776 protein-coding genes, 5 tRNA genes, 3 rRNA genes, 1 other RNA gene, 28 pseudogenes, 1 CRISPR repeat array and 3 riboswitches (1 of these 817 running past the window's edge) are annotated in these 922746 nt (G+C 41.6%); of the genes and pseudogenes, 395 read left to right on the top strand and 418 right to left on the bottom strand.

Annotation, left to right across the window (positions count from 1 at the left end; all coding sequences use genetic code 11):
* The 3 genes and pseudogenes from serA to HUN01_RS31620 form a co-directional block, all read left to right on the top strand.
* Positions 1 to 49, top strand: partial view of a phosphoglycerate dehydrogenase gene (gene serA / locus HUN01_RS31630; RefSeq protein ID WP_069073671.1) — the 3' portion only. 1532 nt of this gene lie to the left of the window's left edge; only the last 49 of its 1581 coding nucleotides appear in the window; its start codon lies off the left edge, out of view; the stop codon is at positions 47 to 49.
* A 153-nt stretch (positions 50 to 202) separates the two neighbouring features.
* The gene (gene prmA / locus HUN01_RS31625; protein WP_181929476.1) at positions 203 to 1123 is read left to right on the top strand and encodes a 50S ribosomal protein L11 methyltransferase; all 921 of its coding nucleotides are present in this window, start codon (positions 203 to 205) and stop codon (positions 1121 to 1123) included.
* Between the two features lie 210 nt (positions 1124 to 1333).
* Positions 1334 to 2700, top strand: a pseudogene (locus HUN01_RS31620) (IS4 family transposase).
* Between the two features lie 480 nt (positions 2701 to 3180).
* Here HUN01_RS31620 and HUN01_RS31615 read toward each other — a convergent pair.
* The 7 genes from HUN01_RS31615 to HUN01_RS31585 form a co-directional block, all read right to left on the bottom strand.
* On the bottom strand, positions 3181 to 4458 hold the full coding sequence (locus tag HUN01_RS31615; protein WP_181929475.1) for a glycosyltransferase: 1278 nt from the start codon (positions 4456 to 4458) through the stop codon (positions 3181 to 3183).
* A 410-nt stretch (positions 4459 to 4868) separates the two neighbouring features.
* Positions 4869 to 6128 carry a glycosyltransferase family 2 protein gene (locus tag HUN01_RS31610; RefSeq protein WP_069073674.1) on the bottom strand — a complete coding sequence of 420 codons (1260 nt, stop codon included), beginning with the start codon at positions 6126 to 6128 and terminating at the stop codon, positions 4869 to 4871.
* A gap of 153 nt (positions 6129 to 6281) precedes the next feature.
* The gene (locus HUN01_RS31605) at positions 6282 to 6749 is read right to left on the bottom strand and encodes a DUF2141 domain-containing protein (RefSeq protein ID WP_069073675.1); all 468 of its coding nucleotides are present in this window, start codon (positions 6747 to 6749) and stop codon (positions 6282 to 6284) included.
* Between the two features lie 78 nt (positions 6750 to 6827).
* Positions 6828 to 7811: a glycosyltransferase family 2 protein gene (locus HUN01_RS31600; RefSeq protein WP_181929474.1), complete on the bottom strand. Its 984-nt coding sequence runs from the start codon at positions 7809 to 7811 to the stop codon at positions 6828 to 6830.
* A gap of 207 nt (positions 7812 to 8018) precedes the next feature.
* Positions 8019 to 9023: an NAD-dependent epimerase/dehydratase family protein gene (locus HUN01_RS31595; protein ID WP_181929473.1), complete on the bottom strand. Its 1005-nt coding sequence runs from the start codon at positions 9021 to 9023 to the stop codon at positions 8019 to 8021.
* Between the two features lie 135 nt (positions 9024 to 9158).
* Positions 9159 to 10337, bottom strand: coding sequence for an ABC transporter permease DevC (gene devC / locus HUN01_RS31590; RefSeq protein WP_181932900.1), 1179 nt, complete (start codon positions 10335 to 10337; stop codon positions 9159 to 9161).
* A 95-nt stretch (positions 10338 to 10432) separates the two neighbouring features.
* Positions 10433 to 11641 (bottom strand): ABC exporter membrane fusion protein, encoded by a 1209-nt coding sequence (locus HUN01_RS31585; protein WP_181929472.1) that lies wholly within the window; start codon positions 11639 to 11641, stop codon positions 10433 to 10435.
* A 1419-nt stretch (positions 11642 to 13060) separates the two neighbouring features.
* Here HUN01_RS31585 and HUN01_RS35775 point away from each other — a divergent pair.
* The 7 genes and pseudogenes from HUN01_RS35775 (at position 13061) to HUN01_RS31555 (ending at position 30473) form a co-directional block, all read left to right on the top strand.
* Positions 13061 to 13338 (top strand): annotated as a pseudogene (locus tag HUN01_RS35775) (hypothetical protein).
* A gap of 224 nt (positions 13339 to 13562) precedes the next feature.
* Entirely contained in the window at positions 13563 to 18968 is a 5406-nt protein-coding gene (locus HUN01_RS31580) for a type I polyketide synthase (RefSeq protein ID WP_181929471.1), read from the top strand.
* 175 nt (positions 18969 to 19143) lie between these two features.
* Positions 19144 to 20871 (top strand): SDR family NAD(P)-dependent oxidoreductase, encoded by a 1728-nt coding sequence (locus HUN01_RS31575; RefSeq protein WP_181929470.1) that lies wholly within the window; start codon positions 19144 to 19146, stop codon positions 20869 to 20871.
* 188 nt (positions 20872 to 21059) lie between these two features.
* On the top strand, positions 21060 to 25811 hold the full coding sequence (locus tag HUN01_RS31570; RefSeq protein WP_181929469.1) for a PfaB family protein: 4752 nt from the start codon (positions 21060 to 21062) through the stop codon (positions 25809 to 25811).
* A gap of 142 nt (positions 25812 to 25953) precedes the next feature.
* Positions 25954 to 27630: a PfaD family polyunsaturated fatty acid/polyketide biosynthesis protein gene (locus HUN01_RS31565; RefSeq protein WP_181929468.1), complete on the top strand. Its 1677-nt coding sequence runs from the start codon at positions 25954 to 25956 to the stop codon at positions 27628 to 27630.
* A gap of 2 nt (positions 27631 to 27632) precedes the next feature.
* Entirely contained in the window at positions 27633 to 29147 is a 1515-nt protein-coding gene (locus HUN01_RS31560) for a thioester reductase domain-containing protein (RefSeq protein WP_181929467.1), read from the top strand.
* Positions 29148 to 29669: 522 nt separating this feature from the next.
* Positions 29670 to 30473: an SDR family NAD(P)-dependent oxidoreductase gene (locus HUN01_RS31555; protein WP_181929466.1), complete on the top strand. Its 804-nt coding sequence runs from the start codon at positions 29670 to 29672 to the stop codon at positions 30471 to 30473.
* A gap of 54 nt (positions 30474 to 30527) precedes the next feature.
* On the opposite strand, the gene hetI is transcribed toward HUN01_RS31555, so the two are convergent.
* A complete protein-coding gene (hetI, locus tag HUN01_RS31550; RefSeq protein ID WP_181929465.1) occupies positions 30528 to 31247 on the bottom strand; it encodes a 4'-phosphopantetheinyl transferase HetI in 720 nt (239 codons plus the stop codon).
* 444 nt (positions 31248 to 31691) lie between these two features.
* Here hetI and HUN01_RS31545 point away from each other — a divergent pair, with 444 nt between their 5' ends.
* Positions 31692 to 31859 (top strand): hypothetical protein, encoded by a 168-nt coding sequence (locus HUN01_RS31545; protein ID WP_181929464.1) that lies wholly within the window; start codon positions 31692 to 31694, stop codon positions 31857 to 31859.
* Between the two features lie 91 nt (positions 31860 to 31950).
* Here HUN01_RS31545 and HUN01_RS31540 read toward each other — a convergent pair whose 3' ends face one another.
* Positions 31951 to 33015, bottom strand: a complete 1065-nt coding sequence (locus HUN01_RS31540) for a YheT family hydrolase (RefSeq protein ID WP_181929463.1) — start codon at positions 33013 to 33015, stop codon at positions 31951 to 31953.
* A gap of 157 nt (positions 33016 to 33172) precedes the next feature.
* On the opposite strand from HUN01_RS31540, the gene HUN01_RS31535 reads away from it, so the two are divergent.
* The gene (locus HUN01_RS31535) at positions 33173 to 33916 is read left to right on the top strand and encodes a response regulator transcription factor (protein ID WP_181929462.1); all 744 of its coding nucleotides are present in this window, start codon (positions 33173 to 33175) and stop codon (positions 33914 to 33916) included.
* A gap of 309 nt (positions 33917 to 34225) precedes the next feature.
* On the opposite strand, the gene HUN01_RS31530 is transcribed toward HUN01_RS31535, so the two are convergent.
* From HUN01_RS31530 to HUN01_RS31510, 5 genes are all read right to left on the bottom strand, one after another.
* Positions 34226 to 34993, bottom strand: a complete 768-nt coding sequence (locus HUN01_RS31530; RefSeq protein ID WP_181929461.1) for a Uma2 family endonuclease — start codon at positions 34991 to 34993, stop codon at positions 34226 to 34228.
* A 121-nt stretch (positions 34994 to 35114) separates the two neighbouring features.
* Positions 35115 to 35321, bottom strand: a complete 207-nt coding sequence (locus HUN01_RS31525; RefSeq protein WP_238845779.1) for a hypothetical protein — start codon at positions 35319 to 35321, stop codon at positions 35115 to 35117.
* 4 nt (positions 35322 to 35325) lie between these two features.
* Positions 35326 to 35532, bottom strand: coding sequence for a hypothetical protein (locus tag HUN01_RS31520; RefSeq protein WP_069074228.1), 207 nt, complete (start codon positions 35530 to 35532; stop codon positions 35326 to 35328).
* 54 nt (positions 35533 to 35586) lie between these two features.
* A complete protein-coding gene (locus HUN01_RS31515; RefSeq protein WP_181929460.1) occupies positions 35587 to 37086 on the bottom strand; it encodes a cryptochrome/photolyase family protein in 1500 nt (499 codons plus the stop codon).
* 255 nt (positions 37087 to 37341) lie between these two features.
* Entirely contained in the window at positions 37342 to 38133 is a 792-nt protein-coding gene (locus tag HUN01_RS31510) for an SAM hydrolase/SAM-dependent halogenase family protein (RefSeq protein WP_181929459.1), read from the bottom strand.
* A 155-nt stretch (positions 38134 to 38288) separates the two neighbouring features.
* Here HUN01_RS31510 and HUN01_RS31505 point away from each other — a divergent pair, with 155 nt between their 5' ends.
* From HUN01_RS31505 to HUN01_RS31495, 3 genes are read left to right on the top strand one after another with little or no spacing between them, the layout of a single operon-like run.
* Entirely contained in the window at positions 38289 to 39188 is a 900-nt protein-coding gene (locus HUN01_RS31505) for a hypothetical protein (RefSeq protein ID WP_181929458.1), read from the top strand.
* Between the two features lie 14 nt (positions 39189 to 39202).
* Positions 39203 to 41125: an Hsp70 family protein gene (locus HUN01_RS31500; protein WP_181929457.1), complete on the top strand. Its 1923-nt coding sequence runs from the start codon at positions 39203 to 39205 to the stop codon at positions 41123 to 41125.
* 50 nt (positions 41126 to 41175) lie between these two features.
* Positions 41176 to 42000, top strand: coding sequence for a M90 family metallopeptidase (locus HUN01_RS31495; RefSeq protein ID WP_181929456.1), 825 nt, complete (start codon positions 41176 to 41178; stop codon positions 41998 to 42000).
* 278 nt (positions 42001 to 42278) lie between these two features.
* On the opposite strand, the gene HUN01_RS31490 is transcribed toward HUN01_RS31495, so the two are convergent.
* Both HUN01_RS31490 and HUN01_RS31485 read right to left on the bottom strand, forming a co-directional pair.
* Entirely contained in the window at positions 42279 to 42734 is a 456-nt protein-coding gene (locus tag HUN01_RS31490; RefSeq protein WP_181929455.1) for an EVE domain-containing protein, read from the bottom strand.
* 299 nt (positions 42735 to 43033) lie between these two features.
* Positions 43034 to 43678: a class I SAM-dependent methyltransferase gene (locus tag HUN01_RS31485; RefSeq protein ID WP_181929454.1), complete on the bottom strand. Its 645-nt coding sequence runs from the start codon at positions 43676 to 43678 to the stop codon at positions 43034 to 43036.
* Positions 43679 to 43816: 138 nt separating this feature from the next.
* Between HUN01_RS31485 and HUN01_RS31480 the strand changes: the two genes are divergently transcribed.
* From HUN01_RS31480 to HUN01_RS31460, 5 genes are all read left to right on the top strand, one after another.
* Positions 43817 to 45475 carry an ArnT family glycosyltransferase gene (locus HUN01_RS31480; protein WP_181929453.1) on the top strand — a complete coding sequence of 553 codons (1659 nt, stop codon included), beginning with the start codon at positions 43817 to 43819 and terminating at the stop codon, positions 45473 to 45475.
* A 74-nt stretch (positions 45476 to 45549) separates the two neighbouring features.
* Positions 45550 to 46017 carry a MarR family winged helix-turn-helix transcriptional regulator gene (locus tag HUN01_RS31475; protein ID WP_069068552.1) on the top strand — a complete coding sequence of 156 codons (468 nt, stop codon included), beginning with the start codon at positions 45550 to 45552 and terminating at the stop codon, positions 46015 to 46017.
* Between the two features lie 294 nt (positions 46018 to 46311).
* The gene (locus HUN01_RS31470) at positions 46312 to 47754 is read left to right on the top strand and encodes an HlyD family secretion protein (RefSeq protein WP_181929452.1); all 1443 of its coding nucleotides are present in this window, start codon (positions 46312 to 46314) and stop codon (positions 47752 to 47754) included.
* 406 nt (positions 47755 to 48160) lie between these two features.
* A complete protein-coding gene (locus tag HUN01_RS31465; RefSeq protein WP_181929451.1) occupies positions 48161 to 49741 on the top strand; it encodes a DHA2 family efflux MFS transporter permease subunit in 1581 nt (526 codons plus the stop codon).
* Positions 49742 to 49789: 48 nt separating this feature from the next.
* Positions 49790 to 50371 carry a Uma2 family endonuclease gene (locus HUN01_RS31460; RefSeq protein WP_181929450.1) on the top strand — a complete coding sequence of 194 codons (582 nt, stop codon included), beginning with the start codon at positions 49790 to 49792 and terminating at the stop codon, positions 50369 to 50371.
* Here HUN01_RS31460 and HUN01_RS31455 read toward each other — a convergent pair.
* Positions 50368 to 51126: a Uma2 family endonuclease gene (locus HUN01_RS31455; RefSeq protein WP_181929449.1), complete on the bottom strand. Its 759-nt coding sequence runs from the start codon at positions 51124 to 51126 to the stop codon at positions 50368 to 50370. The two genes, HUN01_RS31460 and HUN01_RS31455, sit on opposite strands and share 4 nt — an antisense overlap.
* Positions 51127 to 51385: 259 nt before the next feature.
* Here HUN01_RS31455 and HUN01_RS31450 point away from each other — a divergent pair, with 259 nt between their 5' ends.
* Entirely contained in the window at positions 51386 to 53182 is a 1797-nt protein-coding gene (locus HUN01_RS31450; protein ID WP_181929448.1) for a GmrSD restriction endonuclease domain-containing protein, read from the top strand.
* A gap of 216 nt (positions 53183 to 53398) precedes the next feature.
* Here the strand turns inward: HUN01_RS31450 and HUN01_RS31445 are convergent, their stop codons facing one another.
* A complete protein-coding gene (locus tag HUN01_RS31445) occupies positions 53399 to 54079 on the bottom strand; it encodes a tetratricopeptide repeat protein (RefSeq protein ID WP_181929447.1) in 681 nt (226 codons plus the stop codon).
* Positions 54080 to 54325: 246 nt separating this feature from the next.
* Positions 54326 to 56299: an acetate--CoA ligase gene (acs, locus tag HUN01_RS31440; RefSeq protein ID WP_181929446.1), complete on the bottom strand. Its 1974-nt coding sequence runs from the start codon at positions 56297 to 56299 to the stop codon at positions 54326 to 54328.
* Positions 56300 to 56525: 226 nt separating this feature from the next.
* Between acs and HUN01_RS31435 the strand changes: the two genes are divergently transcribed.
* The 9 genes and pseudogenes from HUN01_RS31435 to HUN01_RS31395 all read left to right on the top strand — a co-directional run bounded on the left by HUN01_RS31435 (position 56526) and on the right by HUN01_RS31395 (position 64886).
* The gene (locus HUN01_RS31435; RefSeq protein WP_181929445.1) at positions 56526 to 57170 is read left to right on the top strand and encodes a restriction endonuclease subunit R; all 645 of its coding nucleotides are present in this window, start codon (positions 56526 to 56528) and stop codon (positions 57168 to 57170) included.
* 30 nt (positions 57171 to 57200) lie between these two features.
* Positions 57201 to 57404, top strand: a pseudogene (locus tag HUN01_RS31430) (Uma2 family endonuclease); the annotation flags it as partial.
* Positions 57405 to 57524: 120 nt separating this feature from the next.
* Positions 57525 to 58049 (top strand): annotated as a pseudogene (locus tag HUN01_RS31425) (Uma2 family endonuclease); the annotation flags it as partial.
* A 91-nt stretch (positions 58050 to 58140) separates the two neighbouring features.
* The gene (locus HUN01_RS31420) at positions 58141 to 58830 is read left to right on the top strand and encodes a hypothetical protein (RefSeq protein WP_181929443.1); all 690 of its coding nucleotides are present in this window, start codon (positions 58141 to 58143) and stop codon (positions 58828 to 58830) included.
* A 68-nt stretch (positions 58831 to 58898) separates the two neighbouring features.
* A complete protein-coding gene (locus HUN01_RS31415; RefSeq protein WP_181932899.1) occupies positions 58899 to 59339 on the top strand; it encodes a hypothetical protein in 441 nt (146 codons plus the stop codon).
* 588 nt (positions 59340 to 59927) lie between these two features.
* Entirely contained in the window at positions 59928 to 60275 is a 348-nt protein-coding gene (locus tag HUN01_RS31410; protein WP_181929442.1) for a hypothetical protein, read from the top strand.
* A 25-nt stretch (positions 60276 to 60300) separates the two neighbouring features.
* Positions 60301 to 62820, top strand: coding sequence for a hypothetical protein (locus HUN01_RS31405; RefSeq protein ID WP_181929441.1), 2520 nt, complete (start codon positions 60301 to 60303; stop codon positions 62818 to 62820).
* A complete protein-coding gene (locus HUN01_RS31400) occupies positions 62777 to 63463 on the top strand; it encodes an OmpA family protein (protein ID WP_238845778.1) in 687 nt (228 codons plus the stop codon). The genes HUN01_RS31405 and HUN01_RS31400 overlap by 44 nt, the downstream gene beginning before the upstream one ends.
* Before the next feature lie 13 nt (positions 63464 to 63476).
* Positions 63477 to 64886, top strand: coding sequence for an EH signature domain-containing protein (locus HUN01_RS31395; protein ID WP_181929440.1), 1410 nt, complete (start codon positions 63477 to 63479; stop codon positions 64884 to 64886).
* Between the two features lie 6 nt (positions 64887 to 64892).
* Here the strand turns inward: HUN01_RS31395 and HUN01_RS31390 are convergent, their stop codons facing one another.
* Together HUN01_RS31390 and HUN01_RS31385 are read right to left on the bottom strand one after the other, a co-directional pair.
* Entirely contained in the window at positions 64893 to 65198 is a 306-nt protein-coding gene (locus tag HUN01_RS31390) for a type II toxin-antitoxin system RelE/ParE family toxin (RefSeq protein WP_181929439.1), read from the bottom strand.
* Positions 65198 to 65467 carry a type II toxin-antitoxin system ParD family antitoxin gene (locus tag HUN01_RS31385; RefSeq protein WP_181929438.1) on the bottom strand — a complete coding sequence of 90 codons (270 nt, stop codon included), beginning with the start codon at positions 65465 to 65467 and terminating at the stop codon, positions 65198 to 65200. Before HUN01_RS31385 ends, HUN01_RS31390 begins: the two co-directional genes overlap by 1 nt.
* A gap of 40 nt (positions 65468 to 65507) precedes the next feature.
* On the opposite strand from HUN01_RS31385, the gene HUN01_RS31380 reads away from it, so the two are divergent.
* The gene (locus tag HUN01_RS31380; RefSeq protein WP_181929437.1) at positions 65508 to 65648 is read left to right on the top strand and encodes a hypothetical protein; all 141 of its coding nucleotides are present in this window, start codon (positions 65508 to 65510) and stop codon (positions 65646 to 65648) included.
* 90 nt (positions 65649 to 65738) lie between these two features.
* Positions 65739 to 66461: a TerC family protein gene (locus tag HUN01_RS31375; RefSeq protein ID WP_181929436.1), complete on the top strand. Its 723-nt coding sequence runs from the start codon at positions 65739 to 65741 to the stop codon at positions 66459 to 66461.
* 116 nt (positions 66462 to 66577) lie between these two features.
* On the opposite strand, the gene ndk is transcribed toward HUN01_RS31375, so the two are convergent.
* Entirely contained in the window at positions 66578 to 67027 is a 450-nt protein-coding gene (gene ndk / locus HUN01_RS31370) for a nucleoside-diphosphate kinase (RefSeq protein ID WP_181929435.1), read from the bottom strand.
* Between the two features lie 231 nt (positions 67028 to 67258).
* On the opposite strand from ndk, the gene speA reads away from it, so the two are divergent.
* Entirely contained in the window at positions 67259 to 69274 is a 2016-nt protein-coding gene (speA, locus tag HUN01_RS31365) for a biosynthetic arginine decarboxylase (protein WP_181929434.1), read from the top strand.
* 88 nt (positions 69275 to 69362) lie between these two features.
* On the opposite strand, the gene HUN01_RS31360 is transcribed toward speA, so the two are convergent.
* The 3 genes from HUN01_RS31360 to HUN01_RS31350 form a co-directional block, all read right to left on the bottom strand.
* The gene (locus HUN01_RS31360) at positions 69363 to 70532 is read right to left on the bottom strand and encodes a nucleotidyltransferase family protein (protein WP_181929433.1); all 1170 of its coding nucleotides are present in this window, start codon (positions 70530 to 70532) and stop codon (positions 69363 to 69365) included.
* A 231-nt stretch (positions 70533 to 70763) separates the two neighbouring features.
* Positions 70764 to 71594: a segregation/condensation protein A gene (locus HUN01_RS31355; protein WP_181929432.1), complete on the bottom strand. Its 831-nt coding sequence runs from the start codon at positions 71592 to 71594 to the stop codon at positions 70764 to 70766.
* Positions 71595 to 71790: 196 nt separating this feature from the next.
* Positions 71791 to 72876, bottom strand: coding sequence for an AI-2E family transporter (locus HUN01_RS31350; protein ID WP_181929431.1), 1086 nt, complete (start codon positions 72874 to 72876; stop codon positions 71791 to 71793).
* Between the two features lie 115 nt (positions 72877 to 72991).
* Between HUN01_RS31350 and pdxH the strand changes: the two genes are divergently transcribed.
* On the top strand, positions 72992 to 73636 hold the full coding sequence (gene pdxH, locus HUN01_RS31345) for a pyridoxamine 5'-phosphate oxidase (RefSeq protein WP_069068576.1): 645 nt from the start codon (positions 72992 to 72994) through the stop codon (positions 73634 to 73636).
* A 146-nt stretch (positions 73637 to 73782) separates the two neighbouring features.
* On the opposite strand, the gene HUN01_RS31340 is transcribed toward pdxH, so the two are convergent.
* Entirely contained in the window at positions 73783 to 74400 is a 618-nt protein-coding gene (locus HUN01_RS31340) for an FMN-dependent NADH-azoreductase (protein WP_181929430.1), read from the bottom strand.
* A gap of 149 nt (positions 74401 to 74549) precedes the next feature.
* Here HUN01_RS31340 and HUN01_RS31335 point away from each other — a divergent pair, with 149 nt between their 5' ends.
* The gene (locus HUN01_RS31335) at positions 74550 to 74945 is read left to right on the top strand and encodes a winged helix-turn-helix transcriptional regulator (protein ID WP_181929429.1); all 396 of its coding nucleotides are present in this window, start codon (positions 74550 to 74552) and stop codon (positions 74943 to 74945) included.
* Positions 74946 to 74951: 6 nt separating this feature from the next.
* On the opposite strand, the gene HUN01_RS31330 is transcribed toward HUN01_RS31335, so the two are convergent.
* Together HUN01_RS31330 and HUN01_RS31325 are read right to left on the bottom strand one after the other, a co-directional pair.
* Positions 74952 to 75842, bottom strand: a complete 891-nt coding sequence (locus HUN01_RS31330) for a DUF3153 domain-containing protein (RefSeq protein ID WP_181929428.1) — start codon at positions 75840 to 75842, stop codon at positions 74952 to 74954.
* A 212-nt stretch (positions 75843 to 76054) separates the two neighbouring features.
* Positions 76055 to 76597 (bottom strand): tetratricopeptide repeat protein, encoded by a 543-nt coding sequence (locus HUN01_RS31325; RefSeq protein WP_181929427.1) that lies wholly within the window; start codon positions 76595 to 76597, stop codon positions 76055 to 76057.
* A gap of 169 nt (positions 76598 to 76766) precedes the next feature.
* Here HUN01_RS31325 and HUN01_RS31320 point away from each other — a divergent pair, with 169 nt between their 5' ends.
* Complete coding sequence (locus HUN01_RS31320) at positions 76767 to 77180, top strand: hypothetical protein (RefSeq protein WP_181929426.1); 414 nt, start codon at positions 76767 to 76769, stop codon at positions 77178 to 77180.
* A gap of 285 nt (positions 77181 to 77465) precedes the next feature.
* Here HUN01_RS31320 and argB read toward each other — a convergent pair whose 3' ends face one another.
* Positions 77466 to 78362: an acetylglutamate kinase gene (argB, locus tag HUN01_RS31315; RefSeq protein ID WP_181929425.1), complete on the bottom strand. Its 897-nt coding sequence runs from the start codon at positions 78360 to 78362 to the stop codon at positions 77466 to 77468.
* Positions 78363 to 78602: 240 nt separating this feature from the next.
* Here argB and HUN01_RS31310 point away from each other — a divergent pair, with 240 nt between their 5' ends.
* Positions 78603 to 80303 (top strand): pentapeptide repeat-containing protein, encoded by a 1701-nt coding sequence (locus HUN01_RS31310; protein WP_181929424.1) that lies wholly within the window; start codon positions 78603 to 78605, stop codon positions 80301 to 80303.
* Between the two features lie 104 nt (positions 80304 to 80407).
* Positions 80408 to 81010: a Uma2 family endonuclease gene (locus tag HUN01_RS31305; protein ID WP_181929423.1), complete on the top strand. Its 603-nt coding sequence runs from the start codon at positions 80408 to 80410 to the stop codon at positions 81008 to 81010.
* A gap of 63 nt (positions 81011 to 81073) precedes the next feature.
* Here the strand turns inward: HUN01_RS31305 and HUN01_RS31300 are convergent, their stop codons facing one another.
* A complete protein-coding gene (locus HUN01_RS31300; protein WP_203219511.1) occupies positions 81074 to 81241 on the bottom strand; it encodes an element excision factor XisH family protein in 168 nt (55 codons plus the stop codon).
* 249 nt (positions 81242 to 81490) lie between these two features.
* Between HUN01_RS31300 and HUN01_RS31295 the strand changes: the two genes are divergently transcribed.
* Together HUN01_RS31295 and HUN01_RS31290 are read left to right on the top strand one after the other, a co-directional pair.
* Complete coding sequence (locus HUN01_RS31295; protein ID WP_181929422.1) at positions 81491 to 81685, top strand: hypothetical protein; 195 nt, start codon at positions 81491 to 81493, stop codon at positions 81683 to 81685.
* Positions 81673 to 81984 (top strand): type II toxin-antitoxin system RelE/ParE family toxin, encoded by a 312-nt coding sequence (locus tag HUN01_RS31290; RefSeq protein ID WP_181929421.1) that lies wholly within the window; start codon positions 81673 to 81675, stop codon positions 81982 to 81984. Before HUN01_RS31295 ends, HUN01_RS31290 begins: the two co-directional genes overlap by 13 nt.
* Before the next feature lie 67 nt (positions 81985 to 82051).
* Here the strand turns inward: HUN01_RS31290 and HUN01_RS31285 are convergent, their stop codons facing one another.
* The 5 genes from HUN01_RS31285 to HUN01_RS31265 all read right to left on the bottom strand — a co-directional run bounded on the left by HUN01_RS31285 (position 82052) and on the right by HUN01_RS31265 (position 84016).
* On the bottom strand, positions 82052 to 82387 hold the full coding sequence (locus tag HUN01_RS31285) for a XisI protein (protein WP_181929420.1): 336 nt from the start codon (positions 82385 to 82387) through the stop codon (positions 82052 to 82054).
* On the bottom strand, positions 82375 to 82791 hold the full coding sequence (locus HUN01_RS31280; protein WP_181929419.1) for a XisH family protein: 417 nt from the start codon (positions 82789 to 82791) through the stop codon (positions 82375 to 82377). Before HUN01_RS31280 ends, HUN01_RS31285 begins: the two co-directional genes overlap by 13 nt.
* Positions 82792 to 82811: 20 nt before the next feature.
* Positions 82812 to 83357, bottom strand: coding sequence for a shikimate kinase (locus HUN01_RS31275; RefSeq protein WP_181929418.1), 546 nt, complete (start codon positions 83355 to 83357; stop codon positions 82812 to 82814).
* A 130-nt stretch (positions 83358 to 83487) separates the two neighbouring features.
* Entirely contained in the window at positions 83488 to 83868 is a 381-nt protein-coding gene (locus HUN01_RS31270; protein WP_181929417.1) for a toxin-antitoxin system HicB family antitoxin, read from the bottom strand.
* Positions 83834 to 84016, bottom strand: a complete 183-nt coding sequence (locus tag HUN01_RS31265) for a type II toxin-antitoxin system HicA family toxin (RefSeq protein WP_238845776.1) — start codon at positions 84014 to 84016, stop codon at positions 83834 to 83836. Before HUN01_RS31265 ends, HUN01_RS31270 begins: the two co-directional genes overlap by 35 nt.
* A gap of 855 nt (positions 84017 to 84871) precedes the next feature.
* Here HUN01_RS31265 and HUN01_RS31260 point away from each other — a divergent pair.
* The gene (locus tag HUN01_RS31260; RefSeq protein WP_069068584.1) at positions 84872 to 85069 is read left to right on the top strand and encodes a hypothetical protein; all 198 of its coding nucleotides are present in this window, start codon (positions 84872 to 84874) and stop codon (positions 85067 to 85069) included.
* Positions 85070 to 85088: 19 nt separating this feature from the next.
* On the opposite strand, the gene HUN01_RS31255 is transcribed toward HUN01_RS31260, so the two are convergent.
* From HUN01_RS31255 to HUN01_RS31245, 3 genes are all read right to left on the bottom strand, one after another.
* Positions 85089 to 85784, bottom strand: a complete 696-nt coding sequence (locus tag HUN01_RS31255; RefSeq protein ID WP_181929416.1) for a LapA family protein — start codon at positions 85782 to 85784, stop codon at positions 85089 to 85091.
* 173 nt (positions 85785 to 85957) lie between these two features.
* Entirely contained in the window at positions 85958 to 86578 is a 621-nt protein-coding gene (locus HUN01_RS31250; RefSeq protein ID WP_181929415.1) for a flavin prenyltransferase UbiX, read from the bottom strand.
* A gap of 16 nt (positions 86579 to 86594) precedes the next feature.
* A complete protein-coding gene (locus HUN01_RS31245; RefSeq protein WP_181929414.1) occupies positions 86595 to 88949 on the bottom strand; it encodes a ribonuclease R family protein in 2355 nt (784 codons plus the stop codon).
* Between the two features lie 1062 nt (positions 88950 to 90011).
* Here HUN01_RS31245 and HUN01_RS31240 point away from each other — a divergent pair.
* The gene (locus HUN01_RS31240; RefSeq protein WP_181929413.1) at positions 90012 to 90899 is read left to right on the top strand and encodes a hypothetical protein; all 888 of its coding nucleotides are present in this window, start codon (positions 90012 to 90014) and stop codon (positions 90897 to 90899) included.
* A gap of 154 nt (positions 90900 to 91053) precedes the next feature.
* Here the strand turns inward: HUN01_RS31240 and clpP are convergent, their stop codons facing one another.
* Positions 91054 to 91665, bottom strand: coding sequence for an ATP-dependent Clp endopeptidase proteolytic subunit ClpP (clpP, locus tag HUN01_RS31235; protein ID WP_099099266.1), 612 nt, complete (start codon positions 91663 to 91665; stop codon positions 91054 to 91056).
* Between the two features lie 479 nt (positions 91666 to 92144).
* Here clpP and HUN01_RS31230 point away from each other — a divergent pair, with 479 nt between their 5' ends.
* The 6 genes and pseudogenes from HUN01_RS31230 to HUN01_RS31210 all read left to right on the top strand — a co-directional run bounded on the left by HUN01_RS31230 (position 92145) and on the right by HUN01_RS31210 (position 96854).
* On the top strand, positions 92145 to 92300 hold the full coding sequence (locus HUN01_RS31230) for a hypothetical protein (RefSeq protein WP_181929412.1): 156 nt from the start codon (positions 92145 to 92147) through the stop codon (positions 92298 to 92300).
* Positions 92301 to 92526: 226 nt separating this feature from the next.
* The gene (locus HUN01_RS31225) at positions 92527 to 94584 is read left to right on the top strand and encodes a thioredoxin domain-containing protein (RefSeq protein ID WP_181929411.1); all 2058 of its coding nucleotides are present in this window, start codon (positions 92527 to 92529) and stop codon (positions 94582 to 94584) included.
* Positions 94585 to 94928: 344 nt separating this feature from the next.
* The gene (locus HUN01_RS35770) at positions 94929 to 95159 is read left to right on the top strand and encodes a transposase family protein (RefSeq protein ID WP_238845774.1); all 231 of its coding nucleotides are present in this window, start codon (positions 94929 to 94931) and stop codon (positions 95157 to 95159) included.
* Positions 95135 to 95392: pseudogene (locus tag HUN01_RS35765) on the top strand (ISAs1 family transposase); the annotation flags it as partial. The gene HUN01_RS35770 and the pseudogene HUN01_RS35765, both read left to right, overlap by 25 nt.
* Positions 95393 to 95439: 47 nt before the next feature.
* Positions 95440 to 96036, top strand: a complete 597-nt coding sequence (locus tag HUN01_RS31215; protein ID WP_181929410.1) for a molybdenum cofactor guanylyltransferase — start codon at positions 95440 to 95442, stop codon at positions 96034 to 96036.
* A gap of 176 nt (positions 96037 to 96212) precedes the next feature.
* On the top strand, positions 96213 to 96854 hold the full coding sequence (locus tag HUN01_RS31210; protein WP_338044513.1) for a chloramphenicol phosphotransferase CPT family protein: 642 nt from the start codon (positions 96213 to 96215) through the stop codon (positions 96852 to 96854).
* Between the two features lie 50 nt (positions 96855 to 96904).
* Here HUN01_RS31210 and HUN01_RS31205 read toward each other — a convergent pair whose 3' ends face one another.
* The 3 genes from HUN01_RS31205 to cofH all read right to left on the bottom strand — a co-directional run bounded on the left by HUN01_RS31205 (position 96905) and on the right by cofH (position 100781).
* Positions 96905 to 98407, bottom strand: coding sequence for a family 10 glycosylhydrolase (locus HUN01_RS31205; protein WP_181932896.1), 1503 nt, complete (start codon positions 98405 to 98407; stop codon positions 96905 to 96907).
* A gap of 705 nt (positions 98408 to 99112) precedes the next feature.
* Positions 99113 to 99517 carry a photosystem II protein Psb27 gene (psb27, locus tag HUN01_RS31200; protein ID WP_181929408.1) on the bottom strand — a complete coding sequence of 135 codons (405 nt, stop codon included), beginning with the start codon at positions 99515 to 99517 and terminating at the stop codon, positions 99113 to 99115.
* A 118-nt stretch (positions 99518 to 99635) separates the two neighbouring features.
* Positions 99636 to 100781 (bottom strand): 7,8-didemethyl-8-hydroxy-5-deazariboflavin synthase subunit CofH, encoded by a 1146-nt coding sequence (gene cofH / locus HUN01_RS31195; RefSeq protein WP_181929407.1) that lies wholly within the window; start codon positions 100779 to 100781, stop codon positions 99636 to 99638.
* 618 nt (positions 100782 to 101399) lie between these two features.
* Between cofH and HUN01_RS31190 the strand changes: the two genes are divergently transcribed.
* From HUN01_RS31190 to HUN01_RS31175, 4 genes are all read left to right on the top strand, one after another.
* A complete protein-coding gene (locus HUN01_RS31190; RefSeq protein ID WP_181929406.1) occupies positions 101400 to 102425 on the top strand; it encodes a multicopper oxidase domain-containing protein in 1026 nt (341 codons plus the stop codon).
* 266 nt (positions 102426 to 102691) lie between these two features.
* Positions 102692 to 103729 carry a helix-hairpin-helix domain-containing protein gene (locus HUN01_RS31185; RefSeq protein WP_181929405.1) on the top strand — a complete coding sequence of 346 codons (1038 nt, stop codon included), beginning with the start codon at positions 102692 to 102694 and terminating at the stop codon, positions 103727 to 103729.
* A 165-nt stretch (positions 103730 to 103894) separates the two neighbouring features.
* Positions 103895 to 104329 carry a ferritin-like domain-containing protein gene (locus HUN01_RS31180; RefSeq protein ID WP_181929404.1) on the top strand — a complete coding sequence of 145 codons (435 nt, stop codon included), beginning with the start codon at positions 103895 to 103897 and terminating at the stop codon, positions 104327 to 104329.
* Positions 104330 to 104435: 106 nt separating this feature from the next.
* On the top strand, positions 104436 to 105404 hold the full coding sequence (locus tag HUN01_RS31175) for an FTR1 family iron permease (RefSeq protein WP_181929403.1): 969 nt from the start codon (positions 104436 to 104438) through the stop codon (positions 105402 to 105404).
* A 145-nt stretch (positions 105405 to 105549) separates the two neighbouring features.
* Here the strand turns inward: HUN01_RS31175 and HUN01_RS31170 are convergent, their stop codons facing one another.
* Positions 105550 to 106476: an ABC transporter substrate-binding protein gene (locus tag HUN01_RS31170; protein WP_181929402.1), complete on the bottom strand. Its 927-nt coding sequence runs from the start codon at positions 106474 to 106476 to the stop codon at positions 105550 to 105552.
* 121 nt (positions 106477 to 106597) lie between these two features.
* Complete coding sequence (gene polA, locus HUN01_RS31165) at positions 106598 to 109543, bottom strand: DNA polymerase I (RefSeq protein ID WP_181929401.1); 2946 nt, start codon at positions 109541 to 109543, stop codon at positions 106598 to 106600.
* A 551-nt stretch (positions 109544 to 110094) separates the two neighbouring features.
* Here polA and HUN01_RS31160 point away from each other — a divergent pair.
* Both HUN01_RS31160 and HUN01_RS31155 read left to right on the top strand, forming a co-directional pair.
* Positions 110095 to 110802: a choice-of-anchor E domain-containing protein gene (locus tag HUN01_RS31160; protein WP_181929400.1), complete on the top strand. Its 708-nt coding sequence runs from the start codon at positions 110095 to 110097 to the stop codon at positions 110800 to 110802.
* A 255-nt stretch (positions 110803 to 111057) separates the two neighbouring features.
* On the top strand, positions 111058 to 111927 hold the full coding sequence (locus tag HUN01_RS31155; RefSeq protein WP_181929399.1) for a Cof-type HAD-IIB family hydrolase: 870 nt from the start codon (positions 111058 to 111060) through the stop codon (positions 111925 to 111927).
* 179 nt (positions 111928 to 112106) lie between these two features.
* Here HUN01_RS31155 and HUN01_RS31150 read toward each other — a convergent pair whose 3' ends face one another.
* Positions 112107 to 112886 carry a DALR anticodon-binding domain-containing protein gene (locus HUN01_RS31150; protein WP_181929398.1) on the bottom strand — a complete coding sequence of 260 codons (780 nt, stop codon included), beginning with the start codon at positions 112884 to 112886 and terminating at the stop codon, positions 112107 to 112109.
* Between the two features lie 525 nt (positions 112887 to 113411).
* Here HUN01_RS31150 and HUN01_RS31145 point away from each other — a divergent pair.
* A complete protein-coding gene (locus HUN01_RS31145; RefSeq protein ID WP_069068606.1) occupies positions 113412 to 114131 on the top strand; it encodes a Crp/Fnr family transcriptional regulator in 720 nt (239 codons plus the stop codon).
* An 80-nt stretch (positions 114132 to 114211) separates the two neighbouring features.
* Here the strand turns inward: HUN01_RS31145 and HUN01_RS31140 are convergent, their stop codons facing one another.
* The 5 genes from HUN01_RS31140 to HUN01_RS31120 all read right to left on the bottom strand — a co-directional run bounded on the left by HUN01_RS31140 (position 114212) and on the right by HUN01_RS31120 (position 121083).
* Positions 114212 to 115258, bottom strand: a complete 1047-nt coding sequence (locus tag HUN01_RS31140; RefSeq protein ID WP_181929397.1) for a PstS family phosphate ABC transporter substrate-binding protein — start codon at positions 115256 to 115258, stop codon at positions 114212 to 114214.
* 290 nt (positions 115259 to 115548) lie between these two features.
* Positions 115549 to 116937, bottom strand: a complete 1389-nt coding sequence (locus tag HUN01_RS31135; RefSeq protein ID WP_181929396.1) for an ABC transporter substrate-binding protein — start codon at positions 116935 to 116937, stop codon at positions 115549 to 115551.
* Between the two features lie 329 nt (positions 116938 to 117266).
* Positions 117267 to 118310 carry a substrate-binding domain-containing protein gene (locus HUN01_RS31130; protein ID WP_181929395.1) on the bottom strand — a complete coding sequence of 348 codons (1044 nt, stop codon included), beginning with the start codon at positions 118308 to 118310 and terminating at the stop codon, positions 117267 to 117269.
* Between the two features lie 26 nt (positions 118311 to 118336).
* A complete protein-coding gene (locus tag HUN01_RS31125) occupies positions 118337 to 119740 on the bottom strand; it encodes a serine/threonine-protein kinase (RefSeq protein WP_181929394.1) in 1404 nt (467 codons plus the stop codon).
* Between the two features lie 329 nt (positions 119741 to 120069).
* Positions 120070 to 121083, bottom strand: a complete 1014-nt coding sequence (locus tag HUN01_RS31120) for a LysR family transcriptional regulator (RefSeq protein WP_181929393.1) — start codon at positions 121081 to 121083, stop codon at positions 120070 to 120072.
* A 212-nt stretch (positions 121084 to 121295) separates the two neighbouring features.
* On the opposite strand from HUN01_RS31120, the gene HUN01_RS31115 reads away from it, so the two are divergent.
* From HUN01_RS31115 to HUN01_RS31105, 3 genes are all read left to right on the top strand, one after another.
* Entirely contained in the window at positions 121296 to 122012 is a 717-nt protein-coding gene (locus tag HUN01_RS31115; protein ID WP_181929392.1) for an NnrU family protein, read from the top strand.
* 627 nt (positions 122013 to 122639) lie between these two features.
* Positions 122640 to 123026 (top strand): thioredoxin family protein, encoded by a 387-nt coding sequence (locus tag HUN01_RS31110; RefSeq protein ID WP_181929391.1) that lies wholly within the window; start codon positions 122640 to 122642, stop codon positions 123024 to 123026.
* A 219-nt stretch (positions 123027 to 123245) separates the two neighbouring features.
* Positions 123246 to 125348, top strand: a complete 2103-nt coding sequence (locus HUN01_RS31105; RefSeq protein WP_181929390.1) for an NAD(P)H-quinone oxidoreductase subunit 5 — start codon at positions 123246 to 123248, stop codon at positions 125346 to 125348.
* 40 nt (positions 125349 to 125388) lie between these two features.
* On the opposite strand, the gene HUN01_RS31100 is transcribed toward HUN01_RS31105, so the two are convergent.
* The 4 genes and pseudogenes from HUN01_RS31100 to HUN01_RS31085 form a co-directional block, all read right to left on the bottom strand.
* Positions 125389 to 126750, bottom strand: coding sequence for a DEAD/DEAH box helicase family protein (locus HUN01_RS31100; protein WP_238846428.1), 1362 nt, complete (start codon positions 126748 to 126750; stop codon positions 125389 to 125391).
* A 122-nt stretch (positions 126751 to 126872) separates the two neighbouring features.
* A pseudogene (locus tag HUN01_RS31095) lies at positions 126873 to 127898 on the bottom strand (IS4 family transposase).
* Between the two features lie 879 nt (positions 127899 to 128777).
* A pseudogene (locus HUN01_RS31090) lies at positions 128778 to 129203 on the bottom strand (DEAD/DEAH box helicase); the annotation flags it as partial.
* Between the two features lie 241 nt (positions 129204 to 129444).
* Complete coding sequence (locus tag HUN01_RS31085) at positions 129445 to 129651, bottom strand: hypothetical protein (RefSeq protein WP_181929389.1); 207 nt, start codon at positions 129649 to 129651, stop codon at positions 129445 to 129447.
* Between the two features lie 478 nt (positions 129652 to 130129).
* On the opposite strand from HUN01_RS31085, the gene HUN01_RS31080 reads away from it, so the two are divergent.
* A complete protein-coding gene (locus HUN01_RS31080; RefSeq protein WP_181929388.1) occupies positions 130130 to 131707 on the top strand; it encodes an NAD(P)H-quinone oxidoreductase subunit 4 in 1578 nt (525 codons plus the stop codon).
* 168 nt (positions 131708 to 131875) lie between these two features.
* Here HUN01_RS31080 and HUN01_RS31075 read toward each other — a convergent pair whose 3' ends face one another.
* A complete protein-coding gene (locus tag HUN01_RS31075; protein WP_181929387.1) occupies positions 131876 to 132829 on the bottom strand; it encodes a DUF4351 domain-containing protein in 954 nt (317 codons plus the stop codon).
* 20 nt (positions 132830 to 132849) lie between these two features.
* A complete protein-coding gene (locus tag HUN01_RS31070) occupies positions 132850 to 135450 on the bottom strand; it encodes an ATP-binding protein (protein ID WP_181929386.1) in 2601 nt (866 codons plus the stop codon).
* A 422-nt stretch (positions 135451 to 135872) separates the two neighbouring features.
* Here HUN01_RS31070 and HUN01_RS31065 point away from each other — a divergent pair, with 422 nt between their 5' ends.
* Both HUN01_RS31065 and HUN01_RS31060 read left to right on the top strand, forming a co-directional pair.
* A complete protein-coding gene (locus tag HUN01_RS31065) occupies positions 135873 to 136595 on the top strand; it encodes a Uma2 family endonuclease (RefSeq protein ID WP_181932894.1) in 723 nt (240 codons plus the stop codon).
* Positions 136596 to 136745: 150 nt separating this feature from the next.
* Positions 136746 to 137450 carry a hypothetical protein gene (locus HUN01_RS31060; RefSeq protein WP_181929385.1) on the top strand — a complete coding sequence of 235 codons (705 nt, stop codon included), beginning with the start codon at positions 136746 to 136748 and terminating at the stop codon, positions 137448 to 137450.
* Positions 137451 to 137614: 164 nt separating this feature from the next.
* On the opposite strand, the gene HUN01_RS31055 is transcribed toward HUN01_RS31060, so the two are convergent.
* The 5 genes from HUN01_RS31055 to HUN01_RS36285 all read right to left on the bottom strand — a co-directional run bounded on the left by HUN01_RS31055 (position 137615) and on the right by HUN01_RS36285 (position 138908).
* A complete protein-coding gene (locus tag HUN01_RS31055) occupies positions 137615 to 137824 on the bottom strand; it encodes a type II toxin-antitoxin system HicA family toxin (protein ID WP_181929384.1) in 210 nt (69 codons plus the stop codon).
* The gene (locus HUN01_RS31050) at positions 137821 to 138021 is read right to left on the bottom strand and encodes a type II toxin-antitoxin system HicB family antitoxin (protein ID WP_181929383.1); all 201 of its coding nucleotides are present in this window, start codon (positions 138019 to 138021) and stop codon (positions 137821 to 137823) included. Before HUN01_RS31050 ends, HUN01_RS31055 begins: the two co-directional genes overlap by 4 nt.
* A 153-nt stretch (positions 138022 to 138174) precedes the next feature.
* Positions 138175 to 138468 carry a BrnA antitoxin family protein gene (locus HUN01_RS31045; RefSeq protein ID WP_238845770.1) on the bottom strand — a complete coding sequence of 98 codons (294 nt, stop codon included), beginning with the start codon at positions 138466 to 138468 and terminating at the stop codon, positions 138175 to 138177.
* Positions 138422 to 138709: a BrnT family toxin gene (locus tag HUN01_RS31040; RefSeq protein WP_181929382.1), complete on the bottom strand. Its 288-nt coding sequence runs from the start codon at positions 138707 to 138709 to the stop codon at positions 138422 to 138424. Before HUN01_RS31040 ends, HUN01_RS31045 begins: the two co-directional genes overlap by 47 nt.
* Positions 138710 to 138785: 76 nt before the next feature.
* A complete protein-coding gene (locus HUN01_RS36285; protein WP_257798036.1) occupies positions 138786 to 138908 on the bottom strand; it encodes a hypothetical protein in 123 nt (40 codons plus the stop codon).
* Between the two features lie 322 nt (positions 138909 to 139230).
* Between HUN01_RS36285 and HUN01_RS31035 the strand changes: the two genes are divergently transcribed.
* The 3 genes from HUN01_RS31035 to HUN01_RS31025 all read left to right on the top strand — a co-directional run bounded on the left by HUN01_RS31035 (position 139231) and on the right by HUN01_RS31025 (position 140329).
* On the top strand, positions 139231 to 139635 hold the full coding sequence (locus HUN01_RS31035; RefSeq protein ID WP_181929381.1) for a hypothetical protein: 405 nt from the start codon (positions 139231 to 139233) through the stop codon (positions 139633 to 139635).
* A 156-nt stretch (positions 139636 to 139791) separates the two neighbouring features.
* Positions 139792 to 140061 carry a CopG family ribbon-helix-helix protein gene (locus tag HUN01_RS31030; RefSeq protein WP_238845768.1) on the top strand — a complete coding sequence of 90 codons (270 nt, stop codon included), beginning with the start codon at positions 139792 to 139794 and terminating at the stop codon, positions 140059 to 140061.
* A complete protein-coding gene (locus tag HUN01_RS31025) occupies positions 140051 to 140329 on the top strand; it encodes a type II toxin-antitoxin system RelE/ParE family toxin (protein WP_181929380.1) in 279 nt (92 codons plus the stop codon). Before HUN01_RS31030 ends, HUN01_RS31025 begins: the two co-directional genes overlap by 11 nt.
* A gap of 33 nt (positions 140330 to 140362) precedes the next feature.
* On the opposite strand, the gene HUN01_RS31020 is transcribed toward HUN01_RS31025, so the two are convergent.
* The 5 genes and pseudogenes from HUN01_RS31020 to HUN01_RS31000 all read right to left on the bottom strand — a co-directional run bounded on the left by HUN01_RS31020 (position 140363) and on the right by HUN01_RS31000 (position 143247).
* Positions 140363 to 140806, bottom strand: coding sequence for a DUF29 domain-containing protein (locus HUN01_RS31020; protein WP_181929379.1), 444 nt, complete (start codon positions 140804 to 140806; stop codon positions 140363 to 140365).
* A 34-nt stretch (positions 140807 to 140840) separates the two neighbouring features.
* Positions 140841 to 141098, bottom strand: coding sequence for a BrnA antitoxin family protein (locus tag HUN01_RS31015; RefSeq protein WP_181929378.1), 258 nt, complete (start codon positions 141096 to 141098; stop codon positions 140841 to 140843).
* A 22-nt stretch (positions 141099 to 141120) separates the two neighbouring features.
* A pseudogene (locus HUN01_RS31010) lies at positions 141121 to 141374 on the bottom strand (DUF433 domain-containing protein).
* A 13-nt stretch (positions 141375 to 141387) separates the two neighbouring features.
* Positions 141388 to 141666: a LapA family protein gene (locus HUN01_RS31005; protein ID WP_181929377.1), complete on the bottom strand. Its 279-nt coding sequence runs from the start codon at positions 141664 to 141666 to the stop codon at positions 141388 to 141390.
* A 150-nt stretch (positions 141667 to 141816) separates the two neighbouring features.
* Entirely contained in the window at positions 141817 to 143247 is a 1431-nt protein-coding gene (locus HUN01_RS31000) for a phosphoglucomutase/phosphomannomutase family protein (RefSeq protein ID WP_181929376.1), read from the bottom strand.
* A gap of 147 nt (positions 143248 to 143394) precedes the next feature.
* Here HUN01_RS31000 and HUN01_RS30995 point away from each other — a divergent pair, with 147 nt between their 5' ends.
* Positions 143395 to 144255: a PD-(D/E)XK nuclease family protein gene (locus HUN01_RS30995; RefSeq protein ID WP_181929375.1), complete on the top strand. Its 861-nt coding sequence runs from the start codon at positions 143395 to 143397 to the stop codon at positions 144253 to 144255.
* Here the strand turns inward: HUN01_RS30995 and HUN01_RS30990 are convergent.
* Both HUN01_RS30990 and HUN01_RS30985 read right to left on the bottom strand, forming a co-directional pair.
* A complete protein-coding gene (locus HUN01_RS30990; RefSeq protein ID WP_181929374.1) occupies positions 144245 to 145633 on the bottom strand; it encodes a PAS domain-containing sensor histidine kinase in 1389 nt (462 codons plus the stop codon). The genes HUN01_RS30995 and HUN01_RS30990 overlap by 11 nt on opposite strands.
* Before the next feature lie 190 nt (positions 145634 to 145823).
* Positions 145824 to 147500, bottom strand: coding sequence for a transglutaminase-like domain-containing protein (locus HUN01_RS30985; protein ID WP_181929373.1), 1677 nt, complete (start codon positions 147498 to 147500; stop codon positions 145824 to 145826).
* Positions 147501 to 147974: 474 nt separating this feature from the next.
* Between HUN01_RS30985 and HUN01_RS30980 the strand changes: the two genes are divergently transcribed.
* Both HUN01_RS30980 and recF read left to right on the top strand, forming a co-directional pair.
* Entirely contained in the window at positions 147975 to 150833 is a 2859-nt protein-coding gene (locus HUN01_RS30980; protein WP_181932891.1) for a cation-translocating P-type ATPase, read from the top strand.
* Between the two features lie 203 nt (positions 150834 to 151036).
* Positions 151037 to 152158 (top strand): DNA replication/repair protein RecF, encoded by a 1122-nt coding sequence (gene recF / locus HUN01_RS30975; RefSeq protein WP_181932890.1) that lies wholly within the window; start codon positions 151037 to 151039, stop codon positions 152156 to 152158.
* Positions 152159 to 152166: 8 nt separating this feature from the next.
* On the opposite strand, the gene HUN01_RS30970 is transcribed toward recF, so the two are convergent.
* Positions 152167 to 152643, bottom strand: coding sequence for an MgtC/SapB family protein (locus HUN01_RS30970; protein WP_181929372.1), 477 nt, complete (start codon positions 152641 to 152643; stop codon positions 152167 to 152169).
* Between the two features lie 638 nt (positions 152644 to 153281).
* Between HUN01_RS30970 and HUN01_RS30965 the strand changes: the two genes are divergently transcribed.
* Complete coding sequence (locus HUN01_RS30965; RefSeq protein ID WP_181929371.1) at positions 153282 to 155630, top strand: putative PEP-binding protein; 2349 nt, start codon at positions 153282 to 153284, stop codon at positions 155628 to 155630.
* Between the two features lie 232 nt (positions 155631 to 155862).
* A complete protein-coding gene (locus tag HUN01_RS30960; protein ID WP_181929370.1) occupies positions 155863 to 156717 on the top strand; it encodes an NAD-dependent epimerase/dehydratase family protein in 855 nt (284 codons plus the stop codon).
* Positions 156718 to 156838: 121 nt separating this feature from the next.
* Here HUN01_RS30960 and HUN01_RS30955 read toward each other — a convergent pair whose 3' ends face one another.
* The 9 genes from HUN01_RS30955 to HUN01_RS30915 all read right to left on the bottom strand — a co-directional run bounded on the left by HUN01_RS30955 (position 156839) and on the right by HUN01_RS30915 (position 166206).
* Positions 156839 to 158011 carry a baeRF3 domain-containing protein gene (locus tag HUN01_RS30955; RefSeq protein ID WP_181929369.1) on the bottom strand — a complete coding sequence of 391 codons (1173 nt, stop codon included), beginning with the start codon at positions 158009 to 158011 and terminating at the stop codon, positions 156839 to 156841.
* A 225-nt stretch (positions 158012 to 158236) separates the two neighbouring features.
* Positions 158237 to 158893, bottom strand: coding sequence for a DUF1361 domain-containing protein (locus tag HUN01_RS30950; protein ID WP_181929368.1), 657 nt, complete (start codon positions 158891 to 158893; stop codon positions 158237 to 158239).
* A gap of 812 nt (positions 158894 to 159705) precedes the next feature.
* A complete protein-coding gene (locus tag HUN01_RS30945; protein WP_181929367.1) occupies positions 159706 to 160896 on the bottom strand; it encodes a hypothetical protein in 1191 nt (396 codons plus the stop codon).
* A gap of 151 nt (positions 160897 to 161047) precedes the next feature.
* A complete protein-coding gene (locus tag HUN01_RS30940) occupies positions 161048 to 162919 on the bottom strand; it encodes an iron uptake porin (protein ID WP_181929366.1) in 1872 nt (623 codons plus the stop codon).
* 218 nt (positions 162920 to 163137) lie between these two features.
* Positions 163138 to 163617: a hypothetical protein gene (locus tag HUN01_RS30935; protein ID WP_181929365.1), complete on the bottom strand. Its 480-nt coding sequence runs from the start codon at positions 163615 to 163617 to the stop codon at positions 163138 to 163140.
* Positions 163617 to 163799: a hypothetical protein gene (locus HUN01_RS30930; protein ID WP_181929364.1), complete on the bottom strand. Its 183-nt coding sequence runs from the start codon at positions 163797 to 163799 to the stop codon at positions 163617 to 163619. Before HUN01_RS30930 ends, HUN01_RS30935 begins: the two co-directional genes overlap by 1 nt.
* 21 nt (positions 163800 to 163820) lie before the next feature.
* Positions 163821 to 164585 carry an energy-coupling factor ABC transporter ATP-binding protein gene (locus HUN01_RS30925; RefSeq protein ID WP_181929363.1) on the bottom strand — a complete coding sequence of 255 codons (765 nt, stop codon included), beginning with the start codon at positions 164583 to 164585 and terminating at the stop codon, positions 163821 to 163823.
* Between the two features lie 51 nt (positions 164586 to 164636).
* Entirely contained in the window at positions 164637 to 165290 is a 654-nt protein-coding gene (locus HUN01_RS30920) for an energy-coupling factor transporter transmembrane component T family protein (RefSeq protein ID WP_181929362.1), read from the bottom strand.
* Positions 165283 to 166206: an energy-coupling factor ABC transporter permease gene (locus HUN01_RS30915; RefSeq protein WP_181929361.1), complete on the bottom strand. Its 924-nt coding sequence runs from the start codon at positions 166204 to 166206 to the stop codon at positions 165283 to 165285. Before HUN01_RS30915 ends, HUN01_RS30920 begins: the two co-directional genes overlap by 8 nt.
* Positions 166207 to 167162: 956 nt before the next feature.
* Between HUN01_RS30915 and HUN01_RS30910 the strand changes: the two genes are divergently transcribed.
* From HUN01_RS30910 to HUN01_RS30900, 3 genes are all read left to right on the top strand, one after another.
* The gene (locus tag HUN01_RS30910; protein ID WP_181929360.1) at positions 167163 to 168407 is read left to right on the top strand and encodes a glycosyltransferase; all 1245 of its coding nucleotides are present in this window, start codon (positions 167163 to 167165) and stop codon (positions 168405 to 168407) included.
* A 319-nt stretch (positions 168408 to 168726) separates the two neighbouring features.
* Positions 168727 to 170595 (top strand): glycosyltransferase family 39 protein, encoded by a 1869-nt coding sequence (locus HUN01_RS30905; RefSeq protein ID WP_238845759.1) that lies wholly within the window; start codon positions 168727 to 168729, stop codon positions 170593 to 170595.
* Between the two features lie 235 nt (positions 170596 to 170830).
* Positions 170831 to 173359, top strand: coding sequence for a mannose-1-phosphate guanyltransferase (locus tag HUN01_RS30900; protein ID WP_181929359.1), 2529 nt, complete (start codon positions 170831 to 170833; stop codon positions 173357 to 173359).
* 72 nt (positions 173360 to 173431) lie between these two features.
* Here HUN01_RS30900 and HUN01_RS30895 read toward each other — a convergent pair whose 3' ends face one another.
* Positions 173432 to 173731, bottom strand: coding sequence for a hypothetical protein (locus HUN01_RS30895; RefSeq protein WP_181929358.1), 300 nt, complete (start codon positions 173729 to 173731; stop codon positions 173432 to 173434).
* Between the two features lie 318 nt (positions 173732 to 174049).
* Here HUN01_RS30895 and HUN01_RS30890 point away from each other — a divergent pair, with 318 nt between their 5' ends.
* From HUN01_RS30890 to cydB, 9 genes are all read left to right on the top strand, one after another.
* Positions 174050 to 175072: a chlorophyll a/b binding light-harvesting protein gene (locus HUN01_RS30890; RefSeq protein WP_181932888.1), complete on the top strand. Its 1023-nt coding sequence runs from the start codon at positions 174050 to 174052 to the stop codon at positions 175070 to 175072.
* 2 nt (positions 175073 to 175074) lie between these two features.
* On the top strand, positions 175075 to 176502 hold the full coding sequence (locus tag HUN01_RS30885; RefSeq protein ID WP_181929357.1) for a chlorophyll a/b binding light-harvesting protein: 1428 nt from the start codon (positions 175075 to 175077) through the stop codon (positions 176500 to 176502).
* A gap of 224 nt (positions 176503 to 176726) precedes the next feature.
* Positions 176727 to 177239 (top strand): flavodoxin FldA, encoded by a 513-nt coding sequence (fldA, locus tag HUN01_RS30880; protein WP_181929356.1) that lies wholly within the window; start codon positions 176727 to 176729, stop codon positions 177237 to 177239.
* A gap of 91 nt (positions 177240 to 177330) precedes the next feature.
* Positions 177331 to 178089, top strand: coding sequence for an alpha/beta fold hydrolase (locus HUN01_RS30875; RefSeq protein WP_181929355.1), 759 nt, complete (start codon positions 177331 to 177333; stop codon positions 178087 to 178089).
* 390 nt (positions 178090 to 178479) lie between these two features.
* Positions 178480 to 179514 carry a chlorophyll a/b binding light-harvesting protein gene (locus HUN01_RS30870; protein WP_181929354.1) on the top strand — a complete coding sequence of 345 codons (1035 nt, stop codon included), beginning with the start codon at positions 178480 to 178482 and terminating at the stop codon, positions 179512 to 179514.
* Positions 179515 to 179605: 91 nt separating this feature from the next.
* On the top strand, positions 179606 to 180577 hold the full coding sequence (locus HUN01_RS30865) for a chlorophyll a/b binding light-harvesting protein (RefSeq protein ID WP_181929353.1): 972 nt from the start codon (positions 179606 to 179608) through the stop codon (positions 180575 to 180577).
* Between the two features lie 165 nt (positions 180578 to 180742).
* Positions 180743 to 181018 carry a hypothetical protein gene (locus HUN01_RS30860; RefSeq protein WP_181929352.1) on the top strand — a complete coding sequence of 92 codons (276 nt, stop codon included), beginning with the start codon at positions 180743 to 180745 and terminating at the stop codon, positions 181016 to 181018.
* A 373-nt stretch (positions 181019 to 181391) separates the two neighbouring features.
* Positions 181392 to 182834: a cytochrome ubiquinol oxidase subunit I gene (locus HUN01_RS30855; RefSeq protein ID WP_181929351.1), complete on the top strand. Its 1443-nt coding sequence runs from the start codon at positions 181392 to 181394 to the stop codon at positions 182832 to 182834.
* A gap of 214 nt (positions 182835 to 183048) precedes the next feature.
* Entirely contained in the window at positions 183049 to 184062 is a 1014-nt protein-coding gene (gene cydB, locus HUN01_RS30850) for a cytochrome d ubiquinol oxidase subunit II (protein ID WP_181929350.1), read from the top strand.
* 351 nt (positions 184063 to 184413) lie between these two features.
* On the opposite strand, the gene HUN01_RS30845 is transcribed toward cydB, so the two are convergent.
* Positions 184414 to 185727, bottom strand: coding sequence for an ABC transporter ATP-binding protein (locus tag HUN01_RS30845; protein WP_181932887.1), 1314 nt, complete (start codon positions 185725 to 185727; stop codon positions 184414 to 184416).
* A 204-nt stretch (positions 185728 to 185931) separates the two neighbouring features.
* On the opposite strand from HUN01_RS30845, the gene HUN01_RS30840 reads away from it, so the two are divergent.
* Both HUN01_RS30840 and HUN01_RS30835 read left to right on the top strand, forming a co-directional pair.
* Positions 185932 to 187188 (top strand): FAD-dependent oxidoreductase, encoded by a 1257-nt coding sequence (locus HUN01_RS30840; protein WP_181929349.1) that lies wholly within the window; start codon positions 185932 to 185934, stop codon positions 187186 to 187188.
* 394 nt (positions 187189 to 187582) lie between these two features.
* A complete protein-coding gene (locus HUN01_RS30835; RefSeq protein WP_181929348.1) occupies positions 187583 to 188158 on the top strand; it encodes a single-stranded DNA-binding protein in 576 nt (191 codons plus the stop codon).
* A 296-nt stretch (positions 188159 to 188454) separates the two neighbouring features.
* On the opposite strand, the gene HUN01_RS30830 is transcribed toward HUN01_RS30835, so the two are convergent.
* Positions 188455 to 190740: a DUF1796 family putative cysteine peptidase gene (locus tag HUN01_RS30830; protein ID WP_181929347.1), complete on the bottom strand. Its 2286-nt coding sequence runs from the start codon at positions 190738 to 190740 to the stop codon at positions 188455 to 188457.
* Between the two features lie 870 nt (positions 190741 to 191610).
* Here HUN01_RS30830 and HUN01_RS30825 point away from each other — a divergent pair.
* The 4 genes from HUN01_RS30825 to HUN01_RS30810 all read left to right on the top strand — a co-directional run bounded on the left by HUN01_RS30825 (position 191611) and on the right by HUN01_RS30810 (position 196107).
* Positions 191611 to 192327, top strand: coding sequence for a biliverdin-producing heme oxygenase (locus HUN01_RS30825; RefSeq protein ID WP_181929346.1), 717 nt, complete (start codon positions 191611 to 191613; stop codon positions 192325 to 192327).
* 106 nt (positions 192328 to 192433) lie between these two features.
* A complete protein-coding gene (gene hemN, locus HUN01_RS30820; protein WP_181929345.1) occupies positions 192434 to 193816 on the top strand; it encodes an oxygen-independent coproporphyrinogen III oxidase in 1383 nt (460 codons plus the stop codon).
* 522 nt (positions 193817 to 194338) lie between these two features.
* A complete protein-coding gene (locus tag HUN01_RS30815; RefSeq protein WP_181929344.1) occupies positions 194339 to 195031 on the top strand; it encodes a manganese catalase family protein in 693 nt (230 codons plus the stop codon).
* A 335-nt stretch (positions 195032 to 195366) separates the two neighbouring features.
* On the top strand, positions 195367 to 196107 hold the full coding sequence (locus HUN01_RS30810) for a DUF3891 family protein (RefSeq protein ID WP_181929343.1): 741 nt from the start codon (positions 195367 to 195369) through the stop codon (positions 196105 to 196107).
* Between the two features lie 102 nt (positions 196108 to 196209).
* Here HUN01_RS30810 and psaK (HUN01_RS30805) read toward each other — a convergent pair whose 3' ends face one another.
* The gene (psaK, locus tag HUN01_RS30805; protein WP_069073294.1) at positions 196210 to 196470 is read right to left on the bottom strand and encodes a photosystem I reaction center subunit PsaK; all 261 of its coding nucleotides are present in this window, start codon (positions 196468 to 196470) and stop codon (positions 196210 to 196212) included.
* A gap of 1144 nt (positions 196471 to 197614) precedes the next feature.
* Here psaK (HUN01_RS30805) and HUN01_RS30800 point away from each other — a divergent pair.
* From HUN01_RS30800 to HUN01_RS30790, 3 genes are all read left to right on the top strand, one after another.
* Positions 197615 to 198880, top strand: a complete 1266-nt coding sequence (locus tag HUN01_RS30800) for a glycosyltransferase family 4 protein (RefSeq protein WP_181929342.1) — start codon at positions 197615 to 197617, stop codon at positions 198878 to 198880.
* Positions 198881 to 199170: 290 nt separating this feature from the next.
* Positions 199171 to 199401 (top strand): hypothetical protein, encoded by a 231-nt coding sequence (locus HUN01_RS30795; RefSeq protein ID WP_181929341.1) that lies wholly within the window; start codon positions 199171 to 199173, stop codon positions 199399 to 199401.
* Between the two features lie 179 nt (positions 199402 to 199580).
* On the top strand, positions 199581 to 201299 hold the full coding sequence (locus tag HUN01_RS30790) for an Rqc2 family fibronectin-binding protein (protein WP_181932886.1): 1719 nt from the start codon (positions 199581 to 199583) through the stop codon (positions 201297 to 201299).
* A 148-nt stretch (positions 201300 to 201447) separates the two neighbouring features.
* On the opposite strand, the gene tnpA is transcribed toward HUN01_RS30790, so the two are convergent.
* Positions 201448 to 201858, bottom strand: a complete 411-nt coding sequence (gene tnpA, locus HUN01_RS30785; protein ID WP_181929340.1) for an IS200/IS605 family transposase — start codon at positions 201856 to 201858, stop codon at positions 201448 to 201450.
* Between the two features lie 341 nt (positions 201859 to 202199).
* Positions 202200 to 204830, bottom strand: coding sequence for a DNA polymerase III subunit alpha (locus tag HUN01_RS30780; protein WP_181929339.1), 2631 nt, complete (start codon positions 204828 to 204830; stop codon positions 202200 to 202202).
* A gap of 193 nt (positions 204831 to 205023) precedes the next feature.
* On the opposite strand from HUN01_RS30780, the gene HUN01_RS30775 reads away from it, so the two are divergent.
* Complete coding sequence (locus HUN01_RS30775) at positions 205024 to 206316, top strand: dicarboxylate/amino acid:cation symporter (protein ID WP_181929338.1); 1293 nt, start codon at positions 205024 to 205026, stop codon at positions 206314 to 206316.
* A gap of 20 nt (positions 206317 to 206336) precedes the next feature.
* On the opposite strand, the gene HUN01_RS30770 is transcribed toward HUN01_RS30775, so the two are convergent.
* The 5 genes from HUN01_RS30770 to HUN01_RS30750 form a co-directional block, all read right to left on the bottom strand.
* Positions 206337 to 206516: a hypothetical protein gene (locus HUN01_RS30770; protein ID WP_181929337.1), complete on the bottom strand. Its 180-nt coding sequence runs from the start codon at positions 206514 to 206516 to the stop codon at positions 206337 to 206339.
* A 177-nt stretch (positions 206517 to 206693) separates the two neighbouring features.
* Entirely contained in the window at positions 206694 to 207017 is a 324-nt protein-coding gene (locus tag HUN01_RS30765) for a hypothetical protein (protein ID WP_181929336.1), read from the bottom strand.
* Between the two features lie 240 nt (positions 207018 to 207257).
* Positions 207258 to 208373 (bottom strand): cyclic di-GMP-binding domain-containing protein, MshE-related, encoded by a 1116-nt coding sequence (locus tag HUN01_RS30760; RefSeq protein WP_238845750.1) that lies wholly within the window; start codon positions 208371 to 208373, stop codon positions 207258 to 207260.
* 586 nt (positions 208374 to 208959) lie between these two features.
* Positions 208960 to 210672, bottom strand: coding sequence for a diflavin flavoprotein (locus tag HUN01_RS30755; protein WP_181929335.1), 1713 nt, complete (start codon positions 210670 to 210672; stop codon positions 208960 to 208962).
* 138 nt (positions 210673 to 210810) lie between these two features.
* Positions 210811 to 212550, bottom strand: a complete 1740-nt coding sequence (locus HUN01_RS30750; RefSeq protein WP_181929334.1) for a diflavin flavoprotein — start codon at positions 212548 to 212550, stop codon at positions 210811 to 210813.
* 1630 nt (positions 212551 to 214180) lie between these two features.
* On the opposite strand from HUN01_RS30750, the gene HUN01_RS30745 reads away from it, so the two are divergent.
* From HUN01_RS30745 to pstB (HUN01_RS30720), 6 genes and pseudogenes are all read left to right on the top strand, one after another.
* Complete coding sequence (locus HUN01_RS30745; RefSeq protein ID WP_181929333.1) at positions 214181 to 214615, top strand: helix-turn-helix domain-containing protein; 435 nt, start codon at positions 214181 to 214183, stop codon at positions 214613 to 214615.
* Positions 214616 to 214982: 367 nt separating this feature from the next.
* Positions 214983 to 216017 (top strand): annotated as a pseudogene (locus HUN01_RS30740) (IS630 family transposase); the annotation flags it as partial.
* A gap of 456 nt (positions 216018 to 216473) precedes the next feature.
* Complete coding sequence (gene pstS, locus HUN01_RS30735; RefSeq protein WP_181932884.1) at positions 216474 to 217427, top strand: phosphate ABC transporter substrate-binding protein PstS; 954 nt, start codon at positions 216474 to 216476, stop codon at positions 217425 to 217427.
* A gap of 227 nt (positions 217428 to 217654) precedes the next feature.
* The gene (pstC, locus tag HUN01_RS30730; protein ID WP_181929332.1) at positions 217655 to 218620 is read left to right on the top strand and encodes a phosphate ABC transporter permease subunit PstC; all 966 of its coding nucleotides are present in this window, start codon (positions 217655 to 217657) and stop codon (positions 218618 to 218620) included.
* 98 nt (positions 218621 to 218718) lie between these two features.
* Positions 218719 to 219609: a phosphate ABC transporter permease PstA gene (gene pstA, locus HUN01_RS30725; protein WP_181929331.1), complete on the top strand. Its 891-nt coding sequence runs from the start codon at positions 218719 to 218721 to the stop codon at positions 219607 to 219609.
* A 93-nt stretch (positions 219610 to 219702) separates the two neighbouring features.
* A complete protein-coding gene (gene pstB / locus HUN01_RS30720; RefSeq protein WP_181929330.1) occupies positions 219703 to 220506 on the top strand; it encodes a phosphate ABC transporter ATP-binding protein PstB in 804 nt (267 codons plus the stop codon).
* A 244-nt stretch (positions 220507 to 220750) separates the two neighbouring features.
* Here pstB (HUN01_RS30720) and ssrA read toward each other — a convergent pair.
* The 10 genes from ssrA to petL form a co-directional block, all read right to left on the bottom strand.
* Positions 220751 to 221140, bottom strand: a transfer-messenger RNA (tmRNA) gene (gene ssrA, locus HUN01_RS30715).
* A 172-nt stretch (positions 221141 to 221312) separates the two neighbouring features.
* A complete protein-coding gene (locus HUN01_RS30710) occupies positions 221313 to 222260 on the bottom strand; it encodes a F0F1 ATP synthase subunit gamma (protein ID WP_181929329.1) in 948 nt (315 codons plus the stop codon).
* A gap of 147 nt (positions 222261 to 222407) precedes the next feature.
* Positions 222408 to 223928: a F0F1 ATP synthase subunit alpha gene (atpA, locus tag HUN01_RS30705; protein WP_069073283.1), complete on the bottom strand. Its 1521-nt coding sequence runs from the start codon at positions 223926 to 223928 to the stop codon at positions 222408 to 222410.
* A gap of 179 nt (positions 223929 to 224107) precedes the next feature.
* On the bottom strand, positions 224108 to 224662 hold the full coding sequence (atpH, locus tag HUN01_RS30700) for an ATP synthase F1 subunit delta (protein ID WP_181929328.1): 555 nt from the start codon (positions 224660 to 224662) through the stop codon (positions 224108 to 224110).
* Positions 224659 to 225231: a F0F1 ATP synthase subunit B gene (locus HUN01_RS30695; RefSeq protein ID WP_181929327.1), complete on the bottom strand. Its 573-nt coding sequence runs from the start codon at positions 225229 to 225231 to the stop codon at positions 224659 to 224661. Before HUN01_RS30695 ends, atpH begins: the two co-directional genes overlap by 4 nt.
* A 216-nt stretch (positions 225232 to 225447) precedes the next feature.
* Positions 225448 to 225879, bottom strand: coding sequence for a F0F1 ATP synthase subunit B' (locus HUN01_RS30690; RefSeq protein ID WP_181929326.1), 432 nt, complete (start codon positions 225877 to 225879; stop codon positions 225448 to 225450).
* Between the two features lie 350 nt (positions 225880 to 226229).
* Positions 226230 to 226475 (bottom strand): ATP synthase F0 subunit C, encoded by a 246-nt coding sequence (gene atpE / locus HUN01_RS30685; protein WP_013192016.1) that lies wholly within the window; start codon positions 226473 to 226475, stop codon positions 226230 to 226232.
* Between the two features lie 148 nt (positions 226476 to 226623).
* A complete protein-coding gene (atpB, locus tag HUN01_RS30680) occupies positions 226624 to 227385 on the bottom strand; it encodes a F0F1 ATP synthase subunit A (RefSeq protein ID WP_175586935.1) in 762 nt (253 codons plus the stop codon).
* Positions 227386 to 227445: 60 nt separating this feature from the next.
* Positions 227446 to 227886, bottom strand: coding sequence for an ATP synthase subunit I (locus HUN01_RS30675; RefSeq protein ID WP_181929325.1), 441 nt, complete (start codon positions 227884 to 227886; stop codon positions 227446 to 227448).
* A gap of 268 nt (positions 227887 to 228154) precedes the next feature.
* The gene (petL, locus tag HUN01_RS30670) at positions 228155 to 228250 is read right to left on the bottom strand and encodes a cytochrome b6-f complex subunit PetL (RefSeq protein ID WP_084227316.1); all 96 of its coding nucleotides are present in this window, start codon (positions 228248 to 228250) and stop codon (positions 228155 to 228157) included.
* 207 nt (positions 228251 to 228457) lie between these two features.
* Between petL and aroB the strand changes: the two genes are divergently transcribed.
* The 5 genes and pseudogenes from aroB to HUN01_RS30645 all read left to right on the top strand — a co-directional run bounded on the left by aroB (position 228458) and on the right by HUN01_RS30645 (position 232242).
* Entirely contained in the window at positions 228458 to 229570 is a 1113-nt protein-coding gene (aroB, locus tag HUN01_RS30665; RefSeq protein WP_181932883.1) for a 3-dehydroquinate synthase, read from the top strand.
* Positions 229571 to 229657: 87 nt separating this feature from the next.
* Entirely contained in the window at positions 229658 to 230134 is a 477-nt protein-coding gene (locus HUN01_RS30660) for a Uma2 family endonuclease (RefSeq protein ID WP_181929324.1), read from the top strand.
* A gap of 43 nt (positions 230135 to 230177) precedes the next feature.
* Positions 230178 to 231493, top strand: a pseudogene (locus tag HUN01_RS36455) (NF041680 family putative transposase).
* 110 nt (positions 231494 to 231603) lie between these two features.
* A pseudogene (locus tag HUN01_RS36705) lies at positions 231604 to 231762 on the top strand (Uma2 family endonuclease); the annotation flags it as partial.
* Between the two features lie 171 nt (positions 231763 to 231933).
* Positions 231934 to 232242 (top strand): hypothetical protein, encoded by a 309-nt coding sequence (locus tag HUN01_RS30645; protein WP_181929323.1) that lies wholly within the window; start codon positions 231934 to 231936, stop codon positions 232240 to 232242.
* A 180-nt stretch (positions 232243 to 232422) separates the two neighbouring features.
* Here HUN01_RS30645 and HUN01_RS30640 read toward each other — a convergent pair whose 3' ends face one another.
* A complete protein-coding gene (locus tag HUN01_RS30640; protein WP_181929322.1) occupies positions 232423 to 232632 on the bottom strand; it encodes a hypothetical protein in 210 nt (69 codons plus the stop codon).
* Positions 232633 to 232962: 330 nt separating this feature from the next.
* Between HUN01_RS30640 and trxA the strand changes: the two genes are divergently transcribed.
* Positions 232963 to 233310 (top strand): thioredoxin, encoded by a 348-nt coding sequence (gene trxA / locus HUN01_RS30635; RefSeq protein ID WP_069073275.1) that lies wholly within the window; start codon positions 232963 to 232965, stop codon positions 233308 to 233310.
* A 229-nt stretch (positions 233311 to 233539) separates the two neighbouring features.
* Here the strand turns inward: trxA and HUN01_RS30630 are convergent, their stop codons facing one another.
* From HUN01_RS30630 to HUN01_RS30615, 4 genes are all read right to left on the bottom strand, one after another.
* Positions 233540 to 234073: a dihydrofolate reductase family protein gene (locus HUN01_RS30630; protein ID WP_181929321.1), complete on the bottom strand. Its 534-nt coding sequence runs from the start codon at positions 234071 to 234073 to the stop codon at positions 233540 to 233542.
* A gap of 35 nt (positions 234074 to 234108) precedes the next feature.
* Entirely contained in the window at positions 234109 to 234363 is a 255-nt protein-coding gene (locus tag HUN01_RS30625; RefSeq protein ID WP_181929320.1) for a TIGR03643 family protein, read from the bottom strand.
* A 108-nt stretch (positions 234364 to 234471) separates the two neighbouring features.
* Positions 234472 to 236274, bottom strand: coding sequence for an ABC transporter ATP-binding protein (locus HUN01_RS30620; RefSeq protein WP_181929319.1), 1803 nt, complete (start codon positions 236272 to 236274; stop codon positions 234472 to 234474).
* 185 nt (positions 236275 to 236459) lie between these two features.
* A complete protein-coding gene (locus HUN01_RS30615; RefSeq protein WP_181929318.1) occupies positions 236460 to 238253 on the bottom strand; it encodes an ABC transporter ATP-binding protein in 1794 nt (597 codons plus the stop codon).
* 198 nt (positions 238254 to 238451) lie between these two features.
* Here HUN01_RS30615 and HUN01_RS30610 point away from each other — a divergent pair, with 198 nt between their 5' ends.
* Positions 238452 to 239513 carry an L-histidine N(alpha)-methyltransferase gene (locus HUN01_RS30610; protein WP_181929317.1) on the top strand — a complete coding sequence of 354 codons (1062 nt, stop codon included), beginning with the start codon at positions 238452 to 238454 and terminating at the stop codon, positions 239511 to 239513.
* Positions 239514 to 239636: 123 nt separating this feature from the next.
* Here the strand turns inward: HUN01_RS30610 and HUN01_RS30605 are convergent, their stop codons facing one another.
* From HUN01_RS30605 to HUN01_RS30595, 3 genes are read right to left on the bottom strand one after another with little or no spacing between them, the layout of a single operon-like run.
* Positions 239637 to 239849 carry a type II toxin-antitoxin system HicB family antitoxin gene (locus HUN01_RS30605; RefSeq protein WP_181929316.1) on the bottom strand — a complete coding sequence of 71 codons (213 nt, stop codon included), beginning with the start codon at positions 239847 to 239849 and terminating at the stop codon, positions 239637 to 239639.
* Entirely contained in the window at positions 239833 to 240099 is a 267-nt protein-coding gene (locus tag HUN01_RS30600) for a toxin HicA (RefSeq protein WP_069073268.1), read from the bottom strand. Before HUN01_RS30600 ends, HUN01_RS30605 begins: the two co-directional genes overlap by 17 nt.
* Positions 240100 to 240137: 38 nt before the next feature.
* Positions 240138 to 240362 carry a hypothetical protein gene (locus HUN01_RS30595; protein ID WP_181929315.1) on the bottom strand — a complete coding sequence of 75 codons (225 nt, stop codon included), beginning with the start codon at positions 240360 to 240362 and terminating at the stop codon, positions 240138 to 240140.
* A gap of 67 nt (positions 240363 to 240429) precedes the next feature.
* Here HUN01_RS30595 and HUN01_RS30590 point away from each other — a divergent pair, with 67 nt between their 5' ends.
* From HUN01_RS30590 to HUN01_RS30580, 3 genes are all read left to right on the top strand, one after another.
* Entirely contained in the window at positions 240430 to 241200 is a 771-nt protein-coding gene (locus HUN01_RS30590; protein WP_069073266.1) for a pentapeptide repeat-containing protein, read from the top strand.
* A gap of 204 nt (positions 241201 to 241404) precedes the next feature.
* Positions 241405 to 242028, top strand: a complete 624-nt coding sequence (locus tag HUN01_RS30585) for a TenA family protein (protein WP_181929314.1) — start codon at positions 241405 to 241407, stop codon at positions 242026 to 242028.
* A 72-nt stretch (positions 242029 to 242100) separates the two neighbouring features.
* The gene (locus HUN01_RS30580; RefSeq protein WP_181929313.1) at positions 242101 to 243366 is read left to right on the top strand and encodes a glycosyltransferase family protein; all 1266 of its coding nucleotides are present in this window, start codon (positions 242101 to 242103) and stop codon (positions 243364 to 243366) included.
* 3 nt (positions 243367 to 243369) lie between these two features.
* Here the strand turns inward: HUN01_RS30580 and HUN01_RS30575 are convergent, their stop codons facing one another.
* From HUN01_RS30575 to HUN01_RS30565, 3 genes and pseudogenes are all read right to left on the bottom strand, one after another.
* Positions 243370 to 243963 carry a hypothetical protein gene (locus HUN01_RS30575; protein WP_181929312.1) on the bottom strand — a complete coding sequence of 198 codons (594 nt, stop codon included), beginning with the start codon at positions 243961 to 243963 and terminating at the stop codon, positions 243370 to 243372.
* 10 nt (positions 243964 to 243973) lie between these two features.
* The gene (locus tag HUN01_RS30570; protein ID WP_181929311.1) at positions 243974 to 244360 is read right to left on the bottom strand and encodes a hypothetical protein; all 387 of its coding nucleotides are present in this window, start codon (positions 244358 to 244360) and stop codon (positions 243974 to 243976) included.
* A 141-nt stretch (positions 244361 to 244501) separates the two neighbouring features.
* Positions 244502 to 245163, bottom strand: a pseudogene (locus HUN01_RS30565) (Uma2 family endonuclease).
* Positions 245164 to 245460: 297 nt separating this feature from the next.
* Here HUN01_RS30565 and HUN01_RS30560 point away from each other — a divergent pair.
* The gene (locus HUN01_RS30560) at positions 245461 to 246669 is read left to right on the top strand and encodes a site-specific integrase (protein WP_181929310.1); all 1209 of its coding nucleotides are present in this window, start codon (positions 245461 to 245463) and stop codon (positions 246667 to 246669) included.
* Positions 246670 to 246826: 157 nt separating this feature from the next.
* Here the strand turns inward: HUN01_RS30560 and HUN01_RS30555 are convergent, their stop codons facing one another.
* From HUN01_RS30555 to HUN01_RS30540, 4 genes are all read right to left on the bottom strand, one after another.
* Positions 246827 to 247126 (bottom strand): hypothetical protein, encoded by a 300-nt coding sequence (locus HUN01_RS30555; RefSeq protein ID WP_181929309.1) that lies wholly within the window; start codon positions 247124 to 247126, stop codon positions 246827 to 246829.
* Positions 247127 to 247486: 360 nt separating this feature from the next.
* Positions 247487 to 247939: a hypothetical protein gene (locus HUN01_RS30550; protein ID WP_181929308.1), complete on the bottom strand. Its 453-nt coding sequence runs from the start codon at positions 247937 to 247939 to the stop codon at positions 247487 to 247489.
* A 115-nt stretch (positions 247940 to 248054) separates the two neighbouring features.
* Entirely contained in the window at positions 248055 to 248336 is a 282-nt protein-coding gene (locus HUN01_RS30545; RefSeq protein WP_181929307.1) for a hypothetical protein, read from the bottom strand.
* An 8-nt stretch (positions 248337 to 248344) separates the two neighbouring features.
* Positions 248345 to 248656, bottom strand: coding sequence for a hypothetical protein (locus HUN01_RS30540; RefSeq protein ID WP_181929306.1), 312 nt, complete (start codon positions 248654 to 248656; stop codon positions 248345 to 248347).
* Positions 248657 to 249213: 557 nt separating this feature from the next.
* Between HUN01_RS30540 and HUN01_RS30535 the strand changes: the two genes are divergently transcribed.
* Both HUN01_RS30535 and HUN01_RS30530 read left to right on the top strand, forming a co-directional pair.
* Complete coding sequence (locus HUN01_RS30535) at positions 249214 to 249420, top strand: hypothetical protein (protein ID WP_181929305.1); 207 nt, start codon at positions 249214 to 249216, stop codon at positions 249418 to 249420.
* A 212-nt stretch (positions 249421 to 249632) separates the two neighbouring features.
* The gene (locus HUN01_RS30530) at positions 249633 to 250130 is read left to right on the top strand and encodes a BRO-N domain-containing protein (RefSeq protein WP_181929304.1); all 498 of its coding nucleotides are present in this window, start codon (positions 249633 to 249635) and stop codon (positions 250128 to 250130) included.
* 242 nt (positions 250131 to 250372) lie between these two features.
* On the opposite strand, the gene HUN01_RS30525 is transcribed toward HUN01_RS30530, so the two are convergent.
* From HUN01_RS30525 to HUN01_RS30510, 4 genes are all read right to left on the bottom strand, one after another.
* Positions 250373 to 250445, bottom strand: a tRNA-Phe gene (locus HUN01_RS30525).
* Between the two features lie 74 nt (positions 250446 to 250519).
* Complete coding sequence (locus HUN01_RS30520) at positions 250520 to 251389, bottom strand: metal ABC transporter permease (RefSeq protein WP_181929303.1); 870 nt, start codon at positions 251387 to 251389, stop codon at positions 250520 to 250522.
* A 45-nt stretch (positions 251390 to 251434) separates the two neighbouring features.
* Positions 251435 to 252211 carry a metal ABC transporter ATP-binding protein gene (locus HUN01_RS30515; protein WP_181929302.1) on the bottom strand — a complete coding sequence of 259 codons (777 nt, stop codon included), beginning with the start codon at positions 252209 to 252211 and terminating at the stop codon, positions 251435 to 251437.
* Positions 252212 to 252303: 92 nt separating this feature from the next.
* Positions 252304 to 253320 carry a metal ABC transporter substrate-binding protein gene (locus HUN01_RS30510; RefSeq protein WP_181932882.1) on the bottom strand — a complete coding sequence of 339 codons (1017 nt, stop codon included), beginning with the start codon at positions 253318 to 253320 and terminating at the stop codon, positions 252304 to 252306.
* Between the two features lie 340 nt (positions 253321 to 253660).
* Between HUN01_RS30510 and HUN01_RS30505 the strand changes: the two genes are divergently transcribed.
* Positions 253661 to 255283, top strand: coding sequence for an iron uptake porin (locus tag HUN01_RS30505; protein WP_181929301.1), 1623 nt, complete (start codon positions 253661 to 253663; stop codon positions 255281 to 255283).
* A 574-nt stretch (positions 255284 to 255857) separates the two neighbouring features.
* Here HUN01_RS30505 and murA read toward each other — a convergent pair.
* A complete protein-coding gene (murA, locus tag HUN01_RS30500) occupies positions 255858 to 257225 on the bottom strand; it encodes a UDP-N-acetylglucosamine 1-carboxyvinyltransferase (protein WP_181932881.1) in 1368 nt (455 codons plus the stop codon).
* A gap of 408 nt (positions 257226 to 257633) precedes the next feature.
* Here murA and HUN01_RS30495 point away from each other — a divergent pair.
* A tRNA-Leu gene (locus tag HUN01_RS30495) sits at positions 257634 to 257714 on the top strand.
* Positions 257715 to 257793: 79 nt separating this feature from the next.
* Positions 257794 to 258576 carry a TrmH family RNA methyltransferase gene (locus tag HUN01_RS30490; RefSeq protein WP_181929300.1) on the top strand — a complete coding sequence of 261 codons (783 nt, stop codon included), beginning with the start codon at positions 257794 to 257796 and terminating at the stop codon, positions 258574 to 258576.
* Positions 258577 to 258596: 20 nt separating this feature from the next.
* On the opposite strand, the gene HUN01_RS30485 is transcribed toward HUN01_RS30490, so the two are convergent.
* Entirely contained in the window at positions 258597 to 258839 is a 243-nt protein-coding gene (locus HUN01_RS30485) for a hypothetical protein (RefSeq protein ID WP_181929299.1), read from the bottom strand.
* Positions 258840 to 259218: 379 nt separating this feature from the next.
* On the opposite strand from HUN01_RS30485, the gene HUN01_RS30480 reads away from it, so the two are divergent.
* Positions 259219 to 260889 carry a dipeptide ABC transporter ATP-binding protein gene (locus HUN01_RS30480; protein ID WP_181929298.1) on the top strand — a complete coding sequence of 557 codons (1671 nt, stop codon included), beginning with the start codon at positions 259219 to 259221 and terminating at the stop codon, positions 260887 to 260889.
* 68 nt (positions 260890 to 260957) lie between these two features.
* Here HUN01_RS30480 and HUN01_RS30475 read toward each other — a convergent pair whose 3' ends face one another.
* Entirely contained in the window at positions 260958 to 261905 is a 948-nt protein-coding gene (locus HUN01_RS30475; protein WP_181929297.1) for a hypothetical protein, read from the bottom strand.
* Between the two features lie 700 nt (positions 261906 to 262605).
* Between HUN01_RS30475 and HUN01_RS30470 the strand changes: the two genes are divergently transcribed.
* A complete protein-coding gene (locus HUN01_RS30470) occupies positions 262606 to 263109 on the top strand; it encodes a GNAT family N-acetyltransferase (protein WP_181929296.1) in 504 nt (167 codons plus the stop codon).
* A gap of 33 nt (positions 263110 to 263142) precedes the next feature.
* Positions 263143 to 263400 (top strand): annotated as a pseudogene (locus tag HUN01_RS36450) (element excision factor XisI family protein).
* Positions 263401 to 263415: 15 nt separating this feature from the next.
* Here the strand turns inward: HUN01_RS36450 and nadC are convergent.
* Positions 263416 to 264219 (bottom strand): carboxylating nicotinate-nucleotide diphosphorylase, encoded by an 804-nt coding sequence (gene nadC, locus HUN01_RS30460; RefSeq protein ID WP_420832822.1) that lies wholly within the window; start codon positions 264217 to 264219, stop codon positions 263416 to 263418.
* Positions 264220 to 264595: 376 nt separating this feature from the next.
* Between nadC and HUN01_RS30455 the strand changes: the two genes are divergently transcribed.
* The 10 genes from HUN01_RS30455 (at position 264596) to HUN01_RS30410 (ending at position 274692) form a co-directional block, all read left to right on the top strand.
* Positions 264596 to 266094 (top strand): 16S ribosomal RNA (locus tag HUN01_RS30455).
* A 123-nt stretch (positions 266095 to 266217) separates the two neighbouring features.
* Positions 266218 to 266291: transfer RNA gene (locus HUN01_RS30450), tRNA-Ile, on the top strand.
* A gap of 88 nt (positions 266292 to 266379) precedes the next feature.
* Positions 266380 to 266452, top strand: a tRNA-Ala gene (locus HUN01_RS30445).
* A gap of 251 nt (positions 266453 to 266703) precedes the next feature.
* Positions 266704 to 269598: ribosomal RNA gene (locus tag HUN01_RS30440) — 23S ribosomal RNA — on the top strand.
* Between the two features lie 133 nt (positions 269599 to 269731).
* Positions 269732 to 269849: ribosomal RNA gene (rrf, locus tag HUN01_RS30435) — 5S ribosomal RNA — on the top strand.
* Together the 16S, 23S and 5S rRNA genes with 2 tRNA genes alongside form the textbook arrangement of a ribosomal RNA operon.
* A 71-nt stretch (positions 269850 to 269920) precedes the next feature.
* Positions 269921 to 270220, top strand: a complete 300-nt coding sequence (locus tag HUN01_RS30430; RefSeq protein WP_181929295.1) for a DUF705 domain-containing protein — start codon at positions 269921 to 269923, stop codon at positions 270218 to 270220.
* Positions 270213 to 270500 carry a hypothetical protein gene (locus tag HUN01_RS30425; protein ID WP_238845743.1) on the top strand — a complete coding sequence of 96 codons (288 nt, stop codon included), beginning with the start codon at positions 270213 to 270215 and terminating at the stop codon, positions 270498 to 270500. The genes HUN01_RS30430 and HUN01_RS30425 overlap by 8 nt, the downstream gene beginning before the upstream one ends.
* 85 nt (positions 270501 to 270585) lie before the next feature.
* The gene (gene cbiD, locus HUN01_RS30420; RefSeq protein ID WP_181929294.1) at positions 270586 to 271701 is read left to right on the top strand and encodes a cobalt-precorrin-5B (C(1))-methyltransferase CbiD; all 1116 of its coding nucleotides are present in this window, start codon (positions 270586 to 270588) and stop codon (positions 271699 to 271701) included.
* Positions 271702 to 271925: 224 nt separating this feature from the next.
* A complete protein-coding gene (gene guaA / locus HUN01_RS30415) occupies positions 271926 to 273548 on the top strand; it encodes a glutamine-hydrolyzing GMP synthase (protein WP_069073694.1) in 1623 nt (540 codons plus the stop codon).
* A gap of 742 nt (positions 273549 to 274290) precedes the next feature.
* Positions 274291 to 274692, top strand: a complete 402-nt coding sequence (locus HUN01_RS30410; protein WP_069073696.1) for a response regulator — start codon at positions 274291 to 274293, stop codon at positions 274690 to 274692.
* A 122-nt stretch (positions 274693 to 274814) separates the two neighbouring features.
* On the opposite strand, the pseudogene HUN01_RS35745 reads toward HUN01_RS30410, so the two are convergent.
* A pseudogene (locus HUN01_RS35745) lies at positions 274815 to 274949 on the bottom strand (IS4 family transposase); the annotation flags it as partial.
* Positions 274950 to 275114: 165 nt separating this feature from the next.
* A complete protein-coding gene (gene cdf31 / locus HUN01_RS30405) occupies positions 275115 to 276020 on the bottom strand; it encodes a CDF family zinc efflux transporter Cdf31 (protein WP_181929293.1) in 906 nt (301 codons plus the stop codon).
* Between the two features lie 450 nt (positions 276021 to 276470).
* Here cdf31 and HUN01_RS36280 point away from each other — a divergent pair, with 450 nt between their 5' ends.
* The 3 genes from HUN01_RS36280 (at position 276471) to HUN01_RS30395 (ending at position 277626) form a co-directional block, all read left to right on the top strand.
* Positions 276471 to 276770, top strand: a complete 300-nt coding sequence (locus HUN01_RS36280) for an SDR family NAD(P)-dependent oxidoreductase (RefSeq protein ID WP_257798029.1) — start codon at positions 276471 to 276473, stop codon at positions 276768 to 276770.
* Positions 276767 to 276934, top strand: coding sequence for an SDR family oxidoreductase (locus tag HUN01_RS36275; protein WP_257798027.1), 168 nt, complete (start codon positions 276767 to 276769; stop codon positions 276932 to 276934). Before HUN01_RS36280 ends, HUN01_RS36275 begins: the two co-directional genes overlap by 4 nt.
* A gap of 338 nt (positions 276935 to 277272) precedes the next feature.
* A complete protein-coding gene (locus HUN01_RS30395) occupies positions 277273 to 277626 on the top strand; it encodes a hypothetical protein (RefSeq protein ID WP_181929292.1) in 354 nt (117 codons plus the stop codon).
* Between the two features lie 749 nt (positions 277627 to 278375).
* On the opposite strand, the gene HUN01_RS30390 is transcribed toward HUN01_RS30395, so the two are convergent.
* The 4 genes from HUN01_RS30390 to HUN01_RS30375 all read right to left on the bottom strand — a co-directional run bounded on the left by HUN01_RS30390 (position 278376) and on the right by HUN01_RS30375 (position 280335).
* Positions 278376 to 278612: a DUF4327 family protein gene (locus HUN01_RS30390; RefSeq protein WP_069073690.1), complete on the bottom strand. Its 237-nt coding sequence runs from the start codon at positions 278610 to 278612 to the stop codon at positions 278376 to 278378.
* A gap of 432 nt (positions 278613 to 279044) precedes the next feature.
* Positions 279045 to 279191 carry a hypothetical protein gene (locus tag HUN01_RS36700; RefSeq protein WP_181929291.1) on the bottom strand — a complete coding sequence of 49 codons (147 nt, stop codon included), beginning with the start codon at positions 279189 to 279191 and terminating at the stop codon, positions 279045 to 279047.
* Positions 279192 to 279585: 394 nt separating this feature from the next.
* Positions 279586 to 280005: a 30S ribosome-binding factor RbfA gene (rbfA, locus tag HUN01_RS30380; protein ID WP_181929290.1), complete on the bottom strand. Its 420-nt coding sequence runs from the start codon at positions 280003 to 280005 to the stop codon at positions 279586 to 279588.
* Between the two features lie 123 nt (positions 280006 to 280128).
* On the bottom strand, positions 280129 to 280335 hold the full coding sequence (locus tag HUN01_RS30375; RefSeq protein ID WP_084227060.1) for a DUF751 family protein: 207 nt from the start codon (positions 280333 to 280335) through the stop codon (positions 280129 to 280131).
* Between the two features lie 165 nt (positions 280336 to 280500).
* On the opposite strand from HUN01_RS30375, the gene HUN01_RS30370 reads away from it, so the two are divergent.
* Entirely contained in the window at positions 280501 to 281358 is an 858-nt protein-coding gene (locus tag HUN01_RS30370; RefSeq protein ID WP_181929289.1) for a DNA adenine methylase, read from the top strand.
* On the opposite strand, the gene HUN01_RS30365 is transcribed toward HUN01_RS30370, so the two are convergent.
* The 3 genes from HUN01_RS30365 to HUN01_RS30355 all read right to left on the bottom strand — a co-directional run bounded on the left by HUN01_RS30365 (position 281330) and on the right by HUN01_RS30355 (position 284492).
* The gene (locus tag HUN01_RS30365; protein WP_163929464.1) at positions 281330 to 281806 is read right to left on the bottom strand and encodes a PD-(D/E)XK nuclease superfamily protein; all 477 of its coding nucleotides are present in this window, start codon (positions 281804 to 281806) and stop codon (positions 281330 to 281332) included. The genes HUN01_RS30370 and HUN01_RS30365 overlap by 29 nt on opposite strands.
* Positions 281807 to 282108: 302 nt before the next feature.
* The gene (locus HUN01_RS30360; RefSeq protein ID WP_181929288.1) at positions 282109 to 283329 is read right to left on the bottom strand and encodes a HetZ-related protein; all 1221 of its coding nucleotides are present in this window, start codon (positions 283327 to 283329) and stop codon (positions 282109 to 282111) included.
* Between the two features lie 503 nt (positions 283330 to 283832).
* Positions 283833 to 284492 carry an L-threonylcarbamoyladenylate synthase gene (locus tag HUN01_RS30355; RefSeq protein WP_181929287.1) on the bottom strand — a complete coding sequence of 220 codons (660 nt, stop codon included), beginning with the start codon at positions 284490 to 284492 and terminating at the stop codon, positions 283833 to 283835.
* Positions 284493 to 284586: 94 nt separating this feature from the next.
* On the opposite strand from HUN01_RS30355, the gene larC reads away from it, so the two are divergent.
* On the top strand, positions 284587 to 285873 hold the full coding sequence (gene larC, locus HUN01_RS30350; protein ID WP_181929286.1) for a nickel pincer cofactor biosynthesis protein LarC: 1287 nt from the start codon (positions 284587 to 284589) through the stop codon (positions 285871 to 285873).
* A gap of 68 nt (positions 285874 to 285941) precedes the next feature.
* On the opposite strand, the gene HUN01_RS30345 is transcribed toward larC, so the two are convergent.
* The 3 genes from HUN01_RS30345 to HUN01_RS30335 form a co-directional block, all read right to left on the bottom strand.
* Entirely contained in the window at positions 285942 to 286475 is a 534-nt protein-coding gene (locus HUN01_RS30345; RefSeq protein WP_181929285.1) for an REP-associated tyrosine transposase, read from the bottom strand.
* Between the two features lie 71 nt (positions 286476 to 286546).
* Complete coding sequence (locus HUN01_RS30340; protein ID WP_238845741.1) at positions 286547 to 288121, bottom strand: NAD(P)H-hydrate dehydratase; 1575 nt, start codon at positions 288119 to 288121, stop codon at positions 286547 to 286549.
* Between the two features lie 88 nt (positions 288122 to 288209).
* Complete coding sequence (locus tag HUN01_RS30335; protein WP_181929284.1) at positions 288210 to 289109, bottom strand: hypothetical protein; 900 nt, start codon at positions 289107 to 289109, stop codon at positions 288210 to 288212.
* A gap of 298 nt (positions 289110 to 289407) precedes the next feature.
* Here HUN01_RS30335 and mnmA point away from each other — a divergent pair, with 298 nt between their 5' ends.
* From mnmA to HUN01_RS30320, 3 genes are all read left to right on the top strand, one after another.
* Positions 289408 to 290463 carry a tRNA 2-thiouridine(34) synthase MnmA gene (mnmA, locus tag HUN01_RS30330; protein WP_181932877.1) on the top strand — a complete coding sequence of 352 codons (1056 nt, stop codon included), beginning with the start codon at positions 289408 to 289410 and terminating at the stop codon, positions 290461 to 290463.
* Between the two features lie 93 nt (positions 290464 to 290556).
* Positions 290557 to 290901 carry a hypothetical protein gene (locus HUN01_RS30325; protein WP_181929283.1) on the top strand — a complete coding sequence of 115 codons (345 nt, stop codon included), beginning with the start codon at positions 290557 to 290559 and terminating at the stop codon, positions 290899 to 290901.
* Positions 290891 to 291283, top strand: a complete 393-nt coding sequence (locus HUN01_RS30320; protein ID WP_338044512.1) for a hypothetical protein — start codon at positions 290891 to 290893, stop codon at positions 291281 to 291283. Before HUN01_RS30325 ends, HUN01_RS30320 begins: the two co-directional genes overlap by 11 nt.
* A gap of 255 nt (positions 291284 to 291538) precedes the next feature.
* On the opposite strand, the gene HUN01_RS30315 is transcribed toward HUN01_RS30320, so the two are convergent.
* The 3 genes from HUN01_RS30315 to HUN01_RS30305 form a co-directional block, all read right to left on the bottom strand.
* The gene (locus HUN01_RS30315) at positions 291539 to 291874 is read right to left on the bottom strand and encodes a type II toxin-antitoxin system RelE/ParE family toxin (protein ID WP_181929282.1); all 336 of its coding nucleotides are present in this window, start codon (positions 291872 to 291874) and stop codon (positions 291539 to 291541) included.
* Positions 291874 to 292143 (bottom strand): type II toxin-antitoxin system ParD family antitoxin, encoded by a 270-nt coding sequence (locus HUN01_RS30310; protein ID WP_181929281.1) that lies wholly within the window; start codon positions 292141 to 292143, stop codon positions 291874 to 291876. The genes HUN01_RS30315 and HUN01_RS30310 overlap by 1 nt, the downstream gene beginning before the upstream one ends.
* 124 nt (positions 292144 to 292267) lie before the next feature.
* Positions 292268 to 292921 (bottom strand): Uma2 family endonuclease, encoded by a 654-nt coding sequence (locus HUN01_RS30305; RefSeq protein ID WP_181929280.1) that lies wholly within the window; start codon positions 292919 to 292921, stop codon positions 292268 to 292270.
* Positions 292922 to 293115: 194 nt separating this feature from the next.
* Between HUN01_RS30305 and sat the strand changes: the two genes are divergently transcribed.
* From sat to HUN01_RS30280, 5 genes are all read left to right on the top strand, one after another.
* Positions 293116 to 294294, top strand: a complete 1179-nt coding sequence (gene sat / locus HUN01_RS30300) for a sulfate adenylyltransferase (RefSeq protein WP_181929279.1) — start codon at positions 293116 to 293118, stop codon at positions 294292 to 294294.
* A gap of 136 nt (positions 294295 to 294430) precedes the next feature.
* The gene (locus HUN01_RS30295; RefSeq protein WP_181929278.1) at positions 294431 to 296569 is read left to right on the top strand and encodes a caspase family protein; all 2139 of its coding nucleotides are present in this window, start codon (positions 294431 to 294433) and stop codon (positions 296567 to 296569) included.
* 119 nt (positions 296570 to 296688) lie between these two features.
* Entirely contained in the window at positions 296689 to 296934 is a 246-nt protein-coding gene (locus HUN01_RS30290; protein ID WP_181929277.1) for a DUF2281 domain-containing protein, read from the top strand.
* 6 nt (positions 296935 to 296940) lie between these two features.
* On the top strand, positions 296941 to 297348 hold the full coding sequence (locus HUN01_RS30285; protein ID WP_181929276.1) for a type II toxin-antitoxin system VapC family toxin: 408 nt from the start codon (positions 296941 to 296943) through the stop codon (positions 297346 to 297348).
* Between the two features lie 64 nt (positions 297349 to 297412).
* Complete coding sequence (locus tag HUN01_RS30280; RefSeq protein ID WP_181929275.1) at positions 297413 to 298954, top strand: phytoene desaturase family protein; 1542 nt, start codon at positions 297413 to 297415, stop codon at positions 298952 to 298954.
* Here HUN01_RS30280 and HUN01_RS30275 read toward each other — a convergent pair.
* The 4 genes from HUN01_RS30275 to HUN01_RS30260 form a co-directional block, all read right to left on the bottom strand.
* Entirely contained in the window at positions 298941 to 299609 is a 669-nt protein-coding gene (locus tag HUN01_RS30275; protein ID WP_181929274.1) for a hypothetical protein, read from the bottom strand. The two genes, HUN01_RS30280 and HUN01_RS30275, sit on opposite strands and share 14 nt — an antisense overlap.
* A gap of 644 nt (positions 299610 to 300253) precedes the next feature.
* Entirely contained in the window at positions 300254 to 300715 is a 462-nt protein-coding gene (locus HUN01_RS30270; RefSeq protein WP_181929273.1) for a hypothetical protein, read from the bottom strand.
* 27 nt (positions 300716 to 300742) lie between these two features.
* Complete coding sequence (locus HUN01_RS30265) at positions 300743 to 302581, bottom strand: bifunctional serine/threonine-protein kinase/formylglycine-generating enzyme family protein (RefSeq protein ID WP_181929272.1); 1839 nt, start codon at positions 302579 to 302581, stop codon at positions 300743 to 300745.
* 511 nt (positions 302582 to 303092) lie between these two features.
* Positions 303093 to 303827, bottom strand: coding sequence for an ABC transporter permease (locus tag HUN01_RS30260; RefSeq protein ID WP_238845739.1), 735 nt, complete (start codon positions 303825 to 303827; stop codon positions 303093 to 303095).
* A gap of 770 nt (positions 303828 to 304597) precedes the next feature.
* Between HUN01_RS30260 and HUN01_RS30255 the strand changes: the two genes are divergently transcribed.
* Positions 304598 to 305683 carry a glycosyltransferase family 4 protein gene (locus tag HUN01_RS30255; protein WP_181929270.1) on the top strand — a complete coding sequence of 362 codons (1086 nt, stop codon included), beginning with the start codon at positions 304598 to 304600 and terminating at the stop codon, positions 305681 to 305683.
* Between the two features lie 313 nt (positions 305684 to 305996).
* Here the strand turns inward: HUN01_RS30255 and HUN01_RS30250 are convergent, their stop codons facing one another.
* Positions 305997 to 307628 (bottom strand): DUF655 domain-containing protein, encoded by a 1632-nt coding sequence (locus HUN01_RS30250; protein WP_181929269.1) that lies wholly within the window; start codon positions 307626 to 307628, stop codon positions 305997 to 305999.
* 206 nt (positions 307629 to 307834) lie between these two features.
* On the opposite strand from HUN01_RS30250, the gene HUN01_RS30245 reads away from it, so the two are divergent.
* The 6 genes from HUN01_RS30245 (at position 307835) to HUN01_RS30220 (ending at position 317178) form a co-directional block, all read left to right on the top strand.
* Complete coding sequence (locus HUN01_RS30245; protein WP_181929268.1) at positions 307835 to 309004, top strand: cysteine desulfurase family protein; 1170 nt, start codon at positions 307835 to 307837, stop codon at positions 309002 to 309004.
* A 717-nt stretch (positions 309005 to 309721) separates the two neighbouring features.
* Positions 309722 to 310798, top strand: coding sequence for an iron ABC transporter substrate-binding protein (locus tag HUN01_RS30240; protein WP_181929267.1), 1077 nt, complete (start codon positions 309722 to 309724; stop codon positions 310796 to 310798).
* Between the two features lie 155 nt (positions 310799 to 310953).
* Positions 310954 to 311964, top strand: coding sequence for an iron ABC transporter substrate-binding protein (locus HUN01_RS30235; RefSeq protein WP_238845737.1), 1011 nt, complete (start codon positions 310954 to 310956; stop codon positions 311962 to 311964).
* A 3-nt stretch (positions 311965 to 311967) separates the two neighbouring features.
* A complete protein-coding gene (locus HUN01_RS30230; protein WP_181929266.1) occupies positions 311968 to 313605 on the top strand; it encodes an ABC transporter permease in 1638 nt (545 codons plus the stop codon).
* Positions 313606 to 313667: 62 nt separating this feature from the next.
* Positions 313668 to 314708 (top strand): ABC transporter ATP-binding protein, encoded by a 1041-nt coding sequence (locus HUN01_RS30225; RefSeq protein ID WP_181929265.1) that lies wholly within the window; start codon positions 313668 to 313670, stop codon positions 314706 to 314708.
* A gap of 85 nt (positions 314709 to 314793) precedes the next feature.
* Positions 314794 to 317178, top strand: a complete 2385-nt coding sequence (locus HUN01_RS30220) for an ankyrin repeat domain-containing protein (RefSeq protein WP_181929264.1) — start codon at positions 314794 to 314796, stop codon at positions 317176 to 317178.
* Positions 317179 to 317573: 395 nt separating this feature from the next.
* On the opposite strand, the gene HUN01_RS30215 is transcribed toward HUN01_RS30220, so the two are convergent.
* From HUN01_RS30215 to HUN01_RS30175, 9 genes are all read right to left on the bottom strand, one after another.
* Positions 317574 to 318149, bottom strand: a complete 576-nt coding sequence (locus HUN01_RS30215) for a Uma2 family endonuclease (RefSeq protein ID WP_181929263.1) — start codon at positions 318147 to 318149, stop codon at positions 317574 to 317576.
* Positions 318150 to 318253: 104 nt separating this feature from the next.
* A complete protein-coding gene (locus HUN01_RS30210; RefSeq protein ID WP_181929262.1) occupies positions 318254 to 319213 on the bottom strand; it encodes a M23 family metallopeptidase in 960 nt (319 codons plus the stop codon).
* Between the two features lie 140 nt (positions 319214 to 319353).
* A complete protein-coding gene (locus tag HUN01_RS30205; protein WP_181929261.1) occupies positions 319354 to 320364 on the bottom strand; it encodes a phycobilisome rod-core linker polypeptide in 1011 nt (336 codons plus the stop codon).
* A gap of 694 nt (positions 320365 to 321058) precedes the next feature.
* A complete protein-coding gene (locus HUN01_RS30200) occupies positions 321059 to 321397 on the bottom strand; it encodes a CpeR family transcriptional regulator (RefSeq protein ID WP_181929260.1) in 339 nt (112 codons plus the stop codon).
* Positions 321391 to 322020 (bottom strand): chromophore lyase CpcT/CpeT, encoded by a 630-nt coding sequence (locus HUN01_RS30195; RefSeq protein WP_181929259.1) that lies wholly within the window; start codon positions 322018 to 322020, stop codon positions 321391 to 321393. Before HUN01_RS30195 ends, HUN01_RS30200 begins: the two co-directional genes overlap by 7 nt.
* A 58-nt stretch (positions 322021 to 322078) precedes the next feature.
* A complete protein-coding gene (locus HUN01_RS30190) occupies positions 322079 to 322615 on the bottom strand; it encodes a phycobiliprotein lyase (protein ID WP_181929258.1) in 537 nt (178 codons plus the stop codon).
* Positions 322616 to 322855: 240 nt separating this feature from the next.
* Positions 322856 to 323614, bottom strand: coding sequence for a phycobilisome rod-core linker polypeptide (locus tag HUN01_RS30185; RefSeq protein WP_181929257.1), 759 nt, complete (start codon positions 323612 to 323614; stop codon positions 322856 to 322858).
* A 1155-nt stretch (positions 323615 to 324769) separates the two neighbouring features.
* The gene (locus HUN01_RS30180; RefSeq protein WP_181929256.1) at positions 324770 to 325633 is read right to left on the bottom strand and encodes a phycobilisome linker polypeptide; all 864 of its coding nucleotides are present in this window, start codon (positions 325631 to 325633) and stop codon (positions 324770 to 324772) included.
* Positions 325634 to 326080: 447 nt separating this feature from the next.
* Positions 326081 to 326662, bottom strand: coding sequence for a globin family protein (locus HUN01_RS30175; RefSeq protein WP_181929255.1), 582 nt, complete (start codon positions 326660 to 326662; stop codon positions 326081 to 326083).
* A gap of 185 nt (positions 326663 to 326847) precedes the next feature.
* Here HUN01_RS30175 and HUN01_RS30170 point away from each other — a divergent pair, with 185 nt between their 5' ends.
* Positions 326848 to 327510 carry a HEAT repeat domain-containing protein gene (locus HUN01_RS30170; protein WP_181929254.1) on the top strand — a complete coding sequence of 221 codons (663 nt, stop codon included), beginning with the start codon at positions 326848 to 326850 and terminating at the stop codon, positions 327508 to 327510.
* A 283-nt stretch (positions 327511 to 327793) separates the two neighbouring features.
* Entirely contained in the window at positions 327794 to 327994 is a 201-nt protein-coding gene (locus HUN01_RS30165) for a hypothetical protein (protein WP_181932960.1), read from the top strand.
* Positions 327995 to 328066: 72 nt separating this feature from the next.
* Here HUN01_RS30165 and HUN01_RS30160 read toward each other — a convergent pair whose 3' ends face one another.
* The gene (locus HUN01_RS30160; RefSeq protein WP_181929253.1) at positions 328067 to 328915 is read right to left on the bottom strand and encodes a pentapeptide repeat-containing protein; all 849 of its coding nucleotides are present in this window, start codon (positions 328913 to 328915) and stop codon (positions 328067 to 328069) included.
* A gap of 117 nt (positions 328916 to 329032) precedes the next feature.
* On the opposite strand from HUN01_RS30160, the gene HUN01_RS30155 reads away from it, so the two are divergent.
* The 3 genes from HUN01_RS30155 (at position 329033) to HUN01_RS30145 (ending at position 331377) form a co-directional block, all read left to right on the top strand.
* Positions 329033 to 329611: a phycobiliprotein lyase gene (locus HUN01_RS30155; protein ID WP_181929252.1), complete on the top strand. Its 579-nt coding sequence runs from the start codon at positions 329033 to 329035 to the stop codon at positions 329609 to 329611.
* Between the two features lie 210 nt (positions 329612 to 329821).
* Positions 329822 to 330556, top strand: a complete 735-nt coding sequence (locus HUN01_RS30150) for a 15,16-dihydrobiliverdin:ferredoxin oxidoreductase (RefSeq protein WP_181932874.1) — start codon at positions 329822 to 329824, stop codon at positions 330554 to 330556.
* A 74-nt stretch (positions 330557 to 330630) separates the two neighbouring features.
* Positions 330631 to 331377, top strand: coding sequence for a phycoerythrobilin:ferredoxin oxidoreductase (locus tag HUN01_RS30145; RefSeq protein ID WP_181929251.1), 747 nt, complete (start codon positions 330631 to 330633; stop codon positions 331375 to 331377).
* Positions 331378 to 331675: 298 nt separating this feature from the next.
* Here HUN01_RS30145 and HUN01_RS30140 read toward each other — a convergent pair whose 3' ends face one another.
* Positions 331676 to 332560 carry an ATP adenylyltransferase family protein gene (locus HUN01_RS30140; protein ID WP_181929250.1) on the bottom strand — a complete coding sequence of 295 codons (885 nt, stop codon included), beginning with the start codon at positions 332558 to 332560 and terminating at the stop codon, positions 331676 to 331678.
* Positions 332561 to 332762: 202 nt separating this feature from the next.
* Between HUN01_RS30140 and HUN01_RS30135 the strand changes: the two genes are divergently transcribed.
* From HUN01_RS30135 to HUN01_RS30120, 4 genes are all read left to right on the top strand, one after another.
* Complete coding sequence (locus HUN01_RS30135) at positions 332763 to 334025, top strand: HhoA/HhoB/HtrA family serine endopeptidase (RefSeq protein ID WP_181929249.1); 1263 nt, start codon at positions 332763 to 332765, stop codon at positions 334023 to 334025.
* Between the two features lie 428 nt (positions 334026 to 334453).
* Positions 334454 to 334705 carry a hypothetical protein gene (locus tag HUN01_RS30130; protein ID WP_181929248.1) on the top strand — a complete coding sequence of 84 codons (252 nt, stop codon included), beginning with the start codon at positions 334454 to 334456 and terminating at the stop codon, positions 334703 to 334705.
* Between the two features lie 321 nt (positions 334706 to 335026).
* Positions 335027 to 336190: a bifunctional glutamate N-acetyltransferase/amino-acid acetyltransferase ArgJ gene (gene argJ, locus HUN01_RS30125; RefSeq protein WP_181929247.1), complete on the top strand. Its 1164-nt coding sequence runs from the start codon at positions 335027 to 335029 to the stop codon at positions 336188 to 336190.
* Positions 336191 to 336728: 538 nt separating this feature from the next.
* Positions 336729 to 337931 (top strand): AAA family ATPase, encoded by a 1203-nt coding sequence (locus HUN01_RS30120; protein WP_181929246.1) that lies wholly within the window; start codon positions 336729 to 336731, stop codon positions 337929 to 337931.
* A 205-nt stretch (positions 337932 to 338136) separates the two neighbouring features.
* Here the strand turns inward: HUN01_RS30120 and HUN01_RS30115 are convergent, their stop codons facing one another.
* Positions 338137 to 339024 carry a response regulator transcription factor gene (locus tag HUN01_RS30115; protein ID WP_181929245.1) on the bottom strand — a complete coding sequence of 296 codons (888 nt, stop codon included), beginning with the start codon at positions 339022 to 339024 and terminating at the stop codon, positions 338137 to 338139.
* A 140-nt stretch (positions 339025 to 339164) separates the two neighbouring features.
* The gene (locus HUN01_RS30110; protein ID WP_181929244.1) at positions 339165 to 341141 is read right to left on the bottom strand and encodes a scytonemin biosynthesis sensor histidine kinase; all 1977 of its coding nucleotides are present in this window, start codon (positions 341139 to 341141) and stop codon (positions 339165 to 339167) included.
* A gap of 1726 nt (positions 341142 to 342867) precedes the next feature.
* Here HUN01_RS30110 and scyA point away from each other — a divergent pair.
* From scyA to HUN01_RS30025, 17 genes are all read left to right on the top strand, one after another.
* Complete coding sequence (gene scyA / locus HUN01_RS30105) at positions 342868 to 344751, top strand: scytonemin biosynthesis protein ScyA (protein ID WP_181929243.1); 1884 nt, start codon at positions 342868 to 342870, stop codon at positions 344749 to 344751.
* 318 nt (positions 344752 to 345069) lie between these two features.
* The gene (gene scyB, locus HUN01_RS30100) at positions 345070 to 346131 is read left to right on the top strand and encodes a tryptophan dehydrogenase ScyB (protein WP_181929242.1); all 1062 of its coding nucleotides are present in this window, start codon (positions 345070 to 345072) and stop codon (positions 346129 to 346131) included.
* Positions 346132 to 346156: 25 nt separating this feature from the next.
* On the top strand, positions 346157 to 347125 hold the full coding sequence (scyC, locus tag HUN01_RS30095; RefSeq protein WP_181929241.1) for a scytonemin biosynthesis cyclase/decarboxylase ScyC: 969 nt from the start codon (positions 346157 to 346159) through the stop codon (positions 347123 to 347125).
* Positions 347126 to 347226: 101 nt separating this feature from the next.
* Entirely contained in the window at positions 347227 to 348507 is a 1281-nt protein-coding gene (locus tag HUN01_RS30090) for a ScyD/ScyE family protein (protein WP_181929240.1), read from the top strand.
* A gap of 127 nt (positions 348508 to 348634) precedes the next feature.
* Entirely contained in the window at positions 348635 to 350017 is a 1383-nt protein-coding gene (locus HUN01_RS30085) for a ScyD/ScyE family protein (protein WP_181929239.1), read from the top strand.
* 172 nt (positions 350018 to 350189) lie between these two features.
* The gene (gene scyF / locus HUN01_RS30080; RefSeq protein ID WP_181929238.1) at positions 350190 to 351389 is read left to right on the top strand and encodes a scytonemin biosynthesis PEP-CTERM protein ScyF; all 1200 of its coding nucleotides are present in this window, start codon (positions 350190 to 350192) and stop codon (positions 351387 to 351389) included.
* Between the two features lie 110 nt (positions 351390 to 351499).
* Positions 351500 to 352855 carry a glycosyltransferase family 4 protein gene (locus HUN01_RS30075; RefSeq protein ID WP_181929237.1) on the top strand — a complete coding sequence of 452 codons (1356 nt, stop codon included), beginning with the start codon at positions 351500 to 351502 and terminating at the stop codon, positions 352853 to 352855.
* 3 nt (positions 352856 to 352858) lie between these two features.
* Positions 352859 to 353938 (top strand): bifunctional chorismate mutase/prephenate dehydrogenase, encoded by a 1080-nt coding sequence (gene tyrA / locus HUN01_RS30070; RefSeq protein WP_181929236.1) that lies wholly within the window; start codon positions 352859 to 352861, stop codon positions 353936 to 353938.
* Between the two features lie 12 nt (positions 353939 to 353950).
* Complete coding sequence (locus tag HUN01_RS30065) at positions 353951 to 354595, top strand: DsbA family oxidoreductase (protein WP_181929235.1); 645 nt, start codon at positions 353951 to 353953, stop codon at positions 354593 to 354595.
* Positions 354592 to 355785, top strand: a complete 1194-nt coding sequence (locus tag HUN01_RS30060) for a 3-dehydroquinate synthase (protein WP_181929234.1) — start codon at positions 354592 to 354594, stop codon at positions 355783 to 355785. Before HUN01_RS30065 ends, HUN01_RS30060 begins: the two co-directional genes overlap by 4 nt.
* Positions 355786 to 356290: 505 nt before the next feature.
* The gene (locus HUN01_RS30055; RefSeq protein WP_181932873.1) at positions 356291 to 358495 is read left to right on the top strand and encodes an anthranilate synthase; all 2205 of its coding nucleotides are present in this window, start codon (positions 356291 to 356293) and stop codon (positions 358493 to 358495) included.
* 66 nt (positions 358496 to 358561) lie between these two features.
* The gene (trpC, locus tag HUN01_RS30050) at positions 358562 to 359389 is read left to right on the top strand and encodes an indole-3-glycerol phosphate synthase TrpC (RefSeq protein ID WP_181929233.1); all 828 of its coding nucleotides are present in this window, start codon (positions 358562 to 358564) and stop codon (positions 359387 to 359389) included.
* A 724-nt stretch (positions 359390 to 360113) separates the two neighbouring features.
* On the top strand, positions 360114 to 360941 hold the full coding sequence (gene trpA / locus HUN01_RS30045; protein ID WP_181929232.1) for a tryptophan synthase subunit alpha: 828 nt from the start codon (positions 360114 to 360116) through the stop codon (positions 360939 to 360941).
* 252 nt (positions 360942 to 361193) lie between these two features.
* Positions 361194 to 362423 carry a tryptophan synthase subunit beta gene (gene trpB, locus HUN01_RS30040; RefSeq protein ID WP_181929231.1) on the top strand — a complete coding sequence of 410 codons (1230 nt, stop codon included), beginning with the start codon at positions 361194 to 361196 and terminating at the stop codon, positions 362421 to 362423.
* 98 nt (positions 362424 to 362521) lie between these two features.
* The gene (gene trpD / locus HUN01_RS30035; RefSeq protein ID WP_181929230.1) at positions 362522 to 363613 is read left to right on the top strand and encodes an anthranilate phosphoribosyltransferase; all 1092 of its coding nucleotides are present in this window, start codon (positions 362522 to 362524) and stop codon (positions 363611 to 363613) included.
* A gap of 312 nt (positions 363614 to 363925) precedes the next feature.
* A complete protein-coding gene (gene aroF, locus HUN01_RS30030; protein ID WP_181929229.1) occupies positions 363926 to 365026 on the top strand; it encodes a 3-deoxy-7-phosphoheptulonate synthase in 1101 nt (366 codons plus the stop codon).
* Between the two features lie 245 nt (positions 365027 to 365271).
* Positions 365272 to 366234 (top strand): hypothetical protein, encoded by a 963-nt coding sequence (locus tag HUN01_RS30025; protein ID WP_181929228.1) that lies wholly within the window; start codon positions 365272 to 365274, stop codon positions 366232 to 366234.
* A 435-nt stretch (positions 366235 to 366669) separates the two neighbouring features.
* Here HUN01_RS30025 and HUN01_RS30020 read toward each other — a convergent pair whose 3' ends face one another.
* Positions 366670 to 366870, bottom strand: coding sequence for a heavy-metal-associated domain-containing protein (locus tag HUN01_RS30020; protein WP_181929227.1), 201 nt, complete (start codon positions 366868 to 366870; stop codon positions 366670 to 366672).
* Positions 366871 to 367204: 334 nt separating this feature from the next.
* Complete coding sequence (locus HUN01_RS30015) at positions 367205 to 368017, bottom strand: SDR family NAD(P)-dependent oxidoreductase (RefSeq protein ID WP_181929226.1); 813 nt, start codon at positions 368015 to 368017, stop codon at positions 367205 to 367207.
* Positions 368018 to 368224: 207 nt separating this feature from the next.
* Here HUN01_RS30015 and HUN01_RS30010 point away from each other — a divergent pair, with 207 nt between their 5' ends.
* A complete protein-coding gene (locus tag HUN01_RS30010) occupies positions 368225 to 369202 on the top strand; it encodes a threo-3-hydroxy-L-aspartate ammonia-lyase (protein ID WP_181929225.1) in 978 nt (325 codons plus the stop codon).
* A 34-nt stretch (positions 369203 to 369236) separates the two neighbouring features.
* Here the strand turns inward: HUN01_RS30010 and HUN01_RS30005 are convergent, their stop codons facing one another.
* The 3 genes from HUN01_RS30005 to HUN01_RS29995 all read right to left on the bottom strand — a co-directional run bounded on the left by HUN01_RS30005 (position 369237) and on the right by HUN01_RS29995 (position 370436).
* Positions 369237 to 369842 carry a Uma2 family endonuclease gene (locus tag HUN01_RS30005; protein ID WP_181929224.1) on the bottom strand — a complete coding sequence of 202 codons (606 nt, stop codon included), beginning with the start codon at positions 369840 to 369842 and terminating at the stop codon, positions 369237 to 369239.
* A 189-nt stretch (positions 369843 to 370031) separates the two neighbouring features.
* Positions 370032 to 370250 (bottom strand): toxin-antitoxin system HicB family antitoxin, encoded by a 219-nt coding sequence (locus HUN01_RS30000; RefSeq protein ID WP_181929223.1) that lies wholly within the window; start codon positions 370248 to 370250, stop codon positions 370032 to 370034.
* Positions 370251 to 370271: 21 nt separating this feature from the next.
* Positions 370272 to 370436 (bottom strand): PIN domain-containing protein, encoded by a 165-nt coding sequence (locus tag HUN01_RS29995; RefSeq protein ID WP_238845734.1) that lies wholly within the window; start codon positions 370434 to 370436, stop codon positions 370272 to 370274.
* Between the two features lie 234 nt (positions 370437 to 370670).
* On the opposite strand from HUN01_RS29995, the gene HUN01_RS29990 reads away from it, so the two are divergent.
* Both HUN01_RS29990 and HUN01_RS29985 read left to right on the top strand, forming a co-directional pair.
* Entirely contained in the window at positions 370671 to 371987 is a 1317-nt protein-coding gene (locus HUN01_RS29990; RefSeq protein WP_181929222.1) for an amino acid permease, read from the top strand.
* Positions 371988 to 372045: 58 nt separating this feature from the next.
* On the top strand, positions 372046 to 372597 hold the full coding sequence (locus tag HUN01_RS29985; protein ID WP_181929221.1) for an RNA 2'-phosphotransferase: 552 nt from the start codon (positions 372046 to 372048) through the stop codon (positions 372595 to 372597).
* 42 nt (positions 372598 to 372639) lie between these two features.
* Here the strand turns inward: HUN01_RS29985 and HUN01_RS29980 are convergent, their stop codons facing one another.
* Complete coding sequence (locus tag HUN01_RS29980; RefSeq protein WP_238845732.1) at positions 372640 to 372912, bottom strand: hypothetical protein; 273 nt, start codon at positions 372910 to 372912, stop codon at positions 372640 to 372642.
* Positions 372913 to 373165: 253 nt separating this feature from the next.
* Here HUN01_RS29980 and HUN01_RS29975 point away from each other — a divergent pair, with 253 nt between their 5' ends.
* Both HUN01_RS29975 and HUN01_RS29970 read left to right on the top strand, forming a co-directional pair.
* Positions 373166 to 374380, top strand: coding sequence for a lipid-A-disaccharide synthase-related protein (locus HUN01_RS29975; RefSeq protein WP_181929220.1), 1215 nt, complete (start codon positions 373166 to 373168; stop codon positions 374378 to 374380).
* A gap of 152 nt (positions 374381 to 374532) precedes the next feature.
* Positions 374533 to 376266 carry an ABC transporter ATP-binding protein gene (locus HUN01_RS29970; RefSeq protein WP_181929219.1) on the top strand — a complete coding sequence of 578 codons (1734 nt, stop codon included), beginning with the start codon at positions 374533 to 374535 and terminating at the stop codon, positions 376264 to 376266.
* A gap of 227 nt (positions 376267 to 376493) precedes the next feature.
* Here the strand turns inward: HUN01_RS29970 and HUN01_RS29965 are convergent, their stop codons facing one another.
* Positions 376494 to 377702, bottom strand: coding sequence for a NupC/NupG family nucleoside CNT transporter (locus HUN01_RS29965; RefSeq protein ID WP_181932872.1), 1209 nt, complete (start codon positions 377700 to 377702; stop codon positions 376494 to 376496).
* A gap of 114 nt (positions 377703 to 377816) precedes the next feature.
* On the opposite strand from HUN01_RS29965, the pseudogene HUN01_RS36445 reads away from it, so the two are divergent.
* Both HUN01_RS36445 and HUN01_RS29960 read left to right on the top strand, forming a co-directional pair.
* Positions 377817 to 377921, top strand: a pseudogene (locus tag HUN01_RS36445) (ATP-binding protein); the annotation flags it as partial.
* Positions 377922 to 378013: 92 nt separating this feature from the next.
* Positions 378014 to 378136: pseudogene (locus tag HUN01_RS29960) on the top strand (DUF4351 domain-containing protein); the annotation flags it as partial.
* Between the two features lie 296 nt (positions 378137 to 378432).
* On the opposite strand, the gene HUN01_RS29955 reads toward HUN01_RS29960, so the two are convergent.
* The 4 genes from HUN01_RS29955 to HUN01_RS29940 all read right to left on the bottom strand — a co-directional run bounded on the left by HUN01_RS29955 (position 378433) and on the right by HUN01_RS29940 (position 383571).
* Positions 378433 to 379692: a toprim domain-containing protein gene (locus tag HUN01_RS29955; protein WP_181929217.1), complete on the bottom strand. Its 1260-nt coding sequence runs from the start codon at positions 379690 to 379692 to the stop codon at positions 378433 to 378435.
* Between the two features lie 64 nt (positions 379693 to 379756).
* Positions 379757 to 381004: a diaminopimelate decarboxylase family protein gene (locus HUN01_RS29950; protein WP_181929216.1), complete on the bottom strand. Its 1248-nt coding sequence runs from the start codon at positions 381002 to 381004 to the stop codon at positions 379757 to 379759.
* Positions 381005 to 382942 carry an asparagine synthetase B family protein gene (locus tag HUN01_RS29945; protein WP_238845725.1) on the bottom strand — a complete coding sequence of 646 codons (1938 nt, stop codon included), beginning with the start codon at positions 382940 to 382942 and terminating at the stop codon, positions 381005 to 381007. It abuts the gene before it with no gap.
* Between the two features lie 5 nt (positions 382943 to 382947).
* Positions 382948 to 383571, bottom strand: a complete 624-nt coding sequence (locus HUN01_RS29940; RefSeq protein ID WP_181929215.1) for a DUF3859 domain-containing protein — start codon at positions 383569 to 383571, stop codon at positions 382948 to 382950.
* A 221-nt stretch (positions 383572 to 383792) separates the two neighbouring features.
* On the opposite strand from HUN01_RS29940, the gene HUN01_RS29935 reads away from it, so the two are divergent.
* Positions 383793 to 384824, top strand: coding sequence for a VOC family protein (locus tag HUN01_RS29935; protein WP_181929214.1), 1032 nt, complete (start codon positions 383793 to 383795; stop codon positions 384822 to 384824).
* Positions 384825 to 384905: 81 nt separating this feature from the next.
* On the opposite strand, the gene HUN01_RS29930 is transcribed toward HUN01_RS29935, so the two are convergent.
* The 3 genes and pseudogenes from HUN01_RS29930 to HUN01_RS29920 all read right to left on the bottom strand — a co-directional run bounded on the left by HUN01_RS29930 (position 384906) and on the right by HUN01_RS29920 (position 389469).
* Positions 384906 to 385160, bottom strand: coding sequence for a DUF7219 family protein (locus HUN01_RS29930; protein ID WP_181929213.1), 255 nt, complete (start codon positions 385158 to 385160; stop codon positions 384906 to 384908).
* An 825-nt stretch (positions 385161 to 385985) separates the two neighbouring features.
* A pseudogene (locus HUN01_RS29925) lies at positions 385986 to 387355 on the bottom strand (IS4 family transposase).
* A 299-nt stretch (positions 387356 to 387654) separates the two neighbouring features.
* Positions 387655 to 389469 carry a ShlB/FhaC/HecB family hemolysin secretion/activation protein gene (locus tag HUN01_RS29920; protein ID WP_181929212.1) on the bottom strand — a complete coding sequence of 605 codons (1815 nt, stop codon included), beginning with the start codon at positions 389467 to 389469 and terminating at the stop codon, positions 387655 to 387657.
* Positions 389470 to 389741: 272 nt separating this feature from the next.
* Here HUN01_RS29920 and HUN01_RS29915 point away from each other — a divergent pair, with 272 nt between their 5' ends.
* The 4 genes from HUN01_RS29915 to typA all read left to right on the top strand — a co-directional run bounded on the left by HUN01_RS29915 (position 389742) and on the right by typA (position 397261).
* Positions 389742 to 394754, top strand: a complete 5013-nt coding sequence (locus tag HUN01_RS29915) for a CHAT domain-containing protein (RefSeq protein ID WP_181929211.1) — start codon at positions 389742 to 389744, stop codon at positions 394752 to 394754.
* 78 nt (positions 394755 to 394832) lie between these two features.
* Complete coding sequence (locus HUN01_RS29910) at positions 394833 to 395060, top strand: hypothetical protein (RefSeq protein ID WP_069069118.1); 228 nt, start codon at positions 394833 to 394835, stop codon at positions 395058 to 395060.
* Between the two features lie 155 nt (positions 395061 to 395215).
* Positions 395216 to 395419 (top strand): hypothetical protein, encoded by a 204-nt coding sequence (locus HUN01_RS29905; RefSeq protein WP_181929210.1) that lies wholly within the window; start codon positions 395216 to 395218, stop codon positions 395417 to 395419.
* A gap of 51 nt (positions 395420 to 395470) precedes the next feature.
* Positions 395471 to 397261: a translational GTPase TypA gene (gene typA, locus HUN01_RS29900; RefSeq protein WP_181929209.1), complete on the top strand. Its 1791-nt coding sequence runs from the start codon at positions 395471 to 395473 to the stop codon at positions 397259 to 397261.
* 265 nt (positions 397262 to 397526) lie between these two features.
* Here typA and HUN01_RS29895 read toward each other — a convergent pair whose 3' ends face one another.
* Entirely contained in the window at positions 397527 to 398156 is a 630-nt protein-coding gene (locus HUN01_RS29895) for a hypothetical protein (RefSeq protein WP_181929208.1), read from the bottom strand.
* A 147-nt stretch (positions 398157 to 398303) separates the two neighbouring features.
* Between HUN01_RS29895 and HUN01_RS29890 the strand changes: the two are divergent.
* Positions 398304 to 399332, top strand: a pseudogene (locus HUN01_RS29890) (IS4 family transposase).
* On the opposite strand, the gene HUN01_RS29885 reads toward HUN01_RS29890, so the two are convergent.
* Complete coding sequence (locus HUN01_RS29885; protein WP_181929207.1) at positions 399292 to 400770, bottom strand: hypothetical protein; 1479 nt, start codon at positions 400768 to 400770, stop codon at positions 399292 to 399294. The pseudogene HUN01_RS29890 and the gene HUN01_RS29885 overlap by 41 nt on opposite strands.
* Positions 400771 to 401530: 760 nt before the next feature.
* Between HUN01_RS29885 and HUN01_RS35740 the strand changes: the two are divergent.
* From HUN01_RS35740 to HUN01_RS29860, 5 genes and pseudogenes are all read left to right on the top strand, one after another.
* Positions 401531 to 401707, top strand: a pseudogene (locus HUN01_RS35740) (BrnT family toxin); the annotation flags it as partial.
* Positions 401708 to 401815: 108 nt separating this feature from the next.
* Positions 401816 to 402100, top strand: coding sequence for a hypothetical protein (locus tag HUN01_RS29875; protein ID WP_181929206.1), 285 nt, complete (start codon positions 401816 to 401818; stop codon positions 402098 to 402100).
* Positions 402101 to 402198: 98 nt separating this feature from the next.
* Positions 402199 to 402426: a type II toxin-antitoxin system Phd/YefM family antitoxin gene (locus tag HUN01_RS29870; protein WP_181929205.1), complete on the top strand. Its 228-nt coding sequence runs from the start codon at positions 402199 to 402201 to the stop codon at positions 402424 to 402426.
* Positions 402427 to 402688: 262 nt separating this feature from the next.
* Positions 402689 to 403276 carry a Uma2 family endonuclease gene (locus HUN01_RS29865; RefSeq protein WP_181929204.1) on the top strand — a complete coding sequence of 196 codons (588 nt, stop codon included), beginning with the start codon at positions 402689 to 402691 and terminating at the stop codon, positions 403274 to 403276.
* Positions 403277 to 403562: 286 nt separating this feature from the next.
* Complete coding sequence (locus HUN01_RS29860; RefSeq protein ID WP_238845723.1) at positions 403563 to 404528, top strand: DNA-methyltransferase; 966 nt, start codon at positions 403563 to 403565, stop codon at positions 404526 to 404528.
* Between the two features lie 74 nt (positions 404529 to 404602).
* Here HUN01_RS29860 and HUN01_RS29855 read toward each other — a convergent pair whose 3' ends face one another.
* From HUN01_RS29855 to HUN01_RS29830, 6 genes are all read right to left on the bottom strand, one after another.
* On the bottom strand, positions 404603 to 406294 hold the full coding sequence (locus HUN01_RS29855; protein WP_181929203.1) for an NAD-binding protein: 1692 nt from the start codon (positions 406292 to 406294) through the stop codon (positions 404603 to 404605).
* 225 nt (positions 406295 to 406519) lie between these two features.
* The gene (locus HUN01_RS29850; protein ID WP_069069129.1) at positions 406520 to 406897 is read right to left on the bottom strand and encodes a hypothetical protein; all 378 of its coding nucleotides are present in this window, start codon (positions 406895 to 406897) and stop codon (positions 406520 to 406522) included.
* A 290-nt stretch (positions 406898 to 407187) separates the two neighbouring features.
* Positions 407188 to 409359 (bottom strand): TolC family protein, encoded by a 2172-nt coding sequence (locus HUN01_RS29845; RefSeq protein WP_181929202.1) that lies wholly within the window; start codon positions 409357 to 409359, stop codon positions 407188 to 407190.
* Positions 409360 to 409462: 103 nt separating this feature from the next.
* Positions 409463 to 411025 carry a circadian clock protein KaiC gene (kaiC, locus tag HUN01_RS29840; protein ID WP_181929201.1) on the bottom strand — a complete coding sequence of 521 codons (1563 nt, stop codon included), beginning with the start codon at positions 411023 to 411025 and terminating at the stop codon, positions 409463 to 409465.
* A gap of 63 nt (positions 411026 to 411088) precedes the next feature.
* A complete protein-coding gene (gene kaiB, locus HUN01_RS29835; protein ID WP_069069132.1) occupies positions 411089 to 411403 on the bottom strand; it encodes a circadian clock protein KaiB in 315 nt (104 codons plus the stop codon).
* 104 nt (positions 411404 to 411507) lie between these two features.
* Positions 411508 to 412089: a KaiA family protein gene (locus HUN01_RS29830; protein ID WP_181929200.1), complete on the bottom strand. Its 582-nt coding sequence runs from the start codon at positions 412087 to 412089 to the stop codon at positions 411508 to 411510.
* Between the two features lie 558 nt (positions 412090 to 412647).
* On the opposite strand from HUN01_RS29830, the gene HUN01_RS29825 reads away from it, so the two are divergent.
* The gene (locus tag HUN01_RS29825; RefSeq protein ID WP_420832757.1) at positions 412648 to 415992 is read left to right on the top strand and encodes an ATP-binding protein; all 3345 of its coding nucleotides are present in this window, start codon (positions 412648 to 412650) and stop codon (positions 415990 to 415992) included.
* A gap of 128 nt (positions 415993 to 416120) precedes the next feature.
* On the opposite strand, the gene HUN01_RS29820 is transcribed toward HUN01_RS29825, so the two are convergent.
* Positions 416121 to 418097: an ArnT family glycosyltransferase gene (locus HUN01_RS29820; protein WP_181929199.1), complete on the bottom strand. Its 1977-nt coding sequence runs from the start codon at positions 418095 to 418097 to the stop codon at positions 416121 to 416123.
* Positions 418098 to 418246: 149 nt separating this feature from the next.
* Entirely contained in the window at positions 418247 to 418873 is a 627-nt protein-coding gene (locus tag HUN01_RS29815) for a hypothetical protein (protein WP_181929198.1), read from the bottom strand.
* A 558-nt stretch (positions 418874 to 419431) separates the two neighbouring features.
* Between HUN01_RS29815 and HUN01_RS29810 the strand changes: the two genes are divergently transcribed.
* The 3 genes from HUN01_RS29810 (at position 419432) to HUN01_RS29800 (ending at position 422192) form a co-directional block, all read left to right on the top strand.
* Positions 419432 to 419764, top strand: coding sequence for a DUF565 domain-containing protein (locus tag HUN01_RS29810; RefSeq protein WP_181929197.1), 333 nt, complete (start codon positions 419432 to 419434; stop codon positions 419762 to 419764).
* A 17-nt stretch (positions 419765 to 419781) separates the two neighbouring features.
* Complete coding sequence (locus tag HUN01_RS29805; protein ID WP_420832755.1) at positions 419782 to 420786, top strand: glycerate kinase; 1005 nt, start codon at positions 419782 to 419784, stop codon at positions 420784 to 420786.
* 326 nt (positions 420787 to 421112) lie between these two features.
* On the top strand, positions 421113 to 422192 hold the full coding sequence (locus HUN01_RS29800; RefSeq protein WP_181929195.1) for a GUN4 domain-containing protein: 1080 nt from the start codon (positions 421113 to 421115) through the stop codon (positions 422190 to 422192).
* A 60-nt stretch (positions 422193 to 422252) separates the two neighbouring features.
* On the opposite strand, the gene HUN01_RS29795 is transcribed toward HUN01_RS29800, so the two are convergent.
* Positions 422253 to 422414 (bottom strand): hypothetical protein, encoded by a 162-nt coding sequence (locus HUN01_RS29795; protein WP_181929194.1) that lies wholly within the window; start codon positions 422412 to 422414, stop codon positions 422253 to 422255.
* Positions 422415 to 422648: 234 nt separating this feature from the next.
* Here HUN01_RS29795 and HUN01_RS29790 point away from each other — a divergent pair, with 234 nt between their 5' ends.
* A complete protein-coding gene (locus tag HUN01_RS29790) occupies positions 422649 to 422894 on the top strand; it encodes a hypothetical protein (RefSeq protein WP_181929193.1) in 246 nt (81 codons plus the stop codon).
* Positions 422891 to 423337: a type II toxin-antitoxin system VapC family toxin gene (locus tag HUN01_RS29785; protein WP_181929192.1), complete on the top strand. Its 447-nt coding sequence runs from the start codon at positions 422891 to 422893 to the stop codon at positions 423335 to 423337. Before HUN01_RS29790 ends, HUN01_RS29785 begins: the two co-directional genes overlap by 4 nt.
* Before the next feature lie 22 nt (positions 423338 to 423359).
* Here HUN01_RS29785 and HUN01_RS29780 read toward each other — a convergent pair.
* Positions 423360 to 423521: pseudogene (locus HUN01_RS29780) on the bottom strand (Uma2 family endonuclease); the annotation flags it as partial.
* A 114-nt stretch (positions 423522 to 423635) separates the two neighbouring features.
* On the bottom strand, positions 423636 to 424271 hold the full coding sequence (locus HUN01_RS29775; RefSeq protein WP_181929191.1) for a restriction endonuclease subunit R: 636 nt from the start codon (positions 424269 to 424271) through the stop codon (positions 423636 to 423638).
* A gap of 148 nt (positions 424272 to 424419) precedes the next feature.
* On the opposite strand from HUN01_RS29775, the gene HUN01_RS29770 reads away from it, so the two are divergent.
* On the top strand, positions 424420 to 424641 hold the full coding sequence (locus tag HUN01_RS29770; RefSeq protein ID WP_181929190.1) for a type II toxin-antitoxin system HicB family antitoxin: 222 nt from the start codon (positions 424420 to 424422) through the stop codon (positions 424639 to 424641).
* A 31-nt stretch (positions 424642 to 424672) separates the two neighbouring features.
* Here the strand turns inward: HUN01_RS29770 and HUN01_RS29765 are convergent, their stop codons facing one another.
* Positions 424673 to 426181, bottom strand: a complete 1509-nt coding sequence (locus HUN01_RS29765) for an ABC transporter permease subunit (protein WP_181929189.1) — start codon at positions 426179 to 426181, stop codon at positions 424673 to 424675.
* 87 nt (positions 426182 to 426268) lie between these two features.
* On the opposite strand from HUN01_RS29765, the gene HUN01_RS29760 reads away from it, so the two are divergent.
* Positions 426269 to 427033, top strand: a complete 765-nt coding sequence (locus HUN01_RS29760; protein WP_181929188.1) for an amino acid ABC transporter ATP-binding protein — start codon at positions 426269 to 426271, stop codon at positions 427031 to 427033.
* Between the two features lie 78 nt (positions 427034 to 427111).
* Here the strand turns inward: HUN01_RS29760 and HUN01_RS29755 are convergent, their stop codons facing one another.
* Complete coding sequence (locus HUN01_RS29755; protein ID WP_181929187.1) at positions 427112 to 427312, bottom strand: hypothetical protein; 201 nt, start codon at positions 427310 to 427312, stop codon at positions 427112 to 427114.
* Positions 427313 to 427621: 309 nt separating this feature from the next.
* Positions 427622 to 428281, bottom strand: coding sequence for a lipoyl(octanoyl) transferase LipB (gene lipB, locus HUN01_RS29750; protein WP_420832754.1), 660 nt, complete (start codon positions 428279 to 428281; stop codon positions 427622 to 427624).
* Positions 428282 to 428912: 631 nt separating this feature from the next.
* On the opposite strand from lipB, the gene hpf reads away from it, so the two are divergent.
* The gene (gene hpf, locus HUN01_RS29745) at positions 428913 to 429557 is read left to right on the top strand and encodes a ribosome hibernation-promoting factor, HPF/YfiA family (protein ID WP_181929186.1); all 645 of its coding nucleotides are present in this window, start codon (positions 428913 to 428915) and stop codon (positions 429555 to 429557) included.
* Positions 429558 to 429632: 75 nt separating this feature from the next.
* Here the strand turns inward: hpf and HUN01_RS29740 are convergent, their stop codons facing one another.
* The gene (locus tag HUN01_RS29740; RefSeq protein WP_181929185.1) at positions 429633 to 430091 is read right to left on the bottom strand and encodes a peroxiredoxin; all 459 of its coding nucleotides are present in this window, start codon (positions 430089 to 430091) and stop codon (positions 429633 to 429635) included.
* A gap of 118 nt (positions 430092 to 430209) precedes the next feature.
* Between HUN01_RS29740 and HUN01_RS29735 the strand changes: the two genes are divergently transcribed.
* The 3 genes from HUN01_RS29735 (at position 430210) to HUN01_RS29725 (ending at position 433165) form a co-directional block, all read left to right on the top strand.
* The gene (locus HUN01_RS29735) at positions 430210 to 431337 is read left to right on the top strand and encodes an acyltransferase family protein (RefSeq protein ID WP_181929184.1); all 1128 of its coding nucleotides are present in this window, start codon (positions 430210 to 430212) and stop codon (positions 431335 to 431337) included.
* A 290-nt stretch (positions 431338 to 431627) separates the two neighbouring features.
* On the top strand, positions 431628 to 432335 hold the full coding sequence (locus HUN01_RS29730; RefSeq protein WP_069071309.1) for a CAP domain-containing protein: 708 nt from the start codon (positions 431628 to 431630) through the stop codon (positions 432333 to 432335).
* 122 nt (positions 432336 to 432457) lie between these two features.
* On the top strand, positions 432458 to 433165 hold the full coding sequence (locus HUN01_RS29725; RefSeq protein WP_181929183.1) for a hypothetical protein: 708 nt from the start codon (positions 432458 to 432460) through the stop codon (positions 433163 to 433165).
* 218 nt (positions 433166 to 433383) lie between these two features.
* Here HUN01_RS29725 and HUN01_RS29720 read toward each other — a convergent pair whose 3' ends face one another.
* The 9 genes from HUN01_RS29720 to HUN01_RS29685 form a co-directional block, all read right to left on the bottom strand.
* A complete protein-coding gene (locus HUN01_RS29720; RefSeq protein WP_181929182.1) occupies positions 433384 to 434766 on the bottom strand; it encodes a carotenoid oxygenase family protein in 1383 nt (460 codons plus the stop codon).
* Positions 434767 to 434837: 71 nt separating this feature from the next.
* The gene (locus HUN01_RS29715) at positions 434838 to 435287 is read right to left on the bottom strand and encodes an RpiB/LacA/LacB family sugar-phosphate isomerase (RefSeq protein ID WP_181929181.1); all 450 of its coding nucleotides are present in this window, start codon (positions 435285 to 435287) and stop codon (positions 434838 to 434840) included.
* A 126-nt stretch (positions 435288 to 435413) separates the two neighbouring features.
* Entirely contained in the window at positions 435414 to 438605 is a 3192-nt protein-coding gene (locus tag HUN01_RS29710; protein ID WP_181929180.1) for an efflux RND transporter permease subunit, read from the bottom strand.
* Positions 438539 to 438694: a histidine kinase gene (locus HUN01_RS29705; RefSeq protein WP_181929179.1), complete on the bottom strand. Its 156-nt coding sequence runs from the start codon at positions 438692 to 438694 to the stop codon at positions 438539 to 438541. The genes HUN01_RS29710 and HUN01_RS29705 overlap by 67 nt, the downstream gene beginning before the upstream one ends.
* An 84-nt stretch (positions 438695 to 438778) precedes the next feature.
* The gene (locus HUN01_RS29700) at positions 438779 to 440386 is read right to left on the bottom strand and encodes an efflux RND transporter periplasmic adaptor subunit (RefSeq protein ID WP_181929178.1); all 1608 of its coding nucleotides are present in this window, start codon (positions 440384 to 440386) and stop codon (positions 438779 to 438781) included.
* A 293-nt stretch (positions 440387 to 440679) separates the two neighbouring features.
* Positions 440680 to 441036, bottom strand: a complete 357-nt coding sequence (locus HUN01_RS36440; RefSeq protein WP_338044511.1) for a TetR/AcrR family transcriptional regulator C-terminal domain-containing protein — start codon at positions 441034 to 441036, stop codon at positions 440680 to 440682.
* Entirely contained in the window at positions 441015 to 441323 is a 309-nt protein-coding gene (locus HUN01_RS36435; protein ID WP_338044510.1) for a TetR/AcrR family transcriptional regulator, read from the bottom strand. Before HUN01_RS36435 ends, HUN01_RS36440 begins: the two co-directional genes overlap by 22 nt.
* Before the next feature lie 439 nt (positions 441324 to 441762).
* Positions 441763 to 443052 carry a glycosyltransferase family 4 protein gene (locus HUN01_RS29690; protein ID WP_181929177.1) on the bottom strand — a complete coding sequence of 430 codons (1290 nt, stop codon included), beginning with the start codon at positions 443050 to 443052 and terminating at the stop codon, positions 441763 to 441765.
* A 562-nt stretch (positions 443053 to 443614) separates the two neighbouring features.
* The gene (locus HUN01_RS29685; RefSeq protein WP_181929176.1) at positions 443615 to 444193 is read right to left on the bottom strand and encodes a PEP-CTERM sorting domain-containing protein; all 579 of its coding nucleotides are present in this window, start codon (positions 444191 to 444193) and stop codon (positions 443615 to 443617) included.
* Positions 444194 to 444952: 759 nt separating this feature from the next.
* Between HUN01_RS29685 and HUN01_RS29680 the strand changes: the two genes are divergently transcribed.
* The 8 genes and pseudogenes from HUN01_RS29680 (at position 444953) to HUN01_RS35720 (ending at position 451936) form a co-directional block, all read left to right on the top strand.
* Positions 444953 to 447127 carry a DEAD/DEAH box helicase gene (locus HUN01_RS29680; RefSeq protein ID WP_181929175.1) on the top strand — a complete coding sequence of 725 codons (2175 nt, stop codon included), beginning with the start codon at positions 444953 to 444955 and terminating at the stop codon, positions 447125 to 447127.
* A 196-nt stretch (positions 447128 to 447323) separates the two neighbouring features.
* Positions 447324 to 447926 carry a TerD family protein gene (locus tag HUN01_RS29675; protein WP_181929174.1) on the top strand — a complete coding sequence of 201 codons (603 nt, stop codon included), beginning with the start codon at positions 447324 to 447326 and terminating at the stop codon, positions 447924 to 447926.
* A 195-nt stretch (positions 447927 to 448121) separates the two neighbouring features.
* Positions 448122 to 448694 (top strand): TerD family protein, encoded by a 573-nt coding sequence (locus HUN01_RS29670; protein WP_181929173.1) that lies wholly within the window; start codon positions 448122 to 448124, stop codon positions 448692 to 448694.
* A 96-nt stretch (positions 448695 to 448790) separates the two neighbouring features.
* Positions 448791 to 450239: a TerD family protein gene (locus HUN01_RS29665; RefSeq protein ID WP_181929172.1), complete on the top strand. Its 1449-nt coding sequence runs from the start codon at positions 448791 to 448793 to the stop codon at positions 450237 to 450239.
* Positions 450240 to 450257: 18 nt separating this feature from the next.
* A complete protein-coding gene (locus HUN01_RS35735) occupies positions 450258 to 450743 on the top strand; it encodes a hypothetical protein (protein WP_238845720.1) in 486 nt (161 codons plus the stop codon).
* A 117-nt stretch (positions 450744 to 450860) separates the two neighbouring features.
* A complete protein-coding gene (locus tag HUN01_RS35730) occupies positions 450861 to 451568 on the top strand; it encodes a hypothetical protein (protein WP_238845718.1) in 708 nt (235 codons plus the stop codon).
* Positions 451535 to 451720: pseudogene (locus HUN01_RS36430) on the top strand (hypothetical protein); the annotation flags it as partial. The gene HUN01_RS35730 and the pseudogene HUN01_RS36430, both read left to right, overlap by 34 nt.
* Before the next feature lie 6 nt (positions 451721 to 451726).
* Positions 451727 to 451936, top strand: a complete 210-nt coding sequence (locus tag HUN01_RS35720; protein WP_203219578.1) for a hypothetical protein — start codon at positions 451727 to 451729, stop codon at positions 451934 to 451936.
* 199 nt (positions 451937 to 452135) lie between these two features.
* Here the strand turns inward: HUN01_RS35720 and HUN01_RS29655 are convergent, their stop codons facing one another.
* The 7 genes and pseudogenes from HUN01_RS29655 to HUN01_RS29630 form a co-directional block, all read right to left on the bottom strand.
* The gene (locus HUN01_RS29655) at positions 452136 to 452921 is read right to left on the bottom strand and encodes an FHA domain-containing protein (protein WP_181929171.1); all 786 of its coding nucleotides are present in this window, start codon (positions 452919 to 452921) and stop codon (positions 452136 to 452138) included.
* A gap of 21 nt (positions 452922 to 452942) precedes the next feature.
* Positions 452943 to 454706 carry an ATP-binding protein gene (locus HUN01_RS29650; protein WP_181929170.1) on the bottom strand — a complete coding sequence of 588 codons (1764 nt, stop codon included), beginning with the start codon at positions 454704 to 454706 and terminating at the stop codon, positions 452943 to 452945.
* Positions 454703 to 455761: a substrate-binding domain-containing protein gene (locus tag HUN01_RS29645; RefSeq protein ID WP_181929169.1), complete on the bottom strand. Its 1059-nt coding sequence runs from the start codon at positions 455759 to 455761 to the stop codon at positions 454703 to 454705. The genes HUN01_RS29650 and HUN01_RS29645 overlap by 4 nt, the downstream gene beginning before the upstream one ends.
* Before the next feature lie 89 nt (positions 455762 to 455850).
* Positions 455851 to 458544 (bottom strand): PAS domain S-box protein, encoded by a 2694-nt coding sequence (locus tag HUN01_RS29640; RefSeq protein WP_181929168.1) that lies wholly within the window; start codon positions 458542 to 458544, stop codon positions 455851 to 455853.
* A gap of 361 nt (positions 458545 to 458905) precedes the next feature.
* Positions 458906 to 459079: pseudogene (locus tag HUN01_RS35715) on the bottom strand (Uma2 family endonuclease); the annotation flags it as partial.
* A 14-nt stretch (positions 459080 to 459093) separates the two neighbouring features.
* Positions 459094 to 460272 (bottom strand): DNA double-strand break repair nuclease NurA, encoded by a 1179-nt coding sequence (locus HUN01_RS29635; protein ID WP_181929167.1) that lies wholly within the window; start codon positions 460270 to 460272, stop codon positions 459094 to 459096.
* A gap of 473 nt (positions 460273 to 460745) precedes the next feature.
* Positions 460746 to 461531 (bottom strand): HAD family hydrolase, encoded by a 786-nt coding sequence (locus HUN01_RS29630; protein ID WP_181929166.1) that lies wholly within the window; start codon positions 461529 to 461531, stop codon positions 460746 to 460748.
* Positions 461532 to 462361: 830 nt separating this feature from the next.
* Between HUN01_RS29630 and HUN01_RS29625 the strand changes: the two genes are divergently transcribed.
* Positions 462362 to 462697 carry a hypothetical protein gene (locus HUN01_RS29625; protein ID WP_181929165.1) on the top strand — a complete coding sequence of 112 codons (336 nt, stop codon included), beginning with the start codon at positions 462362 to 462364 and terminating at the stop codon, positions 462695 to 462697.
* A gap of 405 nt (positions 462698 to 463102) precedes the next feature.
* Entirely contained in the window at positions 463103 to 463795 is a 693-nt protein-coding gene (locus HUN01_RS29620) for a carboxylesterase family protein (protein ID WP_181929164.1), read from the top strand.
* Between the two features lie 28 nt (positions 463796 to 463823).
* On the opposite strand, the gene HUN01_RS29615 is transcribed toward HUN01_RS29620, so the two are convergent.
* The 3 genes from HUN01_RS29615 to HUN01_RS29605 all read right to left on the bottom strand — a co-directional run bounded on the left by HUN01_RS29615 (position 463824) and on the right by HUN01_RS29605 (position 466059).
* On the bottom strand, positions 463824 to 465071 hold the full coding sequence (locus HUN01_RS29615; RefSeq protein ID WP_181929163.1) for a PDDEXK nuclease domain-containing protein: 1248 nt from the start codon (positions 465069 to 465071) through the stop codon (positions 463824 to 463826).
* A gap of 510 nt (positions 465072 to 465581) precedes the next feature.
* The gene (locus tag HUN01_RS29610; protein WP_069071285.1) at positions 465582 to 465806 is read right to left on the bottom strand and encodes a hypothetical protein; all 225 of its coding nucleotides are present in this window, start codon (positions 465804 to 465806) and stop codon (positions 465582 to 465584) included.
* A 70-nt stretch (positions 465807 to 465876) separates the two neighbouring features.
* The gene (locus HUN01_RS29605; RefSeq protein WP_181929162.1) at positions 465877 to 466059 is read right to left on the bottom strand and encodes a hypothetical protein; all 183 of its coding nucleotides are present in this window, start codon (positions 466057 to 466059) and stop codon (positions 465877 to 465879) included.
* A 128-nt stretch (positions 466060 to 466187) separates the two neighbouring features.
* On the opposite strand from HUN01_RS29605, the gene HUN01_RS29600 reads away from it, so the two are divergent.
* The 3 genes from HUN01_RS29600 to HUN01_RS29590 all read left to right on the top strand — a co-directional run bounded on the left by HUN01_RS29600 (position 466188) and on the right by HUN01_RS29590 (position 468504).
* Entirely contained in the window at positions 466188 to 466571 is a 384-nt protein-coding gene (locus tag HUN01_RS29600; RefSeq protein ID WP_069071283.1) for a hypothetical protein, read from the top strand.
* A 117-nt stretch (positions 466572 to 466688) separates the two neighbouring features.
* A complete protein-coding gene (locus HUN01_RS29595) occupies positions 466689 to 468044 on the top strand; it encodes a GTP-binding protein (protein WP_181929161.1) in 1356 nt (451 codons plus the stop codon).
* Positions 468045 to 468243: 199 nt separating this feature from the next.
* The gene (locus tag HUN01_RS29590; RefSeq protein WP_181929160.1) at positions 468244 to 468504 is read left to right on the top strand and encodes a Calvin cycle protein CP12; all 261 of its coding nucleotides are present in this window, start codon (positions 468244 to 468246) and stop codon (positions 468502 to 468504) included.
* 114 nt (positions 468505 to 468618) lie between these two features.
* Here the strand turns inward: HUN01_RS29590 and HUN01_RS29585 are convergent, their stop codons facing one another.
* Both HUN01_RS29585 and HUN01_RS29580 read right to left on the bottom strand, forming a co-directional pair.
* Complete coding sequence (locus HUN01_RS29585) at positions 468619 to 469437, bottom strand: TlyA family RNA methyltransferase (protein WP_181929159.1); 819 nt, start codon at positions 469435 to 469437, stop codon at positions 468619 to 468621.
* Positions 469438 to 469872 (bottom strand): DUF29 family protein, encoded by a 435-nt coding sequence (locus HUN01_RS29580; protein ID WP_181929158.1) that lies wholly within the window; start codon positions 469870 to 469872, stop codon positions 469438 to 469440.
* Positions 469873 to 470061: 189 nt separating this feature from the next.
* On the opposite strand from HUN01_RS29580, the gene HUN01_RS29575 reads away from it, so the two are divergent.
* Complete coding sequence (locus HUN01_RS29575) at positions 470062 to 470337, top strand: hypothetical protein (protein WP_181929157.1); 276 nt, start codon at positions 470062 to 470064, stop codon at positions 470335 to 470337.
* Positions 470334 to 470702 (top strand): clan AA aspartic protease, encoded by a 369-nt coding sequence (locus tag HUN01_RS29570; protein ID WP_181929156.1) that lies wholly within the window; start codon positions 470334 to 470336, stop codon positions 470700 to 470702. The genes HUN01_RS29575 and HUN01_RS29570 overlap by 4 nt, the downstream gene beginning before the upstream one ends.
* Before the next feature lie 234 nt (positions 470703 to 470936).
* On the opposite strand, the gene HUN01_RS29565 is transcribed toward HUN01_RS29570, so the two are convergent.
* The 3 genes from HUN01_RS29565 to apcB form a co-directional block, all read right to left on the bottom strand.
* Positions 470937 to 471272, bottom strand: coding sequence for a XisI protein (locus HUN01_RS29565; protein ID WP_181929155.1), 336 nt, complete (start codon positions 471270 to 471272; stop codon positions 470937 to 470939).
* Positions 471260 to 471679, bottom strand: coding sequence for a XisH family protein (locus HUN01_RS29560; RefSeq protein ID WP_181929154.1), 420 nt, complete (start codon positions 471677 to 471679; stop codon positions 471260 to 471262). The genes HUN01_RS29565 and HUN01_RS29560 overlap by 13 nt, the downstream gene beginning before the upstream one ends.
* 213 nt (positions 471680 to 471892) lie before the next feature.
* Positions 471893 to 472402: an allophycocyanin subunit beta gene (gene apcB, locus HUN01_RS29555; protein WP_069071277.1), complete on the bottom strand. Its 510-nt coding sequence runs from the start codon at positions 472400 to 472402 to the stop codon at positions 471893 to 471895.
* 357 nt (positions 472403 to 472759) lie between these two features.
* Here apcB and glnA point away from each other — a divergent pair, with 357 nt between their 5' ends.
* The gene (gene glnA, locus HUN01_RS29550) at positions 472760 to 474181 is read left to right on the top strand and encodes a type I glutamate--ammonia ligase (RefSeq protein WP_181929153.1); all 1422 of its coding nucleotides are present in this window, start codon (positions 472760 to 472762) and stop codon (positions 474179 to 474181) included.
* A gap of 124 nt (positions 474182 to 474305) precedes the next feature.
* Here glnA and gifA read toward each other — a convergent pair whose 3' ends face one another.
* Complete coding sequence (gene gifA, locus HUN01_RS29545; RefSeq protein ID WP_012411649.1) at positions 474306 to 474506, bottom strand: glutamine synthetase inactivation factor IF7A; 201 nt, start codon at positions 474504 to 474506, stop codon at positions 474306 to 474308.
* A gap of 473 nt (positions 474507 to 474979) precedes the next feature.
* Between gifA and HUN01_RS29540 the strand changes: the two genes are divergently transcribed.
* Positions 474980 to 476038 (top strand): class I SAM-dependent methyltransferase, encoded by a 1059-nt coding sequence (locus tag HUN01_RS29540; protein ID WP_181929152.1) that lies wholly within the window; start codon positions 474980 to 474982, stop codon positions 476036 to 476038.
* 480 nt (positions 476039 to 476518) lie between these two features.
* On the opposite strand, the gene HUN01_RS29535 is transcribed toward HUN01_RS29540, so the two are convergent.
* The 3 genes from HUN01_RS29535 to HUN01_RS29525 form a co-directional block, all read right to left on the bottom strand.
* Positions 476519 to 476761 carry a hypothetical protein gene (locus tag HUN01_RS29535; protein WP_181929151.1) on the bottom strand — a complete coding sequence of 81 codons (243 nt, stop codon included), beginning with the start codon at positions 476759 to 476761 and terminating at the stop codon, positions 476519 to 476521.
* Positions 476762 to 476820: 59 nt separating this feature from the next.
* Positions 476821 to 477048 (bottom strand): heterocyst-inhibiting protein PatX, encoded by a 228-nt coding sequence (gene patX, locus HUN01_RS29530; RefSeq protein ID WP_069071274.1) that lies wholly within the window; start codon positions 477046 to 477048, stop codon positions 476821 to 476823.
* A gap of 107 nt (positions 477049 to 477155) precedes the next feature.
* Positions 477156 to 478925 (bottom strand): FAD-dependent oxidoreductase, encoded by a 1770-nt coding sequence (locus tag HUN01_RS29525; RefSeq protein WP_181929150.1) that lies wholly within the window; start codon positions 478923 to 478925, stop codon positions 477156 to 477158.
* A 475-nt stretch (positions 478926 to 479400) separates the two neighbouring features.
* Here HUN01_RS29525 and HUN01_RS29520 point away from each other — a divergent pair, with 475 nt between their 5' ends.
* The 5 genes from HUN01_RS29520 (at position 479401) to HUN01_RS29500 (ending at position 486567) form a co-directional block, all read left to right on the top strand.
* A complete protein-coding gene (locus HUN01_RS29520; RefSeq protein WP_181929149.1) occupies positions 479401 to 480525 on the top strand; it encodes an RNA-guided endonuclease InsQ/TnpB family protein in 1125 nt (374 codons plus the stop codon).
* Positions 480526 to 480596: 71 nt separating this feature from the next.
* Positions 480597 to 481643: a zinc-dependent dehydrogenase gene (locus HUN01_RS29515; protein ID WP_181932867.1), complete on the top strand. Its 1047-nt coding sequence runs from the start codon at positions 480597 to 480599 to the stop codon at positions 481641 to 481643.
* Positions 481644 to 481761: 118 nt separating this feature from the next.
* Positions 481762 to 483084, top strand: a complete 1323-nt coding sequence (locus HUN01_RS29510) for an inorganic phosphate transporter (RefSeq protein WP_181929148.1) — start codon at positions 481762 to 481764, stop codon at positions 483082 to 483084.
* Between the two features lie 849 nt (positions 483085 to 483933).
* Positions 483934 to 486414, top strand: a complete 2481-nt coding sequence (locus tag HUN01_RS29505; protein WP_181929147.1) for an EamA family transporter — start codon at positions 483934 to 483936, stop codon at positions 486412 to 486414.
* Positions 486415 to 486567: a hypothetical protein gene (locus tag HUN01_RS29500; protein WP_181929146.1), complete on the top strand. Its 153-nt coding sequence runs from the start codon at positions 486415 to 486417 to the stop codon at positions 486565 to 486567. It abuts the gene before it with no gap.
* Between the two features lie 282 nt (positions 486568 to 486849).
* Here the strand turns inward: HUN01_RS29500 and HUN01_RS36270 are convergent, their stop codons facing one another.
* On the bottom strand, positions 486850 to 486972 hold the full coding sequence (locus tag HUN01_RS36270) for a hypothetical protein (RefSeq protein WP_257798021.1): 123 nt from the start codon (positions 486970 to 486972) through the stop codon (positions 486850 to 486852).
* Between the two features lie 1294 nt (positions 486973 to 488266).
* Here HUN01_RS36270 and hetR point away from each other — a divergent pair.
* Positions 488267 to 489166, top strand: coding sequence for a heterocyst differentiation master regulator HetR (gene hetR / locus HUN01_RS29495; protein ID WP_181929145.1), 900 nt, complete (start codon positions 488267 to 488269; stop codon positions 489164 to 489166).
* 505 nt (positions 489167 to 489671) lie between these two features.
* Positions 489672 to 490769, top strand: coding sequence for a TIGR03032 family protein (locus HUN01_RS29490; protein WP_181929144.1), 1098 nt, complete (start codon positions 489672 to 489674; stop codon positions 490767 to 490769).
* Between the two features lie 426 nt (positions 490770 to 491195).
* On the opposite strand, the gene HUN01_RS29485 is transcribed toward HUN01_RS29490, so the two are convergent.
* Complete coding sequence (locus tag HUN01_RS29485; protein WP_420832753.1) at positions 491196 to 491834, bottom strand: hypothetical protein; 639 nt, start codon at positions 491832 to 491834, stop codon at positions 491196 to 491198.
* A gap of 463 nt (positions 491835 to 492297) precedes the next feature.
* Between HUN01_RS29485 and rpsD the strand changes: the two genes are divergently transcribed.
* The gene (gene rpsD / locus HUN01_RS29480) at positions 492298 to 492906 is read left to right on the top strand and encodes a 30S ribosomal protein S4 (protein ID WP_181929142.1); all 609 of its coding nucleotides are present in this window, start codon (positions 492298 to 492300) and stop codon (positions 492904 to 492906) included.
* Positions 492907 to 493025: 119 nt separating this feature from the next.
* Here the strand turns inward: rpsD and moaA are convergent, their stop codons facing one another.
* A complete protein-coding gene (gene moaA, locus HUN01_RS29475; RefSeq protein WP_181929141.1) occupies positions 493026 to 494012 on the bottom strand; it encodes a GTP 3',8-cyclase MoaA in 987 nt (328 codons plus the stop codon).
* Between the two features lie 162 nt (positions 494013 to 494174).
* Here moaA and HUN01_RS29470 point away from each other — a divergent pair, with 162 nt between their 5' ends.
* Positions 494175 to 495206: a hypothetical protein gene (locus HUN01_RS29470; protein WP_069071261.1), complete on the top strand. Its 1032-nt coding sequence runs from the start codon at positions 494175 to 494177 to the stop codon at positions 495204 to 495206.
* A gap of 729 nt (positions 495207 to 495935) precedes the next feature.
* Here the strand turns inward: HUN01_RS29470 and HUN01_RS29465 are convergent.
* Positions 495936 to 498422: a two-partner secretion domain-containing protein gene (locus HUN01_RS29465; protein ID WP_181932866.1), complete on the bottom strand. Its 2487-nt coding sequence runs from the start codon at positions 498420 to 498422 to the stop codon at positions 495936 to 495938.
* Between the two features lie 244 nt (positions 498423 to 498666).
* Positions 498667 to 498999 (bottom strand): hypothetical protein, encoded by a 333-nt coding sequence (locus tag HUN01_RS29460; RefSeq protein WP_181929140.1) that lies wholly within the window; start codon positions 498997 to 498999, stop codon positions 498667 to 498669.
* Positions 499000 to 499195: 196 nt separating this feature from the next.
* Between HUN01_RS29460 and HUN01_RS29455 the strand changes: the two genes are divergently transcribed.
* A complete protein-coding gene (locus tag HUN01_RS29455) occupies positions 499196 to 499360 on the top strand; it encodes a hypothetical protein (RefSeq protein ID WP_181929139.1) in 165 nt (54 codons plus the stop codon).
* Between the two features lie 182 nt (positions 499361 to 499542).
* Here HUN01_RS29455 and HUN01_RS29450 read toward each other — a convergent pair whose 3' ends face one another.
* Both HUN01_RS29450 and HUN01_RS29445 read right to left on the bottom strand, forming a co-directional pair.
* Positions 499543 to 499968, bottom strand: a complete 426-nt coding sequence (locus HUN01_RS29450; protein ID WP_181929138.1) for a two-partner secretion domain-containing protein — start codon at positions 499966 to 499968, stop codon at positions 499543 to 499545.
* 430 nt (positions 499969 to 500398) lie between these two features.
* A complete protein-coding gene (locus tag HUN01_RS29445) occupies positions 500399 to 502168 on the bottom strand; it encodes a hypothetical protein (RefSeq protein ID WP_181929137.1) in 1770 nt (589 codons plus the stop codon).
* Positions 502169 to 502817: 649 nt separating this feature from the next.
* Between HUN01_RS29445 and HUN01_RS29440 the strand changes: the two genes are divergently transcribed.
* From HUN01_RS29440 to HUN01_RS29430, 3 genes are all read left to right on the top strand, one after another.
* Entirely contained in the window at positions 502818 to 504044 is a 1227-nt protein-coding gene (locus tag HUN01_RS29440) for a succinate--CoA ligase subunit beta (RefSeq protein WP_181929136.1), read from the top strand.
* A 297-nt stretch (positions 504045 to 504341) separates the two neighbouring features.
* Positions 504342 to 505223, top strand: coding sequence for a succinate--CoA ligase subunit alpha (locus HUN01_RS29435; RefSeq protein ID WP_181929135.1), 882 nt, complete (start codon positions 504342 to 504344; stop codon positions 505221 to 505223).
* A gap of 201 nt (positions 505224 to 505424) precedes the next feature.
* Entirely contained in the window at positions 505425 to 505598 is a 174-nt protein-coding gene (locus tag HUN01_RS29430; RefSeq protein WP_181929134.1) for a hypothetical protein, read from the top strand.
* Positions 505599 to 505760: 162 nt separating this feature from the next.
* On the opposite strand, the gene HUN01_RS29425 is transcribed toward HUN01_RS29430, so the two are convergent.
* From HUN01_RS29425 to HUN01_RS29410, 4 genes are all read right to left on the bottom strand, one after another.
* Positions 505761 to 506849 carry a sensor histidine kinase gene (locus HUN01_RS29425; protein ID WP_181929133.1) on the bottom strand — a complete coding sequence of 363 codons (1089 nt, stop codon included), beginning with the start codon at positions 506847 to 506849 and terminating at the stop codon, positions 505761 to 505763.
* Positions 506850 to 506854: 5 nt separating this feature from the next.
* Positions 506855 to 507565 (bottom strand): response regulator transcription factor, encoded by a 711-nt coding sequence (locus HUN01_RS29420; RefSeq protein WP_181929132.1) that lies wholly within the window; start codon positions 507563 to 507565, stop codon positions 506855 to 506857.
* A gap of 95 nt (positions 507566 to 507660) precedes the next feature.
* Positions 507661 to 508356 carry a LabA-like NYN domain-containing protein gene (locus HUN01_RS29415; protein WP_181929131.1) on the bottom strand — a complete coding sequence of 232 codons (696 nt, stop codon included), beginning with the start codon at positions 508354 to 508356 and terminating at the stop codon, positions 507661 to 507663.
* A 377-nt stretch (positions 508357 to 508733) separates the two neighbouring features.
* Positions 508734 to 509813 (bottom strand): fatty acid desaturase, encoded by a 1080-nt coding sequence (locus HUN01_RS29410; RefSeq protein WP_181929130.1) that lies wholly within the window; start codon positions 509811 to 509813, stop codon positions 508734 to 508736.
* Between HUN01_RS29410 and HUN01_RS36265 the strand changes: the two genes are divergently transcribed.
* The gene (locus tag HUN01_RS36265) at positions 509807 to 509935 is read left to right on the top strand and encodes a hypothetical protein (RefSeq protein WP_257798020.1); all 129 of its coding nucleotides are present in this window, start codon (positions 509807 to 509809) and stop codon (positions 509933 to 509935) included. The genes HUN01_RS29410 and HUN01_RS36265 overlap by 7 nt on opposite strands.
* Before the next feature lie 96 nt (positions 509936 to 510031).
* On the opposite strand, the gene HUN01_RS29405 is transcribed toward HUN01_RS36265, so the two are convergent.
* Together HUN01_RS29405 and HUN01_RS29400 are read right to left on the bottom strand one after the other, a co-directional pair.
* On the bottom strand, positions 510032 to 511084 hold the full coding sequence (locus HUN01_RS29405) for a fatty acid desaturase (protein WP_181929129.1): 1053 nt from the start codon (positions 511082 to 511084) through the stop codon (positions 510032 to 510034).
* Between the two features lie 312 nt (positions 511085 to 511396).
* Positions 511397 to 512218: an acyl-CoA desaturase gene (locus tag HUN01_RS29400; protein WP_181929128.1), complete on the bottom strand. Its 822-nt coding sequence runs from the start codon at positions 512216 to 512218 to the stop codon at positions 511397 to 511399.
* A 90-nt stretch (positions 512219 to 512308) separates the two neighbouring features.
* On the opposite strand from HUN01_RS29400, the gene HUN01_RS29395 reads away from it, so the two are divergent.
* Positions 512309 to 513562 carry a methionine gamma-lyase family protein gene (locus HUN01_RS29395; RefSeq protein WP_181929127.1) on the top strand — a complete coding sequence of 418 codons (1254 nt, stop codon included), beginning with the start codon at positions 512309 to 512311 and terminating at the stop codon, positions 513560 to 513562.
* Entirely contained in the window at positions 513559 to 514410 is an 852-nt protein-coding gene (locus HUN01_RS29390; protein ID WP_181929126.1) for an alpha/beta fold hydrolase, read from the top strand. The genes HUN01_RS29395 and HUN01_RS29390 overlap by 4 nt, the downstream gene beginning before the upstream one ends.
* Before the next feature lie 309 nt (positions 514411 to 514719).
* Here the strand turns inward: HUN01_RS29390 and HUN01_RS29385 are convergent, their stop codons facing one another.
* The 5 genes from HUN01_RS29385 to carA all read right to left on the bottom strand — a co-directional run bounded on the left by HUN01_RS29385 (position 514720) and on the right by carA (position 519080).
* On the bottom strand, positions 514720 to 515022 hold the full coding sequence (locus HUN01_RS29385) for a DUF1816 domain-containing protein (RefSeq protein ID WP_181929125.1): 303 nt from the start codon (positions 515020 to 515022) through the stop codon (positions 514720 to 514722).
* A gap of 87 nt (positions 515023 to 515109) precedes the next feature.
* The gene (gene rlmB / locus HUN01_RS29380; protein WP_238845717.1) at positions 515110 to 516237 is read right to left on the bottom strand and encodes a 23S rRNA (guanosine(2251)-2'-O)-methyltransferase RlmB; all 1128 of its coding nucleotides are present in this window, start codon (positions 516235 to 516237) and stop codon (positions 515110 to 515112) included.
* Between the two features lie 92 nt (positions 516238 to 516329).
* On the bottom strand, positions 516330 to 516809 hold the full coding sequence (locus HUN01_RS29375) for a Mini-ribonuclease 3 (protein WP_069071246.1): 480 nt from the start codon (positions 516807 to 516809) through the stop codon (positions 516330 to 516332).
* Between the two features lie 577 nt (positions 516810 to 517386).
* On the bottom strand, positions 517387 to 517752 hold the full coding sequence (locus tag HUN01_RS29370; RefSeq protein ID WP_084227153.1) for an STAS domain-containing protein: 366 nt from the start codon (positions 517750 to 517752) through the stop codon (positions 517387 to 517389).
* 164 nt (positions 517753 to 517916) lie between these two features.
* Positions 517917 to 519080 (bottom strand): glutamine-hydrolyzing carbamoyl-phosphate synthase small subunit, encoded by a 1164-nt coding sequence (gene carA, locus HUN01_RS29365; protein WP_181929124.1) that lies wholly within the window; start codon positions 519078 to 519080, stop codon positions 517917 to 517919.
* A 311-nt stretch (positions 519081 to 519391) separates the two neighbouring features.
* Between carA and HUN01_RS29360 the strand changes: the two genes are divergently transcribed.
* On the top strand, positions 519392 to 520441 hold the full coding sequence (locus tag HUN01_RS29360) for a retropepsin-like aspartic protease family protein (protein ID WP_181929123.1): 1050 nt from the start codon (positions 519392 to 519394) through the stop codon (positions 520439 to 520441).
* Here HUN01_RS29360 and trpD (HUN01_RS29355) read toward each other — a convergent pair.
* The 3 genes from trpD (HUN01_RS29355) to HUN01_RS29345 form a co-directional block, all read right to left on the bottom strand.
* Entirely contained in the window at positions 520371 to 521444 is a 1074-nt protein-coding gene (gene trpD / locus HUN01_RS29355; protein ID WP_181929122.1) for an anthranilate phosphoribosyltransferase, read from the bottom strand. The genes HUN01_RS29360 and trpD (HUN01_RS29355) overlap by 71 nt on opposite strands.
* 80 nt (positions 521445 to 521524) lie before the next feature.
* On the bottom strand, positions 521525 to 522406 hold the full coding sequence (locus HUN01_RS29350; RefSeq protein WP_181929121.1) for a DNA adenine methylase: 882 nt from the start codon (positions 522404 to 522406) through the stop codon (positions 521525 to 521527).
* Positions 522407 to 522487: 81 nt separating this feature from the next.
* Complete coding sequence (locus HUN01_RS29345) at positions 522488 to 522718, bottom strand: hypothetical protein (protein WP_238845715.1); 231 nt, start codon at positions 522716 to 522718, stop codon at positions 522488 to 522490.
* A 286-nt stretch (positions 522719 to 523004) separates the two neighbouring features.
* Between HUN01_RS29345 and HUN01_RS29340 the strand changes: the two genes are divergently transcribed.
* Positions 523005 to 523733: a cytochrome b/b6 domain-containing protein gene (locus HUN01_RS29340; protein WP_181929120.1), complete on the top strand. Its 729-nt coding sequence runs from the start codon at positions 523005 to 523007 to the stop codon at positions 523731 to 523733.
* Positions 523734 to 524028: 295 nt separating this feature from the next.
* Positions 524029 to 524208, top strand: coding sequence for a high light inducible protein (locus tag HUN01_RS29335; protein ID WP_181929119.1), 180 nt, complete (start codon positions 524029 to 524031; stop codon positions 524206 to 524208).
* 102 nt (positions 524209 to 524310) lie between these two features.
* Here HUN01_RS29335 and HUN01_RS29330 read toward each other — a convergent pair whose 3' ends face one another.
* The 7 genes and pseudogenes from HUN01_RS29330 to HUN01_RS36695 all read right to left on the bottom strand — a co-directional run.
* Positions 524311 to 525402, bottom strand: coding sequence for a hypothetical protein (locus HUN01_RS29330; protein WP_181929118.1), 1092 nt, complete (start codon positions 525400 to 525402; stop codon positions 524311 to 524313).
* Positions 525403 to 525535: 133 nt separating this feature from the next.
* Positions 525536 to 528511 (bottom strand): acetate and sugar kinases/Hsc70/actin family protein, encoded by a 2976-nt coding sequence (locus tag HUN01_RS29325; RefSeq protein ID WP_238845713.1) that lies wholly within the window; start codon positions 528509 to 528511, stop codon positions 525536 to 525538.
* A gap of 240 nt (positions 528512 to 528751) precedes the next feature.
* Complete coding sequence (locus HUN01_RS29320; RefSeq protein WP_181929117.1) at positions 528752 to 529543, bottom strand: Rpn family recombination-promoting nuclease/putative transposase; 792 nt, start codon at positions 529541 to 529543, stop codon at positions 528752 to 528754.
* Positions 529544 to 529596: 53 nt separating this feature from the next.
* Positions 529597 to 532140: a P-loop NTPase family protein gene (locus HUN01_RS29315; protein WP_181929116.1), complete on the bottom strand. Its 2544-nt coding sequence runs from the start codon at positions 532138 to 532140 to the stop codon at positions 529597 to 529599.
* A 798-nt stretch (positions 532141 to 532938) separates the two neighbouring features.
* Entirely contained in the window at positions 532939 to 533850 is a 912-nt protein-coding gene (locus tag HUN01_RS29310; RefSeq protein ID WP_181929115.1) for an exosortase-dependent surface protein XDP2, read from the bottom strand.
* Between the two features lie 334 nt (positions 533851 to 534184).
* A pseudogene (locus HUN01_RS29305) lies at positions 534185 to 534337 on the bottom strand (IS4 family transposase); the annotation flags it as partial.
* Between the two features lie 125 nt (positions 534338 to 534462).
* Positions 534463 to 534704: pseudogene (locus tag HUN01_RS36695) on the bottom strand (IS4 family transposase); the annotation flags it as partial.
* Between the two features lie 435 nt (positions 534705 to 535139).
* On the opposite strand from HUN01_RS36695, the gene HUN01_RS29295 reads away from it, so the two are divergent.
* The 5 genes from HUN01_RS29295 (at position 535140) to thiS (ending at position 543111) form a co-directional block, all read left to right on the top strand.
* Positions 535140 to 538478 (top strand): PAS domain S-box protein, encoded by a 3339-nt coding sequence (locus HUN01_RS29295; protein WP_238845711.1) that lies wholly within the window; start codon positions 535140 to 535142, stop codon positions 538476 to 538478.
* A 282-nt stretch (positions 538479 to 538760) separates the two neighbouring features.
* Positions 538761 to 539483, top strand: a complete 723-nt coding sequence (locus HUN01_RS29290; RefSeq protein ID WP_181929114.1) for a cyclase family protein — start codon at positions 538761 to 538763, stop codon at positions 539481 to 539483.
* A 114-nt stretch (positions 539484 to 539597) separates the two neighbouring features.
* On the top strand, positions 539598 to 541094 hold the full coding sequence (locus HUN01_RS29285) for an aldehyde dehydrogenase family protein (RefSeq protein ID WP_181929113.1): 1497 nt from the start codon (positions 539598 to 539600) through the stop codon (positions 541092 to 541094).
* A 545-nt stretch (positions 541095 to 541639) separates the two neighbouring features.
* Positions 541640 to 542755: a thiamine phosphate synthase gene (locus HUN01_RS29280; RefSeq protein WP_181929112.1), complete on the top strand. Its 1116-nt coding sequence runs from the start codon at positions 541640 to 541642 to the stop codon at positions 542753 to 542755.
* A gap of 143 nt (positions 542756 to 542898) precedes the next feature.
* Entirely contained in the window at positions 542899 to 543111 is a 213-nt protein-coding gene (gene thiS, locus HUN01_RS29275; protein WP_181929111.1) for a sulfur carrier protein ThiS, read from the top strand.
* Here thiS and blaOXA read toward each other — a convergent pair.
* The 8 genes from blaOXA to HUN01_RS29240 form a co-directional block, all read right to left on the bottom strand.
* Positions 543108 to 544010: a class D beta-lactamase gene (gene blaOXA / locus HUN01_RS29270; protein WP_203219510.1), complete on the bottom strand. Its 903-nt coding sequence runs from the start codon at positions 544008 to 544010 to the stop codon at positions 543108 to 543110. The genes thiS and blaOXA overlap by 4 nt on opposite strands.
* Before the next feature lie 331 nt (positions 544011 to 544341).
* The gene (locus HUN01_RS29265; protein WP_181929110.1) at positions 544342 to 544839 is read right to left on the bottom strand and encodes a hypothetical protein; all 498 of its coding nucleotides are present in this window, start codon (positions 544837 to 544839) and stop codon (positions 544342 to 544344) included.
* Between the two features lie 204 nt (positions 544840 to 545043).
* Complete coding sequence (locus tag HUN01_RS29260) at positions 545044 to 546276, bottom strand: glycosyltransferase family 4 protein (RefSeq protein WP_181929109.1); 1233 nt, start codon at positions 546274 to 546276, stop codon at positions 545044 to 545046.
* Between the two features lie 494 nt (positions 546277 to 546770).
* The gene (locus HUN01_RS34980) at positions 546771 to 547175 is read right to left on the bottom strand and encodes an allophanate hydrolase-related protein (protein ID WP_203219509.1); all 405 of its coding nucleotides are present in this window, start codon (positions 547173 to 547175) and stop codon (positions 546771 to 546773) included.
* Positions 547172 to 548557: an allophanate hydrolase gene (atzF, locus tag HUN01_RS29255; protein ID WP_203219508.1), complete on the bottom strand. Its 1386-nt coding sequence runs from the start codon at positions 548555 to 548557 to the stop codon at positions 547172 to 547174. Before atzF ends, HUN01_RS34980 begins: the two co-directional genes overlap by 4 nt.
* Positions 548554 to 552198 carry an urea carboxylase gene (uca, locus tag HUN01_RS29250; RefSeq protein WP_181929108.1) on the bottom strand — a complete coding sequence of 1215 codons (3645 nt, stop codon included), beginning with the start codon at positions 552196 to 552198 and terminating at the stop codon, positions 548554 to 548556. Before uca ends, atzF begins: the two co-directional genes overlap by 4 nt.
* 76 nt (positions 552199 to 552274) lie before the next feature.
* Positions 552275 to 552922, bottom strand: a complete 648-nt coding sequence (locus HUN01_RS29245; protein ID WP_203219507.1) for an urea amidolyase associated protein UAAP2 — start codon at positions 552920 to 552922, stop codon at positions 552275 to 552277.
* A gap of 135 nt (positions 552923 to 553057) precedes the next feature.
* Positions 553058 to 553816 (bottom strand): urea amidolyase associated protein UAAP1, encoded by a 759-nt coding sequence (locus tag HUN01_RS29240; RefSeq protein WP_181929107.1) that lies wholly within the window; start codon positions 553814 to 553816, stop codon positions 553058 to 553060.
* A 130-nt stretch (positions 553817 to 553946) separates the two neighbouring features.
* Positions 553947 to 554055: riboswitch (guanidine-I (ykkC/yxkD leader) on the bottom strand.
* Between the two features lie 303 nt (positions 554056 to 554358).
* Here HUN01_RS29240 and HUN01_RS29235 point away from each other — a divergent pair.
* The gene (locus tag HUN01_RS29235) at positions 554359 to 554964 is read left to right on the top strand and encodes a CDP-alcohol phosphatidyltransferase family protein (protein WP_181929106.1); all 606 of its coding nucleotides are present in this window, start codon (positions 554359 to 554361) and stop codon (positions 554962 to 554964) included.
* A 60-nt stretch (positions 554965 to 555024) separates the two neighbouring features.
* On the opposite strand, the gene HUN01_RS29230 is transcribed toward HUN01_RS29235, so the two are convergent.
* Entirely contained in the window at positions 555025 to 555369 is a 345-nt protein-coding gene (locus tag HUN01_RS29230; protein ID WP_181929105.1) for a hypothetical protein, read from the bottom strand.
* A 107-nt stretch (positions 555370 to 555476) separates the two neighbouring features.
* Between HUN01_RS29230 and HUN01_RS29225 the strand changes: the two genes are divergently transcribed.
* From HUN01_RS29225 to HUN01_RS29210, 4 genes are all read left to right on the top strand, one after another.
* Positions 555477 to 556232: a phosphocholine cytidylyltransferase family protein gene (locus HUN01_RS29225; protein ID WP_181929104.1), complete on the top strand. Its 756-nt coding sequence runs from the start codon at positions 555477 to 555479 to the stop codon at positions 556230 to 556232.
* 191 nt (positions 556233 to 556423) lie between these two features.
* A complete protein-coding gene (gene aepX, locus HUN01_RS29220; protein WP_181929103.1) occupies positions 556424 to 558079 on the top strand; it encodes a phosphoenolpyruvate mutase in 1656 nt (551 codons plus the stop codon).
* A 308-nt stretch (positions 558080 to 558387) separates the two neighbouring features.
* Positions 558388 to 559548: a phosphonopyruvate decarboxylase gene (aepY, locus tag HUN01_RS29215; RefSeq protein ID WP_181929102.1), complete on the top strand. Its 1161-nt coding sequence runs from the start codon at positions 558388 to 558390 to the stop codon at positions 559546 to 559548.
* An 84-nt stretch (positions 559549 to 559632) separates the two neighbouring features.
* Positions 559633 to 560724, top strand: a complete 1092-nt coding sequence (locus HUN01_RS29210) for a 2-aminoethylphosphonate aminotransferase (RefSeq protein WP_238845709.1) — start codon at positions 559633 to 559635, stop codon at positions 560722 to 560724.
* 197 nt (positions 560725 to 560921) lie between these two features.
* On the opposite strand, the gene HUN01_RS29205 is transcribed toward HUN01_RS29210, so the two are convergent.
* Positions 560922 to 561377: a cupin domain-containing protein gene (locus tag HUN01_RS29205; protein ID WP_181929101.1), complete on the bottom strand. Its 456-nt coding sequence runs from the start codon at positions 561375 to 561377 to the stop codon at positions 560922 to 560924.
* An 86-nt stretch (positions 561378 to 561463) separates the two neighbouring features.
* Between HUN01_RS29205 and HUN01_RS36690 the strand changes: the two genes are divergently transcribed.
* Positions 561464 to 561523: a hypothetical protein gene (locus HUN01_RS36690; protein WP_420832821.1), complete on the top strand. Its 60-nt coding sequence runs from the start codon at positions 561464 to 561466 to the stop codon at positions 561521 to 561523.
* A gap of 59 nt (positions 561524 to 561582) precedes the next feature.
* On the opposite strand, the gene HUN01_RS29200 is transcribed toward HUN01_RS36690, so the two are convergent.
* A complete protein-coding gene (locus HUN01_RS29200; RefSeq protein ID WP_181929100.1) occupies positions 561583 to 562362 on the bottom strand; it encodes a cysteine hydrolase family protein in 780 nt (259 codons plus the stop codon).
* A gap of 81 nt (positions 562363 to 562443) precedes the next feature.
* Here HUN01_RS29200 and HUN01_RS29195 point away from each other — a divergent pair, with 81 nt between their 5' ends.
* Complete coding sequence (locus tag HUN01_RS29195; protein WP_181929099.1) at positions 562444 to 563844, top strand: amidohydrolase; 1401 nt, start codon at positions 562444 to 562446, stop codon at positions 563842 to 563844.
* A gap of 12 nt (positions 563845 to 563856) precedes the next feature.
* Here the strand turns inward: HUN01_RS29195 and HUN01_RS29190 are convergent.
* The 3 genes and pseudogenes from HUN01_RS29190 to HUN01_RS29180 all read right to left on the bottom strand — a co-directional run.
* Positions 563857 to 564110: pseudogene (locus HUN01_RS29190) on the bottom strand (transposase); the annotation flags it as partial.
* Between the two features lie 61 nt (positions 564111 to 564171).
* A complete protein-coding gene (locus HUN01_RS29185) occupies positions 564172 to 564726 on the bottom strand; it encodes a hypothetical protein (protein WP_181929098.1) in 555 nt (184 codons plus the stop codon).
* A 288-nt stretch (positions 564727 to 565014) separates the two neighbouring features.
* The gene (locus HUN01_RS29180; RefSeq protein ID WP_181929097.1) at positions 565015 to 565302 is read right to left on the bottom strand and encodes a hypothetical protein; all 288 of its coding nucleotides are present in this window, start codon (positions 565300 to 565302) and stop codon (positions 565015 to 565017) included.
* A 25-nt stretch (positions 565303 to 565327) separates the two neighbouring features.
* Between HUN01_RS29180 and HUN01_RS29175 the strand changes: the two genes are divergently transcribed.
* A complete protein-coding gene (locus tag HUN01_RS29175; protein ID WP_181929096.1) occupies positions 565328 to 567316 on the top strand; it encodes a S8 family serine peptidase in 1989 nt (662 codons plus the stop codon).
* 322 nt (positions 567317 to 567638) lie between these two features.
* On the opposite strand, the gene thiC is transcribed toward HUN01_RS29175, so the two are convergent.
* From thiC to HUN01_RS29155, 4 genes are all read right to left on the bottom strand, one after another.
* Positions 567639 to 569012 (bottom strand): phosphomethylpyrimidine synthase, encoded by a 1374-nt coding sequence (gene thiC, locus HUN01_RS29170; RefSeq protein ID WP_181929095.1) that lies wholly within the window; start codon positions 569010 to 569012, stop codon positions 567639 to 567641.
* A 7-nt stretch (positions 569013 to 569019) separates the two neighbouring features.
* Positions 569020 to 569116, bottom strand: a riboswitch (TPP riboswitch).
* Positions 569117 to 569391: 275 nt separating this feature from the next.
* A complete protein-coding gene (locus HUN01_RS29165) occupies positions 569392 to 570384 on the bottom strand; it encodes a 2-hydroxyacid dehydrogenase (protein WP_181929094.1) in 993 nt (330 codons plus the stop codon).
* 212 nt (positions 570385 to 570596) lie between these two features.
* Positions 570597 to 572060: a calcium-binding protein gene (locus HUN01_RS29160; protein ID WP_181929093.1), complete on the bottom strand. Its 1464-nt coding sequence runs from the start codon at positions 572058 to 572060 to the stop codon at positions 570597 to 570599.
* 420 nt (positions 572061 to 572480) lie between these two features.
* The gene (locus tag HUN01_RS29155) at positions 572481 to 573353 is read right to left on the bottom strand and encodes a phosphodiester glycosidase family protein (protein ID WP_181929092.1); all 873 of its coding nucleotides are present in this window, start codon (positions 573351 to 573353) and stop codon (positions 572481 to 572483) included.
* 76 nt (positions 573354 to 573429) lie between these two features.
* On the opposite strand from HUN01_RS29155, the gene HUN01_RS29150 reads away from it, so the two are divergent.
* Together HUN01_RS29150 and HUN01_RS29145 are read left to right on the top strand one after the other, a co-directional pair.
* Positions 573430 to 574050, top strand: coding sequence for an rRNA large subunit pseudouridine synthase E (locus tag HUN01_RS29150; RefSeq protein WP_181929091.1), 621 nt, complete (start codon positions 573430 to 573432; stop codon positions 574048 to 574050).
* 160 nt (positions 574051 to 574210) lie between these two features.
* A complete protein-coding gene (locus HUN01_RS29145; RefSeq protein WP_181929090.1) occupies positions 574211 to 574549 on the top strand; it encodes an STAS domain-containing protein in 339 nt (112 codons plus the stop codon).
* A gap of 500 nt (positions 574550 to 575049) precedes the next feature.
* On the opposite strand, the gene HUN01_RS29140 is transcribed toward HUN01_RS29145, so the two are convergent.
* Positions 575050 to 575214: a hypothetical protein gene (locus tag HUN01_RS29140; protein ID WP_181929089.1), complete on the bottom strand. Its 165-nt coding sequence runs from the start codon at positions 575212 to 575214 to the stop codon at positions 575050 to 575052.
* A 194-nt stretch (positions 575215 to 575408) separates the two neighbouring features.
* Between HUN01_RS29140 and HUN01_RS29135 the strand changes: the two genes are divergently transcribed.
* Genes HUN01_RS29135 through HUN01_RS29125 form a run of 3 tightly spaced genes read left to right on the top strand, consistent with a single transcriptional unit; the run spans position 575409 to position 576982 of the window.
* On the top strand, positions 575409 to 575750 hold the full coding sequence (locus HUN01_RS29135; RefSeq protein ID WP_181929088.1) for a hypothetical protein: 342 nt from the start codon (positions 575409 to 575411) through the stop codon (positions 575748 to 575750).
* The gene (locus tag HUN01_RS29130) at positions 575750 to 576448 is read left to right on the top strand and encodes a DUF6745 domain-containing protein (RefSeq protein ID WP_181929087.1); all 699 of its coding nucleotides are present in this window, start codon (positions 575750 to 575752) and stop codon (positions 576446 to 576448) included. The genes HUN01_RS29135 and HUN01_RS29130 overlap by 1 nt, the downstream gene beginning before the upstream one ends.
* A gap of 45 nt (positions 576449 to 576493) precedes the next feature.
* The gene (locus HUN01_RS29125; RefSeq protein WP_181929086.1) at positions 576494 to 576982 is read left to right on the top strand and encodes an ester cyclase; all 489 of its coding nucleotides are present in this window, start codon (positions 576494 to 576496) and stop codon (positions 576980 to 576982) included.
* Between the two features lie 78 nt (positions 576983 to 577060).
* On the opposite strand, the gene HUN01_RS29120 is transcribed toward HUN01_RS29125, so the two are convergent.
* The 23 genes from HUN01_RS29120 to ilvN all read right to left on the bottom strand — a co-directional run bounded on the left by HUN01_RS29120 (position 577061) and on the right by ilvN (position 607761).
* A complete protein-coding gene (locus tag HUN01_RS29120) occupies positions 577061 to 577597 on the bottom strand; it encodes a hypothetical protein (protein WP_181929085.1) in 537 nt (178 codons plus the stop codon).
* Positions 577575 to 579755: a GumC family protein gene (locus HUN01_RS29115; protein ID WP_181929084.1), complete on the bottom strand. Its 2181-nt coding sequence runs from the start codon at positions 579753 to 579755 to the stop codon at positions 577575 to 577577. Before HUN01_RS29115 ends, HUN01_RS29120 begins: the two co-directional genes overlap by 23 nt.
* A gap of 72 nt (positions 579756 to 579827) precedes the next feature.
* Positions 579828 to 581003, bottom strand: a complete 1176-nt coding sequence (locus tag HUN01_RS29110) for a DegT/DnrJ/EryC1/StrS family aminotransferase (protein WP_181929083.1) — start codon at positions 581001 to 581003, stop codon at positions 579828 to 579830.
* A 67-nt stretch (positions 581004 to 581070) separates the two neighbouring features.
* Positions 581071 to 582144: a GNAT family N-acetyltransferase gene (locus HUN01_RS29105; RefSeq protein ID WP_181929082.1), complete on the bottom strand. Its 1074-nt coding sequence runs from the start codon at positions 582142 to 582144 to the stop codon at positions 581071 to 581073.
* Positions 582145 to 582175: 31 nt separating this feature from the next.
* Positions 582176 to 582817, bottom strand: a complete 642-nt coding sequence (locus tag HUN01_RS29100; protein ID WP_181929081.1) for a sugar transferase — start codon at positions 582815 to 582817, stop codon at positions 582176 to 582178.
* Between the two features lie 55 nt (positions 582818 to 582872).
* Positions 582873 to 584045 (bottom strand): glycosyltransferase family 4 protein, encoded by a 1173-nt coding sequence (locus HUN01_RS29095; RefSeq protein ID WP_181929080.1) that lies wholly within the window; start codon positions 584043 to 584045, stop codon positions 582873 to 582875.
* Positions 584045 to 585106 carry an NAD-dependent epimerase gene (locus HUN01_RS29090; RefSeq protein ID WP_181929079.1) on the bottom strand — a complete coding sequence of 354 codons (1062 nt, stop codon included), beginning with the start codon at positions 585104 to 585106 and terminating at the stop codon, positions 584045 to 584047. Before HUN01_RS29090 ends, HUN01_RS29095 begins: the two co-directional genes overlap by 1 nt.
* A 164-nt stretch (positions 585107 to 585270) precedes the next feature.
* Positions 585271 to 586551, bottom strand: coding sequence for a nucleotide sugar dehydrogenase (locus HUN01_RS29085; RefSeq protein WP_181929078.1), 1281 nt, complete (start codon positions 586549 to 586551; stop codon positions 585271 to 585273).
* A gap of 467 nt (positions 586552 to 587018) precedes the next feature.
* Positions 587019 to 588143 carry a sensor histidine kinase gene (locus HUN01_RS29080; protein WP_181929077.1) on the bottom strand — a complete coding sequence of 375 codons (1125 nt, stop codon included), beginning with the start codon at positions 588141 to 588143 and terminating at the stop codon, positions 587019 to 587021.
* 42 nt (positions 588144 to 588185) lie between these two features.
* Positions 588186 to 588584: a hypothetical protein gene (locus tag HUN01_RS29075; protein WP_181929076.1), complete on the bottom strand. Its 399-nt coding sequence runs from the start codon at positions 588582 to 588584 to the stop codon at positions 588186 to 588188.
* A complete protein-coding gene (locus tag HUN01_RS29070) occupies positions 588585 to 589082 on the bottom strand; it encodes a Rab family GTPase (RefSeq protein ID WP_181932859.1) in 498 nt (165 codons plus the stop codon).
* Positions 589083 to 589099: 17 nt separating this feature from the next.
* Positions 589100 to 590884, bottom strand: coding sequence for an OmpA family protein (locus HUN01_RS29065; protein ID WP_181929075.1), 1785 nt, complete (start codon positions 590882 to 590884; stop codon positions 589100 to 589102).
* 107 nt (positions 590885 to 590991) lie between these two features.
* Positions 590992 to 591600, bottom strand: coding sequence for a hypothetical protein (locus HUN01_RS29060; protein ID WP_181929074.1), 609 nt, complete (start codon positions 591598 to 591600; stop codon positions 590992 to 590994).
* Between the two features lie 494 nt (positions 591601 to 592094).
* Positions 592095 to 593732, bottom strand: a complete 1638-nt coding sequence (locus tag HUN01_RS29055; protein WP_181929073.1) for a DUF4091 domain-containing protein — start codon at positions 593730 to 593732, stop codon at positions 592095 to 592097.
* A 375-nt stretch (positions 593733 to 594107) separates the two neighbouring features.
* Positions 594108 to 596057, bottom strand: a complete 1950-nt coding sequence (gene asnB / locus HUN01_RS29050) for an asparagine synthase (glutamine-hydrolyzing) (protein WP_181929072.1) — start codon at positions 596055 to 596057, stop codon at positions 594108 to 594110.
* A 591-nt stretch (positions 596058 to 596648) separates the two neighbouring features.
* On the bottom strand, positions 596649 to 597869 hold the full coding sequence (locus HUN01_RS29045) for an O-antigen ligase family protein (RefSeq protein WP_181929071.1): 1221 nt from the start codon (positions 597867 to 597869) through the stop codon (positions 596649 to 596651).
* Positions 597850 to 598998: a glycosyltransferase gene (locus HUN01_RS29040; RefSeq protein WP_181929070.1), complete on the bottom strand. Its 1149-nt coding sequence runs from the start codon at positions 598996 to 598998 to the stop codon at positions 597850 to 597852. The genes HUN01_RS29045 and HUN01_RS29040 overlap by 20 nt, the downstream gene beginning before the upstream one ends.
* Positions 598999 to 599099: 101 nt before the next feature.
* The gene (locus HUN01_RS29035) at positions 599100 to 600236 is read right to left on the bottom strand and encodes a glycosyltransferase family 4 protein (protein ID WP_181929069.1); all 1137 of its coding nucleotides are present in this window, start codon (positions 600234 to 600236) and stop codon (positions 599100 to 599102) included.
* Positions 600237 to 600459: 223 nt separating this feature from the next.
* Positions 600460 to 601848: a murein biosynthesis integral membrane protein MurJ gene (murJ, locus tag HUN01_RS29030; RefSeq protein ID WP_181929068.1), complete on the bottom strand. Its 1389-nt coding sequence runs from the start codon at positions 601846 to 601848 to the stop codon at positions 600460 to 600462.
* Between the two features lie 164 nt (positions 601849 to 602012).
* Positions 602013 to 602807: a hypothetical protein gene (locus HUN01_RS29025; protein WP_181929067.1), complete on the bottom strand. Its 795-nt coding sequence runs from the start codon at positions 602805 to 602807 to the stop codon at positions 602013 to 602015.
* 55 nt (positions 602808 to 602862) lie between these two features.
* Positions 602863 to 603915 carry a glucosamine inositolphosphorylceramide transferase family protein gene (locus HUN01_RS29020; RefSeq protein WP_181929066.1) on the bottom strand — a complete coding sequence of 351 codons (1053 nt, stop codon included), beginning with the start codon at positions 603913 to 603915 and terminating at the stop codon, positions 602863 to 602865.
* Between the two features lie 27 nt (positions 603916 to 603942).
* Positions 603943 to 605961 carry a polysaccharide biosynthesis protein gene (locus HUN01_RS29015; protein WP_181929065.1) on the bottom strand — a complete coding sequence of 673 codons (2019 nt, stop codon included), beginning with the start codon at positions 605959 to 605961 and terminating at the stop codon, positions 603943 to 603945.
* Between the two features lie 1281 nt (positions 605962 to 607242).
* Positions 607243 to 607761 carry an acetolactate synthase small subunit gene (ilvN, locus tag HUN01_RS29010; protein ID WP_069069184.1) on the bottom strand — a complete coding sequence of 173 codons (519 nt, stop codon included), beginning with the start codon at positions 607759 to 607761 and terminating at the stop codon, positions 607243 to 607245.
* Between the two features lie 270 nt (positions 607762 to 608031).
* Between ilvN and HUN01_RS29005 the strand changes: the two genes are divergently transcribed.
* Complete coding sequence (locus tag HUN01_RS29005; RefSeq protein WP_181929064.1) at positions 608032 to 608400, top strand: BON domain-containing protein; 369 nt, start codon at positions 608032 to 608034, stop codon at positions 608398 to 608400.
* A 133-nt stretch (positions 608401 to 608533) separates the two neighbouring features.
* Here the strand turns inward: HUN01_RS29005 and HUN01_RS29000 are convergent, their stop codons facing one another.
* From HUN01_RS29000 to HUN01_RS28990, 3 genes are all read right to left on the bottom strand, one after another.
* Positions 608534 to 609439: an alpha/beta fold hydrolase gene (locus tag HUN01_RS29000; RefSeq protein ID WP_181929063.1), complete on the bottom strand. Its 906-nt coding sequence runs from the start codon at positions 609437 to 609439 to the stop codon at positions 608534 to 608536.
* Positions 609440 to 609572: 133 nt separating this feature from the next.
* On the bottom strand, positions 609573 to 610595 hold the full coding sequence (gene bioU / locus HUN01_RS28995) for a (S)-8-amino-7-oxononanoate synthase BioU (RefSeq protein WP_181929062.1): 1023 nt from the start codon (positions 610593 to 610595) through the stop codon (positions 609573 to 609575).
* Positions 610596 to 611373: 778 nt separating this feature from the next.
* Entirely contained in the window at positions 611374 to 611997 is a 624-nt protein-coding gene (locus HUN01_RS28990) for a class I SAM-dependent methyltransferase (protein WP_181929061.1), read from the bottom strand.
* Positions 611998 to 612090: 93 nt separating this feature from the next.
* Here HUN01_RS28990 and hemH point away from each other — a divergent pair, with 93 nt between their 5' ends.
* On the top strand, positions 612091 to 613257 hold the full coding sequence (gene hemH, locus HUN01_RS28985; protein ID WP_181929060.1) for a ferrochelatase: 1167 nt from the start codon (positions 612091 to 612093) through the stop codon (positions 613255 to 613257).
* Positions 613258 to 613467: 210 nt separating this feature from the next.
* Here hemH and HUN01_RS28980 read toward each other — a convergent pair whose 3' ends face one another.
* The 4 genes from HUN01_RS28980 to HUN01_RS28965 form a co-directional block, all read right to left on the bottom strand.
* On the bottom strand, positions 613468 to 614019 hold the full coding sequence (locus tag HUN01_RS28980; RefSeq protein WP_181929059.1) for a DUF4126 domain-containing protein: 552 nt from the start codon (positions 614017 to 614019) through the stop codon (positions 613468 to 613470).
* 320 nt (positions 614020 to 614339) lie between these two features.
* A complete protein-coding gene (gene purB, locus HUN01_RS28975) occupies positions 614340 to 615635 on the bottom strand; it encodes an adenylosuccinate lyase (protein ID WP_181929058.1) in 1296 nt (431 codons plus the stop codon).
* 40 nt (positions 615636 to 615675) lie between these two features.
* Positions 615676 to 616227: a DUF421 domain-containing protein gene (locus tag HUN01_RS28970; protein WP_181932858.1), complete on the bottom strand. Its 552-nt coding sequence runs from the start codon at positions 616225 to 616227 to the stop codon at positions 615676 to 615678.
* 97 nt (positions 616228 to 616324) lie between these two features.
* The gene (locus HUN01_RS28965; RefSeq protein WP_181929057.1) at positions 616325 to 617341 is read right to left on the bottom strand and encodes a YihY/virulence factor BrkB family protein; all 1017 of its coding nucleotides are present in this window, start codon (positions 617339 to 617341) and stop codon (positions 616325 to 616327) included.
* Positions 617342 to 620822: 3481 nt separating this feature from the next.
* Between HUN01_RS28965 and HUN01_RS28960 the strand changes: the two genes are divergently transcribed.
* Entirely contained in the window at positions 620823 to 622325 is a 1503-nt protein-coding gene (locus HUN01_RS28960) for an acyl--CoA ligase (protein ID WP_181929056.1), read from the top strand.
* A 205-nt stretch (positions 622326 to 622530) separates the two neighbouring features.
* On the opposite strand, the gene HUN01_RS28955 is transcribed toward HUN01_RS28960, so the two are convergent.
* The gene (locus HUN01_RS28955) at positions 622531 to 627171 is read right to left on the bottom strand and encodes a GAF domain-containing protein (RefSeq protein ID WP_181929055.1); all 4641 of its coding nucleotides are present in this window, start codon (positions 627169 to 627171) and stop codon (positions 622531 to 622533) included.
* A 193-nt stretch (positions 627172 to 627364) separates the two neighbouring features.
* On the opposite strand from HUN01_RS28955, the gene HUN01_RS28950 reads away from it, so the two are divergent.
* From HUN01_RS28950 to HUN01_RS28935, 4 genes are all read left to right on the top strand, one after another.
* A complete protein-coding gene (locus tag HUN01_RS28950; RefSeq protein WP_181929054.1) occupies positions 627365 to 627688 on the top strand; it encodes a YnfA family protein in 324 nt (107 codons plus the stop codon).
* Positions 627689 to 628223: 535 nt separating this feature from the next.
* Positions 628224 to 629576, top strand: coding sequence for an ammonium transporter (locus HUN01_RS28945; RefSeq protein WP_203219567.1), 1353 nt, complete (start codon positions 628224 to 628226; stop codon positions 629574 to 629576).
* 156 nt (positions 629577 to 629732) lie between these two features.
* The gene (locus tag HUN01_RS28940) at positions 629733 to 630566 is read left to right on the top strand and encodes an SGNH/GDSL hydrolase family protein (RefSeq protein WP_181929052.1); all 834 of its coding nucleotides are present in this window, start codon (positions 629733 to 629735) and stop codon (positions 630564 to 630566) included.
* Positions 630567 to 630809: 243 nt separating this feature from the next.
* Positions 630810 to 632018 (top strand): 4-hydroxy-3-methylbut-2-enyl diphosphate reductase, encoded by a 1209-nt coding sequence (locus HUN01_RS28935; RefSeq protein WP_181929051.1) that lies wholly within the window; start codon positions 630810 to 630812, stop codon positions 632016 to 632018.
* A gap of 322 nt (positions 632019 to 632340) precedes the next feature.
* Here HUN01_RS28935 and HUN01_RS28930 read toward each other — a convergent pair whose 3' ends face one another.
* Positions 632341 to 632550: a hypothetical protein gene (locus HUN01_RS28930; RefSeq protein WP_181929050.1), complete on the bottom strand. Its 210-nt coding sequence runs from the start codon at positions 632548 to 632550 to the stop codon at positions 632341 to 632343.
* A 105-nt stretch (positions 632551 to 632655) separates the two neighbouring features.
* Between HUN01_RS28930 and cbiE the strand changes: the two genes are divergently transcribed.
* Entirely contained in the window at positions 632656 to 633885 is a 1230-nt protein-coding gene (cbiE, locus tag HUN01_RS28925) for a precorrin-6y C5,15-methyltransferase (decarboxylating) subunit CbiE (RefSeq protein WP_181929049.1), read from the top strand.
* A gap of 781 nt (positions 633886 to 634666) precedes the next feature.
* Positions 634667 to 635635 (top strand): tetratricopeptide repeat protein, encoded by a 969-nt coding sequence (locus tag HUN01_RS28920; protein WP_181929048.1) that lies wholly within the window; start codon positions 634667 to 634669, stop codon positions 635633 to 635635.
* Between the two features lie 59 nt (positions 635636 to 635694).
* Here HUN01_RS28920 and HUN01_RS28915 read toward each other — a convergent pair whose 3' ends face one another.
* Positions 635695 to 636270: a DUF411 domain-containing protein gene (locus HUN01_RS28915; protein ID WP_181929047.1), complete on the bottom strand. Its 576-nt coding sequence runs from the start codon at positions 636268 to 636270 to the stop codon at positions 635695 to 635697.
* Positions 636271 to 636405: 135 nt separating this feature from the next.
* Positions 636406 to 636867 carry a pyridoxamine 5'-phosphate oxidase family protein gene (locus HUN01_RS28910; protein ID WP_181929046.1) on the bottom strand — a complete coding sequence of 154 codons (462 nt, stop codon included), beginning with the start codon at positions 636865 to 636867 and terminating at the stop codon, positions 636406 to 636408.
* Between the two features lie 440 nt (positions 636868 to 637307).
* Between HUN01_RS28910 and HUN01_RS28905 the strand changes: the two genes are divergently transcribed.
* The 8 genes from HUN01_RS28905 to HUN01_RS28870 all read left to right on the top strand — a co-directional run bounded on the left by HUN01_RS28905 (position 637308) and on the right by HUN01_RS28870 (position 645228).
* Positions 637308 to 637499, top strand: a complete 192-nt coding sequence (locus HUN01_RS28905; RefSeq protein WP_181929045.1) for a bromodomain-containing protein — start codon at positions 637308 to 637310, stop codon at positions 637497 to 637499.
* A 184-nt stretch (positions 637500 to 637683) separates the two neighbouring features.
* Positions 637684 to 638235: an alpha/beta hydrolase gene (locus HUN01_RS28900; RefSeq protein ID WP_181929044.1), complete on the top strand. Its 552-nt coding sequence runs from the start codon at positions 637684 to 637686 to the stop codon at positions 638233 to 638235.
* Between the two features lie 103 nt (positions 638236 to 638338).
* On the top strand, positions 638339 to 638911 hold the full coding sequence (locus HUN01_RS28895; RefSeq protein WP_181929043.1) for an HdeD family acid-resistance protein: 573 nt from the start codon (positions 638339 to 638341) through the stop codon (positions 638909 to 638911).
* 299 nt (positions 638912 to 639210) lie between these two features.
* On the top strand, positions 639211 to 641307 hold the full coding sequence (locus HUN01_RS28890) for a glycoside hydrolase family 10-like protein (protein ID WP_181929042.1): 2097 nt from the start codon (positions 639211 to 639213) through the stop codon (positions 641305 to 641307).
* Between the two features lie 452 nt (positions 641308 to 641759).
* The gene (locus HUN01_RS28885) at positions 641760 to 643070 is read left to right on the top strand and encodes an efflux RND transporter periplasmic adaptor subunit (protein WP_181929041.1); all 1311 of its coding nucleotides are present in this window, start codon (positions 641760 to 641762) and stop codon (positions 643068 to 643070) included.
* A 223-nt stretch (positions 643071 to 643293) separates the two neighbouring features.
* Positions 643294 to 644034, top strand: coding sequence for an SDR family oxidoreductase (locus HUN01_RS28880; protein WP_181929040.1), 741 nt, complete (start codon positions 643294 to 643296; stop codon positions 644032 to 644034).
* Positions 644035 to 644143: 109 nt separating this feature from the next.
* On the top strand, positions 644144 to 644350 hold the full coding sequence (locus tag HUN01_RS28875; RefSeq protein ID WP_181929039.1) for a hypothetical protein: 207 nt from the start codon (positions 644144 to 644146) through the stop codon (positions 644348 to 644350).
* Positions 644351 to 644514: 164 nt separating this feature from the next.
* A complete protein-coding gene (locus HUN01_RS28870; RefSeq protein ID WP_181929038.1) occupies positions 644515 to 645228 on the top strand; it encodes a rubrerythrin family protein in 714 nt (237 codons plus the stop codon).
* Positions 645229 to 645440: 212 nt separating this feature from the next.
* Here the strand turns inward: HUN01_RS28870 and HUN01_RS28865 are convergent, their stop codons facing one another.
* Positions 645441 to 646016 (bottom strand): TMEM175 family protein, encoded by a 576-nt coding sequence (locus HUN01_RS28865; protein WP_181929037.1) that lies wholly within the window; start codon positions 646014 to 646016, stop codon positions 645441 to 645443.
* Positions 646017 to 646039: 23 nt separating this feature from the next.
* Positions 646040 to 646678, bottom strand: a complete 639-nt coding sequence (locus HUN01_RS28860; RefSeq protein WP_181929036.1) for a Uma2 family endonuclease — start codon at positions 646676 to 646678, stop codon at positions 646040 to 646042.
* A 92-nt stretch (positions 646679 to 646770) separates the two neighbouring features.
* Between HUN01_RS28860 and HUN01_RS28855 the strand changes: the two genes are divergently transcribed.
* Positions 646771 to 647553 carry a DUF1877 family protein gene (locus HUN01_RS28855; protein WP_181929035.1) on the top strand — a complete coding sequence of 261 codons (783 nt, stop codon included), beginning with the start codon at positions 646771 to 646773 and terminating at the stop codon, positions 647551 to 647553.
* Positions 647554 to 647749: 196 nt separating this feature from the next.
* Here the strand turns inward: HUN01_RS28855 and hisS are convergent, their stop codons facing one another.
* The 5 genes from hisS to HUN01_RS28830 form a co-directional block, all read right to left on the bottom strand.
* Positions 647750 to 649138 carry a histidine--tRNA ligase gene (gene hisS, locus HUN01_RS28850; RefSeq protein WP_181929034.1) on the bottom strand — a complete coding sequence of 463 codons (1389 nt, stop codon included), beginning with the start codon at positions 649136 to 649138 and terminating at the stop codon, positions 647750 to 647752.
* A 125-nt stretch (positions 649139 to 649263) separates the two neighbouring features.
* Positions 649264 to 649710, bottom strand: a complete 447-nt coding sequence (locus HUN01_RS28845) for a DUF3598 family protein (protein WP_181929033.1) — start codon at positions 649708 to 649710, stop codon at positions 649264 to 649266.
* 536 nt (positions 649711 to 650246) lie between these two features.
* Positions 650247 to 650453 carry a hypothetical protein gene (locus tag HUN01_RS28840; protein WP_181929032.1) on the bottom strand — a complete coding sequence of 69 codons (207 nt, stop codon included), beginning with the start codon at positions 650451 to 650453 and terminating at the stop codon, positions 650247 to 650249.
* A gap of 281 nt (positions 650454 to 650734) precedes the next feature.
* Complete coding sequence (locus tag HUN01_RS34975) at positions 650735 to 651124, bottom strand: GIY-YIG nuclease family protein (protein WP_203219506.1); 390 nt, start codon at positions 651122 to 651124, stop codon at positions 650735 to 650737.
* Positions 651125 to 651184: 60 nt separating this feature from the next.
* Entirely contained in the window at positions 651185 to 652114 is a 930-nt protein-coding gene (locus HUN01_RS28830; RefSeq protein ID WP_238845698.1) for a mCpol domain-containing protein, read from the bottom strand.
* A 264-nt stretch (positions 652115 to 652378) separates the two neighbouring features.
* Between HUN01_RS28830 and HUN01_RS28825 the strand changes: the two genes are divergently transcribed.
* From HUN01_RS28825 to HUN01_RS35690, 4 genes are all read left to right on the top strand, one after another.
* Positions 652379 to 652696, top strand: a complete 318-nt coding sequence (locus HUN01_RS28825) for a hypothetical protein (protein WP_238845696.1) — start codon at positions 652379 to 652381, stop codon at positions 652694 to 652696.
* A gap of 286 nt (positions 652697 to 652982) precedes the next feature.
* Complete coding sequence (locus HUN01_RS35700; RefSeq protein ID WP_238845694.1) at positions 652983 to 653564, top strand: hypothetical protein; 582 nt, start codon at positions 652983 to 652985, stop codon at positions 653562 to 653564.
* A 13-nt stretch (positions 653565 to 653577) separates the two neighbouring features.
* Positions 653578 to 653871: a hypothetical protein gene (locus HUN01_RS35695; RefSeq protein ID WP_238845430.1), complete on the top strand. Its 294-nt coding sequence runs from the start codon at positions 653578 to 653580 to the stop codon at positions 653869 to 653871.
* 46 nt (positions 653872 to 653917) lie between these two features.
* The gene (locus tag HUN01_RS35690) at positions 653918 to 654058 is read left to right on the top strand and encodes a hypothetical protein (protein ID WP_181927386.1); all 141 of its coding nucleotides are present in this window, start codon (positions 653918 to 653920) and stop codon (positions 654056 to 654058) included.
* A gap of 87 nt (positions 654059 to 654145) precedes the next feature.
* On the opposite strand, the gene HUN01_RS28810 is transcribed toward HUN01_RS35690, so the two are convergent.
* The 3 genes from HUN01_RS28810 to HUN01_RS28800 all read right to left on the bottom strand — a co-directional run bounded on the left by HUN01_RS28810 (position 654146) and on the right by HUN01_RS28800 (position 655303).
* Positions 654146 to 654523, bottom strand: a complete 378-nt coding sequence (locus HUN01_RS28810) for a hypothetical protein (protein ID WP_203219505.1) — start codon at positions 654521 to 654523, stop codon at positions 654146 to 654148.
* Positions 654524 to 654664: 141 nt separating this feature from the next.
* Positions 654665 to 654808, bottom strand: a complete 144-nt coding sequence (locus tag HUN01_RS36425) for a hypothetical protein (RefSeq protein WP_338044508.1) — start codon at positions 654806 to 654808, stop codon at positions 654665 to 654667.
* Positions 654809 to 655030: 222 nt separating this feature from the next.
* Positions 655031 to 655303, bottom strand: coding sequence for a hypothetical protein (locus HUN01_RS28800; RefSeq protein WP_069069588.1), 273 nt, complete (start codon positions 655301 to 655303; stop codon positions 655031 to 655033).
* Between the two features lie 170 nt (positions 655304 to 655473).
* Between HUN01_RS28800 and HUN01_RS28795 the strand changes: the two genes are divergently transcribed.
* Positions 655474 to 655746, top strand: coding sequence for a hypothetical protein (locus HUN01_RS28795; RefSeq protein WP_181929031.1), 273 nt, complete (start codon positions 655474 to 655476; stop codon positions 655744 to 655746).
* A 101-nt stretch (positions 655747 to 655847) separates the two neighbouring features.
* Here HUN01_RS28795 and HUN01_RS28790 read toward each other — a convergent pair whose 3' ends face one another.
* From HUN01_RS28790 to HUN01_RS28780, 3 genes are all read right to left on the bottom strand, one after another.
* The gene (locus tag HUN01_RS28790) at positions 655848 to 657266 is read right to left on the bottom strand and encodes an aldehyde dehydrogenase family protein (RefSeq protein ID WP_181929030.1); all 1419 of its coding nucleotides are present in this window, start codon (positions 657264 to 657266) and stop codon (positions 655848 to 655850) included.
* Positions 657267 to 657402: 136 nt separating this feature from the next.
* Entirely contained in the window at positions 657403 to 658437 is a 1035-nt protein-coding gene (locus tag HUN01_RS28785) for a nitrilase-related carbon-nitrogen hydrolase (protein WP_181929029.1), read from the bottom strand.
* Between the two features lie 127 nt (positions 658438 to 658564).
* Positions 658565 to 659338 (bottom strand): red chlorophyll catabolite reductase, encoded by a 774-nt coding sequence (locus tag HUN01_RS28780; protein WP_181929028.1) that lies wholly within the window; start codon positions 659336 to 659338, stop codon positions 658565 to 658567.
* Positions 659339 to 659729: 391 nt separating this feature from the next.
* Between HUN01_RS28780 and HUN01_RS28775 the strand changes: the two genes are divergently transcribed.
* Positions 659730 to 661334 carry a sensor histidine kinase gene (locus HUN01_RS28775; RefSeq protein ID WP_181929027.1) on the top strand — a complete coding sequence of 535 codons (1605 nt, stop codon included), beginning with the start codon at positions 659730 to 659732 and terminating at the stop codon, positions 661332 to 661334.
* 151 nt (positions 661335 to 661485) lie between these two features.
* On the opposite strand, the gene pbpC is transcribed toward HUN01_RS28775, so the two are convergent.
* On the bottom strand, positions 661486 to 663819 hold the full coding sequence (gene pbpC / locus HUN01_RS28770) for a penicillin-binding protein 1C (RefSeq protein ID WP_181929026.1): 2334 nt from the start codon (positions 663817 to 663819) through the stop codon (positions 661486 to 661488).
* A gap of 493 nt (positions 663820 to 664312) precedes the next feature.
* Here pbpC and HUN01_RS28765 point away from each other — a divergent pair, with 493 nt between their 5' ends.
* Entirely contained in the window at positions 664313 to 669979 is a 5667-nt protein-coding gene (locus HUN01_RS28765; protein ID WP_181929025.1) for an alpha-2-macroglobulin family protein, read from the top strand.
* Positions 669980 to 669984: 5 nt separating this feature from the next.
* Positions 669985 to 670146 (top strand): hypothetical protein, encoded by a 162-nt coding sequence (locus tag HUN01_RS28760; RefSeq protein ID WP_181929024.1) that lies wholly within the window; start codon positions 669985 to 669987, stop codon positions 670144 to 670146.
* A gap of 41 nt (positions 670147 to 670187) precedes the next feature.
* On the opposite strand, the gene HUN01_RS28755 is transcribed toward HUN01_RS28760, so the two are convergent.
* Positions 670188 to 670580 (bottom strand): hypothetical protein, encoded by a 393-nt coding sequence (locus HUN01_RS28755; protein ID WP_069069582.1) that lies wholly within the window; start codon positions 670578 to 670580, stop codon positions 670188 to 670190.
* 467 nt (positions 670581 to 671047) lie between these two features.
* On the opposite strand from HUN01_RS28755, the gene HUN01_RS28750 reads away from it, so the two are divergent.
* Complete coding sequence (locus HUN01_RS28750) at positions 671048 to 671464, top strand: KTSC domain-containing protein (protein WP_181929023.1); 417 nt, start codon at positions 671048 to 671050, stop codon at positions 671462 to 671464.
* On the opposite strand, the gene HUN01_RS28745 is transcribed toward HUN01_RS28750, so the two are convergent.
* On the bottom strand, positions 671461 to 673905 hold the full coding sequence (locus HUN01_RS28745; protein WP_181929022.1) for a hybrid sensor histidine kinase/response regulator: 2445 nt from the start codon (positions 673903 to 673905) through the stop codon (positions 671461 to 671463). The genes HUN01_RS28750 and HUN01_RS28745 overlap by 4 nt on opposite strands.
* A gap of 632 nt (positions 673906 to 674537) precedes the next feature.
* Here HUN01_RS28745 and HUN01_RS28740 point away from each other — a divergent pair.
* The 4 genes from HUN01_RS28740 (at position 674538) to HUN01_RS28725 (ending at position 679262) form a co-directional block, all read left to right on the top strand.
* The gene (locus tag HUN01_RS28740) at positions 674538 to 675023 is read left to right on the top strand and encodes a molybdenum cofactor biosynthesis protein MoaE (protein WP_069069579.1); all 486 of its coding nucleotides are present in this window, start codon (positions 674538 to 674540) and stop codon (positions 675021 to 675023) included.
* A 382-nt stretch (positions 675024 to 675405) separates the two neighbouring features.
* Positions 675406 to 675811: a CRISPR direct-repeat array (repeat unit 36 nt; unit sequence CTTTACGATCACATCGCCCCGAAAGGGGATGGAAAC).
* A 231-nt stretch (positions 675812 to 676042) separates the two neighbouring features.
* Positions 676043 to 676126, top strand: a riboswitch (adenosylcobalamin-variant (AdoCbl-variant) riboswitch).
* Complete coding sequence (cobG, locus tag HUN01_RS28735; RefSeq protein WP_181929021.1) at positions 676113 to 677873, top strand: precorrin-3B synthase; 1761 nt, start codon at positions 676113 to 676115, stop codon at positions 677871 to 677873. (Overlaps the previous riboswitch by 14 nt.)
* Positions 677874 to 677928: 55 nt before the next feature.
* Entirely contained in the window at positions 677929 to 678555 is a 627-nt protein-coding gene (locus tag HUN01_RS28730) for a precorrin-8X methylmutase (protein WP_181929020.1), read from the top strand.
* Positions 678556 to 678557: 2 nt separating this feature from the next.
* Positions 678558 to 679262 carry a precorrin-2 C(20)-methyltransferase gene (locus HUN01_RS28725; RefSeq protein ID WP_181929019.1) on the top strand — a complete coding sequence of 235 codons (705 nt, stop codon included), beginning with the start codon at positions 678558 to 678560 and terminating at the stop codon, positions 679260 to 679262.
* A gap of 191 nt (positions 679263 to 679453) precedes the next feature.
* On the opposite strand, the gene HUN01_RS28720 is transcribed toward HUN01_RS28725, so the two are convergent.
* The 6 genes from HUN01_RS28720 to HUN01_RS28695 all read right to left on the bottom strand — a co-directional run bounded on the left by HUN01_RS28720 (position 679454) and on the right by HUN01_RS28695 (position 686660).
* Positions 679454 to 680140, bottom strand: a complete 687-nt coding sequence (locus HUN01_RS28720; protein WP_181929018.1) for a PHP domain-containing protein — start codon at positions 680138 to 680140, stop codon at positions 679454 to 679456.
* 721 nt (positions 680141 to 680861) lie between these two features.
* Complete coding sequence (locus tag HUN01_RS28715; RefSeq protein WP_181929017.1) at positions 680862 to 681998, bottom strand: AIR synthase related protein; 1137 nt, start codon at positions 681996 to 681998, stop codon at positions 680862 to 680864.
* A gap of 131 nt (positions 681999 to 682129) precedes the next feature.
* Complete coding sequence (locus HUN01_RS28710; protein WP_069070599.1) at positions 682130 to 682336, bottom strand: hypothetical protein; 207 nt, start codon at positions 682334 to 682336, stop codon at positions 682130 to 682132.
* Between the two features lie 324 nt (positions 682337 to 682660).
* Positions 682661 to 683263 (bottom strand): superoxide dismutase [Fe], encoded by a 603-nt coding sequence (gene sodB, locus HUN01_RS28705; RefSeq protein WP_181929016.1) that lies wholly within the window; start codon positions 683261 to 683263, stop codon positions 682661 to 682663.
* Positions 683264 to 683762: 499 nt separating this feature from the next.
* On the bottom strand, positions 683763 to 685367 hold the full coding sequence (locus HUN01_RS28700; protein ID WP_181929015.1) for a bifunctional pantoate--beta-alanine ligase/(d)CMP kinase: 1605 nt from the start codon (positions 685365 to 685367) through the stop codon (positions 683763 to 683765).
* A 189-nt stretch (positions 685368 to 685556) separates the two neighbouring features.
* Complete coding sequence (locus HUN01_RS28695) at positions 685557 to 686660, bottom strand: septal ring lytic transglycosylase RlpA family protein (RefSeq protein ID WP_181929014.1); 1104 nt, start codon at positions 686658 to 686660, stop codon at positions 685557 to 685559.
* An 889-nt stretch (positions 686661 to 687549) separates the two neighbouring features.
* Between HUN01_RS28695 and glsA the strand changes: the two genes are divergently transcribed.
* A complete protein-coding gene (glsA, locus tag HUN01_RS28690) occupies positions 687550 to 688521 on the top strand; it encodes a glutaminase A (protein WP_181932857.1) in 972 nt (323 codons plus the stop codon).
* A 465-nt stretch (positions 688522 to 688986) separates the two neighbouring features.
* On the opposite strand, the gene HUN01_RS28685 is transcribed toward glsA, so the two are convergent.
* The gene (locus HUN01_RS28685; RefSeq protein WP_181929013.1) at positions 688987 to 689802 is read right to left on the bottom strand and encodes a DUF1838 domain-containing protein; all 816 of its coding nucleotides are present in this window, start codon (positions 689800 to 689802) and stop codon (positions 688987 to 688989) included.
* Between the two features lie 75 nt (positions 689803 to 689877).
* Between HUN01_RS28685 and HUN01_RS28680 the strand changes: the two genes are divergently transcribed.
* Positions 689878 to 690024 (top strand): hypothetical protein, encoded by a 147-nt coding sequence (locus tag HUN01_RS28680; RefSeq protein WP_181932959.1) that lies wholly within the window; start codon positions 689878 to 689880, stop codon positions 690022 to 690024.
* A 225-nt stretch (positions 690025 to 690249) separates the two neighbouring features.
* Here HUN01_RS28680 and HUN01_RS28675 read toward each other — a convergent pair whose 3' ends face one another.
* The 5 genes from HUN01_RS28675 to HUN01_RS28650 form a co-directional block, all read right to left on the bottom strand.
* Positions 690250 to 691488, bottom strand: coding sequence for a tyrosine-type recombinase/integrase (locus HUN01_RS28675; RefSeq protein ID WP_181929012.1), 1239 nt, complete (start codon positions 691486 to 691488; stop codon positions 690250 to 690252).
* A gap of 233 nt (positions 691489 to 691721) precedes the next feature.
* Positions 691722 to 691792, bottom strand: a tRNA-Cys gene (locus HUN01_RS28670).
* A gap of 226 nt (positions 691793 to 692018) precedes the next feature.
* Entirely contained in the window at positions 692019 to 692168 is a 150-nt protein-coding gene (locus HUN01_RS28665) for a hypothetical protein (RefSeq protein ID WP_181929011.1), read from the bottom strand.
* Between the two features lie 139 nt (positions 692169 to 692307).
* Positions 692308 to 692496, bottom strand: a complete 189-nt coding sequence (locus HUN01_RS28660; protein WP_181929010.1) for a hypothetical protein — start codon at positions 692494 to 692496, stop codon at positions 692308 to 692310.
* A 235-nt stretch (positions 692497 to 692731) separates the two neighbouring features.
* Positions 692732 to 692884 (bottom strand): hypothetical protein, encoded by a 153-nt coding sequence (locus HUN01_RS28650; protein ID WP_181929009.1) that lies wholly within the window; start codon positions 692882 to 692884, stop codon positions 692732 to 692734.
* A 35-nt stretch (positions 692885 to 692919) separates the two neighbouring features.
* On the opposite strand from HUN01_RS28650, the gene HUN01_RS28645 reads away from it, so the two are divergent.
* The 10 genes from HUN01_RS28645 (at position 692920) to HUN01_RS28600 (ending at position 699290) form a co-directional block, all read left to right on the top strand.
* Positions 692920 to 694065, top strand: coding sequence for a ParM/StbA family protein (locus HUN01_RS28645; RefSeq protein ID WP_181929008.1), 1146 nt, complete (start codon positions 692920 to 692922; stop codon positions 694063 to 694065).
* A complete protein-coding gene (locus HUN01_RS28640) occupies positions 694058 to 694288 on the top strand; it encodes a hypothetical protein (RefSeq protein ID WP_181929007.1) in 231 nt (76 codons plus the stop codon). The genes HUN01_RS28645 and HUN01_RS28640 overlap by 8 nt, the downstream gene beginning before the upstream one ends.
* Entirely contained in the window at positions 694285 to 694494 is a 210-nt protein-coding gene (locus HUN01_RS28635; protein ID WP_181929006.1) for a hypothetical protein, read from the top strand. Before HUN01_RS28640 ends, HUN01_RS28635 begins: the two co-directional genes overlap by 4 nt.
* Before the next feature lie 335 nt (positions 694495 to 694829).
* Positions 694830 to 695033 carry a hypothetical protein gene (locus HUN01_RS28630; protein ID WP_181929005.1) on the top strand — a complete coding sequence of 68 codons (204 nt, stop codon included), beginning with the start codon at positions 694830 to 694832 and terminating at the stop codon, positions 695031 to 695033.
* 30 nt (positions 695034 to 695063) lie between these two features.
* On the top strand, positions 695064 to 695318 hold the full coding sequence (locus tag HUN01_RS28625) for a hypothetical protein (RefSeq protein ID WP_181929004.1): 255 nt from the start codon (positions 695064 to 695066) through the stop codon (positions 695316 to 695318).
* Positions 695319 to 695409: 91 nt separating this feature from the next.
* The gene (locus tag HUN01_RS28620; protein ID WP_181929003.1) at positions 695410 to 695700 is read left to right on the top strand and encodes a hypothetical protein; all 291 of its coding nucleotides are present in this window, start codon (positions 695410 to 695412) and stop codon (positions 695698 to 695700) included.
* 62 nt (positions 695701 to 695762) lie between these two features.
* Positions 695763 to 696095 (top strand): hypothetical protein, encoded by a 333-nt coding sequence (locus HUN01_RS28615; RefSeq protein ID WP_181929002.1) that lies wholly within the window; start codon positions 695763 to 695765, stop codon positions 696093 to 696095.
* A complete protein-coding gene (locus tag HUN01_RS28610; RefSeq protein WP_181929001.1) occupies positions 696095 to 696814 on the top strand; it encodes a hypothetical protein in 720 nt (239 codons plus the stop codon). Before HUN01_RS28615 ends, HUN01_RS28610 begins: the two co-directional genes overlap by 1 nt.
* A 65-nt stretch (positions 696815 to 696879) precedes the next feature.
* Complete coding sequence (locus HUN01_RS28605; protein WP_181929000.1) at positions 696880 to 698691, top strand: hypothetical protein; 1812 nt, start codon at positions 696880 to 696882, stop codon at positions 698689 to 698691.
* 266 nt (positions 698692 to 698957) lie between these two features.
* Positions 698958 to 699290, top strand: a complete 333-nt coding sequence (locus HUN01_RS28600; protein ID WP_181928999.1) for a hypothetical protein — start codon at positions 698958 to 698960, stop codon at positions 699288 to 699290.
* A gap of 368 nt (positions 699291 to 699658) precedes the next feature.
* Here HUN01_RS28600 and HUN01_RS28595 read toward each other — a convergent pair whose 3' ends face one another.
* Entirely contained in the window at positions 699659 to 699943 is a 285-nt protein-coding gene (locus HUN01_RS28595; protein ID WP_181928998.1) for a hypothetical protein, read from the bottom strand.
* Between the two features lie 919 nt (positions 699944 to 700862).
* Between HUN01_RS28595 and HUN01_RS28590 the strand changes: the two genes are divergently transcribed.
* The 5 genes from HUN01_RS28590 (at position 700863) to HUN01_RS28570 (ending at position 709145) form a co-directional block, all read left to right on the top strand.
* A complete protein-coding gene (locus HUN01_RS28590) occupies positions 700863 to 701549 on the top strand; it encodes a recombinase family protein (protein ID WP_181928997.1) in 687 nt (228 codons plus the stop codon).
* Positions 701550 to 701580: 31 nt separating this feature from the next.
* A complete protein-coding gene (locus HUN01_RS28585; protein WP_181928996.1) occupies positions 701581 to 702039 on the top strand; it encodes a hypothetical protein in 459 nt (152 codons plus the stop codon).
* 486 nt (positions 702040 to 702525) lie between these two features.
* A complete protein-coding gene (locus tag HUN01_RS28580; protein ID WP_181928995.1) occupies positions 702526 to 705561 on the top strand; it encodes a BPTD_3080 family restriction endonuclease in 3036 nt (1011 codons plus the stop codon).
* A 59-nt stretch (positions 705562 to 705620) separates the two neighbouring features.
* Entirely contained in the window at positions 705621 to 708371 is a 2751-nt protein-coding gene (locus HUN01_RS28575; protein WP_181928994.1) for a site-specific DNA-methyltransferase, read from the top strand.
* A gap of 243 nt (positions 708372 to 708614) precedes the next feature.
* Positions 708615 to 709145, top strand: coding sequence for a hypothetical protein (locus HUN01_RS28570; protein ID WP_181928993.1), 531 nt, complete (start codon positions 708615 to 708617; stop codon positions 709143 to 709145).
* Positions 709146 to 709262: 117 nt separating this feature from the next.
* On the opposite strand, the gene HUN01_RS28565 is transcribed toward HUN01_RS28570, so the two are convergent.
* The 8 genes from HUN01_RS28565 to HUN01_RS28535 all read right to left on the bottom strand — a co-directional run bounded on the left by HUN01_RS28565 (position 709263) and on the right by HUN01_RS28535 (position 722575).
* Complete coding sequence (locus HUN01_RS28565) at positions 709263 to 709925, bottom strand: hypothetical protein (RefSeq protein WP_181928992.1); 663 nt, start codon at positions 709923 to 709925, stop codon at positions 709263 to 709265.
* 209 nt (positions 709926 to 710134) lie between these two features.
* Positions 710135 to 710926: a BRO-N domain-containing protein gene (locus HUN01_RS28560; RefSeq protein WP_181928991.1), complete on the bottom strand. Its 792-nt coding sequence runs from the start codon at positions 710924 to 710926 to the stop codon at positions 710135 to 710137.
* A 43-nt stretch (positions 710927 to 710969) separates the two neighbouring features.
* Complete coding sequence (locus HUN01_RS28555) at positions 710970 to 711134, bottom strand: hypothetical protein (protein ID WP_181928990.1); 165 nt, start codon at positions 711132 to 711134, stop codon at positions 710970 to 710972.
* A 211-nt stretch (positions 711135 to 711345) separates the two neighbouring features.
* The gene (locus HUN01_RS28550) at positions 711346 to 715953 is read right to left on the bottom strand and encodes a tape measure protein (protein ID WP_181928989.1); all 4608 of its coding nucleotides are present in this window, start codon (positions 715951 to 715953) and stop codon (positions 711346 to 711348) included.
* A gap of 2 nt (positions 715954 to 715955) precedes the next feature.
* On the bottom strand, positions 715956 to 716513 hold the full coding sequence (locus HUN01_RS28545; protein ID WP_181928988.1) for a hypothetical protein: 558 nt from the start codon (positions 716511 to 716513) through the stop codon (positions 715956 to 715958).
* Positions 716514 to 717043: 530 nt separating this feature from the next.
* Positions 717044 to 720775: a plasmid replication protein, CyRepA1 family gene (locus tag HUN01_RS28540; RefSeq protein WP_181928987.1), complete on the bottom strand. Its 3732-nt coding sequence runs from the start codon at positions 720773 to 720775 to the stop codon at positions 717044 to 717046.
* 132 nt (positions 720776 to 720907) lie between these two features.
* A complete protein-coding gene (locus HUN01_RS36755; protein ID WP_476703928.1) occupies positions 720908 to 721048 on the bottom strand; it encodes a plasmid mobilization protein in 141 nt (46 codons plus the stop codon).
* A gap of 351 nt (positions 721049 to 721399) precedes the next feature.
* On the bottom strand, positions 721400 to 722575 hold the full coding sequence (locus HUN01_RS28535; RefSeq protein WP_181928986.1) for a tyrosine-type recombinase/integrase: 1176 nt from the start codon (positions 722573 to 722575) through the stop codon (positions 721400 to 721402).
* A gap of 20 nt (positions 722576 to 722595) precedes the next feature.
* Between HUN01_RS28535 and HUN01_RS28530 the strand changes: the two genes are divergently transcribed.
* Positions 722596 to 722805: a hypothetical protein gene (locus tag HUN01_RS28530; protein WP_181928985.1), complete on the top strand. Its 210-nt coding sequence runs from the start codon at positions 722596 to 722598 to the stop codon at positions 722803 to 722805.
* A 169-nt stretch (positions 722806 to 722974) separates the two neighbouring features.
* Here the strand turns inward: HUN01_RS28530 and HUN01_RS28525 are convergent, their stop codons facing one another.
* The gene (locus HUN01_RS28525) at positions 722975 to 723565 is read right to left on the bottom strand and encodes a chromophore lyase CpcT/CpeT (protein WP_181928984.1); all 591 of its coding nucleotides are present in this window, start codon (positions 723563 to 723565) and stop codon (positions 722975 to 722977) included.
* 215 nt (positions 723566 to 723780) lie between these two features.
* Here HUN01_RS28525 and HUN01_RS28520 point away from each other — a divergent pair, with 215 nt between their 5' ends.
* From HUN01_RS28520 to dnaB, 7 genes and pseudogenes are all read left to right on the top strand, one after another.
* On the top strand, positions 723781 to 725010 hold the full coding sequence (locus HUN01_RS28520; RefSeq protein WP_181928983.1) for a tetratricopeptide repeat protein: 1230 nt from the start codon (positions 723781 to 723783) through the stop codon (positions 725008 to 725010).
* 293 nt (positions 725011 to 725303) lie between these two features.
* Positions 725304 to 726218: pseudogene (locus HUN01_RS28515) on the top strand (YifB family Mg chelatase-like AAA ATPase); the annotation flags it as partial.
* 99 nt (positions 726219 to 726317) lie between these two features.
* A complete protein-coding gene (locus tag HUN01_RS28510) occupies positions 726318 to 727493 on the top strand; it encodes a tyrosine-type recombinase/integrase (RefSeq protein WP_181928982.1) in 1176 nt (391 codons plus the stop codon).
* Complete coding sequence (locus HUN01_RS28505) at positions 727490 to 728935, top strand: tyrosine-type recombinase/integrase (RefSeq protein WP_181928981.1); 1446 nt, start codon at positions 727490 to 727492, stop codon at positions 728933 to 728935. Before HUN01_RS28510 ends, HUN01_RS28505 begins: the two co-directional genes overlap by 4 nt.
* 12 nt (positions 728936 to 728947) lie before the next feature.
* Positions 728948 to 731116: a tyrosine-type recombinase/integrase gene (locus HUN01_RS28500; protein WP_181928980.1), complete on the top strand. Its 2169-nt coding sequence runs from the start codon at positions 728948 to 728950 to the stop codon at positions 731114 to 731116.
* On the top strand, positions 731073 to 732005 hold the full coding sequence (locus HUN01_RS28495) for a DUF6262 family protein (RefSeq protein WP_181928979.1): 933 nt from the start codon (positions 731073 to 731075) through the stop codon (positions 732003 to 732005). The genes HUN01_RS28500 and HUN01_RS28495 overlap by 44 nt, the downstream gene beginning before the upstream one ends.
* Positions 731998 to 733308, top strand: coding sequence for a replicative DNA helicase (dnaB, locus tag HUN01_RS28490; RefSeq protein ID WP_181928978.1), 1311 nt, complete (start codon positions 731998 to 732000; stop codon positions 733306 to 733308). The genes HUN01_RS28495 and dnaB overlap by 8 nt, the downstream gene beginning before the upstream one ends.
* A gap of 126 nt (positions 733309 to 733434) precedes the next feature.
* Here the strand turns inward: dnaB and HUN01_RS28485 are convergent, their stop codons facing one another.
* On the bottom strand, positions 733435 to 733662 hold the full coding sequence (locus HUN01_RS28485; RefSeq protein ID WP_181928977.1) for a hypothetical protein: 228 nt from the start codon (positions 733660 to 733662) through the stop codon (positions 733435 to 733437).
* Between the two features lie 1018 nt (positions 733663 to 734680).
* Here HUN01_RS28485 and HUN01_RS28480 point away from each other — a divergent pair.
* The 3 genes and pseudogenes from HUN01_RS28480 to HUN01_RS28470 form a co-directional block, all read left to right on the top strand.
* Entirely contained in the window at positions 734681 to 736060 is a 1380-nt protein-coding gene (locus HUN01_RS28480; RefSeq protein WP_181928976.1) for a DNA cytosine methyltransferase, read from the top strand.
* A gap of 32 nt (positions 736061 to 736092) precedes the next feature.
* The gene (locus HUN01_RS28475) at positions 736093 to 738129 is read left to right on the top strand and encodes a Z1 domain-containing protein (protein ID WP_181928975.1); all 2037 of its coding nucleotides are present in this window, start codon (positions 736093 to 736095) and stop codon (positions 738127 to 738129) included.
* A 516-nt stretch (positions 738130 to 738645) separates the two neighbouring features.
* Positions 738646 to 739260: pseudogene (locus HUN01_RS28470) on the top strand (ATP-binding protein); the annotation flags it as partial.
* Positions 739261 to 739374: 114 nt separating this feature from the next.
* On the opposite strand, the gene HUN01_RS28465 reads toward HUN01_RS28470, so the two are convergent.
* The 3 genes from HUN01_RS28465 to HUN01_RS28455 form a co-directional block, all read right to left on the bottom strand.
* On the bottom strand, positions 739375 to 740091 hold the full coding sequence (locus HUN01_RS28465) for a pirin family protein (protein ID WP_181928974.1): 717 nt from the start codon (positions 740089 to 740091) through the stop codon (positions 739375 to 739377).
* A gap of 620 nt (positions 740092 to 740711) precedes the next feature.
* Complete coding sequence (locus tag HUN01_RS28460; protein ID WP_181932855.1) at positions 740712 to 742265, bottom strand: cation:proton antiporter; 1554 nt, start codon at positions 742263 to 742265, stop codon at positions 740712 to 740714.
* Positions 742266 to 742335: 70 nt separating this feature from the next.
* Positions 742336 to 743337 carry a DUF389 domain-containing protein gene (locus tag HUN01_RS28455; protein ID WP_181928973.1) on the bottom strand — a complete coding sequence of 334 codons (1002 nt, stop codon included), beginning with the start codon at positions 743335 to 743337 and terminating at the stop codon, positions 742336 to 742338.
* Positions 743338 to 743691: 354 nt separating this feature from the next.
* Between HUN01_RS28455 and HUN01_RS28450 the strand changes: the two genes are divergently transcribed.
* Positions 743692 to 745257, top strand: a complete 1566-nt coding sequence (locus HUN01_RS28450; RefSeq protein ID WP_181928972.1) for a cation:proton antiporter — start codon at positions 743692 to 743694, stop codon at positions 745255 to 745257.
* A gap of 259 nt (positions 745258 to 745516) precedes the next feature.
* On the opposite strand, the gene HUN01_RS28445 is transcribed toward HUN01_RS28450, so the two are convergent.
* From HUN01_RS28445 to HUN01_RS28430, 4 genes are all read right to left on the bottom strand, one after another.
* Positions 745517 to 745954, bottom strand: a complete 438-nt coding sequence (locus HUN01_RS28445; RefSeq protein ID WP_181928971.1) for a hypothetical protein — start codon at positions 745952 to 745954, stop codon at positions 745517 to 745519.
* A gap of 7 nt (positions 745955 to 745961) precedes the next feature.
* Positions 745962 to 747398 carry a c-type cytochrome gene (locus HUN01_RS28440; protein ID WP_181928970.1) on the bottom strand — a complete coding sequence of 479 codons (1437 nt, stop codon included), beginning with the start codon at positions 747396 to 747398 and terminating at the stop codon, positions 745962 to 745964.
* 31 nt (positions 747399 to 747429) lie between these two features.
* The gene (locus HUN01_RS28435) at positions 747430 to 748896 is read right to left on the bottom strand and encodes a c-type cytochrome (RefSeq protein WP_181928969.1); all 1467 of its coding nucleotides are present in this window, start codon (positions 748894 to 748896) and stop codon (positions 747430 to 747432) included.
* A gap of 65 nt (positions 748897 to 748961) precedes the next feature.
* The gene (locus tag HUN01_RS28430; protein WP_238845691.1) at positions 748962 to 750419 is read right to left on the bottom strand and encodes an NADH:flavin oxidoreductase; all 1458 of its coding nucleotides are present in this window, start codon (positions 750417 to 750419) and stop codon (positions 748962 to 748964) included.
* Between the two features lie 604 nt (positions 750420 to 751023).
* Between HUN01_RS28430 and HUN01_RS28425 the strand changes: the two genes are divergently transcribed.
* The 3 genes from HUN01_RS28425 to HUN01_RS28415 all read left to right on the top strand — a co-directional run bounded on the left by HUN01_RS28425 (position 751024) and on the right by HUN01_RS28415 (position 755841).
* The gene (locus HUN01_RS28425) at positions 751024 to 753033 is read left to right on the top strand and encodes a hypothetical protein (RefSeq protein WP_181928968.1); all 2010 of its coding nucleotides are present in this window, start codon (positions 751024 to 751026) and stop codon (positions 753031 to 753033) included.
* A 239-nt stretch (positions 753034 to 753272) separates the two neighbouring features.
* The gene (locus HUN01_RS28420) at positions 753273 to 754745 is read left to right on the top strand and encodes an alpha/beta hydrolase (RefSeq protein ID WP_181928967.1); all 1473 of its coding nucleotides are present in this window, start codon (positions 753273 to 753275) and stop codon (positions 754743 to 754745) included.
* A 304-nt stretch (positions 754746 to 755049) separates the two neighbouring features.
* Positions 755050 to 755841 (top strand): SDR family NAD(P)-dependent oxidoreductase, encoded by a 792-nt coding sequence (locus tag HUN01_RS28415; RefSeq protein ID WP_181928966.1) that lies wholly within the window; start codon positions 755050 to 755052, stop codon positions 755839 to 755841.
* 163 nt (positions 755842 to 756004) lie between these two features.
* Here HUN01_RS28415 and radC read toward each other — a convergent pair whose 3' ends face one another.
* Complete coding sequence (gene radC, locus HUN01_RS28410) at positions 756005 to 756736, bottom strand: RadC family protein (RefSeq protein WP_181928965.1); 732 nt, start codon at positions 756734 to 756736, stop codon at positions 756005 to 756007.
* Positions 756737 to 756907: 171 nt separating this feature from the next.
* Between radC and HUN01_RS28405 the strand changes: the two genes are divergently transcribed.
* A complete protein-coding gene (locus HUN01_RS28405) occupies positions 756908 to 757471 on the top strand; it encodes a hypothetical protein (RefSeq protein ID WP_181928964.1) in 564 nt (187 codons plus the stop codon).
* Between the two features lie 46 nt (positions 757472 to 757517).
* Positions 757518 to 758093, top strand: coding sequence for a hypothetical protein (locus tag HUN01_RS28400; protein ID WP_181928963.1), 576 nt, complete (start codon positions 757518 to 757520; stop codon positions 758091 to 758093).
* Positions 758094 to 758311: 218 nt separating this feature from the next.
* On the opposite strand, the gene HUN01_RS28395 is transcribed toward HUN01_RS28400, so the two are convergent.
* Positions 758312 to 759250 (bottom strand): phosphoribulokinase, encoded by a 939-nt coding sequence (locus HUN01_RS28395; RefSeq protein WP_181932853.1) that lies wholly within the window; start codon positions 759248 to 759250, stop codon positions 758312 to 758314.
* Between the two features lie 138 nt (positions 759251 to 759388).
* On the opposite strand from HUN01_RS28395, the pseudogene HUN01_RS28390 reads away from it, so the two are divergent.
* A pseudogene (locus HUN01_RS28390) lies at positions 759389 to 759700 on the top strand (transposase); the annotation flags it as partial.
* 83 nt (positions 759701 to 759783) lie between these two features.
* Here the strand turns inward: HUN01_RS28390 and HUN01_RS28385 are convergent.
* On the bottom strand, positions 759784 to 760590 hold the full coding sequence (locus HUN01_RS28385) for a hypothetical protein (protein WP_181928962.1): 807 nt from the start codon (positions 760588 to 760590) through the stop codon (positions 759784 to 759786).
* 649 nt (positions 760591 to 761239) lie between these two features.
* On the bottom strand, positions 761240 to 762040 hold the full coding sequence (locus tag HUN01_RS28380; protein WP_181928961.1) for a histidine kinase: 801 nt from the start codon (positions 762038 to 762040) through the stop codon (positions 761240 to 761242).
* Positions 762041 to 762231: 191 nt separating this feature from the next.
* On the opposite strand from HUN01_RS28380, the gene HUN01_RS28375 reads away from it, so the two are divergent.
* The 4 genes from HUN01_RS28375 to HUN01_RS28360 all read left to right on the top strand — a co-directional run bounded on the left by HUN01_RS28375 (position 762232) and on the right by HUN01_RS28360 (position 767981).
* Positions 762232 to 762456 carry a hypothetical protein gene (locus HUN01_RS28375; RefSeq protein ID WP_181928960.1) on the top strand — a complete coding sequence of 75 codons (225 nt, stop codon included), beginning with the start codon at positions 762232 to 762234 and terminating at the stop codon, positions 762454 to 762456.
* 56 nt (positions 762457 to 762512) lie between these two features.
* Positions 762513 to 762848 carry a cytochrome c6 PetJ gene (gene petJ / locus HUN01_RS28370; RefSeq protein ID WP_181928959.1) on the top strand — a complete coding sequence of 112 codons (336 nt, stop codon included), beginning with the start codon at positions 762513 to 762515 and terminating at the stop codon, positions 762846 to 762848.
* A 113-nt stretch (positions 762849 to 762961) separates the two neighbouring features.
* A complete protein-coding gene (locus HUN01_RS28365) occupies positions 762962 to 763981 on the top strand; it encodes an aldo/keto reductase (RefSeq protein WP_181928958.1) in 1020 nt (339 codons plus the stop codon).
* Between the two features lie 58 nt (positions 763982 to 764039).
* Entirely contained in the window at positions 764040 to 767981 is a 3942-nt protein-coding gene (locus HUN01_RS28360) for a tetratricopeptide repeat protein (protein WP_181928957.1), read from the top strand.
* A 46-nt stretch (positions 767982 to 768027) separates the two neighbouring features.
* Here HUN01_RS28360 and HUN01_RS28355 read toward each other — a convergent pair whose 3' ends face one another.
* From HUN01_RS28355 to HUN01_RS35685, 3 genes are all read right to left on the bottom strand, one after another.
* Positions 768028 to 768456, bottom strand: coding sequence for a type II toxin-antitoxin system VapC family toxin (locus HUN01_RS28355; protein ID WP_181928956.1), 429 nt, complete (start codon positions 768454 to 768456; stop codon positions 768028 to 768030).
* A complete protein-coding gene (locus HUN01_RS28350) occupies positions 768453 to 768683 on the bottom strand; it encodes a type II toxin-antitoxin system VapB family antitoxin (RefSeq protein ID WP_181928955.1) in 231 nt (76 codons plus the stop codon). The genes HUN01_RS28355 and HUN01_RS28350 overlap by 4 nt, the downstream gene beginning before the upstream one ends.
* A 69-nt stretch (positions 768684 to 768752) precedes the next feature.
* Positions 768753 to 769124, bottom strand: a complete 372-nt coding sequence (locus tag HUN01_RS35685; protein ID WP_238845689.1) for a DUF433 domain-containing protein — start codon at positions 769122 to 769124, stop codon at positions 768753 to 768755.
* A gap of 12 nt (positions 769125 to 769136) precedes the next feature.
* Here HUN01_RS35685 and HUN01_RS28340 point away from each other — a divergent pair, with 12 nt between their 5' ends.
* Genes HUN01_RS28340 through HUN01_RS34960 form a run of 3 tightly spaced genes read left to right on the top strand, consistent with a single transcriptional unit; the run spans position 769137 to position 769808 of the window.
* Complete coding sequence (locus HUN01_RS28340) at positions 769137 to 769409, top strand: hypothetical protein (protein ID WP_181928954.1); 273 nt, start codon at positions 769137 to 769139, stop codon at positions 769407 to 769409.
* A complete protein-coding gene (locus HUN01_RS34965; protein WP_203219504.1) occupies positions 769406 to 769561 on the top strand; it encodes a hypothetical protein in 156 nt (51 codons plus the stop codon). Before HUN01_RS28340 ends, HUN01_RS34965 begins: the two co-directional genes overlap by 4 nt.
* A 4-nt stretch (positions 769562 to 769565) precedes the next feature.
* Positions 769566 to 769808, top strand: a complete 243-nt coding sequence (locus tag HUN01_RS34960) for a hypothetical protein (protein WP_203219503.1) — start codon at positions 769566 to 769568, stop codon at positions 769806 to 769808.
* A gap of 380 nt (positions 769809 to 770188) precedes the next feature.
* Here HUN01_RS34960 and HUN01_RS28330 read toward each other — a convergent pair whose 3' ends face one another.
* The 11 genes from HUN01_RS28330 to HUN01_RS28280 all read right to left on the bottom strand — a co-directional run bounded on the left by HUN01_RS28330 (position 770189) and on the right by HUN01_RS28280 (position 781850).
* Positions 770189 to 770662: a DUF4385 domain-containing protein gene (locus HUN01_RS28330; RefSeq protein ID WP_181928953.1), complete on the bottom strand. Its 474-nt coding sequence runs from the start codon at positions 770660 to 770662 to the stop codon at positions 770189 to 770191.
* A 329-nt stretch (positions 770663 to 770991) separates the two neighbouring features.
* Positions 770992 to 771687 (bottom strand): DUF305 domain-containing protein, encoded by a 696-nt coding sequence (locus HUN01_RS28325; RefSeq protein ID WP_181928952.1) that lies wholly within the window; start codon positions 771685 to 771687, stop codon positions 770992 to 770994.
* Positions 771688 to 771794: 107 nt separating this feature from the next.
* Positions 771795 to 774017: a dynamin family protein gene (locus tag HUN01_RS28320; protein ID WP_181928951.1), complete on the bottom strand. Its 2223-nt coding sequence runs from the start codon at positions 774015 to 774017 to the stop codon at positions 771795 to 771797.
* Positions 774018 to 774159: 142 nt separating this feature from the next.
* On the bottom strand, positions 774160 to 776241 hold the full coding sequence (locus HUN01_RS28315) for a dynamin family protein (protein WP_181932851.1): 2082 nt from the start codon (positions 776239 to 776241) through the stop codon (positions 774160 to 774162).
* Positions 776242 to 776257: 16 nt separating this feature from the next.
* Positions 776258 to 776584 carry a DUF3040 domain-containing protein gene (locus HUN01_RS28310; protein WP_181928950.1) on the bottom strand — a complete coding sequence of 109 codons (327 nt, stop codon included), beginning with the start codon at positions 776582 to 776584 and terminating at the stop codon, positions 776258 to 776260.
* A 535-nt stretch (positions 776585 to 777119) separates the two neighbouring features.
* Positions 777120 to 778304, bottom strand: coding sequence for an AbrB family transcriptional regulator (locus tag HUN01_RS28305; protein WP_181928949.1), 1185 nt, complete (start codon positions 778302 to 778304; stop codon positions 777120 to 777122).
* A gap of 281 nt (positions 778305 to 778585) precedes the next feature.
* Complete coding sequence (locus tag HUN01_RS28300) at positions 778586 to 778924, bottom strand: hypothetical protein (RefSeq protein WP_069073499.1); 339 nt, start codon at positions 778922 to 778924, stop codon at positions 778586 to 778588.
* Positions 778925 to 779170: 246 nt separating this feature from the next.
* Entirely contained in the window at positions 779171 to 779551 is a 381-nt protein-coding gene (locus tag HUN01_RS28295; protein WP_181928948.1) for a hypothetical protein, read from the bottom strand.
* A 56-nt stretch (positions 779552 to 779607) separates the two neighbouring features.
* A complete protein-coding gene (locus tag HUN01_RS28290; protein WP_181928947.1) occupies positions 779608 to 780546 on the bottom strand; it encodes a radical SAM protein in 939 nt (312 codons plus the stop codon).
* 392 nt (positions 780547 to 780938) lie between these two features.
* On the bottom strand, positions 780939 to 781301 hold the full coding sequence (locus HUN01_RS28285) for a Lin0512 family protein (protein ID WP_181928946.1): 363 nt from the start codon (positions 781299 to 781301) through the stop codon (positions 780939 to 780941).
* Between the two features lie 180 nt (positions 781302 to 781481).
* Positions 781482 to 781850 (bottom strand): cyclic nucleotide-binding domain-containing protein, encoded by a 369-nt coding sequence (locus HUN01_RS28280; protein ID WP_181928945.1) that lies wholly within the window; start codon positions 781848 to 781850, stop codon positions 781482 to 781484.
* Between the two features lie 894 nt (positions 781851 to 782744).
* On the opposite strand from HUN01_RS28280, the gene ileS reads away from it, so the two are divergent.
* The 6 genes from ileS (at position 782745) to HUN01_RS28250 (ending at position 793091) form a co-directional block, all read left to right on the top strand.
* A complete protein-coding gene (ileS, locus tag HUN01_RS28275; protein ID WP_181928944.1) occupies positions 782745 to 785666 on the top strand; it encodes an isoleucine--tRNA ligase in 2922 nt (973 codons plus the stop codon).
* A gap of 901 nt (positions 785667 to 786567) precedes the next feature.
* Positions 786568 to 789204, top strand: coding sequence for an EAL domain-containing protein (locus tag HUN01_RS28270; protein ID WP_181928943.1), 2637 nt, complete (start codon positions 786568 to 786570; stop codon positions 789202 to 789204).
* A gap of 74 nt (positions 789205 to 789278) precedes the next feature.
* Positions 789279 to 790223 (top strand): histone deacetylase family protein, encoded by a 945-nt coding sequence (locus tag HUN01_RS28265; protein WP_181928942.1) that lies wholly within the window; start codon positions 789279 to 789281, stop codon positions 790221 to 790223.
* A gap of 337 nt (positions 790224 to 790560) precedes the next feature.
* Positions 790561 to 790698, top strand: coding sequence for a hypothetical protein (locus tag HUN01_RS28260; protein WP_176727159.1), 138 nt, complete (start codon positions 790561 to 790563; stop codon positions 790696 to 790698).
* Between the two features lie 178 nt (positions 790699 to 790876).
* Positions 790877 to 791323, top strand: a complete 447-nt coding sequence (locus HUN01_RS28255; protein ID WP_181928941.1) for a tellurite resistance TerB family protein — start codon at positions 790877 to 790879, stop codon at positions 791321 to 791323.
* 412 nt (positions 791324 to 791735) lie between these two features.
* Positions 791736 to 793091, top strand: coding sequence for a UDP-N-acetylmuramoyl-tripeptide--D-alanyl-D-alanine ligase (locus tag HUN01_RS28250; protein WP_181928940.1), 1356 nt, complete (start codon positions 791736 to 791738; stop codon positions 793089 to 793091).
* Between the two features lie 163 nt (positions 793092 to 793254).
* Here HUN01_RS28250 and HUN01_RS28245 read toward each other — a convergent pair whose 3' ends face one another.
* From HUN01_RS28245 to bicA, 9 genes are all read right to left on the bottom strand, one after another.
* Positions 793255 to 793917, bottom strand: a complete 663-nt coding sequence (locus HUN01_RS28245) for a Na(+)/H(+) antiporter subunit B (RefSeq protein ID WP_181928939.1) — start codon at positions 793915 to 793917, stop codon at positions 793255 to 793257.
* A complete protein-coding gene (locus HUN01_RS28240; protein WP_181928938.1) occupies positions 793914 to 794492 on the bottom strand; it encodes a DUF4040 domain-containing protein in 579 nt (192 codons plus the stop codon). The genes HUN01_RS28245 and HUN01_RS28240 overlap by 4 nt, the downstream gene beginning before the upstream one ends.
* Positions 794485 to 794763 carry a monovalent cation/H(+) antiporter subunit G gene (locus HUN01_RS28235; protein WP_181928937.1) on the bottom strand — a complete coding sequence of 93 codons (279 nt, stop codon included), beginning with the start codon at positions 794761 to 794763 and terminating at the stop codon, positions 794485 to 794487. Before HUN01_RS28235 ends, HUN01_RS28240 begins: the two co-directional genes overlap by 8 nt.
* Before the next feature lie 3 nt (positions 794764 to 794766).
* Positions 794767 to 795033 (bottom strand): hypothetical protein, encoded by a 267-nt coding sequence (locus tag HUN01_RS28230; protein WP_181928936.1) that lies wholly within the window; start codon positions 795031 to 795033, stop codon positions 794767 to 794769.
* Entirely contained in the window at positions 795030 to 795419 is a 390-nt protein-coding gene (locus HUN01_RS28225) for a Na+/H+ antiporter subunit E (RefSeq protein ID WP_181928935.1), read from the bottom strand. The genes HUN01_RS28230 and HUN01_RS28225 overlap by 4 nt, the downstream gene beginning before the upstream one ends.
* Positions 795404 to 796843 (bottom strand): cation:proton antiporter, encoded by a 1440-nt coding sequence (locus HUN01_RS28220; protein ID WP_181928934.1) that lies wholly within the window; start codon positions 796841 to 796843, stop codon positions 795404 to 795406. The genes HUN01_RS28225 and HUN01_RS28220 overlap by 16 nt, the downstream gene beginning before the upstream one ends.
* The gene (locus HUN01_RS28215; RefSeq protein WP_181932850.1) at positions 796840 to 797175 is read right to left on the bottom strand and encodes a cation:proton antiporter subunit C; all 336 of its coding nucleotides are present in this window, start codon (positions 797173 to 797175) and stop codon (positions 796840 to 796842) included. Before HUN01_RS28215 ends, HUN01_RS28220 begins: the two co-directional genes overlap by 4 nt.
* 254 nt (positions 797176 to 797429) lie before the next feature.
* Positions 797430 to 798845, bottom strand: coding sequence for a cation:proton antiporter (locus HUN01_RS28210; RefSeq protein ID WP_181928933.1), 1416 nt, complete (start codon positions 798843 to 798845; stop codon positions 797430 to 797432).
* Positions 798846 to 799013: 168 nt separating this feature from the next.
* Positions 799014 to 800696, bottom strand: a complete 1683-nt coding sequence (gene bicA / locus HUN01_RS28205) for a bicarbonate transporter BicA (protein ID WP_181928932.1) — start codon at positions 800694 to 800696, stop codon at positions 799014 to 799016.
* A 438-nt stretch (positions 800697 to 801134) separates the two neighbouring features.
* On the opposite strand from bicA, the gene HUN01_RS28200 reads away from it, so the two are divergent.
* Positions 801135 to 801695, top strand: a complete 561-nt coding sequence (locus HUN01_RS28200; protein WP_181928931.1) for a GNAT family N-acetyltransferase — start codon at positions 801135 to 801137, stop codon at positions 801693 to 801695.
* A 229-nt stretch (positions 801696 to 801924) separates the two neighbouring features.
* Here HUN01_RS28200 and HUN01_RS28195 read toward each other — a convergent pair whose 3' ends face one another.
* From HUN01_RS28195 to HUN01_RS28185, 3 genes are all read right to left on the bottom strand, one after another.
* Entirely contained in the window at positions 801925 to 802260 is a 336-nt protein-coding gene (locus tag HUN01_RS28195; protein WP_181928930.1) for a hypothetical protein, read from the bottom strand.
* A 207-nt stretch (positions 802261 to 802467) separates the two neighbouring features.
* Complete coding sequence (locus tag HUN01_RS28190; protein WP_181928929.1) at positions 802468 to 802869, bottom strand: fasciclin domain-containing protein; 402 nt, start codon at positions 802867 to 802869, stop codon at positions 802468 to 802470.
* A gap of 278 nt (positions 802870 to 803147) precedes the next feature.
* Entirely contained in the window at positions 803148 to 803294 is a 147-nt protein-coding gene (locus HUN01_RS28185) for a hypothetical protein (protein ID WP_181928928.1), read from the bottom strand.
* Between the two features lie 173 nt (positions 803295 to 803467).
* Here HUN01_RS28185 and HUN01_RS28180 point away from each other — a divergent pair, with 173 nt between their 5' ends.
* Positions 803468 to 804217 (top strand): DUF561 domain-containing protein, encoded by a 750-nt coding sequence (locus HUN01_RS28180; RefSeq protein WP_181928927.1) that lies wholly within the window; start codon positions 803468 to 803470, stop codon positions 804215 to 804217.
* A gap of 97 nt (positions 804218 to 804314) precedes the next feature.
* Here HUN01_RS28180 and HUN01_RS28175 read toward each other — a convergent pair whose 3' ends face one another.
* Positions 804315 to 805463: a DegT/DnrJ/EryC1/StrS family aminotransferase gene (locus tag HUN01_RS28175; protein WP_181928926.1), complete on the bottom strand. Its 1149-nt coding sequence runs from the start codon at positions 805461 to 805463 to the stop codon at positions 804315 to 804317.
* Positions 805464 to 805791: 328 nt separating this feature from the next.
* On the opposite strand from HUN01_RS28175, the gene HUN01_RS28170 reads away from it, so the two are divergent.
* Positions 805792 to 806568 carry an ABC transporter permease gene (locus tag HUN01_RS28170; RefSeq protein ID WP_181928925.1) on the top strand — a complete coding sequence of 259 codons (777 nt, stop codon included), beginning with the start codon at positions 805792 to 805794 and terminating at the stop codon, positions 806566 to 806568.
* 182 nt (positions 806569 to 806750) lie between these two features.
* Here HUN01_RS28170 and HUN01_RS28165 read toward each other — a convergent pair whose 3' ends face one another.
* From HUN01_RS28165 to HUN01_RS28145, 5 genes are all read right to left on the bottom strand, one after another.
* On the bottom strand, positions 806751 to 807125 hold the full coding sequence (locus HUN01_RS28165; RefSeq protein WP_181928924.1) for a type II toxin-antitoxin system PemK/MazF family toxin: 375 nt from the start codon (positions 807123 to 807125) through the stop codon (positions 806751 to 806753).
* On the bottom strand, positions 807122 to 807397 hold the full coding sequence (locus tag HUN01_RS28160; protein ID WP_181928923.1) for a ribbon-helix-helix domain-containing protein: 276 nt from the start codon (positions 807395 to 807397) through the stop codon (positions 807122 to 807124). The genes HUN01_RS28165 and HUN01_RS28160 overlap by 4 nt, the downstream gene beginning before the upstream one ends.
* A gap of 116 nt (positions 807398 to 807513) precedes the next feature.
* The gene (locus HUN01_RS28155; RefSeq protein WP_181928922.1) at positions 807514 to 809961 is read right to left on the bottom strand and encodes a filamentous hemagglutinin N-terminal domain-containing protein; all 2448 of its coding nucleotides are present in this window, start codon (positions 809959 to 809961) and stop codon (positions 807514 to 807516) included.
* Positions 809962 to 810124: 163 nt separating this feature from the next.
* On the bottom strand, positions 810125 to 810388 hold the full coding sequence (locus HUN01_RS28150; RefSeq protein ID WP_181928921.1) for a hypothetical protein: 264 nt from the start codon (positions 810386 to 810388) through the stop codon (positions 810125 to 810127).
* A 195-nt stretch (positions 810389 to 810583) separates the two neighbouring features.
* Positions 810584 to 811411 carry a carbohydrate ABC transporter permease gene (locus HUN01_RS28145; protein ID WP_181928920.1) on the bottom strand — a complete coding sequence of 276 codons (828 nt, stop codon included), beginning with the start codon at positions 811409 to 811411 and terminating at the stop codon, positions 810584 to 810586.
* A 180-nt stretch (positions 811412 to 811591) separates the two neighbouring features.
* Between HUN01_RS28145 and HUN01_RS28140 the strand changes: the two genes are divergently transcribed.
* The 5 genes from HUN01_RS28140 (at position 811592) to folE (ending at position 816434) form a co-directional block, all read left to right on the top strand.
* Positions 811592 to 812290, top strand: a complete 699-nt coding sequence (locus HUN01_RS28140) for an aldehyde oxygenase (deformylating) (RefSeq protein WP_181928919.1) — start codon at positions 811592 to 811594, stop codon at positions 812288 to 812290.
* 119 nt (positions 812291 to 812409) lie between these two features.
* A complete protein-coding gene (locus HUN01_RS28135; RefSeq protein ID WP_181928918.1) occupies positions 812410 to 813429 on the top strand; it encodes a long-chain acyl-[acyl-carrier-protein] reductase in 1020 nt (339 codons plus the stop codon).
* A gap of 128 nt (positions 813430 to 813557) precedes the next feature.
* Entirely contained in the window at positions 813558 to 814538 is a 981-nt protein-coding gene (locus tag HUN01_RS28130; RefSeq protein WP_069073547.1) for an acetyl-CoA carboxylase carboxyltransferase subunit alpha, read from the top strand.
* Between the two features lie 357 nt (positions 814539 to 814895).
* Entirely contained in the window at positions 814896 to 815621 is a 726-nt protein-coding gene (locus HUN01_RS28125) for an SDR family oxidoreductase (RefSeq protein WP_181932849.1), read from the top strand.
* 105 nt (positions 815622 to 815726) lie between these two features.
* On the top strand, positions 815727 to 816434 hold the full coding sequence (gene folE / locus HUN01_RS28120) for a GTP cyclohydrolase I FolE (protein ID WP_181928917.1): 708 nt from the start codon (positions 815727 to 815729) through the stop codon (positions 816432 to 816434).
* A gap of 57 nt (positions 816435 to 816491) precedes the next feature.
* Here the strand turns inward: folE and HUN01_RS28115 are convergent, their stop codons facing one another.
* Positions 816492 to 817136: a phosphoribosylanthranilate isomerase gene (locus tag HUN01_RS28115; RefSeq protein ID WP_181928916.1), complete on the bottom strand. Its 645-nt coding sequence runs from the start codon at positions 817134 to 817136 to the stop codon at positions 816492 to 816494.
* 121 nt (positions 817137 to 817257) lie between these two features.
* Between HUN01_RS28115 and psaK (HUN01_RS28110) the strand changes: the two genes are divergently transcribed.
* The 10 genes from psaK (HUN01_RS28110) to HUN01_RS28065 all read left to right on the top strand — a co-directional run bounded on the left by psaK (HUN01_RS28110) (position 817258) and on the right by HUN01_RS28065 (position 828252).
* Positions 817258 to 817512, top strand: coding sequence for a photosystem I reaction center subunit PsaK (gene psaK, locus HUN01_RS28110; RefSeq protein WP_181928915.1), 255 nt, complete (start codon positions 817258 to 817260; stop codon positions 817510 to 817512).
* A gap of 358 nt (positions 817513 to 817870) precedes the next feature.
* Complete coding sequence (locus tag HUN01_RS28105) at positions 817871 to 819067, top strand: site-2 protease family protein (RefSeq protein ID WP_181928914.1); 1197 nt, start codon at positions 817871 to 817873, stop codon at positions 819065 to 819067.
* 317 nt (positions 819068 to 819384) lie between these two features.
* Positions 819385 to 820755, top strand: coding sequence for a ribosome biogenesis GTPase Der (gene der / locus HUN01_RS28100; RefSeq protein WP_069068713.1), 1371 nt, complete (start codon positions 819385 to 819387; stop codon positions 820753 to 820755).
* Positions 820756 to 820868: 113 nt separating this feature from the next.
* On the top strand, positions 820869 to 821789 hold the full coding sequence (locus tag HUN01_RS28095) for an energy-coupling factor transporter transmembrane component T family protein (protein ID WP_181928913.1): 921 nt from the start codon (positions 820869 to 820871) through the stop codon (positions 821787 to 821789).
* A gap of 351 nt (positions 821790 to 822140) precedes the next feature.
* Positions 822141 to 822446 carry a hypothetical protein gene (locus HUN01_RS28090; protein ID WP_181928912.1) on the top strand — a complete coding sequence of 102 codons (306 nt, stop codon included), beginning with the start codon at positions 822141 to 822143 and terminating at the stop codon, positions 822444 to 822446.
* A 158-nt stretch (positions 822447 to 822604) separates the two neighbouring features.
* Positions 822605 to 822883, top strand: a complete 279-nt coding sequence (pipX, locus tag HUN01_RS28085) for a transcriptional coactivator PipX (RefSeq protein ID WP_069068710.1) — start codon at positions 822605 to 822607, stop codon at positions 822881 to 822883.
* The gene (locus tag HUN01_RS28080) at positions 822880 to 823548 is read left to right on the top strand and encodes a YggS family pyridoxal phosphate-dependent enzyme (protein ID WP_181928911.1); all 669 of its coding nucleotides are present in this window, start codon (positions 822880 to 822882) and stop codon (positions 823546 to 823548) included. Before pipX ends, HUN01_RS28080 begins: the two co-directional genes overlap by 4 nt.
* Positions 823549 to 823914: 366 nt before the next feature.
* Positions 823915 to 824517 carry a cell division protein SepF gene (locus tag HUN01_RS28075; RefSeq protein ID WP_069068708.1) on the top strand — a complete coding sequence of 201 codons (603 nt, stop codon included), beginning with the start codon at positions 823915 to 823917 and terminating at the stop codon, positions 824515 to 824517.
* 106 nt (positions 824518 to 824623) lie between these two features.
* Positions 824624 to 825442: a pyrroline-5-carboxylate reductase gene (proC, locus tag HUN01_RS28070; RefSeq protein ID WP_181928910.1), complete on the top strand. Its 819-nt coding sequence runs from the start codon at positions 824624 to 824626 to the stop codon at positions 825440 to 825442.
* Positions 825443 to 825576: 134 nt separating this feature from the next.
* Positions 825577 to 828252: a DEAD/DEAH box helicase gene (locus HUN01_RS28065; RefSeq protein ID WP_181928909.1), complete on the top strand. Its 2676-nt coding sequence runs from the start codon at positions 825577 to 825579 to the stop codon at positions 828250 to 828252.
* Positions 828253 to 828539: 287 nt separating this feature from the next.
* Here the strand turns inward: HUN01_RS28065 and HUN01_RS28060 are convergent, their stop codons facing one another.
* Entirely contained in the window at positions 828540 to 828914 is a 375-nt protein-coding gene (locus HUN01_RS28060; RefSeq protein WP_181928908.1) for a hypothetical protein, read from the bottom strand.
* Between the two features lie 535 nt (positions 828915 to 829449).
* Here HUN01_RS28060 and HUN01_RS28055 point away from each other — a divergent pair.
* The 7 genes from HUN01_RS28055 to HUN01_RS28025 all read left to right on the top strand — a co-directional run bounded on the left by HUN01_RS28055 (position 829450) and on the right by HUN01_RS28025 (position 838096).
* Positions 829450 to 831444 carry a heavy metal translocating P-type ATPase gene (locus HUN01_RS28055; RefSeq protein ID WP_181928907.1) on the top strand — a complete coding sequence of 665 codons (1995 nt, stop codon included), beginning with the start codon at positions 829450 to 829452 and terminating at the stop codon, positions 831442 to 831444.
* A 93-nt stretch (positions 831445 to 831537) separates the two neighbouring features.
* Complete coding sequence (locus tag HUN01_RS28050; RefSeq protein WP_181928906.1) at positions 831538 to 832218, top strand: hypothetical protein; 681 nt, start codon at positions 831538 to 831540, stop codon at positions 832216 to 832218.
* A gap of 230 nt (positions 832219 to 832448) precedes the next feature.
* Entirely contained in the window at positions 832449 to 833432 is a 984-nt protein-coding gene (locus HUN01_RS28045) for a hypothetical protein (protein ID WP_181928905.1), read from the top strand.
* The gene (locus HUN01_RS28040) at positions 833417 to 834352 is read left to right on the top strand and encodes an AAA family ATPase (protein WP_181928904.1); all 936 of its coding nucleotides are present in this window, start codon (positions 833417 to 833419) and stop codon (positions 834350 to 834352) included. Before HUN01_RS28045 ends, HUN01_RS28040 begins: the two co-directional genes overlap by 16 nt.
* Positions 834339 to 835811, top strand: a complete 1473-nt coding sequence (locus HUN01_RS28035; RefSeq protein WP_238845680.1) for a hypothetical protein — start codon at positions 834339 to 834341, stop codon at positions 835809 to 835811. The genes HUN01_RS28040 and HUN01_RS28035 overlap by 14 nt, the downstream gene beginning before the upstream one ends.
* The gene (locus tag HUN01_RS28030) at positions 835808 to 836932 is read left to right on the top strand and encodes an Interleukin family protein (RefSeq protein WP_181928903.1); all 1125 of its coding nucleotides are present in this window, start codon (positions 835808 to 835810) and stop codon (positions 836930 to 836932) included. Before HUN01_RS28035 ends, HUN01_RS28030 begins: the two co-directional genes overlap by 4 nt.
* A 48-nt stretch (positions 836933 to 836980) precedes the next feature.
* Positions 836981 to 838096, top strand: coding sequence for an ABC transporter substrate-binding protein (locus tag HUN01_RS28025; protein WP_181928902.1), 1116 nt, complete (start codon positions 836981 to 836983; stop codon positions 838094 to 838096).
* Positions 838097 to 838265: 169 nt separating this feature from the next.
* Here the strand turns inward: HUN01_RS28025 and HUN01_RS28020 are convergent, their stop codons facing one another.
* Complete coding sequence (locus HUN01_RS28020; RefSeq protein ID WP_181928901.1) at positions 838266 to 838652, bottom strand: hypothetical protein; 387 nt, start codon at positions 838650 to 838652, stop codon at positions 838266 to 838268.
* Positions 838649 to 839263 carry a hypothetical protein gene (locus HUN01_RS28015; protein ID WP_238845678.1) on the bottom strand — a complete coding sequence of 205 codons (615 nt, stop codon included), beginning with the start codon at positions 839261 to 839263 and terminating at the stop codon, positions 838649 to 838651. Before HUN01_RS28015 ends, HUN01_RS28020 begins: the two co-directional genes overlap by 4 nt.
* A 17-nt stretch (positions 839264 to 839280) precedes the next feature.
* On the opposite strand from HUN01_RS28015, the gene HUN01_RS28010 reads away from it, so the two are divergent.
* Positions 839281 to 839595, top strand: coding sequence for a hypothetical protein (locus HUN01_RS28010; protein WP_181928900.1), 315 nt, complete (start codon positions 839281 to 839283; stop codon positions 839593 to 839595).
* A 550-nt stretch (positions 839596 to 840145) separates the two neighbouring features.
* Here HUN01_RS28010 and HUN01_RS28005 read toward each other — a convergent pair.
* Entirely contained in the window at positions 840146 to 841234 is a 1089-nt protein-coding gene (locus HUN01_RS28005; RefSeq protein WP_181928899.1) for an aromatic ring-hydroxylating dioxygenase subunit alpha, read from the bottom strand.
* A 509-nt stretch (positions 841235 to 841743) separates the two neighbouring features.
* On the opposite strand from HUN01_RS28005, the gene HUN01_RS28000 reads away from it, so the two are divergent.
* Positions 841744 to 842181, top strand: coding sequence for a heavy metal-responsive transcriptional regulator (locus tag HUN01_RS28000; RefSeq protein WP_181928898.1), 438 nt, complete (start codon positions 841744 to 841746; stop codon positions 842179 to 842181).
* Positions 842182 to 842337: 156 nt separating this feature from the next.
* Here HUN01_RS28000 and HUN01_RS27995 read toward each other — a convergent pair whose 3' ends face one another.
* The 3 genes from HUN01_RS27995 to HUN01_RS27985 all read right to left on the bottom strand — a co-directional run bounded on the left by HUN01_RS27995 (position 842338) and on the right by HUN01_RS27985 (position 845257).
* The gene (locus HUN01_RS27995) at positions 842338 to 842565 is read right to left on the bottom strand and encodes a hypothetical protein (protein WP_181928897.1); all 228 of its coding nucleotides are present in this window, start codon (positions 842563 to 842565) and stop codon (positions 842338 to 842340) included.
* A 13-nt stretch (positions 842566 to 842578) separates the two neighbouring features.
* The gene (locus tag HUN01_RS27990) at positions 842579 to 844942 is read right to left on the bottom strand and encodes a heavy metal translocating P-type ATPase (protein WP_181932846.1); all 2364 of its coding nucleotides are present in this window, start codon (positions 844940 to 844942) and stop codon (positions 842579 to 842581) included.
* 120 nt (positions 844943 to 845062) lie between these two features.
* A complete protein-coding gene (locus HUN01_RS27985; RefSeq protein ID WP_181928896.1) occupies positions 845063 to 845257 on the bottom strand; it encodes a heavy-metal-associated domain-containing protein in 195 nt (64 codons plus the stop codon).
* Positions 845258 to 845678: 421 nt separating this feature from the next.
* Between HUN01_RS27985 and HUN01_RS27980 the strand changes: the two genes are divergently transcribed.
* From HUN01_RS27980 to HUN01_RS27965, 4 genes are all read left to right on the top strand, one after another.
* A complete protein-coding gene (locus HUN01_RS27980; RefSeq protein WP_181928895.1) occupies positions 845679 to 847184 on the top strand; it encodes an RtcB family protein in 1506 nt (501 codons plus the stop codon).
* Between the two features lie 742 nt (positions 847185 to 847926).
* Entirely contained in the window at positions 847927 to 848985 is a 1059-nt protein-coding gene (locus HUN01_RS27975; protein ID WP_238845677.1) for a glycosyltransferase family 4 protein, read from the top strand.
* A 350-nt stretch (positions 848986 to 849335) separates the two neighbouring features.
* Complete coding sequence (locus HUN01_RS27970) at positions 849336 to 850106, top strand: WecB/TagA/CpsF family glycosyltransferase (protein ID WP_181928893.1); 771 nt, start codon at positions 849336 to 849338, stop codon at positions 850104 to 850106.
* Positions 850107 to 850677: 571 nt separating this feature from the next.
* A complete protein-coding gene (locus tag HUN01_RS27965) occupies positions 850678 to 851820 on the top strand; it encodes a BMP family ABC transporter substrate-binding protein (protein ID WP_181928892.1) in 1143 nt (380 codons plus the stop codon).
* Positions 851821 to 852215: 395 nt separating this feature from the next.
* On the opposite strand, the gene HUN01_RS27960 is transcribed toward HUN01_RS27965, so the two are convergent.
* On the bottom strand, positions 852216 to 852674 hold the full coding sequence (locus tag HUN01_RS27960) for a hypothetical protein (RefSeq protein WP_181928891.1): 459 nt from the start codon (positions 852672 to 852674) through the stop codon (positions 852216 to 852218).
* Positions 852675 to 853298: 624 nt separating this feature from the next.
* A complete protein-coding gene (locus tag HUN01_RS27955) occupies positions 853299 to 855500 on the bottom strand; it encodes a hybrid sensor histidine kinase/response regulator (RefSeq protein WP_181928890.1) in 2202 nt (733 codons plus the stop codon).
* A gap of 473 nt (positions 855501 to 855973) precedes the next feature.
* On the opposite strand from HUN01_RS27955, the gene HUN01_RS27950 reads away from it, so the two are divergent.
* Positions 855974 to 856903 carry a cobalamin-binding protein gene (locus tag HUN01_RS27950; protein WP_181928889.1) on the top strand — a complete coding sequence of 310 codons (930 nt, stop codon included), beginning with the start codon at positions 855974 to 855976 and terminating at the stop codon, positions 856901 to 856903.
* 147 nt (positions 856904 to 857050) lie between these two features.
* Here the strand turns inward: HUN01_RS27950 and HUN01_RS27945 are convergent, their stop codons facing one another.
* The 3 genes from HUN01_RS27945 to HUN01_RS27935 form a co-directional block, all read right to left on the bottom strand.
* Positions 857051 to 857353 (bottom strand): TMEM165/GDT1 family protein, encoded by a 303-nt coding sequence (locus tag HUN01_RS27945; protein ID WP_181928888.1) that lies wholly within the window; start codon positions 857351 to 857353, stop codon positions 857051 to 857053.
* 82 nt (positions 857354 to 857435) lie between these two features.
* Positions 857436 to 857858: a TMEM165/GDT1 family protein gene (locus tag HUN01_RS27940; protein WP_181928887.1), complete on the bottom strand. Its 423-nt coding sequence runs from the start codon at positions 857856 to 857858 to the stop codon at positions 857436 to 857438.
* Positions 857859 to 857959: 101 nt separating this feature from the next.
* Entirely contained in the window at positions 857960 to 858310 is a 351-nt protein-coding gene (locus tag HUN01_RS27935) for a YkgJ family cysteine cluster protein (protein WP_181928886.1), read from the bottom strand.
* A 241-nt stretch (positions 858311 to 858551) separates the two neighbouring features.
* Between HUN01_RS27935 and psb30 the strand changes: the two genes are divergently transcribed.
* A complete protein-coding gene (gene psb30 / locus HUN01_RS27930) occupies positions 858552 to 858695 on the top strand; it encodes a photosystem II reaction center protein Ycf12/Psb30 (protein ID WP_099100174.1) in 144 nt (47 codons plus the stop codon).
* Positions 858696 to 858759: 64 nt separating this feature from the next.
* Here the strand turns inward: psb30 and HUN01_RS27925 are convergent, their stop codons facing one another.
* The 4 genes from HUN01_RS27925 to HUN01_RS27910 all read right to left on the bottom strand — a co-directional run bounded on the left by HUN01_RS27925 (position 858760) and on the right by HUN01_RS27910 (position 861925).
* On the bottom strand, positions 858760 to 860868 hold the full coding sequence (locus tag HUN01_RS27925) for a single-stranded-DNA-specific exonuclease RecJ (protein WP_181928885.1): 2109 nt from the start codon (positions 860866 to 860868) through the stop codon (positions 858760 to 858762).
* A gap of 81 nt (positions 860869 to 860949) precedes the next feature.
* Positions 860950 to 861375, bottom strand: coding sequence for a hypothetical protein (locus HUN01_RS27920; RefSeq protein WP_181928884.1), 426 nt, complete (start codon positions 861373 to 861375; stop codon positions 860950 to 860952).
* A gap of 137 nt (positions 861376 to 861512) precedes the next feature.
* Positions 861513 to 861701, bottom strand: a complete 189-nt coding sequence (locus tag HUN01_RS27915) for a hypothetical protein (protein WP_181928883.1) — start codon at positions 861699 to 861701, stop codon at positions 861513 to 861515.
* A gap of 11 nt (positions 861702 to 861712) precedes the next feature.
* Positions 861713 to 861925, bottom strand: coding sequence for a hypothetical protein (locus HUN01_RS27910; protein WP_181928882.1), 213 nt, complete (start codon positions 861923 to 861925; stop codon positions 861713 to 861715).
* 263 nt (positions 861926 to 862188) lie between these two features.
* Here HUN01_RS27910 and HUN01_RS27905 point away from each other — a divergent pair, with 263 nt between their 5' ends.
* The gene (locus tag HUN01_RS27905; protein ID WP_181928881.1) at positions 862189 to 862440 is read left to right on the top strand and encodes a UPF0175 family protein; all 252 of its coding nucleotides are present in this window, start codon (positions 862189 to 862191) and stop codon (positions 862438 to 862440) included.
* Positions 862433 to 862927: a PIN domain-containing protein gene (locus HUN01_RS27900; protein ID WP_181928880.1), complete on the top strand. Its 495-nt coding sequence runs from the start codon at positions 862433 to 862435 to the stop codon at positions 862925 to 862927. Before HUN01_RS27905 ends, HUN01_RS27900 begins: the two co-directional genes overlap by 8 nt.
* Before the next feature lie 196 nt (positions 862928 to 863123).
* On the opposite strand, the gene pstB (HUN01_RS27895) is transcribed toward HUN01_RS27900, so the two are convergent.
* From pstB (HUN01_RS27895) to HUN01_RS27850, 10 genes are all read right to left on the bottom strand, one after another.
* The gene (pstB, locus tag HUN01_RS27895; RefSeq protein WP_181928879.1) at positions 863124 to 863951 is read right to left on the bottom strand and encodes a phosphate ABC transporter ATP-binding protein PstB; all 828 of its coding nucleotides are present in this window, start codon (positions 863949 to 863951) and stop codon (positions 863124 to 863126) included.
* Positions 863952 to 864281: 330 nt separating this feature from the next.
* Positions 864282 to 865181, bottom strand: a complete 900-nt coding sequence (gene pstA / locus HUN01_RS27890; protein WP_181928878.1) for a phosphate ABC transporter permease PstA — start codon at positions 865179 to 865181, stop codon at positions 864282 to 864284.
* Between the two features lie 5 nt (positions 865182 to 865186).
* A complete protein-coding gene (gene pstC / locus HUN01_RS27885) occupies positions 865187 to 866128 on the bottom strand; it encodes a phosphate ABC transporter permease subunit PstC (RefSeq protein WP_181928877.1) in 942 nt (313 codons plus the stop codon).
* A gap of 51 nt (positions 866129 to 866179) precedes the next feature.
* Positions 866180 to 867181: a PstS family phosphate ABC transporter substrate-binding protein gene (locus HUN01_RS27880; protein WP_181928876.1), complete on the bottom strand. Its 1002-nt coding sequence runs from the start codon at positions 867179 to 867181 to the stop codon at positions 866180 to 866182.
* Positions 867182 to 867244: 63 nt separating this feature from the next.
* Positions 867245 to 868402: a sulfate ABC transporter substrate-binding protein gene (locus HUN01_RS27875; protein WP_181928875.1), complete on the bottom strand. Its 1158-nt coding sequence runs from the start codon at positions 868400 to 868402 to the stop codon at positions 867245 to 867247.
* Between the two features lie 378 nt (positions 868403 to 868780).
* A complete protein-coding gene (locus HUN01_RS27870; protein WP_181928874.1) occupies positions 868781 to 868996 on the bottom strand; it encodes a type II toxin-antitoxin system HicB family antitoxin in 216 nt (71 codons plus the stop codon).
* A gap of 89 nt (positions 868997 to 869085) precedes the next feature.
* Entirely contained in the window at positions 869086 to 869715 is a 630-nt protein-coding gene (locus HUN01_RS27865; RefSeq protein ID WP_181928873.1) for a restriction endonuclease subunit R, read from the bottom strand.
* Between the two features lie 42 nt (positions 869716 to 869757).
* Positions 869758 to 871011, bottom strand: coding sequence for an exonuclease subunit SbcD (sbcD, locus tag HUN01_RS27860; RefSeq protein ID WP_181928872.1), 1254 nt, complete (start codon positions 871009 to 871011; stop codon positions 869758 to 869760).
* Positions 871012 to 871435: 424 nt separating this feature from the next.
* A complete protein-coding gene (gene cysH, locus HUN01_RS27855; protein ID WP_181928871.1) occupies positions 871436 to 872161 on the bottom strand; it encodes a phosphoadenosine phosphosulfate reductase in 726 nt (241 codons plus the stop codon).
* 644 nt (positions 872162 to 872805) lie between these two features.
* Complete coding sequence (locus HUN01_RS27850) at positions 872806 to 874395, bottom strand: DHA2 family efflux MFS transporter permease subunit (protein WP_181928870.1); 1590 nt, start codon at positions 874393 to 874395, stop codon at positions 872806 to 872808.
* 185 nt (positions 874396 to 874580) lie between these two features.
* Here HUN01_RS27850 and HUN01_RS27845 point away from each other — a divergent pair, with 185 nt between their 5' ends.
* A complete protein-coding gene (locus HUN01_RS27845) occupies positions 874581 to 875165 on the top strand; it encodes a TetR/AcrR family transcriptional regulator (protein WP_181928869.1) in 585 nt (194 codons plus the stop codon).
* Positions 875166 to 875307: 142 nt separating this feature from the next.
* On the opposite strand, the gene patD is transcribed toward HUN01_RS27845, so the two are convergent.
* Complete coding sequence (gene patD, locus HUN01_RS27840; protein ID WP_069074330.1) at positions 875308 to 875661, bottom strand: heterocyst frequency control protein PatD; 354 nt, start codon at positions 875659 to 875661, stop codon at positions 875308 to 875310.
* A 330-nt stretch (positions 875662 to 875991) separates the two neighbouring features.
* Between patD and HUN01_RS27835 the strand changes: the two genes are divergently transcribed.
* Both HUN01_RS27835 and HUN01_RS27830 read left to right on the top strand, forming a co-directional pair.
* A complete protein-coding gene (locus HUN01_RS27835) occupies positions 875992 to 878262 on the top strand; it encodes a RelA/SpoT family protein (protein ID WP_181928868.1) in 2271 nt (756 codons plus the stop codon).
* A gap of 700 nt (positions 878263 to 878962) precedes the next feature.
* Positions 878963 to 882049 (top strand): type ISP restriction/modification enzyme, encoded by a 3087-nt coding sequence (locus HUN01_RS27830; RefSeq protein WP_181928867.1) that lies wholly within the window; start codon positions 878963 to 878965, stop codon positions 882047 to 882049.
* A 113-nt stretch (positions 882050 to 882162) separates the two neighbouring features.
* On the opposite strand, the gene HUN01_RS27825 is transcribed toward HUN01_RS27830, so the two are convergent.
* Positions 882163 to 883203: a hemolysin family protein gene (locus HUN01_RS27825; RefSeq protein WP_181928866.1), complete on the bottom strand. Its 1041-nt coding sequence runs from the start codon at positions 883201 to 883203 to the stop codon at positions 882163 to 882165.
* Between the two features lie 100 nt (positions 883204 to 883303).
* The gene (locus HUN01_RS27820; protein ID WP_181928865.1) at positions 883304 to 883450 is read right to left on the bottom strand and encodes a hypothetical protein; all 147 of its coding nucleotides are present in this window, start codon (positions 883448 to 883450) and stop codon (positions 883304 to 883306) included.
* 453 nt (positions 883451 to 883903) lie between these two features.
* Between HUN01_RS27820 and HUN01_RS27815 the strand changes: the two genes are divergently transcribed.
* Entirely contained in the window at positions 883904 to 884932 is a 1029-nt protein-coding gene (locus tag HUN01_RS27815; protein WP_181928864.1) for a D-alanine--D-alanine ligase family protein, read from the top strand.
* Between the two features lie 288 nt (positions 884933 to 885220).
* Here HUN01_RS27815 and HUN01_RS27810 read toward each other — a convergent pair whose 3' ends face one another.
* From HUN01_RS27810 to HUN01_RS27800, 3 genes are all read right to left on the bottom strand, one after another.
* Positions 885221 to 886609 (bottom strand): ATP-grasp domain-containing protein, encoded by a 1389-nt coding sequence (locus HUN01_RS27810; RefSeq protein ID WP_181928863.1) that lies wholly within the window; start codon positions 886607 to 886609, stop codon positions 885221 to 885223.
* Between the two features lie 335 nt (positions 886610 to 886944).
* A complete protein-coding gene (locus tag HUN01_RS27805; RefSeq protein ID WP_181928862.1) occupies positions 886945 to 887778 on the bottom strand; it encodes an O-methyltransferase in 834 nt (277 codons plus the stop codon).
* Positions 887779 to 887782: 4 nt separating this feature from the next.
* Complete coding sequence (locus HUN01_RS27800) at positions 887783 to 889015, bottom strand: sedoheptulose 7-phosphate cyclase (protein WP_181928861.1); 1233 nt, start codon at positions 889013 to 889015, stop codon at positions 887783 to 887785.
* 949 nt (positions 889016 to 889964) lie between these two features.
* Here HUN01_RS27800 and HUN01_RS27795 point away from each other — a divergent pair.
* The 4 genes from HUN01_RS27795 (at position 889965) to HUN01_RS27780 (ending at position 893719) form a co-directional block, all read left to right on the top strand.
* A complete protein-coding gene (locus HUN01_RS27795; RefSeq protein WP_181928860.1) occupies positions 889965 to 890681 on the top strand; it encodes a class I SAM-dependent methyltransferase in 717 nt (238 codons plus the stop codon).
* A gap of 401 nt (positions 890682 to 891082) precedes the next feature.
* Entirely contained in the window at positions 891083 to 892162 is a 1080-nt protein-coding gene (locus HUN01_RS27790) for a M4 family metallopeptidase (protein WP_181928859.1), read from the top strand.
* Positions 892163 to 892338: 176 nt separating this feature from the next.
* A complete protein-coding gene (locus HUN01_RS27785) occupies positions 892339 to 892638 on the top strand; it encodes a protealysin inhibitor emfourin (protein WP_181928858.1) in 300 nt (99 codons plus the stop codon).
* A 178-nt stretch (positions 892639 to 892816) separates the two neighbouring features.
* Positions 892817 to 893719, top strand: coding sequence for a DUF4437 domain-containing protein (locus HUN01_RS27780; RefSeq protein ID WP_181928857.1), 903 nt, complete (start codon positions 892817 to 892819; stop codon positions 893717 to 893719).
* A 30-nt stretch (positions 893720 to 893749) separates the two neighbouring features.
* Here the strand turns inward: HUN01_RS27780 and HUN01_RS27775 are convergent, their stop codons facing one another.
* Positions 893750 to 895234: an amidohydrolase family protein gene (locus HUN01_RS27775; protein ID WP_181928856.1), complete on the bottom strand. Its 1485-nt coding sequence runs from the start codon at positions 895232 to 895234 to the stop codon at positions 893750 to 893752.
* Positions 895235 to 895351: 117 nt separating this feature from the next.
* Here HUN01_RS27775 and HUN01_RS27770 point away from each other — a divergent pair, with 117 nt between their 5' ends.
* The 3 genes from HUN01_RS27770 (at position 895352) to HUN01_RS27760 (ending at position 897815) form a co-directional block, all read left to right on the top strand.
* The gene (locus tag HUN01_RS27770; protein ID WP_181932845.1) at positions 895352 to 896146 is read left to right on the top strand and encodes an aspartyl/asparaginyl beta-hydroxylase domain-containing protein; all 795 of its coding nucleotides are present in this window, start codon (positions 895352 to 895354) and stop codon (positions 896144 to 896146) included.
* A gap of 224 nt (positions 896147 to 896370) precedes the next feature.
* Positions 896371 to 897378 carry a zinc-binding dehydrogenase gene (locus tag HUN01_RS27765; RefSeq protein WP_181928855.1) on the top strand — a complete coding sequence of 336 codons (1008 nt, stop codon included), beginning with the start codon at positions 896371 to 896373 and terminating at the stop codon, positions 897376 to 897378.
* A 38-nt stretch (positions 897379 to 897416) separates the two neighbouring features.
* On the top strand, positions 897417 to 897815 hold the full coding sequence (locus tag HUN01_RS27760; RefSeq protein WP_181928854.1) for a nuclear transport factor 2 family protein: 399 nt from the start codon (positions 897417 to 897419) through the stop codon (positions 897813 to 897815).
* 80 nt (positions 897816 to 897895) lie between these two features.
* Here the strand turns inward: HUN01_RS27760 and HUN01_RS27755 are convergent, their stop codons facing one another.
* Both HUN01_RS27755 and HUN01_RS27750 read right to left on the bottom strand, forming a co-directional pair.
* The gene (locus HUN01_RS27755; RefSeq protein WP_181928853.1) at positions 897896 to 898372 is read right to left on the bottom strand and encodes a transglutaminase-like domain-containing protein; all 477 of its coding nucleotides are present in this window, start codon (positions 898370 to 898372) and stop codon (positions 897896 to 897898) included.
* A gap of 139 nt (positions 898373 to 898511) precedes the next feature.
* A complete protein-coding gene (locus HUN01_RS27750; protein WP_181928852.1) occupies positions 898512 to 900908 on the bottom strand; it encodes a hybrid sensor histidine kinase/response regulator in 2397 nt (798 codons plus the stop codon).
* 434 nt (positions 900909 to 901342) lie between these two features.
* Between HUN01_RS27750 and HUN01_RS27745 the strand changes: the two genes are divergently transcribed.
* Positions 901343 to 902401: an IS630 family transposase gene (locus tag HUN01_RS27745; RefSeq protein WP_338044505.1), complete on the top strand. Its 1059-nt coding sequence runs from the start codon at positions 901343 to 901345 to the stop codon at positions 902399 to 902401.
* A 474-nt stretch (positions 902402 to 902875) separates the two neighbouring features.
* Here the strand turns inward: HUN01_RS27745 and hpsU are convergent, their stop codons facing one another.
* The 4 genes from hpsU to HUN01_RS27725 all read right to left on the bottom strand — a co-directional run bounded on the left by hpsU (position 902876) and on the right by HUN01_RS27725 (position 906377).
* Positions 902876 to 903478 (bottom strand): hormogonium polysaccharide biosynthesis acetyltransferase HpsU, encoded by a 603-nt coding sequence (gene hpsU / locus HUN01_RS27740; protein ID WP_181928851.1) that lies wholly within the window; start codon positions 903476 to 903478, stop codon positions 902876 to 902878.
* A 24-nt stretch (positions 903479 to 903502) separates the two neighbouring features.
* The gene (locus tag HUN01_RS27735) at positions 903503 to 904459 is read right to left on the bottom strand and encodes a glycosyltransferase family 2 protein (protein WP_181928850.1); all 957 of its coding nucleotides are present in this window, start codon (positions 904457 to 904459) and stop codon (positions 903503 to 903505) included.
* Positions 904460 to 904482: 23 nt separating this feature from the next.
* Complete coding sequence (locus tag HUN01_RS27730; RefSeq protein ID WP_181928849.1) at positions 904483 to 905415, bottom strand: glycosyltransferase family 2 protein; 933 nt, start codon at positions 905413 to 905415, stop codon at positions 904483 to 904485.
* A 134-nt stretch (positions 905416 to 905549) separates the two neighbouring features.
* Positions 905550 to 906377, bottom strand: a complete 828-nt coding sequence (locus tag HUN01_RS27725) for a hypothetical protein (RefSeq protein WP_181928848.1) — start codon at positions 906375 to 906377, stop codon at positions 905550 to 905552.
* A gap of 215 nt (positions 906378 to 906592) precedes the next feature.
* On the opposite strand from HUN01_RS27725, the gene cobU reads away from it, so the two are divergent.
* From cobU to HUN01_RS27675, 10 genes are all read left to right on the top strand, one after another.
* The gene (gene cobU, locus HUN01_RS27720) at positions 906593 to 907168 is read left to right on the top strand and encodes a bifunctional adenosylcobinamide kinase/adenosylcobinamide-phosphate guanylyltransferase (RefSeq protein WP_181928847.1); all 576 of its coding nucleotides are present in this window, start codon (positions 906593 to 906595) and stop codon (positions 907166 to 907168) included.
* A 52-nt stretch (positions 907169 to 907220) separates the two neighbouring features.
* The gene (locus HUN01_RS27715) at positions 907221 to 907691 is read left to right on the top strand and encodes a hypothetical protein (protein ID WP_181928846.1); all 471 of its coding nucleotides are present in this window, start codon (positions 907221 to 907223) and stop codon (positions 907689 to 907691) included.
* Positions 907692 to 908495: 804 nt separating this feature from the next.
* Positions 908496 to 908747, top strand: a complete 252-nt coding sequence (locus tag HUN01_RS27710; protein ID WP_181928845.1) for a CTB family bacteriocin — start codon at positions 908496 to 908498, stop codon at positions 908745 to 908747.
* Between the two features lie 166 nt (positions 908748 to 908913).
* Positions 908914 to 909159, top strand: a complete 246-nt coding sequence (locus tag HUN01_RS27705) for a CTB family bacteriocin (RefSeq protein ID WP_181928844.1) — start codon at positions 908914 to 908916, stop codon at positions 909157 to 909159.
* Between the two features lie 285 nt (positions 909160 to 909444).
* Entirely contained in the window at positions 909445 to 909741 is a 297-nt protein-coding gene (locus HUN01_RS27700; protein ID WP_181928843.1) for a hypothetical protein, read from the top strand.
* 121 nt (positions 909742 to 909862) lie between these two features.
* Positions 909863 to 912013, top strand: coding sequence for a peptidase domain-containing ABC transporter (locus tag HUN01_RS27695; protein WP_181928842.1), 2151 nt, complete (start codon positions 909863 to 909865; stop codon positions 912011 to 912013).
* Positions 912014 to 912237: 224 nt separating this feature from the next.
* Positions 912238 to 913641 (top strand): HlyD family secretion protein, encoded by a 1404-nt coding sequence (locus tag HUN01_RS27690; RefSeq protein WP_181928841.1) that lies wholly within the window; start codon positions 912238 to 912240, stop codon positions 913639 to 913641.
* 321 nt (positions 913642 to 913962) lie between these two features.
* Positions 913963 to 914622, top strand: a complete 660-nt coding sequence (locus tag HUN01_RS27685) for a hypothetical protein (RefSeq protein ID WP_181928840.1) — start codon at positions 913963 to 913965, stop codon at positions 914620 to 914622.
* 296 nt (positions 914623 to 914918) lie between these two features.
* The gene (locus tag HUN01_RS27680) at positions 914919 to 915596 is read left to right on the top strand and encodes a response regulator transcription factor (protein WP_181928839.1); all 678 of its coding nucleotides are present in this window, start codon (positions 914919 to 914921) and stop codon (positions 915594 to 915596) included.
* A gap of 112 nt (positions 915597 to 915708) precedes the next feature.
* The gene (locus tag HUN01_RS27675) at positions 915709 to 917598 is read left to right on the top strand and encodes a CHASE2 domain-containing protein (RefSeq protein ID WP_181928838.1); all 1890 of its coding nucleotides are present in this window, start codon (positions 915709 to 915711) and stop codon (positions 917596 to 917598) included.
* A gap of 731 nt (positions 917599 to 918329) precedes the next feature.
* On the opposite strand, the gene HUN01_RS27670 is transcribed toward HUN01_RS27675, so the two are convergent.
* Positions 918330 to 920078 (bottom strand): endonuclease, encoded by a 1749-nt coding sequence (locus tag HUN01_RS27670; protein ID WP_181928837.1) that lies wholly within the window; start codon positions 920076 to 920078, stop codon positions 918330 to 918332.
* A 257-nt stretch (positions 920079 to 920335) separates the two neighbouring features.
* Between HUN01_RS27670 and HUN01_RS27665 the strand changes: the two genes are divergently transcribed.
* The 3 genes from HUN01_RS27665 (at position 920336) to HUN01_RS27655 (ending at position 922729) form a co-directional block, all read left to right on the top strand.
* Positions 920336 to 920521: a hypothetical protein gene (locus HUN01_RS27665; protein ID WP_181928836.1), complete on the top strand. Its 186-nt coding sequence runs from the start codon at positions 920336 to 920338 to the stop codon at positions 920519 to 920521.
* Between the two features lie 748 nt (positions 920522 to 921269).
* Positions 921270 to 921668 carry a hypothetical protein gene (locus HUN01_RS27660; protein WP_181928835.1) on the top strand — a complete coding sequence of 133 codons (399 nt, stop codon included), beginning with the start codon at positions 921270 to 921272 and terminating at the stop codon, positions 921666 to 921668.
* A gap of 101 nt (positions 921669 to 921769) precedes the next feature.
* Entirely contained in the window at positions 921770 to 922729 is a 960-nt protein-coding gene (locus HUN01_RS27655; protein WP_181928834.1) for a ribonuclease Z, read from the top strand.
* Positions 922730 to 922746: the final 17 nt, after the last annotated feature.

The following is a 922746-nucleotide window of genomic DNA, read 5'->3' as shown; positions in this document are numbered from 1 at the left end:
GATTATTAAAGTCCCTGGTATTCGGGACGCGTATACAGTAACACTATGAGTGCTGAGTGCTGAGTAACGAGTGCTGAGTGAAGTAGAGACGCGATTAATCGCGTCTGTGCAGGAGTGAGCAGTTAAACAGGATAACTCCTAACTCCTAACTCCTAACTCCCTCAAACTCAGCACTCAGCACTCAGCACTCAGCACTCTAAAGATGGCAAACACCTGGTGGGAATTAAATATTTTATGTGAGCCAGACCTAGAAGAATCGATCTTTTGGCGACTGGAAGATTTTGGCTGTCGTGGTACAGCTAGTGAAAGTAAAGGAGATTCATCTTTAGTAAGGGCTTATTTGCCAACAATTCAAACACAGCTACTAGATTTGGCGGCGCTATCGCTGTGGCTGCGTCAAGATGCCCTCTGTGTAGGAGTTTCGTCTCCTTCCCTACAATGGCAATTAATTGATGAGGAAGATTGGGCGACTAGCTGGAAACAATATTGGCATCCGCAGGAAATAGGCGATCGCTTCCTAATTAACCCCGCGTGGCTACCATTACCAGAAACAACCGAACGCCTAGTGATTCGCCTTGATCCTGGTGTAGCATTTGGTACGGGCAACCATGCCACTACTCAGCTATGTTTGGAATCCCTGGAAATGCGGCTTAGTGGGGTTCCTCAGTCCTTTGTGGGTACTGGCGGCAAACATGAACATCTGATAATTGCAGATATTGGCTGTGGTTCTGGCATCCTTTCCATTGGGGCGCTGCTATTAGGTGCAGAGAAAGTCTATGCAGTAGATACTGACCCGTTGGCGGTGCAATCAACTAACAGTAATGGTGCGCTGAACGACATTAGTCCAGAACGTTTACTACCAGCACTAGGAAGTGTAGACGTTTTGACAAAACTGCTTGAAAATCCAGTTGATGGTATCGTTTGCAATATTTTGGCTCATGTAATTATTGAATTAATTCCAGAAATGAGTGCGATCGCAAAACCTGAAACTTGGGCGATCTTCAGTGGTATTTTACTAGAACAATCTAAAGCTGTTGCTGACGCCTTAGAACAAAATGGTTGGGTTGTCGCTACTCTGTGGAAACGAAAAGAATGGTGTTGCTTAAATGTACGTCGTTCTTAACCCAATGGATAGTAGTACAGTGTCAAATTCATTTTGACAGTTAGAGGATGTTTTAAAAGTGGTTGGCTGTAATTTTAGGCACTTATTGATCCCCCCAACCCCCCTTTGCAAGCTATCCATTATAAACATCTTTCTTAACAGAAAATTGGACAAAAGCCAGAGATTGTGTATTGTCTATACGAAGAGCCGGAAGCATCGCAAAGTCAGCAAATGGAACAATGGATCACACAGGAACTAGAAAGAACCGAATTAGGTGACACCAGAAGAACCAAACGGTTAATCAAAATAGTCGAAAATTTAAGTGCGAAACCGGAAGCCAGTGTTTTGCAAGCAAGTGAAACATGGGCGCAAACGAAAGCCACCTATGACTTCTGGGATTCACCGTACATCAAACCATCCATGATTAGACAAGGACATATCGATGCGACAGTAGAGCGAATTACCCAACATAGAGTAGTCTTGGCAATACAAGATACCACAGAACTTAACTACACCAGCCACAAAGCTCTATCGGGAACAGGATATCTCGATAGTTCTTATGCCAAAGGGTTAAAAGTCCACTCAGTCTTCACTGTCTCCCCACAGGGGAATACCATTGGGCATCATCGAGCAAGATGTGTGGTCAAGAAACGAAGAAGAACTAGGAAAATCTGAACAAAGGAAACAAAAACCGACAAAAGAAAAAGAAAGTCAAAGATGGCTTGATGCTTTGAAAAAAACTGACTCAATCATTCCCGAATCAGTACAAGTAGTGACGATTGCTGACCGAGAAGCCGATTTTTATGACTTATTTGCTGATGCTCGTCGTCCTGGGTCAGATTTTCTGATTCGAGCTACTCAAAATCGCTGTCTAGTTGGCAGTGAGCAGCATTTATGGTCAACTTTAGAGTCTGTTGAGTCGGTTGGCACAATGACAGTAGAGGTAAAACGCTCTGCGACTCAAACGCCAAGAACAGCCATCTTGAAGATTCGTCATGCCACAATTACCATTGCACCACCGCAGAATCGCCCCAAAACAGAACTTCTAGCACCGGTGACATTGCAGGCTATTTTAGTCACAGAAGTTGAGCCACCACCAGAGATCGAGCCGATTACCTGGTTACTGCTGACTACCTTAGAGATTACCTGTCTGGAAGATGTTCAGCTGTATGTGCGATGGTATAGTTATCGCTGGTTGATTGAACGTTATCACTATGTTTTAAAAAGTGGCTGTGGCATTGAGAAGTTACAACTCGAAACTGCCCACAGAATCGAGATGGCTTTGGCTACCTACAGTATCGTTGCTTGGCGTTTGCTGTGGCTGACTTACTTAGCTCGTTTTCAGCCTGATGCTAGTTGTGAACTAGTTTTAGCCACTCATGAGTGGCAAGTCCTCTACACCACTATTCATCATCAACTTTATCCTCATACTACACCACCGACTCTGGCTCAAGTGGTCAATTGGATTGCTCGACTTGGTGGGTTTTTTAGGTCGCAAAAGCGATGGCTCTCCAGGTGTAAAAGTTCTCTGGCGTGGATTAAGTCGATTACATGATCTGGTTGAGGGTTGGCTGCTTTGCCAGTCTTTCAATAATTAATTATTGCTCCATCCTATCGTCGGTTTCTGCGGTGTTTTCCTTCTTCCACTACCGATAATTAGTTTTTTACACCAAAGTTGCCATGCGAAAATTTCACTTTTTCAAACTCTGTTGATTCTCGTGCCCATTTTCTCCTGTCACTTGTGATTTTTTGGCTTCCATCCTTCCCTACATAACTACTCTTTTTTGTCAATGTTCTTATTAAGAAAGATGTTTATAATGGATAGCTTAAAAAGGGGGGCAAAGTCTCTAAAAGTCCCCCTTTTTAAGGGGGATTTAGGGGGATCTAAAACGTTTTGCTACCGACCAGAGGACTTTTAAAACATCATCTTAGAGAGACGCGATAAATCGCCGTCTCTACTCTTAATTTATCCATCAATTATTTATTGACAGACCACTAGTACACTGTTGCCTATTGGCTACCTTTAACAAATAGCGATCGCCAGTACTATAGATACTAGCGATCGCTATTTGTTATCATTATCGTCTTATAGCGCCTGTACCTACCTCCACCTTCTGTGATCCTTCAACGATTTGGTAGAGTTTTTCTTCAAATTTTTGCATACATGCCGACCAATCAAATTCGAGTATAGAAGGGCGAGCGTGCCGAGTCATATCTGCTTTCAAGTCGGGATTTTCTAGAATCGCAATCACCTTTTGGGCGAAGTCTGTGGGGTTGTTGGGTTGGGCAAGAAAGCCGTTACGACCAGGAGATACTTGTTCCGAGGTTGACGGTGCAACAACGGCAACCAGAGGGGTTCCAGATGCTAGTGCTTCGTTATTTGTAGTGCAGAAGTTCTCGGTCACAGAGGGGTTGACAAAAACATCCGCTCTAGCAAACCAACCTAAAAGTTCTGTACCGTGAGACTCGCCCCATACAGTAACACCCGATCCAAACTTTTTGGCACGCTCCCGGATCTCCTCATCGAGAGGGCCACTACCAACAATCACCAGATGGACATCAGGAATTTTGGCAGCTATGACTGGAAATATATCAAGCAGTTGGTTGACATTCTTTTCGGGTGTAATACGTCCGACAAACAAAAGAGTCGGGCGGTTATCATTAGGAATTGGGTTGTAAGAAATGTTTCGTGGGTGAAATTTTTCGCAATCGATGCCTTGATAAGCGACATACTCGGCGCGTTGGCATTTCAGTTCTTCGTATTTAGTGAGTTGTTCTTTAGAAGAAAAGTAATTGAAGTCATAAGACTCACTAAATTGCTTGACTAAAACAGGAACGATGGGACGAACCAAGTTAAAGAATTTATCCCCAAAGTAATATTTGATATATGCAACAATATCAGTATGGAAGAGTGATATTATTGGCGTGCCTGTTCGTTTTGCGTATTGAGTGCCGATAGGGCGACCATAACCTTGCAAGAAAAATGAGTATAAACCTCTCATTTGGGCGGCTTCTTCAACCACGATAATGTCGGGTTTGAATTTCTCCAGCAACTTGGTATCGCTCCAATGTCGATAGCTCAATGGTTGAGGAAGAGACTTGTAGAATACTAGTGGTTCTGTAGGGAATGCGTAAGCAGAGAAATTAGGGAAAGATTGGATTTCCTCTAAACCTGCCATAGGGCGATCGCCAACATTTTTGGGGTAGCGATCGTTGATTTGTGGATGGATTAAAAAAACCTCATGTCCTTGCTCTAGCAACCAACGAACCCGTTGGTGAACTGCGACTGAAACTCCAGTCAAGAAAGGAGCGTACAACCCTGTAAATAGTGCAATGCGAAGTTTTTGCTTAGTCATAAAAAAAGGGAGTATTTCACGAAAATGCTGGTTTTGAATTTAGGATTTACGCAGCTTATGTTTCATGAACATCCTGATTATTTGGTTCAGAAATTACCACTAATACAGTTAGACTAAGGATTTACGCATTGTCAAATAGCCGAAATTGTCGATTTTGAAGTGGATGTTTATAAACCTGGATTTAAACTATCAAAACATCCAAATTACTAAGTCAAAATTCCCCTTAATATATTTGTCTAAACCCTTGTCATTAATGCAAATACATTTTGCTGATCAATAAGAGAAAGCGTGTATTCTGACAAGGGTTATAGCTAATATAGTTCTACTAAATATAAGATAATATAATTTGAATACTAGGGAATGTTTAGTGTAATAACTTTCATACCCTAGTTCATATTTAGCGATTTAGTTCAAAGAGAAACCTTGCTATCAATAGGCTGATCTAACCATTGATAAGGGCGATATTCAATTAGCCGGACATTCCAGGGCCCTTGAACTCGATAGCTGACACCGCGCCAGGTGACTGTTGATGTCCACAGGGATGATAGCATCGCTAACCCATAAACCCACTGCGTTAAGGGAATTGCAATCAACATTTTGATGATTGTAGCAACTGATAATTTTGCGATCGCCTGGTCATTAGAGCGAATCACTCGCTGTATCTCTAATTCCAACACAAGCATGATCAAGAGTAATCCGACAGTATAGACTCCATAGCAGCCTAACAAGAGAGCCGCAGCTTCCCATTTTGCCTGTAACAACGACTCTAGAACTAAGATGATAACTGTAGTCGGAAACAAAATGCTAGAAACAGCCTCACTAACTAAAGCTAACCAACGTGGGTGATAGAGTCGAGAATAAAGAATGAGGCGCTTGAGATAATCTATTAAATTGAATAAATCAGTCTCTTCACGATTTACCGTCAACAGCGAAGGCACAAACTTTATTTGCAACCCCTGTTTTTTGAGGATGTCGTGCATCATAAAATCTTCGCCTAAAGCTTGTCCCCACTTATCAAGCAGTTCTGTTTGGCGAAGCACTTCTGTTTTCACAGCCAAAGTTCCACCCCAAGGGATTTGGAAGATAAACATTTGCACGACTGTGGATACATTGCCGGCGTAGCGCACTAAAGATCCCCAATACCTGCCTGTAGGTACATACCAACGATTACCTGTTGTCGCCCCTACTTTCGCATCCCTTAAAGGACTGACTAATTCTCTGAGCCAATTCACATGGACTATAGTATCAGCATCTACTAAAGCAACCACCTTGTAAGAATCATCCAACTCACCGACAGCTTGGATTAAAGAGCTACATTTGAGACTACAATTGTTGCGTACTATTCTCAAAGAGCTAATTTGAACGTTGGTCGCTTCTTGCTCTGTGATGGTTTCACTGGCAATTTTCCAAGCGGGATCTTCGTGGCTATCAACGATTAATTTTAAATCATACTGTGGATAGTTTTGATTTAGGAGCGATCGCAAACATCTAGGCAAAAACGGATCAGCTCCGCGTAAGCAAAGAATTACTGCGGTTTTGGGTAACTGATCATCTGGTAATAAGTTTTTTTTAGATGAGCGCAGATACCATATAAAGACAAGGGTGAAACACACCTGAATAAACAACCAACCCGTCAAAGACTTAGATAGAAATATTGCCAAATCTTCCATTAATTTTTTAGTCTCCGACAGAATTAAGAGATTGGGAATGGGGAATGGGGCATGGGGCATTGGGTATTGGGTATTGGGCAGAGGGGAAAGAGGTAATTTTTATTCTCCCTCTGCCCCCTGCCCCCTGCTCCCCTGCTTCTTCCCCAGTCGCCTTTACGAATCCAGCGAATATTTCATGATGATATTGACAGTTGTATTTTTGTTTACAACAAAACTGGCATCACGAAACTTTGGTGTACCTGTTTGTATGGATACAGTTGGATTTTTGGAAATACCAAAACCTTCTGTGGGAATACCGAAAAAGTCTTTATTGAGTTTGCGATCGCCATTTTGATCATCAACTACGGCGACAGCATAAGTTCCAGGCTTCAAGCCGGAAAATTCTTTTGTTACAGAATTGCCAGTAATCTTAGCGCAGCCACTTTGAGCTTCACTAGTACTACTCATCGGAAATCCTTTTTCACTTGCGTAAACTCTGAAGCAAACCTCACCTTTTTGGTGACGTATTCCATTTACAACCACACTTAGTGTTGTTGTTGGCTCTGCATTCACTGTTTTAGCAAAGCTGAGGCTCACTAAAGTAGCAAGCAAAACATGAGATAGTTGAGATAGTTTCAGCATAATTTTGTAGTGAATAATAGATGATTTTGAACTGATAAAAAGCTGGCGATCGCAGCTTTTATTTCTGAACTGATTTGTTTAAAGTGTGACTTGCTGTTCTTGCATTGATAGAGGTTGCGAACCTTTCCATAGTCTTTGCAGTGCTATTAGCAAATCTTTCAGCAAAAGATATTCTGTCCCTTTCAACTGCTGATGTAGACTTCTATGACAACACAGCCGCTCATCCAAACTCAGCGGACTAAGCCAAATAGAAAGTATATACTCCCAGATTATTCTCCAATGTGGTAATAAAATTTGTCCTTTCTTTGCTGAATCAAACCACACTGAATATGCATAATAATCAGGCATTGTACTCAATAATGATTTGTCATTCTTATCAGCGAACAGTAAGTAATTGGGAAAGAACATACTCATTGATTGTTGTGGATGGCTTCTGGGAAAAAACAGGTATTCAGGGATTTCATAAAACCGACCAAGAAGACCAAGCCTTAACAAGAGAATTCCATCTGCATTACCATAACCACCCATAGGTGGTATCATTCTCAGGGCACTGGCGCGAATTACTCCATAACATTGATAACATAAATGTTTGATTAGCAATTCGTGAAAACGCTCGTGTGGTTTTAGTGCATCTGCCTTGAGTTTGATATTGTAATTTTGGAGATAATTCCCCTGTTCATCAATGAAATATGCCTGGGAGTGACACAAGATTATGCTAGGATCTTGGTCAAGCACCTCAACACACTTCTTGATAAAATCTGGAGAATGTAGATCATCATAGGCTGCCCATTTAAAATACTCACCCGAAGACAATTGAAAGACGCGATTAAAGTTACGAGCGCAACCTATATTCTTGTCATTACGGTAGTAACAAATACGTTTGTCTTGTTCGGCGTAAGCTCTACAAATTTCCTCAGTTTTATCTGTAGATGCATTATCTGAAATAATTAATTCAAAATCTTCAAAGGTCTGATCCAAGAGTGAATCTATGGCTGCTTTGATAAATTTTTCACCATTGTATACAGGTAATCCGATGCTTAATCGTGGCTGATTACTACTCATAGAAAACAAGTATTCGGAAAATCTGTGGATTATTTTATGCTTAATTGCAGATAATTGTTAGGCAGATGCAACGGAAGAATTCAGAATTCAGAATACTTTGATAGCAAGCTTAATAATTTCAATAAAATCAAGCGTACTCTAGCTTCTTTATTTTGTAATCATTCTGAATTCTGACTCCTGGCTCCTGAATTCTAAAAAATCTGGGGATTATTTCATCAAGCTTTGAATATCTGTTTTTTGCAGCCATTCATGTGTTCGCTGCATTCCTTCTTCGAGGTCAATTGCTGGTTTATAATTTAACAGGTTTTGTGCTTTGACAATAGAACAAGCGTAGGGACGAGTCATAAAATCTATAGACTCTGGTAAGATATCAACTTTTTTCCGAAAAAGTTTTTGTCCTTGAACGCGTAGCTTTAGAAACAACTTGATTTCATCTTTCGACAATGAAAGGGGTGCTTGTAAATCTTCCATTGCTGCTAAACGCATAAAATACTCTTTCCACGAAGTTTCTTGTCCATCGGTGATATTAAATATTTCACCGTAGGTTTCTTTTTCTATCGCGAGAAAGATGCCATTAATCAGATTATCTATATATACGTGATTGATAACTCCTTTAGCATCATTGGCACAGGCAAATAACTTTTGGCGCATCATCAGAATTGGTCTGACTATCCAGGGGATACTTCCTGGGCCGTAAACATCACCGGCTCGAATAACAATGATACCCAAATCTGGAGGATGATTCAGTTCTAATACTGCTGTTTCAGCTTCTATTTTCGTTTGACAGTAGGGATTATTTTCGCCAGAAAGTGGGCCGGATTCTGTAACACCATCAGGATAGTTGAAACCGTAAACCATCACACTGGATAAATGCACAAATGTTTTGACACCAGCTTGTTTAGCGGCTTCAGCTATGTTGACGCTACCGCCAACATTCACATCACGAAAATGCTTAATTGCACCAGCTTCTTCGGCAATTTGCTCTGTATGTAAAACGATATCTACTCCCTGACAAGCCTTTTGAGCAATAGTAGAATCGGTAATACTACCAATAATTACCTCTACACCTAAATTCTGTAATTGTTTGTTCTGTTCTGTAGAACTTTGTAGTCCCCGAACCTTCATTCCTTGCGCTATGGCTAACTCGGCTGTACGCAAACCGACAAATTCATTAATCCCAGTAATTAGGAGGGTTTTGTTGTTGAGGTTCATATAGTAAGGGTTATACCAATTTTGGATTTTTTGATTAAAAGAAAAGTGCTAGTTTTGATAGTTTGTAGTAAGGACTAAAGTCCTTACTACGAACTTGCTTATCTTTAACAAGTTGTTCTGAGCAAGTTGTTTTGGTTAGAAAATATCTCCCGGATCTGCGGAGCGGAGTTTGTTGATCGCAAGCGCTCCTGATGTTATGCACATTAAAACTGTTGAAGTTAAGACAATCACTGCATTATTAGTGGTCATCATTATTGGTAGTTTAGTTGCTTCTGCTGCAAAGCTATATAACAAAACAGAAGTAATAAATCCTGGGATATAACCTAAAATTGCTAAAATCAAAGCTTGTTGAAATACCACATTTAATAAATAGCTATTGGCATAACCGATGGCTTTTAAAGTGGCGTAAGCAACGAACTGTGTAGCAATATTGCTGTAAAGAATTTGATAAACAATAACCACCCCAACAACCGCAGCCATTGTCAACATCAAGTTAAGAATAAAACCAATGGGTGTTCTGACAGCCCAGTATTGTTTCTCAAAATCAATGAAGCCTTGGCGGGTAAAAACTTGGACATCATTAGGCAAACTTGCTTGCAAATTTTTTAGTACTGTTTCTGCATTAGTACCAGGTTTGAGGGAAATCAAACCGACATCAATCATATCTGCCGGACGAGTATTAGGATTTATCCTCAAGAAAGTTGAATCACTAACGAGTAAATTTCCATCTACCCCAAAGGAAGGCCCTAATGTGAATAAGCCACCGATTCTAACCCGATAACCAATTAATGAATTGAAGGGAAATATTTCAATTGTCTGTGCAGTCTCTCCCGCATTAAATTTTTCAGCTATTGGGCCAAATTCTGGGCGAGAACCCCGGTCAAAAAGCATGACATCGGGAGTTTTGAGTTTATCTAAATTTTTTTCAACTTCTGGGATATTCATCACAGGTCTACCTGGATCGAAACCAATAACGTATATTGAATATTTCTCACCAGTTGCCGGATTTTTTAGTTTGGCAAATTGCAAATACATGGGGCTAACTGACTCTACGCCATTAAACCCCAGAGATTGATACAAACGAGTCCGCGAAAAACTTTGATTTGAGGTCAAAGATTTATATTGCGAACTAACTAAAAATAAATCTCCCTTGAGATTTTGATGTACAGCAGTTGCACTGGAATAAAGGGCATCTTGAAAACCAAGTTGCACAAACATTAGCAGCACAATAAAACCAATTCCGGCTACAGCTACTAGTAAACGAACTTTTTGCTGGGCTAGCTGTAGCCATGCTAAAGGAATTTTGAAAATCATGGATTTATTTGTCATTTGTCATTTTTTATTTGTCATTTGTCATTTGTCATTTGTCATTTGCAAATGACTAATGTTCAATGCCTAATGACCAATTACTAAATCTGAATGGCGACATCTACCTGTAAGTTGGTTAAACGAGCCACCCGCTCACTATCTGCGGGATTATCGATGGAGATTTTCACTTCAATTATTCGGCGGTCTGTATCTGAACCAGGGTTGAGACTGAAGATACTTTGTTTATCAACTTGCCAACCAATTTCTTTGACAGTTCCTTTTAATGTTCCATTAAATGCAGTGCTGTTAATGGTGGCTTTTTGTCCTACACGCACTTTTTGAACATCGGTTTGATACACCTCTGCAATCACATACATTTGAGATGTCTTACCTATTTCAGCAAATCCGGTGTTGGTGTTGATTACTTCTCCAGTTTTGGCGTGAATTTTCAAAACTTTGCCATTTATGGGAGATTTTATATAACTTAAATCCAAGTCGGCTTTTGCTTGTTGAACAGATGTTGTTGCACTGTTGACTTCGGTTTGTGCGACTTGAACATCTACACTACGCACTTCGCTAATACTGGTGAGTTGTGCTTGTGCTTGCTTGAGTTGTTCTTGGAATGTGTCTTGAGTTCGCTTGAGGGTGGCTTGAGCTTCTGCTAGCTGCTGTTGGGTAGTCTTTAGTTGCAAAGCTTTGCTATCTGCTATTGAAGCCGCGATCGCACCTTGTCTATATAATTGCTGATAGCGATCGTTTTCAGCTTGAGCATTGTCTACTTCCGCCTGGATGCGGGCAATTGTCGCCTCTTGGGTAGCAACGTCCCCTTTATATTGTGGCTCTAAACGTGCGATCGCAGCCTTTTGAGCATCGATATCTCCGGTTTTCGCTCCAGATTTCACCTGCGCTAGTTTAGCTTTGGCAACTTGCAGTTGGTCTAAAGCCTGTTGCAATGCGGTTCTAGAACGACCATAATTTTCTAGATACGCCAATAATTGCCCTGCTTTAACCGTATCTCCTTCTTTTACTAATAGTCTGTCTACTCGTACCCCATTATTAGAAGCAGGAGCAGTCAAAGAAGTAACTTGGCCTTCTGGCTCCAAACGTCCCAAGGCTGTCACAGCAACTTTCGCAGGCGTAGCAGCTTTTGGAGGATTCGCTGGCGCTGTCTCAACTTTAGGTTTAGACCAAAACGGTACCAAACTATAAAAAGCGATTAATCCAGCCGCTAGAGTTAGAGAAGCTGCTAAAATTATTTGCGATCTACCTACGGGTTTTGTGAATAATCGGCTTTCTTTATTTACTGCCATATTTTCATTCCAATTCTGCTTTTTTAGGAGATAGCCTGGTTATATTTAGTCGATTAGATATAGACTCATCCGCAAATTACCAAGAGGATTTTGCCTCTAGGGTTTCTACCTTAATAATGTGGATGGATCTAAATTGGTTTTATATGAATTGTTCTACGCTTCTACCGCCCAAAGTTACTATTGTGGCGTGAAAATTAATGGCGTGTTACTTCAAAGCTTCCTAAGTTATATCCTAATTTGATATCTAATCCAGTAGCGTAAAATACAATAGCGCTAACCAGAAAACTTAACTCTCAAGAACAACGAAGCGCTAATAAAAATGAACTCAAAATTGGATAAACTTGTCATTAAGTATGGCGCAAAATTTGATTTTTGTCAACCAAATAACTTTGCATAAATCCTGATTCTATCACTAAATTATTTCATCACAGTAAGATTAGATGCTGAAAAAAGTTACTTGTCACTAATCCTTTGTCTAGCAATTGAATACCAACAGATAGTTAGTTATTAAGCAGATTTGATATTACTAACAGATTATTATTAGTAAGGTTGTGTATTATAAGACATTCTTAGAGGATGTTTGAAAAATTCTTAATGATGTATCAAATCCTTTTAGATCCCCCTAATCCCCCTTAAAAAGGGGGACTTTGATTCCAGTTTCCCCCTTTTTAAGGAGGGTTAGGGGGGATCAATAAGTGCCTAAAATCACAGCCAAGTACTTTTCAAACTACCTCTTATAGCGATTCCCAGTAGGGGCAATTCATGAATTGCCCCTACTCAACTTTTTACTAAAGACTACTTCACCCATATTATGTTTATTAGGCAACATACTAAAAATTAATATTTGCTTTATAAATAACCACTTTGCTTTTTAACTTGACTTATATTGAAAAATGACCAAGAACTTTGACTAAATTATGATGTTTCTCTGAGAAAACATACTTATGGCTATTGAATTTATCTATGTATTCATTCAATTGTGACTTACTAGACAACAGATTTTCATTGTTAACTTAATTCAGCACAAACTTATGGCTAACCCGTAGATAACAAAATTTCTCATACATTTATAGAGTCGTAAATTATACTTTTTTGCTTAATTTTATTCAAATTAACATCAGTAATTGTGGATGTTTGTTTATAAAATAACTTTAAAGAAATGATTTGGTTTCTGTAAAGTATGCTAGTGTTTTTATTAATTCAATGCTTTAAAGTGGTTAGACAAACTAGTTATTAAATTGATATTTTTAAATTAAAAATAACTAAAGATAACTGCTTTGTCATTGCCTTGTGACCGTTTCATTACTTGTTCAAGTTACATAAACTCGGATTAAAGGTGGTGTCTTTTGTGTAACAAGCTTGTCAACTTTCCTGGTTAAAATAGCATAAAATATATTATCCCGGACGTTGAAACTGGCTATGACATTGAACAAGATACAGAACGTTGTCATTAACAACAGCTATGTTGCTGTGATTAGCCTAGATAATCAAATGCTTTTGGGTGAAAAAACGTTTCTGTTCTCTTAGCTACTCCTCAGTTCCCATCACTCCAGTAGGATACCATTACTCAAAATCTTTACCATTACAAATGGATTAAATTCACTGGTCAAGCAGCTATTACACTCCAAGACTATTTTACCAGTTTTAACAACGTCTTTGACCTATTGCCACAATTTCAAGAGTCTAGCGTTGGATAACATTTTTGTGCGATGTCTACGACGGGCTACGCCTACGCAGTGTGCCAAAGCCGCTTGGAAACATCAGGCTTTTCCCTGGCAGTATGTGTCGTGTGGTGTCGATTTGTAAACAAGCATTTAGCGGAGATAGGATAGCTAACTGCTTACAAAACGAGAGTTTTTCATTATTTAGTAGGCAACAGAAATTACTGTAGCTACACAATTCACAGTACTAACTATGCCCTATGTCTGCTTATTCAATTGATACTGCCTTAACGGAGTTAGAGAGCCTGATAAATAATTGTGAACAGGCTGTGATTAAGTCTATCGAGGGAAAAAAAATGAAATCGGATAAATCAGTGTCAATCAACAAAATTAACAGACAATTACAACACAATCCTATCGCCATTGTTGGGATGGCTTCTCTATTACCTAAAGCTAGAAATTTGCGGGAATACTGGCAAAATATTGTAAACAAAATTGACTGTATTACTGATGTTCCTTCCACTCATTGGAGTGTTGAAGATTATTACGATCCAAATCCCAGAACTACTGAAGATAAAACCTACTGTAAAAGAGGTGGTTTTCTTCCAGAGGTAGATTTTAACCCGATGGAATTCGGCATACCACCCAGCATTTTAGAAGTCACAGATGTATCGCAACTATTAAGTTTAGTGGTTGCGAAAGAAGCGATGGAAGATGCAGGTTATGGTGAAAAACGCGAGTTTAGCCGCGAGACTGTTGGTGTAATCTTAGGCGTGGCTATGGCCAAGCAATTAGGAATGCCACTTTCTGCCAGGTTGGAATATCCGATTTGGGAAAAAGCACTTAAAAGTAGTGGTTTATCCGATGAAGATACCAAAAAAATCGTCGATAAAATCAAAAGCGCTTACGTGAAATGGGATGAGAACGCTTTCCCTGGAATGTTAGCTAACGTAGTCGCTGGACGAATTGCCAATCGCCTGAACTTTGGCGGGATGAATTGTGTAGTTGATGCTGCTTGCGCTAGTTCCTTCGGTGCTTTGAAAATGGCGATTAGCGAACTAGTTGAGCATCGTTCTGACATGATGCTGACTGGTGGTGTTGATACCGATAACACCATCATGGCTTACATATCCTTCAGCAAAACACCGGCGGTTTCTCCTAGTGAAAATGTCAAACCTTTCGATGCTAAATCTGATGGGATGATGCTGGGTGAAGGTATTGGAATGATTGTCCTCAAACGGTTAGAAGATGCTGAACGGGACAACGATAAAATATATGCCGTAATTAAAGGTATTGGTACTTCCAGCGATGGGCGTTACAAGAGCATTTATGCTCCCCGCAAAGAAGGTCAAGTTAAAGCCTTAGAACGCGCTTATGAAGATGCCGGCTTCTCTCCTGCTACTGTTGGTTTGATGGAAGCACATGGCACTGGTACAATGGCTGGAGATCCGACAGAATTCGGTTCTTTAAAAGACTTCTTTGATGTTCATGATGACAAAAAGCAGCACATCGCTTTGGGTAGTGTGAAATCACAAATCGGACACACAAAAGCGGCTGCGGGTGCGGCGAGTTTAATTAAAACTGCTTTGGCTTTACATCACAAAGTATTACCGCCGACAATTAACATTACCGAGCCGAATCCCAAACTCAACATTAAAAATTCATCCTTTTATTTGAATACCCAAACCAGACCTTGGATTCGTCCAGAAGGGGAAGCACCAAGACGTGCGGGTGTCAGTTCTTTCGGGTTTGGCGGAACCAACTATCACGTTGTTTTGGAAGAATATGAAGCTGACCAAAACGCCGCTTACCGCTTACATAGTGATGTTAGTGAAGTGCTGTTGTTTGCTCCTACAGTAGAGCAATTGTTGAGCAAATCGGAAGAGATTTTAGGTAAGTTGCGATCGCCTGAAGCACCTACACACTACTCACAATTAGTCAATGAGTGCAAATCACAACAAATTCCCCTCTCTGCTCCCCGATTTGGGTTTGTCGCTGAAAATCTCGAAGAAGCTTGTAAGTTCCTGCAAACTAGCATTGACTGGCTGAAACTCAAAGGTTCAGCAGCATCTTGGGAGCATCCCCAAGGGATTTATTACCGTTCCTCTGGTATGGAATTGGGCGGAAAAGTTGTCTCTCTATTTTCTGGACAAGGTTCGCAATACTTGGAGATGGGACGCGAACTGGTAATGAATTTCCCTTTGATGCGCCGTCTTCATGGTTATATGGATAGCCTGTTGCTCAAAGATAATTTGCAGCCGCTTTCAGAAATTGTTTTTCCTCATCCTGTGTTTGAGGAAGCAGAAAAAAATGTCCAAATTGCTGCCTTACAACGTACAGAATACGCTCAACCAGCCATCGGGGTATTGAGTGCAGGGATGTACAGCATACTGCAACAAGCTGGATTTAAGTCAGATTTTGTTGCCGGTCATAGCTTTGGTGAACTAACAGCTTTGTGGGCTGCGGGAGTTCTGAGTACCGAAGATTACTTGTTTCTAGTGAAAGCTAGGGGTCAAGCAATGGCTGCACCCGAAGATCCGGATCATGATGCGGGTAGTATGTTGGCTGTCAAAGAAGACATCAGCAAAGTTGAAGCAGTAATCAGACATTTTCCGCAAGTTGCGATCGCAAATCAAAATTCTCCCACTCAATTTGTCTTGGCTGGGCCGACCGCAGAAATAGCGAAAGTCAGAGAGATTTTACACGACAAAGGATATACGGCTGTATTGTTACCTGTTTCCGCAGCGTTCCATACACCGTTAATTGCCTTTGCTCAAAAATCATTTGCGATCGCTACCAAGTCTGTCAAATTCCAAAGTCCCAAAATCCCTGTTTACAGCAACGTTACCAGTAAGCAGTATCCCAAGGAAGCCCAAGGTATTCAAAAGATTCTGGAAACGCACCTTTCAAACTCAGTGCTGTTTAAACAGGAAATTGAAAATATCTATGCGGCGGGTGGTACTTGCTTTGTGGAATTTGGGCCGAGGAGAATTCTTAGCAACTTGGTGAAAGAGATTCTTGGCGATCGCCCACACATTACCGTATCTTTGAATCCTAGCACTCAAAAGAATAGCGATCGCTCTTTGCGGGAAGCAGTTGTGCAGTTACGGGTAATTGGCTTGGCTTTGAATAACCTCGATCCTTACCAACTTCCCCAAACCATCCCCCCAATTGAGACGAAGAAGACATTAAATGTCCGTTTAAACGGGATAAACTACAGATCCGAAAAAACGAAAAATGCCTTCGCTCTAGCTTTGCAGGATGGGCACAAAGTTACATTACCCACCCCTGAATCTTCTGAAACTGTGGCTCCTTTATTTAGTAGCCCCGGTGTAACTCCATCTGTAGCAGTGATAGAGACTAACGGACATAAAAAACTTACCCCAGCAATGAACGGTGTGACTGCTAGTATCATCACCCAGCCAGAGCAACAGATGAATTCTGTTACCCTGTCACGACCAGCCCAGGAATCTAAGATGCAACCAACACCAGAAAAACTTACAAATTACGAACAACTTTTAGCAAGTTTAGAATATCTCCTGACACAGTTCCAGGAAAATCAAGCCGAGAATTTACAAGTTCACGGTACTTATCTCAATCATCAAATGGAATACGCTAAAGCGTTTTTCCAACTGATGCAGCAGCAGAATTCCTTGTTGAGTGAAAGTAAATCAACAGCCGAAACTGCTAAAATGAAGCTCGTTGTCATGGAAAGCCTAGAGCGTAGCATGATGCAGTTTCATTCCCAACAAGGTGAAACTCTACGCATCCATGAGCAATATCTCCAAGAGCAGTTGGAATATACTAAGAGCTTTTTCCAACTCATCCAGCAAGAGTATTCTCAAATCATCTCTGGTGAGGGAGCAACTCAACTAACAGAGAAACTCAGCAATTTCACTCCGTTCACCACAGAAGCACCAGTACCCGCCACTACCAAGATAGTAGAAAGCCAGCCTTTGCCTGTAACTGGGCCTGTAGCTAAAAATGGCTTAAATGTTACCCAAGCACCTCTGCCGGCTGCTGTAGAGCCTGTAGTTGAAACTCCTATATCCCCAGAGACACGAGCGATCGCGTCTCTACTACCCACACCGCATTTCGCAACTGTCGAGACAGTAGAGCCTGTAGTCGCGCCACCTGTCCCAGTAGTAGAAGAACCTCAAGCTGAGGTTGTAGTTAAAATTAGCTCACCTCCAGTCAAGGAAGTTGTTGCAGAACCAGCACCCACAACTGCTGCACCTGTATCTAACGCAACTATCGATATTGTTGACTTGGATAAAAACCTCTTAGCCATCACCAGCGACAAGACCGGCTACCCAGTCGAAATGCTGGAAATGGACATGGATATGGAGGCGGATTTAGGAATTGACTCCATCAAACGGGTGGAAATCTTAGGGGCGCTACAGGAAATGTACCCCAGCCTACCCAAACCCAATTTAGAAGAACTGTCAGAAAAACGCACCATTGGTCAAGTTGTCGAGTATCTGCAATCCCACGCTTCCAAAGGTGTTTCGGTAGAAATTGCAGTTCACGAAGTACAACCAGCAACCGAGATTCCAGTAGAGGCTGCACCAGTAGTTGAGGTAGTCATTGCACCGGAACCAAGCGTAGTTGTCGCATTCACCCCAGAACCAGAAGCAGCTACAAGTGATGAATTTGCAAACTTAGGTGAAACCCTGTTAGCCATCACCAGCGATAAAACTGGTTATCCAGTCGAGATGCTGGAACTGGAAATGGACATGGAAGCCGACTTGGGGATTGACTCGATTAAACGGGTAGAAATCTTAGGGGCGATGCAAGAAACGTACCCCAACTTACCCAAACCAAATATCGAAGAACTCGGCGATCTCCGCACTATCGGTCAAATAGTCGATTACCTACAGCAGTTGGCTGGAGGTGAAAAAAAAAAGTCTGAACCTGAGTTTGTCCAACAACCACCGGAATTAGAGCATACTATCCAGCGCCATCCGGTCAAACTCAGAAGCTTACCACAGCCTGATTATTTGGATTTCACGTTACCAGAGGGACACATCGGTTTAATCACCGATGATGGTTCCCTCACCACCTATAAATTAACTGAATCCCTAATCGAGAAAGGCTGGAAAGTAGTAGTTATCAGCTTCCCCCAATCGCTCATCGCCCAACAAGCGCCCTTACCTACAGGAGTAACCCGCGTTACCTTAGCAAACTTAAGTGAAGAACATCTTCAACAACAATTGCAAGCGATCGCATCCCACTGCGGAACGATTGGGGCCTTTATCCATCTACATCCGATGTTTGTAGGAAATCACACCGGAAGTATTTCTTATAACGAATCAGAAAAGGCGATCGTCAAGCACGTATTTTTGATGGCGAAACACCTCAAACCCTCTCTAAACGAAGCCGCAAAACATGGACGTAGTTGTTTCTGCACAGTTGCTCATCTTGATGGAGCCTTCGGTTTAGAGTACAAAGTCAACTTCGGTGCGATCGGTGCTGGTTTGTTTGGATTAACCAAAACTTTGAGATGGGAATGGCCAAAAGTATTTACTCGTGCGATCGATTTAAGCCCCAGACTTGATGCTAAACAATCAGTACAAAATATCATCGCCGAACTTCACGACCCCAACCTTTATATAAGTGAAGTTGGCTACGGCTCACAAGGACGAGTCACCATTATTGCCGATTAAAAAGTTGATTAATGTTGTGTGCAACTTTCTCTCGAACCTAACCCCCAACCCCTTCCCTACAAGGGAAGGGGAGTAAGAATCAAAGCCTCTCTCCCTGTGAGGGAGAGGTTTGGAGAGGGGGTTTCAAAATAAGTTACACATCAAACCCAATTTATGCAGGTATTCACGAGGATTTATGACACAAACAGCCCAGCTTAGTCCATCATCTGTCTTTGTAGTAAGTGGCGGTGCAAAAGGGATTACGGCTGAGTGTACTATCAGATTAGCCCAACAGCAACCTTGCAAATTCATCCTCCTCGGTCGCTCTGAACTATTAGAAACCGAGCCAGATTATGCTCAAAATTCTGATGACTCCGCATTGAAAAAATGCATCATGGAAAATCTTCTTTCTCAAGGAGAGAAGCCCACACCCATGAATGTGCAAAAAATATATAACAAAATTACCTCCAGCCGCGAGATTAAAAAGACTCTAGCAGCAATTGAAAAAACCGGAGCGAAAGCAGAATATATCAGCGTTGATGTTACAGATACGCCAGCTTTACAAGAAAAACTTGCCACTGCTGTGCAACATCTCGGACCAATTACCGGAATCATTCACGGCGCGGGAAACTTAGCTGATAAGTTAATTGAAAAGAAAACAGAAGAGGATTTTGAAAAAGTTTACACCGCCAAAGTTCAAGGTTTAGAAAACCTGCTAACTTGCGTCAACCCTAATCAACTTCAGCATTTAGTTTTGTTTTCTTCCGTAACAGGATTTTACGGAAATCCCGGACAATCTGATTATGCGATCGCAAATGAAATTCTGAACAAATCAGCCCATATATTTAAGCAAAGTTATCCCTCGTGTCATGTAGTCGCTATCAACTGGGGCGCTTGGGACAGTGGGATGGTGACAGCAGAATTAAAGAAGATTTTTCAAGAGCGAAAAATTGAAATAATTCCCATTGCAGTTGGGGCACAAATGCTCGTTAAGGAAATGGATAATTCCAATCATGCAACTGCACAAGTTGTTATTGGTAGTCCACTCGTTCCCCTGGCGGCGGAGTTAGATTCAGAACTACGAACCTATCGTATCCGTCGCCAAATGACATTGGAGGCTAATCCATTTTTACACGATCATACGATTGCTGGTTCTCCAGTTTTACCCGCAACTTGTGCAATGACCTGGATTATCAATGCCTGTGAACAATTATATCCAGGTTACAGATTGTTCAATTACCAAGATTTCAAAGTTTTAAAAGGGATTACTTTCAATGAAACATTAGCGAAGGAACATCTTTTAGAAATAGAAGAGATTTCTAAAGTTAATCTTGAAAGAATCGAACTTAAAGCCAAAATTTCGAGTAAAAACCCACAAGGTAGAATCCAGTTTCATTTTAGCGCTCAACTCAATCTCCAGCGAGAAATCCCAGATGTACCCACTTATGAATCTCTCAATCTCGAAGAAGATAATATCATCACCGCTACAGGAAAAGATTTTTACCAAAATGGTGGGGCTACATTATTTCACGGGCCAGGTTTTCAAGAAATCAAAAGAGTTTTAAACATCAGTCCTGAAAAAATTACTACAGAATGTCTGTGGCCAGAACTCAGCGCACAGCAACAAGGACAATTCCCTGTCCAATGGGTTAATCCTTACACAACTGACTTGAGTATGCACGCCTTATGGGTTTGGACACAACACTTTCATGAAGAAGGTTGTTTACCTGGAAAAGTAGAAAAATTTGAACAATTTGAAGCGATACCACATAACGAAACATTTTACGTTTCTTGTGAAGTACTAGCTAAGACACCAAGTAGTGCGATCGCAAACTTCATCATACACGATCGCCAAGGTAAAATCTATTCACGAATGCTCGGCGCTCATGCCATTATTTGGTCAATGAAAATGCTCAGAAGCTAGTAATCTCTCAAATTCAAAGTTTGTAGTAAGGACTTTAGTCCTTCTTAATATAAGCACTAAAGTGCTTACTACAAACTATCAAAATCTTAGGATTGCTATAATTTGTCTCGTTCAAAGTTTGGGGAACAGCGTAAATCCTGCCTTTTAATTATCTCTTGCTAAATACCCAAACTCGGAGCATATAAATCGTGGAAAAAATAGCCATCATCGCATTGTCATGCCTATTCCCCGATGCTAAAAATCCTGAAGAATACTGGCAAAACATCGTTAATCAAAAAGATTCGACATCCTCTGCAACCGTCGAAGAAATCGGAGTAGATCCGACAATCTTTCATAATCCAGTCAAAGGTACACCAGACAAAACTTATTCCCTCAAAGGCGGATACATCCGCAATTTCCAGTTTAATCCGTCTGAATACAATCTACCATCAGAATTTGTTGATGGCTTAGATAACACCTTCAAATGGTCATTATATGCCGCTAAACAAGCAATCGAACAAAGTGGTTATTGGGGTAATCAAACTGTTCTAGCAAAATGTGGCGTGATTTTAGGTAATTTGTCATTCCCGACAAAATTATCTAATCAATTATTTTCTCCAATTTACCAGCAAGCTATTAATCCTGCTATCAGAGAACTTTTACAGGATGAAGACTTTGATTTAGCTGCTTTACCAAGTGCAACTAAAGCGTCTTTATACAATGCGATGATATCTGGTTTACCAGCATCTATAGTTGCTCAAGCTTTATCTCTATCCCAGATTAATTTATGTCTGGATGCTGCTTGTTCTTCATCATTTTATGCAATTAAACTAGCATCTCATTACTTATGGTCACACAAAGCTGATGTCATGTTAGCTGGTGCTATCAGTTGTGCAGATTCGCTATTCGTGAGGATGTTATTTTCCGGTGTTCAAGGGTATGCAGAAAACGGCATCAGCCGCCCCTTAGATAAGTCATCTAGAGGGCTAATTCCTGCCGATGGTGTTGGGATGGTAATGCTAAAGAGATATTCTGATGCTGTCAGAGATGGTGATAATATTCTTGCCACTATCTGCGGCAATGGACTCTCGAATGATGGCAAAGGTAAGCACTTACTAAGTCCGAATCCTAAAGGACAAGTCCTAGCTTTTGAACGAGCCTACAAGGAAGCAAATTTTAGTCCAAAAAGCATCGATTATCTAGAGTGTCACGCTACTGGCACATTACTAGGAGATACAACCGAATTCAACTCCATCGAAACATTTTTTGGTCAACATCAAGCTGCGCCTCTGGTGGGTTCTGCTAAGGCCAATACTGGTCACTTGCTAACTGCTGCTGGCATGGTTGGCTTGACTAAAGTGATTTTGAGTATGTCTCATGGTGTAATTCCAGCAACCATGAATGTTTCGGAACCTTTAACATCAGAAAAAGGTACAATTTCTGCCGACAAAATTGTTAGAACAGCTACGGCATGGCCTAATAATAACGCACCAATTAAACGGGCAGCTATTAGCGCTTTTGGATTTGGCGGCACTAATTCTCATCTGATTTTAGAACAAGGAAATACAGCAGAATCAGTTGAATCAACTCCACCTGTTCCACCTACCAAAGTTGCCATTGTCGGCATGGATGCCTTTTTTGGTAACTGCAATGGTTTAGATGCTTTTGAACGCAGCATTTATGATGGAACACAGCATTTTACTTCCTTACCGCCTCAAAGATGGCATGGTATAGAAAATCAAGAAAGTGTCCTGAAAGAGTACGGTTTAACAGACGGGAAAGCACCAGTTGGGGCATACATCAAGGATTTTGAAATAGATACTTTATCGTGCAAAATCCCACCGAATGAGATAGAGAAATTAAACCCACAACAATTGTTGCTTCTGAAAGTTAGCGATCGCGCCGTCAAAGATGCGAAACTACAGGAAGGTGGCAATGTCGCAGTGATTGTCGCCGCCGAAACAGAATTCTCTGTGCATCAGCTACAGCAAAGATGGAATCTATCTTGGCAAGTTAAAGACGGCTTATTAAACCAAGGAATTTCTCTACCTGCTGAACAGCTTTCCCAACTGGAAACCATTGTCAAAGATAGCATTCACCAACCAGTAGAAATCGGCGAATATGTGAGTCACATCGCCAACATCATGGCAAGTCGGATTTCTGCTTTATGGAATTTCACTGGCCCTGCATTCACCGTCAGCGCTGGCGAAAATTCTGCCCTCAAAGCGTTGGAAATTGCACAAATGCTACTCGCTACGGGTGAAGTTGATGCAGTCGTTGTGGGTGCGGTAGATTTAGCCGGTGGTGTGGAAAATGTCTTGTTCCGCAGCCAATTTGCCCCAATTAATACGGGTGTAAATACCTTGGGTTATGACCAACAAGCTAATGGCTGGACGGTTGGTGAAGGTGCTGGTGCTGTCGTCCTCAAGCGCTACGAAGCTGCTAAGGAAGATAATGAACGCATCTATGCAGTAATTGATGCTATGAGTTTCGCACAAGGTAATTCTACTTTGAGTGACGCTTTGGTAAAACCTGATGCTTCAGCTATCAGTGATGTCTGCAAACAAGCTTTCCAGATGGCTGAGATTCAACCCACAGAGGTTAACTATGTAGAAGTCTTCGGTAGCGGCGTTCCCCAGGAGGATGAAGCCGAAATCACAGGTTTACTGCAAGCTTATCCGAAAGTGGGCAATGGTTTGCACTGTGCATTGGGAAGCGTCAAAGCCAATATCGGCCACACCTATACAGCATCGGGAATTGCTAGCTTAATCAAAACTGCTCTCTGTCTTTATTACAGGTATATTCCCGCCACACCCAAATGGTCTGGTGTCAAAACACCGCAAGTATGGGAAGGTAGCCCTTTCTATGTGGCAATGGAATCAAGACCTTGGTTTGTCGATAAAGGCGGCACACGCAGAATAGCAGCAATTAACAGCATGGGTATAGATGGCAGTTACGCCCATTTAATCCTATCGGAGGAACCCAGCCAAGAGGAGCGCGACAACAGATATTTGCAACAAATGCCTTTTCATCTGTTTCCTATCGCAGTTAGCGATCGCTCTACTATACCCGATATCCTAAACCATCTCCAAAAATCCATCGAAGCTAGTTCTTCTTTATCAGCTACCGCCAGCGAGACATTTGCTACCTTTGAGCAGCAATCTGATGCAAAATACGTCTTATCAATCGCAGGACGTAACACAAAAGAACTACTCAAAGAAATTGAATCTGCCCGTAAAGGTGTAAATAATGCTTTTGAAAATGGCACAGATTGGCAAACACCAATAGGAAGTTATTTCACAGCGAAACCATTGGGTAAAACCGGAGCAGTTGCTTACGTTTATCCCGCAGCAGTCAATTCTTATATTGGAATTGGTCGGACTGTTTTTCGCTTATTTCCTAAAGTCTTCGAGGACTTAAAAAGTAATAATCTTTACAACCGGGCTGCCGATGTTGAAAAATTGGTTTATCCCAGAAGCTTACCTAAATTGATAACCAGGCAACTAGAAACTCTCGAAAAGCAATTGTTAGATGATTCACTAGCAATGTTTGAAAGCGAAATCGCCTTTGCTAGATATATGACAGCAATTTTCCGAGATGATTTTAAAGTCAAGCCGCAATCTGTATTTGGGTATAGTTTGGGTGAAACTAGTATGATGGTTGCCCAAGGAGTTTGGAGTGATTTTGAAGGTGGAAGTAACACCTTAAACTCATCACCTTTATTTGGCGATAAGTTATCTGGCCCTAAAAATGCTGTGCGTGAATATTGGGGATTAACAGATTCACCAAACAACAATTTTTGGAATACCTATGTTCTCATGGCTACTCCATCGCAAGTTAGAGAATGCCTGAAACATGAGAATCACGTCTACTTAACTCAAATCAACACGCCAGAAGAAGTATTAATTGCTGGTGAGGATGCAGCCTGTAAGCGAGTGATTGCAACTTTAGGTTGTAATTCTTTCCCTGCTCCCTTCGACCATGTGATACATTGTGAAGCGATGCGATCGCAGTACGAGGAAATCAAGAAGGTAAACAGCTTACCATCACAAAATCTTCCTGGGATTGTGTTTTATTCTGCCGCCGATTATCAACCAGTTGCACTCGAAAGAGATACCATTGCTCACAACATCGCCAAAGGATTGTGCCAAGAACTTGATTTTCCGCAATTAGTAAATCGTGTCTACGGCGATGGGGTCAAAATATTTCTAGAAGCGGGCGCGGGTAGTGTCTGTTCCCGATGGATTGATAAAATCCTCGGAAACAAAGAACACATCACAGTTTCTCTGAATCGTAGAGGAATGGATGACCATGCTTCGATGGTCAAAGCATTAGCAAAACTACTCAGTCATCAGGTGAATGTGGATTTATCACCACTGTATAGCAAAGCTCAAGACACTGCTAATTCAAATAAAGCAACATTGAGAACAGTTACCTTGGGTGGCAAAGCGATCGCTGCTACAATTTTGAGCGAAGAAAATCGTAAACTTGTTGAAAATTTGGTTGAGGATATTAAGTGCGATCGCTTCAAAATACAGCATCCAAAGATACCTAATGTCCAACAATCTGAAATCACAGATTTTCTTAACACTTCCAACCAAATAACCCAAGAAGAAAATTATTCCCCTAACATCTTGCCTCAGCCAGAAGAAGTAAAACCGAAAAATATCATTGATAACGTTTTTCAACCGAGAGAACAATTACAATCTTCTGAGTCAAGCGCAATTAGACAGCCAATTCCTGTTTCTTTCCCCCCCGTCAGAACTCAAAAAATTAGTAGCATCATCAGCATGTTCGATTTAAATAAGACCCAGTATCAAAAGCTCAATGCTAATAATTCAAAGATAACTAAAGCACACACTGCCTTCTTACAAGCTAGACAAGATTACAGTCAGCAAATGAGCGAAATCATTCAATTGCAACTAGCTTGCGCCCAAAACTTGCTTAACGACGAATCTTGACATAAGTCTACATACTTCAACCGTCAATAACCTTGGGTAAGGGGAAAGGTGAACCGATAAAAGGAAAATATTTCTTCCCCATTCCCTATTCCCCACTCCCCACTCCCCCTATTTAATAATTGTAATCCGAGGGATAACTACCGTGACAACCGTAGATACGGTACTAAGTAAACACGATAATGGTCTTAACTTCTCCGCTTGGTCGCATAACAAAAACCAGGTTTGGAAAGGTTCTTTAGAAACTGTATCTTTTGAGAAACAAACCATCAAAGATAAATTGATGGTGTTAAATAAACCCTGCTACATCGTGAAAGTTGCCGGAAAAATCGGTGTCACTAACGAGGGTTATTTATCCCCTGGTGATAATGGCACAACAGCACAAGTAGAACTCCTAACATTTGCAGCACCAATCCGCATTCAACAGTTTGGAGATCCGAATTTCCTCTCCTCTCATGGAGTGAAATATGCCTACGTTACCGGCGCAATGGCTGGCGGAATTGCCTCCGAAGAAATGGTCATTGCACTTGGAAAAGAGCAAATTTTGAGTTCCTTTGGTGCAGGTGGTTTAACTCCAGAACGTTTGGAAGCAGCCATCAATCGCATTCAACAAGCCTTACCTCAAGGGCCCTACGCATTTAATCTAATCCACAGCCCCAACGAACCTGCGATTGAACGCCGCGCAGTGGATTTATATCTCAAATACCAAGTGAGAACAGTAGAAGCCTCTGCATTTCTCGACTTGACCCCCAACATTGTTTATTACCGTGTTGCGGGATTGGCATTAAATAACGCCAATCAAATTGAAATCAAAAATAAAATCATTGCCAAAATTTCTCGCCGAGAAGTTGCGACTAAATTTCTGCAACCAGCACCAGCAAGAATACTTAAAGAACTTCTTGAACAAGGGCTAATTACTGAGTTACAAGCAACCCTTGCAGCCAAAGTTCCGATGGCTGATGATATTACCGTCGAGGCTGATTCTGGAGGACATACAGATAATCGTCCCCTGGTTTGTGTGTTACCTTCTATTATTGCCTTGCGGGATGAAATTCAAGCCCAATATCATTATCAAACACCCATTAGAATCGGTGTTGCAGGGGGAATTGGTACACCACAATCAGCATTAGCAGCCTTTATGATGGGTGCTGCTTATATAATGACTGGCTCAATCAATCAGTCATGTGTTGAATCTGGGGCTTGTGAACATACCAAAAAGTTACTAGCCCAAGCTGAAATGGCTGATATGATTATGGCCCCAGCAGCAGATATGTTTGAAATGGGAGTCAAATTGCAAGTTCTCAAACGGGGTACAATGTTCCCCATGCGAGCGCAGAAATTATTTGAACTCTACCGCGCTTATGATTCCATTGAAGAGATTCCTTTGGCAGAAAGACAGAAATTAGAAAAACAAGTTTTTCGCAAAACTATTGCTGAAGTATGGGAAGGAACTGCGGCTTATTTATCCCAAAAGAATCCTGAGAAACTTGGGAAAGCAGTTAATAATCCTAAACTAAAAATGGCGTTGATTTTCCGTTGGTATTTAGGATTATCTTCTCGCTGGTCTAGTTCTGGTGAAAAAGGTAGAGAAGTCGATTATCAAATTTGGTGTGGCCCGGCAATGGGCGGTTTCAATGACTGGGTACGTGGTTCCTACCTGTCTGAACCAAATAATCGTGGTGTAGTTGATGTTGCTAATCAAATTATGACTGGTGCAGCCTTTTTGTACCGTGTCCAAAATTTGAAAATTCAAGGACTGCAAGCTTCCGATTATTACAGTCAATATCACCCTGTTCGTTCTACATCATTGTTGGAGATTTAAAAATGACTATAAAACAGTCTTTCACAGCAGACGATATTCAAATATTTTTGGTATCTAACTTAGCTAAATTGCTAGACGTAGCAACTGATGAAATAGATGTCAAAGAACATTTAGAAAACTATGGTTTGGATTCAGCCCAAGCAATGATTCTAGTAAGTAACTTAGAAAAGTTGCTCGGATTTCAACCCTCTCCATTGCTGCTGTGGCATTACCCAAATATTGAAGCTCTTTCACAGCGTTTAGCTGAAGAAGTGCAAGATGGTTCACCAGTTCAAGATACAAAGGTAGTAGCCTCTAATGCCAACACTGCACCCACTGTTCTAGATTTAGGTGCTGAGGCTGTTCTTGACCCCACCATCCATCCCGGTGCAGCATCTAATGCAGCTATAGGTGAACCCAAGAACATCTTTTTAACTGGGGGAACAGGCTTTTTAGGAGCCTTTATCATCCGGGAATTGCTACAAGAAACCAATGCGGATATCTATTGCTTAGTGCGTGCTGCTAATGCCGAAGAAGGCAAAAGCAAACTCCAAAAGAATCTGGAACAGTATGCAATTTGGCAGGAAGAATTTAGCTCCAGAATTATTCCGATTGTCGGCGATTTATCTCAGCCTTTGTTAGGTATTGGTTCGGAACAGTTTCAAGTCCTAGCTGCAAATATTGATACCATCTATCATAGTGCTGCTTTATTGAATTATGTTTTCCCATACTCTGCACTGAAAGCAGCCAATGTTTTAGGCACTCAAGAAGTTTTGAGATTGGCTTGTCAAATTAAAGTCAAGCCTGTACATTACGTTTCTAGTGTTGCTGTTTTTGAATCCACTGCTTATGCTGGTAAGGTTGTCAAAGAACAGGATGATTTCAATCATTGGGAAGGTATTTATCTTGGTTACTCACAAACAAAATGGGTAGCCGAAAAGTTAGTTAAAATTGCTCGTGACCGTGGGCTTCCTGTAACTATCCACAGACCACCACTGATTTCAGGTGATAGCAAAACAGGCATTTGTAACACACATGACTTTATCAACTTGATGACCAAGGGCTGTCTACAAATGGGATATTTCCCTGATGTAGATTATATGTTGGATATGTCACCTGTGGATTATGTAAGTAAAGCGATCGTTTATCTATCACGGCAAAAAGAATCCATCGGGAAAGCTTTCAATTTACAACATCCCCAACCCGCCGCTTTGAAAATGCTAGTTGAGTGGATACGCTCTTTTGGTTATTCAGTTGAGATGATTCCTTACGAAAAATGGCAATCAGAGTTAATCAATAATGTCACTTCTGCTGACAATCCTTTATACACTCTGCGACCATTTTTGCTAGAACGTTGGTCTGATGAACAACTAACTATTCCTGATTTGTACTTACAAGCTAGAAGACCTCATATTAGCTGCCAAGATACTCTTCACGCATTGGCAGGTAGTTCTATTGCTTGTCCTCCCATTGATTCTCAATTGTTTATGACTTATACCGCCTACTTGATTCAAAGTGGTTTCTTGAATCTCGCTTAGGAATTCACAACTTGTATAGGATGTGTTGTGTAAGGCTAACACATCCTACAAAATAATTTTATTTAGTCCATGTTTTTTAAAACTCAGTACTACTGAACAGCCAATATTTCAGATGCCAGCAACAACTCATACACTAACAGCGGCAATATAATTGCCCTGTTTTTTTATGCTCAATCATGTAAATTTTTAGTATTCACCCCTTGACAGAAGCAATTGAGGATAGAATGGTTAATGTTGGGCATAAAAGGTTGATTTTACCCGCTAGCTTTTGTGAGTGATCAAAAGCCAAATGCTAGCAGTCTGAAATAACCAAACTCCTTTAAGGTCTAACTTCTTCGATGCATAAGTCCTAAATTTGCGTTTGGACTGCTACATCTATCCAATGCATCACATAAGCATTTGAAAGGGTAATAACTCAAGATATTTCTTGTAGGTTGAGATATTACGCGTACTTAATTGTAGAACAAGAACCACTGTAAATGCAACGCAGCTTCATCAAGTTGAATTCACCAACATTCTTACATGAACACAACACATCAAAGACAGAGCAAACAAACTGCTCTTATTACTGGGGCAGCCGGCGGAATTGGCTACGAATTAGCATGTATTTTTGCTGCTTATGATTACAATCTGGTCTTAGTAGACAGAAACGGGTCAAAGCTAGTAGAAATTGCAGCTAAATTCCAAGAAAAATTTGGAATTTTCGTCAAAACTATTGTTAAGGATTTATCTATATCAACTGCTCCTGAAGAAATTTTCACGGAGTTACAAAAAGCCGATATTAATGTTGATGTGCTGGTAAATAATGCCGGATTTGGTATCTATGGATTATTTCACGAAACAGACCTAGCTGCTGAATTGGAAATGCTACAGGTAAATTTGGTGTGCCTCACCCATTTAACTAAGCTATTCCTGAAACACATGGTTAAGCAAGGTGAAGGTAAGATATTAAACGTCTCCTCGGCTGCTGCGTTTCAACCAGGGCCTTTGATGGCGGTTTACTTTGCTACTAAAGCTTATATCTTATCTTTTTCGGAAGCGATCGCTAATGAATTAGAAGGTACAGGTGTCACTGTGACAGTTCTTTGCCCAGGCTCAACCGCATCTGCCTTTCATGAAAGAACCGGAATGGCTGACTCTAAGTTGCTCAAGGGTAAAAGGATGATGGATGCACGAACAGTAGCTGAAGTTGGTTTTCACGGCTTAATGAAGGGCAAAACCATTGTCATTCCTGGTTTTATGAATAAACTACTGGCAAAAAGCGTCAGATTTGTACCTAGAAATCTCGTGACAAAAATTGTCAGAAATATGCAGGAAGATAAGTAAGCTGGTTGTCATTTGTCATTTGTCATTTGTCATTTGTCATGAGCTTAGTCAACATCAGTATTGCCAACACTTCAAATCCCAGCCAAAATTCTCTACCGCAACAGCAGCAACATAATTGTTAGCCGGTACTAGTTCAAAAAGGCTCCAGTCTTCAGATATCTGTAATTTTGCTGGTTCTGTGGGAGTTAGCGATACTTCAATTTGCTCTAACTGGGATAGTCCGTCTCCAGTTGCTTTTAAATAAGCTTCCTTACAAGTCCAGTAACGGAAAAATACCTCTTGCTGTTGGTTGGGAGATTGCGATCGCAACATCTCATATTCTCTCGGTAAAAAGAACCGTTTGGCAAGAGCTTCCAAATCAGACATCGGGCGAATATATTCTAGGTCTACACCAATAGGGCGAGTACAATTCACCGCACACAAACCCAACCCTTGGGAATGAGACAAGTTAAACGCCAGTCCACTATCGGCAAATTTATCTGCTAATACTGGTTTGCCACGCTGTTGATAACTAAACTGCACTTGTAAGGGCTGAATACCCAAGTAGCTACCTAATATAGTTCGGAGAATACCACGACCAGCAATAAAACGCTGTCGATGTTCCTGAAAATAGAACCGTTCAGCACGAGCCGTTTCGTCACTGGAAAGAGTTGCTGCTAAATTTTGCAACTGTACTTCTGATTGGTCAAGTTCTATGCGCCAGACATGAATCTCATCCGGTAGCAAAGTTAAATCCGTCGGTGCAGGTAGCCAAATATCATTAGAAGCGGTCATTGAGTCAAAAAGTCAAGGGAGTTGTACTTTAATAATTTGTTTAATTACGACGATATTATGGGTGGATTTGGTTTGACGCTTTAGCATTACTATATACAACTGCGTGTGTTTTTCCTAGAATCTGCCATGTTTCAGGCTCCAACTCACATAAGCCGTAATTTATTACTCTAGATGTACGCTCCTCAACTCCACGTTAAATCCCCTGAGAGAGAATACTTTAAAACTCTTGATAGAGAATCGCAAATTTTATTTTGGCTACAACATTAGCTATTACAGTATTGCTCAAAGGGACTACGACCAATGTCTGCAAGTGTTCTGAATTAGATATCTTTTCAATAATAAATAGTTTTTCTCAGAAAATGTTAAATCTGGAACAAAAAACCCTTGCCAAAGCTTGTTAAAAACCTATTACAGCTACTTTTTTGTAGAACATAGTGAGAATGAATGATTATTAATTTGGAGTACTTTGCCTTCTTTATACTGCTACTAGCAGCGCTGCTATTAGCAATTAGGCAAATGAGCGTTGCTTTGGATGAGTTAGATATTGCGCGTTTTACTCTCTGGACAGGTATTGCTTCTGTTATTGCTGGTTTACCAATGATATTGTGGTAGCTTCTGGGTCAATGCCATCCTCTCTATTCTGGGCTTCCAGGCAACACGACTCCATCCGTAGAATATCCTAGCAACTAGAATATCATCTCGCCTACTCTGTTCGTTGTTGCTCTAACCATTGTAAAACCCGATTCCATGCCCACCAAAGATCAGAATCGTTTACTTGACGCTGGCACTCTTTACTACTCAAATAGCCAACATGGCCGCCGTATTGAGTGAGTAACAAATCTATTGCAGGATTGCGATCGCAAGCTTCTTCTAATTCCGGTATGATAGCTGGGTCAAAAAGTGGGTCATCAGCAGCATATAAAATCAAAGTCGGTTTCGAGATTTGCGGCAATATCTGTAAAGCACTACTAGCTTGGTAATATGCTTCCACAGAAGGAAAACCAAGTTGCTTAATTACCAGTTCATTATCAAAACCCCAAATGCTGTTCGCCCGTTCAATCGCCGCAGGGTCAATACTTCCAGGATGGGCATCATGTATCCGCCATGCCAGTTTTTTTAAATTTTGGGCAATCCCTGCTTCCAAATATCTGCCAAAGGGCTTTGTAACCAGATAAGATAGCGATCGCTGTGAATCCAAACTCGGACAAATCACCATACCACCGCCAATATCGCTATCTTCTAGCCCTAAATCTCCATAGTCCCTAATCACCTCACCAGCCACCTTCAGCGCCCATAGCGCCAATTGCCCCCCTAAAGAAAACCCTGTAAACCAAAATTTCCCCGGACATCCCATTGCCTTCGCAGCAGCGGCGATGCGAACAAAATCTTCCCCCTCATACAAACCATCAGAAGTCAGAGTCGGCGATAATTCGGCAGTTTTCCCGTGGGCCCGCCAATCAAATAACACCACAGCATATCCTTGAGCATAGGCTTTACGCCCAAGCACTCTCAAAAACCATTCTGTTTTTAACTCTCCAGTAATGCCATAAGTACCGATAATCGTGCTATGAGCATTTTCCGGAATGGCAACCAAGCCAAAAATTGGCACACCTTGACCACCAATAAAGATTTTCTCGTGATAAGACGGTTCTGGGTCTTTAGTAGTACTTTGCCAGTTACGTTTTCCCCATAAAGCGGTGTATACAGTCATCATCACACCGTTTTGTAAAAACCAAGACGGATTGTAGGGGGGAGTATAACACATCATAGACTATAAGATTTCGTGTAATTGAGTCTTGATTTCACAGTCATTTAATCTTAATATTTATGTAAGATTTAAAAACTTTTTCATCATTGATTCAAAAATCTTTGTATCTATCAAAGGTTGTTAATTATCCTTAATAAGTAGTAATAATTTTTTAAGAATGCCGAGGATTCTTGTCATAGACGATGACCCAGCGATTTCAGAACTAGTTGCCGTCAACTTGGAAATGGCTGGCTACGATGTTAGTCAAGCTGAAGACGGCATCAAAGGTCAAGCGCTGGCTCTCCAGCTACAACCAGACTTGATCATGCTCGATTTAATGTTGCCCAGGGTAGATGGGTTCACCGTTTGCCAACGCCTGCGCCGCGACGATCGCACCTCTGAGATTCCGGTGTTAATGTTGACGGCTTTGAGCCAAACTCAGGACAAGGTGGAAGGCTTCAATGCTGGCGCAGATGACTACCTCACCAAGCCTTTTGAAGTTGAAGAAATGCTGGCGCGGGTGCGGGCACTTTTGCGACGTACTGACCGCATTCCCCAAGCAGCCAAGCATAGTGAGATTCTCAACTATGGCTCACTCACCCTCGTTCCCGAAAGATTTGAGGCGATATGGTTCAATGACACAGTGAAATTGACTCACTTGGAATTTGAGTTACTTCACTGCTTGCTGCAACGCCACGGTCAAACCGTTTCTCCTAGTGAAATCCTCAGAGAAGTTTGGGGCTACGATCCTGATGACGACATAGAAACGATTCGAGTGCATATTCGCCACTTGAGAACCAAGCTAGAACCCGATCCCCGCCATCCCCGCTATATCAAGACAGTGTATGGTGCTGGATACTGTCTTGAATTACCCGGTATACCTCCATCAAATGAAGGGGCTTCAGTAACACTGGTGGAATGAAATCACCCAAGCACTACTGAGTGGTGAGTGTCCAGATTTGTAGGCTAGCACAGATGTGCTAGCCTACGAATTTTATATACTTTTGTACCAGCTTTTAAACTATCTTCAGATATTGCACTCTTTGCCACAATCGCCTCAGAATGAATTCTGAGGCTAATAGCTAAAGTCTTCTAAAGAAGACTGAGTAAAAGATAGCTATGCAACCTTTAGCGACTGGGGCGATCGCTTTTTTGCCTCAACTGTATTCTAAATATTCTGAATTCTAACTCCTGAATTCTGACTCCTGAATTCTGAATTCTGCTCTAAGTTCTACGTTTCTATTTCCGATTTATTCAAACCTGTTAACCTAGCTACCTGTTCGATTGTCATCCCAGACTCAAGTAAGTTGCGTGCAGTTTGTAATAACTGTGATTCTGCCTTGTCTGCCCTTTGGCGTTCTTGGTCTGCCCTTTGGCGTTCCTTTTCTTCAGGAGTTGGCAGTAATTCTCCTAACGACATTGCCCAGCGTAACCAAGTAGCATCAATACCTTTATAATTTCCCTGCCAAAGCTGCAATGCTAACCCTAAAGATTGACTCACCAACTGATTTTGAGCATTTGCGGCAATGGGTTGATAAACTCCTTTGTCATTAGAGAAACCAGCCAAATCATCAGGATTAAAAGGGTCATACCAAAAATATTCTGGTACACGCATTTGATTTTGATAAATTAGCTTTTTGAAGTTTTTGTCTGCTTGGGCTGTGCTGTCAGAAAGTAACTCAATAACTACATCTGGTGCTTTTCCCTCTTCCCAAACTACCCAACTGCGCCGTTCTCCTTTAGGGACTCCCAACACAGCAAAAAAGTCTGGCCCTTTAAAGTCTTTGTTTCGCACCTGCGCCAGACTGTAGTAAACAAACATATTACCGCCAATAAACCCATCCTCTCGTTCTGACAACCAAGGTATCAGAGCATCTATGAGCAAGTCCATCTGGGCTTTATGGCGTGCGCTTTCCATTGGGATACCGTCATCATAGGGTAATTCTGCTTGGGTGGGTGGGAGTTGAATATCTGGTGCAGCTAGGATAGTTTCTGACATAGCTTTTCACCTATTGGCTGGGCGTTGCGGATATTTTTATATTAAGCGATCGCCTCAATCTAAACCCCAAGCTCGATAAAGGCGATCGCTTCATCCCGGAAAGAAGTGTGCGATATCCTATTTAATTTGCAAACCAGTAGAAGCAGGTTGACCGAGAGCAGAAACCACACTTACTTTGACGCACAATACGCTTGCGAGCGCTTTTACGAGTACCTCCAGCCATCTGATACTCGTAGCTATTATTACCAAATTTATAAGCTATACCACGCAAAATTTTCTCAGGATAGTCTGCCAAATCTTCTTCATTTTCAAGGATCTGGGTTAACAAGATATCAAAGGGCTGTAGCAGACTGACTAATTTCAGTTGGCGGCCGTTTAATTTTTCCCTCGCAGTAACCCAGGTCGTACATACTAGCAGCTTGAGAATCTTCTTCTGGTGCCAATTTAGCTTTTCCAGCCCAAGCATCAGATTTTCCTAAGTTAAACCAATCTTCATTAGTCATCCCTGAACCAAATGTGTTCTCGGTTGTTTTTGTCATTTAAGTACCTCTACCGTACTGATAAGTGACTAGCTCTGAATACCTTACGATACACTACGACTGGGCGTGCCAATCTTGGGCTTGTTGGCGGATAGACTGTAATTCTTCAGCAGACATTTTATCCAAATTCTTTAAAATAAAACTCATCCTTCCTTGAGACTGTAGTTGTTGGCGGTGTCTGTCAAGAAAATCCCAATAGAAGAAGTTGAACGGACAAGCATTTTTACCTACACGTTCCTTATGGTTATAAACACAACTTTTGCAATAGTCACTCATTTTATTTATATAGTTAGCAGAAGCAGCATAGGGTTTAGATGCCAACACACCTCCATCAGCAAATAAACCCATACCAATGACATTTGTCTGCATTACCCAGTCATAAGCATCAATAAACACTGCGTGGAACCAGTTTTCTACAGATTGTGGTGAAAGTCCGGCAATCAAAGCAAAATTACTCAACACCATTAGCCGTTGAATATGATGAGCGTAGCCAGTACGTTCCACTTGCGTAAGAATCTGGTGTAGACAATTCATTTCGGTTCTACTTGTCCAGAAAAATTCCGGGAGCGGTTGTGTGTGGTTAAACCAATTTTTATCTGAGTAATCTGCATCTATATAGTGATAGATGCCGTGCATATATTCTCGCCAACCCAACAGCTGACGAATGAAACCTTCCACACTATTTAAAGGCAATTGCTGTTGGAAATATGCTTGTTCTACAGCTTGAATTACTTCCATCGGTTGGAGTAAACCGATATTCAAATAAGGAGAAAGTAGCGCGTGCCACATTGTTTCTTCTCCCGTTACCATTGCATCTTGATAGGGGCCAAAATTCGGTAGACGGTTTTGAATAAACCAATCTAATACTTGAAGTGCGTGTTGGCGATTTATCCCCCAGCGAAAAGGTTTTATTTCCCCATAAGTTGGGCAAGTAAGAGAATTAACTTGATCAATGACATCGAGAGTAATTTCGTCTGGTTCAAACCATTGTGCAGGTGGTGTATTTAATTTACCTTTGGGTGGTTGACGATTTTCTTTATCTAAATTCCACTGTCCACCAACTGGTTTATCTTTCTCCATTAAAATTTGGAAACGTCGCCTTCCTTCCCGATAAAAGTCTTCCATTAACAAGCGCTTACGACCTGACGCCCAATTATTGAATTCTTCTGTACTCCACAAAAAATGATTGTTAGGAATCAAAGTGATTGTACAAAAGAGTTCTAAACTTTGAATCATTTGGGTGAATGGTAGATCATTCGGTGTCATCACCCGCAACTGAGTAATTTTATTTTCCCTAATCCATTCTTGGAGTGGTGTTTTAAAATCTTCAGCTATTTTGTATGTGACTGAATATTTTAGTTGTCGCAACTCTTGGGCAAAATGCCTCATTGCCGACCAAAGTAAGACTAACTTTTGCCGATGGTAAGGTCTTACTTGAATATGATGCAATGACTCGATCAAAATTACAGGCACATTTTCCTGATGAAAACAACTTTCTAAAGCTGCTTGTTTTACCCAAAGTTGGTCGCCTAATATCCAAACCCCAATTGTCATTGTTAGTACCACTAATACCCATACCTACAGATAAACATAGATAGTGTTTATCTGTAAGGCGTGGGGGAGTGGATTTGATTTGGTAGTTTATCGAACAGAATTCAGGAGTCAGGAGTCAGAATTCAGAATGAATTCTGTACGACCCGCGACTGATTGATTCTGACTCCTGTTAGCGGTAGCGGGGCGTTTAGCCCATTTTGACTTCTGAATTCTTCTTCAAGAGTTTTCTTTTAGAATTTCTGGGGGCGATCGATTTTAGGCAATTCGAGTTACTTGCTGATTCACACGGGGACGGCCAAAGCGCTCCCAAGCACTCCCTCCTCGCAGAAACAACTCTAAAAAGCGCAATGGTTCCCCTGAGTCGCCTCTTGACCAACCGGAACTACCAGGAGCAAAGGCTAAAGTTCCTTCAGATACCTTGAAGCTGCCATCAGAATATACTGCATCGCTGACCACATCTCCAATGCGGATCACGATCTTGCTTTGAGGCTCCAAGTTAAGTGTATGGGCCCCAATAGTTGTTTTGATGTTGCCGTAGCCATCAATCCAGGCAATTCGATCTGGTGGAACATCTGGGATTTGCTCACTCTTCAAGCTATCTCCCAAAAGGCTAAAATCTTCATTCATAATGGCCGCCGCAGCCGGAGGAAACACATCCCGTGAGCGAAACTGCGAACCACCACGAGAAACGTTGACCACTCGCAACTCCTTTGTATGGTCTTTGATAAAGGAGAGGGTGTAGCCTGCATTCACACCCACTACTTTTACACCATTGGATAAAAGGGCATAAGTTAGTCCTTCACCTTCATTGTCTCGACGGGCTTCAGGATCGTCCTGACGAGGCGCACAGTTGTGATAAATTAGGCGATCGCTAGGGCCTGGATTAAGTCCTAGTTGGGCAATCCAGAATCCCGTTGCTAAGGTACTGAATGCTGGAACCGAAAGCAAATAAATTTGGGCATGGGGAAAAGTCATCAGCAGACGTTGTGTGACTTCTGTAAATGCCGGATCTCCTGTACCGTAGTCTGCAATGACGCAGATAAACATTCTCTTACTCCTTCTGATGGGTAGTAATTTGCAATCAACTTAATTCATAATTAGGAATTATGAATTATTTCGTAATTATGTGATTACAGGGTGAAATGAAAAAACGATTGTTCATTTCACTCCTAATTAATAACGTTAAAGTCTTAGTCAACGCAATGAAAACAATTACTTCACTTTTTAGCGAAGAACGCAACCAACTCCAGACAGATATTGATAATACAATCGGCATTGAGCAAATAGTTAAACTGGTTCAAAACCGACTCGATAATCTCGAAAGAATTTACATTGAAAAGCTTAATTTGGCTCAAGTTCGTCTAGCTTCCTTTTTCCTGGATACGCTGCGGCAATCTATCGCCACTCTGGCTGCGGCTAACTACCTTCAAGTTGCTCCAACAGAACAAAGACAAATTACTAACCCAAGTACAAAGTTGTTTAGCAGCAGATTAATTCTGAAACTGCTAAAGGGACTAATTTATATAGGCATCTTAGGTTCGTTGTTTTCCTTAACTAAAACTACCCCAGGTGCGTGGATGGCTATCTTATTAACTTCTCTACTTATAGGATTAGAAATTGTACTTCAACTTGAATTAAAGAATCAGCAAAATAATTCTATATCTGAAGGACTATTGGAATTACCTCAACCGATTCTTAGGGTTGATAGCAAAGTATTTCTAGATCATCTTGGCGATGCTCTCAACACTATCGACCTAGCAGTAGCTAGAGTAGAAGAATCAAATAAACATGAAGGCGACTTAGCAATAGAAGAATTGCCAGAGCTATTGAATTTTCTCCAAAGACTAGTGGGCGCATCCAAACTTGATAAACCCCAAATGGCTCATGAACTGGCGAAACTTCTGCCACAGATTTTAATGTCTCAGGGAATTAACGCTCAAATTTACCGAGCAAATAGCGATCGCGAGTATTTTGACTTTGAGCCAAGTATCGACCCCGATACCAAAGAACACGTGACTCTAACGCCGGCTTTGTTGAAAGGCGATCGCTTAATTAGACGCGGTAGGGTAATTGAGCCAGCGTATTCTTCTTCTAGAGAATAATAGACAATAAGGGTATGGAAATTTTAGAAACAATCGGTTTTGATTTGGGACACGGTGAAACGGCTGTAGCGAAAGCCATCGTGGAAAGCATCGAACCTCCGCAAATGCTGGAGATTAATAACAAGAAAAACCAAATTACAGCCCTGGGTTGGCATCCCAAACTCGGTTATCTTGTCGGCGAACAGGCATTAATTCAAGCTGGCGTTACTCAGCTGACAATTTCATTCAAGCAAAAACCCAACAACGATCCCAAATATCGGGAAACAATTAGCACTTTTGTGGCAACCTACTACCGCCTTTTGAAAGAAAGTAAACAACTTGAAGGTGGTGAAGGTAGCTATTTTTACATTGGTTGCCCTTCAGGATGGACAGTTAGCGATCGCACCGAATACCAAAAGCTACTTCAAGAAGCTGGCATTCCCCAACTAAATGTTGTACCCGAATCACGGGCTGCTTTCATGCAAGCCAAGGAAGCTGGGAAGTTGGAGTATGACAAACTTGTTGGATCGGTGCTAATTGTCGATATTGGTTCTTCAACCACAGATTTTACTCTGGTTAAGAGTTTAGAAGAGATTCCCATCGATTTCGGGAGTAATACTTTAGGTGCATCTCTAATTGACAAAGCTATTTTTGCCCGGACTCTCGCCAACCACGAACAAAAAGCATTACTGGAAAAAGTATTTAAGGAATATCCCCATCACCAAGCTCGTTGTGAACTGGCTTGCCGCAAAGCTAAAGAAGATTACTTTTCTAATGAACAGCTATACAGCGATCCTGAATCCTTTGCGCGTGGCTTCGAGTCGATCAACGAACAGATTTATTTTATTCCCCAAGTCAATAAATTGATCATGGAGGAAATTTTAAATCAACCCTTACCGGAACTGGAAAATCATAGTTGGATTAAATCATTTCGCGACTCTTTAACTGAGGCGAAAGAAAAGCTAGAAAAACTTGGAATTGTGCCGAAACTTTTACTGATGACTGGCGGTGCATCTCGCATGAAGTTCACGCACGTTCTTTGTCAGGAAATGTTTCCTGAACCAGAAACACTGCTTCGCCCTGATCCAGAACCGGAACGCTGCATTGCACTGGGTTTAGCACGAGTAGGACGATGGGATCTACGTGCTGCTGCTTTTAAACAAGAAGTCAACAAACTATTTACCTCAAATAAGCTTAAAGGCTTGATTGAAAAGCATATCCCGGAGTTAATCGAATCACTAACTAAACCTTTGACAGATGGCTTGATTATCAACGCAGTTAAACCAGGTTTAAAAGATTGGCAAAAAAACAAAATACGGACTTTAGCAGATTTGGAAACATCTTTGTTCAGTCGAGCAGAACAGTGGCTCAAAAGCGATATTGCTATGCAGATAATTAATTATCAATGTGCTTATTGGTTTAGTAATAAAATCCAACCAGATTTAGCTGCACAAACCGATCCAATATGTCGAAAATTTCAGATACCTAGAAGCAGCTTAAGATTTGAGGATAGTATTGATCCAAATTTTGTTAACCCAGAGCTACGAATTGGAGATGCTATCCTGGCTGAGACAGTAGCGTTTATTGTCAATGTAGTAATTGGTGGTGGCGCTGTGGCTAGCATCATTACTCTCATACTAACTGGGCATTTAACCTGGCCTATTGCACTAGTATATGGGGCTTCGGTTATGGCCGCAGGAATGGAGCTAAATCGTAAGAGTGTTCAAGAAGTAATCAAGACAAATGTGGATGTCCCTAGTTGGATTCGTTCGAGTTTTTTGAATGACAAAAAAATTGAGGATATGTGTGAGCAAATCAAGCCGGAGTTAGAGAAAGTTTTTCAAGAACAATTGACAGCAAATCAAGAGGCTTTTGACAAACTGATTGTCAAAGTTGAACAAGGGCTGCAAAAAACCCTTGCCACTAAAGTTCAATCTTGTATAATTCTGATCCAATAACAGTGATATTACCAGTAAATATAGTTTTTATTATGTAAACTGCTCAAAAAATGATTAAAACAATAGTTGTCTTTCTCATTATTGGGCTGATCATCACTGGGATTTTAGTCAATCCTATCCTAGTCAAGAAGCGAAGAAACCGTCTGAAAAATCGTCCTTTTCCTCCACTTTGGAATGCCATTGTTGAGAATAATCTTCCCATCTTTCTCTATCTTTCTCCCAATGAAATCAGACGACTTCAGGGGCATATTCAAGTTTTCTTAGCAGAAAAGCAATTTATTGGCTGTAGAGGATTACAGGTGACGGAGGAAATGAAACTGACCATTGCTGCGATCGCCTGTTTACTCCTATTAAATGAAAGTGGGCAGTACTTTCCCAAACTTCGTTCAATTCTGGTATATCCTAATGCTTATTTTGTTCAGGAAACGAATTCTGTCGGAAAATATGTTGTTGAGGAAAGGCGTGTAGCAAGACTGGGTGAATCGTGGACAAATGACCAATTAGTAGTGTCTTGGGAACAGGTGAAACAAGACACTAATAACTGGAGAGATGGACGTAATGTTGTGCTTCATGAATTCGCCCATCAATTAGATCAAGAAAATGGTAAAGCTGAAGGAGTTCCTATACTGCAACACAACTCAGACTATACTATTTGGGCGAAGGTGATGACAGAAGCATATCAGCAACTTTGTAATGATGTTTTACAAGGTGTAAAGACGGTAATGGATAGCTATGGCGCAACAAATCCCGCAGAATTTTTCGCCGTAGCGACTGAGACATTCTTTGAGAAACCGCACCAATTGTTATCCAAGCATCCGGCACTTTATGAGCAACTGCAACGTTACTATCAATTAGATCCTGTGCAATGGGCGTGAAGTAAGCAAGAACGAATCACGACATTATGTCCAGTTAATCAACTTACTTCAAAAATGTTTTACAAATTACGTTAGCGAAGCGGTAGCGACACAGGAGCGTCATTACGAATTATTTTAACTAAACCTCATCTATGTTGAAACCTAGAGTTTTTTAAAAGATATATTTATGTAGGTTGGGTGGAGTGAAACGCAACCCAACATTACCACCAAATTTTATGTTGGGTTACGCTATCGCTGCACCCAACCTACAAAACTACGGTTCTCAAGGTAGACAAGGTTTAAGAGGTTTTCATCGCCAGAATCTTCAAAGCTACTGCTTCAGGGACAGGCATTACTGATAACCGATTTCCTTGTCTCACCAACATTAACTCTTCGGCGCTAAATTTCTCTTTGAGTATTGAGAGCGAGATAGGATTAGAAAAAGTCTCAACAAACTCCACTACAACTGTTTGCCACCGAGGTAATTCGGAACTTGATTTCGGGTCATAGTATTTACTTTCTGCATCAAACTGAGTCGGGTCAGCAATATCTTTTTTCACTACACGCATTAACCCAGCAATACCGGGAGGATTAGTGCTGGAATGATAGAAAAAAGCTAAGTCTCCTTCATCCATTTGGCGCAAAAAGTTGCGAGCTTGATAATTGCGAACGCCGTCCCAGATAGTCTCTTTCTGCTGTTGAAGGTCAACAATGCTATAGGCTTCTGGTTCTGATTTCATTAACCAATAATTCATCTATACAAATTATCTATATACAAATAACAAGGGTCTTTAACGAATGACACTAAGAAAAGCCCAAAAGCTTGTGTCGTCTCGTTCCCAGCTTCCAGGCTGGGAATGTATTTAAAAGAGGCTCTGCCTCAATTCAAGCTACTGGAGGCGGAGCCTCCCAGAATGGATTCCCAGCCTGGAGGCTGGGAAGCAGTCAGAACAAGGGCTGTATCTTTTCTTAGTGCCATTCGGTCTTTAACAAGGGGATTTTTCCCTTGTCTTTGAGATAATAGCTGGATTTACGCCGTGCTGTACTAATAAATTTAACTGCGGTAAGCTATAACTGCATAAAACGGATCTCCTCCAGGTGCGCCCAACCACTGCAAGAAATTCGGTAATGTTGATTTTTGAGCTATAACTTCTGCGGTTGTAAATCCTGGAATTGAGGCGAAGTAAGCTTTGACTAATTCCACTCGCTGTGCTTCTGAAGCCTCTCGCCAAGCTTGAATTGCCTTTTCAAAAAACATTCGGTTAGAAAAGCTGATAATTGCGACACCACCAGGTTTCAGGATGCGGTAAATTTCAGAAAATACTGCTTCTGGATATTGCACATACTGCACAGATACGCAATTGAGAACAGCATCAAAATTTTCATCTGGTAAGGGTAGCTGCGGATTTTCGTTAAGATTTTGGACAAAGTAATGATTTAAGCGAGGATTACGTGCTAGTTCCTCGGCATTGAGTCCGTGTCCCTCCACATGGTCAAACTCCATCTCTTCTGGTAGATGAGACACCCAGCTGCTCATCATATCAAAAATACGGGTGTTGGGTTTCAGGCGATCGCGATATAAATCCGTTAACTGTTGAATAAATCCTTCATCCACATGGGTTACGAAGCGAGGATAGGCATAGAATAGCTTATCGTCTTTATCGTCTAATTTCAGGCGTTGATTCGGTCTTAACTGCATAAATCCCTATTTTGGAAGACTGTTTCCGAAAAAAACGGCAATTTCAGGTATTTTTCAACAATCCCTATGTAAGATATTTTAATAACAGCAGGACACTTAAACGAATCTAAGTAGCAGGATTCAATTTTTATCAATTAAATGTTATATAAACTACCCTTGTTACAGTATATTTGGCGTCAAATCCGCCTAGTCGGATCATTACCCTATTTTAGTTTGTTGGTTTGGATACTTCCCTTATTATTATTTACTTCTGGGCACAATAGTCTGATGGCACACGATGAAGCTCTTTATGCTTCGCGGGCCCGTCTGATGTTTGATTCTGGTAATTGGATAGCTCCTTGGGAAAAGGCACATCACAAAACCCCTGGCCCTTATTGGTTAATTGCTAGTTTTTACCAGATATTTGGTGTTAGTGATACTACTGCGCGTCTTCCTAGTATGATTGCTGGCATTTTGAGCTTATGGCTTGTGTATGAAATCGGCAAAATTATGCTAGGCAAAAAATTAGCTTGGCTTGCTGCTGCAATTTTAAGTGTAGAATTTCTCTGGCTACAATACTCTCGCTTAAGTACACCTGATGTAGCTATGGTTCTTTTGGTACTTTTAGCTATTTGGTCTTTTATTAAAACGGAATTACATCCTAAATATCGCTATTTTTGGACTTTTCTAGCTGGTTTAAGTTTAGGTTTAGGCTTCTTAGTCAGAAGCTTTATGATTTTTTTGCCAATCACAGGTTTATTACCTTATTTAATTTGGGAACATCGCCGTCATCGTCATCTTACTAACCCAATTTTATATTTAGGATTTTTCGTGGGTTTAATACCTACTTTTGTTTGGCTGTGGTTAAGTTGGCTGCACTATGGAAATCAGAGTTTTGAAGAGTTGCTCAATTTTCTTTTGTTTCTAAGTTCTAATGACCCTTATGATAATGGGCCGCTATTCTATATATGGAATATTCCTTTAAAATCATTTCCTTGGGCTTTCTTCGGACTTTTAGGTTTGTTTTTGACTGTCCGTCGTCCAATTAGTCGCTACAATTTAATATTAGTTGGCTTTCCAGTTGTCTTATTTTTGGAACTGAGTTTTTTTACTACTCGTTTCCCTCATTATAGTCTTCTCCTTTATCCATTCATAGCTTTGCTTGCATCTGTAGGTTTAAACTGGCTAGGTAATATTTATCAAACAAGAAATTCCTCAGAATTACCTCTTCCAAAAGGTAAAAAAAATGTATCAAATATTTTTACAAAGCAGAATCTTCCCCGGAATCTTAGTTATGGCTTTGGTGGGTTAGGTGTTTTACTGATTATGGCGAGTATTGTGATTATTAGTTGGGGTGGTTCTGACATCCGTAAGTATGCAACTATTGGCTTTGCTATGGGATTGGGTTGGCTAATTTTACCTGGGGTGTGGATTAGTCGTTACCACTTTGGCAAGAAGTTTCTTACAGCCCGTTACTGGATTGCAGGTTGGCTAATTCCCTGTTGGCTAGCTTTGGCGGCGATAGGTAGCATAGGCCTGTTAAGCGACTATAATCCTGTTTTTAGAACTTTTTTACAACAACCTGCGATCGCCTCAATCCTCCAATCTCATCCGATCTACTTTGTGCAAATGGACGATAAAATCCAAGTAATGCTTGATTTCTATCTTCCTATTCAAGCTCAACCAGTTGTCTCTATTTCCCAAGTACCCGCTTTAAGCTATGCTTGGATTTATACTAACCAGTCTCCTAAATTATCTCGGCCTCACCGTATTATCGATACAGTCAAAGAGTATCAGTTTATTCAAGTTCTTCCCTAAGATAGATGCAAAGCAACTGTTGCTAAAAAAGATTAATCTGGTTACAATAGTACGCACACTAAGTATTTTGCTAAATGGTTTCTACATCTAATCAGTCCCCAGCTTTAGAGTCGTGGCAGCAAAATCTGGCACCATACAATTTAGGTTACAGAATCAAATTAGTTTCACAATTGCTCAGTCGCAAATTTACTGAGAGGCTAGAACCATTTGGATTGACGCCATTTCACTGGCTGGTTTTGTGCTGTTTATGGCAAGAAGATGGTTTACCGACTTCTAGTATTGGGGACAAACTCAAACAAGTGGGAGGGACTTTGACAGGTGTACTAGATCGCATGGAAGAACGCGGCTTGGTGCGTCGAGAACGCGATACCCACGATCGCCGGATCTGGCGGATTTGGCTAACGGATGCAGGTAAGGAACTAGAAGCTGTCTTACCGCCAATCGCCGCAGCCGTGCGTGATGAAGCGATGGAAGGTATTTCTTTTGCTGACCGAGAACTGTTTTCCCAAATCTTGAATCGGGCGATCGCTAACCTCTCCTAAGGGACTTCCAACTAAAAAAATATCCCATCGCTTTGGCAAGCAGGGGGAGCAGGGGGCGCAGGGGAAGCAGGGGAGGAAGAATCTAATGATCATCTTCGCTCCAAAATTGAATAATTTAATTTCTGGAAGTCCCTAAAAGCTCATCCTATAATCACCCGACCGGGGGAAGTGATGTCAGGATTAGTTTTGAGATAATACTACGCATACTAAGGAAAAAAGATTTTTTTCAGGAAATATTACGCATTCTAAATAAACGACTATCAATCAAATTATCGAACAAGCGAGTTAAGAATCATGAGCGCTAATACTTTTAACGGACACAACCAAAACAAGATCCCAGTTATAGAAAAAGAAATCATTCCTGATTCAGAGACTTTAGAAGCTGTGACTGTAATAACAGAAGCACCTGAGATCAAGAAAGAAATTCCACCGAAGCGGAAAAAACCGACTGCTTTAATTTTGGCAGGATTAGGTGTCGCTGCGATCGCCGCAGGTACTTTTGGTTATCACTACTGGCAATATGCCTCTACCCATCAGGAAACAGACAACGCCACCGTTGCGGGAAATATTCACCAAATTAGTAGTCGCATTCCCGGAACTGTAAGTCAGGTGCTTGTGAATGATAACCAACTGGTGCAACCGGGACAATTGTTAGTGGAGTTAGATCCACGGGACTATCAAAGTAAGGTACAGCAAGCCGCCGCAGCCCTAGAAAATGCTCAAAGTCAAGCGCAAGCGGCCCAAGCAAATATTGCTTTAACTTCACAAACCACTAGTGGGAAGACAACCCAAGCGCAGGGGGATGTCAGCGGTGCAGTAGCAGCAATTTCCACAGCCCAAGCAGCAGTACAAGAAGCCCAAGCTGGGATACCCGCAGCCCAAGCCCAAGTCAGACTAGCCCAAGCAGGGATTCCCGCCGCCCAAGCGCAGGTAGCGCAAGCCAATGCGAATTTGGAAAAAGCTCAAACAGATTACAATCGTTACAATGAGTTGTATAAAACAGGTGCGATCGCTCGTCAGCAGTTAGACACCGCTAAAGCAGATTATGATGTCGCTTCCGCACAAAAAAACGCCGCCATTCAGGGAGTAGAACAAGCCCAAGCCAAGTTAGCCTCCGCCAAAGTTGGTGTAGCCCAAGCCCAATCTCAATTAGCACAAGCGCAAGAAAATGTAGTCAGCGCCCAAGCTAAATTGGCAGCATCCAAAGGAGGATTGCAACAAGCTACCGCCGGCGGACAAGATACAACAGTCAAACGTAGTCAATACGAAGCGGCAAAAGCTGCGATCGCACAATCAGAAGCATCGCTTAAAGACGCACAATTGCAACTATCTTATGCCAACATTACCGCACCCAGTGCCGGACGCATAGGTAGAAAAAACGTGGAAGTTGGCAACCGAGTCCAATCGGGAACACCATTAATGGCGATCGTGGATAACAGCTATTGGGTAATTGCAAACTTCAAAGAAACTCAATTAGAAAAGATGCGGCCACAAGAGCCAGTAGAAATCAAGCTAGATGCTTTCCCTCATCATACCTTTATTGGTCGTGTTGACAGTATTTCGCCAGCTTCCGGCGCTCAATTTGCCTTATTGCCACCGGATAACGCTACAGGTAACTTTACCAAAGTTGTGCAGCGCATCCCAGTAAAAATAGTTTTTGACCAAAAGAGTATTCAAGGTTACGAATCGCGGATTACACCGGGGATGTCTGCGGAAGTTGCTGTGGAAGTTAAGTAGGTCATTGGTCATTTGTCATTGGTCATTTGTAATTTGTCATTGGTCATTGGTTATTGGTTATTTGTCACAAGATAAACGAATAATGACGAAAAATTCAATAATATTTAATCATCAGAATTTGTGCTAAGTAAATTGGTGGGAGTAAACCAAATTATGTTATGAAACGTAAGTAAGTCGGCTTAGAGGTTGTTTGAAAAGTCCTCTTGTCGGCATCATAAAGTTTTAGATCCCCCTAAATCCCCCTTAAAAAGGGGGACTTTGACTCCGGTTCCCCCCCTTTTTAAGGGGGGTTAGGGGGGATCAAAAGTGCCTAAAGTTACAGAAAAATACTTTTGAAACATCCTCTTAAAACCATTACTAATGACGAATGACAAATGACAAATAACTTTAAAACAGGAAAAGCACTATGGCTAATACAGGTGTAATTTATCAGCAAGCGCCGCCAGAACGTGTCCCGATAAAAACGTGGATTGGTGTATTAGCCAGTATGCTTGGCGCATTTATGGCGGTATTAGATATTCAAATAACTAATGCTTCGCTGCAAGATATTCAAGCAAGTTTGGGAGCAACTCTAGAAGAAGGTTCTTGGATTTCTACAGCGTATCTCGTGGCAGAAATTGTGGTAATTCCTCTCACAGGATGGTTATCACGGGTGTTTTCTCTGCGGCGTTATCTGTTAGTAAATACTGCACTATTTATTTTCTTTTCTATATGCTGTGCTTGGTCGTGGAATCTCAATTCCATGATTTTATTTCGCGCCTTACAAGGTTTTAGTGGGGGAGTATTAATTCCCACCGCTATGACAGTTGTTTTAACAACTTTACCCCAATCTAAGCAATCAGTTGGACTGGCTGCATTTGGATTTAGTGCAGTTTTTGCACCCTCAATTGGCCCGACATTGGGAGGTTGGTTAACAGAAAACTTTGGTTGGGAATACAACTTTTATATAAATTTAATTCCAGGGGCATTAATGCTGGCTGGTGTTTGGTATGGAATTAAGCAAGAACGTCCCCAAATTAGTTTACTGAAACAAGGTGATTGGTGGGGAATTATTGCAATGGCTCTTGGGTTAGGTTCCCTACAAATTGTTTTAGAAGAAGGTAGCCGCAAAGATTGGTTTAGTTCAGCGCTGATTTTGCGATTAAGTGCGATCGCAGTAATTTTTTTGGCGATATTTTTCTTTATAGAATTAACTCGGAAGCAACCATTTATTAATTTACGACTTTTATTTAAGCGTAACTTTGGTTTAGCCAGTATTGTCAATGTGTCGCTGGGAGTAGGATTGTATGGTTCAATTTATATTTTACCGCTGTATCTCGCCCAAATTCAAAAGTACAATGCGCTGCAAATTGGTGAAGTACTAATTTGGGCTGGTATTCCCCAATTGTTTATTATTCCCCTCATACCCAAATTGATGCAACGCATTGATGTGCGGTTAATGGTAGCTGTTGGTGTAACATTGTTTTCCATCAGTGCATTTATGAACTCTGGAATGACGAATGAAACAGGATTAGATCAGTTACGCTGGTCGCAATTTGTGCGTGCAATGGGACAACCTCTAATTATGGTACCACTGACATCTATCGCTACTGCTGGATTAAGTCCAAAAGAAGCAGGTTCGGCAAGTGGTTTATTTAATATGATGCGGAATATGGGCGGTTCTATAGGAATTGCATCTTTAGCAACTTTATTAAGTAATAGAGAACAATTCCACTCGAATAGATTGGGTGATGGAATATCTTTATATAACCCAGAAACTCAACAGCGAATTGACCAAATGACACAGTATTTTATCAGTCGAGGAGCAGATTTGAGTACAGCGCAAAATCAAGCGATCGCATCTATATCCAACATCGTCCGCCGAGAAGCATTTGTGATGGCTTTTAACGATTGTTTCTACTTTATTGGCATTGCATTGTTGCTTAGTGGAATTGCCGTTTTATTCTTCAAAAAGGTGAAGCCAACTGCTGGCGCTGTCGCTCATTAGATTTGTTCTATGGGTTAAAATGTTTGATAAAGCTACTAAGGTACTAAAATGGCCACTAGCCAAAGTGAGTACTATATCTCCCCAGAAGAATATTTAGAGGGCGAGAAATTTAGTGAAATCAAACACGAATATATTGATGGTCAAGTCTACGCAATGGCAGGAGCAAGTGACGCTCATGTTACAGTTAGCCTAAATGTATCTATGCTGCTGCGTAACCATCTCCGGGGTAGTGGATGCCGTGTCTATATGTTAGATATGAAAGCACAAATTGATGTCATCAACCGCTATTTTTATCCAGATGCAATGGTGACTTGCGATATACGAGATAAAGAATTTGAATATTTTAAGTGTTATCCTTGCTTAATTATCGAAGTGCTTTCTGAGTCAACAGAAGGCTATGACAGAGGGAAGAAATTTGCTAGTTACCGACACTTAGAATCACTACAAGAATATGTGCTAATTTCACCAGACCGAATGAGTGTAGAATGCTTCCGCCGCAATGACGAAGGACATTGGGTACTTTACCCTTATGAAAAAGGGGAAGAAGTGCATTTAGCTAGCGTTGATTTTCGTTGTGCGATCGCAGAAATATACGAAGATGTAACTTTGATAGATGAGAATATTTCCTAATCTAGCATTTCTGGGTCAATTCCTAAAGCGTTGAGTTGTTCAGTAGAGAGAGTACGCAATTTCTCTACAATTCTCTCCCGCTTTTGTCGCTCAATCACAGCACGTTCCTCACCCGTTAGCAGTAAATTTCCTTGTGCATCCCACCAGCGCAACCAAGGTAACTCTGCATTCTGATAAAATCCTTGCCAGATTCCTAACTCTACATCCATAGGAACAATTGGGTAATGTCCCCGTTCATTGGGTTTCATCAGTTGATAACTATTATCGACTAAGTGGTAAACTTCCACTTGCGCTTTTGCTACTTCATAAATCCCATAATAAGGCACTCGAATAGCCTGCTCGTAAACCCAAAACTTCCCAACATTTCCACCTTCCCCTTGAGATGGTGGTGTGTTATCTCGTTCTTCTGAACCATCTCCAGAGACAAATTCCAGCACAATCAAGGGTGCAATATATTCCTTCCACAGCACATAAGAACGGCGCATTTTACCGTTAAGTGTCGGTGGTACATTGGGTACATAAAACCAGTCTGGTGCTTCAGCGCCCTTTTCAGGAGGATCTGTCAATCCCCAGTAGATGCCAGAATCTTGTCCAATACAATATTGACTATCAGGATGAAGTTTCTCTAGAACAGGTTTAATTGAATCTGTGATTAAAATACTTTGTGGATGCTCCTGAAGATTTTTCACAAATGTACCATCTGAGTCTGGTAACTGGGTGTGATCAGGTAAAGTTAATGCTGATAAGAAAGTCATAAATAAGAGTGGTCAAGATTGCCTCTAAATCTTATTGTAGATAGGCAACTGGACTGTTTTGGATGATTGCATCAGTTACAATAACGAGTTTTGTTATAAATGCAATCAAAGTAACTGCATATTAACAGGTTACGATCTAATTTTCTGTGCTATATTATACAAAAAGCCTTAAAGCTAAGAGCAAGCGATGAAATAGGTATCGACCCTGTTTTAATTACAGTCAAAAATTTTTAATCTAAATCAAAGTAGAAAAAATATTATGAGCATTACTCCGAAAGGTACAAGCGTACTAGAATTATATCGTCTTTATAGAACAGAAAAGTTAATTGTCAATCGTAGATATCAACGTAAGCTTGTTTGGACAAAAAGTGAAAAAACTCGTCTTATTGAAAGCTTATTACTTAATTATCCTATTCCATTAATATTATTGGGAGTCTTTAATGATAGTGATGGAGAAGAGGTATATGAAATAATTGATGGTATGCAAAGACTTAATGCAATATTTAGTTTCATAGAAAATGAGTTTTCTGTCCAAGAAAAATATTTTGATGTTACCAAACATCCTTTTGCATACGAGTTGAGTCAAGCAAAAGTATTTAAGCCAGTAGATGCTACTAAATACACTTGTTGGGATTCTGATATTTGTGCAAAGTTCTTAGAGTATTCCGTTGCAGTAACAATATACAGAGCCAATTTAATTGATGAAATTGAGGATATTTTCAATCGAATCAATTCAAATGGTAAACATCTATCACCTCAAGAAGTAAGACAAGCTGGAGTCACGACAAAGTTTTCAACTTTGGTTAGGTTTCTTGCAGCTGAAATTCGTGGGGATGTCTCACGAGAAGAACTTCCTCTCACTGAGATGCCTGAGATTAGTATTGATGCCAAATCTATTGATCTTGGATATGGAGTTTATGCAGAAGATACATTTTGGTGCAATCAAGGAATACTACGTATTTCTGGTCTTCGAGATAGTGAGGATGAACAGTTACTAGCAGATATAATACTTTCTATAGCACTAGGAGAACCTTTCGCAGCTAGCAAAGAAAACTTTGATGCTTACTATGGAAAAGGTGATAATAATAAATCAGATAAAATAGAATTGGCTATTGCTAAATATGGAGAAGATAATCTTCAACAAGATATAAAAACAGTTTTATCTCATATAATAAATGCTATCAATGCTGTTAATATATCAAAACAAAATAACTTTTTAAGAAATATTTTAAGCCGTAAGTCTGGAGGAAGTAATCCAGTAAAAGAGCCTTTTTATACATTATTTATGTCTTTTTATGAACTTCTTATCAAAGAATCTAAGGAGCCTTTTGAGTACGAAAAAGTTTTTGCTGCTGTTCAAAATTTAATAACCAAAATTAAAATGAGTCCTACTGTTAAGACGGAAAATAGAATCGACAATATTGGTCTTACTAAAGGATTGATTCAAAATTATTTTAAGCATTCCAATAGTCCAACTCGCAGTAGTGGATCATATGCTATTGATTTTGAAAATTACTTGAGACGTTCAAAAACAGAAGCACCTAATTATGATTTCAAACAGGGACTGTATACTTTAGAAGAGAAAAATAGAAGATTTGATGAGCAAAACTTAGAAAAAATTATACAAAATATTGCTGCAATAGCAAATTTAGGAAAAGGAAAAAAGGGATATATATTTATTGGTGTTACTGATAAAGAACAAGATACTCAACGCATTGAAAAGTTGGACAATATTACTGCTCCTCGTTTTTTTACATTTGGTATTGTGGGTTTAGAGCGAGAAGCACGTTTAAAAGATATTAGCCTTGATGATTACATTCTTTCTATCAGCAGAAAAATTCGCGATTCAAAATTACCAGAATGGTTAAAGACAGCAGTTAATACAAGTTTAACTCCGCTAACATATATGGAACATACAGTATTAATGATTGAGATTAAAGCTGGTAATGAGCCTGTATGGTATGGAGACAAGCTTTATATTCGTGATGGACATGAGAAAAAACCACAAGAAGTATCTGGTGGGCAAACTGCTGCGGTTTACAATCTCTTTAGGTGAAAGCTTAAAATATAACCGCAATGATACCTTATTACCTATCTATTTTCATAATTCATTTTTACATTTTTATTGCAGGACGCAAAGTTTCTAAAAACCTTTGCGCCTTTGCGTGAAACTATCCTTATCCTCCTTTCCGCAAGTTATCTCAGACACGCCTATCCTTAAAGCCGATTGCAACAACTCTTTTTAGCTTTTATCCACTGAATAATGTGATTCTCACGAAATACCAGGATCATCAGCAGTTTTGATCTCTTTCAAAATTCGTTCTACTTGGTTAACTTTTTCACCTCTATTTTGTTCTTTGAAAATATTTAAAGCTTTTTCTAAAGAAGATAGTGCCTCATCTTTTTTATTTGTTTGCCACAATGCCAGTGCAAAATTAGTCAGCCCCTCGGCATAATTAGGATTAATGTCTAGAGCTTTTTTATATTCAGCAATGGCTTCTTCCCAGCGACTTTGGCTTGCATAAACCATACCGATCGCATTGTGAGCTAGAGCGTATTTTGGCTGGAGGCGAATGGCTTCTTGATAGGCGCTAATTGCTTCTTCTGGTTTCTTTTGGCGAAAAAGCACATTTCCTAGTTGAAAGTGTCCAAAGGTATCTTTTGGGAATTGTTTAATTAATTTGCGTAAATTTTCCTCCGCACCTGTCAAGTCTCCCTGGTTCAACAAAGCATTGGCTTGTTGCAGGAGTTGCGATCGCTCTGATGGCCCTGTATCGGAAAACTGTGCTAGTTTTTGTGGTTGTTTCTGTGCATTCTGTTCTGGCGTATGCAAAGAAACTTTGGCAGGAACCGCTAATACTAATGGTGATAGACCAACTACAGTTATGATACTCAGCATCATGCCGCTAAAAGATTGAACAAATGCTGATTTGGGTTTGTGCTTCACCTTCATGGCCCTAAGTGCCTCAATAATGTTCTTATCTTTATGATAAATTGGCGTGTGTTAGCGCGTAATGCGTCACAAGACAGACCGGTAAGGGTCGCATATATAAATGAGAGCCAGAGCGAATAGAATTCGCGGCTACACAGGCAAAGTCCGCAGAGGCGGACTAAGAAAAAATTGAGGGTTTGAAACCCACGGAGGTGGGTTTTGTTTGTGTAGACACGGTTTCTAACCGCCCTTTTAACTTTTAACTCTTCATGCGCCTTCCCGTAATTTATCCAACACGCTTCTGTCTTCCAATGTCGAAGTATCTCCAGATACCTCTTGACCGGCAGCTAGATTCCGCAGCAAGCGCCGCATAATCTTACCCGATCGCGTTTTGGGCAAAGCATCGGTAAAGCGGATTTCTCCCGGACGTGCGATCGCACCTATTTCTTTAACAACGTGCAGTTTGAGTTCTTTAATCAGTTCCTCACTTCCCTGATAAGTGCCTTCTAGAGTCACAAAAGCAACTACTTCTTCACCCTTAAGATCATCAGGTTTACCCACTACCGCCGCTTCTGCAACTGCTGGGTGAGAAACCAAGGCTGATTCTACTTCCATTGTCCCAAGTCGGTGTCCTGATACATTCAGTACGTCATCCACACGACCCATTACCCAAAAGTAGCCGTCTTCATCTTGTCTTGCGCCATCACCAGCAAAGTAAGTATATTTACCATCTTGGGGTGGAATGTGTTCCCAGTAGGTGCGGCGGAAGCGTTCTGGATCGCCGTAAACTGTCCGCATCATTCCTGGCCAAGGATGGCGGACTGCTAGATAACCGCCTTCGTTATTGGGTACAGTGTTTCCTTCCAAATCCACAACATCTGCGATAATTCCAGGGAAGGGAAGAGTTGCGGAACCGGGTTTGGTGGGAATCGCCCCTGGTAATGGTGTAATCATGATACCGCCAGTTTCTGTTTGCCACCAAGTATCAACGATTGGACAGCGATCGCCACCAATTACTTTGTGATACCACATCCAAGCCTCTGGGTTAATTGGTTCGCCGACGGTTCCCAGCAAACGCAACGAAGAGAGGTTTCGCGCATTCGGATGTTGTTCACCCATCTTAATGAATGCCCGAATTGCCGTAGGTGCGGTATAAAAAATATTAACGCCGTATTTTTCAATTACATCCCAGAAACAGCCAGGATTAGAAGCACGAGGCGCACCTTCATACATCACCGTGGTTGCACCGTTGGAAAGGGGGCCGTAAACAATGTAGCTGTGTCCCGTAATCCAACCCACATCGGCGGTACACCAATATACATCCGTATCTTGCAGGTCAAAGATCCACTTGGTGGTGATATGGGTATACAGATTATAACCAGCAGTTGTATGGACTACACCCTTCGGTTTGCCCGTGCTGCCGGAAGTGTAGAGGACAAACAGCATATCTTCACTGTCCATCGGTTCGGCGGGACAATCTGCTGATACTCCTTTTTGCAAATCATGCCACCAATGATCGCGTCCGCCCAACTGCATATCAGTTTCTTGTCCGGTGCGTTTGACAACTAGGACATTTTCGACACTGGGAACAGCACCATCAGCTAAGGCTTTGTCTACCTGTTCCTTGAGAGGAACGATCGCATCTTTGCGCCAACCACCATCAGCCGTAATTACTAGTTTAGCTGTGGCATCGATTAAGCGATCGCGCAAAGCTTCGGCACTAAAACCACCAAATACCACACTATGAGGTGCGCCAATTCTGGCACAGGCTAACATGGCGATCGCAGCTTCGGGAATCATTGGCATATATATACCAACGCGATCGCCTTTTTGGACACCCAGTTGCTTCAATACATTAGCAAACTGGCAAACTTCCCGGTGCAGTTGGGAGTATGTGAGAGTACGCGAATCCCCTGGTTCTCCTTCCCAAATCAATGCTGCTTTATTTTTGCGCCAAGTAGTGAGATGTCTGTCAAGGCAGTTGTAAGAAATATTCATCTTACCGCCAACAAACCACTTAGCAAAAGGTGGCTGCCAGTCTAATACTGTATCCCATTTTTGGAACCATTCTAGTTCTGTTCCAGCCAAATCTGCCCAAAATTGCTGCGGATCAGCTTTGGCTTTGTTGTAGAGGCGCTGATAGTCATCCAAGCTTTTGATATGGGCGTTTTGTGAGAATTCCGAGCTAGGGTGAAAGAGACGATTCTCTTGTAGGATTGATTCTATAGTTGGTTGAGACATGATTACATTTACAAACGGTATTGTTACTGAAAACTATTTTTAGTTTAGTTGTGCTAGACGGTGTTTAGATTTTCGTTAAGCTAGGTAGAAATTGCCGAGTTATTTAGTTTACATTCATTTTCATCTACCGAAAGCAAGCGATTAAAAAATTTAAAGACGTTTTACAACCTATCTACCAGGAATGTTGCAATATTGTAAGTAGTATTGACAAACAAAGGCTGAAATTATGACGCTTACCGTTGAAGCCAGCAGTTTATCTCTCAACGATGTTCATCGCTTTCTTAAACTAGAAAAGCTTTCAAATGCTGCATTTACAGACTTCTTAACTCTAGAACCACTCTCTGAGTTTGAACAGCAGGATTTATTACGAATCAGAAACGACTTTGATCGTTATTTAAGCGCAGGGAAAATTTCTGAAGGGTTGGTTAAATTCTTAACGATCGCACCATTAATGAGGCTAGCTGGATTTTACGATGTGCCGATTCGGTTGACAATGGAAGATAGCATTGCGATCGCAGTTGAGGATGAAGACAGAAGAATTACCGGACGGATGGATATTTTAGCAATCAACAGTCCTCAAAGTAATATTGCGCCGCCATTTTGGGTTCTAGTGATTGAAACAAAAAATAGTTCGGTCAATGTGATTGAAGGTTTACCTCAATTACTCACTTATGCTTTTAAAAGTTTAGATCAACAACCATCAGTTTGGGGTTTGGTAACTAATGGACAGCTTTATCAATTTGTTTATCTAAGACATGACAACCAGTCAACTTATGAGTTAATGCCATTATTAAATTTGATTCAATCTCCAGATGCAATTGAATTATTGCAAGTTTTCAAAGCCATTTGTAAGTTACCGAATTTTCAGTAAAATAAACGTAGAATTGCGGGGCGATCGCTAATGTCTGAACCTGCTACCCTAGAATTTATCTCTGATAATATTTCAGAGGAGGAAGTTATTTTTCCTCCTGGCGATATACTGAGTAGCGAACTACCCTTAGAAAGTGACCTACACCGAGAAGAAATCGATTTGCTGATTCGCATACTTAAATTATGGTGGCGAGAAAGGCAAGATTTCTATGCTTCTGGCAATTTGACGATTTACAAGACTCAGTGCTGAGTTTTGAAGTTGAGTACTCAGTACTTTCGCACTGGGTAAAAGCCCCGCAAGAGTGTGGGCAGTTTTTAACTCAGCACTCAGCACTCGGAACTCAGCACTCTTCATTACAGTCCTAACCAGAAAAAATCAGAACATTTCCGCGGCCCAGACTTTTTTGTAGTTTTGGGAACCGAGAAAAAAGACCGTAAAAGTTGGGTAGTTTGGCAAGAAGACGGCAAATATCCCAACCTGATTGTGGAAATTTTGTCAAGTTCAACGACAGCCGTTGATAAAGGTTTAAAAAAACAAGTTTATCAAGATACCTTCCGTACACCAGACTATTTCTGGTTTGATCCTGTAACAATGGAACTTCAGGGATTTCATTTAGTTGATGGTAAGTATCAAGAAATCCAAGTAACCACTGATGGACGTTTGTGGAGTCAGCAGTTAGAACTTTATTTGGGAGTTTATGAAGGTAAATTAAGATTCTTCACTACTGAAAATCAATTGATACTATCATCAGAAGAATTGGCTGAACAAGAACGTTTACGTGCTGACCAGGCAGAAAGACGCGCCCAACAGGCAGAGCAAGAAATTGCTCGACTACGGGAGGTTTTACGTACACAGGGCATCAACCTAGAGAATATTTAATGACATCAGGAAATTAATTAAGTACATTTTCAAGTTAAGATTTAGTTATAAGTGTGTAAAAAAGAGTTATCTTCTGAAAGTAGGGCATCGTTTGCAAGCAAAAGAGATTAAGGATAAGCTAAAGTCCCTTATCGAGCAAGCCTCCTCGATAGATCATAATTTAGCGAAAAAATTAGATGAAATTAATCGTTGGGTAAAGAATATCAAGCCAGGTTCTCTGACTGCAAAACCCTTTGTCATTGCCTTTCTCTTAGAGGTGATTACGGATTCTACCATTTGGCTGATCATCAAATCCTTACCTTTGGAAGAACAAAAAGCAAAGTTCGAGCAAATGACACCCATTGAGAGATATTGGTATGGTTATCTCTTTCCTAGATGGATTAATGCAAGTGACTCCAAGTTTTATATTTGGAAACAAAAATTGATGGCAGGCGAATTTAATCAGGTTGATGATGATATCATTAAATCAATAGCCCAAGATGTCGTCAGTCGAGAAGGTAGTTTTTGGCAGCGTTATATCGCCGACCTATCGATGGCAACAGACCTAATTGTAAGTAGTCGTAACAATCAACCACTGTGCATTCAAGTAACTAGTGTATCTGAAGAACTTAATTATCAAAAGTACCAAGCTTGGCAAAATACACTGCGATCGTGGGAAATAGAAAGAGGACTGTTCTTAAGTTACAATCCCAAGGACGCTAATTTTGTCAACCAGTTAGTCAACGTGGCCCTGTATAACAGTGATTACCTTTCTGGTGGCAAATATTTAAAATTTTCGTGAAACTTCTGGAATTCGATACTCAAGGTTTGTGTTCTAGCCTATATACTTACGTGCTAATTACGGCTTTTATGGCTAACAAAAGAGAAACTCACTGCAACAATCAAGTAGATACATTTGCTGAAGCTTTAGCAACAGCGCGACAAATGCAGCAGAACTGGCTAACTTACGGCGTTGATTTTGTCAATATTTACGTTGAAGATGTCGATGGAGACTGGCTAGAGACGTGGGGACATGAAGAAATATTAGGTAATTTTCAATTAGATACTATTAAAGAGTTTTTGGTAAGTAATGATAGTGTAGCTGTTAGGGTAAGACAGCATTTAGGAGAGCGATCGCTGTTTGATTTCGCAGTAAACTTAGAACAATCTTGGAGAATTTCTGAAGTAGATGACAGGTTATCTGCTGTGAGAAGCTTATTAGCTGGTGAAGGAAATAGTATTGATACTGATGATATCAGGTTCTTGGATTTAGCAAATACTCTGGTGGTAAAGTTGGCAGAGATTTTGTGAGATTTTTAGTTGAGTAGTAGTAAATTCAATTGCCCTTAAAGTATTGAATTCGCAATGGTAATGTTGAGCTACTAAAAGATAATAGTAGCGATCGCATCATTTTATCTAATTTTTACTATAAGACAGCATTTAGGAGAGCGATCGCTGTTTGATTTTACAGTAAAAACCTCACCCTGTCCTATCAGACATCCCTCTGGTTAGTAAGGCTACGGTGTACAGACAAGTCGGAGTAGTCTGTCAAAGAATAATTGACGAGTACATTCTTTGTAGAGACGGCGATTTATCGCGTCTCTCTAACGTGTCAGTTTTTAGACGCGATAAATCGCGTCTCTACATGAGGGGTTTCTGGCTTATCTCAAGCGTATTGGGATAAAGCTGGTGACTTGTTTGTGTGTGTACTTATTCAGGTTTTTGGTTACGTTAACACAGTAACAGCAATAACACACTCTACATTTTTTCAACGCCCAAAGAGTGGTTTAGTATCAAAAACTACTTTTATCAAAATAGATTTACTAATAAAAGTTAAATAAAAGTTCCCATTTTGGGAATTATAGACCTATTGAAGCTCAAGCAGGTAGGTCAAAAATATTGATTAGTGAAACCGCAAAACTACTTTACCCCTCGGTGGAGAAATTGGTTAAAGAAATTGTGGCGGTTAACCACGCTTGGAAAGTGGCTTGTGAATTATTTGGACAAGATTCACCCCTATCTATTTCTTCACGGGATTTAAAAACCTGTTTGCAGGTGCGTTTGTTGCGAAGCTATGCACCAGAACAGGTTTATTTAATTGAGGATAAAGAATCAGAAGGTGAACCACTTTATAGCTTACGTCTCCGAGAACCTATAGGAGAACGCCTATATGCAGAACATCTCCCAATGCGGATAGCTCAAGAAGTTTTTGCGGATAAAGAATTAGATAAATTCAAAAAGATATAACCAAGAGAAACAAGAGGGGTGCAGTGTGGAAATAGCAAAAGTTTGGGACATTATTTGGGATAACGAACCTTTTCATTGGGCAATTGCTTTTGTCTTAATAGCCGCAATTATTGTCGAGCTTTGTACATTATTGCAATATTGGCGCTCAGAGTGTGGCACAACTGGAGCCTCTATTAAATTTTTGAGTAATTTGAAAAATGGTAAAAATGTAAAGCTTTCAAACGAAGTTCGCCAATGGTTAAAAGATCATTTAGGAACTGATGACTCTAGTAGATTTAGACAAAAAGATGGTAATTTCATACTTATAAAGTATCCATCTGTCTTAGCCCACCCCATACCTCGTAGTTCCCTACGCTTCGTGACAACCTTGTGTACTGCCATTGGCGTTTTAGGAACCTTTTATGGTATACAACAGGGACTCCAAGGAATCAATTTATCTACAGAAGATACCAAAGAACTGATGACTGCCAGTAAAGGGCTACTGGTAGGAATGAAAACAGCTTTCTCCACTTCCCTGATGGGGCTTGGTTCTGGTAGCTTGTTTACTTTAGTTTTGTTTGGGTGTGATTCGCTAAGGCAGAAACGGCGCGATAGTTTGCGTCAGAAATTGAAGGCGATCGCAAATTTGAAAACGGCAGAGAACGACAACCGTGAAGTAGCTGAAGCACTTAGTCTTGTAGCAAAAAACTTGACCGGACTAAAGCAGCTAAATGCAGAAGGCATTGGTCAAGCTGTAGGTAGGAGTATTGCAGAACAATTCGCAGGTTTAAATCAGTTGTCAGCCCAAGCTATAGGTCAAGCTGTAGGTCAGCAGATTAAGCCAGCCTTGGGAGAAATATTCAAAGAACAGAAAAAACTCCGAGAAATTCAAGAAAATCAGGGACAGAGAGTTTTAGAAGAACTCATCAAAGATTTGCGAATTCAGGTACTTGAGCCGATTGCAGATCGGCTAGATAAAAGTGCGGAGTTAACTCAACAAGCTTCCGAAGCTGTGCTGAGTCTGCATAGAGAATTGGGTGGTATATCTCAAAGTTTGGCAAGTTCCATCTTGACAATTCAGAACTTTCAAAAAGAAACTCTGGTCGAACTCCAAGGATTTGCTAAAAATTTGGGAGACACTCTCAATCAATTTCAAACAGATACAAAAGGTGTTTTACAACTAACAGCCGACGAAATTAATAGAGCCGTAAACCAAAGTATCCAAGGAATGACAGCCCAAAGAAGTGCTTTTGAAGCAAGTGCAGTGCAAGCGGCTGCTACCTTCCGGGGAATTCGAGAGGAACTTCAAACAGCGCTACAAGAACGCGCAACAGTTGAACAGCAGATGCTTCAAGGATTTGCTAACAATATGGGGCAAACTTTGAGTCAATTCCAAACTGAAACTACGGGAGTTATACAACAAACATCTCACGAAATTAATCGAGCGGTAGTTCAGAGTATCGAAGGAATGACAGCCCAAAGAAGTGCTTTTGAAGCAAGTGCAGTGCAAGCGGCTGCTACCTTCCGGGGAATTCGAGAGGAACTTCAAACAGCGCTACAAGAACGCGCAACAGTTGAACAGCAGATGCTTCAAGGATTTGCTAACAATATGGGGCAAACTTTGAGTCAATTCCAAACTGAAACTACGGGAGTTATACAACAAACATCTCACGAAATTAATCGAGCGGTAGTTCAGAGTATCGAAGGAATGACAGCCCAGCGAAGTGCTTTTGAAGCAAGCGCAGTGCAAGCTGCTGCTACCTTCCGAGGAATTCGAGAGGAACTTCAGACAGCTCTACAAGAACGCGCAGCAGTAGAACAGCAGATGCTTCAAGCTACTAAGACTGGAATTATCCAAATTCTCACCCAAGCAAATAAAACCTTTCATGAGCAAACTAATACTCTACAAACATTGGGTAATCAAGCTTCTGGATTGATGAATGATGCAAAAGATAATCTTCTGGCTACTTTAGGAAATATCGACGCAATACTCACAGCAACTCGCCATACAGTAGAAGACGATTTGACAAGATTTAGGGAAGAATATCAAACAAATTTACAGACATTCTTTCAACAGCAAAACAACTTACTTGAGGAGACTCTAGGCAAACAACGAGATGGATTATCGGGGATTGTGAATAATCTTGATCAAGTCTTTCGGGAAGAATCTCAAAGGCGTAGTGAATTGACTCAAGAGGTAGACAAAAGTATGACTAAAATTCAGACATCTGTCGAACAAATTAACAAATTAGTTAGTGCGGCTGGATTAAATGATGCACAACGACTAATTCAACTAGAAAAGCTTGCAAGCGGAATTGGTCAGCAAGTGCAAATAGTAGATAATTCATACATAAGTTTGAATAAAACATTTCACAATAGTCTTGAGTCTTGGCAGAGTCACCTTGAAAGTTCTATGCAAAGAACTGTTGACTTACAGGAAAGCTTTTTCCAACAAGCAGATACTTCTATGGCTAGAGTTTGCGGAGATTTACTAGAGACAGCAAGAGTTCTAGTTGCTGCACATGATAACCGCCAATTTGGTAATAGTGGAAGCAATGATGGATGATTTTATCAGAAGTGAAATTGATACAGAGACTATAGAGGATGATGACTCTAGTATCTATCTGTCTATTGGCGATCTGATGTCTGGTTTACTAATGTTTTTTGCTTTGCTATTTATTACTGCACTACTCCAGCTTGCACAAAAGGATGTACCAAAACGGGTAGTAATTGGTAATGTTGTGGGACAGATGAAAAGCAACAATATAAATGTCAAAGTCAACCCGGAAACTGGGGATGTCAGTATCCAAGAATCAATTCTTTTTGCTAAGGGAAGTACAGAACTTAAACCAGAAGGTAAAGCCTTCCTACGCCGCTTTATTCCTGTTTACAGTGGGGTTATTTTCTCAAAATCAGAATTTGAGCAGGAAATTAGCCGCGTAGTTATAGAAGGTCATACTAGCTCAGATGGAGACGATAAAACTAATCTACAACTAAGCTTGTTGCGATCATCATCAGTGTACAACTACATTTTTTATGATATGAATTTCCCTACCAAAGCACCTTTAAGCCAGAAAATATTGGCTGCTGGTCGGGGAGAAATTGAATCTGATAAGAAACTTGATAATCCAGGCGATCGCAAGGTAGTTTTCCGATTTCAGTTTCGCAGTGATGAGTTAAAAAAAGATATCGTAAAAACCTCTCTCTAAAGGAGCTACAACTTTGAATTATCAGTTTTCTATTCCTTCCCTACCTGAAACTCTCAAGTGTAGTCCTAATCAACTTATTCAGCTTGCAAGTAACTTACCAGATGCAACAATATCAATACCAAGTGTTGATAAAATATTGGAAACTATTGAACAGGGTAAAGCTGATAAAGTAAGTAAGTTGGACTGGGTTTACTGCATTCATGCTAAAGCACAGTGGGATCAGCAAAATATTGACAGATCCGGGAAAACATCAGCAGCTATCTGGAAAGTAGCAATTTATAACTCATGGTTGCAACATCAGCTATTGTGGCGTTTAGCTCTTTATTATAGTGGTCATCAAAAACAGGTGTTAGCAAAGTCTCTAGCTGAATCTTTTGATATCTTTGCTAATTCTAACTTAGTTAGTCACCTGCTACCAGTTCAAATTATCGGGGCGCTTTGCAATAAACAAGCAGGTAGAGAATTAGCAAAAATTGCTTGTGAACAGCGTATTAATCGAACTGAATTACTAAACATAATCAAAGAACATTTACCTATTTGGATTCCATTATTCAGCAGATTTATAGAAGATATAAGCCCCTATTTTACTACAATCCGCTCTCCAAATCAGCAGCAAGTAAAATGGTTGTTAAGTTGTTTGGATGAAATGTCAGAGAGTCAGCAAATAAAAGCTGTTAATCATTTGCTAACTAATGTTTCCAATGATATAGCAAGCAATCATTCTTTACTAATTGATTGGTTGAGAGATAACTATAGAAATGGTGAAAATTGGTATAAACTTTCAGATCCAGCAAGGCAAAGACTTAGAGAGTGGATTGGAGGTATCAATTATGGTGATTTCCAAAAGTTAGTAAATCTCATATTGAACAAGCTGGATTTACAAGACTTTGAGTCAAATCGGCTATGTAGACGCAGAGACTTTTGGGCTGATTATAGTAATCGTTTTGAAAGGTTTCGCATCTTGTTACCTAAGACATCACAAATTGCCATAGGATATCAAATCCAAGGTGATGTTGATTTACTAGAAGATGATGGTAGCGACCCAACAGAGGTTTGTATATTCGATTTTGGTGAGTGGTTTGTAGTCGAATTCTTTCGTGGAAGAGGTAGTGAGACGCGCCTGTTTCCTAAAAATCCTAGAAATCAGCAAATCCTTTTCGGTGAATCAACACTTTCAGTCAAACAGATTCGCTGTCTGGGTGGTGATAAGCACGATCATGAATTTCTTTGGCAGGTATTTTCCCGCATCTGGCTTGCAAATAATGGAATTTTGCCTAATCCAGATACCCACCCTTCTGGAAACCCTACAGCAGATAATTTACAACAGCGAGAAAACAGGCTTGAGCGGTGGCAAAGAGAGATTGAACGTCTAGAAAGGGAAGCTAAAGCTTACTGTAACAAGATTTGTTTTCTAATAGACTAAAAATTATTACCGTGAATCATCATCTAAAAACAGCGTCTCTAAATCACGATAGCCACTCACTATTCGCACAACTTCAATCCCCTCTGTAATGGGGCGATAAAATATCAAATAATCATCAACTGGAAAGCTTCGCAACGCAGTTAAAAGTTCATCCCGTCTGCGTCCCATACTGGGAAACTGTGCCAAAGTATCCAACTTTTGATTAATGAGTGTGAGCAACCTATCTGCGGAATCTGGATTTCCAGCAAACAGGTAATCGTTAATTTCTTGTAAGTCTTGGGTAGCTTGAGGCGATAGAAAATATAAACTCATTATTGCCCCTGAGTCCTTCTCAAAGCTTGGTTCTTTTGACGTAGTTGCTCGATTACTTCTCTACCGTCGAGTCGTTCTCCGCGATCGAGTTGCTCAACCCCGATCGCAATTTCTCTTTGCAGTTCCTCAAACCGACCCTTGTAAATACGTTCCCGTTCTTCTAACAGCCTAATACCAGCAAGAATCACTTCCTCATTTGAGGTGTACTTCCCGCTTGCAACTTGACCTTGAATGAACTGCTCAAGCTCGGTTGTTAAAGAAATATTCATAAGTTACTACCATATTTTTGTTCTCATCTTCTAATTTTAGATGCGAACTGACAGCAGTCCATTGCGATCGCATTCACTAAATGTTAAAACTTTGGGTGTATTGACTTATACGCAAATTACCCCACTCGCACTGCGATCGCACACATTCAACCCTCTTCAAAATGCACCACAAGCACGTTAAGCTGAATTAGAGAGACAAATTATTGCGCTTTTTAACATACAAATCTCTGTTCCTGTCAAATTTTAATTTTTTCTGCTTGAGAAACCCGGAATGCTAGACCGAATTTTTGATTACCTCGACTTTCATTTCAGCCTTGAAGCCCTTATAGTTCTGGTGATCCTGGTGCTTTTAGAGGCGCTGTTATCTGCCGACAATGCGATCGCTCTGGCTGCGATCGCTCGCGGGCTGGAAGACAAAGAACTTGAGCGTAGAGCTTTAAACTTTGGTTTAGTCGTTGCTTATGTACTGCGAATCACCCTGATTCTCACTGCCACTTGGGTACAACAATTCTGGCAATTTGAATTATTGGGCGCTGCTTATCTGCTGTGGTTGGTATTTCAACACTTTACCTCGGAAGAATCAAAGGACGATCACCATCACGGGCCGCGCTTTAATTCGTTGTTGCAAGCAATACCCGTGATTGCATTTACAGATTTGGCATTTTCTTTGGATAGCGTGACAACTGCGATCGCAGTTTCTCAAGAAAAATGGCTGGTGCTAACGGGTGCAACAATTGGTATTATCACACTGCGATTCATGGCAGGATTGTTTATCCGTTGGCTAGACGAATATGTAAACCTAGAAGACGCAGGCTATATAACTGTAGCGTTCGTGGGTTTGCGCCTGTTGTTGAAAGTAGTGAACGATAGTTTAGTTCCACCAGAATGGATCATGATTGCTGCCATCTTCCTGATTTTAGGCTGGGGATTTTCCAAGCGTGTTGGCACTGAATTACCCCAAGTAGAACCGGAAAAGAGCGAAGCATCTAAATAAAAAGAGCGGGGGGCAGGGAGCAGGGGGCAGGAAGCAGGGAGCAGGGAGATTAATTTTCCCCTCTGCCTCTTTTCAATTCCCAATTCCCAATGCCCCATTCCCCACTCCCTAATGTCTTACTCGTGCAACCAAGGCGTTAAGTGTGGTTGCCAACTGACTAATTCTTCATCCTTAAACCATAAGGCCACTTCTTGTTGCGCGGTTTCTGGAGCATCAGAACCGTGGATTAAGTTGCGACCAATATTCAGGCCAAAATCGCCGCGAATCGTTCCCGGCTCTGCTGTTAATGGATTTGTCGCACCAATAATTTTTCTGGCAGATGCAATCACGCCATCACCTTCCCATACCATCGCTACTACTGGGCTAGAAGTGATAAATTCCACTAGACCACCAAAAAAGGGACGTTCCCGATGAACACCATAGTGTTGTTCAGCCAACTCCCGACTGACATTCAGTAACTTTAAACCAACTAGAGTAAAACCTTTGGTTTCAAAGCGACGGATAATTTCACCTACTAATCCCCGCTGGACTCCATCAGGCTTAATTGCTAAAAATGTGCGCTCCATTGCTATCTCCCAAAGCTTAATAAAGTTTTTATCTAGTCAATTGTCCTTTGCCCTTTGTCCTTTGTCCAAAGGTTTTGCACTAATGACTAATGACCAATGACCAATGACTCTTGACCAATGACTCTTGACCAATCAGAGTTTATCTCAGAAATTATCCTTGGGTGCATATACGTTCCCAGATGAATGCGTTAAATTGTTAACTCGTGGGTGAAAAACAGAGGTTAGGAAGAAATGGGTGTTGAGTCAACTGCTACATCTGACGAGGTGGTACAAGTACCGTCCAATGGACAAAAAGAAGTGAAAAATCATAAGCACAAAAAACTGTTACCACCGAGTCCTACCACAGGAGATTTACCTCGCTCCTGGAAAATTGAGGATAGCGAAGCCTTGTACCGTATTGAAGGATGGGGACAACCTTATTTTTCCATTAGCGCTGCCGGTCACGTTACCGTGTCACCCAAGGGCGATCGCGGGGGTTCTCTTGACTTGTTTGAATTGGTCAACTCCATGAAACAGCGCAACTTGGGACTTCCCATGTTGATTCGCTTTTCTGATATTTTGGAAGACCGGATTGAGCGGTTGAACGCTTGTTTTAATAAAGCGATCGCTCGCTACAATTACCCTGGCGTCTACCGTGGCGTGTTTCCCGTCAAATGCAACCAAGAGCGGCATTTGATTGAGGATTTGGTGAAATTTGGCAAACCACATCAATTTGGATTAGAAGCCGGTTCCAAGCCAGAATTAATGATTGCCTTGGCTGTATTGGATACACCAGGAGCATTGTTAGTTTGCAACGGCTACAAAGACCGAGAATACATCGAAACGGCAATGTTAGCCCAAAGACTAGGGCAAACACCAATTATCGTCTTAGAACAAATTGAAGAAGTTGATTTGGTAATTGATGCCAATCGCCAGTTAGGTATTAAACCGATATTAGGTGTTCGTGCTAAACTCAGTACCCAAGGTATGGGACGTTGGGGAGCTTCAAGCGGCGATCGCGCTAAATTTGGTTTGACAATGCCTGAAGTCATTGAGGCTGTTGACAAGTTACGGGAAGCTAACCTGCTCGATTCTTTGCAGTTGATGCACTTCCATATCGGGTCACAAATCTCTGCCATTAATGTGATTAAAGATGCTATCCAAGAAGCCAGCCGCATTTATGTGGAATTGGCAATGCTGGGGGCAGACATGAAATATCTTGATGTCGGTGGTGGCTTGGGCGTAGATTATGATGGCTCCCAAACCAACTTCTATGCATCGAAAAATTACAACATGCAGAACTATGCCAACGACATCGTGGCAGAGTTAAAAGATACCTGTGCAGAGCGGCAGATTCCCGTACCAACACTGATTAGTGAAAGTGGACGAGCGATCGCTTCCCATCAGTCGGTGCTGATTTTTGATGTTCTTAGTACCAGCGATGTCCCACTCGACTCACCAGAACCTCCACAAGAGGGAGAGTCTCCAATTATTAATTATCTTTGGGAAAGCTACCAATCCATCAACCAAGAGAATTACCAAGAGTTGTACCACGATGCGGCACAATTCAAAGAAGAAGCCATCAGCCGCTTCAACTTAGGAATTTTACGCCTCAGAGAAAGAGCCAAAGCCGAACGCCTCTACTGGGCGTGTTGCCAAAAAATTCTTAACATCACTAGACAGCAAGAATACGTACCCGATGAACTGGAAGACCTAGAGAAAATCATGGCTTCCATCTACTACGTTAATATGTCAGTGTTTCAATCGGCACCAGATTGCTGGGCGATCGATCAGCTATTCCCGATCATGCCAATCCACCGCTTAGATGAAGAACCAACGCGGCGAGGAATTCTAGCAGACTTAACCTGCGACAGTGATGGTAAAATCGACCGTTTTATTGACCTGCGCGATGTCAAATCGGTTTTAGAATTGCACACCCACAAGCCCGGAGAACCCTATTATTTGGGGATGTTCTTGAATGGAGCTTACCAAGAAATCATGGGCAATTTGCACAACCTATTTGGCGACACCAACGCCGTTCACATCCAATTGACGCCCAAAGGCTACCAGATTGAACACATAGTCAAAGGTGACACCATGAGTGAAGTGGTCAGCTACGTCCAGTATGACTCCGAAGATATGGTGGAAAACATTCGCCAGCGTTGTGAGAAAGCATTAGAAGAAAAACGCATCACCCTAGCGGAATCTCAGCGACTACTGCAAACCTACGAGCAGAGTCTCAGAAGATATACCTACTTAAATAGTTAGGATTGGGGATTGGGAATGGGGAATTGGGCATTGGGCATTGATTATTTAACTTGTCCCCCTTGTATCCCTATTCCCTATTCCCCATTCCCTAATTTACGTTCGTCCCCAACAATTCCTCTATCGCTTGTCGTTCAACAGGGGTATGAGATGGTGGTGTCTGACGAGCATCGGTAATTAGCCAGTCTAAAGCAGCGGCTTGAACATCGATTGCAGCACCAGTTTTATCTACGCAATAACGTCCAAATACCAGCTTATCGACTAACCGAACTCCGGGGCCCAGGCGCGACCATTCAAAAATCACGCTGTTTTCTACTGTTGCGCCACTACAAATCCAACAATTGGGGCCAATCATCGCTGGCCCAACAATTTTAGCTCCGTCTTCTATTCTCGTCATACCGCCAATATAAACTGGGCCTGTAATATCCACTTTGTCCCAATTTACAGCGACATTTAAGCCAGTGTAGATGCCAGGGGCGACTTCATGACCAGGAATTTGCACATTTTTGATTTCACCCAACAGTACACCACGAATCGCCCGCCAATAGTCTGGGACTTTACCAATATCTACCCATTCAAAGTCCATAGGAATGGCATAAAACGGGGCTTTGATTTCTACCAATTTGGGAAACAATTGGCTACCAATGTCATATTCCACATCAGAGGGAATATAGTTAAAAACCTCTGGCTCAAAGATGTAAATACCTGTGTTGATGTTAGTGCTGAGAGCTTCTTCAGTTGAAGGTTTTTCTTGGAAAGCTTTGACACGACCATCTTCGTCAGTCACAACCACACCGTAGCTAGAAACTTCTTCCTTGGGAACAGATTTCGTGATAATAGTAGCGATCGCTCCTTTCTCTTTATGCCATTTAACCGCCGCTGTTAAATCCAGGTCAATTAAGGCATCACCGCACAAAACCACAAAGGTATCATCAAAAAACGGTGAGAAGTCTTGAATGCGGCGCATTCCTCCCGCTGAACCAATTGCTTCCCCCTCCAGTTTACCGTCGTCATCAATTTTCCCTTCAAAGGAATAGGCAATCTGTACCCCAAACCGCTGGCCGTCACGGAAATAGTTTTCTATTTCCTCAGCCAAATGACTAACGTTGACCATAATCTGGTCAAATCCATGTTGGCGTAATAGTTCCAGCAAGAACTCCATCACTGGCTTTTGCAGGATGGGAATCATCGGTTTGGGAATTGTATAGGTAATCGGACGCACGCGAGTACCCTTACCAGCCGCGAGAATCATCGCTTTCATAAAATTTATTCCTCAACCACAAGCCAGTTTACTTTCATCGAGTGATACTTAATCATCAGTTTTTATTTCTGCTGTAAGTTATCCTTCAAAATAGGAATAACAGGAATTTAGTGGTTATTACAACCATCGGTATACTTAGATGACAAGCGATCGCTTATCTTTTCAATTTACTCGGATTTTGGAACTGAATCAAAAATCCGTAAATTATCTGTAGGGCGACTTTTGATTTTCTTAGTTCATAGATTGCTCAAAAGGTTTACAGGTCTTAGCTGAATCTGTAAGTAGACGAACTTTAATCTCATGGTAAAACTCCTCTTGAAATAGCTCTACTTTGGATTGAGCCGAAAGTAATAGTAGCGCCCAAAAAACGCTAACTAAATTACTGTGTTTAGTCTCATGTCCAGACCCATTTTGCTTGAGAAGCTTTGTTTTAGTCCACAAATCTACAAGTTGTTCTAAATTCAACCAATTTTGTTCTGCATTAAGCTCTCTTGCTGATAAGTTCAACACCTGCTCCAGTTCCCCAGCTACTTCTGTCAGATTTTCCTGGTGAGCTAACTCCAGAGCCTCCCGCATACTTTGGACGCTAGGCTGCCGTCTGGGACGGATCGGTTTAGGGACTTTTTCTACTAGTTTTAGCTGGTTCGCCATAATCTGCAATTGCTTGATTAGCTCTTGCAGAGTCACCCGGCGCTTTGGTGGCGGCATTGCCGATGGACGACGACGCAATTGCCGTTCTAATGGTAGACGATGACCCTGATGTGATAAACCATCTTCACCTTCCAATAGGGCATCATCTTCTATACCATCTTGGACATCTCCTACTGTTGACAATTGCATCAAGGTATTGGCTTTGAATAATACCAGCATTGATGCTGACAAAAATGCTTGTCCAGATTGAGACAAGTCCGCTTCATAGCCTCTTCCTATTGACTCCGGTGCCATAAGTTCTAAGTAACGGTCAATCACCTCAATCACTTGGACATCCCAAGGGTCAATTTCTCCCTGTTCAGCTTGGTAAATCAGGAGTGTGATTGTTTCTAATAGCTCGGAAGCTTCCATCAACAGGTTCTAAATTAATTAATGAGAATCAAAAGACTTTAAATTCAACAGTAAACTCATTGACTATTGGCAAAGCGTGTAGTTCATACATTAGCTTGCACTTCTTTTAATCAGAATTGCCTGCTGGCAGTATCTTCTGAAATTTGTAATCAATCACTATTGTGAATTGTGAGATCAGAATGTGCAACTTTTGACATTAATCTGGAGGCGAGTCATGGGGAATAGTGACAGTTGATACAAAGTCACCCGACTTACCGCTCTTGATCGCATCAAAAGTGCCTTTAATAGTACCAGCAATGGGAACAGCAACAAGCGTTCCCAACAACCCAGCAATCTCAAATCCCATCAAAATAGCTACAAAAATCCAAATGGGATTGAGTCCAATAAAGTTGCCGAGTAACCTGGGAGCTAAGAGGTTATCTTTAACCTGCTGCATGAGAATTGCCGCCACAGCAACTTCAACTGCTAACCACCAATTTTGCAACAGTACTAAAATCGTCACCAGACCAATGCCGAGAAACGCCCCGATAAAGGGAATGAGTTCTGAGATACCGATTAATATGGCAAACAACAGGGCAAAGGGTACCTTCATCACTAAGAAAATAGGTGTTAGAGTTACCACCATGAATAGACCTAGCAACAACTGGCTGAGGAAGAAGTTCTGGAAATTTAGGCGTAAGGATGTAGTGAGGGGATCTCCAATATGAGAGGGTAAAAGATTGATCAGACCATACCAGACGCGATCGCCATATAAAAGCATATAAAAGGCAAGCACAATCACTAACACTATGTCAAGTAATCCTGAGAGCAATGTCCCAGCAAATCCCACTGCACCAGAAGCTAGCTGTTGTACCAAATTCTGAATGTTGGCATTGATTTGGCTGCTTATAACTCTCAGATCAATTGGCAAGCGTCGTTGCTTTGCCAGGATCTCAAACTGCTCTAGGTTTGCTTGACTGGCGGTTAACCAATCAGGGATCTTATTTAACAGTTGGATTGTTTGGTCAATGATCAACGGCACTAGGGTGACGCCCAGAATCCCAAACAGGGTTAATGTTGCAAGTAAAACTATGATCACCGCCTGAGTGCGGGTGATCCGGGCACGTTCAAAGAACTGAACCGGGTAATTTAGGAGAAAAGCCAGAATCGTCGCAATGCTCAAGACAGTAATGGGATGCTGAAAATAGCGAAAAAGCACAGACAGCAGCCAGACATTAAGGGCGATAATTGGGCCACTCAGACCATAAATTAACAGGCGTTGAAGGGAGGCCGAACGGCGCATCTGATGCAACCTATTTTAGATATTCTGTAAAATTCATGATGGCACTGATCATCATGATAGATATTTTTAACAAAGATATATATAAGCGTATCTGATAGTAAGGAAACAAATCATAATGGACAAAACCGTAGCTGATCTTCGTAAGGACTACACCTTGGAAGGTTTGAGCGAACTCGAAGTAGACCTCAATCCTTTTATCCAATTTAAAAAATGGTTCGATCAGGCAATCGCAGCACAACTTCCTGAACCCAATGCCATGACCATTGCCACTGCCACACCAGATGGTAAGCCCTCTGCCAGAATGGTTTTACTTAAGGATTTTGATGAACGGGGCTTTGCCTTCTTCACCAACTACAACAGTCATAAAGGGCAAGAACTGGCAGAAAATCCCCAGGCGGCTTTAGTCTTCTGGTGGGCAGAACTGGAACGTCAAGTCAGAATTGTGGGGTATGTGGAGAAAGTTTCCGAAACTGAGTCTGACCAGTATTTTGAAAGTCGCCCTGGTAAGAGTCGCTTGGGTGCGTGGGTATCTAATCAAAGCGAGGTGATAGAAAGCCGAGAAGTCTTAGAGCGGCGCTTGCAAGAGTTTAATAGCAAATATGAAAATGAGGAAATCCCCCGACCGCCCCATTGGGGAGGCTTACGAGTGATACCCACAGAAATTGAGTTTTGGCAAGGACGCCCTAGCCGTCTGCACGATCGCTTACTCTACAGGCGTTTAGATAATGGCACTTGGAATATTGAGCGATTGTCTCCTTGAGGGGATGAGGGAGTGGGGAGTAGGGAGTAGGGAGTAGGGGGAGCAGGGGAGGCAGGGGAGGCAGGGGAGGAAGAGAGAGGGGAAGAATAACTCATCATGCACCATGCCCAATGCCCAATGCCCAATGCCCAATGCCCCGCATCACATTACCACTGGGCGATCGCATCTTGAATTGCTGCCCGTGCTTCTGATAAAGATTGGGTACGGGCATCACCCTCATTCAGGCTGTTAGCGTTAATAAATTGAATGTCTGTAATCCCAATAAAACCGAAAATCGTCCGCAGGTAGGGTTCTTGGAAGTCGTATGCAGAAGCAGGAGATGTCGGGCTAAAGTCACCACCGCGGGCTGTGATGATAACTGCCTTTTTACCCTCGACTAACCCTCTAAAACCTTGAGCTTCTAAAGCAACAGTCCGGTTAATGCGAACGATTTGGTCGATATAAGCCTTAAAAGTGGAAGGTATATTAAAGTTGTACATTGGCACTCCAAAGACGTAGCGATCTGCTGCCAAAAACTCATCAACCAGTTCGTCAGAAATCCTAATTGCCTGAGTTAATTCTGGGGTATGGGTTTCTGGTGGGGAAAATGCCGCCGCAATCCAAGCTTCATCAACGTGAGGAACTGGGTAATGCCCTAAATCTCGATAGACGATCGCATCTTCAGGATGCTTTGCTTTCCAAGCACTGACAAATTCCTTAGATAGTTCTCTTGAGTGCGATCGTTCAGCACGGGGGCTGGAATCAATATGTAGAATGTTTACCACCAAATATCTCCTGATTAGCTAGAATTTACTGCTTTTACTTTTTTTGAGTCTTTATTTCAAAGCATTACATTAGATACTAAAAGTAACTAGTTACTAAAGTAAAGTAGTTACCATAAAGTAACTACCGGATAATTTTGGCTAATTTATCGATGTCTGCTTCTAAAAATCCTGATGCTTGCCCAATAAGTATTTTGATGTCCTTATTATCAGGGCCCTGGACAATGTATATACTCTGGGTGTTGGGTAATAGTGGACCTACTCGCTTTGGTGCATTGAAGCGCCAAGTCGAGGGCATCTCAACCAAAATGCTGACGGAAAGACTCAGAATGCTTGAGGCAGCAGAAATTATTTATCGCCAGTATGAACCAACTATCCCACCTCAAGTCACTTACGGTCTTACAGAACGCGGCCAAGAATTAATTGATGTGCTTCATCAACTCAATGCACTTGCTGAACGTTGGTATGGTAGCGAACAACAGTCTGAATGTAAATTAAAAAAGCCGATGCATTCTCCATCGGCTTCGCTAACAAAATTTAACAGATGATATAGTCTACTGTTCCTGTATCGCTGCTGCTTTGGGAGGAAATTGAATTCTGGGATCTGGCATGAAATTGTATCTCAAGTACAATCCTCCCCAGACAAACAAGATAATTAACAACGCACCAATACCAAGAGGACTAGGAAGCCAGAAAACAGCCTCTATGTGGTTTAGCTCGCCAGGCTGGAGTTTCCACACTAGTTGATTGCCATTTTTTTCTGGCTCTATGGCAGTTTCAGTTAGTTGAATGTTTTTGGCTCCCCAAGGAGTCTTCAAGCTAAATTCCAAATCCAGAATTGAACCAGCATTAGTCAAGACGTTACCTTTGCTGGCAATTAGAGATAGCGATCGCAAATCCAAATCATAAATCAACCGATTTCGGACTAAAAGTAAAAAATTGTTCTCCTCTAAGAGGACGTTTGATTCAATTTTCGGCAGTTCTGAGTCAGATTTGCTCTGCACAGGCTCAGAGGGTTGGTTCGCATGGGAGTTAAAAAAGTCGTTGAACTTTTCTTGCAATTCCCTACCACTACTAAAAGGAATAGTGACAATAATTTCTTCTTGGGAAACTCGTTGCGCTTTGCCCTCAAGTTGACGGGCGCGGCGTTCTATGCTGTTTAACCATTCGTATACAGAATCGCCACTAAAACTAGTTAATCGTTCTCCCAACTTAATATGCTGTACTAGTTCACCACTATTTGAATTATCAAAATTAACCCCCACATCGTACTTTACACAGCCAGAAAGTAGTAGGGATGTTAACAGCACTAGCCACAGAATAGGGCTTCGCATGGGAAAGACGCGGTTCATTCGATTTCGACCATTTAGTTTCATATTTCTCAATACAAAACTAAATGGTCTGATGAACCACAAAAAAATCTTTCCGAAAGTTGAAAAATTCATAACTATAAATCTCCTCAAAAGTCAAACTTTTTAACCAATCTTGACTTCTTAGTATTGTTTGAACTTCCTGGAACACCATTTTGGTCACTCTGGGTACTGGGGAAGAAAATATGAGTAAGAATTTGGTTTGCGTCTGAATCCTCATTCAAATCTTCCCAGTACCCAGTCCCTAGTCCCCAATCCCCAATTCAATCCAAAATCCAAAATTGATATCAGCTAGGGGTTCCAGAGAAATTCAACCAAAGCAAGTACGAGATGGTTAAACCAATGGCAATTAGCGCCACCCAGATAAAGCGATTATCTCTGGTATTGACCTGACTGAGATCAACGAATTCTGGCTCCGTAGGTTTAGGTTTTTGCTTAACAGAAGATTTAGTGGACTTAGCAGCTACAGAAATTTTAAGTTCATTATCGGGTAGTGCGGCCAAATCAGGGATTTCGGTCATCCATTCGCTGGGTCTTTTCAGCTTTGGTGCTTTTAAGATGTAAAGCATCCGTCGCGCTTGTTTGCTGGTTTCAAAATAGGGATGGCGTTTGAGTCTTTCGCAAAGAGCGATCGCATCATCGGTGCGTCCAGCTGCTTCATAAGCTGTCACCAGATAAATTTCTACTTCGCCCCCAAGCCGAGAATTACGAGCTAAAAGGGCGCTGGCCTTTTCTAAATTTTCTACAGCTTCGCGGTATTGCCCATTTTCAAAGGCAATTTTTCCAGTCTGGTAGTGGGTTTTAGCAATTTCTAAACTTTCTGCACTCACGTCTTATACAAAAATTAGCACTATTTTCATTTTGCCAATGCCAGCAATCTTTTTGGAATCTTTTCAAAAGCTGGCAATCTGAAAGTGGATAAACTTCTAAAATTTTAAGTAAGTAGCTGCGACTATTTTCTGATTAAAAATTCCGGTATCTTATGCGGGTGAGCAAAATATGTTGAAAATCAAGCATTCACAACTGAATTGGCTCCTAGCAGGTATGACTTTAGCAGTGATGGGTGTAACCATTGCTCCAGCTTCCGCCCAGCGTGCGATCGTGATTGATGGCGGTTATGGAGTTAGGCAATCGCCATCTGTCGGTTCCTTTATTTATGGTAGTCCGATTCCTACACCTATGCCTGTAGACCCAGCAACAGGATTAATGCCACAACGCAATCATTTCCGCGATTATTCCTATCCCCAATTCAGGCAAAATGTGAGAAATTCCACCCTGATTAATCCAACTCTGGTTAATCCGTCAATTCGAGACTCAACCATAGTTAATCCGGTGATTATCAATAATTCATGGCGTCGGACACCATTTAGTGGCGGGCGGCGATCGCGGATTATTATTACCTATCCCCGCTAGGGAAGCTACCGTGTATACACAAGTTGAATTACCCCCCTTAATCCCCCCGATGTATTGGGGGGAAACCGGAAAATCTTGTTCCCTCCCCTTTGCAAGGGGAGGGTTAGGGTGGGGTAAAACTGACGCATAAACCAAGTGAGTAAACTTGTGTATACACCGTAGGCTAGGGAAGTGGGTGAGCAGTAGGAGAACTTTTTACTGATCACTCAGCACTCCTGACTCCTGACTCCTGACTCCTGACTCCTCACTCAGCACTCAGCACTCAGCACTCAGCACTCCTCACTCCTAAGAGGTAAACTGCGAACCCAGAATCATTGTCCCAATCCCAACATCAGTAAAGATTTCCAGTAATAGGGCGTGGGGAATGCGACCATCAATGATGTGTGCAGCACGGACTCCTTGAGCAAGCGATCGCACACAACAACTTACTTTGGGAATCATCCCACCGCTAACAATACCATCAGCAATCAACTGGCGGGCTTCGCGGATATCTACTTTCGGAATTAAAGTAGATTGGTCTTTGTAATCTTTTAAAATTCCACTGGTGTCGGTCAATAAAATTAACTTTTCTGCTCCTAATGCTGCGGCTATTTCTCCGGCTACAGTATCAGCATTAATGTTATAAGCTTGTCCCGTTTCGTCTGCGGCGACGCTGGACACTACCGGAATATAGCCATTGCTAGCGAGGGTGTCCAAAATCTTGATGTTAACATTGCTGACTTCCCCCACAAAACCGATGCCTTCTTGACCTTGGGGACGGGCTGTAAATAGATTACCGTCTTTACCGCAAAGTCCTACAGCCAATCCACCAGCTTGATTAATTAGCGCGACAATTTCTTTATTAACTCGACCAACTAAAACCATTTCCACCACATCCATTGTGGCGGCATCAGTGACTCGCAGACCATTCTTAAATTGTGGTTCGATGCCTAGCTTATCTAACCAACTGTTAATTTCTGGGCCACCGCCGTGGACTACAATCGGACGCAAGCCCACGCAGGATAAGAATACAATGTCGCGGATAACTTTGTCTTTGAGTGTGCTATCTTTCATCGCTGCGCCACCATATTTGACAACAACTGTGCGACCGGCGAATTGTTGAATATAAGGTAGTGCTTCGCTTAGTACACGCACACGAGTGGCTTCAGTTTGTCTGATGTATTCAGAATCGTTGACCGTCATGAGGAGCCGCCGTTGAGAGTTAAAACCTATTTCAGTCAGTGTAGAAGACTTTGTAACTCCTCACAATCTCTGATGCCAAAGTCGAGTATATTTGTACTAAAATGACTCTAGCAATCTGATTGAATTTGTAAAAATATGATTGCTTGTTGTGTAGATAACACAGCAATAACAGTAATGGTAGCAGTATCTATTTTACAAGGAGATATTGTTAGTGGTGTTAAGAAGCGCTTTATTTGAGTTATGGATATTAAAGAATTACTCAGACAGTATGCCTCTGGGGAAAGAAATTTTATTGGCATTAGTTTAAAGAATGCCAACTTAATAGGTATTAACCTGAGCAGGGCTAATTTAAGCAACTCTAATTTAAGAAATGCGGAGTTACATGGAGCTAATCTTCAACGAGCTATTTTTAAAGGAGTTGATTTAGAGAGAGCAAACCTACGTTACGCAATGCTAGATGAAGCAGATTTGAGTAATGTCGATTTAACTGAATGCAATTTCCAATATGCCAGCTTAAAAAGAGCAAAATTAACAAACTGTAAAATCTTGGAAAGCAGTTTAGAAGGTGCAAATTTAGAAGGCGCAAATTTAGAAAATGCAGAAATAGTTGATACAAGTTTTGAGGATACAAATCTTAAAAACGCTAATTTAAGTAATGCTGAGATTGCGAAAACAAGTGGTTCTCCAGAATTAAGGTTGGCTATTTTATGCAACACGATTATGCCAAGTGGTCATATTTGCAACGACAATTGTAATCCTGCTGCGATTAAAGATATTTTGTTGCAACGTTACGCATTAGGAGAACGAGATTTTACAAATAATTTCAGTTATGTTGAATTAAGGCTTTCTGATTTGCGAGGAGCCGATTTAAGTAGTGTACAGCTTCCTGGTATAAAACTATGGAATGGTCTTTTAGAAGACGTAAATCTAAGTAATGCAAATTTGAGCGGTGCTTGGTTAATTGATATTTTTTTCCAAAATGCCAACTTAGAAGGTATTAATCTTGAAGAAAGCAACTTGAGCAGCTCATCTTTTAAATCAACTAATTTAAGAAGAGCAAACTTAAAAGGTGCTAAATTCGACGTGGCTGAACATGGTTCTGCTTTAACAAACTTAACAGATGCAGACTTCACGGAAGCTAATTTAATTAATGCCAATTTAGCAAGAGCTATAGTAAGTAAAGCTAATTTTACTAGAGCTAAATTAATAAATGCAAATCTAAGTAAGACTGATTTAATGCGTGCCAATTTCAGCGAAGCTAACTTAACTGGAGTTGATTTTACTGAAGCAGTTTACTGTTCAGAAACAATTTTTCCTGCAAACGTTGATTTATCTCAAGCTATCCCAATTACCTCTGGAGTAGATTTATCTGGACATCACAAATATCTTTTATCTTGCAGAGATTTACACTCTCTTAATTTAAGTAGAGCTAACTTAAGCGGTCTTTACATGAATCATGTTAATTTGAGTGGTGCAAACCTTAATGAATCCAATCTTAGCAATACTCATTTAAGTGATGCCAATTTAAAAGGTGCAAGTTTAATAGGTGCTAACCTTGCTAAGGCTTATTTAGGTGGTGCTAATTTAAGTAATGCTGATCTTAGCTATAGCATCATGACTAATACTAATTTAGTAGGAGCATTTTATAATTCGCAAACTGTTTTTCCTAATGGTAGTGATTTATCAAAAGCTATATATCTTGATTCGGGTGCAAATCTATCTAATATCTTTTTCACAAAAATTAATTTAAGTAGAGTTAATTTATCTAACACAAACTTAAGTAATTCAATTTTAAAGTATATTGACCTAAGTTATGCAAATCTCAGTAATGCTAATCTAACTAATACCAATTTGGAAGGTGCGATTTTAGATGGTGCAAATCTGGAAGGAGCAATATTCTGTAAAACTATTATGCCTGATGGTAGTGTTCGGAATAACTGATACTAAATAAATCACTGTTGCCAGATTACCCGACACAACAAGCAAGCGATCGCTCCTTCAAACCTCTAGAATTGAAATCATTCGGCTGAAGCTAGGGAATGAAAATGACCACGCTGCTAATTCAAACTGAAAGCACACCCCTAACGGTAAATTTCCCCTCCCTTGTACAGATGACAAATGAGCAGTTCTACGAATTTTGCCAAGCCAATGGAGATTTGCGAATTGAGCGTACTGCTAATGGGGAAGTCATCATTATGCCACCAGCTTTTTCAGATACGGGCAACCGTAACTTTAACATTGCTGCACAGCTTGGGAATTGGACTGAACAAGATGGCACTGGCATAGGCTTTGACTCCAGTACAGGTTTTACGCTACCCAATGGAGCGATGCGTTCCCCTGATGCTTCTTGGATTGAACTGGAGCGCTGGAACGCCTTAACAGATGCACAAAAAGCTTCATTTGCACCAATTTGTCCAAGCTTTGTGATTGAGTTACGCTCCTTGAGTGATCGCCTGATAAAATTACAAGACAAAATGCAGGAGTACATCGATAACGGTGCATCACTAGGCTGGTTAATTGATCGGCAGAATCGAAAAGTCTACATTTACCGTCCGACTCGAGAAGTTGAAATTTTGGATAATCCCGAAGTAATTAGTGGCAATCCAGAATTACCAGGATTTATCCTACGGATGAGCAAAATTTGGTAATTTGAGTCTTCCTAATGAGAAACTTGTGTTTTGAGTACATTAGTAATTGCCTCAAGTAGTCGCTTAGTAAGTTTCTGTTTCGACATCCAAATCTTCCAATAGACGCTTTTCACCTATTTGCAATGGAAAGGGATCGTGGGGAATTTTCCAAGCATCTTTCTGCAAGGCAAATTTTACAGTGTTGTGGTAAATATCTTTCAGATAATAGTAGCAATCAAGTGCGATCGCCAAATATTTTTGTTGGTTTTATGGAGAGCATCCGGTTTTGGCAGATAGTCTTTTTTATTATTCCAAAAGTGGATGCACCTATTTGATGTAATGAAACTCAATACTCCGTAACACATACTAAGATGCAAGTGGCATAACATCTAGAAAATTGCTAAAATCTTAAGATGGTGGTAGTAAAAATGCAGGATGAGCAAATGAATATATCGCTGCATTAGACTCCAAGATAAATATTAATTTTCGTAGGTAATCGAAATGACAGCAAATACTACTGTAAAATATCAAGTTCTCAAGGCAGTGGAAGAAATGCCACAGAATGTTACGTTTGAAGAAGTTATGGAGCGTCTTTATTTTTTATATAAAGTGAATCAAGGTTTACAACAAGTCGATGCTGATAATATTGTGTCACATGAAGAAGCCAAAAAGCAAATCAAGACATGGCACAAATAAACTGGACAAATCAAGCTTTAGCTGATTTAGAAGCAATAGGTGACTTTATTTCACGAGATGCACCAAGTTTTGCTCAGGTATTTGTGAATAGAGTATTTTTATCTGTAGAACGTTTAGAAAACTTTCCATATTCAGGACGTATAGTACCAGAAATTAATCAAGATAATATTAGAGAGATTATCTTTGGTAGTTATCGCATTGTTTATTTAGTAAGTAACAATCTGGTAAATATTTTAACTATTTTCCATTCATCTAGAGAGATTAAATCTTCTGATTTATCTAGCGATCTTGGTGATTAACGGACTATTTTCATGTGCAAATCGGCTTGGGAGTATAGTGGTGTTCGTTGTTCGAGGTGCGATCGCACTACGCTACGCCATAATCTGTATACTGACGCTTATATGGAGCTTGCAAACCCAAGACAATATCCTCTCGTGGTACTCCCATCATCACTAATTCCTCTGCCGGATTGCGATCAGTTAAATTCTGTTGTAGCCAGATTTTGCCATCTTTAATATCAAAATGCATCACGCATCGATAAATACGATTAAATCCTTGCCAACCTACATTCATCCATTGATAATGATTGCGTTCTGTGTCTAAAATGAGTTGGACTTCGACATCGTTATCTGAGATGTCATCACTGACATAGTTTGTCAACAATGTTTTCACCAATTCTTGATATTTGGCTAATTTGTCCACTGTACAATCACCTCATTTTCCGGCTCATAAACAATTAACAAGACCTGATACTGTTTTATCGCAGTTTTAGTAAATTCAAGTTGAAAAAATGTTTTGTACGTATCCAATGGAACTGCTAAGTATAATACTCGCTCTGGTTCATATCCTGCTAACGCTAGACGGTAACTCAGGAATTGTCCCAAGGCGGAATAAAAATCTGTAATTGCAGAGGGGTTTAAAAAACTTTTGATTTCAATTGCTATTTTTTCATTTCCTTTTTCTGCGGCAATTATTTTCTCTGCACCTAAATCAATTTGGAAGTTGACTTCCCCAAATTTGAATTTTAATGGATCGCTTGTAATTATCCATTGTTCTTTTTGCAAAGCTTTTTTAACTGATTCATGAAAAATATCTTTTGCAGACACAGTTAGATTAATATTCCCCATTAATGAGAAACAGCTTTTTTCAGGATGCCAGGAATTCCCTCAAGTATTCGCTTGGCAATGTCTTCAGGTGTATCCCCCTCTCGCTCAGTGATGTGCAAATCGGCTTGAGAGTAAAGTGGTGTTCGTTGTTCGAGGAGCGATCGCAATTTACCTTGAGGATCAACATCTTCTAAAAGCGGTCTTGTGGTATCCTCAGCTAAACGACTGTAAATTAGCTCCACTGGCGCATCTAGCCACACTATCAACCCGTGGTGCAAGTAACCCCAGTTTTCTCGCCGCAGTACAATGCCCCCACCAGTTGCTATAGTCAACTTTGTAAAAGCACAGACTTGTGAAAGTACGTCGCTTTCTAGCTGACGAAATCCTGCTTCACCTTCTTGGGCAAATAACTGATTGATAGATTTACCTGTTGCTTGGGCAATGACATGATCAGTATCCACAAACCCATAACCCAGTTCCTTTGCCAGTAAGCGCCCTACTGTCGTCTTACCAACGCCCATCATCCCAATTAAGTACAGGTTGACTCCTTGTAATAAGCTGCTCACCAGTTACTTCGCTCCAATTATGAGTTCTGAATCACAGTTTAAAATTATAAACTCAATGACTCAATCTAGTATTTAAAAATACGGAGTTTTGCATCTATCTCGCAACCAGATAAAATTACTTGATTTCTAATTAAGCTACTGCACTCAACAAAGACACAATATACTGATTTAGACTTACACCTTCGCGTTCAGCAGTTTCAGCTAAACGACGATGTAGAGATTTTGGTATCCGCACTAAAAACTTACCACTATAGCTATTATCACTACTCGGTAAAGGAATATCATCGCTAGCTTCGTAAGCTGTTTCAATCCATAATTCTCGCGCCTCATTAATGTTTGCCATTGTCTCTTTTAGAGTTTCGCCTTGGGTGAGACATCCTGGTAAATCTTTAATTTGAGCTACATATCCTCCCTGTGAATCGGGGTAAAGTGTTACAGGGTACTGAAGCTTTAAATAATATTCTAGGGACGGCTTCTCAATCTGCTTGTTCTTCTGATTCAGTGTCTTCATCAATCCACTCTTCTAAATTTAATAGTTCAACTATTTGCTGTACATAAACTCCTTTAACTTTTTGTCCCCCTATTTTGGGTACAGTAATCGTTCTACCTTGGGAGTCTCGAAAACTATGATGGCTACCTTTAGACCTTATTTTCTTCAAAGCCAAAAGCTGACAATAAATAGCGCACGTCCTGAAACCGAACTTCTGGAGGCTGCTTGAGAAATTGCTCCACTAATTTTTTGAGTTTACTCATGGAGCGATAGTATCATATATAGTATCACATAAAAGCTGTATGAGAATGGAAAAGCGATCGCACTATGGGTAGTCACAAAGGCAATCACTAATCAGGTTTTAATCTGGGAAGTTCTTAAACCAGAAAAAATGAAAAATCAAATTGTTTGTAAATCTCCAAGAAATTTATTTTCAACTGATGTCAAGGCTTTTCTTTCTGCGGATATCAAATTTACGTATAAGTTTTCTAACTTTCAATTATTTTTAACTTCTACAGATTCACCTTCTATTTACTATGAATCAACTGTGGTCATTACCGTTATTAATGTATTTAAAGTAACTTAGGCAATCAATTAAAGATTCTTCTGTGAAATTACTATAAGTAATAAATTACGAATTTGTCAGGAATGTAGTAAATTCCCGGAAGTAACTTGGTAATTGCTGCATAGCGATCGCTCTACTTAACCAAAAAATTAATATAGCTTGTTTGAAACTTTATCCAAACAATATCTGTCTATCTAAATAATCAGGATTTTTACCCTGATAGGTAATTTTAAGTATACACAATACTGTGTTCCTAACAGCACAGGGTCGTTATTCTAAAAGTTCAGTTATAACAAGCCCCGCTCCATTAAATGTTTCTTATAAAGGTGTAAATGATGACTTATTTGTTGCGATCGCTAAAAAAAACTTTGCAAAGTTGAAATTTCGGCACAAAGAATACTGCATATTTCACCCCAATAAGCCTGAATGAATAAATATAGTATGAATGAGGTGTCAACCATGACTCGAATTCGTGACGTTGTACAAAGAGCTTTAGCAACTGGCTATTTGACAGTGGAAGCTGAAGATCAATTACGACAACTGTTGACTACCCGATATGACTTAGAAGATTTTAATGCTTTCATGACTTTGCAGGAAGCTGCCATGACTGGTAAGGTCAAGCAGGAGTCTAGAGAGCAGTGTGGCATTAACAAGTAGAGACGTAGCCTACTACATCTCACCGACGGGGGCGTTTATCATCATCCTCAAAATCATCATCATCCTCAAAAAATTCCCAATCATCATCATCGGCTTGATTGGTAGTCGGTGGCTGATAAGGGGGGATGATTACTCGGTAATCAGCATCGTAAACAGATTCAGTTTTTCCCGCAGCTGTATTTTTTGGTTCACGGTAGCTGTAAGAATAAACTGAACCAGACTGAGAACTGCTTTTGGCTTCTGATTGACGTTCGTAAGTTTTAGGCTCTCTAGGCTGTTGAGCTTGAGGATTGGGGGTAGGCGCTTCCTCTGAATTTTCATCAAAGTTCCACTCATCATCTCTACCATTTGTCTCCCAATCATCAAATACATCACTGCTAGCCTCTTCTTTCTTACTCGCTGGTGGAGGAGTGGCAGGACGAGATGTAGGTTCTTCTCTCCGGGTTGCCTTTGCACGCGTTGAAGTTGCAGTTACTCTGTTAGGAGTTTGGCGTTGTCCTCCTGCAAAATAACTAGATAATTTAAACAAGGTAGCAATCAATACAGATGTGAAAGCACCAGTGGCAGTACTGAAAAAAATCCATATCGCTAGTGGTAATGGTTGAGTTCGCACGCCCAAAAATACTAGCGATAGGGCAGGTGAGAAATTTTGGACTAACAACAGTGTTAGTCCTCCCAGTACTGCCACCAATAGAATTAAGCGAATTACAGCCATAGCAATTTTGTCAGTTGTCAGTTGTCAGTGGTTAGTTGTCAGTGGTCAGTTGTCAGTTATCAGTCTGATTACTCTTCACTAATTACCGTTAACCGACTACTGACACTATCAGCCATCTCTATCATTACCCTTTTAGGACTATTGTGAAATTTCCGATAAGTCCACTGAGGGCGTTAGCGACGACCTTCCCACCGCTGAATTGGGATGCAGTCAATATCTAGTTGATCTAAAGCACGGGCAACTACAAAATCAACTAAATCTTCGATGGTTTGGGGATTATGATACCAGGCAGGAATAGCGGGAACAATTCTAACTCCAACTTCTGCTAAAGAGGTTAAGTTCCGCAGGTGGATGAGGCTAAAAGGCGTTTCACGCGGGACAATGACCAGCTTTCGCCCTTCTTTGAGTTGGACATCCGCCGCCCGTTCTAGTAAATCGGAACTCAAGCCAACTGCTAGCTTTGCCACTGTACTCATGCTGCATGGAATGATCATCATCCCCAGAGTGGCAAAGGAACCACTGGCAATTCCGGCACCGACATCACTCCAAGGATGGCAGCGGAGTTTACCCGAAAGTTCAACTCCAGCTTGCTCTCGCCAGAATTGTTCTTGTTGAGTTGGCTCTGGTGGCATCCGAATTTCCTGTTCTGACTGCCAAACCATGTAAGTTGATTTAGAGGCAACCAATTCAATACGATACTCCGCTTCTAGCAAAAATTTGATCGCGCGAACAGCGTAAATCAGACCAGATGCGCCCGATACGCCCAAAATTAAAGGCTTGGTGTTATTTGACACGTAAGTTTAGTTAATTTTACTCATCCTCGGAGTAAGGGTCTAGGTCATCAGGATCAATGTCATTTGGTAAGTAGAGGTCTGAAAGCTCCTCACGAGAATCATTGCCAGTCAAACCTTTGGCGACACCATCGCTGCCGACTGTTACCAAATCAATTTGTTGACGGTAGTAATCGACACTTTTAACTTGCACAGCAACGCGATCGCCTAATCTATAAGAAGCGCGATTTTTGCGCCCAAAGAGTGCCTGTTGTCTGGCGCGATATTCGTACCAATCATCTTTGAGAGAACTGACGTGTACCAATCCTTCCACCCTCAAAGGCACACCAGGATTACTGCTGGATTCTACCTCGGCGGCTGGTACTTCAATTTCCACAAAGAAACCGTAGGATTGAACCCCGGTAATCACGCCTTGAAATACCTGACCGATGCGTTGCTTCATCAGTTGGGCTTTTTGCAGTCCAGCTAAATCAGCTTCAGCTTCTTGGACTTCTTTTTCTCGGTCGTTGATTTGGACAATTACCCTAGTTAAATCGCTTTGGAGTTCTTGTTGCAATTCTGGGGGTAAAACGTTCCAGTTAATTTCCTCGTGGCTGGAGGAGTGACGCAGGTTAACGCGTTCTCTGACACGGGTATTGCGGCGATCGCGTCCGTTTTCGAGTAGCGTGTAATACACTCTTTGCATCAGCAAATCTGGGTAACGCCGCAAGGGAGCGCTAAAGTGGACATATTGCGGTAGTGCTAGACCAAAGTGAGATCCTTTGGTGGTACTGTACGCAGACGGCTTAAGTGTATCTTGTAATAAGTAAGTAAGAACTTGCTCAGAAGGAGATTCGGCAAAAGCTGTGGTCAAATGTTGATAATCTAAGGGTTGGATATCGACTTCTGCATCTAATGTGAGGTCAACGCCTAAATTGACTGCCAATTTCAGCATTTCCTGAACATCTTCAACATCGGGTGTACCTTGGACTCGCCAGATAGCGGGAACACCAAGGGCATTTAAGTGAGTTGCGAACAGTTGGTTAACTAGCAGCACTAACTCCGTGAGTAGCGATCGCACTGGTAAATCATTCACCACCACAGCGCCTAAAATCCCCTCATCATAATAGGCGTTTTGGCTAGGCGGCAGATTTAACTGGAGGCTACCACGATTCAACCGTACCTGTTTGACGGCTATTTGCAAGGCTTGGAGGTCTTGCAGGATTTGGGAAACCTGTGATGATTTATCTTGAGCTTCACCTGTGAGAATTGCTTGAGCTTGTTCTGTAGTCAGTGCAGTCTCTACGTTAATTACGCTGGGCTGAATTTCCCACTCCAGCACTTCTCCCGATTGGGGATCAATGGTAATTAAAAAAGAGATGGTTAAGCGATCGCTCCCAGGTACTAAAGAACAGCGTTCTGCCACCAGTGGTGGCAAAATTGGCAGCACTAATTCTCCCAGATACACTGATTTACCCCGTTTGAGAGCTTCTCTATCTAGAGCTTCGTCAGGTTGGACATAGTGGGAAACATCAGTGATATGAACGCCCAACAGCCAATTTCCGGCTAAGTTTTTTTCTAAACTAAAAGCGTTTTCTATAACTTTGGTATCGCCATTTACCCCTTCAATGGTGAGAGTAAACAAATTACGCAAATCTAGCCGATTTTTTAGGTCTGCTTTGAGCAGCTTTTTGGGCAACCTGGTAGCTGCTTCGAGGACATTATCTGGAAAAGTCCGGGAAAGGTCGTGTTTGCACGTAACTAAATCTATATCAGCAGCAGCTTCGGCATCGCTGCCGAGAATTTGCACCACTCGACCAAGGGGAGGATATTGTGCCAACGGGTAACGCAAAACTTCGACATGAACCAGGTGATCGATCGCTTCTTCCAGCTTTGCCTCATTAGGTTGAATCTTGAGTTCAAACAGCAATCGATCATCTAAAGGCACAGCTCGGAAACCAGTTTCCACCTGCTTAATTCGTGCCAGTAAAGTGTGGTTAGAACGTTCGAGAATCAGCTTCACCTCCCCTTCGGGAGAGCGACGGCGACTGCCTTCCTTGAGAACTCTAACCAAAACGCGATCGCCATTCCAAGCATTACTCAGATGACTTTCGCGGATGTAAATATCCTCAGCTCCTTCCACATCTTGAATAGCAAAGCAAAAGCCTTTACTAGAACAACGGAGTTTTGCCTCAATGATTCCGTCTTCTGATATACGGCGGTACTTGCCCCGTTCCTTCACTAAAATACCGATTTTTTCAAGAACATCTAAGGCAATGTGAAGTTTTTGTAAACTTTTTTCATCTTCACAGCCAAGTTTCTTTTCTAAAACCTTCCGAGCTACCAATTTATCATCGGTGAAATTGGCAAGGAGTGTAGCGATTGAAAATTCCATGCAGTGAACCGACCTTTGGTCAAAACATCATTTTTTGTTTAATCTGGTTCTTTTCTGTATACCCTCACGGCTTACAGAAACAAATTGGAAACGAATTGCCCAGAGGCAAGGCTTCCTAAGTTCCAAGGAAAGGAAGCCCGACCCAGCAAGAGTGGGAAACTACTCCCGCAGTTCCGAGCAAAGGAAGCCGACCCACGCACAACTCTGGGCGTCTACGAACTTCTCACTGCACGATGCTCTCAGAATTCGCCTGCGTTTAAATCCCTTCACCTAACCAAACTTAAGATTGCACGCCTGATTCAAATTTAGCCCCGCTAGGTAATTACGCGACGGGTTTTTGAGAAGCTGGGTTTAGAGAATCCATGCTGCCCAAAAGCGCTATGCAGGGGAGCCACTGCGGTGAGGCAGCCCCCGTCTTGGCGTTTCCATCGATAGCGCAGCGTTAGCGAGTTATCGAGCGTCTGGGGGACTATCAAACCAGAAGGGTCTTGGGGTCACCCCAAGTGGAGGAGGCAGTGCGGTCTTGGGGTCACCCCAAGTGGAGCAACTGCCGTCAAGTGGCGTGGAAACTACAGGTGTTTGATTGTCTAGAGTGAAGGTAATTTTACGCCATTAGACTCTGATTTTTAACTAGGAGGAACTGCCGTGAACCCAATTGTCCCACATGTAGAATCGGTAACAATTAGGTGAGCAGCTTAATAAGCAGTGAGGGCGAACCTTATCTTCATTATTGTAGATTTAGAGCGCACTTCCAGAAAATAGTTCTAGATAATGAGTTGGGTCATCAGTATAGCATTGCAGGCAAGACTACCCAGGTAAGTTAGCACTAGCCAAAATTTTCGTCAAAAAAGAGCTACTGCTACAATTGGGACACAAGGCAAAGCAAAAATATTACTTTAAAAGGGACTGGGGATTAGGGATTGGTGATTAGGGATTAAGTATTAGAGACTAGGGATTAGGATTAAAATAATTCTTTCCCAGTCCCCAGTCCCCAATCCCCAAATCCCCAGTCCCCAGTCCCCAGTCCCCAGTCCCCAAAAGATTTAGATTGGTAGCAGTATTATGTTGGCTCAATTCCAGAGCTTGTATCCCAAGGGCAGTTTGATTTCTGAATTAGTACAGATTTTTCAAGGAAAATATATTGTCCGGGTAAGCGTGCAAATTGAAGGCGTAACCCGTGCTACGGGTATGGCAGCGGCAGAAACAGTAGAAGCAGCAGAAGACCAAGCCAGAACTAGGGCGCTGATAGTTTTGGGTATTACAAATGCGCCACCAGAATCAGTGGCATTTACCTCAAGTCCAATTTCCCCGGTACAACAAAACCCTCCCTTGAACCCCAAAGGTGGATTGAATGAGCCTGCTGCCTATTCTCCCGCAAAAGATGGAGATTTTGTTAGTAGTCAGTGGCCAGCAGGTAACGACAAAGAAATATCTATACCGCCTTCCAAAGGACGGAACATTAAACCAGAAGTAGTAACAAGCAGTAACGAACAGTACGAGTACAGCAATACTGCACCCCTAACAAGCGATACCTATAGCCAGGATTTAAATCAAAACTTTCCTGTTACCCCCATTCGGGAGCTAGAATTTGATCCTCCAGTTGAGAAATTGGAAATAACCTTTGATAACCAGGTGGAAAATCAAACCTTTCCAGCAATTTCTGCTAATAATGTCACACCATTTACACCCCGGAGTTACAGCCCTCAAGAGGATGTCCCTACCCCTTCAGGAACAGGAAAGAGAAAGAAGAAAGCTGAACCCGTGGATTTATCGGATGTCATTGCTAAAACAGATGTCGAACTTCAGCGTCTAGGCTGGACACCAGAACAGGGACGGGAGCATCTGATTAAAACTTACGGTAAGCGAGGGCGCACTTTGCTAACTGAAGAAGAATTACACGGATTCCTCAAATTCCTTCAATCTGAGCCAGACCCAATAGCGGGATTTTGATTAGTCATTTGTCATTTGTCATTTGTTCAAATCGGTATTAAGTACTTGAGCAGGCCACCCATTTCAAAAATAACCCCTCTTCATAACTAGAAGAGGGGTTATTTTTAGGGTTTAAGGGAATTAAAAGTGGTAAATCACCATTTAATCGTGATTATTAATTAACAGCAGCAACTGCTGGGCGGCTACCAGCGGCGTGACGGTCAATCACTTGGTCAATTAAGCCATAATCCCTGGCTTCTTCTGGCGACATAAAAAAGTCACGTTCAGTATCTTCAGCAATCCGCTCAATTGGTTGACCTGTATGTTCAGCTAAATAGTCGTTTAGCCGCTTCTTGTGGTAGAGAATTTCCCGCGCCTGAATTTCAATATCAGTCGCCTGTCCTTGAGCACCCCCTAAAGGTTGATGAATCATAATCCGAGAATGGGGTAGACTCATTCGTTTACCCTTAGCACCTGCACTGAGGAGGAAAGCGCCCATACTCGCCGCCAATCCGGTACAAATTGTACAGACATCAGGGCGAATGTGTTTCATAGTGTCAAAAATGCCCATACCAGCCGTCACCGAACCACCGGGAGAATTGATGTACATATAAATGTCTTTCTCCGGGTCTTCAGCATCCAAATACAGCAGTTGGGCAACAATCAAGTTAGCAATGTTGTTGTCAACCTGTTGTCCCAAAAAGATGATGCGCTCACGTAACAGCCGTGAGTAGATGTCAAAGGCGCGTTCACCTCGACCCGATTGTTCAATAACGATAGGAATCATGGAAGCGTGTTTGTGGCTACTTTAAATACATTTTATCGGTGACAGCACGAAACTGGGGTTTATCTCTACTGTTCTCAGCTAGATAGAAGCAAATCTTTCGTATTCTGCTTGATCAAACAAGGGAGCAAAAGCACATTTTGCAATAGATTCAACCTTTAAGGGCACTTTTTAGTCTTAAAAGCTGTCTAAGAGAATATCCCGGTTTAGGGAAGAACTGATTAAAAAACTCCAACTCTCGCCATCTCATGTTTCGGCCTTTGCTGCACAACCTTGGCGATGTGTGTGATTAGACCGATAACCGAAATCCGACTTGCTTAGGGAATTATATTAAATATTCAGTAACATTTTAAACATTTTTTTATAATTTCCCTCAGCAATTATCAAGTTATTTTTGTTAGATTCGGTAAATCGATAGTACGAGGTGTATTTAGAATAACCAGTCCTACTTGAAATGCTATCCACTCAGAGAGAGACGTGCCATGCTGGAAAAACTTATACAAGCCGCCATCATCACCTTCTTGCTCCACCTGATAGCAGGACTTAGCCCAAATACTTTAATTCAGACAAAAACAGCATCACCTATACGAGAAACGCCACCAAATATTGTTAGCTTGCTATTGCGATCTTTTCAATAACAATGTTTCATAAGTTGCACAGGTGTAAGTAAGTCAGTGTAAATAAACCTAGTCATATAATTTTTTACACCAACTTATTTAGGCGATATCAAAAAGATGCATTGCTACCTCCTACCCAAGGGGTAATTTGCGCGTAGGGTTTCTTGCTTATGTACATAGCCGTCTCGGCTAACAATCCTGGGAACAGGATAGACTGAGCAAAGAAGGCAACTACTTGCATTTGAACATGACTAATCGCCTTGCTGAAGCTAAGAGCCTCTATCTCCGCAAACACGCCGAAAACCCCATTGATTGGTGGCCTTGGTGTGACGAAGCGCTTGCAACTGCAAGGGCGCAAAATAAACCGATTTTTCTCTCCATTGGCTACTCTAGTTGCCACTGGTGTACTGTCATGGAAGGCGAGGCTTTTTCTGATATTGCGATCGCTGACTACATGAATACCAATTATCTTCCCATCAAAGTAGACAGGGAAGAAAGACCTGACCTTGATAGCATCTATATGCAAGCTTTGCAGATGATGAGCGGTCAAGGGGGTTGGCCTTTAAATATTTTTCTTTCCCCAGAAGATTTAGTGCCGTTTTACGCTGGTACTTATTTCCCTGTAGACCCGCGTTATGGTCGTCCAGGATTTTTACAGGTGTTGCAAGCCCTTCGCCGTTATTACGATACAGAAAAAGAAGATTTACAGCAACGCAAAGCCTTAATTATTGAGTCTCTGCTCACGTCTGCGGTGTTGCAAGACGATACAACAGCGGAGTTTGAAGACCATGAATTACTCCGCCAAGGTTGGGAAACCAGTACGGGTGTAATTGCCCCTAGTCAATCCGGTAATAGTTTTCCGATGATTCCCTATACAGAATTAGCACTGCGGGGAAATCGATTTAATTTTGAATCTCGCTATGATGGCAAGCAAGTTTGTACCCAACGGGGACTAGACTTAGCGCTGGGAGGCATTTATGACCATGTAGCCGGTGGTTTTCATCGCTATACTGTTGACCCGACTTGGACAGTTCCCCACTTTGAAAAGATGCTCTACGACAATGGACAGATTGTCGAGTATTTAGCTTCTTTGTGGAGTACGGGAGTACAAGAGCCAGCTTTTGAGAGGGCGGTTGCTGGTACTGTACAATGGCTGAAGCGGGAAATGACCGCGCCTGAAGGTTACTTCTATGCTGCTCAAGATGCCGACAGCTTCACTGAACCCACGGCGGTAGAACCAGAAGAAGGAACTTTTTATGTCTGGAGTTACAGCGAACTACAACAACTATTAACGCCTGAAGAATTAACGGAATTAGAACAGCAGTTTACAGTGACGCCTAACGGTAACTTTGAAGGACGTAATGTTTTGCAAAGACGCCATACAGGTCAACTGAGTGCAACACTGGAAGCGGCACTGAAAAAGCTGTTTACAGTTCGTTATGGCGTTAGTTCTGAGTCACTAGAAACTTTTCCCCCAGCTCGTAACAACCAGGAAGCGAAAACCACTAACTGGACAGGTCGCATTCCCTCGGTGACAGATACGAAGATGATTGTCGCCTGGAATAGCTTGATGATTTCTGGGCTGGCTAGGGCTGGTGGAGTGTTCCGACAACCGTTGTATCTAGAATTAGCAGCACGAGCCGCGAATTTTATCTTGGAAAATCAGTTTGTAGATGGGCGTTTCCAGAGACTTAACTATCAAGGAGAAGCGACCGTTTTAGCTCAGTCTGAAGATTATGCTTTGTTTATTAAAGCTCTGCTAGATTTACAAGCTTCCAACCCTGAGCAGAAGCAATGGTTAGAAAGTGCGATCGCTATCCAAGATGAATTTAACGAATTTCTCTGGAGTGTAGAGTTAGGGGGTTATTATAACACATCAAGCGATTCTAGTCAAGATTTAATTGTCAGAGAGCGCAGTTACGCGGATAATGCTACACCATCAGCTAATGGAATTGCGATCGCTAATCTTGTCCGTCTCACCCTACTCACTGATAATCTAGATTATTTAGATTTAGCGGAACTTGGTTTGAAAGCTTTTAAGAGTGTAATGCATCGCGCTCCTCAAGCTTGTCCCAGCTTGTTTACAGCTTTGGATTGGTATCGTAACTCTACTTTGATTCGCAGCACCACTGAGCAAATAAACTCTTTGATCCCCAAGTTTCTGCCGGTGGCTGTGTTTGCCATCACATCTGATTTACCAGAGGGAAGCGTGGGGTTAGTTTGCCAAGGTTTGAAGTGTCTTGCACCAGCGGAAAGTGTAGAGCATTTATTGCAGCAAGTCGAGAAAAGTCAAAATAGGGGATGATTTTTAAAAGAGATGGGGCATTGGGCATTGGTTATTCTCTTCTCTAGTGTCTAATCCCCAGTTCCTAGTGGTCTATCGCATTAGTTACGAGGGATGAATAAGTTCGTAGTAAGGACTTTAGTCCTGGATTTTTAAGCACTGAAGTGCTTACTACAAACTCATGATATTTAATGCGATAAACCACTAGTCCCCAGAACCTAATTCGATATATAAATATCAGGGTTAGCGCGTCTCAAACCCTATTGACAAGCGGACTTACCTGATCAGAGCAGTCAAGTTAGAAACAAAGTACCACTATCCAGGCTAGGGTAAGATTTAATCCATATAGCCCCAAGGTTCGAGTAATGCCAGCAGGATTTAAGAACAAGAAAAGTAAAACCAAAGCATCTTTTACACCCTTCATAGACAGCTTTGAGATTACCGCTCAGTTTCAGGAATACTTCACAGAAATAAAAGACCCCAGAGTAGAAAGGACGAGATATCATTTACTCACCGAGATCATCACCATAGCGATTTTGGCAGTAATAGCAGGTGCAGAAGGTTTGGTAGTGCAATTCGACAGCATTGGGGAATAGAAAATTCTATTCATTGGACATTGGATGTCACTTTCGGTGAGGATGAATGTCGGATTCGTTCTCTGCACAGCCCACAGAATTTTGCTTTACTACGTCGGATTGCTCTCAATGCCTTAGAACGAGAAACATCTTTTCATCGCAGTATTCGCCAAAAATCACGGCGAGCCGCGATGAATGATCAGTATATGGTTTCTGTCTTGGCAGCGGCTCTCCCAAACTCAGCACTCTCCTAGAATCCACCTGTCAATAGGGTTTGAGACGCGCTAACCCTGATATAAATATGACGACCCGAAATGAATTAACAGCTATTGTGTTAGCTGGCGGTAAAAGTTCTCGGATGGGTCAAGATAAAGCCTTGATTCCCATTCAAGGGATGCCATTGTTACAGCGAGTTTGTAGTATTGCTCAAGGCTGTGCTGATGTTGTTTATGTAGTGACTCCCTGGCCGGAACGCTATCAAAACTTACTTTTGCCTGGTTGCCAATTTATTCGGGAAATACCTTTATCTGGAGAATCTCTAGCCCACGGGCCTTTAGTTGGTTTTGCTCAAGGACTAGCTGAAGTGCAAACAGAATGGGTATTACTGCTAGCTTGCGATTTACCGAGATTGCGGGCTGAAGTTTTGCAAGATTGGGTAACTCGACTTGATAGCGTGGGAGATAATGCGATCGCAGCTTTAGCTTGTCATCCTAAAGGCTGGGAACCTTTGTGTGGTTTTTATCGCTGTCGCTGTTTGCCACAACTCCAAGAGTTTATCAACCAAGGGGGGCGATCGTTTCAACAGTGGCTTCGGCAATATCCTGTAGAAGTTTTGCCCTTAGCAGAACCCGAAATGCTATTTAACTGTAATACACCAGAGGACTTGGCTTTAAATTGAGTTGGTAACTGGGGATTTAATCGTGAACTGAACCTGCCGAAACTTTGATAATAAAGTCATTTTGGGGATGATCTACGCACAGCGTCTTGATTCAGAATTCAGAATTCTGACTCCTGAATTCTTGCCTATTCAAAGTTTTAGCCCTAACGTGGAACTGCTAACTATAGCTATAAACGATGCAAGGAGGAATCATGGTGCAGACACAGGAGCTAGGACAGATTATCATCCTGAATGGTGTCCCGCGATCAGGTAAATCAAGCATTGTCGCAGTCATCCAGGAGACATTTGATGGTCTGTGGATGAACTTGGGTGTTGATAGGTTTATGCAAATGACTCCCGCACGATACCTGCCTGGGATCGGTCTGCGGCCAGGGGGAGAACGCCAGGACATCGAACCCTTCGTTCCCATTCTGTACAGCGCTATGTATGAGTCCATCGCCGCCCACAGCCGCTTGGGTCTGAATGTCGTGGTTGATGTTGGACACCATGACGCCTACGCAATTCCTCGGAGGATTCTGGACGATAGTGCCCGGCGTTTAAACGGATTGCCGGTCTTATTCGTAGGCGTTCACTGCCCCATCGAGATCATTATGGAACGACGACAAAACACGGGGTGGAAGCTGGGAAATACAGCCGACTCCCCCACACCACATCCGGTTCAGTTATGGCAAGATGAAGTCCACATCCCTGGCATCTATGACCTTGAAGTTGATACCTCGTTGTTGAGTTCGGGTGCGTGTGCCGAAGTGATACGCCAGCACCTCGCAGATAGTCCATCACCGTCGGCATTCCAACGACTTACTGCACACTATACTTAAGCTGTAGTTATGACTGTGTTTACTCCCTTTTCACTACTTCTGCAAAGAATCTACTTGACTCGACAGAATTTGCGATCGTTATCATGCTGAGGGTATTGCCAAGAATAGGCAAAATGGCTGACTCCCTTTAATTGGGGAGAAAATTTGCGAAGTGCCTGCATTTGCGCTTCCAGGGATGGACGATTGCTGATCGATTCTCCCCATTTGCCGGCTAAAGCTGGGATGACTTGAGTACCCGGTTTAGTCATACTCAAAACTCGCTGTACTTGCGCCACAATACAACTAACGTTACCGCAAGTTCCATAAGACATTGGATGCCACTCTAATGTAGTAGGGAATCGATCCCAAGGCTGCAAACGGGAATCATACCCTTGTCCTACAGTTTGATTGCCATCGGGGAAAAACACCACTCCTGTGGAAACACCTTGCTGCTTTGCTGGGTAACTAGCTATGGTGACAAAATCTAGAATTCCTTGCATAGCGTGGGCAACGGTAAGCTGCCACAACTCCCATTGTAAAATTGGTTGTCTATCGGTTGCAGACTGGATTGATTTTTGCGCTGGTGTGGTAATACGTCCTTGCCAGAGGGGTTCTCCTTCCTGGGGATAAAGTTTATCGACTTCCGTGATATCTGTGCCAGTGACGAATCCCTTCCTCAAAAAGCGGCGAATTAAGTCCAACCCTTTATAATTTTGTGCCCGTTTAAATAAAGCTTCTTGGATTGCTGGACTAAAGAGCCATAAATCTGAAACTTTGGTGGCGATAGAATCACTTCCAGCTTGTCGGGGATAACGCACGTAGTCCAATAGCAAGCCATCTGGGCGACGACGCAAAACTTCTTGTACTAATTGGTAGTAATCGCGTTTCGCTTGCGTGTTGTAGGGGTCGATAAATAGTTGAGAACCGTTATCTACGACATATAGGCTCGTTTGACCTTTGCCATTACGAGCGATCGCTTCTTCTCTATCTGGACGCTGGGCGTAAGTATAGCCGAAATTATTGGTAAACATCCAGGCGTAGACTTTTAAACCACGTTCCCGACCTTTTTTAATTGCTGTGGCGAGTATATCGATGTTTTCTGCTCCTGGAGTGCGAATCACAGAAGGCCAAGCTGTTGGGTTAGCTGTTGCTGGTAATAATACCTGACCGTCGTAAAATACTTCTAAATAAACTTGGTTATAGCCACGGTTAACAATCCGATCCATAACCTGATCAATTGCTCCTGGCTGAATGTCACAAGGATACAAGCGCAACCAGAGGGCTTGGACTTGCGGCCAAGTCCGAGTGCGGCAATTCTTTAATTCCTGTGCTTGTTTTTGTAATATATTTTGGTAACGCGTTTGAGCATTTTGGTTGCCTTTGAGGGCTGATAAACGTAAGTTTTCTTTTTCTTGCGCCGCCGCTGATGATAACTGACAATACTCAGTTACTTGCGCCCTTGCTGGTTGACTCCCAAAGTTGGGAAGCAAAGAACTACTAGTAAAAACAACAGCGAATAGGCGCCGCCAAAATAATAATGTTGATCTTCCAACGTTCAAGGGACGGTTAGACATACCTACCAGTAGATGAACACAATAATTAATCATTGACCCCAACCCAGACAATTAGGGGCAACGTGTATCAAATTATATATAAGAATCCTAAATGATATGTGAAAAATTTTAAGTAATGTTAGATATGACTGTGCTTCACATATCCAGGTTTTGGTACGTAAAGCCTACCCTACATATATTTCAAAAATCAAATAGGAGTTCTATAATTAAGTTGTAAGGGTTTTGAAACCTATTTTTTCAAGACTCCCAAAGGCCTATTTGTGTTGCCGTATTTTTATGGAAAAACATGAAAAGTGCTGTTAGCGGTAGCGGTGCGTTGAGCCAATGCTGAGTTCAAGGAACGCCCACAAGGAGAGTTGCTCTTACCAAGTATTAAGTACTTCTTAGATTCACTCAGCACTCATCGCTAAGTTTGGTAAATGCATAAATGGCAGTATAAAAAACCTGAATATAGAGTAAGTTTAGTCTGCTATTGGGTAAGTAATGCTTTTACCTTAGTTAGTGAAAATATATCAAAACGAGTAATATTTTTAACCAAGAATATCCTGGTTCTAGCTAAGAGAGTGTCAATTAATTTAGTGAAAATTAGTGAAAAATCTAAAATTCAGGTTTATATCAAGTTGACAAAGTACTTCATCATCAGGGATCAAGAGTCAAAACTTTTGACTCCTGACTCTTGATGATTGAGTAGGCAATGGTTAATAGTTAGCCGCCACGATTCAGTGCCGTCTCTACCTGCTGTAACTCTTTCTCTAGACGATTTTTGAGTTTTTCGGGTACGGGACGGTTTGGGTAAGAACTGTAATGTCCAGCCAGGGAATTGAGGGCTGTTCGTATGGTTGTAAAGGAGCCAAGACCAGAAACAGAGTTAGCCCGTTGGTAACGAGCTGAAAAGTCATTTATTTTTTGACGCGCTTCTGCTTGAATTGCTGCTTTGTCTGGCGAATCTTCTGATAGTTCTAAAGCTTGTCTCATGATATTGACTACAGCCAAGGTGTCTTGGCGATAATCTCCACTTAAACTATCTGGACTACCAGAACAGCCCATTAAGCCGATAGCTACAACCAAAACCAGTGCAAGCAAACGCGACCAATAGCGCTTCATATGCATTAAGTAAAAGAATACGTAAATCAACGTCCATCCTATCTTGGATTGGTAACTTGGGGATCAATTGAGTGCTGAGTGCTGAGTAGGGAGTGGGGAGATAGGGGAGACAAATGACTAATAACTAATGACTAATGACTTTTTGATAAAGAGTCTCCCGTTGTTGGTAAGGTCGTCCTAAAGATGCGATCGCAGTTTCCAAAGTTTCCACTTCCATACACGTACCACCCAAAGCACCGGCCATTGTGGTGATGTGTTCCTCCATCAATGTGCCACCGATATCGTTGCAACCCCAAACTAAGGCTTCCGTCGCACCTGCAAGCCCCAGTTTTACCCAACTCTGCTGATGGTTGGGAATCCAATTACCTAAGTAAATCCGCGCCACAGCCCCTAAGAGTAGTGCATCACTCAAAACTGGTTGATCGCGTCCCACACGGCGACGTAAGGATTTGGGCGCTTCTTGCCCAACGAAGGGTAATAAAATAAACTCTGTGATCCTTGCTGGATATCCCTGATTGATGGCGGTTTTTTGGAGCGATCGCAATTTTTCTAAATGCCCGATTTGCTGTTCGTGGGTTTCAATATGCCCAGATAACATGGTGCTAGTGGTATGCAATCCTAATTTATGAGCGGTGCTGACAATTTCTAGCCAAGTGGCTGTATTAATCTTCTCTGGACATAGTATTCGTCTTACTTCATCGTCTAACACTTCCGCTGCTGTTCCCGGCATTGAGCCAACACCAGCATCGCGCAAAGCAGTAATCACATCAGCATACTCAAGTCCGTCAAGTCTGGCGATAAATTGCACTTCCTGGGGAGAGAATGCGTGGAGATGTATCTGGGGAAATTCCTGTTTAATTGTTTCTACAACCTTGACATAATAGGGCAAAGATTTGCCATTTATCAGTGCTTGCGGATTTAATCCCCCTTGCATACAGATTTCCGTCGCACCTCGCCGCACCGCATCTGTTGCTTTTTCCAAAATTTGCGCCGAATCTAACCAGTATGCATCGGTATCACCATCATCTCGACGAAAAGCACAAAAACTACAGTGCTGCTCACAAATGTTAGTAAAGTTGATATTACGGTTAATTATATAGGTGACAGTATCGCCTGCCTGTATTTGGCGGAGTGTATCGGATGTAGTACGTATTGCTGCGATCGCCTCCGGGTCAGTTTGTTGTAACAATACCACTCCCTCTTCAGGAGATAAGTCGTACCCCATCAAGGCACGTTCCAGAATCTTTTCAACAGCAATTTTTGTGAGCATTACTTTCTTAATTTCTGAGTAAATCTTAATTTTATCAACAATAATTCAGAACTCAGGAGCGGAGCCGGAGACTCCGAAAGCTCCGGTCATAATTCAGTATGAATGAGATTCTATGTTAACGATAAATATTGTTTTAAAATCTCACCAAATTGTCGGCGAAACTAGTATTAAATATTTTTTTAATAACAACTAAGAATGCTCATGTTGCCAAGCATCCAAAATTCTTTTAAACGCGATTGATATTGTCTCTAAGCCAATTTAATACGCTACAAATTACCAACAGTTACTTGCTGGAGTTTATATCCAAGGTGCTGTTATACTCATTGTCTGTACTCTAAGTAATGATAAAGTAATAAATAGATTAACAAAAAGCATGAAAATGTTAGTTTTCTCTCGGTATTTTTTATACATAAAATGACGTATTAATACCGTTAAGATTACGAAAAATTGGCTGGATTTTTCACTTACTGATTCTCACTTTACCTAGATTTAATAACTTCAGTAGCAATTTTGAAACACTATAAAATTATTGACAATTATTATTAATTCCTCTAATATTTAAAAGCAATTGAAAATCTTTTGCAATTCTTTGTTTGGCGCTAACCGTAACTAAATGTCATGCCCAACAACTCCGCTCTGGGTAACGGAAAACCGTGGAGCCGCCGTCAATTAATGAAGCTGGGCCTAGCAGGTGCTGGAGTAACTGGTGCAGCTGGACTTTGGCAGATGCTCAATCTACAAAGTCAGACAATCGTCAAAGTGCCACCGCTCAATATAGAAGCACCAGACGACGTTACTAATCCGATGAGGATGTTAAGGGATTTTGATTATGGGACGGTGAAGCAAGAAAATGGGCGGACTATCCGGGAATTTCAGTTAACTGCGGGTACTTCCATCATAAAGCTCAATACTGCTGTCTCTTACAACATCTGGGATTTAAACGGTCGGATACCAGGGCCAACGCTACGGGCAAAACAGGGCGATCGCATCCGAGTACTATTTCTCAACAACGCGGGACATTCTCACTCTTTGCATTTTCATGGCGTTCATCCAGCAGAAATGGATGGTGTTCGCCCAATCAGCAACGGCAAAGCCACGATTTATGAATTTGATGCTGAACCTTATGGCGTTCACCTATACCACTGCCATATTGAACCAGTCACCCGCCACATCGCTAAGGGGCTGTACGGAATGTTCATCATCGATCCACCTACTCCCCGTCCCCCGGCTGATGAAATTGTATTAGTGATGGGCGGGTATGACGTGAATGATGATAGCCATAATGACTATTACGCCTTCAATGGTCTGCCTCACTATTACATGCATCATCCCATTGGGATTTACAAAGATCAGTTGATTCGGCTGTATGTCCTCAACATCATTGAATACGATCCGGCAGTGACGTTTCATCTCCACGCCAACTTCTTTGATGTCTATCGCTACGGCATGACTATGACTCCTAGTGAGAAAACTGATGTGATTACGATGGGTGTAGCAGAAAGGCACATCTTAGAATTTGCTTTTCGCTATCCAGGTAAGTATATGTTCCATCCCCATCAAGATGCGATCGCAGAAAACGGTTGTATGGGTCAATTTGACGTACTTACTGAGAGGATCTCCCAAAATCCTGTGAAAAATTCCTGACAATATTATTTAGTATTCGTAATTAATTCATGAAAGTTTTAGAGAATAGTTGATAAAAAATATCATTATATGCAACAGTAAAATCTATGACAATCTGTCAAACAAACTAGATCCTAGTAGTCTGTCAATAAATAATTGATGGATTAATTCCCTGTAGAGACGGCGATTTATCGCGTCTCTCTAACCATCAAAATGAATTTGACAGACAACTAGTAATAGTTTGAAATTTTTCAATTAATACCTTTTAAGTTGTGTGAGAAGCAAAAATGATAAAACTTCGTTATATCTGTTTAACAGCGGCAGCAACCTTAATAGTTACCTTGAGTTCCTGTAGTAGTACACCAACCGCAGAAAACCCATCAGCACCAGTTACTAGTCCGCAAGCTACAGAGGCAGTAAGTAGTAACAGTCATAGTGGTCACGGTGGCAAAGAAAAAATAAACATTAACACTGCCATCTTGTCAGAATTGGATAAGTTTGAAGCCAAGCTAGGTGTTCCGGCATTATCGAACAAAATCCAGGCAAGTCGTCCTTATGGGAGTCCAGAAGATTTAGTTACTAAAAAAGTAATTACTCAAGAGCAGTTCGACCAAATTAAAGACCAGGTTGGTGTTCAAGAAGTTGTACTCACAGGTGAGGCAAAAGATGTTGACTATATGTCTAAATTAGGCTTAATGAAAGGGCATCTTTTGGTAGCACAAGAACTTCTAGATCAGAATCAGCCGAAGCAAGCAGAACCTCATATAGGACATCCGGTTGAAGAAATTTACGTTGATGTAGAAGAACAATTGAATGAGCGCAAAGTTAAAGAATTTAAGACAACTTTGGTGAGTTTGCAAGATTTAGTGAAATCTAGTCCGAAGGATAGCAAAGTTAAAACTAATTTTACTTCTTCAGTGCAAGCAGTTGACGGAGCGATCGCAGCTTTGCCAGCAGACGAACGCTCAAAACCAGCTTTTGTGCTACAGGTAATTAACGAATTGCTAGATTCAGCTAACTCCGAATATGGCGCTGCGATCGCAGATGGTAAAATAACCGCACCAATTGAGTATCAAGACTCCCGTGGTTTTGTCGTTTACGCCAATGATTTATACAAAGGAATTTCTAGTCAAGTAGCTCAAGCAGATCCCGAAGCACACAAAGCGATCGATGCTAGTTTCGCTGAACTCATAAAAGTTTGGCCCACCGCCATCCCACCAGCAAAAGCAGTCAAAACACCTAATGATGTTACCAAACTCGTGAAAACCATTGAGGAAAACTCTCAAAAAGTCGTTGACAAATCCAATACCCAAGAACAGCGATAACACTTTAATTTAATGGTAAGTATAGGTTAAGGAGTTTAAAATAGTTAAGAGTTAGGAGTTATGAATTATGAGTTATGAATACCGAACTGCTAACTCCTAACTTCCAACTCCTCACTTCTAACTCCTAACTAATTACACTCCATTCATTACTTGAACTAACAACTGATGCAAGAACTTGACCATAAAAAGACCATTGACCTGCTGAACGCCATCATGGAATTTGAACTAGCAGGGGTAGTGCGCTACACACATTATTCTTTGATGGTAACTGGCCCTAACCGTATTCCAATCGTGGCTTTTTTCAAAGCACAGGCAAGTGAGTCTTTACTTCATGCCGAACAAGTAGGAGAAATTCTCACCGGTTTAGATGGGCATCCCTCCCTGAAAATTGCCCCAATGGAAGAAACCTACCAGCATAAAGTCAAGGATATCTTGGAAGAAAGCTTATCCCATGAAAAAAAGGCATTGGAACTTTATAAAAAATTGCTCGAAACTGTCACCAATGCCAGCATTTATCTTGAAGAATTCGCTCGCGGTATGATTGGACAAGAAGAGATGCATAATCTCGAACTGAAAAAGATGCTACGCGATTTTAGTTAATAGTCATTAGTCCTTAGTCATTAGTCAAAAACAAATTCAAAGGACAAAGGACAGATGACAAAGAACAAAGGACTAATGACTAAGGATAAAAGACAAAGGACAAAAGATGAATTTTAGTACTGCTCTACCTACTTTTGTAATCACACTGCGAGAAGGAGTGGAAGCTGCCCTTGTTGTTGGCATTGTGCTAGCTTTGCTAAAAAAAGCTAAACAATCTCGACTCAACTCTTGGGTATATGCTGGTGTCGGCGTTGGCATTGTCGTGAGTGCCTTAATAGGTGTGTTATTCAGTTGGATAATTCAAGTACTGGGAGCAGCGAATCCTCAATACACCACCGTAGTTGAGCCAGCGCTAGAAGGTGTGTTTAGTGTATTAGCGATCGCAATGCTCAGTTGGATGCTAATCTGGATGACTAAACAAGCCAGATTCATGAAAGCTACAGTTGAGGGAGCAGTGACAGAAGCGCTGACACAAAACTCAAATGCTGGTTGGGGTGTTTTTACTTTAATTTTAATTGCCGTTGTCCGCGAAGGCTTTGAAACTGTTCTCTTCGTTGCAGCTAATTTTCAACAGGGATTAATGCCAGCGTTGGGCGCTATTGCTGGTTTGGTAACGGCATCCGCCATTGGGGTGCTGCTATTTAAATGGGGTGTTAAAATTAACATCCGCCAGTTTTTCCAGGTAATGGGCGTTTTATTGGTGTTAATTGTGGCTGGATTGGTAGTTTCGGCATTGAAACATTTTGACGAAGCAGTAGCGAACTATGCTCTTAGCAGTCGTGCGACAGAAAACCTTTGTTTCTATTACGAACGTTTTACAAAAGTCCACTCCTGTATTTTGGGGCCAATGGTTTCCAATACTTCCACAATTTTGCCTGATGAACAGTTTCCTGGGATTATTCTGAAGTCTTTATTCGGCTATAGAGACAATCTCTATCTTGTGCAAGCACTGGGATATGTGACATTTTTACTCACCATTGGAGGACTATATTTCCGCAGCCTTGGGGGTGTTTCTCCTGAAGGTAAAAAGAATATCCCCTTTGGTCAAAAACCAATTAGTCCTGCAAAAGATTAAAAGCACAATCAATTTTATATTTCTTGCCTAGTTCCCAGTCTCTAACTGGGAATTCCTATTGGGAGGCTCCGCTTCCCCTAATGACAAGCATTTCAAAACAGAACCTAAAACAAGATTTTAAATTATATTTATTGAGCTAAGTGCCCTATGGTGCAAACAACACTTGCTTAAGCTGCTCACAAGCCTTTTCAATTGCATCTATACTACCTGGATTCACCAGACCAAAATAATCAAACACATAAACTCTCTTATTTTTAGTTGCTTGCAATTGCTGCCAAAAAGGTTCCTTTTTCAAAGAATCTAAAAGCGCTACTTCAGAATTTCCTTGTGGAGGATTAACTAAAATTATCACCTCTGGATTTGCTTCTAAAACCTTCTCAGCCGAAAGCGTCACGTAGCCACCAACTGGGCTTTTTCCTTGTAAATCTGCTGCTATATTTTTCGCTTGAAATTTTACTAGCAAATCCCCTGCCCAACTGTTTTTATTCGGCGCTAAAATTGGTTGACGACTAACCAGTGCTAGAGTAGAAAAACTCTGAGTTGGCTTTTCTGGCAAGAAAGTTTTGTAACGATTTAACAAAGGCTGAGGATCAGCATTAATTGATTTAGCAAGTGTTTTAGTAACTTCTTCTAGAGATTCCCAGCTATTCACCTTAGTGAGCAAAGTAGGAATTCCTAGTTGCTGAAGTCTTTGAATTGGGATATTAGAAAAACCTTCAGCACCAATAACTAAATCTGGTTTGAGTGCTACCACTTTTTCTAAATTTGGCGGACTTTGACCTTCGCTAACGCGGGGAATATCCTTAAATCTGGAGTCATTATTAAATAATTTACTACCAGTGATTCCAACAATTTTTGTTTTATCTAGTCGAGAGATAATATCAGCCGATAGAGAAGAAAGAGCAACCACTCTTTTCGCAGAACCTTTTGGTAATTGCTGAGAGTTCGTGTTAGTCGCCTCAGTGGTATTTTCCACTTTGGTTTGTGGTTGCTGAGTATTTGCAGTGGTGCAAGCAACTAAAACTATACTCAACAAAATTGCTAAAGTAGATACGAGCCAGCGACGAAGCATATTAAAATTCCTTATATGAGTAAGAATGGTATAACATTAGCATTCGTCATTCGTAATTACGAATGACGCTATCAGTTGAATTACGAATTAGTAATGTAATTCTTCCAATCCCAAGTTAAACTTACTTCGTCTCCATCCAATTTTCACCGACACGTGCATCCACCAGCAAAGGCACACTCAACTGGACTGCATTTTCCATCACCGACTTAATTTGCAGTTGTAATTCTTCCCACTCATCAGGGGGAATTTCAAACACTAATTCATCGTGAACTTGCAATAACAAACGCGCCTGATAGTTCTTCAAAACCTCATGCAATCTTACCATTGCAATTTTGATAATATCAGCGTTGGAACCTTGAATTGGTGCATTAGCAGCAGAGCGTAATAAACCCGCATCAAAAGCACCCAAATTCTTCAACTTGCTCAGATCAATATCTTCTGGGTTACTGCCTTTTAATTTGCGTAAACTGTTATTAGTAAAGTCAAAATAACGACGGCGACCGAAAATAGTTTCTACATAACCCAGAGCGATCGCTTCTTTTTTGACTCGCTCCAAATATCCAAAAACTTTTGGATATCGTTCATTAAACCGCTTAATGAACTCGTTGGCAATGTTCTTATCTATCCCAGTTGAGCGCGAAAACCTGAGAGAACCCATTCCATAAATCACGCCAAAATTGATAGTTTTTGCCATCCCTCGTTCTTCCGAGGTTATATTTTCTTTCTCAAAAACTAATCGCGCGGTAACAGTGTGAACATCTTCATTTTGCTGATATGCTTGCACTAATATCGGCTCTTGACTCAAATGAGCCAATATTCGTAATTCAATTTGTGAGTAATCAGCAGCCACCATTAACCAACCCGCTTCTGGTAAAAACGCCTTACGAATTTGGCGACTAAATGCTGTACGAATAGGAATATTTTGTAAATTCGGATTAGAAGAAGATAACCTACCAGTTGATGTTGCTGCTTGATTAAAATCAGTATGCACCCGCTGCGTATCTGGACGCACTAATGCAGGTAATGCATCAACATAAGTAGACTTTAATTTGGATAGAGTGCGATACTCAATGATCGCCTCAACAAACCCAGTATTATCATCTTCTTGAAGTCTTTCTAGTGTTGCTGCGTCTGTAGAGAAGCCCGTTTGTATTTTACGAGAATGTTTGGTGCTTAACCCCAGCTTTTCAAACAATATTTGGCTCAATTGTTTAGGAGAACCTAAGTTAAAATTTTCCCCAGCTATTTCAGTTGCTTGCTCTTTTAACCTAGCTAACTCTGTTTCTAAATGCTGCGAAAGTTCTTGCAAATAAGCTGAATTAATCCGAACACCCGTGTATTCCATTTGGGCTAAAACCGCTTCTAGTGGCTGTTCCACTTCCACTAATAGCTTAGACAAAGCTGGAAAGTTATCCAGTTCCTCACGCAATTTTGCTACTAAACCAAAGGTAGAATAAGCATCCATACCGCAGTAATCTGCGACGGCGGGAATATCTATATCAGCGATAGTTTTACCTTTAGGAACTAAATCTAAGTAACTTTTAGCTATCAATCCCAAATATCGCTGCGACAAATCCATCAAATTATGACTTGAATCTGGATTTAAAATGTAACTTGCCAGCATGGGATCAAACACCACTCCCGCCAATTTAATTCCTTGACACCTGAGAACTAAGCGGTCAAATTTGGCATTCTGTAAAGCCTTGGGATAATCGGCACTTTCGAGAATTGGGCGTAATACTTCTAGCACCAAATCTTTATGCAAATTTTCCCCAGTTTTGTGCCCCACAGGAATATAAGCTACTTCATCTGGTTGCGTTCCCCAACAGCAACCAATTCCTACTAACTCAGCATCTCTTGGTTCTAAATCCGTGGTTTCAGTGTCCCAAGCAACGGGTGTTTCTGGATTAGTGAATTTTTGCAAAATTTTCACTAACTCAGTTAATTTAGCTTCGGTATTGATGATATGTGGTGTAATTGGGGAAGTCGATTGTTGTGGAACTGCTGCTGTATCACTAGCACTGAAAAACCACAAATCATTATCTTCATCAGCGCTGAATTCTGAGTTAATAAACTTGGAATTGCTTACGTCTGTTTTAGCTTCTTGCTTTTCTTCAACTTTGCCACCAAAACGCTTTTGAAGGTCGTTTATCCTGCCTAAAAAAGACTTGAACTCTAATTTTTCTAAAATTGGTGATAAGACACTTGTATCAAAGCCTTTTAATTTGCAATCTTCTAAATCAAATTCTATAGGAACATCTAAAACTATGGTTGCCAAATAGCGAGACTTCTCGGCATCTTCTTTACCCGCTGCCAGTTTTTTCTGAGTTGCACCTTTAATTTCATCTAACGCAGCATAAACATTCTCAAGAGAACCATAGGTATTTAGCAGCTGCACTGCTGTTTTTTCCCCAATTCCCTTGACACCAGGAATATTATCTGATTTATCACCACAAAGAGCTTTGAAATCAACAATTTGTGAAGGTAAAACGCCCATCTTCTCTTTTACTTGTTCTGATTCAAATTCCGTGATGCTATTTGTAGAGCGTTTTAAGGCATCTGGACTAAAATTCAGAACAGTGATTTCTTTGTCAGAGTCGATTAGTTGAAATAAATCGCGATCGCCAGTCAGTATCTTTACCCTATACCCAGCAGCAGTTACTCTCTGTGCTAAGGTTCCTAAAACATCATCAGCCTCAAAACCAGGGGCAGTGAAAAAGGGTAGATTGAAGCCATTCAGCAACTCATGCAGGTTTTCTAAGTCGGGAATGAAGTCTTCTGGCGTTTCCGGGCGATCGGCTTTATAAGTCTCGTCAGCTTCGTGGCGAAAAGTTGCCTCAGCCAAATCAAAAGCGATCGCCATTGCTTCGGGCTGTTGTGTTGCCATTACCTCTAACAGGCACTTCACAAAACCAAAACATATACTGGTAGGAATCCCCGTTTTGGTACGCAATCCTCCATCTCGCCCTTTGGCGAAAGCAAAGTATGAACGATAAGCCAAGGAGTGTCCATCTACGAGGATGAACGTGGGGCGTGTTGCAGTTGCAGAAGTGAAAGTTTCAGACATAGCCCTATTTTAGCCAGAAGCCTTGTCACATAGTTAGCAATTTCAGATGCTCGTTTAGCTTGGCTTTGGCGACAATAGCTCAATTTTTACGTACCAATTGCTCTTACATATCATTTTAGACAAAGCAATGTCTACGCATTTATAGCGTTAGTACGGAAGCCAAGTAGAACCAACTTTTAGCAGCGATACTAGCCTAATTAAGTACGTGAGTATAAACATACTAACCAGATAGTAACTAGATCCCCGACTTCTGGTGATAAGTCGGGGATCTATCTCCTGAACCTTTTATGTTTAATTAGGGTGACCTAGCTTACATCTCAGGAACCAACAAAAACTAGCTTAATCTTTCGACATAATATTACCCTATCAAAGCCTCTTTGCCTTAACAAAACTTTATATATACCAATCAAAAAGTCTATTTATGGAAGGAACTTAAACATAATAACTTTACATAAAGTTACGTGTATTTATCAAGACTACAAGCAAATTTTCAGAGTTAGAAATAAGTTAGTAATCCCGTAATGATTCGTTTCAGAAAAGCATCTCCGATCATGACAACAAAACTATTCAACACTCTAGCTGCTGCCACAACTTTGGCAGGAATCGTTGCGACTTCTGGAGTAGCTAATGCAGCTTCTCTCTCCTACAGTAGTTCCATTAATTACGAATTGACAGATATCATTGAAGCACCACTGAGCGTCCAAAAGTTTGACTCATCTTTAGGCACACTTCAAGGTGTAACAATAGAATTTACTGGCGATATCCTTGGAAATGCAGGTTTTGAAAACAGGAGTCAAACTGCGAGTCTGGTGACATTAAATCTCACCAGTGAATTCAGCTTACAACTAAATAATCAGTCTTTATTGGCACTGAATCCAGAATATAGTTACAGTTACCAAACCGCTAAATATGATGGGAGCACTGATTATAGTGGCACCTCTGGAAAGACTGTTTCTAACTTAACTGCCACACAATCTGCTACCCAATCTTCCACTAATACGCAATTCTTACAGTCTTTCATTGGTAATGGCAACATAGACTTTTTGTTCACAGCTCTAGCTGAATCAGTAGTTACAGGATCGGGCAACATTAGATCCTATGTTGATACATACGCCAAAGCAGGTATCAAAGTAACTTATAACTATGATGATGTGAAATCGGTACCAGAACCCTCTGCTACTCTTGGAGTTGGTTTAATTGCTGGGCTTTGTCTGTTGTCACAACGCAAAAAAAGCTGGCTCAAGATGCCTAATTCATAGATTTTTTTGAATAGGTAGGTTTTTCCTATCCCATCTATCAGTCAGTCTATTTAATTTAAATGAAAATGCCCGATTTTTTCGAGAATCGGGTTTTTTATTGCGTCTATTAGCGAGAATTTTAACAATTTAATTGTCTAACACAGCATCCTCACAGTACGGAAATTTGGTTGACTAGAGAAGCCAATTTTTTCTACTATTCCCCACTGGTCGCTAGAGCCTGTTAACCTCTTACTGGAACTTAAAATCTAGGAAATTATGCAGAAAGCATCTGCCACACATTTGGCATCTACCGATCATCAGGCTGTTGCAAAAGACATTAAACTACTAGTTTTGGATATAGATGGCACGATCGCCGGACACTCTAACACCATTAGTGCAGGTGTTAAGCAAGCTATTATTGCGGCGCAAGCACGAGGAATTCAAGTGGCGATCGCTACCGGTCGAATGTATCGTTCAGCTTTACACTTTCACCAAGACATCGGCTCTACACTACCATTAATGGCCTATCAGGGAGCCTGGATTCAAGACCCGATCACCCAAAAAATTCATCGTCATTGGGTTGTTTCCAGGGAAATAGCCCACCAGTTACTCGACTATTTTGAAAAGCCTGAGTTGCGATCGCTTCTATCTGTTCACTTTTACATCAATGATCAGCTATACGTCCGTGAGTTAACCAGAGAAACCCAAATGTATGCAGAACGTTCTGGTATTACGCCGATTCCTGTGGGTGATTTGCGTCAAGCCTTAACGAATGAACCGACAAAAATTCTTGCTTTGTGTGATGACACTGACGTAATCGACAAGCTATTAGGAAATTTGCGCCGCCAATACACACCCGCTGAACTTTATCTGACAACATCTGTTGCTACCTTTTTTGAAGCAACGAACGCCTCTGTGAATAAGGGGACGGCTGTACGTTACCTAGCCGAAGAATTATTAGGATTACAGTTAGCCAATGTTATGGCCATTGGCGATAACTTCAATGATGTGGAAATGCTGGAGTATGTTGGACTTGGTGTAGCTATGGGCAACGCACCAGCAGCAGTACAAGCGATCGCTAGGTGGGTAGCTCCTAGCGTAGAAGAAGATGGGGCAGCAGTCGCAATTGAAAAGTTTTTGCTGTAGTGAGGGCACTTTTTTAAACCTAACCCATATAAATCAGAAAGGACACCGACGACTGGCCGTGTTTCGTCTCGGTGCCCTAGCTGGTTCGCTCCTCACACACCTGCTAATGTAGCCGAGGTGGTGCATTGAGTCAATAGCTATATTAAAGTTTTTATTTTTACCTAAGCGACATTACCGATTTATAACTCCAAAGGCGCAAAAACACCCAGGTTTTCCTCTAGGACAAATCTTAATACTGACTGAGTAGCCATGAGCAATCCGAGTCTGGCTTGGGCTAGCTCTGGTGATTTAATTTTTACCTCACCCCAAATCCGGCAATTAGACCAGAACTTTTCAAAAGCTTGGCTCAAATTCAGCGCCACTTTTTCCCATTTTACAGAACCGTTAACATCAGGGCACTCAATATCGTCTATCACTTGTATTAACTCACCAATTAGCTGACGCTCATCTGGGTGATTTAACCGCAGTGTTCCGTCACAATTAAGCCAAGGTAGAGGGTTAGGAGAGATAACATCCCAACAAGCTGAACTAGTATTTGGAACTGGTTCTCTAAGTTTAATCAACCCCTCTCGATGAGCCAAAAGCACTAGGGAACAGCAGCGTGCGTGAGCATATTGAACAGCAAACAAAGAATTGGGCACTGAGGAGGCAGGATAGCGCAGCGGTAGCGAGTCCGCAAGCGTCGGCAGGAGGGAGGAGGCAGAAGGTAGAAGGCAGAAGTTCTTTAATTTTGAATTTTGAATTTTGAATTTTGAATTGATTTCTCCCCCTGCTCCCTGCTCCCTGCCCCCGATCTCCCCCTCTTTCCCCGAACTCCCCACTGCGAGACTTTGTAACCAAGTCGCTAAGGTTGAGTGAGTTAATTCAAAATGTATCCAACCAGGGGGAACTGTTTGGATGCTAAAAACGTCGCCACAAATCTCTGATATATCTGAGGCGATCGCACTGGCAAGCTCCATCGCTTTTCGATTCTGAGATTTTGATAGTCGTAGGGACACACTTGAGGTGTATAAAACTCTATGATCATCTCTACCTTTATGTAGAGGAATTTTCTCATCTTTTATGCATTGATTTTCTGCTTTATAAGTATCAATGCTTAGTGATTTTATTAGATAACTGTAGACTAGCTGCTTGATTGACGTATATCTGCTAACTGGTAATTTATAATGCACGTAATATTTCTTAAATCATCATGTAAGATATATTTGTTACATTTCTGTCATCTATCTTGCGGTATAAATTTAATTTAGATGAAGAAAAATGAGAAGAGGATAAAATTTGATGAATAATCGATAAATAGTAAGTAAACTTTACTACCATCATTGTACAGTAGGAAGTATAACAAAAGAGTAGAGAGTAATTTGCTTTCTATTCTTTGGATTGGCTGGCGCTGTTAGGCGTTAAGCCTGCCTCGCCAACACAAAGACACTCCTTGCACCCTTTTATTTACGTCTTTGTCTTCAGCCGAACGCTCTTTGTTACCTATGCAATCTCCATCCTCCTTTTCTGAGGCATCACGGCCTTTTTTGACTTGGCAACGCATTCTTGACTGGGCTCAAGAACACTACCGCTGCCGCACCTTTAGCAAAGATGAGCGCATTCCAGCCCGGCCTGGATTGCTGTATTTGGTGCAAAGGGGTGCGATCCGTATGGTAGGAACCGCACAAGTTAGTGCGACTGCTAGTCAGCTAACGTCTCGACGAATCAACAGAACTCCAGAAGAAGCGTTCTTGGGTTTTGTGGGAGCGGGACAGCCATTTGAAATTGTTGCTCAATCACCATTCACACTCCAGGCTTACGCCCACGTTGATCAAACTGCGGTGCTGTGGATGTACTGGCACGATTTAGACAATTGGCCTCACTTTCGTCGCGAAGTTATGGATGCCTTTAGGTATCAGCACCAGCGTAAGCTGCTGTGGCTGAGTGCCTTGGGACAACGCCGCACAATTGACCGACTCTTAGGATTTCTCACATTGTTAATTGAGGAATATGGAGAGCCAGCAATGAGCGACACTGATCCTGATGTGATTCGCGGCTATGCTTTGCCCTTCCCACTCACCCATGCCCAAATTGGTAGCGCGATTGGTTCTACTCGTGTCACCGTCACCCGCTTGATGGGTAAGCTACGTCAACGTGGCTTAATTCTGACTCAAGGGGATAATCTAATCTGCTTGCCAGCGGAATCGATTAATAGAGCTGGTTAAGGTAGAGTTCAGAGCGGCGATTTCCGCCACTCTGTCTTGAGTGCGATGGGCTACGCCCTATATGGAAGCGATCGCAGGAGTCAGCGAATTTTGACAAACCCTGCTTGGGTAATCATTTCCTGTCCCTGCTCAGTCAGCAGTAAGTTGGCATAAGCGACACCTGCTTGCTGCTCAGTCTGATCATTCTGTTTGACCACCACAAACAGATTCCGGGTAATTGGGTATTTTCCTGATTGGAAAGCTTCAATGTTCAATTTGTTCCGTTTACCAGGACATTCCGACGGGAGGACAGAAGGTTCTTGGTATGGAGCAATGTATTGCCCTTGCGTCCGCCCCAACGGTAAGGCTTTGATTGAGCATTGAGGAATCACCTCTGGGGCAGAAGCGTAGTAGATGCTGCCAGGACTACCAGCCAATTTTTGCAAGGCTTGGGTGGTTGTGGAGATAAATTCCACATTGGAGCTGAAAGCTTGACCACCCAAGATGTCTTGGACAAAAAGTTCCACTGTACCGCCATCAGTAATGCGGCGGGAATAAGGCTTAATCGGGATATTGGGGCCGCCCACCTGGCTCCAATTATTGATTTTGCCTGTGTAAATTGACTTTAACTGTTCTATCGTTAGTCCTGGGATATTCAGGTTGGAATTAACTGCAACCGCTAAACCATCAATTGCCACAGGAATTTGTTTTAAACTGAATCCACGCTGCTGGGCACGACTTAATTCCTGATCTAAAACTGGTCGAGAGGACTGGGCAAAGGCTAGTTGACCATCTATTAAGGACTGGATGCCAGTACCAGAACCAGGAGATGCATTGCTGGGTTCTACATAGCGCAACCGTAACTCTGGCCGCGCGGCTTGAATTGCGGAATCAACTATTAGTCGAATCGGTGCCCAAGATGTACTGCCACCGTAATTGAATAATCCTGTAGGAACATCCTTTACTAAAGAGAAAGTCCCGCTGCTAGGTTTTCCTGATGCGGCTTGGGGTGTTTTCGTGTTACCAGAATTAATTGTATTTAGCTCCAAACCAGACTTTCTACTGAACCACCAAAAACCGCCAGCTATTAGTCCAACCGTAATCAGTATTGATAATACAAGAATAGGTATTTCATTTTTTTGGGACATAGTAAATTAACCCCGCGTCCATTCAATATAAGTGCTTGATAGGTGCTTGCTACTTGAGATTGTATTTGGAGGACGGGTGTTTTATTAGCAAATTATGACAAATCCTAACTTCTGATTACTTTAGAAGCCAAGTATAGTAAATTTCACCTAAATTATTTGTCTCTTGTCTCAAGGTTTGAGTGCTTGTGATAATAAGTTGACAGTAAGATTTTTCCCCATGAAGCTTAATTTCCCATGTTGAGAGCTTTTCCAGGTTAAGTATTGGTTAATTTTTAATTTTTTCTTACCGATTAACGCACTGGTTCAAAGTCATAACCAGTGCGGGAGCGGGAACCAGGAACAATTTCTACAAGTTGGACTGGGGCATTGCGATCGCCTGATGCTAAAAATCGAATTGTGCCAGAAGCGCCACTGGTAGAAAATTCAGAGGATGCTAATGCTTGTTGAACTCCCGATCGTGTGGGATTACGTTCTAATGCCGCAATTAGAGCGACAGTGGCATCATAACTGAGGGCGCTTCGCCAACTCACATCACCGCCCCATAACTGCCGCGATTTCTGAGGAAAATCTGACTTGCGATCGCCCTCAATATGCCAAGGAACTGCGACTACCATCCCCGCGGCTTGCTCTCTGCCAATTTCTAAAGTTTTAACGGTGTAAACATCATCTCCTCCTAGCAGAGTTAACCGTTTCTGGTTAATCTGAACTACTTGCAGCGCTTTATCGAGAGTTGCAGTGTTAGCAGCTAACATCAACACTTCTGCACCTTGCTTTGTTGCTTGTTCTACACTTTTAGCCGCACTAAAATCCGCTTTGGATAAGTCAAATTCGCTGGATACCTGTCCACCCTCTAGGGAAACAGATGAAACAAACTCTGACTTTAAAGACTGGCTATAGTTACTCTGAGAATTAAAGAAAACCACTGCATTTTTTTTCTGCAAGGTTTTCACCATATAGTTAGCTAAACTTCTAGCAGCCATAAAATCACTAGGAACCGTGCGAAAAACGTAGCGGCTAAAGTTAGAAATTTTGACAGATGTGCTGGTAGGAGAAATTGCTACAAGTTGTCCAGAGGTATAGATAGTACCTGCGGCTAAGGTGGAATCGCTAGTATTGGGCCCAACTACACCTAAAACTTCGGAATTGCTGACTAGGCTGGAAGCAACTTGTTTGGCTATTTCTGGATTGTCGTCGTCATTAGCTATCCCTACCCTCAACGGCACTCCCTTGACTCCACCAGAGGTATTAATTTGATTTTGGGCTTGGGCAATACCACGTAAAATTTCTAAAGAAACATTGGGGTCAGTGCCAAATGGTACAGAAGCCACGATGGTGTAACTCTTGGAAGAACCGATCCGGGCATTGTTAAGAAATATCAGAGCTTCTGGATCGTTACGGTTGAGTTTTAGGGCAGCGGTGAAATTGGCGATCGCTTTGTCATAACTTTTATTAGCGATCGCCTGTACTCCTTCTTTTTTAACTGGGGAAATCTCACCGGAAGTAAAGGTTTTTTCCCCAAAACTAAGGCGGTCTTGGCTGACTGTTTCTGGGTTTTGAGTGATGGTATTGCCAATTTTGACCCCAGAGTTGTTAGTAAACCACCAAAAACCACTGCCAACTATTCCAACTGTCAGCAGCAGGGCCAAGGCTAAAATTGTGGTTTCATTCTTTTGTGACATGAACAAATTTGAATAAAGTAAATATGTTTATAAGAAGAATTCAGAATTCAGAATTCAGAACTCAGTATGAATTCTGTACGAGTGGGTGGTGGCTTGCGGAGTGCGAGTCCGCGATAGCGCCGTTCGAGAGGCTTCGCCAACGGCATAGCTTCGCTTAGAGCGAGTATTCGAGCGACCGCGTCTGAATATTGGCTAAAAGCGAGTGGAATAGTGGGCGAAAAAAATTAAAATATTCTCGCCTTAAAACTCTATCCCTTTATGGGTAAAGTATTCTGAATTCTGACTCCTGTTTTATTATTTGATTATTTGCTTAAATCTAAGTATTTTGATCATTTAATTCTGACAAATCCAGCTTTTTCGATTAGTTCTTGACCTTGAGGTGTCAGCAGCCAATTTGCATAAGCTTCACCAGCTTGCTGATCTGTTTGACCATTCTGTTTAACGATTACAAATAAATTGCGGGTAATTGCATAATCTCCACTACGAAATACCTTAGTATTCAACTGATTACGCTTACTAGGGCATTCAGATTGAGGTATAAATGGTTCCTGGTAGGGAGGCACAAATTGGCTGCTTGTCCGCCCTAGTGGTAAAGACTTAATCGTACACTGGGGTACAACCTCTGGGGCCGAAGCATAGTAAATTGCGCCAGTATTAACTGCTACTTTTCGTACTGCTTCTGTGGTCGTGCTAATGTAACTAACGTTGGTACCAAAATTCTCTTTATTTAAAACATTTTCGACAAAAAATTCTACTGTCCCTCCAGCTTCTTTGCTACGAGAGTAGACTGTAATTGGCAAATTTGGCCCACCTACTTGTTGCCAATTAGTAATCTTGCCCGTGTAGATGTCTTTGAGTTGGGCGACAGTTAAACCAGGGATATTGAGATTGTGGTTAACTGCGATCGCAATACCATCAATCGCCACCGGTATTTCTTTCAAACTAAATTCTTTTTGTTTAGCTTCTGTATTTTCTTCAGCTTTCACTGAGCGAGAAGATTGAGAAAAAGCCAGTTGATTATCTATCAACATCCGAATGCCTGTTCCCGATCCTGCTTGACCTGAAGGAGGTTGAGTGTAGCGTAAAATAAACCGAGGGCATTGAGTTTGTAGTACGAAGTCTACGTCTTTACGGATGGGTGCCCAGGTTGTGCTACCACCATAGTTAAATGTCCCCTCTGGAAGATTTGCCACGTTACATCTGTTGACAAACTGGTTTATGGGATTATTTGTATTACCATTTTCCGAAGGTTTAGAAGCAGTTCCACTCAACTGCGCCCACCGTTCCATAAGAAACCATAGACCACCAAATATTAAGCCAATAGTGATGATAACGGCTAAAAAAAGACTAAGTGTTTCGTTTTTCTGAGACATTATGTGGCTGTTAGCACCAGGAGTTTTTAAAGTAAGAGAGATAATAATTTATAAATAAGTCGAAATACGGCTGTGAGTGAAATGGCTACTAAGCCTGCGGCAACCGCTAAAATAACTACTGACAAAATGTCAAGTCCCCCGCGTAAAAAGGGGAGAAAAAAAATAATCGCAAAAGTAATTGTTGGAATAATTAATAAATCGAACTTTTCAATCCATCGCCTGGTTTGGGCAAATATCAGCATCCCCAAAATCACAGCTGCAACGCTTAAAGTAACTATTGGTGATTTTACTAGACTGAAGAGAGCGATCGCGAGCAATGCACCCTCAAATCCACTAAACGCCGCCCCAGCCAATAATTCCAGTGTAGAAAATGCTGGTTGAGTTGGTGGAAGACGGGGGACGACAGGACTGGAACTTTTGGGTGTTTGTGGCGGGAGGGTTGCAGAGGGCGAGTTAAGTTGTGTAGGGGCTTGAGCCGCCTGTGAGTTAAGTACACGTAGAACCTCTTGGGCTGACTGGAAGCGCTGATTAGCGGCGGGTAGCAGCATCTTGTCTAGAATATCAGCAAGGCGAGGGTTGACACTAACTTGCGATCGCCATTTCCACTGGTTGCTATAGGCATCAAATAGTTGAATTGCTTCCTGATTTGTTAACAAGGTAATCAGAGTTACAGCTAAAGCGTATAAATCCGTAGATGGAAATACTTGACCCCCAGCCATCTGCTCAGGTGGTGCAAATCCCATAGAATAAATTCCTGTGGAAGAAGCCGCAGAACCAGATGCAGCATTTGTGACTTGTTTAACTGCACCAAAATCTAGTAAAAAAAGCTTACCATCACGACGACGCATGATGTTAGAAGGTTTAATATCTCTGTGGATAATGCCTCTGTCATGGACAAACTCTAATACCTTCAGGATTTCTTGCAATACCTCTAACACCTGCTTCTCAGAAAATTTGCCCTGTTGAACTAATTCTTCCTCTAGGTTTTGCCCATCAATGTATTCTTGCACCAAGTAAAAAAATTGGTCTTGCTCTCCTGCTTGCAAGCTATTAACTATCACTGGAAAGAAGGCAAATAAGTCAGGAATTTGATCGTGATCGTTACCAAGTTGTGCTAAAACTTCTGCCTCTCTCTCAAACATCAACTGTGCTTGTTGTAGTTGAATTAAGGTTAAATTTCCCGCTGGTTGAAATTGCTTAACCACGCATTGACGCATTCCTGGTATTCGGCGATCGCGTGCCAAAAAGGCTGCTCCAAACCCGCCCCTTCCCAGCAGCTTCGTTGGCACGTATCGACCATCTAGCATCAGTGGCATTCCACAGGTAGTGCAATACTTTTGCTGGGTTGTTTTCAGTGTCGTAACATCATCTAAATCAGCAAAATAGTTTTGCGGTCGTGGACAACGTGGACGAGTGCAGTAAACTTCCATTTTCGTGATTAGTCAAAATAATTCGTAATTGATAATACTCGCCATTCGCGTAGCGTCTCGTAGAGAAGGCGAGAAGCAAGCGACGTAATTCGTAATTAGTTCAGGTTACAGAGAAACTAAATTTCTTAATGAGGAACAGGAACCTTTTTTTTCTGATGTTAAACCCTTGGCTTGCCTACAGTACCCTGCACGAACAGCGATAGGTTAATAATTACGAATTACGTTAGCGCAGCGGTAGCGAGTCCGCGTACCCTTACAGGGAAGCAAGCTACGCTTTTAGCGTCTCGTAGAGAGCGTCATTACGAATTATTTGGTCAAATGACCTAATTTTATTCTTCGCTGGAGGAGATGGGCGTTGCTATCTCTAATGTAGTTAACACTATGTTTTTTTGTGCTAATTTTAACACATCTTGATTCCATCCTGGGTTAGCAAATTGGGGCAAAATTTCTTGACTAAAGGCTTCTGCGGCCTTGGATCTATAGCGATTGGGATTAAAAATCAGCCACAGTGTCCGTTTGACAACGACGCCTTCAATGTTGGCAAAGTGTAGAACGCCCATTTGTAACTCTTTAGCGATCGCACTTGTTGAGACAAAGGCAGCCCCCAAACCAGATTGCACAGCATTTTTAATGGCTTCAATGGAATTCAATTCCATTTCCACCTTCAAACGTCTGGTATCAATTTCACAGCGTGCTAACACTTGGTCAATTACTTTGCGGATAGTCGATTGGGAATCTAGGGCAATGAATTGTAATTTATATAGGTCTTCTTTTTGGATTTTTTCAAGTTTGGCAAAGGGATGAAAGACAGGTAAAATCAGCGCTAGTTCGTCTTCAGCGTAAGGAATAACTTCTAAAGATTCCGACAGTTCCCCAGGAATTTCACCGCCGATAATCGCTAGATCAACTTGTCCGTTAGCAACACTCCAAGCAGTCCGCCGGGTGGAGTGGACATGTAATTGCACCGCCACATCGGGATATTTTTGTCGAAACATGCCGATCATTCTGGGTAAAAGATAAGTGCCGGTGGTTTGAGAAGCACCGACAATCAAAGTACCGCCTTGAAGATTTTGCAAATCCTCAATCGCACGGCAGGTTTCCTGACACAGACTGAGGATTTTTTCACCGTAGTTTAAGAGTAGATGCCCGGCTTCGGTTAATTGGGCGCGTCGTCCTCCACGGTCGAATAAGGGGACATCGAGTTGCCGTTCGAGATTTTGCACTTGCAAACTCACGGCGGGCTGGGAGACATAAAGACTATCAGCGGCACGCTTGAAGCTTCCTTCAACAGCGATCGCTTTCAGGATACGTAACTGATCTAAAGTGAAAGGAAGGTCAGACATAAGGCTCAACCCACAAACTTTTAAAGGAGCAGATGCACGCAATGAATCCGGTTTGGCAGCAATTAGCCGGACATGATTTGTTGCATATTGAACTTGAAGGCTTGACTCGAAAAAGACAGTAGCACAACATCTTGACTAAAGTCCCCTTTTGAATACTTTGTGGTATTGGTTGTACTGAATTCAATTTTCTTTAAATTACTTCACCGGTGTATATGCTGCTGATTTCTTGGTTGACACCCAGTCATTTTGTCATACTGGGGTTACAAATAGTTTTTGCGATCGCTCACAGTGGAGGCGCTGCTTTGCGTCCTTGGGCAGAAAAGTATATTGGCCCAAGGCTTTATCGCATTCTCTTTGCATTAGTCAGCCTACCGTTGGCTGTGATATTAATTATTTACTTTTTTGGGCACCGCTATGATGGTTTGCAACTTTGGCAGGTACAAGGGGTGCCAGGAGTACAAGAATTTGTTTGGCTGCTGTCAGCAATCTCGTTTTTGTTTTTATATCCTGCTACCTTCAATCTACTAGAAATTGCTGCCATTCAAAAGCCCCAAGTTCATCTCTACGAAACAGGAATTATTCGGATTACCCGTCATCCCCAGATGGTAGGACAAATAATTTGGTGTGTTGCTCATACTCTGTGGTTGGGTACTACCTTTACCCTTGTGACTTCCATTGGATTAGTATTGCATCACTTGTTTGGGGTTTGGCACGGGGATCGCCGTTTGAGCGATCGCTATGGGGAAACTTTTGAACTTGCCAAACAACGGACTTCAATTATTCCCTTTAAAGCAATTATTGACGGGCGTCAATCTCTCAAATGGCAGGAATTTCTACGTCCTGCATATTTGGGAGTTGCTATTTTTATAGCTTTGCTTTGGTGGTCGCACCCTCTGTTACTGGAAGCAACTAGTAGGATAGCATGGTAAATTTAGGCGATCCCCAGTGTCAACAGAAAATCCGAAATAGATGGAAATTTAAGCTTATCAATTACCCCAAATCAATGTAGGATAAATTCAAACATCTATCAGTGGGGGTGCGTTCAGTCAGCTTGAGATTCTATATTGGTAGTCGTTAGTCAGTTGCCTTTCCTTGGGAGTTAATGGCAGATTCAGTCAACCCCAGGTAGTCACAGCGGTCAGTAGTTTAACATCAAAAAAAGCCAACGCGACTTCTACGGTGGCTTTTTTGTCAGAGACACATTAATGCGCTCAATTTTTATTTAATTATTCTGTGTCCTGAAAGTTGGTGTCCTGAAAGCATCTATCGGCAGTTATTGATTTGCCAATCCTTCACCGAAGTTAGTGCTGAGTCCTGAGTCCTGAGTAAAATCAAGCAATTTAGTATTCATTGCTTGGCAATTAATCCCAAGCCCCCTTGTACTCTAAAAAGAAAAAGAAACGAGTTCCTCATTGAATCCCTTAACTTTAGTTATGGACTTATACTCAACACGGGCTAAACGCCCCCTACCGCTGATAGGACTCAGAACTCAGCACCACTGAATTCAGTGCTGATAGCTAGTTTGATATAAAAACCTTAATAATCCAAGAGGCGTCATGGTGTTGTCGGTTAGTGAGCGGACATTTACTCAAGAAGTTTTAGAATCTCCTATTCCTGTTTTAGTTAATTTTGAAGCACCTTGGTGTGGCTTGTGTCGGATTATCCACCCACTGTTGTTGCAATTTCAAGCCCAATGCGGGGAAGAAATTAAATTAGTTAGCGTTAACGCCGATCAAAATTTTAAATTGTCTACTACTTATAGGCTAAAATCACTACCCACTTTACTATTGATTGAAAATGGTACTATTCGCCATCGCTTGGAATGCTTTCGCGGCAGAGAAGATTTACGTCTAGCTTTAGAAGAGATTAAAGCCAGCTACAGCAATTACCCCAAAATCTACAAAAGTTCCAAAACAGTGGACTTAGAGTGTCGATCAGCTTGATGGATATTGGGCATTGGGCATTGGGCATGGGACAAATGACCAATGACCAATGACAAATGACGAGTGACTAATGACCAATGACGAGTGACCAAATCTAAAACCATGCTTAACACCCCACCCAATGACCTTTGGGTGGGTTATTTTATGCTAAAGGGTGTGTGTCACAATTATTAACAGTTTCGACACGCTAATCAAGAATTCTAAAAGTAGGCGTCAGTGATGGAAGTAATCTATCAGTATGCCTGGCTGATTCCGGTGTTCCCTCTTTTTGGGGCAATGCTGGTCGGTCTAGGGTTAATCTCGTTGAATCAGGTGACAAACCGCCTACGGCAGTTCAATGCTGTGGTGATTATCTCCATGATGGCAGCAGCTATGGGGCTGTCGTTTGCCTTGTTGTGGAGTCAAATTCAAGGACATGCGCCTTATCTCCGCACCTTTGAGTGGGCGGCAGCAGGTAATTTTCACCTGAGCATGGGCTACACTATCGACCACCTGACAGCCCTAATGCTGGTGATTGTAACCACGGTAGCCTGCTTAGTCATGGTTTACACCGATGGCTACATGGCTCACGATCCCGGTTATGTGAGGTTTTACGCCTATCTCAGTTTATTTGGCTCCTCAATGTTAGGTCTGGTGATCAGCCCCAACCTAGTACAGATTTATATATTCTGGGAACTTGTGGGGATGTGTTCCTACTTGCTGGTCGGCTTTTGGTACGATCGCAAGTCAGCAGCAGATGCGGCGCAAAAAGCGTTTGTAACCAACCGCGTAGGCGACTTTGGTTTGTTACTCGGCATTTTGGGACTATTCTGGGCAACAGGAAGCTTTGATTTTAATATCATGGGCGATCGCCTCGCCCAACTCGTAGAATCAGGTTCCATCAGCAATTTTCTCGCTGTCCTGTTTGCGATTTTAGTTTTCTTAGGGCCAGTTGCAAAATCAGCCCAATTCCCTCTCCATGTCTGGCTACCAGACGCAATGGAAGGCCCCACCCCCATTTCTGCCTTGATTCACGCGGCAACAATGGTGGCAGCGGGTGTTTTCCTCATTGCCCGGATGTACCCAGTATTTGAAGGCGTCCCTGTCGCAATGAATGTCATTGCCTTTACTGGGGCGTTTACGGCGTTTTTGGGGGCTAGCATTGCCATTACCCAAAACGACATCAAAAAGGGCTTGGCTTACTCCACCATTTCCCAACTTGGCTACATGGTGATGGCAATGGGAATCGGTTCCTACAGTGCTGGACTATTCCACTTAATGACCCACGCCTATTTCAAGGCGATGCTGTTCTTGGGTTCAGGTTCAGTAATTCATGGCATGGAAGGTGTTGTTGGACACGACCCGGCCTTAGCGCAAGATATGCGCTTGATGGGTGGACTGCGGAAATATATGCCCGTCACCTCAATTACCTTTTTGATTGGTTGCTTGGCAATTTCTGGTATTCCGCCTTTTGCTGGCTTCTGGTCAAAAGATGAAATTCTGGGGAAGGCTTTTGAGGCTAATCCACTCCTCTGGTTCATCGGCTGGCTAACTGCCGGGATTACTGCTTTCTATATGTTTAGAATGTATTTCATGACATTTGAAGGTAAATTCCGGGGTACTGACGAGAAAATCAAGGAAAAACTCAAGAAAGCTGCGGCCACAATTGTCCTGGAATTAGAGTCAGAAGAACTAGCGCCGAATTTTGGGCCTGGGGCGATGAAGAAAGGAGAATTGGCGGCAACTAGTCAGCAGCATGATTCCCATGACTCCCACGGGCATCACAGCGACTCTCCCCACGAATCGCCGTGGACAATGACCCTGCCGTTGGCACTGTTAGCTGTGCCTTCTATTTTGATTGGTTTGGTGGGAACTCCCTACGCCAATTATTTTGAAGAGTTTATCTTTCCTCCTAGCGAAACCCTCTCCGAAGTTATAGAAAAGGCTGCCGAGTTCAATCCGACGGAATTTTACATCATGGCGGGTGCCTCAGTCGGAATTTCTTTAATTGCGATTACCCTGGCTTCGCTGATGTATTTACGTCGTAAAATTGACCCGGCTGCGATCGCTGCTCAAATCAAACCACTTTACGAGTTATCTCTCAACAAGTGGTACTTTGATGACATTTACCATCGGGTTTTTGTCCTCGGCTTGCGTCGCCTAGCTAGACAAGTTATGGAAGTTGACTTCCGCGTTGTCGATGGTGCTGTTAACCTCACAGGCTTTTTCACCCTTGTTAGCGGTGAAGGTCTGAAGTACCTAGAAAACGGTCGCGCTCAATTCTATGCCCTAATTGTATTTGGGGCGGTTTTGGGCTTAGTGATTGTCTTTGGTGTTACCTGATTTTCATAGGGGCGGGCGATCGTCCACCCCTACTTCTTAACTATCCAATAATTGGGAGATTAGCTAATTTCTGTTCGCGTAAATTTTTTGCTAAGGATGCTGGGTCAAGACTATTATCTTGATAAGCTTGCATAGCAAGTTTTCTCCATTCCAAGTTAGCTTCACCAGGAAAACTACGTTTTAGTTCACGTACTACAGTAATTGCTTTTTCAGCCCAGGCTTGAAAATCCTGCTGATTCCAATAACACAAGTCTTGTGTATGAGGCTTTGCACCATTCGTAATACTTTTACAAGGTGTAACCACAACAGGTATGATTTCTGAATCTTGGCGAAGTGATGAAATATTCTGTTTAATCCAGTTAGGGTGTGAAGTCGCTTGTCTAACTTTGCCTGCTCCTAGTGAATTTCCATGATTATTAGTTGAATGGTCTTCAAATACAATACAAAAATCATCATAAGCAATCCACCAGGGGTCTGGGTCAGCATCTCCGTTTGAATTTCCAGCTTGATAACCCAATAAACGCCCTAATCTTTCATGACCATTTTCAAAGGCTTTGGAGTCTTCGTTAGTATCTTTTACTCTTTGGAGATTCACAAGAATTGCTTTTACCTCTGCTTCAAACTTTTTATCATTGAAATTGCCATATAGTGACAATTGTGATTCTAGTCCTTCAATTACAGAAGTCAGTCTTAATTTATCAGCTTGATTTTCTTGATTTTCTTCTAAATTCAACTTAGAGAGTTGATAGAGCCAACTAACTCCTTCAGTAGTAGAAGCAGCACGCTTAAACAATTCACGGGCTACTCCCTCCATAGAAGCAATACCGCGTTTTGCTGCTATCCAGGCTGCACTTCCAGCAAGGTAGTACCAAAAGGCTCTATATCCTTTAACATCATCTCCACTAAGCGAACTTAATACAGAATGACATTCTTCAACTGCCTTTTCAAAATTGCCGCTCCAAAGTGCCTCTTGATATCTAACTTCATGAGCAACAGATGCCTCTAATTTATCTATGCCTGGAAGTTTAAATTGTTCTAATTTATCTCTCGAATCTATAATATCTTTCTCTGCTTCATTCCATTCTTCTTTATGTGTTAGAAAAATTTGCAAATTTTCAATAAATTCGGACGATTCAACAACTTTAGATTGCTCAATTCCATACTCTATCTCAGCTTGAATTTCTGGATGTAAAAATTTTCTTTTATTCTTATCTAGTAAAAATTTATTCAATTCTTCTCCAAGCACTACCACTGCGGCATAGTCATTATCTGCTCTTGTACAGCGACCAACTGCCTGAACGATTCTAGTTAACACACGGTCATTAAAAAGAATACTTGCTGGCATTCGTGTTAAGAGAAATTTTTCCTGAAGATTTATTGCTTTTTGTAGTCCTTTTACTATTAAGAGACGACATTCATCGCCTCCTAAATCAATGCCATCATATCGGTTTGCAACAGAAATGTTGAATGCTGATACAAAACTTTACATAGATAGTTGCACTAACTCTAAAAAGGCTAAATTAGTCAACATAACATCATCTCCTCAAACCAATGAACATAGCTGATTTTCTGACACATACAAGATTGCAAATAGCGGAATTTATCTAATAGTGTATGTCCCCATTGTGCGGGAATAGATAAAAGCTGTAAAATCAGATAAGCTATTAAACTAACGTAAATTTGTATGGTGATACCGTTGACGTTTTTGGTAATTAATTTGTCAAGTTTTAAGTGCATCTTTAAAAACTTCCACAAGAGTTCAACTCCCCAACGTAATCGATAAATATCCCTAATTTCATCATCATTAACAGCTGCATCTCCCGACTTTGGTAAATTAGTCACTAAGCGGAACTCAGTTTTCGTTTCTAAATCACAAAAAATTAATGACTCTATAGGCAATAGCCTCATCAGATGCACCTACTTTGACTAATCCAGTTGCATCCTCAAATTCTAGTAACGAAATTGTTTTTAATCCGCAAAACAAAATATTTGTTTTCTTGTACCAATTCTTGAATGAATTTTAATCCCGCAAAGCCTCTATCCATTACCCCTACAGCATTAGTTGGGAGACTAGACATCATCTTGGAACCAAATTTATAATCATGATCATGTCCAAAATTGATCAAGTTATCTTCTGGGCTACCTGTAGCTAAATTCAAAGAACTAAAAAGTTTGACTTGATGATGACCCAAAACCCATAACAATTTACTTGTCAGGGTAATAATTGTTGAATCAATAGGACAAATAGCATATTTATCGTGTAATTTTTTGTGAATTTTCTTCTGTACTAATTCATTTAATTTTTTGGTAAATTCCTTGAAATTGTTTTTGGCTTCGATGTAAATTTGCTTTAGAAAAAGTAGAAATATCTACCTCAAATCCTGTATTGTTTAATCTCTTAAATAAATCTCGCATACTTGTTAAGCTATTATCCAGAGCATAGGATAGCCAGCACTCAAAGAATAGACGACTATTCAATACTGGATAATCATTTTTTGGCAGGCTTTTCAAGATATCTTTGACAATTTTGGGAAATGAATTTATAATCACAATCAAACTAATATAGTTTAAGCCTTCGCCCAAAAATACCATATTTTGGGCTATTTTTATCGGATTTTTCTTACCGTTCAACACTTCTGGGTTTGCAACTATAGCTACTGCTTCTGACTCAGATATAAAAGTCTGCTTTGACTGCTCAATTTCATTAGCATTAAATATTTTATAATTAGTTGCTGTAGATATCTGTTCTCCAAGTTTATTTACAGTAGAATCATTCGGGACAAGGACGAGAGTTCTTGGTGTTTCTTTGATCATATCTACAGCAAGATTGAGTGCAGCTTGTTCATCAAGAAACCTTTCTGGAAAAAAGAAAAATCGACGACCAATACCCTGTTTATCCCATCCCTCTGGAACTGGTAAACGAACTATTTTTTCTATACCTGCGAGCCTTTCTAGTTCTCCTCCTTCTCCTAATGTAGCAGACATATATATACGTTGTTTAGGATTATAAAATGGTTGATGAGTACGAGTAGGTGGTAAAACAGGACGAATTAATATAGAGTGATAGCTGCTGTATATATGGCATGAAAATAAGTGATCTCTTAGAACAGACCAAGAATACTGTAAGTCGTTTATATCCTTAATATGTACATCTAGTATTCTAGTTATTTCTTCAAGTCTTTCATACAAGAATGGAGTAGGTATCTTTTCAACCCATTGAATATCTCCTAAATCAGGAGAGTCAGAAATCAACCTGGAGTAGTGTTCATTTAGAACGATCCCACGCATAGCCGAAACTAAAGCTTTAAAAAGAGTGCTATGTGTAGGATTATTTCGCTCAATTGAAATAGACCAATATTTTGCTATGTAATTTTCAGCAGAATGAGCATCATCAAGAATTATTATTTCGGCGTTGTTAAAGAAAGTATTTGTATTAAATAAACCACTATAAGTTGTGACAGCAATAGTTTCGGCATTGGTATACTCAGCCTTGATAGTAGGAGTATATTCAGCCTGTCTACCTGTAAAGGCATTTGCTTTTATCCCAAAAATAGTTAATGATTGCTCAACTACCTGATTAACAAGCTGACGAGTAGGGCATAGATACACTACTTTTTCATTAAAACGGCAACGTCGCCATTCTCCAATCAGAAGCCCGACTGGTGTCTTACCACTACCTGTTGGAAGTTGTAAGGCAACATTTGGTAGATTGAGAATTTCTGGCTTGCAGTAATCTCTAAGTAAGTCAGCTTGGTGAGAAATCAGTCCTTTAGATTGTTTATTTTTAATATCTCGGAAAAGTGCTTCAGGGGTTTCGGCAGAGATGTGAGAATGACGAACTTTTTTGAGTGCCATATTTTGGAGATGCTAAGTATCTAGTTATTACACTGTTGTAACATACAAGATAATCAGCATTAGTAATCGTAGGATGAGTTAGGCACACTAGCTAATTTATGTCACGAATCTGACTTTCAATTTGTGCGATTATCATTATGGCTACTTCTACTGTGATACTTTTTTTCCACCAAATCGCTTTTTCCAACAATCAGCAAACAGCATCGTGTATTTTTAGCGATGAGTTAAGCTCCGCGATCGCTCAAGGTAAGCTTTGCAAAATCTCTCTTTTAGCAGATTGGGCAGATGCAATCAGTTGTTGTTGAGTTTTGTTAAATGATTTATTCCATTTCAATTCATCTTGCAAATCTTCTAGGTACTCTCGGAGATGTTCTGCAACTTTCTCTTGCACATCTTCAGATAAAGATTCCATCATCTTAATTACAGTAGCGATCGCTGGAGATGACATAATCGAATTTCCCTTATCAACTTTCCCTGTCTATTTTACTAAAAAAACTCAATCAAATCGCCTACTGTAGTCCCAAAGCTCTAAAGCCGGAAAAATGACTTTCAATTTGTGCGATTATCATAGTGTTATTTCTCCTGCTATGCTTTTTTGCACTAAATCGCTTTTTTCAACAACCACCAAACAGCATTTTGCATTTTTAGGGTTGGGCTACGCATAGACGCGGAGCGGCTTATCGTAGACATCGCACCCCTAAATTAGAATTTTACCAACTTTTTTAGGGTAAATTTTTGACTTGACTGGGAGTATCACAACCCACATTCCGCACGCCTAAAGGTCAAAAGAGACTCCCAACAGCAGAAACCGGGGATTGCCAATTTAATTAAATCAACCTAACGAGGAAGACGAAATCCCCAAAAAGCTGTTACTTAATAACTAGTGACTTTTTGCCAAACATGATTTTGATAGCAGACTAATTGTGATGAATATAGCTAATTTTCCGTGGCTGACGACGATTATTCTGTTTCCGATAGCCGCATCGCTACTTCTTCCCATCATCCCTGACAAAGAAGGCAAAACAGTGCGCTGGTACTCCCTCATCGTGGGGCTGATAGATTTTGCACTAATTGTTTATGCTTTTTATACTGGGTATGATTTCTCCAATCCAGATTTGCAGTTGGTGGAAAGTTACCCTTGGGTACCACAATTGGGTTTGAATTGGTCAGTAGGGGCAGATGGCTTATCCATGCCCCTAATTATTTTGACTGGATTCATTACGACGCTGGCGATTTTAGCAGCTTGGCCTGTTACCTTCAAGCCCAAGCTCTTTTACTTCTTGATTTTGGCGATGTATGGCGGTCAGATTGCCGTGTTCGCTGTCCAGGATATGCTGTTGTTTTTCCTGGTGTGGGAACTCGAACTGGTGCCGATATACTTTCTGCTGTCGATTTGGGGAGGCAAAAGGCGGCAATATGCAGCGACCAAATTTATTTTATACACAGCCGGCGGTTCGCTGTTTATTTTGCTGTCTGCCCTGACAATGGGATTTTACGGCGATACGGTGACATTCGACATGAGAGCGATCGCCTTAAAAGATTTTGCCCTGAATTTCCAACTTGCCCTCTATGCTGGCTTCCTGATTGCCTACGCTGTCAAGTTGCCGATTATTCCCTTGCACACCTGGCTACCTGATGCCCACGGTGAAGCTACAGCCCCCGTACACATGTTATTAGCAGGTATTCTGCTGAAAATGGGCGGTTATGCCTTAGTTCGGATGAATGCCCAAATGCTCCCCGATGCTCACGCTTATTTTGCGCCAGTATTGGTAGTTTTGGGGGTAGTTAATATCATCTACGCTGCCTTGACATCCTTTGCCCAGCGAAACCTCAAACGAAAAATTGCCTACTCCTCAATTTCTCACATGGGCTTTGTGATGATTGGTATTGCCTCCTTCACCGATTTGGGATTGAGTGGGGCAGTATTGCAAATGGTTTCCCACGGGTTAATTGGGGCGAGTTTGTTCTTCCTGGTTGGCGCAACTTACGATCGCACCCACACCCTGATGCTGGATGAAATGGGCGGTGTCGCTAAGAGAATGCCGAAGATTTTCGCCATGTTCACTACCTGTTCAATGGCTTCTTTGGCATTGCCAGGGATGAGCGGTTTCGTGGCAGAATTAATGGTATTTGTCGGCTTTGCTACTAGCGATGCTTATAGCTCTACCTTCAAAGTTATCGTGGTGTTCTTGATGGCAGTGGGAGTGATTTTAACTCCGATTTATCTGCTGTCGATGTTGCGAGAAATTTTCTACGGTAAAGAGAACGAGGAATTAGTTTCTCATCAAGCTTTGATAGATGCTGAACCCCGTGAAGTATTTATCATTGCCTGTTTGTTAATTCCAATTATTGGTATTGGTTTCTATCCAAAATTGCTGACTCAGATGTACGACGCTACAACTGTACAATTGACGGCAAGATTGCGTGATTCCGTGCCGACTTTAGCACAGCAAAAAGATGACACACTAAAGGTTTCTTTGAGTGCGCCCCAAATTGGTAATTAAGTTGCGATCGCTAGTTTAGTTTTAATATTGATTGCTTTGAGGGCAGGTTTTATACTTGCCCTTTTTGTTACTCATTCGTAACTTTTTATGGGGCAAAGTAAAAAATAAATCATCGAACTGATTTAAAAAATCCTGTATAGGGTAGGTGAATTTTCATAAAAATAGATTTTAAGCTGATTGATTTGTTTGCAACCAGTTAAGTAAATCTTCCATAGCAGTAAAATCTAACAAAGCTTCGCCAAGGGTTTCTAATTGATTTAAAGAAAGAGATTGGATGCGTTTTTGCAATTCTGGTGATAATTCTCCCACTCGTCTTTGTAGTAACCTTAAAATAAGTCGTTGTTCACCTTCTTGTTCCCCACGCTCGTAGCCGATGCGCTCACCTGTAGTTACATATCTCATGGTTCGCTCCTGCTCAAATTGTTTAAACTCTTCCCAAAACTGATTTTCTAATGCCTTTGGTAATATCATAACCCAATCGATAAATCGATACAGATTACGAATATCCTGCTCTTGTAAGCCCAAATCATATAGTCTGCGAATTAAGCTAAATTTCCATATTTTGCGTTGTTCTGGTGATGAGCGTGTCTGCTGCGTTTTCAAATGCGCCATGACAACAGTTGCAAATGGATTATCGCTATTTTCTAACTCGTGAAAGCGATTTTCATAATCCAAAAGTTTAACACTACCAAATTCAAAATTTAAGCGTGTATTGGGATAATTGTAACTGTAATTGCTTGGTCGCCATTCGTGGTTTGAATCACAGAGAATTGCAAGGCTTATTGCTGGTTGATCAAAGCGGTCAAATATGCGAAAGTTGTAGGTAAACATCCGCTTACTAAAGTTATCTTCTTTTTGTGCCTGAATTTCAACATGGATTAATAACCAAAGTTCTTCTCCTTGGGTTTGCCAAACTTTGACTAGTTGATCGGCATATCTCTTACCCTGTTCAGCTTCACGAGCTATTTGTTGGAATTCTTTATCTAGAAACTCGTATGGGCGTTCCCAATCAATTAATGCAGAAGTTTCTGGAAAAAAGAAATGCATTGCTTGGGGAAAATAAGCTTCTATGATTTCTTTCCAAGGACTATCAAAATCAGCGCGGTCGTTAACATTAGTCATGTCATTTGCCCAGAGTGGCATCAAATTCTAGATAGAGTAGCAGTACTTGTAGTAGCTAGTGTACTACTTTGAGAAATCGGAATCTCAACCCAAAATTCTGCTCCCTGTCCTGGTTCTGAAATACACCAAATAGCTCCATTGTGTTTTTCTGTGATTATCTGAGCGCTAATTGCCAATCCTAATCCTGTGCCTTTACCTGCGGGTTTTGTGGTAAAGAAAGGGTCAAATAATCTTTGCTTAACTACTTCGGTCATGCCAGAGCCATTATCTGCAATTTTTACAGTTATGCGATCTAAGTCGCGTAACTGAGTACTAATTACAATCTGGCTAGGTTTAGCTTCTATCTCCTCAAAAGTTCGCTTACTGTTATAACTATCCAGGGCATCAATGGCATTACCGATCAGATTCATAAATACCTGATTGAGTTGTCCGGCATAGCACTCGACTAAAGGGATATCACCATATTCTTTGACTATTTCAATTCCGGCATTTCCAGACGTTTGTTTGAAGCGATTTTGTAAAATCAGTAGTGTGCTATCAATACCTTCATGAATGTTGACAGGCTTCATCTCCGCTTCGTCAAGTCGAGAAAAATTCCGCAAGGATAGAACTATTTCACGAATGCGATTAGCTCCCATTTTCATTGAAGTTAGGATTTTAGGTAGATCCTCAGCCATAAATTCAAGGTCGATCGCTTCTATATGAGCTTCTACTTCAGGTGTTGAATGAGCATTGGACTTTTGATAGAGTTCTACTAGTTCCAATAAGCCCAGTGTATATTCATTGACATGGATCAGGTTGCCGTAGATAAAGTTAACTGGGTTATTGATTTCGTGAGCTACTCCAGCCACTAATTGACCTAAACTCGACATTTTTTCAGTTTGAATCAGTTGAGCTTGAGTCTGTTTGAGATTGTGCAGAACTTGGTTGATTTGTTCTGCCTGAGTAGTAGCAGCAGCAGTAGCAGCGCGGCTTTGATTATACAATTGCGCTTGGTCAATAGCGATCGCTAACTGGTCAGCCACACCTCGAATCAGTTCAACCTCATCGTCACTCCAGGGACGAAGCGCTCTAGTATGTTCGCAGACAATCACACCCAAGCAACCCGACTGAGTTTGAATTGAAACTATTAGTAGAGACTTAAAGCCCAATGTCACTAGTAAATTCCGACTCTTGAAATCAAGCCACGAATCTGTTGCAATGTCATCAAAGCAAAGCAAATTCCCTTGTATGACAGCTTCACTCAGCGCTTCCACATTCTGGATAGGAGAACAGCCTAAAGGTTCTGTTAAGTCGGGAGCGCAAGCTTGCTGACTCAGTTCAAAGCTAGTAGATTCATTTTCTTGATGACACCAAAAAAACTGGCATCGATCAATCTGTAGCAGTTCCCGAACTTCAACTACTACTGTACTCAAAATCGTATTTAGATCCAGCGAGTTACGAATTTGACTAGATAGACGAGTTTTAAGAATTTTCTCCCGCTCAACTAGCTCTCGCAATTGGACTTCAGACTGTTTTAACTCTAGCTGGGCCATCTGACGATTGACACTAGCTCTTGCTAGTAGCCAAGAACCAATGCCAATTAGTCCTATTAAACCAGCATATAGCAGTAGCAATTGACTCAAGAATCGGTTTGATTTGGTCGTCAACGCCTCTGGCGATACCCATGAGACAATCTTCCAGTGATAGGATTTAGTATCAATTTGATGTTGGCTTGGTGCAAAAGCTTGTCCTGTTCCCGTACTAGATTTTTGACCTTCCACAAGTGGATAGACTGTGGTAAAAGTAAACATTCCCTCAGCAGTTTGGAATTGTCCTGATTCTTTTTGAGAAATTTCCTGCCATGCTTGGGGAAAAGCTTTGCCAAAAGTGCGGTTTTTGCGACCGGGAAACATAAATCCCCATTCATCCTCAGATTTCGCCCCTTTTAACCAGTAACCATCGGCATTCAGTAGCATTCCCTGGCTAGAAGCGTTAGCAAAAGCTTGATTAAAATTGTCCAGTAGTTTTGCGCCGAAATAATTTAACACTACAACGCCTCGTTTCTGCCCACGGCTATCAAAAACGGGAGTACCAAAGCGGATCATTGGCTTCAAGGGTTGTTCAACCTGACCTCGTTCGATATTGAGGTCAAGGGGAGAGACAAATACTTGTCCTTGGTTTAACCGCAAAGTGTCATTAAACCAGTAGCGCTTGGCTTGAACTTGCAGTTTTTCTTCGGGGACAATTGCTGGTTCACCCTGGTTAAAGTTGACTCTGACAACTTCCTTACCTGATTGATCCAAAAAGCGAATTTGGTCGTAAAGTTTTTTATATCCAGAAAATAATAAAAATTCTTGGGAAAGTGCCTGTTGTTGTCCATTCACTCCCTCTAAAATTCTTTCTAGCTCGTTTTGTTTAGAGATAACCATCAAATCTGAGACGACAGAATGAAAATCTCCGCTGATTACTTTGGTTTGTAAATCTACCTTACCGAGTTCATTAGTTTTTAATACAACTTTCTCAGTTTGTACCTGTTGGTAGTAGATAGTCGCGATAACACCCCCAACTAATGTTGACAACGGCAAAAAAACCGTTAAAAAGTGTTTGATTAAAATTCGTGAATGGATCTGTGGTGACATATCTGATACTTAAGTACGATTCAAAAATCGGGCTAAAAATTAGCTAAGTTCCAGCTGCGCCACATTTTCGGAGTCCAGGTTGAGAGAAAACTTTTTCTCCTGGTAGGTATAGGTAATCAGCCCAGCTACCAAATTCACCATGAAATTGAATACTTTGCGACTTCTGGAATGTTCTAGTTGAACAATATTCCACCCTTTTTTGCTATTGTCAGTTAGACACTCTGATAGTCAGTACCGAAAAACCACGAGTTTAATGTAAAGATTTGACACTTATAAGTATTTTCATACTGAGATAAAAGACATAAGTCGATGTATACGACGGGCTACGCCTAGGCTAAAAATGGTTTTTGATTTTTGATATGCGATCGCACATCAATAGATTACCTACAATCTATCTAGAATCAGATTTGGCAAAACCGCTCATGTTAAACTACAATCCGCTCCATTGTTTGCCATCTTCCGAAGAACTACCGGACTCTAATGACACCCCTGTGGATAATGAAGTCCAAAATTTAATTCCCGGCTTGCTGAAAACGACACTAGCTTTAGTTTGGTGCGATCGCTGGGATTGGTTCTTTGGTGTTGATATGGGTATTTATTATGACCCAGAAAAATCAGCTATTGTCCCTGATGGATTTCTCAGCTTAGGAGTTAAACGCTTCGTTGATGAAGATTTACGCCTAAGTTATGTGCTGTGGGAAGAAAAGCAACTGCCAATTTTAGCACTAGAAGTTGTTTCCCAAATATATCGGGAAGAATATAACATCAAGAAAGAATTCTATGCTAAAGAATTAGGAATTTTGTACTACGTTGTATATAGTCCCCTTCGGCGTAAAAAGACACCTTTGGAAGTGTATCGCCTAGTTGAGGGGGAATATATCTTAATGTCAGGAAATCCTGTTTGGCTACCAGAAATCGGTTTAGGAATTGGGCGAGAACGGGGAATTTATCAAGGTATAGTGCGGGAGTGGCTGTACTGGTATGACGAAGAAGGGCAAAGATTGCTGACACCAGAAGAACGCATTAGAGAAGCGGAAGAACGCGCAGCTTTTGAAGAACAGCGACGGGTGGAAGCAGAACAAAAAGTAAAAATGTTAATTGAAAGGTTGAATGCGCTAGGTGTTGATCCAGAAACTTTGTCTTAGATGCACCAAATTTTGTGATTTTTGCTGCCTTAATGTTAATTAGCTTCCTGGCTAGGGAATTATATCTATAAAGCAACTCATTGCTTGATGGTGCAAATCGTCATGGCTTGTTGCTCAATAAATATATTTACCAAAACCTGCATCAAAAATATGGAAGTTAAATTAGGATTTGGAGCAGTCCCAAAACCTCAATATGTCTTTGTCAGCAAAGAATCGGATCACTGCTGGTATATGCTATCCGACGATACAAGACAAATCCCAATTTATGAAAGAGCCTTGACTGGGGTGATTACAGGGATAGAAATTAACAAAAAAGTGGAAACTTCACATGGAGAAGCAGAAAAAACTGATTTGCATATTCTGGCAGATAAACCTTATGTTATCCGCTCAGGAAGTGAATCTTACTTCTCTAAAAGTTTGCTGCTTTCGCTTGATGCCTTGACTTCTGAACAATTGCATCATCCATTGACGATCGCAGTCAGTCCTGGAGAGAGAACAATTGTATTTTGTGCAATTTATAATCCAATCACTTATCGTTCTATAGGTGTTAGTTGGAATGGACACAGGGAAATTGACTGGCAAGCTTTAGGACAAAAAGTAAGTTTAAAAATTAATTGTATTCAAAATTTACATCAAGATGAAATCCAAATATGTGCTAATACAACAGCATCAGAAATTCATGCAGTTTTGATAGCTCAAAGTGACACATATTTAGCCCAGTTAAATTGGACTCCAGAGCAGGGAAGGGATTATTTGCAGCAGAAATATGGCAAGCGATCGCGTCTACAACTCACTGATACAGAAATTCTGGAATTCATTGATTACTTGAAGCTACAACTAACCCAAAATTGCTAATACTATTTTTTTGTGAAGCTGCATATAAATTCACCCCCCGGCTATCGCCGTCCCCCCTTGCCAAGGGGGGACTACAGGGGGGTATTATTATGTGTATCTTCATACATAATTGGTATAACTTAGGTGCTGTTATGTATGTGAACTTTGGATAATTGCGATCGCTTTTAGTCCAAATCTTCTTCGGTAAGTCCAGCATCTTTCATAATGCTTTTCAAAGTTCCAGTCGGTAAATCTCGATTACTATGAACCGGAACGGAGAGGATTACATCAACACCTTCTTTTATGTAGATATGATGACTGCCAGTAATCCGTTTCAATTCCCAACCCTGCCGTTCCAAAATTTTACAAAGTGCTTTACCTGAAACCGCTTTCATAGCGATATTTCAACCAACTCTTTCTCCGGGTCAAGTTCTTCTCGTTCGCTAGCAACTTCCAACCAACCTTGAACTGCATCTTGCAGCATCTCTAACAAATGTTCATAGCTGTCTCCCCAAGTGTGGCATCCTGGTAGGGCAGGTACAGAAGCACACCACACACCGTCTTCTTGCCAGATAACTGCTTTAATTTTCATTACCAATCATCTCCACAAGATTGCGACTAATATTCTAGCGTCAAGCTGAGTGCGTAGGCGTAGCCCGCACTTCGACAAGCTCAGTTACCATCGTATACATCGCTTGTTTGCTGCACTGAAGTTATTATTAAAGACATCCAATTTAGTATTGTATTAGGTTGACTTCGCCTCAGACCCTGGATAAGCTTTGTGTGCTTCTGCATAAATCTTTAATGCTACAGCCATCTGCTGTTCCGCAGTCTCTCCCTGCTCTTTGAACCAAGCAAAAGTTTCAGGATCTACCTTAACTGTTATTGTTAGACCTGACTTGGGCATTCGCAATTGTGCTTTAGCAAAAAATTCTTCTGACAAGGGTGGAATATCTGAGGTATCGATGTCTTCGTCATTCATTGCATCGACTCTAACCCAATCGGTTCTTGAGGTATTGTTCATAGCGTTTTCGTTCATGAGATAGTGCCTTTCTTAATGAGATGATCCGAACCATTTCTTCACTTGGCTCGGTGTAAATAACTACTACAATTCGACCATCAAGTAGTCCAATGCCGAGATACCGTTCCTCTCCATAGTCCTCTCGTTCATCTAGGTAGACAAGCATGGGTAGATTAAAGATGCGGAAAGCATCAGCAAAGTCGAAACCATGCTTTGTGATGTTGCTTTGGTTTTTACGCTCATCCCACTCAAACTTCATGGACTCAATATACCAGTGACACCGGGAAAATCAACTGCTTTAATTTTCATCGCCAATCATCTCTACAAGATTGCGACTAATATTCTAGCGTCAAGCCGAGTGCGTAGGCGTAGCCCGTCGTAGACATCGCTTGTCCATTGCATTGAGATTTTGGCCCCTGTGCGATCGCACTCAACACGAAAAGGATTGACAACTGCATTAATCGCAGTATCAAATTTACATCTTCTGAATGTTCATTAGTTGGTATCTCCGAGAAAAATAAGTATAAGGTGATGCTTTTTTATTATGTTCAACCCGTAGACAAGTACTAACCAAATACTAATCACATCAGGAGTATTTCATGATTCCACTGATTTTGGGTGCTGCTACTTTGGCTACTGGAGCCTTCGGAGCGCTAAAAGGTGCTGAAGGCATGCACTTGCAGAAATCATGAAAACTCCTGTTTTAGACAGTGAAGGGTATCTGAATCCTACAAGCACGACTATCCAAGCAAAGTATCGTACTATGGGAGGATATTAAGTATGTCAGTACAGAAAATAGGTGCTTTTGCACTCGCAAACATAAATCCTGCTGAATGCCTACAGCAAATGGTTTCAGCCTATATTAAGTATAAAAGAATTGCCGAACAGGAACAGTTCAACAGACGAGAGATTGAAGCTTGGGAAAATGAAACAATCACCAAGATTAACGCCCAGCGAGAGTTGCTGATGGCGTATCTAGATCGCTCTTTTGATGAACGTGCAGAAAACTTTCGCGCTTTGTTTGCTGTCGTTGATAATGCGATCGCATCCGGCAATAATGAACAACTAGCGCTTACCTTAAACTCAATCACAGAAATAGCTAAATCAAGCCCTTTCAAAGACCTTGCTAACTTAGCTTCTGTTCGCGCCGCCCTAGATGATCCAGACCACGAATGGACGTTTTAATTTTATAAGAGTGCGATCGCTCTCCCAAAACCTTCTAAAAAAGCCTGCCAACGTAGGCCTTTTTCATGTATTGCAAGGCTTACAGGCTACAAACTCTTTGAGAAAATAGCGATCGCCACTATAATCATGTTGCATTGCGATATATTGCAATATAATATGTTGCAAGACAACTTTCACAAGACGATGAGCAAAGAAAATATTACGTTTCGGATAGATAGCAATCAGAAGGCTGCACTTGACGCGATCGCAGCAGGAATGAATCGCGATCGCAGCTACGTACTTAATGAGGCGGTAGCCACTTATCTAGAAATGTATCAGTGGCAAATTGAGGAGATTCAAAAGGGAATTGCTGAAGCGGATGCTGGAGACTTTGCCAGTGATGAAGAAGTAAAAGCGACTTTTGCAAGGCTCACCAATGCAGATTAAGTGGCTGCGTCGTGCGCTTCGTAATTTGGAACAAGCACATAGCTACATCCTGAAAGAGAATCCACAAGCAGCGCAGGAAGTGATATTGAAGATTCAACTTGCTGCCAGTCAACTTGAGAATTATCCTTTTATGGGGCGAACTGGACGTATAGAAGGTACAAGGGAGCTAGTAGTTTCTGGTACGCCATATATTGTTATTTATCGAGTCAAAGAAGAGTCAGTAGAAATTCTTCGGGTTTTCCACACGTCAAAGCGTTATCCAGATTAGCGCCACTAGCCACACAGTTACAAATTAAAGTTATTAAATATCGCTTGCTTCCGGTAGCCAGTCTTCATCCAACACTAACTCTAAAAAATATGGGCACTCTTCTGGAAACACAGAAATTTGTATCCCCGTTTGCTTGGCTGCTTGGCGACGTGCCCTTTGATAACTTTCCTCAAGTTGCTCTGTAGGATAGCTCTTAAGACTAGGACTATCTTCTATTGCTAACTCAATTTGGGTGCGAGAATCAGCAATCGAATCGAGCCAACTATCTGAGCGACGCTGGGGTTGATATTGCCACTTGAGCAGATGCAAGAGTAAGCGAGTTAGTTGACTGGCAATAGCCCGCCTTTCACTTTTGCCCAAGCCTTCAACCTCTTCAATCAGATGTTCTACATCAATTTCATGCCAGTGATGCGATCGCAATAGTTGGGCTGTCTGCTCAATCCACAAATTAAAATCTGCTTTATAAGTTGCGCTCATAGCCGTTCTCGATCTTACCGAAGCCAAAATATCCTTATTTTCCAATACGCTCAAGTTCTTCTCGCAATACTCGCCGTAATGTATCTTCTAACGGTTCACGGCGCTGCTGAATGTACTCACGCAAGGCATCGTTAATCAAAGTTTGGTAATTTCCTCCACCTGCTGCGTGAACTTGGTCACGAAACCATCCTAGTACTTCATCATCTAGGCAAATTGTAATTCGAGTTTTGCCTGTTGATGTTGATTCAATCGCTCCCCGCTTGCCCTGGCTAAAATCATACTCAGCTTCCATAGTTTTTAAATTTAATACAGTGTCAAAACTCCCAAATTTGGATTTTTGTCAAAAGCTTTTGCATTGTCAGCATTTGCCGTTCTCGATCAGCCGCATAGCTTAGGCAAGCCAAAATATCCTCTTGTGTCAAATAAGGAAAGTCATCAAGCACTTCCTCGTAGGTCATCCCAGAAGCAAGATAAGATAAAACATCGTATACAGTAATTCGCATTCCTCGAATACAAGGCTTACACCTCGTTTTCCTGGTTCGATTGTAATAATGTTTTGATACTGCACAGCTATTCAACTCTCAAAAGTCTTCATCATCGACAAAAAATTCCGCATCGTCTTCCAATCGAGAATTACCCTGCCCAAAACCAGCAAGTCCCCACAGAGGTTGCAGCAGTGCCATACCAATTAACCCGATACCGGCACTAAAAGCTAGCACTAAACCCATTGGTATCTGAATTGATTGGAATGTTAAGAATTTTAACGATACGGGTGTGGCATTTTGGACTGAAATAATTGCGATCGCTATTACCCAAACCGCCACAACTAGAGATGTCAAAAAAGGAGCGAGAGTTTTCATACTTTGATCGAAGTGAGGAGAGACGCGATTGAGAAGTTAGGAGTTATTAATTTAGAACTCATCACTCATAACTTTTAAAAGGAGTTAGAGGTTAAGAATTGTTAATTTACAACTCTTAACTCCTAACTCCTAACTCCTAATTCTTGATTATTATGCCTCTAGTTTAGCAATGGCACTCTCTAACTCTTGGGCGATTTGGGTGAGTTTTTCGGGAGTGTTGGTTTCTAGGTAGACGCGCACCAGTGGTTCTGTACCGGAAGGACGCAATAAAACCCAGCTACCTTCTTCTAAATAGAGCTTAATACCGTCTTTACGCCCCACCTCCTTGACTTTAATTCCTGCTACCTCTGTAGGTGGATTTTTGGTAAAGGAGTCGATGACGGCGGTTTTATGGGCTTCTGTGAGGTGCAAGTCTAGGCGGTTGTTGTAAAGTGGGCCATCGGCTTCAGCGATCGCTTCTTTGACAAGTTGACTTAGCGGTTTGCCTTCATAAGCGATCGCTTCTGCCACCAGCATATCGGCTAAAACCCCGTCTTTTTCGGGAATATGTCCGATAATACTCAATCCGCCTGATTCTTCTCCGCCAATTAACACATCAGTTTCGCGCATTTTTTCGCCGATGTATTTAAAACCAACTGCTGTTTCGTAAATTTGCAGCCCATTTTTAGCAGCAAAATTATCCAGCAGGTGGGTTGTCGCCACAGTGCGGACAATAGCGCCAGTTTTACCTTTGTTTTTGATTAAATGACGTGCTAGAAGTAGCAGCACAGTATTCGGAGTCAGGACGTTTCCTTGTTCATCAACGATACCAAAGCGATCGCTATCTCCATCCGTCGCCAAGCCCAAATCAGCTTGATCTCGAAGTACTGCTTCCACTAATTCAACTAATTGTTCTCCTTTGGGTTCTGGCATTCCACCCCCAAATAAAACATCCCGCCAATCGTGGAAACTTTCTAGCTGAACGCCACTATGTTGCAAAACTTCATCTAAATATCCGCGAGAGGTAGAATACAAAGCATCGTACTTTACCTTTAAATTAGCGCTTCTGATCTTTTCTACATCAAGTAGAGTGTAGATAAATTTCAGGTAATCAGGTTTCGGATCGAAAATTGAAATTGAACCTGATGGATTGCTTCCAGGCAACTCATCAGATGCACTTTCTATATTTGCCACAATAGTATCAGTAATCTCTGGAGTGGCAGGCCCAGCATAATCGGGTATATATTTAATTCCACAGTAAGGTGCTGGATTATGACTAGCAGTAAACATTAACGCCCCTGCGGAATTTAGGTGACGGGCGTTGTAGGCAATTACTGGTGTGGGGCAATCCCGGTCAGTAATTTTCACAGTCCAACCTAAGTCTGCTAGGACTTGGGCCGCTGTTTGGGCAAACTGGTCAGCTAAAAAGCGAGTATCGTAGGCAATAAGTACTGGTCTATCTTTTGTGTAGGCTGTTTCTAAGTAAGTGGCGATTGCCCTTGTTACTTTCCGTACATTTGGGAAAGTAAAGTCATCGGCAATAATCCCTCGCCATCCATCGGTACCAAATTTTATCTTGCTGGAATTGCTACTAGCGCTCATTTTTGCCACTTGCTCCCGTACATTATCAGTACTATTAAAAGCTTCCCGCAAAGCGTGTGTAGCAGCAAGTATCCTCCGAAGTTCTTTTCTAAGGAAGCCTTAGCTTAAACTTCTCCCCACCGTATTTTCTCTCACTGTTTCTGAGCAATGTCAACCCCCGATCGACCTTTTGCCAGTTATCACCTTTGGTCTCTAGTTGCCCCAGCAACCGGGCAAGAACGCTGGCATTGCCAGATGAGACGGGGGTTTATCAAAGCACGGCAACACGAACCACAAGTCAAGGCGCTGTTAGCGCAAGCCACCGCACCCCAGCGGATTGGGATACTCGCCCAAAAAGGCGTTTATGAGTTTCATCATCACAGGCATCTGTTGAAGCAAGCAGATGGTGTAGAAAGAGTTGCACAGCTACTTAAATTAGCCAACTCAAGCGATCAAGTCCAGCAACGCGTGCTGCAAATTTTGAAAAAATATCACGATGCTCCGTTGCTTTTGGATAAAGATATTATCCAATTAACTCCAGGCGATGAAGGCTTTCCTAAACCGATAGTAGTTGAACAAGAGGATTATTGTTTTCGCTTATATGCGGCTATGGACTGCGTTTTCATTGAGTCTGATAGCACTTTACATATTTTGGATTTCAAAACTGGTAAGTCGGCTTTTGATCAACGACAGGCATTAGTTTATTTATTAGCAGCTCGCTATCTTTACCCTGGGCGAGAAGCTGTGGCATCATTTTATAATTTAGAAATATGTAAAAAGTCTGAGTTAATTAGCATTAATAATAGTGAATTGGAATCATTAAAATTTGAGTTAGCGAACATTGCTCACAAGCACCAACACGATTTACAAAAATATCAGGAACAAAGCAGTAATTTCAGTAAAATTTTCCCCCCTAATCCTGGTTCTCACTGCCGCTTTTGTCCATTTAACTCAATCTGTGAGTTTGCCGATTTTAAGCAACATCAGTCGTATCCACTGCCCAGTTTAAGAGTTAATATTAGGCGTTAGAAATTTGACGTTGTTGAATGAGGGGAATGCGAATGATAAACTCAGTACCAACTCCTGGTTGCGAAATGCATTCTAAAGAGCCGCCATGTCTTTCTGTGATAATTTGGTGACTAATAGCCAGCCCCATACCCGTACCTTGTCCAACGGGCTTGGTCGTAAAAAAGGGATCAAATAGTTGCTTTTTAGCATCTTCTGGTATTCCGAGTCCGTTGTCAGCAATGCCAATTGTGACTTGATTTGGTGTTAGTAATTTGGTGCGAATATAAATTCGGGGATTATCCGTTTTTAGTCGTTTCTTTGTTGACCACCGAGATATAACCGATGAATCTTCTAAAGCATCGATCGCATTCACTAAAATATTCATAAATACTTGGTTTAACTGCCCAGCATAACATTCAACCAAGGGGAGGTTGCCATATTCTTTGATCACCTCAATTTTCGGGCGCTGGTCAGTAGCCTTGAAGCGGCTTTGGATAATCATCATCGTACTATCAATTCCCTCATGGATATCAACCCGTTTCATTTCAGCTTCATCTACGCGTGAAAAAGTCCGCAGGGAAAGCACAATCTCTCGAATCCGCTCTGCTCCCATCATCATCGATTGGAATAATTTGGGTAAGTCTGACCTTAAGAAGTCTAGTTCAATTAGATTTGTAAACTCGTGAATTGCCTTGACTGGTTGGGGATAATGTTTTTGGTAGAGTTCTAACAGTGAAAATAAACTTTTGGTGTATTCATCCGCTGGGCTAATATTGCCGTAAATAAAGCTAACTGGGTTGTTGATTTCATGTGCCACACCTGCAACTAGTTGACCCAAACTGGACATTTTTTCGCTTTGAATTAACTGAGTTTGGGTATTTTGTAGTTTGGATAATGCTGTTTCTAGTTCTTGTGTTTGCTGTCGTAGGTCTGCTTCCGCTTGTTTAAGTACAGCATTACTACGGCGCAAGGCAGCTTCTACCTGCTTTTGCTCTGTTAAATCACGAATAATCCCAACTAAGAAACGATTACCTAAATCATCCTTAAACAAATATTTTTTGGTCAGGATACAGTGTGTTGCGCCATCGGAATCTGTAAATAATTCCTCGTTTTCATGAGTTATCTCTGTAGTAAAAACTAGTTCATCTTTTTCCCAAAACACATCAGCTTCCGCTTTGGAAAAAACATCATAGTCAGACTTACCAATTAATTCTTCTCGGCTATACCCGATGAAATTACAAAAGGCATCGTTAAGTAGTATCCACTGATGTTGGTCGTTTTTAAGAAAAATGGGGTCAGATATACCATTGATCATCCGCAGCAGAAAAGCCAGCGAGAAGTTTTGCTGCTGTGTATATTGTTTGTCAGAGAAGTCATTCAGAGATTTCCAATCATTCATACCCTTAGTCTGAATCTAAAATGTTGTCTTCATGGTTGATGAATAGGAAAAACCACTAAATCAACATAGCCTAAAAAGCAGATAAAAACCTCAGCGATCATATCGCTGAGGCTCTAAAAGACTGGCTCAATAATCCTGAAAAACAGGAGCTAATTAAAAAGCATAATTTGGGTAAATAAATCGAAGAAATTTAAAAAGGTGGTAATTCTTTAAGAATTGTAAACCGGATATGATTTATGGCCAAATCACCGATAGGGACATCTTCTTTGGTTAGCCGCGCACCTTGACTTGTAACGGTTTCAAAGGTGATACCTTTGCCAATTTCAATGTGATACCAGCATAAGCCCATAAAAAAGCGCGTCGGATAAGGCCCACCTTCACCCACATCGTCAGGATTTGATTCCATTGGCAACCAACCAAAATTTGGGACGTAGAACTCCAGCCAAACATGATTAAAGTCGGGTTGTAGTGGCACTCCTAGTAAGTCACTATGGGGAGGACATTTGTACCTACCTACGGTACGGCAGGGGATGCCATTTAAACGGGCTAGGGCAAGTAAGACACCGACATATTCGCCACAGGAACCAACACCCCGTTCTAAAACTATATCTGGCGTGTCAATGTAAGGTTTAATACCGTAAGATAATTGATCGTAAACGTAGTTGCGGATGCTGTACATTTTCCGCAGCACATTGGTTTCAGAACCAATCGCTTCTCTGGCGGCACGGCGAACAATGGTAGTATCCATTGCTAAATCGTCATCATCCACTAGGTAGCGTGTTTGCAATTCTGGAGACAGTTCAGGAACGTCTTCCACATCTCTGGGTGTGATGCGATACTTAATGCCTCGAACTTCCAAAAGTGCTTTCCAGCCAAATATATGCCGTTCTCCTGGGGTAAGAGAATCAAATTTAAATACTGCTACACGTTGCCCCTCTATCACTTCTTCGGTAAAGGGTATACCAATGGCTTCAACGTGTTTCACCTTTTGACGCTCAGTTTCGGATGGTAGGGCGATACGCCATTCCACGTCAGGTAAATAAACCTCGTCTAAGGGTGCAATTTCCTCAGCATAAGACATTTCAATGAGATAGCCATTAGAGAGGGCATAGCACTTATCTGGCTGGTAATGATAATACAGGGGATGAATAAAAGTGCGATCGCGGAACGTTAGCTCATGACTCGGATCAGCATTGGGATTATCCCGAATATAAGGCTCCTCTGAGGCGTAGGCAACGTAAATACTTTCTTTACCTGTTTCGTCATTTTTATGGATTGCAATACCTGTAGGACATTCAAAGGGTGTCAGAACGCTGAATTGCAGTTCACCCGTTGCTCTGTCCATCGCGTAAACTGATTGTTCGGTGCGATCGCAAATCCATAGCATTTCTTGGTTGACTGCCAAATTCTCTATGCCAACTCCAGGAGCATAAAATCTGGTAATCTCTTTTCGCGTTTCGCGGTCAAAAACCAGAATGTAGCCCAGCCTTTGGCAACTTACATAAACTGCTGTTTCCCAAACAGCAACGCCATCAGCGGGATAAGGCAATGTTACAAAATGTTCTAGACCCAAAGCATTGAGCTTGCACAAGTAAACACTATTTTCTCGGCTCACCCATAGGGTATCTTCCCATGCAGCTAGACCAGTGACATCAGTAAATTCTTTAACTTGATGGGGATTGAGAATTTTGCTGTTGTCAGAGGTGGGATCAATCTCCAGTAGATGGCCTTTAATACTGTCAATGGCAAGTAGCCTATCTTTGATGAAAGTAATGCCACACAGGGTAGCAGCAGTAAGCGGTCGAATTGTCTTTTGCCCAAACATCTGGCTTGCGGTCGTGGGGAGTGCAAAACTTATATTAAGCATATTTCTTGAATGGTTTAGCACGCCTGGGCAATTCAAAATTCAAAATTCGTCTTGAAAAGTTTGCTAAATCGGGAAACCCTACTGGCACGCCAGTTCGCTTGAGCGAGGAAATACACAAGCGAGTGGCTCAACTTTTGACAAAATTAAAAATGAAGAAATGCAATCGGGCCATGCATCCTAACTATTGATTACGGGATGTAAATGAAAGCAATGGCAGCCTGAAATTAATTGTGGCATATCCTCTGTAACAAAGCTTCAAAGCTCTATTACTCATAATTATCAGTAAAATGTGTTCCGATAAACTCTTTCGTGAGAAATAATACTATCTTAAAAAAAGAATAAATTTACAAATGTTAAAAATTACATATACACTCATACAACTGGGCGATCGCCTTAATGTAACTTTAGAAGATGGAATTCCTGCCATCACTAAATTATGATCGAATTTTGTAACTATTTCCTGTGACTTACACGATGTCTGCTAATTCTCTGCCTGAAGGTGCCGCCGTTTGGCATAGTTTAGAAGTTGATAAAGCGTTAGACCTGCTCGATAGTAACGCAGACAGTGGCTTAACACCCCAAGAAATTCAACAGAGATTACAAAAATACGGCCCCAACGAACTCGAAGAAACTGCTGGCCGTAGCACTTGGGAAATTCTGCTGGATCAGTTCAAGAACATTATGTTGTTGATGCTGATTGGCGTAGCTCTGATTTCCGGGATTATAGACCTGATAGGTTTGCAATCGGGCAGTTTGAAGCCTGGTGAAGTGCCATTTAAAGATACGATCGCTATTTTGGCAATTGTCATCCTCAATGGCATACTCGGCTACGTCCAAGAAAGCCGTGCCGAAAAAGCCTTGGCAGCCCTGAAAAAAATGACCTCTCCCTTGGTGCGAGTCATCCGCGCCGCCAGACTGGTGGAGATAGCAGCCAAGGAACTAGTTCCAGGGGATGTCATGCTGCTAGAAGCTGGGATGCAGATAGCCGCAGATGGACGCTTAATCGAACAGTCGAATTTACAAGTGCGTGAGTCGGCATTGACTGGTGAAGCCCAATCTGTGAATAAACAGGCAACGCTCAAATTACCAGAAGAAACAGATTTAGGCGATCGCCTAAATTTAGTATTTCAAGGAACCGAAGTTATCCAAGGACGCGCCAAGGTTCTGGTGACTAACACCGGAATGACTACAGAACTTGGTAAAATTGCTGCGATGTTGCAGGCGGTGGAAAGTGAACCTACGCCATTACAGCAGCGGATGACTCAACTGGGTAATGTCCTGGTTACGGGTTCTTTGATTCTGGTAGCGATTGTTGTCGTCGGCGGTGTGATCCAAGCGAGAGGTTTTAGCAACATCCAAGAACTCTTGGAAATTTCCTTGAGTATGGCGGTTGCTGTGGTACCAGAAGGTTTACCCGCTGTAATTACCGTCACCTTGGCACTGGGAACCCAGCGAATGGTGCGCCAAAATGCCTTGATTCGTAAACTCCCAGCAGTGGAAACATTGGGTTCTGTAACCACCATCTGTTCCGATAAAACCGGCACGCTGACTCAAAATAAAATGGTGGTGCAATCGGTTTTCACCAATAACAAAACTTTTCGCGTCACCGGCGAAGGTTATGCTCCCACAGGGGACTTTCAGTTAGATGGTCAAACAATTTCCCTGGAGGAGTCTCCAGAAATCTCAGCGTTGTCAGTCGCCTGTGCTGTTTGTAATGATTCAGTGTTGCAAAAGGAACAAGGTGAATGGGCAATTTTAGGAGATCCTACAGAAGGGGCGTTAGTCACTCTGGCGGGGAAAGCGGGAATTGAAAAAGACCAGTGGAACAATAAGTTACCTCGCGTTGTGGAGTTTCCCTTCTCTTCAGAACGGAAGCGGATGAGCGTGATTTCTCAGGTGGAGGGAGTCGCCACAGGTGATGCGTCTTCGAGAGGCGTTGACCCAGCGATCGCTAGCTTGACTCAATCTGAACCTTACTTAATGTTTACCAAAGGTTCCCCAGAGTTAATCTTGGCACGTTCGGCTCAAATTCATTTGGGCAATGACACAGGCCCCTTGACGGAAGAACAACGCCAAAACATTTTGGCACAAAATGATCTGATGGCGAGTAAAGGTTTGCGGGTACTAGGTTTTGCCTACAAACCTCTGACGGACATCCCAGCAGAAGGTTCAGACGAAACATCTGAGCAAGATTTGGTATGGCTGGGATTGGTGGGAATGCTAGATGCGCCACGCCCAGAGGTGAGGGCAGCTGTCCAAGAGTGCCGAGAAGCAGGTATTCGCCCAGTGATGATTACAGGCGACCACCAATTAACAGCACGAGCGATCGCTACCGATTTGGGAATTGCCCAAGAAGGCGATCGTGTTCTCACTGGTCAAGAATTGCAACGGATGACTGACCAGGAATTAGAGCAAAATGTTGACTTAGTAAGCATCTATGCCAGGGTTTCCCCAGAACACAAGCTGCGAATTGTCCAAGCACTGCAACGCCGGGGCCGATTTGTAGCGATGACAGGCGATGGTGTTAACGATGCCCCAGCCCTCAAACAAGCCGATATCGGTATTGCAATGGGCATTACTGGGACTGATGTTAGTAAAGAAGCCAGTGACATGGTGTTACTTGATGACAACTTCGCCACCATTGTCACCGCCACCAAGGAAGGGAGAGTTGTTTACACCAACATCCGCCGCTTTATTAAATACATCCTGGGCAGTAACATTGGCGAAGTTCTGACAATTGCAGCCGCACCTCTAATTGGTTTGGGAGGCGTTCCCCTTACACCCTTACAAATTCTGTGGATGAACTTGGTGACAGACGGTTTACCAGCTTTGGCATTAGCTGTAGAACCTCCAGAACCGGATGTAATGCAACGTCCGCCTTTTAGTCCCCGCGAAAGTATTTTCGCCAGGGGATTGGGTTCTTATATGATTCGCATTGGGATAATATTTGCCATTATCAGCATTGCCTTGATGTGGTGGGCTTATCAGCATACCCATGCCCCTGAGTATCAGGGAAATCCAGACACTTGGAAGACAATGGTATTTACCACCTTGTGTATTGCACAAATGGGTCATGCGATCGCCATTCGCTCTAACAACCGACTGACTATCGAGATGAATCCCTTCTCCAATATCTTTGTATTAGCGGCTGTTGTTGTCACCACGATTTTGCAGTTGATGCTAGTTTACGTCCCACCCCTGCGAGATTTCTTTGGTACTCACTACCTGACTCTAGAGGAATTGGGGGTTTGTATTGGCTTCAGTGCCTTAATGTTTGTGTGGATTGAAGGGGAGAAGATATTTTTGCGGATTATGGGCAAGAAGGCTGTGTAAATTGGGCATTGGGCATGGGGCATGGGGCATGGGGCATGGGGCATTGGGCATTGGTTATTAATTATTCTCCTTTACCCCTCTGCTCCCCCTGCCTCCCCTACTCCCCCTGCTTACACAGCGATGGGACATTTTTCTAGTTGAAAGTCCCTTATCTCCCTCGTCTCCAATGCCCAATCCCCAATGCCCCATGCCCAATCTTCACCATGTACCTCAAAACTATAAACCTCCGACAATTTCGCAATTATCAAGACCAAAAGGTTGAATTTACTGCTGCCAAAACAATTTTGGTAGGTAATAACGCTCAGGGAAAGTCGAATTTGTTGGAGGCGGTGGAGTTGCTGGCGACATTGCGATCGCACCGAATGGCCCGCGATCGCGATTTGGTTCAAGAAGGGGAAGCCATAGCCCAAATTAATGCTACCCTTGAGCGACAAACAGGGGTTAGTGACCTTACCTTAACTCTCCGGCGCAATGGTCGTCGTAGCGTTGCTATCAATGGCGAGTCTATCCGCCGTCAAATGGATTTTCTCGGCGTTCTCAATGCAGTCCAATTTTCCAGCCTGGATTTAGACCTAGTACGCAGTGGCCCGGAAGGTCGCCGAAACTGGTTAGATACACTCTTAATTCAACTCGAACCAGTTTATGCTCACATTTTGCAGCAGTATAACCATGTGTTACGCCAGCGCAATGCCTTTTTAAAACGCCATGTAGAAACCTTGGATGCAACATCTCTACACTCAGAATTGGCGGTGTGGGATGCACAATTAGCGACCACAGGAACCAGGGTCATTAGACGACGCGATCGCGCCATTCAAAGATTAGCTCCTATTGCAAGTGCTTGGCACGCCAGTATTAGCGGCAGTACAGAAGTTCTGCAAATTAATTACGTGCCGAATATTCCTTTAGAGGATAACCGTCTAGAAGAAGTGCAGCAAGCTTTTTTAGCAAAAATTCAGCAGCGAACGATTGCTGAAATGCACCAAGGCACTACCCTTGTTGGCCCCCATCGTGACGAAATAGAATTAACTATTAACCAGACACCTGCTCGTCAATACGGTTCTCAAGGTCAACAACGAACGCTAGTTCTAGCCTTAAAATTAGCTGAATTACAATTAATTGAAGAAGTCGTCAAAGAGCCACCATTGCTATTACTTGATGATGTTCTTGCCGAACTCGATTTATCTCGTCAAAATCAATTGCTTGATGCCATTCAAGATCGTTTTCAAACCCTAATTACTACCACTCACTTGGGTTCTTTTGATTCGCAATGGTTGAAGTCCTCACAAATTCTTTTTGTGAAATCAGGAGAAATAATCCCACAGTAATGTATAAATTATTCTAACCTTTTAAAAACGTTGAGAACTACAAAAGTCAGCAGAGAAGCGATTAATCCTAACTGCCATAAACCGCAGCCAGCAGCAATTCCCAAAGCAGCCGAAACCCAAATAGCTGCTGCTGACGTGAGTCCGTGAATTTCAAGTCGCTGTGATTCTTGGGAAGATTGGCGCACAATTTCTCCAGCACCGAGAAATCCTATACCAGTTGCAATCCCCTGAATCACCCGGCTAATTGCATCCCTCTCAATCACCCGACTAATTTCATCAGGACTGGTTTGTAGTCCTCCTGTTTGCATAATTGTCAAAATAAAAATGGCTGAACCGAAACTCACCAGCATGTGAGTTCTTAAACCGGCTGGTTTGCGTTTAATTTCGCGGTCTAAGCCGATTATTGCTCCAACAACCAATGCAATGCATAGCCGGAAGCTTATATTCAGCCAATCATCAGTTGCAAGGTAGTAAGTGTTTGACAATGCTTAGTCTGGTATAGGGTATTCTATATACTAGGTTAACTGGTAATATTTTTATTAATGGAGTTTAATCTAATGGGTTTAGTGCAATAGCCTATCTCGTATTTGGATTCTATCGATTCAGTAATGCTTTTTAAGCCACTAAATTAATATCTTCCATTGTTAGGATTATTTTTCAGTAATATAATCTTTCGGTCAATAAATTGAGGTTTGCATTGCGAAATTATGGCAGTGATCATAATTTCGGCAAACTACATGAATTTTAAGTTTATTAAATAGTTTTTGGGATATTTAAAATGACTCATGCTATAAAATTTTACCTTAAATTGCTAGATTTAACCCATACACCTAATAATTAAATATGATACCGCCATGTAGAATCTCGTAAAAGAACTAAACCCCTACTTTTAGGGAAAGGAGGCAAAATGAAGGCAAAAATTTGATTTCCAAAGGAGTTGAACTACAGTAATACATCGTGTAACGAGCAATTAGCCACTAACAAGGTCGGTAAATTCAACGTAAATGCTGGAAACTATTCCTATTGAGGAGTGCTGATTCAGTAGTCAGTGGATTGACGGCTGATAATGTACCAGGAGGGAATAGCTATGGCTACAAATAGACAACTGACAACTAAAAATTGAGTGGATAAACTCTACTGGCTAGACCAAATTAAACTACAAGACCGCGCCAAGGTAGGTGACAAAGCGTTTTACTTGAGCAAAATTATCCAGCGTGGCTATCCGGTAGTGCCTGGTTTTGTGGTTTCAGCGGAAATTTTACGACAATTTCTCGAAAATCTCAATAGTTCAGAGTCATTAGTGGCTGACTTACCCCATTCTTCATTACACCTGGATGTCACTAATTGGCGTCAACTTCAGCAGGTGGCTAGTCGCTTGCGCCAAGAAATTCTCACTGCGACTGTCCCACAGGAGTGGGTGAGTACAATTTTCCAAGCAGCTAGAGAATGGCAAACTGGCTGTTTGATTCTTCGACCGACTTTAGCAGTATCAACTGCTAACCCAGGGATGAAGAATATATCGGGTTTGCTGGAGTCGGTATTTTGTGAGTGCGAACCCGAAGCGATCGCTTTTGCCCTAAAGCGTACCTGGAGCCAGATATTTCGGGCGAGAAGTTTATTATATTGGCAGCATTCAGGAATTAATCTGCAACAAATTAATCTCGCCGTTTTGGTGCAACCTGTTGAGAATGCGATCGCCAGTGGCTTGCTCACAGCAAACCCTTCTGGGTGGGAAATTGAGGCTACTTGGGGATTAGGAATTGCGATCGCTCAAGGTGAAGTCCAGCCAGATATCTACTACATTCAACCGGAAACTGGGGTTGTGCTTGAGCAACAACTGGGCAATAAAATGCTGGCTTATGGTGTTGATAATGCAACACCTAGAGCTTTTTCGCAACCCGTGCCGAACTCAGTGCTAACAACAGATCACACTTGTCTGAGTACCTATCTACTTCAGGAAGCGCAACAAAAACAGTACTCTTTACAAGAACAATACTTACAACAAATAATTGCTCTAGGAACTCAACTGGTGAGTGAACTGGGTAAAACCTTCACCATTAAATGGACTATCGGTGGGCACAATACATCTGGCAAACTCTACATCACACAAGTTAGTCCTCCCCAATCTGTAATTCCCCACTTACACTTCATTCGGGGACTAGGAGCAGCCGGGGGACGTGTTGTGGCAACTGCCCTGGTAATTATTAATCCACAACATAAACCCGAACAACTACCCAAGGGAGTGATTTTAGTAGTACCAACAATTACACCTGATTGGTTGCCATTACTGCAACAAGTTGCTGGTATTATCACAGAACAAGGGGGATTAACCAGCCATGCTGCAATTCTGGCGAGAGAATTAGGTATCACAGCAGTAGTAAACGCCACATCTGCCACCACTTTAATTCAAACTGGCGAACGACTGCTACTTGATGGCGACAGAGGAGAAGTTTATCGGATCAAAGGAGATTCAAAGGAGGAGATGGAGAAAGGAAGAGAAGAAAATCTTCTTTCCCCCCATCACCCCAAGCCAAAAGCCCCCCATCCTGCTGTTACGTTTCCTCTACCTATGATTGTTACCCAACTGCTGGTTAATTTAAGTCAGTCCACTTTAGTAGAACAAGTGCAAAGCTTGCCTGTGGATGGGGTGGGATTGTTACGCTCAGAATTGATGGTACTAAATATATTAAACGGGCAACATCCTAATAGTTGGATTTTAAGCGGGCGTCAGGCAGAATTATTAGAACTATGGTCTGAGCAGATTATGCAGTTTGCCCGTGCTTTTGCACCAAGACCAATTTTTTATCGTTCTTTAGATTGGCGATCGCAGGATTTACCATCATTGAGTGATAATTTAGAATCTTCTCCCCAGTCGATGTTAGGTGAACGCGGGACTTTTAGCTATTTACGAAATCCCGCAGTATTTGAATTGGAACTCCAAGCTTTGGCGAGTGTACAGCAAGCTGGCTACAGCAATGTCAACCTACTATTGCCCTTTGTGCGGACTGTGGAAGAATTTGTCTTTTGTCGTCGTAAAGTTGAGCAAGCTTTTTTAACCGAAGTGGCGCAATTTCAATTATGGATGATGGCAGAAGTGCCAAGCGTCCTATTTTTATTGCCAGAATATGTCAAAGCAGGTGTAGCCGGAATTTCTATTGGTACAAATGACCTGACCCAATTATTGCTCGGAGTGGATCGAGAACAAGGACAGCTAGCAAAAGTATTTAACGAACGTCATCCAGCAGTGATGAGTGCGATCGCTCAACTTATCCAAATGGCTCAAACTGCCGGTATCCCTTGTTCAATCTGCGGTCAAGCACCAGCCCTATATCCAGAAATCATCGATAAGTTAGTGGAATGGGGTATTACTTCCATTTCCGTGGAACCGGAAGCAGTGGAGCGAACATATCAAGCGATCGCTCGTGCTGAACAACGTCTAATCTTAGCAGCAGCACGACGAAAACTGTATTAGTTAAGAGTGATTCAATTTTGATTTTAGATTGAAGGAAAAATCTAAAATTAGCAGAGTTAAGTAAAAATTGAAAATGTCTTTAATTCTAATACCAATTAAAAAAAGAATGCGACAAATAAACCATTTGTAGAGACGCGATTCATCGCGTCTTTACCCAATGATGTGTTGCAATCATTAATTGAATTAGTATAAGTATGCATATTAGGAAATATGAGAAATACTCCTGAGTGTTATGAAAGTATTAGTTACTGGCAACCAAGGAATGATTGGTTCAGTTGTTGAAAAAGTTTTGCGTGCTGACGGATGTGAAGTGATTGGCTTTGATATAGAAAATGGTCATAATATTCTGAATCCAAATGAAATTAGTTCAGCACTTGTTGACTGTGATGCAGTTGTTCATCTTGCAGCGCTACTTGGAAAATCTGAGGATATGCCCGATGAAATAATGGCAGTGAATCTTCTCGGAACTTCGCATATTCTTTCAGCAGCAGCAGAGGCAAAACTCAAACGTGTTGTTTTCTTCAGCAGTGTTGATGTTTTGGGAATCTTTAAAGGTGAGAGAAAACCGGATTATCTTCCTTTAGATGACAATCATCTTTGTTATCCAACTACGCCTTATGCTGTTTCCAAGCGGCTTGGTGAAGAAATGTGCAGATATTTTACCGATAGCACAGGTATCCCAACTATTTGTTTGCGACCACCTGGTGTATTTGATGAAGAAACTTACGATTTTATTATTTCTAATCGACAAGCTAATCCCGATTTTGAGTGGAATCCATTTTGGGAATACGGCGCTTTTCTGGATGTGAGAGACGCCGCAGAAGCAGCGCGATCTGCTTTATTCTGCCCTAATCCTGGTCATGTTACCTTGTTACTATGCGCTGATGACATTTCTTCGGCCCATCGAACTAGTCAAGAAATGGCTCAATCTTTACTTCCTGAAGTGGATTGGCGCGGAGGTAATGAATATGAATATGAACCTTATAAAGCCTTGATTAACACCCAACTCGCTAAAGAAATCCTTCAATGGGTTCCGCGTTATAAATGGCGACCATCAAGCAATGCTTCAGCATTACAAGCTCCATAGCTAATGCTTTCAAGAGTGCCGATTTTTAACGATATTACAAAATACCCCACCTCAATATACTTATATGGTGGGGTAGCGATGTCTACGACGGGCTACGCCTACGCGTGAAAAACCGAAATCTTTAATATCGGTAAATCGCCGCAACGGCTGTGCTATATGGAATCTGTTCAAAGGGGACAGCGTAAACCGTACCACCATTTAATAAAGTATGAGCAGCAACAAAATCCAACAAATCCTCATCACCAGCTTCTTTTTCTGGATGCAAATAAACCGTTTCTGAGGTTGGATCGAATAAACCCCACTGTTGCTGACCAACTGCAACTAGTAAGGAATCGACTCGTTGGTAATAAGCCGCTGAGACAATTTCTTTGAGGTTGTTAGATGCTTTACCAGTATCACCGCCAAACAATTCGTGAAATTGCTCCAAAACCTCTTGCTGCGACTTTTGGAAATCAGCCTCGACAATCGGCCAAGCTTGATCATGTAACTCTTGGGCGCTGAGTATCTCTGGATTACCAGTGATAGCTTCATCCATCAAATGCTGGTAAGTATTTGCCTGTCTATATAAAGGCAAGAGATATTCTACCCCAGCCAGTACCAAAGGGGCTTTTTGCGATCGCAGTTTTTCGTGCAATGCGCCATCAATAATCTGAAAGAATTGTAGTATGTATTCTTGTTGTTTATCCTTTTCAGGGCTTCCCTGTCCGTGAAACGTACCTGGTTGCGAAAAGGAATTGGCGGTTCCCCCTCTTGATGTTGCAAGCCGGAACTGACCTTCTTTAGCAGTCTCGTCTTTTTGCAAAGCTTCATCTAGACTTTTAGGAAGATTTTCTACTTCCACCTCATTGACGGTGTAGCGTGTTCCTTCAAAGAATCTGACATCTTGTTGGCTCAAAGCCAGCACATAGAAGCGACCATTACCATTTAAAATTGGCAGCAGTGGCTTGATATGAAATCGATCTGTAACCACGACCAACTCTTGAAAATCAATTGGTAGCGTGTAATAGCGAAAAATATTTTCAGAAATAAAAATCGCCAGCCCTTGCTCTCCCTTTTGCTCCCAAAACTCTTGGGTATCAATCTCATGGGATTTTTCTAGCAATGCGATCGCTTCTTTCTGTTCCAAACCCGCATCAATTAAACGATTCTCCGCTTCCTTGACCAAATTTTTAAAGCGAATGAGGTCTTGTCGCACTTCTGCCCCGGCTGGGTGTGTTGGCATATAAATTGAAACACAATTTCCTTTTGGCTGTTCTATTAATGTCTTTATCTCCTCTCTAGAAATTAATTGCATATTAATATCCCTCCTATCAACGTGACCAGATGCATCAGACCATCGGTATTAAATGATCTGATGGGACGTTATTCTCAGATGGCGACGGTTGAAGTTCAACCTTTGCCTCTGAGTTTATTTCACCTCAAAGAGGCTTTAGTTGCATCTTTCTTTTGACAGGCAATATTCATGTTTGAGAATTACTAATTAAAACCCAAAATTTAAAAGCCAAAATAGCCACATTTATCAAATGTTTGGCGTGTTAGAGTTTGCGCGTTCTGAGTTTATCCCTATTCTACTATCTCGTTGACTAAGACCTAAAGTTACTCGTTTCATAATCCAGTACAAACCTGCAAGTACCACAAAGGTGATAGCAATAATCACCAAGGGCTGTTTCCCAAGAATTTCTTCTACCCCTTTGGTAAGTAAAGCATCCGGTTGAGTAATAAAATCCCAACTGTTGAAACGCAAAAATCGTCCCCAATAGACACCAACCGCACACAGAAAATGAGTAATCAACTCAACGCGCCAAATCCAGTGGCTTTTACCGATGCGATGTAAGTAGTGACCCCAATTAATTAACGATATTACATAAGCTTCAAATCCACCGAGAATTACTAGCAAATATACAGGAATGAGGACTAAAGTAATCATCCAAACCGATTGAATCGTGCGGATATCATCTATCAAATGAATTACATCGGTCAACAAATATGGTGCATTTGGTAAGAAAGCGTAGAAAACTAAGAATCCTAGCCACCAAAGCCAAGTGCCACCGCGCTTTATACGAAATAGCCACACACTCAAAGCCAAAGGTATAAAAGCCAGAAATAAATTCCAAGTCATCCATCTCATATTAATTTGCAATACCTGCACAACTCTGGCTATCAATTCTTCTTTCATAGGTGCTTACTCGGAAGATATTTGATTGATTTATATTCACTCTAATGATTGATTGATAAACTTTTTTAGTTCCCCAAAAAAATTACTTTTCTCCAATATCAGACAATATTGTTGTGTCAGTTAAAAGTAAATACACACTGAAATATATGTCCAAAGTTTAGAGTTTTTGTATATTTCATGCTGAGAGATAAAATTTGTCAATCAATCGGCTTAAGTCACTAGTATAGCCAGAAAATCATCAGGGTAAAATCTACCACCGAAAGGAAGTCTGAGCAGCAAAAACGCCGCGAATAACTTCTGGTGGACTTTTTAAATTGCAATATTGCCCCTGTCCTGGCTATTATATTGATTTCATTTTGCCTTGCTAGAGTTCCAGAAGTACCCAAAGTTTTTGTTATTAGGGGCGGGCGAGACGCCATTGGTGTCAACTTAACGCGAAACCGCACGTCCGCCAGGGATTGTAAATCCCTGTCTCATAGCTAAAGTCCTCTGAAGAGGACTTTAGAGCGCAAAAATTTTCAGTCTACTTCAGTAGACTTGAGCAATTAGTCAGGGATTGTAAATCCCTGGCGGGTGAACAACACCTAATCAGTACGCTATTTTTGGCTTAAGTTGACACCAGTGGCGAGACGCCCACCCGGTTGGATATTTTTATGTGAAAGTCCTTAACTAACGCCATGTGCGACTTTATCTCAAACCTAACCCCCAACCCCTTCCCTACTAGCGTTGGGGAGCAAAAATCAAAGCCTCTCTCCTTTTAGGAGAGAGGAATGGAAGTGAGGTCAGAATATTAACTTGCACATCGCGTTTAACTAACGCAGTAGTACTCGACTACGGGGGCCGATCGCTTGTTTGGGTGAAGCGGATATTGCACAACTCTTGGCAGAATCCTGTGAACAAGCAGCTTGAGCTAGGGTTGCAGGGTTGACTTCCAGGGAATTACCACTACTGAATTCCATATTAGGTGTAGTAGAGAGTGATGGAGAATTAGATCCAGATGTGTAGGTTGTAGGTGTCGAGGAAGCGCCACCATCAACTATTGGTGTAACAGTGAATGTGTTACCACCATCAACTATTGGCGTAACAGTGAATGTGTTACCACCATTAACTACAGACGCAGGAGCGATCGCACTACTACCACTAACTACAGGTGTAGGAGTGGGTGTGCTACCACCATCAATTACTAGTGGGGGAATGGGTGTACTACCACCGCTAATTACTGGCGGGGGAGTGGGTGTATTGCCACCGCTAACTACGGGCGGGGGAGTGGGTGTGCTACCACCGTCAACTACGGGCGTGGGAGTTATGAGAGTTGCAGTTGCAGGTACTTTGATTTGTATTCTTGCTAGGGGTGCGTTAGTCATTTCCAAAGATGTCACCTTTGGGGAACCTGGGAGATCAGACTTGAAATCAAAGACTGTGGGGGTTGCACTACCATTGCGATCGCTATATCGCACTCCATATCCACTCACTTCAAAAGTGCCCTGATACTGGTTTCCAGTCTTGGGATCGGTGACAATTCCAGTGTATAAGGCTTTTGTGAGATTAAATTCATCCTGAACTACTCCTTGAAATGTAGTTCCTGCCAATCTTCCCTGGTATTTATAGGGTGTCAATTCACCGTCAGAGAGAATCGGCGAAGTCAGAACGCCATTGAATGAGACAATCGGAATGCCTTTAAAGTCAACATAATAATGCAGACTTCCATCATTACGTGTTCTTACTTGTACATAATCTGACTTGTATACAGGAACGTAATTAGGATTATTATTAGTTCCTAAGTTCCGCGAGTAAGTTCCCGTGTTGTCTGTATCAATACGAGTAGTGCTTTGATTGAAATTGGGATTAATGCTGGGAAGCTGGATAGTGCCTGATAATGTCCCAGTGCTTTGGATTGTAATTTGAGCAAAAGCACTTGTTCCACCTAAACCGATGAAGGCTGCGGCTAAACTGCTGCTGCTAACAACTGCATAACCCAATTTAGTGAATGAATCTAATTTCATAAAAAATTTGCTCCTTTAATCACCTATGAAAAAAAACACGCATAGGTTTAGGTACGATTTTTCCTTGCTATCACTGGATAATGAAAGCATCTAATACTGAATTAGCCAGTATCTAAACAGCGTATTTAATTACATTTACACCAGTACAAAATTAAAACCGGAAAGTAGCTCTTAATGTCCCAACGACTAATGCATCGTTAGCAGAATTGTGATCGGGATTGAAAATGACGAATAAGCCGGGAGTCAGGGCGATATTGTCGCTCAGTTGGGCGCGGTAAAAAACTTCTACGTGAATTGATGTGTCAGTACGTCCGCCTGCTGTCCCCCCATCAGAAAAGTTGGGAAAATTTAAGCCTTCGGGTAAAGTACTAGAAGTAATTTTGGGCGGTTGTCCGACGAGAACGCCCCCTAAATTCCCAGAACGCAGCAAGTTGGGAAAAGCCGCAAACACCATCCAGTTGGTAGATTCCACACTTCCAGAAAGGTTAACTGGTTTGGAGGAAGTAAAGCCACCCCAACCGCCCAACTGCAAGTTAGGGTTAATTCGCCAAGCAACGGTAGCACCAATTGCGTGGGTATCAAAAGCTGTAGGATCTGCAAAAGGCGAAATTAGTTGAGAATCGCCGATACCACTTCCCAGTAAGCCATCTGGGGAGTGGGAATAAAGATAATGTACGCCGACATCAATGTTATTGGTGGGTGCTAAACTTAACTGAGCGCCAGCAGTAAATCTACCGCCAAATAGTCCACCCTGCTTGATGTTGCCAGGAAAACTGGGGATTTCTGAACTATAAACGCCTTGGAAACTGATGCGATCGCTAATCTGCCAGTCAAAGCCTATACCGCCAGTGCCGTTACCAATATTTAAAATCGGGTTCCGCTGACCAAATAGAGAAATTGCACCGTCGCTAGAACCTTCTAAAGGGCTAATACCGCGAAAGGTGTTGATGGGGTTAACTCCCGCCGTACCTACGACGATTCCCAAGTTATCCGAAGCAAGAAATCGATAAGATAAGTCACTAACAACTAGATTGTTGTCTGTATTTGACTCGAAACCTAAGCGTCCCATATTGGTGGATAGCAAAGATGCAGTAGAACCTAAATTCCCCGCAGATAGCCCTGTTAACAGCAAATCTCGCCCTGTGAACGATGTTGCTAAGGTTAGTTGAGCGCTACTTGTGAAAGTCAGATTGGTTTTTCCCTGGCGTTCAGGGACTCCATCTCTCGGAAACAAATCCACATCAGGGCTATTGGTTCCCTGAACGCTAAAAATAGCTTGACCAAATAATCTAGTAGTTGTGGAAAACTGATTCCTTGGTAATTCACTAGTTTGGTTTTCCACAGCCTCGACACGCTGCTGTAATTGTTGCAACTCTGCTTTGAATTCGCCTTGCAACCTTTGCAGCAAGATTAAATCTTCATTATTAACAGTATTAATTTTATTGTTAGCGATTGTTTCGTTAATCTTCTCTAAACAAGCATTTAAACCCGCCGCAAATTCATAACGGCTAATGGTACGATTTCCCAGATAAGTACTATCAGCATATCCCGCAATGCAGCCATAGCGTTCTACCAAAGACTGCAAAGCATCAAAAGCCCAATCAGAGGGTTGCACATCTTCAAGTTGCGACACTGAGGTGACTTGAGACATTGGGTTGTCTGAGTCTGGGGGATGGAGAGATAGAGAGAATTCTTCTGTGTTTTCCTGGTTCTGTGCAACTTCGATTACACCTTGAGTATCTTTTAATTCAGGTAAGCTAGGAGAACTTATAAATTGAATTTTTTCTCTGCTTTTTTTAAGTATATTTTCGTACTTTTTGTTTGTAGCTGATGAAGTGGTTATATCTGGCTGCACAAATTCAGGCGGTGTAATTTCAGCAGGTGATACAACTTGAGATAAATGATCCTGTGTTGACTCCTGCACTAGATTGTCTGAAGTAATTACAGGCTGCTCTGGTAAATTGAGGGCAGAGATTGGCGCTGTTACTAGCACACTCGCCATCAGTAGACTAATATCACTCATGGTATTTCATTTGACTTGCACCACTATTTCTTTTGACAGATAAAGTTGGTGTATATCAGGAAGATTTTTGAAAAACCAGTGATAAAAGTTACTATCGCTCGGAGTAAAGAAGGGAATAGAGATCAGGTTAAAGGGTATAGATTATTCCTTATCACCTGTCACCTGTAACCTCTCCCCTAATCCCTATGCCCAATTCCCAATGCCCTAGTACAGATAGATTATTCTGGCTCGTTACAATACTTATTCATCTGATTAACTAAAGTATCTGACTGCTTACCAACAGTTGTAGCTGCTGTTGTCAGTGTTGAATCAATTTCGGCTCTAGCCTTTTGAATTTTTTCTCTGCCAGATGCCGAGGCTTGTGCTGTCTTGGTCGCACCCAGGGCCTTACCAGCTTTAGCGATCGCTTGACTGAGATTTTGAAAAATCTTGACAAAACCACTTTGAAATTCTTTCAGCTTGGGATCTGTTAAATTCAGTTCCCCAATGGATTTAGTCACAAATTCTAAATCTTTAGATAGCTGTATGCTAGTTATGACTTGCGTTCCTTTATTTTGATCAATCAGAGAAGTGCCGGCATTTACAACTCGAATTAGTCGCTGGCATTGAGAGACTTTATCTTCACTGCAACTAGTAATTAACAAAGCGATGCTCAGACTAACAGGAGCAAGAACACTATATTTATGTAAAACAGACATTAACACTCCAACAGCAATAAGACCGAGAATATAGTATCCAATATTACTAATAAATAAAGTATTTGGGCATTGGGCATTGGGCATTGGGCATTAATTAATAATTTTTCTTCCCCTGCTTCCCCTGCCTCTCCTTGTCCCCATGCCCCAGCCCCATGCCCCATGCCCCATGCCCCATGCCCCATGCCCCATGCCCCATGCCCAAATCACCAATCTATCGGCAAACCCAACTGGTCTAAAGTAGTACCATCTTGCAAAAGTGGCTGAATATCACTGTCTATTTGAATGCGGCCACCAGCCAGCACTAAAGCGCGTTGAGTAACTCTGCCTAACCAATGTAGGTCATGAGAGGCAATTAATATCACCTGCACGGGTAACTTTAACAACACTTGCGCCAAATGACGCCGCCACGCTGGATCAAGACCGCTGGTTGGCTCATCCAAAATTAGAATTGTCGGTTCTAGGGCTAAAATCGAGGCTAGGGCGGCTAGGCGTCTTTGTCCACCAGAGAGTTCGTGGGCGGAACGATTGGCGTAGGCTTCTAGACTAAAATCAGCTAATAATTGTTGGGCGCGATCGCTTGCTTCTGCTGGTGACACACCATAGTTACGTGGCCCAAAGGTAACATCTTCTAAGATGGTAGGCATAAATAATTGGTCGTTGGCATCTTGGAAGCTAAATCCGATTTGACGACGCACTTGGGGTAAAGTTTGCGGTTCTACAGGGATGCCATTAATTGTAATTTTCCCAGATTGCGGTTGTTTTAAGCCGATCAGGTTCTCTAGCAAGGTACTTTTTCCAGAACCTGTTGCTCCCATCAACGCGACGCGATCGCCTTTATTCAAGGTAAAAGATATTTCTTGTAATACCGGCTCCTGGCGAGAATATGCATACACCAGGTTCTCAACCTCGACTACAGCTGTGTGGGGGTTACTGGTTGATGTTTGGGGATTAGAAGTTAATGATTTCAAAATTTACAAACTCAATATTACTGCGTAAAGAGGTTGGGAGTGGGGAGTGGGTTAAATTTTGTAAGAAGTTAGGGTAACAACAGCAGCGATCGCCCAAGCTACTAATAGGGCAAAACGTTCTTTGGGTCTGAGGGTAGAATCTATGGGCAATTGTCCGTTGTAACCACGAGCTACCATTGCCGCGTAGACTCGCTCTGCTCTATCTAGACTACGGAGATACAAGGCTCCAATCATGGCAGCACTGGCATAGCGTAGCCATCCTGTTGTTCCAGTCAAACCGCGTAATTGGGCGCTGCGCCGCATTCGGGTTACTTCTGAGAGCAAAATTTCCATGTACTGCCCAGCTAACAACAAGTTTTCCTTTAAAGGTGCTGGTACTGGCAAGGTTTTGAGGGCAATGCCAAAACTGTGGGGCGGTAAGGTTAGCAAAAAACTATTCATGGTAACCAGACAAACCAGCGAACGAACCAGCAAAAAAGTGGCTCGTTCCCATCCCTGGGGCAATGCTAGCAATGACAAAAAAATCAATTCTGTGCCGAGTAATCCTCCCAACTGGCGAATTGGTACGCGCAAGAAGCAAGCCCATAAAATTGCGATCGCGCCATATACACTTAGTCCATACCAGGCAGAATACTTTAATAAAGCTGCCCCCACGACAATCACTAGAGACAGTTGCAAGCGTAGCGGTAAGGAAAGTTTAAGCATTCTTCGGTTTCACTACCTTGGCAATTGCAAAGGCAACAGCAAAGCAAACCGCAGCTCCCACCAGTCCAGCGATACTAGTGCCAATTGGCCCTAAACCCTCAATCCCATAGTCAGCCAAGGGGGTCGGCACAATTATCCGTACTTTCTCGGCTAAGTCGATAAAGCCCGTATTTTCGGCAACTTTCTCCAAACCATCGGGCCACGCTGAGGCAAAGAGTGAGAGTACTCCCGCAATTAAGAAAATGGTGACAATAGGCACTGACCATCCGCGAAACTCTTGCTGTTCCCCCGGTAATAAATCTGGTCGAGCGGTGGCCAGATAAGTCAGCACACCCCCGGTTATCACTCCTTCGCCAATACCGATCAAAATATGCACACCAGTCATCGCTGGTAAAACTATAGCTACAGATGCCGTTCCTGAGAGAGCTAACTCAATGGCTGCTGCTACAGCTGCTACCACCACACTGACACCAGCGGCTATACCAGCAGCTAAAGGTAAGCGCCCTTTAGATCCCCCAAACAGCCGTTGCAAGGTTTCGGTTAAAACCCAGCCTACCCAAACACCAATCACTCCCATATTCAAAATATTTGCTCCCAAGGCAGTAATACCACCATCAGCAAATAACACAGCTTGAATAATTAAAACTGTGGCGATACACAACGTTCCTGCCCAAGGACTGCCCAAAACGATCGCAGCTAAGGTTCCCCCCAACAGGTGACCACTAGTACCTCCTGCTACCGGAAAATTGATCATCTGGGCGGCAAAAATGAAGGCGGTGGTTAGTCCCAATATGGGCGCACGACGAATACCAAAAGCTTCTTGCGATCGCCCAAAGGCAATAAACAGTGCTGCCACACTCGCTAAACTAGTAGCCCCTGCCACTGGAACAGAAACAAATCCATCAGGAATATGCATGATCTACCCTGTATTCTCTAAGATGTTCACTTACTCAAAACAAGCAATAAAACTACGCCATCGACGCCTTCAATTTAATAACAAACAAAATTTTTCTCTTTTTTGCAATGCCCTATTGGGGGATTTTATAGTGTTACTTTTGACATATTTACAATCCGATATCTACTCAATAGTATACTTATTTATTAAGCAGTTAAGTTTTGTGAAGTTTATTTTTTATATCACTAAACGTTGACTGTTCATTGGTTAAACAGGATTTTAGTGCATACCCCATCTCTTGCGATGACCTAAACTTGCTTTGATGGTGGGCGACAAAACTTTGTTTTTCATCGGACTAATTCAAACCACGTAAACAGTAGGCGTGGTTCCTCTTGCACTCATGACTCTCACTTTGTAATTTGATGTTTGTCTGTATTGTGATATTTGGTTAATTCAATAATAGTTCCGTCAAAAAGTAAATTTTTACGGTTATAACAAGCTTATATAATCGGCATTAGCGCTTTATTTCTATCTTTTGATAACTGTGATAAAAAATATCTCCTGGCGAATTCTTTATTGATAAAATTATTAATAATGATGATGTAGAAGTATATTACCAAATATTAGGATACTTCATACTCATTCAATATTACCCCTAGTAGTACTAAAAATCATCAAAATACGCTTGTTCTACTGTATATTTGCTGACTTAGTTGAGTTGATGGTACAGTATAGTTTTGTAAAAACGCATATAATAATAGCACATATATATCATAGTAAGTGGTTAAATGTAAAATTTAGATGAATTTTGAAAAAATACTGTGAATCAAGTACGGTAATTACTAAACTTTCAGAACAGCTAACTGTAGCAAAAGTATTTCTCAAGTTTTGAGTAACTAGATGCAGTAAATAAAGTCAGCAGATGTTTGGCTCTATTTTCTACGGACTTTAAATATCCTCGTTCTGCAATTTGGAATATGAAGACAAACTCATCCAACTCGCTTTTAACAGTACCAACTGGCCCATTAAAGATTTCAGAACTGCCTCCTAGCCGTGTGGGTACAAGTGGTGAATCTATTCATCTTTCTTTAGTAATTCCTACTTATAAAGAGCGTGACAACATCAAAAATGTAGTCAGGATATTGAGCCAATTACTGGATGAATCTATTCCAGGAAACTATGAACTAATAGTGGTAGATGATGATAGTCCAGACCGAACTTGGGAAATAGCGGAATCCTTGACGACAGAATACCCTCATCTGCGGGTGATGCGACGCCAACAGGAACGGGGGCTGTCCTCAGCGGTGATTCGTGGGTGGCAAGTAGGTACGGGGAGTGTGTTGGGGGTGATTGATGGAGATTTGCAGCATCCACCAGAGGTGCTGATGGAATTGTTGCGTAGTGTTGAGCAGGGAGCAGATTTGGCAGTAGCCAGTCGTCATGTTGAAGGAGGTGGCGTTAGTAGCTGGAGTGTTGTTAGGCGTTTATTGTCTCGTGGCGCTCAGTTGTTAGGCTTGGTAATCTTACCGGGAGTACTGGGAAGAGTTTCCGACCCCATGAGTGGTTATTTTATGGTGCGCCGGAGTGCGATCGCCAATGCAACACTCAATCCAGTCGGATACAAAATTCTCCTAGAAGTAATCGGACGGGGAAACGTAGGCGAAGTTGCCGAAGTTGGCTATGTGTTCTGCGAACGCAAAGAGGGTGAGAGTAAGGTTACATGGAAGCAATATATAGATTACATCCATCACCTAGTGCGGTTGCGGCTTTCCACAGGAAGGGTAGGACGATTGAGTAGAAAAGTCAATTTTCCCTTTGGTCGATTTCTCCGCTTTGGGTTAGTTGGCTTTAGTGGTGTATTTGTCGATATGGGAGTGCTTTACTTGCTCAGTGATCCGACTACCTTGGCTTGGCAACTGACGCGCAGTAAAATTATTGCTGGTGAAATTGCGATTTTAAATAATTTCTTGTGGAATGACGCTTGGACATTTGCCGATGTCAGCGCCAGACAGCAAGAATGGCATCAACGCCTGAAGCGGTTTTTGAAATTCAACGCCATTTGCCTTGGTGGACTTGTATTGAATGTACTGATATTAAACCTGGTATTCAATTTTCTTATTCCTAACCGTTATATTGCCAACTTTATTGCGATCGCAATTACTACTATTTGGAATTTCTGGATTAACTTGAAACTTAGCTGGCGTGTCACCGATGTTAAATAATCACAATCAGGGATTTGAGATTGTGATTTTTGTTCTTATCGAACAGAATTCCGGAGTCAGGAGTCAGAATTCAGAATGAATTCTGTATGACTGGTGGATAGCGCAGCGTTAGCGAGTATTCGAGCGTCGCGTCTGAATAATCGGGTTTAAGACCCCCACCAAATTTTCAATTTGGTGGTCTTCAATCAGTCGGGGATTCAGACCCGCGACTGATTTATTCTGACTCCTGAATTCTGACTTCTGAATTCTTCTTGAAAGTTTAGAACGAACTTAAATCTGAAGTGTCAAACCTACAAATCCATTCGTGTGAGATCTGGCAATGAGAGTTTTTTTCCAAGGTGCATTTTATTTTTACAAAAAAATTATCTCGTTGCTACCTATACCTACCAGCCATTTCCTGTCTCTGACAGACACAACCTCTGGCTCACAACACAAGCATTGGTATAATTGGCAGACTCGCCTCCCTTCTTTCTGGCTTCATCCCTTACTGAACTTGATGTGGTTGATCATCGGTATCAGCTTGCGCCTAGCCAACTTGACTGCAAAGCCTCCTTGGACTGATGAGTTTTCCACTTTGGTGTTTAGCTTGGGGAATACTTTTTTAGCAGTACCTCTAGATCAAGCGATCGCACCTGATATCCTATTGCAACCACTACAACTAAACCCAGCGGCTAGTATTGGTGATGTGGTTCATAACTTAGCTACACAAGATAGTCATCCACCGCTGTATTTTGTGTTAGCTCACTTGTGGATGAAATTATTTCCCAGCGACGGAGGATTAGTCTCACTGTTTGCGGCGCGATCGCTACCAGCTATCATCGGCGCTGCCTCAATTCCATGTTTTTACGTATTAGGTAGAGTAGCCTTTCGTTCGCCATTAGTGGGACACTTGACTGCTGCCATGATCGCAGTATCTCCCTACGCCATATTTGTAGCACAAGAAGCACGTCATTACACTTTGGCAATCTTATGGGTAACTGCTTCCCTCACCTGCTTAGTAATTGCCACACGTCATATTCAAAACCGCACACCTTTACCGATATGGGTAGCACTTTTCTGGGTAGGAGTTAATGCTTTAGGTATTGCTACTCATTATTTCTTCACCCTCACCCTCTGCACAGAAGTCATAGTTTTGATTTTTCTTGCTTGGCTTCAATTGCAGAGTAGCAGCAAATTTTCTCTCCTCTTCTCTCCTCCCTGGCGGCGCATCTATGGCGTTGCTACAGGTACTTTGGTGGCGGGTTTAATTTGGATACCAATCTTGTTAGAGAATAGAAACCGTGATAATTTGACCGATTGGATTCGAGGTTCACGCGTTGGACTAGATTGGTTAAGCCCAATTTTTCAAGCTTTAGGAACATGGATGGCAATGATTTGCCTGTTACCAGTTGAATCTTCACAGCTATTGGTTGTGATTCCTTCGGGACTGGTGACGCTAATTTTCTTTATTTGGGCAGTACCAATTGTGCTGCGGGGGATCAAGATTCAACTACAGCACCCAGAAAACCGGATTATGATTCAGGTGCTTGGTGGAGTAGTGATCAGTGCGATCGCTTTATTCTTTATCTTTACCTACTTTTTGGGAATCGATCTGACCAGAGGTGCTAGATATAACTTTGTTTACTTTCCCGCGATCGTTGTTTTACTAGGGGCAAGTCTCGCAGTTTGTTGGCATCCTCCCAAGGAATTGATGGGGAGAGAATACGCAAAAAATGGGATGAAAAGCATAGGCAAATGGGGAATCAACGGAAAAAAAGCCGTGATGTTAATTTGGTTAACGGGATTTATCAGTGCAGTTACAGTATTTTGTAATCTTGGCTATCAAAAATATTATCGCCCTGACCTTTTTGTGCAACTAATCCAACAAGTATCGCCAGTGCCAGTACTGATTGCCACCACCCACAAAACTTACATCCACACTGGGGAAATGATGGGGGTAGCGAGGGAGATTAAACTTGCTAATTCACCCCAAAATTTTTTGTTTCTTCTTGCCCATCAAGACCAAGATCCGAATCTTTCCACTATCGCTCTAGAAAATACTTTAAAGAAGTTACCACGACCTTTTGACTTGTGGCTGGTAAACTTTCACGCCCCTGTAGCAGAAGCCGTCAAAACATGCGTGATATCTGATACTAAGTCTTTGTCAAGCGTAGATGGCTACGAATATGAACTTTATCGTTGCCAATAACCTGGGGAGTGGGGAGTAAAGAAGGGAATAGGGTACAGGGTAGAGGTGACAGGTTATTCCCTATAACCTCTCCCCTGTCACCTCTACCCTAATCCCAATGCCCCATGCCCCAATCCAGATGCATCTTATGGAAGTTCCTCAAATATCGATATCCATAGGAGACTAGAGAAAGAAGAACAAAATATATCTCATGGATTTTGAAGCAGCGAAGGCTGTAACTAGTTAAGGAGGATTTATGCGTGCAGTACTGATGGCAGGCGGTTCGGGGACGCGGCTTCGCCCGTTAACTTGCGATCTCCCCAAACCGATGGTGCCGATTCTAAATCGACCAATTGCTGAACATATTATCAATCTCCTCAAACGACATCAAATTACAGAAGTGATTGCGACATTGCATTATTTACCTGATGTCTTGCGAGATTATTTTCAAGATGGCAGCGATTTTGGCGTGCAGATGACTTATGCCGTTGAAGAAGATCAGCCTTTGGGTACAGCAGGTTGTGTGAAAAACATTGCTGAACTCCTTGATGAAACCTTTTTAGTAATTAGCGGCGATAGCATAACAGATTTTGACCTCACCGCAGCGATCGCATTTCACAAACAAAATAAGTCAAAAGCGACTTTGATTTTAACCAGGGTTCCTAACCCGATTGAGTTTGGGGTGGTAATCACCGATGAGGAAGCACGGATTCGGCGATTTTTAGAAAAACCCTCTAGTAGTGAAATTTTTTCCGATACCGTCAACACAGGTACTTACATTCTCGAACCAGAAGTTTTGGAATATCTGCCAGCAAACATTGAATGTGACTTTTCCAAAGACTTATTCCCCTTACTACTCGCAAAAGATGAGCCAATGTATGGTTACATCGCTCAGGGTTACTGGTGTGATGTTGGTCACTTAGACGCCTATCGTGAGGCTCAGTATGACGCCTTAGATCGGAAAGTGCAACTAGATTTTGCCTACAAAGAAGTTTCCCATGAGTTATGGGTAGGTCAAAATACTTATATTGACCAGACGGCTGTGATTGAAACCCCAGCAGTGATTGGTGACAATTGCCGCATCGGTGCAAGAGTCCAGATTGAGGCCGGAACCGTAATTGGCGATAATGTCACCATTGGCGCTGATGCGAATCTCAAACGTCCCATAGTTTGGAATGGGGCATTCATTGGTGATGAAGCACATCTTTCCGCCTGTGTGATTTCCCGTGGCGCTCGTGTAGACCGCCGCGCCCATGTATTAGAAGCTGCTGTTGTGGGTTCGCTTTCTACGGTGGGAGAAGAAGCCCAAATTAGCCCTGGCGTGCGCGTTTGGCCCAGTAAAAAGATTGAGTCTGGGGCAGTTTTAAACATTAACTTGATTTGGGGGAACACCGCCCAACGGAATTTATTCGGTCAACGTGGTGTCCAAGGATTAGCGAATATCGACATCACCCCAGAATTCGCCGTGAAATTGGGATCTGCTTACGGTTCTACCTTGAAACCTGGTTCTAAGGTAACGGTTTCCCGTGATCAGCGTAATGTTTCTCGGATGGTGACGCGATCGCTTATTGCTGGTTTAATGTCAGTAGGTATTGATATTCAAAACCTCGATGCCACAGCTATTCCTATCGCTCGTACAGTTATACCCACAATGTCGGTAGCTGGTGGTATCCATGTACGGGTACACCCCGATCGCCCTGACTACATTCTGATTGAATTCATGGATGCCAAGGGGATTAATATCTCCAAAGCCCTGGAAAAGAAAATTGAAGGTGCTTACTTTAAGGAAGATATGCGGCGGGCGCTAATTCATGAAATTGGCGATGTATCTTATCCTAGCCAAGTCATGGAGCGGTACTGCACTGCTTTTGAGAAATTGTTGCATGTTCATACACTCCGCAACAGCCGCGCAAAAGTGGTGATTGACTACGTTTATGCAGTATCAGGCGCAGTTTTACCCCAAATGTTAGATAAATTTGGCGCTGATGCAGTGGTATTGAATGCCAGTGTCAATAAAACGGCGATGTCAATTACTGACCGAGAAGGACTGCTGACTCAGTTAGGCCATGTAGTGGAGGCATTGAAAGCTAACTTTGGTGTGCAAGTATCCGCTAATGGAGAACAACTGATTTTAGTTGATGAATCCGGCTACCCAATTCGCGGGGAAACTTTAACAGCACTGATGGTAGACATGATTCTGACGGCTAACCCCAGAGGAACAGTAGTTGTACCAGTTCATGCTTCCAGTGCTATTGAACAAGTCGCCCGTCGCCATGATGGCAGAGTGATTCGTACCAAAGCCAACCCCACAGCTTTAATGGAGGCTTGCCAGAAAAACCCAAATGTGGTACTAGGAGGTAGTGGAGAGACTGGTTTTATTTTCCCGCAACTGCATCCGGGATTTGATTCCATGTTCTGCATTGCCAAGATAATTGAGATGTTGACTATACAGGAGCGATCGCTTGCGGCTGCGCGATCGGAATTGCCCCGCGTAATTCACAAAACTTATACAGTCCGTTGCCCCTGGACAGCCAAGGGTGCTTTGATGCGTTATTTGGTGGAAACTCACCCAGCCCAAAATCTAGAATTAATTGATGGAGTGAAAATTTGTCAACCCTACGATGACAGTTGGCTGTTAGTTTTACCAGATGCCAGCGAACCACTGGTGCATTTATATGCAAATAGCAACGATCGCGAATGGGTAGATGAGACTGTGAGAAACTACCGCACCCGTGTGCAGAGTTTTGTGGAAAGACAACAAGAATATCAACCAGCAGAAGTGTAATTCGTAATTCGTAATTCGTAATTGAATTCTTTAATTACGAACTACGAATTATGTTGATGGGGTTCTAAATCATCATTGAGAACATTCTGGTAAATTTTTATCAGCATAATTGCAATCAAAATAAATTAAAGCTTCCCTACTAGAAGCAAATCCTTGAGTTGTTGTATATGGGTCACTTTCGGGATTTGCTTCATATCGCCAAACTTTCAAATAGTAATAATTATTATCAGTAGACCATAATTCATAACGGTAATCACCTCCTGAACCCTGACTAGTTAAATAATCAGCTAGTGCTTTATTTGATGCAGACAACAAGCTCAATACAGTTAAAACAGGAATTACAGCTACTTTTAGTATTTGGATTAATTTCATAAATACACACAAAATTTACTCTCTCTAGCTTCTTTTACGATGTAGCTTTTGAAATCAGTAATTATCCGGTGTATTGTGTGAGGATATCGTAACGCATTCACAAGAAGTTGGTTTGTAGCCCACTCCTGATTGAGTTGCAATAAATCGGCGGCGGTTTATTCGCTTAAATCCTTTACAAAAGTTTACTTAAATTAAATGATAAAAAATATCAATAAATCTGGTAGGATATCTCCAAGCTTATTGAGATAGATCCTCATTAAGCTAATTGTATATTTCAGCGATTTCAAAACTTTCTCAGGAGGTAACGCCATGACAAGGATGGCTGTTCAAACACCGGAATCGATTCCCTGGTGGGCAGGGAACGCCCGGTTAACCAACCTCTCAGGGCGACTTTTGGGCGCTCACGTTGCTCATGCAGGGTTAATTGTTCTCTGGGCTGGTGCAACAACCCTATTTGAACTTGCCCACTTTAACAGAGCGCAACCAATGTACGAACAAGGGTTGATTCTATTGCCTCATCTCGCAACCCTCGGCTGGGGTGTTGGAAGTGGTGGACAGATAGTAGATACCTATCCTTACTTCGTCATTGGAGTATTGCACCTAATTAGCTCCGCCTTCTTGGGACTTGGTGGTATCTTTCATGCCCTACGTGGCCCCGCCATCTTAGAAGAGAGATTTTCCTTCTTTGGCTATCGCTGGTCAGATGCTAATAAAATGACCACTATTCTGGGTATTCACTTAGTATTGCTGGGTTTGGGAGCAGGCTTACTAGTTGCCAAAGCTATGTTCTTTGGCGGCTTGTATGATTCTACGGTGGGTGAGGTGCGCGTAGTTTCTAACCCTACCTGGAACTCCGCCGTAATTTTTGGTTACTTATTTGGTGGCGGTGGCAAACACTGGATTGCTGGAGTTAATAACTTAGAAGACTTGGTTGGTGGTCACATTTGGGTCAGCATTCTCTGCATTGCAGGCGGTATCTGGCACATTACGACTCAACCTTTCGGCTGGGCAAAGCAGCTTTTTATCTGGTCAGGAGAAGCATACCTTTCTTACAGTTTGGGTGCTTTAGCTCTCATGGGTTTGATTGCTGCCTATTTTGTCTCGGTTAACACATTAGCTTACCCACCGGAATTTTATGGGCCAGCCCTGAGTATTGGGTTTGACCGCTTTCCCTACTTCCAGAGTGGAAATTTACTATCTTCTCGCGTTTGGCTAGCGAATGCTCACTTCTGGCTAGGTTTCTTCTTTCTTCAAGGGCATCTCTGGCACGCTTTACGCGCTGCTGGATTTGACTTCGCAAAGGGTAGAGTCATCCATTCAACTCGTGGGGAGGCAATCTAAAAATGGCAACTGCAACGATAACAACCCAGGAATCGGGTTGGTGGGCTGGCAATGCCCGGTTTATTAACCTGTCGGGTAGGCTTTTAGGCGCTCATGTTGCCCACGCTGGGTTGATTGTCCTTTGGGCAGGAGCAATGACTCTGTTTGAAATTACCAAATACAACCCCTCTCAACCAATGTATGAACAGGGGTTAATCTTACTGCCTCATCTGGCAACCTTGGGATTTGGTGACGGTGGCGAAATTATTGATACTTATCCTTATTTTGTCATTGGTGTTTTACATCTGATTAGTTCGGCTGTACTGGGTGCAGGCGGAATTTATCACGCCCTTTTAGGTCCGGAAGTCTTAAGTGAAAACCCCTCTTTTCCTGGCTTCTTTGGCTACGACTGGAAAGATGAAGACAAGATGACCACTATCATCGGCATTCATCTGCTGTTGTTGGGGTTCGGCGCGTGGTTATTGGTGGCGAAGGCGCTGTTTTGGGGTGGTCTTTATGATCCGGCAGTGGCATCTGTACGAGTAATTACTGAACCAACTATTAACCCTGGTCGCATCTTTGGCTATCTCTTTGGTGCTTTTGGCAAACAGGGGATGGCAGCAGTTAATAATCTAGAAGATGTCATCGGTGGACATATTTGGGTAGGAATACTCTGTATTGTCGGGGGATTTTGGCACATTCTCACCAAGCCTTTTGCTTGGGCGAAAAAGTTACTATTTTGGTCTGGTGAGGCTTACCTATCCTATAGTCTGGGCGCTCTGGCTTACATGGGTTTGTTGGCAGCTTATTTTGTAACGGTAAATGATACCGTTTATCCCACAGTTTTCTATGGGCCGTTGGGATTGAGTACTACTGCATCGGGAGCAATTACGGTTCGCACTTGGCTAGCAACTAGTCACTTTGCTCTGGCGGTTGTATTTTTAGCTGGTCATATCTGGCACGCCTTGAGGGTGCGTGTCATAGCGGCTGGACTTGATTTTCAGCAGGGAGTTGTTAATCCTGCGGGAATGCCGGAAATTGGGAATCTCTATACGCCAGTCAATGCTTCGGATATCACGCTGAAGTTTTTGGCAAATCTTCCTATTTACCGTCAAGGCTTGTCTCCTTTTTCACGAGGGCTGGAAATTGGTATGGCTCACGGCTACTTCTTGATTGGCCCATTTGTCAAGCTAGGCCCGTTGCGGGATACGGAATTGGCGAATCAAGCAGGGTTACTGTCCACAATCGGTTTGCTGTTAATTTTATCGATTTGTTTGTGGCTGTATGGCAGCGTATCGTTCCAAGGGAGCAAACCTCCCCAAGGGGAGCTACCGGAAAACATGAAAACAGCTAAGTCTTGGAGTGAATTCAATGCTGGGTGGACGGTAGGTAGCTGTGGAGGAGCTTTGTTTGCTTTCCTGCTGCTAACTAATAGCAGTTTCTTTTTCTGAGTTGCACGAACTAGTAGTCTATCGGATTAATTTTGATGGGTTTGTAGTGAGCGATTTATCGCTCAAATCAAGGACTAAAGTCTTTACTACGAACTTTTATAACCCTTCAGAATTAATGAGACAGACCACTCGGTAAATAAGTATCCTTGCGTCAATTATTGCGATCGCAATAGCGGGTCTTTGCACCATCGCAGAATCACACATCATATATATCAGGTGGAAATATGTCGAAGAAAATTGGTCTGTTTTACGGTACTCAAACTGGCAACACTGAATCTGATGCTGAAAAAATTCGGGATGAGTTTGGTGGTGATCTTGTAACATTACATCCCATTTATGAGGCGGATACTAGCACTTTTGATGAGTATGAATTACTAATTATTGGCTCTCCTACTTGGGATATTGGTCAACTTCAGAGCGATTGGGAAAGCTTTTTGCCTGATCTGGATCAAATAGATTTTAGTGGTAAGTTAGTTGCCTATTTTGGTGATGGCGATCAATATGGCTATGCCGAGAACTTTCAAGATGCAATGGGAATTTTGGAAGAAAAGATTTCCCAACGGGGTGGTAAAACTGTTGGCTATTGGCCAACTGAGGGATATGACTTTGAGCAATCTAGAGCTTTGAAAAATGGCAAGTTTGTCGGATTGGCACTTGATGAAGGTAGTCAATCTGATTTAACAGATGAGCGAATTAAAACTTGGGTTGCTCAGTTGAAGACAGAATTTGGTTTGTAGAAAGCCTTGGGTGCGGGAGATCCCCGACTTCTTATAGAAGTCGGGGATCTGACAACTAGTGAAATTGATAATTTAGCAGTTATAGGTATTTATGTCTGATTCATTTGATGTTCTGTGGTTAAGTGCCAGTCCTGCTTTACAGCGTTTTGATAAACCATTACTTGATTACTTATCTGGGTATATAAGCGTCGCCCAGTGGGAATACCAACAAACCAAAGATGAAGCTAGTTCGATAGATCAAGCTGTGGATTTGCTGTATGAGTTTTTAGAATGGCGCGATCGCCCCGTTCATTTAGTCGGTCATGGGATGGGTGGTGCGATCGCTTTAACCTTTGCGCGGCGATTTCCTAAAAAAGTGCGATCGCTAACTATGCTGGCTGTAGCTGCTCAACCTGCAAACAATTGGCACGCTCACTATTACTTTCAACGACAACTTTTTAGCATCAGCCGTGAGCTAGTCTTAGCAAGCAACGTTCGTAGTCTTTTTGGAAATCAACCGCCTCATACTACTAAGAAGTTAGTAGCTGCCTTAGATAAAGATTTAGAACAATCTCCCACGTCACACTCTTTATTTAAGTTGGTTTATTTACCCAAGGGTGGAGTTTCTATGCCAATGATGGTATGTGGTAGCAAGAGTGATCCGGTAGTCAACTCAACTGTATTGCATGACTGGTTGAATTGGTTGAAGCCAGAAGATAAGTTCTGGGAATGCCCAGAAGGATATCATTTTTTTCACTACTTCTATCCTCAACAGGTTGGCGAACAGATTTTGAGTTTCTGGCAACACCACCATCCCCATCTACTGGAAGCATCTGCACTATCTTTTAGCACTTCTACAAGTTATTCATGAAGGCAGAAAGCAGAATAACCCTCGCTTAAAAAGTAATATTTCCTTAGTAGTTCGAGCGGTGATAGTTAGTATTGTCGCTCCGGTTGCGTTGCCCATTTTTCCTCCAGTTTTAATGATTACATTTTGTAAAGAGTCATTCTAAATAAGAATTATATTCAATAGACTAAATTTGTAATCTCAATAATTGGTAACTAGCTATCAATAAGCAGAGCGGATGGCAAGAAGTGATATCTGAGGACAATCGGTAAGTCCTGCGGTGAATTGGAAGAATCTTTCTTTCCTTGGATAAAAGCTTCGCGTCTCCTGTGGTAGCACTCACACGACATTTAACTGCTGAAACAAGAACCAACTAATTGAGTATTATTAGCAACAACTATAAATTGCTTAACAATGCAGACATACGGCAATCCCAACCTCAAATTTGATTGGTGGACTGGTAACGCCCGCTTCGCCAATCTCTCTGGCTTATTTATCGGCGCTCATGTAGCACAAGCAGCGCTGACAACGCTCTGGGCTGGAGCGTTTACATGGTTTGAAATCTCCCGCTACAATCCCGAAATACCTATGGGCGAACAGGGGTTGATTTTGCTTCCCCACTTAGCCACCTTGGGTTTTGGTGTGGGCGCAGGTGGTCAGGTAGTCGATACTTACCCTTATTTCGTTATCGGCGCTTTACACTTAATTTCTTCTGCTGTGCTTGGTGCAGGCGCACTTTTCCACACCTTCAAAGCTCCAAAAAACTTAAAAGACGCAACTGGTCGCGCTCGGAAATTTCACTTTACATGGGACGACCCGAAAAAACTTGGTTTTATCTTAGGACATCACCTGATTTTCTTGGGATTAGGTGCTTTACTCCTGGTAGGAAAAGCCATGTTTTGGGGAGGATTGTACGACTCAACAATTCACGATGTCCGAGTTGTCACTGACCCCACCCTCAACCCCTTGGTCATTTATGGCTATCAAACCCACTTTGCCACTGTTAACAACTTAGAAGATTTAGTCGGCGGTCATATCTATGTAGGTTTGTTACTCATTGGCGGCGGTATTTGGCACATCCTCATAGAGCCTTTACCTTGGGCGAAAAAGCTTTTAATCTTCTCTGGTGAAGCCATCCTTTCCTACTCATTGGGTGGTATTGCTTTAGCGGGATTTGTTGCAGCTTACTTTTGTGCGGTGAATACTTTAGCTTATCCCGTAGAATTTTATGGCTCTACTTTAGAAGTAAAACTTGGAGTTAGCCCTTATTTTGCCGACAGCATTAAGTTAGCTAACGGTGGTTACACTTCCAGAGCATGGTTAGCAAATGCTCATTTCTTCTTGGCTTTCTTCTTCTTGCAAGGTCATCTGTGGCACGCACTACGAGCAATTGGCGTTGACTTTAGCCAAATTGAAAAGGCAATAAATGCCATCGGTAGCGAATCGTAAACCAATTTTAGATTTTAGATTTTGGATTTTAGATTGTCATAATTTAAAATCCAAAATTCAAAATTCAAAATGCTCATAAGGGTATTTAATTATGACAATTACAACTGATAGAACCTTAGCAGCAGACACAAATTTATTGTGGTTAGTGGGTAATGCTCGCTTAATTGATTTATCTGGTCAATTATTAGGCGCTCACATTGCTCATGCAGGCTTAATTATGTTTTGGGTAGGAGCAATCACAATATCTGAAGTTACACGTTTTGTTCCTAGCATACCAATGTATGAACAGGGATTGACTTTATTACCCCACTTAGCAACTTTGGGCTGGGGTGTAGGTGCTGGAGGTGAAGTAGTCGATACCTATCCCTATTTTGTAATTGGCATTTTGCACTTAGTTGCTTCTGCTGTATTGGGTGCAGGTGGACTTTTTCATGTTTTTCGCGCTCCGGCAATTTTATATAATGCCGGTGGACAGACGGCAAGATTTCACTATGAATGGAATGACCCCAAGCAATTGGGTTTAATTTTAGGTCATCACTTAATTATTCTGGGTTTGGGAGCATTTTTGTTAGTGCTAAAGGCAATGTTTTTTGGCGGAATTTATGACACTAACTTCGGAAATATTCGCCTAATTAGCAATCCTAATTTAAACCCAGAAATAATTTTTGGCTACTTAGTTGGTCTGAAAGATGGTAACTGGATTCCTTTGGGGATGGCAAGTGTTGATAATTTAGAAGATGTCATTGGTGGTCACATTTGGATTGGCTTCATTTTAATTGCTGGTGGCGTTTGGCATATTCTTGTACAACCTTTTAGCTGGATAAGACGAATTTTACCAATTGATAATGGTGAAGAAATTCTCTCTTATAGCTTACTGGGTTTAGCTTTGATGGCTTGGATTTCTGCCGCATTTGTGGGATACAACACGACAGTTTTCCCAATAGAGTTTTATGGCTCAGAACGTTTAGGGTTGGCAGATATTCAGTTCTTTCTTGGTGTGGTAGCCTTCTTAGGTTATGTTTGGCACTCTTGGCGATCGTCGCGTCAAGTAAAGACGCGATGAATCGATCAAATAAAGACGCGATGAATCGCGTCTCTACAAATTGTCTTTTCAAATTGGTATTACCTTAATTAAGTTTCGCTCAACACTAGCTAAATAAAGTCTTATGCCTGCGGTGAAAAGCAGTAGACTGCGGGCATTTTTTTGGAATTTTTATGAGGATAACTCATGTTAAGTATGATTTTGTGTGCCTTTTGCAGTTGGACAATCATGATTCTATTTATTGGTAGTGTCTGGTTAACCTTGAGAAAAGGGATAATTCATTTAAAAACGCTGCATGACATTCCTTGCTCTGGTTGTGAATATTTCACCAACGACTACCGCCTCAAATGTACTGTACACCCAAAAAAGGCTTGTTCTGAGCAAGCGATCGCTTGTATTGATTTTGAGCCGAAAACCTCTGCCTGTAATGCTTGCAACAAAGGTCGGCGAAAGCTTTATTGAATTTATTTGATTAATCGTTCAGTGAGATACAAGAGTGCGATGTCTGACGACAAGCCTCACGGCTACGCTTTTGGTATTGGCGCTGCGATCGCTAATTCAAAATTTTGTACTGTCAGTTTTCCATCAATTCACTTTGATGTATTTGATTCCTGAAAAAATCTAAGATACAAGGGTGCGTTAGGCGTAAGCTGTAACACACCAAAAGCTTTGGTAGTTGGAAAAGTCTCACAAAATGCTCGTGTAGGCAGACTGAGTTACAACGGACAAAATTTTTGTACTCCTCTTTTGTTTCGCAGTGGTATCTTTAATGCATTCGGCTATAACCCAAAGATGCTGTGCAAGTAAAGATTTAAACGAATTCAGAGGTTAGTTCATGGATTTTCTCTCGGACACCGTTGCCCTCTCACGGATGCAGTTTGCACTGACGGCGATCTTTCACATGCTATGGCCTGTTCTCACCACTGGAATGGGGATTTATCTGGTCATCGTCGAAGGAATGTGGCTCAAAACACGCAATCCCGATTACTACCACCATGCTCGTTTCTGGGCAAAGCTATACGTGTTGAACTTTGGTATTGGTGTAGCATCCGGTTTGCCGATGGAGTTTCAATTTGGCACGAACTGGGCACCGTTTTCTGAAGCGGTAGGCGACTTTTTTGGCAGCATTTTAGGCTTTGAGGCTTCGATGGCATTCATGCTAGAAGCCGGATTTTTGGGGATTATGCTGTTTGGCTGGGAACGAGTAAACCCAGTGATTCACTATTTCGCCACGATTATGGTTGCCTTTGGCGCAAACCTATCTACCTTCTGGATTTTAGCGGCAAACTCTTGGTTACAGACTCCGGCTGGCGGAGAAATGGTGAATGGGAAGTTTGTTGTAGATGATTACTTTCAGGCAATTTTAAATCCTTTCATGCTCAACAGCGTGTCGCACATGTTTTTGGCGACGCTGGAAACTTCGCTGTTTGTGATTGGGGGAATTAGCGCCTGGTATATTCTCAACAAGCGTCATGAAGCTTTCTTTGCGCGATCGCTTAAAATTGTCTTGGCAACTGCGATCGCTGTCACCCCATTACAAATCTATGTCGGACACCTCAGCGCCGAGCAAGTAGCAGATTATCAACCTACCAAACTCGCCGCAATGGAGGCCAAGTGGGAAACCTCTCCAGCCGGTCAACCCGCGCCTTGGAGTGTGGTGGCATTACCTAATAATCAGACTGAGCAAAATGATTGGGAAATCTCAATTCCCAACGGCTTAGGCTACATTTTGGAATTCAAACAGAACCTTTCTAAACCCGTTCTCGGACTGAAACATTGGAAGCCTGAAGATCGCCCTCGGATGGTGGGTTTGATTTATTATTCCTTCCGTATTATGAGCGGCATTGGCTTCTTCTTAGCTGGATTGATGGGACTGAGTGTGATTCAGTGGTTGCGGGGCAAACTCTCGCCAGAAGCGATCGCCGAGCAGAAATGGCTACTGCGAATCTGGATTTTGGCGGCTCCATTGGGCTACATCGCCGTCGAATCAGGCTGGATTGTGCGTTGTGTTGGGCGGCAACCCTGGGTAGTTTACGGGCAAATTCGCACGGCAGATGGCGTTTCACACTTACCTGCTAGTGAGGTCTTAACATCTCTGCTAATTTTTACTGTAATTTATACAGCCCTGTTTATTTGTGCCTTATTTTTTGGTAGTCGAATAATTCGTCAAGGCCCGAATCTGGAACTTCCGGTTCCAGGCGTTGACACCGAACCTGTCGCAGAAACTACTCCGGCTGAATTTGTTCCAGATCAACGTCCTGTAGAAGCAGAGCAATAAGGAGTAGTGATGAGTTCCGAGTTCCGAGTGCTGAGTTCCGTTAGCAGTAGGGGGGCTTTAGCCAGTACTTTTTCTTCCCTACGGGACGCTACGCGAACACGCAGAACTCAATACTCAACACTCAATACTCAACACTCAATACTCAACACTCAATACTCAATACTCAATACTCAATACTCAATACTCAGCACTCAGCACTGACTAAGGTAACTGTATGGAGAATCTGGAACACTTTTTAGCGCAGGTTTGGTTTGTCATTTTGGCTCTGTTTTTATTTCTCTACGTCATGTTAGATGGGTTTGATCTAGGCGTGGGCATCCTATCGCTAACCAGTTCCAATGACGACCGACGCGACATTTTAATGACGAGTTTGGGTAATGTTTGGGATGCAAATGAAACCTGGTTGGTGTTGATGGGGGGTGCGTTATTTGGGGCATTTCCTCTGGCTTATGGCACCATTTTAAATGCGCTCTACATTCCCATTTTTGGGATGATCTTTGGCTTGATTTTTCGGGCTGTGGCCTTTGAGTTTCGAGAGCATTCTACAAACAAAGTATTTTGGAATGTGGCGTTTGGAGTTGGTAGTTTCATGGCGGCGCTATTTCAAGGATTTGCCTTGGGCAGCATTTTAGAAGGCATTAAGGTGGATGAAGCGGGTCACTTTATCGGCACTATGTGGGATTGGTTCGATTGGCGATCGCTCCTGGTTGCCTTGACATTAATCCAGGGTTATGTATTGATTGGCTCCACCTATCTCATCTTAAAAACTGAGGGAGAACTGCAAACATCCCATTACCGCACAGCCAAACTCGCTGCTTGGACAACGCTCTTAGGTGCAATTTTTATCACGATTGCCACCCCTGTTGTATATGAAAATGCCAGAGCAAAGTTATTTCACCAGCCAGAAGTGTATCTATTTGCAGTCATTCCAGTGTTAGGTGTGCTGCTGATTTGGTTATTGATTCAAAGCCTGAACCGCAAAGCAGAAACTACTCCCCTCGTTTGGACAGTGCTGCTTTTCCTACTTACCTTTGTGGGGTTAGGATTAGTTGTTTTTCCCTATATCATCCCACCAGGTATTACCATTTATCAGGCAGCAGCAGCACCTAGTGCATTAGTCTTCATGATTATCTTCATTGGATTTCTTATTCCTATTATGTTGTTCTACAACATCTACAATTACATTGTGTTTCGAGGGAAAGTCGCAGGCACACATTATGGGGAATAGTTGACACAATAAAGACGCGATAAATCATCACAAAGACGCGATAAATCGCCGTCTCTACAAAGGACTGATTATTGTAGAGACGGCGATTCATCGCGTCTCTTGCCTTAACCGAAGAGCCAAAGGGTTTAGCACAGCTTCACAAATATAGCGCTTCTCGTTTGGATGCAATATATTTTGACCTCTCTCCAAACCTCTCTCCTTTTAGGAGAGAGGCTTTGAATTTTACTCCCCTTCCCTCGCAGGGAAGGGGCTGGGGGTTAGGTCTGTATTCTATGCAACTGAGAACCGCTATAAATGATACCTATCCAAAATCCAAAATCCAGTAAGTTTGTGTTTCTCTGTTGATTAATTCTAGGCAAATATCGCTAACTCAGTTTCCGGGTCGAAAAAGTGAATTTTCTCTGGAGTTAGCGATAACCAAAGTTGCTCACCAGGTTGTACAAATCGGTCTGGTGGTATTCGTACTTGTAGGGAATTAGCTGTAGCAGCAGGTTGAGTACCAGGTTCGGCAATCTTAACAGTGAGAAAGGAATCGTTGCCGAGATTCTCTACCAAATCTACTTGCACTGGTAAATTTTTGGTAGCAGGCATACTCAAGTTCAAATGTTCTGGACGAATGCCTAAAATTAGAGTTTTCCGATCATATTTTTGTAAGGCATTTCCCCAGACTTCTGGGAGGGTGAAACGTAACTGGGAATGAGTAATCAACTGCGGGGCATGAAATTCCACAGGAATAAAATTCATCGGTGGTGAACCAATGAACTCTGCTACAAAAAGATTGGCAGGACGGTTGTAGAGTTCTAGGGGAGAAGCAACTTGCTGAATTTTACCCTCAGACATAATCGCAATGCGATCGCCCATTGTCATCGCTTCTGTTTGATCGTGGGTGACGTAAATCGTCGTTGTCCCCAGTTGGCGCTGCAATTTGACAATTTGGGCGCGGGTTTCCGCCCGGAGTTTGGCATCTAAGTTAGAAAGCGGTTCATCCATTAAGAATACTTGGGGGTCACGTGCGATCGCTCGTCCCAATGCAACCCGTTGTCTTTGTCCCCCAGATAGCTGTTTGGGTAAGCGATTCAGCAATGTTTCAATTTGCAACAGTTGAGCAACACTACGCACCTGCTCATTCACCGCTCGTTCTTTGTCAGAAGTGTAGCGCAATCCTTTAGGTAACTTTCTGGTCGCTCCCACAAAAAGATTTTCCGCCCAGGTGGGGAGTGGGGAGTGGGGAGTGGGGAGTGGAGAATGCTGATTTTCCCTATTCCCTAATTCCCTACGGCGTAGCCCAAAGGCGATGTTGTCATACACCGTCATGTGAGGGTAGAGGGCGTAATTTTGAAACACCATTGCGATGTCGCGTTCCTTCGGTGGTAGATCATTGATCAAGCGATCGCCTATCCAAATATTACCGCCAGTCATCACTTCTAACCCGGCGATTAACCGCAGCAGAGTGCTTTTCCCACAACCAGAAGGGCCCACCAGCACCATAAATTCGCCATCTGCGATCGTCAGGTTAATTCGCCGCAAGACGTTGACACTTCCCGCACGTTCCTGCGCTGCATCATTCTCCCCAGGTGTGAGGGGAGATTGCGTTTGTGAGCCAACACTTTCCCCTTTACGCGGGGAAAAACTTTTATAAACGTTTTCTAAAACAACTTGAGACACAACTAATTTGGGGATTGGGCATTGGGCATGGGGCATTGGGCATGGGGCATTGGACAAAGGACAAATGACTAATGACAAATGACCAATGACAGTTTAGCGCCCATCATAATACACGTTCTATGTAAATACGAAAAGTTAAAAAAAACAGCTTGCACCATTAAAAGCAAATTACCCTAAATTTTAGGGCTGTCAGGAGGTGTTGTGATGAATACCGATATACCTAAAAATCTTTCTCAAGATCCAAGTATTAACCTTATCCATGACATTGTAGACGTACAAACCACAGATTGTTGCATTGTGGGTGGAGGCCCAGCAGGAGCAGTATTGGCACTGTTGTTAGCGCGTCAAGGTATTTCTGTGATGCTGCTGGAAGCACACAAAGACTTCGATCGCGATTTTCGCGGCGATACGATTCATCCATCGGTGATGGAAATTATGGAGGAATTGGGACTTAGCGATCGCTTGCTAGAACTCCCTCATGCCAAAATGCGCCAAATTAGGGTTAAAACTCCTCAAGATACTGTCACTTTGGCAGATTTTAGTCATCTGAAAACCCACTACCCATACATTACGATGCTTCCCCAGGTAAAATTTCTGGAGTTCATTACCCAAGAAGCACAAAAATATCCTAGTTTTCATCTGGTGATGGGTGCGAATGTACAGGAATTAATTACCGAAAATGACACGATTCAAGGTGTCCGCTATCGGGGAGGCGGTGGTTGGCATGAAGTTCGGGCAATACTCACAGTGGGTGCAGATGGTCGCCACTCACGTTTACGCCACCTGGGTGAGTTTGAATCCATCGAAACCTCGCCACCAATAGATGTCCTCTGGTTCCGCCTACCACGTCAGCCAGAAGACCCTGAAGGAGGAATGGGGCGCTTTGGTGAAGGTAAAATTATCGCTATGCTTGACCGTGGTGATGAGTGGCAAGTTGCCTATGCCATCCCCAAGGGAGGCTATCAACAACTACGGGCTGAGGGTTTGGAGGAATTAAAAAAATCTGTTGTCGAAGTAGTGCCAGAATTCCAGCAACGCATCCAAAATTTACATGATTGGTCACAAATAGCTTTTCTCTCAGTCGAGTCCAGCCGCGTCAAACGTTGGTATCTTCCGGGACTCTTACTCATTGGTGATGCAGCTCATATAATGTCCCCCGTTGGTGGAGTTGGCATTAATTACGCGATTCAAGATGCCGTCGTTGCAGCGAATGTACTCAGCGAACCCCTCAAGAACCGACATGTAGAACCCAGCGACCTAGCAAAAGTACAGCGTCAACGCGAGTTGCCCACACGTATCATTCAGGCGTTTCAAACTTTTATCCAAAAGCGGGTATTTGCCCCGGTTATCACCTCAAATCGCAGCTTTGTACCACCTGCGTTTTTGCGCTTACCTATCTTGCGCGACCTTCCAGCCAGGTTGATTGCCTTCGGTGTTTTCCCCTCCCATGTCAAGACTTAATTTTTGCCAATAATTTTTTCTATTTCTTAAATAGGTGGTACAATTATACTACTCATGCAGAATTGAATGCTCAATTTAGTCAAGCGAAGGTGGCGAACGGTATACTCAATGCTGTTCAAAGCGATCGCTTGGCTTTTATGCTAGAAATAACTAACAAGAATTCAGCACCCAGGAGTCAGAAGTCAGAATTGATAAGGAGTCCAGTATGATTGGTATATTCATCCATCAAGTGTTATCCTGACTCCTGAATTATGAATCCTGAATTCTGTTAGAAAATTTGTTCAAATATTATTAAAAAATGCAAAAAATTAAACCTATTTAGATATTAGTTGGCACTACATAGAAAAACCCCCTCTTTTTCAATCAGTACTTTTTGCAGTCAGGAGTAATTTTAATGAACAGTTGCGTTTTAATGGCGGAAATTATTAACGAGCCGCAACTCCGCTATACAGCGGATAATTTGGGAGTCACGGAAATGCTGGTTCAGTTTCCCAATTCCCAGAAACCAGAAGATCCGCCAGCCACTCTGAAAGTTGTCGGCTGGGGGAATTTAGCGACAGAAATTCAGCAAAACTACCACCAAGGCGATCGCGTCATCCTGGTAGGACGTTTAGGTATGACTACTGTTGAGCGTCAAGAAGGTTTTAAAGAAAAACGTGCTGAATTAACAGTGCAACAAATTCAACCTGTTGGAGGTAGTTTTAATACTGATCCATTACCCTCAGCAACCGCAACTCCATCATTCACTGAAACGGCTCCACGACAAACATCTTCAGCATCTCGTCCTCCACAGAAAGAGGTTCCTAGTTACGAGTCACCACGTCCAGCACCTACCCCAGCGACAAATCCTGTTGGCGTTACTCCCCAACCGACAAGTTACGAACCCGTACCCCAACCCACAAATTATGAGCGAACCACTTATCCCGCAGTGAAGGAGGAAGAACCAGATCCAGATGATATTCCGTTCTAAAGTTGGTAGTTGAAGAAGAATGCAGAATTCAGAATTCAGAATTCTGAATCAAGACGCTCGATAGCGACGCGCAAAGCGAATCCTTGAGTGTCTGACTTGCTTGCCGTCGGCGCTATCCGCCAGTCGTACAGAATACCCAACTGAATTCTGACTCCTGACTCCTGAATTCTGTTCGATAAAACTTGGGTTGCAAGCGCTAACTCACAGTAATTCCAAGGAGTTGGACAATCAAAGAGCGATCGCCTCTACCTAGTACAGCACGGCTGTCTTCATTTTTAATTTTTAATTTTTAATTTTTAATTCCGCCTTGCGGTACTAGTTTCCCACCCCTTCGCCGGTTTGGGTGGGCACCAAAAGAGGTTTTTACTGGACACACCAAGGGATTCTAGAATTCCTCGCATCACTTCTGTGCAATACATCCAGTGTCCCAAATCGTCATACATACGATCGGGATTAAACTCGACATTGTAGTGCAGCACATTGGGGAGGTCTAAAAACTCATCATCGCTTTGGGGAGAAAGAAGCAGGAGATGAAATGGCTTCCCCTGACATTGTTTTTGTAGCTTGTTGACCAGATCAATTACGCCACCGCGATCGCAAATTCCCGTGCGGACGAAAAGTACTTTGTCGCAGTGCCGCAGTGCATACCAAAACCTTTCAGAACGTGCTGTGTACCGAACGCGCATCCGTTCATGGACGGGAGACATATCGCTTCTTGGGTCGTCTGTCTCCTCAACTTCATGGGCAAAAGACAAACCCGACCACTTACTATGGTAAATTCTGCCTGCATCTGGGCTGTAGTGCAGGAAGGCAGGGTTCCACATATCATAAAAACCGTTTGCGATCGCATCCGCAACATCTGCAATATTAGTCGTGCGTGTCAGATCAAAGGGAAAGGCGGGGCCATCGTACTCCATCTTGTACAACATCATGCGGACGGCACAGCGATCGCCAAGGGGAAGAATCGCCACACGCTTGATATCCGATAACTGACATTTGTATTGGAAAAACACCGCAGACTTGGGTTGTACTTTCACTCGGCTTTCTAGCCCATCGTTACCAATCATCAGGGTGCGGAAGGGGGCATCGGGATAAAGTGGATCTTCATAGACACCCGATGGCATGGCTTTAAGTGCGTTGCAAACCTCTGTCCACATGGGCTGGATGTTGTACTCATTTTCTGATTCGTTGATTACCCAGAGGTGGCGTTCGTCCGCTTGCAAAATCCCCAGATGCCCGTCATAGAACAAAACTTGTGAGTTGTTTGGCGAAAAGAGATTGAAGGCGGCGCTATATTCTAGATCGGCACTAGGGGGAATATCTAATGTAGTTGCGATCGCGCCATCCTCTTGTACAGCGAAGAAGGGGAGTGTCCCTGGCTTCACAGATTTCGCAATGTAAATACCTGGTATCAATCTTGCCTGACTTTGCAGTGCAGTTTGCAATTCCTGCCAATAGGGAGCGATCGTGTAGTTGTATTGTGATTGATTAATGATCCGTAAACGCTTCTCTTCGATACAGACAGAGACATGAAAACCTACAGTGTCAAAGTAGATGGCAAATTCATTCGGTTGCTGGAAGCGTTGTTTTTCTTTTGCCAATCCGTCTTTGTCGATATCGAATAGGTGCTGATCTATCTGCTGATACATCAGGCTGTGACCGATCGCGTTTGGGTGAGCCGGATCGAAGGATGTCCCCGCTTTCCATCGTCCTTGCCCATCATCTACAACTGCCAACCAATCTAGTACGGTTACGTCCCAACTTAGCATTCGCTTGTGTGTGTCTTGCATCAGCCAGTAATGCTCCAGGGAATAGTCGCCATTGGGATAGACTCCGCCCAAAATCGGAATAGCCCCGATGTCGCGCGTCATTTTCACCAACTGCTGCAAGCCACTTTCAAACCGCCGCTGTACTGCCCGCCGTTCGTGAGGGTGACAGTAAGCTAACCCTTCGTTACCCAGAGATAGGGCAATAATCACGATATCCGGTCGTTCTGGGGTGACAACTGACCCAAATCGAGCGATCGTTCTGCTGACATTCGCCCCCACTTCCGACACATTCACAAGTTGATGCCCATATTTTTGCTGTAAAGCCTGTGCCAATAGCCAGACCCAACCTTTCAAAAACCAGGCTTTATGACCTAATGCGACGGAACTGCCAATAACCACGATTTTGAGGCTTTCAGCCTCTTCTTCCACAGGCATTGTGACAGCCGGCTGATTAATGTATCCAAAGGGGTAAGGTTGTAAATAACCGAATGCGCCATCATCCACAATAATTGTGCTGGAATGATCGTTAGGATCAATGGGAATCCAGCGGTTTGTATCTAGTAAGCTCTCCCATCGGGCATTGCCGTTTGCATCGAGGCGCACATACTTGTATTCAACTCTCTGGTCATCACCTGATTCTAAAGGCGGCTGAATGTCAATTTCTATATCTGTCCACCATAAAGGATAGCGATCGCCACTTGTACGCAAATGGACACATTTGGTGATGTCCCACAATCCCAACTCTGGACTCGAACCGACCAAACCAATGGATTCGCCCGTTTGAGTGTATGCACTGATCTGGAATCGATACATAGAGTTTATCCTGATTTAGTAAGTACGATACCAAACAGTTAGGCTGAATCCTTAAACCTGTTTTGACAATATCACATAGAACTCTTAATAGCTCGGTATTAATATTATTAAGTATACTGAAGCTCTGATTTACATCACCCAAAGCTACCAGCAGTAAAGTTTTTCAAAAATTAAATTGGATTTTTATAGAAGATTTAATACTGTTTAAATAAAATATATTGTATTAAAAGTCTTTGCACAACTAAGAATAAATCAACGAAAGGATAAGGTTAAGTTAAATTTTTCCTATTTTATTTTTGGAGATGTTTAATCAGCATCAACGAGTTTGATTAGGTAAGGAGTCGCGTAAAAATAACTTACCTGTTTTGAAAAAAATTAACCTTGATTCCCAGGGGGTTCAGCTACTAAAAAAAGTAACTTATTCGCGCGGGGTTCCTAAGTCTGCAATAGATGCCCAAAAATGCCAAAAATGGAGGTTATCAAGGGTAGTTTTTGGCAGAATTTTACAATTGTTGAGCGTAGCTTGCCGCCGAAGGCGCTGCGCGTCTCGGTATAATTTTTTTATGAATTGAGCAATAAACCAGAACTAAAGTTTCAATTAATACTCCTAACCTCATGCCTTTTTGTCAACAAATGGCTTGTCAAACAATAAATAAATATTAATAACTTAATAGCTATAGAACTATTAATAGTTAAATAATTTTAGGAGAAATAAAATAGCTGGGATTTGCATCGGCAGTGGTATTTGCTGGATAGAGTGATGCAGATCCTCTCTAAACCTAGAATAACAATTTTTTAGTTGGCCCTGGCAGGCATCCTGAGTCGGTGACTGCCCACAAGCCTTGCACTTGAACAATGAAGGAAGCAACAATGAGTAGCAATCTAGCCATCAAACTCCGCTCTGGAACTCAACAAGCCCACACATCAGCAGAAAATGTGGGATTCATGAAATGTTTTTTGCAAGGAGTTGTGGATAGAGACTGCTTCGCCAAGTTCTTAAGCAACTTGTATTACATCTACAGCGAACTAGAAGCAGCATTAGAGAGCCATGTAGAGCATCCTGTGATTAGTGCGGTTTACTTCCCCGAACTTAATCGCCAATCCTCGCTCGAAAAAGACATGGTGTTCTATTATGGGGATAACTGGAGAGAGCAGGTTACACCCTCATTCGCTGCCCAAAAGTACATTGATCGCATTCGGGAAATTTCTGCTAGTGAACCAGCCTTATTGCTAGGTCATGCCTACACTCGCTACATGGGCGATCTCTCAGGGGGTCAAATGCTACAAAAAGTTGCTCAGTCAGCCTTGAACCTTTCTGGTTATGAGGGTACATCCTTTTACAATTTTGAGCAAATTCCTGACAAAAAGGCATTTAAGGATAAGTATCGTCAGGCATTAAATGCATTAACCGTTGATGATATAACAGCAGAACGGATTGTTGCAGAAGCTAATAATGCCTTTGGGTTCAATTTACAGATGGCTCAGGAGTTAGAGGGAAGTTTAATTAAAGCACTCGGTCAAGTCCTGTTTAATAGCCTTACTCGTTCTCAGAATTCAGGTAGTACTGAAATCGCTGCGGCTAATTAAGTTAGTCATTTGTCATTTGTCATTTGTCATTTGTCATTGGTTATTTCTCCCCTGCTCCTCATCTCCATTATCTCCCCACTCCCTTCATTCATTGGAAAGAAACTCAATGGTTTTTCTACTACCTGGTGTCAAGTTTGATCTGGATCTGATTCAAAAGTACGACACTCGCGCACCTAGATACACCAGTTACCCGCCCGCTACAGAGTTAAGCGAAACATTCACCGAAACTGATTTTAAGGCCGCGATCGCAGCATCGAACCAACGCAAAACCCCTATGAGTTTGTATTTCCACATCCCTTTTTGCCAAAGTGCTTGCTACTTCTGCGGCTGTAACACAGTAATTTCCAACAACAAGAATATTGCTAAACCTTATGTGGAGTCTTTGATTCAAGACATCAAAAACACCGCAGCTTTAATCGATCCAGACAGAAAAGTACTGCAAATCCACTGGGGAGGTGGTACTCCTAATTACTTAGAGCGTCACCAGGTAGAAGTTTTATGGAAAAATATAAATCGCTATTTCAACATCGATTCAGAAGCAGAAATCTCAATTGAGATTAATCCCCGCTATATCGATAAAAACTACATTTTCTTTCTGAGAGAGATTGGGTTTAACCGTATTAGTTTTGGCATTCAGGATTTTAATAGCCAAGTTCAAGTAGCTGTTAATCGTGTCCAGCCAGAAGAAATGCTCTTTGATGTCATGAGTTGGGTCAAAGAAGCTAAGTTTGAAAGTGTGAATGTAGACCTAATTTATGGTTTACCCTATCAAAACCGCGAGACATTTCGGGAGACGCTGAAAAAGACTATTGAATTAGATCCTGACCGAATTGTGGTCTTTAACTTTGCCTATGTACCGTGGCTCAAACCGACGCAAAAAAATATTCCTCAAGAGGCACTACCGCCAGCAGAGGAAAAGTTAGAGATTCTGAAAATGACCATTGAAGAATTGACAAATAACCAATATCTATTTATTGGGATGGATCATTTTGCTAAAACTGATGACGAACTAGCGATCGCTCAACGCAATGGCACTCTCAAACGCAATTTTCAAGGCTACACTACCCACGCTGAAACAGAACTCTTTGGTTTTGGTTCTACATCCATCAGTATGCTAGAAGATGCTTATGCCCAAAATCACAAGGAATTAAAGGATTATTATCAGACAATTGCAGCAGGTAGTTTACCTGTTAGTAAAGGCATCAAACTTACTCAAAATGACATCATCAGACGGGATGTCATCATGGGTATTATGTCTCACTTTCAGTTGCATAAGCAAGATGTTGAAAATAAATATCATATCAATTTTGATGAATATTTCTCCGAGGAAATAGAGGCATTAAAACCACTAGAAGCCGATGGTCTAGTCAGTTTATCAAAAAATCAGATCCAGATTACAGACATCGGTAGATTATTAGTCAGAAATATTGCCGTCATATTTGATACTCACACCAGAACGCGAGAGACAAAATTCTCCCGCGCCATTTGATATCGCTTTTGCAAATATTGGCTACATATTATCCCCTCAATTTACTTTGAAAATAGCAGTTGAGGGGATTTCAGTAATTATAAATTACGAATTACAAATTATTTCAATGCATCTGCAAAAAGTTAGATAATATTTTTCCATCTTCAGATAGATATAAAAAGCATAAAAAATATAATTAGTTCATGGATTAATGTCTAGTTATAGGGCGAATAACTTCTAGACTAGTCTATTCAATAATTCCTGATTTATCTGACAAAAGTTTTGCATAACATTTTTATACTATAAATGCTAATTATTATCCAAATAATCTTGATATAAACATTTTTGTCTAACTTTTGGATTCGGCATTTATCCCATCTGGTAGAAAGAATTTTAGTTCAGAGTTGATAACTTATATACAAGTGAGATTGTTGAGGAAGCTTATAAGTATTATTGCTTGAGTAGTTTTAGTAATTTTGGCAGGTGCAACTGCTAAAGTTTCGCTCCCTTCTCTAACATCATAATTTTTGGAAGTATCAATCTATGTTTTTTCACAAAAAAGAGCCTATTCGTGCAGTTAACGTTAGTGAGCCAAATCCTCGTTTTGCTCAGTTACTTTTAGAGCAGTTTGGCGGCGCTACTGGCGAGCTTAGTGCAGCTTTGCAATATTGGGTTCAATCATTCCACGTCGAAAATGCTGGCATTAAAGATATGCTCCAAGACATTGCGATCGAGGAATTCAGCCATTTAGAAATGGTTGGTAAACTCATTGAAGCTCATACTAAAAATGTAGATCAAACAGAGGCTTATAAGAGTACTCTCTTTGCAGTTCGAGGAATTGGGCCTCATTTTCTAGATAGCCAAGGTACTGCTTGGACTGCAAGCTACTTGAATGAGGGTGGAGATGTAGTGCGTGATTTAAGAGCTAACGTTGCAGCAGAAGCGGGCGCTCGTCAGACTTACGAATCATTGATTAAGTTGGCAACTGATAAAGAAACCCAAGAAACTTTAGTCCATCTGTTAACACGAGAAATTTCTCATACACAGATGTTTATGAAAGCTCTAGATTCACTGGGTAAGTTGACAGATCCATTTTTTGGTAATGTTAAGCCAGATGACACTGTTGCTCTTTACTACAACCTATCTACAAATGGAAATGGTAAAGATGAACGTGGCCCTTGGAATTCTGAGCCAACATTCAAGTATGTTGCTAATCCGCTAGAAAGTCACTCTTAATTGCATAGGTTGCAGTTAGAGTATAGGTTGATTTGATGTAAAGAGATTTTTAACAGATTCTTGAAAAGTTCAATCATCCGCTAGGCAGCCACTCTCTTTAGTAATTGTTAGGCTGTTAAGCTACATCTCATAAACAAAAAGATTCCCGACTTTTTAGAAAGGTCGGGAATTTCAACTGAGTATTTGGCTATTACACTCAAGTGAAAATACTTGTAGCTATTATTCAGCCACACTAAAAAAATTAGAGCGATCGCTCATCAATATCTACATCAACATTTCTGATTTCAGAAATTAATTCAACTCAAATTCAAAACTCAGAATCAGGAGATTAACTTGTGATTGTCAACGCTACGCCAAATGGTTGGGAAGTCATTTATCATCGTGCCCATGCTCTATTAGCAGCTCAACTGGCGGGACAATGGCGACGTAAAGATGCTCCCGCAAGGTTATATGAAACGATGGCTGCAATTTCCCATCACGATGACCTAGAAAAAGAGTGGGAAGAAGATATTTTGACTGAAGCGGGTGCGCCACAGGATTTCACCCTTAACTCAAATGCCGATGCAGATGCCGGTGTCGAGAAATTGGCTGATCTGGCAAAGAATGCCCTTTACCGTGGACGATGGGTGGCTCTATTAATTTCTATGCACATCAGCCGTTTAAATGAGCCAAGGCGGGGAAAGTCTTCAAAACTAGACAAAGTTTTGGATGAACAACTTCAAAATCAGCAAAGTTGGCGCAAAGAACTGGGGATCAAAAAGGAGGAAGTTGATGCAGCCTATGCATTTATGCAATGGTGCGATCGCCTTTCTCTCATCTTATGCCAGCAACAACTACCTGAGGATGAGCGGTTTTTAGAGATTAGCAAGGGCCCTGAAGGTCAGCGCTATGACATCATGCAGCGCAGTGATAAATTGGTTGTTGTTAAACCATGGCCCTTCCAAGACGATAAATTTACAGTCAACGTCGAAGCCTGCGAACTCTCCCAAGTAAAATTTGAAAGTAGTAGCGAACTAACTAAAGCACTACAAGAAGCTCCCATTAAAGTACTAGAGTGGACATTTGTTAAGAGTTAGATAGTTGTCGCCACCACAATAAAAAAGAGCCAGAGAAATAACTCTCTGGCTCAAAGCTGGAGACAAAAGAATCTTCAAATAAAAGCTAACTTGGGTAAGAACCTAAATTCTTCCCAGGTTATGCAGCCCTAAGACAACGCCCACTCCTAAGATGTGACCAAAGGCGGTAGTTGCTAAAAGCGCTGGTAAACCAAAACCACCAAATAAATTAGATGAGGGTAGTTTTGGCTCTGCGTTGGGATACTTAATGCTAGATTTGCCAAAGGCAATGGCAACAATATTAGCGAGAATGATAATCAGCCCAACTGTAGGACTCCATTGTAGGGGTGTAGTTGCAGCAGCGAGTAAGGTTGAAGTAAACACCTGATTTGCTCCTGAAATTTATTAATGATTGAAAATATAATCTGAAACTTTCCGAAGCAAATTCAATCAATTCCCCGATTTTGCATCAATATTTAACAGTTATTCTTACTACTTCATACAATATGGGTTCAACGAAGAGGCAGGGGGAAGGGTTAAACCAATTCGCAATTCGCAATTCGCAATTCGCAATGGGCTAACGCCCCGCTCCGCTAACGCAATTACGCTCTCTACGAGACGCTAAAAGCGTAGCTTGCTTCTTTGTAAGAGTATGTGGACTCGCTACAGCTACGTTCGCGGAGCGTCTCGTAGAGAAGAGAGCAATTACGTTTTGTGTTAGCGAGTCTGCGATAGCGCAGCGTTAGCGACGCAGGAGCGTCGCGTCCGGGGATTTAGTTTAGGCATCAAAGCTGCCCTTCAAAGGCTAGGACTTAAACCCCCAAGGTTCGTTAAATGTTTTGTATTTAACCCTTTCCTGCTTCGTCTTTTCCCACAAGAGTGCAAAAAGCACTTTTACAAGAGGTTAAATTTTAGCAACAATAGTCTTTGTAGCAAAAATAACTGAAAGTATTCTCAGTAACCTATTTGGCGACACTCGAAAAAAGTTCGTCAATTTTCACACAATCTATCTTAGAGTGTACCTAATTTGGTGAGCAATCTTTTCACTGGGATGCTTGCCGACACTTACCAGAAAAAGAAACCTTCTTTAGATATTGACCTAAAAGGTTTATCGGCTCTGCCTACGGCTATTTTTTACAGCAGATTGTAAGTTAGTTAGGTATTGTGCTTTGTTCTGCAAGCCTGAGCAAAAACTTTTTTTACTCCTACCTCCTAAGTTCTACTATAACTTCGTCGAACTTACATCAAGGCATCTATCTATGGAACTATATTTGCACGGCGTAGATGAAAAAATATAATTTTCATCTATCAAAAGTATGAGATGCAAGTACAGCAATTTTCTATCTCGAAAGAAATTAAATACAAGTATTTTATCTAAAAGTATACTTCTGGCAGAAGATGTAAAAAAATATTAGACATAGTAAATTAAAATCAATATTAATCAAAGTTCCTAAAGAATTCAGGTAAGCGTGCTATGCACGAACTTGGAACAGCCTAAAACTTTGTTAAAATCAGCAACACACAAACTATGAACTCTACCACCGAAAAACGTATCGCCTTAATTTCCGTCCACGGAGATCCAGCGATTGAAATAGGGAAAGAAGAAGCTGGGGGACAAAATGTTTATGTGCGCCACGTGGGTGAAGCACTAGCGCAGCTAGGATGGCAAGTTGATATGTTTACCCGCAAGGTGAGTCTGGAGCAAGACTCAATTGTTGAACATAGCAACAATTGTCGAACTATTCGTTTAAAAGCTGGCCCCCTTGAGTTTGTGCCGCGAGATGATATTTTTGAATTTCTGCCAGAATTTGTGGATAATTTCCTAAAATTTCAAGCAAAAAATGATATTACATACCAGTTAGTTCACACGAATTATTGGCTCTCTAGTTGGGTGGGGATGGAGTTAAAGAAAATCCAAGAGAGTAAACAGGTTCACACTTACCACTCATTAGGAGCAGTCAAGTACAACACTATAGAAGATATTCCTCTGATTGCTAGTCAGCGATTAGCAGTAGAAAAAGAGGTGTTGGAAATAGCAGAGCGAATTGTGGCGACAAGTCCGCAAGAACAGCAACACATGCGATCGCTAGTTTCCACTAAAGGCAATATCGACATCATTCCCTGTGGTACAGATATTCAGCGGTTTGGTTCGATTGCACGAGAAGCAGCCAGGGCTGAATTGGGTATTGATAAAGAAACGAAAGTTGTATTATATGTAGGACGTTTTGACCCACGCAAAGGCATAGAAACTTTGGTGCGGGCAGTAAACGAGTCTGGGCTACGCGACTCCAAGAATCTCCAGTTAATTATTGGTGGTGGTAGTACTCCAGGTAATAGCGACGGAATTGAGCGCGATCGCATTGAGGCTATTATCAACGAATTAGGTATAAGCGACTTTACCACCCTTGCTGGTCGTCTCAGTCAAGATGTTTTGCCAACTTATTACGCGGCTGCTGATGTTTGCGTTGTTCCCAGTCACTACGAACCCTTTGGACTCGTAGCGATCGAAGCGATGGCAAGCGGTACACCAGTTGTAGCTAGTGATGTCGGCGGGCTTCAGTTTACGGTGGTTAATGAAGAAACTGGTTTATTGGCTCCACCGCAAGATGTAGATGCCTTTGCTTCTGCCATCGACAGAATTCTCTTAAATCCAGAGTGGCGAGACGAATTGGGTAAAGCCGGTAGAAAGCGTGTCGAAAGCAAGTTTAGCTGGCATGGCGTCGCAACTCAGTTAAGTGAGCTTTATACCGAACTGCTAGAACCAGCTAAAGAAACCTTATTGCTTGCTAAATAACCTTACAAGCAACCCCATACGATTAGAATCAAATCATTTACAGACCGATAAATTCTGTAGAGATGGAAAATTTGTGTCTTTACACCTCTGAAATTCTCACAAACAACCTTTGACTAAACAGTATTGCCAACTAACCGTAAGTAATTTGGCAATACTGTTTGATTTTCTGAGCAATACCTTTTTATAATAAGGGTTTCAGGCATCGTCAATCACGGGAAAAATAGCGATCGCTTTGAGTTAACTATAAGGTATCGCCTGAAACGTCAAACAAAAACCAGGAAATTATACTCATGGTAGAAATTGAAAATTTGGGAGTGAGTGTAGAAGAGTATTTGGATGGATTAACAGCAGGTATTGACGTTTTGGAATTGAAGCGGTTAGAAGCAAAGGGAATTCCAACAAACCTGGCTTTGGAAGTGATGGCGATTGCACCAAAGATAATCGATGGTACGGCTACTCCTGAGGAAGTTGTGAGAGGAATAATGATTTTAACACCATCGCTTAGGCAACAAATTGAATAGGGGAATATCCAAAAATTCATCACAGATATATAACACCAAAAACAACGCCAGAAGGAATAAATCACTTCAATTAGGCGATACTGATTTAACAGTACGTCTCGTAGAGAAGGCGAGTTACGCCTACGCTAATATCAATAGATAGAAGTATACTGAGCATCGACCTTTGAACGCGAATGGCTATGCAACCAGTTGACTTCACCACTCTTACAGCTACTTGTAGCGAAATCCGCGCTAACTGGCTGCCCTCGCGGACAGAACAGGTTTATCAGCGCGATCGCTACACTATTGCCATAGCATTACGCACCCTGAAACAGCGGGATTGGCTACAGATTTCTTGGCATCCGCAAGCTGCACATATTTGTATTGGTGATCCACCACCGCGATCGCCAGACACTTTTACCTTTAGCCAACAACTGATACACCAATTGGGTGGTTTGGCGCTGGTAGCTATTGAAGCGATCGCTCCTTGGGAGCGGGTTATTGATTTGCAATTTGCTCGTCGTCCCGGAGAAACTGCCCTGTATCATGTCTATGCAGAAATCATGGGCAAGTATAGCAACGTCATTCTCACCGACGCTAACAATATAATTATCACAGCTGCTCATCAAGTCAGTCAGCAACAATCTAGTGTTCGTCCCATCCAAACCGGACAACCTTATGAAACACCACCGAAACTGACTGGCACTGTCCCCAGTTTGAACGAATCCCAAGAACGTTGGCAAGAACGAGTAAGTTTAGTACCAGGCGCAATCAAGCGGCAATTGCTGAAAAGTTATAGTGGTTTGAGTGCAGCACTACTGGAGTTAATGCTGCTAGAAGCAAATATTGCACCAGAAACATCCACCGATACTCTAAACCCCGACGACTGGCGACGGTTGTTTGAGCGTTGGGAAGAATGGCTGCAAGCCTTGGATTCCAGAAAATTTCAACCCGCTTGGACAAAAGATGGCTACACCGTCATGGGTTGGGGTGCAGTTGAAAAGGTCAAAAATATCCAAGAGTTGCTTAACTGTTATTACAGTAACCAGATTGACCAACAGTTATTTTCGCAATTGCGCCATCAGTTGAGTCAGAAATTGAATAATATTCTGGCGAAATTACGGAATAAAGCTCAAACCTTTAAGACGCGCTTGCAGCAATCAGATCAAGCCGATGAGTATCGACAAAAAGCTGATTTATTGATGGCTCATTTGCAAAACTGGGAACCGGGGATGAAAGAAATTATCCTTGCTGATTTTGATACAAATTTGCCAATTGCGATCGCTCTCCAACCAGATAAAAATGCCGTCCAAAATGCCCAAAGTCTTTACAAACAGCACCAAAAACTGAAACGCGCTCGTGCTGCTGTGGAACCGTTATTGTTGGAAGTGCAGACAGAAATTGAGTATTTAGAACAAGTAGAAGCTGCGATCGCTCAGATAGACACCTACCAAACAGCAGAAGATTTGCGAGCTTTAGAAGAAATCCGCGAAGAATTGATTGGACAAAAGTATCTAGAAGATCCAGAATACCGCAGCCGCAGTGCAAACGAACCTCCCAGCACGAACTTTCATCGTTACCTTACACCCGGCGGCTTTGAAGTATTAATTGGTCGTAACAATCGCCAAAATGACCAATTGACCTTTCGTGTAGCTGGGGATTATGACTTATGGTTCCACGCTCAAGAAATTCCAGGGAGTCATGTATTACTACGTTTAGAACCGGGTGCTGTTGCAGAAGAAGCTGATTTGCAATTTGTAGCTAATCTTGCTGCATATTACAGTCGCGCTCGTCAGAGTGAGCAAGTGCCAGTAGTTTACACTCAGCTAAAACACGTCTACAAACCCAAAGGAGCAAAACCGGGAATTGCCATTTACAAGCAGGAAACCATACTTTGGGGAAAACCACAATTAAAATAATTCAAAATTCAAAATTACGCTCTCTAGTTCACCAAAACCTAAATCAGTTATTTTTAGTTTTCTCCGCTTGCTTTTTTCTTTGGGTGCAAATTGATTAAATCAATCAGCTTTGAGTTGCCCGTAGATATTAGCAGTTTCTTTTTCTTGGTTATGCATCTGCTTTTTCTAAATGGGAATTTACTGTGCCTTCAAGATGATGTATTTTTTGATTTTGAACATACATAACAGCTTGCTCAAGTTGCTTACTGCCCAAAGAGAATATACCATATCCTTCTTGCCAAGCAAATTTTTCTGATGTAGGGCAAAGATTGTGGTTGAAATGGTGAGAACTACTTCCTTTAATTTTTTTCACAAACTCTGCGATCGCTATTGTTGGCGGGATAGATACTACTAAATGTATGTGGTCTTCAATACCTCCAATGACATGGAGTCTACAATTTAAACTATTGGATTTATTAATGATGTAATTATAAAGCCCAGTTTCTTTATCGGAGGTAATTAGAGGTTGGCGTTTTTTTGTTGCCCAAACAATATGATAATAAAGTCGCCACAGAGACATAATATTTTTTAAATTTTGTATTTATTTACATACATTTATGTTTCCCATATTGCTGAAAAAAATTATCATATTAGCAGTGTCAGTCAGCCAGTGAATCAGGAATCAGCCAGAAAATCAGCCCAGCCAGTTCACGAAGCCAGCCAGAAAGCAGCCAGCAGACAGGGAATTTCATTCCCTGTCTGAAAGCTAAAGTCGTCTGAAGACGACTATCTAAAACTAGCGAATAATTAAACCAAGTTTTTTTAGTCCTCTTCTAGAGGACTTGCACTATTAGACAGGGAATAGAATTCCCTGGCTGGCTGGCTATTCTGGCTATTCCTCAATTATCACTACCTCTCCTCTCAATTCGGTAAACCCTCTACCCGCATCAAATCCAATTCCCGTTCAAATATTTCATCAATTGGCAACATTTGACCATCAGCAGTCATAAATTTATGGTCTTTTGTTGCCCGAATCAATGAACCATCTTCCAAGCAATACTCAAACACCTCTTGTTGTCCGCGATCGTGCCATTGTGCTACAGGTTGCGTGTAAATATTTCCATTATTATCAACGCTGTACACACTACATTCAATGCCTTTTTCGACAATTTCTCCAATCGACATTAATCCATATTCTACTGTCAATATTTCCGTGTCATAGCTTAAACAATATTCAGCAAACTTCAACATTTGCTCAAATAATTCATCCGCGACTTTTTTCTGAACGCCATTTTTCGCTGCGCCATCCACGAATTTTTCTCGCTGCTTTTGCATCTCAGAAACTTTCTTTTTACCCATCGCCCGACGCAGCAAGTCAGCTTGTCCTAAAGAATATCCCGCCATATCCTGAGCAATTTTCATGATTTGCTCTTGATAGACCATAATTCCATAGGTTTCGTCTAATATTGGTTCCAGAATGGTATGTTGATAATCAATTTTTTCTCGACCATGTTTGCGATTAATAAACTTAGGAATCAGCCCTGCATCTAATGGTCCCGGTCGATAAAGTGCCAAAATTGAAGAAATATCTTCTATATTAGAAGGTTTCAAATCTCGCACGATCTGACGCATCCCAGAAGATTCTAATTGAAATATCCCTTCTAACTCACCTGCTTCTAATAGTTCATAAGTTTTTTGGACATCTTTAGGTAAACTGCTATGTTCACCTTTAGCTAATATCCTCTGGGCTTTTCTTTCCTGGCGGGGAATTTCATCAGGATCAACCCGATATCCTCTCGTTTCTTGAATCAAATCTACAGTTTTTTGAATTAGCGTCAGGTTCCGCAAACCCAGAAAATCCATTTTCAACAAACCCATTGATTCCAAGTCTTCCATGAAATATTGGGTAATCACAGAACCGTCATTATTCTTCTGTAACGGCACAATTTCATCAAGTGGATCGGCAGAAATTACCACACCTGCTGCATGAACACCAAAAGTTTTGTTAGTTCCTTCAATTCGCATCGCCATATCAAGCCAATGACGAACATGGGGTTCTTTATCATATTTCTCTTTAAACTCTGGTTCTGGAGTTTTATCGGAAACCATCACCTTGAGTTTCGTTGGTTTCCCCCGCACCACAGGAATCATTTTCGCCATTTTGTCAGCTTCCCCGTAGGGAATATTTAATACTCTGGCGACATCTTTCAAAACTGCTTTAGAAGTTAGGCGGTTAAAAGTAATAATTTGGGCAACTCTATCTGCACCATATTTTTCAGTTACATATTCAATAACTTTATCCCGTTGTTCAATACAGAAATCCGTATCAATATCAGGCATGGATTTCCGTTCTGGGTTCAAGAAACGCTCAAATAGTAACCCATGATGTACAGGATCAATATTAGTAATTCGCATTGCATAAGCAACTAATGAACCAGCCGCCGAACCCCGACCGGGCCCCACAGGAATATTATTATCTCTAGCAAATTTGATGTAGTCCCATACAACTAAAAAGTATTTAGAAAAACCCATCTGCTGAATCATTTTCAGTTCGTATTCCAATCTTTCTTTATAGACGGAATCGACTTCCTGGCGAGATTTGCGATTTAAGCGTTCTAAAAGTCCGCTCCATGCAACATCTTCGGCGTAAGTGTCAGCAGTATGACCAGAAGGAATCGGAGGTGTAGGAATCTGAGGCTCACCCATGATATGGTAAGGCTCGACTTTATCGGCCACTTCTTCAGTAGTAGCGATCGCTTCTGCAATTACATCATCCGGTAAATGGTCACGAAATAGCTGCCGCATCTCCTCACCAGATTTGAGATACTCTGTACCGCTATAACGCATCCGCTTATCTTCAACAATTAATTTGCCAGTTTGAATACATAGCAAAGCATCGTGGGCTTCAACGTCAAAACAAGATATAAAATGTGAATCATTAGTGGCAATGATTTTAATGCCTAGTTCCCGCGCAATTTTGACTATTTCAACATTAACAATCCGGTCTTCTTGGGAACCGTGGTCTTGAATTTCTAGATAATAATCATCACCAAATACATCTTTATACCACTGAGCAACTTTTCGGGCTGCATCTGGTCTATTACTGAGAATCGCTTGGGGGACTTCTCCACCCAAACAAGCGCTGGTGACGATCAAGCCTTCATGATATTCTTTTAATAAATCTTTATTAATACAAGGGCGAGAAAAAATTCCTTTACCTTGAACACCTTTGAGGTGAGAAATTGTGGTTAATTTGACTAAATTTTTGTAACCTTTGGTATTTTTAGCTAAAACTACCTGATGATATTTGGGACGGCGTTCTTGTTTCTCGATATCGCCGTTAATTACATACATTTCATTGCCGATAATCGGCTTAATATTTTGACTACGGCAAATTTTGATCAGTTCAACAGCGCCATACATAACACCATGATCGGTAAGAGCGATCGCTTTCATCCCCAGTGCGATCGCCTGATTCACTAACTCTGGTAGCTGACTTGCCCCATCGAGCAGACTGTAGTCACTGTGAATATGTAAAGGGACAAAGGACATAAGCATCTCCAACCACAAGCCAAGATACCTCTAGGGGCCTACCTTGTGGTATACCCTTTCGAGCCAGATTTTGCAAACCAACGGAATCTTAGATTAACAGTTTTTACCCAAAATTTAAGCTGTTCTTTTTCCGAAATTGCCACTAACATTAGTGTTGTTTTAATAGTTACAGCAGTTAACCAGTATTTAACTAATGAGTCAAACAGAGAGTACTACTTCGCCTGCAACCAAAACTCGCCCTTGGTGGCAGCGTATCCCTCTCACATTGCAAATTCTCATCGCCCTAGTAGTGGCAGTCAGTGTCGGAATTGCCCTTGGTGCAGGGAATCCCAATCCCAGCAACGCCACCTTAATCAATAATTTAGCAATTCCGGCGGAATTGGTGCTAAAGGCTCTCCGCGCCTTGGCTACACCTCTGATTCTGGTAGCAGTGCTGCATACTTTGATGACTACCAATATCCCTGGGACAGCCGGACGGCGGCTGGCAGTACTACTTTTAACCAACACTACCGTAGCTATTTTAGTGGGGCTTTTCGTCGCGAATGTACTACGTCCGGGGACTTGGGGGAATGTAACGACCTCAACAAGTACAGAAATAACTCCTCAGAGTCTTGACCCTTGGGGAATACTCAAAGATGCTGTACCGGAGGCTGTTCTCAAGCCATTAGTTGATAATAATGTCATCCAACTAATTGTGATTGCTCTAAGTTTTGGCATCGTTCTGCGGGCATTAAAAACTGAACAAATCGCCCAAGGTAAGAACGGATACCAGCCAATTGAGGATGTCATCGGAATTTTATTTGAAGCGGTAGTTCGTGTCCTCAACTGGGTAATTGCCTTAGTGCCGTTCGCAGTATTTGGGATTGTTGCTAAAACCGTTGCGATGCAGGGCTTTGCACCGTTTAAATCTTTGGGTGCATTCATCGTCGCGGTGTTGTTAGCGCTGGTATTGCAAGCGTGTTACTACCTCACCAGAGTAAAATTTGGTTCTTGGGTACACCCGCTAAAATTTCTAGCTGGCGGTTCTGATGCCTTTTTGACAGCTTTCTCAACTTCTTCCTCCGCAGCGGCAATGCCCATAACCTTTGAGGTTTTGCAAACGAAAGTTGGTTTAAGGGAATCTTCTGCTGCTTTGGGGGCATTAGTCGGGGCAAATTTCAACAATGATGGCACTGCCCTCTATGAAGCAATGTCTGCGTTATATATTTCCCAACTAATTGGGCAACATCTAAGTCTAGGACAGCAGTTAATTGTCATCCTTACCTCGATTTTTGCATCTGTAGGTGCGGCGAATATTCCTAATGCTGGACTGGTAACGATGACACTGGTCTTCACTTCTGTAGGCTTACCTACCCAGTACATTGCTTTGCTAGTTACTGTAGACTGGTTTCTAGATCGCTGCCGTACCGCGATTAATGTTATGGGAGACATGACTGTTAGTGCTTTACTTGACGGCAAAAAGCCCCGTTCTGTGGACGAGGCTTAGTTTGACGGCTTTTTAGCTAGCTAATGCTGTTGAGGCCCTTTGGCATCACATTCTTTAGTCCAGCAGCGTTCTAGAAGTTGCAGACGCCAGATCAATGCAAAGCGTTGGGGATTCAATACTAATTTAGTATTGTGGCTAAATAAAGGCTGGTTCAGATACTGCCAAAGGGGAAATTGAATTTTGGTGTGTTTTGGAGTCATAAGAACAACAAATATTATAAAAGTTTAGTAGCCATAGTTGGCGTTTTGTCTAAGAACTGCCTTGATACTCTTTTTCTAGTTAAAGGCTACACTGCGTTTTTGCAATTGTCTTGGTGGCAATTGCGGAATTTCAGCAAGTGAATTTATATTATTTCCGCTTTAATACTGAAATTGCACTCACCCCTGACCATTGATGACATCAGCTAAGTTGTCAAAACCATTGACATTATTTTTCAGGTCATCCAGAAAGGTGACTGTGTTTTTGTTGAAGATGGTGCTTTGGATGGAGTTGGCTTTCAGGATATCAAAGCTGTCACTAATTGTAATTGGCTCATTAAACAGGATCTTACCCACTGCTGAGAGATTATCTAGTTTTTCCAGAGCAAAGTTTTGCAGGATAACTTTTTCATGAACCACCCCTTCAAAAGTGATTTCCAGATTGTTACTATTCTGAGTGAGTAGTAGATTTCGGGCAGTTAGAGGATATTTTAAAAGTTGCAAAATATACTATAAATTCCACTGCCAAACCTCTTCTCAAAAGTTCAAGAGGCTTTAAAATCCCCATTCCCTTGTAGGGAATATGACTAGTACAACACGGCGGAAATAAACCACCCATTCCCAATCAACAAAACCCTTACGCTGTCTTCATTTTTAATTTTTAATTTTTAATTCCGCCTTGCGGTACAAGGGGGTTAAGTTTCCGAGGCTTAGATGTTAGCAATCATACTTTTCAAACAACCTCTAAGTCCGCTGATCTTGCTTTCTAGAATCAATAATGTGGATTCCTATATCTATACCTTTAATATTGCAACTTATGTACGACAACAGCGCATAAATAAAGATAACTATGCCCAGCATCTCTAGCACTTCTTCTATAGTTGTTATGAAGACATAAACCATGCTACTGGGGGTGTAGTAATATTCATAGTATCCGCTTACCAATTCAGTAGCAATTGCACCTGCTACGTAGATTGTTCCAGCAATGAAAAATAAGCGTCGTGTCTTGCCAGGAAGAGTAGCGACAAATCGCCCAAATACTAGCAAAAAGAGGAGTACGAAGATAGCACCCGCAATCACCCAAGCGTAGTAAAGAAAACCACTAGTATTAAATGTACCTCGCAGTGGTGTAGTTAGTCTTTCATGAAGACCGATCAATTCATCTAAGAATAAACCAGCAAAAACTATTGACAATCCTCTCCATGCCCAGACATCTTTATTCTTAGCTAACCTCTGAGCTTGGAAGATGATCTGTAGCAGAATAGAACAAAATAGTAAAGCTCCTCCAGAGTAAATTGTAGGAATATTATCCTCGCTGTTGAGATCGAATAGAATTCTAGAGATATCTCTCCCAGGGAAGTCAGGTAGATAGTAGACATTGTAATTAGCCAAAAGACTGATAATAGCCAAGCAAAGTACCACGCCAAGCAGGAATTTGAGGGTTTTGTTGGCAGAAAGATATACTTTCAATTTATGCGATGATTGCAACGCTGCGATCGCATCTACTGGTTTTATATAACTCGTTGGCTCAATTACAGAGATGCGATCGCTGTTACCATTGTCTGAATAAGACTGGTTTTTCAGGATTTTGCGTCGCCCTGGCAATACAACGTTTGACATGAAGTACTCAATGGTTTGCTGCCTAACAAAACCATGCATTGCCAGAATTTTTCCCAACTGCTCACCACTCAACTTTTGTATCTTAAGTGCTGTGTCTAATTCATCTGGAGTGATTAGTTCAGCTTCAACCAAATACATCCCAAGGGGCTTAAGCTCAAAACTTTGCGCGTCTATTTTCCTAATCAATAATATCTCCTTATTTTCACTGGCTAAATGTAATAAATTGTCTGGCTTAGTCATGAAACATTACAATTACTGATGAGAGCAGATTTTAAAAGTTTCATAACCTTCGCTTAATCATATTTTGCACTCGCTAAATTCTTCACTATATACGTGTAAACTTATGATAAAAAAACTATGAATTTATTATGTAGATACGTCTGTTCTGCGGTTGCTGTTATTTATAAACGCATTGATACAGGATTTTATCTCATGGTTTATAGCAGGCATCCCTGACCAGCAGAACACGCTTTTACCTCAAAACCTTTTTCCTAGCAAAAAAAATGAATCCACCTACACATGAGAGTGATAAGTGGATTCATTTAGATGTACAGACATCTAGTGAGGTTGATTGCAATACTACTCGGTTAAGCATTTTGAACCCAAAGTTTGGTTTTGGGAAAGGGTTAAAAAGTAAGGGTTAAAGGTTTTTAATTTCCCTTTCCCCCCGCCCCTTATCCCCAGAGGGGGCCCCACCTTCCCCTTTCCCACTTAACCGACAAGTATTGAGGTTGATTGTATCTCTAGCAGACAGAGTAAGTAACAAAAATGCTGCTAGAGTTGCATTGCAGGGTAATCTTCTAAGTTGAAGAGTACCTATAAAGATTTAATAATGAGTGCCTGTCTTACGATGGTTGATGGCAGTAACAGCATCAGGCTTGAGTAATTTACCTTCATCCACAGTTGCATACACAACCCAATGATCGCCACATTCCAGACGTTGGTTGACTGAGCATTCCAAATATGCTAATGCATCAGTGAGGACGGTACAGCCATTATCTGCAACTGCTGTACTAAAGTTGGCAAATCGATCTTCCCCAGGCGCGAAAGATTTACGGAAATGCTTCATGTAGTCTTGATGATTGCCTTCAGGTAAAATATTTAAGGCAAACTTACCGCCGGGATACATTAAAGATTCGATCGCTCGTTCTTTAGCGATCGCAACTGTTATTCCGGGTGGATTGAAGGTGGCTTGAGAAACCCAAGCGCCTAGCATTGCGGTAGACACTTCTCCTTGTTTAGCTGTCACCACGCAAACGGAACCAACAATCCGGCCAACAGCCTGTTCCACAGGGGTAGCGGCTTGTTGTGGTACACGTACCTTTTTAGCTTTTTTCAGTGTTTGGGCAAAGTCTGTACCTAGTTCTTCACAGAACTTGAGAGTGACATCATCAGGTTTAAACTTCACCTTCAGGGTGTCAAAGCCAAAGCGATATCCAGAATCCCGGAGTTTACCTTCGATTAAGTCAAAGGCTTCGCCACTCCAGCCATAAGAACCAAATACCCCAGCGAGTTTACTGTTGTCACCGCTTGATATCACAATCCCTAAAGCAGTATGAATGGGAGTTGGCGCATGACCACCAATGGTAGGAGAACCAATGATAAAACCCTCTGACTGTGCTAAGTTGATGCGAATTTCATCAGGGGTGGCAAATTCGCAGTTGATTGATTTAACTGCAACTCCACCTTTAGTTAATCCCAGAGCGATCGCTTGTGCTAAAGTCGCTGTATTCCCGTAAGCTGAAGCGTAAAGTAGGGCAACGGAAATTTCGCGATCGTTATGAGAACGGCTCCATTCTCCATAAGCTTTGGTGAGTTCGATTAAGCTGCTGCGTACCAAAGGCCCATGACCCACAGCATACATTCTCACCTGCAAATCGGATATTTTCTCCAAAGCTGCTTGCACATGAGGAATTTGGGGAGCCATCAGGCAGTTAAAGTAGTAACGCTGGTCTTCTTTGAGCGCTTCCCAGTTATCATCAAACACTTCATCACCACAGAGATGAGTTGCAAATAACTTATCTGTGTAGAGAATTTGAGTTTGCTGATCGTAGGTACAAAGTCCTTCCGGCCAACGCGGACTGGGAGTGGGCAAGAATTTCAAAACATGACCCTTACCTAAATCCAGAGTTTCTTTCCCCCGCATCACCAAGACATTTAAATCTTGCTCTAAGAAAGCAGCACGCAAATTGTTCGCACCGGGAAGAGAGCAGACAAAAGTTACCTGTGGTGCTAATTCTAAAATTGCTTTCAGGGTTGCAACTCGATTGGGACTAAAATGACCCAGGATTATATAATCCAAACTTTGCAAATCTAAAGTCTGCCGCAATGCCTCTAAATAAATTTCGGTAAAGCTTTCTGGCGGTGGATCGATAAGTGCGGTTTTATCAGCTTCAATTAAATAGCAATTGGAGGTAGTACCTCTTTCAAGTGCGTATTCAATTTCAAACCGCAGACGTGACCAACTACGTGCTCTGATCGCCTTAGTATTTGTAGCAATTGGTAAAACTTGTACGTCGCGTGGCTTGGAATTGGTCATAGCTGTTTTAAAGTTGGGGAATTGGGCATTGGGCATTGGGAATTGGGAATTGGGAATTGGGCATTGGGCATTGGGAACAAGGAGAATAACCCATACTCCTTACCCCATGCCCTATGCCCCGTACCCCATGCCCAATATTTAGTAGTAATTACCTACTTTGCGATGGCGAACGGCTGTCAATCCATCGTTTTTGGAGACACGACCTTCTTGGACGGTGCAGTATAAAATCCAGTGGTCGCTGCATTCCATGCTGCTCTGTATTTCACATTCCATGTATGCCAGAGCATCAGTTAGAATTGGTGAACCGTTTTTCGCGGTTTGAGTTTTCACTCCAGCAAAACGATCAGCACCGGGATGCAAGCGCTTGAGAAAGTGCTTTTTCAATTCTTGATAATTGCCTTCTTCCAAAACGTTGAGGACGAAGCGATCGCCTACTTGCATTAAGGAATCAATGGCGCGGTCTTTAGCAACGGCAATTGTGAATCCTAATGGTTGCAAACTCGCTTGCGTTACCCAGGATGCCAGCATTGCACTGGATACATTATCTTTTTTAGTTGTGACTATATATAGTCCGCTGCTAATGCGACCCAGCGCCTTTTCCATGTTGACATCAAGGGACTTGATTTGCTTGATGTTGCGATCGCGCACTAGCAATTGTCCTAAGTCTTTACCCGCTTCTTCACATAACTGGAATGTAGATGCAGTGGGAGCTTCTTTAATCCGAATCGCTGGGAAGGCTTCTTTGATGCCAGAGTCGAGAAATTTTCTCCGGAGTGTATCAATGGGTTCATCATCCCCACCGTAACATTCAAATAGACCAACAAATTGCTTGTTCTTGGCAACAGCTAGCACCGAACTAATACTAGCTTGGGCAGCGGCGGCGGTAGTCGGGGGCATACCGATAATGATGCCAGCTGCTCTCCCGGCTAGTTCTTGAATTTCTTGGCTCTCAGCAGTACTCAGATCCAGTACTTCTACACCAACGCCAGTTTTCAGTATACCTTCGGCAATTGCGTGACCAAGACGCTCTCCATAACCGTAATCTGAGACAAAAAACAAGCCAACTGTTGTTTCTGCTTTAGCTTGTTTTTGGCTCCAATTTTCGTAGCACCCGGTTAGAACATCTAAGTGGTGGTATAATAAAGGGCCATGACCATTGGCAATTATATTAATCTTCCCTAGCTCACCCATCCGCTTCATCGCATTCAGCAGCGAACGAGCGTTAGGGCCCATCAAGCAGTCATAGTAAAATCTAAAGTCAGCTTCGATCGCTTCTAAATCTTCGTCGAAGGTGCGATCGTCACAGAAGTGCATCCCAAAAGCATCACAGGTGTAGAGAATTTGGGTTTTGCGGTCAAAGCTAAAGATTGTATCAGGCCAGTGCAGGTTAGGCGCACTCACGAATTCCATTTCGTGTCCTTTGCCGATATCTATGCGATCGCCACTTTTGACAATCCGCTTGGAAAAAGGATCGTGTACTAAGCCTTCTAAAAACTGAAGCGCAACTTTTGAGGCTAAAACAGTAGCTCTAGGAGCTAACTGGAGGACATCTTCTACTAAGCCGCTATGGTCTGGCTCTGTGTGACTAACAATTATGTAATCAATTGTCTTGGGGTTAACAAGACCTTTGAGAGTCTCTAAATACAGGTGACGAAACTTCTGGTGAGAAGTATCAATCAAAACTGTTTGTTCACCCCTAATTAGATATGAATTGTAGGTTGTGCCGTTTTGCAGTCCGAATTCGATATCGAAGCGATCGCGGTCCCAATCAAGAGAGCGAATCGCCGTTGTGTTAGGGGCAATTTCTACAGTTTGTATAGTTAACCGATGTTGAGCGTTCTCTGCGTGGGCATCGCCGGTCGTAGACATCGCTACCATTATTCGTCTCCGATCGCAAATTAACAGGTTTTTCTTCTGCCCCCATTCTCTCTATTATTTTTTGTTTAAGTTGTAATAAATATCAGTTTTTGAAAAATTTAACTTGTATCAATTATGGCTGTTTTTTAGCAAAAATTATGACTCAAAAAATATACTAAATATTATTTTATTCATCAGGATTTACTGAGTATTTAATTTTGCTATTTATCTACTTTTATCCTAATTCAAAAATATCACGTCTATCATATTATTTGCCAATAAAAGCTGAAAAACTTCAAACTTAAAAAATCACACATCTAGGACTGTTATATTAGCCTTGATTTTTGAAAATGACGTATAAATGCTAATGACAGACCAGGATTGACAAAGAGATCCGATGATTTTGGCGCACATTATTGAGCGATCGCAAAATAAATATCTTAAAAAAATAGATTTAGATATGAATCATAAAAAGCTATTTTTTTAAGTTACTCTCTTATAACTAAGTAGAAAAGTGGGAAAGGTAGGAAAGGTAGGAAAGGTAAGTTAATCATTTTAGGTTTTTAATCTACATCAAATAAAGCTGCTAGCAATGCTCTTTAAAATTGGTATTGAATATATTTTTATCTCAAGCGAGAATCTTGTTGTGTAAAATATAAATTTTATGTAAAGTTGATAAAACAGATGGTTTTTTGGAGTTTAGCAAAGCACCTTTCCAGAAACTAGTACAATCAAAAGAAAATAGGCTTACATATCTTTTACTAATGAGCAAAATGGAAACTAGTGTAAAAATCCTTTTTAAAGTTTCGATAAATCTCCGTAAGCATACGAATCATCTAAGAACTTTGGTGATACAGTCCTTTATTATCGACTTTAGACATTAATCAGAATAACGCCAACAAATTCTTATTGTCATAGCCATAAGCTACAGCTTCAGGCTATTAAATAAATTTGCCTATACAGGCTAATGGCGTCATCTCTGATATGCCTAACTTTTTATAAAAATTCATTGCTGATGATAAATTGCAAACTTTGATAGTGTTCTCGATCCAAATACTTCTCACGTAGCAGCCTTGTAGACGCCGACATCCTTAATACTTGTAGCTCATACCAATTTTGGATGAAGATGCACATAATAGTACCCCCCTGTAGTCCCCCCGATGCCTTGGCGTGTATACACAAGTCAAATTATCCCCCTTAATCCCCCCTTTCCAAGGCTACGGTGTACACACATCTTGGTAATGAAGCCCAAACCCCGGATTTACCCCCCTTAGTCCCCCCTTGCAAAGGGGGGAAATACCCGATTCTCCCCCAATGCATCGGGGGAGTTAGAGGGGGTAATTCGACTTGTGTATACACCGTAGCTTTCCAAGGGGGGAAACAGAAAATCTAGTTCCCTCCCCAATGCATCGGGGAGGGTTAGGGTGGGGTAATTTGACGCGAAAAAACAGGTGAGCAAACTATTTCAGACTTGTATATACACCGTAGCTTGCCAAGGGGGACGGCGATAGCCGGAGGGTGAATTATATGCAGCTTCACAAAAAACGGTATTAGGTTTTAAAGAGTGTAATAAAGCACCCAACTACTTAAGTGTATAGGCGTGAATAGACATAAAAATGACAAAATTTTATTGCATAAAAGGTTATTAACTATGGGATGCCGATTAAAAGTCTTTCTAACTGAGGAAGAAAAGCTGACTTTAGAAGAGTTGAGAAAAGCCAAAGATGTTCCTCAACGTACCAAGGATCGTGCTCAAGTTTTACTACTGAATACTCGTGGCTTAAAAAATGAGCAAATTGCTAAAGGACTGAACTGGGCGATTTCAACAGTACGTCAAACCCTTCATCGCTGGGAAAAGATGGGTTTAGCAGGTTTGTGGGATGCTCCTGGCCGAGGCGGAAAACCGCGATATTCGGAATCAGATTTGGTTTATCTAGAAAATTGTTTAGCTCAAGATTCAGAGAGTTATAACTCTAAACAATTAGCAAAAAAACTGGCATCTGAGCGTCAAGTCAACTTGAGTGCAGATAGATTACGACGGGTACTTAAACAAAGGGGAAAGAGGTTTGGAAGCGCACCTGTATAATCCCAAGCACGGAACTAAAGTTGCTTTTGAAAGGTTGTAAAACTTACAAATACTTCCAAAATCATCTCACGCCAACATTTATATCCCTCTTCTGTCACTCTCCGAAAACATTTGCCTTTTCTAAAATCTAGAGCTTTTGTATAACAAGCGATTGCGCGATTATTTTCTAATAACAAATACAAGTCCTATTTTTTTCTAATAGTATAGCTTGTATTGATTGCCTCATGAGGCTTCTAGCGATCACTTTCCCGGAAAGTGACAGAAGAGGGATATAGGAATCATATTTGATTTCTGAAAAAAACTACGAGATAATACGGACAGAATATTTGTCTAATAGCTAACAATGATAAACCAGCATCTACAAGCCGCGATCGCAGAACTACAAGAATTTATAGATGATCGCCCAGATGCGCGTGAGGTGAGGAAAGCGTTGGCAGTCAAATTGGTTTATCAAGGCTACAAGTATGAGGAAATTCAAACAATTTTAGATGTGTCACTGGGTTCGATAACAAGCTGGAAGCAAGCTTATGAGGAAGATGGAATTTCGGGACTGCGCCTGAACCACAAGGGAAAAAAAAGTTACTTAACTGCTCAACAACGAGAAGAAGTTTTAAGTTGGTTGCAAACAAAAGAATGTTGGGAACTTGGTGAACTCGAATATAAATTGGCTTTTGAATATGATGTAACTTATGAGTCAAAGCGGAGCTATTATGACTTATTTGATGCGGCAGGAATTAGTTGGAAGAAAACTACTTCTTTAAATCCAAAAGCTGACGAGGACGCTGTTGCTGCAAAAAAAAAAGAGATTGAAACACTATTGGCAAGGCATCGGCAGGAAATTGAAGAAGGAAAGTTGAGAGTATTGCTGCTTGATGAGTGTCATTTAATGTGGGGAGATTTAAGTGGGTATGTCTGGGGAAAAACTGACCAAGAAATAGCAGTGAGAGTTGTTAATATACGAGACAAACAGACATACTACGGGGCAGTTGACTATCTGGAGGGAAGCTTACTACTAAAAGCGTATAACGCAGGTAACTCAGAAAATACAATTGATTATCTACGTTATTTATTAGATCAGTCCCCCAATCAAAGATTACTTCTTTTTTGGGATGGTGCTTCTTACCATCGTTCACATCTGGTTCAAAACTTTTTAGGCGAGGTAAACCAAGATTTGTCTCAAGAGGAGTGGAAAATTCACTGCGTCCGCTTTGCTCCTAATTGCCCGTCACAAAATCCAATTGAGGATATTTGGTTACAAGCTAAAACCTGGGTGCGGCGTTTCTGTGCCTTGATTCCTTCGTTCTCACATCTCAAATGGATGTTTGAGTGGTTTATCCGGCACACTACCTTTGATTTTGCGACTCTTCAAATGTACGGAGCTTTTTCAGAAATCAAATATTAGTCCTATATGGTACGGGATGATTTTTTTAGTTGCCCTGAAAGCATATATATAAAAATTCTAATTTATTCGTGATAATTAATTTTTAATTCCCGAAGGGTTTGACCTCTTTCTCTCGCAGCAAAATACGAGTTTTAGAGATTTTTATAAATAAGCTTTGTAGGGGCTTAACGTAGGCATCACAGTAAAAAAAATGAATTAAGTCGAGCTTTGTTAATGAGCAATAAATTTTAAACAATACTTAACCATATCTTAAAGCAATGTCACTTTTGAATAACATTTCTATTCAACACTGAAGTTAATGATCAATGTGATGAGAATAGTTATGAATTTTCAAAAATTCAAAGGTACTTCTGCAATCCTTTTAACCCTCTCACTAGGATCTTTATCTTGTGGGCCTAGAACGAAGCGCCTACAGTAGGTGGATCTCAGGGACAAGGTGCTGGTGGTACGGTTGCCATTAGTGGTGCAGGTGCGACCTTTCCCGCTCCTCTTTATCAACGCTGGTTTTCTGCATATAACAAAGATGTTGCTTCTAATGTACAGGTAAGTTATCAATCAGTAGGAAGCGGTGCAGGTCTAGAGCAGTACATTAACGGGACTGTGGATTTTGGCGCGAGTGATGCGCCAATTGAAGGCGATCGCTTAAAATCTTTCCAATCTAAATACAACTATGAGCCGATCCAAGTTCCAATGGCAGGGGGATTTCTTTCATTTGCCTATAACTTGCCCGGTGTTAATGACGGTCAACTGCGGTTAAGTAGGGAGGTGTACTGTGGAATTGTACAAGGCAATATCACTAACTGGAATGATCCAGCAATTGCTAAAGTAAACCCAAATCTCAAGTTACCTAACTTACCGATTCTCTGGTCACATCGCTCTGACGGTAGTGGTACGACATTTATTTTTGTAAATCATATTAATGCAGCTTGCCCCAAGTGGCCTTCTGGAGTAGGAACCTCCGTAAAATGGCCTGTAGGTCAAGGTGGTCAGGGGAATGAAGGAGTTGCTGCACTTATCCAACAAAACCAAGGAGCGATTGGTTACGTTGAGTATGCTTATGCAAAACTAAATCAACTTCCATCTGCTGAGATTGAGAATGCAGCAGGAAACTTTATATACCCTTCAGCAAAAGCTGCTTCTACTGCGTTGGAGAATGCAGAAATTCCAGAAGACTTTGGTCTGACAGTGCCCGATCCTAAAGGTGAAAATGCCTACCCAATTGTAGGTTTAACCTGGATTTTGGTTTATCGACAGTATAGCGACCCCCAAAAATGGGAAAGTCTACGTAAAGTGATGGAATGGGCACTAACAGATGGTCAGTCTATTACCACTGAATTAGATTACGTACCAATGCCAGAAAGCATCATCAACCGGATTAGAGAAAGACTTGATCAAGTCAAGGCGGGCTAAGGCAAAAGCCAGCCATGCTGGAAGCGAAAAGCAAAAGACTTATCTTACAAGAGTTTCTTTTTTTAACAAAGTATGTGTTTTGTTTAATTCCCCAGCAAGACAGGCAGCGCGAATTGAAGCCTAAGCTAAATCCCCATATTTCGACTTCGCTCAACACAAGTCACAAAACGTAATTACGAATTACGAATTACGAATTACGAATTACGAATTATTTTAAGGGGTTGGTTATGAGTATACAGACTGGAGAAAGCATTAGAGATAATCAACCAGGTATCAAAAAGCGGTTAACTACTCAGGGAGTTTTTGACCAGAGCTTTTTTTGGCTGACCCTGATAATGGCGATCGCTGTTGCTGGAGTTCTCGCTTTTGTGATTTTTGAGATTGGAATGTCAGCATTACCTGCCATCCAAACCTTTGGTTTAAATTTTCTCATCACCACAACCTGGGACCCAGTAAATAATATTTACGGTGCTTTACCACAGGTTTACGGGACTTTGGTGACATCAGCGATCGCTCTTTTGATTGCAATACCCGTTGGGATTGGAGTTGCAGTATTTCTGAACGAAGATTTCATCCCTAGTTACATTCGTACTCCTATCTTGTTTGCGATTGAGTTGATTGTTGCTATTCCCAGCGTAGTTTTGGGACTCTGGGGCATCTTTGTGTTCATCCCCTTTATTCGTCCGTTCTATCAATTTCTCAGCGATACATTGGGCTGGATTCCCCTTTTTTCAGGCATTCCTAGAGGCTATAGTCTGTTGACACTAGGCATTGTCTTAGCAATTATGGTTGTACCCATTATTATTTCCATTACACGGGATACACTGCGGTCTTTGCCACCAGAACTCCGACAAGGGGCAATGGCGATGGGTGCAACCCGTTGGGAAACTATTATGCGAGTATTAATTCCCGCTGGTTTATCTGGAATTATTGGTTCTATCATGATCGCACTGGGACGAGCAATGGGAGAAACAATGGTTGCAGCAATGCTAGTTGGAAATGCCAACCGGATTACTCCTTCTTTATTAAATCCTGGTGCAACTATTACATCACTCATTGCATCCCAATTTGGTGAAGCTGGTCGAACTCAAGTTGCAGCTCTACTCTACACAGGACTTATATTGATGATTTTGAGTTTGATTGTCAATATCCTTGCTCAAGTGTTTATTAAGAAATTTCAAAACGTTGAGTAATTATTTACTTAAACGCGATCGCATTTTGTTCATACTAAAGCCTCAAAATCCCTTTTTACTTATCGGGATTATTAATTTTGAATTTGGAGCGAAGCGACGTGACCAGTAATCACAATGATTTCTCTGCAACCATTGAACCTGTGAATTTGAAAGGCTCAAAAGTCTCTAGCAAGAATATTTTGAGTGTCTTACTAACGACAATTGCAGGTTTTTTTACGTTGCTAGTAATAGCACCCTTAGTAGCAGTGGTTTATGATGTTGCTCGTCAAGGGTTGCCCAGATTGGGAATCGAGTCTTTTACAGAATTACCCCCTCCACCAGGACTGACTGAAGGTGGATTTGGTCACGCCATTATTGGGTCTTTAATCACCCTTGGTGTGGCAAGTGTACTTAGCATACCAATAGGAATTCTAGGGGCAATTTACTTAACTGAATTTGCCAAAGGGACTCAAATTGCCTACTGGGTGAGATTCTCTGCTAACGTCCTCACAGGTGTTCCAGCGATATTGGCGGGTCTGTTTTCTTATAGTATAGTTGTTGCTACAATGGGCAACTTCTCCGCGTTGGCAGGTGGTGTCGCACTCAGCGTATTAATGTTGCCAATTGTGATGCGAACAGCAGAAGAAGGGTTGCTATTAATTCCCCAAGAGGTTCGCCAAGGGGCCCTTGGCATGGGAGCGACTCGATTTCAAACTGTGACACGAATTGTTATACCTGCGGCATTACCTGCACTTGCAACAGCCGTAACTCTGGCGATCGCCCGAGCAGCCGGAGAAGCAGCTCCACTTTTATTCACCGCTCTTAATAATAATTTTTGGTCTACGGATCTGTTTGCACCCATCGCTACTTTACCAGTTCTAATTTATTTCTTTGCGATTATTCCTTTCCGCGCTCAACAAGAATTGGCTTGGGCTGCTGCCCTTGTTCTCATGGGCATCGTGCTACTAATCAGCGTTATTTCTCGCATTGCAACACGCCAGAAAGTTTAAATAAAAACTCCACTCACAGAGTTTTTGGGCATGGGGCATGGGGAAGAAGTTATTGAGTGTTTTTTAGCTTATTTTTTTTAAGAGGTTCCATATATGAAATCAAATACATCTGCTACTGTTACAGAGACTTTATTGCGTGCGGAGGAAGTCTCTGTACATTACGGCTCGATTTTAGCATTACGAAATATTTTTATCGAGATTCCTAAAAATCAGATTACTGCCTTCATTGGGCCATCGGGTTGTGGTAAAAGTACATTACTGCGCTGTTTTAATCGTTTAAACGATCTGATTCCGGGAGCAAAAATAAATGGTAGAGTTACCTACCGAGGAAAAAATTTATACGATAAGGATGTAGATTCTGTTGAAGTACGTCGTCGGATTGGTATGGTGTTCCAAAAACCTAATCCATTTCCCAAATCAATTTACGACAACATTGCCTTTGGTGCGCGGATTAGCAATTTCAAAGGCAACCTAGATGAATTGGTAGAAGACTCTTTACAAAGAGCCGGACTGTGGAAAGAAGTAAAAGATAAATTGAAGAATAACGGTTTATCATTGTCTGGTGGACAACAACAACGGCTTTGTATTGCACGAGCGATCGCTATGAAGCCTGAAGTTATCCTGATGGACGAACCTTGCTCTGCTCTTGATCCCATCTCAACAAAGGGAATTGAAGAACTTATGCATGAACTCAAGGGGAACTATACAATAGTCATCGTCACACACAATATGCAACAAGCAACACGAGTTTCGGACATGACTGCTTTTTTCAATGCCGAAGCTGCCGAAAATGGAAATCGCTTTGGCTACCTTGTGGAATACGATAAAACTTCAGCCATCTTTAACGCTCCTCAACAAGAGGCGACTAAAGAATATGTTAACGGTCAATTTGGCTAATCGTTGCTTCTGGGGTATTGAAGAAGAATTCAGGAGTCAGAATTCAGGAGTCAGAATTCAGGAGTCAGAATCAAGACGCTCGTTTGCCCTTGGCCTCTCCCCTTGGGAGAAGACTCGCTTGCCGCCGGCGCTATCCGCTTTTTAGTTCAAAACTCATTCTGAATTCTGGCTCCTGACTCCTGAATTCTGTTTTAATAAAATCCACCTAAACACTAAACTGCTTGGTGGACTTTTTAACTATTTTTAGTGGATCCGAGCAGAGTCGAACTGCTGTCCAAATTGGGTATTGACCCCCCGCTCATTCACAGGTTTAGCCTTTCTGACCCTCAAGGCGGGAATCGTTCATTATCCCGAACGTAGGATGCTCTGATTTAATCTTAGCCAGCAAGCCAACCAGAGAACGCTTGCTAGAGCATCCGTTGGGGGTTGGTCTTCAGTCCTTAACGGAGTCAAACTAAAGACGCTCGAACCTATAAGAGGTGTTTAGGCAGCTACTAGAGCATCCTTACGAGCAAAGCTAACGATGTTATTCGCATTTACTTTTTGTTTGAGCCTTTGATTTCCGAGAGGAGACTCACTCTCGACCTGAATCACAGAGCAGCGTTCGCCAACCTGTCGAAACCGTGACGGACCCATGCGCTTCATACTTCAATTATAATACGCGATTCTTAAATTTGTAATTCGTAATTCGTAATTCGTAATTATTAAAGTCAAAATATATGGCTCCACTTAGTCAAAATAGCCAATCGCTAATTTTAAAACCATTAGCAATTGGCTATTTGTCATAATCCACAACAAATATTTTCCTAAGTTAGTGCTTCAGCACCACCTACAACCTCAAGGAGTTCTTGAGTAATTGCAGCTTGTCGGGCTTTGTTGTAAGACAGGGTGAGGGTGTTAATCAATTCACCAGCATTTTCACTGGCATTACTCATGGCTGTCATCCGCGCTGCTAGTTCACTAGCCGCCGATTCTTGCAGCGCCCGCAATAGCTGGTTACTGAGATACAGAGGTAACAGAGAATCAAGAATCTGTACTGGATCTTGTTCAAAAATCATGTCAGGAGCCAACGGGCGGACTTGGCTAGCCACTTTCTCCCGTTCGACTTGAAATTGACCACCACGGGTTGTCAAGCGGAAGATTTCGTCATCGCCTGCTTCTAAACCTTGTGGATCAAGGGGTAGTAAGGTTTGTATTACCGGACGTGAGCTAACCAAAGAGACAAATCTGGTATAGATTAATTCGATGCGGTCAACTTCTTCCGAAAGGAACAAGGAAAGTAGTTGGTCAGCGATCTCATTGGCTTCTGCTGCGGTGGGGATTTGCTCTAAGCCGGTGTAAGTAGCATCGATGGGCTGATCGCGGCGTTGAAAGTACTGGGTAGATTTGCGTCCGACGAGTACAAATTTATAGTCTAAACCTTCTGCCTGGATTTCCTTGGCGCGGTTTTCTGCACGACGGATGACGTTATTATTGTAGCCGCCGCATAGACCGCGATCGCCTGAAATAACCAACAACCCGACTGACTTAACTTGGCGTTTTTTTAGTAGTGGTAGGTTTGCTTCTTCAAAGCGCAGACGGCTTTGCAAACCATACAATACTTGTGCCAAGCGATCAGCAAAGGGACGAGTCGCTAGCACTTGTTCTTGCGCCCGACGTACTCTAGCCGCAGCTACGAGACGCATGGCTTCTGTGATTTTTTTGGTGTTTTTGACCGACTGAATGCGATCGCGTATTGCTTTTAGATTGGCCATAACTTTAAGTTCTGAGTTCTGAGTCCTGAGTTCTGAGTTCTGAGTCCTGAGTTCTGAGTTTGAAATTTTGAGTTTTGAATGAAAAACTTTCTTCAACTCAACACTTGTGGCTACTCAGCACTCGGCACTCAGCACTCAGCACTGTAATTACGCTGCTGCTTTGAAGGTCTTCTTGTATTCGGTGAGTGCTTCTTTCAAGGCAGCTTCTTCTGCGTCACCTAGTGCTTTGGAGGCTTTTACTCCTTCGGCATACTGGGTTTTACCAGTCTTTAAGTAGTCCCGCAGACCTTTGGTGAAGGTGGTTACTTGATTTACAGGTACGTCATCTAAGTAACCATTAATACCAGCGTACAAAATTGCTACTTGCTCGTATACCGAGAGTGGCGAATTTTGTGGCTGCTTGAGGAGTTCGCGTAACCGTTGGCCCCGCGCCAACTGGTCTTGAGTGGCTTTATCTAAGTCGGAAGCAAATTGAGCGAAGGCTTGTAGGTCGTCAAATTGGGCTAATTCCAATTTAATCTTACCGGCAACTTTTTTCATTGCCTTGGTTTGAGCCGCAGAACCCACACGGGATACAGAAATACCGGGGTTTACAGCGGGACGGATACCAGCGTTAAACAAGTCAGAAGACAGGAATATCTGACCATCGGTAATAGAAATTACGTTGGTGGGGATGTATGCTGAAACGTCACCAGCTTGGGTTTCGATAATTGGTAGGGCGGTCATACTGCCTTTACCTAGTTCGTCACTCAGCTTTGCGGCTCTTTCTAACAAGCGAGAGTGGATGTAGAATACATCGCCAGGGTAAGCTTCGCGTCCGGGTGGACGACGCAGCAGTAGGGACATTTGGCGGTAAGCTTGGGCTTGTTTGGAAAGGTCATCATAAATTACCAGGGTAGCTTTGCCTTTGTACATAAAGTACTCAGCAATAGTTGCGCCTGTGTAAGGAGCTAGGTATTGTAGGGTTGCTGGTTCACTGGCACTAGCTGCGACGACGACGGTGTAATCCATTGCGCCTTTTTCTTGCAATGTCTGCACCACGTTAGCAACTGTGGAAGCTTTTTGACCGATCGCAACGTAGACACAAACTACATCTTCTTCTTTTTGGTTGATGATGGTGTCGATCGCGATCGCAGTTTTACCGGTTTGGCGATCGCCAATAATCAATTCCCGCTGACCACGACCGATAGGAATCATTGAGTCAATAGCTGTGATACCCGTTTGCATGGGTTCGTGTACAGACCGACGGGCAATAATACCTGGTGCTGGAGATTCAATCAAACGGCTTTCTGAGGACTTGATGTCTCCTTTGCCATCGATGGGACGACCCAAAGCGTCTACAACTCTTCCAATTAGGGCTTCTCCCACGGGTACTTGGGCAATTCTACCAGTGGCGGTTACAGAACTACCTTCTTGAATTTCCAACCCTTCACCCATGAGCACCGCGCCCACGTTGTCTTCTTCCAAGTTCTGGGCGATGCCAATTGTGCCATCTTCAAATTCTAAAAGTTCCCCAGACATGGCCTTTTCCAAACCATAAATCCGGGCAATGCCGTCACCTACTTGGAGGACAGTACCAACGTTAGCAACTTTGACCTCTTGATCGTATTGCTCGATTTGTTGTTGGATAATGCTGCTAATTTCGTCAGGTCTAATTGATATGCTCATGTGTCTATCTTTTTTGCTTTCGAGACTGAATTCAGTGCTGAGTGCTGAGTTAAAAAAGCAAAGGTTAAAAGTCAAAATAAATTACTATTTACTTAACTCCTAACTCTTGTACAGACGCGATTAATCGCATCTCTCCTAACTCTTGTACAGACGCGATTAATCGCGTCTACTCCTAACTCCTAACTATTAGTTAAGCGCAATGAAAGGCGGCGCAACTGACCCCGGATACTGGCGTCAATTACCTGAGAACCTACTTTAATGATCACACCACCAATTAACTCGCTGTCTACATTGGTTTCTAGTTCTACCTGGCGAGCATTGGTAATGGCGATCACCTTTTCTGTAATTGCCTGCTGTTGAGCTTCTGTGAGGGGAACGGCTGAAATTACTTCCGCTAATACGGTTTGATTCAGCTGCCGCAACAGCGCCAAATACTGTTGAAAAATGGATTCCAAGAATGCAATGCGCCGTTTATCTACCAATATCAGCAAAAAATTGCGTAAGTAGGGGTTAGCGCCTTCACCGAGTATTTGTTTGATGAGAGCTTTTTTGTTCTCAGACTGAATAAACGGGTTGCTGAAGAAGTTGTGTAGCTGTTTGTCTGCCCTGAGCAGGCCGAGGAAAGTACGCGCATCTTCCCCGAACTCTTCTGTCAAATTTTTCGATTGCGCTATTGACAAAAGTGCCTGTGCGTAAGGTTGGGCTACTTCGGCTGCCGCTACCTGACTTGTCATACATTGCCTCCCAGTTGTGCGATGCTGCGGTCAATTAAACTTTGTTGAGCATCGTCAGCAATCCCGCTTTTGAGTTGCGATTCGACTTTTTGCAATGCTAGTGTAGCTACCCGTTGCCGCAGTTGAGCGATCGCTCGATCAGTTTCGGTGTTTAAATCTGCTGCTGCTGTTTGTTTCAAGCGTTCTACGTCTTGCACTGCCTTCGCTAACAAGGCTTCTTTCGCTTTTTGAGCGTTTTCTACAGCAGATTGGCGGATGCGTTCTGCCTCTGCTTGAGATTGCTTTAATTGCTCTTGCGCTTGGGAAAGGGCAGTCTTTGCCTCTTTTAAGCGCCCTTCTGCTTCCTGAATTGCGGTGGCAATATTGGATTGTCGCTCGTTCAGGATATTGCTTAAAACTTTACGTCCGAAGTAGAATAATATGCCAATCAGAATCGCTAGATTGATCAGATTGGTTTCAAAAATGTCTAGGTTTAGACCGAAACCACCTTCTGCTGCGCCTTCTGCCAATTCAGAGTGAACAGCGTTCGCTTCTGCGGCAAGTAATAAGAATGTCCCCATGATACCCATTTACAAGTGCGCTGCTCGCTGCTAATACGTTGTATTTTCCCCAAGGGAAATTTTAAGTATCTTTCCCCAAAGGGAAATTTAAGTATCTTTTCCCCGTAAGGAAGTTAAGTATCTTTTCCCCGAAGGGAAAAAAGTGCCCTTTTGTGACACTTAAATTTTGCGCTCTGGACTAGGGCCCAGCTGCGCGTATGCTTTCACAGAGCCAGTCTAGTTAGCTTATCTAACTGGAGTTGGCCCCAATAGTTTTTCTAGAATCTGCCTGCTTAGAGAATCAACTTGTTGCTCTAAGGTGCGAAAAGCTTCCTGCTTTTGTTGTTCTATTTCAACAGAAGCTTGTTCTCGTTGAGTCTGAGCTTCTTTTTGGGCCTCAGCAATTTTCTCAGCAGTAATTTTCTTAGCTTCAAGTTGAGCTGCTTCTATAGTCGCTTGCGATTGTCTGCGAGCGTCTGCGAGTTGCTGCTCATATTCGGTAGCCAAGCGCTCGGCTTTAGCCAAGCTCTCCCGCGCCTCAAGGGTATTCGTTCGGATGTAACTATCGCGATCGTCTAGTACCTTGGTCAGTGGCTTATAGAAAATTGCATTCAACAAAGCTGCTAATAGCAGGAATTGCAATGCCATGAAGGGCAAGGTAGCATCGAAATCAAACATTTGTCTCCTCTTTGGCTGGAGTAGCAGTTTTCGTGGCTAGCACCATCATCCAACCTTTCATATTTTAGAGACCCATAGCCAACAAGGGTCAAGTAATTTGGGATTTTAGATTGCTGATAGCGTAGCGTTAGCGACGTAGGAGCGTCTTTTAGATTTTAGAGCAGGTATCGCTCAGGGGCATGTACCGAAAACTCTTGATAATCTAAGTTGTGCTGGAAGCGCACTAAAGGTGCGACCCAAAATCTAAAATCGGTAGTCAACGGAATATTAGAACTATTAAGATACCTAAAACATTTCGATTGTAGAGGCGTGATGGTTCACGTCTCCACACTCACAAAAATTTTCAGGTATTAAGCGAAGGGGTTAGCAAACAGCAATACCAAGGCAATTACTAGACCATAGATAGTCAAGGATTCCATGAATGCCAAGGTTAATAGCAGAGTACCGCGAATTTTTCCTTCTGCTTCAGGTTGACGAGCAATACCTTCTACTGCTTGTCCAGCAGCGTTACCTTGACCAATACCAGGGCCAATTGCAGCTAAACCAATCGCTAAAGCAGCAGCGAGAACTGAAGCAGCCTGAACTAATGGATCCATGTTGATTTTCCTTGCTTTGATTACAAAACTAACAAAAGTACGTTAACGATTAGAAACGTGGTTTTCACGCTGCACATGAGTTCTTTGATCGCGCTTTGCGATATTTTGAGCGAATATGCTCTTGGAACTGTGCTATCAACTGAGAAGTTTAATGCTCCTCATGTTCATCTCCGCCATGCCCCTCCATTGCCTCATGAATGTATGCTCCGGCTAGGGTGGCAAAAACCAGGGCTTGAATGGCACTGGTAAATAAACCCAAGGCCATTACAGGCAGAGGTACAAATAGAGGAACTAGCAGCACCAATACCGCCACTACCAATTCATCCGCCAAAATATTACCAAATAGCCGGAAGCTTAGGGAGAGGGGCTTGGTGAAATCTTCGAGAATTGCGATCGGCAACAAAACGGGTGTTGGCTCTATATATTTCTTAAAGTAGCCTAAACCCCGCTTGCTAAAACCCGCGTAAAAGTACGCTAAGGATGTTAGCAGTGCTAATGCAACAGTCGTATTGATGTCATTGGTGGGAGCTGCCAATTCGCCTGAAGGTAGCTTGATGAGCTTCCAGGGAATTAGTGCACCTGACCAGTTCGATACGAAAATAAACAAGAACAATGTGCCAATAAATGGCACCCAAGGGCGGTACTCTTTCTCACCAAGTTGGTTTTTGGCCAAATCACGAATGAATTCTAGGGCGTATTCCATTAAATTCTGGATGCCCTTGGGAATTCTTTGTGCATTTCGAGTAGCAGCTATTGAAGCCACTACTAGAATACTAATCACAAACCATGAGGTGAGAAAAACTTGCCCATGAATTTTAAGATTGCCCAACTGCCAGTAGAAATGATGTCCTACTTCTAATTCGGCGAGGGGAAAAGAATTAAAGGCGTTTAAGACACTAAGCATTTGCATTCTTCAAGCATTTTCCCCAACAAGCGAGGATGGGATTACTATCTTTGTGAGCCTGACTTTTTAAGAATCAGGAATGAACGCAATTTGCACCATATAGACGAAGAGCGTGGCTTTGTAAGTTAGAAATCCCAAAAAAATGGGTAGAATCTGTAGCTCACGCCATTGAGTTGCCACGATCATCACTCCCAAAAATAGAGCAAAACGAGTTTTGCTCAGACTGGTTTTCTCACTACCGAGCTGCTCAACATCTCTAGCCAACATTTTTAAGTAAACCACACCTGTACACGCCCCAATTAAATAATTTAGGGCAATGTTTAAGGAATAAAAAATCCACACAGAGATAAAAATAACCCCCGTCAAGACAAGCGTGATTACCAACAATCGCTGGAAGAGTTGATAGAACTCTTGCATGGAGTTACCCGATTCTGTGTCTTCAGAACCGGTTTTAGCATCTTGTTGCGTTGTCGGAGTGGGCGCAATTGATTCGTCAGACAAGCTCACGGGACTTGAAACCAGTACAGTTAAATATGATGACTGCACATTCAGTCAGCTGAATCATATCACGATGCGGTAACAATACTTTAGGAAAAAACAATTAACTTCTTGTCAACATCAGAGAGTAAGTGCAGACGGACTAAAGCTTACAGCATTTTTACCAAGTCCTTATGGTGGACTTGGTGAAAAAGTAAGGGTTTTATAGCGTATTTACAAACTTAGGGCAGGCAAGATGCCCACCCCACAAGAGTCTTGGGTTGAATCTATCTCTCGATTAAATTATCTTGGCAGTCCGCAGACCGAACAGCAAACCTACAGATAAGCCAAAGAATAAACCCAAGAAGACGACATAAGATACAATTGCAAACATTTATTTCTCTCCAGAATACTTCCTAAATCTATTGAATCATTAGTTGTTGGGCATTGGGAATGGGGCATTGGGCATGGTGGTAGAGGGGAAATACTTACTGCAACTTTTCCCCTGCTTCCTTGTTTCTTAACCAATTCCCAATGCCCTATGCCCATTTCCGAGATTGCGATACAATACAGCCCACAAGCGCTTGTTTGGGGTTGGGCAATGACTTCTATAATTAATGTAAATTTACCAGAGCAGTCTTATGAGATTGCGATAACTTCGTCGAGCTACGCTAACGCACCTTCGAGTTTAGATCAACTGGGTCAACAGATGGCCAGTCTCAAGCTAGGCAAGAAGGTACTGCTGGTTTCTAATCCGACGATTTTTAAGCATTTTGGCGAAAGAGCGATCGCATCTCTAACATCTGCCGGATTTGAAGTTGCTAGCTGCACTCTACCACCTGGTGAACGCTACAAAACCCTCAATTCTATCCAAAAACTCTACGATATCGCTTTGGAAAACCGCCTAGAACGTTCTTCTACTATGGTGGCTTTAGGGGGAGGTGTAATTGGCGATATGACTGGCTTTGCAGCTGCAACTTGGTTGCGCGGTATTAATGTTGTCCAAGTGCCTACTTCTCTGTTGGCGATGGTGGATTCCGCAATTGGTGGCAAAACTGGCGTGAATCATCCCCACGGTAAAAACCTAATTGGGGCATTCCACCAACCACGTTTAGTTTTGATTGACCCAGATGTGTTAAAAACTCTACCTATGCGTGAGTTTCGGGCGGGGATGGCAGAAGTTATTAAGTACGGTGTGATTTGGGATGCCGAATTGTTTGCCCAGTTGGAAGCAAGTAAACGTCTCGACCAACTCCGCTATGTAAAATCTGACCTTTTATATAGTATATTAACACGCTCTTGTCAAGCTAAAGCTGATGTTGTCAGTAAAGATGAGAAAGAAGGCGGATTACGGGCGATTCTCAACTATGGACATACCATCGGTCATGCAGTAGAAAGTTTGACTGGTTATCGTCTAGTAAATCATGGTGAAGCGGTAGCTATTGGTATGGTAGCAGCCGGTCAAATTGCTGTGGATTTAGGACTGTGGCAAAAGGAAGACACAGAACGGCAAAACGCTTTAATTCAAAAAACGGGTTTACCAACTCAATTACCAGATGGGGTAGATATTGAAGCAATTATTGAGGCGTTGCAATTAGATAAGAAAGTCCAAGCCGGGAAAGTACGGTTTGTTTTACCAACAGAGATTGGTGTAGTAACAGTTACCGATGAAGTGCCATCAGATATTATTCGGCAAGTGTTGCGGGGAATGTGAATAATTTAAAGAAGAATTCTGGAGTCATAATTTAGGAGTCAGAATAAAAATTAGTTGCTCTGTTTTTCAATTACGAATTAATGAGCCATGATACTCCAAGCCAAAAATCAATTAACTTTGCAAGAGTTCTTGAATCTTCCACCAGGCGAGGGAGATATCACCTATGAACTTGTTGATGGCCAGGCAAGTCCTAAGATGTCACCAAAAAAATTCCACTCTAAACTTACCCGCGCCCTTCTCAATTTGCTTGAGCAATGCTGTGAGGGTAAAGGAGAAGTTTGCCCAGAATTAGCTGTCGCATTAACTCGTCGAGGGCGAGATTGGATGCCAATACCTGATATTTTATATATTTCTAATGAACGTTTACCACCTGATTGGGATCAAGAAGGAGCATGTTCTGTTCCTCCTGATTTGGTGATTGAGATTATTTCGCCGGGGCAAACCTTTGGACAAATGGCGGCTAAAGCCAAAGATTATTTAGATGCTAAGGTGCTGCGGGTGTGGGTATTAGATACTGGACTTTGGACTAAAAGGCTAGAGAAAAGCAGTCAGTGTTACTGCTGACTGCCGTAAAGTCAATGAAAGTAATCGATAAATCATTGACGTGATGATCCTGACACAACTAGAAAAATTCCGCCAAGCTATCTACGATAGTTTGGGGAAGGCCAAAGATGCAGTATTTGAATTGATGGATGCAGTATTAACAAGTCCGAGTATCCCATCATTTGTAAGCTTGTCACAAAGCCCAGTATTTCGACGGCAATGGTCGAGCATTTATGCAGCACTGCATGATAGTCGCCCACCGAAGAGGAAGTTGATGAAACTGCTGGTACAGGAGGTAGCGACGGATGAACAGCCATTTCTAGCAGGGGATCATAGTTTTTGGGCAAGACCAGAAGCGAAGACACTAAAAGAAAGAACTTTTCATGGGGACTCCAGGGGAAGTATAGGCATCGGACAAAGTTACAGCACGCTAGCGTGGATACCAGAGGCGGATGGGAGTTGGGCATTGCCGTTGAAACATGAACGGCTCACCAGCTTTGAAACGCCAAACAGTAAAGCAGCATTCCAACTTAAACAAATCACTCGTGAGTTAGGGAAAAAGGGCCGCTTGCCGCTTATGACCGAGGTTATGGCAACGCCAAGTTTGTCCAAGCTACGGAGAAAATTGACGCAGACCTGTTGTTACGTTTAGCATCTAACCGATGTGTATGGGGTACACCCAGTACTTACAAAGGACGAGGCGCACCTTGTAAACATGGTCATAAGTTTAAGCTCAATGACCCGGAAACTTGGCCTGTGGCAACTGAAACTCTAGAAGTTGAAGACCCGAAAATTGGTCGAGTTAAAGTAATGCGTTGGAGTGGGTTTCATTTTCTTCAATCCCCAAACCGGGCAATGGAAATTATTCGCGTCGAGGTCATCAAACCAGTAGGACGTAATCGTAAGTTCCAACCCTTATGGCTAGCTTGGTTGGGTCAGACAATGCCTGCATTAGAGGATCTCTGGCACAAATACTTACGCCGTTTTGCCCTTGAGCATTGGTATCTATTTGCGAAGCAGAGGTTGTATTGGACACACCCTCAACTTAGTTCTACTCAGGCAGCAGAGCGATGGAGTGACCTGATGCCCCTGTTAACTTGGCAACTCTGGCTAGCTAGAGTTGCCTGTATCGACTCCCCATTGCCTTGGCAATCGAATCAGGATACACTGTCTCCAGGACGTGTGGCACAAGCCTTTCCACTAATTTTAGCCGCAATTGGTACTCCTGCTCAACCCCCTAAAACTCGCGGTAAATCACCTGGTCGCGCCCAAGGGCATCAGCCACCTCTACGTCCCCGTTATCCCACTGTCAAAAAACACGCATCTAAAAAACCTAAAACCGAAGAATCACTTAAAAATGCTAATCTAACTGCTGCTTAGTTTCTGCTTTTTTTCAACGATTCAACTCAACTCAGCCTCTGAAAGATGTTGGGTAACTTTCTCTTAGCTTCTATTTATTGCCGCTAAATGCCAATTAGTCCAAACTCAAGTTAGATAGTAAAGCCAGAAGCATTACTGTTTTTTATCCAGATGCAGCACCACAAACTTATATGGGAGAAGAACTACTCACAGATTCTTTGTTTGAAGGACTGCAATTTACTGTTGAGCAGGTGTTTCAAAAGGCAAAAATACCATTAGCTACTGAATAGTATATTTTTTACATCTAGCACAATTTTCTTGCTCTCAACATCCATCAAAAATTTCAATATTAATTCATCCATTTGTGGGAGGTCATTAGCAACCCAATAAGTGTACCTTGCTTATAATCAGACCAAAACAAGATGGTTTGAATCAGCATTCACACAACGGATCTATTAATCATGTTAAACCTGATATTTGCCGGATGTATAAAAATGAAACCCTTGGTGGTTTCAACAGCTTTTGTATTGGCTGTACAGACTTCCACCAATGCTGAACAACCCCTTCCTCGTTTGACTCCAGCACAAGCTCAAAATTTATCTCGTGACTTGGTTCCACATAACTCTCAAGACTTTTTTAGGCAAGGAAAAGATTCAATTGAGAGAGAAATTCAAATTCTCAGGCAAAGACAACTGCGCTCAATTAAACCTGTTCTTAAGATTGATTCAGTACCGCAGATAAAAAGACCACATACTCAGCAAAAACCCTAAAATCTTATCTAAAGTAAAAATCATCATCTTTACTATGACACTTTAGATCGCTACTTCTTGTCATTAATTCTTGAGCCATAGCACCTAAAGTACACTCACAGGCATCACAATCACCATGCTCTGCTTCCAGAAAACAGAGTTTTTTGTTTTCAATAAACTTTGCAACACAAATTTACAATCTTAATCGTCTAGCAAACTCATCAATGCCTGAACCTCAACGTCTTGAGGCTCTGACAATTGATGCTGTAACTCTAATAATTCATCCTGTAATGCTTCTACTACATAGAGCATATTAGATTCTTGTGCAATTTTTAGCTGATTTTCTTTAATTTTGATTTGTTTAAGCAAGTTGTTTTCGACATGAATTGAATTGTAATGCTGAGTAATCATAGTTTTACATTTATTATCAATCTATGGAATGCAATTAAATTTACCACCTGTGTATTATTCCACAGTTTTCTCACTTTTTAAATATCTCGTGATTTAATCTTCATTACTCGTTAGGAACCTAACGCACTGAAGTAGTCTTAATGGTAAGTTACATTTTGATCGCATTCTACGTATGAAAATGTGTGTTATTAAATATACGCTACTCAGGAAAACTCAGTTGCGGGGGTTTCCCGATGTAGGTGACTGGTGAATCTGACACTCAGAAGGGAGTATAGTTTATATAGTTAGTCCTTTGCTGAAATTTTAGTTTGATACTAAAGGAATTAAAAAATGTCTACTGATACTCACATAGTTGCTTACGTTGAAGAAAGTGAATTTGATGTTGTTTTAAATGGAAGTGAAGAGAAAGTTGTTGTTGTTGATTTTACTGCTACTTGGTGTGGCCCCTGTCGCCTAATCAGTCCGTTAATGGATCAACTTGCCGAGGAATACAAAGGTCGCGCTAAAGTTGTGAAAGTAGATGTTGACAGCAATAAGCCGATTTTCAAAAAATTCGGTCTTCGCAGCATTCCAGCGGTTTTAATTTTTAAAGATGGTATTTTAGCAGAAACTATCGTGGGAGTTTCTCCTTACGAGCAGTTTAGCGAGGCTGTTCAGAAACTTCTTGAGGTTGTTTAAACCTAATTCGTAATTCTTAATTAACAAGAGTTTCATTCCTCTACCTAATAATGGCAGTGACGTTTTAGGTGGAGTTCAAATTAACCGAAGTTCCGAGCGGCGGTTTCCGAGCATCGGACTTCTCACCAATTCAAGCAAAATTATAAATTTTTAACCCTTTGTTTTTTGCCTTGCAATATGCTTGAGTTGAGGAACTAAACCCAACCTATGCAGTTTATGGTTTTTGACGCTAACCCAAGCGTATTGGCTTATAGTGTGCTTGAAGTAAACCACTTGGATATTGTTTTGAGTGAATCAACTCCAATTTTTCTTCAGGGGTAGGCGGTGGGAAAAGTTGTATGCCGCCACCTAAGATAGTTGGAATAATTGAAATAATATATTCGTCAATCAAATTGTGTTGAAGAAACGAATTGATTAATGCTCCACCACCAACTAGCCAGATGTTTTCTAAGCCTTGAGCCTCTATATTTGCTAACGCCTGTTGTACTGTGTCCGAAACAAACACAACGTCTTCGCGGTCAGATTTGAGATGGCGCTGAGTGAAAACGAAGGATTTTTTGTCTGGATAAGGCCATTTATCAAAACCAAGCCCTACTTCATAGGTTTTGCTGCCCATTACAATAGCATCAATCGATTCGTAGAAATCAGTGTAACCATAGTCTTCCTCTTCTATATCAAGGATTGATAGCCAATCAATTCCGCCATCGCTGCGAGCAATGTAGCCATCCAAACTAGCTGCAATATAGAGTGTAACTTTCGTCATTGTGCTTCTGAATTTGGTAGTTTTAACCCAATTACTTACGTTTTTTGATTGTGCGATTTAAACCGACCTGCAATAAATTCTCGCTTAGATAAATGCTTTGTATTGCGTTTAGTAACTCGCTCTCGCCACATCTTGAAACTAGATTCCTTCATTTCACGCCTCATTAGGGCAATTACCTGTTTCTCCAGAAGCCCAAACTGAGCCTCAATGGCATCAAAAGATGTTCTATCTTCCCATGCCATTTCAATGATGCGATTGATAGTTTCCGAATCGAGGTTAGGTAGCTTCATTCCTTGGCTGGCAATTAATAAATTTGAGCGATAAAAAGGAATTCAGGAGTCAGGAGTCAGAATTCTGAATTCTGGATTCTGGATTCTGGATTCTTCTTCAAATATATTTTACTTTTCGTTTTGAAGAACCATTGTGTCTGCTACACCCAGTTGAAGGGCATAGAGGTTGGCATATACACCTTGCTGATTGACAAGTTCAGTGTGAGTACCTTGCTCTACAATTTGTCCCTGCTGAATGACTAATACCTGATCTGCCTGAGTAACTGTACTGAGACGGTGGGCAATTACAAAGCTGGTACGACCTTGAAGCAAGCGGGCGATCGCACTCTGTACTAGCGCTTCTGTACGTGTGTCAATGCTGCTGGTGGCTTCATCAAGAATCAGAATTCGCGGGTTAATCAACACCGCACGAGCAATACTGATTAGTTGTCGCTGTCCTTGACTCAAAGGCGCTCCCCGTTCACCCAATTGAGTTGTATAGCCTTGTGGCAATGAGGTAATGAACTCATGTACATTTGCCAGTTGTGCAGCCGCTTCGATATCAGCTTGGGTGGCGTAAGGAGCGCCAAAGGCAATGTTTTCAGCAACAGTACCACTGAACAGAATATTGTCTTGCAGGACGATGCCTATTTGACGCCGCAGACTTGCTTGAGTAACACTACGCACATCAATATTATCAATTTTCACTGCACCGCCAGATACATCGTAGAAGCGCAAAATCAAGTTAATGATTGTACTTTTTCCCGAACCGGTCGGCCCGACTAACGCAACCATCTGCCCTGGATAGGCGTGCAAATTCACCCCTTTGAGAACCAGTTGATCTGGGTTGTAGCCAAACTTGACATTATCAAATGTCACCTCACCTTGAATAGGCGGCATTTCTGTCGCATTGGGTGCATCTTTGAGTTCTGACGGTTCATCTAGTAATAAAAAGATTCGCTCTAATCCGGCAAAGGCAGATTGAGCTTGGGTGTAAAACTGGCTGAGAATTTGGATAGGGCGGAAGAACTGCTGGACGTAAAGTAAAAAGGATGTCACTACACCCACTGTTGCAGCTCCTGTAACTGCGAGATAACCGCCATAAGCCAGCACGCCTGCGGTTGCTAGTGTGTTGAGAAAATCGATGGAGGGCAAAAAGGCTGAAGTAATTGCCACAGCTTCGACGTTGGCATCACGATTGGCGGCGTTGAGAACATCGAATTCTGCGATATTCGTCTGCACACGATTAAATGCCTGCGCTTCTCGCACGCTGCCAATATCTTCTTCTAACTTGGCAGAAAGTTGCCCAATGGTTTGTCGGGTAACGCGAAATCTGGCTCTCGCCCAACGTGCAAACAAGCTTGTGGTAAAAATCATCAGTGGCACAACCAGGTTGCTCAACAAACCGAGTTGCAGGTTGATTGAGAGCATCGCAATGATTATACCGATCAAACTGAAAGTGTTGCCCAGCATTTGGGCGATCGTCAGTCCAAATGCCTGATTCACGGTATTGACATCATTCAGCAGACGGCTCATTAAATCGCCTGCTTCGCTGCGATCAAAAAAGCTCAGTGGCAAACTTTGGATTTTAATGAAAATATCTTGCCTCAGTTGAGCCAGCAATCGCTGCATAATCCAGCCGACTCGAATAATTTGACCCCGGATTGCTAATACACCAAGTCCATAGTTTAGTCCAAGTAGCCCTAATAACAGCAGCAGTCCTTGCAAATTCCCTTGTGCAATTAGACGATCAATTGACCAGCCGAGGAAAAATGGCCCAATTGCCTGGGTTATAGCACCTATCAATACTAAAGTCAGGGCTATGGGAATTTCTTTGCGATAGAGTAGCACGTATTGCAAAAAGCGCCGCAGGGTAGAGAGTTGCTGACTAGTGTTTTCCTCAGATGCAACAACGGGAATAGTGCCTCTCATAAAAATTTTGGATTTTAGATTTTGGATTTTGGATTAAAAGTCTTTATTTAAGTTAAGTCGGTGCGATTAAGGCTAATGTCATTTGTCATTTGTCATTTGTCATTTGTTATTGATAAGGGTTTTAAGACTATTTACGTTTTGGTTTATTCCCACCGACTTATTTAGAAGGGTGTGAGCAAAATTAATTATGCTAATTGAGGATTATTTTTCTCTTTTGGTTTTACTTGAGATTCTAAAATCACCCCGTAGAGTGGGCTGGTTTGCATCAATTCTTCGTGAGTGCCTTGTGCTACCAATCTTCCTTTATCCATGACAAAAATGCGATCGGCATTCTTGACGGTGCTAATGCGTTGAGCTACTACAAAGGTTGTACAAGCTTTTTGGCGCATTAAGCCATCTAGTTCGGCTTGAATCTGGGCAGCAGTTTTGGCATCTACTGCTGAGGTACTATCGTCTAAAATCAGAATGCTGTAATCGGTTAGTAAGGTACGAGCGATCGCAATTCTTTGTTTTTGTCCACCAGATAAGCCCACACCCCGTTCACCTACAATCGTCTCGTAGCCATCGGGTAAACCGCTAATAAAATCGTGCATTTGTGCGGTTTTGGCAACATCAATCACCTGCTCTAAGGTTGCATCGGGTTTGGCGTAGGCAATATTTTCGCGGAGTGTGCCAGAGAAGAGGGTGGTTTCCTGAAATACAATCCCAATACGCGATCGCAGACTTTTGAGCGTAAAATCTTTTACATCTCGTCCGTCAATGCGAACTGCTCCCCCTGTGACATCATAAAAGCGGGCAAGCAAGTTCATAATTGTGCTTTTCCCGGAACCAGTCATCCCTAAAACGGCGATTAGCTCTTTCGGCTTGGTTTCAAAGGAAACTTCTTTGAGAGTTTCGGTTGTTGCTCCTGGATAGCGAAAGGAAACATTTTCAAAGGTGATTCTACCAACGCAGGTGTCAAATGGGACAGCGCCGGGGCGATCGCGAATTTCTACCTCCGCATCTACAACTTCGTAGACTCGTTCGGCGGAAGCAGCTGATTGAGCGATCGCAGGTGCAGCAAATCCAATTAACAAAATTGGTTGGAGAATCAACGCTAGGTATGAATTAAACGCCACCAGTTCGCCAATGGAAAATCTATTCCCAATTACCTGCGCTCCCCCGTAGCCGAAAACTGCTAGTGTTACTAAATTACTCAGCAAAAAGATCACGGGGAAGGTATCACGGATGGCGCTAATGGTTTTCATGTTTGCCTTGACTAGGCCATCATTCAGTGTCGTGTAACGCGACCTTTCAGTTGATTCCCGCACAAAGGCTTTCACTACCCGAATTCCGAGTAAGTTCTCTTGCAATACAGCATTGAGGTTGCTCAGTTGCTCTTGTACCTGCCGAAAAAGTTTGTTATTTCGGTTGATGAATCGCGCCATTAACCATCCAGCTATGGGTACTACTGTCAGGGTAATTAGTGCTAATTGCCAGTTCATCACCAGCAAAACTACCGAAATAGTCACCAATGTCACAATTGAACCAATGACCTGAATTAAGCTAGTGCCAACAAAGGTACGGATCTGCTCAATGTCGCTGGTGACACGGGTTAGCAGTTGGGAAGTCTGCGCCTGGTCATGATAACTGAAACTGAGATTTTGAATCTTGCTGAAAATTTTGTTTCGCAGGTCATAAGCTACACCTTGAGACACTGCTTCTGCTAAATAGCTTTGTCCAAAGTTAAATACACCACGAGCGATCGCGGCGAGTACCATCCAGGCGGCGCTGTACAGCACAATTTGGAGGTTTTTTTCGATGATACCCTGATCAATTCCCCACCGAAATAGTTGTGGGGTAACTGCGTTTGCGATCGTCAACAGCAACAGGCTAACCAATGCTCCTAGAGAAGTCCATCGGTAAGTGCTTAAACTCTTAAGCACGCGCTGGATTGACTGTATCGACGAAGTTTCCTGGCGTTCTGGTTGCTGAAGCACTGGAATTTACCCCTGTATCTTTGGAAAATTATCTCGTATTTTGATTGTAAAAAACCACATTGGTCAGTTGAGAGTGGGGAATGTGGAATCTATTTGTAATAGAAATTCCCAATTTTTGGACAACGGTATGGGAAAATACCTCTTTGGCAAGCATTGCGGCTAATCTTAAATACCTAAGAAAACCAAAGAACAAGAATAATGGCTCAAAATTTTCGTAGCAATTCCCAACTTCCCTCGGATATGTCAACTGCTATCAGTCGCACAGCCAAGCCAAGTTCTGAGTTCTACTCTCTTTTTTCTGAAGAAGAAGTTTTAGGAATAATTGATGCATTAGAATTCAGACGAGAAATACCTCTAAAGTATTCTTATAAAGGTAGAGGCGCACAAATCTGGAATGAATTCTATCTCAAATATCTTATTCCTACATGGTATCGAACATCAAATGTAGAAATTGAACTTTTAAAGAATAACTTTAAATACTTGAATGCCAATATTCAAAATGGGAAAAAAGTCAATATTGTAGACGTAGGTGCAGGAAATTCATACCCCGTTAAAAAATTTATTCAAAGACTTAATCAATTGGCAAAAATCAATAAGTATATCGCATTGGATATTAGCGATGAATTGCTTAATTTATCTAGAAAAAATTTTAAAAAATGGTTTCCTCTCGTCGAGTTTATCAGTTCCACAATTGACATCGAAAATAGTTGCGTACCCAAAACTTTATTTCAAAATAAAGCTAGCCTTGAAATTGATGACACAGCAAAAATATTTTTCCACTTAGGGGTTACTATTGGTAATCATCAAAATAGAGACGAGGTATTCAAAAACTTTAGAGATAGCATGGGGAAAAACGATTTTTTGGTATTCACTAATGAAATTGGCTCTAACTCTAGATGGGATGGAAACGTGAGAGGTGGCTGCAAGTATCATGTAGAAGAAATATATGGATGGGTAAAAAACAAGATTGGGATTAAATCTGAAGATTGTGAATTAGTGAGGAAGTATGATTTAAAAACAGATAGTATAATCGCTAATATCAAACTACATCATGATTACACTATAAATTTTAATCAGATGGGGATAGATAAAAAGATTAAAATCTCAGAAGGTGAAGAAATTACTATTTGGCGACATCATAAGCATGAAATGCCTGCACTTTTACAAGAACTAGAACGTTCTGGATTACAACTTCTTCAATATAGTACTAACAAATACAAATCACATATTATGGTAATTTGTAAGGTTGCCAGTAACTAACCTTTTCAATTATATTTTGCGCTGTTCAGATACCCAACTTATTTGATAAGTTGGGTATCTAACTTTTCACGTATAATTTAGGACTGCTATAGATATTATTATGGCAGTAGGATTTTGTATCAATTAAATGTACATTAAACGCGGTCTAGGCTGAGGAACTGAACGCCCCAAATCTTTAGCCGTTTCTATCCATTCCTGCATAACTAATTCTATATTATGCAGGGCTTCTTGGTAAGTATCGCCGTCAGCAGCACAGCCTGATAATTCTGGTACTTCAGCAATAAAGGCTTGATCTAATTCACTCCAGTAGAGAATGATTTCATAGCGAAACATCATTTTTACTTCCTAGTTTATACTTGAGAATTACTGCCCGAACTTGTTTAATTTGATAGCTTTTGGCTTTACCTCTTTTATGTTGCAGGTTCAATATTTCCTCAACATCGGCTTTGATAAAAATACGATGATCGCCACGAATCCGTTCATCAAAGCCTAGTGTATATAAAAGTTGCCACAGTTGGGCAAAAGGGATGTCTGTATCAGAAGTCCCAGAGAGAATTTTGTCTAAGAGTTTGTCTTGCTGACTCACGTTTTTCTGACTGCTTTAATGTTTCTATAGTCTCATATTTATTTAAAATCGGAGCATACGAAAGCAAATGACTGTTGTGGAGGCACATCATTTTGCTTGACATTGATCGCTTGTTTATAAAATAGAGAAATGCGATCGCGTTGCACACGCAACAGAAGATATCGCTTGTTTAACACTGGTATCAAAGCCAACTGATAACCGCCATACTCAAATTTATAAGTAATATAGGTAACTACAGAGGTCAAATTGTTAAAATTGCTCATATCATAATGCTGAAGTATAAATCCATCTCAGTTAGTGTTGGTATTGAGTAAGAAATATTACATAAATATGAAAAACCACATTCTAGGTGTAGCCGCATTTTTAACCACGATTAGTTTGACAACCAGCGTACAAGCAGCAAATTCTGAACATGTTAGACAGTTATTGGCAACTAAACAATGTCAAAACTGTGATTTGACTAGTGCAGGTTTAGTGATGGCTGATTTATCTGGAGCAAATTTGAGTGGTGCTAATCTCACAGGTGCTAACCTCAGTCGTGCAAACTTGAGCGGCGCAGATTTGCGGGGTGCAAACTTGAGTGGCGCTAGTTTATTTGGTGTTAACTTGAGCGAAGCTAAATTTAGTGGGGCAAATTTGACGGGTGCTGATTTGAGAAATACCTATCTAGCAAATGTAGAACTGACTGGTGCTTACCTAAATGGTGCTAACTTCCAAGGTGCAGTTGGTATACCATCACAAATTGCTTCACCAGAAGAATTTTATGCTTGGGGTGTAGCAGAGGCACAAAAAGGCAACCAACAGCAAGCAATTAGTTATTTTAATCAAGCGATCGCTATTAAACCAGAATATGCGGGTGCTTATTTAGCTCGTGGTGTCGCCCGTTACCAAATACTAGATAGACAAGGTGCATTCCAAGACGCCCAAGTTGCGGAAAAATTGTTTACATCCCAAAACAACAATCCTGGAACGCTAACAGCCCAAGCTTTTATTAAAGAACTACAAACACCCGTCAATGAAAAGGTAAGCGCTGGTAAACCCAGTTTTGTTGACTTTTTGGGAAGTCTTGGCTCAGTCTTGCTCCAGTTCTTCCCTTTTTAAGTACTTTTTTTAAGGGAGAGAGTTAAAAGAACAGAGGGATAATATAGGAATCCGCTTTGATTTCTGAAATTATTTGGGTAGGTAGGCAATAGGCAATAGGCAATAGGCAACAAACAACAGGAAACAAGCCTCTTCAAGTTGTACTGATTTTTTTCAAGAATCAAATAGGAGTCCTATATACAAATGACAAATGACAAATAACAAATGACTTTATCTAAGGAATTATGGGCAGCAAATCAAGACTTAGCCCAAGCTTGCCTAGAGCATCCTTTCGTTCAAGGCATTGGCGATGGTACTCTTGAGCAAGTGAAATTTGCTTACTACGTAGGGCAAGATGCTTTTTTTTTAGAAGTTTTTGCCCGTGCGTACAGTATCGCCGCAGCTAAAGCACCAGACTGGTTAGGCTTCACTACATTTCATAACTTAGCTAGCGGTGTTTTAGAAGAACTGCGGTTGCATAGTGGCTATGCTTCGCAGTGGGGAGTCAATTTGCATTCTGTAGAACCACAATCTGCTACCCGCCGCTATACTGACTTTTTATTAGCAACTGCTTGGGGTGGAGATGTGGGCTTAACTGCTGCGGCGATGTCTCCCTGTATGCGTTTGTATGCCTTTTTGGGAAAAAAGTTGGCTTGTAATGGCATTCCTAATCATCAATATGCAGACTGGATTCGTACTTACAGCAGCGCAGACTTTCAACCACTAACACAACAATTAGAAAATTTAGTTGACAATTATGCCACTACCAATCCTGTTGTGCATTCAACCTATCGTTATGCTATGTTTTGTGAGCATGACTTTTTTCAGGCTGCGTGGATTTTGGAGTAGTTTGCCTAATTAAGTCAGCGAAATAAATTCAACGTATGTAAATAATGGCCCTTAACTCCTGACCATTAACTAATGACTGAAGTAGATATTCTCATCCTATCAAATGGCCCAGGTGAGGTAACAACCTGGGTGCGTCCAGTAGTAAAGGCATTGCGGCAAGAACTAGGGGATGATCCTTCTTTAGTGAGGATTTCTGTGGTATTGTCACCTTGCTCAAATGCCAGTGGAAAAGAAGCTGCGATCGCTCTTTCTTACCCAGAAGTAGATAGAGTACAAGAAGCAGAGCATTTTTGGCAATTTTTGCTTTGGGGCAAAACATTTGAAAATTGGGACTGGAGAAGTCGCGGTGTAGTTGTTTTCCTCGGTGGCGATCAAATTTTTCCCGTAGTCATAGGTAAAAAACTTGGATATCGCACAGTGGTTTACGCCGAATGGGAAGCCAGGTGGCATAACTGGATTGATCGCTTTGGTGTGATGAAACCCAAAGTTGCAGCCAAAGTCCCAGCAAAATATGCCCACAAATTCACTGTCGTCGGAGATTTGATGCTAGAAGCAGGGGAAAGTCTAGATTCAAATTCCTCTCTTGCATCACCGAAAACTGAATTGATTGGTTTACTTCCTGGATCAAAAGCAGCAAAATTATCCCAAGGAGTGCCATTAACTCTAAGCATTGCCGAATACATTCATGCAAAAAGACCGCAAACCAGATTTGTGATTCCTGTAGCCCCAACCCTGGATTTACAAACTTTAGCTAGTTTTGCCGATCTCAAAAAGAACTCTATTGCTGAAATCTTTGGCTTTGGCGGTGCTTCCTTAATTGTCCCAGAGGACGGTAGAGGCAAGGCATTGCTTAAAACAACAACGGGCTTAACTGTGGAACTGTGGCAAGAAAATCCTGCATATAACTTATTGTCGCAGTGCTGCATCTGCTTAACTACGGTGGGGGCAAACACTGCCGAACTCGGTGCTTTAGCAATACCAATGATTGTTTTGCTGCCAACGCAGCAACTTGATGCAATGCGTTCTTGGGATGGTTTACCTGGATTGCTGGCAAATCTGCCAGGTGTAGGTACGCCCTTTGCCAACGTAATTAATTGGTTATTCCTAAGATTTGTGAGACGCAAAGGTTTATTAGCATGGCCAAATATCTGGGCACAGGAAGAAATAGTGCCAGAACTTATGGGTAAACTTCAACCGCAAGAAATTGGGGAAATGGTTTTAGATTTATTAGCCCATCCAGAAAAATTGGATAATATCCGCGCTAAACTCCGCAATATTCGCGGTGAAAGCGGTGCAGCCCAGAAGATAGCACAGATTGTTGGTGAGGAAATTGGGTAACAATTAAAGACCAACAGATTCTAAATCATCTGGCACCGTTGAGTCATTAAGGGCATTGCGGAAGTATTCTCCTGTCAATCCAGTTGCGGAAAAAATTGGTGTACCAGCCTGGAGGTCAAAAATATAAGCAGTATACTTTGTTGAACGACGAGGATTTGAAGATTGAAAGCCGCCAGAAGTAGAACCGCTAATGTCAAAGTTTCCTTTGACTACTACTAACATCAATGGCGGTTCTTTACCCATAAAATCAAACTCACCAAAACCAGTAGAAGGAATTTCAGCAGCTTTGATTGGACGGGCAAATATTGCTTCAGGTATGCCGCTGAGTATCTTAAATTGGCAAGAGTGGGCAAGAGTATAGTTTACAGCAGCTTGCTTAATTTCCTTTTCCGAAGCTGAAGTTAGCGGACGTTTTTGAAATATACTCAACCGATTAACTTCTTCAGGAAAGATTTTGTTGAAGATTTCGGGCGGAAGGATGCTGAGTTGATTTTGAAGTGAGCAACGATCTGACAAAGCATTTGACAAAGCAGAGATAGATAGTACTGTACAAATACTTGCTGACACTAATGCCAAGCTCATTAAAAGTTTTTTCATAATTTTATTTTTAATCCGAAGATTCTCCATCCCTGCGCCCAAGTTCATAAATGCCAGCGCCCATACAAGCTAATATACCTGTACTAATTCCCCAACTCTCACCTAAACTAATTTCCAGACCCCAGTTACATAAAGCACCAACTACTAAAAAAGGCACGATACTGAACAGAGAAGCGTAGAAAGCATTTTGAGATTCTCTGGCTTTACGAGTCTTTTCAAATTCTGATTGGCTAGTATAAAGCGATCGCTCGGCAAAGTTAAACCAGCGGTTGAGTTGCTCGATTACCCATTGATTAACTGGGGAAAAACCTAGATATAGCGCCAATGACCACAAACTCGCTCCTGCGATCGCGATCGTGTCTAACTCAAAACGGAAAGGTAAAATTTCAGTCAGCATTGCTTGGGGGAGTCCTGCAAAGGGTTAACTTTAGCTGTCATTAGATGCCAAATAAACCTCTTGTGCAATTTTAAGCATAAAGGTTAACAAGATTTCAACTACTTAACAACTTCCCGCTTTTTAGCTTGAAGCAAACCTAATTTACGGATTGCTGGGTAAATTATCGGGGTCGATACCAAGAGAACGTAAATGCTGTGCAAACTTTTCTGCTTTTTCTTCTGTCGTTAAATACCGATTTCCTTGTTCGTCATACCAAGATAGAAATTCCTGACCAATTCCACCAATAACACCTTGATGTCGTCCAATTCCTAAACCAACCTCTGGCATCCAATAGGGTTCGCCAATTTGTAAATTTCAAATGGTTGGTGTCGATCGCGTTGCCAATATTCGGGGTTGTAAATAATGTAGTAAAGTACGCCAAGTTTCCGATAAATTTCTAGCTTTTCGTCGTATTCACTTCCTGGGGAATGGGATACCATCTCCAATACTAGTATCGGTACTACCTCATTTTCTTCCCAGACAGCGTAACTTCTACGCGATTTACCACCTTTTTTGCGATCGACTCCCAAACTCAGAAACCCATCTGGTACTATGGGGACTCTCGCATTAGCCCCTGTCGTGTGGTAGATTGCCATGTCTACGCCAAAAAACCAATCGGTGCGCGTTGCCCAAATCGAGGTTAATAGGAACAGTAGAATGTTGGGCAGAAAATTTTGATCCTCATTATCCACAGGTATATCGTCCGAGCAAGCTAGTTCGTCAGTGCTTGGAAGCCCAACGACTTTAAGGTTTTCTGACAGCATGACTATTACCGCGGTGGCTTCGGTTTCTTTGATTATAGGTAAATTCAACTTGCAAAGGGTGTAGGGAATGAACGCATTCTGATAGCGTTCTCTACCCCAGGTAAAAACAACTTGCAGGCAACTCTTTTGCTTATGCATTATGCAAGTTGTCTTTTAGTCTGTGAAGTATGCCAGGAACCGGACTTGAACCGGTGACACGAGGATTTTCAGTCCTAGCTCAATATTCCTGTAAAACGTTGCAGTGTAAGATTTTCCTCTTGCAATCTCCATAGCAACACTGCATTTTATGCCAGCTTTATGCCAGAATGTGGCAAACAAGTAAGTGAAGTGGTACGTATGCGAGAAATTGCGCCTAGAGATAACAACGGTTCTATAATCCTCAGATTCTCCCATGCCGGAAAAAGATACAGCTTTAACCCAACACCAGGAGCAAGCTATAACGACAAACTGGCGATCGCTAAAGCTGAGGAAATTGCTAATCGAATTTACCAGGATTGCATAACCGGATACTTTGACCCCACGTTAACTAAGTACAAACCAAAGGCTTTACAGGGCAGAACAAAGGAAGCGGCTATTCAGGATGCAGAGGAAGCGAGAGAAATTGTAGCAGCTAGATTGTCAGTGAATGCAGTTGACTTACTGCAACTGTTTGAAGACTACACGCAATTCAAATCTAAAACCTTGAAAGCCAACAGCATGATTGATTATGACCGTATCAGAAACAAGCTCATCAAATGCCCTCACAAGTTAGCAAGAGATGCTGTTTCTGTGATGCACTGGCTAGTGGAAGATCATAAAGGTACATCCACTAGTAGTCTTGAGAAGCAATGGAAATTGATAAATGCTTGCTGTAAGTGGGGAGTAGCTAGCGGTAAGTTACAGTCAAACACTTTTGAAGGGCTTAGAAACTTAATCCCATCGACAAAAAAATCAGGAACAAAAGAAGACATCAATCCTTTCAGTGATGACGAACGCAAACAGATTATTGAAGCTTTTTATACAAATACAAACTATAACTACTACGCTCCGTTGGTAGAATTTTTATTTACCACTGGATGCCGCCCTGAAGAAGCTTTAGCACTGCAATGGAAGCATATCAAGGGGATGAAGATCACTTTCTGCCAGAAGCTAACCGCAAGTGGTGAAATTGAAGCAGGTACTAAAACCCAATCAAAGCGCTCCATCACTGTTAACAGCCAATTAAAAGCTGTTATTGCATCTATCAAGCCTGAAAAGCATACTCTTGATGATTTTGTATTTCCTTCTAAAAAAGGTGGTCTTATTGACTGGCATAATTTCGCTAACCGAGCATGGAAAACTATAGTTGAGAGTTTGCCAGATATTGAATATAGGAACCCTTATCAGATGAGACATACCGCTATAACAATGATGGTCAGGAGCGGTGTTGACAGTGTGATGATAGCTAAGTGGGTAGGGAATTCACCCAACATGATTGCTAAAAGATATTTGGGTGATGTCAGTGATGTTGTAATGCCAAATATTTAGAATCCAGAAAACAACAAGATAGGTATACCTCTCTGTAAAAAGTGTTACTCCACAGTAACACTCAGACTAACACTAAAAATGTTACTTTGAAGTGTTAGTTTGATAGGAGGGTATGCCTACATATCGTTTTATTGGGAAGCTTATGAATAGCAGTCGCCTAAAAACTGTGAACACGTTTTAAACATTCTGCTTTGTTTGCAAAAGGTGGCAATTTCCAGCGTTGCTTCTCAAGGGGAAAGTCAGCATAACGCATTAACATCTCATGCATAGGAGCCGTAGCTTTACCAGCCGTCTCACCTACCCAGCTTGCAATCTCCCTTACAAAATCATTCCACTTTTTACCACACTGATAAACTTGTGCATACCACTTACCATGACCTTGAGAATATTTCACCACACCGATGCAATTACCACGGCGATAAACCTGAAAACGCAAGTTATGCGAGAGTACAAACATAGTGCTGGATTCTAGAGTTTTTGTGAGGGCATTAATATAACCTGTAATTGATTACACCGGTAGTCCTTGCAGTTTGATTTTCATTTACACGCCAAACTTGGGAAGTCTTAAGACAGTCATCCCCCACAAAACTTATCAGCAATGACTCGTGGTTGCGAGTGCGCCAAAGCTCAATACAATAAAAAGTTATTCTAATACCTTAAGGTTTTAGAAAAACATTTTCTGCTGGACACTGTAAAAATACGTCTACAACTTATGAGCAGCATCGACTATTTAACCGTTCGCAAAGCACAGCAGTACAGGGTATACCTCTGTTGAAAGTGTTACCCTGTACTAACATAAAAAGTGTTAGTAAAACTGTTAGTCTAGAGTGTTAGTTTGTGAGCAAGGGTATACCTTACACCACTTAATCACGGATTCCCAGAAATCCTTACTCCCACCACGAACGCTTAAGTCACGATGGCAAGCTTTGTTGAAAGGGTGAACGTGTAGAGTTATGTAATCTCTGATGTCTTTTGGCTTGTGGTATAGAGCAATTTCATCTAATGAGAAAAAAGGGTAACACCTATCTCGGAATACCCGAAGTGCTTTGTTTCTCAGTGCGAGATTTTTACCGCAAACAGTTTTTGTATTGCTTGTTGCAACTTCGGTGGAATCATTTACCAATTGGTTCTCATCTCGCTCTTGACTTGATGCCAGTGAATAGGAAGTGTTGTCACAATATATCGTTGCATAATCGTATGCAGCAGGGAGTCCACTTGTATTACTGGTTTCCAGGATGCTGTTAGTTTTGATGGATGACAGTGCTATCATGATATTGATTACTAAACATTTTTGTTTTGGTTTCCCTCTGGTAGCTGGTAACTACCAAAGGGAATGTTGAATTAACAGATTAGACAAAATGAATCATTTCCAATACCTACTAGGGCTACGGTTCCTTGGTAGGTATTTTTAATAGAGAACCAAGTTCAGGGTTCTCAAATAAACCTCTGACCGTGAACTGAACACTGGCAATTGCTCTCTGTCGTGTAGGGTAGATCATCCGCAAAATATCCCCCTCAAAACAGAGTCCATCAAAACTAAGACAGCAGAAGCATTTACCATGCCATTTCCCATCGGGTGCTAGCAACACATAGGCTTTTATTTGATCGCAGTCGATAACCCAACGTCTGAACGGAACAATATTGCTAGTTGTATTTTTGGTATTCATCTGTTTACCTATTCCTCTTGTTTGTTTTCTTGGTTATCAGCGTAAATCTCAGTGGTATCAATCCCTAGTTTGCATAGCAATGCCCTAAGCGTGGTAACAAGCTTACGTGCTTGTTCATAGCGTGGTGAAGTGCTTTTTTCCCCACACAATAGCTCCCACTTTGTCACTTCTTTTTCTAGGTCGATTAGAAGCAAATAGATGTCGTCTAGCTTGTCAGCAAGAGAGACTGGTATCCACTTCTGCACTAATTCACTGTTGTATTTTTTCTTTCTGCCACCGCCTGACTTACGAGTACCTGACTTTGGTGTACCTCTAGGCATAAACTATTGCTTCCCTCAGCTAACTTTACTAATCGACATCAACAGCGCTATGGAATCGATAAATCTCTGAATCCCTTGCTGTCCCTGCCTTATATCCTTTATGTCACATAAATAAGAAAACGTCAATTATTTTTGTGATATAAATAAAAATATGGGCTATAACGCTTATTGTGTATGGATTACAGGATTTTTGACACTGTTTTCATTATTTCTCTGAATTTTTAGCATTCTCGATAGCTTGCTACATAAGCGTTTGATGCTAATATTTCGCTCGTTTTTTAGGCTCTTTTCGGTGCTCCACAAGGCAACTACTCTCAAAAACCTTGTTAAGAGAAAACGTGCATATTTGCTGAGGTCACTTAGTGCATGGATGTAATTACAAAAAGGTAATCTTTGTGCAGCCCTTATTAATGGTATTTACTGCGGTGAAGTGCCTTTGTGTGCAATGAAATAAGATTCTGGGTGCTATTCGCTGAGTGAAATAAAATATTGGCTACTAGCGTTTCAGCTATGGTGTCATTTTTCGATGATGCCTTTTTTTAATGAGAGGAACCAATATGCCACTTGTAAAAGGGAATGGATCTGTGAATTATGACCAAGTATTAGAATGCCGTAAACAATTCATTATTGACCACTTCAATAAAGCTGATATTACTCAAGACGCTAAATCACTTGTTGATATATATGCCGCGATTGCAAGTAACGATGATGGACTGGATCACAGAAAGCGATATCTCGACTTTTTGCTAAGAGTTATGGGGTAGGAACTTAGGAATAACACAAGTTAGCTTTACTGCGTCATCTATTGATGGCGTTTTTTTTATCCTTGTAATATTCAAACTGGATTTTCTTTCAATCGACATACCTATACCCTTGTTTTGAAAGTGTTACTTGAAAGTAACACTCTCAGTAACACTTTTTATGTTAGTAAAACTGTTAGTCCAGAGTAACACTCACTAATCAAGGGTATAGGTCAATGTCAAATTTATCAATTTTCAGCTTTGAGTCACACGAGATCCGGTTTATAGATACTGCTGAGAGTCCTTGGTGGATAGCACAAGACATCTGTAAGGTATTAGAACTTGACGATGTGAGTAAAGCAGTAAGTAGGCTGGATGATGACGAAAAGCTGATACGAACATTACGCGTATCAGGTCAGGGTAGAGAAACACTTTGCGTAAATGAGTCTGGTTTATACTCTCTCGTTCTCACATCTCGCAAGGCACAAGCAAAGCGCTTCAAAAAGTGGCTCACATCTGAGGTAATACCAGCAATCCGTAAAACAGGTGTTTATTCTGTACAATCCCTGCGATCGCTAACGAGTAACGCGAAGCTTGTTGAGTTGACTGACAAGCAAAACACCTTGAGGCAGCAAATAAAGGATATGGAGATTGCTTTGAATGCCAAACGGTATGAGTTAAATAAGGTATTATTCTGTTCAGTTATGACTAGGACTCAGCTTATCAATCACTAATTGGCATAAAAATTGGCATAAAAACCGAGAGAGACTGGAGTTGCTGACACAAAAAAAAGGTGTAGATATCCCTAGCACCTTTCTTAGTAAAGTGTAAATTGGCTTATTAATACTGCCACAATAGCTGAGGGTTCCTAGGCTACAAGCCTTCTACCAATTATGTAGGGTATTAGGGCTTTTGCTTTATGCCAGTTTTATGTCAGTTTATGCAATATGTCAGAGATGTTTTTCTCTGTGAAGTATGCCAGGAACCGGACTTGAACCGGTGACACGAGGATTTTCAGTCCTCTGCTCTACCAACTGAGCTATCCCGGCTGGGGCTTTTGTGAGCCACGATTAATCAATGTAGCAAACATCAAAGAATATAGCAAGGCCTTAGAAAAAAATATTTAGGCGGCTGTCAATTTCAACTTAAACCAGATGAAAACGGCTACAAATAGTAGAAACTGGACAAGAACAATACTTGGGCCAGAAGCAAGGTTGAAAATACCTGACACCATGATGCCAGCAATGCTGCTGATGGAACCAACGATCACCGACATGACTAGAAAGCGGCTAAAGTGGTGACTCATCAGTTTGGCGGTGGAAGCGGGAATAACCAAAAAGGCGTTTACCAGTAAAACGCCAACAGCTTTAATCGCTACAGCAACGGCGAGTGAAAGCAAGACCACAAAAGCATAGCGGTACAATTGAACGGGAACGCCTTGAACCTGTGCTACATCGGGGTTAAGGGTCAATAAAATTTGCTGGCGCAGGGTTGACAGTAAAAATATGCTACCTCCCACAAGTACTAGCAGGGTCAAAATCAAATCTGTGGTATCGATCGCTAAAATATCCCCAAACAGCACAGCCATCAAGTTGCCACGATATCCTTTAATTAGGCTCGTGAGAATTAAACCGATCGCTAATGCCCCAGATAACACTATGCTAAGTACGCTATCGCTTGCTAAGTCGGTTTTGTCGATGAAGTAGAGGACAATAACACCAAAAACTAAGGTGAAGGGTAACAGCATCCAAGTAGGATTTACCTGTAGCAGCACACCTAACGCCACACCTACCAATGCTGCATGACCAACCGCGTGGCTGAAAAAGGATAACTGGCGTAAGGTGACAAAACTGCCCAACATCCCGCCAAGTATGCCCATCAACGCAGCACCTATGATCGCACGCTGTATAGAAGCAAGTTGTAATAACTCTAGTAAATCATTACTACTGGCGATCGCAAGCCAAGTTATCTGACAATCATTGAAAAAATTCATACTTATGGGCATTAACTAATTCTGGGAGTCTAATTACGAATTATTTTAATGTTGGTGCTGATAGCGGCTGAAACCTGGGCCGTAGGTTGCTAAAAGGTTTTGCGGTGAAAGGGCAATTTCTGGCTTACCAGTACAAACAATGCTTTGGTTCAAACAAAGTACGCGATCGCAGTGGCGATTTACCATATCAATATCATGGGAAACTTGCAATACTGTCCAACCCTCCTCTCGCTTTAATTCATTTAGCAAAGCGTAAAAATCTGCTGCACCTTGCACATCAACACCAGCAAAGGCTTCATCTAGTACCAACAGTTTCCGAGGCATTACCAAACAATAAGCCAATAAAACCCGCTTGAGTTGACCACCGCTAAGAGTACCAATAGCTTGATGCTGTAGATGATAAGCATCAGTTCGCCGTAAAGCTTCTGTTACTGCTGCCGATTTTTCTCGGTCTTGTCTCCACAGCTTGGAAAAAAACAAATCCCCTCTTTTTCGTTCCTTAGCCCATCCCAGTCCCACCAATTCGCTGACAGAAATGGGAAAGCTACGGTCAAAAATGAAATTTTGCGGCATGTAGCCCAACAAGTGACGTAAACGCCCCAGTCTTGCAATTGGGCGGCCTAATATTTCAATCGTACCAGCACTTCGAGGTATCAAATCTAAAACTGCTTTTACCAGGGTACTTTTACCAGCACCATTGGGGCCAACTATGGCTGTATCTGTTCCCGGCAATAATTCAAAGGAAACATCTCGAACAGCTAGATAGCTGCCTTGATAGACAGTTAATCCTTCTACTTTCAAAATAGCAATGTCATTGGTCATTTGTCATTGGTCATTTGTCATTGATCATTTGTCATTTGTCATTGGTCATTTGTCATTTGCAAAGGACAAAGGACAACTGACAAATGACAAACCTATTTACAAGCCGTTTCTAGAGTTTGCAAGTTAGCTTTCATCGCTTTGAAATAATGCTGTGGATCTGTTTCGCCAGTTTCTAAAGAATCCAGCGTTTGCAAAGTTAAATTTAAATCTTGGGATAAGCTGGTTAGCAGTTTGTTATCTACTCCTGGTTCACTAAATAAAGCTTTAACTTTGTACTTTTTCACAGCATTCACTGCACTTTGCACATCCGTTGGTGAAAGTTGATCTTCGGGAATTTGCACCACAGCAACTTGCTTGAGTTTATAGCGATTGGCTAAATATGGAAACGCATCATGAAAGGTAATAAAGGTACAACTAGGATTTTTTTGCAAAGTCTGTTGAAATTCGCTGTTCAAAATTTCTAATTCTTTAATATAAGCCGCAGCATTGGCCTCATAAGTGGCTTTATTTTTTGGGTCAGCAGCAATTAATCCATCCCGAATATTTGTTACTTGCTGTTTTGCCAAAACTGGATCTAACCAAACGTGCGGATTACCTTGGGCGTGGCTGTGATTGTGATCGTGGTCTTTTTCCTCTTTCGCTGTTTTTACAACAGGTGAAATTTCATTTAAAGGTTTAATACCTTTACTGGCATCAATTTCAGTTAGTTTTTTATTTTCTGCATTTTTGATAGTATTTTCCAGAAATTCCTCCAAACCTAAACCATTTTTTACTAACACATTCGCAGTAGCGATCGCTTTGACATTTTGCGGTGTCGCTTGGTATTCATGTACCTCCGTACCAGGCGGCACTAGAATTTCTACATCTGCCACATTCCCAGCTACTGCCTTAGTAAACAAATATATCGGCAAAAATGTCGCCACTACTTTAGTTTTTCCCGACTGCGCCGTTGGGGTAGAAGCCGCTTCCTGTGCTTGCGGCGACTGTTCAGAAGTTGTTCCCTGATTCGGATTCGATTGGCTACAGCTAGCCATTGACAACATTAGCAGAGCAATTATAGACAAGATACTGCTTCTTTGTCTGCCTATTCTAAGTCCCCTGTAATTCATTATCACGGTGTTTTCCCCTCAAAACGGATGCTTGTTCTGCCTCTGTCATAATTCCTATTGACAATGAGACTGATTATTGATTTTATACTATAATAATTCTCATTCTCATTCACAGCACATCATATCATTCTGAATTTCCTGTGTAATGAATAACAACAAAACTTTTGCAGACGGTACAACCCTCTGCAATTTAGTTTTCCATGAATAATTAGGATTTCTTGACTTTTTTTGTTAAAAAGTTTGCTTAGTTCTGATAAAATTACTGAGAAATATTTTCATGAAATAAACGTTTAAAAAAACGTAGTTTAGGTGTGAATTGGAGATTGGTGTGAGGAAAAAAATGCAAAAATTCTGTAAATATCTGATAGTTAGTCCAGCAGTTTGTAGCGTAATGCTATTTGTGAATACTGCTGCATTTGCAGGTGAAACTTCCAGCAATTCTGAAATCAACCAACCGCAAGTTTTAGCCAATCCAGATACAAAAACTCAGAACATAGCGCCAGATCAGATAATGGGGCAAGTTACCTCCGTGTCTCAATTTTCTGACGTACAACCCACCGACTGGGCATTCCAAGCATTGCAGTCGTTAGTTGAGCGCTATGGCTGTATTGCAGGATACCCAAATAGCACTTATCGCGGTAATCGGGCATTAACGCGATATGAGTTTGCTGCCGGTTTGAATGCTTGTCTTGATCGGGTTAACGAACTAATTGCAACAGCTACAGGCGATTTAGTTAACAAAGAAGATTTAGCCACATTACAAAAGCTGCAAGAAGATTATTCCGCAGAACTGGCGACACTGCGAGGTCGTGTAGATGCAGTAGAAGTACGCACTGCTGAATTGGAGGCGAATCAGTTCTCAACCACAACCAAACTGCAAGGACAAGTTGTTGCTGTCGTTAGCGATGTTTTGTCAGGAAATACAGTCAACGGTGCAGAAATTACAGACGAGAATACAACATTAGGAGTACGGGCGCGGGTAGAATTTGTCACCAGCTTCACAGGACAAGATACGCTCTTTACCAGAATCCAGGCTAATAATATTCTTAGTCCGAATATTGGTACACCAGAGGGTAACTTATTCTTTGCTGGCGAAGATGGTACTACTAATGCAGCAATAGATGCACTCTTCTACAGATTTCCTTTGGGCGAAAAAACACAGGTTATCGCGATCGCTAATGCAGGTGCAGCAGACGATATTACTAGCACTGTCAATATCTTTGACGGTGATGGTGCTTTTGGTGCTTTGTCTACCTTTGGTACACGCAACCCAATTTATAGCCAAATAGGCGGCGCGGGGTTGGGAGTAACGCACGAGTTCAGTGACAAATTGGCACTAAGTCTAGGGTATTTGAGTGGTACAGCGAATGATCCTACCCTCAATAATGGTTTGTTCAATGGTGCTTATGGTGCATTGGCACAGTTGACAGTTAAACCAAGCGATCGCATTTCTATCGGTTTAACTTACATCAATTCCTACAACCAACCACTACTCACAGGTAGCAATGCCGCCACTTTCCAGGATATAGCAGCTATCCAGGGTTTACCAGAAGATCAAGTAGGATTTTCCAGTAATTCTTACGGCGTCCAAGCATCCATTGGCATCACTGATAACATTGTTTTGGGTGGTTGGGCTGGATACACCAACAGTCAAAGTTTAAGAGGAACCAGTGGAGATGTTGATATTTGGAACTATGCTGTCACCCTTGGCTTCCCTGATCTCGGTAAAAAAGGAAGTTTGGCTGGTATTATTGCTGGTGTGGAACCTAAATTAACAAGTTCTAGTATCGCAGGATTGGATAGTGATCCTGATACGTCCTATCATCTTGAAGCTTTCTACCAGTATAAGCTGAGTGACAATATCACCATTACTCCTGGAGTTATTTGGTTAACATCCCCAGATCACAATAACAGCAATGATGATGTTGTGATTGGTGCATTGAGAACCACATTTAGTTTCTAATTTTTAAAATCTTAAAACAAGACGCAAAGGATAAATTTGCGTCTTTTATTTTGTGTGTAGTTTCAAAAATAAACCTCAGTATTTTTGCTGGGCTTGATATCTCAAAACACAATAGTGATTCTGAATATAGATCAATACAGTTCAGATAAGACCAAAACACTTGTAGAGACGGCGATTTATCGCGTCTCGAAAACCCAAAGTTTTGCCAATAGATGCTCAAAGTGTTCGTAGTGATTTAGTCAGATAACCAATGCATGGGCACTTTAAATACAAAAAGACCAGCCTCCCACAGCTGGTCTAGAAAATGTTTTTTTTGCGTTGTCTTCTCAAGAGAGTTAAAACCCAATTGCGCGTTCCCAAAATGCAACGGGCAACTTTTCTTAACAATATTGTAACAGCCAACACAGATTTTTCTTGAAAATTCATCAAAAAAAGATATGAACAAAGCTTAAAAGCCTCTATCTATCAGGAGAATTCAGCAGCGCGGAGGGTATAGATATTGGAGGTAAGGGAGAAAATTTTACCTTGTCTCCCTCGTCTCCCTTGTCCCTGCGCCAGTTTCAACCGATCAATTTCAACTTGACAGGCTACTGATGCTGGGAGCGATTTCTGCATCTGCTGATGTTTCGCCCACGCGGAGGATTTTAGCCCCCAACTGCTGCAATTTCATATCGAGTCGATCATAGCCGCGATCGAGGTGCTGTAGTCCTTGAATCGTGGTTTGCCCTTCTGCCGCCAGTCCTGCTATGACTAGCGCGGCTGATGCTCGTAAGTCTGTACCTAAGACTGGTGCGCCAGATAATTTTGGTACCCCCCGAACGAAAGCAGCGTTGCCTTTAACACGAATGTCTGCTCCCAAGCGATTCAATTCTGAGGCATGACGCAAGCGATTTTCAAAGACGGATTCGTTAATTACGCTGTCGCCTTCTGCCAATGTCAGCAAAGCCATAAACGGCGCTTGCATATCTGTGGGAAAACCTGGATGGTATTGAGTTTCAATATCTGTTGCCTTCAGGGTTTCCGCTGGCAGGATATGTAAGTGTTCAGGCTTGTCCTCAATTATTGTCACCCCAATATCCCGCAGCTTGGCAATCACTGGGATGAGATGTTCTGGAGCTACTGGCGAGAGGATAAGTTCTGAGCGGGTAATTGCTGCTGCTAACAAAAACGTCCCGGCCTCAATGCGATCGGGAATAATGCTGTAGTCAACAGAATGCAACTTGGGGACTCCTTCGATAATAATCCTGCTAGTCCCCGCGCCCTTAATCTTCGCTCCCATCGCGTTACAGAAGTTAGCTAGGTCAACTACTTCCGGTTCTCTGGCAGCATTTTCGATGATCGTTTCACCCTCTGCCAGGGTAGCCGCCATCATCAAGTTTTCTGTCGCTCCAACACTGGCGATATCTAAGTAAATCTTCGCACCTTTTAATCTTCGACTGCTGCCAGGGACGTAGGCATTACAAATGCCATGCTCAATTTGTACTTCCGCTCCCATTGCTTGCAGTCCGCGCACATGCAAGTCAACTGGTCTGGCTCCAATAGCACAACCGCCTGGTAAGGGCATCTGCGCTACTCCCAGTCTTGCCAGAATGGCACCAATGGCGAAAAAACTCGCTCTCAACTGGGTAACTAGTTCGTAGGGAGCTTTTGATGTTTTAATCTCGCTGGCGTTGATGTCTAAAATGTCACCTTGTCGTGTTAATTGTACACCCAAGGCCGATAACACCTGACCCATCCGCTCAACGTCCGCTAATAAGGGGACATTGCGGATACGACAATCGCCGGGACACAGCAAGGCTCCAGCCATGATTACCAATGCTGAATTTTTTGCCCCGCTAATTTTCACATGACCTCGCAAAGGATGCCCACCCCAAATTTGCAAGACTGAGGAGTCTGCCTCTGGAGCAATTTTCGCATCTGGTAAGCTGGTAGAAGGATTAATAAGCCTACCTCCAAAAGTAATACGTATTTTATATGTTTGAAGTTGGTTTTGATTCTACAGTAAAGATTCAAAATGTCCACGTTTTAGGGCAACGTCTTGCATAAAAAAATTGTTTTTTGGGTAAATAATCCGGGCTGAGAATAAGCAACAGCAAGCATTGTGAGCTTTTTAAAAATTTTCAAAAAAAGAATGAATAAGTAGTATTTTTAAGCAAAAAAAAATACTCAGTAAAATAACTTAAGTGTTCTCTAAAAATCAATGCTCTACTGTTGAGTTAATATTTTTATTTGATCGATCTCCTAAAAAACTCGTTTACAGTTTCAGCCTTTTAACAAGGCATTAAAATTTTACTTGACAAAGGTAAAACATAACGCAATAATAAGAAATTGTCGATAAGTACAAATGCCAGCGGAACTGGCGGAATGGCAGACGCGCTAGATTCAGGTTCTAGTGCCGCAAGGCTTCCGGGTTCAAGTCCCGGGTTCCGCATAACCAGTGCTGAGTGCCGAGTAGTGAGTGCTGAGAAGGAAAAACTCAGCACTCACTACTCAGCACTCACAACTAAAAAATGTTGACCAGTTTACAAAATTCCTTAGTCAAGCAAATTCGCAAGCTGCACTCCACCAAGGAGCGGCACAAGCAGCAGTTATTTTTACTAGAAGGGACGCACCTGTTAGAAGAAGCTTGTGCGGTGAATTACCCCCTAGAAACAGTATGTTGTACCCCAGATTGGCAAGCAGCCCATTCCTCACTTTGGGAAGAAGCTTGTAGTAGATGCGATCGCGCCGAAATTGTCAGCAGAGAAGTCTTAGATGCGATCGCAACCACAGTCCAACCAGATGGTGTGGTAGCAACGGCAAAACGAGGCCAACGGCAAACTCAACTACCATTTACTGGTTTAGTGCTAGCTTTAGAAACGGTACAAGATCCCGGCAACCTGGGTACAATGATCCGCACAGCCGCCGCCGTCGGAGCATCAGGGTTGTGGGTCAGTGGAGATAGTGTAGATTTAGATAGCCCCAAAGTTCTACGTGCTTCAGCAGGACAATGGTTTCGCCTACAAACAGCCGTAACCGAAGATTTAAAAGCGACAGTGCAACAAAGTCAGCAAGCAGGAATGCAGGTAGTAGCAACCTTACCCGATGCGACTTTAACTTATTGGGAAGTGGACTGGCGAAAACCCAGTCTGATTTTACTGGGAAATGAAGGTGCTGGATTGTCGGCAGATTTAGCAGCGATCGCAGATCAGCAAGTCAGAATTCCTTTGAGTCCTGGGGTGGAATCTTTGAATGTAGCGATCGCAGCCGCTTTAATGTTGTACGAAGCTCAACGGCAATTGGTTTGTCAGTAATGAATTTTAACTTTTTACACCTATTTGGTTTTTGTTTTCTCTTCGAGATATTGTTCAATATCAGCAACTGCGTCCTCAAGAGCCGCTAAATCAATATCTATCAAGTCTTCGTCGAGTTCTACTTCGGTGAGATTACTAGTATGCAGTTGGGGGATCTCTTCTTCCTCAGTTGAAATTTCTTGTAAGATATCCTCCAACTGTTCGAGGGATTGTTGAAATACTTGATCAGCGTCGCGGCGCTGTTCTGGCTGAATTTGCTCCATAATATTAGCTTGAAAATCCTGATTTACTGACTTAATTTTGATTCTAGTTCCTACAGATTTAAATTTTGCACTTATAACATCATAGTTGTGTGCTGTATCAACTTTAGCAGTGCTTATCAAGAATATCGATAGCTGTCTTCAATTAAGAGGAGCCAGAATGGGCTACGCCCCGCTACGCTAACAGAATTCAGAATTGCTTATTACTCTACCGATAAAGGGATAGAGTAATAAGCAAGGAAAAAGATTCAGGTTCACTATCACCCAGTCGTACAGAATTTATTCTGAATTCTGACTCCTGAGTTCTGAATTCTTCTTCATTTGATAGACTATCTTAAATTTGAAATTATAAAAACTGGCAGCTCAGGGCTGATAACTAACTATGAGTGAAGCCTTATTCTGTATCGAAAATCTGCGAGTTGCCTATCCTGCACGGAGTGGAGAAGAAGCAAGCTGGGCGGTTGATGATGTATCTTTCACCTTGAAACCAGGTGAAAGAATGGGATTGGTGGGAGAGTCAGGTTGTGGTAAATCAACTATCGGACGGGCGGTAATGCGTTTACTACCAGCCTCTAGTCGTGTTGAGGGACGGGTGACATTTCAAGGACAATCAGTGTTTGACTTGATACCCAACCAGTTGCGGAAATTTCGGGGAGAGGCGATCGCCTTAGTTTTTCAAGATCCCATGACACGTCTCGATCCACTGATGACTATTGGTAAGCATTGTATCGAAACCCTCCAGGCGCACTCACCAGAATTATCAACGCGGGAAGCTAAAGAAAAAGCACTTGCTACTTTAGCAAAGGTAAATATTCCCGCTAGTCGCTGGAATCAGTATCCTCATGAGTTTAGCGGCGGAATGCGCCAACGGGTAGCGATCGCTTTAGCTTTACTCCTCAATCCCAAGTTAATTGTTGCCGATGAACCCACCACCAGTTTAGATGTCACCGTCTCCGCGCAGATATTGACAGAATTAACTCGCCTGTGCGGTGAAGAAAACATGGGATTGTTGCTGATTTCTCATGATTTAGCAATGGTCGCTGAGTATTGCGATCGCATTGGCGTGATGTACAACGGCAAAATGGTCGAAATGGGTGCTACAGAAACCGTATTTCGGCAACCTCAACATGAATACACGCGATCGCTCTTAAAAGCAGCTTTACATATTCAAGCAGTAAATGATAGTGGAGAATTGATAATTGCCAATGACGGAGAAAAGCAATTACCAATTATTAATCAGCAATCCCCAATTTTGAGTGTTACAGAACTTAAGCAACACTACACCATCGAACCTAACTTGATCGAACGACTGCTTAACACACAAGCGCAGACAATTAAAGCAGTAGATGGAATTAACTTGGATCTTTATGCAGGAGAAATTCTCGGTTTAGTCGGCGAATCAGGTTGTGGTAAAAGCACACTGTCACGAACAATCTTGCAACTAATTCGTCCCACTAGTGGCAAAGTTGAGTTTTTGGGACAGGATTTAACTAAACTGTCGCGTCAAGAAATTCGTTCTTCACGGCGACAAATACAAATGATCTTTCAAGATCCTCATGCTTGTCTCAATCCAGCTATGACAGTGGGACAAAGTATCGCCGATCCTTTATTTATCCACAATTTAGCCAATCCTGTCAAAGCAAAAGAACAGGTTTTGTGGATGCTAAATAAAGTTGGGTTAACACCGCCAGAAGTGTATTATGAGCGTTATCCGTCAGATTTGTCTGGTGGACAACAGCAAAGAGTTGCGATCGCTCGTGCTTTGATTACTCACCCTAAACTTTTAATCTGTGATGAACCCGTGAGTATGTTAGACGCCAGTGTGCAGTCGCAAGTGCTGGATTTGATGTTGCAATTAAAAGAAGAGTTTGAGTTAACTTATCTATTCATCACTCACGATCTTTGGTTAGCTCGATTTTTGTGCGATCGTATTGCTGTAATGAATGGCGGTAAAATTGTCGAACTCGGTCTTACAAAAAAGATTTTTGCCAATCCTCAGCATCCTTATACCAAAACCTTACTAGCTGCTGCTCCATTACTAGCACGCGCTTAACTAAATAAAATTAGGAGTTAGAAGTTTTAAACTCCTAACTCTTGTACAGACGCGATTAATCGCGTCTCCTAACTCTCTTCCCTACCCTCAAGTAATTTAGTTGCTTCTCCACTCGATCCATATAGCTCAACAAACCTTTTAAACAGTAATGCACTCTCGTGATTTGAAGTCCTACTTAAGTTGAATAAACGCTCTATATTTTTCTCCGCTAAAGCTCTGAGATATGGCAAATCTTCAAAAAGTGTCAAACAAGAAGCAAGATGCAATATTATTTGTAATAATGGCTTTGGCCACTCTAAGTCACTATAAATATCTATAAACAATTGATGCTCTGAGTCATTTAAAGGGAAAGCATGAAATATCACAATTATCCTTTTGTGATTATAGACTGGAATACTTAGTTCAACAGTGTAGGGAGTATGTAATATTAAATCCACCTCCACAGTTGGCTGTCGCCAAATTCTCAAAGGATTAGCTGGTGAATCTAATATCGTTTGAAATGTGATTTTACCACCAACATTTGTAGTTTCAAACTGGCTGATATTAAGAATTTTAAGATTATTAAGGCTAAATCTATGAACTGTTTCTAAATGTTTTAAGTTCAATAGATGATAAATTTGGCAAATATAGGGGAAAGGTAAAATATACTCCTGGCTAATCATGTGTAACTTTCTTATTTGAAGCTTTTTAGCTTGAGTACGAGCGAGATATTCTTGATATTGGCTGGGGTCTAAATCATGGCTATTGAAGCTTTCTTCTGGCTTTAAATATAGCCAACTCATAAAAAAGAAAGAGGCTGTAAATAGCTGAAATATTTCTATAGCAGATAAAGAACCATCGGCAAATGCAGCTATACTTCTATCGGTTATTCCGAAAAGCCAAGATGGAATACCAAAAAGCCAAATACTATTTTTTATTTTATCTATAAAAAGTGCTATTTCAACAATATTTGAAATATTGCTATCTGGAGTATTACTGAATTTATCATTAATAACATTAAAACATTTAATAGACATAATATTTTTACTTATTTTATATAGCTAGATTTATTTTAAATTAATTATAAAGATTCATACATGTTAACTACCTCTGTCTTTAGCTATATATAGAAATTGTGCTGATTACTACGAATTTAAATAAGCTCCTTGTAAATATGGTTACAAAATACAAGCTATTGTTATATACAATCCTGATTTCTATGTATATACAGTCATATTGAAATTAATTGTAATTCTTGCCGTTAAAGGATTTAAGATTATCCGATCTCATGGGAAACTTAAAACAACAACATTAATCAAATACTTATCATTACTAAATTAAAAAAATATCTCAGTTGGATAAAAAGATATATAAATATCCAGAGAAAAAGTTGATTTTCCCTGACATAGTAAAATGATCTATTTCTGTAGGATGAATAATGAATGATGCGTTAGGAATAAAAGCTTATACTTTAAAAGTAAGGAGTTATAATTTTTTTTTGTTACACAAAATATAGTAGGTAGTGCGTTGGACTTTTCCTCTATTTATAGCAACTGTGGTGTCTTCTGTGGTGGTGCATCGCATACTTGCAGTAGGGTTAACCATTATCTTATGCAAAGTACGAGGCTCCTATCTGGCAAAGTATCTGTGAAAATTACTGTAGAAGCCGTAAAATTGCTACTGTTAACACTGTATTATTTTTGAATATTTTCTGAAGATTTGTTTGAAACGGTAACAATGACTATTCGCCATGCGACTGAAACTGACTTGCCTGCAATTGTGGCAATTTACAATGCCGCAGTTCCCAGCCGCATGGCAACTGCTGACTTAGAACCAGTATCTGTAGAAAGTCGCCTTGTTTGGTTTAAGGGGCGATCGCCTTCACAACGCCCACTTTGGGTCATCGAAGTAGACGGAGTAATCGCTGGATGGCTTAGTTTCCAATCCTTTTATGGGCGCCCCGCCTATAGTAAAACTGCTGAAATTAGTATTTACATAGCCCCTAGCTTTCATCGGTGTGGTTTGGGACGGCAACTCTTAGCACAAGCAATTAGTGAAAGTCCTAATTTGGGTCTAAAGAGCCTAGTCTGCTTCATTTTTGCCCACAATCAGCCCAGTTTAAAACTCTTTGAGACATTTGGTTTCCAGCACTGGGGACATTTGCCTAAAATTGCCGAACTTGACAGCATTGAACGGGACTTAGTGATCATGGGACTGCAAATTAGTAAAACTGTTGTTTAAGGCGATCGCTATTTTCTTAAACTTGTAAATTAAATTCGGTCACAATTCGTCACCGAACGCAACTACTACCAACTAGTCTATGTTGGTTGGCACGGCTCAAAGCGACTGTATAGCACTGTCCTTCCCCTCGACATCATCACAACATAGCAAAGCAAAATTCGGATTCAACAAGATAGTACCGAAGTCGGAATTGCAAACCAGCTGGTTGAACTCGATGTTCCCAAAGAAGATATTGTTTTAAGCTTTGATACTCCAAAAATGCGACACTACACCGACTTTGCAGTAGGATGATCCGCCCCATTTTATTTAAAGTACAATCCTCATACTCAAATCTAGCCACTTCGATTGAGTAATCGGCGCACTGCTAGAAATATAGTCAACACCCGTTTCCGCCACACTGCGAATCGTTTCCAAAGTCACATTCCCGGAAGCTTCAATTTTCACACGCCTATCCTGCTGGCAAATCAACTGCACCGCCTGACGCATCATATCCAAAGGCATATTGTCCAACATAATAATGTCAGCCTTGTGCTGCAAAGCTTCTTTCACCTGCTCTAAACTTTCCGTCTCAACCTCTATGGTCAAGGGATAAGGAATCTGAGAACGAATACGGGTAACAGCTTCTCCAATTCCCCCAGCAGCAGCAATGTGATTATCCTTAATCATTACCGCATCATCCAAACCCATGCGGTGATTAATCGCCCCACCCAAAGCAGTTGCGTACTTTTCCAACAGTCTCAGCCCTGGTGTGGTTTTACGCGTATCCACCAACTGAGCAGGTAAGTCAGCAATTTTCTCTATATATATATTAGTCAGCGTTGCAATCCCACTCAACCGCATAGCCAAGTTGAGCGCCACCCGTTCTCCCATCAGTAGCGCATCCAGCGAACCATGAATTTCAGCTACTACCTGTCCCGGCTCACACCATGCGCCTTCAGTCGCAACCGCCACAAAGCTGACTTTTTCATTCAAAATTTGAAACACCCTAGCTGCAACTGGTAAGCCAGCAATTATCCCTGAAGCTTTAGCGATCCATTTAGCAGAGCCTAGAGTCACATCTTCTATTAGTAGGGTATTTGTAGTGCGATCGCCTCTACCAATATCCTCCATCAACCAGCCACACAACAGTGGATCTAAAACCAACCAGGGCGGCAGAATACCAGAATTCCTCACAACTTTAATTGCTTCCTTAGTGACATTTAGCAATACTATAGCCTAAAACCCTTACTCTCTAAGGCTTTGATAGTGACTAAGAAACAATCCAAAAATATTTTGGAAAAAGTAGTTGACACAATGAAGTAGGTTCGCTATATTGAATAAGTGCCTGAAGCGGAGCGCGAAAGAGCGACGCCTGAAGGACACCGAACCTTGAAAATATTATAGTTTGAAAGCCATTATACAACAAGTGGCCTGCGTCAAGCAAATAAAGAGAACTAAGCTGAAGTTTTAAAAGAGCAGCTAATTGAGCTATAGAGCTTTCCAATACAAAACGGAGAGTTTGATCCTGGCTCAGGATGAACGCTGGCGGTATGCTTAACACATGCAAGTCGAACGAAATCCTTCGGGATTTAGTGGCGGACGGGTGAGTAACGCGTGAGAATCTGCCTTCAGGTCTGGGACAACCACTGGAAACGGTGGCTAATACCGGATGTGCCGCAAGGTGAAAGGTTAACTGCCTGAAGATGAGCTCGCGTCTGATTAGCTAGTAGGTAGTGTAAAGGACTACCTAGGCGACGATCAGTAGCTGGTCTGAGAGGACGATCAGCCACACTGGGACTGAGACACGGCCCCAGACTCCTACGGGAGGCAGCAGTGGGGAATTTTCCGCAATGGGCGAAAGCCTGACGGAGCAATACCGCGTGAGGGAGGAAGGCTCTTGGGTCGTAAACCTCTTTTCTCAGGGAAGAACACAATGACGGTACCTGAGGAATAAGCATCGGCTAACTCCGTGCCAGCGAGCCGCGGTAATACGGAGGATGCAAGCGTTATCCGGAATGATTGGGCGTAAAGCGTCCGCAGGTGGCTATGTAAGTCTGCTGTTAAAGAGTCTAGCTCAACTAGATAAGAGCAGTGGAAACTACATGGCTAGAGTGCGTTCGGGGGCAGAGGGAATTCCTGGTGTAGCGGTGAAATGCGTAGAGATCAGGAAGAACACTAGGTGGCGAAGGCGCTCTGCTAGGCGCAACTGACACTGAGGGACGAAAGCTAGGGGAGCGAATGGGATTAGATACCCCAGTAGTCCTAGCCGTAAACGATGGATACTAGGCGTGGCTTGTATCGGCCCCGAGCCGTGCCGTAGCTAACGCGTTAAGTATCCCGCCTGGGGAGTACGCTAAAGCAACGGTGAAACTCAAAGGAATTGACGGGGGACCCCGCACAAGCGGTGGAGTATGTGGTTTAATTCGATGCAACGCGAAGAACCTTACCAAGGCTTGACATGTCGCGAATCCTGGTGAAAGCTGGGAGTGCCTTCGGGAGCGCGAACACAGGTGGTGCATGGCTGTCGTCAGCTCGTGTCGTGAGATGTTGGGTTAAGTCCCGCAACGAGCGCAACCCTCGTTTTTAGTTGCCAGCATTAAGTTGGGCACTCTAGAGAGACTGCCGGTGACAAACCGGAGGAAGGTGGGGATGACGTCAAGTCAGCATGCCCCTTACGCCTTGGGCTACACACGTACTACAATGCTCCGGACAGAGGGCAGCAAGCATGCGAATGCAAGCAAATCCCGTAAACCGGAGCTCAGTTCAGATCGCAGGCTGCAACTCGCCTGCGTGAAGGAGGAATCGCTAGTAATTGCAGGTCAGCATACTGCAGTGAATTCGTTCCCGGGCCTTGTACACACCGCCCGTCACACCATGGAAGCTGGTAGTGCCCGAAGTCATTACTCCAACCTTTCGGGGGGGAGGATGCCTAAGGCAGGACTGGTGACTGGGGTGAAGTCGTAACAAGGTAGCCGTACCGGAAGGTGTGGCTGGATCACCTCCTTTTTAGGGAGACCTACACCCCTTACATATCAAAAAGCATACAGCTATATAGATAGTAAGTTGGTCTAACCTAGGTCGGTCGCAGACATTTGTTGAAAGCTTTCAAACTATGATTTGGTTCGATATGGGCTATTAGCTCAGGTGGTTAGAGCGCACCCCTGATAAGGGTGAGGTCCCTGGTTCGAGTCCAGGATGGCCCACCTGAATCAATTAAAAATGTAAAATGCAAAATTAAAAATGAAGAAAATTCAATTTTTAATTTTTAATTATCAATTTTTAATTGTATCTGGGGGTTTAGCTCAGTTGGTAGAGCGCCTGCTTTGCAAGCAGGATGTCAGCGGTTCGAGTCCGCTAACCTCCACCTGTGGCGATTGCCAAAACAGAAAAACTAGTGAGAAATCAGCAACATGACTTAATTGAGTCAGACTGCTGAGTTAGTTCTCAGCCAGAACCTTGAAAACTGCATAGTAACGCGAAATTAGCAGGCAGACACAGACATTTTTTAGTGCTGAGTACTGAGTGCTGAGTGCTGAGTAAAATCAGTAGGAAGTGACGAAGTAAGCAGAACTAACTATTTGTGAATGCAATTTGTAGAACAGCAAATGTTTGAGTGGTCAAGTTAATAAGGGCTAACGGTGGATACCTAGGCACACAGAGGCGATGAAGGACGTGGTTACCGACGATATGCTCCGGGGAGTTGGAAGCAAACAGAGATCCGGAGATTTCCGAATGGGGCAACCCTTAATACTACCTGCTGAATATATAGGCAGGAGAGAGCCAACCCAGCGAATTGAAACATCTTAGTAGCTGGAGGAAGAGAAATCAAAACAGAGATTCCCTCAGTAGTGGTGAGCGAAAGGGGAAGAGCCTAAACCAATTGGTTTACCGATTGGGGTAGTGGGACAGCGATATCGAATCTGGAGGCTAGACGAAGCAGCTAAATACTGCACCAAAGAAGGTGAAAGTCCTGTAGTCGAAAGTTAAAGGATAGTAGCTGAATCCCGAGTAGCATGGGGCACGAGGAATCCCATGTGAATCAGCGAGGACCACCTCGTAAGGCTAAATACTACTGTGTGACCGATAGTGAACCAGTACCGCGAGGGAAAGGTGAAAAGAACCCCGGAAGGGGAGTGAAATAGAACATGAAACCGTTAGCTTACAAGCAGTGGGAGGACTATTTAAAGTCTGACCGCGTGCCTGTTGAAGAATGAGTAAAGCGACTTATAGGCACTGGTAGGTTAAAGCGAGAATGCTGGAGCCAAAGGGAAACCGAGTCTGAAAAGGGCGATAATCAGTGTTTATAGACCCGAACCCTGGTGATCTAACCATGGCCAGGATGAAGCTTGGGTAACACCAAGTGGAGGTCCGCACCGACTGATGTTGAAAAATCAGCGGATGAGTTGTGGTTAGGGGTGAAATGCCAATCGAACCAGGAGCTAGCTGGTTCTCCCCGAAATGTGTTTAGGCGCAGCGGTAATGATTATATCTGGGGGGTAAAGCACTGTTTCGGTGCGGGCTGGGAGACCGGTACCAAATCGAGACAAACTCTGAATACCCAGAGCACACATTGCCAGTGAGACAGTGGGGGATAAGCTTCATTGTCAAGAGGGAAACAGCCCAGACCACCAGCTAAGGTCCCCAAATCATCGCTAAGTGATAAAGGAGGTGAGAGTGCACAGACAACTAGGAGGTTTGCCTAGAAGCAGCCACCCTTGAAAGAGTGCGTAATAGCTCACTAGTCAAGCGCTCTCGCGCCGAAAATGAACGGGGCTAAGCGATGTACCGAAGCTGTGGGATTAACTTATGTTAATCGGTAGGGGAGCGTTCCGTCGTAGGTAGAAGCAGTAGCGGCAAGCAGCTGTGGACGAAACGGAAGTGAGAATGTCGGCTTGAGTAGCGCAAATATTGGTGAGAATCCAATACCCCGAAACCCTAAGGTTTCCTCCGCCAGGTTCGTCCCCGGAGGGTTAGTCAGGACCTAAGGCGAGGCCGAACGGCGTAGTCGATGGACAACGGGTTAAAATTCCCGTACTGATTGTAGGTTGTGCAGAGGGACGGAGAAGATAATTGTCAGCCGGATGTTGGTTACCGGTTCAAGCGTCAAGATGTTGAGAGACGGCGAAAACGTTTCGAGTTGAGGCGTGAGTACGACCCACTACGGTGGGGAAGTGGCATAGTCTAGCTTCCAAGAAAAGCTCTAAACACGTTAACTTACAGTTACCTGTACCCGAAACCGACACAGGTAGGGAGGTTGAGAATACCAAGGGGCGCGAGATAACTCTCTCTAAGGAACTCGGCAAAATGGCCCCCGTAACTTCGGAAGAAGGGGTGCCCACCTAAGACGTGGGTCGCAGTGAAGAGATCCAGGCGACTGTTTACCAAAAACACAGGTCTCCGCAAAGTCAAATCGACGCAGTATGGGGGGCTGACGCCTGCCCAGTGCCGGAAGGTTAAGGAAGTTGGTCAGGGGGAAACCTTGAAGCTAGCGACCGAAGCCCCGGTGAACGGCGGCGTAACTATAACGGTCCCTAAGGTAGCGAAATTCCTTGTCGGGTAAGTTCCGACCCGCACGAAAGGCGTAACGATCTGGATGGTGTCTCAGAGAGAGACTCGGCGAAATAGGAATGTCTGTGAAGATACGGACTGCCTGCACCTGGACAGAAAGACCCTATGAAGCTTTACTGTAGCCTGGAATTGTGTTCGGGCTTGGCTTGCGCAGGATAGGTGGGAGGCGATGAAGTATTCCTTGTGGGGAGTATGGAGCCAACGGTGAGATACCACTCTGGCGAAGCTAGAATTCTAACCCATGACCATTATCTGGTCAGGGAACAGTTTCAGGTGGGCAGTTTGACTGGGGCGGTCGCCTCCCTAAAAGGTAACGGAGGCGCGCAAAGGTTCCCTCAGCACGCTTGGAAACCGTGCGACGAGTGTAAAGGCATAAAGGGAGCTTGACTGCAAGACTGACAAGTCGAGCAGGTACGAAAGTAGGCGCTTAGTGATCCGACGGCGCAGAGTGGAATGGCCGTCGCTCAACGGATAAAAGTTACTCTAGGGATAACAGGCTGATCTCCCCCAAGAGTCCACATCGACGGGGAGGTTTGGCACCTCGATGTCGGCTCATCGCAACCTGGGGCGGAAGTACGTCCCAAGGGTTGGGCTGTTCGCCCATTAAAGCGGTACGTGAGCTGGGTTCAGAACGTCGTGAGACAGTTCGGTCCATATCCGGTGCAGGCGTAAGAGCATTGAGAGGAGTCCTCCTTAGTACGAGAGGACCGGGAGGAACGCACCGCTGGTGTACCAGTTATCGTGCCAACGGTAAACGCTGGGTAGCCAAGTGCGGAGCGGATAACCGCTGAAAGCATCTAAGTGGGAAGCCCACCTCAAGATGAGTGCTCTCACCACAATAAGTGGGTAAGGTCACGGGCAGAACACCCGTTCTTAGGCGGTAGGTGGAAGTGCAGCAATGTATGTAGCCGAGCCGTGCTAACAGACCGAGGGCTTGACCTCACAACTCATTTGCTCTACTTATTAATAATTCGCGTTACTTGCAGTCTTCAGGGTTTCTGAAGTATTAGAAATGTAAAATTTCAAAAGTCATTTTTAATTTTACATTTTTAATTTTTAATTCCCATCAGGTTTTCCTGGTGTCTATTGCGCGGTGGAACCACACTGAACCCTTCCCGAACTCAGAGGTGAAACGCTGCTGCGGCCACGATAGTTTAGGGGTAGCCCTACGCAAAAATAGCTCGATGCCAGGTTCTATTTTTCAAACAAAAAGCCCCAAGCAATCATAATTGCTTGGGGCTTTTGTTTTTCCTGAATTTTGAGTATGGTAATTTTTGTTGATGTCGATGACACTCTTGTTCGCTCGGTTGGAACGAAACGAATTCCAATACCCAGTGTCATTAAAGTAGTTCGACAGTTAAAGGCGCAAGGAGCAGTACTGTACTGCTGGAGCAGTGGAGGCAGTGATTATGCTCATGCTTCAGCAAAGGAGTTTGGACTAGAGGATTGCTTCGCTGGTTATCTCCCAAAGCCAGAAGCAATGATTGATGATCAACCATTTCCGGCTTGGCGAAGCTTACGCCATGTGTATCCATTGCAGGCTGACAGTTTGCTCAGTGAGTAGGATTCTGGACGACTGTGATAGAGCGATCGCCCTGTTTGATAAGATGGTTGGCATAGTTGGAGAAGTTCATAAGTCGTTCGTTCACCCTATGACAACCAAGAAATATGTTTACTGGCAAGATGAGGAGATGTGGCTTGGCTATCTCCAGGAGTATCCAGACTACTGGACTCAGGCAGAAACCGAAAAAGAATTGAAGGAGAACTTAAGTGATATTTACAAAGAATTAACGAATGGGACAATTCCCAATGTCGGAAGAGTGGCTGAACTTGAGGTATCGTGAAACGACGGGACTTGATCAAACACCTGGAAGAAATGGGTTGTGTCTTTATTTTTGAAGAATTATTTTGTACTTTTGAATTTAAAAAATGTCCCGTTCTGGATACACACTTCCCGTCTTTGCTTGCGCTGCTGCTGTTGCAGCTTTACACTGGTTAAACGATCGCCAATCCCTAACTTTAGCATCTGTAGATTTAATTGAACCCGCTCAAATCGCAGAAATCCCCATTGAACAGGTCGCAGGACTATCTGAAAGTATAGTTTTGGCGATCGCTCGCAGCGATCCCGGTGATAATCTTGACCTGACTAAAAATACACCGATTTGGGCATTGGTGGAATGGCGAGAACAGGGTGATGATGCAGTAATTATTAAAGGTGGGGAAGGGATTGGTAGGCAATTAAATGCTGATGACAAGCCAGCCATTTATGCTTATGCTCAAAGGCTGTTGCAAGAGAATTTGCAACGAATGCTGGCACCTGGGGAAAAAATCACGGTGACGATTATTCTACCCGAAGGGCGATCGCTAGCTGTTCGGACTTCAAATTCTGCTTTTGGTGTGGTTGAAGGACTTTCGCTTTTAGGCACAACTGGTATTTCTCAACCCTTAAGTACGCCAGATCAGCTTGCAGTTTTTCGGGCGGAATTACAAAATAAAGCCAGTCGTTTTGAGAGTTTAGTATTTTGTATCGGCGAAAATGGCCTAGATTTGGCGCGTAAACTAGGGATTAATCCTGAACAATTGGTCAAAACTGCTAACTGGCTTGGCCCAATGTTAGTAGAAGCTGATGTGCTGGGTGTGAGAGAAATATTATTATTTGGCTATCACGGTAAGCTGATGAAACTGGCAGGAGGGATTTTTCACACTCATCACTACTTGGCTGATGGAAGGCGGGAAATTTTGGCAGCGCACTGTGCGATCGCAGGTTTAAAATTACCAGATATCCAAGCTGTGTTTAATAGTGCTACCGCCGAAGCAGCACTAACATATCTAAAATCGCTAGATGCTGCAACTGGCAGTGATTGGGTAAATCAAGTTTACAGTGCGATCGCCGAAACCATCGATGTTCGTTCCCAAGAATACATCCAAAGCCATAGCCAAAAGGGCACAGGAACTACAGTCTGTGGCTCTATCCTCTTTGATCGCGATCGCAAAATTATTGTGAAGAGTAAAACTGCTGGCCTGTTGATGGGAAAATTATGTTAATTTATTATGAATAATCGTAAACAATCCAAATAAATAATCTTTTAAGTAACCACTCTAAGGTAAGTTTATCGTTTTAATACCATCTCCGACTCCGGGACTAGACAAGCGCACATAACCTCGCGTTTGTCTAGGGCTTCTATACCATTATCAGCCTAACCAGGCTGAATAATAGCATCACTATAGACCACAAAGCATCTATCCTTAACAGACATAATACTCCCGTCATGAATACAGCGGTGACTCTACCAACAGAACAAGCGCCCCAAACATTGGAAAATTTTGGGCGGCTTGATCGCCAATTGATTGTAATTCTGGATTTCGGCTCTCAATATTCTGAGTTGATTGCCCGTCGCATCCGCGAGACTCAAGTATACTCTGAAGTTTTATCCTATCGCACTACTTCTGAACAATTGCGCCAACTCAATCCCAAAGGAATCATCCTCTCCGGTGGGCCGAGTTCGGTTTATGGTGATAACGCTCCCCATTGTGACCCAGAAATCTGGAATTTGGGAATACCCATTTTGGGTGTTTGCTATGGGATGCAGCTGATGGTGAACCAACTCGGTGGCGAAGTAGCAAAGGCCGATCGAGGTGAGTATGGCAAAGCATCATTATATATTGATGATCCCACAGATTTGCTCACCAACGTCGAAGATGGCACCACCATGTGGATGAGTCACGGAGACTCAGTTATCCAAATGCCATCGGGGTTTGAATTGCTGGCACATACAGAAAATACTCCCTGTGCTGCCATTGCTGACCACGAAAGGAAACTTTACGGCGTTCAGTTCCATCCAGAGGTGGTGCATTCTCTTGGCGGGATTGCATTAATCCGTAATTTTGTCTACCATATCTGCGATTGCGAACCCACTTGGACAACAGCGGCTTTTGTCGAAGAAGCAATTCAAGAAATTCGCGCTAGAGTTGGCGAGAAGCGGGTGCTGTTGGCGCTGTCTGGTGGAGTGGATTCTTCTACCCTGGCCTTCTTGCTGTATAAAGCCATTGGTGAACAACTGACTTGCGTGTTTATCGATCAAGGCTTTATGCGAAAGTATGAGCCAGAGCGATTGGTAAAGCTGTTCCAAGAGCAGTTTCACATTCCTGTAGAGTATGTTAATGCCCGCGATCGCTTTTTAGCTAGAGTTGCTGATATCACAGATCCTGAAGAAAAACGCCGCCGCATCGGACACGAATTTATTGCTGTATTTGAGGAAACATCCAAACGTCTTGGTCACTTTGACTATTTGGCTCAAGGGACTCTTTATCCAGATGTTATCGAATCTGCTGACACCAACGTTGATCCCCAAACTGGTGAGCGGGTAGCGGTGAAAATTAAGAGCCATCACAATGTTGGCGGTTTGCCCAAAGACCTAAGATTTAAATTGGTAGAACCACTGCGGAAACTATTTAAAGATGAAGTCCGCAAAGTTGGGCGTTCCATTGGTTTACCAGAAGAAATTGTCCAACGGCAACCTTTTCCTGGGCCTGGTTTGGCAATTCGCATCTTGGGGGAAGTCACATCTGAGCGGTTAAATATTTTGCGTGATGCCGATTTGATTGTCCGGCAAGAAATTAACCAACGCGGTATGTATCATGATTTCTGGCAAGCATTTGCTGTATTGCTGCCAATTCGTAGTGTTGGCGTTATGGGGGATCAACGCACTTACGCTTACCCGATTGTTTTGCGGATTGTGACCAGTGAAGATGGCATGACTGCTGATTGGGCAAGAGTACCTTACGATGTCTTGGAAGTGATTTCCACTCGGATTGTGAATGAGGTGAAAGGAGTAAATCGGGTGGTTTATGACATTACCTCTAAGCCGCCTGGAACTATTGAATGGGAGTAATCAAGTTTTGAGTTGACTTAACTAAAAGTTCATCACTCTTGGCTATAGTTCAGATCCCTTGCAGTAGATTAGATTCATATACAGTAGTCTGCAAGTTAATCAGTTAAACCTTTTCAACTCAAGAGCCAGGTATAAAGCCTAGTACAACACGGTGTAAATCTAGCTACTATCTCAATTAAGCAGACAAGTAGGGGCAATTCATGAATTGCCCCTACTTGAGCAACTGATTAAAGGTAGGCAAGGTTCCATCACAGTGTACTAGTATACTTCTGACTCCTGCTGTATTTCAAAATGGCAATACCGCCATGACTCGTTTTAAGCCTCGGCATTGTCTATTTTTTTTGAATTTCGGTTTACTAAGAGCAAGAATGTCGCAAAATCCCGTATTTGCTAAATTTTAAGTAACTTTACTACTTTTAATTTTAAAAAGCTTTCATCAAAATCCAAACTTGTTAGTAATAAAGCAGTGAGTAATTACCAAGATTATTCTTGAAATCCAACTATTCGTTAAAGTTAATTTTTAAATGTAAAGGAATTTAAACACCAACATAATTTTATCCAGTCAATAATTATAAATGCCAGCGAACAATGAACCATCAATTAGATGGTAACTAGACAAATTGAATTATTGTCTAGAAAAGTAGACGGGATCGCAGTAAAATTACCAATGGTGTGGTTACTGAGAAAAAACAAGCAGCTCATTAGAAATAACTTTCATTTGATCAACGTTAATAGAGATGTCATGGAACCTCCTCTCCCCCTTGCTGGCTTAAACATCCTCGTAGTTGATGATGATGACGATAGCCGCTTTTACATTACTACCGTATTGGAAGCTGATGGAGCAACCATCATGGCAGTTGCATCGGCAGCGGTAGCATTGAATGTACTACCTGAGTTGCAACCAGATGTCTTGATTTGTGATATTGCTATGCCTGGTGAAGATGGATACACCCTAATCCGCAAGATCCGGGCGCTAAATGATATTTATGGAAAACTCCCCGCTATCGCCTTAACTGCCTATGGTGACAGCGAGTATCGTAGCCGTGCTCTCGAAGCAGGCTTTCAGACTCATGTGGCTAAACCAGTTGATCCAGGAGAATTAGTTGCGATCGTCGCAAATTTGGTTGCTTCTTATAAGAGTTAATACAAAGATGCATAGACTTATTATTTGTTATTTCCGTCAGGAGTAGTTAAAAAGGTGTGATTGCAGTCTTGAGGAAACTTGAAACACCAATTCTGTCATCAAAAAGCTTGAAATATTTATAAAATAGTGTATTTATCATGTAATTTCTTGTGAGTTACCTTCTGCACAAACTCATTCAATTTATGATAATTTTCTTGAAATTGTTTTTGACTGCGGTGATAATTTGCTTTGGAAAAAGTAGAAATATCTCCATTAAATTCCAATACGGTTCAGTTAAGGGCTATTGGCAAAAATTTTGGGTTTTCGAGACGCGATAAATCGCCGTCTCTACAAGTGTTTTGGTCTTATCTGAACTGTATTGCATTAAATTCTGTGTTATTTAATCTTTTAAATAAACTCGCATACTTGAAAATTGCTAGAGACTATTTTGCTCCAGTTTCAAAGCTAATTTGCTCAGACTTATATGTTGGTGGCTCGACGTGAATTAAAATCCTCACTGGACGAAACTGTTCTTCTAACCGGCTTTCTACTTCTTCGGTTATGTGGTGGGCGGTTTCTACATCTGGTGCATCTACTATTAAATGCATTTCGATGAATACTTGACGACCAAGAACGCCGCGAGAAGCGATCGCATGACAGTTAATTACACCTGGAACAGAAGTAGCGATCGCATGTATTGCTTCTGGTGCGATCGCCATTTGATCTACAAGCCAAGGCAAATTCTCTTTTAAAACTGACCAGCCACTCCAAAATACCAGCAAGGCGACAGGAAAAGCTAACACCAAATCCATCCATTGATAACCTAGCCAAACTCCTATCAATCCGCCAATTACAGAGATTGTCACCCAAATATCGCTCATGGTATGTGTGGCGTCAGCTATGAGAATTGAGCTACCTACCCGCCTACCCACAGCACGTTCGTAAAACGCCACAAAAATATTCACGCCCAGCACAATTAGTAATAACCACAACTCAGGTGGCGAAATTCTCACAGGTTCACCACCACCTTTGAGAATTCGTTCGATTGCTCCTTGCAGAATTTCAAAACAGGCTATTCCTAAAAATGAGGCAATTCCTAAAGCTCCCACTGCTTCAAACTTACTGTGTCCGTAGGGATGCTCGCGATCGGGTTGTGGAGAAGAAAATTTACTCGCAATTAATCCTAAAACGTTATTGGCGCTATCTGTCACACTATGCAAGGCATCAGCTAGCAAACTCAAAGAACCTGTCGAGTAGCCTACAACTGCTTTTAATGCCAGTACAAACAGGTTGAGCAGTAGGGTAATAATTAAAACCTTTTGTACTTCGCCACGGTTATCGTAAGTCATAGATAATTTATCACATCAAGTTCTATGACTTCTAATGTAGACCTCAAAATACAAATAAATACAAATAAAGTGTATCAAAGTCTTACGCAGTAAGAACTAAATATCTCTGGAGTCTCTATATTTTATGCCAATTTGTTGAGACTCTTTATAACTAACAACAGCTACAAGCTCGATGGACATTAATAATATATTTACAAATAACAGCGTATTTTTATCATTAATTCTAGAAATATTTTAATTAATATTCTTCCTCATACATCCACTTAGGTCATATCGAATTGTATTCAAAGATATTATGACCACTATATTTGTCTGTATTTACTCCGAATAACTGACGAGCTTAATGAGTTTTATTTACTACTTTATAAGGATAAGAAAGCCCACAATTTATTCAGAAAAGGGTCAACATTTGAGGATGTCAATGGGACACTAAATCGCCTGGACATCCTGGTGAACAATGCGGAGGTCGCCGCTTTGGCTCTGATCGACCAGTTCTCACTGGATGATTTTGACCGACTCATCGCGATTAACGTCAGGGGCGTATTTGTGGCAACTCAGGAGGCTGTCCGCCACATTGGTGAGGGGGGACGGATTATCATGATCGGCAGCATCAACAGTGACATCATGCCATTTGCTGGTGGCTCCGTCTACGCTTTGACCAAGGGTGCGATCGCCAGTTTTACGCGCGGTCTTGCCCGTGATCTCGGCCCTCGTGGCATCACCAACCCGGCCCCGTGGACACCGACATGAACCCGGCCGAGGGTTCCTTTGCCGACAATATGAGAAGCATGATCGCCCTCCAGCGCTACGGTCGGAGTGAAGAAGTTGCCGACATGGTTTCCTATCTTGCCAGTGCCGAAGCTGGTTTTGTCACGGGTGCGAGCCTGAAAATTGATGGTGGCTTCGCAGCCTGATTCGACGGGTAATGCTCTTATTGCAAGCTAATGAAAGCCTGTTACGTAGTAAGCACTTTCAGTGCTTAAGACAAGGACTAAAGTCCTTACTACAAACTTATTTACCAAGCATTGTTGGCTTGACGGACTACTAGTACAGCACGGCGGAAATAAACCACCCATTCCCAATCAATAAAACCCTTACGCTGTCTTCATTTTTAATTTTTAATTTTTAATTTTTAATTCCGTCTTGCGGTACTAGTGGTTTTTGAATCAGACACAGGGAAACATCAGATTGGGATTCAGGCCCCTTCTTCCGGTAATATCAGTACTTATCAAGAAGTTTTAATAAAAAAGATATGTCTTCAATTCCTCTAACATTGAATTTAATTGAAGGTTCAGTCTCCTTCAGTTTTTCACCCCAAGCAGCACGAGAATTAAAGACAGCGACGGATCAACTGATGGAGCGCCTGAAAGCGATCGCCGCTAAACCCACTCCTGGCGGTGGTAGAGTCACTCCCCAGCCTCCCTTGGAATATCGTTATACGGGTGAAGTATTTTTAGAAGTTTTTTGTAATCCTAATATCTGGCCAACGCCCTTCGCAGCCAAAGTTTTGCTGACTGTCCGCAACGTCAACATCCGCTTGACTACTGAAGCTGAACTTACTCGCATTATTGAAGACATTAATCAGTACTTAGAGCAAGTAGCATAATAGTTGAAATGGTTTTGCTATGCTTTCAAGATTTTTGAAGAAAAATACTATATAAAACAGGAGTCAGAATACAGAATGGGCTACGCCCCGCTGCGCTAAAAGAATTGGTGAATGCTCTATCCCTTTATGGGTAGAGTTTTAAGGCGAGAATATTTTAATTTTTTTCGCCCACTATTCCACTCGCTTTTAACCAAATATTCGTCACCCACTCGTACAGAATTCATACGCTCATTCTGACCGAAGCTAACGGAAACGTCTCCGGCTCTGCTCCTGAGTTCTGAATTCTTCATACAAATTTTGGATTTTATCAGAGTTGAGCCAGTTGCTTGCGGAAGTTCCCTTTGGTGTGCGTTAGCCCTAGTCAGCAAACTTTTCAAGACGGATTTTGGCTTTGAACAGCAAGTAGGTTGACGCTTCCCTCAACTAAGCGATGCAATGAATTACGAGTCAAAAGTGAAGTTCCTACACTTCTATCAGATCAATGTAGGAACTTCACAGAATTTACATACTAGACTCAAGCCGTGACATCAGATGTACAGAACAAATGGTTCTGATGCCTTCTTTAACTTGAAAAGTTGTATAAATTCAGACTCTAATACTTCTGTGTTAATGAAAAACGCAAGATTCTGTATGGGGCAATGCTCATGAAAAACCAGAGATTATCCCCCAGATTGGGCGTTGAATCGTTGATGGTGACATCCACACATCGAAAATAAGCTCCCAATCCCAAACCGAAATCAAACATTGATTTAGTCGTTATCCCACTGTTCACGACCAATTAGATCGCCAATGCGATCGCGCAACAAAAAGTCACATTTCTCTAATTCACATTCAACGCAAACCCACTCTCTCGCTGGAATGTATTGGCAAAGGGTATATATTGGCTGTTGTCGGCTAATCATTCCCTTTTGCACCAGTCGGCGTGCTTCGTCTTGAATCACATCTAGAGAGTAGTAATTGATAGAAGGCACCGTATTCACACTCATGGTTTTTACTCACAAATTAACACTTACGATAGTGTTCCCGTTAATAATTAGGAACAAACATTACAGAAATTAGACTTGTGGCTAGGATTTTGTAGTTTGCTATACGGAACTATTTTTATTTTGACGCTACACATCCTAAAATAATCTCAAGAAATGTTAAGAAAGTCAACGAATCCTGACATTTCTCGAAAATCCGCTTTACAAAAAAAATTCCAAGTAGTTAACTTAACCTGCATCTGTAGCTGTATGGCTTTGATGCCACAAGTCTAAAAGTCTTGCCATTACTGTATTTAGGCAAGATTTGGTAGTTGATATCGCGTAGGCGTAGCCCGCCGGAGGAATCGCTCACATATCAAATAATCACTTTAAAGCTAGGTCTAGAACTGCTGGTATTCATCTAAGAGTAAACAACACAAGAATATTTGTCAGACACTAGGGTATAAACTGCTGCAAAACATAACGGCTAAAGTACACTACTAAGCCTTTTACCTTAGCATCTATTAACAATTTCTTAAGTAAGACAGTAATCAGTTGGTTATTTTCAGCACTAATATTACATAGGTTTATTTTGAAAAACATCTGTAAAAGGGTGGAGTAATACTAATTCGTAGCTTGAGACAAGTAGCATTTATGCATCTACATAAAAAAGTTGGTGCTTCTACTACCTTTTTGCATTGACGATCTTCTCCCTGTTTTGAACTTTAGTTCCAGCCTGTCCCTCTCCAACTAGGAGAGGGACGGTTTTGCTTAAAAAACCTTTTGATTCGGCTCATTAGACGGACAGCCGTCGAATTCACATTGCAGTAGAGTAAAAACAAAAGCCAAGACAAACAGAAAGCCCATACATGCAACTACCGATCGCTGAAGTAGGTTATGGTCACATTAAAACAGACGCGATCTAGTCACGTCTGTAAACTGTTTGGCGGATTTGCTGAGATTAATTGTTCTGAAGTTACATTGTTGTTTTAGTTACTTATTCGGAGAATTCCTGATCATTTTGATCAGTGCTGTCTTCTACTGCTACGAGATTTTCTGGAGGACGGTCATGATTAAGTTGGTTTAGTAGTGCCAATACTTTATTACCGCGTTCGATGGAGCGATCTTCGAGAAATATTACCTCTGGTGTACGACGTAGGCGTACCCGCGCCCCAAGTTCGCTGCGGACATAACCCGTAGCGGACTTTAAGCCTGCCATTGTTTCTTCTTTAGCTTCATCTGTACCATAGATGCTGACGTAGATTTTGGCGTGTTGGAGATCGCCAGAAACATCAACATCAGTAACACTGACCATTCCAGTACCCACACGGTCATCCTTAATGCCGTTGAGCAGCATTTGGCTAACTTCCCGTTTGATCAGTTCAGCAACGCGGGAAACCCGACGATTTGTAGCCATAAAAATTTCGCCTCATCACAGAGGTTGTACGACAAAAATAGATGCAAGTTGGGTAGACAGTACTTAGCGGGAGCAACGCTAAGAGCAACCGTCTGTGGGGCACAGCCCCGATATAGCGCTAGTCTAGATTGGACTCAAGCCCAGCATTGCCCGTAGGGTGAAAGTAAGGAAGACTAGGCTGCTCACAAATAAGCCCAAGAGGGCGATCAATGTGACCGGACGCTTCAACAGTGGCACTAATGGTGCAAAGGTGTTCAGAAACAGTCCTAAGACAATAGTAATTAAGTACCGGGGGTAGCGAAAGACGTTATCCCAAAATCCGTCAAACATCTGAATGTAAACTGCCTTGTTATATACTTACGTTTGTTTTGATATGCTTTATCTACTCAATTGTAATATATGTGGCTGGAAAATTAGTCAGTTAATATAAAATACGGCTCGTCGGTTATATTAGCTTTATTTAGTCACGATTATTTTCAGTTAAATCGTAAGTAAATGGTAATTCAAATCCCCAAAGAAACTAGCCCGCGTCCATTTTTGAAGTGGGCTGGGGGTAAAAGTAGGTTGATACAGCAATATATTCCTTATTTTCCCAAGAGTTATAAAAATTACTATGAGCCATTTTTAGGTGGTGGTGCAGTTTTTTTCTATCTCCAACCAAGTGCAGCGATTTTAACTGATATTAATGCCGAACTAATTAACACTTATTGTTGCGTTAGAGATCATCTTGAAGAATTAATTTGTCTCTTGAAAGAGCATAAAATCCGACATAATAAAGATTATTATTATAGTGTAAGAAACAACTCTGTTGGTACTGATTTAGAACAAGCTGCTCGTATAATTTATCTTAATAAGACTTGTTTTAATGGTCTTTATCGAGTTAATTCACAGGGGAAATTCAATGTACCTTTAGGCAGATATGAAAATCCCAATATTTGCCCTGAAAATTTACTGAGAGTAGCCTCCGTAGCACTTTCTCATGCAGAAATTAAACAAGCAGATTTTACAGAAGTGCTAAATCATGCGACTAACAATGATGACTTTGTATTTTTTGATCCGCCCTACCATCCTATCAGTGAGACTAGTTATTTCACTGCTTATAGTCAAAATTGTTTTAGTAAAAAAGACCAAGAACTTTTAAGAGATACTTGTGCAGAGTTAGCAAGCCGTGGTGTCAAGGTTATGGTATGTAATTCTGATAGCGAATTTATTAGAAGAATTTATACTGATATTAATTTTGAAACCTACAAAATCAACGCATCTCGCTCAATTAACTCAAATATAAAAAATAGAGGCATGATTCACGAACTATTAATTACATCTTTTAAAGATTTTTATTTGCCCACGCAATAAATCTGTCTAAGCTATAAACTGCTAATAAATTATGGTTATCATTCACTCTTGCTTTTAGCCATTTGCTTGCCCCTTCTCGCATACCTTCACCACCTAAAATTACAATAGTTGGTGCAGGATAATAATTCTGGATGTTCATGTTCAAATAAGGAAACTTTTCATCGACAGAACCGGGGCTTTCTTGCCACTTGCACTCAAAAATTAAACCAGATGGCATTGCAGGTGAACCAACAACATAAAAATCAACCTTCAGATCGGTATGATAAATTCCAGTCCCAATATAAACTTCTTTGCCATAACGTTTTGGCAATAAAGCAGCATTTAATATAAATTCTTTTGGGACATAGTTCCCGACTTGGAAATAATTATGCCCATTTAAAATTGCTTCTACATTTCCTTCTAAAATATTACCAGACTTATTTGCCCGTCCGCCTTGAGTCAGAGCCATCCTGAATCCCTCTGCCAAAAGTCCTGCTTATTATAGGATTTCACAGAAGCAGTAAAAAAGGTTCAGTTGCTTAATATGAATTTTTTATTTTGACTAAACAAGATTGGATTAATGAGTAAAGAATCCGAATTTCTAGTATTTATGTACTAAATAAATACAAATGTATTAATAATTTGGATAAGGAACGAGTTACTAATTCAGGAAAGTATAAAAGAAAAGGAAAATTCCATTTCTTTTTGCCTCTTAACCTCTCTAATAACTGAAATTGAGCTTGGATAAATTTTAGTGATTTCGCCTTAGCTTCAACCTGTCTGTGCCTCAGTATGACCATTGCGGATAGACCATGCTATTTCTAAAAGTTGAGTCCAGCGCTTTTGTAACTGTTTGGGGGTGCATTTGATGGCTTTGGCGATCGCTTGGTCGTTTTGTCGGGCAGTTTTTAACTGTAATATTTGCTGTTGCTGTTCTGTGAGTTGATTCACAAAGATTTCCCACTGCTGGGAAGATAAACCCAATTTTTGCTCTAAACCCGCACCTAACCATTGATGTACTAATTGCCAGTGGTGCTGTTTGGCAAACTTTTCTACGTGGTATTTAAACCGTTGTTGGAGATAATCGCGCTGACGGCTAGTTAAACCGAGAATTTGGTCAATTTCTGGGGCTGAGAGGTCTTGAAGTTTCAAGCTGAGGTAGTTCATACAATCAGATTGACCTTGAGACTCCAGATATTTCATCAATTCAGTGATGACGCGATCGCGTTCTGACTCTTCAGATGGATCGAAATTAGTTTGGGCAATCATCTGCGATCGCAGCTGTTGCACCGCCGAGTTACGCTGGTAAGATTCTGCTTCTTCACCCTTAGCAGACTCTACCGCCATTTCAATATCTACGGTAGTTTCTTGGGGCTGACGACGAGCAAAACCTTGGGCCCGCAAGATAATTAATTGCTGATTTGCACCACCTGGTAAATTGATCCGGCGTTTGGCATACTGTTCTGTAAAGGCCATGTATTCAGCTAATTGCAGCTGAGTACGCGGCGTGTGATCATGAGGTAGTTCGTTTTCTCTGCGGAAAGCTTTGATAGCTTCGATATAAAATGCTTGTAAAAAATCTTCAATCAGGCTGTAACGAGCCTCAAAACCCAACTCAGAACCAGATATAGTTACATGACGGTAAACCATAGCACCCAAATTGCTATGTAATTCCACCCGTCCTTGTTTGGAACCCAGTTGGTAGTAACGTAAGCACTTTTGCATCCGATGTCTTCCCAACGTAATCTGCCAGGACTTGATTTCCCCAGATGTTTGGATACGGGAGCTTTTATCGCAAATGCGTTCTACTTCTACGGCTATGCGCTTTGCTAAAGCTTCTACGCACTTGGGTGTTGCTTTCACTTGCGCTTGCATTTCCTCACACAGCAACTCAATCAAAGTATCACTGCTGCTATCTGAAAATTCTTCAATCGAAACGTGGTTCTCAAAAATTGGTGTAGAGTTTGGTAGATTAACGACGTTAGCTTTCATGACTTTTCCAGGTAGTAGTATTGCACCGTAATTACAACGCAGACACAGCAATCAAGGCAGTCCTTGGCTTGTGAATCTTTGGATATTCATCTATCAAGACTTGCCGTATATAATGCTCACATCTAAAGCTCATATATAAAACTGTAGGAAATACGAAAGAGTTACGGTTATAGCAATGTGTCGGTTCTTTCACAAGCCACCACATTGACGTGGGGACATAATTACCTGCCCTTTTCTCAAAGTTGCCAAATCCCTTACTGTAACGACTGTTACCAGCATCCTGTTATATCTACTGCTACATCTGTGCCCGTTGTAGGCATCGCCTTTAAATATGACAATTTTAAAACTGGAGTCGTTTTTATCACAATTTCCGAAACGGAGAGGTGTGCCTGTGAAGTAGGGGCTGTGGATTGGGAAGATGAGTATGTGGATTTATACTCCAACCAAATCTTAAAAGAATTTTTTCCCCAGTACCCAATACCCAATCCCCAGTCCCGGAATTCTTATACCCATGCTGCTGCTGCTTCCCAACCTAAACCCCTCCGTATAATCACTGCTTCGTCTCCCGTCATATCCAAGATGGTAGATACTTCATAAGTAGGTTCCTCGCCAGTGTCTACAATTATGTCTACCAACTTATCCAAACGGTCAAATAGCTCTACCCGCGACTGAACGATTTCTGGATCTATCCGAATCATGCCATTATCTGCTTCATCTGGTGGCAGATGTGCTGAAGTTGAAATAATCGGATTGCCCAAGGCTGCCAGCAACTCCAAACACACAGTATGGTTTGGTACTCTAATTCCAGTAGTTTTCCGCTTGGGGCTTTGCACCAATCGCGGTACTAACTTAGTAGCTGGGAGCAAAAACGTGTATGAACCCGGAATCAGGCGTTTCATAATTCGATAGGCTGTGTCACTTACGAAGGCATAAGTTGCCACATTTGAAAGCGAGGGACATAAAAATGTCAATGGTTTATCATTTGCTAGCTTTTTAATTTGCCGCACTCGTTCTACCGCCGACTTGGCATTCAAATCACAACCGATCGCATAAACTGTATCAGTAGGGTAAAGCATAACTGCGCCACTAGAGAGCGCTGACTTTATTTCCTCTATTCGGCGAATTTGAGGATTATCCGGATGAACTGAGAAAATTTTTGCCATAGGACGGGGATTGGGGACTGGGGACTGGGTGAGAGTTACTAACTCTTAACAAATGACGGATGACTAATGACTAATGACTAATGACTAATTTATTATGAATAAAATCGCTTATCTTCAATGTCCGACAGGAATTTCTGGTGATATGTGCCTGGGTGCTTTGGTAAGTCTGGGTGTTCCTGTGGAGTATTTAATTGAAAAACTCAATGGGTTGGGTATTGAAAAGGAATATCAGTTAAGGGCGGAATTTGTCCAACGGAATGGTCAGCAGGCGACTAAAGTCCATGTGGATTTAGTACATGATCATCATCACCACCATCACCATGATCACGAACAAAGTCACCATCACACACGCCACTTGCCAGAAATAGAGCAGATGATTCTCAAAGCGGAGTTGCCACCACGGGCAGAAGCTTGGAGTTTGGCGGTATTCCGACAGCTAGCAGTCGCAGAAGGGGCGGTGCATGGTATTTCGCCTGAAAAAGTTCATTTTCATGAGGTGGGTGCTATAGATGCGATCGTAGATATTGTGGGTACTTGCCTGGGGTTAGATTGGTTGGGGATTGAGAGCAATGAGGAAGGATTACCATTACTTTACTGCTCGGCATTCCCGACTGGTGGCGGCACTGTTCGGGCTGCACATGGTCAGATGGCGGTACCAGTACCAGCAGTATTAAAGCTGTGGGAAATGCGGGGTTGTCCAGTTTATAGCAATGGCATTGACAGAGAACTGGTGACACCAACAGGAGCTGCGATCGCAACTACTTTGGCAAGAGATTTTGGATCACCACCTACGATCGCTATCAAGCAGATAGGACTGGGAGCAGGAACCATAAATTTACCCATTCCAAATATTTTACGCCTATGGTTGGGTGAAAGCGCAAGTTTACAGTCCGATTTCAGCGATTTTGAAGATAATAGCTCAAATTTAGAAATCATCTCGGTACTAGAAACCCAAATTGATGATTTAAATCCGCAAGCGATCGGCTATGTGTTTGAGGCGTTGTTTGCGGCTGGTGCCGTGGATGTTTTTACCCAAGCGATCGGTATGAAAAAGTCACGTCCAGGAATTTTATTGACTGTGATTTGTCATCCAGAAAATTTACTCCGTTGTGAAGCGGTTTTATTTCGCGAAACCACTACTTTGGGCATTCGGAGAACAACTCAGCAACGCGCCATTTTACAACGGGAAATTCAACAAGTTGAAACGGAATATGGCAAAGTGCGCGTTAAGATAGCATGGAAAGGGCAATCACCAGAAAAAGTTATTGCAAATGTGCAGCCAGAATATGAAGATTGTGCAGACTTAGCCCGAAAACATAATATTCCCTGGCGCGAAATTCAGCGGTTGGCGCTACAGCGTTGGTATTTAGTCAATATTTGATACAAATCCCTCGTTCCCTCGTTCCCAGTCTCCGACTGGGAATGCCATCCTAAAGGCTCCGCCTTCCGTCACACATCAATCAACTCTACCTGTAATAAACCTAGTTCCCCAATGTAATTCCGGTAACTAGAATACCGCCAATGCGCGGGATCATCCACATAACCACGCCTGACTGGATTGTTGTGAATATAATCTAACTTTTGTCTAAACATTTCCTCATCTAGAATCACCTGCGGATGAAAACCTTCTTGCCAAAGCTGATATTCTTGTTTTGTCTTGTGTTTTAATTTATAAAGCTCAAGCTGATTAAGTATGTAGTTAGAATTATTTTTCTCAAGTAAGTCAATAATAGAGCGAGCCGTGAATGATTTAAAATTTCCTATTTCTTTAGATAAACTGCTGGCAGAGGCGATTACATGGAGATGATTTTCCATAATTACGTATCCGTACAAAGTTAAACGCTGCTGACGTTGCAGAAAATTTAGGGAATCTAAAATAATTTGTGTAAATTCAACTTTGCCGAATAGTGGTATCCAATTTATAACTGTGCAAGTGAGGAAGTGTGGCTGGATTCCTAATACGTGGTAGCGGCTGCGTCCCATGATTTTATTTAATTGGAGGCGGAGCCTCTAGGATGGCATTCCCAGTCGGAGACTGGGAACGAGGGATTTGACTAAGTTAGGGCTTTCATCAAATATTGTGTCAATGTAAACGCATCTACACCCAATTCAGTACGCTCTTGGGCTGCTAAAATACCCGCTTGCGAATGCCACCAAGCAGCAGTTGCCACAATATCTTCTACGGAAATCTGCTTGGTTGCTGCTTGCGCCAACAATCCACCCAGTAGTCCAGTTAAAACGTCACCACTGCCACCACGCGCTAAGGCGGGTGTGCTTTCAGGAATGATCCAAACGGCACCTTGAGGGTTTGCGATCGCAGTTCTCGCCCCTTTCAACAACACTACTGCCTCACTTTGGGCAGCAGCTTCTTGTACTGCTTTCACTCTGTCATGTTTGGCATCGGTGACATCAGGAAACAATCGTTCAAATTCGCCAGTGTGCGGTGTGAGTACGGTTACTGCTTGGCGTTTTTTTAATGTGGCGATCGCTCCCATTTGTGCCAGGATATTTAAACCATCGGCATCGAGAATTAAAGGGCGTTCGCTTTTTATGACTTCTTGCACAATGGGAGTAGCATCTCGTGTTAAACCGGGGCCACAAGCGATCGCATTAAAGGAACTCAGATTGGTGTTTTCTGGCAATTGCAATTGAGCGATCGCTCCGGTTTCCGTCTCTGGACAACCGACAATTAGCGCTTCTGGTAAGTGTGACACCAAAAGAGATTTTAAAGATTCTGGTACGGCAATGGAAAGCATTCCCACACCACTTGCCCTAGCACCCAAACCAGTTAAAATTGCCCCACCTGCATAGCGCCGCGAACCGCAAATCAGCAGTAAATGTCCTTCCTTATATTTGTGCGTGACTGGTGGACGGGGTAGGGGTAAAGTATCAAGTGCCGTTGCTGGTGTAATACGTTTAATCCTGGGTGCATCTTTCAGAACAGCTTCTACATCAACTAAAGGAATATCAAAATCTATTAACTCAGCTTTCCCCATATATTCCAATGCCTGATCTTGGAAGAAGGCTAGTTTCCATAAACCCAAGCAAAATGTGTGAGTGGCGCGAATGGCAGTTCCCAATACTTCGCCCGTGTCGGTGTGTAAACCCGAAGGTAAATCGATGCTATAAATCGGCACAGACAATTCATTTAGCTGATTAATTGCAGAAGCGATGGGATCAGTCAGGTTTCTTTCCAAACCAAACCCAAATAACCCATCAATCAACAAATCAGAATTTGGTAATTGCTCAATTGTTTGATAAATAGGAATGCCCAAACTCTGGGCATATTGCAAGTGTTGTGAAGTTAATTCTTTGAGCTTAGAAAAAGGAGAATAAATCCAAATCTCATGCCCGCGAAAGTATAATTCACGGGCTACTACTAAAGCATCTCCACCATTATGGCCGGGGCCGACAAGAATTCCGATACAAGATCCCCTTAAAAAGGAGGTGTTTGAAAGAACCTCTGGAATACGACGGGCAATTAATCCCGCCACTTTTTCCATCAAAGCGACTACAGGCATTCCTGCTGCAAAGATCCGCTTTTCAATATCGCGCATCTGCCCAGCAGTCACTACCACTTGCGAAATTTTTTCTTGTCTATCTTCTATCAGTGCTGAGTGCTGAGTCATGAGTTCTGAGTTTAAGTTATGAGGTTTGTATTAATTTCTCACTCTTAACTTTTAACTCCTAACTCCTAACTCAGTACTCAGCGCTTATTCACTTTCCGTAGTAAACCCTGGCATTTCGATATCCTGTATTTCGCAGAAATTTATTCCATTCCTCAGCTTGAAATCGATCAGAGAAAGGCCCTATTGCTACGTGTGGGCCTCGTGGTTGCGTCCTTTCGAGGACTCCGCCAGATCGGCCTAAATCCTGGCTAAATCGGGCTAGATTCTGCCTAATTTGTGCTGCGATCGCAGGTAACTGTTCTGGAGTGGCAGGAATGGCGACATAATATCTAGAGACTGGCCTATTAGCACTGATAGGATTGCGATCGCCTACAAAGCCTCTATTACCTGCATTTATTTCCTGTCCGTTAGCGAAGCTAATAATCCGGGTGCTATATATCCCTCGTGACTGTAGCTCACCCACCCGTTGTTGGGCGTTAGATACTCTGTTAAAAACACCCGCCTGAATTACATTCCGTCCCTGATACTGACGAATATAAGCAGTGGGTTCAATCCGACGTATTTCTTGTAGCGTCTGGAAATCACTACCATCTACATAAACTAAGTAGCGCTCAAAGTTTTCGTTATATTGACTAAACTGTTCAGGTTGAGAGGGCTGAAAGTTCGGGTCAAATTGATTGTTTTGTAATGGTTGGGAGGGCTGGAAATTCTGCTCAAATTGATTGTTTTGTACTGGTTGAGAGGGCTGAAAATCCTGCTCAAATTGATACTCCTGCACTGGTTGTAACTGCGGCGATGGCTGTTCACCAAAGGGAATTACTGGCGGTGACGGTAAAGTTTCACCGAATTCTTGAGCCAGTAAGACGTTGCTGTTGTGGATTTGTGCTTGTGCTGGGTTCAAATCGGGAATCAGCACTAAACATCCTCCCACTAATAAGGAAAGAAGTCTGATCGTGGGCTTCCAACCCTCAGAACTTCGGCGTAGCATCTGAAATGGGATAAATTGACTTGGTATTTCTCTCGACATGGTAGTTAGAAAGTAGTCAAAGTATTCTTAGGCAATTTCCATCAGGAACTAATCAGTTCACCGTTGTAGCAACTATATAGCGTTAACGTAAAATTAGCTCATCTGCGTGGCAAAGAATACATCTTTCAGAGGGAATAGGGAATAGGGAACAGGGAACAGGGGAAACCCACGGCTTAAAAACCGAAGTGCTTTGGTAGCAAGGCTTTTAAGAGTGTGTGCTACAATTGGACAACCACGCAGCTATCGTGTCGTGCTTTGTATGAAAAAAGTCGTCGTTGGTCTTTCTGGTGGCGTTGACAGTTCCACCGCCGCAGCTATCCTGCACCATCAGGGCTATGAAGTGATTGGTTTGACTCTTTGGCTAATGAAAGGCAAAGGTCAATGTTGCTCTGAAGGTATGATCGACGCGGCTGATCTCTGTGAACAATTGGGCGTTCCCCATCAGATTGTAGATATTCGGGATCTCTTTCAGACGCATATTGTCGATTATTTGGTGACTGGTTACAGTGCAGGGATCACACCTTTGCCTTGCTCCCAGTGCAATAAAACAGTGAAGTTTGGGCCAATGGTGCAGTATGCTCGTGAAGAATTGGGATGCGATCGCATCGCCACCGGTCATTATGCCCGAATTAGCTATGACAAAGCAACCGGACGTTACCAGTTATTAAGGGCTATTGACCGTAACAAAGACCAGTCATATTTTCTCTATGATTTGTCTCAAGATTTACTTGCAGCAACGATATTTCCTTTGGGCGAACTAGAAAAAACTGACACGCGCCGGATTGCGACTGAATACGGACTGAAAACTGCTGATAAACCAGAAAGCCAAGACTTATGCTTAGTGGAAAGTAACGGTTCCATGCGGGCATTTTTGGATAAATATTTAGCTCCTAAAACAGGCGATATTGTCGATGTCACAGGCAAAGTTTTGGGACAGCATGATGGTGTCCATCATTACACCATTGGCCAGCGCAAAGGCTTGGGGATTGCTGCTGCCGAACCGCTGTATGTGATTGAATTAGATGCGGAAAATAATAAAGTAGTAGTAGGCGATCGCACCAAGGTAACTCAGCCAGAATGCACTGTAAATCGGGTAAATTGGGTTTCTATTGCCGAACCATCAACCCCAATTCATGCTGAAGTGCAAATTCGCTATCGTTCAACGGCTACACCAGCGATGGTGATTCCGTTGGAAAACTCTCGTGTGCGTTTGGTATTTGATGAACCCCAAATCAGTATCACCCCCGGACAAGCGGCGGTGTGGTACAACGGCGAGAAAGTGTTAGGTGGCGGAATAATTGAACAGTTTAGTTAATAATAACTCTTACTCTGTTTTGGCATTTGGCATAAACTAAAACCACCCTTCCTCTTTTGTAAGGAAGGGTCTTTTGATTTTTCAACTGGATATATGCCCGAAGAACCTATCTATGACGAGTTTTTGATAGAGTTATTAGAAAGCTATACCTCAGTAGAGGCAGCAGAAATTCAACAGTATCTAAGTGAGTGGGATGCTGCTACCTATATCAGTGTTGCCCAGAGTATCTTAGACCATGCTAATAGGAAAGGAATTGACCCATTAAGGTATTTACGCAAAGCTCATAACTTTAATAAAAAAGGAGCGATTAGAGTTCCGAAAACTGGATATCGTGGAGATAGTTCAGCTGTATACCGTAAAGGCAATGAATATCTGATTGTCAAACCTGACCAATATGGTACTGAAAAGATAGTTACTTATGGAGTCAATGATGACTAAAGCAATTTTAAATCAGCAAGAATTAGTTAAGAGAAATATTAGTCAATTATTAGCACAATTGACTCATATTTATCAAAATACACGTGGTGAACGACAAGAAATTTATCTTCAGTTTCCACCAGAAGATGAAGAGTTTTCCTTTTTAGAAGAACTTGAACTTTTAACAGTAAATCTTAGAGGTTATGCAAGTCAAATTCAAAGTACAGGTCAAATTGTTAATCAAGCTCAGGCCATTGAGCAATTACAAGCTATGCGAGTTTTAAATGTACCTCAGATTGCGAGTTTTTATTTTGGCAGTAATGGCAATTATGAACAGATAAAGAGTTATATTATAACTTTAGATTACTTGCGGTTACTACTGTTGGAATATTTGCAGTTTTAGAGGGACTAAAATCATTTATCTAATGCCTCTTCAAACTCTTTCAAAGCTTGTACAATTCCTACTTGCCAAGCTCGTTCAACCGTAACAACAATAATTTGAGTGAGAGGAATATTTGGAAAGTTAGGACTGTGACCAGATTCGATGTAATGTCCATCCCTGAGTAAATAAATCCTCAGTTTTTTACTATCGTAAATCCATAGTTCTGGAACTGCGATCGCTTATCCTGAAAGTGACACCTTAAAATACTCGTAATTATTATTCCAAGTCCTTCTCTCCTAAATCTTCATCCAAGATTGCTTCAATATCTCGTCCGCCATAAATGACTCTAAGAATCTCTACACCGGAATCTGAAGGAAGATAAAAAACAAGATAATTTTTAAATCCTTTTATTGCTTGCTGTCGAACACCAGATAAATTTGGATGAGAGAATTGACAAGGTTTTCCCATTCCTGGCATTTTACCCAGTTGTTTGAAAGTTATTTCTGCTGCTGCAAGAAACCTATCTGAAGCTTCCAAGTTATCTTCTGCAATATAAGTTGCTAATTCTATCAAATCGCGGATGACTTGCGGTCGTTTGCTTACGTCGCTCATTAACCTTGGTTTGACTCTTTATGCTTGGTGATTCTTTCCCGCACAGCTTGGCGTATATCTTCCCAATCATCAGGAGTCATCTCAGTTGCATTCCCAGAATTTAAACCTTCTAAAAGCATCGTTTCTAAACGTTCAGCCGCTTGACGCTTTTGGTCTTGGCGCACTAACTCACGAAAATATTCACTGACGCTGCTGTAACCACCAGTTGCCACTTTCTCTTCTATATAAGTCCGCATTGCATCAGGGAGAGATATATTTATACTTTTCACTGGCACAACTTCCCTAATTTTTCCTTCATAATATTACTTTATGCCAATTTATGCCATTTATTGCCATACAAGGATCAATTAGCAAAAGCGATACCTGCGGCGGGCTACGCTTACGTACTCTCTATCAAAAACTACTTCTCTCTAATGCCCCTTCAAACTCTTTCAAAGCTTGCACGGTTCCTACTTGCCAAGCTCGTTCAACCGTAGCGACAATAATTTGAGTTAGAGGGATATTTGGAAAGTTAGGACTGTTATCAGATTCGATATAATGTCCATCTCTGAGTAAATAAATCCTCAGCTTTTTACTATCGTAAATCCATAGTTCTGGAACTGCGATCGCAACGTATGCATCAAGAGTTGTTTTTGATGTTACATCTGTTTCAATTGCCAAATCAGGAGGCGGATCGTTTGGTTCTAGTTTGCGACGACCAATCATTCTTTGGTAATTTTGGATGTAGAAGCAAGCATCTGGTTCTACCCCCGCTATATTTTCCCGCTTGAAGGTAGTTGAACCGAAGGGTTCATAACTTTTCCCAGCGATCTTCAGCAAGATTTTTACAATATCCGAAATTAAGTCCTTTGATTTTTCGTGTTCGGGTAGAGGAACCATAATTTCTAACGTAGACTTGCTGTAAGCAACTCGTAGCGATCGCTTTTCACCCAGTTCTTGCAAAATAGACTCAAATTCTTCCCAGCTTATATCCTGGATATTTACTGTACTACCAGGCGTTATCCGCATTTGGCTAACAGGTTTAACAACGGGGGATACAGCAGTCATAAGCACTTTCCTTATAAAGGAACTATTCTGAAAATTGAGGCTGGATTAGCTTTAGCCTAACCTAATCAGATCGCTTAGAGGCTAGTTGCAACAATTTTCCTCCATCCTTTAAACTCTTTTTTTCTCAGTACCAGCATTTGATAAGTTAGTACATAATCTGAAACAATAACAGTAAAAGCAAAGAGGGGATTACGTTGAGTCACAATCCAGATGCCATAGCCCCCCACGGTGGACAGTTGGTTAACCGTATCGCCACATCAGAACAAAGAGCAGAGTTCCTATCAAAAGCTGACTTTTTGCCACGAGTAGAACTTGACGATCGCGCCGTTTCTGATCTAGAAATGATTGCGATCGGTGCTTTTAGTCCACTCACGGGTTTTATGAACCAGGAAGACTACGATCGCACTGTTACAGAAATGCGATTAGCTAACGGTCTTGTGTGGTCAATCCCGATTACACTATCGGTAAACGAAGAAGTAGCTTCCCCGTTGCCAGAAGACGGCTTAATCCGTCTGGATAACTCCAGAGGCGAATTTATCGGAGTTTTGCAACTCACCCAAAAATATCACTACGACAAAACCCGCGAAGCAAGAAATGTCTACCGCACTGATGATGTCAATCATCCAGGCGTGCAGGTACTCTATAACCAAGGTACTGTAAATCTGGCGGGTGATATTTGGCTGTTGCAGCGTGAACCTCATCCCCAGTTTCCCACTTACCAAATTGATCCAGCTGCCTCACGGCAAATGTTTAAAGACAAGGGTTGGAAAACCATCGTCGGCTTTCAAACTCGCAACCCCATCCACCGCGCCCATGAATATATTCAAAAGTGCGCTTTAGAAACTGTTGACGGTCTATTTTTGCACCCATTAGTCGGGGCGACAAAAGAAGATGATATTGCCGCTGATGTGCGGATGCGTTGCTATGAAATTTTACTGGAACATTACTACCCTTTAGACCGAGTAGCTTTAGCAATAAATCCAGCCGCAATGCGCTATGCTGGGCCTCGTGAGGCCATATTCCATGCTTTAGTCCGCAAAAACTACGGCTGTACTCACTTTATTGTTGGACGGGATCATGCTGGTGTCGGTGACTATTATGGCACTTACGACGCTCAGTATATATTTGAAGAGTTTGCGCCAACTGAATTAGGCATTGTGCCAATGAAATTTGAACACGCTTTCTACTGCACGCGCACTAAGCAGATGGCAACATCTAAAACTAGTCCCAGCAGGCCAGAAGAACGCATTCATCTATCGGGAACAAAAGTCCGAGAAATGCTGCGGCGCGGTGAGTTACCTCCACCAGAATTTTCCCGTCCTGAAGTAGCAGCAGAGTTGGCGCGGGCAATGCGGATAGAAGTGCCAGTTTAGGGAATTGGGCATTGGGCATTGGTGATATATTCTCCCCTGCTCCCCCGCCCCTCCACTCCCCACACTTTTGTAACTTTACACTACAGAGTTCAGCCCTGTAAGCTGCTAACTGATAGCTGAGGGCTGATAGCTAATTATGAAACGGCGCACGTTTTTACAGAGAATTGGCTCAATACTCGCGGTATTGGGGATAACTGAAGCTGAGTGGTTGTCTTTGGGAAATCGCTATTATCAGGCTTTGGCACAACCAAGTTCGCGTAAGTTGGCATTGTTAATAGGTATTAACCAATACCCCAAAATTCCAGCCCTCAGTGGTTGTCTGACGGATGTGGAACTCCAAAGAGAACTTTTAATTCATCGCTTTGGTTTCCAAGGGTCAGATATTCTCACCTTAACTGAGGAAGAAGCTAGTAGGGAATTTATTGAAGCGGCTTTTTTAGATCACCTGGGCAAGCAAGCTAAACCCGGTGATGTAGTCGTCTTCCACTTTAGCGGTTATGGCAGTCGTGTCAAATTGGAAACATCGCCAGAGGCAATGCAAAATGCTCTGGTGCCAGCTAATGGAAGTACAAACACACAAAATGAGAAAATAGTCAACTATATATTAGAAGAAACTCTACTGCTATTATTGCGATCGCTCCCCACAGACCGTGTAACAGCAGTATTAGATACTAGCTATTATGCTGCTAGCACAGTCTTAGGATTAAAAAGTCGCGCCCTTCAGGAGTCAGTAGCAAAGTTAGCAACAGAAGAACTCGACTTTCTTAAACAACTTAAAACTCAGAAGTTATCCAGCACTCCGATTGTTTTAGCAGCTACCTCAGAACCAAAGCAGTCAGCAAGGGAAGGACTATTTTCTGGTTTTAGTGCCGGGTTATTTACCTACGCTTTGACGCAGTATTTGTGGGAATTCACCCCAGCCACCACAATTCAAGTCGCCCTGTCGCATGTGGAAAATTCTCTATTCAAATTGGGTAGTAAACAGCAACCAGGGAATCTGGAAAACCTCTCTCCAAACCTCTCTCCTAAGAGGAGAGAGGCTTTGAATTCTCCCCCTTCCCTTGTAGGGAAGGGGGCTAGGAGGTTAGGTTTGCCAGACAGTATTATTGGTGCAGAAGGAGCGGTAACAGCTATTGAAGAAGACGGCAAAACAGTCCATCTGTGGTTGGCAGGATTACCTCCCCAAGTTTTGCTATACTACGGAGTGAATTCTCGATTGACTTTAGCAACAACAGAGCAATTGGTATTGCGATCGCGGACTGGGTTAACAGCAAAAGCGCAAATTTCCAAGATTGAAGGCGCAAATTCCCTACAAGTCGGGCAACTTGTCCAAGAAGCAGTCCGGGTTTTACCCCGAAATATTAATTTAACAATAGCTTTGGATACTGGATTGGAAAGAATTGAGCGGGTAGACGCCACAAGCGCCTTTGCCGCATCTTCCCATGTGTCCACCGTAGTAGCAGGAGAAAAATCTGCTGATTATATATTTGGTAAGCTACAGGAAATTCCTAGTCGTTATGGTCTATTTACTCTTGGTGGTGAGCTAATTCCTAATACCACGGGGGAAGTAGGAGAAGCAGTAAAATTAACAGCGCAAAAGTTAGCGCCCAAATTATCAACCTTGCTAGCAGCCAAGTTATGGCGACTCACGGAAAATCAAGGTTCTTCTCGCTTGCCTCTCAAGGTAACTTTAGAAATAATTAGTAAAATATCGCCTCGCGTCGTCATGCAACGCGAAACAGTACGAGCTTTCAAAACTGAAACTCCGATTAAAAAATCACTCCCCACTCCAATTGTCCCTATCGGTAGTCGAATGCAATATCGAGTGGAAAACCAGAGCGATCGCCCAGTATATTTAATCTTGCTGGGATTAAAGAATAATCATACAGCAGTTGCCTTCTACTCTTGGGAAACTCCTCAAGAACCAAACACTGAAGATACCAAGCCTCTCCTCAAAGAAGTTGTCATCGCTCCAGGTGAAACCCTCACCCTACCCCAAACTAATGGTGCGCCAGCTTTCTTTTGCGAACAACAGCTGATTTTTAGTACAGCCCCTTTTGGCGGAACTATCGCCGCTTTGAACACTGCTAAGTATTCCACAGAACAACAACCAATTAACCCATTGTTGAATTCCTTGGATGTTGCACAAGCGTTGCTACAAGACCTACATAACGCCAGCATCCTTAAAACAGAGATGAATGGTACAGCAGCCGACTCATATATCTTGGATGTGAATAATTGGGCAAGTCTTAGCTTTAGTTTTCAAGTGGTGTAAGTGGGCGTGAATAATTAAAGGTTTGTAGTAAGTGACTGTATCCCTATTTGTAAGTTTCACTTCTACAATAAAAATACCTAATCCCAATCGAATTTAGTAATAGTAGTGAGTGAATTCTAATGATTCCAGAACAAGAGTTATTAACAAAGTGGCGTTCTCTTCCCCCAGACAAACAAGAGGAAGTTTTAGATTTTGTCGAATTTCTTCGTTTGAAAAATTCTGCAAATAAAACCCCATTGGGAGAACGTTTGTGGCAAATTCGTACTAGGATTGTTGCTTCCGGTAAGAATTTATTAAATGAAGATGAAATCGAACAAGAACTAGCCAATCGCAGAGGTGGAATACAGGGTAGAGAAGTTCTCTAGAGAAGAATGAAAATAACTTATATTGATTCTGGAGTGTTAATCAGCGCAACAGATGGTATCAGTAGAATTGCCGAGAAAGCTCTTGAAATATTAGGAGATTCCCAACGGGAATTTGCTTCTAGTGAATTTGTCAAATTAGAGGTAAGTCCTAAATCAGTTTTTAACAAGCAAACAGAAGAAGCTCAATTCTATGAAGAATTTTTTAGCGATGTTACCTATTGGGCGAGTGATTTAGCTCATATTGTTCAAGATGCTTACCAAATTGCTTCTCAGTATGGTTTAGCAGCTATGGACGCGCTTCATGTAGCTGCGGCGTTGTCAGTTGGCGCAGAGGAATTAGTCACAACTGAGAAAAGAACAAAGCCCATGCATCGAGTAACTAGTGTTAATGTAGTTTCTATTTTTGATTCATAACTAGAAACCGCTATAGTAACTTTTTATTAAGATAAAAAGACAATGGGTTGCAAACATAGGGGATATGCAAAATACAGATATAGTCGTCATTGGTAGCGGTATTGGCGGTTTAAGTTGTGCTGCTCTTTTGGCACGGTATGGCTTTGATGTAATAGTCTGCGAAAGCCACTCCATCCCTGGTGGTGCGGCCCACAGCTTTGAGCGCAACGGTTTCAAATTTGACTCAGGGCCGTCTCTTTATTCTGGACTGTCTTACAGTCCATCTACCAATCCCCTAAAACAAGTATTGGATGCAATTGGTTCTGAACTACCATGCGTAACCTACGATACTTGGGGTTGTTGTTTACCAGAAGGTGATTTTGACACATCGGTTGGTGCAGAGCAATTTTCTGAAGTGCTGATGAAATTGCGTGGTAATCATGCTGTTACCGAATGGCAAGAACTCCAGCGCGTTATGGAACCATTCGCTAGTGCAGCAATTTCTATACCACCAGCCGCATTACGTTTTGATTTGGGTGCAGCTAGAACTGTAGCCCCGTTTGCCCCATCTCTGGCAAAACATCTGACAGATGTCATCAAGTTGACGGGCCCTTTCAGCCGGATTATGGATGGCGTTGTTAAAGACCCATTTACCCGAAATTGGCTGAATTTGCTGTGTTTTCTGCTTTCTGGACTACCCGCAGATGGCACTAGTGCCGCAGAGGTAGCATTTATGTTTGCTGATTGGTATCGACCAGATGCAGTACTTGAATATCCCATTGGTGGTAGTGGTGCTTTAGTTGACAGCCTTGTACAAGGATTGGAGCGTCACGGCGGGAAGCTGATGCTGGGCGCTCATGTGGAGGAAGTGCTTGTAGAAGGGAATCGTGCAGTGGGTGTGCGTCTGCGCGATCGCCAAGAAATTCGGGCGCGTCGAGCAGTAATTTCTAATGCATCGGTTTGGGACACACTGAAGCTACTACCAGAAAAGGCAATACCCAAAAACTACCGCGCTAAACGACAGGCGACACCTGAGTGTGATAGCTTCATGCATCTGCATTTAGGTATTGATGCTCAAGGATTACAGTCAGATTTGCGGTGTCATTACATCGTGGTTAATGACTGGGAATTGGGCATAACAGCACCTCAGAATGTTGTGGTGATCTCAATTCCTTCAATTCTCGACCCATCCCTTGCACCACCGGGTAAACACGTGATTCATGTGTATACTCCTGGTAATGAGCCATACTCTATCTGGCAGGGAATGGATAGAAAGAACCAGGAATACGCCGAGCAAAAGCGATCGCGTGCAGAAGTAATGTGGCAAGCACTAGAGCGGATCATTCCAGATATTCGCTCTCGTTGCGAAGTCACACTTGTTGGTACACCTCTCACCCACGAGCGTTATCTCCGTCGTCACCAAGGTTCTTATGGGCCAGCAATTCAGGCTGGATCTAGTATGTTTCCTGGGCCTGGCACACCTCTACCGGGATTGATGTGCTGTGGAGACTCGACATTTCCCGGCATTGGTTTACCAGCAGTCGCCGCCAGTGGGATGATTGCTGCAAATACCCTTGCACCTGTTAATAAGCATTTAGCCATGCTTCAAGATATCAAGTGCATTTAATTTTATAAAATCTCGTTGCCAAGAGAGCCGCACCCACTGCCAAAACTGCCAGTACACTGTCAGGTTCAGGTACGGCAGCAACTTGAGCATCAATTCGTGCAGTTCCAGCAAACAAACCTGTTAAGTCAGGGTCGCCTAGTATATTTGCAAACTCTGGAGAAATCAACAATCTAACATCAGGAATGGTTAAAGTTTGGCCATCAAATGCTACAGGTTCCGGAAGACTTAAATCAAACAAAATTGTATTTAAAGAAAATGTGTCTCTTAAAACAAATCCGCTGGCATCTGGGAGGGTACGTCCTGGAGCAAAACCTATTGAAAACTCACCAACAGTAATTTGATCGTTGAAGGTAACAGTACCAGTATGCTCGATTGTACCTGAGAGCGGAGTAAAACCGCCCTCGTCACTGAATGTAAAGTTGGTGGCTGAGTCGATATTGAAGCCAAGCAAATAATTGCTGGGAATTGGTGTGACTGTCTGATTAGTGCCTGTCAAAATTAGCCCGATATTTCTAAGAATATCCTGGTGGTCACGATCAATGCTGGTGACTCCAGATATCACTTTAAAAGTTGCAGCTTCTACCTGTATGGGTGCAATTGATATAAAAGCTGCTGTTGTACAACCAAGAATCCCTGCAAACTGAGAAAAACGCATAGATACTCCTGATGATATTTGTAGTTTATTTTATCTAATAAAATACTTTTTATTTATCTAATAACTTAGGAATTAACGCTAATGATACACCCTAATAAGATAAAAAAATTATTTTTTAAAGTTAACAACAAGTAATCGTCAAGTTAATATCAAAATTTAAGTCATACAGTTATACAGGCAAGGTTATTTAGGTGGGTAAAAATAAATATAACTGCTTATGATAGAGCATAAAATATGAGGCGTAAAGCATAGGGAACAAAGATGATAAAAATATAGTTATGTTTAATTATGTCCACTTCCAATTATTTAGCCTTAAACCTAAAACTATGATGTGGTCAAACATAAGTTTTCTCTCTAATTATTGATAAGTTTAGGTTAAGAAGTGAAGCACTGTTTTACACGGTTTCGGTTTAATAATGATACAAATACGCTGCTACGGACACAGCAATGCTTATGCGTATCAACTTAAGTCAAAACACGAGTAAGTTTACAAAGCATGTTGAAATATGCGCCTATTACGCTTGCGCTGCGGTCTGCACACCATACGGGTTAGAAAAAACTTGATTTTGCATTAGTCCACGGAGGTGGACTTTGCTTGTTTAAGAGCGAATTACATTCGCCAAATACTTTTAAAAATTCTTAATTCACAAACTTGTTCTAATCCACCAGCCTATTTTCTCTAAATTAGGATCTATTTCCTGCCAAAAACTTGCTGAAGAGTCTGCTTCTCTTGTGGCTGCGAGTATTTTATCTATACTGTCGAAGTTTTTTTGAATCAACTGCTTATCTAGTTTAGGAATATCTAATTTCAGATATTTCAGCCGATTGGGTAACTCTACTTGCTCTCTTGTTGACAAGTGGGTAATCTGATCAATTTTTTCTAAAATTTTGTCTACTGATGCAATAACTTCTTGCAGGCTCGGCTTTTTAGTTTGTAAGTGCAAATCTTTTTCTTCAAATGTTTCTTCTTGATTACCTAACTTTACTATCACTATTTTGACGAAGAAAATATTGTAATCAATTTCACTTACTTCACCAACTTGTTGATGATATTTTCCAGTTTTATTTATAAGTACTATGTCACCTTTCTCAATTCTGTCTTTCATGATTTCTACAGCCTCTAAATGAAATTGCTAAATAATCTCCTCTACGGAAAATACTACTCTAAAGCCACAAACCCTCAGTCCACCGTCTGACTCATTCCAGCTACGGCTAGCGCTGCGACAAAGTTCTGCGTTGAAACTCCAAGAACCACCCCGTAGCACTCGGCGATTAATATCACCGCCAACTTCCCAAGCTGTTCCATCTGAGGGTGCGTCGTTGTAATTGTTGTGCCACGCATCAGCACACCATTCCCAAACTAGCCCGTGCATATCGTACAATCCAAAGGCGTTGGCGACTTCAAAACTACCGACGTTGGTTGTTTCTTTACGGAATTTGCTTTTTGGTTCGATAGTGCAACTGACTAACTCAGAGGTAATGGTTTCGCCAAAGTGGAAGGATGTTGTAGTTCCAGCCCGACAAGCATATTCCCATTCAGCTTCACTCGGTAAACGATAGTCGCGTCCGGTTTTTTCTGATAGTCTGAGACAGAATTCTACAGCCTCATACCAAGATACATTTTCTACTGGTCTATCTAGACCTTTGAATTTCGATGGATTTGGATTTAAAGCTTGTTTAACTTTGGGTAAAGCTGCTACTACTCTCCACTGTGCTTGAGTTACGGGAAATTTCCCCATAAAAAATGGTTCAACGGTAACTTGATGTCGAGGGCGTTCGTCAGCATCTCCTTCAAACTCTGGTGAACCCATCATATAAGTACCACCAGGAATCGATACCATTTCTAATGTGACAGATTTACCCAATTCTTCGGCAAAGAAGTTTGCATTACAACTCATGCGATTTACTTCTCTACCACCTGTGTCTACTGTCACTACGTCAAATTCAAAGGTTTCTAAGGGTGGTAATGGTACGATTACTTTTTGTGGTAGCGGCGGTAATATGGGTTGGGACATCGAAACAATTTTTAGAGCAACCGGTTCAATGTTCGATGTTGCAAATTTCAAATCGTTGAGAACTTCTACTGCTGTTTGATATCTTTCGCTAGGTAGATGTTTTAGTAATTTCTCTAAAATTTTTCCTAAGTCGTCGCTAATCGTAATACCTTTTTCTTGCAAACGTTCGCGCCACAACCACTTAGCATTCATTGCATCATAAATAGGATCATTAACCTGTCCAGAAGCATCTTGGAACGGCAAACATCGAGTTAAAAGACGCACACAAGTTACACCCAAAGCATACAAATCACTGCCGTGACAAGCAAATCCAGCCATTTGTTCTGTTGGGGCATAACCAAGGGTATAAATTACTGTAGCTTGTCTTCCTAAACTGGTTTGTGTTACCTGTTTAGCACCGCCAAAGTCAATTAATACTGGTTTTTCATCACTTGCACGACGAATAATATTTTCTGGTTTGATATCCCGATGAATGACGTTATGGGTATGAATGAATTGCAGTACTGGCAATAAATCAGCTAAAAGTTCCCAAATTTGTTGTTCGCTATAAATTTGTTGCTGAACTTCTTGTAAGAGAGTTTTTCCTTGAATAAATTCTTGTACGAGATATAAACTAGCACCTTGTTCAAAGTAAGCAAGTAATCTGGGAATTTGGGTGTGATTTTCTCCCAGTTCATACAACCGAAAAGCCTCTTCTTTAAAAAATTCTGCTGCTTTGGTGCGTTGTCCTGTTCCCTGAAATTGTGGGAAAAATTGTTTGATGACGCAAGGCGCGTTTAGTCTGTCTACGTCTTCTGTAGCATAGGTTCTGCTAAATCCACCTTCACCTAAAAGTCTTAATACGCGGTAACGGTTTCTTAGCAGTTTGCCAAAGTTGCTTTGTCCGCAACTCACACAAAATCTATTGCTATCAGAGTTGAATGGATTTGAGCAATTGGGATTTTGGCAGATTTGCATAATGAGGGGGAAATAGCATCTTCTCCAAAGTTAGCCCCAATATTATCTAATTGAAAACAGTTATGTAGAGAAGCGAACACGGAAGTTTATTCATGTGCTTAAAACTATCTTTAACACGAGGATAGAAGGATGAATAAATTATATTTATGTAAGAATTCAGGAGTCAGAATTCAGAATTCAGAATTCAGAAGAGTTAAAGAATTAGGAGAAAATTTGATACATAAATGTACTAATCATGCTGCATTCCTTTTAAATTCTTACTTCTGACTTGTGGGTGCTGAGGTTTTTAAGACGCGATAAATCGCCGTCTCTACAAGTGTTTTGGTCTTATCTGAACTGTATTGAGCTATATTAGGACGTTGTGTTAGTAGAAATTACACAACGTTGCTATGATATTGGTGCGTTACGGCAAGCTTAACGCACCCTACATTTTAATATAGCTGTTGTTTACTATCCAAAAAAGTTCACGAAGAACGAAATTGCCAATAATATTTATTGCAAATTAAAACTCTTATTTAAAAGTTTTCTTCTCTCCAGAAGCGCGAATTAATTCAGCTACAATAGCAACGATCGCAGATACGGAAATTAACATCACGCTAAGAGCATTAATATCAGGTTTAACTCCTGTTCTAATCCGGCTAAAAATTTCCATTGGCAGGGTGTTAGAACCGCTACCAGCAGTAAAACTGGAAATGAGAAAGTCATCTAAGCTGAGAACAAAGGCTAAGAGGCAACCGGCTACAATCCCAGGCATTAATTCAGGTAGCAATACTTTGATGAAAGCTTGGGTTGGTGTAGCGCCTAAATCTAGGGCTGCTTCTTCTAAATGAGGATCTAAATTAGTCAGTCGTGAACCAACCACAAGTCCGACGTAAGCCAGACAAAACACTACATGGGCTGCAACTATCGTCCACAAACTCAAAGGGATTGCAAAGGCGGCTAGACATACTAGGGTAGCTACTGCGATCGCAATATCGGGAATAATCAATGGTAGGTAAGCAATACCCCGATACAATTTCTTACCAGGAAATTCATAACGCGCCAACCCAACCGCCATCAAGGTTCCCAGCACTGCTGAAATTGCCACGGCACAACCAGCAACGATCATACTGTTTTGCAAAGCTGATAAAATGCGATCGTCACTGAACAGCTTGCCATACCAATCGAGAGTGAATCCTTGCCAAGTTGCACTGTAGGGTGACTGATTGAAGCTATAAAAGCCAAGTACCAGTATGGGCAGGTACATGAACACAAATATCAGTAGTGAGAAAACCGCTTGCCATGAGACACGCGGTTTTTTGAGAGATGGAGAGATATTCACGTTTATATATGATTTTTATTGATAGCAATACAAAATATCATATTTCGTGTAATTAGTCAATATTTAACTCCTTTTTCTCCCTTTTGCCTAGTGGGGAATCCAATAGAAAAGTAGAGGCAATTCATGAATTGCTTCTACTTGTTAAGTGTGGGCAAACTTCCGCCACTATCTACTAGTTAATTATTACTTTTAAGAACCTAAATAGAACTTCTAAAAAAATACCACTTCTGATTGCAAACCATCGAATTTACCAAAATCTGTCCTTTGGGTGGATACAGGTTATCCTTTAGAGTACGGAAAGCCGCCCAAAGAGTGTCTACACGCTTTATTCTTTAATTAATATTTGTAAACAAGTTAATTGACAAGCAACAACATAGTTTTATCGCCAAATATCGCTATTTAGCTGAGATTATAACGATTTTAGAAAGTTTGTTTTTATAAAAAAATCCATATTTAAAATTGCCATAAATCATCAAAAAATCATAAATCAGAATATAGCTACCTCTTTAGGGGTGGGTAATTTCCGTACTAGGATAGACAAGAAATATAGAAGTAACAGCATAACATTTGAAGGAGATTGTTAAAAAGTTTAGTATCTGAAGTTACTTTCTGATGCCAGGTGAATCAATTACAAGCACTAAAACAACAGAAATAAAAAACTTCTAATTCAACTTTTATTTTTTAGGAGGTTTGTGATGAGAATTGCTCAAGTCGCTCCATTATGGGAAAGAGTTCCACCTCCAGGTTATGGTGGGATAGAGTTAGTAGTAGGGTTACTGACAGATGAATTAGTCCGACGCGGACATGACGTAACCTTATTTGCATCGGGAGATTCTATGAGTCTGGCAAAATTAAGGTCAGTTCATCCCCGTGCCCTCAGACTTGATCCGACTATCAAAGATTTTGGCATTTACGAGATGCTGAATCTAGCTTCGGTGTACGAACGCGCAGAAGAGTTTGATATTATTCATTCCCATATCGGGCATGGGGCATTATCTTACGCAAATCTTGTCACAACCCCTACAGTTCATACGTTGCACGGTATTTTTACCCCTGACAACGAAAAGATGTTTAGTTTTGGTAAAAAACAACCCTACGTCAATATTTCCGATGCACAACGAGAACCAAGGTTAGGGTTGAACTGTATAGCCACGGTTTACAACGGGATTGATGTCAGCAGTTATAAGTTTCACTCCCAACCACAAGATCCTCCTTACCTAGCGTTTTTGGGTCGGATATCTCCTGAGAAGGGAGCGCACTTAGCCATAGAAATTGCCAAACAATCTGGTTGGCACTTGAAAATGGCAGGTAAAGTGGATGTCGTTGATGTGGAATACTTTGAGAAGGAAATCAAACCACTGATTGACGGGGAGCAAATTGAGTATCTGGGTGAAGCCAACCATGTTCAAAAAAATGCTCTGATGGGAGGTGCAGTAGCAACTCTATTCCCCATCACTTGGCGGGAACCCTTTGGATTGGTGATGGTGGAGTCAATGGCTTCGGGTACGCCAGTGATTGCAATGAAATTGGGGTCTACTGAAGAGGTAATTTCCCACGGCAAGACGGGTTTCCTCTGCAATAATATTCAAGAGTGCATTAGTGCTATCGATCGCGTCATCGAGTTAGACCGCTATGCCTGTCGTCAGTATGTGGAAAATCTTTTCAGCGTTGAACACATGACTGATGGTTATGAGGCGGTTTATCAACAAATAATAGCAGAACGATTTTCTCAGAATGGGCATTTTCGCAATTTGGTTGAGTTAGCTAGCGATCGCATTTAAATACCATATTCATCTGGTTTTACAGCCCTGGCGAAGGTCATTCAGGGCTAGACAAACAAAGCCCACCTCCGTGGGCTAATATAAAATCAAGCTTTTCTCAAAAAATTCGCTGCATCTACCAATTAAGAATTGCTAAAAGTAAATAAAGACTACTAAGTAAATAGGCGAGAATAAATCAAAGTAGATTAAGTAATGTAAAAAATCTTGAGATTAGTTTGTAGTGAGGACTTTAGTCCTAAAATGAGGGCTGTTCGCAAAGCGTTCCCGCAGGGTAGCCCCCACTACAAACCTTTAATTATTCATGCCGCTCTACTTACCAAGTTAGGCGATCGCTCCATTTTTCTACAGTTCTAGCACTCACTCCTGGAACTCGTTCTAAGTCTTGCAAAGATGTAAATTTTTGCTGTTGACGGCTAAGAATTATCCGCTGCGCTAATTTCTTACCAACACCAGGGAGAGTTGCTAATTCTTCCAAAGTTGCAGTGTTAATATTTATTTGTTTAATCGCTTGTGGTTCACTTGATGAAGAAGTTTTTATTTGGGGACACTGTGTTTGTTCTAATTTGATTTTTTCTTGAATTGCTGGTGGTAAGCCCGGTTTCACTTTGGCATAAAGACGAGCAAATTCTCGCACATAATGAGCAGCAATGATGGGATTTTCAATCACTACAAGTGTCTCATCGTTACCATAATTAGCGGCATCTGACCAATTATGAGAACCTGTAATTACTGTTGTACTATCAATAACACCAAATTTGTGATGCAGTAAATCACCTTTGGGTAACACAGGTACACCTACAGTAGTAATTGGATTAGTCCAAGGATGGTTGTCAACTTCATATTTACATTTATTACTGAGAGCAACCCCCATCATATCCAATGCTTCGCTATAGGGACGATAGGCAAATTGTGGTTCAATTAAAGCGCGAATTTGGATACTTTGTTGATGGCGTTTTTCTAAAATATTTGCAAGCCGCTGATCGGAAAACACAAATAGCGCCAAATCGGTAGATTTAGTTGCGGAATCTAAAGTTTTGCCAATTAAACCATTACTACTGTTACTCCAAGGTTGAGTTGGAGAAGTAGGCGAAAATTGTACAGTAATTTGGGTGTTACCTAAAGTTATTTGTTTAGGTAAACGCATCGGCTTTTGCAAACCAAATCGACTATCTGGCTGACCTCCCGGCCCGTCACCCCACATAACGTTAAACTCTTCTGTAAATAAAGATGCTAATTCTGGACTGTCAATTTGCAATAAGTTATTGGCATTCCCTAAAGTGTTGGGATTTGTAAAATCACCAGATGTATCACTTAAAGTAAAATTTGCGGAAGTGATAATTACAATCCGATTATCCACAATCACAAATTTATGATGCATCAAGCTACTACCTGCTGAACCATCTGCTTGATCATCAATCCAGGGAATTTGGCCATTCTGCAAAATCATCAAAGCATCTCTTTGATTGATTTCTGCTGGACTGAGTTGATTGTCTTGGTTAATATCGATAAATTGGCGAAACTCTTTATAGCGTTCCTGTTCCCTTTTATCTAACTTGCCTACTTCAGCAGATGTTAAGCTACTCCAAGGTCGGCTGTAGTTATTTTCTAAAATTATCCTGACTTTTACCCCAGCTTTTTGTCTATCAACTAATGCTTGAGCAACTTTGGGTAAACGTAATTCTTGCACCACCACATCTACTGTAGATTTAGCCTGTGTAATAGCATCGGCAATCTGTTTTTCTAAATCATCCCCAAGGCGAGTTTGCTGACGGTAAGATTCTTTGTATTCTGAAGACTCAGAATGGTTAAAGTAAACTTGAACTAATGGGTCTTGTGGTAAGGGTTCTGGACGCTGATTGTAGGACTGGACTCGTTGACAACCAGCAAGGGAGAATATTACTAAAAAGATATATAAAAAATATCTTTGTCTAGAGATAAGTTGCACTGTAATCTGTTAAAAGTGGATTGGGAGTGGACATATTTATCATTCCCAAAATGTTGTGTTCTGAATTAAGTAGAAAAATAGCTTTCCAAGGCAAGGGAAAAATCTATTTCTAGAGGCAGAATTACAAAGATTTTTTCCGGTTTTTTTACTCAAGCTGATAATATCAGCAGTCTATACCAACGTGTGTTCTCACCATTAGCGGTTATATGCAAATTTATCTAGATTACAGCGCCACTACACCTACTCGAAAAGAAGCGATCGCAGTTATGCAAACAATCCTCACTCAACAGTGGGGCAATCCTTCCAGCTTACATGAGTGGGGACAACGGGCTGCAACAGTTGTAGAACAAGCTAGAGTCCAAGTTGCTGGTTTAATTAACGCCGCCAATTCGGAATCTATCATTTTTACCTCTGGCGGCACTGAGGCAGATAATCTAGCAATTATGGGCGTGGCTCGGTTGTATGCCGTTCCTCAACATATTATTATCTCCAGCATTGAGCATTCCGCAATTTCTGAAACAGTACGGTTGCTAGAAGTGTGGGGTTGGGAAGTTACCCGCTTGTCTGTGGATATTAAAGGCAAAGTCAACCCCTTGGATTTAAAGGCGGCGTTGCGACACAACACAGTCTTAGTTTCTATAATTTACGGTCAAAGTGAAGTAGGAACAGTGCAACCGATCGCAGAACTGGGTAAGATAGTGCGATCGCATGGTGCTTTGTTCCATACAGATGCGGTGCAAGCTGCGGGACGCTTACCCATAGATGTGCAACAACTTCCTATAGACTTACTTAGCCTTTCTAGTCATAAAATATATGGGCCACAAGGTGCTGGGGCGCTATATGTGCGTCCTGGTGTGGATTTGATGCCTCTAGTTAGTGGTGGTGGACAGGAAATGGGATTGCGTTCTGGTACACAAGCAGTACCGATAATTGCCGGATTTGGTATAGCAGCAGAATTAGCAGCCGAAGAATTGCCTACAGAAACACCACGATTGATTGAGTTACGCGATCGCGCTTTTGCCCAATTAGCTGAGATTCCTGGTTTAATTCCTACAGGGGATGCTTGCGATCGCTTACCTCACCATATCAGTCTGTGCCTAGAAAACGCCGATGGCGAAAAACTCAGCGGTAAAGCCTTAGTACGTCAGCTAAACCTTGCAGGCATCGGCATCAGTGCTGGTGCTGCCTGTCACAGTGGTAAACTTAGCCCTAGTCCGATATTGTTAGCGATGGGTTATTCAGAAAAAGCGGCTTTGGGGGGAATTCGCATCACATTGGGGCGTGATACCACCGCAGCTGATATAGATTGGACAGTGATGGTATTGAAGCAAGTTTTGCAGAGACTAACACCGGATTTATCTTTAGTTAAGCGTTAAATCCAATCTCATAAATTACAGACAACATTGGGGTTGCGTATTTGCGGGATGATTTTACTATTATTTGTGGGGTGGGCCGAAAAGCCATTGCTGTCAACTTAACGCGAAACCGCACGTCCGCCAGGGATTGTAAATCCCTGTCTCATAGCTAAAGTCCTCTGAAGAGGACTAAAGAGAAAGAGCGCAAAAATTTTCAGTCTACTTCAGTAGACTTGAGCAATTAGTCAGGGATTTACAATCCCTGGCGGGTGAACAACACCCAATCAGTACGCTATTTTTGGCTTAAGTTGACACCAATGGCATCTTGCCCGCCCTGATGATGCAAGTTAAATGCCGATTAGCTTACCTCACACTCATTTCCACACGAAAATAATTCCCATCTGTATCTGGTTGCTTAAAGGCAACCTTTTTGATTTAATGGAAATTAATATCAAGTATTTCTTAGGACTTTATTCAAAATTCTTATCAATACTCAAGGTAAAAAACTCTTCAAGATAATGTTTGTAAACTCTAATTTATCGCTAGCTCTGGCAAGTATAAGTCGCGGCGAAACAAGATAAAATGAGTAAAATTTGCTGTAAAATCTTGGGTTAGAAAAAATATAATTTTTTGTGTGTTAGTCAATCGTAAAACCAGTTTATGATATTATCGATATATTTAATCAATAAAATTATTGATAATTTTAGGTAATAGTTTTAATTCTGGTGGAAGAAAATTATGAAGCGCCGTAAGTTTGTCTATATAGTTGGACTAGCAACTGCTAGTGGGGGATTAGCGATCGCTTGTAATCCTAATCAAACTCCCACCGATACTGCCGAATCGCCTTCAGGGCAAGCTACACCAGCTACGGCTGCTAGTGGTGTATTAGAAAAAGAGCTAGTAATATACTCAGGACGCAACGAAAAACTCATTGGTGAGCTTATCAAACAATTTGAGCAACAAACCAATGCGAAGGTACAAGTCCGCTACGGCGATACTGCTGAGTTAGCATCAGCAATTTTGGAAGAAGGGGCAAACAGTCCCGCAGATGTCTTCTTCGCTCAAGATGCTAGCGCCCTCGGAGCTATGCAAAAAGCAAATCGAGTCGTAGAATTACCAACATCTCTTCTGAATCAGGTAGATAGTACCTATCGCTCACCAGAGGGAAGATGGGTAGGTATTACGGGGAGAGTGCGGACAGTAGATTACAACTCTAAGTCAGTACAGCCGAGTGAATTACCATCGTCTATTTTTGGCTTTACTGAACCGAAATGGAAAGGTAAAATTGGTTGGGCACCTACAAATGGTTCCTTTCAATCCTTTGTCACCGCCTTACGAGTTGCAGAAGGAGAAGACAAGGCTAGGCAATGGTTAGAAGGCATTAAAGCTAACAATGCTAAAGTTTATCCTAATAATACTGCGATCGTAGAAGCCTTATCTCGCGGCGAAATTGGTGTGGGATTTGTCAATCATTATTATCTAGAACGAATCAAACAAGATAATCCTCAAGTTCCAGTTGAGCATCATTTTACCGATGATGTGGGTTCCTTGGTAAATGTTGCAGGCGTAGCCATTCTTAACAGCGCCAAACATCCCAATATTGCTCAAAAATTTGTCGAATTCATGCTGAATGAAAATGCCCAAAACTACTTTGCTAATCAAACTTTTGAGTATCCTCTAACTTCGGCTGTTGCGCCCAAAGGTAAACTAAAATCTCTCCAAGAAATTAAAAAACAAACTCAAAAAATCGACTTGAGTAATCTTAGCGATTTAGAGACAACACTCAAGCTCATGCAGCAAGTACAAGTCATATAACCTGCTGTAAGTTGGAATTCATCTGACAAGAGTAGGAAAAATCTAAACTTTTTGAGAAAGTTTATTGCTTACCAGTACAGGTTAATGGTAAAGGTTGAGAATACCAAGATTATTGCAAAAACTTCCTGGTAAGTATTAAGGTGGAGGATTGGAAATTGAAAAGTTTACCATTGCTGAAAGTTTCAGCGTTAGCTCTAGCTGTAACGCTCGGTTGGGGAATCGGGGTGGCTGTAAATGCCCAAACGAAAACCCTCGTGATCTATTCAGGCAGAGAAGAAAAACTAATTGGCCCCTTAATTGAGAAAGCCAAAAAAGACTTGAATCAGGATATTCAAGTGCGTTATGGCGATACTGCTGAGTTAGCGATCGCACTTTTAGAAGAAGGGAAAAATAGCCGTACAGACTTGTTTTTTGCTCAAGACGCTGGTGCTTTAGGCACTTTGGAGAAAAAACAGGTAACGCTACCAATTGCCTCTAAACTGCTAAACAAGGTTGATTCTCGCTTTCGTTCTGCTAAAGGACATTGGCTAGGAATTTCCGGTCGCGCCCGTGTAATTGACTACAATACAAAGCTAGTTAAAAAAGGGGAACTACCGACATCAATTTCGCAGTTAACAGAATCGAAATGGCGCGGGAAAGTCGGCTGGGCACCCACAAACGGCTCATTTCAGTCATTTGTTACGGCAATGCGAGTCTTAGATGGCGATGCAAAGACTCTCCAATGGCTCAAAGCCATGAAAGCTAATGGTGTCAAAGATTACGGCAAAAACGCTGCGATCGTTGAAGCTGTGGGACGTGGAGAAGTTCATCTCGGTTTAGTGAATAATTATTACTTGTATCGCTTCAAAAAAGATAATCCGAACTTTCCTGTTGCCCACCACTACACAAGCAAAGATGCAGGATCAATGATTAATGTGGCAGGAGTAGCTATTACGAAAACCACAGATCAAAAAGCTGATGTAGAAGCTTTAATTGATTACCTGCTCAAACAGAGTTCACAAAATTACTTTGCTCAAGAAACTAATGAATATCCTTTAGTAAAAGGAATCCCAGCACCATCAAAACAAGTGCCAATCAGTAAACTAAATCCACCCAATGTTAACTTGACAGATTTAGATGATTTGCCAGCAACGTTGAATTTATTACAGCAGGCAGGAGTTTTGTAACAGTTGAAAGCGGTTCGCCCTCCATTATTTCTCACATTATCGGCAGCGGTAGTGGCAATTGCCATTGCCCTGCCATTGCTATACTTAGTAATTCGCACCGCAGGTATTGGCGGGGAAGAGTTCTGGGAATTGATTTCTCGTCCCCGCAATATCATGGTCTTTTTCAACAGTGCGGCAATGGCGGCAACGGTAACATTATTTTCCACACTAATTGCCGTACCATTGGCGTTTTTAACAGTGCGGACAGACTTACCAGGAAGACGTTTCTGGTTAGTGGCGACAACATTACCCTTAGCGGTTCCTAGCTATGTAGGCAGTTTTGCCTTGATTGCAACTTTGGCACCACGGGGTAGCTTTTTGCAGTTATTGCTTCAACCATTAGGAGTAGAAGAATTACCTTCAATTTATGGTTTTCCTGGGACAGTTTTGGCAATTACTTTGTTTACCTATCCCTATATGCTGCTTAGTGTGCGTTCTGGATTACAAGGTATTGATCCATCTCTAGAAGAAGCATCTCGTAGTTTGGGCTATGGTAGTAGAGAAACCTTTTTTAAGGTAGTTTTGCCACAGTTGAAACCATCACTGATTGCAGGTGGATTATTAGTCGCTTTATATGCCTTGCGCGACTTTGGTACACCTTCGCTGATGCGATTTGATGCCTTTACGCGGGCAATTTTTTTACAATATAAAACTAGTTTTAATCGGAACTCAGCCGCAGCCTTATCTTTGATGTTGGTGACATTGGTGCTGCTGATTTTGTGGCTGGAATATCGAATGCGATCGCGTGCAGCTTATTATAGTCGTGGCTCCGCTTCTCTACGTCCACCCAAAATTGTCAAATTGGGAATTTGGAAATGGCCAGCTTTCGGCTTCTGTCTGCTAATTACTAGCTTCGGTGTAGTTTTGCCAGTAGGTATCACCTTATTTTGGCTGATTCGCGGACTTAACGGTGGCTACACTTTCCCCAATTTATTCCCCACCGTTCTCAACTCCATTGGCGCGGCTGGACTCGCAGCTTTAGCTACCACCATCTTTGCCTTACCAGTAGCAATTTTAGCAGTCAGATTTCCGAGTAAAATCACCGCCATAATTGAACGCTGTTCTTACATCGGTTTTGGAGTTCCGGGAATTGTTGTTGCCTTATCTTTGGTATTTTTTGGTGCCAACTATTTGCCAGCACTGTACCAAACTCTGCCGATGCTGATATTTGCATATTTAGTTTTATTTTTACCGCAATCAGTGGGAACAGTCCGCAGTTCGCTTTTGCAAGTCAATCCGCAGCTAGAAGAATCAGCCCGTAGTCTAGGTAGGAATGCTTGGCAAACTTTAAGAGAAGTTACCCTCCCTCTGGTACAACCGGGTGTGTTGAGTGGTGCGGTGCTGGTGTTTCTCACAGCAATCAAAGAACTACCAGCCACCATGCTGTTAGCGCCTATTGGCTTTAGTACTTTAGCAATGCAAATTTGGCAAGCCACAGAAAATGTAGATTTTGCCGATGCGGCGGCGGCTTCATTAGCTATGCTACTAGTTTCTATGGGTTCAACTTTATTGGTGCTATCTCAAGAGAACGTAAAAAAAGAGCAAGTCTTGAAGGAGACAGGAGGCAGTAGGCAGGAGGTAGAAGGAGTAAATCACTTATAGAATTCCACCTCTACTGATTTGAAACTTTTCAAGTAATTGAACTATAGTACTCTCCACTTCCTATGCAACAAGTAATTCTAGATTTACAAAATGTCACCAAGCGGTTTGCAGAAAGTGCCTTCCCTGCTGTAGATAACGTATCTTTGACGTTGCAACAAGGAGATATCTTGGGATTGCTCGGCCCATCTGGTTGTGGTAAAACTACACTGTTGAGAATGATTGCTGGTTTTGAGCGATCGCAAGTAGGAGAAATTAAAATTGGTGAACAGGTAGTTTGCGATCGTTCTACTTGCATCCCAGCCGAACAGCGCGACATCGGCGTTGTTTTTCAAGATTATGCCCTGTTTCCCCATCTAAATGTGTCAGAAAATGTGGCTTTTGGGTTGAAACATTTCAGTAAAGAACAAATACAAAAACGCATAGCCGAAGTCATTAATTTGGTGAGACTCGAAGGCTTAGAAAAACGTTACCCTTACGAACTCTCAGGTGGGCAACAGCAGCGGGTTGCACTCGCCCGTGCTTTAGCACCCCAACCTCAACTCATGCTTTTAGATGAACCCTTGAGCAATCTTGATATTCAAGTTAGGTTGCGCTTGCGAGAAGAAGTGCGCGACATTCTCAAAGCGGCGGGTACTTCAGCAATTTTTGTTACTCACGATCAAGAAGAAGCATTAGCTATTTCAGATATAGTGGGTGTGATGCGCCAAGGACATTTAGAGCAAATAGGCACACCAGAAGAAATTTATACTTATCCAGCATCAAGATTTGTCGCTGAATTTGTGACTCAGGCTAATTTCCTTCCCGCCCATCGTCAAGGGAATTTATGGAAAACAGAAATCGGCAGTTTTGAGTTAACAGCAAATCATACCGATGATAATGGCGAAATCATGATCCGCCAAGAAGATTTTATCTTAAAGCCTAATACCGATGCGCCCGTAGTTGTCCGCACCCGAAGGTTTTTAGGACGTGAATATCAATATTGTTTACAAACTCCCTCTGGTAAAGAACTCCATGCGCGGACGATGACTGATACCGCGTTACCTGTGGGTACAAGGGTGGAATTATCTATAGCCAGTGATAGTGTAAAAGTTTTTCCACAGTAGATTTTGGTGTTAACTATTTAGACACTAGTTGGAGTTGAATGGGCAAAATAACTAGATAACTCCGAATAGGTAGGTATAAAATATTATGGATGACCAGTTAATTGCCGCTATTGAGTCGCGTGATGCCCAGCGTGTAAAAGAATTATTGGCTACAGGCACAAACCCAAATGTCAAGAAAGGTGATGAAACAGCCTATGAACTCGCACGCTACGGCCCAGATGAAATTAAATGTGCGTTAATTGAAGCTGGTGCTGATGATTCCTCACTCAGACACTCGTTAGTTTGGGCAGTTATGACAGGTCGAGTGGAAACCGTGAGAGTTTTGCTTGCTAGGGGTGCAGATATTAACGTATCAACCTATGGTGGCAACCCATTACAAGAAGCGGCAAGAGTAGGAAATGGGGAAATCGTTGATCTGTTAGTTGCTGCGGGTGCTGATGTTGATGACGGCAGTATGCTTTCAACCCCTTTATTAAAAGCTATTGAAAAAGGCAACTTCAATATTGCTTTAAAACTCATTGCCGCAGGTGCGAACCCAAGCAAGACAACAAAGTTTGGTAGTATTCCACCCATCGCAATGGCAGCAGCACAAGGTTCAGCAGCAGTAATTAGAGGGCTGATAGCTGCTGGCGCAGATGTCAATATTTTGACATCAGGAATTACAATCAATCATGCCACAATTCAAAGACAGGCTGGATCTGCGTTAAAAACAGCATTCAATACTTTGGAGACTCTTAGTAAAGCATTTGAAAAGCTCGACGCAGTTGAAACTGGAGATGCACCATTGTCTGAGGTGGGCGAAACCATTGAATCTATTGATATTGCCGCAAATCGGGCGAAGCTTGCCACATCCAACATTGCTAAACCAGAAATTGCAGTTGACACCTTCCCAGCAATTCTGGCAGCACGTTGCGGTCATGGAGAAGCTTTAGCAGTATTATTGGCAGCAGGTGCTGACCCCTACTGTAAAGATGGCGAGGGATTATCAGCCTATGATTGGGCAGTCCGAAACGAACATTCACAGGTTCTAGAAGTTCTGCGTCAGTTTGGTGTGGATGCACCAAGGGGAAGTCAAGAGGAACATCTGCTGAACGCCGCCGAACAGGGAGATGTTGTAGCTGTACGTGCATGGTTGTCTGAAGGTGCTAACGTGAATGCACGCGACCAAAGAAGAAAGACAAAGAACCGCACGCCGTTGATGTTAGCAGCATCAACTGGACATTTAGAGGTTGTAAATTTGCTGCTTGATGCAGGTGCTGATATCAATGCCACTGATATTGTTGATGTCAATCAACGACAACCTTGTGGGATTATTTCAGACGATTACGAGTCATTTACTGCGATGAGATTGTTTTTGGGCATAACTCCCTTGATGCTAGCAGCAATTAAGGGATATAAAAACATCGTCCAACTACTAGTTTCACATCAAGCGAATCTTCAAGCACGGGATTGTTTTGTAAGAGATGCCCTATGTCTTGCTTGCATCAACGGACATCTAGAGGTTGTGCAAATATTAATGCAGGCAGGAGTAAACATCAATCAGCAAGATATAGCGGGAGATACGCCGCTTTTGATGGCTTTGAGAAATACCCATATAGAACTGGCAAAATTTCTCATAGAGTCAGGAGCAAATGTCAACGCTAAAAATAATGAAGATCACACTCCTTTAATAGAGGCAGTACAAAAGGAAGAACATTTAGAGCTAATTCAAATGCTGATTGAACGGGGTGCTGATGTCAATGCCGTTTCTAAAGATGGTGACACTGCAATAACTGTGGCAGATTTATTTCATCACCATAATGTCATAGAGATGCTGGTTCAGTATGGTGTTGAAAAACGACGATGGGATGAACAAGATGAAGATGATGAAAAAAACAACAGCGACGACGATAAACGCTGGGGAGTAGAACTACCCCGTCCAGACTTTTCCCAAGCAGCCCAGAACCCTAAATATCAAAAAGCAGTTGCAGATTTAGGTGAGATTTGTGGCAGTCAGCCAGTACCTATGTATGATATTCCCGGCTGGTTTAAAGTTCATGTGAACAGCAAACACCGAAGTGATATTAAAACCGAAGATTTACAACAACAGTTTTTACAACGGGGTTGTTTTGTCTACGAGCCAGACAAATATTACGACGCAGAAGGGCCGAAACAACTTTATGTTTTGCCAACCACAGATAAATATGATGTGATTGCCCTACATCAAACAAATGGTTGTAACTATGGTGTCGGCCCTGGTTATGTTGTGGAGTGGCTACGAGAACTTGAAGCAGTGCAGCCTTTTATTTTGACCTTAGTTGCTCATGATACTCTCGAAGGCCGTTTCCTCACCCCCATCGAAGACCCTGAAGGACTTGCCGATCGCATGTATGATTTTTGCCCCGATATTGTAGACCAAGGCTGTGGTTCGGTAGAGCGGTTAGCTGAGAGTCTCCGCTCAAGTGACGACTTGTTTTTTTGGTGGGATTAATTGTTTGGCATTGTAGAGATAAAATTTTCCTTCTTCTGCGAGGAGAGGGACGAACAAAAGGTTTTTCACTCTACTACCCTGCTGAGTGTATCTAACAAAACTGGTTTAATTGACCTAGCCTGTAGCTTGATTGAAGAATTTGACTTTGTGCTAAGTAATTTCTAAGCTGAGGTTAACTATTTGTTATCTGCATCATCTTCAAGCAGGATAGTGTTCAATACAGTTCAGATAAGACCAAAACACTTGTAGAGACGGCGATTTATCGCGTCTCGAAAACCCACAATTTTGTAAAATTAGCCCTTAACTGAACTATATTGGGATAGTGTTCAGAAAATTCAATTCGCTGGATGCCATAAAATAGCGATCGCTAAAAACTGTTGATTCCTGATGAAACTTTAGGGTAATCCAGCTTGTTGAAAGATTGCGTGAGGGGTAATTTCCAATTCTGGTAGTAAATCATCAGTAATTATTTGATGAGATCGATAAGTAATCGGCAAGGAAGATGGCGCAAATACAGTTACAGTTCTAGCTTTTGTATCAACCACCCAAACACGAGAAACATCAGCTTTCAGATAATCAGTAGCTTTTTCTACAATTTCACCAAAAGTTTGACCAGGTGAAATGATTTCGATGACTAATTCAGGTGCGACAGGACAAGCTTCGTCTAATAGCCAATCAGCAGGAAGACGGTTATGAGAAATATAGGTCAGATCGGCCACAGGCATCCAATCTTGTTGATTTCGTGTTAGTTTAATTGCCCATTCAATCACAACCCGACCCTTTGCTTGTGCCCATGCAGACAATAGTATAAATAAAGCACCAGTAGTCGAACTATGAAAAAATTTTGGTGACATTTCATTATCTTTATACTTGGGTACAGCTTCACCGTTAACAAACTCGTATGTAATATCTCCTTTGGGAAGTGCGAGAAATTCTTCTAGAGTTAGACGTTGATTAGAAGACTGAACCATAGGTGTGATGTGGATAAAAGATGCTTACTTTTAGTTTAGGCGATCGCTAAAATTCTTCATAAAGAGACTCCCTATTCCACCCCCACTTGAAAGACGTAAATCCCTCAAAATCCCAAAAATTTTGAGGGATTTACTTCGAAGCTATCTGCCTTCCGTGTGTTTCCGGTAAAAAAGCGGTCAGAACGAATCTGACTGCCATTTCGCCAAACTTCCACTTTTTCAGGAGTGATTAAATAAGAAAAACTGCCATTATTTGCTCGATATCTGTTTTTACCAATATTCAAAGCTGTGATCTTTATAGGCTGACTTCGGTCTTGCTTTAACTGCCCAATATAAAATAACTGACCATTTTCTTCACAGACTTTTACACGAATGCTTGCAGTCTCACCTTCAATAACAGTAATTCCATTACATTTAGTATCAGTGCTTATAGGTGCAAAATCTATGGGAATTGGCTGTGAAGGTGAAACTTGAATTGCTACTGGAGGTGGCGAGACTGGGCGGTTCGAGTTATCCACTTGTTGAACTTGAGAAGCGGAGTTAACACTTGCAGTTAAGGATGTCAACAGACGCAGGGGGTCAACTGCTATTCGACTATTTGGATAAACTTCAAAGTGTAGATGAGGTGCTGTACTATTGCCTGTAGATCCCATCTCGGCAATAATTTGACCTTGAATGACCTGTTGACCCTTGCTCACTAATAAACGGCGATTATGTCCATAAACAGTAATGCTGCCGTCGAGATGTTTAATAGTTATGGCATTGCCTAATCCCCAATTATCCCAACCTGCTTTGACAACTGTACCGGATGCAGCAGCAACAATAGGAGTTCCAGATGCGCCTGCAATATCAATTCCTTCATGTTGATATTTGCGGAAGCCTTGAGAAATAAACCCTTGAGTCGGCCAGATTAAATTAGAAGCAGAGATAGGAGTTTGCCCAATTGGGGAATCGCCTGCTAACTGTGTTAGGGCAGATGTTGCTGTGCTTATTAATATAGTTGTTAAGGATATTAACCCAATTAGTCCATAAATAGGGTATCGATAAACGATAGATTTTTTCATAATTGCAAGCTTATTCAAACAATAATTAAGACACTTCTTGACTATTTATTGTTTCAAACTGACTTGGAAAACATCAGGAAATTAAATTAGGGTGAGTTAAGCTTGCCTAACCCACCCGATAGAACTAAACAATAGAGAAATTAGCCATTAAAAACGCGACTGCGCCACTTATTCAACCGGGCTTCCCCAATTGTGGCAGACCGTCGAGAATCAGCAACTTGCTCTTGCAAAGCTGCAATCTGTTTTTCTTGGGCGTCAGCTTGCTGTTGCAAAGATGTATATTCGCCTGTGCTGGTCACGGAACTGGAAGTCTGCCAACTATTACTAAATTTTGTTGCACCGATGCTGGCAAAGGGTCTTAAGTCTGCTAGTTGTTGTTGCAAAGTTGCAATCTGGCTTTCTTGCTCTTTAATCTTTTGCCGCAAGCCTTGTTCGGCTGCTGTGCGAGCGGCAATAAAGTTATTAACTGGAGTAGCAGCCGTTTCTGGCCTGGGCTTGAATACTTCGGCAAGTATTGCACTAACATCGGTGGGTTTGAGTTTACCGTAAGGAGTGTTGGTAATTAGCGATCGCACCAGTTGAGGTTGATTATTTGTTGCTAGGTTCTGATCACTGCTAGAATTACTCCGCAGCAGTTGCAGCATATTGCTAAATTCCAATATCTTTTTGCCAGTTTGGGTTTTATAACCCCGATAATATGGCACTATATTATCCCCAAAGGCGTTTAGATACTCGTCGCTATCAAGATAAGAATCAATATCCGCCTCAAAACCCGACTCGTCTAGAATGTTGCTGTGAAGTACCGTCTCAGAGTAGTCATCGGGAGCGCGACCCAGTAAATGCTTGAAGTTCAGTTCAATTGCCCGATAGCGGTAAACGTTATCAAAAAATCTGGAGCGATATAACTCTGATTTGGCAATTTGACGTACAAACTCACGAACATCGATTATCCCTTGCTTGAGTTGGGATTCTGGAACAACAAGCCGCTCACTTTCCATAATGTAAGCATTACCCAATACTTGCCGATAAACTGCCCGAATTACAATTTCAATGTCATCAACTGAAGCAGTATTCCACAGTTCGATGGGTTCTGTTTGGGGAAATGCTTGATATTGGCGTTGTCTGGTTGCGTCGTCTATGAAGGTCTGCATAGTTGAGTTAGTGTGGGTATAATTGACTAATTTATCAAGTAAAAATAAAATTTCTGACGTTGCTGAATCAAGGGATGATTCTTGTAGGGTGGGCGACTAGCCCGCCCTGAAATACAAGGGACGGGCAAGATGCCACTGGTGTCAACTTAAGCCAAAAATAGCGTACTGATTGGGTGTTGTTCACCCGCCAGGGATTGTAAATCCCTGACTAATTGCTCAAATCTACTGAAGTAGACTGAAAATTTTTGTGCTATGAAGTCTTCTTCAGAGGACTTTAGCTATGAGACAGGGATTTACAATCCCTGGCGGACGTGCGGTTTCGCGTTAAGTTGACACCAATGGCAAGATGCCCATTCCACAAAACTAGCAAAATCATCCCGCAAATATGCAACGCCAAATTTCTATAGTAGGCTGGCAATACTAAATAGCAAAGCCATAACACACTCTACTTAAGATTTACTAATTACTAGTTATTGATATTAACTTATCAACTTTTGGGGATTTTTTTAGTTACATTTTCTAACAAACTGAGACGGCTAACTGTTAATAACTAACAGCTAATCATGATAAAAAATTAGCAACTAGACATTAACAATTAGCCGTCAACCCCCTTGGGGAGTATTTAAAATTCAAAACTTAATTTTGAATTGGATTATACACGCCTGTCAGAAGAATTTCCACAGGATAGTAACCCTTAAACCCGCTCATCAAATTTAGTGTAGAAACCACCGTATTTTATCCAGTATTGTTTCAAAGTATGATGAGGTGTATGTAAACTAGCTTTTGCCTGATATAAAATAACTTGGCGATGATCGCCCATCCAAATTTTATTAACGGAGTCAACGGATATTACTGTTCCTCCTAAAGAAGCAACACATTGAGAGAATCTCTCAATCGTTGTATATTCTAATGTCTCGAATATAAAAAAGTTACCCGAACAAATCAAGTGGCGGCTGCGAATCCAGCAGCGCATCTTTTTTTCAGCCTGTGGTGGTAACATTTTAGCTTTAATAGATTCAAGCTGAATCAACATAATGCGCTCACCGCACGTAATTCATCAGCAAAACTTTCTCGTTTTTCAAACCGCAATGGCCCAGCAGTTGATCCCCATATTTGCTTGTGGGTTTCAATATCCATACCTTTATCTAGACTTATCCAAGTACGCTCGGTCATTTCTACTTCGCTGACAAGATATGTCTGGCATCCATTACGCTTAATCAGACATTGATTGCCTGGTTCCACACTGCCTCGAAATATTTCACCTTCTCGTTGAAAAACCATTGAACAGTTATAACGCCGTTCAATGCTCTCTGGGGTGATGGTTTTGAGGATATCTAATTCACGAGCTGCACCTGCATAAAGCATAGGATCTTTCAAGCTGTAATTTTCGATATAAATGCGATCGCCCAAATCGACTAGTTTATGTACTCCCTGACGATAGGGTGTCCATAAATCGTGGTCATACGCTTGTTCAGAATAAAAACCGATAGCAGAAAAAAACTCTATCGGTAAAGGACGAAAAAAAATGTGAATGTGGGCGTAAAGTTGCGGACTTGCAAAAGATTGCTTGTAGTTGCTAAAATCTCCCGCCATCCAAGAGGCTAAGGTGAGCAAATCGCTAGCGTTGGTACTAGATTCACTGGGCGCTATCGTCATATTCAACCTCAGAGTGACAAAACTAGATGATTCCTTTTATGTTTTAACCTGATATTTGCTAACTGATTGAATTTGACAAAGAACGAATTTCTGAAGAAAAGGAAGCTGTTGTAACGCCTTTACCATCACTGGTTTTAATTGTCGCTACCCGAAATCGCAGATTTGGAGTAGCAAACCAAATTTTTTCTTCAGCAGCAGCAAGTTCATATTCTGTCAGCAGGGTAAAAATCCCATCGTCACTCAGATGATATTTAGCCACTGCTGAGATTGTTTCAGCGTATCCCTTATCCCGCAGAAGTTTTCCTCTAGAAGAATTTGCGGCATCAGGAATTGGCACCAGCACAGTACTACCAGAAATGGGTTTATCATCCCAGTCTGACTCACCTTTCCAAGTCATCCGAAAGGGGTGGGTGATACTGGCGGGGTCAGTGTCATACAATTGACAAATTGCTAACACTGCCGGATCATCGGTGGATAGAGATTCAATGTCAATGTCAGACAGGACTTGTTCAAAGTGGGCGAATGCTAAATGATGACCGCTACGCTGCGATCGCCATCGTCCAATTGAAAGTTCAAAGAATTCAGTAATTTCCATTAGAAAAACAATCTTAAAAAGTAGCTTAAAATCCAAGATGTATCTTGGCTAAAAAGTTATTCTCCCTGTCTATATACTAGCCAATAGTGCTGAGTGCTGAGTTAGGAGTGCTGAGTTAGTGCTGAGTGCTGAGTGCTGAGTGCTGAGTGGGGAGTTTGGAGTTTGGAGTTTGGAGTGGGGAGTTATTATTTCCCCAGTCCCCAGTCCCCAGTCCCCACTCCCCAGTCCCCAGTCCCCTAGTTAAGCAACTTCAGTGATACTGATGATTTTGCCGCCTGTCCGATGAATGTTTTGCACTTGTCCAGACAGTTGGTTGTAGTTAACTACATATTCGAGGTTGCCCAGACGAGTACGGAGATTAGCGGAACCTTTGACTACCTTAATCAAGAAGCGTTTGTCGGTACTGCTTACACTAGAACCAGCCGCAGGAGCCTTGATGGATGTGGGTAAATTGGAACCGACATCGCTGATCAGTTTGGCTTTGCGATCGCTATCGCTGCTAGCTACCCCTCTGAGTAAGGTAAAGGTGCGGTTAAAGGTAACATTCTTAATTCCGATTTGGGAGCTTGTGCTGCGAACATAAGGAACAATATTCTCGCCAAAATTCTGCTGATATTCGTAGCTATCGATATAGGATTCGATCTCAGCATCATAGCCTTGTTCGTTATAGATGCGGACGTGTTCGGCAATTTCTGCCTGATCGGCAGGAGGACGTCCTAGCAGATGTTTGAAGTTCAGTTCAATGAACCGATATTGGGAAGAAGAGTTGAAAAACAGGGATTGATAAAGTTCTGATTTCGCAACACTGTTGACGAATTCGCGGACGTTGATTTTGCGATCGCGCAATTGCGATTCAGCAGTGGCTAGTCGCTCACTTTCCAACAAGTGAGCATTGCCCAAAACCTGTTTGTAAACTGCCCGAATCAGTGTTTGTAATTCACTTTCGCTGGTGTTCGGACGCAGTTCAACTCTCGGTGAATCAATAGCCCAAAGTGACATTGAAGTATCTCCTTAAAAACGTTAATTAAATGAAATTTCTGAGCATCCTACCCCTGATACAGGTAGATTTTCCTATCAGTTGTCAGTTATTTTTGCTACTGACCAGCTTTTGTAAAACTTTAGTTTGTGAAAGTGTGTTAAATATCTTCGTATATGACAACTGACGGCAGAATCGATCAAACCCCAGATCAGCGATCGCTTGAGCTAACTGTTGATGAATCAGGACTTACGCAAACAATAGCCAAAACCCTGACTGATTTTTAGGTAGGGGCAATTCATATAGACGTAAAACGGCTTTTTGCAGGCTATTGCCCCAGAGCACGTAAGTTTTGCGTAAGTCATGGTAACTATCAACACTAGGAGTTAAAGACTGGAGATTGAGTATGGTGAAAATTATTTCCCAATCCCTAAAAGGATGTTTGAAAAGTCCTCTTGTCAGGATCAAAAATTTTTGATTCCCTAAATCCCCTGATCAATTGGGGGAGTTTGATTCCGGTTCCCCCCTTTTGAAGCTACGGTGTATGCACAAGTCCTTTTCACCCCCTCTAACTCCCCCTTGCTAAGGGGGAGAACCGGATATTTCCTCCCTTAGCAAGGCTACGGTGTACACACATCTCTATGCTGAGTGCAAAATGTGGTTTGATCCCCCTAAATCCCCCTTAAAAAGGGGGACTTTGATTCCGGCTTCCCCCCCTTTTTAAGCTACGGTGTATACACAAGTCAAAAAAGTTTGATTTTTCATTGTTCTCTCGTTTATCTTGTTCCCATGCTCTGCATGGGAATGCTCCTCGTTGAGGCTCTGCCTCCAATCTGGCATTGAGTCAGAGACTCAATGAATACATTCCCAGTCGGAGACTGGGAACGAGGAAAGTCTTATCAAGCTAGGTTTTTAGGACTTGTGTATACACCGTAGCCCTTTTTAAGGGGGGTTAGGGGGGATCAGAACGATATGGGATAAGGTTATCAGACTTGTGTGTACACCGTAGCTTGGCAAGGGGGGACTAAGGGGGGTAAATCCAGGGTTTGGGCTTCATTACCAAGATGTGTATACACGGTAGCTTTTTGAAGGGGGTTAGGGGGGATCGAAAAGTACCTAAAGTCACAGCGAAACACTTTTCAAATAATCCCTACGCTTTAATCCCCAATTTCTATTCTCTAGTTGACAGGAGTAACACTGGCGATCACACCGCCCTGCTTGTGAATTCGCTGATACTCTTGTGAAAGCTGATTGTATGGCACGAAAAAGACCTGGTTACTGCGGCGAAACTTGGAAATGTTATTTACCACATTTGCCTTGTAGCCAGTGACTTCAACCCGGTAGACCCTACCGTTGTCACCAGATCCCACACCTTGACGAGTGCGAGGAGTAGATGTCGGGTTGCGGAATGCAGCACCCTTGCTAGCTGGTGAAATTACGGGGGTAGGCGTGCTTTGAATTAGCAAACTGTTCAATTTTGGTTGTTTGCCAGCTAAGTCACCTTTCAGGCTGCTGCTAGAGGAACCACGTACCAGTTGGAACAAGTGAGTAAACTGAACCAAACTCTGAATAGCTTCGGTTTTATAGCCTCGAATATAAGGCACAATGTTTTCCCCGAAGGTTTCTTGGTATTCGTCGCTGTCTAGATATGAATCAATCTCAGCTTCAAAGCCCTTTGTATCCAGAATAGTGCTGTGTGTACGCGTTTCTTCCAGATCCAATGGCGCACGACCAAGGAAATGCCTGAAATTTAATTCGATCGCTCGATAGCGGGGTGCGCTATCAAAAAAGCGTGAACGGTAAAGTTCCGACTTCCCAACTTGACGCACAAACTCACGAACGCTAATGTTACCCCGTTTGAGTTGGGATTCAGGAACGGAAAGCCGCTCACTCTCCATTACATAAGCGTTGCCTAGAACTTGCTTGTAGACTGATCTAATTACGGTTTCAACTTCCTCATTAGAGCGACTTGGCCACAGATCAATGGGATCGGTGTCTTCAAACAGTGCGACCCCTAATCGTGATGCTGGTCCAAAAGCCATTCAAACTATCTCCCAGTTAACAACTAAATTTTATGAGAAGGATATTCAGCAGATGTTAAAAAACTTTACATCAGTCTGACAAAGGAGACGAAATAGAGACTTTAAATCCTTATTAGTCTTGATGATTTTAAGTTTTTGCACCGTTTGCTTTTACATATTGTGATACGATGCCGAAACCATATTTATTAAAATTTGTGAAGCCAGATGATACTTTTAGAGAAAATTTAGCTTTTTTTTAGCATTTGATTTGCGATTGGGATACAAGTGATGGTATTGTGTCGTCCCCTTGAGCAAAAGTATTAATCGTGCTGAGTCACAGAAGTTTATCTCAATAAGTGGGCAAGAATAAATCAAACTATATTACGCAATGTAAAATTAATTAAAATTGTCTCCTAGTAAGAACTGAAGCTCTGACTACAAACCTTTAATTATTCACGCCCACTTAACTTATCGAATTTGGAAAGTAGCCAGTTGGCTGATTAAATGATCAAAATAGGGAGCAAGAGTTTGCTGCTGATTGGCTTGGCAGCGTTTCAAACTAGCAGTCTTGATGCTTTTTAAGCCTAAAAGCATTGCATCCAATGGAACTTGTAATTCCTGATAAAGCAAGTTCATATAGTGCAGTCCTGTGGGATTTGTATACTCAGTGTGGCCACCTGCGATGCTGTATGTAATACAGCGGAGAAAATGCCAAAAGTCTCGCCAGCAAGCTTGAGCGCGTTCAGGTGGATAAAGACCGCCTCCAGGCTGGATAATTTCGGGATAAGTCGCCAAAACCTGAACTCTTGCTTCATCAACGATTTCGGCTGCGCGATCGCGTAACAATTGAGCAACAGGAATCAACTCAGAATTATCCGGTGACAAGGTTTTAATCTGCGATAAATCTTCATCGTCCAGGTAGCGAAAAGCATCATCCGCAGCTTGGAATATGGCAATTGCTGGTTTTGGATGGGACTGTTCCCACTCAGTAAAGCTGACAATTCTAGCTTTGGCTATTAATTCTTTGACGGTTTCGCTTAATTGAGTCATTGGTTTAGGGGATAGGGCATTGGGCATTGGGCATGGGGCATTGGGCATGGGGAATGGGGCATGGGGACAAGGGGGACAAATTAATTCAAAATTCAAAATTAAAGAACTTCTGCCTCTTCTTTTCCAATGCCCTATGCCCAATGCCCCATGCCCTAAAATAAAGAATAGCTCTACCAAATGCACCTATGGAAATCCATAAAATCCAAACTGAACTGAAGAACCCAGATTTTCACTATCGTTTGAAGGCGATCGCAGCCCTTGATGATTATGAATCAGAAGTTGCAGTTCCTCTGCTAACGAGTAAACTTCATGACTCAGAATTTTTGGTGCGTTCTTTTGTCGCCAGGGGTTTGGGTAATCAACAATCAGCGGAATCTTTTGCGGCTTTGATGCAAATTATGAAATTCGACGATACCCCCAACGTGCGGGCTGAAGCGGCAAATTCTTTATCGCTATTTGGTAGAGTCGCAGTTTCTCATCTAGTTCTGGCATTTTATCAGGATGACCATTGGTTAGTGCGGCGGAGCATTTTGGCTGCGATCGCTGAAATGGATTGTCCTGAAGAACTATTTGATATCTGCGTTCAGGGTTTAAAAGATGAAGATTTCACAGTCCAGGAATCCTCTGTTGATGGACTCGGCTTACTAGCTGATTCTAGCCAACATACTGCGGCATTATCCCAAATACTAACGTTAGTGAATGATGAATCTTGGCGGATGCGGGTGCGAGTTTGCTATGCCCTCAAACGATTTGATGAGCCGGAAGCCAAAGCAGCCCTGAACCAACTCAGACAGGATGAGGATCACCGAGTCGTCGGAGCGGCTTTAGAAGACTTGTTGCCACAATAGCAGTGTGACTTTGTTCAGAATATTTTTGTGATCAAAAGGAGTCAGAATATAGAATTCTGAATACTCTACCCATAAATTCACCCAACAGTCGTACAGAATTCATGCTGTTAGCGGTAGCGGGGCGTTTAGCCCATTCTGACTCCTGAGTTCTGAATTCCTCTTTAATAAAACTTATTTGATTAATAGTAAATATATTATTTTACCTTAAATTTGACAAAAATATCCGGTTAATCTGCCAAAATCTGGAAGAAAAGATCAACTTTTTCAAGATGAGGAGGCATTTGTGACTGATATACAAACTGGTCAAATGACTTGGCGATTACCAGGTTCCTCAGAATGTGCCTTACATTTGCGGCATAATGCTTCGGAACCTTGGCGATCGTATAAAGAATTTCCCCAATATTTTCTACCAGATCCGCCGGGTTTTTCCGAAGGATACGCGACATTTTTAGCGCTCCTGAAAAAGAACTGGCAGCCTTTATGAAGAGTGCTGAGTGCCCCTTCTTCTTTTTTATCCAATTCATCACTCTGAACTCGCAACTCAGCACTGTATTTATCAAGTACTCAAACTCTCACGAGTTGTTGTGCGGGTATAGGCATTCCAAACGTCGAGTTCTGAATATGGACGGCTGGAAAGCATGGCTTTAGTTTCTTCTGTGAGTCCTTGAGCAAGAGTAAAATCTGCCCCAGCAATACTTTGAAGATGCTCCATCTCTGCATCACTGAGGTCAGCTGCTCGCAGGTCTGTATCCCGCAAATCGGCTCCAGTCAATCGAGCATTCCGCAAACAAGCGCCTGTCAAATAAGCTTTTGTCAGATCAGCGCCGCTCAAAGCCGCGCCTTGCAAATTGGCTTCAGTCAAATCAGCGCCACTCAGGTAGGCTCCACGCAGATTCGCGCCTTGTAAATCTGCATTTCGTAAAGAAGCTGTATTCAGAAAAGCACCATTGAGATTAGCACCCGGCCCTACCGCTCCCGAAGCTTTGTAGTTATATTCTTGGGGCCATTTAGTTTGTGTATCATAACGCGCTACTTGGAGTTTAGCTCCCTCCAAATTTGCACCACTGAGATTTGCTTGTTGGAGGTTAGCACGGTTTAAATAGGCTCCCTGCAAATTCGCCCCACTCAAATCGGCTCCTCGCAGATTCGCACCTCGCAAATCAGCCCCACTCAAATCGGCATTACTCAAGACCAACTCACTGAGGTCGGCTCCTAATAGCTTGGCTTTGCTCAAGTTAGCTTGTCCTAAATCGACTTCCCTTAGATTGAATTGGTACAAATCGACCCCATCCAGAGGGATTCCTTTTTTCAGGGCTGTTAAAATTTCTGGAGTTGGACTGGGGCGTTCGGCAAAGCCGTTGCCGTAGGCATCGCTAGTAATAAGTTGAATTTCAGTATTTGTCATCAGCTGATTAAAATATAACTTTTGGAGTTATCCTACACTTTAGCGAAATGGGGACTTCATCTCATAACTCAGTATTCAATAACGCCAAAAGTTTGATAAAACGAGGTTTCAAAACAGATGCATTTAATACCGCCCTTGACAATGCTCGACTTCTTCCGCAAAAGTGAGGGAACATGGTTTACGGAACGCTCAGTTCATCATTTTGACTCGGCGGCGGATGAGTCGGGAGAGTCGAATTTGATCATTAAAGTCATGGAAAAAGATGATCCAAAAGTCCAAGAAGTTTGTACAGCCCAAGGGATAGATCCTACTAAAGCAACAGGCGGTGCGAGTTTTTCATGGCAAGCTAACCTAGATACCAGGCTACCGAATACTGATAATGCTGCCATTTTGGTTGATGTTCCCGACGAAACGAGACGTTCTGGAAAACTGATCCGCAACCAAGGCTATGTTGAGAGCATTCCAGTTGTGAGTCGGTATCGATTTGCCGATGATGGAGTGCTGACGATTGATACTGACTATGACAATAATCAAGGTCAGGAACGTTGTTGGTTTGTTACGGATGATTTTCGTGTCAGAGTCAGTACTGTGCGAATGATGAACGGAGTCAACTTGATGACTTATTGTTCTGAGCGTCGCTGTGTTTCCCAAGAACTGCTGGAGCAAATGATCAGTCGCAATCATGCTAGGCGTTAGTTGGAATTGGGAATGGGGAATGGGGAATGGGAAGAGTAATCTACAATACCCAATGACAAATGACAAATGACCAATGCCCAATGCCCAATGCCCAATGCCCAATGCCCAATGCCCAATGCCCTATTAAGGAATGTTGCTTTATTTCTCATAAATGAGACGTGCATGATTGCCATAACTTATTTTCATGCAAGGGTTAACAAATTATGCTCCATGTATAAGCCTTTCCTAGAATTTTTAGAAAAAGAGCTATTTCAGCGGTTTGATTTACAAAGTAGGGTGATTCCCCCTGGTTTGGAATTCAAAGTTAGCGATCGCGGCAGAAACCCAGCAACTATTTGCAGTTGGTGTCACCAATGTCAAGAGTTGCGGAAAATTCGCTATACCTACATTGATGCCGGGGAGAGTGCCCAAATTTTTAACAGCGTGGTTTATCCTAGTCATCACTACGATCTACCTCTGTTAGGAATTGATTTTTTATCCTTTGGTAAAGTTAAAAACCTGATTGTGCTTGACTTTCAGCCTTTATTTCAGGATGAAGATTATCAAAAAAAATATATAGTTCCGCTGAAATCTCTCCACGATAAATACCCTGATTTGGCGCAAAACTTAGAAATGAAGTTTTACGATGCCAATCAGTATTTTTCTAAATACCTATTGTTTGCCAAAACCGACCCGGAAACAGTAGCAACGCGAGTCTTTGAAGCTTTTCAGGATTATTTAAACCTGTATTGGCAAATGATAGCAGATGCCAAACCGCTCCAAGATCCTGAAGATATCCAGCGGATTGTCAAAGCTCAAAAAGACTATGACCAATATAGTGCAGACCGCGATCCCGCATCTGGTTTGTTTAGCAGCTACTTTGGTCATGAATGGGCAGAGCGCTTTCTCCATGAATTCTTATTTGAAGATGCTGTTCCCCTAGCAGTTGGCGCTAGCAAAAGATAATTGGCATTGGGCATTGGGCATTGGGCATTGGGCATTGGGGATTATTAATTTTGTTGAATTCGGAGCAAAGCGACGTGACACTTTATCAGCCATTTCTCGATTATGCGATCGCCTACATGCGATCGCGCTTGGATTTACAGCCCTATCCTATCCCCACTGGGTTTGAGTCCAAGAGTGCTGTTGTGGGCAAGGGAAAGAATCAGGAAGAGGTTGTCACCACAAGTTATGCCTTTCAAACTTCAAAATTGCGTCAAATTCGCGCAGCTCACGTACAGGGTGGCAATTCGCTGCAAGTGCTGAATTTTGTGATTTTCCCCCGTCTCAACTACGATTTACCCTTTTTTGGGGCAGATTTGGTGACATTGCCTGGAGGACATCTAATTGCTTTGGATATGCAGCCCCTATTTCGGGATGAGCCAACATATCAGGCAAAATATACTGAACCAATTCTGCCCATTTTCCACTCCCATCAACAGCATCTATCCTGGGGAGGAGATTTCCCCGAAGAAGCACGGCCTTTTTTCTCTCCCGCTTTTCTGTGGACTCGTCCCCAAGAAACGACTGTAGTAGAAACTCAGGTGTTTGCCGCTTTTAAAGACTATTTGAAAGCTTATCTGGATTTTGTAGAACAGGCAGAAGCTCTAACAGATTCCCAAAATTTAGCAGCCATTGAGCAAGCCCAACTGCGATACCTGCGATATCGGGCTGAAAAAGACCCAGCACGAGGGATGTTTAAACGCTTCTATGGTGCAGAATGGACTGAAGAGTATATCCACGGCTTCTTATTTGACCTAGAGAGAAAATTAACAGCGGTCAACTAGAGGATATTGTGCAGGAAGTAAGGGACTTCCAACTAAAAAAATATCCTATCGCGGTGTAGGCAGGGGGAGAAACAAAAATATTATCTGAGTAAATTGGATAATTTATTTTATGGAAGTCCCTAATACCAATTTGAAAAAAGAATGCGACAAATAGACCATTTGTAGAGACGCGATTCATCGCGTCTTTACCCAAGGATGTTTTGCAATCATTAATTGAATTGGTATAAGGAGCAATGGTAATTCTCAAGTTTTATTACCTGTGTAGGCGTAATCCGTCGTAGATATCGCACCAACTTAATTAGGATATAGCAACATTCTTGAGGATAGTCATCGGCCCTTCAGCTTTGAGAAGCTCCATTTCTGCGGCATTTCGCACTAGCAAAGCACCAGCGAATCCTAATGAATTCACAGAGATGGAGTGAAAATGCTCCTGCGATCGCGGTACGATCAACATCCATTCTCGTGTCACCAGCAGATTGTAAGCGCCCAATTGCCTTGCATCTAAACCCACCGCATCTAGCAAAGTGCGATAAACTTCCAGTGTTGCTTGACCCCCTCGCACCCAATTGGAATCTAGTGGTGCGAAAGCGTGTATAAAAGGAAGCCCTGGTAAAGTTGCGCTCAAGTCCTGAAATCGTGCTGCCTTCAACAGAGGTTCAATAGGAATTTGCGGGCCTGAAGATGCAAATGGTAGAGGAACTAACTGTAAATGCTTGTGTCGCTGACTTGCACCTGCCGTTTTGCCACTATTGTAAAATGCTAAACCATCGAAATCAGCTAGACATGCCCACATAGCCGTAAAATCTTCTAGGGTGAGCAAACTTTCCTGTTCCTCAAAATCACGGGTGATGATTAGCAGGTGATAATCAACAACATTGAATTTATTTAAAATACATACATGGGTATCAGAAATATCCGCTACAAATAAATCCTCTTCGTAGGGCAAGAAAGGATTAAACTCTTGACCAGACGTAGCATATTGTTTTTTCTGTTTTTCATCGGCTGCTTTTTTGCGATTCAAGTTAGACAAAATCCGCACTAAAAAGCGCACATTATCCTGTTCGACAAACTCAAATTCCGTTGGTATCGAAAGCAACGCTCCACATTGTAAAGCATATTCCGTCTGCTCTTTGACACTTGTCCATAAAGTACCAGGCTTAAGTAATATCTTACCCTGTGCCATTTTATTCCTTCAGACATGGATGGAACACGCAATCGGAGTACACAGATGTGCGCCCTTACGAATGACTATATAGAGTTCAGTTAAGGTGGGATGCGATGGGTAAAATACCAAATATTTCACAACAACGCAATACCTCCGCAACAAAACTGTCATAAATAATATCTACATTAGTAATATATCTAAAATATCTTTCCAGACAGCAATGCAAAACCAATCTCGTGATGGAGAACACCCATCAAATAGCATTTTATCAAACACTGTTGACACCAAATACCAAAATCGAGCGCCCTGGAAAAAGGCTGCTGCCTCTCTATCGCTGGTGCTGCTGGGATCAGGTATGACATTAGCAGGTGGCTATATGGCTGGAAATTCTCGGCAGATGTCTGAGAGTGCATCTAACTTAGCAGTTAGTCGAGTCAATGCCGCTCCTCCATTACCAGCCGCCACAGATCCTAATTTTGTGACACAGGTGGTGCAGAAGGTCGGGCCAGCAGTAGTGCGGATTAACTCTTCCCGAACTGTAAGAAGCCGGATACCAGATGAATTCAACGATCCATTTTTTCGCCGCTTTTTTGGTTCCCAACTGCCACAATCAGGAGAAAGGGTACAACGGGGTACTGGTTCAGGTTTTCTCATCAGTTCCGATGGTCGGATTCTCACTAACGCCCATGTCATAGATGGTGCTGATACGGTGACAGTGACACTCAAAGACGGGCGCACCTTGGAAGGTAAGGTGTTAGGAAAAGATGAATTAACCGATGTCGCTGTTGTCAAGATTCAGGCAGAGAATCTACCTTCAGTAGCTTTAGGGAACTCAGATCAACTGCAACCAGGAGAATGGGCGATCGCGATCGGCAACCCCCTTGGACTAGATAATACAGTAACTACCGGAATCATCAGTGCTACTGGACGCAGTAGTAATCTAATCGGTGCTGCCGATAAGCGAGTAGAGTATATTCAAACTGATGCAGCGATTAATCCTGGTAACTCCGGGGGCCCCCTGCTAAATTCTCGTGGCGAGGTAATTGCCATGAATACAGCTATAATCCAAGGGGCACAAGGATTAGGCTTTGCTATTCCCATCAACACAGTACAACGTATTTCCAGCCAACTTATAGCTACAGGCAAAGTAGAACATCCTTATCTGGGAATTCAAATGATGGGGTTAACGCCTCAACTAAAACAAAATATCAACTCAGATCCCAACAGCGGTTTGAATGTGAGTGAAGACAAAGGTGTATTAGTTGTGAAAGTTGTGCCAAATTCCCCAGCCGCTAAAGCAGGAATACGTGCTGGTGATGTAATCCAAAAGCTTGGCGGACAAGCAGTCACAGATGCCAGCAGTGTCCAAAAAGCAGTAGAAAATAGCCAAGTCGGGGGCGATTTACGTATGGAATTACGTCGCAATGGGCAGAATATTAATGTAGCTGTGCAACCTGGTGCTTTTCCCACCGCAGTGCAATAAAAGTTTTGCTATCAATTGAATAAAAGTGAATTTTCTGGGATGGGTATTTTGCCCGTCCCTTTTTTTCAGGTGGCAAAGTTGAGTTGCAATCACCGTAATATCGTGCCCGGTTAAAGACTTATCATTAAGACCGCAGAGAAGAGGGGTTGTTGGGCTTTCTACATAGATTCGGGAATGATAACTAATTAGCTGGACATGAGATCAAGTGGGCACTGCCACAAATATCAAAAGCGATTTTTGCGTAAGTTCTGTGATTGATTCTTAATTATGAATTCTTCTTCACCTATGACATTAGTCACGGTTTAACTAATTACCTTTTTCACTAGTGTATATATCCCTTCAGTTTTATCATTTATTTGTCAAAGCGATTAATATTTCGCGAGATATTAATCACTTTGATGTCTACATCATAGAAGGAAAGTTTGCGAATGAGTATTAAAAGAATGCTTGCTAGTTTAGCGCTGATTTTACCAATTGCTGTTACCTTTATTCCTTCCCAAGCCGATGCCCAGATCAGACGGCCAGTTAGGCGACCAGTTCCAGTTAGAATAATCAAAAAACCAGCGCCAGTTAGGGTTTATACCCCTACCCAAGCGAGAAGGAGGATATTGGTTCCTGGACGTTGGGTACAAAGAAATCGTGGTCGCCAGTGGATACCGGCTCGCTATGTATATAGATAAAAAGACCTACAACTGCAATAATTTATTGCCTATCAATATTGATTGCAGAGTTCTTTTTTCATAGCTTTTGTTGGTGTTTAAAAATCCCCTTTAGAAATATTCTAAAGGGGTATTATTTCATGTTTTTAATAAAAATAGCACTTCTTCGTTGATTCCTATACAGATCCAGGGCAAATGCATCTAAATATTGACGAGCCTGAGTAAGAGTGGAATGCAACAAGATAGACGTTAAATCTCTATACTCCTACAGCCGATTAGTGTGTTGCAAAAATTTGTGGAAATGGTATGAGATAATTAAAGCAATTTATTAAAACCAGAAAAATGCCATTAACTATATCTTCCACACCTCAAGGTTTTAGTGCATTTATTACTAACTTGGGAATACGAGATGCGACTGATGATTTTGTATTTATTAAATCATCAGTTCCTTGTGTTGCTGATGGAGTCTTTACTCAAAGTCTTTTTGCTGGGCCAAGTGTTACTATTAGTCGCGATCACTTAAAAGATTCACAAGCACAAGGAATAGTCGTTATATCTAAAAATGCAAATGTAGCTAATGGTTCTGTTGGCATCGCTGATGCCCAAGAGGTTCTACAATTAGTTGCAACTGAAACTGGAATTGCTGCACATAATATTGTGATAGCTTCGACAGGTGTAATTGGCAGACGTTACCCGATTGAAAAAATCCGGACAGGTTTATTAGGATTAGGGAAAAAATTGACTGCTGCTGATTTTCATGCCGCAGCCCGTGGTATCATGACCACCGATACAGTAGCAAAAATAGCTACACGGCAAATAGGAAATGCCAAGCTGGTAGGAATTGCCAAAGGTGTTGGCATGATTGAGCCTAATATGGCTACTCTCTTAACTTTCTTTTTTACTGACGCTACAATTTCTGCAAATAGCCTTCGTTCTATTTTTCGCTCTACTATAGATAAAACTTTTAACTGTCTGAGTGTAGACACTGATACTTCTACTAGTGACTCCGCCGTGATTCTAGCTAATGGAATAGCCGGTGAAGTTTCAGAAGTAGATTTTGCCAGTGCATTGCAAGAAGTCGCACAAGAATTGGTGTTGAAAATTGCACGAGATGCAGAAGGTGCTACCAAGATTATTGAGGTGACTGTAGATTCAGCGATTAACTATGCACAAGCTAAAAAAGTAGCAAAAGCAATTGTGAATTCACCATTAGTAAAAACCGCCGTCTATGGAGCAGATCCGAATTGGGGAAGAGTCGCTATGGCTATAGGCAAATGTGAAAGTGAACAGCAGATAAATCCAGACAGAGTTGTTATTAGTTTTGATAATGTGAAGGTTTATCCTAATAGTTTAACTAATGAAAATCTGGAACAGTTGCGGCAAATTATGTCAAAAGATCAAGTAAATATTCATGTTAGCCTTAATATTGGTGAATCCTCTGCAACTGTATGGGGTTGTGATCTTTCAGAGGGTTATATAGAAATTAATGGTAAATACTCAACTTGATTAAGCAAGTAAGAGACTATTCATAAAGTAAACCTGAAATTGTAGGGTGCGTTATCGCTGAGAGTACGGCACCATTCTCAAGAGTTTGTGCCGTACTCTCGCAGCTACACACCCTACGTATATTTTCAAAAATCAAACGTGAGTCCTATATTTGCTTTCTAGCCCTATTTTCAGGGCTAGAACCGCTTATTACGAGCCAAGATTAGGGAGAGAAACTTTGGCACCAGCTAAAAATGGGGTTAGGTGCTTTATATTATAAGCAATTCCACGGACATGGTATTAGTTTTCATCTAGAGATAGATAAGTAGCATAGATATATCAATAGCTAAAAGTCAAAAAAGTTGACATGGGTATTTTTTATGTAATATAGTATATTACATAAAGGATGGGTTAAATTAAAAAAAACTTCCTAGCCATTACAGCACGGTGAAAATAAAATTACTATTTGTACGCAATTAGTTAATATTACGAGAAAAATTTTTCAAAATCTCCTACTTAATACCAAATAGTTCGATTAACGCTGTATAACTAAATAAATATGGATTTTGACTATTTTAGAAGCAATGAAGGCACTCCTACAAATAATACCCGGCAAAGCTTGCTTGCTAGCGGTTGGCGACCATTTAACCGAGAATTAGACTGGGGGTTTTTGTGGCATCTATTGTACAGTGACTCCCGCGAGTTAACTCAAAAAAGTTTGAATTTAGCAAGTAATGTTGCTGATACTTTGGGAAGAAATAATTATGCTTGGTGGGCTAACTTATTAAATGTCGTATCTGATAATACCCGCTACGAAGTTGAAAAGTTTTGGAATTACATCACGCCAGATCCTCAATCACCAGATCATCGCTACAAAGATGTTTTGAGTACAGAAACGCCTATCGTCCAATTTGTGAGTCGTAGTAGCATTCCCATTGATTATGTTCTTAACCGACTGCAAGAAATTACTGTACTGCGAGTTTTAGGTGTGTTGGGTAATCCTGACATTATTACGCAGTATTACTCAGAAAGAGATTTTTATTTTCCTATAGATAGATTTGTTAGCTGGGAACGCTTAGATGTTATTAATACTGTTTATGCTTACTGGTCGAAGCATGACGTTTGGTTGCAAATTGACCCCTACGATCGCGGGCGACGACAATATAGTTTAATGGCGAAAAATCTTGCGCCACTGATTAACAAAGCAACTTACGACTTAGCCGTTATGCTGAGTGGATATCAAAGTCGTGTAGGTAAAGTTCATAGTCAATTTTCCATTCGGACATTTCCCGCAGATATACAAAACTTTACTGATTCTGTACAGCAAGCGATTCTGAATCAAAACCAGTTAGCGGTTGTTGTACATGGGAAACCAGGTACTGGTAAAACAGTTTGGACACAGGCAGTTGCAAAAGAAATTCTTGTACCTTTGGGATATGTAATTTTTATTTTAGATCATGATGCGATCGCTAACTTTGTCCCACCGACTTACATAGAGCGTATTTGTATCGTTATTAACGAAGCTGATAATCTAGCACAAAATCGTGCTTCTGAGGTGGCGCAATACAATAACAAAACCGAACACATTCTGAGTTTGCTCGATGGCACTTTGTATCAGAGTGTAATTGATGACTCTGGTATTCAGATGCAGCAACGGTTAGTTGTCTTGATGACTTGCAATACTACAGAAAGATTAGATCCAGCCATGTTACGCAAGGGCAGGGTGGATTTAATATATGAGTTTACGCAACTATTTGTATGAAGGAGGCAGAGGGAAGGGGCAGGGGGCAGGGAGAACTTTCCGCGACGCTCAATGCACTTGCTCTAAGCGTTCGCGCAGCGTCTCTGAAAGAGAAGGCTTTACGCTGCGCTATCGACACAAATCTTTTATACTAGTGCGGCTCTAAACACATAACTAAAGTTTTTATTAATACTTCTTTCCTTCTGCCTTTTTTGTCAATCTACTTTCACCAGAGTTTCACCTGTTCTTGCAATACAAGCTGATGCTGTTTGCGCCAAGCTTGGGGAGGTAAACCGTGATGTTGGCGAAATTGACGGGAGAAATGAGACACATCCTGATAGCCCAATGTTTTCGCTATCTTCTCAACTGTCTGATTATTATTTTGGAGTAAAAAACGCGCTCCCGCCATGCGGCGTTTGACAATCCAGCAATTTACAGTCTCTCCTGTCTGCCGTGCGACTCGGTTGGTTAAGTAAGCAGGTGAATAACCAACAGCAAGAGCGACATCACACAAAGTAATTCCTTGATGATAATGGGCTTCGATAAAGTCGAAAACCTCTTTTAATTGGGGAATGGAGGGAAAGATTGACTTAGAAGGAATGTTGGCTTCTCTATCAGGGGCTTCTTGATCAGAGGCTACGACAACACCTCCAGCGATCGCTGTAGTATCATCTGTAAATACTGATTTTGGTGCTTTCTCGAACTTCATAGCGCACCAGTATTGGAGATTAGCTTGCTTTTGCAAGCGAATAGCGATCGCTCTGAGCAGTTCTTCTAGTGTCGAGGGCTTGGTAAGATAGTCATCTGCTCCCAATTCCATAGCTTTACGAATATCTGATCTGGTGCTACTACCAGTTAGAAAAATGAAAGGAATAATTGCTGTAACAGGATCTTGGCGTAGCGTAGTTAAAACGCTATAACCATCCATATCGGGCATCGTGATATCGCAAATCACTAAGTCGGGTGTACTCTTTTGTGCTTGTTGGATACCTGCACGACCGTTTTGAGCACCTATCATATCAAAACCCTTAGCCTCAAGACCTTTTAAATAAAGATCGCGGGTAACGGTATCATCTTCAATGACGAGAATTTTCTTTGATGATTCGTACATCATTTTCTATTACTATAATTTTTTACAGAAGCTAATTACTACACTCTTTGGTGAGTATCTAAATAGGCATGAAAAATTAATTGCCTCGTTCTGAGAGTTATGATTGTTAAGTTTTTAATTAACAACTATCTTCATTTCAACACTCATAACTCGTAACCAGTTGCTAATTTCATTAATGGCAGCATCACCGTAAACGTAGTCCCAACACCAACTTTACTTTCCACAGAGACTTGACCGTGATGTAAATCTACAAGAGTTTTAAGAATCGATAGTCCTAGTCCAGTACCAGGTATATGATCAATATTACTACCACGGTAAAATGGTTCAAATATTCGTTGTTGATCTATTGCTGAAATACCGATACCCATATCCTTTACCTGAAAAACTAATTTTTCGTTTTGACAATAAAATTTCAATTCAATTGCCATTTTCGAGGAAGAATACTTGATTGCATTATCGAGTAAATTCTTCAAAATAGGTTCTAACAACTTTTTATCTATATTGGCTGTTAAAGAGTTATCTGGACTTATGAAAATGATTGGATTTTGGTTAACAGTCATCTGCATTTGTGCAACCAAATCATCACAAAACTGAACTAACTCAACAGGTTGTGGTTCAAAGTTTAATTTTGCTGCTTCTGCTTTAGAGAAGAACAAAATATCATCCAACATCAAGCTCAGTTGTTCAGTGGCTTTTTGAATATGATCGAGTAGTGGCTGGATTTTCTTCTGTGTACGTTTGTCTACTTCTTCCTTTAGTAAACTATTAGAAAATGAAACAATATTCAGCGGAGTTCGAAATTGATGGCAAACCATAGAAAGAAAACGCGCTCTCAGTTCGCTAAGTTGTTTGGCCTGCTCTAAAGCTTGGTTAAGACCTAATTCTGCATATTTGTAATCGGTAATATCGATACCTGCAATTAATTCAACTGGGTTTCCCCCAAAATCCAGCCCTCCATCAAGCTTGGCAACGGCACAGGCTAGCCAGCGCTCCGTACCGTTTTTTGTCAGAATATTCATCTCCTGGTATTCAAAGTTAGCTGCTTCACCCTGCTTACTTATCTGCCTACGTTTTTTGCTCTTAATTAGTCGGCGAAGGTCAAAACCTGTTAGCAGTTCCTCTTTTGTATAGCCAGTAAGTTGCTCTACTGCCGGATTTATATAGCAAAGTCGTGTGCCTTGAATCAGAAAAGTGCTAGTATCTGTTGTCTCTGCTAAAGTCCTAAATCTAGTTGCGTTTAATCGTAATGCTTCTTCTGTCTGTTTCGATTCAGTAATATCCCAAATACTCCACACTCTTCCAATAATTTTGCCTTCAAGCAACTGAGGTTTAGAGTAATGTGCAAAAACTCTCCCATCTTTCAACTCTAGAATGTCATAGCTCTCGAAATCAGATTGGCTAGACACTTCCCAAATCAGCCGACTAAAGGCTTGTGGATCTTTAAGTTGGTTCTCAAAAAAGGTTTTGCATTGAGGACATTTTTTAGATAGTATTAGAGATTCTGGAATCTGCCACATATCTACAAATTTCTGATTTAAGCTCAGAATATCTCCCTCAAAGTTAACTGCAACAATACCAATGGCAGTAGATTCGAGAGTAGAACGAAGTAACGAAAGAGATGCTTCTAGTTCTACTTCTTTTGCTTTGAGTTGAGAAAATTCTTGTTGTAAATTATCTTTGGCATCTCTTAATTCATCAGTCCACTTTTGTACGCTCAGTTCTACTATTTCGTCATTTTTCTCACGAGCAAAAGCACAACCAAATTCCATATCTTGTTGTTTTACATAGCTCATGGATATTTCTACTAAAAATATCCGGCCTCCTTTTGTCCGATAGCGAGATTTAAAGGTAAGAGAACCCTGTGAGCAAATATCTGACCAATTGTGCAGAGAAAAGTCTACGTCTATATCATGCAGCTTCATGGAAAGTAATTCTTCACGGGAATACCCTGTCATTAGACAAGTGGCATCGTTGACGTAAAGAAACTGCGCGTTTGCTCCTAAACAGAAAGCAGCATCTACAGAGTGATTTATCAGGAAGTGAGCAAACTTCATTTCTACTTCAGGTTGTAGTGCCAATTGATTGTTTGATCTAGCTAGTGTATATTCGCCAGAATTCATATTCCTACTTCCTCCTGGTAATCAATCAGCACTGTAGCCATTAATGAGTTAATAGTCATAACTTACTAAAATTTTTGGTGCACTCTTAGGCTGTTAAAAAATAAAATTAGTTAGTAATTTAAAAAATATTACTAATTGTCTTAATAAAACTTATCATACCAATAAAATGCGAATTTTTAAACCAAATTTTCCTAAAAAAACTAAAACATTAAAAATTTTGTTTTGGACTTAAGCAGCTTTTTATGGCAGCACAAAACCTAGACAAATCAAATATAGATTGACCAATAAACCTGATAGATTAAGAGTTCAAAACTTTTAATCTATCAGTCGGAAAGATATTTTAAATTTAAACTAGCCCTCTACAGAGGTAACTAGTAGTTCATCAACCTAAAATTGTTGCGTTTGGACTGGGGAAAAGTTAAAGGATAACAAATTATCCTTTAACTTTTCGTTCGCCAAGGACTTTGGCGAACTACTAGTACAACACGGGGGAAGTTTGTCTATCTTTAACCAGTTGCTCTAAGCAACTTGTCTGGTTAGTTGAGATAGTAGCTAGATTCCCACCGTGCTGTAATACTGTAAAGTCGTTTTATTTTCAACATAAATGAATTTGCGGTGCTTGGCTTAAATGAACAAATTTCACTCATCAATTTATTTTCTTAATTTATCTTAACTTACTCTTTCAGGGATCTAACTATAGAAGAATATGCTTAGTCATCTGTCGTGAGAAGTACCTTTGTATTAAAAGTACACGTATATTTTCCCGTATAGCGTTGTGTTTGTTTTGTCATAAAGAAACATTGCATTAATATACTAAGTATATAAATTGTTTCAGTAGCAATAAAAAACACTTCTTAGCCAATGCATACTAAACGCTTAGTCATCTCTCTAAGGAAATATCAAAAGTTAAGAAACGATGTATTTATCGTTACAAATAATTGACTCAAAGGGTTTTTGGTGGCAATATGAAAATCGCCAAACTGGTGTAGTTTGACTCATGCTTTAATTCGGATAAAAAGTTGTCTAAGCTCTAAAGCAAAAGAATTGACAACCAGATCAAAAAATTTCCTATTGTAAATCTGGTCATGTGACGCTTCTGCGATGCCTACGGCGGGCTACGCCTACGCAGAATATCAATACTTTAGAGTGATTAAGTTGGGAATGTCGCAATCACAATAAAAGCGAAAGAATTGACATCTGCATCAAAAGATTTTTCATTGCAGATTAGGCCCAGATCATAATAAGCATCACAAGTCAAAAATTTTTCCATGCGGTTTAGTAAGTAAATCGGTGCGATTAAAGCTAGCTATGTTAAGCTTTGCAAAGATTCTGAGACGCGCTTGAATTCAGGTTAGTTGCTAGTTTACATACCCTCACATTATTTAGTTTTTTGCCGCAAACCTACCTTTTGTACTGTAATCATCACCACAGAAGCGAAAAAATTGACACTCCCATCAAAAGATTTTTGATTGCACAAGGGTCTTTCTCTCCCTTATTCTGGTCACAAGAAGCACAACCCCAACTGTTGTATGCTTTTGCTAAAAATTTTTTGGTACCGCGCTCACAAGCATCAATCAGCAGCGATCAACCATTTCTACTATCGACCAAGCTAGGTCATAGCTGTAAGAAACAACAGAGTTGTTTGTATTAGATATTTCTAGATTTCTAGCGCTGTGATTGTAAACTGAAAAGCTTTTGTGTAACTTTATGTAATTACGTGAAACTAATGAGTCAAAACTATACTGGTTCAAACTCTCCTCTCATCACCACTGAGCCATACAAGGAATTTCCAGCAAACAGATATGTAGAATCTGTGTCTGACTCCCTTCAGTTTGATGAATCGGAAAAAAATGGGGAAATTCAGCCTTTTTTAAATGACGAAACACCCCCAACGCTCTCAGTTGCCGATGCGATCGCTCAAATGTTGGTAAATTTGGGAGTAGGCTACGCTTTTGGTGTCGCCGGTGGCGCAATGGCCAGCCTTTGGGGGGCGCTATCCAATAGCAATATAGAAGTGTTGAACTTCCGCCATGAAGCCGGAGCAGCATTTGCAGCCACCGAAGCATACTTTGCCAATAATCGCCCCACCGTAGTTTTTACCACAGCTGGGCCGGGGATCACTAACGCACTGACCGGATTATTTGCGGCTCGTGGTGAAGGTGCAAAGGTGATTTTGTTGTCAGCTTGCACCTCAGCGCCACAGCGTGGACGTTGGGCTATTCAAGAAACCAGCACTTATACATTGCCCAGTGGGGGAATTTTTACCCCAGGAGCGCTATTCAACTATGCAATCACTATTGAATCTGCGGCTCAATTACCGCAGATTTTTCGTAAATTGGCTTTAGCTTTGGCACAACCAGGCGGATTTGTCGCCCATTTGAGTATTCCTACAGCTGTGCAGACAAGTTTAGTTGAAGATATAGCCTTACCCCAACTAGATGTTACCCCGTTTCCGATGACTGCTTCAAAAGAAGCGATCGCTAAATCGGTAAAGTTATTATCATCCGGCCCCTTTGCCATCTGGGTTGGTTTCGGTGCGCGTGATGCAGCAGCCGAAATCCTTCAACTCGCTGAAAAAACTGGAGCAGCCGTTATCTCTTCACCCCGTGGTAAAGGTATATTCCCTGAAGATCATCCGCAGTTTGTGGGTGTCACAGGTTTAGGCGGTCATGCTTCCGTCTTAACTTATATGGAAGAACAACCTCCACTACGCACACTCGTATTAGGAACCCGTCTTGGTGAACCGACTTCATTCTGGAGTTCGGCGCTAGTTCCCAAAGGAGGTTTTGTCCATGTCGATATTGATCCAGAAGTGCCAGGTGTTGCGTATCCACACGTTGAAACTTTCGCGGTTCGGTCTGATATCAAAGCTTTTGTGGAAGAGTTATTGCAGCAATTACCAGATGCTCCTCATTCCACAACTTTGTCGTTACCTCGTCCAGAACACAAAGCAATTGAACCGGCATCAGACGTAGATTATCCAGTGCGGCCAGAAGTATTGATGGCAGCAATTCAAAAGATCATTGTTGAAGGTAGCGATGCGATAGTCATGGCGGAGTGTGGTAACTCCTTTACTTGGTCAACTCATCTACTCCAATTTGCCCAAGCCAATCGTTATCGAGTCAGTACCGGAGTCGGTGCAATGGGTCACGCCGTCACCGGAGTGTTGGGTGCAGCGCTGGCAAACAATAGCAAGGCTGTAGGGATTGTTGGCGATGGAGCAATGTTGATGAATAACGAAATCAGCACAGCCGTGAAATACAAAATTCCCGCCATCTGGATTGTACTCAACGATGCGCGTTACAACATGTGCCATCAAGGGATGAAAATCTTGGGATTAAAGGGCGCAGATGCAACACTTCCACCGACAAACTTTGCCATGATTGCTCGTGGGATGGGAGCAGAAGCGATCGTAGTCGTCAGAGAGTCGGATATTGAAGCGGCATTAGAACAAGCGATCGCATCAACCGTTCCCTTTCTCATTGATGTAGTGATTGACGCCGATCGACCAGCACCTTCTGGTGGACGTAATAAGAGTTTAGCGGCACAAGGAGTTAAATCAAGTTCTGCGAAAAGTGCAGCCAAGCAAGTTTCATTTCCAATGGTTTGATTTTGAAAGCTGAGAATTTCCTTTCAATTGTTATAGGCACTAAAACACCTCAACAAGGCGGATTTTGCAATCCAGTTTGAATTTGTCCATTCAGCAAAAGACAAAGGATAAATTTAGAAGCGGCAAAAACTTTATTCCAGCCAAAAAATGTATCTGCTCAATTAACTGGAATTTTAAAGTTTTGATTTTTGAAACCTAAAGTCTCTTCTTAACACCATCCAATATTAATGTTCGAGAGTGTTTTTGTGTCTACATCTTTACATTTTGTAATGGTAATTACTTTCTCTAACCAATCCCAAACAATATCAAGAGGTCAAGATGCTGCTATTTGAAACTGTTAGAGAAATGGGTCATGAACAAGTTCTATTTTGTCATGGTAAAAACCCCGAAATTAAGGCAATTATTGCCATCCATGATACGAGCTTAGGCCCAGCAATGGGAGCTACAAGACTCATGCCTTATATCAACGAAGAAGCTGCTTTAAAAGATGCGCTTCGTCTGAGTCGGGGTATGACTTATAAAGCTGCCTGTGCAAATATTCCCGCTGGTGGAGCAAAGGCAGTCATTATCGCTAATCCTGAAAATAAAACAGATGATCTGTTGAGAGCTTATGGACGTTTTGTTGATAGCCTGAATGGACGTTTTATCACCGGACAAGATGTCAATATTACTCCTGACAATGTGCGGACAATTAGTCAAGAAACGAAACATGTTGTTGGGGTATCAGAAAAATCTGGTGGGCCTGCTCCCATAACATCATTAGGAGTTTTTCTCGGAATTAAAGCCGCTGTTGAATCTCGTTGGCAGAGCAAAAGACTTGATGGGATGAAAGTTGCAGTTCAAGGATTAGGAAATGTCGGTAAAAATCTTTGTCGGCACTTACATGAGCATGATGTCAAGCTTTTTGTTAGCGATGTAGATCCAGCAAAAACGGAAGAAGCAAAACGGCTTTTTGGTGCAACTGTTGTAGAACCAACTGAAATTTACTCTCTTGATGTAGATATCTTTGCTCCTTGCGCTTTAGGAGGAATTCTTAATAGTCATACAATTCCTTTTTTACAAGCTTCGATTATTGCTGGTGCCGCTAATAATCAATTGGAGAATGAGCAACTACATAGTCAAATGCTTACCAAAAAAGGAATTCTCTACAGCCCTGATTATGTAATTAATGCCGGAGGGCTAATTAATGTTTACAACGAAATGATTGGTTATGACGAAGAAAAAGCTTTTAAGCAAGTGCATAACATTTATGACACGCTATTAGCAATTTTTGAGATTGCTAAAGCGCAGGGAGTTACTACCAACGATGCTGCAAAACGTTTAGCAGAAGACCGGATCAACAATAGTAAGCGGAACAAAACTAAAGCGATCGCAGCTTAATTATTACTATCTTAAGGAGTGAGAAGTGGAAAAAAATACTTTTGCAACATCAGCTTACATTGCTACTTCACCAGAGAGCGCCTTTGACTACCTTTGTAGTTTAAAGAACTTAGACGAATGGACACTTTATAGCCGGATGCAAGAGCAAATTGATGAAGATACCTGGCTCGGAACTGCATCTGGTTATCACAAAAATCTTTACTATCATGTTAAGAAACTAGAAAACCCACTGTTTTATGGTATTGAGTGGCACTGCGGATTAGAGTATCAAAAATATTTTCAGGTTTACCCTGTTTTGCTGTTTCCCACCGACTACATCGAGCCGGGGACAGATGAAAAAGGTGTGTACTTTCATTGGTTAAGCTTTGTCGATCCCAAACGACAGACTCAGATGATTATGCAGGGAATTCACACAGTACACACTTCCGAATGCCGTTCTCTCAAAGGTAATTTGGAACGCAAGGCGGGTCTGACCTCAGCAGCCAAAGGAAGCCACTTTATCGATACAGATACCATTTATGTTGATGCCCCAATTGAAATCGGCATTGAATACTTAAAAGACTTACAAAACGTAGATGAATGGGCGCATTTGCTGCGGCCGAATGGTGATATTAATTCTGAATCAGGTGAATTCAAAGATGAATATGACCAGAAGGTAAAAGTTTCTGTGCGAGTTCATAGTCTGAGTAAATACTACTTGCTTGAACAAGAATATTTTTATCCAGAGTACGACTATTATCAGCGTTCTGTAGCGTTACTTATCCCAACTGCCTACGCTTTCGCTGACCCCGAAGCTTCTGGTTTTATCCTGCATCGCATCACATTTTGGAAAACAGATGGAACTGTTACCCACGGCAAACTTCAAATTGAAGACTATGGCGCTGAGAGCATGAACATCAAACGTTTACTCGAAGCCAAAGCCGGCAACCTCAAATCATTTGATCGGGGAATGAGCTACCTCCCAAAAACTCAAGAATCCCTAGTTACTAACTAAAACCTCAGCGTTCCTCTGCGCTTCCCAGCCTGCGGCAAGCCGCAAAAGCGTCTACAGCGTCCCTTTGCGTTTAAAATTTCTACCTCAATTCTCTGCAACACATGAAATTAAAACAACTTACTATTACCTTTCTAACTTTTTGTGTTGCCGCTTTTTCGGGAATGAAAGCTGCGGAAGCTGCATCCTTTTCAGTAATCGCCGACGGTCTATATAATGCCGGAGGTCTGAGCTTTGGCCCTGATGGCAATCTCTATGTCACAGAGGCAGGAATCGGGGGAAATGGGGCTTGTGTTCCACCACCAAGTGGTCAAGGCGATTCTTTATGCTATGGCACTAGTGGGGCAGTTACCAAAATTGAGAATGGTAAAACCGAACGCATACTTACAGGACTTCCTTCTTTAGCATTACCAGATGGAACCGGAGCCGGTGGCCCTCGTGACATCCAATTTGATGCTACAGGTAAACCTTATGTTCTGATTGGGTATGGGGCGAATCCAGCTTTTCGCGATCGCAATTTAGGTTACACTGACCTCGGTAAAATCATCGCTCCCGACTTTAATACCAATACCTGGGCGAGTGTTGCCGATTTAGCTAACTATGAACTCGCCAACAATCCCGATGGTGGTGATTTCGGTAGCAATCCCTTGGGTTTCGTCATAGATGGCAATAAGTTAGTTGCAGTTGATGCAGGTGCAAACGATTTACTCAGTGTTAACACTGGTGGTAGGAATTTGCAGGCGATAGTTGCGTTTCCCCAAGATATATTAACTAATCCAGTCTTTCCACCCTCCGGTACACCATCCAATGAACCTGCACAGGTTCCATCTCAAGGTGAAGAGGTGCGATCGCAGTTTGCAACCCAAGCTGTACCCTCAAGTGTGGCTAAAGGACTTGATGGCGCTTATTACATCAGCCAATTTACTGGTTTTCCCTTCCCAGAAGGTGGGGCAAAAATCTATCGAGTCGGTGCTGATGGTTTACCCACAGTCTTCGCCGATGGTTTTACCCAACTCACAGACTTGGAATTTGATACTGAGGGCAATTTATATGCTTTGCAGTACGCCAATCAGTCAGCCTGGAAGGGTGATTTTGATGGTTCTGTGATCAAAATAGCTGCCGATGGGACACGCACAACTCTTATGAGTGGCAATGGATTAGAGTCGCCTAGCGCCCTGACTATTGGTGCTGATGGTGCAGTATACGTCACCAACCGAGGCGATCGCCCTGGATTTGGACAAGTGATCAGAATTGAGAATACCAAATCTGTTCCTGAACCTGATTCTGCTTTCGGCGTGTTTGCGATCGCTGCCTTCGGCGTTACTTGGCTGCACAAAAAAAGAATCCCCAAACCGCTCAGAGATAAAGTTGTGGCGCTCAAGTAAAAGTTTCAAACCAATATCAGTTCCTCTCAAGGACATTTACCCTGCATTCTTCAGGGACTAGGATTTCTTGTCTTTAAAACCATAAAACTTTCCCGAAATTAGTAACTCTTAATCTCTCTTGAAAGGTATGAAACTCAAATCATTTGCTCTGACATCTCTGACATTTTGTTTTGCTGCTATTTGCGGAACACCATCTGTACAAGCTGCAACTCTAACGACAATTGTCGATGGAATCAGTAATGCACGGGCTGTTAGCTTTGGCCCCGATGGCAGTCTCTACGTAGCAGAGCCAGGTATCGGAGGAAACGGAAATTGCCAACCATCTCCGAGTACACTGTTTCAGCCTATCTGTGCTGGTAATAGTGGTTCACTGGTCAAAGTTACACCAGGTGGTCAGCCACAGCGTCTATTCAATAACTTTCAATCTATAGCAGAGCAACCAACTGGGAACCAAGGCGCTGGTATTCAAGACGTACAATTTGACTCTCAGGGAAATGCTTATCTTCTGACTGGGTTTGCTGGTTATCCAGGAAATCGTGATTTAGAATCACTTAACCTTGGTGCTAATTTCCCAATCCCAGAGCAGCAACTTGTTACTTTTCCGCCATCCACACCCGATAAAGTCCTGAATACCCCGCTTTTAGCACAACTTTTCAAAGCTGACTTGAATACCGGGGAACTGGAAAGTATTTTTGACTTCGGCAAGTATGAAATTACTAATAACCCAGACCGTGGGGATGTAGTTACCAACCCCTTTGATTTGACCGTTAGTGGTGATACTGCTTATGTCGTTGACGGGGGTGGAAACACCGCCTACAAAATCAAACTTGACGGAAGTGACTTTCAGGCGATCGCAATTCCCAAGAAAGTCCTTAGTGCCTCATCATTACCACCCCTTCCACCAGGACAAGAACTACCTCCAGGGCTAGTAGAGATACTTCCAGGAGGAAACATCGCAATTCAATCAGTACCTACAGGTGGCACAATTGGCCCCGATGGAGCCTTATACGTTGCCGAATATTCAGGTTTTCCATATCCAGAAAATGAATCGCGGATCTTCCGCATCGGTGACGATGGCAACCCAGAGGTTTTTCTAGATGGCTTTACCCAAATCACAGACTTAACCTTTGATGAAGAAGGCAACTTGCTAGTCTTGCAGTTCGGCGACGAGTCTCAGTTGCAAGGTGACTTGCGATTCCTCCCCGGTTCTCTAATTCAAGTTGCTCCCGATTTGACTCGCACAACGCTGGTGGCTGCCGGTGAAGGGCTAGAATCGTCTGCTGGAATCGATATTGGCCCTGACGGGCAAATATACATCACCAAACGCGGTGTTGGGCCAGAACTAGGGTCGGTTGTTCGGGTGGATGGTATCGTTGCCGAAAAAGTCCCCGAACCTACCTCAATCTTGGGCTTATTAGCACTTGCTAGTGTAGGCGCAACTGGTGCGATCGCCAAGCGCAAACGCCAACACAAGTTGGGTGAATTGCTAGCCAAAGCAGAGATAGTCTAATTCCTCATTACCTGGTGTCAGGTAATGGGTAGAAAATAAGCTGCTGCCTCACACAGAAAGTTGCATTTCAAACAAGAGGCAGCAGCCCGAATTTTAGGGTTCCCCAACTAGGACTGGGAACAAAATTAGTCTAGGAAAGAGTATACACTCATACAACCAGGACTTCAAACTCATGGGATTAGTCAAAAATTTGTCACTTGCTATTCTCGGTACAGGATTCACCGTGCTGGCAACAGCAGCCCAAGCCAATGCTGTAACATTAACTTACGACAGAAGTATTGGTAGCCCCGGCTTCGGCCCTGGAGAACTGTTTGTTCCTCAAGGGATAGCAGTGGATAGCCAAGGGAATACCCTCATAGCTAACGGACGCGGTATTAACCCGGCGGATGGTACTCCTAACTACGACCTTGGTAACAAAATTGAAATATTTAATCCTAGCGGTCAGTATATTGGAGCAATTGGCTCCGGCGGCACAGGGCCCGGACAATTTGACGAGCCAACAACTGTAGACTTTAATCCAGTAACAGGGGATCTGTATTCAGGTGATGTTTACAACAACCGCATCAATCAATTCGATTCTCAGGGTAACTTTATTAGATCCTTTGCAAATGGAGCATTTACCCCTCTGGTAGAGGATAGATTGTTCTTTGGGCCATCTGGTTTGACATTTGACAAAACTGGCAACGTGTACGTTGGTGATTTTAACGGCGAAAGGATTCTTAAATATACATCAGACGGACAGCAACTTGGTGTCATTGGTGGTACTAGAGGCACAGCACCTGGTGAGTTCCAAGGTGTAGCAGGTGTAAGAATTTCCCCAGTTAGTGGAAATATTTTTGTAGCTGACCAGTATAACAACCGCGTTCAAGTACTCGATCCAACTGGTAATCCTCTGTTGGCATTTGGTTCAGCAGGTAGCGAACTTGGACAGTTTCTTCAGCCAATTGGCATCGAAGTGGACGACCAAGAGAATATTTATGTAGCTGATTCTATCAACAGCCGCGTTCAGGTATTTGATAAAAACGGTAACTTCTTGACTTCCTTCGGTGAAAATGCCCGCGATGCATCAGGTAATCCTGTACCGCCTCCAGCATTCACTGGCCCTCCTTTTGGCAACCCCCTCGACCTCACTCCCGGCAGATTTAACTGGACGGGTGGCACAACCCTCAAAGATGACAAGCTTTATGTGGGCGATTTCTTCCAAGGTCGCGTCCAAGTGCTAAATGTAGAAAACAGGAAGCAAGTACCGGAGCCAAGTTCAGCACTGAGTTTAGCATTGCTTGGATTTGGGGCTGCTACCATCACATTGCGGAAACGTGGACAACAAAAGCCAGTCTTCAGTTTAGAAAAGGAACTGCAAAAACAGTGCTAGTAGTCTGTCAAGTCGAAATTGATAGGTAAGCAAGTTCGTAGTAAGGACTTTAGTCCTTATTTTCTAAGCACTAAAGTGCTTACTACAAACCTTCAGGACATTAACGGTTAATGCACATTCTGATTTATTCATACAATTATCATCCAGAACCAATTGGTATTGCACCTTTGATGACTGAACTAGCAGAAGGTCTGGTGAAGCGGGGGCATCAAGTGCGGGTAATTACAGGGATGCCTAACTATCCTCAGCGTCAGATTTACGACGGATATCGGGGTAAGTTATACGTTACTGAACAGAAAAATGGTGTCAAAATTCAGCGTAGCTACCTGCGGATTAAGTCTAAACCTAACCTTGTAGACCGGCTACTGCTAGAGTTGAGCTTTGTTTTTACGAGTTTGCCACAAGCCCTCAAGGGTGAGCGACCTGATGTAATTCTCTTAACAGTGCCGCCGTTACTAGTTTGTTTACCTGCAACCTTAATAAGTTGGTTATACAACTGCCCAGTAGTGCTGAATGTGCAAGATATCCTCCCAGAAGCTGCTGTGCGTGTTGGGCTAATTAAAAATAAGTTGATGATTCAAGCTCTGGAAGCTTTAGAAAAATTTGCCTACCGAACTGCACATACTATTAGCGTAATTGCCGATGGCTTTGTAGATAATTTAATCAATAAAGATGTACCTGTTAATAAAATTGCTTGCATTCCCAATTGGGTAAATTTAAATTTTATTCGCCCTTTACCAAAGGAGAATAACTCTTGGAGAGCTACCCATCAACTCGATGGTAAATTTGTAGTGCTTTATTCAGGTAATATTGCTCTGACGCAAGGTTTAGAAACAGTCATAGAAGCAGCAGTTCGGTTGCGTCATCTCAAAGAAATTGTCTTTGTTATAGCCGGTGAATCCCAAGCTCTTGAAAGGTTGCAGAAACATTGTCTTGCTTGTGGTGCAGATAATGTTTTGCTGCTACCGTTGCAAGCGCGAGAAAAACTACCGCAAATGTTAGCAGCCACAGATGTGGGGTTAATTGTACAAAAGTGCAATGTAATTTCCTTCAATATGCCTTCTAAAATACCACTGTTGTTAGCTAGTGGTCGCCCAATTGTGGGTTCAGTTCCCGCTGCTGGGACTGCTGCGAAAGCTATTCGAGAAAGTGGCGGCGGCGTTATCGTTGAGCCAGAGTCAGCAGATGCTTTGGCTGCGGCGGTGCTGGATTTATATAATCAGCCGGAATTAGCAGCAAAATTAGGTCGTAAGGGAAGAAAGTTTGCGGTAGAAAACTATTCCTTTGAACAAGCGCTAGACCGATACGAAGAGTTATTTACTGATGCGATCGCCAAAGAAGCAACGACTTTGGATATATTGCCCGAAATGAGTTCTAAAGAATCACTTATTAATAAAGAGTTTTTGGTACATACCTCGCCCCTTGTGCGCGTAGTATCTCAAAGACAAATAACTAATGACAAATGACCAATGACAAATTCAGATCAACTTAAAAAAACTGACCAAAGCTTGATCGCCCTACTTAGCGATCGCATATCATTATTAGCAGCATCAGAACAACCTTCTTTAGATGAACAACTGGCTGATGTCGCTCCCCTACTCGCTCAAGCTGGTATTCCTGAGTCTGTTTGGGCAGGTGTAGTCAAGAGTTGTCATGCCAGTCTTACCCCTAAATCTGCCACAAATCATGTCAGCCCCCGACAAATTACCATCATCGGTGGATGCGGTAGGATGGGAAGATTATTCAAAGAGCAGCTTTCGTTAGTAGGTCATAATGTTAGCGTTCTCGAACATGAAGATTGGGAATATGCAGAGAAACTGTTAAATCAGGCAGAATTAGTATTAGTCAGTGTTCCGATTGAACATACGGTTGATGTTATCAAGCGGGCTGCAAAATATCTTGCTCCAAATACCGCCTTGTGTGACATCACGAGTATTAAGACTCAGCCAACTCAGGCAATGCTGGAATATCATTCCGGCCCAGTCATGGGTTTACATCCAATGTTTGGCCCAAATATCAAATCGTTTTTGGGACAAAAAGTGGTAGTGTGTCCAGGTCGAAACAATGATTCATTTCAATGGTTATTAGACTTTCTTAAAAGTAAAGGTGGTGAATTAGTTTTTTGCACGCCTGAAGAACACGATCAAATGATGGTGGTTATTCAAGCAACGCAGCATTTCTGTAGATTTAGTCTTGGCGTTTTCTTAGCACAAACAAGAGTGGACATAGAGCAGAGTTTAACAATGTCAACTCCTAACTACCGTCAAGAAATTGATATTGTTAAACGTTTGTTTTCCCAAAATCCTAATTTATGTGTTGATATTATGCTGGCTACCGAAGAAAGGTGTAATGCTATTAGTTTTTTAGCTAATACTTACAGCCGATTAGCGAAACTGGTGGCGAAAAAAGATAGAGATGCATTAATTAAAGAATTTGAAAATACCCAAAGCTTTTTGGAAGAGAAAATTAACACTTTTCTACAGCCTTTACACACAACGGCTCTGCAACGAGATTTTAAACCACAGATGCACACAAATATTAGCATTTGATTAACAAAAAATATGCTGATAGATATCTTTCACGATACCGTTTGCCCTTGGTGCAGAATTGGGAAAAAGCATCTGTTTGATGCACTGGCACAATGGCAAGAAGAAGAAGTGCATATCCGCTGGCACCCATTTCTTCTAGATAATACCGTTCCTGCTGAAGGTTATGAATTTCGTAGTTTTATGCAAAATAGAAAAGGCATGAAAGCGGAAGAATTGCAACAGATGTTTGATTATACACAACGTGCAGGAGAGGCGGCTGGAGTTAAGCTAGATTTTGAAAAAGTCCGTTTGGCTGTCAATACTAAGCTTTCTCATCAACTGATTGCACTTGCCCCCACAAGCGTAAAAAACGATGTTGTAGAAGCTATTTATAAAGCTTACTTTGAAGATGGTTTGAACCTCGGAGATATTAACGTTATTGTTGCCATCGGTACAGCATATCAGATGGATGCTGGCGAATTAAAATTGCAATTAACTAATCATGCTGTGAGTGATGCAGTTGTTGCTGAATCAACATTTGCTCGGTTAAATGGCATTAACAGCGTGCCGTTTTTCGTCATCAATAACAAAGTCAAGGTAAATGGTTCTCACTCGGTAGAGGTATTCCTGGAAACTTTGAATCGTGCTGCACTTTTAGATATACCTGCAAAAATATGATAGTTGACATCAAGCAAAAAAGTAGATTAATTCATCAACGGGTTGCGGTTACTTTTAACTATGAGGTTTATTTCACTCAAAATTTATTTGAGTTGAAAAACCCGACGCTAGCGCAAGTGGTTACAGCAGATGAAGAGACAAAGCCAAAGAAATTAGTTGCAGTGGTAGATGCAGGAATATTAAAGTTTCAACCGGAATTGGTGAAGCAATTAATCGCGTATACCAATTTTTATGCAGAGGTGCTAGCGATCGCAGCTGAACCCATGATAATTTCGGGAGGAGAAGCTGCCAAAAACGATCGCACTTTCGTAGAGCAAATCCACCAACAGATTGAAGCCGCCGGATTATGTCGCCACTCTTACATATTAGCGATCGGGGGCGGGGCGATGTTGGATTTGGTAGGATACGCTGCTGCAACTGCTCACCGAGGAATTCGCCTGATTCGCATTCCGACAACGGTATTAGCGCAAAATGATTCTGGGGTTGGGGTAAAAAACGGCATCAACGCCTTTGGTAAAAAGAACTTTCTCGGCACATTTGCGCCACCTTATGCTGTTATAAATGATTCTGCCTTTTTGACAACTCTAGACGATCGCGATTGGCGTTCTGGGATTGCAGAAGCCGTCAAAGTGGCGCTGATTAAGGATGCTAACTTTTTTGATTATATCCACTCTCACAGCGTAGCCTTGGGGCGGCGAGACATGGATACCATGCAACAGGTTATCTATAGTTGCGCCCAGTTGCATTTAGAACATATTGCCAATAGCGGCGATGCTTTTGAAATGGGTTCGTCTCGTCCCCTGGATTTTGGACATTGGGCGGCTCATAAACTGGAGCATTTGACTAATTATCGCTTGCGTCATGGCGAAGCAGTTGCGATCGGTATCGCTTTGGATAGCACCTATTCTTATTTATTAGGATTGCTTGATTGTTCAGAATGGCAACGGATATTAAATACTTTATCGGCTTTGGGTTTCACGTTGTATGTGCCAGAATTAGCGCAGAATTTATCACAATTGGAACATCCTGATTGTTTGTTCCGGGGTTTAACTGAGTTCCGGGAACATTTGGGGGGAGAATTGACTTTAATGTTGTTACAAGGGATTGGAAAAGGAATTGAGGTTCATGAGGTGAATTTGTTGTTGTATAGGGAAGCAATATCGCTGTTGAGGGAGTTTTTCGGATTTTAAACGCAGAGGGACGCGGTAGACGCTTTTGCGGCTTGCCGCAGGCTGGGAAGCGCAGAGTAACGCAGAGGTTTAATGCTAGGTTTTGAGATGATCTACTACTTTTGAGGGAGGCGGAGAATTTTAAACAGCTTTGTTTGGAAAAGTAGTAGATAAGCAGTATAAAAAGCGAATAAATTGACACCCGATCGAAAAATTATTCAATGTATTATCTGCTTGATATCTAGTACTCTTAAGTAAGAAGCAAAAAGTTTTTAATTACATTTTTCACAAATAATTCGCAGATTAGAATAGGTTGATTTAGATTGATATCGAGTTGTCTAAATTAGTTATTTATAGCATTCATAAATATTCTTTTTCTCTACGATACACTTCGCGTTGGCAAAGCCTCTAGTAGATAAGGCGGTTATTTAATCTTCACAATTTAGATAGCATCGTCATATCTACAAATGACAAATGACAAATGACCCATGACAAATGACAAATGACAATTAGTGAGAAATTACCCATGATTTTTGATTCCCGTTCTTATAAAACCCTTGGCGGTGTAAGTGTTTCTCGCTCCATCACTGAAGTGAAGATGGACACTGCCCTTGAAGATATTCTGTTTCACTTAAATTCTCAGCGTGGAGGCTTGCTAAGAAGCAGCTACGAATATCCAGGCAGATACAAAAGATGGGCAATCGGATTTGTAAATCCACCATTGGAATTGACTACACAGGAAAATGCTTTTAATTTGATAGCGTTAAATGAACGTGGTCAAGTACTTTTGCCATTACTTTTAGAGTGCTTATCTAACTCAACACAACTTGAAAAAGTTACTCTAGATAATAACAATATTGTTGGCTTCGTTAAATCTACAAAAAGATTATTTACTGAAGAAGAACGCAGTAAGCAACCTTCAGCCTTTACTGTTGTCCGCGAAATTCTACATACTTTTTCTAGTCAAGAAGACGAGCATTTGGGATTATATGGTGCGTTTGGTTATGACTTAGTTTTTCAGTTTGAACCAATTACCCAACGTTTGGAACGTCCTACAGATCAGCGTGATTTGGTGCTTTATCTGCCAGATGAATTGATAGTTGTTGACTACTATCAGCAACGGGCATTTCGTCTCCAATATGATTTTCAAACAGCGCATGGCAACACAAAGAATTTGCCTCGAACAGGTGAGTCTGTTGATTATCGCGGAAAACATCTTCTCCCGAATCAAACTGCTGATCATAAAGTAGGCGAGTATGCCAAAAAAGTTGAGGCTGCACTCGATTATTTCCGCCGAGGCGATTTATTTGAAGTTGTTCCTAGTCAAAACTTTTTTGAAGACTATGAAGATGAACCCAGCAAACTATTTGAAACTTTAAAGGATATAAATCCTAGTCCTTATGGGTTTATTTTTAATTTAGGTGGAGAATATTTGATTGGCGCATCTCCAGAAATGTTTGTGCGAGTTGAAGGGAAGCGGGTAGAAACTTGTCCTATTAGTGGCACTATTAGCCGGGGATTAGATGCTCTTGATGATGCGGTGCAAATTCGTCATTTACTCAACTCTCACAAAGATGAAGCTGAGTTGACGATGTGTACTGATGTCGATCGCAATGACAAATCCCGAATCTGTGAACCTGGTTCAGTACAAGTGATTGGTCGTCGTCAAATTGAATTATACAGCCATTTAATTCATACAGTGGATCATGTTGAAGGTATATTGCGATCGCAATTTGATGCCTTAGATGCCTTTCTTTCCCACACTTGGGCGGTTACAGTCACCGGCGCACCCAAAAAAGCCGCCATAGATTTTATTGAACAGCATGAACGTAGCGCCCGCCGTTGGTATGGTGGAGCAGTCGGCTATTTAAATTTCAATGGCAATTTAAATACTGGATTAATTCTGCGGACAATTCGATTAAAAGACTGCATCGCCGAAGTGCGAGTTGGCGCTACTGTCCTTTATGACTCCATACCCCAAGCAGAAGAACAAGAAACAATTACCAAAGCTGCTGCTTTATTTGAAACGATTCGCCGTGTTAAGCAAACGAGTCAGAAAATTGATGAATCCAGTTCCTTAAAATTAGCTAAAATCCTCCCAAGGGCGGCAACTGGCAAACGTATCTTACTAATAGATTATGAAGACTCATTTGTTCATACATTAGCTAATTACATTCGCCAAACTGGTGCAAGCGTCACTACATTACGTCACGGTTTTTCTGATTCACTATTCGACAAAGAACGCCCTGACTTAGTTGTATTATCTCCCGGCCCTGGTAGACCAAGTGATTTTGGAGTTTCGGAAACTATCGGCGCCCTTCTTTATCGCCAAATTCCCATTTTCGGAGTTTGTCTAGGACTGCAAAGCATCGTTGAAGCTTTTGGCGGAGAATTGGGAGTTCTCAACTATCCTCAACATGGTAAATCTTCACGGATTTTCGTTACTGATTCCGATTCTGTCACCTTCAAAAATTTACCGGAATCCTTCACAGTCGGTAGATATCACTCATTATTTGCCCTACCGCAGCATTTGCCAAAAGAACTGAAGGTGACAGCGATTTCTGATGACGATGTAATTATGGGCATTGAACATCAGACACTTCCCATCGCCGCCGTTCAGTTTCATCCAGAATCAATCATGACTTTAGCCGGGGAAGTCGGTCTGGAAATCATTAAAAATGTGGTGCGGGCATATACACACATCGAAGAGTCATTAGTCATTGGTCATTAGTCATTAGTCATTTGTCATCAGTCATTTGTCAAGAGTAGGAAATTCTCGCCCTTCCCTAAGAATTTTATGATTAAGCAAGTTACGACTTCCCGCCATATTCTTGAAGAAATTGTGTTGCATAAAAGGCAAGAAGTTGCACAGATGCAGCAAGAATTTTCTTTAGCTGATTTGCAACAGCAATTAATTGCGGCTCCAACTATCCGAAATTTCCTGGCTGCTTTACAACAAAATCCTCAGCAACCTAGCTTAATTGCCGAGGTAAAAAAAGCATCACCTAGCCGTGGGATTATTCGGGCAGATTTTGACCCTGTAGCGATCGCTCAAGCTTATGAACGAGGTGGTGCAGCTTGTCTATCAGTCCTCACTGATCATAAGTTTTTTCAGGGCAGTTTTGATAATCTGCGTGGTATCCGTCAGCAAGTAGCATTACCCCTACTGTGTAAGGAGTTCATCATTGACCCCTATCAAATTTATTTAGCACGGACAGCAGGCGCAGATGCAGTTTTGTTGATTGCCGCTATCTTATCAGACCAAGAACTTCAAAGCTTTTTGCGACTGATTCACTATTTGGGCATGAATGCACTGGTAGAAGTCCATACTTTAGCTGAACTAGATCGAGTGCTTAAGCTTGACGATTTACATTTAGTAGGAATCAACAATCGCAATTTAGAAAATTTTACCGTTGATTTAGGAATAACACAGCAACTTTTAACACAGCGCCAGCAATATTTGCAAAGTTTAGATATCACCGTCGTTAGTGAGTCTGGACTTTATACACCTGCTGATTTATCTTTTGTTGCTGAAGCTGGTGTCCGTGCGGTTTTGGTTGGAGAGTCTTTAGTTAAACAAAGCGATGTAGAACAAGCTGTGCGTAGTCTTTTGAGCCTTTCTTAGAATACAGACCTAACCCCCAGCCCCTTCCCTGCAAGGGAAGGGGAGTAAGATTCAAAGCCTCTCTCCTTTTAGGCTACGGTGTACACACAAGTCCTAAAAACCTAGCTTGATAAGACTTTCCTCGTTCCCAGTCTCCGACTGGGAATGCATTCATTGAGTCTCTGACTCAATGCCAGATTGGAGGCAGAGCCTCCACGAGGAGCATTCCCATGTAGAACATGGGAACGAGATAAAAACGAGGTAAACGAGATAAACGACAAAAGAATGGAAAATCAAGCTTTTTTCGACTTGTGTGTACACTGTAGCCTTGGCAAGGGGGAGTTAGAGGGGGTCAAAAGGACTTGTGTGTACACCGTAGCCTTTTAGGAGAGAGGTTTGGAGAGAGGTCAAAGTATATTGCATCCAAACGAGAAGCGCTCTAATACTCGTTAACGGAGATAAAAGACTCATTAACGGAGTTCAAAGACTCATTAACGGAGATAAAAGCCTCATTAACGGAGATAAAAGCCTCATTAACGGAGCTAAAAGACTCATTAACGGAGATAAAAGCCTCATTAACGGAGTTCAAAGACTCATTAATGGAGATAAAAGCCTCATTAATGGAGCTAAAAGACTCATTCACGAGTATCAAAGACTCGTTAACAAAAAATTTAGCGTGGGTATCGCTAATTGCTAAGTGTTGATTATTCCAGAACTATTAACCAATCATTAACTATTTTTCTGCATGACTTCTATCTCCGCTCATTTTCAGACTTTACGCGATCGCCAACAGTGTGCTTTAATCCCTTTTATCACAGCAGGCGATCCTAACTTAAAAACCACTGCCGAAGCTTTACGTATCTTAGATCGCAACGGTGCTGACTTTATCGAGTTGGGCATTCCCTACTCCGATCCTCTCGCAGATGGGCCTGTAATTCAAGCAGCAGCAACTCGCGCTTTGCAAAAAGGCACGAAATTAGAGCAAGTGCTAGAGATGTTAGAAGCTGTAATTCCTACCATGAAAGCGCCAATAATTCTATTCACTTATTACAATCCCATTTTGCACCGGGGTATTAAGACATTTTTACTAAAAATTGCTGCGGCTGGAGTGCGCGGGTTGGTAGTACCAGACTTACCCTTAGAAGAAGCAGAAGAATTAATCCAAACTGCTGCCTCTTTTGGAATTGAGGTAATTTTACTTGTAGCTCCTACCAGTTCTAAAGATAGAATTTTAGCGATCGCTCGTCAATCTCAAGGTTTTATCTACCTAGTAAGCGTCACCGGAGTTACAGGTATCCGCGCTCAAATCCAAGACCGCGTAAAAGATTTAATTACCGACTTGCGAAGCGTCACCGATAAACCTATCGGCGTTGGTTTTGGCATCTCAGCACCAGAACAAGCGCATCAAGTCATGGAATGGGGAGCAGATGCGGTGATTGTTGGTAGCGCCTTCGTCAAACGTTTAGCTGAAGGTAGCCCAACTGAGAGATTGCAAGCCGTGGAAAAATTTTGTCAGGAACTCAAAGCAGCAATTACCCCAGTATCCCTGCAACAAGTTGGTTCCGCAAAGTAAAAAGGTACATCATAGTCCCCTCTCGAAGAACCTACGGTGTAAACACAAGTCTGAAATAGCTCATTAACCAAGGTTTTACCCCACCCTAACCCTCCCCTTGCAAAGGGGAGGGAACTGGATTTCTTTTTCCCCCCTTTGCAAGGGGGGATTAAGGGGGGTAAACCCTAGGGTGGGGTTCCTTTACCTCACTCAACCGAGAACCGCTATATTCAGTTCTCAAAAATATATTTCAACATAAAAGGATTTTAACCAGTGGTAAGCATACAAGACATCAAAACTGCAACCGTTCAACCAGATTCTTTGGGCAGATTTGGAAAATTCGGCGGTAAATACGTCCCAGAAACCTTAATGCCTGCATTAAGTGAGTTAGAAGCAGCATTCCATCAATATCGCAACGAGCCGAGTTTCCAAGCAGAACTGCAAAACTTACTCCGTGACTATGTAGGACGACCCAGCCCATTATATTTTGCGGAACGCCTGACAACAAACTACGCTAGACCAGATGGCACTGGGCCACAAATTTATTTAAAGCGTGAAGATTTAAATCATACAGGCGCTCACAAAATTAATAATGCTTTAGCTCAGGTGTTGCTAGCTAAACGTATGGGCAAGCAACGGGTTATTGCAGAGACAGGTGCAGGACAACATGGCGTAGCGACTGCAACTGTATGTGCGCGGTTTGGTTTGAGATGTGTGATTTACATGGGTGTCCACGATATGGAACGCCAAGCCCTCAACGTGTTTCGGATGAAGTTGATGGGGGCAGAAGTTCATCCAGTAGAAGCGGGTACTGGCACTCTCAAAGATGCAACTTCCGAAGCAATTCGGGATTGGGTGACAAATGTGGAAACAACCCATTACATCTTGGGTTCTGTTGCCGGGCCTCATCCTTACCCGATGATTGTCCGTGACTTCCACGCGGTAATTGGTGTAGAAACTCGCGCTCAATCCCAGGAGAAATGGGGAGGATTACCAGATATTCTACTGGCTTGCGTGGGTGGAGGTTCTAATGCGATCGGCTTATTCAATGAATTTGTCCATGAATCTTCAGTGCGTCTAATTGGAGTTGAAGCGGCGGGTGAAGGTGTAGATACAGAAAAACACGCTGCTACCTTGACAAAAGGAAAAATAGGTGTATTGCATGGTGCAATGAGTTATTTACTGCAAGATGATGATGGTCAAGTCATCGAAGCCCATTCAATAAGTGCCGGATTGGATTATCCCGGCGTTGGCCCTGAGCATAGTTATTTAAAGGATCTTGGTCGCGCCGAATATTACAGCGTCACCGATAAACAGGCGTTAGATGCATTCCAAAGACTTTCGCAACTAGAAGGAATTATCCCAGCTTTGGAAACTGCTCATGCGATCGCATATCTCGAAACCCTTTGTCCTCAGTTAAAAGGCAATCCCCGCATCGTCATCAATTGCTCCGGTAGAGGCGACAAAGATGTGCAAACCGTCGCCAAAGTCCTTATTCCTTAATTTGTCATTTGTCCTTTGTCATTTGTCCTTCGTAAATCACCAATGACTAATGACTAATGACCAATGCCCCATGCCCCATGCCCCATGCCCAATAAAATATGATAGCTTTAACTCAAATTCCACCTGAAAACACCTACATCTCTTCTGAGTTTTACAACTGGCCAGCTTTATTGCAACAGTTGTTAAATCGGCAATCGTTGACGGTTTCCCAAGCTACAGATTTGATGCAAGGTTGGCTCACAGATGCCATTCCCCATGTCCTATCAGGAGCAATTTTAGCCGCAATCCAAGCCAAAGGTGTCTCCGCAGAAGAATTAGTGGGCATGGCCAGGGTCTTACAATCCCAATCCCCAGTACCCAGTACCCAGTCCCCAATCCCTCTAATTGACACTTGTGGAACTGGTGGAGATGGCGCTTCAACTTTTAACATTTCGACTGCTGTCGCCTTTGTCGCCGCCGCCGCCGGAGTAAAAGTTGCTAAACATGGCAATCGTTCGGCATCTAGCAAGACCGGTTCGGCTGATGTACTGGAAGCTTTGGGTATAAATCTCAACGCCACTCCTGAAAAAGTGCAAGCCGCAGTAGGTGAAGTTGGAATTACCTTTTTGTTTGCTCCAGGTTGGCATCCTGCACTCAAAGCGATCGCTACTTTGCGAAAAACTTTGAAAGTGCGGACTGTTTTTAACTTACTCGGCCCGCTAGTAAATCCCATGCGTCCGACAGGGCAAATTATTGGTGTCAACGATCCGCTTTTACTAGAGGAAATCGCTCAAGCTTTATCGCAATTAGGATGTCAACAAGCGATCGCACTTCACGGACGGGAACGTTTAGATGAAGCTGGTTTAGCAGATGTCACCGACTTAGCTGTACTCCAAGATAAAAAAGTCCGTTCTCTAACGCTGAATCCTCAAGAACTTGGTTTGAATTTTGCCCCCACTGCGGCGTTACGCGGTGGAGATGTCCAAGAAAATGCCGAAATTTTGAAGGCAGTTCTCCAAGGTAAAGGTACTCAAGCGCAGCAAGATGTAGTCGCTTTAAATACAGCCCTAGCGCTCCAAGTTGGTGAAGCCATTCATGGGGAAACGGATGTTTTAGCCGGTTGTATTAAAGGTATTGTCCTTGCGAAGGAAATCCTGCAAAGCGGCGCAGCTTGGACAAAACTAGAACAACTTGCGGAATTTTTGCGCTAATTGCCAAGGTAGAGGTGCAGCATTGCTCATTGGTGTCAACTTAAGCCAAAAATAGCGTACTGATTAGGTGTTGTTCACCCGCCAGGGAATATAATTCCCTGACTAATTGCTCAAGTCTACTGAAGTAGACTGAAAATTTTCGCGCTATGAAGTCCTCTTCAGAGAACTTTAACTATGAGACAGGGATTTACAATCCCTGGCGGACGTGAGGTTTCGCGTTAAGTTGACACCAATGAGCATTGCTGTGCCCCTACGAACGCATTGTATTACACCCAGGAACTATCAAGAACAACCATATACAAGGAAAAACAGATGATTATCATACTTAAAAGCGGTACACCTGTTGAGGAAATTACCCGCATTAGCCAAGAACTGAGTGACACTTGGAAAGTCACCGTAGAAAAAAGCGTTGGCACTCATAAAGTTGTCTTAGGGCTAATTGGTGATACCACTAGCATCGATAAGTTACAGGTTCAAGAATTCAGCCCTTGGATTGAGCAAGTATTGCGAGTACAACAACCTTTCAAGCGGGTAAGTCGAGAATTCCGACATGGAGAAGCCAGCGAAGTTGTTGTACCTACACCTAACGGTGATGTCTATTTCGGCGAACATCACCCTATCGTAGTGGTAGCCGGCCCTTGTTCCGTTGAAAATGAAGCGATGATTGTCGAAACCGCAAAGCGCGTCAAGGCAGCCGGAGCAAAGTTTCTCCGTGGCGGAGCCTATAAACCCCGCACTTCACCTTATGCCTTTCAAGGTTATGGTGAAAGCGCTTTAGATTTATTAGCAGCAGCGCGGGAAGCTACTGGTTTGGGTATCGTCACAGAATTGATGGATGCTGCCGATTTATCAGCAGTGGCGAGAACAGCTGACATAATCCAAATCGGAGCTAGGAATATGCATAACTTCTCGTTGCTCAAAAAGGTAGGCGCTCAAGATAAACCTGTGCTACTCAAGCGGGGGATGTCTGCGACAATTGACGAGTGGTTGATGGCAGCAGAATATATTTTGGCATCTGGAAACCCAAATGTAATTCTTTGTGAACGGGGAATCAGAACCTTTGATGGCAAATATGCCCGGAATACTTTAGATTTATCAGTGCTTCCGGTATTGCGATCGCTAACCCATTTACCGATTATGATTGATCCTAGTCATGGTACGGGTAGGTCTGAATATGTTCCATCAATGGCAATGGCTGCGATCGCAGCTGGTACAGATGCCTTAATGATTGAAGTTCACCCCAACCCAGCTAAGGCTTTATCCGATGGGCCTCAATCTCTCACCCCTGATAAATTTGACCGCTTAGTTCAAGAAATGTCAATTATAGGCAAAGTAGTTGATCGCTGGTCTACACCTACGTTTAATAGCATTAATGACAGCCGCATTCTCTTCACACCAGAACTATCAAAGTAGATAGAGTGTAATCTTGACCGATTTTTTGCAAACGGCTAAACCCGATCAACGGATTCTTTCGTCTAAAGAATCTGTTGATCGGGTTTTCATCAACTACCCCGCTCTGCTGATGCTGAGGGCGGGGTTTGTAATGAATTTTATTACTTAGGATGGTTTTGAGTTAAATCAAGTTGTATTTAAGATTACAGATAATGAAAAACTAGATTTGTGGGAAATTAATTTTCCTCTGCTATCAAGGAGTAATAATGGTTTTAAGTGAATATCAACGTGCTGTAGGCGTATTTACTCATCGTCGAGATGCAGAAGAGGCACTACATGAACTGAGAGATTCTGGCTTATTAATGGAGAAAGTATCTGTAGTTGTACAGAATGCAGACCGCAATCATGAGATTGCCAATGATGAAATAAAAGAGCGCACTGGTGATAAAGCTGACGAAGGCGCAACAGTAGGAGGGCTTTCAGGGGGCGCTGTTGGTGGGTTAACTGGTTTATTAGTAGGTCTTGGAACTTTAGCAATCCCTGGAGTTGGGCCAATAATGCTCGCTGGTGCAGCGGCAACTGCTTTAGTTACAACCCTTGTCGGGGCAAGTATTGGTACTGCTACTGGGACTTTTGCTGGTGCATTAGTTGGTTGGGGAATATCGGAAGAACAAGCTAAAGCATATAACGAGCGAGTAGAACATGGACACTATTTCATAATCGTGGATTGTACACCTGCTGAAATTCCTAAAGTAGAAGCAATTCTACAACGTTGGGGTATAGAAGAGTTTGGCATTTACGAGTATTTCAACAATGAGCAGAGAACTACAAATTATCTGACCACGACAACTTCTGCGCCTGCCCTTCCTAATAAAAGCGGAATTTTACCTAAATATGCTGTTGCTTACTTTAATAACTTAGGTAATGCTGAAGCGGCAATTAACGATATGTATGCCGCCGGTTTTCCAGCAAACCAGATTTCCTTAATTTGCAAAGACTTTTCTCAATTGATTGGGTCAACAGACGTTAATGTAAGTGAGCGTTTTGACGCTATGAGGCTCGGAATAGCAGATGAGTGGGCACGCTTTTACAACGAGCAAATTGAGCAAGGCAATTACATACTCATCGTTAGTGGCACAGACAATGAGCTTGAGCAGATTAGCTTGATTCTAGGCAGTTATGGGGTTCAAGAATGCCAAATTTATGACCCGATGTTAATTCGTTCTTGAAAACGATCACCAGAAAATTTAACAATTTTGTCAGAGCAAACAAAGGAACAGCAATACTTTCAAAATACTACAGTCTTGAGATGTATCTGTTACAGCTTATAATTCCGCATAAATCCAACTATTTCAAGCGTGTCAGAAGAGGAAAATATGCTTTATCAAGTAGAGTAATTAATAATATTCCGCCCGTTTTCCGGGCGAATATATGACTAAGCAATATACATTTTTTATCTTTATTCATAAATAAACTTAGGGGCTTTAAGTAATCGCACAGAATCATTTACACATGATTTTCCAGTCTGGATAAGGATTTCATGCCTTAATTTTGTGTAATTAATTTTGTTTAACTACTTAAATCCGTTTGGCAGAGGGCAAAAAATATATTTTCTTCCTCCTGCCTTCTGCCTTCTGCCTCCTGCCCTCTGCCTTTCTTCGTAATTAATAGCCCTCGATAATATAACCAGCAGATTGAACTATCTGTTTAATTGACTCTTCAGAAGCCGCAGCTTCTACAGTTACAGTTTTTGCATTAACGTCCACATCTATTTTGGCATCAGATTCCATAGTCTGAATAGATTTAGTTATATTCTTGGCACAGTCATCACCTTTAATATTTGTAACTTTTAATTTAATTGCCATTACTTAACCTCTTTACATCTTGGATTTATTTCTAATAAATATAATAACGGTTGAGATAGTGAGTACACATCTTACTATGGTGATGTTTTTATATCCAGCTACTTCTGCCCAACTTTCACAGCATATATATATCCAAAAAAGCAGCTATCTTATGGCAGATATTGAAACATTTTAGAAGAGTGAAATTTAGAGTCACTAGGATATCATCTAGATACTAGAAAACAGGGCATTTAACCCTGTTATTTAGTCACTATGCCTCCCCTCTCTACTCAGCTTCGTTGCTTTTAGGAAAGGGATTCACGTGATTTAATTGAAAATATTATAGAGTATCAGACTACCTATTTTTTTTGAGTTCGTGCATACTTCTCACGACCTTTGTTACTAAATTTCTGGGCGTAAATCTTACGCTTTCAGTCAATAGCTTATTTCTCATCCCAGGAACAACAACAATTTTATTTTTCATTAAGCCCCGATAACCAATATTCGCAACGGTTGCCGTATCCATCATTCTATTAACGTTAGCAATCTTGGAATCTTCCATTGCAGCAGTTTGTTGAAATTCTGATGCTGTTGGCCCCGGACAAAGAACAGTCACGCTGACACCTGTGCCCTCTAATTCATTAGCGATCGCTTCGGAAAATGATAAAACATAAGCTTTTGTAGCGAAATAAACCGCCATTAAAGGCCCTGGTTGAAAAGCAGCCGCTGAGGCAACGTTCAATATTTTTCCATAGTCTTGCTCGACCATATCTTTGAGGAATAACTTAGTTAAATGAGTCAAGCTGACCATATTGACCTGTAGCATTTTTAGTTCAAGATTGAGGTCTGTTTCACTAAATGCTCCGTAAGTACCAAAGCCAGCATTGTTAACCAGTACATCAATCTTGATCGATGCTTGCTGTAGTTCTGTGAAAATTTCTTCTGGCGATGTTGGTATAGATAAATCCTTAGTAAGAATTTTCACAAAAATGCCAAACTTTTGCGGGAATTCATTTATAATTTCGGTCAGCTTTTCTTCATTCTTATCGACTAACACAAGATTATAACTATGACGAGCAAAAATCTGGGTTAATTGATAGCCTATTCCACTAGCCGCCCCTGTAATTAGAGCAGTTTTTTTTTGCCGAATTTCAGATGTTTTATTCATGTTGCGAAAATTACTAACGTGATAATTAATTTAAGCTTCATAAATTTAGCTACAGCAATATATAATGTTTGCTGTAGCTATTTTTATGGGGACAATAAATGATGCTATCCACCTGAAATTGAGTATGCTTCGATTAAGCATATTAGGCGCAAATATAAAAATCTGTATCTATATAAACAAGAGCAAAAATATTTAATCTCATCATCAATGCCACAGCATAATTCTGTTACTATAACTGACGTGCAAGCAGCACAAGAGCGAATTTTGGGAATTGCCCACCGCACGCCTGTGCTGACTTCTACAATTGTTAACGATCGCACCAATAGCCAAGTATTCTTTAAATGCGAAAACTTTCAACGCACGGGGGCATTTAAATTTCGAGGTGCGTACAACGCCCTAGCCCAACTATCGGTAGCACAAAAGCAAACAGGTGTTCTCACCTATTTATCGGGAAATCATGCCCAAGCGATCGCCTTAGCTGGAAAAATCCTAAATATTCCCACCACCATTGTCATGCCTGATGATGCACCCGTTGTTAAACAAACTGCTACTCGTGGCTATGGTGCAGAGATAATTTTATACAATCGCCAAGAAACAAACCGAGAAGAATTAGCCCAAAATTTAGCAGATGAGCGCTCTTTGACACTCATTCCCCCTTACGATCATCCCCATGTAGTCGCAGGACAAGGGACAACTGCTTTAGAACTGATCCAAGAAGTTGGTGAGTTGGACTTATTATTAGTGTGTTGTGGTGGTGGTGGATTACTTTCAGGATGTGCGATCGCAACCAAAGCACTTTTACCCAATTGTAAAGTCATCGGAGTAGAACCAGCCCTTGCCGACGATGCTACCCGCTCCTTTCACACCAAAACCCTGCAAACAGTCAAGAATCCTAATACCATCGCCGATGGTGCGCGGACTCCTAGCCTTGGTCAAATTACTTTCCCCTTAGTGCTGCATTACGTTGATGATATGGTGACGGTATCTGAAAAAGCGATTCTTCGCACCATGTTTTTCTTATGGGAACGCCTGAAAATTGTCGTTGAACCCACTGGAGTCCTCGCCGCAGCAGCTTTACTCGAAGGTGTGGTGACAGCACCAGAGGCGAGAGTTGGTGTCATCATCAGCGGTGGAAATGTAGATTTGGCGCAAGTTGGTAAATTGTTTTCTGTGGGATTGGATTGAAAAGTTAAATTCCCAATTGACCGTATTAATATATTCAACGAGGAAGAGTATCATCTAAGCGAAGTTGAAGACGGGGCAAAAGCGGTGATTTTATTAATTGATTTAATCGATATTGCTGTTGAGTATAAGTGTCTTCAACTAGTTGACAGACAGTGAAAGTCGGTTGTTTAGGTTTACCAATAAATGCGACTCCACCCAATCCTCGATAATCTACAATCCAATATTCAGAAATGCCTAAAAGTGCATACTCTTCAACTTTGCGTGCATAGTCAGTTTCCCAGTTAGTACTAACAACTTCAACCACCAGTTTAATTGAGCGTCCCAGCGTAATTACAGGTTCTCGTTCCCAAAGGGGTTCACGGTCGAGAACGGTTTCATCAAGAACCACAACGTCAGGACGACGAGCTGTAGCTGCATCCGCGAAGGGGTAAATTAAACAAGTGCGAGGAATAACCCAGGGAAGTTGTTCTGCAACAAGGTGTATGCCAATTTGGGTTGCAACTTTCCCACTCACCGTTTCGTGGGGGCCAGTGGGTTCCATGTCAATTATTTCTCCGTCTGCTAATTCATATTGGGGGTTATCTTGATATTGGCAGAGAAAATCTTCTTTAGTGAGGGTTTTTTGGGAGATATATGTCATTGAGCTAATCTCCTGAAAGTATGTTGTTTTAATTTTAAAGTATCTAAGCACTGGGAAAGCGCCAGATCCACAGGACAATTCTTAAACTTGGCGATGTCTACGACGGGCTATTCCGCTTCGCACTTTTGGTGATGGGGTGGATGTGGGCGATCGCCTCCGCTTAGTGTTTGCATAATCGCCCTACAAGCTCTATTCTGTCAGACCATCAAGTTTAGCCAGTATTCTTAAGCCTTCTTCTGGGTTGCCAGTTGCAGCCATTGCTTTAAATCTTGTATGGGCATCAAATTCTGCTAGAGCTATGGTAGAAAGTTCTTCAATCAATTTATTGAGACTGATGCCTTTGGCTTGAGCCAGTTCTTTCAATCTATTATGCTTATCGTCTGGTAAACGAATAGTTAAAGTTGCCATTTTTGTTTAAGTCCTAATAATTTATTCAGGTTTTAATATTGATAAGTTAGGAAATAACAATTCAGCATTTTGAAAATCTTTGATATTGTGAATAGCAATCATTTGAGCATTTCCGGCAACTGCTAATTCAATTAAGTGATTATCAGCTTTGTCTTTTAAATTAGGTCGCCATAAATAATAGCACATTTGTTATGGGGACAATGTTCCCGACTGCGTAGTCTATTGAATTAATAAAGTACTAGAAGTGACATTTGTACTCCAAAATTTGTGTTGATAATAAATTAGCGATGTCTACGACGGGCTACGCCTACGCTGATTTACCACAAAAAATTGACTGAAAAACCATAAAAAGCAGGGTTTTTGCGAAGAATATTTCCACATGTTAATATTGTTTGTTTGGTTTAGGTACGGATATTCAGTATGGTTCCCATAAAGACTGTTCTCCAAGATTCAGAGCAAGTCACTCGGTTGTTTTCTCATCTCGAATTTGATGGAAAAAAACTCAATCACCAACCGGGTAGTGTCTTGGGAAGTACTGCATTGATTGCGGGAACTACCGTTGGGGCTGGGATTCTCGCCCTACCAGCCGTTACCCTGCCGTCTGGTATTGTGCCATCCACATCTGGACTAATTGCTGTTTGGCTCTACGCTTTAGTTTCAGGGTTACTGGTTGCAGAAGTTACTTTAAACATGATGCGAGCAGAAGGGCTTCCGAGTATAGGTTTTTTGGGAGTTGTTGAGAAAATCCTTGGTAAGCTGGGAGCGCGAATTGCAGGCAGTGCATATTTATTCATGCACTATGCTCTCTTGGTAGCATACGTCACCAAAGGTGGAGAGATTTTAGGAGCTGCGGCGGCAAAAGTCTGGGGTGTGCAGATATTGCCGACGTGGGTGGGAACAACGACTTTCACGCTCTTATTTGGTGGGATTATGTATCTTGGGCGAGAAAAGTTTATTGAGAAATTAAACAGCGCCTTTGTCGGAATTGTCATTGTTTCCTTCTTAGGACTATTATTTCTGGCAGGAGGGAACATTCAGAGTACTCAACTAGTATTTCAGGACTGGAGTGCCCTTGGTAGTGCCATTTCAGTAATGTCTGTGGCGCTATTTTTTCAAAACGTTGTGCCGCTGGTTGTGACGCAACTCGAAGGGGATGCTGGCAAAATTCGCCAGTCCATCTTTATTGGTTCTGTAATTCCTCTAATTATGTTCTTGGCGTGGAATGCCGTAATTTTAGGAAGCGTCAGTCCCGATATGCTATATAGCGCATCTGACGGTACAAGTGTTTTTGACCCACTGCAAATTCTCCGAGCAGGTGGGGCGGGGGAATGGTTAGGAGTGCTAGTATCCATTTTTTCAGAGTTTGCGATCGCAACATCATTTATTGGATTTGTGTATGGATTGCTAGATTTGTTCAAAGATATTTTTCTCCTTGCACAAGGTGGACTTTCTAGACGCTTCCCCCTCTATTCGCTGGTTCTTTTCCCTCCTATGACTCTCGGAACGCTTAATCCCAGCATCTTTTTTACTGCCTTAGATTACACTGGAACATTTAGTATCTCAGTTCTCGGTGGAATTATGCCGGCATTAATGAGTTGGAAGCAACGTCAAGAACAAGAAAACTTAGATAGCATAAATCAACCACTGGTTCCTGGTGGAAAGGTGACACTCATTGTCATGATTGGAGTAGCATTAGCCATGATGGGAAGACAAATTCTGTCAATTTACCATCAATAAAAATTTAATGTAATATAAAAGTATATATTTGTAGTATAAATATGCCAACCACAATTAAATGAGTGATTCTCGCCTCGTCAAAATCAGCAAATATCTCAGCAAATATCTACGACACACACCGGATGCAATTGGAATTAAACTTGCTCCCGGTGGTTGGGTTGCTGTTGATGAACTACTCAGTGCTTGTGCTAGAAACAAATTTCCACTCACCCGTCAGGAATTACAGGTGGTAGTTGAATTAAACGAGAAACAACGCTTTTCTTTTGATTCTACAGGTAATCTTATTCGTGCGAACCAAGGACATAGTGTAAAAGTCGATTTACAATTGGAACCTGTTGTTCCCCCAGATGAGCTTTATCACGGCACGGGACACAAATCTGTAGAGTCAATTCTGCAAACAGGACTTTGCAAAATGTCACGGCATCATGTCCATTTATCAAAGGATATAGAAACAGCACAGATTGTTGGTGCAAGACATGGAAAACCAGTGGTTTTTGCTGTAAATACTGCGGCAATGCATCAGGCGGGTTACATCTTCTATTGTTCTGCGAATGGTGTTTGGTTAGTGGATCATGTGCCACCTGAGTATCTACAAAAAATTGGAATTTGAATATAGTGGTTCTCGGACTGTTTAAGTACATTTTCAAAGCAACTAACTCTGTAAAATAAAGATTTGAGTGTACCTCAGTTGCTCAAGATATTGCCGATTTCCTGTATCTTTAAAAGTCTTTTGTGCGCTATAAGCAGAACAACCTTCATAAATCATCACCTGCCAAAAAGGTATTTGCATCAATTCTGGATTGGTTTTGCCAAAACGCGGATGTTTGCCAGAAAAATATTGCTCTGGTGATAATTCTGATAGGTAGAATTTGCTGTTGGCAATTCCGGTGAGCGATCGCCGCATATCATCGTTAATATCGCTCACATCTTCACCAGCCGCAATTTACCCATAGCGCTTGTACTCTTAATACTGTATTCTCTGATAGATTAGCGTCTGCAAAAACAGGGATTAGCAGTAATTCCATTTCGGTTTACATCTGAAAAAGAAACTTTGTAGATTTGTCTATAAAATTACAAACTCTCAAGAGTAAAAATACTATCAATCTTTTTGCCTACTCACCCAATGTAGGTTAAAAATCTCACCAAACAAACATTTTAGACCTATCCAAGACCCCAAGATGCCTTCTAAGCGAATCTTGTTTATCAGTAACGGCCACGGAGAGGACAACCACACCTCTCACGTTATTCAGACCTTGCGCCAATTGTGTCCTTCTATTGAGATGGCGGCAATGCCGATTGTGGGGGAAGGAAAAGCTTACCGCAGCTTGGACATTCCCATTATTGGGCCCACACAAACGATGCCCTCTGGGGGATTCTTTTACATGAAGCGCCTCTATTTGCTCAAAGATTTTCAATCGGGATTGATTGGGTTAACGTGGCGACAGTTACAAGCGGTGTTACAGTATGCTCCCAACTGCGATTTAATTATGGCTACTGGGGATTTTGTCTCCCAGACATTTGCTTACTTAACAAAGCGTCCTTTCGTTTCGTTTATCTCTTGTCTTTCTGCCATCTATGAAGGGCAATTGCGTATCAATCCGCTGCTGTGGCACGATCTGAATTCTTCTCGATGTCTGACAGTTTTTACCAGAGATTCCTATACGGCTTCTGATCTCCAGCGGCAAGGTATAGCTAAAGCTCAGTTTGGTGGTATTCCGGCTTTAGATCGCCTCGTCCCCGTTGGCAAAGACTTGTACCTGAAACCGGACGTTCCTGCGATCGCACTTTTACCAGGATCGCGGATGCCGGAAGCCGCACGAAATTTCTGTTTGCAGTTGCAACTGGTGGTAGAAATTGCCAAGGTGATGCCTGAGTCAGGATTCCAGTTTCGCGCCGCCTTGGTACCAAATTTGATGGAACAATTAGACGACATTGCTAAAAGTCAAGGTTGGCAACTGAATCAAGGCATACTCACCTATTCTCCTCCAGGAAGTTCTGCTGAGGAATCACCGCTTGTAGAAGTGAGATGTTACTCAGATGCCTTCAGTGATATCTTGTATTACTCTACCCTCGTCATTGGCATGGCAGGGTTGGCAGTGGATTTAGCTGTAGCGATCGGCAAACCGATCATCCAGATTCCCGGAGAAGGCCCGCAATTTACTTATCAATTTGCAGAAGCGCAAACGCGGCTGTTGGGTATTTCTGCCCAAACCATCGGCACTAAGCCAGCAACTCCTGAGATTCTCAAGCAAGCAGCGAAACGAGTAGTTGAAACTTTACAAGATTCAGACTACCTGGCTAAGTGCAAAGAAAATGGCCCTGAGCGATTTGGCCCACCCGGCGCATCTGAGAGAATTGCCCGCTTTCTACTAAACTCTCTAGGAGAAACTTGAGTAGAAATTTCGTCAGAATTCAGGAGTCAGCACGGTTGGTTGGGTAGCATGGTGTGGTAGGCTAACGCCGTAATGCACCTCAATTCTGAATTCTGAATTCTGAATTCTGACTCCTAACTCCTGACTCCTAACTCCTGAATTCTTACTTACCTATGAAAGTCCGCTCTAGTTACTGGCAACTGTTGCCTTATCTCTGGCCCCAATGGCCGCTGTTAATTCGGGGATTGGCTTGTATTCTAGGATTTGTGTTATTCACCCTAGCAGTGCCCTATTTAGCAGGTCAGGTCGCTTTTTATCTTGGCCAGGGAAATGTTAACCGGATTGCCTACTGGCTCGGACTAGCCACTGTGGTATTTTTGGTTCGAGGGCTTTGTCAATACGGGCAGAATGTCTTTATGATCGCTGCTGCCCTGAACATGGTTTTAAACTTGCGTAAGCGGGTTTATGCTCACCTGCACAAACTTGGATTAGATTACTTTGAAACCACACAGACAGGAGACTTGACTTATCGTCTGACAGAAGATATCGATCGCGTCGGCGAGATTGTAGACAAGTTATCCCATCAGTTTCTTTCCAATTTTTTGCAGTTAATTGCAATTCCCATTTACATGCTCTACCTGAATTGGCCGCTCACTCTTGCGGGTTTGATTTTGGCTCCTTTAATGGCTTGGTTGATCGGGCAATTTGGTCAGCGATTACTCGTACTATCTCGCCAGAGCCAAAATCAGGTTTCCAATTTGTCGGCAATGCTAACTGAAGTATTTAGCGGGATTCGCGTCGTTCAAGCTTTTGCAGCCCAAGAATATGAGGTGAAGCGATTCAATAAAGAAGCAGAAATCAATCGCCAAGCTAAGTATCGCGCTCTACAACTCAAATCTATTCAGTTTCCCGTTGTTGGTTTTTTGGAAGCAGTTAGTATTATGCTGCTGTTTTTATTGGGAGGATGGCAGATTTCTCAGAATCAGCTGACTGCTCAAGGGTTTATCAGTTTCTTGGCTGCTGTGGCTTTACTGATTCAGCCAATCGACCTGATGATTAGCAATTACAACGAGTACAAACAGACTGAAGCTTCTGTTGAACGCATCTTTGAACTGATGGCGAAGGAGCCTAGTATCAGCGAAAAATCAAATGCTCAGGCAATGCCAAGAGTTATGGGCAAGGTAGAGTATCGTCATGTCGATTTCGCCTACAATCCCGATCAGCCAGTTCTTAAGGATCTCTGCCTGAACGCTTCTCCTGGTGATGTCATTGCCTTGGTTGGTTCTTCTGGAGCAGGTAAATCGACGTTAATTAACCTTTTACTTCGCTTTTATGACCCTCAGAAAGGTCAAATTCTGGTTGATGATATTGATATCCGTGATGTCACACTTACCAGCTTGCGCCATCAAATTGGCATTGTTCCCCAAGATGTTACTCTTTTTTCGGGAACGATCGCTGAAAATATCGGTTACGGTCAGGAAAAATTAGATATATCAGCGATTCAAGAAGCAGCCAAGATTGCCAATGCTCACTCCTTTATCACCCAGTTTTCCCAGGGTTATCATACCTGGGTGGGAGAGCGGGGAGTTAACCTATCAGGAGGACAACGCCAAAGATTAGCGATCGCTAGAGCAGTTGCCAACGATCCTCGAATTCTCATCCTCGATGAAGCCACCTCTGCCCTCGATTCTGAATCAGAAGCACTAGTTCAAGAAGCACTAGAACGAGTGATGCAAAACCGTACCGTGTTTATTATCGCCCATCGCTTGAGCAGTGTTCGTCGGGCTGACTGCATTCTCGTAATCGAACAAGGACAGGTGGTTGAAGCTGGTACCCACTCCTCACTCCTGTCTCAGGAAGGACGGTATGCCCGTTTTTACGCCCAACAACTATACACTGATGAATGAGAAGGAGTCAGAATTCAGAATTCAGAATTCAGAATACCCCAGCCAGTGAAGTCAGGGGTAACAGTTACGGAAAGAATTTTTTCTTCTCCACGGTAGCGTAGCGTAAAGCCTTCTCTTTCAGAGACGCTAACGCGAACGGCATGGCTTCTCTACGAGACGCTGCGCGTAGCTTGCTTCTTCGTAGGAGTACGCTTAGAGGGAATTCTTCTTCGGTAAGTAGAGCTTTATCAAGTTAACATCCCAGCAACACAAGCGGTGATAAAACCCGCTAACAATCCGCCAATCATTGACCTTACACCCATGCGAGCTAAGTCATGCTGGCGATTTGGTGCAATCCCGGCAATGCCGCCAATGGTAATGCCAATTGAACCAATATTCGCAAAATTACATAAGGCATAAGTCGCAATAGTTACTGCACGTTGGGAGATTTTACCACTCTCAATTAGTGCCTTCAAATCTAAAAAAGCAATAAACTCATTCAAAATTGTCTTTGTACCTAATAATGCCCCAACTTGCCGACAATCAGCCCAAGGTACGCCCATTAGCCATGCCACGGGAGCCATAACAAAAGACAAAATCCACTGTAATGAGAGTTGCTGTAAGCCTACAAATGCTCCCAACCATCCCAAAAGTGCATTGAGAGCAGCCAATAATCCCAAAAAGGCGATAATCATCACCCCAACGTTAACTGCTAGCTTCACACCGTCAATTGCTCCAGTAGTAGCAGCATCAATCACATTTACATAATTCGTTTCTACATCTGCTTTTGCTTTACCAAGCGTCTCTGAAACTTCTGTTTCTGGGTAAAGTAATTTTGATACCACCAATGACATGGGAGCAGTCATAAAGAAAGCAGCAATCAGGTGTTCTGTTGGGATGCCAAAGGAAAGATATGCCCCTAGTACTCCACCGGCAATTGTGGCAAAACCACCAGTCATCACGGCATGGAGTTCTGATTGCGTCATATTGGCTACATAAGGCTTAACCATCAACACTGATTCTGTTGGGCCCAAAAAGATGTTACCTGCACAGGATAAAGATTCAGAACCCGATGTTTTCATCGTCTTCATCATTACCCACGCCATCACCTTTACCACCATCTGCAAAATGCCGTAGTAATACAAGACGCTGATGAAAGCAGAGAAAAAGATAATTGTCGGCAGCACTTGAAAAGCAAAGAAATGATCTTTAAAATTTTCTCCAAAGACAAATTTTGCACCGACATCAGAAAATGCTAAAAATTGGCTGACAACATCTCCCAAAGATTTAAACGCAGTCAAACCCCAAGGAGTTTTAAGAATCACTAGTGCAAATGCAAACTCCAATCCCAAACCCCATGCCACTATGCGCCAACGCACCGCACGACGATTAATAGAGAAGGCGTAGGATATACCGATAAAAACTAAGATTCCCAACGCAGAGATGGCGCGTTCCATGTTGACTCCTGGAAAGGTATTGCTAAGGCACTTAGTCACAGAGCATACACAAAATCTGCATTTTTTTGTGGTTTTGTAGCCAATTACTAGAGTTTTGATGCTGTAAATCAGAATTTAGCGATCGCCCGTCAAATTATTGTCGAAAAACATGGCGGCACTCTAGAGGTTAATTCTGTACAGGGAGAAGGTACAGAATTTGTGATTCAAATTCCGATTTAAAATTAACTCTCCGGGCGTGGGTAGCCAAAGCTGAGATGGCTACCAATGAGTGTGTAGAGGTCATTCGGGGCGTGTGCAGCACCCCCTGCACTTTAATTATACGTCTATTAAATCGGCGTATTGGTGAAATTGATTCATCTACTATTGAGCGAGTTCAAGGATTGTCTATTGAACAATTGGAGACGTTAGGAGAAGCTTTGTTAGAGGATGTTTGAAAAGTATTTCTCTGTAAATTTAGGCACTTTAGATCCCCCCTAACCCCCCTTAAAAAGGGAGGGAACCGGAGTAAAAGTCCCCCTTTTTAAGGGGGATTTAGGGGGATCTAAAACATTTGATACCGATAAGAGGACTTTTAAAACATCCTCTTAAACTTTTCAGCTAGTTCTGATTTAGAAGCTTGGTTAAACCAACAAACTGAATAAATCTAATCTGTAAAATTAAACAGATTTTCGAGACGCGATAAATCGCCGTCTCTACAAGTTTTTTGGTTTTATCTTCACTGTGTTGAATACTAACCAAAACTTTGAACTACGTACATATCATTTCCTGTATCGCCTACTAAAAGCAAGCTACTGTCATCACTTTCTAAATCTCGACTGCCAGCAATACCCTTTTGCAGAACTTTAATTATTCTTTGGGGAGTAAAAGATTCTAATTCCACAAACTTTCCAGATTCTAACCATGCTAATTCTTCAGCAGATAAACTTTGACGTATTTCTTCAGGCAATTGTTTAGCTGCTTGCGCCGACTCTGGAGAGGATTGAATGAACATTCCGCGTTTAGTAGCGATAATTTGACGTGGCGTTAGTCCGATATCAATAATCGTAATCTCGCTATTGAGAAACCAATTAGCGTTGGTTTTCAAATTATGAACTAAAGCAATTCCTCGTGGATTGCAATCATGTACTGCATAGACTTTCAAATCGGGATTGCGGCGCAGCATTTGCATTGTGGTGTCAAAAATGCTTTGGGGATATCCAGTAATGCTGAGGATTGCACAGTTATTTTCAAAGTGAAAATTGTTAGCAATTAATAGTTGAGCAATGCTAGCACTATCACAAACGACTAATCTATCAAAACTGTAAGCCGTTACATCAGGATTAACCGTGGCTGGTGTATTTTCCTGCTTTGGCGAAGGAAGAATTTTGAGAATTGAACCATTGATTTGCTGCCAGCGATCTAGCCAATCTTTAAGCTGAGATTGTGAAATTAAAAAGTCTTGTGTTAAAAATCCAATTCGCCCTAGCTGTCGAGTTCCTAAATATATAGACAGCATTCCTGTAACCACAACAATAACAAATAGTCCGAATGAGTTTGAGTTAAGACTTATTAAAATTCCTATAACAAGAATAATTGAACCGATTATTTGTAAATTTTTAGCATTTGATTTGCGACTTGTATTGTTGAGCTTACTTGATCTACTGCGATTAAAAAATATGCAAGCAAACACAAAATTTACTATCAATGGCCCAAAAATTGTAGATAATGTAAATATATTAAAAAAGATATATAAAAAGACCCAGCTAAATCTTGAAAATGACTTTGATCTGAGACGATTATCTAGAAAATAAAGCAGTTGCTTGGGTGTAAAAAATAAGGTGTTATTTGCAGAAATATCAGCGATCGCCTTTGCAAAAAAAGGGTCAGTAATCTTAATACTACTCATACTAGTCGGTTCAAAGGCAAAGGGATGATTGCATTTTATACACCGACCTTGGTTAGCTGTCCGGTCTTTGAGTTTATTGTCAGTTCCGCAGTTAATACATTTCATAATTGTTGTTGGATGTTAGTTATTAATTGTTAGTCAATACGGTTGAGATCGGGCTTTATCCCCCCTAACCCCCCTTAAAAAGGGGGGAACTATCAAGCATCTGATTTGTTAGTAAAACACTGTAGTCTTCCCGCTGACGAATCAAGCGGTGTGTGCCATTTTCTAGCAAGACTTCCGCGGGTTTGGGGCGGTGTAAAAAGTGAGACGACATGGCATAACCGTAAGCACCGACATCTAGAATGGCAACGAGATCACCAATTTCTAAGGCTGGGAGTTGGCAATTTTTCCCTAGATAATCTCGTGAATAGGTGGTGTTACCACAAATATCAGTTGTGAATAGGGAGTGGGGATTCTCTGCTTGCTTCCAGGTGACAATTTCTCGGTAGCCGCCGTGTACTGATGGGACTGAAAGATTAGCAACAGTGGTATCAACTCCAACAATCTGCTTTTCTCCTTGGCATTTCACAGAAACAACTTGAGCAAGCAAAGTTGCACATCCTGCGATCGCACTTCGTCCCGGTTCAATCACTAAATCAATTTCCCGCCCTAAACGAGTAATTCTTTCGGTTAACTCAGCCCCAAAAATTTCCCAGTCAAAGGCTGCTTTGTTGTGATGATATGGGTAGCCAAAGCCGCCACCAAAATCTAGATATTCCCAGTCTGGTAACTGTTGGGCTGTGGCGATGACTGTATCAATGACCTGGGTGAATGCAACTGTAGCGTTAGTTCCCGTCCCTCGATAGAAGTGTAAACCACTCAGCTTTAATCCAAACTCAGCAGTTAAAGCGATCGCATCTCCAAATTCTTCTGGACGTACACCAATGCGGCTATCTCCGGTAATTTCCGGCAAATTAAGGCGTAAACCAAGGCGAATAGATTTCTCTCTATGTTTGGATAAAACTTCGCAGCACAACTGCAACTGAGCGAGGCTATCCAGATTGAGAGTTGTAACTCCCCAATTCAGGACTTGTAGCATCTCAGCTTGATTCAAATTACTACCGCTATAAACAATCTCACTAGGATCAAAACCAGCTTGCAATCCCAGATAAATATCTCCTGGGGTATTGGCGTGAAGTCCCCACCCAAAAGAGCGAAAAATTTTTAACAGCGCAATGTTGCCATTAGTAACACTAGCAAAACGAAATTGCGTGCGGGAATAACTGACTGCTTTGGTAATCCGCTCAATAGTTTCGCCCAAGCGATCGCCATTATAAACATAAAGTGGAGAACCATAAATACTCAGCAACTCCTGGGCAAGCCCCTTAGAGAATGGGGGATTAAGACGATTTTGAGTTAAATTATTTGATACCATTTACCGAGAATCCTGATACAGCAAATTACGAATTATCTTGTAATTTCTCCACAGCCCACGATGTAACCAAAAAGGATGATCCCAAGACTGTTTACTTAGTTCTTCATTTAAAACGTGCGATCGCCAAAGTTGCCACATAATTAGTAACCAGAGTGTTTCACCAATTCGACGCCCTTGAATAGCTGCTCCTAGTTTGCCTTCAACGATTTGGGCCGCAATGTGAGGATAAAAGTGATTGTTAGTGCGAAGTACTTCTGGATTGAGCCAGATGCCCAGTTGATGCCAAAAATCATTTAAACACCAAGAAGTTAAGGGAACCCCCATACCCCGCTTTTGTCGCCAGACAATTTCCGGTGGGAGCCAATTTTCTACAGCCCGTTTGAGGATATATTTTTCACAAGCTCCTTGTAAACAGAGTTCTCCAGGTAGGCGGAATGTCCACTCAGCTAAAGGTAAGTCACAAAAAGGCGATCGCACCCACAACCCATGAGCAAACCCCAATGCAGTGGCACGGGGATGGATATTCTGCGCTCCTTTGAGCATCAAACTAGCACGGCGGAGGCGATGTAGCAAAGATGGACACTCATTGCGATCGAGAGCCGCCAACAGCCAATCTTCGGGATGCAAATTTTGGATCTGTGCATAGACTTCTGGCTGATAAACTTGAGATTCGTATCCCCCAAGACGGTGAAAGGTGCGGAGATATTGCTGGATAAAAGTTTCCTCTCCGGCGGGATTTTCTGCCTGATAAACACCTGCGGCTATTAAAGGTTTGTTCGTCCAACCAGCAAATAATTGATCTCCACCTTCACCATTAAAAATTACCTGAGTTTCCTGACTCGCCCTCTGACATAGGAGATACAACGGCACACACACACCATCTCCAAAAGGTAAATCTAATGCTTTTACAGTAGGAATTAGGGCATTCTTAATTGAACTTGGGGTTACTGCAACTTTAATCAGCGGAATTTTGAGAAACTGGGCGACTTGTTCAGCGTATGGATATTCTGGAATCCCTGCATCACCAAAATCTAAAGTATAGGCGCGGACTTTCACTCCTGCTTGTACCAGCAGCGCCGCCACCACTGATGAATCGAGTCCGCCAGAGAGAAACACCCCAACAGGTTCATCCTTTAAATCGGCAATCTGTCGCTCAATTGAGTCTTTAAGAAGAGTTTGCAATTCGGTAATTGCGGTAGCTTCATCTGTTAACTGTTGTGGTGCTTCTCGCCACGAGTGGATGTTTTTAGATTCAGGTGTTTGCAGAATACCTGATTGGCGATCGCTCTGCCAAACTAATTCAGTTCCCGCCGTCACTGCAAACACTCCATTAACAGGAGTTAAGGGTGTGGGAACGTAGGAAAAACAGCTATAGCCATATAACCCCGGAATGCTAACTTCTGAATGTTGCAAAATCGGCAAGAGTAATTGCAGTTGGGATGCAAACCAGATTACTTGTCCTTGCTGAGTCCAATACAAAGGCACTTTACCGAAAGGTTCTCTTCCCAAAATTAGGCAGTTGTTTTCCTGGAGACTTACCCAAGCATCGGGTGAACTGGATAATCCTGATGCGGAGATAGCAGCGATTTGATTTTTAGAACTTACAGAGAAGAGATCCCCCAACCCCCTTAAAAAGGGGGCTTTCAAGGTTCCCCCCTTTTTAAGGGGGGCTAGGGGGGATCTAGATTTCAGGTATTCAGCGTGTAAGTCCTGGTTTTGTTGCTTTCCATCGATGCCTATATAAACAACATTCCAGATTTTCTGACCTAACCCCCTAACCCCCTTCCCTGCAAGGGAAGGGGGAAAAGTCAAAGCCTCTCCCCTTGTAGGGGAGAGGTTTGGAGAGAGGTTTTCCACAACACTAGTTAAAAGTGCTTCCAACTCGTATTGAGCGCCGTAACCCCAATAGCCAAGAAAGTGATGCGGGATGTTGCCCATCTGGACTATTTCACTTCAAAGGTTTCATTGCTAATCTGCCGACCTTCCAGGAACATCTGCACCTGCCAATTGCCAACAGTTGCAGCAGGATTAATAGTGTAACGACACTGGGTATCCCAGACAGACGTATTAATTTCGCGGGTTTGATAATTGTTTTGCTTGACTATTTGACCACTTGGGTCAATCCAATTACAAGAGAGAGCCAGCTTTTTCCCCAAGGGTGCATCCTTTAAGGTGACACGATACAACACTTCTGGATTGGTTTGGCGGGAAATTGTCTTTAAGTCGCCACCACTATCTTGTACCAAGGTGATGCGATCTTGTTGAGCAGAAACACGAGAGAGTGTAGAACTTTGCTGCTGCATGAAAAATATTGTAGATGCAATAACAACCACTACAACTGCCACCACTCCAGAGGTAATCCATCGATTCCGGCGTTGCTGTACCTCTAGTGCTTGGCGGCGATTTAACTGAATCAGCGCTTCATCTAATAACTCTGGCGGTAAATTCAACTCCTGTAAAATTTCTCTAACCTGCTGTTGGTCTAGTTCCGCTTCCCGACGCAATTGCAGACCTTCTACTTCTGTAACTATTTGTGATAATTGCTCTTGAGTCAATCGCTGCGCCATAGCTTAACTCCTGTTGAAAAATTTGATTGCGATCGCTAAATCTCATTTTTGTAGGTACATCATAAGCTACAAAATATAGTTATTGCTTTTCGGATTCTTTCTGAGTAAACCCAGACGCAATGAATCGCGTCTCTACTCCTCACTCTTGTACAGACGCGATTCATCGCGTCTCTCTTAATCGATTCATCGCGTCTCTCCTAATTCCAAACTCAGCACTCATTATGACTCAAGAACAACAAACCGCCATTGAAGGTATCTATGAAGTCTGTATCGGCATCCCAGAGCCAATTTCTGCAATTCAGTATTGGGAGCAATTTGGCTATCGCATTGGTGAAGTGGGTGAATTAACCGCAGATGTAGCCAATCAATTATATGGGGTGAATTCGTCTTTACGCTCAATCCGCCTCTATCACCAAAATGCAGATCATGGTTTGATTCGGCTGATGGTTTGGCAAAACCCCACTAATGAAGGTTTGGGAACAGCGTCAATGAAAATTAAGGGAAATCGCTGGGCAACAAGTTTAACAACAGATATTTTAAGTATTTTAAATCATATAGAAGATGCAAAGGCAGCAGGTTTACCTATTAGGTACTCTAGCCCTTATTGGGAAGTCATCTACAACAAAGAGAGAAAAAGCCGTCCTTTTATTGAGCCAGCAGTTGGTGTGCGAGAAATGCTGCTACTGCAACCCTTAGCGCGACAGGTTTTGTTTCAACGGTTTGGCTATACGCTACCGCATTACGGACAAGTTAACCAGAATGCACCTCTCAAGACTAGTCAGTTTACGCATATAGGAATCATCGTTCAGGATGACAGCAAAGAAACCCTGAAGTTTTATGAAGAAGTTTTGGGTTTGCTGCGTGTGCGTGATGATGTGGAAACTAGCTATGAATCTTCGCCAGCAGGTAAAGATATTTTTGACCTTAACCCTGGTGAAAAGTTTATTGTTACTACCTTTGATGATCCTCGTTCTTCTAAGTTTGATTTGATGTCTACACGTAGTGGTAGGCTTTACATCGTTCGATTCCCAGAAGAGATTAATTTAGAATCGCGCTTTGAGTCTACTCAACCAGGTAGTTTGGGTATGTCTTTATATACCTATCGGGTTAAGGGAATACGTGAGTATTGCGATCGCATCAAGTCGAGTACTGCAAAAAAAGTTACAGACATTATCAGTAATGAATTTGGCGAGACAAGTTTCTCCTTTATTGCACCAGATGGCTACTTCTGGACTTTGCTAGAAGGTAAGTGAACTAGTGGTAGAAGGAGGTGAGGGGGACAAGAGGGGCAACCAATGCCCAATCCCTTATGCCCAATGCCCAATACCATTAATTTAAACTTCTTTATTTCCACCAATAGCTAGTTGCTTTTTGCTATTTTTCAACTGTTTCCAAAGTGCCTGAATTTGCTGGTAAGCCTGTTCCTGAGACAGTTTACCCCCTGTTTCTAGGCAAGCGATGTAACTAATTTTTTGGGCAAATTCTTGGAGGTTGGCATTAAACATTAAGTTCTCTGGCTGGAATTGACCATAATACCGACTACGAGGATAAAGAAAGCTGTTTTTGTCTTGTTCATTAGGTTGTGTCATAAGTTTGTCCTCTGTAATTCTTAGTTAATTTATAAATTAAAATTTTTCTCTTTGTTGTCTATACACAGCAGTAAATTCAAATTCCTGAAGAAGTGAATATTTTGATTAAGTCTTAGGATAAGGCACGGGGAAAGGTAATTAACTGTGGAAAACACTGAAATTATGAAGCCAGAGTGTATTTTAAGTAAGTAGAATTACTTTTTGCTTACTGAATCTACCGAAATGAGAAAGCAATATGCCTTTTTGCTTGCTGAATCTACTGAAATGAGAAAGCAATCAAGGGTTTTTGACTCACATCCTTAATCCAATACGTTTGGGTTTTTGAGACGCGATAAATCGCCGTCTCTACAAGTGTTTTGGTCTTATCTGAATAAAATTACCCCCCTTAATCCCCCCTTGCAAAAGCTACGGTGTACACACAAGTGGAATCACCCCCCTTAATCCCCCCGATGCATTGGGGGGAAAAAGAAATCTAGTTCCCTCCCCTTTGCAACTTCGGTGTACACACATCTTTTTGCTGGTCGCAAAATGTGTATTGATCCCCCTAAATCCCCCTTAAAAAGGGGGACTTTGAGAGCTTTTTGCCCCCCTTTTTAAGCTATCCATTATAAACATCTTTCTTAATAAGAACATTGACAAAAAAGAGTAGTTATGTAGGGAAGGATGGAAGCCAAAAAATCACAAGTGACAGGAGAAAATGGGCACGAGAATCAACAGAGTTTGAAAAAGTGAAATTTTCGCATGGCAACTTTGGTGTAAAAAACTAATTATCGGTAGTGGAAGAAGGAAAACACCGCAGAAACCGACGATAGGATGGAGCAATAATTAATTATTGAAAGACTGGCAAAGCAGCCAACCCTCAACCAGATCATGTAATCGACTTAATCCACGCCAGAGAACTTTTACACCTGGAGAGCCATCGCTTTTGCGACCTAAAAACCCACCAAGTCGAGCAATCCAATTGACCACTTGAGCCAGAGTCGGTGGTGTAGTATGAGGATAAAGTTGATGATGAATAGTGGTGTAGAGGACTTGCCACTCATGAGTGGCTAAAACTAGTTCACAACTAGCATCAGGCTGAAAACGAGCTAAGTAAGTCAGCCACAGCAAACGCCAAGCAACGATACTGTAGGTAGCCAAAGCCATCTCGATTCTGTGGGCAGTTTCGAGTTGTAACTTCTCAATGCCACAGCCACTTTTTAAAACATAGTGATAACGTTCAATCAACCAGCGATAACTATACCATCGCACATACAGTTTGAACATCTTCCAGACAGGTAATCTCTAAGGTAGTCAGCAGTAACCAGGTAATCGGCTCGATCTCTGGTGGTGGCTCAACTTCTGTGACTAAAATAGCCTGCAATGTCACTAGGTGCTAGAAGTTCTGTTTTGGGGGCGATTCTGCGGTGGTGCAATGGTAATTGTGGCATGACGAATCTTCAAGATGGCTGTTCTTGGCGTTTGAGTCGCAGAGCGTTTTACCTCTACTGTCATTGTGCCAACCGACTCAACAGACTCTAAAGTTGACCATAAATGCTGCTCACTGCCAACTAGACAGCGATTTTGAGTAGCTCGAATCAGAAAATCTGACCCAGGACGACGAGCATCAGCAAATAAGTCATAAAAATCGGCTTCTCGGTCAGCAATCGTCACTACTTGTACTGATTCGGGAATGATTGAGTCAGTTTTTTTCAAAGCATCAAGCCATCTTTGACTTTCTTTTTTCTTTTGTCGGTTTTTGTTTCCTTTGTTCAGATTTTCCTAGTTCTTCTTCGTTTCTTGACCACACATCTTGCTCGATGATGCCCAATGGTATTCCCTGTGGGGGAGACAGTGAAGACTGAGTGGACTTTTAACCCTTTGGCATAAGAACTATCGAGATATCCTGTTCCCGATAGAGCTTTGTGGCTGGTGTAGTTAAGTTCTGTGGTATCTTGTATTGCCAAGACTACTCTATGTTGGGTAATTCGCTCTACTGTCGCATCGATATGTCCTTGTCTAATCATGGATGGTTTGATGTACGGTGAATCCCAGAAGTCATAGGTGGCTTTCGTTTGCGCCCATGTTTCACTTGCTTGCAAAACACTGGCTTCCGGTTTCGCACTTAAATTTTCGACTATTTTGATTAACCGTTTGGTTCTTCTGGTGTCACCTAATTCGGTTCTTTCTAGTTCCTGTGTGATCCATTGTTCCATTTGCTGACTTTGCGATGCTTCCGGCTCTTCGTATAGACAATACACAATCTCTGGCTTTTGTCCAATTTTCTGTTAAGAAAGATGTTTATAATGGATAGCTTTTTAAGGGGGGTTGGGGGGATCAAAAGCCTGTGGCGCAACTCTAAAAGACTTGTGTGTACACCGTAGCCCCTTTGCAAGGGGAGGGTTAGGGTGGGTAAAACCTTGGGTTTTTCAGCTATGTAGCATTCCCTTGTAGGGAAGGGGGGTTAGGTTTCTAGAGGCTTAGAAGTTACCAAAAATACTTTTCAAACATCCTTTTAGGGTTGATAGCGGAGGCTAAAGTAAAAGCCATCATCCTGAGCGTTATTACCGCGATCGCTCAGATCGATAAATGGAAATCCATAATCGAGCCGCAAAAACAGATTATCAATTCCCATTGCCTGATTCCATAATAATCCTAAGCCTGCACCCACCAAAAAAGTCTGATCGGGTAGCTGGTTGGGATTATTGGACTTATTCCAGACGGCTCCCATGTCCAGAAATGGCGCAAGTTGAATTGTGGATATTCCAGATTCATTGCGCTGCACTGTGATCCGATCTTCGATCGCTACTCGAAATCCATTATCCCCAGAACGGATATTTTGGCGATATCCCCTGACTGACTGTCCACCGCCAATGACGAATTGCTGGGAAGGTAAAAGGCTATCTGGTGTTAGCTGCAAGTCTGCTTGGATCAGCAATAGATGATCGTTGCTGAGTTGCTGCACACGCTGGACTTGTCCCAACCAACTGAAAAAGCGACCATCGGGTATGGGGTCATTGTTGATAGTTGCATCTAATATATCTATGCCAAAATTAAATTGCGATCGCAAAAACCAGGCTCCTTGAGGTTCGCGCCTAATATAGTCTTGACCAAATTTAATTACACTGGTGCGGCTCACGCCATTGGCATCAGGCCCAATACCAAAGGGGGTTGCAAGATCATCAAAAAGGAAAGTTTGACCATCTTGATAGGTAAATCCCAAAGATAGAGCAAATTCTTCTCTGGGCGATCGCATTAATGGTTGGCGATAATTGATTTCATAAAGATCCTGATTTGCCCGAATACCAAGCGCATCAAAGGGTGGCTCAGTGATTTCGTTGCGATTAAATGCTGCTCTAATCTGCACTTTGCCATTCATGGCGTTCACGGGAACTTGATAGCTAAAATCAAAGGCATCGGAACCACCAGAGAGGGTGTGGTAATATGAGCCTGCTAACTCATCTCCCATACCGGTTAAATTGCGCGATCGCAATTCAATACCCAATCTTTCCGCCCCAATACTGGGAGGCGAATAATTATCTACACCCAAGCTACCAATTAAAGATTTTGCCTCTTCAACTCTGACAATGAGAATACTTTGACCAACTTTACCTGTTGGACGCAGACGTGCTTCCACATTTGTAAATAAGGGATCAAGTCGCAACAGTTTCAGTTGTTCTTCGAGCTTACCAGTATTGAGAGGGATACCAGCACCTAGTTGAATGCGACTCCGAATATAAGATGGGTTTAATCGCCGCGTCCCTTCGATATCAATCTCTGTCAAACGCCCTTCAATTACCCGAATTACTACAACACCATCGGCGGTACTAGATTGTTGAGTGTCTGGAACCGCTCTGGAATTTATATAGCCTTTATTTAGGTAAAGCTGGGTAATAGCATCTGCGGCTTGTCTGATTTCTTCTAAAGTCAAGTCCCGTTCTTCAAACGGTTTCACTACTGGATTAAAATCAGTTTCGTTAAATACTGTGCTATCTACAACCTGGATTTTGCGAACCCGAATGCGTTGTGGTGCTTCTGGTGGTGGCGATGATTGGGGGTTCGGTTCTGTTTCTTGTACTATTTGTAACTTTGGCTGACTGCTATTTGCAGCCGAATTTGCTGTAAAGTTATTTGCTGTCGCTCTAAGTCCATTTGCAGTGACAATCCAGAGCGCAGGCAGAATTAGTAAGCCACACTGAAAACTGAAACTGTGCTTATTCCATGTAGTAGTTGCCAGACTCCGCCAAGTGTCTAACTGATGAGAGAAATAGACAATTCTTGGCTGAGTCATTGCTTTCGGCTTAACACTAGTTTCTGTTTCTTTTCTCATTTATCCTCAGTGGGGTGCCTTATTTAAAATAATTCGTAATTCGTAATTAAACTGGGTTTTATACCCAGAACTAAAGTTTTCATTCATACTTCTTTCCTCCTGCCTCCTGCTTCCTGCCCTCTGCCTCCTCTTATGAGTATTTCAATATCATATTTTTGATATTCAGATTTCAAAAGATTTGTAACTAAAACTATAATTAATAACGATTTTTTCTCAGTGATACTCCCTAGCATTATATTGTGGTAACAGGTAGAAAACTTGGGAATACTTCGATGTCACCACTGATCTCCATTGTCATCGTCAATTACAACCGGGAGTCTTACCTTCAAGAAGCGATCGCCAGCGTCTTAGCGCAGACATGGCAAGATTTTGAGCTACTAATTTGGGATGATGGCTCTACAGATGGATCAGTGGCGATCGCTAACAAATATGCTCAACAAGATGGACGAGTGCGGGTAATCCAAGCACACCATCAAGGAGTTGCTGCGGCTTGTAAGGCAGCAATCAGCCAAACTAGTGGCACTTACATTGGTATCGTAGACAGTGATGATATCCTATCCCCCACAGCCCTTACTCAAACTGCCACAGTACTTAATCGTCATCCAGAAACAGGATTTGTTTACACCGACTACTTAGATATCGATCGAGACGGCAAAGTTATCGGCTACGGTCATCGTTGTGACATTCCTTACTCCCAAGAAGGTCTGTTGGTAAACTTCATGACTTTCCACTTCCGCCTAATGCGCCGTTCCGTTTACGATCATGTGGGAGGTGTCAACACGTCCTTTGCTAGTAGTGCTTATGATTACGACCTGTGTCTACGACTTTCAGAAGTAGCCCAGGTGCGGCAAGTTAAACAGCCGCTTTACCTCTACCGGAATCATTCTCAAAGCATCTCTGTTACTAGAAAAATAGAACAAATCCTCTGGTCTAAGCGAGCGATCGCACAAGCACTTTGGCGACGCGGATTAGCAGACAAGTTACAAATTGATGTAGAATTGCCCACAAGTCGCTTCATATTACGCCGCAAAAAATCTCTATTGCCCAGCATCGCCGCTTCCTTGTTAGCTATTGTGCCTCTGGTAAGTGCCCAAGCACAACAAATTGTCCCTGCTGTCGATGGGACAAACACAATTGTTACACCCAACGGCAATCGACTTGATATTACTGGCGGTACAACTTCTGGAGATGGTGCAAACCTCTTCCATAGCTTTCAACAATTTGGGATTTCACCAGAACAAATCGCCAACTTTCAAGCCAGTCCGGCGCTGCAAAATATTCTTGGTCGAATTACAGGCGGAAATGCCTCCGTCATCAATGGCTTAATTCAGGTAACAGGTGGCAATCCTAACCTCTTCTTGATGAATCCAGCCGGATTTCTTTTTGGAGCAAATGCCAGTTTAAATGTGCCTGGTGCTTTCACGGTGACAACAGCCAGCGGGATTGGCTTTGGCAGCAGTTGGTTCAACGCCATTGGTGTGAATGACTACACTGCTTTAGTTGGAAACCCCAACGGATTTGCCTTTAGTATGAATCAACCAGGAGCGATCGCAAATTCTGGAAATTTGGCAGTAGGTGCTGGGCAGAATTTGAATTTATTGGGCGGTACTGTGGTAAACACCGGGCAACTTTCAGCACCGGGAGGACAGATTTCTATCACATCCGTACCGGGACAAAATTGGGTGCGTCTCAGTCAACCAGGAAATCTGTTGAGTCTGGAAATTCAGCCCCTCGCCTCTAGTAGCAACCAACCCAATAACTGGACAATTCCTATTGCATCTTTACCAGAATTGCTCACAGTTGGGAACACTGGGTTAACTGCCAATGCCGATGGAACTGTACAACTGACAGGTTCTAGTGTAAAAATTCCCACAGATCCAGGTACAACGATTATTTCTGGCAGAGTAGATACATCAAGTCAAACAGGCGGTACAGTAACGGCTTTGGGTAAAAAAGTCGCGGTGGTTGATGCCAACATTAACGCCTCTGGAACCAATGGCGGCGGTACTGTACTAATTGGCGGTGATTATCAAGGTAACGGAACTTTACCCAACGCAGATCAGACTTATGTGGACTCAAAATCCGTCATTAATGCCGATAGCAATTTGAATGGAAACGGCGGACGGGTGATTGTTTGGGGTAACGACACAACCCAGTTTTTTGGTAACATCTCGGCTCGTGGGGGAGCAAATGCTGGCAATGGTGGTTTTGTAGAAGTATCAGGCAAAAATTTCTTAACCTTCAACGGTTTGGTAGATACTTCAGCCGCCAATGGTAGCTTTGGTACATTATTACTAGACCCCAGCACATTAACTATTATCGATGATGCAGCAGGGACAGGTGATTTTGATGCTACAGCAGACAATATTGCCTTTGGCGATGCAGATATTGGGGCTAATACAGTTTCTTGGGGTGCGATCGCACTTTCAGGTGCAAATATCAACTTACAAGCCACAGGTAATATTACCATCAATGACATCAGCGCTGATGTCGTTACCTTAAACTTGGGTAATGGCGGTAGCTTCAGCCTCTCTTCACAAACTGGTTCTGTAAACTTTGTTGATCCTACCAACACAATTGCCACAACTGGAGGAGCAATAAATATTTCGGGAGCCAGCTTATTATTAGGAAATTTAGATACAAGTAATGGTGGTGGAACTAGTGGCAACGTGAATTTATCTGCGATTAATGGCATCACAGTAGGTAACATTATTACCACTGGCGGGGGTTACTCTGGAGGTAATGTCAACTTGTCTGCGGGTGGTGACATTATCACAAACACCATTAATTCTTCTTCCACTGGTGCAGCTGGCTCAGGTACGAGTGGCAGTGTCGTAGCAACAACTACAGGCGGCAGTATCACCACAGCCGCAATTAATTCCTCTGTAACCAAGTCAGGGGGAGGGCTTTTTATCGGGACGGCTGGTGCAGTCACCTTAACTGCCACAGATAATATCACTGTTAATGGCGGTATTAATACCTCAGCCAGCACCACGGGAGTAGATGGTGATACAAGTGCTACAGGCGGTGCAGTCAGCTTAAGCGCTACAAATAATATTACGGTGAATGACGCTATTAATGCTTCAGCGATCGCCACCGGATTTGATACAGAAGCAGCCACAGCTGGCAGCGTCACCCTAGAAACTAACAATACTGCTGGCAGCACAATTCGTTTTACAAACATCAACACCCAGGCTATAACCTCGACTGAAGGTACTGTGACTGGTGGCGATGTCCAAGTGCTGACAAACGGACTAGTTCAAGGAACAGGGACAGGTACTACCATCGCCACACGTGGAATTTTCTTAGACCCTTTCAGTGAAGCAGGAATTGTTAGCATTGCGGGGGGTGATGTCAGAATTCAGCATGATGGTGGCCCAGATAATGTACCATTTATCGTCGGTGACGCCACGAGTACCAATGGCACAGCCGGAATAATTGATACCGGAGGTGGTACAACCATCAATGCAGGTAACTTTCCAGTCTTGCCAACTGGCGGAGATGCCAGTGGCACTCCAGCCAGCATTACCATTACATCTGTCAATACCCCGCCCACACTGACAACAAACACGCTCCTTTCATCCGATGCTCAAGTCAATCAAACCTTGAGCTTCACATTTACTGCCAGCACTAGCGATGTCAATCTAGATAATACCACCGTTGTCATTGATGCCATCCAGGCAGGAACCTTGAGACGGGGCGATACGGATTTAGCTGCGGGAGACACATTAACTATAGGTGAAACATTAAATTACACACCACCAACTGATAGTACAGGGCTAATCAATGCATTCAGCGTCAGAGCTAGCGATGTTGTTTCATCCTCAGAACCTGTACAGGTAGCAATTAACGTGAATGTGCCTGAGATTCCTCCTGAGATTCCTCCTGAAATTCCTCCTGAAATTCCTCCTGAGATTCCTCCTGAAATTCCCGATCCTCAGCCCTGCTCATTCCAGTGCAGTCCAGGTAACCCACCTAACCCAGGTAACCCAGATCCTAAGATTGGTGACCCTGTGATTAACACCGATGCTACCCCCGAAGATAAATTCACAGACGATTTTGGCGACCATTTAGGCATACCCACCCCTAGAATCAAAACACTAGATGATGCCAAAGAAATTGCTCGCAAAATTGAGGAAGCTACTGGTGTAAAACCTGCATTTATCTACATCAGTTTTGTTCCTGTGGAAATCGTACCAGAGAGAACTAAAAAGCTGAATACCCTCGCAGAACAAGATAGCGACGAACTGGAAATAGTCGTAGTCACTGCAAAAGGCGACCCCATTCGCAAGCGTATTCCCAAAACAACGAGAGCCAAAGTTCTCCAAGTAGCTCAAGAATTTCGTGACCAAATAGTTAGTCCACAAAACCGTCGCCGCACCGGTTATTTGCGTTCATCTCAACAACTTTATCGCTGGATTATTGCACCACTAGAGGCAGATTTACAGGCGAGAGAAATCAACAATCTGGTCTTTTTACCAGACGTTGGGTTACGTTCAACCCCAATGGCAGCACTTCACGATGGCCAGGGGTTTCTAGTAGAAAAATACAGTGTTGGCTTGATGCCCAGTCTTAGTTTGAGTAATACCCTTTATAAAGACATTAAAAAATCTCAAATTTTAGCCTTGGGCGTTTCTCAGAGTACTCAAGGACAAGAGCCTTTACCAGCAGTTCCCCTTGAGTTATCAACACTAGTGTCTAAACTCTGGCAGGGCAAGTTATTGTTAGACAAGCAAGCCACCTTAGAAAATCTCAAAACTATCCGCCGCCAACAACCTTTTGGGATTATTCACATGGCAACCCATGCAGATTTTGCTACCGGCGCTTTGAGTAATTCCTATATTCAACTGTGGGAAGACAAGTTACGCTTAAACCAATTACGACAGTTGCGCTTGAATGAACCTGAAGTTGAAATGCTGGTGCTGAGTGCTTGTAGAACAGCCTTGGGGGATGAAGAGTCCGAACTGGGATTTGCGGGTTTAGCAGTGCTAGCAGGTGTGAAAACTACTGTTGCTAGTCTTTGGTCGGTCAGTGATGCTGGTACAGCAGCGTTGATGACAAAATTTTATGAGAACTTGAAGACGGCTCCAATTAAGGCAGAAGCTCTCAGACAGGCTCAGGTAGGTATGGCTAAAGGGCAGATTTATGTAAAGAATGGTCAATTACAAGGTTTGGGAGTAGTCGGGAACTTGCCTTTACCGACTGACAGTGTTGATGAAGCTGAACAATCACTTATGCATCCTTATTATTGGGCTGGATTCACAATGGTTGGTAATCCTTGGTGAACTGGGAAAAGTAACAATTTTTGTCAGCATTGCAGCTTTAGATGATTGACCTTTAGCTTCTAAGTAATAAATATCTTTATGAGTAGTTTAGTCTTACTATTATTGGGTTTAGGAATTTTTTTATTTGCTTGGAGAAGTAAAGACGAAATTCATCGCATTGCAGCGATGGTAACTGGGACAATTGCTCTAATTTGGGGATTTTCTCTAGCTCCCTTGTCATTTCAATTGGTATTTGAGATTATCTCAGTTGTAGCGGCTTTCTTTGTTTGTATGCGTTGTTTAGGCTGTGGTTTAAAGCAAGATTAATTTTAGTCATTTGTCATTTGTCATTAGTCATTAGTCATTTGTCCAAGAGAAACCACGCCCACTCTTGAACGTGCTTTGAATTAGTCAGATGAAAGATGAAGTTTTTCCGCCCACAAGAGACGGGGTATGTACCAATGACCAATGACCAATGACCAATGACCAATGACAAAAGCAATACCGCCCTTCACACAACATCTGTTTGTAACAGAAGCTTTTTTTGTCCCACTAACACCGTAATTACCACACTTTTCCATTGTGGGGTTTACAAAACTCCCCGCAATTGTGACGATTACGCTAGAATTGTTAAAGGTTCTTTACAGAATTTGCTGATCATCCCCAGTTCTGTTAAAACAGCCTAGCATTCAAATGTAAATCTTAAAACCCCCTCTAGAGTTCACCAAAAAGTTTCTATGACGCTCCCAATTCGCAACGTCGCAATTATCGCCCACGTTGACCACGGCAAAACCACGCTGGTTGACGCACTCCTCAAACAATCCGGCATTTTCCGCGAAGGCGAAGACGTTCCGGATTGCGTTATGGACTCCAACGCCCTAGAACGGGAACGGGGTATTACTATCCTGTCCAAAAACACGGCAGTTCGCTACAAAGAAACACTAATCAATATTGTTGATACTCCTGGACACGCTGACTTTGGTGGCGAAGTTGAACGCGTACTCGGCATGGTTGACGGATGTCTTCTAATTGTCGATGCCAATGAAGGCCCCATGCCCCAAACACGCTTTGTTCTGAAAAAAGCTTTAGAAAAAGGGCTGCGCCCCATTGTTATTATCAACAAAATCGACCGTGGTAAAACTGACCCTCACGTTGCTGTCGATAAAGTTTTGGATCTGTTCTTGGAATTAGGGGCAGACGAAGACCAGTGTGATTTTACTTATCTGTTTGCCTCCGGTATGGCAGGTTTCGCCAAGGAAAGCTTGGAAGCAGAATCGGTAGATATGCAACCCCTGTTTAACGCGATTCTGCAACACGTTCCACCACCAGTAGGCGACAGCAATAAGCCTCTGCAATTGCAAGTTACAACCCTAGATTATTCAGAATATCTGGGAAGGATTGTCATTGGCAGAATTCACAACGGTACTATCCGCTCAGGGCAACAAGCAGCTTTAGTTACAGAAGATGGCACCATTGTCAAGGGTAAAATTACCAAGTTGATGGGCTTTGATGGACTGAAGCGCGTAGAGATGGAAGAAGCAACCGCAGGTTATATTGTTGCGGTGGCTGGTTTCGCTGATGCTTATATTGGGGAAACGATTACTGACCCCAATGAACCGCAAGCTTTACCACTAATTAAAGTGGATGAACCAACCTTGCAAATGGCCTTCTGGGTGAATGATTCGCCCTTTGCTGGTCAAGAAGGTAAGTTGGTGACATCAAGACAAATACGCGATCGCTTATTCCGCGAACTTGAAACCAACGTTGCTTTGCGTGTCGAAGAAACCGATTCTCCCGATAAATTCCTCGTTTCCGGTCGTGGAGAACTCCACTTGGGTATCTTAATTGAAACCATGCGCCGGGAAGGCTTCGAGTTTCAGGTATCTCAGCCACAGGTAATTTACCGCGAAATCAACGGTCAACCTTGCGAACCTTTTGAACTCTTGGTGTTAGACATTCCTGCTGATGCTGTGGGTAGCTGTATTGAACGCCTGGGACAACGCAAAGGCGAAATGCAAGATATGCAACCAGGTAGTGGCGATCGCACCCAGTTAGAGTTTGTCATTCCCGCCCGTGGATTGATTGGTTTCCGGGGTGAATTCATGCGGATGACTCGTGGTGAAGGCATCATGAACCACAGTTTCTTAGACTACCGTCCAATCAGTGGCGACATTGAAGCTCGTAACAAAGGCGTTTTAATCTCCTTTGAAGAGGGCGTTTCTACCTTCTACGCCATGAGAAATGCCGAAGATAGAGGAGCATTCTTTATTACTCCCGGCACAAAGGTTTACAGAGGTATGATCGTTGGAGAACACAATCGTTCTCAAGATTTGGAATTGAATATCTGTAAGACCAAGCAGTTAACCAACCACCGCGCTGCTGGTGGTGATGAATTGGTGCAACTGCAAGCACCGATAGACATGAGTTTAGAACGAGCTTTGGAATATATTGGCCCCGATGAATTGGTGGAAGTTACACCTCAATCGATTCGTCTGCGGAAGATGTCGAAGAAGTTGGCGAAACGGTAAGTAAAGTAATAACTAAATAAAAAGCCCGCATGAGCGGGCTTTTTATTTAGTTATTTACAGCTTTTTTCAATCAACTAGTCCGGCTTAATTGCTAGCATCCAAAGGAGCGAGACGATCAGAAACCAATCTTCTTTGGTTGGACTGAAATTCAGTAGCTTTTACCTAATAAGGTTCGTCAAGTTACCCAAACACTATCTGAAACTTCAACTAGCACCAATCTTAATCTAACTTCTTTACTGGCATAGCAGATAACTTTAAAATGCCTTCACTTTAGATATGTTTGAATATTTTCAATTCTATGGTTTTTATCTTTTTGACATTTATATAATTCTTCGTAGAATTTGATATCTACTTCCCGCCAACTTATCCAACCAGTATTTGGATATTTATTATCTGTAAAACTATAAGCTACTAATCTAGGAATATTGTTGATTGAAATTATACAAAAATCGTCTTGAGCACTAACTATGTTATCAATATTGTCTTGATAGACCATTATTTTAAATGGAGATTGATTTTTCAATTCTAACTTACTGTCATCATCAAGCGAATTATAAAAATCCTTGAATTCACCTTGTTTATATTCTATCAAATATCTTTCATGTACTTGAGTTTTAAAAAAATCTTTTAATTTATCATTATCCACTAATTTTCTGAGAAAATGTAGTGTGCAAATCGCGTTAACCATAACCTGAGCCTGTTTGTATAACTCAGTTAGAGTTTCAACTTCCAAAAAAACAATTTTTCCTTGTTTGAGATATAAACTGCTATTAATTATTTTTTTTATGCTATTTATTTCTGCAAGAAATGGGGGTATAATTTGCGTTCTAATATAATTAGTATCTAAAACAGCTACGAATTCTTTGTCGTCGCTTATAAGTAAATGTTCGCGCAATTGTTTTTTAATACTAACCAAGTATTGTTCATATTCCTTTTCCCAATATATAGATTTTCAGAAGTGTTGAACGGTAAGAAAAATCCGATAAAAATAGCCCAAAATATGGTATTTTTGGGCGAAGGCTTAAACTATATTAGTTTGATTGTGATTATAAATTCATTTCCCAAAATTGTCAAAGATATCTTGAAAAGCCTGCCAAAAAATGATTATCCAGTATTGAATAGTCGTCTATTCTTTGAGTGCTGGCTATCCTATGCTCTGGATAATAGCTTAACAAGTATGCGAGATTTATTTAAGAGATTAAACAATACAGGATTTGAGGTAGATATTTCTACTTTTTCTAAAGCAAATTTACATCGAAGCCAAAAAACAATTTCAAGGAATTTACCAAAAAATTAAATGAATTAGTACAGAAGAAAATTCACAAAAAAATTACACGATAAATATGCTATTTGTCCTATTGATTCAACAATTATTACCCTGACAAGTAAATTGTTATGGGTTTTGGGTCATCATCAAGTCAAACTTTTTAGTTCTTTGAATTTAGCTACAGGTAGCCCAGAAGATAACTTGATCAATTTTGGACATGATCATGATTATAAATTTGGTTCCAAGATGATGTCTAGTCTCCCAACTAATGCTGTAGGGGTAATGGATAGAGGCTTTGCGGGATTAAAATTCATTCAAGAATTGGTACAAGAAAACAAATATTTTGTTTTGCGGATTAAAAAACAATTTCGTTACTAGAATTTGAGGATGCAACTGGATTAGTCAAAGTAGGTGCATCTGATGAGGCTATTGCCTATAGAGTCATTAATTTTTTGTGATTTAGAAACGAAAACTGAGTTCCGCTTAGTGACTAATTTACCAAAGTCGGGAGATGCAGCTGTTAATGATGATGAAATTAGGGATATTTATCGATTACGTTGGGGAGTTGAACTCTTGTGGAAGTTTTTAAAGATGCACTTAAAACTTGACAAATTAATTACCAAAAACGTCAACGGTATCACCATACAAATTTACGTTAGTTTAATAGCTTATCTGATTTTACAGCTTTTATCTATTCCCGCACAATGGGGACATACACTATTAGATAAATTCCGCTATTTGCAATCTTGTATGTGTCAGAAAATCAGCTATGTTCATTGGTTTGAGGAGATGATGTTATGTTGACTAATTTAGCCTTTTTAGAGTTAGTGTAACTATCTATGTAAAGTTTTGTATCAGCATTCAACATTTCTGGTTTACTTTGACTCATATTAAGATCATATTCATTAATGAATTCATACCTAGAAGTAGCTTCTTCTTGTTTTGTGTGACTTTGATTGTTATTAACACCAACTTGGATGTTCTGTATATTTAAAAACCATTTGGCTTCCATTGACTGTTCGCTTTTATTTATTTCTTTAGTTTCTCCTTGAATAGTAAACTTTATTTCTCCTTCATCTTTGCTAGCATAATGTTTTCTATCTAATTGCAGCTTTATTTTTACTAAATCATTGGGATAACGTTTAGATATCCTTAAGATAATGTCTTTGACTTTGAATTCATATATTAAAGTTAATAATAAAGCCATAATAAAATTTATGCCTAATAAATACATCCAACTATTATCACCTTCTTTTAAATTTATACCAGACCTTATAGATTGTTCTAATAAATCTAAATCTAGTAAATTTATTTCTTTTGAAAGGTTACTACTTTTATCAAAAAACAAATCCACACATAAAATATATTCTTTTTCATCGTTAGTTTTAAATTTGTACCATAAGGTTCTAATCGCGTTAGAGTTTTTTTCATCGTTTATATCTATATAAATACCAGTAAGTCCTAAAGTACCATCTGTTTCTTTATAAGATGAATAATAAGTGTTATTAGCAGCTTTATGCCAAGGTCTGTCTCGCAAAATTATATTTGGTTTATACTTATCATCAGTAAATGGATAAGATAGCATAAAGCCCGTTGCTGTATTAGTTATATAGACATTATTAATTCTTAGGTCGGGAATTATATTTGAGTAGTTATCTTTACCTGTTAAATAATTCATCACAACTTTAGTAAAAGTATGTGAGTTTTGTACTTCATTTGCTGTTACCATATTATCCAAATATTTTTTAATTTCACTAATCATTGTTTGAGTGAAATAAAGAAAAACTTTATCATTAACACTCTCTTCTTTTTGCTTTTCTCTACTTTCACTACTTTGTTGTCCTCCATTAAAGTCGTTTAAAGCGGTATAAGCATAGTGAACTCTGACAGCCTCTTTTGTCTTACCTATCTTCCATTTAACAGAACCTTCGTTCGGAAAATTTTGATCAAAACTGATTTGTTTTTCTATCCCCTGACTAAGTTTTTTTGATTCAGGGTTTTTAAAATCTTGAGCATTTTCTTTTAATTTATCTTTTACGTCTTTTACGAAATTAGAAATATTGTTTGTATATTGTGTTCCTATATCGAGGTTTTCATACCATAAACCAATTTGTTTATATTCTTCTATTTCTCTATGAATTTTGACAATATAACCACCAGTTATGATACTCACAACTGAGAATATATAAAATGATAAAAATGGTATTGTAATTTTAAATAACTTATTTTTTAATTCAAGCATAATTTATATCCTAAATACAATTATTAAAGTGTAAGTAAAAACGGTTACATAACCTATGGTTTAAATTCTTAATATCAACTTATATAAGATATAAGTGCTATCCCCAAACAGCTTATTCTTTTAAGCAACTATTACCTGCTTGTTAAGCTTTCTTAACGGCTACAATGGCAGCAATGATGTTTGCTTACTCAATAATAAAAATAATGTATAGTATAAAATACTAATGTTTTGTAAACTTTGTGTGTTGATTAAGTTAGTAAAACATAAAGAAGACGAATATATACTTAGATAAGTTGGTTAAAAAGCGATTACCACGGCACGAACAAGCACTGTAACAAGTTTTAGTGATTAATGGAACTGAAGAGTCTAAGCTTGTCTTTAGCAAAACCCAGAATATTGTGAATTTAGGCTGGTGTTTGGTTAAAAAAGAAACAAAAAATCATCAAACCCATCACCAATTGGTTATAAATCCGTGCTTGTGCCCTTGCATACGGCGGTTGAGTTACTAGTAGCTAGCAGGCATTCTTACAGAAAGCGATCGCCCTTGCCGTACATTTAGTCAAATCCTTGAGTCAAAATAAAGAAGACTGAAAAAAGATTATTCTCATGACTATTCATGAAACTGCGATGCCTTCGGCCAGCTTCGCTAACGCAAAACCATCGCAGAGATTTACAGTGCGTAGACATCGCCCTTACGGAAATATCTCCGTTTCAGAAAACGTATTGACAACGTAAATACACAATGTCTACTATGTAAGGTATGGATGTGTATTTCGTGCTTAATGGTGTCACTTTCGTTTGGAACGAAGAAAAAGCTTGGATAAATCCCAGCAATCATGATGGCGTGACATTTCAGCAAGCCACAGAGGCGTTTTTCGATCCGTTTTTAGTGCTTGTTGATGCAAGTCGCAATGATGAAGAAAGAGATGCTGTTATTGGCTTAGACAGACGATGGAATCTTCTGTATGTCGTCTACATTGAACGTAAAAACGACATATTCGGATCATTTCAGCTCGTAAAGCTACACGTAAGGAGCGAGAATATTATGAAGGCTGAAGCACTGAAAAAGCGACTCGATAAAAATCGTCCAATGACTACAATAACAATTCGCATTCCCGAAGATGTCATTGAAGATTTGAAAAGAATAGCGCCATTACTGGGATTTTCTGGCTATCAGCCGTTAATGCGCGCCTATATTGGGCAAGGGCTAAGAGTTGATCAGGAACGACTAGAGGATGATACTATCTCAGCACTGATTGCTAGCTTGAAGCGTCACGGTGTTAGCGATGAGGTTATCCATGAAGCCCTCAGTGAAGTTACTCAAAAATAGTGCAATTGCGATCGCCATTGTCCACATGAAAAGATCCTTGAGTCAATAACTGACGAAGAAGTTATATTCAAAATATCGGGTTTTGGTAAAGACTATCAATGCACCAAGTTAATTTGAAAGAAGCTGAGACTCACTTAGCAGAATTAATTGAAGAGGCGGCCGCTGGAGAAGAAGTCATCATCATGCGTAATGATGGGACATCTTTCAAAATTGTGCCACTTAATGGAGTAGAAGTACGCCCCAAGTTTGGTAGTGCTAGGGGTTTAGTAAAAATGTCAGATGATTTTGATGAGCCGTTGGCAGATTTTGAGGAATACGCTCCATGAGACTCCTGCTCGACACTCATACGTTTTTTGTTTGAAAGTTATCCCGTGCAGATATTGTGGTGAATCTTACCACATTTATACACAATAGAAGTTATTAAGTTATTGGCAAAAGTCCAGGTCGGAAAGCGATGCCTACGGCGGCAAGCGACGCTCAAGACTAGTATCAGCCTCAGCCTATACTAAAAAGGTAAGACTAGAACAATCTTGATCTCAAAATGCCACTGGTTTCAACAACTGACCCACTTCCGCTTGTAACCGAATTATGAAAAATATTGGGTTGACGCAAGGAAAAATTACAGTTACAAAAAGCACGACTTTAGAAGAGTTCTTAAAACTTCCATACATTGAAGAGTCACCAGCTTGGGAATATATTAACGGAGAGGCAATTCAGAAACCTATGGGAGGAGGTAAACACAGTTTATTGCAAAAAAGTTTAGTTGCAGTAATTGATGCGTTGGGCAGTAACTACGAAGCTTTTCCTGAATTACGCTGTACCTGCGGTAATCGTTCAGTAGTTTCTGATGTGGTTGTGATCTCTACCAATCAAATACCACTGGATGAGAGTGGTGATATTATTAGCAGCGGGATTGATTTTGCACCCCCTTGGATCATCGAAATTCTTTCCCCATCTCAAAGTCAAACGAAAGTAACTGGCAATATTTTACACTGTTTGAGAAATGGCAGTCAGCTAGGATGGTTAATTGATCCAAGTGAACGCTGTATTTTAGTTTATCAACCTAATTCTTTACCAGATTTGTTAGCAGGACAAGATATATTATCAGTGTTAGAAGATTTAAATTTAACGCTCTCTGTTAATGAAGTCTTTGCTTGGTTACAGCGAAAAATTTGACATCACTGGATTTATGCAGAAACTCACAAGGTGTAGTCAAACTTGCTGAAAACGCCAAACACATAATATTATGCGTAATTCCACATCATCAGTTGTTGTGACATCAATTCTATAACGGTGCAAGCCAAGCACGATCCTCCAGCCAGCAGGTATTCTGATAAAAAGCGATACCTACGGTAAGCGGCGCTAACGCATTCTATCTTGCTGCAAAGGTACTGGATCACGGCGTCTTCTGTAAGATAATTTGACACCGGACGTTTGTGTAAGTAGCGGAGGATGAACGACAATGGTCAGTTCTAATAGTGCGTTGAACATAGCAGAAATTTCCCTAGATATTAGAGTCGCAAAGCAACAAGTCAGTGAACAAGAGTTGCAACCTTTAACCCAAGGATTTCAACTGCAATACACACATCCTCATGGACAACTTTATCAAGGTAATTCAATTGATTGGCTTGCATCGCTTGATAATGAAAGCGTTGATCTAGTTTTTGCTGATCCACCTTATAACATTAAAAAAGCTGACTGGGACAACTTTGAAAATCAAGAGAAATATATTGAGTGGTCAATTCAATGGATTAGTCAAGCTTCACGTATCCTCAAGTCAACTGGCTCTTTTTATATTTGTGGTTTTTCCGAAATCTTGGCTGATTTAAAGCATCCAGCATCAAAATATTTTAAAAATTGTCGTTGGTTAATTTGGCACTATAAGAACAAGGCTAACTTAGGTAATGATTGGGGACGTTCTCATGAAAGCATCATTCATTTTCGGAAATCTGATGCCGTTAAAGTAAGTATTGATGATGTGCGAATTCCTTATGGGGCACATACATTAAAATATCCATCTCACCCGCAAGCACAGACAAGCGCCTATGGAAAGGGAGCAATCAAGAAACATAATAACTGGACACCTAACCCAAGAGGTGCAAAACCTAAAGACGTAATAGAAATTCCTACTACTTGTAATGGTATGGGTGAGACAACACCCCATCCAACTCAAAAGCCAGAAGAATTATTGAGAAAATTTGTTCTTGCATCATCCAACGAAGGAGATTTGGTCATTGACCCATTTTCAGGTTCAGGAACAACTCTTGTGGTTGCAGAGCAACTTAACCGTCGCTGGATGGGATGCGATTTAAATATTGAGTACAACTGTTGGGCAACTAAACGATTAGAAAATGTCCGTCGGATGACAAAGGAAGAATGGATAGCCTTTGATCGTAAAAATGCAGAACGAAGAGAGTCTATCCGATGAGCCTAGAACATTTGGTAAATGAAGGTTTAAATTTGACAGTCAATGAAATGGTATTATTATTGTCTGCGATCGCCTTAAGCATTTGCTTCGTGAACTTGCTCATCCCGCCACAATTGATATAGCCGTGTAGCTGGCATTGTCATATATAAAACATCACCAGCGCTGAGGTTAGTTTCTAGCAAATCCCAGCCATGAAGAGTTTGGTGATTTGTTTCTACATATAAAGGTACACAGTCAGCAGACATAGCTACATCTTTCACCCATTGACCACAAAAGGCGTGCGAAGGTGTAATCACAGTTGCAAAAGCTACCCAAAGACTATCCGCTGTGATGCCATTGCCAAGGATGCGTCCTCCTAGTGCAGCGGCGGCAAAGGCTGGGGCGGCTAGTTCAGCCGGACTCAGTACGGCCTCGAAGCCAAATAGCTGTTGCGCTATGCCAGCAAAATCAGGATCGGCGTAATGAACAATCACCGGAATGCTGGGTGTCAAACCTTTGGCTTTGAGGGCAATTTCCAGATTGGTGGCATCATTGCTAGTAACAGCAAGAACTGCGGCGGCAGATTCTATATTGCTGGCTTTGAGTATTGTACGGAAACTGGCATCGCCCTGAATCACGGGGATACCGAGTTCGCGGGCAGTGTTGATATATTTGTTGTTGGAATCAGGTTCAACCACTACAACTTCATGTCCGCTGGCGTGGAGTTGCTGGACAATTCTCACCCCAATACCACTCAAGCCACAGACAATGTAGTGATATCGCTGGGGAATTCGGGCTGCATCCCAAAATTGCTTAAAGCGGCTTCCCAAGACAAAATCGGTGAGCATGGCATACCAAATACCAATCACCACTGCTCCAACCAGCATCATCACAACGGTAAATAACTTAATACTGTTAGGTGCATTTTCTACTACTTTGTCATTCCCACCTGCTCCCGTAATCATGCCTACAGAAAAATATAGAGCATCGACAGGAGACAAGCTCAACTCAGCCGACATATAGGTGAGTGTAGCAATCAGAATAACCGCCAATAGGACAATAGCACCCACCACTACGGATCGCCCGTGTTGCTGAAACTGCCTAAAATTAGTCAGGACTTTCAGCAGTTTTCTAATTAATGATCTCCGTGGGGAACGAATGCGGGGTTGAGTGCCAACAATTAAGCGATCGCCTACTTTTATCTCTTGTCCAGATATGACGGCTGACACCAAATCCATCTCACCTTTTACTGGCAAGTAATAAATCAGCATCCGCGATCGGTCTTCCCACAATTCACTCAGCTTTCGACCCTTCCAGAAGTGGGTTTCATTAATGTATTCTTCGTGAATCGGCCAAGTTTGCTGAAATAATTTGATTTGTCCGATCGCTCGGTTTCCCAGTGCTGCAAAGGTGAATACGGGTGCTGCTAATCCGACAACACTCATACTCAAGTGGTCTGGCAAACTTTGATCTAGGCGCTCGCCCAAATTTGTATTATAAAAACGGTTGATAATCCGAATCTGGGGATTCAGCACCCGCGCTTGCATCATAATAGACAAATTCAGAGCATCTTTAGATCCAGCGATGACTAAAGTGTGCGCCTGTTGAATTCCTGCTGCTGTTAGGGTAGAAGCTGCTTGTAAATCCCCAACAATCACATCTCCTGCTGTTTCGCCGGGGACAGATTGGTGATGAATGCCAACAACGAAGGCTCCCTGGTGTCTCAGCAAACGAAAGGTTTTATATCCGGTACGTCCTAAGCCACAAACAATAATTCGGGGTTTCATGAAACGGCAGCATCTTTTACAGGTAGGGCTGCATTTCTAGTTATTTATTAATATTGTTGCCCACTTTGTTGGAAGATAACTGTAGCTGACAACACGATTGTTTTAATTAGAGGTAGAAACTAGAAAGAGGACTATAAATCAATCCGGTTCACGTCTGTATTGAATTAAACTGCAAATCGCGTAGGCGTAGCCCGCCGCAGGCATCGCACAAGTAAATGTACATAATCACTTTAGCGAATCTAGTGGCTCACAAAAATTGTTTACGCCTTGCTTGAGGACATAAATTAAAACTGGCGTTGCCAAAATCTTCGGAAACGTCGGCATTGCTTTTAGACGTTCCATCATTTTTTGAGGTGAAGTATTCAGCAAATCTTCCCGATATTCTTGTTCGCAAATGACCGCACGCCATTTTCTAGCCAAAGCATCTAACCACTCGGCATTTGCTCTTTCTGGTTGTTGTCCTGCTCGGATAGCTAGCGTCATCGCCGCATCTTCTAAATCCCCATCACAGTCTTCAATCAAATCCAGCGCTTCCATATCGCTGGGATCATCTGCCAATTGAGAGCGAAACTGTGCAATCTCTTGAGATGTTACTTTGGTCATGAGTCTTTGACAAGGCGAGCGATGAACACTCAGTTATGCTACATCATTTCACAAAATTCTTGTTACCAAAAAGCCTCATTTTTCAATGAGGCTTTTAGAATTTTTAATTTGAAGATACAGCAGTTTGCAAGTAACTGAAGTACAAAATGCAGGATTAAAGCATCAGATATAAAGAGTTTCTACCTTCTGCCTTCTGCCTCCTGCCTCCTGCCTCCTGCCTTCTGCCTCCTGCCTCAAAACCCGTAACTTTGTACTTCATGCAAAGGAAAACTGCTGTAAGTCAAGCAATACTAGCGTAGTGCTCTGAGGGTAACAGACCTTTGTAACTGAGCTAAAGCGCGGTTGTAATCCAAAATTGCTGTGACTCGATTACCTTCAGCCCTTGTGAGGTCGTTTTCAGAGTTAATGACATCAGTTTGAGTGCCGACACCAGCTTGGAATCGCAAACGCGCTAAACGTAGAGCTTCTCTAGCTTGTTCTAAAGCGGTATTAGCGGTTTGAACATTCTCCAAGCTAGATTGCTGGGTAGAATAGGCTTGTTCTACCTGAAAGCGAATTTGGTTGCGCTGTTCAGCAAATTGAGTTTCTGCGATCGCAATATTAACTTTTGATTGAGCCGCCCTTGCTCTTGCTGCTCCTCCATCATACAAATTTAGGCTTGCTCTAACTCCCAATGAATAACCGTCAGTAACGCTGACACCATCATCGAACTGATCTAGTAGGTTATAGCTGGCTACCAAACTCACTTGAGGGCCTATTTCCCCAAGGGCCTGCCGACGCTGTTGCTCACTAATATTGCGTTGTGCCAACTGCTGTTGCAGTTCGGGGCGATTTTGAAAAGCCAGCACAATACTTTGTTCTAGCGACGGGTTCCAAAGACCAGCTAATTGTACAGGGTCAGCAGCACTGATATTTACCGCTTGCGGCAAACTTATCCGAGTTGCTAATTGACGACGGGAAATTGTCTGCTGGGATCTAGCATTAGTCAAATCTTGTTGGGCATTTGCTAAATTCACCTGCGATCGCAACACATCGAACCGTGTACCAACTCCTGCTCGCTCTAAAGCTTCTGCATCGCGCAAACTAGCCTCGGAGTTTTGCACAGCCGACTGGGCAATGCGTACTTGTTCATCCGCTTGTTGCAGATTGTAGTAGTCGGTGGCAACATTCAAACGGATTATCTCAGACTGAGTTTCTACAGCCAACTCGCTGAAACGTACCTGTTCTTCAGCCGCTCTGACACTAGCTCGCACTCTCCCAGAAGTGTAAATGTTATATGAAAGTTGAGCTTGACCGGAAAAAGATGTCCCAGCTTCATCTGGGGATGCTATACCCGTCTGTTGTTCTTGCAGTTCCGACGAGAGCTGACTACTAGCAGACTGACTGCGAGTAATATCCGTACTAACATCAAGAGTCGGCAACAAAGCGGCTTGCGCCTCTTTTAGAGCAGATCGATTGCGTTCTAGCTCCAATATAGTCACCTGTAAATCTCGATTGTTACGCCGTGCTAACTCCAAAGCCTGTGCCAAAGTAATCGGCTGATTTTCCTGAAGTCTCACTTCCTCCGGTTTGGTGGGAAATTGCAAAGGATTTGAGTTAGGAATCAGGTTATCAGGAATTTGCACCGACCCTGACGGCACAGTGGTAGGTTGCACTGAATCCGCTGGTGCAGGAATTACAGTTTCCGGCGCAGTGGGAGTTGGCGTTGAATCTGCCGGAATTGGGGTATTGCTCTGAGCGAGGCGGCCAATTGCATTTTGTTGTAAGCAGGTGCTTGAGGCCGTTAGCAAAGCAGTCAAGGAATCCCTTTTGCTTTTGCCTAACTCCTGTGGACATCTTTGGGCTGACAACAGTTTTGCTGAACCCACACCTGTAGCTGAAGTTTGTAAAAATGTCTGTAATTCAGTAACAGTATTTACCTTTTGAGCCACTGGCTGCTGTGCAGAAGACAGGGACAAAATTTCTTTTTGGACAGAAGAGGGTTTTGAAGTGTAGTTAGGAACTACTATCTTCTTTAATTTCTGCCCAGATACGCTGGAATTACTCTGTTTTTTGTTATTTTGAGCAAAACGGCTGACATCAAGCTGTTGGGAAGAATTAGAGGTAGGTGTCAAACTGAAAAATCTACCTTCATCTTTCTTAAGTACTTGTTTTATTGGCACAACAGTATTTTCAGTCGCGAATACTGGAATACTGTTATTACTTAAAGGTTTCAGACTGAGTTTAGTGAAACCAAAAGCAGGTACTAGGGTCGGAACACTAACATCTGCACCCTTGGGGAGTTGTGTGTTCATGGTGTCCACAACCAAGTCTTGACCATAAGTAGAAGTCAAAACACTAGGAGAAGACGCCAGTTGTGACCCAGTTAGTTTTGCAGTACCAGCCCAAGCAGGCTGAGTTGTTAAGACCGCTGCCGTTACACCAGGTAAGAAGCTATAAAAAAATAATTGCTGTCCTTTCACCGCATCCCTCACACGAAAATCAATCTAGCGGCAGAAAACCTTTCTTCACCACAGAATATAGCACGATACTAAACTTAGGAAAGAATATACTACGATACTAAATTTAGGGTTCGGAACTCTGTTTGTCTTCAAAACGTCTAACAATGCGAGAAAGTTCCGCCTTTTCATCGATACTAACGCGAGTAGGAGCACCGCTGATAATCCGTTCGTAGTTTCGGAAAGAATCTTTAATATCGGGCCCGTCAGCAGTGATATTATACTCACGAATCCCCTTATCGTGCCACGAACCTCTCATTTTAAATACGTTAATTGCCCGCGACATTTCTCCACGAATTTCTACGTACTGTAACATTAGAATTGTGTCGGTGATCGTAGAGATATGAGAGTCAGTAATCGAATGCGCTCCCAGAAATTGGTCAGTTGTGTTAGTAAAGAAACCAGTAATTTCTTCTTGTTTAGCATAACCTGTTACACCAATTACAAACTGCCGAAATGCATTATTGCTCACTCCTCTAGCTAGTGCCGAAAGGGAATCAATGGCGATCCGAGCTGGTTTGAAAACAGCAATTTCTGATTTAATAATTTGTAAGTGGTCTTCTAAACCAGTTGATTCAGGATAAGTACAGATTATTTTCAGTAAACCTTGATCTTCTAATTCTTCAAAATCAATTCCCCAAGAGGAAGCATTACGAGATAATTGGGCGCGTGATTCTTCATAAGCAAATAATATTGCCTGTTCTCCATTGAGGCAGCCATCTTGAATAAACTTACTGACTAACAAGGTTTTGCCAGTGCCGGTAGCTCCGGTTGCCAAAATAATTGAATCTTTAAAGAAACCACCACCGCACATTTCATCTAAAGTTTTGACACCAGAAGATACTCTGATATTAGAAGATCGTTGAGTTAAGCGCATTGCTCCCAGTGGGAAGATGTTAACTCCTTCATTAGTAATTGTGAAGGGATACTCGCCTTTCATGTGAGTTGTGCCGCGCAATTTGAGAATTTCAATTGTGCGACGGCGGCGTTCTCCTTCTAAAACATTGCGAACAATTACTACATTATCGGAAACAAATTCTTCTACTCCGAAAGAGGCAACGGGCCCATATTCTTCACTACGTTCAGTGGTAATCACAGTGGTGACACTCAGCAGTTTGAGACGTGCTACCAGGCGAAAAATCTCGCGTCGCACTACTCCCATCGCTTCATACTGCTGAAATACCGCTGTTATTGAGTCGATTGAAACTCGTTTAGCTTTGTATTTGCGGATGGCATATTGCAGGCGTTCAATGAGTGCAGAAAGGTCAAAGTTCCCAACTATATCTTGACCTTCCGGATCGGGAGATGCATCCAGAATAAACAACTTGCCTTCTTCGATTAAGCGTGGCAAGTTCCAACCAAAAATATTGGCATTTTTAATAATATCACTCGGTGATTCCTCAAAAGTTACAAATACTCCTGCTTCATCAAAGTAGGTAATACCGTTATAGAGAAACTGAAGAGAGAATAAAGTTTTGCCTGTGCCAGATGTGCCACTAATCAAGGTAGTTCTACCAATTGGTAAACCACCATGACTAATATCGTCAAACCCCTCGATCATCGTCCGAATTTTTTCTACACCCCCAATTTTCGGTGTTTGCTTTGGTTCTACTTGCTCGTTTTCACTCATTGCTTAATAAGAAATTGGTTTTAAAACCTGTTTTTTTATTACTAATTTTTTATGATTAAAATCTTACTCTTCAAAATCTTCTTCACTCAGTTCTTCATAGAGTAAATCTAATCCAATCAATACTCTTTCTCTATCTGAAAGATCCCCGATAATTTTGCGAACAGGTGGAGGTAAAATTTTAGATAATGTTGGCGTCGCCAATATTTTATCTTCTTCCGCCAGTTGTGGGCTTTTTAATACATCGATCACTTTTAAAGCATAAACACCTTCAAACTCCTGTTCTAAAATATCTTTGAGTGTTTTTAATGCCCTGACTGAATTAGGAGTGTTCCCTGCTACGTAAAGCTTAAGAACGTAGGTTTTTCTGGCTTTAATCATATACTTAATGGCTAGTCATCATAATAGAAGTACAATATGCGATCGCGGTTTGGGAGTAACTAACAGCAGTAGCTTGTTCCAAGGTAAACATAGATAATTTTAATTTATTTAGGAATCGAACTCCTATAGACTTCGCACAGGTGAGCCAGGATGTCTATCAAAGTTAAACGGTAATCAAGTAAGGTTTCATTGCTCCTTCCTTCTAATTTTAGCTGGTTAGAAAATTCTTCAATTACCTCCATGTGAATTTCGATGATTTGGGGCACAGGAATATTAGCATAAAATATAGTATTGATAAATTTATCAATTTTTTCTTTGAGTGTTTTGTCTGTGGTAAAATAATCTATAAGGATCAGACTGTAATCTAATTTAAGCTGTCTTAATAATCCTTGCCTTTCGGCTGGAGTCATCTCCTGAAAATGCTGCTGACTTTTTTGCATCTGACTGGCAAATACATAGATGTATTTGCTAGTGTATGGCTTCCTTGGATTTTGTTGCGGCCAATTTGGTAAATAGTTGATTTTCCCAGTGGTAGTTGCAGCAACAGGTAGGTAGGAAAATTGGGCAATAATCGCGTCAATAAAATTCCACACCCACGTCCTCAAACCTTTTTGGCTGGCTAAGTCAACTGGATTATCTAAACATTTGTTAACATCAGGTGGCAGAATCAATATCGGTAATAACATTTACTCTTGAATATATCTCCTTGATCTCCCTGACCAAGAAACGTGTGCTGATAAGTTTGGCTAACGCTTATAGGGGAATACTGGGTGTGCAGTGAATTGGTGATTTCACCCCAAAATAACGCTCTGTGTTAGCAGATAGTGCTAGCCACTCAACAACAAGAGTGCAGCAACTGAGTAGTAAGACTTAGTAGATATTTGATGATGAGGGATCTATGGGCATAGCAAGACACAGTAGCTAATTTATTATTTGCATATCTATGTATATAGATAGATAGATTTTTTTATTTTGCTCCTTGATAAGATACTTAAACGAACTTAAAGGATTGTCGCATTCTAAATCATTATAATTCCTCAAGGTTCTAAAGCGAATCTTTGGGGCCATAATTGTTTTAGCTGTCGCTATCGATGAGGAGTTTAAACACCAGTAAGACACTGGGGAGGCTAGTTGCTAAAAATGAGAAACGTGGTCTCTTAGAAAAATGCACTCGTCCACAAGCAAGTGTCCGTGAGGGGAGATACCGTTGTTTTAATGGCGTTGAAATAACCAGAGTTGCTTATATGAGTCTTCTTAGAGGATATGACTTCAGGCGAAAACACCATCAAAATTTGGCAGATGGAAATGCCGGAGGGTTCCACAGGAAGAATGACCCCCAAAGCCCTATGTTAATGCTAGATTATCCGCTTTATGACTTTCAGGCAACCGTACCTAGCTGCCCTCAAACAAGTTCTCTGGCAGTGGTGTTGGAGATTTTTGAGCAAGAGCAGTGCGATCGCTTGGTAGTAGTGAATCAACAGCAATGCCCGATAGGATTGCTGTATTCTGCCCGTTTAATCCCAAAATTATTAACACATCGTGACGATAAAAATCTAAATTTAAACCAATCGCTCTCTACCTGGGGTCAAGGTCTAATTGAGCCAATACAGACAATATCAGCTTCTGAGCGTGTAGAGCAATTAAGCTTGCATTTGTGTGATCCACAAACCGAAAAACACCAGAACTTAGATTGGGCGCTGATTGACTCTGAGGGTCGATATTTGGGGCTGCTAGATAGTTCACGTCTGTTGCGATCGCTGGCTCAGGAACGCATGGCTGGGTTACGAAGTTCAGCCGTCCAGAGATCGTCTTATGATGCTGGTAAGCAGACACCAAATGAACCCAAGTCGTTGGGACATCAGCCATTGGTACAGTTGCTGGAAAGACTGCCTTGGCCCTTGATGTTGCAAACAGGTAATGGCGAGGTGATAGCACGAAATCCCGCTTGGTGGCAGCAATTAGGAACCTTAAAAGATCCAGAAGGAGTTAGGCAACAGGTGGAGGCAATACTTGTGCCTAATTCCTCCGAAAAATCAGAATATGTTACCCAACGAGCAGTCAAGGTTCATCCCAATGGTAGGGAAAATGAGTATGGTGATGAACAAGAACTGATCCAGCAAGATGCCTCACCAGATGCTGTATACAGTCGGTGCTATTTGGATAGTCAAGTGGGCACTTGTACCTGCGTTGTCGAAGTGCAAAATGGTCAGGAGCGAATTTGGCAGTTTGCCAAAATTCCCTTAGATAGTCCTGAGTTTAAAGTCATGAGTGCTGAATCTGAGGTTGCACTCAGCACTGATTTGTGGTTGGTCTTAGCTACTGATGTCACTGAACAGCAGCAGCTTTGCAAAGAATTAGCAGCGAAGAATGCCGATTTAATTCAATTAAATCGGTTGAAGGATGAATTTTTAGCTTGTATTAGTCATGAACTTAAGACTCCCCTAACTGCCGTTTTAGGATTATCGCGCTTGCTTGTGGATCAGCAGTTAGGAGAACTCAACGAGCGTCAAGCCCGTTATGCGGGACTGATTCATCAAAGTGGACGCCACCTGATGAGTGTGGTTAATGACATTTTGGATTTGACCCGCATGGAGACGGGACAAATGGATTTGACGCTGACGCCGGTAAAAATTCGGGCTGTGTGCGATCGCGCCCTATCGGAAGCCAAAGCCATTCACACTCAAACTACTAAAACAACGTCCCAAACTCAAGAAAATGCCCGTTCATCTGCTCCTCAATTCTGCCTTTCTATTGAACTAGGCTTAGATCAGATGGTGGCGGATGAGTTGCGCTTACGTCAGATGCTAGTACACCTGCTTTCCAACGCCTTTAAATTCACCGAAATATCTGGCGAAATTGGGCTACGGGTGAGTCGTTGGGAAGGATGGATTGCCTTTACAGTTTGGGATACAGGCATTGGCATTCCTGAACACCAGCAACACTTAATCTTTCAAAAATTCCAACAACTAGAAAATCCCCTCACCCGCCAATTTGAAGGCACTGGTTTGGGGCTGGTATTAACTCGCGCCTTGGCTCGTCTCCACGGAGGAGATGTCAGTTTCTTGTCGCGTGAAGGAAAAGGTAGCCAGTTTACACTACTTCTGCCACCCAGTCCCCCAAAAACAGGCTTTTCTGAACCAGATATGGGAATCGGAGAAGAGGAAGAAACACGATATCAACAGATACGAGAAATCCCCGCACCAGCTCGTCAGCAAGTTAGTACGTCCACACAGCATCATCCCGCTAGTTCCCAACGGTTAGTCTTGGTAGTCGAGGCAGTAGCCCGATATATTGAAGACTTGACCGAACAACTCAAAGGTTTAGGATATCGGGTAGTGATTGCGCGATCGGGGACAGAAGCAGTCGAAAAAGCCCGGCGCTTGCAACCAATAGCGATATTTTTGAATCCGTTGCTACCCCTGCTATCAGGCTGGGATGTGCTGACTTTACTGAAATCTGACACTGCAACCCGTCATATATCTGTAATTGTGACCGCGACGGGAGCCGAAAAGGAGCAAGCATTTGCTAATCGAGCCGATGGTTTCTTAAGCTTGCCAGTAGAGCATCAGGTTTTGACACCAGTGCTAGAAAAATTATGTACTGTACAAGCAGTTCCACAGCAAGGGTTAAACAACAGTGCAAGTATCCCAACTAAAACCCCACTGCGAATTCTCAGGTTGGTGAATCCCCAGTTGGAATCAGTCAATCCCCACCCCTCACTTCGAGAACACCGGGTGATTGAAGTAGATGACCTAGATCAGGCAGAACTTTTGGCGCGGGTATGGCAATTTGATGTAATTTTGCTAGATGTCGAAAGTACCACCGCCCAAATTTATCTGCAACAACTAATTCAGCACTCGCGTTTGGCGGCTATACCACTGGTTACTTGCGATGTTGCAACTACCTTAATCGCTTCTAAAATCCCAGGGCTATCTGTATTTCCTTACTTAACACCATTTACCAAAGACAACAGCAGTCGCACTGAGAAAACCGATGCCTTACTATCAGTACTGCAAATTGCTTCTGGTATTTGCTGCCCTCCTAACATATTGGTAGTGGATTTGACAATGCTACGTGACTTTCCACAGGTAAGACGTAAGCCAGCGAAGGGTTATCGGACAGAAAAAAATTGCTCAATTAGTAGTGAAACTGCGGAACGGGGGTCTGAATGGTTCCAAGCTTTAATTCAGTACCTCCAAACAGCAGGCTTTAAAGCGGCGATGAGTCCCTGTTGGGCAGAAGTGTTACAACAAATTCGCCACCAAAGCGTTGACTTACTGCTAATTTGCTTAGGAGAATCCACTATCCACAAAGACGTGCTCAAAGCACTGAAAACATTGGGAGATTCGCCTTTAAAGTTACCACCAATTTTGGTACTTAATCAGCGATTAAATAGCCCAGAAACAAGTTTACAGCCTGGGGTAGCTTATAAGGCTATTGACAAGCAGAAGAAGAATGGTTTGGAATCTATAGAAACTGTTGTTGGTGCGATCGCTACCCAAATATTACCGCGATCAATCTCAATGGAAGACCTATTAAATCAGATCAATCAGACTTTAGCTGTCAATGGTTACAACGGCAAATGTTAATGGGAATGGGGAATGGGGAATGGGGAATGGGGAATGGGGAATGGGGAAGATGAGGAGAATAAACATACCCAATGCCCAATGCCCAATGCCCAATTCCCAATGCCCAATGCCCAATGCCCAATTCCCAATTACGATATATCTATTTTTTCATTTTTCTTTTTCTTAAAAGGAATTCTAACCAAGTTATAAGCACCCTTGGTCGATAAACTCTTGTAATCATCTGGCTGTAAGTCCATTTGTAAAAACTTTTTCTGTTCAGCCAACAGCAGGAGGGAGGGAGGTTGTAGTCCCTTCGCAGCCTGATTTTGAATATGCTCTGTAGCCTCTTGGGGAAATCTTAAATAATTTATGTGGATGTTGCTGTAAAATACCACACTAGGCTTTTTGAAGCCAAGCATGATCAATTCTTCATTTGGTTGTTTTGCTTCTAAAATGACGGCAGACAACTCCCTTAAGGGTAATTGACGTTCTCGATCAATAAAGAACGAAGCAGGTGTTAAAACAAAAATCAAAAACGCCACAAACCCCAGCAAGTTAATACCGATAATGTAGTTCCAGCGGCGACTCAATAGTAACCCTGCAACTACAACTGCACAAACAAGCCAAATTACACCAGCGATTACTGGTAAACCAGATTGTTTAATTAGTTCGTGGAAGTTAGTTATAGCTGGATCGCTACCTAATATCTGAGTTATGTTAAACAGTGCTGTTGACAGAACTGATAAAAATATTACATTCACCCAACCACTCACTCGCAGAAAAGACAAGGAGATGGGAGGAGTGGGAGAGGAAGAAACAGAAATTGTTTGCCGTGTATCCTTATCTTGGAAAAGGTCGCTCCATAACAGGGCTACCAGGATTGCTGCTGCTGGCATTAAAGGCAATACGTAGCTAGGAAGTTTGGTGACAGCAATGCTGAAAAAGCCAAAGATGCCAGCAAACCAGAACCACGCAAATAAACCAAATTGCTGAAAACGTTCTTGGGAACTCCAATGCGATCGCTGCCAAAACTTTAATCTTACTATAGAGGCTGGTAAATACACGGAGTATGGAGCAAAACCCAACAGCACCACCAAGAAGTAAAAATACCAAGGTGCTGAGTGACCATTAACTACTTCTGTAAAGCGTTCTAGGTTGTGATAACCAAAAAAGGCATTAATGAAATTCCAGCCATTGCGCCAAATTACTAAAGCATACCAGGGCACTGACAAACCGAGAATTATCAGTATACCCACGAGGACGCGCATTTCCCGCAACACCTCTAGGAACTTTCCTACATACAGCAAAAAGGCGACAATAATTAACCCTGGTAAAACAATTCCCACTGGCCCTTTAGTTAAAATTGCGCCAGCAATCAGTACATAAAATGCTAAGTACCACTTATTAGGGAATAGGGCATGGGGCATTGGGGATTGGGCATTGAAAAGAGGCAGAGGGGCGGGGTGCGGGGGGAAGAGGGGAAAACTCTTCTCCCTTTCTCCCTGCTCCCTGCCCCCTGCTCCCCCTGCTCCCTGCTCCCTGCTCCCTCCCTTCCCCGCATACCCTAGAAAGAAACATAACAAAGCTGATGCCATGCATCCGGTGAGCAGCATATCAGAGACGCCGATTCTCGCCCAAATAATAGTTTCGCCATTGAGCGCCATAAGCGCTGCGGCCATGAAAGATGTTGAGTAGCGGCGAGTAGGACGTGAAACTTGTTCTAATTCGTCTTGTTTACCCAAGTACCAGTGTACGGTGTAAAAAGCCAAACAAACTAAGCCGAAAGCTGCGATCGCAGAAGGGAGACGTACTGCCCACTCATTTACACCAATAATGTAATATGCGATCGCCTGACACCAATAAATTAAAGCAGGTTTATCGAAACGAGTGTCACCATTGAAAAATGGGGTAATCCAATCACCTGTGACGAACATCTGGCGAGAAGCTTCGGCAAACAACGGCTCTGTCTCATCAATCAAGCCAATGTTGCCCAAATTCCACCCAAAAGCTATCCAGCCAACCACCATCAACCACAAAATCGACACAGTTAGACCAAGGGCTGGATTCTTTCCTATTTTGTTGAACCACTGATCAACAGTGCGATTAACACTCAATTTCATTCTCATTTAGTCAATAGTCAACAATCACTAATCAATAGTCGTTGATTATCTATATTTTGTTCTTCTTCAACAAAACAAGTGTTAAATACTGAGTTATAAACTTAAAATTTAACATTTTTACTACTTAGCACTGGCGCAACGCGCCGCTACCGCATTTATTGACTCAGTACTAGTTGCCATTCTCTGTTTTGGGAATTCCATTTAGGTAATTGAGTTTCGCCGACAACATAAGGGCCCCAGTAACGACGGGAACCATCTTGTGCAAAAGCAACTAAAATATCCCCTTTCTCCAGCTTTAAATTATTCTGAGGTAAGGATAGAACCAATCCCTTCTCACTACCTTCTTGGGGAGCAAAATCCCAATGTGCCGGTAGATCATAGTTAGCTTGTTTACTACTAGAGCCTTTTGCTACTGACTGTCGCGCCAGTAGAGCCAGCCGTACAGGCTGATTTGTTTGATTGCTCATCCGCAAAGTCCCTTGTTCCTTGGCAATGCTAGTTGATTTATCACGCTCTGCCAAGACAGGATAAGTATTCTCTTTACTACTTTGTTCTACTTGATTGGTTGGAGTCGTTGCTGGAGTAGATAGGTTAGCGGAAATACTTTTTTCAGGTGAAACAGAAGTTGCTTCCCACTCTTGAGTTTCAGTTGGCAGTTGTGAAGATGTATCTGGGTTTGTAGACTCAAAGGATATGCTAACTCCAAAGTATCCCACCAGAGCAACAAGCAGTCCCAAGCAAGAAGCGGTAACACCGACGTTACGATATACTGAGGATTTCATATTGATAGTTATTAGAAATAAATATTTTGTCTAGGCTTGACCAAATACTAGCCTATTATCACAAAAGCTAATCATAGAAAGTAGCTTACTATAGGCTTTTTGAAAATTAGGCACGCTAATGTATTATAAGTATCATTTTGGTGAGAAAATATGTGGAGAAAATAATTTCCTTGATGTTGGATAAACAAGGATTACAGACACTTATTGCTTTGTGTATTGCCCGTAGGCTTGTATAAGAACCGGAAGATTTGATACTCATCCAGCCAATTAATTTGTATAAGAAAGAAAACTTTATTGAAACCGCTAACGGCTTCAATAAGGCATCCTTTGCCAAATCTTAGAGAAATCTAAGATGCATATTTCATCTTTTGTTACAATAAGCGCCCCTTAAGGGACTGTAGTTTCTTAAAGATGATAGTACGTGCAAATTTGAATCAACACTGGAAGCCCAGCACATATCTATAATATTAACAAACAAGCTTAGGCTAAAACCGATATCCTCCTTAATATAGAAGAGATATTTCAAGATATCTTGACTTTTCCCCAGAAGTCCCTCTGATGCAAAACACTCGTCTCAATAACTTGTTGGATGCCATTGCTACACGCTTGGGGCAATGGTTTTTAAATCCTTGGCGGCGACTATCGTTACTAATAATTAGTTTTTTGTTCGGTTTTTTTCTGGCAAACGTAATTTCCACTACAGCCGGTCAACAGGGTGTATTAGACATTATGGTAGCTGCTTTCTTAGTAGTGTTGACGGAAGTGACCAGTAGAATATTTTACAGTCAGAGCTTTTTCGCCAAGCGATCGCTCTTGGTAGAATCACTAAATCTCTTCAAAGTTGGTTTCACCTACGGACTGTTTCTCGAAGCCTTTAAGCTGGGATCGTAGGATGGGGGATGAAAGAGATGGGGACGCAGGAAGCAAGAGAAGCGGCGTTAGCAGATAAGTCAAGGGCTAAAGCTTTTGGGATCACGCCGGAAAATGTAGATGAAGTGATCGAAAGGCGATCGCATTTACTAAAATCTGTCTTACCAGCTTTTAACGAATTTTGCGAAACTAGCCTCAAAATCGAACCCAAGGAAATGTTACAGGTATTGTGGGACTTGTGGCTACCTTTGGGGATCAAACTAGCATCGCAGCGTCAACAGTTAAAACGCCCTCTGATTCAGGGAATTTTGGGAGGACAAGGTACTGGTAAAACCACAATGTCCAAGGTTCTCAGCTTGATTCTCGATCGCTTGGGATACCGGACTGTGAGTTTATCTTTAGATGACTTATATAAAACTTACAGCGATCGCTTACTTTTAACACAGCAAGATCCCCGCTTGATTTGGCGCGGCCCACCAGGAACCCACGATATAGACTTAGGTTTAAAAGTACTAGATCAAATTCGCCAATCGCAAAGTCCAGTGATGGTTCCCCGCTTTGATAAATCAGCTTTTGGAGGTGCTGGCGATCGCACCACTCCAGAAATAGTCACAAACATAGACATTGTACTATTTGAAGGTTGGTTTGTGGGTGTTCGTCCAATTAACGCAGATGTATTTGATACTGCACCGCCGCCAATTCTCACAGATGAAGATAGAGCATTTGCCCGTGATATGAATCTTCGCCTCCAAGATTATCTACCACTCTGGAAGCGATTAGACAGTTTGATTGTGCTATATCCCACCGATTATCGCTGTTCTTTGGAGTGGCGCAAACAGGCGGAACAGCAGATGATTGCTGCGGGTAAATCGGGGATGAGCAATGCAGAGATAGAGAAATTTGTCAATTATTTTTGGCGATCGCTCCACCCGGAATTATTCATCAAACCGTTGGTAAAAGATGCAACAGCAGTTGATCTAGTGATTGAGATCCATACTGATCATAGCTTTGGTGAAGTTTATTGCGATCGGGCTAATTCGTAATACTTCGGCTACGCTCAGTACAAGTTCGTAATTTGTAATTTCTAAGATATAAGTTGGGTTTGGGTTTCATTCTTCAACCCAACCGTATTGAGACATAAACCGCCCAGAACTAAAGTTCCGGGCTAATAGCTAAAGTCCGTTAAAACGGACTATAACCTCTTCTCAGTCGTCTTTAGACGACTTTCGCTATTAGACTCAGAATTTATTCTGAGGCGGGCTTGTTGTCATAACTTTTGCTCTAGCTATTGGCGTTAGTTCTCAAGCAAATCAGCTAAAAACACTATAATTTGCTTAAAGCATGATTTATCCTACTCCATAGACCAAAAATGCCAGAGGTATCGTTAAAGCTTTTCTTTTCTTACTCTCACAAAGACGAAACTCTACGGGATGAACTAGCTAAACACCTGGCTATCTTAGAATGGCAGGGTGTGATTTCAAGTTGGTGCGATCGCAGGATACTACCTGGAGAGGAGTGGGATTACCAAATTAACGATAATCTAAACACCGCCGACATCATTCTGTTGCTCATCAGTTCAGATTTTCTTTTTTCTAAATATTGCTGGGATGTCGAAGTTAAAAAGGCAATACAACGTCACCATACTGGAGAGGCTTGTGTTATCCCGGTTATTCTGCGAAGTGTTGATTGGAATGGCGCACCGTTTGGAAAACTTCAAGCTTTGCCTAAGAATGCTGAACCTGTAGTGTCAAGGCATTGGCATAATCAAGATGAAGCCTTCACAGATGTAGCTAAAGGGATTCGGGCGACTGCTGAGAAGCTAAAGAAGGAACGACCACGGGAACAAGAACAAGCAAATCTATTGGGACAACAGACAGCCATTCGCATACTCAAAGAAAAAATCGAGAGGCGGCAACAAAAACCGCAATCTACTCAAACAACCACCGCAAAACTAACACAGGAAACTGATGACCTTTCCTCTGAGAAGAGTGTAGACTATACGCGATTGCGCGATTTACTTAAAGCAGGGAATTGGAAAGAAGCTGATCAAGAAACTCTGGTTGTTATGCTCAAAGCCACTGGCAAAGAACAACAAGGCTGGCTTGATGCTGAATCTATTAATAACTTTCCTTGCACTGACTTACGCACGATTGACCAACTGTGGGTAAAATACAGCAATGGGCACTTTGGGTTTAGTGTGCAAAAGCAGATTTGGGAAAGCGTTGGAAATGACTACCAAAAGTTTGGCGATCGCATTGGATGGCGAAAAGGTATAAAAGACTGGCTATCTTACTCAGACCTGACCTTTACTACAAATTCTCCGCAGGGACATTTGCCTGCTTTTGGGAACTATCCATTTGAGGGACTTAAGAAGACGTTTACTGGGGGGATACGGCTACAGTCGTTCGCGTCTTTTCTCGCGTGGAGACTTGTAAGCTGTAACATATAAGGTTTACAGGAAATTGTGAAGATTCACAAACTAGTAATTTCGCACGAAGTATTGCGGTTTCTACGTTTCCGTTACCTGCTGGGCAGAAAAAAATTCTTCTTGTTGTGCTTGTAGTACAATGCAAGCTTTTTGGGTGTCATAGCAATTAGCAAAGATAAATTTGCTTGCTACTTGTTCTATTTCATGGTTACTTGCTTCCCATTCATCCCAAGGTAGTCTCATTTGTCCTGGATTTTGCGATTACTTTCAAAGTTGACTTTTGACTTTAATCAAAAAGGCGTGCAGTGGTATTCCACTCATTGCTCAAAGCTTGTAAACGTTCGCTTAAAGTCTACGAGAAATTAGCTATGTCTTTTGCTGTATGGCAGAAGCAATAGTCAGTATTATAGTAAAGCAGCATCAGGGCAAGGCGAAAGCCCATCGCATAGACTGACCCAGTGAATTGTATAAATAACTATGAATGTACAACTTGTTAATTCTCTTGTAGAAGTGGTACTAAACCTCTCCCCCGAAGAGCAAAAACTCTTTCAAGAAAAACTTAGTAACAAGAATTTAACGTTACTAGCTCTAGCTAGTAAACCTAAAACATCATCAGAGAGATTATTACTTTGGCAGGAGTGGATAGATACAGCACCAAAAAGTTATGCCAACCTTGATGATGAAGCTTTGCGTCGAGAAAATATCTACGATGATGAAGTATGACCAATTATTTATTAGATACTAATATTCTGTTACGCTCCAGGGATATAGCTTCACCCGATTACAATCTTGTCCATCGCACAATCAGGTATCTAATATCTAATAACCATCGATGTTTTATTACATCTCAAGTTTTAATTGAATTTTGGGTTGTAGCCACTCGTCCTGTAGCTGTAAATGGATTTGGATGGACACCAGAAGAAACCGAACTCTCGTTGCAAATGCTAATAAATCAGTTTGAGTGGCTAGAAGAAACACCAGATATATTTCGCCTTTGGTTTAGCCTCGCTACAACTCATAAAATTTCAGGTAAACGCACCCATGATTTACGCATACAAGCAGTAGTGCTTGCCCATAGCATCAGTCATATTTTGACTCTAAACCCAAAAGACTTTCTAGAAGTTGAAGGAATTACTATTATTCATCCCAATAGCATAAACAGCTAGAGGCTGGGATTTAGTGCGATGGTACTGTTAGTTTTCTAGCTATAAAGCCAACAACATCTTCATGTTCACCAGTTGGTTGAGGCATTTCAATAATCACGCCATCATGTAATTCATATCTTCCGCCTTCGGGCCGCCACGCTGCAAAATCTTCAAAGCTTACTAGTTTAGGTATGGCTTGACTCATAAATTGTTACCTTGGCTTGTAGATTGCCTTAATACTTGGGTCAAACTGTCCTGTTAAGTGCTTTATGTCTGGTTGATTTCATCGTTAATTTACTCAACTTCAGCATCAATGCTTTCAAAGCTGACAAATTGCTTTTAAAACTTGTAGCAACTGACTTGAACGTTCTCTTTCCATTAAATTTAATTCTGGCAATAGGTAATAAATCGGGGGATTTCCTTGTTCGATATAGACAAACTGATAACTTCTACCGTTAGTCGTTAATCCCCAAACTGATTTTTGATTATCTAAATTTTTATAAGAGTATGTAAGTAGCTGAGGTAAACCTGTTGAAATATCAATCTGACTATTTTTAGATTCAATTAACAGTACCCAAAAATATTTTTGAAGTTTTGTATGTTTAGCTTTACTAATAGCTAAAATATCAAATCTTCCTTTAATTCTGATATCTTCATCTTCAACTTCAATATCAGCAATATTTTCCTCCAAAACAATCTCGATCGGATAGCGATAAAAACCAGCTAATCTTAGTAAAGGCGCAACTGCAAGAAACTTTACCTGACCTTCAGAAACTTTACCTGCTATCAGGTAGCGTCGAAAATCATTTCTAATTTGCAGAAGTTCCTGCTGTTCTACTTCCGTGAGAGATTCCAGAGATAAGTAGTTAGAAAATGAGTCACTGTATTCTTCTTGAAAACCGAATAGACGCTGAACTTCTTCTAAAGATAAATTACGAGCATTGAGAATTGTCATATATTTTTGCTTAATTAAAGTGCAACCCAATCAAAATTACCTATATCAAACCTATTTTAACGAAATATTTACCCACCGCAAAATCTGTTCTATCATTATGGATAAGTCTAAGCTAAAAATTAGTAGCTTTCAAAAAAGGTGAAAATATATGGAAAACAACATTAAGCAAGCTTATAACTATACGGTTCTTCTGGAAAAAGAACAAGATGGTGGTTATCACGCTTTTTGTCCTATTCTCAAAGGCTGCCATTCTCAAGGCGATACTTTTGAAGAAGCTATTGAGAATATTACAGAAGCTATTGAATTATATCTTGAAAGTTTAATGGCTGATAATCAACCTATCCCTAAAGAAGATTTAATGGTGCGTTAGCCTGCGGCGTAACACACCCTACTGAAAATTATTATGTATCGTATTTCTTCTGGCTTTTAATGGGATTCATCCACATTTCTAAACGGCTAAATGCCTGTGAAGAAAGTAACGTCAAACATAAATAAACCACCGCTACACCCGCATAAATTTCAAAAGCGCGATAGTTATCAGCGACAATTAACTGTCCTTTGCGGAACAATTCTTCAAACCCAATTACCGCAACTAAGCTAGTATCTTTCAACAAACTGATAAACTCATTACCCAACGGTGGAATCATCCGCCGGAAAGCTTGGGGAAAAATTACATAACTCATAGTTTGCACAGAACTCAAACCTAATGATTCTGCTGCTTCTGATTGTCCTGTTTCAATCGATTGAATCCCAGCACGGACGACTTCGGCAATATATGCAGCGCTATTCAAACTTAAAGCAATTACTCCAGCAGTGAGACGATCAAAAGTAAATGTCAAACCAATTTCTTGCAAAATTGCTGGTAAGCCAAAGTAAATCATAAAAATTTGCACCAGCAAAGGCGTTCCCCGAAAAAAATCTACATACGCCCTCGCTATCCAACGCATAGGTGCGATCCGAGAAAGGCGTGTAATACCAATCAGCGAACCGCCAATTAAACCAAACACTACAGAAAGTATCGTCAATTGCAATGTTACCAATGCACCCTGCAATAAACTTGGCAAAGCCTGCAAAATCACGCTAATTGAAGTAAATATGTTAGATGCGTTAGTGTTAGTTTGATTCTCAAATGGTGATTTCTCTGGTAATGATGGCGGTTCAATTTGAAACCATTTTTGGTAAATTTGGGCATAAGTGCCATTTTTCAACACCCTATCCAAACCATCATTTATCAATGCCAAATTCGGAGAATTTTTAGCCGTAGCAATTCCATAAAACTCTTCTGTCAGTAATTGCTCTACTACTTTAATTCCCTTGAGATTGCCCGTCTTAATAGCATATAAAGTAACAGGTGCATCATTAATTACCGCATCCACATTACCATTGGACAATTCTTGTAGGGCTATAGGTGCTGAATCAAAACTGCGAATTTGCACCCCAGGAACACTTTTAGCCTTTGCAGCCCCAGTTGTGCCAATTTGGACTGCGATTTTTTTATTTTTGAGACTGTCAAAACCAGTAATATCTTGATTGTCTGCACGAATTGCGATCGCTAACCCAGCCTTAAAATAAGGACGGGAAAAAGAAATCGTCTTCGCCCTCTCCTCTGTAATCGTGATCGAACTAAGGGCCGCATCTACCGTTTTGGCTTGCAAAGCTGAGATCATCCCATCAAAAGGCAGACTTTGAAAATCCACTTTAAAGTTAGCTGTAAGTGCGATCGCATTCATCAAATCAATCGAAAAACCTTGCAACTCACCACCTTGTCTTTGAAACTCAAAAGGTGGAAACGTCGGTTCCGTAGCAACCCGCAGAGTTTTCCCTGCGCTAGAGTTCACAGCACAGCTAATCAGTAATAAACAGCTAAAACCTACAACCACACACCAGCGCACAAAACCAAATTTAGCCATATTATTTTCTCTCTTCCTCTGCGCTCTCTGCGCCTCTGCGGTTACTTAAAACCTTACAATCAACTGTAGAGCAGCTTGACATAAGTAATGAACAATACCATCCCCGCCATTATTTTTGACAATATCGAAAAAAACTTTGGTTCCCTAAAAGTCCTCAAAGGAATCACCGGTGAAATCAACCGGGGAGAAGTCGTTGCAGTTATCGGTTCTTCCGGCTGTGGTAAAAGTACTCTACTACGCTGCTTTAATCGGCTAGAAACCATTGACAAAGGGCGTTTAATAATCAATGGTATCAACTTATCCCGACCCACTGTCAAATATAACCAACTGCGGGAACTACGGACACAAGTAGGTATGGTTTTCCAGCAGTTCAACCTGTTTCCTCATCTCAGCGTCCTGGAAAATATGACACTCGCACCGCGTAAAGTCTTAGGTAAAACACCGAAAGAAAGCGCCCAAATAGCGAGATTATATTTAGAAAAAGTTGGCTTATCTGACAAAGCCTCTGCTTATCCCGAACAACTTTCTGGCGGACAAAAGCAACGAGTAGCGATCGCCCGTAGTTTGTGCATGAATCCCCAAATCATGCTATTCGATGAACCCACCAGCGCCCTAGATCCCGAACTTGTCGGCGAAGTTCTGCAAGTGATGCAACAATTAGCCGCAGAAGGGATGACAATGGTGGTTGTCACCCATGAAATGCAGTTTGCCAAAGAAGTAGCCCATCAGGTGATATTTTTAGACAAAGGTATTGTGACAGAACAAGGCCCAGCTTATGAAGTGCTGACTAATCCCCAAAGTGATCGCCTACGTATTTTCCTAAGTCGCCTTCAAATAATTCGTAATTCGTAATTCGTAATTAAAAACTTCCTTGAAACTCCTCACTCACTACTTCCCACTCAGCACTCAGCACTCATCACTCAGCACTAATTAAAGGTATTCGCGTAAGAAATCAAAGGGATCATCTTCCCAACAAGGTTCAGGTATCAGCCAAAATAAACTACCGCTGATGTCAGCTTCAATTTCATCACCGTCATCTCTATCAAATAGTTCTATCAAAGCTGTCCAATCACGTTCTCTCAGAGACGTTAACGATGGGGCATATACCTGGAAATTATTTGAGTAATTCACGCGCAAAGTTGTGCTTTATAGCCGTAAATAGTTAATATAGAATATTTGTAAATAATTATACCAATTTGAAAAAAGAATGCGACAAATAGACCATTTGTAGAGACGCGATGAATCGCGTCTTCACCCAAAAATGTGTTGCAATCATTAATTGAATTGGTATTAGATTTTAGTTTTGACAACCGCAGTGAAATAGTTGTTTTTATACTATTAAATATGAACTACTATCATAAGTGTCTCACAATTTAAATAGGACTGCTATAGTATTTATTACATAATTACAAGCTGAATTTACTCAGACCGGAACAATCCTTAAGGCTGCGACTCTACTAATTCCACTCCAAATACTTCAGCAAAGGACTGCGCTACATAAAAACGGACTTCTTGGCAAGTAATACCTGGAATCCACTCGGCTAAACTGCCTACAGGTTTATCAGAAATACCACAGGGTACAATGCGCTCAAAGCCTGTCATGTCTGGACAAACATTTAATGCAAAGCCGTGCATGGTAATCCAACGGCTAACTTTAATTCCAATCGCCGCAACTTTTCGCCCTTGCAACCAAACACCAGTAAAAGCCGGAATTCTTTCTCCCTGCAACCCATAAACTGCTAATACGCGAATTATGACTTCTTCGAGTTGGCGTAAGTACCAATGGAGGTCTTTACGATAACGTTGCAGATTTAAAATTGGATACCCCACCAGTTGACCGGGACAATGATAAGTAACCTCTCCACCTCGTTCAACTCGCTGCACATCATATTCACCTTTGTCAATATCAAATTTGAGAAAATCTGAGTTGCTTCCTTGTCCCAGAGTATAGACAGGTGGATGTTCTAGTAAAATTAACACGTCATCTAGACTGGGGTCATGGATGCGCTCAGCGAGGAGCGATCGCTGCCATCCATGAGCTTCTAAGTAAGGCATCAATCCTTGGTTATACAGCAAACAACGGTTTATGTGTGGTTCCATACTACGGATTATGCCAAAAATCAACTGTATTAAGGACGAAATATATTTCAAATTGGAAGATTGGAGTCAAAAAATGTCAAGATTTGCAAAGGATTTTAAAGGAAAGTCAAGGGAATATGCATTAGAAAATACAAAGTGCTAGCTTGAATATACAACCTCAATAGGTTTTAGGAGGAATTCTCTGCAATAAGCATCATGCCAAGACGATAAAGACGAATGTACTGGCTGATGACTCTCATAACGTTAGTTTGCATTTCAAACAGAATCAAATTTCCACAAAGACTTGTATTATTGAACAACAGCAAGCAAACATTCAACCAAACACAGAAGGAGCAAATATCAACAGTTCTGTAAGCGTTGTTTTAACACAGAAGACAGTTACAGGAGCTACTGCTCAAATTTCCTCACTAAAGAGTTCTAGGTGAATATCCAATTGGATATCAGCGCAGAGATGAGGAGGTAAATCAAGGGTATAATGAGCAAAAACCCAGACGTAGTAAGCTTAGAGACAGCTTACAAGCAGTACATAGATAAAGTTCACAATTTGTTTTGGCGGAAGTAATAGACCTTACCGCAATTTCTTTTCATACAAAGCAAATTCACACATCAAATATTCAGTGGGAGAGTTTACATGAAGCTTGTCATCCACGGCAAAAATATTGAAATCACCGATGCAATTCGTGAGTATGTACATCAAAAGATTGAGAAAGCAGTTAGTCACTTTCAGAGCATTACAAATGAAGTGGATGTGCATCTTAGCGTCGCCCGTAATCCCCGAATTAATCCAAGACAAGCGGCTGAAGTAACTATTTACGCTAATGGTAGCGTTATCCGTGCCGAGGAAAGTAGCGAAAACCTATACGCCAGCATTGACTTAGTTGCAGATAAAATTGCCCGTCAACTGCGGAAATACAAAGAACGGCGTCAAGATCAGAAAACTAATGCCCTACCAACAGAAGTAGTTGTTGCAGATACGGTAGTCACAGATTTAATTGGCGATCGCACCCCCGAATTGCCTAACGAAGTCGTCCGCACCAAATATTTTTCCATGCCGCCGATGACCCCTACAGAAGCCCTGGAACAACTACAACTCGTGGGACACGACTTTTATATGTTCCGCAATTCTGAAACTGGAGAGATTAATGTAATTTACGAACGCAACCACGGCGGTTATGGTGTGATTCAACCCCGCAATGGTAACGGCCATACCAACGGCAAGAATGGCAAGTCAGCCCACGCGAGTATTGGTATGCCGGAAAAGTCGCATTCTAAATAGGGAATAGGGAATAGGGAATAGGGGAGAAATAACCAATGCCCAATGCCCAATGCCCAATGCCCAATGCCCATTTTCCTATTTTGCAAGCTGTTGCAAAGTTTTCAGCGCTTCCTCAACGTGACCTTTAAAGTTAAACATTGAATCAAACACGTATTGCACAACTCCTTGTTGGTCAATGACGTAAGTAACGCGACCAGGGAACAAGCCAAAGGCAGCTGTTGCGCCATATAGCTTCCGCACTTGGTCGCCTTTATCAGTTAACAGAGTAAAAGGTAGATTGTATTTCGTAGCAAATTTTTGGTGAGATTCGCTAGAGTCGGCACTCACGCCGACAACTTCAGCACCAGCGGTTTTAAACACTTCATATTGATCACGAAAGGCGCATGATTCAGCCGTACATCCAGGTGTGTCGTCTTTGGGGTAAAAATATAGGACAACAGCTTTTTGTCCGCGAAAATCTTGTAGGCTAACTGTTGAGCCATTTTGAGCAGGTAGAGTGAAATTAGGAGCGGTATCTCCAACTTTGATTGCCATAATAAGTGGTGGTAATTACTTAACAAAATTTTACCTTGTATCCAAGTCCATAAATTTTGCTTGATTACTTGCATCAAGCGGAGTAGCTTAGATACTCATCTAACACAAAATTCCGCTTATGCGCCTGACTTCACTGGATGTTTTTCGCGGCATTACCATCGCCGCGATGATTCTCGTCAATATGGCGGGAGTTGCAGATGATGTATATCCTCCCTTAGCCCATGCCGATTGGCACGGTTGCACACCAACTGACTTAGTATTTCCCTTCTTTCTCTTCATTATCGGTGTAGCGATGACTTTCTCACTGTCAAAGTACACCGAAGGCAACAAACCATCCTCAGCTGTTTACTGGCGGATATTACGCCGTGCCGCCATTCTCTTTGCCTTGGGATTGCTGCTAAATGGCTTTTGGAATCAGGGTATTTGGACTTTTGATTTGAGCAGCATCCGCCTTATGGGAGTCTTACAGCGCATCAGCCTTACCTATCTGCTAGCTTCCGTAGCTGTTCTCAACCTACCGCGTAAAGGTCAATGGATACTAGCAGCAGTGTTACTCATCGGCTACTGGGTAACGATGATGTATGTACCAGTGCCAGAATATGGTGCGGGAGTTTTGACGCGGGATGGTAATTTCGGCGCTTATGTTGACCGCCTGATTATTCCCAAAGCACATTTATATAAAGGTGACGGGTTCAACTTTATGGGAGATCCAGAAGGACTTTTCAGTACTATTCCCGCCATAGTAAATGTCCTCGCTGGCTACTTCACTGGTCAATGGATACGCAGCCAACCTGTACAGTCACGCACAAGTATAGGTTTAGGATTATTTGGAGTCGGTTGCTTAATTATTGGTTGGGCGTGGGGGTGGACATTCCCCATCAACAAAAAGCTGTGGACAAGTTCCTATGTGGTCTTTAGCAGCGGTTGGGCGTTACTGTTGCTAGCGGCTTGTTATGAACTGATCGAAGTACGGGTGATGCGTCGCTGGAGTAAGCCTTTTGAAATTATGGGCTTAAATGCGATCGCTCTTTTCGTTGCATCGGTTTTATTGATTAAAATCTTAGTCAGAACCACTATCGGCACTGGCAAAGACGCTCCCAGTACTTACAATTGGATTTACCAGAATTTTTTCGCATCTTGGGCGGGGACGTTGAATGGTTCTCTATTATTTGCCATAGTCACTGTATTTTTATGGTGGGCTGTTGGTGTTCTGATGTATCGGCAACGCTGGTTTCTCAAAGTGTAAATTTGAAAGCAGGCGTCAGAATATAAAAAGATTTTTGTTGTTATTTACGTTTTAGTGTTATCAAGGTTACAACAGGTATTAAGTGATAGATTTGTCACATTTTAGGAACAAAGGCGATCGCAACTTTATCTATATTATTGGCGCATTAATCTGCGCTTTTTTTAGCGAACTCACTTAAGTTCTAATATCGTTTCTAACGGCAGAATAGTCTACAAACTTATCTGTGCGTTGAAAATTCTTATTTCTTCTAATTCACTAAATTAATCCATAGCAAAATTGTGAGGTAATGGATGCGTCGCATAAGATTTTGGCTATTTTTTCCAATTGCTTTGATATTCGGCTGCTCAGATCAACTGTTTCAATCTAATCCATCTGTCGCCAACCCTAACCCAACGGTAGTTCCACAACAAACTAGTCCGACTTTGTTAGCAAAGGCGAGTTACCTTTCACCGTTGGAACAACAAGTAATTATTGAAACAAATAAAGTACGAACAAATCCCAAGGCATATCTCCCGATTCTGGAAAATTATAGAAAGCGATTTGAGGGGAACCGAGTCAAAATTTCTAATAATACCTATTTGCGAACTCAAGAAGGAGTTAAAGCAGTTGATGAAGCGATCGCATTTTTGAAAACAGCGCGTCCTGTAGGAGCGTTGAGTGCATCTAAAGGTATGTCTTTAGGAGCAAAAGACCACGTTAAAGACCAAGGCCCAAAAGGTGCTACAGGTCATAATGGTAGCGATGGTAGCAACCCTTTTACTCGCATCAACCGCTATGGTAAATGGCAAACAACCGCAGGCGAAAATATCAGTTATGGCCCAAGCACTGCTCAAGATATCGTCATGCAATTAATTATTGATGATGGTGTGCGCGATCGCGGTCATCGAAAAAGCATTTTTAACGGCGCTTTTAAAGTCTCCGGTGTTGCTTATGGAACTCACAAATCATATAGAACAATTTGTGTAATTAACTACGCTGGTGGGTATCAGGAAAAATAACTTGAGATGGGGAATGGGAAAGAAGCAGGAAGCATGGAAAAAGGGAGAAGAGTTTCCCCCTCTGCACAATGCCTTATTCCCAATCCAAAATCTAAAATCTAAAATCCAAAATTGTATGTTTTATGTCTAGAGATTTTATTGTTTTTATAGTATTTTTTACTCTTGTAGCTGTTGTTGTAAATGTTTTATATTTTCAATGGGAAACAAAAAAAGAACAACAGAGAAGTGACAAAATAAAACTTATTGCTGCTCAGTTAACAATGAACTTCTTATCAGAAGACAGTAACAACATCATGCAGCATTTACATAATTTTAGACTATTCAAGCAAGGAGGGAGAAAGCTAGTTAAAAATATATTGTCAGAAGAAATAACAAACTTTAAAATATACATATTTGAATATAGATACTCAATATCTAGTGCTAAAACTAGACACGAACATTGGCAAACAGTAGCTTTTTTATATGACGATAATATGCGTCTTCCTAAGTTTTTGTTAAAACCAAAAGGAATTTTAGACCAACTCAGTCATTTTTTAGGATACCAGGATATAAAGTTTGAAAAATATCCCAGATTTTCTGAACAATATCTGTTACGTGGTAGTCATGAGGAAGGCATTCGCCAGATATTTACTGACAATGTAGTTAATTTTTTTGAAGGCAAAATAGGATTTTACCCAGCTATACAAACAACACCATGTCTAGAGGCATCTGACGCCTGCTTGATCTATTACCGTGAAAATGTACGTCTTGAACCAGAACAGATTGAATTGTTCTTACAAGAGGGAATGGAAGTTTTTGATTTATTCCGAGCAAAAGTATCCGACAACTAAAGTATACTGTCCAAATTATTCCAAACTCAAACTGAATAGCTTGGCGATCGCAGGCAATAATTTATTACCCGCTTCAACCAGGATTAACGTTGAGGTTCAAAGGCTCAACGCTGAGGTTCAAAGACGCGATAAATCGCCGTCTCTACAATAATTAGTCCTTTGTAGAGACGGCGATTCATCGCGTCTATTGCTTTAACCGAAAGTATTATCTACCTAACTTATTCCTCTGCAACCCACGCACCATGAAACCCATAAGGCACTCGCTGAGGAATTATTACCCGCGCTACAGGTTCAGCAGTTATATCTTGGGCATTCACCACTACCAATTCGGAAGTATCTGAACCCTCATCATGAACGAAAGTCATAAGCCAACCATCGTCCTCAGCTGTTGCACCAGGACGCGGCGCAAACACAGCTTCACCGCCATAGCGTCCTTCTCCAAATTCATGAGTTTGGGACTTTCCACTGCTGAAGTCGTACTTAATAATACCTTCAAATAAAGGTAGGGGACTGTCTGCCGCTTTATTACTGTAGCCATATCGGGTTTTTCGCCCCAATAGGTTTTCGTTGACGCGAGGAAATTCGGAAGCTACATCATCCAACATTTCTTCACGTACTGTACCCGTGCTGAGGTTAAATCGCCAGCGATGTAAACGGGGGATATTTGCTTCTGGGTCGGGTTGAGAATCATCTAAACCCAAAACAGTAGTAGAAGTCATGCGACAGGCAATCAACACTACTTCGTCTCCATCTTCGTAGGCGTTGAGGGTATGGAAGACGTAGCAAGAGGGACTTTCAAACCAGCGGATATTACTGTTGTCACCGTGACGTGGTAGAATTCCAAAGCGACTAGAGCGATCGCGCTCAAACATCATTATAGGTTCTCCTCGTTGCGCCCTTTCAAGATTAAAAGTCAGCGGCAAATCCATGAAAATCGTGTAGTTTTCAGTGATGGCGAAGTCGTGCATCATCACTCCTATGGGCAATTCGATTGGCACTGTCCGCAACAGTTCGCCTTGGGCTGAGACTACACTATATTGCAGGTACGGTGGCACAAACACAGAGTAGCCAAAGAAGATCATTTCGCCTGTAACTGGGTCTACTTTGGGATGGGCTGTGAAGGCAGAAACTAGCTTCCCATTGTAGCTATACTCACCAATGGTTTCTAATTCAGGCAGCTTGATGGCGTGAGGTTTACCCCCCTCATTTAGCGCCAACATTTGACCGGCGTGCCACACTAAGGCAGTATTGGCAGTATTTTTGTAGCCACCGTGAGGGTTATCCATTTGCGGTGGTTCTAACAACCCACTCCAGATAGCTTTACCCGCTTCTCGTTCTTTTTTCCATCCGGCTGTCTGCACGTAGCGGTTACGATAAGTGGCTATGCCGTTGCTAATTTGCACACCATGCAACATCCCATCGCCATCAAACCAGTGATATTCACCGATGGGTGTCCATTGAGGGTTAGGGCCATTCCGCACAAACATCCCCGATAGTTCAGGTGGTAATTCACCGATAACTGACAATTTGTCGGTGGTGATTTCTTCACGGATTGGAGCGAAGTTGCGATCGAGATAGGGATTGACTGCTATTGTTACCATTGTGCTGAATTAACTGTAAATTTGGGTTTGCCATTATGCTGATTGTGGAATTTTTGCAATCGGTCTACAAATTAAACCTTTTTCTCTAACTGTTTAATTCGTTTGATTTGCAGGAGATTCCACTCATCATCAGAAAAGGGTGTGCTAAACCAGGTATCTAATATTTCTTTAGCGATCGCTTCTGTAGTAGCACGTAAACTTAATACAAGGACATTCGCATGATTCCAGATGCGGGCCCCGCGTGCCGTCTCAGCATCATGGCACAAGGCTGCACGTATCCCAGAAACTTTGTTGGCGGCAATAGATGCGCCAGTACCAGTCCAACAAAAGACAATTCCCTCATCTGCTTTCTGGGTTGCCACTGCCAAAGCAACTTTACTACAACTAAGAGGCCAATCAACTTCAGGATCATTCTCGGCTAGGGAACCGAAGAGTATGACTTCATGCCCACGCTGCTTAAGTTCTTCCAGTACCCTATCGGTAAGGTTGGTGCGTTCATCACTGCCAATAGCGATTTTCATGCATTCCCCTTTGAAATTAGTCTTCCCCATCTCCTCATACTACGATGTTTATAGGAGACAGGGAAGAATTACAAATTACGTTAGCGTAGCGTTAGCGAGTCATCGAGCGTCACTACAAATTACGAATTAATCCTCAGCTTTTGTTGAATATACAGCAGTGTTACCATTCAATGACACTGCTTCTGCTGGTAGTTCTTGACGCCGATTTGGTTTGATAAAACGCTCTGTTGTCGTCTTAATTACAATATACAAAATCGGGACTACAAACAAACTCAAGAAAGTCGCAATTAACATCCCTCCAAATACTGTTGTTCCTAATGATTGACGACTTCCCGCCCCGGCACCTGTGGCAATAGCTAGCGGGAAAATCCCCAATAGTGTAGAAAAGGCAGTCATCAAAATTGGACGTAGACGCTCTTGTGAAGCCTCAATTACTGCTTTGGTAATCGAAAGTCCTTGATCTCGCAATTGGTTAGCGAATTCCACAATCAAAATTGCGTTCTTACTAGCTAAACCAATCAACATTACTAGACCAATTTGACAGTAAACATCATTAGCAAAACCCCGCATTGATTGAGCTATCAGCGCTCCAAAGATAGCTAAGGGAACTGATAACAGAATGATAAAGGGATCAACGTAGTTCTCGTATTGAGCAGCTAGTACCAAAAACACAAAGATTATTCCTAATCCAAATATCAAAGGTGCTAAACCACCAGAGTCTATTTCTTCTAATGCAGTTCCTGACCATTCATAACCATAACCTGCTGGTAAAACTTCTTGAGCAACTTGTTCCATTGCCTTAATCGCGTCTCCAGAACTAGAGCCAGGAGCGGCGGAACCATTAATTTCAATTGAACGGAACAAATTGTAGTGATTTATCGTTTGCGCTCCCACAGTCGAAGTAACTGTGACTAAGTTACTCAAAGGAATCATTTGATTCTTTTGGGAACGAACGTACAGTTTACCAATATCCTTGGGGTTAGAACGAAACTGTTGATCTGCCTGGATATATACGCGGTAATTGCGCTGCTGGAGATTGAAATCATTTACATATTGTGATCCCAAGGCAGTTTGTAATGTACTGAAGACATCATCTATAGAAACTTGCAATGTCTTAGCTTTATTACGGTCTACTTCCACAAGTAATTGTGGTGTATCTGCGGCAAAAGTACTAAATACAGCTTGTAATCCTGGTGTTTGATTGGCTTTACCCAACAACTGACCCATCGACTGCACTAGACTTTCTAAGCCACTGTTACCTCTGCGGTCTTGTAGTTGAAAGACGAACCCGCCAAAGTTACCTAAACCCTGAATTGGCGGTGGATTCACAGGAAAAACCCTGGCTTCTGGAATTGCCAACAACTTCCCTTGCAAGCTGCCAATAATCGCTTGTACTGATTGATTGGGTCTTGAACGTTCTGCCCAAGGTTTTAAAGTTGTAAAGATGATGCCACTATTGGCGGTACTACCACTAAAACCAAATCCTCCCACGGCGAAAGTCCCTAGTACTTCTGGAACTTGCAGGATTTCTTTTTCTACCTGTGCCATGACATCGCTGGTATATTGCAGCGAAACGCCTTGGGGGCCTTGAATAATTGTGAGGAAGTAGCCTTCATCTTCGTCTGGGAGAAAGGCTGTAGGTACTGTGGTGTAGAGCCAAGCAGTCATACCCAAGGAGACAATAAACAACCCAATTACGACGCTTTTAAATCGTGTGAGAAAGGTAAGCGATCGCTCATAGCTTGACCTTACCCATTCTAGAAACCGATTAATCAGGTCAAACAACCAGGCAATCCACCTGGGAGGTCTTTGGTCTTGACGCAGCAGCACCCCACACAAAGAAGGTGTTAAGGTCAAAGCCAAAAAAGTCGAAATCGCAATAGAAAAGGCGATCGTTAGCGCAAATTGCCGATAAAGTGCGCCTGTGGTTCCCGGAAAAAACGCCACTGGCACAAACACCGCCATCAACACTAGTGAAGTGGCAATAACCGCGCCAAATAGTTCCGCCATTGATTCACTAGCGGCTCGGCGAGGATTTATACCTTTATCCTGAATAAAACGGCTGATTTGTTCCACCACGACGATCGCATCGTCTACCACCATCCCCGATGCTAAAGTCAGACCAAACAATGTCAAACTATTAATGGAAAAGTTAAAAACTTTGATGAAGGCAAATGTCCCAATTAGTGCTAAAGGAATAGTTAGCGCAGGAATTAAAGTGGTTCGCCAATCCTGCAAGAACACAAAAATTACAATCACCACCAACACCACCGCCTCAATCAGAGTCTTGATCACTTCTGACAAAGACTCTTCTACAAAGGATGTTGTGTCAAAAGCTACTTGATATCGCATCCCTGGCGGAAAATTCGGAGCCAATCGCGCTATTTCGGCTTTGACTCCTCTAGCTACATCCAAGGCATTACTGCCAGGAACTTGATAAATCCCTAAACCGACAGCATCGTTGCCACGAAATCGTAGAAATGAACTGTAGTTTTCTGCACCCAGTTCGGCTCTACCTACATCTTTGAGCTTAACTAAGGTGCCATCCTCTTGAGTTCTGAGGACAATTTCTTCAAATTCTGATGGTTCTGCTAATCGGCTGACAGCACGTACATCAAGTTGATACCTTTGTCCTTCAGGAGCCGGTTCTTGTCCAATTCTCCCTGCACCGACTTGCAAATTTTGTTCGGATAAAGCATCGGCTACATCTTGAGTCGTTAGTCCGCGACTAGCAAGGCGACTTGGATCTAACCACAGGCGCATTGCATAGCGACGTTCACCAAAAATTCGTGCGTCACTTACACCTTTGACTCTTTTTAAAGCATCCGCTAAATAAAGGTCAGCATAGTTGCTTAAAAATATATTGTCGTACTCTTTATTTTCAGCATATAAACCAATTGCTAAAAGAATGTTGCTTGACTCTTTTGATACCTGCACTCCCGTGCGTTGTACACTCTCTGGTAGTTGTGGTTGAGCAACAGAAACACGATTTTGCACATCCACAGCGGCAATATCTTTGTCTCGTGAAGAATCAAAGGTGGCTGTAATGGTACTAGTACCATCGTTACTGCTGCTAGAAGTGAGATATCTTAGTCCCTCAATCCCGTTAATTTGCCTTTCTAAGATATTTGTCACTCCGCTTTCTACGACTTCTGCACTAGCTCCGCTATAGTTGGAAGTCACACTGATTTGGGTAGGACTAATTTCTGGGAACCTAGCGATCGGCAGTGTAGGAATACTGATTAATCCTATTAGAAGGATAACGATCGCACAGACCGACGCAAAGATTGGCCGCTTAATAAAGAAGTCAACAAACATAGGTTAAAAAATTGGGGATTGGGCATTGGGTATTGGGCATGGGGCATTGGGGATTGGGCATGGGGCATTGGGCATTGGGAATTGGGCATTGGTTATTCTCCTTGTCTCCCTCATCTCCCTCATCTCCCCCTGCTTCCCCTGCTCCCCTACTTCCCTTGCTCTCTCATCTTCAACTAAGGCTTCCGACTACCCACTTGTTCCGGTGCAGGAGTGATGGGAGCGCCATTGGTTAGGTTGAGAATACCGGAAACAACAATTTTGTCCCCAGCTTTTAATCCTTCGATAACTTGATAATTATTCCCCTCAATAACTCCCAATTTCACGGGCTTTTGTTGAGCTACTAGGTTAGGTGCTCCAGCTTTGGGCTTTTCTGCCGGTGCTTCAGCTTTAGGCTTTTCCTGCGGCGCTTCAGCCACAAACACAAAAGTCTCTCCACCCAAGCGAGATACTGCTGTAACTGGAATTAAGATTCCCGGACGTTCATTCCAGATGACTTTGGTTTGCACTGTCTGGCGATTGACTAGTTGATTTCTGGAATTACCAAAGTTGGCTTTAGCCAAAACTGTCTGCGAATCTGAACTAGCATCTGGAGAGATAAAACTCACTTTACCAGTAGCGATGGGTTTGCCTTGGGTGTCCAGCATTTGCACAGGTAATCCCAAGCGTAACTTTTTGGATTCGGCTAAGGGAACGGAAATATTCAGTTCTAGAGAGTCATTTCTAGTTAGTGTAGTTAGTTGATCTGCTTGTTGCACATAATCTCCCACCTTTGCTGGAATATCACCAACAATACCGGTGAAAGGTGCAAGGACTTTTGTGTATTGCAGTTGAACTTGGGCAGATTTGACTTGGGCTGCTGCTTGAGTTACTTGCGATCGCGCTTGGGCAATTTCTTCTGGGCGAGAACCATTTTCTAGTTGCCTTAAGTTTTGTCTCTGTTGTTCCAAAGCACCAGCTAGCTCATTGATACTAGAATTTCTACTTTGGCGGAGTTGGTCTAGGCGTTTCTGGGCTACAACCAGGGCAGCTTCAGCACTTTGCTGTTCTTTGACATATCCTTCTAAGACATCTTGGGAAACTGCACCCTCTTTTCTTAATTGTGCGTATCGCTTGGCTCGTGACTGTGCTAGTTCCACATCAGATTTAGCTGACTGAATTTGAGCTTCAGCCTGAGCAATTTCTTCTGGTTGCGATCCCGATTGGGCATCTCGAAAGCGAGCTTGGGCTTGGGTTAACTGCGCTCTCGCTTGGGCAACTTCTTCTTGTCGCGTACCCGCTTGGAGTTCAGCAAGCCTTGCTTGGGCTTGTTCTAGTCCGGCTTTTGCTTGTAATAATTGAGCTTGGACATTATCACTTTCTAGGCTAATAATGACTTGCCCTTGTTGAACACGGTTGCCCTCTTGAATGAAAATCTGGGTAACTCGTCCGTCAACCTGTGGTCTGATGATTACCGAACGTGGAGCCTCTAAGGAGCCAATAAACTCCGAACTTTCCTGCACGGTTTCAGTTTCAACAGTTGCTAGCTTGACGGGAATTGCCATCGGTTGACCAGCTGCGGCCCCAGCCGGTGCATCGCTAGCGCTACTAGTTTGCCACCAGCGCCAACCAAAACCAACACCTGCAACTAACAAAACAATTCCCAAAATTAGGGGCCAACGACGTTTTTGCGGTGGCTTAGGCGATCGCTCCAACAATGGTTGTGATTCTTGATTAGAATCATTAACAGCAGGCTGTTCTATTTCAACGGGCAGGTGAGAATCAGGGAACTCAGAATGGGACATCTTCGGTTTCTCGTCTTATAGATTTAGACTTGGGCAATCTACTCTTCGCTAAAAAAGCATTGTTTGAATAGTTTTTTAGCCCTTGTTTTTTGATGTTGGTGCCAAATCAAATATATATTTGGGTATTTGGGCGATCGCTCACTATGTCTAGCACCTCAAACAAAAAAATATCGTTTATCACTTTATAGTTAATTTGTAAATTACTTAACTCCTGTCAATTTTTTAAAGTGTAATTTATAAAACTTTTTTAGTCAGTGTAAAATCAGAGCCTTAACTCTAAGAGAAAACACGATTTATCTTGTTGCAGGTGAATCAACTGAACCTCCAGCCTCTTTCAATGGCAAAGTGCTAATACCACGCACAAATAAATTGACACAAGTTTCTATGTAACATTGACGACTGTAATCTAATGTGTTGGGGATATCGCTAGAATGCAGCATACCGTGAAGCAACATACCCGTGAAACTATCTACAGATGCTTTCAAATCTATATCTGAGGACACTGTGCCCTTCGGTTGACTGTTTTGCAAATACACAACCAGCTTTTCGCGCATCGATTTGTTAGCTTCGTATAACATCAGACTGGCTGCTTGGGGGTGTCGCTTCGCTTCTCCAATCAATGTCCGAATCAGGTCTTCATGCTCCTCCATTGGTTGCAAAGCTTTGCATAATTCTTGAGGTCAATGTACAGGTTTTGAGTCCAGTCCTTGTGATCAGCTAAGGTTTGGGATTGTGAAGCGATCGCTTCGGTAATTACAGCAGCTAGTAGTTGCTCTTTGCTCTGGAAATGACGAAATAAAGTTACCTCGTTGACCGCAGCAACACGAGCAATTTCTCGCGTTGTAGCTCCTGTTAAACCTGCCGTTGCAAACACTTTAGTTACCGCCTTGATCAAGCGTGCACGAGTTTGTGCCGTCCTTGATGCTAAGTTTTCCATGAGGGTTTGCAAGCGCTTGCTTGCATTATAACCACATAAAAGACGAGATTGGTATAAGTTACAGATGAGTTTATCGGTCTTTATTCATAGTGAATAGTGATCTTAGGGAAGAAAAGCATACGGAGCGATGCCTTCTGAGGCTTGTCTGCGACACGCTGCGCGTAGCTTGCTTCGACCTAGGGGTAGACCTATGCTGATTAATCCAGCTCTATTAATCAAGGTTACGAGTTTCATCAAGTTATCCTCACTAAGAACGACATGCAATCAATCAGTGTTCTCTAGAGTCCTATTTTTCAGCAGTCTCAACTTCCTACACTTAGGTCACCCGATCGGTTGATTTTTAACTCACCCGAATGGGTGATTTAATTTATCCCAATCAGGGTTTTGTCTGTGCAGTCGCCTGGTGTTCGCTAATTAAGTGAGCAGACCTCAACAGCCTTCAACCATCTACAACTGATTCCTTAGAATCCAAATCCGGTAATATCCTCAGAGTAGACTTTCGGTTAGTAACAATATAAGAAAGCAGCCCTTCATATCGGTCAAGTGCTTGCTCCAAGGAATAGTTTTCTTCGGCAAACTGTCTTCCTCTATTACCAAGCCTTGCCCCTAGAGCAGGATTAGTATATAAATCATGCACCGCAGCAGCCATTGCATCGGGTGATTCTGGCTCAACAATTATCCCACCACCACTGAGTTGGATTGCTTTCGCAGCAGTACCAGTAGCAGGAACAGAACCCACAATCGGGCGACCACTCGCCAACAGCAGTGGTATTTTTGAAGGCATATTGAACGAAATCACATTATGCTTTTGCACAATCAGCCCTACATCAGATGCTGCTAGCATTTCAGGAAGTGTTTCTCGTGGCTGTAACGGTAGCAGCAAAACATTATCTGCTCCATTTAAAAGACAATATTCCTGCAACCTTTGCAATGCTCTTGATTCGCCAACGATCACAAAGACAATATCCTTGATATGACGCAAACAAACGGCTGCTTCTATTACTGTTTCTAAACCTTGTGTTAGAGCAATGTTGCCCGAATAAAGTACAACAAATTTCCCATTGAGTTGATGGCTAGATATCCAAGAGTTGTGCTGTTTCGGTAAAGGGCGAATGAAATTTACATTCACCCAGTTGGGAATACAAACGATTTTATTAACAGGTACTCCCTTATTCACTAAATTGTCACGAAACCCATCAGCGATTACACTAATAGTGTGTGCAGTCCGATATGCAAACTTCTCTAGGGTTGCAAGACTTCGGATCATCCACTTGTTTTTTAATAGTCCGATACGTACCGCAGCTTCTGGTAAAATGTCTTGCACATTCAGAACTACCGGGCAGTTGTATAACCAACCAAATATAGTTACTGGTAACGTACCGAATAGAGGCGGAACTGTTAAGATAATCACATCGGGGCGTCCGCCTTTAAAGACTTGGGGTAAGCTCGTAAAAACAAAACTCAACTCCAGCAACAGCCGATCTATGAGGTTAGGTTTAGACTTAATTCGCAAGTAACTTCGCGCAATTGTGACGCCATTTTTTTGCTCAGTAACATACCACTTACCCCGATATCCATCGTAAATTTCGCGCTGAGGATAGTTGGGCATTCCCGTAATCACTCGCACTTCATGACCTCGCTTTACTAGTCCTTCTGCCAATTCAGTCATTAATGGAGCAATTCCAATCGGCTCTGGATGATAGTTGTAGGAATAGATCAGAATGTGCATGAGCTATTTGTGAATTTTGTAAAGACAGCTTGAGATCAGCGGACTTATTGCTAATTTCAGTAATGGCTGCCACTTTTATTACTCAATTTAAGTTTAAAGATTTTTTGATTAAGATTGAATTAAGCCCTGTTTATAAAATTTCTGAATAATTTTAATTTTAAAAGATAATTTTTGTATTGCATCAAAGACTTAAAAATTAAAATATCAGATTGTGTAAACACTTTAGGCTCTTTATAAACACAGACTTTAGATTTTGGTGATGATCACAATAGTTGATTTGCTAGCTCCTGAATAATGCATAATGTCTAAATTTAAACTTCGGGGATTGTAGCATTATATTCAAGCTTGTGCATATAACCCTCATACCGCCCTTTCAACTGGCACATGAAGTATTTTTAACCAAGTCATTAGTGATTGCTCGAATACTTGTTGACATAAGTATTCGAGCGATCGCGAACTGATAAGGCTGGATAATTGACTCACCAACTCACTTAAGCATTGGAGCTAGAATAGAGATTCATTAAACTAAAATTGGCAACCTCTAACTAGGAAGCCCTACTTTCTAGCAAGAGGCTTGCTTTTTCTTCAGAGTTGAGCCTACACCCAATATCCCAAATGCCAGTAAACCCAACATAGAAGCAGGTTCAGGGACTTTGGATACCTGAATAGAACCAGAATTTTGATCTAATGTTATAAATGCTGTCTGTTGATCGATATCTTGACGTAAGGACAAAGAATCACCAACGGTTCCCTGGAAGAAATATTCTCCGATTACACCTGTCCCTCCTGCTACATCAAAGGGGCCAAACAAGGTATGAGTGGAAGTATCAAAGTTGAAAGCGAAGAAATTAGATTCTGAGACTCCACCAGCAACGGTGTTATAAGTTCCAAGCAGATTATTAGATGGATCTAAGAAAGAGACATTCAAGGATTGTAAAAAATTGGTCGCTCCACTACCACTTTCTGAAATAATTGTAGGTGCTGTAGTCTCGTCGTAGCTGAATGAACCTATTGCTGAATAACCAGCATTACCTAGCCAGTTGAAGTTTAAATCAATAGCTTGGGCTGGATTGTTAGCACTAGCTGCGATCGCAACACTAGCTGCTGTGGTAACAGCGATTTTGGCGAAAATATTTTTCATTGTCATAACTCCAAAATTGAGTGACATGATGCATTGATATATGCATCACACAACACTAAGCTTAAGATAGAAATATGTATACGTAAATACCGCATAAAACTACGCCAGCAAATGTAATAAATCAATAAAGAGAAACACTTTTTTTGTGAAGTTTTACATAAAATCTCAAGTTTGTAGCGATGTCTTACGACAAGCCGCTCCGCATCTACGCTCGTTTATATGTAATATACTCTAACCTCTTCCCTAAAAAGCTATATCTATCAAGCGTTACGGGATGATTTTAAGTATTTTCCCTGTTTGTAAACATGCAGTCAATTCATTACCTGTTACTAATTACCTAGGACTTACGCACTGTACAACTTAATCATCGTATGAATATACGAGAATGGGTCGTTTCAGCCTTTTATTAATCGTTCTTCGATGGTCAGATGTAGGGGTAAAGCACATTGCTCATGCGTGTCAACTTAAGCCAAAAATAGCGTACTGATTAGGTGTTGTTCACCCGCCAGGGAATATAATTCCCTGACTAATTGCTCAAGTCTACTGAAGTAGACTGAAAATTTTTGCGCTATGAAGTCCTCTTCAGAGGACTTTAGCTATGAGACAGGGATTTACAATCCCTGGCGGACATGAAGTTTCGCGTTAAGTTGACACCAATGAGCAATGTGCTTTACCCCTACGACAGACGTGCTTTTTCAAAGAATTCATATTTGGTATTTTCTGTCAATGCGTAAATCATATTACCTATAAAAAATAAATATGAGCGATGCTTTTAGCCGACTCGCACCCTTCATCCAAGAATATATTTATCATCACCAGTGGACTGAATTACGGCCAGTTCAAATTGCCGCTTGTCAAGTCATATTTGATACTGATGCTCACTTGCTAGTTACTGCTGGAACTGCTGCTGGCAAAACAGAAGCAGCCTTTCTGCCAGTTTTGACTCTATTACATGCCAACCCGGCTGCAACCATAGGGGCATTGTATATTAGTCCAATCAAAGCTTTAATTAATGATCAATTTGAGCGTCTCAACGACTTACTCAAAGAAGCAGATATTCCCGTTTGGCACTGGCACGGTGATGTTTCGCAAACTCGAAAAAACAAGCTTTTAAAGAATCCTCAAGGCATTCTCCAAATTACACCAGAATCTTTAGAAAGTTTATTAATCAATAAAAATAACGACCTACTTCGCTTATTTGGTGATTTAAAGTTTGTCATCATTGATGAAATTCATGCCTTTATGGGTTCAGAACGCGGTTGTCAAATTATTTGCCAATTACAACGTTTAGCAAAGTTGACGCAAAAACAACCGCGCCGTATTGGTTTGTCAGCAACTCTTGGTGATTACTCAATAGCTGAAGAGTGGTTGCGTTCAGGAACAGACAAGCCAGTTATTACACCGAAAATCGACAGCATAAAACGCCAAATAAAACTAGCTGTAGAACATTTTTATATGACTGATGAAGTAGATGAATCAGAGGCGACAGATGATGAACAATATATTTTCAACCTTAGCAAGTCTCGCAAATGCCTAATATTTGCTAATAATCGCACACGTACCGAATCTGTAATTGCATCTTTACGAAAAATTGCCACAGAACAAGGACTACCGGATATATATCATGTGCATCATGGGAGTATATCTTCTAGCTTGCGGCAATCTGCTGAAAATGCAATGCGTGAATCCAACAATCCAGCTGTTACCGCTGCCACTCTGACTCTAGAATTAGGCATAGATATCGGTCATTTAGAGCGAGTTATTCAGTTAGAATCGCCTCTCTCTGTAGCTAGTTTTTTACAACGCTTGGGACGCAGTGGTAGAAGAGGTGAAGCTGCTGATATGCGCTTTGTCTGCGTTGAAAATCAGCCATTAGCAGAAGCTTCTCTACCAGAGCAAATCCCTTGGCAACTTTTGCAGTGTATCGCTATTATTCAACTTTATTTAGAGGAGCAATGGATTGAACCAATCAAACCAATTAAATATCCTTTGAGTTTGCTTTATCACCAGACAATGAGTATTTTAACAGCAACAGGTGAAATTTCAGCTAATGCTTTAGCTAAACAAATTTTTAGTCTGCCGCCCTTTGCTGCTATTTTAAAAGAAGATTTCCAACTATTGCTACGCTATTTAATTGATATTGGTCATATTCAGCATACCGAACAAGGTAAATTAATCCTGGGTTTGGCAGGAGAAAAGGTGGTGAGAAAATTTCAGTTTTATGCTGTCTTTGCTGAACAGCAAGAATATATTGTTAAGCAAGGTGCAACAGAAATTGGCAGTATCGTCACGCCGATTCCGGTTGGCAATCAATTTGCTTTAGCTGGGAGAACTTGGGAAGTTTTAGAAGTTGACTTTAAAAAGAAAGCTATTTTTGTTAAACAAGCCGAAGGTAAAGCAAGTATTTACTGGCGTGGTGGTAGTGGTACTATTCATACCAAAGTTTTGCAAAGGATGCAGCAAGTTTTATTAGAAAATTTTGAGTATAGTTACTTGCAAAAAAATGCCTTGCAACGATTACGTCAAGTTCGCCAGTTGGCGCAGCAGGTTGGATTAGATAAACAGAATATTTTGCAACTGGAAAAAGGTAAATGTTGCATTTTTCCTTGGATGGGTACGGTTGCTTATCGCACCTTAGAAAGATTAATCAATTCCTACTGCCGGGAATCCTTGGAAATTACAAGTATTGGCGGAGTAAATCCCTATTATTTGACAATTAAATTAGGCAAGAATAAATTTAAACATCTTTACAATGAAATTGCTTCATTGTGTGAACAAAGAATTACCTCAGAAGATTTAGTCAGTACTTCAGAAGCACCAGAACTTCAAAAATATGATGGTTTTATTCCTCATCCACTTTTACGGAAAGCTTTTGCTCACGATTATTTGGATATGAGAGAACTCAAACAGCAGGTGGCATTGTGGAGAGAATAAGCTCTCCGTGTCTTTGCATCCTCGGTACCCCTTCCATACGGGATGCTTCGCGCAGCGTCTCCGTGATTTGTTGAAAACCCCAAAATGGAGTTGTTGAGTTTACGTATTTTTACTGATTTCAGCGCTTCTTTAAGGTGAATAGGATAGAACGCATAACAAAGAACTTTATCAATCCAATATATCTAAAATAACTTAGATGGCAATCAATCTACAAAAAGGGCAAAGCATCTCACTTTCTAAAGAAGCTCCTGGGTTAACAAAGTTGATGTGTGGATTGGGCTGGGATGTACCAAAATCCACCGATGGCGGTTTTTTTGGGGCTTTCAAAAGCACTCAAGACTGCGACTTGGATGCTTCTGTAATCTGTTTAAATCAAAATGGCAAAATGACAGATGCAGGCAACGTTGTTTACTTTGGGAATCTATCCCATAAATCAGGAGCTATTACCCATTTGGGCGATAATCTCACGGGTGCAGGAGAAGGTGATGACGAGCAAATAATTATAGATTTAGCTCAACTACCGAAAGAAATTGTCAAATTGGTTTTTACGGTTAATATTTACGATTGTATTGCTCGTAAACAAGAATTTGTACAAGTTAAAAATGCCTTTGTGCGTCTGGTCAATATATCTAACAATCAAGAACTTGCCAAATATCATTTGTCGGGGTCTGAATATAAAGGAATGACCGGGATGATTATGGCTGAAATTTATAATCACAATAATGAGTGGAAAATGGCGGCGATTGGCAACGGCATTAACATTAATGGTTTAGAAGGACTTGTGAAAGTCTATGCTTAACTACATATAGGACTCATATTTGATTTCTGAAAAAACTCAGTACAACTAAGAAGCCTTCTTGACTGTTGCCTGTTGCCTATTCCCTATTGCCTGCCTACGCAAATTAGTTCAGAAATCAAAGCGGATTCCTATATTGATTTACTCAAATCAATAGTAATTCAGAATCAAATTCATTTTCAAAAATAGGTAATAATCATGTCAATTAACCTCAGCAAAGGCGAAAGAATCAATCTTTCAAAAGAAGCACCAAGCTTAAAAAATGCTGGAATTGGTTTAGGATGGGATATTAACGTTACAGATACAGGTTCAGCTTTTGACCTAGATGCTTCTATATTTATGTTAGGTGCTAACGGAAAAATTCCTAACGAAAAATACTTTGTATTCTATAACAACACACAATCACCAGATGGTTCTGTGAAACATGACGGAGATAGCAAAACTGGAGAGGGTATAGGAGACGATGAAACAATTCAAGTTGATTTAAGTAAAGTTGATGCTTCAGTTCAAGAAATAGTTTTTGTGGTCACTATCCATGAAGCAGAGCAAAGAAAGCAAAACTTTGGGCAAGTCAGAAACTCGTTTATCAGAATTTATGACAACACCACAGAAAAACAAATTGCTAAATATGAATTAGATGAAGATGCTTCCGCAGAAACTGCAATTGAATTTGGTAAACTTTATCGAAAAGATGGAGAATGGAGATTCCAAGCTGTTGGGGCTGGTTATAAATCAGGGCTGCAAAGTTTTGTAGACCAATATGCTGCTTAGTAAATATCTCAAAAGTTAATCCAAAGGGGGTATTCATTGTTGTTACCCCCTTTTTTTGCATAATTAAAAAAGTTTAATTTATAGGATGTATATGAGATGGAAATTGAATTAACCAAAGGTGGCAGGTTTAATCTTTCTAAAGAAGCTCCAAATCTAAAGAAAGTAGCTATTGGCTTGGGTTGGCAAATAAATAAAGCTGGGCAAAGCTATGATATTGATGCTTCGGTATTTATGTTAGGCGCAGATGGTAGAATTCCCAATGATAAATATTTTGTTTTCTATAATAATCTCCAGTCACTCGATGGATCTTTAAGACACTCAGGAGATAATAGAACTGGGGAAGGCAATGGAGATGATGAGACAATTTATGTTGATTTGGCAAAAGTCAATCCAGATATTCAGGAGATAGTTTTTGTTGTCACTATTCATGAAGGGCAAGAAAAAAATCAGAATTTTAGCCAAATCAAAAATGCCTTTATCAAGATTTACAATCACGAAAGCAAAAATTCTCTGGCTCGGTACAATTTAAGAGAGGTATTTTCTCAAGAGACAGCTTTGGAATTTGGACGCTTATATAAAAAAGAGAATGAATGGAGATTTCAAGCGGTAGGAGAAGGCTATAGTTCTGGACTACAAAGTTTTGTAGATAAATATATTGCCAAAACTAAGCAGGAAGAATCTACAAAAGTAGAGAGTGTGCAAGAAAACTGTACAGCGAAACTAAATATATCGTTAGAGAAAAAGCTAGAGCGAGAAGCGCCACATATTTTCAATCTTGTTAAAAAAGCAGATATATCACTACAAAAAGCAAATTTGACAAATCATAAGGCTAAGGTTGTGCTTTGCCTTGATATCTCTGGCTCAATGAGTGCGCTCTATACTTTAGGTAAAATTCAGCGGTTTGCTGAAAAAATTCTTGCTTTAGGATGTCGTTTTGATGATAACGCTTCCATTGATATATTTTTATTCGGAGCTAAAGCCTATAACGCAGGTGAAATGACTATTGAAAATTTTAAAACTTTTATTCCAAATCTCTTGAAAGAGTATCCACTAGAAGGTGGTACTTACTATGGTAAAGCTATAGATATGATTAGAAAATTCTATTTTCCAATATCTAAAAAAGGTAACCATAAAAGTTTTAATCCAGTTTATATCATGTTTGTGACGGATGGAGCAACCTCTGACGAGTCACAAACAGAACAATATCTTAAAGAGTCTTCATATGAGCCTATTTTTTGGCAATTTATGGCAATTGGCAAGTCACGCAAGGATGTTAAAGGTAAAGGTATTTTAGGTTGGCTAGCTAAAGCAAAGACCAGTGATTTTACTTTTCTAGAGCGGCTTGACGAAATGAGCGATCGCTATCTTGATAATTCAGATTTTTTCAGTTTAGAAGACCCAGAAAGCATACCAGATCAAGAGCTTTATGATTTACTGATGACTGAATATCCAAACTGGGTCAAATTGGCTAAAACGAAGAATCTATGTATCCGCTCAATAAATCGGGGTAGTAGAAAAAATAACAAAGTAGAGAGATGCACATAGGGTCGTAGAATATATGACATGGCGCAAAAGCAATCTCCAGAAAAACAAGTAGAGGCATTGTTGCAAACCATCGACCCCTCAAAGTTTGCAGACGAATCCTTGCGCCAGACATTAACTGTTCTGCTAAACGTCATAGAGCAGCAACAATCAGAGATAAAAGAATTACGTGAAGAAAACCAAAAACTACGGGACGAAAACAATCGTCTGAAAGGCGAACAGGGGAAACCAGAAATCAAGAGCAATCAGTCGAAAGGGTTCAAGAGCAATCATTCATCCGAAAAAGAACGACACACTCCAAAAAAACATACGAAAAGTAGCAAAAATCAGAGCATAAAAGTAGACAGGACATGCATTCTGGATTATCCGGCGAGTGAGCTACCGCCTGATGCACAGTTCAAAGGCTATGAAGAGGTAATCATTCAAGATATTTCACTGTTAACTGATAACGTATTATTCCGGGAAAGAAAAAATATTACTCGCCTAGTGTTGGAAAAACGTATTTAGCATCTTTGCCACCTGGTTACGATGGAGAATTTGGTCCGGGAATAAAAGCTCTAGTAATTAGCTTATATTACGGCGGTAATATGACCCAAGGTAAGTTGCTAGAGTTTTTAGAGAATATTGGGATCTCAATGTCGGCTGGCTATTTATCAAATCTACTCATCAAAAAACTTAGGCGATTTTGAAGCTGAATATAATCAAGTTTATACATCTGGGTTAGAAAGTAGCTCGTGGCAGCATATAGACCAAACAAGTGCCCGTGTTAAAGGAGTAAATCAGACCACGAATGTAATTTGTAACCCCTGGTACACAGTCTACTCAACTACAGCTAAGAAAGACCGACTAAGCGTAATTGGGGTCTTGCAAAATAGACAAGAGCTTGAATATGTTCTAAATGGGCTGACTTACGAGTTGCTTACAAGTTTTAATGTCCCAACTAAATGGCACAATCAAATGAAATTGTTGCCGCAAGAAACAGTTTTGACTGAATTAGAGTTTAATTCATTGCTGGATACGTATTTAAGCAAGCTAGGTTCTCAATACCGGACTCGTGTTTTGGAAGCTGCTGCAATTTCGTTCTATCATCAGCAATCTCAAATACCAGTGGTAGAATTTCTGGTCTGCGATGATGCACCCCAATTCAAATTAATTACAGATAATTTGGCTTTATGTTGGGTACATGAAGCCAGACATTATAAAAAAATTAAGTCCATTTGTTGGTTTTTGTCAACAAACATTAGACAAATTTTTAGGGGAATTTTGGGATTACTACCGAGAATTAGTCGCTTACAGAAATTCCCCCTTCCCCAAAAACCAAACAGGAATTAAAGACTAAATTCTGTCAGCTATTCGGTACTGAAACTGGATATAAACAATTAGATGAGCGAAAAAAATTAACGGCAGCTAAAGAGTCTGAACTACTGCTGGTCTTAGAGTATCCAAACTTACCTTTACATAATAATCCGGCGGAATTAGCTGCTAGGACTATGGTGCAGCGACGAAAAATTAGTTACGCCACTCAAACGAGTGAGGGTACTAAGGCATGGGACATTTTTATGTCTCTTGTTGCCACTACTCGTAAATTGGGAATCAGCTTCTTTGAATATATACATGACCGGATTTCTCTCTCTGATAAAATCCCCGAATTGGACACTATTATTCGCTCAAAATTTTCTATTAATCCTCAACCTTTATAGTCAAGCGTTTGCATTCAAATAGAATCCCTGCGTTAGAACAATCTAGTTAACTCTCAATAAATTGGATGTTAGCAAGTCTTTTTACTTTTATTCGCTACCCCGACTTATTGAGCCGATACGAATCTATTACAATGAATAATGCAATTCGCAGAGAAGCAGGATTGAAATAATTCGTAATTTTGCAATTAGTTAAAATGAGCTATTTTTTAATTAAACCCTGGAGCGATCGCAAATCATAATTTAAGATTTTTCCAGTACTAGAAAGTTGATATCCGGCGAAGAATAAAGCAGATGATGCCAAAACAATTAAAAGATTGACTGACGCGAATACATTACCAGTAAAAGCGATGACTACAATTCCTAACGCCATCAAAATCCATCCTAAGTTAGGGTTTATTCGCTGTTGACAAAGGACGAAAATACCAGATATACATAGCAATAAACCAGGAATACCAAAAAATATCCCAACTCGAATATTTGCAGTTAAAATTATCATACCTGCAACCATCAAAACAAAGCCTAAAAATTTAATTGTCTGAGTTACCGGAGTTTGTCTGTTTTGCGGAGGAATTCGAGCCTGCATTGTTGTGGTATTTGCAGAAGAGATAGGATTTTGCTGATATTGTATCTGATCTTGGAATATAAATGTGACTTTTTCTCCTTGACCAAGGTCTATTCTATCTCCTAAATTTATTTGATAGGGTGTTCTAGGTTCTAATCTAGTGTTATTTACAAATGTCCCATTAGAACTTCCTAAGTCTTCAATAAAATAATTATTTATGTGGTTCTGAATCTGTGCATGAATGCGAGAAACTACATCTGCATCTGGCAAGTTGGAAACATCAATATCTGGTGGAATTTGGTCATTGGGTTTACCGATATAAAACACCGCAATATTTGGTGGTAACTCAAAAGCAGTGTTGCTTTGGACATGAAAAAGCTCTAAATTCAGCCCTATAGCGTTGGATGTACTTAAATTTTGCATAGTTTTTAGTCAATAATTTCTCTAGACTGTTGACTCTTGCAAATCAGTAGGCAATTTAAATCCGTTATAGTTTACCGATTTTCCTATCTGATGTAAAGGAATCTCAATCCAAAACTCGCTTCCTTTGCCCAGTTCTGATTCACACCGCAGGATTCCAGAGTGTTTTTGCACCACAATCTGATAGCTAATTGATAAGCCCAACCCTGTTCCTTGTCCCACAGGTTTAGTGGTAAAAAATGGATCAAACAGTTTCTTTTTAACTTCTTGGGTCATACCTGGCCCATTATCTGCAATTCTTACTACCACTCGGTTATTATTAACAAGTTTAGTACTAATTATAATCTTACTAGGATTGCTCTCAATCTCTTGCTGAGAACTTTGAACATTGCACATATCAAGGGCATCGATCGCATTATTAATCACGTTCATAAATACTTGATTTAACTGCCCTGCATAACACTCTACTAGAGGTAGCTGGCCATACTCCTTAATGATTTCAATTTTGGGATGCTCTGGCTTGGCTTTCAATCGATTCTGTAAAATTAGCAGTGTACTATCAATACCTTCATGAATATCAACCTCTTTCATGTCTGCTTCATCTAAATGGGAGAAAGTGCGTAAAGACAAGACAATTTGCTGAATTCGTTTAGATCCCATTTTCATCGAAGACAATATTTTGGGTAGGTCATCTAGCATAAATTCCAAATCAATGTCCTCAACTTTTTCCTGAATCTTTTGTCCAGAATTTGGGAACTCTTCTTGATAGAGACTTACTAGTTCTAGCAATTGTTGAGTGTATTCACTGGCATGGGTGATATTGCCAGAAATAAAGTTAACTGGGTTATTAATTTCATGTGCAACCCCTGCTACAAGCTGACCCAGACTAGACATTTTCTCAGTTTGAATCAATTGAGCTTGAGTGCTTTGGAGTTCTTGTAAGGTTTTCTGAAGTTCTGATTCTGCCTGTTTGCGTTCATAAATTTCCAACTCTAGGCGTTGGTTCATTTGGGTTAATTCAGTGTTCTTAATTAGGGTTTCACGAGATTCGGCTAGCTTCAATGACATATAGTTAAATGACTTAGCAAGGTCTTCTACTTCATCCCCTGTCTGAATATCTAAACGGTAATCTAGGTTTCCATCTGCAATTTCTGCTGTTCCTGCTTGTAATTTATGCAAAGACTTAATTGTTGGACGCCAAATCACTATAAATTTCCCAACAAATAAAATTATGATTACTTGCACAACTACAAAAGAAATAATTCTCTGCACTTGATATAGGTTTTCCAATTCATCTTCAACTAAGATATTCTGCTGATTAGCACGTTCAATTAGCTGGCTGAGGAACAATTCAATATCTCTATCAAAGGAGTTGATTGCTCTAAAATACTGCTGAGAATCTGCTAAAGAAGTGTCGCTAGAATTCCAGTGGATTAGTTGAGTTGACAACTGGCTGAGAAACTGGTGACGGCGACGAATGATTGAGATTTCTTTGGCATCTGGCATCAAGCGTTCTAACTTGTCAAGAGAGTCCAGAAACTTTTTTGAAGATTTAATCATTTCTATATTTTGACTTTTAAGTAGAACAATATCCTTGAGTTCAATAATTTCAGACTTCAAGGCATTTTCCGCAGTCAAAGCGACTTTGATAGTTTCGGTAGTTTGATTGCTTTTCTCACGAATAGTCTGCTTTATTTGTTGAACAGCTACAGTATTGCCAACGAGAATAGCTATTATCAGTCCGACAGACACAACTGAACCTGTAAAAAACTTTGTGGAGATTTTCATTTTGTCGGAACAGAAATTAAGTTGAGATATTTTCGGAGTTGCTCGATAGGAGTGTAGTCTGAAGGAGTCACAAGGGTGTATCCGGCTGACTCAGTTCCGATAATATCCTGAAGACCTTCTGGGCTACTAATAAAAGCCTGCTTTAGTCGTTTGATTAACTCAGGTGAGAGTTTTTTAGACACTACTATTGGAGAATTTGGTATGGGAGCAGATTCCCACAGAATTCTGGAGTTTTGAGGTGTTAGCTTACCGTTTTTTTGCCGCTTCAAGTATGAGGAAATATTAGTTGCTGCGGCATCAACAATGCCATCTTCTAATGCAGCCATACTATTGCTATGGCTACCAGCATAGAGGACTTGAGCAAAATTTCGATTATCATCAATTCCTAGTTTTTTGAACGTTGCCAGCGGCATCAAATACCCAGAGGTTGATAATTTATCTACAAAGGCAATACGTTTACCTTTGAGGTCTTTTAAGGTTTTGATGCGACTGTCTTGTTTGACAATGATACACGCCCGATACCAGGGTTGTCCCGTATGTTTATCAATGGGAGCAACCAACGGTTCTACTTTAGCACCCCGATCTACTGCCTCCAAATAGCTCATAGGCCCTAAATAAGCCATGTCCAGCTTATCCTGCAATAGCCAGTCAATGATTTGCTGATAATCCTTAGCAATCTGGAAATCTACTGAACTGGCGATCGCATCTTGTATCTTCTGGATCTCTGGTTTTTTGTGTCTCCCTTGTCCCCCGATTATCTTTGATTGCGACTCAGTATCAACCCTTCGTCCAAGGGATTGCTCTAAGTATTCTTTTAGGGGTTTAATCATCTGTTCTTGCTCTGTCCGGCTTTGCGTAGGTAGCACTCCAATTTTTAAAGCTGGTAAGTTCTGTTGACTTGAGACACTATCCACAACTGACTGATTTTTTTCTGATACTTTTCCAGTACAGCCTGTGCTCAGTAACGCCATAATTATCGCTACAGTCAGAACTCTAGTTTTACTAGATAAGCGATATCTACCAAAAAGCCACGGTGCTACTAAATACTTGTTCATAAAATTCAAATATAGATAGCTAAAAAATTCTAGGACTATCGTGGCATTTTTAAACGCAGAGTATTTTAAAGGCGAGCAAAGCCAATACTTTAAATTGGAATTTGAATGCAGAATTCTGTGCCTTTTCCTAGTTCTGATAGACAATTCAAAATTCCACCATGTTTTTCTACTATAATTTGGTAGCTAATTGACAGTCCAAGTCCTGTTCCCTTACCTACGGCTTTTGTAGTAAAAAATGGATCAAATAATCGCTTTTTAACGTCTTCCGCCATTCCTAATCCGTTGTCGGCAATTCGGATAACAACAAATTTACTCTCTAAAATTTCAGTCCGAATGAGAATTTGCGGTTTATCAGTTATTTTCCTGCTGACTCTTGATTCTTCTAAAGCATCGATCGCATTAGTCAGAATATTCATAAATACTTGATTAAGCTGCCCAGCATAGCAATCAACTAAGGGCAAATCACCATATTCTTTAACGATAGATATATCCAACCCAATTCCATTATCTTTCCAGCGGTGATGCAAAATTAATAGGGTATTATCAATTCCTTCATGAATGTTAACTAGTTTTTTATCTGCTTCATCATGTCGAGAAAAATTTCGCAGTCCCAAAACAATTTCACGGATGCGATTAGTACCCATATTCATTGAATATAGGAGTTGATCAAGGTCACTAGTAATGAATTCTAAATCAATTTTTTTAGCAAAATCTTCAATTTCTATTTGCGGTTGGGGATAATGTTGCTGATAAAGGTGCAAGAGAGTTAACATCTCTTGAAAGTATTCGTTAGCATAGATTAAGTTGCCATGAATAAAATTAACTGGATTGTTGATTTCATGGGCAACTCCAGCTACTAATTGTCCCAAACTAGACATTTTTTCATTCTGGATCAGTTGAGATTGAGTTTGCTGCAATTTATGCAAGGTTTCGGTGAGTTTTTCAGCTTGATTTTGAGCTACTAAAGTAGCAGAGCGACTTTGGGTATAAAGTTGTGCATGGTCGATGGCGATCGCTAGTTGATCGCAAACAGCTTGTAGCAGGTTAATTTCACTGTTAGTCCAAATCCGATCGCCACTACAATGACTGCATACAATTGCCCCAATTTCACCGGAATTACTCTTAACTGGTAGCATTAGTTGAGATGTGATACCAAACTCAGTTAAAAGTTCTTGCATATCATAATCAAGTTGTGATTTTCTATTAATATTTTCTATACAAATTAGCTCTTGAGAGAGAAGTGTTTGGGTCAAAAAAGTGCTTTTTTGCAGTGGGATATTGCCTAACATACTTGGCAAGTTAGGGTTTCGTGCTTCATAGGTAATAGTCAGGCTTGGTTCGGATGGGTGCGCTAAGTAAGAAAGAAAGTAGCAACGGTCAATTTGTAATAAGCTGCGAATTTCATTAACAGCAGTTTCTAGGATCATATTTAAGTCAAGAGAACTGCGGATTTGACTAGCTAGACGCAGCAATAAGGCTTCCCGACGGCTGAGGAGTTCTTCTCGTGCCCAGATTCGGTCAATAGCCACAGCAATATTATTCGCAATCCAATTTAATAGGTTATGAGTTGGTTCGGTAAATAATTGCTTGCTAAATAAAGCTATTATGCCGATTATTTGCTGCTCTACTATTAGGGGATAAGCAGAAAATCGAGAAATTGAGAATGTAGAATCGATAAGTTTATCTGAATGATTAATTGATAATTCTTCGTTAAAAATAGCTTGATGGTTTTGAATCATTAAGCCCATAATATTATTGACTAAAGCGATATGAGCTGGGAAATCTTGGGTATCGCTCAAAGCACTACAAGCAATATCTGTGCAATGAACACCAGCCTGCAAATGTAGCTGGTTTGTCTGTCGTTCAAATGTCCAGATACAAACAAAGCCGATATCAAGGTATTGGGAAATAGTATTTGTACAGTTTTGCAAAATTTCTGGAAGTGTGCCACTTTGAGATAAGGCTAAACTGACTTCTGCACTCAAAACTGACAAACGCGATCGCTCCAATAAAGCGAACTCTGAAAGCTTGCGTTGTGTAATATCTGTACGAATTGATACGTATTGATAGGGCTTTCCATCTTGTCCCAACATTGGGGCGATCAGAGTATCCACCCAATAAAAAGTGCCATCCTTAGCTTTATTTTGAATTTCTCCCTTCCAGATTTTTCCTTGGGTGATAGTTTTCCACAAATTTGTAAAAAATTCTTTTGTGTGGTGTCCAGAATTGATAATCCGATGGTCTTGGCCTAGAAGTTCTTCTGGAGAATATTTAGAAACTTCACAAAATAATTCATTGACATAGGTTATTCTCCCAGTTTTATCAGTAATAGCTACCAGTGAATGGGCATTTAAGGCAAATCTAAAAGCTTCTAATTCTTGGACAGATTTTTGTAGCGCTATCTCATTTTGTTTATTAATAGTGATGTCACGAGCTACTGCATAAATCAGCTTTTCTTCAGTGAAACTAGTTGCATTCCATGCCAGCCATTTGTAAGAACCATCCCGACAAAGATAACGATTTTCAAAGCTGATTGCATCTACGGATTGTGTAATTTTTTGAGCTACAACAATAGTGGATTCACGGTCTTCAGGGTGAATAAATTCGATAAATGGTTTAGTAACGAGTTCCTGAGTTGACCAACCTAGTGTTTTTGTCCATACTGGATTTAGATACTTAAAATAACCATCAAAATTAGCAATACACAATAAATCTATAGAAAGTGAGAAAAATCGAGAGTATTTTTCTTCAGATTGTTGTAACTCAGATTTAGCTAGTTTCATCAGTTTTTTAGGTGGAAAGCTTTTTTTGATAAAGTTAAATAAGTTAATACGTTTATCGTTAAAATTGAGTAACCATTGCAATCGGATATTTCAACCTAGAAATTGCCTCATGTCAGTTCTGACGAAGACTGTTTAGCTTACGAATAAAAACGTATTTAACTTGATAGTAGAGAAAAAAGTATCTACTAGTTTGTACTGAGTAAACTAGCTAGCTGTTGACTTAGTTCTCTATTAAATAAAGGATTCCCAGAAAAGCTATAAAGTAAACACTTCTTATCTTAAATTTAAGATAAGAAGTGTTACGTAAACTGAATTAACCAGGACTTTTATCTGCCATTGTCCTTAAACAAGGAAGTAATCGTTTAACAAATGTAACAATTTTGTATTGATCAATCAGAATATATTCTTTAAATTCAGGAATTGAACGATAACAACGAAACTTATCTGATTCGTCATAACTTCTGATTTACTTTGATAAAACCTCAATAATTATTAAGGGATTTTTAACAGTGGTCGTGCTGTCATTCTCATACATTTCTCCTGCCTTCTTCACGCAATACTCCCGCGCTTTCTGGCTTCTTTGTAAGAAGTTCCCACATTTTTTAAACCAGCTTTAATCATTTGTTGTTCGAGAAGGGCAAAGAAACGCGCTCTGTCGCCACCTTTTACCACTGCTTGATTATGAGCTTCAGCGATCGCTACAGGATAGCCATATCCTTTTTGAACTTGTGCTAACATCAGTCCCAGTGCTTGGTCTAACATGGTTGCATTCTGGGCTACCCATGCCGGAACTTCGATTCGGGCGATTTCTGTACCAACGTGGACGTAGCAAAAGTAAATGGTTTGATCGCCGTAGAGTTCGAGAATGGGGGAATTGCTCCGCCACAGAGTACTGCGTTGTCCTGGTTTGAGTCGGGTTGCCCAAACTGAAGTATCTCGCAACTGTTCAAAAATTTTACAAGGTACTTTTTCTAGCTGATTTGGGCAATGACTTTTACAATCTGGCACTGGATGGGGACAAGCTAATAACCGTAAAAAGTTCATTGTTTCGATGCTGCGAGAGGCGCTAAGATAACCCATCAACGGAATTTTAGCATCACGCATCTGCTGCCAAGCTTCCAGGATCGGGGGTAAAATGCGATCGCGTGCATCCATCGGCAACTGTTCTAAAAACCAGTAAATTAGCGAACCATCTACCATCGCCAGCGCTGGAGTTTCCCCTTGCGCTGCACCACATGCAAGTTCTGCTAACACCGTTGTTTCTGAAGCAGTGCGGCGAAAACTCATCCATTCCTCAGTTCTAATTCCCCACTGCCGAGACATATATAAATCTTCTGGGCGGTAAAATACTTCTGGCAAACTATCGAGTAGCGGATGGCGATTTTGTCCGTAATGCAAGACAACTCTGCCGATATTTAGGAGATAACAGTAAGCAATTTCGTGATGATTAGGGGCAATTTGGGAACCATCGGTAGCAATGACAGTATGGATTTTTGGAGGAACTGGGATATCGATGCAGGTTTCTAGCGGTTCAATTGGGGTAGCATTAGCGAAGAGAATGCGATCGCGCCATTTTTCCTGGCGATCGATTAAATCTTGTTGAGACTCGTAAGCATTTTTTAAATGTTGTTGGGCCAACTCTAAACGCTGGCGACTAGCAGCAGCTTCTAATGTTAGATGCTGACTTAAACCCTGCATTTGTCGCGCTAGTTTTGTTAGATCAAGCATAAAAGTAAGTGCTAAGTTATGAATGAATAGTTATAAATTAGGAATTTTCCTAATTACTTATTATTTACATACATCATTTAAAAATGTCACTTCATTTCCATTCTTCCAGAAAATTAAAATAATTCGTAATTGCTAATGAGGCTATAATACTCGCTAAGGTAATTCGTAATTAAATTGAAGAAGAATTCAGAAGTCAGAATTCAGGAGTCAGAATAAATCAGTCGCGGGTCTGAATCCCCGACTGATTGAAAACCACCAAATCTACGATTTGTTGGGGGTCTTAAACCCGGTTATTCAGACGCTCGAAGACTCGCTAACGCTACGCTATCCGCCAGTCATACAGAATTCATTCTGAATTCTGACTCCTGACTCCTGAATTCTGTTCGATAAAGTTGGGGATTTAGACCCCAACAGGGAAATACCAGCAAGATAGATAATTACGCACGAGTACCTTGCCAAGAATTAGGAATTACTTAAAGCCAAGCAGAGAAATCTTTGGCAAACTGAGAAAGTGATAACAACTTAATTCGCGGATCATTTTGTGCAGCTTCGCGTTCTGCTTGGGTATTATAGCCCCAGTCTGCAAGAAAAAGTTTCACATCCTCAAGGTCTGCTTGCTGTTGAACTAACTGTAACGTCTTGAGTCTATCTTCTACAAACCAGAGGTTCAGTGGCTTTTCTCCTGCTGACTGGATTAATTCTCGCAAAATTTCATATTTGGGACGCTTGACTTCTTTCCCAAAAATTGCTGCTGGTGGTAAATTCACCCCTTCTTGTTGCAACAATTGCTGGACAAAACGCCCTTCTTTAGTTGTCACAATGTATAGCTTAACTCCACTGTCAATAGTTAATTTAATTTTTTCTACTACAGCCGGATAAAATCTATGCAGACTCAGCCACCCATCTAAATCTGTAGTAATCCATTTATCTCGCTGATTATCTAGTTGTGTGGCAATTTCTCTTGCTTGTAGCTTGTCATTTAATAAAAGTTGTGGGGCAATGGTTACCCATTCATGAAGAATCTTTTCATCAGGAATTCCATCTACCAAGGCTTTAATTAAAACGGGCATTTCCCAACCCGTTTCAATAACAGGTCTTAGACGGTAGAATCTCAAAGCTAAATCATCTGCTGGTGTGTCGTTAGTAGGAGACCAAATTTCACAGTAGGTACGCCATGCTACCTCAAAATATTCAATTAATCCGTCGCAAATCACTCCATCAAAGTCCAGGGCTAAAATTTTGGGACTACTTGTGGTCATTGGTTTGAGAATGAAACTGCTCTTGTCAGCTTACCCGACAATTTTAAATCATGCAGTAATCTTTGTTAGTCTTTTATAATTTATAATTTGCTTAAAAAGTATGGTGGCATTGCTCTATTTGATTTGATACTGCTAGGTTAACGAGAATCTACGGCAGATTTGCGATCAACTAAACGAATTTGGTTTTACTTGACTACTACAGTGATTAGTGGCAGAGAACTTTTAGCTGAGACATGAATGACTCGACCCTGAAAATCTTATTGAGAGCCATAACAAGGACAAATAAAACAGGAGTCAGAATACAGGAGTCAGAATACAGGAGTCAGAATTCAGAATACTCTACCCATAAAGGGATGAGTTTTAAGGCAAGAATATTTTAATTTTTTTCGCGCCACTTGCGGGCAAGGTTTTAAAGCAATATTCATTACCCAGTTGGACTCCAATTCAATTCTGAATTCTGAATTCTGACTCCTGAGTTCTTATTATAAAGTGATTCTTTTCAAGATTTCACTCAACGAACAAGACTGCCTTTTTTATCCTGTCGCGATCGCATTAGGATTTAATGTACATCTGTGCTTACCGTAGGTTCATTTTCGTAAAATTTACTTTTTTTAAGAGTTGTTCCTGAAAATTGAATTTTTAATTACTATTTATTTCTGGAGTAAGAGGTTATTTATCAACTTTGTAACTAGGATCTAACCTAAGATATGTTCCTCATAAAATCTATTCCAAATCTATTCTCAAACTCTCTCCAGGGAAAGAACTCTTTATGCCTGTGATTTTTTAAGCTGTTACTAGTCAAGTCACATTTTTTAATACCTGAAAGAGCCATGAGTGATAATAAACAACAAAATCAAATTAATCAACCAGTAAGCGAAGATTGGGATTCTCGTGATGAGCCAAATGTGAAGGAAAGAAACTTAACCGCGAATCCGGGAGATAGAATTGCTGATGAGCCTCAATCAGTTGAAGAGAAGGCTGAACAGGTAGCTGTTGATGATGTACCAGACATTACAGGCGACAAAATCACAGTCCCGACTTACTTTGTTGTAGATGAACCCAATGGGGAAAAGAAGGCACTCCACCACGTTAAAGATGCTGAAGAGATTTCTGATGTAATTCGGGAAGCGCGAGTTGACGAAAATGGAAATCGAGTTTGGTGGTAGTTATTTATTGAAGATGCCAAGAGGCGGAGAAGTTATCAAATACTCTCTCCGTTTCTTGGTGTCTCCCACCCACTGAGTCTTTTTTGGTAAAGTTAGTCTATGAATTCACACAATTAGAATGTATGTGAAAATTCTCCCACCATGAAGAGTGATGGTAAATGTCATTTTTTTCCATAGCATCTGTATATAGATAATGACTTTCGATTGGTTAAGAGTCAACGAGAAGCTACACAGCGACCAAGTTATAGGACTCATATTTGATTTCTGAAAAAACTCAGTACAACTAAGAAGCCTTCTTGACTATTGCCTATTGCCTGCCTACGCAAATTAGTTCAGAAATCAAAGCGGATTCCTATATACAATTGTTGTTTGCAGACCGTTGAACTAACAATATTTATGAATCTTATGCCCTCAATACAACAGCAAGTTACTTCCAGCGACAGCTACAACTACCTGCTATTCTTACCTGATGGGCTACGCTCCAAGGGAGGCGATATCTACGACGGGCTACGCCTACGCAACGAAACACAACAGCCACTTTTACCAACAATTCTATTTTTACATGGTGCAGGTGAGCGAGGTTCTGACTTAGATAACGTGAAAAAGCAAGGCGTTACCCAGATTGTCGAGAAGCAACCGGATTTTCCCTTTATTGTCATTTCTCCCCAATGTCCGCGTGGTGAATATTGGAATGTAGAAAGATTGAGCATCCTTTTAGATGAGGTTATCTCATCCTATCCTGTTGATCCAGATCGGGTTTACCTGACCGGCTTAAGCATGGGTGGTTATGGAACATGGCATTTAGCAGCAGCGCAGCCCGAAAGATTTGCTGCGATCGCGCCCATCTGTGGCGGTGGTAACCCACAAGCAGCACGGAAGTTGAAAAATCTTCCCGTGTGGGCATTTCACGGAGCTAAGGATAATGTCGTCCCCTTAAGCGAGTCGGAAATCATGGTTTCTGCACTAAAAGCCCGGAATGGGAATGTAAAATTTACAGTTTACCCAGAAGCCAATCATGACTCGTGGACGCAGACATATAACAATCCAGAACTTTATGACTGGTTTTTACAGCATCCACGGCAGCAGGCTGTAGGTTAAAGATATTTTTATCTGCATTGAAATACACCTAAATTAAATCAGAATCTTTAGTTGTATTAGCGTTTATTTCGCTCTGGATTTTTGCAACTTCGTTTCCTATTTCTTCGGGTGAAAACTCGGTTTTTTTTGTCTGTAGTCTAAGCCTTTGATATGCTTCATCTAGTGGATAATACGTTACTTCCATTTTTCCATCTGAACCACTAAGTCCATTGATTTTCTCAATAATTGACACCGTTTCCAACTCAGCTTCTAACTGCTCAATTGTTGGTAAATTTCCTTGCAACGGTTCCGGCAAAGTATCTTTTAGCTGATACACAGAAACACCAATCGGCTTATGCATATCGCGGAGAGAGTATTCAGCAATTACCTTATTTTTGCTTTTGCACAAAATCATCCCAATTGTAGGCTGATCATCTGGTTGCCTCAATAAATCATCTACCGCACTAACATAGAAATTCATCTTACCAGAATACTCTGGTTTGAACTCTTCAATTTTCAGGTCAATCACTATATAGCAGTGTAAACGCGCGTGGTAAAACAACAAATCAATATAAAAGTCTTCACCACCAACTTCAAGATGGTATTGACTACCTAAATAACCAAAACCAACCCCTAACTCTAGTAAAAAATCGCGGATATGGTTGATTAAAGCACGTTCCAAATCGCGCTCTAGAAAATCTTCCCTTAAATTGAGAAAATCAAAAGTGTAGGGATCTTTCAACAATTGCTGTGCTAATTCTGATTGTGGTTGAGGGAGAGTGCGGTTAAAGTTGGTGGTTGCTTTACCCTGACGGTGATACAACTTACTCTCAATCTGGTGGACTAAAACATTCCGACTCCATCCATGCTGGATAGTTTGTTGTACGTACCAAAGACGTTCCTCTGGGGATTTGAGCTTTTCCAACAAAGCAAGGTTATGATACCAACTAATTAGTGCAAGCACCTCTTGCACTAATTGCTCATCTGGATAAGCTTCGGCAAATGCCCGCATATACTTGAGGTTGCGAAGCGAAAAACCCTTCATCTCTGGAAAAGCTTTCTGCAAGTCAGCCGCCAGACGAGTGATCACTTTTGCGCCCCAACCCTGTTGCTGTTGGCGATTTAGAATATCTCGCCCAATTTGCCAGTAGAGTAATACTAATTCTTTATTGACTGCAACTGCTGCCCGTAATTGAGCGCTAGAAATTCGTGTTTTTAGTTCAGTTAAAAACTCTTCATAACCGATAATATCAGATGAGTCCCTTCGTGAAACTTCGGATTTATCATCTCTAGGCATAAAAAAGAATTAACGCTACCTCTATATTGCCAGCATTACGCAAAATTTTGCTAACCAAATTTTGGTATCAGATACAGATATACAAGAATCCGATGTTATAACAGTATTTTTGCTGCATTGATGGCAAAAGGCTGTGAGTTGAATTTACCAAGATTTACGCAAAGAATATTGGCACAACTTCAACATATTTTCATGAAAAATATTTTTTAGCACCCAAAAATTAAAAGTTTTAAGAAGTCGTTACTTGCACCTTTGACATCAGAGTATATAGCTTCAATAATGTTCTTACGTAAAAATTCGTAGTCATATAGGATTCCTATTTGATTTTTGCTAAATATACTGAGAGCGAAAACCTGATCAGGCTATCTCTCAGTTAGCTTGGCTTTGACAAATCAAATGGGATTGCTATATAAACTGGCATTAATAGGGTTGCATTATGCTTTTCTCGAATTCAATAACCAGCTTAAAAAATCGCCCAAAAAATAATAAAAAAGGTACAGTTTTTTGGACTCAAAGTAACATTTTTCTGCTCACTGCATATTTAATCACTTTACCGATTTGTACGTTGATAATTCTATCCTTATTATTGCCCTTATTCACTGCTAGCTTATTCGCTCCCATTGGAAATTCGTACCACTCTACATCGATTCCTTGGATAGATGATGCATCTGAATGTGAATATACGGGGAGAAACTGGCGCGATCGCAAGTGTTGGGATAATGAACACAGTCCCATGTTCTGAATGGAGATTGCATTCAGAGGGTATGCAAATCATCAGAACAATTGCCTAATTTGACAAAACAGGCTACTTCTCTCTATCTAGCTTCTCTTGAATAGCTTGACGACAAAATTCTGGAGGGTCGTCTTTAGCTTTTACTTCTTCCTTCATCTTTTCAGTAGCACGGAAGCTGATAGTAGTTGATAGCGGTTCTTCTCTTTCTGTAGTGAAATTTTTTAGATTTTCTGGGTTCCCTTTAGGATTAGGCATTGTTGAGAAATATGAATAAAGCTTGAACTGCATGTAAACGAGCGAATAGAGTTTTAAATCGATGGTGTTATCGTCTGACAAACAAGTTCACCATCGATTCCCACTTTTACAAGAGGTAACTCTATTTTATGTTCACACGCACAGAATTAGAAGTTAAAAGCTTGAGAGCGTTACGCGATTTATGCCTGATCCAGTACGGCATCCAAGCAATTGGAAACCCTGCTGATAAGGCATCCTACATTAACGCACTCCTGACTTTCCCTGTTGTCGCCTGCAAGCAAGTATCAGAGAATAGAGGATTGAAGTCTCCTATATTCTCTCAAGTAGAATCACTAGAAGCAGCACTAGAGGCTATGGGAACACCTACACCAGAACAGTCTGCATTACTCAAAGTGACGATGGAAGGAAGAAAGTTAGAGTACCCAGCGCGGTACAGTCAAGAGAAGCTATTTGGACTGTATCGGGTTAAATGGCATCTGGATACAGCACTAGAGATCCTGGGAATGCTTTAAATCCTAGTTAGTCCCCGACATCCTCGAAGCGGGGACTTTTTATATCCTTAGTGTCCAGAATTGTTAGAGTATTATTTGAGCGTTTAAGAGAGAGTGAAGGCTGAAAGTATTGATATTATGTCGATTTATCGTAATCTGCAAGAAACTCACTTAAATCGTGCCCGCGCCAGTCTTAGACAAGCGCTGTCTTGGTATGGATATCTTCGTAAGTCAGGACAGTTATCATCTAACCCAGAATTGGTAGGTTTGGTGAAACCAGAATTGGAAACTTTGAACGCCACACTCAACAAACTGGATTCTAACGTCATTAGAATTGCCGTCTTTGGTTTGGTGAGTCGGGGAAAGTCAGCAGTTTTAAATGCTTTGTTGGGAGACAAGATTCTCCAAACTGGGCCCCTAAACGGTGTCACTCAATGGCCGCGTTCTGTCCGCTGGCAGCCCGGTGGCAAGGTACTAGTAGAGTTAATTGATACCCCTGGCTTAGACGAAATTGAGGGTGAGTCACGGGCGGATATGGCACGTGAAGTAGTACATCAGGCGGATTTGATTTTGTTTGTTGTGTCTGGTGATATCACGCGCACTGAGTATCAAGCACTGCTGGAATTGCGTAAATCACAAAAACCCTTGATTTTAGTGTTTAACAAAATAGACCTTTATCCAGACACAGATCAGGGAGCGATTTACCAAAATTTGCAACAACTGGGTGCGGGGAATCCTCAAGCGAAGCCTCTACTACCTGATGAAATTGTGATGGTGGCGGCGGAACCAGCAGCAATGGAAGTTCGGGTTGAGTGGCCTGATGGGCGTGTCAGTTATGAATGGGAGACACCACCACCGCAAGTAGAGGAACTCAAAGAGACAATTCTGAATATTCTGAATCGGGAAGGGCGATCGCTTCTCGCGTTGAATGCACTCATCCAAGCACGGGATGCAGAAGCCGCGATCGCTCAAAAAACCATCGACTTACGCGAACAAGAAGCTGAAGAAATCATTTGGCAATTTACCAAATATAAAGCTTTGGCAGTTGCGTTAAATCCCATCGCCTTCTTAGACATCCTTGGCGGAACTGTTGCCGATTTAGCTTTAATTCGCGCTCTAGCTAGATTGTATGGTTTGCCAATGACGAGCTATGAAGCTGGGAAAATTTTAAAAACGATTTTATTTAGTTCTGGTGGCTTGCTACTGGGGGAACTAGGTAGTAGTTTTCTTTTAGGTTTAGGTAAAAGTACTGCTGCAATCACCAGTGGTGACAATCCCACCAATATTACTGCTTTTGCTGGTAGTGCGATCGCTCAAGCTGGTATTGCCGGTTATGGCGCATATTCCGTTGGCAAAGCCGCTCAGGTGTACCTCGAAAAAGGCTGCACTTGGGGACAGTTAGGCGCTAGCAGCGTCATTCAAGAAATTCTCTCTCAAGTTGACCAAAATACAATTCTGTATCGCTTGCGACAAGAGTTAGGCATAAAATATTGAGAATAAATAAGAATTGTTAAGCATTTGTTACCGTTTATAAGTGTTTATCAACTTCTATCAAACTCTTCTGACAATTGACTGACATTCCTAATTTGGGATGCAAGATTAAGGGTACAGGTTACAGGGTAGAGGTTATAGGAAATAGAAACTATCCCCTATCCTCTAATATCTCTCTGCGTAAATTAAAGGTAAAAGTATCATGACAACTACCCTAAACTCATTTCAAACTGCTGGGGCAACAAATCTTGAAGAAGCGATTACTGAAGCCATTACCGAAGCCCGGACAACTTGTGAACTAGATGGTAGTGATTCTGCTGGTTGTGCCGTAGCCTGGGACATTGTGGAAGAATTACAAGCTGAAAAAGCCGATCAACAGCAAGCAAAATCAAAGAAAACCTCTTTAGAAAATTACTGCGATCGCCATCCAGCTTCCGTAGAGTGCCTAATCTACGACGTTTAATAAGAGAGAATTCAGGAGTCAGGAGTCAGAATTCAGTATGAATTGGAGTCTGAGTACAGATGAATATGTGGGTTAAAGTCTGCCACTAATTGATTCTGAATTCTGCATTCTTCTTTAACTTTTCCGTAAATCAGTTGTTGCTGATTGCGTTATTTGCCTAATTGCCTCTAAATCAGGTGGTGGTGTTTCACTTTCCATTCCCAACCACAAAAGATATTCGATATTCCCAGCCGGGCCAGTGATCGGCGACCAAGTTAAGCCTTTGTATTTCCATCCTAATTCGTGGGCTGCTTGCAACACCTGGAAAATTGCATCAGCTTGGTCATTTGGATCGCGCACAACGCCTTTTTTACCCACACGGGATCTGCCGACTTCAAATTGTGGCTTGACTAACAATACAGCTTCTCGGTTAGCTTGAGTTAGTTGCCACAAAGCAGGCAGAATCTTAGTTAAAGAAATAAACGATACATCCACCACCGCCAAATCAGGAACCGAGTCATGTTCTCTATATAACTCATCCGGTCGTAGTTGCCGTAAATTGGTGCGTTCCCGCAAAATCACCCGCGGATCATTTCGTAACCGCCAGTCAACTTGCCCGTAACCGACATCAATACCGTAAACTTGTTTTGCTCCAGCTTGTAAGAGACAATCAGTAAAACCACCAGTAGAAATCCCACCATCTAAACAAATACGCTCTCCTACGGGAATGGCAAATACTGACAAAGCTTTAGAGAGTTTTTCACCGCCTCTAGAAACAAAAGGCGATCGCTCTTTAATATTGATTTGAGCTGCAATATCAACTTCAGTACCAGGTTTATCAACTAACTGCTGATTAACAGTAACTTCCCCCGCCTGAATTAGCCGTTGTGCTAAGGCGCGAGAAGAACATAAATTTAGCTCTACTAATAGTGTATCGAGTCGCTGTTTAGCCAATTAACTAGATTCTCCTGGTAAGATTAAAGCCAAAGCACGATTGATAATTTCTTCTCGGTTAACCAGCTTGTCTAATTCTTGGGCTTCATAACGACCTTCTTCTACTTCTAGGGAAGCTTCATCAATGGCGTTTAAATAGGCTTCTGCTAAGGTTTCTAACAATTCTTCTGGCGTGAGATAGTAGCCTCCAGCTTTACGCCGCTTATTTTCCCTCTGAATTTCTCGAACTGAATTCCGAATTGAGACTTCCCAAGAGCGAGTCGTGCGATTTTCAGCTTGTTGTTTAATCAAATGCAACAGCAAAATCACTGCATAGCGACGAATCGTCTTGATTATGTCATTTCGGCTCATTTCCTCTAATTCTTCAACTATAATTAATGCTCCTTGAACATCGCCCTTAACAAGCAAGTCTTTCAGAGTTAATAATTCTTCCATAATCAGCGCCTCAAACATCGGCAACTTCTATTGTGGCTTATAGCGGTTCTAGTCCAGATAAGATAGGCTAATGCATTTCATCTAGGAGCGATCGCATTCCTTAGCCAGTCTCATTCAACTATCCAGCTTACAATAAACGCTAGAGGATTTTTTTCCTAACCAGTCGTCTAAGACTACGAAAGATTTATTATGCCATTACGACAACCTCGTTACAGCAAAGAAGAATTTGCTCGTCGCGGTGATGAAATCTACGACTCTCAAGTGCGCCCACAAGTTGAAGAAAATAATTATGGCAAAATTGTTGCAATCGACATCGAGACAGGTGGCTGGGAAATCGATACTGATGAAATCAATGCCTCAAAGCGTCTTGAAACTCGCTACCCAGATGCACAAATCTGGTTTGTGCGTGTTGGCTCTCGCTATGTCCGTCGGTTCGGGGCTGGGTGCATCCACAAAACAAAATGATTATTGGAAGTGTGAATGCTGACTACGAGCCAATTATCGTTCTACGTATTTGTGGTGCTGATGCTAAAGTACATGAGCAAACCGCCATTGTTGATACAGGTTTTAACGGTTGGTTATCCTTACCTCCAGATTTCATTGCTGAATTAAAACTACCCTGGAAAAGGCGAGGACGAGCAATTCTGGGAGATGGTAGTGAATGTGTGTTTGATGTGTATGAAGCTATTGTTGTCTGGGATGAGCAATTACTAACCATTCCAATTGATGAAGCTGAGTCAGATCCACTTGTCGGTATGTCACTGATGGAAGGTTACAGATTAACGGTAGAGGCAATCGAAGGCGGTGTTGTAAAACTTGAGAAATTATGATCAGTAATCAAAGTCTCCCAATTTATCGGGAGATTTAGAGGGATCTAAAATTTTTGATACCGACTAGAGGACTTTTCAAACATCCTCTTAGTTTCATATCCTTTCTGTAACATACTCATGGAATATGATTTTTCAGTCTGAGATATGTGGATTATTTGAAAAGCGATCGCACCTACCGCAGGCAGACATCGCTTATTGCTTCTTTCTTCTTCGAGAATACACAACTAAAGATAATTAAGATACAGCAAAATCCGTGTATTGCCGTAGTTCAGCAGGATGAAAACCCAAAACAATATCTTCGCGCAAGATACCTGCTTCTAATAATGCCTCTGCCACTGGAACAGAAGTACCATCATATTGAATCCACACTTTATCATTAATAATGTCTATATGTACCACCGAACCATGTACGCGGCGCACGCCATCCCAACCGATATGTAACACTTCGTAATGGTCCCGCTCCGAGTCAATGACTGCTTCTGTGTCTATTTGACCGTTAGCAGGCTTGTGACTAGCATAGTCAAATATCAACTGACGAATAATTTCACGATACCAAGCTAGCTTATCCATCTGATAATCCTTTCTAGTTGCTCGTCAAAGACAATTAGGTTTATTCCTATACTATTAAGAATTAGCTGACCAAAGCGTTCGGAAAATATACCTTCATAAACTCGCTTGGGAACTGCTAAATAAAGTTGGCGTTTTGGTTGTAGTTCTTTAAGCACACTGCGATAAACTTCATACTGTCCTACAGCTTCCTGGAGGTCATTCACGGGAGAAGGACTCAGAAAACTTTTGATTTCAACAGCTATTTTTTGATCGTCCCTCTCAGCAGCAATGGTAACTCTTTCTGCTCCAATATCTACGTAAAGTTCTCTACCCCCGTATGCAAGGTATAAGGGATCGTTGGTTATTGTCCAACCATCTGCTATAAGTGCTTTAATGACTGCGGCGTGGTAAATGTCTCTGGCTGGCATTAATAGAAAGATAGTTCCAAAAGCACAGCTTTAATCTAGCAAAATTATTTTTACAGAGGCGCGATGTTACCATCTGGCGGCGAAAACTTAAATAAAGCTCTTTTCAAAGCCTGGTAGGGTTCATAAAAAAGCGATCGCTCTTTTCCCAACACAGACAAAAGTGCGATCGCTATTTATAATTCTTGTGGGGCAGACACCTTGCCCACTTAAAATCTAAATATCTATCTCGCTCAACTCGCGTGTGATGTGATCAAATGGTTCATCTACAAACGCAGTATTAACCACACCTGCTGCTGCTACTTGCTCCTTAATCAGATCCTTGAGAATCTGGATACCGCGAACAGTAGGCCCAATAGGCACTCCTAGAGAATTATAAGTTTCTCGCAGCCCTTGTAGCACACGCTCATCCAACACATTTGTGTTTCCAGCAACCAACGCATAGGTAGCGTAGCGCAAGTAGTAGTCTAAATCCCGCAGACAGGCTGCATAACGACGAGTTGTATAAGAATTTCCACCAGGACGAATCAATTCTGGCAGTTCTTCATATAACTTCAAACCAGCTTGCTTGACAAGTGCAGCCGCATTAGAATTTATTGCCGCCGCCGCTTGGACTCGGACTGTACCACTGTCAAAGTAAGACTTCAGGCTATCGATCGCATTCCGGTCAAAATACCGACCAGCTAAGTCATAATTCTTAATTAAACTTGTTACCGCATCGCGCATTCCTTCTTCTCCCAATCATTGCTATTTATGGTTTGATATTTATTTGGCTGCACTTATGCACCAGTAAATTTTTGTGCTATTAAAAATAGATTCGGCACAAAAACGATCTATCCACTACATAAGGATTTTATGTCAAAGTTGACCCCTATATGATGAACTTTCCAGTTTTGTACAGATGATCGCTGAAAGGTTAATATAACCTGATAATCCAGATATCTGTAACATAAGCTACAAAATCCGCTAATGTCTAGTATTTAAGATATTTCTGGTGTGTCACGGCCTGATTGAGATCAGCAGGGTTAGGATGCAATGTAAGATTCTGGTTGACTTTAGAAAATTGGTAGAGAAGGAGTAACAATGACAACACCACAAGAACTCTTGAAGAGAATTCAAGATGAAAAAATTCAGCTGATTGATCTCAAATTCATCGATACCGTAGGGACTTGGCAGCACCTCACACTGTACCAAAACCAAATCGATGAAACTGCGTTCACTGATGGCGTAGCTTTTGACGGTTCCAGCATTCGGGGTTGGAAAGCAATCAACGAATCGGACATGACGATGGTACTCGACCCCAACACTGCTTGGATCGACCCATTTATGGAAGTCCCAACACTAAGTATAATTTGTAGTATTAAAGACCCACGCACGGGTGAACCGTACAACCGTTGCCCACGCGTTATTGCCCAAAAAGCAATAGATTACTTGGTTTCCAGTGGTCTTGGTGATACAGCCTTCTTTGGCCCTGAAGCTGAGTTCTTTATCTTTGATAGTGCTAGGTTTGCCCAAACTGCTAACGAAGGCTACTATTTCTTAGACTCCGAAGAAGGTGCTTGGAATTCCGGTAAAGCCGGTACAGATGAAAAACCCAACTTGGGTTACAAACCACGCTTCAAAGAAGGTTACTTCCCAGTTGCACCGACGGATTCTTTCCAAGATATCCGTACAGAGATGCTGTTGACAATGGCAGAATTAGGTGTGCCCATTGAAAAGCATCACCATGAAGTTGCTACTGGTGGTCAGTGCGAACTAGGTTTCAAGTTTGGCAAGTTGATCGAAGCGGCTGACTGGTTGATGATTTACAAATATGTCATCAAGAACGTTGCCAAAAAATATGGCAAAACCGTCACCTTCATGCCAAAACCAATTTTTGGCGATAACGGTTCGGGAATGCACTGTCACCAGTCCATCTGGAGAGACGGACAACCTCTGTTTGCAGGTGATAAGTATGCTGGTTTGAGCGATATGGCGTTGTACTACATTGGTGGTCTTCTCAAGCACGCACCAGCGCTGTTGGCAATTACCAACCCCAGCACCAACTCATACAAGCGCCTAGTACCTGGTTATGAAGCACCAGTGAACTTAGCTTACTCTGAAGGAAACCGTTCTGCTTCTATCCGTATTCCTCTATCTGGTAAAAACCCTAAAGCCAAGCGTTTAGAATTCCGTTGTCCAGATGCTACATCTAACCCCTACTTGGCATTTGCTGCAATGCTTTGTGCTGGTATCGATGGCATCAAGAACAAAATCCATCCTGGTGAACCCTTAGATAAGAATATCTATGAACTCTCTCCAGAGGAGCTTGCAAAGGTTCCCTCAACTCCAAGTTCTTTAGAACTGGCATTGCAAGCACTAGAAAACGATCACGGTTTCTTGACAGAATCAGGCGTATTCACGGAAGACTTTATCGAAAATTGGATTGACTACAAGCTTAACGAAGCCAAGCAGTTACAGCTACGTCCTCATCCCTACGAGTTTTACCTCTACTACGATGCTTAATTAAGAGTCGTATCTAACTAAAAAGTAATAAGTTTTGCCACCCTAAAAGTAGAGGGTGGCTTTTTTTTCCAGACTTATCAGTTGAGACATTTACTCAAAAAATCCAGCTTAGAATTCCTGAAACTTAGCTCATGGAAGCATGGCTGGGGCCATAAATCATTCTACTGCTAGCATCCACCTTGCCTTGAATCGGGTTCCAGTAGTGAGATACTTCTTCAGGAAGACCTAGTTCTTGTGCCGCCCGCATCAGCATTGATTGTTGGCGATTCTTGACTTGCTGATGTTCACGCACCATTAATGCACGAGATTTATCTGCGATAGACATAACCATAGTCCTCTTTATTTTGTGAATATATAATTTCTGTTTCCTCACACCAACTAATATAACAAAAATTCTGTAACATAAGCTACTTTTTACAAAAGTTTATATTTGCTTTATCAGGTGTTTTTCCCAAAAGCCGATTGAAGAAGGCAGGAGGCAGAGGGCAGAAGGTTCAATTTAGAAGGGGATTCAACACCGTACTTAATTGGGGCCACCAAATTTTTTCAATTTGGTGGGGGTCTTAATCCGCAAGTTCGATGATTGTCACGGGCTTCAGCGCTGAAAACAGTATTCCAACTGAAACTCCTGCCTTCTGCCCTCTGCCTTTCTTGATAAACCTTACTCCAACTTCGATGAGTAAAATATCGAGTTTTAATTTTGTCTATCGTGGTAACTTTTACCTTTCCAACAGTAGGTAATTTATTCGTTACAATTATTTACATATAAATTAAGCCATCAAAACTTGAGCTATTTTTATGCCTGACAGTTTAACTAAGCTGACTTATCAGACCTTTCAGCAGAGCAAAAATTACTTTGGTCTGGCTCACAAAATATTAAGTTCACGATTGAGGAACCTGGTGTATCCGACACTTGAAGAAAAGACCAAACCCATCCCAAATGAACTTTTATTAAAACTTCAACAGAGATTGAACCAGGTGTTGGAAACAGACTGGCAAGATGCTCAAAAGGGTGTGTACCCCGAAAGCTTATTGTTTGACAACCCTTGGGATGACTTTTTCCGCTACTATCCTTTGGTATGGCTAGATTTTCCTCAAATCTGGGAACGAGTTAAACAACAGAATTACCAAGATTTTTCGCCCGAAATTGATACAGATAGTTATCCCAGCTACTATGTGCAGAACTTTCATCACCAAAGCAATGGCTATTTGAGTGACTTGTCAGCCAATTTATATGACTTACAAGTGGAAATTCTTTTTGGTGGGGCAGCTGATCCGATGCGGCGGCGAATTCTTGCTCCTCTCAAGGAAGGACTGAAAGCTTTTGAGTCGGTTTCACCAAAGCAAGTCCGTATTTTGGATGTAGCTTGTGGAACTGGACGGACTATGAAGTTGATTCGAGCAGCACTGCCTCAAGCTTCGCTGTTTGGTACAGATTTGTCACCAGCTTATTTGCGGAAAGCAAATGAACTACTATCCCAAATTCCGGGAGAATTGCCACAACTTTTACAAGCGAATGCTGAAGAGTTACCCTATCTAGATAACTATTTTCATGCTGTAACTTCTGTTTTTCTCTTTCATGAGTTACCAGCATCTGTACGTCAGACAGTCATTGAACAATGCTTTCGGGTAACAAAACCAGGTGGAGTTTTTATTATATGTGACTCAATTCAGTTGAGTGATTCACCTGAGTTGGAATATATGATGGATTCTTTCCCCGAAACTTTCCATGAACCCTATTACAAGCATTACACCACTGATAACTTGGTAGAACGTTTACAGAGAGTCGGCTTTGGGAATATTGAGATGCAAGTCCATTTTATGAGCAAGTATTTTATTGCTCATAAGCCAGCTTGAGATAAAACTTCCTTATTCCCTTTTCTTTAAGTAAAATTCATCTAAAAAGGCCAAATGCAAAATTTTGCATCTGGCCTTGGGTGTAGAATAATTAAAATGACTAAGATGATCTAGCAGATCCTTCTTAATATTTATTTTGTCGGGAGCTATCTGTGGGGAAAACGAACCAGAGTGCAAGAGTAGGTCAGGAATAGTAAGATTTGTTGCCAAGTGCAAGAAACTTATATTACTTATGCAAATCAATGCGCTAGTTCAGATCAGAAGAAAGGAAAGAGATTTTATGCTTCGGCAAAGGACGCTAAACAGGCGTCGGAGCGAAGATCAATTACTTGCTGATGTAGATAACCAGCTAGGCAATATATTAAGAAAAAAACCTATTGGGGAATAAAGTGAAGTTGCCTTAAGACTGTTTCCTCAACAAGCAAAATGTCTGAATTAGATGTGCTTTAGATTAACTGATAGCCTAAATAACATCTATTTCTAGAGCAATTGAGGATTGAGACGCAGAGCTTCCCACCGAATATGAGCAACAGTTGTGTAGCTTTTGAGGAGTTGGTAATGCTGTTGATCAAGGCACTGAATTTGATTTGCGTTTTGATCGGCAGGATTGATGCCAACTATATATACAAAGCTTGCAGTTGAAATACTAAGCGATCGCTGAAGATTTTCGTGTGTCAACTGTATATATCTCTGCCAGAAAAGCTGTGTAAAAGATGTTAGCACAACATCCTGTTTTCTGGTAATTTTGTTCCTTTAATAAAAAAGGTATTACCCTACAGTAGTTAAACCACAGCATAGATATTTCGGAATTTTTGTGTCACTTCTCTACGCCCACTACCGCGATGACGTGGCGCATCATCTGGATTTTGTTCAGATGCCGCCGAGAGCCACTGTTCCGAAGTAGGCGTGGAAGGCAGCGCTGTTGATAAGTGATTGACCATTGCTTGGCAGTTAGAAGCTAAGGGGCCGAACACCAGACTCGATACTAAAAGTGAAATGGCAGCACGCATAGCAGATGTCTATTTTGGAACTCTCCACTTCACTGATACTTAGCTTTTTAATGAATATCCGGACAATTAATCAAAAAGTATTCTGTTTTACTGAAAATAAACTCTTCTTATCCTCCGTTTAAATGTTCGACTAATAACCAATTACCAGAGTGATTATGACGACCCCACAATGTAACTAATTGTTCGTGGGGATAAGCGCGTAATTGCTCGTCAATATGCGATCGCAAAGTCACAAGCTGCCAATTTTGCCCTTGATATGCGGCTGGTGCTGTGACAGTAAATCTGTATTCCTGTTGATCCAAGCAGGAAAAAATACCTTTGAAACAGTTACTTTCCCGAATTGATGCCTTGTCAAAAGCAGAGTCAGGGTACTCATTCCCCGATGGGAAAGGGCAATAACCACTAGCTGGATAGGCTTGTGGGTTATTTAAGTAATACAGTTGCCAGTGCAGCCAATCCGAACGATTGGGTGGAAGATTAAAGAAAGGAATAATTGCTGTTTTTGAGCGATTATCTTCCAATAAGGCTATTTGTAGTGCCCTAATAGGTAAATCCCTCGGCTGGCAGTTTAACTCAACACATATTGCCGCCGCCATCCCTGCTGCTTGACCAATGCCCATAACCACAGGTTGTAATCTGGTGGCGCCATTGGCAATGTGGGAGACAGAAATATTCTTTTCACATACCAAAAAACCATCTGTGGTGGCTGGAATAAGACAACTGTAGGGAATTGTAAAAGGAGTCCCAGTCCAGCGTCCCCCCCAACGGATAGATTTTGGTTGCAGTGGAAATTGAACGCCAGGATAATGATGGTCATTGGCGTAGTTACCAACTGCGATCGCATCATTAAATATAGATGCAACTCTACCTTCAGCGATCGGCAAAATATCCTGTTCTCGGACAGTAGTTAGCCCCACTAGGCGGCGACTTTCCCGGTAATAGGGATGTAATGCAAAAGCTGTAGGGGCGTGAGGAAATACTTTTTCTGCTAAACCATAGCGACGACCAAGCTGATTTTGGATAAAATGGGCAAAATTTTGGCTGTGCCAGCGAGATTCTTGGATGAATTCACCTCTGGATACATCTGACTCTATCAGCCGCCCTACTCCTTGGCCGTAGTCATTGCCACAGATTGGCCAATTAATCATGAAGCGATCGCCAGGTAAGCGTCCATAATTCAAAAACGTCTCTGCTCCATAGCCATCCCAAGCACCTGTAAACTCGGATGGATTATAGTTAGGGGCAGCCGGAATTTCTGGTGCAATCGCTTCACCAAAATCCTGCATAATCACTACATAAGTGGGTGCTTGCACAGGATATTTCTGAGTTAAAGAGTTAAAATTCACTGGGGCGCTGGGTTCTCCCCACTGCGATCGCAATTCCCAGCCCCAACGGTAAGGTATTTCAGCTAAAGCTAATAAATCTCCTAACTCTGTGCCATCGAGAATAATTTTGGCTGTGACAGCAAAATCAGTAAAGCGCACACCAGTAATCAAATCACCTTGGCGGTAAACATCTAAAGGCACTTGTCCAGAAATCCAGTGCAGATTAGGTAATTCATGCACCCAATCTGCAAAAATCTCTGCCCCAATCCGGGGATCGTAACTAAAAAAGCTTACCCAACTGTTATCTAATCCTCCGGGCTGTCTTTGTCGCAATTCCTGCAAAAACGCACCCCATAACCCGGTTTGAAAGGCTTCTAATTCATTGCCATCGGGTACAGATACTCCAGCCGAAGTTAGCATTCCTCCCAACCAAGGAAATTCACTCACCAAAATGGTTTTGGCTCCCCGCCGCGCTGCTTGGATAGCAGCCGCAGTCCCTCCGGTTCCCCCACCGACAACTAAAACATCAGCTATGTATGTCTGATTGAGCATTTTCTTCACCTCGTTGGAATGTACCCAGTTAGGCTACATCAGACAAGGTATTTTTAATATCCGTTGCTAGAGAAAGACACAAAGAACTTTCTTCTTTGACATCTCACGGATACAAGCGAGCATATTGCTTGCACCACAAGATTAGATCAATTATTTTTACCTCTGGAATTATAGACTGGTGCTTGACTTGTATTTCGTTGATAATTGCTAGATGAATTAATAGCCGAAAGCCAAGAGTTAGGATTTTATGAGTAGGGTATTCTCGATTATTTACCGAAAAATTGGGTTTAAAGCCCCGTCGTTCTACGACGGCTTTTTCCTCTTCAGACTTCTAATCAATTCTCTAAGAACATCAGTTTTTGTTCGCCCAACTAATTGGCAATATTCTTCAAGAATCTGAAACTCCAATTCTTCGATCCTAAAATCTAATCGCTTTTTCATTGATTTCTCCGGCTATATGCTGTACAATTTTAGCATGAGAACTCTAAAATTCAAGTTTTATCAACACAAGCGGAATAAATTTCTCAAGCGGTCAATAAATGCTGCTGGGATAATCTACAACCATTGTATTGCTCTCCACAAAAGATATTATCGGATGTGGGGAAAACACTTGAATTGTGCAAAACTTCAGTCTCATATTGCCAAGTTGAGAAAGCGTACTTCTTTTTGGCAATCAGTTGGTTCTCAGGCAATACAAGATATCTGTCAGCGCATTGAGAAAGCTTATCAGTTGTTTTTTAAACACAACAAAAAGGGGGCTAGACCACCGGGGTTTAAGAAGGTCAAGAAATACAAGTCATTCACATTAAAGCAAGCTGGTTATAAGTTTTTGGGTGGTAATAAAGTGAAAATTGGTAGCCGAGTTTATCAATTTTGGAAGTCTAGAGAGATAGAGGGAACAGTCAAAACATTAACTATTAAACGCACACCATTAGGTGAATTGTTTATGGTTGTGGTTGTTGACGATGGTATGCATCCACAAATCAAGTTCACGACTGGTCAGATAGCGGGATTTGACTTTGGTCTGCGTACATTCCTGACTTGCTCAGATGGTACAACAATTGAGTCTCCCCAATTTTTCAAGCAATCACTCAATGCCATTAAAAAAGCCAGTAGACATCATTCTCAAAAGTTAAAGGGGTCATCCAATCGGGAACGAGCAAGGAAGAATCTAGTACGCTCTCACGAAAACATAGCTAACCGCAGAACTGATTGGTTTTGGAAATTAGCGCATAACTTAACTAATAGGTTTGATGTGCTGTGTTTTGAGACATTGAACCTCAAAGGCATGAAGCGTCTTTGGGGGATGTTGGTCAGTGACCTAGCTCTTCGAGATTTTTTAGATATTTTGGAGTGGGTGGTAAAAAAGAAGGGAAAGCAAATAGTCTATATCGATCAGTGGTATCCCTCTAGTAAAACTTGCTCTTGCTGTGGTCACGTCTTAGAAAAATTGGATTTGTCAGTCAGAGAGTGGCGTTGTCCATCGTGCCAAGTTGTGAATGGGCGCGATGAGAATGCCTCCAAGATTATTCAAACCGTTGGGGCATCAATGGTTGGGTTAGGCAATGTAAGTCGGTCTGAGACTGCGATTGCTGTTTGACCCCAGAATCCCCACCCTTGAAGAGTGGGGAGTATGTCAAATCTAGTATCGTTGAGCGGGGAAAAACCAACGTGAAAGCACAGGTATTTAGAGGCGTCAATCAACTCTCTTACGAAGATATCCCAGTTCCAACCCTAGAACCAGATGAAGTGCTGGTACAGGTGCGGGTTGTGGGATTATGTCAGTCAGATATTAAAAAAATTCGTTATCCGCTATATGAACCGCCGCGCATTTTTGGACATGAAACTGCCGGCACGATCGCAGCACTAGGCAATAATGTCAAAGGTTGGCAAGTTGGACAACGAGTAGCAGTGATGCATCACATCCCTTGTATGCGTTGCGCCTACTGCCTAAATGATAATTTCTCTATGTGTGATGTTTACAAAAACATATCCACAACCGCAGGTTTTAACGCCAGTGGTGGCGGTTTCGCCGATTATGTCAAAGTTCCCGGACATATTGTGGAAAACGGTGGGTTAATTCCCATCCCGGATAACATCAGTTTTGAAGAAGCGAGTTTTGTAGAACCAACTAATTGCTGCTTGAAGGCTGTGAAAAAAGCCCAAATTGCTCCAGGACAAACTGTATTAGTTACTGGTGCTGGGCCAATTGGGTTAATGTTCATTATGTTGGTGAAGTATTTTGGAGCAAAAGCGATCGCTACCGATTTACTACCCTCTAGAATTGAAAAAGCTTTGAATGTCGGTGCAGAGGCGGCTTTTGATGCTCGTGATCCCGATTTACCAGCCAAAATTCATGCCTTAACTGGTGGACTAGGTGTTGACGTTACCCTGCTAGCTGTTCCTAGTGAAAAAGCTTTCTTTCAAGCACTCGATTGTACCCGCAAAGGTGGCAAAATCTTGTTTTTCGCCGAATTCCCTGATGAACTAGAAATTGCCATCAACCCTAATATCCTCTATCGTCGAGAAATTGATTTGATGGGCAGTTATAGTTCATCTTATCGGCTTCAGAATTTATCAGCTGATATTGTATTTAATCAGCGAATTGACGTGCAAGCATTGATTAGCGATCGCTATCCATTAAAAGATTTATCAGCAGCTGTGGAGCAAGCGATCGCACCAACACCGGATACTTATAAAATCTTAATTTATCCGTAATCAGAACAAAGACGCGATGAATCGCCGTCTCTACAATAATCAGTCTTTGTAGAGACGGCGATTTATCGCGTCTCTTGCCTTAACCGAACTCTTCTATTCTCCCTTTGTCCCCAACAAAATGCTTATTACCTTACCTCTCGTAGCTCTACTAGCTTTCTACGTCGCCTGGAATCTCGGAGCAAACGATGTTGCTAACGCAATGGGAACCTCTGTAGGTTCCAAAGCTGTTACGCTCAAACAAGCGATAATAATTGCTGGGATTTTAGAGTTTACGGGTGCTGTATTGTTTGGACATGGGGTAACGGAAACTCTCGCAACGAAAATTGCTAATCCCGCCTTATTCGCAGCTACACCCCAAATATTAGTTACTGGGATGGTAACGGTACTAATTTCGTGTGGTGTGTGGTTGCAAATTGCTACATCACGCGGTTTACCAGTCTCATCTTCTCATGCAGTTGTTGGTGCGATCGCAGGATTTAGTTGGGTAGCTTTGGGAGCAGGTGCAATTGATTGGTCATCAATTGGCTTCATAACCATTGGCTGGATTTTGACACCATTAATTAGTGGTGCGATCGCCGCTTTATTTTACAGTCAAATCAAGCACTGGATTTTGGATCAACCCAATCAAGTAGTGCAGCTACAAGAATGGATTCCCTGGTTGAGTACTTTGCTGCTAGGTGTATTCGGCGTGATTGTATTACCATCCCTGACTGAACCGCTCACCAATTTTGTAATTGAGCAAGTTGGTTTCAACATCCCTGCTTACGATATCCCACTGTTAACCGGTGCAGTAGCAGCAGTTGGACTCACAATAATTAGTTGGCGACAGTTAAAACAGACGGAAGAAGTGTTTCTCACTTCTCAATCCCTAATCCCCAGTCCCCATTACCCCTTATCCCCAGAGGGGGCCCCACCATCCCCAATCCCCAATCCCGTAGAAAGATTATTCGGACGATTCCAACTACTAAGTGCTTGCTTCGTAGCCTTTGCTCATGGTTCTAATGACGTGGGAAATGCGATCGCTCCTTTAGCTGCGATCGTTTACATCAATCGCACAGGTAGCGTACCTATAGATGGTATCACTATCCCCCTTTGGATTTTAATTCTTGGTGGTGTTGGTATTGTTGGTGGTTTAGCTGTCTGGGGTAAAAAAGTTATCGCCACCATTGGCGAAAACATCATTGCCTTGCAACCTAGTAGTGGATTTTGTGCAGAACTTGCGACTGCTACCACCATCCTCATCGCCTCCCGGCTAGGTTTACCAGCCTCAACTTCCCACGCTCTCGTCGGTGGTGTAGTTGGTATTGGACTAGTGCAAAATATCAAGTCGATTAAGTTTCAAACACTAAAAGGCATTGCTGCCGCATGGCTAATTACAATCCCCGTGAGTGCTGTTCTTAGTGCTGCCATTTTTAGCATCGCCCAGATTTTATTCTTCTAAGAATTATCGAAACAGAATACATGCGTCAGTCGCCAGAATTCAGTTGGGTATTTTGTGCGACTGGTGGATAGCGCCGACGGCAAGCGAGTATTTTCGAGTCGCGTCTTCATTCTGACCGGAGGTGGAGCGTCTCCGGCTCCGCTCCTGAATTCTGACTTCTGAATTCTTCTTAAATAATATTTTCCTAACTTTTTCCTCTACCGCATTTACTCAAAGTAAAACCTAGACTGCAACAACACCAAAAAAGCGTGTTTTTGCAGAATTGCTGCTCATTCATTTAGAATGTTGTGCAGGGGATAGCGTAACTTTGAATTTCCACAGAAAGATACTTTAATCTCCATTTAGAGATATAAACTGTCACACAAGTTACATTCCACACAAATTTACAGCTAGTTTCGCAAGTCAGACAATTTTGTGGCGATAGGGTACGCATCTGCAAGTCTTTGACAATTATTATTGGCAGCAAAACAATAAATATTTATTTGGAGTGAGATTTATTTCAAAGTAAAAATCTCATTGGCAAATATGATGAAAATTAAGCTGGCCAAAAATAAAAAAAGTCTTAGTTCAAGGGACTTCCAGTGGTGGTGATAATTCCAAAATCTAAAACCTAAAATCCAAAATCGAATGGATAAATACTTGTAAATGCTGAAGAGAATACGGTGTAGTAAGCCGTGGAGCAAACTTGATACTTTGCTAACCTGTGTCTAGTATGACAGAATTACGTTGAAATGCGGAAGTGCTGTTAAAATTTTTAATTTATCTGACAAAATACAGGAAATTAGGATGACCGCCAATAAAGTGTACCGGAAGCAGCTTTATCGTCAAGGTGTTAGAGGTTAGAAGCTAATGGGGCGATTCGAGAAGCAACCAGAAAATCCAAGAGTCAGAGGCGAACTATCCAGAGCAGCGGAAAATGCTCTGTGGGCTGTAGTTGAAGACTTAGAAAATCTTCAGCAGAATGTTCTCAGAGCCTTGCAGGAAGACGTAAAGCGGCTTCAGTCAGAAAAAAATCGGTTATCTGATGAGATTCAAAGCTTAGTAGAAGAAAAAGAGCATTTACAACAAGTGCGCCAAATCACTGAGCAGCAAGTGTTAATTCGTCAGCTAGCAGAAGTTCTGGCAAAGCATATATCTTCACAACTGCAATCGTCTCTGGCAACTTTAGCTAACCAAAACATAGAGGGCAAATCTTACGAACAAGCTGCGCTGAAGTCTGCTGAAGTGAGCAGCAATGTAGTAGGTGAAATCAATGAAAAAGTCGAACACATGTTTGACAGTCTGGATGATACCGTTACTGTTACCTTTAACTCGCTGCAACAAGAGCTAAAAAACTATCAAAGTAATCTTTCCCAACAGCTGTCACGGATGTACAGCCAGCAGCAGCAAGGCGAAACGATTTTGACGGAATTTGTTAATCGGTTGCATGGAGAACTAGAAAAAACTATAGAAGAAACTTCACGCAAACCAGCAACATCAGGTATACCTACTGTTTTGCAGTTTACGGAGCCAGAAAAAAACAGTTCTTTTCAGACATCCCAGCCACCGTCTAGCGAAGTAGTAAGAAATTCCCCTGAGCCAATTTCCCCAATCCAGAATAAATTTTTAGAAAGGGAAACACCGCCAGAGGCGACGGTTGCTAGAGAAACCGCCGCGAACCCAATTTCTATTCCCAGCAAAGATTTGTCGCAAAGGGAAACACCGCCAGAGGCAACGGTTGTTAGAGAAACCGCCGCGAACCCAATTTCTATTCCCAGCAAAGATTTGTCGCAAAGGGAAACAACGCCAGAGGCGACTGTTGTTAGAGAAAACGCCGCGAACCCAATTTCTATTCCCAGCAAAGATTTGTCGCAAAGGGAAACACCGCCAGAGGCAACGGTTGTTAGAGAAACCGCCGCGAACCCAATTTCTATTCCCAGCAAAGATTTGTCGCAAAGGGAAACAACGCCAGAGGCGACTGTTGTTAGAGAAAACGCCGCGAACCCAATTTCTGTCCCCAACAAAGATTTGTCGGAAAGAGAAACGACATCAGAACCTCCTACTGCTGTCGTTCCGCCACCAAAGGATAATGTCACAGAACCAACTTCTGTTCTCAATCAAGACTTACCGGAAAACGAAACGACATCAGATCCTCCGACTGCACCTGTGTCACAGCCGAGAATGAAGCGCCCTTCTCTAAGGCTAAATACTACTGAACCAATTTCTGTCCTCCGCAAGGATGTATCACAGAACAAAGCTCAATCTCCATCAACCACCGCGCTAGAACCACAGCCAGAAGCAAAACCCCCACAATCGCGTAATTCCTCCGGCTTATCGCCGCTCCAAATCGGTTTCTTGTTGATTGTCTTATCGGCAGTGATATCGTCGCTTTATAACGTAGCCATCAAGATAATTTTCCACGAAGGTTCCCAGATTTTTGGAGTATTAGAAGTAGAGCAGTTACTACCACCGACTTTGGGCAATACTCTGTTGATTTTGACGCTGCGGTTTATGGTAGTAGTACCACTGATGCTACTGTTGTCTCCTATATTGCATCCAAGACTGTGGCAAGACTTGGAAAACTTGGCCGCTTCAGTCCGAGGAAATCCCACACCTACTAATGCAGCTACCAAGCAGATTTTGGTGTTATCGATTGTGAGTGGCTGCTTTTTGTTTTTGTCTCAGGTGCTAATTTACATTGCGATCGCTCAAGTCACAACTGGAATGGCGATCGCACTGTTCTTTATCTATCCGATGGTTAGTGGTCTATTGTCGTGGTTTCTGTTTCGCGATCGCCCTACAGTATTCCGCATCGGTGCGATCGCCGCGATTTGCTGCGGTGAATTGCTAGTTTTGGGAGGCTCTCCCGCCATAGCTATGGGTAATACTTCAACGGGAAGTAGCACCGCCCTGCTTTCGGGCGTGGCTTTTGCGGCTTACATAATTCTGACAAGGGTTTGTGCTAGCAAACTGCATCCCGTGACTTTTACATTAATTAACTTCGCTACCATGTTGTTGTTGAGCTTTATCTGCTTGATGCTACCTTTTTGGAACTTGGTAGTTGACAGTTCTAAGATGCTAGAACTGGTTTTAAGCGCGTTTATTTTGGGTGTGCTGACTCTCGGTGGCTATTTGCTCAACAATGTTGGTATTAGTAAACTAGGTGGCTCACGAGCGGCGCTCATTGGTGGTACTATCCCAGTTTTAACGGTGATTTTCGCTGGGTTAATCATTCAAGAGAATTTGGAGATTGTGCAAATTCTGGGAGTGTTGTTAGTAACCTTTGGTGCGGCTGCTTTCAGCTTTGAAACAATGCGAAATCAGGTTAAACCCTCTAATCCCACGAATTAAATGGCGAGTTCAATCAGTTTAGATGTGATGGGAGCGACTTTACCTCCCATCACTCTCAGCATAAATCCTGACGCTAATACGCCCACTCCTAACTTCTCTAAATCATCTGTGACAAACAAGATCCCCGACTTCTCAAAGAAGTTGGGGATTTAAGTTTTTACGAATGATTTAGGACTGTTGTATAGGTGGATATAACACTTCATAGACGAGCGACCAGTAATCAGAATAACTTGACTTGTAATATATTTTTAGGGATTTAGCCTGATACAGGTAGGGAAAACACGTATATATAAGCAGTATGAGTAGTACTGACTCCAGCAATTGAGTACGAGTACTGGCTCAGAGAGGAGATTGGCAAAGATTTAAGACCATTGCAGTACGTTTTGGAACTAGGAGATAAAGAAAGTAGCAGAAGTGTTTAGAGTGATCAGTTTTTTAAGCGTGGGAGACTATTCTAGCGACATGAATATATGGAGCGATCGCCAGTGAAACAGCTAATACCTTTATTCTACGAAAACCTCTGCGAGTAACGCCAAATTCAAAAATCCTCATTTCCATGCTTTTGTGTTTGGTGAGATGGTATCTTTATTTCTGGCAATCTGGAAAACGTCAATTTAGTCTGCGTAGGCGTAGCCCGCCGCAGGTATCGCCCAGATGCCCAGATAAAGAAGCTTAGATCATAACCTGCTACGGAGTATCCTCCTTTTATAGCAACAAAGTATCTACGTAATTAAGTCTCTCAAATACATAAAACAGCGAGGTAAAAACATACTTGAAACTAGCCAATGAATTAGTTAAATCATGAAATTTTAAAATTCTTTCATGAAAAAAATATAAATTCATTGAAAAAAAATCTCTAAATAATCATCAGATGGAATCCAATATGTTTTATTATATGTATGGCTAGTCACTAATTTTTTGGTTATTAGCAAGCTCAACAAAGCCTTATGGCTACGCGATTCATTCAAACTAAATCGCGGCTTTCTGTGTCCAATCATCAACACAAAAGGAGAAAACAGACTTGATTTATTAGTCAAAATAAAAATATCATCAAACCTTGATTTAAGCAGAATATAAAATATTTAAATACGCGTCATTTATAAACTTTAAAATACATATTTTTATTCCAAAAGCAAAAAACAATGATATGATAAGGAACAATATTTGAAAACACAACAGGCATTTTGAAATTGGAATTATTTGCTCTACTTAATGTCTACCACCTTTCCTTAAGCCAACGGCTGATACTGCCAAGACATCACTGGAGGTTGTGAACGCGATAATAGTTCACAACGAGCCGTGTGGCTTAACCTCTAAATGTGGCTACCTACACCTGGTAAGCGATTTATTTTTAGACCACTCCCAATTATTTTTAGTCACCTTGTGTACTACAAAATAATTCGCCAAAGCTGAAAAAATCATCTTTTTCGAGTAACAGATATCCCAGATGAACCGCGCAAACTAGTTTTTACTCCGAGTCGGCATCATGCCATAATTAGGTGTAAGCAGCTTGACGTTGTTGCTCTTGAAAGATGAGAAAAACCTCAGAGAACTGAAAAGCTTTGTAGATTACTTGCAACACATTTGACTTTTGGGATCTAAGCCGCCGTCAAGCTGAACTTGGAGATGTCTGTAATTTTCCAGTCAGATGCAGGAACAGTTATAGTAACAACGACTGAATTTTCCTGTGTACCAGAAAATATGCGAAAATGGTAGTTTGGACTACTACTGATCTCATAGTTATCGCATACTAATATAGTCTGAAGTGAAGACATCGCCTTCAGCCAGGTGTATACTACCTATTTTCATTCGATTAAAAATTCTGTAAACGTGCTATTCAATTGTCTGTAATATGAGTAACGACATAGATCTGATCAAACGTCTTGACCCCAGTGCGATGGATCAGATCATGCTTTATCTGGCTTTTAGTGCCATGCGGACGAGTGGGCACAGGCATGGGGCATTTTTAGACGCAGCCGCAACAGCAGCAAAGTGTGCAATTTACATGACCTATCTAGAGCAGGGACAAAACCTGCGAATGACAGGGCATTTGCACCACCTGGAGCCGAAACGGGTAAAAATTATTGTAGAAGAAGTCAGACAGGCTCTAACAGAAGGCAAACTGTTAAAAATGTTGGGTTCTCAAGAACCTCGCTATTTGATTCAATTGCCTTATGTCTGGCTAGAAAAATATCCTTGGCAACCGGGGCGATCGCGCGTTCCTGGTAGCAGTCTGACAAGTGAAGAAAAAAGACAAATTGAGCAAAAACTGCCCAGTAATCTACCAGATGCCCAGTTAGTTAGCTCTTTTGAGTTTCTGGATTTGATTGAGTTTTTGCACAGGCGATCGCAAGAAGACTTGCCATCCGAACACCAAATGCCTTTGAGTGAAGCTTTGGGTGAGCATATCAAGCGCCGTCTGCTTTATTCCGGAACAGTAACCCGCATTGATTCTCCTTGGGGAATGCCCTTCTACGCTCTTACCCGTCCTTTTTATGCCCCAGCAGACGACCAAGAACGTACTTACATCATGGTAGAAGATACCGCTCGGTATTTCCGTATGATGAAAAATTGGGCAGAACGGCGACGAAATGCCATGCGCTTGTTGGAAGAACTTGATATTCTTCCAGAAAAAATGGAGCAAGCTATGGAAGAATTGGATGAAGTTATTCGTGCCTGGGCAGATAAATATCACCAAGATGGAGGGATTGCAGTGGTTTTACAGACAGCTTTTGGCGAAAGAGAAGATTAGTACGACTGTGCAAAATTCCAAATTACCAAAGGCGATCAATTAACGTGACTTCGACCAAACTCTCTCCAACTCCTCTCCGTGTTGGAGAGGAGTATTATAGAATTTTTCATTTATTTGAATCAGAATCACCAATAGGGGCGCACACCTGTGCGCCCCTATAGTATTGTTTATTGCAAATAATTCAAGTTTTGACTAAACTTATCTTCAATATATATACTGATTTGTTTTAAATAAAAAGTCACTATCATACATTAGTCACCCAAACAATACTTACCAGTAAAACATTATAAAAACAACTAAGCTAAAAATGTCTGCAAGGTTTGATACATTGCAGCTTGTTGCGGCGCGACCTGTTATCAGCGGGCGATTCCTTTCGATGTTTTTGCTGCTACAGGTTTTTTATTGGTAACCAATTTTACTTCTTAATGGATTTAGTTTTGTTTAACCGTTTTTATACTTGGCTAAGTCTAAACCATAACATTATTACCCCAACAAAATTTGATTTATGTTAACCACCTCTCCTACTACTGCCCCAGAAGAGAATAACTTAATTCAGTGTGATGCCGATCAGGGATTTATCTCCTGGCTGAGTCAAGCCGGAGGTTCAGTTGCCATCACCACCTACCAAGCCGGGAAACTAGCACTAGTAGGCTGGAATGGGCAACAGATTACCATGCTGTTACGCCAATTTTCCAAACCAATGGGATTGGCAGTTAATGGTTCACGTTTAGCACTGGCTAGCCATCACGAAGTCTGTTTATTAGCCAATGCCCCCGCCTTAGCTTATGAGTTTTTAGAAGACCAGCCCGGACGGTACGATGCCCTTTATCTGCCACGGATGACATATTTTACAGGCGACCTCAATATTCACGACCTGGAATTTGGCAGAGAAGGGCTGTGGATTGTCAACACCCGTTTTTCCTGTCTTTCTGCCTTGAGTCCAGACTTCAGCTTTGTACCGCGCTGGCATCCCAAATTTATTTCCGAAGTAGTGCCAGAAGACCGCTGTCACCTGAATGGGTTAGCGATGGTAGATGGCAAACCTAAGTATGTGACTGCCCTAGGTACGACAGATACCGTCGGGGGATGGCGGCCGGGTAAAGCCAATGGTGGCGTGGTGGTGGAAGTAGAGAGTAATGAAATTATTTTAGATGGATTATCAATGCCCCATTCCCCAATTTGGCATGACGGGTTTTTATGGTTACTCAACTCTGGTGCTGGGGAAGTATGGCGCATTCATCCAGAATCAGGAGACAAACAGGTAGTCTGTGTACTCCCTGGATTTCTGCGGGGATTGTGCTGCGTCGGGTATTACGCCCTAGTGGGACTATGCCAGATTCGGGAACGGCATATTTTTGGAGGGTTGCCCATTACTCAACGGTTTGAGCAGTTGCTTTGTGGCGTGGCAGTCGTGGATTTGCGAAATGGGCAGCAGGTGGGAATGCTCAAGTTCACCACAGGCTGTCAAGAACTTTATGATGTGCAGTTTCTTGCTGGTGTACAGCGTCCGATGGTTTTGAATCAGGAACGAAAAGAAATCCGCCAAGCATTTACTGCACCAGAGTTGAACTACTGGTTGCGACCGAGTGCGGTGATCCTGTAATTGCCTAATCTTTGCCATATAGTCAGCAAAGGTAAATTACCCAGTTAGTTGGAAGCTTTTTCAGGAGGCAGGAGGATGAAGGCAGGAGGCAGGAGGTAACCCACCCTTAAAAGAGTGGGATTGAAGCAAGGACGTTTTATACCTCGCTGCAAGCAGTCTCGGTATAATTATCACTTTAAACTGGGCTTTAGACCCAGAACTAAAGTTTTAATTGATACTTCTTACCTCCTGCCCTCTGCCTCCTGCCTTCTGCCTTTCTTCGGTAATATATAAGGTTGGGTTTCGCTGTTGCTCCACCCAACCTTGTATCTGAGAAATAGTAGTAGATCAGATGATTTATGTTTTGGTAGTGCCTGAATCGGGTTGGCAAATAGCCAACTCTATATTCAACCTGTATTTTCAATCAATTACACAAAGCACTGTCAATTAATTAGTGCCTGGTTGCGCTGGAACAAGCGGTTGCGTTGGAAATGGGGTATTCTCGATACTTGGATTTGATCCCGCAGGAATTACGGTAGGTGGTGTAGATGAAGATGAAGCGCCAACAACACTATCATCAGCACTGATACAGGTATCTAGCGCTTGAGTAGCAGGAAAATCAATTTGACTACGCAAGCCAACCACACACTGGCCAAAGCGCACGGGTAACAAACTACGTCCACAGTACTCTAAAACTGCCGGATTAGCTTCTTCCTTAGTATTTAAGCTGACGCCAACTACACAGGTAGCTAACTCTTCAGGACGCCGGGCCTTCCCACAAGAAGAAAGCGCATCTGTGGCGGCAATTTCGGTTTCCTTATCAATTTTAACCACGCAAGCAGCCAAATCCCTGGGACGCAGTGCTGCTGCACAACCTTCTGATGCTGCTTCTGCCGTTATACCCACGCTCAAAAGGCGACCCGCACAGACACTATAATCATTGCTGTAGGAAGCTGCGATCGCTGTATTGGGTAAGATCGTTGTCAACCATCCAGCTATAGCCAAAACTGGTATTGTTAAATTCCTGAAGGTCGAACTAGCTTGTTTGTTCTTCCCTCTGTTAACCACTTTTTTGCTCATTGACATTGCCATTCTCCAAACACCCAAAGTTATGCTAACTTAAATATTTTAAAAATCCTCTGCAATTAAAGAATTTCAGCGGGAGCAAGGTATAGACATAATTAATTATGGCGGAAATTGTGTTAATATAACTGTTTGAAAGATAAGTAGGCAACGTAAAAAGTATTTCAAAGTTAAGAATACTACGTAAACCAATCTAATGATTGAGTAGCCTACGAAACTAAATAAACACAAAAAAGTTATGGGCAGGAGTACGGCGTGACAGGTCGGAATTCAGGCTTGGAGGCTAGTTTGTCGGGTTTACCGATTAAAAGCAACTGGCGCAAAAATCGATGCGTCTACCTTGGTGAGATACGTCTTACCTCGGTAAGCAGCTTCAAAAAACCAAGAATCCCCTGATTAAACATCAGGGGAGTGTCAAAATTGAATGTTTCGGTAAAGTTTAAACAGGATTAGATTAAGGAAACTCATGTCCCGATATAGAGGGCCACGCCTCAGAATTGTACGCCGCTTGGGCGATTTACCAGGATTGACTCGTAAAAGCGCTAGACGCGCTTACCCACCTGGTCAGCATGGTCAGAACCGTAAAAAGCGCTCTGAGTATGCTATCCGTCTAGAGGAAAAGCAAAAACTCCGCTTCAATTACGGTTTGACTGAAAAGCAATTGCTCCGCTATGTGCGGAAAGCTAGACGTGTTACTGGTTCTACCGGACAAGTGTTGCTGCAATTGCTAGAAATGCGTTTGGATAATACCGTTTTCCGCTTGGGTATAGCCCCGACTATCCCAGCGGCTCGCCAACTGGTGAATCACAGTCACGTAACTGTTAACGGTCGTGTGGTGAATATTGCCAGCTACCAATGCCGTCCTGGTGAAACAATTGCAGTCAGGGATCGGGCACAATCACGCAAATTGGTGGAAGCTAACTTGCAATATCCCGGTTTGGCAAACCTTCCCAGTCATTTGGAGTTTGACAAAAATAAGTTGGTTGGTAAAGTCAACAGCGTTATTGAACGGGAATGGGTGGCATTACAAGTTAATGAACTACTTGTGGTTGAGTACTACTCACGACAAGCGTAATATTCATTTGTCCCTAGTCATTAGTCATTGGTCATTTGTCATTAGTTTAGGACTTACGCACAATCCACTAGTCTAAGCAAATGACGAAGGACAAATGACAAAGGACGAAGGACAAATGACTAACCACCAATTTGCGACATGGTGCGTGTATATGTACCTAAAATGCCAGAATCGCGCCCTTTAAAGTTAATTTCTGGCTTGATTCCGAGTAAATGCCTCACCTGCTCTTGTAATTGAGCGGTGCTAGTGCCAGAACGCAGAGCAGTTTTTAAATCTATTTGACCAGTTTCATTCAATAAACAGGGACGCAGCCAACCATCGGCACTCAGGCGCATCCGATTACAGCGATCGCAAAAACATTCTGACATTTGACTAATAAATCCCAGTGTCCCCTTCGCACCGGGAATTTTAAAGACATCAGCAGGGCCAAAACCACGAACTTGTGATTCTGTCAAGCCCCAGCGATCGCGGATTTGTTGCCGTAAATCGGCTGAAGCTACCCAACCGCGATCGCCAAATAAATGCACATTACCAATGGGCATAAATTCGATAAATCGAACGTGCCACTGTTTTTCAATTGTTAAGGCGGCTAAATCTAGAATTTCGTGGTCATTAACGCCTGGAATCACCACCACATTCAGCTTCAGTGGGTCGAATCCAACTTGATGAGCAGCTTGAATTCCCTGCCAAACTTGTTGCCAACGAGAACGGCCCTGATTACCAATAATTTGATCAAAAATGTCGGGATCAAGAGAGTCCAGACTAATATTAATTCGTCGCAGACCAGCATTGTAGAGGTTTTTCGCCATCGGAGCCAGCAAAAAACCGTTGGTGGTCATTGAAAGGTCTTGAGTTTGGGGAAAAGAAGCGATCGCACTTACCAAATCCACTACACGCGGACGCAATAAGGGTTCACCCCCAGTTAAACGAAACCGATTAAAGCCTACTGGAATAAATACCTCTTGAATTAAGGTGAGTAACTCCTCATCAGTCAACAGCTGTTGCTTGAGAATATAGTCCAGTTCTACTCCCTCTGGCATACAGTATTGACAACGAAAGTTACAGCGATCTATTAAACTAATGCGGAGGTAGTCTACCTGGTTCATCGTTTTATTTTTATTCTCTCTGATCAATGAAAGACCTCACTGAGGTGGTTTACCCCTTCTTACTATATTTGTTGTAATTCAAAATACCGCACTCCCCCTTAAGTGATAGTCCGCAGATTGTGGCATAATAAGCCGATCGCATCCACTAGTTAGTCATCAATCGTGCAAGATACCGACTCCATCAACGACCTTGCTGCTGCGTTACTACAGCCAGCAGATATCAGCTTTGAACTGCCCGATCCAGAAGATGAACAGATTTTAGAGTCAGATTTTCAACAGCAGCTCGAAATAGCTTGGCAGGTATGCGATCGCTTTGATTTGCAAACTGAAATCTGGCGGGGGCGAATTTTACGGGCTATCCGCGACAGAGAAAAAGTCGGTGGCGACGGACGCGGTACTGGTTTTCTGCGATGGCTAAAAGAGCGGGAAATCAGCAAAAGTCAAGCATACTCCTGGATTCAACTGGCTAATAGTGCTGATAGTCTGATCGAAGACGGTAAACTTGACCCTGGTTCTGTAAATAACTTCAGTAAACGGGCATTTGTGGAAACCTCCAAAGCATCGCCAGAAGTGCAACAGATGGTGAGTGAAGCCGCCCAAAAAGGCGATCGCATCACCAGGCGGGAAGTGCGACAACTCAGCGATGAATGGACAGCCATGTCCTCAGATTTATTACCGGAAGCAGTCAAGGAAAAAGCAGCAGATAACACCCTTCCCCCGCGCTACATCGCCCCACTGGTGAAGGAAATGGAAAAACTGCCAGAATCGCACCAAAAGTTTATCCAGAAAGAAATAGCTGCTAATCCTGATGTGGATACCCTGAAACAGGTAACTACCGAAGCGCGTAACTTGGCGAAATATCTCAAAGGGGCGGCTCAAGTTCAGGCGCTAACGCAGGAAAATGTTGATATTGAAACAGCCTTAGAAGAAGCGCAAAGAGTCGGCTGTTTGAGCATTGCTGCTGATTTGGTCAATCAAGCATCGCAGATTGAACAAACGATCGCTAAACTCTATATGACTTGGAAACGGATCGGCAATTTGGCAGATAGATTATATGTAGATACTGGTGCAAGTACACCCAACTTGCGATCGCTCCTCACTTGCTTGGAACCTCTGGGTGGTGAAATCATGGAATTGCAACTTAGTGGTGCGACTGAACACACTGTACGTCTGCAAATTCAGGAGACTAGTTAGGGAATAGGCATCGCGCATGGCCTCGAAGTCAAAAGGGCGGTTAGAAACCGCGTCTACACCGACAAAACCCACCTTAGTGGGTTTCAAACCCTCAATTTTCCCTTAGTCCGCGGAGGCGGACTTCGTTTGTGTAGCCGCGAATTTCAATTCGCCTTGGCTATAATACCAATTCTCCAAAATGAGGAAACAGATGTAAATCAGGAAAGTCTTGCTGCATCTAAGGGACTTCCAAGAAATAAATTATCCATTTTGTGGGGTGGGCATCTTGCCACTGGTGTCAAGTTAAGCCAAAAATAGCGTACTGATTGGGTGTTGTTCACCCGCCAGCCAGGGATTGTAAATCCCTGACTAATTGCTCAAGTCTACTGAAGTAGACTGAAAATTTTTGCGCTATGAAGTCCTCTTCAGAGGACTTTAGCTATGAGACAGGGATTTACAATCCCTGGCGGACGTGCTGGCGGACGTGCGGTTTCGCGTTAAGTTGACACCAGTGGTGGGGACACCCATCCTACAAGAAAATTTGGGATGTTTTTTTATTTGAAAGTCCCTAATGCCAATTTGAAAAAAGAATGCGACAAATAGACCATCTGTAGAGACGCGATGAATCGCGTCTTTACCCAAGGATGTGTTGCAATCATTAATTAAATTGGTATAAGTTTCTTAATTGCGAATTGTGTTAGCGACGCAGGAGCGTAATTGCGAATTGGCTCTAAGTTGACTGTTCATCTTCTAATTAGCAGCGCAAGATGTAGCGGTGAGCGAGGAGTTATGGGGCGATGCAGTGGGTACTTGAGCAACCAGAACCACGTTACCATTGGCATCTGTAACCCACCCTTGGGCTTCTACAATTTGAGTAGGTTCATTGACAGAATTAGCTTTCTGTGATTTTTCTTCTGTGTTTCGCTGCGCCTGAACAACCGCTTTTGTCTGAATACCGCTAGCACGTTTCTGACTCTCTGGAGAGAGTGTGATCCAATCTGCCAGCACTGCATCCTCAGCTATCAATGGCTGCGTGGGATCGGCTACTAATCCTCCACGCCCAGTAGCAATAAATGAACTTCTGGCTATTCTTTCACCAGAATCACAACCAGCAGCAATTTGCTGCGAACCATCAACCAGATTTACGGGTAATTCCACTAATCCCTTACTGGGGTCAGCATCTGGTGAGTTGATTTGTACAGTGCCATTTAATGAAGGGTTTTGCTGAGAAAATGCGGTGATGTCACTTGTTCGCAGGTTATTCGGGTTTATTTCCTTTGGATCAAGCCTTTCTACATTTGCACGGGTACGGGGCACAAAACCAAAGATATTCTTAGTGGTGATTGTGATTTTACCACCAGAGCCAGAAAAGGCGTTGGCAGTTATATCGTTATTTCCGAAGGGAGTGGCCACAACAAAGCCATTAAGTGCATTGATGGTGATATTACCGCCAGTTTTATCACCCCCGGCATTGGTGGATATTTGACTATTGCGGCGCATCAGTAATAAGTCCCGCACCTGTAGCGTAATATTACCGCCTTTACCTGATTCACTATTAGACGTGAGTTTTCCTTTGGTGTCTAGAAATATGGAGCGAGCATTTACATTTAGATTGCCGGCTGCTCCTAGATTGCTTACATCCCCTTGATAGATTACATCCTGTGGAAGTCCTGGAAGTCCGCTGCTCACAGTTATCGTAGCCCCATCCCGGATAATTAATTTATTTGTATCTATTGTCACTTTCCCTGCATCTCCAGGGCCGTTAGTAAAAGCAGACAAGCCACTGGATGTAGAACCATTAGGTGAAACTCCAGTTATTTCTATAGACTCGGAGGCGTTTACAGTCAAATTTCCTCCTTTCCCTGTAGCTGGGAAATATTTATTAAGAGCTAGCGTTCCTGAAGACTGTGTTGTTACTTGTGCCCCACCCTGGATACGCAACTTTCCAGTATTGATCGTTATATCACCAGCATTTCCAACATCGGGAGTTCCACTAAACAATCCACTGAATGAAAAACTACGACCAAAGGAGAAACCACCGATTAAGTCCACAGAATCTGAGGCGTTTACGGTCAATTTTCCTCCTGAACCCAAGCTTTGTTCTACATTCCCAACTTGTGCTCCATTTCTTACTTGTGCTCCATTGCGGACAATCAACTGCCCAGTTGTAATCGTTAAGTCTCCAGCGTCTCCTGCACCAAAAGTCACAGCCGTCAACGGTGTGCCGGGGCCAATTAATTCCACGGACTCTGAGCCAGTCACCGTTAAATTTCCTCCTGATTGGGAACCCAAGGTATTAGCTAAAATCTGTGAAAAGCCAGTTAACAGAATGCGCCTACCCTGCACCTGAATATCGCCACTACCTTCGCCACTAACATCTACCTGAGATGGCTTTGCAGAACTGTTAACAGTTCGCTGCATTAGTTGAATGTTCTGAAAATTCTGGACACCTTCATAACCTAAGACCCAACCTTGGTTCGTTGGCTTCAGACTGACCAGACTATTGCCAGCAACACTTCCTAGCTCAATTCGTCCCCCTTTTGCCGTTAAATTTCCGCCCTCCAATGTTATATCACCGCCTACAAGTGCCAAGGTTTTACCTGACTGCACTTGTAGACCAACGGCGGCATTTAAGCGATTGGTTGCTTGATTTGGACTAGCTTGGGATTCATTGCGGATGAAACCTGCATTTGCTCCGAATTGTAAGCCAGTGGGAACACTTACTATTAGTAGAGGTATAGTTTTGGGATCTGTAGTACTAAATTTAGTATCATTAGCAAAGTTTAGGCTACTCGCTGTACTTGCTACAAATGAACCGCCTATGTTTAAAGAAGCATTGGGCCCAAAAATAATCCCGTTAGGATTAATCAAAAACAGATTAGCTTGATTATTAGCTTTAAGAATTCCATCAATATTTGAAATAGATTTACCTGTTACTCGGGTAATGATGTTCTTAATATTTGCGGCGTTGTTGAAATAAGCTGCGCTTCCAGTGCGAACAGAAAACTGTTCAAAGCTGTGGAAAAGGTTCGTATCGCGAATTGCCCCACCATCGATCTGGTCAGTAGGGAGTCTATCAATCACCTTGGGTGTAACAATTGAATTTTCAAATCCCAAGGTGTCATCTGGTGTAATCTGAGACAAAGCACGACTTCCAGAAAAAGCAAGTGTTCCAGTAAATACTAAAACACCCACTAGACGTAACTTCCAGTACCGGCCGCTTCGGCTTTGATACATCATAGAATTTGCACCTTAATCGATTTCTTACACCGAATATGAATTAGGAAAAATGTGGGACAAGCTGATAAGATAAGAGTTACCAGCTTTTCAATTTAGACCTTCCCCATGACTACCATAGACTTGACAAAGAATTTATCTCCTCAGACTGGCAAGGTGCAACCGCAAAGCTTCTATGCCTAAATCTTTGTCAATAAGTAGGTATTAATTGGATATTAGTAAACTTATTTAAATTTTGATGTTCTTATTGACAGTCCATCCAGCAACCATCAGGATGGTTGTCTATCGGGCAAGGCTTACGCAATACTATGCAGAATGTATTCAATTTCTTGTCTGGAAATGCTTGCAAAAATTTCTTGGTTTGCTGATGTACGCCAACGTCATTAGATTGGAGTTGATTTAGGTCGAGTGTATACTGAAGTTTAAGAACATCTTGTGCTGGTATACCGTATTTTTCGAGTATCTTGCTTAAGTTAGAGTTACTGAGTAAATTAAGCATTTCCTGCTTAATTTCATCTTTTAACTGCTGTAATGTGTGATCATCTATGACTATTGACTGTGCTGTTTGAGATTCCATGAATTTTACTTTCCTTGCAGAGTGGTAAATGTATAAACTTATCTTGTAAAGCTCTTGCGAACTCCCATAATTATCACTTCAGCTTGGCTAGTTATAATTACGCATTACGTAACAAAACTTCATATATTTCTGCCGGATTTCCTGAAAGCGTTGATGAATCTTAGCTACTGACCGTTAGCCGAACACTACGCGAACGGTGGTCTACGTCAATGTACGGACATCTGAGTTGAGTACAAGAAGCGATCGCTTGTATGAAATTCATAGCAAAAAAGCGATCGCACCACACCTAAATTTTGTAGAAGCAGCGATCGCTTTATGTGAAAGTCATAGCGAATCAGCGATCGCACCACACCTGATTTGAGCAGAAGGAGCGATCGCTTGTGTGAAGGTTATTGTGAAGAAGCGATACCTTTGGTGGGCTACGCCAACACATCCACAGTTGAGTTTAGTAGAAAGAGCGATTGCTAACAAAATAGGCTTTATAGAGCAATATTATTACCTTAATTCTCAATAAATTAAGAATTAAGGTAATACTGTTCAAGCTTAAGTGCATGAGCAAGGAACCCATTTTCTAAGGGTTCTTGACCAACAAGTGCAAGTGCAATCAGAGCAATCCTCATCTTGAATTTGACTTTGGTCTATACTGTGCTGAATTTTCTGAACTGCGTCGGCTGATATACCGTACTTCTGATTTGTGACCAGGCTAATAATGTTTTGAATATCTGCGGTGTTCTTGCAGTAGACTGTGCTTATAGCGGGAACAGAAAACTGCTTAAAACTGTGAGACAGATTACTTCCAGATTTGATTCCCCCTTCAATAATTCTGATGTTCTCCTGTGTTGCAACACTAGAATTATTAGTTAGAGTAACATCATGGTTAATTTGAGCAATAGCAGAATTTCCAGAGATAACTATTGCACCACTTATTGCAATTCCTAGACCTTTAACCCAGTAATAAAGATTGCTCATACTTGATATCCCACCTTTATAAATAACAGTTGCTGTACAGCATTGAAACTTTAGCAATTTTAAGCAGCGTACATCGAAATCGCTAATCAGTTTTTTATTTTTTATCAGAGTTTATAGAGTTTCACTTTTGTACATAAATAAAGATTTGCCACACAACAATGTTCCGCGTTAGGCAGAATATGTATTCCATTACAATCTTTTAAATCTCTGCTTTCCGTCCCGCCAGGGAATCAAATTTCCTTATTTTTTGTGTGTGGGTGTTGGGGATGATGGAAAAAGTAATACTTTTGGTGGGCTACACCAACGCACAGACAAGTGAGTTTAGTATAAGGAGCGATCACAAGAGGCTTCTCGCTTGTCTGAAGGTCATAGCGAGAAGCGATACCTTTCCTGCGGAACGCTACGCGAACAGTGGGCTATGCCAACGCACTTACCCGCCTAAAGTCCGTGTATAGATTACCTGACCTTGGGAATCATAAAGGAAAAGGGACATATTGGCATTGTCACTAATTACAGCTAAGGCTTCCCGTAAGATTTGCAAGTGATTGGTTACGTCAACAGCAGTATCCGAGTTCTCAGAATAAGGATTAGCCAAGTTATTTTGCCTGATTTGGTCATACTCAGGGGTTAGCCGGACAATAATTCCTGCATTGTCCATGCTAAAAGTGCAAATCCGAATTCCATTAATACAGGTTTTATCTAAGTCAGTGCGGGTTTGTTGGAAACTACTAACAACTTGTACTTTTTCTTGTGCTTGCTTGAGGGCTGCTGAGTAGGGTTCGATGAGAGACTGAGCCTGAGTGTAGTACAAGCTATCTTCCGAAATCTGTTTAGCAGTTTGCAAAGCCTGATCCCAGTAGGTCGCCGCAGCTTGCCATTGGTTTTGTTGCTGATATACTTTGGCTTGGTTGGCGGTGCTAAGGGCTTGTTGGTAGCTTTTAACAGCTAATCGTTCTTTAGTAGCGCGATCGCGTGCTAGTACTAACTTAGGTTTATAATCTACCATCAGCTTTTGGGCATCTTGGTATCCAGCACTAGTCCGGGGAATGGTATTCAAGGTATTAACTACCACCAGCCAAGTAGACTGCACCTTTTGCCAGTCATTCAAAGATTTAGCAGTAGCTTCCCGCTTTTCGGCTGCAACAGCAACAGCTTTTGCTGCTGTTATTTTTTTCAGCCATTTTTCCTCAGTAGCTATCTGCTGATTTACAGCGTGCAAACGGACACGATAATTAAGTAATTTACCCTGTACCAGTCCATAGAGTTCACTACTGGAACTTACAGCTTCTAGTGGGGCTATAGCCTGTCGCCATAAGTGTTGTCTAGCCTGTAATTCCTCTAGACTAGATGCAGGAGTTTGAACTTTTTGTATCGCCAAAGATGCTGTCTGCAAAGCCTTGACCACCTGGTTGATTTTTTCTGACCGCCCAGACAAACTTACTTTTAGTTCTTCTGACATCTGGTGACGAGGCGACCAACTAGGAATTACATTCAGGGCCACACTGGCTGCTGCAAGTTTCTGTTGTACAGCAACTAATTCTTTTTCAGACTTGGCGCGGCGCATCAGTTGCGGAGATTTTGTTTTTAATTGTGCGGCATTTTGTATTTCTTGACACTCGGACATCACACAAGGGCGAGTCAAGAAGTAAGTACCACTACCTAAAACGACAATTCCCACCAACACTGCACCCAGTAGTACAGGTTTGACTTGGAATCCTGACTTAGAAGCCGACAAATTCGGCACATCTGCAAACGGATCAAACAGTTCCTCTTCATCAGTTTCATCGATTGATGGAAAATATGTCAGAGCCGATGAGGATGAATAAGATATTGCTTCCTCATCTTCTCCTACTCCCCCATCTCCCCATCTCCCCATCTCCCTATCCCCCCATTCCTCCGTCTGCTTCAGAGCTACGAAACATTTGGCATAAGGGAGTTGTTCACCAAAAACTCTGAGGAAACATTGCACTCGCTGCTCTTTGCGGGGTGCTAGAGACTGAAGTACTTCCTCAATGACTGCAAAAATTAGTTGAGCATCAACTATTACATCTGATGCGTGTTGCGTTAAAATCATTAACTCGTCTTTATTGACGGCACACTTAACCTCGAAGACTTCAGCCGTTGAGACTTCTACAAGTAATTGTTCCTGCAAAGTTTTGGCTAAAAGCTGTAAATCTTCCTGCTGGACTGCTACTTTCATAGAGCTTTCCCGCTGAATTTCTATATTGTTTTGATTATTTTTAAGAGGATGAAACGAACTTTCTCGGTTTATTGAATGCAAATGCACAGTTTAACCAACCACAGCCTGAAAATCTGAACGACCAACTTTCTAACACAAATTCTGACTTTTCACCAAAAATTAAAAAGCAGTTATTGTTTGCGCCGCTACATTTTAATAGCGCTAGATGCAAAATTAAATAATCTGTCTTCAGATATAAATTACAAATAAAAAATGGGAATAATAGAATTTTTGAGTATTCTCACTGCATTATTTCGCGATAATAAAATTCACAGAAGCTACTGCTCTGCAAAATTCTAGTTGCAGAGCAGTTGTGACCAAATTATTTAAAGGTTAAGAAAATGATGCTATGTCAGAGGGTTTTGACAGAAATGCTAGTTATCTTCTATGCTGGGAAACTTACTGAAGAGATTAATTAAGTGTTGTGGCTCTGGTACAAACAGGTTGGGTATCGAAATTAATGTACCTCTTTTGCTGAATTCGATAAAGTTGATCCGTGAAAAATAAGTTTTTATAGCTGCCAAAAGCTTAATTATGTAATAAAGGTGCTGCAAAATATTAAGACAGCAATAAGCAAAAGCTTGGAAAGTGTCAATACTAAGGTGTATCAATGGATTTATTAGAGTATCAAGTTAAAGAATGGTTTGGGAAGATAGGCATTCCAGTATTGCCTTCCCAACGAATTGATCATCCTACAGATTTGAAACGTTTAAAAATTCGCTTTCCAATTGTACTGAAATCTCAAGTACATGGCGCGGAACGGGCAAAAGCAGGTGGAGTCAGGTTTGCCCAAACGACTATCGATGCGATCGCAGCTGCTCAAAATATCTTTAGTTTACCAATATGGGGCGAATTGCCGGAAGTTGTGCTGGCAGAGTCTAAATACGACGCCAACCAGGAATTTTATCTCGCAGTAGTTTTAGATACCGCTGTCTGCCGACCAGTACTTTTAGGTTGCAAAGAAGCAGACATCGATTGGGAATCTGCTGGGGAAAGAATGCACCATGTTGTCGTAGAACAAGAATTCTCGCCATTTTATGCCCGACGATTGGCTTTAAAAATGGGTTTGCAAGGAACGCTGATGCAGTCGGTAAGCAGCGTTGTGGAGAAGATGTACCAGTTATTTATCCAAAAAGACCTGGATTTAGTCGAAATTAATCCCTTGGCAGTCAGCGCTACTAGTCAAGTTATGGCTCTTAATGGTAAAGTCAGGGTCAACGAACGAGCGATCAAGCGTCATCCCGATCTCGCCGAGATGGCGGCAAAAATTATCAGTCGTCATAGCAGTACTGAAATCAACAGTATTTTAGGCAACTGGAATGGTGTAAAGATGCACGGAAAAATCGGTATTTTAGGTAATGGTACTGGTTCAGTGATGGCAACTTTAGATTTAGTCGCTAATGCTGGTGGCAATCCAGGTGTTTGTTTGAATCTACGTCATGCTTTCCTCACAGATACTAGACCAACTACCTTCCGCGATCGCTTGGAGACAAGTCTGAAAATCCTGGAGGCTGACAAAAGTATTCAAGTAATACTAATTAACTTTCTGGGTAGCATTCCTCAAATTGAGGAAGTGACTGAAGTTATAGCCAGATTTGTCCAGCAGGAAAATAGCGAACTTCAATCACAGGTTGTACATTCTAATGGCAGTAAAAATAGCCGAGAGCGAAATTTTACACCCTTGCTTGTCCGTCTTGCTGGTTCTGAATTTAAGGCTGCTAGAAAATATTTAGCAACACTAAAAACCCACACTGATGCGCTCCTCGTGGTAGAAAATTTAGATGAGGCAGTAGCGGCAGCGGTTCTTCTTGCTAAACCAACGGTTAATAAGAAGTAGTAACTGTCATTTTTTTCCAATTCAAAAATCAAAAATTAATAATTTTTACCGCAGGGCATAAATTTTTGAATTTGATGCTGAAACCAAGTACAGCTTTGCTTCCTGGGATTAAATTATATAGTACATTCAAACTGAATATTCCTAGCTAGAGGCGGATTTTACCACTTTTGGAATACTCAACCTCAAGAATAGTTTTTGGAATTTCAGTAAAAATTGAATCAATACGACAATGTAAAAGTGTCGTTTCTATGCCCAGTGCTTTTAGGCCCTGGGTAGCCAAAATTACGGTAATTTTTTATGAACCTAACGCCAGAAAGTAAAGTCTTAATTCAAGGCTTTTGTGAATTTATATCAAGCACTCATGTTGCTCAAATGAAAGCTTATGGCACAAATTTAGTAGCTGGTGTCAATCCTGGATGCGGCGGACAGGAATTGCATGGACTGCCAGTATTTGATTTAGTAGAGGAAGTAATAGAACAATTTGGGGCAATTGACACGACGATTATTTGTGTAGATCCTTACGATGTCTTAGATGCGGCATTAGAAGCGATCGCATCTAATATTCGCCAGATCATTATTATCACCGCTGGCGTGCCGCCTTTAGATATGGTGCAATTACTCCGCAAAGCCGAAGCCTGTGAAACTTTGGTAATCGGGCCAAATAGTCCGGGGATCATTGTACCGGGAAAAATTCTCTTAGGGACTCAACCTAGTGAATTTTATACCCCTGGTTCTGTGGGGATCGTTAGTCGTAGCAGTACTCTTACTTACGAGATCGCCTACGAATTAACAAAAGCAGGTTTAGGACAATCGATTAGTGTCAGTATTGGTAGTGATGCGATCGTTGGTTCCTCATTTCTGCAATGGCTGCAAATTCTCGATGAGGATGAAACCACACAGGCGATCGTTTTAGTCGGTCAACCTGGTGGTGGTAGTGAAGAAGCAGCAGCCCGATACATTACTGAAGCAATTGATAAACCAGTAATTGCCTACATTGCCGGCCGACAAGCACCACCAGGAAAAACTTGGCGTCAAACTGGGACTTTAGCAACGGTTATCGGACGCGATCCTAATTTTGGCACAGCCCAAAGTAAATTAGCTGCTTTCAAAGAAGCGGAAGTTCCGGTAGCTGAACGCCCTTCTCAGATTCCAGAATTATTGAGAAAAGAGATTAACTAATTACTAATACTTCTCTACGAGAGGCTGCGCCAACGGCTACGCTCAGTACAAGTTCGTAATTCAATTCTTAACTACGAATTACGAATTATTTTAATGAGCGATTTTGAGGGAACAAGTAGGCGATCGCAGCGTAACCTGAAGCACTGAGTAAACTAACCAAAAAAGCAGCCAGGACAAAAGTAGACATAATTATTACACTCTATGCACTTCCAAAATCTCGGCATTCATCAACAAACCAAGATTTTGGATAGTTTCAAATTAGCAATTGGCTATGACACAGCCATGACTACCTTATGTCAATCCCTTGTATCTCAAGGCTTTAAGTCAAGAGCAGCAAAATTTCTAATTTGGTGGCTTGGAATTAAATGGGTTTGAGAGACAACAGATAAATTTCAACCCCTACCTCCTGCCTCCTACCTCCTGCCTTCTGCCTCCTACCTCCTGCCTTCTGCCTCCTACCTCCTGCCTCCTGCCTTCTGCCTCCTACCTCCTGCCTCCTGCCTTCTGCCTCCTGCCTTCTGCCTTCTTCACCCTCACTCAAGCCAAAGGTAGAAAAAACCGAAACGTACTACCAACTCCCAATTCGCTTTCAACCTGAATTTGACCGCCTTGTAGTTCAATCAAACGACGGGAAATAGTTAAACCAATACCAGTACCTCCCGAATGGCGATCGCGCGATTGGTCGGCTCGCCAGAAGCGTTCAAACACATGAAGCAAATTTTCTGGAGCAATACCAATACCTGTATCCACAACCGCAATCCAGAGTTGAGATGCTTCAGTCCCAACACTAATGGTAATCGAACCTTCGTTAGTGTAACGTACTGCATTACCTAGCAGATTAACCAACACCTGTTCTGTACGGTCAACATCTGCCAATACAGAAGGTAGGATAGATGGACATTTTAAGAGCAGAACTGGCCCATCTTCTAGCAGTTGGTCGGTAAATTTCTCCACTAATGACTCTAACAACGGACGCAGATTTACCCGTTGGATATTAATTGGCAGATAACCCGCTTCTGCCTTAGATAGTTCTTGTAAATCGTTCACTAACCGTTCTAAGCGCCTAGTTTCTTTAGCTAAACGCCGATAGATTTCAGGAGACGCCTCAATTTCCCCATCAGCCAGTTCTTCCAAGTAACCGCGCACCACGGTTAACGGTGTTCGTAATTCATGGGTCATATCTCCAATCACTTCTCGCCGCCGCGCTTCAACCCCTTCTAAACTGGCTGCCATCCGGTTGAAACTAGCACTCAGTCCACTGAGTTCAGGAATGTCAGATACAGGTAGTCGTGCATCCATCTGACCAGCAGCAAATTTTTGGGTGATTTGTTCCATCTCAGTCAACCGCTGCATAATCCGTCTGGATACCCAGAAACTCAATCCTCCGGCGGCGGTTGTGCCCACTAAGACTGACCAAATAGTGCTTCGTTGCCAAGCAAATTCAAATCCTGTAACCAATTCAGTGCGGATATTGATTAAGTCGAACCCCCGGTTTTCTAATCGTTCCAAATGCAAGACAAACAAGTGGGGGGAAGAGATTTTGCTGATGCTCACCAGACTCGCTACTCCCACGATCATTACTACTAAGTGGGAGAAAAATAGGCGTCCTCGCAGCCCCATCTTCATAAGATTTACGCCACCAGAGGATCTTCAAATTTATAGCCCACCCCAACAACAGTTTTAATAAAAGTGGGATTTGCCGGATCAGGTTCAATCTTTTTTCGCAACCGAGCTACATGAGTATCCACCACTCGTTCATCGCCAAAAAAGTTATCTCCCCAAAGTTTATCAATTAGTTGGGTGCGATTCCAAACTCGACCAGGATTGCTGACAAAGGTAGTTAGCAAGTTAAATTCTAGGGTAGTTAAGTCCAAAATTTCAACTTCCTGAGAATTCATCTGGCGACTGGCAGTGCGCTGGTCTACATCGACAATAAAATGTTGGGTACGATTGATTTGATGTTGTCCTCCTTGGCGGAGGCTACGCCGTAATAGTGCCCGCACTCTAGCTACCAATTCTCTGGGGCTAAAGGGTTTTACCATGTAATCATCAGCACCAGTAGACAAACCAATGACGCGATCGATTTCTTCACCCTTAGCTGTGAGCATCAAAATGTAAGGATCTTTTGCACCTGGTTTCTGGCGAATTCTGGCACAAACTTCCAACCCATCCAAACCCGGAATCATTAAATCTAGAATGATTAAATCAGGTGGTTGCTCCTGAAACATCTGCAAAGCATTCAGACCATCGCGGCTAGTGCGACAAAAAAATCCTTCTTTTTGTAAAGAGAGTTCGATTAAATGAGCAATTTCTGGTTCATCTTCAACTATTAAAATATCCATTTAAATTAAGGTTGAGCAAAATGGAAAGACTGAAGAAGACACAAAGACGCATCTTCTTTGAATGCGTCTTTGTATCACTACATCTTCTTTATTAATTAAAGGTTTGAATTTGACGCTGTTCGATAACTATAGCCAAGATTAGAATCTTTTTGAATGTGTGTTTTAATACTATCGAGGTCAATAAAGCAGTCAGCAACATCAATCAAACTTTCACTAGTCGTTGTTTGTAGACTCACCACTTCCACTCGAACACCCATTCTGCTGACAGCGTTTACAGCATAAGCTAAATCTCCATCCCCACTGACTAAAACCGCAGTATCATAATAAGGAGCTAAAGTTATCATATCTACAGCAATTTCTACATTCAGATTTGATTTTTTGAAATTCTCTGCTGCCAGGACAAGCTCTTTTGCCACTACACGATAGCCATTACGACGCATCCACAACAAAAAGCCCTGTTGCTTTTCATTGCTGAGATCAACCCCAGTATAGAAGAAAGCACGCAATAGTCTTGAACCGTTGGTTAAATGACAAAGCAATTTAACATAGTCAATTTCTATGCCCAGTTGCAAAGCTGTATGAAACAGACTTAAACCATCAATAAAAATAGCAACTCGACCACGATTTAAACTATTAAAAATCGAACTATCAGTTGCAGGATCTCGCATCTTGGTATCTTTACCTTTGACAGCAGTATCGCTCAAATTCTGCCCTTGCCAATGGGGTTTAGCTTTGAGTACTTTAGATTCCTTAAATTCATTTCTTTGTTTGCTAAAATTAGTTATAATCATTGATACCTCTGATTTTAAAGCTAGAAAAATTTTTGGGTAAATTCTCTATAGTATAGTCTGTGCTGATTTACAAACCCAGTAGGTAATGGTCTTAAGTCACTACATGCAGATAAACTTAACTGGCGCTCAATAAAATTCAAAGTAGACAGCCCAAGAGTTTGTCACTTTTCCCAGGGATGGTTTAACGAGATGTTGCCTCTGTCCACAAATATGTTAATCTTTACCCACCAAGACAGCAAGAGTCTGGAGAAAATAAATCTTTTTGTCAGTGTGGGTAGTTCACGTTGTACTCAGGTATTTAGGTAATCTTTAATGTGATCAGCACTGACGAAAATACCAGAATCCCGACTTCTTTAAAGAAGTCGGGATTCTAAATCTTAGTCTTTAGCTAACTTGTTGTTAGATGTGTAGTAAACCTTACTACCAGTATCAGGTACAAAATGGCAGCTGACACATGAATTCCATAATGACTTCCAAATGGGTTCTTCCGATTTGTGGAAATACTCACCCATCACTGGTTTTATTGCCTCAGTTGCCTTCAGCAAATTGTAGTGAGGGATGTTAAGGAATATGTGGTGAGCAACATGAGTACCAATATCGTGATGGATATGATTAACCAAACCATAATCACGGTCAATACTAGAAATCGCGCCTTTCAGGAAAGTCCAATCTTCTCCACGATACCAGGGAATATCTGGCTCAGTATGATGCAAAAATGTCACCAAATCTAGCCAAATTATAAACACAAGGTAGGGTACAGCATAATATTTCAGCAACCACATCCAACCCCATTGGTAGGTGAGGAAACCGAGCAAACCTATCATGCCAATCAAAAGTACAGTACTAGTGAGGACATCCCATTTTTCCGATGGTTTGAAAAGAGAACTACTGGGCAAAAAGTGGGAGCCTTCCTTATTAGGAGAACGCTTAAACAAATACACAGGATAAGCCAAAAGAAAAACATAATATCTGCCGATCTTTTGGGCTAAAGGCATCTCCTTATATTGTGATTCGGTCACAGGATACCAGCTTTCATCGTTATCGATATTGCCAGTATTTTTGTGATGAGTTCTGTGACTAATCCGCCAACCATGATAAGGAACAAGTATTGGTGTGTGAGAAAGATGTCCAATCAAATCATTGAGCCATTTATGCTTAGAAAAAGATTGATGTCCGCAGTCATGTCCGACTACAAACAAAGCCCAAAACATCGTTCCTTGCATTAGCCAGAAAATCGGGAAGAAAAGCCAAGAATCCAGGTAAGAAGCAACTGCATAAAGCAGACCAATAATCAGGATGTCACGAAAGAAGTAAAAAAGTGATTTTGTCACATTGGGCTGAAAGCATTCAGCAGGGATTGCAGCTTTTAAATCCCCAAGTGTAAAAGGCAATTTAGTTGCATCCTCAAACGTTTCACCGCCAGGAGGATTATTGAATGTGATGGTATCTAATGGCACTGGATTCTTTTGTTAGATATAAATCGGAACTTGATTTGAGACAAAATAATCTCACCTCTAGGATGCCCACGAAACTAGCGATCGCTAACACAAAAGAGGATAATTTCTGGCAATTTACCTAACAATTTTAGTCATTAAACAATTGCCAGATTCTATTTAAACACAGCATGATAAACGCTCTCGTTGGTTCAAGAGCGTGAGTGTAATCACAGCGCTATTTATTGCTCTGTATAATGCTCGTCAAAAGTCTTATAACCAACATCAGTTGTGTACAGTTGACACTGGTCTGTAATCTGCTTCATTAAAGGCCAAGAAAACTGACACTCATCATGGAGATAAGGCTGCCAATTCTCTTTGATGCTGCTGTAAGCTAACCGCAAATTATAAGAAGGAATAGCTGTGGAAATATGATGAGGGACATGAACATTGATATCGTGACACAAGACTTCTACCCAACGGGGATAATCGCAATGAATAGTGCCAGATAGTTGTGCTAGAGCTTCGTTCCACTTGTTCGCTGTCGCAAAAGGAACATCTGCGGCAGTGTGGTGAACAATAGTAAAAGTACTCATCCAAAAATGGTAAATCATCCAGGGCACTAGCCAGAACTTGACAAATCCCCAGATACCAGTTGTAGCGATCAGAAGCGGGAAAGCGATCGCTGCAAACACAACTACTACAGCCACAGAAAGCTTGATACTCGATTGGTCTTTAGTTTTGAAGTTACGCCAATCAAAATGCACCACAGCCCAATGTCCAATGGAACCTACCCACCAGAGGCGTTTACGCATGAACAACTTAAAAGCAGACTGCCGGGTTGTATCCCAGTTTTCAAACACTTCTGGTCTGATTGGATGCCAAGCGTTGTCCTCATCCAGCTTGTTGGTATGAGTATGGTGATAATTATGCTTAATGCGCCAACTGTGAAAGGGGTAAATTAACGGCATCATGAAGAAGTGCCCCACCAAATCATTTACCCAACGACGTTTGGCAAAAGACCTGTGACCACAATCATGGCCAATTACAAAAAAGCCTGTTAAAGCAGTGCCCGTAAAAATCCAAGCTAGGGGCAAAAGAAACCAAGGAGTGATAATCAAGCTGTAATAACCCAAGGCAACTGCCAAGACACTGAGCAATACTTGTGTCCAAGCTTTGCGACGGCTCTGCTGAAAACATTCCCGTGGCAGGGTTTTGACAATATCTTTGAGCCGGAAGTCGGAATTACCAGGCTCGTCACTTAGTTTCTGGCTATTAATTATTGATGTAGTCATGAACACCTGAAAAACAACAAACTCCTACACCAAGTCACTCAAAAAGTGGCTCGCCGCAAAATTTCTTAATATTAGCGCTTCGGATTATAGCAACCTAACCGACACAAGCGCACCCGTAAATAAACTTTTGAAAAGTGAGGAGTTAGGAGTGATGAGTGATGAGTGAGAAGTGAGGAGTTAGGAGTTTAGGTTCTTAACTCACGCCTGATGTGAATTAGAAACGCTCCTTGTCTGATAAAATCGACGGCAATATAAACATTTCAACGCCTGATTCACACCCTCACGTAACTCCAAACTCCTAGCTCCTAGCTCCTAACTAGTTTTTGTTGGAGCCAACTTTACATTAGTAGCCAGACCAACTGCTTGTAGCAATTGAACTGTCATCCAGGTTAAATCGATTTCCCACCATTCCAGCCCATGACGAGCTGAGTATTGAAAAGCATGATGGTTATTATGCCAGCCTTCACCGAAAACTAGTACGGCTACCCACCAACAATTAGTCGATTTATCACCAGAATCATAGCTCTGATAGCCAAATTTGTGAGTGGCGCTGTTCACCAACCAAGTGCAGTGATAAACCCAGACAATGCGAACAAAAATACCCCAAATAACAAACGGCCAGCCACCCAGAAGCAAAAGTAATACTCCCAGAGCAACCTGGATCAAAATGAAATATTTTTCTAAAAACTGATAAACTGGGTCTTCGGCAATGTCTTTGGTGAAACGAGGAACATCAGCGTGAGCGGGGCAATAATGAGTCAGCCAACCCATGTGGCTCCACCAGAAGCCTTTATTGGAATCATGGGGATCTGTGTCAGTATCAGAGTTTAAATGATGAATGCGATGTGTCCCGATCCACTCAATTGGGCCTCCTTGACACGAGAGTGTGCCGAAGAAAACCAAGAGATACTCTAGCCACTTGGGAGTTTGAAAACTGCGGTGGGTGACAAGGCGGTGAAATCCTAGAGTAACTCCTAAACCACCTGTTACCCAGTACAGCAAGAAACCCACACCAACTGCCGTCCAGCTAAAGTTACCAGGAACAAAGGCAAATAAAGCGCCGATGTGCAGTCCAATGAAAAACAGGGTATTAACCCAGTTAATTTGAGGTTTGGTTGAAGTAGCAATTGTCATGCAGTAACCTGAATTTGAATTTTCCAGCCTAGTATGTGGGATCTTAAAATCCGCATATCTATAATTTAATTTTTTTTGAACGAGGAACTGATGAACAGCTTAGAACAGCTGCGGCAAGCAGAACAGGCACTATTAGAAATTTTTTCTGGAATTGACGCTCAGGTCAAGCATAATCTAAAACGAGTGCTGGATGCTTTTCGTAATCACCGTGTAGGCGCACACCACTTTGCTGGTGTAAGTGGCTATGGTCACGATGATTTAGGACGAGAAACTTTAGATAAAGTTTTTGCCGAAGTTATGGGTGCTGAAGCTGCGGCGGTGCGAGTTCAGTTCGTTTCGGGAACTCATGCGATCGCTTGTGCTTTGTTTGGTGTTCTCCGTCCGGGAGATGAAATGTTAGCAGTGGTCGGTTCTCCCTACGATACGCTTGAAGAAGTCATTGGTTTACGGGGTCAAGGTCAAGGCTCACTTATCGAGTTTGGCATAAATTACCGCCAATTGGAGCTAACCTCAGAAGGAACTATAGATTGGCAAGCTTTAAGTACTAGTGTGGCTGAAAACACTCGTTTAGTGTTAATTCAGCGTTCTTGTGGCTATTCTTGGCGTCCTAGTTTATCAGTTGCCGATATAGAAAAAATCGTTCACTTAGTCAAACAGCAAAACCCTAACACCGTTTGCTTTGTGGATAACTGCTACGGCGAATTTATTGAAACAAAGGAACCTACAGGCGTAGGTGCTGATTTAATGGCGGGGTCATTGATTAAAAATCCTGGTGGAACCATTGTCAGTGCTGGCGGTTATGTTGCCGGTCGCGCCGACTTAGTAGAAGCATCTGCCTGTCGCCTCACTGCTCCTGGTATCGGGAGTTATGGCGGTGCTACGTTTGACCAAAATCGCCTGTTGTTCCAAGGCTTATTTCTAGCGCCGCAAATGGTGGGAGAGGCGATGAAAGGGACTTATCTGACTGGTTATGTATTTGATAAACTCGGTTATCCAGTAAATCCCGCTCCCCTGGCTCCCCGTGGAGATGTAATTCAGGCCATTAAACTTGGTTCTGCCGAAAAGCTAATTGCTTTCTGTAAAGCAATACAACAGCATTCTCCCATCGGTTCTTACTTAGACCCTATTCCAGATGAAATGCCGGGGTATGAGAGCAAGGTAGTCATGGCTGGGGGGACATTTATTGAAGGGAGTACTTTGGAATTATCAGCCGATGGGCCTTTGCGTGAACCGTATGTGGTTTATTGCCAGGGGGGGACTCATTGGACTCATGTGGCGATCGCACTGGAGGCTGCGATCGATGCAGTTGGCAGTATCGACAGACAGGAGAATCGTAAGGAATGAGCGATCGCCATCATAGTACTACTGCTAGACGCCTCAATGTCTACATCCAAGGTCAAGGATTTCCGATTTTGGGCTTACACGGTCATCCTGGCTCTGGTCGTAGTCTTTCTGTCTTTACCAATCATTTATCAAAACGCTATAAAACTTTTGCCCCTGATTTACGTGGATACGGCAAAAGTCGCTACAACGGCAATTTTGAGATGAATGACCATTTGACCGATTTAGAAGCGCTACTAGACCGCTTGGAGATTGAAAAGTGCCTAATATTGGGATGGTCACTTGGGGGCATTCTGGCAATGGAGTTGGCATTACGTTTGCCAGAGCGGATTACCGGGCTGATTTTGGTGGCGACAGCTGCAAAACCCCGTGGCAGTCATCCACCTATAACTTGGCAGGATAATTTATATACTGGTGTTGCTGCCTTATTAAACTATATAAAACCAAGTTGGCAATGGAATATTGAAACTTTTGGTAAGCGATCGCTTTTCCGCTACCTAATCCAACAACATACATCTACTAGTTACAGCTACATCGCCAAGGAAGCAGTACCAGCTTATTTGCAAACCTCTCCTGCTGCTACTCGTGCCCTCTATACTGCAATTCAATCGGGATACAATCGACTTCTAGATTTGCAACAAATTCAATGTCCTAGTTTAGTACTTGCTGGTGAACAAGACCGCCACATTACATCTGATTCCAGCTTACAAACTGCTCAACACCTCCAAAATTCCCAGTGGCAGTGCTATCCCAACACTGCCCATCTTTTCCCGTGGGAAGTTCCCCAACTGATGCTCAGGGACATTGACCATTGGCTGGAAGAACATCCACAGGTAATTGGTAGTCAATAATAATTACTAATTCGTAATTACGCTCCTACGGACGCTCTTTCCTCTCTACGAGACGCTGCGCGAACGCTACCGCTAACTTAATTAAGTTTTGTAACGGGGATTTAGAAAGAGCCACAAAACTTGTCGATGAAAAAGCAGGGGACTTAAACCCCCAGAATTAGTTAAAAATTTTAACTATTGACGAAGAAGAAATGGAGAGGGAAGATGTGGTGACGCGGTGAGTGAAAAAGACTTGGTAACGCAGTCAAAGAATTGATCTGTGTCTCCATGTCTTTACATCTTTGCGTCCTATTCACTCTCTGGCCTAAATTAAATTTGACCGCCAAAGGCAGGCTGTACTTTGCGGTCAAATCTTTCCCCCAAGTCTTCAGCGATGGTTAAGGTATTAGGTTTACAGCGTTTGATATGCACAACAATTCCCTGTGCTCCTTCTGTCTCCAAATCTTCTATATATCCAATGCTTGACAATTTGGCATCAGAAGAATTCAGAAATGGCCCGAAGTAGTAAGTGCAGCGGGGATTCTGCGTCACAATCTCTACCCACCAAGCCAAGCCGATGTAGTCGAATGTGTTAATTAACACTTCCTTGAGGTTACGCCAAATGGTTTTCATGGTTTTTGCCGATTTATAAACGTGCTACAGGGTGTTAAACGATATGGTGCTTTATTATCTTTTACATTTCTTTATACTCTGTTACTGTTATTTTTTCAAAGAGATTTTTTGTAATCTATCTAAGTGCAGCGTATTTTGCGATCGCTGACGATAAATTTCATAAAGCGCCATACCCGCTGCTACCGAGGCATTGAGGCTGGGAGTCTTACCTTGTAGAGGAATCGATACTAAGAAATCACAGGAGCGTTGAGTCAACATACCCAGACCTTCGCCTTCTGAGCCGATTACCAAAACGATTGGGCCAGTAAAATTGACTGTATGCACGGGTTCGCTCCCACTTGCAGCGGTGCCGTAAATCCAAAAGCCAGCTTCTTTTAATTCTTCTAAGGCGCGGCTGAGGTTGACAACTCTAGCTACAGCAAAATTTTCTAAAGCACCTGCTGCCACTTTCATGACAGTGGAAGTGATCCCAGATGCCCTTCTTTGGGGAATCACCAATCCTTGAGCGCCTATTGCTTCGGCGGTACGAATAATTGCTCCCAAGTTGTGGGGATCAGTAATTCCATCAGCCACGACAATTACGGGATCGGTTACAGATTTGGCTTGTTCTAGTAGATCCGGTAATTCGATGTAGGCGTAGGGAGCAATTTGTGCTGCCACACCTTGGTGATTAGCTCCGTTGGTGAGATGGTCTAAACGCTTGGGTTCAACCTCATCAATCACTGTGCCATTTTCCTTCGCTTGCAAGAGAAAATGGTGAAAGCTGGGATCGTAGCGCAGACGGGTAGTAATCCAGAGACGGTTCAGATTGCGCTGATTTTGCAACGCACTCAATACTGGATGGCGACCGTAGATGAGATCGCTATCTTCTGTCGATTCTGTAGATACAGAAGCCTGGGAGAAGTTGTTATTTCGTTGTCGGGAGTTGCCATAACTAGGGTTGCTATCTATTTTCCGAGGATTGCGATTCGGATTAACAACAGAGATGGTGTTGCCATCTACTTTCCGGGGATTGTGAGTCGGATTAGCAACAGAAATGGGTTTGCCATCTACTTTCCTAGGGTTGTGAGTCGGATTAGCAACAGAGGTGGGTTTGCTATCTATTTTCCGAGGATTACGAGTGGGATTAGTAACAACACGCTTACCTTTAAGTTTTACGGGTTGTCCACGATTTGGTTCGTTAGAAGTATTAACTTTTCTTGGTTTATTCTGCATTTTAGTTATGGATATAGCGTATGGTCGACAATCTCGATTACCTCAATTTCTTGAACCTAATCTACTGCTGTGGCTACTATAAAATTGAGTTTTCACTCTTTTTCTATATGAAGTATTTGCAACAGTTCGGTTAGACGCTGGTAATCGGTGAGATATAAGTAGCCAACTAAGGTTTCTAAACTAGTTGCCTGTTGATAAATTTCGGGATTAAGTCGCTTAGGGCGTCCTGTAGCGGCGTTTCTACCCCGTCGGACAATTTCTAATTCGGTATCCCTGAGATGAGGAATCAGCGATCGCAAATGTAGCGCTTGTGTTTCCGCTCTTACCTGCTCCACTACCAGACGATGGTAAATTCCTGACCGCTGCAATGGCAGCAGATAGAAAATTCTAACATACAACTCATAAATTGCATCCCCCAAATATGCTAAAGCACTAGGAGAAATTTGTTGCACTTGTGAGAGGGAAATCTGTTGGAATGGCGCTGTGGTTGCCAAGAGTGCTTGATTCCAAGATAAACTCTGTTTGGGAGTTTTATCTTGTCCATCTAATAGCTCTTCCTCCTGTGACTTCACAAATAAATCATTCCTTCACTGGCTCTATTTGGCAGGCATTCTTCGCAAAGACTGATTTTTCTGAAGTATGCCGTGATAGTATACTTAGCATCATCAATACTATCAAAGTTACTACCTAATTTCATCTTTTTGATTGAGAGTTGGCATTTTAAATCACCCTGATGTCAACGCCCATAAACCAAATTTCGCCTATTTATTGTGGTCTGTGCCTAGATAGGGTAGAATTCTGACATCAAATTCATCATTTTACTCGATGGTATTGTCATACTTACTTAGTAAGCGACAATTTTTCACTATACAGTATTAAGTCAAGTCTATCTATAGAAAAATCTGCTGGCTTTGTATTTCTTACAAATTTCTCACACTTGATTATTTATCCGATATTCTAGCCAACGATTACATACCCAATAACTGGGTGTTTATATCTTTAGTTATTGCTCAACTTTAAACATAATAGCTCAACTGGCTTTCTCCCTCTCCCACAAGGAGAGAGGTTTTTGCCAGAAGTTTTAAAAATTAAGCTATCCGATGTTGAATCTGGATAGCTAAATTGAACTCTCAGGTCGAGCAATCAAGACTACTTGACGTTTTCTAGAGCGTCTTCAACTGATTTTTGCAGGGAGAGAAACTTCTCTAGGCGAACAAGCTTGACCGTTTGAGTTACGCGGGCATTCGTGACGATTTGCAAAGTGCCATCAGCAGTTTGAGCCTGCTTGGCGAGCTGCACCAGAGCACCCAAGCCAGAGCTATCAACAAAGTCAATTTGTGAGAGATCCAAAATAATATGCTTAGGCCCCTCGTCAATCTTGCTGCCAAGTGTCTTGCGAAATGTCGGCTCAGAAAAAGCATCTAACAAACCTGTGAGGCGGAATAGCTGACAGTTATCCCGGACTTCACGAGTGCCTCTCAGGCTAACGGTTAGATTTAGTGGCTCAGCAATAATTCCCTCCTCATGAGTTAAAGTGAACGCTCAAGTATAGATGGTTTTTGAGCAAATTGTCTACAATCTGTTGGAATAGGGCATTGGGCATTGGGCATTGGGCATTGGGCATTGGAAAACTATTCCCTATTCCCTATTCCCCATTCCCCATTCCCCATTTCCTATTTTTACCTCACCTCAGCCACAGCTTGACGTGCTGTTCGCATGGATTGGACAAATTGCTCAAACAAGTAATCAGCATCGTGGGGGCCAGGACTGGCTTCTGGGTGATACTGTACGGAGAATACAGGTAGAGATTTGTGACGTACCCCGGCAATGGTGCGATCGTTTAAGTTCAGGTGACTGATTTCTACAACTGCCGTAGGTAAAGAATCTGGGTCAATAGCAAAACTATGGTTTTGGCTGGTAATTTCTACCCGTTGTTGTAAGCCTGCCGGCTGATTTAAACCACGATGACCAAATTTTAGTTTATAGGTTTCTGCCCCTAGTGCATGACCTAAAATTTGGTGTCCCATACAAATACCAAAAATGGGTTTTTGACTTAACAGGAGGGCTTTGGCAGTTGCAATCCCTTCGGTGACGGCAGCAGGGTCACCAGGCCCATTAGAAAGAAACACGCCATCTGGATTATATTTGAGAATTTCCTCTGGTGGTGTATCAGCAGGTACAACAATCACCCGACAACCGTAACTTACTAGGCGACGCAAGATATTACGTTTTATGCCAAAGTCAAGGGCAACAACGGTAAAGGCTTCCCCAAGATTTTCCGCAGCTTCAGAATTGAATTGCCAAGCTGGAATTGTGGGATCTGACCATTCATAAGCCGTTGGGGTGGTGACTTCACGAACCAGATTTAATCCTGCCATGTTGGGAGCCGCTAGTACCTGCTCTAGCAATTCCGCTTCATCGAGAATGGTTGTAGAAATGCCACCGTTCATAGCTCCGAACATCCGAATTTTGCGGGTGAGAGCGCGGGTATCAATGCCGTAGATCCCTGGTATTTGGTTTTGTTTGAGGTAGTCAGGTAAAGATTGTGTCGATCGCCAATTACTCGGTCGTTGACAAATGTTCCTCGCGATCGCACCCCGCACTTGGGGGCCATCTGATTCTTCATCTTCAGGATTGACACCTGTATTGCCTAATTCCGGATAAGTAAAAATGACTATTTGACCACAGTAACTAGGATCAGTCAGGACTTCTTGATAGCCGGTCATACCAGTGTTAAACACCACTTCTCCGATCGCGGTTCCCGTTGCACCGAAAGACCAACCGCGATAAGTGGTTCCATCTGCCAAGACTAGTAAAGCAGGTATTGCGTCAGACAGGGGCATAGTAAATTGGGGAGTGGGGAGTGGGGATCGGGGATTGGGTACTGGGGATTGGGTACTGGGGATTGGGGATTGGATGGAGAGGTACAGGGCGGGTAAAACTCTACTCCCTTGCTCCCTACTCCTTGCTTCTTCCCCAGTCTCTAATTCCTAGTACCTAATCCCCAGTCACCAGTCACCAGTACCCAATACTGCGATTGCTAATTATCCCATGAGTTGAGCAATTGGGAGTTTTTAAAATGGTTAATTAAAATTAAAAGAGAATTAAAGTAGCGGGAGTGGATTTGGCAAAGCTTGGGCAGTTAAAATTAATTATGCTTCAGTCCTTTTTATCCCGTGCAACCCTAATTTTTGTCTCAAGCGCTCTAGCGGTTTTGTGTGTTGCCTGTAGTCAAGACAAACGCAACATCGCAACTGGTAGCAATGAGCAACCCACGCCAATTGGGGATCTGGCATCAGTACAGCCTGCCGTCGAACCAGCAACACCAGCAGCCACCCCAGAAGCACCGCCACTAGATACTTCTGAAAGTGAACCCAGTGTTTTTGAGATGGGGCTAGATAAAGCCGTTGGCGCTTGGAGTATCAGTCAATCGGCTCAATCTTCAGATGATTGGAAATTGGTGGCGAGTCAATACCAGGATGCGATCGCGCTGATGCAAAAAGTCCGGCGACAAACCCCAGAATTTGCCTTCGCTCAATCCAAAATCACAGAATATCAGCGCCAAATCAAATATGCCAAACAGAAAGCTACTGCTCGCCCTTTACCGTCACCAATTGCCGAACCTCAGAAGAGAATAGTTGTTACCGTTCCCCAGGCAGCAACCACACCAAAGTTTACCTCACCTCGTGTAGCCACAAAACCTTTACCAGCAGACTCAGGTTTCCCTTCATCAGTAATGCTGATTCCAGATCAAGCAGTATTTACAGCCCCAATTAAAAGGCGGGCTGGTGGGACGCCAATTGTGGAAGTTACTTTCAATGGCCAGGATAAATTTGAGATGATTGTGGATACGGGAGCCAGTGGCACTGTAATCACCCAAGAGATGGCAAATACTTTGGGAATAGTGGCAGTAGGGAAAGCGAAGGCAAATACCGCTAGTGCTAGAGCTGTAGAATTTCCCGTGGGTTATGTTAATTCGATGGCAGTTGGCGGGGTAATAGTGAATAAAGTACCAGTAGCGATCGCAGGTGCGGAACTAGAAATTGGACTTCTAGGACATGACTTTTTTGGCAATTACGATGTCACCATCAAACGTAATATCGTAGAATTTCGTCCGCAATTGCGATCGCAACTCAATTCCCCAGAAACTCAACTAACTGCTCCAATTTCGTCCAAGCAGCCCCACTTTGTAGGATATCCTTAGCGATTTTAATCCCCTCGGTGTGATCTAGCAGTGCGATCGTACCCGCTACTTGCAGCGCTAACGACGCATTCAAAGCTACTGCATCCTGTTGTGCTTGAGTTCCCTTACCTTGGAGTACCGCCTTGAGAATCTCCGCATTCTCTTGGACATCGCCACCCCGAAGCATACCGATGGGAGCAGGCGTTAAATCCAAATCTAGGGGATTAATGGTAGTTAACTGCACTTCTCCATCTGATAACACCGCCAAGTCAGTTTCATCTCCTAACCCAGCCTCATCGAGTTTTTCTCGCCCGTGCAACACAATCGCCTTTTCCTTGCCCAAATTCTGTAAAGCTTGGGCAACAGTTGCCAAAAGTTTGGGAGTAAATAAGCCCACCACTTGCCCAGTTGGACGCAAGGGATTTACTAACGGCCCAAGCAAATTAAACACCGTTCGTACCCTGAGAGTTCGCCGTAATGAAGCAACCGCCTTGAGGGCTGGATGCCAACCAGGGGCAAACAAGAAAGTGATCCCGACTTCTTGTAATGCGGCTTGCACTTTTTCACTGGATGCACTCAAGTTTACACCCAAGGCTTCCAATACATCTGCGCTCCCTGTGAGACTTGAAGCTGAACGATTGCCGTGTTTGGCCACAGGTACACCAGATGCAGCTGCAACAAAAGCAACCGCTGTAGAAATATTAAAGGTTGATGACCCATCTCCACCAGTTCCACAGGTATCAATTAGGGGGATTGGGGATTGGGTAGATTCTTGCCCAGTCCCCAGTTTTGATTGGGATTGTAATACTTCAGCCATACCAGTCAACTCGTCGGCAGAAATGCCTTTAAAATTCAGCGCGGTTAAAATAGCCCCTGATAACTCTGGGGGAACCGCTTCACTGAGCCACCCTTGCATCAATTCAGCAGCTTGAGTACGAGACAAGGATTGGCCATCTATTAATTGTTGCAGCAGGATATACCAGCTACCAGAGGATTCTTGAGCAGGGATTGGGGAAATTGTCATAGCTAAGGTTTGTATGTTGTAGCTATATTGAGAGCTATGGGGTTATCCTACCGGAAAATTGAAAGCTATCAAAATTAGGTTTAAATCTCAAGGCTCAATTGCAAAGCTGGATTAGCAAGATTCTGAACTTGTGATTTTTTCTCCAAATAAAGTTTAACTTCGTAATTAGTAATGAATAATTCTTTTCCTTTGGCTGCACCACTCTGCTTATAGTTATTCATGCCATACTGCAATTCCCACTCTGAAATATTAGCCCATTGAAAATTTTCTCGAATTTGCGTTGAGTTGTCGTAGGTAATTAGCCAGCGATGATGACATTGTTGCAATAGTTCAGAAAATCTCTGATGTTCAAAAGAAGTGTGCAAGTCACCATCTTTACCATAAAGTTTTGATTTAGTAGCACTAAAGTATGGTGGATCTAAAAATAAAAATACATCTTCTCCTTCGGATTTTAATAGATGGCTGTAATCTAAATTAGTAATTTGGACGTTTTTTGATAAGATATTTTCTAACTTTTCGAGTCGTTCTATTGAAGAATAAGTAAATCTTTTATGAAAAGCTTCTTGGGAAAAACCACCTGATTCTACAGTTCCTGAAAAAGTAATTCTATTGAGTACAAAAAACCTAACCGCTCTTTCTAAATCAGATAAATTATTTACATCTACACTAGTTAATTCTGTAAAGAGTAGTTTACCATCTGTATATTTGACTTTAATATGTCGAATTTCTTGAACTAATTGAGGTAGCTCAGATTGGGCAGACTTCCAAAACAAAAAGAGTTCGCGGTTTAAATCGTTAATCCAAATTTTGAGATGAGGAAACTTTTGTCTTAAATAGATAAATACAGAACCACCACCCACAAAAGGCTCTCGAAATTCTGAAAAGCTCTCTGGCAAGTATTCAGCTATTTGATTTATTGCTTTTGACTTACCGCCAGGATATCGTAAAGGACTTTTGAGCATAATTCGTATAAATCTTCATACTTGGGGAAACAACAAACGTCGAAAGCCTTCCTGCTCAAAATAATAGTCGGTGGTTAATGCCTAGGTATTACTGTATGCTTTGACCAAATCAGCATCAATGCTTTCATTATCTACTCCTGTAGCGTAACCGAGGTTAATGTTTCCAGCATGACTTCGGAAGCGTTGACGAACTGCTTCTTTCTCTGTTTCAGGTTGCGAATTTTCACGTCTTACAAAAGCATATTGCTGTTCTATGGAAGTAGCTACGAATTCTGCAAGATATACGCCTACGTCCTCGGCTTGTTGCTGCAATGCCGCGTAAACTTCATCACTTAATTCAAAGCTTAAAACCTGACTTACGGCACTACACCTCAGCTACTATATGTAAGCATGAATGTCATATTAACTTAGTTTATCAACAACAGATAGCTTTTTCTTTATGGTATAAATATTGAGCTACCAGCCAGTGGGGATTAAGCACTCTTATTAGAAATAATTGTAATTATTATGTGAAATATCCAGGACAATTTTCTTGCCTCACCAAAAGCTTAAATTATCTATTCAATACTCCTACAATCATCTACTCAGGATTCTTTTTATGCCCCGTTCTGCACCCTATCAACCTTTGTTGTTGCGAATTCTTCACGGCTTAAGTGGAATTTTAGTTATCGCGGCAATCATTACCGGATTTCTGGTTTACAATACATACGATCGCAGATTTGGCAGAATCCCATTTCCTCAAATTGGGGATATTCAGGGCATTCACGGCACTTTTGCATTATGTTTCTTACTTCTTCTACCAGCTTTTGCCCTCTATAGCTTTCATGCTGGACAAAAGCGCCTTGTTCAATCTGATTCTTGGCGGCAACTAACCCAGGTTGGCAAGCCGATTTGGTGGGTTAGCTTGCAACGTCTGGCAAATACTCTCATGCTTATCGCCGCTGTTTTGGCTGTGAACTCTGGCAGGATGATGAAGGAAGAGTGGCTTCCAGCAGGGCAGCTACATCATATTTGGTACTCACTCCACCTTTGTGCTTGGGTTGTGATGGTTTGCTGTGTGGCGATTCATGTTTTGATGTCTACCAAGGTGGGTGGTGCGCCGTTGTTACTCTCTATGTTTTCGTGGAAGTTTCGCCCCGAAGATAGCCCTGCTGAATGGTCTAGTCGTTTCCGTGCTTGGTTGACTAGTTTACAGGCTAACTTTGGTGCAGTAATGAATAATTTTATGCAAAACAATTTTTACCTCAGAATTATTGAGGTTATTGTGCTGGGTGGAATTCTGACGGCGTTTGTCTTACCTGTATTTTTTCCCGGTAGTGAGTCATAGGTCAATACGCTTGGGTAAGGGCTAATTGTGCAAAATTGTGGGTTTTAGAGACGCGATAAATCGCCGTCTCTACAAGTGTTTTGGTCTTATCTGAACTGTATTGAGTCATAGGTAATTTGCTGTTGCTGCGTAGCTTGCCGCCGTAGGCATCGCAAACTTGTTAAGATTAAATTACGTACCCGTAATATATACTGCCGAATTTTGACTTGATTTTATGTTGCATTTCCGTAAAAATCTGTTACATTACTTTACAGGCAGTTATAACTGTTACAACATAAAGCTCGGAGTATTATTTATGGCAGACATTAAGAAGACTACGCCTTCGGTTTCAGAAGATCCTAATGCTTTGCGTTGGGGCTTCACTCCTCAGAGCGAAAACTGGAACGGTCGTTTTGCAATGATTGGTTTTTTATCTGCCGTTGCACTTGAAGTATTTTCTGGTCAAGGGATTTTACACTTCTGGGGCATCCTTTAGATTTAAACGTTTTTACCTTCATTAGATTATGAGGCAAGGCGGGGACTAGTAAAATTGTCTGCCTTGCCTCATAATCTCAAGAATTAGAAAACTCGCCAGCAACTACCGTGATGAGCGAAATATTACACGACCAGGAGATTCTTCTTGATTGATTCGCGTATATACTCGAAGACAAGTTAAGACTTCACCAGGAATACCACCACAATCTAGTTGTAAGTCATCCTTGGATGAAGCACAGATATCTGCATAAAGCCCTGATAATTGGCGAATTCGCACTTCATTACCAGCATTAATTGCCTCATCAGCGACTTTCTTCAAAATACGTCGTGATTCTTGTTGTAGCTTTCCCCACCAAGAATAGCGTTCAGCTGGTGGTATGAATACTAGGGAATGTATGGCTTCGTCCATGTCAATCCAAGCACGGAGAATTGACAGGGGATCAGTATTTTTCTCAGCTTTTTGGGTGCGTTGGAAGCGATCGCTTAAAGCATCAATATATTGATGTCGTTGTTCTGGTTTGGAGTGTAAGGAAACGACATCAAAGCCAAAAACGCTCTTTAAAGCATGATGTAAATCTGGGTCTATTTCGATAAAATTCATATATAAAAATAGGAATGCCGCTGGTAAATCGGATGCATTCCCTTGGGTATTTTGAGAATTTGAAAGTGCTTGTTGATACAACTTCAACCCCTGAGTTTGAACAGTACCACTAAGGCCAGGGTAGATAATTTCATCACGGACAAAGGGAAGTTGAAAGAGGTTAGAATTATCTGCGATCGCACCAACTTCTTGAGCTAAATCCAAGGTGCGCGATCGCCAAATTGTAGCCAAATCCTCTGGGACTCGCAGCAGTTTACGTTGAATCTCATTCCACAAATCAGAATCCGTTGTGCTTTGTAGTTGGGAATTACCCAGATAATAATTCAGTTCTGAGTCAGAATTAAAAGCTTCTCGCAGGTGACTGAGTTTTAAATCAGCTGGCGCATCTTCCCAACCAATATTTTGCTGTGGCGGTTCAGGTTGCAACAGGTTATGAAGTTCTTGCAGCACTTCATCGCATATTTTAGATCCAGGATCTAGTGGAAATTCTGCGCGAGCCTGATTTAAAGTAGCCTCTAGTCCATACAAACTAAACCGCAGTAACCGGGCTAACTCTGAGTTTTCTACCTCTAATAATTGACGCAAGTGCTGCATGAATATCACCTCCAAATATTACCTGTATGTGAAGCAAATTAACTTGGCAAACCTCTGCGCCCCTTAGCGTTTACTCCGCGCTCCTTTGCGTTTAAAAAACTTAATTTCTTTCAGCGCAGAGGAACACAGAGGTTTAATGTATGCCGCAAAATGGATCGCGTTCTTTATCAACTTCATTGGGCTGCAATTCTAATTCAGCAAGATAAACGCATCCCTCTTCTTTTAGACATTCCTGACTGTTTGATGTCCAGTAAGGTACTTCACCAGCGTGCATCCGCAGAATACCTTGATCATCGAGAGTTACCCGATATTGGCAAGGGTAATCTGTTGTCAGATCTGGTTTGGTGAGTGCGCCAATTCTTATCCATTTTTTGCTGTTAGTTTCTGTATCTGTTTGATAAACATAGAAAGTATGCTGGCCAGTTTGCGGGAAAGGAGGTAAGGGATTACTAATTAACCCAATTCCTGGTTCCGTCACACCATCACGCAGATAGTGAAATTTTTGGAACAACTTACTACCATCATTTCCTACTTCAAATACAAGATGATAAGCATCTGGCTGATCAACAGTTGCAGACTCAATAACATTGACGGCAATATCACCATCATTTAAGTCTTTATTAAAGCCTTCCACAGCAATATTCCAATTTAATTTACCATCAGTAAATAGCGCTGAATATTCTGAAACTACCGATTCCAAATCAATGCCAGGAATATCAATTAAATAATGGGGATTTCCTTGACAAAGCAACACATTAAACTCAAGGGTTTGGTCAATTTCAAACTGGACTTTAATTTTTTTCAGAAACTCCGCTTCTGGCATTCCCAGTTTATTCATGAGGTTTTTGCCGTCAAAGCTACCCCATAGTCGTAAATCTCCATCCTCGTAGTCTTGACGGTAAATAATATTAGTTAATTGGATTCCTTGCCATGCAGTACGAACTTTGGCGACAGTTTCCCAAGGTGCGAGTTGATAGAGTTCTTGTCCAGCTTTAAATATGGTCAGTAAATCGTTACTTTGAGTTTTGCGTTTGAAGTTACAAGGCAAATAATAAAACAGATTTTTGACATCAATTTCTAGCTGGTTGGCTCCCTTACGCAACAAGCTTTTGGACTCTTCTGGATCGAACCTTAATCTTCGCAGTTTCTCAGCATAGCAAGCACCAGCGGAGGTGGCTAATTTGGTAAATTCCAACACAAAGGTAATTCGTTCTGGATTCCAGACAAAATATGGAGACTTACTAAATTCTTGGTAGATTTGGCGCTGCACTATGTCTAAATTACAAGTTTTTCCAGACAAAATTAACCAATCAACTTTTTGGGAATTCCAAGAATCTTTGGTGAGATCATCGGGACGCAAGCGACTTTCCATCAATCCTTTAGCAATCCCGATCGCTTCTTTAATTCCTGCAACGGCGGCACGTTCAAATTGATGGTTATCTAGGGTAACGCAGATGTTATTTGGATCTTGAACTTGCAATTTAACGGTACTTTGGGTAAGTAGTTCGGAAATTTGTTGTTCAGTAAGTGTGAAGGTTAATAGAGAATTATCTGATGGTGCTTTTTGCCCAAGTTTAAGTTTAGCGGCTTCCGCATAATCCCAAAGGATATAAAATGATTGCAGGCGTTGGGGTGCTTGTTGCCAACGGGTAGGTAATACTTTCTCTGCGGTATCTAGGGCATCTTTGTAAGCAATATCACCTTCTGGATTCTCTTTATCTAGACATTTTAAAATACTGCCAGTTTTGAATTTGCCTTGTTCTAAAAAACGCTCGTTTAATTCAGAACTAATTAAATCTTCTAGCTTTTCGCTTTCAATATCACCTGTTGTTACGGCTGTCAATAAAAAGTCTGCGATCGCAACTTTTAATAATCTAAAAATTCGCAGTGTAATTAATTCACCACCTAACTGTAAATGACCGGAAGAGCCTAATAGTTTGGGAGTAAGTTTATAGTAACGTCCTCCTAAACCTCGGTCTTCATAATCGGCAAAAGTAGGGGTTTTATCTTCTAAAGTTAGTTCAATTAAAGCTAAGTCTGTGGTTCCGCCACCGATATCCAACACGAGGACATTTTGTGACCATTTATTTCCTACTTGACGGCAACGAGTTTTGAATGATTCGATGCCAATATTTAGATTACCGCCAAATTCTCGCCACAAAAAGAATATTGCCACGGAAACGGCTTCATCATAAGCAGTTTGGACATCATCGATCCCCAATTGCTCAACAAATTCCTTAACTTCCTTGCGAACAACTGGTGGGGCGACAGTTGGGTAAGTGACAACTGCTGTTAAAAAAGTCCCTTCTGAAAATCTGCGTTGGGCGCGTTGACGGTAATCTTCAGTTAACTCGATTAAATGCGCCCAAGCAGATTGGATTAGTTGATTAGCAGTAATTATTTCTTCTTCACCATCCAAAATAATTGAAAACGATCGCTCCTGACCAAAATAGCGTTTGGGTGAATGGTGAAATCTGCTGATAATTTCCTTTAAAGAACTGCTTGTACCTTGAGCGATCGCTTTTTTGCGGTTATCTCTAGCTTCCCTACCCATCCGCAGTTTTAAGTCCCCTAACTGCGAAATTTCCAACTCGCTGGGAATTTCCGTATCGCGGCGATCGATATCTAGCACAACTGGGATCAGATTTTGCGACTCTAGGGTAGGGACGCGGAATACCTCATGATAGATTTGGTAAAGTTTTTTGCTGACAGCACGGCGAAACCTCTCGCTGTTTCCTAAAGAAAGCTCAATTTGGCGAATTGCTTCCAAAAATCGCTCTTTATTGTCACTTTCAAATACTTCACTCAATCGGCTGGGTTCTATCTCCAGATTTTTGCTAATTTCGATGATAAACTTTGCCCAATCATCATCGCTGACATCTGGTAAAGCCACAGAGGCGGGAGAACTCAGCCATTGTGATAAGCGATCGCGCAACCGCATCTCTTGTTCTTTGGGGAGAATTTCTGCGATCGGTACTTCAATGGGATCGAAGAGTGTAACTGTGGAGTTTGACGTACCAAAATCTAAAGCAAACCATCCCGGAAATCTTTTTTGTGGTTTCTCGCTTGGTTCTTGATCACTATATTTGTTGAGTTGAAAAGGGTTCATTATAGTATCACTTTCTGTTGTTTGTTTTATAGCTGGCTAAAAACTGTAATGTTGTATCATAAAATTACAAATTTAGAGAATTCTTTGGTCTTGTACCACTGATTCTCTTTAGCACTGGCTTTTTTATTTGGCGCGATATCTACGTAGGGCTACGCTTTTTTTTATATGAAAGGGCGTAGGCGTAGCCCAAACTTGGCATTGCTATGAAAATTACGGCAGTTACTAAGTTGATGTTGAAGATTATTGCTCAGTTGCAAGTCTTACTTGTTCGATAGTTAAATCAAGTAACTGGGCAACCTCTTCCATCGACATACCACGAGCTAAGAACCGAGGTACAAGTTCAAGTTTTAATTCTTCTCGTCCTTCTTCTCGTCCTTCTTGTTTAGCTTCTTGATAAACTCTAGTTTCTTCTAACTTAACTCCTAACATTGCCTCTACCTCTTCACGACTTAAGTTGGCAAATTTATAAACAGCGATCGTTGTGATTACATCTATTATCTCCTTCTTAGCTAAAACAGTTATCTGCTCTTGCTGCACCCGCTCAATTAAACGTTTCGCTTCTTGCACCATTTGATTGTCTGAAGCAATAGTCAACTGCATCAAACTGATACCTACTTTTTGCTCATCAGGATTACCTAACTCATCCAAATAAATTCGTTGTACTTGGGAACTGTTCAGTAACGATCTGTGAATAGTCGTGTTTTCCGGTTCCAAGTTGCGAGACTGTAAAATAATTACCCCATACCAGTCATCGTAAAGCGACGGGTTACGATACATATACAGCATGGATTCGGTGAAAAAGCGATGATACAGTAACTCATCCTTTTGGAATTGCACCTCAGCAAAAAAGATCATTTGAGATGTTGCATTTGGTGGAGGTAAAAACACCCCATCAATCCGAAACGTTGGTTCTTTAACTTCAACTGATTCAAAGCGATAGCTACTAGCTTCGGCTGGTGGCTGTTCTACTAACTCGAAAAACAATCCTGGGACACGCTTGAAAATTGTATAAAAAATTGCATCACGTCTCACAAATACATCCTCATCTCCGAAGCCGATCGCAATCAGTCATTTTCTCAGTTAGCTCATCTCAAATCATCTAAATAAGAAACAGCAGCAAGTTCTGAAATAATCTGCAACCAAGTAGGAATTGCGATCTCAGGTGCTAATTCCCCAGCCGCTAGATATCTGAGCAAAGTTTCTTTTTTTGAAAGGTTTTGCAAACTAGGAATAATTTGATCCAAAATACCTTCTAATTCGGAATTAATTTGTTGATTAACTTCGCTAACATACTGCACAAGATGAAGGCTAGCGCTAGCGGTGATTTCATCTCGTAGCCGCAGGACTAAAAGTTGATGATTGCTCGATCTGGGTAAGCCTTGGCTTTTTTCTGGTGCCCAGTCAAAGATTTGACCAACGTTGTGTTTCTCGTCTTGACGCGCTAGAGGAAAGATGGTTTCAGGTGCAACGGTTTTGTCTTTACTACTGATTTCCGAGATGATTGCTTCTTTCCATTCATTCGGATCGCATCCTAGTAATAACTTGTAAAAGAGATCAGCATCTTCAAAACCAAATTTATCTTCAATTTCTTGCTCCATTTCTGGATGAAAAAATATCTGCAATTGTTCGCGTTCTGGGGCTACATAATTTGATAGTTGGTTCAATAAATCTACCACTGCTTGATGAATGCGATCGCGGGCAAAATCTTCTACTTCCTTAACGGTTTTCTCAAAAACTGGATAAAAATCATCGCTTTTAGTCGGAAGGGAAGTATTTACACGGTTTCCCCGATCAAATAATTTCCCGGCTGCACCTTTAGATTCTGCCAGAGCGATCGCTCCATTGTTGGCTTTGTTGAAGAGTAAAGTCCACTGGTTCCAATTGAGGATTCTAAAAGTGAGTTCGTCTTTAACTACATCGCTGACGACAACACCGCGCCGGTCTTTCAGTGGTTCTGTTCCTAAATCTTTTTGAAAATTTCTGTAGATTTTATCCAAGCTTTCGACCACAGAGCGCAACTCGATAAATGCAGGACTGTCTCCTGTGGGAATGCCTTGCTCGTGAATTTCATCTATGATGTCTTTCAAGTGATCTTGTTGCTGACTCACCACATCAGCAGCTCTGCGAGTATCTTCATACAGTTGCTTTAAACCATGAGTAGCTACGTGGGTTTGAATCAATTCCCGCAGCTTACTAAGACCCCCATCTTGACCAAAGTAACCTACCTGTTTGCCCAAAGAGCTACGGGGATCAGCATCTAGTAGCCGTTCACTTAAGCGCCCCCATTTATCTTGTAGCCGTTTAGACCGATCTAGATAATCAGGATAATCCAAGTTAGCCAAAAAATCTGGTGAGCCTGCTTTGACTGTAGTAGAACGTTTTGCTAATTCAGCCAATCCCAACAGTGGCGACAGTAAAACGATCCGGTCTTTTTGGGTTGTAAACGCCTCTGCACCGTCAATGGTAGTTTGCAGAACTTTGAGTTTTTGGAAAACCGTTTCTTCGTACAAATATGGGCTATCTTCAATCAGTTGGTCAAGTTCTCTTTCGCCACCCTCGCTGTCTAGGGGTAGTTGATCGAAGCGACCCACACCTACGAGAATTAAATCTTTCAGGTCTTGTCCTGGTCGCTGCTGCTGCATCATGGTAAAGATTTTATTGGCGCGATCGCTCCCCGGCGATTTACCATTTAGCAATACCAAAATTGTTTGTACTTCTGCCAATTCTCGCAGTGACAAAAAGGTATCCCTAGCGCCCGAATTAGCAGCCCCCAACCCTGGAAAGTCGATGAGAATAAATTTGGCTGCACCTGCAAAATCCCAAATTTCCCGTGATATTTTTACATCGATATCTACGCGGCGGATGAGTGGGAAACTGTTTTGCAATAACTTTGTTGGTAGCCTTTGGGGTGGACTCGGTAATCGGATATGCGCTGGGGGTAAATCCTCAAATTTCAGAGTTTGGATTGCCATTGGCTGTTCGACTAGCTGTAGCCCCTCGCGGGCGGTGATAGCATCAATCTGGTAGTGCCCACCACACATAACTTCCCCATAAGCTTGATAAGCCCGCAAGAATAATACCAACTCCCGGAGTAAATAACGTAGCTCTAAATTGTTACTGCTATTCCATGCTTCTTCACACCAGCCAATAATATCGTTGCCAGAGTTGAGTTTTGATACTGGTATCGGAGGAAGCCCTGCTGCTGTTGTTCGTTTATTGGCTTCCCCTAACATGAAGCGCAGACACTCATGTACTCCTTCATGAGAAAGATACTCTACCGTAAAGTTACTTAATTGTGTCGTTGCGAAATCGTCTTGCGGGATAATATGTATGGCAGTAACATTACCTGTAGTGGGATTTTCACTGACTGGCAAAGCATCAGCATATCCAATTAGACTGCCTAAAAGTAGAGTTTTTCCACTACTGAATTCCCCCATCACACCAATTTTCACAGGCGAAGTTGCCAGGTCTACAGTTTTCTGGGCAGCTGACCGCAGATGCAGGAGACACTCATCAAGACTAGCTGGAACCCAATCTTCTTGTTTAGAAGGGTACTGGGGCACAGAATCTATCTTTCGGAGGATGAATTCGCCGTACTCCTTAAAACGGCCCAGTTTATCTGGTTCCATAGAGTAGTTTCCGCCTAACATTAATTTCTGTGAGCTTTATAACATATAAAATGCGATTTCTAGCCATTGTTGCAATGTGTTGATATTACATTTAGCATTTCTCTCATTTAACTTGCGATTGTGGGATGAAGCATTTTCAACGGTCAAGACAATTTTGAAACATTGGGTTTTGTTAGGAAAATTGAAGAAGAATTCAGAAGTCAGAATGGGCTAAACGCCCCGCTAACGCTAACAGGAGTCAGAATCAAGATGCTCTATGACTTGCTAACGCTACGCTATCAAAATTCATTCTGTTAGCGGATAGCTAAGGTTTAGCCCATTCTGGCTCCTGACTCCTGAATTCTGTTTTACTAAAGTTGGGTTTTATACCACTAAATTATTGAAGACCGCTTAGTAAAGATGTGGGTATTAAACCCTTTTATACAAATGATTTAAGGAATAAGAGTTTTAGACAATTTTTGCGTAAGTCCTTAAGATACAAGGTTTTTGGTGCTAACCCAAGGGTATTAGAATATAATTCACTACTACACAAGCCAAATCCGCCTAAGCAAAAATTTTTAAACCAACGGAGGTGGGTAAAGTTTCGTGTAGCCGCAATAAATCGCCGTCTTTACAATAATCAGTCCTTTGTAGAGACGGCGATTTATCGCGTCTCTTGCCTTACCGTATTGGGAGATGAATGGGAGACTTACAGGTATAGATTTTTACCAAAAAAAGACCTCTCCTTAGTTGTACTAAGTGATAGAGGTCTTTAGAGTTATGTTATTTTAGCTAACAGTTTAAAAACTGCTTGTTATATCAGCCTATAACTATTCTCTTACGCTTGAAGATGATCCCTAAACCGCCCACTAACAGTGCGCCCATAATAGTAGAGGATTCAGGAACAGCTTTAACCGTTGCTGCTATAACTTTGAAATCTGGCCCATTGTCGTTAGGAATACCAGAAATAAGCCCATTATTGTTAGAGCTAGTTAATCGTAGTGTTTGGGTAGTGATTCCATCTAAACTAATGCCTCTGGAGCCAATATTGAAAGGCCCATTGTTAAGGATGGGGAATACCTGACTACTGATGTTATAGTCGGCTTTGGTGTAGTTTTGCCTCAAAATTTTGTAAGTCGCTATAACTTCATTATTTTCACCCAAAGCTTCCACCAATAAATCGCTATCGCCTGCAATTGGACCACCTGCTGCTCCACCACGCTCCCAAAAGAAGAAGGTATTCACGGGATTGGCGAAGGAAACTTCAATGCTGGCTGTATCTGCATTTTCTCGCGTCACCAGAATGCTATTTAGATTTAAGTTCCCCAAACTGTCAACAATGTCTTGAGCAGTTGGGTTTGGTTTTGAGGGGCCTTCTGGAAGCAGGGCGTCATCAGGAGTATTGGGGCCTCGTCCTGAATTCAGTACACCGAATACATTTCCATCTGGGAGAGTGTATGTATCATTTTGGAGAATCTCTGCTCCCGTGACAACTTCAAAGCTACTAATCGTTTTTCCACCAAATTCTACTGAATCCAACCGGATATCCCTTGTGGGATCATTGAGTAGACTAGATGTAGGGTCGTTAATCGGAGTAGCTGTGACATTAGTTTTAAACGAAAATGATGTGAATGATGCTGCCTGAGCAGGTACTGTTATTATTAAAGAAGCCACTGATATAGAAGCAGCACTTGTTGCGATCGCTATTGTCTTTGCAAAGATATTTGTCATTTGTATTTTCACCTTGGTAGACACCAAAAAAACTTACCTGAGTGAATCAGATAAATTACTAGACAGAATAAAATTAGTCGCACAGTCTCAAATGTGTGCAACCTCACCCCCGCTTCTGCAAAGAGCGAATTATCAGACTTTTTTACACTTCGGGCAATTAAATCCTTCAGTTTTTGAAAGTCTTTAATCAGATTTACGATTCTTTACTACTAAATCTTGGTCAATTTACCGTAGTTTAGTAGAACTATCCCATAGCTTTTTGTCTGTGTCAATTGGTCAAAAAAAGTTTTTATAACTTTTGTGTGGGTGATCCTTTCAGCCAATCTTAGCCAATTTACGAGGGTTCAACGCCCGTAGAAACGGGATGAATACGTCCTAAAGAAGTAAGCTTGGCAAAAATCTGGGTTAATAAAATAGGCTCAGGCATTTTAGGAAGCATTTTTAAAATTTCATAGATATATCGAAAACCACGATTGGGAGCCTTAAGGGACTTCCAAATAACAAAACATCCCAAATTTCTTGTGGGATGGGTGTCCCCACCCGTCGCAGATTTAGGGCGCTCATGTTGCCCACCCCACAAAATGGATAATTTATTTCTTGGAAGTCCCTAAGATCGATAATGCCAGAGTCGGGATTGTGTTGACGAAAATCTAAGAGTTGATGATGGGATAAGTTGATCATAAAGAATGCGTGTTTTAGCAGCATTAGTCACCGCAGTTTGACTGAGGTTCGTAAAGTTTTCCAATACCAGAACTGCTTGGCATCTCGAAAATTAAACTCGATTTGGAAGCACAGTTTGTCATAGTCAATTATTTTTATTAAGACAAATTTAGGTCAATATAAAATAGAATCATCGGACACTAGTTCGTGCTGAATTCTTCTTGATAAAAATTAATATTTATTTTGTATTAAACTATTGTGAATTTCTTGTAAAGACATAAACGCCTCACGGAGAATCATGTAGTTTTAGTGAAGTTCAATCGGGTTTTTCAGCAACGAAATTGCATAGCTAAGATGAATTTATCGGTGATTTTCAGAAGAAACAAAGTCAAACAACCTTCCTGACATATAGAGTTTAAAATTCACCAAAAATGCTCAACTTAATCTTAATGATAACTTCAGCATTTTTTAAATTTATTTACAGTAAAAGAGGAATTGCTGCACATATAAAAATAAATAAAGTATTAAGATAGTTAGCAGGCTGGCATGAAAAAGATTATATCCATGTATTAAGAAATCATATTTTCAGACTATTAACTTCATAATTTAGGCAGAGCAGGCAGGCAAAAGTGTTTTCTAAAAAGGTGCAGAGCTACATTAACCAAATCATCATTGCCCCATCAGAAATACAACAGGATGAAAAAGTATTTTGGCAGCAGGCGGATACCGCTCCTCTGATGATTTGGATGTCTGGATACAATGCACTTTACTGTTACTTCAATTCCAATTGGCTGGAATTTACTGGCACAACAACAGGTACATCTGCATTTGGGCAAGGAGAGGAGATAGGCAATATCTGGACTTGTAGTGTCCATCCAGAAGATAGACCGCGATGTGAAGATATATACCTAAAAGCATTTGCTGTACATGATTCTTTCCAGAGGCAATATCGCTTGCGTCGGGCTGATGGCGAATATCACTGGATTTTAGATACAGCCGCGCCAAGATTTGCAGCAGATGGTAGCTTTGTCGGTTATATCGGTTATTGTATTGATCTAACAGAAGTGCCGAGAGTGGTATGTCAACCTTCCCTAACAGAAAGCTGCTCGTCATCTACGAATTCCTCTCGCCGCTTACGTAAAATTACAGGAAATAAACAGGCATCAGAATTAGCAAAAGCACTAGAAAAACTGGAAGCTGAAACTACAAAACGCCAAGCAGTTGAAGCACAGTTAAGCCAAAAAACATCAGAGTTGGCAGCAATTTTGCAAGTGCTTCCTGATTTTTACTTTCGTCTCAATGCTGATGGAATTATCCTAGATTACAAGCCAGGAAAGAATCAGAGTCTATATATTCCACCAGGAGATTGTCAGGGCAAGAGTTTGCGAGAATGTTTACCGACTGGTGTAGGCGATCGCTTCCAACAAGAAATAACTCAAGTAATTGAAACTCAATATGAAGTCAGTTTTGAATATACCTTACCGCTACCAGAAAAAAACAATATTTTTGAAGCTAGGTTATTACCATTACCAGGCCAGCAAGTTATAGTTCTTATCCGCGACATCTGCGACAAAACTCAAGCAGCATTAATCGAAAGCGATGCCAAGTTTCGCAGCATTGTGGAAAATGCCAATAACGTTATTTTTTCGCTGACACTTGAAGGAATATTTTCCTACGTTTCTCCTAACTGGACAGAAGTTTTTGGGCATGAGGTTGCAGAGGTTGAAGGCAAATCTTTTATTCCCTTTATACATCCTGACGATGTGCATATCTGTGTCGATTATTTTAAAAGAATTTTGACAACAGGCGAAAAACAAAAAGCAATTGAATATCGAGTCCAACACAAAAATGGTACTTGGCGATGGCATACAAGCAACTCATCTGCTATTAGAGACGCCAATGGTAATATTGTAAACTTCGTTGGTATTTGCCATGACACCAGCGATCGCAAACAAGCAGAGGAAGCTTTAGCAGAACGGGCGCGTTTAGCAAATTTTCGTGCCGATGTAGATGCGGCCCTTACCCAGAGTGACAGCTTACAGAACATGATGCGCCGCTGCACCGATGCTTTAGTTGAACATCTTGATGCAGCCTTTGCTCGCATCTGGATACTGAACAAACAAGATAATGTATTGGAGTTGCAAATCAGTTCGGGGATGTACACCCATATCAATGGGCCCCATCAATGTGTGCCAGTCGGTCAATTCAAAATTGGTTTGATTGCCGAAGAAGGCAAACCCCACCTCACTAACTCTGTACAGACAGATCCCCGCGTGGGTAACAAAGAGTGGGCGCAGCGAGAGGGTATGGTTGCCTTTGCTGGCTATCCCTTAATTGTTGAAGATGAAACTGTAGGGGTGATAGCCATGTTTTCCCGCCAAACAGTGACAGAATCAACTTTCATCGCATTAGAATTTGCCGCCCAGGAGATTGCTATTGGCATTAAGCGCAAACAAGCAGAAATTGCACTCAAAGAAAGTGCCCAACGGGAAGCACTACTTAATCGTCTTTCTAATCAGATTCGAGCTTCCTTGGATCTCAATTACATTGTAGAAACAGCAGTGCAGGAGATTCACAACTTATTCCAGATTGATCGCTGCGCCTTCTTTTGGTATCGGCAAGACGCTGATGTACCATACTGGGATAAAGTATATGAGGCGAAAAGTTCCTTTTTACCCTGTCTGCTTAACGACCAAGAAGCAACTAATGCAGAAATCGAATTAATCGCAGCTAAAACTTTGAACGGAGAAATCATCCGTATTAATAATGTAGAGACTGTGGGCGATTCCATAGCACGGCAGTTTTTGCAGGATTTTGGTTTCACTGCCTTTATGTCACTGCCCGTACACACTCAATCTGGTGAAATTGGCACATTTAGCTGTGGTTATTGTAGCGGCTTGCGACCTTGGCTAGACAACGAAGTAGAATTATTACAAGCAGTTACAGTTCAACTAGCGATCGCCATTGACCAAGCTAAACTTTACACCCAAAGTCGTATCGCCGCCCAAACTGCCCAAGATAAAGCCCAGCAATTAGAAGCGGCGCTGCTAAAACTTCAACAAACTCAAGCGCAACTGATTCAAACTGAAAAAATGTCCAGTTTGGGACAATTGGTTGCAGGTATTGCCCATGAAATCAATAATCCCGTCAATTTTATTTACGGCAATATTACCCACGCCCGTGAATATACTAAGGATTTGCTGTACTTAGTAGACCTTTATCAACAGAGTTACTGCCCACCAACACCAGAAATTCACCAACAAATCCACGCCATTGATTTAGACTTTCTCAAGCAAGATTTGCCCAAAATCCTGGATTCTATGAACATGGGAGCCGAACGCATTCGGCAGATTGTCCTGTCTTTACGCAATTTTTCTCGCCATGATGAAGACGGCACAAAGGCAGTGGATATTCATCAAGGTATTGATAGCACCTTGCTGCTATTGCAAAATCGCCTGAAAGCCAAACCAGGAAATCCCGAAATCCAGGTAATCCGAGAGTACGGCAACCTGCCACCAATAGTCTGTCACGCTGGACAGATGAATCAGGTATTTATGAATCTGTTGACAAATGCGATCGATGTTTTGGAAGAGGGACTGGGGATTGGGGACTGGGGACTAGGGACTGGGGAATGGGGAAAAGTTTTCCAAATACCCAATGCCCCATGCCCAATGCCCAATGCCCAATGCCCCATTCCCACAATTCGCATTCGTAGCTTTATTCAAGAAGACCGTGTAATCATTAGCATTGCCGACAATGGCCCAGGCATGACTGAGGAAGTACGCAAACGCCTATTTGATCCCTTCTTCACTACAAAACCTGTGGGTAAAGGTACGGGTATGGGTTTGTCAATTAGCTACCAGATTGTTGTCAGCAAACATGGTGGTCAAATCCAGTGTATTTCAGCACCAGGACAAGGTTCTGAGTTTGTGGTTATGATTCCACTACAGGAGCAACCCTCAACGTAGATATCACAAAACCTTAACCTAAATTTAATTAAAAGTTAATCTATTGGTTGTTAACTAAGATTAATTCACTTTTTGCTGCAACATTTGAACCCCCCAAAAAACCTGAAATTTTCAGGGATTGGGGGGATTATTTCTCATAATATAGGGAATTAAGAGTCAAGTGTTGCAGGGAAATTGATTTAAAAACTTTGTAATGGTAGTACTATCTTTGCGTAGGCGTAGCCCAACCCAGGCATCGCACCTTTGAAAAAAATCCCTGAGTACAAATAATAGAAGGCTGGGATGATACAACCCCGAAGTCAAAATAGTATCACCTACACACAGGTTATCCACCTAAGTCATGTCATTGACATAGACATTCCCCAATGGTCTGGAGATCCCATAGTAGAATTTGAAACTGTAGCTGAACTAAATAATGATGGCTATTACCTGCGGCGTTTCTCCTTGGGGGAGCATAGCGCTACCCATATCAACGCCCCTAACAGCTTTCATAGTTTTGCCGTGGGAATTGACCAATACCCAGCCCAATCTTTAGTTGTACCTGCGGTGGTCATCAATATTTGCCAAGCCACAGCGGTTAATCCTGATTATGCCCTGACTATTGCTGATGTTTTGGCTTGGGAAGAAGAATACGGTGAAGTTTATCCTGGCCGCGTAGTTTTACTGAATACTGGTTGGCAAAAAAAGTGGTTGGATAAAAGTGCATTCCTCAATCATGATGCTCAAGGGATTCCCCACTTTCCCGGATTTGGCAGCGATGCGACTCAATTTTTACTCAATGAACGGCAAATCGCTGGGGTAGGAATTGATACTCATGGTGTAGATCCTGGACAGGATAACAGTTTTGCGATTAATCGCCTAGTTTTAGAACAACCGCGCATTGTCTTGGAAAATCTGACAAATTTGGATCAACTACCAGCTAAAGGTACTACTCTAGCGATCGCACCTCTAAGATTGCGTGGTGGTTCTGGTTCTCCTGTGGGGGTGTTGGCGTTCATCCCTTAATTTTTATATCTATATTTGCTTCTTACCCCAATTTTGTAAACTTGAGGATAACCTAGAAAGCAAGCAAACTTAATACACAAAGTTTCAGTAGATCATCAGCCGGAGATTTTCAAAATGACAACTCCGCTATCTTGCCGCAATTATATAGACGGTCAATGGTTGAGTGCTGGAGGAGAAGCAACCCTAGAAAGTCGCAACCCTGCTGACAAAACCGAAGTGGTTGCCACATTTCCCCGTTCTCAAGTTAAAGATGTAGATACAGCGGTAGCCGCCGCCCGTAAAGCCTACCGCAGTTGGCGCACAGTCCCCGCCCCAGCTAGGGCAGAATACATCTTTCGCGTCGGGGAAATATTACTCCAGCATAAGGAAGAACTTGCCCAGTTAATCAGTCGGGAAATGGGTAAACCCTTGACAGAAGCCAGAGGAGATGTCCAAGAAGGTATTGACTGTGCATTTTACAGTGCTGGCGAAGGAAGGCGACTATTTGGGCAAACCACACCGTCGGAAATGTCCAATAAATTTGCCATGACTGTGCGGATGCCCATAGGAGTCTGTGCCTTAATTACTCCCTGGAATTTCCCAGTGGCAATTCCTTGCTGGAAAGCTATGCCAGCCTTGGTATGTGGTAATACAGTTATTCTCAAACCTGCCGAAGATACTTCCGCCTGTGCAACTAAATTGATTGAAATTTTTCAACAAGCAGGTTTACCACCAGGAGTAATTAACTTGGTGCATGGTGTGGGAGAAGAGGCGGGGAAAGCTTTAGTTGAGCATCCCAATGTCGATTTAGTCTCGTTTACCGGTTCTTCAGAAACGGGTGCTTTTGTCGGCGCTACTTGCGGACGCACTCACAAGCGTGTCTGTTTGGAAATGGGTGGTAAAAACGCTCAAGTGGTGATGGAAGATGCCGATTTGGAACTTGCTCTCGATGGTGCAGTGTGGGGAGCATTTGGGACAACCGGTCAACGATGTACAGCTACCAGTCGCTTGATTTTGCATCGTGATATCAAAGAAAAATTTACCGCTATGCTTTATGAGCGTACCAGTAAATTACGCTTGGGTGCTGGCATTGACCCAAATGCAGATATTGGCCCGATAGTCAATGAAAAACAACTCCAACAGGTGAGGAAGTATTTGGATATTGCTCGTGAAGAAGGAGCAAAAGTTTTAATTGGTGGAGAAATTGCCAGTGAAGGCTCACTGAAAAACGGTTACTTCTTTCAACCAACTATTTTGGATGATGTAACTCCTGATATGCGCGTCGCCCGTGAAGAGATATTTGGGCCAGTGGTGGTATTAATTGAGGTTAGCTCCTTTGAGGATGCGATCGCAATTCTCAACGATAGCAATTATGGTCTTTCTTCTTCAGTTTACACCCGCGATATCAACCGAGCTTTTACTGCCATGCGTGATATCGAAGCAGGCATCACTTATATTAACGGCCCTACTATTGGTGCAGAGGTACATTTGCCCTTTGGTGGTGTGAAACAAACTGGTAACGGACACCGCGAAGCTGGAACTACTGCTTTGGATGTTTTTACAGAGTGGAAAAGTGTTTATGTTGACTTTTCTGGAAGTTTGCAACGCGCTCAGATAGATAACCGCAGCTAGTTATATGCCAATACGCTTGGGTTAAGGCTTGATCCTTCATAATACCAATTCTATATAAGGCTGCGCTTTATTCATGTAGGGGCAATACCCTGCGGGGATTAACCAAGGTTTTACCCCACCCTAACCCTCCCCTTGCAAGGGCTACGGTGTACACACAAGTTCTTCTCACCCCCTCTAACTCCCCCTTGCCAAGGGGGAGAACCCGGATATTTCCCCCCTTTGCAAGGGGGGACTAAGGGGGGTAATTTGACTTGTGTATACACCGTGGGCTTGTAGGGTGGGGTTCTTCGGGTTTCATAAGTAATCAAGCGGACATGATATAAGTCCTACCACTATCGATTTTCTGGTATATCCCCTCTTGCCAGTCCTTTGTAAGCTTGTCATTTACCGTAAAATACTTGACTAACCTTAGTGCGAAACTGTAGCCTCAAACTACACTTATCACTGCCTATAGGAACATGGGATAATTTACCGTAACCCTCACTAATACGTTGTTTTGCGTAGATTCCGCAAAAATTGAGTAAAAAAAGCAAATTAATTAACTTATGGTTACTAGGACTTATGATAATTCACACTTCGATGAAAGCACTAATGGGGTTGTTGTAATGGTCGAGCCATACAGCCAAAAAGAGCAAATACAGCAAGTTGTTTACCGCATTTTAGATGCCAATTTAGACCGCGCTCGTGAGGGTTTGCGAATTATTGAGGAATGGTGTCGGTTTGGGTTGAATAATGCCCAGTTGGCTCTTGAATGCAAGCGCTTGCGACAAGAAGTAGCCAAGTGGCATACCTCAGAGTTGCGGGCAGCGCGAGATACACCAGGCGATCCTGGGACTGAATTAACTCATCCTCAAGAAGAAGAACGAGCTAGTATAAAATCGGTTTTGCAAGCTAACTTTTGCCGTATAGAAGAAGCGTTACGGGTGTTAGAAGAATATAGCAAGCTTTACCAACCGAATATGGCTAAAGCTTGTAAGCAGATGCGTTATCAAGTTTATACCCTAGAAAGTAGTTTAATGGGTCATCAGCGCCATCAATTATTGTGGCGATCGCGTTTATATCTTGTTACTTCCCCTAGTGAAAGTTTGTTGAACAATGTCGAAGCTGCACTCAAAGGTGGATTAACGCTTCTACAGTACCGTGATAAAACCGCTGATGATTCTTTGCGTTTGGAACAAGCTAGAAAATTACGCCAGTTATGCCATATCTACGGTGCTTTGTTTATCGTTAACGATCGCGTGGATGTAGCTTTAGCTGTGGATGCAGATGGAGTGCATCTAGGACAACAAGATATGCCTATTAACATTGCTAGGCAATTACTTGGTTCACAACGTCTGATAGGTCTTTCTACCACAAATAAAGAAGAAATGCAAGCAGCAATTGCTGAAGGTGTAGATTATATTGGCGTGGGGCCAGTTTATGAAACTCCGACGAAAATAGGTAAAGCCGCAACAGGTTTAGAATATGTCAGCTATGCAGCCAAAAATTGCTCAATCCCTTGGTTTGCGATTGGGGGAATAGATGCCAATAATATCAATGATGTGATTGATGCTGGAGCCGAACGTGTAGCGGTGGTGCGATCGCTCATGCAAGCTGAACAGCCTACCCTAGTGACGCAATATTTACTTTCCCAACTCAATCGCATTAAACCAGAACTTTAAAAGAGTCATTGGTCATTGGTCATTTGTCATTGGTCATTGGTCATTTGTCATTGGTCATTGGTCATTGGTCATTAGAAAAACTCCTCATTCCCCATTCCCCATTCCCCAGTCCCCATTCCCCACTCCCCACTCCCCACATATTTATGTCTAATGAGATTACGATTCAGGTAAATGGGGAAACCCATAGCTGTTCGTTTGAAATTTCTTTACCCGACTTACTCCAACAATTGGGTTTTAACCCCCGTTTGGTGGCTGTAGAGTATAACGGCGAAATTTTACACCGCCAGTTTTGGCCGGAAACAAAAGTGCAACCAAGCGATCGCTTAGAAGTAGTAACTATTGTCGGGGGTGGTTAGTTGATTTGAGTCAGTAAACCCAAATCCTTAAGGCTGTGTCGTGTAATCTCGATGCGGACTGGTGCATCTTCTGGTTTTTGCATATCAAGGGTTGTGGCGAAAAAGTAAACGTTTTTGTTTTGCTCTAAATAACCCACGAACCAACCAACATTTGGTTTAGTACTTGTTAACCATCCCGTTTTTCCTCGCAGTGTGTAGTCTGGAGTTTGTTCACGTACCATAATGTCTTTGACAAGATTTATTGTCCGTTGCGAGAAAGGTAAATCGCCTTGATACAACCGTTGCAAAAACTTAATTTGCTCTTTGGGTGTAATTTGCAATGGCTTTTGTAACCAAAAACGATCAATGTCTGCGGCGGTACCAATTTGACGGTTCCCGTAGCCTACTTTGTTAATAAATTCCTGCATCCGTTCATATCCAATTCTACGTGCCAGCACTTGATAGAACCAAACAGTTGAATCCTTAAAAGCTTGACGCAAATTCGTATCATGATTCCAGGCATCAATTTCTCGGTGAATTCCATCCCAAGTGAGAACTGCCACATCATCAGGAACTACACCTGTTTCTAGCGCCACCAATGCGTTAAAAATTTTGAATGTCGAAGCTGGTGCGATCGCAGTTGCATTACGTTGAGGATTGTGTTCGTAGGTGCGGTTATTTTTTGAGTCGTAAATCAAGATTGAGCCTTCACGCCCAAATTCTTGAAAGTGTCGCCCCAAATTTGGCGCTTTCACAGCGGGACGTTCAGATGAAGTGGAAGCAGGTTGAGCTAGAACATGCATTTTCCCAAAGGTAATCACACTCGATACAGCAAGACATCCAATAACTGTAAAAATAAGAGATTGCGATCGGTGAGTACGCCAAAGGAATTGCGATATGCCAAACAAGATATTTTTCATTGCAGATTAATAGAATCACAAGCGAGATCCTACACCGCAATCTTGCTCATTTCCGGAAATATTTGTTGTTTTACTAACAAAAATTTTTGCAACATCTTAATGGCTGTAGCAGTAAATCTTAAGTAGCCTACGTTAGGCGCTTAACCGTAACGCACCACTAAAAAGATGGTGCGTTAGGCGCTCATTTCACATTTTTCGTGACAAATATGCTCTAAATAAGCGCCTAACACACCCTACAATTACTACAATTAAAACAATTTTATTTTTAATTTATAAATAACTTGGGTTAATTACCATTATGAAGAATGTATCTTTTTCAGAAGTTCCTAAATTAAAATTCTACTGGTTTTGTGCTGACATATACATTAATTTCGTTGTCTGTTCTATATTTGACTACTTTAGCAAAATTTTTAGCATGATACTCACTGGTAAAAACACCAATAATATATTTACCATTTTTATTTTGAGATAGACCACCTACTTTACAAAATTCAGATTTAACTAGGGGATATAAGTATTTTTTGTCATCAATAGCAACGAACCAGCCTTTTTTTATTGTTCCATTTTTGATGTCAGGGCTTACACAATAACCGTTTACAGGAAACTCAGCATTACCTTCTAAATGTTTTAGAAGAGAGTCAGTAGCAGAATTATGTTCTGCTAGGGTAGCTTGTTGGATAGCAACCCAAAACCCACCTACTGTAATCATGAAGCCAATAATCTTAAGAATTCCCAAAATAGTAATTGGTTCAGCTTTTACGGGCTTAGGAAAGGAAACAATTAACATTAAACCTACGCATAAACCAGCAATAATTTTTTTGATTTTCATGATTTAATTTAAATTTAGTGCATATATCTGAACCGTAGTGAGTGTTATTTTACTACATTGTAACTTTGATACAGATACAACAAGTTATTAATTTTATTTATAGTTTTATATCTCTTGTATTAAATCTGCTGATAAATTTGAAAAATTTGGTCAGCAGTTAAATTCAATTCTAGGAAAGTTTGTGAGGTGAGGCATTAATTCATTTCACAAAATCGCATTTTTTGCCTCTGATTTATACAGCGATCGATGAAGGGTTCTACGCTTGGCTAATTCTTTACCTTTGCGGCCGAGTTGCTCACGTAGTTGCTGGTCTTTGCATAACCGATTGAAAGCTTGAAACACTTCATAACCAGAATTGGGATTAACCAGAATACCATTTTCCTCATGCTGAACTGTGTCTAGAACACCGCCTAAACGAGGAGCAATTACAGGCTTACCGAAGTAACTTGCTTCTAAATAGACGACACCAAAACCTTCCATATTATTAGGTTTAGTATCCAACAAAGTTAGCATGGCAAAGATGTCGCAAGCTGCATAATAGCCTGCTAATTCTGGCTCTGGAACATATCCGGCAAAGTGAACGAACTTATCTACCCGCAAACGATGCACCAGAGATTTCAGTTCAGATTCACTTGGCCCTTGACCGCAGATTATATAGTGGACATCGACTCCAAAAGTTAGCAATAGTGGGATGTTATCAATTACTCGGTCGAAACCTTTATGTTTTACTAGTCTGCCGATGGAGAGAATAACTATTGCTGATTCGGGAATGTTGTACGTTTGACGCACGCGAACACGTAAATCATCAAGGCTACTGGGATTCGCTACATTATTACCAAATTTTTCTGGTCTAATTATTGGGTTGATAACATGGGTAGGAGTATTTATTCGTAAAGCAGTTCTGAGGTAATCTCGTGTATAAGAACTGTTACAAACAATACCTTCGGCGCGTTTGAGTGTTAATTTGAATAGCGATCGCAGCACGGGATTGTGTAAAGTACAAAGAAAATCATTGCCGTGCAGATAGATAAAAAAGCGAATAGGTAAAAAATAGCTCAATAGCAACAGTGAAGGAAAATCATAGCCGTGGCCCCACTCTATATAACGGTAGTGATAGCGAAAATAGAGTTTAATTGCTAGGACAAATGAGCAAACTATATTGAGGAAAGGCTTTAGGATATTTCCCACACAGCCACTATGCCAGTATCTAGGATAAGACCAACGATATACAGGAAATTGTTGACCTTCATCAAATACTTTGTCTCCTGAGCAACTAGCCGCCAGCACAATAACTCGCTCTGGATCTTGGAGACAGCGATTGTAGATATATTCCCCAATTACAGCTTCTTTCGGCAGAAATAACCGGGATATGACTAGGATATCTGGGTATGCAGCTTTGTCTCTGATTTCGGCTGTTAGTTGAGAAATATGTTCCATAATAAAGTTGATGACTGTATTTCAAATAATTTTTAATTTATTTGCAATTAGGATTACTTTCAAAGCCATTATTATTATTTTATTTCTTTTAAAACGAATGTGTAGACAAATTTGAAGCCTATTTTAGAAGATTAGCCAGGAAGATTGTTTTTTTATTGTGTTGATCTTATTTTTGCTGCAAATTTCTCACTAGTTGAGAATTTCTGTACATGATGAACAATAAATAAAAGCAAGCACTTGTAGTCAAGTTGCTCAGTGAACAACTGTTACGAAAATTACGAAATTTAGCTACGTTCAATACAATATCCTAAATACTATCTACTATTGTGCCAAAATGCCAAAAATTTGAATAAGTAGTTGATAGCAATCTGGTGTCTATCTCCCTTTACTGATAAGCATCACGGACACTTCTTATTATTCTGTGTATACGTAATTGTAAAACTAAAAAATGTAGTAAATACTGCCTTCTGCCCCCTGCCTCTCTTGTTAATTTGTCACAGTACAGCAAGATAATTGCGCCAACCGCCATACTGGGAAATGTCCTGTGCATCGGGAATGATATATGGTTCACACAAAAATCCCTTGACTGAGGAACCATCTTCCAAGTCTAAAGTGCCAATTACTAGGGGTGGCGGTACTGCGGCGACAAAAGTACCAAAGCCTTCTGCACTCAGGCGCCAAAGTTCTACTTCAATGCCTACCCCAGAACCATCGAGAACTTTCACTAATCCAGGTTTGGCAGGTTGGGTATTGGCAAGGGCGTAGAAGCGATAGGTGGGAGCGGTTTTGCAGGTTTTTACTAAGGTGGCATGGCGCTCTTGCAGCTGATAGTTCAAGGGTTGCCCGCACAGATGAGCGCCAACAACAGCAAGAGTAATCGTATTAGTGGATATTGTCATGGGGAAATCCTCACAGAAGTTGTTTTGCCATAAATACCGCCCATCTGATGGTGATAGCGGGCACCCAATTGACACAGTGCCGCGTCTTGAAACCCTTGTCCAATTAAGGTAATGCCAGCGGGCAAACCATTGGCACGAAAGCCAGCAGGAAGGGCGATCGCACACAAGTCCATCAAGTTAACGAAATTGGTGTAATAGCCCAGGTTGGTGTTGAGAGCGATCGCATCAGCTTCTACTTCTGCTTTGGTGTAGATAGTGCCCGTAGTAGGCAACGCCAAAATATTGACTTTTTGCCACTGCTGTGCAGCTTCTTGCTTCAGGGCTTCAAGAGCATAGAAACCTTTGAAAGTATCCACCGCCGTGTAGCGTAAACCATTGCTAATGATTTGGCGGACAACGGGATGCATGGCATCAGCTTGAGTTTCAAAGAACGGTTGAATAGCAGCAAGTCTTTCTGCCACCCAGGCACCAGAGTAGAGCAAATCAGCAGCTTGCTGGAAAGGCTGAAAATCAATTTCCACAAGATTCCCGCCGATCGCCTTTAACCGCTGTAATCCTTGTTCATACAAATCTGCTGCGGCTGCATCACCGAAGAATTTCAATTGATCAGCCTTGGGTACTCCAAAGGAAAATGATGATGGAATTGCTGCGGTTTGTGCTGGAATTTGGCGAGAATAACTATCGGTGGCATCAAAGCCACTGGCGACTTGCCAGACGATCGCAGCATCTTGGCAATTCAATGTAAAAATGGAAACGCAATCGAGGGAACGACAGGCAGGCACAACCCCGGATGTACTTAATACACCTCTGGTAGGCTTGAGTCCGACAATGTTGTTAAATGCCGCAGGGACTCGTCCAGAACCAGCTGTATCAGTGCCTAGTGAAAAACTCACCAGCCCCGCTGCGACTGCCACGGCGGAACCAGAACTAGAGCCACCGGAAATATAATCGTCATGGAAAACACTGCTACATGCACCGAATGGCGATCGCACTCCGACTAACCCTGTGGCAAACTGATCGAGATTGGTTTTGCCAATCAAAATTGCCCCAGCTTGGAGTAAGCGATCAACTACTGTTGCCGTTTTGTCTGGGATGTAGCTGTAGGCTGGACAGGCGGCGGTTGTAGGTATTTTTGCCACATCTATATTATCTTTCACAGCGAAAGGGATGCCGTAAAGAGGCAAATCATCGAGATTCCTGCCAGCGAGGAATTGAGCTTGAGCGATCGCTTTTGCTTGTGGTAATAGATGAATCCAGACGGCATCGTTTCCCCGTGCGGCAATCCGGCGATAAACTGACTCAATGACATCTGTTGGTTGCAATTGAGCCGTTCGATAAGCTGTAAGCAGCGATGCAATATCCAGGCTGAACAAGTCTGTCATAATCCTTCTCCTCGGACGATCGCTAATATCTGTCCGGCTGTGACGAGTTGCCCTGGTTCACAGAGGACTTCTACCACCGTTCCGGGATCGTCCGGTAACAGAGTCATTTCCTGTTTCATTGCTTCCAACACAATTACACCCGTGTCTTCCGTAATGCGATCGCCTGGTTTGATTAACACCTGCCAAACGTTTGCCGTCGTTGGGGCGCTTAGGGCATAGCAATCATCAGGAATAGTTGTTGCAATTGCTGGTGGAATATCGGCTGCGACGAGGGTGCTTTCTTCCTCGGCTGTGGCTGTCCAGCGATCGCGTTCTTCTCGAAAGGCAATTCGCTGGCGGGTTTGGCATATCGTTGCCTCTTGGGCAATTTCTTGTAAAAACTGTTGATAATCACCGAATTTAAATGTGGTTTCTTCAATCTTGAGTTTGAATTTACCTTCAATAAAATCCTCTCGGTGGCGCATTAACTCCTCGTGAGAAACTGGATAAAATCGAATTTGATCGAAGAATCGCAACAGCCAGGGTTTGCCATCTTGAAAATCTGCGGTTTGTTTGTAGCGATTCCACATCTGCACAGTGCGTCCGACAAACTGATAACCACCCGGCCCCTCCATACCATAAACGCAGAGATATGCACCACCGATGCCGACTGCATTTTCAGGAGTCCAAGTCCGGGCGGGATTGTATTTTGTGGTGACGAGACGATGACGGGGATCGAGGGGGACTGCTACTGGCGCACCGAGATAAACATCACCCAAGCCCATCACCAAGTAACTGGCATTAAAGAGAATTTCTTTGACTTCTGCAATGCTTCCCAGTCCATTAATCCGCCGAATAAATTCAATATTGCTAGGACACCACGGTGCATCTTTTCGCACCGATTGCATATATTTTTCAATGGCTAGTTGAGTAGATTCATCATCCCAGGACAACGGTAGATGTAGAATCCGGGTTGGCACTTCTAAATTTGAAATATCCGGGAGATGAGATTCGATATTTTGTAATGCGGTAACTAAATTTGATTGGGAAATGACACGGCTATCGTAGTGAATTTGTAGCGATCGCATTCCCGGCGTTAATTCCAAAATCCCATCAATGGGGTTGGTTTGCAAATAAACCATTAACTCATGCACCCGAAAACGCAACTTCAAATCCAGCACCAAATCTCCGTATTCAATCAACAAGTATTTATCACTCGCTTGACGGTAGATGACGGCAATTTGGTCATCGGTTGCGGGAATTTCTGCCAGAATTGGGGATTGAGCAGGAAATTCTTTTATGATTTGGTTGGGATCTGAATCCACAGACCTATCTTCCTGATACCCAGTCCCTAGTCCCCAATCCCCAGTCCCTAATTGAATTTGCCGATCCGACTGCAATTCTTGATGCAATGCTTGGTTAAAAGTGAGGCGACGGAATTGAATTGTATTCCCCGGTTTGAGTTGCCCGATTTTCCAGAGTTCTGCTTGGGCGATCGCAGCAGGACAGACAAAACCGCCCAAACTCGGCCCATCCAAACCCAGGATAATCGGCATATCTCCGGTGAAATCGACTGTCCCAACGGCATAAGCATTATCGTGAATATTGGAAGGATGTAACCCCGCTTCACCACCATCTTGTCGCGCCCAAGTCGGTTTTGGCCCAATCAACCGAATTCCGGTTCGCGCCGAGTTGTAATGCACTTCCCAATGAGTACTGAAAAAAATCTCGATGTCTTCATTCGTAAAGAAATCCGGCGCACCATGAGGGCCATACAAAACTCCAATTTCCCAATGATTTGAGTAGGTGGGAATCAATTCGGGAGCAATAGATTGCGGTTCTTGAGATGTGGAGGGATGCAATTTGAGGACATCGCCCACCTGTAACTCTCTGCCGCCATGTCCACCAAATCGGCCCAGAGTAAAGGTTGCTTTACTGCCTAAATAATCGGGTACATCAAACCCACCTTGTACATTAATATATGTGCGGAAACCATTGCCCTGAATGCTGCCTAACCGTAGAGTACTTCCGGCTTTTACCAAAACTGCCTTCCAATAGGGAATTGGCTGTTTATCTAAGGTAGCTTTCATCTGCGCTCCCGTGAGGCAAATCACCGTATCGCTATTGAATCGCAAAGCGGGGCCAGATAAGGTACACTCCAACCCAGCGGCCGATTCTGGATTGCCTAAAATCTGGTTGCCCAACCGAAACGCCAAAGAATCCATTGGCCCAGAAGGCGGCACACCAACATTCCAGTAGCCCACCCGTCCCGGATAATCTTGAATAGTGGTCATCGTGCCTGGAACTAGCACATCAATTGTATTCGGGCGATAGGTAAAGCTATTGGTAAATTTCGTGGTAATGTTGCCCTGAATAAACGTCGAATCAGTAATAATTTGGCGTAAGTATTCCAGGTTAGTTTCAATGCCATCGATGCGAGATTGAGCCAGGGAAGTTTGGAGAATTGCGATCGCATCTGCTCTTGATTCTCCATGCACAATTATCTTCGCCAACAATGGATCGTAAAACGGCGAAACTTTTGTGCCAGTGGCAATCCAGGTATCGCAACGAATGCCATCCGCAAACTGCACTTGAGTTAACTCACCCGAACTCGGCTGAAAATTTTTATGCGGATCTTCGGCATAAACCCGCACCTGAATCGCATGTCCTTGCGGTTGATATTGGTATGATGCCAACCCCAGCGACTCGCCCTGAGCTTGACGCACCATCCACTCGACTAAATCCACACCTGTAATAGCTTCTGTGACGCCATGTTCCACCTGTAAGCGGGTATTTACCTCTAAGAAGTAAAACTGTTGGCTATCCACATCGTAGATAAACTCAACCGTACCAGCCGATTGATAGCGAATCCCCTGACAGAGTTTAACGGCAGAGTCATACAAGCGCTGTCGAAGAGTATTACTAATATTCGGTGCCGGAGCTTCTTCAATCACTTTTTGATTGCGCCGTTGTGTTGAACAATCGCGTTCACCAAGGGCAACTACGTTCCCTTGTCCATCACCAAAGATTTGCACTTCAATGTGTCGCGCCCGTTCGATGTATTTTTCTAAAAATACTCCACTCTGACTAAAGTTATTCCGACTCAAGCGCTGCACATTTTCCAACAAATCTGCCACAGTGTCTTCACTCCGGCACAACTGCATTCCAATGCCACCACCCCCGGCCGTACTTTTGATCATCACAGGATAGCCAATTTCTGCCGCTGCCTGTTTGACTTCCTGCAAATTGTCTAGCAACAAACTACCGGGGACAAGTGGCACTCCAGCCGTTTGTGCGATCGCTCTTGCTTCATGTTTCAGTCCAAATTGCCGCAGTTGTTCGGGTGTGGGCCCAATAAACACAATTCCTGCTTCCGCGCAAGCTTCGGCAAAGGCGACATTCTCGCTTAAAAAGCCATAACCGGGATGAATCGCCTCAGCACCAGTCGCCTGTGCTGCTGCCAAAATCGCCTCAATCCGCAGATAACTTTGCGCGGCGGCCGCATCTCCAACACAGACAGCTTCCCCAGCGGCTGCAACATGGGCAGCGTGGGCATCAGCTTGGGAATAGACTGCAACCGAGGCAATACCGATGCGATCGAGGGTGCGAATAATCCGGCAAGCAATTTCACCCCGATTGGCAATCAAAACTTTGTTGAACATGAGCGCTAAGATAATTCGTAATTCGTAATTCGTAATTAAGTTTTGTCGGGTACGTTACGCCGCAGGTTAATGCATCCTACAAAACTGCGTCCCAAACAATCAACCTGATTGGTGTGGGATTGTAAGCATTGCACGGGTTGTTGATTTGCGGACAGTTAGAAATCAACACCATCACATCCATCTCTGCCCGTAAATCGATAATCTTCCCGGCTTCTGAAATACCATCGACAATTTCCAATGTGCCGTCTTCGCTAACGGGAACATTCATGTAGAAGTTCACATTGCTAACGAGATCGCGTTTGTTCATTTCATACTTGCTCAGTTCCAGCAAGTAATTCTCGACACAAGCGTGTAAATGCTTCTTGTGCAGCCCATAGCGCACTGAGTTGCTTTCCATACTACACGCCCCACCCAACGTATCGTGTTTGCCACACTGATCATGGATGACGGTCATCATCACGTTTCCTTCGTTGGAAATCAACTGAGTGCCTGTAGTGATGAAAATGTTGCCTTGACGGACAATGGTATCAGGAGCGCTATATCGTTCTGAGGTATCATCAGCGTTGTAAAACAATGTATCAACAGCTTGATTGCCTAGTAGATCGATAATCCGCAAAATTTGCCCTTTTTTGATAATCCTAGACCAGGGCTGACGGGCAGACAACTCTTCATCATAAATTGCTTTTGCTGGATCGAGTTCAATAGGTAATGTTGCGACCATCATGTGACTCCTCTTCTATTTTTCAGATGCAAAGAAACAGATTTCAAAAAAGAATGCGATGGATGGATTTACAGAACACAGACACAAAAGGCAATTCCCAATCCAAAATCTAAAATCCAAAATGCTATAACCTACAAACTACTCCTGAGCAAATAAAGCATCAGTGTTAATAAAACCACGAATCACCTCTTCATTTGCAGTGCGGCACAGATCATCGGGTGCTGGTGCAGAAGATTTCCAAACGGTAAGCTGAATTGGCTGAGGCTTATATACTGTATCGGGATGCAGTACATGGGGACAGTTAGAAATAATCACCAACACATTCATTTCCGCCCGCAAATCAATAAAACTGCCCGGTTTCTCATCGCCTGCGACATATTCCAAATCACCATTCGGATGCACTGCCACTCGGCTAAATAAATTCAGGTTAGGCATTAAGTCTTTGCGAGTTAAACCACGCTTGCCCAAGGCTTTGAGAAAATTGTTCCGGGAGTTGTTATAGTCGCTTTCGCCATATTTGTTGTAAGACCCTTCGCCATATTTTGCAGTGTTGCTGGCAGTATTGCTGCAACCACAGATTAGATCGTGATGACCGGAGGTATCCTCTGTGATGGAGAATAGAATGCGCCCCATATCAGAGTAAATTACCATCCCCTTTTTGAGGAAGGCGTTGAATTGAATCTTGGCGGTATCTGCCACATTCAGCCGCTCAATTGGGCTATCCGCGTTGTAGCAAATCATCGAAACACCTTGAGATCCCTCCAAATCAGTCACACGCAAGATATTTCCCCGTTTGATCACGTAATGCCAATACGCACCACCAGGCAGCTTTTCATCGAGTAAAATTAGGCTCGGATCAATTGCCCCCAGATTCGGCAGAATAGATGCTTGCACCATAAAATCCTCCTGTTACGGTTGGATGATCAGTTGAGGAATTGCCAAAGGCTCAACCTCTGAAATTGGAGAAAGAAACTACTGACTCAAATAACAAAGCCCAGGAGATTACCAATACAGTCATCCTGTCTGGCTCTCCCGGGCTTTTTTCCCGCCGTGTGACCAACTCGCTCAGAGTCGGCTGCTTCTCTTGGACCAGCCATCACATACTCGATGCGATCGGAACCCTAGAAGCTCATCCTTATTCAATTGGCAATTTGAGTTTGCGAAACTTCTACAATATCGAAAACAGAGCGTTTCCTACTTAGGTTAACATTTTGACGCCATATTTTTTACAAAAGACAAACATCTAGAGGACTCATATTTGATTGCGTGAAAAAATTCAGTACAACTTGAAGAGGCTTGTTTCCTATTGCCTATTGCCTATTGCCTTCCTATCTGGTAACTTCCGCGACCAGTTAAAATAAAAATCTATATCTTGAGACAGATGTGGTAGTTGTCAGTGTTATACATATTCAAAGACCACATAACATTCAAGTTCATCTATGACCAAAAAGCCTTGGGATGCTCAACTTGCTTACTGGCTAGTTCGACCTCTAAAAGACAGTTGGGTAAATCCCAATCATCTCACCACAGTGCGACTTGTAACTGGGTTGGCGGCTGCCATTGCGATCGCAGTTGGCGATGTCATTTGGGCTAACATTGGGGCATGGTTGTTTGCTTTATCTAACTTTCTAGATCACACGGATGGTGAATTAGCTCGTTTAAGTGGCAAAACCAGCAAATGGGGACATCAGTATGATCTAGCTAGTGATGCCATCATCCATATTCTTTGGTTTGTGTGTATTGGATATGGTCTTAGGGAGGGAAAATTTGGTTGGTGGGCGTTGCTGATGGGGATAGTATCTGGCGTGTCTGTTGCTTGTATATTTCATTTACGAAACCAAATGGAACAGCGTTTAGGTAAACACGCCAGCCGTCAACCAAATTTCGCCGGGTTTGACATTGAAGACGTGTTGTATTTGTTTCCCATAGTTACCTTACTGAATGGACTAGAGCCGTTACTAATGGCAGCTACAATTGGGGCACCAGCTTTTGCTGTGTGGGTAATTTGGCAATTTCGGGCACTTCCGCAGTCTGAATCAAACTAGTCTAACGGGGCATTGGGCAAAACAAAACAGTTAAGGTAACTAGTACTTGCCTTCAGCCTTCTACCTATATTCTCCAATTACCTCGATTTTACCCACAATATTGCTGTTTAACTCTTCCAGATCTTCGGCTGGAATCCACCATTCTGTATGATATGAAGCCCCAACTTGATGAACTTCATACTTATCCATCAAAACTTTCTTAACCTCAAAACGTGTAACATAACCTACGCCACTGTCCCTAATATTCCATTTAGTAGCAATTTCCTGGGCATACTGCTCGTTTGTAACGGGGTAAAAAATTGGCTGTTCAGGTAGTCTCGGCGGCCATTTGGTGTAGTCGCTTTGTTTAACCAGTTCTAGCTCTTTTGGCCCAGTAGGGCGATACAGAGTTACTGTTTCTTCCATGTTAAGAATTAGTTAATATATGTTCAATTGAGCAAAATACAGTCATTATAAAATACTGGGAAAATTTCCAAATTTACTGGTGTCGTAGCTCTGTTGGTGACTTGACGATGAAGGCAATTATATTGGCTGCTGGCGTTGGACGACGCTTAGGTAAAGACGGGCAAATCCAACCCAAATGCTTATTGAAATTTAACGGCAAATCTCTATTAGAGCGCCATTTGAACTATCTCCGTCATTACCAGATTGACGAGGTAGTTATTGCTGTGGGTTATCAAGCTGAAAGAATTCAGGATGCAATCAAAGTATTAGGAGCCGAAAATTGGGTCAGTACAGTTTATAATCCTGACTATACTAAAGGTAGTGTAATCAGCCTTTGGACTTTACGTCAACATTTAGCTACTGGCGATGACATACTATTAATGGATGCAGACGTGTTGTGCGATCGCCGCATCATCGAACGACTGGTAAAGACAAATATCCCCAACAGCTTCTTGCTGGATCGGGATTTTGAACCAGGAGATGAACCCGTGAAGCTTTGTGTCAGAGATAATTATCTAGTGGAGTTTCGCAAACAAGTAGCTCTTGGTTTGACTTATGATTTTGCCGGCGAGTCAGTGGGATTCTTTCGTTTTGGAAATGCTGTCGCTCACCGTCTTGCTACTCATACAGAAAAGTATGTTACAGACGGATTGGATAATGAACCTTATGAAGAAGTAATTCGGGATCTGCTGTTAGAAACTCCAGAAACATTTGGCTATGAAGACATCACTGGATTACCTTGGCTCGAAATCGATTTTCCCCAGGATATTCAACGTGCCCAAAACGAGATTTTACCTCAGATAGAAGTCGCAGAAAATGTCTGAAAATATCTTTATTTATAGTGGTTTTGGTTTGGATACATTACAGTTTGACCTCTCTCCAAACCTCTCTCCTTTTAGAAGAGAGGCTTTGAATCTTACCCCCCTTCCCTTGTAGGGAAGGGGCTGGGGGTTAGGTCTGTATTCCATGTAATTGAGAACCGCAATATTATATTAGGTTGAGAAAAGCAGAATAGATGCATCAAATATTTGCACCCATTGATACCGCTGCAAAATTAAATAAGTGTGCCCAATTGCGGGTATTACTAGAATCGCCTCAACTCGACTTCATCATGGAAGCTCACAATGGGATTAGCGCCCGCATTGTGGAAGAGGCTGGATTTAAAGGAATTTGGGCGAGTGGATTAGCCCTTTCGGCTCAATATGGCGTTCGAGATAATAATGAAGCCAGTTGGACTCAAATTGTAGAAATGCTTGAGTTTATGTCTGATGTCACCAGTATCCCCATTTTGTTAGACGGGGATACGGGTTATGGCAATTTTAACAATATGCGTCGTCTAGTTAAGAAGTTAGAACAGCGAGGTATTGCTGGAGTCTGTATTGAAGATAAGCTTTTTCCCAAAACCAATAGCTTCATCAACGGTAGTCGCCAAGCTTTGGCTGATATTGATGAATTTTGCGGCAAAATTAAGGCAGGCAAAGATAGTCAGACAGACCCAGATTTTTGCATCGTCGCCCGACTAGAAGCTTTGATTGCCGGGTGGGATCTTTCGGAGGCAATGCGCCGAGCTGAAGCTTACCACGCCGCCGGAGCAACCGCCATCCTGATTCACAGTAAATCATCGCGTCCTGACCAAGTATTAGCTTTTGCTAAAGAGTGGGCGGGTCGTTCGCCGTTAGTGATTATACCAACTAAATATTACAGCACGGCTACTGATGTCTTTCGCAAAGCTGAAGTGAATTTGGTCATTTGGGCAAACCATCTGATTCGAGCTGCTGTTGCTAGTATGCAAGCGATCGCACACGAAGTAAAAGCCAGCGAAACTTTAATCAACATTGAAGATGATATTGCGCCGGTAAAAGAAATTTTCCGGCTACAAGGCGCGGATGAACTCATAGAAGCTGAAAAACGCTACTTTAACAACGGACGACATGATATCCAAGCGATCGTTTTGGCTGCTAGCAGAGGCCAAGAGTTAGCAACATTGACGCAAGATAAACCAAAAGTAATGTTACCCCTCGGAGGTAAACCCCTACTCAGGTTGTTGGTAGACAAATTTAAGAAACTTGCCATCAACGATATTACAGTTGTCGCAGGTTACAAAGCAGAAACTATAGATGTTGTGGGCGCTAAAGTCATCCGCAACCCAGATTATGAAACAACGGGAGAATTAGCATCCTTAGCCGTAGCTCAAAGTAGCTTCGGCGAAGAGATGCTGGTGCTTTACGGCGATTTACTCTTTAGAAGCTACATCTTGCGGGATTTATTGGAATGTCCTGGAGAAATTGTGGCTGTTGTTGATTCTGTCGAGAACAGCAAATCTGTTAGCGGTTCACCTGATTATGCCTATTGTTCGATTCCAGATGATCTTTCTCTGTTTGGACAGGATGTTAACTTGTTGAACATTTCTAAAACAAGACAAACGCAATTAGGAAAGTCTAGCGGACGCTGGATTGGGATGTTGCGCTTGCGGAGTCAAGGTAGAGAGTGGGTGAGTGAAGCACTTAATGAGTTGCAAAAACGGCCGGAATTTAACAGTTTGGGTTTGCCGGAATTATGCAATTATTTAATCGAGCAAGGAAAACCAATCAAGGTACTTTATATTCGCGGTAACTGGTTAGATGTTAATTCTTTAGATGATCTTGACCTTGCTTTTCAATTGAAGCGATAGGGAATTGGGAATTGGGCATTGGGCATTGGGCATTGGGCATTGGAATTGTAAGATTGAAGTTCTGAGGTTGAAGTTCCGAGTTCTGAGGTCGGAGTTCCGAGTTCAAAGGTCGAAGTTTCGAGTTCAAAGGTCGAAGTTTCGAGTTCAAAGGTCGAAGTTCCGAGTTCAAAGGTCGAAGTTCCAAGTTCAAAGGTCGAAGTTCCAAGTTCAAAGGTCGAAGTTCCAAGTTCAAAGGTCGAAGTAATAATCTTTCATCTCAACTCCCCAATGCCCCATGCCCCATGCCCAATCCCCAATCCCCATTTTTTATGATCCAGGCAGAAGAATTTGTAGAAGCGGCGCGTAATCTTGGCTTTGGGTGGTATAGCGGCGTACCATGTTCTTTTCTCACCCCTTTTATTAACTACGTTATCAATGACGTTCAACTTAGATATATCTGTGCAGCTAATGAAGGGGATGCTGTAGCGATCGCAGCTGGAGCCGCAATTGCTGGTAAACCCGCAGTAGTGATGATGCAAAACTCTGGTTTGGGGAATGCAGTTAACCCGCTAACCTCCCTCACTTATATCTTTCGGATTCCACTGCTGCTGATTTGTACCTTGCGAGGCGATCGCAATTTACAAGATGAACCGCAACATGAATTAATGGGGCAAATTACAGAGAAATTGCTGGAAACAATGACTGTACCTTGGGAATTTTTTCCCACAGACGCAGCAGAAATAGAACCAGTTCTGCAAAGAGCCACAGCTTATATGCAACAAGAGCGCCGACCTTATGCTCTAATTATGCGTAAAGGAGCGATCGCACCCCATGCACTCACTCGTTCTTCTATCCCCGAACGAGAAGATAGTAATAGCGCTCATATTCAGCAAAGCTTTTTTCGGGATAACAAAGAACAACGCATTTCTCGCAGCGAAGCATTGGCTCGAATCGTGGAACTTACCGATCCAGAAAACACTGTAGTAATTGCCACAACGGGATACACGGGACGCGAACTCTTCGCTAGTAAAGACAGCGCCAATCATCTTTATATGGTCGGCTCGATGGGCTGCGCTTCCTCAATGGGATTGGGACTATCCTTAGCACGTCCAGACCTCAAGGTAGTAGTCATTGATGGCGATGGGGCAGCACTGATGCGAATGGGTAATTTTGCGACCATCGGTACTTATGGCGGTGCTAACTTAACCCATATTCTTTTAGATAATGAAGTCCACGATTCCACAGGCGCACAAGCCACCGTCTCTGCGGGTATCTCCTTTGCCAAAATTGCCAAAGCCTGCGGTTACGGCGTGACATTAGCCGGAGATGATCCCGCTCTTTTAGATGCCTTATTTACCGTAGATGCTAACAATAGACCTAAATTCGCTCATTTAAAAATCCGTCCCGGAACTTTAGAAAAGCTACCCCGGCCTAACCTCACCCCGGAAGCAGTTTTACAACGCTTTATGAAACACATTGGTAATTCGTAATTCGTAATTCGTAATTAATAAATTCAAAGTACAAACTCTCTATTTATTAATCCCCAATTCCCAATTCCCAATGCCCAATGCCCAATGCCCAATAACAAAATGATTTTACTAAATCCCGGCCCTGTTAATTTAAGCGATCGCGTCAGAAATGCCCTGTTGCGCCCTGATTTGTGTCATCGTGAAGTGGAATTTTCCCAACTTCAAAGTAGAATCCGCGAACAATTACTTCAAGTGTATGGTCTGGGAAGCGGCTGGGCAGCAATTCTCCTCACTGGTTCTGGTACCGCCGCGATGGAAGCAATGATCAGCAGTCTAGTACCCACAGACGGGAAGTTGCTGGTAATTGAAAACGGTGTATATGGCGAACGACTATCCAAAATCGCCAAAATCCACGGCATTAATTACATCACACTTTCCCATCCTTGGGATGCCGAAATCGATATCAACGCTTTAATCAAACTCCTGGATGAAAATGCCGACATCACCCATCTTGCTGTCGTCCATCACGAAACGACTACCGGTCGCCTAAATAATTTAGCGGAACTTGCGCCAATTTGCCAAGAACGTCGCATCAAACTATTAGTAGATGGAGTCAGCAGCTTTGGTGCTGAAGAATTAAATTTTGCAGATTGGGGAATCACCGCTTGCGCTGCAACAGCCAATAAATGTCTGCATGGTGTCCCCGGAGTGTCCTTTGTCATCCTGCAACGGGATGCACTGCCGTCAGTAGACACAATTCCCCGCACCTTATATTTAGATTTAGGAACCTATTGTCAGCAACAAGACCGAGGCGGCACACCTTTTACCCAATCAATACAGACATTTTATGCTTTAACAGAAGCTCTGCAAGAAATGGCAGAAGCCGGAGGTTGGCGTGTCAGACACAACCATTACAACCAACTTGCTAGCTTAGTCAGAGATGGGTTAGCCTCAATGGGAATTAAACCTCTGCTTCCTTTTGGTAGTTCATCCGTTGTCTTGAATGCCTACTACTTGCCAGACGGTTTCAGGTATGAAGAATTTCACGACCAACTGAAAGCACAGGACTATATAATTTATTCTGGACAAGGAAATTTAGCTCAATCTATATTCCGAGTCTCGACAATGGGAGCTATCACCCACGCTGATATGGAACGCTTTATTGGTGTTGTTAAACAAATTATTGATCATTCGTAATATTCTCTCGTTCCCATGAATAGCATGGGAACAAAGAACGAATCTCTAGATGATTTGCGCCTCCTGCCTCAATACCGTTCAGTTAAGGGTTATTGGTGTAGGAATTGGTCTTTGAAGACGCGATAAATCGCGTCTCTACATGAGGGTTTTGTTGCTCATTCTGAACTGTATTGCCTCCTGCCTTCTGCCTTCTTCAATTAACAGGGCATCAAAGCATTCAATCTCCCCAATACTGCCATATCTTCTTCATCTAACTCCGTCGGAATGCCACTGCGAATCAATTCCGAAAAGTCTTCATTGGGAATCATCACAGTCAACGTATACAAGCGAGTAGAACCAGTGTTTTTAATCAAATGAGTACCAGTAGGAGGCACTAATAAACTATCTCCAGCTTTGATCGTGGCACTCTTGCCGTCACACATGGCGATCGCTTCACCTTTGAGGACAAAAAACATTTCCACCGCCCACTGATGGCGATTTGGCGGTGTTTGTCCACCAACATCAAAAATTTCTATGCAGCAAGTCAAGGAAGTATTAGCATTTGTTGAATCGAAAATAATTGCTAATCGATTAGAGTCGTTGGGAGTGATGCGATATACCTGGTAATCTTTGAGAGATTTGATAACCGGAATTACACAACGAGTAGCGTACATTTTTTATCCCCTCTGAAGTTATCGATGGGTATGAAAATTACCAACACTAAGCTCCAATTCCTGGATCACAGAATTTTAAATTTTGAATAATTAAAAATTTAAAAATGTCTGAGAGAAAGCGAATTGAAACGCGAGAAAAAATCTAAAATTCTTGATCTAAGAAAGAGCATTTATACATGGAATTAATCCAAAATCCAAAATTGATTCACTCCTCACCCTTTTGCAGCGCTGTTAAAATTGCTTGCGAGTCAGCGACAAAACCGAAGCATTGTTTGATGTTGTACAATGTCGCTAGCCAACAATATTCAGGAGAAGTTGTAGCAGTGCAGTCTTTAACTAATATGCAATCATATCCTAAGAAATTGGCATCACATAACGTGGTTAGCACACATTGATCGGCATTAACACCAGCAAAAAATAATGTTGTCTTTCCAAGATTTCGCAAAATACTATCTAATGGGGTATCCCAAAACCCACTCATGCGGTATTTTTCCACACGAATATCTTCGGGAAGTTCTTCTAGTTCGTCTACTACTGCTGCGGCCCAACTACCTGCCATGAGTACTCTAGCACCGTTGCTTGGCAGTGGATCACCTAATCCCACACCTCCCCCTGTGGGGTTATAAACATGACGCGAACTAGCACTAATATTGAGCAAGTCGGGACGATTCCCCCAATTTAACCAAATTACCGGAACACCAGCCTCACGCAGTTCTGGAAGTAAGTTGTTCAAAGGTTCAATAGGCTGACGCGCCGGAGTTACGTCCACACCGATATGCGCTAACCAACCATCAGGGTGACAGAAGTCGTTTTGCATATCAATGACGAGGATAGCAGCTTTTGCCAAGTCTAAGCGCAGGGTTTTAGTTTCTGTTGATAAAATAACGGGTTGTGGGGTCTTTTGAGGACGAGTGATATCTGCGATCGCATCATTCACTGTCCACGCATTTGGTGCAACTCCCAATGTCCGTAATGGTAAATTCATAAAATTGCAATACCCAACACCAGTTCCTATTTTGTAACTTGAAATTCAGTTGAAAATACAATTACTTAATCAAGGTTAAATATGCTAAATTTCACCATCCAGAATGTTTTAATTGCCGTCAGTGATGATTATGCAACGGTAGATGTACAGATTGTAGATGGTGCGATCGCAGCCATTTCCCCTAATCTACAAGTAATCGGCACTGCCATAGATGGCAAAAATAAGCTGTTGCTACCTGGATTTTTCAACGCCCACACCCACTCATCAGAGATGTGGCAGCGAGGAATCATGTCAATGTTCCCTTTAGAATTATGGTTGGCGGAATTGTATGATTTTGCCCCCCTCGATCCCGAAGAGGTTTATCTCAGCGCCTTGGGGACTGCGGTGGAAACCTTACTTTCCGGCGGGACAAGTGTGGTAGATCATCTGGTGTTAATTCCCGGACTTGAGTTAGAAACGATCGCCATTGCAACTCGCGCTTACAGAGAAGTGGGAATTCGCGCCTTTATCGCCCCCTTAATTCAAGATGAATCTCTCACCGCAGGTATTCCATCCGGGGAATCAACCCAAACTCATGAGCCTTATTTTCGCTCAACTGCGGCAACATTGGAAATTATTGAAGAGGCGGTAAGACAGTTTCATCGCCCAGATGAGGGTGTAAATATTTTAGTTGCGCCAACGGGAATTCAATTGTGTACTGATGCTTTATTTCAGGGATGTACTGAGTTAAGCGATCGCTACAATCTTTGTCGTCACTCCCATTTACTTGAAACCAGGGCACAGGAAAAACTCGCTCAAGAAAAGTACGGTTGTACTGCTGTGGAACATTTGAAACGAATCGGATTTTTGAGCGATCGCACAACACTAGCCCATTGTGTTTGGTTAAATGATGCTGATATCGCCATCCTCGCCGAAACTCAATCTACAGTTGTTCATAACCCCTTAAGTAATCTGCGTTTAGGTAGTGGCATCGCCCCAATTTTAAAATATCGCCAAGCTGGGGTAAATGTAACTTTTGGTTGTGATGGTGCTTCGAGTAATGACTCTCAAGATTTGCTAGAAGCTATCAAAATTGGTTCTATTTTACATAATATTACAGACTCAGATTATCAACACTGGATTACACCCAGACAAGCAGTAGAAATGGCATCTTTGGGAGGCGCAAAGGGTCTGAATATAGCAGATAAACTTGGTTCCCTAACTGTGGGGAAACAAGCAGATTTGGTACTTTATGACCTCACCAATTTATCATTATTACCCCGTACAGATCCCATTGGTTTGCTAGTTTTAGGTCGTCCTAGTAATGTTGTAGATAGTGTTTGGGTGAATGGTAAGCAAATTGTTGCTGATGGTAAAATTACCACAATTAACGTTGATGAATTGCGACAAGAATTATTTAACCGCAGTCAATGGGAGACAAAGCGTAAGTCTGAAACCGTCGCGCAAATCGAGGCTCATTATCGCACGGTTATGGGGTTGTAAAAGACAAAGAAATACAGAACTGCGGAAAACAACCCGAATTTCTCCCATGACATTGACCCGTCCACGTCGCCGTTGTCCTGTAAGATTTTTGCGCCGTCCTCGCTTACCCCAATTTTTACGACGAATTACACGTAAACTGAAACCACTCTCGTCCCAAAACCATACCTGCATACGCTCTGGGTGAACTTACGAATCGCTAAATATTGGGCAAGTTTTTCTTGAAACTCTGCTCTAATTAGGGGATTTTGTTTAGATTCTAAATCATACATGGTACTTATATTACCGTTAACTAGGAAAATGTAATTAACGTAAAAATGCGCTAGCAATCTATCTCAAACCTCTTTCCATAAGCATTTGAGGTTCAACATTCTCAACATTAGGAATTGCTTCTAACTGAGGAATCCTAGCGATCGCATCAGCAATATTACCAGATTGGGCACGCAACCAAGCCGTGTGAGGTGCATAAGAAAGGGTTTGCGCTACTTCATAACCCGCTCGATTAATTAACTCGCGCTGCGAATCCACATCAACGCCTTTAGCAAAGCGGATGAAAACCAGTCCAGTTGGCACTGCTAGGGAACCATTGGGTAGTACTGTGTAAATCGGACTCAGTTTACCCGACTCTGATTGATTGGGTTCGCCTGGAAAAACTGCAATAGCACCGTCGTTAAGTTGTAAAATTGCTCCTGATGGCACGGTGCTGGGTTGATTGTAATGTATTGCATAGTACCCAGGCTTACGAGTGTAGGATACAGCAGTGCGATTGCTGCCAACGCGAATTTGTTGTGGATATTCAGAAAAATAGTCGTTTTGAAATCTCACTTCAGCAGTCAGGGGTAGAGAGTACACCTGTAGAAAAGACTCAACCGGAAAATAAAACATCTTTCTCAAGTTCTAATGATATTATAGCGTTTTTCAGTGGTACTAAATACAAATCTTTTATTGGGATGTACAGCTTTCCCTACTGATGATGAAGATTCTTAAAGCAACCAAACTTTGAATCCCCTCTTTTCGGGAAAAACGAATCGAAGGCTTGTATGAACTTAGAGAGATTAAATTCTATTTAAGCTGTGTCTTTTCGATGCCGTAATACACATATAACACATGAAATAAGAAGCATCCATAAACTAAATGTAAGCTCATTATTAAACAGAATTCAGGAGTCAGGAGTCAGAATTCAGCAATGTTTTCTGTATGACTGGTGGATAGCGCCGGCGGCAAGCGAGTATTTTCGAGTTGCGTCTGAATAACCGGGTTTAATACCCCCACCAAATCGTAGATTTGGTGGTGCAACAATTCCTGCGCCGCTCTGAATCCCCGACTGATTAGATTCTGACTCCTGTTAGCGGTAGCGGGGCGTTTAGCCCATTCTGACTTCTGAATTCTGAATTCTTCTTCAAGTGTGCAGCCAGCTTTAAAAGTAGTGCATAATACGGTTTCCCAATGCCTAATTTTCAACACAAATATCCCAGGAGATTAAACTATGGTTCAGGTTCGCTATGGTGGACAGAATGGCCAACAGTATGAACTTGCTATCAGTAACGAACACGTTGTAGTGCGTACCGAAAGCCGCAGCACTCTTATCGGTGCAAGATCCTTTGAAGTTGCACCTGTCTCACCTGTCGCTCGTAGCATCCTCAATCAATTTGAGTTAACAACGCGGTTTCGCCAAGCGGGTGTAGAAATTCTGCAAGCGAAAGTTCCGAATCAGGGTGTAGCTTTGCGCGATCGCGCCCGTGAAATTCTCAACAACGAGTCTGAAGTCCAATTTGCCGGACGTGTCCTGATTGATCCAGTATCCCAACAACCTGTAATTTACACCGAAAACCTCTTTGTTAAATTCGATAACGAAGAAGAGTCAAGAGTTTGCCAAGAGATATTAGGACGTTACGGTTTAACAATTAAACGCCAACTTGAATATGCACGAAATGCTTACTTTGTCAGTGCACCTGCCAATACTGGTATAGCCGTCTTTGACATCGCCGAGAGACTTCTGAATGAAGAATTAGTGGAACTGTGCCATCCTGAACTAGTGCGTGAATCACGCCAACGTCAGGTTTTTCCGCAGCAGTGGCACTTAAAGCAAACAACCATTAATGGTAAGGTAATTAACGCCCATGCCAATGTTGAGGCCGCTTGGAAGTTAAGCGATGGCACTGGGACGATTATTGCAATTGTCGATGACGGTGTGGATCTTGATCATGAAGAGTTCCGTTCCTCTGGCAAGATTGTTGCTCCGCGTGATGTCACACGTAAAACGAACAATCCCAGACCGGGAAACGACAATAATCACGGGACAGCTTGTGCCGGAGTAGCTTGTGGAAACGGCAACTTTGGTGCATCTGGTGTAGCACCAGGTGCAAAACTGATGCCGATTCGATTAGCTTCGGCGCTGGGTTCACAGGATGAAGCAGATGCTTTTATTTGGGCGGCTCAAAATGGTGCTGATGTTATTTCTTGTAGCTGGGGGCCATCAGATGGTACTTGGTTTGAGCCAAATGATCCTGCACACAATCAAAAAGTACCTCTGCCTGATTCCACAAGACTTGCTATAGACTTTGCAATCAATAAAGGGCGCAACGGCAAAGGCTGTGTAATTTTATTCGCGGCTGGTAATGGTAACGAAAGCGTGGATAACGACGGCTACGCCAGCTACCAAAAGGTAATTGCCGTGGCAGCTTGTAACGACTACGGCACGAGAAGCGCTTATAGTGACTTTGGTAAAGCGGTCTGGTGTGCTTTCCCTAGCAACAACGGCGACAGTTCCCAAACCCCTGGAATTTGGACAGCCGATCGCTCTGGTGTACTTGGTTATAATTCGGGTAATCAAAATCTGGGTGACGCCGGAGGCAACTACACGAACGAATTCGGCGGAACCTCTAGTGCTTGTCCAGGTGCAGCCGGTGTAGCAGCCTTGATTATTGCCAGAAACCCAAATCTGCGTTGGGACGAAGTACGAGATATTATTAAACGCTCCTGCGATCGCATTGACTCAGCCGGAGGTAAATATGATGCCAGTGGTCGCAGTCCCTTCTACGGTTACGGTCGAATGAATGCCCTCAAAGCTGTGGAATTGGCCAAGCCACCTCAAACATCGCCTATTAGCAGATTCCAAGCAGTCCAAGATATCCCAATTAACGATTTGCAAGTATCAACATTGTCATTGGCGATCGCTAATACCAGCCTGCTGAAATCCATCAAAGTTAATGTAGACATTGAGCATACTTATATTGGGGATCTTGTAGTTACTCTCCTTCCCCCAGTGCAAATAGGCATACTTCCCATCATTTTGCACGATCGCCAGGGCGGAGCTACAGATAATATTAAAACAACTTATGACGAGGTAAACACCCCAAAACTTGCTGCCTTTAAGGGTAAAAGTCCCCAAGGAACCTGGACAATTGAAGTTGCAGATAAAGCTAACGCAGATACAGGAAAAATTCGCAGCTTAACCATTGAAATTGGATTTTAAGCCAATACCCTTTTAAAATTCAATACAGTTCAGAATGAGTAACAAAACCCTCATGTAGAGACGCGATTTATCGCGTCTTGAAAAACCAATCATCTACACCAATTATGATGTCCGCCAAATCACCTATAATAAACAGTTTGTAGTGGGGACTTCAGTCCTCAAAGGCAGGACTAAAGTCCTTACTACGAACATTTTTATTCAGCTTGATTAAGCGGACATGATATCATTGCGCTGCCGCCGCAAGTAAAAAAGGCGACAGATTCCCAGTTAGAGACTGAGAACAAGGTAAAATTTAGCGTCTCTACAACAAGAGGGTCATCTATTAGCTTTGAGTCACAGCCTCTTTCGCCAAGAACTTCTCTAATTCTGTCAGCGCATCAGCATCAACTTTAGTTTGCATTGGACAGAACTTAGGCCCACACATCGAACAAAACTCAGCAGTTTTATAGATATCTGCTGGCAGAGTTTCATCGTGATATTCCTTAGCTCTTTCTGGGTCGAGTGATAATTCAAACTGACGGTTCCAATCGAAGTTGTAACGCGCCTTGGAAAGTTCATCATCTCTATCCCTTGCACCAGGGCGATGTCTAGCAATATCAGCCGCATGAGCCGCTATTTTATAGGCAATCAACCCATTCCTGACATCTTCAGCATTTGGCAGACCCAAATGTTCTTTAGGTGTTACATAGCACAGCATTGCAGTACCGTACCATCCAGCCATTGCGGCTCCAATGGCTGAAGTGATGTGGTCATAACCGGGAGCAATGTCTGTCACCAATGGCCCCAATACATAGAAAGGTGCTTCAGAACACTCTTCCATTTGCTTACGGACATTGAACTCAATTTGATCCATTGGCACGTGTCCAGGCCCTTCCACCATCACCTGTACATCATCTTCCCAGGCTTTGCGAGTTAGCTGTCCCAGGGTTTTCAATTCAGCTAATTGTGCTTCATCTGAGGCATCATGGGTGCAGCCGGGACGCAGGGAATCTCCCAAACTGAAGGAGACATCATATTTTTTGAAAATCTCAATAATATCTTGGAAGTGGGTATAAAGTGGGTTTTGTTTGTGGTGATGTAGCATCCACCGCGCCAAAATCCCGCCGCCGCGAGAGACAATACCAGTGATCCGGTTTCTCACCAAAGGCAAATGCTCAATCAAAATCCCCGCGTGGATAGTTTGATAGTCTACACCCTGCTGGGCGTGCTTTTCGATGATATGGAGAAAATCATCAGCAGTCAGGTTCTCGATTGTGCCATGAACGCTTTCTAAAGCTTGATATACTGGCACCGTACCAATGGGAACAGGTGAAGCTTTGATAATAGCGGTGCGAATTTCATCTAAATTACCGCCGCCTGTGGACAAATCCATTACGGTGTCAGCACCGTACTTCACTGCCAAGTTTAGCTTATCCACTTCTTCTTGAAGATTAGAAGAGTTGGGAGAAGCGCCGATATTAGCATTTACCTTACATTTGGAGGCGATGCCAATAGCCATTGGCTCTAGGTTAGTGTGATTAATATTAGCGGGGATAATCATTCGTCCCCGCGCTACTTCCTCACGAATGAGATCAGCAGGGAGGTTTTCCCGCTGGGCGACGTAGTGCATTTCTTCGGTGATAACACCTTGGCGGGCGTAGTGCATTTGAGATACATTACTCTGCCCACGTCGTTTAGCAACCCATTCTGTCCGCATATTGTAATTCCTCGATAAACAGCTTCCCTCCGCTGGTATTACCCAGACTCAGGTGTTAAGGGTGTGATCTCAGCCTGGTTATGTAGGCACCCCTAGCATGGATGTAGTGTATCACTTTGGTTATATCTGGGAGCAAAGGTGTTAACAATTTATGAGTTAAGGAGGCAGGAGGACGAAGGCAGGAGGCAGGAGGGAATCCCCATAAATAAATTTAGGGGATTTAACAAGGAAACCGTATTTTTTGTTTTGCATAAATAAATTTACTTGCTCTAAACCCTGTGCCAGAGGGCAAAAAATATATTTTCTTCCTCCTGCCTTCTGCCCTCTGCCTTTCTTCGGTAACACAATTTTGGATTTGAGATTTTAGATTGCTAAAGGTTTAGGCACGAATTTCATTTGCACAAGAACGACCTTGTTCAACATCGGTAATATTAGCAAAAGTTGTTTCTGCAATATTGTAGAGAGCTTCTGCGGTAAAAAAGGCTTGATGTCCGGTAATGAGTACATTGGGGAACGTTGTCAGACGTTGGAAAATATCATCTTGAATAATTTCTCCAGACAAATCCTCAAAGAACAATTCCGATTCTTGTTCGTAGACATCTACACCAAGATAGCCAATTTTACCAGACTTCAATCCCTCAATCACGGCTTGGGTATCAATCAGCGCTCCTCGGCTAGTATTAATTAGCATCACACCTGGCTTAATCTTTTCTATAGCCTCAGTGTTAATCAAGTGATGGGTTTCGGGAGTTAGGGGGCAATGCAGGGAGATAATATCGGAGTTGGCAAATAGCTCAGGTAGTTCTACATACTTTCCACCTAGCGCCTCCAATTCGGGATTCCGATAAACGTCATAGGCGAGTAGGTTACAGCCGAACCCTTTCATAATCTGTCCTAAAATCAGACCGATTTTGCCGGTGCCGACAATTCCCACTGTGCGTTCATGCAAATTAAATCCCAACAGTCCATCTAGGGAAAAATTGCCTTCCCGGACACGGTTATAGGCACGATGAATTTTGCGATTTAGGCTCAAAATCAATCCTACGGCATGTTCTGCTACCCCATAAGGTGAATAGGCGGGAACACGCACAACGGTAATTCCTAAATCTGCTGCGGCTTGTAAGTCTACATTGTTAAACCCTGCACAGCGAAGGACAACCAGGCGAGTTCCCCGTGAGGCGAGAAGCTCTAAAGTTGGGGCATCAACCTGATCATGCACAAATACGCAAACCGCCGGAAATCCGGCAGCAAGGATAGCCGTATCCCGATTTAAACGGGGTTCAAAAAACACTAACTCGTGTTGGATGGGAGAATTTGCAGCTGACAAAAACTGCCGATCGTAGGCTTTTGTACTGAAAACTGCTACTTTCATGCAAAACCTCAGGTTTTATGCTGCACGGTGTTCGAGTACATAATACCTTGACCTTGAGAGAAGTGATGTCTACAACGAGCCTAGTTGCGACACCTTTGAGAGGCAGGGGGCAGGGGGCAGGCGCAAAAACTCTCTCAAACTCTTATTTATCGGTTTTTTCTGTGCCTCTGCGGTTGGTTTTTCTGGGATTTATTGGTATTTATGCGTAGAACTTAGACAACAACAAAATGAGTTGCTTTTAGTGACATTTCACTGCTGAGTTGCGCGAATTGTACCTGAGCAAAAGCGCCAGCGCTGCCATCTTGGTCAAAGAACAGCGCACCTGTAATATTGTCGTAAATAAATCGTTGAGCGATCGCACTTGCAGATGAACCGATGGTAAACTTACCAGCGGAGAGTGTACCTACTGCTAAAGAGCCGCCGAAACCAGTAGCCGATACCTGAATAACTTCATCAGTCGTGTCGAAGTCAACGAGAGTATCAATGCCTTGATTGTAATTATTGAACGCAAAAGTATCAGTGCCATCTCCCCCGTACAGAATATCACTGCCTTCCCCTCCAGTCAGGAGATCGTTGCCATTGTATCCAAATAGCACATCGCTACTATTACCCCCGATAATATTGTCGGCGTAGACTGTACCACTGATATTTAGTCCTTGAATATTTTTGTAGAGAACTTGATTTGTGCCACTTGTAATTGAGCCTTGGTTAGTGGTTGCATTGAAAGTCGAGGTGATTCCTTTGGTAGTATAGCTACTGTAATTGACTTCCAAATAATCCGAACCTGCACCCCCATTTACCGTTTGAGTCACTAAAACAGCGGGGGCTGTAGTTGGGGCGATCAAATAAAAGGTGTCATCGCCATTCCCCCCATTTAGAGTGTTAGCACCCTTGGCTGAATATGCGTAAAAGGTATCTTTACCATCGTCTCCATTCACAATTTTATTGCCAGACGAGTAGGAAATATCGAGGTAATCGTTACCTGCACCCCCACTAATTGTATCATTGCCAGAAATGCCACCATTGAGCACATCTTCGCCATTGCCCCCAATAATATTGTCAGCGTAGGCTGTACCAGTGATATTGAATCGCTCAATATTCTTATAGCTAACTCGATTCGTACCAGCCGTAATCGAGCCTTGGTTAGTGGTTGCATTGAAAGTCGAGGTGATTCCTTTGGTAGTATAGCTACTGTAATTAACTTCCAAATAATCCGAACCTGTACCCCCATTTACCGTTTGGGTTACTAAAACAGGGGGAGCGATATATGAGGCGCTCAAATAGAAGGAATCATTGCCATTCCCACCATCCAGAGTGTTAGCGCCATTGACTCTATATGCGTAAAATTTATCAGAGCCAGTTCCCCCTGAAACAATATTTTTGCCAAAACTATCCTGAATCAAAAATTCGTCATTTCCTGCATCCCCATAGAGGATGTTATTCCCAGAAGAAACAGAAACATCTAAATAATCATCCCCACTTCCTCCCTTGAGGGTATTGTTGCCAGTGGTAGCTACAGCATAAATTTGATCGTTTTCAGAACCGCCATCTAAGAGGTTTTTCCCAGAAGAATTGCTAATATTCAGGACATCATCGCCTCCGAAGCTATAGAGACTGTCACCGCCCCCGAAGCCATAGAGGTTGTCATTAGCGTTAGTACCATTGATAATTGCCATAACTTCTACCTACCTAAATCAATTTTTCAGAAACTTGAGATATTAACCTGCGGGTATTGCTGTTTTAAGGCAGAACAAAGTAGCCGAAAGTTGACACTTTCGGTATAGTTTATGCCGAACTGAAAAAGCTAATTTTTTAGCGTTTTCAGTTTCTTAACTGACTTGTAAGTATTATTCAACTAACCTGCTATATATGAGAGTTAGTCAATTTCATTACTATAGTGTCTGTTTATTTAAGTGTCACTACTTCACTTTAATTATTTGATTTTGTATGTTTTAATATAGTTCATTGCGTATTATCACTAATTTAAGGTCTATTTGTAAAAGTAATATGTACCCTTGCAACGCTAGTTGAATAAGCGATCGCCTTTAGCCTACGGCGGCAAGCTACGCACTTCAGCACCCCTCAATCAAAAGCTTTTAACCACCAGGTATGATGGGGCGATCGCCTTTCTGAAACCTTGCCCATGACTGTTGTAAAGCAGTAGGAGCAGGATTATTGGCATCATAAACAACAATTACATTAGTGAGTGGGCGTCCGGCGGGGACTAAAATTTTACCGTTAGCAGCAAAGGCTTTCGATGCACCACCATCTAAATTCATCGCTTCGTAACAGCCAATTGCTTTCATCGCTTGCGCTTCTTGTTGTAAAGTTAATCCACTATCGAAATTAATCAAAAATAGCTTTTTACCATCAGCAGGAAACCCGATCGCAGTTCGTGCGCCAGTACCTAAAACACCAGGATCTTTAAATCCTTCAACATCCGGCTTCAGCCAAATTTGTCCCTGTCTCAACAATCGAGGCCCACAGGTAATAGACAACCAATGTTGATTCCATTCCGGTTTACCGTCAACCCGTGCTGTCACCATTTCCGGTTTATTGCCAACTCGCAACCCCAAAGTAGTACCAAAATTTTCCCATTGGCTATATTTGAGGAATCTCCCTGCCGCTACCATGTTACCCATCACTGTTTTCTGGGCATTTTTGGCAAAAAAAGTACCATTAGCAACGACAGCAGCGCGATGACGAGCCACTAAATTGTTAAATTCTTCATCACCGTTAGTTTTTTGATTAGTATTAGCCAAAGTTGCATTATTTGCTAAACCAATAGTAATAAAGGTTTTGGGGTCAGTGAGGTCAATAATAGTTTGATAAAAAGAGAAACCATTTACCTTACCCCTTTTCACTTGCACAGTTTGAGCAACTGCCGGGAGCGCCAATGTTAATCCTTGTGCCAAAACAGCACCTCCTAAAAACAAGAAAGACCGTCGGCAGATTTTGGAACTTGGCATAATCAACTCTTCACTATATTGTTTTTATTAGGATGCCCAAATCTTTAGATAATTTTCGACAAATGACAAATGACAAATGACAAATCATTACCGATATATTATTTTTTACAAACCCTATGGCGTTCTCAGCCAGTTTACAAAAGATGCCCCCACACATAGCACTCTAAAAGATTATATTGATGTGCCTGATGTTTATCCTGTGGGACGCTTAGACTGGGATAGTGAAGGATTGCTGCTGTTAACGAACGATGGACAATTGCAACATCGCCTCGCCCATCCGCGTTTTGGTCATCAACGTACTTACTGGGTACAGGTAGAGCGAATTCCAGATGTAGATGCTATTAATAGGTTGCAAACAGGTGTGGAAATTCAAGATTACCGCACTCAACCAGCAGAAGTTAGGCTCTTACCAGAAGAACCACAGTTACCTGAACGCACTCCGCCAATTAGATTTCGCAAAAATGTACCGACAGCTTGGCTGGAAATGACTTTGACAGAGGGAAAAAATCGCCAAGTACGGCGCATGACTGCGGCTGTAGGGTTTCCAACTTTGCGATTGGTCAGGGTCAAAATAGCTCACCTACAATTAGATGACCTACAATTGGGTCAATGGCGCGATCTCACCGCATCTGAACTGCAATTTCTGCATAATTTCAGTAAATCGAAAAGTTTTTCCCCAAAAGCGAATGCTCTCTAATAAGAATAGGGCAAACGCATCTAAATATTGACTAGCCTGAATCTAACTTCTCATAACTTTTCAATTATTTTTCCTTAAGTGTCTTAACTGTCCTTGTGACAATTTTTCAACCGTGATAATTTCCTTATAGATTTTACAAAACAATTAAGAAAGCTTACTTATGTCGGTAGAAACAAGAACTGTGAACGATGTAACTATTTTGGATATAAAAGGCAAATTAACAATTGGAGTAGGCGATATAGCCCTTCGCAATTCCGTCAACAATGCACTTCAAAATGGGGCTACAAAGATTTTGCTCAATTTCAAAGAAGTTACATCTATAGATTCTAGTGGAATAGGTGAAATTGTATCAAGCTATACTATGGCAACTAACCGGGGCGCAAAACTTAAATTATTCAATCTTCCCTCCAAAGTTGCTGATATTTTGATGATCACCCAACTGATAACGATTTTTGAAGTTTTTGACAGTGAGACGGAAGCAATTCAATCATTCTCATAAAGTAACCAATTTCCCCATTCCCCACTCCAATCCTACGGTGTACACACAAGTCAAATTACCCCCCTTAATCCCCCCGATGCATTGGGGGGAAAAAGAAATCTAGTTCCCTCCCCAATACATACCTACGGTGTACACACATCTTTCTAGAAAACCAAAATCGTCCTAGATCCCCCTAAATCCCCCTTAAAAAGGGGGACTTTGAGAGCTTTTTGCCCCCCTTTTTAAGGGGGGTTGGGGGGATCAAAAGCCTGTGGCGCAACTCTAGAAGACTTGTGTGTACACCGTAGCCAATACATACGGGGAGGGTTAGGGTGGGGTAATTAATCAGCTAGCTATTTCAGACTTGTGTGTGTACACCGTAGCTAGCACCCTGGGAGGCTTTTTATTAGTCTGATATCAAGGTAGACGCTATGAAAATGCACAGAGAGAGCGCAGTGCCAACATACCTTGGTGAAATAGCAAAACATACACAAAGCCTGCAATAAATCAATACGGTTCTGTTAAGGTTTTTTGATGAAAATTCTAGATCCAAAGACGCGATAAATCGCCGTCTCTACAAGGATCAATCTTTCGTCTTGACGGCGTATCGCGTCTCTTGCCTTAACCGAACCGTATTGTGCAATAAATGCTGTGGCAAATCGAGATAAGGCAGCTGTTTGAGTCATTGATTATATAAAAAGATACTTGTTTGTGGTTGCAGAGTTAACTTTAATAATTGACATTTACCATTACTTACAAAGCTTACTTCTTAGAGTTTTTATGATGGTTTACTAACGATTAGTAACATATATTAAGTCTATCAAATTGCCGTATTTTATTTTTACAAATATCATTAGAAATGTATTGTTATGATGGAAAGATGTTTAACAACAGCAACAACTCCCAAGCTAACCAAGGTAGTGTTCTTTACAGACATGGCGACGTTCTGATCAGAGGTATTGCGACTTTACCTGTGGCTGCTCAAAGGCGTGTAGGTGCTACTCTTGCTCATGGTGAAATCACAGGACACAGCCATCGCATTCAGCAATCCAATGCTGTTCAGTTGTGGGTACATGGTAGTGACCTTTTTCTTGAGGTTAAAGAACCAAGTGCCACTTTAGTTCATGAAGAACATCGGTCGATTGAGTTACCCCAAGGGCTTTACCGTGTCTGGAGACAACGTGAATATCGCCCTGATGCTTATGTAGAGGTGATGGACTAATGCTCAAGATGATGTCGCAGGGACGTGTGCCGAATAGACAAGTTTTGCAGCGCCCAAAGGAAAGCCACGAGCCTGTATCGGCTGAACATGCTCGAAAACTCATCCTTGAACATCGCGCCTGGGATGGGATGCGCGTTTTGGGGCATCTGGATTTAAGCGGTGCGTTGGATCTTTACAATCTACCTGAAAATTTAACCTGTGAAAGTATTGATATTAGCGACTGTGTAAACCTCACTACCCTTCCCAAAGGACTGCATATCACTTATTGGATTGAGTTGGCCGGAAGTGGGATTACCAGTCTATCTGCGGGGCATGGTTTTATTTTGCGTTGGCGAGGCGTGCAGGTAAACGATCGCATTGCCTTTGAATCCCAGTCCCTAACCGGACAGGATATCCTCAATATAGAGAATGTTGAGTTGCGTCGCGTACTGATTGAACGTCTGGGATACGAGACATTTTTGCAGCAAGTGGGAGGATTAATCCGCGATCGCGATCGCGATGCTGGTGGAGAACGTCAACTAGTCTACATTCCTTTTGAAGATGACGAACCGCTTATGGTATTGAAAGTCACTTGTCCATCCACAGGACATATTCATATCCTGCGCGTTCCCCCTCACATGCGGAGTTGCCATCAAGCAGCAGCCTGGATTGCAGGCTTTAATAATCCAGATGATTATCATCCTGCGATCGAGGCGTAAAGTTTTAAGTAAGAGGTACAATCTTATTTAAAAAAGAAGCATCTAATGTCAAACGAACAAAACAAAGCTATTGTTCTCCAGTTTTATAAGGCTTTTGACAATCGAAATATTGATCAAGCATTAGCACTTCTCGCGCCCAATTTTGTTGCTCACATAGCTGGCGTATCTGAACCTCTTAATAGCGATAGTTTCAAAAAGTTTGGCATGGCATTTTACTTAGCCTTTACCAATAGTCAACATACATTTGACGAAGTAATTGTTGAAGGTGATAAAGTCGTCACTTGCGGAACGTTTACAGCGACACATCTTGGTGAATTCCAAAATCTTCCTGCAACAGGTAGGCAAATCAAGTTATCAATTATGCACATTGATCGCATTAACGACGGCAAAATCATCGAACATTGGGGACAAGGCGATGCGCTAGGATTAATGCAACAGTTGGGAGTTATATTTCTACCCGGCCCCACACTTTTACCGCATATTCTTAAAAGCCTTTTATCCAAGACATTTAAGAAGCCTAATATACAGGCATAGAAGCTAACATAAGTTTTGTTTGTGATGCCGTATTTTTCAGTAATAGGGAAAGAAGATAGTGGGCAATCTTCTATAAGTTTACAAATTAAGAATATTTACCACAGCATGAAAGTTTGTTCCGAGCATATATTGGCTACTATTGGGCAGATTTTCCAAAGTTAACAAGACTGTTTTCAATCCTTGATAATCGCTTTTTTGAGGTTGAATTATAATTGGTATTTCACTCGCCCCAGCCGTGATTGTCACAAAGTTAGCAATTGATTGATAATGCACTCCATCCTCGGCTGTTCCGTGAATCCTGTATTTTACTATTAAGTCTTGAGTTGTATTACCAGTACGAGTAATGACAAACTCCCCTATTTCTCCAAATTGTGACGCATACATTTTTGTAGCTGTAATGTTCACAATCGTGGGATAGCTGGATATAAAACTAAAATTAGTTAACAGTTGGTTTTCAATATAAAAATCGTCAAAAGATATATTACTGATACTTTGTTGTGAATCATTAGCTGAAAAAGTTGCATATATACTGCCCATATCATCCACGACTAGGTTATCAAGATAGATATTTATAAGATTAATCAAGTATTCCTTACTTCCTACTTCGGACTCCAACAGTTTCTTGGAGATTATTTTCCTCAGTTGAGTAATAGTAACTGTAGCGCTCAGTCTGAGGAATAGCTCCGTTTACTACCTGTCCCAAGACATTTTGCCCAGATTTTTCTAAAAGCTCTTTAGCAACACTAGCACTAATAGAATCAACGACCCCTGGACGAACAACAAATAAAACACCATCAGCCATTTGACCTAGAGTAGCTGCATCAGCAGCAACGTTTAATGATGGAGAATCAATAATTACAAAGTCGTAATAAACAGACAAAGTTTGAATTAATGCAGCCATTTTTTTCGAGTCGAGAAGAGAACCTGGATTAGGAGGTGTAACTCCAGAAGTGAGGACATATAAATTATCCATTACTTGTTTGATAGCTGTCCTAATTTCACCTTGTCCAACAATTAAATTGCTTAGACCTTGATTATTAATTAGTTCCCAGATTTTATGTTGAACAGGACGACGCATATCTGCATCTATCAGTAAAACTTTCCGCTCCATCTGAGCCATTGTTATAGCTAAATTAGCCGCCACTGTTGATTTGCCTTCTCTGGGTACAGAACTTGTGATAACTATAACTTTTAGCTCTTTGTCAGCACTCGTAAACCTCAGATTTGCCCGCAACATTCGGTAGGCTTCATTGATTTGCGATCGCGGCATATCTCGAACTACAAGCCTTTTGCTATATAACTCCAATTCTTCATTGCCACGAAGAGATTTTTTCGACTTGCTGAAGTCAGGAATAATGCCTAATAAAGTAAATTTTAGCAACTCTTTTGCTTGGTCAACATTCTTAATTGATTTATCTATTTTCTCCAAAAAGTAGACAGCCGATAAAGCTGTCAAACCAGCCAATAAGCATGTAGCCAAATATAAAAACATTGGAGATGAAATTGATTCTTCCGGTACTTCAGCTTCGGATATCATGCTGGCATTACCTAAGCTTTGATTTTCTGCTATTCGGCTTTCTTGCAGCTTTTGTAGTAACAGTGAATAAGTAGATTGTGCGGCTTGTACTTTACGTTCAAACTGGCGCTGTTGTTGTTCCAATCTCGGTAGATTGTTCAAACGTTGTTTATAAGCAGTTTGTAACCCAGATAAAGTAGTAATTTGGCTTGCTAAACCCAGACGATTTGACTCTAATTCTACAAGTCTTGCAGAAAGCTGCTGTTGTAATTCTCCTAATTGAAAGTTATTATTTAGCTGTGATGAATTTGCCCCTTTAACGTTTTTTATCCGTTGTTGTAGTAGCCCATTTAACGACTGTAATTTATATACCAAATCGATAATTTGCGGATGGTTTTCCTGCAAAACAGTCCGCCTAGCTGCCAGTTGTGATTCTAACTGTTGAACTTCTCTAAGAATATCTTGTACTCCTGACGTTTGGCTAAGGGAAGTCATAACTATTGCTTGCTGGGAGTTCATACCCAATTGTTTACGGATTCCTTGAGTTTGTGCTTCAGCATCGGCAAATCTAGATTGAGATTCATTAATTTGCTGTTGTAATGCTGTAATAACTTCCAGTGCTTTAGTCGCTTCTTCTTGCAGAGAAACAATTTTGTACTTTTCTTTAAACTCTGCTAGTTCTGCTTCTGCTTGTCGAACAACTAATTCTGCATTTGGTAGTTGCTTTTCTATAAACTTGCGAGCAGTTGTAGCTTGAGTTCTATGAGATGATATATTGTATTCTAAATAGACATCTATTAAAGTATTAACAACTTGCGCGGCTAGTTGTGGGTTTGTATCTTTATAGGAAATACTTAAGATATCAGAGCCATTAATTTCCTTCACTGTGAGCATTTGCAGAAATTGCTTGGTTTTTAAATGTATATTTTTCTTGTCTTTTAAATTAAGTCTATTTATGGTAGTTTTGACAACTGGTACAGAACGGATAACTTCTGCTTCTGTATTCAGAGGATTACTTTTATTATCAACTAATGGCTCTAGTTTGCTCATTTCTGTTCCTACTCCTGTTAATGAAGAAGTAGTATTTGTCCTTTGAAATTTCAGTTTTCCTTCTGCTAAATAATAAGGTTTTTTGAATAATGTAGCTACCTGTAAAATTATGAATATGCAAACGAAAACACCTAAAGCATTAATCCAACGGCGTTTCAGGATTTGCGAATATTTATCAAATGTTCCAGAAGATTCTTGTAGTGTCATAAAATAATTATTTTTTTTGATTATTGTTAAAATCATCAAATCACTCAGTAATACCTGTAAATGAAATTCCAATTAAGTCGTAAGATAGACTTTTTCAGTAACCGTAAACACCGATTGAGTTTTATAATGAACTGCTTTAATTTGAACAATTACTCTTTCTAAATCTTCACGTTTAAGATTAGAACCAGAAGGTAAGCAAAGACCATAAGCAAATAAATCTTCTGCTACTGCACCGCCAAAACATTCACACTCAGCAAAAATTGGCTGGAGGTGTAAAGGTTTCCAGACGGGACGAGATTCAATTTGCTGTTCAATAAGTGCTAGGCGGACTTGTTCTCGATTTGCACCAAAAGCTTCAGGATCTATTGTTAAGCAGGTTAGCCAACGAGTAGCGCGTCCATAATTAGCTTCCGGCATAAATTCTATTCCTGGCAGATTTTTCAAAGCATGGTAGTAAATTTCAAAGTTACGTCGTCTCGCTGCCACTCGCTCACTTAAAACACACAACTGACCGCGACCAATACCAGCTAAAATATTACTTAAACGATAGTTGTAACCAATCTCTGAATGTTGGTAATGAGGAGCGCGATCGCGTGCTTGAGTCGCTAAAAAATTTGCTCTGTTTACTAACTCTAAATCGTCACAAACTAACATCCCACCACCAGAGGTAGTAATAATTTTATTGCCATTGAAAGAGTAAATCCCAATGTGTCCAAAAGTTCCTAAATAACGCCCTTGATAAGTAGCCCCTAAAGCTTCAGCAGCATCTTCAATTAAGGGAATATTATATTGATTACAAGCTTTGAGAATTGGGTCAATATCTGCACTTTGACCATATAAATGTACAAGCACAACAGCTTTAGGTAATTTGCCTTTTTTGGCGCGGTGCTTTAGCGCTTCCGCTAACAATTCAGGGTTCATGTTCCAAGAAGTGCGATCGCTATCAATAAAAACTGGTTTTGCACCTAAGTATGTAATCGGATTAGCACTAGCAATAAACGTTAAAGTAGAGCAAAAAACTTCATCCCCAGGTTCAACACCAACTAACCGCAAAGCTAAATGCAGAGCCGCTGTACCAGAACTAACAGCCACAGCATGGCTAGCACCAGTTAATTGACAAAATTCTTGCTCGAAAGCATCAACATGGGGGCCAACGGGCGCAATCCAGTTAGTTTCAAAAGCTTCTTTGACGAACTCTAGTTCGCGATCGCCTATATGAGGTGTTGAAAGTAGAATCGGTTTATTCATTCCTATTCCCTAAATATGTTTGCCAGTTTTTAAATGCAAATTTTACGTAAGTCTTGGTATTTTCCCCTCAATTAAGAGAACGATAAGCAGGGAAAAAGTTGGACTCAAGTAAAGTTTCTGGCTCAGTTTTTAAAGACTTTGCTCGTAATTTAACTAAAGAAATATATTTTTCTTCGTCTGTAATTAGGCGTAATGTTAAGAAGGAATGTTTTTGTTTAGAAAAACCCGCTTTAAATTTGTAGAGACTATCTTTAGCTGCACCAACACCACCGCCCAAATGCAAAAATTTATTTCCACGTTCTTTAGCCCAAAATCGAACGTAATCAAACATTAATTTACTAGGAGCTTGTTTTAGGAACTCGTTTTTTGTTCCTCCGAGGTGATATTGAACTATTTCACAGCATTCAGTAAATATTCCAGCACAAGCAACTTTATTATTTAACTCTAAAATACACAAGTGGATATTTTCATTCATATTTGCTAGAGAAGCAAAATATTTATAATCAAAATAAAAATATTTTTTGGCTTCTACACGCTGCATTGTTTGAGTGTATACATCAATAAAAATATCTATATAATCCTGAAAATTAACCATTCTTGTTGTAAATCCATCACGTTTACACCGATTGATATAAGTGCGGTGTTCCGGTCGCGTTTGTTGCCATATTTCTGTTGCTGAAAGACTTAAGTCGATAGATATAGTTTCTCCTGATACTTGAAAAATTTGAGAGGCTAAAACTTCATTCAAATTTTGATTAAGTATTGGATGCAGGCGTAAGAATGCTGAACACACGCTCTTGGATAAGAATACAGATTTTAGATTTTCAAGTGCCAAGTTTAAAAAATCGGGTGTATTAGCCGCCGCTTCACTTAACAGAAATCCAGGATAACCATAAGGTGAGACAACATCAAATACTTCTGGAATTGTGAACTCGCCGTTAAACAAATCATCACAGCAGCGCAGCAAATAAGGTAAAAAAAATATTTTTTCACCATCAGCTATCAAAATTGCCTCTGGTATTGTTTGAGTTCTTTGGGATTCTAGATAGACATATTCAGGCAAATGATAAACATCATAACTGAGCTTTTCTAGTATTTCTAACCACAAAGGGTTAGCTAAATCAATTACTTGAATATTCATCTTTAAAATTAATTACGAATTATTCTTTAAGCTAGCCTTTGAATTCCTCCGATGTAACGTGACCTTCCTGGGTGACGCTTTCTCGTTGCATTACTTGCCATATAGTCATGAACAAAATTTTCAGGTCAAGCCACAGACTCCAGTTATCGATATACCAAACATCCAACTGAAATTTTTTATTCCAAACTTGATCTAATGTGCGGCGACCATTAACTTGCGCCCAGCCAGTAATACCCGGCTTTACTTCATGGCGACGTGCTTGTTGAGGGGTATAGCGGTCAAGATACTTTACTAATAACGGGCGGGGGCCAACAAAACTCATGTCTCCTTTTAAGACATTCCAAAGTTGAGGTAATTCATCAAGACTAGTTTGACGCAGCAATTTACCAAAGGCTGTGAGGCGTTTTTCATCAGGAAGAAGATTGCCTTCAGTATCGCATTCATTGGTCATGGTACGGAATTTGTAAAAGTTAAAAATCCGAGCATTTTGACCAGGGCGGGGCTGGGTGAAAATCACTGGCTGACCCATGCAAAAATAAATAGCGATCGCTACACCCATGAGTAAAGGAAAAAGAAAAATTAAAGCGATCGCTGCCATAACTCTATCTAATATAGACTTGATTAATCTGCTATGGCTTTTTAAGTTAATGCCCTGAAAAATTTTAAAATTCATAAATACACTGTCTCTGTTATTTCTCTTATATATGTGAGATTTTTTTTCAAAATCTCTACTTATGAGATATTGAATCAATTCCTAATTCTTGATAGTACTTATTCAGTCGAGCAAAAACTAATTCCTCATCATATTTAATTTCGACTTGCTCACGACTAGCTTGACCATAAGCTTGTCGCAATTCATAGTTAGATAATAGTATTCCTAAAGCCTCAGCTAACTTTTGACTATTTTGAGGTGGCACAATTAAACCTGTTTTCCCGTGAATTACAGCTTCTCGACAACCCCGAATATCTGTAGTAACAACTGGTAAACTCATTGACATTGCTTCCACGATAGATCGGGGTAATCCTTCATGACTGAATGTAGGCAACACAAAGATATCTAACAGCCCTAAAAGTTCTGGTATATCTTGACGTTTACCTGTGAGAGTAATATGTTGATCAATTCCGAAAGAGTGAATTCTTTTTATTACTTCTGTCTGAAAAGGTTCAGGGTCAGTATCGAGTTGAGAGCCAATTAGCAGAACCTGCAAATTAGGAAAATTAGGGAGTAGTTTGGCTGTGGCTTCAATTAAATATTCACTCCCTTTTTTACGGGTTATACGTCCAATTGTGCCAATAATTAAGTTTCTACTATCAGGGATACCCAAGGATTTACGTAATTGATTTTGATGAGTCAAATTGAGGCAATCGCGCTTAAAACGATCAATGTCTACACCGTTACCCAAATAACACACTTTTTCCGGCGGACAAAGACCTAATTTTTTAGCTGTGGCAATATCTTCATGATTTTGAGTAAGGATCAAATCAGTTATGAAAGCAGCAAATTTTTCGACAATAAAATAAAATCGATATTCACTAAGTGAGGACTGATCGTGAAATGGAAAACCGTGAGCAGTGTAGACAATTCGTTTAGCACCAGCTAGTTTGGCTGCAATACGACCCAATACAGCAGCAATTGGAGTATGTACGTGAACAAGGTCGTACTGATTTTTTTGAATTAATCGCGTCAGTTGATAAATACTTCTCAAATTCAATAGAGGAGATATCCGACGATCAATTTGAATTGGATGGACTATGTATCCTTGTTGTTGTAATTGTTCAACTTCTAAACCTGGAGAGCAAGCTATTTCAACTGATAGATTATGAGACAATAAATAATCAATCTGAGGTCTTAAAAGAATCTGGGCGGTGTCTCCAATTGCACAAATATGTAGTATTTTCATTATTCCCAAATTCCCACTTTTACCCAAGAAGTTTGGGTTAATTGAGTCCTAGCATTCTGATAATAAGAACAATACCAATCTACAAAACGTCCAATTCCTACCTCAATAGGCGTGCTAGGTTTAAAACCTACATCATTAACTAAATCATCAACATCTGCATAAGTAACGGGGACATCACCAGGTTGTAAAGGGAGCAAATTCTTTTGTGCTTTCATTCCCAAACAATCTTCTAGCACTTCTATAAAGTGCATTAATTCAACTGGTTGATTATTACCTATGTTGTAAATTTTATAAGCAGCCTTACTCGTTCCTGGGTCGGGTGCATCTCCTGACCAGGCGATATTTGGCTCAGGAATTTTATCCATCACCCGGATAATACCTTCTACAATGTCGTCAATATATGTAAAATCTCGGCACATTCTACCGTAATTAAACACATCAATCGGATGCTTTGCCAAAATTGCTTTAGTAAACAAAAACAGCGCCATATCTGGACGACCCCACGGCCCATAGACAGTGAAAAAGCGGAGTCCAGTTGTTGCTAAACCATATAAATGGCTATAACTATGAGCCATTAACTCGTTAGCTTTTTTTGTAGCAGCATATAAGCTAACTGGATGATCTACATTGTCGTGAATAGAAAAGGGTGTTTTAGTATTAGCACCGTATACAGAACTAGAAGAGGCAAATACTAAGTGTTGAACGCCTGAATGGCGACAACCTTCGAGGATATTAATAAAGCCTACTAAGTTGCTATCTACATACGCATGAGGGTTCTTGATGGAGTATCGGACACCGGCTTGTGCTGCTAAATTGACCACCACATCAAAGCGTTGTTCGGCGAAAAGTTGAGCTATAGCTACCGAGTCTGCCAAATCCAGTCTATAAAAACTAAAATTTGGGTTTTCTTCTAGTTGAGCTAAACGGTCTTTTTTAAGTAGGACATCGTAGTAATCATTTAGGTTATCTAGACCAACAACCTCATCACCTCTGGTTAATAAACGTTGGCTGAGATGAAAACCAATAAAACCAGCAGCGCCAGTGACTAAAACCTTGACCATGATGTTTTCCCTAAGTAGCTAGGCGTAAATAAATTAAAGTTTGTAGTGAGTTAGCGCGGTCTTGGGGGTTTCCCCCATGAGCGACTAACGAACCCGAAGGGTAAGGACTTTAGTCCTGATAATCCTGAAGAAGTGATAAATCGCTCACTACGATGTCTACCTACTTATAAGCTCCAGTAATGAATATGAAGTGGTAGTGTAGTCTGACTAAAAATAGACTTGATATCCATTAGCACTCCACCTGGACGCAAACAGTTGAAAAGTTGTTCGCAAGGCATATCTAAGTAAGCCTGATGGCTGACTGCAAATATTACCCCATCTAAATCACATAAGTTATGCCAATCTACTAAATCAATCCCATATTCTTGGTATGCTTCATCAGGATCTACCAGAGGATCGTGTAAGAGTGGTTCAATACCGAATTGCTGCAATTCTGCCACCATATCTGGTATGCGACTATTGCGGATGTCGGGTACATTTTCTTTAAAGGTAAGACCAAGAATTCCTACCCGTGCTTCTTTAATCGACAGGTTAGCTTCAACTAAGAGTTTGATAAAACGCTGACCGAGGTAAGTACCCATACTGTCGTTAATCCGACGACCGGCTAGGATGACTTCGGGATGATACCCCAGTTCTTCTGCCTTGGTAGTTAGATAGTAGGGGTCAACCCCAATGCAGTGACCACCAACAAGTCCTGGGGTGAATGGCAAAAAGTTCCATTTGGTGTTTGCAGCTGCTAAAACATCATGGGTGCGGATACCGATGCGATCGCATATTAACGCCAGTTCGTTCATCAAAGCAATATTCAAGTCTCGCTGAGTATTCTCAATGACTTTGGCAGCCTCAGCGACTTTAATTGAAGAGGTGCGATAGACACCGGCATCAATAATGGCTGTATAGACATTTGCAACTCGTTCCAAAGTTTCGGCATCTTCCCCAGCTACCACTTTGACAATCTTTTCCAGAGTATGAGCTTTGTCACCGGGATTAATCCGTTCTGGAGAATAGCCCAGCTTGAAATCAACACCCATTTGTAAGCCTGATACTTTGGCCAAAGTTGCTCCGCAGATATCCTCTGTAACCCCAGGATAGACCGTCGATTCGTACACTACGATCGCACCAGGTTGTAGCACTTTTGCAACGAGTTCAGAGGCTTTAATCAGCAAGCTGAGGTCAGGATTATGGTTGCGGTCAACTGGGGTAGGTACGGCAATCACAAAAAAGTTTGTATCTACCAAGTCATAGATGTCTGAAGTGATGATGAGACTAGAATTTATTAACTCATCGGTAGAGATTTGACCCGTGCGATCGCAGCCTTGTTTTAAATTTTTAACTTTCTCTAAATTGATATCAAATCCAATAGTGTAGGGAAACTTTTTGGCAAACGCTAGGGCAACAGGTAGTCCAACGTAGCCAAGACCAATAACAGCAATGCGGTTGCTCATGTCTTAACGGGAGTATATTTTAAATATACGAAGTTTGACAATTGTCATTTATCAAAATGACAATTATTTGATAATTCAGATAAGTCTGGTTTGTTAACTTTGAAATTTGAGGATAGTTAATACAGTAATCCTCTTCTGCTTCAATTTTGTAGCACTTTTTTATTTGAGTAATGCCAATTTGGCGCAGCTTCTATAAATAAAAAGACATAACCGCATCTATTTAATTGTCCACCTGTAGTTCAAATCTCGTTTCCAGCCTCTGGCTGGAAATGCTACTCCTGGTGGCTCCGCCTCCCTTACTGGCGGCAGAGCCTTTAGGATGGCATTCCCAGTCGGAGACTGGGAACGAGATAACGAGGTAAGAGATGACTCTAAAAGCTTCTTTTAGACTGGCTTTTACCTTAAGTTGACACTAATGGCGAGACGCCTATCCCACAAGATTGGGTAATTTATTTCTTGGAAGTCCCTTACTTTGATGCTAATCTTGGCAAGCGGAACCAAAATCTAGAACCACCTTCAGGACGAGGTAAATAACCAATTATACCTCCCCAGCGTTCGAGTGTGATTCTACAAAAATAAAGACCTAAACCTGCTCTCCCTGATTTATCTTTACCTTGGGAGAACTTTTGAAATAAATTTTTTACCATTTCTGGTGGTACACCTAAACCCTGATCATCTACAGTAACTAAAACATATTCCCCATCTAATTCTAGACCAATAGTCACAGTAGAACCTGTTACGCTGTAACGATAAGCATTTTCTACTAGATTAGAAATCACTCTATCTAAACGAGATTGATCTCCAATAACTGTCCAGTCTATTGTCTTATCAATATTGGTGAAAAACTGTAATTGTATATGATTAAGAGCAAAACTAGGCTTTAAAAACTCAATTACCTCTTGGATAGAATTTAGTATATTGGGTGCTTCTTGAATAGCAATAGGAGAATTTTCTGGTAATAGTACTTCATTGGAAAAAGCGTCTAAAGTATCCTTAATTAGCATCTCTTGCTTGAGACATTGTTTGATACCAGTTTCTAAATACTCTTTTCCTTTAGGTGTTAAATTCTCAAATTCCAGGAGTGAAAAACAGCAATTTATAGCACTTAGCTCCACTGCTATATCATGTATAAGACAATGGATTAAAACATCTTTTTTTTGATTATCCTTGAGCAATTGCTGATAAATTAACTTATATTCTCTAGCTTTTTGTAGAATATACTGCTGTTCTTTATAAGAATCTTCTAAAGCCTCAATCAATAAAAATTTTCTCTTATCGACAAAAATTGCATAAGCTTTAAAATGATATTCTTGCCCAGTGGCATCTATTTCAGTCCATAAACCTGAACTCAGTTTTTTAACATTATTATTATTGTTAATCCAAAATTCTTCAGCATCAATTAAAAAATTCTTTAAAAAAGAAAACTCTTCCTGCGGTATTGATATATTTATCCCTGATGCTAATTCTTTACAAGGAAATTGATTGTACCAATCAGGTAAATTACCAATTATTTTAAATAACCCTTCATTAATTTGCTCTAACGCTAGAATATCTAAAGCAGTGAGCATATCATTTGTGATAGATGTATTCATTGGTTAAATCTGCTACGCTCAATTAATTTTGATTCTAGGTTACTAATTTAAATTTCTATTTAATTTTTCCTGTAATAGTCTGAAATCATTAGCTTTTTGTTGAATAGGAAAAAGGTAATTTCTATCACAGCTGCTATCTAACATCAATACCCAATCTACTTCCTTCGTTGGTAATATATGAACATCTATACAACTGCCATGCTCTGTTTGGACAAATGGTATAAATAGGGAGGCATTATTTAGAGGTAGTAGACCTTCCAGAAAAATAACTTGCTCTTTTGCATTTTCTCCTTTACGGAGATTAGTAATTCCATATTCTGCCAACTTCCCACCCCAACTTACAAGACTGCCATCTTTATTAACCAACAGATAGGCAAGAGAAGAATCTGCTACTACAAAATTTAGAATATAGGTAATTACAAAAACAGGAATATCTAGCATTTAGCAATCCAATATTTTTTTAGTAAGAGTTTGAAAGGCTTCTTCTACACCGATACCACTTTTAGCACTTGTTTTAATCACAGTCCAACCCTTTTGTATAACATCATCTATTTCAGCAGGTTCAATTTCCCATTCATCCGTTATATCCCATTTGTTCATGACTAAAATAAAGGGAACTTGCCCAATCGTATCTTCTACTTTTGTTTGTAAATCAAAAGCTTGTTCTAAAGTATTATGCCTTGTACCATCTACGACTAATAGATAACCAGCAGAACCTCGTAAATAAGACATTTGTAATTTTTGAAATTCGTCTTCTCCATAAATATCCCAAAGAATAAGATTTATTTTGTTGTCTTGAATATCTATAGTTTTTTTATCAATTTTTACACCCACTGTAGTATGGTATTTTTCTGAAAAAATACTGTGGACTAACCTCGCTACCAAACTAGTTTTACCTGTAGCAAATGCACCAATCATACAAATTTTTTTCTGGATAATCATAAATTGATCTAACTTTATTTAGAGGTATTAGCTATGAATACCTTAAAAGATACTCTCCGATTAACTTTTTTAGATTCTGTTATTACTTCTGGCTGTAAAGGAATGGTATAACTTACTCCTATGGCTTTAGATTGGTTTATATTAATTCCTTGAGATTTTAAATAAGATAGAATTTTATTAGCACGGGCTTGACTGAGCAGCTTATTTTGCCCTTCTGTTCCAGTGCTACTGGTATGTCCAATTATTTGAATATGTGCATTTTTCCCAAGATACTTAGCAATATCTAAACATTTGCGGATAGATATAAATAAATTAGGTAATTTGTTAGCTTCATCAGGCATCAACTCAGTTGTCCCTTCTGAAAAAAATAATATTTGTTGTTCTATTTGTTTTTTGTATGATTCTAATTGTCTCAGTTCTATTTCCACAAAATTTTTGTCTTGTAATTTGGTGATGCCAGGAATAAAATACCATAATTTGCGTGCTTCTAAAATCCATTTGCGAGGGGCATAACCAGTAATATTAAGAACACCGTTATTATCAACTTGTAGTGATACAGTTTGCGGTGGACTTAACAATTGTTCAACTCTTTTGGTAATGAATTGCGGCTCTAAAGAAAGATAAGGTTGCCACTGGCTATTTACCATTTTGGGATTAATATTTGTTTGTTGTATCAATGTATTGGGATCTACTGCTAAGGGATCGCGCATTCCCGAAATAAAGTATTTTCCAAAACCTTTCTGGGAATTGATTACAACAATTCCTGGTTGAGAGTTGAGTTTTTGGAGATAGGCTTGCCAACGTAGTTGCTCTCTAATTGTAAAAAAGCCCCAAATTCCGCAAGCGATCGCGATCGCACCCAAGAAAGCCCAGGCATAGGTATAATTTTGTTTAGCCGCAGATTTATACTGAACTACCAGACAAGCTTCTAAATAAGGTTTAGTTAGCTGAAATGCTTCTGTCTCCCCTGTAAAATTTTTAATTTCTCTACTGAGCTTCAGGTGAATTTTCTCTATTGCTTCTTGCAAAACTAACCTTAATTCTTGGGGAGGATTTCCCCTAATCATCGCTGCTATTAACGCTTGCGGCCCCTCTTCAATCCAAATCGTGAGTTCTCCAAAGCGTAAACTCTTTATCCCATCTCCTTTTTGAATACTGAACGAATCTTGGACAAAATCTTGAATAGCTGTCAACATAGCAGCTACTAAATCGGGATCTTGAACTGCTACCTGCGTTGTTACTAAATGTTGAAGCAATAATCCAGAGTTTTTATGAATCAGAAATATTTGTTCTACTCGATAAACTAACGTCCTTAACAGCACAATTTCTGCAAATGATTTTCCTGTGCGTTTCGCTTCTAGTCTCCACTTAAAGCTCTGTGGAGATAAGCTATGTTCCAGGGTTTGATTCATCGATTGCATCATTTCCTCAAGAGCCGTGGAAATCGCCTTGCGAGTGGCTGGCCCAATCACTGGAAATAATGCATCTGCAAGCACATTGTGGTCTTGTTTAACAGAAACTTCAATAGCGTCTTCCACAGTTGACACCATTACTTGTCCAAGTTGTTTATCTTGCTTTGACCGCAGGATAACAGCTTCAGGAAGCATCTGGCTAATATCTTCTGGTTGAATTTGAGGGTTTTCTAATCGCTCGTAAAATTTTTTAAGTTTAGTCGGCTCAATATCCAGAAGCAAACTGCGGAGTAGAGTTAGTTCATCGTTGACATTGGAGGTTTGGCTGTTGCTATTCAAAGCTTCAGAGGATGCTTTCGCTATTGGATTTGTCGAATAGTCACTCATTACCAAAATCTCCCAATTCACAATTGATCTGAAGTAGCATTTTGTTGCAAACAGGAGAGACACGTTGATGGGTCAACAATCAACATTTTTGCCTTTAAACTTTTAGCTTAAGATTTGTTCTCTGCATTCAAGCGGATAGCTAACTCTGTAAACATGGCGGCAAGATTGGAGCGATCAGTTTTGTCCCTACGAAGTTCTTGAGCTTCCCGTTCTAATAAAGCTAGGATTTCCTGAGATTTTTGCTGGATATCATCTTGTAAGCTTTTAGATTGGTTGAGAATCTGCTCACGCAACTCGCGTTGACTATTAGTAGTTTGTTGATCAAATTGAGTAATCTTGTTTTCCAAAGATGTAATTATATTTTTACTTTCTTCAGCAACAGCTTTCACCTGACCATCACGTTCTCCTTGCTCATTTTTTAGCCGTTCTGTTAAAGAATCCACTTCTTGTTTGATATAATTTTCTAAGGCATCTAGACGTTTTCTTGTTTCATCTCGGACATTGCCCAATTCTTTAATTAGACGTTCTTCTAAGCGGACAAATCTTTTTTCAGTATCTCGCGTTTGATGACCAAAAAGAATTTCTCTAACTTTATCTAAGTTGCTATTTTCGCTAATATAATTACTGCTCAAATGCTGCTTATTTATTTCTGAATTAGATCCCCATTTTTCTACTTCCAAGGAATTATTATGGCTGTACTCTTCCGGCGGGTTCATATTTTGAATTCCTGCTAAAACTAAAAGTTGGTTGGGCTGTTAGTCGTGATACCATATCCAGAGCCTAGATACTAGTGGATATTAAAGTATCATTAAATACAAAAATATTGTATCTACTTAGATAAGTAATAAAACATCTAAATTTCAGTGATTAGAACCATAAGTAGTGGTTTTTATCAGTATTCTATTTTAGATGAAAAAGCGAACTGACATATACAATGCTGAAACTAGTAGTTTGTCAATAAATCATTGATGGATAAATTTCCTGTAGAGACGGCGATTTATCGCGTCTCTCTAACCGTCAAAATGAATTTGACAGACCACTAGCACGGCGGAAATAAACCACCCATTCCCAATCAACAAAACCCTTACGCTGTCTTCATTTTTAATTTTTAATTTTTAATTCCGCCTTGCGGTACTAGTAGTACCTGCTACGCAGCGAAAAAGCCACTTATACTTAGGTGGCTTTTTGATCAATCTTAATTTCAAGATGCTTATTGAGAAGAGAGTTTCTCTATTTCCTCACCCAACTGTCGCCGGACTGATTCCAGCAGATTGGTATCCCGCGTCCAGTTTTTCCAGTCCATACCGGCACGCCGAGCTAATTTAAGCCCCCACTTGTGGCGATTGCTATTTTTGAGGATTTCGAGATATTCGTAATCTTCTACCCCTTCCCTGAGCCACTTGAGTCTCATGGAAGGGACAACTCCTGTCAAACCTACCTGTTTACCAGGATAAAACAACATTCCTTCACCAGGATAATAGTCTTTCTCTTGGGAATAAGTTTGAATGTCGTTCCACGGATCTTTTGTCCATAGGTCAACTCGCCAGTATAAAATTCCTGTTAGTCCCAGGCTTTGGCTAATGAAGCCTGGGTGAATTCTGTAGTTTATCGGTTCAAAATCTATCTGCCATTTAGGCGAGTAGCCATCCTGTACCAAAGCGTTGTAAGACCAAACTTTGTCTCCTTTTTGCAGAACCTCAGATATTTGTTTTGGAGCTTCATCATAAGATTCTGGCAATACTACCCAGATGTCTACAGCAGAACGTCCAGTTCCAGAACCATCATCATAAAGCGCTGGTGTAGGAGTCATGGCTAAGGCTGTTGCGATTCCAGCTTGGTGAAAATTTCGCGCCCATTGCTTTACTGGTTTAATCAGATTTGGACAATTATCAATTTCATCAGCATATCTAGTATAGAGAAATAGACTAGATTCATGTTTAGCAGCAGTAGTTTTTATTTTCTTAAGAGAAGGGGCTGGAGACATTTTGCAAGTACTAACATTAGCCCCGCTCCAAAAAGGAAGACTTCGAGAACGGAGTCCCCATTGCTCCATTAATTCTGGTTCATCTGCTGGATCAAAATGCGCGTCAGGCATTAACTTATGTTTGAGAAGTTCTACCATGTCGCTTTTATCTTTATGTTCATAAAAGGTGAACTCAGAATTAAGCGAAGGTTTTATCGGCAACTCAAAATTCCAAACTTTTAGGTGGATTTTACCTGTAACGTTTCCTTGGTCACTGCTAACAGTATAAGTGCCATTATATTCACCAGCTTGAGTGTCGCGGGGTACAAATATATCTACCCAAATTGGTTGGTTATTCCTAGCTTTAAGATTAAATGGAACTGCATCTAATTCAGCATCTTTAATATCTGCTTGGTTTTCAGGATTCAGAAATGGAATTAGCCCATCTGCATACCATCCAGTACCTAAAGGGGGATTGCTACTGCCTTTTTTGTTAGGGCTGGAATGAGTAACTTTAACGTAATGTTCTCGGTAGAGCGTAATATTATTATTGGGAATTACTTGATTGTTTGGGCCAGATAAGTTTGAGACTGAAACATTAACGTTTGTCAGTCCACTATTTGGTGCGCGGATTCCGATTTGAAAGGGTTCATATTCCCCACGGGCAGCATATAAATCAATGCGGGTTTTAGTTTTTGGTAGGTCTTCTCGTTTTATCCTTTCTAAATTTGAAGTTACCCAGACAAAGGGATGATTAGTTAAGGATGAGTTGTTTGCTAATAGCCCGATGCTTGAACAAGCAAATAAAGTAAATACTGTTCCTAGCATCAGGATGATAAGTTTCAATCGGTTAAGAAATCTTGTTTTTTTGTTAAATAGAGACATTTAAATTTCTCCTTACTCTTGTCATTTTTTAATACAAAATTTTCATGAGAAGACGCGATAAATCGCCGTCTCTACAAGGATCAATCTTTCGTCTTGACGGCGATTTATCGCGTCTCCTGTTTAACCGAACTGTATTGTGACAGCCCCTACCAATTAGCTTTAATTACGCCGACTTACTTAACCCGGATTTCTCACCACACCTCTTAAAGCCTGCGCTTGTGCAGGGGAGAAGTAATAAGTAATGAGCAATGAGTAAAATTTCTTACTTCTTACTTCTTACTTCTTACTTCTTACTTCTTACTTCTTACTTCTTACTCATTACTCATTACTTCTCCTCTACTCCATCAAACGCCTTAAGCTTGTGAGAAATGCGGGTTAATGGTTTTCTTCTAACCACGCCTGAAACATCAACACATCCCACAAATAATTTTGCCAGTCTTGCTCAGATGAAAGATGTTCTGCCCATTTTTGGCGAATCGGCTGCGGATTCAAAAATCCTTGTTGCTGTAGCCGATTTTCATCTAGTAGGTTTTCAGCCCAGTCTCGTAAAGGAACGCGCAACCAACTATCAATCGGCATCCCAAACCCCATTTTGGGGCGCTCAATCAAGTTTTGAGGTACATATTTATACAAAATCTGACGCAATAGCCATTTACCCTGACCATTACGGATTTTCAGAGACAATGGTATGCGCCAAGCTAATTCCACTACGCGGTGATCTAAAAATGGTATTCGACTTTCTAAACTCACCGCCATGCTGGCTCGATCAACCTTGACTAGGATATCGTCTGGGAGATAATTCACTGTGTCTAGGTACATCATCTGGTGAATGAAGTCGGGTAACTGCGATAATTGTTGGCGATCGCAATAGTTCATCAAAGGCTTTAAACTATCTACTACTAATCCTTCTCGCTCCTTCCAATGAGAAATCATTTCTGTGTACAAAGCTTGGGCATCAGAAACCGCCAAAATTCCCGCAATCCAGTGCAATTTATCCCCAGGAGTAGGTTGCTTGAGTTTAGTTGGTAGTAAGTCTTGAAAGTTAGCCAAAGCGCAATTCCAAGTTTGAGGCGATAAGCTAGACAGGGTACATGCAGCAGTCTGGCGCAAGGTTGGAGGTATCCAGCCAATCTTTTGCCAAGTGTTGTTACCCCAAAAATAGCGTGTGTATCCCGCAAAGAGTTCATCGCCACCATCCCCAGAAAGGCTAACTGTTACGTCCTGTTTCGCAAGCTGGGATATTAAGAAAGTCGGAATTTGGGAACTGTCAGCGAAGGGTTCATCATAAAGTGTCGGTAGCTTTGGGATAACAGCGAGTGCATCCTTTGGGGTTACATAAAGTTCTGTATGGTCTGTACCTAAATGCTGTGCTACTGCTTTGGCATAATGTGCTTCATTGTAGCTATCTTCATCAAAACCGATGGTAAATGTTTTCACCGCTTGGTTACTTTGAGCTTGCATTAAGGCTACTACTGTGGAGGAATCAATCCCTCCTGAAAGAAAAGCTCCTAGTGGCACATCTGCAACCATCCGTAGTCCGACCGCATCTTGTAATAACGCCTCCATCTGTGCAACAGCTTCCATTTCCGACCCGGTGAAGGGTTCATGAACACTCAACTCAGCAGCTTTAATTGCAGACCAGTAGGGCACTGGATTGGGATGAGTATCCACGCCGTTCCAAGTGAGGATGGTTCCCGGTGGTAACTTATAGATGCCTTCGTAGATTGAATAGGGTGCAGGAACGTAGTTATTTCGGAGATAAATTGTTAAAGCATCACGGTTGATTTTTGCTTGGAAAGCGGGATGAACTTTCAAAGCTTTTAACTCGGAACCAAATAGAAAGGTTTGGCCCATCCAACCATAATAGAGAGGTTTTTCACCCAAGCGATCGCGCCCTAAATGCAAAATTCGCTCTTGACGATCCCACAAGGCAAAGGCAAACATCCCATTAAAGCGCCCAATTGCCTCATGTAACCCCCACTGACTAAAGCTAGCTAGCATCACCTCAGTATCAGAACGTCCCCTAAAATGATGGTCTAGTGATTCAAGTTGACGCTTTAACTCCAAAAAGTTATAAATTTCGCCATTAAACACAATTACATACCGACCGTTCGCAGATATCATCGGCTGATGTCCTTCAGGCGAAAGGTCTACAATCGCCAGTCGTCGATGCCCCAAAGCCATACCTATCTCTGCATCAACCCAACTCCCGCCATTATCTGGCCCTCGATGTAAGAGTGTGTCTGACATCTGCTGAACTATGTAGCACAGTTCATCAGAGTTGACTTGTCTAGAAATATTCCAAAAACCAGCAATGCCACACATGGAATTTTAGCCTTCCAATTGAGTTTTTTTGTAAGAATTCAGGATCTCTTGGGTGCTGAATTCTTAGAGGTTTGTCACTTTAGGCACTTTTAGATCCCCCCTAACCCTCTATGGTGTACACACACGTTATCGAATCACTACCAGTCCTCGAATTACCCCACCCTAACCCTCCCCTTGCAAAGGGGCTACGGTGTATACACAAGTCCTAAAAACCTAGCTTGATAAGACTTTCCTCGTTCCTAGTCTCTGACTGGGAATGCATTCATTGAGTCTCTGACTCAATGCCAGATTGGAGGCAGAGCCTTAACGAGGAGCATTCCCATGCAGAGCATGGGAACGAGATAAACGAGAGAACAATGAAAAATCAAGTTTTTTTTTGACTTGTGTATACACCGTAGTTGCAAAGGGGAGGGAACTAGATTTCTTTTTCCCCCCTTTCCAAGGGGGGATTAAGGGGGGTAATTACCGTAGCCTTTTTAAGGGGGGAAATGGAATCAAAGTCCCCCAATTTATCGGAGGATTTAAGGGGATCTAAAATTTTTGATACCAACAAGATAACTTTTCAAACATCCTCTGACATTTTTTTGATTTTCATGGTGAATTTCCTACTTTAAATCTTTGCTCTAACTGAATCGCCGCAGTCATAGCAGCCATTAATGAGAACATGATTAGGATGTAGCGTTCTTCTAAAATATTATGGCTAAATAGTCCCCAAAGAAGAATAAAAGCAGCAAAAGCCAAGCCAATATATTTAGTTTCTCCACGGGCATCTTGTATTACTGCATATACTAATACAGGTAAAATCAAAGCGCCTAAAAATCCGTGGTCTGCCATGTAGTATAAATAGATATTGTGTGTAGATATATTCATATTCCAGGTTAAAGTTGAAGCAATTCCATTACCAAAAATTGGATGCTGAGTAAACATCTGCCAAGCTAATTGAGCCACTTCTAAACGCGAATCAGCAGAATCTTCAGAATCAGAAGTTGAAACGTTTTGGAACCATGAAATTCTTTCAAGAGAGTTTTGATTCAAGCTCAAATTTTGTAATAGTTCTTCTGACCATTGTGAGCCTAAACTAATAATTATTGTTCCTACTCCCAACACCCAATAAAGTAATTTATTCAGATGCAGTACACGGGTGATAGTAAAAATAATAACTGTAACTAACCAGCCAAGAATAGCTCCTCTAGAAAATGTCAGCAGCACCCCGATACCGATGATAGATACGAAAGGCAAACGATATATTGGTTGCAATAGACTCACACTAAAAATCATGCCAAGTACCAATGCAGCCCCATCATTATTGGGATTTAGATAAAATCCGGCAGACCGGCCACCAGTGCCTAATGAATTAAATGCAATTGGATTAAAAAACTCATAAATGTTGTTGAAGACAGCCATTAATACTGCAATAAAAATTGCCCATCTAGTCCAGAGATGAATATTATTGTTGTTGGAGAAAATCAGGGACATTATTATGATAAATATCACTGACAAAATTCTTTTCCTTAATTCTTCAACAATAATTTCAGTAGGTATTGAAAATAGTATGAACCATAAAAAAGAAACAGCGAGAAAAACAATACACCAAATAATTACAGGACGTGGGATGTATTTTTTATTTGAAAAAAGCAACGGGGTGGAGGCAATACCAAAAAAGATAATCCAATACAACGGAGGTTGAGATAAAATTCCTGATGTATATAAATAAGAATTAATTTCTGTGAAAAAAGTGAAAATAGCAACTATTGCCAGGGCACATTGATAATAAAATAGTAAATCTATTTTTTTACTTAGAGATGAATTCATGAGATAGACCAAGTAAAGCGGCTTCGGTTTTAAGGGCTAATTGAGCTACTGAGAAATAGTCAATAATTCGCTGTCGAATTTGAGTGCGATCGCACCCATAAATACCAATAGTTTCTATCAGCTTTTTCATAGTATTTTTCAAAGCCTCTGGATTTTTAGGAGGTACTACTACATCTGTATCACCAACAATCCAAGCAGAATCACCTACATCTGTCACCACACAAGGTACGCCGCAAGCCATCGCTTCTCCAATTACATTGGGAAATCCTTCTGTATAGGATGAAGAAACAACAATATCTAGGGCATTGTATATTGCAGGCATATCTGTACATGCTTTTACCCAGATCACTTGATCAGAAATACTTAATTTATTAGCCCGTTCGTACAACTCCTGTGCATATTTTTCTGAGCCACTACCCACACAGACGAAACGGATATCCTGTCTCTCTTCAAAGAGTAATGCTGCTGCTTTAAGAAATGTGGGATGGTCTTTCCTTATATCTAGTCGTCCCACTAAACCGATTAAAATCATGTCTTGATAAATTCCCCATGAGCTTCGTATTTTTATCCGATCTTTTTGATCAGGTTTAAATAATTCGATATCAATACCATTAGGAATTACCGTCATCTTATTAGCAGGAAATCCATGAGCGAGGTAATATGTTCGACCAGCATAAGAATTAACAATAATTAGGTCAGCAAAGCGAGATAAAAGACACTCTAACTGGAAAAGTAAACTCCCTAACCAATCGTAAAAATTAGATTCTACGTTAGATGAGCGTATTCCCCAAATCATGCGGGTTGAGGGGAAAAAAGGCTTCAAGAAGATAGTGATTAAATTCGGTATTCCAATATATCCATGCAATATATCAGGATGTATACCTTGAAGATGCTGAAGAAGATCCCAAAAGAAGCCAAATAAATGCCAGCGCCCTTTTTTATCCAAACAGATTATAGGTATTCCATTATCTTTTAAGTCTTTATCTAAAGATAATAAACTACTAGGGTAAAAGCATAAAACAGTTATATCAAAGTATTGTTTATCAAGAGCTTTTACTAGTGTTACTAATTGTCTTTCTGCTCCTCCATAGTTAAGGTCACGAATGAGGAATACAATCTTTTTTTTCATATTTTTGAAAATAGAAATTAGTTACTAAATCTGAAAAACCTCTCTCTAAATCTCTCTCCTAAAAGGAGAGAGACTTTGAATTTCCCCCTTCCCGCGTTGGGTTAGGGGGTTAGGTTTTTCGTGGGCTTTTCCATACGTGAAAAGTCAGTAATAACTTCAGCTAAGACTTCTTCCCACATTCCCATAATTTTCTCTACGCTGAATCGTTCGATTATTTCTGGCGCACGAACAGCTAAAGATTTCCGTTGTTCTTCATCAGATATCAGTCGTTCCATTGCTGCGGCTAATGCTGACACATCTTCATTTGGAACCAAGATGCCATCTATGCCATCACGAATAATCTCTCGTGGGCCACTGGGACAATCTGTAGAGATGACTGGTAATCCAGATGCCATCGCTTCGCAGAGGGCATTAGGAAAACCTTCAAAGCGGGAAGACATAACAAAAATCTCCGCTTGCTGCAAAAAATCATAGTTATTTTTCACCATTCCAGGGAAATAAACGCGATCGCTCAATCCAAGTTGGTTACGCAAATATTCCAACTCTGGGCGTAGTTTACCGTCTCCCAAAATTGTCAATGTCCATTCTGGATAACGATTATTCAGTTGTGCAAAGGCTTGCAGCAGTAAATCAAAGCCTTTCTCTGGGACAAAGCGTCCCATTGCAACGAGCGATCGCTCTCTTAAAACTTTGTCCGATGATTGTTTTTCTATCGGTGGTAATACAACCATATTAGGGATAATACAGCTATTATTTTGTAGCTCTAATGGGAAACAATCTCTTGCTATTTTAGTTTGAAAAACAATCCGATCTGCAAATGGATAAGTCTGTTGTCGTAGTTGTTTCCAAGCCCCACCTAAATAACTTTTTATTGGATTACTACGTTCAGATATCACCACTGGTATATTCAACCATCGCGTTGTTAATAAAGTGATCGCATTAATTTTAGACATGAAACTAATCACAACATCTGGTTTGCTGTTGATAATTGCATTCCGTAATGTTCCGATGCGGTTCAAATTATTATAGATACCGATAATCGCATTGGGAGATTTGCTAGCGATGCCTAACGGAGTGTACAGAACACGACTATCTAAATCAAATTGGGGTATTTTATTGTCATCAAATGTCAATATAGTAATTTGCCATCCCTTGGCTGCCCAGTAATTTGCCATGATTGACATGACACGTTCCGCACCACCATAAGTCAGTGAATAAATAATTAGTGTTAGTCTCATTTTTGTAAATAAGATATTTTGTAAGTAGTGAATTTGTTTCAATTTGCAGAATAATTTATAAGAACAATTCAGAACTCAGGAGTCAGAATTCAGTATTAATTCTGTACGAGTGGGTGACGAATATCGATTAAAACTGTACAACTCTTAGAGACGCTAACGCCCGAAGTCAAGCGAAAAAAATTAAAATATTCTCGCCTTAAAACTCTATACCCTTATGGGTAGATTATTCTGAATTCTGAATTCTGTATTCTGACTCCTGTTTGATTAGTTTTTTATTGGAAAAATAGGTTAAGAAGAAGAATGAAAAAATATAAACACAAGCAGTAGATAAAGCGATACCTGTAACACCAAACCATTGCATAAACACATAATTCAGAAAAATATTGATGGTTAAGTTACAAGCAGATCCCCACATCAATATATGATTTAATTGCATTGCAGAAATTAACCTAACAGCCAAAATTCCTGCGACATAAAAAGGTATTTGTAAGGCAAAGTAATTTTGGATTTGAGCTACTAATTGAGTATCGTTAGCTGTAAACGAACCTCTTTGAAAGAGTATCTGGACTATAGACTCAGAAAATATAAACAAGAATCCTGCTAGTAAAGTAGTCGTGACAAAAATGATTTGCATATATCGCTTAAGTGTGCGATGTGTACCTATCCAATCCTTAGAAGCTACCATTTTGGAAAAATAGGGAATCACAGCAGTACTTAATGCTGTGGTAGCTAAAGATATGGGGAAGGCAATGAGCTTGTTACCGTAACTCAGTGCTGCTACACTACCAGGTGACAGCATTGCTGCCATAGATTGATCTACTAGATTTGTGCTACACATCAAAAAGCCACCTGCAATCATTGGTAAATACTGGCTAACAACCCGACGCAGATGAGTATCAAACCCATACCATTTGGGAAGCCATGAAATGCCTTGTCGGTGTAGTGCTGCTCCTAAAAGAGTTATTTCTACTGCTGCACCGCAGACTAACCCCGCAGCTAAAGCGAAAATACCCCAAGATTTGAGCATTAAGAGCAATAAGACGCTAATAGTTGGAGTGAGAATAGGTGACAAAGCTGCTATAGCAAAACGCTCTCCTGCGTTCAATACAGCGCTCCAGATGATAATAATCCCACTTAAGAGAACAAAAGGTGCGATCGCACAGAGCAAATGAAAAGTCATATCTAACTTTTTGGGACTGAACCCAGCAGCAATATATGGTAAATACAGGTGGGCACTAGCTACCATGACTATTGTCGTGATTCCTAATAGTCCCAAGCCGCTGATTGTGGCTCCAGAGAAAAGCCTTTGAGCTACTTTTATACCTTCCTGCTCTCGTACCTGCATATAGACGGGTATAAGAGCAGTATTAAAAGAACCAGCAACGACATTAATGATAAAAGAAGGAACCAACAAGGCAATTAAAAATGCATCTAAGTCGTCTCCAGTACCAAATCTTTGAGCCACCACCAATTCTTTACCTACAGCCGCAACTTTCACCAATCCTGTTAATAAACCAACTATCATCGCTGCACCAAAAATTTGGCGATTGATAGAGCCGCTGGTCAGTTGCTTCCAGTAGTCAACTAAGCTTTGCAAACGCCACATTTTCATACCGTATTGGGAAGAATTTAGGGATTTCCAAGAAATAAATTATCCAATCTTGTGGGGTGGGCATCTTGCCCGCCTTTGACTATGGGCGGGCGAGATGCCCACCCCACAATAAATAGTTGTATATTTTTTATTTTGGAGTCCCTTAGAATTATTCAATCCGAAATCTAAAATCTAAAATTCGATAAGCGTGGTAATGGTAATTGAGATAAACTCATATAAATTTTCAACAAATGTAAATATAATTTGCCCTTTATTGTGATGCCATTAATACAGTTAAAATTCTTGACAATTTCTCCACCAAATTTTTCTTTAAACTGATTAATACCTAGTTTCTCCTGATCTGTGTTTCCGGTATACCAGCCTCCAAAATCATAAACGGAAATTCCTAAATTTTTAAATCTCACTATATCCTGCCAGTGATGGTAACGATTCGCTCGTCCTAAAATCGATTGATAGGAAGTATCATTACTATTTTTAAGTGAAGCAGAATGCAAAAGGCGAACTCTATTATGACTACAATAATAAACGTGCCAAATTAAAGATTCTCCATTTTGTAACTTGATCCGGGAAATATCAATGGCGCCCGCATTCACACGATTTTGTAGCTGATTTCTATTAATCTTAGATAACCCTTTTTGGGAAGCAAAGGAATCATAAAAGTCAGAAACTTCGTTGATAATATCAGAGTTTATATGCTCAAAGTATTCATAAACAACCTGGTCTTTTTGCTCTGCTCGTCTAATCTTATATCTATCATTAATACTAATACTTTCCCATAGTTCATCCTGACTTTTAGTTAGGTCAATTAATCTTGTATGAAATTCATCAGACTGACCACCTTTAATCGGGTGTATCCATTGTCTGTAATGGAGTACATCCACATTACTTAATTCTGGTGGATCTTCATCAAACCAGACTTCTCCCACTGAAAAGATAAATTTCTTTGTAACAATCAACATCTGTTTTTTCCTTAATTGATGATGAAAATTCAATTCATTAATACAGTAAAAAGTCTTAATTATCAATCTTGAAACGAGCATTTATCCGTTTTTGCAAAATTGCTAATATTGAATTTTGTTTGATAACTAATCTATCTCGCTTTCCATCCACACATGCTATCCATTTATTTGTGCCAATTTTGTGAGGATCAATATGGTGCATACCTATTTGATTCCAACCCATTCCACTTGCTTTGATAACTGGATTTCCTTTAACTGCTTTCTCTTGATAACTTGTCGTTGTCAGTTCAGTGATTTCAAATGCTCGAACTTTATTCCCATAAATACGCTCACAATCCTGGGTATATCTAATAATTTTGTCATCGAGTACTACAACTCTACCGGCTGGTCTTGTGTTGTTTTTATTTCCCTCAATAACAGGACTTTTAGGATGCTCAATCCAGCCACCTGTCAAATCTTGAGAATAATAAAGACGCAGAATATTCCGGTCTTCTGATGTTGCAGTCAATAGCCACCACAGATTATTGTATTGAAAAATACTAGGATCTACAAAATCCCTTTTATCAAGTAAGGTTTTGATAAACGTCCATTTTTTTGGGAAATTAGTTGCTTTATATAAACGAATAGAATCGGCTTGAGAAGTTTCTGGAATCATATAGTATTCGTTTTGAAATTTGAACACGTATGGATAAGATAAGTGAAACGTTTCATCAAGTATAATTTGTTGGTAATTCCATTTATATGCATCATTGCTAGTTGCTAATCCGATTACTCCTTTATTTTGAAGACCATTTAGTACTTCAAAAAACATATACCAAATGCCATCCTCACAAACCATAAATGGGTCAGCAACAAAGTGAGCGGGGACATCTGTGATATCCTTAGCGGTCAAAACTGGATTACTGATTTTTTTTGGACAAGCAAAATCAAAAAGAGATTCACCTGTATAGATTCCAATTGACCAGTCACTTCTTCTTGTGACAAAAGTCTTGGCTATATTTTTAATTCCAGTCAAATATCTATCGTTAACTCTAGAGAATTTATCCAATACTTGTAATCTACTATTGGTTTGATAGTTTTTATACATATTTATTCTTCTGCCTTCCATTTTAATTTTGTCATTGTTGTACCCTATTTACGGTTTTACCTGTGCCAGTATTCTGACAGAAGTATTGCTGGGAATATTTGCTGCTGCATAACTTTCTAAGTGTTTTGGTTTATATCCTGGCACTAGTTCTTCAAGCAAACGCAGAATAAAACTCGTATCGTTTTTAGCTGCTGCTTGACATAAAGTCGCTACAGTAATAGACAAATTTTCTGGAATCATCTTACTAGCATTTTTTACTACTAACAGTTTTTCGTGTTGGGTTGGTTCATATTCTTCTCCAGGAATAAATAATTCCTCAAATAACTTTTCACCTGGACGTAAACCAGTAAATACAATCTCAATATCTTGGTTAACTTCGTATCCTGAAAGGCGAATTAGTTCTTTAGCTAAGTCAACAATTTTCACAGGTTTACCCATATTCAACATTAAGACTTCACCACCACGACCAAGTACAGTAGCCTGCAAAACTAGTTGAACGGCCTCTGGAATTGTCATGAAATAACGACGAATCTCTGGATGGGTAACGGTTACTGGGCCGCCTGCTGCAATTTGTTTTTTAAAGGTGGGAACTACACTACCCCGACTACCTAAAACGTTGCCAAAGCGCACTGTAACGTAGGGTTTACCACTTTCTCTTGCGGCTTGCAGCACTAACATTTCAGCGACTCTCTTACTAGCACCCATAACATTAGTAGGATTAACTGCTTTGTCTGTAGAAATCATCACGAAATGTTTCACATCATATTGCAGTGATAGTTCTAGTAAATTTTTTGTCCCCATGACATTGTTGGTGATTGCTTCAACTGGATTTAATTCCATCAGAGGGACGTGTTTATGAGCCGCAGCGTGAAAAATTACATCAGGTTGGAATAGCTCGAATGCATGTTCTAATCGAGACTTAAAGCGAATATCTGCAATAAAGGTTGAAATACGAGGAGTGTCTCTTAAAGATTTACCCTCATTTTCGATAACTTGAATAAGTTGTTCTAGTTCTTGTTGGATATTGAACACAGAATTTTCTCCATGTCCTACAAGGATCATTTCAGCAGGATTGCATTTAAAAATTTGACGGCAAAGTTCGCTACCAATTGATCCACCTGAGCCTGTGATCAGTACTGTTTTACCTTTGAGAAATTGAGCAACTTGATCAATATCTATTTGTACAGGTTCTCGTCTGAGTAAATCTTCAATTCGTACATCCCGGATGCTGTCAACTCGCACACGACCATTGAGGATTTCATGTATGCCTGGTAAAGTGCTAGTTTGAGTTCCAGTTGCTTTGCAAATATCTAGAATTTCCCGAATGACTCCACCTGTAACGGTAGGCATCGCAATGATAACTTTATGAATTTTGAGAGATTTTAAAACATCAGGAATTTGATAGCGATCGCCTACTACAGGAATACCACGTATATATGCACGAAACTTGCGCGGATCATCGTCAATAAAAGCAACAGGATGAAACCCTAATTGAGGATTTCTTTGCATTTCTTGTACAAGAGAGACGCCAGCATTGCCAGCACCAACTATCAATACACGGTCTTGTGGCTTAAATACTGTATGTTGCTGGCTGATTCTTTCTACAATCCGAATACTGAAACGCAACCCACCAATAAAAATACACGAAAGCAAACCGTCGATTAATGGTAGTGATTGTGGCAGTTTATCCATTGCTAAATACGGTATAAATCGCATAGCATCAAAGAATACAGCTTGAACTATTACCGCAATACCTATTAGCACAGTTATGTATAGAAGTTCCTCAATACTGGCATAGCGCCAGTAAAGTCTATAAAAACCAAAATTCCACAATACAGTTAGTTTGACTGCTAAAAAAAGTATTGTTGCAATTCCTAGTCTTGCTTTATACTCTTGGATGGAAAAATTGCCATTTAAGCATAGATTGAGAGCAAAAAAGGCTGTAAATGAAAAAACAATAGTATCAAAAAGAAACAAATGTTTGTTTTTTAAATCTAGCAATTTTATCAACAAGCTGCTAATTAATTTTTGAGGTAGCCAGTGAGAAACAAATAATAAGCAATCCATGTATGTAAAAACCTCTAAGACAATTTAAGTAGGTAATCATCTCAATTAAGTAGAATATTCCAAGTTTTCTAGACAAGTAAATATAGCCAATTAAGCCATTTAAAAAATGTTCTTACTGTCAATTTACCCTATGGATATAGGAATCATATTTGATTTCTGAAAATATTTCAGTAGGGTGTGTTATGCCGTAGGCTAACGCACCATCCGAAGATTTTGGTGCGTTACGGAAGCCGTAACACACCCTACATATACTTAGATTTTTTCATAAATCAAATACTAGTCCTATATAATCGTTTTAGGGAATTTAAACCTGTCACATTTTACTAAATTAGCATTAGACTATCAATGTCTATAAATAACTTCTATAAATCAAGACAGTTCAGCTGATGATTATTTTTCTATCCTTCCAGCGATGTTGTAAATAGCTTGCTTATGTATTATTTTATTCAATGATTTGTTGCGTTGCTGCTCAATTCAACATTTTAAATCAAGCAATAGCTATGTTGAATACTATTAGTAATAGTATAGAAATCATATTTAATTTATGAAAAAATCTCAGTTGTCTTGTAGGGTGTCTTAGCAGAGCGTAACTCACCACAAGATTGGAATGATGCCGTACTCTCAGCGATGACACACTCTACGTGTATTTCAAAAATCAAATACTAGTCCTATAGCTGTTGTTAATGTTTTATCTTTCAAAGCTGTTCCAGATTTAATTTGCATAATTAGGGCGGACAAGATGCCCACACAAGAGTTATATAACTTTTAGATATGCAAACTAAATGTGATTTAGCTTATTAACTTTGTAGCAGTTTTTTATTAGTTGCGTCATGCCAATTTGGCGTAACTTATGCATATAAAAAGACATAACCGCAGATGCTTAACTGTATGCTAGTAGTTATTGTTACTTCTCTATTGATTTAAACTTGCAAAAGTCCCTGATCCCCCTTAAAAAGGCTTGCTCTAATTCCCTCCTTTTTAAGGTTAGAGAGAATCAAGTTTTAACCCAGGCGTATTCTCTCAAGAAGGATATTTATTTTTTCGGCGTTGCTGAATCAAGGGATGATTTTTGTAGGGTGGGCGTCTCGCCCGCCCTGAAATACAAGGGACGGGCAAGATGCCCATCCCACAAAACTAGCAAAATCATCCCGCAAATATGCAACGCCATTTTTTCCAGTTCTTAAAGCAGAAGTCATAGTAACAATTGCCACTATGACTTCTACTGTGTTTGATTTATGTGCTTGCTGTTGAGTATTTCTGAGTCTTGATTGAAATTCCCAACTAAACCTTTGCTTCCAAAGATTTGAGTAACTCAGTATTCACACCCGACTCACGAGTTAGGGCAATTTTGCCAGTGCGGGCAATTTCTTTCAAACCAAATTTTTGCAACACCTGCACGATCGCTACCATTTTACCTGGATCTCCCACAACTTCTAAGGTGAGAGAATCTTCCGCCACGTCCACGACTCGCGCCCGGAAAATCTGAGACAGTTCGATCACTTCTGAGCGATTGCTGCTACTAGCATTGACTTTCAAAAGCATCAATTCCCTCTCGACGCAAGGAGTTTCGGTAATGTCCTGTACTTTTAGGACATTGACTAACTTGTACAGTTGCTTGGTGAGTTGCTCGATAACGCGATCGTCACCAGGGACTACCATCGTAATTCGGGAGACTCCTCCTTGTTCAGCAGGGCCAACAGCAAGGCTTTCAATATTAAAGCCGCGACGCGCAAATAAACCAGAAATGCGGGAAAGAACACCCGCCTCATCTTCTACAAGAACCGAAAGAGTATGTTTCATCTTCGCCAACAGAGGCTAGAGCAGGAATTGAGTAACGCAGACACTAGCTAAGGGCTACGCTAGAGGTACTACCGCACTAAATTGTTAGTGCGACCTTCTATTTTAAACTTAATGGTTGCACTCATTGCATTCTCTAAAGATAAATTGGACAGAAATCATACTCCCAGCATGAATTGAATGGAATGTATATCTTTTCATTGGCAGATGCCGAACTTCTGTAAACCTTTTATACTTACGTTTGATGAGTCTCTAATTAGGAGAAAAGTTTATATGAGTTGGTTAAAAAGACTGTTTGGAATGGAAAAACCTCAAAATGCAGAAGTAAATCCGACTGCACAGGCCATACCGCAAGCTCCAAGTACTAGCGTTGCATCTACTGCTACTCAATCTATACCCCCAGAACGTCTGGGATTAAACGGGGAATACGACCAAAGTGGCTTGGCAAAACGGGTAGCGTTGGCATTTGATGAAGATCCCCAACTCGATGATGTTAACACCCTTTGGGTAGCTCAAACGGGTAGCACTGTAGTGTTGAAAGGTAAAGTTCCCAGTCAAGAAATTCTTAATAAGATGGTTTCTGTAGCCAATTCTGTGCATGGTACTACAGATGTAGACACTAACCAAGCCACGATTGGCTAAGTGTCAAAGAATTTAAAGGTATTAGTGATGCGATCGCTCCCATTGCATAATATTTAGGGAATATTAGGGAATATCCAACAGTTGGCGATGGCTACGGTGGGCTTCTCTACGAGACGCTACGCGAACGCCTACGCTAACCCATCTTCTCAATCCAATCTAAAATAGCTTGGTTGACTTGTTCTGGACATTCATCATGGGGACAATGCCCTACATCCTCTAGATTCAGCACTTCCAGTTTCTCGTTGTACTGGGCAAATTGACTAGCAAGGGCTGGCGGAACAAACCGATCTTTTTGTCCCCAAATTAACAGCATCGGAATTGTTAAGGTTGGTAACACTGTCTTGACACTGGGACTAAAATTAATTCCGATCGCAGCTTTGAACAAAGCACTAAAGGCCCTAGCAGAACCCCGGTCTTGGGGAGGCCCTGCTAAAATTTCGATCAGTTCATCGGTAATCGCCTCTGGGTTAGCGTAGGCAAGACTAGCCCAGCGGCGCAGCACCCCAGGACGGCGCACGAAGTTAAACACAGGTTTAAGTATCAACGGCGAAGCGACAACATTTTTAATTGCTCTGACGAGTGGGCGCAGCACAGGAGGAATTGCTTCTTGTTCTAATGACGGGTCAGGTAAACTCATCATCACCATACCTCGCACCATATCAGGATGGGTGGCAGCAGCAGCCATAGAAATCAGTGAACCGTTGGAATTACCTATTAATATTGCTGGTTGACGGATAAATGTTTTCCAAAAATCATAAACTTGCTCTACCCAGAGTTCAATGCTGTAATTAGCTGCGGCTTTTTCAGAAGCGCCAAAACCCAGCATATCGATGGCGTAAACTGTGTGATGCTCACCCAACACCTCTAAATTATGTCGCCAATGACCAATGGAAGCACCAAAGCCATGTAATAGAATTAGAGGTGTTGTATTGTGGTGATTTTGGCTAGGGCGAATGTAAGTGTAGCGGGTTTGCCAGCCGTGCCAAATCCAATCTCTTTGATTACCAACTCGTTCCTGCCAGTGTAGCGTAGTGGTCACACTTACCTCCGATTTATCAGCCTTGAAATCCCATTATAAGAATTGGGCATTGGGCATTGGGCATTGGGAATTGGGCATTGGGCATTGCTTATTCCCATTCCCCATTCCCCATTCCCCATGCCCCATTCCCTATTTACCTAACAAATTGCGGCATAATTTCGGCTGCGGTAAATATTCCATAGATGCCGCGTTGGTGCAATTGTCTACCAGCTTTGAGATAGCCGAAAGCAGGTCCGCAGACATTTGCTGCCATGCTGGTTTCATCTCCAAGAGTAAAAGTATGGGTAGAAATCTTCCCTTCAAAGGTACGTCCTGTCACCTTAACATTGGTGCTGAGGGGCTTTTTGGGATTTCGGGTATCGACTACACCACCAACTGTAACGCGATCGCGCCCCACTATCCCTGCCACTTCTAACATCACATCATCAGCATGTTCCATATTTGTCAATGTCAGCACGCCATTAGTTTTATCTAGTAGTGCTTCTACTTCCGCGTCAGTCATCGCCCTAGCAGTTTCCACTGTGTAACCAGGCATGTGGCCGATGTCCTCCCGAACGGTGGCGCGGTAAGCTTCCCAGTTAGCAATTCCCACCCCAAAGGTAATTTCAACTTGATGAATTTCGGCGTAGCTTTGGGCGGCTAAAGCTGCTGCTGCTGTTAGTAGTCCAGGTGTAGCACCACATCCTGTCATATAGGTAATCCCAGCGGCTTGCAGTTCCTCTTTCATCGCGAGGAGTTGTTCTACAGCAGTGGTGCGTTTAATCGCATCTACTAATACCCCACGCCAACCAGATTTGATAAACTGCTTGGCTACAGTGGGAATAAAATCATTTGGCAGGTTGGGTAAAGCCAAAAAATACCCATCTACAGGTTGAGCTATGTCGATTAAATCCTGAATACTTTGATTTGTTAATGTCCCAACTGGCTCTAAATAACCCACCGAACCTTCGGATTGATAGGTCGCAATGGATGCCTCAGTATTTAAACCGTCAGCAGCATAAGCGTAGCCTTTTTGATCTGCTGCTGCGACTAAAATCATTTCCCGTTTGCCAGCAACTACCTTGGCGGCTGCTTGTCCGAGTCCGCCGAAACCCAGTACTCCTACGCGTATCGCTGGTGAAATATTTAGAGAATTTTTGATTTGTTCAGAATTCATAGTCAATTCGTTAAGTTGAATCAAAAGCCTTTGGCATTCTGCATCTCAGCTTCCGGCTTTTAACTGGTGGCTGATGGCTGATAGCTCAAAGCTATAGAGATTAATTATGATTCATTATCCTGGGTTCTTTGGTTTGATATTGCAGATATTTATGAAGAAGGGGAAGGGGGAAAGGTAAAAACCTCGCCCGAAGTAAAGCGAAATAATCCAAATTTTATGGGGAAGGTAAAAACCTCGCCCGCAAGTGGCGCGACAATCATCATCCCTTTCCCCTTTCCCCTTTCCCCTTTAACCTTTTCCCTTTTCCCTTTTCCCTTTTATCTATTTCTTGCCGCGACCAGACAGGTCTTGGGTTTAAGACCCCGACCAAATTAAAAATTTGGTCGCTTTTACCTCCGTTGGAGTCTGAATCCCCAACTGAGGTAAAACCGGCGTTGCATATTTGCGGGATGATTTTGCTAGTTTTGTGGGATGGGCATCTTGCCACTGGTGTCAACTTAACGCGAAACCGCACGTCCGCCAGGGATTGTAAATCCCTGTCTCATAGCTAAAGTCCTCTGAAGAAGACTTTAGAGCGCAAAAATTTTCAGTTTACTTCAGTAGACTTGAGCAATTAGTCAGGGATTTACAATCCCTGGCGGGTGAACAACACCCAATCAGTACGCTATTTTTGGCTTAAGTTGACACTAGTGGCGAGACGCCCACCCTACAAGAATCATTCCTTGATTCAGCAACGCCGTAAAACCTTCTGCCTCCTGCCTCCTGCCTCCTTCAACCTTCACTTCTTCGCCTGTATTACTTGTAAACTACCACCTGCATATAAAGTTGGCTCACCCACTTCAAAGCCAGTCTTAGTTAACAACTCAGCTAAATCAGTTTTGAGCAATTCCCAAGCTGTTTCCGTCTCAAACAACAGTAAAAACACTGATACCCCAGGCCAAAATATTGGATTTGTCGGAGCATGAAAATCCACTAGCGTAAACACCCCTCCTGGCTTTAGCACCCGATAAACTTCATTAATAATTTTTCGTAATTGCTGAGGCTGCATTTCATGTAATGCAACACTGGTATGCACCACATCAAACAGATTATCTGCAAATGGCATCTCCTCTGCAAAAGCTTCTATATATGAAGCTAAAGGTACATTTTGCCGCGCCCGTTGTAAAGACTTGGGTGAGGCGTCTAAGCCTGTTACATTTTGTGAACTTTTTACCAAAAATTCCGTCGTTTGACCACTGCCGCAACACAAATCTAATATCTGAGTATCTGAGTGAATTGTTAAGCCTTGCAAAGCAAGTTGCCGAAAACGGGTTTCACCACCTACACTTAAGGCTGCTAAACGAGAGATACCATCATATAACCACTGATAGCGGTAACTCCAATCCCTTAAAATTGTTGCCATTGCATATTTCCTTGCTATTAAGCTTTATATTTAATAAAGATATATTGTTAACATTAGTAAAAAACCTGAAAAGATTGGGGGAAAGTAACTGCTATGGGTCGTGTAGGCGTCTTATTACTCAATCTCGGTGGCCCCGATAAGCTAGAGGATGTCGGGCCGTTTTTATACAACCTATTTTCCGATCCGGAAATTATTCGCCTACCATTTCGCTGGTTGCAAAAACCCCTAGCCTGGTTTATTGCCACGCGGCGAACCAGAACATCTCAAGAAAATTATAAGCAAATTGGTGGTGGTTCACCATTGCGGCGGATCACAGAAGCCCAAGGTGAAGCTTTAAAAGAACAGTTAGGTTTTTTGGGGCAAGAAGTTAATATTTACGTGGGAATGCGTTATTGGCATCCCTATACAGAAGAGGCGATCGCACAGATCAGCCAAGATAGCGTAGAACACCTGGTAATATTACCACTATATCCCCAGTTTTCTATCAGTACCAGTGGTTCCAGCTTCCGGCTTTTAGAAAAGCTTTGGCAAGAAGACCCAAAACTTCAACCGATTGATTACACCGTCATTCCTTCTTGGTACAAACAACCAGGCTACCTGCAAGCAATGGCGCAACTCATAGCCCAGGAACTTGAGCAGTACCCTAAACCGGATGACGTTCATATATTCTTCAGCGCTCACGGCGTTCCAAAAAGCTACGTTGAAGAAGCAGGCGACCCTTACCAGGTGGAAATTGAAGAATGTACTGCGTTGATTATGCAGACTCTCAATCGGCCCAATCCCCATACCTTAGCTTACCAAAGCCGTGTTGGCCCAGTAGAATGGCTCCAACCCTATACTGAAGATGCCCTCAAAGAACTAGGCGCAGAAGGCGTGAAAGATTTGGTTGTCGTGCCTATCAGTTTTGTCTCAGAGCATATCGAGACACTACAAGAAATCGATATTGAGTATCGAGAAGTAGCCGAAGAATCAGGAATTCACAACTTCCGCCGCGTACCTGCTCCCAATACCCATCCAGTATTTATTAATGCACTAGCCGAATTAGTGATTGATGCGCTGAGAAACCCCAGTTTCAAGCTTTCCCAAGCTGCTCAAATGAAAAAAATGGTAAAGATGTACCCTCAAGAGCGTTGGGAGTGGGGTCTGACGACTAGCGCTGAAGTATGGAATGGTCGGATTGCTATGCTCGGTTTTATTGCCTTAATCATCGAGCTAATTACTGGTCATGGCTTCTTGCACATGATTGGAATTTTGCAATAAAGGGCATTGGGCATTGGGCATTGGGCATTGGGCATTGGGCATTGGAAAACTCTTCCTTTGTCCTTCCGTTTGCGTAGCGTCTCCGTTATAAAAATTTCTGTACCCCGTTGGGGATGACATAGCCATCAAAGAAAGCCTGATCTTTAGACTTCTCTGCTTGCCCCATGCCCCATGCCCCATGCCCCATGCCCTTGCCCCATGCCCCATGCCCTATGCCCTACGCCTTTTACCCTTGTTATACCAGCCATACCACTGTTTAGCACTACGAACTGCAAACCAGAGCAGTATTAAAGCAATTACTCCTCCTTGCCAGGGAGCATCAAAGGCAAAAAGTACTAGAGCAATGCACAAGGTATCTTGAAGAAATACTGCCCACAACGGTAAGCCACGTAATCGATAGAACCAACCAACTTGGACTAACTGGAGTACCAAAGCTAGCAAACCCCCAATTATGGCAATCAGCCAGTTTGGCGTTGCTGTTGCGGTAGCTACTCCTAACCCCATAATTGCGCCCACGAGGGGAGACATAAATAACTCAATCAGTTGGAGCAATCTTTGCCCCCATAGCTTTTTTGAGACTAATAATTCAATTAATGACCAACTGGTGAGGCAGCCTAATAATATTGGTGGAGAAATGTGAGATAAAATTGGAACTTGCGACCATAAGTTACTACCCTGCAATAGTCCAATAATTAGCAAAGGTATGCCTATTCTCATTCCTGCTGCGGCAGATGCAGAAAGTGTGGCTAGGATTTCAATCATCAAAGCACTGGTAACACTAATAAATAAGTAAGTATTTGTTGTGTATACTACCCACTATGAGCAATAATTCCAGCATTAAACAGATTGCAATACTAAATGTTGTTGGTATCTTTATATAGGAATCTGCTTTGATTTTTGAACTTACTTGCGTGGGTAGGCAATAGGCAAGAAGGCAATAGGCAAGAAGGATTTTTGAGTTGTACGGTGTTTTTTCAAAAATCAAATAAGAGTCCTATATATCTTTTTTTGTAATATCTGCGTATTTTTTAGGTAACAAGTTAATAGTAAGCGCTTAAGCGCTTACTACAAGCAAATTAATCCTAGATACCTAATCGTTGGTAAACTTCTTCTAAATGCTGGAGATGTTGCTGGGGGTCGAAACACACCTCTAGTTCTTCTGGAGACAACTTTTGAGTAACACGCGGGTCTTTGCTAATCAAGTCTTGGAAATTGCCTTCTGCTTTGTTCCAAGCAGCGTGAGCGCTTTCTTGAACGATCGCATAAGCATCTTCTCGGTTGCTTCCCTTGTCTATCAAAGCCAGTAGCACTTTTTGACTGAACACAACGCCGCCGTAACAGTTGAGATTCCGTTTCATGTTCTCAGGATAGACCAACAGGTTTTTCACCAAGTCGGTTATTTCTGACAACATAAAGTGGGTCAAAGTGCAAGCATCTGGCAAAATCACCCGTTCTACAGAACTGTGGGAAATATCCCGCTCATGCCATAGAGCAACGTTTTCTAAAGCTGCACCGGCATGACTTCTGACGAGTCGTGCCATTCCCGTCAGGCGTTCCGAACGGATGGGGTTGCGCTTGTGTGGCATTGCTGAGGAACCTTTCTGACCTTTGGCGAAAAATTCTTCAACTTCCAGAACGTCTGTTTTTTGCAGATTGCGAATTTCTACAGCAAAGCGTTCGATGGATGCGGCTACTAAAGCTAATTGTTGCACGTAGTCGGCGTGGCGATCGCGGGAAATAACTTGGGTTGATGCTGTATCGGGTTTGAGTCCGAGTTTTTCGCAAGCGATCGCTTCTACACGGGGTTCAACATTTGCATAAGTTCCCACCGCACCAGAAATTTTACCCACAGCGATCGTTTGGCGGAGTATTCTCAGGCGTTCTTGGTGTCGCAACACTTCTGCTAGCCAACCAGCTAGCTTGAAACCAAAAGTAATCGGTTCAGCGTGAATACCATGCGATCGGCCAGCCATCACTGTATGACGATGTTCCCGTGCTTTTTGGCGAATTACCTGAATCAAATCTTCCAGACGTTGCAATAATAGATCCAGGCTGGCAACCAATTGCAATGCTAAAGCCGTATCCAAAACATCCGAACTAGTTAAACCCAGGTGAATATAGCGTCCGGCATCACCAACATATTCATTGACGTTTGTCAAGAAAGCGATGACATCATGGCGGACTACAGCTTCAATTTCCAGTACCCGCTTCGGGTCAAAATCTGCCTTGGCTTTAATTTCCTCAACTGCCTCAGATGGAATGTAACCAAGTTCAGCTTGAGCCTCACAAACAGCAATTTCGACTTCCAGCCAAGTTTTTAGTTTATAGGCTTCACTCCACAGATTAGCCATTTCGGGCAAAGTATAACGCTCAATCACAGTTCGGCACAGAATACAACCGTCATATTCTACAGTCTAATTAATGTAGATCACTTTTTAATGCTACTTTTTGCTTAGGGACGGAACTAGTTTTTGCATCTGACATGATGATACTAATCCTGCCGTCAGCTTCCATATATGCAAACTTCACATCGGCTAGAAATTCTACACCTTGCTGACGTAACTTGCTCATCAATTCATCATCTGTAATTAACTCTCGTTGCAAATGACGCTGAATCATCCGACCATTTTTTACTAATAGCAGTGGTGGCTGATTCATAAAACGTTGGAATTGTGGTATTTTGTAGCCTAACCAGTTCAGCAAGTAACTCCAAAAAATCACAGTTCCTACCAGGATAGCACCCTCAGTAATCGATGTATAATTACTTGCCATAGCATTTTGAGCAGCTTCAGCAAATAGCACAACCACGAGTAAATCAGTGATTCCTAGTGTTCCTAGTTGTCGGCTAGGAAGCACGCGTAACACCGAGAACAGCGCTAAATAAACCAACGAACCACGGATAATCAACTCAAAGACGCTGATGCTAGGAACAAAAATTGCCTGCCAATCGATGAACAACCATTTTTCCATTAGCACTGATTTTCTCCCTGGTTCAATAGAATTCTGGAAAAAATCCAGTATAAGGTTATTTACGTAAAACAGGCTTTAAGCCAGGGTTTGAGACTGATTAAAATCGCTGATTTTTTCTTCTCTGTTGTAAGCGTTTGGGCTTTCTAAAAGACTGGAATAAACGATTCATAAAGCGAGAAAATGGCTTTTTATTAGTTGATGATTGCCCTTTTGGAGCCGTGCCATTATATTCCGTGTTATCAGATATAGGGATGGCATGTTTAGTTGGAGTTATGCCGCTGCCGTATCTTCTGGAATAAACTTGGGTAAATTCAGCACCGAAGAAAAGAATCTGTGCGGCATAGTTAACCCAAGCTAAGATTACTACTAGTGAACCAGCTGCACCATAAGCTGAACCAAAACTGCCATTACCTAAATACTGTCCTAATAAAAATCTCCCAATGGAGAATAAAAAGGAGGTGAGCATAGCTCCAATCAAAACATCACTCCAAGCAATTTTGACATCTGGTAGGACTTTAAAAATGAGTCCGAACAGGAATGTAGTGATGGCGAAAGAGAGGATGAAATTGAGAATCTGCCAGATAAAATCAAGACCTGGGAGCAAGTTGCTAAAGTATGTTACTAATGCTGCTAAGGCCGTACTAATTACCAGAGAAACTAAAAGTAAAAAGCCAATACCAATCACCATTGCAAAGGACAAAAAGCGTAGGCGAATAATGTTAGTTACGCCGCGTCCAGGTTTCGGTTTCACTTCCCAAATCGTGTTGAGGGAATCTTGTAACTCAGTAAATAAACCAGTAGCACCTAAGAGCAAAACTACAACACTAATAATGGAAGCGATCGCTCCCGTTTGTGGTTTGTTAGCATTGTTAATAGCTGTTTGGATAAATTCTGCGCCATCTTGGCCAACTAAACCTTGAATCTGTCCAACGATTTGACCCCTTGCCGCCTCTTCTCCAAATACTGCCCCTGCGATCGCAATTACAATAATTAGCAATGGTGCAATAGAAAAAATTGTGTAGTAAGCCAACGCCGCCGCTAACCGTGAGGCTTTATCCTCACTCCATTCTTTAAATGTCTCTTGGAAAAGCTTCCAAATTGCTTGCAAATTCATCCAATCAGTCTCCTTCTAGGGATGTTGCTTAGTCCCTGATATATTGGATACTGATTGACTGGGTGGTGACATCCTCCCAAGGGAGTTTGTGTAGCATTCTGGAGGAGGAATTTAGATCCGTGGAACCAAACAAATGCACCACAGTACGATTTGTCAAGAGTTTTTGTTCCGTTTGCATCCACGAGAGAACTGTACGCCATTTTGCAAATTCTCAAGCGTATTGGTCAGTTAATTTCTCCTACATCTTAGCTAGACTTTATCCAAACTTAAGAACTTGGTTCCCTTTATACGGCAAAACCCTAGCTTTTTGGCAAATACTTTTTCCATGTCACTAATTCTCGGTGAAATCGAAAAAGTAAAACTACTGTCCGACAAAGCTTTCAGCGTAAGATTGAGCGTTCCCAAAAAATGGATAAAGTCGAGCTTAGTCGGCGCAAGGATACCATGCTATTAGGAAACTCCAAAAAATAAATTATCCAATTTTTGGAATCAAAACGACTTTTCTTCCCCCAGCTCCCCTACCATAAAAGCGATGGGATATTTTTTATTTGGAAGTCCCTTACATCTGACTGGAATACCGATCTGGTTTTTATCCCATAACATAAAATAAAATTAGCTTAAATGTATAGATTAATCCAACATTATTTGAAGTTAAAAGCAATCAGAGTATTGCCGAATGATTTGGTTATTTATATTTATTAAGTTATCCCATTGCTGTATGCTAATTTTAAATGTGACAATTTTTATTTCTAATTCACTATATTTAACTATTTATCTATCTAGAGGAGGTTTAATCACTTGCCAAAATGGCAATAACAACCTGTATCATATTTTAGAATTATTGTACACATCCTAAAGCAAGATGACCAGAAGTAAGAGTAGCTCTAAATTAATTCTGGTGTGTCGAATAACTGCTTTCTATGGAGGTTTAGCACTAAGCTAAACCTTTTTCATGGCTTCCATTATCGTCTGATAAGGATTCTTATAATATTTGTATACTTCCTAACAGCAACCGAGTTCTTAATTTGAGATAAAGTCGAGCTAAGAAGATATTTGAAAAGTATTGGGCGAATATAATTCGCCACTACAAAAAAATACACCTCTGTGGACTAATACAAAATCAATGGTTTATAACCTGCGGAGGCATGTTTTACCTGTGTATCGGCGATTTAAAATCACCGATACAAGTAATAAATTAGAATTTTCAAAAAACCTCTAAGACTTGGTGATAAGCCAAGTCTTTTTTATTAAGTAATTAGTTAAATATTTGGTAAATTCTCAGACATAATTACATATAGTAATTGTTGCTATTTAACTATCTTTGCCGACAATATGTCTTTTTCTCAGTTCCTAGATTTGTTTGCAGATTATGCTTGTAGCTTCATCTTTTAATTAACATTAGTTTCTATTAAGTATAATTTAATGTAAATTGTATAAAGCACTGGTATTAGATTAATATTTAGCTTAATGCAAGCTTTTATATGTCAATTAATTCTTGATTTGCGAACACTTTGGAGAATTTTTGTAAACCCACTAGAGACAGATGAACTGAAATCAAAGTAATTCTAAATTAGCTAGGTATGGTAAACACTTGGTATATATAGGGCGTGGCTTTTAGCCATGCCTTTTTCGTGAGTAGCATCAAGTAAGTGAAACGTAGAAATAATCAGTAAAATACTTACACTATAATCTCTAGATCGAATGTAAATAAGAGATTAATATCAAATAACAGAATGTTTTAACTTATACTAAAGGAGTAGAAAATATCGTCCAAATTATCTTTTTAGTATTAAAAAATACTATCTACAATAGACTAAGCAACAAAAAACTACCAATACCATATATAGATCAATATTTGTATCATTCTATGGATAGTAGAAATAACTATTTTACAGAGTTATTATTCAGCCTGTTAATGCCTGAAAAACGTGTATGCACCCTGGAGTAATACCCAGGGTCTTTTTTTATAAAAGCTTAGATCAGCAAAAGATAAACTCTCATTAGAGTAACGGTAAATTGAACATAGATCGGTTCGCAAAGCCTCTCATTCGCATTAGCGTCTCTGAAAGAGAAGAGAAGGGGCTTCTCACAGGGTAACCCAATATTTAGAGAGGGTTGCTGGGTAACGCATTGCCTTAACCCGACTTACGAATATTCTTAACCGAGCAGTATTTTATCAAAATCTAGAATTCTTCTTCCAATTTATATCTAGCTGATGAGATATCAGTTTTTAGAATATTTATACACATCTTCTAGGAAGATAAACTGAAGTCAACGTAATTCTAAATTGACTAGCTATGGTAAATACTTTGTATATATGGAGACTTTGTTTAAAACCAAGACTTTTTCATTCTTTAGGTAGATTTTTATATATTTTTTAAATAAACCAGTCAAGATTTTACCAAGTGATTGAATACCAGATACCTGAATATTTATACACATCCTCTAGGATGATGATCTGTAAACAGAGTAGAACTAAATTAATTTAGTACGTTGTTAAGCACAGCAATTATTGAGGTTTGGTTTACAGCCAAACCTTTTTTTTAACAAGTAACCAGGAAATGTTATATCAGATGTCAGAATATTTGGACACAGCCTATAGGAAGATGAACTAAAGTAAGAGTCGGTCTAAATTAATCTTGGTGTAGTAAATGCTTGGTATATATAGAGGCTTGGTTTAACCAAGCCTTTTATTATTTGTACAATGGTATATAGCAATCCCAAATGAGTTGTGAAAATCGAGAGGCTAAGATCCCCGACTTCTTTGAGAAGTCGGGGATCTTATTGTTCACGAATGATTTAGGACTGCAATATCAGTCTTCAGGATATTTGGATACAGTCTATAGGAAGATGAACTAAATTAAGAGTGAGTCTAAATTAATCTGGAATGTCTGCTTAAGCACTAAATATATAGAGGTTTAGCTGGGTGCTAAACCTTTTTTTGAGCAAGTGACGAGAAATAAACGACACCGAATAGCCCGTCGTAGACATCGCTCTCATTCATGACACTGAGTAAATTCCTGTCTAAGCATAGCTTGCAAAATAATCATCGATATTATGCGTTAATTGCATGACTACGGATTTACTATAGCTTCACAGATGCGATTCTAATATGAGGGAATAAAGATGGATACCCCTGGTGTTGACCAGGGGCTTTTTATTTAGGGACTTCCAAAAAATTAGGACTTACGCAAACAATAGCGGAAAAGAATGATTTTACGGTAGGGGCAATTCATGTAGACGCGTAGTGGCTACTCTTACGAGAACGCTTTCAGCGAATCCGCAGGTATTGCCCTTACAGCGCGTAATTTTGCGTAAGTCCTAAAATAAATTATCCAATTTTGTGGAGTGTATCGGAAAGCCATTAGTGTCAACCCATCTAGAATACAAGTAGTTAAACTTGTTTGATTGACATCCTTACTGTAGCTTTGGCCATAGTAAGGATGTCAATCAGTCATCTGTTGACAGGCCGGAAAAACTAATGAACTTATTTGAGCTTTTAGCAGGGGAAGACGATCATCTAGCCGTTATTACGCCTGGGGAGCGATCGCTAACTTATAAGCAATTGCGCGAGAATGTTGTTGGACTAGTATCCCAACTCAATAGCTTTGGATTGAAACGGGGGGAACGCATAGCCATTGCTATGACTAACGGTTCACCAATGGCTATTACCTTTTTGGCTGCCTCTCTGTGTGGTACTGCTGCACCCCTAAATCCTAAATACAAGCAAGATGAATTTGCCTTTTACTACAAAGATACCCAAGCAAAAGCACTGATTACATTGTCTGAAGATCCAGAAGCAGCCATTGCCGCTGTCACACCTGACATGATGCTGATTAATGCCAAGGTAAACACTGATGGCACATTAAGCTTTGAATTAGTCAAGGAAAAACTTCCCCCCTGCTCCCAACTCCCTGCTCCCTTGCCTCAGTCTGATGATATAGCGATGATTCTCCACACTAGCGGTACCACCAGTCGTCCCAAACGTGTACCGATTCGTCATCGCAACTTAATCGCTTCAGCCCGCAACCTCATTGATGCTTACTCACTCACAGCAGATGACACTACATTTTGTCTAATGCCCCTGTTTCACGTTCACGGATTGGTGGGCTGTTTACTAGCAACTCTGGCATCAGGCGGTACACTAATTTGTCCCAATGGTTTTAATGCCCTGGAGTTTTGGAAACTGGTAGATACCTATAAACCTACCTGGTACTCCGCAGCGCCAACTATGCATCAGACAATTTTGGCCCGCGCTAGCCGCAACACAGAAATTGTCAAAGCTAACCGCTTTCGTTTTATTCGCTCTAGTAGCGCTTCCTTGCCCCCGATTATCATTGAACAGCTAGAGGCAACTCTTAATGCTCCGGTGGTGGAAGCTTACAGCATGACTGAAGCATCTCACTTAATGACCACCAATCCCCTACCGCCAAAAGTGCGGAAACCAGGAACTGTAGGTTATGGCTTTGGTGTAGAAGTGGGCATTATGGACTCCGAAGGCAACCTATTATCTCAGGGAAGCTTGGGCGAGGTGGTGGTAAAAGCACCCAATGTTATAGATGGCTACGAAAACAACCCGGAAGCTAACGCCACAGCTTTTGTGAACGGTTGGTTTCGCACAGGGGATCAGGGTACAGTGGATGCAGACGGTTACCTCCGCTTGACTGGACGCATTAAAGAATTGATTAACCGGGGTGGGGAAAAAATTTCTCCCTTAGAAGTAGATGATGTCTTGCTACGCCATCCCGCCGTCGCTGAAGCTTTGGCTTTTGCTGTCCCCCACAAATCTTTAGGAGAAGATATCCACGCCGCTGTTGTCCTCAAGGTAGAAGCTGGCGAAAAAGAACTTTTAGCTCACTGTGCAACTATGCTGGCAGACTTCAAAATTCCCAAGCAAGTTCACATTTTGGATCAACTACCTCGTGGTGCTACTGGGAAACTGCAACGGTTGGCTATGGCGAAATTGCTGAATATTGGGGAGTAGGGAGTGGGGAGGTGGGGGAGCAGGGGAGCAGGGGAGGCAGGGGAGGCAGAGGAGGCAGGGGAGGCAGGGGGAGAGAAAGAAATTAAGTGCATTTTGAACTATTTTTAGTAGTAAAAGTTATTAGTATTTTCTCTTTACTCCCCCTGCTTCCCCTGCTCCCCCTCTCCCGTCCCCATTCCCCAGTCCCCAATCCCCAATCCCTAGTTCAATTTTGAATTGTGAAAACTTTGTTTTTGATTAAAAATTCTTGAATGCAGTTGACAAATTCTTCTAATTCTGAGACTAAGTTAGTGGTGCCTCTAAGCTCTTGATAGTCAGCTAGCTGTTCTAGTTTGTCAGCGGCTATATATGCTGTGGCTCCAATATTGGCAGTGGCACCTTTAAGGTGATGAGCTTCTCGCGCTATTTGCCCAAAGTCATGAGTTGCGATCGCAACTTTAATGATCTCTAAACGGGGTTTAATATCTTCAACGCATATTTGCAATAGATTTAATTCAAATTCTTGATCATTTCCCGATATCTGATGCAAGTGTTCCCAATCAATTGCTAGGTCGCTGGAAACTGTCTGTTCATACACAACCGCCTCTTGTTGTGAACTGATCACACCTGTCCAATGCTCTAAGGTCGCAGCCAATTTTTCTTTAAACACTGGCTTACTCAAATAGTCATCCATACCTGCATTGAGACACATTTGTTCGTCTTCTTTCATCGCATTGGCCGTCATCGCAATCACCACCGGACGGCGACGCAAGGCAAAGTCGCCCTTTTGCCAACGATGAATTTCTTTTGTGGTTTCTAAACCGTCAAGAATTGGCATTTGGCAATCCATTAAAATCAAATCGTAAGGAATTTTTTCTAATTGCTGCAAAACTTCCTTTCCATTAGCAACAACATCGGCTTTATAGCCCAAACTATCGAGTTGTTTCAAGGCTACTTTCTGATTCACCAAATTATCTTCAGCTAAGAGAATTCTTAACTTGGATTTAGTAGCGGTGTTAGGGCAAGAGGAAGTAAGAACGGCTGAAGTTTCTGTACTCTGAATTTCTTCGGTAGCCTCTAGCCCTGATTCCGGCTGAGTTTCTAAAATAGTGATGATTGTATTGAGAAGTCGTGATGGCTTAATGGGTTTGACTAAATAAGCAGCAAATCCAATTTTGAGCGCCTGCTGCACTTCCTCCCGTTGATTAGTAGAGGCAAGCATAATCAAAGGTATCTCAGCAATTGCCGAATTGGCTTGAATTTGTTCTCCTATTGTCATGCCATTTGTTTGGGGTATTTGCATATCAATCAAGACAACATGATATGATTTTCCCTGCTCACAAGCTTTCTGAATAACTTTGAGGGCCGCAGCAATACTGTCAGCTTGATCTACCTGCATTCCCCAATAAGTAGCTTGATGATGGATAATTTTGCAATTAGTAGCGTTGTTATCTACTATTAACAAGCGGCGATTGTGCAAAAATCCGCGATCGCATTTTGGCAAAACAGGCTCAATTTGCTTGGTAAAAAGCACCTCAAACCAAAACTTAGATCCTTTTTCTACCTGACTTTCTACCCCAATCACTCCTCCCATCAAGGTTACAAGTTGTTTACAGATGGCTAATCCCAAACCAGTACCACCATACTTGCGAGTGGTAGAAGCATCCACTTGGGTAAAGGGCATAAAGAGTTTGCGTTGGTCTTCAGGGCTAACGCCAAGACCTGTATCTGTGATGTCAAAATGGATTGTGGCTGTAGTAGGAGAAAGCGCACGCAATTCGGCTTGTACTAATACTTCGCCTGTACTGGTGAACTTGATCGCGTTGCTGATTAAGTTCATGAGAATTTGCCGCAGTCTACCAGCATCTCCTTGGAGATGGGTGGGGACGTTATGCTCAATCATGGCGGCAATTTCTAATCCTTTGTTATGGGCTGAAGGGGCTAATAATTCCACCACTTCTTCTATACAAGTGGATAGGTCAAAATCTAGAGTTTCGAGAGCCATTTCTCCAGCTTCAAGTTTGGAAAGATCCAAAATCTCGTTGATTAAACTCAAAAGAGCGTCTCCACTACTCCGAATTGTTTCAATAAAATCTCGCTGTTCTGCATCTAAGGGAGTATCTAAAACTAAACTGGTCATTCCCAATACAGCGTTCATTGGAGTGCGAATTTCATGACTTATATTTGCCAAAAAAGCACTTTTAGTCTGAGAAGCTAATTCGGCTTGGCGACGGGCAATTTCAAGTTCTTGTCGCTGACGAGTTTCTGCTGCTAATAGTTGGGCTTGCGCTAAGGCAATACCTACTTGGTCGGCTATTTGCCGCAAGAGATGAGTTTCAAAGCTAGACCAATGGTGGGAATCGTCACACTGATGAACTATGAGCAAACCACAAACTTCTTCTTTGACAAGAATGGGCACAACCAAATTGACTTTGACCCCAAACTGTTGCATTAATTCTAAATGGCTTTGTTCAACTTCTAATAGATCCAAGTTAGCCAGTCCTAAAACCCGTCCTTGACGGTACTGCTGTAGATAGTATTGTTGTAGATACTCCGCTTGGAAGTAGGGAGGGGTGATGCTTTGCTCTTTGATTGCTGGTAAGCCAGAAACTACTGCTTCTATAACGGTGGTTGCAGACTCATCTGGCAAAAGCTGATAGATCAAAACTCGGTCAGTCTGGAGAATCTTTTGTACCTCTTCAACAGTGATTTGGAGAATTTCTTCGATTTGTAATGATTGGCGAATCTTGAGGGTGATTTCGGTAAATAATTGCGATCGCAAGTTTTGGCGTTGTATTTCTTCTTCAGCCTGTTTCCGCTGGATAAATTGCCCCACTTGCTCACCAATCGAATTCATCGTTTTTACCAAATCTTCGTCAAGCGGCTGGATTTCACGGTTGAAGCAGGTAATGACACCAAGGATTTTGTTACCGCTGCGGATTGGAAAACCAAAAGCCGCGTGTAGTCCTACTTGAGCAGCAATTTTGAAGTTAGAGAAATTAATATCTTTAACGACATCAGCGATCCAAACAGGTTCAGAACTAGCCCAAACCCGACCAGGTAATCCAATTCCTGGCGCAAAGGTAGTTTGCCGCTTTAATGCTTCAAACTCTTGCATCTCAAGGGATGCTTTATGCCATGTATCGAGAAAACGCAGCACATTTGCCTGTTGATCCACCATCCAAATTTCACCCAAATCCCATGCTAAACTCTCACAGATCCCTTGCAATATTTGGCGAGTAGCTTCGCTGATGGTGGCGGATTCGGCTAAAACGCGGGTTGCAGCATATTGTGCAGTTAGATGCTGTTGTGTGCGTTTGCGATCAGTAATGTCAGTGCCAGTACCAACAATGTATTCTACTGATCCTTCATAGTCTTTTAAGAAGGTATTTGACCAGGCAATCAGTCGGCGACTACCATCTTTCATTACCCAATGGTTTTCGTTCTCTAGAAAGCCTGTACCAGTTAACAATTGCTCAAAAACTGCTTTGGCTGAATTCACCTCTTCAGGAAGTAGGAACACGTTCCAGAAATACTTACCCCTCACCTCATCGAAAGGGTAACCTGTTATTTGCTCACAAGCTTGATTGAAACGAACGATTTTCCCTTGAGAATCGAGAACTGTTACCAACGCGCTGGCTGTATCAACGACTGCTGAGATAAAGTTGCGTTCTTGATTTAAGGTTTCTTCTGTCCTCTTCCGCTCAATTACCTCACGATAGATGAAGTAGTAGACTACAGCAAGAATGATAAAACTTAGGCTGATAGCGATCGCAAGTGTCAGAATTGTGTTGCGAATTCTGGCTTGTTTTGCTTGTAACTGCTGTTGAAGCTTCCTTCTTTCCTCGTTTTCCATCTCATTGATCGTCTTGCGGATATCACCTATGAGATTTTGTTCATCATTTCTCAGTAGTACTTGCAACGCCGCCTCTAATCCCTTGTTCTGGCGCAAGTCGATAGTCTGTTTTAGTTCAGTAAGTTTAGCTGTGATCAGAGATTCAAGCGTTGCAATCTGCTTTTGTTCATCCGGTTGATCTGCCGTTAGACTTTTCAGTTGAGCAATTTCTTGATCGACGTTAGCAAGTGCTGCTTGATAAGGTTTGAGATAAATTTGTTTTCCAGTCAGAATGTAACCACTTTGTCTAGTCTGAGCATCCTTGATGTGAGACAGTAGTTCTTCTAAGCTGTTGAGTTTTTTATAAGTATTTTTTACGATACTGCGATTATTAGTAGATACTCTTGTATTTTGATAAGAAACCGCGCCAACCACAACTAAAATTGCCGACGCCAAAGCAAAACCTGCTGCAATCTTTTGGAAAAATTGCTTGTATACCCTCTGAGACTGCTTGTCTTTCTTGGTAACAAGTACCAAACTTGCTAAATTTCGGCGCAATTCCAGTTGCTTAATGACTTGACGGCCTAATGTTCGTAATGCCTCCAGTTGTTCTGGATTAAGTTCTCGTGGTACGTAGTCAATTACACACAAGGTTCCTAACGGGTATCCCTCTGGATTGGTCAGAGGTACACCAGCATAAAACCGAATATTTGGGTCAGATGTTACCAGTGGGTTTGTAGCAAACCGTTCATCATCTGTTGCATCAGGTACAACCAAAACATCAGGCTGGAGAATAGCATGGGCACAGAATGCTAAATCTCGGTGTGTTTCTAAGGCTTCCATTCCGACTTTTGACTTGAACCACTGACGGTTTGTATCAATTAAGCTAATTAAGGCGATAGGAGTCTGACAAATATACGAAGCTAGACGGGTGAGGTCGTCAAATGCAGCTTCAGGTGGGGTATCGAGAATCTTATACTGCAAAAGCATCTCAATTCTCTTTGCTTCGTTATCAGGTAATGGTGCTTTCATCCTTAAGCCTTATCTACATTCTGGGAGAGGTAGCAGAGCAGGGAAAAAGCAGGGGAGCAGGATAATATAACCAATGCCCAATGCCCAATTCCCAATTCCCAATTCAACAAACTTACTTTAATTAATGACAATAGTTTAGTTAAAAGCGTTAGCGTAATTTCACTGAGTTCGACTTTGTGAAATAATCGTTCAAATGATCAAGTCTCTACTGTATTTTTTCTGGGCTGGTTTCTTTGAAATCGGCGGCGGCTACCTGATTTGGTTGTGGTTGCGCGAAGGTAAGCCTTTCTGGTGGGGCATATTGGGTGGAATTGCTTTAGCTTGCTATGGGGTTATTGCAACTCTCCAATCGGCAAATTTTGGCAGAGTGTATGCGGCTTACGGTGGCGCGTTTATCGCAATGGCAATGCTTTGGGGTTGGAAGATAGACAGGGTAATTCCAGACCGCTATGACTTAATCGGAGCATGTTTAGCTTTAGTAGGTGTTTTAATTATCATGTTTGCACCCAGAAATTAAGTAAAATTTCTAGATTATTTTTGAACAATAACTTTTATAATGTTCCCTTTTAAACAGATAATAACCTCACCCCAAAATGCAAAAGTTTTTTAGCGACCAAACGGTGAGCAGCAGTCATGCAGATATTTATGTGTTTATGCAGGAGATATCAAGATAAATCATGAAATATTTGGGCAAATTCTCTGGTAATTTACCATAATTGTCAGAATTGAAAATTATTTGGCTTTGTAACAGTAGGTAACTAAAAATTTGCAATTTTGTGGCAGTTGAATAGAATGCTATTCTTCAAAAAATAAAGATGCAACTATTGCATATTCATACCCTTTTTTTATCTTGGCAACTACGGGCTGGATTATATTTTTGTTAACATTTCCACAAAATTAACGTTAAGTAACTTTCAAGACAAAAATGTGTAACTAAAAGTAATCAAATGTAGTTAAGGATACAAATCATTGGTGCTTAGGAAGAAAAACAAGTGTTGAAGAAAGTTGTGATGATTGGGGCTATCACTCTACTGTTTTTGGGAGTACCGCTGATGGGCAATGCTTTTGCCCAAACACCAGCCGCTACTCCACCTGCTGCTGATACTGGAGATACGGCATTTATGCTGATTTCAGCAGCCCTTGTGCTGCTAATGACACCAGGATTAGCATTTTTCTATGGTGGATTTGTGCGATCGCGCAACATCCTAAACACATTGATGATGAGCTTTGTGTTGATGGCGATCGTGGGAGTTAGCTGGATTCTCTGGGGTTATAGTCTTTCCTTTGCACCAGGTTTACCGTTTATCGGTGGATTGCAATGGCTGGGATTGAATGGTGTCGGCTTAGAGATAACCGATTATCTCAAAGGGTCAAATCCCCCGGAGGTTCTTTCTTATGCTGGAACGATACCTCACCAGGCATTCATGATCTACCAAGCCATGTTTGCCATTATCACCCCAGCTTTAATTTCTGGGGCGATCGCAGAACGGATGAGTTTTCGCGCTTATTGTCTGTTTGTGGTATTGTGGTCAACTTTTATTTACGCCCCTCTAGACCACATGGTATGGGCAAAAGGTGGATTCTTAGGTTTGTATGGTGGCTTGGGTGCTCTCGATTTTGCCGGTGGTACAGTAGTTCACATTAGTTCTGGCGTTTCAGCCCTGGTAGCAGCGATCGTTCTTGGGCCTCGGAAAACCCATCCTGATCGTCTTAGCCCACCGCACAACGTTCCGTTTATTTTACTGGGTGCTGGCTTATTGTGGTTTGGTTGGTTCGGCTTCAACGCTGGGAGTGCTCTAACTCTTGCTAGTGGAACCTCTGGTAACTTAGTAACAAATGTGGCAACAACAGCCTTCGTCTCTACGAATACAGCTGCGGCAGCTGGTGCATTAATGTGGCTAATTTTGGAGAGTATTTTACGGGGTAAACCAACCGCCGTGGGAGCAGCTACAGGAGCCGTTGCTGGATTGGTGGGTATCACTCCCGCCGCCGGATTTGTCACACCACTATCAGCGATTTTAATTGGTTTCATCACCGCCTTTGTTTGCTTCTATGCAATCAGTTTCAAGCACAAGCTACAAATTGACGATGCTTTAGATACCTTTCCTGTGCATGGTGTTGGTGGTACAGTGGGGGCAATTTTAACAGCAGTCTTTGCCACTACTCAAGTCAATGGAGGAGGTAAAGACGGAGTGTTGCGTGGTAATTTTGGTGAATTGGGAGTTGAACTAGTAGCAATTGCCATTGCTTATGCGATCGCAGGTGTTGGTACGTGGATTATTCTCAAGGTTATCGATGCTACAGTCGGGCTACGAGTCAAAGAGGAAGCTGAATTGCAAGGTTTAGATATCAACGAACATGGTGAAGAAGGTTACAACTCCGAGTTTGGCGATCGTCCCACTTAGGAGTGGTGAGTGCTGAGTGGTGAGTGCTGAGTTAGGAGGAAAGGACTTTCTGTTTGCTTCCCCAGTCCCCAATCCCCAATCCCCACTTTAAGAGTGTGTCATTTGCGATCGCTAGCGTTAAAATTTGATTCAAATAATTGGTAAATTTCGCTAGTTGTGTCTACTTCTCTTAAAACCTTTCCTATCTGGGCATTTTTCTCGCTGTTAACCAACGGCATCCTAATGTTGGCGGTCATCCTGCTAATTTGGCAACAGCAGAGATTGTCCGCTTTTTTTGGGATAGTAACATCCCCAGAACCAATCAACCTGAACAACTCACCCCAAATTGCTACACCTGATTTGGGTCGCCGTCACCAACTCAGTTATCAAGAGTGGGTAGACATCCTCAAGCAAGAAGCCAAGGTCGCCGCTGACCAACGTCCTGCCGATTTAACTATCCTGGCGGGAGATTCTCTGAGTTTGTGGTTTCCCCCTGAGTTATTACCCGAAGGTAAAAATTGGCTCAATCAAGGAATTTCTGGCGAAACCAGCAATGGACTCTTGAAAAGATTGAAGATATTTGACCGCACCCAGCCAGAGGTGATTTTTGTGATGATTGGCATTAATGACCTAATTCGGGGGATGAGCGACAGGGTAATTTTGGATAATCAACGGCAAATTATCAGTTACCTGCAAAAGACTCATCCCACAGCGCAAATTGTTGTCCAATCGATTTTGCCACATGGAGCAGAGGAAGCAACTTGGCAAGGACGAGAAAAACTTCTGGCTGTTGCCAATAGTCGCATTCGCAAGTTGAATCAGCAGTTGCAAAGCATATCTACCAAAAAAGGTGTCAAATTTCTCGATTTATACCCGCTGTTTACCAACAAGCAAGGAAATCTCCGCAGGGAATTTACTACCGATGGCTTACACTTAAGTCCTGAAGGCTATATAGTTTGGCGTTCTGCATTGCAGATTTATAGCGACATCGAATTAGGGACTTCCAAATAAAAAAATATCCCATCGCTTTTAGGGCAGGGGAGCAGGGGGCAGGGAGTAGGGGGAGGAAAAGTCGTTGTGATTCCAAAAATTGGATAATTTATTTTTTGGAGTTCCCTTAAAACCCCAGAGTCAACGTCCTGCGGGAAAAAAAGGCTAAAGTCCAAAAAGAAGTAATATCTTTGAATACAACTTTGTATAAATCGCGTCTGGGCGCGAGAAAATAAGAAATAGTGGTTTAAGTAGACAAATCTAATGGATACAAAAGCTTTTAAGCGCAGCCTCCAACATTCAGAAAATTACAATCGCAAGGGTTTTGGTCATCAAGCAGAAGTTGCTACCCAGTTGCAATCTGAGTATCAGAGTAACTTGATTCAGGAAATTCGCGATCGCAATTACATCCTACAACGAGGTGATGTCACAATCCGACTAGCACAAGCCTTTGGCTTTTGCTGGGGTGTAGAACGAGCTGTAGCTATGGCCTATGAAACCCGTCAGCACTTCCCCAAAGAACACATCTGGATTACTAACGAAATTATCCACAACCCTTCTGTAAATCAACGGATGCAGGAGATGGAAGTAGAATTCATCCCTATTGAAGGCAAGAATAAAGACTTTTCGGTTGTGGGAACTGGCGATGTAGTCATATTACCGGCTTTTGGGGCAAGCGTTCAAGAAATGCAGATACTTCACGATAAAGGCTGCAAAATTGTTGACACAACTTGCCCTTGGGTATCTAAAGTTTGGAATACAGTAGAAAAGCACAAAAAAATCGATTACACATCAATAATTCACGGTAAATATAAGCATGAAGAAACAGTTGCTACTAGTTCTTTTGCTGGCAAGTATTTAATTGTGTTGAATTTGCAAGAAGCGCAATATGTTGCTGACTATATTATTAATGGTGGCAACCGGGAAGAATTTCTGACAAAATTTGCTAAAGCTTGTTCAGCCGGATTTGACCCCGATCAAGATTTAGAAAGAGTTGGTATTGCTAACCAAACTACCATGCTTAAAGGTGAAACTGAGCAAATCGGCAAGCTTTTTGAGCGGACTATGTTGCAAAAGTATGGCCCTACAGAGTTAAATCAGCATTTCCAAAGCTTCAATACTATTTGTGACGCTACCCAAGAACGGCAAGATGCCATGTTGGAATTAGTGGAACATAATTTAGATTTGATGGTAGTGATTGGTGGGTTTAATTCATCCAATACTACTCAATTGCAACAAATTGCTTTTGAGCGGGGAATTCCTTCTTATCATATTGATACTGTTGAACGGATTAAATCAGGAGATTCCATAGAACATCGGCAATTAAATGGGCAGTTAATAACTACAGAAAACTGGTTGCCAGATGGAAAAATTGTTGTGGGAGTTACTTCTGGTGCTTCTACGCCAGATAAGGTTGTAGAAGATGTGATTGAGAAGATTTTTGCTTTGAAAGCAACAGCAGCGCTGGTTTAACGGTGATCAATTATCAAGTATATAAGTTCATAGTAAGGACTAAAGTCCTTACTATGAACTCTCAAAACTAGCTTAAACATTGTACTAGGTAAGACTAGTAACTATTGACTGTTCACTATTTTTAAAGTTCGTAAAGGTTGAAATAGCAATATTATTTGAAAGTGCAGCATAAGAGGATATTTGAAAAGTCCTCTTGTCGGGAACAAAAATTTTATATCCCCCTAAATCCCCCTTCAAAAGGGGGACTTTGATTCTGTTTCCCCCCTTTTTAAGGGGGGTTAGGGGGGATCTAAAAGTGCTTAAAGTCACAACGAAAAACTTTTCAAACAACCTCTAACGGTTTTACCTGATTAGCTTGAATATCTGCCTTTGCACGTTGGATTAACTGATCCAATCTACCAGATTTTGCATCTGCTTCAATTTGCTTGTCCCAGGCATCATTGAGATATTCTTGAAGCCAGTTTGATAAATCCCGCATTTCATCTTCAGACAGTTGCAGAATAGCAGCTTCTATTTCTGGGAGTGAGTTCATTCTGTTATCCTCAATCCAGCACTATGAACTATATTCTACCAAAATTGACGGAATAATTCAGAATTAGAATTAGCGTCAAATATTAGTTATTAATCATGAATTAGCATGACAGAGAAATGGCTTTCTATCGTCGGCATTGGGGAAGATGGATTACAGGGATTAAGCGCGATCGCTCTTTCCCTAATCACTCAAGCTAAAGTAATTGTGGGAGGCGATCGCCATTTAGCAATGCTCCCTAAAGATGACCAACGTGAAAAACTAGTCTGGACATCCCCTATTAGCACCTCTGTAGAGGAAATCATCCAGCGTCGGGGTCAGTCAATCTGCGTACTAGCCAGTGGCGATCCGATGTGTTACGGCATTGGTGTCACCTTGATACGGCGAATTCCCGTCTCTGAAATGACGATTATTCCCGCACCTTCAGCCTTCAGCCTCGCCTGTGCCAGGGTGGGATGGTCTTTAACGGAGGTGGAAACCTTAAGTTTGAATGGTCGTCCATCCTCACTACTCCAGCCCTACATTTATCCAAAAGCGCGGTTGTTGATTTTGAGTGAAGGGAAAAACACACCCGCCATTGTTGCCGAAATTTTGACAAATCGCGGCTACGGTGGCAGTACAATCACCGTATTGGAGCGCATGGGCGGCACTCATGAAAGAATTGTGGAAGGGACGGCTGCATCTTGGAGTGAAACTGAAGTTGCGGCTTTGAATGCGATCGCAGTTTATTGTATTCCTGATCCTGGGGTTATTCCTTTGCCAAGATTACCAGGATTACCAGATAACGCCTACCATCACGATGGACAGTTAACTAAGCGTGAAGTTAGAGCAGTTACCCTAGCAGCTTTGGCTCCCACACCGGGAGGATTATTGTGGGATGTTGGCGCGGGTTGCGGTTCAATTTCTATCGAATGGATGCGGAGCCATGCTCGGTGTCGAGCGATCGCGATCGAACAAAACTCCTCTAGACTACTATATATTGCTGATAATGCTGCCACTCTTGGTACTCCCAATCTGCAAATCATTGAAGGTAAAGCGCCCCATGTTCTGAAAGACTTGTCAGCACCAGATGCCATCTTTATTGGTGGTGGGGTGACAGCAATGGGACTTTTTGATGTTTGCTGGGAAGCGCTACGTCCGGGTGGACGTTTGGTGGCAAATGTTGTGACGGTAGAGGGTGAGCAAACTTTATTTCAATGGCATAAACGAGTCGGTGGCGATTTAACTCGTATTGCTATTCAGCGGGCGGAACCTATTGGTAAATTTTTGGGCTGGCGAGCAATGGCGCCTGTAACGCAATGGGTAGTTGTAAAGTCTGAAAACGATACCCCCCTTTAGTCCCCCCAAGGCATCGCTACGGTGTGCGCACAAGTCTGAAATAGCTAGATTAACCAAGGTTTTACCCCACCCTAACCCTCCCCTTGCAAAGGAGAGGGAACTAGATTTATTGTTTCCCCCCGATGCCTTGGCTACGGTGTACACACAAGTCGAAAAAAGCTTGATTTTCCATTCTTCTCTCGTTTATCTCATTTACCTCGTTTTTATCTCGTTCCCATGTTCTACATGGGAATGCTCCTCGTGGAGGCTCTGCCTCCAATCTGGCATTGAGTCTCTGACTCAATGAATGCATTCCCAGTCGGAGACTGGGAACGAGGAAAGTCTTATCAAGCTAGGTTTTTAGGACTTGTGTGTACACCGTAGCGATGCCTTGGGGGGACGGCGATAGCCGGGAGGTGAATTATATACAGCTTCACAAAAAAATTGGTATAAAACAAACAGTAGTCAAAATTTTATACCATACTATATTTAATAGGCTTGTTACTCAGAGACTTCCAACAAATAAATTATCCAATCTTGTGGGGTGGGTTGGAAAGCCCGCTTTTAGCTACGGGTGAAACGCCAACTCCACAAAAAGTAATTGAGTATTTTTTTATTTGAAAGAATATAAATAAAATTCTTTTATACACAGCCCTGACTGTGTATAAAAGAAAGTTTTTGAAGAACAATTTCTAGATTTTGAAAGAAGTTGCAGCCATAAGTTGCACTTATCCTGTGCTGAAGTCACAGAAAATTGTATAATCGACAGCTTATTAACCAAAAATTTCGTTTTCTATAGAAAATGACAGAAGTAATTAGATTCGGGAGCCTAAATAACATTGAGTCCATTGAGTTTGAAGAACAGTGCTTAGAAAAAGCTAGAGAAACAGGCGATGCCTACGGCGGGCAAAGCCAACGCAATAGAGAAGTCATTTCTTTAGCAAGTTTGGGCAATGCTTACTACTCACGAGGCGAGTACCATCTAGCAATTGAGTTTTATCAGCAGTGGTTGGATATAGCTAGAGAAACAGGCGATCACGCAGGCGTTGCCAAATCTTTATCTGGGTTGGGTAACGCTTACCAATCACTGGGCAAATACCAGCGAGCGATTGAATTTTATCACCAGTGGTTGAGTATCACCAGGAAAATAGGCGATCGCACTGGGGAAGGTATTTGCTTGGGAAGTTTAGGTAATACTTATGAATACCTGGGTAAGTATGAGCAAGCGATAGAGTTCTATGAACAGTGGTTGGGTATAACAAAGAAAATCGGCGATTGGGCTGGAGAATGCATAAGCCTGGGAAGTTTGGGCAATACTTATGAATCATTAGGGAATTACCAACTGGCAATTGAGTTTTACCAGCAATGGTTAGGACTGGCAAAATTCATTAGCGATAGCAATAGCCAAGCTATGGCCTTGAGTGGTTTGGGCAGTGCTTATAAAGCTTTGGGAGAATACCAAAGAGCGTTTGAGTTTTATCAACAATCATTAGAGATTAAAATGGATCTCAATGACCAAAATGGGGAAGCAAACGCCTGGTTTAATTTAGGTTTGGTGTTAGAAAAAATTAATCGAGAATCAGAAGCGCTCAATGCCTTTTGCAATGCTCGTGAAATATATCATCTAATGGGACTTGATGAAAGCCTGCAAGATTGTAACCATGCAATTGAGCTTCTTTCTCAAAATGTTGCAACTTTCGCATCTGTCTTCTGGTTTGAGAGATGGTTAAATCATTTGTCGCAGCTGATCAAATCTGGTTCCAAACATTGAAGAGTGCTGAATTACGAGTGCTGTTAGCCCCGCTACCGCTAACAGCACTCGTAACTCACTCAAGACTCAGCACCATACTTATTAAATACTGCAACTGAGTCTTTGCGATCAAAGGAAAACACAGAAAACGGATCTTTTCGATTCCCCATCTCCATCCCAGGAGTACCTACAGGCATTTGAGGAACAGATAAACCAGCAACATTTGGCTTTTCTTGAAGCAGACGTTTGATGTCGTCTGCTGGGACGTGTCCTTCGATGACATATCCATTAACAATTGCTGTGTGGCAAGATGACAAGTTATCCGGCACGTTGTACTTTTGTTTGACTGTTTCGATGTTAGGTGTAGAAAAGTCTGTGACTTTAAAACCCTGTGCCTTTAAGTGATCAATCCACCCGCCACAACAGTTACAATCAGGACTGTGATATACAGTGGCATTGAGCGCTGTTGATTTTAATGGTATCTGTTTATCCTGGATAGGCGTAGTGGTACTTACTAGTTGAGCATAACTCATCGGAGCAGTACTTCCCAAAATGCCCAACACCCCTGCTGTTAGACAAATCATCACTAACACTCGCACAGCAGCACGTACCAAGATAGGCGGTAACCATTTTTGCCAGTAATAATTCAAAAACATTCTGCGTCTCTCTGTGTTTAAAAACACTACGATTTTACGCAAAACTATACTGTGTTCCATGTAAACCTCCGGGGTACTCCCGCCACACTTGATGTTGACGGTGATAGCGAGCGAACTCACGTTAGTTTACATATTTTAAAGGCGTGATGGGGTCAAAAAACTAATTGTTTGTGGCTTAAAACTCGATACACTATCCCAATAATTAACCTGATTAATATTCACCTTGAGCAAAGCAATATCGGCTTCGTCCAGTCCTTTAGGAAACCAGGTTTGAAGTTCCGGCTTCCATAGCTCTTGCATCTTGTTGCGGTCTTTCACAAGCTGCGCTGTACCTGAGATAGAAACGAACCGCTGCGGATTGGGTGACGAGAAGCTGACATTGACCTGCGGATGGTGTTCAACCTCAGTTACCTTATGGGAAGCCGCATAGGTAAAAAACCAGAGTGTAGCATCAGAATTAACCTCGCCACTCCTGGACATCGGGTAACTATGCAAACTTCCATCATCATCGACTGTGGTAAACATACCATAATCAATATCTTGGATTAGTTCATGTAGTTTTGTAATTTCTTGGTTGCGATCTGTAGAAGTTGTCATTGGTTTTAGTTTTTTCTCTATTTACTTTTCCTGGACTGCAATTTTTTGATTACAAGTAGATTTAAAACTGACAAAGCTATTTTTCAGTATTAAATTTTTTAGTTTAAATTGCGTGAGCCTAAAGGTATAATTCTCATAATAAAATTAGCTATTTTAGTTATATCTATAGAGATATTGCTTGAAAACCACTACTTTATTTATGCATCAATTGTAGGCATGGTATTTGGAACAAAATTAGTGGTGCGATCGTCGATTGGTTTTTGAATGAAAATATAAAATCAAACAAATTCTGGCAAGCAAATTCTGGAACTGTGAAATTTTATGTTAGATTTGTACCCTCTGAATGAGCCTCTTCAACCTATAGCAGGAGTATAATTTTCCATTAAGCACCTACGATGAAAACTAGGTAATCAAATCGCAGTATATCTGCCTTTCAACTTATGGACTGGAAGTACAGGTGGAAAAATGGCTATAAACCAAGCCGAGATGAAGCGGCAAAAAACCCTCACTTGTTAGATGAGAGTCAGTTCGAGAACGAGCAAGACCGAAAGCTAGCTGAAGAATCTGCAAGGAAGCACTTGGGCATACCTGCACCAACCTTAGACGAAGATAAACCAATACTACCTCATTAGCTTCGCCTAATGACAAGGCTTGATAACACCATTTCCAAAAATCTTTGTAACAAATAAATTGGTTGTAGGGGCTTACATCTGTACGCCCCTAATCATGTATCTGTAGCAATAATTTCGTGAAAAAATCCAACAATTAGGCATTTTTTGCCTATGTACACTCCGCACCATTAGAAAGTTAGACAAAATGCAGATTACTCAATTTTTCAATCGATTAAACAATAAGAAATTCGCTAAGTTACTCACTCAAACAGTAGCTTTAGGTGTAGGTGCTATTGTTCTCCTCTCAAGTACTAATGCTAATGCTGCCGAGCAAGTTATTTTAAAGTACGGTAGTTTTCAGGGGCAAATATCTGTTCAAGAATTAACTCAGTTTACAGAAACTGGCAAAACTACCCCGACATTAAGAGCTTATTTACAAGCAGCGCAACAAGATCCCGCTGTAGCTCGTAAGGCACTTAAAGCTTCGATAAAAGCCGATCCTTCCTTTTTAAATAGCTTACTGTCTAGCTGGGCGGGGCCAGTTTTAGTTAATCAGATTGGTGAGGTAATTCGTCCTACCGCAGGAGAACTAGATCAGGAGGCGCTGCGAAACGCTTTAAGTGAATCTATTAAACAAAATGGTGAAGTTACACTGCTTGGAGCCATCCAGAATTATCCAAGTACTTCTGTTGAACTTGAAGGAGATCGTCTCATCCCCGTTTATGAACGCCTAAGCAATCTTGCAAAACTTTTCTGAGGCTAGTTACTGCTGAAATTTAATACCGATGAGTCTATCTTAAGGCTCTATTCTGTGACTGAGAAATTCCCTAACGTAATTGTAGAGTTAGGGAAAACTTTATATGACAACCAACGTTTCTAGAGATATTAACAAGAATGTTAATGGAGCGCTGATAACTGGTGTTCTTCTGAGTATTGCGGGGGTTATTGCGATCGCAGTGCCTAATATCTCAACGATATTCGCCGAGACTTGGATTGCAGTGATTTTGATTTTCGCCGGATTTACAAAACTAGTGTACGCCACTCAAACCCGCGATCGCGGAGGTTTCATTTGGAAAATTTTATTGAGCGCACTCTATATTGCAACGGGCATAATGCTATTTGTTTATCCTTTTACGGGTGTTCTCACACTCACTCTGTTGCTTGGCAGCTTTTTGCTGACTGAAGGCACATTCGAGTTAATTCTGGCATTCCAGTTACGTCCGCAAGATAACTGGACGTGGATACTCGCTGATGGTATTATTACGCTGGTATTAGGTGGAATGATTTGGTTCCAGTGGCCCTTCAATGCGCCTTGGCTTCTTGGCACACTAGTTGGTGTCAGCATTCTTTTCACTGGCATTTCACGCGTGATGCTGGCGTTGAATGCGCGTTCTACCTCAAATCCTACTAACGAAGCTACAAATGCTACTTAGTAGATGGGCGTAAACAAAGTTAACTTGTAAGAGTCGTCATTTGTCATTGGTAAGGGTTTTAGGCGTGTTTACTTTTAGTAACATAGTTTGTTTGGTTTATTCCCGCCTACCTAGTAGATGGGGAATGGGGGAAAAATTCCTCTCCTCTGCACTCTTCCCCCTGCCCCTCTGCCTCTTTTCAATGCCCTATCCCAAAATTAAATAGTCAAAGTTTACAACGAGATTGCAGCAGCGATCGCCTTCATATTGCTAAATTAACTAAGGAAATAAAAATCCAGGCCAGCTAGCTGCAATCAACAATGGTATCTATTGCTACTCCCTTCTCGGATATTCAAAACCATTGGGCACGCTTATTTATTACAGCCTTAGCCCAACGTGGTATTGTCAGTGGGTTGCCTAATGGCACCTATCGCCCCGATAACTCACTCACCCGCGCTGAATTTGCCGCCATCATCGCCAAGGCATTTCCCACCGTTGCCAAGAAGCGGCAGTATGTCCCCTTTGTTGATGTACCCACTAGTTATTGGGCAGCAGCCGCCATTCAAACAGCTTACGAAAAAGCATTTATTAGTGGGTTTCCTGATAAAAGTTACCGTCCCGCTAACCGAATTACTAGAGTAGAAGTATTAGTTTCCTTGGTAGCTGGTCTAGAAATTGCCACCAAGGTAAAACCTGACCTCCTCTCAGCACTCCCACAAATTTATCAAGATTCTCTTCAGATTCCTGGCTATGGCAGAAATCACGTAGCTATTGCCACTAGTGCCGGATTGGTGGCTAGTTTCCCAAATTTGAAATTACTCAGTCCCAATATTGCAGCCACCCGTGCAGATGTGGCAGTGATTATTTATCAAGCTTTGGTGTATTTAGGTGAGGCAGAAAAAATTGCCTCTAGTTACTTAGTGCAGCCGCCAATAACCACACCGACACCAACCCCCACACCGACACCGACTCCAACCCCCACACCAACCCCCACACCAACTCCAACGCCAACCCCCACCCCTATCGGTAGCGTTAGAGTAAATCATAGCCGGGAGTTCCGGGGGGCATGGTTAGTATCTGTGTGGAATGGTGATTGGCCTTCCAAAGCCGGACTTTCTGTTGCCCAACAAAAAGCTGAACTCACCGAAATTACTATTAAATTACAAGCGTTGAACTTCAATGCCCTGATTTTCCAGGTGCGACCGGAAGGAGACGCTTTATATGAGTCTCAATTAGAGCCTTGGAGTGCTTGGATTACCGGAACTCAGGGGAAAGCACCAGAACCATTTTATGATCCTTTAGCATTTGCGATCGCAGAATGTCACAAGCGTAATATTGAAGTTCATGCTTGGTTCAACCCTTACCGCGCTAGCACTTCCACCGACCCAGCCAAAACAGTCCGTCCCCACATAGCAGCTACCAATCCAGAAAGCGTTTATTTGTGGAAAACTCAACGCTGGATGGACCCAGGACTGAAAATAGTTCAGGATAGGGCGTACAACGTAATTCTCGATGTAGTGAAGCGCTACGATGTTGATGGCATTCACTTAGATGATTATTTCTATCCATATCCCATCGAAGGGCAGTCTTTTCCCGATGACAAAACCTACGCTGCATACAAAGCTGCCGGTGGTACACTCAGCCTTGGCGACTGGCGACGGGACAATGTTAACAAAATGGTACAGCGCCTCTGGCAGGGAATTAAAGCAACCAAACCCGACGTAAAATTTGGTATTAGTCCCTTTGGGATTTATCGCCCCGGACAACCCGCTGGTATTACTGGGTTGGATGCTTACAATGTGCTGTATGCTGACTCTAAGAAATGGTTAGAAGAAGGCTGGATTGATTATATTGCTCCTCAATTATATTGGCGCACAGACCAACCACAACAAAGTTATTCCGCGTTGCTAAAGTGGTGGACACAGATAAATACAAAGCAAAGACACGTTTATGCTGGGAACAATTTGACAGAACCAAGCAACAAGAGTCGAGAGAGTGGTGAGATTGAAAAGCAGGTGATAATTAGTCGCAGCCAAGCTGGACAGTTGTCATTAGGGAATATCTTCTTTAATCTCGGTGTTTTGACGGAAAATAGTCAGGGCATTGCTGATAAATTCCAAAGTCTGCTTTATAACAAACCTGCGCTACCGCCAACTTTGCCTTGGCAAGATACAACACCACCCCCACCACCGACTGGATTACAAGTGAATAACCGCAAACTGAGTTGGCAGCCTGGAGATAATCAGCCAGTTCGTTCTTGGACACTGTATCGGCTGAGTGGCGATACTTGGACAATTCAGCGAATTTTGTCTGCTGGCACAACCTTCGCTACCGTCCAACAAGCGGGAAGCTATGCGGTGTGTGCGGTGGATAGATTGGCGAATGAGAGTGTGGGAACAGTTATTACAGTGAGTTAAACAAAAGTGCTGTTGATGAGTGTCTAAGGATAGTAAGCTAAAACACAACCAATTAACGCAACCTAAGTTTGATAAATCTCTCTCTGCCTTGAACTAAAGTTTAAGGCAGCGATCGCTTCTATAGTAAAGTAACTCCTGTCTTCCTTGTAGCAACTTCCGCCTTCACGTTTTGATGTTACGCGCAGTCTTAAAACCTTTTCCCTTTCCCCTTCAGCAAATCGTATTAAGAAATAAGGAACTGAGTTTTTTGCTTATCCAGTATTTCCATAACTGGATAAAAAATTAGGGATTCACCTTTTGGTAGATTTAGACAGAATCATCAAAACTGTATATTTGAATGGGGTAACACATAATTTGCCACAAAACCTCATGCTAAATCAGTAATTTCAAGATAAATAGATGAAATTTTGATTGAATTATAGTCAATTTGTTCCTTAATTTCCTCAAAAGCCATGACATCCCCTGAGCCTCAAACTGATTTTGGAGAAAAAGCTCCACAAACCTCATTTGAGCCACCTTCTGGAAAACGGCGGTGGCTTTGGTTATTTTTAGCAGCACTACTATTGTTAGGGGGCGGAGTAACTATAGTTTGGCGTTTGCTCACTCCGCAAAATTCAGCACCTTCAACTGCTAACGCTCAACCTGAAGGGGTAAGAGTCAAAATATCCACGGTACAAAGCGGCATCATTGAGGAAAGTTCAGATTTTATTGCTAGCCTGAAATCCCAGCGCTCAGTTACGCTCCAGCCGAAGATTCAGGGCCAAGTTACCCAGATACTTGTGAAATCGGGAGATCCAGTAGCCGAAGGAGCAGCGATTCTCCAAGTAGATCGTACACCACAAGCAGCGATCGCTCTTAAAAATTCTGTACCTCCAGCATTTTTAATGCAACTGGCAAATGCCCGCGCTACACTCCAATCTCTGGAAGCAGAACGACCATCATATATTGCAAATGTGCAATTGTATGAGCAAAATTATGAAAAGTTTCTTGCTCTAGCGGAACAAGGAGCCGTGTCTCGACAAACTAGCAATCAGTTCGCTAATAGGCTCGCTAATGCTAAAACTAGTCTTAATGCAATTGATTCCAGGATTCAAGTACAACGAGCTAATATATTGCAAGCTGAAAAAACCTTGCAGCAAGCTGATGTAAATACTCAAACGCAACAGCCCCAGTCCGACAAAATTACCGCTCCCTTTAGTGGCACTGTTGGCAACCTCGGTGTGAAAGTCGGTAATTTAGTTAATACTTCTACACCATTAGTTAATATCACCCAAAATCGACCTTTAGAAGTGAATATCTCTGTGCCACTACAGCAGGCGCCCCAATTGCGTAAGGGAATGCCAGTGGAAGTTATGAACACACAAGGTCAAAAGCTGGGTAGAAGTAGGGTATTTTACATTGCACCTAATCCTAGTACTGAGACACAAACAATACTGATCAAAGCACTTTTTGATAATCCTAACGGTCAGTTACGTGCAGATCAATTGGTAAGGGCTAGAGTGTTCTGGAATCAACGCCCCGGAGTTTTAATTCCCACAACAGCAATGACTCGTGTAGGTGGGGACACTTTTGTTTATGTAGTTGAAACAGAAACATCTCCCCAAGGCGTATCTCAACAAGTAGCTCGGCAAAAGCGAGTGAAGCTAGGCGAGATCAAAGATAATAATTACCAAGTTATTGAAGGATTACAGCCAGAAGATAAAGTTATTATCTCAGGTTTGCTCAATCTTAGGGATGGTGTTGCGATCGTTCCAGAATTTTAATTAAGAGGAGTGGGGAGTGGGGAGATGAGGGAGATGAGAGGACAAAGGGACAAGGTTAAAGGGAAAAGGATAAAGAAACAAACCCCTTCCCCCTTCCCCTTTACCCTTTACCCTTTTTCATAATCCCCCATGCCCCATACCCAATTCCCTAAATTTAACCTTGATACAGTACTTTAACAGTAGATAATCACTTTGGTTAACCAAAATAAAACTCGATTAATCTATGGCATCTTTGACAGGGAAGGTTGCAATTATCACTGGTGCATCGCGGGGAATTGGACGAGCGATCGCACTTAAGTTAGCTGGTAACGGTGCATCTATTGTCGTTAACTATGCAGGTAATGCAGTCAAAGCACAGGAAGTTGTTGCAGAAATTGAAAAGTTGGGAGTAGGTGCGATCGCAATCCAAGCTGATATTAGCAAAGTACTCGACATCCAACGGTTATTTGAGCAAACACTCGAACGCTTTGGTAAAGTCAATATTTTGGTCAACAATGCCGGAATCGCCTTCTATAAACCAATTACTGAGGTGAGTGAAGAAGATTTTGACAAGATTTTTGCTATTAACGTCAAAGGTACTTTTTTTGCTTGTCAACAAGCGGCGCAACACATGGCAGAGGGGGGACGGATTATCAACTTTTCCTCATCTACTACGGCGATGATGCTGCCAACTTACAGCGCTTATGTAGGAACCAAGGGTGCTGTTGAACAAATCACGCGGGTACTAGCTAAAGAATTAGGTGCAAAAGCGATCGCAGTTAATGTTATTTCTCCTGGCCCCACCGATACAGAACTATTTCGAGAAGGCAAAACACAAGAACAGATAGACCGTTTAGCCCAAATGGCTGCTTTTGGCAAACTGGGAGATGTGCAAGAAATCGCCGATGTAGTAGCGTTTCTCGCTAGCGATGAAGCCAGGTGGATTACTGGCCAAAACATCCGTGTCAACGGTGGAATTGCATGAGGCGATCAAAGCTCTTAACCCCTTTGGACTTGCCTATCTTCACCTGATGCAACCAAGCGAAGTCATGAACCCAGTGACACCCTAATTTCGGCAAATATTCCAAGGTACTTTGATTAGCAATGGTGGCTACGATCGCCAAACAGGAGATAGTATTCTTGCCAGTAACAATACAGATTTAGTTTATTTTGGCAAGTTATATATTGCGAATTCTGACTTACCAAAACGTTTAGAACTCAACGCACATTTGAACGCTCCCGATCCAAAAACATTTTATGCCCCTGACGCCATAGGATACACCGACTACCCATTTTTATAACTTCAGACTACTTGAAGGCATTACAGCCATCTCTAAATCAAAAATATAATTTTTCAGCAGTCAAACTTTTCGGTTTTATAATCTTATACAAATAACAGCTCGGCTATACAGTTGTAGAGTCTGTGTTTTCATCCTCAATATCACTTCACTGTCATCCACAAGTTATGGATTTGTCTAATTTTTCTACACTTCAAAACTTAGAAGCTGCCTTCGGTGGTGAATCGATGGCAAATCGCAAGTATCTGTTTTTTGCTGAGGTGGCGCGTCAACTTGGGTTTACAGACTTGGCGAAACTTTTTAAAGAAACAGCAGAACAAGAAACAGAACACGCTTTTGCACATTTTAAGTTACTGCATCCAGAACTGGTGGTAGAAGATGCAGCGGCTTTAACTGATGAACAAAAACGGGAAATTGTATCTCGCTGTTTATCTTTGGCAATTGAAGGCGAGACTTATGAATATACTACAATGTATCCTGAGTTTGCCGCAGATGCCCAACGCGATCGCGACAATCCCGCAGCTGAAGAATTTCTCAAACAAGTTCAAGAATCTACCGATCATGCCAACACATTTCGGGAAGCTGCACACCGTTTTGGCTTGTTAAAATTCATCGAAAATTACCACGCCGATCGCTACACTGAAGCCTTAGAAGTATTAAACGGAGGACAAGCAGCAACCAGAGTTGCTGGTGAAGAACCTAAAACTCGTAAATGGATTTGTAAACAATGCAGTATGATTTACGATCCCGTTGCTGGCGATCCTGATTCGGGGATTGCACCTGGTACACCTTTTGAAGAAATTCCCGAAGATTGGGAATGTCCGATTTGCGGCGCTAGCAAAAAAACCTTTAAACCATTTGAGGAAAAAGTTGCAGCTTAAGACAGCAATCAATTAGGCAATCTTTTTTAGCATACAAACGCGAAGCGTCTTAAAAGATACTTCGCGTTCTTGATTTTTTATACAGAAATTTTGACCATGTGTTCACCAGAAGATAACGGCTATGCCTTTTCTTTTGGTGAAATTAGTCGTTAACTGTCATCAGGTAAATGTACAAATTAAATGCGTAACAACTTAGGTAATTCGTAATTAGTCTAGGAAGTGAGAGTCTTCTCAATGCGACGATCTGGAATCAGCCAGATGATTGCGACTAAAACGTAGAATGCACAGGCAAACCATGAGTTCACAAAGGCAAGTGGAATTGCCACAGCATAGAATACCACCGATATTTTTCCTTTTAAGTCTTCACCAACTGCGATCGCTAAAGTTGAATCCCTACCGTGGTAAGAAATGAGGACGCGGGTAAGGATGAAGTAAGCGATCGCATTCAACAACAACACCGTACCATAAAGGGCAACTGGCATGGCGGCAAAGTGATTCTCGCCCATCCAACCAGTGACGAAGGGGATTAGCGACAACCAAAACAGCAGATGCAGATTAGCCCAAAGTATACGCCCATTTACCTGTCGGACTGCTTGTAGTAGGTGATGGTGATTGTTCCAATAGATGCCGATATAAATAAAACTCAGCACGTAGCTCAGAAATACCGGGATTAGCGGATGTAGCGCAGCTAAATCTAACCCATGCGGCACTTTGATTTCTAGCACCATGATAGTGATGATGATGGCAATCACTCCATCACTGAATGCTTCTAATCTCCCTTTTCCCATATACGCATTCCTTTTTTATATCTTTAATTCTCACTTGCCAATTTCCGCCGTAATTCCCGAATAGCAGCGCTAGTATTGCGCTCGTAGGCAATTTTAAAACACTCTGTAACTACTTCTGACACATTGATGTTAGGGAAATAACGGCTACTGGTTTCAACAGTGTAGCGATCGCCCTGCAATCTGTAAATTACAAGCTGGTTCTTCCTAAACAACCAAACTTCTGGTACTCGATAAGGTAGGTAGTCATTTACATCGGTGTAACTGGTGATGTCTATCTCCACCACTAAATCAGGTGATGGATCGACGCCCCAATTAATGCGATCTTTACCTGCGATTGTCTCCCAGTTTTCAATATAAAAACAGTAGTCTGGTTCTATACCACTTTCTTGTGGTAGTTCCATTGTGATTGGGGTAAATGCCTCGTATTCTCGTCCCAGATGATCGAGTAAAACTTTGACTACATCTGCAATTACACTTACTTTACGCCCATATTCTGGTAGTGGTGCCATCAAGAGAATTTCTCCATCTCGATATTTAATACGAGGCGAAGAGCGATCGCCTAGTTGTTCATTCAATACTTGATAGTCTTGCCAACTTCCGAGTAGGCGTACTACTGCGCCTGGGGGCAAATGGATTGTATCGGGTGTGACAACAGCAAACATAGAACTGATACCTCCACCTCAACTGTAATGCTTTAGATAAACTGTAGCTAGACTTTGAGGATAATAACTTCTAAGCGCTGCAACAAAGTTTTATGGGAATTATAGGTGAGATTAAGCAGATTTCTGCATCAACCCTTGAATTACTTAGAAAAGATCCACTTCTTGTTCGGGTATTTCGTGATGCTCAATGGTTGCCAGAATCGGCTCTTTGGCAACGAGCAACTTATTGGAAAGGAGAGTCGGCTGAAAAAACCAAACAAGAAATGAGAGCGCGGTTTGGTAAATTGGCTAAAAGGCAGGGTTTAAGCAGGTTTATTCCTGGAAATCGCCAACAATGGAAAAATAATTATGATTGGCAAGCACTAGAACAACAGTTTCTCGCAGAATGGGAAAATCCCGAACTAGATTTACACAAATATTGGCAGGAATTAACGTTTCTATTAGCTGGCTATGTTCCCGGTTATTATGCTACATCTCAAGGGAAAATTCCAGAATTGATAGTAGATCAAGAATATAAAAAAGATTTTCTACCATTTTCAGTGATAGAAAATTCTGCGTGGGATGGTATGCCTTTAGTTAACGCCTTTGGCGCTGGTCAAGAAATCGGTAATGAAAATACAACGAGTTATGGCCCTATGAGGTATCTATCGCCAGGTGATGAAGTTGGACAAATTCTTGATGGGTTATTAGAACTTTCACAAGAGGGGTTCCAGAATCGTTTCATCCGAGAATCACAGAATTCAGAACCAGTACCCTGGATTGACTGGTCTGAAGAAGAAATGTTGGATTGGATGACAGATTACTACAATGAGATTGTTGATTATTACCAGAGTGCTGTCAGGCAACACAAGGCTCTCCTACTTTACCTTACTTAATTTCTGTAATGCTTTAAATATCAATTGCTGCGGCTGAAAAATACAGCAGCTATCACAATTAAACCTAAAAGTGCTAGAGGAACCCAGAGATTAGGGAGATCAGACAAGCTCATAAAGGACTTCCAAATAAGTAAGGTGTATCAGGCGAAAGCCATAACGCATCGCAATAAACAGTTGCTACTTTATAAATCAACTTTTAGGTAAGCCTTGTTTTAACTTCCTCAGCCAAGTTTTCTAGTAGCACTTCTACTTGCTCACCTGTTTTCAAATCTTTGAGCGAGGATTTTTGTGCGGCTGCTTCTTCAGAACCAATAATTACACAAAATTGAATTCCTTGCTTGTCTGCTAATTGAAATTGTTTACCCAAAGGACGCTTATCAAAGTTAGTAATCACATTAATTCCCGCCTGACGAAGATGTTGAGAAACTTTTAAATAAGTGGGCATTAAATCTTCTTGCATATTCACTACCATCACTTGGGCTGGTGTAGCAGCTAAGGTATTTAGAATACCAGCTTTTAACAAGCGGCTAATTAAGCGAGTTAAGCCAATAGAAATGCCTACACCAGGCATTTTCTCGCCCAAAAATACCCCGACTAATTCTTCATATCTACCGCCAGAACAAATACTACCTAAAGCTTCATGTCCTAATAGGGTTGTTTCGTAAACTGTGCCAGTATAGTAATCAAGACCACGGGCAATAGATAAATCAATACAGAAACGGTTTTCGGCAACTCCGAGATTACGCACCCCTGCAATTACCGTTTCTAATTCGGTAATGCCTAAGCTCAATTGCTCGGTTTCTAGCAGATTTTGAGCGAGATGCTTGAGCTTGTCTAATACGTCATCAATCGAACCGTCAATTTTAATAAACTCAATAATTTTTTGCGCCTGTTCGGCTGAAATTCCTTCTTTTTCTAAATCTTGTTTTACTTTACTTTCACCAATCTTTTCTAGTGTGTCAACAATACCAATACACGATTTAATTTGATTTTCGACAATTCCCAGTGATTTAAAGAAACCAGTCAGAACTTTTCGGTTATTGATGCGAATCAGAAAATCGCCAATATTAATTGCTTCAAATATCTCAGTGATAATTGCAGGCATTTGAGCATCATAAAGCAAGCTGAGTTCACGACGAGCAACTACATCAATATCGCACTGACGAAACTGACGAAAACGCCCATCTTTAGCCCGTTCTCCCCGAAAAACTACATCCGTTTGGTAACGGGCAAAGGGAAAGGTTAATTCGTTCAGGTGACGGGCAATATACGCCGCTAAAGGAACTGTTTGATCAAACTTTAAAGCTCTAGCTTCTGAACCAGTTTCGCCCGATCTATCTCTCTCGGCTTGCCGATTTGGTGGCAGTATAGGATCAATTCCATAAATGATATTATCGCCTTGATTACCTTTAGCTTGCAGCACTTCTAAACGTTCTACAGCAGGTGTTTCGATGGGCGTAAATCCATAGCTTTCAAAAACTCTACGGATGATATCTAGTAAATATAATTCTAGACGCTTTTCACTAGGCAGAAATTCTGGGAAACCGCTAGGAGTAGAAAAGTTTATTTTGTCACCTTTGGCCATGCGTGTACCTTACTAAGTTGAAATTTGAGATGAAAGCCTAACGACTGGAAGTCATGGCTACACAAACAAAGTCCGCCTGCGCGGACTGGAGAATAATGACGGATTATCTCTGAAAGGAGAAATTACTATCTTAGCCGTTCTTCTTGAATTAGAGTGCGTTGAAAGATTTGATTGTTTTTAAACCAATGCCAAGTGCGGGCGCGATTGTTATTGTCAGGACTAATGTAGATCATTTCATATAAGCTCATATCTGGGTTTGACTTATAAGTAAACCACAAAATAACAATGGAATCATCGGCTTCCCAGGCTTTTCCTTCAATGCGATCGGTGTCAAACCAGAGCTTATTATCTTTGTATATTCCTGGAAATTCATACTCCTCTCGTTTCCCATCAGACCACTTGTAGCGATTTATTTGGTAATAGGGATGAGGGCCATTTTCTGGAAATTGACAAGTTAAGTGAGATTCATAGTTGTCAAGAATTTTTCCTGTTGTATCAATTAATGTATAAGTTCCTACCCAATCTCCTTCATGACGGGCGAGTACGGGCATACCTTCTCGAATATTAGACATTGCAATTCACCTTTTATTGTTCTAACATTTGGAAAAATCGAGTAAAGTAATCGGGAAAAGTTTTAGCTGTACAACCAGGGTGTTTTATTACAATGCTTGGAACCTTTAAGCCAGTGACCGTGGTATCTACTGGGCGATTCAGAACAGGGATTGCAATGGTATCCACTTTTAACCTCTGTGCAGGTAGTCAGCTACAACTTAATTATGTTCGCATATTATGAGTGGGCAGTGGGGAAGGTTGTCAAAGATGGCTTTAATCCAATACGCTTGGGTTAAGGGCCAATGGCAAAAATTTTGGGTTTTCGAGACGCGATAAATCGCCGTCTCTACAAGTGTTTTGGTCTTATCTGAACTATAATTGGGCTTTAATCATCGCTGGCATAACTTGACGCGAAGTATAACGAATTCCGTTTTTCTTCCAAGCGATGCCTGCGGCGGGCTACGCCTACGCGTTTATCGTTGGCTTCTAACGTTCTTCTGTATCCACACCAATATCTTTCACCAGTCCCGCCGCCTGCGATCGCCAGTTGACGCTTTTATTGTCCACGCCCTGGCTTACAATCTGCAAAACCTAATGCCTCTGTGTCGAGAAAACTTGCAATCGCCATCTCAATAACTGCTTCGATTGGATATTCAATTTCAGTAGCGCGAGCAATTAGAGCAGCACGAATTTGTTCAGGTAAGCATCCTAAAATAACTTCGGCATCATTAGGGGAAAGTTGCTCTTGGAGTTTTGCTTGCATCGCTTTACTACCCTTCGGTTGGAGTTGTAAGGAGGTTCGGTAGCTCTTAAAATAATGGCTTCTAGCTCCAATAGTAACGTAGGGTTTTCCCAATATGAAATGAATTGCACTGCGATTCGCACATCTTCATCGTTACCCCTCTTCTGTCACTTTCCGGGAAAGTGATCGCTAGAAGCCTCATGAGGCAATCAATACAAGCTATACTATTAGAAAAAAATAGGACTTGTATTTGTTATTAGAAAATAATCGCGCAATCGCTTGTTATACAAAAGCTCTAGATTTTAGAAAAGGCAAATGTTTTCGGAGAGTGACAGAAGAGGGTTACAGCGCTTACCGCTATTATGCAATACAGTTTTTCTTCTTGCCCCTCTCCTAGCATAGTTTTCAGCTTTGAGGATGATGTACCTCATAGCTGCCGGAAGTGCTGTATACTTATCGAGCCACGCCCACAAAAAAGCTTTATGTCCACCACTAAAACGCCCCCGCAAGCTCTTGGTTTTACCGATGTAGAGCAATCCGTCAGTCTTATGCCTGATTGCATAGATGCCAGGACGAGCCGGAATTCTGGCAAAATCACGAGTCAAGGGTTGGCATTGTTCAAAGGGAATGAAGGCGATCGCATCCAGAATTCTCCGAGCTTGAGCTTGAAGCTCAGAATCATTTGTTGGCATGAAAACGAGAGGGGTGATTGCACAGAAATCATAACTCTCACGAATTCTGCCATAACCTACTCAGCAAAGCTCAATTCCAACAATAGCATTTTTACCTGGCTGAGTTTTTGCAAGTTTCAATGCCAAATATACTTCTTGAAATGATCGCCCATATCCAATTGAACACGTTAGTCCAGGTGTTAGTTGTGAATACATAGCTTTCATTTCTAAAAGCATTTCTTCTTGAAGATTTCCCTTAAATAGAAGATCGTCACCTGCTTCAAATACAATTGCATTCTTGCCAAGCTTATCAGTAACAAATTTAGCAATCCTTGAAATTGCATTAGCTATATTTTTACTTAACTTCCGAAAACTAGCTTCATCGCTACAGGCAAGAAAAAGTTCTTCTAATATCTTTCCTGTATCATCTCCATCTAACCCATAATATAAAGTCTCTCCTGCTGCTATCTCAGCATACGATAATCTTTTCATATGCTTAGGTTCTTTAGAAAGCTCACCATTTGATAGCAAAGGATGCACAATATCTGTATAAAAATCAATAAAAGGAAAAGCCATTTTGACAGAAAGCTCTGCCTTGAATTTCTCCAAATCAGTTAAAAGTTTGCCCTTGTGTGTGGAACTATTTCTCAAGTACAAAATGAAATCATTAAATTTGCTAAAAAACTCTAAATCAAAGTCAGATGGAGCATCACTTTCAATTTTGGCTTGAATAATTTTGAGCTTTTGTCCAAAAGTTCTGCGATCTACTCCGTCAGGTGTATCAGCCAAGATAAATTTACTGACGAGAAGTCGAATTAGATCCTCTACACTCGCCGAAATTGATGAAGCTGCTATACGATAGATAGCATTATCTTTACTTTGATCACCTTGTAACTTTAGCTGAATAGAATGACCTAAGTTATCTTTAAAAAACTCTTTATCAGAAGAATCTGAATCTATAGCTACATATTTATTAGTTTGAGTTTCTATAATTTTTCTATAGCGTACCATCTCTGATAAATTTAGATAGGCTATGCTATCGAGCCTAGTGCTATCAGGAACTGGAGTATAGCAGGATAGCAAAATATTAAGTGGAAGAAATCCTCTTTCTTGAGTTAGCTCAAATAATTTTGAAACGTCAATTAAATATTGATTTTTTATATCAAGGATATAAGAAGCTATTGAGAGTAGATTTTTCGTATCCGCTCAATAAATCGGGGTAGTAGAAAAAATAACAAAGTAGAGAGATGCACATAGGGTCGTAGAATATATGACATGGCGCAAAAGCAATCTCCAGAAAAACAAGTAGAGGCATTGTTGCAAACCATCGACCCCTCAAAGTTTGCAGACGAATCCTTGCGCCAGACATTAACTGTTCTGCTAAACGTCATAGAGCAGCAACAATCAGAGATAAAAGAATTACGTGAAGAAAACCAAAAACTACGGGACGAAAACAATCGTCTGAAAGGCGAACAGGGGAAACCAGAAATCAAGAGCAATCAGTCGAAAGGGTTCAAGAGCAATCATTCATCCGAAAAAAGAACGACACACTCCAAAAAAAACATACGAAAAGTAGCAAAAATCAGAGCATAAAAGTAGACAGGACATGCATTCTGGATTATCCGGCGAGTGAGCTACCGCCTGATGCACAGTTCAAAGGCTATGAAGAGGTAATCATTCAAGATATTTCACTGTTAACTGATAACGTATTATTCCCGGAAAGAAAAATATTACTCGCCTAGTGTTGGAAAAACGTATTTAGCATCTTTGCCACCTGGTTACGATGGAGAATTTGGTCCGGGAATAAAAGCTCTAGTAATTAGCTTATATTACGGCGGTAATATGACCCAAGGTAAGTTGCTAGAGTTTTTAGAGAATATTGGGATCTCAATGTCGGCTGGCTATTTATCAAATCTACTCATCAAAAAACTTAGGCGATTTTGAAGCTGAATATAATCAAGTTTATACATCTGGGTTAGAAAGTAGCTCGTGGCAGCATATAGACCAAACAAGTGCCCGTGTTAAAGGAGTAAATCAGACCACGAATGTAATTTGTAACCCCTGGTACACAGTCTACTCAACTACAGCTAAGAAAGACCGACTAAGCGTAATTGGGGTCTTGCAAAATAGACAAGAGCTTGAATATGTTCTAAATGGGCTGACTTACGAGTTGCTTACAAGTTTTAATGTCCCAACTAAATGGCACAATCAAATGAAATTGTTGCCGCAAGAAACAGTTTTGACTGAATTAGAGTTTAATTCATTGCTGGATACGTATTTAAGCAAGCTAGGTTCTCAATACCGGACTCGTGTTTTGGAAGCTGCTGCAATTTCGTTCTATCATCAGCAATCTCAAATACCAGTGGTAGAATTTCTGGTCTGCGATGATGCACCCCAATTCAAATTAATTACAGATAATTTGGCTTTATGTTGGGTACATGAAGCCAGACATTATAAATAATTAAGTCCATTTGTTGGTTTTTTGTCAACAAACATTAGACAAATTTTTAGGGGAATTTTGGGATTACTACCGAGAATTAGTCGCTTACAGAAATTCCCCTTCCCCAAAAACCAAACAGGAATTAAAGACTAAATTCTGTCAGCTATTCGGTACTGAAACTGGATATAAACAATTAGATGAGCGAAAAAAATTAACGGCAGCTAAAGAGTCTGAACTACTGCTGGTCTTAGAGTATCCAAACTTACCTTTACATAATAATCCGGCGGAATTAGCTGCTAGGACTATGGTGCAGCGACGAAAAAATTAGTTACGCCACTCAAACGAGTGAGGGTACTAAGGCATGGGACATTTTTATGTCTCTTGTTGCCACTACTCGTAAATTGGGAATCAGCTTCTTTGAATATATACATGACCGGATTTCTCTCTCTGATAAAATCCCCGAATTGGACACTATTATTCGCTCAAAATTTTCTATTAATCCTCAACCTTTATAGTCAAGCGTTTGCATTCAAATAGAATCCCTGCGTTAGAACAATCTAGTTAACTCTCAATAAATTGGATGTTAGCAAGTCTTTTTACTTTTATTCGCTACCCCGACTTATTGAGCCGATACGATTTTTCTGTAATGAAGTTCCATTTGTGAGATCAACAATAAGATTTGAACCATTTGGAATACCCTTTAAAATAAACTCAATATAATCAACAAAGTTTTTAGTTGAAGCTTCTTCTGTAATTTCGACAATTTTATCAACAAATAATTCTCGGCTTACTTTATTTGCTTCTATATGATTCACCCAATCTTCATTACTCTTTAGCTTTGCATAAGAATCTCTTGAATGCACAACAAATATGTTTGTTAGAGCCTGCTTAAACATCTCCTCAGCTTTAGCATTAGCTACAACTATGGAGTTCGCAAATGTAAACTGATTAATGTTGCCTAGAACGAGCAGCGTTGTCATATTTCTCTAAGTGCTTATAAATTGCTTAAAAACAACATAACTCAACAATAGAGACAATGCGAAAAATCTTTTAACTTGCCACTTTGATGTGATCGCCAAGCAATGGGCATCATTCACCGTGAATGCTTTACTTTGGCAAGATTACAAAATTTCATCAAGCAAGACAGTACCACCTTCATAAAAATCAATGCTGAGATGATAATCTGCAAGTAGTGCAGTTCCCAGGAGAGGACGACGACCCATCGCCAACACGATGACTTCTCGCTCCGTACCGTTCCCAAACAATCTTTATCGCATGAGCATTTGTTGTAGTTTTGGAGTTGTCGGCAAGATTTGCTTGAATTTTAGCAATATATGGCAAGCTAAGTTTTGCAACCAGATCAGGTGGCAAGGTAAGAAAACCTTCAAACCCCGTATCAATAACAAACTCAATTTCTACATCTGACTTGTCTTCCAAACGAACCAAAACACTTATTCGTGCTTGAAGCCCAACCACCGTCCCATGTATCACTGTATCGTCCTGACTAATGAACCACCAACAGCATACACGGCATCATAACCAATCCTTTCTGCCCAAATTGCTGCATCAGGCTGTTTGGCTTGCAAACGACGGCTTGTTACCAACAAATCATCACCAATTTCATATTCACCTGTTTCAACATTGATGGAAATTAATTTGCCAATATTCTCTACTGTCTCAACTTGGGAACGGATATGTTTTTCGTAGAATTCTTTACCACGTTGGATAATTTCTTCGTCACTTAGTTTCGGATAAGACATACAGGCAAGCTTTCAAGTAAAGCATTTGATCGCCCTATTTATTATAGTGTGCAACTAATTGTTAAACGACAAGGAAACGAACAGCGATGCCTGTCATCTCATATTCCCGGCTGTCTTTGCCATACTTCAACACCGCACTACTGACCAAGTGAACGAATGGACTCACTCGTGTGCTGAATGAATGGACTCGTGTTCTGAATGAATGGACTCGTGTTCTGAATGAATGGACTCGTGTTCTGAATGAATGGACTCGTGTTCTAAACGAATGGACTCGTGTTCTGAATGAATGGACTCGTGTTCTGAACGAATGGACTCATGTTCTGAACGAATGGACTCATGTTCTGAATGAATGGACTCGTGTTCTGAACCAAAAATATCAAAATTCTTCCAGGTGCTTTGATTATCGTGGACGAAACTATGGGCGAAGCGATCGCTTCTGGTAAAACAAATATTTTGAACAGCATGAGAATGCGATGCCAACTCTTGGAGACGCTTTGCGTAGCTTGCTTCTCCAAAGGAGTACGGCGGCAAGCTACGCCATTAGTTACTCCCCATTATCAAACCACCAAGGGTCATTAGTAGTGTTAGTTTTAATCAAAATAGCTTTTTTTCGCATAAACCGTTTCAACGCCGCCGCACCCATGCGTGATCCTCCCATACCGGAGAATTTGAAGGCGTTTTTCTCTCCCTCATGCATAATTGCGGTGAGTGCAGCATCGTTGATACTGATAGCACCTGCATCTATCTGTTGGGCAATTTCTAAAGCTTCGGCTTCTGAGGCGAATACAGCAGCACTCAATCCATAAATTGAGTCATTGGCTAAAGATACTGCTTCCTCTACTGTGCCAAAAGGCATTACTGGCATAATCGGGCCGAAAGTCTCTTCGGTCATCACTTTCATGGAATGATTAACCTGAGTGAGAACTGTCGGACGACACCACCAACCCCCACCTAAGTCTTCAATTACACCACCGCAGTGAATTACTGCTCCTTTTTCCACTGCATCTAGAAGATGATCGCTAATAATAGCTGCTTGTTTTTCGGCGATGATGGGGCCTATTTCTCCACTTTCAACCGTAGGGTAGGCTAGTTCCAGGCGATGTGCTTTGGCTACTAGTTGATGATAAAACTTTTCAAATATGGAGTCTGCAACGTAAATTCGCTCAATTGAGAGGCATGACTGTCCGGTGTTGACGACGGAACCCCATAATATTGCTGAGGTTGCTAATTCTAAATTGGCTGATTCTAAAACGATCGCAGGATCTTTTCCCCCTAATTCCAAAAAAGCTGGAATAAACTGTTTTGCAGCTGCCTGTGCAACTTTTCTCCCCGTGGCTACACTGCCTGTAAAGCAGACCAAATCTACATTCTCAATCAAAACAGATCCGGTTGCGCCTGCTCCTTCCACAAAAGTTAAGACATCGTGCAGTTTGGGAACGGTGTTGAGTGCTGTAATTAGTGGCGCTACAAAGCGGGGAGTAATTTCACTGGGTTTGACAATCACAGCACAACCCGCCAACAATGCCGGAATGGTATCAATGGTAGATAGTAACAGCGGAAAATTCCACGGGCTAATTACCCCAACGAGGGGATAAGGAACGGATGTTTGTTGCAAGGCAATAAAGGGAATTGCTGTGTTTTTTGCAGATTCTTGCAGCAATTCTGGTGCTAACCTACACCAGCGATCGATGCTAGAGAGGAAGGAATCTATTTCTAATATTGAGGTTGACAATCTTCCGGTATCATTTACCAAAGCTTCTGTGAGGCGATCGCGTCCAGATAATATCGCTTCCTTCCACTGCTGTAAAGCTTCAATTCTCCCCTCTAAACCCAACTGCTGCCAGCGAATTTGTGCCCGACGCGTGCGCTTACATTGCTGCACCACCAGCCTTGGAGGCGGCGGGATAATTACGTAGTCAAATTTACCAGTTCGGGGATTGCGGACTTCTATTGGTTCTGTCATTTGTCATTGGTCATTTGTCATTGGTCATTGGTCATTGGTCATTAGTCATTAGTCATTGGTCATTGGTCATTTGTTGTTACTTCCTAATCCCCATTCCCTATGCCCAATGCCCAATGCCCCATTCCCAAATTCAAATTCAAATTATCCCCAGTTTGGCTAACCGCTCAATGGTGGCTTGCTGTGTTTGCAAGAAGTGTTTGCGGTCTACTTCTCCCTCCAGCATAGTATTAGCGGGGTAAAAGTGTGACTGCTGATAACTTTCGGCGTATAGTTCAAACCGCTGGCGGCTAAGTAAATTATTTAACCCCGGTCGGCGGCGATCGCGGCGTAATGCTCCTAAATCAATCTCTGCAAATGCTGCCATGCTTTCGCCTGCACCTGTCTCTGCTAAAACGATTCCGCGATGGTCAATGATTTTAGAACCACCATCAGCCGAAGCAATGGGGATGGCAATATTAGCGATGCCTGCGGTATTAGCTGAAACTATGTATGCCATATTTTCGACGGCACGAGTGATTTTTGCTGCGTCTTTGGGGGTGAGGTTTTTGTTGTATACTTCCGAGGTGGAATGGACAAAAATCTCTGCTCCTCGCATCGCCAGACACCGCGCCACTTCTGGATACAAAATTTCTTCTGATGCTAAAGCAGCTAAATTACCGATCGCAGTTTTGGCAACGGGGAAAACTCCTTCTAAACCATAGCAGTCGAGATATTTATCCCAAACATCATGGGGTGTGGGAGCAAATAAGGAATTTAGCCGCCGATACCGTAAGACGATTGAGCCAGAGGGGTCAAGTATAAAGCAGGTTTGGAAGTACAAGCCGGGAAAGTTGGGGTCAACTTCGTAGGCGTTACCAGCCAAAAAGATTTGATGCTTTTGGGCAATTTTACCCAGCGCTTCATACTCAGCACCAGCCATTTCTATACAAGCTTTTTCTGCCCATCCTGCTAGAGAATCTCCCATCGGAAAACCGGTGAGGAAATATTCTGGCAGTACAATTAAACGACAATCGAAGCCGATGAAAGCGATACTGGCAGCAATTTGTTGGGCTAGGCGGTTGATGGAATTTTGCATGAGCGATCGCGCTTCGTGGCGATTACTCGTTTGGTTGACTGCATGACAGGTAATTTGCAGTGCTAAAGCGCGGTAGAATTCTGGATTATTTGTCATTTGTCATTTGTCATTTGTCATTTGTCATTGGTTATTGGTCACTTGTACTGAGCTTTGCCGATTAGTGCAGCCTCTCGTAGAGAAGTATTTGGTCATTAGCAAAGGACAAAGGACAACTGACAAAGGACTAATGACCAATGCGATCGCCACCCCAGAGCGATCGCACAAGCTTATCTGTCAATTCCGAGCCAAACATCTGTGCGGCAAATTTATTACCTGGATCGCGTTCAGCACCAGTACGGCGGAGCAACAAATCACGAGCAGCTAAAGCGGTGCGTGCATCTTCTGGCACAGGTTCAGCTGCATCTACCCAAGCTAGCCAGCGATCGAGTGTTTCGTGTGCAAGTGTGCGAGTTAGTTCGATAGTCTCAAAGGTAGGTGCGCCTGTGTAGCACAAGCTAGCAGGCGATTGAAACAGGCGAATATATGCACTTTTGCTGGTAAATAACTTGAGCCGTGAATCTTCCTGCAACTTTAAAAATGTTTGGTTAACTGGCTCATAGTAGCGATCGAGATATGCTAAATCGGTTAAAAGCTCAGTTCGGGGAATGTAATCTATATAAAAGAAAATATCTGCATTTGGAAGTGTGCCAAACTCAAACGCCAAATGCGGAACCTGGATATACGACTTCAACCAAGTGGTGAGACGCATGGTGCTAAAGTTTGATTTTTCCGCGTTTCCTAGCCACAAATGCACTAACCAATCAATTTCTCCCCCAGAAAAAGCGGTGAGCGAACCCTTCATATTGCCATCGAGACTGCTGTATTGCTGTAAATTTTCAACAGAAGGGTCTGGATGTAACTGAAAACGAGCCTCCAGTTTTTGGCGGAGTTCCTTTGTAATCTCCCATAGCTGCTCAAATACAGCTTTATTGTCTAAATCTGTTGGTTGCTGAGTCATAGTTTGAGTTTGCGGCTTTTCTATAGACTTAATATTTAGTTTGACACTTTCTGGCATCTAATTCGTTGCCTAAATCGAATTCAGGACTGTGGGAAACAGCCCATCAACTAAACCATGATAAAGCTATTGCAGCAACATCTTTAGTACAAGTTTCGGGTTCTGGAGTCCAACTTTCGAGTTTCGAGGTTGAAAAAACTTGATAATTTATGTTTTGTCTCTGGCAAAAGAATTTCTCTTAATTAAAGAAATGAGATTATTTTTGAATTCTATCAAAATCAACTACAAAAAATTTAACCATTTTATTAAGTATTAATACTGTTGGAATAAAGTTTTAGGAGAGGATTAAATTTGGTTAGTCCTCAACTATAATCTATCTAAAAATATTATCAAAATGCACCTATCTTATAAACTTAGATTTGTTTCCTCTCAACTTGTAACTTTAACAGTACTGTTGACATTGCTCTTATTTATCCCTCAAATTTGGCTTAACTGGCAAGCATATCATAGTTTTAATAGTATTACTAAATATGAATTTAAACTGCAAACACTGAGTGATGAAATTACCTATCTTGATGAAGTCTTAACGATGTCAGCCCGCATGAATGCTGCTACAGGTAACGTTTTTTGGGAACAACGGTATCGCCAATTTGAACCTAAACTTGATAATGTTATTAAAGAATCTATTAAACTGGCTCCTAAAGCATATAAAAATGAGGATGCCAAAAAAATTGATGCTGCTAATCAACGTTTGGTTGCAATAGAATATCAATCTTTTGATTTAGTTAATAAAAACAACAAAGAAAAAGCAATTTTACTACTTTCTAGTAGTGAATATGAAACCAATAAACAGATTTATGCTAATGGCGTTGCTAAAAGGCAGCAGAATATTTCGCTTCAGTTAAAGCAGAAAGTTGATGAATATTATCAAAGAATATTATGGGCAATTTCAGAATCTATTATAAGTTTAGCAATGTTGATTCCGGCATGGCTTTTAGTATTGCATTTATTGCAGCAATACTTAAAAGATAAAAAATTTGCTCAAGCTGCTTTAGAAGAAACTAACTCTAGATTGGAAATACAAGTTGCAGAGAGAACAGCGAAGTTAAAATACAAAAATTTTCAACTACAACAGACACTACAAGAATTGCAACACACTCAAGTACAACTTATTCAAACTGAAAAAATGTCTTCATTAGGTCAGTTAGTTGCTGGTGTTGCTCATGAAATCAATAATCCAGTTAATTTCATTTATGGCAACCTACTCTATGTTAGAGAATATAGTCAGAAATTACTAACTTTAATTAACCTGTATCAGCAACAATATTGTAGTGAAAGCCCAGAAACAAATATTCTAATTGATGAGATAGATTTAGAGTTTATTATTGATGATATGCCAAAAATATTATCATCAATGGAAGTTGGTGCTGGACGTATTCGCGAAATTGTACTAACTTTGCGGAACTTCTCGCGTATTGATGAAGCCGAAATGAAACTGGTTGATATTCATGAAGGAATTAATAGCACGTTATTGATTTTACAGTATCGGTTAAAAGAAAATCATAAAAAGCAGGAAATTAAAATTATCAAAAATTATGGTAACTTACCTCTTGTGGAATGTTATCCAGGGGGATTGAATCAGGTATTTATGAATATCCTGAGTAATGCCATTGATGCTTTCTATCAACCAGAAATAGACTTTTTAGAAGGAGAGATTGAAAAACAGCTTAGTTCTATTATTATCCATACTCAAGTTAAAAATGAAAATTGGATAATTATTAGCATTAAAGATAATGGCTCAGGAATAACTGAGGAAGTTAAAACTAGATTATTTGACCCTTTCTTTACTACTAAACCTATAGGGAAAGGTACTGGCTTAGGATTATCTATTAGTTATCAGATTATAGTAGATAAACATAAAGGAAGAATTAAATGTATTTCTGCACCAGGAGAAGGTACAGAGTTTGTGGTTGAAATTCCTATCAAGCAGACACATTAAACAAATATAGCAATCCGAAAATCTAGATGCCTATAGCAGTTCTAAATCATTCATGAAAAATTAAAATTAGATCCCCGACTTCTCAAAGAAGTCGGGGATCTGGACAACGCAAATTTTCACAACTCATTTAGGATTGCTATATGCTATTTACCTAAGAATTAATAATAGAAAAACCTCGACGTGTGGGTTTAATGTTTGCTAACTCCACTTTAAAACTTACTTTGTCGCTCATTTCTCCACTTCTCGCTTCCAAAGTCCATTTACCAGGACGCAAATTCCAAAATAAAGAATTAGTTGCATTTGTATCTAACTTTTCACCATTCAACCACCATTCCACAGGTGCAGATTTATTTCCCACTAGCTTGAATTCGAGTTTTTGCTTCGTTTCTTCACCTGGATAAAGTAAAAATGAATCGCCATCATGGGGAGATAAAATTCTCAAATTGGTAGAATTAAAATTCGATTGCTGTTGTTTTGCCAACCATTCATTATACTCTGATGGTAAATTGAATTGATTTTCACGTTCGTAATTACTTTTATCTTCAGGATAAAAATATTCTTGTACCACTGATGTACAATCTGGTGTTGGTCGTAATCCTGAAATTGCACAAACAGGTAATTGCACTAAACCTTTTGGAGGCGGAAAATCTGCTGGTTCTTGATTTTCATGCAGGTGTAACATAATCCGATTCCACAGGGGTGCTGCACCTGTCACACCTGAAACTTGTCGCATTGGTTCACCGTTGAAATTGCCTACCCAAGTAGCGACGGTGTAATCTGTAGTGAAACCAACTGTCCAAGTATCGCGAAAATTGGAAGAAGTGCCAGTTTTAACAGCAGCAGGAAAGGGTAAATTTAATACGGAGTCTACACCAAAAGCTGTTGCACGAGCATAGCCGTCACTGAGCATATTCGTGATTAATTGCCATATTGTGTCGTTGGGGAGTCGGGAGTCGGAAGTCGGAAGTGGGGAATTGGAAAATGTGCTTATTAAAGGAGTCGCATCTCCTTGTCGTGCTATGGTCAGGTAGGCACGAGCTAATTCCCAAAGACTGACTTCACCACTACCGAGAGTCAAACCCAAACCATAATGTTCTGGAGTTTGATTGAGGTGTTCAAATCCCAGTTGATGCAGACGTTCTAGGAAAGTCTGCACACCTACTTTTTCTAACACGCGGACTGCGGGGACATTTAGAGAATTTGCTAAAGCGATTCTCACCCGCACAGGGCCAAGGAAGCTTTCGGTGTAATCGGTTGGGCTATAAAGTTTCGCACCAGGAATTGCGTAATGGGCGGGTACATCTGCCAAAATAGTATTTGGGCGAATTAAACCTTTTTCTAAAGCTAATTCATAGACAAAAGGTTTGAGGGTAGAACCTGGTTGACGTAGGGCTTGCACTCCATTATTGCGTCCCAGTTTGGCTTCATTAAAGTAATCAGGCGAACCGACATAAGCCAAAACCTCACCAGTGCGGTTATCAATCACCAACGCCGCTGCATCATGGACGTTGTTTGCGGCTAGGGAAGAAATTACCTGCTGTACTTGTGCTTCGACAAACTGCTGTAAAGGGCGATTTATAGTCGTGCGAATAACGGATTGATCCCCCCTAACCCCCCTTAAAAAGGGGGGAGTTAAGCCCTTATTTTCAAGGGGGGTTGGGGGGATTTGATTTGCTAACCAAAATAAAAAGTGTGGTGCGGCGATAATTCCTCGTTGGCTAGACTGAAATACAACCTTTTCGATGGATGTTCGATCTGCGATCGCACCACTAATATGTTTTTCTAGTACCATCCGATTAAGAACGTATTTTTGCCGTTGCTTTAACCGTTCCCAATGCTCATAAGGGTTAAAGTATGTGGGATTATTGGGAATAGCAGCCAACAAACTAGCTTGGGCAAGATTCAATTCACTAGCTGGGATGGAAAAATAAGTCTGCGCGGCTGCTTCTACACCATATATATTTCCTCCCATCGGCAGCCGATTGATGTATGCAGAGAGAATTTCATCTTTATTCATCCCTGCTACTAACCGCCAAGATAGCCAAATCTCTTGCATTTTACCTGACAGAGTACGCGGCACAGGATCTAACATCCGCGCTAACTGCATAGTAATAGTGGAAGCGCCGGAAACAATTCTTTTGGCGTGGATGGCTTCTTTGCTGGCGCGGATAACAGCTTTCATATCCAACGCCCCATGATGGTAAAAGCTGCTATCTTCGGCGGCTAGAATGGCATGGATAAACTGGGGCGAAACCTGATTTAGTGGTACTACTGATGTATGCTCTTGGTCACGGGTGAGCAATGTTCCTAATGGTAAACCATTGCGATCGCTAAATTGCATTGCCAACTGATTTTGGGCAATATCTGCGGCACGAATGGGCGCAAAATAAGGTAGGAGGCGGACAACCAGACAGATTAACAGCACAGCCAGGATAATCTTACTACTGTGCTTAATTTTGAGTAGCGATCGTGAAATTAGTCTCATCAGGGAATCCCGTGCCCAAGAAAACTTACCTTAATTTTGACGCAATGATTACATCTACATCAGGTAATATGTCAAATACTTAATAATTTATTTGTCATAAATTAGCAAAATTAAATCAATGTTTGCGAAAATTAAATATTTCTTTATGGTTAAGAATTGTAGTCATTTTTGGAACAATTACAGTAGATTAGTTATCTATGTAAATAAACATATATTACATTCAAGGTGGGGTATAAATAACTAGTTATCTTGCGTCCTTTATCAGTGTTGGCATTGCCCATTCATGAACAATGCAAATTTTTATTTTCTATAATTTGTGAATTTTTTATTTTTAATTACTAAAAAGATGATTATCAGAGTTTTACTGCGTTTTTACCATAAAATAACCTATCGCGTTCTTGGTCTTATTGGCAGCTCGTTAAAAAAAGTTGGACGTTCTTCAAGCCGGAAAAAAACAATCCAGTTTCTTCTTCTCTTTACATTTATATTAGGGATGGCAGGGTGTAATTTTTTTGGTATCAACTCCAGTAAAGAACAACTACCAGCAGTTTCCTCACTTACACCACCAAAATTACCAGACTGGATTGAACAAATAAGTCCCATTGGAGATACCAAACCTCTCAACCAAATCCGTATCCGTTTTAAAGAAGCTTTAATCCCAGTTGAAAGTCTTGACAGTCCAGAACAGCAGAAAATATTAGAAAAATTTGCCCTTTGGCCGCCTTTACCCGGCCAATTTCGCTTTTTAACACCGCGCATGGTGGGTTTTCAAGCTGATAAAGCATTGCCAATAGCGACAAGATTTCAAGTCACTCTCAAAGCAGGTTTAGCCGATTTAAAAAATCATCGCCTAGACAAAGATTTGCCTTGGACTTTCAATACCGAATCTATCAACCTGACTAATTTACCAGGTGTTAATCCCATTGAGAAGGCTGATATTGAACCAATTGATTTACAACAAAAGTTACAGTTTACTTCCAATGTCGAATTGGATTTAGGTTCTGTACAAGAACATTTAAAGTTAATTCCTGAAGGAAAAGACAAGGGTGTAAGCTTCAAAGTCGAATTGAACAAAGAAGAAAAACCATTAGAAAATCAAGAACCTTTAGAAAAATTTGACCCTTCAGCACGCAATTGGATTTATAACCTCATTCCACAACAAAATCTCGAAAAAGCAACCAGTTATCGCCTGGTATTTTCTCCCGGAATACGTCCTGCTTATGGTAATTTATCGACAGAGAAAGAATTTGTCAGTAAGTTAGCAACTTATTCGCCTTTAGCATTTCAGAAAATTAACTTTTACGGACAGCCAGATTCAGGAGGAACATTTGGACGATTTATTAAAGGCAGTCCGCAGCTAGAATTTAATAATGTCTTATTGGCAGATTCAGCTAAAGAAAATATTACTATTAATCCAGCACCAAAAGACATTTCGAGAATTCTGCAAGTTAATGATGAGGATAAAATTGTTGGCATCAATCCTTATGCGCTAGAACCTGCCAAAACTTATACAATTACTATTGGTGGAAATCTCAAAGATAAGTTTGGACAAACTTTAGGTAAGCCTCTAACACTGAAATATGATACTGGAGATTTAGCTGGGGATATCTGGGTGCCATCAGATTTAAATATTTTCCCCACAGGTAAAGATTTACAGCTAAATATTAGTACGGGAAATCTGCCAGAATCAAAATACAAAGCAGCTTATCGAGTAGTTCAACCGACAGATTTAGTTTATTTTAATTATAGTAACGATTTCTTACCACAACCTGCTGATTGGCAAAGCTTTAAGGTATCAGGTAAGAAAAATCAATCAGTTGATATTGCTGTTCCTCTCCGGGAAAAAATAAATTCTCCTACGGGAATGTTAGCTTATGGAGTGCAAGCCCGCACTAATAAATACCAGGAGAATGGCAAAGAACTGTGGCGAGAACCTACGACTTATGGAATGGTTGAATTGACAAATTTGGGCGTATTTAGTCAGTGGTTTCCTGAGTCCGGGTTAATTCGCGTCAATCATCTTACAGATGGTTCACCAGTTAAAAATAGCGCTATTGAAATTTATCAATCAAAATTACAAGCAAAATCTCGCCCAGAACCAGTACCTTGTGCAACGGGTAAAACTGATGAAAATGGAATTTTTAGAGTTGTTGGTGAAGGATTACAGCAATGTTATTCTGGGAATGAAAGCTCTAGCAAATCACCACAATTATTAGTAATTGCCCGTGAAAATCAAGATTGGGCATTCGCTAGAACAGAAGAATATAGCGGCGTTTATGGATATGGTATTGATGCTGGTTGGCAAAATAGTAAGCCCGAATCACGCGGGATAATTTTCTCAGATAGACAGTTATATCAACCAGGCGAAAAAGCTTGGTTAACTGGGTTTACGGACTATTTACAAAATGGGGCGATTCGGCAAGATAAAAATGCTGTTTACCAATTAACCTTGGTAAATCCTGATGGACAAAAGACCAGTTTAGGTACGCAAACTACAAATGAATTTGGCACATTTTCTCTGGAACTGCCAATCAAGACTACTGAGCGCTTAGGCTACCATACCATCCAGGCGAAGGGGAAGAATGGACAAGAAATTTCTGGAGAATTTCGGGTAGCTGAGTTTAAGCCACCCAACTTTAAAGTCGAACTCAACTTAAATAAAGAATTTGCTTTCATTGACGAGAAAGTTGATATTAATGCTACAAGCAATTATTTGTTTGGCCCACCTGTAGAAGGTGGTGAAGCAAAATATTTTATCACTCGCCAACAGGCTAATTTTATTCCTAAAGGTTGGGAAGAATTTACTTTTGGTAGGCAATGGTTATGGCCAGAAGAAACCCCTACTATATCTAGTGATGTATTGCAAAATAATGCCCAGCTAGATGCTAATGGTAAAAGTAGTCAAACTGTGGATGTGGCTAATGATTTACCATATCCGATGACTTACCGGGTAGATGTGGAAGTTGCAGATGTTTCTAATCTATCGGTAGCGAATTCCAAAACTTTTACTGCTTTACCAAGTAATCGACTTATCGGGTTAAAAAGCAATTTTATCGCTGATGCTGGTAAGGCTTTTTCCACTGAAGTGATAGTTACTGACCCTACAGGAAAACCGATAACAGGTCAACGGGTGCGACTAGAATTACAACAAATAAAATACAGCAGTGTCACGCAGTTGGTGGAAGGTAGCCGGACAGCAAAAAATCAAATTGAATATAAAACAGTGGGACAAGCAGAAATTACGTCTGCTAGTAATCCGCAATCGGTAAATTTAACAGCGCCGGAATCTGGTTCGTATCGGATTAGAGTTAATTTTAGCGATGCCAAAAACGAATTAAGTGCCACAGATTTACAAATTTGGGCAACTGGAGAAAATCCAGTATTTTGGGGTTCTAGAGAAGAAGATGTTTTAGAAGTTAAATTAGATAAAAAAGAGTTCAAACCTGGTGAAACTGCTACTGTACTAATTCAATCTCCCTATCCAGATGCAGAATTGTACTTTGCTGTGATAAAAGATAAACCCCTTTATCAGCAGATTGTCAAAGTTCAGGGAGGCGCACCACAAATTCAGTTTCAAGTTACGCCAGAAATGCTGCCTAATGCAGCCATTGAAGCTGTGTTAGTAAGACAAGGTAAACCCATAAACCAAGTGGAAGCGGGAAGTTTAGATAACTTAGTGAAGATTGGTTTTACACCTTTTAAAGTTAACTTAGAAGATAAGTATTTAAAACTGCAAGTTAAGCCAGTGCAAGCATCATTAGAACCTGGCGCAGAAGAAACAGTACAACTAGAACTGAAGGACAATCAAGGAAACCCCACCAAAGGACAGTTCACAGTCATGGTGGTAAATGAGGCGATATTACAACTTTCTGGTTATCGACCGCCAAATTTGGTAGATACAGTTTATGCAGAACAGCCAATATCTACCCGCTTTAGCGATAATCGGCCAGATGTCATATTACAAGCGCAAGATGTAGCTAAACCCAAAGGTTGGGGTTATGGCGGTGGTTTGTCAACTGGTGCAGCAAATACTCGCACTCGCACCGATTTTAAAGCCTTAGCTTACTACAACGGTTCTGTCATCACCGATGAAAATGGTAATGCACAGATAACCTTTAAACTCCCGGATGACTTAACTACATGGCGAGTGATGGCTGTGGCCACTGATGGAAATCTGCGTTTCGGCAATGGGGAGGCGACGTTTATCAGCACCAAGCCACTGCTAACTAATGCCATCTTGCCACAATTTGCCCGTCCAGGCGATCGCATCCTCGCTGGTTTATCCGTCACAAACAACACCGGGAATACAGGAAATCTCTCAATAAATGGCGAACTTAGCGGTACTGTGAAGTTTGCTGATAAAAACCCTACAACTACTGCTTTGCAAACCAAAGCAGAATCCGCAACTCAGGCTTATCGCTTTCCCATGCTGGCGGATAGTGTGGGAACTGCTAAAATTCGCTTTACCACTCAGCTAAATGGTACAGCCGCAGATGCTTTTGAAGTACCTTTGGAAATTAAGCCAATTGAAATTACAGAACAAGTCGTTGAATCTGGTGTGACTGAAAAACAGGTGAAGATTCCCCTGAATATTGATAAAAATACCTTCCCTGATGCGGGAGGTTTAGATATTCAGTTAGCGAGTACTTTGATACCGGAGATTCAAGCACCAGCAAAGCAGGTTTTAGAAGATGATGATTTGCCTTTCACAGAACCGGCTGCAAGTCAGTTAATAATTGCGGCTAATCTGCAAACTATTTCCCAAAAATATGGTCAAACATTTGCAGAATTTAATCCTAGCCAAAAGGCAAATCAGGCAATTGAAAAATTACAAAAACTCCAAATAGCCGATGGTGGTTTTGCTGCTTTCCCCGGACAAGAAAAATCAGACCCTTGGGTTTCTGCTTATGCGGCTGAATCTTTGGCTAAAGCCAGTCAGGTGTTCCCGAATTTAGTCGATTCTGCAATGCTGTCTCGCCTGAAAGTTTATCTGCAAAAAGTTCTGGCGAATCCTGGAGAATATGAGTTTTGCAAACAACTACTCTGTAAAAGACAACTGCAACTTAATGCTTTAATTGCCCTATCAGAAGTGGGTGAAAAACGCAATACTTTCCTCGCAGATATTTATGAACAGCGCAATAACTTTGATGTAGTAACTCAAATTAAACTAGCGCGATACTTATCTCAATTCCCAGAATGGCAAGACGAATCTCAACAATTAGTGAACAAACTGCAACAGAATATCTATGAAAGTGGTCGCACAGCAGTTGTAAGTTTACCAACTAGTTGGGGATGGATGAGTTCATCTACCACGGCGCAAGCACAAGCTTTACGATTATTTATTGCCAAGCAGAGTAAACCCGAAGTTATCAATAAGTTATTCCAAAGTCTTCTCGCATTACGACGGAATGGCACATGGCAAACTAACTATAATAATGCCCAAGCATTAACAGCTTTGGTAGAATATAGCCAACTGCAACCCACACCACCTAATTTCGTCGCCACAGTGCAATTAGCTGGTAATAAGTTAGGAGAAAATAAGTTTAATGGCTACAAAAATCCTAGCTTACAACTAATAGTGCCGATGAATCTATTACCTCGTGGGCGTAATGATTTAACGCTACAAAAATCAGGTAATGGCACTTTGCACTATCTAGTTGCTTATAATTACCGCTTGCAGGGAAATCAACCAGGCAGATTTAACGGTTTACGCGTAACACGAGAAATTAGCAAATTAAATGAAGAGAAAGTTCTGCAAAAAACAGGTCTTTACGCTTTTGATAAACCTTTAAATTTAGCCTCTGGACAAGTGTTTGATATTGGTTTAGAAATTATTGCCGATCATCCTGTGGATCATATAGTAATTAAAGATCCGTTACCATCAGGTTTTGAGGCGGTGGATGCAAGTTTTCAAACTACCACAGCCGCATTACAAGCAAAAGCCGATAGCTGGGAACTTGGTTTTAGAAATATCTACCGCGATCGCATTATCGCCTACGCCGACCACCTCGAACCAGGAGTTTATAGCTTGCACTACTTAGTCCGTTCTGTAACACCTGGGACATTTTCTTGGCCTGGTGCTCAAGTTCACCTGCAATATGCACCAGAAGAATTTGGGCGTACTGCTGAGTCTACATTAATATTGGAGGATGGGAAGTAATCTTTATGCCATCTTTGGCTACAGCAAATCTAAGTAAATTTTCTTGGACTGGTGCGGAAGTTTATCTGCAATATGCATCAGAAGAATTTGGGCGTACTGCTGAATCTACATTAATCTTGGGCGTTGAATTTAGCAGACCCTTAGTTTTTATTGTGGAAAAAGGCTAGGAAATGTTAGATGCTAAATGGGTTCTATAAGAAAAACAAAATCAGTCAGCAGCAGCATAATCGGGCAATGCATTGAGTTCTAAATTAACAGCACTGAGATAACTTTGGTCGTTTAAAACTTGTGATGGTAATTTATCTGCATTAACAGCAGCCTTAACCACATCTTTCGCAATAATATTTCTGTTCAAAGTTTTAAATACTAGCTCTCCACCGCTAGGAATGCCGTGCTGTTGCAGACCTCCTTGATAAGCAAAAGTAACTAGATTGAAAGGCTGGAGGTAACTAACAGCAGTAGAGTTACTGGATAAATTGTTAGAGTTAATAACTATTATTTCATTGTTGTTGGTAGTAGCTGTTTGAGCGTTAGCGATTCCAGGTAAAAGAGTAATAGAAGCAAAAATTAGTGCAGAATTTATTAAGGTAGCAAGTTTCATAAGTTATTCTTAGGTAAAATGCGATCGGTGTTCCTTAGTAATAGATTCCTCTTTATTATTAATCTCAGCTTCCTTCAGTCAGGTCACCTGATAGGTTGATATATGACTCACCCAAAAGGGTGAACTAGTACCGCAAAGCGGAATTAAAAATTAAAAATTAAAAATTAAAAATGAATACAGCATAAGGGTTTCGTTGATTTGGAATGATTAGTTTATTTCTGTCGTGTTGTACTAGTGAGCGTTGTCATTTGTCATTGGTGCTAATGACTCGAAAAGCTGTGAGATGAGTTAATGTCCTGCGATCGCTCAAAGTCAGTTTGAATGAAGGTCTGTTCTGACATATTCTTTACTCAGTGTTTTAGCAAGCTTGACAGCCAAATGCTTTTATAGTATATTTGTACTACAAAGCACGTAAGTGTTGCATAAAACTTTAACACTCCCGACTATGCCAACAGGAGAGCATATAAATGAAGCTATCTAAGGTAGACTTGAGCAGTTTAGTTGCGATCGCTCACTCTGACGGATATTTGCAGTTGTTGCTCGATCGAGGCGATGAACTAGAGTTTTTGGAAATTCCGGCGCCAATAGAAGCTTATGAAGGATTGCAAGAACTTAACGAAGCGATTGCTGAAACGCCTGCATTGCCATTTGAAGAAGAACCAATTGTCATGCTACCAGTTGTCTCATCAATGGCTATGGCTGTAGGCTACGATCGCAACGAACAGATTTTGCAAGTTGAGTTTCAAAGTGGTGCTGTTTATCAATACTTAGGCATAGACGAGGATACTTGGGAAGATTTACATTCCTCTAACTCAATTGGCAGCTTTTTCAATCAAGAGATTAAAGGTAGATATGATTGCGATCGGCTAGATGGTGTAGATTAATGACTAATAACTGCATTTAGGGTTTTCAATAATTCTTGTGTCGTGTAAGGTTTAGGTAAAAAGGCGGTATATTGGGCTGTTTTATCGATTGGTACTTGCTCACTTGTTAGCAGTCCACTAACAGCAATAATCGGCAATAACGGATTGATACTTTGCAATGTGCGAATGGTAGTTGCTCCATCCATTTTGGACATCATCATATCAATAATAGCAGCACTAATTTTATCTTTATACTGGACATAAATTGCTAATGCTTCCATGCCATCACTAGCAGTAATTGCAGTGTAATTATAGTTTTCCAAGGATGTTTTAGTAATTTCCTGAATAGCAGCTTCATCATCTACAACTAAAATGCATTCTCCAGAACCAATCGGAATTTCTATATCTTCTAACGACTGCGTTGGAACTTGATTAACTGCTGGCAAGTACACCTTAAATTCTGTTCCCTTGCCTACACAACTTGATACGGTAATAAAGCCACCATGCTCTTTAACAATTGCCATTACCGTTGATAGTCCAAGTCCCGTACCTTTTCCCAACTCTTTTGTTGTAAAAAATGGTTCAAATATTCTATCTAATATTTCTTTGCTAATTCCAAATCCTGTATCAGCAACTTTCACAATAATGTAAGCACCAACTGTAGCTTCTATATGCATACTCGCATAAGTTTCATCAATCCAAATATTCTCAGCAGATATTGTTAAAGTTCCACCTGTAAGCATGGCATCCCGCGCATTGAGACACAAATTAATGAGTACCTGATGCAGTTGGGTACTATCGGCACAAATAGGTAACAATTCCTTCTGAATTTCGGTGCACACTGCAATTGATTTGGGAAATGTTTGTGAGATAATTTGCCGCATTTCTAAAATCAGGTGCTTGAGTTGAAGCACGGTATGTTGACGCGTAGCCGTTTGTCCTTGAACATCACCTTCAATTCCCCTAGCAAATGACAGCACTTGCTTAACCAAATCAGCACCACGTTTGGCATTGCTTTCTATTATTGATAGCATCTGATTAATTTGTTGATCGCAGCTTTTAGCTTTGAGCAGATGCACTGACATCAAAATTGGTGACAACAAATTATTTAAATCGTGAGCAATCCCACTAGCAAGAGTGCCGATACTTTCCATGCGTTGATCACGTAAAAATTGCTTTTCTAGTTGTTTTTTCTGGGTAATATCAGTATCAACAACAAGAATTGATTTAGCTTGAAAATGCTCATCCTTGATCAGCGTCCAGCGACTTTCAACAATCAGTTTTTTGCCAGATTTGCTGGTTTTGTGTAACTCACCTTGCCAAAAACCATTTTTTAAAACAGTCTGACAAATTTCTAGGTGTTGCGTCAAAGATTCAATAGATAAAAGTTCATCGGACTGCTTACCTATAGCTTCTTCTGACTTCCAGCCATAAAGTTTTTCAGCACTTTTATTCCATAATAAAATTTTGTTAGACAAATCTTGCACAGCGATCGCATCACTGACAATATCCAGCAATGCTGCTTGTTCACAGATTTTTTGTTCTACTTGCTTGCGTTCGGTAATATCCTCAGCTATGTATGCGAATTGCGGACGACTACCAGAACTTACCGCAATTGTTGAGACTGTAGCTGATATCCATGTTTCACCTTGGGGAGTATCGTAAGAATATTCAAACTTGACAGGTGATTGACTGTGTTCTGCTTCACGGTAACAACGTATCCACTGGGAAACACGCTTATCTGTTGCACCCATGTTTCGCGCTAGCCGATTTTGCATTTCTTCTGGCGTGAGTCCAAAAAATTTAGCTGTGGCGGGGTTATCCGAAATATGCAGGATTTCATTATCTACCAACTCGGCAATTCCCATCATCATCGGCGAACTGTTAAAGAAGCTGCTCAAAGTAGATTCGCTTTGGTGTAATGCTTCCCGTGCCTGATTGTACTTCTGTTGTACGCTTGCTAGTTCAACTGAGTTCCGCCGGATTTCTAGTTGTCTAACTACCACACGGCTCAGAGTTTGCAGCGCTTCCACCTGTTGGGGACTGATTTGGTGTGTTACGCGATCAACTATACACAGAGTCCCGATCGCTTCTCCTCCCGGTGCTAACAAAGGTACGCCAGCATAAAATCTCACAGCAAATTCAGCAGAGGTAACTATGGGATTTGTCGCAAATCGTTTATCGGCTAAGGTGTCGGGAATGATCAAAACTTCGCCACTTTCCATACAAATCGAATCGAACCCGTTATTTCGTGGCATTTCCTGGAGATTCAACCCCACCTTGGCTTTGAACCACTGACGGTTAGCGTCAATTAGATTAATCAAGGCGATCGGTGTGTTACAAATCTGTGCGGCTAAGAACGCTAGATCGTCGAATGCTTCTTCTGGTGGAGTGTCGAGAATCTGATACTGACGCAAAGCCTCAAGTCTCGCTGATTCATTGTTACACACGAAAGATTTCATTACATTGTTCCTAACTATTGCTGAATGACAACTTGTCCTCGTGTTACTAAGCAACGTCTATTTATCGCCCTTTCTGTAGGTGGGGATTGCCATCAATATCTTAGAGGATGTTTGAAAAGTCTAAATTATTACTTGCCCTGGCGACTAGAAGTCGCGGCTACACAGACGAAACCCACCTATGTGGGTTAAGAAGCTTGATTTTGTGTTAGTCCGCGCAGGCGGACTTTGCTTGTGTAGCCGCGATTTCCAATCGCCCAAAACTTTTCAAACATCCTCTTAGAGGATGTTTGAAAAGTCCTCTTGTCTATCCAATTATTTCAAGACGCGAACAAGCAGATAACTTGACCGCTTTAATTATAATAATATGCATTGAAGAGGATAACAGTGCAATTTGGTTATTTTAAGTAAATTTTAGAAGATTTGCGGCATTATTATTTTTCGCTAACAGATAAAACCATTTTTACTCTGAGAAGAGAATTTGAAGCCTTGATTGCTTTCCTAATGGGCAAGAAAATTTATAAACTAAAAAAATCCTTTTTTTGTTCAAAAGCATTAACAACGGCTATAAAACATAGACCAGCAATGCTCAGTTCAGAGAGAATAGAAAAAGCCCACATAGTATCAATGCAGTTATGACGACTACACTAGCCTCTGCTGTTAAACCAAGATCCGAAGATAGTTTTGCCATTACCTTTGCACCATTATCTCTCGAAGAAATTTACACCAAGTCTGATGATCCAGCAAACGGTGCTGTGGTTGTGATGAGTGGCATGGTTCGCAATCAAACCGATGGAAAACCTGTGGTTGCTTTAGAGTATCAAGCTTACGAACCGATGGCAATGCGGATATTTTATCAAATTGCTGCTGATATTCGTTTATCTACCTCTGATGTGAATCGAGTAGCGATTTATCATCGCGTTGGACGTTTGCGAGTTGGGGAAATCAGCGTTTTAGTAGCAGTGGGTTGTCCTCATCGGAGTGAGGCGTTTGAAGCTTGCCAATATGCTATTGATACGCTCAAACATAATGCGCCAATATGGAAGAAAGAACATTGGGAAGATGGTTCTAGCCGTTGGGTGAGTATTGGCGCTTGTGAAACATCAGGAGAAAATTGTTAAGATTCCAGAAACAATCATCTACCTTCTTGTCTAGGTTAGCTGAGTTTTCAGTTAACCTAGACTAACAAAAAGTTCGTCTTCAGGGAGTAGGAAGGTAAAAAAAGATTTGACATTTCTGCCCACAATTATTAAGGGTTTTGAAAAAATATTGACAACTACAGGTAAAGTAATATACCTTTTTCCTAAATGTGTTGAACTCATCGACACACCTCGCCCGAACCTTGAAAACCGCATAACCTCGTTGAGGTGTGTCGATGCCTTATGCAGTAAGCCTTTCAAGCTGCAAAATTGATGATTTTTCAAAAAATTTTTGTGTTTTTCAAGAGGTGTGTCGATTAGGGGGTCTAAAACTCTCTCACAGTAAGGCTTCCAGAAGTGAACTCTTTACGATCACATCGCCCCGAAAGGGGATGGAAACTCCATCTAAAATATGCATTAGAAACCACAGATAAATCTGGTCTTTACGATCACATCGCCCCGAAAGGGGATGGAAACTTCACACCGTAATCCGTACTTTCCGAAATATTATTTCTTTACGATCACATCGCCCCGAAAGGGGATGGAAACTCTTTAATAACTTCCATTTTTACAATGGTGCCATCTTCGCCTTTACGATCACATCGCCCCGAAAGGGGATGGAAACGAGGAGGTAAGACGCAAATAGCCGCCTGTAGCAACCTTTACGATTGCATCGCCCCGAAAGGGGATGGAAACGACATGGATAAATAATCCTTACCCGTGGCAAACTTTGCCTTTACGATCGCATCGCCCCGAAAGGGGATGGAAACTCTTTCACGTCAAGAGTCTGGATCGTTGCCGATCCTAACTTTCCGATCGCACTACCCCGCAAGGGGATAAAAACAAAAACTCACCATGCGATCGCACCAACGTAGCTATCAACCACCTAAAACGCCAGTGGATAAGCTAAGGTAAAATTTATGGCTATGGTAATGTAAGATGATTATCTGGATGATGTCTGGTTAATATCCATAACCAAAACAAAATCTAAATTACTAAAGCTGAGATTTGGGAAACTCCGGTGAAATTCCGGGACTGTGCCGCAGCTGTGATGGGATCACCCAAGTCAGAATGCCAACTCTCAGGATGTCCTCAAGACATACTCACCGTCTACTCCCTGCGTTGCACGGGGAAGGAGTTCTAAATTTGCTTTCTGGATTTGCCACTTGTCCTGGCTTGTTTTATGCTACTCCCGCCGCAGATGGTATATTATCTCGCATTAGAATACCAGGTGGAATTATTAGTAGTCAGCAGTGCCGTGCGATCGCAGATATAGCAGAACAGCACGGTGGCGGCTATATAGATGTGACTAATCGAGCTAACCTGCAAGTCCGTGAAATCCGCACCGGGATAAATGCTGAGGTTTTGAAGTACCTACAAGATATGGGATTGGGTTCTGGCAATACTGTTGTAGACCAAATCCGTAATATTATGACCAGTCCAACTGCTGGTATCGATCCCCAGGAATTAATCGACACTCGCCCTTTTGTCCAAAGTTGGGATGATTATATTGCTGCACATCCGGCGCTTTCGGGACTGTCGGCAAAGTTTAGCGTTTGCTTTGATGGTGGTGGGATAATTCAGGTGTGCGATCGCTTGAATGATATCGCCTTTGCTGCTGTCTTAATTGACGATAATGTTTACTTTCGCCTCTATCTCAGTGTAGGCGAGAAGGGTCAACCGCCCAGCGATACGGGAATTTTGTTACCACCAGAGCAATGTTTGCCAGTCTTAGCAGCTTTGGCGGATGTCTATCTAGCTCATAGTAATACTACAAGTAAGCGGCGGCTACGTCTGAGAGAGTTACTCAATACTTTGGGTTGTGAAAATTATCTCCAGGAAGTTGAACAGTGTTTACCTTTCCCGCTTTTATTCAGTGAAAAAAGAAAAGACCTAACCCCCCACCAAGATAAGCTACGGTGTACACACAAGTCTGAAACAGTTTACTCATCTGAGTTTAAGCGTAAGTTTTACCCCTCCCTAACCCTCCCCTTGGAAAGGGGAGGGAACTGTATTTCTAGTTTCCCCCCTTTCCAAGGGGGGATTAAGGGGGGTAATTCGACTTGTGTGTACACTGTAGACCAAGGCAAGGGTGAAAAATATCAGCATATTGGTATCCATCCCCAACGTCAGCAAGGCTTATTTTACATTGGTGTCGTCTTGCCCCTTGGGCGATTGGAGAATAGACAGATGCGAGGTTTGGCAGATTTAGCAGCAAAATATGGTAGTGGAACTCTCAGGCTAACCCCTTGGCAAAATTTGCTCCTGACAGATATTCCTCAGCAATGGGTTGCTGATGTCCAAAATGAAATTGCTTTTTTAGGATTAGATTCCTCAGCAACCAACATCAAGAGTGCATTAGTTGCCTGTTCTGGTAAAAAGGGTTGCGCCTCTTCGGCTACGGATACTAAAAGTCATGCGTTGACATTAGCGGAGTATCTTAAAACTCGCGTTACTCTCGATTGTTCAGTTAATATCCACTTCACTGGCTGCGAAAAATCCTGTGCCCAGCATGGCAAGAGTGATATTACTCTCCTCGGCGTCAGCATTGAGGCTGAAAATGGAACTGTAGAGGGATATCACGTTTATGTTGGTGACAGCAAATATAAATTCGGACGTGAACTATATCAATATGTAACTTTTGCCGAACTACCTGCATTAATAGAGCGGATGCTATATGTATATAAAATTCGACGTTTAAATTCTGATGAGTCCTTTGGGAAATTTGCTAATCGATATGCACTGACACAATTACAGCAATTATTTAATATTATTCCTCAATCATTTGTGAATAACAAGATTCCCAACTTTTTAGAGAAGTCGGCAATCTAAGCCTTTTGATTTTTATACATCAATCCAAAATCCAAAATTTAAAATCCAAAATTTAATGCCCGACTATATCCGAGATGCCAACGAAATTTACCGTAATTCCTTTGCAATCATCCGGTCAGAAGCGAACCTAGATGTGTTGCCACCAGATGTAGCAAAAGTTGCTGTACGTCTCATTCATGCCTGTGGAATGACGGATATTGTTACTGACTTGGGATATTCACCAACAGCAGTGCAATCCGCAAGGGCAGCACTAGCAAATGGAGCGCCAATTCTATGCGATTGTCGGATGGTTGCCGATGGCGTTACCAGGCGGCGGTTGTCTGCAAACAATCAAGTTATCTGTACCCTCAACGAGCCAGAAGTGCCAGAACTTGCCCAGCGTATGGGTACTACAAGGTCAGCAGCAGCTCTAGAATTATGGCGATCGCACCTGGAAGGATCAGTGATTGCAATTGGCAATGCGCCCACAGCACTTTTCCGACTGTTAGAAATGCTCGATGCAGGAGCGCCGAAACCTGCGATTATCTTAGGCTTTCCAGTGGGGTTTGTCGGTGCAGCAGAATCGAAAGCCGCACTAGCAGCAGACAGCAGAAATGTACCATTTTTAACCTTACACGGTCGGCGCGGTGGAAGTGCGATCGCGGCAGCAGCAGTTAACGCCCTGGCAACGGAGGAAGAATGAACATGAAACCCAAAGGTCGTCTCTATGGAATTGGTGTCGGCCCAGGCGATCCAGAACTATTAACCCTGAAGGCGCTACGGCTATTACGTGCGGCTCCTGTGGTAGCTTATCAATCAGCCACAGATAAAGAAAGTATTGCCAGAGCGATCGTAGCGCAATATCTTCCTGGCAATCAAATCGAGGTGCTATTTCATCTCCCCCGCGCTTTGGAACCAGAAAAGGCAAAGTCTATTTATGACAAGGAAATTGAACCAATCGCCGACCATTTAGCAGCAGGTCGAGATGTCGTAGTGCTATGTGAGGGCGATCCATTTTTCTATGGTTCGTTCATGTACCTGTTTACGCGGTTATGTGACCAATACGAAACAGAAGTTGTCCCCGGAGTTTCTTCACTGATGGCTTGTCCGGTAGCCTTGGGTGTACCTTTTACCTACTACACCGATATTCTCACCGTTCTACCCGCCCCACTACCAGCAGAAGAACTGACTACACATCTGCTGATGACCGACGCAGCGGCAATTATGAAACTAGGTCGCCACTTTACCAAAGTGCGGGATATCCTGCACAAATTAGGACTTGCATCACGGGCAAGATATATTGAGCGGGCATCAACATCACAGCAACGAATCATACCCCTGGATGAAGTTAATCCAGATGAAGTACCCTATTTTTCAATGATTGTGATTCCCACCAAAAATCGACTATAGTCCTCAATACAGTTCAGATAAGACCAAAACACTTGTAGAGACGGCAATTTATCGCGTCTCGAAAACCCAAAATTTTTGCCAGCCGCCCTTAACCCAAGCGTATTGCTATAGTCCTTTGTTGAACGAAAATCCAAAATAGAATAACCTCCTGGCAGATTGAACCAGGAGAGTTGAAAAAAATGGATTCATCTTTACAAACGTTGTAGCAGGCTCAAGCCGTGGGTATCAGTACCACAGGTATTGAAAAGAAAGTATTCATCAGCTAACTTTTGCACTTGTTCTGATTCCACTATGCTGGGTTTCCAAGGGCTAGGGTTATTGTAGGCGTAGAAACTTTCCACGCCATCGATACCCTTATCGGCCGCAGCTGGAATTAAGTCAAAATGCGATCGCTTGTAACGGGCTGGATGAGCCAGAACTGCCAATCCACCAGCTTCATGAATAGCGGCAATCACGTTACTTGCCTGATATTCTTGTCCTGTAGTCGCCCTTCTTTGCAGATAGGGTTTCATACTAGGGTGTTCTGTCCCGAAAGCGTAAGCCAAAATATGAACTTCTATATCCAAAAGGTTGGCATTGATTTCCACGCCACTCCACAGGTGAGGAGTGCTTTCACCAGGATTATTCCACTTCCAGTCTTCTAACCAAGCAAGTGCAGCTTGATAGCCGATAATACCATGATGATCGGTAATGGCTAACCCTTTTAGACCAATAGCGATCGCTTGTTCCATCAATCCACTCGGCTGCAACCTCCCATCCGAGTAGACAGTGTGCATGTGAAAGTTGAATAACCTTGGACAACTATGTGCATCAATGTTATGGAATATTTGCTTCAAAAGTTCTGTGGAAGCAGTAGTCCGGGCCAAATTTACAGCCATAACCCCCTCTGAATAAAAATATAAATTCTCAACACACTAAAACGCCACATCTACAGATGAGAAAGATCCAGCACTAAAAATTTAGTGTTGGCTGCTACTTTCTCAGCTTTTTCAGCAAATTTTTCAATATGTTAAGACTACGTTAGCAAATCTTAACCTCAGTGGTCATGGGTGTTTTGGACTACTTTGCTTTTAAGTAGTAATAAATAATGCATCCAAAATTTCATAAATACGCCTATAGCATCTGTGGTAAATGACTTAGATACTAGAGTCTTGGTAGAGTTATGATCTCTAATAAGCCTAAAATGCAATCCTATATTGTGTGTAAAAATATTATTTACATCAGTGATTACACTGTTTTTATTTGACCAGTAATGACTTTAGCGATCATAGGAGGCAGGAAGCAGAAGGAAGAAAACTTTAGTTCTGGGTCATTGCCCAGTCAAAAAAAAAGAATTGGATCGAGACGCGTAGCCCGATACAGCGCTTACCGCTATTATGCAATACAGTTTTTCTTCTTGCCCCTCTCCTAGCATAGTTTTCAGCTTTGAGGATGATGTACCTCATAGCTGCCGGAAGTGCTGTATACAAAGCGTCCTTACTACAATTACATGTTTTTAAATATGGGTTCCTCCTGCCCCCTGCCTTTCTTTGTAAGTCTACAAAGCTTGGAGAAAACTAGCGATGTCTACGACGGGCTATGCCCTACGCTTGGGCTGTATTATACCCCTCGCGCAATCCCAAAAGAATCTCCCTTCAAAGTGACTCCAAGAGGTTCTATTACCACCTCGCGGCTAAGGGACACCTCAACCCTTCCTGCAATCACAGCCGAGAGTTGATGTTCTTTTGCAAGCATGACAATTTTCTCTGCATCCTGCTCCGACTCCGTATAGAATGCAAATCCTGCACCGTAATTAAACACGGAAAGCATCGTCTCGGCCCCGCCTTCAAGATGACCCTCGACAAACGTAAATATTTCTGGCACTGGGAGCATTGTTTCAATGACATACCGGAGCGGCTTCACCGACCGCATCAGTTTTTGCCAGCCATGACCAGTAATATTTTCCATCGCCGTGGGACGAATTCCCTCACCAAGTACCGCCTGTACAAGAGGCGTGTAAAGATACGACGCAGCATTCATCGCTTCCCAGAACTCCTGCCCACTTGGAAGTTTTGTTCTATAGCCATCAGGGAGTGACTCAGCGAGCTTTCGCAGTGGGGTAAAGCCGTTCTCATGGGGCCCCGAACTCTCGACGAGAACAATGGTATTTCCGGCATCCAGACGCGAACTATCAATGGGAGCGACACCAGCCGGCATAACCCCAAAAACCGAGCCGGCGATGTCGAGCCGCCCTGGAATCATCTTAGTTTTTAGTTGAGGAGTTTCCCCTGAGAGATAAACACACCCCACTCGTTTGCACCCCTCAACCACTCCATCCAGAAATCCATCAAGGAAAGCGGGGGTAAAGATCGTTTCAGGAGTACTCGACGGCAGATAAAGACCGAGAAGTATAGTCTGCATACCAGAAGTTGCAGCGTCGTTCGTCAGACACGAGATGATCTTGATCCCAATATTCCACCAGAATCGTCGAAGTTCTTCTTCGGAAAGATCATCAGGGCGGGTATCGTCTGCGGTGCCCAGACCTTCGGGGACAAGTGTCATAGAAAGTTCTCTAGCCCCCGCCTCCAGAAACGGAGCGAGGTTGAAGCTGAAAGCATTAGCACTTGCTCCCAGACCCGACGCGGGGACAATGCCGTAATTGCTTGCAAAACCAAGTGTGCGTTTTGCAGCATCGATGAAGCGTCGTTTTGCGGCATCGAGAGTATCGTAATCGACTTGATCGAGAGCTTGAGCCATCAGGTTGCGTTTTAAGTTAGGAGTAGAGACGCGATTAATCACGTCTGTGCAAGAGTTAAGAGACGCGATTAATCACGTCTGTACAAGAGTTAAAAGTTAGGAAAACTCATAACTCCTCACTTTAAAATACCTCAAAATACCTCATCTTCAATACCGCGCCACCATTCCCCCAAATTCATCAAGTCTTGGTAAATATCTTCTAATTCTTTGGTGTAAACATCGTTTGTAAGGGTGGCTCGACGCTCTTGCAATTTCTTGAGGCGCAGTTGTACCAATACCCAAGGTTTAGAGATGCTATTCGTAGCTTCGATGTATTGCGCTAGTTCTTTGCTATCCATATTATCCATATATTTTATATTTTTATTTTCATATAAATTTTCTGCTCCCCCATCTCCCCCATCTCCCCTATCCTCTCAACGCCCAACCAAAAACAGCCACGATACTGGTACTTTGTCAAGCTAGTTTTCAGGGTTTGTAGTAAGCACTTTAGTGCTTAGAAAATAAGGACTAAAGTCCTTACTACGAACTTGCTTACCCATCAATTTAAACTTGACACACTACTGTCGTGACTGCTGACAAGGGTGTTAACTGATTATTTCTACTTTACATATCTGGCACAAGCCACGTAGCCGTATCGCAGCCAGGTCAAAACTGGCAATTAATTAAGCTTTAGCCAAGTTTTCAGCAGCAAAGTCCCAGTTGACCAAGTTTTCTAAGAAATTCTTGATGAACGCCGGACGGGCATTTCTATAATCAATGTAGTAGGCATGTTCCCAAACATCTAAGGTTAGGAGTGCCTTCTTACCATGAGCTAGAGGGTTTTCTGCATTGGGTGTTTTGATCACCTTCAGCGTACCACCATCATCGATGAGCCAAGACCATCCACTGCCAAATTGAGTTGCGGCCGCGTTAGAGAACTCTTCTTTGAATTTATCAAAGCTACCAAAATCTTTATCGATTTTGGCTGCGAGATCACCTGTGGGTGCGCCGCCACCGCCTGGCTTCAAAGAATTCCAAAAGAAGGTATGGTTCCAAACTTGGGCAGCATTATTGAAGATTCCCGCTTTAGAGGAGTCTTGGAAAGAAATTTTGATCACTTCTTCAAGAGACTTATCAGCAAGTTCTGTACCTTCAGTTAGCTTGTTGAGGTTGTCTACGTAAGCTTTGTGATGCTTGCCATAGTGATACTCGAAAGTTTCAGCTTTCATGCCATGTGGCTCTAGAGCATTCTTGTCAAAAGGTAGGGGGGGCTGTACAAATACCATTGTGTGAAATCCTCTCTTTACCGGTTTCCAGTTAAAAGCTATTGCAGAAGCTTGGGAAATTAACAGCTTTCATTTTTGGTGGTTTTATGTCTTTAATGATGGAACATAAAACTTAACATCGTCATTCTACTACCAAAGTGAATACGAAAACAAAGTACTTCGGTGATAAGTCAAATCGCTAGGAATTCATGACTATAAATAAAAATGGCTAATACTTCATAGGAAAAAGCCAATAATTAATTAGCATTTAGCAATTCAAGCTTTGATACTTCCACCTTTAGTAGGATTAATTTCGATGTGAGAAATCAGTCGCAAGCGAGATGAGTTAATTATTTGAATAAATATAAAATCTAAAATACAAATCTTGATTTACAAGAAACATAGCCAATAGTCAAATTATTGATTTTGTTTTAAAATGCAGTTCTGAGGATGGTAAGTGAAGAATCACTCACCCACCACCCTTTGAGACTAAAACACTAACAGCAAATAGCGGTCATTACTACTGAGATAAATGCTGCTGGTAATAATTAACGATTTGTGCTGTGACTTCAAAAGTGTTTAAACCGTCGGTTACAACTTCGATCGCATCGGCTGCTTTTTGCAAAGGAGAAACTTTGCGTGTACTATCTTTCCAGTCACGTTCGGCAATGTCGTGTTCTAGCTGCTCTAAACTCACTTCGGGCTGACCTTGTTTGTGAAAGTCTTGCTGGCGGCGACGGGCGCGTTCACTGACAGAAGCGGTTAAGAAGATTTTCACTTCGGCGTCGGGGAAAACATGAGTACCGATATCCCGACCCTCAGCTACTAAACCACCTCTTTTACCCCAGTTTTGCTGCTGTTTAACCAGTGCTTGACGGACAGCGCTTTGTGCTGCGATCGCAGATACTTGAGAAGTGACCTCAATGGTGCGAATTGCCTGGGTAACATCAGTACCATCAATCCAAACCCGCACAGAAGATTGTAAATCCTGATTAGGAGTAAGTTCGATTTTACACTGGTTAGTTAATTCAGCGATCGCACACTCATCATCAATCGCAATCCCCTTTTGTAATACTAACCAAGTGACAGCACGGTACATTGCTCCTGTATCTAAATACACTAAACCCAGGTTTGCTGCCACTTGCCGCGCCACCGTGGACTTTCCAGCCCCAGCTGGGCCATCAATGGCGATAATGGGTTGACGATCGCGCAATATCGTATTGTCAATCAAACGTGTAGCACCAAGACGAGCTGCGATCGCCAACATTCCTTCCTCCTCAACTTTTTCTAAAGACATCAACGTAGTCGGTTCAACCAATTCAATATATTCCACTGAGACCGTGCTGACCATTGCCACTTCTTGCTGTACCACTGCTATCAACTTGTCGCGATCGCGATCGCCTGCCCGAAACGCGGCTTGGGCCCGTCGCAAGCCGCGATATAATACCGCTGCTTCCTCTTTTGCCGTTGCAGTCAAATATTGATTACGAGAACTGAAGGCAAGACCCGACCCTTCCCGCACTGTTGGACAAGCAACAATTTCTACTGGCAAATTTAAATCAGCTACTAAGCGTTTAATAATTGCCAGTTGCTGACCATCCTTTTGACCAAAGTAGGCACGGTCAGGCTGTACCAAGTTGAAAAGTTTGGTCACAATCGTAGCGACACCTTGAAAGTGACCTTGCCGAGAACGACCACACAAGCCTGTTATCATAGCAGATGGGGGGATAACTTGTGTAACTTTTGATTCTTGTATACTCTTCTGGGGAACTGCCATATCTTCCGGAGTCGGTGCGAAAATAGCATCTACCCCAGCTTGTTCGCAAAGTTGTTGGTCTTGCTCTAAAGTGCGGGGGTAGCGTTGAAAATCCTCATTGGGAGCAAATTGCAGAGGATTGACGAAAATACTCACAATCACCGTAGAATTTTCTTGCCGCGCCCGTTGGATTAAGCTTAAATGGCCTTGATGTAAATTCCCCATCGTTGGCACCAGACCGACCGCCGTCTGATACCAGCCAGTCATCTCATCTAGTCTCAGATCCTCAGTAACCGCAATCAGCTTGTTTTCTGAGTAGCGTTTAGTTAAATAGCAGCGTAAAGCTGCGACTGTTGTCAGCAGGCGCACAAAAATACCCCTAGTTCTTATCGATCCCTCCCCCGTTAGTTTATATCTGAAATAGAGGGAAGAGATGATTGAACTAGGGGAATTAAGTGATACGGAACTTGAATTGGGCATTGGGCATTGGGCATTGGGCATTGGGCATTGGTAAAATCTATCTCTACTCCCTATTGCCTATTGCCTATTGCCTAATAATTATTTTCCCAAGACTTCAACTTGTACTGGTGCTATGCCACTGCCCATCATTCCCAAAACTCTAGCCGCGCCAGTAGACACGTCAATGATTCGACCCCGAATGAATGGGCCTCGATCATTAATCCGTAGCACTACAGAACGACCATTGCGGGTGTTGGTTACACGGACTTTTGTACCAAAGGGTAAGCTGCGATGAGCGGCAGTCATTCCTTCAGGGTTAAATCTCTGACCGCTAGCAGTGGGATTACCAGCAAAGTCATAGCCATAAAAAGAAGCTATACCTCTCAAGGTGGCTTGCACAGAGCCGACGGCAATTTGCTGAGGCTGCTTTGGCATTGATATTGGTTGACGCACTGGCATATTCGCAATCTCTTTTAGGGGAGATGCATTACCTAATAGCCTCCGCAGACGATTGGTTGCTTGCAAAGCATCTTGCGCCAGATTGTTGGTGCTATCTGCTAGTCGCGTACCTTCGTTGATTTCGACCAATTCTTCGCCATTAATTTTGATTACATAGCGATCGCTATTTTGCTGGAGGGGAGCGCTTTTGTTTTGCGCTTGATTGCCAGTAGATTTTTCCCCTGCTTTCCAGCTTACGGTAATCTTACTCCCGTCCACATTTTCCCGATTCAACTGGTTGATCTTAGCTGCTATTACACCAGCTATCTGAACCGGGTCATTGTCGGCGGAACTAATCTGGTTACTTACATCTGTGACGTTGCCAGAATTCAGTGCATTTGATGAATTACTAGCAATAAGGGCGTACTTTTGTACGCCCCTAGTATTTCCAATTTCACCAACTTTTTTCGTTTCAAGATTCGTATTTGATACAGAACTCAAAAAGGTTAAAACAGGTATATTTCTGATAAAAAGGGTTGCCGCCTTACGTCCTTTAATGTCGTGAGGATGAATTTCTGTAATCACAGCATCCAAGGTTTGTTTCCCTGCTCTGGATTGGTACTCTCCCACCTTAACCACATCAGGGGCGGGTGATTTTTGCGATGCTAGCGCATTTCCCTTGGTGGTTTGAGTGCAACCGACTGAGGGGATTCCCAAAACAGTCAGAAACAGGGTAACAATAGTCCACAAATGTCTTTGATTCATGCGTCCGTTTTTGAAAGCGACTGTAGAACTTAAAGTTTTATAACTTGCGGGATTTTTCACTAATGAAAGTGATTTCCCTTCTGAAAAACTCGAAATCGTTCCGTTTTCACTTTGTTGTTCTTAACTGCAACAGACTAACACGAACCTTTTAGCTTGGGGATCAGGGTTTTAGCGTAACTATCGGCCCCTTTCTCAAATTCCAATTCCAATTTTCAGGGTGAAACCTTTCTCAAATGCGGACTTTGGCTATGTAACGTTTTTTTCGGCAAGTCAAAAATTTCTTAAAAAAACTTTACGTTTATTTCACGCTAAAGTGACGATACCCCACTCACATCGGTTCTAAAGGCTCGTAACTCTTCGTGTATTCTATATCACATCTTTTTTGAATATTTCCTATAAGGATATAATATAACTTTAATTAAATGGCATCGGCATAAATACTTAAAATCACTTATTTAATCAAATATTTAGATTTATCTATGAATAAGTCGTGATATGAGTTACATGTGAAATAACTATGTAAATTAGTTTGAGTTTAATATCTTGTTTCCAAGTTTTTTCTACTTACATTAATCATCACTTTTATTCTCCATGACTAGACTTAGATTAGTAATAAATATTACTTTTGTATCTAGTATTGCTGAGTATAAAAAAAAGGAGGATACTCAACTTAATATTTTTCAGGATTAATGACTCAAAAGTTAAGAAAACTTCGCGATCGCTTGGGCAAAAGATTTTATGCGTATCAAAAAATACAGTTCATCTTTTTTGCCCTCAGTAATTGCTCAAGTAGGATTTTTGAGAGCAAGCTGTTTTTGACAAAATCTTTGTAACTCTAGGGATGTACATCTGCACCCCTACTATATATAGTGAGTATTTTGGAAATGCTATCAGCCTAATGACAAATCAAGGAGATTTAGAAATAGAACCATCGCCATTATTAGCTGTTCTCAACGATTTGCATTCCCAGTACAAGTCGCTGCGGGAAGGTGCAGTAGCGAAATACATTCCCGAACTGGCAAAGGCAAACCCGGACTCGTTCAGCATTTGTATTGTGACAGTAGATGGTCAGGTTTACAACGTTGGGGACTACGAGCAACTTTTTACGATTCAGTCAATTTCCAAGGTGTTTGCTTATGGACTGGCCTTAGAAGATCATGGACGGGATTATGTTTTGACTAGAGTTGGTGTGGAACCGACGGGGGATGCATTCAACGCGATTATTTTGGATGAGCAATCGAAGCGACCTTATAATCCAATGGTAAATGCTGGAGCGATCGCAACCACTAGCTTAATTAAAGGTTCCGGCCCCACCGAACGCCTCAACCGAGTGCTAGATATGTTTCGGCGATATATTGGCCGGGACGTATTCGTTGACATTTCAGTTTTTACCTCAGAACGGAGTACAGGCCATCGGAACCGCGCAATGGCGCATCTAATGCTTAACTTTGGCATGATTGACCGGAACATTGAAGAGGCGCTGGATCTTTATTTCCAGCAGTGTGCTGTGATGGTGAATTGTCAAGACTTAGCAGTGATGGCGGCCACGCTTGCCAACAGAGGTATTAATCCCATCACCAAAGAACGGGCGGTAGATAAGCGTTACATCAAAGATATTCTGAGTGTTATGTATACCTGTGGGATGTATAACTTTGCAGGTGAGTGGGCTTACAAAATTGGGTTTCCGGCGAAAAGCGGTGTTACTGGCGGGATTATGGCAGTTGTACCCAATAAGATGGGCATTGGAGTTTTTTCGCCCCTGTTGGATGTGCGTGGTAATAGTGTGCGGGGGGTAAAAGTGTGTGAAGAACTTTCCCAACGGTTAGGTTTACATCTATTTGATTGTTCAGGTGAAGAGTGAATTGGGTATGGGGCATTGGGCATTGGGCATTGGGCATTGGGTTATTTCTCTAGTTGCCTTATCTGCTTGTCTCCAATCCCCAATTCAGCGATCGCCAAGAGGTTAGGGACTTCCAAGAAATAAATTATCCATTTTGTGGGGTGGGCAACATGAGCGCCCTAAATCTGGGACGGGTGGGGACACCATTAGTGTCAACTTAAGGTTAAAACCCATTGGTCAACGATAGGTTTTGTTAGGAACGAAGTATAAAGGTGAACTTTTTCTGACTTTTATACGCACGCTGGGAGTGGTGCTAATAAACAAATCATTAATAGTCCCTGAAAAAGTTCGTTTTTTGTCCCTTTAAAACCAAATTGTTAAGGATAAATGCTTATTGACATAGGAAGTTTGAGCTTAACTTGACACCTATGGTGGGGACACCCATCCCACAAGAAAATTTGGGATGTTTTTTTATTTGGAAGTCCCTTATAATTCTTCCGCTTGGGGAAGCGGAAAGATTTCACCAGCCAAGTAAGCTGGAAAATGCTTTTGGAAGTATAACCAGGAAGTCATATCTTCTCCATCTATCAATTCTTTTGGGGCTTGTTTATATAGAGGAATACGGTTATTAATTTCGTCTTGCAGCAGTGGGGGTAGTTCTGTTAAACCATTGACTTTGCTACCTACAGCACTATAGATCAGTTGACCGGGGCGATCGCCCATTTTCATCCAGGGAAGCCATTGACCAATCCGATCCCAACTCAGTTTGAGTTCGGAAACTGAGGAAAGGGCTGGGTTGAATAAATCTGCGGTTGGCACTGTTAATTTAAACAATTCCGCCGCCTGATAAATTGGATTAGGGCTATATTCGGCAAATTTGCGATCGTCTGCTAGGGGATTGGGGTAATAGGGAAATATATCAAAAACGAAGGTTGTGCTGTCACCATCTACTTGTCCGGGGAAATTTCCCTCAAACTTTCCTTGCACTGGATTATTGGCAACGTGAATCACCGGAACTGTCTCGCCTGTCCAAGGATTCTCCCATTTGGATAAGACTTCATCTGTTTTTGGGTTGAGGTAGTAAGTTAGTTCCCTAGAAGTAAAATCCCAGCTACCTTCTGCTGTGGGAATACACCTGCTAACGCTCAATCCCATGATCTTAAACAGAAGTTGTCTTTTTTCGCCGGGGATAAAGGCATAAATTTTACCTTTCCAAATCAGGAAAGTCGATTCGCTAGGGTCGAGGGAAGAACGAGTTTTAACCCAGTGCTGCGCTTCAAGTTCTTGGATTTGGGCAACCATCTAAAGCATCCTTAGTATTTGGATAACAAAAGAATAAGCTATCAGGATTCAAGTTGCATCTTTAGGATTTAGGGAGTGGGGCGGGGTGCTATTAATGCCCACTTGCAGGCAATCAAAGACCAAATTCTAGCAGAAGTACCAGAAGTTGATGTGTCCGAAGTGATGGAACAAGTGGAGGAACTGTTGGATCTGTCCATCACTGCTGGAGAGTTTGTCATTTAGGAATCCCACAGTCAACGCATCGACTTAAGCCAAATCGACTTTGTAGCGTTAAAAGCAGATGGCAGGGCAATAAATACATCTATATATACTGTCGTAGTAAGAATTAATGAACAAGGTGATCATAAGTGGTAGCATTCGGTGCAAAAGCTACTTTTATTAGATCACCGTATTTTTTGTTGATACAATTGCTTTTTAGGCGATCGCCTATATTTTAATTCAAAAAATTTATAATTCTGGCACTTGTAGGTTACGTTTATTACCTGCGTAATGCTTGTAAATAATTTCTGGAGAGTTACCAACCCACCTTCCTACATCCTTCGCATCAATATCAGCTTCCAGGCAAAGAGTAATAAAAGTGTGTCTGCATTGGTAAGGTTTGCGATATTCGCTTACTACACCTTGTTTTACAAGTTGAGTTACGATCCCATCTATATGTGTACCACGATGATTTTTGTAACCTTTCCAGGCATGATTGAGAAAATCTCCAAAGTCTACTATGCCGCCTTTCTTGCTTCTAAAGATAAAATCATCTGGGTTACAGTTCTCAGGTTTGATAGAGTCTAAAATTTCACGTTGCTGATTATTAATCGGAAAACGTCTTTGGCTTTGGGTTTTTAATCCATCTTTGAGAGCTAACCCTTTAGTACTGATGGTAATTGCTTGCTCAAAGGTAATGTATCTATCACTGATATGCTTCCATTGTAGAGCGATCGCTTCTGATGGTCTGCACCCAGTAAAAAATAATAATTTTACTAAAGGAGCATAGTAGTTGTAGAGTTTGCTCTCCTCAAATGCTTGAATTATGCTATCCCGTTCTTCCTTAGTAAAGGGATTAATTTCATATTCTGCTGATTCTGACTTCGGCATCTGAATGTCTTTTGCCATATTTTGAAAGGGATTTGATTCAATTAGCTGACTCTTGAGTGCCCAATCACAGCAAGCATTTATATTTGTCAAAGTACGTTTGGCGGCATTAGCACTGAGATTTGCAAGTAAATAGTCTCGAATTGCGATCGCATCATCTAAAGTTTTAGTTGGTAACTTAGCAATGTGATTGCGATACTTGCGGTAGTCAACCGCATAAGTAGAAGGACTAACCTGTGGTTTTTTAAACTCAGCGTATTTTTCCCATAATTCTCCCAAGTCATATTGGGGCGTAGCTGAAGGACTAATTGGCGTAATTGGGCTAACGGTGCTTAATGAAGCTGCTGGTTTGTACTTAGCTAAACTGGCATCAAACTCTCCATAGTCAATATCCCTCTGAATTGTTGCCGCTAAAGTCGATGCTTGATGTCTTCCTAAAGTTGTATCGTAGTGCCTTGTCGAAAGGTAGAAACGCTTGGTTTTTAGCTCTCCCGTCGGCGTAACAATAGGATGAGAAAAAACTAATTGGAGGCTGCCGTTAGAGTTCTTAATCTGCACTGAACCCCGACGGGCAATACTTTGAGATTTTTGAGATTCCATAAGGGTAATCAACTGGGGTAAAGACCTTTACCCTTCCACTTTACCCCAGTTTTACCCCAGAAATACTTATTGGGGTAAAAACCTCTACCTTACATTTTTACCCCATTTTTACCCCAGTTCTTTACCAAAACTACCCAAAATTACCCCAAAAATATTGGAAGGCTCTGGAAACAAGCCCTACAACTACCATTAAAAAAGGGCTTTAAAGCCCTGTAACAGTTATTTATCAATAAAGGCGGCACCCGGATTTGAACCGGGGGTGGAGGTTTTGCAGACCTCTGCCTTACCACTTGGCTATGCCGCCACAGCGGGATTCCCGGAACTACTCTAATCTTTTTAAGATATTTTAGTAGGCATTGGGCGCTAGTTAAACCATGATAGCATAGGATTCTGAGCTAGAGATAGTGGGTTAACTGGATGTTTCTAGTAGTATTTAGCGCGAAAGCGCTTGGCAAATAGCAGAATGATAGCTGTCTTTTCTGAAATGTTCGTTATCTTACACTTGAATCCGTTGTTTTATATCGCATCTTCTATTGTTGTTTTTCGAGATCGAGCTTGATATAAGCTTCCTTAAGTGTTATTCCCTCGGCAGTAGACACTTCCTTGGCTCTAGTATACTCGCGCAAAAGCCCTCGCATGAATTCGCTAAATTCTTGGTCAGCCGTTAGTTGTTCCTTCATATCCTTCTTATACGTTTCTGAACTATAGCCATAAATTTTACTAGAAATTTTTAACTTAATTCCGCTTTTTTTTAGCCACGTCAACGCCAAGATATCAAGGCAAGTGACTCACGCTTACGCCAGTGCGGGTTTGCGAGATTTAATCATTTTTACCGCCTCTAAGCTTCTCTAATGCTTGCAAGATAAGGTTTCTTGTATAGTTCGAGATTGATCTATCCTCCTTAGTTGCCAAGGCATCAAGTTCGTCAAAAATTTCCTGTGAAACGTAGACTACAAGCCGCTTCTCGTTACCCTTCGGTCTAGACATTACTTCTGGCATTGCCAACATATTTTTTATCCCTATAAATGTATATCCTTTGAGCTATTTTGGCATCTACAGTGCATTAACCGTGTACAAACTGTGCCAGTTAAGCCAGTGCCACATGGTGTACACATACTGTGCATTAACCGTGTACAGTTAAAACATGGAGCAAAGGAACCGTAAACCAATGCTTCACAAAACCATTTTCTGGCTCTAGCAAAACCAGAAAATGGCAAGTAACCAAAACGAAGACCAAACATTTTTAGAGTTTTCGTCCCATGCGCCAGAAGCTTTTATATACAGTGGTTTGAGCCGCCCGAAGGGTTCCAGTGAGTTCTAGGTATAGCACATTCTCTTCATTGAGTGGTAAAGCCCTAGATGGTAGCAAGAACAATGCTTCTGGCGTTGCAGCCATAAAACAATCAAAAAACACCCAACAATCAATAAAAAATGACTGCAACGTTATTCGGAACCAATAATCGGCAACCAGAGAGCCAATTTCTGGCTTTGACAACTCTAATCTCTGGCAAGGATGCCGGCGCAGGATTCGGCAAGGGAATCTACGGCGATAAATCAATAATCCTTCCCGCCGCGTATCTTAAAGTCGCAGACCGGACAGTAAAACACCACGAGACAATCTCAAAAGATGGTTGCTGGGTGCGATATGTAGAAGGTTCTCGAAAAGATTTAGCCGATAGTCAGTACTACTGGGGAACGGCTGCAATCAACAAAGATCCTAAGAACTACTTGAAACTGCACGAAGACACAAAAGCGAAGGCTGTATACGCGCTAGAGAGCATCCTTGCAGACTTGGCAGTACTCGACACACCAGACAATACAGAGATAATCATCTCCACTTCCTCACACAACCCCGACAAATGGGCAGAGGATATCCGCCGTAATATCTCTGGTACTCACACAATCGAGCATCTGAGAAACGACGCTAGCCGCTCGAAAGTCCAAAAGACTTACAAAATTACGCTTAACGAAGTCTACCCCGAAGGATACGGCAGTATTGCCTATTGTCTATTCTCAGGCGATGAGAAAGCCTCTATTGATTTAGCCGAAAGTGAAATCGCTATCGGGCTAGACTTTGGAACTTCTACAGTTATCGCTACGGTGTTCGATGGCACTGGCTCAATTATCGAAAGGAGTTTAATCGAAGGTGGTAGCGGTCAACTATATCAGGCGATCGCAGACACGATGGACAGGCGGAATACGGCTGCTAATCGTCTGATGCGCGATACCCAACACGATATAAGCCTTATCCGCAAAGGCGTTGAGGACTTCAAAGAACGTGGCAAATTCGTTTATGGTGTTTCCTCCTTAGCTGGTAAGCCTTTCGAGGAAGAATATCACCAAAGTTTTTCTCAGTGGTTCAACTTAAAAATTGAGCAAATCGCTAACTTTGCATCTGGCGCTGGCTACTTAGATAGAGCGAAACATTTAACCGCCTGGGGTGGTGCTGCACAGTTACCGGGAATGGCAGAGGCGCTAGCAGAATTTAATGTTTTGCTACTGCCTGATCCTCAATTCATAAACGCCAACGGGCTGAAATTGTTAACCCAAGTAACAGTGGGTGAATCTGATGTATAAGTCTCAACGCTTGACCCTCAGTTACCCAGCCGTGGAACGACTAAAGCAGGTTTATAACCTGCCTAATGACCTCCCGCCTCAAGCATTAGCCGGATACGTAGAAAGAATGATTTTCGAGTATCTAACTACTCCTCAGCCAACGCCTGTACAAATCACTCCTACGCCTCAAGCACAAGCGCCAAACATCAATAAATTAGCAGCGATGGCAACTAAAAAATCATGACCAAATCCACACCAAAGCCCCAATCCTTCCCGTTTACAGTCTTAGCAGCGGTCATCATCGTTGGCGGTAGCATCGGCTATTTTGGCGCTCAAAAGTTTGGCTCACGCTATTTCTTTGGATTAGGGGCGGCCCTCGCCACTACTGGAGCGGTGATCCAATCATCCACAAACAAGACACTGGCAACAAGGAAGAAGCCGCAACACTAGAAAACACTCTCAGCAAGAGTTTGCACCTCTAGCTGAGAGTCATCAAAAGAAAAATGAACATGAATAATCTTAGCCTAGTCCATGACGCTACGCTTCTATCACGCTCAAAAGTCTACCAGCACCAGGGGACGCTCTACCTTTTTAGATTTGAGACAGATTCGATCCGCGCACCACAGTACATTTTTGAACCATTACCAGGGCAGAGGAAGAAAGCCCAATTACAGCTAAACCATAGAGCTTTAACGCGGCGTTGCTACCACGTGGAAGGTTTGCATACCAGCGCGTCTGTGGTTTCTAAAGAATACGTACAGTTATCACTTCTCTAAACCAAAGCTATGGCTACAAAATCGCTAAATCTTCTAATTGATCAAGCACGTTCGGCACTAGAAGAAATTCGGCAGCATCCCGAATTTATTGCCTTGGATTATCATCCAGATTCGATGATCGGAGACGCAATTCAGGCTTGTAACGAGCTAGATAAAGCCCTTAATGATACGCGCTTCATTCATGTTCATTTGTCGCTTAATTTCGAGAACTAAAACTAAGTTTTGATGGGAGGAGAGAGAAGAATGACTTCAGGTGTAGCACTGCTTAATCCACTAGATCGATTTGTTTATGTTTGTCCCCATTTCCCCTCAGAAATCTTCGAGAATGAGCAGGAATATCTAGAGTATTCCCAGGGTGAAAGAGATTACTACATATCAGACCCCCTCGGCGTTTCCTACTTCTTTGATTCGGTTGATTCGTACCGCAACTGGGTAACCGAAGAACTCTTAACCCCAGGCATATCACTAGAAGAATGGGCAGATCAACAGACAGCCTAAAAGCAATCTAAAACAAATCGCCAAGGTCTTAATCTTGGCGATCGCATCAACTAAAACATTGAAACTAAACAGGATACAAGGATTCTAAACCATGTCTAAACCCATAGGCTACTTTTGCGCTGTAACGCCAGGTGATGGGAGCTTCTTAGACCATCTTCAAAACAAATACGGCAGTCAGTTAGAAAAATTATCAAAAGTAGAAAAACTGCACATTCTCAACGCTTTGGTCATCAATCTAATTCACGCAGAACCATTGCAAGGGAATGCCGAAACCATTCGTAAACTACAAATTGGCATCCATGAGCGGCTACCCATTGACGACCACCTTAGCCTAATCGATGCGATTGTAAACCAACTCAAACATCAAAGTTTTCAGCGATGAAAATACCAATTTCTCCCGTGCTGTGGGTAGGCCTGGGCGTAAACATTTTGTGCCTCGGTTTCGTGACTACCGCAACGGTCAACGCCCGACTAAAGTCTGACACGGCAATCACAGAAAGAGCTAAATCTTTGAGCGTTCTTAGCAAACACGTTTTGGCTGATACTTGCTGGAAATCCAAGCAGCCCCAACCATTCAAACTTGGCGATCAAATTGTCCTGAATGGGTCAGAAGATGGTCGTTCGCCTACGTCTTGCATCTACGCACCAAAAACAAACCAATTCATCTTTCTCGCATACAGCAATGGTCAATTGGTAGTTGATCAGGTCTACAGCAGAAAGGAAGTTCGCAGTCAAATTTCATTGATCAGGCAGCAACGTAAAAAGGAGAATAACTAATGAGAGCTAGAACCGAAAGAAGCGCTAAACCTCAACAAGGGCAAGCGATTACAAAGTTTATCAAGAAAGTTTTCTTTATCTTTAGAGAGGTCTTGCGCCACATTTCACATCTGATTCAAGAATCTCTGCGGCTAGTGATTTATTTCTTTAAGATAATCACGGATCAGCTTACGCATCCCAATGCAGGAATTATCGCCAGTCTATGCCTGTTTCTGTTAGTATCTGCGATCGCTGCTACTCAATGGGCGCAAATCGGCGTTTGGTTAGGTAGTTTCCTTGGGCTGAAAGGATTGTGGGGCGTTGGCTCTGGCACTTGCGGTTTACTCTTGGGATTGGGAATAAACGTTTTCCAGTTAACGCCTGAACTGTACAAAATTAAACGCTCGTGGGCAATAGCCTACGCCAAAATGGGCATAGAAGTAGATGGGCTAGAGCATGATTCTACACCCCAATCCATAGATGAAAACTGGAACAGTATTAAACACTCCAGTCTAAAGAAAACCCGCTTAGTTTCTTTCGCCGTAGAGACTGCCTTGGTGTTGAGTTATGCCGTTTTAGGCACTGGGCTGGAGTTCTTTGCTATAGCCACTGCGGCGATTAGCTTGATTCTGCCAGAGCTTACCTTAAAACTCGTTTCGTCCATGATCTCTGTGCTTGGTGAAGTCTCATCAACAATGGATGACGCAGAGCCAGAGAAAGACCACGTTAGCTTCAACTAAAAACAAAATTAGCCCACGCAAAGATTGACGCTTTGTGTGGGCTTTAACTATAGGAGTTATTACCCATGTTATCAAATGTATCTAAGTCTTTACCCAACGATTCGCTAAAAATATTATTTAATGCTCACATCCAAGACCAAGACTTTGAGAGCTTGGGCAGTAAAACAGCCTTAATTCAGCGTTTTCAACATGAGCTTGAGGCACTAGAATGCAATTCCGAGAATCAAACTACGCATTTGTATGCGATTTCGATATTCTCTGGCTTCAGTGGTTGCCTAAGTCTTGCTGGCATGAGCGTTTTAAATCCGCTTTTAGCCGCAGCAATAGGCTTTACATCTGTTAGTTCTGCACTGGCGGTAATCGCTGGATCTTGCCTTCACAATCAGAAATTATCCCAAGAAATCCCCAAACTAAAACGCTATGCCCTGGCTCTAAACTCCTCTCCTGCTAAGGATTGGTCAAAACTCTGGCATATCGCTGGGTATGAGCTATTTCTAGAAAGTTTAGTGAGTGCCAGCAAGGGCAGTATTAACCATCAAGGAAAGTTGATTAGAAACGATGGTAAGAACGCCTTAGCTGTTGCGGTGGATTATTGTGCAGACCGATTACATTTGACCCGTGTTGAGTTGCTGGAGAAATGCAACAATCTTGCTGTTACTGCTGCGCCTACTGTAATTCAACACCAAACCCCGCCCCAGTCCGAGGCTATAACGGTACTCCAATCACCACAGACACCACCACCCACACCCACAGGAACACCAAACTGGCATCAAGTTGCGCTAAAAGTTTTAGATTCGCTCGTAACCCCAGCCAACGATAGGGCTTTGGGCGGTTGCGTGATTATTGCGTCCCCTGGAGCAGGTAAAACAACATTCCTGGGTACGGCCTGGGGCAGACTTAGATCAAAGTATGGCGATCGCTTCCAATCTCTTGCCGTAGTGGTCAAACAGTCTGATCTTTTGTTCTTTAAGCGATTCGCTACCACAGCGATTTGTGTGAAGCACGATCCAATAGCTGCTGCCGTAGCCGTTATCAAATTCATTGATGCAGGAATGAGAGAAGGAAAGATAACGCGAGTATTCCTGGATGACTTTCTCACCATGAATTTGTTGTTAGACAATGCGGTTAAAGGCGTTTGGATCGAGCCTAGCACTTACGCTTTAAGCGACAAAAAAGAAGTGGGTTTAGTGCCTTTAGCTGGGCATTTTCATGCAACGCTAAATGAGGCTTGGTTGGTCGGACGCGAATATAATTTATGTCTCTGGGTTTCTTCACATTCCCCAAATATAGATACCTTACCATTCTGCGGTTCGCGTGATTCTCGGAGCGTTGGGGATATTATTTTTCTCGCCAAAAACAACAAGCGCGAATTTTTAGAGATGTCCTTAAGTAACGCGCATCTTATTAGCAATGCAGCAAAACGGGCAGAGCTTAAAGCCGCGCTTGATGCACTAGACTCTGGCAATGAGCCAATAATTTTAGCTAACAATAACAATTGGGTTCTAGGCATAGTGCCAGATTCGATTTACGCAGAGTATCAAACTTACAGAACAGAAGTTACACCAGATTCAATGACTAATAACCCACCACAACCAACACAACAACCAAGTCAAGTAGAAACCCAGATGATGCTTGAATATTTATTAACGCTTTCGTCAGCAGAAAGAACTATTACCCATCAAACCTCACGTACAGCTAGCATAGTCTTGGAGATTATAAAAGCTGGCAATCCTCCAATTAAGTTTGATGCGATTCGTAAATCTAGAAAATGGGACGAAACGCCCGCTAGTGCCACTGTCAAAAGTGGAATTGATGAGCTAATCAGTAAAGAATTAATTGAAGGAGATAGCGAGGCTGGGTATACCCTAGCCAACTAATCTGGAACATGGAACTGGAACAGGAACAACCGCTAGAGACTGGGCTGGAACGCTCAGGAACAACGCAGGAACAATGTTCCTAGCCGTTCCTGTTCCTTGTTCCTGAGTCTGTTCCTGAGTCTGTTCCAGTTCCCTGTTCCAGAGTGTTCCTGAGTCTTCAACCTTAGTCAATAACGCAAAAATACACCGACATTTGTATTAAAAATGCCGGTGTATTACAATAGTAATTAATAGTAGTTAGTAGTTCTCACCAAGGTAATTTTAGCATGAAAAGCGCCACAAAAAAATTAGAAACCGATTTGTTTATTGTTTCCTGGACAGAGGATAGAGAAATAACAGAAGAAGACTTAAATACTATCGTCAATCAAGAGGCAGAGATCGAGTTAGATTTCTTCCAAAGACAGAAGTTAGGAGACATTGATCGTTGGGATAACAAAACGCCTCGCCTCGGTGTCTGCGATGATTTCAAATTCTGGCCAGGGGAATTGTGGGATGGCCCAGCAGTCTTTTTTAAAGGCTATATCAAAGACCCAGACCGAGTTAAGGCGTTCTTAAGTAAAACTCCTAAGCTATTACCAAAAAGACCAAATCAGAAATAATTTTTAAAATTTTTTTTGGGGGTCGCCCCTTATATAAACACCCCCCCCTCTTCTGGGGATACCCCTCTTAAAAGTGTTATACTAATAGTATTAACCAAAGCCCTCTCTATCAGCCTTCATAAGCAAGATAGAGAGGGCTTTGGTTTTGGGATGAATTTGAGCTTTTGGGAGTGACGCAAAAGTACCCCCCGTGCCTTTTAAAAGGGGTCGGTTCCTCTCGACCCCCCCCTACCCCTCAAGCGCTTTCAACTCAGCGATAAAGTTGTCGATAGCCAGTGCAATCCGTTCTTTAGTTTCTGCTCTCTTAGCTAATTTCCACCCAGCTAGGACGCGATCGCGGATTGCCTCATAATCTGCCTGAGTCCTGCTCAGGCTACCAACTTTTCTTGTATAGCGCTTTCTATACGCCGATCTACATCAGCTAATTTTAGCTGTACAGCATTTTCTATACGTTCGTCTATACTTGCTAGCTTGGCTTGTATAGCGCTCTCCACATCACCGCTCTCTTGGCGCTTTGTCACTTCTGGAGAAGTGATAGAGCTACGGATAAAATTAACCAGTAAGGCTGATGCCGATGTACCTTGAGTCTTGGCTAGTTCCTGAAATTTCTGCCAGTCTTCATCGTCTATACGAAAAGTTGCTAATTTACTCATACTTACACCGTTTTATATACGCCGTCTAGCATAGCATTCTTTGTATATAAATTGTATATAAGAATTTCTGATTTTGTATAGAACGCTATATAGATAATTTGTATGCAACTAGTATAGACAACTGTATATAAATAGTATATATTGTATATATGAGCGGTGAGGGAGGGAACCGAAAGGTAACTCCAGTTTCCTACGCTACGAACGGGGAATCAACGATGAGGTCACAACATATCTAACGCTCACGTGTTAATGAACGTCCACGTTAAACAAGTCGATTCCGTCACTTTCTCGTACACCACGTAAAGTAAAACGAGCGTCTGACAGTGTACGTTACTGTTGGTAGACTTAGCATTTCAACCACCCTGTAAATAGCCGTAGAATTTTCAAACCAGTTTTTACTGGTGAGTTTTAAACGATATAAAACTGCCTCACCAAAAGGCGTGAGCTACCCGATCGAATTGGGCGTGAGGATATTAAATTAACCCTGTCTAAAATAACCGCGTCCTATTGATTGGGATGCGGTTATTTTTTTTGTTTATGCAGACATAAGCCAGAGCTAGTATTTAAGCTATGAGTTTAAGATTTAGCTTATGCATCAGTTGGGCTTATTGCTTAGACGGGCTATTGCTAGCTTTGGCTTATCAGTCTTTATCCATAGAGTAACCGCACTCTGATTAGTGATTTATGCGGGTGTTTCTCGATATGTGCCAGTTTGTAGCCAGTTAAATAGACTTAACTCTATGGAAAGAAGGTATTTGTACAATGAGGCTCTATGTTAGACCTACAGTAGGGCGAATTTTATAACCTATATTGCTTATAAAGCTTATATAGTAATGTTTATAGCTATTTTATTGGCACAAAAGTTAAAAGTATTGTATCATTTAAAAGTAGTCAAATGCATTAACAGAAGGAGTTTTAGATGAAACTGGTAGGATACATCCGAGTTAGCAGCGCTGGGCAAGAGGATAACACCAGTTTGGATGAGCAAGTATCACGGATTAATGCATACTGCCAAGCATTAGGGCATGAATTGATTCACATATACAGAGAAGTAAAATCTGGGGGAAGGGCAGATAATCGCCCTGAGTTTCAAAAAACCGTCGCCCATCTCCAAACTGAGGGAATAGATGGGTTAATCGTTATTAAGCCAGACCGCTTAGGCCGCCGGGCCAGCGATGTACTGTCTTTTTTTGATAATATTATTGCCCCTCAAAATAAAGCACTAATTATTGTTGAAAACAATATTGATACCTCAACCGCTACGGGCAAGATGATGCTCGGCGTTCTTTCGGTGTTTGCCGAGTTTGAAAAAGACCAAATCAATAAACGTACTGGCGATGGGCGGAAGGCACGGGCTAAGACCTCTGAATATGCTAATGGTGGCGCACCGAAGTTTGGATCTAAGGCTGAGAACAAAAACCTAGTGATTGATGATGAAGAACAAAAGGTGATCGAGATTATCCGCAGGCATCACAAGTCGGGCAAGAGCCAACGAGCGATCGCAGAATACTTAACTAAGAATGGGTACAAATCCAAGCAAGGTAAGGCGTGGTCTGGTACTTCTGTAGGTAGAGTATTGACCCGGATGTACCCGAAAGCGAATTAAGATAAGACCAGGTATTAAAAAAAATAATTTTATGTATGAAGAAATTAAGCTATCACCAGCGTTAGAGAAAATCAATTCTCTGCCTTGGAACAACGAACAACTTAAATCGGTAGCAGAGTTTATGGTCTGTAACTTTGAAGCTATAAAACAGGCTGCAAACACATTAAACAAGCCGATTGAGGAATTGAGCCATGATGAAATAATCGAGATTATTAAGCAGCATGATAATACTGCCTTCCTTATGAATCAAACCAGTGAAAAAAATACGCTTCAGGTAAATGCAATGACAGCAAATGAAAATAAAAATATTTGGCAAAAAATTTACGACGATGCGGTTATCTACGGTAAAAAGTTACACGAAAAGGAATTGGAAGCCTCTCGTACAATTACAGACACATCTCCTACACCATTGAAGGTAACGGCTAAAAAAAAGCGTAAGAAGAAAAATTTAAACTTAGAGTCAGATAGAGATTCCCAGAAGCCGGACTGAGAGAAGCTTTGTAGTATTAAAAAAATATCTTCTACTGTAGATTCACGAGCGACAAACTGACACTCGTGCTTTTAAATTTGTTGCTTTAAATCAGTAATTGCAGGATTACTAGGAAGAGACTTTAGCGATCGCCCTACTAACCTTTGGTACTTCTGCTCAAAGAGGCATTTTTAGATTCACACCAGTTACTCAATCTAGGTTTGAAAGTATTGTTCTGGCTTTTGGCGATCGCCAACTGATGAATGAAAATGGCTACGAGAATAAGCGCAAGAGCGCAGTAGCAGTCAATGAGCGTTAAGCTTGATAAACTTTATTCCAAAAATGCCCCAAGCTTTTTACCTTTTATGAAGCCAAAATAAAATACTTACTGCAATTCTGTAATAAAAATATTTTTAGCATCCAATTTTCAGTGTTTTCACTGATACGATAAAGTAGTTTAAATGCATATATTGTTTAGCATTAATTACTACTTTAAGTAGTGGGTAAATGAAGCAAGTCGTTATTGAAAACCCCATTATTAACTCAGCATTTTCCGAGCCTCAGCGACATTTTCGCTTTGATGACGATGGCATTACCAGCGACGTTGTTGATACTAGGCGCAAAAGTCATTACTTCATTCCCATTGCTAAACCAAAAAAGCAGGATAAGCAGCTTGAGCTTGACTTAGGTCTATGGACGCAAGACCGAATAGAGGAAAACAAGGATATTAACGATATCCGCGAACGCGTTTCATTATGGCGGCGTGGTGGTTATCGTAGTGCAGTCAATATCACTCCCATAACACGGCGATTATTAGAACATTGGACAAATCCACATCGAGAAAGAAAACTGTTTTTTTGTCAAATAGAGGCTTTAGAAACAGTTATTTATATTACTGAGGTTGCTGAGAAGTCTGGAGATACTTGGATTAAAAATAAGCTTAACCAGTTTAAAGAGGACGCTAACCCGTTGCTATTTCGTCAAGCGTTGAAGATGGCGACAGGTAGCGGAAAAACCGTCGTGATGTCAATGCTGATTGCTTGGCATTCCCTCAATAAAATTGCTAATCCTCAGCGTCGAGAATTTAGTGATACGTTTTTGGTGGTTGCGCCAGGGATTACAATCCGAGATCGCTTACGTGTGTTGTTGCCCAACGATCCAGAAAACTATTACAAAAAGTTAGATTTAGTACCCTCAGATTTATTTGCAGAATTAGAGAAAGCCAAAATAGTAATTACCAACTATCATGCTTTCAAACTCAAAGAGCATACCAATGCTGCTGCATTAACTAAAAGTATTCTGAGGCAAGGCAAGGAAAACCCATTTACTGAAACCCCATCTCAGATGGTTAATCGGGTATGTCGAGGACTGGGGACTAAGAAAAATATTATTGTTATTAATGATGAAGCACACCACTGTTACCGTCGCCGTGTTGGTGGTGATGAAGAAAAATATAAAGGAGATGATTTAAAGGAAGCGAAAAAAAATGAAGAGGAAGCGAGAGTTTGGATTTCAGGCTTAGAAGCTATTCAACAGAAATTAGGGGTAAAGGTAGTTTATGACCTCTCAGCTACTCCGTTTTTCTTAAAAGGTTCAGGCTATAAGGAAGGGACTTTATTTCCTTGGGTTGTATCCGATTTCTCCTTAATTGATGCTATTGAATCTGGCATTGTCAAAATCCCTCGTGTGCCTGTATCTGATGACAGCATGAAGGGAGAACTGCCTACTTATCGCAATATTTGGACGCTAATTCGTGACCATCTGCCCAAGAAAGGAAGGGGTTCTAAAGAAAATGTCCCCTCAACTCCAGAACCAAAAATACCCAAGGAATTAGAAGGTGCGCTACGGACGTTGTATGGCAACTATGAAAAGTCTTACAAAGCCTGGGAGCAAAATTCTGAGGCACAAGCCAAGGGACTCACACCACCAGTTTTTATCGTAGTCTGCAACAATACCAGCGTCTCGAAGATGGTTTATGACTATATCTGTGGTTGGGATACTGGTAGAACTTACCCCGATGGCAGACCTGTTTTAAAGGCTGGTCAGTTACCGGTGTTTAGCAATGTCAAAGATGGTAACTGGGCATCTCGACCTAACACAATTCTGATTGACAGTGAGCAGTTAGAGTCTGGGGAAAGCATGACTGCTGAGTTTAAACAACTCGCAGCACGGGAAATAGAAGAGTTTAAAACTGAGTACCGAAATAGATATCCAGGTCAAGACCCAGACAAAATCAGTAATGAAGACCTGTTGCGAGAGGTACTTAACACAGTAGGTAAAGCTGGCAAGCTAGGTGAACATATTCGTTGTGTTGTCTCAGTTTCCATGCTGACTGAAGGTTGGGATGCTAATACAGTTACCCACATCTTGGGGGTGAGGGCATTTGGTACTCAGCTTTTGTGCGAACAAGTAGTAGGAAGGGGTCTAAGACGCATTAGCTATACCAGCAATGACCAAGGGATGTTTGAGCCGGAGTATGCCGAAGTCTACGGTATTCCCTTTGCCTTTATTCCCTGTGCTGGTTCAAACAAGACACCAAAACCGGGGTTACTGCCTACTCGTGTACGCTCACTTCCAGAAAGGATTGATTGTGAAATTACTTTCCCGAAGTTGTTAGGCTATCGTTACGAAATCAGCAGCAAAAAACTGACACCAGATTTTACTAAACCTGGCTGTCACTATTCCCTATCTACGGCTAACTTACCCAGTAGCACAACAGTTGCCCCTATCATTGGTCTGTCTAATATTCATACCCTTGATGACCTGCGATCGCAACGTGAACAAGAAGTAGTTTTCTTGCTAGCGAAGTTTACCTTAGAAAAGTATTTCCGATGCAGTGAGTTTGAGTCAGAAGTCCAGGCTTGGTTATTTCCCCAGGTGTTGCAAATAGCAAAGCAGTGGATAAGAGAATGCGTCACCTACAAATCTGGGACATATCCCCAAATGCTACTGCTGAATGAGTATGCCCATGATGCCTCGGATTGTATTTATCAGGCAATAGTTGCTGGAGAAAGTGAAAAATCTCTTAAACCGATATTGCGACCTTATGACCCAATGGGTTCAACAAGTTATGTAGACTTTAGCACCGCCCGTCCTGTTTATGTGACTAACCCTATGAAGTGTCATATCTCTCATGTGGTTGCTGACACCAACAGTTGGGAACAGAAGATGGCACAGGTGTTGGAAGATATGGATGAAGTAGTTTGTTATGTCAAAAACCAGGGACTCGGTTTCTTGATTCCCTATACCTTAAATGGTGAACAAAAGAACTATATGCCTGACTTCATTGCAAGGATAAATGATGGGCATGGTGATTTATCGAATTTGATTGTTGAGGTATCAGGAGAAGCCAGAAAAGATAAAGCAGCGAAAGTTGCTACAACCCAAAATCTTTGGATACCAGCGATAAATCAACATGGTGGTTTTGGTAGGTGGAACTTTATCGAAATCACTGACCCTTGGGATGCAGAAGATACTATTCGTAATTTTATTAGTCATGGTTGTGCTAACCCATCACTTCTCCAGAACCTTCAAGCAGCCTAGTTAGTGATTGCTAATAATTTTTCAAGTCTGTAATTAATTAATGGTTAGAGTTGTGAACTATGTCTAAAAAAACTCCTATTACTACTGTTAAGCATAAAGATAAAAGAGCGAATATTCCTACAGAAGAACTGCGTGATTTTTTATCTGATGAAGAGAAAGAGCAAAAACCTTTACTCTACCCTCGTGACACAGCCTTAGACCCTCAGTTAGTTTGGAAAGAAAAAGATAAACAAGACAGTCAAGGTTTAGAAATTCCTACTGTACCAATTTATATTCAAGAAAAGATTCATCCCCAAGCCATTATTGAAAATTTCCGCACTCAGGCTAAAAAAGAACAACCTGAACAGTTGAGTTTATTTGGTGACTTCAATGGATTGGCTTTTGATAAATTAATTGATTTTTACCAACACAAGGAAGGGGTAAGTTGGACTAACCGCATGATTCTTGGTGACTCCTTGCTCGTCATGGGTTCCTTGGCTGAGAAGGAAGGGCTAAAAGGCAAGGTGCAAATGATATACCTAGACCCCCCCTATGGCATTAAGTTTGGGTCAAATTGGCAGGTATCAACCAGAAAGCGAGATGTTAAGGATGGTAAAGCTGAGGAAGTAACCAGACAGCCTGAGCAGGTTAAAGCATTTCGGGATACTTGGGAGTTAGGGATTCATTCTTATTTGGCTTATCTGCGCGATCGCTTAATGGTGGCGAGAGAATTATTGACTGAAACTGGTAGTGTTTTTGTGCAGATTGGTGATGAGAATGTGCATCTGGTGAGGAATCTGCTTGATGAAGTGTTTGGAAGTGAAAATTTTGTTAGTTTGATTACTTTTGCTAAAACAGCAGGATTTTCAAGTAATTATCTATCATCAATTAGTGATTATATATTATGGTATGCAAAATCTTATTCAGATTTAAAATATAGACCTTTATATAAAGAAAAAGTAGCAGGAGATGATGGCGCTGCTAAATATCGTACTATATCAAGCTATTCAGAGTTAAAACATATATGTTTCGATCCTAATAGCTTCGTATCATGCGATTCTATTACTTCACAAGGGGCAAATTTAAGATCAGAACAGAGTTTTTCTTTTCGTGCAAAGGTTTGGAAACCTCCTGAAAATATGCATTGGAAAACAACTGTAAAAGGATTAGAAAGGTTAGATGCTTCAGGACGTTTAATGATTCAGGGGAATTCAATTAGATTTATCAGATTTTTAAATGATTTTCCAGTTTTTAATCAATCTAACATTTGGCTAGATATTGGGGGAATTCAAAGCCGTACAGATCCAAAAGTTTATGTTGTCCAAACAGCTACAGAAGCTATTAAACGCTGCCTTCTAATGACCACAGACCCTGGCGACCTAGTTTTAGATCCAACAATGGGAAGCTCGACAACAGCCTACGTCGCTGAACAATGGGGAAGACGCTGGATTACTATCGATACCAGTCGCGTTGCCTTAGCATTAGCCAGAACTCGCCTCATGTCAGCCCAGTTTCCCTACTACTTACTTGCTGACTCCTCAGAAGGCATCCAAAAAGAAGCAGAAATCACCGGACAACTGCCATCCACCAACATTAAAACAGAAGGCGATATCAAAAAAGGCTTTGTTTACAAGCGCGTTCCTCACGTTACTCTAAAAGCAATCGCTAACAATGCCGAAATCGACACCATCCACGACAAGTGGCAGCAAAAACTAGAACCCATTCGCACTCAGTTAAACCAACTCCTCAAAAAATCCTGGGAAGAGTGGGAAATCCCCCGCGAACCTCAAGATAAATGGTCACAGGAAGCAAAAGACTTATTGCAAGAGTGGTCGAAGCTCAGACAGCAGCGCCAGCAGGAAATTGACGCATCTATTGCCCGTAACGCAGATTATGAAACCCTCTATGACCAACCCTATGAAGATAAAAAACGCTTGCGGGTAACTGGCCCCTTTACTGTAGAAAGCCTTTCCCCTCACCGCGTCCTTGCCGCCGACGATGAACGACCTGCCTCAGAAGCTGAAGGTACTCAACACGCCTCTGACCAATTTGAAATCAGAATTATTGAGAACTTAAGGAAGGCGGGAGTTCAGAACACTAAAAAAGATGAACGCCTCAAATTGGACTCGCTTGAACCTCATCCTGGCATTTGGATACAAGCAGAGGGAGAATACACTGATAAAGACGGCAAAGTGAAACGGGTGGCAGTTTCTATTGGCCCTGAATATGGCACTGTTGGCTCAGACCATATTAAGGATGCTGCGAAAGAAGCTGTGCAAGGTTTAGGGTATGACCTGCTGGTTGTCTGCGGTTTTACCTTTGACCCTGGTGTTTCGGAAGAATCAAAACGCTACGGTAAGCTGCAAGTTCTGATAACGCGGATGAACACTGACTTGCTTCTGGGTGATGAACTGCTCAAAAAAACTGGAGCAGGCAACTTGTTTATGGTGTTTGGGGAACCAGATGTTGAGATAAAACAAGATAACGGTAAAGTCACCGCTATTCTGCATGGTCTAGATATTTATGACCCCACCACTGGCGAAATCCGCAGTAGTTCAACCAATGACATTGCCTGTTGGTTCATTGACACCAACTATAACGGCGAAAGCTTTTTTGTCCGTCATGCCTACTTCACCGGAGCAGATCAACCCTATGAAAAACTCAAGAAAACTCTGAAAGCTGAGGTTGATGAAGATGCGTGGTCAGACCTCTACTCCACTACCAGCCGTCCCTTTGACCCGCCGCAAACCAACGACGGTAAGCCTGGGAAGATTGCTGTTAAGGTAATTAACCACTATGGCGATGAGGTGCTGAAGGTTTATCAGATGTAGTAGCGTGCGATCGTTGATCGAAAGACTTGTTGCTTCCCAGTTTTTTTGATGTCGTCAAAACCAGCTTTTACGCTAAGGAGTTACAGGTTGAAAATCGCCAATAGCGTAAAGCTGGTTTTGGTATTTTACAGAATTACTCTAAGCCTATGAGTACGGCTGAAAAACTTGTTAAACAACGACAATAACGATTGTCTCGCTACTCACGGGAACTATATAAATAGTTCTTCAGAAGGATAGTATTTTATGCCTCGCAACCTAGAGATTTTTAATCGTGGAGACTGGTTTTTGCAGGAAGGTATGAGGGATGATGGAAATTTTGGATACCCTATTTATTACAGACACGCTATCGCTTATTCAATTGCTATAAACATTATCGCTGGTAAAGATAGTGATTGGATGGCTCAACAGGTAGATAGCGTTATCGCAGCGCTGGATAAGGACAGATATTACCAGTGCAAAGATTTTATTGAATTGTATCCCTTTGCGGGGTTCCCATTGGCGGGGAATTTATTTGCAGGAGGAACCAAAGGGATACCCAAGGGGGTCGTTCTAGTGGATCAAACTAACTCATATTATCCACTCGTGTTCTATGGCGAAAACAATGAAAGAGACGGTAAACCAAGGGTTTCAGCACTTAAACATTCTTTGGTATCCGTCAAGGATGGTTTAACCCAGATTTTTGACAAACTTAACTGCCTTGAGGATAAATCACAATGGGACGAAGATTTTCAAAACGAACTTTGGGAGATTTACCCAGGTAAGCCAAATACTTAACTTAGCTTCTCGCGTCAAGCGAAAAACTTATAATTAAGAAAAAGCTTTAACCTTCGGCGAAAGAATTAGCGGCTACTTACGAGTCTTAGCTAGGAATTAAACTTTTAACGTAAGAAATTAGCCTGAAGAGGGTAAGTATCGGAGTATTGAAATATACACAATAGCATTAGCTAGACGATTCCAGTTGGGTTGATTAATTGTAAAGAGGATACCTCCAGTTAGCGCTACCCATCCGATAGGGCCCAGTATAAATGCAATGGTTTGACTCATACCCATATAAACAGCAAATGGCAAGGTAATCCCTAAAGTATTAGTAAGTCCGCCTAGTACGGTACTTGCCAACAAATACACGCCGAAACCACTCATTTTTGCAACAGCCATTGCACTACCACCTACCAGCAAGTTAGCAATGTCTGGATCATTAGCGTCTCTTGCCATCTCCATAACAATTTGTTGCTGTTGCTCCGGTGAAAGTTGTTCAAGCATATTTTGAAACAGCTTGGAGACTACAGTAGCTTCTATTTCTTGAGTTTCCAAGTCATGCCAGTTACGACCGTTTAATGTTGCTGACCAATCAATACCGATGTGGTCAGCGACATCTGTCACAACCTGCTTCCAAGAATTGTTCCAAAAAAGCTGTCCAATGCTTCCAGCCCTGAGATATCGTATGTGATTGCAAAGAGTTTCGGGAGAATCGCCAAATGCCGAACCTGTCAATTGCGCTAAATTCTGTCGTTGTTCTTCCGTAGCAGATCCGATAATTCTATAAAACTCTTGCATGGTTTTAATTGAAGACTAACGTCAAGCTATTTACGTCAGGCGATTTCTGATTTAACGTAAGAATAGGGCTTCTAGCCGATAGCGTCAAGCAAAATTCCATATATTGAGGAAGAATTGAGCCTTAGCCTGACGTAAATAGCTTGACGTTAGTCTGTGAAATTGACTGACGTTGAATACAACAATCCCCGGACGATGCCGGGGACAAAGTTTTAATTAATTCCGATTCCCTTTTCGTCCCAGTATTCTAATGCGATATCTACTATTCGCTCATGATAATGCTCAGGATAAACTTTGATATTAGCCGCGTTATGATTAGAGCCTACGAGCTTCTGGACTGATTTAACGGCTTCACCAGTCTCGGCTATGAAATAGGACTTAACCAACTTACCGATTTGACCGAGGCTATTTTGATAGGCTTTCTGTGATAGAGGAAATCCATAACGTTCCAGAACCTCAGAAAGGGTCAACCACTTAGGTTCAGGCAAGGTAGGAAGTGTAGTAACACCAGTAACACTAGTTAGAGATGCAGCAGTTCTCTGAGATAGGTTTTGTAACTGAGTGTTATAAACCAAAACCGCTCTATCATCTTTGACGTATTTAGCAGTGTCAACGCCGAGCTTGAGTACTTCAAGTAAGAATACTTCTCTTTCTCCAAGCTGAGGTATTGGATCTGATTGTGGTGTGGTTACTTCGTACTTTCCGGTTTTGCGAATGGATGGAAGAACCTCAGAAGTAAGCCATTTCTTAAACCGTTTTGCCGATTCTTTGCGACTAGTAACAACAAGAGAATAAAGCCCAGGCTCGTTTATGCTCCAAGCATCGCCCTGACGACCTATGTTAAACATAGATCGTTCATCGTCATCTAATTTAGATATAGCTTGAGTAACGTTTTGGATGCCGAGTATTTTACAAACATCTTGAGCTACCCACCAGGGGTTTTCAGGAGTACCAACAAAACGTACTTCTTGATCTTCAAATGAGAAAATTGTTAGATTAGACATAGTTTAAATCCTTTATTTTGTGTGAGCTTCTAGCGTTGACGCGCTAGAAGTTTGTTTTTTTTGCGGCTAGTGAATCTAGATAGAAACGCATTGCATTAGCGATCGCTGTATTGAGTGGGATTCTTCTTTCTGCTGCATAAGCCGTCATTTCAGCTTTAAGTTCAGGAGCTACTCTTAGTGGGTAGCTCGGAATTAAGTTTTTACTCATTAGTAAGCTCTCTGTAAGCTATGTATAAAATATAACACAATAGACATCTGTTGTAAAACGTCAGGCGAATTCTGATTTAACGAAAGAATAAGCATTTCAAGCTATTTACGTCAGGCGAATTCCAGATAGCACTCCCTGCAATCGTGGATTTACGTCAGGCGAATTGATTAATTTTTCTCTTCTATAGGAATTCGCCTGACGTAAAAAATGATTAACGCCCGTAGATACTGCCACGAGTCAAGCTACCACCGGGCCTGCGAGAGTCCTTAATACCTTCCTGTATCTTTGCCTCAAGAATTTTTTTAAGTTGGGGAATGTTATAGTTTGGCGCTTCCGATCCTGCGATAGTAACGCTTATGCCCCCAACGTTAACACCTGAATTACTGTTGCTTTGGACTGATGAGCCATTGCCACCCACCATCCCACCACTGGCGTAGCTTGGCAATCGCCCAGCACTCTGTAGGCGATTCCAGATTTTTGTCTCCTCTGGATTTAACACTCTCTCGCCCACGTTGGCGATGATTAAACGTGGCTCATATCCGCTTATTGCCCTTTCCTGGCTCATGCTACGGGCAATGTCTCCCACCATCCCGCCAGAAGAAAATCCAGGAATCATGCTAAATCCGCCGTCTGAACCACCCAGGAAAGAGCTAAAATCGCTTCCGCCGCCAGTGCCAGAGCCAAATAAACCGCCAATTGTGCTGAGGATTGAGCCAAATCCGCCATTATCACCACTACTGCCCTGCCCTTTCATCCCAAAGATTGTTCCGAATAGTTGATCCGAAAGCATTTGCGAAGCCATACTAGCCAAGTTATCCAAAATACTCTCGAAGATTTTAGAGATTGCACTACCAAAGTCTTCTGTATTAAGTATTAGGTCTTTAAAAGCACTCTGGCTATCTGTTTGGATGCCTTTTATAACGTCTGAGAACTGAGAGAATTCGCTATTAATTGACTCTAATTTGATGTTGTTGATTGCTTCTAAATTATCCTTGGCTTGAGTGAACTCAGCGACAGTGAGGCTTGATGTCTCTCGTAATCGCTCAAGCTCTGCGATCGCATCTTGAAAGCTTAATCCTTGATTTAAAACAGCGACTTGTTTCTGAATATTTCTAGAACTGTAATCAAGCCCAAGCCCTTGCAGCGACTCAGCTTTACCCGCCAGCAAATCTATATCTGTCTGCTGCAAATACCGAGCGTTAGTAATGCTTTCATCCTTGCTTTGGCGCTGATAATTAGCATTGTTCAATAGATTAGATTCGTTAAATCTAAGCGCCAGCCGCACTCGTTCGCCGTTTGTTTGAGTTGGTGTTAGCTGTTCTTCACGGGCCCGTTCAAAAAGTGAGAATTTATCCTGAGCATAGCGGCTTTTTAGATCCAGCGCGGTAGCGTCTCGCTCCATAGCAAGGCGATCGCCCGTGCCGATGCCATAGCCTCTAAGTTGGGATTGACTACGCAAACCTTCAGCGATGGTAGTATTCTCTTTAACAGTTGCGGCTAACTCTCTACGGGCTTTTGACAGTGCGATCGCTGCCTCCGATGCCTGGTACTGAGCATTGATATTGACTAAAAGCGCGTCATTCTCTCTGCGTAACTGTTCTAATCGCGTCTCTGCCTGGATCGGGTCGATTTCTTTCTTAAATTCCCGGTCACTTAGGTCAAATATTTTCTTTTCCAAGTCTAATTGGGTTTGTTTGAGTGATAGCTCCCGCTCAAGCTTTGGTAGATTATCAAGCCCAGGCGATTGCTGAGGAAGTTGTTTTAGTCCTTGGATCTGCGCTTGGAGAATAGCGACCTCTTGAGTCATCGCCTCAAAGTTAACCCCACGTTGTCTTGTAGCTGATTGCTGGGCATGAAAAACGGCTAACTCTTTGGTTGCTTGGGCACGAGAATTACTGAGTTGTTTGATAACGCCGTCTAGTTCAGTGACAGATTTTTTATCAAGCGCGATTTGCAACTGAAGGTCTTTAGCTTCTTGCTCTGGCACACTCCCACTACCCATTCTTGCGTTGTTTATACCCAACCTAGATTGTGAGTCTTGTTGTCGCTGGATAGCTTCTCTTAAAGCGTCGTCGTAGCGCTGTTGCAGTTTTCTCGCTTCCTCAGCTTGGCGATCGCTAAGACTTGGGTTCTTTACAGCAGAAAATTCTAAATCTCGCGCCTGCTGTAATGATTGCTGCATTTGTGCCGCAGCCTCGCGGAATTTCTGACGACGGGCTGCTATTTCCTTGAGTTCTTGACCTTCGAGGATGGATCGGATTTCTGGCGGTTGGTTGCCTGCTGCGAGTGCCTGGGATGGAGGAGCAACCGAGCTTACTAACTTAGAATTGCTTGGAGTCTGGGTATTAGTCTTACCCAAAACTCTAAAAGCAACCTCACCCAGACTAATGCCAATTTCCTTAGCTGCGGCAGTGGACAAATCCAAACCACGGGTAGAATGCGGAACGTAGCGACCATCTTTTCTCTCGTATGGGCCGTGATCCGTAATCCTAACCGTTACCTTCCTGCCGTTAGCTGGGTTTACGGCTTCTACTCTATCACCCCACTTAACGCCGAGGTTCTTTTTGAGGTTCTCGTTCATTGCGGCGGTAAGCGCGTTCTGGTTGAACCTTTCCCCAGATGAGGTTTTTTGACCGTCAAAACCATCACCCGCGCCATAAGTGCTGGCAATAGTCCGCATCCAATTGCCTCCCGTGGCGGTTGGGGCTGTGGGCTTTGAAATGCTAGACAGTGCCCCAACCGCCCCAGCCTTGCTCATGGGCTGGATATAGTCTCTAATAAACTTCTGCGGCTCTACGTATGAGCCATTAACTTTAATACCAAAATCAAGGTGTGCGCCAGTCGATAGAGCATCTTTAGTTATCCGCCCCAGTGCTTGCCCCGCGCTGACTTGTATCTGCTTCTGACCACCAAACAGTTTTTGAATATCACCTAAGCGTAGATGATTGTAGACAACGGTCACGCGCTTACCGTTTGCGTCTGTTGTTGCAATGTCAATACCTGCGCTTGTGCTGGTAATCTGCCGCATCGTAGCGCTACCAGACAAGGCAGCTTGGGCTACAGCACCTTCACCCGCTCCCACCCGTGAATCAAAGTCTATTTTAGAGTGTCTACGCCTCCCACCATCCCGCATCCCGTAGAACCCTTGTCCTGGAGTCGGTTGATAGGCTAGCAGTTTTTCAAGACTGACACCAGCCAAGGGAGATGCAGCTTTGAAATTTGATTTTACGTTGGGTGATGTGGGTGATTGAAATAGCGCGGCGGGGCCGTACTTGAGAAAGTTCTTGAACTGCCCTTGCTGCTCTGGTGTGCCACCCAGTAACTTTGACGCTTTATCATAAGCTAAATCGATAGATTTACCTATGTTTTGAAAGATGCCCAGCATTTGTTTTGCATAGGCGACTGAATCACTTAAACCCTTGCCAAAACTGCCTATAGCGTTCGTTGCGTCTTTTAATGCTGTAGGATTTTGGCTTAAGTAATTGGCGAGTTTTTTCGATAATTCGACAGTGCTTGCGATCGCATCCTTGAGCGCGGAGCGAATGATATTAGCTGTTTCTTTGGCGAGTTGTGGATTCTGCTTGAGATATTCTGAGAAGTCCTTAGCCGATTTGTTGAGGTCGTCAAACAATCCGGCTTGTCCAAGTTCCGAGAGCGTTTTTTGAGCGAAATTTAATCCAGCTACTACTCCAGGTTCTATTGCTTGACCAAGGCTTATTTTTAGCTCATCTAAGCGATTGTTTAGCCTAGTCAGTGCCGACGCTGAATTATCTGTAGCTTTTGTGATATTGGCTGTAGAAACATTACTGAGTTCTCGCGTGAAAGCTGGTAAGAAAACCTCGGCTGTAAGCTGCCCACTTTCTAAGAGCTTGTCTAGTTGAGATGTAGTTACACCAATGCTTTTGGCAGCTTTTGTGAATGCTCCAGGCAGTCTCTCGCCAATTTGACCCCGCAATTCTTCCGCCTGTACTTTCCCTTTGCTGATAATTTGCTGCGTGGCTAAAAGTACACCATTGAAATCATCGTTACTTAGATTGGCTTCGCGGGCCGCCGTAGCGATGCCAGTAAAAATATCGCGTGTTTTCTGTCCTTCTAGAGCAGTGCCTCGTGTGGCTGCGGTGAGACTAGCAAAGCCCTTGGCACTGGACAGCATCGGGAGCGCTAGTCGATCAGACTCTAGCCGCAGAAACTTCAAGCTATCAGCCGCAGCCGTGGCACTTCCTTGTATAGTTTCTAACTGAGTTGATATTGATTTAAAATTACTGTATTTCGAGATTGAGTCCCCAGTGAATGCCAGCCCACTGTCTACAGCGCTTCTAGCCGCATTAATCGTACTCTCAACCAGATTTGCGATCGCCAGTGTTCCGCCCGTTGCGATTCCTGCGGCTAGACCTGCGGCGATATCGCCACCTATGTCCATAAACACTTTCGACGGAGAGCGTATTTTTAGCTTGCGCTTAGTCTCATCGATCGCAACCACTGCCATCTGAGCCGAGGCATTTTTTACTTGATTTTCCCCTTGTTTTATCCCCGCGCTTAAACCCTTAGCGATTTCCTGCCCTGCTTTCTTAAAGCTGGCGTTAGAGAACTTATAGGAATTTAGCGAAGATTCCAAACTTTTTGCGATGGTTTTACCCGCGCTAATCCCCGCACTTTCTGCGGCTGACTGAAGCGCTTTAGTATCAAGTGACGGGCTGATTCTAAAATTCTTCTCTAACTGAGAAGCTTGCCGTAGAGCCATTATCTTGGCTTGTTCTATATCCCTTTGTAACTGAGAGTAGTCACCGGCTAGCCCAATAACGAGTTGACCTAAGTCCACGATTAAACCTCCTCTTGATTGGCGATTTCTTCAGCGTCTACATCAATCGGTAATTGCTCTAAAAGCTTCCCAACGGCTAACGCCTCACTTATCAATTTCTGCCCTATCTCCGCACTCGAAACGCCAGCACTAGACAACGCTTTAATTTCAAATGGCTTGAGTTTTGTATCTGGATCGTCTCGGTATTTCTCTAGCGATTTTTTGGAGATGTCTAAACAATCAGCCGCTAGCTCAAGGTTAGCCCAGCCAAGGTTTGCACACCAACTTCTATATTTTTCTAAGCTTAAAACGTGCTTTTCTATTGCTAACTTAGTACCCAAATCTCGCGCGATTTCCTCCTCATGAATATCAAAAGCCTCTGCACGTTCTACCCATCGACCCTCGCCGCTCCAGCGATTAATCAGACCTACACTTTTATTCAGAGTCTTAGCTGTAAAATCTAAGCTTCTATTAACGCCGAAATCACGGTATACACAAAAAGCAGAATAAGATTTTGGCGAGTCCCATTCTGGACGGTAGCCCCAAATTTCATTAGATGCTCTTACTAAATCATTTTTCATTTTCAGTACAAGTTAGTATTAAAAAGTTACCCACACTTTTATTATACTTTATTTATTTTATATGCGTATATTTAAGATACGTACTAATTAATCACCCTGCATTTGTTTGACACATCAAGATTTTTTTGATAAGGAATATTCCTTAGCTTAAGAAATTGCTTTCTTCCGTTCCTTAGCTCTTACTAACATTTTCTTTAGATACAAAAATCCCCACTGCCGGAGTTAGAAAAGCAGCGAGGATTTTTGCACAAACGCGAACAAGCAAGAGTTTAGAAATAGCGATGAGTAGCGTCTATGTGACGCTTAATACTCAGCATAGCTCAGTACAGGCAGAAAAACAACTCTCCCTAGTCCCTTTGCATTGTTGTGGTGGTTGGGGGATGCCTCGCCAGAATGGTCATTAAGGCGGTTGTTTTTCTGTATTGGTAGGATTGGCGTTTAGAGCGCTTTAAGCGGTGGAATGGGGCAGAAAGCGCGGGAGTAATGAGTAATTAGTTAAGGGTATAAGTATTGGTCATACCCTTAGCGTTCTAGAACGAAGGCACTAGGCTGGGGTCAAACTCCCTGGCTAGTCGTTCCATCATCCGCACTGTTGGATCGGGTAGCTCCTTAGATTCATAAGCCTGGGGGAGCGGTTGTGGTTTTTGCTCATTTTTGATGGTCATTTCAATGGGCTGATTTATGGCCGCACCCCCTTGGTCTTTTATATAGGAAAAGTTAGTAGGGGGTGCGGCCATGTTTTGCCCTTGCCCTGCTTGGCTTTCAGCCTCTAAAAATTTAGCTTTTTTTGCCTCTAAAAAAGTCTCCCATTTTGGCGTGTTTTTGAGCGTTTTTTGATGCTCAATTACGCCCGTAATCTCATCCCAGTTTTGAGGGTCAAGAGAGTAAATTCTGAACGTCTCCCCGGTCGTCAGTCTTTTATCCTTGCTTGCTGGTTTGATGGCAAGTTTACCCAAGAGTTCGTTGACTAAATTAGCATCAGAGACTTTGTAGTTTTGTAGCGCTTCGTCAATCTCGCCCCCGATCGCGTTCTTGGTAATCTTGGCAGTATTCACTTTGTACCCCAGTAGGCGTTTGATATCGCTCTTATTGATACGGATATTATTTGCTACTTCCTTTACTAGTGAATTACCACCTTTAGAGGCATAGCTACCCCCACGGATAAGGTATTCAATTAAGTCAACTGCGCCGAGCTTAATGAATAGGTTGCGGCGTAGGCTGTAATATTTCTTGTCTCCTACAGATTTACCCTCTGCCTGGGTCAAATCTGCGGCGATCGCATCTTCTTCGCTGCCAAGGACGATCCGTAGCATCTTCACAGCGCTGGTAAAGTTCTTAGTCCGTTCCTTCTTAACTAGCTCTGGCGTTACCTCTAGCCCCGTTTCCTTATTTAAGAAAGTCTTTTTAAGTTCGTTCCGTTGCTCTTTAGTCAAGGAACCAGAACCCTTGAGTGCTTCCTTATATTCATCATCGGTTAAGAGTTTAGCGTGGGCGATCGCAATATCATCTTTCTCCTTGATTTCTTTCTTAATCTCTCGCCCTTCTTCACCTGCTAAGGTTTTCACTGTATCTTCACTGCATTCAATCTCTAAATCAAATCCAGCGCTTTCTAGCAGGTCACAAAGGCTTTGGGATGGATTAGCCATTGAAGCGTTTTCCCGTGCCCTAATGCCAAAACCGTGCATTAGCCAGTCCATCTCTGATGCTGGTATTGAGCCGTCGATTGTTGGGCAAGCACCTAATGGAGTTAGATGATCTAACTTGTCAAACCTTGCAAGAAACTTACCATTTTCTTTTTCGCTTCTAGTCAAGTCCTTAAGCATCTTCTCTTCGCTAATCTCTAGAGTGCGCTTACGAGGATTAACCCAAATCTCAATTTCACACTCAATCCGGTAACGGAATAACATTTGCGCTTGCTTACCTGCGCCGAAAGCATCACCAGTAAAGAATCCGTAAACCTTATCAAAGTGTGGAATTTCCAGGCTAACGGCTGTTCCAAGAGTCATTGTGTAACCGAGGATGTTGTAATTGGTATATTCCTCGTTAATCCGTGCTATGACCTCCTTAACACCCTTCTCGTTGGAGTTGTCGCCATGAGCGAAAAAGAACTCTTTGTCTGTAACTCCGACTTGGCTTAAGATTTTTTCAATCATTAGCAGGTCAGTTTTATTTTCACAGGCGATCGCAATCTTCTTTCCTGCGCGAACATCCCACACCATCCTCTCTAAAACTACGTCTTTTGTAGTGTTGGTGTTAACCTTAACCGTTCTACCAAGCCCTTTTTGCTCGGTGTGGTGGATTAAGTAAGCCTTCTTGCCGTCTCCACAAATCCCCTCGATAAAATCTAAACTTGCGTCGCACAAATCACGATCGGAACTGACAATGTATTCGGCATTCTTAATCAACCAAATCAGTTTGGCTCTAGCTGCTAGGCGATTACTTTTAATGTTTTGCGAGTGGTGGCAGTAGTCTAGTACTTGCTCAACCTCATCTAGAATAAGTATGAATTTTCTACCCCATGCCCATTTTTCGGGGTCTAACTGAGATGCTAAGGAATCAATGGTAATTGCAATCCGGCTACCCTCTCGGCTATGTAATGAATCATAATCACCGTTAGCCTTGAGCGCTTTGTGGTGGATGCAAAGAAACTTTGGTGAGGTGTTCTCTAACAGTGCGTTAAGGTGTCCAACTTGGATGATTTTACCGTTGTAACCCTTGCATAAACCAGAGATTAAGGTTGTCTTGCCGATGCCCCAATCCCCTTTTAAGCCTAGATGCCTAGAAGGAATGTCGCTTAGTTTAAGGTTTGGGAGATAGCCAGAAGATACTTCTACATCAGCTTTGCGCGTGAACTTAAATATAGCTTTCTCGACCCGCGCACGTTCATATTTCTCTTTCCAGTCCTCTGCCTCTTCCGGTGTAGGAGTGAATGGGGCAGCATCTACAAAGCCAGTCACTTTCTTAGCAAAATCTGCCCAATCTTTACCAGTGGGGTGTGTGACTGTGCCGTACTGGAGTGAATACTGATAAGTTAGAGCGTCAATGCCTTCGTTATCGGTACAGGTAGGGCAGTGAGCAAGTACAGTTCCGTCTTCTAGTTCAGACAGCCAAAAGCTAGTACCTGTTGTGGAATCATGCCACGGGCAACACCCGCGCTTATCTGCGCCGTCCCAATTGTGACCGCTCCAGTCAAACAAGCTACGGCCGCCCGTGCGTTTCCACTCGTTAACGGCATCTACCAGACTCCCGCCACCGATATAATTAAAGCCCAGCGCTTTACTGGTTTCTGCTTTAGTTTTACGAATAGCGGCTTTCTCTTCAGATGCCTTCTTCTTTGTATTTGCTGGGAGATATTCTTCACTTAAGCTAAGAATCCTCTTAATTTCAATCTCTTTCTTGAGGCGATTAAAATCCTTGGACGATAGAACGCGCTTAAGTTCTTTCCATCTTTCCTCTGAAAAATCTGCCTCATCGTAGAATTTGAAGTCTAAAGCCTCGAAACAGCGCTCCATCCCTTCGCTAAATGCTTCAGGTGTGTAGCGATCGCCAACTTTCTCTAGTAATTGCTCTTTCTCTCGTAATTGATTATCCTTTATTTCTCTACGAAGGAACCCAGGCGCTCTCATTGGTTGATGCGCGTTGGTAACGGCTGGATCTCCAATTAGAGCAATGCAGAGTAATTTAGCAAAATAAGAGCGACGGTCAATGTCTACACTTTCAGTAAGAATGTAGTGTGTGTGTTTTGATTTACCGCCAGAACCAATCAGTAGAGACGCTTGTAACCCACTCAATTCCTCTACGAATTTGATGCGTCCGAGTTGTTCTTCTTCTGTCCCGTCGTCCATCTCCGCGCCAATATCGTTAGAGGCGTAGGTGTAATCTTTGAGCGGGAACTCTTCAGGTTTACCAGGAATATAGAAGACCCCACCATAGTTTCTCTTTGCCAAATCAGAGAGAAATGTGTACCCGTCTGGATGTGGTGTGGTTCTCTTGCGTTCTGTGTTTTCCCCTTTGGTTTCCCAAACTTCGCCCAAGCTACCATCTTTATCTATTTGGCCAACTATGAATCGGTTATTGCCGATTTTGAACCAAGCTGTATCGCCTGAGTTATAACTGAGGCGGATAAATTCATCAAAAGCTTTGTAACCCGTCAGTGAGGTTATATCCTTTGCTCTGTCTAGCTTCTGACTCTTTTCTGTGATATAATTGTTGTAATAAAAATCTTGTTTTTGTTTTGGATCGCAACTATAATTCATAATCATGCCGGCCTTACGGCGTTAGTTCTAAGTAGTCCATCCACTTGCTTTCTCAGGGCGAAGGTGGATGGGTGATTTTTAAGAAAAAAAACTAAAAAAGCTCTCTAGTGCCAACTGGAGGGCTTTTTTATTTCTGGATCAATGTTTACTGTCACTAGCCGGCAACCCTGCGGCAACGCGCACGAGATTGGATACAGTAGAGCCTATTTTCTCGGCACGAATGGCAAGGCTTTTCTTCTCTGCTTGAGTGACTCTGATTTGTAGTCTTGTATCTTTCATGTTTCAACAGTTGAGTGCTTTTTTATACTCTATAAATACTGTAACACACGTGATACCAATTTACGGCATCACTTTAGTTTGCTTATGTGCTTTTACTTAGCCTCAAAACCTGTAACCCTTGCTATACAAGAAATACGAACTTCAGAAATTTGTAAAAAATAATACTTTGGTGCTTTCGAGAGAGTATTCTCATATCAAAAAAAGTTGATAGCGTAGAGCTAAGGATTTTCTTCTGTGCGTAAGAAAATAGATCCTTAATCTAAGGAATAAGGAATAAGGAATCAGAACGTTAGAGCTAAGGATTTTCTTCTGTGCGTAAGAAAATAGATCCTTAATCTAAGGAATAAGGAATCAGAACTCTGGGACTGAAGCTTCAGTCAAGACCCCCGCGTAATGTTTAAAAATAACTTCTGGAGAATTCCCAACCCAACGAGAAATCAGGGCCACGGGCACGCCGCGCTCCAAACATTCCGTGATGAAAGTATGGCGACAGTTATATGGCGGTCTGTAGCGGGTAACTTCCCCAGTTTCTACGAGTCTGGTAACGATGCCTTTGTAGGTTTTTTTACCAGACTGACATCCTCGCCACACCTGGGCCGTAAACTTACTAGCGTTTATTAATCCGCCTCGGTGGGACGGAAATACAGTAGTAGTAGGGGTAAAAATTTCTGGCTTAATCTCTAATAGCAACTTCCTTAATCTTGTGTTGCATGGGAATAGCCTACTTTTACCTGTCTTGGTGGTTTTGCGAATATTCAGCCTCGTGTCGTAGCTTTCTGCGAATAGTATCTCTGTACAATCAGGGTTAATGTGTTGCCAAGTAAGGGCTATCGCTTCACCTGGGCGACAACCCGTGAAGAAAAGGAAAGATGTGAACGGAACATAGTGCTTGTGTAGTTTGTGCGCTTCAAAAGCAGTAATTATTGACTCTCGTTCCTTAATCGAAAAAGGGTCAATAGCAGCGGTAAGAGTATTACTTTTAGAGTTCTTGATGTCAGTTGCCAGCCCATCGAAAGGGTTGATCGGCAGTAGTTTTGATTTCACAGCCCATCGACAGCAAGCAGATAGGTATGTAAGTACTCGTTTCGTAGTCTCTGTAGAGGATTTAGCTAAAAGATAGTCTCTTATCTGTATAGCGTTCCGAGCATCTTTACTGGGGAGCGTTCTAATATGATTAGCGAACTTCCGAACGTAGTCCTTCTGATAAGTCGTCTCGGACAGTTGCGATCGCATAAACTCACAATACTTTTCCCAAAGCTTCTCTAAATTCCAAACCCATTCTTGAGCTTGGAATAAGGTTGTACTTTGAGGCTTGTATTTATTGAGTGTCCAGTCAAAATCCCCCTTGGCTATATCCTCTTCTATCGCCCAAGCAATAATTTGTGCTTTTTTATGGTTTTCTTGCGTCGCAGATATGCCAGTACTGAAATACCTAGACGATCCTTTAGCTATAGAAGATGGTAGCCGCAGCCTAAAAAAACCACGGAAGTTTTCGATACCAATAGTATTCCTGGATGCCCCGACCACAGTAAAACCTCGCAAAAAAAATGATAGCTAATAGAAAAGAACAGCTATCATTTTCTAACGAGAGATTTGGTTATACTCCTGTGAGAAATGACCGAAAGGCTTATTCTGCCAAGGTTTGGGACTTACTAGTTACCATCTCTAATGACTTTTGCAGACCTCTGCCTTACCACTTGGCTATGCCGCCACAGCGGGATTCCCGGAACTACTCTAATCTTTTTAAGATATTTTAGTAGGCATTGGGCGCTAGTTAAACCATGATAGCATAGGATTCTGAGCTAGAGATAGTGGGTTAACTGGATGTTTCTAGTAGTATTTAGGCGATCGCTAAAAAATCCTAATAACGGGTTGACTATCTGCACAAACAACTCTTAGCAGATTAGAGTTATGAGTTTTAATTCCTCACACTTTTACTTCATCGGCAAAATTACTCCAACGGACAAAGTGAAAGGGACCGGCGATAGAACCCCAGAGACGTTCGTCGGTGTCTAAATCTCTTCCCCTATCAAGGCTGAAAAATTCTTTAGCGTCAATCTCAAATTCGTTATCCAGATAAGTATTTTTGCCGTCACGTACAACTATGCAGCCTTTACCAGGTTCAACTCTGCCTTTGAAGCTCTTACCTGTCCACTCTACAATCATGTTGCAGCCTGACATTTTTTCCAATTGCTCAACAGACAACTCTTTGAGGCGTTCGGGTTCACGAGATGCACCGTAAAATTTTTGTTCTTCTTTAACGGTGTAGTGTTCAATAGCAATGTGGTTTTCTGCCTGTATCAAATTCATTACCCGCATCCGGTAGGGTTGATTGAGCATAAAATCATAAGCTTGTTCGAGAAACAAACTTACCCCTGAGAACAATTCCAAGGGAAGAGGACGGATACAGACGCGGATATGAGCATAAAAAGGCGGATTTTCAAAGGCTTGTTCTTGATTGCTAAAGTCAGCTGCCATCCAGCGGGCTAAGGTGGCGATATCAGTGGAATGAGTCATTACAAAACGATTAACTAGTTGCTTAAAAATTATCTAGAATTATTTTGACACTTTCTCGACTCAAAAATCCCGGCTGCGATACCTTTGGTCGGCTTTGCCTACGCAATTATTGAACTTAAATATAAGATAGATACTCTAACTGTAGAAAATCAGGATGCTTTAGATGAATCGTAGAATTACCTTATGTAACCAACTCAAGGCAAAGTAAAGTACCCATGCTCAGGCGCTTAATTGTAATCGTTACTGCCACTATACTCTTTAGCAGTTCCTTGGCGCTGGCACAGAGTCAGAAGCCCAAACCACCGGATAAATTTCCTCCCAGTCCTCTTGAGATTACCACACCTGATCCACTGCTACCGCGATCGCCTAAAGATAAACAGCCGTTAACTCTCCAAGAACGGCAAAAGTTAGAGCCAGCGTTAGATGGGTTAAATCAAGAAGCTGCGGCGAAACTGCAAGCAGGGGATAAGGTAGGGGCGTTTGAAATTTGGAACCGAGAACTGCGCTTGCGGCGCTTTTTCGGTTCATTAGCAGAGGTGCAAGCACTATCACGAGTTGGGGCGATCGCTTGGAATCAAAATGACGGACAAGAAGTACAATATATTACTCAACGATTGCAAGCGATTCAAAAGCAGGCCCAATCTCAGAAAACAACTGCTCCAATTGATTTAGAATTGTGGCGAGCGCTAGGTCAAGCTTATCAGAATGTGCGATCGCCTAAACTAGCTCTGGAAGCTTACGACCAAGTTTTGCTAGTAATACGACAGCAACAAGATACAACAGCCGTAGTAGAAACCCTCAAAATAATTGGAGAACTACATTTGAGTTGGTTTGATTATCCCAAAGCTGCGCCAATCTACGAAGAATTATTGAGTTTAGCTACTGCCCAAGGTGAACGTGTAAACGAGGTAACATATCTGCAACGACTAGCTTACATCTACGAGCAGAGCCAACAACCACAGCAATCATTGAATATACGTAATAAACTAGTAGAAATTTACATCAATGAGAATAAGCTTACTGAAATACCAGAATTAAAACTAGCGATCGCCTCAGATTACGAACTTCTAGCCAAGAAAGATCCTAACTTACTGCTAGAAGCTTTTAACAATTATCAAGAAGCTTATACCACTGCTTGGCAATTACAGGAGTATGCTCGTGCTGGTGAAGCTTTGCAGAAGCTAATTGCGCTGTACCGTTCTCAAGGACAAACAGACGAGGCTTTGCAGGCTAGCCAAATTCTTGTGCAGACACAGACGCAAGCTGCCAACTTTTACGGAATGATGCAAGCTTATGACCAAATTGGGCAATTGTATCTAGAACGCAAAGAGTTTCCGCAAGCACTAACAGCTTTTCAAAAAGGCTTAGAACTGGCACAACAACTCAAACATGAGGAAGCATACTTTACCGGACAAATTGAAAAACTCTCGAAAGCAAATTTTTAATTGATAAGTAGGTGGGCGTAAATAAAGTTAACTAGTGAGGGTCGTCATTTGTCATTTGTCATTTGTCATTAGTAAGGGTTTTAGGCGTGTTTACTTTTAGTAAGATAGTTTAGTTTATTTCCACCTACCTACTTACTACAGTTTGGCACTACTGCCAAACTAAGACTGTGAATGAATTGGGAAGCCTACATTTGCTGCAAGCGGTAAGTGGAGAAATCGTCTATGTGGTTTCACTAATGCCAATCTACCAACTCATTTGTTAGAGATTTGAAAGGTTTACTCTTATATAAGAAATGCTTGCTAGAGTCTGGAGTGCATCAATTGTGGGCATCGATGCCGTCAAAGTAGGCGTGGAAGTCGATGTTTCAGGAGGATTACCGGGAATTGTTGTCTTGGGACTGCCAGATTCAGCGATTCAAGAATCAAGAGAAAGAGTTAAAGCAACTTTGAAAAATGCTGGCTTTGCCTTTCCGATGCGAAAGATAGTAATTAATTTAACTCCGGCAGATTTACGCAAAGAAGGCCCCTGTTTCGATTTGCCGATTAGTGTGGGAATTTTGGCGGCTTCTGAACAAGTTAGTGCTGATTTATTGGGGGATTATCTATTTTTGGGTGAAGTCTCTTTGGATGGCAGCTTACGCCCTGTGGCTGGTGTATTACCGATCGCAGCAGCAGCCCAAAAGATGGGAATTGCCGGTTTAGTTCTCCCTGCTGATAATGCCCAAGAAGCGGCAGTAGTCGAAGGTTTGGCTGTTTATGGCTGCAAACATTTGTCTGAGGTGGTGGATTTTTTAAATAATCCGGGGCGTTACAAACCCGTACAGATGGATAGTACAACAGAGATCACAAAAGAATCTTACCCTGGCGCAGATTTGCATGATGTGAAAGGACAGGCTCACGCGCGTCGTGCTTTAGAAATTGCTGCGGCTGGTGGGCATAATCTAATTTTTGTCGGGCCGCCCGGTAGTGGCAAGACGATGTTAGCAAGGCGCTTACCGGGAATTTTACCGCCTTTGAGCTTTGCCGAATCTTTGGAAGTGACTCGCATTCATTCGGTAGCTGGTTTACTGAAAAATCGTGGTTCATTGGTACGCGATCGCCCTTTTCGCAGTCCCCACCACTCGGCATCCGGGCCTTCTCTTGTGGGTGGTGGTAGCTTCCCTCGTCCTGGAGAGATTTCATTATCTCACAGAGGTGTACTTTTTCTATTTTATATACATTAACTATCTATTCAAAAAAACAACAACAATACCACTAATCGTGTAAACTTATTTTTAAGTAAGTTATTCACGTTATTCATGCTATTCATGGTGGCTAAAGTTCTGGACTCAGTACAACGCTTGCCGGACGGTAAAGAATTAGTTCGGTGGCATCTAGTAGATGATAATTATCAGGTTATTAAGCCTGTTGAGCAGTTTTTGCGGTTTAAGCAATCATCCGGTTCTGCTATCGGAACAATTAAGACATACGCAGAGAAGCTCAAAGCTTTCTGGAAATATCTAGACATAAAAGTGCTTAACTGGCAGGACTTTGATCTAGAGGAAATGGCTGAGTTCAACCACTGGTATTTAACTGGTGGGTTGCTGCTTGATGAAAATTTTGTCTCTTCTAACTCAGAAAATATCTTGGTTCCACGTAACGAATCTACAGTGAACTTGGCATTGACTGCTGTGGTGCAATTCTATGATTTTCACGTCAGGAGAAAAACTTTCGATGACAAAAACCTGTGCGTATATCGCAAACCCCGTAGAGAGAAGCAAAGTGGGATGTTTGCAGGCTACAGAAAGGAGTCACCTGTTAAAGTCAGGTTGGTAAAAAATAAGGAGCGGGAAAAGTTTCCTGGTTGTTTAACCCCTGATCAAGTGCGTACCCTAATTAATGCCTGTTACCAAAATCGAGACAAGCTAATCCTTTGGCTCCTGGCTGATACTGGTATGCGAAAAGGTGAACTACTGGGGCTTCATTGGTCTGATATAGATTGGAATGCTCGAACACTGAAGATAGTACGTCGAGACAATATTAATCAGGCTTATGCTAAAGGTCGGGAACGCGAACTTTCTATAGCTGGACTTATGACAAATCGAGAGTTTTGCAAAATCCTTAGTAAATACTCTGATATCGATTATCCCCATGATGTTGTTAAAAATTTGGGACATGACATGGTTTTCGTCGTCTTACATAAAGGTTCAGCCAGTTACGGTAAACCATTGGAACCGCAAAATCTAAACAAGTTGCTAAAACGACTTCATCAAAAAACAGATATCGACATAACAAGGGTATATCCGCACTTGTTCAGGCACACCTTTGCAACTCACAACATTCGTAAGGGAAGGGAAAAAGGACAAGATCAAGAGAAGACAGCAAAGAGTGTACAACGACAATTGGGGCATAAGTCAATCGCTACAACCTTAGATATTTATGAGCATTCCTTTGACGAGGCTGAAATGTTAAATGAAATGGAACGTGTAACAGAAGGAAAATGACCGTAGCATTACAAGAGGCACAACTGTTTGAAATACTTTCTCATCCTGGAAATATAGCATCTACATATATCACTGATGTAAGGTTGCAACGAGATATCTGGAATATAGAGCAGGACTTACCTCTACTGAGAGAAGAGGCACACCTAGCCGGACGTAAGAATATAAATTTTCAGATAATTATTCTGGAGTGGTTGAAAGATTTAGTTAAGCTGGCAGCACTTATTGCGGTCGGAAACCGACGGTGGAGCTTAAGTAGGCTATCCAATATTGTTAGTGCAGTGAATAAATTTAGTGTTTGGTTGGTTAATCAGGGGTATGTCACACCATCTGTATTAAATTATCAAGTTGTGCAAAAGTGGGCAGAAAATGTAACCGAAGTTAATGAATGTGCTGTTTTAGGATTCCTTTCTGTACTAAATGAGCTAGGTTGTATTCAGTTTAAAATTCAAGGGAGTTGGCCATCTAATAAACAAGCAAAATCTCCTAACATTATCCCAGAGGAGGTTAAACATAAAATTGATCTAGCTTTGGAACAACTAGATAAACCTATCTATCTCATCTTCAAGTTACATGAGGCGTTGGGAACTAGAAGTATAGAACTTGCTAAAATTCCTTTGGATTGCTTAAGGACACGTAAGGAGATACACCGAATCCGTCTATGTACAGGTAAACAAAACGACATAGAACAAGAGCAAGACATACCTGAAGAATTGATACCGCTAGTGCATCAACAACAGGCATTTGTCCGGGAGCATTTTGGGGACACATTCTCGTGGTTGTTTCCCAACTGGAGAAGCCGTAGACCAGGATTTTCGGGTAAAGGTTGGCCACCCATTTTTGCATACCATCAAGAGCAAATTATAAATGTAGGGCATAAACTTAATCAGCTACTAAAATCGCTTATTGAAGAAAACGATATTCGTACTAATGATGGCAATCTAGCGTATGTAACGACTCACATGTTTCGACGCACTTATGCAACAGTAGCTGATCGTATGGGTAAACGCCCAGATTTAATTCAGCATGGGTTACGACATACTAATCCCAATATGCAGGACTCCTATGTTTACGTTTCACCACAACAGCAGGAAAAGCGTATAGAGAGAGTGCTAGTAAACAAAGATGGAGAACGGACTACTATTTATTTTACAGACCAAGATAGTGAATTCATTCGTGAAGAATGGACAGTTAGACAGGTGGAACTAGGACTTTGCGCTCGACCTGACATTATTAAAGAATGCAAGTCTGAATATGTATGTTTAGGTTGCGAACATATTCGTTTTTCACAGGAGCATTTACTTAAATTAATAGAGATAAAACAGGCAAACCAACAGTTATTGGATAAATGCCTGGAAAACAATCAATCAGACAGTCGTCGCGCTAATAGCGCTCGTCAGTTCATCAATATTCTTAACCCTATCATTGTTAGCTTGCAACAGTAAAAGAGATACATAATGAGTCAAGACAAAGCTCAACCTGCGGATGTAAATTGTCCATACTGTGAGAGTTCTGAAACTATTAAAAGAGGAAGCCCTCAAGAACGCAAACATGGGGTTGTCCAGCCATGCCTATGTAAGGAATGTGGTAGGAGATTTACGTTGGGCGGTAAACAAGCTCAAGCTCAACCTGCGGATGTAAATTGTCCATACTGTGAGAGTTCTGAAACTATTAAAAGTGGAAAACCTATAGAACGCAAACATGGAGTTGTCCAGCTATGCCTATGTAAGGAATGTGGTAGGAGATTTACGTTGGGCAGTAAACAAGCTCAACCTGCGGGTGTAAATTGTCCACACTGTGAGAGTTCTGAAACTATTAAAAATGGGAAGCCTCTAGAACGCAAATATAGTGTTGTCCAGCTATGCCTATGTAAGGAATGTAATAGGAGATTTACGTTGGGCGGTAGAAAGAGACGAACTATTTCCCATGAAGGTAAAGTTATATATAGCTATTGGGATGATTCAGAGTTGCTGATTATAGACAATGTTTCTTGTCCGAATTGTAAGCAAAACGAGGTAGTATTAAAAACAGAGTATTATGACAATAAAAGACATAAACAAACAAAAAGAATGATTTGCTTAAGTTGTAGTCAAGAGTTTACGGGAGAAGGAAAAGACTGGAGTAATAGTACAAAGCGAAAGCTTGGAAAAACAATCCCTTTGGAGCCTTGGGAGTTTGAGAAAGACAGGTGGGATTTACGAGTACTCTATCCAGGCATTGAGGAGTACAAATTAAAGAGCTTATTTCTAAACTTTACTAACTGTGGTTCAAACTGGTTCGTAAATTTGATTAAAACTTATGTAATTTGGCGTATCAATTCTGGCATAAAAGGAAAAACAGTGTTTGCAGAACTACATAATTATAGGCATTTTGGGTGGTTTCTTGAACGGCAGGGCGTAACTTGTATCGAGGAAATAGATCGAAATTTGCTAGCAACTTATTACAATAAAGAACTTTGCCATTTAGCAAATAGTACATTCATAAATTTTATTTCCCGCCTGTCCACTTTTTTTAACTGGGGAAATGAAACGCAGAATTTTATCACTCCATCTACGCTAATTTCTTCTTTTGACTATCCAAAAATTTTCAATGAGGAACCTGATCCATTAGAAGACTCTGTTATCGAAGCAATTATAGAGAATCTTCATATTTTACCAGAATCACTACAGCTAATGTTCATGCTAGGTTTTCATCTTGGGGCACGTCCGGGCGAACTGTGCTATCTTCGTAAAGACTGTTGCAAGCCCGACCAGGACGGGACTATTTGGTGGGTGGAGTTTGAGCGTGAAAAATCATCGGACGAACATAGGCTACCCGTTCCAACTGAGATTGTTCACCTTATTAAAAAGCAGAAAACTTACATTAATGAACTTTTTGGTGATGACTATCCTTACCTTTTCTGCCATTATCAGCAATTAGGGATAACTGGTTATCCAAACTATCCACAGATGAAAGCTATAAAGCGCCCGCCAATGGTTGCAGCTTTTGATAACCCTATGGTTAAAGTCATTAGATTTCTCATCGAAAAATGTAAGATTCTAGACAGCAACGGAAAACTGGCAAACTTCACTGGAGCTATTCTACGGCCATCACAAGCAACACAACTTATAAACACTGGTTATAGCCTAAATTTTGTCCGTAGCTGGCTTAAACACCGTAGTGAAAGAACTACAAGGCGGCACTATACGCGCTATAAGGCTGGTCAACTGCTGGATGTAGCTAGTGTAATGGCAAATCTTGATCAGAAATATTATTCCTACGATAGCAATCCTGAAAGCCTGAATCCTGAAAGCCTACGCCAGAATTCAAAATTACATGAATTGGATGGGCTAACAATGCTCAGTGGGGAACCCCTTTATGGCTACTGCTCTTTCCGTGAATTCTGTCCCCGCTTTGGAAAGTGCTACACCTGCGGTTATCATATTGCTTCTGCCGATAAACTTTTTTATTACAAATCTCAACTTGAGCGATTAAAAATAAAAGAGGAGATTGCCTTTAGTCATGGCTCTTCAGAAATTTATCAAAGTTATCAACAAATTGTAAACGCTCTAGAGAGTATTATTGATGCGCTAGAGGGAGCAGATGAACAAGGAAAAGAAGCGACAAATTCACCGGAACTGGGATGAGACAGAACGTAGCCGTCATGGTCAACAGGTGCGAGAACGTTCTGCCCGTGAGCGTGAGGAGAGAATTCTTTCTGCTCAAGCTGTCATTCAGGAAATGCTAAATCAGGGTGTCACTATCAGCCAGAATGAGGTGGCAAGGCGAACTGGTTTCAGTGTTGGCTTTGTTAATAAACACCTGCGTGATGAAATTGAAAAAGCACAGAAACAACAGAAGGAGTCCGCCCAGAAACCACGCACTGCACGCAACATTGATGCATTAGAAAATGAACTAGAAAAACTCAAAGCATCAAATAAGCGCTTGCAAACAATACTAGATGAGCAGCGGCGAATGAACAGGGAGCTTCTAGCCCAGGCTGCACAGGTTGTAGGCTTAGAGGATGAGGTAAAGCTTTTACGAATTGTGATTAAAGACTTGAAAGCTTCTTCGCCTACTGCCCAAGAAAAGGTAGTTAATTTACCTGTACAAAATCTACCTGCTCACGGAGATAATGTTGTACCAATTAATGGTCAAACATCTAAAAATAGCGAAGATGAATTAAAATCTCAGCAATTAAGCTTTATGAAACAAGTTGAATACGAGTTATATGCGCTAAATATTAAATTTAATGCAACATTTAAGAAACTGATTAAATCAAAGCCCGAATCTGTTGTTAACAATGCGATTCAAGCTTTAAAACAAGCTATGATTAAAGGCGATAAGATTGATGATTCTAGTAAATGGCTATACGCAGCAATTAAGGAAGAATATGTACCAGAGAACAAACCTGAAACCACATCTAATTCCTATATAACTTATTTTGATAATAGGCAGTCAATATTAGAGGAAGAATTGGCTTCACGAGAAGAACTGAAAGTTTTAAGTAGTATTTTTGCTCAACCCAATGACTGAGAAATTTCTTCCACAGGATACAGATACCGAAGAAAGCATACTAAGCAGTATTTTGCTAGATGCTAGTGCTATTAGTAAAACCGCCGATAAACTTCCTGTTGATGCTTTTTACTTATCTGCCCATCAACAAATTTATAAAGCAGCCCTAGAATTGTATTATCAAGACAAGCTAACAGATATAACAACTGTTGGCAGTTGGTTGTCCGACCACAAGCTGCTGAGAAACATTGGCGGACGAAATAAACTAGCCCAGTTAGCCAATAATAAAGTATCAGCAGACAACATAGACAGCTATACTGAATTAGTTTTAGAAAAATATAAACGCCGCCAGCTAATTGAAGCAGGAAGTAAAATTGTTGAGCTAGGTTTTGACACTACTATTGATTTAGAGAAAGTTATTGATTTATCAGAAGAGAAAATATTCAAAATTACAGAAAATAAAGTTGATAAATTCAGCCCAAAAGCAATCAGTAATTCTCTATCATTGATTGTGAAGCAATTAGGGCAGGAAGTAACCCCTGCTTTATCCACAGGATTAATAGACTTAGACAAATTAATGGGTGGATTGCTGAATGAAGATTTAATAGTGATTGCAGCCAGAGCTTCAATGGGGAAAACTTGGCTCGGCTGTCATTTTGCAAATCACGTTGCCCTAACCTACAATCTTCCTGTAGTATTTTTCAGTTCTGAGACAAGTAAAGAACAGCTAACGAAGCGATTTTTAGCAATGCACGCTAAAATTAATTCTCATCGACTGATTCATAACAAAATTTATAAAAGTGAGGTAGCTGAACTTCGTAAAGCTTTAGAGGTATTGTATAGCTTACCTATCATTATTGATGATACACCAGCCAGTCTCCAGAATCCCATTAGAATGCGCTCTGCATTGCGTCGAATTAAGTTTGAAAGGGGGAATTTAGGATTGATAGTCATGGACTATATCCAAAAATTAGGAGACAGAGCAGCCTCGAATCGAGCGCAAGCAATTGGAAAATTCTCTGGTGCATTTAAAGACCTTGCCAAAGAGTTTAGCTGTCCTTTTGTGGCATTAGCACAAATTAATCGAGGTGTCGAAAATCAAACAGACAAACGTCCTGCAATCGCAGATATTAAGGATTCAGGCGATATAGAACAGGATATGGATGTAGGGCTGCTTCTTTATAGAGATGAATATTATGATTCTAAGACCCCAGACAAAGGGGTGATGGAGATTAACGTAGCAAAGAATCGAAATGGTGCTACTGGAGTTTGTAAAGTGCTTTTTGATGGTAGCATCGGAGAAATTCGTAATATAACAGTTTGATTTAAAATAAATAATTCACTTGAACTACCTGTGTTAATATTCCATAACTTAAATCATTTGCTGAATTAAAAAATCTTGGGTGGGTTATTGGGTGAGAAATATTGCAGGAGTATGCTAGCTAAACTGTTAGCCAGGATTTTCAGTTGGAACGAAACTCAGGGTTTGCTCAATTGATTTCAGCGCTGATTGAATATCTGCGTTTAATGCATCTGCCTCAACTTTAATAACAGATATACCCTTCCCAATTTCTGTCAGGGTTTTTTTTACAGTTCTGATTCGTCCCAAAGCTGTGCGGATTTGGTGAATCTGTTGTTCAACAGCAGTCACATCCAATTCTGATTCAAAGCTACGCAATTTATTTAACCTTTGCTGGATCACTAAAAAGCGGATAGCAATGATTAAAAATGGATGGGTTGTGGCAATCCAATAACCGGACTCAGAAACTCCCTCTGCCCAATCACCGATTTCCTGGGCTAATCCCTCACGGGAATAACTTAAAAAATTGCCGAATTTGCAGAACGCCGCAGCATTGCTGACTGTAAATGTTGAGGGATTGCCATGCGATGAATCAGGACATGGCTTTGTGTCAATTCAATACTGGAGGGCCAATGCGGTTCGGATAAGCAGGAGAAGCAAGAGGGTATATGTTCAATTCTTTTTTCCCCTGCTCCCCCTGCCTGCCTCAACCAAGAAATTCCTTAACCGAACGGTATTGGGACAGCATCTTATTCGTTTTGTCTTTCTAAGGTATAAAAATATAGTTGCTGCTTTGTGATATGGATCACTCTCTTTTAGCAAAATTAGGAGAAAGTAGATCCAAACGAGGACAACTGCGAAAAGCCATTAAGTGTGTTGTAATTTTTACACCAGCAACGCTAATAATTCAATGGGAAAGGGTGTTATGCTACCTACGGTTAAGGTAAGTGGTAAAGGACGAAATGTTTAGTATTCTAAGGCTGATTTGTTGGCACTGATAGTGATGGAACATTTACTGTTAATACGGTTAAACGCTTAAATATGTTATGTATGTAGCTCTATAAGCACCCAAAGGAGGGCCTTGGTTATTCAATGAATCTATTATCTAAAAATAGATGAAGTATCTCATATTCTTAATCACGCGAACCGCCACATGAATAGCCTTTAAAAATGGCGAGTTTGACAAGCAAGCGGCATCAGAGGCACTTTATTAGAAACAAATTATAATACCGTTTTACTGTGTTTATGTGCATCAACAATTAAAGAAAATCTCCAAAACTATGCTAAATAAGTGCTAATACTACAATCATAATATTTGTTTCAATTTTTACATTAGTATTCAGCCCAAATGAAAAGTATCTTATAATTTAATTCTTTGTTTGATAAAAAATATTTCATGATCAAGCCAGCTTGCAATCCAGGTTCAAGAGTTCGTTACAGAGCGAATATCAAATTATCTAAAGAGCAAGATCAAGAACTTAATAGCTCTTTATCTTCGATATCTGAAGATACTGCTTTACATGGTGCGCTTACAGCATCCAGAAATGATGTACGTGTCGTGGAGCTTTTTGCGGGAGCAGGCGGGATGGGCGTTGGATTTCTGATGGCTAGCGATAAAACAAAAGGCTTTAGAATTATAAACTCTGCCGAAATTAATCCAATTTTTTTAAAAAGTCTCGAAACTAATTATAAATATTTTTATGACTCAATTAACAGGGTTGAAGATAGTATTCCTTCTGATTTTATTCCTATCGATTTAACCAAAAAAAACGATTGTCAACTTGTACATGAAGCTGTCAAAAAAGCAGATGGGGTTGATATTGTTATTGGTGGAACACCTTGCCAAGGGTTTTCACAATCTAATCGAACTAATTGGAATGCTAAAAATACTTATAATCAACTCGTTGAGTACTTTATTGAATGTTCTTTAGAACTAGCACCAAAAGCAATTCTTTTGGAAAATGTGCAAGGTATTTTATGGACTCCTCGTTCTAATAAAAGTAAAAATAAGCACAAATTAACGGTAGTTGATTATATTGCAAAAAAATTTACGGATGCTGGATATGTTCTTTTTCCCACAGTTCTAGATGCTGCTTGGTATGGAGTTCCCCAACACCGGAATCGATTCTTCCTATTGGCATTGCACAAAGATTTAGGTTATACAGTTGATCATTTTGGTGAATGGGGAGCATTTCCGTTACCTACACATGGAGCAATGGGTAAACATAACTATGTGACAGTAAAAGAAGCAATTGCTGACCTGCCTGTGGTTGAAAATGGTGAAGGGCGAGTTATTCAGGAGTATGACGAACCTACACTGGGACAATTAAGCTCGAATCCATTTTTGCAACAAATGCGCCAAATGGCGATTCCAGGTACTATTGAAGGTCACATTGTTTCAAAACAAGCGAATTATGTAATTGATAGATATAGACATATTCCGGCTGGTGGCAACTGGCAAAATATTCGACACATGATGACTAACTATTCCGATATAGAAAATACTCACAGTAATATCTACAAGCGATTAAAATGGGATGAACCTTCAATCACAATTGGCAATTATCGTAAAAGTATGATAATTCATCCAGAGCAAAATAGAGGATTATCATTGCGAGAAGCTAGTCGTCTACAGTCTCTTCCTGATTGGTTTACTTTTTGTGGTAATACAGATAATTCTAAAACTTTAGGTATAATGCACAAGCAACAGCAGTTAGCTAATACTGTAAGTTTCCTTTTAACGCTTAAAATAGCACAATACATACTAAAACTATAATTTTGTATTTAATAGATTAAGGAGGTAAAAATATGGCGCAAATAAATACACTTAATGGAGATAATATTACTAATCTTAGGGAGTATTTAAATGATGAAGAGAATATCTCATACGCTGATTTTCAGCAAATCCTTGAAACTGCCTCTGAAGTATTAGAAGGATGTTTGGAAACTACAAAAACTGGCTCTGTTAAAGGATTGATTTATGGTCACATTCAAAGTGGAAAAACATCAATTATTTTGACAACGATGGCTTTAGCAGCAGATAATGATTTCAATAATTTTGTAGTAATGACATCCAATTTAAATGATATCTATGAGCAAACGCTTGAAAGAATTAAAGGGGCATTAGATAGTTTTCAAGTTTTTGGGAAGGCAGAAATTAGACAAACTTCAAGAGCTACTCATGGTTTACCACTAGCTTTAGTTTGTCCTAAAGATCCACGTCGTTTGCGAGATGCTTTAAATATCGTCCAGCTATCAAACTGGCAAAATCAACCAGTTATTATTATTGATGATGAGGCGGATCAAGCTAGTTTAGATACGAATATTAATGATCAAAACAAACCTACAAGTTCAGTAAATAGAGCAATTGTTAATTTAAGAGATTATCTGAATTCTCATACATACTTGCAAACTACCGCTACTCCTCAAGCATTACTATTACAAGATAGTCAAAGTGCTTTCAGACCAGATTTTGTTATTGTCACTACACCAGGTACAGGTTACGCGGGTGGTAACTACTTTTTTGGTAACAGTAACTTTAATAATTCAGATCATATTCGTCTAGTGCCTGACATTGATCTTGATAGGTTACGGAACAGCAGCAGTATTCCTGATACTGTTATACAGTCAATGCTGGTGTTTTTTCTAGGATCAGCAATTTTAAGACTACAGGGAAATTCTAAAAAATATACCTATTTACTCCATACTAGTTTTAGACAGGGAGATCATCATTTAGCAGCAGTATTAGTTGATAACTTTAAGAATGAATTGACGAACCAACTTAAACAAAATCCTAATAACCCAATAACTGGTGCGTCTGCTATTCTCACAACACAATTACAAAATGCTTATAATGATCTAAAACAAAGTTTTAGTAATGTTCCATCATTCGATGATGTTTTAATAGAAACAGCAAGACGAATTACCTCTACAGAAGTTATAGAAATTAACTCTGATACTGGTGAAGGAATTAGGCCTAATCCAGCACGAAGACATACCCTCTATATAGGGGGTACAAAAATAGGTCGTGGTGTCACTGTCAAGAATCTTCTAGTTACTTACTACGGTAGAGATGCTCAACAACCACAGATGGATACAGTTTTACAGCACGCAAGAATGTATGGATATCGTCGAAATGAATTACTAGCTATTCGTATTTACTTGCCACTTCATTTAGCTCAAAGATTTGTTGACATTCATGAGAGTGATGATTTAGTCAGAGAACAGTGCCAAGCAACTCATTTACCTATTCAGCTTATTCCTTTGATGGCAAGAGGAATTAAACCGACTCGCCGTAATGTATTAAATGAAAATACAAATCGAATCACTTATCAAGGAGGAAAACAGTATTTTCCGTCATTACCAATATCTGAACCTCATATTTTGGGTAATCAAACCCAAGAACTTGATTATCTACTGTCTAATACTAAATATTCTAATCAGCAACACCCATATACGGTAACAATTGATGAGCTTTTAGAGGTTCTGGATTTTCAGTACAAAACACCTGGATCAAGCGGTGCTTGGAATGATGATTTGATTAGGCAAGCCATTTCTGCCCTCCGAGATCAGCAAAGATACCAAAATATAGGTACATTAGTTATCGTTAATCGATCAGCAGATATTGGGAAAAGTCAGTACAGGAGCTATTCTGAAATAGGAGCTGTTTTACCTGGCAATGCTGGAAACACTCCGTATGGAATTAACCCCAATTATCCTACATTATTAATGACTCGAACTAATGGAAAAATTGCTCCTCCTAAAGGCTGGGATGGAGTACCTTTTTGGATTCCAGTTATCCGATTTCCAGATGGTAGCTATGCGTTTTCTGTAAATGAAAGCTAATTTAAATTTTTTTAATTACCTTAGATCACTAACTTTTGATAAGTTACTATCTTCCCAAATTATATAAATAATTAATTATACTTGCGGTTACAACTACCAATAACCAAGTTGTTGCTTGGAAAATTATTGAAGCTGAATCATGTGGATATTCTTCAACTGTATGGCGTTGCAACCACGTAGTATTTAAACTTTTGCTATATCTGAGGATTATCCAGCTAGGTTTAACGATCGCAGCTTTTTATCAATCTTGTCTTTTTGAGTCTTCCACTTGAATTTTTGAGCCATTTATGCTTTCAAGTGGCAAGTACATTCAGGTAGCATTTTTTGCTAATACTTGCCTTGGTATAAACAAAGGCATCGGGTAATACTAATTACAGTTTGGTCAAAATTGCGTGTCTTATTTGAATTTAAGAGAAATGTATAGAAAAAAGGCATTATTTATCGTTTATATGAATGATATACAGCTAGGATGGTTATTTTGCAAGGGTTATAAAAAATAACTATATAAAAATGTCGGACGAGTTGACAGAATTTAAACGAGATGTTTTAGAATTTCTGCGTCAACCTTTAGAAGATGGCTATGTCACAATTTCCCGCACCAAATTATCGGTAATGTTTCCTGCACAATTTACTTTGGTGGCGAGTACTAATCCCTGTCCATGCGGTTACTATGGCGATACCATCCAACAATGTACTTGTTCTCCCCGCCAACGCGAGCAATATTGGGCCAAACTTTCTGGGCCATTGATGGATCGAATTGATTTACAAGTTGCAGTGAATCGCTTGAAACCAGAAGAAATTACCCAACAACCTACTGGAGAAGCATCAACATCAGTCCGCGAACGGGTTCAACAAGCAAGCGATCGCGCCATTACCCGCTTCCAAGGAGAAGCAAATTTGCGTTGCAATGCCCACATGCAAAGTCGTCATCTCCAGAAATGGTGCAAACTAGATGATGCTAGTCGGAATTTATTAGAAGTAGCAATTAGGAAATTAGGTTTATCGGCAAGAGCTAGCGATCGCATTCTCAAAGTAGCACGGACTATTGCAGATTTAGCGGCAGAAGATGAACTAAAAACTAATCATGTAGCGGAAGCAATTCAGTATCGCACAATCGACAGAATGCAGTAGTAATAGCTATTTTTAGGTAATTTAAAACAACCTCTAAGACAAAACAAGGGGGGTTAAGCCCCTTGTTGTATTGTTTGTGTAGAGGCGGTTTCTAACCGCCCTTTAGCTGGAATATTAGCCCAAATCGAAAAGCAAGATTTCGCCGCCGATGTTGGTGCTAATTTCTAGCTGTTCTTCGCCGTTGATCTGCACACCATCGCCGGCTCTGAGTTCTTCACCATTTAAGTTGACTATGCCTTGGGCTACTTGTAACCAGGCATAGCGATCGCTTTTGACTTGATAATTAACAACATCACCTGACTCTAAAACAGATGTATATAACTCAACATCTTGGTGAATTGTCACAGCACCATCGCGCCCATCCTTAGAGGCAATTAAGCGGAGTTTACCGCGCTTTTCTTCGAGAGGAAAAGCTTTTTGCTCATATCTTGGCGTTATTCCTTCTCGATCGGGAAGAATCCAGATTTGTAGCAGGTGCAGTGGTTCAGTTGGCGAGGGATTAAATTCGCTGTGGCTGATTCCGGTACCAGCACTCATAATTTGGGCATCACCAGGGCGAATCACCGACCCAGTACCCAAGCTGTCTTTATGCTCTACAGCACCTTCTAAGACGTAGGTGAGAATTTCCATGTCACGATGACTGTGGGTAGGAAATCCAGCCCCAGGGGCGATGCGATCGTCGTTAATCACTCGCAGAGAGCGAAATCCCATACGGTTAGGATCGTAAAAACTACCGAAGGAAAATGTGTGATAACTATCGAGCCAGCCTGTTTGAGCGTGGCCGCGGGCATTGCGATCGTGAATTAAGTGGGTAATTGTATTTTGAGACATAAGTTTACCTCGTTGTTAATTGTTTTTAGAAGAATTTAGAATTCAAAGTTTAGAGTTCTGATTGATTAGACCTAATTTGTAACTATTTAAATAGTAAAGTATATACATATAAAATGAGAAGTACGCACTTAAAAGTGGCGTACTTACCAAAAAGATACTGTGAGATTTGACAGCGGTTTTCAATTGAATGGAATACACTCTTTAAAAACTAAATTACTGTAATTTCAATTTTTTAACAACAAGATTAGCTACTATAGGAATCCGCTTTGATTTCTGAACTGATTTGCGTAGGCAGGCAATAGGCAATAGGCAATAGTCAAGAAGGCTTCTTAGTTGTACTGAGTTTTTTCAGAAATCAAATATGAGTCCTATAGTACAGCACGGCGGAAATAAACCACCCATTCCCAATCAACAAAACCCTTACGCTGTCTTCATTTTTAATTTTTAATTCCGCCTTGCGGTACTAGGATGTCTTAATAACAATTCTGCATGAAGATGCACATTATAAGTCCACCCTTGGCAAGGTGGGACGGCGTAACCAGGGGGATGAAGAGTGCTGTTAGCAGAGCGTTTAGCCCCGCTACTGCTAACACAACTATTTTGACCAATGCCCCATATCCTTAATCATCTTCTAATTTCAGTAATTGTTCATCAAGAATTTGTATCCGCGCACGCACTATTTCTTCTGAGAGAATTCGCTTCCGCATTGCCTCATTGAGCGCTCCTTTTTCTGCTAAGAGTAAACGTCGGCGAATGGCTTCCAGTTTACTGCTCTTGCCACTTCTACCTTCTACCTCATCAGGGCGACGATTATATAGTTCCCGCAGTGTCTTTTCTGCACTGGCAATTCGCACCTGATAAGCTGAACGCATCTCTTCGTAAACAGCTTTTGGTAACACCCCTGATTTCAACAAACTATCTAATTCATCTTGTGCTGCCTTACCCGTCATTAACTGGGCTTGCAATTCTTCAACTTGTTGTTGAGCTTCTGAAAATTTAGATAATTTCAAACGTTTTACCACCCAAGGCAAACTTAAACCCTGTCCAACTAACGACACCAGCACACTACCAAAAACTAAAGCGATGAGGACATCTCGCCCTGGTAGTGTTGGAGGTAAACTCAACGCCAGAGCCATTGAGAGCGAACCTTTGATGTTACCTAAAAAGAGTAGATGTTGCCAGCGCAATGGAATTGGACGGTCAATCAAACGAATCCCTGCTAGTAGAGGATAAACTGTAAGAACTCGCCCAATTTGATAAGCCAAAACTGCAAATATAATTGCAGGTAAAGTTCTCCAAAGCGTTACTAGGTCTATTTCTACACCAATCAACAAAAAAATAAAGGTGTTGACAGTAAAACTGGCATATTCCCAGAAACTTAATAAGGTGATGCGATTAGAAGCAGAAGTATTGCCAGAAAGCCCTAAATTCCCGAAAATTAATCCAGCTACAACTACGGCCACGGCACCCGATACACCGAGAAATTGCCCAACCTGAAAAGTTCCTAATGCAACTGCAACTGTCAACAAAAGACTGCTAAGAGCATCATCTAAACGGGCGAATATAGGTATACTCAAGTAGCCCAAGACTAACCCCACAACACATCCCCCTAAAGAGATAAATAGCAGTTGTTGGATTCCCTCTAAAAATGTGAGTGAGCCTGTTGAATATACTTGCAAAATCAGGTTGAAGGAAACTAGGGCCGCTGCATCATTGAATAGAGTTTCTCCTTCAACGATGGTGGAAAGCCTTGAGGGAACTGGTATCTCCTTAAATACAGCAATCATTGAAACTGTATCAGTGTTTGCCAGAATTACTCCGACAAATAACGCAGGTATCCAATCCAATCCCAGCCCAAATTTTAAGAGGGCGGCAATAATAGCGCTAGAAAGCACAGCCCCTGGCCCAGCTAGTAGGGCAATTGGTTTAAAGGTGCTGCGTAGGCGGCTGACATCTGTATTAATACCAGCTTCAAAAATGAGAATTGGTAAGAAAAGATTCAAAACTAGGGTTGGATTTAAACCAATTGGTCGAGACAATAGCTCAGTAATGGGCAAACCTGCTAATACTAAACCCGTAACGTAAGGGATTCCCAACCGCCGGGATAGCAGAGCTACACATGTAGCAAGGAGCAAGAGAATAATTGAAACTTTGACTAATTCGGTAACATCCACTATTGCATCTTGGAAAGTTAGTTTGACTTGACTGATAGATTTTCTCCTCATTCATGCCAAATTAGCAAGTTCAGCGTGTGGGTTCAGAACGTCGAATTTCCTCTACTTGACCAACTTCAAAAATGAGAGTGAATGGTTGCCCCATCTCTCGTTCAATAAATTCTTCTAATAATTCTACTTGCCGAGGTGTGACAGGTTCCCTTGCCCGGACACTCAAACGGACTTCTGGAGGATTTGTCAACCAGTTGGTATTACTGTTGAGCAACTGCAAGCGTCCAAAAGTGACAGTTCGGTTTAATAATGCCCGTCGTAGACTATTTTCTAGTTGTGCCTGTCGTACAAGTCTGGCAAAACTTACTCCCAAGGGAATTACCAAAATAGCCGTCAAAGCCATAGTCCAAATTAGGGGTTGACGGGCCCGCGCCATTGAAGTGTAACCTACTACCACGAATGTCACCATACAGGAGAGGGCGATACCCAGCAAGTTGGTGAGATAAAGTAGGGTTGCTCCGAAACTGAGTGACCAATTTCCTTGTGCCAAGCCTAAACCAATGACACAGATGGGAGGCATAAGAGCAACAGCGATCGCAGTTCCCGCTAAACTAGTAGAGATTTTCGTCTCAACTTTTGCGTAGCCACTGATACCGCCAGCCGCTACCGCAATTCCCAAATCTAATAATGTTGGTCTTGATCTAGCCAGGATCTCGCTACCGTAGCTGGGCAACCCTACTAGCCAACCCAGAGTCCAGGCGATCGCAACCGCTAATATAGTCCCCACTGCTACAGCAATTATTCCTTTGCGGAATAATGTAATATCTGCTTGCAAAGCACCAAAAGCTAACCCACGAATCGGCAACATTAGAGGGGCAATAATCATCGCGCCAATAATCACGGCCGCACTATTAGACAATAAACCTAAAGTAGCGATCGCACAGGAGCTAATAATCAAAATTATGTAAGCTGAGTCTAGAGTCGATTCTGCCAGCAAGTCTGTTTGTAGCTGTTGGAGTTGTTCCGGCTGCGAACCCCGACGGCGGAAATTTTTAAAGCGGTCTCGAATGTTATTACCCAAGACCTTCCTCCTAAATGTTCGGTTAACTGTAAAATCTTCATTCTCTGCTAATTAAAGTCTTAAATTGAATTGGTGTCATCTGAGAATAGTCATATCTAAGTCTGCCAGACATAGCGGTTCTCGTTTGGATGCAATACAGTTTGACCTCTCTCCAAACCTCTCTCCTAAAAGGAGAGAGGCTTTGAATCTTACTCCCCTTCCCTTGTAGGGAAGGGGCTGGGGGTTAGGTCTGTATTGCACTCAACTGATAACCGCTATATACAAAATTCACGGCTTTATTCTGACTCCTGAATTCTGACTCCTGACTCCTGAATTCTGTTTCGATAAATGCAAAATTATACCAGGAATTTACTTATGGTACTTGAATCCGCGATCGCCGAAGAAGTCATTACAAACAATCTCAAGCAGTTTCTACTGGTACTTTCGGTATCTTTAGGTGTGGCGACACTACCGCAGATATTTAGCTGGTTTCGCAATATCCCTTACACTTTGCTACTGGTGATTGTCGGGTTAGGTTTGGCGTTGGTGGATGTCCGTTTAGTAACCCTTTCTCCCGAATTAATTTTGTTCATTTTTTTACCACCGCTGCTATTTGAAGCCGCATGGAATTTGAAATGGTCAGAACTGAAGCGGGATTTAGTGCCAATTTGCCTGTATGCGGTGTTTGGGGTGTTAATTGCGATCGCCGGAGTAGCGATCGCTCTCAATCAATTCGTTGGTATTTCCTTAACTACAGCTTTACTCATCGCCGCCAGTCTATCTGCCACTGACCCGGTTTCTGTCACCGCTTTGTTCCGCCAACTCGGCGTAGGTAGTCGTCTTACCACCTTAATGGAAGGCGAAAGCCTATTCAATGATGGTATGGCTGTAGTTGCCTTTGGTTTTTTGGTGGCCTTATCTTTGGGAACTGTGGAATTGGAATTCCAGCCAATTTTATTGCAGTTATTTACAGTTGTTGGCATTGGTGTAGGGGTGGGAGCTTTCATTGGATTTGGGATTTCCTACCTCACCCAGCGCTTCGATTTGCCTTTAGTGGAGCAATCCTTAACCCTAGTTTCCGCCTACGGCACTTACCTGATTATCGAAGACTTAGGTGGTTCTGGGGTAATTGGGGTTGTCACCACAGGTTTGATTTTAGGCAACTTTGGCTCTCGTATCGGCATGAATCCCCGCACTCGGATTATTGTCTCCGAATTTTGGGAATTTTTGGCGTTCTTTGTTAACTCCATTGTCTTCTTGCTAATTGGCGACCAAATACGCTTTGCTAGTTTAGGCGAAAACCTGCAAATCATCATGGTGACAGTGGTAGCAATGATTTTGATGCGAGCAGTTGCTATTTTGATTCTCACCAGATTTAGTACTAGCATCACCAAATCGGACATTTCGTTACCAGAACAAACTATCCTCTGGTGGGGAGGATTACGTGGTTCAGTCTCCATTGCCTTAGCATTGAGTGTACCAGTAACATTACCAGAGCGAGAAAAAATCATTGCAACGGTATTTGGAGTAGTTTTATTTACTCTACTTGTCCAAGGATTAACCATCAAACCATTGCTAGAAAAACTCAATTTGCTAGGTGATGCACCCTTACGTGAGCAATATTTAGAATTCGTTGCCCGTCATGTTGCCTTAGAACGCGTTTTAGAACATCTCCAGGCAGACAAACGCCCAGGTATTGACCCAGAGTTTCGCCGTTATCAAGAGACACTAATCAAAGGTGAACTTGCAGATTTACGGATAGAAATTGACAAATTACAGGGTGAATATCCCAATCTTCAGAGCTTTACAACAGAACAATTTCGAGGAGAACTGCTGGCAATTGAGGCAGATACTTATGCAGAATTTGTCAAATCTGGTCGGTTAAATAAAGAATTAGAATCTATGCTTGAGGGTGTTTTGCCAAATCAAAAAGAAGGTTGATTTCCAATACTGTTCGGTTAAGGCAAGAGACGCGATAAATCGCGTCTTTGTGATCTAAAAATTGGTTCCACCTAAGAGGATGCTTGAAAAGTCATGATTGATGTATCAAATATTTTTTACCCCACCCTAACCCTCCCCTTGCAAAGGGGAGGGAACAAGATTTTCCGGTTTCCCCCCTTTACAAGGGGGGATTAAGGGGGGTAATAATTCGATTAAAATCACAAAATACCACTTTTCAAACAAGCTCTAAAAACCAACTTCAAGTTACTTCTTTGTAGGTAGACCCGCCATACTTTAAAACATCGTTATCCGGCGTAGAAGCTTGAGGTTTGTTGAGCATAGTCAGTATCAACAGTGGTGCTTGGAACAAGAAAAATACCAAGTCGATAATCCCGAAAGCGGGATAAACATTGGGGTAAATAAAGAAAAAGAAAATGACTCCTTGCGATCGCGCAAAGATCGCTAGTACCGCATTAGATGTGTAGCGGTACGGGTCATTTCCTCCCGGAATGTAGAACAGCGACAGCAGAACCACTAGCAAGCCAGCAAACGAAGTCCATACTGGGTCTTCGGTAGGTCTTTGGTGGAGTAATTCCAGCAACCAATTCGGTGCGAAGATAGCGGGTATACCCATCACGCAATTTTGGATAACACCTAACCAGACGAGCGCCCGGAACCAAACAGCATATTTGTTCATAACTTGGTTACAAAGTTTTTAAGTATTCGACTAATGCTTGTTTATCTTTGACAGGTAAATCAGTGCCATAGATATGTCCTTGGTTACTATTACCAGGAACACTAATGTCATATTTAAAACCTACACGTTGCGCTTCTTCTCCTTCGGAAATAAAGCCAACTTTGTTTTGGTCATAGACATCAAATCCTCGATAAAAAGATTGGGGACGATTCTCCGGTTTTTCTAACAAGTCTTGTAGGGATGGCACTGAACCGTTATGGAGATAAGGCGCTCTTAACCAAAGACCATCAAGAGAGACAGAAACATAACCATTGGTCTTCCGCAACTGGTTGAAGTCCCAAGAATAACCATCACCAAATTTGTTGTAAGTATCTGCTGCTTGCTGCGTCCACATATCTAGACGGTGGCGGTCAGTTCCCACCTCTTCAACAGGAATCACCTTACCAGTTCTTTCGCCGCCAAATGCATGACAAGATGCACAAGTATTGTTAAAAATTGCTTTTCCTTGTGTAGCTAGTTGCTCATCAACTGCAAATGGATATTTAGGAGGCGGTAGTTCCGAAATATAATCTTCCACTCGTTGGAGATCCTCTACAGGTAGAGACTCTTTAGTTGCACCGTCACCAATCGCCCCAGTCTGCACCGTTTCTCGCAGCGAAGTTTCTAAACCATCCCAATGCAGGGCAAAGTTTTGGTGTTGCTTTTGATTCCACAGAGGCATCATATCTGAGTTACCAATGGTGTCATCTTTAGGCAACTTTAAAGTAGTGAACTTCACAGGATTAAACGGGTCAATTCTACCTGGCCCCCAATTAGGACGAGAATCAGTCCAAGCAAAGTCTGCACTTTGTTGTAGCAGCCCTTTTTTGGTTTGGGGAATAATTATAAAACGATAAAGCAGGTTTTCTAACCAGCTAAACTCATGACTATATTTGATTTCATCAAGGATATAATCCGGTTCAAATCTGGGGTCACTAGCAGCGTTACCGAGAAAGCGGATATAGCCTTGCGAATCAAATCTATTAGCAGGTCCAGCTGCAATAATTGTTGGCTTATCTTTAAGGTTTTCTCGATAAGTAGCATGATGACAAACAGCACAAGTTATCCCAACTCTGGGAAACCCGATTGTTTTTTTAGAAAAACCGACTGGTAGCTCTTTACCTTCTTCCCAGGTAATTCCCAGAGAAGTATAACCGCCTGGGCCTGGTAGCTTATCGGGAAATATGCGTGGTAATACTAACCAAATCCAATACGGTACACCTTGCGCTTGTTCTGTACCAATAGAACCATATTTAAAATGATCCTCCGGTAACTCATAAACTTCGCTAGGAACTTCGCGGAAAAGGTTGTACCATCCCACATAACCCACAACCCCAAAAAGAAGGACAATAACTACAGCAATTGAGGTGATTATTTTCCCTAATTTTGACTTAAGTATTGCCATAAACTTAGGTTTTTTCTCGCTAAAATATTTTTCAAAGTTTCTTCATGTACTCAACGATCGCATCTTTTTCTTCTGGGGAAAGATCAACGCCGTATAAGTGACCGCTATTACTGTTACCATCAAGTTTTGTATCAAACTTGAAGTAATTTTTGCCATTTTCTTCGGCTACATCAGAGACAAAACCAACTTTTTCTCTATCGATAACGTCGTAGCCCCGATAAAATTCTTGTGGTCTGTTCTCTGGTTTTTCTAGTAAATCCCGTAAGGTAGGAACTGAACCATTGTGCAAATAAGGGCCGCGTAACCAAACACCATCAAGAGGCATATTCGCATAGCCATTAGTCTTGCGAAAACTCTTAAAGCGCCACGGATAACCTGCATACAGCGTATTTTGGTTAGAGATGGTTTCATAGGTAAATGAATCTAGGCGATGAGGGTCTGTACCAATTTCTTGAATTGGTACAACTTTGCCTATATCCGTACCACCAAAAGCGTGACAACTAGCACAATTACTTTCAAAAAGTGGTTTTCCTGTGACCGCTAAAGTTTCGTTAACTTCATAAGGATATTTGGGTGGTGGTAGTTCCCACAGCCAATCAGCAACTCTCTGAATTCGAGGCAAATCAATTGTTGTGGGTGTGACTCCAGTTCCTAAGGCTGCACTTTTATTACGTTCATCAACAGATGTGTTATTACCATCCCAATGTAACTGCAATCCCTCGCGGGGTTTTTGATTCCAAATTGAGGGAAAATCAGAAGTACCAATTAGTTCATCTTCACGCAATTTATCCATTGGGAAATGGAATTGAATTGCTTTATAAGGATTAAAAGTATCTACTCTTCCTGGCCCCCAATCTGGTTGTTCTTCCACAAACTTAAGTCGATATGCCTGATTAATTAGTGCATCTCTAGTTTGGGGAATTGCAATGAAGCGATAAAGTAATTTTTCAATGGGATTAAGACCACCACTAATTTTTTCAATTTCTGGTAACATCCGGTTAGCAGTAAAGCGCTCATCCACACCAACTGCTGATAAAAATTTGATATATCCCTGCAAATTCAGCACATTAGCAGGCATCGTAGTCATGACTTGATGTTCACTATTAGGGGTATTTCGCAGTGTTCCTGTATGACATACAGCACAATTTAACCCAACTCGATCAATAAAGACTCGCCGTTGCGAAAAACCTACAGGTAAATCTTTGTCAGCTTCTTTGATAAATCCCAAAGAATTATAACCTTGTCCGGGTAATTTATCTGGGAATAATTCTGGTAAAACTTTCCAAATCCAGTAAGGGATGCCATTGATGGGTTCGCTGCCGATGGAACCATATTTAAAGTGGTTTTCTATGTCAGCATAATCCACTGGGGAGTTAGATAAAACAGGCCAAAGGAAAAATACTGCTACTGCTACAATGCCTACAATCACCACCCAAATCCGCTGGAATACTCCCTTAATTGAGGTCGGAAGTAGGGTAGGGTTTGTTTGTTCAGTCATGAAACACTCCCTATATTGTCGAGATTATCTGTAAGCGAAATTGTCAATGTGATACCCATCGCTTTTTATTTAGATGAATTGGCAAACTGAGTTGGATGAAATACTGACATTACTTCTTCCATCATCTCTTCATAACTATTAAAGCGATCCTGCTCGTAACAACCCAAGGGATTTTCAATTACATTCAGTAGACATTTATTACAATAGGTACAAGGTTTATCTGCTAGGTCTTTACCTTCTCGAAAAGATTTAACTAGGTAATTGTTAGCAATTAGGGTACGAGCCATTGTGACGCCATCACAATACTGATCATTAATTGCTTGACGAATATATGAAGCTTGCTGTAAACCACCAGTGCATAATACGGGAATATTAACGTGCTTTTTAATCTCTCTGGAATCCAGCAAGTTTCTGCCTTGGTTCTCTATTAATAACTGCTTAATTTTGGGGTCTTTTACATCATCACCACTAAATGCTTGAGGAGGTAATTGCTTTTTCACACGGTTCCATAAAAGATTGAAAATTGGATGCAGAAATGATTTGCGAAATAAAATGTAGTTGCGTGTGGTTTCAATGCCACTTGACAACATCGCATCATAAGTTTTAGTAATAACATCAAAATTAAAATCACCAATGGGATTGAGTGGGTGAGGAAATAAACTACCAGTTGACACATGCACGCCATCAGCCCCGGCTTCTTCTGCCCATTTACAAACTTGGATGGAATCTTCTATGGTATTACCTGGTTTTTCCCAAAAGGTGACGGCGTTGTTATAGTCAACGGCACTAATTTTGAATTGTAAATGAAAGTCGTTACCTACTTCTTTACGAATTGCTCTAATTACATCTAGCAGAAACCGCGCTCGATTCTCTAATGATCCACCATATTCATCTTGGCGATCGTTAATTCCAGAACTGAGAAATTGGTTAAAAAGATATCCATTCGCACTGTGCAATTCTACTCCGTCTAAACCCGCTTCACGGGCACGTCTAGCACCATCGGCAAAGTATTGGATTGTTTCTTTAATTTCTGTTAGTGTCATCGCTTGACACAAAAAGCCGTGGAATGGCTCAGTTTGGCTAGTGGAACTTAAGGCTTTTTTGCCTGAGTTTTCTATACCGGCAATGTCCTGCTGTCGCCCCGAATGACTTAATTGTAAGATAAATTTACAGTCATATTCGTGGACTTTTTCTCCTACTTTTCGCCAAAAAGGAATGCGTTCATCACAGTCAATGGTGGCGTAATTGGGCATAATTCTTCCCCGGATGGCGACTGGTACAAAGGAAGTAATAATAGCCCCTACACCACCACGAGCAAACTTTTCTTCCCAGTTGATTCGGGCTTGGGTTCCTGAACCATCATAGTTATCCCATCTTCCAGAAATACTAGAGCGAAAAATCCGATTTTTTACTGTGAGATTACGGAATCTCAATGGTTCAAAGATAATATCGTTTTCCATCTGTTCCTCTGTCTTTTGTGTTTTTTCGGCAATAAAATTAGGTGTCAGAATTTTTCGTAGCACGAATAGCCTCGCCAGAGAATTATGATTTCTAGTGTCTCTGGGAGGGTAATGTTTTATGTCTACAAATCTACAGTGGAGGTTTTCGGATGCGAAAGCTAAGTATTAAGTTTTTGTTACTTATATTTTCCTACCCAGTTTCAGCATGGATGTTTATCCTTATTGGTTTTTACAGTTATATAAAGTCTTTTGCAGTTTGTAAACCTACAACATGAACAAACAAAATCTTAAGAAAAATGAAAATTTTTGTCTTCATTTCTCTTAAAAGGTTAAGTCAACCTTAAGATTAGCTTCTAACAATTTGTTACAAACTTAACCAAGTATCTAGGGAATGGATATAACCATAGCAAATTGGTTATTGAACACCATTGTAAGTTTACAAATTTTTAAATTTTTAGGTTAAAAATGTATAAAAGTTTATTGATGACGTTTTGCAAACTTGTGTAGTAAGTTCATATATAACGAACCTCAGTAAGGTACATTTAAAATCATCAAAATATCCCAAGACTAAATCTGGAAAATGGGGAATTAGTGATGAAGTATTAATGTACCTCTGCAAACGTGAGGTGCTGTGGAGAAGGTTTAGGTCTTACAAACAAAGAGTTTTATGAAAAAGACAAGTCTAATTTTTAAGGGCTGTCTGCTCCTGCTATTCGTGACTATGTTTATAGTCTGCGGCTTTTATGGAACGCCTACAGCTTTAGCTGATGAGTATAGTGAAACACTTGCGCCCGTAAGTACTAAGTATTCGGATACGGGTGTATCTGAATACCCTGACAACTGTGAAGGTATCGGTTATCTACCAGACTACAGAACGGAGAATTTGACAGATGCCGAGAAACGGGGCCGTTGTACTTGGTACTTATGGACTGGCGGTAATTCTAAGTACTATCGTGATTTAGCGAAGCGGACACATGGTGGTGTTGATCTGCTAAAGCTGATTGACTCGCGTGTGCATGATGAACGATTCCAACGCTATGGCGCTATTAACGATCCTGGATGTGAGAAAGCAACAACACCAGACGAATACGGTTTGTGGCTAGATAAGTGCAAAGATCCACTTTCAACCGGCGTTATTGGGTTGCGTAAGTTCCAAAATCCCAACTTCGACTCGACAAAATGGAACCCTGTTGAATATGCCAAAACTTCACAAGTTGAGCCTCCATACGTCATTGGGCAGTCTTGCGCCATCTGTCATGTAGCGTTAGATCCTCTCAACCCACCCAAAGACAAGGAACACCCGAAATGGGAAAACCTTGTAGCAGCATTGGGTAATCAGTACATCAAGGAAAGCAAATTATTTGCATCCAGCGTTGGGGCAAATAGTTTTGTTAAGCAAGTACTTGATTCTCAAAGGCCGGGTACATCTGATACTTCTCGGATTGGTAACGATCACATCAATAATCCGAATGCGATCAATGCCATTTTTAATTTAGGCGATCGCCCCACATATCCAGAAGTGATGAACGATGGTTCAATCAAGGATGTCAATCATATTCTCAAGGATGGTGCAGACTCTACAGGAGTGGCAAATGCCTCACTACGCGTCTACGTCAATATTGGGATGTGCGGCGATTACTGGACGACTCTCCATGAACCTTTATTAGGCAGAACTCCCCAAAAACCTTTTGATATCGAAAAGGCACGGAAGGAATGCGAAGGCTGGAGACAGACAGAAGCACGCATGGCTGATGCCGAAGCATTCTTGAAAACCATCAAGCCGATGCACTTAAAAGATGCACCGAGTGGTGAAGAGTTCTTAACCAAAGACGAAGAAGTTCTCAAACGTGGCAAACTGGTTTTTGCTAGTACTTGTGCTGGTTGCCATTCCAGCAAAAAGCCACCTGCTGAAATTGCTGCTGACTCCGAACAGGCTCAGAAATGGTATGAAGAGTCTGTACTCAGTAGTAATTTTCTCGACCACAACTTCTTGTCTGATGACCAGCGTTATCCAGTTACACTAATTGGTACCAATGCGGCGCGATCGCTAGGGACAAATGCCACTAAGGGGCATATTTGGGATCAGTTCTCATCTAAAACCTACAAAGAACTACCGTCACCAGGTAATTTGACGCTGTACAACCCCTTCGATCAGAAAAAACCCATCGAATTTAAAATACCAGATGGCGGTTTGGGATATTACCGCACACCTTCGCTAGTTAGTATTTGGGCAACAGCACCACTTCTGCACAACAACACACTAGGACTTTACAACGAAGATCCTTCAGTGAAAGGGCGTGTGGAAGCCTATACGGATGCAATGGAAAAGTTGCTGTGGCCTGAAAAGCGTGAAGGAATTATCAGCAGGACATCTCAAGATACTAAATTAGAGCTTCCTCCAGGAGATCCAAATCCGAGATTTAGGATTCCTATTCCTAAAGGTACGCCTGTGAATTTGCTGGCAAGCATCAATATTAGAGAGGCGATTACATCTCTCAATCTCAGCAGCCTTTTCCAAGACTTGAAACCGGGCGGTGGAATCAAAGATAAGTTGGCACGTGTGCTTTTAAGAGCTAACAAATCTCCCGACTTCGTTGAAGATGAGGGTCATTATTTTGGCTCAAATCTGCCAGATGAAGACAAGAAAGCCTTAATTGAGTTTGTGAAAACTTTCTAAGACAACTTGTCTGGATGCTGCACTCGTTCCCAGGTTAAATATGGGAACGAGCAAAAATATTTATCGAACAGAATTCAGGAGTCAGAAGTGAGAATTCAGCAATGTTTTCTGTGCGAGTGACGGATAGCGTAGCGTTAGCGAGTATTTTCGAGTCGCGTCTTGATTCTGACCGGAGCTTCGGAGTCTCCGGCTCCGCTCCTGAATTCTGAATTCTTCTTCAATAAATAGTGAGGATATAGATGCGGTATTTACCAATAATCTTTGTTCGTGGATATGCAGGTACACAAAAAGATGTTGAACAAACAGTTAATGATCCATTTTATGGGTTCAATAGTGGTTCAACACATATTCGAGTAGACCAGAAAGAAAATCCCCAAAAGTTTGTTTTTGAGAGTCCCTTGCTGCGGCTAATGACCGATCATGGTTATCAACCGATTGTTGATAATCAGAATGTGAGGAATCAGATTCAAAGATTGTCTGGTCAACTTCATAAAACTATTTGGATCTACCGATTTTATGATGTAACTACACCTAGTTTTGGCTCCTCAAGTGTAGTTCGTCAGGAGATGGAGGAGATAGCTAAAGGTTTAAGAGACTTGATTAAAAATGTCAAGCGAACGACGGGTGCAGATAAAGTTTATCTTGTCGCCCACTCAATGGGAGGTCTTGTTTGTCGCAGCTTGATTCAAAAGATTTATCCAGAAAAAGGTGAGCAAGCTGTCGATCACATTGATAAATTCTTTACCTACGGTACACCTCATGGTGGCATTTATTTTGAAGTCGGAAGTGGCTTGCTGGAAGAACTGAGGGACAGGTTTCAATTGAATAATTCTGATGATTTTGGCCCCCAAAGGATGTACCAGTATTTAACGCCTTATGTTAAGCCAACCGATAAATTACCTAATAATTTTCAACTAGAAAAGTTACAAAGTATAGAAAGCGCATTTTCGCCAAACCGCGTCTTTTCTCTAATCGGCACTAATGCACATGATTATGAAGAGGCTTTGGGTCTTTCACGAAAGGCTGTCGGGGTGAAAAGTGATGGTTTAGTTCAGATTGACAAAGCCTACATCACGGGATCTCATCGTGCATATATTCATCGCGCTCATGGTGGGCGTTATGGTATATTAAACTCGGAAGAAGGTTATCAAAATCTGCAACGCTTTTTGTTCGGTGATATTCAGGTGAAACTGTCTCTGAGTAATGTCGATCTAAAAGAACAGAACAAGAATTTTTATCAACTAGAAACTAGGGTTGCTTTGCGTGGCCTTCCTACTCCTATATATGAGCAAGCGATCGCTCATTATTGCCCAATCACACAAGAGTTAACCAGAACCGATAAACCCGTTCCTCTGTTTACAGCCTTTTTAATCCCAAAAAACTCAGCTAGTGATAATAATGTGTGTAGATATGCCCTACGTTTAGCACTACATTCTTTCACAAAACAAGAGACGAATTGGTTACGTGACAGCCATCTCGACCAAGTGCCTTTGTGGACTGACTATCTAATTACTGATGTTCTCGCAACAGATGGCACATACAAGGCTAAATACAGTTGGAATTCCAATGACAAAGAGCCAGTAACGAACTTAAATCCCACTTCAGAATCTAGTTCAAATGTATATGTTGCATACGTTCCCCTACCTGAACGTGGGCAAAGAGTCTTAGGTCAAAATGTGGCAGTCCGCTTGGAAATCTCACGATGGCAATAAATTACAGCAGAATTCAGGAGTCAGAAGTCAGAATTCAGGAGTTAGAGTTCAGGAGTTAGAATTCAGGAGTTAGAAGTTAGAAGTAAAATATCTGGCTTTAAGACTTAGCTTGTGTACTTCACTAATTTTAAATCTGCTGTCAGTAGTAGTGTGGGGAATGCTTGTTGTGTAGTCAGTGATTAGTTTTTATTAATTAGCAATTTTTAATTATTGTGAAGAGAGAATAATTAAGGTTAAAGAGCGTTAAGTTAATAACAACTAATAACTAATGATTCATTTTTAAGCTGTTAACAAAGAAAAAATTATGCAGAGTAATCGCAAACAAACGGCTCTTATTACTGGTGCATCTGGCGGCATCGGTTATGAATTTGCAAAGTTATTTGCTCAGGATGGTTACAATCTTGTGTTGGTAGCTAGAAGCGTGGACAAGCTGAATAAAATCGCTGATGAATTTAAAAATAAATTTGGCATTGTTGTCAAAGTTATTTCCAAGGATTTATCAAATCCATCAGCCCCAGAAGAAATTTTCACTGAGCTAGAACAAGCATCTATCAGAGTTGATGTGCTGGTAAACAATGCTGGGTTTGCTACCTACGGATTATTTCACGAAATTGACCTGAATGCTGAAATGCAAATGCTACAGGTTAATGTTGTATGTCTCACACATTTAACCAAGTTATTCCTTAAGGGTATGGTGAAGCGGGGGTCTGGAAAAATATTAAACGTGGCTTCGACTGCTGCTTTTCAACCAGGGCCGCTGATGGCAGTATACTACGCTAGTAAAGCTTATGTATTATCGTTCACAGAAGCGATCGCAAATGAGTTAGAAGATACAGGTGTTTCTGTAACAGCGCTTTGTCCAGGGCCTACCGAATCTGGTTTTCAACAAAGAGCCGCAATGGAAGACTCAAAGCTAGTAAGCGGTCAAAAAATTATGACTGCGGAAACAGTAGCCCAAATCGGCTATCGTGGTCTATTAGAAAACAAAACTGTTGTCGTTCCTGGAATTAAAAATAAGCTCCTTGCTGAATCTGTAAGATTTACTCCCAGAAAGCTAGTGACTAAACTAGTCAGAAATATGCAGGAAAGCAAATAAGTTTTACCATAGCAATCTTAAATCAAACGCGCAGAAACAAGATCCCGGACTTCTTTAAGAAGTCCGGGATCTGCGGTTTGCAATTCTCACGAGTCTTTAATTACGAATTACGTTAGCGTAGCGGTAGCGAGTCCGCGAGCGTCATTACGAATTACAAATTATCTTAATCCCCCTGCGGATGCTCATCCCACAGGGTTGTTAGTTCCCGCAAACTTTGATGATTGCCATTGCCCAAAATCAGATGATCTAGTACCGGAATGCCCAAAAGCTGCGCCCCTGCTAACAACTGACGCGTCAATTCTATATCTTCCTGGCTGGGTTCAAGGTTCCCAGAAGGGTGGTTGTGGGCAACTATTACCCGCGTTGCACCTTGGCGAATAACTTCTCGAAAAATATCACGGGGAGAGGCTAGAGTTTCGGTTGCGGTACCAATGGTAATTACTTGCGTACCCAATAAGCGATTCTTAACATCTAATAGCACCACTGCAAAACGTTCTTGTATCTGCCACATCAAATCTTGACTGAGGGTAGCAGCCGCAGCAAGTGGGCTATCGATTAATGTGCCGTCATTGGGACGAGATTGAAAAGCGCGTTTACCCAATTCAATTGCTGCTAAAATACTTGTCGCCTTCGCCGGGCCAACACCAGAAATTTGCATCAACTCAGCAGGGCTAACTTCTCGCAGAACTACCAAAGGATCGCGTTGGTGTTTGGCTAATTCGCTCAAGATATATTGTCCCAAACCTACAGCAGAGAGTTTTCCTGGGCCTTGACCGGTGCCTAGTAGAATTGCGATTAACTCTGCTGTGGCTAAAATTTTTGCACCATGCGTCATTAATCGCTCACGCGGACGCTCATTTGTAGGTAAGTCGGCAATTCTGAGGCAATAGGTCATAGGAAACTAAGAGAATAGTCACTAAAGATGTAACTATCTTTATTTATCCCTTGTTTGCTCTCAAAAACATCTTTATTTGAGAAAATCTTTAACCTTGGTCAGTTTCTATGGGTAATTTCATTTACAACCTTCAAAGGGAACACTAAAAATAAGATGATTTAGGAGATCGCTATGTTCGATGATTTATTCAACAATCTCAAAGGTTTTATTGACTCTAAACTTCAAGAAGTCGGTAACGATCTGCAAAAGCGCTTCGGCATTCCCGAACCCACAGAGCCATTTGTGCTGATTCGTAGATTCACACCTGCCGATTCTACGGTGACAAGGGGATGTATTGCAATTGTCGGAGAAAGCTGGCAAATTGAAGCTTATGACGATAATACTCAGCGTTTTCTAATTAATAGTACAGATCCTTTGCGAAATGTCATCTTGTTTGAAGTTGCAGAACCCGATGTCCAAGAGTGTGTTTTTGCTTGTCAATTTAACGCGAAAGCACTAAACACAGAAAAACCAATTAAAGTTAGTTTAGGTTGGCGGAGAACGGGACAATGGGGCACAATGACGAGATTATGGCCAACAGAAGTTTTACTAACGGAAGATTTGCAGCCTTATGAAGCGCGTGCCTATTTTAAAAAAGAAGCAGATGCTGCCACAGTTCAAATTAGTGTGCAATTTGAGAGTAGTGGCATTCTTCAAATTAAAGATATTGAATTGTTGCAAGCCCCTGTAAAGTAACAATCATGAGCAATACCTGAAATTTGAGTAATTAGTAAAGTACGCTATGTTTGACGAGCTATTCAACAATCTGACAAATTTTATTCTCTCTAAAGCTCAGGAAGCCCTTAAGGAGCTAGAAAAACCCCTTGCTATTCCCGAAGCCGCAGAGCCATTTGTATTGATTCGTCAATTCACACCTGCCGATTCCACAGTGACAAAGGGAGGCATTACAATTGTCGGAGAAAGTTGGCAAATTGAAGCTTATGACGATAATACTCAGCGCTTTCTAACTAATAGTACAGATCCTTTGCGAAAAGTCATATTGTTTGAAGTTGCAGAACCCGATGTCCAAGAGTGTGTTCTTGCTTGTCAATTTAATGCGAAAGCGCTGAACACAGAAGAATCAATTGCAGTAAGTTTGGGTGTAGGTAGACCAAGAGAATCGGGCGAAATGAGAACAACTTCATGGGGTAGAGGAGTTTCACAAACGGAAAATTTTCAGCCTTACAAAGTGCGTGCCTATTTCAAAAAAGAAGCGAATGCTGCCAAGATTCAAATCAGTGTGCAATTTGAGAGTAGTGGCATTCTTCAAATTAAAGATATTGAATTGCTGCAAGCCCCCGTCAAGTCACAATCATGAGTATCTGAGTTTATAATCATAATTATATTACTTTGTCAAGATAGTTTTTAGGGTTTGTAGTAAGCACTTTAGTGCTTAGAAAATAAGGACTAAAGTCCTCACTACGAACTTGCTTACCCATCAATTAAAACTTGACAGACTAATAGTGCGCTCGCATAATTCAACAGTTCAATACTACACGCGATCGCAAACCATTCAAACCCCTTCATTTTAGCTAATCACTGATAAGTTTGCGTTGCTTTCAGCATGTGGTAGGTAATGATCAACTGAGTCAAAGCCAGAGGATAACTTTGCAGTGTTTCTCCAGTTGTACCAGCAATTTTACCCAGTTCTGGATTACTTTCGCGATCGCAAATACTTCGTAAATGGGGCATATCAGAACAAATAATATGCTCTAGCTTATTTACCTGTTCTAAGGTTGCATGACCATCAACTTCTAAGACATCCACAGGCTTACTCATATCCCTGTCTAGCCCCAAGCGGATTGCTGAGTCAGAATTACCATAGCCAGAGTTGACAATCTCAGTAAAATCTGGGTGGGGAATTGTCGGGCGAAGTACCAGACGGACATTTAAATGGCCATTGGTTTCATCATCTTCCTCGGTGGGTGGATAAAAACTAATGACTATATCAGACCATTGCCGCTGCGGACGGATAAATTGTGATGAGTCTGGTTCACGCTTTTCTAGTTCCGCTAATACCTGTTCAGCCGTGTAGCCGCGCTTTTGGGTGTCTCGCTTAACTTTCCACTTAGCGCGTAGTTCTTCTGGGGGTGCAAGGTAAACTTTCACATCGTAAGAGTCACGAGCAGCACGAGTAGAATAACCGAGTAATCCCTCAATAATCACGAATTTATTCGGCTTGATATACTGCGGTGGCTCAAATGTGCCGGTTTTATGGCTATAAACTGGCTTCAGAATTGGTTGTCCCGTGCGTAGCAACGACAGATGTTGCTGCATAATATCTAAGTGATTGCAGTCCGGGTGGAGGGCAGTGATGCCAATTTCTGCACGTTGTTGGCGATCGTAACGGTGATAATCATCTGTACAAATGAGCGTAACATTTTCTGGGCCGAGTACCTGAGCGATTCCTCGCGTTAGTGTTGTTTTCCCAGCCGCGCTGTCGCCGACAATACCAAGAATTATTGGACGGCTCATCATACCTCCCACAATAAAAACAAGTTTATTAATAAAATTCCCTACAATAGTTTTCATTCTAGAAGGGTTTAGGCGAGTAACTCAAACAAAGGCTTGGTATGCAATATCTCTACATATAGAATCTCTGTGCGTAAACAAGTACTCAAGAAAGTCAATCAAATGGGGAAGCAGGTTTGCCGCTTAACGACCATCTGGGTCGATGCTGGTTTTGATGGCTTTGAGTTTATGCAGTGGGTTATGGATGTTTCCCACTGGATTGTGCAAGTAGTATTGCGCCCCAAACAGCACAAAGGCTTTGTTTTACTCCGCAAACGTTGGGTTGTTGAACGCACCTTCGGTTGGCTCATGGGGTATCGGCGGTTGGTCAGAGACTATGAATTACTACCTCAAACCTCAGAGACGTTTATCTATCTTGCCATGATCCGTATCATGGTCAGGAGATTGGCATAAATTTTCACCCCTTAAAACTTTTCAAACAGCCTCTTAGGTCAAACCCCTTTAAAGTGTGAAAGTTAGTAATAATAGAATCAAACTTAATTCTTTTCACCATGAGCAACGTAAGCAGAATCTGTAACAATTCCCATTAAACTCACAGGTGCATTTGCTGAAACGTAATAGTAATCAACTCGCGTTGCTAAATTATCAATTTCTCTATACCTTCCCTTAACATAAATTACGAGAACGGTTGCTTTTTCCAGCCAATTCAGTACAAAATCAACTTGCTCTTTAACTTTTTCTTCCCGTTTGTTAGTTGCATCAGTATCAGAAAGCCCAGCGAATTCTTGTCCTGAAAGCAGATTAGAATTTATTAAATCCAGTATAAAAACATCACCTATTGGATTCTTAGGTTGTCTTCTTTGATTCCAAAACCTAACTTTTTGAAAGCCTCGTTTTTGCAACAATTTACAATCATTAGTCTCTAGATCATTGCTAGGCAAGTAATAATCTACAACCGTCGAAGCTATCACCCTTTCACGCTGCAAAGTTCGCGTAACTGTTGCGACTTCTGATTTTACTAAATCAGCAACTTTATTATCAATTTCCTGGCGAATGACCTGGCTGGCAATTTTTTTAGCATCGTCTAAGTTTTTGCCAAATACATAGGCTAAAAATCCACCTAAAAATGCAAATACTACTAAGGTAAATTGCATCGCACCCACAAATTTGTTAAAACTTTCACTCAATTGACCATTGGTCGCCTTGAGAAATTCCAATTGGCTTTTGAGTAATTCAATATCATTAACATTTTTGGCCGGTGTTGGTAATGGTGTAGGAGTGGGACTTTGGGCAATAATCCAATCACCAAGGTGAAATACATCAATTGAGATTAGCCAATCCATAAGACATTTGCTCGATTTTTAACCCGACGTTGGAGGATGATTTCTAAATTCAATACCCGTGAATTAAATTCTCAATCTGCCATTGAGAAAAGGATTTTTAAATCTTTATTCAAGTCTCTAATTTCAGATTTATAATTGGAATTTTATCGTTTATATTTAGACATTTTTCTTTTTACAATACGGGGATTGACACGGTTACGCTAAAGTCGGTTAATTTAAGATTCAGAGATTAAGAACAATAAGTATCCGCTTTGGATTTCTTGTCGTTTTAGAGAAGCTATTATGGTAATTTTAGAATAACCATGAAAATCTCCTCAAATCGCAAGTTAGAAATATTAATTAATACTTTGACATTTTCGTTAACAATTAGTTACCAACTATATATTTGATTTGGGCATTTCCTATTAGAAAACTCCTTTTTATAGAATTCTTTAGTTTGCAAACTTGTTATTGTTTATCGATTTCATTCACGGGTATTGAACTTAAGCCAAAACCCAGTGCTGTTGATATTAGTCATGAGTAAACCCTGCAAAAAATAAGGTAATCTAGATTTTCAGCATCGAGTCTAATTATATAAATACATTTGTAGGGGTGCAGCCATTGGCTGCACCCCTACAAAAAGAGGATTTTTGTCAAGAAGGAATATAGTCTATTTATGAATAGTCTCCCGCTCTTTATCAGCAGGTTCCTTATCTTTGAATAAGTCAGCGGCTGTTAGGAGTAACTCTCTTAAAGTCTGTTTGATTTGGCGCTCTTTTCTTGCTAGAGATGTACCAGCTTCACCCAGTTTATCTTCTAGCTGCGATCGCTTTTCTCCTACCTGTACGACTACAGACTCAGCTTGGGGACGAGCTTTATCATACCAGTGTTTAGCCTCGTCTAGATAATCTTGAACCTCCATATTACGTCCGCCATAGCGTGCAGCCATATTAGCTCGGACAATGGCTAGCTGCGCTTGCAGTTGCGCGTAACGTTTCTTTAACAATCCGACTTCTTCACTATCTTTAATGGCATTGACAGCAGAATCAATTGCAGTTTTGGTACTAGCTGGTTTTTCTTTACCCGTCTCTTCAATCTCTGCCAAAATTACATCAACCTCTTGCTGGAGTTGTTCTTCTTCACCATCCAGTTGAGCCTGTAGCCGCTTGATATCTGTTTGAGTTTGAGCAATGCTTTCGTGCCTTTTGCTATTAATTCCTTCCAGCGCTCCTTCAATGGAAGCTGTTACTTCATCTTTGAGTTCACTACCTTTTTCTTGAAAGTTTTCAATGACAGCAGAGACTGCATCTTTAACAATGCTACGAACTTCACTAGAACCTTGTTTAAACTCAGACGAGACTTGAGAAACTGCGGATTTGACAATTTCTCGAATCCGCTCAGTTCTTAATTGTCCAGTTTCTTTAGCTTGTTGCAGGTCTGCTTGAATTTGTTGTTTGATATTGTTAGGCATTTTCAACTCTTGGAATTTAACTAATTGGGATAAAAGTTTCTAGAAGTGTTCCTACATCCCCATTATGGCGTAGCCCGATCAGGCTTGGCACTGCCTTTAGATAGAAAATTGCAATCCCAAAGAGGTGATGTGTAAGATGTTGCCCATTTGTGAGATGATGAATATTTAGTGGTAGTAATTTATAGGAAAATATGTGGCGAGTAAATATTACTTGTTCGGGTGATGCCTGGAAGATTTATGGTGTTGAATTTAAAGCGATCGCAGAGAAATATCAAGGTGAATTAATTGGTTCCAAAAAAATGCCAGATGGTACGCGGATTATGTCCTATAAAATTGAGGATGTTAGCGATGCAGAAGCCTTTCAAGAAGATTGTGTAAATTTTGCTGGATTTACAACAGATTTTGAATCCCTCTAGTATTGGTTCTTACACTTAATACTTGCAACCAGTATGTCCAAATCGGGAGAAATTAATTGAAAAAGTTACTCAGATTAGTATTAGTAACAATTTTGTTATTAATCATTACTTTTACTTTGCCTGCTAGTGCAGCAGATACAGTTAATGGTGAACAAATATTTAGTGTTCATTGTGCTGGTTGTCATATTAACGGTAGCAACATAATTCGGCGAGGTAAAAATCTCAAAAAGCAAGCCCTAAAAAAGTATGGTATGGATTCAATCGAGGCTGTTACATCCATAGTAACCAATGGTAAAAATAATATGTCAGCTTACAAAGAGCTACTCACTGAACAGCAAATTCAAGACGTTGCTGCTTATGTTCTCGAACAAGCTGAAAAAGGCTGGCGTTAAAAAGTAGATACACGATTGATGGCGTCTGTTAGGAATTATGAATTATCAGTTATGATTTATCTATTAGTAATTCTTAAGTCTTGCCATTCCTACTTTTCACTCATAAATTGAAAATGAACTTACCCGCAGCTAGCCGTCTCCAATTTACTCCTGATTTGAACATCTGCCGCATATTAAATGGGATGTGGCAAGTCTCCGGCGCACACGGACGGATCAATCCCAATGCCGCCATTGAGACTATGTTCAAATACTTAGATGCAGGCTTTACCACTTGGGATTTAGCAGACCATTATGGCCCCGCAGAAGACTTTATTGGTGAGTTTCGCTGCCAACTAATTGATACTCGTGGTAAAGATGCTTTATCTCAGGTGCAAGCCTTTACGAAATGGGTACCTCGTCCAGGCAAAATGACGAAAAAACTGGTTGAGGAAAATATTGATATTTCCCTGAGAAGGATGAATGTGGAATCGTTAGATTTGATGCAATTTCACTGGTGGGAATATCAGGATAAAAATTATCTAGATGCCCTTAAATATATGGCGGAACTTCAGACTGAAGGTAAAATTAAGCATCTAGGTTTAACTAATTTTGACACGGAAAACTTGAAGATTATTACCGAAGCAGGTATCAAAATTGTTTCTAACCAAGTGCAATTTTCTCTAGTTGACCGCCGTCCTGAAGTTAATATGGTGGAGTTTTGTCAGCAGCATGACATAAAGCTTTTTACTTACGGTACAGTGTGCGGCGGTTTGTTATCAGAAAACTATTTGGGGAAACCGGAACCGCGAGGATTTGATCTTTCCACTGCTAGTTTGAAAAAATATAAAAATATGATCGATGCTTGGGGTGGTTGGCAATTATTTCAAGAGTTGCTAGCTATCCTCAAGGAAATTGCTAATAAACATGGCGTAAGCATTTCCAACGTTGCAGTGCGTTACATTTTAGATCAGCCAACGGTGGGCGGTGTGATAGTTGGTGCAAGACTTGGTGTCTCTGAACATATAGAAGATAACGCCAAAGTATTTAGTTTTAGTTTAGATACAGACGATCGCGATCGCATCAATGCAGTATCTCGCCAATCACGCGATTTGTACCAGCTTATCGGCGATTGCGGCGACGAATATCGGCGATAATTTCAGGAAAAAGGTGATAATACGGTGAAGGTTACTGTGGAAACTACTGCTGTCAGCCATGCCCCTAAACTTCACCTTCGCCCTCAGTCAACAGCAAACTTTTGAACTGCGCTGTGATTATGGCTCACGTCGCCTGGATAAAACGGAGTTGGCAGCGCTGATTGATTTGTGTGAGCAAAATTACTATGCTCAACAAAGAGATCATTTACCCTATCTCACCCAGTTGGGACGGCAACTTTATCAATGGCTGGATGGTAAAGAAGGATGGCTGAGAAGGGCGCTGGATGAAGCAGATGAGCAAACGATTCTTCTAGATTTGATTAAAACCAGCGAAGCCCAGGGATTGAACCCGGAAACAGAACGGGTAGCGTTGGGATTGGCGCATCTGCCTTGGGAATTGCTACATGATGGTGCAGGGTTTTTAATAGAACGCCAGAATCTTTCCGTTTTACCAGTGCGTTCTGTGCAGCAGCGTCAAACTCAAATAATTGGCGTGCAAAATCGCCCTTTGCGGTTGCTGTTTATGGCGACTTCTCCTGAAGATCCCAGAGTTCCACCACTAGGGTTTGAGCAGGAAGAAGCAAACATTTTGCAAGCAACTAAAGATCAGCCTTTGGCGTTGATTGTCGAGGAAAGCGGCTCGGTTGCAGAGTTAGCCAATTTAGTGAAATCCTACGAAGAAAACTACTTTGATGTCTTTCACCTCACAGGACACGGGATAATTTATACCAAAAAAGATTACGGCTCTTTGCTGTCAACAGGTATAACGCTGGCAGACAATACCCCCTGCTTCATCACTGAAGATGAGGTGGGGAATATGCAACTTACTACCGTCAATGATTTAGCTAAAGCCTTTCGCGATCGCTGGCCGCGTGTAACTTTTCTCTCTGGTTGTCATACGGGACAGGTAGCTAACAAGGGGACAGTACCCTCGATGGCGCAGGCATTGGTGAAAGCAGGGGCAGGTATAGTTTTAGGCTGGGCGCGTCCGGTGTTTGACCGCACGGGTATTGTAGCAGCACAGGCACTTTATCAAGCTTTGGCGACGGGGGCAAGTGTGGAAGCAGCAGTCAAAGCGGCGCAGCAGGAGATGATTGACAAAGAATGCACCGACTGGCATCTGTTGCGGATGTATCGGGATACGCGCCCCATTGCAGAACTGGTAACACCTCTGAGAACAAGAAATCGTGAAAAGCTGAAGTTTACACCGTCAGAGCAAGAATTTTTGGATGAGAATAATCAAGTTAAAGTTGCCAGTCAGTTTGAATTTGTCGGACGCAGACGACCTTTGCAACGATGTCTCAAGGCTTTGCAAGAAACCAGCGACCAAATCGGGGTGTTTATTGCCGGGATGGGGGGGCTGGGCAAAAGTACTCTGGCGGCGCGGTTATGTACGCGGGTGCAGATGCAGCGTTCTAACTTTGCGCGAGTTGTGTTGATTGGGCCTTTGGATGAGATAGGTTTGCTGACTAAGCTTTCTAATAAGTTTGAGAGGTTTGCAGATGTTCCCCAACTGCTGAACGAACCAAAGGTGTCTCTTAAAGGACGGTTGCAAAACTTTTTTGAAGCAATAGAAAAAGAACATAGTCAACCCCTGTTGCTGGTGCTGGATGACTTTGAGCAAAATATTCCCGATACTAGCGTTAAAAATGGTTCACTGCGGATGACGGCAGAGGCTTACGAAATTTTAGGGGCGATTTGTGCGGCATTGGAGGAGAACGGGGCAGAAAGTCGGCTGATTGTCAGCTGTCGCTATTTGAAAGAAGACATCTTGCCACCCCACCGCCTGCACTTGGAATCTTTGGCAGGGATGAGCAGTAGTGATATTGATAAAATTTGCTTTCCTTTAGATAAAGAAGTTAGGCAGCAGTTAAGAACTCAGCGAATTATTCACATTGCTGATGGTAATCCCCGCTTGCTGAAGTGGCTGTTAGAGGTGATTCAGCAACCAGGAATAGCGGCGGATGAATTACTGAATCGGCTGGAGGCGACTGAGCAGAAATTCCGCGAAGATATCTTGGCACAAACTCTGCTCGATGCCTTGGAATTGGAAGAACGAAAGTTTATCGCACGCTTGAGTGTCTTTCACTTGCCCGTTACTGTTGAAATCATTAACGCCATCTCCCCCTCTCTTGCTTCTCTGCAAAAGCTTGTCAGCCTCAGCTTAGTTGAGTCTGCTACCACTCACCCCACCCAGCCAGCTAATTATCGAGTGACGACAATTTTAGAATCGTTGCTAGAAAAAGTGTTGATTCAGGAAGAATGGCAAACAACGCGACAGCAAGCGGTGAGGAAAATCCATAACGTTTGGTGGGAGGAGAATGACAACCCCACGGAAGCAGAAGCACTGGAAATTGTACGTTTGGGATTGCTGGCAAAAGAGCAGGAGATTGCTGTCAGTATTGGAGATAGGATTGCAAGCAGTTGGGTGAACAATTCCCGCTTTGTGGAAGCTTTGGAGTTATGTAAGCAAGTTCTAGCAGTTTTTCAGGATTACCGCATCTTGGGAACCATTGCCAATGCTGAAAGATTTTTGGGTTTTGTACAAGAGGCTGCTGCCCATTATCAGCAAGCTTTAGACCTTTGCCCTGAAGAGGAATTGCAAGAAAAAGCCGCTACCCTCAACAACATGGCACAGGTATTCGCTCAACAAGGGGACATCCCAAAAGCGATCGCACTCTGGGAGCAATCCTTGGAAATATCTGAGCAGATTGGCGATGTCAAAGGTAAAGCCGCTACCCTCAACAACATGGCACAGGTAATCGCCCAACAAGGGGACATCCCAAAAGCGATCGCACTCTGGGAGCAATCCTTGGAAATATCTGAGCAGATTGGCGATGTCAAAGGTAAAGCCGCTACCCTCAACAACATGGCACAGGTATTCGCCCAACAAGGGGACATCCCAAAAGCGATCGCACTCTGGGAGCAATCCTTGGAAATAAAGGAGCAGATTGGCGATGTCAAAGGTAAAGCCACTACCCTCAACAACATGGCACAGGTATTCAAACAACAAGGGGACATCCCAAAAGCGATCGCACTCTGGGAGCAATCCTTGGAAATATCTGAGCAGATTGGCGATGTCAAAGGTAAAGCCGCTACCCTCAACAACATGGCACAGGTATTCGCCCAACAAGGGGACATCCCAAAAGCGATCGCACTCTGGGAGCAATCCTTGGAAATAAAGGAGCAGATTGGCGATGTCAAAGGTAAAGCCACTACCCTCAACAACATGGCACAGGTATTCAAACAACAAGGGGACATCCCAAAAGCGATCGCACTCTGGGAGCAATCCTTGGAAATATCTGAGCAGATTGGCGATGTCAAAGGTAAAGCCGCTACCCTCAACAACATGGCACAGGTAATCGCCCAACAAGGGGACATCCCAAAAGCGATCGCACTCTGGGAGCAAGACTTAGAAATATCTGAGCAGATTGGCGATGTCAAAGGTAAAGCCCTGACCCTGGCAAACATAGCTTATTGGACAGGTGAAACCGGGGATAAAGTTAGGGAATTAGAACTGAATTTGCAAGCTGCTTTGGCACTTACACAGGTTTGTGCTTATGTTGATTTAGTGACAGTTTTAACTAGCTTAGGCTTAACTGATGAAAGTAACGGTTTGGTTTACCTAGCTCAAGCAATCTGGCTGACACTGAGAATTCAAGCACCTTTAGGAGATGCCATTGAGTTAATTCGTGCTTTATATAATAGAGTGCCTCAAGGCGATGAACTAGAAGCTGTGTTAGGAGCAACGACTATGTTCTTTTGCAAACTTCGAGGTGAAGGTCATCCGCAGTTAGAGGAACTTCAAGAGCATAGTTTCAACATTATATTAGGTGCGGCAAATGCCCAAGAGATTGAAACACAGGAAGCATTTGATAATTGGTTTGTTCAGCAACGGCTAAATGATCCAGAATATTTCCTCCCGCGACTCAATCAGCGTCTAGAGGAGATAGTCGGCGATGGGTGGTTGTTTGACCCTAGTCAGGTTGTGGGGGGATGAGGGAGTGCGAATATCTCGGCTCAATACCGGGTTGGGTGGTCATAATTTACACAAGACTGTAAGGATTCATAATTTTAACTGGTGTCAGTTTAAAATCATCAACATTACGGGTAACTAAAGTTAATTTATGATGATGTGCTGTTGCGGCAATTAGACTATCCATTACAGCTAATTTTTTACCTTTCAATTCGGCATTTGCAGAAAATTTTGCCCAATTATCTAAAATATCATCGGTTAGCGGTAAAATATGAGAATTAAATTCAATTTCTACTCTTTGCAGCCATATTTTTAGTTTTTGATATCGTTCAGGTTGTGAGTCTTGGATCTTATAAATCCCTTTTTTTATTTCAGCGATAGTAATACTACTTAAAAATAATTGTTCAATCGGTTGCTGATTTAACCATTGACTAACTTGGGGGCTGGGAGCTTTTTTAACAAACTCAGACATTACACAGGTGTCTATTAGATAAGTCATAGTTCAAAATTCCTACCTGTGTCTCTATCACGTTCAAACAACGAGGCGATATCATCTTCAGCAGATTCGTCGTCTATAAAACGTAGTCGCTCAAATAAAGGCAGTTCTTTTTTTTGTTGCTGCAAGTAATTGAATAATATTTTAATGACTGCTTCCTGTGGATTTTTATAGTGACTGACTGCGATAATTTCATTAATTAGTTCATCATCTATTGTGATAATGGTCATCGCTTTGTCCTCGGTTGTGTAAAATACAATTTATGCAATCTGAATAATTTTTTTAAGCTTATTGCATACTTATAGAAAAGATTCTTCACGCATACACTCTGCTGTAAAAGCAAATACTGCCCTTAATGCTTCTGGAGTTAGAGTAGGATAATTTTTTACCACTTGTTGTTCTGTCCATCCTGCTGCAAACAAACTCAATAAGAACTCTACAGATAAACGAGTTCCTTTGACAGTCGGCTTACCCAGCAGAATTTTGGGGTCTGAATGAATGTACTGTTGCCAGTCCATAGTTTGTACTCCGACTAAGCTACAGCTATTGTTGCACAGGATGATGATTGGTTGGCTTGGTGAAGAGGGGATGCGATGGCGCAGAGCGCCCGCCTTTCCTGCGGAACGCTCTGCGAACGGCGATCGCGTTACTCTTAAATTAATTGACGACAATATAACCAGCTTATGCAATCTCTCAATATCACACTGCCAGATGCGATCGCTAATGCTCTAAGTGCTTACATCGGCGATCAAGAAGTTTCCTTACCTGCTAACGCTATCGTAGAAAATGCCCTCGAAGAATTCCTCAGCCAACGTGGTTATTTACCTCCACAAAAGCAAGCTTTACGCCTTACTCCTGCACCTAAGGGAAGCGGATTTAAAGATACGTCAGTAAATCACGATAAAATTCTAGCTGAACAAACGTTTTTGCAGTCATTGCCACCAAACACACCTTGAGAGCCGTAATTGCTGACACTGGGCCTTTATATGCTGCTGTAGATATAGACGACCAATATCATGAGCGATCGCAAGCCGAACTACAACGTATAAATACAGAAAATTTAATAATCCTAGTTAGTTCCCTTTCCTGTTTACCTGAAAACATATAATCTTTTGCTATATCGTCTCGGAACTGAACAAGCGATTAGCTTTGCTAGACAATGTATAGGAGCAGTTCATTTCGTCAATCCTTCACAGGAACAATATATGGCAGCAGTTAAAAAAGCTGCAAGTTTTCCAGATCAACGGATTACCGTCTGCGATGCTGTCACTGCCATTTTGTCAGAAGAAATGAAGCTACCAGTGTGGACGTATGACTTTCATTTTGATCTGATGCTGGCTCAGGTATGGCGGTAAACAACTATGATTATTGTTGGATTGCTGAGTGGGGAAATGCGATCGCGCTAATCTTAAATTAATTGGTGGCAATATAAAAAGTTTCTGCAATCAGTCTTCTAGACTCATTCACGAGTATAAAAGACTCGTTCACGAGCATCAAAGACTCATTCACGAGTATAAAAGACTCGTCAGCGAGTATAAAAGACTCGTTCACGAGCATCAAAGACTCATTCACGAGTATAAAAGACTCATTCGCGAGTATAAAAGACTCGTCGGCGAGTATCAAAGCCTCGTTCACGAGTATAAAAGACTCATCGGCTGTTTGGTAGAGTATGTTAGCGACCGCAGTGAAAACATCTTAGAAGGTGCTTTACGTTCCTAACGCACCTACGAAGTTATTAATCTACTTCATACATCTGCTTATGCTTGGCTAAAAGCTCTCGATATTTCTCATTTGTCTTTGCTTCTACCCACTTGGCTTTAAATATTGCTGCTGATTCCGCTTTAACTTGGTCTACTTCGTAAGGAAGAATCTCTTTTTTGGAACCTGAATCTTCGGAATTTTGTTTATACTTCCTGCCGCTTTTATGATTAGCATAACGGCGAGAGCGAGTATACCCCATTTGGATAAACTTCCTTGCCATATCTGCGCCGACAAAATCATCTTTCTCTAAATAATCAAGAAACATCTCATAGATTTTTTCACTAGACTCTCTAGCAATCTCAGGAGTTTTGAATCGCCAGTAAGGAAGGATTTCTGATTTGTATGGTTCAACCAAAAGTACACCCTGTTCACCCTTCCCAACACGATAGAGTTCAGGATGTTGGCGAAAATCAATAGTTTTAAAGTCTAAAGAATAATCAAAAGCCATGATAGATTTTTATTAGAAATAGTAAACTTTAAAAAAAAGTTCAACTTCTATCTAAGTATTGAGATTTATCGAATTAGAGAATCCCCTACTCGCTACGTTGAGATTGATGAAGATGTTCGACGATGCATGACAAGCAAGTTTCCCTATGGAATTCTTTACACGATTGAGCAAGACTATATTCTTGTCCTAACAGTGATGCATTGTAGTCGAGAACCTGGATACTGGAAAAGTCGTAGATAATCGCAGTTGCCAGCAGGCGAACACTATGATGCACCAGAACCTACCAAAATGGTTGGTTGAGTCGCAAACAAAGATTTTTGGCAATGCGATCACTTGTTATACCAAGTTTTTCGCCACTGCTGCATTTGCTTAATCTCTGTATTTTGTGCCTTGATAATTTCTTGGGCTAATTGCTTGACTTCAGGGCGCTTAGATTTACTCAAGACATCTTTTGCCATTGTTACAGCCCCTTCATGGTGAGGAATCATCGCATTGATAAAGCGCAGATCAAATTCAGCATCAGCTGCACCTAAGTCTTGACTCATCATCATGGCTTGCATTTGGTCAGATGACATCTCCATCATGTGACCCATTTGACTGTTATAAGCCATTGGTTTATCTCCGGCGCTGGGATACCAAGTTTTTCGCCACTGCTTCATCTGAGTGATTTCTTGGTTTTGCGATTTGATGATATCGTCTGCTAGTTTTTTAATTTCAGGGCGTTTTGATTTCTGCTGCGCTTCTTTAGCCATTTCCACAGCCCCTTGATGATGCGGTATCATAGCGTCGATAAACCGTAAATCAAAGTTAGCATCGGCTGGGCCTAAATCCATTCCCATACTGTGATTCATGCCACCACCGTGGTTCATCATCTGCTTATCATTAGCATTGCTGGTGGTTGTGTTTGGCGCTTGGCTTTGGTTCTGGGAAGCAGTACTAGCGCAGCCTGTGATTAACCCACCGCCTGAAGCGATCGCACTCAAGGTTAACGCCAAAAAGCCATTCCTCAAAGATAGCAGTTGCATAAATAAGTCTCACCTAACAGTTTCCTAACTCTATATTGACAGCCAGAAATGAAATTAGGATGAATCTAAAGATCCCCGACTTTTTGAGGTGTCGGGGATCTGGTTGTTTATTTATCACTCAAAATTGTGTACGCTTCATTAACTAAGTGCATTTTCTCTTGTGCTTGTTTTAGCAGTTGCGGCTGATTCACAAACAAATCTGGATGCCATTTTTTTACTAAAGTTCGATAAGCCTGCTTTACCTCAGCTAGAGATGCATTTGTTTGCAATCCTAAAATACTGTAGGCGCGAGTAATTTTATCTTTTTGTGTCTGTGTTTTAGGTTGGTTGGGTGCTTCGTTGCTTTGAGTTGTATTTTGCTGTTTACCAGTTTTAAAACCAGGCGTTCGCATCTCTGCTTTCATTCGCGCTATTTCTTCATTAAGTTCCCAATCACGAAATTTTGCCTCCACCTCTTCTTTCCGGGGAGAGGGAGGAGCTTTTGGCGGTGGTGGTGGGGAAACAGATTCTACCCTTGTCCTAGTATTCTTAGTAGTATTTTCCTGTTGTTGCTTAACACCAGGATCTTTTTCAGGGGAAATTTGAACTCTCTTTGGCTGTGGCGAATATTTTCTCTTGGTGTTGCTGTATTTGGGTATTTCTTTATAAGGTTGATGATTTGAGAGGATATTGACTTTTTCTAACTCTCGTAATAACTGATTAAAACCGTTTTGTAACTGCTGCAAATTTTCCCGTTTATTAGTAATTTCTAGTGGTTCTTGACTGACTTCAAAGCAAATTACTTTATCGGCTTTCTGTTCATATTCAGTCAAGATTGATAAGCCTTGACTACTGAAGCTAGATAAATAATCTTCAATTGCGGTTATACAAAGTTTAGCAACGTCTTGATGATAAGATTCCTTTGCTAATTGTTCGTCTTGTTTTTGGATATTCTTGTTTAACAAATAAGAAATACTCCCGACGACAGCAGCACCCACCGGGCCACCTAACAACCAACCAATACCACCACCAACCGCGATGGAACCAGGTTCACTTAAATCATCACTATTACTTGGCTTTGGCGGTAGTATTACTTGTGGTTCGCTAGGAAAGGGAATTAATAAATCTTGCGGCCGTTCTTCTTGAAAAAATTCGTAAGCTTGATAAAGCCATTTCACCGCAGCCAATTGCAATTGCAGCAGGTCTTTTTTAAGAGTATTTATTTGCCAAACTTTAAAGTTATTTTCCGCCAATGCAACTGCTGCATCAGCTTGATATTTTGTCAAGAGCTTGGGTAATGCTAGCCAATTGCGTAACTCTCCTACGCTAGTAGTAAAACCTTTATAAATTAAGTTAGCTGCTTTTTGTTTAATTTCAATTTTGCTATTTTGTTTATCATCAAAGGATTTTATTTCAATAGCAATAGGGTCAATTTTAGTTTTTAATGAGAGTTGGATTTGAGAAGCGATCGCTTCCACTCTTGGTAAACGCACACTACCACGATTTGGTTGCAAAATCCCGACAATATTTTGCAAAGCTGTTTCAAATGCTGCTAACCCGCTACTATTGGCAGCAGCAACATCGCCTTTTAATCTGGCTCTTAAGGCAGGTAAAGCATCAACGCGATATAAATTACTAAAACCTGGAGGTAATTCGGCTCTAAAGCTTTCTGCAACAAACAGCAGGCGATTTTGAACTTGTTTTTGCTCGTCGGGTTCGAGTAAGTTAAGAAAATTGGCAACAAATATAACTGTTTTAATACCGCGATCTAATAACCAATCTCGTAAATTTTCCCGCTCACCCAAAGTCATTAGCTTACGTGCATCTAATAATTGGATAACTAAATCTGCACTTAATAATTGTTCTCGGACTAAATTATCTTGTTCATCTCTATCATTTGTTCCTGGTAAATCGAGATATTCTACACCTGTTTCTAAAAATGGATGTGGACAGAAAACTTCTACAGATGCTACATCTTTTCGCATCTGCCTATTGCCATCAAGAATTGCAAATTGCTGTAAAATTTCTGTGCCACTGCGATATATTTCTGTACCATCTAACAACATGATGCGAGTCCGCACATCAGAGCCATACTTGACAGTAATCGATGCGCCTGTAGTGGGAATTAAATCAATTGGTAAGGTGCGATTCCCTAACATGGCATTCAGTAAGGTAGACTTGCCATGATTAAAAGGCCCAAATACTGCAATCCGAAAGCTAGGATTAATCAGATGATTGCAGATGGTAATTATATCTTGATGTAGTTGCGATTTGCGTTCTAAATTCAGCAACGCAGATGCAGATTTTAGAGAATCTGCTAAATCCTTATAACCTTCATACTGTTGTTGCATAGTTCCCCTATTCCTCGTTCCCAGCTTTTAGCTGGGAATGCAATTCATTGAGGCTCCGCCTCATATTCTTATGGTTATTGGAGGCGGAGCCTCCCAGTAGGCATTCCCAGCTAGAAGCTGGGAACGAGAGTAATGAAATATATTAGCTATAGTAAGCTAATAAGTTGCTATATGCTGCCTCGATTTTTTGTAACTGAGCTATTACATCTTCCTGTAAATCTTTTAAACGTTTGAACTCACTCTCACGATTTATTTCACGAGTCTCTTTCTGCTTGACTAAATTATCTAATTCAGATTTGCGAGATACAATATCATCGTTAATCCGCTTACTTACTTCTCTTTCGTAAGAGTCAAAACACTCTTTTACAGCATTGTATACAACCTGAGATTGCTCATGTGCGACTTGTGGTAGGTGTTTAACTAACTCTTTTTTTGCTGTTTTAACTAACTCTTTACGCGCTTGATCTGCTTGCAAAAATCCTACTCCTAAGCCTAGTAGTGCAAACCCGATGGGGCCAAGCAAAACCCCTGTGACTGCTGTAATTATCCCGCCAATACCAATTACAGTGAAGTAGTTTAACAAGATATTTTTCCAATCAAATCCAGCCCCCGCCATTGCGAAACCAGCAAGATTTCCCTTAGACAGTGATAACAATCCCATTGCCCATTTTGCCCAGCCAGGAGAGTTATCTTCTTCAGCAGTAGTAGTGGTATTTACTTTGACGTTTTGTCCGGTGAGCTTTTCTGTTATTTCGTCTGTGACTTGACTGTAAGAAGCGCCATATTGTGCTGCTTTGCGAGAAAGTTCTTTAAAAGCTGCATTGATATCTTTTTCAGCAGTTAATGTCCAAGCAGCAGATTTGTCAGTGATATATTGTTCAAAGGCTTTTTGTAGTGCGGTATTAAATGCTTCTCGTTTACCACTACTGAGAAAATCAAACAGATTTAATTCCGGCTGATAACGTAAGAAATCGGTTTCAAAGGTGTTACCTAAGTTTAAAACGTAGCTACGAAAAGACTCAGAAATCGTTCTTGCTTGAGTATCTCTTGTATTGATAATTTCTTTTTGGAATTCATCCCGAATACCTGTGAGTTTGTTAAACTCTGGTTCTACTGAATCAATCCGTTTTTTCAATTCATTTACATCTTGATCAAGTAATGGTATTCGTCTAGCAACTGCTTCGCGGGTATGATTGCAGGCTTGTCTTGCTAAGGTTCTGACTTGACGGAGTTCTGCGATCGCACGTTCTCTGGTAAGAAAAGTATTAAGCGCTTCCATAAACTTCGGAAAGCCAGTCCCATCTAAATCAGCCTGGGGATTCTTCAACCGTCGTCTGAGTGCTTGAATTGACGAAAGCTCAAACACGCGTTCGTCATAAATATTCTGACCTTCTACAGTACAATATTCTCCTAAATTCGCATTAAATACTTGCCGTAATCTATCCTCGGATGCTTTTAATTCTTCGACATCATCAGGATCAATCAATGATTCCCGCACCTGATCCCAAGCATTAACTAAGAAGAAAACCGTCAATCCTCGACCTTTAATATAATTTTCTAGGTAGCGACGCTCACCCAAGGTGCAAGGTTGAGAAGCTCTCATCACAAACAAAATCGCGTGGCAATTATTTACATAACCCAAAGATAATTCATTTCGCGCTTCTGTATCATTCAATCCTGGACTATCGACAATTTCAATTCCCTTTTCTAGTAGCGTTAATGGATACTCAACTACTGCATAATCTACATCTGGAAATGCTTGTTTTTTCTCCTGCTCTAGTTTCTTAGCTTCAGCCGGATCAATGGTATATTTATATTTAAAGTTCTGAAAATCTAGCTGTTGTGGACTTTTACCATCATTAAAATGAATGGTGACTTTCTTTTCTGGCCCATAGCGTAAAACTGTTAACACTGCGGTACAAGGGTTAACATCACTCGGTAATAAATTTTCACCAATTAAGGCATTAAGAAACGTGCTTTTTCCCCGTTTCATATCGCCCAAAACCAAAAGGCGAAATACACCTTGGCGGAGGTTTTTACTAGCTACTGTAATATCTTCAATATCTCGCTCTAAACTGAGTTTTCCTGATGACGAATCACCAACTAACTCAGCTTTACTAATTGTTTCAGCCAGTTTACTCAAACATACAGAAATCTCAGAGCGTACTTGGGCAACACGCTCTAAATCTTGGATAAATCTGTCCGTTGCTACCTGCTCACTCATCATAGTTATACCTCTATTAAGAATTAGTTTTTTTAGATTCCAAAAATAATTTGTAAGACATCCACCCCAGCGCAGCAACAATAATAAACCCAGCTAATACTGCGGCTATTCTGACTGCAACTAGTGTTACTACACCAAGAGCAAACAACTTTCCACCCAGAATCACTTTTTGCATCCAAGGTTTCTGGGAATTTTCTGGCTGATGCTTCACAGTTTGATGAAAAGCTGCATCGGTAGTATGGAGGTTAGTTTCCATTTCTCGGAGTCGCAATTCAACTTCTCGTTCTCGTAGTAAACGTTCCCGGTGTTCAAGTTCTTTTTGGCGATCGCTTTCAGATGTCATCGGTGTCCACCCCATCTAAGACAATGAAATGATGTCAATATTCACTCGACAATCATGCAGTATACTAACTTACACAAATATTTTTTAACCCCAGTGAAATTACTATTTTAATTTTCCTAATCTACAAATCTAAAGCTGGAAGTTAGCTACCATAAAATACACTCGCTTTCCAGAAATTTGTAGCGAAAATTACTATCACGGTTAATCGTGACTTACGCATTGAGCGAAATCAATTTGATTGAAGAAGAATTCAGGAGTCAGAATTCAGGAGTCAGAATGAAGACGCGACGCTCGTTCGCCCTTGGCGTCTCCCCTTCTCCCAAAGGGAGAGGCTAGCGCCAAGGGAGAAGACTCGCTAACGCGGACTCGTTAACGCTGCGCTATCTACCAGTCGCAAAAAATTCATTCTGTTAGCGGTAGCGGGGCGTTTAGCCCATTCTGGCTCCTGACTCCTGAATTCTGTTTCGATAAATATCAATAGTATCTTGGTTCTACTTGTCAGAAATGTTTTGCCAAATGCCTCATACTTCTACAATTAAACTGGTTCAGAAAGTTGCTCATCCAGACGGCGAAACAAAAACACCCAAAGTGGTAGGGAACTATTAATCGCAATTAGTCGCACTAAATGACCAGTTGTGACAATTTCAACATTATGATTTAACGCCAGAGAAACCAGGATCATTTCTGCTGATCCTCCTGGGGCTGTGACTAAAAGACAGGTTAACCAGTCCCAAGAGGTTAATTGCATCGCAAGTATAGCAGCGATCGCTCCGGCGATGAGGGTCATGGCTACAGAGATTAAGGCATAGCCGACAGTTCGCTTTCTAAAGTTGGGTTTGTCTCCCCAATATTCACCAATAGTAATTCCCAGGAGCATTTGACCCAATAAGTTAATTAAAGGCGGCGGACTAAAGCTAATATCACCCACAAAAGGCAGCCAATGTAGCAAAGGATTAAACCCAATACCAATCAACAATGCACCAAAGAAATCGCCTGCGGGAATTTTAAATAATATAGCTGGATAAACTACTAATCCAGTAATTACCAGTACTAACAAGAGTAATTCTAGTTGAAATGGATCGAAATTAAGCCAAGCAGCATTGATTGGGAGTGTTTGTGGATAGTAATTACCAGTTGATGTCCTAGCGACGAAGGGAATTAGAACAACTACTGAGGTGACGCGAATCGCCTGAACTAGGGCAACCAAGCTAACATTTTTATTGTAATCGGCGGCGATCGCTGCCATAATTCCGACACCACCAGGAACGGTAGCCAGCATTGCTGTCATGAGGTTAGTTTTGGTGACGCGGGAGTAAATATAACCGATACAGCTGCCACTCAGCAGTAGAAACAAGGTAAGAAAAATAAATACGGGAATACCAGAAGCAACACTAGCCAGATTACCGTGGGCATTGGAAGCGCCGACAGTTAAGCCTACAAGTGCCATTCCGACTTTTCTCGCAGTGCGGTTAGGTTGGGGAGAATATTGATAAAAAACTCGACATCCTTGAAGAACGACTGTACCAGCTGCAATCCCACCAAAGATCCAGGCAATCCTGCCAATTTGAAACTTGGCGAGGAGTAAACCCAGAGGTAATGCCAGAAGTATTTCCAAGACAAGGACAATTAGTTGCTTCGCAAATAGCTGTTGTTTGGTAACAATAGGATTTTCATGAGTGTGTTCTTCCAGGCTGGGAGCAACACTTAGGCTGTGATTCATCTATATAGGCTTTTTTATTAATTTAACTTATCTACTCAAGCTAATGCGATCGCACAAGATAATTAGAGTCTGTCAAGTCAAGTTTGCTAGGTTTGTAGTGAGCGCTTTAGCGTTCAAATCAAGGACTAAAGTCCTGACTACGAACTTCATTGATTCACCAAAGTTGCTTTGGTGGACTACTAGTCTAAATTTACACAAGAGTTTCTTTCTATAGAGGAGAGGGGGACAACAACCGTTGTCCCCCTACAGATAATTTGTATTCCTTTCAATGGTTCAGCCGTTTAATCTTCATCAAGGGCTGGGAAAGCTTCTTCAAGCTGCCACAACCGATCTTTATTTTCAACGAACCAAATACGAGTTTCTGGAGTTAATTTACTCCAAATGTCTTCAACAGGGATGTGAGGAGATGCATATTGGTACTGCTGACCAAGTGATTTGAGATTATCTGCCACATCACGGGGAATTCCGAATTGTTCCCAGTCAACTGTTATGTGCCTTCCCGAAACTCCGGCTGTGGGGTCGAAAATCAATTGTGCTGATCTGACTAAATCAGCAAAGTGTTTCGGTTTGAGTTTGGTGATTTCCTGAATTTGGAGTGATTCGTTATGTTCTTGAGACATTATCGCCGCAGTGCTAAAGATTAGTGATTCAGTTGAACTTACTGCCAGAGATTTTTATCCCAATGTTTTTACTTTAGCGCAGAGCCACTAAGTTGATCATGACTTAACCACATAAGAGATTTGAGCAAATTGTTTAAGGTAAACAAACTTTTGATACCATGTCTAAGCTAGTGCAAAAAGGTTTGTAGTAAGGACTTTAGTGCATAGAAAATAAGGACTAAAGTCCTTACTACGAACGTCTCGATTTTAGTGACGGGTATAAGAACGCTCAAACTGAGTTTTGAGCTTCTGAGCCATAGCGGACATTGCAACTGCTGCTAAAGAAAGCGATATTGCTGCGATTCTGATTTTATAATCATCTGCAAGTATTGCTACAGCAGCTAGAGCGATCGCTACCCCGATACAACCTTGTTTAACCCTATTTGTAACTTGATAAGCTCGATTGCATGAACTACAAATAAGTGTGTGTCGCGAAAATCTGTCTAACAAAATCGGCTTTGAATTCAACTCGCTATTCTCAACATTTTTCCATGTGGAATAGCCTTGATAAAAAGGCAAAGATGATCCAAATTGATCTAGCCACTTACGAAACTCAATCACTAATGTGTCAGATGTTTTCAGCGGCAAATATAGTTCTTTGAGACTTGTTCCAAAGCGCTTAATTTCAAGCTAAAGAGCGATAATTACTTGCGATAATTATTCAATAGCTTAGTTGTTATACTAGTAATTTTTTCCGGGAAAGAAACTTCCCTGTGAGATCCTTTTGCTTTAGATGGTTGTTTTTCCACAAAGCTTAAATAATCTAAATCAACAAGTTCTTCAGATGTAAACTGTTGCGGAGAGCGCCATAGCTTAGGATTCACTTGCTCATGGTTAAATCTTTTTCCTACACAACCTAAGCAATGAGAACAAGATCCTAAAGGTTTTTCCGAATTTAAGTAAGCTAATAACTGTTCAAAAAAATCTCCAGAGTCAGTAATTTTAATTCCGTCATTTTGGAGATTTTCTTTTTGAATAACTTTCGGAATAAACACAGATTGGGGGCATTTATAAAGATATCCTTCTGAGACAGTATGACATCGCCAAACATGAGCTATAGCACAAGTTGAATAAATTTTTTGGACTAATTCTGTATTTTCCGTCCCTAATTCGGAATAAGATTCGCGGAAGTCATCCCAATAATAAGACTCTAAAATTGTTTTAGAGTCTTTAGCTTTTTGTTTTAATATTTTTAAAGTTTCAGGATTTATGGGTTTACTTGGATAAAGGGAAATTTCGATAGCATCAATTTTTTCCCAAAACAAATCCGATGCTTTTGAAAGTAAATGACCATTCGTTACCATTTTAACAAACTTAGTTATGCCTGATGCACGAACTGCTTCAATTACTTCAATTATATTCGGATGTAGTAAAGGTTCTCCCCCGACTAATTTAACTCCTCTTGGAATATATGATTTGGATAAAATAGAAAGATCCTTGTATATCTTTTCTGGATCAGCAATATATTTGGGAACAGTTGGGGATAAATGGGTACAACCACGGCATGATAAATTACAATGGTGAACTACATTAATTTCACAATATCTTCCTGTATCAATTTTATTATTTGATATCGTGTACATTGTTACTCCTACTTAAAATTCTGTTAAATTTTGACTATTTGTATATAGGCACAATGTCATTCTTCTTAAAATCACACTATTTTGCAAGACTTGGAAGATACAGAATATATATCAGGAGTAGCCAAAAACTTAAGCTTAGATTATTAGTGGCATGGGTACGCCTCTAGAACCGAATTTCTTTGTTGCAAAGATTTTTGAAAATAGGATAAGTAATCGCACAGAATCATTTACACATGATTTTCCAGTCTGGATAAGGATTTCATGCCTTAATTTTGTGTAATTAATTTTGTTTAACTACTTAAATTTGTGCGATTAGGGACAAAAAGATTTGCATCATCTAGGTTTGCTTGATGTCAATCCTCGTAATTTCGGGAAGCTATTGACCTCAGCTATTAATTTTCGATCATAACTGTAACAGCTGCGATCGCAATTAACATTTCGTCATTCTTATCGTTGAGTTCGGGAATCGCCCGCCCTTGAACTATCATCCCCCCAGATTCTACGGTAAGAGTTTTCCGACCAAATGGTAGTACAGCTAGTACCTCTTCTTCTCTAACTTGTTCTGGATATGGTACTGCTACCTGAACCTCTATAATCATTTCATTGGGGTGACTTAAGCCTGCTACTTCCCAAACACCAGGTAAAGCATTGTGAGCGATCGCGTTTCGTACTGCCCTAGATGCTGCTACTGTTGGTTCTTGTCCATGCTGATCTATTCCCATGCCCATCTCGATAATCAACCGTTTACGTGCCATTACTACCTCCGGTAAATTCTGCAACGATAAATCAGGAGTCAAGAGCCAGAATTTAGAGTTGTCTGAATTCTGACTTATGACTCCCCAAGCGAGAGCATATATATTATGTATGGACTTCTGGGAAGAAGGTAAGATTAGTGGCAGATTTTGATTAGTTTTAGAACTTCTGCTTGAGGTGCTTTAGAGCAGACGATGCAAGCGACTCAGACGCTCTGAGTGACTTTTCATCACCTTTAAGGCAAACACTGGTGTTTCCTGAACGGCAAAGAGAAACTTTTTCTCATCAAGAAAACCCAGTTTAGCATCCACCTTTGCAATAGCTGTGTAAGCTCTATTTGGAACTCCTACAAGTACCCCAATACCAAAAACTTCGCCTGTCTCAATGGTTTCTACAACCTTGCCATTGACTACTATATCCACTTCTCCTTCGATAATGCCGTACATTTCATTACCAGGCTGTCCTTCTTCAAAGATGACTTCACCTGCTGAAAATCCTTTAGGGTCGGGTTGTTTTTGAAAGATACTGACTGTTACTACAGGACTTAGCATTAGAGCAACCCCAAAATTCTTGGTTTTTAGACGAAACTTTTGGATAAGCAATAGGCGAACCCAGAAAAGTATACTACTTTCTGTTGCTTAACTCTCAATCTCCGCAAAATTTATGATTTGCTAATCGTCTAGAAACTTCTCTCTGGTTTTACTACACAAAACCCTTCCTCTCCAAGTCTGAGCTAAGAGGATGTTTTTAAAGTCATGATTGATGTATCAAATATTTTTACCCCACCTTAACCTTCCCCTTATAAAGGCTACGGTGTATACACAAGTCCTTCTCACCCCCTCTAACTCCCCCGATGCCTTGGGGGAGAACCGGATATTTCCCCCCTTTACAAGCTACGGTGTACACACAAGTCCTAAAAACCTAGCTTGATAAGACTTTCCTCGTTCCCAGTCGGAGACTGGGAATGCATTCATTGAGTCAGAGACTCAATGCCAGATTGGAGGCAGACCCTCCACGAGGAGCATTCCCATGTAGAACATGGGAACGAGATAAAAACGAGGTAAACAAGAGAAGAATGGAAAATCAAGCTTTTTTCGACTTGTGTGTACACCGTAGCCTTTACAAGGGGGGATTAAGGGGGGTAATCATTCTATTCAAATCACAGCCAACCACTTTTAAAACATCCTCTAAGGAGTATACACAAGTCTCTTGCATCGACTTGCGCCTTTGTTGCATCGACCTGCAAAAACTAACCTGCTCTACGTTACGCAGTAACTTTAAAAGGCTTGTGTGTACACCGTCGCCGAGTCAAAGAGGGAGAGACTTGAACAAAAATTCCAGGTAGAGAGAAGTTTATCGAACTGACGTTCAAATAGGGAATTTTGGTTATCAGGTCATCTTCTATAATTGATAAAACCTACACACCTAATTTTAGGCATGAGACTGTGACCGAATCAGGAAGTTACAAAGATACTGTAAACCTACCCAAGACTAATTTTGATATGCGGGCAAACGCCATCAAGCGTGAGCCTGAAATCCAAAAATTTTGGGAAGAAAATAAAATTTACGATCGCCTCTCCAAAAATAACCCCGGCGAATTATTTATACTGCACGATGGGCCTCCCTACGCTAATGGCTCACTCCATATTGGTCATGCCTTAAATAAAATTCTCAAAGATATTATTAATCGCTACCAACTGCTAAAAGGGCGTAAGGTTCGCTACGTCCCTGGTTGGGATTGTCACGGTTTACCAATTGAGTTAAAAGTTTTGCAGAACATGAAGTCAGCAGAACGGCAAAACTTAACGCCTTTACAACTCCGGCAAAAAGCGAAAGAATTTGGTCTAGCGACGGTAGATGACCAACGCCAAAATTTTAAACGTTACGGTATTTGGGGTGATTGGGAACATCCTTATCTCACTCTGAAGCCGGAATATGAAGCGGCTCAAATTGGTGTGTTTGGTCAGATGTTCTTAAAAGGTTACATCTATCGAGGTTTGAAGCCGGTTCACTGGAGTCCGAGTTCTAAAACCGCTTTGGCTGAAGCTGAGTTGGAATATCCTGAAGGTCACGTTTCCCGCAGTATCTATGCAGCTTTTGCAATCACAAGTTTGGCGGAAGCTGTAAAACCACTGTTGGCGGAATATCAGTCAGATTTGGGTGTGGCTATCTGGACAACCACACCTTGGACGATTCCGGGGAATTTGGCTGTAGCGGTGAATGCAGATTTGAACTATGCAGTGGTGGAAGTTTCACATCCAGAGGCCGAAACGCAGTGTAATTTCAAATACCTAATCGTTGCTGCTGATTTAGTAGAACGTTTATCTTCAACGTTGGGAGTTGAGTTAACTGTAAAAGCCACGTTCAAAGGGAGTGACTTAGAACATACTACTTACCGTCATCCTCTATTTGACCGCGAAAGTCCGATTGTTGTAGGCGGTGATTACATTACAACTGAGTCGGGTACTGGGTTAGTACATACCGCACCCGGTCATGGTCAAGAAGATTACATTGTTGGTCAGCGTTACGGTTTGCCCATCCTTGCACCAGTGGATGACAACGGCAATTTTACCGAAGAAGCGGGACAATTTGCGGGGTTGAATGTGCTGGGTGATGGAAATCAGGCGGTGATTGATGCCTTAAGTGCGGCTGGTTCCTTGTTGAAAGAAGAACCATACCCTCACAAATATCCTTATGATTGGCGGACGAAGAAACCGACGATTTTCCGCGCTACTGAACAATGGTTTGCTTCGGTGGAAGGATTTAGAGAAGAAGCACTAAAGGCGATCGCCACGGTAAAATGGATTCCAGCCCAAGGTGAAAATCGCATCACGCCAATGGTGGCGGAACGTTCCGATTGGTGTATCTCTCGTCAACGCGCTTGGGGTGTACCCATTCCCGTTTTCTACGATGAAGCTACTGGAGAACCACTGCTGAATGAAGAAATAATCAACCACGCCCAAGCAATTATCGCCGAGAAAGGTTCTGATGCTTGGTGGGAATTATCCGTTGAGGAGTTATTACCCGAATCCTATCGTAATAATGGTAAGTCTTACCGCAGAGGTACAGACACAATGGATGTATGGTTTGATTCTGGCTCATCTTGGGCATCTGTCGTCCAACAACGTACAGAGTTACGCTACCCGGCTGATATATATTTGGAAGGTTCCGACCAACATCGCGGTTGGTTTCAGTCAAGCTTGCTCACCAGTGTAGCAGTGAATGACGTTGCGCCTTACAAAACTGTACTAACTCACGGCTTCGCTTTGGACGAACAGGGCCGGAAAATGAGCAAGTCAGAAGGAAATGTGGTTGACCCAAATACAATCATTGAAGGTGGGAAAAATCAAAAAGTAGAACCAGCTTACGGTGCAGATGTATTGCGATTGTGGGTATCATCGGTTGATTACTCTGGCGATGTCCGGATTGGCAAAAACATCATCAAGCAAATGAATGATGTTAGAGGTAAGATTCGCAATACGGCGCGGTTTTTGTTGGGTAGCTTGGATGATTTTGACCCGGAAAAAGATACAGTTCCTTTTGAGGAATTGCCAGAACTTGACCGTTATATGCTGCACCGCATCGGCAAAGTATTTGAGGAAGTCACCAACGCCTTTGATAATTTCCAATTCTTCCGCTTTTTCCAAACAGTGCAAAATTTCTGCGTGGTGGATTTATCCAACTTTTATTTAGATGTGGCCAAAGATAGGCTGTATATCAGTGCAAAAGATGCTTTCCGCCGTCGCAGTTGTCAAACGGTGCTGAAGATAGCTTTAGAAAATTTAGCACGAGCGATCGCACCAGTGTTATGCCACACTGCGGAAGATATTTGGCAATATCTCCCTTACAAAACACCTTACAAATCGGTGTTTGAAGCCGGTTGGGTGCAGCTAGATGAACGCTGGACAAGATATCCAGAGGAAGTAGAACCTTGGGTAATAGACCAAATAATGTGGCGGGAAGACATCTTCTGGGAAAAACTGCGGGAACTTCGCACTGAGGTTAATAAGGTCTTAGAACAAGCGAGGGTAGAAAAACTGATTGGTTCTTCCTTAGAAGCAAAAGTCTTGCTTTATGTAAACGAAAATTTACGTGCTAGTGTCACAGATTTAAATCGTGTCAACGGTAATGGTGTAGATGAACTCCGTTATTTGTTCCTAACTTCCCAAGTGGAATTATTAGATTCTGCTCAAGGGTTGCAAGGATTAGAATATACAGCGCAGACAGAAGACTGGACAATTGCTGTAGTGAAAGCAGATGGGCAAAAGTGCGATCGCTGTTGGAACTACTCCACCCACGTGGGAGAATCAGCAGAACATCCCCTAATTTGCGAAAGATGCGTTGCAGCATTAGCCGGAGAGTTCTAAAAGCAATCCCACAGCGCTTGCAGATTAAAAGTCACCGAAACCAAGTCTTAAATAGCTGATTACCAGCGTTTTACCCCACCCTAACCCTCCCCTTGCAAAGGGGAGGGAACTGGATTTTCTATTTCCCCCCTTTGCAAGCTACGGTGTATACACAAGTCAAAAAAGTTTGATTTTTCATTGTTCTCTCGTTTATCTTGTTCCCATGCTCTGCATGGGAATGCTCCTCGTTGAGGCTCTGCCTCCAATCTGGCATTGAGTCAGAGACTCAATGAATACATTCCCAGTCGGAGACTGGGAACGAGGAAAGTCTTATCAAGCTAGGTTTTTAGGACTTGTGTATACACCGTAGCCCTTTGCAAGGGGGGACTAAGGGGGGTAATTCGACTTGTGTGTACACCGTAGCCGGTTATTAAGGATAGGTTGAAAACCCCGGAGAAACAGCAATATAGTTGCGTATTTCGTGCTTTAGTCCAGAGAGTGTCAATACTTCAATCCCCTAGTTTTAACAAAATAGAATAAAGGCGTCAGTCATCAGAATGCAGAATTGAATTCTGTACAACTGACAGATGATTAAAAAAGACAGTTATTTATATAAATCGAAGTTTCCCCACTACTCAGAATAAAAATCCGCAAATATACGATGTATTCTATTCAGTGTTTGATTTTATTCTGGGTATCCTAAGAAAGACAAGGTTAAATGATATAGACGAAAGAACAAAGCTTATCACTGTGGTCAATTCTGAAGAGAAAAGCTGGTATGCACCCACATACCAATGAGATCGCAGATGGTGAAAACTTTGATTGAAAAAATTTTCCCAGAAGTGCAGCCTGAAAATCTGAACTTCTGGGAGTAGTATTTTTCAGACTAAGACATAAAAATATGAGAATTTGAGGAACAGCCATGCTAGGAAATGAGCGGGAAAAAATACGCCATTTGTTGGTCATCCAAGACCTGGAAGGGCGACGAACTGTCCCTTTACGAGAGACTACTTATTCTCTGGGGCGGCATCCCGCAAACACTATTGTCTTGGCTTCCCGGTCAGTATCAATGCAACATGCAATTTTATTGCGAGTAACTGTTCCAGAGACTGACCAATACGGCTTCCAAATTATTGATGGCAACTATAAGGGTAAAGGAAGTACTAATGGCTTATTTGTGAATGGTGCTAAATGCTTTTCTCATAATCTTAGGCACGGAGATGTCATTGCTTTTGGCAGTAATAAAGCTCAGGCTAAATACTATGCTATTTCTAACCTCTCAGAACAAGCATTTTCAGAATCTTGTGATGTTGAAGACTTATCTGGTTTCCTATCAGAGCAAGCCAGTCCTGCCAATCCTTTTCAAACCTTAGCGATCGATCCCAGCTTTGAAGCCGCTAGTGAATCCGCCTTAGCTCGCCTAGCATCCTTCCCTGAACTTATCCCCAATCCAATTATTGAGATGGATTTCGAGGGAAGAATTACTTATCTCAATCCAGCCGCAGGTATCAAGTTTCCTAAACTTCGGGAAGTTGGTACGGAACACCCGATTTTAACAGGACTCCTGAGTGGAGTTAACAATCTAGAACAAAATTCTTTTGTGCGGGAAGTGGAAGTAGGCACAGAAGTTTTTGAACAATCCGTTCTTTACCTTCCTGAAAGTGATCTAATTAGAACTTTTATTGTTAGGGATATTACAGAGCAAAAGCAAGCCACAGCCGAACTTCATCAGCGCGATCGCTTGCTACAAGCAGTTGCGGAAGCTGCCAATTATTTGCTAGGAGAAATGAATTATGAAACTGGTATTGATCGAGCCTTAGCTGTACTGGGTGAAGCTGCCAAGGCAGATCGGGCTTATCTTTTTCAAAACCATCTCCATCCTGCTACAGGGGAAATAGCCGTCAGCCTACGATTTGAATGGACGCACTCTTTTTTTGAATCTACCCACCACCATTGGCAAAATCTACTTTATCAAGCTTCTGGATTAGCTCGTTGGTACAATGTTCTCTCTACCGGCCAGTCCATTAGCGGAATTACCCAAAAATTTCCTGTCGCCGAACAAGAATTCCTAATTCGAGATGGCATTCAATCCCTTCTTTTAGTGCCTCTTCGCTTGGAAAATGAGTTTTGGGGATACCTTGGCTTGGCAGACTGCACTTTTGAGCGTCATTGGTCTAGGCACGAAGAATCTAGCCTTTTGACCATGGCCGCCAGTATCATTGGTACGCGGCAGCGTCAGCAAGTAGAAGAAAAGATTCGCTATCAAGCCCTCCATGACGTGCTGACAGGGTTGCCCAATCGCCTACTATTTAACGAACTGCTCAGTAAAACTCTGCCCAACGCCACTCGTAATAGTGAAAGTTTAGCTGTGATCTTCCTTGACCTGGATCGCTTCAAGGTTATTAATGATACCTTGGGGCACACTCTGGGAGATCAATTGTTACAAAGCGTCGCTCAAAGGTTAAAAGACTCACTTAGAGGCGGAGACACCATAGCCCGTTGGGGAGGCGATGAGTTCACTATCTTACTCCCACGAGTTAATGATATTGAAGAGGTAACGCTGGTGGCGTGCAGAATCTTACAAGCTTTAGAGGATGCTTTCCATCTACAAGGGCATGAACTTTATGTGACTGCCAGCCTCGGTATTGCGTTGCTTGATAACAACAGTCCTGACGCCGAAACACTAATCCAGCACGCCGATGCTGCTTTGTACTATGCCAAGGACAAAGGGCGAAATAACTACCAATTCTACAGTGTTTCCCTGAGCGCTAAAAATCCTGAACTCTTGACTTTAGAAAAGAGCTTGCGCTATGCCCTAGAACGCAATGAATTTACGGTGTACTATCAGCCTCGTGTGAACATTGCCACAGAAGAAATTACTGGTGTGGAGGCTCTGTTGCGTTGGCAGCACCCAGAGATGGGATTGGTTGCACCCAGTGTCTTCATTCCCCTTGCCGAAGAAAGTGGATTAATTGTCCCCATCGGCGAATGGGTGCTGCGGACAGCCTGTATTCAAAATAAAATCTGGCAAGATGCAGGATTACCACCCATAATGATGGCTGTCAATCTTTCTCTTAAGCAGTTCCGCCAACCCAAATTGGTGGAGACTATAGCCACAGTTTTAGAACAAACGGGTCTGGAAGCGCGCTTTTTAGAATTAGAAATTATGGAAACCACAGCCATTGAGGATTTAGACTTTACCAGGACGGTGTTAGAGAATCTAAAGCAGATGGGTGTTTATATCTCCATTGATGACTTTGGTACGGGTCATTCCTCGCTCTCGCGCCTACAACTTTTACCACTCCATAATTTGAAAATAGATAAATCTTTCATTCAATATTTGACGCAGGATGTCAAAGTAGCTCATATTATCAAGGCCATAGTTACCTTGGGACACAGCTTGGGATTAAAGTTGACAGCTGAAGGGGTAGAAAAAGAAGAGGAATTAGAGTTCTTAAAATCTATCAATTGCGAGGAAGTACAAGGCTTTCTATTCTACCGGCCGCTTTCTGCCCAGAAAGCAACAGAAATCCTTGAAAGTAAACGACCAAAACTGTAGTACAAAGAAAAACTGTTTGTACCAGTGACGATACAATAACATTCAGTGTCGCTGCTGCCAACCTTTTTCGTCCTATGCTCCCAGTCATCTATTCCGACGAATTTTTAGATCACAAGACTGGAAAATACCATCCTGAAAAACCAGAACGCTTGATAGCGATCGCAAATGCCCTAAAAGTAGCTACATTTGCAGATCAAATCTCCTGGCGATCGCCTACACCAGCATCAGAACAATCATCACTGATGCCATCGTTGGTTAGAGCACATAGCCCAGCCTACATCAAAAAACTTTGGCAAATCGCTTCTAGTGGCGGTGGCCCTTTGGATGGAGATACACCAGTTTCCCCACGCAGTTATGATGTGGCACTGTTGGCAGTCAGTGCATGGCTGGATGGAGTTGAGGTTGTGTTAAGTTCAGCTAATCCAGCTTTTGTCCTAGCGCGTCCCCCAGGGCATCATGCAGAAAGTGATGCGGGGATGGGCTTTTGTCTATTTTCTAATGCTGCGATCGCAGCTTTATTTGCTCTCGATCAACCCGGAATTAATCGCGTCGCCATCCTCGATTGGGATGTACATCACGGTAATGGTACTCAAGCGATCGTCGAAGCTGAAGCACGTATCGCCTACTGTTCCCTACATCAGTATCCCTGCTATCCCGGTACTGGGAGAGCGGCAGAACGCGGTTTTCATAAAAATGTCTTAAATTTACCAGTACCCCCCGGTAGTGATATTGCACTATATCAGCCATTATTTGAAACACAAGTCGTACCGTTTTTAGCTAACTTTCAGCCGGATTTACTGATTGTGAGTGCTGGTTATGATGGCAATGCCGCAGATCCTTTGGCAAGTATCAATTTGCAACCAGAAGACTACGCATTATTTACTGATTATTGTCTAGGGATAACTCGTAAAATTCTGTTTGGCTTAGAAGGTGGTTATGACTTTGATAGTCTTTCTCAATCAGTTGTAGCGACGATTGAACGCTGTTTACAAGACTCACTCAGTGCCGAATGCTGTTAGCGGTAGCGGGGCGTTTAGCCCGTGCTGAGTGCTGAGTTTTGAAGCTACGGTGGCAAGCAACGTTAGGGAAGCTCACACCTTAAGACCTCCCCCCCACTCAACGAAAATTCAGAACTGTCCTCTACGCCCTGCCCCCTGCCCCCTGCCCCCTGCCTTCTACGTTGACCAATACTCTCTAAAGTTCATCAAAACTTCAGAAATAAAAAGTTTAAATAGTGTTCTTAAACAGCTAAAGTTTTGTTAAGATGCAATTGCTAGCAGTTTCTTAGCGAAATTCACCTATCGGTGTGTGGAGAAATAAAAAGTACTAGCAGCACAAATTTCAAAAGGTGAAGCAATGACCACCTATATTTTTTTTGATGAAGCCCTACGGATGCTGACCAACGCCTATTTGATGTCAATAGTACTGTTGATAGCAGGTTCGGGTATAGGTTTGGCGGTAATTGAGACGATAGAAAAGACAGGAGAACGCTAAGTTCACAAATGGCAGTGTAGTTCTTGCCAAAAACCATTGGTTGCAAGTGTTCGCCGCGAATAAATCCTGGGAACACTAAGGGATGAAAGTCTCACAGCGTTACAGTCTTAGCCTGGAAATCTACCAAATACACAGGTAACTGTAGCGCTGGTGGGACTCTAACCAAGGAGCTACTACAATGGGTCTATTCGACGCTGTGTTGGGTACAGAAAGCCAAACCCAAGCAGCACTCAGTCCAGCAGAAGCTTTTGCTGTCATTATCTTGGTGGCAACAGCCTCAGACGGTTATATTTCTATTGAGCAAGCAAATTCTATCATTTCTGTGCTGTCACGGATGAAACTTTTTAAAAGTTATCCCCATGAGATGATGAACAGGCTGTTTGACAAAATCTTGGGCATTCTTCAGGGGGATGGTTTTAATGCTTTATTTAATGCAGCAAAAGATTCTCTATCTCAAGACTTACGGGAAGCAGCTTTTGCAGTAGCTACCGATTTAGTCTTAGCTGAAGGTATCGTAGCTGAAGAAGAAAAGAACTTCTTAAATGATTTATATCAAGCTTTAGGGGTTTCTAGTGAGATAGCAGTACAAATTGTGCAAGTAATCTTGATTAAAAACCGGGGATAGGACGATAGAAGATATGCCTAATTAAACTATATAAATAGCTTATAAAACAGGAGTCAGAATTCAGAATTCAGAATTCAGAATACTGTACCCATAAACGGATAGAGTTTTAATGTGAGGATATTTTAATGTTTTTCGCTTGACTTCGGGCGTTAGCGTAGCGGGACGAAGTACGGTTTTAACCAATATTCGTCACCCACTCGTACAGAATTCATACTGAATTCTGAGTTCTGAATTCTTCTTATAAACAAAGCGTGCCAAAGGAGTTAAGTTTCTTTGGCACTATTTTTGGTGTTATTGTGACTAGGCTTAGATTTGCGCCTTTTTAGATAAGTCGTAAATCTTGTTGATCAATGCAGTATTGTGTCATAATCCGATTTTATAATTTTGAACCTTAAATTGTAAATTACTTATTATGCATTGTTCTGCCACCCTAACCGAACTGGTTGAAGTTATTTTTGCCCAAACTCTAAACTTATCTGAAACTGCTTTAACAAAAGTAAGTAGCGGTATCCAAACAGATAGCCGTACCCTAAAGCCGGGTGAAGTATTTGTCGCTTTCCGAGGCGATAAGTTTGATGGACATGAATTTGTACCAACTGCGATCGCAAAGGGTGCAATAGCTGCAATCGTAGATTTTGAATACGAAAATCCGGGATTTCCGGTATTACAGGTAAAAGATACTCTCAAGGCATATCAACAAATTGGCAGATGGTGGCGCGATCGCTTTAATATTCCTGTAATTGGCGTAACGGGTTCGGTGGGTAAAACTACAACCAAAGAATTAATCGCCGCAGTTTTAGGAACAAAGGGACGAGTTCACAAAACTTATGGAAATTACAACAACGAAATCGGTGTTCCGAAAACTCTCCTAGAACTTGGCGCAGAAAATGACTACGCCGTGATTGAAATGGCGATGCGCGGTAGAGGACAAATTGCGGAACTGACACAAATAGCGCGGCCAACAATTGGAGTGATTACCAATGTGGGGACAGCGCATATTGAGTTACTGGGTTCCGAAGAAGCGATCGCTGAGGCAAAATGTGAGTTATTAGCAGAAATGTCTGCTGATGGTGTGGCAATTCTCAACCACGATAATCCCTTATTAATGGCCACGGCGGCGAAAGTTTGGCACGGAGAAGTTTTGACTTACGGATTTTCTGGCGGGGATATCCAAGGGCAATTAATTGATAACGAGACAGTGGAAGTTGCAGGAATCCAACTACCTCTACCTTTACCTGGTCGTCACAATGCGACTAATTTCTTAGCTGCTTTAGCAGTGGCAAAAGTACTGGGGATAGATTGGGCAAGTCTCAAAGCAGGTGTGATCGTGGATATGCCTACAGGAAGATCGCAGCGATTTACTTTACCTAATGATGTGGTAATTTTAGATGAAACTTATAATGCTGCACCAGAAGCTATGATTGCAGCGTTGCAATTATTGGCAGACACACCCGGAAAGCGGAAGATTGCCGTATTGGGTGCAATGAAAGAATTGGGAGAGCGATCGCAGCAGTTGCACCAGCGAGTGGGAGAAACAGTGCGAAAGTTGAATTTAGATGGCTTGTTGGTTTTGGTAGATGGACAAGATGCTGAAGCGATCGCTCTTAGTGCTGAAGGTATTCCATCGGAGTGCTTTGCAACTCATGCTGATTTGGTAGCTAGGTTGAAGACATTTGTGCAAGCAGGCGATCGTTTATTGTTTAAAGCCGCCCATTCTGTGGGATTAGATCGGGTAGTTAATCAGTTACGTGCAGAATTTCCCAAATGATACAACTGTAGCGCTTCTGTGTTGAGTCCAATAAAGACCTAACCCCCAACCCCTTCCCTACAAGGGAAGGGGAGTAAGATTCAAAGCCTCTCTCCTTTTAGGAGAGAGGTTTGGAGAGAGGTCAAAGTGTATTGCATACAAGCGAGAAGCGCTATAGAAACCCTCACAACAATCCTCGATAACGAATAAAAATCAAAATCACCGCCCACGATCCCAACGCGACCTTGACTGCAACTAGAATATTGAGCAAGGGGACAATCCCCCCACTCAAAAGTGCGCCCATTTCTCCGTGCGGTAACTCAATTCCAGCTAGAGTTATAACCGCCAGTAAAATGAAAACCAGAACCGAAACTTTCTCCCATGTAGCGGCGTGCCATCGCTGGTAAATGCCTTGCATCCACTCCGCCGATGAGGTAATTGCAACCAGTCCGATCGCTGTTCCACCCGCTACCCCGGCGGCAAAACCACCACCGGGGCTGAGATGCCCCCGAATCGCGAGTTCGATACTTACCAACGCGGCAATAGTCGCTCCTAGCCGTGCTAGAACAATAGATGGTTGATCGGTGAAACGATAGATTGTGCAAGATGGTCTTTCATTTGCCAGCAGAAAACTAGCTCCCATGATTGCGATCGTAAATACCACCACCTCGAAGATAGTGTCATACAGCCGATTTCTGAGAATGATCACTGTAACCGCATTGGGTACGCCACCATCTTTGACAATCGATTCAACGATAGAGAAATCGGGTAAATCTGCTGCTGGATTGGGCATGATGAGCATTTTGAAGTACAGTGCTATGCCCGCCGCAATGTAGATCCATTTCATGTATGCTCCTCCCCTGAATGTAGTGTATTTACATAGGCTAGGATTGTTCCTGGTGACGAAAGTTCGGTTTGCATGATGTCATAGATGCGTTGGATTCTGGTTTTGGTGTGATAGGGTTGCTTTTCGTCCCCATACGCTGCGCCGTTTTGATCACTTTGTTTCGGTCGGACACAGATTGTATGGACTTCTTTTTCCATCAGTGCCCGGTGCAATGACTGTGTATTAGTGTAGGTAACAAGTTCAAGACGCATATAGCGCTTGCCAAAAATTGTGCGGAACTCATCCATCAGTTTCGCAAAATGCTGATTGTCATCTTCCTCATCTTTGAGTACGCCAAGACGCATGACCAAGGATGAACGCACTGCTACCGCATAGAGCGTAATTGCCAGCATAGTACCCACCAAGGCTTCGGTCAAAGCCACATCAGGCGCTCCCAAAACCGTATATACCAATGCTGCGATCGCTCCCAATATGCCGCGAATTACCAGCGCATGGTATGGATTGACTTGAAATACCAACATACAAGCAGCCAATGGCAGCAGGGCAAGGATCACATAGATATAGCTATCATTCATGGCTACCCTCGCTACTAGAACAGTAAGCCAACACATACCCCAGCACTGTATTCCAAATCGCTAAAGAGATGATGGCGAGGATGAGTAACGGCCATTCACTGGGTATTTTCAAGAGTAGCCCGATGATGATACTCATTGATCCGAGGGTATCTGCAACCGAAAGACTATGCAGTTTGAATAACACCGAGCGATCGCCAAGCAAGGGTAAGGTTCCCCAAAACCAGAAGAAGATTCCTAAAACTATGCAAGTATAACTAAGCAGGTTAATCATATATTACTCATTCGCTAAATCATTCATTCTTTTGAGGACATGTGCCAACAACATTAAGCCGGCATTCCCCACACTCAAGATAATTACTCCGACAACACCAATCATCCAATCGTCACGCAAGACAGATACAACCAAGATCATGATTGAACATTTGGTTGCAGCACTGGCAAATGCCAGCATTTTTTGCCAAATATCATCATCTTGCCATGCCTCATACATGGGGATGAGCAGTGTCAGAATCATTGCAATCAATGCCAAGTTCAGGATCATACTTTTCTCCTCCGTCGCACTCGGTGGACTTCATACCACCCTGCTTCGTGATATTTCAAAACAATGGTCTTGGGTGTAAAGGTGATCAAGAATATATCCAGGAATATCAGCCCTGGTGTCCGTCGTGGTTTGACTTGTTCCATCGTGATATCTTCGTGATTATGCGGGCGGAGGATGATTTCAAATGCCTCAATATACGCCTGCGGAATTGCCACAATGATCTCACCTAGCACACGCAGCCAATCTTTTAATGATTCTCTAGCTGTTTTACCACCAGGTAATAGAAGTGCGATGCTTACGCCAATGATGATATTTGCCACACTAAAATCGGCAGTGAGCAAAAACCAGATAGTCAGTCGCAATATAAAATTTAGATGCCCAACCATGCAAATCCCTTCCAGAAAAGCAGGATTAAAATTAGACTCATTACACCGATCAGATGATCAAATTCTTCAAGGACACGCGGTAGCTTGAGTATTGAGTGTTTGAAAATTAGTAAGTACACCAACCATCCAACGCCGATGGTTGCGAGGGGTTTGATAATATTCGCAAAGGTATACACCTCGTAATACACAATATTGGCCAGAACCAGCCCACCGATTAACAGGATCACGGCTGCCCAAAAACCAGGTTTTACATCCGCTTGTCCCCCACGCGGCAGAAATATGAATTTGGCGAAAGATATTGCCGTTCCGAGGGCTGCAACATTCATAGCGATCGCTTGCCAAGGCAGCAAATTCTTTGTCGTCAACACCTTCGCCCCAAAGCCGGACAACAAGGGGAACCCAGAGATCGAAAAGCTGGCTATCACCAAGGCAATCCAAATTGGGGTAGCGATCGCTTGATGTTGTAGTTCCTTAAAGTTTCGACTCGGTAAAGCCCCGGCGATTAAAAAGAGCGCCGATTTAACCAGTCCGTGCGTCAGAGCATAAAAACCACCCACAACCGGGGCGGCGAGAATAAAACCTAACTGCGAAACTGTATGAAACGCCAGCATCCGCTTGGTATCCTTTTCAAAGACTGCATAAAAGACTCCTAGAAGCGCCGTGCCAACTCCAAAGATTCTCACTATTGGGTCAACCTCTTCCACCATCAGCGCACACCGCACTAATGGATAGACACCAGCTTTTACCACAACTCCCGACAGCATCGCCGACACTGGCGTTTCCGATTCCGAGTGAGTCAACGGCAACCATAATCCTGATACAAAAACTCCTCCTTTTGTCAAGAGTCCCAGAAAAATGAGGGCAAGCGCTTCTGGAGGTGCTACGCGCAAACCTGCAAAACTAAAGGAATGATCCGCCTGATAAACCAGCACCGCACCAACCAGATAAAACAGCATTGCTACGTTGCTGATGAACAGATAGCGTAGACCAACCCAAATCGATCGGTCAGTTCGAGGATAGGCAATCAAGAGAAACGCAGCAATACCGCTTACCTCTAACGCCACGTATAAACTGATCAAATCCGCACAGGCAAACGCGGCATTGATGCTGCCATGCAAAATGATCAGTTGTGCGTAAAAAAAAGCTGTCTTATCGCTGTGCCAACAGTAGAGGATGACTGCTGCCGTCACCAGCCCATTGGTTAAGATAAAATAGCCGCTTAATTGATCGACTGTTAAGATAACGCCAAAATTATCCAGTAACTTTAGTGTCAGTGGAGAACGTTCAAGAAATAGCTGCAACGCATAAGTTGCCGAAGCAAACGCCATGCACAGGGCAAGGTATCTATCAAGCTTGGGGAGTAGATAAATGACGAACCCCACAAAAAATGGTAGTGCAATCCATGCGATTGTAATGGTACTCATGGGGTATTGTTCTTCTCGATTTCGTTACTTTCTAAAGTCGGATTATCCCGTGCTAGCTTCATAACACCGACCAGCATTAACGCCTGAATCGAAAATCCGATCACAATCGCCGTCAATATCACCGCCTGGGGAACCGGATCGGCGTATCTAACATTTTTGACGTTGGAAATAATTGGTGTGAACAAGCCACCTCGTGATGCAATCAGTACGTAATAGGCAATAACCCCCGTACTCATGACATCCATAGAGATGATCTTCATCACAAGGTTCTTTTTGAGGATGATGCCGAAAAATCCGCACAATATTGTTGCGAATATGCACGCTTCTAACACGGGAATTGCCTGTTGCATAAAGGTTGAAGGTAAAAGAAAAAATAAAATTCGTTTCTTTTACCTAATCTTGTGTTTAAGAGGATGTTTTAAAAGTGGTGGCTGATGTATCAAAAACTTTAGATCCTCCTAAATCCTCCTTAAAAAGGAGGACTTTGATTCCGGTTTCCCCCTTTTTAAGGGGGGTTAGGGGGGATCAATAACTACCTAAAATCACACCCTAAAACTTTTTAAACAACCTCTAAAGGTAAAAGTAACTAGCCTATTAAATTGGCTTTCTCTAAAGCTTCTTTTTCTTCTGGCGATTGTTTAAATGCAAACCGCAATAAAGGTGGTGCTAAGAAGGTTGTCAAAATCACCATAATCACGATCGCAGCTTGCAATGGTTTATCAAGAGTACCACTAGCTGCACCAATGGCGGCAAACACTAACCCAACTTCGCCACGGGGAATCATCCCCACACCAACTGCTAACCGATTAATTCCAGGTTGACCAAAAACCGCCCAACCTGTGACAACTTTACCGATAATTGCGATCGCAATTAAGAAGGTAGCAATAATTAATCCTTCTCGATTTCCTGGAACTAAAGGATTAAGAACACCTAAATCAACTTTCGCGCCAACGGTAACGAAGAAAACTGGTACTAGGATATCAGCAACCGGTTTAACCTGCTCATCTAGCTCTTTGCGTTTATCAGTTTCATCCAAAACTAAGCCAGCCGCAAATGCGCCTAAGATAGCTTCTAAATGAATGGCACTACCCAAAAAAGCCATAAAGAAGGCAAAGATAAATGCTGGGATAATTAAGTTGCCTCGCGTTTGCAATTTATCAGCGAGCGCAACAAAACTCTGATTGAAATATTTCCCTAATAAAATCGAGCCGATGAGAAAAACTGTAGCGCTGACAATTAGATAAATAACGTTGAAAATATCAACTTCGCCAGTTTTAGCAAGACTCGCAACTACTGCCAACACGATGATACCTAAAATGTCATCAATGACAGCAGCACCGACAATAATTTGACCTTCACGAGATTTTAACTGCCCAATTTCTGACAAAACTTTTGAGGTAATCCCAATACTAGTAGCTGTCAGCGCTGCACCTGCAAAAATCGCTGGAATTACTGGCGCATGAAACAATAAAATCAGCCCCGCCGTGCCAGCCGCAAAAGGAACAGCTACCCCAACACAAGCAACAATTGTTGCTTGATAACCAACTTTCTGTAATTCTTTTAAGTCTGATTCTAGACCAATTTCAAATAACAGAATGATGACACCTAGTTCGGCAAGCACAGAAATAACCTCACTCTGGCTTTGAAAGATTGATGTGACTGCATCAGGACTGAGGTTATTAATGAATTGCAGGATAGACATGATAATGGAGTCGCTACCAGCCGTTCCACTGTCGGGAAACACTACCAAATGGAGAGCAGAAGCACCCACAAGCACCCCACCAACTAATTCTCCTAATACAGGGGGCAAGTCAATCATTCTAAATAATTCGCCACCAATTTTACTAGCCAGATAAATGACTACTAAAGTTAGCAATACTCCAGTCAGGACAATAGGAGCATATTCTGCCTCATTGGTTGTTGCTAATAAAAAGGATGGTAAACCCGCAGGAAAAAAATTCAACCAGGCAAATGAATTAACTATTGGTTCTGAAAGAATCATGTTTTCTATCTGTATTGCTGATTAATTCCAAAATAATTCATAATTTCTAGCTCGTAATTCGTAATTAATAATTAAATTACGAATTACGTTAGCGTAGCGGTAGCGAGTCTGCGTTCGCTTTTAGCGTCTCGTAGAGAGCGTCATTACGAATTATTAATAGGTGTCAGTCTAGATGCTAACCCCAGGAGTATTAGCAGAACTTGCATGAGGATTAACTAAAGCAACGGCTTGTTTAAGTGCATCTACACGATCTACAAACATGTGATGCTCTGGTACAAACCTCGAAATGCCAAACTTGTCTAAGCGCTTTTTGACTTTGCTAGTTGCACCAACAACTAACACATGACGACCTTGTTCACTAGCATCTTTGATAGCGTTTTCAATTGCCAAAGATGCAGTCACACCCAACATTGGTACATCTGTCAAATCCATAATCAACACATCAGAGTCTGCCATTGCTGAATGTTCACGAGCGATCGCTTTGGATACTCCAAAAATCATCGGCCCGCTCAGGTAAAATAGCAGAACACGTCCATTAGCTAGATCAAGCCATTTTTTCTCTTCGTCATTCAAGACAATTGCATCATCGGCATCGCTAATTGTCTTCACTTCCTGAGATTGTAATTCCGAGAGGCGATCGATAGTTAAGATATTAGCAATGAACACTCCCACGCCGACGGCAACAATCAAGTCAACAAATACGGTTAAAAATAACACACCGTACATGATGATTGTGCCTTTCAGCGACACCTTATGAGCGCGTTTCAAGAAGCTCCAGTCAAGAATGTCAACCCCCACCTTGAGAGCAATACCAGCCAATACCGCCATTGGGATAGGTTGAGTGATACGCGCAGCCCACAAAACTACAACTAACAAAATTAATGCACGAGTTAAACCAGAGACAGCTGTTCTAGCACCAGTTTGGATATTAACTACTGTTCCCATCGTGGCACCAGCACCAGGTAGCCCACCACACAAACCAGATACTAAATTACCGATACCTTGACCAATCAATTCTTTGTCAGATTTGTGTTCAGTACGAGTCAAACTGTCTGCAATTACTGCCGTTAGTAGAGTATCAATACAACCCAACATCCCCAACATTGCCCCATCAACAATCATGATTGTCATTTGGGATGCAGTGAAGGCAGGCATTTGTAATGTGGGCAATCCTACAGGAATTTCCCCAATTCGTCTGATATCCGTACCGCCGAAGATGGTTAAAGAAACTATAGTTCCGATAATTAATGCCACCAGCTGCGGAGGAGCAAAGCGCTTGATTTTGGATGGCATAAAGAAAATAATTGCCAGCGTCAGCAAGCCCAAAGCTGTTTCAGCAGGATTAATCTGAGTTAATAACTGAGGCAGATTTTGCACCATCCCCAGTACGCCACCTTTAGGATTTGGCTGTCCGACAAAAGGGGCAATCTGCAAAATAATCAGAATCACGCCAATCCCAGACATAAAGCCAGAAATGACGCTGTAAGGCATGAGGGTAATGTATTTACCCAACTTAAATATTCCAAAGAAGATTTGGAATATTCCCGCTAGCATGACTACGGTAAATGCCATTGCCAAGCCGTTTTCGGGGTTAGCTGCGGTCATGGAACCGACAATTGCAGTCATGACTACGGTCATTGGCCCGGTTGGCTCAGAAATTAGGGTTGGTGTCCCACCAAATAAGGCTGCGAAAAAGCCGACGCAAACTGCACCGTAAAGACCAGCTACAGGCCCAGCACCAGAGGCGACACCGAATGCCAGCGCTAGAGGTAACGAAACGATCGCAGCAGTTAGACCACCGAATAAATCGCCTTGTAAGTTTCTAAAATTGATCGTATTAGTCAATGACATACTGGGGTTTTGGTTACAAAAACAGCAAAATAAATTTGGGTTGTAAAAATTGCCAGCTACTTTGAGTAAGTTTCATGTTTTATGAACATGAAAAATTAGGCAAAAAAACTTTAATTCTTTGCAAAGCAGGAGCCTATAGTACCTTTCTAAATGACGAGTCGCTGAATACGAATCCCCAATAGATAAGGCTTAGGTCAAAAACAGTTCAAAAATGTGACTGGGAAAACTTACCTAAATTGTAAGTTTTATTTATACTCAAATTTTATGCGATAAACAATAGCTTACAGCTTTATATGTCAATATTGTTAATTCACAAGCCCTAATATTAAATAAATATTAAATTGCTTTCATAGATAAAAGACTATACATCTTGACTAGCTTTGATTAGAATATTTTTTGGGTTGTGATTATTAGTATGTAGCTTGTTCATTCAAAATAATGAATCTACCATTAGAAACCCAACGTCTGATACTGCGAGACTTTGTAGAATCAGATTGGTTAGCGGTTCATAAATACGCTAGCGATCGCGAAGTTGTACGTTATTTAACCTTTGGCCCAAATAGTGAAGAAGATACCAAAAATTTTTTGCAAAGAGAGATCTCATTACAAGGGGGAGAACCCCGTCAGCATTTTGCCTTGGCAGTGACTTTGAAAGCCCAAAAGCACTTAATTGGCATCTGTCGCATATCCGTTCATGATACTGACAACAAAACAGGCTCTATTGGATACTCTTTCACTAAGGAATTTTGGGGACAAGGATATGCAACTGAAGCCGTAAAAGCAGTTGTATCATTTGGTTTTCAGGAGTTGGACTTACATCGCATATTTGCAACTTGTCACCCAGAAAACATTGCCTCAGCAAGAGTTATGCAAAAAATCGGAATGCAACAAGAAGGTTATTTGCGAGAACACCATTGGATTAAGGGAAAATGGCGAGACTCTTGGCTATATGCCATCCTTGAACATGAGTGGAAAAGTGTCAATCAATTTGGGATTTGAGATTTGAGATTTTTCTATGGTTCAAACTAGTACAGCACGGCGGAAATAAACCACCCATTCCCAATCAACAAAACCCTTACGCTGTCTTCATTTTTAATTTTTAATTTTTAATTCCGCCTTGCGGTACTAGTTCCTCTGAAACCAGGTTTGAATTTTGAATATTTCAATCCAAAATCCAAAATTTAAATTTCACTAATCGTCATTATGTCGTCAACAGTACGTGTAGATTTCAGGAATTGTTGGAAAGACTAGGAGTGTTGCTGTAGCGTCTTTGAAAAAGAATTGCTGCCAAATTAGTTACCAAGCAGGTGATTGCTAGCGACATCAAGATATAAGTAGGAGCCATCACCACGCCAATCTGGAACCAGGTATATACGTGCAGTATCATTACAGAAGCGAAAAAGCTAGCAATTCCAGCAGATTGCCACACTTGAGATGATGGACGACGTAACGCTACTAGGCTCATCGTTAAAATTGTGACCAGCAAGTTCGCTGGTACAAGAAATGCACAGATACCTATGCAGTTGCCACGAGAAAATTCAGCTAAGGTGTTAAAATCGAGCATTAATTTTGTTGGGATAGATGTTAGCTTTTTAAGAATTTAATTTACTTTATTTTAAAATAACGAAATCTATATGAACAGATGAGTGAGTAATCACATTGCGAATATAACATAGATTAAACTATTGAGTTACGTTTTGATACTACTCAATAGTTAGTTAATTCTAAAGATTTTAGATACCTAGGGTGGGTATTTTCCACCCTAGCTGAATTAACCCGGTAAAATTACTGTATCGATAACGTGTACTACACCGTTATCAGCTTCGATATCTGCTGCTAAAACTGTGGCATTTTTAACTTCAAAACCATCGGAAGAATCAATTTTAATGGGTGAACCTTCCACAGAATTAACCGTTCCGATCTTTGCCAAATCAGCCTTTAGCAGCTTTCCTGGAACGACATGATACTTTAGAATCCGCGTTAGCTGGGGAATATTCTGTAACAGAGTTTGGATAGTTCCCGCTGGTAACTTGGCAAAAGCATCGTCATTTGGTGCAAAGACAGTGAACGGACCAGGACTTTTTAATGTTTCTACTAAACCAGCAGCTTGTACAGCAGCCACCAGTGTTTTAAAAGACTCAGCCGTAACTGCAATATCAACAATATCAGCCATATATCTTACCTAAATCTCTGCAAAAGATTTTAGAGGATAATAAACCTCTTTTAAGTTTTATTAAATAAAATAAATTTCATAGCAGGGGGTGAATAATCTACACCTAAATGAGTACTCCTGTCAGACATCACCTTAGCTTATATCTTGCACCAGGCGATTTCTAGTCGCGGCTACACGAGACTTTACCTGCCTCCGCAGGTTGAAAAGCCTTGATTTTGCGTTAGTCTTCACAATACCAGGCGCAATACGCTTGGGTTAAGAGCTAATCGTACAAAATTTTAGGTTTTCAAGACGCGATAAATCGCCGTCTCTACAAATGTTTTGGTCTTATCTGAAGTGTATTGATACCAGGCGGACTTCTCTGCGAGACGCTGTTCGCGTTCGTTTGTATAGCCGCGATTTCTAATCGCTAGGGCTAGGTGCAAGATGTGAGTTAGCGAGTTGCGGGCGTCGGGTTTTCCTCCAGCAAGACTGCCCTCTGCCTCCTGCCTGATTCGATAAAATTATCAATATTTGGCAACTACTATAGTGATTTAGTCTCTCATCAACTGAGGGACGGTAGAATATACCTAATTTTCGTAGCTTCAAAAGCCAAACTATGACGATGCATTCCACACTCAAACGTGCATTTACTAACCGCCGCGTTCTAAAAGTGATCAGCGGTTTGAATAATTTCGACGCTGCTAGCGTTGCTGCTACTGTCAAAGCTGCTGAATTAGGCGGTGCTACTTTCGTCGATATTGCCGCAGATCCAGCTTTAGTCCAGCTAGCTAAAAGTTTGACAAATTTACCTATTTGTGTGTCAGCAGTAGAGCCAGATAAATTTGTGCAAGCAGTGGCAGCTGGTGCTGATTTAATTGAAATCGGTAATTTCGATTCCTTCTATGCTCAAGGACGCCGCTTTGAGGCTGTGGAAGTGCTAGCGCTGACTAAGCAAACCCGCGCTCTTTTCCCAGACATCACCCTATCTGTCACCGTTCCCCACATCCTGGAACTAGATCAACAGGTACAGTTAGCAGAAGAATTGGTGAAAGCTGGAGCGGACATTATCCAAACCGAAGGCGGTACTAGCAGTAACCCAGTTCACCCTGGAACTCTAGGATTAATTGAAAAAGCTGCTCCCACCTTGGCAGCAGCTTTTGAGATTTCCCGTGTAGTGTCAGTGCCAGTATTGTGTGCTTCAGGCATTTCTAACGTTACTGCACCTTTAGCGATCGCAGCTGGTGCTGCGGGTGTTGGTGTTGGTTCCGCCATCAACCAACTCAATAGCGAAATCGCAATGATTGCCGCTGTGCGCGGCTTAGTAGAAGCCTTAGCGGCTGCAAGAGTTCTGAGTGCTGAGTTCTGAGTGCTGAGTGCTGAGTAAGAAGTAGGGAGTGAGGAGTGGGGAGTGGTGAGTAGTAAAATGAAAATTTCCTATCCCCTATCCCCTATCCCCTATCCCCTCAACCCAAACAATCCTTCAACGCATAAATCACCTGATCTTGCTGCTGTTGTGTCAGTTCTGGGAACATGGGCAAGGATATAACCTCATGGCAAGCTTGCTCTGCTATTGGTAAGTCCCCAATTTCATAGCCCAGATTTTGATAAACTGGCTGCAAATGTAAAGGATGGGGGTAGTAAATCATTGAACTTACGCCCTGTTCTTGCAATTGACTACGCACCCAATCTCGATATTTGGCGCTAGAACCATTGCGCCCTTCGCCGGATATGCGAATAGTATATTGATTCCATACCCCACTACCCCCAGGTAATTCTTGGGGTGGGACGATTCCCGGAACTTGACTAAGGTACTGGTAGTAATAGTTGGCAATATCTCGTCGGCGATCATTCCAAATATCTAAATAACGTAGCTTAATCTGCAAGATCGCTGCTTGGAGAGCATCCAAGCGGCTATTTACACCAATTTCTTCATGTAAATATCTAATTTTACTGCCATGATCTCGTAGGATTCGGAGTTTAGTAGCGATCGCTGGATCATTAGTCGTTATTGCTCCGCCATCACCACAACCACCAAGATTTTTGGTAGGGTAGAAACTAAAGCAACCAATATGTCCAATACTTCCTACTTTCTGATCAGCCCACATTGCCCCTGTAGACTGAGCGCAATCTTCAATTATTGCCAAATTGTGAGATTGAGCGATCGCCATTAATGATGTCATATCCACAGGTTGTCCAAATAGGTGAACCGGGATAATCGCTTTGGTTTTGGGTGTAATGGCCGCCGCTAATTGCTCCACATCTAAATTAAACGTAGTAGCGTCAATATCAACGAAAACAGGCTTTGCACCAACGGCGCTAATCACTTCAGATGTAGCAATAAAGGTGAAAGGCGTTGTAATCACTTCATCGCCTGCACCAATGTCCAAGACTCGTAACGCTAAGTAGAGCGCATCAGTACCAGAATTACAAGCCACACATTCTGTAACAGTATTATAAGCGGCAAACTGTTGTTCAAAGCCTTCGACTAAGGGGCCGCCAATATAGCGGCCAGAAGCTAAAACCTCTAAGACGGCTGCACTTACTTCTGCTTCGATGGTGGTGTATTGCTGCTTGATATCAAAGGCAGGGATGGGATTTACACTTTGGATCATGAGTTCTCATTTTATCGGGAGATACAAAGGATGCACTTCGACAGTCAATTTTTGCTGATTGAATTGTTAATCAATATAGGAGCTACTAAAAGACTATCGCCCAAGATACGCATCTATTAGGGTTTTTACTTAAATTGTGGCGCGGTAAACTGCCGCACATTTAATTTACAGATAGTAGGCACACTAGGTGTTTGCCATGTTAAGGTCTTACCATTTGGAATTTTGAATTGATGAAAGTGATATATATCAACCAAGATCCAACACATCGGATCAAAGTTCCTCTTGTGTGGGCTGCTTTGAGAAGAAAATACTAGGAGATAGAGAACCCATGCAGGAATTGATCAAGCTGGATTTTGTGGATTTAGCTATTGCTGTGGGATTGATGGCGATCGCCATTGGTTTATCTGCCTGGGAAAAATTAGGACTAGAGTTGAACTTAGCCCTTGCTACTGGGAGAACCATCTTACAACTTCTTGTATTGGGATACATTTTAGATTTCATCTTGGCTTTAGACAATGCTTGGGCAGTTTTGGCGTTATTAGTAATAATGCTGACAATTACGGCGATTGTCGCACGAAATCGCATCAGCCAAAAAATTCCTCATGTGTTGCCTTTGGTGTGGGGTGCAATTTTAATTAGTACCGCCCTGACAGTGTTTTACACCAACTTTTTGATTATTCAACCAGATAGATGGTATGAACCACAGTATATAATTCCTTTAGCAGGGATAGTTTTAGGTAATGCTACCAATGCAGCTGCGATCGCAGGCGATCGTCTTGTCAGCACCATTAATTCCAGCCATCTTGAAATAGAAACTCATTTAAGCTTAGGTGCAACTCCAGAGCAAGCAGTTAGCCAGTATCGCAAAGACGCCATTAAAGCCGGATTGATTCCTACTCTCAATCAAATGATTCTCATCGGTATGGTGGCAATACCAGGAATTACCACCGGACAGTTGCTAGCTGGTGTTAAACCCCTGGATGCTGTATCCTATGAAATTTTGATTATATTTATGGTTGCTTTCGCTAACTTGTTGACAACACTTTTAGTCACGAAGGGGTTGTGTCGTCAATTTTTCAATTCCGCCGCGCAGTTGGTGAGGTAAGGTAGGGGGCAGGAGGCAGGAGCAAACAAGGACACTGTATTTCTTGCGCTACGCGTCTCAAAATACATATTTTTTTGTTTTTCATAAATAAATTTAGTTGCTCTCAAACTCTTTTGGCAGAGGGAATAATTATTTTCTAAAACCTCCTGCCTCCTGCCCTCTGCCTTTCTTCGGTGAAGCGGTTAATCTACATCCAAGAGTATTTGATCATCTTGCCCTGGTAGATCAAGAGCAATCAACAGTGCTTGATTTAGTTGGGCGATCGTTTCCTCAAAAAGCATTCCCCGCAAACGCAATAAGCGTGATTTTGAGAGTACCCGAATTTGATCTGTCATTGCGAGCGAGTCATGGGTTAAGCCACCGTTGGGTGCTTGAATCAAAACTTGTGTAGGATAGATGCGCTTACTTGATCGATAGGTTGTACAGGGAACTGCCAGAACCACAGGACTGGCAATATTAATTACATCCCGACTGACAATAATGACTGGACGGGTTCCACCCTGTTCTGATCCTTCAGTCGGCTCTAGACGGGCGTCGTAGACTTCACCCCGTCTCATTCTGGAGTTTCCTCTAACTTCAAAGCTTCCCACTGAGCCGGGGCAAATTCTGCCTCCATCTGCAAAACTTCGGCTTGATACTCTACATCATTTGCCATTTCTGCTAAGGCTGCATCAATTTCTACCCGTTTTTGCACAGCGAGTTCACGCCGTAATGCCCGTGTTACAAACTCGTTGCGGCTTTTGGCTTTTCCTGCCTGAACGGCTTTATCCGTTGCCTCTAACAAATCTTGTGGGATAGTCAATGTTGTGCGAACCGTCTGTTGCTCCATACAGTTCTATTAAATGATGTTTGTTTTGATGACTATTATGACATCATTTTAGTCATAACTTATTTCTTTCTGTTGCGATCGCCAACACACTGAGCAATTACTTTAATAGAAAGGGCCTAATTAGCAGCACAAGATGTAGCGGTGAGCGAGGAGTTATGGGGCGATGCAATAGGTACTTGAGCAACCAGAACCACCTTCCCATTGGCATCTATTACCCATCCTTGGGCTTCCACAATTTGAGTAGGTTCATTGACAGAATTAACTTTCTGTGATTTTTCTTCTGTATTTGGCTGCGCTTGAACACCCACTTCTTTCTGAAGACTGCCAGCACGATTCTCACTCTCTGGAGAGAGTGTGATCCAATCTGCTAGCACCGCATCAGCTATCAATAGCTCCGTGGGATCGGGTGCTAGTCCTCCACGCCCAGTAGCAACAAATGAACTACTGGCTATTTTTCCACCAGAATTACAACCAGCAGTAATTTGCTGCGAAGCATCATCCAGATTTACGGGCAATTCTACTAATCCTTTACTGGGGTCAGCATCTGGTGAGTTGATTTGTACAGTGCCATTTAATAAAGGGTTTTGTTGAGAAAATGCGGTAATGTCACTTGTTCGTAGGTTCTTCGGGTTTATTTCTTCCGGATCAAGTCTCTCTACGTCTGCACGGGTGCGGGATACAAACCCAAAGATATTTTTAGTGGTGATTGTGATTTTACCACCAGAGCCAGAGAAGGCATTGGCAGTGATATCGCTATTTGCAAAGGGAGCGGCGACAACAAAGCCATTAGGTGCTTTGATGGTGATATTACCGCCATCTCCACCAAGCCCTGTCTTACCTGCATTAGTGGTTATTTTGCTTTCGCGGCGCATCAATAATAAGTCTCGCACCTGTAACGTAATATTCCCACCTAAACCTGACTCGGTTTCAGCTGTGAGTTTTCCCTTATTGTCCAAAAGTATGGAGCGAGCGATTATATTTAAATCACCTGCTTTCCCTAAATTAGTGGGATCTCCGATATAGATTACATTTTTTCGAGCTTGGCTACTCACAGTTATCGCAGCCCCATCCTTGATAATCAATTGTCCTGTAGTTAGGGTCAAGTTTCCGCCATCTCCAGGCCCTTCAGTTCCAGAAAACAAACCACTGAGTCTAGAACCATTTGGTGAGGTTCCAATTAGTTCTACGGAATCAGAGGCGTTTACCGTCAAGCTTCCTGCTTTTCCTGTATTTTTTGGTGTAAGTTGGTTAGAAATAAACCTATATATACCCTCAGAGCTTGTTGATATTCTTGCCCCTCCTTGGATACGCAACTTTCCAGTATTAATTGTGATACTGCCAGCGTTTTTATTGCCATAAGTTGCACTAAATAATCCACTGGATATTAAATCACTACCATCTCGGAACACAGGAATGGAGGTGCCGCCAATTAGTTCCACGGAATCTGATGCGTTTATGGTCAATTGCCCGTGCAATTGTGCCCCACTTCTGACCACCAACTTCTGAGTAGTGACATTTATGTTTCCAGAGTTTCCGTTTGATAAACTCTGAGTAAACAGTTGTGTATCTTGTTCAACTACTACAGACTCTGAGGCGTCCACTCTCAAATCTCCTCCTGATTGCCCTCCAAAGAGATCAACTAGAATTAGGAAACCGCCAGCTACCCGCACGAGTCTGCCTTGCACGTGGATATTGCCGCCATCCTCTCCATGAGTATCTACAGTAGATCGAATTTTATTTAACTGGATTACTTCGACGTTCTGGAAATTTTGAACACCTTCATATCCAAATGCCCAACCTTGATTTGTTGGGCTTAAACTAACCAGACTATTACCAGCGACGCTTCCTAACTCAACTCTTCCATCCTTTGCTGTGATATTTCCCCCCTCTAGTGTTATATCACCGCCTATCAGTGCCAGGGTTTTGCCTTGCTGCACCTGTAGACCAACGCCTTGCCTAAAGATATTAACTGCGCCATCTGGTTTGGCTTGGGATTGATTGCGGATGGGGGCAGCAGTTGCTCCAAATTGCAAACCAATGGGAACACTTAGTGTCAGTAGAGGTGTAGTTTGAGGAGATGTAGCACTAAACTTTGTACCATCAGCAAAGTTCAAGCTACTCGCAGTACTTGCCACAAATGAACCGCCGATATTTAAAGAAGCATTTGACCCAAAAACAATGCCGTTAGGATTAATCAGAAACAGGTTGGCTGTGCCGTTAGCTTTCAGAATGCCATCTATATTAGAAATCGAATTACCTGTTACCCGACTGATGATATTTTGAATATTTATTGCATTGTTAAAGTGGGCTGTACTTCCCGCAGAGACAGAAAACTGTTCAAAGCTGTGGTATAAGTTTGTACCACGAACTGCCCCACCATCAATCTGGTCTATAGACTGACCATCGATTAGCTTTGGCGTAATGATTGAACTTTCAGATCCAAGTGTGCCATCCCTTTGTATTTGGGCTAAGGCAAAATTCTCAAAGAAAGTGAGAACTCCAGCAATTGCTAAAGTACTCACTATTCCTAACTCCCAGCACCAACTTCTTCGGTTTCCAGACATTAGAAACTTGCACCCAAAAAGTAAGAGTATATTGAAATACTGCTCCTTGCTAATTAGGTATAGTGATACTTAAAATTATCTCTGTAGCCTAACTAGTAAATGCAAAGTTCAGCATTTTTATACTCACTAGAATAAACTTTTTACAGTACAAAGACTAAATTATTTAGCAGTTGCAGCCGAAAGGGTCGCCAGTTGACGGGCAAGGGATACACCACGAATTTTCCATTAGAACAATTTCCTGTTCTGTGCCTGCATTACCAGATTTGATTTTATTTGGGTCAAGATTGCACTGCCACTGAACTGTCAAAGCTCTATCATCTAATACTCCGTATTTTTCAAGCAATGCGTATAAGCCAGCGTTATTAACGCTTTCAAGTAGTTTCTGCTCAACTTCTGCTTGTAACTTCTGTAATGTTTCAGAGTCCATAACTGTTTCCATTTCCTAAAGGATGTGTATCATTGTTGATTCGGCTTGGCTAGGAAAAATTACGCATAGTGTAACAAAACTTAATATTTTAATCCTGGACTGCCTTTATACATACGCTTGGGTTAATGGTTATTGGTGTAGATGATTGGTCTTTGAAGACGCGATTTATCGCGTCTCTACATATAGGTTTTGTTGCTAATTCTTAATCCCCGTCGCCGCAATACCCTGAATGAACTGACGCTGACCGATGAGAAATAATACCATCACTGGAACTGTCGCTATGGTCACTGCTGCCATCATCAAGGGCCAATTATTCGTAAATTGTTCTTGAAACTCTGCCAATGCCAGCTGCACCGTTCTTAATTCTGGTCGTGTCGTAAATACTAAAGGCTTAAATAAATCATTCCATTCACCGATGAAAGTGAACAAAAATAGTGTCACCAACGCCGGACGGGCTAAAGGTAACATCACTCGCCACAAAATTTGCAGTCGGTTCGCCCCATCTATGGCTGCGGCTTCCTCTAATTCCACGGGAATTGTCTGGAAATACTGACGTAACAAGAAAATCCCAAACCCGTTGACCGCAGTGGGTAAAATAAGCGCCCAATATGTATTTATCAAGTGTCCCCACTTCAAAACCAAAAAGATGGGAATCACCAATAACTGAAAGGGAATTACCAAAGTTGCTAAAACGACTAATAGCAGTGCTTGGCGTCCCCAAAACTTCAGGCGTGCTAAGGCGTAACCAGCCAAAGCAGAAGTGACAATCTGAAACGCCGTCACAGCGATCGCTACCAAGGTAGAATTAGCAAACGCCAGCAAAAATTTTCCCTGTTGCCACGCAACGCGGTAATTTGCTAAAGACCAGTTATTTTTGGACAAATTTTCTGGGCTGGCGGCGGTCGGTGCAAAGGAGGTGAGAAAGACCACAAACAGCGGTAGTAGAACGATAAATGCCCCTAGGAGTAAGACTACTAGGCTCAAAAAATCGCCAGATTTCAAATTCGGGTTTGGTTTAGACATAACTTGAACTGCAAAGCATTTGTTTCGCTAGGACTAGAGCATCTCCTCCAGCAACAGTTAATCTATAAACATAGTTACTTGTTAAGTTAAATTAAACCACAGTGATTGTTACCCTCAGTTCATAGGGTAAATTGAATCCTGGTGTCCAATAATTCTTCCTTTACAGGAGTAAACATAACCATGCCGCAGCTTACAGACGAATTTAAAGGATTAGATTTCAAGAGCGAAACATACAAAGATGCTTATAGCCGGATTAATGCGATCGTGATTGAAGGGGAACAAGAAGCCCATGAAAATTACATCACCCTAGCCCAACTGCTGCCGGAATCTCATGATGAATTGATTCGCTTATCCAAGATGGAAAGCCGCCACAAGAAAGGATTTGAAGCTTGTGGGCGCAACTTGGAAGTCACCCCAGATTTGGAATTTGCCAAGGAGTTTTTCTCTGGACTACACCAAAACTTCCAAACTGCGGCGGCAGAAGGTAAAGTCGTCACTTGTCTATTGATTCAGTCTTTGATTATCGAATGTTTTGCGATCGCAGCATATAACATTTACATCCCCGTCGCCGACGCTTTTGCCCGCAAAATCACTGAGGGAGTAGTAAAAGAAGAATATAGCCACCTCAACTTTGGAGAAGTTTGGTTAAAAGAAAACTTTACAGAAGCCAAAGCTGAACTTGAACTTGCAAACCGCCAGAACCTACCCATCGTCTGGAGAATGCTCAACCAAGTAGAAGGTGATGCTCACACAATGGCAATGGAAAAAGATGCTTTAGTAGAAGACTTTATGATTCAGTACGGTGAAGCATTAAGTAACATCGGTTTCACGACTCGCGATATCATGCGCTTGTCAGCCTACGGACTCATCGCCGCTTAAAAGATTGCCCAGTAACGAGTGCTGAGTGCTGAGTAGTTGAAATTCAGAACTCAGAACTCCTAACTCCCAACTCTACTAAATTCCACGCCTCAAAATAGCATAAGCCTAATAATCACTACATGTTTGGTCTAATTGGACATCTGACTAGTTTAGAACACGCTCAAGCGGTAGCTCAAGAATTGGGATACCCAGAATATGCCGATCAAGGGTTAGACTTTTGGTGTAGCGCCCCACCGCAAATTGTTGATACCATTATTGTCACCAGTGTAACTGGACAACAAATTGAAGGAAGATATGTAGAGTCTTGCTTTTTGCCGGAAATGCTAGCTAGTCGCCGCATCAAAGCCGCAACGCGCAAAATCCTCAACGCCATGGCCCATGCACAAAAGCACGGCATTAACATCACAGCTTTAGGCGGATTTTCCTCAATTATTTTTGAAAACTTTAAGTTAGAGCAGTTTAGCCAAGTCCGCAACATCAAACTAGAGTTTGAACGCTTCACCACTGGAAACACACATACTGCCTACATTATTTGTAAGCAGGTGGAAGAAGCGTCAAAACAACTGGGAATTGATCTGTCAAAAGCGACTGTTGCTATATGTGGGGCAACTGGGGATATTGGTAGTGCAGTTACACGCTGGCTAGATGCGAAAACAGATGTCCAAGAACTTTTGTTGATCGCCCGTGATCAAGAACGTCTCAAAGAGTTGCAAGGCGAATTGGGGCGAGGGAAAATCATGGGCTTGACAGAAGCACTGCCCCAAGCTGATGTTGTAGTTTGGGTTGCTAGTATGCCCAGAGGCGTGGAAATTGACCCCACTACTTTGAAACAACCCTGTTTGTTGATTGATGGTGGTTATCCGAAAAACTTAGCAACCAAAATTCAGCATCCTGGTGTACACGTATTAAATGGTGGAATCGTAGAGCATTCCCTGGATATTGACTGGAAGATTATGAAAATAGTCAATATGGACGTGCCAGCCCGTCAGTTGTTTGCTTGTTTTGCCGAATCAATGCTGCTGGAATTTGAGAAGTTATACACGAACTTTTCGTGGGGACGGAATCAGATTACCGTAGACAAAATGGAGCAGATTGGTCGGGTGTCAGTAAAACATGGATTTAGACCGCTGCTAGTTTAGTCATTGGTCATTAGTCATTTGTCATTAGTCATTTGTCATTAGCATTCGGACAAAGGACAAAGGACAACTGACAAAAGACTAAGGACAAAGGATAGATAACTTATAACTCGTAACTTATAACCCCTACGATGGCAACTACCGAGCGTAAACCGCTACTGCTAGATTTTGAAAAACCCCTAGCAGAACTTGCAACCCGAATTGATCAAATTCGGCAACTTGCAGAAGAAAATGGCGTCGATGTTTCTGGTCAAATTCGCCAACTAGAAGCACGTGCCATGCAACTGCGTGAGGAAATTTTCACGAGTCTATCCCCGTCTCAGCGATTGCAAGTCGCTCGTCATCCGCGTCGCCCCAGTACTCTCGATTACATTCAGGCTATTAGTGATGAATGGATGGAATTACATGGCGATCGCTGTGGTGGTGACGATCCGGCTTTAGTTGGTGGTGTCGGTCGTCTGAGTGGACAACCTGTGGTGATGTTGGGTCATCAAAAAGGACGGGATACTAAAGACAATATTGCCCGTAACTTTGGAATGCCTTACCCTGGCGGCTACCGCAAAGCCATGCGGTTGATGGAACACGCCAATAAGTTTAGTATGCCGATACTAACTTTTATCGACACACCAGGAGCTTGGTCTGGGGTAGAAGCAGAACACCAAGGTCAAGGAGAAGCGATCGCTTACAACTTGCGGGAAATGTTCTGCTTAGATGTGCCAATTATCTGCACAGTCATTGGTGAAGGCGGTTCTGGTGGCGCACTCGGTATCGGCGTAGGCGATCGCCTACTCATGTTTGAACACTCCGTTTATACCGTTGCCACTCCCGAAGCCTGCGCCGCCATTTTGTGGAAAGATGCTGGTAAGGCTCCCCAAGCCGCCGTGGCTCTGAAAATTATTTCCCACGACCTGAAAAAATTGGGAATTATTGACCAAATACTGCCCGAACCCACTGGTGGCGCTCATTCCGACCCTCTAAAAGCCGCTAATACTCTTAAGCAAGTGCTGCTAGAAAATTTGGACGAACTCAATCGTTTAACCGCTCCAGAACGCCGCCAACTGCGTTATGAAAAATTCCGCAAAATTGGTGTTTTTACAGAAGTTGCCCACTAACAGCACTTCATTAATGATTGATTAGCCGATCAGCAATGCTATAATTGCCTATGTGCTTAAAGATTTTTAACAATCTAGCCATAGGCATTTGCATGTTTGCTAAATCTACTCAACTTAATTGAGTGGGTTTTGTATTTTGTAAATAATCTAATTTGAATGTACAGCGTGGTTTTCCAGGCAATGATTTGTTGTCTTCACTGCTAAAACCCACAATATGGGTACTATTGTGCAGCATCATAGCATTTGCCTAATGAAAATCATCAGATTTTTAGACTCCTTTAATCTATCCAAACCAAATAAATGCAAATAATTGGATGGTAATAGGCTTTGGGAACTGCCAAAAAATTGGGAGACACCATGAGTGTTGAGCAAAAACGACGCGCCCTGATTACTGGGGCCAGTAGTGGAATTGGGAAAGCAACGGCTTTAGCCTTTGCAAAAGCGGGGATAGATGTCGCCTTAGTCAGTCGTTCATTGGATAAGTTAGAGGCGGTAAGAGAAGCAGTAGAGCATACTGGGGTGGAAGCGAAAGCTTACGCTGTAGATTTAGCGCGGATCTCCGAAGTCAAAGACAAGATCCAAGCGATCGCCCTAGACTTTGGTGATATAGACATTCTGGTAAACAATGCGGGCATAGCCTATACAGCCACTTTAAGCGAAACTCCCCTAGAAGACTGGCAACAGGTAATTGACTTGAATCTCACAAGCGTGTTTGGGTGCATTATGGGGATTTTACCTTCAATGCGCGATCGGGGCACAGGCACAATTATCAATGTCGCTTCAATTGCCGCCAAGCAGCCCTTTCCTGGTTGGGGAGCATATAGCGTCAGCAAGGCTGGTTTGATTGCCCTCACTCAAACCCTGGCGCAAGAAGAACGCACCCACGGCATTCGTGTCACAGCTATTTGTCCCGGTGCAGTCAATACCGAACTTTGGGATACAGAAACAGTCCATGTCAACCTAGACCGTTCCAAAATGTTAACCCCGGAAATTGTGGCTCAGTCAATTCTTTACGCTGTACTTTTACCACAACAGGCAGTGATTGATGAATTAATCCTGATGCCCAGCGCTGGCGCACTCTAATTTGTCATTTGTCCCTTGTCCTTTGTCCTTTGTATAAAGCAAATGACCAATGACAAATGATCAATGACAAATGACCAACGACTAAACCATAACCAAGACTGAATCATGACTATTGCTAGTTCCAACGGTTCCAATTACTCTCAATCGCCTCTGATTCCCGACTTGGCAGAAGCCATAACTCCTAGACCCGATCGCAATACTCATAATGGGCGACCAGCAGATGTGTGCCCACCAAAAGAGGAACAGATGGAGGAAATGAAAGACGCCGTGCGGACATTAATATTGGGCGTTGGTGAAGATCCAGAACGCGAAGGACTCCTCAAAACACCCAAACGAGTAGCCGAAGCAATGCGGTTTCTTACCAGTGGCTATAACCAATCTCTTGAAGAACTAGTTAACGATGCCATCTTTGATGAAGGGCATAGCGAGATGGTGCTAGTTAGAGATATTAATTTCTTTAGTCTGTGCGAACACCACATGCTGCCATTTATGGGTAGAGCGCACGTTGCTTATATCCCCAACCAAAAAGTAGTGGGATTGAGTAAGCTAGCCCGCATTGTTGAGATGTATTCTCGCCGCTTACAAGTGCAGGAGAGATTAACGCGCCAAATTGCCGAAGCAATCCAGACCATTCTAGAACCTCAAGGCGTTGCCGTTGTGATGGAAGCTAGCCACATGTGCATGGTGATGCGGGGCGTGCAGAAACCAGGTTCTTGGACTGTCACTAGCGCAATGGTTGGTGTGTTCCAAGAAGAACAAAAAACTCGTGAAGAATTTTTTAACTTGATTCGTCACCAACCAGCATTTTTTTGAGTGCTGAGTGCTGAGTGCTGAGTTAGGAGTTAGGAGTTGTAAATTAACTCCTAACTCCTAACGTCTAAGTAACTCAATGTTTTCTAGGCTCTGAAATAGTTTGGCTACTTTATCTAAATCCTTATCTCCAGGTGTTCGTTCCACACCACTAGATAAATCAATGCCGCTAGGATTAACCTGACTTAGGGCTTCCACAATATTATCGGCTGTTAGTCCTCCTGCTAAAAACCAAGGACAACTAGGGCTAAATTGTTCTAGCATCGTCCAATCTAAAGTTTTACCTGTACCACCCAGCTGTTGCGAATGATAGGCGTCAAGTAGCAAAGTATCCACATATTTTGTGTAATCAGTAGTTGTGTCAAGATGCTCAAGACTCTGAATTCTCAGTGCTTTGATAATTTCGACCTTGGGTAAAGATTGACGCAAATGGTAGCAAAAATCTGGTGATTCATCTCCGTGTAACTGGACGCCTGTCAACCCAGAATCAACAACTATCTGATTGATTTCGGGGATGCTGGCGTTAGCAAAAACACCAATTGTGTCAATATTTGCCGGGAGTTCTGCCACTGCTGCCCGAATTTGCAACGTGGTAACGTAGCGAGGTGAAGTTGGTACACAAATAAATCCTAGTGCCGTTGCGCCAAGAGAGGCGATCGCTATAGACTGCTCTGGTTGAGTAATGCCGCAAATCTTAACGCGCATGAATATCTGACAAATTTAAATAATCACTTGAAAAGTCTAAACTATCTAAAAAACTTTTGGGCCTTGTAATTTTATAATCTTGTTGGTCTACGATTAACTTTTCCCTTTAGGAGACAAAAGCTTGATTTCCTCTATTTTTCTAGCAGTAGCTGCATCTGTTCCCGCAACACCTGTGTGGAATCCTACAGTAGCAATCATCATCAGTGTTAGTAGCTTAGTAATGGTTTTACTAAGTACTAGGATTGAAAAACCCCTAGTTGGCCCCAAGTTCCCTATCTTGCCAATTAGTATTCCAACATTCGTTGGTGCGATGGCTTTTGGTCATATTATCGGCATTGGCATCGTTTTAGGACTGACTAACATCGGTCGTCTATAGTTTTTGATGACCGCGGCGTTACTTGTAACGCCGCGGTCAATACAAACACTCTTAAAACAATTTTGGGCAGAGGGAGTGGGGAGTAGGGAAGAAGCAAGGGAGCAGGGAGCAGTCGGCAAGGGAGAGAATAAAAAATTAAAATTACCTCTCTTTCCCCTCTGCTCCCTACTCCCTACCCCTCTGCCTCTTCCCAATGCCCAATGCCCACAACTAAAAGCCATTAATTGTCTATTCTAGAAAGTAAGAGCATTGCGTCACTCGGCACTACCGAATTGATGCTTAATAATAAATTTGTATACAAGTATGCGTAGTATTCCAGTATAAAAACTACTGGCATATTTAGTTTTAGGACAATGTAATGCAAACAAATTGGAGAATTGGGTCTTTATTTGGAATTCCCCTATTTTTAGACCCATTATGGTTTGTGATTTTAGGGTTGGCAACCCTCAATTTTGGGGTAGCTTATCAGGAATGGGGGAATCTTATAGCTTGGAGTGCTGGAATAGTTATGGCACTGCTGCTATTTGGTTCAGTATTGTTACATGAGTTGGGTCATAGCTTAGTAGCCCGATCGCAAGGCATTAGAGTTAATTCAATTACTCTATTTATGTTTGGCGGAATTGCTGCTATTGAAGAAGAATCTAAAACTCCAGCCAAAGCTTTTCAAGTTGCGATCGCTGGGCCCTTGGTCAGTATCATCCTATTTTTCCTGCTCCGGCTAGTAGCTATTCTGATACCTGAGACTAATCCCCTCAGTGTCATGGTCGGAGATTTGGCGAGAATTAACCTAGTTGTGGCTCTATTTAACCTGATTCCCGGCTTACCTCTTGATGGAGGGCAAGTGTTAAAAGCAGCACTATGGCAAATAACAGGTAATCGCTTTCAAGCCGTACACTGGGCCGCAAAGGCAGGGCAAATATTGGGTTATGCTGCGATCGCTTTAGGATTTGTTGTAGATTTTGTGACCAGGGAGTTAGTAGCTGGTTTGTGGATTGCGCTGTTAGGTTGGTTTGCTGTCCGCAACGCCAACAACTATGACAACATGACTACATTGCAAGAAAGCCTACTCAAGGTGGTGGCGTCCGATGCAATGACCCGTGATTTTCGAGTCATTGATGCTGACCAGACATTGCGCTCCTTTGCCGATTTATACCTCTTGGAAACCGCTCCCTCACAGGTTTATTTTGCTGCTTCTGATGGACGTTATCGGGGTCTAGTTTCCATTGATGATTTCCGTTTAACCCAAAGGAGCCAATGGGAAACCGAAACCTTACACAGCATAGTGCGTCCATTGACAGAAATACCTACCGTTACAGAATCAACATCGATCGCTGAGGTAATTAACAAGCTAGAAAATGAGCAGTTACCTAGAATTACCGTGCTTTCTCCCGCTGGTGCTGTAGCTGGTGTAATTGACCGGGGAGATATTGTGCGATCGCTAGCACAAAAGTTAAATTTACGGATAACCGATGCTGAAATTAAGCGCATCAAGGAAGAAGGAAGTTATCCAATAGGGTTGCAACTGGGAGTAATCGCGAAATCAGCTACAAATTAAACGTCACAACTTCGTCATAGGTTTGCAATCGATACGTCAAAAGCGTGTGTGATATTTAATTTGGTATTTGGTTACAAAATGCTTTTTTTGGGTAAAAGGTAGGATTTCCTACCTTTTTTATTTTTAAAAGTATGACATCACTAAATAGGTGGGCATTGGAATCCAAGCAAATCTTACTCATCTTTTCTTTCCTAGTCCCCAATACCCAGTCCCTAGTCCCCAGTCCCCAATCCCCAAAAATTAAATTAAAACTTCAAGTTTAAAGTGAGTAAAATGTAAGTACATGATATACTACGTCTCTCACTTACCCTGGTTTTATGGCACTGCCAATTGTTGCAATTATCGGACGCCCAAATGTGGGCAAATCCACCCTGGTTAATCGACTCGCCGGGGAACAAACGGCGATTGTCCATGATGAACCGGGAGTGACACGCGATCGCACTTACATGCCGGCTTTCTGGAATGGCCGCGAATTTTTAGTGGTAGACACTGGTGGCTTAGTTTTTAATGATGATACCGAATTTTTACCACTGATTCGCCAACAGGCAATGACAGCCCTTGCAGAAGCATGTGGCGCTATTTTTGTAGTCGATGGTCAAACAGGCCCCACATCGGCAGATTTAGAAATCGCCGAATGGATGCGCCAACAACGCGTACCTGTACTACTAGCTGTAAATAAATGTGAATCTCCAGACCAAGGCTTAATGCAAGCTGCCGAATTTTGGGAATTGGGATTGGGCGAACCTTACCCTATCTCCGCAATTCATGGCAGTGGTACAGGAGAATTACTCGACGAGTTAGTTAATCACATCCCTGCTATTGAGGATATCCCAGACACGAATGAAATCAAAGTAGCAATTGTGGGTCGCCCCAATGTGGGCAAATCGAGCTTACTCAATTCTTTTGTCGGGGAAGAGAGGGCAATTGTCAGCCCAATTTCCGGCACAACCCGTGATGCTATTGATACCGTCATTGAACGGGATGGACAAACTTACCGCTTGATTGACACCGCCGGCATTCGCAAAAAGAAACACATCGAATACGGCACGGAATTTTTTAGTATTAATCGGGCTTTCAAAGCGATTCGCCGCGCTGATGTGGTTTTATTAGTAATAGATGCCGTAGATGGAGTTACTGAGCAAGACCAAAAATTAGCTGGGCGGATTATCGAGGAAGGTCGAGCTTGCATCATCGTCGTTAATAAGTGGGATGCCGTCGAAAAAGACTCTTACACAATCTACGACTACGAAAAAACTCTGCAATCACGGTTACATTTTACTGAATGGGCAGAAACAATCTTTGTGAGTGCCTTGTCAGGACAACGGGTAGAAAAGATTCTCGAATTAGTGAAAACGGCGGCTGAATCACACAAACGCCGTGTCAGCACATCAGTAATTAATGAAGTTTTAACAGATGCCGTCAGTTGGCATTCACCGCCAGCATCTCGTGGTGGGCGTCAGGGTAAGATTTATTATGGTACACAAGTAAGTAGCCAACCACCAACGATCGCACTATTTGTCAATGATTCCAAACGCTTCAACGACAACTACCGCCGCTACATTGAACGGCAATTTAGGCAACAGCTAGGATTTAAAGGCACACCAATTATTTTGCTGTGGCGGAGCAAAAAAGTCCGTGATGCCGAAAGTGGTAATGTTAATAGAGCAACTCGCGTCAAAATAAGTTAGGAGACGCGATGAATCGCGTCTGTACAAGAGAGATGCGATTAATTGCGTCTGTACAAGAGTTATGAGTTAAAGTCAAAACTCCTAACTCATCATTCTTCACTCCTAACTCTAAAATGGATTTATTGCGATCGCTGCCACTTGGACTTTATCTAGAACAACCCCAAACTTGGCTGCATAAAATTGATCCGCGAGTCAAGTTCGCCTGGTTGATGAGCTTTTTAACAAGCTATGTTTTGGCCAACAACCTTTGGCGTGTGCTGCTAGTGGTAGTATTAATTATTGCCACCTTGATTGCCAGAATTCCCCGACGAGTATGGCAGCAGCAAATGGGCTGGCTGTTAATGCTATCGTTTTTTATCTTAGCGATCGCAGCCATCAGTCCTGATGGAATGGGTATAGATTATCAGCCACGTTTACCAGCTAATGAACAAATCTTAACCCAGCCAGCAAACTCGAATAATCTTGTTCAAGAGCAAGTCGTTGAGAACAAAAAATACAGCTACGTGCTATTTCACAAAGGCCCAGTCAAAGTGACTCGCTACTCCTTAAGTTTGGCAGTACGCCTGAGTACACTTATATTTACCGTAATTTATAGTACCAACCTATATCTGTTGACAACCGCACCAGAAGAAATCACATCTGGCATAGAAAGCCTAATGCAACCCTTTCGACGCTTCAAGTTGCCCGTCACAGAAATTGCTTTAACTTTAACCTTGTCCTTGCGCTTTATTCCCCTAGTTTTAGAAGAAGTGCAAAATTTATTCCGCTCCGTGATGACAAGGGCAATTAATTGGAAAAAGCTGGGATTAAAAGGAGCATTCAAGGTTTGGATGACAGTTGCAGAGAGACTTTTGGAAAATCTGCTCTTACGAGCCGATCAAATGGCGAATGCCATGATGGTACGGGGTTTTACCAGTCCCAATGAGCATCGAGTGCAGTGGCACGACTTACGATTAAAAGGGCGTGACTGGCTTGCGATCGCAACTTTAATCTTATTCTGGGGAATACGGGTAACTATAGGAACTCAGGTCTAATTTTGCCCCGAATAATGGTAAGAGGTAATACAACAGAATTCAGAATTCAGGAGTCAGAATGGGCTAAACGCCCCGCTACCGCTAACAGGAATCAGAAGTAAAACATTAAATCGCCGTATCTACCAAAGACTAATTATTGTAGAGACGGCGATTTATAGCGTCTCTTGCCTTAACCTCACAAAATTGATCCCCTAGCATTTCCTGTAGATTTTAGGTATTAAGCAGCGTTGCGCGAACACTACAAACTAATCTTAAGATTTTTGACCGAGTACCCTTGTGAATCTCTGCACAATGCTCAGACACCAATTCCACCATTGAAAATACTGGATAATCAATAGACCTTTTGCATAAATGGTAGTTTTCTTTCCAGTCCCCAGTACCCAATCCCCAGTACCCAATCCCCAATCCCAATTTTGTGCCATTCAGCGACAGTTGTGGCAGTATGGAAAGAAGTTGAAAAATTTGGAAACTTCAAAGGATGTTTTTCCTTGCCAAGCCGAACTTTCAACCAGAAGATCAGGACTATTTTGTGCCTTGTCCCTACAGATTGGTAAATTGAAATCACCAAAGCAGATGGTGATGTTTATCAACCAGCCTCTACTCTCTGAATCTACGCTTCGCGGCTTCTGTTGTACCATTCCGCTTCACTACCACTAGCTTCATCTGCCCATTAGAAACTAGATCAAGGTCTTCGTAACCGCAGTTTCGCATTTTAAGCAAATATTCTGGCGAATGTTGGTATTATCGTCTGAATGTTTGGAATTCACTGCGAAAAGATATATATACTCCCACCTTGACAACACCTTGACTCTTAAATGAATCCAGAAAACGCAGAAACTTACATAAACCATCCAACTTGGGGTTTACTCTACAAAATCTGTATGGTTGATGAAAACCAGGATTTGTTCACCACACTTTATGCCCAGCGCTTATTTTTTTTGGTGGCAAATGACGTTAAAGGTGTCAAATTCCAGTCTCTAGGACGTACTGAGGCGAGAATGATGTTGGAAAATCGCTTACGTACCCTGCGGCGCAGTGGGCATTCTCAGGAGTACGATCAGCTTCAGAGTGTTTTCCAGCGCACCTTCCAATGAACAGTTCGATTTCCGAACGTATTCTTTCCATTCGCTCCTCACTGCCAACTTCAGTCAAATTGATTGCCGTTAGCAAACAAGTTTCTGCCCAGGCCATTCGGTCTGCATACACCGCAGGAATTCGTGATTTCGGGGAGAGTCGTATCCAAGAAGCCGCCAGTAAACAATCCGAGTTGCAAGACTTACCGGATATTACCTGGCACTTTATTGGACATTTGCAAAGCAATAAAGCCAAAAAAGCCATCGAGCATTTCCCTTGGATTCACTCCGTGGATAATTTGAAGCTAGCACAGCGCTTAGATCAATTGGCGCAACAGCTAGGAGTGAGTCCCCAGGTTTGCCTGCAAGTGAAAATTCTCCCCGACCCCAACAAGTCTGGTTGGAGTGTGCCAGAACTTTTGGCTGATTTACCCACACTCAATCAATACAAAAATTTACAAATTCAAGGTTTGATGACAATTCCGCCTTCCGGATTAAATGATTCCGAAATTCTTAATGTGTTTAATCGCAATCGTGAGTTAGCAAAAGAAATCCAGGAGCAAAATTGGTCGCATATTAAAATGCAGCATCTATCTATGGGTATGTCAGGCGACTACGAACTGGCAGTGCAAGCAGGTGCAACGATGGTACGATTAGGAACCATATTGTTTGGCGATCGCTCTTAGCCGATTAATCATCAGCCTTTGAGGACGGTATTAATAGAGATCAGGATTTGTTGACAAGAATTTTCTAACAGACTGGTGCAATTGGAAACAAAGGATATAGTATTGACAAGAGCAATCGCCAAGTCAAAATAGGGTATAAAGAAGTTTCCTTCGGATAAACCTTAGGATATAATCTTGACTCATTATTATGTTTAGGCGATGCACAGACCTTTCCAATAAGTGTCAGTTCATCGCCAAAACCCGTAGTATGGGCTACAACTAGCAATACACTTGCTGAAGTATCCACCGATGTAGCGAGCGCTCCTATCTCAACTAATCCTCAGCCAAGTCAATACAGGCTATTCGCACCAGGAGAGTACACACACAATGAACAACATTTTTTCCAAACTCAGAGACTTTGTGGGTCTAAATGAGCAAGTGGAATACGAGTATTACGAAGAAGAACCAGAAACAGATAATAATTACCAAAATCTGTATCAGCAAGAAAATCCCCAACCAGCACCACAAGAGAATCCAGCCGCTCAAAATCGACGTTGGCGGGAACCAGTGCCTACAATGGGAGATGATATAGCAACAGGTCAAAAGCCAATGGGGAATGTGATTGGTATGCCAGGAGCAATTAACGGAATTTCGGAAGTTTTAGTACTCGAACCACGCACATTTGAAGAAATGCCCCAGGCAATTCAAGCGCTGCGAGAACGCAAGTCAGTGGTATTAAATCTGACAATCATGGACCCAGACCAAGCTCAACGAGCAGTAGATTTTGTTGCGGGTGGTACTTACGCACTAGATGGACATCAAGAGCGCATCGGTGAGAGCATCTTTTTGTTTACGCCAAGTTGTGTCCAAGTTAGCACCCAAGGTGGCGTTCTTCATGAAGTACCACAACCACCAGCACGTCCCTCTCGTCCTACAACAGGCCCTTCAAATCAAAGTTGGGGCAACGAAACTAATCGGATGGCACAATAAAGTTAAATTAGTTATTAGTCCTTTGTCCTTTGTCATTTGTCCTGGGTTTTGATCATAGTGACAAATGACAAACGACTGATGATTAATGCCTAATGACTAATGATCAATGACTATAAAATTTGGCTTAATTGGTGGTGGGATAATGGGAGAAGCACTCTTATCCCGCCTTATCACGCGTGGAATTTATCAAGCATCAGAAGTCATAGTTAGCGAACCGCTATCTTCACGCCTAGATTTTTTAAAACAGCAATACGGTGTTGCTGTGACTACAGATAATATCCAGGTTTTTACTGAAGCACAAGAAGTTGTCTTTTTGGCAGTGAAGCCGCAGGTGTTTAGTGCGATCGCTCAAGAATTAGCAGATATTGATATTCTTAATAGAGAACAATCACCGCTGATCATTTCCATATTGGCGGGTGTGCCTTTAAATCAGCTAGAAGCTGCATTTGTACAATTGCCAGTCATTAGAGCAATGCCCAACACCCCTGCAACTGTGGGAGCAGGAGTTACCGCGATTTGTTTAGGTGCATATACCAATGCCTTGCATCACCAAATAGCACAGAAAGTTTTTTCTGCTGTAGGCGAAGTGGTGGAAGTGTCAGAAGGGCTGATGGATGCAGTCACAGGATTATCTGGTAGCGGCCCGGCTTACGTGGCACTATTAGTAGAAGCACTTGCTGATGGCGGAGTAGCCGCAGGTTTACCTAGAGCAATTGCTAATCAACTAGCCTTGCAAACCGTACTGGGAACAGCGAAACTGTTGCATGAAACCAAAATGCACCCAGCAGAACTCAAAGATCGCGTTACTAGCCCTGGCGGTACAACCATTGCGGGGATTGCCAAGCTAGAACAGGCAGGATTTCGTTCAGCTTTAATTGAAGCAGTCAAAGCTGCCACAGAGCGATCGCAAGAGCTGGGAAAATAATAAAGAGTCATTAGTCATTAGTCATTGGTCATTTGCAAAGAACAAGTGACAAAGGACAAATGACAAATGACTATTAACGAAGTTGACAAAAGACTCGTTAATATAGTAAACAATCTGGTTGCAAATGTGATTGAGTGAATTATCCTGCGCCGTCTCCAGAACTTGACTTAGGGTCTATATTTCCCTTTGAACTGGATCAGTTTCAAAAAGAAGCGATCGCGTCCCTGAACGCCGGACGCTCAGTAGTCGTATGTGCCCCCACCGGTTCGGGCAAAACATTAGTCGGGGAATACGCCATTTATCGCGCCCTGGCGAGAGGAAAACGTGTCTTTTACACGACTCCCCTAAAGGCGCTGTCGAATCAAAAATTACGTGACTTTCGAGAAAAATTCGGGTTTGATCAAGTCGGACTGTTAACTGGAGATGCTTCCATTCACAGAGATGCACCGATTTTAGTGATGACCACAGAAATTTTCCGAAATATGCTCTATGGCACACCCATTGGCCAAGTCGGCATCTCATTGGTAGACGTTGAAGCGGTGATACTTGATGAGTGCCACTACATGAACGATCGCCAACGTGGGACAGTTTGGGAAGAATCAATCATCTATTGTCCTCGTGAAGTGCAACTAGCAGCCCTCTCAGCAACGGTTGCTAATAGCGATCAACTCACCGACTGGCTAAATCGTGTTCACGGCCCAACAGACCTGATTTACTCCGATTTTCGCCCAGTTCCCTTAGAATTTCACTTTTGCAATCCTAAAGGGTTATTTCCCCTGTTGAATGATAGCAAAACCAAAATTAACCCCCGCCTTCAGAAAAAGAAGGGGAGAGGGGGAGAAAGGGACAGGGGGAGAAGTGGTAGACCTGAAGCTCCTGGTATCATTTATACCTTGAGCCAGTTGGAGCAACGGGATATGCTCCCAGCGATTTACTTCATCTTCAGCCGCCGGGGATGTGATAAAGCGGTGGCGGAAGTGGGTGATTTATGGCTGGTAAATAATGAAGAGTCCCAGATTTTGCGGCAACAGATTGATGACTTTTTAGCCCGCAACCCTGAAGCAGGGCGTTCTGGACAAATTGCACCCCTGTACCGGGGAATTGCTGCCCACCACGCCGGAATTTTGCCTGCTTGGAAAGCACTGGTAGAAGAACTATTTCAGCAAGGGCTGATTAAAGTGGTGTTCGCCACCGAAACACTAGCAGCGGGAATTAATATGCCCGCCCGGACAACGGTAATTTCTACCCTTTCCAAGCGTACCGACACTGGACACCGCCTGTTGAATGCTTCCGAATTCTTGCAAATGGCGGGACGCGCAGGCCGGCGGGGAATGGATAAACAAGGTCATGTGGTGACAGTCCAAACTCCCTTTGAAGGAGCCAAAGAAGCCGCGTATTTGGGAACATCCAAGCCAGACCCCCTTGTAAGCCAGTTTACGCCCAGTTATGGCATGGTACTCAACTTGCTGCAAACCCACACCCTAGAGCAAACCAGGGAACTGATAGAACGCAGTTTTGGGCAGTACATGGCGACCTTGCATTTAAGACCAGAATATGACGAAATTGCCGAACTTGAAAGACAATTAGCTCAATTGCATGAGCAAATCGCCGCAGTTGATGAAAATGAACTGGCTATTTATGAGAAATTGCGGCAACGCCTGAAAGTAGAACGCCAGATATTAAAGACCTTGCAAGAGCAAGCACAGGAAGATCGCCAAGAAGAATTGGTGATGATGCTGGGCTTTGCAGTGTCAGGAACTCTGTTGAGTCTCAAAGGCAAAAATATCACAGTGTCTTCACCAGTAACCGCAGTGTTAGTAGGAAAATCGCCTGGTTCTGGTCAAGCTCCTTACTTGGTATGCTTGGGGCACGATAACCGCTGGTATGTGGCAACTACAGGGGATGTAGTCGATTTGTATGCCGAACTGCCGCGAATTGAGGTGCCGCCTCATATACTACCACCGCCAGAGATGCCTTTGAAGCCAGGACAGTCACGCCGTGGTAACGAAGAAAGCTTTGCGATCGCTGTGCGTGTTCCCAATCCGATAGAATCTTTGCATCTAGCACCAGAAGTAGCAGAACAACTCAGTCGCACTACCGCTGTCCAAGAGCAATTAGAAGCTCATCCCCTACATCAATCAGGCAATGCTGCCACGCTTTTCAAGCGCCGCGCCCGCTATGTCGAACTAGAAGCCGAACTCGAACAGTTACAAGGGCAAATAGAGCAACAGTCACAACGTCATTGGGAAGAGTTTCTAAATTTAATTGCAATTCTGCAACATTTTGGCGGTTTGGATAACTTAGTCCCCACAGTATTAGGGCGAATTGCGGCAGCGATTCGAGGCGAAAATGAATTGTGGCTGGGTTTAGTATTTGCTAGTGGTGAATTGGACAATCTAGATCCGCACCATCTAGCAGCAGCCGCTGCTGCTTTAGTGATGGAAACTCCCCGTCCAGATAGTAAGGTTAACTTTGATCTGAGTAATGAAGTCGCAGAAGCCCTGGCAAAATTGCGGGGAATTCGCCGCCAAATGTTCCAAGCACAACGGCGGTATAACGTAGCGCTGCCGATATGGTTGGAATTTGAGTTAATTGCCATAGTGGAACAATGGGCGCTAGGAATCGAGTGGACAGAACTCTGCGAGAACACCACCTTAGATGAAGGCGATGTGGTGAGAATTTTACGCCGGACATTGGATTTATTATCGCAGATACCCCACGTTCCCCATTTGCCAGACTCTTTCCAACGAAATGCCTATCGGGCGATGCAGTTGATTGATAGATTTCCTGTGAATGAGGTGGTTGAATAAACAGGACACTGTGACGCAAAGCTAGTAGTCTGTCAAGAACTAATTGACGGATAATTCCCTGTAGAGACGGCGATTTATCGCGTCTCTCTAACCGTCAAAATGAATTTGGCAGAGTACTAGACGATGTAGGGGCAATTATGAATCGCCCCTACTAATGAATTTACATTTGACCAAATAATAGTAGTGGTAATTAGTTAAAAATGCTTTTTTGCTTTCGTATATCTTCTATACGTAATTAATCACGTGTATCTAACAGAAGTTATAGTCGCTATCAGCGCTATTCAAGCTTAGTACACCAAGTTTCCAGTGCCGCGCAACTGCCGCAAAGAATTTAGACAGTATGGACAGTCACAGCCAAATGTCTGAATTGCAGCATCACTTTCCTCCTCAGTAAAGTTCAACATAGCAATATTCTCATCTGATACTGATGTGACAATGGTTGAGGAACGTGTAGAGGTATACGGTTGCTTTCTCTCTGAATCTCGAATGCACACAAAATCTTTTCCACCATGTGGGTTAGTGATACAGGTACGACCGTCTTGTGTGTGCATTAATCGCTGAGTAACACTAGCATGGGCAGGATTCAATACCGCCAGCGTAGACATCAGCGACACAAAAATTGAGGAACTAGAAAGCAAATTCAGGATAATTTTTTTGTTCATAGATTTCCTTGAGAAAATTGTCTACTAGCTTAGGGTATTCGATTAATTTTTAAACTTCAAGTTAATTTTTCCTGAGCATAGCTGACTTAACACTTTTACTCAAGAAAGTTCCATGTCTACTCAGTTTGATCACACATTATTTGCTACAGCAGAACTCAGCAATACAATTGATACCAATTCTATGTGAGGCTGCGCTTTATTCGCGCGTTCTCCTAAGAGTAGCCGCTTCTCTAAGAGACGCTTTGTGTAACTTGCTTCGACCTAGGAGTATGCGTCTACATGAATTGCCATCACAGTCTGTAGTTTTGCATCAGTCCTATAGGCACATCTTCCAACAGAAGTGGTATGAGAACTGCTATTACTGTATTTACAAGATTATAAATCTTAATTTAAACCAAAAGATAGTATCAATATTTAGCAATAAAAATGATATAGATTCTCGTTCTTAATTTATCAACTTGTAAAAATTTATTTTTTTCATTACATTTGTAAAAAGGCTTATATCTTAAGTGCTTTACTAGCATTAACAGAAAAAATGAAGCGGAAAATACATTTAGAATCTTCAGGTTGTTCCAACTGTGGACATGCTCATCACGAGAATCATAACCATGTTCATAATCACAATCATGATGAGAATCATAACCATGACCACAATCACGAACACGGTGGAGAATTCAATCTGAAAAATGAGGTATTGCCTTTGATAGTGATTCTAAGTTTATATGTGCCTGGTGTAATTTTTGAAGATCAATTACACAATACATTCTATTCAATAGGTGAATATCTGCTTTTTATACCTGCCTATTTATTAAGTGGATGGAGTGTTTTAAAAACTGCTGGGCGCAATATACTTAGAGGTAAAGTATTTGATGAAACATTTTTGATGACAGTGGCTACATTAGGGGCGATCGCAATTCATAAATTACCCGAAGCTGTCGGGGTAATGTTATTTTATAAAATTGGGGAATTGTTTCAAGATATTGCCGTCAGTCGTTCTCGTAATTCTATTAAAGCATTATTAGAAGTCCGCCCAGACTATGCCAATATTCAAATAGAGGGAGAACTCAAGAAAGTATCTCCAGAAACAGTAAATGTTGGGGATATTATCGTCGTAAAACCCGGAGAAAAGATTCCCTTAGATGGCGAAATTATAGATGGTAATTCGCAAGTTGATACGTCTGCATTAACTGGAGAATCTGTGCCGCGAACAGTGAGGCTAGGAGAGACTGTTCTAGCTGGGATGATCAATAAAATGGGTGTTCTCAGCATTAGAGTCACAAAACTCTTTGATGAATCTTCTATTGCTAAGATTTTAGACTTGGTGCAAAATGCCAAAAGTAAAAAAGCAGAAACAGAAAAGTTTATTACTAAATTCGCCCGGTATTATACACCAATAGTAGTTTTTACATCTTTAGCAGTTGCAATATTACCTCCTTTATTTATTCCTGGTGCAACTTCTTCAGAATGGATTTATCGTGCCCTAATCTTACTAGTTATCTCTTGCCCCTGTGGACTTGTTATCAGTATTCCATTAGGTTACTTTGGAGGTGTGGGAGGTGCAGCTAGACGTGGTATTTTAGTCAAAGGCTCTACTTTTTTAGATACTTTAAATGCAGTCAATACAGTTGTTTTTGATAAAACTGGAACGTTAACTAAAGGGGTATTCAAAGTAGTAAAAATAGTACCATTAAATGGCTGGAATGACGAAAAATTACTGCAATTAGCTGCCAAAGTAGAATCACACTCAAATCATCCCATCGCTCAATCTATCCGCAAGGCTTATGGTGGAAAAATTGATGAATTTGAGATGAGAGATTATGAAGAGATAGCAGGTTATGGAATTAGAGCTAAGGTTGAAAATAGGGTAGTGATAGCGGGAAGCGATCGCCTACTCCACAGAGAGAATATTGTTCACGATAATTGCCAGTTAGAGGGAACAGTTATTCATCTAGCAGTGGATGATATTTACGCTGGGTATATTGTCATTGCTGATGAACTCAAAGAAGATGCAAGACTTGCTATTCAAGAAATCAAGCGAATGGGTGTAGAGAGAACAGTCATGTTGACAGGAGATAACCAAGCGATCGCTTCCCGAATTGCTCAACAGCTTGGCATAGATACCTACGAAGCAGAGTTATTACCTGAAGAAAAAGTTAATGCCATTGAGAAGTTACTCAGCACCGCCGGCAAGCATGGTAAAGTTGCCTTTGTTGGGGATGGTATTAATGATGCACCAGTAATCGCTAGAGCAGATGTTGGGATAGCGATGGGCGGGTTAGGTTCAGATGCAGCGATAGAAACTGCCGATATTGTGATCATGACAGATGCACCTTCAAAAGTGGCAGAAGCCATACAAATCGCCAGAAAAACCCGCACAATTGTTTGGCAAAATATTGGCTTTGCTTTAGCAATTAAAGCTGTATTTATTGGATTGGGTATTTTAGGTATAGCGACAATGTGGGAAGCTGTATTTGCTGATGTCGGAGTAGCAATGCTGGCAATTTTAAACGCAACTAGAGCGATGAAATAAAATTTTGGGAAATCGGGAATATGTCATTGGGAAATTGTAGTAGTTAAACTATAAGTACTAATTACTCATAAGCTACTACCCAAAATAGAACCCATGCATTCATCAATCAAAGGTATTGCTACAGCTACTTTAGCTTTACTGCTAAACTATTCAGCAAATCCAGCCTTTGCACTACCGCAGAAAATTAATCATCCAGTTACTGTTGCTAAATCGCAACCATTAACAGACACCCTGATTGTTCCTGGGGAAAGAGTTGGCCCGATTACACGCACAACGACTAAGAAAGATTTAGTTAAGCTATTTGGCGCGTCTCGTCTCGTTGATAAAACCATTTCAGGCCCCGAAGGAATTGGTAGTTTTGCAGCTACTCAGTTAAACCTAAATCGGGGGCGATCGCTCTTGGTAGTTTGGAGTGATAATACTCGTACCAAACCTCTAGATGTGCGTAACCTGGCTTGGGCTTGGAAAACCCGCGAAGGTATTGGAGTCGGAACACCGTTAAGTGAGTTACGCAAGAAATTAGGTAACTTTAAAATCTATGGATTGGAGTGGGATTACGGCGGTACTATCTTACTGGATAGTAGCAAATTATCCCGCTATCAAGGCAAACTCATTTTACGAGTAGATGCTGCTCCCAATGCTTCTGAAAAGTTCCCCAATGACTACCGATCAGTGTTAGGGGATAGTACTTTTTCCTCTAGCAATCCCCACTGGAAACCTTTGGGAATTAGGCTAGCAGAAATTATCGTTGTACTGAATCCTAGTGAGCAATGATTGGCTGCTAAACATCTAATTTGCTGGCTTATGCAAAAGCGGACTATCTAAACCAGATTTTTATACTAGGTCTGGAAGTGGTAAATTACTTTTATAAGAAACTACATAAGTTACATCTATCGTCAGAATGATGTTTCAGCTATTGAAACAAAAGGCGATCGCTCAGATTGCTACATCAACATTCTGGCTACTCCTTTTGAGTAAAGATTATTCACTAAAAAAGTAATTGAATGTCCGATGAACAGTACTTAGAGCGTAGACGCCAAGCATTAGAACAGCAGCGTAACTTACTGATAGAGAAGGAAAAAAAACTACGGTGTGCTTGTGCAATCGAGGCAAGCACTGCCACTCGCTTCCAACTCGAAAAGGAAATTGAACAAACTGAAACACAACTCAACGAACTAACTCAACAGCTTGATGCACTAGAACAAGCTTTATCTAGTGGAAGGGTGTATCGTGCTTTATTGAAATTGGGATATCAAACGCAGACGGGAGCATTCCGACAATTTATTAAAGCTCATTCTGTAGCAGCTTTCCTGATTCATGGCTCACTGTGGTATGGACAAGGCTGGTTATTGAATCGGTTGGTGTCAAAGTATGTTAGCAATAACGTTAACGCTAAGAGAGTGGTGATTAATCTTACCCGCATTGCCCGTAGAAGTGATGTTGCTGCACTATGGCGTGAACTTAGCTATGGGGTCGGTCTTGGTTGGGGAAGCTCAAACTCAGAAATTATAGAAAGAGTGTATAAATGGTCGCGAACTCAAACCATCTTGCTGATTTTTGACAATGTGAATCACCTGTCTGAAGCTTTTTTGCAAGAAATGATCCTTAAGTTCTGGTTTCCATTGGTGACTAAAGCTAGGGAGACTACTAGACAAACCAATCAATTCCAGCTATTCATGTTTTTGGTTGACAATGAGGGCTGTGTGGGCAGTTGGAATATTTCTTTTGCAGAGCAACTCAACCCAGATTGGGAACCGGATACCCCTATTAAGCTACCTATGATTACCGAATTTTCCGAAAATGAGCTAGTTACTTGGATAAAGTATGAAGCCGAGGAACTGTTAATTGACTTGGCAACAGAGGTAGAGGTAGATGAAGCAGTACGTGACATACTCCAAAAAAGTGAGAATGGCATTCCAGAACCCGCCTTACAAGAAATTTGTCGCTTGTCTAATTGTGAATGGGAGCAAATATGGTTCAAGCCGTAGGTGGAAAACTCTTGGAATATACAGGTAAAGTTCAGCCCCAGTTAGGAGAAAGAGGCGCGAACGGACAGCTTTTATATCCCTATTTTCCTAACCCCGAACTGGTAGAAGCGGTGAACTTGGCGATTTACTTAGAACGCCCATTGCTACTGAAGGGAGAACCAGGATGTGGGAAGACTTTACTGGCAAGTGCAGTTGCCTACGAGCTAGATTTGAAATTAGAAGCTTGGTATGTTAAATCCACCAGTCGAGCGCGGGATGGTTTGTATATTTACGATGCCGTGGGACGGTTGCGTGATGCCCAACTTGCAACCTCCAATCGCCTAACACCAGAACAAATTCTGCGAATTGATGACCCGACTAGCTATGTACGCTGGGGGCCATTAGGACGAGCATTTCAGCAACAGCAGCGCAGGGTAGTGTTAATTGATGAAATTGATAAAGCTGATATTGATTTTCCTAATGATTTGCTATTGGAATTAGACCAAAAACAATTCTTTGTGGAGGAAACAGGACAAGAAATTGAGGCCAAAGCAGCACCAATTGTTTTAATCACCAGTAATGATGAGAAGGATTTACCGGATGCCTTCTTGCGTCGATGTTTGTTTCACTATGTGGAATTTCCAAGTCGTGAGCGATTAATAGAAATTGTTAATGCTCTGTTTCCTACTTCACCCGAAGCTTTGGTGAAGCAAGCCATAGATAGCTTCTGGCGTCTGCGGGAGAAAATGCAAGAAGACAAGGGGGAGGCTGGCAAAAAGGTCAGCACTAGCGAATTAATTGATTGGTTTCGCGTTCTGCGCCGTTATCCTGAAGATGAAGCTCTGGCAAAACTGGATGGCAAGATACCTTATGCTGGCGTGTTGCTGAAAAGGTGGGATGACCATTTACGTTATTTGAGACAAAGCCGTGGATGTGAATGATTTGCCTCTGCTGGAACTGTTCACTAAACTTTGTGATGCTGGCTTACCACTTGGCATAGAGGAGTATCAGTTAGTTCTACAAGCGATGCAAGCCGGCTTTGGAATTAATGACCAAGCTGCTTTGAAACGTCTGTGTGAGACTTTGTGGGTTAAATCATCACAAGAAAAGAAGCTATTTGAAGATTATTTTGAACTGGTAATAGCTAATGACGCTGCATTGCCAACTGCGGAAATATTGCATACACAATCCGAACAACATAAAATTTCCCCAATTATCCGCTACCTGATTTTAGGAATTGTAGGAGTTACTATTGGCTTGGGTGCTGGATTCTTTTCACAAAAGCCAATTGAAAAACTAATACCAAGTCAAACATCAGAACTAATTCAAACACTAATACCAAGTCAAACATCAAAACTAATTCAAACACTAATACCAATTCAAACACCAATTCAAGATCCAATACTATTGCCAACCACAAAACCAACTACAAACCCGACAGCCCAGCCAACTACAACACGAAAGCCGAACTCAAACCCAAGCCCAAATCCAAACCATTCAGATTGGCTTTTTTGGAGTTTTTTATTAGTTACAGCCATGATTTTTAGGTGGTTAGTTAGGCGAAATAATCAACAGCGCATTGCTGAAAGTACCTCTCCACAAGTAACCCCCATTACAACTAATTCATCTCTAGCTGCAAAATTGACCCAGACGATAGAAGATGAGGTACAAGCAGTCAAAGCAGTGCTGGAAACTACCAGCAGAAATGAAGAAATTCTTTCCAGCCGCCTCATTTTGACTAGCGAGTATTTGCCTGTAACCGAGCGACAAATGAAACAAATTTGGCGTTACTTGCGCCACCCAGTACGTGAAGGGCCAAAAATAGAGTTAGATATGGCAGCAACTATTCACCAGATTGGATGCCAAGGTTTATTGCTTGAACCTGTATTCATACCGCGTCGAGTGAATAAATCAGAATTACTCTTACTAATTGACCAAGATGGTTCAATGGTGCCTTTCCACTCCCTATCACGGCGGTTGGCAGAAACTGCCTTGCGTGGGGGACGTTTAGGCAAATCTGGAATTTACTACTTTCACAATTGCCCTATTGAATATCTTTACCACGACCCTCATCATCAGCAAGCAGAATTAATCACTAATATTGTTACCCATATTTGCTCAAATAGAACTGCTGTATTGATTTTTAGTGATGCTGGTGCTGTTCGTGGCAGATATAGCGATGAACGCTACGAATTAACTCAACAATTTATTGCCCAAATGAAACAACGGGTGCGTTATGTTGCTTGGCTTAATCCTATGCCGAGAAAGCGTTGGCTTGGTACAACAGCCGCAGAAATTGCCCATCTTGTCCCCATGTTTGAATTTAGCCACCAAGGTTTACAGGATGCTATTGCTGTACTGCGTGGACGCTTTGCTAACTTTGAGAGGCAAATAATATGAGCAAGATCAGACTTGAAGAAATTGCGAAGCAACGCATTGAGTCTTTTGCAAAACTCGGCAAACCTCATCTGTATTTAGCATATCATGCTGCTTTTCCCTTAGCACTCACACCAGATTTGTTGTATCGTCTATGGGTTCAGTTCCAACGGGATATTGATGACCAAGTGTTAGGTATCCCTTGGGTAGCAGTAGCAGATTTGCTGGTTTCAAGCTTATGTAATGAAGTCGGATATGAACTATACGAGATGGATCTAACAGTACGAAATCTGTTGTTGAGTCGTTTGCAGGAAGATAAAAAATTTGGTCAACAGCGGATTAATGAACTATCAAACTTTTTACTCGACTATGTAAGGCCAAAACTTGAAAGTAAAGATCCAGATATTAAAGATTTTGCTCTAACCCAGCAGTGGACAGCTTTAGCATACACGCAGCCTAATAAGGTAGCTCATGAATTGGCATTGGAATTCGAGAATTTGAATCACAAGGACACAGCAGGACTGGTGCGAATAGCATCATTGACGGAAATATTTACTGAGCCATTGGCTGATTTCCAGCCACTACTGATTTACGCTGGCGTGATGGGAAAATTTGCCCGTGGTAATTTTGAGGCAGCGAAAGACGAACTGAGGAAGGTGGGTAAAGAAGGAGATGTAATCCAGGTTGCTGGAGTTAGTTTGCCTATACCCGAACAAATAAAACCAAATCAAAAAAAGCAGACGCTCATCAGAAGATTATTCCTAAAAATTCCTTTAGCCAGAGTGGCATCTGCGGCAAGAATGATTGTTACTACCTTACTTAGTGTTGGTGTTGGTTTTGGCGTTTATAAGTGGTCAACCCCATGTTTGGCAGATGAAAATAAAGTATTAGGAGTTTTATGTGTATTAGATCCAAGCATTATTAATCAAAGAATAAGTAGCGGCGAACGCACTTTATTTCCAGACATAAAAAATAGCGATCGCGATCGAGGTATTGACAGCTTTAAAAAGAGGAATTACACAGAAGCTGCAAAGCACTTTGAAGAAGCTGTCAAAAATAATCGTAATGACCCTGAAGTACTAATTTACCAAAATAATGCTCTTACCCGCCAAAAGGGCAATCCTTTAACTTTGGCAGTTGTATAGGACTCATATTTGATTTCTGAAAAAACTCAGTACAACTAAGAAGCCTTCTTGACTGTTGCCTATTGTCTATTGCCTATTGCCTGTCTACGCAAATTAGTTCAGAAATCAAAGCGGATTCCTATAGTACCAGCAAAAATAGGAACAAACTCTGCTCAAGAAATATTACGTGGGGTAGCACAAGCGCAAAATCAGTTTAACCAACAAAATGGATTACAAGGTCGATTAGTAGAGATTGTGATTGCTGACGATGATAACAACCGAAATATAGCAAAACAAATAGCCCAGCAGCTAGTACAAGATACATCCATCTTAGGAGTTATCGGACATAGTTCTAGCGCAGTCACCTACACAGCTTTACCTATATATACAAGAGTTAAATTAGCAATCATATCACCTACTAACACTAGTATAGCGTTAGAAAGTGCTGTATTTTTTAGAGCTTTACCTTCAGATAAAGCGACTGCTGAAAAGCTAGCTAAATATGCATTAAAAAATAGCTTTAAAAAAATAGTAATTTTCTGTAATCCTGATGAATCATATAGTAGAAGTATCAAAGAAGAATTTAGACTGACATTTGTCAAAAATCAGCGTGAAGGAGTAGTTCCTTACTCATGCATTAACTTAGATGATCCAAATCTAGATGTAGAGCAAGAAGTACGAAAGTTAATGGACGATCCCTTAGTAGAAGCAATAGCATTGTTTCCAGATACAGAGAATATTGAAGTTGCGATGAAGATTGCAAAGACTTACAATGACAATCTCAGAACAAGCAATAATGTCAAACAGATCAAAGTATTAGGAAGCGATACTCTCTATAAATCAGAGGTTGCCAATACTCTAGAAGGTTTGGTTTTAGCTATACCTTGGTTTCGTGAAGCCCCACAAGCAAAAATCTTTGGCCAAAAAGCGATCGAACAATGGGGGGGAGCAGTTAGTTGGCGAACAGCAACCAGTTACGATGCTACACAAGCTTTTATTCAAGCTTTGTCTCCTAATTCCGATCGCACAACAGTTATCGATAAGTTAAGAAATCCTGGTTTTGTTGTAAATAATACTAGTACTTATGGAGATCCACTTCAATTTAGTCCTGAAGGAGAACGACAAACAGAGCCAATTTTAGTTCAAATCCAAGGTGGAAAATGGGTTATGTTACAGACAAAATAATTGCCACGCAAAGTGAGTTAGGCTTATGAAAAACTAAAGTTTTACTAATGGTTATGCATTACTCATTGACGTAGGTGCTGATCTACCAGTCACAGTCAAAGATGCAACGGCTATACGAGATATACTCATTGATAGCGATCGCCCTGCCCCACCAACTACCAAATATAAATCACCCCATGAAGCTTTGAAGTTTAGCTTCATCAAATGCAATACCCCGACGCGCAAAATATTTATCAATGTTTATTTGCACAAATAAATCTTTGAGTTCTTCGGCAATCTCAGTCGGCGGATTTCCTGATAAAGCGATCGCAATTAAACGCTCTGCTGTGTGAATTTCACCACATTCAACTCCGAGAGTTGCCGCACTACGATGTAACACTGAACGGGTTGGTTCTGCTTCGAGATTACCTGCGATTAATTCTGCCGCTAATCGTTCTTTTTCAAATGCTTGCCTGGATAATTGCGAAGCTGAATTAAAGTCACCTCTAAGTTTAGCAACCTGTGCCATCTCTGCCAAATCCATTGCCTGTTGATGTAACTCTTGAATTTGACTCATTTTTTCACTATGAATGCTAAAGGGTTACTGAACTCCACAACCACGATATATGCTGGGAGTGTACCATCTGTAGGACTTACCTGCTCAAGCTTCTGTTTAACTCTAGCTTTGACGCGGCTGTTGTCGCCCTTACGTATGCCTGAAACTTCCAACCGAACTGCATTTTGAAATGGTAGTTCATTATTCTCACTTTTTTTGCCCAACCAGTAATCAAATCCTGTTCCTCTGCGAGAACGTTCAATAACTGTATAGTCTGTGAGTTCTTGTATCACTAAAAAAGCAATTCCATAGGCCGCTTGTTCTGTAGTATATTCACTGTCGTTCCAACAGCGCATCATTTGGTCAGTGACTTCTTGCCAATATAGTTGAAAAACAGCCGTAAAGTCTCCTTTGACTTTGAGTTCTACACCCTGAATATAATCTTGGTCGGTTAAGCAGACAGCACAAGCTTCTGCTAATGCTGCACCAAATGCTGGAGTGATAGCGGGTAATCCTTGCTCAAGTTTGGTAATTACCAATTCCTTCGAGTTTGAATTCATCGAATAGCCCTCTTGTACCCCATTAGATTGTGGAGCAGTGAAAAGCGATCGCCTAATTATTGAAGCTAGCATATCAATATCAGTGAGCTATGTCACCAAACAGCGCGTCTAGACATCGCACCTCTTTGCACGTTTTATCTGGTGAAGCAGGAATTATTGAAACTAGTTCAGTTTCTACTAGCTTAACTCCTGGACAACGACGGCGATCGCACCAAAAACTAGACGCACTTCAGGCAGAATTTGACATCCGCAGCGAGAAGTTTGAGCAGATGAAGAAAGCTGTAGCTATTGAGGCTGCTACAGCAGTCAAGTTTCAATTAGAACAGCAGCTTCTTGATGAAGAGACAAAGCTGGCATATCTTAGCGATGAACTAGATAAAATTGAGTCTGCATTGCAATCATGAAACTTATGTAAATATACAGTTATTTGGCGGATAGAAATCAGGATTTCCCACCCAGAAAACAAGGAAAATAGAGATATTCAGTTAATTGGTGTTTGTTTATACTATTTCAAAATTTTGTAGTCGTTATACTCATAACTTAGGTTCTACCTGGGAATTAGGAAGTGGCTTTGCCACTTCTTTTTATTAATATGGTAGCCCAGTAAAAAATAAGTTAAAAGTTAAAAGTAACTTTATTGAACTTTTAAACTTTATTAATTATAATCTTTCATAAAATATCTGCTATCCATACATTGGAGGGACGTATATCTGTACGCCCCTACAAACGATTAATTTGTTGCAAAGATTTTTGACAATGGTATGATATGGTATCTGTTTAATTGACCAAGCACTCTGATGGAATTCTGGTCATCTAGACATGATGTTAAGTAAGTCGGTGGGAACAAACCAAATTATGTTACGAAACTTAAATAGGCTTAAAACCATTATCAATGATCAATAACCAATGACAAAGGACAGCCCCCACCAGTTAGCTTTAATTGCGCCGACTTACTTAGTCATTACTCATTGTATCTTGCCATCTTTCACGCTTGGGCTTGCTCTCCACATCGCGCGATCGCCCTTCTTTCCAAGTTACCCACATTAGGGATTGCTGTTTTTCAACATGGTTAATAAACTGCATAATTGAGTGATCTGCTTTGATGGGAGTTTTCAAATCAAACTGAATTGTTTGGAGAATCTTAATATCACCCATGAGAAAGTACTTAGCTGCAATCTTAGTCAGCCATAGCATAACTCTATTGCATAACAAACCAAAAATTCCTTTACGTTTTTTAGTCATCAACAAAACTTGACCTTCAGTTTTTCCCCCTTCGTAGAGGCGAACTGCAACCATCATGTGGACATGGAAGAAATCGGGGCCAAGTGTCACAATGCCAATGCTACCGTACCAATAGCAAATACTATAAGTTATGGCATTTTTGTAGAAAAGACGGATGAGCTTAATGAAAAAGGAATTGTCTTTGATGGGTGTAGTATTACTGAAGATAATAGCATTCTCGTTCAGTTCCTGTCTTTCAAAAACAACTTCTATTGGCAGTTTGTGAACTGTATTGAGGTGTTGAGCATCGATGGCATTAATCATCACCACATTGGGGTGACAATTCATCACAAAATGAGAATGGATGGCGACATCACACTCTTTTTGTTCCAACTCTGGAACAAAAGGTAGAGGTTGTTGTGGTATTTCTCCAGTCCAAACCCAAATCATCCCGTACTTTTCAGCAGTGGGCCAAGTTTGTAACTTTAGCGAAAGCGGCGTATCTAAACATGGGATATCAATACACATCCCTTCAGCATCAAACTTCCAGTGGTGGAAAAAACAACGTAGTGCATTACCCTCAACTTTGCCTTCAGCAAGGTGAGCGCCCATGTGTGGACAATAGGCATCAAGGGTAACTACTCTTTTGTCTTTACCACGGTAAATTACTAATTCTCTGCCCAAAATCGTGATAGGTTTTACTTCACCCACCCGCAGATTTTGAGAGGGTATTACCCAATACCATCCCTCAATAAAACGCTCTGGATTATTGAAAATTTTAGGTTTACGGATTGAGCTAGAAGTCTGCGAGTTGAGATTCATTTTATGGTTTCACTTGAAGTGAAGCAGTTGATCTAGAAGTAACATGCGAACTAAAAAAAAACAGTTACTTTCAGTACCATGACAAACAGTTACCTAATCAATAGATAAAATCAATAAGGTATTATTTTGAGTATTTATTATCAAAAACATCAAATTTATACTAGGTAAATATCAGCTTAGATCAAAAAATATCCATCAATGATGGATATTTGAAAAATTAAAACTTAGTAAAATCTCTAGTCAGATAAAAATTTTAACTACTGATATAAATATTTTTTTAAACTCTCAAATACAAGAGGTAATTTATAAATTAAAAATAAAATTTATGTAGGGTGTGTTAGGCGCTTGTTTCGATATAATTGGTCACGAAAAAGATAATTTAATCGACTAACGCACCGCTACATAACACGGTGCGGTAGGCTAAAGCCATGTCACACCCTACTTAAAATTTGCTTTATAAATAGTCTCCAAAATATGTAATAATAATTACAAGAGTTGGGAAATCTACCGTGTTAGCTCAAGATAAAAAACTGCTTTTAATTGGTCAAGTAACAGATTTAACTGGAATCCCCATCAGAACAATTCGTTATTACGAGAGTTTAGGCTTAATTAATTCATCAAGACGAACAGAGGGAGGCTTTCGCCAGTTTTCATTGGATGTGCTAACTCGTCTAGCATTTATTAAAAGGGCACAAAATCTTGGTCTTAGCCTAGAAGAGATTGGAAATATTCTTCAGGTTTATGATCAAGGACAAACTCCCTGTGGTGAAATTAAAGAAAAGCTTGAAGAGAAGGTATTGCAGATTGATCAGCAAATTGATCAGTTGTTAACTTTACGCTCTGAAATAAAGGGATTGCTTTCAGGCTGGAAGAATATCAGCGATCATCAGGAAAATGAGAATACAATCTGTCCCATCATTCAAAAAACTAGTACTTTGTCAAACTAGTTTTTAGTGTTTTTAGTAAGGACTTTAATTCTTAGAAAACAAGGACTAAAGTCCTTACTACAAACTTGTTTACCCATAAATTGAAACTTGAGATACTACTAGTACCGCAAGACGGAATTAAAAATTAAAAAATAAAGCAATTTCTTTGTTCCTTATTTAGGACTCAGGACTTTTATAGAGAAGAAACCACCACAATTCTAGTCCGATAAAGGCTAAACCAGCGATCGCAACACCGACTTTCAAGCCCAAAGGTTGCTCGATGCGCTGGAATTGGCTTGTTTGCTCTGATGAGTGGGCTGGCATTTCTGCTAATGTTACACCTGATGTTCCAGTGAGTAGCACTAAAGCTATCAGGCTTCCCCAAAGCATTTTTTTACTGAACATTTGCTAAATTACCCTAAAATTGTGAGATAGTTTTTGGTTGAAAGTTACGCAATCTGAGGGCATTACTAACGACAGAGAGCGAAGAAAGAGCCATCGCAGCCCCGGCGATAATTGGATTTAGTAACCAACCAAAGATGGGAAACAGAATTCCCGCCGCAATGGGAATACCAATGACGTTGTAAATAAAGGCAAAGAAGAGATTTTGCCTGATATTGTTGATGGTGGCGCGGCTAAGTTGAATCGCTGTGACAATTCCTTGCAAATCTCCTGAAATTAAGGTGATATCGCTAGCTGCGATCGCTACATCTGTTCCCGTACCAATGGCAATTCCGACATCAGCCTGTGCTAGAGCTGGGGCATCATTTATCCCATCACCTACCATTGCGACAATTGAGTGCTGAGTGCTGAGTGGGGAGTGGAGAGTGGGGAGTGGGGAGTTAGGAGTTAGGAGTGAGGAGTTATGAGAATTCTTTCTCTGTGCCCCTCTGTAACCTATTTCCCCTTGTAGAGATTGGATAATTGCTGCTTTCTGATCTGGACGGACTTCGGCAAAGATTCGCTCGATGCCAACTTGCAGAGCGATCGCATCAGCAGTTTTACGATTATCTCCGGTGAGCATTACTACTTCTAAACCTAACTTCTGTAATGCTTTCACCACTGCTGTTGATGAAGGTTTAAGGGCATCGGCAATACCCATTATTCCTTGTAGTTCGCCATCTACAGCAATCAAAATGACTGTTTTACCAGCCGCTTCCCAGGCATCTTGATACTGCTGGAGACTCATGGTGTTAATTCCAAGTTCTGTTAACCAGCGTTGTGTACCAATTTGCACAAGCTGATTTGCAACAACTGCTTGGACTCCACTACCTGCATTAGCTAGGAAGTTCTCTGCCTCTGTTAAACTCACTTCTTGAGACTGAGCATATTTCACAACCGCTTCAGCTAAAGGATGTTCAGAATTTCGTTCTACTGTTGCTGCTAACTGTAAAAGCTTGATTTCATTACCATTAGCTGTGCCGTTGACAGTTACAAAGTCTGTAACTGTCGGTTTCCCCTGAGTCAAAGTGCCAGTTTTATCTAGAACGATAGTTTGAATTTTGTGTGCTAATTCTAAACTGTCCGCACCCTTAATCAAAATGCCATTTTCTGCACCTTTACCCGTCCCCACCATTACAGAAGTGGGAGTAGCTAAACCTAAAGCACAGGGACAAGCGATAATCAGTACACCCACCGTTGTCATTGTTGCTAGGGTGAGGTTGCCAGTGAAGTTAAACCAAATGACAAAAGTGGCGATCGCAACGGCAATCACAGCTGGTACAAACCATCCTGTCACCTGATCTGCCAAACGCTGAATAGGTGCTTTAGAACCTTGTGCTTGTTGCACTAATTTGACAATTTGAGCCAAAAACGTATCATTTCCGACTCGTGTCACCCGAAACTGAAATGCACCTGCACCGTTAATCGTCGCTCCAATTACCTCATCTCCCGGCTGCTTTTTAACTGGCAAACTTTCACCAGTCACCATCGCTTCATCTACCGTCGAACCACCTGCAATCACTTCGCCATCTAGGGGAATCTTTTCACCGGGACGCACCAAAATTACATCGTTAATTCTGACTTCGGCGATGGGAACATCAATTTCCACACCATCACGGATAACTCTGGCATCTTTGGCTTGCAGTCCGATGAGTTTACGGATGGCTTCAGAAGTTTGTCCCCTAGCACGATTTTCCAGTAACCGCCCCAGCAAAATTAAGGTAATGACAATGGCGGCAACTTCATAATAAATATGAGGTATCAAACCCTGAGCAATAAAAAATTTCGGGAAAACAGTTACAAGCAAAGAATATAGATAGGCTGCACTTGTACCCAAAGCAATCAGCGTGTCCATCGTCGCCGTATGGCGCTTGAGGGATTTCCAGCCATTCCGATAAAAAGATCCACCACACCAAAAGACGACGGGTGTTGTCAGCACTAACTGTACCCAAGAATTTTGCAAGAAGCTTGGAATTAAGGGTAAGTTCAGCCCAGTCATCATCGGCAACGACCCCAAAAGTAGGAAAATGCTGATTACACCTCCCACCATTACCTTGAGAAAAAGTTGGCGTTGTAATGCTTCCCTACTCGCTTTTTCAGCATCATCTTCTTCAGAGAGCAATTCTTCCTGGAGTGAGTAAGAAGAGTATCCCGCAGATGCGATCGCAGTTTGGATTTTCTCCAAATTGGCTAAAGAGCGATCGTACTTGATGGTAGCTTGTTCTGCTCCAAAGTTAACGTTGCAGTCCCTTACCCCAGAAACAGAGCGAATTGCCTTTTCGATGTTGTTGGCGCAAGCGGCGCAACTCATGCCTCGAAGTTTGAGTGTGAGAGTATCCATGTTGGGGATTGGGGATTGGGGGATTGGAGACTGGGGATTGGGAATTGGGGATTGGGGATTAGGGATTGGCATTGGTTATTTACCCAGTACCCATTACCCAGTCCCCAGTCCCTAGTCCCCTTAAGCAACTGGATAGCCAGCAGCAGCCAATGCTTCCTTAATTGTTGTTTCTGATGCTTGAGTTTCTACACTGACAAGCTTGGTTGTTGGATCAGCCTGAACACTAGCATTAGCATCAACTGCCTGAAGTGCTTTGGTGATGGTGCTTGCACAAACAGAACAAGACATGTTAGGAACCGTGAGTTGGAGAGTCATAGATTTACGGGATAAAATGAACAACCTAGCCAAACCAAGCTGGATGACTGAGGGACATCTGTCAACAGTCAGAAATAACTGGAAAGAGAGTCGCCTTGAATTTATCCTAGACTCTCTAGCCGGCTAGAGAGTCTAGAGATTTTTAAAAGTTTTTCGTTAAACTTCAAATCTCTTTACAAGCTTGGTTTAGCCGAGTAACCGTTGCCCATCAAAAATACAACGTACTACAAAACACTTGTCATCCGCTGAAAGTGTGTGTTATTAAGGCTATATAACCACATTAGTCAGAATTAACCTGTTGTTATTCTCAGAATTGTAGAGAAAACAACCCTCCGCACCACTTGAGACGCGGCTGCTGAACCCAAGTCTCCTCATTTTTTCACAACAAAGAGTCTTTTTTAAGACTCTATTTGGAGTTTTCATGCAGCCAAAAAATCTGAAGCGTCTCTTGCGTGCTTTAGAGCGGCAAGGTTTAGATGTAACTTATAACAATTGCACTTATTCAGTTCGTCTAGTTAATTCTCCTGATGCCCCTGTAGCAGAAGTGTTACTACCGGAATATTTTCCCGTAGAAGCTAAGGCACTGAAGCAGTTAGCGAATTTGGCAAGCGTCCGCCACCCCTCAGGTGGATGTGTTTGTCGTGCCTGTGCCACGCCTGACTTTCACCCAGGTGATGCGGGTGTTGCCATTGGTTCAGTCGTAGAAACTGTGGGTCAGGTCATCCCTGGTGCTGTCGGTTCTGACATCAATTGTGGGATGCGCTTGCATGTTGCTGATTTGACAATCGACGAATTTCTGGCAAAGCGTGACCAATTTGTAGAACGTATGAAGGGGGATTACTTCTTCGGTACGCGTGATGTGACGATGACTGCTCACGCAATGCGATCGCTATTTCAATATGGAGTTCCCGGTTGGCTGGATATCATGCTAGATAAGCCTACGGGGAGTGTGGTCAAATCTGATTTGCAACAACTTGCCCAAGAGAGCGAACGCATTTTCTTGGGTGGTTCAATGGATGGTAACTGGAAACTAGCGCCTGAAGAATTAGTTCCCGATACTGGACTAGTACGCGATGGCGGACTGGCAACTATTGGCGGTGGTAATCATTTTGTAGAAGTGCAACGGGTTGATAAAGTCGAAAATCGCACACTTGCCCACGCTTGGGGAGTGCGCGAAGGACAGCTAGCTTTTATGATTCACTCTGGTTCTCGAAACGTGGGTAAATATATTGGGGGAATGTGGCGAGATAAAGCTAAGGCGACTTGGCAAAAAGGTCTGAAATACCCTGAGTCTCAGATTTTTCCTCTCTCTACTTATTCTCACCCCGAACTAGTCGCCAGTTACCTACAAGCTGAAGCCACTGCTGCTAACTATGCCTTTGTCAATCGCCTGCTGTTAGCAGAATTGCTACGTCTGCGTTTACGAGAAGTATACAAAGATGTTGAAGCACCTCTAGTTTATGACTTGCCGCATAACATCACCTTGCCACAACTTGAAGATGTAGAGACGTTGTACACAAAATCTCTCCAATCTAAAATCCAGAATCCAAAATCCAAAATTGAGAAGTGGATAACACGCAAGGGCGCTTGTCCCGCCCATCTAGGGCAACCAGTGATTATCCCAGGTTCAATGGGTGCTTATTCTTATCTGATGGTGGGTAGAGGCAATCCAGTATTTTGTAATTCGGCCTCACATGGGGCAGGAAGAATTCATTCTCGCTTCGACCTCAATCGCAGAGGTGCATCTGAAAGTGAGGCAGAACTGGGATTAACTGGGGTAGACTGCATCACCCTGCGTCAAGAACGCCGCATTGAAGAAGCACCCGCTGCTTACAAACCAATTCAGTCTGTGATTGATGTGCAGGTTCAGGCAGAAATGGTTGATGTTGTGGCACGGTTAAGTCCGGTGTTGACGTTTAAGGCGTAAGGGTTGCTACGCAGAAAAGTAGAGACGCGAAATTTCACGTCTCTATTTTGGTTTTATTGGTAGACATCTCCAGAAATTAAATATGCGTTATCCAAAATCTTGTAGAGCAGCAAAATTCCACGTATCTACATTCCTTTTGGAGATGTCTACTTTACAGCTAAGGGACTTCCAAATAAAAAAATACTCAACTACTTCTTGTGGAGTAGGGACACGAGCGCCCATAGCCAAAGGCGGGGAAGGTGCCATTAGTGTAAACTTACGCCCAAACCTCTGTCAAAAATAAATAAAGTTCAGTTTTTTTTATATTGTCTTGGCTATAGACATGATACATGATATATTATACAGGGTTAAAAAGTTAAAATTACTTAAGTAAACGTTTTAAATGTTTAAAGAGTCGCAACATATCTACTTCAAACCTCTCCCCCACTCCTGAGAGGCTTTGAAACCCACATCCCTTCAATAGTTACCAGCTATACTTTTTAAACATCCTCAAACACTTACTATGGCAGGCAGGTTTTTGTTATGGAGGTAAGTAATACTGTAAAAAATCACAAAAATGCATATTTAAGGAATCCGTGGAGCCGCGATCGCACCCAATAGAGTGAGTAAAATTAGCTCTAGCAATGCTTTTAGTAAAGTCTAGTTCACGATATAAGCTATCTACAAGAAATCTTTAATCATAGCTTATATATACACCAGCATACTGAATTTCAAAAATAGATTAATAGCAATTATGAGTCCCATGAAAATTACTATGTTAGGCGAAAGCTTAGAGCGCCAAGGTGGAATAGTTTCTGTGGAAAAACTCATTCTTGAAGAAACTACATCTGATATTCAAATTACACATATTACTACTTTACCGAATGGTTCTACTGTCCATAAGGTGTTAGTGTTTTTGCAAGCAATAGCTAAGTTAGCTTGGAACTTATTAAACCAGAAAACTGACCTAATTCACATTCATGTTTCTGATAGAGGTAGTGCTTTTCGTCACTCAATTACTACTATTATTGGTTGGCTATTTCAAAAACCAGTAATTATTCATACTCATAGTGCTGATTTTCATTTGTTTTACTCTAAACTTCCTCAATTGCTTCAGCAGTGGCTCAGTTGGTCATTTCGTAAATCTACCCATTTTATTGTTTTATCAGATAGCTGGAAAAAATTCTATATTGAAAATCTTGGTTTGAAGTCAGAGCAAGTTATAATTCTCCCTAACCCGGTAAAAATTCCCGTACAAATTCCACAGAGGATAGATTCCAAGCAGATATTTTTCTTATTTTTAGGGCGCATTGGTGAGCGCAAAGGTGCATTTGATTTAATTAAGGCATTTGCTTCTATACCTGCTGCTCAACAAAGCCGAGCAAAGTTAGTTATGGCGGGGGATGGAGATGTAGAAAAAGCTCGCAGTTTGATTCCAACTTTAAATCTTATTGACCACATCACTATTCTTGACTGGGTAGACCAAGAAAAACGCGACGAGCTTTTAACTGAAGCTAATGTATTTGTGTTGCCTTCTTACAATGAAGGTCTGCCTATGGCACTACTAGAAGCAATGAGTTGGGGTTTAGCAGTTATCACTACCGCAGTAGGAGGAATACCCGAAATAGTTACTCAAGACCAGAATGGTTTATTAATTAATCCGGGGAATATTCAACAATTATCAGAAGCAATGCAATCCTTAATTACAGATGAAAATCTGAGAATATCTCTGGCAAATAATGCACGAGTCAGCGTTAAACACTTGGATATAAAGGATTATTTTGTATCTTTGAAATGCATTTATGAAGCAGTTCTAGATTGAGAGCCTTCTTGATCTAAAGATAGGCAGTTTCTTTAGTTATATAGCTACCCTTGTAGTTAAGGGATTTATGCAGTCTATTAAATACTGAACTTAAAAAATAAGCAATTCATACTCTAGAAGGATAGCAGGTATTAAAAAGTATGGGATTAATATTATTAACAATTAAGGGGATGCTCAAGTCAGTAGTACCGCAAGGCGGAATTAAAAATTAAAAATTAAAAATTAAAAATGAAGACAGTGTAAGGGTTTTGTTGATTGGGAATGGGTGGTTTATTTCTGCCGTGCTGTACTAGTTTTATTGTTCATCTTTTTTTCGATCTAGTGTGTTCGCTAATAAATGAGGTTTAGAAATGAAAACTTTTCCTGAAGTAAAGTTACTTGACACAAGATTCCATAAAGTTAAAGTGCAAGAATTAATGGATTATTTAATAGAAGCAGCAAAAAGCAAAAAAAAGACAATTGTAGAAAATGTGAATATCAAAGCTATGAATTTAGCATACGAAAAGTATTGGTATCGAGATTTTTTGAATAAGGCTGATTTAGTGTTTTGTGACGGATTTGGTGTATTGCTAGGAGCTAGATTCAACGGTTATTCAGTGCAATCTGTACATCGCATGACAGCACCAGATTACATAGAAGATTTAGCATTAAAATGTGAAAGAGAAAACCTTTCTTTATTTTTGTTAGCTGGAAAACCGGGCGTAGTCGATAAAGCAATTACTAAGTTAGTAGCAATTGCGCCTAATTTGCGTATAAAGGGACATCATGGTTATTTTGATAAATCAGGAAAAGAGAATGATTTGGTAATAGACAAAATTAATAAATTTAAACCAGATATTTTATATATTGGTTTTGGTATGCCGTTACAAGAACTCTGGATTTTAGATAACTTCAATAAAATTGAAACGACTGTATTTTTACCTTTAGGTGCTTGTCTAGATTTTTATACTGACTCTATATACCGCGGCCCACGTTGGCTAACTGATAATGGACTTGAGTGGTTAACACGCTTAATTACTGAACCTACCCGTCTCTGGGATCGTTATATTGTAGGCATTCCATTATTTTTTTATCGTGTACTTAAACAGCGAATTACTCAAGCAATGCTCACAAATCGCTGAGTAAATTTTTTCGGTTTTCCAGTATTAACTATAGGATTCCTCTTTGATTTTTAAAAAGATACGTAGTGGCGTGACACAGCTAAAATAGTGCATTAGCTTTGCCAGACCACTACCTAATTTTGTTCAAAAATCAAAGAGGAATCCTATATGCTAAATTAATAGCTGAAATTCAATGTTATCAGGCTAATAATATAATTTATGATGAATATCATAAGTTTGATTTTTTTACCTTTCCATTAAATTTTTGGCATATTGCTGAAGAACCATTTTTTCTAAAATCAACTGATCGCGTCGCTAACGCTTCACTATCTAGCGTCGTATGTTTCGATGGTTTCCTAATACCCAATTCCTTTTGCAAAGCTGGCTTCAAGTATACGTTTCGTAAAAAAGTTTTGTTTCTTGTATAAATTTAATCATTATTTGTCTTCTTTCTTAAGTAAATCGATAGCAAAAGTAAAAGCTAAAATTAAACTAAACTTAAATAAATAGCCAATTTAAGCCGTGTCTGGTGCTAATAGCAATCAAAAAAACCTTTTTACCCATTTACACAGGTAAATCCAATCAATAGAATATGGATCGTCGGAATTTTCTAAAGTATGTCACTTTAGCAGGATCTAGCTTTGCCTTAACTAGTTGTTTTCAAGGTAGAAATTCCAATTTACAGCCGGATGTGTCCCTCTCAGCGTCACCTATGGCGGTAAATGAACCTCTGAAGGTGGGATTTGTTTATATGGGCCCTGTAGGTGATTTTGGTTGGACTTATGCCCATGATTTGGGTCGCAGAGACATGGAAGCCAATCTCCAAGATAAGGTAAAAACTACCTTTGTCGAAAATGTCAACAAAGGTGCTGACGCTGAAAGGGTGATTCGCCAACTAGCATTAGATGGTAACAAGTTGATTTTTACAACTTCCTTTGGCTACATGAACCCAACAATTAAAGTTGCCAAGGACTTTGGTGATGTTATCTTTGAACACTGTACAGGATACAAGCGTGCTGCTAATGTTGGTACTTATTTGGGACGCTTTGAAGAACCGCGTTATTTAACCGGTATGATTGCTGGCAAGATGACAAAATCAAATGTAGTTGGTTTTATTGGCGCATACCCAATTCCAGAAGTAATTCGAGGAATCAGTGCATTCACTCAAGGAGTGCGGCTAACAAATCCCCAAGCAAAAGTTAAGGTACTTTGGGTACAAAGTTGGTACGATCCAACTAAAGAAAGAGAAGTTGCTCAAGCTTTGGTCAATTTAGGTGCGGATGTACTGACACAGCATACCGACTCTGGTGCAGTTGTCCAGTTTGCTGAGGAAAAAGACATTTATGCTTTTGGCTACAACACTGATATGAGTAAGTTTGGTCAAAAAGCTCACCTGACATCACCTATTAATAAATGGGGCAAATTCTATACAGATAAAGCTTTGGCTGTAATGAGTAACACTTGGAAGCCTCAAGATGTTTGGGATGGTATTGGTGAAGGGATGGTGGATATTTCCCCGATGAATCAGGCGATTCCATCTGATGTGCAACAACTGGTGAATGCGAAGCGTGATGAGTTTATTCAGGGTACTGCACATCCTTTTGATGGCCCAGTGAAAGATCAAAAAGGGATAGTGCGAGTGTCAAAGGGTAAGGTGTTGGATGATCGGGGACAATTGGCGATGGATTGGTATGTTGAGGGAATCGAAGGATCAATTCCCAAGGACAAATCCTAGCACTGCTCAAAAATCCACAATACTAGGGTTTCTCTTTATTAATTTTTTAATTTAGTTATATCCCTCTTCTGTCACTTTCCGGGAAAGTGATCGCTAGAAGCCTCATGAGGCAATCAATACAAGCTATACTATTAGAAAAAAATAGGACTTGTATTTGTTATTAGAAAATAATCGCGCAATCGCTTGTTATACAAAAGCTCTAGATTTTAGAAAAGGCAAATGTTTTCGGAGAGTGACAGAAGAGGGATATAGCGGTTCTCGCTTAAGTGAAGTACATTCCAGTGCGATACATAATTGGAGCATCTGGCATTGTCTACAGCCTAAGTCTGACGCTTTTGAAGGTGGCTTACTCTTGCCTCCTGAATGATGTTGTTAAATTAGCAGCAGCAGAGTGATCAACTAAAAACTTTCTTCAAATTTTCTGGCTGTGTTACCGCTAAATATTGAGCCGACATTTCCGGTGTGAGTAGTTCTATCATGACTTTGTTTTCTAACCAGAACTCAATAACATCAAAAAAAGAGTCGCGGTTACAACGTAATACTCTCCAACCTTCCCGTTCGCCAATCAACTCAATTTTTTCCTGACTAGAAGAAACCGAGACTGCTGCATGAGTAGCTGTGAACCCAGAAGGAGTAACATTTTCTGCAAATATACACTGCTTATCTCCTTCACCAGGTATTAGCTGAGTTTCTAATGGATAAACTTCAATTCCTGTTCCATGTTCGTCAAGGGGAAAAACCATATAGCTACCTGGGTGGGGGAAAAAGGGAAAAGCTTGCCCATTCAAGACTTCAGCCAGAACTTGGGCAACGTGCAGGGGATTTTGAACAGAAATTGATATGTGATGAATCATACTTAATTACCCCTTACCCCATAATCATGATGGGGTTTCTAAATTTTTTGTTTTGTGGAGTGCTTATCTTCCACGAGAGCTTGATCACTTTTCACCCCATTTCCATTGATTTATGCAAAGAGTAAAATAAATTTTATTGAAAGCGGCGGGAAACTTCATCCCCGGACTTCATGCCGCTTCTCTGCGAAAGGCTGCGCCAACACTAATCACAGCTACGTAGACTAAGGTGCTATAAATCATGTAATACATAATTGATGCTTGTATTACTCTGAAAGATTTCAAAAATGAAATGACGAAAGTAATGTGTAGAATATTGGCTAAAAAAAATCGACTTTTTCATCAGAACAATTAGCTCTAACCGACTCAGAAACACTTGATGTGAATCTGACTTTTCACGTCATGTGGAAAAGTCCACGGAAAATCTAACTTCCAAACCAGTAATTCAAAGTCTCTCTCCTTGCAGGAGAGAGATTTAGAGAGAGGTTTTCCAGATACCGTGAAAAGTTAGGATGTGAATAAGCTATTATTCTCAACGTGACAATGAGAAATTTTTTTACAGTCAGAGTAAAAATATATTATATGTTTTTCACTAATTGGTCATAAAAACACATTTTTTATAACCAATTAACTCAAATATCTAATCAGTATTGACTCTAGTTGGACTATCCGAATAGGCTTAACAAGGTAGTCATTTACATTCCCTGGTAGCTTGCTAATTTCCTCTTCTAAAGGTTCGCTAAAGGTCATCATTACAATTGGCAAATCTTCCCAAGAAGGCTCTTGTCTAAGGATATTCAGCAAATTCAATATGCGAACATCCTCTGCTAACTGGAAATCAAAAAAAACTAAATCTGGTTGGAGGTTTTGCACCTGTTTCAAAAAGTCGTTCCCATTATCTATCCACTTGACTTGGTAGCCAATTGTGTGGAGATAATCTTGCAGCACTGTGGCAGTATTTTCTTCTTCTTCCACAAGCAAAATGGTTTTATTTGTGGGGATGATTGAGGAAGAGGAAGACAAGGAGGACGAGGAGGACAAGGTAAAATTTGCGCCCTCATCTCTCGGATGGACTGGATTTGGTAGAAACAAAGTGAACTGACTACCTTTTCCCAAAGTCGATGTTACGGTAACATCTCCACCATGCAAACGCGCTAATTTGCGCGTTAAAGCTAAACCCAGTCCAGTGCCTTCATACTGCCGATTTAGCTGACTGTCAAGCTGTTTAAACGGTTCAAATAGAAATTGAAAATGATTTGAGTCTATACCAATTCCAGTATCTGAAACTGTAAATGTTATCCCTTGCGGTACTTTTTTGACTACCAGTGATACCTGACCTACTGGGGTGAATTTAATAGCATTAGTGAGCAGGTTGAGTAGCATTTGCTTGATGTGCCGCTCATCAGCAATACAAATATCCGCTTCTAGGTGAATTTCATGTGTGAGTTGCAATCCCTTTTCTAAGGCGCGATCGCGCACTGTCCATATGACATAATTACACAAATCTGACACTGGCAAAGGTGACAGTAACAGTTCCTCTTTGCCTGCTTCTACCTTCGATAGGTCAAGGATATCGTTAATTAGTGCCAGCAGATGTTCACCACTACTATATATACAACTTACATATTCGTTCTGCTTTTCATTGAGAGAGCCAACTATTTCTTGTTGCAGTAACTGTGACAAACCCATAATCGCATTTAGAGGCGTCCGCAACTCATGGCTCATGGTTGCTAAAAATTCACTTTTTGCCCGACTGGCGGCTTCTGCTGCTTCTTGGGAGGCACGCAGTTTTAACTCTGTTTGCTTACGTTCAGTAATGTCCTCAATCATCGCTAAAAAAAACTCAGGTTCACCATTGCTGCCTGGTATAACAGAAACTGAGATATGAGTCCAAACTAAGCCACCATTTTGATGCCGGCAGCGTCTTTCCATCTCAATCCGATGTCTTTCAACAAGCTGTTCCTGATGTTTGGAGGGTTGTAAGTCATCTCTCGAAGTTGTCTTTAAGTCTGTGCGAATTCCTAACATCAGTTGCTTGTAAAGTTTTAAATCCCCCCTTTCTATGGAAATGTAATCTGTAAACCGCTTGCCGTATAAATCTTCTCGGCTGTATCCTAAAATCTCGCACAGCGCCAGATTAGTATCGACTATCTGCGCTTTCATATCTATAAGTCCAATGCCGATAGAGGAACGCTCAAAAATCGCCCGAAATTGTGCCTCACTCTGTCGTAGTGCTTCCTGCACGAAGTTTCGCTCACTCGCTTCTATAGCCATTGTCACGAAATCTGCAATCGAGCCAGCAAAAGTCTCTTCCTCCAAAGTCCATTGGCGACTTTCGCCTATGTGTTCGTGACACACTACGCCTACCAAACGACCCTCTAGCCAAATCGGTGCATCCAGTAAGGATGTGATGCCCAAAACGGAAAGATAAGACTCGGATAATTCTTGGGTTCTTGTATCATTTCTGGCATCATGTGCGGCAATGGTACGTTCCTCTTCTAAAGCCTGGAAATAAGCAGGACAATTTGTTTTTAAAAGCCAGTTACCAAAGGTATGCTCTTTAGTCTTTACATCATACAAATCAATGCATTCAATTTTTGAACGTTCTTCATTATATAACCATACCCCAACTCGCTCCACCAAGAGTGTCCGAGCAGCGGTTTCGGTGATTTCCCTCAAAACCGCATTGAGATTACCTTCCTGAAATGTCTTGCTTCTTGCCAGTTCCACCAGAGACTGGCTTTGTTTTCGCCGACTATTTTCTCTGATTCGGAAAGCCTCTTGGGCCTGGTTGTGCTCTGTAATATTTCTAGCTGACACCACCTGCATTAGTTGCCCTCAAGAAGAAATAATTTTGCCTTGCAGTTCTACGGAAAACTAGAACTTTCTTTGTATAACTACAATTACTTGATATGGTTTTTCATAACCGGAAAGTATAATTTTTCTAATCAAATTTTATGATTGTGGATAATGAGTTACGGACTAGATTTTGCTAGTCGCTTCTATTACTTCATATCAGTGGTTTTTGCTAGGTGGTAATTAACATTTTCAAGGATTAAATTATTAAGTAATTCTACTGCTGGTTAGTATAATTAGTGTAAAGTTTTGAATTTGGCACTGGGTCATAAGGATTGGATTTTAGAAAAACTCTTCCCTATCCCTAGTGCTTAGTCCCAGTCCCCAGTTCAATTTCTTGCTTAGTGCTTACTATCAAAGCACCCTTGATTCTCCTAGAGAAAGATGCCTAAAGACTTAAATTTTGCAAGAATTGAAGCAATGGCAGCTTTTGTGGAGGTGGAGCGATGACGAATAGTAATGTGAGAATTGTTTCCCTAATTCCCGGTGGAACGGAGATTTTAGCGGCACTAGGTTTGGTTAATGCTATTGTGGGGCGATCGCACGAATGCGACTACCCTCCAGAAATCCTCAATCGCCCCATTTGTACCCAAGCACGCTTAAATTCCAATGCCTCCAGCAGCCAAATTCACGACGATGTGAATAAATTATTGCAATCGGCTCTTAGTATTTATGAAATCAAAACAGATGTTTTAGAACAGTTACAGCCTACCCACATTCTTACTCAAGACCAGTGCGATGTTTGTGCTGTCAGCTTACACGAAGTGGAAAAAGCAGTTGCTACACTCATTGACAGTAAACCTCAGATTATTTCTTTACAACCCAATATTCTCAAAGATATTTGGACTGACATTGAGCGAGTTGGTAACACCTTTGACGTAGATTCGGTAAAAGTCTTAGAAAATTTAGAAGCTCGTGTCAAAATTTGTCAGCAAAGACTCCAAGGAATTTCTTTAGATGAACTGCCTACTGTCGCCTGTATCGAGTGGACTGATCCTTTAATGGTTGCCGCTAATTGGATTCCTGAATTAGTTAATTTAGCAGGAGGACAGTCTCTATTTTGTGTTACAGGTCAGCCTTCTCCAATCTTGTCGTGGGAAACACTGTTAACAACCAATCCAGATGTAATTATTTTTATGCCTTGTGGCTTTGATTTAAATCGCACTCGCCAAGAAGCCAATTTGTTATTAACTCAAGGTTCAGGGTGGGAAAAATTACACGCTACCCAAGCTGGTAGGGTCTATATTACTGACGGCAATTCTTACTTCAATCGTCCAGGGCCGCGACTGGTAGATTCTCTAGAAATTTTGGCAGAAATTTTGCATCCAGAAATTTTTCAATACGGCTACAAAGGAACCGCTTGGGAACGTTTGTAAAGAAGAATTCAGAACTCAGGAGCGGAGCCGGAGACGCTCCGCCTCCGGTCAGAATTCAGTAGGAATTCGAGTTGTTTCAAGCCTTGGCGGGTTCCAATACCCACAAGGAGTAATTCTGATTCCTGGATTCTGAATTCTGAATTCTTGTTAAGGTGTTTGTTCAGAATCTGCTGATGGTTCATTGTTAAATAACAGCAGGCGTGCAGCGAGAATGGCAAATCCTACAGCTGCGATCGCTTTTAGGACACGCGTAGGTAATAATTCGGCTACTGCACCCCCAGCCAAAGATCCTAACAGACTTGTCAACAGCAATGCGCCTGCTGCACCGAAAAATACTGCACGTGGAGAATTACAACGCCCTGAAAGTGCGATCGCCGCTAGCTGACTTTTGTCACCCAATTCTGATAAAAAAACTGTAATAAAACTCAGTCCTAAAAGATGCCAATCCATATTATTTAGGGGAATGGGGAATGGGGAGTTTTTCTAATAACCAATGACCAATAACCAATGACCAATGACTAATGACAAATGACTAATGACTAGTAAATACATCCCAAAACAGCATTAGCGAAATCATCAATAACATCACGCCGGCTGATTTTTCTACAGTTTTTGGGCTGAGTCGGCTGGCTATCCAGCTACCTAAAAGTACACCTAATAAGCTGGTGGTTATCAGCGCCGCCGCAGATCCGATAAATACCACCCACGGCGAATGAGATTCTGCACTCATTAAGAGGGTGGATAACTGAGTTTTATCTCCAATTTCTGCTAGAAAAATGGTTACAAAAGTTGTACCAAAAACTACTAGTGCTGATTGCTGCTTTTGAGGACTATCAGCAACTACAGGTTGAACGATCGCAGGAGTCAAGTTCAAATCAGTGCTGTCTTTCAGTTCTAGCTTGATCTCAGTCTGAGATATGCCAGAAATCTCCAAAGGTGCAGAGTCAAGTTTCACAGGCAGTAGTTTTGTTTCTAGGTTGCTTTCATATTTCTATCATATTCTCAGATTGTTGTAATAAATTGCAACTACATACAAAAAAAAGGATGGTGGAAGTGTCAAAGTCCAACAGCTTTGTCGAAGCGTAGTATTTCTAAACTGCGATCGCCATAAACCCCTTCTATTTGTTGGCGACAGCAGTCAATGGCAAAATCATTAACTTCTTCTGGTTCAACTCCATACATATCTTGAAATACTTCTGTTTCCACGCGACAGAAGCGAGGACGATTGGCGTAGACGCGACATTCTCGCGTGGTGTGGTCGAAATTAACGCACCATCCCCCTTCGCCTACCATGCTGAGGTAGAGTTCTAGTTCTGGTGGTGAGAGATAGTCTTCCAAATCTGGACGCTCTGCTGGATCGAGATTACAGCAGGCTCCACATTGCTTTATACATTGCCAAGTTGACATTTTGGATTAGGGATTGGGGAGTGGGGAATGGGGAATGGGGAATAGGGAATGGGGAATTGAGGAAGGTATAAACAATGCCCAATGCCCCATTCCCAATCCCCCCATTTTACGTTTTTATGTCTTTTCTTATAATTTTGTTAAGTAAATTAAATCTAACAGGCCATAGCCAGATATGATCAATTGCGGGATTTGTAATTAAGTTATTGAATTTTTTAAAACAATTAAGAGGAGAAAAGGAAAAATGTTTGACGCTGTGTCTGACTTGTTTAACGCTTTTCTAGGTATCAATTGGGAAGTTATTTTCCAATTGCTGTCCGTGGCGCTAATTGTGATTGCTGGCCCAGCAGTGATCTTTGTGCTGGCATTTCGCAACGGCAACCTATAAGAGTGCTGAGTAGTGAGTGCTGAGTGCTGAGTAGAAGAAAATTTTGGAATTTAAAACTGATAACTCATGAATCAGCACTCAATACTGATAACGCTTGAAGGGCAGCTTGGATAATATTGTCATACTGTGGTTGAGAAATATCAACTTCTTTGGCGTTTTGCCTATTAGTTCCTATCAAACCAATTATATGTCCTGGCTGCATGGCTAAAACTTTACCTTCAGAATTTTTAATTCTTAATTCTGCTTCAATACCGTTTTTATAGAAACCACAAGTATACTGTCGCTGATTGTACTCAAAGGTTGTGCTTGATGTGGTTGGTGGCGAAACAAAAAATTGTTGAATCTGAATTGGCAGTCTGACACCGATTAACTCTAGCTCAATGGTGGTGTTACCGTTAAAGTAATTTTCTCGTAGCTTGTAAGCAACATCCACTCGCGATGGTAAGCGGAAATAGTCGCCCCAACGCCAGGCGATCGCTTTAATTCTATACTCTTGATTATCGATAGTTTGGGCAATTGTTAGTTTAATGTGACCCTTACCAACGATTTTTTGCTCAACTACTTGAACATTAGGTGTCCAGAAAACTGGATCGGGGTTGTCCATACCGCAGGGATGTAGAGCATTAAGCTGTTGATAAAGCTGCTGATTGAGATGGTTGAGGTTGACTTCGGCATCAATTTTGAGCAGAGGCTTGAGATGTTGGGGTTCAAGACACTGGTTAGCAAACTCAATCAAACGCGATCGCACCATCTCTAAATTCTCTGCTGGTAGAGAGAATCCCCCGGCTGCTTTGTGTCCGCCAAATTTCCCTAGTAAATCGTGACAATATTCCAAAGCTTCAAACACATGAAACTCTGGAATTGAGCGTGCAGAACCCCGTATGTGTCCCTCATCCTCATAAGTACCGATAAACACGGGAACACCGTAGCGTTCTACCAAGCGGGAGGCGACGATGCCAATAACGCCGTGATGCCAATTAGGTTGAACAACAATTAATACACGATCTTGCTGTAGAGATGTAACAAATTCTGCTTCTACATAAGCGATCGCTTCTTGTTCAATTTGCTGACACATTTCCTGACGAGAAGCGTTGATTTGTTCGCACTGCATTGCTCTTTCCAGCGCCACCCCCATATCATCTGTAGTCAGCAATTCAATCACAGTCTGGGGATTACCAATTCGACCAATAGCATTAATTCGCGGCCCCAAACGAAACCCAATATCTTCAGGCTTTAGCGATTTGGGACTGGGGACTGGGGACTGAAGTTTTTCCTTATCTCCCCCTGCTCCCCCTGCTCTCTCCTCTCCCCTCGCCTGCACTCCACCTACTTGAATCAACGCCTGTATCCCAGCTAAGTTGGATTTGGGTAAATGTTGTAAACCACGTTTCACCCAACGACGATTTACGCCAGTTAAGGGGGCTAAATCTGCGATCGTTCCCAGTGTAAACAGTGCTAGCATCGGCTGGATCAAGCCCTTAGTCGCCCCTAACTGTTGTGCTAGAGACACTGCCAAAATGTAGGCAACACCAACACCAGCAACACCCCGATAAGGTGACGATTCTGCTATTAGTTTGGGGTTGAGGATAGCGTTAGCTGGCGGTAATTTTTGGGGGATATCGTGGTGATCGGTGATAATTACTGCAACACCAAGCTCTCTAGCCCTAGCAACTGGTTCAAACGCAGAGATGCCATTATCTACAGTCAGAATTAGCCCCACACCTTCGCTGTGGAATTCTTCAACTATGCGTTTATTAATACCGTAGCCTTCGTGCATCCGGCTGGGAATAGCATATTCTACTTGTGCGCCTAAAGTGCGGAGACTACGCAAAAGTAGAGCAGTGCTGGTCATTCCATCAGCATCATAATCACCACAAATCGCAATTTTTGTTTGAGAAGCGATCGCATTTTGCAATAACTCCAAACTAATTGCCAAATCTGGAAAATCTTCTAACGGTGAAGGCAAAACTAAAGACTCTGGATTTAAAAATGCTTGTATCTGTTCTGGTGTTTCCATACCCCGATTAATCAACAACTGGCTGACAATCGGTGAAATATTTGTCAGAATAGCCAGCTTTTGGGCAAATTCTGGTTTTTGCGGATAAACTTGCCAGCGCTGATCAGGTAAGCGCCTGCGAGGCTTTGATACTTCAGATACAGCTCGGTCTAGCACAATAAAAGTTAGGAGTTTTCAGTTATGAGTCTTGAATTGAAAGTTGTTTCTTAACTCATAACTAATAACACTATTTGCGATCTAAAACACGTTTATCTTACCATCATCCATAATATACAATGAGCGATCGCCCGGAGAGCGCCAAGTCGGACGGAGTTCTAACCGCAATGTACCAAAGTTAGGTTTCGAGACGATTGCTTGTAGTGATAAACCCGTTTCGCTCCAAAATATCAAAGATGTATTTGGCTCCGTACCCTCTATTTGTTCTAAATTTAATTTCTGCCCTGGACTTAGAGATATTGCACCAGTCCCGGAGGGCTTTTGGATTTTAATCAGGTTTGGTGTGCTATTTACGACTTCAACTCTGATGTGTTTCCCCGGTGTAAACTGAATTGGGCGAGAACCACACTTAGAAGCACAAGTTCCAGCTAAAGTATTGTTGGGATTATTGATTGATGCAACTACAATGGTTGCTGCAACTAAAGCAAATGACAAAGGCCTAAACATAATACACAGTATAACTACTAAACTGAAATATTACTTCAATTTAGGACTATTAAGCCTCAGCATATTTTCCAGAATTAAGCTAATGCAAAGCAATATCAGCCTATTATTCTTTGAAAAGCCAACCTACCAATCAAAAATCAGTTGGTAATCTCCAATCCTGACATTGCTTCTTTTTGAATTTTCATTTCTATCCCGTGAACAGCAGCACAATGAAAAAGATGAGATTCAGTAGTTTCATTAAAATAAAACCAATCTCCTAATGATTCACCTGCCGTAGTAGTGATTTTGTACAGTTTATTTGGCAATAAAGGAATATGGTTAGACATGATTTGATTTTTTATTGATTTGTAATCTGCCTGTCAATTAACTTTTTAGCTTCAGCTAACGCTACTTCATATCCCCCATACGTTTTACCTACAGGTAAAAGAAGCTGTCCATTTTTTCCAAAACTAAAAGTCCAATATTTCTCCCCAGTCATTTTGTCTTCTGGAGTTTGTTTGATTTGTATTGAATATCCTTTGTATTCAGTAATCTCGTACCTGTTTGTCATTTTAGTACAAATGTATCAACTGGACTAGAAAGTAAGGCTATCATTAGCCAATATAAAAGTCAACTCATACATTAATATTTTTTATATTTTCTTTAGAAAAGCATAAAAGATGAGAACCATACCCCGCCCCTGCACACCAACAAGTTTTTTACAGTGTGAATGTAATCGCTGTTAAGGCGGGGCATAGGTAGCCCATCACAAAGTTGGACTGGTGTAAGCCATAATCAAGAAAGAATTAGGAATCAGGAACACAAAAGTGAATCATGCACATCCTATCCCTTCATTATCCCGATGACTTACTTATTACCTCCGGCAAATCACCCCAGGCGTTAGAAGCAGAACTCACATTTTTGCTCGCAGTCAAACTATTTGAGCTACGCCGACTATCCCTTGGTAAAGCCGCCACATTTTGCAACATGAACAAACCCCAATTCATGTATGAACTAGGACGTTTACAAATCCCGGTTATCAACTTAGATGATGACCAAATCGCCGACGAATTGCGCGATGACTAACCCTGTGATTGTTGCCGATAGCAGTCCCCTCATATCTTTATCAATTATCGAGCAACTGGAAATTCTTCCTCAACTGTATCAGCGAATATTAATTCCCCCAGCCGTATGGGATGAAGTAACAGTCCAAGGTGCAGGTTTACCTGGCGCACAAGCTGTCAGTCAACTAACTTGGTTAGAAATTCAAACTCCTGAACCCATTATCTTAGAACCATTATCAATCCTAGTTGATCGTGGAGAAGCTGAAGCTATTGCCTTGGCTCAGTCCACCCCAGATAGTACAGTACTTTTGGATGATGCTCAAGCACGAAGGGTTGCAGAACGCTTAGGAATTCGCCGAATAGGTACTCTTGGCATTTTGCGTAAGGCGAAAAAAGCGGGCTTGATTGTGGAAGTTAAAGTATATATTGAGCGGTTACGCACCAATGGAATTTATATCCGATCTAGCCTTATTGATGCAGTGCTACGGGATGTCGGAGAAATAGACTAATCGAAGATTCAGATAAAACTCAAACAAAATTTTTTGAGTGTTATGCAGCATAGGGTGACTCTCCTACGCATTATAGATTGAGTCTGTAGTGCCGCTATTTTAGTGAGTCTGATATTATCACAAAACAAAACCTTGTACAAAGTTTTACCTTATTGTACAAGGTTGTCTATTATCCTAAATACTTAGGACAAGCTCTTCAACCGAAGCGTCCACTTATATAATCTTCAGCTTCTTTGGTTTGAGGTGAACTGAACATTTGCGCTGTCGGATTAAACTCAACTAACTTTCCGCGACGCTTGCCATGCTCGTCAATTTCTGTATTGAAGAAAGCGGTGAAATCTGCGACTCTCGAAGCTTGCTGCATGTTGTGTGTCACCATGATGATGGTGTATTGCTCCTTAAGTTCTAAGCAGAGTTCTTCTACTTGGCGGCTAGAAATCGGGTCGAGAGCGGAACATGGTTCATCCATCAATAATACATCTGGCTTCATAGCGATCGCACGAGCAATGCAAAGTCGTTGCTGTTGTCCGCCAGATAATGCAGTTCCCTTCTCTTTGAGTTTGTCTTTGACTTCATCCCAAATAGCAGCGCGTCTGAGGGAATCTTCCACCAATTCATCAACGTTACCTTTGTAACCGTTAGCAAGGGGAGCAAAGGCAATATTTTCGTATATTGACTTGGGGAAAGGATTCGGTCTTTGAAAAACCATTCCAATTTGGCGGCGTAATTTTACAGAATTTATCTTTGTATCATAAATGTTGCGATCGCGATAATTCAGTCTACCCTCAACCTTAGCTCCAGGGATTAAATCATTCATCCGATTGAAGCAACGCAATAAGGTACTTTTACCACATCCTGAAGGGCCAATAAAAGCAATTATTTGTTTATCAGGAATCTTCAGATAGACATCTAAAAGGGCTAGAAATCCTCCATAGAAGACCTTTACACCTTCAACATTAAAAACGCTATTACCTTGTTCAATTGTGGCACTATCTGATTGACTTCTACTATTGCTATAAGTCATTTTTCTATTCTCCAAAGGTCTGTGAATGTATTAAATTAGATATTTAATTACCTAAACACGATGTGCAACTTATTTTTAAAACCCCGCTTCCATTCCTCTCCCTGAAACTGGGAGAGGCTTTAAGTCTTGCTCCCCAACGCTAGTAGGGAAGGGGTTCAATACTTGTCGGTTAAGGGGAAAAGGGGAAGGGGAAAGGGGAAAGAAAAAACCTTTAACCTTTACCCTTTAACCTTTTCCCCAAACCCAATTCCGAGTTAAAAATCCTTAACCGAGCAGTATTGGGAAGGGGTTGGGGGTTAGGTTTGAGAGAAAGTTGCATACTGCGTTTACCTAACGGATTGAAAAACGTTGCCGGATATAAATTGCTACACCATTGAGAGCTAAAATCAAGAGTAACAACGCAATAATTGTCGCGGCTGCTGCACTAGCAAAACCCGGTTCAGGACGAGTTATGTAACTGTAAATTTGAATGGGTAACGCCATAAATCTCTGGAACAAACCAGGGTCAAAGGTAAGAAAACCTACAGCACCGACAACAATTAGAGATGCTGCATCACCAATGGCACGAGATACAGAGATAATCACCCCTGTCAAAATACCAGGAACAGCATAAGGTATGACATGACTGCTAATAGTTTTCCATTTGGTGACACCTAAGCCGTAAGAAGCATTTCTCAAAGAATCCGGGACGGCGCGAATTGCTTCTCTAGAGGTGACAATAATGACTGGTAAAGACAACAAAGATAAAGTCAACGCACCAGAAATCAAAGCCGGGCCAAAGCCAAGCAAATAATTGAAAACTCCTAAACCCAGCAATCCATAGACGATAGAAGGTACACCCGCCAGATTACTGATATTAATCTCAATAACCACTGTCCACCAAGCTTTGGGTGCATATTCTTCGAGATACAAAGCTGCGCCGACACCAATTGGAACGGTGACAAAAATCACAACAAGTCCCAAAAGGATGCTGCTAACAATAGCAGGACGGATACCACCTTGGTCAGGAAAACGAGAAGGGGTATCTGTGAGAAATCCTGGGGACAAAAATCTACCTAATCCGTCTCCCAAAATATCAAAAAGTAGCAAGGCTAAGACAAATATTCCAATCAGCAACCCGATCAAAAAAATGACTTCAAATACTTTTCCTAAGCTCTCCCTTTTGTCAACATTATCAGTAAATTCTGCCCCCGATGCAAAGGAATCATCATCTTGATAACTAGTAGCCATATTTATTACTCGTATTTTTCCTTATAACGATTAGCAATCCAGTAACTAACAATATTCAAAGATAGGGTAATCACAAACAAAACCGCACCTACAGCATATAAAGTCTTGAAATTGAGACTTCCACGCGGACTATCTCCGCCAGAAATTTGTGCCATATAAGCTGTCATTGTTGCTATTGATTCTGCAAAACTAATAGTCAGCTTCGGCTGTAGTCCAGCGGCGATGAGGACAGTCATTGTTTCACCCACAGCACGAGAAATACCCAAAATAATCGAGGCGATAATTCCCGAAAGTGCGGCTGGTAAAACTACTTTAAAAATAGTTTCTAGTTTAGTGATACCTAAAGCATAAGCTCCTTCGCGCAAAGAACGCGGAACTGATTTAATAGCATCTAAGCTAATAGAGCCAACGGTGGGAGTAATCATAATCCCCATCATTACCCCCGCACTCAAGGAATTGAATATTTCTAGAGGAATAAAATTCCGCAGCAATGGTGTCAGAAACAATAGTGCAAAGTAACCATATACTACAGTTGGTACTCCTGCTAAAAGTTCCACGGCTGGACGTAAAACTGCTGCTACCTTGGGTTGAGCATATTCACTCAAATAAATGGCAGAACATAAACCCAAAGGAATCGCAACTGACATAGCAATAGCTGTAGTCAAGAAAGTGCCATTAATTAAAGGCCAAATGCCAAAATGCCTCTCTGCAAATAGAGGTGTCCATTTAGTATCAAGAAAGAATTGAGCAAAGGAAACTTCTTGGAAAAAACCAAATGTCTCCTGAAAAATAATTATGACAATACCAAAGGTAGTCAAAACAGAAACTAAAGCACAAGCAAATAAAATCGCTCCCACAATCCTTTCTGATATATCTTCAGATATATCTTTGTCTAGTGATTGTCTAGGTAATAAATAAGGATCGTCTTGAGAAGTGTAATTTTGCATAAACAGTGAAGTTGTGACTACAAATCAAGTTGCATCTGAATGAATATTTGTCTAAAGAAAGTTTGTAATTGGTTCACCTGGTTTGGCTTTTTGAAATTTTGTCCCAGTTTCACCAGTAGCAAACTTTTGTTTTACCTTGACGTAAGCTTCATCAGGTAGTGCTACATATCCAGCACCATCTACCCACTTCCAAGAATTTTCTAGATAAAAATCTACAAATTCTTTGACTGCTGGTTTGTTATCTAAAGATATCTTGCTGACATATATGAACAGGGGACGAGACAAAGGTGTATAGGTATTTTTGAGTACATTATCCAACGGAACTGGTTTTTTGCATTCTCCTTTGAGATTTTCGATAGCAACTAAATTGAGCTTTTCTTGATTTTGAATGTAGTACGATATCCCTACATAGGCCAATGCTGATTCATCTCCAGAAACACCTTGCACTAGCAGATTTTGATTATGACTAGGAGTGTAGTCGGTGCGGCCATTCTTGGCTTTGCCAGTAACAGCTTGAGTTAAATAATCAAAGGTTCCCGTATCAGAAGCCGGAGCATAAAGCTTCAGTGGTAGCTTAGGAAATTTAGGATTAACTTGATTCCAAGTCAAGATTTTGCCGTCTGATTTAGCACTCCAAATTGTATTCATTTCCTTAATAGTTAGACATTTAGCAAAGTCGTTTTTACGATTTGCAATTACAGCTACGCCGTCTAAACCTATAGGCAACTCTACAAACTCAATATTCTTACTTTTACATTTTTTGATTTCTTCATTTCTGATAGTACGAGAAGCGCCAACAATATCAATATCACCATTACAAAACTTACTGAAACCTCCACCCGTACCACTGGAAGCAACACTAACTTTTGCGTCAGATTGAACCTTTTGATATTCTTCTGCAACTGCTAAAGAAATAGGAAAACCTACTGCTGCACCATCAATACTCACCTGACTTTTCAATTCTTGTCCACCGTTACAAGCAGTGATGCTACTGGCAAGAACCATTAAAGATGTGAAGAAAAAGCTATCTTTAAATCGGCGATGAAAGCTCATAAATTATCAATTGAGATAAAGTGAAAGTGACTATACAAGGAATGCTGCATGAAAAAATAAAGTTCATGCTTTGCTAGCAGCTTGAACTTTGTCAAAAATTGCCCCATCTTCAAAAAACTTTTTCTGGATAATCTCCCAACCACCTAAATCTTGAGAGGTAAATAAAGTTTGAATTGGCGGTTGTTTTGACGCTACTTCTTGGGTGACAGTGGGGTTAACAGGACGATACTGTAATTTGGCAAATTCTCGTTGAGCTTCTGTTGAGTAAAGAAAATTCACAAATGCTTGTGCAACTTCTCTTGTACCGTGTTTATCAACGTTTTTATCAACTAGAGCCACAGGATTATCGATGGAAATATTAACTTGAGGTACAACATAAGGCAGTTTCAATCCACCTATTTGCGCCAAAATTACTTCATTTTCGTAGTTAACTAAGACATCTCCCTCGCCTTGTTGGAAGAATGAATCGCTAGCTTCACGGGCATCTTTCGTCAATACCGGGATGTTCTTATAAACTTTGGTGACATAATCCAATGCTGCGGTTTCGTCACCACCTGTTAAACTCACAGAACTCCAAAAAGCCAAGAATTCCCAGATAGCAATACCAGAAGTTTTTGGGTTAGCTGCAATTATTTTTACACCATCTTTTGCTAAGTCTGCCCAAGTCTGAATATTTTTGGGATTACCTTCACGAGTAACGATCGCAGCTACAGATTTACTGACAATACCATTTCTTGGATATCTGATTTCCCAACCTGATTTAATCAAACCTGCTTGCTGAATTTTAATGACATCTAGGGGGAGTGCCAAATGTACTATATCTGCTTCCTGCGAACCTGCAATAACTTCTGCTGTTTGAGCGCCAGAACCCCCATAAGTCGCCTCAATGGTGACGTTTTGGTTGTGTTCTTTCTTCCAGCTTTCGACAAATTTGGGAATTATCTGGTCATGAGCGGCTTTGGTAACAGAGAATGAAACGAGTTTTAAATTAACATCATTCTTGCTAGCTGAACTGCTTCCAGAGCAGGAGGCAACTGCTATACTCAAAAAAGTACCTATTAGAAATAGACTTACAAAACTTTGCACAGTGTGTCTATTCAACCAACTTCTAATCGTGTGTTGATGCCAGAGTTGTATAGTCTGCAAAGCTTTCATGACATAAGCCTGTATCCCTTCACTTAGGTATTGACTTAATTGTGTTGGTTGTTGCGACTTGCTCATCAGAATTCACCCCTAAATCTACGGTATTTCTAGATGTATACCGTAATTAAAAGAATTATAGGGTATATAGAATAATATTTATCATCTAGCTTCAATTTTTTTACTAGGTGAGCAATTTATCATCAAAAGTCTGATTTACCAAGGAATTTCAAGAAATGGGTTTTTCTACTGCAAAGGGAGACAATCTGATTGCACACATACATAAAATCTGATAAAAATATGTAATAAGTAATACAAAATAACAGTATAAACTCGATTTTTTTTAGCTAATAAAGCTTTTTTTAAAACAAAGTAGCTGCACTACAACATCTTGAGTATCATATTTTGCGATCGCACTCATTGCAATAACTTCCCTTCCTGTGAAGCTTGGGAATTGACTCATATCTCAACTACAACTCGTTGAATACCAATAAAGTCGAGTGAATCTTGCTGTTCGTCCTCAAATTCTAAACAAAGTTCAATCGCTTCTCTAATACGCTCCATTAACTCATCTAAAGTTTTAGCTTGCGTATGACAACCAGGAAGATTTGGGACGGAAGCAACAAAGTAGCCATCTGCATCCCGTTCGAGAATTACATTAAATTCTCGCTTCATTATGAACTTCCCTGAAGTTATACTATATTCTCTCATTATTGAAAGAGCGATCGCTCCAACCGTGAGAAAATATAATCAAGCCATAAGATTTAAGCACTCACCAACTGAGTCAGGCGTTTCAAGATACGTAGTACGTCGTACAATTCATTTCCAGGGTTTCGCATCAAAAAACCCTTTGATAAAGCATAACGTGGTGAATTTCCTTTCACTAATTTGACGAAAATGAATTCGCTGCCTGTGGCAATCATACCAAAGTTGGGTTTATCAGTATATGAATTCCCTAACAGATAAGCAAGAATTTGTGCAAGTCCTTGTTCAACTGAAAAGGAAGCTCTTTTAGATTCAATAATCATCACCCATAATTGCTCTTTCAAAACTAAGGTATCCATTCTACCTTTAATAATTACATCTTCATCTGGCACAGCAATATCTATAGATTCTTCTGATTTTACATAAAACGGGGCTAGATAAAAATCCCCGATAAAAAGTAATGGGTCTACAACTGCCATTCTAACTACATCTTCTAGCAAAGGTGGGTAATTAAGAAGATTTAAATAACCCATTTTAACTTTGTCTAAGAGTTGTTTGTCTAAATCATTAATTTCTGCTAAATCTTCTTGCCATTCATGAAAGAATGATTCATCTAAAACTAACTGAATACCAAAGTTATCGATTAAATAGCGTAAGTCAGTGTCCTTTGCTTGGATTGTTTGTGTCATAAGTTTTGGGGAGTGGAGTATAGTAAATTAATTGGCTTTATACTACTCATTAGTTGCGGCTTCCAGCCAAACTTCCACTTCATCCGCTAGTAACTTCTGGGCTGCATCCATCATTGATGCTGCGATATCTTTTAGGTCTTCACGGTTGTTCAAGTAAGTTTTTAACGCTTCCATTGGGTCGATGCTGCTACTTGCGCTCAATTCAGGAATGCGGGGTCGAGCCAATTGACTGACTAATTCTGCTTGAATGGTGTAGGTATGAGCGGGACTTAAAGCAGTATGTAGAGAGGAACTGTCAATCAAATCCATCTGTTCAGAGCGGAGTTTGTAAATTAGCCGCACTACAGCATCTTGAATATCATACTTAGCGATCGCTTTCATTAACACCGCTTGCGGATCATCTGCTTTCGAGATATCTATCTCAATGGTCTGGAAAGTCCGAACTGTTAAGGGACAAAATTCCCACTTAGCGCTTCCCCGCTCCAGTTCCAGCATTACATAGCCTTTGTCTTCTTTTTCTTCGCTAAAATCTACCCGCTCAATACTCCCTGGATAAATCACCGGTGGGTTATTGGATTTATTCAGATTTTGATGGCGGTGGACATGTCCCAAGGCTACATAATCAAAACAAGGTCGCGTCAGCAAAGATAGGGGTAGAGTAAAGCCTTTACCTACTGCCAAAAAGCGTTCTGCGCCCAAGGTTGCATTGTCAGCCATCAAGTGAGCCAAAAGAATAGTAGGCACATCGGGGTCAAGACGGCGAACCTCCCCTTCTAAAACAACTCGCAGACGTTCCGTTAATAGTTGGTTGACTTCCGCTAAAGATAAACCTTCTGTCTCTTGGCGAGTCATCAAGGTGGAACGAGTCAGCCAAGGCAGGGTGATTACTTGCACTTTGCCATTACGGGTTTGGATGCAGTGAGTAGTTAATGTATCACCGACAACAAACCCTGGCACTCCCAAAGTGCGATAAATATTTAAACTCGCCCCTCCCTGTCCTTGGGAATGTTGGTCATGGTTGCCTACCAACAGCACTGTTGGAATATTGGCATCCATAAGACGGCGAAACTGGTTGGCAAAAGCATGTTGTACATAAGGTGGTGGTGTCGCATCCGGGAAAGCATCACCACCAAATATCACCATATCAACCGCATCTGTCAGCGCTCGGTCAATACATATAGACAAAGTATTGACAAAATCCTCTAGCCGTGTATTTAATCCAGTTACGGGATTAATTCGTCCGTGGGAAAAGCCGCTTCCCATGTGGATGTCGGAGAGGTGGAGGATTTTAATCATATTTATCCTTTGTTCTTAGTCATTTATCCTTTGTCTAATACTAATGACAAATGACTATAGGGTTCTCATTTGTATGCAATACATTTTCACCTCTCTCCTAAAAGGAGAGAGGCTTTGAGTTTATCTTACTCCTCAACGCTAGAAGGGAAGGGGCTGGGGGGTTAGGTCTGTATTCCAAATTGAGAACGGCTATAAATAATACCAATTCAATTAATGATTGCAACACATCCTTGGGTAAAGACGCGATTCATCGCGTCTCTACAAATGGTCTATTTGTCGCATTCTTTTTTCAAATTGGTATAAGTCCTTAGTCCTTAGTCCTTTGTCTAAATACTAATGACCAATGACCAATGACCAATGACCAATGACCAATGACAAATGACCAATGACCAATGACAAATGACAAATGACAAATGACAAATGACTAAATATGAATTCCACATTCTGTTTTATCACTTCCCCGCCAGCGTCCGGCGCGTTCGTCTTCGCCTTCGCCTACTTTGGTGGTGATGGGTTGGTCGCCGATGCTGGGATAACCTTGGTCGTGGAGGGGGTTGTAGATAACTCCGTGTTCAGCCACGTAAAGCCAGCTGTCTTTGCGTGTCCAGGTAGCTATAGGATTTACTTTCAGCCGACCTTTACCATCAAATTCAAATATGGGCATATTCGCACGGGTTACTGCTTGGTCACGGCGGCGTCCGGTAATCCAGGCGACGCTATTGAGTTCGTCCAGACCTCGTAGCAGTGGTTCAATTTTTGTAATGTGGTGGAATTTGGTAATATCCTTGTCCCAGAGTTTGTCGCCGTATTTGGCTTCAAAGGCTTCGCGGGTGTCTACATCTGGAGTTTTGAAAGTTTGCAAATCCAGGTTGTAGATTTGTATAGCTTTGGCTACTAATTCTAAACTTTCAGGGAAGTGGTGCAAGGTGTCGAGGAAGATCACAGGAACGGGATGCTTCAGTTCACTGTAAAGAATATGGGTAATTATCATGTCATCCACGTTAAAGGCGCTTGTTTGCACCAGTCCCGTTGGGATATTTTCTATAGACCATGCCAGTATTTCTTTGGGAGTGGCAGTTTCAAATTGCTCATTTAATTTTTCTAGGTCAAAAGCGATCGCTTGGTTTCTAGATTCCGTGGATGCTGTCATGATAATCTTCTATTCAAATATTTTTACCTTGATTAAGATTTATTTTATCTTATCAAGGCACGTATTCCGCTCGGAGTTCAGGTATTTATTCTGTTCGGAAATTACTACGTTGTGGAACTGGAGAATGGGAAGTCGGCAGACCAGAAGAACAAATCATTAGAAGTAAAAATTGATACTTAAGTTCAAAAATAAGTATTTACTAAGAAATTTTACGGTAATTTAAGTTTTACAATGGTTTTATAGATATTTATACTGATTTTGATATGGTTAAGGAACTATTAATAAAAGGGATTTTACTTAAATGAACAATGCAAAATTCAGCAATCCATTAGGTCAATCTATAATTATGGGCGCTTTAATGATGTTAACAAGCGTTGGCATCATCACAATAATGAACTTTTTCTAGATCAAAATTTCTAATTTTAGCAATAAGACTTCACATAGTCCCGTTCAAAACTGAGTGGGACTTTTACTTTTTTATCCAGATAAATCCGTGTGTATGAACTTTCTGCTGTGACTTTCAGCAGAGATTAATTCTGAAGCCGTGTTTTTACGTAGTTTTGCTGGGCTACGAGATCCCCGACTTCTTCAAGAAGTCGGGGATCTGACCACCGCTAACCACTCATAACTAATGAGACAGAACACTAGTGAGCAACTGGCGCTTTTACTCCTGCACCACCTTTACCCAAGAATAGCAACAGAGGTAATGAGCAAAGGAAGCCTACCCCTACTACCCGAAAGCAATCTGCGTAAGATAAAACAGCAGCTTGGGTATCTACTGTTTGACTTAATAAAGCTAGTGCTTGTTGTTGAGCCGTTGTTGCATCCATACCTTGACCTTGCAGTGCCCCATTGAGCGTATCGAGGCGCTGATTGGTTTCTGGGTCATAAGGACTAAGTTTTGCTAACAGGATGTCTCGATGAAAAGCTTGTCGTCGGTCAAGCAGAGTGGTAAGTAGGGCAATGCCAATGCTACCACCTAGTTGTCGGGTGAGATTGTAGAAACCAGAGCCGGCAGAAATATCCTGTTTGGGTAGCGGGCCTAAAACTGCCAAACTCAAAGGGAGAAACATCAATACAGTAAAAGCCCCACGCCATACCAATGGCCAAAATAAATCATCTATGCCAGTTTGTGGGGTAATTGCTGCTAGTTGAAACATGACTCCAGACGATCCGACAGCGCCCATTGCAATTAAAAATCGGGCATCAATTTTACTAGATAGTTTGCCTAATAAAACCATAACGATCGCAGATGCTAAAGCACCAGGTGCTAACAATAGTCCTGTCTGCGTTGCCGTAAAGTGCAGCACACTCTGAGCAAATATCGGCACAGCAAAGAGTGTGCCATAAAGTCCCATACCTACCACGGCTGATAACACACTTCCAGCAGCTAAAGAGCGGTGACGTAAAACTCTCAAGTCAACGGCAGGATGGGCTACTTTCAACTCGTACCAAATAAATAGTCCCAATCCGATAATACTGGCGATCGCTAATGTGGTGATGAAACTGGAGGAAAACCAGTCTTCTTTCTCTCCTTCCTCTAACAAAGTTTGCATACAGCCAATAGCAATCACCAAAAACCCAATCCCGAACCAATCGACGGCTTGGCTTTGTGTCTCGCTTTTGTCTTTATCTTTGGGCAAAAATACCACTGACATCGCCACTGCAATGATCCCGAAGGGAATATTAACAAAGAAAATCCAGCGCCAGCCCAAACCATCTACCAAAAATCCCCCTAAAGTCGGGCCGATGGCTGGCCCAGCAATTACACCTACCCCAAAAACTGCTTGAGCTAAACCCTGTTCAGCAGGTGGAAAAGTCTCGAACAAAATCGCTTGGGCTTTAGCTAGCAACCCTCCACCACATAAACCTTGAAGAATTCGAGAAAAAACTAGCATTGGGAGATTAAATGCCAACCCGCATAAAACCGAGGCCAGGGTAAAGCCAATCAACGAGAAAATGAAGTAGGTTTTGCGTCCAAAGTAATCTCCCAGCCATGCAGATAAGGGAATTAAGACAACATTTGCGATCGCATATCCAGTTACTACCCAGCCAACCTCACTAACAGTTGCACCCAAACTAGCCTGTATATCTGTCAGGGCAACGTTAACAATACTGGTATCAATTACTTCTAAGATCGCACCAAGGGAAGCCGTAAAAGCGATCGCCCACTTCAATGGCCCGTGGACATAACCAAATTGGTCAAAACTAGAACGTTTAATGTTGGTAGCCATCAATAATACTAATTTGTAATTAAGAAGCCCAGATGAAATCCAACTTTCTTTTCGATAATTGGTATCAGAGCGATCGCAAAGCTAAAACTAGGCATTTCATCTATACGATACGGTAGCGTATCGTATAAAAAAGGTCAAGGAAAGCAGCAGCGATCCCATTCCCCATTCCCCATTCCCCATTCCCTATGTCAAGTTCTTCTGGACGCCCACGTAGCATCCACGCCGACCAAGCCATTCTCCAAGCAACCCTAGATTTGCTTGCAGAGGTAGGATATGAAAGCATGAGTATAGAAGCGATAGCTTCTCGTGCTGGAGTTGGTAAAACGACCATCTATCGGCGTTACACTTCCAAAGAAGAATTAGTTGCAGACGCGATCGAAAGTTTGAGAGATGATTTAGTGATCCCCGATACTGATAGCTTTTGGGGAGACATGGATATCCTGATTAATAATGCCGCCAAAAAAATAGATAGTCCCCTTGGTCGTCAGACACTTGCGCTGATCATTAGTACAGCGTCTAGCAATCCTCAGTTTGCAGAGGTTTACTGGACAAAATATACAAAACTCCGGCGTGAAGCCTTTTCTAAAATACTGGAGCGTGCCAAGTCTAGAGGCGAAATTCACAAAGATGCAGACGTAGAACTAATGATCGACCTTGTAAGCGGGTCACTATATTATGCACTGATTTTCAAACCCACAACCGAGCCAGTAGAAGCATACATGCGCCGCACCATGAATCTTTTGATAAAGGGAGTAGGGAGTAGGGAGTAGGGAGTAGGGTGCAAGGGAGACGGAATAACCAATGCCCAATGCCCAATGCCCCATGCCCAATTCCAACTTGTTAGCAAAATAACTTTTCACTATAGGTCATAAATGAGATGATGGAGAAATTAGAGAAAAAGGTGAACAATTGTTATTTTTCTCCTTCCGCTTCTGGTTGCAGAATGGCATCACAGTATTGAATGAGGGTTGTCAAGCGATCGCAAATCGTCTGAAGTCTCGTTTGTGCAGTAGATGCTTGCCGCGCTCCTTGGAAAAACATTACATCTATTTCCAACAAGCGCAATTGCTTGCTCATCTCCGTTTGATAAGACTGCACTCGCCAGTTTTCATCAGCCAAAGGCACAATCTCTTGCCCGAAAAATTGCTGCAACGAGGCTATACGCTGTCGCAGCTCAGGCGCAACTATTTGGGTAGTTGTGGCATCGGAGCGTAATTGCTCTAGCAAGGTTACGAGTGCCAGATATTTCTCACGGTTTAAAGACATCCAGTGCTAGTTAAGATAGTATTAATGTCAAGTAATTTTTCTTCTACAATAAACTTTCTTAAAGACTTATCACCACTAAAAGCCTCAAATCATGGTTTGAGGCTTTGTTTGCCATTAATGGATTTTCTTGCTTTATGATCCTTGAAAATCAAACTGGATGACTACCAGACGCTCCTGCGTCGCTAACGCTGCGCTATCTGCAATTGTAGAATCATCCTTACACTGTTCTGTTTTTTCTACCCTTCTCTGGGCGACAGCATCTTCTTAGAGCGATGCTGCCAGTTTTATTTATCATTCACTTATCTACCGATCCTATCCAAACCCAATTGTATGAGCAGTCTAGCTATAAATTCATCAGTTGATCTCGCCATTCCGGAATGGTTAAAAAAATGTTTGAAGGAGTCATCCACAACTAGCGGCGCAGGGGAAGATGACCGAAGGCATAGTGATACAGTCTTGATTGGTCGCGCATTTGAATTTGCTTACCAATTGCATCAAGGTCAATACCGCAAATCTGGAGAACCATACATTGCCCATCCCGTTGCTGTAGCCGATTTGCTGCGTGACTTGGGAGGTAGTGCTGCTATGATAGCAGCTGGATTTCTCCATGATGTCGTTGAAGATACAGAAGTTACAAGTCAAGAAATAGAAGAACGCTTTGGCCCAGAAGTGCGGCAGTTGGTCGAAGGTGTCACCAAGCTTTCTAAAATCAATTTCACCAGCAAAACCGAAAGCCAAGCCGAAAACTTCCGGCGGATGTTTTTGGCAATGGCGCAAGATATTCGGGTAATTGTGGTGAAATTGGCAGATCGTTTGCATAATATGCGAACTTTACAATATATGTCAGAGGCCAGCCGCCGCCGCAGTGCCCAGGAAACGCGAGATATATTCGCGCCCTTAGCCAATCGCTTGGGAATTTGGCGAATTAAATGGGAACTGGAAGATTTGGCTTTTAAATATTTGGAACCAGAAGCTTTCCGCCAAATGCAGGAGCATGTTTCCGAAAAACGGACGGCGCGAGAAGAGAAATTGGCTAGAGCTACGAACATGTTGCAAGAGCGTTTGCAGCAAGCCGGAATCCAGTTTCAGGATATCAGCGGTCGTCCCAAGCACCTTTATAGCATTTACCAAAAAATGCACCGCCAGCAAAAGGAATTTCATGAAATTTACGATTTGGCAGCGCTGCGAATTATTGTTCAAACTAATGAGGAATGCTATCGGGCTTTGGCGGTGGTTCATGATGCTTTTCGCCCAATTCCTGGGAGATTTAAAGACTACATTGGACTACCAAAGCCTAACCGTTACCAGTCGTTACATACTGGGGTGATTGGACTAACTGGCCGTCCTTTAGAGGTGCAAATTCGGACAATCGAAATGCATCATATCGCCGAGTATGGGATTGCCGCCCATTGGAAGTATAAAGAAACAGGTGGTTCTAGTATTAGCCATTTGACAGCGACAGATGACAAGTTTACTTGGCTACGGCAACTGCTAGAATGGCAAACTGATCTCAAGGATGCCCAAGAATATCTTGATAGCGTCAAAGATAATCTATTTGAAGATGATGTCTATGTCTTCACCCCTAAGGGGGATGTTGTTCCTTTAAGTCCTGGTGCTACCACTGTAGATTTTGCTTATCGCATTCATACGGAAGTAGGGAACCACTGTTCAGGGGCGCGGGTGAATGGGCGAATGGTGCCACTGTCAACGCGGCTGCAAAATGGCGATATTGTCGAGGTTTTAACCCAAAAGAACTGCCATCCGAGTTTAGATTGGTTGAACTTTGCCAGAACTTCGGCAGCGAAATATCGGATAAAACAATGGTACAAGCGATCGCGCCGGGAAGAAAATGTTGCCCGTGGACGGGAGTTGTTAGAAAAGGAACTGGGTAAAACTGGTTTTGATAGTTTGCTGAAGTCAGATGCGATGCAGATTGTCGCCGAAAAGTGTAACTACCACAGCGTAGATGATTTACTCGCTGGTTTGGGTTACGGTGAAATTACCTTGAACCTAGTGCTAAATCGTTGGCGAGAAGTAGCAAAGGGACAACAACCAGCTTCCACTGTGTCGCCATTTATCCCCAAAGAACCAGCGACATCAAAAGCTTTGCGAGATGCACCTCCAACTACCTCACGTTCCACTGATTCGCCAATTTTTGGGGTGGAAGGTTTGGTATATTATTTAGCTGGGTGTTGTACCCCGATTCCTGGCGAACCAATTATTGGTGTGGTGACGCGAGGTCGAGGGATTTCAATTCATCGCCAAGGCTGCCATAATTTGGAAACTGTGGAGTATGAGCGCTTAGTACCAGTTAGGTGGAACCCCGGCGCCGAAAATAGTGGTCGTCCGCATACATACCCAGTGGATGTTCAAATTGAAGCCCTTGACCGCGTAGGGGTGCTAAAGGATATTTTGTCACGGTTGAGTGACCAAGGGATTAATGTTCGCCATGCTCAGGTGAAAACCTCTGCTGGTCAACCTGCATTGATGGACTTAGGAATAGATATACGCGATCGCTCTCAACTAGAGCAAGTGTTCGTCCAAATTAAGAAAATGAGCGACATTTTGAATATCCGCCGCCTTGGTCAAATTGACGAGTAAGCTTGCCAATTGCTAGTAGCGTGTCAAGCTTAAAATAGTGCATTAGCTTGACTCTTGTGGGATGGGCGTCTCGCCCGTCCGTGCGGGCAAGATCATTGGTGTCAATTTAACGTGAAACTGCACGTCCACCAGGAATTGAAATTCCTGGCTCATAGCGGAAGTAATCTAAAGATTACTAAATATCCCCAAAAATCTTGAGTCTACTTCAGTAGACTTTAGTTATTAGGCGGGAACTTCAGTTTCCGACGGGTACTCAAGCCAAGCGAGAAGCCATTTATAGCTTAAGTTGACACCAATGGGCAAGATGCCCACACTACTTGTAGAGACGCGATGAATCGCGTCTTCACCCAAGGATGTGTTGCAACCATTAATTGAATTGGTATTAGGATCATCATTTAGCGATCGCTTTTAGGAATCGAACCGCAGAGAAGAATAAAATACGCCGTATTTTTACTTATATAAGTGTATCATATTTTATAATTTAAAATCAACGGCAGTAGATTTAACATCTTTATTAGGCTCCGTCTGTCATAACCTCTATTAAGACGCGATGTTATTCGGAAATTCACGTCTTTTTACGGAATATTTGACTTTAATCTTTATTTAATCTTCATGTTTTAGCTGTGGAGATTACAGATGTTAGTTAATAGTATTAAAGCTAGTTTGGACATACTTTAAATTTATGAAAGTTTGATAAAGTATGTCCAAACTTCTGGTTAGTCAATATCACACAGAAGTAGAAAGAATTATTCAATATGGCGGTTCACGTAAAGAAACATCAATTCGGGTTGCATTTCAAAACTTAGTTAATGAATATTGCAAACCTAGAGAATTTAGACTTATTCCCGAACTAGATTATAAAACACCTAGCGGCAAACTTGTTTATCCAGATGGCACTGTTAAAGATGCTTTGCGTTTAGATTGGGGCTACTGGGAAAGTAAGGATGAATATGATAATTTAGATCAAGAAATTGAGAAAAAACTCATAAAAGGCTACCCAGATAGTAATATTCTGTTTGAAGACTCGCAAACAGCAGTTTTAATTCAGGGTGGACAAGAAACCATGCGCGTCCCGATGAAAGATGCTGACGCACTGGATGGGATAATTACATATTTTATAAATTATGTTCGCCCAGAAGTTAAAGATTTTCGTGAGGCGATTGAAACTTTTAAAGAAGACTTACCGACTGTTTTAAATGCATTGCGTGACTTAATTGATAGTCAAATCGAAACAAACGCAGCTTTTCAAACAGCGAGGGCTAAATTTTGGGGTATCTGCAAAGAATCAATTAATCCTGAAGTTACTTTGCTGGATGTTAGAGAAATGATGATTCAGCATATTTTAACTGAAGATATCTTTATCAGCATCTTCAATGAATCTCAATTTCATCGAGAAAATAATATTGCTCGTGAATTAAAAAATATAATCGATACCTTTTTTACAGGTAGCACTAAAAAGAATACTCTTGGTACTATTGAGCGTTACTATGGTGTCATTAGAAGAACTACGGCGAATATTTACAATCATCATGAAAAGCAGAAGTTTTTAAAAGTGCTTTATGAGAACTTCTACAAAGCATATAATCCGAAAGCGGCTGACAGGCTAGGAATTGTCTATACGCCGAATGAAGTTGTGCGCTTCATGATTGAAAGTGTAGATTATTTAGTTCATAAAAATTTCGGTAAATTGTTAGCTGATAAAGATGTAGAAATTTTAGATCCTGCTACAGGAACAGGCACTTTTATTACTGAGTTAATTGATTATTTGCCTAAGAATACTCTGGAATACAAGTATAAGCATGAAATTCATTGTAATGAAGTAGCAATTTTACCTTATTATATTGCTAACTTGAATATTGAATACACCTATAAGCAAAAAATGGGTGAATATCAAGAGTTTGAGAATATTTGTTTTGTCGATACGTTGGAACATACATCATTTGCAGGCAAGCAAATGAATTTGCTTTCGCTGAGTGTAGAAAATACAGAGAGAATTAAACGGCAGAATGAAAGTAAAATATCAGTGATTATTGGTAATCCACCTTACAATGCAAATCAAGCAAATGAAAATGATAATAATAAAAATCGCTTATATCCAGAGATAGACAAGCTAATTAAGGATAGTTACGTCAAATATAGTAATGCCCAAAAAACTAAAGTTTATGATATGTATGCCCGTTTCTTTCGCTGGGCAACAAACAAGTTAAATGAAAATGGTATTTTGGCTTTTATTACAAACTCATCTTTTATTAATGCAAAAACTTTTGATGGATTTAGAAAAGCTGTTGATGATGATTTCAGCGAAATTTATATTATTGATTTAGGTGGGGATGTAAGAGCTAATCCTAAATTATCAGGTACTAAGCATAATGTTTTTGGGATTCAAACCGGTGTCGCCATAACTTTTATGGTGAAGACAAAGGGAAGTAGTGGCTCACCATGCAAAATATTCTATACGCGCAGACCAGAATTTGATAAAGCAGAAGATAAACTTAAATTTTTAGGAGAAAACATATTTACTCAAATTGCTTTTGAGCATATTACGCGAGATAAAAGTAACAACTGGATAAATATTGCCGATACTGATTTTGCTAGCCTACTACCTTTAGTTGATAAAAATATTAAATTTACAAAAACAAATGTAGAGGAAAAAGCGCTATTTAAACTTTATACCAATGGAATTAAGACTAACAGGGATGAATGGGTTTATGATTTGGATAAAGATGTCTTGTTTGATAAAGTGAATTTTTTAATTGATTTTTATAATTCCGAGATTGAAAGATATAAAAAAGCAGGAAAAGTACATAGTTTAGATAATTTTGTTGATTATACTATTAAATGGAGTAGAGATTTAAAGCAAAACTTATTATCTTGCAAAAAAGTTTCTTTTGATGAAAATATTATTAATGTTTCGTTATATCGACCTTTTATTCAACAATGGTTTTACAGTGACTTTATTTTAAATGATGTTCTAACCACTAATCATTTGAATATATTCGGCAAAAAATTTGAGCAACATAATATTATCATTTATTTTTCTGGAACTCCCTTATTAAAACCCTTTCAAGCTTTTGCATCTCAAAGAGCTTGTGATTATCACTTTCTTGAACAGACTCAATGCCTTCCTCTCTACCGCTACGACAAAGAAGGGAACCGCACCGACAACATTACCGACTGGGGATTAGCACAATTTCAAACCCATTACGGTGATTCGATAATTACCAAATTAGATATTTTTCACTACACCTACGCAGTCTTGCACAATCCCGCCTATCGCATCAAATACGAACTCAACCTGAAACGAGAATTTCCTCGTATACCCTTCTATGATGACTTTCACCAATGGGTTAACTGGGGTAAACAGTTGATGGATTTGCACATCAATTATGAAACCGTCGAACCCTATCCTTTAAAACGAATTGATTTACCTTTAGCTAAAAATAGGACACCAAAGGCAAAACTCAAAGCCGATGCAGCCAATGGAACCATTATTTTAGATGATGTCACCACTTTAGAAGGTATCCCCAAAATTGCTTGGGAATATCGCCTTGGCAACCGTTGTGCTTTAGAATGGATATTAGATCAATACAAAGAAAAGAAACCTAAAGACCCGACAATTGCTGAAAAATTCAACACATATCGCTTTGCAGATTACAAAGAACAAGTAATAGATTTATTACAAAGAGTCTGCACTGTCAGCATGGAAACAATGCAGATTATTTATCATATTCAGGCTGCTCAGAATTATAGCCATTTTCAATCTGGTGAGGTAAAAGTATGCAAATAGACCTAACCCCCTTCCCCCTTCCCGAAGCGGGAAGGGGGAAAAATTCAAAGCCTCTCTCCTTTTAGGAGAGAGGTCAAAATTGTACCTCACGCTTGTCGAGAACCGCTATAAGGTTAATTGTTAATATTCATAGACTGCAACATTTTTTCTCGCTTCTTGCGGGCAATTTCTTGTAAATCAACAGTTCTATCAGTTTCATCTACAATCTCACCAGTTATCACCTCAAGCACATCTTCCAAAGTAATGACACCAGCGATGCTTCCATATTCGTCTACCACTACTGCAAGATGTTCACGAGCTTCTATGAAGTTTTTTAACAGTTTATCTGCCCGAATTATCTCAGGGACAAAGTTAACTTTTCTAGTCAGACTAGAAATCTTTTGATTGTTACTTCCTTCAACCATTGCTGTCAGTAATTTCTGTTTTAAAGCATATCCAATGACTTCATCAAGAGATCCATCTATTACAATAATCCGGGTGTGTTGAGACGCAATAATGTTGGCTTTTGCTTCAGCAAGAGTCATATCTCCGTAGATATATGTCAACATGATTCGGGGTGTCATTAAATCAGATGCAGTCACATCATTTAATCTAAACACTCGCTGGATCATTTCTGCTTCATCGCTTTCGATAATTCCCTCTTGATGCCCAATCTTTGCCAACAGCTTTATTTCAGCCTCATTGGTGGTTGGTCGTTTTTGCCCTTTAGAAAAAGGTGCAGTAACATTTTCTAGAATCCAAACTAAGGGTGTGAAAGCAATAGCAAGTCCAGCCACAGGTATAGCCGCAAGTATGGCAATTTGCTCAGAATAACGCTCTCCAATTGTCTTTGGGATGATTTCACCAAAGATGATAATCAAGAATGTTAATACTCCTGAAAATACACCAAGCCATCTATCTCCTAATACTTGAGTAGCAATATTACCTGTGAGAATACTGCCAATGATATTGAAAGTATTGTTGAGGATTACAATAGCCGCAATAGGTCGATTCATGTTTTCACGAATCGCTAAAAGTGTTACTACTGAACGATTATTTGATTGTGCTAATTGTCTAACTCTTAGGGTCGAAACAGAGAACAGGGCCGTTTCTACACTAGAACAAAGCGCTGAACCTAAAAGAACAACAAACACAATGATTACAAGCTGTAGCATATAGTTTCCCAACTATGGGAAGCGAAAGTTGAGCTTAACTGATAGCCAAAGGAGTTGCTATCTTGTTATCTTCTGAGTTTACCGCTTTCCTAGTTTAAGCTCATCGTCCGGGAAGGCTTTGCTTTGCTCCCATAGCACTCAATACGGTTCGGTTAAGGCAAAAGACGCGATAAATCGCCGTCTCTACAATAATCGGTCTTTTGTAGAGACGGCGATTCATCGCGTCTTTGTGATCTAAAATTTTCATCAAAAAGCCTTAACCGAACCGTATTGCCATAGCACTAGATTTTCAGCTTGTAGGTACTTCGTTCTCAAGCGAAGCTTGGGAATGCATTCATTGAGCCTCTGACTCAATCTTTAGCCTCTAGTAAGCCATTCCTATGCAGAGCATGGGAACAAGAGAACAATGAAAAAATCGAGCTTTTTTCGACTTGTGTGTGTACCCTACAATTTAAGGTTGACATTATAAATGGCATCTAAATATTTTATGGTGTGATTGAGAGTTATTTTTGATCTCAATTTTAGAAAATAAAAACAGTAATAATTTAACAACTTTTTTCAATTAACTGTTGTTTAAAAACTACCAAACAAAAAACTTGTATAAAAAATTTTCAGCCATATTAACTATATGATAATAAAAGAAATGCAATATTTTTTCCAGCATTGAATAACCATTAAAAATTACTCAGGAAGATGAATTATGCCAGTACTTAATATCCTTCATTTAGTTGGGTCTGCACACAACGATTTTTACTGTGATTTATCACGCCTTTATGCCCAAGACTGTTTAGCAGCAATAGCAGATAAATCACTTTATAACTTTCAAATTGCATACATCACACCTGATCGCCAGTGGCGATTTCCTGACTCCCTTAGTCGAGAAGATATTGCTCTCACTAAGCCGATTCCTCTGTTTGATGCTATACAGTTTCTAACAGTGCAAAACATTGACATTATGTTACCACAAATGTTTTGTATTCCTGGAATGACTCAGTATCGCGCCCTATTCGATTTGCTCAACATTCCTTACATAGGGAATACTCCAGATATCATGGCGATCGCAGCCCACAAAGCCAGAGCCAAAGCAATTGTTGAAGCCGCAGGGGTGAAAGTGCCTCGTGGAGAACTGCTCCGCCAAGGAGATATTCCGACAATTACACCTCCAGTAGTCATTAAACCTGTAAGTTCGGACAACTCTTTAGGAGTGACTTTAGTCAAAGAAGTTACTGAATATGACGCAGCTTTGAAAAAAGCATTTGAATATGCTTCGGAGGTCATCGCAGAAGAGTTTATCGAACTCGGTCGAGAAGTCAGATGTGGTATTCTTGCCAAAGACGGGGAACTAATCGGTTTACCCCTTGAAGAGTATCTAGTAGACCCCCACGAAAAACCTATCCGCAACTATGTTGATAAACTTCAACAAACGGACGATGGCGATTTGCATTTTGCTGCTAAAGATAATATTAAGTCTTGGATTGTAGACCCTAGCGACCCAATTACCCAAAGGGTTCAAGAAGTGGCTAAGAAGTGTCATCAGGCTTTAGGTTGTCGCCACTACAGTTTATTTGATTTCCGCATCGACCCCAAGGGACAACCTTGGTTTTTAGAAGCCGGATTGTATTGTTCTTTTGCTCCCAAAAGCGTGATTTCCTCTATGGCGAAAGCAGCAGGAATCCCTCTAAATGATTTATTAATAACCGCTATCAATGAAACATTAGAGGTTGTTTGAAAAGTTTTTCGCTGTGACTTTCGGTACTTTTAGATCCCCCCTAACCCCTTAAAAAGGGGGGAACCGGAATCAAGTCCCCCTTTTTAAGGGGGATTTAGGGGGATCTAAAATTTTGATACTGACAAGAGGACTTTTCAAACATCCTCTTAGGCAAGTAATACAACAGAATTCATTGGTCAAAATGGGCTTGTTCGTAATCAGGACTTTAGTCCTGTCTTTGGGGACTGAAGTCCCCACTACAAACTGTTTATTATGGGTGATTTGGCGGACATGATAATTACGAATTACTCAGTCTCCGCCTAATTCCACGAGTTTACCGATATTGAAATCAATTTTTACCCAGCCTTTGAGTTTTTGCAGATTTTGTAGCAAAAGTAAAGTAATCTGCCAATGGTGCAAAGTTAAAAACGGTATTGGATCATTTATTTGATAAATAGCATCTGTGCCTCTTACTAATCTCTGAAACCAAGTTTGCAATTGTTTTGCAGAACGAATACCAGTTAGTCGCCAGATTTCATGATATATCCAGTAAGTGGGCTTGCTATCAGCTAAAGGTTCCAGGGGTGCAGCTAGGGGAGTTTTCCCAAAATAGGCTTCTGCAACACTTGGGTGATTGTAAAACATTGTAATCGCCGAATGGGTGCGGGGATTACATTCAATGGCGTAGGCTGTACCATCTTCAGCTTGGATAAAGTCGAAAGAGACTTGTCCAGTTAGTCCCAAACTTTTGACGAAATGTTGCACCCATTCCCGAATTTGAGGATTTTCGACATTTTCATAATTAATCTGAAACGCAGAAGAATCTGAGCAGCAATGCAACCTTAATTCACCATCCTGCACTGTGCTATGGGTGCATAATTCTTTCCCAGGAATAAACTCTTGCATAATCCAAGGTTTTTCTGGGCTAATGGGTAAACTCTTGACAAAGGCTGCTGTCTCTTCTGGGGTATCACAAGGGAGTTTGGTTAAATTTAAGCGACGAACCGAGTCGTAAGAAATACTTTTAATAATATATTTGTGCGTTTCTTTACTAAAATCAAAGTTGATAACTTGTTCAGGATCGGTAATTTTAAAAGATTTGGGAACAGATAAACCAAGCGATCGCGCCTGATCGGTAAAGGCAAATTTATCATCCAGCATCTTGGTTATCTCAGCATCGAAGTGAAAAACCTCACAGTATGCTGACAGTGCAGGTTTTGCTAAAGAGTCGTAATAACTAGCCACAGGACTGCATACGGGCACATAAATGTCAACATTTTCTTTTTTGACGATTTCCAATAGCGCCTGTATGTAGCCTTCTGGGTCATCTTGTGGTGCTGGAACTGTATAAAAACGACTCACAGCATTTGAGAATCTATGCCCAGATAACCAGTATTTGTGACCTTCAACCAGAATAACTCTGTGTCCGGCGGCATGGAATGAGCGAGCAAGTTGCAATGCTTTGGTCATTTTGCCGCCACTGACTAAGATAGTCTGAGGATGGTCAGCTACGGCAGGTTTTTTTGTAAATAGAATGCTCCACAGCAGAGATAGCAATACGATCAAAGCGTTGAGAGGTAAAGCTATCAGAAGTAATGTTAGAGTTCCCAGAGTCTTGAATAGAGCTACTATTTTGATTCTTATACCCGTTGAGGGCGTTGTGGATTCAGGGAGTGATAAGGAGATTGATTGAGCCATAAGTCTTTCCTTTGCGTGGAATGCGGTCATTTGTAGGGGCGCACACATATCATTGGTGTCAACTTAAGCTAAAAGCCTTTTCAAATCTCGTTTCCAGCCTATGGGCTGGAAATGCTACTCTTGGCGGCTCTGCCGCCAGCAAGGGAGGCGGAGCCTCTAGGACGGCATTCCCAGTCTCCGACTGGGAACGAGACAATATCTAAAAGCTTGTACTAGGCTAGTTTTCACGTTAAGTTGACACCAATGCACAGATATGCACCCCTACCGGATATTGCATCCAAATAAGAACCGCTATAGAGTCGCCTTTTTGTGATGCTTTGAATTGATAGCGCCTGTTACACCAAGCGTCTAATCAGGGTTATACCATCTCGTATGGGTAACAGAACTTGCTCTACACGAGGATCTGCGGCGACAATGCGGTTGAATTTAGCGATCGCCTCACCATTAGCAGTACGCTGTTCGGATGGTAAGTAAACTTGTCCCTGTAACAACGTATTATCGACGCAGATTAACCCGTCGGGAGCCAGTAAATGGCTATCCAAGATAATTTGGAAGTATTCTACATACTCCTTTTTATCGGCATCAATGAAGATCAGATCAAATGATTCTTCTTTAGCCGCCAACTTGTGCAATGTCTCTAATGCAGGTGCTACTTCTACAACAATCTTGTCGCCGTGGGGAGACTCCTGAAAGCAAGTTTGAGCAAATTCAGCCACATAAGAGTCTACTTCACAAGCAATGAGTCGTCCATCGGGTGGTAACGCTTCCGCCATCGCCAAGGCTGAATATCCTGTAAACATTCCCACTTCCAGGATGCGCTTGGCTTTGGTAATATGCACAAACATCTTTAGTGTTTGTCCTTCAAGATGTCCTGAGAGCATTTCCTGCTCTAGTTGACGCACTGTTTCACCATCACTAAAGCGTTTACTCCAGTCTTCTTTGCTGGTTTTTTGTGCTAATGCTGTCAATGCAGCCGATTCGGGAGTAGTGCAATCATCCAGATAGGGATCTAAACCTGCTGCTAATTGCAAACCTTGGCGCAGAGATGTCAATATCTCTAAAGGAATATTGCTCTCTTCTGCTATCCGGAGAGTTTTCTGTAACTGTGCTACAAGGATGCTGTGTGGGGTTATCGGTCTTGCGGTATCTCGTCCTAAAATACTGGTCATGTTTTCACACTCCCAATAGTTTGGATTCTTCTTGAGTCTCGATGTAAGCGTCAATCCCATCTCCGCCACGAGGGTATTTAGCACACAGACGTTTGTGTTCAGCTAAGGCTGCATCTAATTCTTCACGAGTGAAATCGTTAACAAAGAAGCATTCACCAATGGGTTTGGGCATAGCTGCGCGTTGTTTACCGTCTCGCGTCAAGCTGATAGATTGGGTTGCATACCAGAGCAAATCGCTATCTAGTAAAGGATGATCGATTGATAAACCGATACGACTCATCAAGCTCAAAATGCGATCGCGTTCTCCAGTTGTAATGTAACCACGTCTTGCTGCAATGCTTGCAGATAAAGCCATGTCTATATTCACAGCGTGACCGTGAAATAGCGGTACCATCGGGGCTAATTCTAGGGTAGGACTCCAAGTGTGACCATAGGCGATGACGCGATCGAGGTCTAACTCATGCAAATTAGGAGTTTCCAACTCCAGCATAGTTTTAATTGCCTCGTAATTGAGTTTGTGTGCGATCACTTTCAGTTCACTTGTGCCATTCACATGTCCAAAGTGAGTACGCAGCAACTCTTCGCCATATTCATCCAGCAATTCAAAGACTTCAGAGTTGGCAACAACAGCAATTTTGATTAATTCTGCCATGCCATTACGAACTTGAGCCGTTGGTAATGTTTGCAAAAAGGAGAAATCGAGGATCACTTTCAAAGGAGCATGATATGCACCCAAACGATTTTTTAACTTGCGATGGTTGACTGCAACCTTAATCGCCACACCTGCATCAATTAAACCAATCAGTGTAGTAGGAATACGAATGTAGTTACTCTTGCGACGGTAAGAAGCACACGCAAAGCCAGCTACATCAGTGACTAAACCACCACCCACTACTAACACCGGTTCCTTACGGATTAAGCCAAAATCAGAAAAAGCATCAACAATTTTTTCAAAGGTTGCAAGGGTTTTAGTCGGCTCAGTAATGACAATAGGAACTACAGTCAGATCAATGCCATAGTGTTTAAAATATGACTTGATTTGCTTCCCATATAGCCTATTGACATTGGCATCAATCACTGTCAAACAGCGGCCAAATTTCTCATAGCTGTCTGCAATTTCTCTGTTATTGATATCAAACGCACCGTTCACATACACCAGACTAAACTCAATTTTCTCGTAACCTTCCACGCGAAATTCAGCTTCTGTTGCTTCAAAGGATGCTTGAACATTATTCATTGCTGTTGTCCTTAATATAAGTGAAAAAGTTGTGATATTCAGGCAATATTTCAGATTTAACCTGATTTATGGCAATAACAAATGATGCTATTAGTTGCCGAAAATTTTAGGCATCCTAAAGCAAGCTTTCACTAGAAAAGCTGATTATTATTACCAGATGATGTTACTAAATAACACCATTACTTAGTTAAATTCTTTCAGCTAACCTTTTATAGGTTGCTTCAAATTTGGTCAAATTACCCCATCGAAAACTTATCGCCATAACGCTTAAGCTTTTTTGGGATTGTTGACACTAATTAAGCAAGTTAACCTTAATTTAGATTAACTCAGCATGAGTTTTCGGAAATTACCCTAAATGCAGATTAACTATAGGATAAAACCTACTATACCTATACTATAGTGGCTTTCCGACCGTTCTACTTCGCAAAATTTCTAACAGAGAAAACCGCACAGATAGTTTACCTCCGGGCTTCCATTTGAGATTACAGCCTTCATTAACTTTCTGTTCGCTGTTTTTTAGCATTAGTCTTGAACCTTGTATCGCTACACTCTGTTTGACTCAGAATGACAGTGGACTTCTAGTTTGATTTAGTTAACTTTCTGTTCAGTATTGAATATACCAACGTCAGTAACTTTTGAAAACCAAAAATTTTAATTTATCAGAGTTACTAATCACACACATTAGTTTAACTCAATATGTGAACATTTTTATCTTTACAAATCTTAAAAAAGAGTTAAATTGGCTTTTTCCCTTAAAATCATGGGATTTCAGCTTCAATTCAAGAGATAATTTTCTTGCATATAACATAAAATGTGATGTATGTATTCTGCCAAAAGTATATTGAGTGAATATTTTTTAATACAAAAACTTGTTTCTATCGATGTAGCGCGTACCTCGGTAATGATGGATGATTAATATGGAGAAATGTGTCTATTTATTCCAATACCCATGCAACAGTTATTTCCCGGAGAGGTATTCGCCAACACTGCTGATTTTGACATTGGTATTCGCCAACTGTTACCCAGATATGATGAGATGTTGGAGGTAATTACCCGTTGTCTACCTTCCACAAGTCGGCGTATTTTAGAATTGGGCTGTGGTACCGGTGAACTTAGTCTCAAGATACTCAACCACTTTCCAGATGCCCAAGTAATTGCCCTAGATTATTCACCTCGAATGCTGCAATTTGCCCAAGATAAAATCACAGCAACTGGACATCAAAAACGTTGGACTGGTATACAAGCAGATTTTGGTGAGTGGGCAAATAATCCAGAGAAATTAAATATTGGTAGTGAATTTGATGCCTGTGTCTCATCCTTGGCAATCCACCATCTCCAAGATGAGATGAAATTTAAGTTATTTAGCCGAATCGCTACTAGCCTCACTCAATACGGCTGTTTTTGGAATGCAGACCCCACCTTACCAGAATCACCAACCTTAGCAGAAGTTTATAAGGCGGCACGAGAGGAATGGTCAGTTGAACAGGGAACTAGTTTAACAGAAATTCGCGCCAAGCTTGGTGCTAGCAGCACTCAAGGTTACTCCAGTCAAGATCAGTTAGCTACCCTCGATGCTCATTTACAAATGTTGACCAAAGCTGGATTTAAGATAGTTGCAGTGCCTTGGAAATATTATGGACTGGCAGTGTTTGGTGGCTGGCTGTGAAAATTTGAGGTTTTGGATGCTTGAATTTGGCTCCAATGGGTATTTATAGCATTAAGAGCTTGATAGTAACAAAACAGCAATAAATAACATGATCTTTTTTAAGAAGAACTAATATATAAACGCATTAGGTCTGTAAAGGAGGTCTGGCTAACTCACGCAAGGATTTTAGCTGAAATTTGCGGTATATAAGCTTTCCTTGTGTTTTTATGCAATATTTCTACATCAGCAGTACCCGTGAGGGTACTATCAATCCTCCACAGACCTATCCCAAAATACAGAGTAGAAAATTTTATTCAAAAAAACCAGGGGCACACGATTTGGATTCGTTTTTCTGCTCGTTTCAAAAGTGGAGTTAAAGCCACTGTTTGCCATCACCTAGTTTCAAAAGGAGAATATCTTGGATGGCTCGAAATAAAAAGAAATCAGCCGGGTTTAAGTATGAGCATCCACTTTACTCTAGATGCCCGATTTGTTGTATTATCCCGCCCCACATGTTGGAAAATGTTGTGGTAAATGGCAATCCTCAACAGCGGAGTTGGGCTTTTCATACATTAAATGCTTCAGCACAGTTTCGCGGACGGAGAGATGTCATAGGTACTGTATCATTTGCACCTTCTCCGGGTGAAAAGCGCCGCACCATCTACGATGCAAAAAATGGCCAGCAACTTCCTGGTACATTGGTACGAGGTGAAGGAGATCCACCAAGCAGTGATGTAGCAGTGAATGAAGCCTACGATGCTGCTGGTGCTACTTATGAATTGTTTTATGAGATATTCGATCGCAATTCCATTGACGACAAAGGACTACGTTTAGACTCCACCGTGCATTATGGAGTCAAGTATGACAACGCCTTTTGGAACGGCGACCAAATGGTTTATGGTGATGGCGATGGAGAAATGTTTCAGCGCTTCACAAAGTCGATTGATGTGATTGGACATGAGTTAGCTCATGGGATAACTCAGTATGAAGCGGGTTTGCAGTATTATGGAGAACCAGGGGCACTGAATGAATCTTTTTCTGATGTCTTTGGTTGTCTGGTGAAACAAAAAACTAAAAACCAGACTGCACAAGAGGCAGATTGGCTAATTGGCGAAGGTCTTTTAGTACCGACTGTCAAAGGTGTTGCCCTCCGTTCCATGAAAGCACCGGGAACAGCATACAATGACCCAGTACTGGGTAAAGATCCCCAACCAGGTCACATGAAAGATAAATATACTGGTGCTGAAGATAATGCTGGGGTGCATATCAACTCAGGAATCCCTAACCATGCCTTTTATCTAGCGGCTGTTGAGATTGGTGGCTATGCTTGGGAAAAAGCTGGTAAAATCTGGTACATAGCTTTGCGCGATCGCTTGCGTGCCAAAGCAGATTTTAAAAAAGCTGCCAACGTCACCATTCAAGTTGCTGGCGAACTCTACGGTAATGACAGTCATGAGCAAAAAGCTGTACAGAACGCTTGGCAAAAGGTAGGAGTTATCTAGGGGTTAGGAGTGATGGGTGAGGAGTTAGGAATAAATGGTCAATACCTTCCACTCCCTCACTCAACACTCAGGACTGATAAATCTATTGTTTGTTGTTGCTAAAGTGGGAGGTGATAACTATCATCTCCCAGTATTTGTATTTATCCCAACCAAATAACACAACGGAGAGCAAAAAAATGCGAGTATCATTTGAACGCACAGGTGGCTTTGCCGGAATTAGCAAAAAGACAACCGTTGATACAGATACTCTCCCACCACATGAAGCAGCGACACTTCCCCGACTGGTGGAAGTTGCAGATTTATTTAGGCTACCTGAACTAATTACCTCGCCAAATCCCCAGAGCGATCGCTTTCAGTATAAGTTAACAGTGGAAGATAACGGTAAGCAGCATACGGTGACTGTCAGTGAGTCAGCATTACCAGGAACCTTAAGACCACTGATTGAATGGCTACAAACCATAGCACAAAAAAGGTAATTTGCTGAATTAACAAATAAAATTAAATGCCTAATGAGAAGCATATAAACCAATACAGTTCAGATAAGACCAAAACACTTGTAGAGACGGCGATTTATCGCGTCTCGAAAACCCACAATTTTGTACAATTAGCCCTTAACCCAAGCGTATTGGTATATAAACAGGAGAATGTGAAGTCGTGGGCGAAGAGAATATAAATTTTAATTTTGCAGAAGAAAACCAAACTGATGATTTTTTGCACGTAGCATCTGTAAAAGAGGATTGGGGTGGAGACGGAAGAGGGCGCATGAACCTATCAGGAAGGTGTACAGCAATCTCCAAAGAGTATGTACCTCGCCAGTACCAATTCTTTGATACGAATGCTGTACCAGAAGAACACGCATGGCGCGTCAGTGGAATGCCAGAGGATGTAGTAGTTGGAAGCCGTCGATTACTTACTTGGCATGGCAATGGTGCATCAACATCAAGAGTTGTAATACCACCGCAGTTTGAAGCACCGTCTGGCTTCTTTACTTCTGATTTGGAGATTTTCGTGCTTAGGGGTGCAATCCAAGTGGGAGAGTGGCAGCTAAACAAGCATAGCTACTCCTTTATCCCCGCAGGAGTGAGAGTAGGCCCTTGGAAAGTGCTAGGTGATGAGGAAGCGGAAATCCTGTGGATGGAAAACGGCTCTCTCAAGTATAAATATGCACTAAATAATCATCCCGATGCTAGGTTAAGTGGCTTCATCCCAGCATTGGATAGCAAATTGCTACCGTGGGGTAATACAGAAACAGTTCAATTTGTACAAGCAAATAAGAAGTGGCTAAGGAAGGATAGTAACGGGGGTGGAGTCTGGCTGCTTGCTATCTTGCCACATTATGATAGCAAGTCCCCAATGATTCAATGTTATAACGAGGAAGGCTATTGTCTAGCTGGATACTGTGATATTGGAGACGAACGATTTGTAAAGGATTACTTTGGCTATATCCCCAGCTTTACCACCTCTCCTTGGCACAGAACAGATGATGGTTGCTTATTCTTTATCCGCGTTGATAGAGATTTATCACAAGTTGCAACAGTGTTATCATATCCACACTAATAAACACATAGTTTTTAAACAGCAAGGTTTCTATGTGCACATTCTAGAAGGTCTTTTTAAATAGCGCCCAATAGGTGAACCTAGAACTTTTCCATTGTTGTAAATCAAGTTTCCGCGCAGAAAAGTACTCTTCACCCTTCCACTTAATTCCACTCCTTCAAAAGGTGTATAACCTTGTTGTGACTCTGACTCAGCCGCACATACCACAAAGCTTTCATTTGGGTCTACCAGTACTAAATCAGCATCATAGCCAATGGCAATATCGCCTTTTTCTAACAAACCAAAGCGCCGGGATGGGTTCCAAGATAGCAATTTAGCCATTTGGTTGTAAGACATCCCCCGCTTGCTACCTTCACTCAATACACCAGAAAGTAAATATTCTGTACCGCCAAAACCAGACTTTGCTAACCAAATATTATTCGGGTCTTTAGCACTTCTTTTTTGTTCAGCAGAACAGCAAGCATGGTCGCTAACTATCCAATCTACTTGATTGTTGAGTACTGCTTGCCATAAATATTCCACATCGGCACGGGGACGAATAGGAGGGTTGACTTTTGCCCAAATTGTATTAGGAGTATCGACATCTAATAACAAATGTCCAACAGTAACTTCTCGCCGAAAGTTGATATGGGGAAAAGCAGTTTGCATAGTTAAAGCTGCTTCCATTGCTTTACGCGAACTTAGATGCAACAAATTGATATTTGCACAGTTAGTCTCGTTTGCTAAATAAGAAGCAATGCAAATTGCTAAACCTTCGGAATGAGGAGGGCGTGCTGCACTGTAAGCGTGTAATCCGCTCAGACTAGAGTCATTTTCAACTATTTTGGTATAAGCATTTAGAATTTCTGCAACTTCGCAGTGCAAACTCAAGCTGATAGTATCTCGCGCTTCTGGATGTTTTTCCATCAAGCGAGTTAGACCACGCATAATAAATTCAAAATGGGCGAAATCATACCGTTCCTCTTTATTAATCATCAAAAAGAGGTTTTGCTGGTCTGACAAACCATGCAATCCATAACCGCCATAAAACATGAAGATTTTAAACGAAGATACACCGTGTTCTTCAAACAATAAAGGTATTTCGTCAATATGCTGGCTAGCTATAGGTGCAATGTGATAGCTGTAATCTACAAAAAAATTACCTGCGGATAAAGCCAACACTTCTGGAAAAAAATCGCGGTAGGAGCCGCCTTTGTTAAGATAATACTGCCCTGTACGGATATAATTTAAGCTGGTAGTCACGCCTCCCATTGCAGCTGCTTTGGTTTCAGTCACAGCATCTTTGTCGAGGGGTTGATAAATACCGATGTGCATGTGGGCATCTACGACCCCAGGAAAGCCCAGTAAATTTTTGCCATCAAATACCTCTTTGCCTGTGTCTGGGCTAATATTAGGGGCAATCTGAGCAAATTTTCCATCCTTAATTCCTAAATCAAGTAGTTCGATTGCATCCTGATGGGGACGAACTACCCGCACATTTTTGATAATTTGATCTAATACGGGAGTTTCAGACATAGTAGACCTCACACTAAAATGAGTTTAGTTAGGAATTCCAACATCGAATCGGGACGAAGACCAAATCCCATCATTATATAACGGTTTTTTATGAAATCACCTTCAGGAGAAAAGACAATGGAAAGTTTTAATGAGTATCATATAGACCCAAAAGAATTTACTTTTCTGAAAAATTTTGAAGATAACTGGCAAGTCATTAGAGATGAGTTTACATCCTTTATTAAGGATGCATCTGATGACGAGTTAAAATTAACTTATGATATTTTGGGGCCGAAAAGTCAAACTATTAAAACCAAAGGTGATGCAAAATATAGTGCTTTTGGTATTTTATTTCAAGGTATGTTTATTGAACAATATATTAAAGCATATCAAATACAATATCCTGATTATGGGTCAGATGATGCATCACAAAAAGCACTTGCATTAAGAGAGAAATATTTCCCAAACTTAGCTCAGGTAATAAAAAAAGTTAAATTTAGTGATGATGAGATAATTAGAAACGTGTATTATGGTACATTCCATCCAGGCTTGGATATCAAGCTGCATGTGAACTATAATCCTCACATGAATCGTGGCTATCTAGGATTAATCGTGCCAGAGGGAGATGTGGCTATGAAAATATGCCATGAACAGCTTTATTGGCATGAAGGAAAATTTCTGGTTTTAGATCACAGCTATCCACACTGTCCGCATAATTACACTAATTATGATCGAACTGTATTGGTTGTAGACTTTTTTAAACCGGATAAACCTAGAGAGGAAGTCATCCGATTTGAGAAAGAACAAGTCAGACAACGGATGCAAGATAATCCTTACAGTTTAGGTGTTTTTGGTAAAAGCGATAAAGCTAAAAAAGAAGATTTTATTAAGTATGGTTTAGCTCATCAGTTAGAGTGGGATAAAGCTTTATAGTAAGAATTCAGCACCCAGAAGTCAGAAGTCAGAATTTAAAAGTAGTGCAGCATGATTAGTACATTTATGTATCAAATTCTCTCCTAATTATTTAACTATTCTGAATTCTGACTCCTGAATTCTTACGCTTTATAAGTATTAGTAATGCACCTTATATTTTTGATGGTGTGTTAGCTGAAAGCATAACGCATCCTACATTTATATTTATTATATAAGACTGGTAAATGAATTCAAAAACTTACAGAAAGTTAAGAGCAAAGCAACTTAATCAAGATTTTAAATCTGCTGTTGAAATTGTCGAAGTTCCTATTTCCCAACCTGCGGCTAGTGAACTTGTAATTCAAAACAAATTTGCTGGCGTTAACGGTGGCTTTGATACCTTACTTTGTCATGGTGATGTTCCCTATATTAACTTAATTCCTCCCTTTGATTTAGGTGTGGAAGCTGTAGGGACAGTTATCGCGATGGGTGAAAATGTCAAAGATTTCCAAATAGGTGATGCTGTAGTAACGACTTGGCGTGGTGGCGGTTATCGAGAATATCAGGTTATCGATGCAAACTTAGCGGTGAAGGTGCGGGAAGCAACGCCAGAATTGTTAACACTAATGCCTACAGGTGTATCAGCTTTGGTTGCACTGGAACAAGTAGGGGAAATGAAAACTAATGAAGTGGTTTTAGTGACAGCAGCAGCAGGGGGAACCGGTCATATTGCGGTGCAATTGGCAAAGTTAGCTGGTAATCATGTCATTGGTACTTGTAGCTCTGAGGCGAAAGCAAAGTTACTAAGAGAATTAGGGTGCGATCGCATTATCAACTATCGCACAGAAAATCTCAATCAAGTTCTCAAGCAAGAATACCCTAATGGGATTAATTTAATTTTTGACTGTGTAGGCAAACAGGTTTTTGATACCTGTGTTGAAAACTTGGCGGTGCGGGGACGATTAGTAGTAGTTGGTTTCATCTCCGAATACGTAAATAGTGCAGAACAAATTACACAGCCACGCCTTTATCACCAGTTATTTTGGAAAGCAGCTTCTGTGAGAGGCTTTCTCATGTCACATTATAAAGAATATATGACAGAGGCACGCGATCGCCTTTTAAACCTGTTTTACACAGAAAAACTCAAAGTTGCCGTTGACCCAACCCAGTTTCAAGGCATAGAATCAATACCCGACGCTGTACAATATCTCCTCAGTGGTCAGAATTGTGGCAAAGTGGTGGTGAGGTTTTAAGTAATACGGTATTAATTTATATCCAGTCAGGGGTGAGAATGACACAAGATTCAGAAAATACTTTAAAAGTTGCTCGACAGGCATTTGAGCATCTTACGTATGGGATGGCGACAGGAGAGTGGGAAGCATTGCTAGATATGCTCACAGAAGATTTTACCCTTTGGTTTCCAATGGGAAAATTCCACGGTTCAAATGTGGGAAAAGAGCGAGCTAGAGAATTCTTCGAGTACGTTTTTGAATCCTTCAATCCTGGTTTGAATCTGACTGGTTTAGACCGTGTTACTAGTAATGAAACGACGGCTGTCTTTGAGTTTCGAGATGAGGGACTTTTGTTTGGACAGCTTTATAAAAACCGGGTAGCAGTTTCCTTTGATGTCCGTGGAGACAAAATTTGTGGCTATAGGGAATACTTTGGCAGCGATGGCAAATCGTATTAAATAATTCGTAATGACGCTCGATGACTCGCTAACGCTGCGCTAACGTAATTCGTAATTACAAATTATTTAATTTACTTTTTTTAGTTTCTTTCAGGGTTAAGTTCGTTGATTTCTTTGCACTTCGCCTCTGCGGCTTGATATGCTGCTAAATAGTCTTGACCACCCAACATTATATCACCGTAATATTCATAAGGTGGATCACCATAGATTGGCAATGGTTCATCTTCTGGATAATCTTCTTTTGATTCTTCAATAATGGCTTTCAGTTTTTTAACAGTCAGCCTTTGTGCTGCAAAATACCAGAGTTCTTCGGGGTTTTTGTTCAGGTGCGGTAATGTCGGATCGATAATGCGGACATCGGAGGCGTCGCCTACCTCAATCCAACTGTGTTCAATCGGTCTATATGGCTTCCCAGTAAAAGCCAAAAATCCCTGAATGTATCTTGCTCCCTCAGTGGACAATGCTGCTTTGTAAGCATTATCAAACGGAGTGCTAGCTCTGCTGTTTATCTGTTCAGCAGTTTTGATTGACAGCGTTTCATCCAATAGTTTGTTCATCAATAGTAAGGATTAGAGCAGCCATAAGAATATATTACCACTGCTACTTACTATTTTGCTTGGGCATTGATTATTCACTTTGAACAAATGACCAATGACCAATGACAAATGACAAATGACAAATGACAAATGACAAACTCTACTTTGTGTTAATCACCATCTGTAAATTTATTAACAAGTCGCTTGAGGTGTAAGGCTTAGATAAAAGTGTTTTGACGCTATTACCGAGGATTTTAATCATTTCATGATTAGAGGCTAATCCACTAACACCAATAATTTTGATGTCGGGATTAATTTTTTTCAACACATTAATAGTTGTTGGCCCATCCATAGATGGCATCATCATATCAACCAACACTACACTAATTTCTTCTTGATGTTTTGTATAAAGTGCGATCGCATCAATGCCATCACTAGCCACCAAAACTTTATAGGCATTTTTTTCTAACCAGGTTTGAGTAACCTCTCGAATTGAATCTTCATCATCAACAACGAGAATCAATTCTCCATGACCTGCGGGTAATTCCTGAACTCCAGCTAATTTCTTATCTGCATCGATTGTCTGCGTCACGGGTAAGCAAACTTGAAACTCTGTACCCTTGCCCACTTCAGTAACTACATTCACAAAACCATTGTGGCTTTTGATAATACCAAGCACTGTTGAAAGACCAAGCCCTGTGCCTTTACCCAGTTCCTTGGTTGTGAAAAATGGCTCAAAAATTCTATCTACTATTTCTCTGTTAATTCCTGTACCTGTATCACAGACGCTAATCATTACGTAAGAACCTACCTTAGCATCAATATTCATTCGGGCATAGTTGCTATCAACCCAGAAATTCTTTGCAGAAATCTTTAGAATACCCCCATACGGCATAGCATCACGAGCATTAATACAGAGGTTCATCAGCACTTGGTGTAACTGAGTAGCATCGCCAAAGATATTCCATAGGTTTTGCCGGGGAACATCAATGCGGATTTCAATAGCTCTGGAAAATGTTTGCTTAACAATATTTTCAATTTCAGAAATTAAATACCGCACATGTAAGGTTTTAAAGTTACCTACAGAGCCGCGTGAAAACCACAGCACTTGTTTAACTAAATCTGCCGCACGTTTAACGTTTGTTTCCATAATTGTCAGCCATTGCTGACTTTTTTCATCAGGAAGTTTTCCTTCTAAAAGTTGTACTGTCATCATCATTGGTGTCAGCGCATTATTGAGATCGTGGGCAATACCGCTTGCCAGAGTGCCAAGACTTTCCATCCGCTGGGCCCGGAGAAACTGTGCTTCGAGTTGCTTTTTTTCTGTAATGTCGGAGTTGACAATCAGTATAGATTTGGCTCGTCCCTCATCATCATTTACCAGTGTCCAGCGGCTAGTAACGATCATTTCTTTGCCTTCTTTGGTGACTTGATGTAACTCACCTTGCCATGAACCACTTTCAACTAAAGTTTTCTGGATATTTTTCAGTTGGCAAAAACTTTGCTTTCGATATAAAAGCTGATTGGCATTTTTGCCTAGTGCTTCTTCTAACATCCAACCGTAGAGATGTTCAGCCCCTTTATTCCAAAATTGAATTTGGTTAACTAAATCTTGAACGATAATCGCGTCTGTGGTGATGTCGAGCAAAGCAGCTTGTTCACGGATTTTCTGTTCTGCATTTTTGCGATCGCGCAGCGCAGCTTGCTGTTCGGTAATATCAATTATAAAGCCTGCCATCCGAGCAACTTTGCCTGTAGAGTCTAAAAAGATATACCCGTTATTCTCAACTGTGATGTAAGTCCCATCTTTGCGACAGATGCGAAATTCAAGGTGGAATCGCTCTTTTGTGGATAAAATGCGGTTAATCTCTTTGTTAAAGAAGTTTCTATCATCAGGATGAATTAACTCTACCCAACGGTTCAAACCTCCTAACATCTCAGGCATAGAGTAACCTAATATTCGCTCTACATTGCCACCATATTTAATATCATTGGTATGCAAATGCCAATCGTAGAGAATCTGGCCACTCGCTTGAATTATTGCTTGATAGCGATTGTTCCACTCGTCTAATGCATCTGAATGACATCGCAGTTTTTCCTCTACCTGCTGGCGCTCAAAGATTTCCATCTCTAAACGCCTATTTTGCTCTGTGAGTTTTTTTGTGAGGTTTCGTAAACGTAAATGGGTATTGACTCTAGCTAAAACTTCTTCATGTTCTAAAGGTTTAGTGATGTAATCTACTGCCCCAAGATTCAACCCTTTGACTTTATCCACCTTGTCATTCATGGCAGTTATGAAGATTACAGGAATATCTTGAGTGGCGGGATTCTTTTTCAAAAGTCTGCAAGTCTCAAAACCATCGATTCCTGGCATTAATACATCCAATAAAATTAGATCAGGCAAGGCATGTTCTGCTGTACTAAGTGCATTTTTCCCATCTTCGGCTACTAAAACTTTAAAGCCGTAATACTCTAAAAAATCGAATAATACTTCTAGGTTAATAGGAGTATCATCGATTATTAAAATGACAGATTTTTCATTTTTATTAAAATTCATACTTGCCTCTTATTAAATTTATTTTAAATTTTATCAAATTTGTTTGTCTTTAAAATCTTTTGCAAGATGAGAAAAATGGGTGGTAATCGGTACTTGATCACCTACTTGTTGGAATGGCAAAAAAATTACTAATTAGACTATATCCCTGCTGATTTGGCATATTACATCTTCTGCTAAATTTTTTAGATATGCACGAATTTTGAACTTGAAAGCAAAAAGATTTAATTAAAAGTAAACTATTTCCAGAGAATAGCAATTTGATTTGATTCCTGAATCACTCGTAGATATGGGGAATATGGAATAAAGGTGTACTGAGTTTTGTTCAGAAATCAAATAGGAGTCCTAAATCAAGTAAACCTTATATAGGAATCATATTTGATTTCTGAAAAAAACTACGAGATAATACGGACAGAATATTTGTCTAATAGCTAACAATGATAAACCAGCATCTACAAGCCGCGATCGCAGAACTACAAGAATTTATAGATGATCGCCCAGATGCGCGTGAGGTGAGGAAAGCGTTGGCAGTCAAATTGGTTTATCAAGGCTACAAGTATGAGGAAATTCAAACAATTTTAGATGTGTCACTGGGTTCGATAACAAGCTGGAAGCAAGCTTATGAGGAAGATGGAATTTCGGGACTGCGCCTGAACCACAAGGGAAAAAAAAGTTACTTAACTGCTCAACAACGAGAAGAAGTTTTAAGTTGGTTGCAAACAAAAGAATGTTGGGAACTTGGTGAACTCGAATATAAATTGGCTTTTGAATATGATGTAACTTATGAGTCAAAGCGGAGCTATTATGACTTATTTGATGCGGCAGGAATTAGTTGGAAGAAAACTACTTCTTTAAATCCAAAAGCTGACGAGGACGCTGTTGCTGCAAAAAAAAAAGAGATTGAAACACTATTGGCAAGGCATCGGCAGGAAATTGAAGAAGGAAAGTTGAGAGTATTGCTGCTTGATGAGTGTCATTTAATGTGGGGAGATTTAAGTGGGTATGTCTGGGGAAAAACTGACCAAGAAATAGCAGTGAGAGTTGTTAATATACGAGACAAACAGACATACTACGGGGCAGTTGACTATCTGGAGGGAAGCTTACTACTAAAAGCGTATAACGCAGGTAACTCAGAAAATACAATTGATTATCTACGTTATTTATTAGATCAGTCCCCCCAATCAAAGATTACTTCTTTTTGGGATGGTGCTTCTTACCATCGTTCACATCTGGTTCAAAACTTTTTAGGCGAGGTAAACCAAGATTTGTCTCAAGAGGAGTGGAAAATTCACTGCGTCCGCTTTGCTCCTAATTGCCCGTCACAAAATCCAATTGAGGATATTTGGTTACAAGCTAAAACCTGGGTGCGGCGTTTCTGTGCCTTGATTCCTTCGTTCTCACATCTCAAATGGATGTTTGAGTGGTTTATCCGGCACACTACCTTTGATTTTGCGACTCTTCAAATGTACGGAGCTTTTTCAGAAATCAAATATTAGTCCTATAGGTAGGCAACATAAGTACCACCTATATGTGTAAAAAGTACATAGCCTCTGGGTTAGAGCACTGTAAATTGAGAATTCAATGTCGGCGATGCCTGCGGTTTTTACTAGCCTACGCTACTTGCAATTTTAGCTTGCCAATTCACATATCGCCGATCAATCAAAATCTTCTGAATGTAATAATTACCGATTTTGGCAAGTACTTAACTTATTATGAGAGTAAGCACTTTAAGCATATAGCGATCGCACTTTTATTCTCTTCCCAAAAGCAAATAAATATGTTGCAAAAGTAGGGGCGTACAGCTAGCTGTACGCCCCTACTAAGTAAACAAAAATAGCTCAAACTATGTTAAGCAATGTAAATAAATTTAATTCTATTGGTTTGTAGTAAGTGGCTACAACCTCTACTACAAACCTGAGCAAATCACAGGGCGGTTTAAGACCACCAAATTAAAATTTGGGGCTGCTTATTCAGGAGTGATCTGAATCCCCAATCGAGGTAAAACCTTCTACCTCCTTCAACCGAACCGTCTTGGGACGACAGGGGCTTCCCCAACAAACTTGCCCAGAGGGCATATTAGTAAAAACACTACTACGAGCGCCAATCACAGCATTAGCCCCGATTTGCACTCCTGGCCCAACGAAACAATCTGCCGCTACCCATGCACCATTGTCAATAGTGATACTCGCTGTTTTCAACCCAAAAGCAGGGTCTTGGAGATCATGACTACCAGTACACAGGTAACTTTTTTGGGAAATTACGCAGTGTTCACCAATATGAATTTGATCGAGGCTGTATAAAACTACGTTATCTCCAACCCAACTGTAGTTGCCAATAGTGACTTTCCAAGGATAGGTGAAGCGGGCGGTGGGTCGAATTAATACGCCTTTGCCGATACGAGCGCCAAATAATCGTAGCAAAGCACAACGCAGAATATTTAACGGTTGAGGAGTGAGGGGAAAGGCGATCGCTTGTACAAACCACCATAATAATACATACCAACTTGGACGCCCTCGATCAAACCAAGATTGGTCGTATTTGCGTAAATCTACGAAAGGTTGGTCATTTGTCATTGGTCATTTGTCATTTGTCATGAGTTAGGAGTCAATGGTCAATAGCTTTCCTTCTGCTCCCCTGCTCCCCTGCTCCCCTGCTTCCTCCTTCGGGGTAGTTGCAGTATTTAAGTGACCACCACAGTTGCGTAATTCGTAAAGTTTAACGCCAATTTGATATTCATATTGACTCAGCAAGCGTGCATAGATATATCCTGCTTTGCCATCCAAAAAACCACGTTGAATTATATAAAATAAAACAAACCGCAAAAGGGGTTTAAATGGCAGGTGTACCCACACTTTCTTCAAAAAGCGCTTGCGTTGTACGGCATCACCAAATAGATTCGCGCCGATAGTACCGCTATCATCTTTACCTGTGAGAATATTAAAATAAACACTGGCTTCCCAGTTGGAGTAACGGTTGTGCCGTTCTAACCAGTGGTAAAGGTCGCGGAAGTCTTCATGAAGCATATCATTTTTGAGATACCCAACTTTCCCCTGCAAAATCACGTGTTCGTGAACTTCATTATCACCAGTATTAGGAATATCTTCTGTATTTAGATTTTCGTAGCGACCTTTTTTATGCTGAAATAAACGTAGATTCCAATCGGGATATTTACCACCATAGCGAATCCATTTTCCTAAGAAAAATACACGGCGGTTCAGATAATAACCTGTATATTCATTGTTTTGAATTGCTTGGTCAATTTCTTCCCAAAGTTCGGGGGTGATGCGCTCATCGCAATCTACAATTAGTACCCATTCGTTGCGAAAAGGTAGATTATCTAAAGACCAATTTTTCTTTTTAGGCCAGCGTCCATTGAAGTTGAATTGTACGACATTTACACCGTGGCTTTTAGCAATTTCAATGCTGTTGTCGGTACTTTGAGAATCTACTACAAATATTTCATCTGCTCTGCTAAGGCTAGCAAGGCACGCAGGCAAATTTACTTGTTCATTTTTAGCTGGAATTAGTACTGAAACTGGTATTTTAGATGACATACGTGTATAAATTATGTTATTGGTTATTTCTTATTTGATGTAGATAAAAGACCTTGAATAGCAGCATTTAAGTAACCAATCTGACCATAAGCATAAACAAGTTTGTCAAACCGTTCTGCGGGATCAGAGAAATATTGCAATGCCTTATACAAGCCGCGTATAAACCGTTCGCTACCTCGCTGCAATTGAGCGATCCCAGCTTTACCAGCGAGTTGTTCTCGATAACATTCACTGATACCTTGCCACCAGCCTCGGTTTAAAAACCAGGAGCGTTGGAGGCGCTCTGGGGCTACATTGTGAGCGACTAGTGCTTCGGGAAGATAAGCGACTTGCCAACCACGCTGTAGGGCAAATTCGGTCATTTGCAGTTCTTCATTTGATAATAGATTTTTCCCCACTCGACCGAGATGTGGATCAAAACCGCCAATTTCTTCTAAGAAACTGCGGCGGATGGAGTAATTTAAGCCTCTGGGTGTTGAGCCAGGTTGCTCGATGTAGATGTTACTGTCACCCAAGTCGTATGCACCCAAATTTGCAGCTAGGCCTGGAGATAGCCACCGTGGTTGTTGAATTCCTGGGGGCCAGATGAGAGTAACTTTACCTCCTGCGATCGCAAGCTTAGAGTTATTGTAATAGGCAAAATATAAAACTTGTAACCAGTGAGGGCAGGCAACGGCATCATCATCCAGATAAGCAAGAATATCACCACTGGCTACTTTTGCACCCGTGTTGCGAGCGACAGATAAGCCAATGGTGGGTTCAAAAACATATTTCAGGCGCGGATTGTGGGCCCTTTCTTCTACAACTTCACGAGTGCGATCGCTAGATCCATTATCAATTACCACAATTTCAAAGTCAGCAGCAAAATCTTGCGCTAAAAGACTATCAATTGCAGCCCCTAAATAGGTATCTCGATTGTGAGTACAGATAATGGCAGAGATTTGGGTGTCTGGCATGAATTTAATTTTGGATTTGAGATTTGGGATTTTAGATTAAAATCTTAAATCCAATGCACAACTGCTGAGAGCTAATCTAAACCAAAAGTTACTGACTCACCAACCGAGTTTCTTCGGAAATAATCTTTAAAACTTCACGTTTGTTGAATATGACTGTGTAAAACTACAAGAGTTTGGGCTAGTTGACTAAGGCGGGTTTCCAAGGATTGCTTGCGCCCTAACAGTTGACGTAACTTTTGGTAACGAGCGATCGCCATGCTAACATTGGGAACCTGATCCGCTGGACATGGACGCGACCAGACTTTACCAGTGTCGTCCACACCACAGAGGCGGTAGCCAGTAATAGATGATTGATAAGATACTTTCCCACCACTGGCGCAAATTTCTTCTACGTAGTTCATCAGGCGGTCAACTTCTGCATGGCGCAGTGTTGCGGTTCCTGCTGGTTCTGGTTCGGTGGGATTGGATTCTAACCAGCCATTGACAATTGGGCCTTCTAAGTAAATATCCTGAATTTGCTTCAAAATATTTTGCAATTCTGTTTGCCAACCGGCGACAGTTTCTTGAATTTCTTGCAATAGATTCATCGCCAATCCTGGATTGGCACCGTGTCGATGGCTACTAAAGCTTGGAGTTTTCAACTTGGGTAGGCTGGGTGTTTTGCCACCATGATCTTCTGCTTGAAAGGTCTGCACAGAGTCGTGCTGAGGAAAGAAATTTTGCTCGTGAGGATAATCACTGTCAGTATCTACACCCAAGTCAACTGTTTGTTCTTGTGTATTTAGTTCCCCATTCTGAGAGGATGGAGTTTGTGTACTTTCTGTGGGTTCGTTGGCTCCGACGCTAATTCTAAAAGAGAAAGGCCGTTTTGTCGTCGAATCACCTGTTTCAGCGGCAGAGGCAGTGCCGCGATTCCCTAAATCATGTAGAGTTGCTTCAATGCGTTTTAAGCCTGCGTTCATAAAAACATCCTAAAGTTTGCTGTCCCCAGTGGTATTGAATAATTAAGAATGGGGTTGTTGGGATTTTCGGCTTTTGCCAATTGTGGCATCAATGATGCTGGTGCTAATTTTATCTCTTAAAAGTTATTTGAAACCAAAAATCTCACCGATGAAAGAAAAAACTCTAGTGATAAATTGCAACCTTAGCATATTGTTAAAATACTCAGGAAACCATTTTGGGTAAAATCATCTTAGTAACAGGGCCAGCACGATCTGGTAAAAGTGAATGGGCGGAAACTCTGGCCATGCAGTCAGGAAAAGCAGTTGTTTACGTAGCAACAGCCATCGATAACCCAGATGACCAAGAGTGGCATCAACGCATTCTAGATCACCAACAACGTCGTCCCGAAGACTGGGTAACTTTATCTATACCTGTGGAGTTGTCTGCTACCCTGGCTGATGCGAAACCCTATACCTGCCTTTTAGTTGATTCTTTAGGAACTTGGGTTGCTAATCTCCTGGAACAGGACGAATCTAGCTGGGAAAACATTCTTGCAGAGTTGTTAGAGACGGTGGATTTGGTTGCTGCTGATATAGTGTTTGTAGCAGAAGAGGTGGGTTGGGGTGTGATACCAGCTTATCCCCTTGGAAGGATGTTCCGCGATCGCCTAGGTTCTTTAGTGCGCCAGCTAAGTGTACTCAGCGAAACTGTTTATTTAGTTACTGGTGGTCATGTTCTCAATCTCAGCGTCCTTGGTTCGCCATTGCCAAATAGAGAGGATGCTGGAACATTCAGGAGTCAAGATTCTTAACTCTTGATTCAAATTAATCCAAAATCTAAAATCTAAAATCTAAAATTGTAATATGGCAACCAAACAAGAAGTTAGAGGATACCTTGCCTACTGGTTTCAGTTGGGTAAGAAAGTGATTATGGGCAACGGTAAGGCAAGCCTTTTGCCTCAAGACGCCCTCTACGAAACGCTGCGCGAACGCGGACTCGCTATCGCTCCGCTATCGGTGCTAAATGGCGATCGCTATAGTGAAGAATTTGAAGAGTGCTGGCAGAAAATTATCTCACCGGAATCGGGTGACTGTTACCTAGAGGGGACACATGAAACCATTGCTGAACTGTTGACACCGGCATGGGATATGCTGCCTTGTGGTCGTTGCAATATGCCAGTAGCCGCACGAAACGTCGGGATGCCGGCATTGTTATGCCCCTGTAATGATTTACCTAACTGGCCTAATACCGAATTGCCAGCACCGCGAGAGCCAATTAAGACTCAAGACCAACTCAAAACAATTCGCGATCGGCTTGTAGATAATATTGCATAAACAAACAACCAAGTTGTAAATCTGTTGAAGAAGAATTCAGAAGTCAGAATTCAGGAGTCAGAATAAATCAGTCGGGGATTCAGACCGGCGCAGGAATTGAAAACCACCAAATATACGATTTGGTGGGGGTGCAAAAACGCCGGTTATTCAGACACTGGAAGACTCGCTAACGCTACGCTATCCGCTTTTTCATTCAGAAAACATTGCTGAATTCTGACTCCTGACTCCTGAATTCTGTTCGATAAGTTTTTTCTAATTATTTGATTATATTAATTTTTCCTGTACTGGCTTTTAGTTCCACTACAGGATTTTTGTATGTCTGTGTCAGGGGCTATTGCATACAAAATACAAGATTTTAATTTTAACGTGAGTTCGATGAACCTCTCCGAAACGGAAAGGGAGGAGCAACGAAAAATCAAGCCTTTGCTCCCCTCTCCGTGTCGGAGAGGGGTTGGGGGAGAGGTCAAATAAGACTTGTCGAACTCACGTTAATTTGATATTTTTCCCAGGGATAATTGGGCAAAAGTTTATTTTTTTACCTTATTATTAACAGCCTATTGTAATTTATCATCCTCCAGACAGAGGAGACAACCCTGTTTTTATCCATATGTATTTTTAGGACATACTACTGGCTTAATTGTGCAACGACTTTTTATAAACAGGGAAATTAAGTTTGCATAAAAAGCAAATGACTCTTCTAATTGCTTACCTCTATTGTATTAACAAGCGACGAGTTGAGGCGCAAAAAGCGCAATCAACTAATAGCTAAAAACTCATCAACTCAAAATTACGAGGTTTGTAATTATGTCTAACGTATTGTTTACCGAATTATCCAACGAGCAACAAGAAATTGTAGCTGGCGGTGTTGATTTTCAACTAGATGTCAGTTTTTTCGCAGGAGAGGAAAATATTCTTAATGGCGATAGCAGTTCTGATCCTCATGGCAGTGCCGCTGATTCTAACGGTGGATCTACAGAGATTAAGACTGGTGGACTAGCTTTCTTAGGCTTAGGTGCTCATGACATTCCTGATATTTCAAAAGTATACACCTATTAAGTTAGTAGCTAAAAACCGACAATCAATTAATGCATGAGTTCGATGAAAATAGTTTCAAAATAAAGGACTTAGATAGAATGACAAAATCAATCTTTCAACCCTTAATTGCGAACTCATGTAGTTAATACTAAACATTCATCAAATCAAAAGTAGGAAGTTTGCAGCTATGTCTCACAAATTGTTTACAGATTTATCAAACGAGCAACAAGAAGTTGTAGCTGGTGGTGTCGATTTTCAAATAGATGCTACTTTTTACAACGCTAGTGAAAATATTCTAAATGGCAGTAGTTCTTCAGGTCCAAATGGCAGCACTGCTAAATCTAATGGGAAGTCTAAAAATGTTAAGACTGCTGGACTAGCTTTCTTAGCTTTAGATGCTAATCATATTCCTGACCTTTTAGATGACCACTAAAAATAATCTACAAAGGCGTTGTTTAAAATTTCAGCATTGGGAACGTTAGCGGCACACTTAAAAACAACTTGGTACTAAAGATTCCACAGATGACCCATAATAAGACGATTATATGGGTCATCTTTTGTTCCAAAGTAGTATCTGATATTTAGCTGTTGTAATTTTGTCGTTTTCAACATTGATTATCTTTGGGTGCTTACAACGTTACTACGTCAAAAGATTTGATTATTTTGCTGTTCATGCTGTTGCAAGCTGTTTAGATTGCCAAAGTATAGAGCTAATACTATGTCTAACAATATCACACACCAAAAGCGTGAATTATTTCTTGATTTATCTGAAAAAGAGCAAGAAGTTGTATCTGCCGGCAGTTTATTTTCTAATCCCGATTATTTTTTCGTGCAAAGGACAAACATAGAAACTTTTGCCATTAATGAAAGTAATATTTCTGATGGTGATTCTAGTTTCTCTAGTAAGCAAGAAACTGGATATGCGCTTTCACAAACTACGATTGGATTTAGCGGACAAGGCGGGAGAAGCTTAAATTTTTGCGATAAATTGTTTCTGATGTTTTTATTATGGTGAAAACCATAAATTAGCTTGGTTGATAGCAGATGAATTTAATAGTATTTAGTAATTCAAAAATATCGCAATAGATTGACAACATCTTAGGGTAGCAGTTGTCATTATGTAGGGCAATTTACCGATGAAATACCAGTTTGTTAAACAGCATAGTGAAGAAGACTGCGGAGCTGCTTGTCTTGCTGCTATTGCCAAATATTATGGACGTACTTTTACTCTCAGCCGCATTCGTGAAGCTGTAGGTACTGGGCAATTTGGAACTACTTTATTGGGGTTGAAGCGAGGAGCAGAAACACTTGGTTTTAATGCTCGTCCAGTGAAAACTTCCCCAGAACTTCTCAACCGAATGAATGAAGCGCCTCTACCGGCAATTATTCACTGGAAAGGAAATCATTGGGTTGTTTTATATGGTAAAAAAGGCAAGAAATGTTTAGTTGCAGATCCGGCTGTAGGGGTTCGCTATCTTTCTCAACAAGAGATAGCAGAAGGTTGGACAGATTGGTTGATACTTTTATTGGAACCTGATCCAATACGCTTTTTTGCCCAAAAGGATGAGAAAGTTGGCGGATTTTGGCGTTTCTTTAAGCGCGTTTGGATTTATCGCGCCATTTTAGCTCAAGTTTTGCCCCTGAACCTAATGTTGGGTTTGCTGTCTTTAGCTTCCCCTTTTCTACTGCAAATTCTCACTGATGATGTGCTGGTTCGAGGTGATACAAAGTTACTTACGACTGTAGCGATCGCAGTTGTGGTGATGAATGTTGTTTCGCGTAGTCTGTCGTTTGTACAGTCTAACTTGATTGCTCACTTTGCACAACGTCTGCAATTAGGGCTAGTTCTAGAATTTGGGCGGCAAATTCTGCGATTACCTCTCTCTTATTATGAAGCTCGTCGCAGTGGTGAAATCGTTAGCCGCCTGCGAGATATTGACCAAATTAATCAGTTAGTTGCTCATTTAATTATCAGTCTGCCCAGCCAATTTTTTATTGCATTGATTTCTTTTGGTTTTATGGCTTTTTATAGCTGGAAACTTACAGTAGTGGCTGTATTCATTGCTGTAGTGATGAGCATATCTACAGTAGTCTTCCAGCCTACTTTGCGTCAAAAGACTCGTGAGCTTTTAGTTCAAGAAGCCGAAACACAAGGGGTTTTAGTAGAAACATTTAAAGGTGCTCTTACTCTCAAAACCACCACATCTAGACCACAATTTTGGGACGAATTTCAAAGCCGATTTGCTCGTCTTGCTAATGTGACATTTAGCACGATTCAAATTGGCATTATCAATAATACTTTCTCTAGCTTTGTTGCTAGTATTGGTGGCGTTATTTTGCTTTGGTTCGGTGGTAATTTAGTGATTAACCCAGCAGAAAACCTGAGTATTGGGCAATTACTTGCTTTTAACTCAATGAATGGTAATTTTCTGGGCTTAATTACAACTGTAATCAGTTTTGTGGAAGAATTTACTCGTGCAAAAACAGCCACACAACGCCTTACAGAAGTTATAGACGCTACTTCCGAAAATGAAGGTGATGAGATCAAGCCTTTTGCAGAAATTCCGGGAGATGCTGATATTGTTTGTACAAATATTAACTTTCACTATGCTGGTAGGCTTGATTTAATCGATGACTTTTCTTTAACTATTCCTGGTGGAAAGGTTGTCGCTATTATCGGTAAATCAGGTTGTGGTAAAAGTACTCTAGCTAAATTGATTGCTGGGTTATATCCGCTACAATCTGGCAATATTCGGATTGGACTTTATAACCTCCAAGACCTTTCTCTTGATTGTTTGCGTCAACAGGTAGTTCTTGTTCCTCAAGAGCCTCATTTCTGGAGTCGTTCTATTGTGGAAAACTTTCGCTTAGGCGCACCACAGGTTACCTTTGAGCAAATTGTCAGAGCTTGCAAAGTTGCGGAAGCTGATGAATTTATCAGTAAGTTACCTGACAAATATCAAACTGTTTTAGGTGAATTTGGTGCAAATATTTCTGGTGGTCAACGTCAAAGGTTAGCAATAGCAAGAGCCATTGTGACCAATCCATCAGTTCTCATTTTGGATGAATCTACTGGTGGACTTGATCCAGTAAGTGAAGCAGAAGTTTTGGATAAATTGTTTAAGCATCGCTGGGGTAAAACTACGATTTTAATTACTCACCGTCCGAAGGTAGTGAATCGCGCTGATTGGATTGTATTGCTAGATCAAGGTAAGTTGAAAATTCAAGGTTCTTTGGAAAAGTTGCGAACCAAACCCGGAGATCATATAGACTTTTTAATTCCTTGAAGAAGAATTCTGAATTCAGAAGTCAGAATTCAGAATCAATTACTGGGGGAATAAAGCTACAGAAGCACCACTAATTGTAGACCACCAACTTTTGAATTTGGTGGAGACTTAAACCAGTTTATTTATCTACCAACCAGTCCACAGAATTTAATTCTGAATTCTGACTCCTGACTCCTGACTCCTGAATTCTGTTTTGTTAAATATTTCCAATTATTCGGAGAAACATGCTTTACACTCATAATCAAAAATTTCTACCATCGCTTCAAAAGGATGAATTTCTTCCTCCCATTAGTGCTTGGACATCATTAGCTGGAATATTTCTTGTCGGAACGATTGGTTCTGCGATCGCTCTCTCTTCATGGGTTAAATACAATGTCATGGTGGAAACGGCTGCAACTGTTCGGCCCATAGGTGACACCAAGCTAGTGCAACCATCTATTGAGGGAACTGTTGAAACTATCTTTGTGAAAGAAAATCAGATTGTCAAAAAGGGAGAAGCGATCGCTCGTCTCGATACGGAGCAACTGCAAATCAAAAAAAGCCAACTGCAAGGCAATATCGAACAGGGTAGATTGCAACTAATTCAAATTGATGCCCAAAGCGGCGCTTTAGATACTCAGATTATCGCTGAAAAAAGATTCATTGAGCGGAGTGTTTCTTCTGCAAAAGCAGAGTTGACACGCAACCAACGAGAGTATCAAGAACGACAAGTTTCTACCCAAAGCGAATTCCTGGTTTCCCAAGCCAGTTTGCAAAAAGCTAGGGCAAGTTTACAAAAAGCCCAAGCTGATTTAGACTTTGCCCAGATGGATAGCGATCGCTATGAGCAACTAGCAAAAGTTGGCGCAATTGGTCGGCGTGAATTTGAACAAAAAAAACTAGTTGTTGAGCAGAGTAAATTAATACTTGAAGCTGAAAGAATATCTATTGAGATTGCTCAGGCTAAATTGCAATCAGCTAAAGCTGTAGTTAATCCTAGTACGGCAATAATTGCGATCGCTCAAGAACGCATTGCCCAAGAAATTGCTAGAGGCGAAGCAACTATCGCTACTTTAAACCAACAAAAGCAAGCTTTGATGCAGCGACAAGTTGAAATGCAAACCCAACTCAAGCAATATCAAAAAGAACTTCAACAAATTGAAACTCACCTGCAAAACAGCATCATTCGCGCTACCAGTGACGGTATCATTCTCAAGCTCAATTTGCGAAACCCTGGTCAAGTGGTGCGTGCTAGCGAATCTATTGCTGAAATTGTTCCTCAGAATGCTCCTTTAGTAATTAAAGCAATGATTCCGACCGCAGAGATTAAAAAAGTTGCAGTTGGTCAAAAAGTGCAATTGCGAGTTAATGCCTGTCCATATCCTGATTATGGTACTCTCAATGCTGTTGTCAGTGCCATTTCTCCAGATGTAATTACACCTCAAACTAACAATATTAACGTACCGACATCAACTCCTGGTGCTGGCTATTTTGAAGCGACGATTCAACCGGAAATGCTGACATTTGGTAATAACGCTCATCAGTGTCATATCCAATCAGGGATGGATGCAAAAGCTAATATTATCTCCCAAGAAGAGACAGCGCTGCAATTTATGTTGAGAAAGGCCAGACTTACCACTGATCTATGAGCAGATATGAATGTAATGTCTAGTGTTTACCCACCAAAACTTGTTATTGACTGGCATAGATAGGTAAGAGAATTTTGTCCTTTTTATATTTAGCAATGGCGAGAAATCTCCCATGAAATGCGTTAGCGATCTACTGTGAAGTTTTCGGAAATCATCATGGCGCTTTTGGGCAACTATTTTGCAAACGTTGACAGTTTTTTTGGCATAAATATGCCGTGGGTTGCATATAACTTTTTTCTGATGCTACTAAAATAGCTGACATAACAAGATTATGTGAGCGTGGAATTATGTACGCAAATTATACTTTGAATTGTCTACGTTATGTCCCTTGTTCGGTTTCTGACATCTTATCATAGTATTCAACAAGCATTGCAATGGTGGTCTTCTAGGCAGTCAATAAAGCTGTTTTTAGAAGCAGAGAAAATTCGGGATAATTTATTACAAGACTCTTTTACAATCCGTCGCAACTTAGATTTGTTGTCAGTAGATAATTTAAATTTATCAGACAATAGAATTCAAGAATGCTTAAAGCACATTGATAACTTTCATCACTCTTTAGTGCAATTGAGCGATCGCTTATTTCCAGCATCCCTTCAAGATAGCTTTCCCCTAGCTATTGAGTGCCTATTAGAACCTTGGCTAGCATCGAATTCGCAGTTATATTTTCAAATCGATATGCCAGTCTATTGGCGACATGAGCCAGCTGAACGCAGTCTAATTGTTTTAACAGCTTTAAATGAGTTGCTGCTTATCTCTTTAGCAGAAGTTTTGGCACCAACATCAATTTATATCAATTTAAAACAACACAGCAACATAGGACAATTAATTGTAGAGTTTACCTACCCTAATGTCTCTGCATTTGTTTTACATTCTCGCCTACCAGAATTAAATTATCTTTGTGAAAGTTTTCGGCTATTAACATCAGGTAAATGCTTTAGTCGTACTAAAAATTTAAGCATTTCTTGGTACTTTTATTGGTAATTATTTTAGAGATTGTTTGAAAAGTTGTAAAGTATACTCAAAACCCCTCTCCGTTTCGGGGAGAGGCTTTTAAACCCCCATTCCCTTGTAAGACAGGGGGATAGGGATTAGGTTTTCGAGGCTTAGATGTTACCAAAAAAACTTTTCAAACATCCTCTTGGTTGTCCTTTACATATTTTTAATATTTACTATATTTAACCGTCATTAAACAATATAATTTGACAGCAAATAATTGGCTAAGGTAGATAAACAAGAGAACAATTAAAATTGTATGTTCAATCAGCAGGCTGTGAATTATGAAACAAGAACTATCCGATAAGTCATTGCTGAAAATTTTGGTAATTGATGACCATGAATCAGTTTTAAGTGGAACGGTAGACATCTTACAAAAACATTATCCTAGTGCTGAAATTGCTACTGCCATAAATGCTAACAATGCTCTCAGCCAAATTATTAACCCTGGGCTAGACCTTGTGGTTATGGATCTTTCTATTCCAGAAGATTATGGGATGACAGCACGACCTGATACAGGTGTTCAACTTCTCAGAACTCTCATGAAACACCATCCCAACTTAAATATTATTGTCCAAACCGCTCATGTCAGAACACTAGTGAGAATTAGACCTGATATTGATAGTCATAAAGGAGGTTTTACAGTCGCTGATAAAAGTCTTTCCACCCAAGAAATGTTAACCAGAGTTGATTGGGCATTACAGGGATTAACTCATACGAAAGATATCAAAGGAATTTATGCAGGATTAGAATTTAAACCAGAGTGGCTTAGAGTACTAATTCTTGCATTTGAGGAAGGATTACAAGATAAAGCTATTGCCGAACGAATGTGTATATCTGAACGAATGGTGCGTCATTACTGGAGTAAGCTACAAGACGCTTTAGATGTTTATCCTGATGAGGGTAAAAATATCCGTATTCAAACTGAAATACGAGCTAGGGAAGAAGGTTTAATTGATTAGTTAATAATCAAGATTTAAGGGTTGTCTGTCATTAGTGCTTAATAGAAGTTAAATTTTTATTTATTAAAGTGACTTACTAATTACTTTTAGCTAAAGGCTAGTAGACAAGCTTATGCAGCCTGGACTTTGGAAAATAATCAAAAAAGAAATTAGCATTTGGCGTGTAGGTGCATTACCAGGAATTGTAGTTATTGCATTGGTGATAATTGCTCATCTTACTGGTTCAATGCAATCTTTAGAGTGGCTAGCTTTTGATAGTCTTCTCCGTCTGCGTCCTGAAGAATCTATCGATGAACGAATCGTGCTTGTGGAAATTAATGAAGATAATATTAGCTCTGATAAAGATTATTTAATAGATTCTTCAATATCAGATAGGAATTTGGCAGCACTGCTGTGGAAACTACACGCATGTAAACCCAGAGTGATCGGTCTTGATATTTATCGGGATTTAGCAGTTAATCCTGGTAACGGGGAACTAGTAGCAGCTTTTAAAAATATCAAAAATTTAATTGTGATTGAAAAAGTATTGCCTAAGCAAATTGCTGCGCCACCAGGTTTATCCCCTAAACAAATTGGTTTTGCAGATCAAATCACGGATGGTGATGGTAAACTAAGGCGAAGTTTATTAGCAATACCAACAACTCAAGGCTACAAGTTATCTTTTTCTCTACGTTTAGCCGAAGCTTATTTAGCTCATGAAAATATTAGCTTAAAAAACGGTATTAGCGATCGCACTCCCATAAAGCTAGTGAACACTGCACTACCACGATTTTTCCCCAACTCTGGGGGCTATGTACGAACCAATGCAACTGGTGTTCAAACACTGCTCAATTTTCGTAGTGGGCGAGCAAGATTTAGAACTATATCTTTAAATGATATTAAAAGCAACAAATTTAATTCAGACTGGTTGCGCGATCGCATTGTCATTATCGGTATAACTGGCCCCAGCCGTAAAGACTTTGTAACTACATCTAACCAACTTGGAAAAGGACGAGTTTATGGAGGGGAAATTCAAGCACACGCTGCTAGCCAAATTGTCAGTGCAGTACTTGACGATCGACCACTTTTAGACACTTGGGAAGATGAATGGGAATATCTGTGGATTTTTGCCTGGGGTTTTTTAGGAATTGCGATCGCTCGATTGACTAAATCTACTTTGGCAAATCTCATAGTTGTCGGTATTACTAGTGCTACTTTAGTGGTTACTAGTTATTTACTCTTAACTTGGGGTTGGTGGGTTCCAGTAATTCCAACAATTCTTGTCTTAGCTGTAAATGGTATAGAACTTACTGCTTTATATCAATGTGACAAAGTTTTGCGATCGGGACTCAAAGCTAGACAAGATGTCATTGAACGCACATTTGAAACAATTCACAATGGGCCACTACAAAGTCTCGCAAAAGTTTTAAAACTGGTTCGATGCCAAGAATTGCCAATAAAAGAATTGCTCCCAGAACTGGAAAAAGAACTGGAGAAATTAAACCACGAACTCCGAGGAATTTATGAGTTTTTACAACGAGAACCGCCAACTCAAGACAATAGTCTTTATTTAGGAAATACTTTAGTATTAAATTTGCAAGACCCTCTTCACGAAATTCTCTATCAAGTTTATAGCTATACCCTAGCGCGAGACTTTCCCTGCTTTAGAAGCATTAAAATTAAAATCCGTACCTTTGAACCGATAGATGAGCGATGCTTAAGCATTGAACAAAAGCAAGGACTCTGCCGATTTTTAGAAGAAGCTTTGTGCAATGTCGGTAAACACGCCACAGGAGTCACCCGCCTCGAAGTCACCTGCTCATCATCTGGAGACTGGTACACTCTGAGCATAGTTGATAATGGCTTGGGAATTAAATCATCTAGAGAAGGTCGTGGCACACAACAGTTTAGAAATTTAGCAGAGCAACTCAAAGGGAAATTTCAACGAGTGCCTCTTTCTTCTAAAGGAACTATTTGTGAGTTGTCTTGGCCTGTAACTAAGTTTTGGTTCAGTAATAAATAATCTGAATAAGGCAGAAGGCAAAAAGCAGAGGGGATGTAATAATGCGCGAACTACTGAAATGAATACGCGATATACCGAAATGAGAAAGCATTTAAGTTAAATGAGAAAGCAATATGTCCTTTTGCTTGCTGAATCTACTGAAATGAATACGCGATATACCGAAATGAGAAAGCATTTAAGCTAAATGAGAAAGCAATATGTCTTTTTGCTTGCTAAATATACCGAAATGAGAAAGCAATCAGCCTTTTTGCTTTCTAAATATACCAAAATGAGAAAGCAATCAGCGAAATAGCTGATTGAATTTGACTTTATTTATATTGTTCTGATGTAGTGACTGAATAATTACTTATAGCCATTTTCAATCTGGTGAGTAGAGGTATGCAAATAGACCTAACCCCCTAACCCCCAACTCGTCGCGGGAAGGGGGAAAATTCAAAGTCTCTCTCCTTTTAGGAGAGAGATTTAGAGAGAGGTTTTCCAGATGCCGTGAAAAGTCAGGTCAGATATTGAGTCAGAGACTCAATGAATGCATTCCCAGTCGGAGACTGGGAACGAGGAAATGCTTATCAAGCTAGGTTTTTAGGACTTGTGTGTACACCGTAGCCTTTTAGGAGAGAGGAATGGAAGTGAGGTCAAAATTGTACTTCACGCTTGTGGAGAACCGCTATACCAAAAATATCAGAGGTCTAAAACTCTTCCAAGCAGGATAGAGTTAAGACCTCCTGTACTTTTTAATTGCAGTAGGTTCGTTGTGACAGAGTAGGATCTAACACAAAGGGATTATCATTACCTTGGGGTGTGTTAGCGATCGCATTACTGCGTGTTACCTCACCAGCATCAACTGGATCATCTCCTTGCCACTTACAGAGAGTATCCTTTTGTTTCTCAAAGAAACTTGCATTTGCTAGTTCTGGGTAGACTGTGCGGAAATAGAAAATTATCCGAGCTATATCTCCTTTTTTCGCCTCCCGTGGTTCAAAAAATCCCCGTTTGAATTCACTGTACTTGTCAATATCCAGGGGATTCGGTTTGAAACTCAGTTCTTCATTGTCGAGATACCAAGAAGTAGTTTGATCATCAGGAATCTCTCCAAATGGAAAATTGGCGCGATCGCTATTAATTTCCATCCGTGAAGCAAAAAGGTTATGCAAATCGCTTTTTGCTGGGCCTTCGGCTCCCATGCTCTGCGGCCAAACGTGTTCTGCATTGATTCTGTGTCGTGCAGCTTCTTCTCTGGGTTTGTCTGAATTTTGGTTGAGCGGCACACTGTAACCAGCGTAGATGTCTGTTAATATACCGCCTTGGTTATCTATTTTGGTGTAGAGCAGGTCACGAGCGCTACCATATCCAAGGCTAGTACGAGGAGAGTAAAGGCTATCCAATTTTTCCAGTAAATCATCTCCAGTAATCCCAGAAAGAATCGTGCTCGGTGTAACTGCTGGTTCAGGATTGGTAACTGGGACTGATGTAATAGGAGTAGCCTCTCCAACAGCTGATAGAGTAAATCGAGCAATCACAGGATCGTGATCGCTGGCTGACCTAGAAATACCTGCGTTAACGTGAACAGCATTGATCTCAGGATTTCCATTGTTAAGCAAGTTTGGAGTAATCAGGATTTGGTCAATTTGTTCCTTACTTCCTTGAAAGACAAAAGAAAAGCGGTCTGCTAGTGGAATTTTGTTTACCAAATTTTCTAGCTGATTTCCTGCAAGAGCCTTTATCGGCCGGGAGTCTGGAGTATCATTCAAATCGCCAAGAACGACAATATTTGCATTGGGGTCAGTAGTTAAGCGATCTGCAACAAATTCGTTAACAATTGTTGCTTGCTTTATCCGTTTTGGGTTAGAAGCCGCTCCTCCGCTTTTAGAAGCAAAGTGGTTGTTTATCAGCGTGACGGGAATATCGTTGAAAGTAAATTCACCCACTAAAGGTTTGCGACTTTCTAAAAAAGCTGGGTCGTCCGCAAAGCGATCAAGTTTCTGTAGCTTAACTCGTTGAGGATTGAACAAAAAGCCTACCCGGATATTGCCACCTGGTTGGCCTCCATCTCGTCCGTTCTGAGGAGGAATTTCTTGATATTCATAGCTTGGGCCTCCTACAGATTGAATTGAATCGATCAAAGCCTTAGCCGTTACAGCAGCATCAACCACTGAACTCAACTCAGCTCCATCATTGTCTTGTACTTCTTGCAAAGCAATAATATCTGGTGCTTCCAGATTAGTAACAATTTGGTTTGCCAAAGCTGTAAACTTACCGTTTTTCACATCATCATCGACGTTTCTAGTGGAATTGCGATCAACCTTAGAAACGTCTTCCTTTTTAGGATCAAGATTTTCGACATTGAAGGTAGCAACCGTCAGTTGCGTAGGACTTCCGACTAAAGATGTAACTTTTACACCATAAGCGATTCCTGAAGGAAGGCAGAATGCAAGCAAAACAATAAGGCATAGTGTCTGCAAGACTTTTCGGATAGAACTCATGAACATTGTCCTTAGTTGCAAATAGAGACTGAATTCCGTTGCAGTGCCATCCCAAAGAATATGAGAAACAAATAAATTGAAGTTCTTCTCAAGCCATTTGGCTGTGAAAAGCAATCTATCTGTCTCAACTCAAATCAAGCATTGAGTGTAAGTTTGTTCTTGTATTAAGAAGTGTACTTAGTTCGACTTTATCCAAAATTAAGAATTTGCTTCTCTTTCTACAGCAAAAACCCTAGTCTTTTGGCAAAACTTTTACCATGTCACTGATTATCGGTGAAATCGAAAAAGTAAAACAACAGTCCCACTCAGGTTTCAGCGTTAGCAATCGTGTTCAGAGAAAATGGATAAAGTCGAGCTTAGATTTCAAAAAAGAAATCATTGCCATAATACAGCAGTTATTTGGTATTTATCAACTTGTTTTTAAGTTAATTTTTGGTACGTAATTGCGACCGAAGTATCCCATTTTTTTGCAAAGAGAATGAAAAGAGAGAAGCAGGTGAAAAGAAACCCCATGCTTAACCATTAGTTATATTTTTCTTAATTTTTGAGTGCGATCGCAAGTACCCAAAAAACTTTAGACCTCCGTATTAAATTATCAACAAACTTGAGTATTTATCATTCAATCTTTTGTAGAGACGGCGATTTATCGCGTCTTTGGCTCTAGAATTTTCGTCAAAAAACCTTAACCGAACCGTATTGTGGGTGGGGTAAAACCTTGGTTGATCAGCTATTTCAGACTTGTGTATACACCGTAGCCTTTTTAAGGGGGGTTGGGGGATAAACAAGTGCCTAAAATTACAGCGAAACACTTTTAAAACATCCTCTAAGACCCTCTTCAAATCTGGTTTTTAGGATTGTTACAAAATATGTAGAGAAGACACAGACTTAATAAAGACTTTAATTCATAGATTTTTCGGAAATAGCTGCTTCACAAAGCTATAACTTTGTCTGACACAAAATGTAACTAAGTTGTCAGAAAAAGATAATGATTTTATTAATCAACTTTTATATATTTTAAATATCAACAATAAATTAAATATCAAAGAGCAAATATAAATCATACAAATCTTTCAGCTTTGGAAGAAGTTATAAATCTGAATAAAGTCTTCACCAGTAAGACAAATATGGCATTTAACGAATTATTAAACACTGCCATAGTTAATCAACATAATGTTAGCTGGGGATAAAAATATGCTAGAAGTAAATAACTTGTTCAACCAAATCGAACGATGTTCATATCTAAAGACTGCCCAAACAGACAACAAAAATATTGAGGCGCTAGCAGACACCTGGAATAATTACCTCAAAACTTTACATGAAGCGATCGCGGAATCCAATACAGCCAAGCAAATTGCTCAAAGAGATTATGAAAAAGTCCAAGCTCTTGCGATCGCTTGGGAAAAACAAATGCAAGTTGCTTTGACTAACTCCAGCGAAGAGGAGGTTCGTCAGGCACTAGCGCATAAACAAATTTATACTGCAAGGGCACGACAACTAAAAACCTTAGTCGAACGACATATTATCCATATCAGCACCCTGAAAACTCAACTGGCTTATTGGGAAAATCAACCTTATTCTCAAGTCTCGTAAATTGACGAAGGTACTGGCTCTAAAAAGTATTTTGCTCATTAACCGTGCCACTATAGAAATATAGAGTTGCAAATTGAGCAATAGGAAGACTAAAGAACACTGTGCAGATAACATTCTTAGGGACGAGTTCCGGTGTACCCACGCGATCGCGCAATGTTTCCAGTGTCGCTCTGAGATTACCACAAAGGGCAGAACTCTGGTTATTCGATTGTGGCGAAGGCACCCAGCATCAAATTATGCGGAGTGAACTGAAAATCAGTCAACTCTCCCGAATTTTTATCACCCACATGCACGGCGACCACATCTTTGGCTTGATGGGACTTCTTGCTACTTGCGGCTTGGCTGGCAATGTAGAACGAATCGATATCTATGGCCCACCTGGATTAAATGATTATATTCACTCCGCCTCACGTTACTCCCACACCCACTTTTCTTACCCAATCAAAGTTCACGCCATCCGTCCAGGGGTAATTTATGAAGACGAGGACTTCACCGTTAGCTGTGGTAACTTGCATCACCGCATTCCCGCTTTCGGCTACCGCGTAGCCGAAAAAGACCGATCAGGACGCTTTGATGTGGAAAAAGCCAAGGCGTTGCAAATTCCTGCTGGTCGGATTTATGGTCAACTCAAGCGCGGTGAAACAGTTACCCTTGACGACGGACGGGTGATTGATGGCACCCAATTGTGCGGCCCCACAGAAATTGGTCGAAAGATTGCCTATTGTACAGACACAATTTATTGTGATGGGGCAGTGGAATTAGCTCATGATGTAGATGTATTAATTCACGAAGCAACCTTTGCCCATCAAGATGCAGATATGGCTTTTCAGCGATTGCATTCCACAACCACAATGGCAGCGCAAACAGCTTTAGCCGCAGGGGCACATCGGCTGATTATGAGTCATTTTAGTCCCCGCTATGCTCCCGGAAATACCTTGGAGTTGAAGGATCTCCTTAAAGAAGCCCGTGCTATTTTTCCCCGTACTGATATGGCTCACGATTTTATGATTCATGAAGTACCGAGGCGACGGCAAGTAGAGTTAACCAAGGTAGGCGTTTAAATTTTGGATTTTAGATT

Origin of the sequence: Nostoc edaphicum CCNP1411, from assembly GCF_014023275.1 — a bacterium.
GTDB lineage: Bacteria > Cyanobacteriota > Cyanobacteriia > Cyanobacteriales > Nostocaceae > Nostoc > Nostoc edaphicum_A.
This window is presented reverse-complemented; position numbering and strand designations above follow the sequence as displayed.

What these genes read in the sequence shown, in the direction of transcription:
- HUN01_RS29705 (WP_181929179.1), bottom strand. Translation starts at nt 438,694, where the DNA reads ATGCCCAATTCCCAATGCCCAATGCCCCATGCCCAATCCCCAATGCCC.
- ndk (WP_181929435.1), bottom strand. Translation starts at nt 67,027, where the DNA reads ATGGAGCGCACATTTTTAGCAATTAAGCCTGATGGAGTCCAGCGGGGA.
- HUN01_RS28800 (WP_069069588.1), bottom strand. Translation starts at nt 655,303, where the DNA reads ATGTCTTATCCGAAACTAAGTGACGAAGAAATTATCCAACGTGGTAAA.
- HUN01_RS31070 (WP_181929386.1), bottom strand. Translation starts at nt 135,450, where the DNA reads ATGTCACCACAGATCCATTCACGAATTTTAATCAAACACTTTTTAACG.
- HUN01_RS28480 (WP_181928976.1), top strand. Translation starts at nt 734,681, where the DNA reads ATGATCAAGCCAGCTTGCAATCCAGGTTCAAGAGTTCGTTACAGAGCG.
- HUN01_RS28760 (WP_181929024.1), top strand. Translation starts at nt 669,985, where the DNA reads ATGCCATCTTTGGCTACAGCAAATCTAAGTAAATTTTCTTGGACTGGT.
- HUN01_RS29905 (WP_181929210.1), top strand. Translation starts at nt 395,216, where the DNA reads ATGACCAATGACAAAAGCAATACCGCCCTTCACACAACATCTGTTTGT.
- HUN01_RS29700 (WP_181929178.1), bottom strand. Translation starts at nt 440,386, where the DNA reads ATGTCCCATTCTGAGTTCCCTGATTCTCACCTGCCCGTTGAAATAGAA.
- HUN01_RS30630 (WP_181929321.1), bottom strand. Translation starts at nt 234,073, where the DNA reads ATGACGAAAGTTACACTCTATATTGCAGCTAGTTTGGATGGCTACATT.
- HUN01_RS30610 (WP_181929317.1), top strand. Translation starts at nt 238,452, where the DNA reads ATGGCTCAAAATTTTCGTAGCAATTCCCAACTTCCCTCGGATATGTCA.
- hemH (WP_181929060.1), top strand. Translation starts at nt 612,091, where the DNA reads ATGGGTCGTGTAGGCGTCTTATTACTCAATCTCGGTGGCCCCGATAAG.
- HUN01_RS27745 (WP_338044505.1), top strand. Translation starts at nt 901,343, where the DNA reads ATGATAAACCAGCATCTACAAGCCGCGATCGCAGAACTACAAGAATTT.
- proC (WP_181928910.1), top strand. Translation starts at nt 824,624, where the DNA reads ATGACTATAAAATTTGGCTTAATTGGTGGTGGGATAATGGGAGAAGCA.
- HUN01_RS27955 (WP_181928890.1), bottom strand. Translation starts at nt 855,500, where the DNA reads ATGCAGGTGGTGTCAGCTAGAAATATTACAGAGCACAACCAGGCCCAA.
- HUN01_RS29045 (WP_181929071.1), bottom strand. Translation starts at nt 597,869, where the DNA reads ATGAATTCATCTCTAAGTAAAAAAATAGATTTACTATTTTATTATCAA.
- hetR (WP_181929145.1), top strand. Translation starts at nt 488,267, where the DNA reads ATGAGTAACGACATAGATCTGATCAAACGTCTTGACCCCAGTGCGATG.
- HUN01_RS29450 (WP_181929138.1), bottom strand. Translation starts at nt 499,968, where the DNA reads ATGAGCAATCTTTATTACTGGGTTAAAGGTCTAGGAATTGCAATAAGT.
- HUN01_RS30505 (WP_181929301.1), top strand. Translation starts at nt 253,661, where the DNA reads ATGCAAAAATTCTGTAAATATCTGATAGTTAGTCCAGCAGTTTGTAGC.
- HUN01_RS27800 (WP_181928861.1), bottom strand. Translation starts at nt 889,015, where the DNA reads ATGAATAATGTTCAAGCATCCTTTGAAGCAACAGAAGCTGAATTTCGC.
- HUN01_RS28240 (WP_181928938.1), bottom strand. Translation starts at nt 794,492, where the DNA reads ATGAATGATAGCTATATCTATGTGATCCTTGCCCTGCTGCCATTGGCT.
- ilvN (WP_069069184.1), bottom strand. Translation starts at nt 607,761, where the DNA reads ATGAAACATACTCTTTCGGTTCTTGTAGAAGATGAGGCGGGTGTTCTT.
- HUN01_RS28955 (WP_181929055.1), bottom strand. Translation starts at nt 627,171, where the DNA reads ATGAAAGCACCATTACCTGATAACGAAGCAAAGAGAATTGAGATGCTT.
- HUN01_RS30480 (WP_181929298.1), top strand. Translation starts at nt 259,219, where the DNA reads ATGAGTGAAGCCTTATTCTGTATCGAAAATCTGCGAGTTGCCTATCCT.
- HUN01_RS31105 (WP_181929390.1), top strand. Translation starts at nt 123,246, where the DNA reads ATGGAAGTAATCTATCAGTATGCCTGGCTGATTCCGGTGTTCCCTCTT.
- HUN01_RS30470 (WP_181929296.1), top strand. Translation starts at nt 262,606, where the DNA reads ATGACTATTCGCCATGCGACTGAAACTGACTTGCCTGCAATTGTGGCA.
- psb27 (WP_181929408.1), bottom strand. Translation starts at nt 99,517, where the DNA reads ATGCATATGAAGCGCTATTGGTCGCGTTTGCTTGCACTGGTTTTGGTT.
- HUN01_RS29580 (WP_181929158.1), bottom strand. Translation starts at nt 469,872, where the DNA reads ATGGAAGAATTATTAACTCTGAAAGACTTGCTTGTTAAGGGCGATGTT.
- HUN01_RS31310 (WP_181929424.1), top strand. Translation starts at nt 78,603, where the DNA reads ATGGATATTAAAGAATTACTCAGACAGTATGCCTCTGGGGAAAGAAAT.
- HUN01_RS31575 (WP_181929470.1), top strand. Translation starts at nt 19,144, where the DNA reads ATGACACAAACAGCCCAGCTTAGTCCATCATCTGTCTTTGTAGTAAGT.
- atzF (WP_203219508.1), bottom strand. Translation starts at nt 548,557, where the DNA reads ATGACAGACTTGTTCAGCCTGGATATTGCATCGCTGCTTACAGCTTAT.
- HUN01_RS28965 (WP_181929057.1), bottom strand. Translation starts at nt 617,341, where the DNA reads ATGAATTTGCAAGCAATTTGGAAGCTTTTCCAAGAGACATTTAAAGAA.
- HUN01_RS29930 (WP_181929213.1), bottom strand. Translation starts at nt 385,160, where the DNA reads ATGACACAACCTAATGAACAAGACAAAAACAGCTTTCTTTATCCTCGT.
- HUN01_RS30795 (WP_181929341.1), top strand. Translation starts at nt 199,171, where the DNA reads ATGGTAGAAATTGAAAATTTGGGAGTGAGTGTAGAAGAGTATTTGGAT.
- HUN01_RS28620 (WP_181929003.1), top strand. Translation starts at nt 695,410, where the DNA reads ATGTCTAAACCCATAGGCTACTTTTGCGCTGTAACGCCAGGTGATGGG.
- HUN01_RS29505 (WP_181929147.1), top strand. Translation starts at nt 483,934, where the DNA reads ATGGGGCGATTCGAGAAGCAACCAGAAAATCCAAGAGTCAGAGGCGAA.
- HUN01_RS27805 (WP_181928862.1), bottom strand. Translation starts at nt 887,778, where the DNA reads ATGACCAGTATTTTAGGACGAGATACCGCAAGACCGATAACCCCACAC.
- HUN01_RS29860 (WP_238845723.1), top strand. Translation starts at nt 403,563, where the DNA reads ATGGTCAGTTCTAATAGTGCGTTGAACATAGCAGAAATTTCCCTAGAT.
- HUN01_RS28140 (WP_181928919.1), top strand. Translation starts at nt 811,592, where the DNA reads ATGCCGCAGCTTACAGACGAATTTAAAGGATTAGATTTCAAGAGCGAA.
- HUN01_RS30055 (WP_181932873.1), top strand. Translation starts at nt 356,291, where the DNA reads ATGATTTTTGATTCCCGTTCTTATAAAACCCTTGGCGGTGTAAGTGTT.
- HUN01_RS35735 (WP_238845720.1), top strand. Translation starts at nt 450,258, where the DNA reads ATGGCGCAAAAGCAATCTCCAGAAAAACAAGTAGAGGCATTGTTGCAA.
- HUN01_RS29025 (WP_181929067.1), bottom strand. Translation starts at nt 602,807, where the DNA reads ATGTTGATTGTTACAAAGAAATTTATCTTTTCAGTGGGAGAAGTCTGG.
- HUN01_RS28060 (WP_181928908.1), bottom strand. Translation starts at nt 828,914, where the DNA reads ATGAACAAAAAAATTATCCTGAATTTGCTTTCTAGTTCCTCAATTTTT.
- HUN01_RS35770 (WP_238845774.1), top strand. Translation starts at nt 94,929, where the DNA reads ATGCCAGCAGGATTTAAGAACAAGAAAAGTAAAACCAAAGCATCTTTT.
- HUN01_RS29225 (WP_181929104.1), top strand. Translation starts at nt 555,477, where the DNA reads ATGAAGGCAATTATATTGGCTGCTGGCGTTGGACGACGCTTAGGTAAA.
- HUN01_RS29815 (WP_181929198.1), bottom strand. Translation starts at nt 418,873, where the DNA reads ATGAAATCCTCAGTATATCGTAACGTCGGTGTTACCGCTTCTTGCTTG.
- HUN01_RS28650 (WP_181929009.1), bottom strand. Translation starts at nt 692,884, where the DNA reads ATGGCTGCAACGCCAGAAGCATTGTTCTTGCTACCATCTAGGGCTTTA.
- HUN01_RS28280 (WP_181928945.1), bottom strand. Translation starts at nt 781,850, where the DNA reads ATGCTAAGTCCTGTAGTAACAGTCAGTATCTTTCAAAAACAACCCGAC.
- HUN01_RS30555 (WP_181929309.1), bottom strand. Translation starts at nt 247,126, where the DNA reads ATGTTTGTACTCTCGCATAACTTGCGTTTTCAGGTTTATCGCCGTGGT.
- HUN01_RS31375 (WP_181929436.1), top strand. Translation starts at nt 65,739, where the DNA reads ATGCTAGACCGAATTTTTGATTACCTCGACTTTCATTTCAGCCTTGAA.
- thiS (WP_181929111.1), top strand. Translation starts at nt 542,899, where the DNA reads ATGTCTAATGAGATTACGATTCAGGTAAATGGGGAAACCCATAGCTGT.
- HUN01_RS36265 (WP_257798020.1), top strand. Translation starts at nt 509,807, where the DNA reads ATGGCACTGGATTCTTTTGTTAGATATAAATCGGAACTTGATTTGAGA.
- HUN01_RS29610 (WP_069071285.1), bottom strand. Translation starts at nt 465,806, where the DNA reads ATGGGACTGTGTTCATTATCCCAACACTTGCGATCGCGCCAGTTTCTC.
- HUN01_RS29870 (WP_181929205.1), top strand. Translation starts at nt 402,199, where the DNA reads ATGCACCAAGTTAATTTGAAAGAAGCTGAGACTCACTTAGCAGAATTA.
- HUN01_RS30595 (WP_181929315.1), bottom strand. Translation starts at nt 240,362, where the DNA reads ATGAGCAATTTTAACAATTTGACCTCTGTAGTTACCTATATTACTTAT.
- HUN01_RS31305 (WP_181929423.1), top strand. Translation starts at nt 80,408, where the DNA reads ATGACCACGCTGCTAATTCAAACTGAAAGCACACCCCTAACGGTAAAT.
- HUN01_RS30020 (WP_181929227.1), bottom strand. Translation starts at nt 366,870, where the DNA reads ATGGCAATTAAATTAAAAGTTACAAATATTAAAGGTGATGACTGTGCC.
- HUN01_RS28560 (WP_181928991.1), bottom strand. Translation starts at nt 710,926, where the DNA reads ATGTCTAATCTAACAATTTTCTCATTTGAAGATCAAGAAGTACGTTTT.
- HUN01_RS30545 (WP_181929307.1), bottom strand. Translation starts at nt 248,336, where the DNA reads ATGAATACCAAAAATACAACTAGCAATATTGTTCCGTTCAGACGTTGG.
- HUN01_RS29095 (WP_181929080.1), bottom strand. Translation starts at nt 584,045, where the DNA reads ATGAAAATACTACATATTTGTGCAATTGGAGACACCGCCCAGATTCTT.
- HUN01_RS30625 (WP_181929320.1), bottom strand. Translation starts at nt 234,363, where the DNA reads ATGAAGCTACCTAACCTCGATTCGGAAACTATCAATCGCATCATTGAA.
- HUN01_RS30535 (WP_181929305.1), top strand. Translation starts at nt 249,214, where the DNA reads ATGCCACTTGTAAAAGGGAATGGATCTGTGAATTATGACCAAGTATTA.
- nadC (WP_420832822.1), bottom strand. Translation starts at nt 264,219, where the DNA reads ATGGAGGATATTGGTAGAGGCGATCGCACTACAAATACCCTACTAATA.
- HUN01_RS30315 (WP_181929282.1), bottom strand. Translation starts at nt 291,874, where the DNA reads ATGAGCGACGTAAGCAAACGACCGCAAGTCATCCGCGATTTGATAGAA.
- HUN01_RS30390 (WP_069073690.1), bottom strand. Translation starts at nt 278,612, where the DNA reads ATGAGTGTGAATACGGTGCCTTCTATCAATTACTACTCTCTAGATGTG.
- HUN01_RS31380 (WP_181929437.1), top strand. Translation starts at nt 65,508, where the DNA reads ATGCGAACTGACAGCAGTCCATTGCGATCGCATTCACTAAATGTTAAA.
- HUN01_RS29445 (WP_181929137.1), bottom strand. Translation starts at nt 502,168, where the DNA reads ATGAAAGTAGCAGTCCAGCAGGAAGATTTACAGCTTTTAGCCAAAACT.
- atpE (WP_013192016.1), bottom strand. Translation starts at nt 226,475, where the DNA reads ATGGATCCATTAGTTCAGGCTGCTTCAGTTCTCGCTGCTGCTTTAGCG.
- HUN01_RS29810 (WP_181929197.1), top strand. Translation starts at nt 419,432, where the DNA reads ATGCAAAACACTCGTCTCAATAACTTGTTGGATGCCATTGCTACACGC.
- HUN01_RS29645 (WP_181929169.1), bottom strand. Translation starts at nt 455,761, where the DNA reads ATGAACAAGTATTTAGTAGCACCGTGGCTTTTTGGTAGATATCGCTTA.
- trpA (WP_181929232.1), top strand. Translation starts at nt 360,114, where the DNA reads ATGACTTCTATCTCCGCTCATTTTCAGACTTTACGCGATCGCCAACAG.
- HUN01_RS28395 (WP_181932853.1), bottom strand. Translation starts at nt 759,250, where the DNA reads ATGAGCCGTCCAATAATTCTTGGTATTGTCGGCGACAGCGCGGCTGGG.
- HUN01_RS29465 (WP_181932866.1), bottom strand. Translation starts at nt 498,422, where the DNA reads ATGTATCAAAGCCGAAGCGGCCGGTACTGGAAGTTACGTCTAGTGGGT.
- HUN01_RS28250 (WP_181928940.1), top strand. Translation starts at nt 791,736, where the DNA reads ATGCATTGTTCTGCCACCCTAACCGAACTGGTTGAAGTTATTTTTGCC.
- HUN01_RS28435 (WP_181928969.1), bottom strand. Translation starts at nt 748,896, where the DNA reads ATGACTGAACAAACAAACCCTACCCTACTTCCGACCTCAATTAAGGGA.
- HUN01_RS29920 (WP_181929212.1), bottom strand. Translation starts at nt 389,469, where the DNA reads ATGAGAAAAGAAACAGAAACTAGTGTTAAGCCGAAAGCAATGACTCAG.
- HUN01_RS30375 (WP_084227060.1), bottom strand. Translation starts at nt 280,335, where the DNA reads ATGTTTGACGGATTTTGGGATAACGTCTTTCGCTACCCCCGGTACTTA.
- HUN01_RS29060 (WP_181929074.1), bottom strand. Translation starts at nt 591,600, where the DNA reads ATGAACCCGCCGGAAGAGTACAGCCATAATAATTCCTTGGAAGTAGAA.
- uca (WP_181929108.1), bottom strand. Translation starts at nt 552,198, where the DNA reads ATGTTCAACAAAGTTTTGATTGCCAATCGGGGTGAAATTGCTTGCCGG.
- HUN01_RS28315 (WP_181932851.1), bottom strand. Translation starts at nt 776,241, where the DNA reads ATGAGTGAGCAGGTAGCAACGGACAGATTTATCCAAGATTTAGAGCGT.
- HUN01_RS30320 (WP_338044512.1), top strand. Translation starts at nt 290,891, where the DNA reads ATGATGACTAAAGCAATTTTAAATCAGCAAGAATTAGTTAAGAGAAAT.
- HUN01_RS30590 (WP_069073266.1), top strand. Translation starts at nt 240,430, where the DNA reads ATGAAAAACCACATTCTAGGTGTAGCCGCATTTTTAACCACGATTAGT.
- HUN01_RS29490 (WP_181929144.1), top strand. Translation starts at nt 489,672, where the DNA reads ATGTTAACCACCTCTCCTACTACTGCCCCAGAAGAGAATAACTTAATT.
- HUN01_RS28220 (WP_181928934.1), bottom strand. Translation starts at nt 796,843, where the DNA reads ATGAGTACCATTACAATCGCATGGATTGCACTACCATTTTTTGTGGGG.
- asnB (WP_181929072.1), bottom strand. Translation starts at nt 596,057, where the DNA reads ATGTGTGGCATTGCTGGTTTTTGGAATATTTCTAGACAAGTCAACTCT.
- HUN01_RS31460 (WP_181929450.1), top strand. Translation starts at nt 49,790, where the DNA reads ATGGCCACTAGCCAAAGTGAGTACTATATCTCCCCAGAAGAATATTTA.
- HUN01_RS27685 (WP_181928840.1), top strand. Translation starts at nt 913,963, where the DNA reads ATGTCCCTTGTTCGGTTTCTGACATCTTATCATAGTATTCAACAAGCA.
- aroF (WP_181929229.1), top strand. Translation starts at nt 363,926, where the DNA reads ATGATTATCATACTTAAAAGCGGTACACCTGTTGAGGAAATTACCCGC.
- cysH (WP_181928871.1), bottom strand. Translation starts at nt 872,161, where the DNA reads ATGACAGCATCCACGGAATCTAGAAACCAAGCGATCGCTTTTGACCTA.
- HUN01_RS28505 (WP_181928981.1), top strand. Translation starts at nt 727,490, where the DNA reads ATGACCGTAGCATTACAAGAGGCACAACTGTTTGAAATACTTTCTCAT.
- bicA (WP_181928932.1), bottom strand. Translation starts at nt 800,696, where the DNA reads ATGTCATTGACTAATACGATCAATTTTAGAAACTTACAAGGCGATTTA.
- HUN01_RS31585 (WP_181929472.1), bottom strand. Translation starts at nt 11,641, where the DNA reads ATGGCAGTAAATAAAGAAAGCCGATTATTCACAAAACCCGTAGGTAGA.
- HUN01_RS30000 (WP_181929223.1), bottom strand. Translation starts at nt 370,250, where the DNA reads ATGGCAACTTTAACTATTCGTTTACCAGACGATAAGCATAATAGATTG.
- HUN01_RS30660 (WP_181929324.1), top strand. Translation starts at nt 229,658, where the DNA reads ATGATACTCCAAGCCAAAAATCAATTAACTTTGCAAGAGTTCTTGAAT.
- HUN01_RS28385 (WP_181928962.1), bottom strand. Translation starts at nt 760,590, where the DNA reads ATGGATTGGCTAATCTCAATTGATGTATTTCACCTTGGTGATTGGATT.
- HUN01_RS29330 (WP_181929118.1), bottom strand. Translation starts at nt 525,402, where the DNA reads ATGCAGCACTTGCGTCAATTATTAGAGGTAGAAAACTCAGAGTTAGCC.
- HUN01_RS31335 (WP_181929429.1), top strand. Translation starts at nt 74,550, where the DNA reads ATGTCTGCTTCTAAAAATCCTGATGCTTGCCCAATAAGTATTTTGATG.
- hpsU (WP_181928851.1), bottom strand. Translation starts at nt 903,478, where the DNA reads ATGACAAATGACCAACCTTTCGTAGATTTACGCAAATACGACCAATCT.
- HUN01_RS31225 (WP_181929411.1), top strand. Translation starts at nt 92,527, where the DNA reads ATGACTAATCGCCTTGCTGAAGCTAAGAGCCTCTATCTCCGCAAACAC.
- HUN01_RS30180 (WP_181929256.1), bottom strand. Translation starts at nt 325,633, where the DNA reads ATGGCTTTTGGACCAGCATCACGATTAGGGGTCGCACTGTTTGAAGAC.
- HUN01_RS28765 (WP_181929025.1), top strand. Translation starts at nt 664,313, where the DNA reads ATGGCAGGGTGTAATTTTTTTGGTATCAACTCCAGTAAAGAACAACTA.
- HUN01_RS30185 (WP_181929257.1), bottom strand. Translation starts at nt 323,614, where the DNA reads ATGTCACTTTGGGCTATTGATTCACCGAGAGTTGAACTGCGTCCGAAC.
- HUN01_RS30640 (WP_181929322.1), bottom strand. Translation starts at nt 232,632, where the DNA reads ATGATTACTCAGCATTACAATTCAATTCATGTCGAAAACAACTTGCTT.
- HUN01_RS30875 (WP_181929355.1), top strand. Translation starts at nt 177,331, where the DNA reads ATGTCTGATTCATTTGATGTTCTGTGGTTAAGTGCCAGTCCTGCTTTA.
- HUN01_RS28325 (WP_181928952.1), bottom strand. Translation starts at nt 771,687, where the DNA reads ATGCAACTGCTATCTTTGAGGAATGGCTTTTTGGCGTTAACCTTGAGT.
- HUN01_RS28830 (WP_238845698.1), bottom strand. Translation starts at nt 652,114, where the DNA reads ATGGTACGCTATAGAAAAATTATAGAAACTCAAACTAATAAATATGTA.
- HUN01_RS29955 (WP_181929217.1), bottom strand. Translation starts at nt 379,692, where the DNA reads ATGAAATGTATTAACTGCGGAACTGACAATAAACTCAAAGACCGGACA.
- HUN01_RS31540 (WP_181929463.1), bottom strand. Translation starts at nt 33,015, where the DNA reads ATGATGTGTTATACTCCCCCCTACAATCCGTCTTGGTTTTTACAAAAC.
- HUN01_RS28290 (WP_181928947.1), bottom strand. Translation starts at nt 780,546, where the DNA reads ATGTACACGATATCAAATAATAAAATTGATACAGGAAGATATTGTGAA.
- HUN01_RS30005 (WP_181929224.1), bottom strand. Translation starts at nt 369,842, where the DNA reads ATGACATATATCTCCCAAAAAACCCTCACTAAAGAAGATTTTCTCTGC.
- HUN01_RS29500 (WP_181929146.1), top strand. Translation starts at nt 486,415, where the DNA reads ATGGCGAGTTCAATCAGTTTAGATGTGATGGGAGCGACTTTACCTCCC.
- HUN01_RS28950 (WP_181929054.1), top strand. Translation starts at nt 627,365, where the DNA reads ATGATCAAGTCTCTACTGTATTTTTTCTGGGCTGGTTTCTTTGAAATC.
- pdxH (WP_069068576.1), top strand. Translation starts at nt 72,992, where the DNA reads ATGGACAAAACCGTAGCTGATCTTCGTAAGGACTACACCTTGGAAGGT.
- HUN01_RS31000 (WP_181929376.1), bottom strand. Translation starts at nt 143,247, where the DNA reads ATGAGCGCTAGTAGCAATTCCAGCAAGATAAAATTTGGTACCGATGGA.
- radC (WP_181928965.1), bottom strand. Translation starts at nt 756,736, where the DNA reads ATGACCTATTGCCTCAGAATTGCCGACTTACCTACAAATGAGCGTCCG.
- HUN01_RS30870 (WP_181929354.1), top strand. Translation starts at nt 178,480, where the DNA reads ATGCAGACATACGGCAATCCCAACCTCAAATTTGATTGGTGGACTGGT.
- HUN01_RS28135 (WP_181928918.1), top strand. Translation starts at nt 812,410, where the DNA reads ATGTTTGGTCTAATTGGACATCTGACTAGTTTAGAACACGCTCAAGCG.
- HUN01_RS31330 (WP_181929428.1), bottom strand. Translation starts at nt 75,842, where the DNA reads ATGAATTTTTCAACTTTCGGAAAGATTTTTTTGTGGTTCATCAGACCA.
- HUN01_RS34975 (WP_203219506.1), bottom strand. Translation starts at nt 651,124, where the DNA reads ATGCCAACAAATGATTCTGAGCTTCAAGCTCAAGCTCGGAGAATTCTG.
- HUN01_RS27695 (WP_181928842.1), top strand. Translation starts at nt 909,863, where the DNA reads ATGAAATACCAGTTTGTTAAACAGCATAGTGAAGAAGACTGCGGAGCT.
- HUN01_RS27990 (WP_181932846.1), bottom strand. Translation starts at nt 844,942, where the DNA reads ATGGATACTCTCACACTCAAACTTCGAGGCATGAGTTGCGCCGCTTGC.
- HUN01_RS28930 (WP_181929050.1), bottom strand. Translation starts at nt 632,550, where the DNA reads ATGAACTCACTCCCAGAAATAGAAGCTGCTATTCTGCAACTGTCTGAA.
- HUN01_RS30430 (WP_181929295.1), top strand. Translation starts at nt 269,921, where the DNA reads ATGGTAATTTTTGTTGATGTCGATGACACTCTTGTTCGCTCGGTTGGA.
- HUN01_RS31185 (WP_181929405.1), top strand. Translation starts at nt 102,692, where the DNA reads ATGATAAAACTTCGTTATATCTGTTTAACAGCGGCAGCAACCTTAATA.
- HUN01_RS28080 (WP_181928911.1), top strand. Translation starts at nt 822,880, where the DNA reads ATGAACAGTTCGATTTCCGAACGTATTCTTTCCATTCGCTCCTCACTG.
- HUN01_RS29240 (WP_181929107.1), bottom strand. Translation starts at nt 553,816, where the DNA reads ATGGTGCAAGCATCTATTCTGCCGAATCTGGGGGCAATTGATCCGAGC.
- HUN01_RS28160 (WP_181928923.1), bottom strand. Translation starts at nt 807,397, where the DNA reads ATGGAGCAACAGACGGTTCGCACAACATTGACTATCCCACAAGATTTG.
- HUN01_RS28165 (WP_181928924.1), bottom strand. Translation starts at nt 807,125, where the DNA reads ATGAGACGGGGTGAAGTCTACGACGCCCGTCTAGAGCCGACTGAAGGA.
- HUN01_RS30510 (WP_181932882.1), bottom strand. Translation starts at nt 253,320, where the DNA reads ATGAATTACAGGGGACTTAGAATAGGCAGACAAAGAAGCAGTATCTTG.
- HUN01_RS28905 (WP_181929045.1), top strand. Translation starts at nt 637,308, where the DNA reads ATGGACTGGAAGTACAGGTGGAAAAATGGCTATAAACCAAGCCGAGAT.
- HUN01_RS29965 (WP_181932872.1), bottom strand. Translation starts at nt 377,702, where the DNA reads ATGGAACGCGCCATCTCTGCGTTGGGAATCTTAGTTTTTATCGGTATA.
- HUN01_RS30120 (WP_181929246.1), top strand. Translation starts at nt 336,729, where the DNA reads ATGGATTTTGACTATTTTAGAAGCAATGAAGGCACTCCTACAAATAAT.
- HUN01_RS31215 (WP_181929410.1), top strand. Translation starts at nt 95,440, where the DNA reads ATGACGACCCGAAATGAATTAACAGCTATTGTGTTAGCTGGCGGTAAA.
- HUN01_RS29040 (WP_181929070.1), bottom strand. Translation starts at nt 598,998, where the DNA reads ATGAAAAAAAAGATTGTATTCCTCATTCGTGACCTTAACTATGGAGGA.
- tyrA (WP_181929236.1), top strand. Translation starts at nt 352,859, where the DNA reads ATGACAAATTCAGATCAACTTAAAAAAACTGACCAAAGCTTGATCGCC.
- hemN (WP_181929345.1), top strand. Translation starts at nt 192,434, where the DNA reads ATGGTTTTTCTACTACCTGGTGTCAAGTTTGATCTGGATCTGATTCAA.
- HUN01_RS30605 (WP_181929316.1), bottom strand. Translation starts at nt 239,849, where the DNA reads ATGATGTTTCGCTATGAAATCATTCTCTACTGGAGTGAATTAGATCAA.
- HUN01_RS27770 (WP_181932845.1), top strand. Translation starts at nt 895,352, where the DNA reads ATGGAAAGTTTTAATGAGTATCATATAGACCCAAAAGAATTTACTTTT.
- HUN01_RS29520 (WP_181929149.1), top strand. Translation starts at nt 479,401, where the DNA reads ATGAGAACTCTAAAATTCAAGTTTTATCAACACAAGCGGAATAAATTT.
- HUN01_RS29340 (WP_181929120.1), top strand. Translation starts at nt 523,005, where the DNA reads ATGCCCCGTTCTGCACCCTATCAACCTTTGTTGTTGCGAATTCTTCAC.
- HUN01_RS27820 (WP_181928865.1), bottom strand. Translation starts at nt 883,450, where the DNA reads ATGAAAATTTTAGATCACAAAGACGCGATGAATCGCCGTCTCTACAAA.
- HUN01_RS31240 (WP_181929413.1), top strand. Translation starts at nt 90,012, where the DNA reads ATGTTGGCTCAATTCCAGAGCTTGTATCCCAAGGGCAGTTTGATTTCT.
- HUN01_RS30830 (WP_181929347.1), bottom strand. Translation starts at nt 190,740, where the DNA reads ATGTATCGATTCCAGATCAGTGCATACACTCAAACGGGCGAATCCATT.
- pstA (WP_181928878.1), bottom strand. Translation starts at nt 865,181, where the DNA reads ATGGCTACTAGTTATCAAGATGATGATTCCTTTGCATCGGGGGCAGAA.
- glnA (WP_181929153.1), top strand. Translation starts at nt 472,760, where the DNA reads ATGACAACACCACAAGAACTCTTGAAGAGAATTCAAGATGAAAAAATT.
- HUN01_RS31190 (WP_181929406.1), top strand. Translation starts at nt 101,400, where the DNA reads ATGCCCAACAACTCCGCTCTGGGTAACGGAAAACCGTGGAGCCGCCGT.
- HUN01_RS28880 (WP_181929040.1), top strand. Translation starts at nt 643,294, where the DNA reads ATGGCATCTTTGACAGGGAAGGTTGCAATTATCACTGGTGCATCGCGG.
- HUN01_RS28635 (WP_181929006.1), top strand. Translation starts at nt 694,285, where the DNA reads ATGACCAAATCCACACCAAAGCCCCAATCCTTCCCGTTTACAGTCTTA.
- HUN01_RS31400 (WP_238845778.1), top strand. Translation starts at nt 62,777, where the DNA reads ATGATAACCGCCAATTTGGTAATAGTGGAAGCAATGATGGATGATTTT.
- HUN01_RS27715 (WP_181928846.1), top strand. Translation starts at nt 907,221, where the DNA reads ATGGCAACCAAACAAGAAGTTAGAGGATACCTTGCCTACTGGTTTCAG.
- HUN01_RS30260 (WP_238845739.1), bottom strand. Translation starts at nt 303,827, where the DNA reads ATGTACCTGCCCATACTGGTACTTGGCTTTTATAGCTTCAATCAGTCA.
- HUN01_RS29785 (WP_181929192.1), top strand. Translation starts at nt 422,891, where the DNA reads ATGACCAATTATTTATTAGATACTAATATTCTGTTACGCTCCAGGGAT.
- HUN01_RS29800 (WP_181929195.1), top strand. Translation starts at nt 421,113, where the DNA reads ATGCCAGAGGTATCGTTAAAGCTTTTCTTTTCTTACTCTCACAAAGAC.
- HUN01_RS28860 (WP_181929036.1), bottom strand. Translation starts at nt 646,678, where the DNA reads ATGTTTGCTGTTGTCACACCCGATACAATCCATTTGCCCCCAGGCGCA.
- HUN01_RS29395 (WP_181929127.1), top strand. Translation starts at nt 512,309, where the DNA reads ATGAACAGCTTAGAACAGCTGCGGCAAGCAGAACAGGCACTATTAGAA.
- HUN01_RS29360 (WP_181929123.1), top strand. Translation starts at nt 519,392, where the DNA reads ATGCTTCAGTCCTTTTTATCCCGTGCAACCCTAATTTTTGTCTCAAGC.
- trpD (WP_181929230.1), top strand. Translation starts at nt 362,522, where the DNA reads ATGATAGCTTTAACTCAAATTCCACCTGAAAACACCTACATCTCTTCT.
- cobG (WP_181929021.1), top strand. Translation starts at nt 676,113, where the DNA reads ATGCCAACTCTCAGGATGTCCTCAAGACATACTCACCGTCTACTCCCT.
- HUN01_RS30855 (WP_181929351.1), top strand. Translation starts at nt 181,392, where the DNA reads ATGGATTTTCTCTCGGACACCGTTGCCCTCTCACGGATGCAGTTTGCA.
- HUN01_RS29600 (WP_069071283.1), top strand. Translation starts at nt 466,188, where the DNA reads ATGTTCACACGCACAGAATTAGAAGTTAAAAGCTTGAGAGCGTTACGC.
- HUN01_RS28230 (WP_181928936.1), bottom strand. Translation starts at nt 795,033, where the DNA reads ATGATCCTGAACTTGGCATTGATTGCAATGATTCTGACACTGCTCATC.
- HUN01_RS31415 (WP_181932899.1), top strand. Translation starts at nt 58,899, where the DNA reads ATGGCTAACAAAAGAGAAACTCACTGCAACAATCAAGTAGATACATTT.
- HUN01_RS36700 (WP_181929291.1), bottom strand. Translation starts at nt 279,191, where the DNA reads ATGTTTTTCAAAATAAACCTATGTAATATTAGTGCTGAAAATAACCAA.
- HUN01_RS29325 (WP_238845713.1), bottom strand. Translation starts at nt 528,511, where the DNA reads ATGAACCCTTTTCAACTCAACAAATATAGTGATCAAGAACCAAGCGAG.
- HUN01_RS28530 (WP_181928985.1), top strand. Translation starts at nt 722,596, where the DNA reads ATGATAGCTAATAGAAAAGAACAGCTATCATTTTCTAACGAGAGATTT.
- HUN01_RS29015 (WP_181929065.1), bottom strand. Translation starts at nt 605,961, where the DNA reads ATGGATTGCTTATTATTTGTTTCTCACTGGCTACCTCAAAAATTAATT.
- HUN01_RS30255 (WP_181929270.1), top strand. Translation starts at nt 304,598, where the DNA reads ATGAGAATTGCTCAAGTCGCTCCATTATGGGAAAGAGTTCCACCTCCA.
- HUN01_RS29290 (WP_181929114.1), top strand. Translation starts at nt 538,761, where the DNA reads ATGATACAACCCCGAAGTCAAAATAGTATCACCTACACACAGGTTATC.
- HUN01_RS29765 (WP_181929189.1), bottom strand. Translation starts at nt 426,181, where the DNA reads ATGGCTAAATTTGGTTTTGTGCGCTGGTGTGTGGTTGTAGGTTTTAGC.
- HUN01_RS29620 (WP_181929164.1), top strand. Translation starts at nt 463,103, where the DNA reads ATGCCCTCAATACAACAGCAAGTTACTTCCAGCGACAGCTACAACTAC.
- HUN01_RS29655 (WP_181929171.1), bottom strand. Translation starts at nt 452,921, where the DNA reads ATGCAAAATTTAAGTACATCCAACGCTATAGGGCTGAATTTAGAGCTT.
- HUN01_RS27985 (WP_181928896.1), bottom strand. Translation starts at nt 845,257, where the DNA reads ATGACTCTCCAACTCACGGTTCCTAACATGTCTTGTTCTGTTTGTGCA.
- HUN01_RS28285 (WP_181928946.1), bottom strand. Translation starts at nt 781,301, where the DNA reads ATGGCACGTAAACGGTTGATTATCGAGATGGGCATGGGAATAGATCAG.
- gifA (WP_012411649.1), bottom strand. Translation starts at nt 474,506, where the DNA reads ATGTCTATCGCAGATAAATCTCGTGCATTAATGGTGCGTGAACATCAG.
- HUN01_RS28775 (WP_181929027.1), top strand. Translation starts at nt 659,730, where the DNA reads ATGCACCTATCTTATAAACTTAGATTTGTTTCCTCTCAACTTGTAACT.
- trpC (WP_181929233.1), top strand. Translation starts at nt 358,562, where the DNA reads ATGATTAAGCAAGTTACGACTTCCCGCCATATTCTTGAAGAAATTGTG.
- HUN01_RS27945 (WP_181928888.1), bottom strand. Translation starts at nt 857,353, where the DNA reads ATGGATTGGCATCTTTTAGGACTGAGTTTTATTACAGTTTTTTTATCA.
- HUN01_RS30335 (WP_181929284.1), bottom strand. Translation starts at nt 289,109, where the DNA reads ATGCTACGCCGAAGTTCTGAGGGTTGGAAGCCCACGATCAGACTTCTT.
- HUN01_RS29690 (WP_181929177.1), bottom strand. Translation starts at nt 443,052, where the DNA reads ATGCACATTCTGATCTATTCCTACAACTATCATCCAGAGCCGATTGGA.
- HUN01_RS30980 (WP_181932891.1), top strand. Translation starts at nt 147,975, where the DNA reads ATGTCTGCTAATTCTCTGCCTGAAGGTGCCGCCGTTTGGCATAGTTTA.
- HUN01_RS28685 (WP_181929013.1), bottom strand. Translation starts at nt 689,802, where the DNA reads ATGGTTGCCCAAATCCAAGAACTTGAAGCGCAGCACTGGGTTAAAACT.
- HUN01_RS27995 (WP_181928897.1), bottom strand. Translation starts at nt 842,565, where the DNA reads ATGTTCAGTAAAAAAATGCTTTGGGGAAGCCTGATAGCTTTAGTGCTA.
- HUN01_RS29260 (WP_181929109.1), bottom strand. Translation starts at nt 546,276, where the DNA reads ATGGAACATATTTCTCAACTAACAGCCGAAATCAGAGACAAAGCTGCA.
- HUN01_RS30580 (WP_181929313.1), top strand. Translation starts at nt 242,101, where the DNA reads ATGACTGAAGTAGATATTCTCATCCTATCAAATGGCCCAGGTGAGGTA.
- HUN01_RS29090 (WP_181929079.1), bottom strand. Translation starts at nt 585,106, where the DNA reads ATGGTCAAGGTTTTAGTCACTGGCGCTGCTGGTTTTATTGGTTTTCAT.
- HUN01_RS28245 (WP_181928939.1), bottom strand. Translation starts at nt 793,917, where the DNA reads ATGAAATGGATCTACATTGCGGCGGGCATAGCACTGTACTTCAAAATG.
- aepY (WP_181929102.1), top strand. Translation starts at nt 558,388, where the DNA reads ATGATCCAGGCAGAAGAATTTGTAGAAGCGGCGCGTAATCTTGGCTTT.
- bioU (WP_181929062.1), bottom strand. Translation starts at nt 610,595, where the DNA reads ATGAATTCTGAACAAATCAAAAATTCTCTAAATATTTCACCAGCGATA.
- HUN01_RS28510 (WP_181928982.1), top strand. Translation starts at nt 726,318, where the DNA reads ATGGTGGCTAAAGTTCTGGACTCAGTACAACGCTTGCCGGACGGTAAA.
- petL (WP_084227316.1), bottom strand. Translation starts at nt 228,250, where the DNA reads ATGTTTGCAATTGTATCTTATGTCGTCTTCTTGGGTTTATTCTTTGGC.
- HUN01_RS28920 (WP_181929048.1), top strand. Translation starts at nt 634,667, where the DNA reads ATGACAGAAGTAATTAGATTCGGGAGCCTAAATAACATTGAGTCCATT.
- HUN01_RS31450 (WP_181929448.1), top strand. Translation starts at nt 51,386, where the DNA reads ATGAGCATTACTCCGAAAGGTACAAGCGTACTAGAATTATATCGTCTT.
- HUN01_RS31025 (WP_181929380.1), top strand. Translation starts at nt 140,051, where the DNA reads ATGCAGATTAAGTGGCTGCGTCGTGCGCTTCGTAATTTGGAACAAGCA.
- HUN01_RS29605 (WP_181929162.1), bottom strand. Translation starts at nt 466,059, where the DNA reads ATGCCTAATCCTAAAGGGAACCCAGAAAATCTAAAAAATTTCACTACA.
- HUN01_RS31595 (WP_181929473.1), bottom strand. Translation starts at nt 9,023, where the DNA reads ATGAACCTCAACAACAAAACCCTCCTAATTACTGGGATTAATGAATTT.
- HUN01_RS29390 (WP_181929126.1), top strand. Translation starts at nt 513,559, where the DNA reads ATGAGCGATCGCCATCATAGTACTACTGCTAGACGCCTCAATGTCTAC.
- HUN01_RS31055 (WP_181929384.1), bottom strand. Translation starts at nt 137,824, where the DNA reads ATGAAAGCGGTTTCAGGTAAAGCACTTTGTAAAATTTTGGAACGGCAG.
- HUN01_RS28350 (WP_181928955.1), bottom strand. Translation starts at nt 768,683, where the DNA reads ATGACCATTATCACAATAGATGATGAACTAATTAATGAAATTATCGCA.
- HUN01_RS30815 (WP_181929344.1), top strand. Translation starts at nt 194,339, where the DNA reads ATGTTTTTTCACAAAAAAGAGCCTATTCGTGCAGTTAACGTTAGTGAG.
- der (WP_069068713.1), top strand. Translation starts at nt 819,385, where the DNA reads ATGGCACTGCCAATTGTTGCAATTATCGGACGCCCAAATGTGGGCAAA.
- HUN01_RS29945 (WP_238845725.1), bottom strand. Translation starts at nt 382,942, where the DNA reads ATGGGCAACATCCCGCATCACTTTCTTGGCTATTGGGGTTACGGCGCT.
- HUN01_RS28260 (WP_176727159.1), top strand. Translation starts at nt 790,561, where the DNA reads ATGACCACCTATATTTTTTTTGATGAAGCCCTACGGATGCTGACCAAC.
- HUN01_RS28005 (WP_181928899.1), bottom strand. Translation starts at nt 841,234, where the DNA reads ATGAATCTCAACTCGCAGACTTCTAGCTCAATCCGTAAACCTAAAATT.
- HUN01_RS30210 (WP_181929262.1), bottom strand. Translation starts at nt 319,213, where the DNA reads ATGAAAAAATCTATCGTTTATCGATACCCTATTTATGGACTAATTGGG.
- HUN01_RS29820 (WP_181929199.1), bottom strand. Translation starts at nt 418,097, where the DNA reads ATGAGAATGAAATTGAGTGTTAATCGCACTGTTGATCAGTGGTTCAAC.
- HUN01_RS30835 (WP_181929348.1), top strand. Translation starts at nt 187,583, where the DNA reads ATGAACAGTTGCGTTTTAATGGCGGAAATTATTAACGAGCCGCAACTC.
- HUN01_RS31475 (WP_069068552.1), top strand. Translation starts at nt 45,550, where the DNA reads ATGGTTTCTACATCTAATCAGTCCCCAGCTTTAGAGTCGTGGCAGCAA.
- HUN01_RS31495 (WP_181929456.1), top strand. Translation starts at nt 41,176, where the DNA reads ATGATTAAAACAATAGTTGTCTTTCTCATTATTGGGCTGATCATCACT.
- HUN01_RS29640 (WP_181929168.1), bottom strand. Translation starts at nt 458,544, where the DNA reads ATGAAACTAGCTAAATCTGAGTTACAACAATCTGAAGAAAAATACTCT.
- HUN01_RS30950 (WP_181929368.1), bottom strand. Translation starts at nt 158,893, where the DNA reads ATGAAAGAAGAATTGATAGCCAGAGTTGTGCAGGTATTGCAAATTAAT.
- HUN01_RS29790 (WP_181929193.1), top strand. Translation starts at nt 422,649, where the DNA reads ATGAATGTACAACTTGTTAATTCTCTTGTAGAAGTGGTACTAAACCTC.
- recF (WP_181932890.1), top strand. Translation starts at nt 151,037, where the DNA reads ATGTACCTCAAAACTATAAACCTCCGACAATTTCGCAATTATCAAGAC.
- HUN01_RS31170 (WP_181929402.1), bottom strand. Translation starts at nt 106,476, where the DNA reads ATGCTTCGTCGCTGGCTCGTATCTACTTTAGCAATTTTGTTGAGTATA.
- HUN01_RS27670 (WP_181928837.1), bottom strand. Translation starts at nt 920,078, where the DNA reads ATGAGTTCTATCCGAAAAGTCTTGCAGACACTATGCCTTATTGTTTTG.
- HUN01_RS28010 (WP_181928900.1), top strand. Translation starts at nt 839,281, where the DNA reads ATGTCACCAAACAGCGCGTCTAGACATCGCACCTCTTTGCACGTTTTA.
- HUN01_RS30860 (WP_181929352.1), top strand. Translation starts at nt 180,743, where the DNA reads ATGTTAAGTATGATTTTGTGTGCCTTTTGCAGTTGGACAATCATGATT.
- HUN01_RS29590 (WP_181929160.1), top strand. Translation starts at nt 468,244, where the DNA reads ATGACAACTACCCTAAACTCATTTCAAACTGCTGGGGCAACAAATCTT.
- HUN01_RS28865 (WP_181929037.1), bottom strand. Translation starts at nt 646,016, where the DNA reads ATGGGAAAAGGGAGATTAGAAGCATTCAGTGATGGAGTGATTGCCATC.
- HUN01_RS28495 (WP_181928979.1), top strand. Translation starts at nt 731,073, where the DNA reads ATGAACAAGGAAAAGAAGCGACAAATTCACCGGAACTGGGATGAGACA.
- HUN01_RS30160 (WP_181929253.1), bottom strand. Translation starts at nt 328,915, where the DNA reads ATGACAAATACTGAAATTCAACTTATTACTAGCGATGCCTACGGCAAC.
- HUN01_RS28945 (WP_203219567.1), top strand. Translation starts at nt 628,224, where the DNA reads ATGGGCAATGCTTTTGCCCAAACACCAGCCGCTACTCCACCTGCTGCT.
- HUN01_RS30585 (WP_181929314.1), top strand. Translation starts at nt 241,405, where the DNA reads ATGACTTTATCTAAGGAATTATGGGCAGCAAATCAAGACTTAGCCCAA.
- HUN01_RS30920 (WP_181929362.1), bottom strand. Translation starts at nt 165,290, where the DNA reads ATGCTTAAACTTTCCTTACCGCTACGCTTGCAACTGTCTCTAGTGATT.
- HUN01_RS29875 (WP_181929206.1), top strand. Translation starts at nt 401,816, where the DNA reads ATGAAGGCTGAAGCACTGAAAAAGCGACTCGATAAAAATCGTCCAATG.
- devC (WP_181932900.1), bottom strand. Translation starts at nt 10,337, where the DNA reads ATGATTTTCAAAATTCCTTTAGCATGGCTACAGCTAGCCCAGCAAAAA.
- HUN01_RS31065 (WP_181932894.1), top strand. Translation starts at nt 135,873, where the DNA reads ATGTTAAACTACAATCCGCTCCATTGTTTGCCATCTTCCGAAGAACTA.
- HUN01_RS28710 (WP_069070599.1), bottom strand. Translation starts at nt 682,336, where the DNA reads ATGGATAGCAAAGAACTAGCGCAATACATCGAAGCTACGAATAGCATC.
- HUN01_RS30195 (WP_181929259.1), bottom strand. Translation starts at nt 322,020, where the DNA reads ATGACGATAGCGCCCAGTGAATCTAGTACCAACGCTAGCGATTTGCTC.
- HUN01_RS29100 (WP_181929081.1), bottom strand. Translation starts at nt 582,817, where the DNA reads ATGAATTTTAAAATTTTTCAGGGCATTAACTTAAAAAGCCATAGCAGA.
- cbiD (WP_181929294.1), top strand. Translation starts at nt 270,586, where the DNA reads ATGTCCCGTTCTGGATACACACTTCCCGTCTTTGCTTGCGCTGCTGCT.
- HUN01_RS29615 (WP_181929163.1), bottom strand. Translation starts at nt 465,071, where the DNA reads ATGCCTAGAGATGATAAATCCGAAGTTTCACGAAGGGACTCATCTGAT.
- HUN01_RS30900 (WP_181929359.1), top strand. Translation starts at nt 170,831, where the DNA reads ATGCGTGCAGTACTGATGGCAGGCGGTTCGGGGACGCGGCTTCGCCCG.
- HUN01_RS30840 (WP_181929349.1), top strand. Translation starts at nt 185,932, where the DNA reads ATGAATACCGATATACCTAAAAATCTTTCTCAAGATCCAAGTATTAAC.
- HUN01_RS29265 (WP_181929110.1), bottom strand. Translation starts at nt 544,839, where the DNA reads ATGAAAATCAAAAAAATTATTGCTGGTTTATGCGTAGGTTTAATGTTA.
- HUN01_RS31500 (WP_181929457.1), top strand. Translation starts at nt 39,203, where the DNA reads ATGGAAATTTTAGAAACAATCGGTTTTGATTTGGGACACGGTGAAACG.
- HUN01_RS28115 (WP_181928916.1), bottom strand. Translation starts at nt 817,136, where the DNA reads ATGCGCGTTAAGATTTGCGGCATTACTCAACCAGAGCAGTCTATAGCG.
- prmA (WP_181929476.1), top strand. Translation starts at nt 203, where the DNA reads ATGGCAAACACCTGGTGGGAATTAAATATTTTATGTGAGCCAGACCTA.
- scyF (WP_181929238.1), top strand. Translation starts at nt 350,190, where the DNA reads ATGGGATTAGTCAAAAATTTGTCACTTGCTATTCTCGGTACAGGATTC.
- HUN01_RS30365 (WP_163929464.1), bottom strand. Translation starts at nt 281,806, where the DNA reads ATGGCTCTGACTCAAGGCGGACGGGCAAATAAGTCTGGTAATATTTTA.
- HUN01_RS30085 (WP_181929239.1), top strand. Translation starts at nt 348,635, where the DNA reads ATGAAACTCAAATCATTTGCTCTGACATCTCTGACATTTTGTTTTGCT.
- HUN01_RS28425 (WP_181928968.1), top strand. Translation starts at nt 751,024, where the DNA reads ATGAAAAAGACAAGTCTAATTTTTAAGGGCTGTCTGCTCCTGCTATTC.
- HUN01_RS28780 (WP_181929028.1), bottom strand. Translation starts at nt 659,338, where the DNA reads ATGACTCAGCAACCAACAGATTTAGACAATAAAGCTGTATTTGAGCAG.
- HUN01_RS27850 (WP_181928870.1), bottom strand. Translation starts at nt 874,395, where the DNA reads ATGGCTACCAACATTAAACGTTCTAGTTTTGACCAATTTGGTTATGTC.
- HUN01_RS28960 (WP_181929056.1), top strand. Translation starts at nt 620,823, where the DNA reads ATGAACTTATTTGAGCTTTTAGCAGGGGAAGACGATCATCTAGCCGTT.
- HUN01_RS30570 (WP_181929311.1), bottom strand. Translation starts at nt 244,360, where the DNA reads ATGCTGACTGAAATTTTACCTTTCCGTTTTGAGTTAGACACGATCGCG.
- rbfA (WP_181929290.1), bottom strand. Translation starts at nt 280,005, where the DNA reads ATGGCTACAAATCGTCGGGTTTCCCGCGTTGCTGAACTGATCAAACGG.
- HUN01_RS28590 (WP_181928997.1), top strand. Translation starts at nt 700,863, where the DNA reads ATGAAACTGGTAGGATACATCCGAGTTAGCAGCGCTGGGCAAGAGGAT.
- HUN01_RS30275 (WP_181929274.1), bottom strand. Translation starts at nt 299,609, where the DNA reads ATGCGTTTTTCTCAGTTTGCAGGGATTCTTGGTTGTACAACAGCAGCT.
- HUN01_RS29175 (WP_181929096.1), top strand. Translation starts at nt 565,328, where the DNA reads ATGGTTCAGGTTCGCTATGGTGGACAGAATGGCCAACAGTATGAACTT.
- HUN01_RS29165 (WP_181929094.1), bottom strand. Translation starts at nt 570,384, where the DNA reads ATGAAAGTAGCAGTTTTCAGTACAAAAGCCTACGATCGGCAGTTTTTG.
- HUN01_RS29795 (WP_181929194.1), bottom strand. Translation starts at nt 422,414, where the DNA reads ATGAGACTACCTTGGGATGAATGGGAAGCAAGTAACCATGAAATAGAA.
- HUN01_RS31230 (WP_181929412.1), top strand. Translation starts at nt 92,145, where the DNA reads ATGCTGGAAAAACTTATACAAGCCGCCATCATCACCTTCTTGCTCCAC.
- HUN01_RS31205 (WP_181932896.1), bottom strand. Translation starts at nt 98,407, where the DNA reads ATGTCTAACCGTCCCTTGAACGTTGGAAGATCAACATTATTATTTTGG.
- HUN01_RS31510 (WP_181929459.1), bottom strand. Translation starts at nt 38,133, where the DNA reads ATGTTTATCTGCGTCATTGCAGACTACGGTACAGGAGATCCGGCATTT.
- HUN01_RS31350 (WP_181929431.1), bottom strand. Translation starts at nt 72,876, where the DNA reads ATGCGCCGTTCGGCCTCCCTTCAACGCCTGTTAATTTATGGTCTGAGT.
- HUN01_RS29985 (WP_181929221.1), top strand. Translation starts at nt 372,046, where the DNA reads ATGAGTGATTCTCGCCTCGTCAAAATCAGCAAATATCTCAGCAAATAT.
- HUN01_RS28870 (WP_181929038.1), top strand. Translation starts at nt 644,515, where the DNA reads ATGGATTTGTCTAATTTTTCTACACTTCAAAACTTAGAAGCTGCCTTC.
- HUN01_RS30475 (WP_181929297.1), bottom strand. Translation starts at nt 261,905, where the DNA reads ATGTCTATTAAATGTTTTAATGTTATTAATGATAAATTCAGTAATACT.
- HUN01_RS29635 (WP_181929167.1), bottom strand. Translation starts at nt 460,272, where the DNA reads ATGCTTGATCTAACAAAACTAGCGCGACAAATGCAGGGTTTAAGTCAG.
- HUN01_RS28625 (WP_181929004.1), top strand. Translation starts at nt 695,064, where the DNA reads ATGACTTCAGGTGTAGCACTGCTTAATCCACTAGATCGATTTGTTTAT.
- HUN01_RS28450 (WP_181928972.1), top strand. Translation starts at nt 743,692, where the DNA reads ATGGTACTTGAATCCGCGATCGCCGAAGAAGTCATTACAAACAATCTC.
- argB (WP_181929425.1), bottom strand. Translation starts at nt 78,362, where the DNA reads ATGACGGTCAACGATTCTGAATACATCAGACAAACTGAAGCCACTCGT.
- HUN01_RS31615 (WP_181929475.1), bottom strand. Translation starts at nt 4,458, where the DNA reads ATGACTAAGCAAAAACTTCGCATTGCACTATTTACAGGGTTGTACGCT.
- HUN01_RS28310 (WP_181928950.1), bottom strand. Translation starts at nt 776,584, where the DNA reads ATGACATCTGAAAGCGATCGCCAAAAAGAACTTGAACACCGGGAACGT.
- HUN01_RS29085 (WP_181929078.1), bottom strand. Translation starts at nt 586,551, where the DNA reads ATGAGCAACCGCATTGCTGTTATTGGTCTTGGCTACGTTGGACTACCT.
- HUN01_RS29080 (WP_181929077.1), bottom strand. Translation starts at nt 588,143, where the DNA reads ATGAATACATCTATCACAAATGATATGCTCACTGCTTTAGATATTCTA.
- HUN01_RS27825 (WP_181928866.1), bottom strand. Translation starts at nt 883,203, where the DNA reads ATGCTACAGCTTGTAATCATTGTGTTTGTTGTTCTTTTAGGTTCAGCG.
- HUN01_RS28660 (WP_181929010.1), bottom strand. Translation starts at nt 692,496, where the DNA reads ATGTTGGCAATGCCAGAAGTAATGTCTAGACCGAAGGGTAACGAGAAG.
- HUN01_RS28200 (WP_181928931.1), top strand. Translation starts at nt 801,135, where the DNA reads ATGAATCTACCATTAGAAACCCAACGTCTGATACTGCGAGACTTTGTA.
- HUN01_RS31480 (WP_181929453.1), top strand. Translation starts at nt 43,817, where the DNA reads ATGTTATATAAACTACCCTTGTTACAGTATATTTGGCGTCAAATCCGC.
- kaiB (WP_069069132.1), bottom strand. Translation starts at nt 411,403, where the DNA reads ATGATTAAAGCCAGAAAAACCTACGTTCTTAAGCTTTACGTAGCAGGG.
- HUN01_RS30410 (WP_069073696.1), top strand. Translation starts at nt 274,291, where the DNA reads ATGGAACCTCCTCTCCCCCTTGCTGGCTTAAACATCCTCGTAGTTGAT.
- HUN01_RS36285 (WP_257798036.1), bottom strand. Translation starts at nt 138,908, where the DNA reads ATGCAGTTGTCAATCCTTTTCGTGTTGAGTGCGATCGCACAGGGGCCA.
- HUN01_RS28725 (WP_181929019.1), top strand. Translation starts at nt 678,558, where the DNA reads ATGAAACCCAAAGGTCGTCTCTATGGAATTGGTGTCGGCCCAGGCGAT.
- aepX (WP_181929103.1), top strand. Translation starts at nt 556,424, where the DNA reads ATGCATCAAATATTTGCACCCATTGATACCGCTGCAAAATTAAATAAG.
- HUN01_RS36440 (WP_338044511.1), bottom strand. Translation starts at nt 441,036, where the DNA reads ATGGAGGAGCATGAAGACCTGATTCGGACATTGATTGGAGAAGCGAAG.
- HUN01_RS29235 (WP_181929106.1), top strand. Translation starts at nt 554,359, where the DNA reads ATGACCAAAAAGCCTTGGGATGCTCAACTTGCTTACTGGCTAGTTCGA.
- HUN01_RS27750 (WP_181928852.1), bottom strand. Translation starts at nt 900,908, where the DNA reads ATGAATTTTAATAAAAATGAAAAATCTGTCATTTTAATAATCGATGAT.
- HUN01_RS29885 (WP_181929207.1), bottom strand. Translation starts at nt 400,770, where the DNA reads ATGCTTGAATTAAAAAATAAGTTATTTAAAATTACAATACCATTTTTA.
- HUN01_RS30220 (WP_181929264.1), top strand. Translation starts at nt 314,794, where the DNA reads ATGGATGACCAGTTAATTGCCGCTATTGAGTCGCGTGATGCCCAGCGT.
- HUN01_RS31150 (WP_181929398.1), bottom strand. Translation starts at nt 112,886, where the DNA reads ATGGAGCTTGCCAGTGCGATCGCCTCAGATATATCAGAGATTTGTGGC.
- HUN01_RS31295 (WP_181929422.1), top strand. Translation starts at nt 81,491, where the DNA reads ATGACAGCAAATACTACTGTAAAATATCAAGTTCTCAAGGCAGTGGAA.
- HUN01_RS31435 (WP_181929445.1), top strand. Translation starts at nt 56,526, where the DNA reads ATGACGCTTACCGTTGAAGCCAGCAGTTTATCTCTCAACGATGTTCAT.
- HUN01_RS35690 (WP_181927386.1), top strand. Translation starts at nt 653,918, where the DNA reads ATGTCTCTTGTTGCCACTACTCGTAAATTGGGAATCAGCTTCTTTGAA.
- HUN01_RS29035 (WP_181929069.1), bottom strand. Translation starts at nt 600,236, where the DNA reads ATGAGACTAACACTAATTATTTATTCACTGACTTATGGTGGTGCGGAA.
- HUN01_RS28380 (WP_181928961.1), bottom strand. Translation starts at nt 762,040, where the DNA reads ATGCCTAACAATATCAAACAACAAATTCAAGCAGACCTGCAACAAGCT.
- acs (WP_181929446.1), bottom strand. Translation starts at nt 56,299, where the DNA reads ATGTCTCAACCAACTATAGAATCAATCCTACAAGAGAATCGTCTCTTT.
- HUN01_RS28270 (WP_181928943.1), top strand. Translation starts at nt 786,568, where the DNA reads ATGCTAGGAAATGAGCGGGAAAAAATACGCCATTTGTTGGTCATCCAA.
- HUN01_RS30905 (WP_238845759.1), top strand. Translation starts at nt 168,727, where the DNA reads ATGAGAGTTTTTTTCCAAGGTGCATTTTATTTTTACAAAAAAATTATC.
- HUN01_RS28300 (WP_069073499.1), bottom strand. Translation starts at nt 778,924, where the DNA reads ATGTCTCAAGAACATAACGAATCACTCCAAATTCAGGAAATCACCAAA.
- HUN01_RS30770 (WP_181929337.1), bottom strand. Translation starts at nt 206,516, where the DNA reads ATGACTCCAAAACACACCAAAATTCAATTTCCCCTTTGGCAGTATCTG.
- pstC (WP_181929332.1), top strand. Translation starts at nt 217,655, where the DNA reads ATGAGTATACAGACTGGAGAAAGCATTAGAGATAATCAACCAGGTATC.
- rpsD (WP_181929142.1), top strand. Translation starts at nt 492,298, where the DNA reads ATGTCCCGATATAGAGGGCCACGCCTCAGAATTGTACGCCGCTTGGGC.
- HUN01_RS29385 (WP_181929125.1), bottom strand. Translation starts at nt 515,022, where the DNA reads ATGAAAACCATTTGGCGTAACCTCAAGGAAGTGTTAATTAACACATTC.
- HUN01_RS28330 (WP_181928953.1), bottom strand. Translation starts at nt 770,662, where the DNA reads ATGGCTTTTGATTATTCTTTAGACTTTAAAACTATTGATTTTCGCCAA.
- HUN01_RS30325 (WP_181929283.1), top strand. Translation starts at nt 290,557, where the DNA reads ATGCCCGAAGAACCTATCTATGACGAGTTTTTGATAGAGTTATTAGAA.
- HUN01_RS35720 (WP_203219578.1), top strand. Translation starts at nt 451,727, where the DNA reads ATGGTGCAGCGACGAAAAATTAGTTACGCCACTCAAACGAGTGAGGGT.
- HUN01_RS27870 (WP_181928874.1), bottom strand. Translation starts at nt 868,996, where the DNA reads ATGAAGCGAGAATTTAATGTAATTCTCGAACGGGATGCAGATGGCTAC.
- HUN01_RS30885 (WP_181929357.1), top strand. Translation starts at nt 175,075, where the DNA reads ATGGCAACTGCAACGATAACAACCCAGGAATCGGGTTGGTGGGCTGGC.
- HUN01_RS30110 (WP_181929244.1), bottom strand. Translation starts at nt 341,141, where the DNA reads ATGAATTCTGGCGAATATACACTAGCTAGATCAAACAATCAATTGGCA.
- HUN01_RS31320 (WP_181929426.1), top strand. Translation starts at nt 76,767, where the DNA reads ATGTTGAAAATCAAGCATTCACAACTGAATTGGCTCCTAGCAGGTATG.
- HUN01_RS29205 (WP_181929101.1), bottom strand. Translation starts at nt 561,377, where the DNA reads ATGTACGCTACTCGTTGTGTAATTCCGGTTATCAAATCTCTCAAAGAT.
- HUN01_RS31175 (WP_181929403.1), top strand. Translation starts at nt 104,436, where the DNA reads ATGAATTTTAGTACTGCTCTACCTACTTTTGTAATCACACTGCGAGAA.
- HUN01_RS28175 (WP_181928926.1), bottom strand. Translation starts at nt 805,463, where the DNA reads ATGATCCAAAGTGTAAATCCCATCCCTGCCTTTGATATCAAGCAGCAA.
- HUN01_RS31455 (WP_181929449.1), bottom strand. Translation starts at nt 51,126, where the DNA reads ATGACTTTCTTATCAGCATTAACTTTACCTGATCACACCCAGTTACCA.
- HUN01_RS29485 (WP_420832753.1), bottom strand. Translation starts at nt 491,834, where the DNA reads ATGTCAATGAGCAAAAAAGTGGTTAACAGAGGGAAGAACAAACAAGCT.
- HUN01_RS29020 (WP_181929066.1), bottom strand. Translation starts at nt 603,915, where the DNA reads ATGGAAGGCAGAAGAATAAATATGTATAAAAACTATCAAACCAATAGT.
- trxA (WP_069073275.1), top strand. Translation starts at nt 232,963, where the DNA reads ATGTCTACTGATACTCACATAGTTGCTTACGTTGAAGAAAGTGAATTT.
- HUN01_RS28545 (WP_181928988.1), bottom strand. Translation starts at nt 716,513, where the DNA reads ATGAAAAATGATTTAGTAAGAGCATCTAATGAAATTTGGGGCTACCGT.
- HUN01_RS30170 (WP_181929254.1), top strand. Translation starts at nt 326,848, where the DNA reads ATGGAAATCCATAAAATCCAAACTGAACTGAAGAACCCAGATTTTCAC.
- HUN01_RS27970 (WP_181928893.1), top strand. Translation starts at nt 849,336, where the DNA reads ATGAAAACTTTTCCTGAAGTAAAGTTACTTGACACAAGATTCCATAAA.
- atpA (WP_069073283.1), bottom strand. Translation starts at nt 223,928, where the DNA reads ATGAGCATATCAATTAGACCTGACGAAATTAGCAGCATTATCCAACAA.
- HUN01_RS30215 (WP_181929263.1), bottom strand. Translation starts at nt 318,149, where the DNA reads ATGGTTCAGTCTTCTAATCAACGTCTAACTCTAGAAGAATTTCTCGCA.
- HUN01_RS31390 (WP_181929439.1), bottom strand. Translation starts at nt 65,198, where the DNA reads ATGAGTTTATATTTTCTATCGCCTCAAGCTACCCAAGACTTACAAGAA.
- HUN01_RS30065 (WP_181929235.1), top strand. Translation starts at nt 353,951, where the DNA reads ATGCTGATAGATATCTTTCACGATACCGTTTGCCCTTGGTGCAGAATT.
- HUN01_RS27700 (WP_181928843.1), top strand. Translation starts at nt 909,445, where the DNA reads ATGTCTAACAATATCACACACCAAAAGCGTGAATTATTTCTTGATTTA.
- HUN01_RS28210 (WP_181928933.1), bottom strand. Translation starts at nt 798,845, where the DNA reads ATGATTCTTTCAGAACCAATAGTTAATTCATTTGCCTGGTTGAATTTT.
- murJ (WP_181929068.1), bottom strand. Translation starts at nt 601,848, where the DNA reads ATGAAAATGTGGCGTTTGCAAAGCTTAGTTGACTACTGGAAGCAACTG.
- HUN01_RS27905 (WP_181928881.1), top strand. Translation starts at nt 862,189, where the DNA reads ATGCACATCCTATCCCTTCATTATCCCGATGACTTACTTATTACCTCC.
- HUN01_RS28055 (WP_181928907.1), top strand. Translation starts at nt 829,450, where the DNA reads ATGAAGCGGAAAATACATTTAGAATCTTCAGGTTGTTCCAACTGTGGA.
- dnaB (WP_181928978.1), top strand. Translation starts at nt 731,998, where the DNA reads ATGACTGAGAAATTTCTTCCACAGGATACAGATACCGAAGAAAGCATA.
- HUN01_RS30115 (WP_181929245.1), bottom strand. Translation starts at nt 339,024, where the DNA reads ATGATGTACGAATCATCAAAGAAAATTCTCGTCATTGAAGATGATACC.
- HUN01_RS28565 (WP_181928992.1), bottom strand. Translation starts at nt 709,925, where the DNA reads ATGCAAGAGTTTTATAGAATTATCGGATCTGCTACGGAAGAACAACGA.
- HUN01_RS30710 (WP_181929329.1), bottom strand. Translation starts at nt 222,260, where the DNA reads ATGGCCAATCTAAAAGCAATACGCGATCGCATTCAGTCGGTCAAAAAC.
- moaA (WP_181929141.1), bottom strand. Translation starts at nt 494,012, where the DNA reads ATGAACCAGGTAGACTACCTCCGCATTAGTTTAATAGATCGCTGTAAC.
- HUN01_RS31115 (WP_181929392.1), top strand. Translation starts at nt 121,296, where the DNA reads ATGCTGCTGATTTCTTGGTTGACACCCAGTCATTTTGTCATACTGGGG.
- HUN01_RS30010 (WP_181929225.1), top strand. Translation starts at nt 368,225, where the DNA reads ATGCCACAGCATAATTCTGTTACTATAACTGACGTGCAAGCAGCACAA.
- HUN01_RS30790 (WP_181932886.1), top strand. Translation starts at nt 199,581, where the DNA reads ATGCAACCAGTTGACTTCACCACTCTTACAGCTACTTGTAGCGAAATC.
- argJ (WP_181929247.1), top strand. Translation starts at nt 335,027, where the DNA reads ATGCCATTAACTATATCTTCCACACCTCAAGGTTTTAGTGCATTTATT.
- cofH (WP_181929407.1), bottom strand. Translation starts at nt 100,781, where the DNA reads ATGCTCACAAAAATTGCTGTTGAAAAGATTCTGGAACGTGCCTTGATG.
- HUN01_RS31445 (WP_181929447.1), bottom strand. Translation starts at nt 54,079, where the DNA reads ATGAAGGTGAAGCACAAACCCAAATCAGCATTTGTTCAATCTTTTAGC.
- HUN01_RS28465 (WP_181928974.1), bottom strand. Translation starts at nt 740,091, where the DNA reads ATGTCTCAAAATACAATTACCCACTTAATTCACGATCGCAATGCCCGC.
- HUN01_RS28645 (WP_181929008.1), top strand. Translation starts at nt 692,920, where the DNA reads ATGACTGCAACGTTATTCGGAACCAATAATCGGCAACCAGAGAGCCAA.
- HUN01_RS28500 (WP_181928980.1), top strand. Translation starts at nt 728,948, where the DNA reads ATGAGTCAAGACAAAGCTCAACCTGCGGATGTAAATTGTCCATACTGT.
- atpH (WP_181929328.1), bottom strand. Translation starts at nt 224,662, where the DNA reads ATGACAAGTCAGGTAGCGGCAGCCGAAGTAGCCCAACCTTACGCACAG.
- HUN01_RS28895 (WP_181929043.1), top strand. Translation starts at nt 638,339, where the DNA reads ATGACAACCAACGTTTCTAGAGATATTAACAAGAATGTTAATGGAGCG.
- HUN01_RS27975 (WP_238845677.1), top strand. Translation starts at nt 847,927, where the DNA reads ATGAAAATTACTATGTTAGGCGAAAGCTTAGAGCGCCAAGGTGGAATA.
- lipB (WP_420832754.1), bottom strand. Translation starts at nt 428,281, where the DNA reads ATGGAACCACACATAAACCGTTGTTTGCTGTATAACCAAGGATTGATG.
- HUN01_RS29075 (WP_181929076.1), bottom strand. Translation starts at nt 588,584, where the DNA reads ATGCTAGATATTCCTGTTTTTGTAATTACCTATATTCTAAATTTTGTA.
- HUN01_RS31270 (WP_181929417.1), bottom strand. Translation starts at nt 83,868, where the DNA reads ATGAAGACACTGAATCAGAAGAACAAGCAGATTGAGAAGCCGTCCCTA.
- HUN01_RS28750 (WP_181929023.1), top strand. Translation starts at nt 671,048, where the DNA reads ATGAAGCTATCTAAGGTAGACTTGAGCAGTTTAGTTGCGATCGCTCAC.
- HUN01_RS27910 (WP_181928882.1), bottom strand. Translation starts at nt 861,925, where the DNA reads ATGACAAACAGGTACGAGATTACTGAATACAAAGGATATTCAATACAA.
- HUN01_RS31610 (WP_069073674.1), bottom strand. Translation starts at nt 6,128, where the DNA reads ATGGAAGATTTGGCAATATTTCTATCTAAGTCTTTGACGGGTTGGTTG.
- HUN01_RS31260 (WP_069068584.1), top strand. Translation starts at nt 84,872, where the DNA reads ATGACTCGAATTCGTGACGTTGTACAAAGAGCTTTAGCAACTGGCTAT.
- HUN01_RS29825 (WP_420832757.1), top strand. Translation starts at nt 412,648, where the DNA reads ATGAGTCTTCTTAGAGGATATGACTTCAGGCGAAAACACCATCAAAAT.
- HUN01_RS28675 (WP_181929012.1), bottom strand. Translation starts at nt 691,488, where the DNA reads ATGGAATCTCAAAAATCTCAAAGTATTGCCCGTCGGGGTTCAGTGCAG.
- HUN01_RS29510 (WP_181929148.1), top strand. Translation starts at nt 481,762, where the DNA reads ATGCTTATTACCTTACCTCTCGTAGCTCTACTAGCTTTCTACGTCGCC.
- HUN01_RS29760 (WP_181929188.1), top strand. Translation starts at nt 426,269, where the DNA reads ATGAACAATACCATCCCCGCCATTATTTTTGACAATATCGAAAAAAAC.
- HUN01_RS36275 (WP_257798027.1), top strand. Translation starts at nt 276,767, where the DNA reads ATGAACCCGGCCGAGGGTTCCTTTGCCGACAATATGAGAAGCATGATC.
- HUN01_RS30295 (WP_181929278.1), top strand. Translation starts at nt 294,431, where the DNA reads ATGAAACGGCGCACGTTTTTACAGAGAATTGGCTCAATACTCGCGGTA.
- HUN01_RS30370 (WP_181929289.1), top strand. Translation starts at nt 280,501, where the DNA reads ATGGTAATTCAAATCCCCAAAGAAACTAGCCCGCGTCCATTTTTGAAG.
- HUN01_RS29910 (WP_069069118.1), top strand. Translation starts at nt 394,833, where the DNA reads ATGAGTAGTTTAGTCTTACTATTATTGGGTTTAGGAATTTTTTTATTT.
- HUN01_RS28090 (WP_181928912.1), top strand. Translation starts at nt 822,141, where the DNA reads ATGGTAGTTTTCTTTCCAGTCCCCAGTACCCAATCCCCAGTACCCAAT.
- HUN01_RS30245 (WP_181929268.1), top strand. Translation starts at nt 307,835, where the DNA reads ATGCAAATTTATCTAGATTACAGCGCCACTACACCTACTCGAAAAGAA.
- HUN01_RS29740 (WP_181929185.1), bottom strand. Translation starts at nt 430,091, where the DNA reads ATGGCAATCAAAGTTGGAGATACCGCTCCTAATTTCACTCTACCTGCT.
- HUN01_RS28915 (WP_181929047.1), bottom strand. Translation starts at nt 636,270, where the DNA reads ATGTTTTTGAATTATTACTGGCAAAAATGGTTACCGCCTATCTTGGTA.
- HUN01_RS29735 (WP_181929184.1), top strand. Translation starts at nt 430,210, where the DNA reads ATGCGCCTGACTTCACTGGATGTTTTTCGCGGCATTACCATCGCCGCG.
- HUN01_RS30940 (WP_181929366.1), bottom strand. Translation starts at nt 162,919, where the DNA reads ATGAGTGATATTAGTCTACTGATGGCGAGTGTGCTAGTAACAGCGCCA.
- HUN01_RS30225 (WP_181929265.1), top strand. Translation starts at nt 313,668, where the DNA reads ATGCAACAAGTAATTCTAGATTTACAAAATGTCACCAAGCGGTTTGCA.
- HUN01_RS29720 (WP_181929182.1), bottom strand. Translation starts at nt 434,766, where the DNA reads ATGGTAACAATAGCAGTCAATCCCTATCTCGATCGCAACTTCGCTCCA.
- HUN01_RS30280 (WP_181929275.1), top strand. Translation starts at nt 297,413, where the DNA reads ATGCAAAATACAGATATAGTCGTCATTGGTAGCGGTATTGGCGGTTTA.
- HUN01_RS29525 (WP_181929150.1), bottom strand. Translation starts at nt 478,925, where the DNA reads ATGCTCAATCAGACATACATAGCTGATGTTTTAGTTGTCGGTGGGGGA.
- HUN01_RS30935 (WP_181929365.1), bottom strand. Translation starts at nt 163,617, where the DNA reads ATGTCTGTTTTACATAAATATAGTGTTCTTGCTCCTGTTAGTCTGAGC.
- HUN01_RS27690 (WP_181928841.1), top strand. Translation starts at nt 912,238, where the DNA reads ATGCTTTACACTCATAATCAAAAATTTCTACCATCGCTTCAAAAGGAT.
- HUN01_RS34980 (WP_203219509.1), bottom strand. Translation starts at nt 547,175, where the DNA reads ATGACAATATCCACTAATACGATTACTCTTGCTGTTGTTGGCGCTCAT.
- HUN01_RS31040 (WP_181929382.1), bottom strand. Translation starts at nt 138,709, where the DNA reads ATGAAGTTTGAGTGGGATGAGCGTAAAAACCAAAGCAACATCACAAAG.
- HUN01_RS29570 (WP_181929156.1), top strand. Translation starts at nt 470,334, where the DNA reads ATGATTATTGGAAGTGTGAATGCTGACTACGAGCCAATTATCGTTCTA.
- patX (WP_069071274.1), bottom strand. Translation starts at nt 477,048, where the DNA reads ATGCGTGCTGCCATTTCACTTTTAGTATCGAGTCTGGTGTTCGGCCCC.
- typA (WP_181929209.1), top strand. Translation starts at nt 395,471, where the DNA reads ATGACGCTCCCAATTCGCAACGTCGCAATTATCGCCCACGTTGACCAC.
- hisS (WP_181929034.1), bottom strand. Translation starts at nt 649,138, where the DNA reads ATGGCCAAAGGTGACAAAATAAACTTTTCTACTCCTAGCGGTTTCCCA.
- HUN01_RS28305 (WP_181928949.1), bottom strand. Translation starts at nt 778,304, where the DNA reads ATGAATCACAGCCTAAGTGTTGCTCCCAGCCTGGAAGAACACACTCAT.
- HUN01_RS30360 (WP_181929288.1), bottom strand. Translation starts at nt 283,329, where the DNA reads ATGAAAGCTAACGTCGTTAATCTACCAAACTCTACACCAATTTTTGAG.
- HUN01_RS30960 (WP_181929370.1), top strand. Translation starts at nt 155,863, where the DNA reads ATGAAAGTATTAGTTACTGGCAACCAAGGAATGATTGGTTCAGTTGTT.
- HUN01_RS29680 (WP_181929175.1), top strand. Translation starts at nt 444,953, where the DNA reads ATGAGCGATGCTTTTAGCCGACTCGCACCCTTCATCCAAGAATATATT.
- HUN01_RS30025 (WP_181929228.1), top strand. Translation starts at nt 365,272, where the DNA reads ATGGTTTTAAGTGAATATCAACGTGCTGTAGGCGTATTTACTCATCGT.
- kaiC (WP_181929201.1), bottom strand. Translation starts at nt 411,025, where the DNA reads ATGAGTGAAAACGAGCAAGTAGAACCAAAGCAAACACCGAAAATTGGG.
- HUN01_RS28720 (WP_181929018.1), bottom strand. Translation starts at nt 680,140, where the DNA reads ATGGCTGTAAATTTGGCCCGGACTACTGCTTCCACAGAACTTTTGAAG.
- HUN01_RS31130 (WP_181929395.1), bottom strand. Translation starts at nt 118,310, where the DNA reads ATGTCTCAGAAAAACGAAACACTTAGTCTTTTTTTAGCCGTTATCATC.
- HUN01_RS27830 (WP_181928867.1), top strand. Translation starts at nt 878,963, where the DNA reads ATGTCCAAACTTCTGGTTAGTCAATATCACACAGAAGTAGAAAGAATT.
- HUN01_RS27950 (WP_181928889.1), top strand. Translation starts at nt 855,974, where the DNA reads ATGACGAATAGTAATGTGAGAATTGTTTCCCTAATTCCCGGTGGAACG.
- HUN01_RS28440 (WP_181928970.1), bottom strand. Translation starts at nt 747,398, where the DNA reads ATGGCAATACTTAAGTCAAAATTAGGGAAAATAATCACCTCAATTGCT.
- HUN01_RS28520 (WP_181928983.1), top strand. Translation starts at nt 723,781, where the DNA reads ATGCTCAGGCGCTTAATTGTAATCGTTACTGCCACTATACTCTTTAGC.
- HUN01_RS29710 (WP_181929180.1), bottom strand. Translation starts at nt 438,605, where the DNA reads ATGTTTGTTGACTTCTTTATTAAGCGGCCAATCTTTGCGTCGGTCTGT.
- HUN01_RS30485 (WP_181929299.1), bottom strand. Translation starts at nt 258,839, where the DNA reads ATGGAGCAAATTCAGCCAGAACAGCGCCGCGACGCTGATCAAGTATTT.
- HUN01_RS28420 (WP_181928967.1), top strand. Translation starts at nt 753,273, where the DNA reads ATGCGGTATTTACCAATAATCTTTGTTCGTGGATATGCAGGTACACAA.
- thiC (WP_181929095.1), bottom strand. Translation starts at nt 569,012, where the DNA reads ATGCGGACAGAATGGGTTGCTAAACGACGTGGGCAGAGTAATGTATCT.
- HUN01_RS29415 (WP_181929131.1), bottom strand. Translation starts at nt 508,356, where the DNA reads ATGATTATAACTAATTTTAGCAAACAAAGAAATGAATTTAAGGAATCT.
- HUN01_RS29195 (WP_181929099.1), top strand. Translation starts at nt 562,444, where the DNA reads ATGCTAAATTTCACCATCCAGAATGTTTTAATTGCCGTCAGTGATGAT.
- HUN01_RS28740 (WP_069069579.1), top strand. Translation starts at nt 674,538, where the DNA reads ATGACGACTACACTAGCCTCTGCTGTTAAACCAAGATCCGAAGATAGT.
- HUN01_RS31085 (WP_181929389.1), bottom strand. Translation starts at nt 129,651, where the DNA reads ATGTCATCTCCAGCGATCGCTACTGTAATTAAGATGATGGAATCTTTA.
- HUN01_RS31005 (WP_181929377.1), bottom strand. Translation starts at nt 141,666, where the DNA reads ATGAAAACTCTCGCTCCTTTTTTGACATCTCTAGTTGTGGCGGTTTGG.
- HUN01_RS31490 (WP_181929455.1), bottom strand. Translation starts at nt 42,734, where the DNA reads ATGAATTATTGGTTAATGAAATCAGAACCAGAAGCCTATAGCATTGTT.
- HUN01_RS29140 (WP_181929089.1), bottom strand. Translation starts at nt 575,214, where the DNA reads ATGACTCAAACAGCTGCCTTATCTCGATTTGCCACAGCATTTATTGCA.
- HUN01_RS29210 (WP_238845709.1), top strand. Translation starts at nt 559,633, where the DNA reads ATGCCCAATAACAAAATGATTTTACTAAATCCCGGCCCTGTTAATTTA.
- HUN01_RS29830 (WP_181929200.1), bottom strand. Translation starts at nt 412,089, where the DNA reads ATGTTATTACCGATATTGATTCTGCCACCTGATGTTAACAAATGTTTA.
- HUN01_RS28855 (WP_181929035.1), top strand. Translation starts at nt 646,771, where the DNA reads ATGGGAATTATAGGTGAGATTAAGCAGATTTCTGCATCAACCCTTGAA.
- HUN01_RS31015 (WP_181929378.1), bottom strand. Translation starts at nt 141,098, where the DNA reads ATGGAAGCTGAGTATGATTTTAGCCAGGGCAAGCGGGGAGCGATTGAA.
- trpD (WP_181929122.1), bottom strand. Translation starts at nt 521,444, where the DNA reads ATGACAATTTCCCCAATCCCTGCTCAAGAATCCTCTGGTAGCTGGTAT.
- HUN01_RS29685 (WP_181929176.1), bottom strand. Translation starts at nt 444,193, where the DNA reads ATGAAAAATATTTTCGCCAAAATCGCTGTTACCACAGCAGCTAGTGTT.
- HUN01_RS28575 (WP_181928994.1), top strand. Translation starts at nt 705,621, where the DNA reads ATGTCTAAAAAAACTCCTATTACTACTGTTAAGCATAAAGATAAAAGA.
- HUN01_RS30755 (WP_181929335.1), bottom strand. Translation starts at nt 210,672, where the DNA reads ATGACCAATTCCAAGCCACGCGACGTACAAGTTTTACCAATTGCTACA.
- HUN01_RS30075 (WP_181929237.1), top strand. Translation starts at nt 351,500, where the DNA reads ATGCACATTCTGATTTATTCATACAATTATCATCCAGAACCAATTGGT.
- HUN01_RS28585 (WP_181928996.1), top strand. Translation starts at nt 701,581, where the DNA reads ATGTATGAAGAAATTAAGCTATCACCAGCGTTAGAGAAAATCAATTCT.
- HUN01_RS30290 (WP_181929277.1), top strand. Translation starts at nt 296,689, where the DNA reads ATGATTCCAGAACAAGAGTTATTAACAAAGTGGCGTTCTCTTCCCCCA.
- HUN01_RS27835 (WP_181928868.1), top strand. Translation starts at nt 875,992, where the DNA reads ATGAGCAGTCTAGCTATAAATTCATCAGTTGATCTCGCCATTCCGGAA.
- HUN01_RS28265 (WP_181928942.1), top strand. Translation starts at nt 789,279, where the DNA reads ATGCTCCCAGTCATCTATTCCGACGAATTTTTAGATCACAAGACTGGA.
- HUN01_RS27705 (WP_181928844.1), top strand. Translation starts at nt 908,914, where the DNA reads ATGTCTCACAAATTGTTTACAGATTTATCAAACGAGCAACAAGAAGTT.
- HUN01_RS29420 (WP_181929132.1), bottom strand. Translation starts at nt 507,565, where the DNA reads ATGGATATTTTAATAGTTGAAGATGAACCAGAAATTGCTCATTTAATC.
- clpP (WP_099099266.1), bottom strand. Translation starts at nt 91,665, where the DNA reads ATGATTCCTATCGTTATTGAACAATCGGGTCGAGGTGAACGCGCCTTT.
- HUN01_RS27980 (WP_181928895.1), top strand. Translation starts at nt 845,679, where the DNA reads ATGCAGCCAAAAAATCTGAAGCGTCTCTTGCGTGCTTTAGAGCGGCAA.
- HUN01_RS30930 (WP_181929364.1), bottom strand. Translation starts at nt 163,799, where the DNA reads ATGGGGCATGGGGCATGGGGCATGGGGCATGGGGCTGGGGCATGGGGA.
- HUN01_RS30760 (WP_238845750.1), bottom strand. Translation starts at nt 208,373, where the DNA reads ATGACTAAGCCAGACAATTTATTACATTTAGCCAGTGAAAATAAGGAG.
- HUN01_RS31035 (WP_181929381.1), top strand. Translation starts at nt 139,231, where the DNA reads ATGTCAGTACAGAAAATAGGTGCTTTTGCACTCGCAAACATAAATCCT.
- HUN01_RS31465 (WP_181929451.1), top strand. Translation starts at nt 48,161, where the DNA reads ATGGCTAATACAGGTGTAATTTATCAGCAAGCGCCGCCAGAACGTGTC.
- HUN01_RS29400 (WP_181929128.1), bottom strand. Translation starts at nt 512,218, where the DNA reads ATGACAATTGCTACTTCAACCAAACCTCAAATTAACTGGGTTAATACC.
- HUN01_RS31470 (WP_181929452.1), top strand. Translation starts at nt 46,312, where the DNA reads ATGAGCGCTAATACTTTTAACGGACACAACCAAAACAAGATCCCAGTT.
- HUN01_RS28155 (WP_181928922.1), bottom strand. Translation starts at nt 809,961, where the DNA reads ATGTCTGGAAACCGAAGAAGTTGGTGCTGGGAGTTAGGAATAGTGAGT.
- HUN01_RS28170 (WP_181928925.1), top strand. Translation starts at nt 805,792, where the DNA reads ATGCAGGAATTGATCAAGCTGGATTTTGTGGATTTAGCTATTGCTGTG.
- HUN01_RS28595 (WP_181928998.1), bottom strand. Translation starts at nt 699,943, where the DNA reads ATGAGTAAATTAGCAACTTTTCGTATAGACGATGAAGACTGGCAGAAA.
- HUN01_RS29595 (WP_181929161.1), top strand. Translation starts at nt 466,689, where the DNA reads ATGTCGATTTATCGTAATCTGCAAGAAACTCACTTAAATCGTGCCCGC.
- HUN01_RS31145 (WP_069068606.1), top strand. Translation starts at nt 113,412, where the DNA reads ATGCAATCTCCATCCTCCTTTTCTGAGGCATCACGGCCTTTTTTGACT.
- HUN01_RS28890 (WP_181929042.1), top strand. Translation starts at nt 639,211, where the DNA reads ATGGTATCTATTGCTACTCCCTTCTCGGATATTCAAAACCATTGGGCA.
- HUN01_RS30520 (WP_181929303.1), bottom strand. Translation starts at nt 251,389, where the DNA reads ATGAATTTTTTCAATGATTGTCAGATAACTTGGCTTGCGATCGCCAGT.
- HUN01_RS30285 (WP_181929276.1), top strand. Translation starts at nt 296,941, where the DNA reads ATGAAAATAACTTATATTGATTCTGGAGTGTTAATCAGCGCAACAGAT.
- guaA (WP_069073694.1), top strand. Translation starts at nt 271,926, where the DNA reads ATGAATACAGCGGTGACTCTACCAACAGAACAAGCGCCCCAAACATTG.
- HUN01_RS31515 (WP_181929460.1), bottom strand. Translation starts at nt 37,086, where the DNA reads ATGACAATTGGGGTTTGGATATTAGGCGACCAACTTTGGGTAAAACAA.
- HUN01_RS28980 (WP_181929059.1), bottom strand. Translation starts at nt 614,019, where the DNA reads ATGATTGAAATCCTAGCCACACTTTCTGCATCTGCCGCAGCAGGAATG.
- HUN01_RS29310 (WP_181929115.1), bottom strand. Translation starts at nt 533,850, where the DNA reads ATGACAAATATCTTTGCAAAGACAATAGCGATCGCAACAAGTGCTGCT.
- HUN01_RS28180 (WP_181928927.1), top strand. Translation starts at nt 803,468, where the DNA reads ATGACGATGCATTCCACACTCAAACGTGCATTTACTAACCGCCGCGTT.
- HUN01_RS29995 (WP_238845734.1), bottom strand. Translation starts at nt 370,436, where the DNA reads ATGTGCTATTATTTATGGCGACCTAATTTAAAAGACAAAGCTGATAAT.
- HUN01_RS29725 (WP_181929183.1), top strand. Translation starts at nt 432,458, where the DNA reads ATGTCTAGAGATTTTATTGTTTTTATAGTATTTTTTACTCTTGTAGCT.
- HUN01_RS27710 (WP_181928845.1), top strand. Translation starts at nt 908,496, where the DNA reads ATGTCTAACGTATTGTTTACCGAATTATCCAACGAGCAACAAGAAATT.
- HUN01_RS30150 (WP_181932874.1), top strand. Translation starts at nt 329,822, where the DNA reads ATGTATAAGCCTTTCCTAGAATTTTTAGAAAAAGAGCTATTTCAGCGG.
- HUN01_RS30090 (WP_181929240.1), top strand. Translation starts at nt 347,227, where the DNA reads ATGAAATTAAAACAACTTACTATTACCTTTCTAACTTTTTGTGTTGCC.
- HUN01_RS27810 (WP_181928863.1), bottom strand. Translation starts at nt 886,609, where the DNA reads ATGGCTCAATCAATCTCCTTATCACTCCCTGAATCCACAACGCCCTCA.
- sodB (WP_181929016.1), bottom strand. Translation starts at nt 683,263, where the DNA reads ATGGTATTTGTACAGCCCCCCCTACCTTTTGACAAGAATGCTCTAGAG.
- HUN01_RS31560 (WP_181929467.1), top strand. Translation starts at nt 27,633, where the DNA reads ATGACTATAAAACAGTCTTTCACAGCAGACGATATTCAAATATTTTTG.
- HUN01_RS29850 (WP_069069129.1), bottom strand. Translation starts at nt 406,897, where the DNA reads ATGACCAAAGTAACATCTCAAGAGATTGCACAGTTTCGCTCTCAATTG.
- HUN01_RS28405 (WP_181928964.1), top strand. Translation starts at nt 756,908, where the DNA reads ATGTTCGATGATTTATTCAACAATCTCAAAGGTTTTATTGACTCTAAA.
- HUN01_RS28340 (WP_181928954.1), top strand. Translation starts at nt 769,137, where the DNA reads ATGCAATCTCTCAATATCACACTGCCAGATGCGATCGCTAATGCTCTA.
- HUN01_RS31385 (WP_181929438.1), bottom strand. Translation starts at nt 65,467, where the DNA reads ATGAATATTTCTTTAACAACCGAGCTTGAGCAGTTCATTCAAGGTCAA.
- HUN01_RS29110 (WP_181929083.1), bottom strand. Translation starts at nt 581,003, where the DNA reads ATGAATAAACCGATTCTACTTTCAACACCTCATATAGGCGATCGCGAA.
- HUN01_RS28935 (WP_181929051.1), top strand. Translation starts at nt 630,810, where the DNA reads ATGGATACAAAAGCTTTTAAGCGCAGCCTCCAACATTCAGAAAATTAC.
- HUN01_RS28845 (WP_181929033.1), bottom strand. Translation starts at nt 649,710, where the DNA reads ATGTCTAATATTCGAGAAGGTATGCCCGTACTCGCCCGTCATGAAGGA.
- HUN01_RS30995 (WP_181929375.1), top strand. Translation starts at nt 143,395, where the DNA reads ATGTCAACCCCCGATCGACCTTTTGCCAGTTATCACCTTTGGTCTCTA.
- HUN01_RS30550 (WP_181929308.1), bottom strand. Translation starts at nt 247,939, where the DNA reads ATGATAGCACTGTCATCCATCAAAACTAACAGCATCCTGGAAACCAGT.
- HUN01_RS31505 (WP_181929458.1), top strand. Translation starts at nt 38,289, where the DNA reads ATGAAAACAATTACTTCACTTTTTAGCGAAGAACGCAACCAACTCCAG.
- HUN01_RS29200 (WP_181929100.1), bottom strand. Translation starts at nt 562,362, where the DNA reads ATGAATTTACCATTACGGACATTGGGAGTTGCACCAAATGCGTGGACA.
- HUN01_RS30205 (WP_181929261.1), bottom strand. Translation starts at nt 320,364, where the DNA reads ATGCAGACCTTCATAGACGACGCAACCAGACAACGCCAATATCAAGCA.
- HUN01_RS29775 (WP_181929191.1), bottom strand. Translation starts at nt 424,271, where the DNA reads ATGACAATTCTCAATGCTCGTAATTTATCTTTAGAAGAAGTTCAGCGT.
- HUN01_RS30745 (WP_181929333.1), top strand. Translation starts at nt 214,181, where the DNA reads ATGGGATGCCGATTAAAAGTCTTTCTAACTGAGGAAGAAAAGCTGACT.
- HUN01_RS29440 (WP_181929136.1), top strand. Translation starts at nt 502,818, where the DNA reads ATGGATTTATTAGAGTATCAAGTTAAAGAATGGTTTGGGAAGATAGGC.
- HUN01_RS36270 (WP_257798021.1), bottom strand. Translation starts at nt 486,972, where the DNA reads ATGGAAATGAGGATTTTTGAATTTGGCGTTACTCGCAGAGGTTTTCGT.
- HUN01_RS30130 (WP_181929248.1), top strand. Translation starts at nt 334,454, where the DNA reads ATGAGTATTAAAAGAATGCTTGCTAGTTTAGCGCTGATTTTACCAATT.
- HUN01_RS28150 (WP_181928921.1), bottom strand. Translation starts at nt 810,388, where the DNA reads ATGGACTCTGAAACATTACAGAAGTTACAAGCAGAAGTTGAGCAGAAA.
- patD (WP_069074330.1), bottom strand. Translation starts at nt 875,661, where the DNA reads ATGTCTTTAAACCGTGAGAAATATCTGGCACTCGTAACCTTGCTAGAG.
- HUN01_RS27880 (WP_181928876.1), bottom strand. Translation starts at nt 867,181, where the DNA reads ATGAGCTTTCATCGCCGATTTAAAGATAGCTTTTTCTTCACATCTTTA.
- HUN01_RS29630 (WP_181929166.1), bottom strand. Translation starts at nt 461,531, where the DNA reads ATGACCACAAGTAGTCCCAAAATTTTAGCCCTGGACTTTGATGGAGTG.
- HUN01_RS28320 (WP_181928951.1), bottom strand. Translation starts at nt 774,017, where the DNA reads ATGCAACAACAGTATGAAGGTTATAAGGATTTAGCAGATTCTCTAAAA.
- HUN01_RS30985 (WP_181929373.1), bottom strand. Translation starts at nt 147,500, where the DNA reads ATGCTTAATATAAGTTTTGCACTCCCCACGACCGCAAGCCAGATGTTT.
- HUN01_RS30780 (WP_181929339.1), bottom strand. Translation starts at nt 204,830, where the DNA reads ATGTCCTTTGTCCCTTTACATATTCACAGTGACTACAGTCTGCTCGAT.
- HUN01_RS28125 (WP_181932849.1), top strand. Translation starts at nt 814,896, where the DNA reads ATGAGTGTTGAGCAAAAACGACGCGCCCTGATTACTGGGGCCAGTAGT.
- HUN01_RS31140 (WP_181929397.1), bottom strand. Translation starts at nt 115,258, where the DNA reads ATGTCCCAAAAAAATGAAATACCTATTCTTGTATTATCAATACTGATT.
- HUN01_RS31060 (WP_181929385.1), top strand. Translation starts at nt 136,746, where the DNA reads ATGGAAGTTAAATTAGGATTTGGAGCAGTCCCAAAACCTCAATATGTC.
- HUN01_RS31355 (WP_181929432.1), bottom strand. Translation starts at nt 71,594, where the DNA reads ATGGAAGCTTCCGAGCTATTAGAAACAATCACACTCCTGATTTACCAA.
- HUN01_RS28640 (WP_181929007.1), top strand. Translation starts at nt 694,058, where the DNA reads ATGTATAAGTCTCAACGCTTGACCCTCAGTTACCCAGCCGTGGAACGA.
- HUN01_RS29560 (WP_181929154.1), bottom strand. Translation starts at nt 471,679, where the DNA reads ATGCCAGCCAGAGACATTTACCACGCCGCAGTCATTAAAGCACTTATA.
- HUN01_RS30890 (WP_181932888.1), top strand. Translation starts at nt 174,050, where the DNA reads ATGGCTGTTCAAACACCGGAATCGATTCCCTGGTGGGCAGGGAACGCC.
- HUN01_RS30825 (WP_181929346.1), top strand. Translation starts at nt 191,611, where the DNA reads ATGAGTAGCAATCTAGCCATCAAACTCCGCTCTGGAACTCAACAAGCC.
- pstB (WP_181929330.1), top strand. Translation starts at nt 219,703, where the DNA reads ATGAAATCAAATACATCTGCTACTGTTACAGAGACTTTATTGCGTGCG.
- HUN01_RS31555 (WP_181929466.1), top strand. Translation starts at nt 29,670, where the DNA reads ATGAACACAACACATCAAAGACAGAGCAAACAAACTGCTCTTATTACT.
- HUN01_RS28605 (WP_181929000.1), top strand. Translation starts at nt 696,880, where the DNA reads ATGTTATCAAATGTATCTAAGTCTTTACCCAACGATTCGCTAAAAATA.
- HUN01_RS29650 (WP_181929170.1), bottom strand. Translation starts at nt 454,706, where the DNA reads ATGAAAATCTCCACAAAGTTTTTTACAGGTTCAGTTGTGTCTGTCGGA.
- HUN01_RS29990 (WP_181929222.1), top strand. Translation starts at nt 370,671, where the DNA reads ATGGTTCCCATAAAGACTGTTCTCCAAGATTCAGAGCAAGTCACTCGG.
- HUN01_RS31520 (WP_069074228.1), bottom strand. Translation starts at nt 35,532, where the DNA reads ATGACAAAAACAACCGAGAACACATTTGGTTCAGGGATGACTAATGAA.
- HUN01_RS31030 (WP_238845768.1), top strand. Translation starts at nt 139,792, where the DNA reads ATGTTGCAAGACAACTTTCACAAGACGATGAGCAAAGAAAATATTACG.
- HUN01_RS29245 (WP_203219507.1), bottom strand. Translation starts at nt 552,922, where the DNA reads ATGATGGTCGCAACATTACCTATTGAACTCGATCCAGCAAAAGCAATT.
- HUN01_RS30345 (WP_181929285.1), bottom strand. Translation starts at nt 286,475, where the DNA reads ATGGGACGCAGCCGCTACCACGTATTAGGAATCCAGCCACACTTCCTC.
- HUN01_RS30575 (WP_181929312.1), bottom strand. Translation starts at nt 243,963, where the DNA reads ATGAAAAAACTTTTAATGAGCTTGGCATTAGTGTCAGCAAGTATTTGT.
- HUN01_RS28415 (WP_181928966.1), top strand. Translation starts at nt 755,050, where the DNA reads ATGCAGAGTAATCGCAAACAAACGGCTCTTATTACTGGTGCATCTGGC.
- fldA (WP_181929356.1), top strand. Translation starts at nt 176,727, where the DNA reads ATGTCGAAGAAAATTGGTCTGTTTTACGGTACTCAAACTGGCAACACT.
- HUN01_RS29150 (WP_181929091.1), top strand. Translation starts at nt 573,430, where the DNA reads ATGACAAATCATTACCGATATATTATTTTTTACAAACCCTATGGCGTT.
- HUN01_RS29135 (WP_181929088.1), top strand. Translation starts at nt 575,409, where the DNA reads ATGTTTAACAACAGCAACAACTCCCAAGCTAACCAAGGTAGTGTTCTT.
- HUN01_RS27660 (WP_181928835.1), top strand. Translation starts at nt 921,270, where the DNA reads ATGCTAGAAGTAAATAACTTGTTCAACCAAATCGAACGATGTTCATAT.
- HUN01_RS27865 (WP_181928873.1), bottom strand. Translation starts at nt 869,715, where the DNA reads ATGACACAAACAATCCAAGCAAAGGACACTGACTTACGCTATTTAATC.
- HUN01_RS28810 (WP_203219505.1), bottom strand. Translation starts at nt 654,523, where the DNA reads ATGACAACGCTGCTCGTTCTAGGCAACATTAATCAGTTTACATTTGCG.
- HUN01_RS29105 (WP_181929082.1), bottom strand. Translation starts at nt 582,144, where the DNA reads ATGAATATTCAAGTAATTGATTTAGCTAACCCTTTGTGGTTAGAAATA.
- polA (WP_181929401.1), bottom strand. Translation starts at nt 109,543, where the DNA reads ATGTCTGAAACTTTCACTTCTGCAACTGCAACACGCCCCACGTTCATC.
- HUN01_RS29865 (WP_181929204.1), top strand. Translation starts at nt 402,689, where the DNA reads ATGAAAAATATTGGGTTGACGCAAGGAAAAATTACAGTTACAAAAAGC.
- HUN01_RS28785 (WP_181929029.1), bottom strand. Translation starts at nt 658,437, where the DNA reads ATGACAAATAATCCAGAATTCTACCGCGCTTTAGCACTGCAAATTACC.
- HUN01_RS29730 (WP_069071309.1), top strand. Translation starts at nt 431,628, where the DNA reads ATGCGTCGCATAAGATTTTGGCTATTTTTTCCAATTGCTTTGATATTC.
- apcB (WP_069071277.1), bottom strand. Translation starts at nt 472,402, where the DNA reads ATGCGCGATGCGGTAACAAGTTTAATTAAGAATTATGACTTAGCTGGT.
- HUN01_RS28015 (WP_238845678.1), bottom strand. Translation starts at nt 839,263, where the DNA reads ATGCTAGCTTCAATAATTAGGCGATCGCTTTTCACTGCTCCACAATCT.
- HUN01_RS30135 (WP_181929249.1), top strand. Translation starts at nt 332,763, where the DNA reads ATGCAAAACCAATCTCGTGATGGAGAACACCCATCAAATAGCATTTTA.
- HUN01_RS31290 (WP_181929421.1), top strand. Translation starts at nt 81,673, where the DNA reads ATGGCACAAATAAACTGGACAAATCAAGCTTTAGCTGATTTAGAAGCA.
- HUN01_RS30175 (WP_181929255.1), bottom strand. Translation starts at nt 326,662, where the DNA reads ATGACTCAATTAAGCGAAACCGTCAAAGAATTAATAGCCAAAGCTAGA.
- HUN01_RS29625 (WP_181929165.1), top strand. Translation starts at nt 462,362, where the DNA reads ATGAGTGATAATAAACAACAAAATCAAATTAATCAACCAGTAAGCGAA.
- HUN01_RS31245 (WP_181929414.1), bottom strand. Translation starts at nt 88,949, where the DNA reads ATGGAATTTTCAATCGCTACACTCCTTGCCAATTTCACCGATGATAAA.
- HUN01_RS29185 (WP_181929098.1), bottom strand. Translation starts at nt 564,726, where the DNA reads ATGTTTTATTTTCCGGTTGAGTCTTTTCTACAGGTGTACTCTCTACCC.
- HUN01_RS31485 (WP_181929454.1), bottom strand. Translation starts at nt 43,678, where the DNA reads ATGCAGTTAAGACCGAATCAACGCCTGAAATTAGACGATAAAGACGAT.
- HUN01_RS28045 (WP_181928905.1), top strand. Translation starts at nt 832,449, where the DNA reads ATGTCCGATGAACAGTACTTAGAGCGTAGACGCCAAGCATTAGAACAG.
- HUN01_RS29575 (WP_181929157.1), top strand. Translation starts at nt 470,062, where the DNA reads ATGCCATTACGACAACCTCGTTACAGCAAAGAAGAATTTGCTCGTCGC.
- HUN01_RS30140 (WP_181929250.1), bottom strand. Translation starts at nt 332,560, where the DNA reads ATGGCACAGGGTAAGATATTACTTAAGCCTGGTACTTTATGGACAAGT.
- HUN01_RS29770 (WP_181929190.1), top strand. Translation starts at nt 424,420, where the DNA reads ATGGAAAACAACATTAAGCAAGCTTATAACTATACGGTTCTTCTGGAA.
- HUN01_RS29315 (WP_181929116.1), bottom strand. Translation starts at nt 532,140, where the DNA reads ATGGAACCAGATAAACTGGGCCGTTTTAAGGAGTACGGCGAATTCATC.
- HUN01_RS28630 (WP_181929005.1), top strand. Translation starts at nt 694,830, where the DNA reads ATGGCTACAAAATCGCTAAATCTTCTAATTGATCAAGCACGTTCGGCA.
- cdf31 (WP_181929293.1), bottom strand. Translation starts at nt 276,020, where the DNA reads ATGACTTACGATAACCGTGGCGAAGTACAAAAGGTTTTAATTATTACC.
- HUN01_RS28020 (WP_181928901.1), bottom strand. Translation starts at nt 838,652, where the DNA reads ATGAGTCAAATTCAAGAGTTACATCAACAGGCAATGGATTTGGCAGAG.
- HUN01_RS28475 (WP_181928975.1), top strand. Translation starts at nt 736,093, where the DNA reads ATGGCGCAAATAAATACACTTAATGGAGATAATATTACTAATCTTAGG.
- HUN01_RS27915 (WP_181928883.1), bottom strand. Translation starts at nt 861,701, where the DNA reads ATGTCTAACCATATTCCTTTATTGCCAAATAAACTGTACAAAATCACT.
- HUN01_RS28570 (WP_181928993.1), top strand. Translation starts at nt 708,615, where the DNA reads ATGCCTCGCAACCTAGAGATTTTTAATCGTGGAGACTGGTTTTTGCAG.
- HUN01_RS30395 (WP_181929292.1), top strand. Translation starts at nt 277,273, where the DNA reads ATGTCTTCAATTCCTCTAACATTGAATTTAATTGAAGGTTCAGTCTCC.
- HUN01_RS30690 (WP_181929326.1), bottom strand. Translation starts at nt 225,879, where the DNA reads ATGTTTGATTTCGATGCTACCTTGCCCTTCATGGCATTGCAATTCCTG.
- HUN01_RS30955 (WP_181929369.1), bottom strand. Translation starts at nt 158,011, where the DNA reads ATGCAATTAATTTCTAGAGAGGAGATAAAGACATTAATAGAACAGCCA.
- sbcD (WP_181928872.1), bottom strand. Translation starts at nt 871,011, where the DNA reads ATGATTAAAATCCTCCACCTCTCCGACATCCACATGGGAAGCGGCTTT.
- HUN01_RS28580 (WP_181928995.1), top strand. Translation starts at nt 702,526, where the DNA reads ATGAAGCAAGTCGTTATTGAAAACCCCATTATTAACTCAGCATTTTCC.
- HUN01_RS29715 (WP_181929181.1), bottom strand. Translation starts at nt 435,287, where the DNA reads ATGAAAATCGCTATTGGCAGTGATGAACGCACCAACCTTACCGATAGG.
- HUN01_RS30240 (WP_181929267.1), top strand. Translation starts at nt 309,722, where the DNA reads ATGAAGCGCCGTAAGTTTGTCTATATAGTTGGACTAGCAACTGCTAGT.
- HUN01_RS31045 (WP_238845770.1), bottom strand. Translation starts at nt 138,468, where the DNA reads ATGAACGAAAACGCTATGAACAATACCTCAAGAACCGATTGGGTTAGA.
- HUN01_RS30750 (WP_181929334.1), bottom strand. Translation starts at nt 212,550, where the DNA reads ATGGTAGCGATGTCTACGACCGGCGATGCCCACGCAGAGAACGCTCAA.
- HUN01_RS30305 (WP_181929280.1), bottom strand. Translation starts at nt 292,921, where the DNA reads ATGACTGCTGTATCCCCCGTTGTTAAACCTGTTAGCCAAATGCGGATA.
- HUN01_RS30945 (WP_181929367.1), bottom strand. Translation starts at nt 160,896, where the DNA reads ATGAAATTAGATTCATTCACTAAATTGGGTTATGCAGTTGTTAGCAGC.
- HUN01_RS29670 (WP_181929173.1), top strand. Translation starts at nt 448,122, where the DNA reads ATGTCAATTAACCTCAGCAAAGGCGAAAGAATCAATCTTTCAAAAGAA.
- HUN01_RS29425 (WP_181929133.1), bottom strand. Translation starts at nt 506,849, where the DNA reads ATGAAGATGGGGCTGCGAGGACGCCTATTTTTCTCCCACTTAGTAGTA.
- HUN01_RS30490 (WP_181929300.1), top strand. Translation starts at nt 257,794, where the DNA reads ATGTTGACCAGTTTACAAAATTCCTTAGTCAAGCAAATTCGCAAGCTG.
- HUN01_RS29940 (WP_181929215.1), bottom strand. Translation starts at nt 383,571, where the DNA reads ATGGCGCAGCGATTGACTCAAGAGCAATTATCACAAATAGTTACAGAA.
- HUN01_RS30695 (WP_181929327.1), bottom strand. Translation starts at nt 225,231, where the DNA reads ATGGGTATCATGGGGACATTCTTATTACTTGCCGCAGAAGCGAACGCT.
- scyB (WP_181929242.1), top strand. Translation starts at nt 345,070, where the DNA reads ATGCTGCTATTTGAAACTGTTAGAGAAATGGGTCATGAACAAGTTCTA.
- HUN01_RS29125 (WP_181929086.1), top strand. Translation starts at nt 576,494, where the DNA reads ATGTCAAACGAACAAAACAAAGCTATTGTTCTCCAGTTTTATAAGGCT.
- HUN01_RS29970 (WP_181929219.1), top strand. Translation starts at nt 374,533, where the DNA reads ATGAAAGTCCGCTCTAGTTACTGGCAACTGTTGCCTTATCTCTGGCCC.
- HUN01_RS29280 (WP_181929112.1), top strand. Translation starts at nt 541,640, where the DNA reads ATGGTTACTAGGACTTATGATAATTCACACTTCGATGAAAGCACTAAT.
- HUN01_RS31020 (WP_181929379.1), bottom strand. Translation starts at nt 140,806, where the DNA reads ATGAGCGCAACTTATAAAGCAGATTTTAATTTGTGGATTGAGCAGACA.
- HUN01_RS30560 (WP_181929310.1), top strand. Translation starts at nt 245,461, where the DNA reads ATGCCAGAATGTGGCAAACAAGTAAGTGAAGTGGTACGTATGCGAGAA.
- HUN01_RS36435 (WP_338044510.1), bottom strand. Translation starts at nt 441,323, where the DNA reads ATGGAAAACTTAGCATCAAGGACGGCACAAACTCGTGCACGCTTGATC.
- HUN01_RS28910 (WP_181929046.1), bottom strand. Translation starts at nt 636,867, where the DNA reads ATGACAACTTCTACAGATCGCAACCAAGAAATTACAAAACTACATGAA.
- pipX (WP_069068710.1), top strand. Translation starts at nt 822,605, where the DNA reads ATGAATCCAGAAAACGCAGAAACTTACATAAACCATCCAACTTGGGGT.
- tnpA (WP_181929340.1), bottom strand. Translation starts at nt 201,858, where the DNA reads ATGTCTCTGTGGCGACTTTATTATCATATTGTTTGGGCAACAAAAAAA.
- scyA (WP_181929243.1), top strand. Translation starts at nt 342,868, where the DNA reads ATGAGTCAAAACTATACTGGTTCAAACTCTCCTCTCATCACCACTGAG.
- mnmA (WP_181932877.1), top strand. Translation starts at nt 289,408, where the DNA reads ATGAAAAAAGTCGTCGTTGGTCTTTCTGGTGGCGTTGACAGTTCCACC.
- HUN01_RS29565 (WP_181929155.1), bottom strand. Translation starts at nt 471,272, where the DNA reads ATGGATAAGCTAGCTTGGTATCGTGAAATTATTCGTCAGTTGATATTT.
- HUN01_RS31580 (WP_181929471.1), top strand. Translation starts at nt 13,563, where the DNA reads ATGTCTGCTTATTCAATTGATACTGCCTTAACGGAGTTAGAGAGCCTG.
- HUN01_RS31255 (WP_181929416.1), bottom strand. Translation starts at nt 85,784, where the DNA reads ATGGCTGTAATTCGCTTAATTCTATTGGTGGCAGTACTGGGAGGACTA.
- HUN01_RS28095 (WP_181928913.1), top strand. Translation starts at nt 820,869, where the DNA reads ATGGATTTATTGCGATCGCTGCCACTTGGACTTTATCTAGAACAACCC.
- HUN01_RS30915 (WP_181929361.1), bottom strand. Translation starts at nt 166,206, where the DNA reads ATGCATATTCCTGATGGATTTGTTTCTGTTCCAGTGGCAGGGGCTACT.
- HUN01_RS28190 (WP_181928929.1), bottom strand. Translation starts at nt 802,869, where the DNA reads ATGGCTGATATTGTTGATATTGCAGTTACGGCTGAGTCTTTTAAAACA.
- HUN01_RS28040 (WP_181928904.1), top strand. Translation starts at nt 833,417, where the DNA reads ATGGTTCAAGCCGTAGGTGGAAAACTCTTGGAATATACAGGTAAAGTT.
- HUN01_RS31160 (WP_181929400.1), top strand. Translation starts at nt 110,095, where the DNA reads ATGACAACAAAACTATTCAACACTCTAGCTGCTGCCACAACTTTGGCA.
- HUN01_RS30200 (WP_181929260.1), bottom strand. Translation starts at nt 321,397, where the DNA reads ATGTTGATTCAGCTTGAATCTATTAAAGCTAAAATGTTACCACCACAG.
- HUN01_RS30515 (WP_181929302.1), bottom strand. Translation starts at nt 252,211, where the DNA reads ATGACCAATGACATTGCTATTTTGAAAGTAGAAGGATTAACTGTCTAT.
- HUN01_RS28130 (WP_069073547.1), top strand. Translation starts at nt 813,558, where the DNA reads ATGGCAACTACCGAGCGTAAACCGCTACTGCTAGATTTTGAAAAACCC.
- HUN01_RS28375 (WP_181928960.1), top strand. Translation starts at nt 762,232, where the DNA reads ATGTGGCGAGTAAATATTACTTGTTCGGGTGATGCCTGGAAGATTTAT.
- HUN01_RS27935 (WP_181928886.1), bottom strand. Translation starts at nt 858,310, where the DNA reads ATGTCAACTTGGCAATGTATAAAGCAATGTGGAGCCTGCTGTAATCTC.
- HUN01_RS28600 (WP_181928999.1), top strand. Translation starts at nt 698,958, where the DNA reads ATGAAAAGCGCCACAAAAAAATTAGAAACCGATTTGTTTATTGTTTCC.
- HUN01_RS28715 (WP_181929017.1), bottom strand. Translation starts at nt 681,998, where the DNA reads ATGGCTCAAGCTCTCGATCAAGTCGATTACGATACTCTCGATGCCGCA.
- HUN01_RS30015 (WP_181929226.1), bottom strand. Translation starts at nt 368,017, where the DNA reads ATGAATAAAACATCTGAAATTCGGCAAAAAAAAACTGCTCTAATTACA.
- HUN01_RS28745 (WP_181929022.1), bottom strand. Translation starts at nt 673,905, where the DNA reads ATGAAATCTTTCGTGTGTAACAATGAATCAGCGAGACTTGAGGCTTTG.
- HUN01_RS28075 (WP_069068708.1), top strand. Translation starts at nt 823,915, where the DNA reads ATGAACAACATTTTTTCCAAACTCAGAGACTTTGTGGGTCTAAATGAG.
- carA (WP_181929124.1), bottom strand. Translation starts at nt 519,080, where the DNA reads ATGCCCCTGTCTGACGCAATACCTGCTTTACTAGTCTTGGCAGATGGA.
- HUN01_RS30865 (WP_181929353.1), top strand. Translation starts at nt 179,606, where the DNA reads ATGACAATTACAACTGATAGAACCTTAGCAGCAGACACAAATTTATTG.
- HUN01_RS31155 (WP_181929399.1), top strand. Translation starts at nt 111,058, where the DNA reads ATGCAGAAAGCATCTGCCACACATTTGGCATCTACCGATCATCAGGCT.
- HUN01_RS30530 (WP_181929304.1), top strand. Translation starts at nt 249,633, where the DNA reads ATGTCAAATTTATCAATTTTCAGCTTTGAGTCACACGAGATCCGGTTT.
- HUN01_RS30060 (WP_181929234.1), top strand. Translation starts at nt 354,592, where the DNA reads ATGATAGTTGACATCAAGCAAAAAAGTAGATTAATTCATCAACGGGTT.
- HUN01_RS27760 (WP_181928854.1), top strand. Translation starts at nt 897,417, where the DNA reads ATGACACAAGATTCAGAAAATACTTTAAAAGTTGCTCGACAGGCATTT.
- HUN01_RS28990 (WP_181929061.1), bottom strand. Translation starts at nt 611,997, where the DNA reads ATGGCAACAATTTTAAGGGATTGGAGTTACCGCTATCAGTGGTTATAT.
- HUN01_RS27900 (WP_181928880.1), top strand. Translation starts at nt 862,433, where the DNA reads ATGACTAACCCTGTGATTGTTGCCGATAGCAGTCCCCTCATATCTTTA.
- HUN01_RS27725 (WP_181928848.1), bottom strand. Translation starts at nt 906,377, where the DNA reads ATGAACGCAGGCTTAAAACGCATTGAAGCAACTCTACATGATTTAGGG.
- HUN01_RS27920 (WP_181928884.1), bottom strand. Translation starts at nt 861,375, where the DNA reads ATGTTTAGGCCTTTGTCATTTGCTTTAGTTGCAGCAACCATTGTAGTT.
- folE (WP_181928917.1), top strand. Translation starts at nt 815,727, where the DNA reads ATGACTATTGCTAGTTCCAACGGTTCCAATTACTCTCAATCGCCTCTG.
- HUN01_RS28030 (WP_181928903.1), top strand. Translation starts at nt 835,808, where the DNA reads ATGAGCAAGATCAGACTTGAAGAAATTGCGAAGCAACGCATTGAGTCT.
- hpf (WP_181929186.1), top strand. Translation starts at nt 428,913, where the DNA reads ATGAAGCTTGTCATCCACGGCAAAAATATTGAAATCACCGATGCAATT.
- HUN01_RS28355 (WP_181928956.1), bottom strand. Translation starts at nt 768,456, where the DNA reads ATGACTTATCTAATAGACACCTGTGTAATGTCTGAGTTTGTTAAAAAA.
- HUN01_RS28695 (WP_181929014.1), bottom strand. Translation starts at nt 686,660, where the DNA reads ATGAATCAAAGACATTTGTGGACTATTGTTACCCTGTTTCTGACTGTT.
- HUN01_RS27775 (WP_181928856.1), bottom strand. Translation starts at nt 895,234, where the DNA reads ATGTCTGAAACTCCCGTATTAGATCAAATTATCAAAAATGTGCGGGTA.
- HUN01_RS29665 (WP_181929172.1), top strand. Translation starts at nt 448,791, where the DNA reads ATGGAAATTGAATTAACCAAAGGTGGCAGGTTTAATCTTTCTAAAGAA.
- HUN01_RS31535 (WP_181929462.1), top strand. Translation starts at nt 33,173, where the DNA reads ATGCCGAGGATTCTTGTCATAGACGATGACCCAGCGATTTCAGAACTA.
- HUN01_RS28225 (WP_181928935.1), bottom strand. Translation starts at nt 795,419, where the DNA reads ATGGTTGGGCATCTAAATTTTATATTGCGACTGACTATCTGGTTTTTG.
- HUN01_RS29430 (WP_181929134.1), top strand. Translation starts at nt 505,425, where the DNA reads ATGCACTTCCAAAATCTCGGCATTCATCAACAAACCAAGATTTTGGAT.
- HUN01_RS29230 (WP_181929105.1), bottom strand. Translation starts at nt 555,369, where the DNA reads ATGGAAGAAACAGTAACTCTGTATCGCCCTACTGGGCCAAAAGAGCTA.
- HUN01_RS30620 (WP_181929319.1), bottom strand. Translation starts at nt 236,274, where the DNA reads ATGAGAGGCACTATTCCCGTTGTTGCATCTGAGGAAAACACTAGTCAG.
- HUN01_RS28790 (WP_181929030.1), bottom strand. Translation starts at nt 657,266, where the DNA reads ATGACAGAACCAATAGAAGTCCGCAATCCCCGAACTGGTAAATTTGAC.
- hetI (WP_181929465.1), bottom strand. Translation starts at nt 31,247, where the DNA reads ATGACCGCTTCTAATGATATTTGGCTACCTGCACCGACGGATTTAACT.
- HUN01_RS27965 (WP_181928892.1), top strand. Translation starts at nt 850,678, where the DNA reads ATGGATCGTCGGAATTTTCTAAAGTATGTCACTTTAGCAGGATCTAGC.
- HUN01_RS29350 (WP_181929121.1), bottom strand. Translation starts at nt 522,406, where the DNA reads ATGCTCAAAAGTCCTTTACGATATCCTGGCGGTAAGTCAAAAGCAATA.
- speA (WP_181929434.1), top strand. Translation starts at nt 67,259, where the DNA reads ATGGGTGTTGAGTCAACTGCTACATCTGACGAGGTGGTACAAGTACCG.
- HUN01_RS29435 (WP_181929135.1), top strand. Translation starts at nt 504,342, where the DNA reads ATGAACCTAACGCCAGAAAGTAAAGTCTTAATTCAAGGCTTTTGTGAA.
- HUN01_RS28050 (WP_181928906.1), top strand. Translation starts at nt 831,538, where the DNA reads ATGCATTCATCAATCAAAGGTATTGCTACAGCTACTTTAGCTTTACTG.
- HUN01_RS27765 (WP_181928855.1), top strand. Translation starts at nt 896,371, where the DNA reads ATGAATTCAAAAACTTACAGAAAGTTAAGAGCAAAGCAACTTAATCAA.
- HUN01_RS29805 (WP_420832755.1), top strand. Translation starts at nt 419,782, where the DNA reads ATGGGGACGCAGGAAGCAAGAGAAGCGGCGTTAGCAGATAAGTCAAGG.
- HUN01_RS30910 (WP_181929360.1), top strand. Translation starts at nt 167,163, where the DNA reads ATGAAGACAAACTCATCCAACTCGCTTTTAACAGTACCAACTGGCCCA.
- HUN01_RS31125 (WP_181929394.1), bottom strand. Translation starts at nt 119,740, where the DNA reads ATGGAAGTTTACTGCACTCGTCCACGTTGTCCACGACCGCAAAACTAT.
- HUN01_RS29155 (WP_181929092.1), bottom strand. Translation starts at nt 573,353, where the DNA reads ATGCCAAGTTCCAAAATCTGCCGACGGTCTTTCTTGTTTTTAGGAGGT.
- HUN01_RS28255 (WP_181928941.1), top strand. Translation starts at nt 790,877, where the DNA reads ATGGGTCTATTCGACGCTGTGTTGGGTACAGAAAGCCAAACCCAAGCA.
- HUN01_RS30540 (WP_181929306.1), bottom strand. Translation starts at nt 248,656, where the DNA reads ATGCCTAGAGGTACACCAAAGTCAGGTACTCGTAAGTCAGGCGGTGGC.
- HUN01_RS28235 (WP_181928937.1), bottom strand. Translation starts at nt 794,763, where the DNA reads ATGATTAACCTGCTTAGTTATACTTGCATAGTTTTAGGAATCTTCTTC.
- HUN01_RS27675 (WP_181928838.1), top strand. Translation starts at nt 915,709, where the DNA reads ATGCAGCCTGGACTTTGGAAAATAATCAAAAAAGAAATTAGCATTTGG.
- pstC (WP_181928877.1), bottom strand. Translation starts at nt 866,128, where the DNA reads ATGCAAAATTACACTTCTCAAGACGATCCTTATTTATTACCTAGACAA.
- HUN01_RS30155 (WP_181929252.1), top strand. Translation starts at nt 329,033, where the DNA reads ATGCATTTAATACCGCCCTTGACAATGCTCGACTTCTTCCGCAAAAGT.
- HUN01_RS29130 (WP_181929087.1), top strand. Translation starts at nt 575,750, where the DNA reads ATGCTCAAGATGATGTCGCAGGGACGTGTGCCGAATAGACAAGTTTTG.
- HUN01_RS31605 (WP_069073675.1), bottom strand. Translation starts at nt 6,749, where the DNA reads ATGCTGAAACTATCTCAACTATCTCATGTTTTGCTTGCTACTTTAGTG.
- HUN01_RS28555 (WP_181928990.1), bottom strand. Translation starts at nt 711,134, where the DNA reads ATGAGTAAAAACTTAATTCCGAGCTACCCACTAAGAGTAGCTCCTGAA.
- HUN01_RS29115 (WP_181929084.1), bottom strand. Translation starts at nt 579,755, where the DNA reads ATGACACTACAAGAATCTTCTGGAACATTTGATAAATATTCGCAAATC.
- larC (WP_181929286.1), top strand. Translation starts at nt 284,587, where the DNA reads ATGAATAAAATCGCTTATCTTCAATGTCCGACAGGAATTTCTGGTGAT.
- HUN01_RS27785 (WP_181928858.1), top strand. Translation starts at nt 892,339, where the DNA reads ATGCGAGTATCATTTGAACGCACAGGTGGCTTTGCCGGAATTAGCAAA.
- HUN01_RS29335 (WP_181929119.1), top strand. Translation starts at nt 524,029, where the DNA reads ATGGCAGACATTAAGAAGACTACGCCTTCGGTTTCAGAAGATCCTAAT.
- HUN01_RS30270 (WP_181929273.1), bottom strand. Translation starts at nt 300,715, where the DNA reads ATGAAAGACAGAATTGAGAAAGGTGACATAGTACTTATAAATAAAACT.
- HUN01_RS28900 (WP_181929044.1), top strand. Translation starts at nt 637,684, where the DNA reads ATGCAGATTACTCAATTTTTCAATCGATTAAACAATAAGAAATTCGCT.
- HUN01_RS27755 (WP_181928853.1), bottom strand. Translation starts at nt 898,372, where the DNA reads ATGAACAAACTATTGGATGAAACGCTGTCAATCAAAACTGCTGAACAG.
- HUN01_RS31545 (WP_181929464.1), top strand. Translation starts at nt 31,692, where the DNA reads ATGATTATTAATTTGGAGTACTTTGCCTTCTTTATACTGCTACTAGCA.
- HUN01_RS28400 (WP_181928963.1), top strand. Translation starts at nt 757,518, where the DNA reads ATGTTTGACGAGCTATTCAACAATCTGACAAATTTTATTCTCTCTAAA.
- HUN01_RS27665 (WP_181928836.1), top strand. Translation starts at nt 920,336, where the DNA reads ATGTCACTGATTATCGGTGAAATCGAAAAAGTAAAACAACAGTCCCAC.
- rlmB (WP_238845717.1), bottom strand. Translation starts at nt 516,237, where the DNA reads ATGCAGAATAAACCAAGAAAAGTTAATACTTCTAACGAACCAAATCGT.
- HUN01_RS31110 (WP_181929391.1), top strand. Translation starts at nt 122,640, where the DNA reads ATGGTGTTGTCGGTTAGTGAGCGGACATTTACTCAAGAAGTTTTAGAA.
- HUN01_RS29915 (WP_181929211.1), top strand. Translation starts at nt 389,742, where the DNA reads ATGTCACCACTGATCTCCATTGTCATCGTCAATTACAACCGGGAGTCT.
- HUN01_RS28360 (WP_181928957.1), top strand. Translation starts at nt 764,040, where the DNA reads ATGCCCCTAAACTTCACCTTCGCCCTCAGTCAACAGCAAACTTTTGAA.
- HUN01_RS29540 (WP_181929152.1), top strand. Translation starts at nt 474,980, where the DNA reads ATGCCTGACAGTTTAACTAAGCTGACTTATCAGACCTTTCAGCAGAGC.
- HUN01_RS27960 (WP_181928891.1), bottom strand. Translation starts at nt 852,674, where the DNA reads ATGATTCATCACATATCAATTTCTGTTCAAAATCCCCTGCACGTTGCC.
- HUN01_RS29950 (WP_181929216.1), bottom strand. Translation starts at nt 381,004, where the DNA reads ATGGTATCAAATAATTTAACTCAAAATCGTCTTAATCCCCCATTCTCT.
- HUN01_RS27845 (WP_181928869.1), top strand. Translation starts at nt 874,581, where the DNA reads ATGTCAAGTTCTTCTGGACGCCCACGTAGCATCCACGCCGACCAAGCC.
- HUN01_RS28665 (WP_181929011.1), bottom strand. Translation starts at nt 692,168, where the DNA reads ATGAAGGAACAACTAACGGCTGACCAAGAATTTAGCGAATTCATGCGA.
- HUN01_RS30645 (WP_181929323.1), top strand. Translation starts at nt 231,934, where the DNA reads ATGTTAAACCTGATATTTGCCGGATGTATAAAAATGAAACCCTTGGTG.
- HUN01_RS29065 (WP_181929075.1), bottom strand. Translation starts at nt 590,884, where the DNA reads ATGAGTGACTATTCGACAAATCCAATAGCGAAAGCATCCTCTGAAGCT.
- pbpC (WP_181929026.1), bottom strand. Translation starts at nt 663,819, where the DNA reads ATGAGACTAATTTCACGATCGCTACTCAAAATTAAGCACAGTAGTAAG.
- HUN01_RS28970 (WP_181932858.1), bottom strand. Translation starts at nt 616,227, where the DNA reads ATGGAAAAATGGTTGTTCATCGATTGGCAGGCAATTTTTGTTCCTAGC.
- HUN01_RS27795 (WP_181928860.1), top strand. Translation starts at nt 889,965, where the DNA reads ATGCAACAGTTATTTCCCGGAGAGGTATTCGCCAACACTGCTGATTTT.
- blaOXA (WP_203219510.1), bottom strand. Translation starts at nt 544,010, where the DNA reads ATGAAAAATATCTTGTTTGGCATATCGCAATTCCTTTGGCGTACTCAC.
- HUN01_RS28885 (WP_181929041.1), top strand. Translation starts at nt 641,760, where the DNA reads ATGACATCCCCTGAGCCTCAAACTGATTTTGGAGAAAAAGCTCCACAA.
- HUN01_RS30895 (WP_181929358.1), bottom strand. Translation starts at nt 173,731, where the DNA reads ATGAAATTAATCCAAATACTAAAAGTAGCTGTAATTCCTGTTTTAACT.
- HUN01_RS27875 (WP_181928875.1), bottom strand. Translation starts at nt 868,402, where the DNA reads ATGAGCAAGTCGCAACAACCAACACAATTAAGTCAATACCTAAGTGAA.
- HUN01_RS30190 (WP_181929258.1), bottom strand. Translation starts at nt 322,615, where the DNA reads ATGGAAATTACTGAATTCTTTGAACTTTCAATTGGACGATGGCGATCG.
- HUN01_RS30340 (WP_238845741.1), bottom strand. Translation starts at nt 288,121, where the DNA reads ATGACTCAGCACTCAGCACTGATAGAAGATAGACAAGAAAAAATTTCG.
- HUN01_RS30775 (WP_181929338.1), top strand. Translation starts at nt 205,024, where the DNA reads ATGAGTCAAACAGAGAGTACTACTTCGCCTGCAACCAAAACTCGCCCT.
- HUN01_RS31530 (WP_181929461.1), bottom strand. Translation starts at nt 34,993, where the DNA reads ATGTCAGAAACTATCCTAGCTGCACCAGATATTCAACTCCCACCCACC.
- HUN01_RS31135 (WP_181929396.1), bottom strand. Translation starts at nt 116,937, where the DNA reads ATGTCACAAAAGAATGAAACCACAATTTTAGCCTTGGCCCTGCTGCTG.
- HUN01_RS29975 (WP_181929220.1), top strand. Translation starts at nt 373,166, where the DNA reads ATGCCTTCTAAGCGAATCTTGTTTATCAGTAACGGCCACGGAGAGGAC.
- HUN01_RS31050 (WP_181929383.1), bottom strand. Translation starts at nt 138,021, where the DNA reads ATGAAAATTAAAGCAGTTATCTGGCAAGAAGACGGTGTGTGGTGTGCT.
- pstB (WP_181928879.1), bottom strand. Translation starts at nt 863,951, where the DNA reads ATGACTTATAGCAATAGTAGAAGTCAATCAGATAGTGCCACAATTGAA.
- HUN01_RS30355 (WP_181929287.1), bottom strand. Translation starts at nt 284,492, where the DNA reads ATGGCAAAAATTTTCTCAGTTCATCCGGATAATCCTCAAATTCGCCGA.
- psb30 (WP_099100174.1), top strand. Translation starts at nt 858,552, where the DNA reads ATGTTTGACGCTGTGTCTGACTTGTTTAACGCTTTTCTAGGTATCAAT.
- HUN01_RS27735 (WP_181928850.1), bottom strand. Translation starts at nt 904,459, where the DNA reads ATGTCATCTAAAATACCAGTTTCAGTACTAATTCCAGCTAAAAATGAA.
- HUN01_RS31080 (WP_181929388.1), top strand. Translation starts at nt 130,130, where the DNA reads ATGAATATAGCTAATTTTCCGTGGCTGACGACGATTATTCTGTTTCCG.
- cydB (WP_181929350.1), top strand. Translation starts at nt 183,049, where the DNA reads ATGGAGAATCTGGAACACTTTTTAGCGCAGGTTTGGTTTGTCATTTTG.
- HUN01_RS28755 (WP_069069582.1), bottom strand. Translation starts at nt 670,580, where the DNA reads ATGAAACTTGCTACCTTAATAAATTCTGCACTAATTTTTGCTTCTATT.
- HUN01_RS29285 (WP_181929113.1), top strand. Translation starts at nt 539,598, where the DNA reads ATGACAACTCCGCTATCTTGCCGCAATTATATAGACGGTCAATGGTTG.
- HUN01_RS28145 (WP_181928920.1), bottom strand. Translation starts at nt 811,411, where the DNA reads ATGTCTAAACCAAACCCGAATTTGAAATCTGGCGATTTTTTGAGCCTA.
- HUN01_RS31075 (WP_181929387.1), bottom strand. Translation starts at nt 132,829, where the DNA reads ATGACTAATGTTAACGACCGCGCTGATTTTGATAGTCCTTGGAAAGAA.
- HUN01_RS30800 (WP_181929342.1), top strand. Translation starts at nt 197,615, where the DNA reads ATGAACTCTACCACCGAAAAACGTATCGCCTTAATTTCCGTCCACGGA.
- HUN01_RS27730 (WP_181928849.1), bottom strand. Translation starts at nt 905,415, where the DNA reads ATGCCAGACACCCAAATCTCTGCCATTATCTGTACTCACAATCGAGAT.
- HUN01_RS31600 (WP_181929474.1), bottom strand. Translation starts at nt 7,811, where the DNA reads ATGAGTAGTAATCAGCCACGATTAAGCATCGGATTACCTGTATACAAT.
- HUN01_RS28610 (WP_181929001.1), top strand. Translation starts at nt 696,095, where the DNA reads ATGAGAGCTAGAACCGAAAGAAGCGCTAAACCTCAACAAGGGCAAGCG.
- HUN01_RS28445 (WP_181928971.1), bottom strand. Translation starts at nt 745,954, where the DNA reads ATGAACAAATATGCTGTTTGGTTCCGGGCGCTCGTCTGGTTAGGTGTT.
- HUN01_RS29675 (WP_181929174.1), top strand. Translation starts at nt 447,324, where the DNA reads ATGGCAATCAATCTACAAAAAGGGCAAAGCATCTCACTTTCTAAAGAA.
- HUN01_RS28525 (WP_181928984.1), bottom strand. Translation starts at nt 723,565, where the DNA reads ATGACTCATTCCACTGATATCGCCACCTTAGCCCGCTGGATGGCAGCT.
- HUN01_RS36755 (WP_476703928.1), bottom strand. Translation starts at nt 721,048, where the DNA reads ATGAAAGATACAAGACTACAAATCAGAGTCACTCAAGCAGAGAAGAAA.
- HUN01_RS31360 (WP_181929433.1), bottom strand. Translation starts at nt 70,532, where the DNA reads ATGAAAGCGATGATTCTCGCGGCTGGTAAGGGTACTCGCGTGCGTCCG.
- HUN01_RS31180 (WP_181929404.1), top strand. Translation starts at nt 103,895, where the DNA reads ATGCAAGAACTTGACCATAAAAAGACCATTGACCTGCTGAACGCCATC.
- HUN01_RS28540 (WP_181928987.1), bottom strand. Translation starts at nt 720,775, where the DNA reads ATGATTATGAATTATAGTTGCGATCCAAAACAAAAACAAGATTTTTAT.
- HUN01_RS29145 (WP_181929090.1), top strand. Translation starts at nt 574,211, where the DNA reads ATGTCGGTAGAAACAAGAACTGTGAACGATGTAACTATTTTGGATATA.
- HUN01_RS29460 (WP_181929140.1), bottom strand. Translation starts at nt 498,999, where the DNA reads ATGGAATCTCAAACAGCACAGTCAATAGTCATAGATGATCACACATTA.
- HUN01_RS30990 (WP_181929374.1), bottom strand. Translation starts at nt 145,633, where the DNA reads ATGAATGATTGGAAATCTCTGAATGACTTCTCTGACAAACAATATACA.
- HUN01_RS28105 (WP_181928914.1), top strand. Translation starts at nt 817,871, where the DNA reads ATGCAAACAAATTGGAGAATTGGGTCTTTATTTGGAATTCCCCTATTT.
- aroB (WP_181932883.1), top strand. Translation starts at nt 228,458, where the DNA reads ATGACTTCTATAATTAATGTAAATTTACCAGAGCAGTCTTATGAGATT.
- HUN01_RS28195 (WP_181928930.1), bottom strand. Translation starts at nt 802,260, where the DNA reads ATGCTCGATTTTAACACCTTAGCTGAATTTTCTCGTGGCAACTGCATA.
- HUN01_RS31120 (WP_181929393.1), bottom strand. Translation starts at nt 121,083, where the DNA reads ATGTCTGACCTTCCTTTCACTTTAGATCAGTTACGTATCCTGAAAGCG.
- HUN01_RS29160 (WP_181929093.1), bottom strand. Translation starts at nt 572,060, where the DNA reads ATGGCAATTATCAATGGTACTAACGCTAATGACAACCTCTATGGCTTC.
- HUN01_RS31210 (WP_338044513.1), top strand. Translation starts at nt 96,213, where the DNA reads ATGCAAGGAGGAATCATGGTGCAGACACAGGAGCTAGGACAGATTATC.
- cbiE (WP_181929049.1), top strand. Translation starts at nt 632,656, where the DNA reads ATGACAGAGAAATGGCTTTCTATCGTCGGCATTGGGGAAGATGGATTA.
- HUN01_RS29935 (WP_181929214.1), top strand. Translation starts at nt 383,793, where the DNA reads ATGACTCAAGAACAACAAACCGCCATTGAAGGTATCTATGAAGTCTGT.
- HUN01_RS28840 (WP_181929032.1), bottom strand. Translation starts at nt 650,453, where the DNA reads ATGCAAGCAAAACTCCAAGAGCAACTTTCCCCTAATGATGCCGAAGTT.
- HUN01_RS29055 (WP_181929073.1), bottom strand. Translation starts at nt 593,732, where the DNA reads ATGTCTCTATTTAACAAAAAAACAAGATTTCTTAACCGATTGAAACTT.
- HUN01_RS27680 (WP_181928839.1), top strand. Translation starts at nt 914,919, where the DNA reads ATGAAACAAGAACTATCCGATAAGTCATTGCTGAAAATTTTGGTAATT.
- HUN01_RS27815 (WP_181928864.1), top strand. Translation starts at nt 883,904, where the DNA reads ATGCCAGTACTTAATATCCTTCATTTAGTTGGGTCTGCACACAACGAT.
- atpB (WP_175586935.1), bottom strand. Translation starts at nt 227,385, where the DNA reads ATGCAAATGCTTAGTGTCTTAAACGCCTTTAATTCTTTTCCCCTCGCC.
- HUN01_RS28365 (WP_181928958.1), top strand. Translation starts at nt 762,962, where the DNA reads ATGAACTTACCCGCAGCTAGCCGTCTCCAATTTACTCCTGATTTGAAC.
- HUN01_RS30265 (WP_181929272.1), bottom strand. Translation starts at nt 302,581, where the DNA reads ATGCAAATCTGCCAAAATCCCAATTGCTCAAATCCATTCAACTCTGAT.
- HUN01_RS28730 (WP_181929020.1), top strand. Translation starts at nt 677,929, where the DNA reads ATGCCCGACTATATCCGAGATGCCAACGAAATTTACCGTAATTCCTTT.
- HUN01_RS29005 (WP_181929064.1), top strand. Translation starts at nt 608,032, where the DNA reads ATGAGTTGGTTAAAAAGACTGTTTGGAATGGAAAAACCTCAAAATGCA.
- HUN01_RS29855 (WP_181929203.1), bottom strand. Translation starts at nt 406,294, where the DNA reads ATGAAACCCCGAATTATTGTTTGTGGCTTAGGACGTACCGGATATAAA.
- HUN01_RS28825 (WP_238845696.1), top strand. Translation starts at nt 652,379, where the DNA reads ATGGCGCAAAAGCAATCTCCAGAAAAACAAGTAGAGGCATTGTTGCAA.
- HUN01_RS29405 (WP_181929129.1), bottom strand. Translation starts at nt 511,084, where the DNA reads ATGACTACATCAATAATTAATAGCCAGAAACTAAGTGACGAGCCTGGT.
- HUN01_RS27790 (WP_181928859.1), top strand. Translation starts at nt 891,083, where the DNA reads ATGGCTCGAAATAAAAAGAAATCAGCCGGGTTTAAGTATGAGCATCCA.